The organism is Mycobacterium sp. BMJ-28 (assembly GCF_054404835.1).
The window spans coordinates 4,248,869-5,153,577 of the sequence record NZ_CM136783.1 but is presented as its reverse complement, the minus strand read 5'-3'; the positions used below and the strand labels follow the sequence as shown (position 1 = coordinate 5,153,577).

Here is a 904,709-nt window from a genome sequence, read left to right as displayed (position 1 = left end):
GCCGACACCGACGCCTCGGATGACGCCGAACCGGCTGCCAAGAGCACCAAGCGTGCCAAGGCCGCCAAGCCTGCGAAGAAGAAGAGTGACTCCAAGCGGATCAATCCGTTCACGTTCGTCTGGAACTACCTCACGCAGGTCGTCGCGGAATTGCGCAAGGTCATCTGGCCGAACCGCAAGCAGATGGTCAGCTACACCACGGTGGTCCTGGTGTTCCTGGCGTTCATGGTCGCGCTGATCGGCGGGGTCGATCTCGGGCTGGCCAAGCTCGTGTCGCTCGTGTTCGGCTGACCAAGTAGTACTGAGAGAGGATTGACAACCGTGACTAGCTTCGACGGCGACGAACAGCTCGACGCCGAAACGCCTTCGGGTGAAGCCGTCGACGTGCTCGACGAGACACTTGAGGCCGATCAGGCCCCCGAGGTCGACGAGGCTGCCGAAAGCGCCGAACCCGAGGCTCCGGCCGCCGAGGAGGCCGCCGAGGACGAGGACGTCGATCCGGCCACCGCGCTCAAGAAGGAGCTCCGGCTCAAGCCGGGCGACTGGTACGTCATCCACAGCTATGCCGGCTACGAGAACAAGGTGAAAGCCAATCTCGAGACCCGGGTGCAGAACCTCGACGTCGGCGACTACATCTTCCAGGTCGAGGTGCCCACCGAAGAGGTCACCGAGATCAAGAACGGCCAGCGCAAGCAGGTCAATCGCAAGGTGCTGCCCGGCTACATCCTGGTGCGCATGGAACTCAACGACGAGTCGTGGGGCGCGGTGCGCAACACCCCCGGGGTCACCGGCTTCGTCGGCGCGACCTCGCGCCCGTCGCCGCTGTCGCTGAACGACGTGGTCAAGTTCCTGCTGCCGCAGGGTGCTGCGAAGAAGGCCGCCGGCAAGTCGACGTCGTCGGCTGCCTCCGGCGCGTCCACCGAGGCGACCCTGGAACGTCCCGAGATCCTCGTCGATTTCGAGGTCGGCGAGTCGGTCACCGTCATGGACGGCCCGTTCGCGACGCTGCCGGCCTCGATCAGCGAGGTCAACGCCGAGCAGCAGAAGCTCAAGGTGCTGGTGTCCATCTTCGGCCGCGAAACACCTGTCGAGCTGACCTTCACCCAGGTCGCCAAGATCTAAGACTCGTAGAAGAAAGAAAAGGAACGAACAACAATGGCCCCGAAGAAAAAGGTCACTGGGCTCATCAAGCTCCAGATCCAGGCCGGGCAGGCCAATCCTGCTCCGCCGGTCGGTCCGGCGCTCGGTCAGCACGGCGTCAACATCATGGAGTTCTGCAAGGCGTACAACGCCGCGACCGAGTCGCAGCGCGGCAACGTCATCCCCGTGGAGATCACCGTCTACGAGGACCGCAGCTTCACCTTCGCCCTGAAGACCCCGCCCGCCGCTCGGCTGCTGCTCAAGGCTGCCGGTGTGCAGAAGGGCTCCGGCGAACCGCACAAGACCAAGGTCGCCAAGGTCAGCTGGGATCAGGTGCGTGAGATCGCCGAGACCAAGAAGGAAGATCTCAACGCCAACGACATCGACGCCGCGGCGAAGATCATCGCTGGCACCGCCCGCTCCATGGGCATCACCGTCGAATAACCCGGAAGTCGTGGGAGGGCCCGCTCCGGCCCGTCGATGAGCGCTCGCGCGAAGAGCGTTCATCACAGACCACAACTCCAACAACACGATTGGAATCACAATGAGCAAGAACAGCAAGGCATATCGCGAAGCCGCCGAGAAGGTGGATCGCAACAACCTCTACACCCCGCTGCAGGCCGCCCGGCTCGCCAAGGAGACCGCGTCGAAGAAGCAGGACGCGACCGTCGAGGTCGCCATCCGCCTGGGCGTCGATCCCCGCAAGGCCGACCAGATGGTCCGCGGCACCGTGAACCTGCCGCACGGCACCGGTAAGACCGCCCGCGTTGCGGTGTTCGCCGTCGGCGAGAAGGCCGAGCAGGCCCTGGCCGCCGGTGCGGACGTGGTGGGCAGCGACGACCTGATCGAGAAGATCCAGGGCGGTTTCCTGGATTTCGACGCCGCGATCGCGACGCCGGATCAGATGGCCAAGGTCGGCAAGATCGCGCGCGTGCTCGGCCCCCGCGGCCTGATGCCCAACCCGAAGACGGGCACCGTGACCGCTGACGTCACCAAGGCCGTCAACGACATCAAGGGCGGCAAGATCAACTTCCGCGTCGACAAGCAGGCCAACCTGCACTTCGTCATCGGCAAGGCCTCCTTCGACGTGACCAAGCTGGCCGAGAACTACGGTGCCGCCCTCGACGAGGTGCTGCGCGCCAAGCCGTCCTCCTCGAAGGGCCGTTACCTGAAGAAGGTCACCGTCTCCACCACCACCGGCCCCGGCATCCCGGTGGATCCGGCCGTGACCCGGAACTTCACCGAAGAGGCGTAAGCCTCGCACCACACGAACGAATGGCCGGTCATCGCAAGATGGCCGGCCATTCGGCTGTCCGGGTCAGTCGCCCAGGGCGACGCGGCTGATCAGCGCACGGTGGTCGGACCCGGGCAGGTGCACCGCGGTGATGTTGGTGACGGTCGCGTCGCGGGTCAGCACGTGGTCGACGGCCAGCACGGCCGGAACGGGCAGATCGTCCGGGTGGGTGCGGAGGAACCCGGCCGCCGCCTGCACCGCCCCGTCGCGGTAGCCGCCGGTCAGCAGCCGGCGGAACTCGCGGACGTCGGGCGTGGCGTTGAGATCGCAGCCGACCACCACCGGCCCGTCCCGGGGAAGTCGCTCCAGTGTGGGTCTCAGCCGCTGCATGTCGGCGCGCCAACTCTGGAAGGCCGACCGGGGCGGGGACAGGTGGGTGGACACCACCGTCAGCGCCGTCTTGAGGCCGGGAACGCGAACCTGCGCGGTGATGAAGCCGCGGTCGAAGTCCTCGTCGCTGCCGGTGCCCGAGATCGGATAGCGGCTCCACAAGCCCACCCCGGTGGCCCGCTCACCGGGGCGCAGCGTGTTGAACGAGAAGGTGGATTTCAGTGCCGCCGACAGCGTGGTGGCCAGCTCAGGGGTGAGCTCCTGCACGGCCAGGACGTCGGCGTGATCTTGGGCCAGTCCGATCACCGCGGCCGGATCGGCTTGGCCGTACCGCAGATTTGCGGTGACGAAGCGCAACGCGGGTCCCGGTGCCGCCGGGCTGCCGATGTAGGCCGGGAACTGCGTGGCCAGCGCCACGACCGTGATCACCGATGCGACGGCGGTCAGCGTGCCGTGTCGGGATATCGCGAACAGCACCGCGGCCAGCGGCGCACCCAGCATCAGGTACGGCGACAGCGCCGCCACCAGCAGGACGGCGCGGTTCACCGCGGGCAGGAAGCGCATCGCCAGTGCGCCCGTCCCGATCAGCAGGAACGCCAGTCCCAGTACGCGCATCAGCCCCCACACTCGGTGAGCCGCCGGCGCAGGAACTCCCGTGCCGGGTCGGACGCATTGCGCTCCAACGCAATTCGGTACCACTGTGCGGCTTCGGGCAGCCGCCCGCCGCGGCGCAGCAGGTCGGCGCGGATGGATGCGACCACACTGGACCGGGCCAGCCTGGGGTCGTCGGCCACCTCAGCGAGTGCGGCCAGACCGTCGTCGACACCGGAGCGCAGACCCACTGCCAGCGCCCGGTTGGCCCGGGCCATCGGAGAATCGGTGATCGCAATGAGCCGATCGTAGGCCGTGCAGATCGTCGACCAGTCGGTTGCGGCCCAATTGGGCGCCGTGGCGTGCACCGCCGCGATCACCGCCTGCGGCAGATAAGGGCCCTGGGCGCCCGCGGCCCGGGTCAGCCGGTCCAGTCCACGCGCGATCCGCGCCCGGTCCCAGCGGGTCCGGTCCTGCTCGTCCAGCGGCGTGAGCGCCCCGGTCGAATCCACCCGGGTGGCCCGCCGTGAGTCGTGCAGCAGGGTCAGTGCGGCCAGTGCGTGCGCATCGGCGACCGTGGGCATCAGGGCACACAACTCCGCGGCCAGCCGGACCCCCTCGTCACACAGGTCGTCGCGGATGGCCGATGGGCCACCGGTCGACCAATAGCCCTCGGTGAACACCGAATAGACACAGGCCAGCACGTGCGGAGTCCGTTCGCCGAGCAGTTCGGCAGGGGGCACCCGCAGCGGGATGTTGGCGTGCCGGATCTTCGATTTGGCGCGGGTGATGCGTTGTCCCACCGCGGCTTCGGACTGCATCAAGGCACGGGCGATCTCGGGCACCGTCAACCCGGAGATCAACCGCAGCGTCAGCGCCAGCTGGGACGGCCGGTCCAGCGCCGGGTGCGCACAGGTGAACATCATCCGCAGCTCGTCATCGCGGACCGGGTGCACCGGCTGGTCGTCGATCGGGGTGGTCGTCTGGGCGAGCGAAGCGACGGGATCTGACACAGCCGCGAGTTCCTTTCCCGGACGCGATGATTCACGCCGCAGCCGATCGAGTGCCCGATTGCGCGCGACGGTCATGAGCCATCCGCCGGGGTTGGCCGGCGGGCCGTCCGCCCAGCTGCGCAGCGCCTCGGTGAAGGCCTCCTGGACGGCGTCCTCGGCGATGGTGAGGTCACCACACCAGCGGGCCAGGGCGGCGACCGCCGTCCCCCATTCCCGGCGGAAGACGCCGTCCAGGTCTGCCATTCAGTGCGGTTACAGTCCGGCGATCCCGGCGAGTTGCCGCACCGCGACGGACCCGGCGGGAATCATCGACGCCAGTTTGACCGCCTCGTCCCGGTCGGCGGCGCGCAGCAGGTAGAAGCCGTTGGCCACTTCGGCGCCTTCGACGTACGGTCCGTCGGTCAGCACCGCCTTACCGTCGCGGACCCGTACCGTCGTCGCGGTGGCGGGCGGGTGCAGCGGTGCACCACCGAGGATGTGGTCGCCGATGCTCTGCTGGGCTTGGACATGCTCGGCCACCCGTGCCTCGAATTCGGGGGAGCCGGGGGTGTTGACCTCATCCGGCGATTCCAGCAGCAGCGCAAGCCAATCCGAGCCGACCGGCGCACTGGGCGCATTCCAGTGCACCACCGGCCACACCTCGATGGCGCCGTACTGTGCGGCGGGGATCTGGCGGGCCAGTTCCAGAGCATCGTCCAGATTGTCGGCCTCGAACACGTAGTAGCCGCCGGCCACCTCGGCGCCCTCGGCGAACGGGCCGTCGGTCACCACCGGCTGGCCGGGCCAGCCGGTGATGAGCTTGCCGTCCGCGGCTGCACACAACGCGTCACCGGCCCGGATGGCCGATCCGGCGTTGGCGTGGAATTCCTGGTAGGCAGCCATCTCGGCGGCGCCCTGGGCGGGGGTCAGCTCGCGCTCGGGGGTCAGCAGCAGTGCGAAGTAGTACATGGCGAATCCTCCGGTAGGGGCGGGACCCTGGCGTCCCACTCTCTACCAGTTCGACGAACGGCGCCGCGCCGATCCGACAAAGATCCTCAGGCAGTGGCGAAATTCGGTTTCAGCTCGCCGATGATGTCATCCCACAGCTCCTCGGGCAGATCGTGGGCCATCCCGTCGAAGAGCACCAGCCGCGCACCCTTGATGGCGCGGGCGATCGCGCGCGCGCCGGACGGCCGCATCAGCTTGTCGGCCTTGCCGTGGATGACGACGGTCGGCGCGGTGATCTGCTTGTCGTAGGTCAGCAGGCTGCCGCTGCCCATGATGGCCGCGAACTGGCGGCCGATCCCGGCGGGGTAGTAGGACCGCTGATAGCTCTCCAGGGCGTCGGCACGGGCCTTCGACGGCGGCGTCGGATAGCCCGGACTGCCGATGATGCTGGTGAGCCGGATCGTGTTCGCCACGATGCCCTCGGGCGAGGAGTCCTTGGGCTTGGTCAGCAGGGCCAACAGCTGTTTGGGTCCGGGCGGTGGCAGCATGGCCTGGTTGTTGCTGGAGAAGATGATGCCCAGACTGTGGGTCCGGCGCGCGTGCCGGGCCGCGAAGACCTGGGCGATCATGCCGCCCATCGACGCACCGACGATATGCGCCCGTTCGATCCCCAGGTGGTCCAGCAGCGCGGCGGCGTCGTCGGCCATGTCTTCCAGCGTGTAACCCGCCGGGCTCTTCAGTCCGAGGAAGGACCGCGCCATCCGGACCGGCAGCGCAGTGCCGCTGCGCGCGCCGGGCAGCTTGGACGAGAGCCCGATATCGCGGTTGTCGAACCGGATGACACGCAGCCCCTGGTTCACCAGCTTATCGCAGAATCCCTTGCGCCACAACAGAAGCTGCGCGCCCAGGCCCATGACGAGCAGAACGGCGGGATCGCCGGGATTTCCGAAGTCCTCGTAGACGATCTCGATATCACCGTGTTTGGCGGTTCCGGTCCGAACGTCGCTCACTGTTGTCCTTCTTTGTGTTCCCGGCTGATCTCCACCATGAAGTTGGCGAAGTACCCGGTGAATTGCGGGTCGCTCATCATCTGCCACTTCGGCGCCAGCAGTTTCATGTAGCGCTCGACGTAGAGGAACTGCTTGCCGATCAACACGAGTTCGCGGGGCAGTTTCACGTCGTAGGCATCGGCCAGCGTGGAGAGTTGCTTGCCGATCTCGGCGTAACTCATGTCGCCGAGCGAGGACGCGGTCAGCGGTGTGGTGAACTTCTCCAGATCCTTGGCCGCCTGCGCCTCCGGTTTGACGGTGCCCACCGCGCCCATCATCACCACGATCTTGCCTGCCGCGGCGTGGTCCTTCTTCACCAACAGCGCGTACACCAACTCGCGAAGCAGCCAGCGGGTGCGCGGATCGATGCGGCCCATGATGCCGAAGTCGAAGAAGACGATCTTGCCGTCGTCGTCGACGTAGAGGTTGCCGGCGTGCAGGTCGCCGTGGAACAGGCCGTGTTTGAGGCCGCCCTCGAAGACACTGAAAAGCAGTGCCTTGACCAGAGCTTCGCCGTCGAACCCCTTTTTGCGGATGGCGGCGACGTCGTCGATGCGGGTGCCCTGGATGCGCTCCATGGTCAGGACGCGTTCGCTGGTCAGGTCCCAGTACACCTGCGCGACCCTGATGTTCTCGCCCAGCGGGGAGGCATGCATGTGCGCCACCCAGGCGTCCATCGACTGCGCCTCGAGGCGGAAGTCGAGTTCCTCGGCGAGATTGTCGGAGAAGTCGGCGACGACGTCCTGGGCGGACAGCCGCCGGCCCAGCTTGGCCAGTTCGACCACCTGCGCGCCGCGCTTGAGAATCTGCAGGTCGGCGGCCACCCGGCGGCGGATGCCCGGGCGCTGGATCTTGACCACGACCTCTTCGCCGGAGTGCAACGTCGCGTAGTGCACCTGCGCGATGGATGCCGACGCGAACGGGGTGTCGTCGAAGGACTTGAACAGATTCTGCGGTTCGTCGCCGAGTTCCTGGACGAGCAGCTTGTGCACGGCGTCCGGGTCGGCCGGCGGCACCCGGTCCAGCAGGCCGCGGAATTCGCGCGACAGCGGTTCGCCGAAGGCGCCCGGGCTGGACGCGATGATCTGGCCGAATTTGACGTAGGTGGGGCCGAGGTCGGCGAATGCCTGCGGCACCTGCCTGACGATCTTCTGCTGCAGGGTGCCTTTGCCGAGGAAATTCGCCACCACGCGGGCGCCGGCGCGGGTGACCTGCCAGCCGGTGGCCCCTATTCGGGCGGCCTCGACGGGCAGGGGCACCCGATCGAGCCTGGCGACCTCGCGGTGCTTGGCCTTCGATGGCTGAGTGCTCATCGTTGCAGTGTCTCAAAACCGCCGGTGACGCCAAAAACTCGGGTGCTGCACGTCACACCAGGTTCAGTTCGACGTCGCCGCGGCTGCGCTCCGGATCGGTGCCCGGTACGTAGGCCGGCACGGTGTGCGGCACACTGGTCCCGCCCTGCACCCGGGCCTGGGCCTGGCGGAATTCGGGCGCCGGTCCGGCGGCGGTGTGCAGCCCGTTGATCACCGACCACACGATGGCCCGGCGCGCGGCGCGCTCGACCGGATTGGGGTCGGTGTGCCCGATCAGTTGTTTGGCCCATTTCGGCATGGTGTCGCGGATCGCCCAGTCGATCGCGCTCTGTGGCATCGGCACGTTGGGGCCGGTGGCCATCGCCGCGCCGTGGGTGAGGGCCAGCTTGGGCAGATAGGAATGCAGGCAGTCCAGCGTCTCGGCCTTGGTGGCGGGTAGATCGGTGCCACCCAGGGCGTGACCGACCCGGACGAACTCGCCGTAATACCGGTCGAGTTTTCGGCCGCGCAACGGATTCGGGTGATACAGCTCGTGCGCGGTGGCCAGCCCCCACACCACGGTCGCGTAGTTCCAGCGCAGCCAGTCCGGATCGTCGGCGTCATAGACCGCGCCGTCCGGGCGGGTGCCCTTGATGGTGTGGTGCATGGCGCGCACCGTGCGGGCGACCCGTTCGGCGCATGCGGTGCTGCCGTAGGCGGTGCCGATGAAGAAGGCGATGGAATGGCCCAGGCGCACCGCGGCGCCGTTGCGGTCGATGACCGGGATGGCTTCGCCGGTGTCGGCGTCCCGTTTGGCCAGCCGCGAGTGGTGCATGCCCATCCAGTAGATGGACGGGTCGAGGCGTTCCAGGTAGGCCGCGCACTGCAGGCCGAAGACCAGCGCCTCGGTGTGCGAATGCACATGCCAGACCGCGCTGCCCGGTCCGAACCACCCCGGATCGCCCGCGGGTTCGGCGAACTCCAGCCCACGGAAGTAGTGCTTGCGGATGTCACGGTCGAACTTGCGCTGCAACAACTGCTCGACGTACTGGTGCGGCAGGTACACGCCGACCCCCTTTGGTCACGGTTGTGACCAGAGTAGCTGTTTGGTTACGGCCGTCGCCAGAACTAGCCTGGACCGATGTCGACTCCGACCCGGTGGGCGGGCGTGCCGCTGACCGACCGCCGCGCCGAGCGGCGCGGACTGCTGGTCGACGCCGCCTACGCCCTGTTCGGCGACGGGGGCGAGGCCGCGCTGTCGGTGCGCTCGGTCTGCCGGGCGGGCGGGCTGAACACCCGCTACTTCTACGAGAGCTTCGCCGATACCGACGCGCTGCTCGGCGCGGTGTACGACAAGGTCGGCGCCGAACTGGTCGTGGTGGTGGAGGCGGCGATGACGGCCGCGCCCGATTCGGTGCGGGCCCGCACCCGGGCGGGGATGGCCGCGGTGTTGGGCTTCAGTTCCGGTGATCCGCGTCGGGGCCGGGTGCTGTTCACCGACGCCAGGGCCAACCCGGTACTTGCCGCGCGGCGGGCGGCCACCCAGGATCTGCTGCGGGCCGCGGTGCTCGCCGAGGTGCAGCCCGCCGCGGATCCGGTGCCGGCCCGGGTCGGTGCGGCGATGTACACCGGCGCGATGGCCGAGCTCGCCCAGCAGTGGCTCGCCGGCACGCTGGGCGCAGACCTGGATGTGGTGGTGGATGCGGCGCTTGAACTGGTGTTGGGCCGAGACTGACGAAATGGCTGCGCGCACGCCCTCGCGAGCAGCCATTTCGTCGATGTCCACCGGCGCTTGGCGGCCCGGTGCTACGACGCCTTCCAGCGCTTGATCCAGTCCGTCTCCGGCCACTCTTCGGCGGCGGCCAGCAGTTCGTACATGGTGGCGCCGTCCACGGTCTCGCGGATGATGTCGGCGTGCCCGGCGTGCCGGGACAGTTCCTCGACCAGGTGGAGCAGCACCCACCGCACCGACCAGTGTTCGATGTCCTGCGGAAACCACGGCACATCGTGCGGGACGGGCACCGGGGTGTCCAGATCGGCCTCGGCGAACACCCGCAGCGTCGTGGCGTTCTGCGCTTTCAGGGCTTCCAGCAGGCCGGCCAGCGTCTCGTGTCCGTGCATCACGTACTGGTCCTCGTATTCGGCGACGAGTTCGGCCATGGGCCGGTCATCGGGCGTCGGGATGGCGGGTGCGTGCGCGGCGCGCTCGGTCCACCCGTGCTGGCAGTTGGTGACGTGTTTGATCAGCCCGCCGATCGACAACGCACTGGCCGACGGAGTCGAGCCGGCCTGCTCGTCGGTGAGGCCGTAAGCCACCGCGAGGAATGCATCCTGCTGGAAGGCCAGGAAGTTGATCAGGGTCTGGCGCTCGTCGGCGGCGGGGGCGGGCATACCGGGCATGTCTAGCTCTCCTTCTTGTTGGTGTGTACGTAAAGATCACGGATGCAAGCAATTTCGGCACCGTGGTGGATCATCTCGCGGTTGATGTGCAGTACCAGCACGGCCATCGAATGGTCCGCGTACGGCCCTTCGGCCGGTCCGCACGGCCTGGCCAGGTCGGCTTCGGTGAGTGCACGCACCCCGGCGATCCAGCGCGCGTACGCGTCATCGAGCTGGGTCAGGGCGGTGCTCGCGTCGGTGGCGTACGGCCAGGACTGGTAGTCGGCGGGCGGTCCGCCGAAGTGCGAGTGGTTGCGCATGGCCAGCACCCCGACGATGACGTGCGCCAGCCGCCAGGCGATGGTGGTGAACGGCTCGGGCTGTGGCGGGGGATACGCGAAGTCGACGGATCCGTCGCGCCGCACCGTCCAGCAGCCCGGGACCGGCTCCCAGAAGTACTCGTCGTCGGTGAGGCCGGACAGGCGTGGCCGCAGCTGGTGTGTCCAGTGGAATTCCAGCTGGTCGGCCAGGAGTTCGGTGTACATGCGCTCAGCTTCGCACCCTTATAGGACAGCTTCGGTCCTATGAATGCGTCAGGATGGTGAACATGAGCACCGCCAGGGTTTTGCAACTGCTCGGACTGTTGCAGTCGCGCCGGGTGTGGACCTCCGACGAACTCGCCGAGCGCCTCGAGGTCACCGCCCGCAGCGTGCGCCGCGATATCGAGCGACTGCGCGACCTCGGCTATCCGGTGCACGCCAGCAAGGGCCACGGCGGCGGCTACCAACTGGGTGCCGGCGCCGCCCTGCCCCCGCTGCTGCTCGACCCGGACGAGGCCGTCGCGATGGCGGTCTGCCTGCGGATGGCCGCCGGCGGCAGCGTGGCCGGCGTCGGCGAATCGGCATTGCGTGCGCTGTCCAAACTGGACCAGGTCATGCCGTCGCGGCTGCGCTCCCAGGTGGCCGCGGTGCACGACGCCACCGTCACGCTGACGTCGGGCGACGACGACGCGATAGACCCGGAGATCCTGATGACCCTGGCCCGGGCCTGCCGCGACCATGAGCATGTCAGCTGCGGTTACGTCGACATCCGCGGCAACGCCACCGCACGCCGTCTGGAGCCCTATCAACTGGTCACCACCGGCCGGCGCTGGTATCTGCTGGGCTATGACCGCGACCGCGCCGACTGGCGCAGCCTGCGGCTGGACCGGATGTCCGAGGTCCGCGCACTCGGCAGCACGTTCGTCCCGCGGCCCGCACCTGATGCCGCCGACTACGTCCGGCGCGCCATCTCCGCCTCGCCGTACCGCCATATCGCCCGGGTGCGGTACCACGCGCCTCAATACGTTGTCGCTCAGACCTTTTCGGCGGCCTCGGCGCAGATCGAGCCGGACGGCCCGGACGCCTGCATCGTCACCACCGGTGCCGACGATCCCGAGCGGATGGCGCTGTACCTGGCCATGCCCGGCTGCGAGTTCGAGGTACTGGACCCACCCGAGGTCGCCGCCGCGGTGCGCGCTGCGGCCGAACGCCTCCACCGGGCCGCCGCCCGAACGTAAGGTGCGGTGATGCGTCTCGCCGCAGCGGAGTCGACCGAACTGTTCGTCGGGCCGACGGATGCACCGCTGCAACTCGTGCGGGTCACCTGTCACGATGCCGCTGCCGGTGCGGTGATCCGGATCGTCGGCGACGGGTTGGCCGGCGAGGGGCCCGCCGCCGAAGGCACCTGCGAGATCCCGGTCCGAGTCGACGATCCGGTGCCCGGACAGCGCCGCCGGGCGCGCGCGGGCGACGTGGCGTTCACGTTCGTCGTCGCCGAACCCGGCTGGACGATGCACATGATCAGTCATTTCCACTACGACCCGGTGTGGTGGAACACCCAGGCCGCCTACACCAGCGTGTGGACCGAGGACCCGCCCGGCGCGTGCAGGCAGACCAACAGTTTCGAGTTGGTGACCGCGCACCTGGAGATGGCCCGCCGCGAACCGGAGTACAAATTCGTGCTCGCCGAGGTGGATTACCTCAAACCGTTCTGGGACACCCATCCCGAGGAACGGGCGGATCTACGCCGCTTCATCGCCGACGGCCGCGTCGAGATCATGGGCGGCACCTACAACGAACCCAACACCAATCTCACCAGTCCGGAGACGGCGATCCGGAACTTCGTGGCGGGTAGCGGATTTCAGCGCGACGTCCTCGGCGCGGATCCGGCGACAGCATGGCAGCTCGATGTGTTCGGCCACGATCCGCAGTTTCCCGGGATGGCCGCCGACGCCGGGCTGACGTCCAGTTCATGGGCCCGCGGCCCGTACCACCAGTGGGGCCCGATGGCCGATCACGGTGACCCCGAACGCATGCAGTTCGCCAGCGAGTTCGAATGGACCGCGCCGTCGGGCCGCGGCCTGCTCACCCACTACATGCCCGCGCACTACGCCGCCGGCTGGTGGATGGACGCGGCAGCCACCCTGGCGCAGGCACAGGACCAGACCTTCGAGTTGTTCACCGGATTGAAGAACGTGGCGCTGACCCGCAATGTGCTGCTGCCCGTCGGCACCGACTACACCCCGCCGAACAAATGGGTCACCGAGATCCATCGCGACTGGAACGCCCGCTACACCTGGCCGCGGTTCGTGTGCGCACTGCCCAAGGAGTTCTTCGCTGCCGTCCGTGCCGAACTCGACGAGCGCGCCGGGGCGAGCGAAGCGACGGGGAAAGTGGGCGCCATCGCCTCGGTGCAGACCCGGGACATGAACCCGATCTACACCGGCAAGGACGTCTCCTACATCGACACCAAACAGGCCAACCGCGCCGCCGAGAACATGGTGCTGGAGGCCGAGCGCTTCGCCGTCTTCGCCGGATTGCTCTGCGGCGCAACGTATCCGCAGGCGGCGCTGGAGAAAGCATGGGTACAGCTGGCCTATGGGGCGCACCACGACGCGATCACCGGGTCCGAATCCGACCAGGTCTATCTGGATCTGCTGACCGGCTGGCGCGACGCATGGGAGCTGGGCCGCGCCGCCCGCGACAATGCGCTGGCCCTGCTCAGCGCCGCGGTGGATGCGCCCGTGGTGGTGTGGAATCCGCTGGCACACCAGCGCTGCGATGTGGTGACCGCACACCTGGACCGTCCGTTCGGCGGCGTGGTGCGCGACCAGCACGGCGATGCGGTTCCCACGGTGTCCGACGGTCACACGGTCTCCTGGCTGGCCCGCGACGTCGGATCCCTGGGCTGGCGCGGCTACCGGCTCGACGACGACAGTCCCGGATCGAGCTGGGAACCGTTCGGCGGCAACGAGATCGGAAATGACACCTACCGCCTGCGCGTCGACCCGGCCCGCGGCGGCGGGGTGAGCTCGGTGCTGGCCGGCGGCCGGGAACTCATCGCACCCGGGCGGGTGGGCAACGAACTGGCGGTCTATGACGAATATCCGGCCCACCCGCAGGCGGGGGAGGGCCCGTGGCATCTGCTGCCCAAGGGCCCGGTGCTGGGCTCCTCGGCATTCCCGGCCGAGGTGCAGGCCTGCCGTAGCGCGCTCGGGGAGCGGCTGACCATCCGAGGGCACGTCGGCGACCTCCTGCGCTACACCCAGACGATCACCCTGTGGCATGGCATACCACGCATCCAATGCCGCACCGCGATAGACGAATTCACCGACGCCGACAAGCTGCTGCGGCTGCGCTGGCCGTGCCCGGTGCCCGGCGCCATGCCGGTCAGCGAGGTCGGTGACGCGGTGATCGGCCGCGGCTTCGGTCTGCTGCATCAGCCCGGACACTCCGACGCCGTCGACGCCGCGGTGCATCCGTCCACCCTGGACAATCCCGCTTACGGCTGGTTCGGGCTGTCCTCGACGCTGCGGGTACGGATCGGCGCCGGTGTGCGGGCGGTGTCCGTCGCCGAGGTCGTGACGCCCGACGGGCAATTCGACGCCCGCGATCTGATGGTCGCGTTGGTGCGGGCCGGGGTCACCGCCACCTGCAGTGCGGCGGACAAACCGCGCTACGGCGACCTGTCGGTGGACTCCAACCTGCCCGACGCCCGGTTCGCGCTGGGGGGCCCGGTCGAGAATGCCTTCACCGCGGCGGTGCTGGCCACCGCACCGGAACACCGCCGCGAATTCGACCGGCAATGGGCCGCGAACGGGACCGCGCGGGTCTGGGTGCCCGCGACGTCGATGCTGGCCGACGAGTGGGTACCCGGCGCCGACCTGCGCGGTGTCCGGACCTTGCCGGTGCTGATCATCGCCGGTGACATCGAGGCGCTCGTGCGTGATCTGACGGATGCGGAGATCTGCGTGAATCAGGACGCGCCTGGCGGGCTCACACCGTTCGAGTCGGTGACGGTCGCGCTGTGCAACCGGGGTGTGCCCGGTTTCGCCGTCGAGGCCGACGGCACGCTGCACACCTCGCTGATGCGGTCGTGCACCGGGTGGCCGTCCGGTACCTGGATCGACCCGCCACGGCGCACGGCCCCCGACGGTTCCAACTTCGCGCTCCAACACTGGTCGCACACCTTCGACTACGCCGTGCTGGCGCTGGATGGGGACTGGCGTGACGCCGATATCCCGGTCCGCAGCGCGGAGTTCGCCCAACCTCTGATCGCGGTGCGCAACCGGCGTACCGGCGCCGACGGGTTACCCGGCCACGGCGCACTGCTCGACGTCGATTCATCGGGCGGCAAGGTCACCCTCGGCGCGCTCAAGCCCGCCGGGAACCCGTTCTCGACGGGTTCGACCGCACCGGTGGATCCGTCCTCGGTCATCCTTCGCTTGGTCGAAACACACGGCCGCGACGCGCAATTCGTGGTGCGGTCGGGAATCTGTAGCATCTCGCCGTTGGTCGGGGCGGATCTGCTGGAACGGCCGTCGTCGGACGTCCCGACGACAGCGGTGCACGGCTACCAGATTGCCACCGTGGCCGGCCGCCTCGGCGGGATCAGGATCGCCAACGCCGATCAGCAGACGCTGGCCCCGGACGCCGAGAACGCGCAACCGCTGTATGCGCGCTACTGGCTGCACAACCGCGGGCCGGCGCCGCTGGGCGGACTGCCGGTGGTGGCGCACCTGCATCCCAGCCACATCGCGGTGGCCGAGGATACCGTTGTGCGCCTTCGGCTGACCGCGGCCAGCGACTGCACCGACACGGCGTTGCACGGCCGGGTGCGCCTGGTTGTGCCGCCGGGCTGGACGGTCGACTCGGCCGAGCTGTCCTTCGTGCTGCCGCCGGGGGAGTACCTGGATGCCGACGTCGAGGTGACGGTGCCCCCGGACACGCCTGCCGGCGTTTATCCCGTCCGCGCCGAACTGGCCGCCAGCGGGCGCGGGCTGCCGCCGGCCTGGCATCAGGTCGTCGAGGATGTGTGCATGGTGTCGGTCGACGCGGCCCCGGACGACGAAGTGCTGCGGCTGATCTCCGGACCGGAACCGGTGACCGTGCGGGCCGGCGACAGTGCCCGGCTGTCGGTCACCGTCGGCACCGATGCCGGCGCGGATTTGGCTGTGGAAGCCCACCTGATCAGCCCGTGGGGCACGTGGGAGTGGCTGGGCCCGCCCACGGTCGGGGCGGAGATGCCCGCCCGCGGGACGCTGCAGCTGGACTTCGACGTGACGCCGCCGCCCTGGGTGCGGCCCGGTCGGTGGTGGGCATTGATCAGGGTGGCCGCCGCGGGCCGGCTGGTGTACTCACCCGCGGTGCACGTGCAGGTGCTGCCATGACGGCGGTGGCCTGGGTGGCCGGTGTGCCGGTACCCCAAGCCGAGGTGGACGAACGCGAAAGGCGCTTGCGGGCAGGGGTACTCGCGGCCGCGCTGCCCCGCCCGGGAACCAGCGAGGGTAGGCAGCTGCGCCGCTGGCTCACCCAGCTACTGGTCGCCGAACGGGTGGTGGCCGGTGAACCGGCCGAGGCCGCCCCGCCGGATCTGGACGCCGTGCTGCCCGATGTGGCCGCGAGGTTGGAGATCGGCAGCATCGCCGCCGCGGTGCTGGAGTCCCCGCATGCGCGTGGCGTTTTCGCGCGGGTCACCGCGGCGGTCGACATCGGCGAAGCCGAGATCGTGGCCTACCACACCCGCAACCCGGCCCGGTTCGGTCCGCGCCGCACGTCGATCGCACTGGATCTGGCCCGGCCCGCGGTCACCGCGCACCTGCAGGCCGCGGCCCGCCGGCGCGCCTTCCGCTGCTGGCTGGATGTCCGTTGCGCCGAACTGGTGCGGCTGGCCCCCGGTTACGAACATCCCGGCGACCCGCGTCAGCCCGACAACACCCATCGGCACTGACGGCCACGACGGTCACCTGCGAAACTGGTCACCTGATGGCTCTCACCCTCGCGCTCGACGTCGGCGGTACCAAGATCGCGGTCGGCCTCGTCGACGACGACGGCGCGCTCACCCACCGGGCTCAGCAACCCACCCCGCACGGTGACGCCGACGCGGTGTGGGCCGTCGCGGCGGAACTGATCCGCGACGCGCTGCTGCGGGCCGGCGGCACCGTGGCCGGTGTCGGTATCAGCTCGGCCGGCCCCGTCGACCTGCGTTCGGGCACGGTCAGCCCGATCAATATCGCCACCTGGCAGCGCTTTCCGATCGTCGAGCGGGCGCAGCGACTCACCGGCGGCCCGGTGCGTCTGGGTGGCGACGGCCTGTGCATGGCGCTCGGTGAACAGTGGCGCGGGGCCGGTGCGGGCGCGGCATTCATGCTCGGCATGGTGGTGTCGACGGGTATCGGTGGGGGACTGGTCCTCGACGGCGCGCCGTACGACGGCCGCACGGGCAATGCCGGCCACGTCGGGCACGTCATCGTCGAGCCCGACGGGCAGCCGTGCACGTGCGGTGGCCGGGGTTGTGTCGAAACGGTCGCCTCCGGGCCGCATCTGGTGCGCTGGGCGAGGGCGAACGGTTGGCAGTCGGCACCGGACGCAGATGCCAGACAACTGGCCGAGGCGGCCGCCGCCGGGGACCAGATCGCGCTGGGTGCGTTCCGCCGGGGCGCGGCCGGGGTGGCGATGATGATCGCCGGGGTGGCCGCCACCTGCGATCTGGACCTCGTGGTGATCGGCGGCGGGGTCGCCAAATCGGGGGCGCTGCTGTTCGACCCCCTTCGGTCGGCGCTGCGCAGCTACGCCGGGCTCTCGTTCATCAAGGATCTGCGGGTGGTGCCCGCCGCGCTCGGCGGGGACGCCGGACTGGTCGGTGCGGCCGCGCTGGCACGGAACGCATCAGCTGGTTGATCCGCCGTTTTGGCCGATGGCGTCGGCGTCGGCTATCCTTACCCGGTTCCACCGAAGACCGTCGGTCACCGATGAGCGCTTGCGCGAAGTGCAAGTAGCTCGCCAATCGGTTGAAGGTCCCGGATTTCCGGGCGGCCCACGCAGGAGGACGAGGTAACAGTATTTCTCTGTGCGCCCCGACCTGTCTGTGTCGGGGCGCTTTGTCATTCTCGGGCCTTTGAGCGGTGGACGTCCCAACCATCACGAGGAGGCAAGCATGGCCAAAGCTGAGAAGGCCACCGCGGTCGCCGACATCGCCGAGAAGTTCAAGGAGGCGACGGCCACCGTCGTCACCGAGTATCGCGGCCTGACGGTGTCCAACCTTGCCGAGCTGCGCAGGTCGCTGGGCAACGAGACGACCTACACCGTCGCCAAGAACACCTTGGTCAAGCGTGCGGCGTCCGATGCGGGCATCGAAGGTCTCGACGATCTGTTCGCCGGCCCGACGGCCATCGCGTTCATCAGCGGCGAGCCCGTCGATGCCGCGAAGGCGATCAAGAAGTTCGCCAAGGACAACAAGGCGCTCGTCATCAAGGGCGGCTACATGGACGGCCGCGCGCTGTCCGTGTCCGAGGTCGAGCGGATCGCCGACCTGGAGTCGCGCGAGGTGCTGTTGTCGCGCGTCGCCGGCGCTCTGAAGGCGAAGCAGTCCCAGGCCGCGGCGCTGTTCGTGGCGCCCGCGTCCCAGGTCGCCCGCCTGGCCGCAGCTCTGCAAGAGAAGAAGGCCGGCGAAGAATCCGCCGCCTGAGACCACATCAACAACCCATAGAGATAAGGAACCACCATGGCCAAGCTGTCCACTGAAGAACTGATCGACGCGTTCAAGGAACTGACCCTGCTCGAGCTCTCGGAGTTCGTGAAGGTGTTCGAGGACACCTTCGACGTCACCGCCGCCGCTCCCGTCGCGGTTGCCGCCGGCCCCGCCGCCGGTGGCGCGCCCGCCGAGGCCGCCGAGGAGCAGTCCGAGTTCGACGTCATCCTCGAGGGTGCCGGCGAGAAGAAGATCGGCGTCATCAAGGTCGTCCGCGAGATCGTTTCCGGCCTGGGCCTGAAGGAAGCCAAGGACCTGGTCGACGGCGCTCCCAAGCCGCTGCTGGAGAAGGTCAACAAGGACGCCGCCGAGGACGCCAAGGCAAAGCTCGAAGCTGCCGGCGCGACGGTCACCGTCAAGTAGTTTGCAGTTCGCGGAAGGGCCGGGTCGGAAACGACCCGGCCCTTTCTCGTGTGCAGGGGTCTCTTGGCGGTCACTTCGCCGTTGCTGAAATCCTCCGTGCGCTACAGTGACTCAAGCCACAGGCGGGGTAGCAGGTGGCGCAGTAGGGCTGTCAGCGGAAGGAACATGCATGGGCGTCCAAATCGACGTGACCGGTCTGAGTAAGTCGTTCGGGTCGTCGAAGATCTGGGAAGACGTGACGCTGACGGTTCCCGAGGGTGAGGTCAGCGTGTTGCTGGGCCCGTCCGGTACCGGTAAGTCGGTGTTCTTGAAGTCGCTGATCGGTCTGCTGCGCCCGGAGAAGGGTTCCATCGTCATCGATGGCACCAACATTCTGGAGTGCTCGGCCAAGGAGCTCTACGAGATTCGGACCCTGTTCGGGGTGCTGTTCCAGGACGGCGCGTTGTTCGGCTCGATGAACATCTATGACAACACGGCGTTTCCGTTGCGGGAGCACACCAAGAAGTCCGAGTCCGATATCCGCAAGATCGTGATGGAGAAGCTCGAGCTCGTCGGTATGCCCAATGATGGGCACAAGTTCCCCGGTGAGATCTCCGGCGGTATGCGCAAGCGCGCCGGTCTGGCCCGGGCTCTGGTGCTCGACCCCAAGATCATTTTGTGCGATGAGCCGGACTCGGGTCTGGATCCGGTGCGTACCGCCTATCTGTCGCAGTTGTTGATCGATATCAATGCCCAGATCGATGCGACGGTGCTGATCGTGACGCACAACATCAACATTGCCCGGACGGTGCCGGACAACATCGGGATGTTGTTCCGTAAGAAGTTGGTGATGTTCGGTCCCCGTGAGGTGCTGTTGACCTCGGAGGAGCCGGTGGTCAAGCAGTTCCTCAACGGTCGCCGGATCGGTCCGATCGGTATGTCGGAGGAGAAGGACGAGGCCACCGCGGCTGCTGAGCAGGCGATGATGGAGGCCGGTCAGCACGATGGTGGTGTGGAGGAGATCGAGGGTGTGCCGCCGCAGCTGATGGCCACTCCCGGGATGCCCGAGCGTAAGGCTGTGGGTCGTCGTCAGGCCCGGGTGCGCGAGATTCTGCACACGCTGCCCCCGGCCGCCCAGGAAGCCATCCGTGACGACCTGGAGGGCACCCACAAGTTCAAGGTGCACGAGTTCGCCGACGAGCCGCCCCGGCACGGCAGCCAGGACGAGGACTTCCCGACCGCCTCGATTCCGCGCGCCGGCGAGTAACACGTTTCGACATACCGGCCGGCGGGACTGCTCATGGTCCCGCCGGCCGGTGTTGTGTCGGTACCCTTCCCGACCTGCGGCGCAGGTGTGATCTTCCTCACGGCCGTCTTGGGGCCGCTCTTGTCGGCGGTGCCCGTTACGATCCAGAAGAGCACAGCAAACCGCGTGTGAAGTCTTGACGGAAACGCCCAAACGGGCCAGTCTGTTGGGCAGCATGTGTGAACGGATCGAGGACGCCAGCCAGCGCCCAGCCGGTATCACGCGCGTGGTAGAGGGATGCTGTTTGAAGAACCGGCGGACGTGCGCTACTGTTGGACGTTGCGCTGGCTGCATCCTGCCCACCCTCGTCTGCACCTGACAATGTGTTCCTAGCCTGAGCCCTGCTCAGCGATCGGACATGTGCCGTGTGTCCTGAGGTTTCGGACTGTGAGAACGCCAGCCGAACCGACGCAGATTACAGCGACCACGGTCCGGGTTTCCGGCATCGAAAGTCGCATGAGGTGCTGGAAGGATGCATCTTGGCAGTCTCTCGCCAGAGCAAGTCCGATAATTCTCACTCCGTTCCGGGAGCGCCTAACCGAATTTCATTCGCAAAGCTCCGTGAACCACTTGAGGTTCCGGGGCTACTTGACGTACAGATCGATTCATTCGAGTGGCTCGTCGGCTCCGAGCACTGGCGGGCCAAGGCCACCGCGCGCGGTGATCTGGCCAACCCGGTGGGCGGCCTCGAAGAGGTGCTGGCCGAACTGTCGCCGATCGAGGACTTCTCCGGCTCCATGTCGCTGAGCTTCTCCGACCCGCGCTTCGACGAGGTCAAGGCCCCTGTCGACGAGTGCAAAGACAAGGACATGACGTACGCGGCCCCGCTGTTCGTCACGGCCGAGTTCATCAACAACAACACCGGTGAGATCAAGAGCCAGACGGTCTTCATGGGTGATTTCCCGATGATGACCGACAAGGGCACCTTCATCATCAACGGCACCGAGCGTGTCGTGGTGAGCCAGCTGGTCCGTTCGCCGGGTGTGTACTTCGACTCCTCGATCGACAAGGCCACCGAGAAGGACCTGCACAGTGTGAAGGTCATCCCGGGTCGCGGCGCGTGGCTGGAGTTCGACGTCGACAAGCGCGACACCGTCGGTGTCCGCATCGACCGCAAGCGCCGTCAGCCGGTCACCGTGCTGCTCAAGGCGCTGGGCTGGACCAACGAGCAGATCGTGGAGCGCTTCGGCTTCTCCGAGATCATGATGGGCACCCTGGAGAAGGACAACACCGCCGGAACCGATGAGGCGCTGCTGGACATCTACCGGAAGCTGCGCCCGGGCGAGCCGCCGACCAAGGAGTCCGCGCAGACCCTGCTGGAGAACCTGTTCTTCAAGGAGAAGCGTTACGACCTGGCCCGCGTCGGCCGTTACAAGGTCAACAAGAAGCTGGGCCTGAACGCCGGGCAGCCGATCACCAACTCGACGCTGACCCCCGAGGACATCGCGGCCACCATCGAGTACCTGGTGCGCCTGCACGAGGGCCAGAACTCGATGACCGCACCTGACGGTGTCGAGGTCCCGGTCGAGGTCGATGACATCGACCACTTCGGCAACCGTCGCCTGCGTACCGTCGGCGAGCTGATCCAGAACCAGATCCGGGTCGGCCTGTCCCGTATGGAGCGTGTCGTCCGCGAGCGGATGACCACCCAGGACGTCGAGGCGATCACGCCGCAGACCCTGATCAACATCCGTCCCGTCGTGGCGGCGATCAAGGAGTTCTTCGGCACGTCGCAGCTGTCGCAGTTCATGGACCAGAACAACCCGCTGTCGGGCCTGACCCACAAGCGCCGCCTGTCGGCGCTGGGCCCCGGTGGTCTGTCCCGTGAGCGCGCCGGCCTCGAGGTCCGCGACGTGCACTCCAGCCACTACGGCCGGATGTGCCCGATCGAGACCCCGGAGGGCCCGAACATCGGCCTGATCGGTTCGCTGTCGGTGTACGCCCGGGTCAACCCGTTCGGCTTCATCGAGACGCCGTACCGCAAGGTCGTCGACGGTGTGGTCACCGATCAGGTCGACTACCTCACGGCCGACGAGGAGGACCGCCACGTCGTGGCGCAGGCCAACTCGCCGATCGATGACGACGGCCGGTTCGTGGAGGAGCGCATCCTCGTTCGCCGTAAGGGTGGCGAGGTCGAGAACGTGGCGACCACCGAGGTCGACTACATGGACGTCTCACCGCGCCAGATGGTGTCGGTGGCGACGGCGATGATCCCGTTCCTCGAGCACGACGACGCCAACCGTGCCCTGATGGGTGCCAACATGCAGCGCCAGGCGGTTCCGCTGGTCCGCAGCGAGGCCCCGTTGGTCGGCACCGGTATGGAGCTGCGTGCGGCCATCGATGCCGGCGACGTCGTCATCACCGAGAAGGCCGGTGTGGTCGAGGAAGTCTCCGCCGACTACATCACCGTGATGGCCGATGACGGCACCCGCCGTAGCTATGTGCTGCGCAAGTTCAACCGCTCCAACCACGGCACGTGCGCCAACCAGCGCCCGATCGTGGACCACGGGCAGCGGGTCGAGGTGGGCCAGGTGCTCGCCGACGGTCCCTGCACCGAGAACGGTGAGATGGCCCTGGGCAAGAACCTGCTCGTGGCGATCATGCCGTGGGAGGGCCACAACTACGAGGACGCGATCATCCTCTCCAACCGTCTGGTGGAAGAGGACGTGCTCACCTCGATTCACATCGAAGAGCACGAGATCGATGCCCGCGACACCAAGCTGGGCGCCGAGGAGATCACCCGGGACATCCCGAACGTCTCCGACGAGGTGCTGGCCGATCTCGACGAGCGCGGCATCATCCGCATCGGTGCCGAGGTCCGCGACGGCGACATCCTGGTCGGCAAGGTCACCCCGAAGGGCGAGACCGAGCTGACCCCGGAAGAGCGCCTGCTGCGTGCCATCTTCGGTGAGAAGGCCCGTGAGGTCCGCGACACCTCGCTGAAGGTGCCGCACGGCGAATCTGGCAAGGTCATCGGCATCCGGGTGTTCTCCCGCGAGGATGACGACGAGCTGCCCGCCGGTGTCAACGAGCTGGTCCGCGTCTACGTGGCCCAGAAGCGCAAGATCTCCGACGGCGACAAGCTCGCCGGACGCCACGGCAACAAGGGCGTCATCGGCAAGATCCTGCCCGTCGAGGACATGCCGTTCATGGAGGACGGCACCCCGGTGGACATCATCCTGAACACCCACGGTGTGCCGCGTCGTATGAACATCGGCCAGATCCTGGAGACCCACCTCGGGTGGGTGGCCAAGGCCGGCTGGAACATCGATGTCGCCAACGGAACTCCTGAGTGGGCGGGCAACCTGCCCGAGAACCTGCTCAGCGTCCCGGCGGACAGCATCGTCTCCACCCCGGTGTTCGACGGTGCCCGCGAGAACGAGCTCACCGGTCTGTTGGGTTCGACGCTGCCGAACCGCGACGGCGATGTCATGGTCAATGCCGACGGTAAGGCGCGCCTGTTCGACGGGCGTTCCGGCGAGCCGTTCCCGTACCCGGTGACGGTCGGCTACATGTACATCCTGAAGCTGCACCACTTGGTGGACGACAAGATCCACGCGCGTTCGACCGGTCCGTACTCGATGATCACCCAGCAGCCGCTCGGTGGTAAGGCGCAGTTCGGTGGTCAGCGCTTCGGTGAGATGGAGTGCTGGGCCATGCAGGCCTACGGCGCGGCGTACACGCTGCAGGAGCTGCTCACCATCAAGTCCGACGACACGGTGGGCCGCGTGAAGGTGTACGAGGCGATCGTCAAGGGCGAGAACATCCCCGAACCCGGTATCCCGGAGTCGTTCAAGGTGCTTCTCAAGGAACTGCAGTCGCTCTGCCTCAATGTCGAGGTCCTGTCTTCCGACGGAGCCGCGATCGAGATGCGTGACGGCGATGACGAGGATCTGGAGCGCGCTGCTGCCAACCTCGGAATCAATCTGTCCCGCAACGAATCCGCATCTGTCGAAGACCTGGCCTGATCGCGGCACTGCCCGCGGCGCTGATAGTTATCTAATCCCGAAAGGGGAAAGGGAGTTACGTGCTAGACGTCAACTTCTTCGATGAACTCCGCATCGGTCTCGCGACCGCGGACGACATCCGCAACTGGTCCTTCGGTGAGGTCAAGAAGCCGGAGACCATCAACTACCGCACGCTCAAGCCAGAGAAGGACGGCCTGTTCTGCGAGAAGATCTTCGGACCGACTCGCGACTGGGAGTGCTACTGCGGCAAGTACAAGCGCGTGCGCTTCAAGGGCATCATCTGTGAGCGCTGCGGCGTCGAGGTGACCCGCGCCAAGGTGCGTCGTGAGCGGATGGGCCACATCGAGCTGGCCGCACCCGTCACGCACATCTGGTACTTCAAGGGTGTGCCCAGCCGGCTGGGCTACCTGCTCGACCTGGCCCCGAAGGATCTGGAAAAGATCATCTACTTCGCGGCCTACGTGATCACCGCGGTCGACACCGAGATGCGGCACAACGAGCTGTCCACGCTCGAAGCCGAGATGGTCGTCGAGAAGAAGGCCGTCGAGGATCAGCGCGATGCCGACCTGGAGGCCCGGGCGCAGAAGCTCGAGGCCGACCTGGCCGAGCTCGAGGCCGAGGGTGCCAAGTCCGATGTGCGCCGCAAGGTGCGTGACGGCGGCGAGCGCGAGATGCGCCAGCTGCGTGACCGGACCCAGCGTGAGCTGGACCGGCTCGACGAGATCTGGACCACCTTCACCAAGCTGGCCCCCAAGCAGCTCATCGTCGATGAGGTGCTCTACCGCGAGCTGCAGGACCGCTACGGCGAGTACTTCGACGGCGCCATGGGTGCCGAGTCGATCAAGAAGCTCATCGAGACCTTCGACATCGACGCCGAGGCGGAGTCGCTGCGCGACACCATCAAGAACGGCAAGGGGCAGAAGAAGCTCCGTGCCCTCAAGCGGCTGAAGGTCGTGGCGGCGTTCCAGACCAACCGGAACTCGCCGATGGGCATGGTGCTCGACGCCGTGCCGGTGATCCCGCCGGAGCTGCGTCCGATGGTTCAGCTCGACGGTGGCCGCTTCGCCACCTCCGACCTGAACGACCTGTACCGCCGCGTGATCAACCGCAACAACCGGCTCAAGCGACTGATCGACCTCGGCGCCCCCGAGATCATCGTCAACAACGAGAAGCGGATGCTTCAGGAGTCGGTGGACGCGCTGTTCGACAACGGCCGCCGCGGCCGTCCGGTCACCGGACCGGGCAACCGCCCGCTCAAGTCGCTGTCCGATCTGCTCAAGGGCAAGCAGGGCCGGTTCCGTCAGAACCTGCTCGGCAAGCGCGTCGACTACTCGGGCCGTTCGGTCATCGTGGTCGGCCCGCAGCTCAAGCTGCACCAGTGCGGTCTGCCCAAGCTGATGGCACTCGAGCTGTTCAAGCCGTTCGTGATGAAGCGTCTGGTCGACCTGAACCACGCGCAGAACATCAAGAGCGCCAAGCGCATGGTCGAGCGCCAGCGTCCCCAGGTGTGGGATGTCCTCGAAGAGGTCATCGCCGAGCACCCGGTGCTGCTGAACCGCGCACCGACGCTGCACCGCCTCGGTATCCAGGCCTTCGAGCCGCAGCTGGTCGAAGGCAAGGCCATCCAGTTGCACCCGCTGGTCTGTGAGGCGTTCAACGCCGACTTCGACGGCGACCAGATGGCCGTGCACCTCCCGCTGAGTGCGGAGGCGCAGGCCGAGGCCCGCATCCTGATGCTGTCCTCGAACAACATCCTGTCGCCCGCGTCGGGCCGCCCGCTGGCCATGCCGCGTCTGGACATGGTCACCGGTCTGTTCTTCCTGACCACCGAGATCGAGGGTGACACCGGCGAATACACGCCGGCCGCCAAGGACACGCCGGAGACCGGTGTGTACAGCAGCCCGGCCGAGGCCGTCATGGCCCTGGACCGTGGTGTGCTCTCGGTGCGGGCGAAGATCAAGGTCCGGCTGACGCAGCAGCGTCCGTCCGCCGAGGTCGAGGCCGCGCTGTTCGAGGATGGCTGGAAGCCGGGCGATGCCTGGACCGCCGAGACCACCCTGGGCCGCGTGATGTTCAACGAGCTGCTGCCGAAGGGCTACCCCTTCGTCAATGCGCAGATGTTCAAGAAGGCGCAGGCGTCGATCATCAACGATCTCGCCGAGCGTTACCCGATGATCGTGGTCGCGCAGACCGTCGACAAGCTCAAGGACGCCGGCTTCTACTGGGCCACCCGTTCGGGTGTCACCGTGTCGATGGCCGACGTGCTGGTTCCCCCGCAGAAGCAGGAGATCCTGGAGCGCTACGAGGGCGAGGCCGACTCGATCGAGAAGCAGTACCAGCGCGGCAAGCTCAATCATGACGAGCGTAACGGCGAGCTGGTGAAGATCTGGCAGCAGGCCACCGAAGAGGTCGGCAAGGCGCTGGAGGCGTACTACCCCGAGGACAACCCGATCATCACGATCGTGAAGTCCGGCGCGACGGGCAACCTGACCCAGACCCGCACCCTGGCGGGCATGAAGGGTCTGGTGACCAACCCGAAGGGCGAGTACATCCCGCGTCCGATCAAGTCCTCGTTCCGCGAGGGCCTGACCGTGCTGGAGTACTTCATCAACACCCACGGTGCGCGTAAGGGTCTGGCCGACACCGCGCTGCGTACCGCCGACTCGGGTTACCTGACCCGTCGTCTGGTGGACGTCAGCCAGGACGTCATCGTGCGCGAGAACGACTGCGAGACCGAACGCGGTATCAACGTCACGCTCGCCGAGAAGCAGGCCGACGGCACCATGGTGCGCGATCAGCACATCGAGACGTCTGCCTACGCCCGCACCCTGGCCACCGACGCGGTGGATGCCGACGGCAACGTCGTCGTCGCCCGCGGCCACGACCTGGGTGACCCGGCGATCGATGCCCTGCTGGCCGCAGGTATCACCGAGGTGAAGGTCCGCTCCGTGCTGACCTGCACCACGGGTACCGGCGTGTGTGCCATGTGCTACGGCCGTTCGATGGCTACCGGCAAGCTCGTCGACATCGGCGAGGCCGTCGGTATCGTCGCCGCGCAGTCCATCGGTGAGCCCGGCACGCAGCTGACCATGCGTACCTTCCACCAGGGTGGTGTGACCGGTGGTGCCGACATCGTCGGTGGTCTGCCCCGGGTGCAGGAACTGTTCGAGGCCCGCGTGCCGAAGAACCGGGCGCCGATCGCAGATATCGCCGGACGTGTCCGTCTCGAAGAGACCGACAAGTTCTACAAGATCACCATCGTTCCCGACGATGGCAGCGAGGACGTCGTCTACGACAAGCTCACTCGCCGCCAGCGCCTGAAGGTGTTCAAGCACGACGACGGCTCCGAGCGTCTGCTCTCCGACGGAGACCACGTCGAGGTGGGCCAGCAGCTCATGGAGGGCGCTGCCGATCCGCACGAGGTGCTGCGTGTGCAGGGCCCGCGCGAGGTGCAGATCCACCTGGTCAAGGAAGTCCAGGAGGTCTACCGGGCCCAGGGTGTGTCGATCCACGACAAGCACATCGAGGTCATCGTCCGGCAGATGTTGCGTCGCGTCACGATCATCGATTCGGGTGCGACGGAGTTCCTGCCCGGTTCGCTGACCGAGCGTGCCGAGTTCGAGGTCGAGAACCGTCGCGTCGTGGCCGAGGGCGGCGAGCCCGCGGCCGGACGTCCGGTGCTGATGGGTATCACCAAGGCGAGCCTCGCCACCGATTCGTGGTTGTCGGCAGCGTCGTTCCAGGAGACCACTCGGGTGCTTACCGATGCGGCGATCAACTGCCGCAGCGACAAGCTCCAGGGTCTGAAGGAGAACGTGATCATCGGCAAGCTGATCCCGGCCGGTACGGGCATTGCTCGCTACCGGGACATCCAGGTGCAGCCGACCGAGGAAGCCCGTGCTGCGGCGTACACGATCCCGTCCTACGAGGATCAGTACTACAGCCCGGACTTCGGCCAGGGCACCGGCCAGGCCGTGCCGCTGGACGATTACGGTTACAGCGACTACCGCTAGTTCGTACGGAAAGGGCCCTCACTTCGGTGGGGGCCTTTTTCGTGCATTCACCGGACGCGGGCTCTGTCGGGCCACACACCTAGACTGGGCTCGTGCTCATCGGTTCTCATGTCGACAACACAGATCCCCTGGCCGCCGCGACCGCTGACGGCGCCGACGTGGTGCAGTTCTTCCTCGGCAATCCGCAGAGCTGGAAGAAACCCGCGCCGCGTGAGGACGCCGAGACGCTGCGCGCCTCCACGGTGCCGCGCTATGTGCACGCGCCGTATCTGATCAACGTCGCTTCGGCGAACAACAAGGTCCGCATCCCGTCCCGCAAAATCCTGCAGGACACCTGCGACGCGGCGGCTGCCATCGGCGCCACCGCGGTCATCGTGCACGGCGGGCACGCGGACGACAACGACATGGAGGCCGGTTTCCAGCGCTGGGTCAAGGCGCTCGACGCCCTCAAGACCGACGTGCCGGTCTATCTGGAGAACACCGCGGGTGGCGATCACGCCATGGCGCGCCATTTCGACACCATCTCCCGGCTGTGGGATCACATCGGGGACAAGGGAATCGGCTTCTGTCTGGACACCTGCCACGCCTGGGCGGCAGGGGAGGCGCTGGTCGACGCGGTGGAGCGGATCCAGGCCATCACCGGGCGGATCGACCTGGTGCACTGCAACGACTCCAGGGACGCCGCCGGTTCCGGCGCGGACCGGCACGCGAATTTCGGCCTCGGGCAGATCGACCCTCAACTGCTGGCAGCGGTGGTCAAGGCCGCCGATGCCCCCGTCATCTGCGAGACCTCCGAAGACGGGCGCAAGGACGATATCGCCTTCCTGCGCGAGAACGTCTAGAGCCATGCGCCTGGCCGCGCTGCTGGCGGTGGCCCTGCTGACTGCGGGCTGCACCGGGCTCAGCGCGGCGGCCGCCGGATCCACCGTGCACCATCTCGGGGATCGCACGTATCTGCTCTACGTCCCCGACGGGCTGCCCGCCCAGGCTCCGCTGGTGGTCATGTTGCACGGCGGTTTCGGCAGTGCCACGCAGGCCGAAAGAGCTTATGGCTGGGACCTGTTGGCCGACACCGCGAAATTCGCGGTCGCCTACCCCGACGGCCTGGGCCGGGCCTGGAACGCGGGCGGCGGCTGTTGTGGACGGTCGGCCGCTGATGGTGTCGATGACGTCGGCTTTATCGCCGCGGCCGTCAGCGATATCGCCCGTCAGGTCGATATCGATCCGAAACGGGTATTCGCGACGGGGATCAGCAACGGCGGGATGATGGCGTACGCCCTGGCCTGTAACACCGCGATCTTCGCGGCGATCGGCCCCGACTCCACCACGCAGTTGGATCCCTGCCCGGCCCCGCGCCCCACGTCGGTGCTGCACATCCACGGCACCGCGGACACCCGGATCCGCTACGACGGCGGCCGGGGTGAGGGCTTCGCGCATATCGACGGTCCGTCGGTACCTGCGGTGAACACGTTCTGGCGCAACGTCGATCAGTGCGCCACACCCGAGATCACCGTCAATGGACCGGTCACCACCTCGGCGGCAGAATGCGCCGACGGACGCGGGGTGACGCTGGTGACGATCGACGGCGGCGGGCATGAGTGGCCCGGGTTCGCCACCGACCGGCTATGGCAGTTCTTCGTCGCTCACCCGGCGAGATAGACCTTGCGCAGGGTCTCGGTCACGGTCCACACCGTCGCGGCTCCAGCCGCCAACCGCACCACGTCTCCCGAGCCGAGTGACAACGGTGCGGTGCCGTCTGCGAATTCGACAGTTGCCGCACCGGACAGCACGACGAACACCTCGTCGGCCTCGACGTCGGTCATCGTCCCCGGTGTCATCTCCCAGACGCCGATCTCCAGGCCGCCGAATTCGGTCAGCGGGTGCGCGCCGGCGCGGGCGGAGCCGTCCGTCGGTTCCAGCGTGAGGTTCAGATCGGCGGCATGGACGGCGGTGTTGGGGCGCATCCGCGTCATATTACAGATCTTGTGCGGTTGTCGAATAAATGTAACAGTGGAGACATGAGTGACACCCATGCCGTGACCAATCAGGTCCCGCCGCTGGAGAACTACAACGCGGCCACTTTCCCGGCCCTGGCCGAGGCGCTGATCCGCGAAGGTGGTGAGTGGGGCCTGGACGAGGTGCACGAGGTCGGCGCTCTCGGCGGCAGCGCACGGGCGCAGCGCTGGGGCGACCTGGCCGATCGCAACATCCCGATCCTGCACACCCACGACCGCTACGGGCACCGCGTCGACGAGGTGGAATACGACCCCGCCTATCACGAGCTGATGAATGCCGCGGTGACGCACGGTCTGCACGCCGCCCCCTGGGCCGACGACCGGCCGGGCGCGCACGTCGTGCGGGCGGCCAAGATGTCGGCCTGGACCCCTGAGCCCGGACATGTCTGCCCGATCTCGATGACCTACGCCGTCGTTCCGGCCCTGCGGTTCAACAAAGAACTCGCCGACGTATATGAGCCCCTGCTGTCCAGCCGGGTCTACGACCCGGAGTTGAAGGTGCCGGCCACCAAGGCCGGCCTGACCGCGGGCATGTCGATGACGGAGAAGCAGGGCGGTTCCGACGTGCGCGCCGGTACCACCCAGGCGACACCCAACGCCGACGGCAGCTACACACTGCGCGGCCACAAATGGTTCACCTCGGCGCCGATGGGTGACATCTTCCTGGTGCTGGCGCAGGCTTCGGGGGGCGAGCGAAGCGACGGGGGTGAATCGGGCGGCTTGTCCTGTTTCTTCCTGCCCCGGGTGCTGCCGGACGGTACCCGCAACCGGATGTTCATCCAGCGGCTCAAGGACAAGCTGGGCAACCACGCCAACGCCTCCAGCGAGATCGAGTACGACGACGCCACCGCCTGGCTGGTCGGCGAGGAGGGCAAAGGTGTGAAGACCATCATCGAGATGGTCAACCTGACCCGGCTGGACTGCACACTGGGCAGTGCCACCAGCATGCGCACCGGCCTGACCCGCGCCGTGCACCACGCCCAGCATCGAAAGGCGTTCGGCGCCTATCTGATCGATCAGCCGTTGATGCGCAATGTGCTGGCGGACCTGGCGGTGGAGGCCGAAGCCGCCACCATGCTGGCGATGCGGATGGCCGGCGCCACCGATCGGGCCATCCGCGGTGACGAACGCGAATCCCTGCTGCGCCGAATCGGTTTGGCCGCCGGCAAGTACTGGGTGTGCAAACGGGCGACGCCGCACGCCGCGGAGGCGATGGAGTGCTTCGGCGGCAACGGCTACGCCGAGGAATCCGGTATGCCCCGGCTGTACCGGGAGGCGCCGCTGATGGGTATCTGGGAGGGTTCGGGCAATGTGAGTGCGCTGGACACGTTGCGTGCCATGGCGACCCGGCCGGAATGCGTCGACGTGCTGTTCGACGAGCTGGCGCAGACCTCCGAACCCAGGCTGGATGCGCACGTGAGCGCACTCAAGGCGCAGCTGAGCGATTTCGCGGGCATCGAGTACCGGGCCCGCAAGATCGCCGAGGACATCAGCCTGGCCCTGCAGGGCGCGCTGCTGGTCCGGCACGGTCACCCCGCGGTGGCCGAGGCGTTCCTGGCCAGCCGCTTGGACGGGCAGTGGGGCGGCGCGTTCGGCACGCTGCCCGCCGGGCTCGATCTGGCCCCGATCATCGAGCGCGCCCTGGTGAAAGGGTGACCGGCCTCCAGACAGTGCCGCTGAAAACGATGACCTACGAGGTCACCGACCGGGTCGCGCGCATCACCTTCAACCGCCCGGAGAAGGGCAACTCGATCGTCGCCGCCACCCCGCTCGAGCTCGCGGCATGCGTCGAACGTGCCGACCTGGATCCCGCGGTACACGTCATCCTGGTCTCGGGCCGCGGCGAAGGGTTCTGTGCCGGGTTCGATTTGTCGGCCTACGCCGACGGCACCTCCTCGGCCGGTGACGGCGGGTATCAGGGGACCGTGCTGGATGGCCGCACCCAGGCCGTCAATCACCTGCCCGACCGGCCGTGGGACCCGATGATCGATTACCAGATGATGAGCCGGTTCGTCCGCGGCTTCGCCAGCCTGATGCGGGCCGACAAGCCCACGGTGGTGAAGATCCACGGTTACTGCGTGGCCGGCGGTACCGATATCGCGCTGCACGCCGACCAGGTGATCACCGCCTCCGACGCAAAGATCGGCTACCCGCCGATGCGGGTCTGGGGGGTCCCTGCGGCGGGCCTGTGGGCGCACCGGCTGGGCGATCAGCGCGCGAAAAGGCTGCTGTTCACCGGGGATTGCATCACCGGCGCGCAGGCGGCCGAATGGGGCCTGGCCATCGAGGCGCCCGCACCCGAAGATCTGGACGAACGCACCGAACGCCTGGTCGCGCGCATCGCCGCGATGCCGGTGAACCAGCTCATCATGGCCAAGCTGGCCTGCAACAGCGCGCTGCTGCAGCAGGGCGTGGCGACCAGCCAGATGGTCAGCACGGTGTTCGACGGTGTCGCCCGGCATACCCCGGAAGGTCATGGCTTCGTCGCCGACGCCACCGCGCACGGTTTCCGTGAGGCGGTGCGGCACCGTGACGAGCCGCTTGGGGATCACGGCCGTCGCACGTCCGGCGTCTGACATGCTGCGCCTGACGGCCAGGTCGGTGGTGCTCAGCGTGCTGCTCGGCGCGCATCCGGCCTGGGCGTCCGCGGCTGAATTGATCCGTCTGACATCGGATTTCGACATCAAGGAGCCGACGCTGCGGGTCGCGCTGACCAGGATGGTCGGCGCGGGGGACCTGGTGCGCTCCGATGACGGCTACCGGCTGTCGGAGCGGTTGCTGGCCCGCCAGCGCAGGCAGGACGACGCCATCGCCCCGCAGGTCCGCGGCTGGGACGGGGACTGGAGCACCGTGGTGATCACCGCCGTCGGGGCCGATGCGCGCAGCCGTGCAGAGCTGCGGAACACTCTGGTGCACAGCAGATTCGGTGAGCTTCGCGAAGGTCTGTGGCTACGGCCGGACAACCTGCCCCGGCCGGTGCCGGTCGCCGGCCGGGTGCGGGTGCTGTCCTCTCGTGACGACGACCCCGCCGGCCTGGCCGCGCTGCTGTGGGATCTGCCGGGATGGGCCGAGACCGGGCGCATGCTGCTGGCGCAGATGGCGGGTGCGGCCGACGTCCCCGGCCGGTTCGCGGCCGCCGCAGGCATCGTCCGGCACTTGGTGACCGACCCGGTGCTGCCCGCGGAGTTGGTGCCCGCCGACTGGCCCGGGGACGCGCTGCGCCGGGTATATCAGGAATTCGCGGCGGAATTGGTGGCGCTGCGTGACAACGTGGAGGCGAAATGACGGGTGCGGAACTGGCGAGCGAAGCGACGGTGGACGGGGTCCGCGTCGAGCGCAAGGGGCCTGTCACCACGGTGATCATCGACCGCCCGCAGGCGCGCAACGCCGTCGACGGTCCGGCCGCCGCACGGCTGTACGCGGCGTTCGACGAATTCGACAACGACGACTCGGCCGCCGTCGCGGTGCTCTGGGGTGACCACGGAACATTCTGTGCCGGAGCCGATCTCAAGGCTTTCGGCACCCCGCGGATGAATCAGACCCATCGGAGCGGGCCCGGCCCGATGGGCCCCAGCCGGATGGTGCTGTCCAAGCCGGTGATCGCCGCGGTCAGTGGGTATGCGGTGGCGGGCGGACTGGAATTGGCGGTGTGGGCCGATCTGCGGGTCGCCGAGCAGGACGCCGTGTTCGGGGTGTTCTGCCGGCGCTGGGGCGTCCCGCTGATCGACGGCGGCACCGTGCGGTTACCGCGGTTGATCGGGCAGAGTCGCGCCATGGACCTGATCCTCACCGGCCGGGAGGTCGGCGCCGACGAGGCGCTGGCGATGGGCCTGGCGAACCGGGTGGTGCCCCACGGCGATGCCCGCCGCGCCGCCGAGGAACTGGCCGCTGAACTCGCCGCGCTCCCGCAGCTGTGCCTGCGCGCCGACCGGCTCTCCGCGTTGCATCAGTGGGGTGAATCGGAGCAGGCCGCAATCGATTTCGAGTTCGGCAGCCTGCAGAAGGTGGCCGCAGAATCGGTGGCCGGCGCCAAGCGCTTCGCCGACGGTGCCGGCCGGCACGGGGCCAAAGCCTGATCAGCCCTTGCTGACCTTGTTTCCCGAGCCGAGATCGTCGACCTTGGGGTCGCCGTTCTTGTAGACCACGGTGTTGTTCAGGCCGACCACGCTGATCGCCTTGTCCACCTGGTCGAAGGTCAGTTTGTTGTCCGCGCCGCCGACGTTCACGCTGGAGCAGGCGCCCTTGATGGTCAGGGTGTTGTTGGACCCGCCGATATTGAGGGCTTTGCCGTCGGCACAGTCGATCTCGGCGGTCGTCCCGAACGACCCGTAGTTGATGGTGTTGCCGATCTCGACCTGGGCGCCGGAGCTGCCGGCCGTCGCGGTCGGTGTGGTGGTGTCCGAGCTCTCGGCGCCACAGCCGGCCAGACCCAACACCAGCAGCGCCGCGGCGGCGGATCCCACGATGTGCACGGCTCGCATATTTCCTCGATTCCTCGACGACACCACCAGACTAGGTGACGGGCACGTTGATGACGGGCCGGCGTTCGCCGGCGCCCGGGCCGTCGAAATGCCACCATTCGCCGGCGTAGGGGGTCAGGCCACCGGCGACCATCGCCGCCCGCAGCCGTGCCCGGTTCTGCTGTGCGGCCACACTGACACCGGCGGTGGCGAATGCGTTGGCGGCCGGCGTGAAACTGTCGAAACCGGTTCCCATATCGGTCAATCCGGACTCCGATGCGGTGCTGACATCCACCGACCGGCCGGACTCGTGGCTCTTGGAGTACGGGCCCGGTTCGGCCACCCAGGCCGGGTTGGACACCACGTCGAACATCCGCACCTGCACGTCGTGCGGCCGGTAGCAGTCCCAGAACACCAGCACCAGTCCGTCGGCCCGCAACCGCGCCGCCGCGGTGGTCAGGCCGTCGGCCAGCGATTCGTGCACCAGGCACCGGGCGCCGGCCGGGTACAGCGGCACCCCGACGAAGTTGTCCGCGGTGGCGTAGCGCAGGTCGACGACGGCGTCCGGGACGATGCTGCGGACGTCGACGAAACCGACCGCGCGGGCCGCCTCGGACACCGGGGGCACCGGAGCCGTCGTCGACATCGGCCTCACCTCAAGCGTGGCCGGCGCGCATGCCGCCGCACAGCACGCGACGAGAAGACCGAGCAGCAGCCGCACAAGATCAGGCGGGTGCGCGGTTGATGCGGTTGGTCATGCCCAGTTCGCGGCCCCGGTCGATGAGCGCCGGGTCCCCGCCGTGGTAGATCACGGTCTGGTCGTAGCCGTACACGGTGATGTCGTTGATGACGTTGTCGGCGATGACGATGTTCGACGAGCCCTGCAGCGCCACGCCCCAACAGGTGCCCTTGGCGTTGATGGTGTTGCCGGTGCCGGTGACGTACAGGGTGGCGTTGTTGCAATCCAGGGTCTGCACGACGCCCTGGCCGGTGATGTGGGTGTCACCGTTCTTCGCCCCGGCCGAGGGAGCCGGCACGGCGATGATCGCGGGTACCACCAGAGCACACGCCACGGCCGATCGCAGGCTTGTCTGCACAGTCACGTTCCCACCTTCGCTTCGTCACCCGATGGAGTGCAAGAGTACGTTGCCCGACGCCCCCGCAGAGCCCAGTTGGTGCCGGTTGCCGGCACAGGTCGCCGACGACGATGGTGCTCGGTAGCGTGTGTTCGTGCGTGGGCGTGGCAATCGGGCGGCGGTGGTGGCCGTCGCCGCGGCCGTCGCCGCGACCGGTTGCACCGAGACCGTCGGGGGCAGCGCGCGGTACGCGACGCCGGGCGGGCCCGCCGACGACCGCAGCTACGGATACTCCGACAACCGGTGCGGGCTGTTGATGGACACCACCGTCGCCCAGACCCTCGGCGCCGACAACGTGGTGCGGCCTTACAGCGGCGCGGTGTGCCAGTACGTCCTGGACCGCAACGGCTCGACGGTCGATGTGGTGTTCGCGTGGTTCGACACCGGCACGCTGGACCGTGAGCGGGCGCTGGCGGCCGAGCGTGGTGCCCAGATCACCGACACCGTCATCGAACGGCACAGTGCGTTCACGGCCCGACGCAACGGCGTCGGGATGGCGTGCTCGGCCACTGCGGCCGGCGGCGGTGGTGTCCTGAGTTGGTGGGTGCAGTACCGGCACCAGGCCGGTGGCGACCCCTGCTCGGACGCCGAGCAGTTGTTGTCGGCCACCCTGAAATCGGATCTGTGACGTGCGGGTGACCCTGATGGCGATGTGCGCGGCGGCGACACTGGTCGCCGGCTGCGGTGCGGCGGGGGAGCGCGGGACGCCCCACGCGCCCGCGGGTGCGGCGGGCGACCATCCCGAATTCCGTGGCGTGGACTGCAACGGCATCACCGATGCCGACATCACCGCAGCGGCGGGGCGGGCGATGTTCGACAAGGCGGTGATCAGCGACGCCGGCTGCTTCTGGCAGGAGAACACGCTGATCGGCACGTTCGGGGCCGGCATGGGCATCTCCACCTGGTGGTACCGGGGCAGCGACATGGACACCGAGCGCACGCTGGAACAGAAGGCCGGGCGCACGCTCACCGAACTGGCGGTGGACGGCAACCGGGGGTTCAAGGCCTTCGACGCCAATGCCTGCAGCATCTACGTGGCCAAGGGCGACGATGTCATCACGTGGTCCATCCAGACCATGAATCCGGCGATGCTGCCGGATCTGTGCACCATCACCGAGCAACTTGCGCAGCTCAGCCAGGACCGCGTGAACTAGAGTCCTTCGTTGACCTCGGCGCAGGCAGGGGTTGGGGACGCACCGGGACGACCAAGCGGAGGAAAACACGAATATGGCAGCGCGGGCGACCAAACTCAGTCGCGATGCCATCGTGAACTCGGCACTGGTGTTCCTGGACCGCGAGGGCTGGGACGCGCTGACCATCAACGCGCTGGCCACCCAGCTCGGGACCAAGGGCCCGTCGCTCTACAACCACGTGCAGAGCCTCGAAGACCTGCGCCGCACGGTGCGGATGCGGGTGATCGACGACATCATCGGGATGCTCAACACCGTCGGTCAGGGCCGCACTCGCGACGATGCCGTCGTTTCCATGGCCAGCGCCTACCGCAGTTACGCACACCACCACCCGGGCCGGTATTCGGCGTTCACCCGGATGCCGCTGGGGGGCGACGACCCCGAATACACCGCCGCCACCAGGGCCGCGGCCGGACCCGTGCTGGAGGCTCTGGCGTCCTACGGTCTGGCCGGCGATAACGCGTTCTATGCCGCATTGGAGTTCTGGTCGGCGCTGCACGGCTTCGTTCTGCTGGAGATGACCGGGGTGATGGACGATATCGACACCGACGCCGTCTTCACCGACATGGTGCTTCGGCTGGCCGCGGGCATGCAGAAGCGTTAGCGCCGGCCGAAGCGCGTCGGTCCGGACCTGTCGAAAGGTGTGCGTCTGACCTGCGATAAGGCCGCTACGCACGGGTTTGGTGCGCGCGGGCACCCCTGGTATTGTGGATCTCCGTGCCTGGTCGACAGGGCCGCATGCTGCCGCAAAACGGCTGGTATGCCTGTGCGCCGGGCGGATTCGTATGTCTGCAGGCATCGGAATGCTATCGATCGGATGGGTTTTCGGTGCGTGTGACACGCCCGGTCGCGGGGTAAGCGATCAGGCGAAAACAGCAGTACAGAGACCTACGCACAAGCAGAGCAGAAGAAACACAGAAAGCCGGTACATGCCAACCATCAACCAGCTGGTCCGCAAGGGTCGCCGCGACAAGGTCGCCAAGGTGAAGACCGCGGCCCTCAAGGGCAGCCCGCAGCGCCGTGGAGTGTGCACCCGGGTGTACACCACCACTCCGAAGAAGCCGAACTCGGCGCTTCGCAAGGTCGCGCGCGTCAAGCTGACCAGCCAGGTCGAGGTCACCGCCTACATCCCAGGCGAGGGCCACAACCTGCAGGAGCACTCGATGGTGCTGGTGCGCGGCGGTCGTGTGAAGGACCTGCCCGGTGTGCGCTACAAGATCATCCGCGGCTCGCTGGACACCCAGGGTGTCAAGAACCGCAAGCAGGCACGTAGCCGCTACGGCGCCAAGAAGGAGAAGAGCTAATGCCGCGCAAGGGCCCCGCGCCGAAGCGTCCGTTGGTCAACGATCCGGTCTACGGGTCGCAGCTGGTCACCCAGTTGGTGAACAAGGTGCTGCTGGACGGCAAGAAGTCGCTCGCCGAGCGCATCGTCTACGGCGCGCTGGAGCAGGCCCGGGACAAGACCGGCACCGATCCGGTGGTCACCCTCAAGCGCGCGCTGGACAACGTCAAGCCGGCCCTCGAGGTCCGCAGCCGCCGCGTCGGCGGTGCGACCTACCAGGTGCCCGTCGAGGTCCGCGCCGAGCGGTCGACCACGCTGGCCCTGCGCTGGCTGGTGAGCTTCTCCAAGGCTCGCCGGGAGAAGACCATGATCGAGCGCCTCGCGAACGAGATCCTGGACGCCAGCAACGGCCTGGGTGCCGCCGTCAAGCGACGGGAAGACACCCACAAGATGGCCGAGGCGAACCGGGCCTTCGCGCACTACCGCTGGTGATTTCGAACGCCGGCGTGACACCGCGCCGGCGTAACACCAAGAGCAACCAAGCAAGCGAAAGAGTGGGAATCTAGCCGTGGCACAGGACGTGCTCACCGACCTCACGAAGGTCCGCAATATCGGCATCATGGCGCACATCGACGCCGGCAAGACGACGACGACCGAGCGCATCCTCTTCTACACCGGTATCTCGTACAAGATCGGTGAGGTGCACGACGGCGCCGCCACGATGGACTGGATGGAGCAGGAGCAGGAGCGGGGTATCACCATCACCTCGGCTGCGACCACCTGCTTCTGGAACGACAACCAGATCAACATCATCGACACCCCTGGGCACGTGGACTTCACCGTCGAGGTCGAGCGCTCGCTGCGGGTGCTCGACGGTGCCGTGGCCGTCTTCGACGGCAAGGAAGGTGTCGAGCCGCAGTCCGAGCAGGTGTGGCGGCAGGCCGACAAGTACGACGTCCCGCGTATCTGCTTCGTCAACAAGATGGACAAGATCGGCGCGGACTTCTACTTCACCGTGAAGACCATCGAGGAGCGGCTCGGCGCCAACGCGCTGCCGATCCAGCTGCCGATCGGGTCCGAGGGCGGTTTCGAAGGTGTCGTCGATCTGGTCGAGATGAAGGCCAAGGTCTGGACCGGCGAGACCAAGCTGGGTGAGAAGTACGACGTCGTCGACATCCCGGCCGACCTTCAGGAGAAGGCCGACGAGTACCGCACCAAGTTGCTCGAAGCGGTCGCCGAGACCGATGAGGCCCTGCTGGAGAAGTACTTCGGTGGCGAGGAACTCACCATCGAGGAGATCAAGGGCGCCATCCGCAAGCTCACGGTGAGCTCGCAGGCCTACCCGGTGCTGTGCGGCAGCGCGTTCAAGAACAAGGGCGTGCAGCCCATGCTCGACGCGGTCATCGACTACCTGCCCACCCCGCTGGACGTGGCTGCCGCCATCGGACATGCCCCGGGCAAGGAAGACGTCGAGGTCATCCGCCGGCCGTCGACCGACGAGCCCTTCTCGGCGCTCGCGTTCAAGGTGGCCACCCACCCGTTCTTCGGCAAGCTGACCTACGTCCGGGTGTACTCGGGCAAGGTCGACTCCGGCGCCCAGGTCATCAACGCGACCAAGGGCAAGAAGGAGCGTCTGGGCAAGCTCTTCCAGATGCACTCCAACAAGGAGAACCCGGTCGAGACGGCCGCCGCCGGCCACATCTACGCGGTGATCGGCCTGAAGGACACCACCACCGGTGACACCCTGTGCGATCCGAACCAGCAGGTCGTGCTGGAGTCGATGACGTTCCCGGATCCGGTGATCCAGGTCGCCATCGAGCCCAAGACCAAGAGCGACCAGGAGAAGCTGTCCCTGGCCATTCAGAAGCTGGCCGAGGAAGATCCGACCTTCAAGGTCAATCAGGACCACGAGACCGGTCAGACGATCATCGGCGGCATGGGTGAGCTGCACCTGGACATCCTCGTCGACCGCATGCGTCGCGAGTTCAAGGTCGAGGCCAATGTCGGTAAGCCGCAGGTCGCCTACAAGGAGACCATCAAGCGCGCGGTCGACAAGGTCGAGTTCACCCACAAGAAGCAGACCGGCGGTTCAGGCCAGTTCGCGAAGGTGCTGGTCGCCATCGAGCCGTTCGTCGGCGAGGACGGCGCGACCTACGAGTTCGAGAACAAGGTCACCGGCGGCCGCATCCCCCGTGAGTACATCCCGTCGGTGGATGCCGGTGCTCAGGACGCCATGCAGTACGGCGTGCTGGCCGGTTATCCGCTGGTGAACCTGAAGCTGATCCTGCTCGACGGCGCGTACCACGACGTCGACTCCTCGGAAATGGCCTTCAAGATCGCCGGCTCGCAGGCACTGAAAAAGGCTGCCGCCCAGGCGCAGCCGGTCATCCTGGAGCCCGTCATGGCCGTCGAGGTCACCACGCCCGAGGATTACATGGGCGACGTGATCGGCGACCTGAACTCCCGCCGTGGTCAGATCCAGGCCATGGAAGAGCGCAGCGGTGCGCGCGTCGTCAAGGCGCAGGTGCCGCTGTCGGAGATGTTCGGCTACGTCGGCGACCTTCGGTCGAAGACCCAGGGCCGGGCCAACTACTCCATGGTGTTCGACTCGTACGCCGAGGTTCCGGCGAACGTGTCGAAGGAGATCATCGCGAAGGCGACGGGTCAGTGAGAATCGAGGCGCGCAGCGCCGAGGCTCGGAGCTGATCCGGAGTCGAGCCATCGGATCAGCGAAGGCGACGGGTCAGTAACCCTTCGGTTTCGTGGGTCTGGTAAGACCACACAACTGAACACATCAACACACTGCTTTAAGTAAAAGCACCAACAAGTCCAGGAGGACACCACAGTGGCGAAGGCGAAGTTCGAGCGGACGAAGCCGCACGTCAACATCGGGACCATTGGTCACGTTGACCACGGCAAGACCACGCTGACCGCAGCAATCACCAAGGTTCTGCACGACAAGTACCCCGATTTGAACGAGTCGCGCGCATTCGACCAGATCGACAATGCGCCCGAGGAGCGTCAGCGCGGTATCACGATCAACATCTCCCACGTGGAGTACCAGACCGAGAAGCGTCACTACGCGCACGTCGACGCCCCCGGTCACGCTGACTACATCAAGAACATGATCACCGGTGCGGCCCAGATGGACGGCGCCATCCTCGTGGTCGCCGCCACCGACGGTCCGATGCCGCAGACCCGCGAGCACGTGCTGCTGGCTCGCCAGGTCGGTGTGCCTTACATCCTGGTTGCGCTGAACAAGTCCGACATGGTCGACGACGAGGAGCTCCTGGAGCTCGTCGAGCTCGAGGTCCGCGAACTGCTGGCCGCCCAGGACTTCGATGAGGACGCCCCGGTCATCCAGGTGTCCGCACTCAAGGCGCTCGAGGGCGACGCCAAGTGGGTCAAGTCCGTCGAGGACCTGATGGACGCCGTCGACGAGTCGATCCCGGACCCGGTCCGCGAGACCGACAAGCCGTTCCTGATGCCCGTCGAGGACGTGTTCACCATCACCGGTCGTGGCACCGTGGTGACCGGTCGCGTCGAGCGTGGCGTGGTCAACGTGAACGAGGAAGTGGAGATCGTCGGCATCCGTCCCGGCGTCACCAAGACCACGGTCACCGGTGTCGAGATGTTCCGCAAGCTGCTCGACCAGGGCCAGGCCGGCGACAACGTCGGTCTGCTGGTCCGTGGCGTGAAGCGTGAGGACGTCGAGCGCGGCCAGGTCATCGTGAAGCCGGGCACCACCACCCCGCACACCGAGTTCGAGGGCAGCGTCTACATCCTGTCCAAGGACGAGGGCGGCCGCCACACGCCGTTCTTCAACAACTACCGCCCGCAGTTCTACTTCCGTACCACGGACGTGACCGGCGTGGTGACGCTGCCCGAGGGCACCGAGATGGTGATGCCCGGTGACAACACCGACATCTCCGTCAAGCTGATCCAGCCCGTCGCCATGGACGACGGCCTGCGGTTCGCCATCCGTGAAGGTGGCCGTACCGTCGGCGCCGGCCGGGTTACCAAGATCATTAAGTGATCTAGTACTACCGCGAAGCGGCGCTCACCTTCGGGTGGGCGCCGCTTTCGTGTCTATCGAGGTTTCGCCCAAACTCACCTTCGGGCCGGTTTGTGCGAGTGGGATCCGGCAGAACGTCGATCTCGGCACGACGTGGTCTACAGATCGTCGATGCTGAGGATGCCGTCCTGCACGGCCCGGGCGATCAGCGCCGCCTTGGTCGGTGCCGGCCTGCCGACCGCTGCGTACTTGGCGCGCGCCCGTTGCAGGTGGGTGCGCACCGTCGACGGCTCGATGAACAGCCGTTTGGCGACAAATTCCTTGTTCTCGGTCTGGAACCAGGCGATCAGCACCTCGCGTTCCCGCGTGCTCAGCCCGGGCCGGCCGACGGTGCGGTCGCTGAACAGTGCCTTCGCCATCCGCGGCCCGACGTAGGGCGTGTTCGAGTGCGCCGCATAGATCGCGTCGAACAGATGCTGCTTGTCCTCGCCCTTGGCCAGGAAGGTCATGGCGCCCGCGTCCAGGCTGCTCAAGATGACCTCGTCAGTCGACATGTGCGAATACACGATGACGCGGTGCCCGGCCGCGCACACCGCCCTGAGGCTTTCGAATTCGGGACGGTAGCGCTCGTACTGCAGGTCGAACAGCACGACGTCGATGGTCTCGTCGCCCCGGGGATGCTCAGTGAGGAATGACGCGGGATCGGGATAGTCGGCGACGAGGTCGATCGGGGGGTCCGTCTCGGCAAACCACGCCTTGACACCGGCGTGAATAACATCGTGGTCGTCAATTAAGGCGACCGGGATCGCGGTCCCGGTATTGCGTACGCCACGCTCTTTGGCTCTATTCATGCCATTCACCCGATATAGATCCAACCACCGCTTCTGTACCCCCGCACCTCGTTGGCCCGAACGTTACCCGCTAGCAACGCGTAGATTTCCCGAAATGCCAACCATGGCTAACCATATTGACGTATCGGCAGATAATAACGCGGCTCAGGCGATGCTGTGCTCCTGGGGATGCGGCCGGCATGTGTCCCGCAGACGGTGATGCACACTGATCCACACCTCGGCACCGATCAGGGTCACCAACACCCGCGGGTCCGCGTTCTCCTTCTGGGCGGGCACGGCCCCCGCGGTATCGCAGATGATGCTGGCGACCAATTCGCCTCCGGCGACCGTCACGCCGATCCGGGCCCGCTCCCGCGCGTGGTTCAGGGCATCCCGCAGCGGCGCCAGCACCTGACGGCGGACCGATTCGTCGAGCTGGGGCAGGTCGTTGTCGGCGTTGAGCGCGACGATCACCCCGCGCCGGTCGGCCCGGTCGATGGCGGTGCGCAACTCGGCCACCAGCGGATGGCTGAACGTGCGGGATTGGAAGATGTAGTGCCGTAGCCGGCGGGATTCCAGCCGGGCCCGTTGCCGGGTCTCGGCATCGATGACCCCGGTGCTCAAGGTCTGCAGAAGCGGGAACACGCCGCGGATCAGGGTGGCGGTGCGGCGCACATAGTCTTCATGCAGCGCTTCGGCGAGGCGGTTCCGGTCCGCAATCTGCCAGCGTTCCCTGATCTCCTCGTTGGCCGCGTTGGTGGCATTGCGCAGCAACTCCGGGAAGGCCAGCGCGAACATCTGTACCAACGCAATACCGGCGGTGTACAACGCCAGGTTGAACGCCATGTCCATATCCGGTTGGCGGGTGAAGGTGAGAATTGCGGTGCCAAGCCAGAACGCGAGCATCGCCGCGGCGGCGTGCCGAACCCGCCAGCGCAGCACAAAGGGCAGGATGCACAAGCCGGTGGCGATCAGCGGCCAGTGGGCGGGGCCGCCGAGCAACTCCTCGGGCAATCGCAGCGTCTGGACGACGATGACCGCCGCCATCGTGACCAGGGCAGGCACGGTCAGATCGGGGCCCCGATCGAGAATGCGGGGAAGTCCGGCGAGGATGACCAGGGCCGCGACGCCGCCCAGCCCGAGCTGGAGCAGGGGCCGGGGGGTGTGTGCCGCCGCGTAGGGCACCGCCACCAGCAGCTGGATCAGCCCGACGACGACGATGCCCAGGCCGAATTGGACCAGGATGCGCTGGGTCAGATTGTCGAACTCGTCGACGGTCGGGATGACCGGCTCGGACTCGTTGGACTGATCCCAGGCCAACGTCACCTCGGTGCCGCTGCCTGGTGCCGACAGCACCGTCGCATGGCCGCCGGCGCGGCGCATCCGGGCCACGATGGAGTCGGCAATGCCATGGCCGAGCGTGGTGGTCGCCGGGTCGAACCCGATCCCGTTGTCGGTCACGGTGACCGAGGTCGGTGCCACCGTGATCTCGATGCGCGACGAATTGGCGTGACGTTCGGCGTTGTTGAGTGCCTCGCGGACGACGGCGATCACTGCTCGGGCCCTGGAACCGGTGAGCACGAGGCGATCCAAGCCCGACATTTCCACCGGTACGGACAGGTGCGCGGTTTCCTGCCGCAGGGCGGCCACGATATCGGTATCGGGCGTCGGCTCCAGTGCCGAGGGGCCGCCGGCGAGCAGCTCGAGATCGCGGCGGGCTTGTGCGGCAACGCGATCGGAGGAAATGTCGGCACCTTCGCCGACCAGGTACAGCGTCGACGCCGCGGTGTCGTGCACCAGTGCCAGATGCTCGAGTTCGTAGTTGCGCACGGCGGCGGCGATGGTGTCGCGCAGCGCGGCGTCGTGGTTCTCGGCGCGGGCCTGGTCGACTTGGCGGGCGACGGCCAGCCCGGCGGCCAGCAGCGCCGCCGCGATCGCCCACTCGAACACCAGCATGTAGAACAACATCGGCACCTGCGCCGCGGCGCGCCAACCGACCAGTTGCGCGCAGCCGAACGCATAGGCCAGGGCGATCAGGGCGGACGCCGCGAAACTCACTCTGGGTGGCTGGGCCATGGTGAAGGCGATGACGGCGGTGCCGGCGATGACCTGTGGCACCGAGTTGACGTAGAGGCTCGAGGGGTTCGAGTCGAACCACGGGATGGCCGCGGAGACGATCAGGACGTAACAGAAATCGGCCAGTTGGTAGGGCAGAGCGCGTGATCGGGTCAGCAACCGGAAGATCGCCCAGCAGCCCACGACCGCCAGCAGCAGCGCCCCAGAGGTGCTTTCGGGTGTGCCGGGGAGGACGAGGGCGCTCGCCGCCGCGACGACGGTGACCGTGTTGAGCAGGATGACGGCGAGTTCCTGGCCGCGCTGGATCACCTGTCGTTCAGACACATGGACACTTCGGGTGTCCTGCCCGCGCTCTGGCACACGCAATTCTAGGCACGAACGTCTATGGCAGGGTCCGTCAAATGGCTGACATTGCCATCATTGGTTGCGGATGCAAGCAGGCGGGTTCAGCGGAAGCGCCCAAATGGTTTTGGCTGGGCGCCAAAATGCGCTGGTTGGCGTTACTCTGACCCCGTCGACTTCGAACGGAGCGTGGCACATGGTGTGGCGGTACCTGAAGGCGCAGCTGATGGTGTTGCTGTGCGGCGGATTGGTCGGACCGATCTTCCTGGCGGTGTACTTCGCCACCGGCCAGAGCTATTTGCTCAAATGGATGTTCTGGGTCGGATTGCTGATCACCGCGGCCGACGTCCTGATTGCGTTGGCGCTGGCGAACTTCGGCGCGAAATCCGCCGCACGGACCCAGGCTCTGGAAGCCGGCGGCGTGCTCGCGCTCGCGCAGATCACCGGGATGGCCGAAACCGGCACGCGGATCAACGACCAGCCGCTGGTGAAGATCGGCCTGCAGATCTCCGGCCCCGGTATCGCCCCGTTCACCGCCGAAGACCGCGTCATCGCCAGCGTCACCCGGCTAGGCACCCTCACCTCCCGGAAGGCAGTGGTCCTGGTGGACCCTGCCACGAACCGATTCCAGATCGATTGGGAACGAAGCGCCTTGATCAACGGGCAGGTGCCGGCGACCTTTTCGATCGAGGAGGACCACCGGACTTACGATCTGTCCGGACAGGTGGGTCCATTGATGGAGATCCTGCAGATCCTCAAGGCCAACAACATCGGCATGAACAGCATGATCGACCTGCGCAGCAATCCGGCCGCGCGGGCCCAGGTGCAGGCGGTGGTTCGCCGGGCCGGCGCCCAGCAAGCGGCACCGCCGGCCGCTGCGCCCAACGTCATGGCCCAAGCGCCCACTCCCGCCGCCTATGTGCCGCCTGCGCCGCCCGCGCCGTCGGTCGCCCAGCGGCTGCAGGAGCTGGAGACGCTGCGCGCCACCGGCGCCATCTCGGCGGACGAATACAACAGCAAACGGCAGCAGATCATCGCGCAGCTGTAGCGTCCTGACGCATGTGTAGATAATCCGTCCCCGCCGCACCCGACCCTGCTAGCGTCGGCCGTAGTCGCCGGCAACGGGGGCCCTCATCCGGTCCGCACGCGGCCGGCCCGCGACCCGTCCGGCGGCGCGAGGGGAGCCATGAGCGCTGAGTCCGAGACCAAAGTCGACAAGGTCAGCCTGCCGACATTGACCGCCATGGTCATCGGATCGATGATCGGATCCGGCGTCTTCCTGCTTCCCCGCCGGTTCGGTGTCGAGACGGGCGTGCTCGGAGCGCTGATCGCCTGGGCCATCGCGGGTGCCGGAATGCTGATGTTGGCCTTCGTCTTTCAACGATTGGCCATGCGCAAGCCGGACTTGGACGCCGGGATCTTCGCCTATGCCAAGGCCGGTTTCGGGGACTACGTGGGTTTCAACTCGGCGTTCGGTTTCTGGGCCTCGGCATGCGCGGGCAACACCTCGTACTGGGTGCTGATCATGACGACGACCAGTGCGCTGTTCCCCGCTCTCGGGTCCGGCGACACGGTGCTCGCCGTCATCGCCTCCTCGATCGGGGTGTGGCTGTTCTGCTTCCTGATCATGCGCGGGGTGAAGGAGGCAGCCGTCATCAACAGGATCGCCACCGTCGCCAAAATCGTGCCCATCCTCACCTTCATCGTCATCGCGCTCATCGCCTTCGAGGCCGATGTGTTCACCGGGAACTTCTGGGGTGGGGACGGCCATTACTCGCTGGCCTCGCTCTTCGAGCAGGCCAAGGGCACGATGCTGATCACCGTGTTCGTGTTCCTCGGGATCGAAGGCGCCAGCGTCTACTCCCGGTTTGCCCGCAAGCGAGCGGACGTCGGCCGCGCCACCGTCATCGGATTTCTGTCCGTGCTCAGTGTTTTCATGCTGGTGACGCTGGTGTCCTACGGCGTACTGGCCCAGCCGGAATTGGCGACCATCGACCAGCCGTCGATGGCCTCGGTGCTGGAATCCATTGTCGGGCACTGGGGTTCGATCTTCATCCGGGTCGGCGTGATCCTGTCCGTTCTGGGCGCCTACTTGGCCTGGACCCTGATGGCCGCCGAGATCCTCTACATCCCGGCCAAGACGGCCGACATGCCGAAGTTCCTGTCCCGCACCAATTCCAACGGCGCGCCGGTCAGCGCGCTGGTGATGGCCGCGGGGCTGGTGCAGCTGCTGCTGATCATGTTGCTGTTCACCTCCGACGCGCTGGATTTCATGCTCGACCTCACCGCCGCGCTCTCGCTCATCCCGTACCTTTTGGCCGCCGGTTACGCACTCAAGCTCACGATCACCCGTGAAACCTACGGTGACGGACGATCATTGGTGCCGGACACGGTGGTGGCCGGGCTGGCCACGATCTACACGCTGTTCCTGGTATACGCCGCGGGGTGGGATCACCTACTGTTGTCCTGCGTGCTCTACGCGCCTGCCGCGCTGCTCTACATCAAGGCCCGTCGGGAGCGCTCGCTGCCGGTGTTCCGGCCCGCCGAGGCGGCGTTGTTCGGGATCATCGTGCTCGGGGCGGTCGCCGGCGTCTTCGGGCTGGTCTCCGGTTCCATCCAGATCTGAACGAAAGGACTTGCCATGACCGCACCTTCAGCGGCGTACGGTGTGCACTCCGAGGTGGGCAGGCTGCGCAAGGTGCTGGTGTGTTCACCGGGTCTGGCCCACGAGCGGCTCACCCCTACCAACTGTGACGACCTGCTGTTCGACGACGTGCTGTGGGTGCAGAACGCCCGCCGCGATCATTTCGACTTCATGGACAAGATGCGCGATCGCGATGTGGAAGTCGTTGAGCTGCACAACCTGCTGACCGAGACGATGGAGATCCCGGAGGCCAAGGCGTGGCTGCTGGACCGCAAGATCGTGGCCAATGAGGTCGGGCTGGGCTTGGTCGACGACACCAGAGGCTTCCTGAATTCGCTGCCGGAGCGCCGGCTCACCGAGTTCCTCATCGGCGGCATGTCCATCCGTGACCTGCCCGCCGACGTCCGGACCGGCTACCGGGCGCTGGCCCGCGAGGACGGCGGTGTCACCGAATACCTGATGCCGCCGCTGCCCAACACGCTCTATACCCGCGACACCACCTGCTGGATCTATGGCGGGCTGACGCTCAACCCGCTGTTCTGGCCGGCGCGTCATGACGAAACCCTGCTGATGAAGGCGATCTACCGATTCCATCCCGACTACGCCGGCTCGACTGTGTGGTGGGGGGATCCCGAGAACAACTGGGGGCTGGCCACTCTGGAGGGTGGCGATGTGCTGATTCCGGGAAACGGCGTCGTCCTGATCGGGATGAGTGAGCGTTCCTCGCGCCAGGCCATCACCCAGGTGGCCGCCGAGTTGTTCGCCGCGGGAGCCGCCGACAAGGTGATCGTCGCCGGGATGCCCAAGCTGCGTTCGGCGATGCACCTGGACACCGTGTTCACCTTCGCCGACCGGGACGTCGTGACGATCTATCCCGATATCGTCGACGGCATCGCACCGTTCACCCTGCTGCCCTCCGATGCCGCACCCGGTGTCGAGGTGATCGAGGAGACCAAGCCTTTCACCGAGGTGGTCGCGGCCGCTCTGGGACTGCCGGAGCTGCGGGTGGTGGAGACCGGTGGCACCCGGTATGACTCGGAGCGTCAGCAGTGGGACAGCGGGAACAACCTCGTCGCCGTGTCGCCCGGCGTGGTCTTCGCCTACGACCGCAATATCCACACCAACTCGCTGCTGCGCAAGGCCGGCGTCGAGGTCATCACCATCGTGGGCGCCGAGCTCGGCCGTGGCCGCGGCGGTGGGCACTGTATGACCTGCCCGATCATCCGCGACGCCATCACCTGGTGACCCCGTCACCGGATTACTAGAACACGTTCCAGTCGGGCTGCTAGCCTGGGCCCGGGCTGACGAAAGGACCGGCAATGACGGCGGGTAACGGTTCCCTCGAGGGACGTGTGGCATTCGTGACGGGGGCCGCACGTGGACAGGGTCGGGCGCACGCGATCCGGTTGGCCAACGAGGGCGCCGACATCATCGCTGCCGACATCTGCGGTCCGGTGTCCGACACCATCACCTATCCGGCGTCCACCGCCGACGAGCTGGCCGAGACGGTCCGCGGTGTCGAGGCCGCCGGTCGCAAGGTGTTGGCCCGCGCGGTCGACGTGCGCGACCTGGAAGCGCAGCAGCAACTGGTCGCCGACGGTATCGAACAGTTCGGCCGGCTGGACGTCGTGGTCGCCAATGCCGGTGTGCTGAGCTGGGGACGGGTGTGGGAGCTGACGCCCGAACAGTGGGATACCGTCATCGACGTCAACCTCAACGGCACCTGGCGCACGATCAAGGCGGCGGTGCCGGCCATGATCGAAGCCGGCAACGGCGGGTCGATCATCATCGTCAGCTCGTCCGCCGGGGTCAAGGCCACGCCGGGCAACTCGCACTACGCGGCTTCCAAACACGGGCTGGTCGCCCTGACCAATTCGCTGGCACTTGAGGTGGGGGAGTTCGGGATTCGGGTCAATTCGATCCACCCGTATTCCATCGACACCCCGATGATCGAGCCCGAGGCGATGGCGGCCATCTTCTCGAAGTTCCCCAGTTTCCTGCACAGCTTCGCCCCGATGCCTTACCACAAGGTGACCGACGGCAAGAACGAGGGACTGGCCGCGTTCATGGCGCCCGAGGAGGTCGCGAACGTGGTGGCGTGGCTGGCCGGGGACGGGTCGGCGACGTTGTCGGGCAGCCAGATCGCCGTCGACCGCGGCGTGCTCAAGTACTAGCGGTGGTGGCTCGCGCGGCTATCCGTCCGTCAGCGCAGCGGTGAACTGTTCGATCGCCCAATCGATTTCGGCCGCCGTGATGACCAGCGGGGGCGCGAAGCGAAGGGTGTGACCGTGGGTGTCCTTGACCAGGACGCCTCGTTGGGCCAGTCGCAGGCTGATCTGTTTTCCGGTGCCCAGTCGCGGGTCGATGTCGACACCGGCCCACAGCCCCTTTCCGCGCACCGCAAGCACGCCGGACCCTTGCAGCTCGGCCAGCCGGGCATGCAGGTGTGCTCCCAACTCGGCTGAGCGGGACTGGTATTCGCCGCGTTCGAGAATGGCCACCACGGTGGCACCGACGGCGGCGGCCAGCGGGTTGCCGCCGAAGGTGGAACCGTGCTCACCGGGATGCAGCACGCTGAGGATGTCGCGGTCGGCCACCACGGCGGATACCGGCACCACGCCGCCGCCGAGTGCCTTGCCCAGCAGATACACATCCGGCACCACCGCCCAGTGCTCGCAGGCGAAGGTGCGCCCGGTGCGGCCGAGTCCGGACTGGATCTCGTCGGCGATCATCAGCACGTTGCGTTCGGTGCACACCGCCCGTACCCGGGGCAGGAAATCGTCGGGCGGCACGATGATCCCGGCCTCGCCCTGGATGGGTTCGAGCAGCACCGCCACCGTGTTGTCATCGATCGCGGCGGCCAGCGCATCGGCATCACCGAAGGGCACGGACCGGAACCCCGGGGTGAAGGGACCGAAGCCGGCGCGCGCCGTCGGGTCGTCGGAGAAACTCACGATGGTGGTGGTGCGACCGTGAAAATTGTTCTGCGCCACCACGATATTGGCCTGGTTCGCCGGGACGCCCTTAATGTCGTAGCCCCATTTGCGGGCCACCTTGATACCGCTTTCGACGGCCTCGGCACCGGTGTTCATCGGCAACACCATTTCTTTGCCGCACATCCGGGCCAAGGCCGCGCAGAACGGGCCGAGCCGATCGGAGTGGAACGCGCGGCTGACCAGGGTGACGGTGTCCAGTTGGGCGTGCGCCGCCGCGGTGATCTCCGGGTGGCGGTGGCCGAAGTTCACCGCGGAGTAGGCGGCCAGACAGTCCAGGTAACGCCGGCCGTCCACGTCGGTGATCCACACGCCTTCGGCCGATGCCGCGACGACGGGCAGCGGCGCGTAGTTGTGCGCGGCGTACCGGTCGACAAGTGCTATCGCATCGACGTCCATGCCACCAAGGATGGTCATGAATGGACTTCCAGGGTGCAGCATTTGACGGATCCGCCGCCCTTGAGCAATTCGGACAGATCCACACCGATCGGTTCGAAGCCTGCCGCCGACAGTTGTGCGGCGAAACCGGTGGCGGCGCCGGGGTGCACCACGTGGCGGCCGTCGGACACCGCGTTGAGGCCGAGCACGTAGGCATCGGCACTGGTGACCAGGATGGCGTCCGGGAACAGTCGCAGCAGGGTGGCGCGGGCGGCGGCGCTGAACGCCGGTGGGTAGTAGGCGATGAGATCGTCGTCGAGCACCGTCAGTGCCGTGTCGAGGTGGTAGAAGCGCGGGTCCACGAGTTCCAGTCCGATCACCGGCATCCCGGTGATCTGCGCGATTTCGTCGTGTGCGCGCGGGTCGGTGCGAAAACCGTGACCGGCCAAGATTTTCGACCCGGCGACCAGCAGATCGCCCTGGCCCTCGTTGGTATGGCGGGTCTGCACGGGCTGATAGCCCTGGGCGGCCATCCAGGCCGCGTACGCGTCGGCCTCGCCGGCCCGTTGCGGATAGGCGAACCGGGCGACGATGGCGTGGCCCCCGATGATCAAGCCCCCGTTGGCGGCGTAGACCATGTCTGGCAGCCCGGCCGCCGGTGAAACCAGGTCGACGGTGTGCCCGAGATCCCGATAGACGCGGTGCAGGTTCTCCCATTGCTGCACCGCTCGGGCGGTGTCCACCGGGGTAGAGGTGTCCATCCAGGGATTGATCGCGTACTCGACGGCGAAATGCGTTGGCGCGGTCATGGCGTAGTGGCGGGCGCGGGCGGAGCGGGTAGGTGGCAGGACGGGGTGGCTGGCGACCTCGGAAATCGTCATGATTCAACGGTATGCGGGCCGTCGATTGCAATCAATCGCCATATCTTGCGTCATCATGCTTGATCTATTGCGTACAGTCGTCATGAACGGATGTTTATTGTGCGAGGAGTGGTGATGGACCGCCTGGACGAGACCGACGAGCGGATCCTGGCCGAGCTGACCGACAACGCCCGCGCCACCTTCGCCGAGATCGGCGAGCGGGTGAACCTGTCGGCGCCCGCGGTGAAACGCCGGGTGGACCGCCTGCTGGACCACGGCGTCATCCGCGGATTCACCACCGTCGTGGATCGCAACGCGCTGGGTTGGGGTACCGAGGCTTATGTGCAGGTGTACTGCCACGGCACCATCGCGCCGGCCGAGTTGCGCCAGGCCTGGATCGACATTCCCGAAGTGGTCGGCGCGGCGACGGTGACCGGAACCTCCGATGCCATCCTGCATGTGCTCGCGCGCGACATGCGGCATCTGGAAGTGGCGCTGGAACGTATCAGGGCGAGCGCCGACATCGAGCGCAGCGAGAGCATCGTGGTGCTCTCCAACATCATCGAGCGCACCCGGTCCTGAGCAGTACCGACGGGGTGGCCGGCATAACAAAGCCGCCACCATGTTAGAAACACCACGTGAGCACCAACGGGGGCATCGTCATTGTCGGTGGTGGGCTGGCTGCCGCCCGCACCGCCGAGCAATTGCGCCGTGCCGAACACACCGGACCCATCACCATCGTCAGCGACGAGGCCCATCTGCCCTATGACAGGCCGCCGCTGTCGAAGGAGGTGCTGCGTAACGCCGACCACGACGTGGTGCTCAAGCCGCAGGAGTTCTACGACGAGAACAACATCACCCTGCGGTTGGGCTCGGCGGCGGCCTCGGTGGATACCGCGGCTCAGACGGTGACGCTGGCCGACGGCTCGGTGCTCGGTTACGACGACCTGGTGATCGCGACCGGCCTTGTCCCCAAACGTATTCCGTCCTTCCCTGAGCTCGAGGGCATCCGGGTGCTGCGGTCGATCGACGAGAGTGCGGCGTTGCGTGCGCACGCGGCGACCGCCCGCCGTGCGGTGATCGTCGGGGCCGGGTTCATCGGCTGCGAGGTGGCCGCCAGCCTGCGCCAACTCGGCGTGGACGTGGTGATCGTCGAACCCCAGCCCACCCCGCTGGCCTCGGTGCTCGGCGAGCGGATCGGCGCGCTGGTGACCCGGCTGCACGAGGCTGAAGGTGTGCAGGTGCGCTGCGGTGTCGGCGTCGCCGCGGTCGAGGGCACCGATCACGTCGAGAAGGTGGTGCTCAGCGACGGCACCGAACTGGCGGCTGACATGGTGGTCGTGGGTATCGGCTCGCATCCGGTCACCGGCTGGCTCTCCGGCAGCGGTATCGAGGTCGACAACGGTGTGGTCTGCGATGACACCGGGCGCGCCAGCGCCCCGCACGTCTGGGCCATCGGCGACGTGGCGTCCTGGCGTTCTGAGGTGGGACACCAAGTGCGCGTGGAACATTGGAGCAATGTGGCCGAGCAGGCGCGCGCTCTGGTGCCGGCCATCCTTGGTCGGGAAGCCGCGTCCCCGGTGGCTTCGGTGCCGTACTTCTGGAGCGATCAGTACGACGTCAAGATCCAGTGCCTCGGCGAGCCGGCGGCCGATGACACCGTGCACATCGTCGAGGACGACGGCCGCAAGTTCCTGGCCTATTACGAGCGCGACGGCCTGCTGACCGCGGTGGTCGGCGGCGGTATGCCGGGCAAGGTGATGAAGGCCCGCGGCAAGATCGCTGCCGCGACGCCGATTGCCGACGTTCTCCCGTGATTTGTGCACGTTTACCGGCGGAGGCCGCCGGTAAACGTGCACAAATCGCTCAGTGCTCGCCGAGGTAGAACCGCGCGCCCTGGTCGTCGGTGCACAGCGCCGACTTCCCGTAGGACTGCGCCGAGGGCTCTTCGATGACGCTGCCACCGGCCTGGCGGACCCGGGCGACGGCCGCGTCGATATCGGTAACGGTCCACATCGGCACGATCCGGGCGACCTCGGCACCACCGGCGGCGCCGGCCATCGGATGCGTCTCCTGGATGCCCCAGCCGTCGTCGACCCGGCCCGGCTCGAAGGTCCAGAACAACACCTTGCTGTAGAAAGCCTTGAAGGCGGCCGAATCCCGCACCTGGTAGGTGAGGTAGGACAATTCACCCGGTCCGGTGCCGTTGAGCGCGGGCCGCGGTGTGCCCGCGGTGTCCTGGTACACCGCGAACGGGGTGCCCTGCGGATCGGTGGCGTCGCACACCGTGCCGAACTCGCGCTGCTGCGGTTCGGCGACGGTGCCGCCACCGGACACGATCGATTGGCGCGCGGCCTCCAGGTCGTCCACGGCGTAGCAGCAGAACAGCGTGCTCGGGCCGGGTGTTTCGAAGATACCCATGGACAGGCCCGATCCGGCTGGGCCCTCGACGTGATGACCCCGGTAGGACCAGCCCAGCACGTGTGCGTAGAACGCCTCGGCCCGTGCGGCGTCCGGGGTGTTGATCGACACGTAGCCGACGTCGCCGTGCCGGATCGTCACGGGTGCGCCGGTGACGGGGCCCGACAGCATCCAGCGATGGCCGAACGGATCGATCACGGTCGCACCGCGCGACCCGTAACTTTCGTACGGTTCGCGCTGGACGCGTGCACCGTGGTCGCGGGCCCATTCTAGCGCGGCGTCGGTATCGGGCACCTGCAACATCAGGCTTACCGAAACTGACTGCGGTGCAGGACCTTTGAGGCCAATTTCGGGATACTCGTCGGCCAGGTACACCACCGCGCCTGCCATCGACAGCTCGGCGTGCCCGACGCGGCCGTCGTCCATCACCACCGGCGGGCCCGCCAGCACGGCACCGAACACCTCGGCGTACCAGTCCAGCGCGGCCCGTGCGTCCGCGACGGCGAGATAGGGCACCACCGCGGTGACGGCGGACGGTGCGAGTTCGGCAAGCAGTGAATCGGTTCCGCTCATTTCGACTCCTCGGGTTCCGGTGGGTAAGGACAGGGCGGCTTCCAGGCGGGCCCGCAGCCGGGCCGCGAACTCGGGATCGGGTGTGGTCGGAAGGTCGCCGCCGGACAGCGCCCGCAACGGGTCGTGACTGTGGTTGTTCATGGCTTGCCTCCCTCCGGGTAGTGCGATCTGAACGCGCGGCGGGCCCGCACCAGCAGGGCTTCGGTGGCGTGCACCGTGCGCCCGATCAACTCGGCACATTCACCCACCGTGCGGTCGTCCATGTAGCGCAGTGCGAGCACCGTGCGGTGGTGCTCGGGCAGTCTGGCCAGCACCGCCTCGGCGACCATCCGGTCCAGTTCGGCGTCCCAGTCGTCGACCGGATCGGCGGTCTCGGGCACGTCGGCGATCGGGATGGCGAAGCGCCGCCGGTAGTGATCGGCCAGTTTGTGCCGCGCGACTCCGATCAGCCAGGGCACGGTGATCGGCGGCGGCGACGGTTTGCGCGCCGCGTCCATCGCGGCCAGAAACGTCTCCGACGTCAGATCTTCGGCCGTGCCGCGTTCGCCGCAACGCCTGACGAAGTACCCGTACACCACCGGCAGCGCTTCGTCATAGAGCGTCAGCAGCGCCCGTGCAGAGTCGGTTTGGGCGCTCACACCCTTATCGTCGTCGTGGCGGCCCGAACTCCGACGGGGTTGGGCGACTTTCTTTGAAAGTCAGTTCGCGGGGGCGAGCTCGCGCAGCCCGTGGCCCACGACGTCGAACGCTGCACCCAGTGCGTCGGGCAGGGACACCGATTCGTCGGCGAGCCACTGTTCGTAGGCGGTCAGTGCCACACCCAGCGCCGTCCAGGCCACCGTCTGCGGTATCAGGTCGGCGGGCTTGAGTCGCAGCCGGCGCGCCACGAAGGCGGCGATCACCTCGCGCCACCCGGCATACATGGTCATCGAGTAGGCCTGCAGCGCGTCGGTTTCCAGGATGACGCGCATGCGCTGCCGGTGCTGGGGGGTTTCCTCGGCGCCGAAGTCGTTGAAGGTCAACAATGCCGAGCGCAACGCGACGTCGAGCGGAACGTCCTGCGGCACCGCGTTGAGTACATCGCGCAGGTACTGCAGGTGCGCGTCGAAGTCGGCCCAGGGGATGGCGTTCTTGGAGGAGAAGTAGCGGAACAACGTGCGCCGTGAGATACCGGCGGCTGCGGCGACGTCGTCGACGCTGACATCGTCGAAACCCTGGGTGGCGAACAATTCCAGGGCTACCCCGCTGATGTGGCCCTGGGTGGTCGAAGGGCGACGTCCCACGGTCATCGGAGATGCCCCCTTCCATTACGGCACTCGATGCCATATCGTGTGCGGCGTGGGTCACAGTAGTGCGGACCCCGCGGTAACTCTCACCGTAACGAAAGGGGCAGTCCATGGAACCCAATCAGCAGGCTGAAACCGAAACGTCACAGCTGGTCACCGAGTCTCTCGTCGAAGAGGTCTCGATCGACGGGATGTGCGGGGTCTACTGACCATGTCGGCGCCGACAGCCCCGGTGACGGCCTTCGACCCCGCGGTGGCCTGGACCCTGCACCGCCAGGTGGCGGTGCGGCCGGAACCGTTCGGGGCGTTGCTGTATCACTTCGGTACCCGGAAGCTGTCGTTCCTGAAGAACCGGACCATCGTCGAGGTGGTCAGCTCGCTGGCTGACCACCCCGACGTCCGGTCGGCCTGCCGCGCCGCGGGTATCGACGATGACGCGCAAGGCCCCTATCTGCACGCGCTGAGCGTGCTCGCACAGTCCCACATGCTGGTCCCGAGGGAGACATCCGAATGACTATGGCCGCCCCTGTACCCCGGCTGGTCGATCAGTTCGAGCGCGGCCTGGACGCACCGATCTGTTTGACGTGGGAGTTGACGTATGCCTGCAATTTGTCGTGTGTGCATTGTCTGTCGGCTTCGGGTAAGCGCGATCCGCGTGAGTTGAGCACGCGGCAGTGCATGGACATCATCGATGAGCTGGAACGTATGCAGGTGTTCTATGTGAATATCGGTGGTGGGGAACCGACTGTGCGGTCGGATTTTTGGGAGTTGGTCGATTATGCGACCGAACACCATGTCGGGGTGAAGTTCTCCACCAACGGGGTGCGTATCGATGCTGCGGTGGCGGCCAAGCTGGCCGCCAGTGATTACGTGGATGTGCAGATCTCGTTGGATGGTGCGACCGCGGAGGTCAACGATGCGGTGCGGGGTGCCGGGTCGTTCGACATGGCGATCCGGGCGTTGGAGAATCTGGCCGCGGCGGGTTTCCGGGATGCCAAGATCTCGGTGGTGGTGACTCGGCACAATGTGGGTCAGCTCGATGATTTCAAGGCGTTGGCCGATCGTTATGGTGCGACGTTGCGGATCACCCGGCTGCGTCCGTCGGGTCGTGGTGCCGATGTGTGGGATGAGCTGCATCCGACGGCGGCTCAGCAGCGTGAGCTTTATGACTGGCTGGTGGCCAAGGGTGAGCGGGTGTTGACCGGGGATTCGTTTTTCCATCTGTCGGGGCTGGGTGAGCCGGGTGCCTTGGCCGGGCTGAATCTGTGTGGGGCCGGTCGGGTGGTGTGCCTGATCGATCCCGTGGGTGACGTCTATGCCTGCCCGTTCGCCATCCACGAACAGTTCCTCGCGGGGAACGTGCTGGAGCGCAACGGTTTCCAGGACGTCTGGCAGAACTCCGAACTATTCCGCGAACTGCGCGAGCCGCAGTCGGCCGGGGCGTGCACCGGCTGCGGGCACTACGACGCCTGCCGTGGTGGTTGCATGGCCGCGAAATTCTTCACCGGGCTGCCGCTGGACGGCCCCGATCCCGAGTGCGTGCAGGGATACGGGGAGCCGGGCCTTGCCCGCGAGCGGGACAAACCCAAGTCGAGCGTCGACCACTCCCGCAGCGGAAAGCGCAAGACGCCGTCGGGGCCTGTCCCGCTGACGCTGCTGACCGTTCCGCCGTCCAATGTCGGCGGCGGCCCGCCTCCGCCCAAGAAATTCTGCAACGAAAGTCCCGTGTAAATATGGCCCGCGACACCTGGTTCGAAACCGTTGCCATCGCGCAGCAGCGCGCAAAGAAGCGCCTGCCCCGCTCCGCCTATTCCTCGCTGATCTCGGCGAGTGAGAAGGGCGTGTCGGTCTCGGACAACGTGGAGGCGTTCGCCGAGCTCGGCTTCGCCCCCCATGTCATCGGCGCCACCGAGAAGCGTGAGTTGGCGACAACGGTGATGGGACAGGACATCTCGATGCCCGTCATCATCTCGCCGACCGGGGTTCAGGCCGTACATCCCGACGGTGAGGTGGCGGTGGCGCGCGCTGCCGCCGCCCGCGGCACCGCGATGGGGTTGTCCTCGTTCGCCAGCAAGCCGATGGAGGACGTCACCGCCGTCAACGACAAGGTGTTCTTCCAGATCTACTGGCTGGGTAGCCGCGATGAGATCGCCGAGCGGGTGCAGCGGGCCAAGGATGCCGGTGCGGTCGGCATGATCGCGACCACCGACTGGAGTTTCAGCCACGGCCGCGATTGGGGGAGTCCCAAGATCCCCGAGCGGATGGACCTCAAGACGATGCTGAAGATGTCACCGGAGGTGCTCACCAAGCCGCGGTGGTTGTGGAGCTTCGGCAAGCACCTGCGCCCGCCGGACCTGCGGGTTCCCAACCAGGGCCGACGCGGCGAGCCGGGTCCGACCTTCTTCGAGGCCTACGGACAGTGGATGGGCACCCCGCCGCCGACCTGGGAGGACATCGCCTGGCTGCGTGAGCAGTGGCCCGATGCGCCGTTCCTGCTCAAGGGCATGGTTCGGGTGGATGACGCCAAACGTGCTGTCGATGCCGGTGTTTCGGCGATCACCGTGTCCAATCACGGCGGAAACAACCTGGACGGCACGCCCGCCGCGATCCGTTGCCTGCCGGCCATCGCCGACGCGGTCGGTGACCAGGTCGAGGTGCTACTCGACGGTGGCGTGCGCCGCGGCAGTGATGTCGTCAAGGCCGTGGCGCTGGGCGCCCGCGCGGTGATGATCGGCCGGGCCTATCTGTGGGGTCTGGCCGCCGAGGGTCAGGCCGGGGTGGAGAACGTTCTCGACATCCTGCACGGCGGGATCGACTCGGCTCTGCGCGGCCTTGGCAAGTCCTCGATCCACGATCTGAACGCCGACGACATCCTGATCCCGGAGGGCTTCACCCGCGCGCTCGGGGTACCTGCCGGCTGATACAGACGTGGCTGACGTGGCTGACGTGACCGGTAGTCCGTCAGCCACGCCGTGCCACGGAAATCAATTGCAGCGCATGCGCCAACAATCGGCGCACGCCAGGTGAATTCGGCCTACCATCGGCGGGTGGCCTTCCCCACCGACCTCGGCAGCGCGACGTCGAATCGGCTGTATGGGTCTTCACCAGCGCGCAGGCCTGCGCTGATCGTCCCGGTCGGATCGACAGAACAGCACGGCCCGCACCTGCCGCTGGACACCGACACCCGGATCGCGGTGGCGGTCGCCCGGGCGGTCGCCACCCGGGTCGGTTCGGACTGGCTGCTGGCGCCTGCCCTGAACTACGGCGCCAGCGGCGAGCACGAGGGATTTGCCGGCACGGTGTCGATCGGCACCGAGGCCCTGCGGCTGGTGCTCACCGAGTTCGGCCGGTCGGCGTGTAGCTGGGCATCCCGGGTGGTCTTCGTCAACGGCCACGGCGGCAACGTGGCGGCGCTGGCGGCGGCGACCACGCTGCTGCGGGTGGAAGGGCGGGATGCCGCCTGGTGCTCGTGTACGGTCGCAGGCGCCGACGCACATGCGGGTCATACCGAAACTTCTGTATTGCTACATATTTCACCAGAGAACGTGCGGATCGAGGAACGCGTGCCGGGTAACAAAGCGCCGCTGTCCGAGCTGCTGCCGGCGATGCGCCGCGGCGGGATGGCTGCGGTCAGTGAGATCGGGGTGCTGGGTGATCCGACCACAGCGACCGAACAGGACGGCGAGCTGTTGTTCGCTGCCATGGTCGACGGATGCGTGCACAAGGTGTCGAAATGGGCTCCGGATGCCCGCGGGATGCTGACATGACGGGGCCGCGGCTACCCGATGGATTTGCCGTCCAGGTCGATCGGCGGGTGAAGGTGCTCGGTGAGGGTGCGGCGCTGCTCGGTGGGTCGCCGACCCGGCTGCTGCGGCTGGCCCCGGTGGCCCAGACCATGCTCGACGGGGGCAGGCTCGAGGTGCACGACGCGCTCTCGGCTCAGCTGGCCCGCACCCTGCTGGATGCCACCGTCGCACACCCGCGGCCGGCCAGTGGTCCATCGCACCGCGATGTCACAGTCGTTGTGCCAGTTCGCGACAACACGCTGGGGCTGTGCCGGCTGGTGCGGTCGCTGCGCGGCATGCGCGTCGTGGTGGTCGACGATGGATCGACGGTGCCGGTGCGGGACTCCGATTTCGACGGGATCCGCTGCGATGTGCTGGTGCTGCGGCATGCCCGCAGCCGCGGTCCGGCGGCCGCGCGCAATACCGGGCTGGCGGCCTGCACCACCGATTTGGTGGCGTTTCTGGACTCCGACGTGGTGCCGCGCCGGGGATGGCTGGAAGCGCTGTTGGGGCACTTCTGCGACCCCGCGGTGGCCCTGGTCGCTCCGCGCATCGTGAGCTTGCGCGAGCCCGACAATCTGGTGGCGCGGTACGAGTCGGTCCGTTCGTCGCTGGATCTGGGCATGCGCGAGGCGCCGGTGGTCCCATACGGGCCGGTGTCCTACGTACCCAGTGCCGCGATCATCTGCCGGCGTGCTCTGCTGGCCGAAGTGGGCGGGTTCGACGAGACGCTGCGCTCCGGCGAAGACGTCGACCTGTGCTGGCGGTTCGTCGAGGCCGGCCATCGGCTCCGGTATGAGCCCATCGCACTGGTGGGCCACGACCACCGGACGCAGTTGCGAGAGTGGTTCGGGCGCAAGGCTTTCTACGGACAGTCGGCGGCCCCACTGTCGGTCCGGCACCCGGGCAAGACAGCTCCGATGGTGGTGCACCGGTGGATGCTGCTGGTGTGGATCCTGCTGGCCAGTGGGTCCGCCTTCGGATATTTCACCGCGGCGGTCATCACGGTGCTGTTCGGCCGCCGGATCGTGAAATCGCTGGATGCGCAGACCGAACCCAGGCAGATCGCGGCGCTGGCGGCGCGGGGCTTGTGGGGATCGGCGCTGCAGGCCGCGTCGGCGATCTGCCGGCACTACTGGCCGGTGGCGCTGCTGGCGGCCGTGTTCTTCCGGCGTTGCCGGCAGGTGGTCGTGGTGGCGGCGATCGTCGACGGGCTCGCCGACTGGGCCAGCCGCAACAACAACGCCGAGCAGGACACGCACCGGGTGGGCATGCTGAGCTATCTCCTGCTCAAGCGCCTCGACGACATCGCCTATGGACTCGGGTTGTGGACCGGCGTGGTGCGGGAACGTCACGTCGGTGCGCTCAAACCGCAGATTCGGTCGTGACCTGACACGTTGCCCTTCCACAGTGACGTCCTGATCGTTGGGGCCGGCAGCGCTGGTTCGATTCTGGCCGAACGTCTTTGCGCAGACGAACAATGCCGGGTCACCGTGCTCGAAACGGGGCCGGACACCGATGAACCCGCGGTGTCCGCGTTACTGCGGGATGCCGGCCGGTTGCCGATCGGCGTGGGCAGTCCCGTCGCCAGGCGCTATGACACCTCGCTGACCGATCACCCGCACCGGAACGCCACCGTGATGCGCGGCGCGGTGGTGGGGGGCTCGGGCGCGATCAACGGCGGGTACTTCTGCCGGGGCCGGGCGTCGGACTTCGACGGCTGGAACCTGCCGGGCTGGGGCTGGGCGCAGGTGCTGCCGCATTTTCGGGCCATCGAGTCCGATCGAGACCGCAGCGGATCCCTGCACGGTGCGCACGGGCCGATCCCGGTCCGGCGGGCAGCGCAACCGAGTGCCGGCACCGAGACGTTCGTGCAGCGGGTGCTCGGTCTCGGATTCCCCTGGCTCGACGATCTCAACGGCGAACCCCAGCACGATGGGGTGGGCGCGGTACCACTCAACATCGAACACGGGGTCAGGATCGACCCCGCCGCGGCATTCCTGGGCCCGGCACGGCGGCGTGCCAACCTCACCGTGCGGTCGGCGACCCCGGTGCTGCGTGTCCTGCTCGACGGATCCCGCGCCGTCGGTGTACAGGCGATCGGTCCATCGGGTGTCCAGACCCACACCGCGGACCGAATCGTGTTGTGCGCCGGTGCAATCGGATCGGCCCAATTGCTGATGGTGTCGGGCATCGGACCGGCGCGGATGTTGGAGCATGCCGGCATCGCCGTGCACACCGACCTACCGGTCGGGCAGGCGCTGTCCGATCATCCCGAGTGGGTGGTCCCGGTGGACTGGCCCGCCGCGCCCGGGCATCCGCCGGTGGAGGCCGCGCTAGCGGTGGACGATCTCGAAATCAGGCCTTATACAACGGGGTTCGCGGAAATGACCGGCCACGCACCGGCTGACCCGCCGCATATCGGGATCGCGCTGATGCGTCCGCGGGCCCGGGGCGCGATGATGGTGATGTCGGCGGACATCACCGACCCGCCTGTCATCGATCACCACTATGACGCCGAGCAAGCCGATGTGGCGGCCCTGCGGCGCGGCGCCGAGATCGCCACCGCGATCACTGAAGTTACTGGGCAGCAGTCATTCTGGTCTACCACTCAGCATCTCAGCGGGACGGTGCCGATGGGTGCGGTGCTCGATGAGCGATGCCGGGTGCACGGCATCGACGGCCTCTGGGTGGTGGACGGGTCGATCATGCCGACGCTCACCAGTCGGGGGCCGCACGCCACCATCGCGATGATCGGGCACCGGGCCGCCGAGTTCATCGTCTGAACAGCAGCCGGCCGTCCCGGCCCGGCGCGCACAGCGAGATCAGCAGCGCGGCGGCCGCGGTCACCATCGCCAGTACCGTCAGCGAACCCTGCATGGCATACAGGAAAGACATCTTCGCGGCGTAGACCAGGCCGGAGCCGGCCGGGCCCGCCGCCGCGGCGGCACCGAGTGCTTCCCCGAGTGACCCGGCCGCCGCGGTGCGCAGCGGTTCGGGATAGCCGCTCAGCGCCGGCATGATCTCGTGGTTGTAGCGGCCGGCCAGCATCGAGCCCGCCAGGGCGATCCCCAGCGCCGCGCCCATCTCCCTGGTGGTGTCGTTGACTGCGGAGGCCACCCCTTGCTTGTCATCGGGTACCGAGGTCATGATCGCCGAAGTGGTTGGTGCGGTGAACAATCCGACGCCCGTGCTGATCACCAACAGTGGCCATGCCAGTTCCCAGTAGGTCGCGTTCACCGCGAGGCCGCGCATGGACAGCAGCCCGAGTGCCATCAGCATCAGGCCGGTGAACACCACGAATCGCAACCCCAGGCGCGGCAGATACCACGCCGACAGCGGTGACAGGATCAGCAGGGGAACCGCCAACGGCGACAGCGCCAGCGCCGTGCCCAGTGCCGAATACCCGAGTACCAGCTGGATGAACTGCATCTCCAGGAAGAAGAAGCCGAACATCGTCATGAACAACGCCGTGATGGCCGCCGCGCCGGTGCCGAATTCGGGTACCCGGAACAGCCGCACATCCAACAACGGGTGACTGCTGCGCAATTCGACGACGGCGAAAGCCGCCATGAGCAACAGTCCCGCGGCGACACAGCACAGCACGACGGGATGGCCCCAACCGCGGGTGGGCGCTTCCAGGATGCCGAACACCAGCACCGCCACCGCCACCCCGATGGTCACGGCCCCGGCGACGTCGAGCGGGGTGGCCTCGGGATCCTTGGACTCCTTGACGGTGAGCGTCAGGGCGAACGTCAGCGCGGCGCCGCCGGCGAACCCCCAGAACACCGCCTGCCAGGACCAGAACTGCAGCAGCAGGCCCGTTCCGAGCATCCCGACGATCGCCCCGCATCCGGCGATACCGGCCCATATCGAAATTGCCTTGGTGCGCTGGGCTTTTGGATATGCCGTGGTGAGCAGCGACAACGTCGCCGGCATGATGAACGCGGCGCCGGCCCCGGCTACCCCGCGGGCGGCGATCACGTATCCGGGATCCGAACTGAGGGCGGGGACCACCGACGCAACCGCGAACACCGCCAGCCCGGCCAGCAGGGCGCGGCGGCGGCCGAACCGGTCCCCGATGGCGCCCGCGGGCAGCAGCAGGCACGCCAGTGCCAGCGTGTAGACGTCCACGATCCAGGTCAGCTCGGTCTGACTGGCCGACATCGCCATGGCGATATCGCCGAGCGCGGTATTGAGCGCCACCATCGACGAGATGACCAGCAGGACACCCAGGCATGCGATGCACAGTGTCCACACCCGGGTGCGGGCGCCGGCGACGAGTTCTGCGGTGTCGACCATGCTCGGCTCCTCGCGGGTGCGACAATTGAAAGACCTTTGGTCTCGCTGCGAGACTAACAGTCTTGTTTCTCGATGGAGGGGTTTCGCCGATGAGCGCCGAAACGGATCCGCGGCCGGCCCGGTCCAGGGCCAGGCTGCTCGACGCCGCGACGGCACTACTGCGCTCCGGCGGTCCCGGCGCGGTCACCATAGATGCCGTGTTGCGCAGCGCCAACGTCGCGCGGGCGACCCTGTACCGCCATTTCCCGAGTGGGAATGAGTTGCTGGCGGCGGCTTTTCACGCATTGATCCCGCCGGCGCCGCAGCCGCCACCCGACGGACCGCTGCGCGACAGGTTGACGGCAGTGGTGCAGGCGCAGGCCGCGCTGATCGCCGAGGTGCCGGTCACGGTGGCCGCCATGTCCTGGCTGGCGCTGGGCGGCGACATGCCCGCGCTGCCCTGGGCCGGTACGCCGGGTCACTCTGACAGTCCGGAAGTGCAGACACTGCGCGAACGCGTCGCCGAACAGTACGCCGCACCCCTGGAGGCCGTGCTGGGCAGTCCGGACGCCCTGGCCCAGTTGGGTGACGTGGACCGGACCAGGGCCGCCGCGCTGCTACTCGGGCCGGTGGTGCTGGGCAAGCTCAGCACGCTGCCCGATTTCGACTATGCCGAGATCGCCCGGGCGGCGGTGGACGGCTTCCTGGCCACGCACTCGATCAGCGCAACGAATACCGGATCGGCAGATGCTTGAGCCCGCCGACGAATACCGTGTGCGAAAGTTCGGGCGTACCAGCCAATTCGATGGACTCAAGGCGGGGGATGAGCTCTGCGAAGAGGCTGGCCATCTCCATCCGGGCCAGCGCCGCCCCCAGGCAGAAGTGCACTCCGTAACCGAAGGCCAGATGCTTGTTGGGTTCGCGGCCGATATCGAACCGGAACGGATCGTGGAACACCTCTTCGTCCCGGTTGCCCGATACATAGGCCAGGTAGACGGATTCGCCTTTACCGATCGGGACGCCGCGTACCACGGTGTCGGCGGTCGCGGTGCGCATGAACTCCTTGACCGGCGTGGTCCAGCGGATCATCTCCTCCACCGCGGTGCCCATCAGCTCGGGCGCACTGCGCAGCCGGTCCAGCTCGGCGGGGTTCTCGATGAGGGCATGCAGCCCACCGGAAATGGCGTCCTTGGTGGTGTCGTGCCCGGCGCTGGCCACGATCACGTAGTAGGAGGCGGTGTCGACATCGGACAGCTGCTCGCCGTCGATGGTCCCGTTGGCGATCGCCGAGGCCAGATCCTCGGTGGGCGTCGCCCGGCGTGACGCGGTCAGCTCCGAAAAATAGGTGAAGAAATCGAGCAGTACCTTCAGGCCGTCCTCCAGTGACTTGCCGCGCTGGTACTCCTCGTCGTCGCCGCCGAACATCTCCTGGGTGAGCATGTGCATCCTGCCGAAATCGGACTCGGGCAGCCCCAGCAGCGACATGATCACGTACAGCGGGAAATTCACCGCGATCTCGGTGACGAAGTCGCACTCGGGCCCGATGTCGCGCATCCGGTCGACGTAGCGCTTGGCCAATACGTCCACCCGCAGTTTCAGATCGCGCATCGCCTTGGGTCGGAACCAGTCCGCGCCGATCGCCCGCACCTTGCGGTGATGCGGGTCGTCCATGTGTATCAGGGTGCGCAGGCCCATCCCGGATTCCAGTTGCGCTTTGGCCAGATCGTCGGCGGCGGCGGTGGCCAGCAGTGGCCGCGGCTCACTGATGAACAGGTTGTTCTCCCGCTCGATCGCCATGATGTCCGCGTGCTTGGTGATGGCCCAGAACGGCCGGTACGGGCGGCAATCGACCCAGGAAACCGGCGCGTCGGCGCGCAGCCGGCGCAGCGCCGAATGCAGTCGGGCATCGTCGGCGTAGGCGGTCGGGTCGGCCAGGACGCGGCCGTGCGGACTTACCGGGCGTTCGGTGGTCGGGGTGCTCATCGGCGGCTCCTTGCGGTTGACTTGACGGGTGTCAGGTTTCGGGACGTCCCCAGTGTCGACGATGGCGGGCACTGCGTGGGCGGGATTGCCCCGATCGGCTGCCGTAGGCTGGCTCATCATGCTGTCCGGTTCGTTCCGGCGCCGTTGGCCAGGCACCGTCGCTCGCTTGCTGGCCACGCTGGCGATCGGTGTGGTGGTGCTCGGCGGATGCGCGCGAGGTACCGGGCAGGTGGTCGACAGCAGCGCCGTGCCCAAGCCCGATCCCCGGCTGGACCACGGCGTGGTGCACACCGCCGACGGGCAGCTCCAAGGCGCGGTGGCCTCCGGTTACCTACTGTTCCAAGGCATTCCGTATGCGGCGCCCCCGGTCGGCGCGCTGCGGTGGCAACCGCCGGCGCCGGCGCAGCCGTGGCCGGGTGTGCGCGATGCGACGCTGCCGCGGCCCCGGTGTGTGCAGGACACCACCCGCGACCCCGGCTGGGGACGCAAGACCTCGGAGGACTGCCTGACCCTGAACGTCTGGGTGCCCTCGGCGGCGGTGGGGCTGCCGGTGCTGTTCTGGATACACGGCGGCGGGTTCGTCAACGGCAGCGGCGAGTTGTACGGCTCGCGGTGGCTGGCCACCAAGGGGCGCGTCATCGTGGTCACCGTCAACTACCGGCTGGGGGCGCCGGGGTTCCTCGCCCACCCCGGCGTCGGTGACGGCAACTACGGCCTGGCGGATCAACAGGCCGCGCTGCGCTGGGTGCACGACAACATCGGTGCGTTCGGCGGAGACCCCGCCAAGGTCACCATCGCCGGGGAGTCCGCGGGCGGGATGTCGGTGTGCGACCACTTGGTCGCCCCGGGCTCGACCGGGCTGTTCCGGGCGGCGATCATCCAGAGCGGTCCGTGCCAGGCGCAGGCCGGGCTGGCTGCCGCGCGCCAGGAGAGTCTGCGCTTTGCCGCCCGGATGGGATGCGCCGATCCGGCCGACGCTGCACGCTGCCTGCGAGCGCTGCCCGCCGCCCGGCTCGACCAACCGCCCTGGTTCTACCGCATCGGCAGCGACTGGCTGACGGGTCCGACCACGGGTACGCCCACCCTGCCGGGTAACCCGGTGGACCTGATCCGCGACGGCAAGGCCGCAACCGTCCCGGTGCTGATCGGGACGACCAGGGACGAATTCACATTGTTCGTGGCGCTGCAGTATCTGCGCACCCGGCAGGAGTGGACCCCGGCCGACTATCCGGGCCTGCTCGCGGACACCTTCGGTCCCGACGGACCCGCGGTCGGTACCCGCTATCCGCCGTCCCGCTTCGGTGGCAGCGTGTCGACGGCGTACGCCGCCGCGGTCACCGACGGCGTCTTCAGCTGCGTGGCATACCGGATGGCAACGGACCTGAGCAGGTCCGCGCCGGTGTACGGCTACGAATTCGACGACCCCGCACCGCCCACGCCGGACCCGTTCCAGCACTTGCCTTTTCCGATCCGCGCGGCCCATTCCCTGGAGCTGCGGTATCTGTTCGAGATCGGCGGCGCGCCCGCGCTCAGTGCCGGTGCGCAGCGGTTGTCCGACCAGATGCTGGCCTACTGGACGCAATTCGTCACCTCCGGTGTTCCCGCGGCGCCGGACGGGCCGGTGTGGCCGACCGTCAACGGCGACCCGTCCCCGTGGCTGCAGCTGCGACCGGACGGCAGCCGGGTCATCACCGATTTCGCGGCGACGCACCAATGCCCGTTCTGGGCCGCACTGAAAGGCTGACCCGGATGAACACCGACGCCTTCGCACAGGACTGGCTGGACGCGTGGAACCGCCATGACGTCGAGGCGGTGCTGGCGCACTTCCACGAAGACGTGGTGTTCACCTCGCCGCTGGCGGCCGAGCTGCTACCCGGCAGTGGGGGAGTGGTGCGCGGCAAGGCGGCGCTGCGCGACTACTGGACCCGTGGCCTGGCGGCCCTGCCGGACCTGCGGTTCGAGATGGTCGGGGTCTACCGCGGTGTCTCCGGTGTGGTCATCAATTACCGGAATCACCGCGGTCAGCTGGTCAACGAGGTCCTCATGTTCGACGGAGGTCTGGTGCGTGAGGGGCACGGCACCTATCTGGGCTGAGCCGGAGTCACCCAGGTGGTGATCTGTGCGTGCACCACTTCGGCGCCGTCGCGGCCGGTGACGCTGACCGGCACCACGATCTCGGTGCCCTCGACGAGTGCACCGAACTCCGGCACCTGGAATTCCGCCGTCGCCCGCAGGGAAGTGGTGGCCTTGGCGAGGTATTGCACCGTCATGGCTTTGGGGATCCAGCGATGGGTGGTGGGCACCGTGGCCTCCATGGCCATCCCCATCGCGACCTCGGCGGCGTTGCATGCCGCGATGGCGTGCACGGTGTGCAGGTGGTTGTAGACGAAGAACCACTTGGGCACCGCCACCTCGGCGCGACCCGGCTCCATCGACAGCACATGCGGCACCACCGAGGCGAAATAGGGCACCCGGACCATGGCGGCCGCCGAGAACAGTCGGGAGCCGCCGGGGTACCCCGACAGCCGCTTCCAGGCACGGTAGGTGGGGCTCAGAGCGGGCATGGCGCTCACCTTACTGTGGAGTAAGATACGTATCGACCCCGAGACTGAAGCCAGGGGCGATTTCGGTTCGCGAGGGGTCCCTGGCTTCGGTGTCGGCGGTGTCGCCGGCCGGTTCGTCCGGGATTTGGAGCACGCCCCGATCTGGGGCATACTGTTCGGGTTGCCTTGAGCCAGGTTCGCCTGGCCGGGCATGCGACCAGCGTCCTCACGGACGCATCCGGTCCCAACCTCGATCGTTGTCTGAATTTCGGACGCGGACGAGCGTGTGCAAGGGCGACACACCCGAGCGCGGGGGTCGGTGAACCAGAGACAGGTAAACAGCGGCGGCATAGCCTGCGCAACGCACTCGTGCGTGGCGCAACTAGACCAAGCAGAACGAACAAGGCCCAACCATGGGCCCGTTAGTAGTGAGGTAGGAGAAGCGTGGCGGGACAGAAGATCCGCATCAGGCTCAAGGCCTACGACCATGAGGCGATCGACGCCTCGGCGCGCAAGATCGTCGAGACCGTCACCCGTACGGGCGCCAGTGTGGTCGGCCCGGTGCCGCTGCCGACCGAGAAGAACGTGTATTGCGTTATCCGGTCCCCCCATAAGTACAAGGACTCGCGGGAGCATTTCGAAATGCGTACCCACAAGCGCCTTATCGACATCCTCGACCCGACACCGAAGACCGTGGACGCCTTGATGCGCATCGATCTGCCGGCAAGCGTCGACGTCAACATCCAGTAGGAGACCCAGAGAAATGGCTAGAAAAGGCATTTTGGGCACCAAGCTGGGCATGACGCAGGTGTTCGACGAGAACAACAAAGTCGTCCCGGTGACGGTCGTCAAGGCCGGCCCCAATGTGGTGACCCTGATCCGTACCCCCGAGCGGGACGGCTACAGCGCCGTGCAGCTCGCGTACGGCGAGATCAGCCCGCGCAAGGTGACCAAGCCGGTCACCGGTCAGTTCGCCGCCGCCGGGATCAACCCGCGCCGGCACCTGGCCGAGCTGCGGCTGGAGAACGAGGCTGCGGCCGCCGAGTACGAGGTCGGCCAGGAGCTGACCGCCGACATCTTCGCCGATGGCGGCTATGTCGACGTGACCGGCACCAGCAAGGGCAAGGGCTTCGCCGGCACCATGAAGCGGCACGGCTTCAAGGGCCAGGGCGCCAGCCACGGCGCACAGGCCGTGCACCGTCGTCCCGGCTCGATCGGTGGCTGCGCCACCCCGGGCCGTGTCTTCAAGGGCACCCGCATGTCGGGCCGGATGGGTAGTGATCGCATCACCACCCAGAACCTGAAGGTGCACAAGGTCGACGCCGAGAACGGTGTGCTGCTGATCAAGGGTGCCGTTCCCGGACGCAACGGTGGACTGGTCGTGGTCCGCACCGCGATCAAACGAGGTGAGAAGTAATGACTTCTTTGAAGATTGACGTCCACACCCCGGACGGCAAGCTCGACGGCACCGTCGAGTTGCCCGCCGAGCTGTTCGACGTCGAGGCCAAGATCGCGCTGTTGCACCAGGTTGTCAACGCGCAGCTGGCAGCGGGCCGTCAGGGCACGCACTCGGCCAAGACCCGCGGTGAGGTGTCCGGCGGTGGCAAGAAGCCGTACCGCCAGAAGGGCACCGGCCGTGCGCGTCAGGGTTCGACCCGTGCACCGCAGTTCGCCGGTGGTGGCGCCGTGCACGCTCCGAAGCCGCGCGACTACAGCCAGCGCACCCCCAAGAAGATGATCGCCGCCGCCCTGCGCGGGGCGCTCTCGGACCGGGCACGCAACGAGCGGATCCACGCCGTCACCGAGCTGGTGGCCGGCCAGGCTCCGTCGACCAAGAGCGCCAAGGGATTCCTGAGCACGCTGACCGACCGTAAGCGCGTGCTGGTGGTCATCGGCCGTGCCGACGAGGTCGGCGCCAAGAGCGTGCGCAACCTTCCCGGCGTGCACGTGCTCTCGGCCGATCAGCTGAACACCTACGACGTGCTCCGTGCCGATGACGTGGTGTTCAGCGTCGAGGCGCTCAACGCCTACATCGCCGCGAACACCAAGGACCACAAAGAAGGAGCGTCGGTCTGATGGCAACGATTACCGACCCCCGCGACATCATCCTGGCCCCGGTGATCTCCGAGAAGTCCTACGGACTGATCGAAGACAACACCTACACGTTCGTGGTGCACCCGGACTCGAACAAGACGCAGATCAAGATCGCCATCGAGAAGATCTTCAGCGTCAAGGTCGATTCGGTGAACACGCTGAACCGCAATGGCAAGCGCAAGCGCACCCGCACCGGTTACGGCCAGCGCAAGAGCACCAAGCGCGCGATCGTGACCCTGGCCGCGGGCAGCAAGCCGATCGACCTGTTCGGAGCCCCGGCGTAGTCCGGGAGAGAGATTTACAGACATGGGAATTCGCAAGTACAAGCCGACGACCCCGGGTCGTCGCGGTTCGAGCGTCTCCGATTTCGCCGAGATCACTCGTTCGACTCCGGAGAAGTCGCTGATCCGTCCGCTGCACGGCACGGGTGGGCGTAACGCGCACGGCCGCATCACGACTCGTCACAAGGGTGGCGGCCACAAGCGCGCCTACCGCGTCATCGACTTCCGTCGCAATGACAAGGACGGCGTCAACGCCAAGGTCGCGCACATCGAGTACGACCCGAACCGCACCGCGAACATCGCATTGCTCCACTTCCTCGACGGCGAGAAGCGCTACATCATCGCGCCGCAGGGCCTGAAGCAGGGCGACGTGATCGAGTCGGGCGCCAACGCCGACATCAAGCCGGGTAACAACCTGCCGCTGCGCAACATCCCGGCCGGTACCGTCATCCACGCCGTCGAGCTGCGGCCCGGCGGCGGGGCCAAGCTCGGCCGCTCGGCCGGTGTCAGCATCCAGCTGCTGGGCAAGGAAGGCAGCTACGCCTCCCTGCGTATGCCGTCGGGCGAGATCCGTCGCGTCGATGTGCGCTGCCGCGCCACCGTCGGCGAGGTCGGCAACAAGGAGCAGGCGAACATCAACTGGGGCAAGGCCGGCCGTATGCGGTGGAAGGGCAAGCGCCCCACCGTCCGTGGTGTCGTCATGAACCCGGTCGACCACCCGCACGGCGGTGGTGAGGGTAAGACCTCCGGTGGCCGCCATCCGGTGAGCCCGTGGGGCAAGCCCGAGGGCCGTACCCGCAAGCCCAACAAGGCGAGCGACAAGCTCATCGTCCGTCGCCGGCGCACCGGCAAGAATAAGCGCTAGGGAGTAAAGCGATGCCACGCAGCCTCAAGAAGGGCCCGTTCGTCGACGACCATCTTCTCAAGAAGGTCGACGTCCAGAACGAGAAGAACACCAAGCAGGTCATCAAGACCTGGTCGCGCCGGTCCACCATCATCCCGGACTTCATCGGTCACACCTTCGCCGTCCACGACGGTCGCAAGCACGTGCCGGTGTTCGTCACCGAGTCGATGGTCGGACACAAGCTGGGCGAGTTCGCGCCTACCCGTACGTTCAAGGGTCACATCAAGGATGACCGGAAGGCGAAGCGCCGGTAATGACTACGACGATTGAATATCCGTCCGCCAAGGCGGTGGCACGTTTCGTGCACATCTCGCCGACCAAGGCTCGCCGGGTCATCGACCTGGTTCGCGGCAAGTCCGTGGCCGAGGCCCTGGACATCCTGCGGTGGGCACCGCAGGACGCCAGCGACACCGTTGCCAAGGTGATCGCCAGTGCCGCGGCCAACGCGCAGAACAACGACGGCCTGGACCCGACGACCCTCGTGGTCGCCACCATCCACGCCGACGGTGGCCCGACCGCCAAGCGGATCCGTCCGCGTGCGCAGGGTCGTGCGTTCCGGATCCGCAAGCGCACCAGCCACATCACCGTGATCGTGGAGAGCCGTCCGCCCAAGCAGAAGGGTGCGCCCACCGGGACTTCGGCGCGCAGCCGTCGCGCCCAGGGCAGCAAGGCTGCCTCCGCGAAGAAGACGACCGGAGCCGCCTCGGCGACTGCGTCCGAGACGAAGGGAGGCTCGGAGTAGTGGGCCAGAAAATCAACCCGCACGGCTTCCGCCTCGGCATCACCACCGACTGGAAGTCCCGGTGGTACGCCGACAAGCAGTACGCGGATTACGTGAAGGAAGACGTCGCGATCCGCCGCCTGCTGGCCACCGGTCTCGAGCGTGCCGGTATCGCCGATGTGGAGATCGAACGGACCCGTGACCGGGTCCGGGTCGACATCCACACCGCGCGTCCGGGCATCGTGATCGGTCGCCGCGGCACCGAGGCCGACCGCATCCGCACCGACCTGGAGAAGCTGACCAAGAAGCAGGTTCAGCTCAACATCCTCGAGGTGAAGAACCCCGAGTCTGTTGCGCAGTTGGTCGCCCAGGGCGTCGCCGAGCAGCTTTCCAACCGGGTGGCGTTCCGCCGCGCGATGCGCAAGGCGATCCAGTCGGCGATGCGCCAGCCCAACGTCAAGGGCATCCGGGTGCAGTGCTCGGGTCGTCTCGGCGGTGCCGAGATGAGCCGTTCGGAGTTCTACCGCGAAGGTCGGGTCCCGCTGCACACGCTGCGCGCGGACATCGACTACGGCCTCTACGAGGCAAAGACCACCTTCGGCCGGATCGGCGTGAAGGTTTGGATCTACAAGGGCGACATCGTCGGTGGCAAGCGTGAGCTGACCGCCGCCGCGCCGGCCGCCGACCGTCCGCGCCGGGATCGTCCGTCGGGCACCCGTCCGCGCCGTAGCGGTGCGTCGGGTACCACGGCGACGAGCACCGACGCCGGTCGCGCTGCCAATGAGGGTGCCGCGGACAGCGCCGAGGCGCCGGCCGTCGAGGCCACCGTTGAGAGCACGGAGAACTAATCATGTTGATTCCCCGCAGGGTCAAGCACCGTAAGCAGCACCACCCGGAGCAGCGTGGCATTGCCAGCGGCGGCACCGCGGTCAGCTTCGGTGACTATGGCATCCAGGCACTGGAGCACGCCTACATCACCAACCGGCAGATCGAGTCCGCTCGTATCGCCATCAACCGGCACATCAAGCGTGGCGGCAAGGTCTGGATCAACATCTTCCCGGACCGCCCGCTGACCAAGAAGCCCGCCGAAACCCGCATGGGTTCGGGTAAGGGCTCGCCGGAGTGGTGGGTGGCCAACGTCAAGCCGGGCCGGGTGCTGTTCGAGATCAGCTTCCCCGACGAGAAGATCGCCAAGGAGGCGCTCACCCGCGCCATCCACAAGTTGCCGATCAAGGCACGCATCGTGACTCGAGAGGAGCAGTTCTGATGGCAGTGGGAGTTTCGCCTGGCGAATTGCGTGAGCTGACCGACGAGGAGCTCACCTCTCGCTTGCGCGAGTCGAAGGAAGAACTGTTCAACCTGCGCTTCCAGATGGCGACCGGACAGCTGGCCAACAACCGCCGGTTGCGTGTGGTGCGCCAGGAGATCGCACGGGTCTACACCGTGCTGCGTGAACGTGAACTGGGTCTGGCCGCCGGACCCGTTGGTGAGGATTCTTAGACATGGCAGAGGAAAAGGGCCCGCGGCATACGCCGGCCACCGAGGAACAGCGTGGTCGTCGCAAGACCGCCATCGGCTACGTGGTCAGCGACAAGATGCAGAAGACCATCGTGGTCGAGCTGGAATCGCGCAAGAGCCACCCGCTCTACGGCAAGATCATCCGGACCACGACCAAGGTCAAGGCGCACGACGAGAACGGTGACGCCGGTGTCGGCGATCGCGTCTCGCTGATGGAGACCCGACCGCTGTCGGCCACCAAGCGGTGGCGGCTGGTCGAGGTACTCGAGCGCGCCAAGTAGACACACACGTGAAAGCCCCCGCCGCGAGGCGGGGGCTTTTGCGTGTTCGTCGCCGGGTGGCGGTTCGGCCCGACGCTGGGAAGTTGTTGTGTCGGTTGCTGATCGATCTGCTACCACTGCGACCCGCGCATCAGGTTTTGCTGTTGTCGCGTGGTGGCGAGGCGGGTGGCGGGCACATGTTGCCCTCGCGGTCGAATCGGTGTGCGCCGTCGAGGCGCCGACCGCATGGTGCGCCCGTCCGCGGGACGGCCGGCATGGCTGACATAGTTTGCCCGAATCGCAGCTCGCTTCGACACGTGCTTGCGTCGCCGATCTGATGGCGATGCCAATTCTTGGACTTGCAGGTGAAATGGCTGTGTGGCGGCCTATCGTTTGTCGCAATGCTGCAGCGAATGTTATTGATCCTGGGATTGCTGGCCGTCCTCGCGACGATGCCGGTGTTGCCGACTGCAGCGGTCGCGCGCGCGTTTCCCGATGAGCCCTGGCTGGCGGACTCGCCCACCTTGGCCCTCCCCGATCTCGGCCTTGACCCGGACCTGTTGTTCTACGGCCAGATCGGTACCGCCACACTGACGGTGCCCGTTCCGGCGGGGATGACGCCGAGCTCGCTGAACCTGACTGCCGAACTGCCTACCTACGTACGAAGCGCCGAGGTCACGGTCAGCCAGGACAATCGAATGATCGCAAGGGTGGACGTCCCGGCGCAGCGCGGACCAGTGGTCATCCCCATGGCGGGCGCGCAGGTGGTCGACAACGCCATCACCGTGCTGCTGCGGAGTTACCTACTGCCGCTGGACGGGTACTGCCTGGACCCCACCAACCCCTTGCGGCTCACCGACGTCACCGTGAGCTTCGCGGGCGTGGAGCGCGCGCCGACGGCGGTCGCGGACTTCCTGCCGCCGGTGCTCCGCAAGTTGGTCGTCTACATCGCCACCAAACCCTCAAAAGTGGAAGCCGATGCCGCCGTCAAGCTGGCCACCGCCGTCGTCGCACGGTATGGCAAGCAGTACCCGGTGGTGGAGGTGGCGCCGCTGCCGGCGCCCGCCGCGCAACCGCCGGGTACCGGTGGTGCATTGGAACGGCATATCGTCATCTCCGAGGGCCCCGACGCGGGTGTGTCGCTCTACGGATCCGGCCGGATGCCTGCCCTGCTCGTCACGGGCCCGGCCGCCGAGTTGGTCAACCAGGTCCGGCTGATCAACAGCGGACTCTCGAGGTATGCCCTCACCTCCAAAGCCGTTGTCGGGCCGTTGAGCTCGACGCCCCAGCTGGCCGGGAACGAGACCAGCATCCGCAAGCTCGGGCAGCCGGGCGTCAACGCCGTGGCGCTCAACCCGCAGGTCGGTATCGCCCTGGATCAGACGCGGTTGGGGCGTTCGGCACACAACATCCGGGTACACCTGCAGGGCTCGTACACGCCGCTGCCGGCCAATATCGGTGGGCAGATAGTCGCATCGATCGCCGGTGAGACGATCGCTGGGTGGCCCGCCGACACCGATGGGGTCATCGATCGCTGGATCGACGTGCCGGACCGGTTGTTGCAGCGCTACACCACCTTGAATGTGCAGGTGCACATCTCGGGTAACACCGGACGATGCGGCGAGTTCCAGCCGGTCACCCTGACCATCGACGGCGCCAGCAGCGTGCTGAGCGAAGCGGCCAAGCCGCCGGTTCCGCCGGGCTTCCAGTCCATGCCCCAGGCGCTGATGCCAAAAGTGCAGATCGGCGTCAACGACGATGTTTTCGCCGATACCGTTCGGGCAGTACAGATCATGACCGGTCTGCAGCGGCTGAGCGCGCTGCCCGTCGATACCTCGGTGGTGGCGTTGGACGAGGCGATCAAATCCACCGGTCCGGCCGTGCTGATCTCACCCGACGGCTGGAATCACCCCGAGATTCCGCTGCCGGTGTCGGCGCCCGATGCGGTATCTATGACGCTCAACGTATTCGGCGACGACGGCGAGCCCGCCACTCTGACGCTCGAACCCGCGTTGAAGTTCGCGTCGCTGCAGACGGCGTACGTCGGCGGCAGGTCGGTCCTGGTGGCCACCTCCAACGGGGCGCCACGACAGCTGGACGAACTGTTGCGTTGGCTGGGCGCCGACGAACGGCGGTGGTCGATCGTCAACGGAGTTGCACTGGTGTCGGTGGCTGACCGTGACCCGGTCACGGTGTCGGCTCCGGATGCGACGGCACCGCCGGAGGCGACGGCCGCGTCGTCGAGCACGCTGTGGTGGTCCATCGGCGGCGCCGCGCTGGTGATCGTCGCGGCCCTCACCTTCTGGATGCGGCTACGGGAGCGGCGCCGCGCGCGGGACGCCTGACATGCCGGCCCGTGCACAGGCGCCGGCATGGCGGCTACGTTCGACGCAAACGTGGCATCCGGTCACCCGCCTGGTCGTCAGATGGGCCTATATAGCGATAGTGACGGTGTTCGCGTTCCGGGACAGCCTGCGCAGCGCGTGGGCCACCACGGTGGGCGGTGGACTCGGCGGCTACGTTTGGGTTGTTCCCATCGCCGCGACGCTTGCGGCCGTCGGTATCGCTCGACGGCACCGAACCGAGCTTCCGATCCACGACAGGCAGACCGACATCATCGTCGGGTCAATGGGTTTGGTGTTGGCCATCCTTTTGCAGGGCGTACTGCTCCAACGCTACGGTCTCTACTTTCACCTGCTCCGGTTGGATCTCGTCGCGTTGTGGTTGTTCGTGGTCAGTGCCAGCGTGGCGCTGTTCGGACTACGGCCGATCATCCGGTTCGGCTGGACATGGCTGATCTTCTTCATGATGTTTCCGCTGCCCTACTACTTGATCGTGATCCTGCTGGGTGGCAATCGAGTGGCTGCCGGCGTCGGCACGATGGTCATCGCCGCGACAGCCACGGCGACGGCGGTGGGTCGGCACACCAGTCGTGGAATGGTCGGCTCCAACGCCGCCTGGCTGGTCGGGCTGTTCATCCTGGCGGCGATGGCGATTTTCTTCCCCAACGCACCGCTGCTGGCTTATCAGTACATCCCTGCGTTGACCTCGATCTGCGTGGTCGGCACCTTGATGTACCTGGTCGCCCGTCGCGGCGCGCCGAAACGGATGCTGGATCGCAAGCTGGAACCGCTTGTGGCAAAACAGATCTGGTCGGCGGTGCCGGTGGTGTTCGTCGTCGCGCTTGTGCTGTCCTTGGTGCGGCTACCCGATATCGGCATGGCCCCGCCGATGACGGTGGACGCGATGAGTTTCGAAGAACCGCTGCGGGCTCCGGATGGCTGGCACGTGGTCGAAACGCAGGAGTACGACTGGGTCACAAGATTCTACGGTCGTGGCGCCAAGCTGGTCCGGCAGAAGATGGTGGCCGACGCCGGGGACCGGCGGCACGACAAATTCGGGCGGCCACGCGCGATCATGGTCGACTCCGTCACCACATTGCGCCCGTTCGCCCTGGCCGTCTATCCCACGCGAATGATCTACCGCGTCAATGGAATCCGGCTCAGTAGCCGAAGGTCTGTCGACCTCGGCTACGGTTTGGAGGCCGACCTGTTCTCGGGGGTGGACGACCGGATCTTGGTGACCTGGGACGGGCTGCAGTGGATTTGGACCAACGGCACCATGGGCCGTCGGGTGCTGGCGATCGCGGTGGACAATCACGAGGACGACGCCCCCTTCCCGCAGCCGACCGGCGGGGTGACGCCGACGCTCAATTCGATGTTCACCGTGTTGTTCCGCGGCAACGCCGCGGTGAGCGACACCGACCCGAACATGAAGGATGACGATCTGCTCACCGAGTTCGGGCATGCGCTGGTGCGACGGGCGCTGGAGCCACTTGGGTACAAGCCGTGACCACGCAGGCCGATCCGCCGCTGCGGGGCGAGGTGACCGAGGAACAGCGCCAGTACTTCCTGGACCGGGCCATCAACGAACTGCGGGAGAACCATCCGTTGCAGTCGGCCTCCCGGGCGGTCTGGGGTTGGCAGAAGCCCGTCATCCTGAGCGTGTTGGCCGTCACGGTGGGCTTCGCGGTGTGGCGGCCCTTGCAAACGGCGGTCGTACTGATCGGTCTGTGCACGGTGGGCTACGTCCTCACCATGCTGGACAGGGTGCTCATCTTCCGCGACGGATTGGCATCGCGACCCCTCACCATCACCGATGAGCAGGCCCGCGCCCTTTCCGACGACGATCTGCCTCCGTACACCATCCTGGTCCCGGCGTACAACGAGCCGGAGGTGGTCGGAGACCTGATCGGCGCGATGACGGCACTGGAGTACCCGCCGGACAAACTTCAGGTACTCCTACTGCTGGAGGAGGATGACGAGGTCACCATCGCGGCGGCGACGGCTTGCGGAGAATCGGATGTCATCACCATCGTGCTGGTGCCGGCAGCCGAACCCAGGACGAAACCCAAGGCGTGCAACTACGGTCTGTATTTCGCCACCGGTGACATCGTCACCATCTATGACGCCGAGGACCTGCCCGAACCCCTGCAATTGCGCCGAGTGGCGGTGGCGTTCCGGAGTCTGCCCGACAGCATCGCGTGCGTGCAGGCGAAGCTGGAGTATCACAACGGGCACCAGAACATCCTCACCGGATGGTTCACCGCCGAGTACGGGCTCTGGTTCGGATATCTGCTTCCGGGCATGATGAGCAGCTCGTCGCCGATCCCGTTGGGCGGCACGTCGAATCACCTGCGCCGCGATATCCTCGATCAGATCGGTGCGTGGGATCCCTTCAACGTCACCGAGGATGCCGACCTCGGTCTGCGGATCGACGCATCGGGGTATCACACCGCGGTCATCGATTCGGCCACCCAGGAGGAGGCCAATTCCGATCCAATCAACTGGATCCGGCAGCGGTCCCGGTGGTACAAGGGCTACCTGCAGACCTGGCTGGTGCACATTCGCCGGCCGGTCCGATTGTTCGGCATCCTCGGGCCGCGTAGTTTTCTCCGATTCAATCTGGTGCTCGCCGGCACACCCATCATCGCCGTGCTCAACCTCGTCTTCTGGCTCATCACGATGCTGTGGTTCCTCGGCCAACCGGAGGTGGTGGGAGCCGTCTTTCCGCCGATCATCTACTTCCCGGCGCTCGTCGCGCTCGTATTGGGCAATGCCGCAACGCTTTACATGAATCTGATCGCCATTCGCGAGGACGACAGGTCGGATCTGCTCGTCGCCGCACTGACGGTGCCTGCATTCTGGCTCATGATGAGCATCGCCGCCGCCAAGGGGATGTATCAGATCGTTCGGAATCCGTCGTACTGGGAGAAGACCTTCCACGGGCTGGCCGCCAAACCGGAAGCCGAGGCGGGCGACCCGCTATGAGCACCCGATTGTCCGATCGGCGCTGTAAGCAGCTGGCCTTCGCCCTCGCGTTCGCGATGTACGCCGGACTCGGATACTGGTTGCAGGTCCGGCACGGGTTCATCCTCGGAGATGCACTGTCCCGGGTGCAGGCGTCGGAGAGCGTGCTGTACAGCCGCGATCCGCATTTGGCGGCAATCGGTTTCATCTTCACGCCGCTGGCCGCGATGCTGGAGATCCCGACGATGTTGCTGACACCGCTGTGGCCGGACCTGACCGCGCGCGCGTTCGCCGGCTCCATCATGTCGGCGATCTTCATGGCGGGCGCCGTCGTGCAGGTGTACGCCGTCGGCAGCGACCGCGGGCTCCCGCGCGGCTACGTCGCGGTGATCACCGCGTTGTTCGCAGCCAATCCGATGATCGCCTTCTACGGGTCCAACGGGATGAGCGAGGCGCCGTTCATCTTCTTCCTCACCTGGGCGGTGCGCCGGCTGATCCTGTGGATGGCAGACGACGACGTGCATCATCTGATCACTGCCGGCGGTATCGCCATGGGCCTGGCGTACCTGACCCGCTATGACGCGGTGGGTACCGTCGCCGCGGCGGGTCTCCTCGTCGGCATCACGACATTCCTGCGGGCCGAGCGGGCGCCGCGATTCCGGCGCGCGCTGCTCGACCTGCTACTGGTCAGCCTGCCCGGATTCGTGGCTTTCCTCGGATGGGCCGCCACCAGTTGGCTGATCACCGGTGACGCCTTCGCGCAGTTCACCTCTCAGTACGGGAACTCCGCGATTCTCGAACAGTCGGGCGGTGCGAGCGCCGGCACCTTCGGGGAAGGACTGGCATTCGCTCTGGTCTGTATCACGTTGCTGGCCCCGACGCTGCTTCCCATCGCGGCGTGGGCCGGCGTGCTGCGCTGGCACCGGCCCAACTGGGGGGTGCTGATGGTGCCGATCCTCATGTACGGCGCCGTGCTCGGTTTCCAGACTTACACCTTTGCGACCGGCGCCACCTTCCCGTTTCTGCGGTTCTACATCGTGGCGATCCCGTTCGCGGCATGTCTGGCCATGCTCGCCGTTCCGGACGGAAAGCTCGTTGTGCCGAAGCGCCGCGGCCGCTACGCGCCCGTGGACACCGAGGAGTCCAGCACCCGGTACGGCAGATTCGCCCACGTCCCGGTCGCGGTGGCGTTCGCCATCACCATTCCGGTCACCGCGTACGGGATGTCCCTGCCCGCCTACGCGCCCCAGGAATATGCACTGGCGACGGTGTTGAGTCCCGATCCAGACGACGTGAGTCCACAGAAGGCAGTGCAGCGGCGTGTGGCCGCCACCTTCGCCACCGAACGTGAGATCGCGCGATACCTGGACGGTCTCGACTTGCCGGACAGTTCGGTGATCACCGACACCGTGTACGGGTTTGCCGTGGTGGCCGCGTCGAAGAACCCACGCATGTTCGTGGTGCCGTCGGACCCCGACTTCGTGCAACTGCTCAACGATCCCGCCGCGCACGGGATCAAGTACCTGCTGGCCGTCCCGCCCACCGGGCGCGGCGTGTCGGATGCGTTGAACCAGCGCTACCCGACGTTGTACGAGACCGGATCCGATGTGGCCACCCTGGAACTGGAGATCCCCAACGACGGGGACAGCCAACCCGATTGGCGGCTGTACCGGGTGCACGATCCGGCGGATCCGATGGCCTGACGGGACGGCCGCCGACCGGCGCGCGGCGCGGCCCGCGCCGGGTACGGCGGGGACAATCGCCAAGGTGGTGGTCGAGACCTGCGGTGCGCCGTACCGTGAGGTGGAAGAGAAAACGGCCCAGGCATTCGCGAAGGACTGATGACACATTTTGGATCCACGACGCGGGCAGTGATGGTCGCGTGTCTGGCCGTTGCCGTCACGTCCGCCTGCGTCCGGACCAGCGAGGGCGTTCCGGTAGCGGCTGACACCGGCCGGCACGGCGGGTCGAGTGCCACCGCCGCGCCGCCGGCCACCGACACCGATTCGTCGAATTACGGGGTGGTCCCGACCGACCGGGCACCCGTGCCGGCCGGCGGCGTGACGTGCGCGCCGGACGAGAAGCCACGGATCGGATTCGTCGCGAAGGTCGCCGACCCGGCGGCGCCGGAGATCACGGTGCCGGTGCCGGACGGCTGGTCGATGCAGGGCGGCAGCGGTGACATCGGCGGCTACCTCAAAGGTCCGCAGGGGATGAACACGACCATCACCATCGCCCCGACCAGACTGGAACCGGCCAAGGCTTTCGACGAGTACGCCGACCGGCTGATGGCCGAGGCCGCGGTCAGTTCGATCAGTGTGCTGCCGGCGCAACTGTGTCAGTACAGCGGGCAGAAGCTGCTGGGCGCGTGGTCGGACACCCCGCAGAATGCGGTCGAGTTCGTCGACCGGGTGGTACATGTGTGGACCGACTCCGGCAACTACCTGGTGTCGGTGCACACCGCCGCCCCCACCGGCACAACGGGTTTCGACGGCGCCGCCGAACTGCTCGCCGGGGACTTCGAGATCCGTATCCCGTGACGCCGACCGATCTCGTCGGGCTGCCTGGCGGCCGGTTCCGGATGGGCGCCGACGGTTTCTATCCCGAGGAGCGGCCCGTCCGGGCCGTCGAGGTCGCGCCGTTCGCGATCGAACGGCATCCCGTCACCACCGCGCAGTTCGCCGAATTCGTCGGTGCGACCGGCTATCGCACGGTGGCCGAGCGTCCGATGGATCCGGCGCTGTATCCCGGCGCGACTGCGACCGACCTGGTGCCCGGCGCGATGGTGTTCCGGCCGACGACCGGGCCGGTGGACCTGCGGGACTGGCGGCAGTGGTGGGACTGGGCGCCGGGTGCGACTTGGCGGCACCCGTTCGGCCCGGACCGCGCGGCGGCCGAACCCGACCACCCCGTCGTGCAGGTCGCCTATGCCGACGCGCTGGCCTATGCCGGGTGGGCGGACCGACGGCTGCCCACCGAGGCGGAGTGGGAGTACGCGGCACGGGCGGGCACGGAATCCACCTACGCCTGGGGTGACGAGGTGAAACCCGGTGCAACGCTGATGGCCAACACCTGGCAGGGTGCCTTCCCGTACCGCAACGACGGCGCCGCGGGCTGGGCCGGGACTTCGCCGGTGGGCACCTTCGCCCCCAACGGGTTCGGCCTGCTCGACATGATCGGGAACGTCTGGGAATGGACGAGCAGTGAGTTCACCGGGCGGGTGGCCAACCCGTGCTGCCTGCCCGCGGACGACCCGGCTGTCAGCCAGGCGCTCAAGGGCGGATCACATCTGTGCGCGCCGGAATACTGCCACCGCTACCGGCCGTCGGCGCGGTCACCGCAATCCCGGGACACCGCAACCACGCACATCGGCTTCCGCTGCGCCCGATGATCTTGCTGAGAATATTTCTCAGCGAGATTCGATATCTGGGTCAACGGTGCCGATTGCGGCAGCCTTGCGGCATGACAGAGGAACAGCCGACAACCGGTTGGGTCACCCGGGTCGGGTCGGACTGGTGGGCAACGATTCTCGGATTGGCGATCACCGCCCTCGCGGTGGCCGGCGTGCTTCCGAGGATCCCGTGGTGACCGGCGGGATCCTCGGATGAGCACCGTCGCCGATCGCGAAGGCCTCGACGACACCTTCGCCGATTCCGAGTTCACCAGTGCGCGACCGCTGGACTATCTGCCCGGCCTGGTGCTGCTGATCGCGGTCGGGCTGGCGGGCAAGTATGCCGAAATCGGTTGGCTGGCACTGGGAAAACGATTGCACTGGCATGTGCCCGATATCGAATTCGTGTTGTGGGCAATCCTGATAGGCTTGCTGATCACCAATACCGTTGGGCTGCACCGTGTTTTCCGCCCCGGTGTGCTCACATACCAGTTCTGGCTGAAGGTCGGCATCGTGGCGCTCGGCTCGAGGTTCGTCCTCGGCGACGTCCTCAAACTGGGCGGCATCAGCCTGGTGCAGATCGTGGTGGACATGACTATCGCGGGCACCATCATCATTCTGGCCGCCCGGTGGTTCGGGTTGTCCGGCAAGCTCGGTTCGCTGCTGGCGATCGGCACGTCCATCTGCGGTGTGTCGGCGATCGTCGCCTCCAAGGGCGCCATCCGGGCCCGTAACTCCGACGTCAGCTATGCCATCGCGGCCATCCTCGCGCTGGGGGCGGTGGCGCTGTTCGTGCTGCCGCCGCTGGGCCATGCGATCGGGCTCAGCGATCACGAGTTCGGCTTGTGGGCCGGTCTGGCCGTCGACAACACCGCCGAGACGACGGCGACGGGCTACCTGTTCTCCGATGAGGCAGGCAAGATCGCGGTTCTGGTCAAATCCGTGCGCAATGCCCTGATCGGCTTCGTGGTGCTCGGCTTCGCGCTGTACTGGGCCGCCAGGGGTGAGGCCGATGAGCTGGCGCCCGGCGCCGGTGCCAAGGCGGCCTTCGTGTGGGAGAAGTTCCCCAAGTTCGTGCTCGGTTTCCTGGCGGTCTCCGCGGTGGCCACCGCCGGCCTGCTCAGCAAGGGCCAGCTGGCCAGTGTGGCCAACGTGTCCAAGTGGGCTTTCCTGCTGACCTTCGCCGGGGTCGGGTTGTCCACCGACATCCGCCAGATCGCCAGGGCCGGCTGGCGGCCGCTGCTCGTCGCGGTGATCGGGCTGCTGGTCGTGGCGGTGGTGTCGCTGGGGTTGGTGCTGCTGACCTCGCGGGTTTTGCATTGGGGGGTGGGCGGGCAGTAGCCCTGCGGGGTGGGCGGGCAGTAGCCCTGCGGGGTGGGCGGCGCCTAACGCCCACCATGCCGAAACTGGCAAGATGGTCGCTCTCGACGCCTCGAGAGCGACCATTTCGTCGTTCTGGGTGTGGCCTCGGGAACGGCAAAACCGCAGCAATTTGGCGCTGAGCAGCTCGTCCCCTAGACTCTAGGGGTTGCCTGGGGCAGACCTCGGTTATCTCGTGTGAGAAAACCCTGCGTGCTCTCGGGTGACAAAGACCGCGTACGACCAGGTCGGTATCTGGCGTGCACACAACCCAGGTCAAGGAGATCGAGTGATTCAGCAGGAATCGCGGCTGAAGGTCGCCGACAACACGGGTGCCAAGGAGATCTTGTGCATCCGCGTGCTCGGCGGTTCAGCGCGGCGCTATGCCGGCATCGGCGACATCATCGTGGCGACCGTCAAGGACGCCATCCCGGGCGGCAACGTCAAGCGTGGTGACGTCGTCAAGGCCGTCGTGGTGCGCACCGTCAAGGAGCGTCGCCGCGCCGACGGCAGCTACATCAAGTTCGACGAGAACGCCGCCGTCATCATCAAGAACGACAACGACCCCCGCGGCACCCGCATCTTCGGGCCGGTCGGTCGCGAACTGCGTGAGAAGAAGTTCATGAAGATCGTTTCGCTTGCCCCGGAGGTGTTGTAAATGAAGGTGCACAAGGGCGACACCGTGCTCGTCATCTCCGGTAAGGACAAGGGCGCCAAGGGCAAGGTCCTGGAGGCCTACCCGACCCGCGAGAAGGTTCTGGTCGAGGGCGTCAATCGCATCAAGAAGCACACCGCTCAGTCGCAGAACGAGCGTGGCGCGTCCTCGGGCGGCATCGTCACGCAGGAAGCGGCGATCCACGTCTCCAACGTGATGGTGGTCGACTCCGACGGCAACCCGACCCGCATCGGCTACCGCGTCGACGAGGAGTCCGGCAAGAAGGTCCGGGTCTCCAAGCGCAATGGCAAGGACATCTGACATGACCACCGTAGAAAACACCGCCAAGGTGCAGCCGCGGCTGAAGCAGCGCTACCGCGAGGAAATCAAGGACGCGCTCAACAAAGAGTTCAACTACGCGAACGTGATGCAGATCCCGGGCGTGGTGAAGGTCGTCGTGAACATGGGTGTCGGTGACGCCGCCCGCGACGCCAAGCTGATCAACGGCGCGGTCAACGACCTGGCCCTGATCACCGGCCAGAAGCCGGAGATCCGCAAGGCCCGCAAGTCGATCGCACAGTTCAAGCTGCGTGAAGGCATGCCGATCGGTGCGCGCGTCACGCTGCGCGGTGACCGGATGTGGGAGTTCCTGGACCGCCTGGTGTCCATCGCGCTGCCCCGTATCCGCGACTTCCGTGGCCTGAGCCCCAAGCAGTTCGACGGCAACGGCAACTACACCTTCGGGCTCGCCGAGCAGTCGGTGTTCCACGAGATCGACGTGGACTCCATCGATCGCCCCCGCGGCATGGACATCACCGTGGTCACCACGGCGACCAACGACGATGAAGGACGAGTGCTGCTGCGGGCCCTCGGCTTCCCGTTCAAGGAGAACTGAGCAATGGCAAAGAAGGCTCTGGTCAACAAGGCCAACAAGAAGCCGAAGTTCGCGGTGCGCGGGTACACGCGGTGCAACCGGTGCGGTCGTCCGCACGCGGTGTTCCGCAAGTTCGGCCTGTGCCGAATCTGCCTGCGCGAGATGGCACATGCGGGCGAACTGCCCGGTGTGCAGAAGTCCAGCTGGTAACCAGCATTCATTCGATTTCAGAACACGGTAGGCCTCGCCCGACAATTGGGCACAGAGGAACCGCCGCGAGGAAGGTGAACCGGCTGTCATGACGATGACCGACCCCATCGCAGACTTTTTGACGCGTCTGCGTAACGCCAATTCGGCGTATCACGACGAGGTGACACTGCCGCACTCGAAGATCAAGGCGAACATCGCCGAGATCCTCAAGAGCGAGGGCTACATCTCTGATTTCCGCACCGAGGATGCCCGCGTCGGCAAGGCCCTCGTGGTGCAGCTCAAGTACGGCCCCAGCCGTGAGCGCAGCATCGCGGGCTTGCGCCGGGTGAGCAAGCCCGGCCTGCGGGTCTACGCGAAGTCCACCAATTTGCCTCGGGTGCTCGGCGGCCTGGGCGTGGCGATCATCTCCACGTCCTCGGGTCTGCTCACCGATCGCCAGGCATCTCGACAAGGCGTGGGCGGCGAAGTCCTCGCTTACGTCTGGTAGGGGAAGAAAAACATGTCGCGCATTGGAAAGCAGCCGGTTCCGGTTCCCGCCGGAGTCGACGTGGCCATCGAAGGCCAGAACGTGTCGGTGAAGGGTCCCAAGGGCACCCTGAACCTGGATATCGCGGAGCCGATCGTGGTGTCCCGCAATGACGACGGTGCCATCGTCGTGACCCGCCCCAACGACGAGCGGCGTAACCGCTCGCTGCACGGGCTGTCGCGGACGCTGGTCGCCAACTTGGTCACCGGCGTGACCGAGGGCTACACCACCAAGTTGGAGATCTTCGGCGTGGGTTACCGCGTCGCGCTCAAGGGCGCCAACCTGGAGTTCGCGCTCGGCTACAGCCACCCGGTACTCATCGAGGCGCCGGAAGGCATCACCTTCGCGGTGGAAACGCCCACCAAGTTCTCGGTCTCCGGCATCGACAAGCAGAAGGTCGGCCAGATTTCCGCGGTCATCCGTCGCCTGCGCCGCCCCGACCCGTACAAGGGCAAGGGCGTGCGGTACGAGGGTGAACAGATCCGCCGCAAGGTCGGAAAGACAGGTAAGTAACCCATGGCTACCACTAAGACTGAAGCTGCCACCCGCAAGCCGGTGGGGCAGAGCATCTCTGAGGCGCGGCGTAAGGCCCGCCTGCGTCGCCACGCCCGGCTGCGCAAGAAGGTCGAAGGCACCGCCACCACGCCGCGCCTGATGGTCAACCGCTCCGCGCGGCACATCCACGTGCAGCTCATCGACGACCTGACCGGCACCACGCTGGCCGCCGCGTCGTCGATCGAGGCCGACGTGCGTGCCGTCGAGGGTGACAAGAAGGCCGTCAGCACCCGGGTCGGTCAGCTGATCGCGGAGCGCGCCAAGGCCGCCGGCATCGAGGCTGTGGTGTTCGACCGCGGTGGGTACACCTACGCCGGCCGCATCGCCGCCCTGGCCGACGCCGCGCGCGAAGGCGGGCTGAAATTCTGATGACTGTTAACGAGAGGACTGCATGATGGCCGACCAGGCTGGCGCCGGTTCGGCGCAGGACAATCGCGGCGGTCGTGGTGACCGCGACGGCCGTGGCCGTCGCGACGACCGCGGTGGACGTGGTCGCGGAGACGACCGCGGCGACAAGAACAACTACATCGAGCGCGTCGTCACCATCAACCGCGTCTCCAAGGTGGTCAAGGGTGGTCGGCGTTTCAGCTTCACCGCCCTGGTCATCGTCGGTGACGGCAACGGAATGGTCGGCGTCGGCTACGGCAAGGCCAAGGAAGTTCCGGCCGCCATCGCCAAGGGTGTCGAGGAAGCCCGCAAGAACTTCTTCCGCGTCCCGCTGATCGGCGCCACCATCGTGCACCCGGTGCAGGGTGAGGCCGCGGCCGGTGTCGTGATGCTGCGTCCGGCCAGCCCGGGTACCGGTGTCATCGCCGGCGGTGCCTGCCGCGCGGTGCTGGAATGCGCTGGCGTGCACGATGTTCTGGCCAAGTCGCTGGGTAGCGACAACGCGATCAACGTGGTGCATGCCACGGTTGCGGCGCTGAAGATGATTCAGCGGCCCGAAGAGGTGGCGGCCCGTCGTGGCCTGTCCATCGAAGAAGTCGCGCCGGCCCGCATGCTGCGGGCCCGTCGCGAGAGCGATGCGCTGGCCGCAGCGGCCGCGCGTGAAGGAAATGCGTGATCATGGCTGAACTTAAGATCACCCAGGTGCGCGGGACCATCGGCGCACGCTGGAAGCAGCGCGAAAGCCTGCGGACCCTCGGACTGCGGAAGATCCGCCAGACGGTGGTTCGTGAGGACAACGCGCAGACCCGCGGTCTGATCAAGGCCGTTCATCACCTCGTCTCGGTCGAGGAGGTCTAGGAAGACTATGAGCGTCATCAAACTGCACGACCTGAAGCCGGCTCCCGGCGAGAAGACCAAGAGGACCCGCGTCGGTCGTGGCGAGGGCTCCAAGGGTAAGACCGCGGGCCGCGGTACCAAGGGCACCAAGGCACGCAAGAACGTCCCCTCGACGTTCGAGGGTGGCCAGATGCCGATCCACATGCGGCTGCCGAAGCTCAAGGGTTTCCGTAACCGTTTCCGCACCGAGTACGGCGTCGTCAACGTCGGCGATCTCGGTCGGGCGTTCCCGGACGGCGGCACCGTCGGTGTCGACCAACTGGTGGCCGCGGGCCTGGTCCGCAAGAACGTGCTGGTGAAGGTTCTCGGCGACGGCAAGCTGTCGGCCAAGGTCGACGTCACCGCGCACAAGTTCAGCGGCAGCGCCCGTGAGGCGATCACCGCCGCGGGTGGCTCGGCCACCGAACTGTAGATCACAGCACCACCGAAAGGCCCCCGCTCCGGCGGGGGCCTTTTGCGTTGTCGGACACTAGTCTTCGGGCCGCAGCTGTCCGCGGCGCAACAGATCATTGACGGCGTCCTCCCACCGTGACAGTTGTGCCGGTGAGGTGAATTCGTCGGGCAGATGCCGGTCCAGGTGGGAGCGCAGGATCACCGTGCCCAGCACCAGCAGAAGCGGGTTGAGCGACGCCCAGGTGCGGTCCAGGTCGCTGCGCATCAGGCCGTGTTCGGCGCGCCGCTCCCAGCGGGCGTCACCCATGGCGACCAAGGTGTCGAAGGTCGCGTTGCCGATGGGGGTCGACTCCACCAGCGCCCTGGCCAGATAGTCGATCACGGTGGTGTGCTCGGCGAGCAGTGCGATGACCTTCTGGCCGAAGGCCTCGGTGGTGGTCGGCCCCGGACCGGAGGCGAGGCTGGTTCGGATCACCTCGCCGACATGGCGGTCCACCGCGTCGACGAGGCCGGCTTTGGTGCCGAAATGGTGCTGGACCAGGCCAATCGAAACACCCGCTGCGCACGCGACCTCGCGTAGGGAGGTCGCCCCGACGCCGCGCGCGGCGAAACTCACGAGCGCCGCATCGCGGATCTTGTCGACGTTCGACGCGGCCGGATCGCGTTTCTCATCCGGCGGCCAGCGGTTCACCGAACCACCGTATAGCCCGACGTGGCAAGTACGAACGTATCGTGCGACAATATGTTCGTATTGGCCTGCCGGGGGAGCGAGGGGTCGGGCAGGCCAATACATCCCTCTGCCGGTGCGGCGTCGGCCCAGCGATCAGGAAAGCTGCGGGATCACTTCGGCGGCAAGACGTTCCATCTGCTCGCGGTCTTCGGCCACCGTCGCACCGACGGGATTGCACAGCACCATCTGGGCTCCGGCGTCGCGCACCGCGCTCAGTCCGCGCACCACCTCGGCGGGCGTGCCCGCCACCAGGACTTGGTCCAGATCCGCTGTCGGGCCGTAGATCCGGTGCAGCCCGGCCGAAGCCCGCTCCCGTGCCCGCGCGCTGTCGTCGTCGACGATCAGGTAGACGCGCTTGCCGATGGTGAAGCGTGCGGCGTCCTTTGCCTGCTCGTCGAGTTCGCGGCGCAGTGTGTGCACCGCCTCGGCGAAGGCGGCGGTGGTGGACGAACCGGCGCCCAGGAACGCGTCACCGTGGCGCACGGCCCTGGCCAGCGCGGCCGGCGCGTTGGCGCCGAACCAGATCGGCGGGTGCGGGCGCTGCACCGGCTTCGGCACGATCTGCAGATCGTCGACGTCACGAAATCGACCATGGAAGGTCAGCCGCGGTTCGTCCGACCAGGCCGCCTTCATCAGTTCCAGACCCTCGGTGAAACTCGAGATGAAGGACGAGCCGTCGACCCCGAAGGCCGGGAACTGCCGTCGGCCCCCGCCGGGGGCAACGCCGAGGTCGAGGCGGCCGTGGCTGAGCCGGTCGACCGCGGTGACCGCGGACGCCAGCTGCAGCGGATCGTGCAGCGAAGTGACCAGTACCGCCACCCCGAGCCGTAATCGTGTCGTGCAGGCGGCCGCGTAGGCCAGCAGTTCCAGCGGCGCGATCAGCGGGGCAGGTCCGACGGTCTGCTCGAGCGTCCAGCCGCCGTCGAAACCGAGTTCCTCGGCGCGGGTCAGATAGTCCTTGATGCCCGCGGTGTCGAAGGCGGCGCCGGCGAACTGGGGCAGCGAAACGGAAAACCTCACGGATTCACGGTACGACCGATTCGGCGCCGATGGGTGCCGGTCGGCGATCGGTAGGCTCGGGTGATGTTCGGATTCCTCCCCGGTCCTGTGGACCTGCGCGCCATCGTCCGCAAGGTGGACACCGCCCGGCACAACGGGGTGCCCGACGGGTGCGTGCTCGAACTCGACCTGCAATCGGTACCGCCGGAGACCACCGGATTCGATCCGCTGGCGCTGATCTCCGCGGGAGGCAAGCCGATCACGCTGCGCCAGGCCGTCGCGGCGATCCACCGGGGCGCCAAGGACGACCGGGTGGCCGGGCTCATCGCCCGGGTGCAGATCCCGGCGGCCTCGCCCGGCCCGGTGCAGGAACTGCGCGAGGCCATCGCCGCGTTCGGCGAGGTGAAACCGACACTGGCGTGGGCCGAGACCTACCCGGGAACGTTGTCCTACTATCTGGCCTCGGCATTTCGTGAGGTGTGGATGCAGCCGTCGGGCACCGTCGGGCTGATCGGTTTCGCCACCAACGCCATGTTCCTGCGCGACGCCCTGGCCAAGCTGGGGGTCCAGGCGCAATTCGTGGCCCGTGGCGAATACAAGTCGGCGGCAAACCTTTTCACGCAGGACGGTTACACCGATGCGCACCGGGAAGCCGACAGCGCAATGATCGAGAGCCTGCATGCCCAGGTGCGGGCCGCGGTCGCCGCCGCTCGGCATCTGGACACCGAGACAGTCGACGCGCTGGCCGACAAGGCGCCGCTGCTGCGCGATGACGCGGTGGGTGGCGGCCTGGTGGACCGCGTCGGCTTCCGCGATGAGGCCTATGCGCGCATCGGCGAACTCAGCGGTGGCGCAGCGGTTGCCGACGGGCCGGACGCCGCGCCGCGGTTGTTCCTGTCGCGGTACGCCCGGGCCACCGCCGCCAAACCGGTGCCCGGCATTCCGGGTCTGAAAACCAAACCCACCATCGCGGTGGTGACACTGCACGGTCCCATCGTCAGCGGGCGCGGGGGACCGCAGGTGCTGCCGATCGGAAACTCCAGTGCGGGTGGCGACACCATCGCCGCGGCGTTGCGTGAGGCGGTCGCCGATGATGACGTGTCGGCGATCGTGCTGCGGGTGGACAGCCCCGGTGGTTCGGTCACCGGCTCGGAGACCATTTGGCGGGAAGTGGTTCGGGCCAGGGCGGCCGGTAAACCGGTGGTGGCGTCCATGGGTGCGGTGGCCGCATCCGGGGGCTACTACGTGTCGATGGCCGCCGACGAAATCGTCGCCAACGCGGGCACCATCACCGGTTCGATCGGCGTGGTGACCGGCAAGCTGGTGGCCCGGGAACTCAAGGACCGGCTGGGCGTGGGCACGGATTCGGTGCGCACCAACGCCAATGCCGATGCCTGGTCGGTCAATGCGCCGTTCACCGAGGCTCAACACGCTCACGTCGAAGCCGAAGCCGACCTGTTCTACACCGACTTCGTCCAGCGGGTGGCCGACGGCCGCAAGCTCGGTGTGGAAGCCGTGGACGCGGTGGCCCGCGGCCGGGTATGGACCGGCGCCGACGCCAAGGAACGCGGCCTGGTCGACGAACTCGGCGGGTTGCGCACCGCCGTCACCCGGGCCAAGGTACTGGCCGGGGTGGCGCCCGATGCCGCGGTCCGGTTGGTCAGTTACCCGGGCTCGTCCCTGCTGGATGTGTTGCGGCCCAAGACGTCATCGCAACCTGTCGCGGCCTCGCTGCCGCAGGCGATCGGCGCGCTGCTGGGCCGATCGGCGGCCGGCGCGCTGGATCAAGCGCACAGCGCCGCTACCGGAGTGACGGCGCTGTGGCTGGGGGACTACCGCTTCTGAGTGCCGCTGATGTAGACGATCTCGGCCATCGGATTGCCTGCCACGTACTCGGGTAACGCCAACCCGTACCGCGCGAAGAGCTCGGCGCGCGGCACACCGGTCATCTCCCAACCGCGCGATCCGAGATAGTCTGCCGCGGAATGTCTTTCGCCGGGATAGACCAATGAGGGCATATCCAGGTCCAGGCCGTGCGCCTTGAGGCTCGCCGCCTCGTCGCGGGCGGCGTCCGCATCGAAGTCGCGCAATCCCGGTACGAACTCGGTGGCCACCGTGCTGCCCGCGGCGCTCAATCCGTCCAGGAGGTCGAACAACCTGTCCTGGGCTTCGGGCGGCAGGTAGATCAACAGGCCTTCGGCCAGCCATGCCGACGGCGCCGCGGGATCGAATCCGGCCTCGGTGAGTGCCGTGGGCCAGTCGTCGCGCAGGTCGATCGACACGGTGCGGCGCAGGGCCGTCGGTTCGGCACCGATACCGGCCAGCGTTCTGGTCTTGAAATCGATCACGTCCGGCTGGTCGATCTCGTAGACCACGGTGTCGGCCGGCCAGCTCAGCCGGTAGGCGCGCGAATCGAGACCCGAGGCCAAGATCACCACCTGGCGGATGCCGGTTTGGGTTGCGGCCAGCAGATAGTCGTCGAAGAACTTGGTCCGTACCGCCATCTCGTCGATATTGGCCCGGGCCCGCTGGGCGGCGTCCGGAGCGATCTGAGTCAGATCGAGTTCACCGTCGACCATCTTGGTGAAGAAGTCGACCCCGACCGCGCGGACCAGAGGCGCCGCGAAGGGATCGTCGATCAGGCCGTGCGGATCGGTGCTGGCGATGGCCCGGCCGGCCGCCACCAGGGTGGCGGTGGCACCCACGCTGGAGGCAACATCCCAGGAATCGTCGTCGGTACGGGCCATCGTCATTCTCCCAGCGTCGCGGACAGATACCCAGAGTCTCCGCCGAACGTCCGCCATTCGTCATCGGGTTGGGCAAACCCGTGGGCGGCGAAGGCGTCGTCACTGCGCAGCACCTCGGTGCGCCAGCCGTGTGTCCGCAGATACGTTGCCGCCGAGGCTCTTTTGCCGGTGTAGAAGAGTTCGGCCAGGTTGATGCCCGTGCCGATGCGCTGAGAGCGTTCGGTGAGCTTCTCGGCCCAATTGGCCGGCAGTGAACTCATGTCCATCTCCTCGGTGGCCAGCCGGCTGCCCGGCGCCGACAACGCGGTGATGTTGTCGAACAGCCGGTCCTGAGCCTCGGGCGGCAGGTACACCAGCAGTCCCTCGGCGATCCACGCGGTGGGCAGGCTCGGGTCGAATCCACGCTCGCGCAACGCGGTCGGCCAATCCTCGCGCAGGTCGACACCCACGGCCCGGCGGTCCACCGTCGCGGTGGCCCCGAGGCCGGCCAGGGTCTGCGATTTGAACTCGATGACCTCGGGCTGGTCGACCTCGAAGACGACGGTGCCGGCCGGCCAGTCCAGTCGGTAGGCCCGGGTGTCCAGCCCGGTGGCCAGAATCACCGCTTGGCGGATACCCGCCGCGGTCGCCGCAGTGAAGAAGTCGTCGAAGTACCTTGTCCGAACGGTCATCTGCTCGCGCATGTGCTGCCGGGTCATGGTGGGATCGTCGGGCAGCGGCAGTTCGTCGTCGATCAGCTTGACGAACGGAGCCAGCCCGACCGCGCGAACCAGTGGCTCGGCGAGGGGATCCGAGAGCAGGGGATCGGGGCCCTGGGAGGCGATGGCGCGCGCGGCGGCCACCGCGGTGGCGGTGGCGCCGACGCTGGAGGCGAGATCCCAGGAGTCGCCGTCGGAGCGTGCAGTGGTGTTGGTTGCGTTGGATGCCATAGCAATTCCTTCAGTCACGGATGGCGGTGATGGAGACCGAGTGACGCAGCGGGCTGGCGAGGTCGGGGAATTCCCGCCCGTAGTCGGCGAACACGTCACGGCGCGCTCGGCTGTGCACCTGCCAGCCGCGGGCACCGAGGTAGTCGGCGACGTCGTTGCGCTCGCCCGGGTAGAACAGCTCGGACAGGTCGACGTCGAATCCCTGTTGGCCCCACTGGTCTGCCATCTCTTTGGCGCGTTCGCCGAGGGATTGGCCGAAATCGCCGCCGTGGTATTCGGTTGCCAGCCTGCTTGCCGGCGCCGACAGGGCGGTGATCTCGTCGAACAGCCGGTCCTGGGCCTCGGGCGGCAGATACATCAGCAGTCCTTCGGCGCTCCAGGCGGATGCGACGGCGGGGTCGAATCCGGCCTCGCGCAGCGCCGAAGGCCAATCGTCGCGCAGGTCGATCGCAACGGTGCGGCGCTCGGCCGTCGGCGCCGCACCGAGAGTATCCATGGATTGGGTCTTGAAGGCGATCACCTCGGGCTGGTCGATCTCGTAGACCACCATGCCGGCGGGCCAACCCAGCCGGTAGGGCCTGGTGTCCAGGCCGGAGGCCAGGATGACCGCCTGCCGGATGCCTGCGTCACCCGCGCCCTCTGCCTGATTGCCGCCTGCGGCGGCGATGAAGAAGTCGTCGAAGAACCGGGTGCGTACGGCCATCGTGTCGGTGATCAACCGGATACCGCCGGTGGCGGCGTCTTCCGGAATGTCGATGTCGCCGTTGACCAATCGGGTGAAGAAATCCACCCCGACGGCGCGCACCAGGTCCGCGGCGAACGGGTCGTCGATGATGGCGCCGGGCTCGGCGGTGGCCAGCGCGCGGGCCGCGGCGACCATGGTGGCCGTCGCGCCCACGCTGGAGGCCAGGTCCCAACTGTCGGCTTCCGAACGCGCCATCACTTCACCGCGGTGATGTAGTTCGGCTGCCCGAACTGTGCGTCGTCGTCCAGCCCCGGCAGGCCGTAGCGCGCCAGCAGCTCGTTGGTCGGCATCGCCGACGTGTCCCAGCCGAGCCCGTCCAGATGGCTGGTGGCATCCGTGCGGTCGCCGAGGTACACCAACTCGCTGAAGTCCAGGTCGAATCCGTGCTCGGCCCACTTGTCGGTGACCGACTGCATGCGCTCGCGGATCGCTTCCGGATCGACGTCGCCGGTGCCGGGCACCGCCTCGGCGGCAAGCCGGCTGCCGGGTGCGCTGTTCTCGGTGATCAGGTCGAGCAGGCGGTCCTGGGCTTCCGAGGGGAGGTAGCCGAACAGGCCCTCGGCGATCCAGGCCGTCGGTGCGGCCGGATCGAAGCCGGCCGACCGCAGCGCCGACACCCAGTCCTCACGCAGGTCGACGGCCACCGTGCGGCGATTCGCCGTCGGCTGCGCGCCCAGGTCGGCCAGGGTCCGGGATTTGAACTCGATGACATCGGGTTGGTCGATCTCGAAGACCACGGTGCCCGCCGGCCAGTTCAGCCGGTAGGCGCGGGCATCGAGGCCGGAGGCCAGAATCACGGCCTGCCGGACACCCGACGCCACCGCCTGCTCGAAGAATTCGTCGAAGAACCGGGTGCGCGCGGCCATCCCGTTGGCGAACCGGACGATGTTCATCTGCGGGTCATCGCCCAGATCGGCCTCGGTGAGTTCACCGTCGACGAGCTTGGTGAAGAAGTCGACGCCAACCGCCCGCACCAGCGGGGCGGCGAACGGATCGTTGATCACCGGATCGGGTGTGGCCGAGGCTATCGCTCGGGCGGCCGCCACCATCGTCGCGGTGGCGCCGACGCTCGACGCCAGATCCCAGGTATCACCATCCACGCGTGCCATCACGTTCCCCTTGTCGCAATTTAATTAGCTGATGTAATGAACATCCACGACTGTACGCCTCGAACCTGTCGGCGCACTGAGACGGCGACGAGGCCCCCGGCAGGTGCCGGAGGCCTCGTCGTTTCGTGCTTGGTGGTCAGTTACGCAGCGGCGCTGGACCCGCCGGCCGACGATGCGGACGACGACGAGCCCTCCGAACCGCCGCCCTCGGGCTTGCGGTGCCGGCCGCCGGTCGAGGACGTCGTCGACGTGCCGGTGGATGCCGACGCGGTCGAGCCGGTGCCGTCGTCCTGGCGGGCGTGCTTGCCGTAGGTCGAGCCCTTCTTGCCGGTGGCCTGCTTGCCGGTGGCCGAGCCCTTCCCGTCGGCGGCGTCGGTGGCATCTTTGTCGCCGGCCTTGTCCGCGGTCTTGTCGCCCGCCTTCGTGCCGGTTTTGTCGGTGTCGGACGCCGGCGTGGAGTCGGAGGTGGTGCCCGACTCGTCCTTGGCGGTGCTGCCTTCCGTGCCGGAGGTCACGGAGGTGCCCTTGGTGTCGGTGGCGTCCTTCACCTCGGTGCTGTCCTTGACCTCGGTGGTGTCCTTGACCTCGGTGCCGGCGGCCGGCGTGGAACCCTTGGTGTCGGTGGTGGACTTGGTCTCGGTGCCGGTGGTGGCCTCTTCGGCCGTCGTCTTGCCGGCCTCGATCGCCGAGGTGGCGGCGGGCAGGGCCAGCGTCTGGACGCGCGCGCTGGTGACGAAGGTGGAGGTGGCCGCCGCGGGGGTGAACAGGTTCTGGATGGCCTTGACGTCGTAGTTGATCAGCGTCTGCGGCAGGGCGAGGACCTTCTGGAAGGCCTTCACTTCGTCGTTCCAGGCCTTCTGCAGGTTGGCCGGGACCAGATCCCAGTTGCCCTTGTAGATGTTGCCCAGGGCCAGGTTGAGCCCGGTGACGAAGTTCGTCAGCCCGCCGAGTGTGGTCAGTGCGGTGTTCAGGTTGTTGAACGGAATCCCGAGAACCACAAGCAGATTGTTGACATTCACGCTCGGGGTGGCCGTCGCGGTCGGGGTCGCCGCGGCGACCGCCTTGTTGGTGGTTGCCAGGGTCGCGCTGGCACCGCTCAGGCCGGCCAGGAAGTTCTGGATGGTCTTGACGTCATAGTTGATCAGCGTCTGCGGCAGGGCGAGGACCTTCGAGAAGGCCGCCACTTCGTCGTTCCAGGCCTTCTGCAGGTTGGCCTGGACCAGATCCCAGTTGCCCTTGTAGATGTTGCCCAGGGCCAGGTTGAGCCCGGTGACGAAGTTCGTCAGCCCGCCGAGCGTGGTCAGCGTGGTGTTCAGGTTGTTGAACGGAATCCCGGCCACCAGGAGCAAGTTGTCGATCTGGGACGAGGCGGTCAGCTCGTAGGGCTGATCGACCATCGACACGGTGCGGTGCCCAATTGCGGGCAGTTCGGCGGCCGAGGCTTGCGGCGGAACTGCGACCAACGACGCAGTGATGCACAGCGAGCACACGCCGGCCGTCAGGGAAGCGGACTTATTCACGGCAGAAACTCCCGGGGTTTGGGTAAGTTTGACAGCCAGAAAATACCTTAGGAATCGCTAATCCACTACCTAGCAAGGCTTTTAAATCCGGCGTGATTGAATCGCCAAGCCTTCTACCAGCAATTCCCGGTGGCCGGCCCGAATGAATTCGCCAAATGTTCACCGAAACAGCTGGTGCCCGAGTCATTCTGGGGACGGGCCAGTCGATCTGATTGCTGTTGACCGACTTTCGGCATGGCGCCGTTCATTGCGCAAGGGCGGCAAGCAATTCGAGCTTTCGTGTGGCGGCAGAGTCGATGCAAAACACAAAGAGGCCGTATCCCATACGGGTGTAACCGTCTGGGATACAGCCTCTTTCGCGCGATCCGAGCGCGAGCTCGGTTCTCAGTGCGGTGGTGCCGGCGCCGGTGGTGCACCGTCGGGCGGTGGTGGCGGGTCCGGCAGGTACTGGCCCAGGCCGGACGGAATGTTGGTGCCCGGTAGTGGCGCGGTGCCCGGCAGCGGTTCGCCGAGTTGTTGTTGCGGCAACTGGCCCAGCAAGCCGCCGCGGAGCATGCCGGCGCGGTACATGTCGATGTACCGGCCGAACCATTCCCGCTTGCTCACATCCGCGTTCTCTTGACCGGGCTCGACGTCGAATTGCTCGCATTTGCCCGGAGCCGACGGCACCAGGCACTGGCCGACGCCGTAGGCGTTGTTGAACGGGTTGAGGTTCGGGGGTGCTCCCGGATCGGCGCCGGGCGTCGACGGGGCCGGGAGCTGGCCGAGGACGGTGGTCCGGTCCAGGCCGTTGACCGCAGGGGCGCCCAGTCCGCCGGGAACGTCAGCGGCCGGAATCCCGTTCTGCGCCAACACGTTGAACCCGCTCGGTCCGAGCGGCGCCCCGATCACGGGAACGTTTGGCGGCGGCGGGGGCGGAGGCCCGGGATCCACCGGGGCCGGTGCGGGCTCCGGTGGCAGCGGCTCCGCAACGGCGGTCGCCGGGAAGGCGACCGCCGCTGCGAGAGCGACTAAACCAGCTGCCGTTGCCACCGCCGAGCGGGTGCGGACGAAGCGATCTGGTGTGAAGACCATGCCGGCGTCAGACAGACTTGGTCACGCCGTAGTAGGCGACGATGTCGTCGGTGTCCTCGGTGGCGCTCGTCAACGTCGCGTACGACCGCAGGAAGGACTGGCCCACGCAACCGTCGACCTTGATGTGGGTGTCCTTGAGCGTGACACGCACCGGCGCCGCCTTGTATTCCTTCTTGTTGACGGCCACGTTCGACACCGTGCCGGGCTTGGCGTGGATCTCGATGGTGCCCGACAGCGGGAACGAGACGCCGGTCGGGATGAGCCCGCCCGTCAGCGACGACCCGGATGTGCTGATACCGGCCGAGCCGATCAGACGGACCTGGCCGAGTTCGATACCGCAACCGATCTGGTAGCCGGCCTCCAGCGTGCCGCCCTTGAGGGTGGTCTTGCCGCCGCCGGTCACGGTGCCGGTGAACGTGCCGCCCACCAGGTACTCGCGGGAGGAGACCGCGGTGGTCAGCGGTGCCACCGGCAGCTGAGTCTCATCCTTGGCCACCACGGTCAGCACCCAGCCATCCGGGGTGGTGACGATGCCGGGCTCGGCCGAGGCGACCACACCGTTGTCCGGCGGCGGTCCGGCGTCGTCGACGGGGGGATCGGCCAGCGCCGCCGGTGCGGTCGCGAGCGGCAGCGCCAGGCAAACGGCTGCTGTGGCAATACGCTTCAACATATTTTCTTCCGTTCCAGTGCGCATGTGGTCAGACCGCCTTGGTGACGCCGAGATAGGTGATGATGTCGTCGGTGTTGTCCGTCGAGCTGGTCAGCGTCGCGTACGAGCGGATGAACGACTGGCCCGCGCACTGGTCGGTCTTGACGCGGACACCGGTGATGGTGATGCGGGTTTCCTTGCCCTTGTACTTCTTCTTGTCGATGGCGACCGTGGTCACCGTGCCGGGCTTGAGGTAGATCTTGCCCTGCAACGACACACCGAAGCCCCCGGTCACGTTGCCGGTGAACGGGATTCCGATACCAGGGGTGAAGCTGGCACCGGGGTTGATCTCGACCTCGTCGGAGATGATGCCGCAACCGATCTGCTCGCCGGCTTCGAACGACCCGCCGGTGAGCTTGGTCTTGCCGCCACCGGAGATCTTGCCGGTGAAGGTTCCTGCGATCAGGTACTCCCTCGACGAGATGGCGGTGGTCAGCGGGGCGACCGGCAGCTGGGTTTCATTGCTGCCGGTGACCTCGAGGCGCCAGCCGTCCGGCGTCACCAGGACTCCCGGAGGGCCGGACGGCACGTCGCCCTCTGGCGGCAGCGGGTTGGTGGGATCGAGCGGCGTGATGGCGGAATCGGGACCGGCAGGCGGCGGTGGCGGGTCGGCCTGTGCGAGAGGCGCAGTCGCAACCGGCACCAGCACGCAGGCAGCCAGAGCGGCAAGTTGTTTGTACATGGTGGTGATATCGCCCTCTCATGTTCGGAATACCGAAGATCCAACAGTTATGTAACGGATACGTCGCGTCGGAGCCTCTAATGGCCGGGTTGCCAAACGGTGAATGGAAGGGAAATAGTTCGCGCCCTGTTCCCATCGAGTGGGCGTCTTCGAGCTGGGGTTCTTTCTGGAATCACATTCGTCCCCAATGATTTCCACAGAGCGATGCAAGCGAATGGACGGTGAATGGAAACCATCCGTTGGGTGTTCGTTCACCGACTGGACACCTGATGAATGGACCGTGATTCGGGTTGCTGTCTCGTGGCCGATGCCGGCCTGATCGTGTGTGAGACCGAACTCGTCTGGAGGAAGTGTCGTGAAGTCATCTCGGTTGTGCGGGAAGGCCCTGGAGAAAGCCACCGCCGCGGCGCTCATCGCGCTCGGCGTCGGACTGGCCGGTGCCGCGACGGCCCACGCCGATGACCTCGACACCGACACCGCGCCGGCTCCGGTGCAGTCCGCGCCGGTACAGGTGGGCGCGGTGACAGCCGACAACGCCGATCCGGCCGCGGTGGCGGCCTGCGCCCAGTTCGCGCAGGTGCTCGACGGGTCCTCGACCTACTACGAGAGTTTCGCCGAGTCTTTCGAGGGCTCCGATTACGGCGACCCGGCCGTGGCGAGCAGTAATTCGACCGGGCGGACCGCGCTGCGCGAAGCCGCAGGGCTCTCGATGGACGCCGCCAACACGCCAGGCCTTCCCCCGGACATCTCGGACCCGATGCGGTCCTGGTCGCTCGGGGCGACCAAGTTGCTGGTCAAGATGGGCCTGCGCATCCCGGGCGACAGCCTGAACAACACCGCGACGGAGATGAACAATCAGGCCAGCCGTGCGCAGGAGGCCTGCGCCGCCGCGGGGACGCACGCCTGACCCGGTGAAGATCATTGTTGCTGGCGCGCTCGCGCTGAGCCTCGCGCTGGCCGGCTGTGCGGCCGGATCCGAGTCGGGCGCCGCGAAGCCGGCTAGATCGGTGCCGGATTCGGCGCTGCCCGGGCTGCTCCTGAGTGCCAAGGACATAGACGCCGTGATGGGAACCTCGGGGATGACCCCGCAGAACCCGGTGGACGTCATGGGTGATCACCGCAACCTGCTCCCGAATCTGAACTGCCTGGGTCTGTGGCAGGTGAACGAGGCCCCGATCTACGACCCGAGTCACTACAAGACGCTGCGCCAGCAAATGCTCAGGACACCCAACAGCGAACAGTGGGACAGCCTGGTGGTGCAGTCGGCGGTCACCTATCGCACCGCCGACGCGGCGCAGGCGTTCTTCACCGATTCGGCCGACCGCTGGTCCAAGTGCACCAATCACACGGTCAACATCCGGCTCAACGAGCAGGCGCTGCCGAAATGGGTGAGCGGCAACCTCGACAAGACCGACACCCTGCTCTCGATGCCGTACACCCGGGCCACCGGCGACCAGACCAGGTCCTGCCAGCGCGCCCTGGCGGTCGCTGCCAATGTGATCCTCGATATCCAGGCCTGCAAGCCGCAGCAGGCCGAGCCCGTCACGGCAGCGGCCGATATCGCCGCCAAAATCGAGGCCAAGATGCCCCGATGACGGGGTATCGGACGGGCCGGTTCGGGGGCCGGGACGTCGGCGTGCGACTGTTACTCTCGTAGACTGTTTGACGCGCGACTGTGCAGGCTGGGAGCAGCTGAACCGAGCACCGCGCACGACTTGACCAAACGCTGGATCAACCAGCCCCATTGGCACGCCGCGACAAGTGCTCGGCTGCGCAGGAGGAAGAGTGCTTTCGGCTTTCATTTCGTCATTGCGGACGGCCGACCTCAGGCGCAAGATCCTGTTCACGCTGGCGATCGTCATCTTGTATCGCGTCGGCGCGTCCATCCCGTCGCCCGGCGTCAACTACCCCAACGTGCAGAAATGCATCGAGCAGGTCAGCGGCGGTGATTCGGCGCAGATCTACTCGCTGATCAACCTGTTCTCCGGCGGCGCACTGCTGCAGCTGACGGTGTTTGCCGTCGGTGTGATGCCGTACATCACGGCCAGCATCATCGTGCAGCTGTTGACGGTGGTCATCCCGCGTTTCGAGCAGCTGCGCAAAGAGGGCCAAGCGGGTCAGGCCAAGATGACGCAGTACACGCGTTATCTGGCGGTCGCGCTGGCCATCCTGCAGGGCACCAGCATCGTGGCGCTGGCCGCCAACGGCGGCCTGCTGCAGGGTTGCAACCTCGACATCATCGACGACACCTCCATCTTCGGCCTGATCGTCATCGTGCTGGTGCTCACGGCCGGTGCTTCGCTGGTCATGTGGATGGGCGAGCTGGTCACCGAGCGCGGTATCGGCAACGGCATGTCGCTGCTGATCTTCGCCGGCATCGCCGCCCGCATCCCGTCCGAGGGCAAGACCATCCTGGACAGCCGCGGTGGCCTGGTCTTCGCCGCGGTCTGCGTGGCCGCGCTGGCCATCATCGTCGGCGTGGTGTTCGTCGAGCAGGGCCAGCGCCGTATCCCGGTGCAGTACGCCAAGCGCATGGTGGGCCGGCGGATGTACGGCGGCACGTCGACGTACCTGCCGCTGAAGGTCAACCAGGCCGGCGTCATCCCGGTGATCTTCGCGTCCTCGCTGATCTACATCCCGCACCTGATCACCCAGCTGATCCAGAGCGGGCGGTCGGGCCCGAGCAACGGCTGGTGGGACCAGTTCGTCGCCAACTACCTCACCAATCCCGCGGACCCCGTCTACATCGCGATCTACTTCGGGCTGATCATCTTCTTCACGTACTTCTACGTGTCCATCACGTTCAACCCGGACGAGCGGGCGGACGAGATGAAGAAGTTCGGCGGATTCATCCCGGGTATCCGTCCGGGCAAGCCGACCGCGGACTACCTGCGTTACGTGCTGAGCCGTATTACTCTTCCGGGATCGATCTACCTCGGTGTGATCGCCGTGCTGCCCAACCTGTTCCTGGAGATCGGTAACTCCGGGTCGGTACAGAACCTGCCGTTCGGCGGTACGGCGGTGCTGATCATGATCGGTGTCGGGTTGGACACGGTCAAACAGATCGAGAGCCAGCTGATGCAGCGCAACTATGAAGGGTTCCTGAAGTGAGAATCGTTTTGCTCGGCCCGCCAGGTGCAGGAAAAGGCACGCAGGCAGAGAAGCTGGCCGAAAAGCTCGGGATTCCGCACGTCTCCACCGGTGACCTGTTCCGCTACAACATCAGCAACGGCACCCCGTTGGGTCTGGAAGCCAAGAAGTACCTGGACGCCGGTGACCTGGTGCCCGCCACCTTGACCAACGCGCTGGTCGATGACCGCATCGACGCCGAGGACGCGGCGGCCGGCTTCATCCTGGACGGCTTCCCGCGCTCGGTCGAGCAGGCCGAGGCGCTCAAGGAGATGCTCGCCAGGCGCGGTCTGACCCTCGACGCGGTGGTGGAGTTCCGGGTGCCCGAGGACGAGCTGGTCGGACGCCTCAAGGGCCGCGGCCGCGCCGACGACACCGAGGACGTCATCCGGAACCGCTTCAAGGTGTACCGCGACGAGACGGCCCCGCTGCTGGACTACTACGCCGGCGAACTCAAGACGGTCGACGCCGTGGGTTCCCTCGACGAGGTGTTCGCGCGGGCGCTGCAGGCGCTCGGCCACTGAAGTAGTCGACCAATGATCTCGGTGCCCGGGCGGCGTAAGACCATTGCCCAGCGCAGTGCCGGCGAACTCGATGCGATGGCCGCCGCCGGAGCGCTCGTTGCCGCGGCCCTGCAGGCGGTACAGCGGGCGGCGGCGCCGGGGGTATCCACCGGCGAACTGGACCGCATCGCCGAATCGGTGATCCGCGACGGTGGAGGCGTGCCGTCGTTCCTGGGTTACCACGGTTACCCGGCGACCGTCTGCGCCTCGGTCAACGACCGCGTCGTGCACGGCATCCCATCGGATGACGAGGTGCTGGCCGCAGGTGACCTGGTGTCCATCGACTGCGGCGCGATCCTCGACGACTGGCACGGGGACTCGGCCGTCACGTTCGGCGTCGGCGCCCTCATCCCCGCCGACGAACTGCTGTCGGAGGCCACCCGGTTGTCGATGGAGGCCGGGATCGCCGCGATGGTGCCCGGTAACCGGCTCACCGACGTCTCGCACGCGATCGAGACCGGAACACGCGCCGCCGAGGCCCGCCATGACCGCGCCTACGGCATCGTCGCCGGCTACGGCGGCCACGGGATCGGCCGCGAGATGCACATGGACCCCTTCCTGCCCAATGAGGGCGCACCCGGTCGCGGTCCCTATCTGGCGATCGGGTCGGTGCTGGCCATCGAACCCATGCTGACGCTGGGCACCACCAAGACCAAGGTGCTCGATGACGAGTGGACCGTCGTCACCGCCGACGGATCCCGGGCCGCGCACTGGGAGCACACGGTCGCGGTCACCGCGGACGGGCCACGCATCCTGACTCTTCTCCCGGCCTAGCGGAACTTACGCCCGGGTCGCTTCGCTCCTGCCCGCCGGATCAATTTCCCGGGTCGCTTCGCTCCTGCCCGCCGGGTCGGCAAACCACTACCGTTGAACCGGATCACCACCAACGTCGTGTTAGAGACGGAGGTTGGCAGTGGACGATCCGGAGGCCGCGATGATGCGGGTGCTGTACGACGAGCACGCAGGCGCTTTGTGGCGGTATGCCATGAGGTTGACCGGCGATGCCGCCCGCGCCGAAGACGTGGTGCAAGAGACGCTGCTGCGTGCGTGGCGGCATCCCGAAGTTACCGCCGATCCGGACCGCCCCGCGCGCGCATGGCTATACACCGTCGCGCGTAATCTCGTGATTGACGAACGGCGCAGTGCCCGGTTCCGCAACGAACTGGGTACACCCGACGTCGAACAGGCCGCCGACAGGGCCGGCCCCGACGAAGTGGATTCTGCGCTGGACCGGCTACTGATCTCCACCGCGCTGAGCGAACTCTCCGAGGATCATCGCGCGGTCGTCAAGCGTGCCTACTACCAGGGCATGTCCACGGCACAGATCGCCACCGATCTTCAGATCGCCGAAGGCACCGTCAAATCGCGCCTGCATTACGCGGTGCGGGCGCTACGGCTGAATCTGCAGGAGATGGGGGTGACCCGATGACCGTCTTCGACACCGCCTCAGAAGGGGATCAGTACGCCACCTGGGACGCCTCCTACGTCCTGGGCGCGCTGTCGCCAAGCGAACGGCGCGAGTACGAGACGCACCTGCAGGGCTGCGCGCAGTGCCGCGCCGCGGTCGGTGAGCTGACCGGCATGCCCGGACTGCTGGGGATGATCGATCTCGGCGATGTCGAGGCGATCGACTCCGCGGAGCCGGACCCGCCGCTGCGCCCGGAACTGCGCGAGCAGGTGGTCGACCAGGTTCGGTTCCGCCGGCGCCGTGCGCGGTGGGTGACCACCGCTGCGGTCGGGCTTGCGGCCGCACTGCTCACCGTCGGCGCCGTGGTGGCGATCCGCCCGGAGGCGTTCGGCCTGCAGCAGGGCACCGAACAGGCGGCGCCGTCGCTGGAGATGGGCAAGGTGAACCCGACGACCATCGCCGCGAGCATCAACCTGTCCGAATACAGCTGGGGTACGCGAATCGATATGGCGTGCAGCTACGGCGACTGGGGCCAGCGGGGCGGCAAGCCGCAGAACCTGGGAATGGTGATCGTCGGTAAGGACGGCAGCCGTGACCAGATCGCCACCTGGCTCGGGTTGTCCGGTGCGACCGCTCTGCCCAGCGGAAACACCCCTCTGCCTCGCAACGAAATCGCTGCCGTGCAATTGGTTTCGGCGGACGACGGAAAGGTCTTGCTGGAAAAGAACCTGTGAATCGGGACAGGTGGTGAACCCAATACCGGCCGGAGCCGTGTCACCTGCAGAACGAAAGCAGGTGAGCAATGTCCAACGGGCAGACCAGCAGGCAGCGGGTGGTCGACCATATCGTCGACCGTCTGGCAGCCCATGGGGTGCGGCATATCTTCGGCGTCGACGGCGCCAATATCGAGGACCTGTACGACGCGGCGCATTTCCGCGATGACCTCACCGCGGTGCTGGCCAAGCACGAATTCTCGGCCGCGACGATGGCCGATGGGTACCGCCGCTCCGGTGCACCGCTAGGGGTGGTGGCCGCCACCTCGGGTGGCGGATCACTGAATCTCGTTGCCGCCCTGGGCGAATCGTTGACCAGCCGAGTTCCGGTGTTGGCTCTGGTTGGACAGTCCCCGACGGGCCTGGACGGCCGTGGCGCGTTTCAGGACACCAGCGGTCAGGGCGGAGCGCTCGACGCCGAGGCACTGTTCTCGGCGGTGTCGGTGTACTGCCGGCGGGTGGTCGACCCCGCCACCATCGATGACGTACTGACCGAGGCCTTGGCGGCGGTGCACCGCGGGCCCGCGGTGCTGCTGCTGCCCAAGGATGTGCAGCAGAGTGACTTCGCGGGTCCGGCCGGCGCGCAGTCCCCGGCATGGCCGTTCGCCGTGCCACTCGGCGATCCGGCCCCGATCGCCGCGGCGCTACGGCAGGCGCACGGACCCGTGACGATCATCGCCGGCGAGCAGGTCGCCCGCGATGACGCGCGTGACGAACTGGAGCGGCTGCGCGCCATCCTGCGGGCCAGGGTGGCGACCGTCCCCGACGCCAAGGATGTCAGCGGTGCACCGGGGCTGGGCTCATCCTCGGCATTGGGCGTGACGGGCGTGATGGGCCACCCCGGGGTGGTCGAGGCCGTTGCCGCGAGCGCGGTCTGCTTGCTGGTAGGCACGCGGCTCCCGGTCACCGCCAGAGCCGGGCTGGATGCCGCGCTGGCCGGGCGGCCGGTGTTGTCCCTGGGGGCCGAGCCGCCGTTCACCGCCAGCCTGCATGTGCACACCGAAGACCTGCGCGGCTCGCTGTCGATGCTCAACGCCGCCCTGTCGGGATCCGGCCGGGCGACCGGAGTGACGGTGCCCGAACGGATTCCGCACGCCGAGTTGGCCCCGCCCGCGCACGACGGCGCCGGCATCCGGTATCGCGCCGCGATGGGCGCGCTGGACGCGGCACTGCCCGACGGCACCGACATCGTCGTCGATGCGGGCAACACCGGTGCGGCCGCCATCCACCACCTGCCGGTGCGCCGCGGCGGCCGCTTCGTGGTGGCCCTCGGGATGGGCGGGATGGGCTACAGCTTCGGCGCCGGGATCGGCATGTGCTTCGCCAGGGGGCGCCGGACGGTGATCATCGCGGGGGACGGTTCGTTCTTCATGCACGGCATGGAGCTGCACACCGCCATCCAGTACCGGCTGCCGGTCACCGTCGTGTTGTTCAACAACAACGCCCACGCCATGTGCGTCACCCGCGAACAGTTGTTCTACCGGGACCTGTACAGCTACAACCGTTTCCAGCCCAGCAAGCTCGGAGCCGGGTTGGCTGCGATGTTCCCCGGCCTGCCCGCCGTCGATGTCGACGACATCGACGCGCTGCCGCAGGCATTACAGACCGCCCTCGACGCTGAGGGGCCGTCGGTGGTCAGCATCGAATGCTCCGCCGACGAAATTCCGCCATTCGCACCGTTTCTGCAGACCGAGGAGACCAAGACCCATGTCCCTGCCCGCGCTCGCTGACATCACCACGCCGATAGACGGCGTTGTCCGCATCGAGACCTCCCCCCGTGAACAGGCCACCCCGATCATCATGGAGATGATGCGGTCGGTGTACCCGCACGATCAGGTGTTCGGTGAGTTCTGCACCGTCAACAGCTATATCGACTGTCCGCCAAAGGAACTCTTCGACTATCTGGCCGACACCCGAAGCCTGGAGGAGTGGACCTACAGCCTGCGCGGGTTCACCCCGGCCGAGGAGGTCACCGACGCCAGGAGCAAGAACGGCGGGAGCCTGTGGCTGGCCTATGACCGGCTGGGATCCGAAACCGAGATCTATACCCGCACCGTAGCCAACCCTGAGGCGATGACCGTCGACTATCACTGCGCCTGGGACCAGGGACACCACCTGTGGATGGTGTATCTGATGCGGGTGGTCGACGCGCAAGTGGTATTGAACAAGCCGGGTTCGGTGGTGCTGTGGACCAACTGCCACCACCCCTTCTATGACGAGAACCCCTACCCGGAGGCCGCACCGGCGCAGCGGCCGGTGTGGGTCGGCGACTTCTGGGACATGTTCGGAGCCGGCCACGAACTGGAACTGCGCAACCTCAAAGCGATCGCCGAGTACCGGCACCGCAACGGACTGCCGATCACGCCGGACTGGATGAAGTGAAGGACGCCGAGATGACCGAGACCATGCCCCGAAATACAGCGCTCCAGCCCGCCGTCAGCCTGCTCGACGTGTCGACCTATCTGCCGGGTGAGCCGATCGGCGCCGACTACTACGCGCAGTTCGCCGATTCCGATGACCTGCGCGACAACCTGATGTTCCGGGCGCCGAAGTTCCGCCATCACGTGGCCCCCGACGAGACGGCCACCGACATGATCGAGCGGGCCGCCGCCGGGCTGATCGAGCGGCACGGCGCCGACGTGCTGGCCGGGGTGGATGTGCTCATCACGCACACCCAGCTGCCCGACATGCCGTTCTACGGAGGCGGCGGGGCGATCGCGCACCGCCTCGGCATGAAGCCGGGCTGGGTGGTCGATCTGCACAACGGCGGCTGCGCGGCGTTCGTGCTCGGGCTCAAGATGGCGCGCAACCTACTGGCCTCGGGGGAGGGACACACCGCGCTGATCGCCGTCGCGCAGAACGCGGCGGGCCAGATCTTCGAACAGGAGACGGTGCGGCGCAAGGCCCAGGCGTCGGTGCCGGGCGACGGCGCGGCCGTCGGCTTGGTCACCCTGTCGGACTCCTCGCCGATCCTGGACGTGGAATGCCGCACCTACGGTGAATTCGCTGGCGATATGACCATCGCCGTCGACCCGCCACGCAAATGGTGGGCCGCGGGGCCCGGCGAAGGTTGCATCGGTTTCACCGAGTCGAAGATCACCAAGGTGCTGGCCCGTGGCAATCGGCAGGTGCCTGAGGTGTCCTACGCGGTGTGCGACCGAATCGGGCTGGCGCCCAAGGATATCGACCTGCTGGTCACCAACCAGCCGAACCGGGCGTTCCTGCGCAACTGGCGCGAGGCCCTGGAACTGCCCAAGGAACGTCACGTCGACACCTTCGAGGACTGCGGCAACCTGTTCGCCGCCGGCATCCCGGTCAACTTCGACCGCGCGATCACCGATGGCCGGGTCAAGGCCGGTGACACCGTGTTGATGGCGGCATTCGCACACGCCGGTGATTTCGCCGGTGCCGCCGCGGTGCGCTGGGGCGGACGATGAGCCTGCCGGACGGGGCGCTGTCCGACGTGGTCGACACCCTGCCCGACGGACAGGACCCGTTGGCGTTGTCGCTCAACGAGAATCCGTTCCCGCCGCTGCCCTCGGTGCGCTCCGCACTGGTCGCCTCGATCAGTTCGGCCAACCGCTACCCGGAGTTTCTGCCGCAACGCTTGCGCGCGCTGATCGCCGGTCACCTCGGTGTGGACGACGCGCAGGTGGTGATCGGCGCCGGCGCCACCGGCGTGATCATGCAGGTGCTTCAGGCGGTCACCCAGCCCGGCGACATGATGGTGATGGCCGCACCGACGTTTGACGGCTATCCGATTTTCGCGCAGATCGCCCGGCTGCGGTCGGTGACCGTGCCGCTGGACGCACACGGCCACCACGATCTGGACGCGATGGCCGATGCGGCGCTGGCTGGGGCCCGGGTGGTGGTGGTCTGCCGTCCGCACAACCCCACCGGCACCATCGAATCCGCAGCCGATATGCACCGCTTCCTCAAGCGGGTGCCCTCGGACACCGTCGTCGTGCTCGACGAAGCCTACGTCGAGTTCCTCGCCCCCGAGCAGCGGCTGGATACCTGTGACCTGGTCCAGGCGTACCCCAATGTCGTTGTGGTACGGACCTTCTCGAAGGCTTACGGGTTGGCCGGTTTGCGGGTCGGCTACGGTTTCTGCGGCCGGGATCTGGCGCGGCAGCTCTGGACCATGCAGATGCCGTTCGGAATGGGGCTGACAGGTCTGGTGGCGGTGGCGGCCTGCTATGACGCCGAAGACGAGATGCGCCAGCGCATCCGGATCATCGAAACAGAACGCCGGCGGTTGCGCGCACAGCTGTCCAGGCAGGGTATCTACAGCACCGATGCCAGGGCGAACTTCGTCTACCTGCCCGCTCCCAACGGTGACCGGACCGTCTGGCGTCAGGTGTTCGACGCGGGCGGCCCCCGGGTGCGTCATTACGGCGACGGCGGTGTGCGCATCACCATCGGTATGCGGCAGTCGACCCGGGCCGTGCTGTCGGCCGTCTCGGCGTATCGGGCCGAGGGACCCGCCGCCCCGCTTTCCGGCGCCGTGCTCAACACCCCGCCACGACCCTGAATCGAAATTCGTGGGGCATGCGGCGAGCACCCACCCGGTGCGGTAAGAACAGGGGATGCCACCCGAATCCGACAAGCGATCCGGCAAACGCGACCCGATCGCGCAGGCGCGTGCCAACTGGGAGCGGGCCGGCTGGGGCGATGTGGCCGACGGAATGGTCGCGGTCACCTCGGTGATGCGGGCCCACCAGATTCTGCTGGCCCGGGTGGAGAGCGCGCTGCGTCCCTACGATCTGAGTTTCTCGCGGTACGAGCTGTTGCGGCTGCTGGCGTTCAGCAGCAGCGGCGCGTTGCCCATCACCAAGGCGTCGGACCGGTTACAGGTGCACGTCACCAGCGTCACCCATGCGATCCGGCGGTTGGAGTCCGACGGCCTGGTGGAACGGTTGCCGCATCCGACCGATGGCCGGACCACGTTGGTGCGGCTGACCGAACTGGGCAGGTCCACCGTCGAGGACGCCACCGAGACGCTGAACAAAGAGGTGTTCGCCGACGTCGGGGTCTCGGCCGCGGACTCCCGCGCATTGGCCACGGCCATCGAGACCCTGCGCCGGCATGCCGGCGATTTCTAGACCGAGGGCTTCTCGACGGAGGGCAACGGAATGGTCGCGGTCACCGCGGTCCCGGAGCCGGGGCGGGACCGGATGTTGAGCCGCCCGCCGACGATCTCGGCGCGTTCGGCCATCGACAGCAGGCCGTAGCCGCCCATCTCGTCGCTGCCCAGCGGATTCTCCAGGGTGTCGAAACCGATTCCGTCGTCCACGATCTCAAGCCGGGCGGTGTCCTCGTACACCGCGAACGTCAGCCGCGCCGCACTGGCCTGCGCATGTTTGACGACGTTCTGCAGGCACTCCTGGGCGATGCGGTACAGCGCCACCTCGATGTGGTCGGGCAGTCGGTTGTCGGCCAGGTCCACCTCCAGGCGGATCTGCGGAATGGATCGGGCCAGGCTGGCCAGCCCACCGGCCAGCCCGAGGTCGTCGAGCACCGGTGGGCGCAGCCCGCTGATCGCCGCCCGCGCCTCCTGCAGGGTGAGGTCGACCAGTTCGCGGGCCCGGCCGAGTTGATCGCCTGCGGCCGAAGGGTTTTCGGCCACGGTACGGGTGGCCGCGTCCAGCCAGTAGGACAGCGTGATCAGCCGTTGCGAGATGCCGTCGTGGATATCGCCGGCCAGTCGCCGGCGTTCGATCTCCTGAGCCTGGATCACCTGCTCCACGAAGTTCTCGTGTGCGCGTTCGCGCACCACCAGTTGCCGGTGCAGGCGCGCCTGGTGCATGGCGCCGGCGATCAGCCGGCCGATCACCAGCAGCAGTTCGACGTCGCGCGCGCCGAACTCCCGGCGCGCCACGGTGTGCACGTTGAGCACCCCGACCAGGCCGCCGGGGTCGGTCTCCATGGGCACCGAGACCATCGAGGTGAAATCGGATCCGCGCAGCGTCTCGAACGGCCGATAGCGCGGATCGGCTTCCTTGTCGGCGATGATCACCACCGGTTCACGATGGCTGGCGACCCATCCGGACACCCCCTCGCCCAGCGGCAGCCTGATCTTGCCGGTCTCACTGTCGAACGGAGGGGTCGCCCCGGTCAGTGTCAGGGAACGTTCGGTGTCGTCGAGCACGTGCACGAAGCACACGTCGGTGCCGGTGGCCGCGGTGATCATCCGGGCCGCGGCGGCGGCGAGCGGCTCGACGCCGGGACCGCTGGAGGCGGCCTGGATGAGTTCGCGCAACAGCGCCAGTTCGCGGTCGGCGGTCAGCACCTTGGAGCTCATCGGTAGATCCCCTCGCGCAGCGCGGTGGCGACCGCTCCGGTGCGGTCGGCGACGCCGAGCTTGCGGTAGATGGAACTGAGATGGCTTTTCACGGTTTCGTCGCCGATCACCAGTTTGGTGGCGATCCCGCGGTTGGACAGCCCGTTGACGACATAGGACAGGATTTCGCTCTCCCGCTGGGTGAGGCCCTGCCGGGCGCCCGGCCAGAACTCGTCGCGCTGCAGGCGGGCCGCGGTGTCCGCGGCCCGGGCCGCCATGCCGGGATCGAGTGCGGTCTGCCCCAGCTGCACGAATTCCAGCTGCCGGACCAGTTCGTCGCTGCCGATGCTCTTGAGCAGGTAACCCGCGGCGCCCACCCGCAACGCCTGGAACAGATACTGCTCGTCGTCGTAGACCGAAAGCATGACGACCTTGCGGCTGGGGTCGCGGTCGCGCAAGTCCCGGCACAGATCCAGGCCACTGGAACCCTGCATCCGGACGTCGCAGAGCACGATGTCGGGGTCGAGTTCGTCGATGACGGCCAGCGCGCGGTCGGTGCCGACGGCCTGGCCCACCACCTGCACCCGGTCGCCGAAAGCGGTGAGCATCGCCTTGAGCCCTTCGATGACCATCTCGTGGTCGTCGACCAGGACCAGCCGCAGCGGGATGCGCGATCCGCCTTCGGCTTCTCGCTGGGGTGCCATGGCGACCATTCTGCGCAAGTTGGCCTCTCGAATCCCCCCTTTGGGGGAGGCCGCAAAATGTGACCTGGGCCACGCTGTGTGCATGGGGTGTGACAGTGCGGTGCGGGCCGTCCCCGGGCGAGCGGAGCGACGGGAAATGGTGCCCGGGCGAGCGGAGCGACGGGAAATCGGCCAGGGACCGTTCTGGTGGGATATCGGCCGGCCGGCGGGCGCCGTGGTGGAACCGCTGCGAGGGGTCATCTTCGACGTGGACGGCGCCCTGGCCGATCTCGAACGGGACGGCCAGCGGCGCGCGTTCAACGCGGCGTTCGCGGTGCACGGTTTCGACATCAGCTGGTCGGTCGCCGAGTACGGCAGGCTGGTCTGTATCGCCGACGAGCGTCGGCGCATCGCATCGGCATTGCGCCGGCGCGGGTACGGGCGGATCAGCGCGGAGATTTCCAGCTATATCCAGCACACCAAGAACGACATGTTCGCCGAGTGGGTGCTCGACGGGGACGTGATACCGCGCCAGGGGCTGGTGGACCTGGTGAACAGTCTCTACACCGCCGGTATCCCGGTCGCGGCGATCAGCACCGGCTCACCGGGCTGGGTGGAACCGCTGGTGCGTCAACTGATCGGCGAGGGTATCGCCGAGGCCATCATCACGCCCGACGGCCTGCCGCGCCCGGCCCGCGAGCCCGATCTGCACGGCCATGCGCTCTGGGAACTCGGCCTCGGACCGGAATCGGCGCTCGCGGTCGCCGGGTCGGTGCGCGGGCTGCGCGCGGCCACGGCGGCCAAGCTGGCCACCGTCGTCGTGCCGACGGCGTACACGGCCGGGCAGGATTTCACCGGCGCCGCCGCGGTGCGTGGCGACTACGACGGCTGGACGGCCGACGGCTGCGCCCGGCTGCACCGGCACTGGTGGATGGGTCGTTAACCCTTACGGATCAGCTCGATGACGGCGCTGAAATCCTTGCCGGCATGTGAGGCGTCCGACGCAATGAACTCAGCGTAGATCTCGGCGGCGTGGGTGCCCAGCGGCGCGGCCGCACCCGTCGAGGACACCGCGGCCATCGCCAGCCCGAGGTCCTTGTTCATCAGCGCGGTGGCGAACCCGGGCTTGAAATCGTTGTTCGCCGGCGACGTCGGCACCGGCCCGGGGACCGGGCAGTTCACCTGTACCGCCCAGCAATTGCCGGTGGCGCCGGTGATGACGTCGAACAACGCCTGCTTGTCCAGGCCGAGCTTCTCGGCCAGCACGAAGGCCTCGCCGACGGCGATCTGCTGCACGGCGAGCACCATGTTGTTGCACACCTTGGCGGCCTGCCCGGCGCCGGAATCACCGCAGTGGATGATCTTGCCGGCCATCGGTTCCAGCACCGCCCGGCCACGCTGCACCGCCTCGGTTTCGCCGCCGACCATGAACGCCAGCGTGCCGGCTACCGCGCCCTTCACGCCGCCGGACACCGGCGCATCCAGCTGGGCGAAGCCATGCTCGCCGGCCAGCGTGTGCACCTCGCGGGCGTCGTCGACGGAGATGGTGGAGCTGTCGATGAACAGCGCCCCGGCGGCCGCGGCCGGCAGCACCTCGGCATACGAACTCTTCACCAGGGCGCCGTTGGGCAGCATGGTGAGCACCACATCGGCACCGTCGACGGCCTCTGCGCCGGTGCCGAAGACGTTGACGCCGTTGGACTTTGCGGTCTCGACGGCAGCGGGCACCGGATCGAACCCGCGCACCGTATGGCCTGCGGCGACAAGATTGGCAGCCATCGGGCCGCCCATGTTGCCCAGCCCCAGGAAAGCGATCGTGCTCATTGCGGGTCCTCTCTACGCACTGGCGCGGGTGCTTGCCACGGAGCGGCCGATCACCACGCGCATGATTTCGTTCGTCCCCTCGAGGATGCGGTGCACCCGAAGATCGCGGACGATTTTCTCCAGACCGTACTCACGCAGATACCCGTAACCGCCGTGCAACTGCAATGCCTGGTCGGCGACGTCGAAGCAGGAGTCGGTGACATAGCGCTTGGCCATGGCGCACAGCATCACCTTGTCCGGATGGTTGCTGTCCAGCGCGGATGCGGCCCGCCACAACATGTTTCGCGATGTCTCCAGTGCGGTGGCCATATCGGCCAGGGTGAAGCGGATGGTCGGCTCGTCGAGCAGGGCGCCACCGAAGGCTTGCCGGTCGGCCAGGTAGCCGATGGCTTTGTCGTGCGCGGCCTGCGCGCCGCCCAGGGAGCACGCCGCGATGTTGAGGCGTCCGCCGTTGAGCCCGTTCATCGCAATCCCGAATCCGGTGCCCTCGGTGCCGCCCAGCAGGGCGTCGGCCGGCACCCGCACACCCTCGAAGATCACCTGTGCGGTGGGCTGGGCGTTCCAGCCCATCTTGGCTTCCTCCGCACCGAAACTCAGCCCGGGCGTGTCCTTCTCGACGACAAATGCCGATATGCCCTTGGGTCCGTCGGCGCCGGTGCGGGCCATCACGACGTAGACGTCGGAGACGCCCGCGCCGGAGATGAACTGTTTGACCCCGTCGAGCACGTAGTCGGATCCGTCACGGACCGCCTTGGTGCGCAATGCCGCCGCATCCGATCCGGCACCGGGTTCGGTCAGGCAGTAGCTGGCGATGGACTGCATGGATGCCAGCTGCGGCACCCATGCCTTGCGCTGCTCGTGTGTCCCGTAGGCGTCGATCATCCACGCGCACATGTTGTGGATCGACAGGAACGCCGCGATGGTGGGATCGGCGGTGGCCAGCGTCTCGAAAATCCGCACCGCGTCCAGGCGCCGCAGCCCGCTGCCGCCGGCGTCCTCGCCGCAGTAGATGGCCGCCATCCCCAGCGCGGCAGCTTCGCGCAGTACGTCGGTGGGGAAGTGGTGGGTCTCGTCCCACTCCAACGCGTATGGCGCTATCCGCTTTTCGGCGAATGCGGCCGCCGTTTCGGCGATCACGCGTTCGTCGTCGTCGAGGTCGTGCGGGTTCATGTGTGGTGCTACTTCATGGTGGGGATGACGAATTCGGCGCCATCCTTGATACCCGAGGGCCAGCGCTCGGTGACGGTCTTGACCTTGGTGTAGAACTGGATCGCCGCGGGGCCGTGCTGATTGAGATCGCCGAAGCCGGACCGCTTCCAGCCGCCGAAGGTGTGGTAGGCCACCGGCACGGGAATCGGCACGTTCACCCCGACCATGCCGACCTGCACCCTGGAGACGAAGTCGCGCGCGGCGTCCCCGTCGCGGGTGAAGATCGCCACGCCGTTGCCGTACTCGTGTTCGGTCGGAAGGCGAAGGGCCTCTTCGTAATCGTGGGCACGCACGATGCACAGCACCGGGCCGAAGATCTCGTCGGTGTAGATGGACATGTCGGTGGTGACGTGGTCGAACAAGGTCGGGCCGATGAAGTAGCCCTTGGACAGGTCGGCGTCCGCGAAGGTCAGGTCGTCGCTGGCGCGCTCCCGTCCGTCGACCACCAGCTCGGCCCCGGCATCCACGCCTTGGCCGATGTAGTCGCGCACCCGTTCCAGCGCCGCGCCGGTGACCAGCGGCCCGTAGTCGGCTTTGGGGTCCAGGCTGTGCCCGACGCGCAGCTGGTTGACCCGCTCGACGAGCCTGGCGCGCAACCGGTTTGCGGTGTCCTCGCCGACGGGAACGGCCACGCTGATGGCCATGCAGCGCTCGCCCGCGCTGCCGTAGCCGGCGCCGATGAGTGCGTCGACGGCCTGGTCCAGGTCGGCGTCGGGCAGCACGACCATGTGGTTCTTGGCGCCGCCGAAGCACTGCGAACGCTTCCCGTGCGCGGCCGCGGTGGAGTAGATGTACTGCGCGATATCGGAGGACCCGACGAAGCCGACGGCCTGGATGTCGGGGTGGGTGAGGATGGCGTCCACGGCCTCCTTGTCGCCCTGGACCACCTGGAACACGCCCGGTGGCAGGCCGGCTTCGATGAACAGCTCGGCCAGTCGCAGCGGCACCGAGGGGTCACGCTCGGAGGGCTTGAGGATGAACGCATTTCCGCACGCCAGGGCGGGCCCGGCCTTCCACAGCGGGATCATGGCCGGGAAGTTGAACGGGGTGATGCCGGCGACTACGCCGAGGGGCTGGCGGATCGAGTACACGTCGATGCCGGTGCCTGCGCCCTCGGTGAACTCGCCCTTGAGCAGGTGCGGGATGCCGATGGCGAATTCGATGACCTCGATACCGCGCTGGATGTCGCCCAGTGAGTCGGCCACGGTCTTGCCGTGTTCGATGGACAGCAGCTCGGCGAGCTCGTTGGCGTGCTGGTTGACCAGGTCGACGAACTTCATGAAGACGCGGCCGCGGCGCTGCGGGTTGAAACCGGCCCATACCTTCTGCGCCTCGACGGCGCCCGCGACCGCGGTCTCGACATCGGCGGTCGAGGCCAGCAGCACCTGGGCCTGCACCTCACCGGTGCTGGGGTTGAGCACATCGGCGGTGCGGGTCGAGTCGGCATCGGTGCGCCGGCCGTTGATGAAGTGCTGGATTTTTGTGGTCATGGCGTCCGTCCAAGAAGTTGTGCCCAGAAGTCGTTCCCGAGATACTTGCATATCCTAGTAATCCGGGTCGGCCTTGGCAAGGGCATGCATTTGGGCGGCCGCGCCGCAGAGGTGTTCTCGCTCTGAAAGTCGTTGAGCTGCAAGCAGATCGACGATCGGACGGTCGACGAAACGACCCCACGCCGCCGGGGGCAGCGCGGGGTCGTCAACGTGCTGGGGTGTGGTTAACCCTTCAGGCCCAGGGGCTCAGCCAGTGCGGTCAGGGTGGGCAGCAGCTTGTCCCACCCGCCGAGCACCTGGACCGCCACGTGGTCGGCGCCGGCGTCGATGTGCTCACCGAGCCGCGCGGCGACCGCCTCGGGCGTGCCGTGCGCGACGACCGCGTCGATCAGGCGGTCGCTGCCGGGCTTGGCGATGTCGTCCTCGGTGAACCCGAGACGGCGCCAGTTGTTGAGGTAATTGCTCAGATTCAGGTAGAAGTCCACCGACCCGCGACCGACCTCGCGGGCCTCCTCGGTGTCGGTGCTCAGCACCACCTTGTGTTCGGGTGCCAGGAAGACGGTGTTGCCGACGATATTGCGGGCCTGTCCGGTGTGCTGGGGTGTGGTCAGGTACGGGTGGGCGCCCGCACTGCGCGCGGCCGCCAACTTCAGCACCTTGGGTCCGAGTGCGGCGATCACCCGCCGGCTGGTGGGCACCTTCTGCGCATCGAGCGCGTCCAGGTATTCGACCAACACGTCGTAGGGCTTGCGGTACTCGTCCGTGTGCTCGGGGTGGCCGATCCCGATACCGAGCAGGAAACGGCCCGGGTGGGCTTTCTCCACCCGGTGGTAGGCCTCGGCGACCTCGTCGGCCTCGGCCGTCCACACGTTGACGATGCCGGTGGCCACCTGCAGATTCTCGGTGGCCGCCAGCAGTGGTTCCACGTACTTCAGATCCCCGGCGGGGGAGCCGCCGGTCCACACCGCGCCGTAGCCGAGTTTCTCGATCTCGGCCACCTGCTCGGGTTTGGGCACCCCGAAGGTCCATACCCCGTACTTTCCGAAGTCCGGTTTGAGGCTCACAGCGTCGGTCATAGGGATCCCTTTCTCAGAAGCGGTCAGCCCAGGCCCAGTGGTCCGGCGAGTTCGGCAAGCGCGGGCACCAGCTGATCAGTACCCGTCAGGACCTGAACCGGAACGTGATCGGCTCCGGCATCGCGGTGGGCACGCAACCGCGCCGCGATGGCATCGACGGTTCCGTAGGCAACCACCGCGTCCACCAGCCGGTCGCTACCCGGCTTGGCCACATCGGCGTCGGTGAACCCCAACCGCTTCCAGCTGTTGAGGTAATTGTTCAAGTTGAGGTAGATCTCCAGGGCCTTGCGACCGACCGCCCGGGCGTGCTCGGCATCGGTGGTCGGTACCACCTTGTGCTCGGGGGCGATGAACGCCGCCGAGCCGAGCTGCGCGCGTGCCTGCGCGGTGTGCTCGGGGGTGGTCAGGTACGGATGGGCGCCCGCGGACCGGTCCGCCGACAACTGGAGCACCTTCGGGCCGAGGGCGGCCACCACGCGGCGGCCCTTGGGGACGCCGTGCTCGTCGAGCTTGTCCAGATAGTCGTTCAGGGCGTCCAGAGGCTTCTTGTACTCGGTGATCGCCTCGCGGTGGCCGACCCCGATGCCCAACAGGAAACGGCCGGGGTAGGCCGCCTCGATGCGGTGGAAGGACTCGGCCGTCGGGCCGGCATCGGCTGTCCAGATGTTCACGATTCCGGTGGCCACCTGCAATGTGGTGGTGCTCTCCAATAGCCGTTCGACCCAGTCCAGCTCGGCGGGCGGCGAGCCGCCGGCCCAGATGGCGCCGTAGCCGAGCGCCTCGATCTCTTGCAGCTGAGCGGGTGCGACCTGCTGCCACTGGGTGTAGTGCCCGAAGACGCCGTACGGGCCGAGGTCGGGTTTGGCTGAGTGCTCCGGCGAAGAGGATGTGTTCTGGGTCATGGCCGGGTCAACCCGTCAGACGGGCGCGACTATTCCGATCGGATCGGCGTGACCGCAATTACCCACGTTCACTCGATGGCATCGGTGACCTCGGCCGGGCGGGGCGCCACCAGTGGCAGGCAGATGATGAAGCGGGTGTTTCCCGGTTCGGACTGCACCCGCAGATCCCCGCCGTGCTTTTCGACCACGATGCGCCATGCCAGATCCAGCCCGAGGCCGGTGCCCTCGCCGAAGGGCTTGGTGGTGAAGAACGGGGTGAAGATGCGGCCGATGTTCTCCTCGGGGATGCCCGGGCCGTCATCGCAGATCTCGACCAGGATGGTCTGTTCGCTCTCGCGCGCGGTGCGGATCGTCAGGGTGCCGTGCCCGTCCATCGCCTGGATCGCGTTGTCGATGATGTTGGTCCAGACCTGGTTGAGATCGCCCGGGTAGCACTGCAATTCGGGTAGCGATTTGTCCATGTCCTTGACCAGGGTGATCGGTTTGCCCTGATGGCCGATCTTGTCGCCGAACATCATGATGGTGCTGCGCAACAGCTCGTGCACGTCGGCGCGCTGGTAGGACCCGCGGTCCATCTGGGAGTACTGCTTGGCGCCGGCCAGCAGCGCCGAGATCCGCCGGCTGGCCTCGGCGATCTCGTTCATCCGCAGCTCGGTGTCGATGGTGTACTTCAGCCACCCGATGGCGCTCTGCAGCGATGCCGTCGCATCGGCGTCCTCACAGGAGGCCGAGATCCGCTCCAGCCAATCGATGTCCAGGCCGGCCTCGACGAACGTGGGGGCGTAATCCCACGCGCCGGCCAGCCCTCGGTCTTCCAGCCAGTCACCGATCTGTTCCTCGCGGTCGGAGGTCTCCAGTGCGGTGAGTTCCAGGCCTTTGCTCTTGGCGACCTGTTCGGCAACCTGATCCTGGATGGTGATCAGCACTCGCAGCGCCTCGGGTGAGAACTTCCCGTCGGCCAGCATCGCCAGCTTGTGCCGCATCTTGCCGACACCTTCGCGCAGATCGGCCACGGCCCGGGCGGTGGCCGCGGCCGGATTGTTGAGCTGATGGGTCAGCCCGGCGGTGATGGTGCCCAGCGCCAGCAGCTTCTCGCGCTGGCCGATGATCTGGCTCTGCCTGCGGCCGCCGACGAGATGTCCCTCCAGCAGGTGCACCGCCATTGGGAACTGTGCGCGCATGAAAGCGGCAAACGCGTCGGCGTCCAGCACGAACACCCGGGACGGCTCCACCAGCCGCACCGAAGCCATGTAGATGTGCTCCTCACCCGGGATGTAGGCCGACCACGCGCCGAAGTACACACCGCGCTGCGAGGTGCGGTTGGTTTGGATGTCGACCCCGCCGGAGCGCTTCGACATGATCAACTCGCCGTCGATCAGCACGTAGAAACAGGTCGCCCGGTCACCCTCGGTGACGATCGGGCCGGCCGGGAAGGTCTCTATGGTGCCGGCCTGGCACAGCGTGTCCAGCTGTTCGTCGGAGAGATGCTCGAACAGGAACAGCGTCCGCAGTTCGTCGCGCACACACGTCTCACCCATTGTCATCTGCTCCTTCAAGCCACGCCGGTGGCGCCGGTCATCATGCTTCCGCCAGATAGCGGTGCACGAGCATGACAGCCATCGACCCCTCGCCGACGGCGGCCGCCACCCGCTTCGCGGATTCGGCCCGCACGTCCCCTGCAACAAACACACCGGGCACACTTGTTTCCAAATGATGGGGCGGACGTTCCAGACTCCATCCGCACACGTCGCGCAGGTCCGGTCCGGTCAGGATGAAACCGTGGTCGTCGCGAGCCACCACACCGTCGAGCCACTCGGTGCGCGGGGTGGCGCCGATGAAGCAGCACAGCCGGGTCGAGGCCACTTCTTCGCGTTCACCGGTGTGCCTGTTCTCCAGCGTGAGCCCCACCAGGTGGTCGTCCTCGGTGGTGGTGCCGACCACCTCGGTGCAGGTACGCACGCTGATATTGGGCGTCTGCTCGATCTGCTGGATGAGGTAGTAGGACATCGACGCCTCCAGCGACGGTCCGCGCACCAGCAGGGTCACCGACTTCGCCTGCTTGGACATGAACATCGCGGCCTGCCCGGCGGAGTTCGCGCCGCCGACGATGTAGACGTCCTCGCCGGCGCACTCGGAGGCATCCGAGACCGAGGCGCCGTAGTACACGCCCTTGCCGATGAGGTTCGATTCCTCGGCCGCCGAACATCCGGTGACGGTGAGTTCGCGGTAGTCGACGCCGGTGGCCAGGATCACCGCGCGGGCGCCGATGGTGCTGTGGTCCTCGAACGAGATGGTGCGGGCGGTCCCGACCTCACCGGCCTGCAGCTTGATCGCCTTACGGGTGGTGATCACCTCGGCGCCGAACCGCTCGGCCTGGCGCCGCGCGGTCGTGGTGAGGTCGATGCCGGAGATCCCGTTCTCGAAGCCGAGGTAATTCTCGATGCGGGAGCTGCGGCCGGCCTGACCACCGGTGGTGGCCCGGTCGATGAGTACGGTGTTGAGCCCCTCGGACGCGCCGTAGACCGCGGCCGCCAGGCCGGCGGGCCCGCCGCCGATGACCGCGAGGTCATACATCTCCAGCGACGGGTTGGTGGACAGCCCCAGCAGGTCGGCGAGTTCGGCGTCCGACGGCTCGACGAGCGGGGTGCCCTCCTCGGTGATGACGACCGGCAGCAGCCGGCCGTCGAGTCCGGCGGCGTCGAGCAGCTGTTTACCCTTGGGTTCCTCGGCGGTGAAGGATTTGAACGGGTAACCGTTGCGCGCCAGGAATTGGCGCACCTCCCAGGACCGCGGATTCCACTGGTGGCCGATGACCTTGGTGTACGGGATCGCCCGATCGCCGACGGCGTGCCAGGCCTCCAGCAGCCCGTCGATCACCGGATAGAGCTTCTCCTCCGGCGGGTCCCACGGCTTGAGCAGATAGTGGTCGAGGTCGACGACGTTGATGGCGTCGATCGCCGCGGTGGTGTCGGCGTAGGCGGTCAGCAGCACTCGCCGTGCCATGGGGTAGAGGTCCATCGCGGATTCGAGGAACTCGATACCGCTCATCTGCGGCATCCGGTAGTCGGCGACGAACACGGCGACGGTGTCACCGCGCAGCTTCAGTTCGTGCAGGGTTTCGAGGGCATCCAGGCCGGATTCGGCGCGGACGATGCGGTACCGCTCGCCGTAGTGGCGGCGTAGATCACGGGCCACGGCACGGGACACGGCAGGGTCGTCGTCGACGGTCAGAATCACAGGCTTGCGGGGCTGGGGCGCGGGTCCAGTCATATCGCCCTCAATTATGCTCCCGCCGTCCACTGAATTCGGTGCTGACCTCCGCACATGATCACCAGCGCTGCCCTGCGACGACGATTTGGGTGCAGGCCATAGCAGAGGGTATCGTGGACCAACGGTGCGGCCTCCGCGCCGACTCTTCGCGTGCCCTGTCATTGGAACTTGGATTTCTGACCGATCCAGCTCACGTTTTGTAGTCGGAACGATGGCGTGCACCGACTGCAAAAGCGGGCGCACGATACGAAACGAAAGCAAGGATCGCTAAGACAGTATGGCCAAGAAAGACGGTGCCATCGAGGTCGAGGGTCGCGTGGTCGAACCCCTGCCCAATGCCATGTTCCGCATTGAGCTGGAGAACGGACACAAGGTCCTGGCCCACATCAGCGGCAAGATGCGGCAGCACTACATCCGCATCCTGCCCGAGGATCGCGTCGTGGTGGAGCTCTCTCCATACGACCTGTCCCGGGGCCGCATTGTGTACCGGTACAAGTAACTCGCCCCTCATCCGCAACAACCAGTAGATGTGTGACGCGTTAGCGCGCGTCACCGCACAACCAAGAAGGATCGCGAAGCCGTGAAGGTGAACCCGAGCGTCAAGCCGATCTGCGACAAGTGCAGGGTGATCCGTCGGCACGGGCGGGTCATGGTGATCTGCTCTGATCCGCGGCACAAGCAGCGTCAGGGCTAGTAGTCCCTGCGTGCGCAGCTCCACCCACAACTGAATGCAGACCTCCCAGTACCACTGACTGGCAGTGCATCTTTAGAGATGGGCCAGCTCAACCACGTCCGGCACGGAGGCCGGACCCCGTGAGGGGAACGGACTGGGATCAGACCTCCGCAAACTAGAAGGAATCACTGCCTGATGGCACGTCTCATGGGCGTAGATCTCCCGCGCGACAAGCGCATGGAGATCGCGCTGACCTACATTTACGGCATCGGCCGTACCCGTTCCCAGGAAATCCTGGACGCCACCGGTATCGACCGGGACCAGCGCAGCAAGGATCTGACCGACGACCAGGTCAGCCAGCTCCGCGAATTCATCGAAGCCAACCTGAAGGTGGAGGGTGACCTGCGCCGCGAGGTTCAGGCCGACATCCGCCGCAAGATCGAGATCGGCTGCTACCAGGGCCTGCGCCATCGTCGCGGCCTGCCGGTGCGTGGTCAGCGGACCAAGACCAATGCGCGTACCCGCAAGGGACCCAAGCGCACCATCGCCGGCAAGAAGAAGGCCAGGTAACCCAAGATGGCACAAGCCAAGAAGGGCGCGCCCAAGAAGGGTGCCGCCAAGACGCGCCGCCGGGAAAAGAAGAACATCCCGCACGGTGCCGCGCACATCAAGAGCACGTTCAACAACACGATCGTCTCGATCACCGATCCGCAGGGCAACGTCATCGCCTGGGCATCCTCGGGCCATGTCGGCTTCAAGGGTTCGCGCAAGTCGACGCCGTTCGCCGCGCAGCTGGCCGCCGAGAACGCGGCCCGCAAGGCGCAGGAGCACGGTGTGAAGAAGGTCGACGTCTTCGTGAAGGGCCCGGGCTCGGGCCGCGAGACCGCGATCCGTTCACTGCAGGCCGCAGGCCTCGAGGTCGGCGCGATCTCTGACGTCACACCGCAGCCGCACAACGGTTGCCGTCCGCCCAAGCGGCGCCGGGTCTAGAGGAGATAGAGAGAAATGGCTCGTTATACCGGACCCGCGACCCGCAAGTCGCGTCGCCTCGGCGTCGACCTCGTCGGCGGCGATCAGTCGTTCGAGAAGCGCCCCTACCCGCCCGGCCAGCACGGCCGCGCGCGGATCAAGGAGAGCGAATACCGCACCCAGCTGCAGGAGAAGCAGAAGGCCCGCTTCACCTACGGCGTCATGGAGAAGCAGTTCCGCAAGTACTACGAAGAGGCCAACCGCAAGGCTGGCAAGACCGGCGAGAACCTGCTGCAGATCCTGGAAAGCCGTCTGGACAACGTCGTCTACCGGGCCGGGCTCGCCCGCACCCGTCGGATGGCCCGTCAGCTGGTCAGCCACGGCCACTTCACCGTCAACGGTGTGAAGGTCAACATCCCCAGCTACCGGGTGTCGCAGTACGACATCATCGACGTTCGGGACAAGTCGCTGAACACCCTGCCGTTCGAGCTGGCGCGGGCCACCGCGGGCGAGCGCCCGATCCCGGGTTGGCTGCAGGTCGTCGGCGAGCGTCAGCGGGTGCTGGTGCACCAGCTGCCCGAGCGGGCGCAGATCCAGGTGCCGCTCACCGAACAGCTCATCGTCGAGTTCTACTCGAAGTAACGGTTTGACCGTCCCAGGCCAAGGGGGCCTGGGACACCCAAAACGGCATCAAATAGCGGGTGCCGAGAAGGAGATGGAAAAACATGCTGATTTCTCAGCGACCCACACTGTCCGAGGACGTGCTGGCCGAAAACCGGTCCCGGTTCACCATCGAACCGCTGGAGCCCGGCTTCGGTTACACCCTGGGCAACTCGCTGCGGCGCACGCTGCTCTCGTCCATCCCGGGCGCAGCGGTCACCAGCATCCGCATCGACGGTGTGCTGCACGAGTTCACCACCGTTCCCGGGGTGAAGGAAGACGTCACCGACATCATCCTGAACCTCAAGGGCCTGGTCGTCTCGTCCGAAGAGGACGAGCCGGTCACCATGTACCTGCGTAAGCAGGGCCCGGGTGCGGTCACCGCCGGCGACATCGTGCCGCCGGCCGGTGTGACGGTGCACAACCCCGACATGCACATCGCCACCCTCAACGAGAAGGGCAAGCTCGAGGTCGAGCTGGTCGTCGAGCGGGGTCGTGGCTACGTGCCGGCCGTGCAGAACAAGGCCTCCGGTGCCGAGATCGGCCGTATCCCGGTCGACTCGATCTACTCGCCGGTGCTCAAGGTGACCTACAAGGTCGAGGCCACCCGTGTCGAGCAGCGCACCGACTTCGACAAGCTGATCCTGGACGTCGAGACCAAGAACTCGATCAGCCCGCGTGACGCGCTGGCCTCGGCCGGTAAGACGCTGGTCGAATTGTTCGGTCTGGCACGGGAACTCAACGTCGAGGCCGAGGGCATCGAGATCGGCCCGTCGCCTGCCGAGGCCGATCACATCGCCAGCTTCGCGCTGCCGATCGACGACCTGGACCTGACGGTGCGCTCGTACAACTGCCTCAAGCGCGAGGGCGTGCACACCGTCGGCGAGCTGGTGTCGCGTACCGAGTCGGATCTGCTCGACATCCGCAACTTCGGCCAGAAGTCCATCGACGAGGTCAAGATCAAGCTGCATCAGCTCGGTCTCTCGCTGAAGGACAGCCCGGCCACCTTCGATCCGTCGGAGGTCGCCGGCTACGACGTCGCCACCGGCACCTGGACCGGCGACGCCGGCTACGACCTGGACGCCGACCAGGACTTCGCCGAAACCGAACAGCTCTAAAGCAATTCCGTCCCGGCCCTACCTGATACGGGGGCCGGCCCCAATTAGGAGATAGTCGCAATGCCCAAACCCACTAAGGGTGCTCGCCTCGGCGGGTCGTCCTCGCACCAGGCCGCGCTTTTGGCCAACCTGGCCACCTCGCTCTTCGAGCACGGCCGCATCAAGACGACCGATGCCAAGGCCCGGGCGCTGCGTCCGTACGCCGAGAAGCTGATCACCCATGCCAAGAAGGGCACGCTGCACAACCGGCGTGAGGTGCTCAAGAAGATCCGCGACAAGGATGTGGTGCACACCTTGTTCGCCGAGATCGGACCCTTCTTCGCGGATCGCGACGGCGGCTACACCCGCATCATCAAGGTCGAGAACCGTAAGGGCGACAACGCTCCGATGGCCGTGATCGAACTGGTGCGGGAGAAGACGGCCACGTCCGAGGCCGACCGTGCCCGTCGTGCCGACGCGGCTCAGAAGGTGGCGGCCGCGCCGCAGGCAGCCGTCGAGGAGACCGCCGAGGCTCCGGCCGAAGAGGCTGTCACCGAGGAAGCCGAGCAGGACGAGAAGGCCGACGACAAGTAGTCAGCCGATGAACATGCCCGCCACCGATACCGGTGGCGGGCATGTTCGTCTTCGCTTCGATATCGCCTACGACGGAACCGACTTCGCAGGCTGGGCCGCCCAGGACGGGCAGCGAACCGTCGCAGGTGTGCTCGAGGAGGCGCTCGCCACGGTGTTCCGCACCCCGCTGGTGCTGCGCGCCGCGGGCCGCACCGACACCGGGGTGCACGCCACCGGCCAAGTGGCGCATGTGGACGTGCCCGCCGATGCGCTCGGCCACGCGTACCCGCGCACGCCCAGACCACAGGACCCCGAGTTCCTGCCGTTGGTGCGACGGTTGGGCCGGTTTCTGCCGGAGGATGTCCGGGTTCTCGACATCGCGCGTGCTGCGCCGGGTTTCGACGCCCGGTTCTCCGCGCTTCGACGTCACTACCGGTACCGGCTGAGCACCGCGCCGTTCGGGGTGCTGCCGCAGCAGGCCCGGTTCGTCACACCGTGGCCGCGCCGGCTCGATCTGACGGCCATGACCGAGGCGTCCAGGGCTCTGGTGGGTCTGCACGACTTCGCGGCCTTCTGCCGGCATCGCGACGGGGCCACCACGATTCGGGAACTGCAGCGTTTCGACTGGGTTGCAGACGCTGACGACGGGAACAGCGTCACCGCGTATGTCAGTGCGGATGCGTTCTGCTGGTCGATGGTCCGGTCATTGGTCGGTGCGTTGCTCGCGGTCGGCGAGGGCCGGCGTGACGCCGCCTGGTGTGCCGGCCTGTTGCAGGCGGAGACCCGGTCGAGTGCATTCGGCGCCGCACCGGCACGTGGATTGGCGCTCGTCGGGGTCGATTACCCCCCCGACGATCAGTTGGCGTCCCGCATCCTGATCACCCGAGATCTGCGCACCCGGCCTACTTGAGCCTGCCGGAGATGAAGTCGGCGGCCTGGGTCACCATGCCGGCCTTGATGTAGGCCGGTGCCAGATGGTCGGGCCAGTAGGCTTGCCAGTTCTCCATATCCGTCGGGTTGCAGATCGGGTCGTCGCCATGGCACAGCTCGATGGTCCGGCTCTGGAAGGTGGGATTGAACTGGGTGATCGGAGCGACCCATTGAATTCCGTTGCCGAACAACGCGATTGCGGCGATATGCGGATCGGCGGTTCCCGGCAGCGGCATCTTGAAGCCCAGTATCGGGAACGGCATGGCCAGAACGACATCGGTGGCCGCTGCGCCCAGCGAGTAGCCACCCAGGACCAGGCGGGTGTTGGGGCAGTTGGTCATCGTGGACTGGATACGCCGGCTCATATCGTTGGCGCCCATATCGATCTGGGTGTCGGCCGGATAGTTCACCGAATAAAGGGTGATGTTCTTCTTCGTCTTCTGCCGCAGCGCGGTCACCAATGCGTTTCCGATCTGCCCCGCGCCGGGTGGTTCCATTCGGCCGCGAGCGAAGATCAGTTCAGCGTCCGGGCAGGCGGCAGCGGCTGCGGACGGAAGGATGCCGACAGGTACTGCCGCGGTCAGAACACCACCGACCACGGCCAGAATTGCGGCATACCACCGAAATCGACCCCTCGACAACAAATTCACCGGGCCGAGTGTAGTCAATAAAATTAACGTCGGCGTTTATCAATTCTTTATCGAATCGAAACGTATTGCCAGGTGTATCTATTGCAGCCGCGCCGCGGCGAAATCGGCGGCCTGATTCACCATTCCGGAGTCGATATAGGCGTCCTGCAGGTGGCTGCTCCAGTCGCGCTGGAAGTCGTCGAGGCTCCTGGGCAGTCCGTCCCGACAAATCGGATCCACCGGGTTACACGCCTCGAAGACCTTGCCCTGGAACGCCGGACCGACATCGGAACCGCCGAGCCGGCGAGTGACATTGGCGAACAACACCACAGCTGCGACATGGGTGTCCACACCCGGGGGAAGCGGATTCTTGAAACCGAATCCACCGCCGGTGGCCGACAGCGCGACAGCGGCAGAGGCAGCACCGAGCGAATAGCCACCGACGACCAGGCGGGTGTCAGGACAGGTGTCCGCCATGTATTGAATCCGCCGACTGACGTCGTTGGCGCCCTGGGCGATTTCGTTGTTGGCAGGGTAATTGACCCCGTAGACACCGATCTCCATGGGAACTCGTGCCCGTAGAGCATCGACGAAGGGCTGGCCGAGCCGCCCGATCCCGGGTGGTTCGTTGCGGCCGCGCGCGAAGATCACTTCGGCGGGCGGACAGGGGTCCGCATTCGCCCCCGGCAGTGATCTCGAAGGGCCGGCCGTCGACGAGAGCAACAAAATGCCGGCGGCGCACGCCGCCACCATTGCGGCGGCGGCGTAGCGCCTCACGGACATCGATAAGTTGACCACCCAGCAAATACTAGCTGTACCGCTGGAATGCTCGATCTGCTCGTACTGCGGCGTTCACGCCTCAGCCCGGCAGGCCCTGCTCCTCGGTGGGCAGCGGCGCCGGTCCCTTGATGGCCGGTTCGGCCTTCGGGATGGCCGGTGCCTTGGCCGGGGTGCTGCTGGTTTGGGTGGTGCCCAGTTGCATGTCGCCACCGTCTGCCATGGACGAGTGTGACTGTTGGAGCACGGCCCCGGTGGCCAGTGCGCCGATACATGCCAGGCCGCCCACCGCGGCGGCGACCCGAACCCGGGCGTCACTCAGAGAGATGTTGTGCGCGTTCATGTTCCCAGAATCCCCATCAGTCTTGTATGTACTAGCGGCAGTTATCCGTAACAAGATCAACAGGGTGGGCGGCGGGCTAATTCCCGTCCGGCTGAGCAGAAATCTGTGACTTTTCTAAATGTTCAGAGCAGACCCGCGACGAAGCCCGCGGCTTGACCGGTCGGTCCGCCGGTGTAGGCCCGATGGGCTTCGACGTTGTCGCCGTCGGTGCAGATCGGGTCGCCGCCGTTGCACAGGTCGATGGACCGTGGGCCCCAGACGGGGCTGGACGTGATGGGTAGCCCGAGCTTGGCCGAGGGGTTTCCGAACGCGGCGATCGCCGCCACATGATCGGGGGCGTTGGGTGGCAGCGGGGCGTTGAATCCGATCGCCGGGAACGGGACGGCGCTGATGATGTCGATCACCGCGGCGCCCTGGGAGTAGCCGCCCAGCACCAGCCTGGTGTTGGGGCAGTTGTCCATCATCCACTGGATGTGCCCGCTGGCATCGTTGGCGCCGTTGGCCGCTGCCAGGAAGTCGTAACTGGCGGGGTAGTTCACCGCGTAGGTGCCCACCGACCGGCCGCCGACCTTGCCCCGCAGGGAGCTGACGAAGGCATTGCCGACCCGGCCGAGACCGGGATCCTCGTTGGTGCCACGGGCGAAGATCACCTCGATATCCGAGCAGCCGTCGGCGTGGGCCGAGGCGAGGACGCCCGCCGAGGTCGGGGTGGCGATCACGGCGGCGGCGCTCAGTAGCGCACCGAACGTTGCCAGGGCGAGGCGGCGAACAACATCAAAAGTCACGCCTCATCCTAACGCCAAGCACAGCTAAACAAGTGCGGCGACGAATCCCGCGGCCTGCGGGATGAACTCCGAGGATTCGTAGCGGGTGTGCGCGAACGGGTTGCGGCCCCGCGAGCAGATCGGGTCGCCGTCGGCGCACAGATCGATGGCCCGGCGGCCATACGGAGCAGGTGCAGAGTTGGCGGGATGGCTGAACTTCGCGCCGGGGTTGCCGAACACCGCAACCGCGGCGACGTTGCCGGCCAGGTTGCCCGGCAGCGGGGGCGCGGAGCCGAACTCACCGATCTTGTCGCCGACCGGCGGAATGCCGATCAGCATGTCGATGATCGCGGCGCCCTGTGAGTATCCCCCCAACACGACCTTGGTCGATGGGCACTGCGCGGCCAGCGCCGCGATGCGCGACTGGGCGTCATAGGCGCCGTCGGCCGCGGTCAGGAAGTCGTACGTGGCGGGATAGTTGATCCCGTAGGTGCTCAGCGTGCGGCCGCCGAGTTGCGGTGCCAGCGCGTCCGCGAGAGCCTGCCCGACGCGACCGATGCCGGGATCCTCACTGGTCCCGCGGCCGAAGATCAGCTCGACATCCGAACACGGTTCGGCGCTCGCCACCGGTGCCGGCCCGGCCAGGAAGGCGAAGGCGGACACCAGGACAGCGCCGACGGCGGCCGTCCGGGCCGACAGCTTGGGCAACTTCACGGACAGCATCTTCACATTTGCAGGCTAGTTGCTGCTAATCGATTGTTCGGTATGCGGCCGGCTCGGCGGCACATCCGGCCAGCCGGCGTGCAGTGCCGCGTCGGCCCGGTCACCCAGGCGGGCCAGGGTCAGGCCGAGCAGGACCACCGCGCCGCCGACGGCCTGGGTGGCGGTGACGGCCTCGCCCACGAATGCCCAGGCGAGTAACACAGCGAACAGCACTTCGGCCAGGCCGACCAGCGACGCGAAGCGCGGCCGCAGCCGAGCCACCCCGAAGATGCCCAAGGTGTAGGCGACGGCGGTCGGGAAGATGGCCAGCGCCAGCACCGGGATGTACCAGGGCAGGGTCAATCCGGCGACGACGGTGTCGTGGGTGCTGAATGTCATGGGCATCACACCCGAGACGCCGAGTCCGGCTACGGCGATGGCGCCGATGATCAGGCCGCCGGCAGCCAGCGTGACCGGATGCAGGCCGTCCCCGTCGGAGACGGCCTCGTCGGACATCATGAAGTAGCAGGCGGCGCAGATCGCCGCGGCCAGACCCCAGCTCACCCCGACGGAGTTGATTCGGGCGCCGGCAAAGACGTCGAGCACCAGCATGATGCCGGCAATGGCCAGCGCGACGCCGGCGAAGGTGAGCCGGCCCGGCCTGCGCTTGGTGGTGGCCCACAGCCAGCCGACGACGAGGACCGGCGCGGTGTATTCGAGCAACAGGGCAACGCCGACCGACAGATGGGCGACGGCGTTGTAGTAGCAGAGTTGGGCACCCGCGATCGGGACGAGCCCGTACGCGATGACGGTCTTGCGGTGCGCGAGCGCGTCATGGATCCAGTCGGGCTTGATGACGCTGGCGAATACGGCCATGGCCAAGGCGCCGCCGGCGAGTCGCGCGGTGACGGCGGCAGTGGGCGTCCAGCCCGCCTCCATCAGCGCTTTGGCGAGCGGGCCCGACATACCGAAGGTGAACGCGGATGCCACGGCGAAGACCATGCCGAGCCGGAATTGGCCGGTACCGGCACGCGCGTCGGTCGCGCTCATCGAAGACCCCCGAGGTGTAATGAGTAAAATTAAGATTGCTCATGACGCTAGCGCGGACGGGAGTCAGGCGTCAAATGATTTTTACTCATGACACAGAGCTCACGCTGCGGGCTGCGTGTGTGTTGATCAACACCAACCGCGACGATGACGAGGACCTCGGTGACATGGCGGCGTTGGACAGCTACCTCGACAGCTTCGGCTGGACAGGCCGCCGTGACAGGGACGACGCGGAGCTCGCGGCGGTGCATCAGCTGCGCGAGCGCATCTGCGACATCTGGGGCGCCGCCGACGATGAGGAACGCGTGGTCGGTCAGGTGAACGCGTTGCTGGCCGATACCAAGGCCTCGCCGTGGCTGACCCGGCACGCGGAGATGCCCGAATGGCATCTGCACCTGGCCTCCGTCCACGACCCGCTGTGGCAGCGGATGGGTGCGGAGATGGCCATGGCGCTGGCCGACCTGATCCGTGGCGGCGAATTACGACGGCTCAAGATCTGCGCGGCGCCCGACTGTGAGGCGGTGCTGTTCGACGTGTCCCGCAACCGTTCCCGGATGTTCTGCGACACCGGCAACTGTGGGAACCGGCAGCATGTGGCGGCTTACCGGGAGAGGCGGAAAGACGGCTGAATCGCCTCCAAGGTCCGGGCAGCGGGGCGGACCAGGTCTTGGGGATTCATCGATCCTCCGACGACGCGCGGAGCCTGGGCTACCAGTTTCGGTGGGATTTTTGCACCTGTGCTCTGTCCGGTCGTGTCAGTCGGCGTCGACGCTGCCTGACTTGACTGCGTTGTGCTCGCCGTACCGGTCGCAGGCACATCGGCCGGCGGTGGTCGGCCGGCATCCCACCACGTTGTGGTTGCGCCGGGACCGTCGGTGTTTGCGGCGGCCGCGGTGCTGTACAGCGATCGTGCTGCAGGAGTGCTGAAATCTTGGTGACCGGCCGAGCTGGACTCGGCCGCATACGCCGAACCCGGCCGGCGGCCCGGCGCCGCGGGTTCGGCCGTCAACCCGTAGGCCGGCGGCACGATTTCGGGACCTTCGTGCGAGGGAGGTACCGACTCCTTCGTCGGGTGCGGACGATGCACGGCATCCGGCGGAGCGGGCGCAGGCGCGGGAACGGGTGCGGTTGGGGCGTTAGTCGAATGCTCCAGGTACTGCCGCCAGGCCTGCAGCGTGGCGAGCAGTTGTTGGGTGTAATCCGTTGGTGCAGTGGTCGGATACGCAGGCGGAACCGAGAAGGGGGGTGGCATCGGGGGCATCGGCGGGGGCGCCGCGACCGGCCACTGCGGCGCGGCAGGGATCCCGAACCCCACCGTCGCGGACCCGGCGGCCTGCTCCAGGTATTGGCGCCAAGCCTGCAGGTAGGCAAGCAGGTTGAGATCGAACTGTGGTGTTGTCATGTGTCGGCCTCCAGGATGCGAGATGACGGCAGGTGGCTGGGCGCGTGCGGTGTGGGCGATTCCAACGGATGCGGAAGCGATTCGACGGCGTATTGGGAATCCAGGACGCGTAGCGGTCGGGCATCGGCCGGTTCGCGATTTTCGATATCGAAGATGTAGCAGTAGTCCCCGGCGGGCGTGGGCATCCGGATGGGACTCGACAACCCCTGGTCGAGAAAGCCATACGGAAAACGCCAGTTGAGCGTGGTGGTGTCCCGGCGATCAGTACCGTCCGATCCCACCCATACATAGTGATCCAGAATCGCGTTCACGGCGTGCCGCCCCGATTCACAAGCGGCTTCCATCGACGTCATCCGGGTGAAAGTCTTGGTCCACGTTCCGGCGAAGACGACCGAGTTGTGGTGTACCTGGTAGCCACCGTGACGTGCCTGCCAAACATTGCGCAGTTGCAGATCCTGCAGCCACCAGTCCTCCGTGGGTCGGAAGGTCCATGACGTGCCGTGCGGATTCCATGGGTCGCCACCGGGGCGATTGGGCCAGTCGCCGATGATCGGCACGAGGTACGGCGTCTCGTTGCGCACGATGAGGCCGGTCTTGGCCGACGTGTTCAGCCCACGGTCCAGGGTGTACCACGCGGGCCACGGGATGATCTGCTCCGGCGGACTGCCCGCATCGCTGGTCAGAGCGGCCACGATCTGCCGCCACACTTCGGTGGCCAGCTCATCGGGCGTGCAGTCGCGCGCCGCCTTTCCCTGGCCCGCAGCGTCGACCAGATGCCTTGACGGCGTGTTGAAATCACCGATGTCGACCGACAGCACCGACACATAGCCGTCACACGCCAGATTGGGCCGTTTCCGCCAGAGGCCGTGCTGGTTGATCGAGGACAATGCCCATTCCGTGCCCGAGTAGTACATGTGACCGCGCAGCAGCTGGAATTCGGTGTCGAAGAAGAACTGCAGGCCCGACAAAGTCTGAAAACGGTCCCACGGGACACGGCCCATCTGGTCCATCGCGTAGGGATCTCGCCGCGCACCTGGTCGGGTGGTGCCCGGCTGCAGCGGGCCGTCGGGTGGGGGAGTCGACGTCGAGAACCCGTCCAGGTCGGCAACGGTGCCGCCGGTGCCAGCCGCGCGCAGGGCGAAGGTGATTCGCTCCGCCGCCGGCGCATCGACGGCCACGACCGTGTAGTCCGGCGTGACGCGCGTCCCGTCGGCGAACGTCACCCGCACTCGGGGACGCAGATGCGGCGGCTGCCTGAGATCCACCACCGGCGGATCGATGCACTCGGCCCTGGCGCGGACGAAGTGCACACCGATCTGGACCAGATGGCGGTACCAGTGGTCGAACCAGGATTCGGTGGTCGGGCCGTTGAGCACGCCGTCGGCCTTGTTGTCACGCCGGTCCATCTGCAACTGGAGTTGTAGATAAGTGGTCAGGTTGGTGCGAGCGTCGCCCCAGCGCGAATCGAAAGCGGCCAGCACCCTGGGCATTTCGAGCAGCAGTGCCTCGAAGCGAGGTGTGTAATGGAACCGGCGGGTACCGTCGGCTTCTCGGCCGACGAAGTAGTCGTATGCCGACAGGTTCTGTAGTTCGGTGGCGCGGCGCAACGGGCTGGTCACCAGATAGCGCAACAACCTGCCCACGAAGGTCTGCACATCGGTAGCGGTGAATCCGAGGCCCTCGAGTTGCCCGGCGACGCTGATGAATTCGGCGAGGCTGCGGGGCGCCTCGCGGGGGAAGACCAGGGAGGGTTTGCCGTCCACGGTGGTGCCTTGGGTCACCACTCGCCGGACGTTTTCCAGGACGGTGCGAGCAGTCGGCACCCAACGCTCGACGGCGGTGCCCGAGGTGGCGCGCTCGTAGATCGGGATGCGGTTGAACAGGTCCCAGGTATGCAGGTAATAGGCGGGAAAGAACCTGAAGCCATGCTCGCCGGCCACCGCCTCGCCGGGAATCGGTGGCTGGCCCCGCCTACCGGGGAAGGGGCGCAGTTCGGCATGAGATCCCCTGTGCGGCCCCGGTTTGGCGTACTGAGATGCGGCGAGGCCGCCGAGTTTGACGGGCGGATGACCGCCGCCGGAATCATTGCGCTCATCGGGACGGGGTTCGTAGACGGTGACTTCGAATCCACGTTCGGCCAGCTCATGGGCGGCGGTCAGGCCGGCGATGCCTGCCCCCAAGACGGCCACAGTGGGGCGGCGTTGGCGGGCAGCGGGCGGAATGGTCACCGGACTCATGGGACACCCGCCCGCAGGGCGCAGAGCAGGGCCGGCTGCGACGGGGCCCGTACCGCGGCATGGACGTACGCGCGCATGGTGTCGTGCGCACGCAGGATGTCGTCGAGGGTCCCGCGGATCTGCACCGCGCCGCATTCCACGGCGTGGTCCAGACTGATCGCGGCATCGAGAATGTCGAGAATGCCGGTTCGGGTGGTGACGACGTGGGTGCCGGCGACGTTTTGGCCACCGGTGCACACTTCGAGCCGGCGTCCGCCGCGCAACGCGAAGCGTTCGTCGTCCACTACCAGTTCGACCACCAGCGGTCCGAGGGTGTACAGCATCCGTCGATAGCTGTCGGGCACCTCGTCGGCGAGATGAGTGACCGACTGCCTCAGCAGCGATGAAACCGGTTCAGCCATAGAGAAACTCGAATACTCCGGTGCCGGCGAAATCGATGTCCGCCCCATTGATCGAGCCGGTCATCCGGGCTGTTCCGCTGGACTCGCACAGCACCGTCGTACCGTCCAGGGACAGTTCACTGGGCTGCGCCAACCGCGCGTAGGACTGCGGTTGGAACTCCGCGCGTATGGTGTCACCGGACCGTGCCGCGGTGACCTCGATCCTCGCCGGGACGCTCGGCACCTCGCCGTCGAGCAACAGGCGCATCGGCGGTGGCAGGGTGCAGTCCGCGGGCCGGCCGAGTAAGCCGGATGTCCGGACGTCGATGGAGGCGTGCCGGAAGATGGCCGCCGGTTCGTCGTGATGCCAGACGTATAACGCCTGCGACAGATAGTGCAGCCGTCGTCTGTCGGTCATCCGCAGAAATACCAGTGACCAGGGGTTGTCAGATTCTCGGGGAAGTACGGTGCCCCATTCCCATCCGAAATCGTCGCCCCACCAGAACCGGCCCCAGTTGTGGTCGTGGTAGGCCACGTCGTCGTCGAAGCGATGCTCCCGACCGTGGATGCGCATCCACCCGTCGGCGTGCAGTCTGGGTACGAACAACCAGTTCATCCGTCCAGAACCGACCGCTTGATTGTTTACCACGAACGGCCGACTGACCGACCTGAAGGACAGTTCGCCGTGAATGTCATGCTCGGGAAGGCTGATCGTCACCTGATAGCCGTCGGGCCGCACGACCATGCGGTTGCCACCGATGCCGAGATCCCCCAGGCACGGGGAGATGGTCAGCTCTGATTCGTCGAATCGCGCGATCTTACCGTGCCATCGGTCTTCATGGCCGATCACGATGACCCGCGGCACCAACCGGAACCGTCCACCGGGGGCGGTTTCGTTGTTCAGGCTGAAATTGATCAGTAGTCGCACACCGGGGGCATGAATCACGAAGTGGTGCCATTCCTTGAACCCGTCGGGTTCGGCGGTACCGAGCATCGGTGTGCGCATGAAATCACTGGCCGCCAGTGACGCCGTCATCGCAGCCACCTTCCGGCGTCCCGGTGCGTGGCGATGGTCGTGGGTGACGGCGTTGCCTCGGTCAGCTGTTCGATCCCGGCGCCGATGCCGGCCAGGCCCAGCAACAGGTATACGAAATCATCGGATTCGCCAGGGCTGCGGCCTTCGTCGGCTGCCAACGAGTGGACCATGCGTCCGAGCCCGGCCAGACCGACCAGATAGCCGATGAAGGCGCTCTGCTCGGCGAGCGCTGGTTGCGGATCGGTGAGGGTCATGCGAAGCCCTCCGGCCGCAGGCGGGCGAGCAGAGAGTCGTCGAGGCCATTGCCGACGATGGCGTCGGCCAGTAGTTCCGACCATGCATTGGGTGCGGAATTGGTCTGTGCAGGTCCGTCAAGGACGTTCAGGCTCAGCGTTTCCCAGACGCGACGGAGATTCTCCACGGCAGCAGATGACGTCAGCGCATCGCGCAGCTGCGCGCCGGCGGGCGTCTGCGCGTACCTGGCTCCCTCCGCAACCAGCAGGTTGTGCAGGTTGCGGGCGGCGACCGGGTTGCCGAGCACCGCGCGGCGCGCAGCCAGCAGGAGTTCGAACGCCGCTCGTTCTGCCCCCGCGGAGTCATCAGGAGGGGCGGGAAGCAATTGCGGCGCACTGCGTTCGACGAGGTCGAGGGTGGCTTCTCTGATCCGCTCCAACTCGGCGAGCATGCCGATCAGCAGTTCGGGGTTCATCGCGTGCGCCCGTGTACGTAGTCGATCAGGCTGCTGAGCACGTCACGATGCTGGCTGGCGGGCAGCCAGTCGAGTCCGGCCAGTACCGAGGCAGCTTGCCTGGCGTGCGTTGCTGCAACATTTCGGGCGTGGGTGAGTGAGCCCATACGTTGCATCAATTCGAAGAGCCAACGGATGTCGTCTAGATGCTTTGGTTCCGAATGATGTTGTTCGCGAAGGAAACCGATGATTTCGGCACGCCCGTTATGGGAGAGCTCTCCGCGCCGGCTGAGCCGCTCCAGCAGGTCGGTCAAGTTGAGTTCATCGTCGGCACTGGGGCGTCGTCTGGCCAGGGTCTCGACGGCCCGATCACGTTCTGCTGATGTGGCGCACCGCAGGGCGTGCAGCAACATCAGGGTGCGCTTGCCCTCCCACAGGTCGCCACCGATCTCTTTGCCGTAGTCCTCCGGGTCCGCCCGGAGGTTCAGCAGGTCGTCGGTGATCTGGAAGGCCGCACCGAGGTGCCGGCCCAAAGCCTCCAGCGGAGCGAGTTGGGCGGGATCGGCGCCAGCGGCGAGTGCACCGGCTTGCAGCGGGGTGATGAAGGAGTACCAGCTCGTCTTGAGCTCGACCATCTGGAGGTAATCGGAGTCCTCGAGTTGATAAGCGTTGGACCTGACCCACTCGAGTTCCAGTGCCTGGCCGTCGACCGTCTGGCGGGTCATATGCGCCACCGCGCGCAGGATGCGTAGCGCCGGCCCCAGTCCGACCCGCTCGACGTTGTCCAGCAGCGGTTGCAACGTAAGTGACAGCATGGCGTCGCCCACGTTGACGGCGATGGGTATGCCGTGGTCGATGTGCAGCGTGGGTTTGCCGCGCCGCCACCATGATTCGTCTTCGATGTCATCGTGGATCAGGAAGGCGTTGTGGTAGAGCTCCAAGGTGGCGGCGGTGGGCAGCACCGCGTCGAGCTGGCCGCCGAGCCCCAGACAGATCGCGATGCTCAAGGCGGGCCGCAGTGCCTTCCCGCCGCGCAGCGGGTAGTCCAGGATCAGTTGATGCAAGCCGCTGGTGCCCTGGTGGCCGGCCCCATAGAGCCGGTCGATCTCACCGTCGCAGGCCCGCTTGCAGTGGGCGAGGTAATCCTCCAGCGGATCCGGCGGCGCGGTCCGCTCGATCTCGGTCCTGGCCGACGTCATTACGGCCCAGAGAAGACGACCAGGCCGCCTGCGGTCTTAACCCGAAGTGCGTAACCGATCCGGACGTTCAGTCCGATGGTGTTCGGAGCGGTTTCCCCGATGACCTCAAAACTTGGAGGGATGCTGACGGCCAGGTCGACCGGTTCGTCACCAGGCAACGCTTCCGGCGCGTAGCCGGGAGCGATGCGTTGACGCCGGCCGAGCAGGATGCCACGTACGGTGGGTTGTGCCTTCGGTATGAACCCGCCCGCGACGGGTAATCCGAGATCGCTGACCCGGTAGAGCGAATTGACATTGCCGGCATCCAGCAGGGCATCCTTGACCGGGGCATAGCCACCGAACAACTGGTGGAGATCCTTGATCGTCGACTTGGCTGCGAATAAGCAAGACGGCGCACGGAATCCAGCCGTCTCGACAGATACTCGACCCTCGATGAGGGCACTCAAGATGTCGTTCGGTGCCGTTGTGGTGAAGTTGAAAACTGATGGGGCGAGAACCGAATTCCGCAGTTGAGGAAACACCACACTGTCGACAGCTGCCGCGAGGTCGACCACAGCGCCAGTGATCTTGGCGAGAAGCGAGTCGGGCGTTGGCGCGGTGAGCTGGGCGAGCGTGACACCGACCGGTTTGGCAGCCGCCAGGATCTTCACCGTGCCCAAATTATCGTTGGTCACCTCTGTCTGACCTGGATCACCGGTATCCCAGTGCGGTATTGCCTGCCACGCGATACAGGATTGTTCGAACGTCTGCTGAATCGTGCGATTGACGATGGCGACGCGTTCGGCACTGAGATACATGGCTCTGGACCCCCTGGGCTCGGCTCAAATCATCGCAGACCTTTGCGTTCACTGTGCGGGAGTCAGTGTCAGTCAATCGGCGTACTTTTGCCGCAGCACGACCTCCTGACCTGGAGCGAGCTCACCCCGCGCCATTGCGTCGCAGTGTGCGATGTGCAGAGTCGCCACGGCGTCCTCCGGCAGTAACTGCCGGCACCGCTCGAAGGCCGCACAGGCGGCATCGGCTTCCCCGCCGTCGAACAAGGCGAAGGCCTCGTCGAAGGCGGGTGCGGCCGCATCCTTGGCGGACCGAAGGGCGTGCGGATCTTCGTCGTAGACCTCGTAGACGGTCACCGGCTGGCGTCGATTGACCACCATCACCCGCTCCATTCTGCGGATGTGGAACTGAGCCGGATCGGCCAGCTGAGAGAGGGTGGCGTCGGAGATCAGCAGCGCCGAGTCGTAGCGCTTGTTGGTGCCCTCGATACGCGCGGCGAGGTTGACGGCGTCCCCGACGGTACTGAGCACCATGCGGTTGACGCCGCCCATCAACCCGAGTCCCACAACGCCCGAGTTGATCCCGATGCCGACCCGAAGCTCTTCGGAGCCGTGCGCAAGACGATCGACGTTGTGTTCCCGCAACGAGCGCAGCATGCCGAGTCCGGCCCGGATGGCGTTGTCGGGAGTGCCCTCGAACACGGCGAGTACCTCGTCGCCACGCATGTCCTGGATCATGCCGTTGCATGCCACGATCGGCAGTTCCACGGCCCGTAGGAACCCGGTGGCCAGGTTGTTGGCCTCCAACACATCCATGTCTTCGAGCAGCGTGGTGTAACCCCTGATATCGGAGATCAGCACCGTCAGATGACGTTCGACGCGGTAGCCGCTGCGAACCCGGCGGACGTCGTCGATATCCAGCATGCGTAACAGCTCGTTGGGGACGAACTTGGATTGGATGTCCATCAGGGACTGTCGATGCTCGTCGGCCGCACGCAGCTGAGCTTCGAGTTGGAAATTCCACAGCGGCGCGGCCGCTTGCGCGCTGAGGAAGGTCATCGCCTCCTCATGCCGAGCGCAGAAGTGCTGGCCCACCACGTCCCGTTCGGCATACAGCACCCCGATGGTCCTGTTCTGCAAGCGAATCGGCACGGCCAGGATCGACGTGTCAGCGCTGAGAAGGACCGGCAATCCGGTCTCCGCGACGCGACGTACGACCGATTCGTCATAGGACACCTCGGTCCACGGCCCGTCGATGGTGGTGGTGACACCATCGCGGTGGACGGCCCGAACGGACAGCTGGTCTGGCTGGCCGGTGAGGCACAGCACGCGGTCGGCACCTGTCATGTCCGCGGCCGCCCCGAGGGCGAGCCGGGCCAGACTGTCCGGCGTCCGGGCGGCCGACAGAGCGCGCACCAGATGATGAGCCCCGGCCGGATCGATATCGCTGGAGTCAGGCTGGACGAGTTCGCGACCGAGCAACCACGGATACCGGCGGGCCATCCGGTTGGTGCGCAGCGTGTACCCGAGCGCCAACCACCGTTGGTAGGCCATCCGCATCATGTGCTCGTGCAGCCGGGTCCGGCCAGTGTCGGCATACAGCGTGGCCGCCTCTTCGTGTGCGAGCGCGGCGATCAGCGGCAGGTGATGCTCTGCGGCGACTTCGATCGCCTTGTCCAAAAATCGCTCGGCGTCGTGATGCCGTCCGCGTACGCGTGCCCACGCTCCCTCGATGAGTGCACACGGCGCGGCGTAGTTCGCAGGCGCACCGGCCGCCCATTTCCGGTGCAGTGACAACGACGCGAGCACGGCCTTTTTGGTCGCGCGCTCGTTGGGGGCGGCATGGATCCGGCTGAGGGCGCCGACCATGTGGACGAGTTGCAGCCCGGTGGTGCCAACGGTGCCGCTGAGATGCTGCATGACCTCATCCGTCACGCTGACAGCACCGGCGTAGTCTCCGCTCCAGAAATGGAGGCCCTGCTTGACGTCGGCCGCGACGCTCAGGGTCACCTCGTCACCTTCGCGCCGCGCCACCGGCAGGATCTCGCGTTCGTCGTAGCCGCTTTCACCCGCGACGAGCATCGGATCCTCGCTGCGTCCCATCAAGTTGAGGCAGAGTTGTTGAAGGGCCTGACTCAGCGTGCTGGGCACCGGTTGTGAACGGATCTGCGGAATGAGAGATCTTGCCAGGGTGTCGATCTCGCTGAGCGGGCTGCCCGCCCAGAACGACTGGGAGATCAACACGGTGACCAGGAACCCGGCATATTCCTGGTCGCCCTGATTGAGTGCCGCGGTGACCGCTTCGCGGAGCTGAGCCAGACCGTCGCGGACGGGGTGGCGCCAATGTCGGATGAAGTTCAAATAGAGGAACAGGGTCTCCGGTCGAGCCTCCCGGAAGCCCGCGCGTTCGGTCAGTTGCAGCGCGACCTCACCGAAGCGCTGAGCTCCGCCGCGGTCGCCGGATAACACCAGCAGCACGCCATAGCTCACCAGCACCAGGGGCGACGACGGCGTGTGACCGTGCGCCAAGGTGAGCGTGAGTTGCTTGCGGACGATCAACGGGAAGAGGTTGGGGCGCGCGATGTACGACATGCTGCGCAACTCGGCGAGGATCCGCTGCGCTTCGATGACACGACGGTCTTCGCAAGCCGGCAACTGCAGCAGTTGCTCGGTGCTCCAGCGGCGCGCGGTCAGTCTCATGCGTCCGAGGGCGTTGATGATCCCGGGCTTGCCCGCGTCGGACGGCAATGGTTCACCGAGTTCGTCCAGAGCCCGCAGTCCTACGTCCAACGCCTCCTTGATCCGGTTCTGAGCTACCCGGCCTTTGAGGCGCAGGTATGCAAGCCGAGCGCGATCGGCCGGGTCGTGCAGAACTTCGTCGGCTTCGTCGAGCAGGGCGTGCAACGCGGACACGTCACCTGCCAGCGCGGCTTCTGCCGCGTCGAGTTGTAGTTGCAAGGTCAATGTGAAGTTCGTCGACCAGCGCTGCTCGCCCAGCAGATCCAGGGCATTGCCACAGTACTCAAGACACAACGGGAACGAGGCCTGCGTGCGGGCCCTGCGTGCGGCGCGATGCAGCACCTCGACGAAGCGCTGGCGCTCTTCGGGCTGGGTGGATTCCCGGCCCCCCAGACCTACATGGCGGGCAGCTTCGTAGAGGCGGTCGTCGCCGAGGTCCACCAGGCGCCGGCCGATTCGGAGATGGGTTTGCCGCTGGGCGTCCGCGGCTAGTCCTTCTCGCGCGGACTCTCGCACCTTGTCGTGACTGAATCGGTAGCGAGCATCGCGGCTGATGGCGTTGGCAATCCGCTGTCCACGGTTGTCCAGGGCTTCGATCAACCGCAATTCGAGGGCTGCCCAGAGTGCGTGCGCCACTACATCCGCAGGCATCGCCGCCGCCGCCGTGGCGTCATCCAGGTCGAACTCACTGCCGATACAGGTCAGCCTCCGCAGCACATCCCGGTCGACGGGACGGAGTTGACCGAGGTAACGGCCGAGGAACTCCGCGGCCGATGCCGAGATCTCGATCGAGCTAAGGACGCGAAGATCCCATCTGGGCTGACTGCTGGGGCCGGTGGGGATGAGCGCGCCCGTTTGTTGTGCGCGGTACAGCAGCTGGCGCACCTGGAGGGGATTGCCGTCGGTCCGGTGATGAAACTCGGCTGCCACATCCTCAAGCTCCACGCTCCGGCCACTGACCCCAGCGAGCAACTCTTCGACGTCGGTACGCGACAGTGGTTGCAGATCGATGTGCTCGATTGCCGACGACACCAAACCGGCCGCGCCCGGATCGAACTCGCCGGCTCGGTGCGCGCCGACGACGAGCACGTTGCGCAGCGACACGGTCAGCAGCTCGGACAGGAACATCAGGGAGTCGCTGTCTGCCCACTGCAGATCGTCGACGGTGAGTACCACGGGTCGGAATGCGGCGGTTTCGGACAGCAGTTGGATGACGGCGCGGTGCAGTCGCCGGCGGGTGTCCGCCGCGTGCAGGACCGTTATTTCTGCGGCCTCGTCAGGAACGTGGAAGCGGGTCAGTTCCGGCACGAGTTCAGCGAGTACGAGGGCAGATGACTGGCCGCCGCCGACCAAACCGGAACGCCAACGGTCGCGTTCGGCGGGCGGAGTAGATTCCATCGTCCGCACCAGTGCACCGAGCGCCTCGCCCAACGCGGCATACGGAGCGGAGGCGCCGTCCCGGCATCTGCCGTAGGCGAACACACAGTTACGCTCAGCCACCTCGGCGCCGAAAGCGTGCACCAGGGTTGATTTGCCGACGCCGGAAACGCCGCTGACCAGGACGCATGCACCGCCGATGCGACCGGCCGATTCGACGGCGGTGCGCAGGCAGGTCATCTCCTGCCGCCGGTCGACCACCCGTCCGTCGAAATCGAGCACCGGGGTTGTCACTGCCGAATCGGTCCCATTCTTCTGACGGCCCCTTCCAAGCGCTGTGGCCGCTGTTCGCCTAGGTGGTTGCGATGCGTCAGCTTAGCGTTTTCTGTGGTGCGACAGGCGGTGATAGCCAGCATTCCGGCGCCGACGCCGCCGCGATTTCCGTGCCAACGCAACAAAATTGGTGCTGATGTCGGTGCGGTGATGCCGTTAGGGTCGAATCCGGGGGAGCCATGGACCGGGGATCGACGACCGCACTGCACGTCAGCGGCAGCCGCTTTCTTTCGCGGCGAATGCAATACGCGCTGGTGTGCCGCGACACCCGCATGCTCGACGACCCGATCCGGGCCCAGTCGCTCGCGCTGGCCGCGGGTGCGGTACTGACGGTCATCGTCCTGGGTGTGTGCGTGGCACTGGCCATGATCAAGCCCGCGGGCACCCTCGGGTCCGCGTCGATCGTGATCGTCCGTGACTCCGGGGAGATCTATGTGCGAGTCGACGACACGTGGCATCCCGCAATGAATCTGGCGTCGGCGCGGCTGATCGCGCGCACTGCGGCGACGCCGGTGCTGGTCGGTGCCGACGCCATCGCCGCAGCCAAGCGTGGCCCGCTGATGGGTATCCCGGGCGCACCGCACACCGTGCCGGCCACCCTGGCACCCGATGCCGTGCCGTGGACGGCATGTGACGGCGAGGCCACGACTGTATTCGTCGGCGCGGCACCCCGCGACGCTGCCACGCCGCCGCTGCTGGTCCGCCCCGACGGCGAGAGCGCGGCCGGTGTTTATCTGCTTTTCGAGGGCCGACGGGCCCCGGTCGACCTCAGAGACCGCGCGGTGGTACGTGCGCTGCGACTCGACGGCATTGCGCCACTGCGTATCTCGCGAGCACTGTTGAACCTGGTGCCCGAGGTCGCCCCCATCGGTGTACCCGCCATCGATGGCGCAGGCGCTCCGGGTCCGACGCAACTTGCCGGCAGCGCCGTGGGGACGGTGCTGCAGGTACCTCGCACCGACGCGGCTCCGGACTACTACGTCGTGCTCTCCTCCGGGGTGCAGCGCATCGGTGAGGTCGCGGCCGACCTGATCCGCTTCGCGGTCGTCCAGGATGAGCACATAAAGGTTGTCGCCGCCGACCGGATTGCCGACATCCCGGTGGTCGACACGCTTGCGCTGGACCATGTGCCGCGGCACGGCCTGGCACCGCGCGGTGCCGATCTCACCGCCCCGGTCTGCGTACGGTGGGCACCGGGAACGGCGGGCGCGGCACCGGATGTCACGGTCTCGGTCCCGCAATCGCTGCAACCGTGGCCGGGCCAGATCACCTTGGCCCAAGCCGACGGGCCGGGACCACGCATCGACGCCGTCGTGATCGCGGACGGCGCGTACGTACACGCAGCCGGCGCGGCCGGAACGGGCGAGGCCAGCGGCCCGCTGTTCTTCGTGGACAGGGCAGGCGTGACGTATGGCATCGAGGATGACGAGGCGGCCCAAAGTCTCGGTCTGCCCGCGAATCCGGGCGCCGGGCCGTGGCCGCTGCTTGCCTTGCTGCCGCGCGGTCCGGCACTGAGCACGGCCAGTGCGTCAGTCCAGCGGGACGCGGTCACGGCGCCCGCGTGACCGGGCCGTCGAGATCAACGCCACCGCAGCGGCCACGCAGACCGCGGCCCCGGCCAGCGCCGTCCGGCCGGCTGTGGACGTAGGCTGCGCGGTACCCGGTGGCGTCAAGGGGGTGGCAGGTGCGGGCGGGGCGATATCGGCACCGACACCGTCTAGTGCGCCCAGCACGTCCACGATTCCGCGGCCGACGCGAGGGTTCCAGCCGGCTCCGGGGGTGAGCGCGGTGTCCTCGATCCGCTTCATCACCTGCCGTGCGGTCAGGTGCGGCGCCACCGACCGCAGCAGTGCAACGACGCCCGCCACCACCGGCGCGGCATAGCTGGTCCCGGAAATAGGTTGGGGGCCAGCGCTGTCGGGTGCTTGGTCCACCAGCCCTTCGCCGGCGGGACTGAGCGATACCACCGTCTCGGCCGGTGCGGCCACGTCCACCCACGGACCGGCCAGGGTGAATTCTGATGCGGTCCCGTCGGCGCGCACCGACCCGACGGTCAGCACGTAGTCGTCATACCAGCACGGGCTCGCGATGACGTCCACATGCTCCCAGTCCGGCGGTGTCCCGGGCGCGGGTGCCGGATTCTGTTGCGGGCAACTGCCGTGCCCGCCGACATTCCCGGCGGCGGCCACGACCACCGCATTCTTGGCGTCCACCGCATAGGCCAGGGCCGCCCCCAGTGCACGGTCGTCCAGGACATCTCCGGCAGGCAGGCAGGCGACCGTGGAGATGTTGATGACGGTCGCGCCGCGGTCGGCCGCCAGCCGCACCGCCGCCGCCAGCGTATCGACGTCACCGACACCATCACCGCCGCCGATCTCGCGGAACCTGCTGCTGGACTGTCGAATACCGAGAATGCTGGCCTCGGGGGCGACGCCGCTGAACCCGGACTCGTCGGCGGGGGCCGCGCCGATGATGCCGGCGACGATGGTTCCGTGCCCGTCGCAGTCCTGGGTGCCGTCGCCGGTGGCGACGAAATCACCGCCGGGTACCAGATGCGGTAGCAACCGGTGGCGCGCGACTCCGGTGTCGATGACCGCGACCGTCTGTCCGGCTCCGCGGGTGACCGACCACGCGGCCCGCAGATCCGGGCGGTCCGGCGGTCGGCGGGTGACGGTGGTCCCGGCGGCGACGCATGGCGCAAACTGCTCGGTCGGGTAGGGCGGCGCTGCCGGCCCGGGCCGGGGCAGAAACCCGTTGTCCACCATCGGCGGTGCGACCACGGCCGCGGCAGGGGAAGTCGCCAGCGGCGCGGCCGCAAGCAGCGCTGCGGCGAGCACCCGGGGTGCCCTGGTCACCATGGCACGTTCAGGCCGCGACCGATACCGAACACACCCGTGGCCCACCCGGCCAGCGGCACCGTCGCGACCAACAGGAGGTACTCGAGCACATCGACACCGCGCGCCACCGACGGACTGAACGCGTGCCGCCGGCCATACATTGCACCGACCACACCAGCCACGGTGACGGTGATCCATCCCGCATACATCGGCACCCACAGCATCAACAGCACCGAACCGGCTGCGGCACCGACCAACCCGCCGACGACCAGCGGGATCCGGCACCAGATGTCGGCGTAGAGGCGCGAGCGAAGCAACAGCGTCCCGGTCACCGCGGCGGTCAACAAGGATCCGGCCGCTCCCACGGTGCCGGTCTGCACACCTGCCACCGCCATCAGCACGGTCCCGCTGCCGGCAGCCGCGGCGCAGCCCGTGACGATCCCGGCCAGCACCGCGCGGCCGTATGCGGCGCGCCGCTCGCTGATCCGCCGGTCCTGGTGATCTGGCATGGCCGGGGCCAATCCTGTCAGCACGATCACCAACCGGGCGGCGGCGCCGAGCGTGCTCAGCGCGGTGAGCAGCAGTACGGCGGCGACGGTGCCGAGGCCGGCCGGTGCGATCACGGCAACAACGACCGCCACCGCCACCAGCGTCGCGAACGTCGCGAGGGCGGTGAGGAGGGCGGTGCCGGCGGAGGCCAACCGGATGAACAGCACGGCCGACAGCGCCGCAGCGCAGGCGCCCAGCAGGAATCCCGGCGGATGCGATGCCACGCCGGTGACGAAATGACCGGCGACAGCGCTGAACACCACCGCCACCACACTCGCCGCGGTCCGTGCTCGCCGAGTGGGTGCGCGCACGGCCGCGCCGGCGCAGACGACGACGGTCAACCCGGCGATCACCGCTGCCAGCACCGGCCGGCCGGCCACCGCGGCGGATCCCACCAGTGTGGCGGCGGAAACCGCCCCGCACCACGCCCACGCCTCGGACGCCGGTTGCTCGCGGCGCGGGCCGCCCGCCGCACCCACGGTACGGAACTCGCCGCGCGGGGCGCCGACGAACACCGGCGCGGCCGACCCCGACATGGCGAGCACATCACCATCGTGAATGCCCAACTCGCGCAACGTCATATCCTCCTCCCACCGGCCGCCGCGCAGCGAGCTCAACTGCCAACTGCGGGTGATGTCCTGGCCCGCACCGGCCACCAGCTCGACGATGTCGGGCAACAACGCCGCCAGCGGCATGCCTCGTGGCAGAACCAGATCCGTCATCGCACCGGACCATGCGATCGACACCCGGCACAGCGAATCCTCCATCGCGGCATACCCCCTCACGCGGCGCTGTGCACACCGTAACCGGCCCGCAGTAGGTGCCGACACACCAAAATCGGATGGAACCGATCCGTGGCCCGCCGCGTCGAATCCACTGTGGAACCCGTACCGCCGCCGTTGCCGCCCGCCGGGCCGGTGGAACTGCGGCCGCCACCGCAACTACCCACCGTCCAACCGGTCAATCCACTGGCACGTCTGCTGCCGCTGGTGATGCTGGTGGCAGTCGGCGGGATGGCCGCGGTCTATCTGACTTCGGGGCAGGGCACCGCACGCAACCCGGTGTACCTGCTGTTTCCCGTCATGATGCTCGCCTCGGCGATGGGCACACTGGCGCACACCTTCCGGGGTCGCACCGCCGAGATCGACGCGGGCCGGCGCGGTTATCTGCGCTACCTCGACTCGGTGGTGGATGCCGCCGCCGACACCGCGCGCCGACAGCATGATCGGTGGCACTGGACGCATCCGGATCCGGCGGTGTTGTGGACGTTGGCCGGCGGTCCCCGCATGTGGGAGCGTCGGCACGGCGACCCGGATTTCGGCGTGGTCAGAATCGGGCTCGGCTCCGCCATGTTGTCGACTCCGCTGATCGGGCCGCCGGCGTCGGTGTCCGAGGAGGCCGACCCGGTGACCGCCGGTGCGCTGAGCCGCGTGCTGCAGGATTGGACGCTGCTCGACGGTATGCCGGTCACTCTCACACTGGACGAGTGGCCGATAGCACCGGTCGGCACCGACCCGGACGCGGCGCGAAACATGTTGCGCGCCACGCTATGTCAGCTTGCGATGTTGCACAGCCCGGCCGATGTCCGGATCGCGGCCGTGGTGGCGCCGGGTGTCACCTGTTGGGATTGGCTGAAATGGCTACCGCACCATCGTGATCACCTGGGCCACGACGGTGCCGGTGCGCGCCGGCTGACCTTCTCCGATCTTGCTGCGGCGCAGGAGGCGTGCGCACTTCTCGGTGCGGCCAGGGTGGTGATCGTGGTAGATGGAGCGGAGGTGTCGGGCGCCGCGATCGCGCCCGGTGTGACGGTGTTCGACGTCGCGGGCCGACCAGAGGCGGACATCGCCACCGACTGCCGCCCGGACGGTCTCGGTCCGGCCGGGGCGATGATCTGTGCACGCCGGCTGGCTCGGCACGCCCGAGACGGCGGGCCTGCCGCGGCCGCGCCGGGATGGCCCGAGTTGATCGGCGTGGGCACACCTGGCGCATTCGAACCCGAGGTGAGCTGGCGTGCACGTGCGCCGGAGCACCGGTTACGAGTGCCCATCGGTTTCACCGAAGGCACAGGCCGACTGGGTGAGCCCGTCGCGCTCGACATCAAGGAGGCCGCCCACGGCGGCATGGGACCGCACGGATTGTGCATCGGTGCCACCGGTTCGGGGAAGTCCGAGTTCTTGCGCACGCTGATCCTCGGCCTGATCGCCACGCACCCACCGGACGAACTCAATCTGGCGTTGATCGACTTCAAGGGCGGGGCCACCTTCCTCGGGCTGGACCGGGCCGCGCACGTGGCCGCCGTCATCACCAACCTCGCCGACGAGGCACACCTGGTGGACCGGATGCGGGATGCCCTGACCGGGGAGATGAACCGCAGACAGGAACTGCTGCGCTCGGCGGGCAATCTGGCCGGCGCGCACGAGTACCGGCGGGCGCGCGCCGCCGGCGCCGACCTGCCCGCGCTTCCGGTGTTGTTCATCGTGATCGACGAGTTCTCCGAATTGTTGAGCCGGCATCCGGATTTCGCGGAGCTCTTCGTCGCGGTCGGTCGCGTCGGGCGCTCGCTGGGCATGCACCTGCTGTTGGCGAGTCAGCGCTTCGACGAGGGCAGGATGCGCGGACTGGACACCCATCTGTCCTACCGGATATGCCTGAAGACGTTCTCCACCAGCGAATCCCGCGCTGTGCTCGGCATCCCGGATGCCCACCACCTGCCGGCCACTCCTGGAGCCGCATACCTGCGTACCCCGACCGGGGAGACGGTCCGATTTCGCACCGCCTTCGTCTCGGGCCCGGTGGCCGAGCCGCGGCGGGTGCAGCCTGACACCCCGCGCCGGTTCACCGCCGCGCCGGTGCCGGAGGCGGTGGTTGGTTCCGCACCGCCGCGGGCCACCTTGATCGAGGCCGTCCTGGACCGGCTGACCGGTCACGGCAGCCCGGCGCACCGGGTATGGCTGCCACCGCTGGAGAAACCGCCGCAGCTGCACGAGCTGCTCACCGAATCCGCATCCGGTCGGCTGCAGGTGCCCATCGGGTTGGTGGACAACGCTTTCGCACAACGCTACGACACCCTGACGGTGGACCTGGGTGGTGCCGCCGGCCACGCCGCCGTCATCGGCGCGACTCGATCGGGAAAGTCCACCGCGCTGTGCTCGATGGTGCTGGCGCTGGCCGCATCGCACAGCCCGCGCGGCATGCAGTGCTACCTGCTGGACTTCGGGGGTGGCGGGCTGTCGGCACTGGAAACGCTGCCGCACGCGGGTGTGTACGCCGGGCGTGGGGACACCGAGCTGGCGCGCCGCGCGGTCGGACATCTGCACGATCTGCTGCGGCTGCGCCAAGCGGGGGCGCCCGATGATCGCGGTGACGTGTTCCTGGTCGTCGACGGGTGGGCGGCCATGCGGCAGGAATGCGACGGACTGGAGGAGGACATCACCGCGCTGGCGGCGCAGGGGCTCGCCCATCGGATCCACGTGATCATCGCGGCGTCCCGGTGGGCCGAATTGCGCCCGGCCCTCAAGGACCAGATCGGCACCCGCCTCGAGCTCAGGCTCGGCGACGCCGCCGAATCCGAGATGGATCGCAAACGGGCCCGGCTGCTCGCCGATCGAGGGCCCGGCGTGGGTCTGACCCGCGACGGCCTGTTCTGGTTGGTGGCGCAACCTACGCTGTTCGGTCTGGATCCCGGCGCGGCCGGTCGGGTGCTACGGAGCCGGCACGGCGCGCTGACGGCGCCGCGGATCGAGACGCTCCCCACGCTGCTGTGCTGGCCGGATGACCGCCCGCCTGCGGGGACCGGCCCGGCTTGCGTCGCGGTCGGCGTCGGCGAGGCCCAGATGAAGGCGGTGACAATCGATTTCGCCAAGCACAGCCACCTGATCGTGCTGGGCGACACCGAATGCGGCAAGACGTCCACATTGCGGATGCTGTGCCGCGGATTGACCGGCGGCACCGACGAGCGCTCCGTGCAGGTGCTCATCGTCGACTACCGGCGCGGGCTGCTCGGTGTGGTGGAGTCCGGGCATCTGGCGGGATACGCGATCTCCGCCGACTCCGTGGCGGCGCAGCTGCCACCGGTGATCGAGCAACTGCGCGCCCGGCTGCCCGGCGTCGCCGTCACCCAACAACAATTGCGGGACCGCTCGTGGTGGTCCGGACCCGACATCTACATCGTGGTCGACGACTACGACCTGGTGCAGGTCGCCTCCGGGAACCCGCTCGATCCGCTACTGGACTATCTGCCACTTGCCAAAGACCTCGGCCTGCACGTCATCGTGGCCCGCCGATCCGGTGGCGCCGGGAGGGCAATGTTCGACCCCATTCTGGCCCGGCTGAGAGAGATGGGCAGCGCCGGACTGATGATGAGCGCGGGCCCGGAGGAGGGGGTACTGCTGGGTTCGGCGCGACCGGTGCCGCTGCCGCCGGGCCGGGCCACCCTGAGCGTGCGGGGATCACCGGACGAACGGGTCCAGCTGGCGTGGACCGAGCCGCCGTGACGGCGGTCGTCCTGTTCGGGCCGGCGTCCGTGCGTGGGCCGCACCCGGTGCGCGCCGAGTTGGTGCGGGCGGCGCTGGACTCCCTCGACGACCGTGACGCGATCGTCGGGGACCGGGTGGTCGAGGTGAGCGCCGTGTTGAGCGAGCTCGTCGACAACGCGGTGGGCGGCAACACGCACGTCGACGATGCCGTCGTGCTCGTCTGTCCCGGCTGGTGGTCCACCGCCAGGATGGACCGGGTCCGCGCCGCGGCCGCCGGTAGGCCGGCGGAAACCGTTGTGCTGCAACGAGCAGACGTGCACCGCCAACGCCATCCCGATGTCGAGGTGATCATCGATATCGCCGAGGACTTCGTGCTGGCGAGCACATCGGAGGCCGCGCTGCTGGCCGTGCCGCGGCGAAACGGCGTGGCCGACGCGGTGGCGGGCGCACTAGGCGAACCCGTCTCGGTTCTCGTCGACGTCCCCGGCGAGGTCCCCGGTGCGCGGGCGCTCGCCACGGAGATCGCCGCCGCGCTGCGCCGGCGCGGCAGTGCTGTCGAGATCGCCGGTGATCGGCAGTTGCTCCGCGCCGCGGCCGAGCTCGCCGTGCCACCGGTGGACCCGCCGGCCCGGCGCCGGTGGCCGATCATGGTCGCCGCTGGGATCGCGGGGATCGCCGCGGCGGCAGTGGCCCTGCCGTCTGAACAATCCGATGAGTCAACGGTGGTCATCGTCGAAGGCCGGGTCTCGGCGCGCGTGCCGGCCGGCTGGCCGGTCGAACGGATCACCGCGGGGGCGGGATCGCGGCGGCTACAGGCCGTCGAACCCGACGGCCACCGAGCCATCCTCATCGTGCAGTCGTCGGCCGAAGCGGATATGGCCGCGACCGCGGCGACCCTGCACCTCGCGTTGCAACGGGAGGACCCGAAGGTCTTCACGGATTTCCGGCCCGCGGCGCTCCGGGCCGGCCGGCCCGTCATCGGCTACACCGAGGTCAGGGCAGGACGGGAAATCGAATGGTCCGTCCTGCTCGACGGCGGTGTACGGATCGCGGTCGGATGTCGGACCGAAGCCCGACAGATGCCACCGTTTCGGGCCATCTGCGACTCCACCATCGGGTCGGTGCACGCCGTTGCGACGAACCAGATGGAACCGAAATGAGCCCGAGTGCGTCCAATCTCAGTAACGGATACCAACGGAAGGAACCAGATGACTTCGCTCAACACCGATTTCGAGCTGATGCACGCGGTCGCGGGCCAGATCGACACCCGCAACGAGGAGATCCGAGCAATGCTCGGATCGTTCATCGGCCGGATGAGTTCGGTACCCCCGGCGGTGTGGGGTGGCGCCGCGGCGGCACGTTTCCGTCAAGTCGTCGATCGGTGGAACGCCGAATCGGTGGCGCTGTACAACGCCCTGGCACGCATCTCCGAGACCATTCGGCTCAACGAACGCACCCTGCGCGAGGCCGGCGAAAGCCACTCGCAGCAGATCGGTGCCGTCACCCACAACCTTTAAGGAAGTCCCGATGGATGCCACCCTGTCCTACAACTTCGACGAGATCGAATACACCGTGCGCCAGGAGATCCACACCACCTCGGCCCGGCTGACCGCGGCGCTGGACGACTTACGCACCCAGATCGCGCCACTGCAGCAGACCTGGACCCGGCAAGCGGCCGAAGCCTATCGCGCCGAACAGCAGCGCTGGGACCAGTCGGCATCGGCTTTGCAGGATATTTTGTTCCGTCTCGGAAACGCCGTTCGAGACGGTGCGGACGAGGTCGCCGCGACCGATCGGCAGGCCGCCAACGCGTGGGGGACCTGACCCACGGATCGGCCCACAATCCTGTGCGGTTCCGCCGGGGGGAGGACCGGCGGAACCGCACAGTCAGCACCCGGTCGGCCTGCCGAACTGACAAACATCAGAGTTTGTTCGGTCTGCTGCAACCCGTAACCCTTTGCTGCCGTTGATCAATGGCGCTCGCGTCCGGAGGTCCTGCGGGGCGGCGCGAAAGGGGACTATGGTGTGGCAAGCGGCCGAGGCAGAGTGGCATCCGGCCGTGATCGGGAGTGATTATCTGTGAGGATGACCAAGGGGCCGAGTGCTCGGGAGCTCCGTGCTGTGCACGAACTCTTTCTCGCCGGTGAGGTCGACGTCGCGGAACTGGAATCGACCACGATCAGGTCGGTGGTCGCCAAGAGCTGGCAGCGCAGCCTGGCCAAGGGCGTCGATCCGGATTTCGATCGGGCCCGTCCTGCGGCGGTCGCCTCCGGCATCGCCAAGCTGCGTGATTCCCATCCGCTGGCGCCCGCCCTCCCCGTAATTCGCCGGCTGCTGGTCGACGATGCCGTGGACGCGGGCGTCGTCGTGGCGGTCACGTCGGCCGATGGCACGCTGCTGTGGGTCGAGGGCGACCCGAAAGCCCGCCGAAAAGCCGAGCAGATGAACTTCGTGCCCGGCGCCGACTGGAGTGAACGCAGCGCCGGGACGAATGCGCCGGGCACCGCGCTCGCGCTGGATCGCGAACTTCAGATCCGGGGATCGGAGCACTTCTCCCGCATCGTGCAGCCGTGGAGTTGTACCGCCACGCCGCTGCACGACCCCGACACGGGCGCCCTACTCGGTGCCATCGACCTGACCGGCGGGGCGCAAGCGGCATCGGCGCAGACGTTGGCGCTGGTCAGGGCTACCGCCCTGGCGGTGGAGAACCATCTGGCGCTGCTGCGGCTGACCGGCAGCAGCCCCGAACCCGCGACCCGCAAGCCGCATCTGGTGGTGCTGGGAGCAGACCGTCCGCGCTGGGTGACCACCGATATGTACGGCCACCTGCGCGCCACGATGCTGACCGGCCGGCACGCCGACATCCTGGTGCTGCTCAGTCGGCATCCCGAGGGACTTTCCGCCGATCACCTGGCGGTCCTGCTCGACGACAAGGACCTCGACGTCGTGACGGTGCGAGCCGAGATGTCGCGGTTACGCAAGGTCATCGGTGCCGAACACCTGGAATCCCGCCCGTACCGACTCCTCGTCCCGATCACCACCGATATCGGCGAGGTGTTCGACGCCCTCGACCTCGGTGACGTCGAATCCGCGCTCACCGCCTACCACGGACCGTTGCTGCCGCAGTCGGTCTCACCCTCGATAGCCCGGCTACGCATGCAGTTGTCGGCGAGCATGCGGGGCGCGGTGCTTGCTGAATGCTCACGGGGCGACTTGTCGCCGCTCCGCCGGTGGCTCGATACGCCGGAAGGCCGCGACGACAGAGAAGGTTGGGAGGCGCTGCAGAAGAGCGCCTCGATCGGTCCGGTCGTCCGTGCGCAGGCCCGCGGTCATCTTGCGGGGCTCGACTACGAACTGGGCTGACCAGGCGCATCGCGCACCCCTTGCAACGGTGGTGCAACCCTGCCGTTCGTACATTTAGTGACGACCGACACATTTTGTTGTCCCATGGCAGGAGAGATTCCCATGACTGTTTACGCGCGCCCGGGCGCAGACGGTTCGTTGATGTCGTTTCGTTCGCGGTATGCGAATTTCATTGGTGGTGCGTGGGTGGCGCCGGTGGGGGGTCGGTATTTCGAGAATCCGACGCCGGTGACGGGGCAGGTGTTTTGTGAGATTCCGCGTTCGGATGAGGCGGATGTGGAGTTGGCGTTGGATGCTGCGCATGCGGCGGCGCCGGGGTGGGGTAAGACCAGCCCGGCGGAGCGGGCAGTCATCTTGAACAAGGTCGCGGATCGGATCGAGGAGAATCTGGAGTCGATCGCGCTGGCGGAGTCGTGGGATAACGGTAAGCCGATCCGGGAGACGCTGAACGCGGACATTCCGTTGGCGGTGGATCATTTCCGGTATTTCGCGGGGGTGTTGCGGGCGCAGGAGGGGTCGCTGTCGCAGATTGATGAGGACACGGTGGCGTATCACTTTCATGAGCCGTTGGGGGTGGTGGGTCAGATCATTCCGTGGAATTTCCCGATTTTGATGGCGGTGTGGAAGTTGGCGCCGGCGTTGGCGGCCGGTAATGCGATTGTGCTCAAGCCGGCTGAGCAGACTCCGGCGTCGATTCTGTTTTTGTTCGAGGTGATCGGGGATTTGTTGCCTGCGGGTGTGGTCAACATTGTCAACGGTTTCGGGGTGGAGGCGGGTAAACCGTTGGCGTCGTCGAATCGGATCGCGAAGATCGCGTTCACGGGGGAGACGACGACGGGGCGGTTGATCATGCAGTACGCCTCGCAGAACCTGATCCCGGTCACGTTGGAGTTGGGTGGGAAGTCGCCCAATATTTTCTTCAGCGATGTGTTGGCCACTGATGACGCGTATCAGGATAAGGCGTTGGAGGGGTTCACCATGTTCGCCCTGAATCAGGGTGAGGTGTGTACGTGTCCGTCGCGGTCGTTGATCCAGGCCGATATTTACGATGAGTTTTTGGCGTTGGCGGCGATCCGGACGAAGGCGGTGCGCCAGGGGGATCCGTTGGATACCGAGACGATGATCGGTGCGCAGGCTTCCAATGATCAGTTGGAGAAGATTCTGTCGTATATCGAGATTGGTAAGGGTGAGGGTGCGCAGGTGATCACTGGTGGTGAGCGCGCCGAGTTGGGTGGGGATCTGGGTGGTGGGTTTTATGTGGCGCCAACGATTTTCACCGGTAGGAACGATATGCGGATTTTTCAGGAGGAGATTTTCGGGCCGGTGGTGGCGGTGACGTCGTTCGCTGATTATGACGAGGCGATCTCGATTGCCAATGACACCTTGTACGGGTTGGGTGCTGGGGTGTGGAGTCGTAACGGCAACACCGCGTATCGGGCGGGGCGTGATATCAAGGCCGGTCGGGTGTGGACGAATTGTTATCACCAGTATCCCGCGCATGCGGCGTTCGGTGGGTACAAGCAGTCCGGGATCGGCCGGGAGAATCACAAGATGATGCTCGATCACTACCAGCAGACCAAAAACCTGCTCGTCAGCTACAGCGACACGGCGCAAGGGTTCTTCTGATGGAGGCATCGGCGCCCCGGGTGTTGATCACCCGGGCCGCCGCCGACCTGGTGATGCATCTGCAGACCCGGCACGGTGCCTTGATGTTTCACCAGTCCGGCGGCTGTTGTGACGGTTCGTCCCCGATGTGCTACCCGGTGGGCGAGTTCTCGATCGGAGACAGCGATGTGCTGCTCGGTGTACTCGACGTCGTCTCCGAACGCCAGCCCTACGGCGTTCCGGTCTGGGTTTCCGGTCCGCAGTACGCGGTATGGGAACACAGCCAATTGGTGATCGACGTGGTACCCGGACGCGGTGCCGGATTCAGCCTGGAAGCGCCGGAGGGCCTGCGCTTCCTCTCGCGGGCACGGGTCGTCCCGGAGCGCAATGCGGCAGTACTGCCGGAAGCCGCTCGTGGTTGCATCGTGACATCGGCCGCCACGGATTTGGGGTTACGGCGGTAGTGCAAGCACTACGCCCGATAAGGTTCGGGTGCAACACCTTCGAACATGAGGAGCAGCGTTGCCCGATTTCGTCGCAGCCATCGATCAGGGCACCACCAGCACCCGCGCCATGATCTTCGATCACGCCGGTGCCGAGGTGGGCCGGCATCAACTCGAACACGAACAGATCCTGCCGCAGGCCGGCTGGGTCGAACACAACCCGGTGGAGATCTGGGAGCGCACCGCCTCGGTGCTCACCTCGGTGCTCAACAACACCAACCTGCAGCCCAGCGATATCGCGGCACTCGGGATCACCAACCAGCGCGAAACCACACTGGTCTGGAACAAGAACACCGGCCGGCCCTACTACAACGCCATCGTCTGGCAGGACACCCGCACCGACCGGATCGCCTCGGCGCTGGACCGCGACGGCCGCGGCGATGTCATCCGCCGCAAGGCGGGTCTGCCGCCGGCCACGTACTTCTCCGGCGGCAAGATCCAGTGGATCCTGGACAACGTCGACGGCGTGCGCGAGGCCGCCGAAAAAGGTGATGCCCTGTTCGGCAACAGCGACAGCTGGGTGGTGTGGAATCTGACCGGCGGCCCGCGTGGTGGCGTGCATGTCACCGACGTCACCAACGCCAGCCGCACCATGCTGATGAACCTGGAAACCCTGGACTGGGACGACGAACTGTTGTCCTTCTTCAACATCCCGCGACAGATGCTGCCCCAGATCCGGCCGTCGTCGTCGCCGGAACCCTACGGCAGCACGTTGGCCACCGGCCCGATGGGCGGCGAGGTCCCGGTCACCGGCATCCTGGGCGACCAGCAGGCGGCGATGGTGGGGCAGGTGTGCCTGAAGGCCGGCGAGGCCAAGAACACCTATGGCACCGGCAATTTCCTGTTGCTCAACACCGGTGAGAAGATCGTCCGTTCGGAGAACGGCCTGCTGACAACGGTCTGCTATCAGTTCGGTGATGCCAAACCGGTGTACGCCCTTGAGGGTTCGATCGCGGTGACCGGGTCGGCGGTGCAGTGGCTGCGCGATCAGCTGGGCATCATCAGCGGTGCCGCGCAGAGCGAGGCGCTGGCCCGTCAGGTGGACGACAACGGCGGCGTGTATTTCGTGCCGGCATTCTCCGGATTGTTTGCGCCCTACTGGCGCTCGGACGCCCGGGGCGCGATCGTGGGCTTGTCGCGGTTCAACACCAACGCGCACGTGGCACGCGCAACACTGGAGGCGATCTGCTACCAGAGCCGCGATGTCGTGGACGCGATGGAAGCCGACTCGGGCGTGCACCTGGAGGTGCTCAAGGTCGACGGCGGAATCACCGCCAATGAGCTGTGCATGCAGATTCAGGCCGACGTGCTGGGCGTAGACGTGGTGAAACCCGTTGTGGCAGAGACGACTGCGCTGGGCGCCGCCTACGCCGCCGGGCTGGCGGTCGGGTTCTGGAGTGATCCCAGCGATCTTCGGGCCAACTGGCAGGAAGACAAGCGGTGGTCACCGTCGTGGTCGGAGGATCAGCGCGCGCAGGGCTACGCCGGCTGGCAGAAGGCGGTATCGCGGACGCTGGACTGGGTGGACGTGTCCTGAGGCGGGACCGGCCCCGGCGCACCCGCGCGCCGGGGTCGGATCGCGCTACAGTGCGGCGACGCCGGCCTCGGCGACGCTGACATCCTGCTCGACACTTCCGGCGCTCACCCCGATCGCGCCGACCACCACGCCGTCCACCGTCAGCGGGATTCCGCCGCCGAAGATGACCAGACCTCCGCACGTCTGTTCCAGGCCATAGAGTTCCGCGCCCGGCTGGACGATCGCGGTGAGCGCACCGGTGGGCGCGTTCATCAGAATCGACGTGCGCGCCTTACGGATCGAGATGTCGATACTGGCCTTGATGGCGCCGTCCATCCGGACGAACGCCACCAGATGGCCGCCGTCATCGACGACCGCGACGTTCATCGGCTGCCCGATCTCGCGGGCCTTCTCGGTCGCGGCCTCAAGCACTCTGGTGGCGCTGGACAAACTGATGGCACTCATTGGCGGCCTTTCGAATCGGTTTTCCCGCAGTGATTTTGACGTTCTTCGGGGCGCACATGCCCGGCATCGATCATAATGGCCGAAACCCGTCTGGATGGGTGATTGGGCGCTTGCCGGCGCCTCGTTCGCAGAACCTGATCAAAAACTCACCCAACGATCAGCGCGCGCCCTACCCTCGGCGAGTAAGAGAACAGGAACGGGCAGAAAACCACCCTGCCGGCTTTGGCCGGACAAAGACTGTGCGCCAGAGTCTTTGGCGGTCAAGAGAGGGTGGGTCAGTGTCGAATATCGACATCTTCGTCTGGGAGTTCCTGGGCACCGCGGTGCTGTGTCTGCTCGGGAACGGCTCGGTGGCCGCGGTCGCGCTGAAGAATTCGTTCTCGCACGGCGGCGGCGGTGACTGGGTGGTCATCGTGATCGGCTGGGGATTCGCCGTGTTCGCCGGCGCCAGTATCGCCAGTCCGGCCGGCGCGCATATCAACCCGGCCGTCACACTGGCGGTGGCCATCTCCGGCGGGGTGCCCTGGTCGACGGTGCCGGTGTACTGGGCGGCGCAGCTACTGGGCGGTTTCACCGGTGCCTGGTTGTGTTGGGCGGCTTTCAAACTGCAATTCGACAACATGGAGGACAACTCCGGCACCCGCGGCATCTTCTGCACCTCACCGGCCGTGCGGGTGATCCCCTGGAACATCGTCACCGAGGTCATCGCGACGTTCGTCCTGGTCATCTGGATTCTGACCAATCCGCAGATCAACACGAACCTCGGTTATGCGGCGGTGTCGTTCGTCATCATCACCATCGGTTTCGGGCTGGGCGGACCGACGGGGTACGCCATCAACCCCGCGCGGGATCTGGGACCACGACTGGCGTACGCGCTGATGCCGATCCGGGGGAAGGCGGGTCCGGATTGGGGCTACGCCTGGGTGCCCGTGGTGGCGCCGCTCATCGGCGCGGCCATGGCGGCCGGGGTGGCCCAGCTACTGCCGGCCTGATGCGCCGTCCAGCCGTATCGCCAGGACGGCCCCATTGGGTACCTCGGAGCCGGACCGCCACCGACAGCTGTCGACATCGCCGGCGCCCACCAGATCGCGTACCAGGCAGACGATATCGCCATGGGTGACGATCGCGGCCCGACCGCCGGCGGCGGCGATGTCACCGAGTGCCGACACCACCCGGTCGTGGGGATCCTCCAGGCCACCGGAGGCGATCCGGCCGCGTTCACGCAGCCGGATATCGACTGACACCGGCACCCCCAAGGCTGCGGCAATGGCCTGCGCGGTCTGTGTGGCACGCACCGCGTCGGAGTGATGATGCGGTCGATGTGCTTGTCGCGCAATGAGTATGCGGTGGCATGTGCCTGCGCGAGGCCGCGGGCCGTGAGCGGGGGATGCGGGTTTTGCCGTTGCATCCGGCCGGCGGCGTTCCAGGTCGATTCGCCGTGACGCACCACCCACACCGATGCGCCGGTCACCTGCTCAGTTGCGCGGCCATCGGCCGGGCCGCTTCACCGGCGACAAACCCGGCCACCGCGCCGATCACCGTGGTCGCCGGCGGTCGCACGCCCGCCCCGAGGGCCGCTGCGGCGATGGTGCCGAGATCGGCGCGAATCTCGCGCTGGCCCGCCAGGGTGCCGTCTGCGATCACCGCCGCGGGGGTGGCTGCCGACATCCCGGCCCGTATCAGTGTGTCGGTGATCGGCGCCAGATTGGCCACCGCCATCATCAGCACGATGGTGGTGTTCGTGCGGGCCAGTGCCGCATAGTCGATCATGCACTCCGGATGCCCGGGCGGCACATGGCCGGAGATCACGGTGAAACCCTGGGTGAGGCCGCGATGGGTGACCGGGATCAGGGCTGCCGCGGGCGCCGCGATCGCCGAGCTGACACCGGGTATCACCTCGACGGTGACACCCGCGCGTACGCATTCGTCGGCCTCCTCGCCGCCGCGGCCGAATACGAAGCCGTCACCACCCTTGAGTCGCACCACCGTACGGCCCGCGAGGGCGTGTTCGATGAGCATCGCGTTGATCTCGCTCTGCTCGGTGCGCCGGCCGCCCGGCACCTTCGATGCGTCGATGATGCGTGCCTGCGGCGCAATGTCATTGAGTACGCCGACGGGAGCGAGCCGGTCGGCGACAATGACATCGGCGCGCGCCAGCGCGGCGTGGCCGGCGACGGTGAGCAGTCCGGGGTCGCCGGGGCCGCCGCCGACGATGATCACCTTGCCCGGTCGCGACGCGGACGTCGTCGCGGCGGTGCCGGCAGCGTCCGGCCCGATGCAGAACAGACCGCGAGCGCCGGCCAGCCCGGCTATCCGGTGATCCGCATCGACCGTCCCGGTATGGCTGAACACCAGCTCGGCGCCATCGAGATCGCCGGAGCGGAAATCGCGCGGCCGCAACAGGATCAGGCCGCGTTGTGCGAGATCGGACAGGTAGGCCGCAGGCCGCGCCGCCACCACGGTGACAACCGCGCCGGCAGAAAGCAGCGCGCCGACGACGCTCAGCGCCCGGCCGGTGGAACCCACCACCGTCACCGAACGATCACGGACCGGCAGCCGCAGCGCGATACCGCTGCCGGGATCGCCGGCGGTCATGCCGTCCGGCAGGTCAGACATGGTGGTGTCCGCGCAGGACTGTGGCCACCAGGGCCGCGCGGCTGTGTACCCCGTACTTGTCCATGATGTTGTGCAGATGGAACTTCACGGTCGCCTCCGAGATGAACAGTGTGCCGGCGATCGCGCGGTTGTCCAGCCCGTTGGTCAGCAGCCCGAGCACTTCGCCTTCCCGCCGGGTGAGCATCCGGGCATAGCCCGGCTCGGCTTGGGCGCGCAGCTCGCCGAGCAGGGTGTCCACGCTTCGGCCGTCGAGCGCGCTGTGTCCGTCGATCACCCGCAGGATGGTGGCGAGCAGGTCGGCCGACGGTGAGCGGCGATCCACCACACCGTCGACGCCGGCACGGATCATCGGCAAGGCTGGTTCGCGGCTGTCGTCGCCGTCGATGACCGCCACCACTTTGGGCGCGGGGTCCAGCTCGGCGAGCAGAGTCGGCAGGTCGGTGGCGGCTTCGGGGCCGACCACCAGGAGTTGGGGCCGGTGCACACGCAGACGCTCGGACAGTCCCACTCCGTGCGGGAGGTCGGCCACCAGGCGGATGCCCCGGCTCTGTGCGACAACGTGCATCAGGCCGTGCCGCAGCAGCTCGTCGTTCATCACGAACACCGTGCGAAGCGGTGCGGTTTCCTCGAAGGGTGCTGTGGTGGAATCGATTTCAGGATGTGTATCGATATCCGCGCCGCGGCTGCCCGGCGGGGGTGGTACGTAGCGCGTCTGTGACCAGCCCATGGTCGAACTCCGTCCTGCCGCTGAGCGGCGAATGCTAACGCGGGCAGCGTTGCACCGGGGTTGCAAAGAGATGAAGTCAGCCCACGGCACCCGGTTGTGACGTGGCAGGCGCGGTGAGCACACAGTCACCGCACAGACCCGATCGTGGCGCCTGGTAGTACAGGCAGCAGCTTCGCCTGCGAAACCGGTCTTCGATGAAGCTGCCGGTCCCGGCGAGCGCCGCGGTGTGCAACAGGGCCTGGACCAGGCCCCGGCCGGGCGTCTGGAGTTCGGGTCGGGATATCGCCAGCACCGTGACCGCGCCGTTGGCGGCCGAGGCGATATTGCCCAGGGTGATCCGGGCGGACAGCGACGACAGGTCCCGCAGCCGCGCGCCGAGGTCGGTCAGCACCGGCACCACCGATTCCGCGATGATCCCGGCCGCGGCGGGCGCCGTGGTGGCCGCCAGCCATTCCGGGTCGGCGACGGCGAATCGCATCGTGTGGCCGCCCGAGGGCCGCCATCGCAGTGACTGCCGGTCCAGTACCGGTAGCGCGCCGAAACGCACCGCGGCCCCGATGACGGGGGAGAGCAGGCGCGCCGCCACACCCAGCTGAAATGAGGACGCCGCCACCCGTAGCGCCACCGCGCCGGCCGGGCAGCCGGCGGCTGCCGCCATCGCCGCACGGGTGCGGCCGACATGCGCGTCCAGTGCCTTGGCGGCCAGAAGTTCTGCGACGGAATGCCATTCGGGTCCCTGTGCGAGCGGCAGTGCGAAGTACTCGCCGAGTCCGGCCAGTTCGGTCAGATACCCGGCGCTGTCTGAGGGGCCTGCCGGCACCGGACTGGCGGTCATCGTGGTTGGACGTTAGCCCGCGGGCCGCGCTGTCGCCAGCATCCGGGGCGGCCGCGCCGAACAACTGCACGCTGGGGGAGTGCGGCGCCTCACCGAACGGCGGGCCCGAGGTGGTGTCGACGCCGTGACCTGCGGATACCGGCCGCGGTCGCGCTGCAACCCCCGTGCAACGTGACGTGAGCCACAATTGGCAGGTCGCGGCCCGTCCGTGTCACGAACAAGGACCTAGCAAATGGACCGAGGTGACCCGCCTGGGGTCATCCCTGAACTGGGAGCAGTGCATGACCGAACCGACCCTGGACCCCGCGACCGACTATCCGCTCAGCGTCCATCGGCGCGATCTGCTGTTCACCCCCAACGGCAAGTCGATCGAGGACATCACGATCGAGGCCGTTGTCGCCGGCGATATCGAGTCGACCGACCTGCGGATCACTCCCGACACCCTGCGCCTGCAGGCCCAGATCTCCGAGCGGGTCGGGCGGCCGCAGCTGGGGGCGAATCTGCGCCGCGCGGCCGAGATGACGGCGATATCGGATGCCCGGGTACTGGAGATCTACAACGCGTTGCGGCCCAACGCGTCCACCCGATCCGAGCTCGACGCGATCGCCGATGAACTCACCACCAAGTACGACGCCACTCACCTTGCCGAGCTGGTGCGCGAGGCCGCCGAGGTGTACGAGCGCCGCGACATCCTGGCCAAGAGCGAATAAGGAGACCACGACAGATGACGGCAGTAGCGCAGAGCCCGGCGGCAGGCTCCACCAACGACAGGGTGTCCCTGCGAACCCAGGCACTGGAAGCCCGGCCGGTCAACCTCGACGGTTTCGTCGAGGAGTGGCCCGAGGTGGGCATGGTCGCCATGGACAGCCCGTTCGACCCGCAGCCCAGTGTCCGGGTGAAGAACGGCCTGATCGTCGAGATGGACGGCACCGAGCGGGCGGACTTCGACTTCCTGGATCAGTTCATCGCCGACAAGGCGATCGACGTGGCCACCACGGAGGCGTCGATGGCCATCCCGGCCGCCCAGATCGCCGGAATGCTGGTCGATCCGGGTGTCACCCGCGACGAGGTGATCGCGGTCACCAAGGGTCTGACCCCGGCGAAACTCCTTGCGGTGGCCAAGAACCTGAACATCGTCGAGATCATGATGGGCATGCAGAAGATGCGGGCCCGCCGCACACCGGCCAACCAGGCGCACTGCACCAGCGCACGGGACAACCCGCTGCAGGTCGCGTGTGAGGCCGCCGAGGCGACCCTGCGCGGATTCGCCGAGGTGGAAACGACTTTGGGTGTGGTTCGGTATGCGCCGCTGGTCGCGATGGCCCAGCAGATCGGCAGCCAGGCCGGCGCGGCCGGCCCACAGACACAGTGTGCCCTGGAGGAGGCCACCGAGCTCGAGCTCGGGATGCGCGGAATCACCGGCTACGCCGAGACCATCTCGGTGTACGGCACCGAACCGGTCTTCGTCGACGGGGACGACACGCCGTGGTCGAAGGCGTTCCTGGCCGCGGCGTACGCGTCCCGCGGCATCAAGATGCGGTTCACTTCCGGGACCGGCTCGGAGGTGCAGATGGGCAATGCCCAGGGGAAATCCATGCTGTACCTGGAGATCCGGTGCATCCTGGTGACCAAGGGTGCCGGGGTGCAGGGTCTGCAGAACGGCTCGATCTCCTGTATCGGCGTGCCCGGTGCGGTGCCCGGCGGTATCCGCGCGGTGGCCGCCGAGAACCTGATCGCCTCGGCGGTGGACCTGGAATGCGCGTCGGGCAACGATCAGTCGTTCTCGCATTCCCCGATGCGGCGCACCGCCCGGTTGATGCCGCAGATGATGCCGGGCACCGACTTCGTGTGCTCGGGCTATTCGGCAGTGCCCAACTACGACAACATGTTCGCCGGATCGAACGTGGACAGCGACGATTTCGACGACTTCAACACCATCCAGCGAGACCTGCAGATCGACGGCGGGCTGCGTCATGTCAAGGAGTCCGAGATCCTGGCGGCACGCACCAAGGCGGCCAAGGCGCTGCAGGCGGTGTTCAAATACCTGGACTTGCCGCCGATCACCGACAACGAGGTCGAGACGGCGGTGTACGCCAACGGAAGTCAGGACCTGATTCCGCGTGACGTGCTGGAGGACCTCAAAGGTGCGCAGCAGGTGATGGATCGCAACATCACCGGGCTCGACCTGGTCAAGGCGCTGGAAGCCACCGGCTTCTCCGATATCGCCGAGAACGTGCTGGCCAGCCTGCGCCAGCGGGTCTCCGGTGATCTGCTGCAGACCTCGGCCATCCTCACCAAGGGCGCACCGTTGTCGGCGATCAACGACGCCAACGATTACGCGGGCCCCGGCACCGGATACCGCCCGTCGGGCGAACGGTGGGAAGAGATGAAGCGGCTGCGCCACGTCACGAGCGCATCGAACCCCGAAATAGAGGTGGAATGACTTTGACATCCAACGACGTTCGGCGCGAACTCACCTTCACCGAGATCGGCCCCGCAGGCCGCGGTACGCGGCCCGACGAGGTCGTCATCGCGGTGTCACCGGGATTCGGCGAACTGTTCAGCAAGACCATCGTCGACATCCCGCTGTCCGAGGTGATCCGCCAGGTGCTGGCGGGAATCGAGGAGCAGGAGGTCAGCGCCCGGGTGATCCGGGTGCGCAACACCTCCGATCTCGCGGCGATGTCGCACACCGCGGCCCGGCTGTCCGGATCGGGCATCGGTATCGGCATCCTGTCGCGCGGGACCTCGATGATCCACCAGCGCGATCTGCCGCGGTTGTCCAGCCTGGAGCTGTTTCCGCAATGCCCGCTGCTGACCTTGGAGACCTACCGCAGGATCGGCTCCAATGCCGCGCAGTACGCCAAAGGTGAGTCCCCGGAACCGGTCCCGACGCTCAACGATCAAATGGCCCGCCCGCGCTGGCAGGCCAAGGCGGCGCTGCTGCACCTCAAGGAGACCGAACTGGTCCGCAAGGACGCCAAACCGGTCGAGGTGATGCCGGAGTTCTCCGCGGCCGCGGTCGGTTCATAGAGGAGTTCGGTTTGGGAAACGACGCCGCGGCACGCACGGTCGTCGGGGTGGATATCGGGAACTCCACCACCGAGGCCAGTCTGGCCACGGTCGAACCCGACGGAAGCCCTGAATTCATCGGGGTCGCGCTGACTCGGACCACCGGCATCAAGGGCACCGTCAAGAACATTGACGGAGTGGCCAAGGCGGTGGTCTGGTCGTTGCAGAATGCCGGCGTGGCCATCGCCGACCTCGATGTGGTGCTGCTCAACGAGGCCACCCCGGTGATCAGCGGGCTGGCGATGGAGACCATCACCGAGACGATCATCACCGAGTCGACGATGATCGGCCACGATCCGCGCACCCCGGGTGGCCGCGGTCTGGGCGTGGGCACGATCGTCGATTTCGCGCAGCTGTCCGACATTACGACCGGTGAACCGATCATCCTGGTGGTTCCCGGCAATGTCGATTTCGACGTCGCCGCGGCCACCATCAATGCGGCGACGCACCGGGGTGTCGAGATCACCGGCGCGATCCTGCGCAACGACGATGCGGTGCTGGTGGCCAACCGGCTGGACACCTCGATCCCGATCATCGACGAGGTGTCGCGGATCGAGGCGGTGCCGCGCGGCATGATCGCCGCCGTCGAGGTGGCGGCCCCCGGCCAATCCATCCGGACGCTGTCGAATGCCTACGGCCTGGCAACGATTTTCGGACTCGATCCGCAACAGACCAAGGTCGTGTCGCCGGTCGCGCGGGCACTGACCGGTAACCGGTCGGCGGTCGTGGTACGCACCCCGTCGGGCGACGTCGCGGACCGGGCCATCCCGGCCGGGGCCCTGCGGCTGATCGGCGCCACGAAGACCGCGACCATCGACGTGTCCCGCGGGGCAACGGATTTGATGGCCGAGGTGGCACGGGTCAGCCCATTGGCCGACGTGATCGGCGAGTCCGGGACCAATTCCGGCGGCATGATCGCCAACGTCCGGCAGAGCATGGCCGATCTGTCCAACCACGAATTGGCCGACGTGCACATCCAGGATCTGCTGGCGATCGACACGCTGGTGCCCGAGGAGGTGCGCGGTGGGGTGGCCGGGGAGGTCGCCCTGGAGAACGCCGTCGCACTGGCGGCGATGGTGCGCACCAAGGAGAGCGGGATGCAAACGGTCGCCGACGCGGTGGCCGCCCGCCTGCGCGGGATGGGCGCCACGGCGGTCGACGTGGTGGTGGGCGGAGTCGAGGCCGAGATGGCCGTGCTCGGTGCGTTGACCACCCCGGGCACCGATAAGCCGCTGGTGGTCCTGGATCTCGGCGGCGGTTCGTCCGACGCGGCGATGATCCGGGCCGACGGCCACACCGAGGCGATCCACCTGGCCGGGGCCGGCGACCTGGTCACCAAACTGATCGACGCCGAGCTGGGGCTGGACAATCTGGAGCTGGCCGAGCAGATCAAACGCTGCCCACTGGGCAAGGCGGAGAGCTTCTTTCACGTCCGGTTGGAGAACGGAACCGTCCAGTTCTTCGAAACTCCGCTGCCCGCGACCGCATTTGCTCGGGTGGTGACGCTGGAGGACACCGGGATGAGCCCCATCCCGACCCGGCATTCCCTGGAGCGCATCCGCACGGTGCGTCGCACCGCGAAGGAACGGGTTTTCGTGGTCAACGCGCTGCGGGCCCTGCGGAGCATTGCTCCGGGCGGTGACCTGCGGCAGATCGGCTTCGTGGTGCTGCTGGGCGGCTGCGCCCTGGATTTCGAGATTCCGCAGTTGATCGCCGATGCGCTCGCCCCATACGGGATCGTCTGCGGCACCGGCAATGTCCGCGGCACCGAAGGGCCCCGCAACGCGGTGGCATCCGGGCTGGTGGCCTCCTACGCGACGGCGAGGGTGGACGCACATGCGTGACGGTGGGCAGCCGGTGCCGCCGGCGATCTCGGTGATCAGTTGCGGCGCCGACCGGATCGTGAACGAGGTGCTCGCGGGTATCGAAGAGGAAGGTGTACCGGCGCTGCTCGAACAGCGCCGAGGTGACGACGACGCGCACGTCCTGGCCCGCGCGGCCGCGCTCGGATCTTCCCTCGGCGTCGGAGTCGGTATCGATGCGCAGGGCCGGGTCAGCGTGCAGCACGAGAAACTGGCCGGGGCCACCACCGGGCTGTTCAGCGGACCGGCCGCGGCCGCAGGGACGGCACGCACCCTGGGGCACAACGCGGCCCGCATCGTCGTCGGCGTACCGCTGCGCGCGGTGGCCCCGTGAGCACCGGCGTGATCCAGGCCGAGACCGTCCGGGTCCTCGACGACCTCAGCGAGACGACCAAATCTCAGCAGGCGTTCCTCAAGAGTTGCGGCGACGCCGCCTGGATCGGCGATGACGAGCGCCGGGCCATCCGCTGGTTGCTCTCCGCACTGGTCGAACACCGTCGCCGGCTGCGCACCACGGCCCGGATGTGGCGGACCATGGGGCACGACGAACCCGCCGGCCGCGTCCTGGTCGCCGTCACCGCCGACCTGCTGGACGAGAACCGTACCTTCGGTCCGTTCGTCGCCCAGTGGCGCGAGGCGGTCGTCGCGAATCTGACACTCGACCGAAAAATCTTCTGGCGCAGCATGATCGAACTCGCCGAGGCGAATCTGGCCGACGCCGTGCATAGGACCCCGGAAAACGATGGAGGTGTGCCCCGCGATGGGCGATTACAGGGAGCTCTACCAGGCCAGCATCAAGGAGCCTGCCGCGTTCTGGGCGCAGGCCGCCGAGGCGGTCACCTGGACGCGCAAACCAGAGCAGGTACTCGATGACGACAATCCGCCGTTCTACCGGTGGTTTCCGGACGGCGAGCTGAACACCTGCATCAACGCCCTGGACCGCCACGTCGCCGGCGGTCGTGCCGCGCAGGCGGCCCTGATCTATGACTCCCCGGTCGCGGGCAACGCTCGCACCTTCAGCTACGGCGAGCTGCTCGACGAGGTCGCCAGGTTCGCCGGGGTCCTGCACGGGCTGGGCGTGACCAAGGGCGACCGGGTGGTGATCTACCTGCCGATGATTCCGGAGGCGGTCATCGCGATGCTGGCCTGCGCCCGGATCGGGGCGGTGCACTCGGTGGTGTTCGGCGGTTTCGCCGCCCACGAACTCGCCGCCCGGATCGATGACGCCCAGCCCAAGGTCGTGGTCTCGGCGTCCTGTGGCATCGAACCGTCACGCATCGTCGCCTACAAGCCGATGCTGGACGCCGCGCTGGAAGCGTCGGTGCATCCGCCGGCGCATTGCGTCATCGTGCAACGCGAGCAATTGTCATGTGACCTCGTGGCCGGCCGCGACCTGGACTGGCACCAGGCCATGCGCACCGCCACCCCGCAGGACGCGGTGCCGGTGGCGGCCACCGACCCGCTCTACGTGCTCTACACCTCGGGCACCACCGGGAAACCCAAGGGCGTGGTGCGCGACAACGGCGGCCACGCGGTGGCCCTGCTGTGGAGCATGCGGCACGTCTACGACATGGCCCCCGGCGAGGTGTTCTGGGCCGCCTCGGATGTCGGCTGGGTGGTCGGGCACTCCTACATCGTCTACGCGCCACTGCTGCTGGGCGCCACCACGGTGCTCTACGAGGGCAAACCGGTGGGCACCCCCGACCCCGGCGCGTTCTGGCGGGTGATCGAGGAACATCGGGTGAAAGTGCTGTTCACCGCGCCGACGGCGATTCGGGCCATCCGCAAGGAAGATCCCGACGGCGCATATCTGGCGCGCTATGACGTGTCCTCGCTGGCGCATCTGTTCCTGGCCGGTGAACGGCTGGATCCCGATACCTATCACTGGGCGGTGCGCAAGCTCGGCGTTCCCGTGGTGGATCACTGGTGGCAGACCGAGACGGGGTGGGCCATCGCCGCCAATCCCGTCGGAGTCGAGCGGTTACCGTTCAAGGCCGGTTCGCCGACCGTGCCGATGCCCGGTTATGACGTGCAGATCCTGACCGCCGACGGCGTGCCGTGCGGAGCGGGGGAGGAAGGTGCGGTGTGCATCCGTACGCCGCTGCCACCGGGGACGCTTCCCACGCTGTGGGGGGACGACGCCCGGTATGAGGCGTCCTATCTGCGTGAATACCCGGGCTACTACCTCACCGGTGACGGCGGCTATCTCGACGAGGACGGCTACCTGTTCGTGATGGGCCGCATCGACGACGTGATCAACGTGGCCGGGCACCGGTTCTCGACCGGTGCCATCGAGGCGGTGCTGGCCGCGCACCCGTCGGTCGCCGAATGCGCCGTGATCGGAGTGGCCGACGAGATCAAGGGCCAAGTGCCCAGGGGTCTGGTCGTGCTCAAGGCCAACGCGGCGGCAGAAGTGTCGGCCGGCGACCTGGCACAAGAATTGGTGGCGTCGGTGCGCAACGAGATCGGTGCGGTCGCCAGCTTCAAACTGGTCGACATCGTGCCGGCCTTGCCGAAGACGCGGTCGGGCAAGATCCTGCGCAAAGCGATGCGCGCCATCGCGCACGGCAAGGACGAGCCGCTGCCCTCGACCATCGAAGACCCCAACGCCCTGCACGCGCTGCGCCCGATCCTGGCGCCCTGATACGTCCGGCAGCCCCGGCTCGCCTGCGATCCGCCCGTCCACACCGCCCCCGCCCAGCAGGGAGTGGTTCGCCGCAATCACGATCGCGTCGACCTGTTGGCGGGTGATATCCGCCTGAACCGCGGTCAGCTGTGCCGCCAGATCTCACGCAACCGGAGAAGGCATTTTGACCTGCGGTGACGGCGCCCGGTAAGCTGCTCCGTTGGTGTGCGCCGCCCCCGCAAGGGGAGGTGGTTCCCAGGTCAACGTCGGTCGCTGGGATACCGACGGGCGTGCACCGGACCGGCAACCAACCCGAGAAGAGAAGGTGGCAACTGTGCCTACTTACACGCCGAAGGCGGGTGACACCACACATCAGTGGTATGTCATCGACGCCCAGGACGTGGTGCTCGGCCGGCTCGCCGTGGAAGCAGCCAAGCTGCTCCGTGGCAAGCACAAGCCGACATTCACCCCCAATGTCGACGGTGGCGATTTCGTCATCGTCATCAACGCCGAGAAGATCGCCGTCAGCGGCGACAAGCTCACCAACAAGTTCGCTTACCGCCACTCGGGTTACCCCGGCGGCCTGCGTAAGCGCACCCTCGGTGAGCTGCTGGAGAAGCACCCGACCCGGGTCGTCGAGAACGCGATCGTCGGCATGCTCCCGCACAACAAGCTGAGCCGTCAGATTCAGAAGAAGCTGAAGGTGTACGCCGGCCCGGATCATCCGCACGCCGCGCAGCAGCCGGTTCCGTTCGAGATCAAGCAGGTGGCGCAGTGACCGAATCCGAAGTGACCGAAGTGACCGAAGAGGTCCTCGAGCAGGCCCCCGAGGCCACCGAAGCTGTTGAGGCCCCTGAGACCACCGAGTCCTACGAGGTGGCCGAGGAAGCCGTGGTCGACGAGGCCCCCGCGCGGGAGCCGATCTACCTCGACCGCCCCATCCAGACCGTCGGTCGCCGCAAGGAAGCCGTGGTCCGGGTTCGCCTGGTTCCCGGCACCGGCAAGTTCCACCTGGACGGCCGCACGCTGGAGGCGTACTTCCCGAACAAGGTGCACCAGCAGCTGATCAAGGCCCCGCTGGTCACCGTCGACCGGGTGGACAGCTTCGACGTCTACGCCCACCTCGATGGTGGCGGCCCGTCCGGCCAGGCCGGCGCGCTGCGTCTGGCCATCGCGCGTGCGCTGATCATCGTGCAGCCCGAGGATCGTCCGGCCCTGAAGAAGGCGGGCTTCCTGACCCGTGACCCGCGTGCCATCGAGCGCAAGAAGTACGGTCTCAAGAAGGCCCGTAAGGCGCCTCAGTACAGCAAGCGCTGATCGTTTCTGCTCGTGGGCGGGCGTGTCGCACTATGGACACGCCCGCCTTCGGCATTTCATGGAGAGTGCGCCCGCGCGAGGAGGACCAAACGAAGATGCGCCGACTTTTCGGTACCGACGGTGTGCGTGGTGTCGCCAACCGGGAGCTGACCGCGGAACTGGCCCTGGCGCTGGGTTCTGCCACGGCACGCCTCGGCAGCGTTGACACCGCCCGCCGGCGCATCGCCGTGGTCGGCCGCGACCCGCGGGCCAGCGGCGAGATGCTGGAAGCCGCCGTCATCGCCGGACTGACCGCCGAGGGGGTCGACGCGCTGCGCGTGGGGGTGCTGCCCACGCCCGCGGTGGCGTACCTGACCAACGCCTACGACGCAGATTTCGGCGTGATGATCTCGGCGTCGCACAACGCGATGCCCGACAACGGCATCAAGATCTTCGGCCCCGGCGGGCACAAGCTCGACGACGCCACCGAGGACCGCATCGAGGAACTGGTCAACGCCGGACCCGGTAACCGTCCGCTCGGCGCCGGGATCGGGCGGGTGATCGACGCCGTCGACGCCCTGGAGCGCTATCTGCGCCATGTACACAAAGCGGTCACCACGCCACTGCACGGGCTGACCGTCGTCGTCGACTGCGCCAACGGTGCGGCGTTCGACGCCGCCCCCCGTGCCTATCGTGCCGCGGGCGCCACCGTGATCGCCCTGCACGCCGAACCCAACGGCCTCAACATCAACGACGGCTGCGGATCCACCCATATGGACACGCTGCGCCAAGCGGTCCTCGCTCATGGCGCCGATCTCGGCCTGGCCCACGACGGTGACGCCGACCGCTGCCTGGCCGTCGACGCGCGCGGCGAGATCGTCGACGGCGACGCCATCATGGTGACGCTCGCGCTGGCCATGCACGACGCCGGTGAACTGGCGTCCAACACACTCGTCACCACCGTGATGAGCAACCTGGGCCTGCACCTGGCGATGCGCGCGGCCGGTATCGAGGTGCGCACCACCGCCGTCGGCGACCGGTACGTACTCGAAGAGCTGCGCGACGGCGAGTTCTCCCTCGGTGGCGAGCAGTCCGGCCACATCGTGCTGCCGGCTTTCGGTACCACCGGCGACGGCGTGGTCACCGGATTGCGGCTGATGTCGCGGATGGCGCAGACGAAGCTGACCCTCGCCGAGCTCTCGGCGCCCATGCAGACCCTTCCCCAGGTGCTGATCAACGTGGCAGTCGCCGACAAGGCAACCGTGGCACAGGCACCATCGGTCCAAACCGCGGTGGCCCAGGCCGAGGCCGAACTCGGTGACACCGGCCGAATCCTGTTGCGCCCCTCGGGAACCGAGCAAGTGGTCCGGGTGATGGTCGAAGCCGCCGACGAGGACACCGCTCGCCAGCTGGCGGTCCGGGTCGCCGAATCGGTGAGCGGCCACGAATAGTCCTGCTCCGCAGGGAACCGATCGGGTGCCCGCCGCGTCCTAATCAAGCATGGGACAACTCACTGCCGCCCGGATCGACACCGCCGCGGTTCTGGGCGCCGCGTGCCGCTACGACACCGCCGCCGAATTACTGGACACGGCGCTGCGCTCGCACCTGACGCGGCTCAGTTTCGACGGGACAAGGGCCGGCCGGTCCTACGCCGACTCCGGTGACGCGGTGCGCGCGGCGGTCGAAGGGACCTGTGCGCGACTGGCCGACTGGTCGCATGCCGCGCGTCAGATCGCCGCGCTGCTGCGGACCTCGGTGCAGAACTACGCCGATGCCGACGTACACGCGGCGCGACGGCTCGGATGACCGGCGATGACGTCGACGGCGCCCTGGCCCGGGGCGGCCCGGCCGTCGAGGTGCTGACCGACTATGTTGCGGCCTGCCGCGCCCTGGGCCATCCCGGCGCCGACCCGGCCCAGCTGCACGATGCCTACGCCGCCGAGGGCGGCATGGATCTGGGGGCGCTGGACGCCGATTGCGAGGCCGTCACCGCCGCACTCGGCACGGTCGAAGAGGCGGTGCGGTTACAGGACGAGGCGCGGGTGACGCTCGCCGACGCCTGGCAGGGGCCGGCCGCCGAGGTGGCGGCCCAGGCCCTCGCACAACACGCGCAGTCCTCCGAGCTGGCGGCGACGGCGCTGCGCAGGGTCGCCGACACCCTCGCCGGATTACGGGACGAGCTATGGCAATTGGTGACCGGGAAGGTGGCCGCCGTGCAGGACATCGAGGACCGCGCGGAACGCGAACAGTGGTGGCCGGCGGCCCGGGCCGTGGCCACCGGTGCCGGCGCGCAGGATGCCGCCAGTGAGATCGTGGACGGCAAGGTCAACCCGTTCGTGGCGGTCGCGATCGGGTCGGACTGGGCCGACGTGATGGATTCCACGAAACGGTCGGTACGCGACGCCTACGGCACCGCCGCGGCCGGCCTGTCGGCCGAGCAGCCGCCGGGCTTCGGTGCGCCGGGATCGCTGCTGGGCGCCGCGCCCGCCGCCGCGCCCCCTTCGCCCGACCCGTCGCCTGCCGTCCCGCCGGCGTCGGTGCCCGCGGGCGACCCGTTCTCCGGGGGATTCCCGGCAGGCGGTCTGGGGTCTGGGATGTCCTCGGTGGGAACGGGTTTGACGGGTGCCGGTCAGCAGATCGCCGATCTCATCGGGGGATTGCTGAGCTCGGGGACCGACTCGATGTCCGGCGACCCGTTCGATCTGGGCGAGGAGGATGCCTCCGGGTCGGACCTCGACGAGGACGACGAGCGCGACCCGGACCAAGACGCCGAAGCACAGGGCGACGAAGACGAAAAAGAAGACGAAAACGAGGACGAGGACGAGGACGACGCGGCACCCGACGGTGTGCCGGGGACGGCGGAAGAGGGCGCCGAGGCCACCGAAGTGATTGAGCCCGTGCCGGATCCGGCGACGCCCACGCCGGTGCCCGAACCGGTCGCGGCGGAGCCGGTCGCCGCTCCGGTGGCACCCGAGCCCGCGCCGGAGCCACCCCGCACCCCGTGCGAAATCGCCGCCGACGAGCTGCCGCAGGCGGGGGAGTGAGCTGACCCAGGGTTCGTGACGGCTAGCCTTGAATTCGGTCGAAGGACCGTATCGAGGGGGTGCAGTGCCGAAGCCTGAACACGTCGAGCCGCCGCGACGACTGCGCGGCAGGCCTCGTCTCGCGATCGATCGCGATGCCGTCGCCGACGCGGTGGCCGATCTCTATGCCAAAGGGGGGTACCACGCGGTATCCATCGTCGAGGCGGCCGACAAGCTGGGCGTCTCCCGGGCGACCCTGTACCGCTCCGTCGCGACGAAGGAAGAGTTGGTCGAGATTCTCTTCGAGCGGTGCACGACCGAACTGAGCGAGCGGACCAGGGCGGCAATCGCGGGCGCCGATACCCCCGCCGGGCAGCTCGCCGCGATGATCCGGGTGCAGGCGCACGCTGCCGTGCAGATGCGCCGCTACCTGGATCTGGTCGTCGGCGGCGTCGGGTTGCCGCCGAATGTGTATGCGCGCTGGCAATCCTGGAGCAGGCAGATCGAGAAACTCTGGGTCGCCGTGGTACGTGACAGCATGACAGGTGGTCACCTCGAAGAGGGCGATCCCGTCGTCACCGCGCGACTGATCCTGGGCATGGTCGTCTCGACCTCGAGATGGTCCCAGCCCAGGGAGAAAATCGGTCCCGACGAGATCGCCGACGCTGCCATCCAGTTGATTCGGCTGGGCGACAAGCGGTCTCGCGACAATGCGGCTACCCGAAGGCGCCGTACCGGCTAGCGGTGCTGCCCGGCCCCGCCGCGTGACCGGTTGCCCGCGCCACTGCCGCCGCCGTGACCTCCGCGACCGGCGTTGGCGCCGGAACGAGCCGGGCGCCTGCGCTGACCGGACGGCCGGCCGGGCTGCTGCGGGGCACGCGTCGCGGCGGGCTCCGCACCGGCTACCACCAGGGCGCCGGTGAAAGTCCGCTCGCCCGGGGCGATCTCCTGCAGCACCGGATGGGACGTGCCGCTGAACTTGGTGACCGTCGGCTTGATACCGGCCTTGCGGGTCAGGACGCGAACGTCGGAGACCTGGTCGTCGACCATCAAGGTGACGACGGTGCCGTCGTTTCCGGCGCGGGCGGTACGTCCGGACCGGTGCAGATAGGCCTTGTGCTCGATCGGCGGATCGGCGTGCACAACCAGGCTGACGTCGTCGACGTGGATACCGCGGGCGGCGATGTCGGTGGCCACGAGCACGGTGGCAGAACCATCCGAGAACGCCGCCAGGTTACGGGTGCGAGCGTTCTGAGAAAGGTTGCCGTGCAGCTCGACTGCCGGAACGCCACGCGAATTCAGCTTGCGGGCAAGGCCTTTGGCGCCGTACTTGGTGCGGGCGAACACGATGGTGCGACCGGGCGACGCGGCCAGGTCGGTGAGCACATCGAAGCGGGCCGCACCGTCCACGTGCAGGACGTGGTGGGACATCGCGGCGACCGGTGACTGCTCGGAATCGACGCTGTGCACCACCGGGTCATGCAGGTAGCGGTCGACCAGGACGTCGATACCGTTGTCGAGCGTGGCCGAGAACAGCAGCCGCTGGCCGTCCCGCGGGGTGCGGTCCAGCAGGCGCTTGACCGGGGGCAGGAAGCCCAGGTCGGCCATGTGGTCCGCCTCGTCGAGGACGGTGATCTGCACGCCGGACAGGTCGGCGTAGCCGGACTTGACGTGATCCTCGAGGCGGCCGGGGCAGGCGATGACGATGTCGATACCGTTGCGCAGCTTGTCGATCTGCGGGTTGGCGCTGACACCACCGAAGATGGTGGCCGACCGCAGCCCGGTGGCCTGGGCCAGCGGAGCCAGTGCGGCGTCGATCTGGGCGACCAGTTCACGGGTCGGAGCCAGGATCAACGCCCGGAACGTCTTGGGACGACGCGGCGTGGGGTTGGCCGCCAGGCGGCTGACCAGCGGCAGCAGGAAGGCGTAGGTCTTACCCGAGCCGGTGCGGCCGCGGCCCAGCACGTCGCGGCCGGCCAGGGAATCCGGCAGGGTCGCGGACTGGATCGGGAAAGGGGAATCGATGCCGTTGGCAGCGAGAGTGGTGACGACGGCCTCGGGCAGGCCGAGGTCGGCAAACGTGGACACGTGAATGCTCCAGAAAAGTCGAGTGTGGTCGTCCTGCCCGGCGCGGGGTGGTCCCGCGGCGCTCGGTGTGACGATCGAGCAGGGCGTGAAATACGCCCTGGCGAGGCGGCAAAAGGCAGAACAGACGATGCCGCTGGGACTTAGGTTACCCAACGAGGCGCGCGAGCACGAATTATGAGGCGAGCGTCACGCGCGGGGGGTCAGAGCGTGTCATCGCGACAGGCCAGTGCCGCAGCCACGAACTCATCGCGCAGCGGATTGTCGACGCCTGCATCCCAGACCAAGGTCACGCGGCCGGGGCGCAGGTCCTCGATCGGCACCACCTGCACATCGGGGCGACGGTAGTACGTTGTCGTCGACCGCGGCAGCACCACGAATCCCCCACGGGCGGCGACTAGTTCGAGTTTGTCCTCGACACTTCTGATCGTGTGGTGCGACGGCGCCCAGCGCGCACCGGAAGTGGTCAGCGCCTGCCATTCCGGCAGCATCGCCGGATCCTGCAGCAGCGGTAATTGGACGAGATCGGCCAGCCGCACGGACGCCTGCGCCGCCAACGGATGCCCGCTGGGCAGCACTGCGTCGAACGGCTCCTCCAGTAACTCCGCCGTACCCAGTCCCCGGTGATCGTTCACGATCCGGGCGTACACCACGTCCACTTCGCCGGTACGGACCACTTCCACCTGCTCGCGCCACCCAACCTGCCGTACCACGGCGCGGCGGCCGGGACCGGCGGCTTCGAAGGCGGCAGCCGCCGCCGTCGCCCGCAACCCGGCCATCACCCCGACCGTCACGGTCCCGGTGGGCAGCGCGGTCCTGGACAGTCGGTGTCGCACCGCCGCGACCTCGTCGAGCAGAACCTTCGCGTCCTGCAGCAGCTGCGCCCCGGCGCTGGTCAACTGGGTACCGCGAGAACCACGGACGAACAACGGCACGCCGAGATCATCCTCGAACGCTCGGATCTGGCGGGACAGCACCGGTTGGGCGATGTGCAGACGCCGGGCAGCCCGTCCGAAATTCAGCTCCTCGGCGACCGCGACGAAATAGCGCAGCTTGCGCAGATCGAGGTCGGCGGCGGTCATACCCCAAGGGTATCGCCGGGCGGCGAAAAGGGTCTTGGACGCATTCCGGTTGCGGACGGACAGTGGGGACATGAATCTCACGAACGCACGAGTCCTCGTCATCGGCGGTACCTCCGGCATCGGCCTGGGCGTCGCGTCCGCGGTCGCCGACCGCGGAGGCACCCCGATTGTGTTGTCCCGCAACCAGTCCAGCGTCGACCGCGCGCTGGCCGGCTTGCCCGGCCACGCCCGAGGGGCCACCGTAGACCTCACAGACCCGGCCGGGTTGCGCCGTCTGGCCGATGAGATCGGCCAGATCGAGCACATGGTGTTCACCGCGGGGGAGGCGCTGGAGGTGGTCGGACTCGCCGACCTGACCGACGAGGCGATCGGGGGTTTGATCGGCACCCGCTTCGTGGGCCTGGTGCAGGCGATCCGGGTGTTCGCGCCGCGAATCAGCCAGGGCGGCTCGATCACGATGACGAGTGGCACCGCCGCCGAGAAACCGGGGCTCGGGGCGCTGCCCACGGCGGTGTGCGGGGCGATCAACGCGATGACCAGGGCGCTGGCGCAGGAACTCGCGCCACTGCGGGTGAACACCGTCGCACCGGGCCCGATCGAAACGCCGCTGTGGTCGGGGCTGAGCGAGACCGACCGCCAGGCGATCCACGACCAATTCGGGCGGAACCTTCCGGCGGGACGCATCGGCGCGGTCACAGACACCGCATTGGCTTATGTGTACTGCATGGAGCAGGAGTTCGGCACCGGTGTGGTGCTCACGGTCGATGGGGGTGCGACGCTGGTCTAAGCGGTGAGCGCCTCGTCCTTGTTGCCCGCCATGCCGCCGATGTACAGCGCCAGTGGGATTTGGTCAGCCCCGGGCGGGGGCGTCGCCGGAGCTCAACCCTTGAGCAGGGCCACGACCTTGTCTTCCAGCGTGGGCGCGGCGGCGTCCGGGTCGGGCGCAACGGTCTTGGGCAGGGTGATCTCGGGATCGGCGAAATCCCGATAGGTCTTGTCGCCGGCCAGCACGAACAGCAGATAACCGGTCAGCAGGGCCCGGGTGGCCTTCTGGGTGGCGCGATCGGCGCCGGGCAGACCGAAGACCCTGCCCAGCCGGCGGCCCTCGGCAAGCCCGCCCGATTCGGCCTTGGACACCGTGCGTGTCGTCGCGGTGCGCCACACGCCGGACAGCGCGTCGGCGTTGGAACGGATGGCCGTGCCATCGGAAGGGGCCCGCAGGATCAGCCCGGGCACGGTCAAGCCGGTCGCCGGTTGTTCGGCCGGCGGACTGGTGGCCGCCGGAAACAGCGCAGCCGCGGCCTTGAGCTTGCCGGACATTCCGGCGGCCGCGAACACGGCGGCGGATCCACCGAAACCGTGGCCTGCCACCGCCAGCTTGCCCGGGTGGACGCTGATCTTGCCCGGCCCCAGCCGCACCCCGGCCACGATGTCCAGCGTGGTGCCCAGGTCGAATGCCGCGTTGAGCACCGAGGGTGCCAGCGATTTCTCGGTATCCGGTGCCGCCGCCACGATGCCCCAGGACGCGAGATGTTCCAGCGTCCCCGCGTAGCGGGCGGCACTCGTCAACCAGTCGTGGGCGAAGGCCACACCGGGCAGGCCCAGGCCCGACTCGGGTGTGTAGACGACGCCGGGCAGGCCGGCGAAGGCCAGGTCACCTCGCAGTACACGGTGCGGACCGCGCCGCGTCAGAGCAGCGAAGAGTTTCTTCGTCTTGGCCACGCGTCGACCCTAGTGCACGGGTCGAAGGGGGACCCAGCGGCCGCGAATGTGCACCCAGATCGCGAAAACCGCCCGATCGGCGATCTGCGGGCACGCTCGCGAGATACGACCGGCCGCGCGCCTGCACTACCCTGAGTCACTATGTGTGGAATCGTCGGTTACGTCGGACGGCGCCCCGCCTGCGAGATCGTGGTCGATGCGTTGCGCCGGATGGAGTACCGCGGCTACGACTCCTCGGGTGTCGCCCTGCTCGACGGCGACGGCGGCCTGGTCGTGCGGCGCCGCGCCGGCCGGTTGGCCAATCTGGAGGAAGCGCTCGCGGAAACACGGGCGACCGACGCGGCAGGTTTGGCCGGCACCGCCGGAATGGGGCATACCCGGTGGGCCACCCACGGCCGGCCCACCGACCGCAATGCGCACCCGCACCGGGACGCGAGCGGCAAGTTCGCCGTCGTGCACAACGGCATCATCGAGAACTTCGCATCGCTGCGGGCCGAGTTGGAGGCCGCCGGCGTCGAGTTCGCCAGCGATACCGATTCCGAGGTGGCCGTACACCTGGTCGCCCATGCCTATCGGGAGAGCGCCACCGCCGGGGACTTCGTCGGCTCCGTGCTGTCGGTGCTGCGTCGCCTGGAAGGACATTTCACCCTGGTGTTCGCCAGCGCCGACGATCCGGGCACCATCGTGGCCGCCCGCCGGTCCACCCCGCTGGTGGTCGGCGTCGGGGACGGGGAGATGTTCGTCGGCTCCGACGTCGCGGCGTTCATCGAGCACACCCGGGACGCGGTCGAGCTGGGCCAGGACCAGGCGGTGGTGATCACCGCCGATGGCTACCGGGTGACCGATTTCGCCGGCCAGGACGCACCGGCCCGGGAATTTCACATCGACTGGGACCTCAGTGCCGCCGAGAAGGGCGGCTACGACTACTTCATGCTCAAGGAGATCGCCGAGCAGCCGGCCGCGGTGTCGGACACCCTGCTCGGGCATTTCGTCGGTGGCCGCATCGTGCTCGACGAGCAGCGCCTGTCCGACCAGGAACTGCGCGAGGTCGACAAGGTCTTCATCGTCGCTTGCGGCACCGCCTACCATTCCGGTCTGCTGGCCAAATACGCCATCGAGCACTGGACCCGGCTTCCGGTCGAGGTCGAGCTGGCCAGCGAATTCCGCTACCGCGACCCGGTTCTGGACCGGAGCACGCTGGTGATCGCCATCTCCCAGTCCGGTGAGACGGCCGACACCCTCGAAGCGGTGCGGCACGCCAAGGAACAGAAGGCCAAGGTGCTGGCCATCTGCAACACCAACGGCAGCCAGATTCCGCGGGAGGCCGACGCGGTGCTCTACACCCGCGCCGGGCCGGAGATCGGCGTGGCCTCGACCAAGACTTTCCTGGCCCAGCTGGTCGCCAATTACCTTGTCGGACTTGCTCTCGCCCAGGCGCGGGGCACGAAGTACCCCGATGAGGTGGCGCGCGAGTACCACGACCTGGAGGCGATGGCCGATCAGGTGGCCAGGGTGCTCACCTGCATGGAGCCGGTGCGGGAGTTGGCGCGCCGGTTCGCGCAGTCCTCGGCGGTGCTGTTCCTGGGACGTCACGTCGGCTACCCGGTGGCGCTGGAGGGGGCACTCAAGCTCAAGGAGCTGGCGTACATGCATGCCGAGGGGTTCGCCGCCGGCGAGCTCAAGCACGGCCCGATCGCGCTGATCGAAGACGACCTGCCGGTCATCGTGGTGATGCCCTCACCCAAGAGCGCGGCCACCCTGCACGCCAAGCTGCTGAGCAACATCCGGGAGATCCAGGCCCGCGGAGCGGTCACCATCGTCATCGCCGAGGAGGGCGACGACACGGTGGCGCCGTACGCCGACCATCTGATCGAGATCCCGGCGGTGTCAACGCTTTATCAGCCATTGCTGTCGACGATCCCGATGCAGGTGTTCGCGGCGGGGGTGGCCCAGGCGCGCGGTTACGACGTGGACAAGCCGCGCAACCTGGCCAAGTCGGTGACCGTCGAGTAGTGGCGGGCGTCGGCGGCTGGCGCAGCGAGTCCGCCCGCACGCATTTTCTCGCCGCGTACGAAGCGGGGATGGCAGAGCTCCCGCGGGTCGCTGAATCCTTGGATGTGCCAACCACTTTCGGCACCGTGCGGGCCTACCGGTTCGGCAGCCCACTGGTCACATTCGAATCCCCGGTCACTTCGCCGCAGCCCGCCGGACGCCCCGTGGTGCTGCTGCCCGGCCGCAATTCCTCGACGCCGATGTGGGCAGGCAATCTGCCCGGCCTGCTCGCGCACCGGACGGTCTACTGTGTGGACCTGCTCGGCGAACCCGGCTTGTCGGTTCAGCGGCTGCCGCTGACCTGCGCAGCCGACCAGGCCTGGTGGTTCGGTGAGCTGCTCATCGCGCTGGGGCTGGACTCCGTGCACCTGGCCGGGGTGTCGTTCGGCGGCTGGAGTGCGGTGAACTTCGCCGTGCACCATCCGGCACGGGTGGCTTCCCTGGTCTTGCTGGATCCGGTGATGACGTTTGCGCCCATACCGATTCGCACCATGGTGGCCGTCGCGCCGATGGGCCTGCCCCGCATGCCGGACCGGGTACGCCGCCGGGTGTTGCGCTGGATCGCAGGCGGCGCGGAGCTCCGCGCCGGCGACCCGGTGGCGGCCTTGATCGACGCCGGGACCGCCGACTTCGCATCACGCCAGCCCGCGCTCACCCGATTCAGCGACGCCCAGCTGGGGTCGCTGGACATGCCGGTGCTGGCATTGATCGCCGGGCGCAGCGTCATCCACGACGGCAGGCTGGCCGCCGACACCGCCCGGAAACTGTTGCCGCACGGCCGGGTCGAGCTCTGGACGTCGGCGTCACACGCCATCAATGGTGAGTTTCCCGACGAGATCGCCGCGCGGGCGCACCGGTTCTGGGACGGCGTGGACGCGCCGTAGCCCGCAAAGGTGCGTCCTGCTACGGGAGGTTCAGGCCCGGATGACGCTAGGCCCCAGGATTTCGTATCGATGTGCCTGCGCGGTCGGCAGCTCGGAACCGGTGATGATGGATTCGAAATCGGACACTTCGGCGAACCGGCAGAAGCTGGTCTGCCCGAATTTGGAATGGGCCGCGACCAGGACTCGCCGGGTGGACACCGCGACGGCGGTCTGCTTGACCGCCGCCACCGCCGGGTCAGGGGTGGTCAGCCCGTGTTCGACGGTGATCCCGTTGGTGCCCAGAAAGGCCACGTCGATCACCAGCGTGCGCAGCCGTTCCACGGCCCAATGATCCACCGTGGCAAGCGTTCTGCCGCGCATCCGGCCGCCGAGCAACAGGACCGTCACGGTGTCGCTGTGCGCGAGGGCCTCGGCCGCCAGCAGTGACGATGTCACCACCGTCAGGTCTCGCCCGGCGATCTTCTCTGCGATCAGCCGCGGGGTGAAACCCTCGTCCAGGTACACGGTTTCGGCCCCGTGCAACTGGTTGGCGGCCGCGGCGGCAATCCGGTGCTTCTGGGACAGGTCGACCTGGCTGCGGTATTCGACGGTGGATTCGAAGGCCGCGGTCTCCAACGGGATGGCGCCGCCGTGCACCCGCTTGAGCAGCCGGCGCCCGGCCAGCACCTTCAGGTCGCGCCGGATGGTCTCCGAGGCGACCTGAAGTTCCTCGGCCAGCGGCAGCACTTCGACGCGCCCTCTGGTCCGGGCGAACTCGACGATGCGGCTCTGGCGACTCTCTGAATCCACGGTTGACATTCTGATCGGCGAACAGGGCCCGGGCCGGCGGCCCGGGTCCTGTGAACTTACTTGCTCGCGCTGAGCACTGCCTTGATCTCCTCGGCCGTGCCCGCCTGCCTCAGCCGGGCGACTTCGTCTTTGTCCAGGAACACATGGGCGATGCGAGTCAGCAGCGCCATGTGGTCCTCACCCGCCCCGGCGATACCGACGACGAACTCGGCGGGCTTGCCGTTCCAGTCGATGGGGTCGGCGTACCGGACGAAGGAGATGCCGGTCTTGCGGATCGCGCTCTTGGCTTCGTTGGTGCCGTGCGGGATGGCCAGCCCATTGCCCATGTAGGTGGACACGGACTTCTCCCGCTCGTGCATCGCGTCCACATAGGACGGGTCCACCGCCTCGGCGGCCACCAGTAAGCGGCCGGCCTCGGTGATCGCTTCCTCGGCGTTGGAGGCCGAGCCGGCCAGCACGATGGAGTCCAACCGGAACACGTCGTCGTCCGCGCCGGCCGGTTCGGCCGGCTGTTCGGTGACCGCGGTGGTGCCCTGACCGTTGGTCTGCTGCAGCAGTTCGACGATCTCGTCGTAGCGCGGTGTGCTCATGAAATCGTCGACCGAGACGTGCAGGGCCGAACCCGTCCGCTGCCGGGCGCGGTCGGTCAGATCACGGTGGGTGACCACCAGTCCGTAGGTGTCGGTCAGGTTGGCGATGGACTGGTTGGTGACCTTGACATCGCCGAAGCCGGCCGCCTGCACCTTCTTGCGCAGTACCGAGGCGCCCATCGCCGACGATCCCATCCCGGCGTCGCAGGCGAACACGATGCTCTCGATCCGCTGCCGTGCGGCGGAGCCGGTGAGAGCGGCGGCGACGCTGGAGCGCTTGCCCTTGAGGGACTCCATCTCGGCGGTGGCCGCGGCCAGGTCCGGATCCTCGGTGGCACGGTCGGTCTTGAGCAGTAGCGCCGCGACGGTGAACGACACCGCGGTGGCTCCCAGCACGGACAGGGTGACACCGAGGAAGCTGCCGTTGGCGGTCTGGGCGTAGATGGCGATGATCGAACCGGGCGCGGCCGGGGCGCGCAGGCCGGAACCGAACAGCACGTTGATGAAGACCCCCGTCATCCCGCCGAGGATGGTCGCGGCGATCAGCTTCGGCTTCATCAGCACGTACGGGAAGTAGATCTCGTGGATACCGCCGAAGAACTGGATGATGGCCGCACCCGGCGCCGAGGCTCGGGCGATACCGCGCCCGAACACCGTGAACGCCAACAGGATTCCAAGGCCCGGGCCGGGATTGGTCTCCAGCAGGAACAGGATCGACTTGCCGGCGTCCAACGCCTGGGTGGTGCCCAGCGGGGTGAGCACACCGTGGTTGATGGCGTTGTTGAGGAACAGCACCTTGGCCGGTTCGATGAAGATCGATGTCAGCGGCAGCAGATCGTGCGCCACCAGGAAGTCGACGACGTTGCCGGCCCCGCGGGTGAACGCCGAGACGATGGGCCCGATTCCGAAGAAGCCGAACACCGCCAGGATCATGCCCAGGATGCCGGCGGAGAAGTTGTCCACCAGCATCTCGAACCCCGGGCGGATCTTGCCCTCCCACACGGCGTCCAGTTTCTTCATGGCCCAGCCGCCGACCGGCCCCATGATCATCGCGCCCATGAACATCGGCACGTCGGCGCCGGTCACCACGCCGACGGTGGCGATCGCACCGACGACCGCTCCGCGGTTACCGTGCACCATCCGCCCGCCGGTGTAGCCGATGAGAATCGGCAGCAGGTAGGTGATCATCGGGCCGACGATGCCCGCCCCGTCGTAGTCGCCCCAGCCGCCGATCTTGGCGACCCAGCCGCCGGGGTCCTGCAGTCCGTGGAAGATGCCCGGCAGCCAGCCCGTCTTGATGAACAGGGCGGTGATCAGCCCCCAGGCGATGAACGCGCCGATATTGGGCATCACCATGTTCGACAGCGCGGTGCCCAGCTTCTGCACCCGCACGCGCGCGCCTTGGCGTGGGGTGTCCCCATCGGGGCGGGCGGGGGTATCGACCAGGGACATCTTGTGACCTCCGAGATTCTGCCGGCAGCTTGGTGACGCCGATCACATGCCCGCAAGTTAACCGCACAAGTGGGCATAAATGCAAGCATTCAGACGTAAATGGGCAGAGAAAAATGTGGAGTTATGACCGTTTTGAAGTTACAGTCAGTGCCTGAAGCCCTCGATTCACCCCAGCAGTCACGCCGTCGACACGGGAGGACCGTCATGAAAGCTCTCCGCTACTACGCGCCGGAGGATGTCCGCCTGGAAGACGTGCCGGAGCCCCAGTGCGGCCCCGACGAGGTCAAGATCCGGGTGCGGAACTGTTCGACCTGCGGCACCGACGTCAAGATCTTCCACAATGGGCACCAGAACCTGACACCACCGCGCACCCTCGGGCATGAGGTGGCCGGCGAGATCGTCGAGGTCGGTGCCAACGTCAATTCGGCGCACGGGACCGACTGGCAGGCCGGCGATCGGGTGCAGGTCATCGCGGCGGTGCCGTGCGGCGAATGCCACGAATGCCGCAAAGGCTGGATGGCGGTATGCCAGAACCAGACCTCGGTCGGATACCAGTACGACGGTGGATTCGCCGAGTACATGATCGTGCCGCGCCAGGTGCTCAAAGTCGATGGGCTGAACCGTATTCCGGACAACGTCGGCTTCGACGAGGCATCGGCGGCCGAGCCGTTCGCCTGTGCCATCAATGCCCAGGACCTGCTCGGAATCGAAGAGGGCGACACCGTCGTGGTATTCGGCGCCGGGCCGATCGGCTGTATGCACATCCGCATCGCCCGCGGTGTGCACCGCGCCGGCCCGGTGTACCTGGTCGACGTCAACGACCACCGGCTCAAGATCTCGGCCGACGCGGTGCATCCCGATGAGACGATCAACGCCGCCGAGGTAGATGTGGTGGCACGCGTGATGGAGCTGACCGATGGGCGGGGTGCCGACGTCATCATCACCGCCACCGCTGCCAACATCACCCAGGAGCAGGCCATCGCGATGGCCGCGCGCAACGGCCGGATCTCGTTCTTCGGCGGGCTGCCCAAGACGGACCCGACCATCACCTGCGACTCGAACGTCGTGCACTACCGCCAGCTGCACATCCACGGCGCCAACGGATCAGCTCCCGAGCACAACAAGCGTGCCCTGCAATACATTTCGACGGGGCAGGTGCCCGTCAAGGACCTGATCACCCGGCACATCCCGATCGACAACGTGCTGGACGCGTTCGACATTGTGAAGAAGGGCGAGGCCATCAAGGTCACCGTGGAGCCGAGCGCGGTCTGACGCCGGTATCAGCCGCTCACCGAGCTGATATACCCGGCCATCGCGAGGGCGCAGGCCAGCCCGCACAGCACCAACGTCGCGAGTGCCCACGGCCACGCCCGGGTGCGCCGGACCATGGCCACGATGCTGAGCACCGTGCCGACGATGGCGATCAACGCCGCCACCCCGAAACCCGTGATCGCCGCGGTGACCCCGGCGTCGATGTTGCAGGTGTCGGGCGGGCAGTAGTCGGTGAAGGCGAGCATGAACACCGCCAGCACCGCGGCGGAGCCGCCGCCGAGGTAGGTCAGGATCAGCAACGTGATGGACACCGCGAGGTCGGCGCCTGAGCGGGGCGGCGTCGGCGCCGGCGGTGGTGGCGGCAACGGCGAGTAGCCGTAGGTCATGAGCGGTTACTTTAGCCGCGCCGACCACCGGATCAAGGCGTGCGCTTCGCCGGGTCGACTCGACGATCCGGCCCGCAGGTCAGGCTCGGCGCGTAACGTGTTGGCGCGCGCGCATATCGAGGCTGAACGGGGGCACATGCGGCATTACTACACCGCCGACGAGATCCGCGCCGCCGAAGCGCCTCTGCTGGCATCTCTGCCCGATGGCGCGCTGATGCGCCGGGCCGCCTATGGCTTGGCGACGGTCGTGCTGGCCGAGCTGCGGGCCCGCTTCGCCGGCGTGGCCGGACGCCAGGTGTGCGCGGTCGTCGGTTCGGGGGACAACGGCGGTGACGCGCTCTGGGCGGCGACATACCTGCGCCGGCGCGGCGTGGCGGCGGCGGCGGTCCTGCTCAACCCCGACCGCGCCCATGCCGGCGCGCTGGCGGCGTTCCGCCGGGCCGGTGGGCGCGTGGTGGATGCCATCCCGGCGACCACCGATCTGGTGCTCGACGGCGTCGTCGGGATTTCCGGCCGCGGTGCGTTGCGCCCCGACGCGGCAGCGGTGTTCGAGGCCGCCGACGCACCCGTCATCGCCGTCGACATCCCCAGCGGGGTCGACGCACACACCGGGGCCGCCGACGGTCCGCACGTACATCCGGTCTGCACCGTCACCTTCGGTGGCCGCAAACCCGTGCACGCCCTGGGGGAGTGCGGACGCGTCGAACTGATCGACATCGGACTCGACCTGCCCGACAGCGCGGTGCGCGGTCTCGAAGCCGGCGACGTCCTGGCGCGCTGGCCGATGCCCGGGCCCCACGACGACAAGTACACCCAGGGCGTCACCGGAATCCTGGCCGGGTCCGCCACCTATCCAGGCGCGGCGATCCTGTGCACCGGTGCGGCGGTGGCCGCGACCTCGGGGATGGTCCGGTACGCCGGCAGCGCAGCCGCGGAGGTGGTGACGCGGTGGCCCGAGGTGGTGGCCGCGCCGCGGGCCGACGCTGCCGGCCGGGTGCAGGCGTGGGTCGTCGGGCCCGGGCTTGGCACCGATGAATCGGCCGCCGCGGCACTGCGTTTCGCATTGGACACCGAGCTGCCGGTCATCGTCGACGCCGACGGGCTGACCATGCTGGCCGCCCATCCGGAGTTGGTGCAAAACCGCAACGCCCCAACGGTTCTCACCCCGCACGCCGGTGAGTATCAGCGGCTGGCCGGCCATCCGGTCGGGCCGGACCGGGTCGGAGCCGCGCGCGAACTCGCGCAGCGGCTCGGCGCCACCGTGCTGCTGAAGGGCAACGTCACGGTCATCGCCGGACCGGGGGCGAGCGAAGCGACGGGGGATGGGCCGAAGATGGCCTACCTCAACCCGGCCGGTCAATCCTGGGCCGCCACCGCCGGATCCGGCGACGTGCTCTCCGGCGTCATCGGCGCGTTGCTGGCCGCCGGCCTGCCGCCGGCCGAAGCGGCGGCGATGGCGGCGTTCGTGCACGCACGCGCCGCGGGACTGTCGGCTGCCGACCCGGGACCGCGTGCGGTGCCCACCGCGGCCGAGGGAATCCTGGCCCACCTTCGTTCATCCGTTGCCAAACTCCAGTAAGGACAACACATGCCAGCACGGCACACCCCCGGCCCGACCATCTCACCCGCCTACACCGGGCGGCTGTCCACCGACCCGGTGCCGGCTTTGCGGCTGCCCGACGAATCGATGGACGCCCAGGCCGCCTACCGGTTCATCCACGACGAGTTGATGCTCGACGGCAGCTCCCGGCTGAACCTCGCCACCTTCGTCACCACGTGGATGGAACCCGAGGCCGACAAGTTGATGGCCGAGACGTTCGACAAGAACATGATCGACAAGGACGAGTACCCCGCCACGGCGGCCATCGAGGCGCGCTGCGTGGCGATGGTGGCCGACCTGTTCCACGCCGAGGGGCTGCGCGACGACGACCCGTCCACCGCGATCGGGGTGTCGACCATCGGTTCCAGTGAGGCGGTCATGCTGGCGGGGCTGGCGCTCAAATGGCGCTGGCGGGAGCGGGTCGGCGCCGGAAAAGAGGGCGCCTGGAAGGGGCGCACCCCCAACTTGGTGCTGGGCTCCAACGTCCAGGTGGTGTGGGAGAAGTTCTGTCGCTACTTCGATGTCGAACCCCGCTACCTGCCGATGGCGGAGAACCGCTATGTCATCACCCCCGAGCAGGTCATCGAGGCAGTCGACGAGGACACCATCGGGGTCGTCGGCATCCTGGGCACCACCTTCACCGGCGAGCTGGAGCCGATCGCGGAGATCTGCGCCGCACTCGACGAGCTGGCGGCCGGCGGCGGGGTCGACGTGCCGGTGCACGTCGACGCGGCCAGCGGCGGGTTCGTGGTCCCGTTCCTGCATCCGGACCTGCAATGGGATTTCCGGCTGCCCCGGGTGGTGTCGATCAACGTCAGCGGCCACAAGTACGGGCTGACCTATCCCGGCATCGGGTTCGTGGTGTGGCGCAGTGCCGAGCATCTGCCCGAAGATCTGGTGTTCCGGGTGAACTACCTGGGCGGTGACATGCCGACCTTCACACTGAATTTCTCCCGGCCCGGTAACCAGGTGGTCGGCCAGTACTACAACTTCCTGCGGTTGGGCCGGGCCGGATACACCCAGGTCATGCAGTGTCTGTCGCAGACCGCGCGGTGGTTGGGGGACCAGCTGCGGGTCAGCGAACACTTCGAGATCATCACCGACGGCTCGGCCATCCCGGTGATCAGCTTCCGGCTCAAGGGCGATCCCGGCTACACCGAGTTCGACGTCTCCCATGCGTTGCGCGCCTACGGCTGGCAGGTGCCGGCGTACACGATGCCCGAAGGGGCGCAGGACGTCACGGTGTTGCGGGTGGTGGTCCGCGAAGGGTTCTCCGCGGACCTGGCCAGGGCGCTGAAGGAAGACACCATCACGGCGCTGGCGCATCTGGACCAGCTGAAGCCGAACGGACACTTCGACGAGGTCCAGCCGTTCGCGCACTGAGTGACCCGGACCCACCGGACGTGGGCATGTGATCGACGTCTCGGGCAGTCTGCGCGCACGGGCTCACGTTCGCGGGCATGAGAAAATGGTGGCGATGCACACAACCGACGTTCTTGGCGCGCAGGCCCTCATCGATCTCGATGCGGTCGCCCACAATGTGGGCGTTCTGCGTGGTCATGCCGGGTCGGCCACGGTGATGGCCGTGGTCAAGGCCGACGGCTACGGTCACGGTGCCACCCAGGTTGCCCGCGCCGCTCTGGCCGCCGGGGCCGGTGAACTCGGGGTGGCCACCGTCGACGAGGCGCTCGCATTGCGCCGCGACGGCATCACCGCGCCGGTCCTGGCGTGGCTGCACACCCCGGGCACCGATTTCGGGCCGGCGGTGGCCGCCGGCGTGCAGATCGCGGTGTCCTCGCTGACCCAGATCGGCGCCCTGCTCGACGCTGCGCGGCGCACCGGGACCACCGCGGTGACCACCTTGAAAGTCGACACCGGGATGACCCGCAACGGGGTGGCCGCCGCCGACCTGCCGGAGGTGCTCGCCGCGCTGCGCCGCGGCGCAGCAGACGGTGCGCTGCGGCTGCGCGGCATCATGAGCCATCTCGCCAACGGTGACGACCCGGCGCACCCGGAGGCCACCGACCGGCAGGCGCTGCGCTTCGAACAGATGCGCCTCGCGAGCCGCGACGCCGGGGTCGAGTTCGAGATCGCGCACCTGTGCAGCTCGCCCGCCGCGATGACCCGCCACGACCTGGCCTACGACATGATCCGCCCCGGCATCGCGCTGTACGGGCAGAGCCCCATCCCCGAACTCGGCGATATGGGTTTGCGGCCCGCGATGACACTGAAATGTCCTGTCGCACTTCTGCGTTCCGTGCAGGCCGGGGAAGGGGTGTCCTATGGTCACACCTGGATCGCCCCGCACGACACCACGCTGGCGCTGCTGCCCATCGGCTACGCCGACGGTGTCTACCGGCCGCTGAGCGGTCGCATCGAGGTACAGATCAACGGCCGGCGCCGCCCCGGGGTCGGCCGGATCTGCATGGACCAGTTCGTGGTCGACCTGGGCCCCGGGCCCCACGACGTGACCGTCGGCGACGAAGCGATCCTGTTCGGCCCGGGTGACGATGGCGAACCCACCGCCCAGGACTGGGCCGACCTGCTGGGAACCATCAACTACGAGGTGGTCACCAGTCCGCGCGGCCGGATCACCCGCGTCTACAAGGGCGAGGCGGGCTGACGCCGGTGACCGACGAAGTGACCGGGCCGCACCCCGACCGGGGCCGGGCGCCCTGGTTGGCCGGTATCGCCGGACTGGTCGCGGTGGGCTCGGTGGCCGGGGTGTCCGTCGCGCGCTCGGTGGGCCGGCGGTTCAGCGAGCACGATCCGTACGTGGACGAGGATTTCGAACTCCTGAAGGCTGACCGCAGCGTCGTGGTCACCACCCCGGACGGGGTACCGCTGGCGGTGCGTGAGGTGGGACCTGCCGATGCGCGCCTGACGGTGGTGTTCGCGCACGGCTTCTGTCTGCGCATGGGCGCGTTCCATTTCCAGCGGGCCCGGCTCGCCGAACAATGGGGCGACCAGGTGCGGATGGTGTTCTATGACCAGCGCGGGCACGGGTTGTCCGGGGACGCCCCGGCCGACACTTTCACGGTGCCGCAGTTGGGCCAGGATCTGGAGGCGGTGTTGGCGGTGATGGCGCCACGCGGACCCGTGGTGCTGGTCGGCCATTCCATGGGCGGGATGACGGTGCTATCCCATGCCCGCCAGTTCCCGAACCGTTATCGCAGCCGGATCGTCGGTGTCGCGTTGATAGCGTCTGCGGCGGAAGGGGTTTCGCGGTCTCCGCTCGGTGAGATCCTGAAGAATCCGGCCCTGGAGGCCGCCAGGTTCGCGGTCCGGTATGCCCCGCAGGCGGTCAACCGCGGCCGCGGCGCTGCCCGGTTGGTCATCGGTCCGGTGCTGCGCGCCGCCTCCTATGGCGACGAGTTGGTCAGCCGTAGCGTGGTGGCGTTCTCCGAGAAGATGATGCACGAAACGCCGATGACCACCATGGTCGGATTTCTGCACGCCCTCGAAGTGCACGACGAGACGGCCGCGCTGACGACGCTGGCGAAGATCCCGACGCTCATCGCCTGCGGTGACCATGATCTGCTGACCCCGATGGAGTACTCGCAGCAGATGGCGGACGCGCTGCCCAAGTCGGAACTGGTGGTGGTGGAGGATGCCGGGCACCTGGTGCAGCTGGAACAGCCAGAGGTGATCGATGACGCTCTGGTGCGTCTGGTGGAACGTGCCACCCCGTCCAGGCTCGTCGCGCTGACCCGGCGGTTGAAGGAACGGGCCCGGCATGGCTGACCGGGCCGGCGGTACCGCGGTGCTCGCGACCGAGGCCGACACCATCGCACTCGGTGTGCGGTTGGGCGCCGAACTGCGCGCGGGTGACGTGGTGGTGCTCGCCGGACCGTTGGGGGCCGGAAAGACGGTGCTGGCCAGGGGAATCGCCCGGGCGATGGACGTGGACAGGCCGGTGACGTCGCCGACCTATGTGCTGGCCCGGGTGCATCCGGCGCGCCGACCCGGGGCGCCGGCCTTGATCCATGTGGACATCTACCGGTTGCTGGATCAGACCGACGACATTCTCGGCGAACTGGATTCGCTGGATCTGGACACCGAGCTGGAGGACGCCGTGGTGGTGGTGGAATGGGGTGAGGGGCTGGCCGAACGGCTGTCGGAGAACCACCTGGACATCCGGCTGGAGCGCGACGCCGACACCGACACCCGCACCGCGACCTGGAATTGGAGCCGGCTGTGACCGATCCCCGCCGCTCGGCTCGCCCCGGGGCGATGTTGGTGCTGGCCATCGACACCGCCACCCCCGCGGTGACCGCCGGGATCGTGCAGGTGACCGACACCACGATCACCACACTTGCCGAGCGGATCACCGTCGACGCCCGTGCGCACGCCGAGTGCTTGACGCCGAATGTGCTTGCCGCCCTTGCTGACAGTGGACGAACCGTGGGTGATCTGGATGCCGTGGTGGTGGGCTGCGGCCCAGGCCCGTTCACCGGCCTGCGGGTGGGGATGGCCACCGCGGCGGCTTACGGCCATGCCCTGGACATCCCGGTGTTCGGGGTGTGCAGCCTCGACGCGATCGGCGGGGCCACCGACGGAGATGTCTTGGTGGTCACCGACGCCCGCCGCCGCGAGGTCTACTGGGCGCGCTACCGCGACGGGGTGCGCATCGGCGGGCCCGAGGTCGCGGCCGCCGCCGACGTGGCCGCCGACGGTGTCCGGTCGGTCGCGGGTTCGCCCGCACACGCCACGTCGTTCGGGCTTCCGGTGATCGGACCGGAGTATCCTTCGTCGAAGGAACTTGTTGCGGCCGTGGCAGATTGGGACGCGGAGCCGCCGGCCCTGGTCCCGCTGTACCTGCGCCGCCCGGACGCCAAGTCGCTGGCCGAACGGGGCCTGGCGTGACGGTGATCGACGCGCTGACGACTCTGGATGCCGACCGCTGCGCGGACTTGGAGGCGCAACTGTTCGCCGGGGATGATCCGTGGCCGCCATCGGCCTTCCTGAATGCGCTGGCCGCCAAACACAATCACTACGTGGCCGCGCGCGACGGGGACCTGCTGGTGGGCTACGCCGGAATCGCCCGGCTGGGCCGGATCCCGCCGTTCGAGTACGAGGTGCACACCATCGGCGTCGATCCGGACTACCAGGGCCACGGCATCGGCCGCCGGCTGCTCGCCGACCTGCTGGAGTTCGCCGGGCGCGGTGCGGTGTTCCTGGAGGTACGCACCGACAACGACGCGGCGATCACCCTCTACGAGAGCGCCGGCTTCACCACCGTGGGACTGCGCAAGCGGTACTACAAGGTCAGCGGCGCCGACGCCTACACCATGAAGCGGGACCCCACGTGATCATTCTTGCCATCGAAAGTTCTTGTGACGAAACAGGAGTCGGCATCGCGCGACTTCAGGACGGCAACGTCGAACTGCTGGCCGACGAGGTCGCCTCCAGTGTCGACGAGCACTCCCGGTTCGGCGGTGTGGTGCCCGAGATCGCCTCTCGTGCCCATCTGGAATCACTGGGGCCGACCATGCGCCGCGCGCTGCAGACAGCCGGGGTGAGCCGGCCCGACGTGGTCGCGGCCACCATCGGCCCCGGCCTGGCCGGGGCGCTGCTGGTGGGCGTCGCCGCCGCCAAGGCGTACGCCGCGGCCTGGGGCGTGCCGTTCTACGCCGTCAACCACCTGGGTGGGCACCTGGCCGCCGACGTCTACGACCACGGTCCACTACCGGAATGTGTGGGGCTGCTGGTATCGGGCGGGCACACCGAGCTGCTGCATGTGCGTTCGCTCGGGCAGCCGATCGTCGAACTGGGCAGCACCGTCGACGACGCCGCGGGGGAGGCCTACGACAAGGTGGCGCGGCTGCTGGGCCTGGGTTATCCGGGCGGGCGGCCGCTGGATGAGCTGGCCCGCACCGGCGACCCGACCGCGATCGTGTTCCCACGCGGCATGACCGGACCGCGCGATGGCCGGTACACCTTCAGCTTCTCCGGGCTGAAAACGGCGGTGGCTCGGCACATCGAGAAGAACCCGGATTTCTCGGCGGCCGATGTGGCCGCGGGCTTCCAGGAGTCGGTCGCCGACGTGCTGACCGCGAAGGCGGTGCGTGCGGCCACCGACCTGGGGGTGTCGACGCTGTTGATCGCGGGCGGGGTGGCCGCCAACTCCCGGGTGCGCGAACTGGCCGACCAGCGCGCCACGGCGGCCGGGCTGACGTTGCGGGTGCCGCGGCCACGGCTGTGCACCGACAATGGGGCCATGATCGCCTCGTTCGCCGCGCACCTGATCGACGCGGGGGCGCCGCCGTCGCCGCTGAATGTGGCCAGCGATCCGGGCCTGCCGGTGGTGAAGGGGCAGGTGGCGTGAGTAGTTCTGCGGCCGTCACCCGGCTGCTGTACACCTACGCCGAGTTGATCGACGCCGGCGACTTCGACGCGGTCGGCCAGTTGCTGGGCCGGGCGTCATTCGGTGGCCCGGCGTCGGGGACGGTGTCGGGGGCCGAGAAGATCGCCGGGTTGTTCGCGATGACCACCCGCCGCTATCCCGAGCACGGTAATCGGCCCCGGACCCGCCACCTGGTGCTGAACCCCATCGTCGACGTCGTCGGGGATACCGCCACCGCGCGGTCCACCTTCGTCGTCGTACAGGCAACCGAGACGGTGCCGCTGCAGCCGATCGTGGTCGGCCGGTATGCCGACGTGTTCGCGCGTGACGAGGCCGGTTGGTATTTCACCGAGCGGATCGTGGATGTCGAGATGGTCGGGGATGTGTCCGCCCATCTGAACGTCGACCCGGCGCAGTACGGGCGATAGTGGAGCCCGTCCTTGAGTGCTAGCACTCTCGTGTATAGAGTGCTAGTTGGCAGCGGCCAGTCCCAGCGCCGGCACCCGCGACGACGGAGCGAGGGCACGGACCTCTGCCGAACACCTGGAAAACAGCAGGGTCCGGGAAACCCGGACCCACACCGAACTAAGTGGAGGGCTCCATCGTGGCAGTCAACATCAAGCCACTCGAGGACAAGATCCTCGTTCAGGCCAACGAGGCCGAGACCACGACCGCTTCGGGTCTGGTCATCCCCGACACCGCCAAGGAAAAGCCGCAGGAAGGCACCGTCGTCGCAGTTGGCCCCGGCCGCTGGGACGAGGATGGCGAGAAGCGGATCCCCCTGGACGTTGCCGAAGGCGACACCGTCATCTACAGCAAGTACGGCGGCACCGAGATCAAGTACGGCGGCGAGGAGTACCTGATCCTCTCGGCCCGCGACGTGCTGGCTGTCGTCAACAAGTAAGCATCCGTGTCCCGCCCCGGAGATCCTCGTGTCCGCACGGGTGATGTCCGGGGCGGTATGCGTTCACCCCTGCCGGGGCGAGCGAAGCGACGGCAGTGAAACCTAGAGGACATTTATGAGCAAGCAGATCGAATTCAATGAAACTGCGCGCCGGGCGCTGGAAGCCGGTGTCGACAAGCTCGCCGACGCCGTCCGGGTGACCCTGGGCCCGCGTGGCCGCCACGTGGTGCTGGCCAAGGCGTTCGGTGGGCCGGTCGTGACGAACGACGGTGTGACCATCGCCCGCGAGATCGACCTCGCCGACCCGTTCGAGAACCTCGGCGCCCAGCTGGTCAAGTCGGTCGCCACCAAGACCAACGACGTCGCCGGCGACGGCACCACCACCGCCACCGTGCTGGCCCAGGCCATCGTCAAGGCCGGCCTGCGCAACGTGGCAGCCGGTGCCAACCCGATCGCGCTGGGTGCCGGCATCGCCAAGGCCGCCGACGCGGTGTCGGAAGCCCTGCTGGCCGCCGCCACCCCGGTGTCGGACAAGAAGTCCATCGTCCAGGTCGCCACCGTGTCGTCGCGTGACGAAGAGGTCGGCGAACTGGTCGGCGAGGCGATCACCAAGGTCGGCCACGACGGTGTCGTCACCGTCGAGGAGTCCTCCACGCTGAACACCGAACTCGAGGTGACCGAAGGCGTCGGCTTCGACAAGGGCTTCATCTCGGCGTACTTCGTCACCGACTTCGATTCCCAGGAAGCGGTGCTCGAGGACGCGCTGGTGCTGCTGCACCGTGACAAGGTCACCTCGCTGCCCGACCTGCTGCCGTTGCTGGAGAAGGTGGCCCAGGCCGGCAAGCCGCTGCTGATCGTCGCCGAGGATGTCGAGGGCGAGGCGCTGTCCACCCTGGTGGTCAACGCCATCCGCAAGACCCTCAAGGCCGTCGCCGTGAAGGCGCCGTTCTTCGGTGATCGCCGCAAGGCGTTCCTGGACGACCTCGCCGTCGTGACCGGCGGTCAGGTCGTCAACCCCGATGTGGGTCTGCTGCTGCGCGAGGCCGGCCTCGACGTGCTGGGCTCGGCCCGGCGCGTGGTGGTCACCAAGGACAGCACCGTGATCGTCGACGGCGGCGGCACCAAGGACGCCATCGAGGCGCGGGTTGCGCAGCTGCGCGCCGAGATCGAGAACACCGATTCGGACTGGGACCGGGAGAAGCTGCAGGAGCGGTTGGCCAAGTTGTCCGGTGGCGTCGCCGTCATCAAGGTCGGCGCGGCCACCGAGACCGACCTGAAGAAGCGCAAGGAAGCCGTCGAAGACGCCGTCTCGGCGGCCAAGGCTGCCGTCGAAGAGGGCATCGTCACCGGTGGTGGCGCGGCCCTGGTGCAGGCCAGCGCTGCGCTGGACGCCCTGCGCGGCTCGCTGTCGGGCGACGAACTGCTCGGTGTCGAGGTCTTCGCCAAGGCGCTGTCCGCACCGCTGTACTGGATCGCCACCAACGCCGGCCTGGACGGCTCGGTCGTGGTGAACAAGGTCAGCGAGCTGCCCAATGGTCAGGGCTTCAACGCCGCCACACTGACCTACGGCGATCTGCTCGCCGAGGGCATCGTGGACCCGGTCAAGGTGACCCGTTCCGCAGTGCTGAACGCGGCGTCGGTCGGGCGGATGATTCTCACCACCGAGACGGCTGTCGTCGAGAAGCCGGCCGAGGAGGAAGACCACGGGCACGGCCATCACGGCCACTCGCACTGAGTCAGCTGATCAGAAACACCCCCGGTCCTGTTGGACCGGGGGTGTTTTCGTGATTCACAGGGTGTCGGGACAGAGATTGTGTTGCGCTGCGTGCACCAGCATTCGACCGATGTTGGTGTCGGCAGGATTCACCTGTGCGATCAAGTCGTCGGCTGATTGCCCGAGACGCATCCGGTTACAGGCCATATACCCTTGTGCCACGGCGGCGCCGTCGGGCATCTGCTGGCCTGCGAAAGAAAGACCCGGGAAATTGTTGGCCCGGAGTTCGTTGAGAAATGACTGATCGTCCGCGTACGCCGGCGGTGTGCCGACAAATCCGCCGGCGAGCACTACCGCGGCCCCGATTCCCATTGCAAGGTGTTTTCGCATGTTCCGCCCCCGGTTCTCCCGCCGCAGCAGCTGACTGCGGCAATTGCGATTACCTGCCCAACATTAGGATGTCCCAGCCGTGATCGCGGCCGATTGACAGGTATCGCCGGTGGCCGCCATGCGCTGGAAAATTCGCGCTCGACCGTGGGCGCTGTGCACGGATGTCATCGATATCTGTACACAGCCAGCACAGTCGGCGCCGGAGTCACCGGGGCGTCGGCTGGATGGACACCAGTCGGAAAAGGCCCGGCTGGGTGTCGTCGGGCGTGAACCGGACGACCAGGCTGCCGTCGGGAAACCGGGTGGCCAGCCCGTTGAGCGTCCTGGGCAGGAACACCCGGGCCTTGGCGTTTCCGTACCAGTTGGGATCGGAGGCGTTCACGGACAGGTTCCTCACCTGGTCGATTGCGGTGTCCCAGTTCTGCACGGCCTCCGGCAGCGCGGTGCCGAATCCCACCGACTTGAGATACGCCTCTCCTTGCCCGGCGAGGGTCACCGGAGCTCCGCCGCCGACGGGGGTGCCGGTGATCGTCCCGTTGACGGCATCGTCGGTCACCGACATCAATCGCGTGGTGCAGACGTTGTCCACCGCCGGTGCGCAGAAATCCGGCAACGGGCTCGCATGCGCCGGGGCGATGCCCAGGACGGCGGCGATCGCCACCACCGCGGCGGGGTAACAACGGTTCGCCCTCAAGAAATCCTCCTAGGTCTCTGATCGGTATTCGGCGCTTACGCCGCAGGAGTTACACCTGCCCGGTCGGAAACCGCCTCGCGGCCAGTGAACTGACGCCAACTCCGGTACGAGTTGTGCGGTACCCTCAGGACCGGGGATTCTGCCGGTTGGGGATTCGGCGTGGCGGAATGATACTGGGCTGCAACGATTTCCGTGCTTGGCGACGCCGACATCGCGCGCTGAGCCGCTCTGGGGAGGAATGACAATGGCCTACATGGCGGGACAATTGGCCTTCTTGGCGATCCTTGCAGCGTTGATCGGTGGGGTGATCTGGGCGGTGGTGGTGATGCGCAAGCCGCGCCCACCGCTCGACGATGACGATGACGATGACGAGTGGTGACCCGATTCTCCGCGACCGTCGCGACGTTCGATCGTCGCCATGACGGAAGCGGCAAAGTGACATCACTTCTCGGAGTCGACTGCCGACCGGTTCCCCGGTCACCCGATGCGCAGCGGTGCCGGCGGCAACGCGTCCAGACCGTTCCACGCGAAGCCGCTCCACAGGGCACGGGTGCGGCGCCCCAGGTCTTCGTCGACCGGCTGCGGTGGCGGCCCGAGCATCGGGGCGCCGGCCCAGGCGCCGCGGCAGCCCAGCAGCAGCGGTAGCTCGATGCAGTGGCAGGCGCCAAACGGGGCCTGCTGGGGTGTCCAGTCGACGCGGAATGTCGCGCTGCGCCCGCCCGCTCGCACCCAGGTATCGGCGAGTTCGATTGCCGGCCGGCCGAAGATGCGTCGAGTCATGATGCGTCCGAAGGCCGCTGACAGGAGGGTGCCCGCCGGTCCGAGTCGTCGGAGTTGAGCACCGCGCGGATCCATCGAGACGAACGGCCGCGCGTCGTCGCGCGTGTAGCCCACCAGGATCTCGATACGTGTTGCGGCATCGGCGATCTGGGCCGGTATGTCAGCGACAGCGGGCAGTGGTGCCGAGCCGATGGTCGGTGCGAACGCCATCAGCCCGAGTCGGCCGAACCGCTGAGCTTCTTTGCCGGCCGCCACCTGCGCGTCGAGTAGCTGTGCGGCACTGGCTTCGTCGGCCGGCACCCCGGACAGCGCCGCCGTCGCCGCGTCGCGCATGGCCTCGGCCATTGCCGGACGGCCATCCGGAAGGCCCAAGGGGGCGCTCTGCAGGATGGCCCGGGTGAACAGGCCGGAAGTCTGCGGGGACAACATCAGCGACATCACCGAATCGCCGCCGGCGGACTGGCCGAATATCGTCACCCGGGACGGATCGCCACCGAATGCCGAGATGTGGTCCCGGACCCACTGCAGGGCGCATATCTGATCGCGCAGACCGAGATTCGCGACGCCGGGGTCGTGCAGATTGAGGTAGCCGAAGACGCCCAACCGGTAGCTGACGGTGACGACGACGACGCGGCCCTCGGCACATAAGACATCGGGGTCGTATTTGGACGACTCGCCGCTGCCGGAGACGTAAGCCCCGCCGTGGAACCACACCATGACGGGCAGTCGGTGGGCGTCCGCCGGCGCTGAGACACTGAGCACCTGGCACTGCTCGCTGATGGGCAGCCCGTCGATGACCGCCCCCGTCACGAAATTCAACCGGGACGGAAGCTGAGGGCATGCCGGACCTCGCTCGGTTGCGTCGATCTGACCATGGGCTGGGAGCAATTCCGGTGCGGCGAACCGCGCGGCCGTCGCATAGCGCATCCCGCGTGCGGTGATCAAGCCGTTGTCTTCATTCACCAAGACGGTGGCGCTGCCGTTGTCGATACGCCGGGTCGCCACATGACGACGATACGGAACACCCCCGGCCCATCGGGCCGGGGGTGTCGGGCTACTCGGGTCAGAAGGCCTGGTCGACGAAACCGTTGGTGGTGTTGACCTCGTCGTGGTTGTCGACGCTGTAGGTGGGGCCGACCGGCGCGCCGATCGCGGCTTGGGCGGGGGCCGCCAGGCCCAGAACGGCGGCGGTCATGCTGCTGGCGATCAAGGTGGCGAATCCGAACTTCTTCATGTCGATCATCTTCCTCTGTGGTCGTTGGTACTCTGATCGTTGAAACCGGTTGTCCGGCAGTATCATTCCGCGCGGCAGGAATTGATGCACGGTTGGCAGTAATGAGTGCGGACACGGGCTGCCGCGGCCCGAACAGCAGCCCACCGGCGGCGCGGGCATCCCGGCTGGCCCCCGTCTGGTCTACCTGCTAGCCGGTATTCACAGCTGGTTGCCAGCAGCGATGTGGTGCCGCCCTCACCACGGGACGCTTAGCGCATCAACAGACGGTCCTCGGGAGGAAACACCATGAAGCTCGCCACCGGATCCACGTTCGTCGCGGCGGGTCTGTCCCTCACCGCCCTGTTCGGGCCGCAGGCCACCGCGGCCGCGGCACCCACCTGCCCGGATGTCGACGTCGTCTTCGCACGGGGAACCTTCGAGGCACCCGGGGTCGGCGCCACCGGTCAGGCCTTCGTCGACGCGCTCACCGCCCGGCTGCCCGGCGGCTCGGTGAGTTCCTACGCGGTGAACTACCCGGCCTCATTGGATTTCGCGGCGGCCGCCCAGGGTGTCGCCGACGCCGCGGACACCGTCGAATCGACGGTCGCCAGCTGCCCGAACACCAAGATCGTGCTGGGTGGCTACTCGCAGGGGGCCGCGGTCGCCAGTTACGCCACGATGGACAGCGTGCCGGTCGGATTCGCGCTTCCGGCAGGCCTTTCCGGCCCGATGCCGGCATCGGTTGCCCCGCATGTCGCCGCGGTGGTGCTGTTCGGCACACCGTCGCCGTTGTTCCTCGGCCTGGCCGACCACGACGCACCACCGATCGAGATCGGTAGTCGCTATCAGACCAAGACGCTGGCGCTGTGTGCCCCCGGTGACCCGGTCTGCTCGGCCGGCATCAGCCTGGACCGGGCCGCACACAGTGCCTATCGTGACAACGGAATGGCCGACCAGGCAGCCGATTTCGTGATCCGCCAACTCGGGTCATCCGCGCCGCCGGTACCCCAGGCCACCTAGCCGAAACGGCCGCCGCGAAACATCGCGGCGGCCGTCTGCATGGGTTGACTACGCCTTGCCGAGGGTGACCTGCGTCGTCTGGGCGCCGCCCGAGGGGTCCTGATAGGTGAGGGCGACGTTGTCGCCCGGCGCCTTCGACCGCACGGCGGCGACCAGAGCCTCCGGCCCATCGATGACCTGATCGTCGACCTTGGTGATCACCGCGCCGTCGGGGATACCGGCCGTCGCGGCCGGACCGCCGTCGGCCACCTTGGCGATTGCGGCACCGTCACTGGCGGTGGCGCTGGTGCTCAGTTGCACCCCCAACGACCCGTGGCTGGCGGTACCGGTGGACACCAATTCGTCGGCGATGCGCTTCGCTTGATCCGACGGGATGGCGAAGCCCAGCCCGATCGAGCCGCTCTCGGCGCTGCCGCCGCCGGGACCGCCCTGGCCCGCGCCCAGGGTGGCGATCGCCGAGTTCAGCCCGATCAGCTCGCCGTTCATGTTCACCAGCGCGCCCCCGGAGTTGCCCGGGTTGATCGCCGCATCCGTCTGGATGGCATCCAGAACCGAAGCCTGACCGCCCGAGCCGTCACCCGCGGCCACCGGCCGGTTCAGCGCGCTGACGATGCCGGTGGTCACCGTGCCCTGCAGACCCAGCGGTGACCCGATCGCCACCACTTGCTGGCCCACCTTGACGTCCTTGGACGATCCGATGGCTATCGGCGTCAGTCCCGACACGCCCTCGGCATGGACGACGGCCAGGTCCCCGCTGGGATCGGTGCCCACCACGGTGAACGGCACCGAACGGCCGTCGGAGAAGGTCACCGTCCGCGTGACACCGCCGCCGTCCATCGAGGCGGGTTGCGCACCGTCGGCGCTGTTCGAACCGGCCGCCGCCACATGGTTGTTGGTCAGGATGAGGCCGTCGGAGGTCAGCACGACCCCGGAACCCTCGGCCTGGCCCTGTCCCATCTCGATCCGCAGTTTCACCACACTCGGCATCACCTTGGCCGCGACCTGTTCGACGGAACCGGCAGGCGCCTTGGCGGCCGGCGCGGTGGCGGGCGCCTTTGTGGTGGGCGCGGGGGAGGCGACGGCTTGTGCGGGCACGGCGTTGTCCGGATGTGCCATCCACGCCGCGGAGGCACCGATCCCGCCGCTGGCCACCGCGACCGCAAGCGCCCCGACCGCGAGCAGTCCGCCGCGCGAGCGCTTGCGGCCCGCCGCTACCGTATCGGCCCGGCCCGCGGCCTGATGGAACCCGGGTACCGGCGGTTGGGTCGCGTAGCGCCAATCGTAGGCGCGCGGGATCGGCTGGGTCAGAGGGGAATTCGGCTCGGGCGGCTGAAAGGGTTGCTGCTGTGGGCTTGTCATCGTGGTGTGTGCGTCACTTTCTTCAATCTTCAAAGAGCACAGTTGCTTAACCACAATCATCCGGCGGTGTCTGAGACTGGACTGAGAGTTTGCTCTGCCCAGTCCGAGATTTCGGCCGCTCTTTGGTAACCGGTGCCGTCATCCACGTCACATCGGTTCCGGCTTGACCTCAACGGCAGTTCAGGTCGGACACTCGGCGGGTGACCATCGAATTCGCCCAGATCCGCGTCGCCCGGCCCACCGATCGACTGGTGGAGGTCGAGCGGTTCTACGCCGAGCATCTCGGACTGCCGATCATCTACCGGTTCGAGAACCATGACGGGTACAGCGGTGTCATGGTGGGGCTGCCCGGGACCGAGTATCACCTCGAGTTCACCACCCATGTCGCTGGGAGTCCTTGTCCGGCACCGACTCTGGACAATTTGCTGGTGCTGTACTTCCATGGTGAGGCGCAGATGTACGACGTGGTCGAGCGTCTCGCCGCGGCCGGGCACGAACCCGTCGAGCCGGAGAATCCGTACTGGAACAAGGTGGGCGCGTTGACGTTCGAGGATCCCGACCGGTGGCGGGTGGTGCTGGTCCCGCACCGGGTGTTTTAAGGCCTAGCGCAACGTGCTGGAGATCCGGACCTGTCCGGTCAGCGTCTGATGTACCGGGCAGCGTTCGGCGATGTCCATCAGCTTCTGGCGCTGGCCGTCGTCGAGGTCGCCGGTCAACTCGATCTCGCGGTCGATCTGACTGATCCACCCGATCGTGGTCTCGCATTCGGCGCAGTCCTTGGCGTGGATACGCGAATGCCGCAGCGTCACCCGAACCTGCCGCAGCGGCCAGTCCTTGCGGTTGGCATACATCCGAACCGTCATCGAGGTGCACGCCCCCAGCCCGGCGAGCAGCAGGTCGTACGGGGTCGGTCCGTCGTCGTCGCCGACCGGACGTGGTTCGTCGGCGGTCAACCGGTGCTCTCCGGCGATGATTTCCTGGGTGTAGGGCCCGGTGCCGGTCTCCGTGACGATCACGGTGCCCTCGGTGGACGGGTCGGTGGGCATGGGACCTCCTGGGCGGTGCGTGCACGCGGACGGGTCAAGGTCTACCACTGCCGTCGCGATGCCAACCGGCCTCACACGCCGAAGTACCCCGCCGGGGGCATAGCCGGGCGGGGCACTTCCATCAGATCGATATCAGGCGGTGCGGCGAATACCGCGTTTGAGCAACAGTTCGCGCTCGGATTCGCTCAGTCCGCCCCAGATTCCGTATGGCTCACCGACGGCCAGGGCATGTGAACGGCATTGGGTGACCACCGGGCAGCTGCGGCACATTTCCTTCGCCCGCATCTCGCGCTGGGCGCGGGCCCGGCCGCGCTCGCCGTCCGGATGGAAAAACATCGATGAATCGACACCTCGGCAAAGTCCTGCCATTTGCCAGTCCCAAATGTCGGCATTTGGTCCGGGTAGTTGCTGCGGCTGTGGCATTTGGAAAACCCCTCTCGTCGCACCTAATTCGCGAAACGCGTAAGTGCGTGAGTCGCGGAACCGATCCGAGCTCTTGTCGCCGATGACTACTCGTGCACACAACGTAGAAGGGCTACCGAAAAACCGTCAATACCCAGGTCCTGTGCGTAACCGCATAGCAGCAGCGTGAGAATTTACATCACGTTCATCATTGCGACCCGCACGCAACGAGAAGAGTGTTCAACAAGTGCTGCGAAGTTGACACTTGTGTGTATTTCCGCTGTTCGCTGCGTTTGCAATTGATTAGTAGGTGAGCGGTAGTTGATCTGCCGGAAACACTGCGACCATCAAGTGTTAACCAAGGTTGGGTGCATCACGTCGCCCGCGACCCGCCCCAGACGGATTGATAGCGTCGCGATTCGATGATCACCCCGACAACATCGCTGGCCGACGCGGCTTTCGGCGCTCGACCGGACCTCTGGCCGCTGCCAACGGCGACCTCACAGCGGGATCGGTGGCTGCGCGCCGTCGCGGCCGGCGGCCAGGGTCGCTACGGCAGTGCGTTGGCCGACTTGGTCGGCATCGTCCGGGCGGCCGGCCCGGGCCCGTTGGTCTCGCTGGCACACAGCACCCGCGCCTCGTTCCTGCGTCAGCTCGGCGGGCACCGCGTGGCGCGCGGTTGGGATGGACGAGCCTGGGCTGCGGCCGGCGGGGACCCCGAGGCCGGTGTCGACGCACTGGTGGGTCTCGCGGCCGACGCTCTCGGGCTGGGCCGGCTGGCGCTCTCGGCCCGGCTGCTCGAACGCGCGACGCACCTGCTCGATGCTTCCGGACCCGCCCGGCTGCCGGTACGGCTGCGGTGGGTGTCGGCCGAACTGAACATGGCCGGCGGTGCCGGAGCGGCCGCCGTCGCACACGCCGAGCGAGCGGTGGAACTGTCCGGGGTGACCGGCTCGCCGCGGCACACGGTCAAGTCCGCGGTGGTGCTTGCGGCCGCCCTGTGCTGCGACGGTCGCCTTGAGCAGGCGCGGCGGGTCGCCGACGAGGCGCTGGCCGACGCGCAGCGGTTCGGCCTGGTTCCGCTGCAGTGGGCGCTGGGATGCCTGCTCGCCGACATCGGCAGTGCCGTCCATCCACCCGCGCACGTCGCCGCTGTTCGGGACGCTGCCGCCGATACAGTGCGACGCAGAGGCGGCGTGTGGTCGCGTCGCTGAAGCGGTTCGGCCCGCCTGGATCGTTAGTGTTTATCTGACGCACATCCTGCCCGGATGTGTCCCTTACGTAACGCTGGAGATATCGCCCACGATGACAATTTCGGGAGAACGTCTCGATGATGTCGTCGCTGATGCGGTGGCAGGCAATCGGGATGCACTCCGGGTGGTGCTGGAGACCATCCGCCCGATCATCGTCCGGTATTGCCGGGCGCGGATCGGGTCAGCAGAACGAAGTGGTCTATCGGCTGACGATATTGCGCAGGAGGTGTGCTTGGCCGCCATCACGGCGCTGCCGCGCTACCAGGATCAGGGGCGACCCTTCCTGGCATTCGTGTACGGCATCGCTGCGCACAAGATCGCAGATGCCCACCGGGCGTCCGCGCGTAACCGCTCTGAGCCCACCGATGTGGTGCCGGAGCGGTTCTCCGGGGAAGCCGGGCCTGAACAGCGTGCCTTGGACTCCGAGGCGTCCGCCCGAATGGACCGGTTGCTGGCCACCCTGCCGGAGAAGCAACGCGAGATCATCATCCTGCGCGTCGTGGTCGGCATGAGCGCCGAAGAGGTCGCCGAGGCCGTCGGCAGCACCCCTGGCGCCGTGCGGGTCGCCCAGCATCGTGCGCTGGCCAAGTTGAAGTCCGAGATCGGTGCGGGCGGTGGCGACTATGCCTGATTTCGGCCGCTGGACCTCCAACGGAGGCGATCCCTCCCTCAACGACATCAACCGCGCCGACAAGTTCCTCGACGCGCTGGCCACCGAGCAGCCGGTGTACTCCACCGACCGCGCCGATGCCGAGCTGGCCTTCCTGCTCTCCGGCTGGCGGGACGAGGTCCGTCAGGTACCGATCGAGCATGTGGTCCCGCCGCGTGAAGCCGAGGAGGCCCTGCACAACGCCCTGGACTTCTCCTCGCGGCGGCGCAACCGGCGATCGCTGGCCGTGATCGGTTCGGCGGCCGCCGCGGTGCTGTGCCTCGGTGGTTTTGCCTCGGTGGTGTACAGCGCAGATCCCGGAGATGGTCTGTACGGCCTGCACACCATGTTGTTTGGCGACCAGAAGCAGACCCGCGATGACGCGGTGGTGCTCGCGGCTCAGACCGAGATGCAGCAGGTGCAGCAGCTGATCGACACCGGCCAATGGGACCAGGCGCAGGACAAGCTGGCCGCCCTGTCGACCAAGGTGCAGAGCGTCGAGACCGTCGAACGCAAGTCCGAGCTGATCCAGCAGTGGAATGCGTTGACCTACAAGGTCGTCGAACAGAACCCGGCCGCCACCCTGCCGCCGGTGGGGGAGCCCTTGCCGGTGTTGCCGTCCTCGCCGCTGACGTTGCTGCCGCTGCCGGTGATCGAAAGCCCCACCGACACCAGCACGGCGCCGTCGGTCACCGATGTGACCACGACGACGGGGCCCGAGGTGCTGTTGACCACGACCACCCAGGCATCGGAAACCACTGAAACCTCGGCGTCCACCAGCACCACCGCCACGACGTCGGACCCGGCGCCGTCGAGCACGTCGACCACGTCGGTGGCCCCGAGCGCGACGACCACCACGGTCGCCCCGAGCACCACCACCACCACCACGACGGTGGCGCCCAGCACGACGACGGTGGCGCCGAGCACCACGACGACGACCGTGCCGCCCAGCACCACGACCACCCAGGCGACCGTGGCGCGCACCGCCACGACCACCACGGTGGCGCCGAGCGCGGTGGCACCGCCGGCGCCCGCATCGGTGGCACCGCCGGTGCAGCAGGAGGAACCGAGCGCACCGCCGGCTCGCACACAGGCCCCGCGCACCCCCGAGGAGGCCGCTCAGGCACCGGTGCAGACGACCAAGGCCCCGGCGGCGGAGCCGTCAACCCCGCAGCGCGCACCCGAGGTGGTCGTGACAACGACCACAATGCCCGGCGGTCATTGACCACCGGGCACGTGTGCAGTTCAGAAGATCAGCGGTACCCGTCGGATTCCGAGGTGGCCTCGTTGAGTGACGCGTCTGCGTAGCCGCGGCAGTAGTCCCACGTGACGTAGGCATCGGGTTCGGGGTCGTAGGCAGGTTCATGGGGGCGGACGGTTCCGTCGACCAGCAGCTGCAGCAGGTTGGCGCGCAGCATGTCCCAGTCGTGGTAGTGGTCCTGCTGGCATTCGTCGCAGCACACGACCAGCCCGCGAATTCCCTTGTGGGCCAGCAAGGCTTCGTACACGGCCAGATCGGCGAGATCGGCTTCGACGGCGCTGCGTTCCTGGGGATCGAGCGGCAGGCCGGGCTCGATCGCGTCGAGCGCCGACGAAGGATCGCATGGGTCATCTGCGAAGGGATCCGGCGGCAGCCCCGGCGGGAGGTCATCACGCACGGATCTAGCCTACGCAGCCCCGCCACATCCGCGCCAGCCGTTCCCCGGCGGGGCGAGCGAAGCGACGGGGGGAAGCGTCAGCGGGGCGAGCGAAGCGACGGGGGGAAGTACCCGCAAGGCACCCGAACGGACGTCCTGCGGCGGTGTAGTCACGAGCATCGAGGTCAGTGCCGATAAGATGGCCCTTTAGATCCTCGCCTGTGCTCGGCCGTGTTGGTTCCTGGAGGCTCCACCCATGTCAGTTGTTGAAAGCAGCAGCATCCCCTTCGTCGTACCGGTGCCCACCGGTGGCGACGATCCGACGAAGATCGCGATGCTGGGGCTGACTTTCGACGATGTCCTGCTGCTGCCGGCCGCCTCGGATGTGGTGCCGGCCAATGTGGACACGTCCAGCCAGCTGACCAAACGGATCCGGCTGAGGGTCCCGCTGGTGAGCTCGGCGATGGACACCGTCACCGAGTCCCGGATGGCCATCGCGATGGCCCGGGCCGGCGGTATGGGGGTGCTGCACCGCAACCTGTCGGTGGCCGAGCAGGCCGGCCAGGTGGAGACGGTGAAGCGGTCGGAGGCCGGCATGGTCACCGACCCGGTCACCTGCTCGCCGGAGAACACCCTGGCCGAGGTCGACGCCATGTGTGCCCGGTTCCGGATCTCCGGACTGCCGGTCGTCGACGCCGAAGGCTCGCTGGTCGGCATCATCACCAACCGGGACATGCGCTTCGAGGTCGATCAGTCCAAGCCGGTCGCCGAGGTGATGACCAAGGCCCCGCTGATCACCGCGCAGGCCGGCGTGTCCGCCGAGGCCGCACTCGGTCTGTTGCGCCGCTACAAGATCGAGAAGCTGCCGATCGTCGACGGGCACGGCAAGCTGACCGGGCTGATCACGGTCAAGGATTTCGTCAAGACCGAGCAGTTCCCGCTGGCCACCAAGGACAGCGACGGGCGGCTGCTGGTCGGTGCCGCTGTCGGGATCGGCGACGACGCATGGACCAGGGCGATGACGCTGGCCGACGCCGGGGTGGACGTGCTCATCGTCGACACCGCACACGCCCACAACCGGCTGGTCCTGGACATGGTGAGCCGGCTCAAATCGGTCGTCGGTCAGCGTGTCGACGTGGTCGGCGGCAATGTCGCCACCCGGGCCGCGGCCGCGGCGCTGGTGGAGGCGGGGGCGGACGCGGTCAAGGTCGGCGTCGGGCCCGGCTCGATCTGCACCACCCGCGTGGTGGCCGGTGTCGGTGCCCCGCAGATCACCGCGATCCTGGAGGCGGTGGCCGCCTGTTCACCCAAGGGTGTGCCGGTGATCGCCGACGGTGGCCTGCAGTACTCCGGTGACATCGCCAAGGCCCTGGCCGCCGGCGCGTCCACCGCGATGCTGGGTTCGCTGCTGGCCGGCACCGCCGAATCCCCCGGCGACCTGATCTTCGTCAACGGCAAGCAGTTCAAGAGTTACCGGGGCATGGGGTCGCTGGGTGCCATGCAGGGTCGCGGCACGCAGAAGAGCTTCTCCAAGGACCGCTACTTCCAGGACGACGTGCTCTCCGAGGACAAACTGGTTCCGGAGGGAATCGAGGGCCGGGTGCCGTTCCGTGGCCCGCTCTCGACCGTCATCCACCAGCTGACCGGCGGCTTGCGGGCCGCCATGGGATACACCGGATCGAACACGATCGAGCACCTGCAGCAGGCGCAGTTCGTCCAGATCACCGCGGCCGGGCTCAAGGAAAGCCATCCGCACGACATCACCATGACTGTCGAAGCGCCGAACTACTACGCCCGCTAGCCCGCAAGGACTCACAACATGCGTGACATGGTTGAAATCGGCATGGGCAGAACCGCCCGCCGCACCTACGAACTCGACGAGATCAACATCGTCCCGTCCCGGCGCACCCGGTCCAGCAAGGACGTGTCCACGGCCTGGCAGCTGGACGCCTACCGGTTCGAGATCCCGGTGATGGCGCACCCGACGGACGCCCTGGTGTCGGTCGAGTTCGCCATCGAGATGGGCCGGCTCGGCGGTCTCGGCGTGCTCAACGGCGAGGGTCTGATCGGCAGGCACGCTGATGTCGAGGACAAGGTGGCCCAGGTCATCGAAGTCGCCGCGACCTCCTCGGATGAGTCGGCCGCGATCCGGTTGCTGCAGCAGTTGCACGCGGCGCCGCTGGACCCGGGTCTGCTCGGCGCGGCCGTCGCCCGCATCCGCGAGGCCGGTGTGACCACCGCGGTGCGGGTCAGCCCGCAGAATGCGCAGGCGCTGACGCCGGCGCTGGTGGCCGCCGGGATCGACCTGCTGGTCGTGCAGGGCACCATCATCTCAGCTGAAAGGGTCGCCCAGGATCACGGCGTCGGCGAGCCCCTCAACCTCAAGACGTTCATCTCCGAGCTGGACATCCCGGTGGTGGCGGGTGGCGTGCTGGATCACCGCACCGCGCTGCACCTGATGCGCACGGGGGCGGCCGGCGTCATCGTCGGGTACGGCTCCACCCGCGGGGTCACCACCAGCGATGAGGTGCTCGGCATCAGCGTGCCGATGGCCACCGCCATCGCCGACGCCGCCGCGGCGCGCCGCGAATACCTCGACGAGACCGGCGGACGTTACGTGCACGTGCTGGCCGACGGCGACATCCATACCTCCGGTGACCTGGCCAAAGCGATCGCCTGCGGCGCCGATGCAGTGGTGCTCGGCACTCCGCTGTCGTCCGCGGCCGAAGCCCTCGGTGGCGGCTGGTTCTGGCCGTCGGCGGCGGCGCACCCGTCGTTGCCGCGCGGCGCGCTGCTGCAGGTGGCGCATGGTGAACGCCCGCCACTCAAGCAGGTGCTCGACGGCCCGTCCGACGATCCGTTCGGTTCGCTGAACCTGGTCGGCGGGCTGGCCAGGTCGATGGCCAAGGCCGGGTATTGCGACCTCAAGGAATTTCAGAAGGTCGGCCTCACGGTCGGCGCCTGAGGATCGGACACTCTTTACAAGTTAGGTGTTCCTGTCTAGAAAGTTACCTGCCGGTAGCGTCATACTGGTCTGATGCAGCCTGATTATGACGTTCTGATCATCGGCTCGGGTTTCGGCGGCAGCGTCAGCGCGCTTCGCCTCACCGAGAAGGGGTACCGGGTCGGGGTCCTGGAAGCTGGCCCGCGCTACACCGACGCCGATTTCGCCAAGACCTCCTGGGATCTGCGCCGCTTCCTGTGGGCGCCGCAACTGGGCATGTACGGCATCCAGCGCATCCATCTGCTGCGCAACTGCATGATCCTGGCCGGCGCCGGGGTGGGTGGCGGTTCGTTGAACTACGCCAACACCCTGTACGTGCCGCCGGAGCCGTTCTTCGCCGACAAGCAGTGGTCGGGTATCACCGACTGGCGCTCGGAGTTGATGCCGCACTACGAGCAGGCGCAGCGCATGCTCGGGGTGGTGAAGAACCCGACCTTCACCGATGCCGACCGCCTGATGAAGGAGGTCGCCGACGACATGGGCGTGGGGGACACCTTCGTCGCCACGCCGGTGGGTGTGTTCTTCGGGCCGGACGGGGAGAAGGCCCCCGGCAAGACGGTTCCGGACCCGTACTTCGGCGGCGCGGGCCCGGCCCGCACCGGGTGCATCGAATGCGGCGAATGCATGACGGGCTGTCGGCACGGCGCCAAGAACACCCTGGTGAAGAATTACCTGGGCCTCGCGGAATCCGCTGGGGCGCAAGTGCATCCGATGACGACGGTGACCAGCTTCAGTCAGCGGGCCGACGGCCTGTGGGAGGTCAGCACCGTGCGGACCGGAAGCAAGCTGCGGCGCAAGCGCAAGACGTTCACCGCCACCAACCTGATCGTCGCGGCGGGCACCTACAACACCCAGAAGCTGCTGTTCAAGATGCGCGACACCGGGAAGCTGCCCAGGCTGTCGCAGCGGCTCGGGGTGCTGACCCGCACCAACTCGGAGTCCATCGTGGGCGCACAGACACTGTCGGTGCCATCGGAGCTGGATCTGACGCACGGGGTGGCCATCACGTCGTCGATCCATCCGACCGCCGACACGCACGTCGAGCCGGTGCGCTACGGCAAGGGGTCCAACGCGATGGGTCTGCTGCAGACGCTGATGACCGACGGCGCCGGACCCAAGGGCACCGACGTGCCGAGGTGGCGGCAGTTCCTCGACCAGGCCGGCCAGGATCCGCGTGGGGTGATCCGACTGCTCAACCCGCGGGACTGGAGCGAACGGACCGTCATCGCGCTGGTGATGCAGCACCTGGACAACTCGATCACCACGTTCACCAAGCGCGGACCACTCGGCAAGCGGCTGATGTCGTCCAAACAGGGGCATGGCGAACCGAATCCGACCTGGATCCCGGCCGGGAACGAGGTGACCCGCCGGATCGCCGAGAAGATCGACGGCGTGGCAGGCGGCACTTGGGGCGAGCTGTTCAACATCCCGCTCACCGCGCACTTCCTGGGCGGTGCGGCCATCGGTGACAGCGCCGAGACGGGTGTCATCGACCCGTATCACCGGGTGTACAACTATCCCACCCTGTACGTCACCGACGGTGCCTCGATCTCGGCGAATCTCGGTGTGAATCCATCGCTTTCGATCACGGCGCAGGCCGAACGGGCGGCGTCGCTGTGGCCGAACAAGGGCGAAGCAGACCTGCGGCCGGCCCAGGGAGAGGCCTATCAGCGGCTGGCGCCGGTGCAACCGGTGCGCCCGGTGGTGCCCGTCGACGCCCCCGGCGCATTGCGCCGGCTGCCCATCCAGCCCGTCAGCTCGGCGGGCTGACGGTCAGTTCTGATCGGTTGCGGCGGGGACGGATTCGAGCAGCCGGGTGATCATTCGCTCGATCATGTCGGCGCGGATGATCCCGGGCTGAAGCAGTTCCTCCATCGCGACACCGGCGGTGATGGTGACCACGAGCTGGGCAAGATCGGCCAGTCGTGGAGCGGGTAGGCCGGTGCCCGCCCGCTCGACGACCCGCATCGCCTGTTCGACGGCGGCCCGGCGCCGCGCGATGAGGCGTTCGCGCAGTTGCGGATCGCGCACGGCGCGTAGCCAGAACTCGAACAGCACCAGCTGATACTGATCTTGGTCCTGGATCGAGTCGAGCATCGATTGGCTCAGCGCCCGGGCCGTGGCGGCGATGTCGCCGCCGCCGTGGTCGAACGCGGTCACGATCAATTCGCTGCGGGTCTCGAACTGGCGGTCCAGCAGGGCCAGGAACAACTCGTCCTTGGATTCGAAGTTGGAGTACACCGCACCCTTGGTGAATCCGGCGGCCTGCCCGATCGCGTCGATGGTGGTGCCGGCGAACCCTTCGGCGGCGAATACGCCCAACGCCGCATCGAGGATCCGGTCGCGTACCTCATCGCGAGTGGGGCGGGTCCGCACGGGTTTGACAGGCGACATGGACATCAGCATACTCGCAAGTATCGATTGGATACCAGTCGGTATCGAAAGGTGTGGAGATGGCAGACGACGAGGACATCGCAGCGGAGCAGGAGCCGGAGGACACCGCCGAACCGCAAGATTGCGCTCCCGCGCTGATCGTCGCGACCGGGCTCGGGGTCGACGGCGAGCACGGACCGTTGTTCGCTGGTATCGATCTCGCGCTCACCAGCGGTTTCCACGCCATCCAGATGCCCGGCGGGTGGGGGCAGACTGCCCTGTTGTTGACCTTGGCCGGCCGGCTCAAACCGAGTTACGGCAGCGTCAGCGTGTGTGGCGAAAGCCGGCCGGACGCGATCCGCAGGCACTGTTCGATCGCGGCATTCGCCGATATCGACGATCTGGAGGACTCGGTGACCGTGTCCACGGTGCTCGCCGAACAGCACCGGTGGCTGACGCCGTGGTACCGCCGGGTGCCCGCGCAGGCCGGCGCGACCACCCTGGCCGAGGTGTTCGGCGAGATGGCACCGCCGTCGGCGGCCACCTATGTCAGTGAACTGTCCGACCTGGAGCTGTTCCTGCTGCGAGTCACCCTGGCGCTGTTCTCGGATCGGCCGATCCTGGTGGTCGGCGATCTCGAACAGGTCCGCGACAACACCCGGCGTGCGCTCGCCGTCGAGCGGCTCGGCGCACTCGCGCAGCGGCGCACCGTCGTCGTCGGCGTGACCAATCCGCTCGGCTCCGACGCGCCCGTGCACGACCTCCATGACCACCGCAGCCCGACCCGAAAGGACCGATGATGCCGGCAGGACTTGCCTTCGGGTCCGAGATCAAACGCTTCGCCCGGAGTCGGCTGACCCGGGTGGCGATCGTGGTGCTCATGCTGCTGCCGCTGGTCTACGGCGCGCTGTATCTGTGGGCGTACTGGGATCCGTTCGGCCACGTGAACAAGATGCCGGTGGCGCTGGTCAACGCGGACCGCGGGGCAATGGTGTCCGGGCAGCAGGTGAACGCAGGCGACGAGATCGCCAAGAGCCTGACCGCCGACGGCAGCATGGACTGGCACGTGGTGAGCCCCGACGAGGCACGCACCGGCGTCGAGCACGGCAAGTACTACTTCATGCTCGAATTGCCCCCGGATTTCAGCGAAGCCATCGCCTCGCCGCTCACCGGGCAGCCGAAACAGGCCAACCTGATCGCCGTCTACAACGATGCCAACAACTACATCTCGTCCAGCATCGGCCGGACCGCGACCGACCAGGTGCTCAACGCGGTGTCGACCCGGATCTCCGGCCAGGCCGTCAACCAGGTGCTCTCGGTGGTGGTCAGCTCCGGGTCCGGCATCAAAGCCGCCGCCGACGGCGCCCGGCAGCTCGCCGACGGTTCAGTGAAAGTCGACGACGGCGCGGGACAGTTGTCTTCGGGGCTGCACACCGCGCGCTCCGGGTCGGCGCAGGTGGCCGCCGGCGCCAAGCAACTCTCCGACGGCATCACCAAAGCGACCGATCCGCTGGTATCGGTCACCAGGGCACTCTCGCAGCTGGGCGGCGACACCGAAAAGCTGACACAGGGCACCGCGGCGCTGCGGCAGGCCAATGATCAGATCGGTGCCATCAGCACCGCTCAGGACGCCGCGGTCACCTCACTCAGCACGGTCATCGATCAGCTGTCCGCGAGCGGAGATCCGTTGGCCAACAACGCGGCCGGGACCCTGCGCGGTGTGCAGGACCAGCTGCGCGCCCACCAGTTCACCGAACCGATCCGCAGGCAGCTGACCGACGCCGAGAACGCCGCGATATCGATGACGTCGTCGCTGCGCACCCCCGGTAGCCCGCTGAGCACCGGCCTGGATCAGGTGGGCGCCAAGGGCCAGGAGCTGACGGCCAAACTGGACGAGTTGCGCGGCGGTGCACAGAAACTCGCCTCCGGCAGTGCCGAATTGGCAAGCGGGGTGGTCAAACTCGATGACGGTGCACGACAGCTCAAGACGGGCACCGGTCAACTGCGGACGGGATCGGCCGAGCTGGCCACCAAACTCGCCGACGGCGCCAAGCAGGTACCCGAATGGTCCACCGCACAGAAGGAGTCGATCGCCGACACCATCGGCGGCCCGGTGCACCTGGAGACCGCACATGAGAACGCCGCCCCGAACTTCGGCACCGGGATGGCGCCGTTCTTCATCACCCTCGCGCTGTTCTTCGGTGCGCTGGTGCTCTGGATGGTGCTGCGCCCGTTGCAGAACCGCCCGATCGCCGCGGAGGTGCTGGCCATCCGCGTCGTGCTGGCCAGCTATCTGCCCGCGGTGGCGATCGCGTTGTGCCAGGCGGTGATCCTGTACTGCGTGGTGCGGTTCGCGCTGGGTATGAACGCCGCCCATCCCGTGGCGATGTTGGGCTTCATGATGTTGGTCTCGTGTGCGTTCGTCGCCGCTACACAGGCGATCAACGCCCTCGTCGGGCCGGCCGTCGGCCGGGTGCTGATCATGGCATTGCTGATGCTGCAGCTGGTCAGTGCGGGCGGCATGTACCCGGTGGAAACGACCTCCAAGCCGTTCCAAGCATTCCACGCCTACGACCCGATGACGTACGGGGTGAACGGATTACGTCAGCTCATCCTCGGCGGCATCGACTTCCGGCTCTGGCAGGCCGTGGCCGCGCTGCTGATCATCCTGGCGGGGTCGCTGGTGATCTCCGCGCTGTCGGCCCGGCGCAACCGGATGTGGAACCTCACCCGGCTGATGCCGGCGATCAAGATGTGACCGACGGTCACTCCGCCGGGGTCATCCGCCGGCGCACCGGTTCGCGGCCGGGGGGCTGCGGCGGCGCGGGCAGCAGCGGCTTACGGGTGGCCACCTGCACCGTGGTGGGCTCGCGGGTGCTCAGCTCCAGATCACGCCCGGCGTGCCGAATGTTCAGCTTCGAGTGCGGGCCGTCGCGCAGGGTGTAGGACACCTCGGCGTGGGTGGCATCGACGGTCAGGCGGAATTCGCGCCAGCGCAACCGGAATCGCAGCCGGTCGATCCCGTCGGGCAGGCGCGGGTCCAATGCCAGCACACCCTCGTCGTCGCGCAGCCCGCCGAACCCGGCTACCAGCGCGATCCAGGCGCCGGCCAACGAGGCCATGTGCAGGCCGTCGCGGGTGTTGTGGTGCAGGTCGCGCAGATCGATCAGGGCGGCCTCGTAGGCGTAGTCGTGGGCGAGTTCCAGGTGCCCCACCTCCGCGCACAGCACCGCCTGCGTGCACGCCGACAACGACGAATCCCTGGTGGTGCGGCGCTCGTAATAGTCCACGTTGTGCGCCTTCTGCGCCGGGGTGAAGGCGTGGCTCTGCCAGTGCATGGCCAGCACCAGGTCGGCCTGTTTGAGCACCTGCGTGGGGTACAGCCGGACGTAGTGCTCGTGCAGCAGCAGCGGATATTGGTCGTTGGCCGAAAAATTCCATTCCGCCAGATTCGTGAAACCCGCGCATTGTTGGTGCACACCGAGTTCCTCGTCGAACGGGATGTGCACCGCGGCGGCCGCATCCCGCCAGGCGGCGGTCTCCTCGGTGGTCACGCCGACGGCGTGGGCCGCCTCGGGGTGCCGCAGGCAAGCCTGCGCTGCCACCCGAAGGTTGTGCGCCGCCATCAAATTGGTGAACACGTTGTCGCTCATCAGGGCGGTGTACTCGTCGGGCCCGGTGACACCGTCGAGGTGCCATACCCCGTGCCGATCGTGGTGGCCCAGCGAGATCCACAGCCGCGCGGTCTCCACCAACACGGCAAGCCCGCATTCGCGTTCCAGGCTCTCGTCGCCGGTCACCAGTCGGTAGCGCTCGAAGGCCATCGCGATGTCGGCGTTGATGTGCCAGGCCGCCGTGCCGGCCGGCCAGTACGCCGAACACTCCTCACCGGCAATGGTGCGCCACGGGAAACTGGCGCCGGCCAGACTGAGCTGTGCGGCACGGTCCTTGGCCAGCTGCAGCGTGGTGGCCCGCCACCGGAGCGCGTCGGCGGCGGCGTGCGGTTTGGTGTAGGTGAGCACCGGCAGCACGAAACCTTCTGTGTCCCAGAAGGCGTGACCGTCGTATCCGGTACCGGTCAGGCCCTTGCCGGGGATCGCGCGGCGTTCGGCGCGGGCGCTGGCCTGCAGGACGTGGAACAACCCGAAGCGGACCGCCTGCTGGCTGTCCGGATCGCCCCACACCTCGACGTCGGCGGCATCCCAGAATTCGTCCAGATACGCGCGCTGGGCGTCGAGCAGGCCCTGCCAGCCGCTGTATTTGGCGCCGGCGATGGCCCCGGCGGCCTGGTCACGTAGCGCGGGGCGGGATCGCAGGCTGGACCAGCCATAGGCCAGATACTTGACGATGCGCAGCTTCTGGCCCGGCCGTAGACCACAGATCACCGTGGTGCGTGCCAGATCGGCCCTGGCGTCCGTGCTGATCTCGACCCGCCCGGGAACGTCGACCTCATGCTCCATCGCCGCGGCCATCATCAGACCGCTGTTGCGGGTCTGATGCACCAGCAGCCCACCAGTTTCGGTGTGCTCATGGGAGACCGGCTCCAGCGGGCGTACCAGTGCGGTGGCCACCCGGGGGTCGGCGGATGTCTCCGGTTGATCCTCATTGGCCACCAGCTCGGATTGCACTGTGAGCCGGACGAATTCGTCAACTGTCTCGACCACGTACTCGATGGCCGCCACGCTGCGCTGGGTCAGTGACACCAATCTGGTGGAGGTGATCTTCACCTGTTTGCCCGCCGGCGAACGCCATTGGGCCACCCGCGACAGCGTCCCGGCCCGCAGGTCGAGCACCCGCTCATGGTCCACCAGTTCGCCGTAACGAACGTCGAACGGCTCGTCGTCGACGAGCAGCCGGATGATCTTGCCGTTGGTGATGTCGACGATGGTCTGCCCGGCCTCCGGATAGCCGAAGCCGGTTTCGGCATAGGGCAGGGTCCGGGTTTCGTAGAACGAATTCAGATAGGTGCCCGGCAGGCCGTGTGGTTCGCCCTCGTCGAAATTGCCGCGCAGCCCGATATGGCCGTTCGACAGTGCGAACACGGATTCGGACTGGGCCAGCAGGTCGAGGTCCAGCCGCGTCTCATGGATCCGCCACGGCTCGACGGGGAAGGCGTCATGGGTGATCATCGGCCATCCCGCAGCAGGTCGGCGAGATCGGTGACGACGATGTCCGCGCCGTGGGATCGCAGCTCATCGGCCTGACCGACCCGGTCCACGCCCACCACGTATCCGAACCGCCCGGCGCGGCCCGCGGCCACACCGGCCAGCGCGTCCTCGAAAACCGCCGCGGCGGCGGGCTCGGTGCCCAGCAGCTGGGCCGCCCGCAGGAACGAGTCGGGCGCCGGCTTGCCCGGGATGTGTTCGTCCCGCAGGGTGACCCCGTCCACCCGCTGGCGCACATAGCGGGCCAGACCGGTCACCTCCAGCACCTCACGGGTATTGGCGCTGGAGGACACCACCGCCACCGCGAGACCCGCGGCGGCCACCTCGGTGAGATAGCGCCGGGATCCCTCGAACACCTCGACGCCGTCGGTGTGCAGCACCTTCTGGAACATGTCGTTCTTGCGGTTGCCCAGGCCGGATATCGTCTCGGCGTCCGGCGGATCGTCCGGGGTGCCCTCGGGAAGCTCGATATCGCGGCTGGTCAGGAAGGCGCGCACGCCGTCCTCACGGCGCTTGCCGTCGACATAGGTCAGGTAGTCGTGCTCGACGTCGAACGGGATGAACCGGTCGCCGGTGTGGTCCGCGCGCGCCCGCAAATACTGGTCGAACATCGCCTTCCATGCCGTCTTGTGCACGCTCGCGGTGTCGGTCAGCACCCCGTCGAGGTCGAACAGGCAGGCGCACACGCCCGCCGGCAAGCCCAGCATTGGCGGTCCTCGCTTTCGCATGGTGGACAGGTCCCCAGTCCACCATGCCCGTTTCCGGCCGTGGTCATGCTTGGTGAAGTTGTGACATTGCGCCCGCGTGGCAGTGCGCGGGCGGGTCGACCGGGTCGCTGCGCTCGCCCAGGGCGCGGCTGCGCCGGCCGTATACGTCCACCGGCACGTCGCCGGCCAGGGTCACCCGGTGCATGACCCGGTGCTGGTCGTCGTAGTCGTCGACGGCGCGGTGCTGGGTGGCCCGGTTGTCCCACATGGCGACGTCACCGGGCGCCCAGTTCCAGCGAACGGTGTTCTCGGGCATGGTGATCCGACGCTGCAGCAGGTCCACCAGGGCGTGTGACTCGTGACCGTCCATACCGAGCAGGGCGCGGACGAAATCACCGGCGAGCAGGGTGCGTTCACCGGTCTCGGGGTGGACCCGCACCACGGGATGTTCGGTGCGCAAGTCCGGTTTCTCGAACACCTCCCGCAGCGCGCGCTGGGTGTCGGTCATCGCCGCGGTCGGTGCGCCCGCATAGTCGTAACGGTTGCTGTGAAGTGCCCACAGGTTCTCGGCGAGGCGCTTGAGCGGATCCGGCAACGAGTCGTAGCCGGCCGCGGTGGAGGCCCACAGGGTGGAGCCGCCGTAGCTGGGCAGCGTCACCGCGCGCAGCACCGAGATCGCGGGATAGTCCGGCATGAAGGTGACGTCGGTGTGCCAGCGGGTGGCCTTGGCGTACTCGGAGTCGATCGGGGCGATGACGCCTGCACCGTCGCGCTTGAACGCGTGATGCCCGACCGGGGTGCCGAGCAGCCGGGCGAAGGCCTGCTGGCGGTCGTCGTCGAGGTCGTGCTGGGACCCGAAGAACACCACCTTGTGGCGCAGCAGCGCACGGCGGATCTCGCCGACGGTCCCGGCGTCGAGATCGCCGCCGAGGACAACGCCGTCGATACGGGCGCCGATGTGGCTGCCCAGCTGGGTCACGGTGATGGTCATATCAATCCTTTGCACTGGCCGAAGGAGGTGTAGTCAGGTGACTACACCTGCGCTGTGGGCTAGTGTAGTCAAGTGACTGCAGACACGCCACCAACCGGCCGGGAGGAGGTGGTGGCGGCCGTTCTGGAGGCCGCGGCCGACCTGTTCGCCCAGCGTGGACCGTCGGCGACCTCGATCCGGGACATCGCGAGCCGGTCCCGGGTCAACCACGGGCTGGTGTACCGGCACTTCGGCACCAAGGAACGGCTGGTCGGCGCGGTGCTGGACCACCTGGGCGCGGCCCTGATCGCCCTGGTGTCCGGCGGAGCGCCGGCCGAGGACATCGAACAGGCGACCGACCGGCACACCCGCGTCATGGCCCGGGCCCTGCTCGACGGTTATCCGGTGGGGCAGCTGCAGACCCGGTTCCCGAATATCGCCCTGCTGCTGGAGACGGTGCGGCCCCGCTACGGGGACGCACCGGCCGATGACCGGGCCGCTCGGCTGGCCGTGGCCAATGCCGTTGCGCTGCAGCTCGGCTGGCGGATGTTCGAGCCGTTCCTGCGGTCTGCGACGGGCCTCGGCGATGTCACCGAGACCGACCTGCGCGCCGTCATCGGCGCCCAGGTCGCCGGGATACTGGCGCCGGACCGAGGCCGAACCGCCGCCGAGCAGCACAACTCTTAGACTGAGCGGGTGGAATCAGCTCCGAGCCGCCCCGTCCTCGTCATCGACTTCGGCGCGCAGTACGCCCAGCTGATCGCGCGGCGCGTGCGGGAAGCCCGGGTGTTCTCCGAAGTCATCCCGCACACCGCGACGGTCGAGGAGATCAAGGCCCGCGATCCGCAGGCCATCGTGCTCTCCGGCGGACCCGCCAGCGTCTACGCCGACGGTGCGCCGAAGCTGGACCCGGCACTGTTCGATCTGGACGTCCCGGTGTTCGGCATCTGCTACGGCTTCCAGGCCATGGCCCAGGTGCTCGGCGGTACGGTGGCGCACACCGGCACCAGCGAGTACGGCCGCACCGAACTGAAAGTGTCCGGCGGGCAACTGCATTCGGAGCTGCCGGAAACCCAGCCGGTGTGGATGAGCCACGGCGACGCCGTCACCGAGGCGCCCGACGGATTCGATGTCGTGGCCGCCAGTGCCGGCGCCCCGGTGGCCGCCTTCGAGAACCGGGCCCGCCGGCTGGCGGGAGTGCAGTACCACCCCGAGGTGCTGCACTCGCCGCACGGGCAGCATGTGCTGAGCCGGTTCCTGCACGACTTCGCCGGGATCAGCGCCGCGTGGACGCCGGCCAACATCGCCGAGCAGCTCATCGAGCAGGTGCGCGCCCAGGTCGGTGACGGACGGGCCATCTGCGGACTGTCCGGCGGGGTGGATTCCGCGGTCGCCGCTGCACTGGTCCAACGCGCCATCGGGGACCGGTTGACCTGTGTGTTCGTCGACCACGGCCTGCTGCGGGCGGGGGAGCGGGCGCAGGTGCAACGCGACTTCGTCGCCGCCACCGGGGCCAAGCTGGTGACCGTCGACGTCGCCGACCGCTTCCTGGACGCCCTGACCGGGGTCACCAATCCCGAAGGCAAGCGCAAGATCATCGGCCGTGAATTCATCCGCGCGTTCGAGGGCGCGGTGCGCGACAGCCTCAGCGAGTTCGAGATCGACTTCCTGGTGCAGGGCACGCTGTACCCGGACGTGGTGGAGTCCGGCGGCGGCACCGGCACCGCGAACATCAAGAGCCATCACAACGTCGGCGGGCTGCCCGAGGACCTGAAGTTCAAGCTCGTCGAACCGCTGCGGTTGCTGTTCAAGGACGAGGTCCGTGCCGTCGGCCGCGAGTTGGGGCTGCCCGAGGAAATCGTTGCGCGCCAGCCCTTCCCAGGACCGGGATTGGGTATCCGGATCGTCGGGGAGGTGACCGCAGGCCGGCTGGACACGCTGCGCAGGGCCGATGCGATCGCCCGCGAAGAGTTGACCACCGCCGGCCTGGACCACCAGATCTGGCAGTGCCCGGTGGTGCTCCTCGGCGATGTGCGCTCGGTGGGCGTGCAGGGCGACGGCCGCACCTACGGTCACCCGATCGTGCTGCGTCCGGTGTCCAGCGAGGACGCCATGACCGCGGACTGGACCCGGGTGCCCTACGACGTGCTGGAGCGCATCTCCACCCGGATCACCAACGAGGTGCCCGAGGTGAACCGCGTGGTGCTGGACATCACCAGCAAGCCGCCGGGCACCATCGAGTGGGAGTGAGCTACTCGGGTGCGTCCTTGCCGACGTAGTCGGTGAGTATTGCAGCGACGACGGATTCGATGGTCGACTCGATCGAGAACTCCAGTGTTGCGGTGACCGCCGCGACCGCCTGGGTGCGGAACCGCACCAGCATCGAGATCAGCTCGGCCACTTCGGTATCGGCGGGCAACGATTCACCCGGTTTGATCCGGTGCGCCAGGTGATCCACTCCGGCTTGCACCAGGATCGAGCTGATCTCATCGATGTGGGGTAGCACGCGTTCGTGGACGTCGATCAGGTCGGCAAGGCCGACCCCGTACTGTCGGATGTCGTTGAACGCGTCGATCAGCTTCGGACGCAGGATGACCGCGTCCGCACCGTCGAGCTTGACCGTGCCGTTGGCCACCAGCCGGTCGAAGGCGCCGACATCGTCGCCGATCAGCTTTTTGGCCTGCGCCAACGGCATTCGCTCGGATTTCTCGGTGGCCCAGGTGCCGGCGATGGCGTTCTCCAGGCCGAGCACGTCGCCGATGTCCTTGCCCTGCTCCCACGCGCTGAGCATCTCGTGCACATGGGCGATGTTGTACCCGCGATCCAGCATTGAGGTGATCAGCCGCAGCCGGGTCAGATGGGTGTCGTTGAACAGCGCGATCCGTCCGACCCGCAGCGGCGGGTGCAGCAGCCCGCGGTCGCGATACACCCGGATGTTGCGCGTGGTGGAGCCGGCCAGTCTGGCCAGCTCCTCGATTCGGTATTCGCCCGAGGCCGCCACCCCGTGTGGCTGAACCGCCGCGTCGAACAGCTGCGATACCGCCGTCTCGACGATATCGCGTGAACCCTTGCGGATCTGCCGGGGCGTGCGGCGCAGGCCGCCCAGGATGTTCGCGATGGCGCCGACGGGCGGTCGGGGCTTGGGCGGCGGCATCTAAGCCACGGGACTGGCGGGGACGTGATCGCCGAAGCTGAGGTCAGGCATCTGTCGACGATACTGCGTGCCGACCGACCTCAGCCGGCAACTTTGCTGATTACGCTGCGCCGCAACGACTCTGCACGGATGTATCCGCGCGTTACGTCCAGGGTCGACCAGGATTGGCCATATCGGTTGCACCGCAGTGCAAGTCGATCGGGCGGGCGGGGATCAGCGCGGTGGGTCGCCCCGCCAGCTGAAGCTGTTCACGTATTTGCCCATGTCCAAGGCGATTTCCAGGCCGACGGCAGAGGGCTTGCCCGAGCCGAAATCGGGGCCGAAGGCGTGATACGGGCCGACCGCTCCGGCCACCAGTGCGACGTCGTTCTTCACCGCGGCGATCACGACCACCCGCATCCGGGTGTAACTGCTCATCGCGCCCTGCGGCCAGCAGTCGGCCACCAGCCCGTAGCCGGGTTGGTAGCCCACCATGGCATTGGGAATCTCGTAGGCGATCTTGGTGTCGGGAAATGTCCGCTTCACCAACGCGTTGGCGATGTCGCGCGGTGACCGGCCGCGCGCGGGCTCGCTGAACAAGCGCAACGTGCCGCCATCGCTGGCCTGGAAGACCGCCGTCACGCCGGAGTCGGAGGTGGTGACCTGGTAGGCCGACTCGGTGGACGGGTAGGACACCGAGAACGAGCCGTCGGCAGCGGTGAACCGCGGGTTGACCGTCACCGGTTGCCCCATCGGGGGCCGGCCACAGTCCGGCGGGCATACGTAGCGAGCCGACGGCTTCTCCAGCAGACCGGACAGCCCGACCAGGCCGCCGGCCACCACCAGTATCGCGGTGCTCAACACCAGCGCGATCCAGCGGAACGACGTCTTGCGCGGGGGCGGGGCGGTGAAAGTCCCGGAATGAAGCGAATAACCCGGCGCCAGACCGACGATGATCGGACCCGTCGTCTGCTCCTCGGCCAGCCGGATCGGGCGCTCCTGGCGCCGCGAGTTCCTGGACTTGCGCGACGACGCGTGCATCGCCGCGCCGCAGTTCGCGCAGAACGGTGCGTCCGGGACGACATGGTTGCACTCGCTGCAGAGCAGGGGTTCGTCGGCGCGCATGTCGTCTTGGGCTTCGTGCAGCAGGGCCAGGTGCAGGCCGACGCGCAGGGCCAGCAGTGCGAGCATGGCCAGGGTGAGATGCACGCCCAATTGCAGCCATTGGGGGATCCGGGCCACATCGATCAGCCCGAGGCAGGCATAGACGGCGACGACGATCACCGCGATGGAGACCAGGGTGAGACGGACGAACCCGCGGTGTTTGCCGATCTTGCCGGGCGGCCGGGTGAACCATAGTGCGGCGCCGATCAACCCGCCGACGGCCGCTGCGGTGAGGGGGACGGCGATTCCCCGGATGCCCGCCTCGACCAACAGGCCGTCCAACGGCCGAGCCCGGGCCACCATGCCGGTGGTGAACTGCGGCGCCAACCGGCTCAACGTCGCCGCCCCGCTGAAGGCCAGCGCGCCCAGCGCGCCGATTGCGTAGCCGTCCAGCGCTTCTCGCGTACCGGGGCGGGTCAGCCGGATCACCACCGCAGGCACCAGCATGATGATCATGGCGCCGACCGGGATGCCGATCCCGTCACGCATGATGCGCGCCCCGGCGATACCGGCGCCCAGCGGCACACCGTAGGCGCGGGCGACCGCGGCTCCGGTCAGCAGCACCCATGTCACGCCGAGTGCGATCCCGAGCCCCGCCGTGAGCGCCAGGGTGCTGCGGGGAATGTCCTCGGCGAGATCGGATTCGCGAATGTACATGGCGAACAACAGCGGAAGACCGAGGGAGGCCACCGTGATGAGCGCGGCGGGCAACCGGAAGACCGTCGCCAGCGTCAGGGCCACCACGAGCAGCCCCAGCCCCAGCAGGAACGCCTTACGGGACCGCGGGGACAGGTGCGGGAACAGGGAACTGGTGACCGACGGGGTCAGCAGATGCTGACCGGGAGCGGCGCTGAAGGTCCGGGCCCGCAGCCAGTGCGGTCCGTCGCCGGCCTGATGTTCGGCGAGCGGAACACCGCACAATCCGCAGTACTTGCCGGCGGGAACGTCGACCTGACAGATCGGGCACTGCACCATTCCCGGGGCCGAGGTGTCATCGTCGGTGGTGGTGGTCATCAGGCCTGAACCCTTTGTGCGATCAGCAGATTACGGGCGAGGTTGTCGATATCGGGCGTGCCCAATCCGCTGACCAGGTCGTAGCCGGGGGTGGCGATGTCAACGGCGTTGCCGCCCAGCGTGATGTCCCGGAACGCCGGCCGTGGGGCGCCGGCGGCGATGCGGTACAGCAGCGGGTTGATCTCACCGATCAGGTTGCCGCCGTTGGCGAGCAGGTACTGGTCCATCACCGCCGTCAGGCCGGCCCAGATGGGCGCCGACTGCGAAGTGCCGCCGCCGATCACCACGTCACTGTTGAGCACGATCTTGACGCCGGTGAACGGGTCGGCCACCGCCGAGATGTCCGGGGTCATCCGCTTGCCGATGTTGCGCGCGGCAGGTACCTGCCCGGCCGCGGCGCGCTGCCAGGGCGGCAGATCGAAAAGGGTGGACACGCCGCCGCCGGTGCCCTGGGACAACGGGACGTCGAACCAGGTCTGTTCGGCCAGCCAGCTGCCCCGGTTGTCGGTGGACAGTGTGGTGCCCCCGACGCTGGTCATCTCGGGCAGCGACGACACCGAGTCCAGCCCGATGTCGTCGGGGCCGGGCACCGAATCCCAGTCGGTGCCGCCCTTGCATTCCAGGCCGGCCAGATCGCCGCTGGCGTTGTAGGCCGTGGTGCCGTGCGACTGGGCGATCCGTAGCGCGGAGCGGACCGGGGCGAGGTCGGCCGCGGTGAGCAGCTTGTCGCAGCCCCAGCCGATCGACAGGCTCCAGACCGCGCCGGGATAGGCACGGTCGGTGTCCTCCATCAGCTTGCCGATCTTCTGGTAGGCGCCGTCGCCCTGGACGGTGGGCCGGGCGTTGACCACGACCTTGCGTGCATCGGGCGCAACGGCATGTGCCACTTGGAGATCCATCGTCGTCTCGCCATGGGCCACCGGCAGCGGATCGCCCATCGTCTCCGGGGTGAACCGGGGCAGGCTGAACATGGTGGAGAAGGTGTCGAGGTCTTTCTGGTCGTAACCGCTGAACGCGAAGATGACGATGGTGGTGCCCTTGCCGGTGAAACCCGCTGCCGCGAGTTTGTCGGCGTTGTATGTGGTCAACAGGGCGTTCGGGGTCAGCCCGCGGTCCGGGACGTCCAGTGCGATGTCCGGTCGCGAGACGTGGTGTGGGGTGTAGCCGAGGATCCGTCCGAGTTCGGTGACCTCGCCGCGCAGCGACTGGGGGACCAGCGGCTGTTGCGGCGACGCGTAGAACTGCTGGCCGTGGCGGCCGCGGTAGTCGTGCACGGATACCTCGAAGGCGCGCGCCACGGTGTCCGGAGTGCCCTCGACGATGGCCCAGTTGTCACTGGGGCGCCACGAGACCGAGAGCCCCCGGTCGCGGGTCCATTCGATGAGCTCGGTGGGGCGATGCTGACCGGTGAGTTCGGCGGTCAGCTGAATCTGCTGCGGGTGGGCCGGACCGAGGTCGGTCGAGGCGGCCAGTAACGACGCGTAGGGACCATCGATGAAGTTGGTCCCGGCGAGGTGTCGGTTGATCGGCAGATCAGAGGCGAAGACCAGCACGCCGGCAATGATCAGTGCCGGTAGCCAGTGGGCGATGCCCGTGCGGTGTCGGTTCACGTTCCGAGGTGCCGGGCCTGCACGTCAGGCAGACCCGGCCCGCTCGTACCAACGTGTCAGTTGTCGCCGGGGATGGCGGTCGGGGCCGGCGGGGCCTTCACCGTGGGGGTGAACTTGTTGCCGCCGGAGGGGCTGATCGACTTCTCGGTGGGCTCGACCGACGGCGCCGTGGTGGTGGTCGTCGTGGTCGAGGTCTCGGGAGCCTTCTTCTCTTCACTGCCGCAGGCGGCGGTGAAGCCGATCATCGCCAGAATGGCGGCGCCCCCGACAGCAGCCGAGACGCGACGGGTCAGACTTGAGTTCATGATGCGGTCCTTACCTCTCCCCCGAGTGGTGTATGAGCCGGCCTTCGGGGAATCGTTGGCGATTCCGCACGGTTCGTAAGCAGTCTACCTGGCGATTCGCTGTGGTCCCGTACCCCAGCCTTGATCCGAAGCGAGCGCTGGTGCCCAGACTGTAGCGCAGGCATCAGCCGGGCGCACAGCCATTACACAGCGCTTGACGGTGGAACACTGGAAGTGTTTACTCGAGCGATCGAACATGTGTTCGAATACGGGTGGATCTGGCGGTACGGGAGGTGCTGTTGTGACAGCGGCTTCGCGGCTTGACTCGCGTCCGATAAACCGGGCTGATCAGGTCGAACACCTTCGTCGCAGAATGGCCGAAGTCTCCGCCAAGGTGGGTTCCCGGACTTCGGGCAGGGCGCGGGAGAACGACCCGGCGCCCGACTCGGATAGTTTGCTGGAAGTCCCTGAGGTGCTGGCCGGTGCGCTCCAGGGCGCGTTGCCCAAGGGGATTGTGGCAGTGCTCACGGGCGCCCGGTCGCTGCCGCTGAGCATGGTGGCGGCGGTGACGGCGGCCGGTGGGCACGCCGCGATCGTCGGAGCGCCCCGGGCCGGCCTGCTGGCGGCGGCCGAGATGGGGGCGGACCTGAGCCGGATCGCGGTCATCCCGGATCCCGGTGCCGATCGGGTCGAGGTGGCCGCGGTCCTGCTGGACGGTCTGGACCTGGTGGTGCTCGACCTGGGGGGCCGGATGGTCCCGGGGGCGCGGGCCCGTGCGGTGACGGCGCGGGCCCGGCAGAAAAAATGCACGCTGTTGGTCACCGGGGGTGACTGGCCAGGTGCGGCGGCCCGGCTGGACGCCACCGTCAGCGGTTATGAGGTGATCGGCGCGGACGGGGCCCGACCGGTGCCCGGCTGCGGGCGGATCGGCCGGGTGCGATTGGTGACCCGTACCCGCGGCCGGATCCCCGGATTGGCGCATACCGCCGCCGTGGGTGGCTAGCGTGTCCCGGGTTCTCGCGCTCTGGTGCATGGATTGGCCCGCGGTGGCGGCGGCCGCGGCGGCCGGCCTGGCCGCGACGGATCCGGTCGCGGTGACACTGGCCAACCGGGTCATCGCCTGTTCGGCGTCCGCGCGGGCCGCCGGGGTGCGGCGCGGCCTGCGGCGCCGGGAGGCTCAGGCCCGGTGCCCGCAGTTGCACGTCAGCACCGCCGATCCGGCGCGCGATGCCCGGTATTTCGAAGGCGTGACGGCGGCGGTCGACGAGGTGGTGCCACGGGCGGAGGTGCTGCGGCCGGGTCTGCTGGTGATGCCGGTGCGCGGCGCTGCCCGCTATTTCGGGTCCGAACATGCCGCAGCGGAACGCCTGGTCGATGCGGTGGCGGCGGCCGGGGCCGAATGCCAGACCGGCATTGCGGACCAACTGGCCACCGCGGTGTTCGCGGCGCGGGCCGGCCGGATCGTCGAACCGGGGCAGGACGCGCCGTTCCTGTCCGGGCTGTCCATCCGGGAGCTGGCCACCGAACCGAGCCTGGCCTCGCCGGGCCGCGATGAGCTGGCAGACCTTTTGTGGCGCATGGGCATTCGCAGCATCGGCCAGTTCGCCGCGCTGTCTCGGACCGATGTCGCATCCCGGTTCGGCGCGGATGCGATCCTGGCGCACCGGTTCGCCTGCGGTGAGCAGTCCCGCGGACCGTCCGGGCGCGAGCCCGAACGCGACCTCGATGCCGTGATGAACTGCGACCCACCGATCGACCGGGTGGATGCGGCGGCCTTCGCCGGCCGGTTCCTGGCCGGTGAACTGCACCGCAGTCTGGAATCGGCGGGGGTCGGGTGTACCAGGCTGGCCATCCAGGCGGTCACCGCGAACGGGGAAGAGCTGTACCGGGTTTGGCGGTGCGCCGAGCCGCTGACCGAGGACGCCACCGCCGACCGGGTGCGCTGGCAACTGGACGGCTGGCTGACGAAGCGGAGTCTCGGCGGCCCGGGCCCCACGGCTCCTGTCGTGACACTGCGGCTGCATCCGGTGGAGGTGGTGTCCGCCGGCGCCCTCCAACTCCCACTGTGGGGATCCTCGGGTGACGACGACCGCTTGCGGGCCCGGCGCGCGCTGGTGCGGGTACAGGGTCTGCTCGGGCCGGAGGCGGTGCAGGTGCCGGTGCTGTCCGGTGGGCGCGGGCCGGCCGAGCGCATCACCTTCGCGGTGCTGGGTGACGAGCCGGTACCCGCGGCGGATCCGCGCCAGCCGTGGCCGGGGCAATTGCCCGAACCCGCCCCGGCGGTGCTGCTCGATGACCCGGTGGAACTGCTTGACGCCGAAGGCAATCCGGTACGGGTGACGGCCCGCGGGCTGTTCTCCACCGATCCGGCGCGGCTGAAATCCCCGGAGCTGGCCGCGGCGCTGCAGTGGTGGGCCGGTCCGTGGCCGGTCGACGAGCGATGGTGGGATCCGGGGTCGGCGCGAGCCGGCCGGACCGCGCGGGCTCAGGTGCTGCTCGGCGGCGGTACCGACCCGGGCCCGGCGATGCTGCTGTGTTACCGGCAGCGCCGCTGGTATGTGGAGGGAATCTATGAATGACGTTCCCGCACCGTGGGTCTAACCCAGACCCTGGGCGAACGGCCCGACGCGGGCGATGAATCGGTCGAAGAACGCGTTCGGATCGACCTCCATCCCGACATGCGCGTTGAGGTCACGACCCCACCGGCCGTTCCAGTCCGCCACCGTCATCCCGCGGGTCAGGGTGCCGGTCAGCTCGACGTCGACGGTGGCCTGGCGGTAGCGCACCAGGTCGGGATCCAGGGCCACCGCCGCGGCCAGCGGATCGTGCAGATGCGCCAGATAACCCTCGCCCTGGTCGAAATGGAACTCGAAGTAGAACCGCATGGCGTCCTCGAGCACCCGGATCAGCGGGTTGGCCGCGGTCGAATGGGTGCCGCGATCGTCGAGCACACTCAGCTGCGCCGATGGCGACCCGGCCGCCACCGCGAGCCGGGCCAGGATCGGCGGCGTCATCACCGCGTTCTCAGTCAGGTTGAGCCCCAAGATGATCGGCAGATGGGTTGGCTTGTGCAGGCCCCACGCCGCACCCCAGACCGCGAACACCTCGGCCGCGGACTCGGGATCGACGCTGATATTCCACTCCGCCACGGCCGTGGTGTTACCGCGATAGTCGAAGGCCCCGCCCATGATCACCAGTCGACGCAGCAGCCTGGGCAGCGCCGGCTCTTTGCGCAGCGCCAGCGCGAGATTGGTGAGCGGACCGGTGACCAGCCCGATCAACTCACCGGGACGGGCGTGCGCGGCGCCCACCCAGGCATCGGCCGCGTCGTACGGCGCCAAGGCCTGGTCGCTCGCCGGCAACCGGGCGTAGCCCAGTCCCTCGGGGCCGTGGGTGTCCTCGGCGGTGCGCAACGGAATGCTCAACGGACCGTCGGCGCCCTTGGCGACTTCGATGCCGGTCATCCCGCACAGTTTCAGCAGCCCCAGGTTGTTATCGCATACCTGTTGGACGGGCACATTGCCCGCCGTCGATGCGATCCCCACCACCTCGGCGTCGTCGCTGGCGAACAGGTAGGCCAACGCCATCGCGTCGTCCACCCCGGTGTCCACGTCGGCGAACACCGGCAGCCTCGTTGCACCCGTCACGTCGCCCACCCTAGGGCCCGGCCGGTTACCAGTGCACCCCGGGAATCAGCCGCACGGCTCGCTTCACCGGCCGGGGTACCCGCGCGGTGCGTGCGGCGCGGACCGCACGCTTGGGTTGGCGCGGTGGGTGCGGCATCGTTCCGGCGCTCGGCGCGGCCGGCGCCTCACCCCTCGCGGCCGCGGAATCCGGGTACCCCAGATAGATCTGGTGCAGCACCCGCCGCGACAGCCGCGGGGTGAAGTAGGTACCCAGATCGGCGAGCGTGCCGACCGGAGTGTCGATGCGGGCCGGTTTTTCGATCAGGCCGCGCACCACCATCGCGGCGGCGTGCTCGGCGGTGATCGGCGGCATCGGGTTCAGCCGCCGCGACGGCGCGATCATCGGGGTGCTCACCAACGGCATGTGGATGTTGGTGAACGTGATGTGGTCCGACAACGTCTCGGTGCCGACCACCTCGGAGAATGCATCCAGGGCGGCCTTGGTCGGTAGGTAGGCACTGTATTTGGGGCTGTTGGCCTGCACGCCGGCGCTGGACACATTCACCACGTGCCCGAAACGCCTTTCCTGCCAATGGGGTAGCAGTGCCAGCACCATCCGGACCGCGCCGAAGTAGTTGACCGCCATCACCCGTTCGTAATCGTGCAGCCGGTCCGTGGATGCCGACACCGACCGGCGGATGGACCGGCCGGCGTTGTTCACCAGATAGTCCACGTGCCCGAACCGGCCCAGAATGTCCTTGACGGTGTGCTCGACGGAGGACGAATCGGTGACGTCACAGGTGAAGGCGTGCGCCTGCCCACCCGCGGCGCGGATCTCGGTCACCAGGTCGTCGAGCGCATCGGCATTGCGCGCCAAGGCGAATACCGTGGCGCCGCGCTGGGCGACGGCCACTGCCGAGGCGCGGCCGATACCGCTTGAGGCGCCGGTGATGACGACGTGCCTGCCGACCAGGGGACCGTCCGGATCGTCGCGGCGGGCCCGGTCCGGGTCCAGATGTTCGGCCCAGTACCGCCACAGTCTCGGCGCGTAGGACGCGAACTCGGGCACCTCGATTCCGGTGCCGCGCAACGCTTCTTCGGTGTGTTCCGCTGTGAAAGTGGGTGCCAGGTCGACGACGTCGAGGATCTCGGCGGGGATACCGAGTTGGGTGGCCGCCATATTGCGCAGCAGCTTGGCCCGCCCGGTGGCCTTGAGTACCGGGGTCACCGTGGCGCTGGGCAGCGACCCGCGTAGCGCCGGCAGCCCGGCTTCGCGCGCCACACCGCGGTAGATGCCGCGTAGCCCAATCGATTTCGGTGCGGTCAGGTGGAAGGTCTGCCCATCGCGGTCGGGGCTGTGCATGAGATGGACGAGTGCCGATACGACATAGTCCACCGGAACGATGTTGGTGCGGCCGGTGTCGGGCAACACCATCGGGGTGAAACTGGGCAGCACCGCGAGCTTGGCCAGCATCCCGAAGAAGTAATAGGGGCCGTCGATCTTGTCCATCTCACCGGTGCGCGAGTCACCGACGACGACAGCGGGCCGGTAGATGCGGTGCCGGAGTCCGCCGGCGCGGACCAGTTGTTCGGCCTCGAACTTGGTCTGGTGATACGGGGTAGGCAGATCCTGGGCGACGTCGAAATCATCCTCGGTGTAGACACCCGGGTAACTGCCGGCCACCGCGATCGACGACACGTGGTGCAGGGTGGCGTCCAGCCGCCGGGTCAGGTCGATGACGGCCCTGGTGCCCTCGACATTGGCGGCGCGCTGCTGGGCTTCGGGGGCGGTCATGTCGTAGATCGCCGCGCAGTGCACCACGTGATCGATATCGCCGAGCTCGGTCAGCGCGTCGTCACCGAGGCCCAGGCCAGGTTCGCCCAAGTCGCCTACCAGGGGTTTCACCCGCGGACCCCAGGACTGGGCAAGTCGCTCGAAACGGCCGAGCGATTCGCGGCGCACCAGCACCCACACCTGGGCGTCGTCCCTGTCGCGCGCGAGCCGGGACACGATGCGGCGGCCGATAAACCCGGTACCGCCGGTAACGACATAATTCATGCGGCCATGCTCGTCCTTGCGGACTCGTACGTCAACTAACGTCGCGACTCGAGCCCGTCACACCACCTCACCCGACGAAAAGGGAGACCCGCCATGCCGATCGATCCGAGCGCCGTCGGCGCCAGAACCGAAGCCCAGGACTTCACCTGGACCGACCGCGACACTCTCTTGTACGCCCTGGGCGTGGGCGCCGGTGTCGACGATCTCGCGTTCACCACCGAGAACAGTCACGACATCGAACAGCAGGTGCTGCCGACCTTCGCGATCATCGCCTGCTCGCCGTTCGCCGCGGCACTGAAGATCGGCAGCTTCAACTTCGGCATGCTGCTGCACGGGTCCCAGGAGATCCGGCTGCGCAAGCCGCTGCCGCCGGCCGGGCGCCTGAGCGTGCATTCCGAGGTCGCCGACATCCAGGACAAGGGCGAAGGCAAGAACGCGGTGGTGATGCTCAAGGGTTTCGGTGCCGAGCCGGGCACCGGTGAGATCGTCGTGGAAACGCTGACCACCGTGGTCATTCGAGGCGAGGGCGGGTTCGGCGGCCAGCCCGGTCAGCGCCCGGCGGCCCCGGACTTCCCCGACCGTGCCCCCGACGCGACGGTGGCGCTGCCGACCCGGGAGGACCAGGCCCTGCTGTACCGGCTGTCCGGTGATCGCAATCCGCTGCACAGCGACCCGTGGTTCGCGCAGACACTGGCCGGGTTCCCCAAGCCGATCTTGCACGGGTTGTGCACCTACGGTGTGGCCGGTCGGGCGCTGGTGGCCGAGCTCGGCAATGGCGATGCGACGAAAGTACATGCGGTGGCGGCGCGTTTCAGCTCGCCGGTGTTCCCGGGGGAGACGCTGACCACCTCGATCTGGCGCACCGGTGACGGCCGCGCGCTGTTCCGCACCGAGGCCGCCGCTGCCGACGGCTCCGGCGCGCGACTGGTGCTCGACGACGGGGTCGCGGAGTTCTCGGCCTGACCGCAGAAATCCGCGAAGCGCCGTGCATCTGGTGGCACGTTGACAGGATGGCGCTATGAAACTGCTTGTCGGGTACCTGGCAACCCCCGGTGGTGCCGATGCGTTGGCTCTGGGTGTCCGGCTGGCCCGCACGTTGGGTGCCGATCTCGAACTGTGCGTGATGCTGCCGCCGGACCGGGTGCCCGCGATGGTGCACGCCGACGGCTACGAGGAGGCATTGGTTCGGCAGGCCCTCGGCTGGCTCACCGACGCGCAGGCGACGGTGCCGGCCGGGGTCGTGGTGAACCCGCATGTCAGCTTCAGTGATTCGTTCGCCGACGGGCTGATCCGGGAGGCGCTGCGGCTGGACGCCGCGGCGATCGTGGTCGGTGGCGCCGGTGGTGGATTGGCCGGGAGCTTTTCGTTGGGCTCGGTGGTCAACGAACTGCTGCACTCGGCGCCCGTCCCGGTGGCCGTGGCGCCCAGAGGAATTCGGCTCTCCGAGGTGGGCCAGGTCCGCGAGGTGACGTGCGCACTGGGGGAGCGGGCTGGGGCCGATCTGTTGCTGGAGACGGCGGTGGCGGCCAGCCGGGCCGCAGGCACGCCGCTGCGACTTGTCTCGCTGGTGGCGCTGGATCCGGTGCTGGGTGCCCTGCGCAGCGACCCGGACGCGGTGCGCGAGCACGCCCTCGCGCACGCGCGGCAAGCGCTGGACACCGCGCAAGAAGCTCTGCCGGAAGGGTTTCCGGTGACGGCGACGGTGACCGACGGCGCCACCGTGGAGGACGCCGTGAACAAGCTGTCATGGCGGGACGGTGATCTCATCATGGTCGGTTCCAGCCGGCTGGCCGCCCCGCGCAGGTTGTTCCTCGGCTCCACGGCGGCCAAGATCCTGCGCGTCGTCGAGGTTCCCATTGTCGTGGTCCCGCGAAGCCAACACCGCGATGGGGAGGCATCGTGAGTGCCGGTGACACCGCGTAATCACCACAGGGGCTGGCCGCCCAAGGCAAGGCGGGCACGTCACCCGGTGTTGGGTGCCGGTGTCGGTGGTGGTGGGAAGGGTTGGTACCACCACCATTGGGCGCGTTCGCCGGTCGGTCCGGGATAGGGCGCGACGTCGGGTGGTGGTGTGGCCGGTGGGTGGGCCAGGGTTCCGCGGTGCAGTGGTTGTCCGTTGTGGTCGGTGACGGCGAGTCGGTCGGCGGGTCCGGTGATGTTCAGGGCGCCGCGGTGGTGCAGTCGGTGGTGATGGGGGCAGACCAGCACCAGATTCGACAGCTCGGTGACGCCGCCGTCTTCCCAGTGTGTGATGTGGTGGGCATGCAATCCCCGGGTTGTGGCGCAGCCGGGGATCACGCAGCAGCGGTCGCGGTGTTCTAGGGCGCGGCGTAGCCGGCGGCTGATGGTGCGGGTGGTGCGTCCAGCCCCGATCGGTCGGCCGTGGCGCTGGAACCACACTTCGCAGGTCGCATCACAGCTCAGGAATTGTCGTTCCGCCTCGGTCAGCACCGGACCCAAATGCAGGGCGGCGGTCTTCTGCTCGAGGTCGAGGTGCACGACGATGGTGGTGTGCTGGCCGTGCGGGCGCCGCGCCGCCTCGGTGTCCCAGCCAGCCTCGACCACACTCATGAAGGCATCCACCCGGGTCGGAAACGGGGTGTCCGCGCCAGTGTCTTCGGTGTGGTCGGTGATCAGGCCGTCGTGGTGGGACTGCATGGCCGTATCGAATTTTGCGGCGTCCAGGCGCGGTAACCGGATCCGGTAGGTGGTGTAGTCCGCGCTCTCGCTGGTTTTGGTGACCTCAGGCCCGGGCCCGGGCTCGGGCCGCTCGGGTTCGGGTTCGTCTCGGGGTGCCAGGTTGATCGCGGTGCGCAACTGGGCCACCGTGGCTGAGGCGGCCAGTTCGGCGTAATGCGCATCGCTACCGTGGGCGCCGCGTTCGGCGATCACACCGACCTGATCCAACGACAACCGACCCGCACACAGGCCGGCGACGCAGACCGGCAATTCCTCGATCCGGCGCGCGACGGCCACGACGGTGTCGGCGTTGCGGGGGGTGGCACCGGTTTTCCAGGCCACCAACGCCGACAGCGACCGGGCCCCGGTCAACCCCGCCAGATCTTCGCGCTCCAACGCGGCCACGATCTCGACCAGCCGACCGTCGATCGCATTGCGCTGCCCACACAACTCGGCCAGCTCCCCGAACAACACCTCAAGCCGCTCGGCAGGACTAGCCTGCGAAGCCAAAGACGCTGCGGCGCTGGACATGACACCATTGTCACAGAGGGGTACGACAAGTTCTGACCTCCAGGGTGGCATCGCCGATATGGATCAACGCGTGGCCATCTACACCGCCGAACCGGGTTCCTCCTCGGAGGAGGCGCTGCGATTGCTGGCGGTCATCGGCACCCAGCGGATGGACATCCCCGGCTGATCGACGATTCGAACAATTGTTCGATACACTGGCGGGGTGGGCTGGCACAACGGACCGCCGACCTGGTCGGAGATGGAGCGGGTACTGGCCGGCCGGGCGCGCCGGATCGAACCGCCGCCGGGTGACGGCGGGGACAGCCCCGCCTGGTCCCGCAAGCGCGGTGCCTACCAGCCGGCCGGTATCGAGCGCGGCGGCTCTGCGGTCCGGTACGCCGAACTGCACGCGCATTCGGCGTACAGCTTTCTGGACGGGGCCAGCACGCCGGAGGAGCTCGTCGAGGAGGCGGCGCGGCTGAATCTGCGGGCCATCGCGCTGACCGATCATGACGGTCTCTACGGGGTGGTGCGGTTCGCCGAGGCCGCCCGCGAACTCGATGTGTCCACGGTGTTCGGTGCCGAACTGTCGCTGGGTAATGTGGCCCGCACCGAAGACCCCGATCCACCCGGCCCGCATCTGCTGGTCCTGGCGCGCGGCCCGGAAGGGTATCGGCGGCTGTCCCGCGAGCTTGCCGCCGCGCATCTGGTCGGCGGGGAGAAGGGCAAACCGCGCTATGACTTCGATGTCCTCACCGAGGCGGCCGGCGGGCACTGGCATATTCTCACCGGTTGCCGCAAAGGGCATGTCCGCCAGGCATTGTCGACGGGTGGACCGGAAGCGGCGGCCCGGGCGCTGGCCGATCTGGTGGACCGGTTCGGTGCGGACCGGGTCAGTATCGAACTGACCCACCATGGCCACCCGCGCGATGACGAGCACAATGCCGCGCTGGCCGCATTGGCGCCGCGGTTCGGGGTGGGCGTGGTGGCCACCACCGGTGCGCATTTCGCCGAGCCGTCCCGTGGTCGGCTGGCCATGGCGATGGCCGCCATCCGGGCGCGCAACTCGCTGGACTCCGCGGCCGGCTGGCTGGCCCCACTCGGTGGCGCCCACCTGCGCTCCGGGGAAGAGATGGCACGACTGTTCGGCACCGAGATCGTCTCGGCGGCAGCCGATCTCGGTGAGCAGTGCGCCTTCGGGCTGAGTCTCATCGCGCCCCGGTTGCCGCCGTTCGCGGTCCCGGCCGGGCATACCGAGAACAGCTGGCTGCGCCATCTGGTCGAGATCGGCGCCGCCGAGCGCTACGGTCCACGGGCGCGGGCGGCCAAGGCGTACGCGCAGCTCGAGCACGAATTGAAGATCATCGAGCAACTGGACTTCCCGGGTTATTTCCTGGTGGTGCACGACATCACCCGGTTCTGCCGGGAGAACGGCATCCTGTGCCAGGGCAGGGGATCGGCGGCCAATTCGGCGGTCTGTTACGCGCTCAAGGTCACCAATGTCGACCCGGTCCGCAACGACCTGTTGTTCGAGCGGTTCCTGTCCCCGGCCCGGGACGGCCCACCCGATATCGATATCGACATCGAATCCGATCTGCGCGAGGACGCCATCCAGTACGTCTATCGGAAGTACGGACGGGACTACGCCGCTCAGGTCGCCAACGTCATCACCTACCGGGGCCGCAGCGCGATCCGGGACATGGCGCGGGCCCTGGGTTTCTCGCAGGGGCAGCAGGACGCGTGGAGCAAGCAGATCAGTCGGTGGAACGGACTCGCCGACTCACCTGATGTAGAGGACATCCCCGCCCAGGTGGTGGACCTGGCCACGCAGATCTCCAACCTGCCCCGGCACATGGGCATCCACTCCGGCGGCATGGTGATCTGCGACCGTCCGATCGCCGACGTCTGCCCGGTGGAATGGGCCAGGATGGAAAACCGCAGTGTGCTGCAGTGGGACAAAGATGACTGCGCGGCAATAGGTTTGGTGAAGTTCGACATGCTGGGGCTCGGCATGCTCTCGGCTCTGCACTATGCCATCGACCTGGCGGCCGAACACAAGGGGATCGACGTCGACCTGGCACAGCTGGATCTCTCTGAGGCTGCGGTGTACGAGATGCTGCAACGGGCCGATTCGGTCGGGGTGTTCCAGGTGGAGTCGCGGGCCCAGATGGCGACCCTGCCGCGGCTGAAACCCCGGGAGTTCTACGACCTGGTGGTCGAGGTGGCGCTGATCCGCCCCGGCCCGATCCAGGGCGGATCGGTGCATCCCTATATCCGGCGGCGCAACGGAGAGGAGGAGGCCACCTACGATCACCCGTCCATGGAGCCGGCGCTGCGCAAGACGCTGGGCGTGCCGCTGTTCCAAGAGCAGCTGATGCAGCTGGCGGTGGACTGTGCCGGGTTCAGCGCCGCCGAGGCCGACCAGTTGCGTCGGGCGATGGGCTCCAAACGTTCCACCGAGCGGATGCGCCGGCTGCGCGGCCGGTTCTACGACGGGATGCGCGAAAAGCACGGCATCACCGGGCACATCGCCGACCGCATCTACGAGAAGCTGGAAGCCTTCGCCAATTTCGGTTTCCCGGAGAGTCATTCGCTGAGCTTCGCCTCATTGGTGTTCTATTCGTCATGGTTCAAACTGCACCATCCCGCGGTGTTCTGCGCGGCGCTGCTGCGGGCCCAGCCGATGGGGTTCTATTCACCGCAATCGTTGGTGGCCGATGCCCGCAGGCACGGCGTGCAGGTGCACGGTGCGTGCGTCAATGCCAGCCTTGCGTACGCCACGTGCGAGAACGAGGGATCGGACGTGCGGCTCGGGCTCGGCGCCGTCCGGCATATCGGCGACGGGCTGGCGCAGCGCATCGTCGACGAGCGCGAGGCGCACGGACCGTTCGCCTCGCTGTTGGATCTGACTGCACGGGTGCAGCTGTCGGTCCCGCAGACCGAGGCGCTGGCCACCGCCGGTGCACTGGACTGTTTCGGGATCTCCCGCCGCGAGGCGTTGTGGTCGGCGGGAGCGGCCGCGACGCAACGCCCGGACCGGCTCCCCGGGGTGGGGGCCTCATCGCGTATCCCGTCGCTGCCCGGGATGACCGACCTCGAACTCACCGCGGCCGACGTGTGGGCCACCGGTGTCTCGCCGCAGCACTATCCCACTCAGTTCCTGCGGGAGAATTTCGACGAGCTGGGAGTGATCCCCGCGGGCAATCTGCTCGAGGTGCCCGACGGGACCCGGATCCTGGTGGCCGGCGCGGTGACCCACCGGCAGCGACCCGCCACCGCGGCAGGGGTGACGTTCATGAACCTGGAGGACGAGACCGGCATGGTCAACGTGCTGTGCTCGCCCGGCGTGTGGTCGCGGCATCGCAAGCTGGCGCAGACCGCGTCGGCGCTGATCATCCGGGGCATCGTGCAGAACGCGAGCGGGGCGGTCACGGTCGTGGCAGACCGGATGGCCCCGGTTGACCTGCGTGTGACGTCACGGTCCCGCGACTTCCGCTGACTCGGCGCTGCGGGCGCCGGTCACTCGCACTTTCGCGCCATGGCCGCCACGTCGGCCGGCGGCCGTCGTCGCGGCAACGGCGCGCTTCCCCCGATCGGGGGACAACCAGTTCATCCGGTGCATCCACCGGTCACCCGACAGACCCGGCGCGTGCACCGGGGCATTCTTATCTCAACGGCCGAACAAGCCGGCAAGACAAACCAAAAGCTCACTCACGCAAAGGATTACGAACATGATCAAGACCCTCGGACTCGGCATCGTCACCGCCGGCATCATCGGCGCGGGCGCACTCGGCCTCGCCGGCACCGCCGCCGCAGCCACCACGACCACCACGCCGAGCGGCCCCGGCTACTCCTACAGCCCGGACACGTTCGCCAAGCCGGCCCCCACCGCCAAGCCCGGCTGGCACAACAACCACGGCCCGGCCAGGATCGCCAACCTGCAGAATCACTGACCTACCTGCGAGAACCCCTCCCCGAAATGGGGAGGGGTTTATGCACGTCAGCCCTCGGTCGGGGTGGTCCATACCTTTTGGACGGCGATCTTGATACGGGTGCTGTACCCGGCCATCGCTTCGGTCAGGCCGAACTGTGCGGCAGCGGCCTCGTACTTGGTCCAGTACGAAGCGTCCTGGCGAGCGTCCACCCCCTCGGCGTCGATCCGTGCGGTACCGCCGACCACGATGATCCCGCCGCCGTTGCCGTCGGAGTCGAGATTCAGGCTCACCTGTGGGTGGTTACGGATGTGGCGCACCTTGGCCGCGGTCGGCGTGGTGTAGACGACGATGTCGGTCCCGTCGAAATGGAACCAGACCAATTTGGGTACGGGCTGCCCCGACTTCGCGACGGTGGTCAGCCAGCCGTAGTCGTCGGTTTTCAGGCGGTCCGCGGTGTCATTCGTCAGCTCGGTGCTCATGAACGCGAATGTAGTCTCGCGGTATGACACTGAACCTGTCCGCCGATGAAGTTCTGACCACCACGCGCTCGGTGCGCAAACGCCTCGATTTCGACAAACCGGTGTCGCGTGAGGTGCTGCTGGAATGTCTGGATCTGGCTTTGCAGGCGCCGACGGGTTCGAATGCGCAAGGCTGGCAATGGGTTTTCGTCGAGGATGAGGCGAAGAAGAAGGCCATCGCCGACATCTACCGCACCAATGCGACCCCGTACCTGGCGGCGCCGAAGGATACGTTCGGTGACGCCCGCGACGGGCAGATCGATGCGGTGCGGTCCTCGGCGAGCTACCTCAACGACAACATGGAGAAAGCCCCGGTGCTGTTGATCCCGGTGCTGGAGGGCCGGCCGGACGGGGCGCCCGCCGGGTTGAGCGCGTCGTTCTGGGGATCGTTGCTGCCCGCGGTGTGGAGCTTCATGTTGGCGCTGCGCTCCCGCGGGTTGGGTTCGGCGTGGACCACGCTGCACCTGCTCGGCGACGGTGAGAAGCAGGCCGCCGAGATCCTGGGCATCCCGTTCGACAAGTACTCCCAAGCCGGCCTCTTCCCGATCGCCTACACCAAGGGCACCGACTTCAAGAAGGCCAAGCGGCTGCCCGCCGAGCAGTTCGCGCACTGGGACACCTGGTGATGCTCAGCGCAACGCCGCCACGATCCGCTCGGTAAGGCGTTCGCAGTAGTCGTCGTCGGCGGATAACTGCACCACGGCCAGTCGCCAGTAGAGCGGCCCGGCCAGCAGGTCCATCGCCAGATCGGTATCGGTGCCCGAGGCGAGTTGGCCGCGTTCGATGGCCCGGGTGAACAGTTCGGCCGCTTTGGCCCGCCGGGGTTCGCGGACGTTGTCGCCGAGTATCGCGGCCAGTTCCGGATTGCGGATGGCTTCGGCCAGCAGATCCGGCCCGATCCGCCGAACCATCGGATGCGACAGGGTGTCGCGGGCATCGCGCAGGTACTGCAGCACATCACCACGCAAGGTGCCGGTGTCGGGCACATCGATCGCGGCGACGGCTTTCTTGGACACCAGGGCGACGGTCATATCGAGTTTGGATCGCCAGCGCCGGTACACGGCCGCCTTGCCGACGCCGGCGCGTTTGGCGACCGCATCGATCGACAACCTGCCGTAACCGGCTTCGGCGAGTTCGGCGAAGTAGGCCTCCTCGATGGCGGCGGTCACCTCGTCCTGCAGGACCGGTCCGCCCGAGGTGCGGCGGCGCGGGGATGGGGGCACGGACGAAACCCTAGCTCAAACGGAACGGTTGCGTTCCGGCAACGTCGATGCGATTATACGAGACGTAACCGTTCCGTTTCGTTTAGGGGTGCGCCGTGAAGTTCCTGTTCGATGATGAGTCGTTCTCCTTCGAGACCCTGCGGGCTGCGGGTTTCGCCGGCTACGGCGGCGCGGACCTGGGGGAGGTGCTGGTCACCGCCCGTGCCATCCCCGAAGGGGACGAGGTCGCCTGGCATCGGGAGTGGAAAGCCACCGCCCGGCGGGTCGAGGCGCTGGGCCGGGAATCGCTGGCCAACGGCCAGTCGGTCAGCGCACGGGAGGCCCTGCTGCGGGCCTCGAACTACTACCGGACCGCCGAGTTCTACCGCCGGGTGGACCCTTTCGACGATCCCGAGGTCACCGAGTTGTCCCGCGCATCCCGCGACACCTTCCTGGCCGCGATCGGGTTGTTCGACTTCGGCTTCGAGCAGGTGCGCATCCCGTATCTGGACACCACGCTGCCCGGCTACCTGTACCTGGCCGACGACTCGGGCGAACCCCGGCCGACCGTCGTCTACAACAGTGGCTACGACTCGACGCTGGAGGAGTCCTACTTCGCCATCGCAGCCGCGGCCCTGGCCCGCGGATACCACGTGCTGGCCTTCGACGGGCCAGGTCAGGGCATGGCGATTCGCGAGCAGCGGCTGGTGTTCCGGCACGACTGGGAGGCCGTCGTCACCCCGGTGCTCGACTTCGCACTCACCCGCCCCGAGATCGCCGCCGACCGGATTGCCTTGTTCGGCTACAGCCTGGGCGGCTATCTGGCGGCCCGCGCGGCCGCCTTCGACGACCGGCTCGCCGCGGTGATCCTCGACGACGGCGTGTTCGATTTCGGTTCCGCGGTGGCGGGCGCTATGCCTGCGTTCCTCACCCAGTGGATCGCCGACGGCAACACCGATGCCGTGAACCAGGTGCTGACACTGCTGATGGGATTCGACACCCAGATCCGATGGGCGCTCCGCAACGGTGTGTGGGTGATGGGCGTGGACAGTCCGGCCGCCCTGCCGGAGGTGTTCGGCCGCTACACCCTGGCCGGCATCGCGGATCGGATCACCGCCCCCACTCTGGTGCTCGACGCGGAGAACGACCAGTTCTTCAAGGGCGAACCACAACGTGTCGCCGAAGCGCTGGTGAATGCCGAGACGACGCTGGTCAGCCTGCGCGAAGCAGACGGGGCGGGCGAGCACTGTCACATGGGTGCGATGAGCAGGGTCCACCAGGTGATCTTCGACTGGCTCAATGCGGTTCTGCCGCAACGGCAGTGAGCTACCGACCTACACCGCACCGTCGAAACCGTGCTGGCGCCATGCCTCGTAGGCCGCCACCGCCGCCGCGTTGGACAGATTCAATGACCGCCGGCCCGACAGCATGGGGATGCGTACCCGGCCGGTGATGTGCGGGTCGCTCAGCGTCTCGGCATCCAGACCGGTCGGCTCGGGGCCGAACATCAACACATCGCCGGGCCGGTAGGACACCTGCGCGAAGGATCTGTCGGCGTGCGCGGTGAACGCGTACACCGCGGCCGGCATCAGTGCGGCCCACGCCGAGGCCAGGTCGGCGTGCACCGTGACCGAGGCCAGATCGTGGTAGTCCAGCCCGGCCCGGCGCAGCTTCGGCTCGGACAGATCGAAACCGAGCGGTTCGACCAGATGCAGTTCGCACCCCGTCGCCGCCACCATCCGGATCGCGTTTCCGGTGTTCGGCGCGATCCGGGGCGAGAAGAACAGCACGCGGAACATCCGACGATGATGTCATCCGCGCCATCACACAACCGGGCAACATCTCGGTCACGAACTGTGCGCGAACACTTGCGAACTGTAGAAAGCGCTGCATACGGCTGTCATAATCGACAAATTGCGATCGGCGTGCCACGCCGGCCCCAACTGCGGGCTAACGCAGCAGGAAGCCAATGAGCGACGAATTCACCCACGCCACAACGCAAGACGCGCCGCCGCCGGTGGGCAAGCCGTCGCGCTGGGCGCTGAGCAACTGGCCCGTCGGCTGGAAAGTGCTTGCCATCGCGCTGGTTCCGCTCGTGCTGGCGGGGGTGCTCGGCGGCTTGCGGATCTACTCCGGCCTCAACGCGGCCACCGACCTGCGCCGCGCCGCCGACCGTGCCGAACTGGTGCCCGCCATCACGAACTACATGGCCGCGCTCGACGCCGCGCTGCTTGCCAACTCCACCGGCACCGACGCGCAACCGGCCCTGAGTGCGTTCGACGCGAGCCGCAAGGCACTGGCCGACAAACTGGCCGACACCGACGCGGTACCCGATGTGGGAAAAGGCGTCACCGCGATCCTGCAGGGCGGTCAGCAGCTGCTCAACGGGGTCACCTCCAACAGCATCGGGCTGCGGGACCGGATCACCACCTACGCCCCCATCCTGCTGACCGCCGAGGACGCGATCAACGGTTCGGTGCGGGTCGAGGACGAGAAGATCCGCGCCGAAACGCTCGGGCTGTCCCGCGCAGTCGGGGCGCGCGGCCAGATGATGATGCAGCAGCTGCTGGTCAACGGCGGCGCAGAGCTGCCCGAGCCCGAACTGCGCACGTCGATGGTCACCCTTGCCGGTACCGAGCCCTCGACGCTGTTCGGCATGAGCCAGGTGCTCGGCGTCGGTTCCGCGCAAGCCCAGAAGTTGCAGGAGCAGATGGTCCGCCGGATGGGCATCATGTCGGATCCGGCCGTGCCGCTGCCCAACAACCCGGACCTGGGCCAGTCGATCCAGGTCACCAACGAGATTGCCGGCAAGATCATCGCCGACACCTCGGCGTCGGTGACCTCGGCCGTGGAAAGCCAGGCCGCCGACCGGCGCAGCACCGCCATCCGCGACGCGGTCCTGGTCATCGGCGCCATCCTGGTCGCCCTGGCCGCGGTCGCTCTGGTGGCGCGGTCACTGGTCCGGCCGTTGCGCCGGCTGCGCGACGGCGCGCTGCGGGTGGCGCACCAGGACCTGGCCCGCGAACTGGAACAGGTCCGCGCCGGCGGTGACCCCGGCCCGATCCGCCCGCTGCCGGTGCACACCACCGAGGAGGTCGGCCAGGTTGCGCACGCCGTCGATGAACTTCACGAACAGGCCGTCCTGCTGGCCGGCGAGCAGGCCCGGTTTCAGCTGCAGGTCAGCGATATGTTCGAGACGCTGTCGCGGCGCAGCCGGTCGCTGGTGGACCAGCAGCTGACGCTGATCGACCAGCTGGAACGCGATGAGGCGGACCCGCAGCGGTTGGAGAGCCTGTTCCGGCTGGACCATCTCGCCGCCCGGATGCGCCGCAATGGCGCGAACCTGCTGGTGCTGGCGGGCACCAAGGTGTCACGGGAGCAGTCCGAACCGGTCGCGCTGGCGGCCGTCGTCAACGCCGCGGCCTCCGAGGTGCAGGAGTACACCCGGGTGGTCACCGGCTCCGTGCCCGACAGCGAGATCAGCGGCGGCGTCGCCGCGGACCTGGTGCACGTCTTGGCCGAACTGATGGACAACGCGCTGCGCTACTCACCGCCCAGCAACCCGGTGCGGGTGTCTGCGGTGTACACCGGCGACGGCGCCCTGGTGATCGAGATCGCCGACGAGGGGCTGGGGATGACCGAGGCCGACCTGCGGGTCGCCAACATCCGGCTGCAGTCCGGCGGTGAGGTCAACCCCTACACCGCGCGGCACATGGGGCTGTTCGTGATCGGTCGGCTGGCCTCCGCGCACGGCCTGGTGGTGCGGCTGCGCAGCACCGTGGCCGGTGAACCCGGGTCGGGCACCACCGCCGGGGTGTACGTCCCGCAGCACCTGCTGGTCGGCGATTTCGCCACCTCCCGGTTCGCCGACTTCATCCCGGCACCGGCGGCCGCCGTCGGGCCGCCGGTTTTCCGCCGGGCCGCCGATCCGGAGCCACCCGTCGCGCCTGCCGACTACCAGCCGCCGGGTTCGGTTCTGCCGCAACGTAACCCGGGTGCCAGCAGGATCGCCGACGTCGAAGCCGAGCCGACCGTGCGGCCAACAGAGCGGCCCGCCGACACCTCGTCGTTCTTCGCGGCCCGGGCCCAGGTGCGCGACGAGCCGCCTGCGCGCAACGATGCCCCGCCGCCGGCGCGCAGCGAACCGGCGACCGGCTCGGAGGACGCGATCTATCAGAAGATGCTCTCCGAATGGCTGGTCGATCCCACCGACCTGGGTGCCAGCACCGATCTGGACTGGAAGTCGGTGTGGGACAACGGTTGGTCAGCGGCCGCCGCCGCCGAGGACACGCCGGTTTCCGAGCACACCTCGGAGGGGTTGCCGGTGCGCAGGCCGGGGGCCCGGTTGGTGCCGGGCACCGGAGCGGCCGTCGACGAGATAACATCTGACCCCGCCGACCAGGAGTTCGACACCGGACCACTGCCGGACCCGGCCGCCGTGCGGGCCAGCCTCAGCAGTCACTTCGGGGGTGTGCACGCGGCCAGGAGCCACGCCCGCGACGGCGAATATCCCGTCGCTTCGCTCGCCCCTGCGGAGGAACCCGAATGACGACCACCCGTGCATCCCTCGACTGGCTGGTGTCCAAGTTCGCCCGCGAGGTGTCCGGGGTGTCGCATGCCGTCCTGGTGTCCGCCGACGGCCTGCTGATGGCGGCCAGCGAGCACATGCCCCTCGAGCGGGCCGATCAGCTGGCCGCGGTGGCGTCCGGGCTGGCCAGCCTGTCCACCGGGGCCGCGCAACTGTTCGAGGGCGGCCACGTCATGCAGTCGATCGTGGAGATGGAGAACGGCTACCTGTTGCTGATGCGGGTGGGGGACGGCTCGAACCTGGCCACCCTGGCCACCCGGTCCTGCGATATCGGCCAGATCGGCTACGAGATGGCCATCCTCGTCGAACGGGTCGGCACCGTCGTGCAGTCGGCGCGGCGACCACGCCAGCACATGTGAGCCGGCCGCAGAGAAACGGGTGTGAAGCGGGTGAACGAGCGGGACGGCGAATGGGCACCGGGCTCCGCCGAGCCCAGCCTGGTCCGGCCGTACACGCTGACCGCCGGACGCACCGAACCCGCCGTTGCGCTGCCCTGGGAAGCGCCCATCCGGACACGCGATCTGGGTCCGGCGCCGCGCTGGCCCGGGAATGACGTCCGGGCGCGGATACTGGAACTCGGCAGGGATAGTCCGTCGGTCGCGGAGATCGCGGCTCGTCTATCGTTGCCGCTCGGCGTGGCACGCGTGCTGATCGGAGATCTGGTCGCCCAGGGATACCTCAGGGTGCACGGCACTCTCGCAGATGCCGCCTCGACCGACGAACGACGCGAACTGATCGGAAGGACATTGCGTGGCCTACGGGCTCTTTGAAGGAGGCACCACTGATCCTCCAGTGTCTTCGCGCGAGCGCTCATCCTCCACACTGTCTTCGCGCGAGCGCTCATCCTCCACCAAGATCGTCATCTCCGGCGGTTTCGGCGCGGGCAAGACCACTTTCGTGGGAGCGGTGTCGGAGATCATGCCGCTGCGCACCGAGGCGCTGGTGACCACCGAGTCCGCCGGGGTGGACGCGCTGGAGGACACGCCGCACAAGAACACCACGACGGTGGCGATGGACTTCGGCCGCATCACGCTGGCGCAGGACCTGGTGCTCTACCTGTTCGGCACACCCGGCCAGCGGCGGTTCTGGTTCATGTGGGACGACCTGGTGCGCGGGGCCATCGGCGCAGTGATCCTGGTGGACGTGCGCCGGCTGCAGGACAGCTTCGCCGCGGTGGATTTCTTCGAGGCGCGCAAGCTGCCGTTCATCATCGCTGTCAACGAATTCGACGGCGGCGTACGGCATCCGGCCGCCGCGATCCGTCAGGCGCTGGCGCTGGCCGACGGCATCCCGATCGTCGCAGTCGACGCAAGGGACCGGAACTCGGCGCGCGACGCACTGATCGCGGTCACCGAATACGCGCTGACCGCGTTGGCCGGCTGAGCCAAGCGTGCGAGCGAGTCGACGATCATGACGGGCCCCGAACAAGTCTGGGTGGACCGTGAGTTCACCGGCCACGACTTTCGCGGGGACGACCTGAGCCGGATCCGCACCGAACGCACCGTGTTCGACGACTGCGATTTCAGCGGGGTGGATCTCACCGAGTCGGTGCACGTCGGGTCCGCCTTCCGGAACTGCAACTTCCGCCGGGCCACCCTGTGGCACAGCACCTTCACCAACTGCAGCCTGCTGGGCTCGGTGTTCACCGAGGCACGGCTGCGGCCGGTGGTGATGACCGAGGTGGACCTGACCCTGGCGGTTCTCGGGGGCTGCGATCTGCGGGGCGTCGACCTGTCGTCGTCCCGGCTACGCGAGGCCAGCCTGGTCGGCGCCGACCTGCGCAAGGCGGTGCTTCGGCAGGCCGATTTGTCCGGAGTGCGGGTGCAGGACGCCAAATTCGACGAGGCCGACCTGCGCGGCGCGCGGGTGGACCCGACATTCTGGACCACCGCGAAGGTGCGGGGTGTGCGCGTCGACATCGCCCAAGGGCTGGCCTACGCCGCGGCCCACGGACTGGACATCCACGGCGAGTGATTTGTGCACGTACAGCGGCGCTGACCGCCGGCGAACATGCACAAATCGCGACGAACTAACCCGCTTTGAGTCGGATCTTCCACCGCACGAAGCCGACGTAGAACACCGACAGCGCGGCCAGCATCCCGATGTCGAACAGCCACGTTCCGGTGGTGTGCTTCCAGTGCGAGTCATCCGGTGACAACGGTGCGGGCACCAGGCCGGTCAGGTCGATCGTCGACGCGGTGGCGGCAAAGCCCCAGCGGGCCGGGGTGATCCAGGACATCTGGTCGAGTACCAGGCGTCCGGTCACCGGGATCATCCCGCCGGAGAACACCAGCTGGGACATGATCGCGATGACCAGCAGCGGCATGATCTGCTCGTTGGACTTGGCCAGCGCGGACAGCGCCAGACCCACCATGGCCGCGGTCACCGTGGTGGCGGCCACGTCGACGTAGAGCTCCAGGCTGCGCGGCAGCAGCAGGCCGCTCGCGACGGCACCCTCGCCCCAGCCCTTGCCGAGGATCGCGATGGTCACCGCGACGGCCGACTGCACCAGCGCGAAGACGGTGAAGATGGCCACCTTGGCCAGCAGGTACGCCGATGTCGAGAGCCCGACGGCCTGCTCGCGCAGGAAGATGGCGCGCTCGCCGATCAGGGCCCGGATGGTGAGCGCGGTGCCCATGAAGATGGCGCCGACGTTGAGCAGCACCAGGATCTGTCCCGGCTCGTTGGGTGCATCACCGCCCTTGATCGCGGGCACCGGCAAGCCGAAGCCGACGTCGCCGGGCACCGTCAGGGCCAGCGTGCCCATGATGAACGGCAGCAGCGCCAAGAAGATGAAATAGCCGCGGTCGGAGATGGTCAGCCGGAACTGGCGGCGCGCGATGGTCGAGAACTGGCGCAGCAGACTGGTTTTCGCGGGCTTACCGAGATCTCCGGGTTGCTCGGCCGTCGGCGCCGGTGGGGTCGGGGCGCTGCGGGCCAGGTAGGCCCGCTGGGCCTCCTCGGGATTGCCCGCGACGCTGCTGAAGATGTCGGCCCAGTTGGTGGTGCCCAGCTGGGCACCGATCTGGTTCGGCGGGCCGGCGAACGCCGTCTTGCCTCCGGGCGCCAGCAACAGCACCTGGTCGCACACGTCCAGGTAGGTCAGCGAGTGCGTGACGACCAGCACCACACGGCCGGCGTCGGCCAGCTGGCGCAGCATAGTCATCACCTGCCGGTCCAGTGCCGGGTCCAGGCCGGAGGTGGGTTCGTCGAGGATCAGCAGCGACGGGCCGGTCAGCAATTCGAGTGCCACCGACGCGCGTTTGCGCTGACCGCCGGAAAGCTTGTCGACGCGGGTCTCCAGGTGCTTGGTCATCTCGAGTTCCTCGAGGACCTGCATGACCACCTGTTCGCGGTCTTCCTTGGTGGTGTCCGGTGGCAGCCGCAGCTCCGCGGCGTACATCAAGGCCTGCTTGACGGTCAGCTGACCGTGCACCACGTCGTCCTGAGGGACCATCCCGATCCGGGACCGCAGCGAGGCGTACTCGGCGTGGATGTCGTGGCCCTCGAAGGTGATGGTGCCGCTGGTCGGGTGGGTGTACCCGGCGACCTGCTTGGCGAAGGTCGACTTGCCTGCGCCCGAGGGGCCGATCACCGCGGTCAGCGTGCCGGGCCGGGCGTCCAGCGAGATGTTGTCCAGCAGGGTCTTGTTGCCCTCGATGGTCCAGGTGAGGCCGCGCACCTCCAGTCCGCCGGTGCGGGTGTCGGCCTCGGTCTCGGTGCGCCGGGCGAGTGTGCCGCCGGCGAAGACCAGGTCGACGTTACCGATGGTGACGACGTCACCGTCGCGCAGCGTGGCCTCTTCGACGCGGTGGCCGTTGACGAACGTGCCGTTGATGCTGCGGTTGTCGTGGATCTCGGTGCCGCCGGCGACGGGCACCAGGGTGGCGTGATGGCGCGAGGCCAGCACGTCGGGGATGACGATGTCGTTGTCGGTGGCCCGACCGATCTTGATGCCGCCCGGCGGCACCTCGGGTGCGCGTCCCGGCCGCAGGATCTTCAGCATCGTCGTGCCGATGTTGTCGCTGCCGCCGCTGGTGGCCGGTCGCGGTACGGCCGTCGGCCCGATCGTGGTGGGCGGCGCGGCGGGTGCCGGCTGCTGATAGGTCGGGTACGGGGCGCTGGGCTGGGCGGCCGACGGGTACTGCGGCTGCGGGGCGCTGGGCTGCGGCCCGGACGGGTAGTGCGGTCCGGTCGGGTAGTTCGGCTGCGGCGGGTACTGGGGCTGCGGGCGCGACACCGGCGGGCCGCCGGTCGGCCATGGGCTCGACGACGGCGGTTGGGTCGGCCATGCCGTGTTCTGTCGTTGGGTGACCGGGATCGACGCCGTCTGCGGTGGCGTACCGGCCGATCCCTGGTGGCGTCCCACCTCGAAGGTCAGCAGCGGGCCGTCCGGGTTGCCGATGTTGAGCCGCTGGCCATCGGTGATGTCGATGGTGGGCACCCGCTGGCCGTTGACGTACATCCCGTTCAGCGACCCGTTGTCGATGGCCATCCACCGGCCCTGGTCGAACCGCAGCACCAGGTGCGCGCGGGAGATCAGCGGGTGGGCGATCCGGACGTCGGCGCGCAGATCGCGGCCGATCACGACATCGTTGCCAGCGGAGAAGGTCCGTGCGGACCCGTCGTAGCGAACGGACAGGGCGGGCGCTGCGGGTCGGCTCATCGTCTGCAACTCTATCGGTAGCGGAGCGGTCATATGGGTCGGCACACGTGCCGATTCGGTATCACCCGGAGTCGGCCAGCGCCGGCACGCCGGCGGCGGGATACCTGTCCTCTTCATTCCACACGTCCCAGGTCTGTACACCCCAGAACACGCCGAACAACGCGATGAGCACGATTTCGACGCCGAGCACGGCGTACGGCAGGTGGGTGCCCAACAGCACCACCGCCGCGATCACCGTGAGCAGCATCGCCACCGCGATCGTCGCGTAGAACCGCGCGCGCCGGTGCCGGACCGCGGCCCGCGCGTAACAGGCGTGGTACAGCGCGACCAGGGTGATGGCCAGGAACATCGCGACCGCGGCGACGGTGTGGGCCCGGTCCCGAAACCACGGGACCAGCAGCAGCAGACCCTCGGCGATGGCCACCACGAACAGCGTCCACGGCAGCGCGCCCTCGACGGCCAGCAGCACCGCGGCCACCCGTTTCCACCCGGTGTCGGCCTGCGCGCAGTCCGGCGCCGACGCCGTCGGCGCGTCCTGAGCGGGCCGCCAGCGTTGCAGCCCGAGGTAGAAGACGACCCCGGCCGCGGCGGCCACGAACAGCGCGACGACGTTGTTGGCGACGGCGCCGAACGGGTCGGTCACCGACGGCAGCCAGGGCCGGCACACATCTGTGACGGCGGTGGGGATCAGGGCGACCAGGAACGCCTGGAAGCCGGCGAAGTTGAGCAGCGCGTCCTCGCCGAGGCGGCTGCCCTGGTAGGCGATCAGACACATCCCCATCGCGCACAGCGCGGCGATGAACACCCCGTGCGTCCGGGTGTAGAAGAACGCGCTGATCGACCCCTGCACGCAGCTCTGTGCCCCGGTCAGGGCCAGTGAGACCAGCAGGAACACCACCAGCGCGACCAGGCCCACCCGCACGTAGCGGTAGGTGACCGTGGTGTCGCCGGCGGGCATGGCGTCGCGGTCAGGAGGTGACGAGGGCGTCGGGGGCGCCGGTCACCACGCAATGGGTGTGGCTGTAGATGGTGGGCATGCACAGGTTGCAGTGCGTGCAGACCGATCGCGTCCGGCCGTCGGCCTTGATGCGGTTGATCAGCCCGGGTTCGGCCAGCAGCGCCCGGCCCATCGCGACGAAGTCGAAACCCTCGGCCATCGCCAGGTCCATGGTGTCGCGGTTGGTGATCCCGCCGAGCAGGATGAGCGGGAGCTTCAACTCGGCGCGGAACAGCTTGGCCTCCCGCAACAGGTACGCCTCGCGGTACGGGTACTGGCGGAGGAACTTGTTGCCGGTCATCCGCATGCCCCAACTGATGGGCGGCTTGAACGCGGCGGCGAACTCCTTGATCGGGGCATCGCCCCGGAACAGGTACATCGGGTTGACCAGGGAACTGCCCGCGGTCAGTTCGATCGCGTCCAGGCCGCCGTCTTCCTCCAGCCATTTCGCGGTCTGCAGGGATTCCTCGGTGTTGATCCCGCCGCGCACCCCGTCGCTCATGTTGAGTTTGGCCGTCACCGCGATCCGGTCCCCGATGGCTTCGCGGACCGCGCGCACCACCCCACGGGCCACTTTTGCGCGGTTCTCCAGTGAGCCGCCGAATTCGTCGCTGCGGCGGTTGAGCAGGGGCGAGAGGAACGCGCTGGCCAGGTAGTTGTGGCCCAGATGCACCTCGACGGCGTCGAAGCCGGCCTCGACGGCCAACCGGGCGGCGTTGGCGTGGGCGGCCATCACGTCACGCAGGTCCTCCTTGGTGGCCTTCTTGGCGAACCGCATGGACAGCGGGTTGAAGAACCGCGCCGGTGCCAGCGCCTGGGCCTTGTTGGTGCGCGCGTTGGCCACCGGACCGGCGTGGCCGATCTGGGCGCTGATCGCGGCGCCCTCGGCATGGATGGCGTCGGTGAGCCGGCGCAGGCCCGGCACCGCCTCGGGGCGCATCCACAGCTGCCAGCCGTCGGTGCGCCCGCCCGGTGACACCGCGCAGTAGGCCACCGTCGTCATGCCGACGCCGCCGGCCGCGGGCAGCCGGTGATAGTTGATCAGATCCTCGGTGACCAGCGCGTCCGGCGTGGATGCCTCGAACGTGGCGGCCTTGATGATGCGGTTGCGCAGGGTCACCGGACCCAGCTTGGCCGGGCCGAACACGTCGGTGAACACATTCTGCGGACTGTTCATAGTCGGAGCCTGCCACGGCTCCTGACAGAATGGCACCCGTGGGTGCGATTACGTTGGACGGCAAGGCCACGCGCGACGAGATCTTCGTCGATCTCAAGCAGCGCGTCGCGAAATTGACCGAGGCGGGCCGGACGCCCGGACTCGGCACGATCTTGGTCGGGGACGACCCGGGCTCGCAGGCCTACGTGCGCGGCAAGCATGCCGACTGCGCCAAGGTCGGCATCAACTCGATCCGCCGGGACCTGCCCGCCGACATCAGTGCGGCCGCCCTGGACGAGACCATCGACGAGCTCAACGCCAACCCGGAGTGCACCGGCTACATCGTGCAGTTGCCGCTGCCCAAGCATCTCGACGAGAACGCGGCACTGGAACGGGTCGACCCGGACAAGGATGCCGACGGGCTGCATCCGACCAATCTGGGCCGGCTGGTGCTCGGGAAGGAAGCTCCGCTGCCCTGCACGCCGCGCGGCATCGTGCATCTGCTGCGCCGCTTCGACGTGCCGATCGCCGGCGCGCACGTGGTGGTGATCGGCCGCGGTGTCACGGTCGGGCGCCCGCTCGGATTGCTGCTGACCCGCCGGTCCGAGAACGCCACGGTGACGTTGTGTCACACCGGAACCCGGGACCTGGCCGCGTTGACCCGCCAGGCCGACATCATCGTCGCCGCGGTCGGCGTGCCCTACATGGTCACCGCCGACATGGTGAAACCCGGCGCGGCGGTCGTCGACGTCGGGGTCAGCCGGGTGGATGGCAAGCTCACCGGCGACGTGGCCCCCGACGTGTGGGATGTGGCCGGGCACGTGTCGCCCAACCCGGGCGGGGTCGGTCCGTTGACGCGGGCCTTCCTGCTCACCAATGTGGTGGAGCGCGTCGAGAAGCAATGACCGTCAAAGAGTTCGCCCGCAAGGTCTTCGGCGGTCAGTGGCCCATCCTGGCCGTCGGGCTGATCTTCGTGCTGGCCTTCGTGCTGGTGGTCGCCGGCTACTGGCGCCGCGGTGCGCTGGTGATCGGCATCGGCGTCGGGGTCGCCGCGGTGCTGCGGCTGGCCCTGACCGAGGACCGGGCGGGGCTGCTGGTGGTGCGGTCCAAGGGAATCGACGTCGCCACCACGGCCACCGTGAGCGCGATCGTGCTGTTCGTCGCCTGGACCATCGACCCGCTGGGTACTTCCTGACCCGCGCCGTGGCGCTCAGTGCTCGCCGGCGTCCACCACGTGCACGTGCACCCCGGCCGCGGCGATCCGGTCCAATTGGTCACGGTCGGCCGTGGAATCGGTCACCAGATGGTCGATCTGGTGCAGCAGCACCATCTTTGCGAGGGTGACCTTGCCGATCTTGGAGCCGTCGACTGCCACGACGACGCGTTGGGCGTTGGCGGCCATGGCGATCGCGGTGCGGGCTTCGGCCTCGTCGAAGGTGGTGGCGCCCACCTCGGCCGACATCCCGTCGGCGCCGAGAACCGCGGTGCCCACGGTGATCACCTGGAAGGCGTGCTCGGACATCGGACCCACGGCCTCAAGCGAATTCGCCCGCACCACACCGCCGGTGATGATCACTTTCATGTGCACGTCCACGGCGCATTCGGCGGCGATGGTCAGCGAATTCGTCACGATGGTGAGCTGCGGCCGGCCCTTCAATGCTTGAGCCACTTCGCCGGTGGTGATACCGCCGGTGAGTGCGACGGCCTGCTGGCCGGCAGGCACCAGCGCGGCGGCATGCGCAGCGATCCGTCGTTTGATGGCGACCGTGCGGTGGTCGCGCAGCCGCACCGGGATCTCGGTGCTGCCCGGGTCGAGCGCCCGCGCGCCGCCATGGGTGCGCACCAGCAGACCCTGGTCCTCGAGTTCGCCGAGATCGCGGCGAAGCGTGGCCGCCGAGACCCGCAACTCCGCGCACAGCACCTGGGAAGCCACCTCGCCGCGGTCGCGCAGCAGCGCGAGCACAGTGCGCATCCGGTCGGTGCGTTTGAGCGACATCGGTGACAACTCCCTGCGTCGATGGGGTGGGGGCGAGCGAAGCGACGGGAAAATGGATAGAGGCAATCATTTTTACTGATCGTTTTGCCGGTTCGTATTGCGCGTCTTGAGCGAGCTTTTCATGATCGACGAATGTTCGACACCACCTCCCCCCGACAGCGGGTCGCACCGTGAGCCTGGCCACCACCGCAGAACTCGTCGGCGCCGCCGCCACCCGGCGGACCGCGGTCTTCGCCTTCAACGTGATCACCATCGAGCACGCCGAAGGCATCGCCGACGGTGCCGAACGTGCCGGGGTCGCCGCGGTGCTGCAGGTGAGTGAGAACACCGTGCGTTTCCACGGCGGCCGGATCGCGCCGCTGGTGTCGGCGTGCGCGCACATCGCGCAGAGCTGTGCGGTTCCGATGGCCGTGCACCTCGACCATTTTCAGGACGCCGCGCTGCTCGCCGAGGCGGTCCAGACCGCAGGGCCGTTGGGCGTCAGTTCGATCATGGTCGACGCGGCACATCTGCCGTACCGGGACAACGTCGAGCGCACCAGCTCATTCGCCCGCACCGCCCATCAGGCCGGGCTGTGGGTGGAGGCCGAACTCGGCGAGATCGGCGGCAAGGAGCAGCACACCGTCAGCGCGCACACCGCCGGCGCCCGCACCGACCCCGACGAAGCGGTGGCCTTCGCCGAGCAGACCGGTGTCGACGGACTTGCGGTGGCGGTGGGCAGTTCGCACGCGATGACCACCCGCGACGCCCACCTCGACATCGCCCTCATCCGGGAACTGGCGGCACGGGTGTCGATTCCCCTTGTCCTGCACGGTTCTTCCGGGCTGCCCGACGATCAACTGCGCGCGGCCGTCGAGGCCGGCATGCGCAAGGTCAACGTCGGTACCGCGCTCAACGTCGCCTACACCGCCGCCGTCCGCGCACTGCTCGGCACCGATCCCGCGGTGATCGACCCCCGCAGCTATGTGGCGGCGGGACGACAGGCCATCGGTGACACCGTGGCCGCGTTGTGCACCGCCGTGGCGCCGCAGTCGGTGTCCGCAGGGGAGCGTGACCCGCGATGAGCAACTCCGCGCACGCAGTGGACGTCTTGACAGACAACACCTCGCACTGGATCGCCGAAACCATCCGGGCGCACAAGGCCGGCGCACCCGTGGGCACCTATTCGGTGTGCTCGGCGCATCCCACCGTGGTGGCGGCGGCCATCGCGCAGGCCGCCGCCGACGGCAGCCACGTGCTCATCGAGGCCACGTCCAACCAGGTCGACCAGTTCGGCGGCTACACCGGGCTGCGGCCGGCGCAGTTCCGTGATCTGGTCTTCGAGATCGCCGACCGGCACGGGTTCGCCCGCGACCGGGTGGTGCTGGGCGGTGACCACCTCGGGCCCAACCGGTGGCAACGCGAAAATGCCGCTGTGGCAATGCAACACGCCGAGGTGCTCGTCGCGGCCTATGTCGCGGCCGGGTACCGAAAGATCCACCTGGACTGCAGCATGTCCTGTGCGGATGACCCGGCCGTGCTGTCCGACGACGTGGTCGCCGGCCGGACCGCACGGCTGCTGGAAGTGGCCGAGGACGCCGCCGGCGGCCTCGATGCCGGCGGCCCGGTCTATGTCATCGGCACCGAGGTACCGGTGCCCGGCGGTGCGCACGAGACGCTGGACGGGCTCACCCCGACACCGGCCGAGCGGGCCCGGCGCACGATCGCGGCGCACCGGAAGGCATTCGCGGCAGCGGGCCTGGCGGATGTCTGGCCGCGTGTCATCGCCCTGGTGGTGCAACCCGGGGTGGAGTTCGATCACCTCAACGTCATCGACTATCGGCACGACGCGACCGCGGAGTTGCGCCACGTGCTCGACGGCGAGGACAACCTGGTCTTCGAAGCGCATTCCACCGACTATCAGCGTCCCGACCAGCTGCGCGAGTTGGTGCAGGACCATTGGGCCATCCTCAAGGTCGGACCGGCACTCACCTTCGCCATGCGCGAGGCACTGTTCGCGTTGAGCCTCGTCGAGGCGGAACTCATCGCGCCGTCGGAACGCTCGAATCTCGCCGAGGTGGTGGAGCGCAGAATGCTGGCCGAGCCCGGGTATTGGCAGAACTATTACGAGGGTGACCCCGTCGCCCAGCGCACCGCCCGGCGGTACAGCTACAGCGACCGGCTGCGCTACTACTGGGCCGATGACGAGGTCGACGCCGCCCGGCGCACCCTGCTGGCCAACCTCGACCGCGCGGCCATCCCGCTGCCGTTGATCAGCCAGTTCCTGCCCACCCAGTACGACCGCATCCGCGCCGGCGCGCTGCAGCCCGACGCGCAGTCCCTGGTGATCGACCGAATACGCGATGCGTTGCGGCCCTACGCCCGCGCATGCCTTGCCGCACAAGACCCTTCCCGCATCCGCAACACCGGAGGTGCAGATGACTAGCACACGGATCGACCCGACCGCAGTGCCCACCCAAGCCGACGGCGGCGCCACCATCGTCGAGATCGGGCAGCAGCCCGGCGCGTGGCGAGAGGTCGCGGGTGAACCCGGCGATGATGTGCAGGAGTTCCTGCGCGGTATCCTCGCCCGTCCCGAGGTGCGGATCGTCCTGACCGGCGCGGGCAGCTCGGCCTTCGTCGGCGAGATCGCCGCGCCGGCGCTGCGGCGTCATCTGAACCGCCGCGTCGAGCCCATCGCGACAACCGATATCGTCGCCGGCCCACTGGACCACCTGGAGCGCGACACCCCGACGTTGCTGGTGTCGTTCGGCCGGTCGGGCAACAGCCCGGAGAGCCTGGCCACCACCGCACTGGCCGATGAACTCGTCACCGACGTCTGGCATCTGATCTACACCTGCGACCGGGACGGGGAGTTGGCCCGCGCCCACCGTGGCCGCCCGAACTCGCGGGTCGTCGGTATGCCCGCGCGCACCAACGACGCCGGATTCGCGATGACCTCCAGCCTGACTTCGATGCTGCTGTCCTGCCTGCTGGATCTCGGGCCGGCCCGGCGGGCAGAGGTGGATTCGCTGGCACGCGCGGCTGAACACCTCATCGCCCGGCAGCCCGATATCCGTGCCCTGGCCCGGGCCGGGAAACAACGATTCGTGTATCTGGGCAGCGGTCCGCTGGCCGGGCTGGCGCGCGAGTCGGCACTCAAACTGCTCGAACTCACCGCCGGTGAGGTCACCACCTACTTCGACTCCCCGTTGGGATTTCGGCACGGACCCAAATCGGTGCTCGACGGCGACACCCTGGTGGTGGTGTACATCTCCACCGATCCACACACCCGGCGATACGACTTCGACATCGTGGCCGAACTGCGCGCACAGCTCGGCCACGACGCCGTGACGGTGATCAGCACCCAGCCGATCCCGGCCGCGCTCGGTGCGGCCGTCGTGCTGCCCGGTCTCGACGGCCTCGACGACGCGCAGGTCGCCCTGCCGTATCTGGTGTTCGCGCAATACCTCGCGTTGTTCACCTCACTGGAACACGGTAAGACACCGGACAATCCGTTCCCGTCCGGCGAAGTCAGCCGTGTCGTCAAGGGCGTCACCATCTACCCGTGGGACCGGTGATCGGCCATGGCCTGTTATCTCGGGGTTGACGGTGGGGGCTCGAAAACCGCGTTCGCCCTCATCGACGAGGCCGGACAGCTGCTCGCCCGCGCCACGGCACCGACGTCGTACTACTTCAACGACGGCTTCGAGGTCGTCGAACGGGTTCTGGCCCAAGGGGTGACCGACGTCTGCGGGCAGGCCGCCATCGAACCCGCCGCCATCGACGCCGCGTTCTTCGGTATCCCCGGCTACGGTGAGGCCAGCGCCGACCTCGAGCGGCTCGACGCGGTTCCGGCGCGGGTGCTCGGCCACGACCGTTACCGCTGTGACAACGACATGGTGTGCGGCTGGGCCGGTTCACTGGCCTGCGAGGACGGCATCAACGTCATCAGCGGCACGGGCTCGATGACCTACGGCGAGCGCCGGGGCGTCGGGCACCGGGTCGGCGGCTGGGGCGAACTGTTCGGCGATGAAGGTTCGGCGTATTGGGTTGCCACCCAGGGCCTCAACGCATTCAGCAGGATGAGTGACGGCCGGCTCGCGCGCGGCCCGTTGCACGCAATGCTCCGGGAGCGGATGGATCTCGGTGCCGATCTCGACGCCGTCAGCCTGGTGATCGACCGATGGTCGGGCAGTCGCAGTGCCATCGCCGCCCTGGCGACCACGGTCTGCGCCGCGGCACGCGCCGGCGATGACACCTCGACACGGATCCTGCGTACCGCGGTGGCCGAACTCGTCTCGCTCATCGACACCACCCGAACCCGCGTCGGCTTCACCGAATCGGAAACGGTGCCGGTGTCGTACTCCGGCGGGATGTTCTCCGACACCGACTTTCTCGCGATGTTCGTGGCGGCGCTGGCCGACCAGCCGGCCGGCTACGACCTGCGGCGCCCGTTGCTCGACCCATCGCTGGGCGCCGCGCTGTATGCGGCCAAACACAGCGGCCACCAGTTGAGTCCGCACCTGGTACACCAACTCGCCACGGCGAGCGCATGATCTCGGGAAAGGCAGCAAGATGACCGAGGTAACGCCGGCGCCTGCCACCGGTCGGCGCAGCTGGATCTTCTACGCCGCGCTCCTGGTGCTCTTCTGGGGCGTGTGGGGCGCGTACTCCGCGTTGCCGGCCACCCGGTACGGCTATCCGGACGAGATGATCTACTGCGTCTGGGCGCTCACCATGATCATCCCCGCAGCATTCGCGTTGCGCGGTCAACGTTTCGACCGCAGGCCGCGCGCCGCCATCTACGGCCTGCTCATCGGGCTGACCGGAGCGGGCGGCCAATTGTTGCTCTTCCAGGCACTCACCATGGGCCCGGCCTATCTCATCTTCCCGATCGTGTCGATCTCGCCCGCCATCACGGTGCTGATGGCGATGGTGCTGCTGCACGAACGCATCAAGGCGCTGGCCGCCGCCGGCCTGATCGCCGCCCTGGCCGCCATCGTCTTGTTCAGCATCACCGGCGCGTCCCCGGACGGTTCGTCGGGACCCTGGCTGCCGCTGGCGATCCTGATCTGCGTGGCCTGGGGCGTGCAGGCCTACTTCATGCGAAAGACCGCGACGATCGGCGTCAACGAAGCCACCACCTTCGGCTGGATGGCGATCAGTGCGATCGTCCTGATCCCGGTGGCGGTGCTCTCGATGGGCGGGATACCGTCCGGATTCCCTTGGCAGGCACCAGCTCTGACCGCCGCGACGCAACTTCTCAACGCCGTCGGCGCATTGTTCCTGGTGATGGCGCTCAGCCGGGGCAAAGCCACCATCGTGGCGCCGACCACCAACGCGCTGGCACCTGCGCTCACCATCGTGGTGTCACTCATCGCCTACCAGACACTGCCCACCGCGTACGGGGCGGCCGGAATCGTGCTCGCCCTGGTGGGTTCCACGCTGATGGTCTACAGCGACGAGAAGCGCGGCCAGGCGCCCCCAGCGGCCGCACCGACACCGCAGACCCCACAGCAGAGGAGCCGGGCGTGAAACCCACCGTCGTCATCATCGGAGCGGGCAGTGTCGAGTTCACCCGCGAGTTGCTGGGGGACATCCTGTCCTTCCCGGAATTGCAGTCGATCCGGATCGTGCTGCACGACATCGACGCCGAACGGCTGGAGACCGCCGAGGCGATCGCCCGGGCGACCGCGTCGGCAGCCGGCGCCGAACCCGACGTGGTGGCCACCACGGACCGGCGCCGTGCCCTCGACGGGGCGGACTACGTCATCAACGTCATCCAGGTGGGCATGCACGAGGCAACCGTGCGCGATTTCGAGATCCCCGCGCGCTACGGGCTCAACCAGACCATCGGCGACACCATCGGCGTCGGCGGAATCTTCCGCGGCCTGCGGACTTTTCCGGTGCTCGCCGGGATCGCGCGGGACATGGAGCAGCTGTGCCCGAATGCGTGGCTACTCAACTACACCAACCCGATGGCGATGAATGTCACGTTCCTGCACCACATCGCGCCACGGCTGAAGGTGCTGGGGTTGTGCCATTCGGTGTACTGGACGATGGTCGGGCTGTGCGAACTGATCGACGTGCCGTATGGCGAGGTGTCCTACTGGTCGGCCGGGGTCAACCACCAGGCCTGGGTGTTGCGGTGGGAGCGGGCCGGCCAGGATCTCTACCCCCTGCTGGATCAGCGCATCGCCGCCGACCCCGAACTGCGGCGCCGAGTCCGGGTGGACATGTACCGCCGGTTGGGTTACTACCCGACCGAGACGAGCGAGCACTCCAGCGAGTACGTCCCCTGGTATGTCCGTCACCCCGCCGAGGTCGACCGGCTGCGCATCAACATCGGTGAGTATGTCTCGATCAGCGCGGCCAACCTCGCCGAATATGCCCGGGTCCGTGCCGAATTGGCCGACCACAAGACACTGCCGATCGACACCGGTTCCACGGAGTACGCACCGCAGGTCATCCACTCGCTGGAGACCGGCACCACGCGGGTCATCTCGGCCAACCTGGTCAACCAAGGCCTCATCACCAACCTCCCGGACGGGGTGGCGGTCGAAGTCCCCACCACCCTCGACGCGTTGGGCGCGCATCCGATGCGGGTCGGTGATCTGCCACCGCAGTGTGCCGCGCTCAACCGGAACTTCCTGGGCCCGGTGGATCTGGCGGTGCGCGCCGCGCTCGACGGGGATCCCCGCCTGGTGCGGGCGGCCGCGATGGTCGATCCGAACACCGCGGCCACCCTGACCGTGGACCAGATCTGGGAACTGTGCAACGAGTTGACGGCCGCGCACGGCGACCTGCTGCCCGAACCGCTGCGCTCGACGATGACGCTGTGACACCGAGATACCCCGATGAACCGAAGTGAAGGAGTTCCCACCATGATCCGACGCACGTGGTGTCTCGTCCTGGCGGCTGTGCTCGCTGCCGTCCTCACCGGCTGCGGTGGCGGCGGCTCGTCGTCGTCCGGCCCGGTCGAGATCGCGGTGTGGCACGGCTACCAGGACACCGAAGGGGAGGTGTTCAAGAGCCTGGTCGATCGGTACAACAAAGAGCATCCCGACGTCAAGGTCAGCGAGCTCTACTCGAGTAACGACCTGGTGCTGCAGAAGGTGTTGACGGCGGTGCGCGGCGGTAGCGCCCCTGATGTCGCCTACATGTTCGGCTCATGGTCACCGAACATCGCCAAGATTCCCCAGGTCGTCGACATGTCCGAGGTGGTGTCACAGCCCGACTGGAAGTGGGAGGACTTCTATCCCGCAGAACGCCAGGCCGCGACGGTCGGCGACAAGGTGGTCGGGGTCCCGGCGCTGGTGGACAATCTTGCGATCGTCTACAACAAGAAGCTGTTCGCCGATGCCGGTGTCACACCGCCGAGCCCGAACTGGACCTGGGACGACTTCCGGTCGGCGGCCGCAAAGCTCACCGATCCGGCGAAGGGTCAGTACGGCTGGCTGATCCCCGCCGACGGCAGCGAAGACACTGTCTGGCACTACATCCCGATGCTGTGGGAGGCCGGCGGTGACGTGCTGACCGCCGACAACGGGCACGCGGCGTTCAACTCCGACGCCGGTGCCCGGGCGCTGACCACGCTGCAGCAGATGGCCGTGACCGACAAGTCGCTCTACCTCGACACCACCAACGAGAACGGGCCCAAGCTGATGAACAGCGGCAAAGTGGCGATGCTCGTCACCGGCCCCTGGGACCTGAGTCAGTTGTCCGATATCGACTACGGTGTCCAGGTCATGCCGACGTTCGCCGGCTCGGGCGGAGCGCATCAGACCATCTCCGGGCCGGACAACTGGGTGGTGTTCAACAACGGCGACCGGCGCAAGCAGGCGGCCACCGACTTCGTCAAATGGTTGACCGCGCCGGAGCAGGTCAAGACGTTCTCCCTGGGCACCGGCGATCTGCCCACCAGACTGTCCGTCGGCCAGGATGCGGCTTTCCGCGCTCAACTCGACGAAAAGCTCAATGGCAGCGCGGCATTCGTGGAGAACCTCGCCAACGTGAAGAAGGTCAGGCCGGCCGTCGAGCAGTACCCGGCGATCTCACAGGCACTGGGACAGGCGATCGTTTCGGTCATGCTCGGCAAGGACGAGCCCGCGGCCGCCCTGGATTCCGCTGCGCAGGCGGCCGACGCGGCGCTGGCCGGGAAGTAAGCGGTCGCGGTGGTCACGCTGCGGCGTATTCGGCACTCGGAGACGATGTCGGGATGGATGTTGGTCAGCCCTGCGGCGATCCTGATCGGTGTCTTCGGACTGTTGCCGGTGCTGATGTCGCTGATGCTGTCGTTTCAGCACTCGGATCTGCTCACGCCGGAGACGCCCTGGGTGGGCCTGGACAACTACCGTAAACTCGCCGAGGACCCGGTTTTCGTCGAGGCGATCCAGCACACCATCGTCTATACGGTGCTGTTCGTGCCGGGCACGATGCTGGTCGGACTGCTCGTCGCGACGGCACTCAACCGGCCGGTGCGCTTCATCTCGGTGTACCGGACGGCCGCCTACATCACCATGGCGGTCTCGACCATCTCGCAGGGCATCATCTTCCTGTGGCTGACCGACCGGGATTACGGGCTGGTGAATGCGGCGCTGGGCGCCGTCGGTGTCCCGGCCCAACCGTTTCTGGCATCTCCCTCGCAGGCCATCTACGTGATCGTGGCGATGACCATCTGGGGCTGGACCGGATTCTCGGTCATCGTGTATCTGGCTGCACTACAAGGGGTTCCGCCCGAACTACACGAAGCCGCGGCAATCGACGGAGCGAGCGCCTTCACCCGTTTCCGCACCATCACGGTGCCGCTGCTCGGCCCGGCCAATCTGTTCCTCATCGTCTGGCTGACCATCAACGCCCTTCAGTTGTTCGACGAGGTGTATGCCACCACGCGGGGCGGCCCGCTGCGGGCGACCACCGTCATCGTGTACTACCTGTGGGACCGTGCCTTCGTGCAGTTCGACGCCGGGTATGCCGCGGCGATGGCCTACGCGTTGTTCGTGGTAATCCTGGTGATCACCGCCATCCAGTTCCGTCTCGCCCGCAAGCACGTGCACGCCTCATGACGACCACCGGATTACGTCCGACTGATACGCCGGTGGGACAACCCGAGCCGGCGGCGCGGCGGCGCAGGTTGCGGCTGCCGTTCAGCCCGTGGCACCTGGTGCTGATTCCGCTCACCTTCCTGCTGATCGTCCCGCTGCTGTGGATGATCATCACCTCGCTGGAGACCGAAGGTGAGGCCAACCGGTTCCCGCCGGTGTTGCTGCCCGCGAGCCCACGGTTCGAGAACTACGCGCAGGCCTGGGCCGCGGCGCCGTTCGGGCACTTCTTCCTCAACAGCCTGTCGGTGACGGCGGTGGTGCTGGTGAGCAATCTGGTGGTCTGCAGCCTGGCCGGGTACGCCTTCGCCCGGGTCCGATTCCTGGGCCGCGGAGCGCTTTTCGTGGTGTTGATGGCGACCCTGATGGTGCCGTTCCAGGTCACGATGATCCCGGTGTTCCTGATCGTCAAATGGTTCGGTGACAACGTGTGGGCCGGGCTGGGCATCGATCACATCGGGGCGCTGATGCTGCCCAACCTGGCCACCGCCTTCGGCATCTTCTTCCTGCGTCAGTTCTTCCAGACGGTGCCCGTGGAGCTCGAAGAGGCCGCCCGGGTGGACGGGACGTCACGCCTGGGTGTGCTGTTCAAGATCGTGCTGCCGCTGTCGCTGCCCGCATTGTCGACCTTGGCGGCGCTGACGGTGCTGACATCCTGGAACGATTTCCTGTGGCCGCTGATCGTGATCACCTCCCAGGATCAGATGACGATTCCGCTGGGGCTCAGTTACTTCCAGGGAGCACACCGGGTGAAGTGGCCGCTGCTGATGGCGGCGAACGTGATGAGCCTGTTGCCGATGCTGCTCGTCTTCGTCGGCGCGCAGCGCTATTTCGTGCAATCGGTGGCCAGTACCGGACTGAAGGGCTGAACGTTGGCAGAAGTAGAGTTTCGTGACGTCACCCGTCGATTCCCCGGCGGCGTGCATGCACTCAAATCCCTCAATCTCACCGTGGCCGATGGGGAGTTCCTCATCCTGGTCGGACCGTCGGGCTGCGGCAAGAGCACCGCCCTGCGCATGTTGGCCGGACTCGACAAACCGAGTTCGGGCGAGATCCGGATCGGCGGCACCGTGGTCAACGGCCTCAGTCCGGGTCAGCGCGATATCGCGATGGTGTTCCAGAACTACGCCCTCTATCCGCACATGTCGGTGTACCGCAACCTCGCCTACGGCTTGCGGCAGCGCCGTACCCCGCGCGCCGAGATCGACCGCAGGGTGCGCGAAACGGCCAAACTGTTGCAGATCACCGCCCTGCTGGAGCGGAAGCCCGGCCAGCTGTCCGGCGGCCAGCGGCAGCGGGTGGCGATGGGTCGTGCGCTGGTGCGCGAACCGCAGGCGTTCCTGCTCGACGAGCCGCTGTCGAATCTGGATGCCAAGTTACGCAATCAGGTTCGCGGTGACCTCAAGCGTCTGCACCGCGAGGTCCCGGTCACCTCCATCTACGTCACCCACGATCAGGTGGAGGCGATGACGCTGGGGGACCGGCTGTGCGTGATGTCCGAAGGCGAGGTGCAGCAGATCGGTACCACCGATGACATCTACAATCGGCCGGCCAACACGTTCGTCGCCGCGTTCATGGGTAGCCCGCCGATGAATCTGATCCCGGGTGTCATCGGTTCCGGTGTCCTTCACATCGGTGGCGCCGAGGTGGCACCGGCCGTCACCCCGGACGGACCGGTCACCGTCGGCGTGCGCCCCGAGCATCTGCAGGTGCACGGTCAGTGCGCGCCGGGCATGTTGGCGGCCAGGGTCGATTTCGTCGAGCCGCTGGGCAGCCATGTCCTGGTGACCGCCGTGGTCGATGCCGGCGATCAGCAGGCCCGGGTGATCGCCCAAGCCCCGGCCGACACCGACTTCGAGTCCGGCACCAGGATCGGGTTGGTGCTGCCACCGGCGCGGACCTACTTCTTCGACGCACAGACCGGCGACGCGCGACGCGTTCGCGAACGGATCTCCCTGTGAAGAACCGAGATCCAGAAAAACTTGCCTAGTGGGCAAAAATATGTACGCTGGGCGGCATGGCTGCGGGGCTACGTGAACGCAAGAAACTCGACACCCGCCGCGCGCTCAGTGATGCCGCGCTGGCACTGACCTTCCAGCGTGGGTTGGAGAACGTCACCCGGGAAGACATCGCCCGGCTGGCCGGGGTGTCACTGCGGACGTTCAACAACTACTTCACCGGCAAGTACGAGGCGCTGGCCTATCGCCAGACCGAACGGCTGCGGCGCAGCATCGCAGAGTTGCGGGGGCGCCCGGTTGCCGAACCGCTGTGGACGGCGATCACCGAGTCGGTACTCGCCCCGGTGGAGCAGGATTTCGCGCAAGCGGGCGCCGAGACCGCCCTGCCCACCCGCGAGGAGCTGATGGAGGTGCGAAAGGTGTTGATGAGTCCCGAGATTCGTGGAGCCGTCGGCCGGGCGCTGTTCGAGGAGTGGATCGCGGCGATCGCCGAACGCACCGGCACCGACCCCGACCGGGACATGTATCCACGGCTGGTGGCCGGCGTGGTGCACGCCGTCGGCGACGCGGCGGCCGACGCCTACGTCAAAGCCGACCCGCCGGTGGCCTTCCCGGAACTGCTGCGCCAGGGATTCGCGGCCGTCGCCGGCGGACTGACCCAACCGGGAGGCGATCGTGACTGAGCAGGTGGTCATCGCCGGCGCGGGTCCCAACGGCCTGATGCTGGCCTGCGAGCTCGCGCTGGCGGGCATCCGGCCGGTGGTGCTGGACCCGCTGGCCGGCCCCAGTGCCGAGCCCAAGGCCAACGGCCTTGTCGGGCAGGTGATCCGGCAGCTGGATATGCGCGGACTTTACCATCTCTTCGGTGGTGACGACGGCCCACCGCGGCCCGCCCACGGCTGGATGTTCGCCGGCATCTCCCTGGGATTCCTTGGTTTGCAAGATAATCCGATGTACGCCTTGCTGCTGCCGCAACCCCGGCTGGTGCGCCTGCTGGAAAAGCGGGCTCGCGAGCTCGGGGTGGACATCCGGTGGGGCCACGAGTTGGCCGGCTTCGGCGACCGCGGCGACGACGTCGGGGTCACGGTGCGGTCCGGCGAACGCGGCTATGAGCTGACCACGCAGTACCTGGTGGGCGCCGACGGGGGCCGCAGCCGGGTGCGCAAGAGCCTCGGTGTAGGTTTCCCCGGTCACACCTCCGGCATCGTCAGCCGGATCGCGCACGTCCACCTCCCGGAGGAACTCCTGGTGCCGGGCCGCGGCTACGAGCTGCCCGGTTTCGGGTTGCTCGCCTTCGGCAACACCAGGTTCGAGAACGGCGCGGTCGTGGTGTTCCCGCTGGAGCCGGACCGGCCGATGGTCGGGACCATCGAGTACGGGTGGACGGTCGGCAGTACGCAACGGCCGATATCGCTCGACGAGCTGCGTGACAGTCTGCGCCGGATCGTCGGAGTGGACGTTCCGGTGCAGGCGCCGAAAAAGCCCGGCGCGCATGCTCTTCGGCGGCTCGACGGCATCAACTCCCGGCAGGCCGAACGCTACCGGGTCGGGCGCGTGCTGTTGGTCGGCGATGCCGCACACGTGCACTCGCCGATGGGTGGCCCAGGGCTGAATCTCGGCCTGCAGGACGCGGTCAACCTCGGCTGGAAACTGGCCGATGTGATCGCCGGGCGGGCGGCCGAGACGCTGCTGGACACCTATCACAGCGAGCGTTACCCGATGGGGGAGCGGGTGATGATGCACTCCATGGCGCAGCTGGCGCTGGCCGCCCCCGGACCCGAAGTGGGCGCGCTACGAACGCTTTTCGGTGAACTGGCGGAGAAACCCGAGGTGTCCGAACACCTGGCGCACCTGCTGGCCGGGTCCGACGTGCGCTACGACGTCGGCGATGACCATCGGCTGGCCGGGCGGCTGGTGCCCGACTTCACCCTCGATGACGGGCGCCGCGTCGCCGAACTGCTGCAGGTGGCGCGGCCGGTGCTGCTCGACCTGTCCGGCGGGGCGCTGCAGACCACCGGGCTGCCCGACCGGGTGGAGGTGGTGACCGGCACCAGCGCGGATGCGCCCGCGGCACTGCTGCTGCGGCCCGACGGTTATGTCGCCTGGGCCGCCGATAGCGTCGATGCGCACACCCTCGGGGGTCTGCACGCCGCCGCCGCCCGCTGGTGCGGTCAGCTCACCGTCGCCCGGATACCCACCGTCACATAGGGCAACGCCAAACCGGACGTATTGACCAGCGCGGGATGGGTTTTCAGCAGCTCGCGGACCTGATCCAGGGTCCGGGTGCGTACCTCGGCAGGCGAGGTGATGCAGTAACTGCGCGAGGCCACCAGGTCGATCAGGGCCTGCGGGGTCAGGTAGCTCGTCCACTCGAAATGCGCACGCTCCAGCACGGCGAACGGCTCGGGCAGCGTCACCTTCTGCTCGAGCGCGTGATCCTCGTGCCCGATGATGCGACCCAGATCCTTGACCCAGCCCATCCGTTCGTCCCGGGTGTTCCAGACCAGGCCGAGGCTGCCACCGGGACGCAACACCCGGGCGATCTCACGCACCGCCCGGTCGGCGTCGAACCAGTGCCAGGCCTGGGCCACCAGTACCGAATCCACGCTGTCATCGGGCAGCGGGATCTCCTCGGCGGTCCCCAGCAGGGCGGGGGTGTCCGGCAGCGACGCGCTGAGCACCTCCAGCATCTCCGGGATCGGGTCGACCGCGATCACGTCGAGCCCGCGCTGGGCCAGCCGGACCGTGAGCTTGCCGGTACCGGCGCCGAGGTCCAGCACCGTATGAGCCCCCGGTGACAGCAGCCAGTCGATGGCCTCGGGCGGGTAGGACGGCCGACCGCGCTCGTAGGCGGCGGCTTCCTCCCCGAAGGACAGCGACCGGGGCCGTGCTGACCTGCTCACTGGGCCGCGAGTTTCAGCGTCTGCCGGATCAGGGCGCCCACCGAGTCGGTCTCGACCAGGAACCCGTCATGTCCGTAGATCGAGTCGACGACGTTGAGACCGGAGCAGCCCGCCAGCTTGTCGGCCAGTTCCTGTTGCAGCCGAATCGGATACAGACGATCGGAGGTGATACCGCCGACGATCACCGGCACCTGGCAGGACTCCAGCGCGGCGGCCACCCCGCCGCGGCCGCGGCCGACGTCATGGCTGGACAGCGCGTCGGTCAGGGCCACGTAGGTGCCCGCGTCGAACCGCGCCACCAGCTTCTCGCCCTGGTACTCCAGATAGCTCTGAATCGCGAAACGGGCGTCGTCCTCGCCCTGAACGTCATTGCCGAATCGCGAATCCAGTTCGGCCTCACCGCGATAGGTCAGGTGGGCGAACCGCCGGGCGATCTCCAGACCGGTGCTCGGCACCAGCCCGGTGCCGTGGTAGTCCCCGCCCTGCCAGTGCGGATCGGCTTTGATGGCCGCCACCTGGCTGCTCTGGGTGCCGATCTGGTCGGCGGTGGCGCGGGCCCCGACGGCCAGCACCAGCGCGGTGCGCACCGTGTCGGGGTGACCGACGATCCACTCCAGTGCGCGGGCTCCGCCCATCGAGCCGCCGATCACCGCGGCCACCCGGGTGATGCCCAGCGCGGCGAGTGCGGCCAGATCGGCGTTCACCTGGTCGCGGATCGTGATGGCCGGGAAGCGGGCACCCCACGGCCGGCCGTCCCTGGCCAGTGAACTGGGCCCGGTGGACCCGCGGCAGCCGCCCAGCACGTTGGTGGACACGGCGCACCACCGATCGGTGTCGATGGGCGCACCGGGGCCGGCTACGCCGTCCCACCAGCCCGGTGTCGGATGTCCCGGGCCTGCCGGGCCGGTGACATGCGAATCGCCGGTCAGCGCATGCAGCACCATCACCACGTTGTCGCGTTCGGGGGACAGTTGGCCCCAACGCTGCACCGCAATGGTCACGTCATCGAGGACCGCGCCGTTCTCCAGCGTCAGTGAGCCGATGTCGATCAGACCGGTCTCGCCTTCGGCGGGCAGCGAAACGGCGGGGCGGGTATCCGACACGGTCACACTGCCGCCGCCGTGTTCGCATCGACCTCTCGGGCCGCGGCGAAACCCAGCTCCAGATCGGCCAGGATGTCGTCGATGCCCTCGATGCCGACCGCCAGCCGCACCAGGCCGGGAGTGACGCCGGTGGTGAGTTGCTCCTGCGGGCTGAGCTGCTGGTGTGTGGTCGACGCAGGATGGATGACCAGGGAGCGCACGTCTCCGATATTGGCCACGTGGCTGTGCAGCGTCAACGCGTCGACGAACGCCTTACCCGCCGTGATGCCGCCGGCCAGCTCGAAAGCCAGGACCGCGCCGGTGCCCTTCGGGGCGATCCGGCGGCCCAGTTCGTACCAGGGTGAGGTGGGCAGACCCGCGTAATTCACCGAGATCACGTCGGGATGCCCGGCGAGGTACTCGGCCACCTGCAGCGCGTTGGACACGTGACGTTCAACACGCAGGCTCAGCGTTTCCAATCCCTGCGCGATGAGGAAGGCGTTGAAGGGTGCGATGGCGCTGCCCAGATCGCGCAGCAACTGAACCCGGGCCTTGAGCGCGTAGGCGGGCGGGCCCAGCTCGGCGAACACCACGCCGTGGTAGCTGGGGTCCGGCTCGGTGAAGCCGGGGTGCCGGCCCTGGGTCCAGTCGAACGTGCCACCGTCCACGATCACACCGGCGATCGCCGAGCCGTGACCGCCCAGGTACTTGGTGGCCGAGTGCACCACGATGTCGGCGCCGTGCGCGATCGGCTGGATCAGATAGGGGGTGGCGATGGTGTTGTCGACGATGAGCGGCACACCGTTGTCGTGCGCCACCGCCGAGACACCCGGGATGTCGAGCACATCGATCTGCGGGTTGGAGATGGTCTCGGCGAAGAAGGCCTTGGTGTTCGGCCGGACGGCCGCCCGCCAGGAGTCCAGCTCGTCGGGGTTGTCCACGAAGCTGACGTCGATGCCCAGCTTGGGCAGCGTGTAGTGGAACAGGTTGTAGGTACCGCCATAGAGCCGCGGGCTGGACACGATGTGATCACCGGCCGCGGCCAGGTTCAGGATCGCGAAGGTCTCGGCGGCCTGCCCCGAGGACAGGAACAGGGCGGCGACGCCCCCTTCCAGCGCGGCCACCCGCTGCTCGATGACGTCGGTGGTCGGGTTCCCGATCCGGGTGTAGATGTTGCCGGGCTCGGCCAGCCCGAACAGCGCCGCGGCGTGGTCGGTGCTGTCGAAGGTGTACGAGGTGGTCTGGTAGATCGGCAGTGCCCGCGCGTTGGTGGCGGAGTCGGGGGACTGGCCGGCGTGCACCTGCTTGGTCTCGAACGACCAGTTTGTGGTCGGGTCGACTGGTGTGCTCATGACGAACGAACCTCCATCTGTTCTGGGGGCCCGTCAGCACGGACCCGCGCTTGCCGGCAGTCCTATCGACTGCTCAACCTGGTCTTCACCCGGAGCACCCCACCGCGGTTGGAGGGTTGCCGGCCAGCAAGCCGGGGCTTGATGCTGGCACTCATGACCGATGCAAAGCCTAACTCACCACCTTGGGCGTCGGCCACCGGGTTTGCCGGGTGCCGCGTGCCCAGTGTGTCCGGGCGCGCACCCGCTGACATGGGGCAACGGCCCCCGGTGGGGTCGGGTCAAAAGCTACTGATGAGTAGCCAAGGTTGGGCCGCCACGCCCGGCGGGGTCCTTGTACTGTTGCCGTCGAGGCCTGCCAGAACCTGGACGGCCCGAGATGACAGTGACACGCCAAAGGAAAAGGCGCCCAACACCAAGGGGCACGTCGCTTTTGGGGCCCGTGTCGCACGCCGTAAATCTGATACCGACAGTGAGGCCGGAAGACCAACATGAGCGCCCAGCAGCCGACCATCATCTACACGTTGACCGATGAAGCGCCGCTTCTTGCCACGTACGCATTCCTTCCGGTGATCCGCACCTTCGCCGACGCGGCCGGTATCGATGTGTTGACCAGCGACATCTCGGTGGCTGCGCGCATCCTGGCCGAGTTCGACGACGACCTGACCGACGAGCAGAAGGTGCCGGACAACCTGGCCCAGCTCGGCGAACTCACCCAGGACCCCAGCGCCAACATCATCAAGCTGCCCAATATCAGCGCCTCGGTGCCGCAGCTGCTGGCCGCCATCAAGGAGCTCAAGAACAAGGGCTACGACCTGCCGGACTATCCGGGCGACGCCAAGACCGACGAGGAGAAGAAGGTCAAGGAGCGTTACTCCAAGATTCTCGGTAGTGCGGTGAATCCGGTGCTGCGCGAAGGTAACTCCGACCGCCGCGCGCCCAAGGCGGTCAAGGAGTACGCCCGCAAGCACCCGCACAGCATGGGGGCGTGGTCGCAGGCTTCGCGCACCCACGTGGCAACCATGAAGACCGGCGACTTCTACCACGGCGAGAAATCGCTGACGCTGGACAAGGACCGCAGGGTCAAGATGGTGCTGACCACCAAGAGCGGCCAGACCACCGTGCTCAAGCCCGAGGTCAAGCTGGATGCCGGCGACGTCATCGACAGCATGTTCATGAGCAAGAAGGCGCTGTGCGACTTCTACGAGGAGCAGATCGAGGACGCGTACAAGACCGGGGTGATGTTCTCCCTGCACGTCAAGGCCACCATGATGAAGGTCAGCCACCCCATCGTGTTCGGGTACGCGGTGAAGATCTTCTACAAGGACGCCTTCGCCAAGCACCAGGCGCTGTTCGACGAGCTGGGCGTCAACGTCAACAACGGCCTGTCGGACCTGTACAGCAAGATCGAGTCCCTGCCGGCGTCGCAGCGGGAGGAGATCATCGAGGATCTGCACCGCTGCCACGAGCACCGGCCGGAGCTTGCGATGGTCGACTCGGCCAAGGGCATCTCGAACTTCCACTCGCCGTCCGACGTGATCGTGGACGCCTCGATGCCCGCGATGATCCGCCTCGGCGGCAAGATGTACGGCGCCGACGGCCGCACCAAGGACACCAAGGCCGTCAACCCGGAGTCGACGTTCTCCCGGATGTACCAGGAGATGATCAACTTCTGTAAGACCCACGGCCAGTTCGATCCGACCACCATGGGCACCGTCCCCAACGTCGGCCTGATGGCGCAGAAGGCCGAGGAATACGGCAGCCACGACAAGACCTTCGAGATCGCTGAGGACGGCGTCGCCGACATCGTCGATATCGACACCGGCGAGGTGCTGCTGTCGCAGAACGTCGAAGAGGGTGACATCTGGCGCATGCCGGTCGTCAAGGATGCCGCCATCCGCGACTGGGTGAAGCTGGCGGTCAACCGGGCCCGGCTGTCCGGCATGACCACGGTGTTCTGGCTCGACGACGAGCGCCCGCACGAGAACGAACTGCGCAAGAAGGTCAAGGCCTACCTCAAGGAGGAGGACACCGAGGGCCTCGACATCACGATCCTGCCGCAAGTCTGGGCGATGCGGTACACGCTGGAGCGGGTGATCCGCGGACAGGACACCATCGCGGCCACCGGCAACATTCTGCGCGACTACCTCACCGACCTGTTCCCGATCCTTGAGCTGGGCACCAGCGCCAAGATGCTGTCGGTGGTGCCGCTGATGGCCGGCGGCGGCCTTTACGAGACCGGCGCCGGTGGTTCGGCGCCCAAGCACGTCAGCCAGTTGGTCGAGGAGAACCACCTGCGCTGGGATTCGCTCGGCGAATTCCTCGCCATCGGCGCCAGCCTGGAGGATCTGGGCAACAAGACCGACAACGCCAAGGCCAAGGTGCTTGCCGAAACCCTGGATACCGCCGTCGGAAAGCTGTTGGACGAGAACAAGAATCCGTCCCGCAAGACCGGCGAGCTGGACAACCGCGGCAGCCAGTTCTATCTGTCCCTGTACTGGGCGCAGGCGCTGGCCGAGCAGACCGCCGACAAGGAACTGGCCGACCACTTCGCCCCGCTGGCCAAGACCTTGGCCGACAACGAGGCCACCATCGTCGCCGAGCTCAACGAGGTGCAGGGCGGGCACACCGACATCGGTGGCTACTACTACCCGGACCCGGAGAAGGTCGCCGCGGTGATGCGCCCCAGCAAGACGTTCAATGCCGCTCTGGAGTCGGCCAAGAGCTGACCGTCCACGAGCCGCGAGATTGCAGTTATGGTGGCGCGCACTCGCAAAAGCCCGCGATAACTGCAATCTCGCGGCCTGGCCGGCTCAGCCGGCCGGCGGTGCCGCGCGCTGGGGTTCGGTGTGGGCATCGACGAATTCGGCGATCAGCTCGGTGACGTGGCCGGGCGCTTCGAGCATCGGGATGTGGCCGAGCCCGGGGAGTCTGGTGACCCGGGTGTCCGTGGGCAGGTGGTCGACGAAGTAGCGGGTGCCTCGCGGGCTGGGGAAGACCCGGTCCTTCTCGCACAACACCAGATGGGTGGGCACGCCGACATCGGCGAGTTCGAGCAGGCCGGGCAGGCGCAAAGTCTTCACCAGCAGCTGCAGGTAGGCGGTGCAGTGGGTGGCGTCCTGCACCAGCAGCTCCAGATCTGCCCGGCTGGGACCGTCGGCAGGCCCGCTGACGGGCAGGGTGGCGATCCGGGTGGCGAACGGCAGATCCAGGATGCGCGGGCCGATCAGGCGGGCGGCGATCAGCGCGGGGCCGCCGAGGATGAATTTCAGCACGGTCTCGTACTTGGTGGGCGAGTGCTGGCTCCAGCCGCCGGCCGGGGCGATGCCGGTCAGGGTGCGGGCCCGACCGCGGCGCTCCAATTCGAAGGCCACCCAGCCGCCCAGTGAGTTGCCGACGATATGTGCGGTGCGCCAACCGATCTCGTCCATCCGCCGTTCGACGTCGTCGACCAGGGCGGCGGTGTCCAGCAGCCAGCCCGGTGCGCGCCGCCCGCCGTGGTGGCCGACCATGGTGGGGGCCAGTACCTCGAAACGGCCGGTGTCGGCGAGTTGGGCGGCCACCGTCTGCCAGACGTTCTGCGAGCACAGGAACGGATGCAGCATCAGGATCGGCTCGCCCGACCCCAGGTGGATCGGTGCGCGTTCGGTCATATCGCCCGACAGTAAGGCGGTACCGGCGGTACCGCAAGGGTCCGTCGGTCCGGCGCAAGGACCGACATGTCGGATGGCTGCACTAGGGTGCTGGCCGTGATCGTCACCACCGTCAACGTCAATGGCATCCGCGCGGCCGTCAAGCAACGCTCCACCGAGAACCTGGGACTGTTGCCCTGGCTGAAGGAATCCCGCGCCGACATCGTCTGCCTGCAGGAGACCCGCGCCGACGACGAGCAGCTGCGCGACGCGCTGGCGCCCGCGCTGGCCGATGACTGGCAGCTGGCCTCGGCGGAGCCACATGTGAAGGGCCGCAACGGTGTCGCGGTGCTGTCCCGCACGCCGTTCACCGCGGTGCGGGTGCTGGAGTCCGACGAGTTCGCCGCGCACGGCCGCTATCTCGAGGTGGACACCGAGGGTGTCACCATCGCCAGTGTCTACCTGCCCACCGGTGAGGCCGAAACCGACCGCCAGCTGGAGAAGGAACGCTTCATGGCCACCGTCGAGGCCAGGATGGCCCAGCTGCTGGTCGCCGGCCGCGACACCGTGCTGTGCGGTGACTGGAACATCGCACACACCGAGAACGACATCAAGGCCTGGAAGAACAACGTCAAGAAGTCAGGGTTTCTGCCCAGCGAACGACAGTGGCTGACCGATCTGCTGGCGACCGGCTGGGTGGACGTGGTGCGCAAACTGCACCCCGATGTCGCCGGCCCGTACAGCTGGTGGTCCTGGCGTGGCAAGGCCTTCGACAACGACGCCGGCTGGCGCATCGACTATCACCTGGCCAACGCGGGGCTGGCCGAGCGCGCGGTGTCGGCTCGCGTCGAGCGTGCCGACCTGTACGCGTTGCGGTGGTCCGATCACGCCCCCGTGACGGTGGAATTCCACTGAGGATCGCGCCCCAGGTGGCGCAGCAGGTGATCGAGATCGTTGGTCGCCGAACCGCCACGGGCGGGCCCGAACGGTGCGCCGGGTGTGGTGCGGTAGTCGCCGTCGGGCACCATCAGCGCCAGCGGCAGTGCCGCGTCGATGACTTCGGCGGGCAATCGGTACCGGCGTCCGAGGGTGGCGGCGACGTCCCAGCCGTGCACCACATAGTCGATGAGGTGGAAGCCGATCGCGATGGCGCCGGGAAACGTTGCGCCCGGCCCGAATTCGGGTAGCGCGAACTGTCGTTCCAGTACGGCGTCGGAGGCGAAGGCCTGCAGTACGCCGTTGGCGGCTTCGGTGTAGGTATCGGCGGGGGAGTGGATGACCGCGTCGCGAACGGCGGTCACATCCCAGGCCGCGGGGTCGGCGCCATCCCCGCGCGCCGCGGCGGCGAAGCCGAGGTGCTGCACGGTCATATGGGCCAGCAGGTCGGTCAGATCCCAGCCGGCGCATGGGGTGGACCGGTGCAGGTCGTCGGGGCGCAGCGACTGCACCACCGGGATGGTTGTCAGTACCGCGGTGCGGTGGACGGGTCGTAGATCGGTAATCGTAGGCATCTGCATATCGTATGCTCATGCATACGATATGGCAACGCCTACGATGACGCGATGGCTGCCCGGCGCCCGGACCTCGCGGCGATGCTCGCCCCGCTGCTGCGCGACACCATCGCGGCCGAAGAGCCGGTGCTGGCCGAGCACGGTCTCTCGATGTGGGGTTACGTCGTGCTCAACGCGCTGGACGGACCGCCGGTGCGCACCCAGGCCGCCCTCGCCGAGGCGATCGGCGCGGACAAGTCCAGGATCATCCCGACCCTCGATGACCTGCAGCGGCGCGGTTACATCGAACGGCGCGCCGACCCCGACGACCGCAGGGTCCGGCTGCTGGCCATCACCGCGGAGGGCAGACGGGTCAAGGATGCCACCCAGGCCGACATCCAGCGCCGGGAGGAACAGTGGCTCGGCGAACTGGAGCCGGCAGACCGCCGTGCGTTCCTGCGCGTGCTGCGCCAACTGACCCGCGCGGAATTCGGATGACGTCAGTGCGAAAATCGATGCATCATGAGCACCCCAGCCAAGCACGTCGTCTTCTCCGGCGCGCAGCCCACATCTGACTCCCTGCATCTCGGCAACGCGCTCGGAGCGGTCAACCAGTGGGTGAGCCTGCAGCACGACTACAACGCCTACTTCTGCGTGGTCGACCTGCACGCCATCACCGTCGCGCAGGAGCCGGGCGTGCTGCGCGACCGCACGCTGGCCACCGCGGCGCAGTACCTGGCCCTGGGCGTGGACCCCGCCAAGGCGACGGTGTTCGTGCAGAGCCAGGTGCCGGCACACGCCGAGCTGGCCTGGGTGCTGGGATGCTTCACCGGCTTCGGTCAGGCCTCCCGGATGACCCAGTTCAAGGACAAGTCGCAGAAGCAAGGTGCCGACTCGACCACCGTCGGACTGTTCACCTACCCGGTGTTGATGGCCGCCGACATCCTGCTCTACGGCACCGATCTGGTGCCGGTCGGCGAAGACCAGCGCCAGCACCTCGAGCTTGCCCGCGATCTCGCCGAACGCATCAACGCCCGGTTCCCCGGCACCTTCGTCGTACCCGAGGCGATGATCCCCAAGGCCACCGCCAAGATCTACGACCTGCAGGACCCCACCGCGAAGATGAGCAAGTCGGCGGCCACCGATGCCGGGTTGATCAGCCTGCTCGACGATCCGAAGAAGACGGCCAAGAAGATTCGCTCGGCGGTCACCGACAGCGAGCGCGAGATCCGGTTCGACCGGGAGCACAAACCCGGCGTGTCGAATCTGCTGACCATCCAGTCAGCGGTCACCGGCACCGATATCGACAAGCTCGTCGAGGGTTACGCGGGGCGCGGCTATGGCGATCTGAAGGCCGAAACCGCCGAAGCCGTGGTCGAATTCGTCACTCCGATCAAGAACCGGGTCGATGAACTCCTGGCCGATCCGGCCGAACTGCAGGCGGTGCTGGCCCAGGGCGCGGCGCGGGCGAGCGAGGTGGCTGAGACGACGCTGCGGCGGGTATATGACAAGGTGGGGTTCCTGCCGCCGACGCGCTGATACCGGGAGAACCGACATGGCCGAGCCGGACGACAAACCGGGTGTACTGGACCGACTGCGCGCGAAGTTCGGCTGGTTCGACCGGGTGATGCGGGCCCAGCAGCGCTACAACGACCGCAAAGGCGACTTCTACGCCGCCGGCATCACGTATTTCACGGTCTTCGCCCTGTTCCCGCTGTTGATGGTCGGCTTCGCGGCCGGCGGCTTCGTGCTCGCCAGCCGGCCCGGCCTGATAGCCGATGTCGAACAGCGGATCAGGGACACGGTGTCCGGCGATTTCGGCGCGCAGCTGGTGCAGCTGATGGATTCGGCCATCGCGTCGCGCGGCACCGTCGGCGTGATCGGCCTGGCCACCGCCGCATGGGCGGGTCTGGGCTGGATGTCCAACCTGCGCGAGGCGCTCAGCCAGATGTGGGAACAGCGCGGCGAAAAGGACGGCTTCGTGCGGACCAAGCTGTCCGATCTGGTCGCGCTGCTGTCGGTGTTCATCGCCATGGTGCTCACCATCGGGTTGACGGCGCTGGCCAACAAGTCGGTGATGACCAGGGTGCTGGATTGGCTGGGGCTGCATGACATCACGACGCTGGGCACCCTGCTGGGCATCGTGTCCTGGTTGCTCTCGGCGCTGGTGACCTGGTTGCTGTTCAGTTGGATGATCGCCCGGTTGCCGCGCGAGCCGGTCGCCTTCGGCAGTTCGATCGAGGGCGGTCTGCTGTGCGCCGTCGGGTTCGAGATCTTCAAGCAGGTCGGGTCGATCTACCTGACGTCGGTCATGCACGGACCCGCGGGCACCACCTTCGGTCCGGTGCTGGGTCTGATGGTGTTCGCCTACGTCACGGCCCGGCTGGTGCTGTTCGCCACCGCGTGGGCCGCGACGTCCAGGGAGAGCATGCTGCTCGTCCCGGTCGAGCCGCCCGGCCCGGTCGCGATCGCTCCCCGCGTGCAGGTGCGCGAGGGCGTCGGAGTCCCCGCTGCGGTGGCCGCCTTCGCCGCCGGAGCCGTTGGCGGCCTTGGCATCTCCCGGTGGCGGCGACGCTCGCGATGACACCCGCCCAGCGGTGGTGCGTTGCGATGGGTGTGCAGGTACCGATCGTGAATGCGCCGATGGGTGGTGCCGCCGGGGGCCGGCTGGCCGCCGCGGTGTCGCGGGCCGGCGGCCTCGGCATGATCGGCATGGGAAGCGCGGCGACACCGGATCTACTGCGCCGCGAGCTCGCCGAGTTGGGCGATCGGCATGGTCCTTTCGGCATCGGGCTGGTGCATTGGGTGATGGTGGACCGGCCGGAGTTGTTCGAGGTGGCGGTGGCGGCCCGACCGGCGCTGCTGTCGGTGAGCTTCGGGGACGACTGGTCCTGGGTGCCCGACGCGCACGCGGCCGGTGTCCGGGTCTGCACGCAGGTCGCCGATCCGGCGGCCGCGGTGCGTGCGGCGGCCGCCGGCGTCGATGTGCTGGTGGCCCGTGGAGCCGAGGGCGGTGGCCACGGCGAACCGGTGCTGTCGACGATGCCACTGCTCGCCGAAGTGCTGGCCGCGGTGGATGTTCCGGTACTGGCGGCCGGTGGTGTCAGCTCGGCGCGGACGGTGGCCGCGGTGCTCGGCGCCGGTGCCGCGGGAGCCTGGGTGGGGACGGCGTTCACGGTGTGCCACGAGGCGCTGACGCCGGCGCCGGACCGCGCCGAACTGCTCGCCGGCACCGAGACCGAACTCACCCGCGAATTCGACATCGCGGCCGGATACCGTTGGCCGGCAAACATTCCCGAGCGGGTGCTGCGCGGCTCGGCGGTCAACGCCGGTGTGGGTGTCGGCGAGGTCCGTGAGCAGCTCAGCGCGGCGGAGCTGGTGGCCCGGCTGTCTCAGGCCTGAGGCCGGCGGTTCATCGACCGGGCCGCCATGATCAGCGCCAAGACGATGATCGCCCCGACCAACGCCACGCCCACCCGCACCGGCATCGCATCGGCGGCCGGCAGTGCGGTCGCCGCTACGGCCGTCGGATCGGGGTTGTCCTGTTTCTGCTTGGGCAGCAGCGACGGATCGGGTTCGATCAGCTTGCCGACCTTGGTCCCCGGAACCGTGGCGAACCCGTAGTCCAGCAGATGTGCGGCCTGCTCCCATGGTGCGATCGGCTCGCGGGTGCCGCGCAGCAGCACCGCGACCAGGCGGCGGCCGTCCCGGTTCGCGGCGCCGACGAAGGTCTGCCCGGCGTCATCGGTGTAGCCGGTCTTGCCGCCCAGGGCGCCCGGATAGTTGTAGAGCAGTTTGACGTCGTTCTCCAGGTCGTACCCGGGATGGTCGTTCTCCTCGCCGGGGCGGGCCGGGTATCCCGGGAACGGGTACTTCTGGGTCCCGACGATCCGGGTGAAGGTGTCGTTGCCGAACGCGTAACGGTAGAACAAGGCGATGTCGTAGGCCGAGGTGCTCATGCCCGGACCGTCCAGGCCGGACGGCGTCGCGGCCCGGGTGTCGCGGCCGCCGAGCTTGCTGGCCAGCGTGTTGATCTTCTGCAGTGCGGTGTCCATGCCGCCGACCTGCACCGCCAGCGCATGCGCGGCGTCGTTGCCGGAGTGCATCAGCAGTCCGTGCAGCAGGTCGTTGACCGAGTAGCGCCCGCCCTCGTCGACTCCGACCCGGGTGCCTTCGGCGGCCGCGTCGTCGGAGGTGCCGGTGACCTGGCGGTTCAGTGGCAGCTCGTCGATGGCCTGCATGGCGATCAGCACCTTGATGATGCTGGCGGGACGGTGCCTGCCGTGCGGGTCCTTGGCGGCGATGACGTCGCCGGTGTCCAGGTCGGCCACCAGCCAGGCCTCGGCCGAGACGTCATTGGGCAGCGGTGGGGTGCCGGGGGCGACGACCACTCCGCAGTTACCCATCGCGTCACCGCCCAGCGGGGTGGCCGGCACCGGCAGCGGGGCCGGCGGGTCACCCGCCTTGGGCACCTCGGAAGAGTCCACCGCGGGCGGGGTGGTGACGCGGAACGGGCACGGGTCGGGCGGGCCGGGCTCGGCATGCGCCAGAGCCGGTGCAGCTGCCAGGAAAAGCGCCGCGGCCAGGGCCGCAGCGCGGTGGAGCGTGGTTTTCGTGGTCGCCATCGTGAAGCAGATTAGGTGACGACGGCCCGGATCCGGCGGAGCCGCGCTGTGACTGGTGGGGTTTGTGTTACTTCGGCAGCGCGCAGTGCGCCAACGCGGAGGAGCCGATGGTGCTCATCCAGAGCCTGCCGTCGCGTTCGACCACCCCGGTGACCTGTCCGAACCGGGGATCGGTGCCACGGATGCCCGCGACCGCGGCCCCGGAGTCCGGATCGAAGGCCACCGCCCACACCTGCGACGGCATATCGGGTTGCAGACCTGCGGGCAACCGCCAGAGCAGCCGGCGCAGCACCGGCGCGCGCGGCGCCAGCCATTCGGCCGGCGCATTGACCGGGCAGACCAGGGCCACCCAGATGCGGCCGTCGCTGCCGGTCGAGATGTTGTCCGGCATGCCGGGCAGGTGCTGTGCCAGCGGGGTGACGGTGCCGGCCCGGTGGCCGGTCAGCCAGTACTTCGACAGTCGGCGGCCCTGGGTCTCGGCGAACACCAGGGCCGAGCCGTCGGCGGTCACCGTGACACCGTTGGCGAAATAGAGGCCGTCGGCCAGGGTGCTCACGGTGCCGTCGGGGTTGAGCCGGTACAGGCCGCCGGTGCCGCGGGCCTCCAGGATGGCGGCCTTGAACCACTCGAAATGGAAGTCGCTGGTGGACTCGGTGAAATAGATTGTGCCGTGGCCGGTTTCGGTGACGTTCGAGCAGAACCGCAGGGGTCGGCCGTCGACGTCGGCGACCAGGGTGCTCAGCGCGCCGGTTCCGGGGTCCAGCGCGAGCAGGCCGCGGTGGCTGTCGCAGACCAGCACCCGGCCGTCGCGGGCGATATGCAGTCCGAGGGGGCGGCCACCGGTGTGGGCGGCCACCGTCGCCACGCCGTCGGGCGTGACCCGCACGATCCGGCCGTCGACCAGGCCGGTCCACAGGGCACCGTCGGTATCGGTCACCACATCTTCGGGGCCGTGCCCGGGCACCGGCACCACGGTGAGTTCGGGAAGCGGGAAGTCCGGCAGCGGAGCCACCGGCGGCGGCTGCCAGCGGACGGGGTGGATCGACGGTTTGGCGGGTGTGGCCGGCACGGACCCGACGGTAGTCCCACAACGACGACAGCCGGGCGGTTTCCCGCCCGGCTGTCGTGTGCGTACCGGATCTACAGGAGTCGGCCGGCCTCGCTGAGCACCCCGTGCAGGATGTCGTAGATCGCGTCGAACTCCTTCTGCCCACTGATCAGTGGGGGAGCCAGCTGCACCACCGGGTCGCCACGATCGTCGGCGCGGCAGTACAGACCGGCCTCCCACAGGGCGGGGGTCAGGAAGCCGCGCAGCAACCGCTCGGACTCCTCGTCGTTGAACGTCTCCTTGGTGGTCTTGTCCTTCACCAGTTCGATCCCGTAGAAGAAACCCTCACCGCGGACGTCGCCGACGATCGGCAGGTCGTAGAGCTTCTCCAGGGTGGCTTTGAACGCCGGTGCCTGCTCCTTGACGTGGGCGTTGATGCCCTCACGCTCGAAAATGTCCAGGTTGGCCAGCGCCACCGCGGAGGAGACCGGATGTCCGCCGAAGGTGTAGCCGTGGCCGAACACCGTCTTCCCGTCGTTGAACGGCTCGAACAGCCGGTCGCTGGCGATCATGGCGCCGATCGGCGAGTAGCCCGACGTCAAACCCTTTGCGCTGGTGATGATGTCGGGAACGTAGCCGAAATCGTCGCAGGCGAACATCGATCCGATCCGGCCGTAGGCGCAGATCACCTCGTCGGACACCAGCAGCACGTCGTACTCGTCGCAGATCTCGCGGACCCGCTCGAAGTATCCCGGCGGCGGCGGGAAGCAACCACCGGCATTCTGGACGGGCTCCAGGAAGACGGCGCACACCGTGTCCGGCCCCTCGAACTCGATGGCCTCGGCGATGCGGTCGGCGCAGTAGCGCCCGAACGCCTTCTCGTCGTGCGCGTAGGCCTCCGGCGCGCGGTAGAAGTTGGTGTTCGGCGCGCGGAACCCACCCGGGGTGAGCGGTTCGAACGGTGCCTTGAAGGCGGGGATACCGGTGATGGCCAGGGCGCCCTGCGGGGTGCCGTGGTAGGCGATCGCCCGCGAAACCACTTTGTGCTTACCGGGTTTGCCGGTCAGCTTGAAGTACTGCTTGGCCAGCTTCCAGGCGCTCTCCACCGCTTCGCCGCCACCGGTGGTGAAGAAGACCCGGTTGAGGTCTCCGGGCGCGTAGTTGGCGATCCGTTCGGCCAGTTCGATGGCCGTCGGGGTGGCGTAGGACCACAGCGGGAAGAACGCCAGCTGCTCGGCCTGGCGGGCCGCGGCCGCGGCCAGCTCCTCACGGCCGTGCCCCACCTGGACCACGAACAGGCCGGACAGGCCATCGATATAACTGCGGCCCTGGTCGTCGAAGATGTTGACGCCTTCGCCGCGGGTGATGATCGGCGGGTTGATATCGGCGCCGTGCCGGGCGAAGTGCCCCCACAGGTGCCGTTTGGCCTTGGCGGCCAGGTCGTTGGAAAGGGATTGTGCTACATCGGTTGTTGTCATCGCGTGCCCCAGTTGTATTGCTGTTTGACAAGTTTGAGATAGACCAAAGTCTCGGTTGATATCACCCCTGGTACGGCACGGATCTTGGTGTTGAGCAGGTCGAGCAGGTCACCGTCGTCCTCGCAGACGACCTCGACGATGGCGTCGAAGGTTCCGGCGGTGAGCACCACGTAGTCCACGGACTCGATGGCGGCGAGTTTGTCGGCGACTTTGGTGGTGTCGCCGGTGCAGCGGATGCCGATCATGGCCTGCCGGGCGAAGCCCAGTTGCATCGGATCGGTGACGGCGACGATCTGCATGACGCCCGCGTCGACCATGCGCTGGACACGTTGGCGCACCGCCGCTTCCGAGAGCCCGACGGCCTTGCCGATGCCGGCATAGGAACGCCGGCCGTCCTGCTGCAGCTTCTCGATGATCGACTTCGACAACTCGTCGAGCTGGAACGCGGCGCCGGGCCGGGACTGGTTGATTCGCAGGGAGACGGCAGAGACGCCGGGCTGTGAATCTGGGTTGGACATGGTGACGATTGTGCACGGAATCCGTAGTTTGAGGCAACTATTTCCATGAAATCACTCGTTTGAGATGTCCTCAACCGTTGGAATGCGCAGCGGTCCTCGGGTAGCGTGAGGGTCCGTGAGCACCATTGCAACCCAGGTCGTCGCGGGTAGCTGGATCAACGGTAAGGCGGTGATCACCGGCGGGCAGTCCTTCGACGTCGTCAGCCCGGCCACCGGTGATGTGGTGGCCAGCTATGCGCTGGCCACACCCGCAGATGTGGACGCCGCCGTTGCCGCCGCGCGCGCCGCGCAACCCGGCTGGGCCAACGCCGCGCCGGTACAGCGCGCGAGTGTGTTGGCCAAACTGGCCGAACTGATGGAGGCCAACGCGGCGACGTTCATCGCCGAGGAGGTCGCCCAGTGCGGCAAGCCGGTGCGGTTGGCCACCGAATTCGATGTGCCCGGCAGTATCGACAACGTGGCGTTCTTCGCCGGTGCGGCAAGGCATCTCGAGGGTAAGGCCAGCGCCGAGTACTCGGCCGATCACACCTCCAGCATCCGCAGGGAGGCCGTCGGCGTGGTGGCCACCATCACGCCGTGGAACTACCCGCTGCAGATGGCGGTGTGGAAGGTCATCCCGGCGCTGGCCGCCGGCTGCGCCGTGGTGATCAAGCCGGCCGAGATCACCCCGCTCACCACCCTCACCCTGGCCCGCGTCGCCGCCGAGGCCGGGCTGCCTGCCGGTGTGCTCAACGTCGTGACCGGTTCGGGGGCTGATGTCGGCACCGCGTTGGCCGGGCATCGCGATGTGGATGTGGTGACGTTCACCGGGTCGACGGCGGTGGGCCGGAAGGTGATGGCCGCCGCCGCCGTGCACGGCCACCGCACCCAACTGGAACTCGGCGGCAAGGCGCCGTTGGTGGTGTTCGACGACGCCGACCTCGATGCCGCCATCCAGGGCGCGGTCGCCGGGTCGCTGATCAACACCGGGCAGGACTGCACGGCGGCCACCCGCGCGATCGTGGCGCAGTCGCTGTATGACGATTTCGTCGCCGGCGTGGGTGAGGTGATGAGCAAGATCGTCGTCGGTGACCCACATGATCACGACACCGATCTGGGCCCGCTGATCACCGCCGCGCACCGGGACAAGGTGGCCGGCATGGTCGCGCGCGCGCCCGGGCAAGGCGGGCGGATCGTCACCGGCGGGGTGATCCCGGATCTGCCCGGCTCGTTCTACCGGCCGACGCTGATCGCCGATGTGACAGAGGATTCCGAGATCTACCGGGACGAGATCTTCGGCCCCGTGCTGACGGTGCGGGCGTTCACCGACGACGACGATGCGCTGCGCCAGGCCAATGACACCGACTACGGGCTGGCCGCGTCGGCCTGGACCCGCGACGTCTACCGGGCGCAGCGGGCCTCCCGCGAGATCCACGCGGGGTGCGTGTGGATCAACGACCACATTCCGATCATCTCGGAGATGCCGCACGGCGGCGTCGGGGCGTCCGGGTTCGGCAAGGACATGAGCGACTACTCCTTCGAGGAGTACCTGACCATCAAGCACGTGATGAGTGACATCACCGGTGTCGCCGACAAGGACTGGCACCGAACCATTTTCGCTAAACGCTGACCGTCGCCGCGGTGACCGTGATCGCGATGGCGGCGACGGTGGTGTGGCCGCCGGTGGGCTGGAAGACGGAGGTGCCCTGGTGATAGTGATTGCCGGTGTCCGTGGCGCCGATGTACACGGTGTCGGTGCCGCTGAAGCCTGGCGCGCACAGGTAGGTGAAGGTGCCGTCGGCGTTCTTGGTGAACGCCACCCCGGTGGTGGCGCTGGTGACGATCGGGTCCCCGTCGTAGTCGCTCACGTCGACGCGCAGGTCGACGGCGACGTTGCCGTCGGCGGTCTCGCGGGTGGCCACCACCGCGACCCCGTCGAACTCGGGCCTGGTGTTGTCGAACATGGACTCGACACGGCGATAGGCACCCCAGATCGCCTCCAGGACAGGATTGTTGGGGTGGCCCGGGGCCGGGTCGGGATTGAACCCGAAGACTGCGAGTGCATTGAGCACGAAGGTCCGGATGGGCGACGACGGCCGGCTCGGTGCCGGATTGACCTTGGTGATCGCCACCGAGACCGACGGAAGTTCGGCGGCGGAGACCGGGGCACCGGCCTGCAGCCCGGCAGCGGTGCTGCCGGCCGAGGTGGCTTCCTGCGCCGTGACGGGGGTGCTCTTGGCGGTCTTGACCGTCAGGGCGGGCTCGATCGCGAGCCGAAGCGGCGTGCTGCGGGCGCGCCGGCTGGTGGCGGTGCGCTCGGGTGGATCGGAAGCCGGGGTTTGGGCGTCGGTACCGGATTCGTCATCGCCAGCTTGGTCGGTGCCGCCGGGGGTGACGTCGTCGCGGGCCGGGGTCCGGTGCGGGCTGCTGGTGCGGTGCGGTGGCTTGCCGGGCGGGTCCGCCGCCCCGGTGCCGGAGGGGCTCGGATCGGGTTTCGTTGCCGCCGGGCCGGGGTTGTCCGCCGGGGATGAACCGGTACCGGTTGTGCCACCGGCCGCCGATGAATCTTTGCCCGGCGCATTCTCGTCGGCCCAGGCCAGCTGCGGCGCCGCGATCGCGCTGCCGATGCCCAGCGCCACGGCCAGTGCACCGGCGGGGGCGAGGTATTTCGAATAGTCCATGGAAAACGAGGATTTCTTCGAATACGCCACCTGTTGCCGCCCGTCTCGTGGATGTCTTTTCTGCTGACGACTCACCGTGTCGGCCAACGACTTTCGAGGCGAGCTGAGATTTGCCGGATCGCGTTCGGTGGCTGCTGGCGGCCGGGAGTCGGGGTTGACGATAACGTCAATACGTCGCCGTGTCTGTCCGCCGAAGGTGTGACGTTCCCTGTAGACGGCACCGAGCATGCGGCGAGTCCGGCCCGGCGGACTATTGTCGCAAGCGTGACCACCGCGCAGCGGGCCGACGAGTTCGAGTTGCTGCGGCCGCACCTGCTGGCCGTCGCCTACCGGCTCACGGGCACCTATGCCGACGCCGAGGACATCGTCCAGGATTCCTGGCTGCGCTGGCACAATTCCGGCGCCGAGATCGCCGATCTGCGGGCCTGGCTGACGACGGTGGTGAGCCGGCTGGGGCTGGACCGGTTGCGCTCGGCCGCGCACCGTCGCGAGACCTACGTCGGGGAGTGGCTGCCGGAGCCGGTGGTGACCGGCTTCGACGGTGCCGATCCGCTGGCCGCCGTGGTTGCCGGCGAGGACGCGCGGTTCGCGGCGATGGTGGTCCTGGAGCGACTGACCCCCGATCAGCGGGTGGCCTTCGTGCTGCACGACGGGTTCGCGGTGCCGTTCGACGAGATCGCCGGCATCCTCGGCGTCGGGGTGGCTAGTGCGCGCCAGCTGGCCTCTCGCGCCCGCCGCGCGGTCGCCTCGGCGCCGGCACCGGATCCGGCCCACCCCGAAGTCGTCGGCAATCTGATGGCGGCCATGGCCCGCGGTGACATGGCCGCCGTCGTCGCACTGCTGCATCCCGACGTCACCTTCACCGGTGACTCCAACCGGCGCGCCCCCACCGCTGCGCGAGTCATCGTCGGCCCAGACAAGGTGGCCCGCTTCCTCTTCGGCCTCGCCAAACGCTATGGGCCGAACTGGCTTTCGGCCACCCAGCTGGCCCTGGTCAACGGCGATCTCGGCAGTTACACTCCAGGGCTGCCCGCCGCGGGCAGCCATCCGGAGCTGGCGCCGCGGGTCACCGTGATGACCGTCCGTGACGGCTTGGTCTGCGCGGTGTGGGACATCGCCAATCCGGACAAGTTCACGGCGTCGCCGCTGCGCCCCGACGGCCTCACGCCCACGGCACCCGGCACGCGTCGCCCGAGCTGAAGCCCTGCTCGGTGATGCCCAATGCCGAGTACATCCGGGCCCGCATGTTCTCCACTCCGATTTGGTAGGTCAGCTCGATGACGCCGGCGTCGCCGAAGCGCGAACGCAGATCGGTCACCTGCTCGTCGGTGACGGTGTGCGGATCGGTGGTCATCGCGTCGGCGTAGGCGATCGCGGCGCGTTCGTCGTCGTCGAAGGCCGGTGAGGTGGCGTAGTCCTCGATGGACTTGAGCCGTTCCACGTCCAGGTTGTCCAGGCGCATCAGCATGGAGCCGAAGTCCACGCACCACGAGCAGCCGACGGTGCGTGCGGTCCAGAACACCGCCAGTTCGCGCACACTGGCCGGCAGTGTCTTCGAACCGCTCTGCACCAGTGCCTCGTGTACGGCATTGGCGACCAGCAGGCGCGGGTGGTGCGCGGCCACGGTGAACGGTTCGGGGACTTCACCGAATTGCCGTTTGGCGTAGCGGTACATCATCCGGGTGAACAGGCCGGCTTGTTTCGGGGGCAGTGGTGCGATTCTCGTCGTCATATCAATCAGACGAGGTGGCCCGCCGATGTGTGACAGCCCTAGCCGCGCGCGGGCGAACCGGTCGGCAGCGGTGGGGCGATCGACCAGATCACCTCGCTCTCCCCGGGGTCGGCGTTCTCCCAGGCATGGGCGGATTGCGCGGAGAACGTGTAGCAGTCACCGGTGCGCAGCAGCAGATCCTGGCCGTCGACGGCCAGCCGCAGGGTGCCGCGCACCACGACCACCACGATGGTCTTGGAGTCCAGCGTGTACGCACCGCCGGAACCGCCGCCGGGCGCCAGGATGGTCCGCATCACCTGGACGTGTTGCTCGGTGGCCGGGGTCAGTAGGTATTCGCGGATTCCGCTGCCGCCCATCTCAAGTGGCGCGCCGTGGCCGCTGCGTACCATCGCCGAATCGGGGAAGTCGAACAGCGATCCCACCGATACCCCGAGGATGTCGCAGATCCGCAGCAGGTTCGGGACCGACACCGCGGTCTGGCCCCGCTCGACGAGGCTGAGGAAGCCCTTGGTGAGGTCGGCTTCGGAGGCCACCGCGTCCAGGGTCAACCCGCGCTCGTGCCGCGCGGCGCGCAGCTTCGGCCCCAGCCGGTGCATCATCGAGTCGACCTCGGCGGTGCGCGCTGCGCCCGCGGATCGGCTTCGTGCCATGGCGTTCCCTCCGGCCGCGACTGCTGCCCAATGAGCGACGGCCATCTCAATGGTGGCGTCGATGTGACAAGTCTTGCAGCCGCGAGTTTAGCGGTATATAACTTCGACACATGTTTTGTGCCACTAAACATGCCCGCGGTTGAGAGGAAACCCGTGTGAGTCAACCCAGCGAGACCACCGCCCGGACCGTGCGGGCCGTGGTGTTCACCGAGCCCGGGACGCCGGTGCGGACCGTCGACGTCGAACTGGCCCCGCCCGGGCCCGGCGAGGTCGAGGTGGCCATCGCCGGCGCCGGGGTCTGCCATTCCGACCTGCACGTGGTCAAGGGGGAGTGGGACGTTCCGGCCCCAGTCGTGTTGGGCCACGAGGGTTCCGGCGTGGTCACCGCCGTCGGTGCGGGCGTGACCGGGCTCGAGATCGGCGATCACGTGGTGCTGTCCTGGGTGCCGGGCTGCGGTAGCTGCCGCCAGTGCGAGCTGGGACGACCGTGGCAGTGCGAGGTCGCCGCGACCGTCGTCGCGGCGGGTGGCGTGTTGTTCGACGGCACCAGCCGGTGGACCCGCGACGGCGCCACCGTGCATCACTACCTCGGCGTGTCCTCGTTCGCGGAGCGGGTGGTGGTGCCGGCCTCCGGCGCGGTGCGGATCCGCAAGGACGCGCCGTTGGACGTGGTCGCGCTGGTCGGCTGCGCGGTGGCCACGGGTGTCGGCGCGGTGCGCAACACCGCGGCGGTCGAACCGGGCGCCACCGTGGCGGTGATCGGCTGCGGCGGCGTCGGGCTGTCCTGTATCCAGGGCGCGCGGCTGGCCAAGGCGGCCCGGATCGTCGCCGTCGACATCGACGCCGACAAGCTCGAGCTGGCCCGCCGCCTCGGCGCCACCGATGTCATCGACTCCTCGGCCACCGATGCCGTCGCCGCGCTCAAAGCCCTTGTGCCAGAAGGGCTGGACTACATCTTCGACGCCATCGGCAAGATCGTCACCACCGAACAGGCCATCGCGGCGCTGGGGCTCGGCGGGGCCGCCGTCATCGTCGGCCTGCCGCCGACCGGGTCCACCGCCCGCTTCGACCCGCTCACGCTGGCCGAAGCCAACCAGCGCATCCTGGGCTCCAACTACGGATCGGTCGACCCGCAGCGCGATATCCCGGCACTGGTCGACGAATACATGAACGGTGACCTGGACCTGGACTCCCTGGTGTCCGGCCGGCGCCCGCTGGACGCGGCGCAGGACGCACTCGACGACCTCGCCGGCGGCGGGGCCCTGCGCACCCTGCTGGTGCCGTCGCTGGGAGACCGGTCATGAGCGAACAGACCCTGGCGGGCGACGGACTGGCCCGGCGCAGTGTGAGCACCTTCGAGGTCGGTGCCCAGAGCGTCGCCAACGTGGCGCCCAGCGCGGTCATCGCGTTCGCACCTGCCGCCATGGCCGCCTCCGCGGGCAACGGCGCCTGGTTGTCGTTCGCGATCGCGCTGGCCGGCGTCCTGGCCATCGGGTACTGCGTCTGCGTGTTCGCCCGCAGGCGTGCGGGTGCCACGTCGCTGTACGCCTTCTCCCGGTTGGCGCTGGGCCCCGGCGGCGCCTTCGTCACCGGCTGGGCCCTGCTCATCGGCGCGGTCTGCATCGCGGCCGGTTCACTGGCCGGTGCCGGCTATTACCTCAGCCGCGTCTTCGAGCGGGCCGGCCTGCACACCTTCGAGGGCGCGGCCGGTCAGGTGGTCCTGGACGTGGTCCTGGTGGTGGTCGCCGCCTGGCTGACCATCGTCGGGGTGCGGCTGGCCGCCCGGGTGTCGTCGTCGCTGGAGGTGCTCTCGATCGCGCTGATCGTGCTCGTGCTGATCGCGGTGTTCATCAAGCACGGTGAACTGTTCGATCTCGACCAGATCACCCTCAAGGGTGCCGACGCCAACGGCATCGCGTTCGCGGTGGTGCTCGCGGTGCTCGGCTTCGTCGGCTTCGAAGGGGCGGCCTCGCTGGGTGCCGAAGCGGCCGAACCGTATCGCGCGATCCCGCGTGCGGTGATGGGCAGCGCGGTGCTGGCCGGTGTGCTCTACATCTTCGCCACCTACGCGCAGGTCGCCGGCTCCGGTGGTCCGGAGGCACTGGCCGGCAGCGCCGATCCGATGGAGGATCTGGCCAACGGCAGCGGACTGGCCTTCCTCGGACCGTTCCTGGACATCGGCTTCGCCGCCTCGTTCCTGGCGGTGGTGATGGCCTGCATCACCGTCGCGGCCCGGTTGCTGTTCGGGATGGGCAAGGAGGGCGTGCTGCCGGCCTGGCTGGCCCGCACCCACCCGCGGCACCGCACACCGTCGTCGGGGATCTGGACGGTCACGCCGATCGTCGCGGTGACCACCGGCCTCGTCGTCGGCGCAGGCACCGCGCCGCTGCTGGCCACCACCTACATCGACACCGTGGGTACCTTCGGCTACATGCTCAGTTACGCGCTGATCTGCATCGGTGCGCCGCTGTTCATCCGCAGGCTCGGGGCAGCCAAGTTGGCGCTCACCGTGATGTGCGGATTCCTTGGTGCCCTGGTGATGGCATATGTGTTCTACCGCAACATCATTCCGGTGCCGGCGGCCCCGATGAACCTGCTGCCGTATGTCTTCGTCGCGGTTCTCGTCGTGGGTATCGCCGGATTCGCGGCGCTGAAATTCCGTGATCCGGTGGCGGTGGAGCGCGCGGGCACGTATGCAGAAGACATCGCATCCGGCGATCAGACAGAGGAGTAGATCTTCATGGTGCAGTACGCAGTCGTCGATCCGGCGTCAGGTGAGGTGCTTCGCGAGTACCCCACCGCGACCGACGCGCAGATCGAACAGGCGCTGTCCGCGGCGGCAGGGGCCTACCGCAACTGGTCGAAGAAGTCGACCCTGGAGCAGCGGGTCTCGCTGATCCGCAAGGTGGCAGCCCTGCACACCGAGCGCCGCGACGAACTCGCCGCGATCATCGTGCGCGAGATGGGCAAGCCACTGGACCAGGCCACCGGTGAGGTCGAGTTCAGTGCCGCCATCTACGAGTTCTACGCCGACCACGCCGAGAAGTTCCTCGCCGACGAACCCATCGAACTGCTCGACGGCGACGGTTCGGCGCTGATCCGGCGCGGACCGGTCGGGGTGTTGCTGGGCATCATGCCGTGGAACTACCCGTACTACCAGGTGGCGCGGTTCGCCGGGCCCAACCTGACCCTGGGCAACACCATCCTGCTCAAGCACGCACCGCAGTGCCCGGAGTCGGCCGCCGCGATCCAACAGATCTTCGATGACGCCGGCTATCCGGACGGCGCGTACGTCAACATCTACGCCACCAACGAGCAGGTCGCCGACATCATCGCCGACCCACGCGTGCAAGGGGTTTCGCTCACCGGGTCCGAGCGTGCGGGTGCGGCGGTCGCCGAGATCGCCGGCCGCAACCTGAAGAAGGTGGTGCTGGAACTGGGTGGGTCCGACCCGTTCATCGTGCTGTCCTCCGGTGACCTGGACGCCACGGTCGAGGCCGCGGTGGCGGGCCGGTTCGAGAACACCGGGCAGGCGTGCAATGCCGCCAAGCGGTTCATCGTCGCCGAGCAGGTGTACGACGACTTCCTGGCCAAGTTCACCGACAAGGTGCTGGAGCAGGCCGACGGGCTGGCGCCGTTGTCGTCGGAAGCGGCGGCGCAGCGCCTCGGCGAACAGGTCGACCGCGCGGTCGCCGCCGGTGCGTCGCTGGCCTCCCAAGGCGAGCGCCGTGGCGCGTACTTCCCGCCCGGGGTATTGACCGGCGTGCCAACCGATTTCCGTGAGGAACTGTTCGGTCCCGTCGCGATCGTCTACAAGGCCGGCTCCGAGGACGAGGCGGTGGAGCTGGCCAATGACACCCCGTTCGGGCTGGGCTCGTATGTGTTCACCACCGACGACGAGCAGGCCGCCCGGGTGGCCGATCAGCTGGACGCGGGCATGGTGTTCGTCAACCTCGTCGGCGCCGACGGGGTCGAACTGCCGTTCGGCGGCGTCAAGCGCTCCGGGTTCGGGCGCGAGCTGGGCCGGTACGGCATCGACGAATTCGTGAACAAGAAGCTGATCCGCAAGGGTTAGTCCGCCCGACGAACGTGAGCTCGGGTGCGAGATCCGGCTGGAATCCCGCACCCGAGCTCACATCGGGTTGCAGAGCGAAAACTAGCGCGCGAACATCAGGGCGCGTTTGACCTCTTGGATCGCCTGGGTCACCTGGATGCCCCGCGGGCAGGCGTCGGTGCAGTTGAAGGTGGTGCGGCAACGCCACACCCCGTCCACGTCGTTGAGGATGTCCAGCCGTTCGGCGGCACCCTCGTCCCGGCTGTCGAAGATGAACCGGTGCGCGTTGACGATCGCGGCCGGACCGAAGTAGGAGCCTTCGTTCCAGAACACCGGGCAGCTGGTGGTGCAGCACGCACACAGGATGCACTTGGTGGTGTCGTCGTAGCGGGCGCGGTCGGTCTGGCTCTGGATCCGTTCGCGCGTCGGCTGATTGCCCGTCGTCATCAGGAACGGCTTGACGGCGCGGAACGCGTCGAAGAACGGCTCCATGTCCACCACGAGGTCCTTCTCCACCGGCAGACCGCGGATCGGCTCGATGGTGATGGTCAGCGCTTTGGAAGCCTTCTTCGGCAGCAGATCGCGCATCAGCACCTTGCACGCCAACCGGTTCACCCCGTTGATGCGCATGGCATCGGACCCGCACACGCCGTGGGCGCAGGAGCGCCGGAAGGTCAATGTGCCGTCCAGGTACCACTTCACGTAGTGCAGCAGGTTGAGCAGTCGGTCGCTGGGCAGGCACGGGACCCGGAAACTCTGGAAGCCCGCGGCGTCCGGGTTCTCCGGGTTGAACCGGGCGATCTTCAGCGTCACCATCACCGCGCCGTCGGGCACGGGGGGCAGCTCGGTCTTATCGAGGACAGGTGCACTCATCTGATCAGTACTTCCGTTCCATCGGCTCGTACCGGGTCTGGACCACGGGCTTGTAGTCCAGCCGGATATCGGACAGCAGGTCGGTGCCCTCTTTGTAGGCCATGGTGTGGCGCATGTAGTTGGTGTCGTCGCGGTTGGGGTAATCCTCGCGGGCGTGCCCGCCGCGGGATTCCTTGCGGTTCAGCGCGCCGACGACGGTCACCTCGGCGAGCTCCAGCAGGAAGCCCAGCTCGATGGCCTCCAGCAGATCGCTGTTGTAACGCTTGCCCTTGTCCTGCACCGTGATTCGCGCGTAGCGCTCCTTGAGGGCGTGAATGTCGGTGAGCGCCTGCTTGAGCGTCTCCTCGGTGCGGAACACCGCGGCGTTGTTGTCCATCGACTGCTGCAACGCCGTGCGGATATCGGCGACGCGCTCGTTGCCGTGCTCGGAGAGGATGTCGCCGACCCAGCCGACCACCATGTCGGCCGGGTTCTCCGGCAGTTCGACGTGGTTGTGGTTGAGTGCGTAGTCGGCGGCGGCGATCCCGGCGCGACGGCCGAAGACGTTGATGTCCAGCAGCGAGTTGGTGCCCAGCCGGTTGGAGCCGTGCACCGACACGCACGCGCACTCACCGGCCGCGTACAGCCCGGGAACAACGGTGTTGTTGTCCCGCAGCACCTGGCCGTTGACGTTGGTCGGGATACCGCCCATCACGTAGTGGCAGGTCGGGTACACCGGCACCAGTTCGGTGACCGGGTCCACACCGAGGTAGGTGCGGGCGAACTCGGTGATGTCGGGCAGCTTGGCTTCCAGCACGTCGGCGCCGAGGTGGCGCACGTCGATGTAGACGTAGTCCTTGTTCGGTCCGGCGCCGCGGCCTTCGAGCACCTCGAGCACCATCGAGCGGGCCACGATGTCACGCGGGGCGAGGTCGACGATGGTGGGCGCGTAGCGCTCCATGAAGCGCTCGCCCTCGCCGTTGAGCAACCGACCACCCTCACCGCGCACGGCCTCGGAGATCAGGATGCCCAGACCGGCCAGACCTGTCGGGTGGAACTGGTGGAACTCCATGTCCTCCAAGGGAAGTCCCTTGCGGAAGATGATGCCCAGCCCGTCGCCGGTCAAGGTGTGGGCGTTGGAGGTGGTCTTGTACATCCGGCCCGACCCGCCGGTGGCGAAGACGATCGCCTTGGCGTGGAACACGTGAATGTCGCCCGTCGCCAACTCGTATGCGATGACGCCGGTGGCGACCGGGCCGCCGGGGGTCTGGGTGAGCGAGATGTCCAGGGCGTAGAACTCGTTGAAGAATTCGACGTCGTGCTTGACGCAGTTTTGGTACAGCGTCTGCAGGATCATGTGCCCGGTGCGGTCGGCGGCGTAGCAGGCCCGGCGGACCGGCGCCTTACCGTGATCGCGGGTGTGCCCGCCGAACCGGCGCTGGTCGATACGGCCTTCGGGGGTGCGGTTGAACGGCATCCCCATGTTCTCCAGGTCGTAGACCGCGTCGATGGCTTCCTTGCACATGATCTCGACGGCGTCCTGGTCGGCGAGGTAGTCGCCGCCCTTGACGGTGTCGAAGGTATGCCACTCCCAGTTGTCGTCTTCGACGTTGGCCAGCGCGGCGCACATGCCGCCCTGGGCGGCGCCGGTGTGGCTGCGGGTGGGGTAGAGCTTGGTCAGCACGGCGGTGCGGGCGCGGGGGCCGGCTTCGACGGCAGCGCGCATCCCGGCGCCGCCTGCGCCGACGATGACGACGTCGTAGCGGTGTTCAACAATCATTTTTCGCAGCTCCCGATCAAGAGATGTTCGCGTCGAACGTCAGCAGCACGTAGGTGCCCAGCACCAGCGTGAACAGGATCGACAGTGCGAGCAGGGTGTTCAGCCAGAATTTCGTGGAATCCTTGCGGGCGTAGTCGGCGATGATGGTGCGCATCCCGTTACCGCCGTGCAGCTGAGCGAGCCACAGCAGCAGTAGATCCCAGGTCTGCCAGAACGGTGAGGCCCAGCGCTGTGCGACGTAGTTGAAGTCGATCCGGTACACGCCGTTCTGCCACATCAACATGATGAAGAGGTGGCCGAGTGCGAGGAAGACCAGCACGATGCCGGAGAACCGCATGAACAGCCAGGCGTACTTCTCGAAATTGGGCATCCCGCCCGGACGCCGCGGGGACCGCGGGTTGTCCAGGCCGGCGGGCCGGTCGTAGCTGCGCTGCATGACCGGGGCCGGTCCGCCGCGCTCGCTGACGTGGTCGTAGGGGTTCTCGCTGCTCGGGCTCATAGGAAACGCTCCGCCATGTGCATGCCGAGGACGCCCAGCGAGGGAATCATCACGGCCAACCAGATTCCGGCGATGGCCCACAGCATCAGGCGCTGGTAGCGCGGGCCCTTCTGCCAGAAGTCGATGAGGATGACGCGGATGCCGTTCAGTGCGTGGTACAGCACCGCCGCGACCAACCCGACCTCCATGAGGCCGACGATCGGCGTCTTGTAGGTCTCGATCACCTCGTTGTAAGCCTGCGGGCTCACCCGCACCAGCGCGGTGTCGAGCACGTGGACGAACAAGAAGAAGAAAATCGTGGCACCCGTGATGCGGTGCAGTACCCAGGACCACATGCCTGGGTCGCCGCGATACAGGGTGCGGCGACGTACCGGTTTGGAACGCGGTGCCGGTGTTTCGGAATCCGCAGCCGTCTGGGTCATATTCGCGGTCTCATCTCGATATCTCCAACGCCATCGGTGGACGTTCGGGGACAAGGCTGTAATTCGTCCCCAAACCTCGGGGCGACTCTAAACCCAAATGGAGCCCACTTAGAACTAGCGTGGAGCCCAAAGAGGCCGTTCTACCACAAAGTTAGGGTTACCTACCTTGGTTGCCGCCTCCGGGAGTGGAGTCTTCGGAATGCATTCAGACAATGTCCAGCGGAGCGTGTGTAGAGTATGAAAATTGACTGGAAATTATTGCGGGACAACGCAATCGAGGCCTCCAAGGCCGCGTATGCGCCCTATTCGGGCTTCCCGGTCGGGGCTGCCGCTCTGGTCGATGACGGCAGAGTCATCCGCGGATGCAATGTGGAGAATGTCTCATATGGCCTAGGTCTCTGTGCCGAGTGCGCTGTGGTCTGCGTCCTGTTCTCCGGCGGCGCCGGACGGCTGGTCGCGCTCAGTTGTGTGGCCGCCGACGGGGCCCCGCTGATGCCGTGCGGACGGTGTCGCCAGGTGCTCTTCGAGCACGGTGGACCCGAGCTGCTGATCGACCATCCCGACGGCCCGCGCCGGCTCGCCGAACTGCTGCCCGATGCCTTCGGACCTGCTGATTTGGAGCGTCATGCCTGACGAACTTGATCGTGGGTCGCATCTGGATGCGCAACATCACGGGTCGCATCTGGATGCACATCATCATGGGTCGCATCTCGATGCTCCGTCGGTGATCCGGACCAAACGCGACGGTGGCGTGCTCACCGACGCCGCCATCGACTGGGTGATCGACGCCTACACCCACGGCCGCGTCGCCGACGCGCAGATGTCGGCCCTGCTGATGGCGATCTTCCTGCGCGGCATGACACCCGGGGAGATCACCCGCTGGACCGCCGCCATGGTGGCGTCCGGGGAGCGCTTCGATTTCACCGATCTGGGCCTGCCGCTGGTGGACAAACACTCCACCGGCGGTGTCGGGGACAAGATCACCATCCCACTGGTACCGGTGGTACTGGCTTGCGGCGCAGCGGTTCCGCAGGCCGCCGGCCGCGGGCTCGGCCACACCGGCGGCACCCTGGACAAACTGGAGTCCATCGCCGGATTCACCCCGGAGCTCTCCAAAGCCCAGATCCGCCAACAGCTTTGCGAGGTGGGCGCGGCCATCTTCGCCGCCGGCGACCTCGCCCCGGCCGACCGTTTGATCTACGCCCTGCGTGACGTCACCGCCACCACCGAATCCCTGCCCTTGATCGCCAGTTCGGTGATGAGCAAGAAGCTGGCCGAAGGGGCGCGGTCGCTGGTACTCGACGTGAAGGCCGGCCGCGGCGCGTTCCTCAAGACCGAAGCCGAATCGCGCGAGCTGGCCGCGACGATGGTCGCGTTGGGCAACTCCTACGGCGTACCGACCCGGGCACTGCTCACCGATATGAACCGCCCGCTGGGCTACACGGTCGGCAACTCGGTGGAGGTCGCCGAATCGCTGGAGGTGCTGGCCGGTGGCGGTCCGGCCGACGTGGTGGAGTTGACCCTCGCGCTGGCGGCCGAGATGCTCGCCGCTGCCGGCGTCGACGGTGTGGACCCGGCGCAGACGCTGCGGGACGGCACGGCGATGGACCGGTTCCGCCGGCTGATCGCCGCCCAGGGCGGCGATCTGACCCAGCCGCTGCCGATCGGGGCGCACACCGAGACCGTCACCGCGAGCGCGGGCGGGGTGATGGGCGATATCGACGCGATGGCGGTGGCGATGGCCGCGTGGCGGCTCGGCGCCGGCCGCACCGCGCCCGGGCACCCCGTGCAATTCGGTGCCGGAGTGCGCATCCATCGCCGCCCCGGTGAGCCCGTCGCACCGGGCGAGACGCTGTTCACGCTCTACACCGACACCCCCGAACGGCTGCCCGCCGCGCGGGGTGAACTCGACGGCGGATGGACCGTCGGCGCCACCGCCCCGGATATCGGCCCGCTGATCATCGACCGCATCGGATAGGCGAACAGCACGTGTCGGCGCGTGGATAACCGTGCTCATGCCGCCACCGGCGAGCAAAATGGACAGATGAGTACGCCGCTTACCCTCGAACTGATCAAACAGGCACCCAAGGCGCTGCTGCACGACCATCTCGACGGCGGGCTGCGGCCGGCCACCGTGCTCGAGTTGGCCGGTCAGTTCGGTTACGACGATCTGCCGGCCGACGACGTCGACGAACTGGCGACGTTCTTCCGGACCGCGGCGCACAGCGGCTCACTGGTGCGCTACCTGGAGCCGTTCGCCCACACCGTCGGCGTCATGCAGACACCCGAGGCGTTGCACCGGGTGGCCTACGAGGCCGTCGAGGATCTCGCCGAGGACAACGTCGTGTACGCCGAGGTCCGGTTCGCCCCGGAACTGCACATCGACGGCGGGCTGTCGCTGGACGCCGTCGTCGAGGCGGTGCTGGACGGGTTCGCCGACGGGGAGAAGGCCGCCGCCAGCGCCGGGCGCACCATCGTGGTGCGCTGTCTGGTCACCGCGATGCGGCACGCCGCGCGGTCCCGCGAGATCGCCGAGCTCGCCATCCGGTTCCGTGACCGCGGGGTGGTCGGCTTCGACATCGCCGGGGCGGAGGCCGGATACCCGCCCAGTAGGCACCTGGACGCGTTCGAGTACATGCGAAGCAACAACGCACGCTTCACCATTCATGCCGGCGAGGCCTTCGGGCTGCCGTCCATCCACGAGGCCATCGCGTTCTGCGGGGCCGACCGGCTGGGCCACGGGGTGCGCATCGTCGACGACATCACCGTGGGCGCGGACGGCAAGGCGCAGCTCGGCCGCCAGGCCGCGATCCTGCGCGACAAGCGAATTCCGCTGGAACTGTGCCCCAGCTCGAATGTGCAGACCGGAGCGGTGGCCAGTATCGCCGAGCATCCGTTCGATCTGCTGGCGCGGGCCCGGTTCCGGGTCACCGTGAACACCGACAACCGGCTGATGAGCGACACCACCATGAGCCAGGAGATGCTGCGGCTGGTCGAGGCCTTCGGCTACGGCTGGAGTGATCTGGAGCGCTTCACCATCAACGCGATGAAGTCGTCGTTCCTGCCGTTCGACGAGCGGCTGGCACTGATCGACGGAGTGATCAAGCCGCGGTACGCGGTGCTGATCGGCTGAGCTGGCGTCCGTCAGCGCCGGCGGCTGGCCGTGACGATCCAGGAACGTGAGTCGAAGAACACCCCGGCGTCGGTGGCGTGCGCGTCGATGGTGGCGCGTAGCCGGGTGCGCGCGTGCTCGGCCGCCTCGTCGTCGAGGTCGGCAATCAGGTCTTTGAACCTCAGCAGGTGGTAGACGGCATCGAAGGCGGTGGCGCTGTCCGGGCCGTAGTAGACCGGCTGGTGCACGTCGGTGAAGGTGACCTCGGCGAAGCCGGCCGTCCGCAGGATGGCTTCGGTGGCGGTCGGTTCGGCCAGCGAGAACGCGTCCGGACCGCCGGGTGCCGGTGCCGCGCCGCCGAGGGTCCGACGGATCGCGGTGGCCCACTCATTGCGTTCGCGGCCCTGCCAGACCAGCAGTACCAGCCGGCCCGACGGCCGCAGCGCGGTCCCGATGTTGGTGAACGCGGCGACCGGGTCGGCGAAGAACATTGTCCCGAACCGGCTGATGCAGAGGTCGAAATGCGTTGGGGGAAAAGGGAAGGTCTGGGCATCCCCCTCGGCGAAGGTGATGTTGGTCAGGCCCTGTTCGGCGCTGCGCTCACGGGCCCGTTCGAGCATCGGTGCGGACGTATCGATGCCCAGCGCGCTTCCGGTGACCGCGGCGCGGGCGGCCTGACGGGTGGATTGCCCTGTGCCGCAGCCGATATCGAGCACGCAGTGATGTGACCTCACCCCGGCGGCGGCGCGGAACAGTTGGTTGTGCAGGCGCAGTTCCGCGTCGTAGTCGAAGTCGGACATCGCAGTCACCGCTTCCTCTCGGCACCGACTTCGGCGGGACGCGCGCGGCGCGTGCCGTGCTCCCGGGTGTGCTCGAGCAGGGCCGGGACGAAGACGTCCCACAGCGGCCTGGGCAGGTCGTGTCCGGCGCCCTCCAGAATAAGCAGCGTCGCACCGGGAACGGCGTCGCGCAGCGCGTACCCGTGTGGCAGCGGGCAGACCGGGTCCCGGTCACCGTGCACCACCAGTGTCGGTGCCGCGATGGCGCCGAAATCGCGCGACGACCCGTCGAAGCTCATCGCGTAGTGATTGCCGAGGGTGGCCGCGATATCGCGGGTGCGCGCCACGTCCCGCTCGACCAGTGCGCGGGCGGCGTCCTCGTCGAAATACGGTGAGCCGCCCGAGCACACCTGCGCCGATGCGACGACGAAGTCCACGACCGCACCGGAGTCGGTGGGATCCGGGTCGGCGGGAAATGCGGCGGACGACGGCGGGAGGCCGTCTCCGCCGGTGGAGGTGGAGACGAAGGTCAGTGACGCCACCCGGTCGGGATGGTCCACCCCGACGATGAGGCCGATGCCGCCGGACATGGACCGGCAGACGATGTGTGCCCGGTCGATGTGCAGGGCGTCGAGAACGCCGACGGCGTCCCCGGCCAAGTCGGTGAACGTGTAGCCCGGACGCCCCGGTGGGTAGCTGGTGGAGCGGCCGGTGTCCCGGTTGTCGTAGCGGATCACGAACCGGTCGGCGCGCGCGAGCCGTTCGCACAGTTCGGTTTCCCACCACAGCATCGAGGCGGTCGCGCCGTCGATGAGCAGGATCGCCGGGTGCGCCGGGTCGCCGAAGGTCTGCACGCACAGCTCGACGCCGTCGATGGCGTGGAATTGCTCGCCGTGGGATGGCTGATCGGTCACGGGGGAGACGCTAGGCGCCAACACACATCGTGAAAAGCGATAGTTTTCGATCTAGTCGATCGGTATGTGCAATGTTATCGTGCCGTGTGCCCGACGTGGACTTGCGGCTGCTCGCCACGATGGCCGCCGTGGCCGACGAGGGTTCGTTCGGCAGGGCGGCCACGCGGCTCGGATACACCCAGTCGACGGTGAGCCAACAGATCGCAGCGTTGGAGAGAGCCGTCGGTGGTGCCGTGTTCGACCGGCCGGGCGGGCCGAAACCCGTGCGGATCACGGCGCTGGGCGTGCTCGTGCTGGCACACGGGCGCGAATTGCTGGAGAAGGCCCGGTCGATGGCCGCGGCGATCGACCGGTTCAAGGCCGGCGAAGGCAGGGTCGACATCGGCACTTTCCAGAGCGTGTCCAACGTCATCCTGCCGCCGGTCATCCGAATGCTGCGGGACGAGCATCCCGGTTGTGACATCAGGCTTTTCGAGGAGGAGACCGACCAGCCGCAAGTCCACGAACTGGACCTGATGTTCTTCGACGGCCGGATCGACGGCGAAGTCGAACACCGCAAACTGCTCGATGACCCATACCTGCTGGTGACCCGCGCCGGCACGTTCCCCGACGGTCCGGTGCGCACGGCCCGACTCGACGGCGCCCCCCTGGTGGCCCACCCGCCGATCTGTGACCAGGCCCGGATGGAACGCGAGCTCACCCGGCGGGGCGTCCGTCCGCACATCGTGTGCCGCACCGCGGGCAACGAAACCGTGCTGTCGATGGTGCGCGCCGGCATGGGCTCGGCAATCCTGCCGCACCTGGCCATCCACAGTGCCGACCTCGGGTCCGACGCGGCACTGCGCGTCCATGAGCTCCTACCCGCGCTCCCGCCGCGCGAGATCTTCCTGCTGTGGCAATCGCATCGCACCCACTCACCGCTGGTGGCGCGGGCCATCGAGATCGCCGCCCAGGTCGCGGCCGCACTGGTCGGCTAGACGGTCAGCGCCGAGCGCAGCGCATCGGCGAATTCTCCTGGCAGGCCGATGAATCCGGTGTGGTCACCGGGGAACATGATCGGCTGGCGGTCCAGCAGCGCCGACAGTGCACGGGTGGTGGCATCGGTGATCAGGTGGCCAGACTCGACCCCCAGTCCGACGACGATCCGCGCGCCGCCGGCGGTCAGCGCCGCGATGTCGGGCAGATAACCGGTGGTGTCCCGCAGTTCATGGTCGAAGAAGCGCCCGGCGTCGGCCAGTTGTTTGGCCCGCTCGTCCGGTGTGGGTTCGGGCCCGGGAGGTGGGCCGGCATCCGGATCATCCAGGTCGAAACCCGCGTGGGCCATGAACGCCATCCACGCCGCCTCGACACCGTCACGGTGGAACGTCGCGATGATCTCTTCGGTCGCAGCGCGGTGCCGGTCGGCGTCGGGCAACAACTCCAGCAGCGGAGGTTCGTGGGCCACCAGGGTGCGCACCCGGTTCGGGTGCGCCGCGGCCAGAGCCAGCCCCGTGACGGCGCCGCCGCTGGAACCGAAGACGTCGGCGGACTCGGCGCCCACCGCGTCGAGCAGGGCGACCACGTCGTCGGCGCGCAGCGCCGGCGTCGCGTCTTGATCGGGATCCTCGATCGAGCTGTGGCCCAGGCCCCGCGGGTCGTAGGTGAGCACGGTGTGGTCCCCGGCCATGGCATGGGCCAACGGCAGGAAATCCGCTGCGGCCATGGGAGAACCGAGCACGAGCAGCAGTGGTCCGCGGCCGCGCACCTCGTAGTGCAGGCGGGCGCCCGGGACATCGAGCGAGCGGGAGACGAGTTCGTCAGTGGTGGGCATGCCGGTATGGACCGGATGCCGAGACGAAACTCATCGCGTCACTCCTGGCGCAGTCGCGATTCGACGAAGCTCTCCAGCTCTTCCCACTGCTCGACGGCCTTGGCGTACGGCCCCGAGGGCTTGGCCACGCTACCCGGCTCAAGCAGGTAGGAGACCAGCGCGCCCAACGGCTCCTTGCTGTCCAGCCGCTTGGTGACGATGGTCTCCTCGGCGTAATCGCCGACGTCCCTGAGGAATTCGACGGCCAGGTCCAGCTGGTCGCGGTCGACGGCGTCGGGCCCGTCGGCGATATCGTCGGCCAGCCCGGACAGCACGTAGATGTTGTCGTCGGTGACATCCACCCGGAGCGAGCCGTCGGTGGCCGCCGTCCGGATGATCTCGTAGGCGCTGTAGCTGGACAGGTCGCTCTCGTGCTCGTCGGCCAGGTAACGGGCCAGCGCGCGTTCGGAGCTGAACACGCTGATCCGTCCGTTGCGGCCGAGGAACTTCGGATCGTCGCCGACATAGCAGCGCAGGGTGTACAGGGTGCCGGAGCTGGTCATGATGCGGACCGGATCGATGCCGACCTGGGTCCAGAAGTCCTCGTCGCTGCCGAGGACCTGCCGCTGCGCCTCGGTCTCCAGCGCGGCGCTCTCCTCGTCGGTGTCCACCTCGCCCTCGATGACGACGTCGTCGTCATCGTCGTCTCCGACCAGATCTTCGTCGAGTTCGGGAGCCGGCTCGTCGAGCTGCTTCTGGGCCTTGGCCGATTCGGTCTCGCTGACCGTCGGGGTGGAGACGAGTTCATCGATGACGTCGATGACCGATTCCCAGGAGCGTCCGATGACGGTCTCGATCTCGGCCCAGCGCTTGCGGCCGGCGCGGCCGGCGAAGGCGTCGAGCCCGCCGCCGATGGTGCCGAGCACCGGGTTGCCGTTGAACAGCTTGGTGATGGTGGGCAGATCGCACACCGAGCCGATGGCCGAGACGATCGCCAGCGCCCGGTGCACGGCCTCGACGGAATCCTCGGAGGGCTTCTCGGCCACCAGCGCGGGAACCTCGATGAGGTCGTAGAGGTGGTTCTCGTCCGGGTCGAGCCGGTGCGCGTTGGCCTCGGTGAGTTTCTCCCACGCCGGGTGGTCGGTGAGGTCGTTGTCGGAGTTGGTGCGCACGAATGCGGCCAGATCGGCGACCGATTCGAAGGCGAACAGGTCCTCGTCCTTGCCGAGGAATGCCTCCCATTCATCGCCGGCATCACGCCAGCGCGGTGCCCAGAGGGTGTACAGGTCGCCATTGGTCAGTCCGAGCCGGACCGGCACGATGTCAGCCGCCATGGCGCACAGCGTAACGATGCAGGCTGAGCGGGTCGGTGCCCCACCCGCAACTTCACCCCGTGGGCCGCCAGAACCCCTGGAATCCCTGCCCGGCATTGGTGGTGCGGATGGGGGAGAGCTGGACCGGGTCACCCGCCTCGATCATCTGATTCGCGGACACGATCATCGCGACGTGACCGTCCCATACCGCCAGGTCGCCGGGGCGCAGCGCGGCAGCGTCGACGGCCGCGCCGATGTCCTGTTCCTGGGCCAGCCGCGGTAGGTCCAGGCCGGCTTCGCGATACGCCCACTGCGTCAGTCCGCTGCAGTCCAGCCCGACACCGGGGGTGGTGCCACCCCAGTGGTACGGCACGCCCAGCTGGGTCAGGGCATGCCGCACCGCGCTGGCGGCGACCGGGTTGGGTGCGGTCGCCGTGCTGCCGTCGGGCAGCCGGACGGCCACCCCGGACCCGAAGTCGGCCGGACTGCCGACGGCTGCGCCGCGGTGCCGGGCCGCCGGTGCGGCGGCGGACAGGGCGCCGGCCAGCGCCGTCCCCAGCCCGGCGCCCGCCGGTGCGAACCCGCCGCCGGACGGCAGCCCGCCGGAGCCGCCGACAGGGGAGGCGCCGAAGCCGCCCGGTGGCGGCGCGCCGGACAAGCCGGCCGGGGAAACCGAGGGCCGCGGCGCATCGCCGATCACCGCGGCCTGGGTGTCCAGCTCGGTGCGCAGGCCGTCGACCACACCGGTGGCCCGTTCCAGCGCGTGCCGTGCCTCGCCGGACAGTTCTGCCGCGACGCCGGGGCTGTCCAGATGCGGTTCCAGCGCTGCCGCGCGGGCTTCGAACTCGGCGATGATGTCGCGCAGTAGGGCGCGCGCCCGCGCGACGGCGTCGGCGGTCGCGCTCACCCCGTCCGACAGCGCCCCGACCCGGTCGGCCAGGGCGTACACGGCGGTGGCGACCTGATCGGTGGATTGCGCCGCGGCGGTGCCGGCCCGACCGGACCAGTCGGCGCCGTCCCAGACCCGCGAGGTACTGCCGGCCAGGGCGATCAGCTGATCCCGGATCTCGCTGAGCATCGTCGAGGGATGCTCCGTCGCGGACCAGCCGGGCCCGACCAGTGCCGCCAGCGCGTGCAGCGGCGCGGCGAGCTCGGTGACGAGCGTGCTGGGCACGTCAGCCGCCGATGGCGGAGATCGATTGCCCGACATGGTGTTCGGTGTCCCGGTAGGACACCGCGCTGCGGCCGGCCGCACCCCCGGCGAGGGACAGCTGCGCGCCGAGGTCGGTCACCGTTGCCGCGGTGTCGGCCACCGCGGCGCGCAGCGCGGTGATCAAGGCCTCCGCGATCGGGCCGAACAGGGCGGGGGCCGAGTCGACGACGACGGGCAACGCGCCGGCCAGCGCGCTCAACTCGGCGGCGGAGCCGGTCAGGAGGGTGCCGGCGTGTTCGATTGCTGCGGTGTCGGCGTGCATGTCGGTTATGACGCACGCCGGACGGGTGCGGTTCCACTAATCTTCTGGCCCATGGATGTGCGGGTCGTCGATCACCCCCTGGCCGCTGCGCGGCTGACCACGTTGCGCGATGAGCGCACCGACAATGCCGGGTTCCGGTCGGCCCTGCGTGACCTCACGCTGATGCTGGTGTACGAGGCGACCAGGGATGCCGAGGCCGAGCAGATCCGGGTGCGTACCCCGCTGGCCGAGACGGCCGGGTCGCGGCTGGCCAACCCGCCGCTGCTGGTGCCGGTGCTGCGCGCCGGATTGGGCATGGTGGACCAGGCGCATGCGCTGATCCCGGAGGCTCAGGTCGGGTTCGTCGGCATGGCGCGTAACGAGGAGACCCACCAACCGGTGCCGTACTTGGCCTCGTTGCCGGCGGACTTGAGCACCCGGTCGGTGTTCGTGCTGGATCCGATGCTGGCCACCGGCGGTTCGATGGCGCACACGCTGGCCCTGCTGCAAGAGCGCGGTGCGGTCGATATCACCGCGATCTGCGTGGTGTGCGCGCCCGAAGGGATCGCCGCGCTGCAGCGGGCCGCCCCCGACATCCGGTTGGTGACCGCGACCGTGGACGAGGGCCTCAACGACATCGCCTATATCGTGCCCGGACTGGGCGACGCCGGGGATCGGCAGTTCGGCCCCCGTTGACCGGGCGGTGAAAATCGGTCCCGAAAAAACTGTGGGATTCCGTCCGGCTGGTTGCTCCTAGTCGTTGAACGTGGCACACGGGCCGCGCACAACCACGGGAGACACCATGACCATCACCACCAACTCGACCCACTGGCGCCGGCTGGCCGCGACCGTCCTCGGTGCGGGAGCCATTGCGATCGGCGGAGTGGGTCTGCTCGCGCCGATCGCGAACGCTCAGCCGAACACCACACCCAAATCCGAGGGCCAGACCGAATGCAGTGACCCCGAGGCCGGCGGCGACTACTCCAGCGGAACGGATGCGGCCGGCAACACCATCGAGAAGTGCTGCTACGAGGGCCTCAGCGGGGTCACGCACTGCGATGTGTGGGTCAACGGCAAGTGGGACAAGGACAAGTCGTTCCTGGAGACTCCCACCGGGTCGCCCGTCACGCCGGGGGCACCGCCGATTGCCGGCTCGCCGCAACTGTCGCCCGACGCCGCGAACCCGCCGAAGAAGAACACCGTGCCGCACCGGTCGCCGGTGCTGGTCACCACTGCTGTGCGGCAGTGACCAAAGCTCTGACCAACGCGTGGGCGCGGCTTCTGGCCGCGCCCACGTCGGCGGCCGGGGCGCTGTGAACCTCGATATAGGACTTGAGTTTGGGCTCGGTGCCCGACGGGCGCACCACCACCCGCACACCCTCGCCGGTGAACACCAGCGCGTCGGTACGCTGCTGGCCGCGCCGCTGGGCCAGGTCCTCGACGGTCACCGGGATATCGGCAAGGGCGGCAGGGGGATCGGCGCGCAACGCCGCCATCGCCGCGTCGGCATCGTCGACCCGGCGGGTCACCGCGGCAGTCTGGTGCACACCATGGCGGCGGGCCAGATCGTCGAGTGCGTCGAGCACGGTGCGGCCCCGGGCACGCAGGCCGGCCACCAGATCGCACACCAGCACCGCGGCGCTGATGCCGTCCTTGTCACGTACCGCCTCGGGGTCCACGCAGTGCCCGATCGCCTCCTCGTAGGCGTAGATCAGGGTGGCGCCAGGCGAGCTGGCGCGTGCCAGCCATTTGAAACCGGTCAGCGTCTCGGCGTGCCGCGCGCCGTGTGCGGCCGCGATGCCGGCCAGCATCCGGGACGAGACCACGGTGCTGGCCACCAATGCGGTAGCCGGGTCGGTCAACCCGGACAGCAGGTAATCACCCAACAGCCAACCGGTTTCGTCACCGGTGAGCATCCGCCAACCGGATTCGGCGGGCACCCCGACCGCGCACCGGTCAGCATCGGGATCCAGTGCGATGGCCACGTCGGCGTCGATGTCGGCGGCCAACCCCAGCAGTAGGTCGGTGGCGCCTGGTTCCTCCGGGTTGGGGAACGCGACGGTAGGGAAGTCGGGGTCGGGGGCGAACTGCGCACCGACCACATGTACATCGTCGAATCCGGCCAAAGCCAAGGCATCCAGGGCGAATTCACCGCCCACGCCGTGCATCGGCGTCAGGGCCACTCTTGCCGGGCCGGATCCGCGCCGCACCGAGGCGGCACGTTCCAGGTAGGCGCCGAAGAGGCCGGCGCCGGACGGTTCCACCGGCTGACGGGCGATCTGGTGGGCGGCAGGGGCGCGCGATATCGCGGCTTCGATCTCCCGGTCGGCCGGTGCGATGATCTGCAGCCCACCATCGAGATACACCTTGTAGCCGTTGTCGGAAGCAGGGTTGTGTGACGCGGTGATCTGCACGCCGGCCGCTGCACCCAATTGCCGCACCGCGAATGCGACCACCGGGGTGGGGGCCGGTGCTGGCAGCAGGACGACTGAGAAACCTTGGGCGGCAAGGACTTCAGCGGTTGCCACGGCGAACTCCGCGGAGTGGTGCCTGGCGTCGCGGCCGACCACCACCGTCGACCCGGCGAGGCAGCGGTCGGTGAGGATCTGGCCCAGCGCCCACGTCGCGCGACTGACGGTCCCGACATTCATGGCGTCGGGGCCCTCCCGCATCGGGCCGCGCAGGCCGGCCGTGCCGAAGGTCAGCGTGTCACCAGTCATGCGCTGATTGTGCCTGCCCCCCGCGCATCGGCGTCGGCGAGCTTGCGCAGCACCGGAGCCACCAGCATGAGCAGATCGAATTCCAGCTCGGTGAGGGTGTCGCGCATGGTGGCGTGCAGCCATGCGTCGCGCTCGGCGCGGTCGGCGTCCAGCAGTGCGAGCCCGTCGGCGGTGAGCTCGATGAGCTGACGCCTGCGGTCGGTGTCGTCGGGGCGGCGTACCGCCAACCCGCGGCCCACCAGGTCGTTGATGCCGTCGGTCAGCGACTGCACGCGGACGTGTAACCGGGCGCCGAGTTCGGCGGGGGTGGTCGACCCGGCCCGGCTGACCTCGCCGAGCAGTTCCAGTTGGCTCAGGGTCAGGCCGTGGTCGGGCCGGTGCCGGCGCATCTGCCGGGCGACCGCCATCATCGATTCCCGCAGCTGGGTGGCCTTCGACCTGTCGGCGCTGTCGTATGAGCTCATATGACAAGTCTAACCTTGGTAGTTGATCTATATCACCCAGGTTGAAAGTCAATAAATACAAGTTCATACTTGCTATAGATGAAGAGATTCGCGAAGTGGGTGTTGTTGCTGACGGCCAGCGTGGCCGTCACGGTCCCGCTCACCTTGGCCGGGGTGCCGTCGGCGGCCCTGTTCGCCGCGCTGTTGGTCGGCATCATGTTGGCGCTGGGCTCGCTGGCGCCGGCGGGCATCCCGCGTCGTGCCGGGGTGGCCGCCCAGGGCGTGCTCGGCGTCTATATCGGCACCATGGTCTCGCACGACGCCGTCGGCGCCCTCGGGCCGCACTGGTTACCCGTGCTCGGCGTCGCGGCGGGCACCCTGTTGCTGTCGGTGATCGCCGGTGCGCTGCTCGGCTTGCACCGCGATGTCACCCCGCTGACCGGCTCGCTGGCCCTGGTCGCCGGTGGCGCATCGGGTCTGGTGGCCATCGCCCGCGAACTCGGTGGTGACGACCGGGTCGTCTCGGTGGTGCAGTACCTGCGGGTGGCGTTGGTCACCGCGTCGATGCCGGTGGTGGTGACGCTGGTCTACCACGCCGACAAGACCCGGGCCGCGGTCGGACCGGCAGGCGAAACCCACACCACACCTTGGTATTCCAGCCTGGGACTGCTCGTCGTGCTGGTGGTCGTTGGTGCCGCCGCAGGCAAGCTCGTCCGGTTGCCCGGCGCCGGCCTGCTCGGCCCGCTGGCGCTGACGGTGGCCCTGCAACTGAGCGGTCTGCCGGTCGGGCTGACCGTCCCCGCCGCGCTGGTGCAGGCGGGTTACCTGGTGATCGGCTGGCAGGCCGGTCTGGCGTTCACCCGCGACTCGCTGCGCGCGGTCGCTCGCATTCTGCCCTGGGCGCTGGCGCTGATCGTGGTGCTCGGCGTCGCCACGGCGGGCCTCGGTGTCGTCTTGGCCCACTTCGCCGGCCTCACCCCGTTGGAGGGGTATCTGGCCACCAGCCCGGGTGGGGTGTACGCCGTGTTGGCCACCGCCGTCGAGACCGGCTCCAACGTCACGTTCATCATCGCCGCCCAAGTGGTGCGCATTCTGCTGATGCTCTTCGCCGCACCGCTGCTGGCGCGCACGCTGGCCCGGCTCACCGAACGCAGGCGCCCGGCTCCGGAGGTTGCCGCCGTCGAGGGCTGAGGCGCTGGGTTCTCATCGCCGGTCCAGGCCGGACAGCCGCATCGCCAAACCGCGGCGCACCACCGGGAGCTTGCCCGCCAGCCGCATCGCGATATTGCGGATCCGCCTGCGCCGCGGCGAGGCGGTGGCCAATTCGGTGAGCCGGCCGGCCAGGGCGACAACGTTTTCGGCGGTGCGGTGGCGGTCGGTGGCGTAGTCGTCGAGCAGTGTCTGCGGCTGGCCCGCGAGCACCCGGGACAGGCGCTCGCCGAGCGTGACGGCGTCCTCGATGCCCAGATTCATGCCCTGGCCACCGGCGGGTGAGTGCACGTGGGCGGCGTCGCCGGCCAGCAGCAGGTGACCGGCGCGGAACGTCTGTGCGATGCGGTGGTGCACCCGGAACCGCGAGCCCCACACCACCTCGTCGACCACGGCGGGCCGGGCCGCCGGACCGCGCTCGTCCAAGAGTTGTTGCACGAAAGCGACATCCGGATGCGCCGGTGCCTCGTCCACCGTCGCCACGATCCGGTACATGCCGTCGGGCAGCGGCGCGACGACCACCAGGCCGGCGGGGGAGAAGTACAGGATCACCTCGTCGTCGGGCACCCCGCCCGACAGCCGCACGTCGGCCAGGGCGAACGATTCGGCGTACGTGCTGCCGGTGAACGCGATACCGGCCTGTTCACGCACGGTGCTGTGCATCCCGTCGGCACCCACCACATAGCGCGCCCGCACCCGCCGCCCGTCGGCGAACACCACCTCGGCCCCGTCGCCGTGTTGGTGGATGCCGGTGACGGTGGCAGGCCGGATGACCTTGCCGCCGAGCTGTTCCAGACGCGCCAGCAGGTACGCCTCGGTGTCGGCCTGCGAGATCATCAACGTGTACGGGTACCTGGTGTCCAGCCCGTGAAACGGCACCGCGATGAGCAGGTCGTCGCGGTCCCGGATGGCGAATGTCGGGGTGTGTACGCCGCGGCGCACCAGCTGCTCGGTGACGCCGTAGGGCTCCAGGAGTTCCAGGGTGTGCGGGTGCACGACCGCCGCGCGGGAGGTGTTGGCGCCTTCGGCCTGGTTGTCGACCACGGTCACCCGGTGGCCATGTTGGGTCAGCACGATCGCAGTGGTCAGGCCGACCGGCCCGGCGCCGACGACGAGCACTTCGGTGCTGGAAATCTGCATGACGACTCCTTTGCCAACGTTTGTAGGCCAACGCCTGTTGACAACACGCTAAAGCGCGCGGGTGCCGTTGTCAACGACTGTTGGCCTACACTCGTTGACATGAGGCGTCCGGCAAGTGAGACCAAGGCGGTGATCCTCGCCGCGGCGCGGGAACGGTTCGCCGCCGACGGGTACGAGAAGGCCACCATCCGGGCCATCGCCGCGGATGCGGGCATCGACCCGGCGATGGTGATGCGCTACTTCGGCACCAAGGAGGCGCTGTTCGGTGCGGCCGCCGAATTCGACCTGGAGCTGCCCGATCTCACCGACGTGCCGGTGCGCCGGTTGGGCGCCACGCTGGCCGACCACTTCATCGAGCGCTGGGAGCGGGACGAGGCGTTACTCATTCTGCTGCGCGTGGGTGTCACGAATGAGTCTGTGGCAGAACGCATGCGGATGATCTTCGCGGCCCAGCTGGGCCCCGTGGTCGCCAAGGCGACCGGTGATGCGCCCGACACCGCGGTGCGGGCCGGACTGGCCGCCTCGCAGGTGCTCGGGATGGCATTGTGCCGCTACGTGTTGGCCTTCCCGCCGCTGGCCGCCCTGACGCGGCAGGAGGTCGTCGACTGGCTCGGACCCACGCTGCAGCGGTACCTGGCCGGCGCTAAAGCCGTTCGATGACGGCGGCCAGCAGTGCGCCCATCCGGGTCGCCGAGCGGCGCCCGGCCTCCAGCACCTCGGCGTGCGACAGCGGCTGACCGGTCATGCCCGCCGCCAGATTCGTCACCAGCGAGACACCCAGCACCTCGGCGCCGGCCGCCCGGGCCGCAATCGTCTCGTGCACCGTGGACATCCCCACCAGGTCGGCACCGAGGGTGCGCAGCATCCGGATTTCGGCCGGGGTCTCGTAATGCGGACCGGGCAGGCCCGCGTACACCCCGTCGGCCAGCGTCGGATCGATCTCGCGGGCGATGGCGCGCAGCCGCGGCGCATAGGCGTCCACCAGATCGACGAACTGAGCACCCACCAGCGGTGAGCGCGCGGTCAGGTTCAGGTGATCGCTGATCAGTACCGGCTCACCGACCCGGTACTCGCCGCGCAGTCCGCCCGCGGCGTTGGTGAGCACCACGGTGCGCGCCCCGGCGGCACAGGCCGTGCGCACCGGATGCACGACATGCTGCAGGTCGTGACCCTCGTAGGCGTGGATCCGGCCGACCAGCACGAGGACCCGGTTGGTCCCGATCCGCACCGACAGCACCCGGCCGCCGTGTCCGGCCGCGGTCGGCGGTGTGAAACCGGGCAGCTCGGCCATCGCGACGGTCGCGGTCGGCGTGCCGAATTCGTCGACGGCCGGCGCCCAGCCGGACCCCAGCACGACGGCGACATCGTGGGCGTCGACACCGGTGCGTTCCCGGATGGCGCGGGCGGCCAGGTCGGCCAGCGGCTGTGGATCGGTCACGGGTGAGATACTGCCAGGATGCCAACGGTCGCCGCCTTGTCGAGTGTCGAGGACGCCGTCAACCGGCGTCGCGGCGATCTGGTCGAGCTGTCCCACGCGATCCACGCCGAGCCCGAGCTGGCGTTCGAGGAGCACCGTAGCTGCGCCAAGACCCAGGCGCTGGCGGCCGAACGCGGGTTCGCCGTGACGGCCGCCCCCGGCGGGCTCAAGACCGCGTTCCGGGCGGAGTACGGCAGCGGCCCGCTGGTCGTCGGGATCTGCGCGGAATACGACGCGCTGCCGGGTATCGGGCATGCCTGCGGGCACAACATCATCGCCGCCTCGGCGGTCGGGACCGCGTTGGCTCTCGCCGACGTGGCCGACGACCTCGGCCTGACCGTCGTGTTGGTGGGTACCCCCGCCGAGGAAACCGGCGGCGGAAAAGTATTGCTGCTCAATGCCGGAACCTTCGACGACATCGCGGTGACGGTGATGCTGCACCCGGGTCCGATCGATATCGCGGCGGCCCGCTCACTGGCATTGTCCGAGGTGGCCGTCAGGTACACCGGGCGCGAATCGCACGCCGCCGTCGCGCCGTATCTGGGCATCAACGCCGGCGACGCACTCACCGTGGCGCAGGTGGCGATCGGGCTGCTGCGCCAGCAGTTGGTGCCCGGGCAGATGGTGCACGGCCTGGTCGCCGAGGGCGGCCAGGCCAGCAATATCATTCCGGCGCACACCGAACTGCGTTACACCATGCGCGCGACCACCATGGAGTCACTGCACGAACTGGAGGAACGGATGGCGGGGTGTTTCGCCGCCGGGGCGGTGGCCACCGGTTGTGAGCACACCGTGGCCGAGACGGCCCCGGCCTACGACGCGCTGGCGCCGGATGTGTACCTGTCGGAGGTGTTCCGCGCCGAGATGCTGCGATTCGGGCGCACACCCGTGACCAAGGAGCTCGAAGTGGCACTGCCGCTGGGCAGCACCGATATGGGCAACGTCACGCAGATGATGCCGGGCATCCATCCGGTGGTGGGGGTGGACGCCGGCGGCGCGTCGATCCACCAGCCGGAGTTCACGGTGGCCGCGGCGGGCCCGTCGGCCGACAAGGCCGTGGTGGAGGGCGCAATCATGTTGGCCCGCACCGTCGTTGCGCTGGCCCAGGATCCCGTCGAACGCGACCGGGTACTCACCGCCGCGGCCCGGCGGAGGGCCTCATGAGTCTTCGTGAGCACACCGAGGCATGGCTTGGCGCCCACCGCGGCGACCTGGTGGCCTGGCGCAGGCACATCCACACCCATCCCGAACTCGGCAGGCAGGAATTCGCCACCACCGACTTCGTCGCCAACCGGCTGGCCGACGCGGGGCTCAATCCCAAGGTGCTGCCCGGTGGTACCGGTCTGACCTGTGACTTCGGTCCCGACCACGGGACCAGGGTGGCGTTGCGCGCCGATATGGACGCGCTGCCGATGGCCGAGCGCACCGGTCTGCCGTTCGCCTCGGTGGTGCCCGGAGTGGCCCACGCCTGCGGGCATGACGCGCACACCTCGGTGCTGCTCGGTACCGGGCTGGCGCTGGCGTCCGCGCCCGAGCTTCCCGTCGGCGTGCGGCTGATCTTCCAGCCCGCCGAGGAACTGATGCCAGGCGGGGCCATCGACGCCGTCGCCGCCGGCGCGGTGTCCGGAGTCTCGCGGATCTTCGCGCTGCACTGTGATCCGCGCCTGGAGGTCGGCAAGGTGGCCACCCGGCCCGGGCCGATCACCTCGGCGGCGGACTCGATCGAGATCACCCTGCATTCACCGGGCGGGCACACTTCGCGCCCGCACCTGACCGGGGATCTGGTGTACGCGCTGGGCACCCTGATCACCGGGTTGCCTGGGGTGCTGTCGCGCCGGATCGACCCGCGGTTGAGCACGGTCATGGTGTGGGGTGCGGTCAACGCCGGGGTGGCGGCCAATGCCATCCCGCAGACCGGGACGCTGGCCGGCACCATCCGCACCGCCAGCCGGGAGACCTGGCTCACGCTGGAATCTCTTGTCCAGGAGACTGTTTCGTCGTTACTGGCGCCATTGCAGGTGCAGCACGCGGTGAATTACCGCCGCGGTGTGCCGCCGGTGGTCAACGAGGAGACCTCGACCCGCATCCTCACCCACGCCATCGAGATGCTCGGCCCGGACGCACTGGCCGACACCCACCAGTCCGGTGGCGGTGAGGACTTCTCCTGGTACCTGGAAGAGGTGCCCGGCGCGATGGCACGCCTGGGCGTGTGGTCCGGTCGCGGGCCGCAACTCGACCTGCACCAGCCGACCTTCGATCTCGACGAGCGGGCGCTGGAGGTCGGCGTCCGGGTGATGGTGAACCTGGTGGAGAACTCCGCCTAGTCCTCACCCCCCCCTGCCGCGAGCGTGCGGGTCTGCACACCGACACGCCGTAACTTGTGGCAGTCCGTGCACGCTCACGCGTCGCGAAGGTGCAGTGAACGCTCGGTTATCCACAGCCCGGCGATTGGGTCTACCCCGGTGGCGTATCGGGCGTCGACGATCGTGGACATGCATACGGAGTTGATCCAGCTGCTGGACCGCCAAGGTGGGGTGGCAACCAGTGCACAACTGCTGTCGCACATGCCGCGCCGGGCCTTCGAGGCGGCGGTCCGCACCGGGGTGTTCGACCGGCTGTGGCAAGGCATCTACGCGTACGGCGAAGCCACTGAGGACCTGCGTCTGCGCGGGCTGGACCTGATGACCGCGGCGCCGGTGGCGGTCTGCCTCGGCACGGCGGCCGCGCGGTACGGCTTCGACACCGAGCACGCCGAGGACCTGCACGTGCTCAATCCGCAACAGGGACAGCTCCGATCGGCGGACGGGCTGGTGGTGCACCGCCGCGAGGGAGCGCCGGTGGTCGACGTCGCGGGCCGGCCCGCCACCGAGGCGAACTGGACGGCGGTGGAGGTGGCTCGCTCGCTGCGGCGCCCGCGTGCCCTGGCGACGCTGGACGCCGCCCTGCGCAGCGGTACCTGCAACCGCACCGACTTGTGGCGAGCGGCGCTGGCGCAAGCCGGACGGCGCGGGATCGTCGATGTCCGGGCGCTGATCCCGTGGGCGGACGGCCGTTCGGAGTCACCCATGGAGAGCGAGGCCCGTCTGGTGATGATCGACGGCGGGCTGCCCGTTCCGGCGTTGCAGCACGAGATCATCGATGGGAACGGGGACCGTCGCTGGTTCGACTTCGCTTGGCCGGATGTGCGGGTGGCCGCCGAATACGAGGGCGTGGATTGGCACAGCGGGCCCGAGGAGTTGCGACGCGACCGGCGACGGCTGGCCGCCGTCCAGGACGTCGGGTGGACCGTGGTGCCCATCCTGTTCGAGGACGTCCGGTTTCGCTACGTCGAATTGGTGGCGCGGATAGACAGGCAATTGTGTCGCGCTCGGGCGGCGTGAGCGTGCGCTCAGCGCCACGGATTACGGCGTGTCGGTGTGCAGACCCGCACGCTCGCGGGAAAGCGGGCTAGGTGCCGGGGCCGACGTTCGCGGCGGGCCGGGTGCGCAGGTCGTGCACGTACTCGGCCGGGGCGCCGGCGATCTCCGCTGCTTCGGCCATCACCCCGAGGTAGCGCGCCGACGGCAGGCCACCCTCCCAGGCGTCGACGACGTAGAGCCAGGCGAGCACAGGGTCGGTGGTGGTGTCCGAGGACAGCCGGTCCACCCGGCAGCGGATCTTCTTGTGGAAGCCCAACTCGGAGCCTTCCCAGCGGTCCAGATTGGCTTCGTCCTCTTTGGTCATGTCGTAGAGCACCACAAAGACCTTCTCGGCCGGGTCCTCGACCAGGGTGGCCAAGGCCCCCTCCCAGCCGAAGTCCTCGCCGCCGAAGGTCAGGCGCCATCCGTTCAGCCAGCCGGTGCCGGCCACCGGGGAATGCGGGGCGCGCGCAAGCATCTGCTCCGGATGCATGTTTGACCCGTAGGCGGCGTAGAGCGGCACGGGCCAACTTTAGGCGGTCCGGCGGGCGGGAGCGAAGCGACCCGGTGAATCGCCTGCGGTGGGCCCGAGCGCAGTGACCCACTACGTTTATCACCGTGCCCACCCGCATCGTGATCATCGGCGGCGGACCCGCCGGCTACGAGGCAGCCCTGGTTGCCGCCTCCCGCGGCCCGGACGTGGTCCAGGTCACCGTCGTCGACAGTGACGGGATCGGCGGTGCCTGCGTCCTGTTCGACTGTGTGCCGTCCAAGACCTTCATCGCGTCGACGGGCGTGCGCACCGAGCTGCGCCGGGCCAACGGACTGGGCTTCGATATCGCCATCGAGGACGCCAAGATCTCGCTCGGGCAGATCCACAACCGGGTCAAGACGCTGGCCAGGTCGCAATCCGCCGATATCGGCGCCACCCTGCTCAACGCCGGGGTGAACGTGGTCAAAGGTCGCGGCGAGCTGGTCGACAGCGTGCCGGGCATGGCACATCACCGGATCAAGGTGTCCACGCCCGATGGCAAGGTCGGCGTGCTCAAGGCCGACGTGGTGCTGATCGCCACCGGCGCCACCCCGCGGGTGCTGCCGAACGCGGTCCCGGACGGCGAACGCATCCTGAACTGGCGCCAGCTCTACGAACTCACCGAGCTGCCCGAGCACCTGGTGATCGTCGGCTCTGGCGTGACCGGCGCGGAGTTCTGCAGCGCCTACACCGAGCTGGGCGTGAAGGTCACCGTGGTGGCCAGCCGCGACCAGATCCTGCCGCACGAGGATTCCGACGCCGCGGCCGTGCTGGAGGAGGCGTTCTCCGAGCGCGGGGTCTCGCTGGTGAAGAACGCCAGGGCCGATTCGGTGGTCCGGACCGACCGCGGAATCAAGGTCAGCCTGGCCGACGGGCGCACCGTCGAGGGCAGCCACGCCCTGATGACCGTCGGGTCGGTGCCCAACACCGGTGGCCTGGGTCTGGAGAAGGCCGGTATCGAACTCGGGCAGGGAAATTACCTGACGGTGGACCGGGTGTCGCGGACGACGGCCCCGGGCATCTACGCGGCGGGGGACTGCACCGGCCTGCTGCCGCTGGCGTCGGTGGCCGCCATGCAGGGCCGCATCGCGATGTACCACGCGCTCGGCGAAGGGGTGACGCCCATCCGACTGCGTACCGTGGCCGCCGCCGTGTTCACCCGGCCGGAGATCGCCGCGGTCGGGGTGCCCCAGACCAAGATCGACGACGGCACCGTCCCGGCCCGCACGTTGATGTTGCCGCTGACCACCAACGCCAGGGCGAAGATGTCGCTGCTGCGCCGCGGTTTCGTCAAGATCTTCTGCCGCCCCGCCACCGGCGTGGTGATCGGCGGGGTGGTGGTCGCACCGATCGCCTCCGAGTTGATCCTGCCGATCGCGCTGGCCGTGCAGAACCGGATCTCGGTGGGTGACCTGGCGCAGACGCTGTCGGTGTACCCGTCGCTGTCCGGGTCGATCGTGGAAGCGGCACGCCGGCTGATGGCCCACGATGATCTCGATTAGCCGACCTGGACTAAAGGCGAGTTCACCGCACTGAGCACGCACGCCATCGCCGCGCGCGACGTAGGCTCGGAACCGGCAACTGCTACCCACCAGTAACCACGAGGAGTCTCCGGCGTGAATGACCAGATCTCTGGCAATGGTCAAGCGCAGCTCGGGCCCGACCAGCGTGCGACGGCCTGGCAGCGGCTCGGCAGCGAACAGTTCGACGTCGTGGTCATCGGTGGCGGCGTGGTCGGCGCGGGCGCGGCCCTGGATGCCGCGACGCGCGGTCTGCGGGTGGCCCTGGTCGAGGCCCGCGACTTCGCCTCCGGCACGTCGAGTCGCAGCTCCAAGATGTTCCACGGCGGCCTGCGGTATCTGGAACAGCTGGAATTCGGCCTGGTCCGGGAGGCGCTGCACGAGCGCGAGTTGTCGCTGACGACGCTGGCGCCGCATCTGGTCAAGCCGCTGCCGTTCCTGTTCCCACTGACCAAACGCTGGTGGGAGCGGCCGTATGTGGCCGCCGGCATCTTCCTTTACGATCAGCTCGGCGGCGCGAAATCCGTTCCGGCGCAAAAACATCTGCTCAAGGCGGGGGCGCTGAGGCTAGCTCCCGGACTCAAGCGCAGCTCGCTCATCGGCGGTATCCGCTACTACGACACCGTCGTCGACGATGCCCGGCACACCATGACGGTGGCGCGCACCGCGGCCCATTACGGCGCGGTGGTGCGGACCTCCACCCAGGTCGTGGCGCTGCTGCGGGAAGGTGACCGCGTCACCGGGGTCAAGGTGCGCGACACCGAGAACGGCGCCGTGACCGAGGTGTGCGGGCACGTCGTGGTGAACGCCACCGGGGTGTGGACCGACGAGATCCAGGCGCTGTCCAAGGAGCGCGGCCGGTTCCGGGTGCGGGCATCCAAGGGCGTGCACATCGTGGTGCCCCGCGACCGCGTCGTCAGCGAGGTGGCGATCATCCTGCGCACCGAGAAGTCGGTGCTGTTCGTCATTCCGTGGGGCACGCACTGGATCATCGGCACCACCGACACCGACTGGAATCTGGACCTGGCGCATCCGGCCGCCACCAAGGCCGATATCGACTACATCCTCGCCACCGTCAACACCGTGCTGGCCACACCGCTGACACACGATGACATCGACGGCGTGTACGCCGGGCTGCGGCCGCTGCTGGCGGGGGAGAGCGAGGAGACCTCCAAGCTGTCCCGCGAGCACGCCGTGGCGGTGCCGTCGCCGGGGTTGGTGTCCATCGCCGGCGGCAAGTACACCACCTACCGGGTGATGGGTGCCGACGCGATCGACGCCGCAGCCGAATTCGTCCCGACCAGGGTGGCGCCGTCGATCACCGAGAAGGTGCCGCTGGTGGGCGCCGAAGGCTACTTCGCCCTGGTGAACCAGACCGAGCACGTAGGCAAGCATTATGGCCTGCACCCGTACCGGGTGCGGCATCTGCTGGACCGCTACGGCTCGCTGATCGGTGAGGTGCTGGCCATGGCCGACACCAAACCCGAACTGCTGGAACCCATCACAGCCGCCCCGGTGTACCTGAAGGTGGAAGCGGTGTACGCGGCCGCGGCCGAAGGCGCCATGCACCTGGAGGACATCCTGGCCCGCCGGATGCGGATTTCCATCGAGTACCCGCACCGGGGCGTGGATTGCGCGGCCGAGGTTGCCGAGATCGTCGCCCCCGTGCTGGGTTGGAGTCCTGAGCAGGTCGACCGCGAGGTGCAGACCTATCTGGCCAGGGTGTCGGCCGAAGTGCGGTCGCAGACCCAGCCCGACGACGAGTCCGCCGATGCGTTGCGGGCCGCTGCGCCCGAGGCGCGGGCCGAGATCCTGGAACCGGTGCCGCTCAATTGATTCCATCGGGCCGGCCCGGCTACGACGGTATCGGCCCTTCGCGGCTGCGGGTCCTTGGTGGAAACCTGCGCGACGAGTTGGAGGCGCGGTTCGGCGGTGGAGCCAAAGTGCTTGCCGGGGAAGTGTTCTGCGCCGACGGAACGGTGGCGGATGCGTCCACCGTGCTGCCCGCCGGGGCGACGGTGTATTTGTACCGGGACCTGCCCGACGAGGTGCCGGTGCCGTTCGAGATGCCGATCCTGCACCGCGACGACGACATCGTGGTGGTCGACAAACCGCATTTCTTGGCCACCATGCCGCGCGGCGGGCATGTCGTGCAGACCGCGCTGGTGCGGTTGCGCCGCGAACTCGACCTGCCGGAGCTCAGTCCCGCGCACCGGCTGGACCGGTTGACGGCCGGGGTGCTGCTGTTCACGGCGCGTCGGCAGGTGCGTGGCGCCTATCAGGGCATGTTCGCCGAGGGGCGGGTGCGCAAGACGTACCTGGCGCGGGCCGCCGGCACGCCGACGGTGGCCCTGCCTGCCCTGCTGAGGAGCCGGATCATCAAGCAGCGCAGCCGATTACAGGCCTTCGAGGAGCCGGGTGAACCGAATGCCGAGACCTATGTCGAAGCACTCGGGGATGGTGTCTACCGGCTCACCCCGCGCACCGGCCGGACCCATCAATTGCGGGTGCAGTTGTGCTCGATCGGCATACCGATCGAGCACGATTCGCTCTATCCAGAGGTACAGCGGGTGGACCCGGCGGACTTCTCCCGGCCGCTGCAGCTGATCGCCCACCGGTTGGAGTTCGACGACCCGTATTCCGGCGCGTGCCGGACGTTTGTCAGCCGCCGAGTTCTGGGCAATTGACGACGCGAATAAATAGTTCGCTGCGTGGTCCGGAATTCATGTGGTGCGACCGTTTTCAGTTCGCCTTGCGAACGAATTGCGCAATGTCACCGTATTGCTTGAGATCATGGGTCTCGGCCAGCGGATTCGTGTCGAAGACGTATTCGACGTAAAGCTTGTTGATATTGCGGGCGAGCGACGGCGGGATGTTGTCGATGACTTGGGCTTCCAGTCCCTCGATGTCGATCTTGAGGATGTCGATGCGGCCGTGCTTGCCGATGATCTCCTTCAGCACGGTCTGCGAATTGACACATGTCACGGTGATCGAGTGCTCCAGGTGTGCGTCCACGCCGCCGTACCGGCCGGTGTCCTCCCAGCCGAACTCGACCTCGCCGTCGCTCACGCCGACGGCGAGCTCGCGTAGTTCATAGCGCCCTTCGAAGGGGTGCAGATTGTCCTTGAGCTTGGCCACGTTGGACGGCAGCGGCTCGAAAAGGTAGGCGAACGCCGTGGGGGTCCGGGTCAGGAAATAGGCGGCGGAGATGCCGATATTGGAGCCGAAGTCGACGATCACCTCATCGGAGCCGTCGGCGTGATAGTCGTCACGGCAGAAGATCTCGTTGACGGTCAGCAGGTCATGCGCCGAGTTGAGCCGCAGCGCCAGCCAGGACTGCGGGGTGCGCAACCGCACGGTGTACGGGTACTCCCCGGTCCCGGCGAGGTAGCGGGCGAACATGCGGGCTGGGTGGTCGTACAGCCGCAGCATGTTGCGGGCTGCGACGTAGTGCCTGCGTTGCACCAACGCAGTGGCGATTTTGCCGACCTTGCGTCCAGCAACCTGCATCTTCACCTCCGTCGTACGGGGGCGCGCTGAACAGCAAGGCCCGAAGTTCCTCGTAGTGCGCGCTTACAATAGCTGTCAAGGTCGTCAATTACTTGCCGGGGCCGTCGTTGGTCTCGGGCGAGCGGGTGTGACCGTCTCCATCGTGGCTGACGATGTTCTCCCCAAAGTATGCACGTAAGTACCCATGTCGCGCTAAACCTACGCATTTGCCAGCGACCTAATTCGGCCGATCCCGGCCCGGATGAGCTGGTCGGATCTGGTCTACTGACCGACATGGATCGCAGTGGATTCGACGCGTTGTTCGACATGTCCGATCGCACCGTGGTGGTCACCGGTGGAACCCGGGGGATCGGGCTCGCCTTGGCGGAGGGATTCGTTCTGGCCGGCGCACGCGTGGTGGTGGCCAGCCGGAAACCGCAGGCGTGCGCGTCGGCCGCGGCGCATCTGCGGGGCCTGGGGGGCCAGGCGATCGGTGTGCCCGCCCACTCGGGCAACGTCGATGATCTGGCGGTCCTGGTCGAACGAACGGTGGCAGAGTTCGGCGGGATCGACGTGGTGGTCAACAATGCGGCGAATGCACTGGCGCAACCGATCGGATCGATGACGGTGGACGCCTGGAACAAGTCGTACTCGGTGAACCTGCAGGGGCCGGTGTTTCTCGTTCAGCACGCGTTGCCCTATCTCGAGCGGAGCTCGGCGGCCGCGGTGCTGAACATGGTGTCGGTGGGCGCGTTCAATTTCGCGCCCACCTTGTCCATCTACGCCTCGGGCAAGGCGGCGCTGATGTCGGTGACCCGGTCGATGGCGGCCGAGTTCGCGCCACGGGGAATCCGTGTCAATGCGATCGCGCCCGGGCCGGTGGACACCGACATGATGCGCAACAATCCGCAGGAGGCGATCGAGGCCATGACGGCGAACACCCTGATGCGCCGGTTGGCCGCCCCGGATGAAATGGTCGGCGCCGCACTGCTGTTGTGTTCGCAGGCCGGCAGCTACATCACCGGTCAGGTCGTCATCGTCGACGGCGGCGGTACACCGCGTTGAGCGTTGTCGCGGTGCCGAGGTCGGCTTGGCCGTCTCGGGTCCGGCGTTGTGTCACGCCGACCGGTCGGTGCTGCGCCAGCCCCTCACTCCGACGGCGATCATCCGCATCTGTTTGACGGCGATCCGTTTGATCTCCTGCAGCGCCGACGGGTCGGCGGCGTCCTCGGTGGTCTCGGCGATCGAGATCATGGCGTTGACGAACAGGTTGGCCAGGATGTTGAGGTCCTCGCTGCTCCACTCCTTCAGCGCCGGGAAGCGAGCCAGGTCGATCGCGAGTTCCGAAGTGATCAAACGGATCTCGGTGCGGATCGCATAACGCAGCACGGCCACGCCGCTGGCGCGTTCCCGGGTGATGAACCGCCAATGCTCGCGGCGTTCGCTGATACTCGCGATGAGGATCTCGGCTGACGAGTCGATGACGTGGTTGGGGTCGAGCTTTCCGGCGCGGGCGCCGCGCAGCATGTCGCGCAGTGATCGGAACGACTCGTCGATCAGGACCAGGCCCAGCGCTTCCATCGAGTCGAAATGCCGGTAGAAGGCGGCCGGCACGATGCCCGCCTCGCGGGTCACCTCCCGCAGGCTCAGGCCGGTGAAACTGCCCTCTTCCAGCAGGTGCAGGGCCGCCGCGACGATCGCCCGGCGGGTGACCTCTTTGCGCTCGTCGCGCGACAAGGTGTCCCGCGAACGCGACCGTCCTGAGCGGCTTGACCGCCCGGAGCGGGACTTCGGAGCGTCGCTATCCACAACCAAGGAGCGTACAACCGGATGGCGGTCCACTTCCTCCGTCGTCGCGTTGTCAACTGTTAGTGAATTGAGAGTACGAACGTTCACTATGTTATGCCCATCACAACCTGCTTGTTTTCCTTGACCGTGCCAGTCTTACACGCCCAGAGTGTACATATGTTCACCGAAACATTGACGCACAAGCTGAGGGATCGGGTGCTCCGGTCGCCGCTGCTGGATCTGCTCACCGGACCTCACGGCGTCGACCGGTACACCGAGATTGTCGATGCGGCGTGGATCAAGGGCGCGGCCCGGGCCACGGTTGTGTCCGTCCGGCGCCAGACGCCGCGCAGCGTCACCTTGACGCTGGAGCCCAACCAGGTCTTCGCCGGCTTCACGGCGGGCCAGCACATCAACCTCTCCGTCGAGATCGACGGGCGCAGGCGCACCCGCTGCTATTCGCCGGCCAATGCCGAAGGTGGGCGCCTCATCGAGCTGACCATTGGTTTGCACGACGGCGGCCTGGTGTCGACCTACCTGTGCACGCACGCCAAGCCGGGTCTGGTGGTCGGACTCGACGCCGTCGGCGGAGATTTCGTCATGCCGGCGCAGCGCCCCGGCCGGATCCTGTTCGTCTCCGGCGGCAGCGGCATCACCCCGGTGCTGTCCATGCTGCGCACGCTCAAAGCCGAAGGCAGCACCGCCGAGATTGCCTTCGTGCACTACGCCCGCTCGGCCGAGGAGGCCTGCTACCGCGACGAACTGGACAGCATGCCCGGTGTGCGGGTGCTGCACGGCTATACCCGTGACGACCACAACGCCGATCTGGACGGCTACTTCGCCCCGCACCACCTGGCGGCCGCCATGGCCGAACCCGATGCGGTGTTCGTATGCGGTCCGCCCGCGCTCGTCGAGGCGGTTCGCGACCTGCGTCCCGACGCGCACTCGGAGAGCTTCCTGCCGCCGGTGTTCACCGTGCCTGCCGAAGCCACCGGGGGCACCATCGCCTTCACCGGCAGCGGCGTCGAGGTGGCCGACAGCGGCCAGACGCTGCTGGAGCAGGCCGAAGCGGCGGGGCTGTCCCCGGAGAGCGGCTGCCGAATGGGCATCTGCCACAGCTGCACCCGGTTCAAGAGCCGTGGCGCGGTGCGCAACCTGCTCACCGGCGCGGTGTCCACCGACGACTGCGAAGACATCCAACTCTGCGTGACCGCCCCCGTGGGTGACGTCGCCGTGGATCTCTAAGACCTCTAGAACAAACCGACTACGCGAAAGGCTCAGCAATGACAACGCTCGAATTGCCCCGTAGCTCTACAACCGCTTCCCGGAGCTCGTCCAAGTACGCTCTGACTCCCGAACAGGCAGATGCGTTCGGAGCCGAACTCGACGCGATCCGCGACCGCGCCCTCGCCGATCTGGGTGAGCGCGACGCCACCTATATCCGTCAGATCATCAAGTGGCAGCGCGGCCTCGAGGTCGGCGGCCGTGCGCTGCTGTTCCTGCCGCCGGCGTGGCCGATCGGCACCGTGATGTTGGGCCTGTCCAAGATCTTGGACAACATGGAGATCGGCCACAACGTCATGCACGGCCAGTACGACTGGATGGGCGATCCGGCGTTGCGCGGCCAGAACTTCGAATGGGATTCGGCCTGCCCGTCCAACCAGTGGCGGCACTCGCACAACTACATGCACCACACCTACACCAACATCGTCGACCTGGACCGCGACATCGGCTACGGCGTGCTGCGGATGAGTGAGGACCAGAAGTGGCACCCCTACTACCTGGGTAACCCGGTCTACGCCTTCCTGCTGATGGTCTTCTTCCAGTACGGCGTCGCGCTGCACGAGCTGGAGACCGAGCGCATCCGTTCCGGTGAGATCAAGCTGCGCGACAAGAAGGACATGCTCACCGAGATGTGGGCCAAGGTCAGGAAGCAGACCGTGAAGGACTACGTGGCCTTCCCCTTGCTGGCCGGACCGTTTGCGCCGTTCGTCTTCACGGGCAACATGACCGCCAACCTGATGCGCAACGTGTGGTCGTACATGATCATCTTCTGCGGGCATTTCCCGGAGGGCACCCACGAGTTCACCGTCGAAGAGACCAAGGCCGAGACGCGCGGTCAGTGGTACTACCGGCAGCTGTTGGGTTCGGCGAACCTCACCGGTGGAAAGTGGTTCCACATCTTCAGCGGCAACCTGTCCTTCCAGATCGAGCATCACCTGTTCCCGGACATTCCGGCGCACCGCTATGCCGGGATCTCCGGTGAGGTCAAGGAGATCTGCCAGCGCTACGGTCTGCCCTACAACAGCGGGCCGCTGCCCAAGCAGTTCTTCTCGGTGATCAAGAAGATCTGCCGGCTGGCCCTGCCCGGCCGCTGATCGCTTACGCCGCCTGACAATTCGGGCACCAGAAACTGATCCGGTCGCCGCTGCGGTCCACCTCGATAGGGGTGCCGCAGCGGCGACACGGTTCGCCGGCCCGTCCGTAGACCCACACCTGCTGACCCCGGCGAGTATCGCCGGTGGTGCACCGGTTGGAACGGGAGCGGTTGAGCCACAACATGTCCCGGGCGCGCTGCACCAGGCGCAGCGGATCCTTGATGGTGCCGACCTCGGCGGTGGGTCTGCGGCCGAACACGAAACACAGCTCGTTGGCGTACACGTTGCCCACACCGGCCATCACCCGCTGATCCAGCAACGCCTCGGACAGTGCGCGGCCGGGCTCGGCGGCGAGGTTGGCCGCGGCGAGCCGTGGGTCCCAGTCCCTGCCGAGCAGGTCCGGTCCCAGATGGGCGACCACGTCCTGGTCGTGGCTGCGCTCCAGCACCTCCAGCACGCCGAGGTCGATACCGGTGGCCAGGCCGTCGGCGGTGCCCAGCACGATGCGGATCCGGTGCGGTTCCACCCGGCCCGGACCGATCCGCCAACTGCCGTCCATCTTGAGATGGGAGTGAATGCTGGCCGCGCCGACCCGGATGAACAGGTGCTTGCCGCGGCTGAGCACCTCGTCGACCACCTGACCGCTCAGATCCACCGTCGCATACCGTGGAACCCGGATATCGCAGCGGGTCAACGTCTTTCCTTCCAGGGCCTGCCTCAGCTTGGCGGCGGTGTGGAAGACGGTGTCACCTTCGGGCATATCTTCATTGAACACCGACCTGCGCGCGCGCCTTCTGGTGGCGGTGCTGACGATCCAGGGTGGCGAAGTAGAACGCGTAGGCGAAGGCGCAACTGGTGAACAAGCTCGACACGAAGAACAGCCACGGGCGGCTGATTCCGCGCCGGTACCCGTCGACGACGGTGAACAGGGGCAGCAGGATGACGTTGATGATGGTGTAGTCCTGGCTGGCCGAACTGGCCGCCGGGTTGGTGTATCCGAGCTTGATGAATTCCTGCCAGCTGCCCGGGCCCCAGATCGGATTGCTCGACGGGGTGGCGTACTCGGCGACGTAGCGGTAGTTGAAGTAGTAGCCGAGGACGGTGGCGGCGATGCCGACGACGTAGAACGTCGCCTCCAGTGCTGAGACGGCGGGGCCGGTGGCCGGTCGGGCGAAGATTTCGCGATTGGCGTTGACGATCCACGCGATGACGGCGAATCCGAGTATCAGGTGAACGGCGAGCGAGACCATGCCGCCAGTATGTCCCGGCCGGCGTCAGGTTTTGTCAAATTTGCCGTTTATTCGAGGCGGGCGCCGATGCGGCGGCCCCGTCAGCGCAGCCGCAATCCCCGCGGTGTGCGGGCGAAACCGGCTTCGGTCAGGGCCGAGTGCACCACCGTGCGTTCATCGTCGGCGGGCTCCAGCACGGGTACCCCGTTGACCCGCTCGACCAGCAGTGAGGCCACCCGGTGTTGACGCACCAAATCGGCCAGTGCGCCGGCAGCCGCCTGCTGCGCGCCGGGTTCGGCGCCGAAGCTCAACAGGCTGCGTCCACCCCGCTCCAGGAACCACACCAGGCGGCCGTCGACCAGCACCACCAGGGCACCCGCCTTGCGGCCCGGCCGGAAATCGCCATGGCCGGGCCACGGCAGCGCGGCGCCGTACGGGTTGGCCGGGTCCGTCGCGGCCAGCACCACCGCATGCCATTCGGGGCGCTGCGGGTCGACACCGTCCAGGTAGCTGCGCAGCCGGTCGACCGTCGAGGCCGAGGCGAATTGGGCACCACCCAGCGACTCGATGAAATAGCCGCGTTGACAACGCCCCGCATCCTCGAAAGCGGTGAGGACCTTGTAGAGCATGGCGAACCCGCCGGGCAGTCCCTCGGTGGCCCCGCGGGTCAGCACGCCATGCCGGCTCAGGAGCAGTTCGGCCTGGAAGTGGGTGCGCACGGTGGAGTCGGTTTCCGGGACGGGCAAGGCCGACCAGCGGCCGGAGACCTTCGGGTCGGTACGCGGCGCGGGATGGGCGATCCGGTACCGACTCAGCTTCGGCGGGCGCTGACGCTGCCGGTGGGCCGGAGCCCGGCGCGAACCGTGCAGTACCGCACGCACCGGGGCGAACGTGTCGCCGGTGATCGAGCCGGCCCAGATCAACTCCCACAGCGCGGCCGTGAAGGCGCTCTCTTGCCCGTCGCCGGCAAGTTGGCGGAAGAAGTACGCGCCACCGGCCGACAGCGTGTCCAGAACGGCGCGGTGCGTGTCGGTGAGTTCAATCTCGGCGGGTGCGGGCAGGGTCAGCGGCGCCGAGTCGGCAAGGTGGAAGGCCACCCAGCCGTCGGCGGTCCCGATCTGGCCGGCCCCGGACCAGATCACCTCACCGGAGGCCAACAGTTCGTCGAGCATCGCCGGCTGGTAGTCGGCGACCCGTGGTGGCAGCACCAGGGATTCGACCGCCGAGGCCGGCAGCGCCACCCCGGCCAGCTGGTCGATCACCGCGGCCAGCCCGTCGACGCCGCGGTTGTGCGTCGATCCGACGTGCTGCCAGGCCGGCAGGAACCGCCCGTAGGCGGCGGTGCTGACCGGCTCCACCGCGGCCCGCAGCGCGGCCAGCGAGCGCCGCCGCAGGATCTTCAGAACAACTGCGTCACACCACTGTTCACCGCCGGAATCGCTGAACTCGCCGCGCACCAGTTTGCCGTCACCCGCGAGGCGGCCCAGCACGTCGGCGGTCACCCGTAGGCCGAGGCCGAACCGGGCCGCGGCGTCGTCGGTGCTGAACGGGCCGCGGGTGCGGGCGTAGCGACCCAGCAGCTCACCCAGCGGGTCGTCGGCGGATTCCAGGAATGTCAGCGGTATCCCGACGGGCACCGCCACCCCGACGCCGTCCCGCAACAGACCGATGTCCTCGATGGGCACCCACCAGGTTGCCCCTGCGAACGTCGCCGTCAGCACCCGGCGCGCGGTGCGCAGCCCTTCCAGCCAGCCGCCGATGTCCGCCGTGGCGCACCGGGCTTTCAATTCTTCTTCGGTGAGCGGGCCGAGCAGACGCAGCAGGTCGGCGATCCCCTCGGCGTCGCGGGCTGCCCGGTCGGCGTCGAGGTGCTGCAGTTGCCTGGTGGTCGACGCCAGGACCTCGGGGTCGAGCAGGTCCCGTAGTTCCACCCGGCCCAGCAGTTCGGCCAGCAGCACACTGTCCAGGGACAGTGCCGCGGCCCGGCGTTCGGCCAGCGGGCTGTCGCCCTCGTACATGAAGGCACCGACGTAACCGAACAGCACCGACGCCGCGAAGGGGGAAGGAGCGGTGGTCTCGACGTCGACCAACCGGATGCGGCGCTGTGCGATGCGGCTCATCAGATCGGTCAGCGCGGGCACGTCATAGACGTCCTGCAGGCATTCCCGCACCGTCTCCAGCACGATGGGGAAGTCGGGGTATTTGCGGGCCACGTCGAGCAGTTGCGCCGCACGCTGGCGCTGATGCCACAGCGGCGACCGCTTGCCCGGATGCCGCCTGGGCAGCAGCAGGGCGCGGGCAGCGCATTCGCGGAACCGGGACGCGAACAACGCCGACCCGCCCACTTCGGTGGTGACGATCGGTTCGATCTCGTCGGCCTCGAAGACGAAAATATCTGCCCCCGGCGGCTTTTCGTCGGTGTCGGGCAGGCGCACGATGATGCCGTCGTCGGAGGCGGTCGGCTTCTCGTCGATGCCGTACCGCTCATGCAGGCGGCGCGACACCGCGAGTGCCAGCGGACCGTGCACCCGCAGCCCGTAGGGGGAGTGCAGGATGAGCCGCCAGTCGCCCAGCTCGTCGTGGAACCGCTCCACCACCAGGGTGGCATCGGTGGGCACCACGCCGGTGGCCTGGCGCTGTTCGTCGAGCAGCTGCCACAGGTTGTCGGTGGCGAAATCGTCGAAACCCGTTTCCCGGCAGCGCACGTCGAAATCGGCGCGGCCCAGCGCGGCCAGCTCGCCGGTGAACTTGCCCACCGCGGCGCCCAGCTCGGCGGGCCGGCCCACGCTGTCGCCGCGCCAGAACGGCAACCGCGCCGGCTGCCCGGGTGCGGGCAGCACCAGCACCCGGTCATGGGTGATCTCGGTGATCCGCCAACTGGTCGCGCCGAGGGAAATCACATCGCCCGGCCGCGACTCGTACACCATCTCTTCGTCGAGTTCGCCTACTCGAGAAGGCTTTTCGGTGGCCAGATACACCGTGAACATGCCGCGGTCGGGTATCGCGCCGCCGGAGGTGACGGCCAGCCGTTGCGCTCCGGGCCTGGCGGTGAGGGTGCCGTGGTCCCGGTCGTACACCAGACGCGGCCGCAGTTCGGCGAATTCGGTGGACGGGTACTTACCGGACAACAGGTCCAGCGTCGCCTCGAATACGCTGCGCGGCAGCGTCGCGAACGGGGCACTGCGCCGGACGGTGTCGAACCAGGCGTCGGTGTCCAGTGGTTCGAGCGCCGCCGCGGCCACGGTGTGCTGGGCCAGGATGTCCAGCGGATTGGCAGGCACCTTCATCGATTCGATCTCGCCGGCCTGCATCCGCTGCACCGTGACGGCACAGTCGATCAGGTCGGTGCGATGGTTGGGGAACAGCACGCCCTGGGATATCTCGCCGACCTGGTGGCCGGCCCGGCCGATGCGCTGCAACCCACTGGCCACCGAGGGCGGCGACGACACCTGGATGACCAGGTCCACCGCGCCCATGTCGATACCCAACTCCAGGCTGGACGTGGCGACGACGGCTTTGAGCCGCCCGCGTTTCAGATCGTCTTCCACCTCGGCCCGCTGCTCCTTGCTCACCGAGCCGTGGTGGGCCCGGGCGAGCAGGGTGGGGGCGCCGTAGCTCTGGCCACTGGCCATCACATGGGCCGGCGCGCCACCGCCGACCTTCGGGTTGTGACCGTCGGGCAGCTCGATACCGCTGCGTTCGGCGTGAATCTCGTTCAGCCGTGAGGTGAGCCGCTCGGCCAGCCGCCGGGAATTGGCGAAGACGATGGACGACTGGTGCGATTCGATCAGGTCGACGATGCGTTCCTCGACGTCGGGCCAGATCGAGTTGTCGGCCAGGTTGGCCATGTCCGGTACCGGCACCTGCACCCGAAGGTCGAAGGTCTTGTCGGCGGGCGGGGCGACGATGGTCGCGGGCGAACTGCCGGACAGGAAGCGTGCCACCTCCTCGGGCGGGCGGACCGTCGCCGACAACCCGATGCGTTGGGCCGGCGTGTCCAGCAGCGCATCCAGACGCTCCAGCGAAAGAGCCAGGTGCGCACCGCGTTTGGTGCCTGCTACGGCATGTACCTCATCCACGATCACCGTCTGGACTGCGGCCAGCGTGTCCCGGGCCGCCGAGGTCAGCATCAGGAACAGCGACTCCGGGGTGGTGATCAGGATGTCGGGCGGTTTGGCGATCAGGTCGCGGCGCTGTTTGGCGGTGGTGTCCCCGGAACGCACGCCCACGGTGATGGCCGGGGCCGGCTCGCCGAGCCGTTCGGCCACCCGCGCGATGCCGGTGAGCGGGGTGCGCAGGTTGCGCTCGACGTCGACGGCCAGCGCTTTCAGCGGCGAGACGTAGAGCACCTTGGTGCCCCTGGTGGCCTTGCTGTCCTTGTTGCCCGGCGCCGGCTCGGACCCGGCGAGGCGGTCGATGGCCCAGAGGAATGCCGCCAGCGTCTTGCCCGAACCGGTGGGTGCGATGACCAGGGTGTGCCGGCCGTCGGCGATCGCCGACCACGCCTGGGCCTGGGCGGCGGTGGGGGCGGGGAAGGTGGCCGTGAACCACTGCCGGGTCAGTTCGCTGAACCGGGCGAGCGGATCGGGTGGCGCCATCAGTCCATAGTGCCGGGCACCCCCGACAAGTTCAGTGCCGGGCGCCCGGGGCAACCGCCGCGGCCAGCGAATCCGGGATGCCGGGGACCCGGCTGACGGCGTCGAGCAGGCCGTGCGCGCAGGTGTCGGCGACGAACTCGCCGTCCAGTGTCGGGTCGAGCACCCGCTGGCGGCAGAACTCGAAGGTGAAGGCCAGCCACCCGTAGACCGTGACGCGCAGGTCACGGGCGAGTGCGGGGGTGGGAGCGGTGCCCGCCGCATCGGTGATCGCGGTGATGATCCGGTCGGCCTGGCGGTCGTTGTCCAGTTCGTCGATACCCCGCAGCACCGGGTCGGCCCGGCCCATTCCCATGTAGGCCGCCCACGCGCCGTGCGGATGCTCCTCGTCGTACCGCAGGTAGGCCAGCACACCCGCCCGCAATTGACCGAACAGGCTCTGGCCGGGCTCGGGCGGGTGGTTGGTGGCCTCGAACAGTCGCTCGCCCTCGGCCCGCACCACGGCGGCGAAGAAGGCCCGCTTGTCCGGGAAGTAGTGGTACATCAGAGCGCGGGAGATGCCGGCGCGTTCGGCGATCTCGTCGATGCGGACCTCGTCGTAGGGTCGCTGGCCGAACACCTCGACACCGAGGGTGAGTAACTCGGTGCGCCGGTCGTCAGGGGAGAGGCGTCGCCTTGAGCCGCCCATGCCGGAAGGGTAGTGGACATATGTCCAACGACGGACCGGTGGGCCGCTCAACCACCGAGGGCGCGCCGATATCGCCGCATCCCGGCGATCCAGCGGTCATAGTCGGCGCCCTTGCCCCGGTACATGTCCAGCACCGCCGAATGCGGCAGCACCAGGAACCGCTCGTCGCGCACGCCCGCCAGCGTCGCGGCGGCCACCGCCTCGGCGGTGAGCACCTCGCCCGCGGTGGTGATCGAATCGGCGGCCACCCGGGTCGCCGGGTCAGCGGAATCCCTGATGTCGTTGAGCAGCGGGGTGTCCACACCCATCGGGCACACGCAGGTGACACCGATACCGTTGTCGCCGTAGGTGATCGACAACCACTCGGCAAATCCGACCGCGGCGTGCTTGGTCACCGCGTAGCCGGCGGCACCGACCTGGGTGAGCAACCCCGCCGCCGAGGCGACGCTGACGAAATGCCCGGCTCCGCGCCCCACCCACTCCGGGATCAGGGCGTCCGCAGCCCGGACGTGCGCGCGCAGGTTCACCTCGAGCACGCGGTCCCAGTCGGCCTCGGTGCCCAGCCCGGATGCGCCGATCACGCCGGCATTGGCGACGTAGATGCCGACCGGCCCGAACGCGGTACGCGCGGTGTCGATCAGGGCGGTGACGCCCGCGACCGACGCGGCATCGGCGGTGACGCCGACGGCCCGCGCACCGATGGCGGCGGCGGTCTGTGCGGCCGCCGCTCCATCGATGTCACCGGCCACCACCGAGGCTCCGGCCGCGGCGAACGCCTGCGCCAGCGCCCGGCCGATACCCGAACCCGCCCCGGTGATGACGGCCACCGCGCCTTCGATCTGCATGGGACGTGTCTACCGCAACCCTCGCAATTCCCGCTTGAGCACCTTGCCGTAGCTGTTCTTGGGTAGATCGTCGACGAAGACATAGCGCTTGGGCCGCTTGAATCGGGCGATCCGGTCCAGCAGATGCGCGTCGAGCTCACTTTCGGACGCCGTTCCCACCACGAACGCCACCACCACCTCGCCCCACTCCGGGTCGGGTTCGCCCACCACGCAGGCCTCCACCACCCCGGCATGTGTGACCAGGGCTTCCTCCACCTCGCGCGGGTAGATGTTGCTCCCGCCGCTGATCACCACATCCTTGCTGCGGTCGCGCAGCGTGAGGAGTCCGCGCGCATCGAAGGACCCCATGTCGCCGGTGTGCAACCATCCGTCGACCAGGGTGGCCGATGTCGCGTCCGGGTTGTTCCAGTACCCGGACATGACGATGTCACCGCGACAGACGATCTCGCCGACCTCGCCCACCCCGGCCGGGGCTCCGTCGGGCCCCAGCACCGCGACCTCGACACCGGACCGGGCGTAACCGACCGAACCGAGCACCGCATCGTCGGCATCGAGATGATCGGCCCGGCGCAACCCGGTGATCGTCATCGGGGCCTCGCCCTGCCCGTAGAGCTGCACGAAGATCGGGCCGAATGCGGCCATCGCCTTCTTCAGGCTGTCCACGTACATCGGGCCGCCGCCGTAGACCACCGTGGTGAGATTCCGCGGCCGGGGGCGACCGGTGGCGACCAGGCGCTGCACCATCGTCGGCGCCAGGAAACAGCTCACCGCCGGGTGATGGTCGCACAGGTCGAGGAACTCGTCCGGCGCGAAGGCCGCCGATTCCGGGATGACCTGCCGGGCCGCGCGCAGCACATACGGCGCGATGTAGAGGCCCGAGCCGTGCGACATCGGTGCGCCGTGGATCAGGCTGTGGTTCTGGTCCGGTGCGTCGAAGTCGGCCAGATGGGCCACCGTCATCGCCATCAGGTTCCGATGGGACAGCATGGCGCCCTTGGATTTTCCGGTGGTGCCGCTGGTGTAGAACAACCAGGCCAGCGACCCCGGATCGGTGTGCGCCGGGACGGCCGGGGCGTGGGCCAGCCGTTCGTGGTAGCCCGCGCTGTCCAGCACCACCGCCGGCACGTCGAGGGTTTCGGCGATCTTGGGGGAGGCGAACACCAACGCCGCGCCGGCATCGTCGAGGATCTGGACCACCTCACGCGGATGCAGTTTGAAGTTGACCGGCACAACCACACACCCCGCGGCCCACACGGCGAACATCAATTCGATGATCTCCGGGCGGTTTTCGCTGACGATGGCGATCCGGGCGCCGGTGTCGTGGGTTCCTGGGGCGGGCGAAGCGACGGGGACAGATTCGGCGCAGATCGAGCCGGCCAATCGCAGGGCGCGGTCGCGCAATTGGGCCCAGGTGTGCAGTTGCCGGGTACCCAGGAACACCGCCCCACGGTCGCCGAACCGCGCGGCCGCTTGGTCGAGCACCCCGAACAGGTTCACTGCGCCACCCACTGCGAGGTCAGCGCGAAATCGGAGAGGAATTTCGTCGAGCTCCAGCCACCGTCGACGACGATGGTCTGGCCGTTGATGAAACTGCCGCCGGGCGAACAGAGAAACGCCACGGTGCTGGCGATGTCGTCGACCGTGCCGAGGCGGGTGTGGGGTGTCATCTCGGTATTGATCTTGCGGAACCGGTCGTCCTCCAGCCGGGTGGCCACCATCGGGGTCAGCGTGACACCTGGCGCCACGGCATTACAGCGGATGCCTTGGGCGCCGTACTGGCAGGCAATGTGATTGGTCAGCGCCGTGAGCCCGCCCTTGGCCGCCGAATATGCCCCGCCGCGCAGACCGCCGACCACCGCGAAAGTGGATGTCACGTTGATGATCGCGGAGCCGGACGGCATGTGCGGCAACACATCCCGGGACAGCCGGAACGGGGCGCGCAGCATCAGGCCCAGGAAGTAGTCCAGCGACTCGTCATCGGTCTCGTGCAGCGGTTTGGGGCTGCCCACCCCGGCGTTGTTGATCAGGAAGTCGACATGACCCCACCGCGACACCGCGGTGTCCACGATGTGCCGCGGTGCGTCGTCGTCGACCAGATCGACGGCCAGCGTGTGCACCGAATCGCCTCCGGCGGCCTGCAGTTCGGCAAGTCGCCGCTCGTCGCGGCCCACACCCAATACGGCCATTCCGGCTTCGGCAAGCATGGTGGCGCAGCGGAATCCGATGCCGCTGCTGGCGCCGGTCACGATCGCCACCTTCGCTTCTTCTGCTCCTCGCGTGCGCGGCATGTCAGCCTCTCATCAGGGTTGCTCGGATCTGGTGCTTCAGCACTTTTCCCGCGTCGTTGCGCGGCAGCGCTTTCCACACGGTCACCTGCTCGGGCGCCTTGAACGCGGCGACGCCGTGCTCGTCGAGCAGGGCGCGCAGCGCCGTCACGTCCGGCGCCGGGCTCGCGTCGCTGACGATGACCGCGCAGGCGCGCTCGCCGGTGCGCTCGTCGGGGATGCCGACGATGGCGATCTCCTCGATACCGGGATGGCCGATCAGGATGTCCTCGATCTCCTTGGGGGAGATGTTCTCGCCGTTGCGGATGATCAGGTCCTTGGCGCGACCGGTCACCACCAGGTAGCCGTCCTCGGTGAGCAGGCCTAGGTCACCGGTGCGGAAGAAGCCCCGTTCGTCCACGGCGCCGTCCTCGGGATGCAGGTAACCCACCAGCATCTGGGGCCCGCGCACCCGGATCTCCCCGTCGACTATCGCGATCTCGGCGATGCCGGGCCGGCCATCGGTGTCGGCGGCGTGGCCGGGGTCGTCGGGGGACCCGACGGTGCTCACCGGCACCTCGGTGGACCCATAGACCCGGGTCACCATCGCCTTGTCGAAGGTGGCCGCGGCCCGGCGAATCAACGAGGGTGGCACCGACGCCCCACCGCAGATGAAGACCTTCAGGTCCGGCAGCCGGGTGCCGGACCGTTCGGCGGCGCCCAGCAGACCGTCCAGAAACGGTGTGGCGCCGGCCATGTGGGTGCAGCGGTGGGTCTGCATCAGCCCGACGGCCGCCGCTGGATCCCAGCGCTCCATCAGGACTGCCGTCGCCCCGAGCAGCAGGGGACACTCGAAGGCGTAGATGGAACCGCCGATGTGGGCGATCGGAGACGGCACCAGAAAGGTGTCCCCTGGGTCGATCCGCCAGTGCTCGCCGATCTGGGTGATCAGCGCGCCGATCGAATAATGGCTGTGCAGAACACCTTTGGGTCGGCCGGTGGTGCCCGAGGTGTACATCAACATGTGCACCGCGGCCGGGTCGTGCGTGCGGACGCCCAACGCCTCGCCGCCGAGCAGCGACGAGAAGGGCGTATGCCCGTCACCGCGGACCACCACCACCTCGGGCGGGTTGTCGAGTCCGGCGGTCACCCTGGCCAGCATCGACGGATAGTCGAAACCGCGGAACTCGCCCGGTATGAAGATCATCCGGACATCCGCATCGGCAAGGATGAACCGGAGTTCGTGATCCCGCAGCGACGGCAGCACCGGGTTGACCACCATGCCCGCCCACGTGGCGGCCAGGTAGACCACCGCCGCCTCATGCCAGTTCGGCAGCATGAACGACACCACGCTGCCGGCCGGCATCCGCTCGGCCATCGACCGGGCCAGCACCGCGGCCCGGTCGTGCAACGTCTGAGCGTCCAGCCCGAACTCGCCGTCCACGATCAGCACCCGGCGCGGATCCCGTCGCGCCGTGTCGCCAAGCACGTCGGCGAGGGTGGTCACGGTTTGACGCGCCGCATCGTCATTGAGTGCCGGTACTGGGTGGCCGGATGAGTGTTCACCGTGACCTGGGCGATCTCGCCGTCAGAGGTGGTGTAGGTGCGCTGCATCTGCAGCGCCGGAGTCCCCGCGGCGATGTGCAGGAGGGCGGCGACGTCGGCAGGCAGGGCTATCGCCGAGATTTCTTGATGCACCTCGACCACGCTGACCCCGAACAGATCCTCGATGAGGGGAAAGATCGGTCCCGAATGACGTTGCAGCAGTCGGCCGACCGCGGCGAAGGCCCGGTTGATGTAGTACTCGGTGCGACAGATCGGTGTGTCATCTCCCGCGCGGCGGTAGCCGTACACGGCCAGCCACTGGCCGCCGATATCCAGGCCGGTGCGGACGGCCGTCTCGGCGTCGATGGTGACCATCGCGTTGGACTCGATCTCGAACTGCGCGCCGGCGGCGAACGCGAGCAGGTCGTTGATCGACATCACGTCCTGGGCATAGGAACTCGACGACGTGCGGGGGATCACCTGGGTGCCGGTCCGCGGTCGGGAGGCCACCAGGTTGTCGTCCCGCAGCCGGCGCAACGCCTCCCGGACGGTGTAGCGGCTCACCGCAAACCGTTCGCACAGTTCGTGTTCGGTGGGCAGTTGGGACCCGACGGGGTAGACCCCGTCCACGATTTCCTTGCGCAAGGTGCGGGCCACCTGAAGGTAGCGGTGCTCGGCCGCCGCGGTGGTCATGCCCGCCTCAGCGCCAGCACGCTGCCCTCCCCGTCGGCCGACACGTACAGCGTGCCGTCGGGTCCCGCGGTGATCCCCGCGAAGGGGCCCTGCGGCCCGGAGAACGGCGGCATCCCGCGCAGCGGTTTGGGTACCACCCCGGCAGGTGCGCCGATGGGCAGCCCCGCCGCCAGCGTGCTTCGCGCGCCGGTGGACAGGTCGACCGACAGCACCGCCTTGCTCCCCGCGTCGACGATGAAAAGCAGGTTGCCGCGGACCAGAATGCCGTGCGGGGTCACCAGATCGGCCACCACGGTCTCGGTGCCGGACCCCGTCACGCGCAGCACCGCGCCCGACACCGATACCAGGGGATGTCCGTCCGGATCGATGGCGACGCCCACCGGGGTGTCAAGGTCGGTGGCCAGCGTCTCGGTGCCGGTGGTGTTGATCGCGAGCAGCCGCCCGGTGCCCTGCTCGACCACGATCGGGGTGCCGTCGGCGGCCAGGTCCACCCCGTAGAGCTGATCCAGACCGTCTGCCAGGTAATCGGTTTCGTGGTCGCCCGGCCGGTAGCGCGCCACCTGCCCGCCCGAGGTGGTGACCACGAACTCGCCGGGCCGCGCGGGTGCCAGGCCGCGCAGGAAGCCCGGGTAGCCGGGGCTGAACAGCATCCCGACGGTCTGCAGATCACCGTCGGGCGTCACCAGGTAGAAGTAGGTGCCGTCCGCGGCGTAGAGATTTCCGTCGGCACCGACGGCCAGGTCCAGCGGCCAGGTCAGGCCGCCGGGCAGCAAGGTGCCGGTGGCCCCGTCGGGCTGAACCTCGGCGATCAGTCCGGTGAAGGTGGAGACGAAGAGCCGGCCGTCGGCGAAGGAGCAGTTGTCCAGGCCGGGGGCGAGGTCGGCCAGCACCGTCCGGCCGCCGGTGCGCGGATCGATCCGCAGCACCTGGCCGCTGGCAACCTGGGTGGACACGATCTGCCCGTCGGCGTCGAACTTCACCGAGTCGGGGACGCCGAGATCGCCGGCCACCACCTCGGGTTCGCCGCCGTCGGGGTGCACCCGCCAGATCTGGTTGGCGGTCATCACCGGGAAGTAGAGCAGCCCGTCCGGCCCGACCTCCATCGCATTCGGGGACGGCAGATCCGCCACGATCACCCGGGGTTCGCCACCGCTGAGATCCATTTCGACCAGCCGGCCGCCGTCGCGGCATTCGTTCACGAACAGCCGGCCCTGATGCACGGTGATGCCGTTGGCCGACGGCATGTCGTCGCGCAGCACCCGACAACGACCCGCCGAATCGCGGGCACTGACCCGGCCGTCCATCACCTCGGTGGCGTACAACGTGCCGTCCGGGCCGAACGCGACGTCATCGGGGGCGATGATGTCGCCGCCTTTGGGGCTGATCGTGTCGATCATGCCGGTGTGCACGTCCACCGCGCTGATCTGGCTACCGGTGACCTGCGCGACGTAGAGGCGTCCGTCCGGGCCGGTGCGCAGACCGTTTGCGCCGAACAGCCGACTCGGCTCGGTCAGGCGCGTGACCGTCCATCCGGCCGCCGCCTCAGGCTGCGAGGTGGCGGCATACCGGCCGGACGCAAAGGTGGTCATGCGGCCGACGTTATCAAGTGCCAACTAGTCCAGACAATAGAGCGCCAATGGTCATAATCCGGTCTTGACGCCGCATATACCCTGCGGAATAGTGTTCTTCGATATGCAGAATCACAATTCTTGTACGGACAATTGACGGTGACCGAGCTGCTGAACCTCACCGGCCGCGTCGTCGTGGTGGCCGGGGCCGGCGGTGGCGGCATCGGCACGGCGGTCACGCGGCTGACCGCCGAGGCCGGCGCGACGGTGATCGCGGTGAGCCGTTCGCAGGAGAACCTCGACACCCACGTCGCGCCGCTGGCCGAGCGCGGGCTCGCGGTGCTGCCGGTCGCCGCCGATGCCGGCACCGATGACGGCATCGCCACCGTGCTGGACGCCGCCCGGCGTGCCGAGGGCAGGCTCTACGGACTGGTGAATGTCGCCGGCGGAGCGGCGCCGTCGACGTGGATGCCGTCGACCCGGGTGACACGCCAGGACTGGCGGGACCTGTTCGCCGCCAATCTGGAAACCATGTTCTTCATGAGCCAGGCCGTCGCCGCCGAGATCCGGGCGCAGGGCAATCCCGGCTCGATCGTGTCGGTGTCCTCGATCAGCGGACTGAACTCGGCCCCGTACCACGTCGCCTACGGCACGGCGAAGGCCGCGATCGTGGCGGCCACCCGCACCATGGCAGTGGAACTTGCCGCAGACGGTATCCGGGTGAACGCGGTGGCGCCCGGGGTCACCAAGACCGCGGCGTCGGCCACCTACGTCGACGCCGACCCGGACCGCGATCGGCGGGCCATCGCCATGGGCCGCCGCGGCACCCCCGAGGAACAGGCCGGAGCGATCCTGTTCCTGCTGTCGGACCTGTCCGGTTATGTCACCGGGCAGACGCTCTTGGTCGACGGCGGGCTGAACCTGCGCTGGACCCATCTGGGCGCCGACAACACATCGCTGTTCCTGAAAGACGACAACTTCCGCGACGCGATCAGGAGGATCTAATGGCTCACACCGAATCAGACCTCGACACGTCGATCGATCTCGACGCCGAACCCGACGATTCCACCGGCCAGATCCCGGAGGACCTGTCCGAACCGATGACGATCCCGGTGGACGCCTACATCTCGGTGGAATACGCCCGCAACGAACGAGACCGGTTGTGGCGCAAGGTCTGGCAACAGGTGGGCCGGGTGGAGGAGATCCCGGAGGTCGGCAGCTACCTCACCTACGACATCCTGGACGACTCGATCATCGTCGTACGAACGGGCGCGCACACCTTCACGGCCCACCACAACGTGTGTATGCACCGCGGCCGCAAGCTCATCGACAACCCGGAGGGCGCGAAGAACGCCACCGGGCGGGCACGGAAATCCTTTGTGTGTGGATTCCACGGCTGGACATACGGTCTGGACGGCACCTGCACGCACATCCGAGAGCAGGATGACTGGCAGGGCAAACTCACACCGGCGAACACCCACCTGGCCCCGGTACAGGTCGACACCTGGGGCGGCTGGTTGTTCATCAACATGGACCCCGACTGCGAGTCACTGGCCGACTACCTGATGCCGGCCGCCAAGATCCTCGACCCGTTCGGTCTGGAGAACATGCGCTACAAGTGGCGCAAATGGCTTTCCTTCGACTGCAACTGGAAAGTCGCGATGGAGGCCTTCAACGAGACCTACCACGTGTTCACCACCCACCCGGAGTTCAACAAGTTCGGCGAGTTCAAGGGCTGGGCCAAGGCGCAGGGCAAACACAGCAACATCGGTTACGACGCGCCGAAAGGCATGGACGAGACCAAGTCCAAGATCCGTCTCGGCACCGGGGACCCGCGCATCTCGACCGCCGAGATGCAGGTCTACACCATGGAAGAGACCAACGCGACCACCACGCGGACGTTGGTCGAGGCCGCCAAGCGGCTCGTCGACGAACTCCCCGAAGGCACCCCGGCCGACGAGGTGCTGGCGCACTGGCTGGCCTCGGCGCGCCGGGACGACGAAGCGCGTGGCGTGATCTGGCCGACCATCCCGCCCGACATCCTCGGCCAGAGCGGCACGGCGTGGCAGATCTTCCCGAACTTCCAAGTGGGGCAAGGCCTGACCAGCGCACTGTGCTACAGCGCCCGGCCCGACCCCGGTTACGACCCGGACAAGTGCATCTTCGAGGTCGCGGTGTTCGAGCTCTACCCCGATGGCCAGGAACCGCACACGGAATGGGTGTACACCCCCAAGGATTCCCCGAATTGGTTGTCGGTGCTGCCACAGGACTTCTCGAATATGGCCGCCGTCCAGCAGGGGATGAAGTCGGCCGGCTTCCGGGGCACCCTGCCCAACCCGTACCGGGAACGCAGCACCGTCAATCTGCACCACCAACTGTCCAAGTACATGGGTGCCGGCGAGCCCCGCGAAATCTAGCGATTTGTGTACGTTCACCGGCGCTCGCCGCCGGAGAACGTGCACAAATCACTCCAAGGAGGAGACGATATGAAGGTCAATCTGGGTACCGGGGCGCAGAACTCCCACGACTGGGACCGTGTGCTCGCCGGTGATTTCAGCACGCCGCCGGCCACCCCCGATTACCAGTGCGTGCAGGCCGCACTGGCGCTCGGCGATCTCGCCGAGCCGCTGGGGTTCGACGGCATCTGGTTCCCCGAACACCAGGGCACGCCATACGGTATGACGCCCAATCCCATTCAGGCGCTGACCTATTTCGCTGCCCGCACCGAGCGGGTCAGCCTGGGCACCTTCGTCGCGGTGGCGCCGTGGTGGAACCCGGTCCGGCTGGCGCACCAGATCGCCTACCTGGACATCGTCTCCAACGGCCGCTACAACACCATCGGAATCGGACGCGGGGTGTCCAAGGCCGAGTTCGACGCCGTGGGCGTGCCCCGCGAGCAGAGCCGGCAGCGGTTCAACGAGACCCTGGACATCCTCGAACTCGCGTTTTCGGGGGAGCGGTTCTCCTATGACGGCGAGATCTTCAGTTTCCCGGAAATGTCGCTGCGCCCCGAGCCGCTCAGCAAGGACCTGTTCTCCCGGATCTTCAGTTCGTCCTCGACCGCCGAATCACTGGAGATCCTGTCCCGGCGCGGCATGGTGCCGCTGTTCGTCGGCAACAAGCCGATCTGGGATGCCGGCGAGGAAGTCCGAAAGGTCAACACCTTCCGCGCCGAGGAGGGTTTCGAGCCGTGTCAGCCGAAGAACGTGATGTTCATGTACGTCACCGAGAAGGAAGACGAGAAGCTGGCCGCGTTGACCGAACAGTGGATCTGGACGGCCAACCGCGACGTCAACGTGCACTACGGTTTCGCCGATGCGTCCAACTTCAAGGGTGTCAAGGGTTATGAGGCGTATGCGGACCGGGAGGCCACGGCAACGGCGGTGCTCGCCTCGGCGGTGACCGGGGACCAGAAGAAGGGTGGGCCACCCGGATACCACGCCTCCAACCTGCTGATCGGCACACCCGAGGTGGTGTTCGAGAAACTCAAAGCCGCCCAGGAGGCGTGTTCGTTCTCCGAGGTCACCATCGTCCCGCAGTTCGGCACCATGCCGTACGAAGACGCTTTTGCGAGCACCAAACTGTTCGCCAAGGAAGTGCTGCCCGCCGTGCACGAGATGGCGGCACCGCTGCACCCCGCCGCTCTGCCGGAGAACGCCATCGCATGACGACGACCGAAACGGCCTGCGGGCCGACCGACACCCCCACCGATATCGACATCCCGGCGATCCGGGAGAAGTACGCCGCCGAACGGGCCAAGCGGCTGCGGCCCGAGGGCGCCGACCAATACCTGGAATTGGAAGGCGATTTCGCCGAGTTCTACGAGATCGACCCCTACACGACGGTGACCGAACGGGACCCGATCACCGAGGACGTCGACGTCGTCATCCTCGGCGGCGGTTTCGCCGGCCTGCTGGCCGGGGCCTACCTGAAGAAGGCGGGTGTCGAGGGCCTCCGCGTCATCGAGATGGCCGGCGACTTCGGCGGTGTCTGGTACTGGAACCGCTTCCCGGGCATCCAGTGCGACAACGACGCCTACTGCTACGTCCCACTTCTCGAGGAACTCGGCTTCATGCCGTCCAAGAAGTTCGCCGACGGAGCCGAGATCTGGCAGCACTGCCGCAACATCGGCAAGCATTTCGGCCTCTATGACGGGGCGCTGTTCTCCACCCAGGTGCGCGAGATGCGCTGGGATGACGCGACGCAGCGCTGGCAGATCAGCACTGACCGCGGCGACGATATCCGGGCCCGGTTCGTCGTGATGGCGCAGGGTTCGTACAACCGCCCGAAGTTTCCTGGCATCCCCGGCATCAAGGACTTTGCGGGACACGTGTTCCACTCCGCGCGCTGGGACTACGACTACACCGGCGGCGACGCCGACGGTGGCCTGCACAAACTGGCGGACAAGCGCGTCGCGCTGGTCGGCACCGGCGCCACCGGCATCCAGCTGGTACCGCATCTGGGCCGTGATGCCCAGCAGCTCTTCGTGTTCCAACGCACGCCGTCCTCGGTCGACCAACGGTCTAACCCACCCACCGACCCTGCCTGGGCGGCGTCGCTGCAACCGGGGTGGCAGGAAGAGCGCAAGCGCAACTTCCACAACTGGTCGCCCTTCGTCGGCGTGGTGTTCGGTGAGCCAGATCTGGTCTGCGACTTCTGGACTGAGCTCGGACGCAACCTGACGGCCCGGATCGCGGGCAGTGATGACCCCGCATCGGTGACCATCGAGCAGATCATGGCCTTCCGGGAAGAGGAAGACTACAAGATCATGGAGCGACTGCGTCGCCGCGTCGCGGAGATCGTCGAGGATCCCGAGACCGCGGAGGCGCTGAAGCCGTACTACCGCTTCATGTGCAAGCGGCCGACCTCCAGTGAGCAGTACCTGGCATCGTTCAACAGGCCGAATGTGACGCTCGTCGACGTGTCGGCGTCCAAGGGCGTGGAACGGCTGTCCGCCAACGGCATCATCGCCGACGGTGTCGAGTATGAGGTCGATTGCGTGATCTTCGCCAGCGGCTTCGAGATCTCCACCGAGATCAGCCGGCGCTTCGCAATCGAGCGCATCATCGGCCGGGATGGCGTGTCGCTGTTCGACTATTGGCGCAACGACTATAAGACGCTGCACGGCATGACCACCCGCGGGTTCCCGAACCAGTTCTTCATGGGCTTCATCCAGGGCGGTGTCTCGGCCAACACCACCGCGATGTTCGAGCAGCAGGCCGAGCACATCGCCTACATCATCGCCGAGGCCCAGAACCGCGGTGCCAGGACGGTCGAACCCAGCCAAGAGGGTCAGGACGGGTGGGTCTCGACGGTCCGCGAGGTGTCGATCGACAACTCGGCGTTCGAACTGTCCTGCACGCCGGGCTATTACAACAACGAAGGCCGCGGTGGCGCGGAACGCAACGGATCGTTCCTCGGCGACTTCTACGCACCGGGTTTCTACGCCTTCGACGATCTGATCGCGCAGTGGCGGGCCAAGGGCGACCTCGACGGACTGGAGCTCACCACATGACGACCGCTGTTGAGGCATTGCAGGCACGGGACCTCAAGCCCCGCATCGGATCCGAGGTGCGCGCCGACAAGGCCACCCTGTTGTCCGGTGAGTACGCCGCTGAGATCCGGGACCTGCTGGAGCAGCGCGGCGTGCTGGTCTTCCCGCAGATCGGATTCAGCGATGAGGAGCAGATCGCCTTCACCGAGACGCTCGGCACGTTCGCGCCGGAAGCCCGCGGCGAGAAGCTCTACAAGGTGTCGCTGGACACCGAGGTCAACAAGCAGGCCGATTACCTGAAAGGCTCGCTGTATTGGCATTTGGACGGCACCATGAACGCGGTGCCGATCCTGGCGTCGCTGCTGCAGAGCGTGGCGTTGGGTAACCCGGACGAAGGCGACACCGAGTTCTGCAACACCTACGCCGCCTATGACGACCTGTCCGATGCGGACAAGGCCGAGATCGCGGACCTGCGGGTGATGCACTCGGCGTGGAACACGTTGTTCTACTACGACCCGGAACCGTCGGCGAAGACCCTCAAGCAGATGATGGCGATCGGCGACCGGGAACTGCCACTGGTGTGGACCCACAAGTCGGGCCGCAAATCACTGGTACTGGGCGCCACAGCGCGCCACATCACCGACATCGACTACATCAGGAGCGCGGAACTGCTTGTTCGGCTGCGAGATTGGGCGACACAGCCGCAATTCACCTACCGGCACAAGTGGACCGTCGGGGATCTGGTCATCTGGGACAACACCGGCACCATGCACCGGGCCACACCGTATGACCCGAGCTCGGGACGGTTGCTGCAACGCACCAAGCTCGAGGGCGAGGAACCGTTCGCTTGACGAATCAACTCGGCTTCGATGAGCGCGTCGCCGTCATCACCGGCGGTGGACGCGGACTCGGCCGTGCGTACGCGCTGCTGCTGGCATCGCGTGGCGCCAAGGTTGTCGTCAACGACCCCGGTGCCAGCCTGACCGGTGACGGGGCCGACGAGGGCCCGGCCCACGACGTGGTGCGCGAAATCGCCGCTGCCGGCGGGCAGGCCGTTGCCAGCACCGACTCGGTCGCGACCGCCGACGGCGGCAAGGCCATCATCGACACTGCCATCGAACATTTCGGGCGTGTCGACATCCTCATCCACAATGCCGGCATCGTGCGCCGCGGCTCGCTCAAGGAGCTGACCTACCAGGATTTCGAGTCTGTGCTCGATGTGCACCTGCGGGGCGCCTTCCACGTGGTGCGCCCGGCATTCCCGCTCATGTGTACCGCCGGCTACGGGCGGATCGTGCTGACCTCTTCGATCGGCGGGCTGTACGGCAACCACGGTGTCGCCAACTATGCCGCAGCCAAGGCCGGGATCATCGGGCTCACCAATGTGGTCGCACTCGAAGGTGCCGCCGAAGGCGTGACGTGCAACGCGATCGTCCCGGGCGCGGTCACCAGAATGGCTGAGGGACTGGACACCTCGGCCTACCCGCCGATGGGATCGGATCTGGTGGCGCCCGCCGTCGGCTGGTTGGCGCACGAATCGTGTTCGGTCAGCGGCGAACTGTTCGTGGCGATCGCCGGTCGGGTGGCGCGGGCCTTCATCGCCGAGACACCAGGGGTGTACCAGCCGTCGTGGTCCATCGAGGACATCGCGGCGAACATCGACGCGATCCGCGACGACACCGCACCGCTGGTGTTCGCGCCGGTGCCCGACGGACATACCGATCACATTCGCTACTCGTTCGGGGTCGCCGCCCATGACTGAATTCCAGGGTCCACTCAAGGGGGTACGGGTCATCGACCTGACCGCGATGGTGATGGGGCCGTACTGCACCCAGATCATGGCCGATATGGGTGCCGACGTCATCAAGGTGGAACCGCCGGCCGGGGACAACACCCGATATATCTCGGTGGGCCCCGTCTCCGGGTTGAGCGGTGTCTTCATCAACGTGAACCGCGGTAAGCGGGGCGTGATGCTCGATCTGCAGACCAGCGAGGGCAAGGCAGCGTTGCGGTCGTTGATCGAGACCGCCGACGTGTTCATCCACTCGATGCGGGCCAAGGCGATCGCCAAGCTCGGGTTCACCTATGAGGACGTCGTCGCGCTGAACCCGTCCATCGTCTACACCAACTGCTACGGGTACGGCAGGCGCGGTCCCGACGCGGACCGCCCCGCCTATGACGACACCATTCAGGCCGAATGCGGATTGCCTGCGGTACAAGAACAATTGACCGGGGAAGCCAGCTATGTCGGCACCATCATGGCCGACAAGGTGGCGGGCCTGACGGCCCTGTACGCCACCACGATGGCGCTGTTCCACCGTGAGCGCACCGGTGAAGGGCAGGAGGTGGAGGTCAGCATGTTCGAGACCATGGCGTCGTTCATGTTGGTCGAACATGCCAACGGCGCCATGTTCGACCCCGCGCTCGGCCCGGCCGTGTATCCCCGCGCGGTGGCGCCCAACCGCAAGCCGTACGAGACCAAAGACGGTCAGATTGCGGCGCTCATCTACAACGACAAGCACTGGAATGCGTTCATCGAGCGGGTGCAGCCGGTCTGGAACAGCATCGAGTTCGCCACGCTCGAGCAGCGCGCCAAACAGATCGACACCGTGTACGGACTGGTGGCGCAGACGCTCAAGGAACGCACCACCGACGAGTGGCTACAACTGTTCCGCGAACTGGAGATCCCGGCCGCCGCCGTCAACACCCCGGACGCCTTGTTCGACAACGAACATCTCAAGGCCGTCGGACTGTTCGAGACCATCGAGACCGAGCACGGGACGATGCGCATCCCGGGTGTGCCGACCTGGTTCTCCCGCACACCCGGCCGGGTGCACGGACCCGCGCCGGAACTGGGCGCCGACACCGACGCGGTGCTGGCCGAGCTTCGGGCGCTGCCTGGGCGCTGAGACGTGTGTGCTCGGCTTGTGCCGGAAGGTGTTTCGGGACTTCGGGTCGGCACTTGCGTGGGGCCCCGGTGCGGCGTAGCATCGAACATAAGTTCGAATTGAAATGAGATGGTGCTCCCGCTATCGGTGAGCTTTTGCCGCGACTGTGTCGCTGAGAGGTTCGACGGTCCGTCGCAGACTGTTGAGCCATGTTGCCTAGATGATCCCGAACTTGTCTGCCCGCGTGCACTTCTGGGAAAGGCTCGGTATCTGGTATGGACGCCACCCATCTCAATGCTGTCATCGATGCGCTCATCGATGACCTCGCTCCGGCGCCACCACCCGAGGACGACGGCGACCGCAGACTGTGTCATCTGCTGGACTGTCCGCGGCGGGTGCTCGATGAGCAGCCCTTGCTGGCGGTGGTGGTCGCCGCGGTGACGGCGCGCAACCTGTTGGATCATGTGATCGCACAGGCCGTTGCGGCCGCCGAGCGGCTCGGGATCCCGGCCCGCAAGCACCTGCGTTCGGGGGCTGATCTGCTCACCAGTTGCGGTGTGGCCCCCGGCGCGGCACATCGGGCCGCGCGGGTGGGGCGGGCGGCGCACACCCTGCCGGCCCTCACCCAGTCCCAGCGTCTGGGTGGTCTCGGCATCGAGTTCGCCGACGCGGTCGGAAGGGGCGTCAAACACGTCGAAGGCAGGGTCGCCCTGTCCGACGAGGACCGGGCGAAGGTCGTCACCAAGTTGATGATCCAGACCACGCCATCGCAGGTGGCCGAGAAGGCCCGCGCGATCGCCATCGACAAAGCCTCGACGCAACCGCCGGTGGTCGGGGCCGTGCCGGTGGCCGAGAACGCTGACCTCAACGAGATGACAGTGGTGGTCAACGACGAAGGACGGGTCGCTGCGACCCTCGATGTCGACGCGCTCACCGGTGAGGAACTGCTCACCGCGCTGGACCCACTGTGCCGGCCCGTCCCGCTGCCAGACGGCTCACCCGACCCGCGCCCGGTCGGGAGGCGTCGCGCGGACGCCCTCGGCCACGTCGTGCGGACCTACCTGTCGAACTCGCGGCGCCCGACCTCCGGAGGGGTGCTCCCGCACGTCACCGTCATCCGGCCAGCGGAAGGAAAGGGGCTCGTGGACAGCCTGGGTTTCACCGGGCCGGTCAGCGCGACCACCGCTGACCTGATCTTGTGTGACAGCACGATCGGGGTGGTGACTGTTGATGGCGCGGGTGCGCCGCTGGATGTGGGACGCAGCGAAAGGCTGTTCACGCCCGTGATCCGGAAGGGGTTGGCGGTACGGGACGGTGGCTGCGCACACCCCGGCTGCGGGCGGCCGGTGTCCTGGTGCGACGCCCACCACATCACACCCTGGAGCAGCGGGGGCGCCACCAGCATCGACAACGGCGTCCTGCTGTGCCGACACCACCACACCGCCATCCACCACGGCGGCTGGCAGGTCTACCTGGGCACCGACCGCCACCCCTGGTTCATCCCACCCCACGATCCGGGCAGAGCAGAACCGGCACATCTGCGCTCACACGCACGACGCACCATGACCGACCTACCCACCGCCGCCTAAACGCTTTGTGCACCTTGACAACTACACAGAGAAACCGCCCGCGTGGTGGGTCCGGCGGAAGGTCACGCCGCCGGGCCCGCCTCTGCGAACCAGCGCCGGCGCGACCTGGCCAGAGACGACCCGTCACCTGCGCAGCGGGCAACTAGAAGGTCTTCGCCAACCGGTCGGCGAGAATGCCGGCGAAGCGCGCCGGATCGTCGAGGGACCCACCCTCGGCGAGAAGGGCTACGCCGTAGAGCAACTCGGCAGTCTCGCCGAGTCCGTCCGGTGACGACGCCAAGGCGTCCCGCAGACCCGTGACGAGTGCGTGATCGGGATTGAGCTCCAGGATGCGCTTGCCCACGGGCACGTCCTGCCCGGACGCACGGTACATGCGCGCCAGCTGCGGGGTGATGCCGAAAGTGTCGGTGATCAGGCATGCCGGCGACGAGGTCAGGCGCGTCGACAGCCGCACCTCCTTGACGTGCTCGTCGAGCGTTTCCTGCAGCCAGGCCAGCAGATCGGCGAAGTCGCTGCGGTCGCCGTTGCTCTTGTCGTCTCCGGAACCGAGGTCGACTTCACCCTTGGCGACCGACTGCAACTTCTTGCCCTGGAATTCCGGCACCGATTCGACCCACACCTCGTCGACCGGGTCGGTGAGCAGCAGCACCTCGTAGCCCTTGGCCTTGAAAGCCTCCAGATGGGGGGAGTGCTCCAGCAATTGGCGTGATTCACCCGTCGCGTAGAAGATCTGCTCCTGGTCGTCCTTCATCCGCCCGACGTAGTCGGCAAGGGTGGTCGAGTCGGTCTCACTGGCCGTCGACGCAAAAGACGACAGCTCCAGCAGGGTGTCGCGGTTGTCATGGTCGGAGAGCAGGCCCTCCTTGAACACGCGGCCGAACTGCGTCCAGAAGGTCACGTAATCGTCCGGCCGGTTGGCCTGGAGGTCCTTGATGGCCGACAGCACCTTCTTGGTGAGGCTGCGCCGGATCACCTTGATCTGGCGGTCCTGCTGGAGGATCTCCCGAGACACGTTCAGCGACATGTCCTGTGCGTCGACGACACCCTTGACGAATCGCAGGTACTCGGGCACCAGCTCGTCGCAGTCGGCCATGATGAAGACGCGCTTGACGTACAGCTGCACCCCGGTGTGCCCGTCGCGGTTGAACAGGTCGAACGGCGCTTGCGACGGGATGAACAACAACGCCTGGTACTCGAAGGTGCCTTCGGCCTTCATCGCGATGACATCGAGTGGCTCATCCCACGCGTGCGCGATATGCCGGTAGAACTCCTTGTACTCCTCGTCGGAGACCTCGCTCTTGGACTTCGCCCACAGCGCGGTACGCGAATTGAGTGTCTCGGTTTCGAAGGTGACGGTGGGCTCCGCGGTCTCCCCGTCGGCCGACTCGTCGGCTGGGACGGTCTTCTCGACCTCCATCCGGATCGGCCAGGAGATGAAGTCGGAGTACTTCTTGACCAGCTGCCTGATCTTCCACGGCGCGGTGTAGTCGTGCAGTTCGTTCTCGGTGTCCTCGGGCTTGAGGTGCAAGGTGACGGACGTGCCCTGCGGGGCGTCATCGACGGTCCCGATGGTGTAGGTGCCGTCGCCGCTGGATTCCCAACGGGTGGCGGACCTTTCGCCGGCCTTGCGGGTCAGCAGCACGACGGAGTCGGCCACCATGAACGTCGAGTAGAACCCGATGCCGAACTGGCCGATCAACTCTTCGGAGTCGCCCTGCTGCTTGGCCTCTTGCAGCTTGCGGCGCAGCTCGGCGGTACCGGATTTGGCCAGTGTGCCGATGAGGTCGATCACCTCGTCGCGCGTCATGCCGATGCCGTTGTCGCGGATGGTCAGCGTTCGCGCGGACGTGTCCGTCTCGATGTCGATGTGCAGATCGGACGTGTCGACGTCCAGGTCCTTGTCCTGGAACGCCGCGAGCCGCAGCTTGTCCAAGGCGTCGGAGGCGTTGGACACCAGCTCCCGCAGGAACGAGTCCTTGTTCGAGTAGATGGAGTGCACCATCAGCTGAAGCAGTTGACGGGCCTCTGCCTGGAATTCCCGGTGTTCGACGTGCTCACTCACGCAGCCATAGTAGAACGCACCGTGCTACCCGAACTGAACCCCCTGCGCCAGCGGCAGATCGGAGGAGTAGTTCACGGTATTGGTGGCCCGGCGCATGTAGGACCTCCATGAATCGGAGCCCGATTCGCGACCGCCGCCGGTCTGCTTCTCCCCGCCGAACGCGCCGCCGATCTCCGCACCCGAGGTGCCGATGTTGACGTTGGCGATACCGCAGTCCGACCCGTCGGCGGCCATGAAGCGTTCCGCCTCACGGATGTCGGTGGTGAAGATCGCCGACGAAAGGCCCTGCGGCACGGCATTGTTGAGTGCGATCGCTTCGTCCAGGGTGTCGTAGGTCAGGACGTAGAGAATGGGGGCGAAGGTCTCGTCGTGCACCACCGCGGTCTGGGCGGGCATCCGCACCACCGCCGGGCGCACGTAGTAGGCCCCCTCGCCGAGATCTACGCGCTCGCCGCCGGTCACCTCGCCACCGTCGGCGCGGGCCTGCTCCAGCGCGCCCACCATGTCGCGGTAGGCGCGTTCGTGTACCAGCGGGCCGACCAGCGTGCCCTGGGCAGCCGGATCTCCGACCGGAAGGCTGCGGTACGCGGCCGCGATCCGGTCGACGAGACCATCGGCCACCGAGCGGTGCGCGATCACCCGGCGCAGGGTGGTGCAACGCTGTCCGGCGGTGCCTGCCGCGGAGAACACGATGCCGCGCAACGCCAGATCCAGATCGGCCGACGGCGTCACGATGGCCGCATTGTTGCCGCCCAACTCCAGGAGCACCTTGCCGAACCGCTGGGCGACGCGGGGGCCGATCTCCCGGCCCATCCGCACCGAGCCGGTGGCACTCATCAGCGCGACGCGCGGGTCGTCCACCAGCAGCTCACCGATCTCCCGGCCACCCTGGACGAGCCGCGAGATATCCGCGGGCGCGCCCACATCGCGGGCGGCCCGTTCGATCAGCGCCTGACACGCCACCGCGGTCAGCGGTGTCAGCTCCGAGGGCTTCCAGACCACGGTGTCCCCGCACACCAGCGCGACGGCGGTGTTCCACGCCCACACCGCCACCGGGAAGTTGAACGCGGTGATCACGCCGACCACCCCGAGCGGATGCCAGGTCTCCATCAGCCGGTGTCCGGGCCGCTCGGAGGCGATGGTCTTGCCGTACAACTGCCGGGACAGGCCGACGGCGAACTGGCAGATGTCGATCATCTCCTGCACCTCGCCGAGCGCCTCGGAGGTGATCTTGCCTGCCTCGATGGTCACCAGGGTGGCGAGGTCGGCCTTGTGCTCGGTGAGCAGTTCGCCGAGGCGCGCCACCACCTGGCCGCGCACCGGGGCCGGGGTGGTGCGCCAGCTGGTGAACGCTTCGGCGGCAGCGGCGATGGCGGCCTCGGCGTCGGCGGGCGTGGTCTCGGCGACGGTGAACAGCACGTCCCCGGTGATCGGGGTGCTGGCAGGCAGACCGGCCTCGGCTTCGGTGAGGTCGGCGCCGATGGCCTGCAACGCCAGGCGCACCCGGTCACGCAGCTCCCCGGCGGTGGGCAGAGTGGATTGCATGGTGGTCATGATGCCGCCTTCTGGTAGAGGTCGTACGGATTGTGGAGGTGCTGGCCGATCGCGCCGGCCAGCCAGTCGATGCTGTAGTCGCCGGTCGCGGAATCGGACACGGCATCGGAGACGCTGACGTCCTCGTCGACGTTGGACCGGAAGATCCCGGCCGCCGAGGCGGGCAGGAAATCCTCGTAGACAACCGGTTTGGCCGGGTCGCCGCCGACGTAGTACGCCAGGCCGGCCTCCGCCATCTCGGTGTCGGTGGCCGGGAAGAAATCGGCCCACCGCAGTGGGTCGGTCATGGCGGCGTCATAGCGTTGCCGGCCGAGCGGGGTCAGCGCGACACCGCGCGCCTCCACCTCGCCGAAGCGCACGCGCAGCGCACCGTCGAACTCCGAGCCGTCGGCACCGCGGAACCGGCGCGGCTCGGCCAGCGCGCGGAACGACGTCTGACGCAGCAGGACCGCGGGCCCGTCGGTGCGGGGCGGACCCTGGATGGCGTCGATCATGGTGATCCCGCGTGCCGTCATACGCCGGTACAACTCGTCGATGTCCAGTACCCGCGGGGTCAGATGGTTGATGTGTGTGGTGCCGACACCGGCGATATCGGCGGCCACCGCCGACACCGCGCTCAGCTCGTCGTACCAGGTCTTGTCGATCGGATCGCGGGACAGCGCGAACGCGGCAGTGGCGCGGGCCACGAAATCCGCGGCCTCGTCCTCACACGCACCACCGGTGTCGGCGATCCGGCGGGCATCGGCGATCAGCACGGGGTCGAACAACTGCCGCTGTGCCAGGAACCGGTCCACCCTGGCGCGCAGATCGGCGCCGAAGAATCGGGTGTCCGCGGTGGCCAGCATCGAGGTGAACACCCGGAATGGGTTTCGCTCCAATTCTTCTGACTCGATGGGGCGAAACGCCGTGGACACCACCGGAACCGGCGAGGCGGCGTCGCGAAGATCGTAGAAACCCACCGGGTACATCCCGAACGCGGCGAAAAGATCGGCAACGTCGGCCATCTCGGCGGCATTACCGACCCGGATGGCACCGTGGCGTTCGGCAGTGACCCGATCCAGCGAGCCGAGCCGCCCGTCGCCGCCATGTTCCCGGTTCACCTGCGCACTGACCTCCACCAACGCCGTGTACGCAGGCACCTCGGTGCCGTACATGCGGGACAGGGCCGCGGCGAAGGAGGCGCGCAGTTGCCAAGGCGCGATCATCGCAGCGTGCCGTTGAGATAGTGTCCGGCCATGGCCGACGCCGACCACCTCGACGATATCGACCGCGCCCTGGTGCGCGACCTCGTCGCCGACGGGCGCGCCACGCTGGCGCATCTGGCGGCGACGACCGGCCTGTCGGTGTCGGCGGTGCAGGCCCGGGTGCGGCGGCTGGAATCGCGCGGTGTGGTCACCGGGTACACGGCGCGCATCGATCCCGAAGCGGTGGGCAACATGCTCTCGGCGTTCGTGGCCATCACTCCTCTCGATCCTTCCCAACCCGATGATGCGCCCGCTCGCCTGGAACACATTTCCGAGATCGCGTCGTGCCACTCGGTCGCGGGCGAGGAGAGCTACATCCTGCTTGTGCGGGTGGGGTCCCCGCGGGCGCTGGAGGACCTGTTGCAACAGATCCGGACAGCCGCCAACGTGCGCACCCGCAGCACGGTCATACTACAGACGTTTTACGAAGGGCGCGAGTTTCTACCGTAGATATTCCTGTTGTCGATAGGTAAAACCGTAAATATCGCGTTAGGATGCGTGGCATGACTGCTGTCCTGCCTGATCGTGACGTGATGCTTTCCGCGGCCGAGGTGCCCGCCGTCCTGAGTCGCAACATGTTGGCCGACGGGTTCGATTTCGTGCTCGACCTGCAGCGGTCGCACGGTTCCGAGCTGGTCGACGCCCGCACCGGTGCACGTTTCCTGGACATGTTCACGTTCTTCGCCTCGTCGGCCCTCGGGATGAACCATCCGGCGCTGACCACCCCGGAAGCCCTGGCCGAACTGGGCGCCGCCGCGGTGAACAAGCCGAGCAACTCCGACATCTACACCGTCACCATGGCCCGGTTCGTCGACACCTTCGCCCGGGTGCTCGGCGACCCGGCCCTGCCGCACCTGTTCTTCATCGACGGGGGAGCGCTTGCCGTGGAGAACGCGCTGAAGATCGCGTTCGACTGGAAGAGCCGGCGCAACGAGTCGCTGGGGCGCAGCGCGCCGGGCACCCGCGTGCTGCACCTACAGGGCGCCTTCCACGGACGCAGCGGCTACACCATGTCGCTGACCAACACCGACCCGAACAAGGTGGCCCGGTTCCCGAAGTTCGACTGGCCGCGTATCGATGCGCCCTATCTGCGCCCCGGACTGGATCCCGTGGTGGCGGAAGCGGAATCGCTGCGCCAGGCCCGTGCCGCATTCGAGGCGTTCCCCGACGACATCGCGTGCTTCATCGCCGAGCCGATCCAGGGCGAGGGCGGGGACAGGCACATCCGGCCCGAATTCTTCGCCGCCATGCGGGAGTTGTGCGACGAATTCGACGCGCTGCTCATCTTCGACGAGGTGCAGACCGGATGCGGGATGACCGGATCCGCTTGGGCCTACCAGCAATTGGGTGTGCGCCCGGACGTGGTGGCCTTCGGTAAGAAGACGCAGGTGTGCGGCGTGATGGCCGGCGGCCGCGTGGATGAGGAGCCCGACAACGTGTTCCGGGTCAGCTCCCGAATCAACTCCACCTGGGGTGGCAACCTCACCGACATGGTGCGGGCCCGGCGCATCCTGGAGGTCATCGAATCCGACGACCTGATCGGTCGGGCCGGCCAGCTCGGCGACTACCTGCTCGATCAATTACGCCGCCTGGCAACCGAATTCCCGGGCGTGGTGCTCGATCCACGCGGCCGTGGACTGATGTGTGCCTTCAGTTTGCCCTCCGCGGCGGCCCGTGACGCGCTGATCGCGACGTTGTGGGACCGGCACGTGATCATGCTGCCCAGCGGGGTGGACTCGGTGCGGTTCCGGCCCGCGTTGACGGTGTCGCGGGCCGAACTCGACGCCGCGGTGGCCGCGGTCGCCGACGCCTTGCGCTGAAACCCCTGGCGGGTTCACCCGCGGGGCGGGACGAGAATGGTCTTGCCGGGCAGGCGATCGGCCCCGTATCGGTGTAACCGGCTCGCGCCGCCGACCGCCCCGCCGGCGTCGAGCGGGAGCATGCCCACCACGGCGTCCCCGATGTTCCAGCCGGTGACGCCACCACCTGGCCGGGACCGGGTGCCGGACGCTGCACCTCCTGGTACTGCAGAACGTCGCTATCGCCGTAACGGTGATATTGCACAGCTTTCATGGTCTTCTCCCTTTGCCTTTTGCTTCGATATCGGAGTAATTCCGGGCGGAGCGTGACCTTCGTCGCTTTGTTTTGAGTTCGAAGCACTAGTATCGGCGGATGGCGGATTCCCTCAAGCCCGCGCAGCTGCGCGCCTACTTTGCGTTAACCGAAGCGGCTGGCTTGCTCGAATATGCTGTGCAGCAACAGCTCAGATCCGAAGGCGGGCTGAGCTATGTGCAGTTCGAGATCTTGGCCAAGCTCGTCGACGCGCAGCGGCCCCTCACCATGACCGATCTGGCCGACGGTGTGGTGTACAGCCGGTCCGGCCTCACCCACCAGGCTGGACTGCTAGAGAAGTCGGGCCTGATCAGCAGGAAGGTCAGCCCGTCCGACCAGCGCGCCACCATCGTCGACATCACTGCAGCGGGTAGGGAGCGCGTGCGGCAGGTGCTCCCGGGCCACATCGACGTGGTGCGCGACCTGCTGTACGGCGCGCTCTCGGATACCGACGTCCGCGCGCTGGAGAAGATCATGACCCGGGTGCGCGACCACATGCGCGACCGGCCCCCGCGCTCGGCCGTCACCCGGACGAATCGCGCCGCGGCGCACTGATCTGGCCCGAGCGCTTTCCGACGTAGACCCCGACGGGCCGGAACCGCAGCATCGGTTCGTCGTACTCCTCCAGCGCATGAGCCACCCAGCCCGCGATCCGGGCGATACCGAAGATGGTTTCCGGCGCGTCGGCCGGCATCCGGAACTGAAGTGCCATCGCCGCCAGCGCCAGGTCCGAGTTCACGAAATCCACTGCGGCCGCGATGGTGTCGACTGCGGCACGTATCCTGGCGCCGCCGCCGGCCTGTTCGAGCAGGCCCATCAAGGCCAGCGCGCGCGGGTCGTGCTCGCGGTAGATCCGGTGACCGGTCCCCGGAATCCGTTCGCCGGTACGCAGACTCGCGGCCACCGCGGATAACGGATCGCTGACGGCGCCGTGCAGATAACGGTAGGCGGCGGTGGCCGCGCCACCGTGCATCGGGCCGTCCAGGGCGGCCAGCCCGGCCGCCACCACCGAGTAGACCCCGGCCCTTGCGCTGGCGGCCACCCGTGCCGCGACGGTGCTCGCCGCGAGATCATGGTCGGCCAGCAGCACCAGGGCGGCGTTGAGCGCCGCCACCCGGCGTGGAGTGGCGGTCAGTGGGGAAAGCTTGGGCCACAACCGTTTCGCATAGGATCCCGGTTGCGCGCGATCGGTGACCGGCGGTAAGGCGGCGGCCACGGCCTCCAGGATCTGCATCGCCTTGGCCGCCACCAGCGGCCCGGCGCGCTGATAGCGCAACGGATCGGCGGCACCGGACAGGTCCACCGCGATCCGCACGGCGTCCAGCCGGGTGGCCGTGTCCGGCAAGGCGGCGCGCAGGTGAGTTGTGGCGTCCTCGTCGAGCGGCGAGTGCTGCGGCGGCACATCGTGTTTCCACAACAGGCGGGCCACGTCCAGGAAGTCGGTGGATACCAATTCATCGACCGGCAGGCCACGGTAGCGCAGCTCGTCGCCGGACAGCGAGGTGATCTGCGTGCGGATCCGTTCCACCACACCGGCCGGCGGCCGGGACCGGACCGCGTCGCGGGTGAGGGATTCCACCTCGTCGACGGCGAACACACTGCCGCGCACTCCGGCGATCCGCACGCTGCGCAGCCGTCCGCGGCTGACGTAGGCATACACCGACTCGGGTTTGATGCCGAGCACCTTGGCGACCTGGGCGGTGGTCAGGTAGTCGTGTCCGTCGTGGTCGATGGCGGCGGGCCAGCGCCGGGTATGTCGCCGGTTCGGTGCCATTGCGGCAGCCCCTTCATATTGATCGAGTCAACATTGACTGTCATCAATGTTAGGCCGAATGTGGTTGTACAGCTTGGATACCAGGAGGAAATCACTTATGCCGGACGTACTCATCGAAGCCGCACCCGGCCTGGCCAACATCGTGGCGGCCGACACCGCGATCGGTGACGTTCGGGGTGATGAGGGGTTCTACCACTACGGCCCGTACCCGGCGGTCGAGTTGGCCACCACCCGCAGTTTCGAACAGGTGTGGTTCCTGTTCCTGTACGGGCGGCTGCCGTCGGCACCGGAGTCGGCGCGGTTCGCCGCCCACGCCGCCGCCCTGCGTGCCATCCCGGCGGACGTGACGCCGATGCTGCGGATGGTCGCGCTGAGCGGGGCCGACGAGCACCCGCTGGCCGGACTGCGCACCGTGCTGTCGGCGGTCGCGGCGGCCACCGATCTGCCGCCGATCTGGGATATCGACGAAGACGCCCGCCGGCGCGATGCGGTGCTGCTGACCGCGATGACTCCCACCATCCTGGCCGCCCTGCATCGCATCCGGCACGGCCTGGATCCGGTCGAGCCGGACCCCACCCTGCCCGCCGCTGCTCACTGGCTGTACCTGCTGACCGGTCGGCGACCGGCGCCCGAGCACGCCAGGGCCATCGAGCAGTACCTCATCGCCACCATCGACCACGGATTCAACGCCTCCACTTTCACCGCCAGAGTGGTCGCCTCCACAGGCGCCGACGTGGCCTCGGCCATCTGCGCGGCGCTGGGCTCCTTCTCCGGGCCGCTGCACGGCGGTGCCCCCGACCGGGCGCTGGATGCGCTGGACGCCATCGGTGACCCGGCCAACGCGAGGGCGTGGGCACACACCGCGCTGGATCGCGGTGACCGCATCATGGGGTTCGGGCACGCGGTCTATCGCACCGCCGACCCCCGGGCCGAACTGCTGAAATCCATCGCGGTCGGATTGGGCGGTGGGCTGGTCGACCGCGCGGTCCGGGTGGAGGACGACGTGACGGCGGTGCTCGCCGAAAGGCGGCCCGGCCGTGCCCTGCGGGCCAACGTCGAGTTCTACGCCGGCGTGCTGATGGAACTCTGCGGGGTGCCGCGCGAGATGTTCACCCCCACGTTCGCCGTGAGCCGGGTGGTCGGGTGGTCCGCGCACATTTTGGAACAGGCCCAGTCCCGCAAGATCATCCGGCCCAGGGCCCGCTACATCGGCCCCGAGCCGCGCTCAGGTCTGCTCCAGTAATGTGCGGATGGTGGACTTCAGCCTGGGCAGTTCGGCGCCACCGACCAGGATGCAGCCGTGTAGTTCGGCGAGTTTGCGTGCAGCCGGCGTGAATTCGTGATTGGTCACCACCATGGTGTGGGCGCAGTCCTGCATCGGTGCGCCGGCCACCACCTCCTGGATGGCACCGGTGCCCACCGGACGCGCCTGTCGTTTGCATTGGATGGCAAGGCGATCCGGCCGCTTTCCGACGATGAGGTCCACGCCCCAATCCCCGGTCAGTGACGTCATGATGACCGGGACGCCGCACGAGCGGGCGATGCGGGCGATATGGTCTTCGAACTCGGTGCCCGACATCGCGGTCACCGGATCCTCGGCGGCCGACGGGGTGCGCAGCCCGCGCACGGCGCCCATCAGGAAATGCGGCAGCATCACCGCCGCGGCCGCGGCGGCCAGACTCCACGGCACCCCGGCGCCGAGCAGATAAGCCGTCGCCCCGGCGGCCAGCGCCAGTACCGCGTATGCCCGGACCTTCACGCCGCGAGCCTAATCCCGGTGGCCGACAACCCGGTGGCATCAGCCGGACAGTGCCCGCCAGACCCGGGCCGGTGTCATCGGCAACCGGTACATCCGTGCCCCACAGGCCCGCGCGATCGCGTTGGCCAGGGCGGGCGCCACCGGGTTGTACGGTGATTCACTCATCGATTTGGCCCCGAGTGGTCCCAGTTTGTCGTAGGTGTCGGCGAAGTACACCTCGGTCACGGGGAGGTCGGCCAGTTGCGGAATGTGATAGTTGCGCAGCGTTTTGGTGCTCACCTCACCCCGCGGGTCGACCCGGATCTCTTCGAACAGGGCCGAGCCGATGCCTTGGGCCACGCCACCTTCCACCTGACCGCGACACTGCTCGGGATTCATCACCACCCCGGCGTCGGCGGCCTGAACGGACTGCAGGATGCATACCTCGCCGGTGTCGGTGTTGACCGCCACCCGGAAGGCCTGCACGTTGAACGCCACCGAGCGGGGGGTGCCCTGATGGCGGCCGTGGCCGACCAGTGGGCGCTCGGTTGCTCCCGAGCGCAGGGCCTGACGCAGTTCCCGGCACGCCGACTGCACCGCCAGCCCGGCCACCACGGTGCCGGCCGAACCGAACGCCCCCGTGTCGTAGGCGCATCCGTCGGTGTCGGACTGTTGCAATCGCAGTCGGCTCACCGGCACTCCGAGCGCCTCGGCGGCCAGTTGCAGGTGCACCGTGGAGGTGCCGTTGCCGAATTCGGCGGTGCCGACCGCCAGCGTGTACAGGCCGTCGGCGTCCAGGGTCACCGACGCCTGCGAATGGTGGCCCCGGGGCGGGATGGTCGCGATCATGGCGATCGCCATGCCCTCGCCGACTCGCCACGCCGGCCCGTCCGGCGCCTGGACGCCGTTGCCGCGTGCCAGTGCGGCCTGGGCGAGGTCCAGGCACTGATCCAGCCCGTAACTGCCGAAGGTCAGATCGTCGTCGGCCACATGCGAATCGACGAATGCATCGCCCGGCACGATCACGTTGCGCCTGCGCAGTTCGAACGGATCGAGGCCCAGCCGCGCCGCCAGCTCGTCGAGTGCGGATTCGACGGCGAAGATGACCTGTCCCAGCCCGTACCCGCGGAAGGCGCCCGACGGGATGTTGTTGGTGTAGACGGCCTCGGCGTCGACCCGCTTGTTCGGGCAGCGGTACACGGCCATCGATTCCCCGCAGCCGTGGAACATCACGCCCGGGCTGTGGTTGCCGTATGCGCCGGCATCCATCAGCACGTCGACCGACATCGCGGTGAGCAGGCCGTCCGGGTTCGCCGCCACGGTCGCCCGCACCCGGTACGGGTGACGGCATGGGGCGGCGATGAACTCGTCGGTGCGGGTGAACTCATAGCGCACCGGCCGGCCGATTCGAAGTACGGCCAGGGCCACCACATCCTCGGTCAGCATCTCCTGCTTGCCGCCGAAACCGCCGCCGACCCGGCGGGTGAACACCCGCACCCGGTCCTGGTCCAGACCGAACACGTGGCACAGTTCGTCGCGCACCAGGAACGGCACCTGGGAACTGGTCCGGATGACCAGGCGGCCGTCCTCGTCGATCCAGCCGGTACTGCCGTGCGTTTCCAGGTGCGCGTGCTGTACGCGCTGGGTGAACCAGGTGCCGTGCACCACGGCTCCGCCGGCCGCGGTGGCCGAGGCGAGTCCGGCACCGACATCGCCGACGCCCCCGTGCAACTCGGCCACCAGGTTGCGCTGCGGATCGGCGATGCGCGCACCGGAGTCCTTGTCGCCGTGCACCAGCGGTGCACCGGGCCGGCGGGCCAGCTCCGGGTCGAACACCGCCGGTAGCTCGACATATTCCACAACTATTGCCTGGCAGGCTTTTTCGGCGGCGGCCACGCTGTCGGCCACCACCGCGGCGACCCGCTGGCCGATGAATCGCACGGTGTGGTCCAGCACGTAGGTGTCGTCGGGATCATCGGTGCGGTTCTCGTGCCGGGCGGTCGAGAAGGCCACCGGCGGGCTGTCGGAATGGGTCAGGATCAGGTGAACTCCAGCAACGCGTCGGGCGGCCGAGGTGTCGATCGACACGATGCGGGCGTGCGCCACCGGGCTGCGCACCACCGCCATGTGCAGCAGGCCCTGCGGGGCATGGTCCATGGTGTACTGCTCGGTGCCGGTGACGACGCGCCGTCCTGCAGGTGCGCCGGGGGACCGGTCCCCGGTGTTGACCGTGCCGCTCAGCGCGTCGGTGATCGCCCGGTATCCGGTACAGCGGCACAGGTTCCCCTTGAGCGACTGCGGCAGGTCGGCGCGCTGGTCGTCGGTCAAAGTCGATGCCGTGGTGATCATCCCGGCCGTGCAGAAACCGCACTGGAAGGCGGCGGCGTCGACGAACGCCCGTTGCAGGGGATGCAGATGTTCGGGCGTGCCCAGCCCGGCCACCGTGGTGACCGAACGCTCGGTGGCGCGTACTGCCGGATACAGGCAGGAGTGCACCGCGGTGCCGTCGACCAGCACCGAGCAGGCTCCGCAGTCGCCGCCGTCGCAGCCCTTCTTCACCTCGAAGTGGCCGTGCTCGCGGAGGTAGGTCCGCAGGCACTGACCGGGTCGTGGATCATCTTGCGTGGGTTTCCCATTCACGATCACGGCGCCAGTTCCTCCGCCACCTGCCGGGCCAGCAACAGGGTCATCGCGCGCCGCCAGTCGGGGTCGCCGTGGGCATCGATCGTCCAGGCATCGTCCGGGATCTGCCGGTGCGCGGCCCGCAGCTCTTCGGGCCCCGGTACCGCGGTGAACTCGAATGTGTAGGGGCGCATCGTTGCCGCGGATACCGAGAGCACGAATCGGTCGTCACCGTCGCGGCGGCCGATGACCACCACAGCGGACCGGCCCAGTGCGGACGGGGCGAGTTTGCGAAAGGCGGTGTGCGCGTGCAGCGCATGCGCGGGCAGGTGTACCGACCGCACGATGTCGCCGGGGCCGAGCGTGTTGGTGGCATCGCCGGTGACGAACTGATCAGCAGTGCAACGATATTCGGTTCCGTCCGGTCGCCATACCGTCACGGTGCCCGACAGCGCCGCGATCATCGAGATCATCGCGCCGGCGGGGAAGGACAGGCAGAGGTTGCCGCCGATGGTGGCGGTGTGCCAGATCTTGAAGGAGGCCAGCAGTGCGGTGGCGCACTGGTGCATCACGGGGACATCGAGCTCGCGGGAGAGCCGCGACACTTCGGCCACCGTGCAGGTGGCGGCCAACTCGACTCCGGCGCCGGTCCGGGTGACCGCGGGCCAGCCCAATCCGTGCAGGTCGACCAGCCGGGTCAGATGCGGCTGCGGCTCGGAGAACAGCCAGGTGCCGCCGGCCAATACGGCATCGCCGGGGCCCAGTGGCCACAGCTCGTCGCGGCACAGCGGGGTGTCGATCACCTCGACGTTGTTCAGGTCCACCTGTTGACGGTAATCAAGCGGAGCCGGGACCGCATGCCAAATTGATGCAACCGCAGGGTTGCAGTGCGGAGCAGCATATGCAACTCTGAAATTGCACATCAATCGGATTCGACCTCAGGAGCGTTTGTGGACACCCTCAGCATCACCCGCAGCATCGATATCAACGCACCCGTCGACCGGGTATGGAAGGCGATCACCGAAGCCGACCTGATCGCCCAGTGGTTCGGCAGTACCTGCGAGTTCGACGCGGTACCGGGCGGCACCGGTTACTTCGGCTGGGAACACCACGGCAAGCACCGGGTGGTGGTCGAATATGTCGAAGCGCCAAGGATTCTGGTGTACCGGTGGGCGCGCGTCGCGGATGTCGATCCGGTGCCGGGGAACTCCACCGTCGTGCGTTTCGAGCTGACCGAGATCCCCGACGGCACCCGCCTGGACCTCGCGGAGTCCGGTTTCGACGAGCTCGACGATCCCAGCGGCGCCCACGCGGACAACACCGGTGGCTGGACCGCCGAACTCGGCGAATTGGTCGAGTTCGTCGAGGCGTTGCCGTGACAGCCGTTCCGGTGGTGTTGGGGGTGTTGGCCGACGAGACCCGCTGGCAGATCCTCACCGAACTCGGTGCCCAGGACCTGTCGGCCAGCGCGCTGGCCAACCGGATGCCGGTGAGCAGGCAGGCGATCGCCAAGCATCTCGCGGTGCTGGCCGGCGCCGGGTTGGTCGAGCCGGTGCGGGCCGGCCGCGAGATCCGCTATCGGGCCCTCGGCGCCCGGCTCACCGCTCTCGGTGCCGAACTGGACCGGATCGGCCGGCAGTGGGATCGAAGGCTCGCGGCGATCAAGCGGATCGCCGAGGGGCTGGAGGACTGACCGGACGTTGTTTACCCGGCGGCGATCGGGAAAGGTGCCAGGTGTGGCTTTGGACCCGTATCGCAATGACGCCGATGTCCGCGCCGCCGTGCGCTTCGGCCTCGGCATGGCGGGTGCCGGGGTGGCGTTTCTGGTCCTGGCGGCGGTGCTGGTGAGCTCCTGCCACGGAGCCATCGCCGACTCTGCCGCATGCGGCCCCCCGCAGCGCATCCTGCTCGCCCTCGGTGGACCGGCCATCCTGGCGTTCGGCGGAGTGTTTGCCTTCGTACGCACCTACCAGGCGTGGAAGTACCGGCGCACCTGGTGGGCGTGGCAGGGCGCCGGTTGGTTCCTGATGCTGTTGATGCTCCTGGTGCTGACCATGGGCCTGCCGGCGATGGCCGGGCCGGTGCTCGGCACCTAGGGTGCCGATTGCCTTCCTTCCGCGACGATCCGGATCTACCCTGGGAACAGCCCTTTGTTCGGGCCGCGGGGGAGAAAGAGAGTCGCCATGAAAGGACCTAAGGATCCCGTCGATCACACCCGCACGACGCGTCCGCACGCCGGCGAGTCGATGAAAGACAACGTGATCATGCCCGCGCTCATCCTCATCGGAGTGGCGCTGGTGCTGTTTGTCGCCAGCCTGTCCGCATTCGCCACCGGGCATTTCGATGTCGGGGTGACGGTGGCTGTGCTGTCTGCTGCCGGGATGATCATCGGCGCGCTGTGGCTGGGGCTGGAGCACGTTCGGGTACGGCGGATCGAAGAGCGTTGGTACGCAGCGCATCCCGAAGCGATTCGGCAGCGCCCGAACAGCTGAGGTCGACATAGCAGCCAGCCCGGTAACGGGTCCGCGTGGGACCGCTACCGGGCTGGGTTTCGCTCGGACGTCAGCGGTGCTGCTCTGCGCGCTGACGCTGCTCTGCGGCGGCCGCACCGCCCCTGGCGGCTTCGGCTTCGGCTTCCTTCTTGGCGGCGTCGCGCTGCGCATCCGCCTTGTCCTGCTGCGCCTTACCCTCTTCGGTGAGGTCCTGGCGCCCCGTCACGGTACCGACGGCTTCCTTGACCTTGCCCTTGACATCCTCGACGACGCCACTGAGGCCTTCTTCGGGTCCGCTCTTCTTGTCAGTCATTGTGTACCTTTCCGCTACCGGAGTGGATTGGTGTCATGCACGGAACTCTTTCGCCGCGCACCTGCCCTGGCTTCCCGCCGGGCCACCGGGGTAAACCTCTGGCGTTGCCGGTATCCCGCGCTCGGGCGTGGTTTCGCGATCTGGACAACCGGGTACCCGCACCGCACATGATTCGACTGATGGAGGCTCCATGTTCCGCGGACTGGTAGGCACGATCGTGTTGGTCTGGCTGCTGATCGGGGTGCTGGCAGCCTGGCAGCGCGACTACTTTCACACCGGCCAAACCAATTGCGCGACAGCGGGTCAGATCGCGCTGACCGTCGTCGCGGGCCCGCTGAACTATGCGGGCGTCAATCCGAAGGTGGTGGACTGCCGGCTCCCCGAGCCCAGCGCCATGCCGTCGCTCGTGCCCGCCTGACCAGTTGAATTGAGGTAGTCATGGTTATTCTCGGAGCGATCCTGCTGATCCTGGGCCTGGTGTTCAACATCTACGCGCTGTGGGTCATCGGTGTGGTGCTGCTGGTCATCGGCGCCGTGTTCTGGCTGCTCGGAGCCATCGGGCGACCCATCGGCGGTCGGCGCAGCTGGTATTGACCGCACCCGTCAGCCGCCGTCGGAGATGGGCTCGGACATGGACGTCGATCATCCCGAGCGGGACCAGAACTGGAACACCGCGGCCCGCGGCGAGACCGCGGCCCAACGGCTGGATCGCAACTGGTCCGGTCTGCTGCAGGAACTCCGGGTGGTCGAGACCGGCGTCCAGTTGCTCACCGGCCTGCTGCTGACCCTGCCGTTCCAGAATCGATTCGACCGGCTGGACGCCGCGATGCGGGTGGTGTACCTCGTCACGGTCGGCTGTTCCCTGGGCGCCACCGTGCTGTTGGTGGCACCGATCGGGATGCACCGGATGATGTTCCGCCAGCACCGTCTCGATGTGATCGTGTCGGGCGCTCACCGGTTGGCCTTCTGCGGGCTGATGGTGCTGGCGCTGGCGCTGGCGGGAGTCGCCGTGCTGATCTTCGATGTGGTCGTGGGCACCCGGGCCGGCATCATCGCGGGCTCGGTCACGGGGGTGGCGCTCGTCGGGCTGTGGCTGGTGCTGCCGCTGGTGCTGCGAAACCGGCCGCCGCCCTGATAGCTGGGCAAAGCGACTCCCGGCCAAAGAATCTGGTCGGCCCGGTGGGCGGCGGCGCCGACGTTTGTGCCCGATTGGGTGGGGGTACCTGGGTTTCATGACCAACTTCGGCTACACCTTGATGACCGAACAGAGCGGCGCCAAGGACCTGGTCCGCCACGCCGCCGCCGCCGAAGAGGTCGGATTCGATTTCGAGGTCAGCAGTGACCACTACTCGCCGTGGCTTGCGGCGCAGGGTCATGCCCCCAATGCGTGGACGGTGCTCGGCGCCGTGGCCCATGTGACCGAGCGGGTCGAGCTCTACTCCTACGTGACGTGTCCGACGATGCGTTATCACCCCGCCGTGGTGGCGCAGCAGGCTGCCACGGTGCAGATTCTGGCCGACGGCAGGTTCACGCTGGGGTTGGGCAGCGGCGAGAACCTCAACGAGCACGTCGTGGGGAAGGCGTGGCCCACGGTGAGCCGGCGGATCGACATGCTGGCCGAAGCCATCAAGATCATCCGGGAGTTGTTCTCCGGCGAGTTGGTCGACTTTCGGGGTGAGTTCTTCGAAGTCGATTCGGCCCGCTTGTGGGATCTACCCGACGTGCCCCCCGCCATCGCGGTGTCGATGACCGGGGAGAAGTCGGTCGAAAAGCTGGCCGACTTCGCCGATCACCTCGTCGATACCGCGCCTGACGGGGATGTCGTCGAGAAGTGGCGCCGCCGCCGCCAGGCGGTCGGCTTGCCCGACGGGCGCGTGGTCGGGCAGTTGCCCATCTGCTGGGATCCCGACCGCGACACCGCCGTGCAGCGGGCCCATGAGCAGTTCAGGTGGTTCGCCGGCGGATGGTCGGTGAACGCCGACCTGCCCACCACCGCGGGCTTCGCCGCGGCAAGCCAGTTCGTCCGGCCCGAGGATGTGGCAGACAGCATTCCGTGTGGACCCGATCTGGATGCCATCGTGGCGGCGGTGAAGCCGTATCGCGATGCCGGATTCACCGACATCGCGCTGGTTCAGGTCGGCGGAGACACCCAGGACCGGTTTCTCGCCGAGGCCGCCGGCCCGCTGCTGGCCGCGTTGCGTGCGGAATTGTCGTGACAACACCGCAGCGCACGATCGTTCAGGTGATTCCGGGCGGTCCGGTGGTCGTCGAGGGCCCGGTTTCCATCCAGCTGCCCGACGGCCAGGTGGTGGATTCGGATCGATTCAAGGTGGCCATCTGTGCATGCCGCAGATCACGCACCTACCCGCTGTGCGATACCAGTCATCGCAAGAAGATCCGGAAGTCAGCTCAGCGGCAGCAGGAGTGAGCTCTGCTGGTCACGCCAGCACTTCATCAGATGATCGGCCAGCCGGTCCTCGACCAACTCGAACGCCCGGATGCCGAACACCACGTCGGGCTCCAGGTGCGGCTCCCGGCGCAGCAGATCGCCGACCACGTCGTGGCGCACCACCTGTTCGTGTACGGCATCGGCCTCGACATGCTCCAGATAGAACCGGGTGCACGCTTCGGGCGCGTTCAGCCGGTCCAACGCGTCGGCCAGCCGCTGCGAACCGGGCGACGAGGTGATCTCGGTGGCGGCGAAATGACCGACGGTGGCCCCGCGCAGCGCGCGGTGCAGCCCGAACATCGACATCAGGTTCACCACCGCCAGCGATTCGGCGGGCACCGCCTCCAGGTAGGCCAGGTAGCCGGTGTCCAGGCCGGCGGCGGACATCAAGTCGGCGAACAGTTGCTGATGCACCCGAGAACCGCGACCACCGCCGTATTCGTCGAATTCGACGGCCACGAACGAGGCCTTGGCCTGGCCGACCAGTCTGGGGATCACCCAAGCGTGCGGGTCGGCCTCCTTGAGGTGGTAGATGGACCGGTGCACCAGGTATTCGCGCATCTGATTCCAGCTGCCCTGGGCCAGCAGGAAGTGTGAGGGCCCGTCGCCCTCAACGGGTTCGGCGGACAGCCGAGCCATCTCCGCGGCCGCCTGCACGCCGGTGAGATCGCCGACCCGGCGTCGGAGGTCGGCCAGGAACGGGCGTTCCAGCCGGGCCCGCAGATGAAGCAGCGCCGGGTCCCATTCGAGTTCGTCGGGCACCGCGTCGAAGCCGCGGTAGAACAGCTCATAGCACAGATGCAGCGCCAGCTGCAGGTCCAGTCCGGCCGGATCCGATTCTGATACAACGACTTCCGGACCGGTTTCCAATTGCCGGGTACCGCGCAGGTGGCCGATCACCGCCTCCGACAGCGGACCGACCGGCTCGGGCAGTCCACGAGTGATGGTGCTCATGATCAGATCTGCTGGCGCAGTCGGTGCCAACCCGAGCTGAGCTGGTCCCCACCCTGTTCCAGGGCGGAGCCGGCCTGCTCGTAGGCGGTTTCGGCGAGTTCGGTGCCCTTGCGGCGGGCCTTTTCCGCGTAGGGGGCGGCACGGTCGATCGCGGTTTCGGCCAGTTCGGTGCCCCGGCGGCGCGCCTTCTTGGCCACCGGCGCACTGCGCTCGATCGCCGTGGCGGCCAGATCACGCCCGCGTTCGGCACCGATCTGCAGCCGTTCGGCCCCGACCTGCAGGCCGTGCCCGACCTTGTCGGCGAGATCGGTGTCCAGCGGGCTGTCGCCCGACGGCAGGGCCGCCGAGACCGCTTCCGCGAGATGCCTGCCCGCCCGCCGGCCACGCCAGCCCAGCGACGGCTTGCCCGCGGTATCGGCGGAGGCCAGCACGAGTCCGCCGATCAGGCTGAGATCGGTGAGGAAACCCCGTCGCTTGGCGGCCTTGCGTTCCGGGTCGGTTTCGTTCCAGAACATGTGGTCGCCCAGATTGCCCGGCACAACCGTCAGCGCGAGCAGGCCCGAGGCCACCCGGGGGATGCGGCCGGTGGCGAGCAGCAGGCCCGCACCGATCTGGATGCCGGCGTTGACCCGGGCCACGGTGGCGGCGTCGGTCGGCACTTTCTGGGCCACCGGCTCGGGCAGCGCCTGGAGGCCTTCCAACGTCGGGCGGACGACGTCGGACGCGGACTTGGTATCCCGGAGGGTATCGATGCCCTGCCCGATGAATGCGACGGACAGCAACGGACGGGCGACTCTGCGGAGCAACATGGGCCCTGAGTTCCCGCCATGGTCAGCGCCGAAACATCGGCTCAGGGCAGCGCGGCGGGCTGCCGGGTGTAGCCGGGCCGCAAGGTGATCCGGTCGGTGCCGATCCGCGCGATATCGGCCCAGTCGGCGACGAAGGTGCCGCGGTGGCGCCAGCGGGACAGCGCGGCGATCATCCACGGCGCGTTGGTCCCGGTGCGTTCGTATCCCAGATACGACGATCCGGTGCGCGGGCTGATCACCAGTCCCAGCACCTCGGGAGTGCCTTGGCGCTGGTGCGGAACCGACAGCCGGACGTCGATGACGGTGCCCACCGGATGATGACCGGCGTCGACGACGGCGGCGCCGAGGAGCCTACTCAGCTGCATGGCGGCCTCCCGGTATGTGACCGATGACATGTTCGCGCAGCCACTCTTCCACCCAGTGCACGTCGACGACGATGTCGTTGGGGGACAGCCGCACCGTGGTTCCGATCCGAATCACGTTGCGCCACGGAATTTCCTGTAGTCGTGAGCGCGGGGGCGCACCGCCGAAGATGCGGGTGGCGAGCACGTGGCCGGACAGCACGCCGGTGACCCGGGGTGCCGGGGTGCCGGGGGTGATATCGCAATCGATTTCTATGCCGTCGAGTTCCAGATCGTCGACGATGCCCAGCGGATCGTCGTCCTCATCGACGAGCTGCCGGTCGAGCAGATGCAGGCGGGCATCCATCGTCCTCATTGTCCGGCGCCCGTCACGATCATCAGCGGGATCGCCGCCAGCGAGGCGATCACGATGATCACCAGGTACACCGAGCCGAGCATGTTGGTCGCCCTTCCGTTGACATGTTCACCCATGTATTCGGGATCGTTGGAGACGATCAGGATCGGCAGGTACGTCAGGGGCAGGGCGATCGCCGAGAACACCACCGAGTATTCGGTCACCAGCACCGGGTCCACGCCGGTGAAAAGCACTGCGGCGCAGACCACGATGGAGACCAGCATCACGGTATGGAACCGGGCCGCATCGGCCGGGCGGCGGAATTTCCCCCACCGCCAGCCGAGGAACTGGGCCAGGGTGTACCCGCTGGACAGCGTGGTCTCCAGGGCCGCCCCGAAGGTCGCGGCGACGATGCCGACGATGACGAAGGCCAGCAAGAGTTTTCCGCCGGCGGCCACCACCGGCATCACCACCTGGGACAGCGAGGTCACTTCGATGCCGCCGGGCAGCAGCACGATGGTCGCGCAGGCCGCGATCGCCACCGAGAGCACCCCGCCGAGCGGGAACCCGATCAGCACGTTCAGCCGCGAGGTTCCGAGATCCTTTGTGGTCCAGCGCTCCTCGACGGCACCCGAGGAGAAAAAGAACACCTCATACGGTGTCATCGCCGCGCCGAAGAGCGCGATGGCGTAGTACCAGTAGGTGGCCGACGACTCCGACTCCGGGATGACGGGATGCAGCGCGGCATGTCCCATGGCCCCCCAGTCGGGGCCGAGCGCGACGACGGCGACGGCGAAGACGATGAGGCACAACCCGACCAGGCCGGTGGCGTTCTCCATCACGCTGAACTTCACCCGCCACACCACCAGCCATACGGCGAAGGCGGCCACCGGGATCCACACCATCCGACCGACGTCGGTGGCCAGCTGCAGCGCCAGGGCGATGCCGCCGATCTCGGCCGTCAGCGTCATCAGGTTGATCAGGAAGGAGGCGCTCAGATTGGCCGCCGCCGTGCGTGGGCCGAGGCGCTCCCGGATGATCTCGAAGGTGGCGCGGCCGCTCACCGCGGCGACCCGGCCGGCCATCTGGGCGAAAACGCAGATGCCCACCACGCCGACCACCACCACCCACGCCAGCGCAAGGCCGAACCGGGAGCCGACGACGGCATTGGTCACCAGGTCCCCGATGTCGAGGAAACCTCCGATGGCGGTCAGGATGCCGAGGGCGACCGCGAAGATCCGCTTCATCAGTGGTATCCGCTCTCCAACTGCGCGGCGGCGGCCAGCAGCCGGTCGCGGACGACGTGCAACGCAGGCTGTTGCCCCAGCCCCCGCACGGCGGCGGACGCGCTGCTGAGCTCGTCGACGATGCCGGTGATGGCTTGGGTGAGCGTCCGTTGCCGGGCGACGTCGACCGGGTCGTGCACCCGCAGTTCGGCGATGCCCTGATAGGACTTGACGGCCTGCTCGCGGGCATCGGATATCTGCACGGCGGCCAGTTCGGTGGTGGACCGGCCGAATTGGTATTGCTCCAGCGCGAGGGCGCCGGTGCGGGCGGCCGACGTGCTCTCCTGCACGGCCTGGGCGAGCTGGCCCGGCGCGCCGTCCCGATTGGCCGGGCAACGGGTCAGCAGCAGCCCGAGAGCCGCCACGAGCAACGCGGCCACCATCCATCTGCGAATCGCTCGCGGGCGTTCTCCCTTGCGCGCCATGGCAAGGATCAACTTCGGCCGAACACGTCATCGTCGGGGTCGGCGTCCACGCTTTCGATCTGTTCCTGCCAGTCGGCTCCGGGCGCTTCCAGCGGCGGGTGGTCGGGGTCGGTCACCGGGTTCTCGTCGTCGGGCACCGGTTCGCTGATGTCGCGGGACTGTTCGACTGCATCCGCTTCCGGTACCGCGTCGGGAAGCTGTTCACGGTCCATCCGAACCGGGTACCCCGAGCCGGTGAACGGAAACACCTCGCCGGCCCGCCGGCACGGTGAGTTTCGGGCAACGGCGTTTGAACCCTGGCACTACCGGGGTATGACACCGCCATGGCACGGCTAGGCCATCATCGGGCCCAGGATGATGAATACGACGGCATATACGCCCGCAATGATGAGCAACAAGGCCGTTACCCCGATGGCCACGGCGACGATGATCCGGCGCCGGGTCGCGGGATCGATCTCGAACATGTCCGGTCGGGTACCCGCCGGGCCCTCGCGTCACACCCGTGCCGGGTGGTGTAGTCCAATTGATTGATGGTGCAACGACGTGGGGTAGCCTCCGTGCAGATACCCCGGGAGGTCTGATGACTGGGTTTAACGGCGACGACGGCGTACCGGGCTCCGGCGACCGGTCGGTGGAACTCCGGGTGGCTGCGAGGCTGGAGAACCTTGCGGTGCTCCGGACCTTGGTCGCGGCGGCCGCGACGTTCGAGGATCTCGATATCGATTCCGTCGCGGATCTGCGCCTGGCCGTCGATGAGGCGTGTACCCGGTTGATCCGTTCGGCCACTCCCGAGTCCATCCTGATCGTGCAGATCGAGCCCGGCGATGAGGCGGTGACGGTCCATGCCTCGACCACCTGCGAGGGTGACGACGCCATCGTCGCTCCGGACAGCTTCAGCTGGCACGTGCTGCGTTCACTGGTGTCCGATGTGCGTACGTTCGCCGACGGTCGGCACTCCGGGGCCGGGCGCGTGGTGGGTATCTCATTGACCGCGAGGCGAGTGGGCCTGCTGCAGTGAGCTCGGAATACACGGACGTTATCGATATGTTCCGTGAACTCCGCGGGTTACCTGAGGACTCCACTCAGTACGCGCGGCAACGGGAACGTATCGTCGAACGCTGTCTGCCCCTGGCTGATCACATCGCGCGCCGCTTCGGTGGGCGCGGCGAATCCCATGAGGACCTGCTCCAGGTCGCGCGCATGGGTCTGGTGAATGCGGTTAACCGTTTCGATGACACCGCGGGTTCGGACTTTGCCTCTTTCGCGGTGCCCACCGTGATGGGTGAGGTGCGCCGTCACTTCCGCGACAACGGCTGGTCGGTCAAGGTTCCGCGCCGACTCAAGGAACTGCACGTGCGGATCGGCAGCGTGACCGCCGAGATGGCGCAGCGACTGGGCCGCGCCCCCAATGCCACCGAACTCGCCGCCGAGCTCGACATCGACCGCCAGGAGGTGGTCGAGGCCCTGGTGGCCGGCAGTTCCTACAACACCCTGTCGATCGACAGCGGGACCGGCGGCGACGAGGACGCGCCCTCGATCGGTGACACCCTGGGAACCGATGATCTGGCCCTGGAGCAGGTGGAGAACCGGGAGTCGCTGCGGCCGTTGCTCGATGCCCTGCCCGAGCGCGAACGCACGGTGCTGGTGTTGCGGTTCTTCGAGAACATGACCCAGACCCAGATCGCCGACCGTATCGGGGTTTCACAGATGCACGTGTCACGCCTGCTGGCGAAATCCTTAGCGCGCCTTCGCGACGACCTGAAGTAGGTCGGACGGATCGCGTTCCAGCCGCAGCAACGCCGTGGCGACGGACTCTTCGATCGGCAGCGCGCCGTCCGGGTCGCAGATCCGCAGCAGGCGGGCCACCGCGTGGCTGGGCACGATCATCCAGTCGATCCCCTCGCCGGTAGCCCGCACGCTCATCGTGTGCAGGGTGGCGTAGGCCGAGGTGCCGAAGAAGTCGACCCCGGTCAGGTCGAGTATCAGTTCTTGCACGTGCGGCAGGTGCAAGAAAACGTAGTCAGCGAATTCCCGGCAATTGGCCGCGTCGATCTCGCCGAAGACGGACAACACGGCACTCGACGGTGCGAGCCATTTCGTGCAGTAGACCGCCATGTCGGACTCGGTGATGTTGGAGGCGGACATTCGCCGCTCGGTAGGCATATTCGGGTTGTGCATGGTGACTCCATCAGTCGCACTATGCGATTTGTACTGTGGTACACGCCAAATGGTTCAAGAACCTGTCGAACACGACCCGCAGAGAGTGCCAAGGCCGCGCTAATTGTTCCCACGTCAATGGCGCTCGCAGAACAGGCTGTGAACTCAACCTGGAATTGACCCTACGCCACATGCCGACGGCGAACAATCGATTCCGCAGACCTCGTCGGCCGTACCCGGGTCGACCTGCACGTTTCACCGGCATCCAGAGCGGTGGCGCGGCTGCCGATCTGCGGTGCCCGCCGGCGCTGCTCCGGCCTTCCGTGGAATCGGTTGGCGGGCAGTGCTTTTGAGGTGTGTCGGGAAAATCGGCCGCGAGGGAGGGCCCGCTACGGATTACGGGCCCGAATGCACCCGCCGCCCTCGCTGGCAAAGAATGGTGCGACTGCTTGCGCCGGTCCGGCGGTGGCGATGTCCCCGGTCCGGGCGGCCCACATCCAGCCTGCGCTGTCGACGCATTCGCCCGCCGCCGAATCGGGCAAACGGAGTCGCGGGTCGTGGCCTACCGCACGACCGGGAAGAACGACGTCCCGTCCTCGGGCTCTTCGGCGGACAGCTTGCGGTCGAGCGATTCACCCTGTGCCGCTTCGTCGCCGGAGATCCCGAACTTGTTCGACCCCTGCCACTGTTCGGGGGGATCGACGACTTCGTCGCCGTCGGCGTTGCGGAGCTCGTCGGAGTCGGTCGCCTCGTCCGGGGGAAGGGTGCCGTATTCCTGTTCTTGTGCGGCCATGCGGTACGGGTGCCCGGCCTGGCGTGCGGTCAAACTCCGCAGGTCAAGCCAGCCAGCCCTGCTGCAGGTCCCAGGCCGGGCCGGCGGGCGGGGCGTCGTCGCGGGTCACGGTCGCCTGGATCAGCCCGTACGGCCGGTCGTCGGCATTGAACACCTCGTTGTTGTTCTGCAAGCCGAACGGGGAGAGGTCGTAGAGGAAGTGGTGCTTGTTGGGGGCCGACAACCGGATCTCGGCGATGTCGCGATGGTCCTCCAGGACGGCACGCCCCATCTGGAACAGCGTCTGCTGCAAGGCCAGCGACTGCACCACCGCGAACTGTTTCACCAGCGCCGACTTCACCTGTGTGTACACCGACTCCCAGTCGACCTCGGTGGAGGTGAATCGCCACTGGGCGATCAGCGAGGTGGCCATCACCCGGTCGTGGGTCGGTTCCAGGATGGTGTAGGGGTCGCTGAGAAAGCCGGCGAACTCCGATCCCGTCGACTTCAGCACGATCAGGTCTTTCAGCCCGCCGACGACGTACTCGCCGTCGGCATCCACGGTGATGGCGGCGGTGCGCACCTCCTGGCCCTTGCGGATCCAGGTGTGGTCGTGTTCGGCGCCGTCCACAATGGCGCGCTCCCAAGCGTATTCGTCGATCTCGATCCGGGCGGCCTGCACCGGCGCGACATCGTGCACGAAGTGCCGGGCCAGGGCCAGGCCGTAGTCCTCGATGGACAGCAGGCCTTTCTCCTTGGCGTAGGCGTAGGCGGTCTGCTTCTGCGTGTCGGTGGGCAACACGTCGGACTGGTCGCCGGCCAGATGTGCGGCGGTGAAATCGCCACGCAGGCAGGTGGATACGTTGATGTCATGGATCTCGTGCCGGGGCGTGTCGCGGTAGATCCGGACCACCCGGTTCTCGGCCTTACCGTACTGATTCTTGCCCAGGATGATTTCCGACATCGTCAACTTCCTCGGTAGGTGGAGTACGCGAACGGTGAAAGCAGCAGTGGTACATGATATTTGGTAGCACCGTCGGTGACCTCGAAGGCGATGACGACCTCCGGGTAGAAGCTGGGTGCGCCGGCGAAGTAGCCGGCGGTGTCGAAGGTCAGCCGGTACACACCGGGCGCCAACCCGGCAGCCAGCTCCGCCACCCGGCCGTCGGCGTCGGTGCGCGCGGTGGCCAGCACGGCACCGGCGGTGTCGGTGAGCGTGACGGCGATACCGGCGGCGGGCTTGCCGGCCACGGCGTCGAGGACATGGGTGCTCAGATGGGTCATGCCCACGATCCTGGCGTGGTCATACCGGATCGCTCAAGAGGCGCTCCAGCCGTAGCCGGTTGATCTTGCCCAACTCATTGCGCATCACCCGGCGTTCGGTATCGGGATCGTTGGCCAGGCGCTCGGTGAGAATGCCGAGCAGTTCGTGGGCCGTTCGTCCACTGGCGCACACCAGGTAGACATAGCCGAACTTGTCCTCATAGGCCCGGTTGCCTTCGGCCAGAGCCTGTTTCACCTCATCGTCGGCGCAGGCCACCCCGGCCTGCTCGCGCGCGGACGCGGCATTGTCCACCTTGCCGCCGATCCGCGGATGTCCGTCCAGAGCCGCGTCGATCTCGGCGTCGGGCAGCTCGGCGAGCACCCGGTCGGCGCGATCGAGCAGCGCCTGGGTGTCCGGGAACGGTGCCCCCGCGAGCACCCGGCGGGCCCAGATGGTCGAGCTGCACACCTCGAACAGGGCATGCATGCGTTGTCGGTCGGTCAGCATGTTGAAGCCGTCCAGGCCGATCGCCTTCACGACAGTTCGTTGAAGCGGCTGAAACGCGCCGCGGCGATCGGGTTGGCGTCGGCCACCAGATCGGTGAACCGATAGTTGGCGATCTTGGCGACCTCGATCAGCGCAAACGCCTTCTCCGCGGAATCGGAGTTGTCCATCCGGGACCATCCGTTGCGCAGCACCCGGTCGAAATGCTCGGTCTCCTTGGCGCAGATGATCAACGGGAAGCCGAAGTGCTCGCGGTACGCGGTCGCCAATTCCACGACGTCATTGTGGTCGGACTCGTCGAGATTGGACAGCGCCACGTGGTCGACGGCCAGTGCGTGTCCGGTCTCGTCCTCGGCGCCCAGATCGCTGAACGCGTTGAGCAGTTCGATCTGCTGCTCGGACGAGCCGGTGAGCACGGCATCCTGGAAAGCTTCCCGCAGCGCCAAGGTATCGGCGAAGGGGCGCTGCTGGTAGGCCCGCTCAACCGCCCACGGCACGTCCTGGACCACATGGCCGAACACCTCGGTGAACCGCTCCGCTGTCATGGCGTTCACCTCGGTCAAGGTGATGGACCCGCCACCGGCCACCCGTGGCCCGCGCGAACCGGTATGGAAGAACACGATGTTGAGCACGATGGCGGCCACCGCGCCGATGCTGATACCGCTGCCGAAGATGAGATCCAGGCCGGTGGGCATCGCCTTGGCGATATCGGGGTACGAGGTGACCCACAGTGCCAGCGCCAGGCTGGTGGTGACGATGATCAGGTTGCGGTGGTCGGTGAAGTCGACCTTGCCCAGTGTTTGGATGCCCACGACGGCGACGGTGGCGAACAGCGTCAGCGCCGCGCCGCCGAGCACCGGGTTGGGGATCGACGCGACGACGGCGGCGACCTTGGGCAGGAAGCCCAGGATGATCATGATGACACCGGCGGCCGCCACCACCCAGCGGCTCTTGACGCCGGTCAGTCGCACCAGGCCGACGTTCTCGGAGAACGCGGTGTAGGGGAACGAGTTGAAGATGCCGCCGATGGCGGTGGCCACCCCGTCGGCGCGCAGCACGTTGCCGATATCGGAGGCCTTGATGCGCTTGCCGACGATCTCGCCGGTGGCGATCGTCGAACCGGTCGACTCCACGGCGGTGATCAGCAGGACGATGATCATCGTCAGGCACGCGACGAAGTCGAACTTGGGCATGCCGAACAGGAACGGCGGCGTGAAGCCGAACGCGGCCGCCTGGCCCACCTTGTCGAAGCTCATATCGCCGAGCAGGAAGGCGACCGTGCAGCCGATCACCAGTCCGAGCAGCACCGCGATGGTGGCCACGAACCCGCGGAACAGGCGCTGGATGGCGACGATGATCGCGATGGTGCCCAGCGCGTAGAGGAACCACCGGATGTTCGTCGGGTCGGTCTTGTGCGTGTGCGGATTGGTGACGGCGTCCATGGCGCCGACCGGGACCAGGCAGAGCCCGATGATGGTGATCAATGTTCCCGTCACTACCGGCGGGAAGAATTTCAGCAGTTTGATGAAGATCGGCGCGATGAGGAACGTGAAGACACCGGCGACGATCACCGCCCCGTACACGTACAGCAGGCTGGCCGCGCCGCCGCCATGGGCCAGCCCGATCGCGATGATGGGGGACACCCCGGCGAACGTGACGCCCTGCAGCAGCGGTAGCCGGACCCCGACCTTCCAGAAGCCCACCGCCTGGATGATCGAGGCGATCCCGCAGGTGAAGAGGTCGGCGGTGATCAGTTTGACCAGGTCTTCGGCCGGCAGGTTGATCGCGCCGGCGATGATGATCGGGACCAGCACCGCGCCGGCGTAGAACGCCACCACGTGCTGGAAGCCGTACAGCGCAAGCTTGGGGACCGGCAGCACCTCGTCGACCGGGTGGGTGCGCTTGCTCTGCGCTGCTTTTGTCGGGGCCGTCATCGTTGAGAGTTTCGTTCACCTTCACACTGTTCGCATGTCGAGTTCTGATGTCGCCGCCGGAGTACTGCTGGCCGCGGGCGCAGGGACCCGGTACGGGATGCCGAAAGTGCTTGCCGAGGACGGTAGTTGGCTGCGCGACGGCGTCGCGGCGCTGCGCGACGGTGGCTGCGGGGACATCGTCGTGGTGCTGGGCGCCGCGGTGGTGGCGGTGCCCGCGCCGGCGCGCGCAGTGCTGGCCGGCGACTGGGCAGACGGGCTCTCGGCATCGCTGCGGGCCGGGATCGGGGCAGTAGACGCCGATCTGGCGGTCATCTCGCTGGTCGACACCCCCGACGTCGGTGCGGCGTCGGTGCGGCGGGTGCTGGCGGCGGCGTCGCGGACCGGCCTGGCCCGGGCGGTATACGGGGGCCGGCCCGGTCACCCCGTGGTGGTCGCGCGGCGGTTCTGGCCGCAACTGCTGGCCGCCGTCCACGGTGACATCGGGGCCGGGCCGTTCCTGCGGGCTCGCGCCGACGTGGTCGACGTCGAATGCGGTGACCTGGCCACCGGCCGCGACGTGGACGAACCCGAGGTGTGAACCGCTCAGGTATGCACGTTCAGGCCCAGTACCGCGCTGGCATACCGCCGCACGGTGTCCTCTGACATCGCGGCGGCATCCTCGAAGCCGGGGCGGCCCCGGCTGGTCATGAATCCGGTGGCAGGGTCCAGGGCGACCTCGGCGAGCATTTCGCCGGTGGTGGGCTCGCAGACCGCCCAGGTGTAGCGGGTCTCGTCGGCCCAACCGTCTTCGGCGTCGTGCACGTAGTCCAGGTCCGTCTCGCCCATGTCGGCCAGTGCGGGCCGGTCGTCGACGCGGTCATCGCAGCGCAGGCCGCGCAGGTACCACTGGCCGTTGTTGATCTCCACGGGCTCCATCAGGCCTCCAAGAATGGCGAATGGCCACCTGTGGCACAAGATTCCGCCGAATCCGTGCCACAAGTGGCCATTGCGCGGGAAAGGATTACTTGATCTCGGCGATCACGGTGCCCTGGGTGATGGCAGCACCGGCTTCGACGGCCAGCCCGGTGATGGTGCCGTCCTTGTGGGCGGTGACCGGGTTCTCCATCTTCATGGCCTCCAGCACCACGACCAGATCGCCCGCCGACACCTGCTGGCCCTCTTCGACGGCCACCTTCACGACGGTGCCCTGCATCGGTGCGGTGACCGAATCGCCGGACGCGGCGGACGCGCCGGAGGCACCGCGCTTGCGCGGCTTGGGCTTCTTGCGGATGGCGCCGGCCGCGGCACCGCCGCCACCACCACCGATGGCCAGATCGCCGGGCAGCGACACCTCCAGGCGACGGCCGCCGACCTCGACGACGACCTTCTGCCGGGGCAGGTTGTCTTCCTCGTCCAGGGCCTCACCGGCGGTGAACGGCTCGACGGTGTTGTCCCACTCGGTCTCGATCCAGCGGGTGTGCACGTCGAACTTCTCGCCGTCACCGATGAAAGCGGGATCGCTGACCACCGCCCGGTGGAACGGGATGACGGTCGCCAGGCCCTCGATGTTGAACTCGGCCAGTGCGCGGCGCGACCGGGCCAGCGCCTCGTCGCGGGTGGCACCGCTGACGATCAGCTTGGCCAGCATCGAGTCGAACTGGCCGCCGATGACCGAACCGGTCTCGACGCCCGAATCCAGCCGCACACCGGGGCCGGTGGGCGGCACGAAGCTGGTGACCGGCCCGGGGGCGGGCAGGAAGCCGCGGCCGGCGTCCTCGCCGTTGATCCGGAACTCGAACGAGTGGCCGCGCGGCGTCGGGTCCTCGGTGATGTCCAGCGCCTCGCCGTTGGCGATCTTGAACTGCTGCAGCACCAGGTCGATGCCTGCGGTCTCCTCGGTGACCGGGTGTTCCACCTGCAGGCGGGTGTTGACCTCGAGGAAGCTGATCAGGCCGTCCTGGCCGACCAGGTACTCGACGGTGCCGGCACCGTAGTAGCCGGCCTCCTTGCAGATCCGCTTGGCCGACTCGTGGATCTCCTTGCGCTGCGCGTCGGTCAGGAACGGCGCGGGCGCCTCCTCGACCAGCTTCTGGAAGCGGCGCTGCAGCGAGCAGTCACGGGTACCGGCGACCACGACGTTGCCGTGCGTGTCGGCGATGACCTGAGCCTCGACGTGGCGCGGCTTGTCCAGGTAGCGCTCGACGAAGCACTCGCCGCGGCCGAATGCGGAAACGGCCTCACGGGTGGCCGAGTCGAACAGCTCGGGGATCTCGTCGAGGGTGCGGGCCACCTTCATGCCGCGGCCGCCACCACCGAAGGCGGCCTTGATGGCGATGGGAAGGCCGTACTCCTTGGCGAAGGCGAGGATCTCGTCGGCGTCCTTGACCGGGTCGGGGGTGCCGGGCACCAGCGGTGCCTGGGCGCGCGCGGCGATGTGGCGCGCGGTGACCTTGTCGCCGAGATCGCGGATGGACTGCGGGCTGGGGCCGATCCAGATCAGCCCGGCGTCGAGCACGGCCTGAGCGAAATCGGCGTTCTCGGACAGGAATCCGTAGCCGGGGTGGATCGCGTTGGCGCCGGACTTCTCGGCGGCGTCGAGAAGCTTCTCGAACACCAGGTAGGACTCGGCGGAGGTCTGACCGCCCAAGGCGAAGGCCTCGTCCGCGAGGCGCACGTGCGGCGCGTCGGCGTCCGGTTCGGCGTAGACGGCGACGCTGGTGAGCCCGGCGTCCTTGGCGGCACGGATCACACGGACAGCGATCTCACCGCGGTTGGCTACGAGCACCTTGGAGATCTTTGAGCTGGCGTGACTGGGCACTGCGCCTCCTGATGGCAGGTATATCTAAGAAACGTCTTTAAGAATCTATCGGGCGAAGTGTATGCGTCCAATTCCGGGGGTGGCGAGTCGGCACCCCCAAAAATTGTCAAGTCACCGTTGCCATTTCGGTAAACACATGTAGTTACCGGCGAGTACGTTGACCTGCCGCGCAGGTAGAACCCGTGACGAGATCGGCGGCGCCCGCACGGGGCGCCGCCGATCTCGTCAGGAGAGCTCAGGCGAACAGCGTCGGGATGCCCTGCATCGACGGCGCCGGTTCCACGCCGAGAACGTTGGCCAACAGCGACGGCGTCACGTCCAGCACATCGACCTCCTTGCGGGACGGATCCGACGGCACCCCCGCACCGGCGGCCAGCAGGATGCCCTGTTCGATGTGATAGCCGGTGTTGACCCCGCCGATGCGGTGGTGCACTTCCAGGCCGATGTCCGAGGGTGCCCCGGTGCGCCGGTCGGCGCCGATCGGCTGGTACTCCAGCGTGGCCGCGGCGTCACTGCCGTGCGCGTAGTCGATGCCGAAGGTCACCGTCTTGCCTTCGACGCGCACCCTGGCGAACAACGGCCCCTTACCGGCCACCGTGATCGACTCCAACGGCGCCGTCGCGGCCTGGGCCTGCGCTTCGGTGCCGAACACCAGCGACACCATCGGGTACATGGCCAGGCCCAGCTCGGCGGGCGCCAGATTCAGCTTCGCGATCAGCTTGGTGTGGTCGTCGAGCACGTAGCGGTCGTCGTCGATCTTGACCACCTCGACCGGCCCCTGGCCCATGCTGGCCGCGACCACCAGCATCGCCTGCGGGTTCTTGGCCAGGTACTTGCGGATCCGGCCCAGCTGGCGATCGGTGATATCCATCGCGGCATCAATGAAGCTGCCGTACACCTCGTCGGCGTCGTACTCGTACTTCTCGGTGTAGCCGGGCATGCCGTCGCCCCAGAATCGGTGCATCATGCCGGCGACGTGGTTGGTGAAGAACGCACTGAGCCGCGGCTGGTGCTTGCGGTGCAGCTTCCAGTAGAGGTCGAAACCCAGCGGCGCCTGCATCGCTGACCGAAAGGCCTTATATCTCGGGTCGATGCGTTCCTTGACCAGGTGGGTGCTCAGCGTGGCCATCGAACGCGGCGTGAGGCCGAGCCGCACCAGGTCCACCGCGGTGCCCGCGAGTGCCTTCGGGTTCAGCAGGGCGTCCGGGGAGAAACCGTTCTCCCCGGTCATCGCGAGGTTGAAGGCCTGGAACCGCTCAAGTGCGGCGGGGTAGGTCTTGGCGTCCTGGCTGAAGGTGTCCGGGACGTAGAAGCCGCCGTGCCGGAATTCGCGGGCCGGCCAGCTCTGCATGGGGCCGAACAGGCCGACCGAAAGCCCCGCGTTCTCGGCCACGTCCCAGATCGGGTCGCCGCGGAACGTCGTCGGGTCCTGGCCGAGGTCGAACGAGTTGTGGCTGTAGGTGGACATGTGCAGCGTCGGCCAGGTGCGCCAGGGCTGCAAGCCCTGCTGCTCGGGCCGGTCCTCGTGCACGGTGGTCAGCGACTGACCCTCCTGGAGCAATGCGGCCACATTGGACTCCGGACGATGCTTGACGTAGATGTCGATGACTTCCCACGGAACTTCGTTCAGCTCGTACAGGATGACGTCTCTGCGCTGACGGTTCATCGAGGCAGAACCCTTTCGTTTCGCTTGCACATCGTTTGCCCGGCTCATCACCGTGACAGGTGGACGCGAACGCCGCACCGGGTTGCCCCCGCCGGTCCATTCTTACATGGGCGACAGAAAGGTGCCGGTGCTCGCCCTTTTCGTGTTGGGCCCGGCAGTGATTTTGCTCATATGGGGACTCGGAAACGGCTACCAACAGGCTGCCGGTTGACGTACGCGGAATTTAGCTCGCGCGTAGCCGTCGCTTGATCCGCGTCAACATCGCCGACATTCCGCGCAGGCGAAGGGGACTGATCAGCTTTGCCAGGCCGAGGTCGGCGTAGAAATCGTCGGGCACGGCCAGGATCTCCTCGGCGGGCAGGCCGTCCAGGCCCGCCGCGAGAATCGCCGCGAAGCCCCGGGTGGTCGGGGCCTCCGCGGGCGCGCTGAAGTAGAGGTGAACATTCTCACGGTCGGCGGCGTTGACTTCCAGGAACAGCGGCGACTGACACTCCGGCACGGGTTCCATGGCCGACTCTTCGAGGTGTGCCGGCAGTGGTGGCAGGTCGTTGGCGAACTCCAGCAGCAACTGCAGCTTGTCCTGGCCGGTCACCTCCTGGAACTCGGCGACCACCTCGGCGAGGGCGGCGGGCAGGGTCATACGGTCCCGGGCTGGTCACCCACGGCCACCGGCACGCGGACGGCGTTGCCCCACTCCGTCCAGGAGCCGTCGTAGTTGCGCACCCCGGGTAGTCCCAGCAGATGGGTCAGCACGAACCAGGTGTGGCTGGACCGTTCGCCGATACGGCAGTAGACGATCGTCTTCGGGTCCGACTCGTCGCGCCCGAGGTGCCCGTAGAGCTCGTCGAGTTCGGCTCGGCTGCGGAACCGCCCGCTGTCGTCGGCGGCCTTGGCCCACGGGATCGACACCGCGGTGGGGATGTGGCCGCCGCGCAGGGCGCCTTCCTCGGGGTAGTCCGGCATGTGGGTGCGCTCGCCGGTGTACTCCTGCGGCGAGCGCACATCGATGAGCGGTTGGCTGCCGAGCGCGGCGAGCACGTCGTCGCGGTACGCCCGGATCGGGCGGTCATTGCGTTCGACGGTCGGGTAGCCGGTGCTCTGCCGGGTCGGCACGTCCAGCGAGGTGTCCCGGCCGTGCGAGACCCACAGATCCCGGCCGCCGTCGAGCAGCCGGACGTCGGGATGACCGAACAGGGTGAAGACCCACAGCGCGTAGGCGGCCCACCAGTTGCTCTTGTCGCCGTAGATCACCACGGTGTCGTCCCGGGAGATGCCCTTGCGGTCCATCAATTCGGCGAACTGCGCGCCGTCGATGTAATCCCGGACGGTCGCGTCGTTGAGGTCGGTGTGCCAGTCGATCTTCACCGCACCGGGGATGTGCCCGGTGTCGTAGAGCAGCACGTCCTCGTCGGACTCGACGATGGCTAGTCCGGGTCGGCCGAGGTTGGCCGACAGCCAGTCGGCGGTGACCAGGCGTTCCGGGTGGGCGTAGGCGGCGAGAGCGGGATCGGGATCGGCGGCAAGAGGCACCAGACGAGCGTACCTACGTGCGGTGCGGCGCTGTAGCCGGTCAGTGGATCGGGTTGTCCCGCCACAGTGCGCTCAGCCCGACGCCGACCGCGCCGAGCAGCCGGCGCAGCAGCGGCAGGCTGAGTCCGATCACGTTCGACGGATCGCCCTCGATGCGGTCCACGAACCAGCCGCCGAGTCCATCGAGGGTGAATCCGCCTGCCACCCAGAGCGGTTCGCCGCTGGCCAGGTAGGCCTCCAGGTCCGATGCCTCCGGCGTGCTGAAATGCACTGTGGTAGAAGCGGTCTCGCCGACTTCGCCGGCCACCTCACCGTCGCGCATGCGCAGCACGGTGTGCCCGGTGTGCAGGGTTGCGGGCTGCCCGGCCATGGACCGCCATTGCGTCCTGGCGGCGTCGACGCTGCCCGGCTTGCCGCGAAGCACGCCGTCGACTTCCAGCATCGAATCACAGCCGATGACAATGCAATCGGTGGTGGTGCCGGCCTCCAGCGAGCCGGCCACCCGGGCCGCCTTCGCGGCCGCCAGCGCGAGCACCACCTCGGCAGGCGGCGCATCGGGCAGGGCCGCGATGACCGCGTCCTCGTCCACGTCGGACACCTGCACCAGCGGCTCGACACCCGCCTGGCGCAGCACACCGAGGCGGCCGGCGGAGGCCGAGCCGAGTACCACCCGAGTCATCGGCGCTCAGCGCCGCATATGGGACCGCTCCAGCAGCGTGACCCTCTGCCAGCTGTGGATCGAGTAACGCAGCTTGTCCACCGGATGACCCCACAGGTCGTGCGCCGGCGGGGTGGTGTCCACCGGCCCGCCGCCCGCCGCGGACAGCACGCCGATCAGCGCGGCGAGATCCTCGGCGGACGGGTTGCCCTTGAGCACCTTGATGTGCGGTTCGTGGACCGGCGCCGCTTCGGGCACCTGCGTTTCGTCGCTCACAGTGGAATGTTCCCGTGCTTCTTCGGCGGAATGGTGCTGATCTTGCGCTCCAGCAGGCGCAGCGCAGTGGCCACGTAGCCGCGGGTGTGCGACGGCGGGATGACCGCGTCGACGTACCCGCGCTCGGCGGCGACGTACGGGTTCACCAGGGTGTCCTCGTAGTCCTGCTGCAGTTCCAGGCGCAGCGCGTCGACGTCCTCACCCTTCGCGGCGGCGTCCTTGAGCTGTCCGCGGTACACGAACCCCACCGCGCCCGAGGCGCCCATCACGGCGATCTGCGCGGTCGGCCAGGCCACCACCACGTCGGCGCCCATGTCCTTGGAGCCCATCACGCAGTACGCGCCGCCGTAGGACTTACGGGTGATCACGGTGACCTTGGCGACCGTGGCCTCGCCGTAGGCGTACAACAGCTTGGCGCCGCGACGGATGATGCCGTTGTATTCCTGGTCGGTGCCCGGCAGGAAGCCCGGCACGTCGACCAGCAGCACGATCGGGATGTTGAAGCAGTCGCAGGTCCGGATGAACCGGGCGGCCTTCTCGGAGGCGTTGATGTCCAGGCAGCCGGCGAACTGGGTGGGCTGGTTGGCGACGATGCCGACGGTGCGGCCGTCGACCCGGCCGTAGCCGATCACGATATTGCCGGCGTAACCCGCCTGCACCTCGAGGAACTCGTCGTCATCGAGGATGCGCGAGATGACCTCGTGGATGTCGTAGGGCTGGTTGGGCGAGTCCGGGATCAGGGTGTCGAGCTCGAGATCCTCGGCGGTGAGGTTGTCCTCGATGGCACCCGGGTGCGGCGGTGCCGGGAATCGCGGCGGATCGGCGTAGTTGTTCGACGGCAGGTAGCTCAACAGGTCGCGCACGTAGTCGAAGGCGTCCTGCTCGCCGGAGGCGACGTAGTGTGCCGTGCCCGACTTGGCCATGTGGGTGTGGGCGCCGCCCAGTTCTTCCATGGTGACGTTCTCGCCGGTGACGGTCTTGATGACGTCCGGGCCGGTGATGAACATCTGGCTGGTCTGGTCGACCATGACGATGAAGTCGGTCAGGGCGGGGGAGTACACGTGCCCACCGGCCGCGGCACCCATGATCAGCGAGATCTGCGGGATGACGCCGGAGGCCAGGATGTTGTTGCGGAAGATCTTGCTGTACAGGCCGAGCGAGACCACACCCTCCTGGATGCGGGCACCGGCGCCGTCGTTGATGCCGATCAGCGGCCGGCCGGTCTTGATGGCCAGCTCCTGGACCTTGACGATCTTCTCGCCGTACACCTCGCCGAGGCTGCCGCCGAACACGGTGGCGTCCTGGCTGAAGATGCAGACGTCGCGGCCGTCGATGGTGCCGTAACCGGTGACCACGCCGTCGCCGACCGGCCGGTTCGATTCCAGGCCGAAGTTGGTGCTGCGGTGCTTGGCCAGCGCGTCGAGTTCGACGAACGAGCCCTCGTCGAGCAGGGCGAGGACCCGCTCGCGGGCGGTCAGCTTGCCCTTGGCGTGGACCTTCTCCACCGCCGCCTCGCCGACCGGATGCTTTGCCTCCTCGGCGCGCTTACGCAGGTCAGCCAATTTGCCGGCCGTGGTGTGTATATCGATTACGTGCTCTGCCGCCGGTTCGGTAACGCTCGTCATGGGTTGCGATGCTAGCCGCACCTCTAAGAAGTACATAAGAGAGGTGCGAGTTATGTCACTGTGTCGGGTTCGGAGGCGAAGCTTTGTCGGTGCAGAATGCCGCCGATCCCGCCCACGAATCCGTCGCAGCCATGCTGCTGGACCGCATCGGTGATCAGCGACCGGGCCTGCGTACCAGGACAGACTCCTGGACGTGGGACCAGGTGGTGGCCGAATCCGCGGCGTGTGGTGCGCTGGCCCGGTCACTGCACACCGCGGGTCCGTTTCACATCGGGGTACTGCTGCCGAATGTGCCGGAGTTCGTCTTCTGGCTGGGCGGTGCGGCCCTGACCGGCGCGGTGGTGGTGGGCATCAACCCCACTCGGGGTGACGCCGAACTGGCCGCCGACATCCGGCACGCCGACTGCGGAATGATCGTCACCGATACCGCCGGTGCGCAGCGGCTGAGCCGCCTCGAACTCGGTCTCGGCGTGGACCGGATCCTGGTGATCGGGACACCCGGGTACGCCCGGCTCGTCGCGACGCACCGGGCGACGCCCGCGGCCCCCGGCGTGCATCCGGACACGCTGCTGCTGTTGCTGTTCACCTCCGGCACCACCGGTACCTCCAAGGCGGTCAGGTGCACTCAGGGCAGGCTGGCCCGCATCGCGCACGCCGCGGTCGACAAATTCGGTCATCACCGCGGCGACGTGGACTACTGCTGCATGCCGTTGTTCCACGGCAACGCCATCATGGCGCTGTGGGCCCCGGCGCTGGCGGTCGGCGCGACCGTCTGCCTGACGCCGGCGTTCTCGGCGTCGAACTTCCTGCCCGACGTGCGGTACTTCGGGGCGACGTTCTTCACCTATGTCGGGAAGGCGCTCGGTTACCTGATGGCCACGCCGGAGCGGGCCGACGACGCCGACAACCCGCTGCAGCGCGGTTTCGGCACCGAGGCGTCACCGCACGACCAGGCCGAGTTCCTGCGCAGATTCGGGGCGCAACTGTACGAGGGATACGGCTCCAGCGAGGGTGGCGGCGCGGTGGTGCTGGCGCCCGATGCCCCGCCGGGCGCGCTCGGCCGGCCCGCGCACGACGGTGTGGCCATCGTCGACCCGCAGACCCTGACCGATTGTGCGCCAGCGGTTTTCGATGCAAACGCTCGGGTGCTCAACCCGGACGACGCGGTGGGCGAGATCGTCGACAAGTTCGGCACCCGCACCTTCGAGGGCTACTACCGCGATGACGAGGCCAACGCGCAGCGCATCCGCAACGGCTGGTATTGGACCGGTGATCTGGGTTATGTCGACGAGGCCGGATTCATCTATTTCGCGGGCCGCCGTGGCGACTGGATCCGGGTCGACGGCGAGAACATCTCGGCGCTGACCATCGAGCACGTGCTGCGCCGGCATCCGCTGGTGATCGCGGCCGGCGTGTACGCGGTGCCGGATCCGCGGTCGGGGGACCAGGTGATGGCGGCGATCGAGGTGGCCGACCCGTCGTCCTTCGATGCCGGTGAATTCGCCGAATTCCTCACGCGCCAGCACGATCTGGGGTCCAAGGCGTTGCCGATGCTGCTGCGGGTGTCTGCCGATCTTCCCGTCACCGGGTCGAACAAGGTACTCAAACGTGAACTGCAACAACAACGTTGGCACACAGGCGATCCGGTGTACCGGTGGGCGGGACGCGGTGTGTCCGGGCGGCATCCGGTGTACCGGTTGCTCGACGATACCGAAAAGCGGTCACTGGACGCGGAGTTCGCCGCCCATGGCAGGCAGCGTTACGCCTGAGAGCGACGCGGGTTCACCCGACCTTGCGCAGCACGATCACCGAGAAGCTGGCCAGCCGCGGTATCGGATGCCTGCGCAGGAAATTGCTCTTGGCGGTTTCCAGGGACTGCAGTGGCGGAATGACGGAATAGTAGGTGTGGCCGAAGCTGGACTTCCACTGCTCGACCTTGAACCCGAAGCCTTCGAACTCCCTGAAGGCCCGCTTGGTCGGCCCGGTGGTGCCGCGATAGTAGGCCGGGAATTTCTCCAGATTGGGCAGGTCGAGGCGGCCCGGCTGCACCTTGTCCAGGATCTTGCGTGCGGTCCGTTCCGGGATCATCTTGTTGACCAGAAACGGGAAGGTGCCCAGCGCCGGAAAGAAGTGCACCGAGAGCCCGCCGGGGCGCAGCATCTTGTTGCAATTCTGGTGGAAGACAACGGGATCGGGCAGATGCTCACACAGCATCTTGGAGAACACCAGGTCGTAGGTGCCCGCTTCGTCCTCGATCGGCCGGCACAGGTCGACCACCCGGGTCTGCACGTCCACGGCCGCCTTGCTGAGTTCCAGCGGGGAGATGTCGACGACGACGCGATGCTCGGCGAAACCCCACTTCTCGGCGTCGCCCACCACCGGATTGGCGCCTCCGCCGAGCTCGGCGACCGCGTGCACGCCCTCTCTGCGGGCCAGGTCGAGCACCGACTCGTCGTAGCCCTGCCAGAGCTCCTCGAAATCCCAGTACTCGATGTCGTCGGCAGTCTCGGTGAAGTACTTCTGCGCCATCCGCTTGCCCCCGCAAAGTCGTGTGTGGAAATTCGGACTGTACCTCGCAGGCAGCGGCGCTCGGGGCGGAATCGACCGGGTGGCTGCCGCGCTGTGGGCGCGACGGCTAACTCGCCTCGGTACGGAGTTGGGGCTGCCGTTGGACCGTTGCGGTCCGGCCGAGATGGGTCTGACATGTCACCACGCCGTCCGGGTGACTGACGCTCCTGCCAATTTTCGGAACTCGTCAGCAAACTTCTTGCCGTGGCTGCGCAGCGCCCTCGTCGAGCCGGCCCGGCCGCCCGGTGCCATTCGTCGCCCGACATCACGCCGGCCCGGATGGCAAATTCTGGCGGGGACCGGCGTCGCGGCCTGGATGCCCGAACCCAGGGGAGGTGTCGCCCACCGGCCGCTGTTCGGCCGCCTGGTCGCGGACGACGTTCTAGGCAGGACGTGACGAGCGCCTGTTCGGCGAATCAGGAGGCTGCAGTGAGTGACATCCGGGAGATCGACACCGGCGCGGCGATGAACCGGTTCGCCAGGGGCTGGCACTGCCTGGGCCTGGCCGACTCGTTCCGCGACGGCCGGCCGCACGGGATCGAGGCGTTCGGTACCAAACTCGCGGTCTTCGCGGACTCCGCCGGTGCGTTGCAGGTGCTCGACGGGTTCTGCCGGCACATGGGTGGCGATCTGTCCCGAGGCGTGATCAAGGACGACAACCTGGCCTGCCCTTTCCATGACTGGCGCTGGGGCGCGGACGGCAGGTGCAAGCTGGTGCCGTACGCCAAACGCACACGCCGGCTGGCGCGCACCCGGGTCTGGCCGGTGCACGAGGTCAACGGTCAGCTGCTGGTGTGGCACGACCCGGAGGGATCGGCACCGCCCGCGGAGCTGGCTCCGCCCACCATCGACGGTTACACCGAGGGCTCCTGGTCGCCGTGGCACTGGAATTCGATCCTGATCGAGGGGGCGCACTGCCGCGAGATCGTCGACAACAACGTCGACATGGCGCACTTCTTCTACATCCACCACGCGTACCCGACGTATTTCAAGAACGTCATCGAAGGGCACACCGCCAGTCAGTTCATGGAATCCAAACCGCGGCCCGACTACACCGCCAACCCGGACAAGCTATGGGACGGGACACATCTGCGGTCGGAGGCCACCTACTTCGGTCCGGCCTACATGATCAATTGGCTGCACAACGATCTGGGCCCCGGGTTCACGGTCGAAGTCGCGCTGATCAACTGCCATTACCCGGTCACCCATGATTCGTTCGTCCTGCAGTGGGGAGTGGCCGTGCAGTCCATGCCCGGGCTACCGGCGGACAAGGCCGCCAAGCTCGCGGCGGCCATGGCCCGCACCTTCGGCGAGGGCTTCCTGCAGGACGTGGAGATCTGGAAGCACAAGACCCGCATCGACAACCCCCTGCTCACCGAGGAGGACGGCGCCGTCTATCAGCACCGGCGCTGGTACCAGCAGTTCTATGTGGACCTGGCCGAGGTCACCCCGGAGATGACCGGACGTTTCGAGCTGGAGGTCGACACCACCCACGCGTTCGGGATCTGGCAGCAGGAGGTCGCCGACAACCTGGCGAACACGGTCGATCTCGCCGCCGCGGAAAAGGTCCCCCCGAGCTGAGCGTTGCCCGCCCGGAAATGGTGTCGCCGAGGTTGCTCGTGGCTTTGGCGCCGGCCCGGCCGGCGTCGTGATCTGCGCAGATGGGCAGCGATTTTCATGGTCGAAATGGTGCCCTGCGCGCATCGGCGTGGGGAGTATCTGCGAATTCGGCAGTCAATGAGACCGCCCCGCCGACGAAAGGTCCCATTCATCTCGGGTTCACGTCTGGAATGCGGAAATCCCGAATCGATTGGTTACCGATTGGGCGGCGGACCGAAGGTGCTCACCACGTCGACGCCGGGCGCCGATGGTGACGGGCGCCACATCCGGGTTTCGGGGAGCGTCCTACCGGCCGATCTGCACATATCATCGTTCTGGGCGACGGCAGAACGGGTCACCGATTCATGACCGGGTCGTCGTTGCCGAGAAACTGAAGGCTCCCAAACCGGCAAAGCGCGCGCGGCCCTCTCGATCGGTAACGCGTGCACGCCGATTCGGTATCGAGTTTCTCGCAGAATCTCCGCCGGACCTGTGTGTGTGCGATGAATGAACTAACTTCAGTGGCCACGAGCGCGTTTGCGTGGTCAACTATCAGCAACTCCAGAAGCGAATGATCCGACACCGACGAGGGAGAACAATGCCGGTGAAGCCGCTGACCAGCGATCTATCTAGGTCGTTGCCGACTTTGCTGCCGGATATTTACGGTGTTGGTAACATAACCGCGGTAGGCTCGCTTGGGCCGACCCGGGGCGGTGCGTCGTGGGTGTAGTGGATCCGATGTTGAGGACTTATGTACCAGTTACGGGGACGCGCCGAGGACGAGATGTGCCCGGCAGACGAAGGATTGCTCGTGGAACCCACGGGTGAGCTCGGTCCGCAGCGGAGGTTCGACGGGGTGGACGGCCCCCGGGTGGCGATCGCGCACGACTATCTGACCCAGCGCGGCGGTGCCGAGAAGGTCGTCCTCTCCATGAGTCGCGCGTTTCCCGACGCGCCCATCTATACGCTGCTGTACGACCCGGAGAACACCTACCCGGAATTCGCCGACCGCGACGTGCGGGTCTCCGGCATCAACCGGATCCCGCTGTTCCGCAGGAATCACCGGCTGTCCCTGCCAGTTCTGCCCATCGCGGCGTCCTCGACGTTCATCGATGCCGACGTGGTGGTCACCAGTAGCAGCGGCTGGGCCCATGGCTTCCGGACCAACGGGCGCAAGCTGGTGCACTGCCACACGCCCGCGCACTGGCTGTACGCGGCTGACTACTACTTCGATCCCGACGGCGATCGCATCAAGCGCGCGGTCCTGAAGGCCGGCGCGCCGTACCTCAAATCGTGGGACCGCCGCGCCGCTGCGACCGTCGACCGCTATCTGGCCGTGTCGACCACCATCCAGGACCGGATCAACGACGCCTACGGCATCAGCGCCGATGTGCTGCCGTCGCCGGTGGCGATCAAAGATACGTCCATCGTGGAGCCGGTGCCCGCGTTGTCGCACTGGGCCGACGACAACGGTGACTCCTTCTACCTCATCGTTTCCCGGCTGATGCCCTACAAGCATGTCGAAGCCGTGGTGCGGGCCTTCGCGAACACCGACCGGCGCTTGGTGGTGGTGGGCCACGGTCCCGAAGGTGCCCACATCGAGCGGATCAAGACGCCCAACGTGGCGATGCTGTCCGCGCTCACCGATGCCCAGATGGCGTGGCTCTACCACTCGTGCAAGGGCCTGATCGCCGCCAGCTACGAAGACTTCGGGCTGACCCCGATCGAGGCGGCGGTGTGCGGCAAGCCCAGCGTCGTGCTGCGGTGGGGCGGCTTCCTGGACACCGTCATCGAAGGCGTCACCGGTATGTACTTCGACCGGCCCGAGCCCGACGCGATCGCCGACGCCGTGAACCGGTTCGAGGCCGTATCGTTCGACCCCGACAAGCTGCGCGCGCACGCCGAACGGTTCACCGAACAGCGTTACGCCGAGTCGCTTTACGCCGCAGTCGACAAGCTGGCCGCGGAGGCTGAGGCGCTGCAACCGACGACGGTTCCCAGGGGTTCCGCGCTCTGAGCGTCCTGTAACGACTCGATGGGCGGCGTCGCTGCCTGACTGGCTATGGTTGTGACGCTAATCCTCGAAGGAGTAGACCGCCCATGACTCGTGTACCCGCGAAAGCCGACCCGGCGGATGTAGCCCGCAAGAAGGCGGCGGCACCCGGACTGCGGACGGCACCCGATCCCGTCTGGGTGCTCAACGACGAAGGCCGCGTGATCGACTACAAGATGCAGGGCATGACCCGCGGCCGCAAGATCCGCAATCGGCTCGGCGAGCTGCTGTTCAACAGCGTCATCACCTTCATCCCGTCGCACACCATCCGGCAGGGTTACCTGCGGCTGCTGGGTGCCAAGATCGGCAAGAACTCGTCGATCCTGCGCGGCACCACCGTGCTGGACATCGAATTCCTCACCATCGGCGACGGCGTGGCCATCGGGTTCCGCTGCCTGCTCGACGCCCGTGCCGGCCTCTACATCGGCAACAACGTGACGATCGCCAGCGACGTGCATTTCATCGGCGGCGGCCACGACGTCAACCACCCCGACTTCCTGCCCGTACCCATCCCGACGGCCATCCTGGACTACGTCTGGATCGCCTCCCGCGCCATGGTGCTGCCCTCGCTTATCGGTCGCGGTGCGGTGGTCGCCGCGCACGCTCTGGTCAACAAGGACGTCGGCGAGTTGGAGATCGTGGGCGGCGTCCCGGCCAAGGTCATCGGCAAGCGCGACCCCGAGGCGCTGCAATACGAAAACAAGCATCGGCCGCTGTTCTACTGATGACCGCCGCGTTCGCCGACCACCGGCTTGTCTTCATCGCGCCGGCGCAGGGCCAGACGGCGGTGGGCGATTACGCCGAGGACCTCGTCACCGCGCTGCGCCCGTATTTCGGTGAGATCGCCGAGCATCGCACCCTGGGGCCCGGCGCGGACACCCTTGCCGACCTGCGCAGACATCGAGCACAGGTGCGCCGACTGATCGACGAAGGACCTCCGGGCCGCACGCTGGTACACGCCGAACTGTCCACCGGCGTGCTGCCCACCTTCTGGTCGGTCGCCGGCCTCAGCGGCGTCCCCGTCACCGCGACCGTGCACGATCCGCCGCAGGGCCTGTGGTTCCTGGGGCGTACCCGCTTGGTGGCCCGGTCGCGGCTGCTCACCCACGGCATCCACTACCCGCTGCGGCCGGTGTCGCGCGCCATCGAGGGCCGGGTGCACGGCGAGCGCACCCTGGTCGCGCTGACCGAGACCGGCAGGCAGTCGATCGCCGCGACCTACCCGCGCACCAGCACCGCCTTCATCCCGCACTTGGTGCGAGACCGGCCGGCAATCACTGCTGCGCAGGACCGTCCCAAGGCCGTCGGGTTCTTCGGATTCGTCTACCGCGGAAAGGGTTTCGAGGAGATTGCCCGCATCCGCGAGCAGCTGCCTGCCGACATCGCGATCCGGGTGGCCGGGCGCGGCACCGAGTCGCTGCCACGCGCGGACGGTATCGAGATCCTCGGCGGGGTCGACGGGCCCGCCGAGGACGCATTCTTCGCGTCGGTGCGCGCCATCGCGCTGCCGTACGGCAAACGCCACTTCTACGCCGAGACGTACCCGGCCTCCGGCGTGGTCGCGCACTCGATGGCCTACAGCACACCGGTGGTGTGCACCGGCTACGGTTCGCTGGCCGAACTCGGCACCGACGACGGCGTGGTGACCGTCCCGCCGGTAGAAGGTGAGGTGGCCGCCGGCTTGGCGGGCAGCATCGCGGATCTGCTCAACGACCGCGAGCGGCTGACCGAACTGGGCGTCAACGCCGACCGGGCCCGGCAGGCCCGCTCGGCCGCGCGCACCGCGGAGGCCTTCGTCGAATTGTGGTCGCGTTCGTTGCCGGGGCAGACCGAAGATGCCTGAGCGGGTGTCTTCGGAGGAATCGGAGGCCGACGCCACCACATCGCGTCACCTGATCACCACGCTGTGGGCGGTGTTCTGGCTCTACGGCGGTCGCGGTGTCGGCCTGCTCTGGACCGCGGTGCTGATCGGGCATCTCGGCGTCGCCGACTACGGCAAGTACGGCATGGCTTATGCGGTGTACTCGCTGATCGGTCCGCCGCTGGACAACCCGTTCGCGGTGCGCTCGGTCCGGGAGTCCGAGCAACGCTTCCTCGCTGAACGCACCACCCGTTATCTGCTCGGGCTGTCGTTGATGGCGGTGGGCGCCGCGCTGGTCGGCGTCAACTACATCGCCTGGTTCGGCCTGTTCGTGGCCGGTGGTGAGATCGTGCTGAAGTCGTGGCAGAGCCGCGCAGCGCGGGAGGGCAGGCCGCAGTTCGTCGCACAAACCGACACACTGCGCCAGATGAGCAGCGTGGCCCTGGCCGGCGGGTACCTGTTCCTTGCGCCGCACCCAACCCTGCAGATGGCCAGCCTGTTCCTGGTGGCGCCCTACGTGCTGATCGCGTTGGCGGTGGGCTTCGTCACGCTGCGGCACCGTCCCGCGTTGCCCGGGTCGCCGAAACTGATCGCCATCCTGATCGGCGAGACGCTGGGTCTGGCCGCCTATCTGCAGGGCGACGTGCTGCTGCTGGGTTGGCTGACCAACGACACCATCGTCGGCTACTACGCCATCTGCACCACGGTGGGCATCGCGGTGGTCGCGGTGGGCCAATCCTTCGGCATGTCCTACAACCACACCTTGCGGGCTGGTGAGGGCCACCTGTCTGCCGGCCCACCGCTGAAGAGCACACTCATCCTCGGGGGGCTGGCCGGGGCCCTGGTCCTGGTCGCCGGCGTGGTGATGATCTTCACACCGGTGCCCCAGCAGCTGGCGATCGCGATGGTCATCATGTCGCTGTTCTGCGCCATGCGGACCGTCAGTTCGGTGTTCCAGGCGGTGCTCTACAACCAGCGCAAAGACGGCATCAGGTTGGCGGCCAACCTCGGCCTGGTACCCGTGAAGCTGGGTCTGGTGGCATTGCTGGTCGGTCTGGGCGCGGTCGGCGCCGCCATCGCCACCGTCATCACCGATGCCATCCTGCTGGCCATCTATGCCTGGGTGCTCTACCGGAAGGTGCCCGGGTGACCGAACCCAAAACCCCGGTGGTCTTCCTGCTGTCCAAGGACCCGGTCGCCGAGCACGGCGGCGACGTGGAACTGTCGCGCCTGGTGATGGGGCTGGCGGCCGATTCGTTCGCGGTGTCGGCGATATGCCTGTCGCATCAGCCGCCCGGTCGGCTGGACACCGACATCGTTCCCGGCGGCATGGTGCTGACCAGGGTGCCCAAGTCCGGTGTGCGGCCGCTGCGGCTGCTCGCCAACGCCGCGCGGACCCGGCGCAGCCTGGCCCACGCCCGGTTCGACAACAACGACCTGGTGCGGGCGATCGACGACGTCCCGGCGGGTGCGACATTCGTCGCCGAGCACAGCTACATGGCCGAATCCTTCTTGCGCAGCAGGCATTCCGGGTCGGCCCGGTTCGTGGTGAACACCCACGTCAGCGAGTCGCTGGTATGGCGCGCCACCCGTGGCCTGCTGGGCCGGCTGCAGGTCGGGCAGCTGCTGCGCGACGAGCTACGGGTGGCCCGCGCTGCCGACGCGGTCGGCACCTTCGACGCCGAGGAGGCCGACTTCTATCGCGGGCACGGTGTGCCGGACGCCCGGTGGCTGGATCTGACGCTGCGCCCGCTGGATCAGGTCGAGGTGGGCCGTACACCGCCGCGGCTGGTTCTGATGGGCACCCGGGACTGGGCGCCGAACCAGGAGGCGTTCCTGGAGGCGCTGCGGTTGTGGCCACGCATCTGCGAGGGCATCCCGGGCGCGGAGCTGTGTGTGATCGGTGCCAAACACTCCACGGCGCCGGATCCCCAGTACCCCAGCGGAGTTCGCGATCTCGGCTTCGTCGACGACCTGCCCGCGTTCCTGGCCACCTGCAGGTCGATGATCGCACCCATCCGCACCGGGGGCGGTGTGCGGGTCAAGCTCCTCGACGCCGCCAGGATGGGTCTTCCGGTGGTCGGCACCACCGCGGCGGTGGGCTCGCTGGGAGCTCTGCTGGATCTGCGGGTGCACGACGACGACGACGTGTTCGTCGCGGAATGCCGGCGCTATCTGCTGGACACGCCCGCCGCCGCGGCGGCAGGCGATCGCCTCTACCGGCTGAACCGTCAATTCTGGCAGGACCGCCGTCCGCACCGCGCCGTCGAGGGTTTGTTGTCCGGCGATCGGCCCTGATCGGCTAGCCGGCCGGCGCGGCGGCCGGAACCGGTGGTGTCGGCGAACGCGCCGCCCCGGGCGCGGTCTCGACCAGCCGAGTGGTTTGCCGCAGCTCGTCCGCGTAAGCCAGGAATGTCAAAAAGATGGTGTACAGGAAGACGATCTGCGGGATCACCACCACGGGGTGATCCAGATTCAACGCGACGACCGAGAAACCGATAAACACACCGCCATACAGTGCCGCGGGTAACGAGTTTGCCCGGAGCAGCCGGAATCCGATCACGCAACCGGTCAGCACCACGACGATGAACGCGATGCCGACAAAGATCCCGGCGCGGTGGATGGCGATGAGCGGAGCGTTCGACACGAAATTCTGGATAAACGCGTATGCACCGTCTTTGAATTCGCGCTGTGACCAACCCCAGCCGAACAACCAATGTCCACTCATCCGGCCGGGGAATTCCCGAATCGAATCCATCCGGTCGGTCGCGCCGGCGTCATTGGAGCCCAGGGTTCCCAATAGTCGGGTGCGCACCGAGGGCACCAGCATCGCCGTCGTGAACGCCACCACGAGCGCACCGACGAGCAGTTGGCGGTCCCGGGACCGCATCTTGTGGAACAGGAACACCAGCCCGACACCGACCAGGGTGGTGACGATCGCCGACCGGCTCAGGGTCAGGGCGATCGCCAGGCCGAGGATGGTCACCGCCACCCCTCGCTGCCACCCGGCCAGCAGGATCATCGCGATGACGAAGGCGATCACCAGGCCGATGCCTGCCGCGTTGGGGTCCAGCCAGAGGCCGCCGAGGCGGGTGAAGCTCTGGCTGCCCGCCCCAACGGCGAACCGGTCGGCGCGGGGCAGGTTCGAGACACCGCCGGTGAAGTAGAACCGTTCGGTGTTGGCCACCGCGTAGCCGAACAGTCGAAAAGGTTGCAACAGTTTCTGATTCGAGCCGATTGCCACCGACGCAATACCGAATGCGGCATTGAATGTGGCGGCGTAGACGAAGATGCGTCCGAATTTGGCGAGATGCTCCGACGGCAATGCGAGCAATGCGAAAAACGCGGAGGTGGCAATCGCCCATTTCGCGTAGTCCATGACATTCACGATCGAGGTGTACGTGCAGACCATCGCGATCCCCGAGACGATCACCAGGACCAGGATCGCCTTGGCCAATGTCGGCCAGCGCCTGGCCGCGGTGGGGTGCACGAGCGCGGCCAGCAGTGCGCCCGCCGCGAAGGGCAGGTACAGCGGCACGTGCACACCGGGGAAGTAACCGAACGGCAGCGCGCCGATCGAGACCGCCATGCCCCAGTACAGCCACAGCGGATGGCGCAGACCGATGTACACGCCGACCGCCAGCGCCAGCAGCGCGGCGACCCCGAGGATCCCGATTTTCCCGCCGAGCGCGGCCGCGGCACCCACGCCGGCGGCGAGCACAATGATTACGGCGCCGATGAGCACATCACGCCGGGATATCGCGCCCAGATTCATTTCGGACCCGTCCTCATCCCGGAATGATGTCCACTGCTTTGTTGCACCCGCCACGCATTTAACTATCCTTGCATTGGTTTCGCTGGGCGTGCCACCAGGGCGCGGCCAGCAGCGGTGTGGATCCTTGTCGTGGACGCTATCGTTGCACTGTTGTCTCGACTGAGAGCGAATGGGAGTGCTTCTTGGCCATCGGTGATTACCTGCGCATTTTCCGCAGGCTGTGGTGGGTGGTTCTGGGGGCGCTGGCGATCGGAGCCGTGGTCGGGTACCTGACCACGTTGTTTGCCACACCGCAGTACGCGTCGACCGTCAGGCTCTTCGTCACTACCCAGAGCGGCACCTCGGTCGGTGACGCCTACCAGAACAACTTGTTTTCCCAAGAACGCGTGTTCTCCTACGCCGGCCTGGCCACCAGCGAACAGGTCGCGGTGCGCGCGGTCGATCAGCTGAAGGCGCCCATCACCACCGACGAGTTGCGCGCCAAGATCACCGCGGTGCCCCTGCCGCAGACCGTGCTGCTCGACGTCACCGTGAAGGACGCCGACCCGGCCGCCGCGCAGCGGTACGCCAACGCCGTCGCCGATCAGCTGGTCAAGGTGACCGGCGAACTCGAGACGTCGCGGCGCGGTGGCGAGGCGGCGGCCGGCGCGGTCATCGTCGACGAGGCCAGCTACGGCACCCTGGTGCCGGCCATGGGACTGGCCACCAGGATCACCGCCGGTGCGGTCGGCGGTCTGCTGATCGGCGTGCTGATCGCGCTCGCCGTGGGTGCGTCGGACACCAAGCTGCGCCGCCGGGAGCGGGTCGAGGAAGTGTCCGGCGTGGCCCTGCTGGGCACGCTGATCGACGACGAGAACCGCCACGGCGTCATCGATATCGCCGCGGGTGGCCCCGCCGTCGAGCGGTTGCGAGAACTGCGCACCAATGTGCAGTTCGCCCGCAACTCCGCCGGGCAACCGCCCCGCGTGATCGCCGTCACCAGCCCCTCGCCCCAAGATGGACGGTCGTCCACCGCGGTCGACCTGGCCGCGGCGTTCGCCGAGGCCGGCCATTCGGTGCTGCTCGTCGACGGCGACCTGGTGAACCCCACGCTGCCCACGCTGCTGAACCTGGGGCATGAGGAAGCCGTTCGCTCGTCTTCGAAGGGTTTCACCACGCTGGTCGCCGGTCAGCACGACATCTCCGAGACGGTGATCGACGTCGCCGATCGCGGGTTCTCGCTGCTGGCCGCCGGTCCCGTCCCGACGGTGCGCGGCGAGCTGTGGGGAGACGACGCGGTGCCACGCGTGCTCGAGGTGCTGCGCAGGCACTTCGACTACGTCATCATCGACACCCCGCCGCTGACCAAGTACTCCGACGGTGCCGTGCCCGCCGCACTCGGCGACGGTGCCTTGGTGCTCGGCCGGATCGGGCACACCAAGGCCTCGGCGCTGCGCAAGGGTCTCAAGGTGCTCGAGACGGCGCATGCGCATGTGCTCGGTGTGGTTGCGACGTGCGAGCCGGGCCACCGCAAGGAACTGTCGGGCCACCGCAAGCAGCACGACACCGCCGACGCGAACGATACGTCCCAGGGCGGTCCGGACGGGGATGGCGCACACCACCTCGCCGAGTCCCAGACCACGGGATAGCAGGAGTGTCGAAGCTGGTGCGGAGTGTGGCGACCTGCCTGATGGCCGCCGCATCGGTGACGTTTCTGGTGACGGCGTGCGCGCCGGCAGCGGCGCCACCTCCGCCCGACGAGGCACCGGCGGCCCGCACGCTGGTGCCGCCGTTCAACGGTAAGCCGCGGCTGTCACCGCCCGATATGACCGATGACGGTGCCGGCTCACTGGTCTCCGTCGAACCGTTGAAGGGCGCCGATCTGCTGGACCAGGACGACGCCACGTACATGCGGGTGGTGTACCGGTCCACCTCCGGTGTCGACGGTTCACCCACTCAGGTGTCCGGCGCGATCGCGATCCCGCCGGGTGACCCACCCAAGGGCGGGTGGCCCATCCTGGCCTTCGGCCAGGGCACCAAGGGCGTGCTGAACAAGTGCGCGAGCAGTCTGTACGGCAGCCTGCCGCTGAACCAGTGGACCATGTCGGTGTTCGTCCAATCCGGTTTCGCGGTGGCCACCACCGATTTCCAGGGTGCCGGTGTCGAAGGCTTCCAGCATCCCTTTCTGGACGCAAAGACGTACGGCTACAACGTGATCGACTCGGTGCGCGCGGCGCGCCGGATCGGCGCGGACCTCAGCGACAAGTGGCTGGCCTACGGCCACTCGGCGGGCGGGCTGGCCGTCTGGGCCGCCGCGGAGCAGGCACCGACCTACGGTAAGGGCCTGGACTTGCGCGGCACGGTGTCCATGGCTCCGGCCGCGGACATGTCCGGGCTGGCCGATGCCGCCTGGAACGAGACGCTCACCCCCGACCAGCGGATCACCCTGGTGTTCGCGCTGCAGTCGCTCAAGTGGTTCAACCCGGAGATGAACCTGGACAATTACCGCCGCGGCGCCACGGCGGCGAACTGGGACGAGCTCCTGGACTGCATCCCGCCGAACTTCGACGACATCGCCAGGGTGCGCGGGCTGATGGCCAACAGCGATCTGAAACCGGCCAGCTACGAGGATTTCATCTGGCTGCGGGACAAGCTCGCAGCGCTGGCCGTGCCGCAGGCCCGGATCGAGACGCCGATCATCGTGGGCTACGGCACCCAGGACACCCTGGTGAACGAGAAGTGGTTCGAACGGGCGCTGGACCGGGCCTGCGCGATGGGCAGCCCGATGGAGATCAGGAAGAACCCCGGCAAGGGGCACGCCGATCTGGACAGCGGATACACCCTGTCGTGGCTGATGGACCGGCTGGCCGGGATCGCCCCGCCGCCCGATGACTGCGCGGGCCGGAATTGAGGGCCCCCGTCGACGTGCCGCGGGCGCGTGACTACCTGAAGATGCTGGCCGGTGGCTGGCTGGTGATCGTGCTGGCGACGCTGGCGTCGGCCGGTGCCGCCTACGCCGCGCAGGAGTATCTGCCCGACCGGCACTATCAGGCCTCGGTGCTGCTGATGTCCCAGGTGGCCGGGGACCCGGCCACGTTCGCCGCGTATGCAGGCGGGATGGGGGCCAATGCCCGGATCGCCACCTACGTGGGCCTGGCGCAGTCCGAACTCGTCGCAGAACGCACCGTCGATCAGGTTCCCGAGTCGGCGATGACGCCGGCGCAGCTGGCGGCCGCCACCTCGGCGACCTGGCTGCCCGGGGGAGTCAACCGGTTCGGCCGGCCGAATTCGGCGCTGTTGCAGGTGACGGTGACCGATCCGGAACCGGCGCGGGCGGCGGCCCTGGTCAACGCACAGGCCGCGAACCTGATGTCGCTCTCCCGTGAGTTGGAGTGGATACAGTCGGCACCGACGGACCCGATCCAGTACACCGGTCCGGTCGCCGAGCTCGTCCCGGTCGACGCGGCGAAATCCGCATCGGAGGTCCGCCCGCCGGTGCTCAAGGGTGTGCTGGTCGGCGCGGGAGTGGGTTTCGCGCTCAGCGTGGTGCTGGTGCTCCTGGTGGGAATCACCCGGGACACCGTGCTGACCCCGGCACAGCTCGATCACATCGCCAAGCAGGCGATGTCCGGTAATGCGTAGGAGTTTGCGGATGCGACGTTGGAAGTCCGCCGCGGCGGTGTTGGCTTCGGTGGTCCTGGCCACCGGTTTGGTCGCGGGCTGCTCGCAGGACAAGCCCCCGCAGCCGGCAGCGGGGACGGGGGAGCCGGAGATCCAGCTGCCCGCCGACTATTCGGGTTCGGGCCCGGGCACGCTGATCAGCGCCACCAAGTTCGACACCGTCGACCGGCGCATGCTGCGGGTCTCCTCCATCGCGGCGCGGTTCACCTACGACTCCACCTCGGGGATCGACGGCAGCCCCCAGGTGGCCTCCGGCAGCGTGTTCGCCCCGACCGGCGCCCCGCCGGACGGCGGCTGGCCCGTCATCGTCTTCGGGCACGGCACCACCGGCGTCGAGCCCGATTGCGCCCCGTCGTTGTCCCCGACGCTGTTCGGTTTCTCCGACGCGGTCCGGGCGCTGCTCGGTCTCGGCTACGTCATGGTGGTCCCGGATTACCAGGGGCTGGGCACCAAGGGCACGTACCACCCGTATCTGGATGCGGCCACCGTCGGCTACAACATGATCGACGCGGCCCGGGCCATCCGGAAGCTGGTGCCAGACACCTCCGGGAAATGGGTGGCCTTCGGCGTTTCGCAGGGCGGCCAAGCCTCTTGGGCCGCAAATGAATTGGTGAACAACTACGGTGCGGGCGATACCCGCCTGGTCGGGTCGGTGAGCGTGTCGCCTGCCGCCGACGTGACCGGGCTGGCCGACGTGGCCGCCGAGGGCAAGCTGACCCCGCAGCAGGCGGTGGCGCTGGCGCTGTTCCTGCGGGCACTGAAGAACCAGAATCCCAATCTCAAGCTCGACGACTTCCGCCGCGGCATCGTCAAGGACAACTGGGACCTGCTGACCGCCTGCGCCGATGTCGACGCGGACAAGCGCCTCGAGATCGCCAATCAGGTTCAGCCCGACGATCTGCGCCCGGCCACCCCGCAGGCCACCGACGAACTGCGCGGCTACCTGAACCGGATGAGCGGGCTGCCGCGGTTCCCGGCCAGCGCGCCGATGCTGATCGTGCACGGCGACGCCGACGAGACGGTTCCGGTGCAGTGGACCGAGGACGCCGTGAAACGGGCCTGCGATATGGGGGACACCCTCGCGTCGTTCATCGCCGCGGGCCGTCACCACGGCGACTTCGACCCCATCGTGGCGCTGGACTGGGTGATGAAGCGGTTCGCCGACAGCCCGGCCGACAACACCTGCACCGTCGAGGGCGGTCCTTCGATTCTCAAGACCACCTGACGGACGGCACGACCGGAGAACGTCGATGACAGATACCAACGCAGCGCGCGAGGATGCTCAGCAGGTCGAGCCGCCCATCGAATCGCAGGTGCTGGCCACCTCGCCGACCCACCGCAGGATCATCGGCCTGGACGGCGTGCGCGGCCTGGGCTGCCTGGCGGTGGTGGCCGGCCATGTCGGCATTGCCTACTCGCCGATCGTGCATCACAAGGCGAAGCTGGACATTCTCGGGCTGGCCCTGATCTTGTTCTTCGTGCTGAGCGGGTTCCTGCTTTTCCTGCCCTACATCCGCAGGCTCACCAAGCCGGTCGACAAGGCCGTCATGCCCGACACCCGCCAGTACGCGCTGCACCGGGTGTTCCGGGTGTTCCCCGGCTATCTGGTCATCTTTCTCATCTGCAACTTCGTGCTCCAGGTCGCCTACGTACACAACTCGGCGATCCAACCGCTGGGCACCGACCAGGGCACCGGGATGATCACCGACCCCTGGGAGCTGCTGGCCAACCTGACGCTGACCCAGACCTACGTCCCGGAGTATGTCCAGACCGGGATCAGCCCGTCCTGGTCGCTGACGCTGGAGATCGCCTTCTACCTGTCCCTGCCGCTGCTCGGCATGGTGCTGTTCGCGCTGCGCAAGCGCACCGGTGTCGCGCCGCTGGTGTTGGCCTGCCTGGCACCGGCGATCCTGCTGGTGCTCGGTGTCGTCGGCCGGCTGTTCGCCCCGCTGGTGTTCTCGGCCACCGGGGAGACCAGCGTCGCGATGCAGAACTGGGGGCCGAACTGGGCCGCGGTGTTCATGCGCAGCTTTGTCACCAACGCGGATCTCTTCGCCTACGGCATGTTCGCCGCGATCCTGTTCGTCGCCATCGAGCAGGGCGTCCTCAGCCCGCGCGCCGGTAAGCGGATCTGGCGGTGGTCGATTCCGGGTCTCTTCGTGGCGATGGTCGCCGCGCTGGCCATCACCATGACCGGCAGTGCCTTCGCGACGGCCGGAATCGGTTTTGTCTCAGCAGTTTTCATCGTCCTGATCGTCATGCCGCTGTCCTGGGGCGGCGATTCGAAACTCGCCCGCCTCCTCGACTACAAGCCGTTCCACTTCGTCGGTGTCATCTCGCTGTCGGTGTATCTGTGGCACTACCCGATCCTGCTGCTGCTGGGCCGCTACGGACTGGCGGCCGGTGACACCTGGGGCGGGATGTTCCGCAACATCGGTCTGGTCGCGGTGGTGACCGTCCTGTTGGCCACCGCGACCTACTACCTCGTCGAGAAGCCCGGCCTGGGTCTGGTCAAGCGATTCCGGAAGAGTTGATGCGCCGCAAGCTGTGGTGGGGCGGTCTCGCCTCGGCGCTGGTGGTGATGGTGGTGGCCGGCATCGTGCTGGTGGTCACTCGCGGCCACAGCAGTGAGCCGGGGCAGGGCGCGGAGACGGGTGCGCAGCCGGTGGCGGGGGCGCAACTGGGCGGCCAGGAACCCGGTTCTTTGGTGCGCGCCAGCACCATGCCGGAGTTCAACAAGCGGGCCCAAGGCGCGCAGATCAACGCCGCGCGGGTGCTGTACCGCTCCACCGAGGGCGACGACGACGCGCCCACCGAAGTGTCCGCCTCGGTCTTCGTCCCACCTGGCGACGCCCCGGTGGGTGGCTGGCCGGTCATCGCGCTCGGGCACGGCACCGTGGGCATCGACGAGCCGTGTGCACCGTCGCTGTCGGCGTCGCTGTTGAGCATGGCCGAGGTGGTCGACAAGTTCGTCGGGGCCGGTTACGCCGTCACCCTGGCCGACTTCCAGGGCCTGGGCGCCCCCGGTGTACATCCGTACCTGGACTCGCGCACCGCGGGTCGCAACATCATCGACTCGGTGCGCGCGTTGCGTAAGACCTTCCCGAACGTGTCCGGTAAGTGGGCGTCCTGGGGCGGTTCGCAGGGCGGCGGCGCCGTCTGGGGCGCCAGCGAGCAGGCCGGTACGTATGCGCCGGACCTCGAGCTGATCGCGACGGTGGCGCTGGCGCCGGCCGCCGATGTCAGCGGTCTGGTCGACAAGGCGGTCAACGGCACCCTGAGTAAAGAGCAGTCGGCGGCACTGGTGCTGATCATCGAATCGATCGCGCGGCTGGATCCGGCGATCAACCGCGACGACTACCGGCGCGGAATCGTGGCGGACAAATGGGACGTGCTGATCGCGTGTGCGGGCGATGCGGTGCGGGCCCGCGAGGCGGCGGTCGATGCGATCGAGCCCGGCGACGTGGCGCCGCACGATCCGGCGGCGGCCGACCGGCTGCGCGATCACCTGCGCAGGTGGGCGTTGCCGCAGCAGCGGTCGTCCGGTCCGCTGTCGGTGACCTACGGCGGTGAAGACGAGTACATCGAGCCGGAGTGGACGGCGCACGCGGTCGAGGCGGCCTGCGCCATGGGGTCGGAGTTGACCACCGATTTCCAACCCGAGCACGGCCACGGCGACCTTGATGTCGGTGAACAGTTCGCCTGGCTGCTGGAGCGGATGCACGGCAAGCCCGCCACCAACGGGTGTCCCTGACCGGCTCGTGATACCGGTCACCTCCTGGTTCTGCTGGGCCAGTTGGTGTCGATGACGTCCGGGGAAATTTCTTTCGGCTGGATTGCGGATGCGACGTACATCCGACGCCCGCGGGGGAGGGTGGGCACCCGCCGGCGGGGCCGTGCCACGTTGGCAGTCACTCCCTGCGCCGCAGGTCAGCGGGCATTAGCTGATCCGCTCCGAGGGGTGGCCGCCGTGTTTGCGATATCAACGAATCGGTGTTGATGCTCGGACCCGTCGTTGCGCATGACACAATTCGACGGCAACGTAAATTTTGTCGCTGGTTATCCTGCCCAGCGGCCTTTTCCGTGGTTAGATCGCTTTGACCACATGGCTTTCGACCGGCGACGTGTCGGTAGTGCGCGCAAAGTCGCTCGCGGCGCAGGGCAACGGCTGTGCGGCCGCCGTGGACATGTCGGACAGTGACCTGAAAATATGCACGGGATGTTGGAAATTACCCCGAAGAAAGCGTTAGCATAAGCCAGCCGCGGATAGTCTTCGAGCAACAAAGCCGGACTGGCGCAGCAAAGAAGGTGGACCAGCAAGTGACTCTTGTGAGAGAGACGGCGGCACCAGTCGTCCCGGTGGGAGCCGAACCTGCCGCCGCTCGCATCGGTGGGCTGCGCTGGCAGCGGCGTTACGTACTTGCGTTGACAATCACCGACGTCTTCGTCGTCGGCGCGGCGATGGCCTGCGCCCAGATGGTGCGACTGGGTCGGCCAGTTACCGATTTCGATCCGCTCACCAAGTACTTCGGGCTGCTTTCGGTGATCTTCGGATTCATGTGGCTGGGTTTGCTGACCGCGTACCGGTCCCGGTCGCCACGGGTGGTGGGTGCCGGGGTGGAGGAGTACCGCCGCGTCCTGTCGGCCACGCTGTCCACCATCGGCGTCGTCGCCGTCACGCTGATGATCTTCCGGCCCGAGTACGCCCGCGGCTATTTGGCGCTGGCGTTCCCGCTCGGCCTGGTGCTGCTGATGCTCGGCCGCAGCAGCTGCCGGCGGGTGCTGAACTTCTACCGTCGGCGCGGGCGGTGCGTCACCTCGGTGCTGGCCGTCGGCAATCCCGTCGCCGTCCGGAGTCTGGTCCAGTCGCTGGACCGGACGTGGTGGTACGGCTATTCGGTCGTCGGCGTCTGCCTCACCGGGCGCCCCGGCGGCGGCACCCTGGATGTGCCCGGAGTGGGGACGCTGCCGGTACTCGGCGACGAGGGACAGGTCGAAGAGGCGATCCTCAAGGTGGGCGCGGACACGGTGGCGCTCACCGCGACCGAGCACCTCGGTCCCGAAGGGGTGCGGGAACTGTCGTGGGAGCTCGACCGCCTCGGGGTGGACCTGGTGGTCTCGCCCGGCATGGTCGACGTCGCGGGACCGCGGCTGACCATGCGCCCGGTGGCCGGACTGCCGCTGATCCACGTCGAGAAGCCGCAATACAGCGGCACCAAGAAGCTGCAGAAGCGGGCGTTCGACCTCAGCGTGGCGCTCACCGTGCTGCTGATGGCCTTCCCGCTGCTGCTCGTCAGCGCCGTGGCGATCAAGCTCACCAGCCGCGGCCCGGTGTTCTACCTGTCCGAGCGGATCGGCTTGGACGGCAAGTCGTTCCGGATGATCAAACTGCGCACCATGGTGGCCGACGCCGAGCAGCTGGTTGCCGGCCTGGCCGACATGAACGAGATGGACGGCGGGGTGTTGTTCAAGATCCGCCAGGACCCCCGGGTCACGCCGATCGGCCGGATCCTGCGCCGCTACAGCGTCGACGAACTGCCCCAGTTCATCAACGTGCTGAAGAAAGAAATGAGCGTCGTGGGCCCGCGCCCGCCGCTGCCCAGCGAGGCCGACTCCTACACCGAACAGGTGCGGCGCCGGCTGCTGGTGTTGCCCGGTATCACCGGACTTTGGCAGGTGAGCGGTCGCTCCGACCTGTCCTGGGACGATTCGGTCCGCCTGGACCTGTCCTATGTCGAGAACTGGTCCATCAGCGGTGATCTCGTCATCGCCTTCAAGACCGTGCGCACCGTGCTGGGCGGGGTGGGAGCGTACTAGCCGGGGTGTCCGCCGCCGCTTCGGTAGCGTGGATTCGTGCCGCGCCCTTCGTCTGAAACAGCTCCGAGGACTCGGCCACGCCGCCGCAGGCGCGCGATCCTCATCCTGGCGCTGATCGCCGTCGTGGTCGCCGAGATCGCGGCGGCTGTCGCCCTGCTTCCGTTCGCGGTACCCATCGGTGTGGCCTACCTGAACCTCTTCCCGTCCTCCGGCGGTGCGCCGGCGGCGGTGAGTACCGCCGACCTGAGCGGCAGCGGCCCCGGCACCCTGGTGTCGGCCACCACCATGCCCGGGGTGACCCGCCGGGTCGAGGCGGGCGATCTGCGCGCCGCCCGGGTGCTGTACCGGTCGACCAACGGGGACACCGGGCAGCCCACCGTGGTGTCCGGTTCGGTGTTCACCCCGGCGGGTGCCGCGCCGCCGGGCGGCTGGCGGGTGGTGGCGGTCGGACACGGCACGCTCGGCATCGACGGACCCTGCGCCCCGTCGGTGTCCGACAACATGATGGGCCTGCTTCCGTTCGTCACCGCCTTCACCGGCCGGGGTTTCGCCGTCGCCGTCGCCGACTATGAAGGTCTGGGCGCCAAGGGCGATCACCCCTATCTGGATGCGCGCACCGCCGGACTGAACATCATCGACAGCGTGCGGGCCCTGCGGCACGTGTTCCCCGACGTGTCTTCCACCTGGATGGCGTTCGGCCATTCCCAGGGCGGCGCGGCCACGTGGGCCGCCGACGAGCAGGCCGGCCAGTACGCCGCCGACCTGACCCTGCTGGGGGCGGTGGCCGCCGCCCCGGCCGCCGACGTGTCCGGATTCGTGGACAAGGCGCTCGCGCACACGCTCACCTCCGATCAGCTGCTGGCCATGCCGGTGATCGTGGAATCGTTGGCCCGCAGGCATCCAGACCTCAACCGGGACGACTACCGGTCCGGCGCGGCCACCAAGTACTGGCAGGTGCTCACCTCGTGCCAGGCGCCCGAGATCTATCAGCGCGGTGACGCCGGTGCGCAGTTGCGGCCCGAGTTCGTCGCGCCCAACACGCCCGCCGCGGCCGACCGGCTGCGACACCTGCTGCGGGACTGGGCGCTGCCGCAGCGGCCGCTGTCGGCGCCGCTGTCGGTGTGGTACGGCGGGGCCGATACTCTGGTCGACTCGGCGTGGACCGCTGCGGCGATCGCGAAGGCGTGCGCCATGGGAGGAACGGTGACAGTGCAATTCGAACCAGACAAGGGCCATGCCGGTGTCGACCTGGCATCCCAATTGGATTGGATGGCAAAGCGATTCGCCAACCAGTCGGTGCGAAATGACTGCTGAGCCGCCACCTTTGGACGGCGACACACTGCGTGCCGGGCTAGGTGTGGCACCGCAGCTGTGGCGCCGGCTGGACATCGTCGATGTCACCGGATCCACCAACGCCGACCTCATCGCGCGCTCGGCCGCGGGTGACGATATCGCCGGGGCGGTGCTGCTGGCCGAGCACCAGACCGCGGGCCGCGGGCGCGGCGGGCGGTCGTGGGCGGGCGTCCCGCACGGGCAGATCATCATGTCGGTGGGTGTCGGCGCCGCCGGTGTCGACGAGCAGCGCTGGGGCCTGGTGCCGTTGCTGGCCGGGGTCGCCGTGGTGGATGCGCTGTCCGCTTCGGGCATTCAGGCTGGACTGAAGTGGCCCAATGACGTGTTGGTCGGGGGCGCCAAGATCGCGGGCATCCTCGCCGAGGTGGCCTCACCCAAGCCGGTCGTGGTGCTGGGAATCGGCCTCAATGTGGCCGTCCGGCCCGAGGAGATCGGGCAGCCGCAGTCGACCTCGGTCCGTCAGCTCGGTGTGGAGGCGGACCGCACCGCGATCGTCACGACGCTGCTGGCCGAACTGGGCACCCGCATCGCGCAGTGGCGGGCCGGTGACACCGCCGCGCTGCTCGACGACTATCGCGCGCGCAGCGCGACGCTGGGCGTCCAGGTGCGCGCGCAGCTACCCGGCGGACGGGACATCGTCGGCACGGCCGAGGCGATCGATGCCCAAGGCCGGCTCTGCATCGGCACCGAGACGGGCACTGAGGTGGTTTCGGCCGCCGATATTGTTCATTTGCGGCCCGCGGCCGGTGGGGTGTTTGAGTAAAGTCACACCGTGGCTTACCCGGAGAACGTGCTGGCCAGAGATGAGCGGGTGGTGCTGCACCGGCACCCGCATTGGAAGCGGTTGATCGGTGCGGTGCTGGTGCTGCTGGCCGCCACCGCACTGGCGTCCTTCGGTGCGGGCTGGGTGAATCAGACCGGCTGGGACAGCAATGCCAAACGGATCATCTTCGCAGTGATCGGCGTGATCTGGCTGGTCCTGGTGGGCTGGCTGACGATCTGGCCGTTCCTGAACTGGTGGACGACGCATTTCGTGATCACCGACCGCCGGGTGATGTTCCGCCACGGTCTGCTCACCCGCAGTGGGATCGACATCCCGCTGGCACGGATCAACAGTGTGGAGTTCCGGCACGGCCTGTTGGACCGGATGTTGCGCACCGGAACCCTCGTCATCGAGTCCGCGTCGCAGGATCCCCTGGAATTCCACGACATCCCGCGCGTGGAACAGGTGCATTCACTGCTGTATCACGAAGTCTTCGACACCCTGGGTTCCGAGGAATCGCCCAGCTGAGCCGAACGGCGTGACCGCCGCAGCGGCGTCACGGTGCCGCTGGGCCCGGAATGCTGCGCGCTCTGCCCGACCTGACCGGCCTGGCCTTGATGCTCGTGATGATCCTCGAACGCCTCGGCGATACCGCCGGCGGTGAGCGTGGATTCCAGGGCCTTGTCGGGGTTGCGGGCATGTTCGTCGGGGAAGACGAAGCGCCGGAACGCCCAGAACCGGAATGCCATCTGGAGCAGGTTGCCGATGACGTAGGCGGAGACGAAGTCGGCGATGTTCTCGACGGTCAGCGACACCTCGGGCACCCGCAGCCCCATCATGTAGCTGGACACCCACAGCGGGGCCATGCTGAGCAGCACCCCGACGCCGCTGACCGCGAAGAACAGCAGCGCCTCGTGGTGTCGCTCGCGCCCGCCGCGGTCCTTGAAGCTCCATTCGCGGTTCAGGATGTAGGACGCGATGACGGCGACGATGCCCGCGATGATCTTGGCGGTCACCGGCTTGGGCTCCAGCACGGTCAGCTTCAGCGTGTAGAAAATCGCCGAGTCGATGACGAAGGTGGTCGCGCCCACCAGTGCGAACTTGATCAGCTCGTGGTGCCGCTCGGCGAACGGCCGGACCGAACTCGGCAGCCGCGCGATCGTGGCATCAGCAAAGGACACGAAGAAGGAGTCTACGGAAACTCAGTTGTCAACGTGAACCTGCGCAGGTCGCGGCGGGTGCAGAGGCGCCGCACGGGCATGCCAACATAGGTGCCGTGCCACGAACTCCCGCTACCTCCCGCGCGCCCGTCGTCGCCATGATCGGCGGTGGGCAGCTGGCCAGGATGACCCATCAGGCGGCGATCGCGCTCGGCCAGACCTTGCGGGTGCTGGCGGCCGGGCCCGACGATCCCGCGGCGCAGGTCAGCCCGGACGTGGTGATCGGCGCCCACACCGACCTGGAGGCGCTGCGCCGCGCCGCGGCCGGGGTCGATGCGCTGACCTTCGATCATGAACACGTGCCGACCGAACTGCTGGAGCAGCTGATGGCCGAGGGGGTGACGGTGGCCCCGCCTCCGCAGGCGCTGATCCACGCGCAGGACAAGCTGGTGATGCGGCGCAGGCTGGAGGCCCTCGGCGCACCCATCCCGCGGTTCGCCGCGGTGACCGGCGTCGACGATGTGGATGCATTCGCGGCCCGGATCGGGGCGCCGGTGGTGATCAAGACCGTCCGCGGCGGTTACGACGGCCGCGGCGTGGTGCTGGCCCGCGACCTGGCGCACGCCAGGGAGGCGGTGTCCGGCTACCTGTCCGACGGGGTCGAGGTGCTGCTGGAGGAGCGCGTCGCGATGCGCCGCGAACTCTCGGCATTGGTGGCCCGGTCGCCGTTCGGGCAGGGCGCGGCGTGGCCGGTGGTGCAGACGGTGCAGCGCGACGGTATCTGCGTCGAGGTCATCGCCCCCGCACCCGGGCTCGGGGGAGAGGTGGCCGCGGCCGCCGAATCGCTGGGTCTGCGGCTGGCCGAGGAACTCGGCGTGGTCGGTGTGCTGGCCGTCGAACTCTTCGAGACCGAGGACGGGGCAATCCTGGTCAACGAGCTGGCGATGCGCCCGCACAATTCCGGGCACTGGACCATGGACGGCGCCCGTACCAGTCAGTTCGAGCAGCATCTGCGCGCGGTGCTGGACTATCCGCTCGGCGACACCGGTGCGCTGGCACCGGTCACGGTGATGGGCAATGTGCTCGGTGCGGCTCAGACCCCGGCGATGTCGATGGACGAGCGGGTGCATCACCTGTTCGGCCGGATGCCCGATGCCAAGGTGCACCTGTACGGCAAGGGGGAGCGGCCGGGCCGCAAGATCGGGCACGTGAATCTGGTGGGAGCTGTGGGCGGATCCCCCGATGATCCGGAATACGTTGGCGCACTGAGGGAACGGGCGCAGCGGGCGGCACACTGGCTGTCGCACGCGCAATGGACCGACGGATGGGACGGACATTCAGCATGAGCACCACAACTGCACGGGTCGGCGTCATCATGGGCAGTGACAGTGACTGGTCGGTGATGGAGGCCGCCGTCCTCGCACTGGCCGAATTCGACATCCCGTTCGAGGTCGGCGTCGTCTCGGCGCACCGCACGCCGGCCCGGATGCTGGAGTACGCGCAGACCGCGGCGGGCCGCGGGATCGAGGTGATCATCGCCGGCGCCGGCGGTGCCGCGCACCTGCCGGGCATGGTGGCCGCGGCGACTCCGCTGCCGGTGATCGGCGTGCCGGTGCCGCTGGCCCGCCTGGACGGGCTGGACTCGTTGCTGTCGATCGTGCAGATGCCGGCCGGGGTTCCGGTGGCGACGGTGTCCATCGGCGGAGGGCGGAACGCCGGATTGCTCGCCGTGCGCGTCCTGGGTGCCGGTGATGCCGCGTTGCGGGGGCGGATCGAGCAGTTCCAGGCCGACCTGGAGGCGACGGTGCTGGCCAAGGACGCCGCGTTGCGTGACCGATTACTGGGCGGCGCCGACTAACGGCTAAAGTTACCCACGAGTAGCAAGGAGTCCCTGATGGATAACCCGTCGTTCGATCTGTTCAAGCTGTCCGACGAGCACAACGAGCTGCGCACCGTGTTGCGGGCCCTGTGCGAGAAGGAGATCGCGCCGTATGCCGCCGAGGTGGACGCCCAGGCGCGCTACACCGACGAGGCGCTCGCGGCGCTGGACGGTTCGGGATTCTCCGCGGTGTTCATCCCCGAGGAGTACGGCGGTCAGGGCGCCGACGCGGTCGCCGCGTGCATCGTGATCGAGGAAGTGGCGCGGGTGTGTGCGTCGTCTTCGCTGATCCCGATCTGTAACAAGCTGGGCACCACCGGCCTGCTGATGCGCGGCTCCGAGGAGCTCAAGCAGAAGGTGCTGCCCTCGATCGCGGCAGGCGAGGCCACCGCTTCGTACGCCCTGAGCGAGCGGGAGGCCGGCAGTGATGCCGGTGCCATGCGGACCCGGGCCGTGGCCGACGGTGACGACTGGATCCTCAACGGCACCAAATGCTGGATCTCCAACGGCGGTTACTCGACCTGGTACACCGTGATGGCGGTGACCGACCCGGACAAGGGCGCCAACGGCATCTCCGCGTTCATCGTGCACAAGGACGACGAGGGCTTCTCGGCCGGGCACAAGGAACACAAGATGGGCATCAAGGGTTCGCCCACCACCGAGCTGTACTTCGAGAATTGCCGCATCCCGGGCGACCGGATCATCGGTGAACCGGGCACCGGGTTCAAGACCGCGCTGGCCACCCTGGATCACACCCGGCCCACCATCGGCGCGCAGGCCGTCGGTATCGCCCAGGGCGCCTTGGACGCATCGATCGCGTACACCAAGGAGCGCAAGCAGTTCGGCAAGTCGATCGCCGATTTCCAGAACACCCAGTTCATGCTCGCCGACATGGCGATGAAGATCGAAGCGGCCCGGCTGATGGTCTACACCGCGGCCGCGCGCGGCGAGCGCGGCGAGCCGAACCTGCAATTCCTGGCCTCGGCGTCCAAGTGTTTCGCGTCCGACGTGGCCATGGAGGTCACCACCAACGCCGTGCAGCTGTTCGGCGGATACGGCTACACCGTGGACTTCCCGGTGGAGCGGTTCATGCGTGACGCCAAGATCACCCAGATCTATGAGGGCACCAACCAGATTCAGCGTGTCGTGATGAGCCGCCAGCTCCTCAAGTGACCTGATCGGAATGGCCGGTTGTCACGAGATATCTTGTGACAACCGGCCTTTCGCTTACTTGAGGAGCCCGGTCACCTTGCGGTACGCGGTGCGGGCGGCCTCGCTGCGCCTGGCGATATGGGCGGGGTGCTTGGGCACCGGCACGAGCACACTGACCGGGTGGTTGACGAACACCGACTCGAAGACCGCGGTCATGGTCTTGGCGGCGTAGACCTGGTCCAGCGCGCGGCGGTACCGCTCGGCGTGCTCGGGCTGGGTGAACAGCACCTTGTTGAAGCCGATGTAGAACGGCACCAGGGCGCCGCCCTGCTCCAGGTAGTGCACGGTGCCGACGGAGACGCCGGGCCACTGCTGGTTGAACACGTCGTCGGCGATCACCACGCCACCTTCGACGAGGCTCTTCTCGGCCAGCCGCATGTCGCTGAGCACGATCTCCTCGGTGTGGCCGCCGTCGACGGAGAACAGCCGCACACCCGACATGGCCGCGATGTCACCGGGCACGATCGCAGTGGAGTCACCCTGGTGGACGATCAGTTCGCCACGGTCGGCCCACCGGTCCAGGTTGCGCAGGAATTCGCCGCGGTCGCCTTCGCCGGACTTGTCGATGTTGGCGGCCTGATTCTCGAACAGGTCGATCGCGATGGCCGGCTCGCCCGGTCGCTGTAGCAACTTCATTGCAATGAACAGCTGCCCGTGATGCACGCCGATCTCGGCGACCGGCCCGCTGATCCCATCCGTGCGCTGCAGCTCGTCAACGGCCTGTAGCAACCGGATGGCCGCCGATTCCGTGTAGCCCTGCACCCGCCGATGCCCGAAGTGCCGATATGCAGCGAATTTCATCGCGATGCTTCCCACCTGTCACAGGGTACTCATTCGGGACCCAGATAGCCCATAGCATCACATTATTGACGCAAAGGATATTTGGCGGTGGGCGAAAGTGGGGTGCTTAACCCCTGGTCACCTTTTCCATCTCCCGGCGACGGTCGAGAACCGATGGATTCGAGTTTGCCACCAGGACCAGCGACGCACCCGCCGCCAGCACCGCCAGCAGGTGCTCGACGAGGTCTGCGGCGGTGTCCCAGCCGGCGGTCGACATCACCCTGTCGGTGCCGGCCAACCCGTGGGATCGGGCCGTCTCGGCGGCGGTGGCCAGCACATCGGCCGCGGTCTGGCCGTTCAATGCCGGACCCGGGGTGCGTTCGGGGACGATCTGGTCACCGTGCACCCGGACCGAGGTGGCGTAGTCGGTCACCCCGATCGGTAAGTCCGGGACGGGTTTGCCGAACGGGTCCAGCGACAACACCACCACCTCGCCGGTACCCGCGGCGGCATCGGCCTCGTCGAGGCGGCCGGCCGTGCACAGGGCGATGTCGACCCCGGCGGCGGTCGTCGCCGCGGCCTCTGCGCCGAACACCACCTCTGCGCCGATCCACCAGATCCCCAGCAACACCGCAGCGGTCTGCCAGTGCGCGGGTAGGAAGACCGCGACCCGGCTACCGGGTCCCGCGCCGAGTTCGTCGCGCAACAGATTCGCGGTCTTGGCGGCCCAGTTGGCCAGCGTCACGGTGGACACTTCGATGCGTTCACCGCTGGCGTCGTCGTAATAGGTGATCCGCGGGCCGACGGGGTCGCGCTGCATCAACGGATCGAGCAGAGCCGCGCTGATTGTCGTCATCTCAGTTGACGCAGGCCGGGTCGTTGCTGCCCGCGGTCAGGATCGGCGAGGGCGGCGGGGGCGGCTCGGCCGAGTCCGAGATGTCACCCGAACTCTGCGCCAGGACGGCGGAATCGCCGGACCCGGTGGGGCCTTCCAGACCCGAACCGGGTCCGGTGTAATCGGAGGACAGCACCACGCGCACCGATCCGGGCGCCAGGGTGGCGTCCTCGACGACCGGCAGGTTGCCGAGTTCCTTCGAAATCGCTTGTGCGCCGAGGTCGTCCACCTTGGCCACCTGCACCTGGCTGTTCGTCACGTGGACGCCGTCGTTGTTGCCCACCGCGCCCGCGGTGAAGCCCTTGCCGGTCAGCACCTGGGACACCGACGCCGCGAGCCCATTGATATCCGTGTCGTTGACCACATCGGCGGTGGTCTTCTCCGGGGAGTAGCTGAGCTCCTCGGTCTTTCCCGCGGCCTGATCGCTGAGCAGGCCCTCCACCCAGTCGTGCACCTGCGTCGGGTCCACCCGCACCACGCTCTGCAGGCCGTCGTCGCTCCAGCCGTCCTCCTGCAGGATCGGGATGGTCGCGAACGCCACCGAGCCGGCGGCCAGCTTCTGCAGCTGCTGAATGAAATCCATGATGTCCCAGCCGTCGGACAGCACCACCGACCGCTGGACCGCATCCTGCAGCCGATTCAGGGTGGACGGGCTGGACAGGGTCCTGCCGGAGATCACCTCGTGGGCCAGCGAGGCCATCACCGACTGCTGGCGGGTCACCCGGTCCAGATCGCCGCGCGGCAGGTCGTGGCGTTGCCGGACGAAACTCAGGGCCTGCGGACCGTTCAGCTTCTGCCAGCCGGCGGGGAAGTCGGCGCCCGAAAGAGGCTCGTAGACGGCATCCTTGAGGCACACGTTGACACCGCCGAGGGCATCGGTGATCAGCGAGAAGCCCAGCAGGCCGATTTCGGCGTAATGGTCGACGGTGACGCCGGTGAGCTTGGCGACGGTCTTGATCAGGGCTTCGCGGCCGGCCTCGGTGGCCTTGGGCTCGGCGGTGGCGGGGTCCTCGCCCTGCTCCTCGACGAGTTCCTTCATCTTCTCCAGGTGCACCGAGCCGAAGACGCCGTTGATCTTCATCTTGCCCAGCCCGGGCGCATCCACGTAGGAGTCCCGCGGGATGGAGATCGCCGTGGCCGACCGCCCGTTGTTGGGTATGCGGACCAGGATGATGGTGTCGGTGTTGGTGGAGACGTCGTCGCCGGCGCGCAGGGTGGCCAGTTCCTCCGACGACAGCGGATTGCCGTGCGCGTCGGTGCGGCTGTCCAGGCCGACCAGCAGGATGTCGATCGCGCCGTCGTCGCCGCCGCCGCCCAGGGCCGCCGAATTGACGTGATTGATGCCGTCCTCGAACGAGCGGACGGTGCTCCACGCCACGCCGGTGCACAGCACCACGGCGGCGGCGGCGATGATCGCCACGGTCCGGGTCACTCTCACGCGCGATCCGCCGTCGGCTTCTCGCTGACCCTCTTGTGCATTGGCTCAGGTTACTGGCGAGACCGTCGATGTTGCGGGAGCGCGCACCGGCGTGCCAGCCGCCGCCCGCAGATCCCGCCAGGACACGGAGAAAGATCACAGGTCCGGTAGGTTGGCGGACATGCACAAGCCTGTGGGCAAGGTTCTCGGCCGGGTCGCGATGCTGGTCGTGATGATCGCGTCGATGGTGTCGGTGTCACCGGTGACGGCGCACGCGGCCGTGGCGGCGCCGGCAGACGGTTATGGATTCGCCCAGGGCTACACCTGGGCCACCGGCAGCCAGAGCGACGCCAGTCGGGAGATCGCGGCGGTGGGCAAGACCGGTGCATCCTGGGTCCGCGTGCCCATCGACTGGGGTGTCATCGAGGGCGGCCGCGGCCAGTACAACTGGGGTTATCTGGACAACCTGGTGAACTCCGCGGGCGCCAACAACCTGCGGGTGCTCGGCATCATCTCCAACACCCCGCTGTGGGCCCGGCTGGAGGGCGCCCAGTTGCTCTTCCCGTCGTCGCCACCGCGCAACCCGTCCGATTTCGGGGCGTTCGCCGCCACAGTCGCCAAGCGTTACGGCGGCCGGATCAACGCATGGGAGATCTGGAACGAGCCGAACCTGCCGCTGTTCATGGGTTTCGCCGACAACAAGCCGGCCCGCTACACCGAGATGCTGAAGTCCGCGTACGGGTCAATCAAGGCCGTGCAGCCGGGCGCCACCGTGATCGCCGCCGGGCTGAGCCCGCTGGACGGTCCGGACTCGCCCCCGGGATTCCTCCAGCAGCTCTATGACGCCGGTGCCGGCGGGTTCTTCGACGCCGCAGCGGCGCACCCCTATGTGTTCCCCGGTGGTCTGGCCGCCGACAGCAACAACGGCTGGTCCGATGTGCTGCGGATGCGCGGGATCATGAACGCGCACGGCGACGGCGGCAAGAAGATCTGGATGACCGAGATCGGCGCGTCCACCAGCGACATTCCCGGCGACGGGGTGAGCCAGCAGGAGCAGGCCAAGCAGATCACCGATGTGCTGGCCGCGGCTGCCGGAGTGGGCTGGAGTGGTCCGGCGTTCATCCACGCGGTGCGCGATCTGGACACCGCCAACCGCAACGACCGGGAGGCGAACTTCGGCGCGCTGCTGACGTCGGACTGGCAGCCGAAGTTCACCGCCGGAGTGCTCGCCCGATAAACGGGCCGGCGCCGGTGAGGTGCAGAACACACCGTGGCTCGTCGCTACCCTCAACGACCGTGAGTGACGAACGGGCCTACCAGAGTCAGCGAACGACGGGAGCGGTCACGGGTGAGTGACCACCTCTTCATCGTGACGGTGACGTATTCGCCCGGACCCCACCTGGACCGGTTCCTGGCGTCGCTGGCGCATGCCACCGAGCGTCCGGTCACGGTGGTGATGGCCGACAACGGATCCACCGACGGTTCCCCCGAGGAAGCCGTGCAGCGCTATCCGAATGTGCGGCTCTTCCACACCGGCTCGAATCTGGGCTACGGCACCGCGGTCAACCGTGCCGTCGCCGAATTCGTCACCGACGGCGACTGGGTGGTGGTGGCCAACCCCGATGTGCAGTGGGGGCCCAACAGCATCGACGAGCTCCTGGAAGCCGCCCAGCGGTGGCCCGCCGCCGGTGCACTGGGGCCGCTGATCCGGGATCCCGACGGCACCGTGTATCCGTCGGCACGGCATCAGCCCAGCCTCATCCGCGGCGGCATGCACGCCGTCGTCGGCCCGCTGTGGAAGACCAACCCGTGGACCGCGGCGTACCGCCAGGAACGCCTGACGCCGAGCGAGCGTCCGGTGGGCTGGCTGTCCGGATCATGTCTGTTGTTGCGCCGCAAGGCTTTTGCCGAGATCGGCGGATTCGACGAGCGTTATTTCATGTATATGGAGGACGTCGACCTGGGGGACCGGCTGGCTGCGGACGGCTGGCAGAACGTCTACGTGCCGACGGCCGAGATCGTGCACGACAAGGGGCACGCGGCCGGACGAGATCCGGCGAAGAACTTGGCCGCGCATCACCGCAGCACCTACACTTTCCTCGCTGATCGGCATCCCGGCTGGTGGCAGGCACCTCTGCGATGGACCATAAGGGCGGCCCTGGCGGCCCGGGCCGGACTCGTGGTCGGGAACTCCCGGCGCAAACAGGCGAAAGGACGGCTCTAGGCATGGTGAAACCGTCAGAAGTAGATGCCGTCATCCTGGTCGGTGGGCAGGGCACCCGGCTGCGCCCGCTCACCCTCTCGGCGCCCAAGCCGATGCTGCCGACCGCCGGACTTCCGTTTCTGACCCACATGCTGTCGCGGATCGCCGCGGCCGGTATCGAACACGTCGTGCTGGGCACCTCGTACAAGGCCGAGGTGTTCGAGGCCGAGTTCGGGGACGGCTCCAAGCTGGGCCTGCACATCGAGTACGTGGTGGAGGAGCAGGCCCTGGGCACCGGCGGCGGTATCGCCAACGTGGCCTCCAAGCTGCGCCATGACACCGCGCTGGTCTTCAACGGTGACGTGCTCTCCGGGGCGGATCTCGGCGCGCTGCTGGCCTGCCACGACGAACATCAGGCCGACGTCACGCTGCACCTGGTGCGGGTCAGCGACCCGCGGGCGTTCGGGTGCGTGCCCACCGACGCCGACGGCCGGGTGACCGCCTTCCTGGAGAAGACCGAGGATCCACCGACCGACCAGATCAACGCGGGATGCTACGTGTTCCGGCGCGAGCTCATCGACGCGCTGCCCAAGGGCCGGGCCGTCTCGGTGGAACGGGAGATCTTCCCGGGCCTGCTCGCCGACGGGCGCAAGGTGTGTGGGTACGTCGACAACTCCTACTGGCGCGATATGGGCACGCCGGATGACTTCGTGCGCGGGTCGGCCGACCTGGTCCGCGGAATCGCGCCATCGCCCGCGCTGAACGGGCAGGGCGGTGAGCGCCTGGTGCACGACGGCGCGGCTGTCGCGCCGGGTGCGTTGCTGATCGGCGGCACCGTGGTGGGCCGTGGTGCCGAGATCGGGGCCGGGGCGCGGCTGGACGGTGCGGTGATCTTCGACGGTGTCCGGGTGGATGCCGGCGCGGTGATCGAACGTTCCATCATCGGGTTCGGCGCCAGGATCGGGCCGCGCGCGCTGATCCGGGACGGTGTGATCGGCGACGGCGCCGATATCGGTGCGCGGTGCGAGCTGCTGCGCGGTGCCCGGGTATGGCCGGGCGTGACCATCCCCGACGGCGGGATCCGCTACTCCACCGACGTCTGAGTCCAGCGGCTCGCCGCCGAACCCGATTGGCGGCTCGCCGCCGTGCTGGATTAGCGGCTCGCCGCCGTCGCCAGCGCGGTCAGGGCCGGGTCGTCACCGGGCAACGCATCCAGCGGCCACCATCGCAGGTCCAGCGACTCGTCGCTGCGCACCATCTCCGCGCCGGCCGGGGCGTGGGCGACGAACTGCAGGTCCAGATGTCGGGTGGGCAGGCCCAGCGAGCAGGTCAGCGGGTGCACGTGGATTGCCGCCAGATCCGGCCCCAGGCGCAGGTCGGGGATGCCGGATTCCTCGGTGGCCTCCCGCAGCGCGGCGGCGGTGATATCGGCGTCCTGTGCCTCGCAGTGTCCGCCCAACTGCAGCCACCGCCCGACCCGCGGGTGCAGTGTCAGCAGGGCCTGGGTGCCGGTGTGGTCGAGCAGCAGTGCCGAGGCCGTGATGTGGCCGGGCTCGCACGATCGCATGCAGGCATCCGGCCGGGCCAGCACGAAGGCCAGCACCGCCTCCCGGAGCGCGTCCTGGGCGGGATCGGGTGCGTGCCAGTGGGTCAACGTGTGCACCACCGATGCGTGCAGCGTCATCTGATGACCAGCAGATCGTCGGTGGTGGCCGGACCGCGCGGTGTCAGCGGCTCGGGTGGATAACCGATTGCGATGGCGCCCAAGGGTTCCCAGTCGGGGGGCAGGTCGAGTTCGGTCCGCACGGTATCGGCGGCGAAAATGGTGGAGCCGATCCAGCAGCTGCCGATCTCCCTGGCCGCCAACGCGACCAGCAGCCCCTGCACCGCCGCCCCCGCGGCGACGGTGAACATGGTGTGCTCGGCCGCGGTGCGCGCCGGGTCCGGGTAGACATGTGCGCCGTCGGGAACCATGAAGGGGATGACGATTTCCGGCGCGTCATAAAGGATCTGGCCGCGACCCACCCGGCGTGCCACGTCCTCGGCGGAGCGGCCGTCGGCGCGCAGGTCGGCTTCCCAGCGGCTTCTCATCGCATCGAGCAGCCTTGCCCGCGTGGCAGGTTCACGCAGCCAGACGAACCGGACCGGGCGGGTGTGGTGCGGAGCGGGGGCGGTCAGCGCCTCGGCCACCGCGGCCCCGATCAGCGCAGGATCGACCGGGTCGGGCCGGAATTGCCGGATGGAGCGACGCAGCAGCTGTGCCTGGGTGCGGCCCAGTTCGATGGCCTCGGCGGTGCCGAGCCAGAACAGATCGTCCTCGCCGTTGCGGACCAGGGTTCGGCCACCTGAGCCGTTGTCGTGCAAGGTCAGTCCGCGGACCACCGCCACCGGGATGCCGGTGAGCTTGCCCTTCACCAGATCGGCGGCCGCGGCCAGTTCGTCGGCCACCGCGATCTCGGTCACCACCAGTTCGTTGCCGAAACTGTCGCGGCTGCCGCCGTATCCATGTAGCACGGTCAGTCCGGCGGCCCCGATCGCCACGTCGGTCTGGCCGTTGCGCCAGGCCCGGCCCATGGTGTCGGTCACCACGACGCCGACCCGGACCCCGAGACGCTGCGCCAGTCCGTCACGCAGTGCCGTCGCGCTGCGGTCCGGATCCACCGGCAGCAGTGCCAATTCGGCCCCGTCGACATTGGAACCGTCCACTCCGGCGGCGGCCTGGATGAGACCGAAGGCGTTCTCGGTGATCAGGGTTCGGCCCTTGCGGGCCAGTACCCGCACCGCCTCCTCATCGATCAGCTTGCGGCGCAGCGCGTCCCGCTGCTCCGGATCGCTGGGCGCGGCGACGATGCGCCCTTCGGCCTTGGACAGCACCTTGCTGGTGACCACCACGACGTCGTCATCGCGCAACCAGTCGGCGGTCGTGGCGATGGCCGCGGCGACGTCGTCCCCGGGCCGAAACTCGCCGAGGCCGAGCACCGGGATGATCTCGATGGCCGTCGACGTGCCGTGGTCGGTGCTCGATACGTCACTCACAGGCTCAGGCCCGCCAACCGGATTCCGGCGCGCACCATCTCGGCGGTGGTGGCCGGGTCCGTCATCAGCAGTGGCGCCTGTTGCACCTTCACCCCATCGACGACGGCCTCGTCGCCCTGGTCGATCAGCCAGCCATCCAGGATGCCGGTTGCGCTGCGCGCTCCGAAGTGATCAGCCACACCTTGTGAGGAGGATTCCACGCCGATCACCTTGAGACATTCGTCGGCCATGCCGCGCAAAGGTTTTCCGGCGATGATGGGGGAGTAGCCGATCACCGGTGCCGGCGTCGAGCGCAGCGCGCCGCGGATGCCGGGGACGGCCAGGATGGTGCCGATGCTGACCACCGGGTTGGACGGGGCCAGCAGCACGACGTCTGCGCCGGCGATGGCGTCCTGCACTCCCGGTGCGGCCGTTGCCTTGTCCGACCCGACGAACGCGAAGCTGTGGGTGGGGATCTGGGCGCGGTAACGCACCCACCATTCCTGGAAGTGAATGGCCCGGCGCTCGCCTTCGGGATCGGTGACCACGACGTGGGTTTCGCTGCGGTCGTCGGTGACGGGCAGCAGCCGTGCGCCGGGCGACCATCGGGCGCACAGCGCCTCGGTCACCTGGGACAGTGGATACCCGGCGCGCAGCATCTGGGTACGCACCAGATGGGTGGCCAGGTCGCGGTCGCCGAGGCCGAACCAGTCGGGCGCGACACCGTAGGCGGCGAGTTCCTCCTTGGCGTGCCAGGTTTCGTTTCGGTGGCCCCACCCGCGTTCCGGGTCGATGCCGCCGCCGAGGGTGTACATACACGTGTCGAGGTCGGGACATATGCGCACGCCGAACATCCAGGCGTCGTCGCCGACGTTGACCACGGCTGTCAGCTCGTGTTCGGCGGGGTCGGTGGAAGACGCGGCATCCGGGCTGATTTGGCTGGCAAACTGACCCAGTCCCAGCAGATGCTGCACGCCGAGCAGGAACCGGGCGCCACCCACGCCGCCGACCAAAACGGTGACCTTCACACCTCAAGACCCTAGGCCAGCCGGCCCCTGTGGCCGACATCGCGGCGGGTGTGGTGAACACGCCGGTGCGGTGACACGCCGGATTTATGTCACGAGATGGTATGAAAATGCGTTCCAGCGCTTGACCCTGGCAGCTAACAAGTGTCTAATCACATCAGTGTCATTTCGCGGTTGCACCCCGGTTCCGGTGTCGCAGACCAAGATTCGATCACCTGTTCGAACGTGTTCGACAGTGACCGCTTCGGGGATGGCCATACACCACAATAGTGATGGCGGGACTGGAGCTCCATAGAGCTCCGTAATGGGGACTATTAATCAGGTGAGGAGGCGGAACATGTCTTTTGAGCAGGTCGATTTCGACCGCGTGCTCCGGTTCGACAACCGGTTGCCCGATTCAGTGGACAGCGAACCGCACACCACAATCGATTCGGTGCCGTTCGAAGCGCCCGGGCGACCGCAGTTGAGTTTGGTGCCGGACCGAATGGACTTCGATGCGGTCGCGGCCGACGAAGACGACGATCAGTGGCAGGAGCGTGCCCTGTGCGCGCAAACCGACCCTGAGGCGTTCTTCCCGGAGAAGGGCGGCTCGACCCGGGAGGCCAAGCGCATCTGCCTGGGCTGCGAGGTGCGTGATCGCTGCCTGGAGTACGCACTGGCCAACGACGAGCGGTTCGGCATCTGGGGTGGTTTGTCGGAACGCGAGAGACGCCGCCTCAAGCGCGGCATCATCTAGACAGAACGGCTCGGCCTCACGGCTGAGCCGTTCTGCGTAGTGCGGCTATTCGTCGTCCATCGATGGATCGATGACCGACGGCTCGACCCCCAGATAGGTGGCCACCTGCGCCACCAGCACTTCGTGCAGTAGATCGGACAGGTCGTCGCGGTCTTTGGTGCGGCGTTCGATCGGCTTGCGGAACAACACAATTCGCGCGCGCGTGGAGTTTCCGCGCACATCGACGCCGGCCGGGATCAGGCGCGCCAGGGCGATGGGGCCGTCGGCGACCACTTCCGGCGGCCATTGCACGCTCTCGGGATCCTTCGGTGCGATCCGGGGAATCTCGTCCACCGCCACGTCGAGGTTGACCACCCGGTCATGCCAGCGGCGCTCGATCGGTTCGTAGGCTTCCAGCACCGCCATGTCGAATCGTTCGGCGCGGCTGCGCCAGCCCGGCACGGTCCGCGGGAGTAAAGGCCCCCGCATTCCGCGGCCGCGGCGTGATCCGCGATGGTTGCGCTGCGCCACGTGACAGATGGTAACGGTTGGAGATCGGCGCTCGTCGCACTGCGCGTGTCCGTGTGCCCGGGACGTTTCCGCACGATAATCTTCGCAACGTGAATGTTCCCCGTCGCTGCTGCCGGCCCGGGTGCCCGCATTACGCCGTGGCGACGCTGACGTTTGTCTACGCGGACTCGACAGCGGTCGTCGGACCACTGGCGACGGTGTCTGAGCCGCACTCGTGGGATCTGTGTGTGGTGCACGCCGGACGTATCACCGCCCCGCGCGGCTGGGAGCTGGTCCGCCACGCCGGGCCGCTGCCCGCGCATCCCGACGAGGACGATCTGGTCGCGCTCGCCGACGCCGTGCGTGAACGCAATGACGGTCTTCCCGCCATGGTCAACGGGATGACGGCCGGTTTCTCGGACCCGTCGACCGGTGTTCCCGGCGGGGCGCTGATCGCGCCACCGCTGCGCCGCCCGGAATCCAACGGGCGCCGTCGCGGGCATTTGCGGGTGCTGCCGGACCCGCCGGACACCGGCGCGGAATAGAACATCCGGGGCAAGTCCACCTGTGCGGTGGGACCTCCGGCGGTGGAATACGTGAGCTACTAGGCTGGCTGCCAGTCACCATTCCCAATCCCGGTCGATCCAGAGAGCGAGGACAGCCATGCCTCGGCCCGCCGCTGCCGTCAATGCCGTGATCAAGGCCTACGACGTCCGTGGGCTGGTGGGTGAGCAGATCGATGAGGCGTTCGTCCGCGATGTCGGCGGCGCTTTCGCCCGCCTGGTGCGCGACGAGGCATCCGGCGGGGAGCGCAGCGACCCGGGGCATGGATCGGGGGCGACCCAGGTGGTCATCGGCCACGACATGCGCAGCAGTTCGCCGTCGCTGTCGGAGGCCTTCGCCGAAGGTGTCATCGCGCAGGGCCTGGACGTGGTCCGGATCGGACTGGCCTCCACAGATCAGCTGTACTTCGCGTCGGGAATGCTGGATTGCCCCGGCGCCATGTTCACCGCCAGCCATAACCCGGCGGCCTACAACGGCATCAAGCTGTGCCGGGCCGGGGCCAAGCCGGTCGGTAAAGACACCGGGCTGGCCGTCATCGCCGGCGAGGTGATCGACGGCGTGCCCGGTTTCGACGGTAAGCCGGGCAGTGCACAGGACCGCGACGTGCTTGCCGACTACGGTGTGTTCCTGCGTTCCCTGGTCGACCAGTCCGAACTGCGCCCGCTGCGCGTCGCCGTGGATGCCGGTAACGGAATGGGTGGGCACACCACGCCCGCCGTGCTCGGCGAGATCCCCGGGCTCACGGTGCTTCCGCTGTACTTCGAACTCGACGGGACCTTCCCCAACCACGAGGCCAATCCGCTGGACCCGGCCAATCTGGTGGATCTGCAGGCGCACGTCATCGCGACCGGAGCCGATATCGGGCTGGCCTTCGACGGCGACGCCGACCGGTGCTTCGTGGTCGACGAAAAAGGCATCGCGGTCTCGCCGTCCGCGGTCACCGCACTGGTGGCCGGGCGCGAACTCGGGCGCGAGATCGGCGCCACGGTCATCTACAACCTCATCACCTCGCGTGCGGTGCCCGAACTGATCGTCGAACGCGGGGGCACCGCGGTGCGCTCGCGCGTCGGGCACTCCTATATCAAGGGGCTGATGGCCGACACCGGTGCCATCTTCGGCGGCGAGCACTCGGCGCACTATTACTTCCGGGATTTCTGGGGGGCCGACTCCGGCATGCTGGCCGCCCTGCATGTGCTGGCCGCGTTGGGCGAGCAGCAGCGCCCGCTGTCCGAGCTGATGGCCGACTACCAGCGCTATGAGGGGTCCGGCGAGATCAACTTCACCGTCACCGACGCCCCCGCGGTGGTCGATTCGGTGCTCGCCGCGTTCGGCTCCCGGATCAACTCCCTCGATCATCTCGACGGCGTGACGGTCGACCTCGGCGAAGGCCGCTGGCTGAACCTGCGCACCTCCAATACCGAGCCGCTGCTGCGGCTCAACGTGGAGGCACGCACCACCGAGGAGGTCGACGCGATTGTCGACGAGGTGGCCACACTGATCGCCGCCCAGGTGCCCGGCGGCAGCAGCGGGCCGCCACTGAACAGCGAGCCGGTTCCGTGACCTCGCGGGCCGCAACCATCGACCTCGACGACGTCGACGGACTGCTGGCCGCCGACCGGGATGGTCTGTTGCGTGCCGCGGCCACGGCGGGGGCCCAGGTGCGGGCCGTCGCGGTCGCCGTCGACGAGGGCGCCCTGGAGTCGGTGCGCTCGGACCTACCGCCCCGCACGTTGGTCTGGGTCGCCGTCGGCGGTCCCGCCCTCACGGCAGGCACGCTGCTCTCGGCGGCACTGGGCGGATCCACGTCCGTGCCCATCGTGGTGGCGCCGGAGGTGCCGCCGTGGATCGGTGCACTCGACGTGCTGGTGGTGGCCGGCGCCAATGCGGGTGACCCACTGCTGGTGGCGGCGGCCGCGACGGGCGTGCGCCGCGGTGCACGGGTGATCGTCGTGGCGCCGCACGAGGGACCGCTGCGCGAGGTGACGGCCGGCCGCGCTGCGCTGCTCCCACCGCGGTTGCCCGTTCCCGAGGAATTCGCGCTGTGCCGCTATCTGGCGGCCGGGGTGGCCGCTCTCACCGTGCTGGACGCAGGGATGAAGGTGGACATCGCGGTGCTGGCCGACGAGTTGGACGCGGAGGCCTTGCGCAACAGCGCCACCCGCGAGCTGTTCACCAATCCGGCCAAGACCATCGCCGAACAACTGGCGGGCCGCGACGTGGTCCTCGCCGGCGACGGCGCCGCCTGGCTGGCACTGGCCGGGCATGCGGCGGCCGTGCTGCTGCGTGTCGGCCACCACGTGGTCACCGCTGCCGGACTCAACGATGCTCTGATTACCGTGGGCGAATTGAATTCGGGCCCAGCCGATTATGAGTCTGCGCTGTTCCACGACGAGGAGTTCGACGGACCACTGCCCGCCCGGCTGCGCGTCGTGGTGCTGACCTCCGACGAGCAGCGGCCGGTGGTGGTGACCCGGACCGAGGGGTTGGCCGACCTCGTGGTGCTCAGCGCCGACAACGTGCCCGATATCGCGACGCCGCGATCGGCCGGGCGCGCCGAACAACAGTTGGCCATGCTGGCCGTACGGCTGGAGATGACGGCCGTGTATCTGAGACTGGCACGAGGGTGAGAGCGTGAATCTGCTGCACGGTGCGGTGCGCAAGTATGCCTGGGGGTCGCGGACCGCCATTGCCGAATTCACCGGAAGACCGAGTCCGACAGCGCATCCGGAGGCGGAGCTGTGGCTGGGAGCGCACCCCGGCGACCCGGCGCGGTGTGAGACCGCCGACGGCCCACGATCACTGCTGGATTTGGTCAAAGCGGATCCCGAGGGTCAGCTCGGCGAACCGATCCGGACTCGGTTCGGGGATGCCCTACCGTTCCTGGCCAAGGTGCTGGCCGCCGACGAGCCGCTGTCGCTGCAGGCCCATCCGAGTGCGCAGCAAGCCGCGCAGGGATTCGAACGTGAAGAGCGACTGGGGATTCCGGTGTCGGCGCCCAACCGCAACTACCGCGACCGCAGCCACAAACCCGAACTGATCGTTGCGCTGGGTCCGTTCGAGGCGCTCACCGGCTTCCGGTCCGCGGCTCGCAGTGTGGACTTGATGCGGGCGCTGTCGGTGGCAGATCTGGATCCGTTCATCACCCTGCTCAAGGATCAGCCCGATGCCGACGGGTTGCGTGCGCTGTTCACCACCTGGATCACGGCCCCGCAACCGGATCTGGATGTGCTGGTGCCTGCCGTACTCGACGGGGCGATCAGCTACATCCGGTCCCGCCAGACCGAGTTCGAGGCCGAGGCCAAGACGTTGCTGGAACTCGGGGAGCGCTATCCGGGCGACGCCGGGGTGCTGGCGGCGATGCTGCTGAACCGGATCAGCCTGCAGGCGGGTGAGGCGGTCTACCTGTCGGCCGGCAATCTGCACGCCTATCTGCACGGTGTCGGATTCGAAGTGATGGCCAACTCCGACAACGTGTTACGCGGTGGCCTGACTCCCAAGCACGTCGACGTGCCCGAATTGCTGCGGGTGCTGGACTTCACCCCGAGCGGGGATACCGCGATCGTGCCGCGGCCCGTGCGGGACGGCCTGGAGCTGATATACGACACCCCGGCACCGGAGTTCGCGGTATCGGTGCTGTCGGTGGACGGCGAGCACACCGGGCACGAGATCGATGCGCCGGCCGAACACGACGGCCCGCAGATCCTGCTGTGCACCGAGGGCTCGGTCGAGGTGTACGCCAAGTCCGAGACCGTCGCACTCGATCGGGGCGCGGCGGCCTGGGTGGCCGCAGACGACGGGCCGATCCGGCTGCGCGCCGCCGCGCCCGCCAAGCTGTTCCGGGTGACCGTCGGCTTCTGACGCCCTTGTGACGCGGGCGCTACCCGGCGAGCAGCTGTTCGCGCAGGATGTCAGCGTGCCCGCAGTGCTGGGCCAGCTCGCGCAGGACTTGCAGGTACACCCAGTGCACGGTGCGCGGCCCGGCCGGGTGGCCGGTCACGACGGCATCCAGCGGCAGCTCGGCAACCGTGGAGCGGGCCGTCTCGCAGGCCCGTCGGTGCGCCGCGGTGACGGAGGCGATGGTGTCGTCGTCGGACAGCCGGAACGACTCGTCCACCGTCTGCACCAGGCCGAGCTCGCTGCGTGAGGTGCCGCCGATGCACTGCTCGAACCACACCCGCTGCATCCAGGTCACGTGTTTGACCAGGCCGAGCAACGTCGTCGCCGACGAAACGAGCCGGCGCCGCACCTGCTCCTCGGTCAGGCCGTCGAGGGTGAGCTCGATGGCGGTCCGATAATCCTCGACGAAGGCATCGAGCTGCGCGCGTTGCGGGTCCAGCAGGACATCGAAGGAACTCATCGGCGCCTACCGAGACCGGCTCGGCCACAAGGACATCCGGCGCAGCAGGCCGTCGCGCAGGCCCACCGTGTGGAAGGTGACGGCGCAGATGTGTGCGGTGAACGCGGCGAACAGCAGATACGCCAGCACGGTATGCGCGGTGCGCAGCACCGCGTACAGGCCGATCCCATGCGGTGCGATACCGGGCAGATGCAACGATCCGATCAGGGTGATCGGCGAGTCGGCCGCCGACAACATGGCCCAGCCGACCAGAGGCTGCGCCAGTAGCAACGCGTAGAGCAGGTACTCCGAATACGTCGCGATTCTGCGCTCGGCCGGCCCCATCGTCTTGAGGAACGGAGGCGGCCGGTGGGTGAGTCTGTTGATCAGACGGACGACGGCGAAGACGAGGATCGCGATGCCCAGCGGCCGGTGGATGGCCAACAGCAGCGGGTAGTAGGTGAGAGCGGCGACCATGGTGACGCCCAGGAAGAACTGGCCGATCACCATCACCGCCATCGCCCAGTGCAGCAACCTGGACGCCACGGTGAATCTGGCGGCAGAGTCAGTGCTCATCGCGCACCGCCTGTGCGACATCGACCTCGCTGGGCGACTTCGGTTCTCGGGCGCGGCGATTGAACGACTGGGCATACACCGCCGAACGCGCCCGCGGGATGGGGTCGTCGGACGCCGCCAGGCCGTCCGGCAGCACCAGCGGATCGAAGTTGACATCCCTGGCGTTGCCCGCCGCCTCGGTGAGGACCCGGTCGATGGTGATCAGCCCGGCCTCGACGGTACGGCGCTGCGCCGGCCACGGCAGCGTGGCGTCGTGGGTCGGATCGCCCGGTTCGGCCAGCGTGAGCACCAGCCGCCAGCTGACCGGGCCGCGTTGCACCTGGTCGATGAGCGCGTCGAAGAGAAAGTCCGGTGCGCCGGGCCCGGTGTCTGCCGATTGCTCGGGGACCGCGGACCACCGGACCGGGACGGTGTGCCCATTCTGGTCGGTGGCCAGGAAGGCGTTCAGTCCGCGGAAGGTGCTGTCGGCGAACCCCTTGGCCGGTGCGGCCTGTTTGATGATCTTCATCGCCGCCGCGGTCTCGGGATGCGCGGCGAGGAACGCCGTCATCGCCGCGGGATCGGGTTTCCCGGTCCGGGGATCGGGTTTGGAAGCCAGCATCCGGTCATAGAAGCCTTGCGGCGTGCGGTCGGGGAAGACGGGGATGTTCACCATGGCCGTGCGCCACTGCTGCCCGTCCGGGGTTTGGAAGAGCACGCCGAGACCGCGCACTGTGGCGGGGTCATCGGCTTGGTCGGGCAGGCTGCCAGACATGGAGAAGCGCGCCACGACCGGGATGGTGCCACGTCGGAACACGGTCGCCTTCGACACCTCCGTACCGGCTCCGGTGCTGGTGAAGGTGCCGGTCGCGGCCAGCCCTTTGGCGTGGTTGCGCCGGAATCCGTCGTGGCGGCCGTAGAGCTGTTCGAACCGGTCGGTGAATCGGGCGGCCGTCAACCGCGGCGGACCCAGCCAGTCCGCCGCGGCGGCCAGCCCACCCGCCCCAGCTGCCACCACTGCGGTGGCAGCGGTCAGGCCGACGAGTGCGTCGCGACGATTGAGGTGCAAGCCCTTGGCGCTGTCCTCGGTCATGGGGTCCAGATTGCCCTCTCCTCGGTCATCCGTCTCGTGATGCGGTCAGAACGGCAGGTCGAGTCGACCGTTGGTGGTGTCGAGCTCGTCGTGGTTGGACGCGTGCAGGCCGAGCGAGTAGGGCACCTGCGGGTTGGTGCCGTACGGCACCAGCGGGTCGGTATCGGCGCCGGCCAGCGGTGCCAGCGCGACGGCGGCGGCCGCGGCGCCGACGAACAGCAAGCCGACGCGACGGATGCGGATGGGGAACGACATGATGGTTCTCCTAATCGGTTGGGGGCCCGCACATTGCGCGTCCCCGGTGACCTTCAACCTGCCGCGGGTTCACGACGATTGATTGATCGCTTCCTGAAGATTTGATGTAGGTCGGTCACCGGCCGGGGTTATCGGCAGTCCGGCGCCGATGGGCGGGGCATCATTGAGCGATGCCAGATACTGCGGGTGCGGTGACGCTGCGCGCGTTGATCGTCGACGACGAGGTGCCGTTGACGACGGTGGTGGGCAGCTACCTCGTCAAGAACGGTTTCGAGGTGCATACCGCCCACGACGGACCCGACGCGCTGGCACGGGCCCGCAGTGTGGATCCGGACTTGGTCGTGCTGGACGTCGGCCTACCGGGCATGGACGGATTCGAGGTCTGCCGGCAACTGCGGGTGTTCTCCGATGCCTACGTCGTCATGCTGACCGCACGTGATACCGAGGTGGACACGGTGGTCGGTCTTTCGGTCGGTGCCGACGACTACGTCACCAAACCGTTCAGCCCGCGCGAACTGGTGGCCAGGATCCAGGCGATGTTGCGCCGGCCCCGCCGAGCCGCGCCCGGTCACCAGCCCGCGCCCGTGCATCCGCCGCGCCAGATCGGGGGGCTGCGTGTCGATCTCGGCGGCCGGGAAGTGCATGTCGACGGATCCGAGATCATGCTGACCCGAACCGAATTCGACATTCTGGCCGCATTGTCCTCGCGGCCCGGGCTGGTGATGGGTCGCAGGCAGCTGATCGAGGCGGTATGGGGTGACAACTGGGTGGGCAACGACAACATCGTCGACGTCCACGTCGGCCATCTGCGCCGCAAGCTGGGCGATGACCCCGCCCAGCCCCGGTTCGTCAGCACCGTACGCGGCGTGGGCTACCGGATGGGGAAGGGCTAGTGGCGAGCAGGTTCGGCATCCGGACGCGGCTGCTGGCAGCCAATTCCGTCGTGGTGATCGCCTGCATCGCGACCACGAGTGTGGTCGCGATGCTCGTCGGTCCGCCGATGTTCCAGCGCTTGATGGATGCGGCGGTGCAGCCGGGCAGTGCCACCGATCATCCCTATCAGCGGGCGTTCGAACGTGCGACGACGATGTCGGTGGGCACCGCGCTGGCGGTGTCGGCGGTGGCGGCGCTGACCTTGAGCTGGTACCTCAGCCGGCGGGTGTACCGCTCGGCCGCTGAACTCGCCCGCGCCGCGACGGTGATCGCCGACGGCCACTACGACGTTCGGCTGACACCGGCCGGGCTCGGGAAGGAATTCGACGAGATCGCTGCGGCTTTCACCACGATGGCGCAGCGGCTCGGCGATGTCGACCGGACCCGAAGGCAGATGCTGGCCGACCTGGCCCACGAGATCCGGACTCCGGTGGCCGTGCTGGAGGCCTATTTCGAAGCACTCGAGGACGGCGTGCAGAGCCTGGACGCCGACACCATGGGTGTGCTGCGCGACCAGACACGCCGGCTCGCCCGATTCAGCGCCGATGTGGCGGCCTTGTTCAACGCCGAGCAGCGGCCCGACTCGATCGTGCTGCGGGCGGTCCAGGTCGGGGACCTGGTCGCGGGTGCCGTGGTGTCGTTCGAGCCGCAATACCGGGCCAATGGTGTCGAACTCGTGCCGGACGTCGCCGCCGGGCTGCCGGAAACCTGCGGTGATCCCGAACGCTTCGGGCAGGTGCTCACCAATCTGCTCGACAATGCGTTGCGGCACACCCGCAGTGGTGATCGGGTGCTGATCACGGCACGCCAGGACCGCGACGCCGTCGCGGTTGCGGTGACCGACACCGGTGAGGGTATCCCGGCCGAACACCTGGACCGGATCTTCGAGCGTTTCTATCGGGTGGATGCCGCCCGCGACCGCGAACATGGCGGCGCCGGTATCGGCTTGGCGATCGCGAAGGCGTTCGTCGAGGCGCAGGGCGGGCATATCACCGTCGCCAGCGACGGTGTGGGGCGCGGCGCCACGTTCACCTTCACCATCCCGGTGCACCGGCTCTGACCGAACGTTCCGGCGCGGTCGCTCTGTACGGCGCGCTGCTGACCGGATCCGAGCGGGGGACCACCGCGCCCGACAACACCGCCGCGTTCGGCGAACTCGGCTTCACGCCGTAAGGCGCGGGTTTGTCCGGTAAGCGTGACCTGGCCACCACCGTCATGGGACAGGCGATTTCGCCGACCGGCGAGATCTTGTCAAGACCTGCGGATCGTGTTGTTGAGGCGGCCTTGACTTCGACGTTAGGCGACCAGCCTGAACGCGGCGCCTGCAGGGTCGCGAAGTACTCCTCGATCGGCATCGATGACATTGGCGCCCAGGGTGATTGCGCGGGCCATCCGTTCCGGCACGTCGCCGGCTCGGAAGGTGACGAGCCATGGCGAGGTGATGGCGGGGACCGCGTTCACTGCCGATGGTCGCCAGGTTCCAACGTCGGTCCCGCGACAGTTGATCGAACCGGTGCTATCGAATTCCCAGCCGGCCGTGGCGTTCCAGAACCGTTTCGTCCCGGCGTCGTCGTCCACTGTCAGCTCGAATCCTGCAAATGTTCCTGCCCGTGTCGATACCCATGACCCGCCGTGGCCCGCCGGTTGCCAGAGGGCGAACGTGGCGCCGTTGGGGTCCCGTGCAATGGCCGCGACGCCGGAGGGTCCTACCGGCGCTGGCGGGGCGATGATGGTTCCGCCTGCGGCGACGATGGCGCTTGCGGTCGCGTGCGCACTGTCGGTGTGAAGGTAGACGGTCCAGTACGGAGCGCCAGGGTCTGCTGACGGTCCGAACGCGGCGACGAGGTGATCCTCTAGTGCGGCGAGACGATAGCCGTCTGTGTCCGCGTCAGCGACGGTCCAACCGAGCAGTGCTTCGTAGAATCGTGACGTCTGCGCCGGTTCATTCGTGCCGAGATCGATCCAGCAGACGGATCCGGCGGGACGCTCGTCGGCGGCGCTCATGGTCGAGGATCGATCACGGAATTGACCACGGCGTGGCCGGCGTCGCCTGTGTATGCGCGTCCGGCGACGCCCCAGCCGCCGTCCGGCGCTTTGATCACTTTGACCCAGATGTTCGCCGAATCATGTTCTGGGCGTGTCGAATCCACGATGTCGCCGATGAGCGAGGCGAAGAAGTCGTTTCCGACGCCTCCGCTGACATCGAGCACGGCCGCTGTCGGTCGAGGCGCCACAGTGCGTTCGCCGTCCCGGGTGAGTATTCCGGCAGGGGCTGTGACGGTGATGGGCATGCAGTCTCCGGGGGTCAGGATCGAGGACTAGGATGGTCGTACTAGCCGGAGAGTACTAGGACGTACGTACTAGTCAAGTCCCGAAGAGAGCCAACCATGCGCGATACCCGAGGGCGAATGATCGAGGCTGCCGTCGCGGAGCTTCAAGTGCGCGGATTGTCGGGCATGTCGTTCAGCGACGTGTTGGCACGCAGCGGAGCCGCCAGAGGGGCCATTTACCACCACTTTCCGGGTGGTAAGACGCAGATGGTGGCCGAGGCGGCGCAGGCCAATGGAAGACAGGTTCGCGGATACCTTGCCGCTCTAGAGGCGACGACTCCACGCGGCGTGGTCGAGTCGTTCCTCGACGGGATCCGGCCCGCAGTCGAGGCGTCCACGAAGGGCGGAGGGTGCGCGGTTGCCGCTGTCGCCGTGGGCTCTATCGGCGAGTCCGATCCGCTGCGGGCCGTCGCGGCGGCCTCATTCTCCTCATGGGTTGATCAACTCGCCGAGCGCCTCGTGTCAGCAGGCATGAACCACGACGCCGCATCCGACCTGGCCCAGATGCTCATCGCGATCTTGGAGGGTGCCCACGTCTTGTGCCGAGCGGCGGGCAGCATCGCGCCCTTCGACCACGCAGCGCGCGCTCTGGCGGGGCTACTGCCCAAAGAAGCGCTAGATACGGTCGAGGGCGCCACGCCAGTGGTTTCAGGCGACCACCGTTTCGGTTGATTCACCGTTCTCGGCGGGTGTGATGTCAACGGGTCGTTCGAGTTGCTTGCCTCTGCCGTGCGTCGATCGCTGGCCAGCGGGCTTGTGCGGCGTCGATCGACTTGTCGGCCATGGCAATTCCGGTCGGGCGTGATCCCGGACCCTTGGTGACCTTGGTTCGTAACCGCACGGATTCGGTAGGGCGCTGCGAGCTGAAGCGTCGATGGTGGGGCCTACACGGCGCTAGAAGCGTTTTACAAAACACGGTGATTTGTCTAGACGTGGGACAAAAGAACGCTTATAGTCAACTCCAATAGTGATGGCACTCACAGGAGGTGTTGACGATGACGTCGCAAACCGATACCGACCGACCGCCGCAACCGGCTGCCGACTGGCGGGACCGCAAGCGCTATCTGTGGTTGCTGGGCCTGATCGCCCCGACTGCGCTATTCGTCATGCTGCCGGTGGTGTGGGCGCTCAACCACGCAGGCTGGCATCTCGCCGCGCAGATCCCGTTCTGGGTGGGGCCGCTGCTGGTCTACGGTCTGCTCCCGGTGCTGGACCGGTTCTTCGGCCCGGACGGCCAGAATCCGCCCGACGAGGTGATGGAGCGGCTGGACAACGACAAGTACTACCGGTACTGCACCTACATCTACATTCCGTTCCAGTACGCCAGCGTCATCTTCGGCGCGTACCTGTTCACCGCCTCGGACCTGGGCTGGCTCGGCTTCGACGGCGGACTGGGCTGGCCGGCCAAGATCGGGCTCGCGCTGTCGGTCGGGGTGCTCGGCGGCGTGGGCATCAACACCGCGCACGAAATGGGGCACAAGAAGGACTCACTGGAGCGCTGGCTGTCCAAGATCACGCTGGCCCAGACCTGGTACGGGCACTTCTACATCGAGCACAACCGTGGCCACCACGTCCGGGTGGCCACGCCGGAGGACCCCGCGTCCGCCCGGTTCGGCGAGACGTTCTGGGAGTTTCTGCCGCGCAGCGTGTGGGGCAGCCTGAAATCGTCGTGGGAGCTGGAGGCCACGCGGCTGGAGCGGGCCGGCAAGAGTAAATGGCACCCCTCCAACGACGTGCTCAATGCATGGGCGATGTCGGTGGTGTTCTACGGCGCGCTGATCGCGGTCTTCGGGCTGGCGCTGGTTCCGTACATCCTGATCTCGGCGATCTACGGCTTCGCGCTGCTGGAGACGGTCAACTATCTGGAGCACTACGGTCTGCTGCGGCAAAAACTCGACAGCGGCCGCTATGAGCGCTGCGCTCCGGCGCACAGCTGGAACTCCGATCACTTGGTGACCAATCTGTTCCTGTATCACCTGCAGCGGCACAGTGATCATCACGCCAATCCGACCCGGCGCTACCAGATTCTGCGCAGCATGGACGGCGCGCCGAACCTGCCCAGCGGGTACGCCTCGATGATCGGGCTGACCTACTTCCCGCCGCTGTGGCGCAAGGTGATGGACCACCGGGTGCTGGCGCACTACGACGGCGACATCACCCGTGCCAACATCCATCCGCGGGTGCGGAACAAGGTGCTCGCCCGCTACGGGGCCGCCTCGTGAGCGCCTACCGTTGTCCCGGTTGCGAATACGTCTACGATGAAGCCAAAGGTGCTCCACGCGAAGGGTTTCCACCCGGAACCGAGTGGGCCGAGGTGCCCGACGACTGGACCTGCCCGGACTGCGCGGTGCGTGAGAAGGTCGACTTCGAGCCGGTCAACGACAGGAGTGCGCAGTCATGAGCGAGCCGTACAAGCTGTACGTCTGCATCCAGTGCGGGTTCGAATACGACGAGGAGAAGGGCTGGCCGGAGGACGGTATCGCCCCCGGTACCCGGTGGGACGACATCCCCGAGGACTGGAGTTGCCCGGACTGCGGTGCCGCCAAGACCGACTTCGACATGGTCGAGGTCGCTCGTTAGGGGCGAGCGAAGCGACGGGGGAGTTGCGCACCGAAGCGATCGGGGGAATGTCGTGACCGCCGGATGGGTGGGTTCAGGCGATACCCTCGCGCATATGAACACCTCGATGCCTCGGCGTACGGCACAGCGCGTGCCCTACGCCGAGGCGTCGCGCGTGCTGCTGCGGGACTCGATCCTGGACGGCATGCGCGAACAACTGTTGGTGCGGGATTGGTCCTCGATCACGCTCACCGATGTTGCGCGGGCGGCCGGGATCAGCAGGCAGACCATCTACAACGAGTTCGGCTCCCGGCAGGGCCTGGCCGAAGGCTATGCCCTGCGGCTGGCGGACCGCCTGGTCGACGCGGTGGCGCACGCCATCAACCACAACGTCGGGCACGTCTACGAGGCGTTTCTGGAGGGCTTCCGCGCGTTCTTCGCCGATTCGGCGTCCGATCCGCTGGTGATCTCGCTGCTCACCGGCGCGGCCAAGCCCGACCTGCTACAGATCATAACCATCGGCAGCGGCCCGATCATCAGCCGGTGCTCGGCGCGGCTGCAGGAGACCTTCCAGCAGAGCTGGATCCGCTCCAGTGACGAGGACTCCGGCGTGCTGGCCCGCGCGATTGTCCGACTGGCCATGAGCTATGTCTCCATGCCACCGGAAGCCGACCATGATGTGGCCCGTGACCTGGCCCGCCTTATGTCACCGTTCGCCGAACGATACGGTGTTATCGACACCCCTTAGCTGTCAGAGCGCTCTAGCGCCTGTCCCGCGAGCCCGCAGGCTATAGGTGTCGTCGGCGCAGAGGTGTGGCCGAAAGTCATTGACGAACCAAAAAGAGGGGCTCTTACATGTCCGAGCTGAAGGCCGATGTCCGCAACGGCATCGACTACAAGGTCGCTGACCTTTCGCTGGCCGAGTTCGGCCGCAAGGAAATCCGTCTGGCCGAACACGAGATGCCAGGCCTGATGACACTTCGCCGCGAGTACGCGGATGTGCTCCCGCTCAAGGGTGCGCGCATCTCCGGTTCGCTGCACATGACGATCCAGACCGCCGTGCTCATCGAGACGCTGGTGGCACTCGGTGCAGAGGTGCGCTGGGCGTCGTGCAACATCTTCTCCACTCAGGACCACGCCGCCGCAGCGGTCGTCGTCGGTCCGCACGGCACGCCGGAGGAGCCCAAGGGCACCCCGGTGTTCGCCTGGAAGGGCGAGACGCTGGAGGAGTACTGGTGGGCCGCCGAGCAGATGCTGACCTGGCCGGGTGAGCCGGCGAACATGATCCTCGACGACGGTGGCGACGCCACCATGCTGGTGCTGCGGGGTGCGCAGTACGAGAAGGCCGGCGTCGTTCCTCCCACCGAGGATGACGACTCCGACGAGTGGAAGGTCTTCCTGGCGCTGGTCCGTGCGCGTTTCGAGACCGAGAAGGACAAGTGGACCAAGATCGCCGAGTCGGTCCAGGGCGTCACCGAGGAGACCACCACCGGCGTGCTGCGCCTCTACCAGTTCGCCGCCGCAGGTGAACTGGTGTTCCCGGCCATCAACGTCAACGACTCGGTCACCAAGTCCAAGTTCGACAACAAGTACGGCACCCGGCACTCGCTGATCGACGGCATCAACCGGGGTACCGATGTGCTCATCGGTGGCAAGGCCGCGCTGGTCTGCGGTTACGGCGATGTCGGCAAGGGTTGCGCCGAGGCCCTCAAGGCCCAGGGTGCCCGCGTCGCGGTCACCGAGATCGACCCGATCAATGCGCTGCAGGCGCTGATGGACGGCTTCGAGGTCAAGAGCGTCGAAGAGGCCATCGGCTGGGCGGATATCGTGATCACCGCCACTGGCAACCAGGGCATCATCACCCTGGAGCACATGAAGGGGATGAAGCACCAGGCGATCCTGGGCAACATCGGTCACTTCGACGACGAGATCGAGATGGCCCGGCTGGAGCGCGATCCGAAGGTCCGCCGGATCAACATCAAGCCGCAGGTCGACGAATTCGTGTTCGAGGACGGCCATTCCATCATCGTGTTGTCCGAGGGCCGGCTGCTGAACCTGGGCAATGCGACGGGTCACCCGTCGTTCGTGATGAGCAACAGCTTCTCCAACCAGGTGATCGCGCAGATCGAGCTGTGGACCAAGGGCGACGAGTACGACAACGAGGTCTACCGGCTGGCCAAGCACCTCGATGAGAAGGTGGCGCGTATCCACGTCGAGGCGCTCGGTGGCACGCTGACCAAGCTCACCAAGGAGCAGGCCGAGTACATCGGCGTCGACGTCGACGGCCCGTACAAGCCGGAGCACTACCGCTACTGACGCCGGTGCTCGTCAAATTCTCGCGTTCGGTCGCCGCGACGGTCCTCTGTGCCGTCGCGGCGATCGGCTGCTCGAGGACCCAGGAGCAGCCGCAACCGGCCGCCCCGCCGTTGGAGGTCCGCCACGACGCAGCCGGCCTCACCGCTGTTTTCCCCGCGATCGGGGTACCCGAATCGGTCGCCTGGGTGCAGTGGTCCGGGTCGGCGGGCGGTGACACCACCGCGCGCTGGACCGATGCCGTCGTACACCTGGCCCCTGCCGTCGTGGACGCCATGGCCGAGCAATTCGCTCCGACCGACACCGGCCGCAAACCTCAAGTGCAGGAAGAACTGTCGGCCGACGTTCCGCCGGGGCCGTTCCTCACCGGGGAGCGCCTCGATGACGGGTTCTCCTCCGGTGCCACCAGTTCCTATGCGTTCCTGGACCGTGCACACGCCACGTTGGTGCTGCAAGCGACCAGTTTGGATTAGCGACCTACGGAAGGTTCCGATGCGGGACTAGGCTGCGGGATGTGCCAGCCGTCGGCCGTCGGATTTACACCCTCTCGGTAGCGGCGCTGTTCCTGATCGCTGCCTGTGGGCACAGCCGGGACGCGGCGTCGTCACCGTTCCCTGCCGCGGCGGACCGGGGGCCGTGCGCCGTCGAGACCGAGCACGAGGTGCCGGCCACCATGCGGGACGGCACGGTGCTGCGTGCCGACGTCTACCGCCCCCGCGATGCAGGCGCGGTTCCGGTGATCCTGATGCGCACCCAGTACGGAAAGTCTGGCGCGCAGGTCGCGCCGGCGCGGTTCCAGCCGCCGGATTGGATTGCCTCGCACTGCTATCTCGTTGTGGTGCAAGATATTCGCGGGCAGGGTAGCTCCGGCGGCACGTTCAGCGAGTTCACCCACGACATGGCCGACGGTTACGACTCGGTGGAGTGGGCGGCCATGCTGCCCGGGTCGAACGGCAAGGTCGGCATGTACGGCTCGTCCTACGTCGGCGCCACCCAATGGCTGGCCGCGGTCACCGCACCGCCACATTTGGTGACCATCGTGCCTGCCAACACCGCCTCGGACTACTACGACGGCTGGACCTATGAGGGTGGGGAGTTCCGGCTGGCGTTCATCCAGCCGTGGGCCATCGACTCGATCGCCACCACCGCCGCACGCAACCGCAACGACCTGCAGGCTCTGGCCCGCCTCGAGGCAGCCGCCGCCGAGCCCACCCGATGGCTGAACTTCCGCCCGTTCAAGGACCTTCCGCCGATGCAACCCAACGATCCGGCGGTCGCGCCGTGGTACTTCGATTGGATCCGGCACAGTGCCCGCGACGATTTCTGGCGTGCGGTCAGCATTCGCGATCGCTATCCGGCCGTGCGCGTCCCGGTGCTGCACGTCGAGGGTTGGTATGACGCCTTTCTCGCCGGCGGTGTGGAGAATTTCGCCGGGATGACGGCCCGCGGCGGGACCGAGGCAGCCCGCGCCAATCAGCGGCTGGTGATCGGGCCGTGGGACCACGTGGCGTGGGGTCGGCCGGACTCCCGGCCCGCGCCGATGCTCGCCGATATCGGGCAGGTGGGCAACAGCCCGATCAATGATCTGATGCTGCAGTGGTTCGACCATTTCCTCAAAGGTGCCGACAACGGCGTGGGCGGCAAACCGCGGGTCGACTACTTCGTCATGGGTGCCAACACCTGGCGCCACGCATCGAGTTGGCCACTGCCGCAGACAGAATGGGTCAACTGGTACTTGTCGGGCAATGGCGGGCTGGCCGAGCGCAAAGGTGAGCTGAAGCCGGTGCTGCCGGTCCAGCAGGGCCCGGACTCCTACACCTACGACCCGGCGTACCCGGCGCCGAGTCTCGGCGGGCACTCGTGTTGCGGGGCGATGTCGGGGCCGCAGGGGCCTTATGACCAGACACCGGTGGAGCAGCGGTCCGATGTGCTGGTGTACGACTCGGCGCCCTTGGCGCGCGACATGGAGATCACCGGCCCGGTGTCGGTGACGCTGTGGGCGCAGTCCTCGGCGGTGGACACCGACTTCACCGCCAAACTCGTCGTGGTCAAACCGGACGGGCGGGCGGTGAACCTGAACAACGGAATCCTGCGAACCGCATTCCGGGACTCACTGGCCGAACCGACGCCCATCGTGCCCGGTCGGCCGTATGAGCTTCACATCCAGATCTGGCCCACCAGTTATGAATTCAGCGCCGGGGACCGGGTACGGCTGGAGATCTCCAGCAGCGACTATCCGCAGTTCGCGCCCAATCCGAACACCGGGGCACCGTTCGGGCTGGACACCCGCACAGTGCCGGCCGCGCAGACGATCCTGCACGATCCCGCGCACCCGTCGTCGGTGACGTTACCGATCATTCCCTGACCAGCGCTCGACCGCTGCGGCGCTTTCCTCGTCCCCGGACTCCTTGAGTCCGTTGATGACTCCCTCGATGTCGGTGGCGGGCCGGTTCTGGCTGAGCTTGAACTTGGCCTCTATCCGGCTGATGTTGATCTCGACGCCGACGATCGCCCGCAGCTGCCCGGCGAGGAACTTCTCCGGGGCGTCATCGACGCTCCAGGGCCGCGGGCGGTTCGCTTCGTGCTTGTCGGTGAGCCGTCGCACCAGAGTCTCCAGCCAGACGGGATCGTCGTGGATGGTGACGGCGCCGTAGACGTGGGCGGTCAGGTAGTTCCAGGTGGGGACCACGCGGCCGTGTTCGGCCTTGGACGGGTACCAGCTGGGGCTGATGTAGGAGTCGGCGCCGCGGACGATGACCATCGCCTCGCCCAGGACAGGCAACTGCCACTGCGGGTTGTTTCGGGCCACGTGCCCCAGTAGCGTGCGGTGCTCGGCGTTGTAGACGAAAGGCAGCATCGTCGCGACGAGGCCCTCTGGTGTTGCCGTGATCAGGTCGGCGGCGCCGTGGTGGGTGAGCAGTTCATGGACCGCGTCATCGTCGGGGGCGAAGTGTGCGGGGACGTACATGCATCCAGGGTCCGGGATTGGGTGGGTGGGGGCAAGGGGATTTCGGAGCGGTTTCGTTGGTCGCTCAGCCAACGGTCACTTGTCGGCAGAGGATCATCGGGGCCTGATGACATCGGCAAGAAGCTGACTGTAGGCGAGACGACCGAGCAACTGAATGCAAGCGTCTGACTCTGTGGCCAGGCGTACCAGGTTGTTCTTGTTGCCTCGCTCATACCAGTAGATCTCCCAAGCGCCGTCGCGGGATTGCTCGACACACCATGAATAGTCGGCATGGCCACCGAGCGCCAAAACCTCGGGTGCGATCCCGATTGTCGCCAAGACCTTTGCCAGTTCAGTCAGATTCACTGAATCCTCCTTTCCCACCCACGGTGAGCCTGAATATCAAAGGGGCAGAGGATCGACGTACTCGTATATGTCCGCGATTTCGGCTGTCGGGAGGCGCCCGTGAGCTTCGAGCTTCCCTGTGCGCACGATGCCAGGCTGCTGAACGATCCATTCGCCCCGACTGCCGATGTAGAAGACGTCGACGTAACGCCCACCAACGCCGACAATCAGGAAGGGCTCGTCCTGCCAACGGCATACGGTTCTGACGAACGTCAGCTGTTCGAGATCGGAACGAGGGACGGTCTTAATGCCTTGGACCGAAGGTATGCGTGATGGCGAGAAGCCGACTGCTTCGGGTTCGCCGCGGTACGACCTCAAGATCACGTTGGGATCGTTGACTGTCGCGTGGAATTCGCGGCCAGAGAATAGTGCGTAGTACCCGGTCGCCCGTGGTCGGCCGAGAGTCATACTGGCTGCCTGACTGCCGACCACTCGTTGGCGCCGGCCAGAACGGCAGCCAGCGTCTCGCCGCCTTGTACGGGCACGTGCCACAACTCGCCGGCCGAGAGGACGCCGCCGACAATCCAGTACTCCGGAATGGCGAAGCCGGGTGCGGTAAACCCATTGCCTGTATATGGCGGCATGGCGTAACCGAGGTCGGCGCCTTCTGTCTTTCCGATCGAACGGGCCAGCGCTCCATCAGTCGACTCGATACTGGCTGCGTGTGAAAGCGTGAATCGCAGAGAGAACAACGGCTGGTCAGCCGCGAACAGTGATCCGGCGTAGCTCAACCCGAGTGCCTGGTAGTACGCGGCTGCGCCGCGCAGGTCCGCGATATGCGCTGCAGGTACGACGGATCCGTTGATGATGTCGGGTAGGCCTCCCAGCCGAGGATCGATGTCGTTCGAGATGAGTCGTTGGCCTTCGTGGACAGACAAGGGCTTGTGCCAAATGGTGGAACTGAACGCTGATGTCACCGTTTGTCTTCCCTCCGTGCGTCGTTCCCCAGTCTGTCGACCAGGTCGACATCCTCCACGTGTTCCTCTGGTTTGGTCAGTTCCGCTGCAGGAACCTCGCCAATGACCTCGAACTTGTCGGGTCGTTCCATGCCCGGGAGACGGCACACCTGATCGAAGTCCTTGCCAAGATAGGTGACATAAGCGACTTCCCCAACGATGATTCCGACCTGAAAAGGGTAGCCGCGCCATGTGCAGGTCGTCTGCACCCTCTGAAGTCGTTCGATACTCCCTATGTCGACGATGCTCTCGCCACGGATCCAGCTCTTTCTGGATTCCTGAAAGCCAGGAGGCAGTGGTGTGTCGTCCGAGAGGAGGCGGACGCGGTCGCCCATATCGTGTGCGAAGTAGTCGCGGCCGCCAAATGTTGCGTAGTCTCCCGTTGCGCGGATTCCGTGTCGCTGGTTATCCATTTGGTACGACTCCAATCCACTCTTGATCTTGGCTTAAGACTGCGACTAGCTCCTCGGTTCCGTCAGGGTGGATCTTGTACATCTCCGCACCTGGGTTCATCCTGGTTCCGGCGGGCAAGAAGTACTCCGGAACCGTGAAGCGATCGCTTGCAGTAAAACCGGTCCCTGTAAATGGGTATGGGTAACCTGGGTCAAAGCTGGGGCCATGGCCGGTGAGTTGTGAAAGTTGCTCATCTGGAAGGTGAATTGGAACGCTGTCATCGACGGTGAACCGCATCGCCATGACCGGTTCATCGGGGTGGAACGGCGTGGCCTCGTATTCGAGGGCCAAGCCGTCGTACACCCTATCCGGCGTATCAAGCCCGCGGGTGTCGCGCGCGACGCTGACCGAGCCGCCCGTGACGTCGGGAGGATAGCGCTTTGGACCATCGGCTAGGCGGCTATCAGCTTGGACGGAATCGATCACCTTCTGCAGTCCTTCACCGCTGTCCACGTCCGGGAACTGATGCCGGAAGTCATAGACAAGTTCGCGCTGCGCAGCGTTCAGCCAGTCGGCGGGCTGAACGAGCAGCGGCTGGATATCAGCGCGGGTGTGGCCACGTTCGGCCAGCCAGGAATCCGCGGCAGCAAACCGTGAGTCATGTTCTCTGAGTTGCTCATTGGAGGCCCAAATCCGATGTTGCGATCCGTCCTCGAGCTCGACGTAACGCTCCGCGTCCCCGCCGTCGCCGTGATAGCCGTAGTCGGCGTCGGGATGCTGGTCGGTGTCGTGTCCAGTTGGATCCGCATGTTCGGAATCGCCGACATGGGCGGGCGGCGCTCCGTCGGGCTGCTCGTGAACTCGATGGGAATCCGCTTCATCGACCGATTTCGAGGGTCCGTCGGCATCTACCTGTGCGTGGTGTCCATCTCCGGCCACACCCCCTGATTCTGATGGCTCACCCACCTCGCGTGCGCCGCGGCCACCTTCGACAACGGATCCCTCGGATCTGAAAGGTACGTGTCCTTCTCGATTGTCAGCGGGTGCGCCCTTGTCGGTTCGGGCGGATTGCTCAGCGACTGCGCTGTTAGCTGATACACGATCCTCGTCGAGTCTTCCTGTGTGCGCCGGATCGTGATCTCCCACTGATGCGGGTATATCTGGTTCGCCGCCCGGTTGAACCCCGTCTCCTTGAACGTCGTGTGTGCCTCGGCCACCATGGTCTCCGACCAACTCGGGTACTGATACACGATCCCCGTCTCCGAATCGATCACCAGTCTCGCCAGACCCACGTCCTGTCGCGAAGCCATCTGCTCCGGGGAAAGCACTTTCGTCGCCACCCAGCCGTGCTGAAATGGCCGCACCTGATAGGTCTCGGTCGGTGACATCTGCGCCAGATACGCCACCGCCTGTTCCTTGGTGTCCAACTCCGCCATGGTGCACTCCTTGACTGGGTTCGATCGGCGTGAAATTGAGGTACGTCGACTGATCGACCATCCAGGATGGCGGTCGGTCGGAGGTCAGTCCCTGCTGGGGATCCCACCACACCGGACCCCCGCCGCCTTCGGGATGCACGATGACCGTTGCGTGGGATCCGTGCGTAATCGGCTTGCCATCGGCACCGAACAGGAACTCACCGGTCAGCAGATCCCGTCCATGCCAACCGTTGACAACCAAGGCGGCCGATCCTGGGCCGAGGTGGTCGATGTACCCGTGCAGCAGATCGAACTGGTCGACGAGTTTGTGTCCGGGAAACTCCAATAGACCACTGCCCAGCCAGCCCTGAGCGCGATTCAGCCCGTTTCGCTCACCTGAATGCCGATCGATGGTGCCGTCCGGCAACTCGTCGAGGTACCGCGGCGCCGCGACGGTCGGTTCGCCGCGGAACGACGACAACGCCGAAAGGGAACAGTCGAGGCAGTTGTTCGAACGACCGTCGACCGCTGGACCACCATCGTTGATCAGGTTGCCGTAGTCATTTGTCCGTGGATCGGCATGGCGGAGGTATCCACCGTTCGAGTCGCGCAGGGCATTGACGACCGCTGCCTGGTATGCGGGATCCTCGACGTGGTCCAGCTGAAGCGGGCCATAGATGCGATCATCGGCCGGATTCCCCACCGGCCCAGCATGTTCCGGATGCGGGCCGGAGTCAGCGCCGGCGCCGGGGTCGAAGCCGGACGCCGACGGATCGTGCTGGGCTCCAGGCCGGTCAACGGCATCGGGTGCCCCATGCGCGGAAGGATGGGGCCCGCCATCTCCAGTCCGCGTTGCCCGTGATTCCGGCCCAGGGCGCGCGGGCCCGGCTGCGGTATCGGGCTGATGCGCCACCGGATTGACCGGCGCTTGCGGCGAGCGTTCCACCGATGGTCCGGCACCACTGGAAGATTGCGGCCGCGGGTTCTCGGTTGGCGACTTGGCTTCCGGGCCACGCGTGGGCGTTTCGGGGGTCGGAGTTCGGCTTGCAGTGTCACCCGCGCTGTGCGCACCGCCCGCGGCATGCGGTGCCATCGGCGTGCCGCCGACCATCGGTGTCGGCGGCGCGGAGTGTTGTGCCGCGTCGCGATCGATCGGTGCCTGCTGCAGACTGGTGTCCACGGATTCATGCGCAGTGGGCTGGTGCGTTGCGGGCGGCTCGTGTCCGACCGGCCGGTCCATCGCCGGCTGGTGCCCGGCCGGAGCGTGGGCGGTAGCCGGCGCATCGTGACCTGCAGGCGAGTGGTTCTCGCCAACGCTCTGCCCACCCTGGTGCTCGTGTGGGCGCGAACCCGTCTCCGGCGCATGCGGGTTGGCCTCCGGCACGCGAGACTCCGGTGCATGTGCAGGCGCTGCGGGTGCCGGCTCCGTCGGCCCTCGAGGGGCATCGTGAGTGCCAGTTGGACTGGGCGATTCGGGCGTGTGCGAAGGCGCGGGCGGTGCCGAAGAGTCAGGGGAGTGGGGCGAGCCGGATGGTTCCGGCGACGGTCCATCGACCCTTCCCGGGCCGGGATCCGAAGGCGGAACGGAGCGCCCAGGAGGCTCCGGCGGGGGTCCGTCGCCTCCACCCGTTCCTTGATGAGGTGCACCAGGGGTGCTCTGCGGTCCAGGCGGATCAGGAGGGCCGGACGGCCCCTGCAGTCCGCGCGGGGCCGTCGGTGCCTCGATATCGCGAGGTGCCGTCGGACCGACGAGGGACTCGGGGATCGCGCCGGGCCTGACCTCGGGAACATCTGGAAGGCGTTGTCCGCTAGGAAGATTGTCCAATCCCTCGACACTGGGTGCGCCCCGACTCCACTGGCCGATCTCCCCGAGCTTGGGTAGGCGACCTTCGTCGATGACTCGCCTGGTCATGTTCAGACTCTTGGCGACGCTGCCCGTCTTCGACAGCGCGCCACCAGGCACGAACAAGGACCCGATGTTGAACGCCGCTTCGCCCGCGCCGCGGGCCGGATGGTCACCTTTCCACTGGTCCAGCGCGATGAACTGCTTGCCCATCTCGGCCAGCACACCGGGTGCCTTCGACGGATCGTTGGCCACTGCCCATGCCGTCTTCGCCAAGCCCTCCCACATGTCCGGGTCGGCCATCGACACCACACCGGACACCGTATTGATCAGACCGTTCGCGATACCGACCTCGAAGTCGGTGTAGAGCGTGACGGCATCGGCCAGGGCATTGCCCACGCTGTCGCCGAACTGCGCGACCAGAACGGGCCGGACCCACTTTTCGAACGCATCTGCGGCATCGCTGATGAGATTCTTGAGTTCGTTGAGCAGGCCGACGATTCCCTTGACCTGTCGCTGGAAATTGCTCAGCACGGTACCCACATCCCGGGCGACCTCGCGCAGCACCTTCATGCCGTCACCATTGAAGAAGTCGGTGACGGTGTCCCACAGGCCCGAGAACGACAATCGGTCCATCAGCCGGCGGATGGCATCTTGAGTCTGCTGCACTTCGCGGGCGAAATTGGTGATCGCGTCCGCCAGTCCTGTGGACGCCGTTGAAAGATCGGTGATCCGCTCGCCGAGGTCTTGGAAGGCTTCGCCGATCTTGTCGCCTTCTGGGATGTCCTGGGCGGCGACAGCAGGCTTGAGTCCGTTCAGTTCGGATTGAAAGATGGCGAACCCGGTCGCAAAGTTACGCCATTGGGCGGCAAGCACATTCATCATTGCCGCGTTCCCGGACGGCCAGGTCATTGCCGCCCCGAACAACCCCAGGCCGGGCAGCGTCAGCAGCAGCGGCTCGACGAGGTACCACATGGGGGGCGGCGGGACCATGACCCCGTTCGGACCTGCGGGCATATCACCGGCCACGGTGTCGCTCGGCTGGGGACCGACGGCACCGGGCGCACCATGGCCGCCGATGGTCGACCCCGCATCGGCGTTTTTGTAGTTGTAGCCCGTTGCCTGAAGCATCCGCCCAACGGCCTTGTACGCATTCGCCGCTTTGGCAAGCGCATCGGCGAACTTCTGGGCTGAACGTCCGTATTCCAGTGCGAAGCTCAGCCCGGCCGTATCCGCACCTGAGGCGATGCCGCTTCCCAGAGCGGAACTCAACGAGTCGCTCAACATCCCCAGTTGCGATCCGAGCGATTCGACGCGCTTGCCGGCATCGATCAGGACGTCCGGGTCGACCTCGACCCGGCCGTGCGCCGAGGCGACTACCCCCACATCGCGCCGTTCTTGGTGACGGCTTCCGTGTAGTTCTTTTCTGCCGACTGGGCGATGGACCGTAATTGCTTCAGCGCGGACCTCATCTGCTCGGCGCCGTCCTCCCATTGCTGCTGAGCTTGCGCCTGGGCATCCGAACCTTCGCCATGCCAGGTGGAGCGCAGCGTCGCCATGGTGTGGTCGATGTCTTCCAGGCATTCGGTGACGTCACGCTCGAACGCCTGCATGTGCTCGATGGCCGCCTGCATCTTCCCGAAATCGACCACCAGCTGAGTCACCGCGGCACCTCGCGCCCGGGTGTCTGGGAGTCAGCGGGCGGCTCGGCCGGTGCCGCCTCGCCGGGTTTCTCGGCTCCGGCCGCTTGCTGCACGGCTTGCTCGACAACCTGCTCGACAACCTGCTCGACGGCCTGGCCGACCTGCTGTGCCACCCCGGCCGCCGCTTGCGCGGCCTGCTGCACCATGCCGCCCACGGTCTGTCCCGCCTGCGCCAGCCCGGAGGCCACCTGCCCACCGAGCTGCCCCACCTGCCCCACCGAAGAAGCCGCTGCGTCGGAAGATCCTGAGGGGCCCGAGGCCGTATCCGTGGAGGGCTGCGCCGTCGCGCCGGTCCCCGGCGAGCCCGCCGGAGCACCCTGACTGCCACCGGCACCGGACTCGGGAAACGACGCAGACGCGAGCGCCCCGGCGCCCTGTTCGTCGGTCCCGGCGTATTGATCACCGGCGACCCTGAGCAGATCTGCCATGGTCTGCACGCCGCGGACCACCTGGCCGGCGCCGTTGTGCCACTGCTCCCATGCCGTCGAGAACGCCGTCGCCGCACCGCCCTGCCAACCCGATCCCAGCAACTCGCGAGTCTCCAGGTCCACGCCGGACAGGCCATCCTGCAGACGCTGCCCGGCGTCCCGCAGACGTCCCGCAGCCAGATGCAGATCCGACACCACAACTTCAACCGGACGCGACATCTCACCCCCGAGTCACTAGACGGCCGGCTCCACTGTGCAGCTTATTCGCCATCGAGAAGGGTCGATCGCACCAGTTACGCTCGCCCGGTGCTCATCGTCATCGAAGGTCTGGACGGCGCAGGCAAGCGAACGCTGACCGAGGGCCTGCGCTCGGGTTTGGAGGCCCGCGGGAAAACCGTGACCACCCTCGCCTTCCCGCGCTACGGCCAGTCGGTGCACGCCGACCTGGCCGCCGAGGCACTGCACGGCGGACACGGCGACCTCGCCGACTCCGTCTACGCCATGGCGACACTGTTCGCACTCGACCGCGCCGGCGCGCGTGACGAGATCAACCGCCGCAACGACTCCCACGACGTCGTCATCCTGGACCGTTACGTGGCATCCAACGCCGCCTACAGCGCGGCCCGGTTGCACCAGGGCGCTGACGGTGAGGTGGTGGCCTGGGTCCACGACCTGGAATTCGGGCGGCTGAAACTGCCCAGCCCGCAGTGGCAGGTGCTGCTCGACGTTCCGGTCGAACTCGCCGAGCAGCGTGCCGTATCCCGGGCCGCGCACGAGGCCGACCGCGCCCGTGACGCCTATGAGCGCGACGGCGGGCTGCAGCGTCGCACCGGCGAGGTGTATGCCGCGCTCGCCGCGGCCGACTGGGCCGGCCGGTGGGTGGTCGCGGGTCCCGACGTCGTTCCCGCGGACCTCGCGGACGCGCTCCACGTATAGGTCGCCACCATCGCGGTGTGGCACCGGCGGTTTGTCACGATGTGGTGACACCATGGGGTCCCATGAGGCAACGGATCCTGGTCGTGGACGACGACCCCTCCCTGGCCGAGATGCTCACCATCGTGCTGCGGGGCGAGGGTTTCGACACCGCAGTCATCGGTGATGGCACCCAGGCGCTCACCGCGGTTCGCGAACTGCGCCCCGACCTCGTTCTGCTCGACCTGATGCTGCCCGGCATGAACGGTATCGACGTCTGCCGTGTGCTGCGCGCCGACTCCGGTGTCCCGATCGTCATGCTGACGGCCAAGACCGACACCGTCGACGTGGTGCTCGGTCTGGAATCCGGCGCCGACGACTACGTGATGAAGCCGTTCAAACCCAAGGAGCTGGTGGCTCGCGTCCGGGCCCGGCTGCGCCGCAACGACGACGAACCCGCCGAGCTGCTGTCGATCCACGACATCGACATCGATGTGCCCGCGCACAAGGTGACCCGCGCCGGCGAACAGATCTCGCTGACCCCGCTGGAGTTCGACCTGCTGGTGGCGCTGGCACGCAAACCGCGCCAGGTGTTTACTCGTGATGTGCTGCTCGAACAGGTGTGGGGATACCGTCACCCCGCCGACACCCGTTTGGTGAACGTGCATGTCCAGCGGTTGCGGGCCAAGGTCGAGACCGACCCGGAGAACCCGCAGGTGGTGCTCACCGTTCGAGGAGTGGGATACAAGGCCGGACCCCCGTGACCTGTCGGCTCGCCGACGTCGTGATCCGTCGGCCCGCCGACGTCGTCAGCTCCACCGCGAGGCGGCGGTTGTGATTTTCGGTTCGCGGCGTCGCGTTCGCAGCCGCTTCCGCGGCTCGGCCCCGATGGTGCGCGGGCTGGCGGCGGTCGGCCGGGCCGTCGGGTTCGCCTGGCGGCGCTCGCTGCAATTGCGGGTGGTCAGTCTCACGCTCGGGTTGTCGCTGGCCGTCATCCTGGTGCTGGGTTTCGTGCTGACCAGTCAGATCACCGATCGCATCCTCGAGGTGAAGGTCCGGGCCGCGACCGAGGAGATCGAACGTGCCCGCAACACCGTCAGTGGCATCGTCGGTGGCGAGGAGACACGATCGCTGGACAGCAGCCTGCAGTTGGCGCGCAACACCCTGATCGACCGCAAGGCCGACAGCGGTGCCGGGTTGGCCGGTGCCTTCGACGCCGTGCTGGTGGTCCCGGGCGACGGACCGCGTGCGGCCACCGCGGCCGGACCGGTGCAGCAGGTGCCCAAGGAGTTGCGCGATTTCGTCAAAGCCGGCCAGGTCAGCTACCAGTACGCGGCGGTGCACACCGACGGCTTCTCCGGCCCCGCACTGATCGTCGGCAGCCCGACGTCCTCGCCGGTCACCAATCTTGAGCTGTACCTGGTCTTTCCGCTGACCAACGAGGAATCCACCATCGCCTTGGTACGCGGCACGATGGCCACCGGCGGTGTGGTGCTGCTCGGGCTGCTCGCCGCGATCGCACTCCTGGTGGCACGCCAGATCGTGCTGCCGGTGCGGTCGGCGTCGCGGATTGCAGAACGGTTCGCCGAGGGGCATCTGACCGAACGCATGCCGGTCCGCGGCGAGGACGACATGGCACGCCTTGCGGTGTCGTTCAACGATATGGCCGAGAGCCTCAGCAGGCAGATCACTCAACTCGAAGAATTCGGAAACCTGCAGCGCCGCTTCACCTCTGACGTCAGCCACGAGCTGCGGACGCCGTTGACGACGGTGCGGATGGCCGCCGACCTGATCTATGACCACAGCGACGACCTTGACCCGGCGCTGCGACGCTCCACCGAGTTGATGGTCAACGAACTGGACCGCTTCGAGACCCTGCTGGCCGACCTGCTGGAGATCTCCCGGCACGACGCCGGTGTGGCCGAATTGGCGGTGGAGGCAGTGGATCTGCGGTCGGTGGTGCAGAGCGCGCTGGACAACGTCGGGCACCTGTCCGCCGACGCCGGTATCGAGCTGGACGTCGACATGCCGCTCACCGGTGTCATCGCCGAGGTGGATCCCCGTCGGGTGGAACGCATTCTGCGCAATCTCATCGCCAACGCCATCGACCACGCCGAGCGTAAACCCGTGCAGATCCGGATGGCCGCCGACGAAGACACCGTCGCGGTCACCGTCCGAGACTCCGGTGTCGGTCTGCGCCCCGGTGAGGAGAAGCTGGTGTTCAGCCGGTTCTGGCGGTCGGACCCGTCGCGGGTGCGCCGGTCCGGGGGAACCGGGCTGGGGCTGGCGATCAGTATCGAGGACGCCCGATTGCACCAGGGTCGGCTGGAAGCGTGGGGCGAACCCGGCAAGGGCGCGTGCTTCCGCCTCACCCTGCCGTTGGTGCGCGGCCACAAGGTGACCACAAGTCCGTTGCCGCTCAAGCCCGTCGACCCGGCGGCGCCGGTCCGCCGGGAACGCGAACCGGCGGGGGAGGGCGTGTGACGCCTCCGCGGGGCAACCCCGTCCTGGCGGTGCTCGTGGTGCTGATGCTGGCGCTGGCCGGCTGCGCGGGGGTGCCCACTTCGTCGTCGCCGCAGGCCATCGGCACGGTGGACCGGCCCGCGCCGCCCAGTCTGCCCACCCCGACCCCGGGCATGGACCCCGACGTCTTGCTGCGCGAATTCCTCAAGGCCACCGCCGACCCCGCCAACCGGCATCTGGCCGCCCGGCAGTTCCTCACCGAGTCGGCCTCACGCGGGTGGGACGACGCCGGCAGCGCTCTGCTGATCGACCGCGTCGTGTTCGTCGAAACCCGTGGGCCGGAGCGTGTTTCGGTGAACATGCGGGCCGACATGCTGGGCTCGCTGTCCGATGTCGGGGTGTTCGAAACCGCCGAGGGTGCGCTACCCGACCCTGGGCCGATCGAGCTGGTCAAGACACCCGGCGGCTGGCGGATCGACAAGCTGCCCAACGGGGTTTTCCTGGACTGGCAACAGTTTCAGCAGACCTACAAACGCAGCACCCTGTACTTCACCGATCCCACCGGTAAGACCGTGGTGCCCGACCCGCGTTATGTGGCGGTCTCCGATGCCGACCAGTTGGCCACCGAACTGATCACCAAGCTGACCATCGGCCCGCGCCCGGAGATGGCGCGCACGGTGCGCAACCTGATGGCCTCGCCACTGCGGCTGCGTGGCCCGGTGACCCGCGCCGACGGCGGCAAGACCGGGGTGGGCCGCGGGTATGGCGGTGCCCGAATCGACTTGGAGAATCTGTCGACGACGGATCCGCACACCCGTCAATTGCTTGCCGCGCAGATCATCTGGACGCTGTCGCGGGCCGGCATCAACGGGCCCTACGTGATCAACGCCGACGGTGCGGCACTGGACGACCGGTTCGCCGACGGCTGGGACACCGCCGATGTGGCGGCCAGTGATCCGGGTGCGGCCGACGGCGCCGCGGCCGGTCTGCACGCCCTCATCGGCGGATCGATGGTTTCCCTGGACGGCCAGAACGCGCCGCGGGTGGCCGGCGCCTTCGGGCAGGTGCCCGGGCAGGTGTCGGCGGCGTTGTCGCGCAGCGGCCAGGAGGCGGCGTCAGTGGTGGTGCTGCGCCCCGGCGCCCCCGATATGTCCTCGTCGCTGTGGATCGGCCCGCTGGGCGGGGGCAACGGGCAGGCGATCGACGGGCGCACCCTGACCCGGCCCACCTGGTCGCTGGATGACGCCATCTGGATCGTCGTCGACGGCAACAACGTGGTGCGCGTCCTGCAGGAGGCGGCCTCCGGCCAGCCCGCGCGGATCCCGGTCGACTCGACGGCTGTCGCGACCAAGTTCTCCGGGCCCATCTCCGAATTGCAACTGTCCCGGGACGGCACCCGCGCGGCCATGGTGATCAACGGTCAGGTGATCCTGGCCGGGGTGGAACAGACCCAGGGCGGGCAGTACGCGCTGACCTATCCGCGCCGGCTGGGTTTCGGGCTCGGCGACACCGCGGTGTCGCTGTCCTGGCGCACCGGCGATGACATCGTCGTCACCCGGACCGATGCGGCGCACCCGGTGTCCTACGTCAATCTCGACGGGGTGAACTCCGACGGGCCTGCCACCAACCTGGTGGCCCCGGTGACCACCGTCGCGGCCAACCCGTCCACCGTGTACGTCGCCGATCAGCGCGGTGTGCTGCAGCTGTCCGGATCGGCCGCCGAGGGCGACCTGAACTGGGCCGAGGTGCGCCCCCTCATGGTCGCCGGCGCGCTGCCGGTGCTGCCCGGCTGAGTTGTTCGGCCCGCCGACGAACCCGCAGCCCTCGGCGTCATGTCGGACGTCCGCGGCACGCTGATCCGCGTGCTGCTCGATCTGGTGCTTCCGGTGGAGTGTGGTGGCTGCGGTGCACCGGGAATCCGCTGGTGTCCGGCGTGCGCCGAGGAGTTGCAGGCCAAGGCCGCCGATCCCCGGGTGGTGTCACCGCGGCTGGACCCCGGGGTGCCGGTGCTGTCGTTGGGCCGGTACGCCGCCGCGCGCAGGCAGGCCATCGTCGCGGTCAAGGAACACGGCAGGGCCGATCTGGTGGGGCCGCTGTCGCTGGCGGTCCGCACCGGTCTGGCGCAGCTGCTCACCTGGGGACTGCTGGAGACGCCGCTGTCGATCGTGCCCGCGCCGACCCGCTGGACCGCGGCCCGTCGGCGCGGCGGTGACCCGGTGACCAGGGTGGCCGTGGCGGCCGCCGCCGGCCTGCCCGGTGTCACCGTCGCGCGCGCGTTGCGGCTCACCGGTTTCGCGCAGGACTCGGTGGGTCTGTCCAGCGCGGACCGGCAGCGCAATCTGGCCGGCCGGGTCCGCGTGCGCAGGGTGCCCGCCGAGTCGGTGCTGGTGCTCGACGATGTCGTGACGACGGGCGCCACCGCATGCGCATCGGTCGGTGCGCTGCAAACCTGCGGCGTGTCGGTGCAGGCGGTACTGGCCATCGCTAACGCCTGATGACCGGCAGTGACGGTGGCGTCGATTGCCGTCAGATGAAGAACTCAAAACAGGTCTGCGAAATTGGTGGCACAGTCAGGTGAACACGGACTACGTTGGGGCCAACCACCCGTGAAGGTTTCGCGGCGGCACCCCGCACCTGGGGCGCCCGTGACGCCGAGCGGCTGCCAAGACGCGGTAGGAGGTGAGTTCTCGACACCTTGCGCCGGCGGGCGCCGCGTATGCAACTTCCCGCCGACGTGCTTTTTGACAATCCGGGCACGCACCGCGCGTGCGACTCCGTACAGAAACGAGTTGTCAAGTATGTCAACCCATTCCGTGCAAACCGATCACAACACCATGGTCATGGACGACGAAGATGCGACGTCGGTGACCAACGCCGACGTCGTCGTCAAGGGACGCAACGTCGAGGTTCCCGAGCACTTCCGGATCTATGTCTCCGAGAAGCTCGCGCGACTGGAGCGTTTGGACAAGACCATCTACCTGTTCGACGTCGAACTCGATCACGAGAAGAACCGGCGTCAGCGCAAAAACTGCCAGCATGTCGAGATCACCGCGCGCGGCCGTGGCCCGGTGGTGCGCGGGGAGGGCTGCGCCGACAGCTTCTACGCCGCCCTGGAATCGGCGGTCTGCAAACTCGAGAGCCGGCTGCGTCGCAGTAAGGACCGGCGCAAGATCCACTACGGCGACAAACGGCCGGTCTCTCTGCACGAGGCGACCGCGGTCATCCCACCCGAGGAATTGCCGGCCAGCTCCGAATCGGGGCAGGCCGACACCGTCGTCGACGATCACGAACCCGGTCGGATCGTGCGCACCAAGGAGCACGAGGCCACGCCGATGACCGTCGACGATGCGCTGTATGAGATGGAACTGGTCGGCCACGACTTCTTCCTGTTCCACGACAAAGAATCCGACCGGCCGTCCGTGGTGTACCGCAGACATGCCTATGACTACGGACTCATCCGGCTCTCCTGAGGCCCGACAGACGAAATCGAAAGCACGAGCCCCCGGCGCGTCGCCGGGGGCTCGTTGCGTCTTTTGAACAGGTGCCAGACCCGGTCACCTACGATGGACCGCAGCTACCAGCTGAGATATTCAATCCACTGAAGAGGAATTAGCGTGCTCGATAAGTTGCTCCGTCTCGGTGAAGGCCGCATGGTCAAGCGCCTGAAAAAGGTCGCTGACTATGTGAACACCTTGGCCGATGACGTGGAGAAGCTGACCGACGCCGAGCTGCGTGCCAAGACCGACGAGTTCCGCAAGCGCGTCGCCGACGGAACCGAGCTCGACGATCTGCTGCCCGAAGCGTTCGCGGTGGCCCGCGAGGCCGCCTGGCGAGTGCTGGGGCAGCGTCACTTCGACGTGCAGGTCATGGGTGGTGCCGCGCTGCACTTCGGCAATGTCGCCGAGATGAAGACCGGTGAGGGCAAGACGTTGACCGCCATCCTGCCCGCCTACCTCAACGCCTTGTCCGGCGACGGCGTGCACATCGTCACCGTCAACGACTATCTGGCCAAGCGCGATGCCGAGCAGATGGGCCGCGTGCACCGCTTCCTGGGACTCGAGGTCGGCGTCATCCTGTCGGGGCTCACCCCCGACGAGCGCCGCGGCGCCTACGCCGCCGACATCACCTACGGCACCAACAACGAATTCGGCTTCGACTACCTGCGCGACAACATGGCCCACTCGGTGCCCGACATGGTGCAGCGCGGCCACAACTTCGCCATCGTCGACGAGGTCGACTCCATCCTCATCGACGAGGCCCGCACGCCGCTGATCATCTCCGGCCCGGCCGACGGCGCCTCGAACTGGTACTCCGAGTTCGCGCGGCTGGCCCCGCTGATGAAGAAGGACACCCACTACGAGGTGGACCTGAAGAAGCGCACCATCGGCGTGCACGAGATCGGCGTCGAGTTCGTCGAGGACCAGCTCGGCATCGACAACCTGTACGAGGCCGCCAACTCGCCGCTGGTCAGCTACCTGAACAACGCGCTGAAGGCCAAGGAGCTGTTCGAGCGCGACAAGGAGTACATCGTCCGTAACGGCGAGGTGCTCATCGTCGACGAGTTCACCGGGCGCGTGCTGATCGGGCGCCGCTACAACGAGGGCATGCACCAGGCCATCGAGGCCAAGGAGCACGTCGAGATCAAGGCCGAGAACCAGACGCTGGCCACCATCACGCTGCAGAACTACTTCCGGCTCTACGACAAGCTCTCCGGCATGACCGGCACCGCCCAGACCGAGGCCGCCGAGTTGCACGAGATCTATGGCCTGGGAGTCGTCGCGATCCCGACCAACCGGCCGATGGTCCGCGCGGATCAGTCCGATCTGATCTACAAGACCGAAGAGGCCAAGTACATCGCCGTCGTCGACGACGTCGTCGAACGGTACGAGAAGGGCCAGCCGGTGCTGATCGGCACCACCTCGGTCGAACGGTCGGAGTACCTGTCCCGGCAGTTCACCAAGCGCCGCGTGCCGCACAACGTGCTCAACGCCAAGTACCACGAGCAGGAGGCGAACATCATCGCCGAGGCCGGCCGCCGTGGTGCGATCACCGTCGCGACCAACATGGCCGGCCGCGGTACCGACATCGTGCTGGGCGGCAACGTCGAGTTCCTGGCCGACACCCGGCTGAAGGGCCAGGGCCTGGATCCGGTGGAGACCCCGGACGAGTACGAGGCCGCCTGGGAGCAGACCGTCAAGCAGATCAAGGCCGAGGCCAAGGCCGAAGCCGAGGAAGTGATCGCGGTCGGTGGTCTGTACGTGCTGGGCACCGAGCGCCACGAATCGCGGCGTATCGACAACCAGCTGCGTGGCCGGTCCGGCCGCCAGGGCGACCCGGGTGAGTCCCGGTTCTACCTGTCGCTGGGTGACGAGCTCATGCGGCGGTTCAACGGCGCCACCCTGGAAACCCTGCTCACCCGCCTGAACCTGCCCGACGATGTTCCCATCGAGGCCAAGATGGTGACCCGCGCGATCAAGAGCGCGCAGACCCAGGTCGAGCAGCAGAACTTCGAGGTCCGCAAGAACGTCCTCAAGTACGACGAGGTGATGAACCAGCAGCGCAAGGTCATCTACAAAGAGCGCCGGATGATCCTGGAGGGCGAGAACCTGCAGAAGCAGGCCCACGACATGCTGGTGGACGTCATCACCGCCTATGTCGACGGCGCCACCGGCGAGGGCTACTCCGAGGACTGGGATCTGGAGAAGCTGTGGGAGGCGCTCAAGACGCTGTACCCGGTCGGTATCGATCACCATGATCTGCTCGACTCCGGCGCGGTCGGCGAGCCCGGCGAGCTGACCCGCGACGAGCTGCTCGGCGCGCTGGTCGAGGACGCCGAGCGGGCCTACGCCGAGCGTGAGAAGCAGATCGAGGCGATCGGCGGCGAGGGCGCGATGCGGCAGCTGGAGCGCAATGTGCTGCTCAACGTGATCGACCGGAAATGGCGCGAACACCTCTACGAGATGGACTACCTCAAGGAGGGCATCGGGCTGCGCGCGATGGCCCAGCGTGACCCCCTGGTCGAGTACCAGCGCGAGGGTTACGACATGTTCGTCGGCATGCTCGACGGCCTCAAGGAGGAGTCGGTCGGGTTCCTGTTCAACATCGCGGTCGAGGCGGCGCCCCCGGCGCCCACCCCACAGGCCCAGGCCATGTCGCAGGGTCTTGCCGAGTTCGCGGCGGCCGCCGCGGCGCAGGCTCAGGGGCAGGTGGCCACCAAGGAGCGACCGGCGGGCGTGCAGGCCAAGGGGATTCAGAACGGGCTGGAGGACGGCGCACCCGCACTGACCTACTCCGGACCGGCCGAGGACGGATCGGCCGAGGTGCAGCGGTCGTCGGGCGGACGGCACGCGGCGGCCGAGCCGGGCACCCGCAAGGAGCGCCGCGAGGCGGCCCGCCAGCAGGCCCGCGACTCCAAGGCCCGCCGGCGATAGCTGCCAGTCAGCCCACCTGAAGCGCCACCACCTGCCAGCGGTCGCAGACCAGTTCGATGCGCGCCGCGATCACCCGCACCCGGGAGCCGCGGGTATAGCTGGCGAATACCTCAGCGGCGCTGAGCATTTCGTCGGCCCGGCGCAGCCCCACCCGGCGTAGCACCGCGGTGCCACCGGGTTGCGGGGTGCGAGCCAGGGCGATGGTGGCATCGATCAGCCCGGGAGCCAGCAGCCCGCGTAACTGGCCGGCCGGCCGTCGGCGGTCGATCACCTCCAGCACCCTGCGCAGGGCCGCGTCGGCGAACACGCCGGCCGCCGGTGGTGGTGGCGCCGGTGCCTCGACGCGGGGCGCGGGACACAGCTGGTGCGGCGCGCGGCGGCGTAACACCAGCGGAGGCGAACAGGCGACCGGGCCCAGCGGCGGCGGCTCGCAGTCGATGATGGGCGTCGCCACGCACGGCGTGCTCGGCTCAGGGGTGGCGTGCGGAAGTGTGGTCACAGTGTCACTCCAAGGCAATCCGGCCATACGGCACGAACAGGGCGCTGCTGGAGAGGCACAGGCATATTGATGATCGCACGGTTTGGCGGGGGTCCCACGCACCTGCGATGCGGCCCGGGACCGATTGCGGCTAAGTTGACGGTCATTCGTGCATTTACATGACCGTCAACGTCGGAACCAGGGGAGGGCCACACCGCGATGGTGACCAGGCTGTCGGCATCGGATGCGGCCTTCTACCACCTGGAGAACACCGCCACCCCGATGTATGTGGGGTCGCTGTCGATCGTGCGCAAGCCGCGCGCCGGGCTGAGTTACGAGTCGGTGCTGGCCACCGTGGAGCGGCGGCTGCCGCAGATTCCGCGCTACCGGCAGAAGGTCCGCGAGGTCAGCTTCGGTCTGGCCCGTCCGGTATGGATCGACGACCGCGACTTCGACATCACCTATCACATCCGGCGCTCGGCGCTGCCATCTCCGGGTAGTGACGCCCAATTGCACGATCTGGTTGCCCGGCTGGGTTCCCGGCCACTGGACAAGACCCGTCCGCTGTGGGAGATGTACGTCGTCGAAGGGCTGACCCACAACCGGATCGCGATCTACACCAAGAGCCATCAGGCCCTGGTCAACGGCATGTCGGCGCTGGAGATCGGCCACGTCATCGCCGACCGGACGCAGAAGGCGCCGGAGTTCGGTGAGGACATCTGGATCCCGGGCCGCGAACCCAGTGACACCGCGTTGCTGTTGGGTGCGCTCGGCGAGTGGATCACCCGCCCGACGGCGCAGCTGGCCGCGATGCGGTCGACGGTCACCGAGGTGGCCACCAGCGCGAGTGCGCTCGTCGATGTGGGGCGCCGAGTCGCCGATGTGGCCCGCACCGTCGCCCGGGGCACCGCGCCGAGCAGCCCGCTGAACACCACGGTGTCGCGCAACCGGCGTTTCACGGTGGCCGGCCACCGGCTGGAGGACTACCGGGCACTGCGCGCCCAGTACGACTGCGACGTCAACGACGTGGTGCTCGCGGTGGTCGCGGGTGCCCTGCGCAACTGGCTGTTGTCGCGTGGTGAGCCGGTGACGGCGACCTCCAGCGTCCGCGCGATGGCCCCGAACTCGGTGTATCCCGATGCCGAGATCGATTCGACCGGACCCGGCCAGGCCATCAGCCAGGTGTCGCCGTTTCTGGTGGACCTGCCCATCGGGGAGGGCAACGCGGTGGTCCGGCTGTCCCAGATCGCGCACGCCACCGAGTCGCATTCGACCGCGGCCAGTCTGGTCGACGCCCGCACCATCGTGACGCTGTCCGGGTTCGCCCCGCCCACCCTGCACGCCATGGGTATCCGGGTGGCCACCAGCTTCTCCGCCCGCCAGTTCAACCTGCTGATCACCAACGTGCCGGGCGCGCAGAAGCAGATGTACATCGCCGGCACCAAGCTGGTCGAGACGTATGCCGTGCCCCCGCTGCTGGCCAACCAGGTACTGGCCATCGGGGTGACGTCCTACAACGGCATGCTGTACTTCGGGATCAATGCCGACCGCGACGCGATGAGCGATGTGGACGTGTTGCCGATCCTGTTGCGAGAGTCACTCGACGAATTGTTGGAGGCCGCCCGGTGATGCGTGTCTATGTGCCCGCCACGCTGGCGATGCTGCAGCAGCTGGTCGCCGACCGGATGGTGCACGCCCGCAGCGGTACGGCCTTCGCGGTCACCCCGACGCTGCGCGAGGCCTACGCGCACGGCGACGACGAGGAACTGGCCGAGGTCGCCCTGGGCGAGGCAGCGCTCGCCTCGCTGCGATTGCTGGCCGGCGGCACCGGGGAGCTGCCACCGCGCCGGGTCGTGCTCGTCGCCGACGCCGAGGACGTCACCGTGCGGCCCGACCTGGACGATGCGGTGGTGCGGCTGGCCGGCCCGATCGGCTACGACGACATCGTGGCCGTCTATGTCGACAACGCGGCCGCCGAGGCCGCGGTGCTGGCCGCGGTCGACGTCATCGACGCCGCTGACCTCGGTGACGAGGATTCCGAACTGACGGTGGGCGATGCCCAGGACCATGATCTGGCCTGGTATGCACCCCAGGAGCTACCGTTCCTACTCGAACTGCTCTGAGAATGTCGGCGCCGTCACAGCAATAAGTTACCCGCGAGTACTAGATACGGCAACGTAGGTTACGGTACCGTAGGTTTCGTGGCCAAGAACACCGTCAAGACCTCGGCCAAAGTTGCCGACACGGTCCGTCCCACGCTTCCCGGGGCGCCGCATTGGAAGACGTTGCGCGCCATTGCCGGCCGGATCACCACTCCGCTGCTGCCCGATGATTACCTGAAGCTGGCCAATCCGTTGTGGTCGGCTCGCGAGCTTCGCGGCCGGGTCGTCGAGGTGCGGCGCGAGACCCCGGACTCCGCGACCCTGGTGATCAAGCCCGGGTGGGGCTTCACCTTCGACTATGAGCCCGGTCAGTACGTCGGCATCGGGCTGCTGATGGACGGGCGGTGGCGGTGGCGGTCCTATTCGCTCACCTCGGCGCCGGTTCCGGGCCGCGGCCGGCGGACCATCAGCATCGCCGTGAAAGCGATGCCGGAGGGCTTCCTGTCCACCCACCTGGTGGACGGGGTCACGCCGGGCACCATCGTGCGGCTCGCCGCGCCGCAGGGCAATTTCGTGATGCCCGACCCGGCGCCGGCTCAGGTGCTGTTCGTCACCGCCGGCTCCGGCATCACCCCGGTGATGTCGATGCTGCGCACACTGGCCCGGCACGGCCAGATCACCGATGTCGTGCACGTGCACTCGGTGCCGACCGAAGCCGACGTGATGTTCGCCGGTGAGCTGGCCGAACTGCAGCGTGCGCACCCGAGCTACCGGTTGATCGTGCGGCCCACCCGCGTCCAGGGCCGGTTGGATCTGCTGCGACTGGCCGACGTGGTGCCCGACTGGCGGGACCGCCAGGTGTGGGCGTGCGGACCCGAGGGCATGCTCAACGACGCGGAGCGAATCTGGACCGCGGCCGGGTTGTCCGAACGGCTGCACCTGGAGCGATTCGCGGTGACGCGCGCCGCCCCGCATGGCACCGGCGGCGAGGTGACCTTCGAGCGCAGCGGCAAGACGGTGCAGGCGGATGCGGCGACCTCGCTGATGGAGGCCGGCGAGGAAGCCGGTATCCAGATGCCGTTCGGCTGCCGGATGGGGATCTGTCAGTCGTGCGTCGTCGGACTGGTCCAGGGCCATGTCCGGGACCTGCGCACCGGTGTGGAGCACGAGCCGGGCACCCGGGTGCAGACCTGTGTCTCGGCGGCATCCGGCGACTGCGTCGTCGACGTATAACTGTTAACCAAGAGCTAACCTACGGTAGCGTAGGTTACGCTAGAGTAGGAATTGCAAAGGAGGGTTGACCAGTGGCTATTACCGATGTACCGGCGTTCGCGCATCTGACTGACGCCGATATCGAAAGCTTGGCGGTGGAACTCGACGCAATCCGGCAGGACGTCGAGGACTCCCGTGGTGAGCGCGACGCGCGTTATATCCGCCGTACCATCGCCGCGCAGCGCGCCCTCGAGGTGACGGGCCGGATCGTGCTGGCCGCCAGTTCCCGACGGTCCGCCTGGTGGGCGGGCACCGCGACGCTCGGCGTCGCGAAGATCATCGAGAACATGGAGATCGGCCACAACGTCCTGCACGGCCAGTGGGACTGGATGAACGATCCCGAGATTCACTCCTCGTCGTGGGAGTGGGACATGAACGGTGCGTCCAAGCACTGGCGGTTCACGCACAACTTCATGCATCACAAGTACACGAACATCCTCGGCATGGACGACGACGTGGGCTACGGCCTGCTGCGCGTCACCCGCGACCAGCGCTGGAAGCCGTTCAACGCCTTCAATCTGCTCTACAACACGGTGCTGGCGATGCTGTTCGAGTGGGGCATCGGGCTGCAGCACCTGGAACTGGGCAAGATCGCCAAGGGCCGCGACGACCGCAAGGCGACCATGGTGCGCCTGCGTGAGGTCGGGGTGAAGATCGGGCATCAGCTGTTCAAGGACTATGTCGCTTTCCCGGCGCTGACCTCGCTGTCGCCCGCCGCGACCTTCAAGTCGACGGCGAAAGCCAACTTCTGGGCCAATGTGATTCGCAATGTGTGGGCCAACGCGGTGATCTTCTGCGGTCACTTCCCCGATGGGGCCGAGAAGTTCACCAAGACCGACATGATCGGGGAGACCCGCGGCGAGTGGTACCTGCGCCAGATGCTCGGCAGCGCGAACTTCGAGAACGGTCCGGTGCTGCGCTTCATGAGCGGCAACCTGTGCCACCAGATCGAACACCATCTGTACCCGGACCTGCCCAGCAACCGGCTGCATGCGGTGTCGCTGCGGGTTCAGGAGGTGTGCGACAAGTACGACCTGCCCTACACCACCGGTTCGTTCCTGGTGCAGTACGCCAAGACCTGGCGCACCATCGCCAAACTGTCGTTGCCGGACAAGTACCTGCGCGACACCGCCGACAATGCACCGGAGACCCGCAGCGAGCGGATGTTCACCGAGCTGGAAGGTTTCGGGGTCGCAGATCCCGCGACCGGCAAGCGACGCGGACTCAAGACCGCCATCGCGACGGTCCGGGGCTGGCGCCAGGACCGGCGCGCCGCTTAGAACGCCGAGCAGACACAGAATCCCGCCTTTCGGCAACGAAAGGCGGGATTCTCTGTCTGCTGGCGAAAGTCCTCAGTACGTCGGCTCATTGAGCGTCACCAGCAGTCGCCGTGCCGCCGCCACCCGGGCGGCGGCCGCGCCGGTCAGGTTGTCCAGCGCACACTCCGGGTCGGCGGGCGGGCCCAGATGCCCGCAGCCGCGCGGACAGTCCTGCACGGCTTCGGCCAGGTCGGAGAACGCCTGCACGACATCGTCGGGCGCGATGTGGGCCAGCCCGAACGACCGGATGCCCGGGGTGTCGATCACCCACCCGGATTCGCGCAGCGGTAACGCGATCGACTGCGTCGAGGTGTGCCGGCCCTTGCCCACCCCGGTCACCGTGCCGGTGGCCCGTTCTGCTTCGGGTACAAGGCGATTCACCAATGTCGACTTGCCGACACCGGAATGCCCGAGCAACACGGTGACTTTGCCGTCCAGCAGCGGTGCCACCACATCCAGCGGATCGTCCCGCCCGGCGGTGAGCACGGTGAGGTCCAGATCGATGAACTGCGCCGCGAACGGCTCTGCCGGTGCGAGATCGGATTTGGTCAGGCACAGGATCGGTGCCAGTCCGCCCGCAAAGGCGGCGATGAGGGCGCGCTCCACGAATCCGGTGCGCGGCGGCGGGTCGGCCAGCGCCACCACGATGAGCAGCTGATCGGCATTGGCGACCACCACCCGTTCGGTGGGATCGGTGTCATCGGCGGTGCGGCGCAACACCGTTCGCCGCTCCGAGCGGCGCACGATGCGGGCCAGGGTGTCGGCGCGCCCTGAGCGGTCACCGACGATATCCACCTCGTCACCGACGACGATCGGGGTGCGGCCCAGTTCCCTGGCCCGCATCGCGGTGACGTGCCGGTCCGGGTCGCCGCCCAGCGCGCAACCCCAGCGGCCGCGGTCGACGGTGACGACCATCGCCTCGGCGGCGTCGGCGTGCTCGGGGCGATTCTTGGTGCGCGGCCGGGAGCCCTTGCCCGGGCGTACCCGGACGTCGGACTCGTCGTAATCGGCCGCTTTCACCTGTCGCTACCCCTGGTCGTCCAGCAGCATGTCGGTCCACATCCCGGGGAAGTCCGGCAGCGTCTTGGCGGTGGTCGCAATGTCTTCCACCTCGACACCGGGCACCCGCAGCCCGATGATCGCACCCGCGGTGGCCATCCGGTGGTCGGCGTACGAATGCCAGGTCCCGCCGTGCAGCGGTGCGGCCGTGATGGTCAGGCCGTCCGGGGTCTCGGCGCACCGGCCGCCCAGGCCGTTGATCTCGGTGGTCAATGCCGCCAGTCGGTCGGTCTCGTGTCCGCGCAGATGGGCGATGCCGCGCAGGGTGGACACCGATCCGGGCGCGGCCAGCGCGGCGAGTGCGGCCAGCGAGGGCGCGAGCTCACCCACGTCGTGCAGGTCGACGTCGATACCGTCGTAAGACGCTGCGCCCTGCACCTCCAGATACGAATCCTGCTGCGCCACTTCCACCCCCAGGCGGCCCAGCAAGTCGAGGATGACGTCGGCGGGCTGGATGCTGACGGCCGGCCAGCGGTCGATCCGCACCGTTCCTCCGGTGACGGCGGCGGCGGCCAGGAACGGTACCGAATTGGACAGGTCCGGCTCGATGTCCCAGTGCCGGGCGGCGACCGGGCCGGGCTCGACCCGCCAGCGGTTGCGCTGCGAATCGTCCACGGTGACACCGGCATCACGCAGCATCGACACCGTCATCCCGATATGCGGGGCCGACGGCACGGATTCGCCGGTGTGCACCACGGTCAGCCCGTTCCGCAACGTCGCGCCGGCCAGCAGCAGTCCCGACACGAACTGCGAGGACCCCGAGGCATCGATGTGCACCTCGCCGCCGTCGGCCGCGCCCTGCCCACGCACATCGAACGGTAAGCGGTCGCCGTCGATCTGCACACCGACACCGCGCAACCCGTCCAGCAGCGGGGCGATGGGCCGGGCCCTGGCCTGCTCGTCACCGTCGAAGGTGACGGTCTCGGTGCCCAGTGCGGCGACCGCGGGCAGGAACCGCAGCACGGTGCCGGCCAGCCCGCAGTCGATACGGGTGCCCGGCGCCGGGGCGATCGACCCGCTGACGGTCAACTCCGTGTCGCCGTTGACGGTCAGGCCGAGCGCTTGCAGGGCGCCGATCATCAGGTCGGTGTCGCGGCTGCGCAGGGCACCGCTCACCGTGGAGGTGCCTTGCGCGAGGGCGGCCAGCACCAGTGCCCGGTTGGTCAGTGATTTCGATCCGGGCACGGTCACGGTCGCGTTCACAGGTTCCGATGTCGACGGTGCCGGCCAGTCAGTCACGACCTCTATCCTGCCTGGTATGTGTGGGCGATTTGCGGTGACCACCGACCCGGCGCTGCTGGCGGAGAAAATCAAGGCTCTCGATGAGACCGCCGAGACGGCGAAACAGGCCCCGCCCAACTACAACGTCGCACCCACCACCACGGTGAGTGCCGTGGTCAAGCGGCATGACCATTCGCCGTCGCTTCGCTCGCCTGGCTCCGAGCCCGACGGCGAGTCGACCCGCCGGATCCGGTCGATGCGGTGGGGATTGGTGCCGCCGTGGGCCAAAGCCGGCGCCGACGGCGCGCCCGACACTAAGAAGGGGCCGCTGCTGATCAATGCCCGCGCCGAGACGCTGACCACCTCACCCGCGTTCCGCGGGTCGGCCAAGAACAAGCGGTGCCTGGTCCCGATGGACGGCTGGTACGAGTGGAAGCCGAATCCCGCCGCGGACGGAAAGAAGGCGTTCAAGACGCCGTTCTACATGTTCGCCGGTGACGGCGAGCCATTGTTCATGGCGGGCCTGTGGTCCACCTGGCGGCCGAAAGATGCGCCCAAGGACAGCCCCCCGCTGCTGAGTTGCACCATCATCACCACCGACGCGGCCGCGCAGCTCTCCGATATTCACGACCGGATGCCGCTGACCATCAGTGCGTCGGACTGGGACCGTTGGCTGGACCCCGACGCACCCATCGACGAGGGGCTGCTGCGCGGGCACGGCGATCTGGATCGCATCGAGATCCGCGAGGTGTCCCGGCTGGTGAACAGCATTCGCAACAACGGACCGGAACTGATCGAGCCCGCCGAACCCGAGCCGGGACTGTTTTGACCCCCGAATTGCTCGACGCGCTGGGTCAGGACCTGCGTACCGCCGGCTACACCGTCGACGGGGTCGCCGAACTGCTCGGCGACGACGTGCACGCCGCGCTCGGCCGCGGAGTGTGGTGGCCGGCGTTGCGTGCCTGCGATGCGGTCGACGGGCCGTTGGCCACTGTGGTCCGGCTGTTTCTGCTCGGCGCCGACGAGCGCCCTGACCGGGTCGCCGGGGCGTTCCCGTCGGCCGGTCTGGCCGCGCTGACGGCCTGCGGTGTGCTGCAGGACAGCGGTGAGACGGTGCGCGCGATACTCGATATCCGCCCGCACAGCGACGGCGAGCGGGACTTCCTGGTGGTCTCCGATCAGGATGCCGCCCTGCGCAGCGGACCCGTGCAGCCCGACCATGTGCTCGGTATCGGTGGCGCGTCGATGTCGCTGGCCCGTGCGGTGGTGCGCACGCCGGTGGCGCGGGCGCTGGACCTCGGTACCGGGTGCGGTATCCAGGCGCTGCACCTGAACTCGCACTGCGCAGGGATCGTGGCCACCGACACCAATCAGCGGGCGCTGACGCTGGCCGCGGCGACCGCCCGGCTCAACGGCATGTCCTGGGATTTGCGGCCGGGCAGCCTGTTCGAGCCGGTGGTGGGGGAGAAGTTCGATCTGATCGTGTCCAACCCACCGTTCGTGGTGGGTTCTGGTGCCCAGGACTATGTCTACCGCGATTCCGGTCTGGCGGGGGATGCGTTGTGCCGCAGCATCATCGAACAGGTCGGCGACCACCTCAACCCAGGTGGAACCGCCCAGATCATGGCCAATTGGATTGTCCGCGAAGATGATTGGCGCGGTCAGGTGCAGGGTTGGCTGGACGGCACCGGCTTGCACGCGTGGGTGGTGCAGCGTGAACTTGCCGATCCGGTCAGCTATGTCTCGCTGTGGCTGGCCGACGCCGGGGAGACACCGCAGCAGGCCGCCCGGCGCGGTGGGGCCTGGCTGGATTGGTTCATCGAGCAGGGCGTCACCGGTATCGGCATGGGACTGATCAACCTGCGGGTACCGAAACCGGGGGAATCACCCGAGCACGTCTTGGAGGAGATCCTCGACGAGCCGGTCACCGGGACGGAGGTCGAGGCGTTCTTCGCCCGGCGGGCGTATCTGCGCAACATCGCCGATGCCGATCTGCTGGGTGTGCGACTGTCCACCGCGCCGGTGTTGCTGGAGGAGCAATCCTTACCGGGCGAGCAGGGTTGGCAACAGATCGGCGCCGCGGTGCGCAGACCCGGTGGGCCGGCCGCCGTCATCGGCGTCGACGAGGTGTTGCGGGCCCTGCTGGCCGGCTGCCGGGGCGAGGTTCCGCTGGGCACGCTCATCGACCTGCTCGCCGCACACCACGGCGTGGAATCCGATGCGCTCGCGACGGCAGCGCTGCCCGAGATACGCGAGGCCATCGGCCGCGGAATCCTCTATCAGGCGCAGTGATCAGCGGCGGGCCGCGGTCACCACCGCATACGAGGCGCCGAACACCACCCCGCCGGGTTCGGCATGGGCCGCGAACGCCGCGCTGAATGCGTCCACCAGCCGGCTCCTGGTCGCGTCCTCGAGCCGGCCGAGAACAGCCAGGTGCATCGGCGACTCCGCGGTGACGAACCGCACCGCGTGCTGCACGGATGCGAATCGCCAAGGGTGCACACCGTTTTCGATGGTGACATCGGTGAATGCCTCGCCCAGCCGGGCCTCGGCGATCTCGGGTTGCCCCCACTGATCGGGGCTGTACGGCGCGGGCGGCGGCGAACCGAGGACGTCCATGATCGGATCGAAGAACGGGTTGTCGGCGTCGCGCACCCAGGTGGAGAAGCCGAGCACCCCGCCGGGGCGCACCAGCCGGGACAGCTCGGCGACCATCGCGACCGGCTCCACGAAGATGATGCCCATATTCGACACGGCCGCAGCGAAACCCGCGTCGGGCAGGCCGGTGGCACTGGCGTCGGCGGCCACCCAGCGCACCGCGCCGGCGCCAGGTTTGTCGGCGGCGATGGCGAGCAGTTCGGGGGTGATGTCCACGCCGGTGACCCGCGCGCCCGCCGCGGCGGCCGCCAGCGCCGCATTACCGGTGCCGCAGGCCAGATCGACCAGTTCGGTATCGCGCAGGGGCACCCGGGACCCGACCGCGGCCACCACCTCGTCGGCGATGGGGGCAATGCGCTCGGCGACGGATTCGTACCGCCCCGCGGACCAGATCGACGAGTCAGCCACGGCGCCAGCCTATGTCAGCCGACCGGCCAGCCGATCAGGTATGCGCCGACGCCCAGCGCCGCGGCGCCGACCAGGGTGCTGACCACACCCCGGCGGGCGACCAGCAGGGCCACCGCGGCCAGCGCCAGTACCCCGAACTGCCAGGCGTGCCGCGCTGACAGGGCCAGCGGCAGCGCGGACCCGGTGATCGCCCCGATGACCGCGGGCCCGGCACCGGTCAGGAATGCCTGCACGAACCGGTTCGCGCGCAGGGCGTCCAAATGCCTGCCCCCGGCGATCACCATGAGGAACGACGGGCCGAAGGCGAAGAGCGCGGCCAGCGCCGCGCCGCCGATCCCGGCAGCGGCGTACCCGACCACCGCGACGGTGTGCAGCACCGGTCCCGGGGTGATCTGGCCCAGGGCCACCGCATTGAGGAATTCGGCGTCGGTCATCCACTGGTGCCTGCGCACGGCGTCGTCCTGCATCAGCGGGATGATGACGAACCCGCCGCCGTAGGACAGGGCGCCCACCTTGAACGCCGTCCACACCAGGGCGGGGATCCCGGCCAGCGCCGGAGCAGCGGCCAGCAGCACCGGCCAGGCGTGCGCGGACGCCCGCGACGGCCCGGTGCGGGCCACGATCTCCAGTGCGCCGGCGGCGATCAGCACCAGCACCAGCCAGGGACCGGTCAGCGCCGCGGCGACGGCGCCCGCCATGAAGTAGCCGAGCCAGCGAGCCCTGGACCAGCGACCGGTTTCGGCCCGTCGCCAGCTGGACGGGATCAGCCCGACCGCGGCGTGCACCGCGACGGCCGCCACCGCGGCGCCGGCGCCGGCCGCGGCGCCTCGCGCCCAGCCGGGGGCGCCACCGGACAGGAAGAACGCGGCCAGCGCCAGGATGACGAACAGCCCGGGGAGGATGAACGCCAGGCCGCCGACGAGGGCGCCACGGATACCCCGCATCCGCCAGGCGGTGTAGATCGCCAGTTGGGTCGACGCCGGGCCGGGCAGCAGGTTCACCGCCGCGATGGCGTCCTCGAACTCGTCGGCGTCCAGCCACCGGCGCCGCTGCACGCACACGTCGCGCAGCATCGCGATATGGGTGGGCGGGCCGCCGAAGCCCAGACAGCCGATCCGGCCCCATTCGCGCGCGATCGTCGCAAGACCCACCACGTGTCGCGCCCCCAGGTCAGCGTCGGCGCACCAGTTCCACCGCTGCGTCGGTCACCGTGTCGACCGATCCGCTGAAATCCTGGTGCTTGTCCACGAAGCTTTTCACGAACGGGCACAGCGGCACGACCCGCAGGCCGCTGTCCACCGTGGCGCTCAAGGCTTGTCGAATCAATGTGCTGGCCAAACCTTTTCCGCCGAACTCGTCGCCGATTTGGGTGTGGAAGAAGATCCGCTGGCCGTCATGGTCGAGATACTCGGCGAAGCCGGCGAGCTCATCGCCGTAGAACACCTCGAACCGGGACTGTTGCGGGGCGGCGACCACCTCGGTGTTCATGCCGAGTATCCCGGCGGGTTCGGGGTGTCCACCCACAGGTCGACGCCGAGGTCGGAGCCCGGAATGCAGTCGTACACCGACAGATCGGTGACGCCGGAGTCGAGCAGCACGTCCTCGCACAGCAGGCTCTGCCCGGTGTATTCGCGGGCCGGTTTGGTGAACACGGCGTAGGCGGCATCGGAGTAGACCTCGGGTTTGCGGGCCCGGGCCATCGCCTCGTCGCCGCCCAGCAGGTTCTGCACCGCCGCGGTGGCGACCAGGGTCCGCGGCCACAGCGTGTTGGAGGCGATTCCCGCCTCGCGCATCTCCTCGGCGATGCCCAGCGCGCACAGCGTCATACCGAATTTGGCCATCATGTACGCCGTCGGCTTGAGCCATTCCGATTCCAGCCGCAGCGGCGGGGACAAGGTCAGGATGTGCGGGTTGGCGCGGCCCTTCATGTGCGGGATACAGGCCTGTGAGACGGCGTAGGTGCCGCGGATCTGGATGCCGTTCATCAGGTCGAAACGCTTGAGCGGCACTTCCTCGATGGACCCGAGGTTGATCGCCGAGGCGTTGTTGACGCACAGATCGATTCCGCCGAACTGGGCCACCGTTTGCTCCACCGCGGAGGCGACCGAGTCGCCGTCCCGGACGTCGCCGACGATGGGCAGCGCCTGGCCGCCGGCTTCCTCGATCTCCTTGGCCGCGGTGTAGACGGTGCCTTCGAGCTTGGGATGCGGTTCGGCGGTCTTGGCCAGCAGCGCGATATTGGCGCCGTCGGCGGCGGCGCGCTTGGCGATCGCCAGCCCGATACCGCGGCTGGCGCCGGAGATGAACATGGTCTTCCCGGACAGAGGCGCTTCAGTCATGGCCCTACCTTAGGCACCCTGGTCCGCGCGAACGTCGGCGATCACGGCATGGGTCGCGCTGATCAGGTCGTGCGGGGCCAGTGCGACATCCCAGCCGCACTTGCCCGCGCTGCACAGCACCGAGGGCCAGTTCAGTGCGGAGGCGTCGACGACGGTCGGCAGTGGCCGGCGCTGACCGAGCGGTGAGATCCCGCCGAGCACGTAGCCGGTGGACCGTTCGGCGGCGGCCCGGTCGGCCATCACCAACTTGGCGAAACCCAGCGCCGCGGCGGCGGCCTTCAGCGACAGTTTCGACGGCACCGGCAGCACCGCCACCGCCAGGTCACGCCCGGAGGCCAGCACCAGGGTCTTGAAGATCTGCCCCGGGTCCAGTCCGTGCGCGGCCGCCAGCTGGGCCACGGCCTCCTCGCCGAACGAGGCGGCCCGCGGGTCGTGGTCATACCGCAGGATCTGGTGTGCAACGCCTGCGCTGGTCAGGGCCGAGATGGCGGGGGTCGCTGCGCGTGCCACCGGGCCAGCCTAACGGCGGGGAACAAGTCCGCCCGGCACCGGCGTTACTGCTGGTGCGAGGGGGCGCAACGGTCGTCGGCAGGCTTTGTCGGTGGCAACCTTTAGGATCGTGGAAGGAGTTTTAGTGCCAACGGCATCTCTGCAACGCCCGGCGTACGTGCTGGAGCTGTTTGGTCATGCCGCGACGGAAGGGATGGGTCCTGTCACGATGACCGATATACACGAGGCGCCCGCCCCGACCGAAGAGACCGACGCCGAACTCACCGCCCGTTTCGAACGCGACGCCATCCCGCTGCTGGACCAGCTCTACGGTGGCGCGCTCCGGATGACGCGTAACCCCGCCGACGCCGAGGACCTGGTGCAAGAAACCATGGTCAAGGCGTACGCCGGGTTCCGGTCGTTCCGGGAGGGCACCAATCTGAAGGCGTGGCTCTACCGCATCCTGACGAACACGTACATCAACAATTACCGCAAAAAGCAGCGTCAGCCGGCCGAGTATCCGACCGAGGAGATCACCGACTGGCAGCTGGCGGCCAATGCCGAGCACACCTCGACGGGGCTGCGGTCGGCGGAGGTGGAGGCGCTCGAGGCGCTGCCGGACAGCGAAATCAAGGATGCTCTGCAAGCATTACCTGAGGAATTCCGCATGGCGGTCTACTACGCCGATGTCGAGGGATTCCCGTACAAGGAGATCGCGGAAATCATGGATACCCCGATCGGGACGGTGATGTCTCGACTGCACCGAGGCCGTAAGCAATTGCGCGAGCTGCTGGCCGATGTGGCCCGCGAGCGCGGATTCTTGCGTCACGAACAGCTCGCCAGCGAAGAGGTCTCGTCATGAGCGACGATTACGTGCGGCCGGACGAGCACACGTTCGTACCGCCGATCGGCCCGGTGGACCCCGATCACCCGGAGTGCGCCGCGGTGATCGCCGAGGTGTGGACGCTGCTCGACGGGGAGTGCACCGCCGAAACGCGGGACAAGCTGCGCCATCACCTCGACGAGTGCCCGACCTGTCTGCGCCATTACGGCGTCGAGGAGCGGGTGAAGAACCTGCTGGCCGCCAAGTGCGGGGAGAAGGCCCCCGACACCCTTCGTGCGCGCCTACGACTGGAGATCAGCCGCACCACCATCGTGCGGGGCTGAGCCGCCGCACAGACGAAACCGCCCGGACTCTGCGAGTCCGGGCGGTTTCGTTTTGCGACTAGGGTCAGCGCACTGACTTCGAGCCCGCGTTGGGCCGCTTGCCGTGGTTGGCCTTGGTGTGCTTGCGATCGCGCTTCTTACGGCCCCGCTTGGCCATGGTGTTACCTGCTTCCTCGGTGAATACTGTCGACGCTTTGTCTCCAGTGTCTCACGGCGCAGGCGGTGCTCTGTCCACGGCATGGTGTGGTTCGATAGAACCCTCAACAGCAGTGGTCGCCGGAAGAGTGGGGTGAAGATGGCCGAGGATGTGCGCGCCGAGATCGTGGCCAGTGTGCTCGAGGTCGTGGTGAAGAAGGGCGACCAGATCGGCGAAGGCGACACCTTGGTGCTGCTGGAGTCGATGAAGATGGAGATCCCGGTGTTGGCCGAGGTGGCGGGCACGGTCACCGAGGTGAGTGTGGCCGTCGGCGACGTCATCCAGGCCGGCGACCTCATCGCGGTCATCAGCTAGCTCCGGTAGCGGCTCGTGTCGACTCTCGGCGACCTTCTTGCCGAGCACACCGTTCTGCCCGGCAACGCCGTCGACCACCTGCACGCGGTGGTCGGCGAGTGGCAGCTGCTGGCTGACCTGTCCTTCGGCGACTACCTGATGTGGGTGCGTCGGGACGACCAGCGGCTGGTGTGCGTCGCCCAGGTACGGCCCAACACCGCCCCCACCGTGCTGCTGGCCGACGCGGTGGGCACCCTGCAGGACGGCGCCGCGATGCCCGTCGTGGTGGACGCCTTCGACTCCGGGGTCATCGGGCGGGAAAGCGACGGGGGCGAGCCCGATTCGCATGACGGCAACTGGCTGAACGTGGAGGCGGTCCCGGTCCGGCACCGTGATCAGGTCGTCGCGGTGCTCACGCATCAGACCGCCCTGGCCGACCGGCGCAAGACCAGTCCGCTGGAGCGGGCCTATCTGGACTGTGCGCGTGATCTGTTGCAGATGCTCAACGAAGGCACCTTCCCCAACGTCGGCGACGCCGCCATGTCACGTTCCAGCCCCCGGGTGGGCGACGGGTTCATCCGTCTGGACGTCGAAGGCGACGTGACCTTCGCCAGTCCCAATGCGCTGTCGGCGTATCACCGGATGGGGTTGAACGCCGAACTGGAGGGGCACAACCTGATCGCAGTCACGCGTCCGCTCATGATGGACCCGTTCGAGGCCCAGGAACTCGCCAAGCACGTGCGGATCTCGGTGGCCGGTGGGGCCAGCACCCGGATGGAACTCGATGCGGGCGGGGCCGCCGTGCTGCTGCGCACCATCCCGCTGCTGACCGGTGGGGAATCGGCCGGGGCGGCCGTGCTGATCCGCGACGTCACCGAGATCAAGCGGCGCGACCGGGCGCTGCTGTCCAAGGACGCGACCATCCGGGAGATCCACCACCGGGTGAAGAACAATCTGCAGACGGTGGCCGCGCTGCTGCGGTTGCAGGCCCGCCGGACCAACAATGCCGAGGGCCGGGAGGCGCTCAACGAGTCGGTGCGCCGGGTATCGTCCATCGCCCTGGTGCACGACGCGTTGTCGATGTCGGTGGACGAAGAGGTCAACCTCGACGAGGTGGTCGACCGCATCGTGCCGATCATGAACGACGTCGCGTCCGTGGACAGTCCCATCAGGATCACCCGCGAGGGTGATCTGGGCGTGCTGGACGCCGACCGGGCGACCGCGCTGATCATGGTGATCACCGAGCTGGTACAGAACGCCCTGGAGCACGCGTTCGACAGTCAGGCGCGCGGGGAGGTGACCATCCGCGCCGAGCGCTCCTCGCGGTGGCTCGATGTCGTGGTGCACGACGACGGGCGGGGTCTTCCCGAGGGTTTCAGCCTGGAGAAATCCGACCGGCTGGGTCTGCAGATCGTGCGCACCCTGGTATCGGCCGAACTGGACGGCTCGCTCGGGATGCACGATGTCGCGACCGGCGGCACCGACGTGGTGTTGCGGGTGCCCATCGGCCGGCGCAGCAGATTCACCCTCGACGGCAAATTGTGATCAGAAACATGAAATTCCACGCCGAAACTGAGGTAATGCTGTCAATTCAAAAAAGTGCGGCTCCGCCGAATTCGGCGGAGCCGCAGCAGTTTGCGGGGCAGCGTCAGACGCCGCTGCGTGCCTTCGTGCGAGCGTTGCGACGCTTGAGCGCGCGGCGCTCGTCCTCGCTCATGCCGCCCCAGACACCGGCGTCCTGACCGGACTCAAGTGCCCAGCTGAGGCATTCGGTGGTCACCGGGCAGCGGTTGCAGACGAGCTTCGCGTCAGCAATCTGCGCGATGGCCGGGCCGCTGTTTCCCACGGGGAAGAACAGTTCCGGATCTTCGTCGCGACAGACCGCCTTGTGGCGCCAATCCATGAGTCCAACTCCTTAACGTTTGCGCGCGGAAGCACGCGAGGTTTTTCTTCGGCTGTTGTTAACGCGTGCATATGAAATGTTTCTGCACTGTTGCATCCGATGCTTTCACAGGCTGAACAGATGTCAATAGCGGCGCGTTAACTCGTGGGCAATGTCACTGCCCGGGCGGGTTACCTGACCCCTCACCCGTTTGTACTACACTCAACTCACTTGCGCTCAAAAATTTTTGAGGGTTCGATAAAGCTGCTGGTCACGCCGTTTCTGGCGGGGGCGCGACGACGGCCAGAGCATCGGGCACCGACGTGAACGTCATGGTTTCCCGCTTTCCGATGTAATCGCCGTCGATCTGACAGTCCACGGGTGTGGCACTGCTCACGCGCAGCCACGGCAGGTCGTCCTCGCGGATCAGATGCCGGGCCTTGATGTCCGGCTTGGCCGACACCATCCGCCGCACCAACCCGAGGTTGGCCCAGACGTTCATGCTGGTGGTCGCGAACACCCCCAAGCCGGTGTCGAAGGTCGTGGTCGGGTTCGTCCATACCGGACGCGTGTTGGCATAGGTCCACGGGCTGGAGTTGGACACGAAGGCGAAGTGCACGCCTGTCACCGGTTCCCGGCCGGGCAGATACAGCGTCAGTGCCGGCTCTTTGCGCGCGCTGGCCAGCACCTCGCGGATCGCCACCCGGATGTAGCGCGATGCGGTGACCTTGCGGCCCTTCGCGCGCTGCGCCTCCACCGCGGCCACCACGGCGCCGTCCACGCCCATGCCTGCGGTGAACACCCCCCACCGGTCGCCGCAGTGCATCAGACCGATCCGGCGCCAGCGGGCGCCGTTGCGGTGCGCGCTGAGCAGGTCGATCAGTTGGTTGGTGGCCTCGATCGGATCGGGGCTGATGCCCAGCGAGCGGGCGAACACGTTGGCCGAGCCGCCCGGCACCACACCGACCGCCGGTGCGTGCGGCCCTCCGCTCTGCTGGATGCCGTTCACCACCTCGTTCACCGTGCCGTCGCCGCCGTGCACGATCACCACGTCGATGCCCGTCGCGCAGGCCTCCTGGCCGATCTCGATGGCATGCCCGCGGTGGTTGGTGTGCACGACCGTCAGATCGGTGCGGCTCTCCAGGGCGTGGGCGAGCAGGTCACGTCCTGCGGCGGTGGTCGACGTAGCGTTCGGGTTCACGATCAGGACGGCACGCACGGGGTATGAGCCTAACCCCGATCGGCTACCTGCCGGCTTCGTCGCGCAGCACCCGCAGCACGTTGGCGATCAGCGCGGCGCGCTCCCCGGGCAGGTGGGCCGCGACCAGGTCGACGCCCAGGCTCGTCGGTGTCAGCGGCAGATAGCGCACTCCGGCGATGTCGAGCGCGGCGGTCGGTGCGGGCACGAGCGCCACGCCCAGCCCCGCGGCCACCAAGGTGACCAACGTGGAGGTCTCCATCACCTCGTGCCGCACCCTCGGGACGAATCCTGCGTCGGCGCAGGCGGCGAAGACAGTGCTGCTCATCACCGAACGGCCCTGGCCCGCATGAGAGATGAAGTCGGCGTCCCGCAGGTCCTCGACGGCAACTGTGCGGTGGCCGGCCAGCGGGTGGCCGACCGGCAATGCCACCAGCAACCGGTCGCGGCGGATCGTCTCGGTGACGATGTCGTCGTGGCGCACCGGCGGGCGCAGCAGCGCCAGGTCGATGTCGCCGGCGGCCAATGCCGCCAACTGCGCCGGGGCGAGCATCTCGCCGCGCACGCTGACCTCGACTCCGGGCAGCGCGTCGCCCAGTGCCCGCACCAGCCTGGGCAGTAGTGAGTAGGTGGCCGAGCCGACGCATCCGATGGACAGGTGGCCTTCGGTGCCTGCGGCGATCCGCCTGGCTTGTCGGCCGGCGTCGTCGACCGCATCCAGGATCTGCACGGCGCGGGCATGGAAAGCCCGACCCGCAGGGGTGAGTTCGACGCTGCGGGTGGTGCGGGTCAGCAGGGTGACGCCCAGTTCCGCCTCGAGGTGCCGGATCTGCTGGGACAGCGGCGGCTGCGCGATGTGCAGGCTGCCCGCGGCGCGGCCGAAGTGCAGGTGTTCGGCGACGGCGCGGAAATAGCGTAAGTGGCGAAGCTCCACCTTTAAGACTGTAGACCTATCAATAGCGCCGATCTAAGTACTTCACGATATGGCTGACGCGCCCTAGGGTCGGATCCATGGACGTCGTGATCTGCAGCCCGAACCGCACGCCGGTGGGCGGGGGACAGCGCCCGGCCGCGGTGTTCGAGATGGTCAGATGAGCGCCGTCGACGTGCACGCGGTGGTGACCGGCTCCGGTCCGGCGGTGGTGCTTTCCAATTCGCTGGGTTCCGACCACCGCATGTGGGACGCCCAATTGGCCGATCTGGAACAGCATTTCACCGTCGTACGCTATGACACCCGCGGCCACGGCGCCTCGCCGGTGCCCGTGGGCCCGTACTCCATCGATGATCTCACCGACGATCTGGTCGCCCTGCTGGACCGGCTTCATATCGCGCGGGCCCATCTGGTCGGTCTGTCGCTGGGCGGGATGACGGCCATGCGACTGGCGGCCCGCAACCCCGAACGCGTCGGGCGGATGGTGCTGTTGTGCACCGGAGCCCAATTGCCCCCGGCCCAGGCCTGGACCGAACGGGCCGCAACGGTGCGGGCCGGCGGCAGCGCCGCGGTCGCCCCCGCGGTGGTGGCACGCTGGTTCAGTCCCGGCTACACCGGTGACCGCGTGCAGTGGGAAGACATGGTTGCCGGCACGCCCGCCGAAGGCTACGCGGGATGTTGCGAAGCGATCGCGGAAATGGACCTGCGCGAACAGCTTTACGCCATCAAGGCGCCCACCCTGGCCATCGCCGGTGCAGAGGACCCGGCCACCACGCCCGTCAAACTTGCCGAGATCGCCGACGCCATCCCGGGCGCCCGGCTGCTGGTGGTCGACGATGCGGCACACCTGGCCAACGCCGAGCAGCCCGCCGTCGTCACCCCCGCGATCATCGATCACCTGGAGCAGTCATGACCCTGAACAAGGTCGTCGGCTCGGCCGCCGATGCGGTCGCCGATATCCCGCACGGTGCAAGCCTGGCCGTCGGCGGTTTCGGATTGGCCGGAATCCCTTGGTTTCTCATCGGTGCCCTGCTGGAGCAGGGTGCCGGGGACCTCACCGTCGTCAGCAACAACTGCGGTGTGGACGGTGCCGGTCTGGGCCTGCTGCTCGACGCCCGCCGGATCAGTCGCGTGGTGGCGTCCTACGTCGGGGAGAACAAGGAGTTCGCCCGGCAGTACCTCAACGGTGAACTCACGGTGGAGCTCACCCCGCAGGGCACGCTGGCCGAGCGGATGCGGGCCGGCGGCAGCGGAATCGGTGCCTTCTTCACCCCGACCGGCGTGGGAACCCTGGTGGCCGAGGGTGGTCTGCCGTGGCGCTACCACACCGACGGATCGGTCGCGCTGGCCTCGCCGGCCAAGGAGGTACGCACGTTCGGCGGTAAGGAGATGGTGCTGGAGGAGTCCATCGTCACCGATTACGCGCTGGTGCGTGCCGCCGTCGCCGACAAGGCCGGCAACTGCAAATTCCATGCCGCCGCACGCAATTTCAACCCACCGGCGGCCATGTCGGGCCGGATCACCGCGGTCGAAGCCGAACGTGTCGTCGAGGTGGGCGAGTTGCATCCCGACGAGATCCACCTGCCCGGAATCTTCGTGCAGCGCGTCGTGGAACTGACTCCGGAACAGGCCGCGCACAAGGACATCGAGAAGCGCACCACCCGCGCCAGAGGAGCCGACCGATGAGCTGGACCCGCGACGACATGGCGGCGCGCGCCGCCGGTGAACTGCGTGAAGGCGACTACGTCAACTTGGGCATCGGGCTACCCACGCTGATTCCCGATCACCTCCCCGAAGGGTCGGACGTCACCCTGCACGCCGAGAACGGCATCCTCGGCGTCGGCCCGTTCCCGTTCGACGACGAGGTGGACCCCGATCTGGTGAACGCGGGCAAGCAGACCGTGTCCGTCGTGCCGGGTGCGTCGTTCTTCGACTCCGCCACCAGTTTCGCGATGATCCGCGGCGGCCACGTCGACCTCGCCGTGCTGGGCGGCATGCAGGTCGCCGCCAACGGGGATCTGGCCAACTGGATGGTGCCCGGGTCGATGGTCAAGGGCATGGGCGGCGCGATGGATCTGGTCAGCGGTGCCGGGCGGGTCATCGTGCTGATGGACCATGTCGCCAAATCCGGTGCGGCCAAGCTGGTGTCGGCCTGCGACCTGCCGTTGACCGGTAAGGGCGTGGTGAGCCGGGTCATCACCGACCTCGGGGTGTTCGATGTGACCGGCGACGGTTTCGCAGTGGTCGAGCTCGCCCCCGGCGTCGAGTACGAGGAAGTGGTCGCCAAGACCGGTGCGGCGGTCAGCGGTCTCCCCGGTGCAGATGCTCCTGAATGAGCGAAACCGCCTGTCCGACACCATCTTCAGCAACGATATCGGCGGCGATACCCGCGGTGCGGAACCGCAACGCGGTAGTGCCGCCGAACGCGGCGGCCAGTTTCTCGGCGGTGAGCCGGCGCTGCGGGATGATCGCACTGCACGCCCCGAGATTCTGTAGTCGCCGAGCCCAGAACGGCCCGTCGCCGTAGCCGGGGAGTGCGACGGCGGGCGCACCGGCCCGCAGACCCGCGCCCACCGTGCCGGCGCCGCAATGATGTGCGACGGCCGACACCTGCGGGAACAACCACTCGTGTGGTACCTCGCCGATCGTCAACACGTCCGCGCCGGTGGCTTCCAATGCCGCCCAACCCGACTGCACGATCATCCGGACGCCGGCCAGTTCGGCGGCGCGGACGAAGATCGCGGAGAGTTCGCGGGCGCGGGCGGCACTTGTCATCACGCTTCCCAGGCCGACGAACACCGGCGGCGGGCCGGCCGCCAGGAATGCGGTCAGTTCGGCCGGCGGCCGCCAGTGCGGCGATGCCGGTGGCCACCAATAGCCGGTGATCTGCAAACCGGGGCGCCAGTCCGCCGGCCGCGATGCGACGACGGGCGAGTAGCCGTGCAGCACCGTCCAATCGGATCGGGTGCGCGCGGCTCGCAACGCGCGGGTGGACGCCCTCGGAAGACCGAGCCGGCGACGGAGGTCGGCGACCACGCCACCGTACAGGCGGTCGACGGACCAGGCCCCGGTGTCGGCGACCAATCGGTTGCCGCGCGCCCCGGCCGACCAGGCGCCGAGCACCGCCGGCGGATGCGCGGCCGTCGCCGACAATGGTTGTAACCGAACCCCCAGCGCGGGAATGTCTTTGGCTTCGGCCAGCGGGTGGCCGGCCATCTCGGCGAACGGTGAGAGCAACAACATGTCGGCCGGCTCGTCGGCGACGGCGTCCAGGATCGAGTACCCCAGCCGGCGCATGCCTGCGGGTGCGGCGAAGTCCGCGAACCCCCGCGCGGGATCGGCATCGGCACCGATGTCCACGGCGGCCGGGAGCTCGCGAAAAGTCAAGCCGCAGTCGGTGATCATGGCGGCGAACGGAGAGTATGCCGCCACGGCGACGTCATGCCCGGCGCGGGTGAGGCCGACCCCGAGACCGGCCAGCGGGGCGACGTCGCCGCGACTGCCGACGGCCACGATGACGATGCGGCTCATCTGGTCGCACCCACCGCAGTGCTGAAGATCAGCACCAGATCCTCGCCGTAGGCCTTGGCGTCGAAATCGGGCTGCCCCAGGATCTTCTCCACCACGGCGTTGACCGCCCCGCGTAGTGCGATCGCCATCGAATCCACCGGGAAATCGCCGAACTCGCCGTCGCCGCGGCCGGCCGCCAGGATGTGCTGCGGATCGAGGGCCGCCAGCTGGGCGCCGAGCTCCGCGTTCATCCCGAGTTCGGCGAATCGGCGCCCGTCGGTAGGGGAGTAGTCGGCGCTGATCTGGGTCAGGGCGACCAGGTGCGCGCGGTGGGTGTCGAAGTACGCCACGTTGGCGCGGATATAGGCGGCCAGCTTGCCGCCGGCGGTGGTCTCGGCTGCCACGGCGGGAACCACGACGTCCAAAGCGGCGCGGTACATCGCCTCGATGATGGCGTCGACCAGGTTGTCCTTGGAGCCGAAGTGGTAGAGCACGGCGCTCATCGCCACGCCGACATGGTCGGCGATCTTGCGAATCGAGGCTTTGGTCCAGCCGATCTCGGCGATCACCTCGATGGCGCCGGCAATGATCTGGGCGCGCCGGGCCGACTGGATGAACGTCGGCTCAGATCGCATGATCGAAGATTAGATCAGTTGATCTATTTTTGGAAGGGGCGCTCAGCCCGCGGCGTCGGGCAGCAGCGCCGGGCAGTTCCCGTACGGGTCGGCCGTCAGCTCGAAATGCCACAACTCGTTGGCGTAGGCCCGGCACAACCCGAACCGTGCACCGTTGGCGATCAGCCACTGGTCGGCCCCCGTCCCGCCGACGTCGACCGCCGCTCCGAACACGTGTTTGGAGTGTTCCGGGGTCTGCACGTACTGACGGGCCGCGGCGAGGTTGCCGTAGGTCGCCACCGCGTCGTCCAGCAGTCGCTGCTGGAACTCGGGCGATCGCCAGCCCGAGGTGATCGTCATATTGATGCCGTCGGCCGCCGCGGCGGTGGTGGCATGCTGAACGGCATTCAGGAGCGCCGGATCCAGCCGCCCGATCGCCGGATTCTGCACGTCGAACGCCGTGAGCACCTGGTCGTTCGTCAAGGAGCCGTCGGCGGTGTCGGCCAGCGCCGCGGGTGCCGCCACCATCGCACCGACGATCACCGCGCCCATCGCCATCGTCATCCGCATGACGGTCAGCCTACGGACGGTCCCCGGGAAACACACCGTCGACATAACACCACGCCCGGCCGTCGCCGCGGCGGAACCGGCTGCGCTCGTGCAGGATCTGCCGGCGGCCGTCCTGGACGTACTGGGCGCGGAATTCGACCACCCCGGTCTCGTCATCCGGGCCGCCGGCCTCGGTATCCACGATCTGCAGGCGCCGCCAGACAATGTCGTCATCGAGCTCGAGGCCGTCGGGGCGGGTGGCGCGATCCCAACTGGTCAACAGGTACGAGGCGTCGCCACGCGCGAAAGCGCTGAAACGCGAACGCATCAGCGCCTCGGCCGTGTCGGCGGTCCGCTCGCCCCGGTGCAGCGGGCCGCAGCACCGCTCGTAGTCGACACCCCACCCGCAGGGGCAGTCATCGTCACGGGACACGGGCCAGCTCCAGATCGACGCCGAGCTGATCCACCACAACTTCCAGATCGGGCCGGTCGGCCACCCACGCCAGTGCGATTTCGGCTGGCGCCCAGGTGCTTTCATCGATCGGGATGAGTTTGAACTCCGGTGGGGAGAAGATCCGGCCGATGAACGACGCGGGCGCGTAGCTCACCACCGCCACCAGATGACGGTTGAAGACCTGAGTGGCCATTTCCAGCTCACCGCCCAACTGGTTGGTGGTGCGCACGATCCTGGTCACGCCGCGGGCGTTGAGCCTGCGGGTCAGACCGGCCAGCACCACCGGATTCGGCCGGGCGAAGTCGATCACCACGTCCCGGTCGCGCAGCGCATCGATGCCGATCTGATCGTGCACGGCCAGCGGATCGTCATAGCGCACCGCGACCGCCCCCTGATACCGCGCCACGACGCGGTGGCGCAGCCGCTTGTTCGACGACGGCAGGTGGATCAGCCCGATCTCCAGGTGCCCGGACACCAATTTGGCGGTCACCTCCGCGGCCGAGCCGGGCAGGCTGAACTCGGTGACCATCGGCAGTGTGGCTACCGTGCTCTCCAGCAGCGCAAGGAAATCCGACGGCGCGTAGGCGGTGGCCCCGATCCGCACGGGTGCGTCCGCCCCGGTGAGGCGCGCCGCGGTGGCCTTCAAATCGTCCACCCGGCGCAGGATGTCACGCGCCGGGCCGAGCAGCTGTGCGCCCAGCGCGGTCAGCCGGACATCGTGATAGTGCCGTTCGAACAGCGGGCCGCCGAGTTCGCGTTCCAGCAGTTTGATCTGCTTGCTCAGCGGGGGCGGGGTGATCATCAGCCGGTCGGCGGCGCGTTTGAAGTGCAACTCGTCGGCGACCGCGACGAAGTACCGCAACCGGGTGATGTCGATACCCATGATCCCCGCATCGTACGAGGTCCTCAGCTCGCGGCGATCTCCAGCACGCCGCGCGCGAGCAGCTCGTCGATTTCGGCGTCGGGTAGTCCCAGCAGCTCACGGGCGATCTCCCGGGTCTGCTGGCCCAGCAGCGGGGCCTGCCGCAGCGGCGGGTCGGCGATCCGTTCGGAGTGGATCTGCACGTTCTCCAACACGAACGGCTCCGCCCCATGAGGGTGCAGCTCCTCGCGGAAATCGCGGCGCGCGACGTAGTACTCCCAATCCGGGACGTCGGCGGCGTGCAGCACCGCACCGGCCGGCACGCCCGCGGCCTGTAGCAGTTCCATGGCCTCGCCCGGGGTGTGCTGGGCCGTCCACGTGGGCAGGTCCAGGTCACCGATCACCGCCCGCAGCGATTCCTCGTCGGCGGCATCCCGCACGGTCACCGCGACCCAGGCGTCCACGCCGGCGCACGGGAACATCCCCCAGGGCCGGTCCGGTTCGGCGGGCCGGGCGTGCCCGGCGCGCGCCAGCACCTCACCGGCGATCTCGGCGGCCAGATGGCTGAGCATCACCTCCGACTGCGCGACGCTCCCCGAGCCGCCGGCGCCGGTGCGTTCCCGCCGCAGCAGCAGGGCCAGCGCGGTCAGCGCGCCGATCCGGGCGGCCACATGGTCGGGATACACGGTGACGGTGTCGCAGAATGCGTCCTGGGGCGAGGGGGGAGTGTCGGGCTCGCCGGGATACACCCACAGATCGGTGAAACCCGCGGCCGCACGCACCAGGGGGCCGTACCCCATCCGCGCGGCCCACGGCCCGGTCGGTCCGAACGCCGAACTGTCCACCACCACGATGCCGGGATTGACCGTGCGCAGCGTGGCGTGGTCCATGCCGAGCGTGGCGGCCACACCGGGTTTGAAGTTGGTCAGCACCACATCGGACATCGCGACCAGCCGGTGCGCCAGCGCCCGGCCCTCGGCGCCACGCAGGTCGATGCCGATGGACCGCTTGTTGCGATGCCCGGCCGCGTAGGTGTGGCTCACCGACGTCAGATTGCCGCGCAGCCCGTCCGGGAACGCCGAGTTCTCGATCTTCACCACGTCGGCACCCAGATCGCCGAACAGCCGGCCGGTGTCGCTGCCGACCACGATCACCCCGAGGTCGAGCACCCGAACACCCTCCAGGGGCAGGCCTTCGTCCCGGCGTGGCCGGGCGGCCAGCACCGGCGCACCGCGAGGCCGCGGGCGAACCTGCGCGGGCGCGTTGAGTGCGCTGGCCCGGACACCGTCCACCTCGCTGACGCCCACCGGTACCGGAACCCGCAGCCCCGCACCGAGATCCACCTCCCGGAAGAACCCGCGTTGTTCGGCCTGTTCGGTGCGCAGTGCCTCGGACACGGTCAGCACCGCCGCGGTGGGCACGCCGTGGCGCTGGCCCTCGGTCTCCAACTCGGCCCGGGTCCGGTCGGCGCAGAACCGGCCGATCGCGCCCAGCAATGCCGGCGAACTGAGTCGCACCCGCAAGCCGTCGAAGGACGGGTCGGCGAACTCGTCGGGGCGACCCATCCACTCGAACATGCCGTGCCACTGCCGTTTGGCCAGCAGGCAGATCCGCACGTGGCCGTCCTTGCACGCGATGATCGGGTAGCGCAGGCGCTCGGCGTTCCAGTCGCGCCGCTGCGCGTTCAGCGCCACCCCGCCCGACGCCGTGCCCGCCGTGCCGTATGGCGGATCGAGGGTCTGCATGGCGCCGTCGAGCACCGAGAAGTCGATGTGATCGCCTGTCCCGGTGCGTAATCGGTCCAGCAAGACGCTGACGGTCAGCACCGCGGCCTGCGCTGCGGCGACATGATAGGGCAGATGCTGGCCGGGCGGGACCAGAGGTTCACGGCCAGGAATGCCTGAGCGGGACAGCTCACTGGTCAGCGCATGCAGCACCGGCGTGCTGGCCTGCCAGCCGCGAAACCTGGTGTCCCGGCCGAAATCGCTGATGGACAGGATCACCAGTCCAGGATGTGCGAGCCGGATCGCCTTGACCGACAGCGTGTTTTCTTCCACCGAACCCGGTCGGGTGTCCTCGATCAGGATATCGGCGCCGGCGAGTGTCTGGTCCCAGTTTGCCGGGTCCACCTCGAGCGTGGTCATCCCGTGCCGGTTGATCGCGGTGGCCAGCGGCGCAGGCCCGACGCTCGGATTGCTGACTCCCGGGAGCAGGACGGGGGCGACCTGGGCGCCGAGATCGGCCAGGAGGCGCCCGACGGCGGTCATCGGCCCCGACGACAGGTCCAGGATCTGCACCCCGGACAGGGGTGGGTCGTAATCCATCTGTCAGCTTCGCTTGGCTTGCCGGAACGGGATATCGCGGTCCACTTCGGGTTCCTTGGGCAGCCCCAGCACTCGCTCACCGATGATGTTGCGCTGGATCTGGTCGGTGCCACCGCCGATCGAGGTGAAGAACGCGTTGAGGGCCAGGAAGTTCACGTCATCGGCCTCGGGGTTGTCGCGGCCGGCCAGTAGCGCCTCGGCGCCGATGATCTCGGTTTTGAGGGCGGCCTCGGAATGCAGGATGCGTGACATCGCCAGCTTGCCCAGCGACATGATCGAGCTCGACGTCCCCTGGGCGGTCTCGGCCTTGGCGCGGGCATTGTTGAGCGCGTTCAGCTCTCGCAGGGCCAGCACCTCCGCCAACCGGGTTCGGATCGCGGGATCGTCGAGTCGGTCGTGGTCGCGGGCCAGTTCGATCAGACTGTCCGCGCGCGACCGGTTCCGGGAGGCGCGGCCGGCGTCACCCATCAGGGACCGCTCGTAGGCAAGTGCGGTCTGCAGCACCCGCCAGCCGTTGCCCTCGCCGCCGAGCAGATTCGCATCGGGCACCCGCGCCCCGGTCAGGAACACCTCGTTGAAATGCGACTCGCCGGTGATCTGCACCAGCGGCCGCACCTCGACACCGGATTGGCGCATCGGGATCAGGAAGAAGCTGATGCCCTTGTGCTTGGGCACATCCCAGTCGGTGCGCGCGATCAACAGCCCATACTCCGACGTCGTGGCGCCGGAGGTCCACACCTTCTGGCCGTCGATGATCCAGTCCTGGCCGTCGCGCACCGCCGTGGTGCGCACCGCGGCCAGATCCGATCCGGCTCCGGGTTCGCTGTAGAGCAGGCAGGTACGGGACCGTTCGGTCAGGAAGTCGCGCAGCAGTTCGGCTTTCAGCGCGTCACTGCCGAAGGTGAGCACCGTGTTGGCGGGGATGCTGTATTTGTCCTGCCGGGCGCCGGGGGCTTTGACCGCCCGGAACTCCTGTTCGATGACGGCGGCGCTGGCCTGCGGATAGTCGCGACCGAACCAGCGGGCCGGATAGGTGGGTACCGCGTAACCGGCGTCGAGCACCTTCTCCAGCCAGGCGATGCGCTCGGGCGAACTGACCCATGGATCGGTCGATTTGGGCAGGCCGGCCCAGTGTTCGGCCAGCCAGCCGCGCACCTCGGCGCGCAATTCGTCACTCATCTCAGGCACCTTTGCCGATCAGGTAGCGTTCGCGGAAGTGGGCGGGACTGCCCAGCAGCGGCACCCCGGTGCGCGCCCGGCGCAGGTACAGGTGCGCCGGATGCTCCCAGGTGAAGCCGATCCCGCCGTGCATCTGGATCGCCTGCATGGCCGTGGTGTGAAAGGCCTGCGCACAGGTGAAACCGGCGAGTGCTATTGCCGCAGAGCAATTCTGCGGATCGTCCTGGTACCGCGCGGCCGCGTGCTGGGCCGCCGAGGTCGCCGACTCCACCTCGAGCAGCAGGTCCGCGGCCATGTGTTTGAGGGCCTGGAAGCTGCCGATCGGGCGGCCGAACTGGATTCTGGTCTTGAGGTAGTCGACGGTGATCTCGAAGATCCGTCGTGCGCCCCCGGCCTGCTCACCGGCCAGGGCGACCACCGCATGGTCGAGTGCCCGCTGGACCGCCTCCCAGCCGGCGTCACCGAGGCGACGCGCGGGCACGCCGTCGAAGGTGAACGTGGACAGCGGCACCGTCGGGTCGAATACCGTTGCGGCAGTGCGCTGCAGGCCCGGCGCGTCCGGGGCCACCTCGAAGACACCGATGCCGTGATCGGTACGGGCGGCCACCAGCAGCACATCGGCCACCTGCCCGTGCAACACGAAGTGGGCGGAGCCGTGCAGTAGGTCGCCGTCGGTACGCACCGCCACCCCGCCGGCCGACCAGCTGCCGGTGGCCCCGGTCAGTGCCACGGTGCCGATCCGGGTGCCGTCGGCGAGCGTGGGCAGCAACCGGCGGTGGTCCGCTTCGGTGCCGGCCGCCGCGATCAACGCGACGGTGAGCACCGCGCTGGCCAGAAACGGCGCGGGGAGCAACGCCGCGCCGGTCTCCTCGGCCACCACCTCCAGTTCCCGGGCACCGAGGCCGACGCCGCCGTATGCGGGGTCCACCAGGAGACCGGCCACACCCTGGGTGGCCAGTTTGCGCCACAGGGTGCGGTCGAATCCGTCTGCGCTCTCGGTGGCGCGCCGCACGTGCGCTTCGGTGCAGTCCTCGTTCAGCAGGGCGCGCACCGCTGATCGCAGGTCGGCGCGTTCGGTCGCGCTGATCGTCATGCGTCCATGCAACGCGACCGCGGGCATGGTGTACATCACGCATTGCGACACCGACAGATTTCCGATCGGGAAACGCGCCGGTGTCCGGTCGCCCGTCAGATATCGCCTTCCTCGGCGAGCGCCCGGGACGCGACGCGGAAGGCGGTGTTGGCGTCGGGCACCCCGCAGTAGATCGCGGTCTGCAACAACAGTTCCTTGATCTCTCCGACGGTCAGCCCGTTGCGCCGGGCCGCCCGCACATGCATGGCCAACTCCTCGTGGTGGCCGCGGGCCACCAACGCGGTGAGCGTGATCAGCGAGCGGCTGCGCCGGTCCAGCCCGGGACGGGTCCAGATGTCACCCCACGCGTAGCGGGTGATCAGGTCCTGGAAGTCGGCGGTGAAATCGGTGGTGCCCGCGACGGCGCGATCCACATGCGCGTCCCCGAGCACCTCCCGGCGCACCGTCATCCCGTCCTCGTATGCGGTCATGAACCCTCTTTCAGGTAGGTGCGAGCCCGGTGCACGACGGCGTCGACGAACAGCTCCGCGGCCCCAAGATACTGCGGCGCGGGCGCGGCGCCGGTCAGTTCGGCCATGCTGCGTTGCTCGGCGTCGATGCCCTGGGCCGCCGCCAGATTCGCCGCGGCCCGATCGGTGTCCACGTGCAACCCGGCCAGCAGGTCGGCGGCCTGGGATGCCGCGGTCACGGAGCGCCGCGCCAGGATGGCCAGCGTCGCCCATTCGGCGTGCCAGCCGCCGTCGGCGCGTTCGTCGACACCGGCCGCCGACGCCGCGTGCAGGGTTGCCGCCAGCGCCGGTGCGGTCAGGGCGGTCCTGCGCAACAGCACGGTGAGCACCGGATTGTTCTTGTGCGGCATGGTCGACGAGCCGCCCCCGGAGCCCTCGGCCAACTCGCCGATCCGCACGCCGGCGGCGACGTCGTTGGCGACACGCCCGAAGGCGTCGCAGCACCCGGCCAGGGCGTCGCCGGTGGCGGTGACCACCGACCGGGTGGTGTGCCAGGGGGTGGCGGCGGCCAGGCCCAGTGCGCCGGCCCACGCGTCTGCCAGCCGGATCGCTGCCTGCGGTGAGCCGGTCAGTTCGGTGGTGGCGGCCAGCGTGCCGGCCGCGCCGCCGGCCGACACCGCCGGTGCCGCCAGCCCGTCGAGCGCCTCGGCGGAGTCCAGGACGGCCGTCAGCCAGATCGAGAACTTGCGGCCCATGGTGCCGGGTAGCGCGGGCTGGGTCAGGGTGCGGGTGAGCGTCGGTGCGTCGCGGTGCGCCGCGATCAGAGCGAGCAGGGCGTGTACGGCGGTGCCGAGGTGGCCGCGCACCGCGGTCCGCGCCTCGCGCAGGCACAGCATCAGCGCGGTGTCCAGCACGTCCTGACTGGTCAGCCCGCGGTGCACCCAACGGGCCGGTTCGGTGCCGGCGCGGGTGCGCAACAGCGCCACCAGTCCGGTGACCGGGTTGCCGTCCCGTTCCGCACCTTCGGCGATCGCGGCGATATCGGCGTCTGTGACGAGCGCGCCGAGGTCCGCGGTCGCCGCGGCCGGTGCCACACCGGATCCGACAAGTGTTGCCAGCCAGGCATTCTCGGCCGACACCAGCGCGCCGAAGAAAGCCCGCTGGCTCATGGTGTCTGCGGCCCGGTGGTCACCGGGCCAGAACAGATCGCTCACTGGCCCGGAAAACGCAGGAACACCGTCTCGTCGGCACCTTGTAGCCGGATGTCGAAACGCAGGCCCTGCTGGTCGCGCTCGGCGATCAGGGTGTGTCTGCGGTCGGCGGGCAGTCGCTCGAGTAGTGGATCCGAACCGGCGCCGGGCAGATAGGCGCGGGTGAACAACCGGTTGAGCAGGCCACGGCCGAACACCGTCACCGCGATGAACGGCGCCCGCCCCGGTTCGGTGGCGCCGGGCTCGACGGTGCTGAAGCTGAAATGGCCTTCGTCGTCGGTGGATACCCGGCCCCAGCCGGTGAACGTCCAGCCGTCGCGACGCAGTGAACCCGCGGTGTGCGGCACCCGGCCCTGCGCGTCGGCCTGCCAGATCTCCAGCAGCACATCGGGTACCGGGTTGCCCCCACCGTCGGTGACGGTGCCGTGGAACTGCACGGCGCCCGGAGACCGCGGGGGCACCAGCTCGTTGCCGCCGTCGAAGGGCAGTGCATAGCCGTAGAACGGGCCGATGGTCTGACCCGGTGTCGCTGTCAACATGTCAGGCCTCCTCGAAGGCGGTGCGCTGCGAACCGGTCAACACGATGTCCCAGCGGTAACCGGTGCACCATTCGTGGCTGGTGATGTCGTGGTCATAGCCGGCGACCAGCCGGTCCCGGGCCTTCTGGTCGGTGACCGACTGGTAGATCGGGTCCAGCGCGAACAGCGGGTCGCCGGGGAAATACATCTGGGTGATCATCCGCTGGGTGAAATCGGTTCCGAACAGCGAGAAGTGGATATGCGCCGGCCGCCACGCGTTGTGGTGGTTCTTCCACGGATACGGGCCCGGCTTGATGGTGGTGAAACGGTAGCCACCGTCGTCATCGGTGAGGCAGCGGCCCGCACCGGTGAAGTTGGGATCGAGCGGCGCGTGATGCTGGTCGCGTTTGTGGATATAGCGGCCCGCGGAGTTGGCCTGCCAGATCTCGACCAGCTGGCGGCGTACCGGCCGGCCCGCACCGTCGACGATGCGTCCGGTCACCACGATCCGCTCGCCGATCGGATCGCCGCTGTGCTGGATGGTCAGATCGGATTCGAGCGGGTGTACGTCCCGGGCGCCGAAGGCGGGCGCCCACAACTCGACGGTCTCGGGGTCGGCGTGGTGCAGGTCCTTGGTGGGATGGCGCAGCAGGCTGCTGCGGTAGGGCGGGTAGTCCAGCCGGGGCTGGGTCTCCTCGGCGCCGGACTGCAGGTAGTCGGTTTCGATGGCGGCGATTTCGGCGTTGATCGCGGACTGGCTCGCCGTGGCGCTGTCCGGATTGGTGTCGATCACGGTCATGGCAGGCTCCTGGGATCAGTGGCGGACGAGTTCGCCGGCGGGCGCCCGGTGACCGAGCAATTCGGTGGGCACATCGCGGGTTTCGGGTGCGGTGAGCGCCGCGGCGGCGGCGATCAGGCAGACCACGCCGGTGAAGATGCTGATGACCACCCAGCCGCCGTCGCGGACGCCGCCGAGGGCGGTCACGATCGTCGGGGCGAAGCCTGCGACCAGGAAGCCCAGCTGGGTGCCGATCGCGACACCGGAGAAGCGCACCGGGGTGGCGAACATCTCGCCGTAGAAGGACGGCCACACCGCGTTGGCGGCGGCGTAGCCGAACGAGAAGGTGGCCACCGCCAGAGCGAAGGTCAGCAGTTCGTTGCCGCCGCTCATCGACAGCATGTAGAAGGGCATCAGCACCGCCGAGGACAGCGCGCCGTAGATGAACACCGGCTTTCGGCCCACGCGGTCGGCGAGCTTGCCGAACAGCGGCTGGGTGGCCAGGGCGACGACGTTGGCCACTACCACCAGCCACAGGGTGATGTCGGCGGGTAGGCCGACCTGTTTGCCGTAAGCGATGGCCAGGTTGCCGAACACCGTGGAGACGGCCGCGATGAAGGCGCAGAAGATGACCCGGAGTACATCGGCCCAGTGGTTGCGCAACAACGGGATCAACGGCATCCGCGCGATGGTTCCGGCGGCCTTGGCCTCGGTGAATTGCGGGGTCTCGTGCAGCCGGCGGCGGATGAAGTACGCCACCACGACCACCACGGCGCTCAGCCAGAACGGAATCCGCCAGCCCCAGCTGTATTTGTCCTCATCGGGCAGTGAGACGAACGGGATGAGGACCAGCGAGGCCAGGATCAGTCCACCCTGGGTGCCGGTCAGCGTCCACGACGTGTAGTAGGCGCGTTGGTCGTCGGGGGAGTGTTCCAGGGTCAGCGAGCTGGCGCCGGCCTGCTCACCGGCAGCCGAAAAACCTTGCATCAGACGGCAGATGACCAACAGTGCGGGTGCGGCCCAGCCGATGGTGGCGAAGGTGGGCAGGCAACCGATGAGAAAGGTGGACAGGCCCATCAGCACCAGGGTGAACATCAGCACCTTCTGCCTGCCGATGCGGTCACCGAAGTGGCCCAGGATGAACGCGCCGACGGGACGGGCCACGTAGGCGAATCCGAAGGTGGCGAACGACATCACCAGCGCCGCGTCATCGCCGGAGGGGAAGAACACGTGCGGGAAGATCAGCGCCGCGGCCGACCCGAACAGGAAGAAGTCGTAGTACTCGACGGCACTGCCCATGAAACTGGCCACGGCGGCCCGCCGCGGTGTGCGGCCCGTCGTCGGCCCGGGCGGATGTGCGGTGGTGGTCATGGGTTCTCCTTTGAACGAATTATGTTGGGCTGAAGACTTTTACGCGACGAGATTGCGAAAATGACGGGACATCCTGGCGGCATCCGGGCTGATCCCGGTGATCAGGGCGAAGGCGTCGACGGCTTGGTGTACCGCCATGTGTCCACCGTCGAGCGTGCGGCAGCCCGCGGCCCGGGCGGCCTTCAGCAGGGCGGTCTCCAGCGGGCGGTAGACGATGTCGGCCACCCAGAGGCCGGGGTGCAGCATGGCGGTGTCGAACGCGACGCCGGGGTGGTCGGCCATCCCGGTGGGGGTGGCGTGCACGACGCCGTGGGCCTCGGGAAGCAGCACCGACAGCTTGTCGAACGAGGAGGCGTCGACATGGGTCCGTGGGTGGCGGACGGCCAGGTCGCCGGCCAGGGCGGTGGCCCGGTCCTCGTCGAGGTCGACGACGGTCAGATGACCGGCGCCGAGATTCAGCAGGGCCGCGGCGACCGCGGTACCCGCTCCACCGGCGCCCAGCAGAACCACCCGACCGGTCGCCGCCTCGGGCAGTCCCTCGGTGAATCCGTGCGCGAATCCGGTGATATCGGTGTTGTGTCCCAAGGCTTTCCCGTCCCGGAACAGCACCGTGTTGACAGCGCCCAGGGTGCGGGCGGTGTCATCGACGGCATCGAGGTGCGCGACCGCCAGCTGTTTGCACGGGTGGGTGATGTTGAGGGCGTCGTAGCCGAGGGTCTGCGCCCACTTGAGCACCTCGCCGATATCTTCGGGGGCCAGGCCCAGCGCATCGAGGTCGAGCGTCCGGTAGACGTAGTCCAGTCCTTGCGCCCGGCCTTCGGCCATGTGCAGATCCGGGGTGAGTGACGGGCCGACGCCGGTGCCGACCAGCCCGACGAGGTAGGGGCGGCGATGGAAGGGCGCGATGCTCATCTGCTCTCGATTCGTAATGTACGAACTAGTACGTTCGTAAAGTAGAGCACTGTGCCGCGCGTCGCGTCAAGAATGAAATGTGAGCTGGGTCTCGGTCAGGGTCGGCTGGTCAGCCAGCCGACCACCACGTCGCCGATCATCCGGCGCAGATGCGCCCGTTGCGACGTCTCGGCCAGGTCGATGTCGAACAGATAGCCGAAGGTGTACCGGTTGGCCACCTGGAACACGCAATACGAGCTGATCACCAGGTGTACGTCCAGGGCGTGTACGTCCTCGCGGAACGCCCCGGCGGCGCGGCCGTCACGCAGGATGTCGTCCAGTAGGGAGGTGGCGGGGCGGGACAGTTCGGGCAGTTCCCGCAATTGCCGGATGAATTCACCCCGGTGGATGTTCTCGATCGAGACCAGCCGGATGAATGCGTCATGGGCGATGTGGTGGTCGAAGGTGACCTCGGCCAGCCGGCGGATGGCCTCGACCGGGTTGGTGTGGTCGACGCGCAACTTCTGCTCGGCATCGCGGATACCGCGGTAGGCGTTCTCCAGAACGGCCAGGTAAAGCTGCTCTTTGCCGCCGAAGTAGTAGTAGATCATCCGCTTGGTGGTGCGGGTGCGCTCGGCGATCTCGTCCACTCTGGCGCCCGAGTAGCCGGACTCGGCGAACACCTCGGTGGCCACCGCCAGCAGGTCCGCGCGCGTGCGTTCGGCATCGCGCTGCAGATCTGCTTTGGGCTTGGCGGCCATGTCGGCAGAGCTTACTGGGGAGCGGGCCGGGATCACGGTAGCGCTATCGCCTCAATTAACTATTTGGTACATTGGCGTCAGGAGTGGTCCCCGTCACAGGAGGAATGATGAAGACGTCGATCGCCACGGTCTCGCTGTCCGGGTCGCTCGTGGAGAAACTGCACGCGTGTGCCGCGGCAGGTTTCGACGGTGTGGAGATCTTCGAACCCGACCTGATCGCCGGTGATCACTCGCCGGAGGAGATCCGGCAGCTGGCCCGCAGGCTGGGGTTGTCCCTGGACCTCTACCAGCCGCTGCGCGACCTGGAAGGGGTCGACGAGACGGTCTTCGCCGACAATCTGCGCCGGGCCGGGGCCACCTTCGCCACCGCGCAGCGATTGGGCATCGGCACAGTGCTGGTGTGCAGCAATGTGGCCACCGCGACCGTCGACTCCGACGAGGTCTCGGCGGATCAACTGCGCAGGGTCGGCGAGCTGGCCGCCGGGTACGGCATCAGGATCGCGTTCGAAGCCCTGGCCTGGGGTCGCTACATCGACGACTACCGCCGCGCCTGGCGGGTCGTCGAACTCGCCGCCCACCCGAATGTCGGTGTGTGCCTTGACAGTTTCCATGTGCTGTCCCGCGGGCACGATCCATCGGCGATCGAGGACATTCCCGGCCACAAGATCTTCTACCTGCAACTGGCCGACGCGCCGGCACTGACCATGGACGTGCTGTCCTGGAGCCGGCACCACCGGCTGTTCCCGGGCGAGGGGTCATTCGACCTGGCCGGCTTCGTCGGCCACACGCTGGCCGCCGGCTACTCCGGGCCGCTGTCGCTGGAGGTGTTCAACGACACCTTCCGCCAGACCGATCCCGGGCACACCGCGGTGCACGCGCTGCGCTCGCTGGTCTGGCTGCAAGACCAGGTGTCGCACACGCTCACCGACGCCAAGCCGCCGACCGGATTCGACTTCGTGGAGATCAAGGCCGAGGACACCAGCGAGGTGGAGGTACTACTGCACCAGCTCGGTTTCACCCCGCGGGGACGGCACCGCACCAAACCGGTCTCGCTGTGGTCGGCCGGGCACGCCCGGGTGGTGCTCAACGAGCAACAGGCCCGAGACCAGGTGCCCCACGTCGCCGCCATCGGGCTGCAGGTGCCCGACGCCGACGCGACGAGCCGGCGCGCCGCCGAACTGATGGCACCGATCGCCTACCGCCGCACCTACGCCGCCGAGCAGCCGTTCGGCGCCGCCGTGGCACCCGACGGCACAGAACTGTTCTGGACCAACGAGCCGGACTGGATCGCCGAGTTCGAACGCGGTGTGCCGCAAGGCGCCAGCCCCGTCGCGGTGATCGACCACGTCAACCTCACCCAGCCGTGGCAGACCGCCGAGGATGCGGTGCTGTTCTGGACCAGCGTGTTCGGGCTGAGCGCGGGGCAGCCGGCCGAGGTGCCCGGCCCCAGCGGGCTGGTCCGCAGTCAGGTCATGCACAACGCCGACAAATCCGTGCGCCTGCCGCTGAACGTGGCACCGCACATCCTCGACGGTGCCGGGCTGCCGCAGCACATCGCGTTCGCCTGCACCGACGTGGTGGCCCTGGCCCGGTCGGCGCAGGCCGCGGGACTGCAGTTCCTGACGGTGCCGGACAACTACTACGACTACCTGGCCGGGCGCTTCGGGCTGGACGACGCCTCGGTCTCCGAGTTGCGTGAGCTCAACCTGCTCTACGACCGGTCCCCGCTCGGTCATTTCATTCACTTCTACACCCGCACCGTCGGCACCGTGTTCCTGGAATTCGTGCAGCGCTTCGGCGGCTACGACGGCTACGGCACCGACAACGCGCCGGTGCGCCTCGCCGCGCAGCGCGGCCGCCTCGGTACCGTACGGACGTGACCCAACGCGTACTGCTGCTCGTCAACGGGCCCAACCTGAACCTGCTGGGCACCCGGCAGCCGGAGGTGTACGGCGCCACCACGCTGGCCGAGATCGAGGCCGCGGTGACGGCACTGGCCGCCGAACTCGGGTTCGCGGTGCGCGCGGTGCAAAGCAATCACGAGGGCGCCCTGATCGACGCCATCCACGCGGCCCGCACCGAATGCGCAGGCATCATCATCAATCCCGGTGCCTACAGCCACACCTCGATCGCCATCCGGGACGCACTGTCCTCGGTCGACCTGCCGGTGGTGGAGGTGCATCTGAGCAATATCCATGCCCGCGAAGAATTCCGGCACCACTCGTTCGTGTCGGCGGTGGCCGAGGTGGTCATCGCCGGCGCCGGCCCCGCCGGTTACGAATACGCGGTGCGCCATCTCGCCGGCAAGCTGACATGAGCCTGCAGCCTCCGATCGTCCGCTACGCGGGCTTCCTGGTGGCCGCCGAAGCGGCGGCCGCACTCGTCGTCGCCGTCGTGCTGGCGATACTGGCCTCCGGCGGCACCGACAAGCACGCCCAGGGATTCAACTCCTATGGCACCGCCGGCTGGTTCGCCATCATGGGCGCCGGCCTGCTGGCCGGCGGCTGGGCATTGATCACCGGCAGGCGCTGGGGGCGCGGTATCGGCGTGTTCGCCAACCTGCTGCTGCTCGGCGTGGCGTGGTACCTGTTCACCTCGCACCAGATGGCCTACGGGATCGCGGTCACGCTGCTGGCGTTACTCACCCTGGGCATGTTGTTCAGCCCGTCGGCGGTGCACTGGACCACCGGACGGGACGACTAACTCGCCGGGCTCTCGGCGGCCAGTGCCGTCAGTTCCGGGCCGGACACCCGGTAGGTGGTCCACTGCGTCTGTGGATTGCCGCCGACGGCGTCGTACAGCGCGATGGCGTTGACGTTCCAGTTCAGCACCGCCCACGACAGCCGGGTCCCGCCGCGGCGCACGCACTCATCGGCCAAGGTGGCCAACAACTTCCGGGCCAGGCCGCGACGCCGGAACGCCGGGCGCACGAACAGATCCTCCAGATAGATCCCGGTGACACCGTCCCAGGTGGAGAAGTTCAGGAACCACACCGCGGTGGCCGCGGCCTGGCCGTCGACCTCGACCACATGCGCGTACGCCACCGGCTCCGGACCGAAAAGTGCCTTTTGCAAGTGTGTTTCGGTGACGGTGCACTCGTCGGCGGCGTTTTCGAACTCGGCGAGCTCCCGGATCATCCCGACGATCTCGGGCTCGTCGCCGGGCCGGGCCCAACGGATCGACTCACTCATTCTGTGCTCCCAGTCCTGTCAGGATCGTCCGGAATTTGGTGGTGGTCTCGTCGACTTCGTCGTCCGGGTCGGATTCGGCGACGATTCCGCCACCGGCATGCGCCAGTGCCGTGCGCCCGTCCGGGGAGAGCACCGCGCAGCGGATCGACACCACCCACCGGCCGTCGCCGCGGGCATCGCACCAGCCGATCGCACCCGCATAGAAACCGCGATCGCCCTCCAGTTCGGCGATCAAAGCGGCCGCGGCATCGGTGGGCACCCCTCCCACGGCAGGGGTCGGGTGCAGTGCAAGCGCGAGATCCAGTGCGGTCGTGCCCCTTTCGCGCAGCCTGCCCCGGATGGGGGTGCTCAGGTGCCACAGCGCGTCGGTGCTGTGCAACTCCGGTTCGGCGGCGATCTGCAGATCCACACACAACGGGTCCAGCGCCGTGCGCATCGCGTCGACGACGAACGCGTGTTCCCGGCGATTCTTCTCCGACGCCGCAAGCCCCGCCGCGTTGGCGGCGTCGACGGCAGGGTCCGCCGACCGCGGGGCCGATCCGGCGAAAGGCTGACAGATCACTGACTCGCCCACCCGCGCCACCAGCAGTTCGGGGCTGGCGCCTACCAGGGTGCCCGCCGAACCCAACTCCGCCAGATACACGGTGGCGGCCGGATCGGCGGCGGCCAGCCGGCGCAGCACCGAGCGCGGATCCCAGCTGCCGTCCGCGGTCAGTTTCAACGCACGGGCCAGCACCACTTTGTCCAGGGCCGACTCCCGCAGCCTGCGCACGGCTTCGGTGATCCTGGCGCGGTGCACGGCGCCGGTCGGCAACGTCTCGCGGGAACGCACCGCAGGGGCCGCGGCCACCGGCCAGTCCGGCAGCCCACTCGCGAACTCCACCCGCTGCGGGGTGAACAGCGCCGCAGGTGCGCTCAGGTCAAAAGGCAAGGCTCCCAAAACAATAGAAGCCTCACCGGCCCGCAGTGCCCGCTGCGCGCCGGAGATCTGGGGGTAGCGGCGGGTGACGCCGTCGGCCAGCACGGTGCCCGACGGGCCGGACAGCACGAACGTCGGCGTCACGCCGGCAGGCACGGGTTGACATGCCCGGTCAGGCCAAGTGCGGTGATCTGGCGCATGCCGTGCTCGAAACCGCACACCGCGATCGAGGCTGCCGCCATGGACAACCGGATGCCCTCGGAGACCGGCAGTTCGATCCACCGGGTCAGCATGGAGCGGGAGAAGTGCCCGTGCCCGACGAACACCACATCGCGGTCGGCCATGTTCGCCAGCGCCAAATCCACCGCCGCGTCGGCCCGGGCGGTGATGTCTGCCACGGTCTCGCCGCCCGGGCACGGATGGGTCCACACCGTCCAGCCCGGCACGGTCTGCCGGATCTCCGGTGTGGTGAGTCCCTCGTAGTCGCCGTAGTCCCACTCGGCCAGCAGCGGAGTGACTTCGTCGACGGTCAGCCCGGCCAGTTCCGCGGTCACCAGCGCCCGCGTGCGTGGACTGCTCACCACCAGCGGATCGCGCAGTTGGAGATCTCTCAACGCCTCGGCGGCGAGCTGGGCCTGTTGGCGCCCGGTGTCGGTGAGTTCGAGGTCGGTGCGGCCGGTGTGCTTGCCGCTCTTGGACCATTCGGTCTCGCCGTGCCGAAGCAGGAACAGCCGGTGCCGCTGGACACCGACTTCGGGTGCAGCGGAGCGACGGGGGAGATCCACGGGCCGATTCTGCCCCACGCCCGGCCATGGGGGACGCGCGCGTGCTTGGATGGGCGGTGTGACGCGAGTACTAGCGGTCGCCAATCAAAAGGGTGGGGTAGCCAAGACGACGACGGTGGCGTCCCTGGGCGCTGCTTTCGTCGAGCTGAAGCAGCGGGTGCTGCTGGTCGACCTGGACCCGCAGGGCTGTCTGACGTTCTCGCTGGGCCAGGATCCCGACGACCTGGTGGTCTCGGTGCACGAGGTGCTGCTCGGTGACGTGGAGCCCAACGCCGCGTTGGTGACCACGGCCGAGGGCATGACGGTGCTGCCGGCCAATATCGATCTGGCCGGCGCCGAGGCGATGCTGCTGATGCGGGCCGGCCGCGAGTACGCGCTCAAACGCGCGCTGGCCAAGATCAATGACCAGTTCGACGTCGTGGTCATCGACTGCCCGCCGTCGCTGGGGGTGCTGACCCTCAACGGGCTGACCGCCGCAGATGAGGTGATCGTGCCGCTGCAGTGCGAAACCCTGGCGCACCGCGGTGTCGGGCAGTTCCTGCGCACCATCGACGACGTCCAGCAGATCACCAACCCCGATCTCAAGCTGCTCGGTGCGTTACCCACCCTGTACGACTCGCGGACCACGCACAGTCGCGATGTGCTCTTCGACGTCGTCGACCGGTACAACCTGCCGGTGCTGGCGCCGCCCATTCCACGGACGGTGCGTTTCGCCGAGGCCACCGCCTCCGGCGCGTCGGTGCTGAAGGGCCGAAAGAACAAGGGTGCCAACGCTTATCGCGAACTGGCCGGCGCGCTGCTGCGGCACTGGAAATCGGGCAAGGCGCTGGCCACCTTCACCCCGGAGCTCTGAGGGCTCCCGGGGCGCTCAGCGTCCCTTGGGATCAGCCGAGCGCCACCACGGTGCCGCCGCGCTGCTCCAGCAGCGTCGACCCGGCCACCGCCGGGATCACCGGGTCCGGTGACGCCGGACGCTTGAGCCCGACATGGCGCACGCCGGCACCGGTGTCCGGGTTGAACACGTCGTAACCCGAGGTGACCGGCACCAGCAGCTCACCGGCCATCATGGTGGCCGGCCCGACCGGCGCGTCGGTACCCGACGGTGCCACCGTGTACTTGTAGCGCAGGTGGTTGGCGTCGAAGACCAGCACCGAATCGCCGGTCCACCAGGTGACCAGGTCACCGGCGTGCGACGTCGCGGACTGGGCGGACACCGGTTTGGGCAGCAGGGTGCTCGCGGTGACCGTGCCGGTGTCGTCGACGACGTTGACGGTGGGTTTGGGGGTCGGGACGTATACCGCGGTGGTGGTATCGGACACCGCGATCACCCGGGCGTCGGAGTCGACCGAGACGCCGGGCTGCTGCTGGAATTTGGTGGTCGGGGAGTCCTCTTCGTCCGAGGCCGTCAGCAGTGACAGGCGCATGTCGGCCTGGTTCGGGCAGGCCTCCAGCACGGACACCTGCGCCGAGCTGGCCGCGGCGGACACCAGCCGGCACAGCGGGTCCTGCGGGACGTCGGGTTTGATCCGGGCGTCCAGCGCCCCCCAGCTGAGCATGCGCACCATGTCCGAGCGCCACTGCTCCAGGCGGCTGTCGCCGGCCGACAACACCGTGCTGCCGTCCGAGGACAGCGTGACCTCGGGGTCGGCGTAGGCGGTCCGGGTGGGGCCACGGCGCCCGGACTGGGCGTCGATGGTGCTCACCTGTCCGCAGCCCCGCTTGTCCGGGTACACCGCGACGGCGTACTGGTACACCCAGGTGACTCCGCACAGGTCGATATCGCGGGCGAACGTCCACAGCGGCGCACCGCCGGCCGGGTCATGCCCGGTCACGGTGGCGCCGTCGCCGGTGACCACGGCACCGGCCACCACCAGCGGCTGGGTCGTCTTGGCGCTCGGTGCCGACCAGAGTTCGTGCAGTGAATCCGGAACTTTGGTGGCGGGTTTGAGGGTCGGCACCGGTGTGGTGGCGGGCCTGCTGATCGTGGCCCGCGCGTCGCTGGTCCACCAGATCAGCGCGGCCACCACCGCCACCACCACCGCGATCGCCGCGGCTGCCACCAGGTCGCCGCGGGTGCGGCGTTCCGGCGGGCAGGAGCGAAGCGACCGGGGGGTCAATCGCGGCGGGCAGGAGCGAAGCGACCGGGGGAGTCCGGGCATTTAGCCGGCCGCGGGGGTGGCGGCCTTGCGGGGACGACGGCGACGCCGGCGCTTGGGTGCGCCGCCACCTTCGCCGGTACCGTCTCCGGCGGCCTCACCCTTGCTGCCGAGTTCGGCGTCGGCGATCTCGGTCAGTGCGGCGCCGTCCACCTGCTCGGGGTGGCCGCTGGCACCGCCGCCGCGGGTGCGCTGGCGGGTGCGGGTGCGGGCCGGGCGTTCGGACCGCTCCGCCCGCTCGCCGTTCTCGTCGCTGCGCGCCTTGGGCTTGCGCGCCACGGCGATCGAACCCGTCGCACCGGCGGGAATCTTCAGCTCTTCGTAGAGATGCGGCGAGTTGGAATAGGTTTCGGCGGGATCGGGGGTGTCGAGTCCCAGAGCCTTGTCGATCATCGTCCACCGGGGCAGTTCGTCCCAGTCGACCAGGGTGACCGCGATACCGGTCTTGCCCGCGCGCCCGGTCCGGCCGATGCGGTGCACGTAGGCCTGCTCGTCCTCGGGGATCTGGTAGTTGATGACGTGGGTGATGTCGTCGATGTCGATACCGCGGGCAGCGACATCGGTGGCGACCAGCACGTCGACCTCACCGGTGCGGAAAGCCTTGAGCGCCTTCTCGCGTGCGATCTGGCCGAGATCACCGTGCACGGCGCCGACCTTGAAGCCACGCTCGGCGAGCTCGTCGGCGACCTTCTGCGCGGTGCGCTTGGTGCGGGTGAAGATCATGGTCGCCCCGCGGCCCTCGGCCTGCAGGATGCGGGCCACCATCTCCACCTTGTCCAGCGCGTGGGCGCGGTAGGCGAACTGCTCGGTGGTGTCGTGGGTCTGGGAGGACTGCGGAGCCTCGGCCCGGATGTGGGTCGGCTGGTTCATGAAGGTGCGCGCCAGCGTGATGATCGGGCCCGGCATGGTCGCCGAGAACAGCATCGACTGCCGGTCACCGGGGGTCAGCCGCAGGATGCGCTCGATATCGGGCAGGAAGCCCAGGTCGAGCATTTCGTCGGCCTCGTCGAGCACCAGCACCGACAGGCTGCCCAGCTGCAGGTGGCCCTGCTGCGCCAGGTCGAGCAGCCGGCCCGGGGTGCCGACGACGACGTCGACGCCCTTGCGCAGCGCCTCGATCTGGGGCTCGTAGGGGCGCCCGCCGTAGATGGAGGTCACGACGAACTTGCGGTCGGCGTGGCCTTCCACGTCGTCGGCGCGCAGATACTTCGACGCCAGCTCCAGGTCGCTGTAGACCTGCAGACAGAGTTCACGGGTGGGCACCACGATGAGGGCGCGCGGGGTGCCGTTGAGCGGGCGGCCGCCGTCGCTGGTGATCCGGTGCAGCAGCGGGACGCCGAAGGCGAGGGTCTTGCCCATGCCGGTGCGGGCCTGGCCGATCAGGTCGTCGCCGGCCAGCGCGAGCGGCAGGGTCAGCTCCTGGATGGCGAAGGCGTGTTCCTTGCCGGTTTCGGCAAGGGCGCGCACGATCTCTTCGCGTACGCCGAGTTCGGCAAAAGTATGGGTTTTGGTGGTCAAAGCGGTCATATGGGGTTCGGCAGCACCTTGGCCGCCTTACTGCCTTTCGTGGTCGTTCCTCGTCGCGTATGTCGTCACGCGCGCACGAAGATGACGAGAAAGCGGTCGCTTCTCCCCGGGATGGGGTGATGTCAGCCCGCTGGGCCTTGCCCGTCTGATGGGCCGGCCGAACCACGTGCACGCACATTGCCTAGGCGGCGGCATCGGTATCCGGCCTGAAATGGCCCGGCCGAAAAGCTCAAAAAAAGCCACTGCCTCTGACCATCATAGCTGGCACATTTGCCAGAGGATCGCAGCGGCACCCGGCGTCTAGAGTTGGGCCATGCCACAGACGTCTCCCGCGCAGCCCGGTGCCGAACCGAAGCCGGGCGTATTGGTCGACCATCCTGGCGTCACCGAACTGTTCGCATTGCTCGCCTACGGCGAGGTGGCTGCCTTCTACCGGCTCACCGAGGAGGCGCGGATGGCGCCGAATCTGGCCGGTCGGATCAGCATGGCGAGCATGGCCGCCGCCGAGATGCGGCACTACGAACTGCTGCGGGACGCATTGGCCGAACGCAATGTCGACGTGGTCCCCGCCATGACGAAATATGCTGCGGCGCTTGAGAATTACCATCGACTGACCACACCGAGCACGTGGCTGGAGGCGTTGGTCAAAACCTACATCGGGGATGCGCTGGCCGCCGACTTCTATCTCGAGATCGCCGACGCGCTGCCTGCCGAAGCGGCCGGTGTGGTGCGGTCGGTGCTCTCGGAGACGGGCCACTCCCAATTCGTGGTGGCCGAGGTGCGCGCGGCGGTGACCGCCAGCGACCGGCAACGCCACCGGCTGGCGTTGTGGTCGCGCCGGCTGCTGGGGGAGGCCATCACCCAGGCCCAGTTCGTCCTCGCCGAGCACGACGAGCTCGTCGATCTGGTGATCACCAGCAGTGACGGGCTGGCCCAGCTGGGCGAGTTCTTCGAACGGCTGCAGCGCACGCACGCCAGCCGGATGCAGGAACTCGGCCTCGGCTGATCACTTCGTGCAGGTCGCGATGATGGTGTTGTTGGCCTGAGTGACCAGCGGTGTACCCGCCGCATCGGTGATCGCGCAGTTCAGCTGGGCGCCGATGCTGGTCGCGGTGACCGAGCTGAGCTGCACCCCGGGATCGAGGGTGACCGTCCTGGTCCACGGCAGCGCCGCATTGACCTCGGTCTGCAGGGCACCCTGCTGGTCGGTGTAGATGATCGTGACCAGATCCAGCAATTGCCGGTTACCGGTGACCGTGTAGGTGATGGTGCGCGCGGCCGCGGCCGGGTCCACCGCGGGTGCGACGGGAGCGGCCGGGGCCTCGGTGGTGGCCGGTGCGGCGGTGGCCGTCGGGGTCGGGGTCGGGGTCACCGTCGTCACCGTCTCCGGTGCCAGGGCCGATGGCTGCTGACCGATGGGCGCCGGCGCCCGAGTGGGCGTGGTCGGGGCGGCACTGCTGGTCGCCTGCGCTGTGGTCGAAGCCTGGGTGGCCGACACCGAACCGCTGTCTCCGCCGCCCAGGATCACCCCGGTGCAGATCACCGCGACCATCAGGATGACGCCCGCGACGCCGGCCACCCAGATCCACCGGCGGTCCAGCTCGTCGTGGTAGTCGGCGGGGTACTCGTATTCGTACTCCGCGCCGGTGTCGGCGTCGCCGTACTCGTGAGAGTCCTCGGGGTAGTCATGGTCAGCGGAATAACGCGACCGGTAGCCGGCGTCGGCGTAGGAGTCGCGTGTTGCGGTGTTTCGTGAATAAGGCCTGCTCATAGCGCTTCCCAAGAGGTTTCGGTGCGTACTCGGCCGATGCTAACGGGACGCAATTGGCCGGTCCCGTCGACGCGGCGGGCCCCGCGGTCACGGTCCGGACTCGGTCTAGTGACCGTCGGGTCGCGGGCCGCTTCGCTCTCGGCGTAGCGACCATGGCGCCGCGCTCCGCGGCGCGTCCACTAGCCTGATTGCACGCAATGCACACCAACCGAAAGAGGCCGCAGCGTGGACGTCAAGATCGGGGTCGCCGACAGCCCGCGAGAGCTGGTCATCAACAGCGCGCAGACCCCTGCCGAGGTCGAAGCTCTCATCACCAAGGCATTGGGATCCGACGGTGTGCTCGCGCTGACCGATGAGAAGGGCCGCCGCTATCTGGTGCAGTCGGCCAAGATCGCCTATGTCGAGATCGGCGCAGCCGATACCCGCAAGGTGGGTTTCGGGACCGTTGGAGCCGAGGCCGTCAAGAACGGGTGAGCGGCACGTGTGACAGTCCGCCCCAGGCGAACAGCACCGTGCCCTCGACGGCCGCCTCTTTCGTGATGGGGCGGTCGTTGTCGAGCCAGTACCGCGCGCAGTCCACGCTGGTGGACACCAGGCCGACCGCGATCATCCTGGCTCGATGCGCTTCCAGGCCGGAATCCCGGCTGATCAGGTCGAACACCGCGTCGGTACACGATTCGGTGGCGACCTTCACCTGCGCCGAGACCTGCGGTTCGGTGACGTAGTCGTTCTCGAAGATCAGCCGGTAGCCCTGGCTGTCGTGTTCGACGAAGTCGAAGAAGGCCTGGACCGCGGCGCGCAGCCGTTGGCGGTTGTCGGTCGTGGTACGCAGCGCCTGCCGGACACCGGAGACCAGATTGTCCACATGCCGCTGCAGCACGGCCAGGTAGAGCTCCAGCTTCGACGAGAAGTGTTGGTAGAGAACGGGTTTGCTGACACCGGCACGATCGGCGATCTCATCCATACCTGCGGCGTGGTAGCCGCGGTCGACGAAGACCTCACTGGCCGCGATCAAGAGCTGCCCGCGGCGTTCGTCGCGGGGCAGCCGGTTACCGCGCCGGGTGCCTCCGGTGCCCGCCTTGGCGCCTCTCCGATCGGCGGCATTGGCGAGATCGCTCATCAGGTCCTCAATCTTGAACTCTCGTACGCGCGCTGAGGCGCTGCCAGGCAGTTGCCTAGGTGGTGATCGTCACGACATTACTACCGCACGCCGTGGTGGGCCCCGTCGCAGGTGCATGTGTCGGTGGCGCGCCGGACCGGCGCCGGTCGCGGTCTGTGCAATCCTGGTTCGGTGACCTACGACCCGGGGCGTCGCACAGGCGCGCGTGCGTCGCGGGGGCTCGGGGCCCCTCCTTCCGGCGGGCAGGAGCGCAGCGACCTGGGAAATGTGTCGCGCGGGCAGGAGCGCAGCGACCTGGGAAATGTGTCGCGCGGGCAGGAGCGCAGCGACCTGGGAAATGTGTCGCGCGGGCAGGAGCGCAGCGACCCGGGAAACGTCCCGGTGCTGCGCAGTGAATGGCGCGAGCCGCTGCGCGCCCAGCGCGATCCGCTGGCCGACGATCATGGCCGACCCCGTTCTAACCGCGACGAGCGCCAACATCTGCGCAAGCAGACCTGGCTGGGCCGGTTCGTGTCGACTTACGGCTGGCGCGCTTACGCGCTGCCGGTGCTGGCGGTGCTCACCGTCGTCGTGCTCTACCAGACCGTCACCGGGACCAGCGCGCCCATCCCGGTCACCGCCGAGGGCCCGGTGCAGGGCCCGCCGACCATCAATGCCCCCAGCACCGCGATCATCGGGGCGCCGCCCAAGGGCCTCACCGAATTCGACGCGAGCCTGCCCACCGGCATCCTGCCCGCCGGCGGACCGTTCACCGAGTCGGGTGCCAAGACGTGGCATGTGGTGCCGGGCACCGCACCCAAGGTCGGTGCGGGGGACACCAAGACATTCCGGTACACCGTCGAGGTCGAGGACGGCCTGGACACCGCGTCCTTCGGCGGTGACGAGGGATTCGCCCGCATGGTCAGCGAGACCCTGGCCAACCCGAAGAGCTGGACGCACAACACGCAGTTCGGCTTCGAACGGGTGGACGGCGAGGCGGGTGGCACCCCCGATTTCCGGGTGTCGCTGACCTCGCCGCTGACGGTGCGGGAGGGCTGTGGGTACGACATCCCGCTGGAGGCCTCCTGCTACAACCCGGCGTATCAGGAGAATCAGCCGCGGGTGTTCGTCAACGAAGCCCGCTGGGTTCGCGGCGCGGTGCCCTTCCAGGGCGATATCGGCTCGTACCGGCAGTACCTGATCAACCACGAGGTGGGGCACGCGATCGGTTACCCCAAGCATGAGCCGTGCCCGGAGAACGGCGCCCTTGCGCCGGTGATGATGCAGCAGACGTTCTCCACCAACAATGACGACGCCGCCAAGTTCGACCCCGAATCGGTCAAACCGGACGGCCGGACCTGCCGGTTCAACCCTTGGCCGTATCCGATCGCCTGACCGGCAGACCCGGGGAAGCAATACCCCTGGATTACCGTTGAAGCTGTGGGCCTGGTGAGATTGACGCCAGGATTGCGATCGAGTCAAGGAGTCTCACGGTGACGTCGTTACCACCGCTTGTGGAGCCAGCCGCCGAACTGACCCGGGACGAGGTCTCCCGGTACAGCAGGCACCTGATCATCCCGGACCTCGGCGTGGACGGTCAGAAACGCCTCAAGAACGCCAAAGTGCTGGTCATCGGCGCGGGTGGGCTCGGCTCGCCGACGCTGTTGTACTTGGCCGCGGCCGGTGTCGGCACCATCGGGATCGTCGAGTTCGACGTCGTCGACGAATCGAATCTGCAGCGCCAGATCATTCATGGCCAGTCCGATATCGGCCGCTCCAAGGCGCAGAGCGCCCGCGATTCGGTGCTCGAGGTCAACCCGTACGTCAACGTGGTGCTGCACGAACTGCGTCTGGAACCGGAGAACGCGGTCGAACTCTTCGAGCAGTATGACCTGATCCTGGACGGCACCGACAACTTCGCGACCCGCTATCTGGTCAACGACGCCGCCGTGCTGGCGCACAAGCCGTATGTGTGGGGTTCGATCTACCGGTTCGAGGGCCAGGTGTCGGTGTTCTGGGAGGACGCCCCCGACGGTCTGGGCCTGAACTACCGCGACCTCTACCCGGAGCCGCCGCCACCGGGCATGGTCCCCTCGTGTGCCGAAGGTGGTGTGCTGGGCATCTTGTGCGCCTCGATCGCGTCGGTGATGGGCACCGAGGCCATCAAATTGATCACCGGTATCGGGGACACCCTGCTGGGCCGGCTGATGGTCTACGACGCGCTGGACATGACGTACCGCACCATCAAGATCCGCAAGGATCCGGCCACCCCGAAGATCACCGGGCTGATCGACTACGAGGCGTTCTGCGGTGTCATCACCGATGAAGCGGCCGCGGCCTCGGTCGGCTCCACGGTCACCCCGCGTGAACTGCGTGAGCTGCTGGATTCCGGCAAGCCGGTGGCGCTGATCGACGTGCGCGAACCCGTCGAGTGGGAGATCAACCACATCCAGGGCGCCGAACTCATCCCCAAGTCGGCCATCGAGGCCGGCAGCGGGCTGGCCCAGTTGCCGCAGGACCGGATTGCGGTGCTGTACTGCAAGACCGGCGTGCGCTCGGCCGAGGCGCTGGCCGCGGTGAAGAAGGCCGGTTTCGCCGACGCGCTGCACCTGCAGGGCGGAATCGTGGCCTGGGCGAAGCAACTCGAACCCGACATGGTGATGTACTGAGCGTTCTGTGACGCGCCACCGCTTAGGCTGACGTGCGTGACTGACGAACTGCCACCCGACCATGTTTTGGCGGCGTTCGGACTGGCCGGCTTGCGTCCCGTTCCGCTCGGCTCCAATTGGGAGGGCGGCTGGCGGTGCGGTGAGGTGGTGCTGTCCATGGTCGCCGACCACGCGCGCGCGGCTTGGTCGGCCAAGGTGCGCGAGACACTGTTCGCCGACGGGCTCAGGCTGGCCCGGCCGGTGCGCTCCACCGACGGGCGCTACGTCGTCGCCGGTTGGCGCGCCGACACCTTCGTCGCGGGCACTCCGGAACCGCGGCATGACGAGGTGGTGTCCGCGGCCGTGCGGTTGCACGAGGCGACGGCCAAGCTGGAGCGGCCGCGGTTTCTCACCCAGCCGCCGGTGGCGCCGTGGTCGGATGTCGACGTGTTCATCGCCGCCGACCGCGCGGCCTGGGAGGACCGGCCCCTGCATGCGCTGCCGCCCGGCGCGCGGGTCTCACCCGGTTCGGCGGACGGACAGAAGTCGGTCGAGCTGATCAATCAGCTGGCCTCGCTGCGCAAGCCGACCCGCAGCCCCAGTCAACTCGTGCACGGCGACTTGTACGGCACGGTGCTCTTCGCCGGCGCCGCGGCCCCGGGCATCACCGATATCACCCCGTACTGGCGGCCGGCGGCGTGGGCCGCCGGTGTCGTCGTCGTCGACGCCCTGGCGTGGGGGGACGCCGACGACGGTCTGGTCGAACGTTGGAGCCCGCTGCCGGAGTGGCCGCAGATGTTGTTGCGCGCGTTGATGTTCCGGCTCGCCGTGCATGCGCTGCACCCGCGCGCCACGGCGGCGGCCTTCCCCGGCCTGGCCCGCACGGCCGCGCTGGTCCGGCTGGTGCTCTAGCCGCGCGTTTGTGCGGTTTGGTCGGCGACTCGCCGGCATAGGGCGCCTGAAGCGCACAAAGCCGTTCCCCTGGTCGAGGGGCACACGGAACCGGTAGTCGTTGAGCGTGTTACGGCCCCGTTGCGGCGGTGAGTTGCCCGCAATGCAGATGTATTCCATCCCTAACCACTCGGTAATGGTGCGGGCCTGTAATGGAACCAGCCGAAAATTCCGGCGCACGGCACCGAAGCCGCCCGAATCTCACTCAAACTTGGAGTCCTCCATGGCTTTTGACACCTCCATCGCGGAGAACATCGCAACATCGCTGGCCGAGATCCCGCATCCGTCGCTGCCCAAGGGGTCCAACATCTACGGCAGCACCAAGATCTTCCCCGACTACCAGGCCGAGGCGGGCGAGAGCTATTTCACGCTGGTCCACGGTATCGCCCACGAATCCTCCGTCTCGTTCGTCGCGGTGCTGCAGGCCACCCGGGCGCTACGCAAGGGCTTCGAGTCGGCCATCTATTTCTACGGCCCCGGCGCCATCAATTGCCTTGCCACCCGCGGTTTCCCGAAGACCGGCGACTCGGGCTTCCCCGGCGAACAGAACATCAACGACGCACTGGGCACCTTCATCAAGGAGGGCGGCACCGTATTCGCCTGCCGCTTCGGCCTCGCCTTGCACGGCGGACGCGAAGAGGACCTGATCGAGGGTGTCATCCCGGCGCATCCGCTCGATGTTCAGGATGCGCTGATCTACTACGCCCGCAAGGGCGCCATCATCAACTCCACCTACATGGTCTAGGGCCCGCCGTGACCACACTTGCCGCGGTCTCGGCCAACTTCACCCGGGACCTGGAACAGAACTACGCGCTGATCGCCGCACTGACCGAACAGGCCCGCACGCAGAACGTGGACTTCCTGGTCTTCCCGGAGGCCGCAATCGGTGGCTACCTGTCCTCGCTGGGCAACCACGGCGACACCGTCAAGACCACCAAACGCTCACTGCCACCGGCCATCCGGATCGACGGGCCGGAGATCGCCCGGGTGCAACAGATCATCGGCGATCTGGTCGTCGCAATCGGATTCTGCGAACTGGCCGAGGACGGAAAGACCCGCTACAACACCGCCGCCGTGCTGGACGGTGACACCGTCTACGGCACCTACCGCAAGGTGCATCAACCACTCGGCGAAGGCATGTCGTACTCGCCGGGCTCCGGGTACGGCGTGTTCGACACACCGGTCGGCCGGGTCGGGCTGCAAATCTGCTACGACAAGGCATTTCCGGAGGCGGCGCGCATGATGGCACTGAGCGGTGCCCAGATCATCGCCAGCCTGTCGGCATGGCCGGCGGCCCGCACCGCCACCGCCGAGAACCTGCAGGACGACCGCTGGACCTACCGGTTCAATCTGTTCGACACCGCCCGGGCGCTGGACAATCAGGTGTTCTGGATCGCCTCCAACCAGAGTGGCACGTTCGGCTCACTGCGCTACGTCGGCAATGCCAAAGTCGTCGATCCGGGCGGAAACATCTTGGCCACAACACTTTTGGGTAGCGGGATGGCCGTCGCCGAAGTCGATCTGGACGCCACCTTCCGCACCATGCGGGCCGGGATGTTCCACCTGCGTGACCGCAGGCCCGACGTGTACGGCCCGTTGACCGAGACCGACGCCCAGCAGAACGCGAAGTGGCGGGAGCTGGCCCATGCCTGAGATGACCTTCGAGGTGCGCTGGCCCGACGGCAGCATCCAGCGTTGCTACTCACCCAGCCTGGTGATGCACGACTACCTGAGCACCGGCACCCCGTACACCGTAGGCGACTTCGTGGACCGCTCCACCCGGGCGCTGACGGAGGCCGGCGAACGAGTGCGTGCCAAGTTCGGCTTCTACTGCACCTCGGCGGCCGACACCTCCGAGCGGATCGTCGCTGCCGCAGGCCGATTCCCCGCACAGGCCCTCGTCGAGATCACCGCCATGGAGCAGAAATGACCACCGCACACGTCCCGGTCGCCGTCATCGGTGGCGGTCAGGCCGGGCTGTCGGTCAGCTGGTACCTCGGCCGCGCCGGAATTGAACACCTGGTGCTGGAAGCCGAGACCCCCGTGCACGCGTGGGCCGACACCCGCTGGGACAACTTCACCCTGGTGACCCCCAACTGGCACTGCCGGCTACCCGGCTATGCCTACACCGGAGACGACCCGGACGGGTTCATGACCCGCGACGAGGTGGTGGCGTGGCTGTCCGGATGGCTGGACACCTTCACCCCACCGCTGCGGGAACACACCCGGGTCAGCCGGCTGGCCAATCGCGCCGAGGGTGGATTCGAGTTGACGCTGGAGACTCCGGCCGGCCGCGAGACACTCACCTGCGAGCAGGCCGTCATCGCCACCGGCGGCTATCCCTTGCCGGTGATCCCCACGTATGCAAGCACACTCGATCGCGCCATCACTCAGATCCACTCCGAGCAGTACCGCAATGCCGACCAGCTGCCCGACGGAGCGGTGCTGGTGGTCGGCACCGGGCAATCCGGCGCGCAGATCGCCGAGGATCTACACCTGGCGGGACGGCAAGTGCATCTGGCCGTCGGAAGCGCCCCGCGGGTGGCCCGGTTCTACCGTGGCCGGGATTGCATGACCTGGCTGGCCGATATGGGCCTGTACGACAAACCCGCCCAGCAGTATCCCGGCGGCAAGGCCGCGATCGAGAAGACCAATCACTATGTCACCGGCCGCGACGGTGGCCGCGACGTCGACCTGCGCCGGTTCGCCGTCGAGGGGATGAAGCTCTACGGCACCCTGGCCGACGGCAAGGACTCGTTGCTGAGGTTCGAGCCGACGCTGACCGCAGCGCTGGATTCCGCGGATGCGGTGTACAACTCGATCTGCTCCGATATCGACCGCCACATCGACGCCGCCGGGATCGAAGCGCCACCACCGGCGCGGTATCAACCGGTGTGGTCGCCTGAAAAAGATCCCACCACACTGGATCTGGCGCAGGCCGGCGTGACCAGCATCGTCTGGGCCATCGGTTACCGGCCCGACTACCGCTGGATAGAGGCCAGCGCGTTCGACGGGGCGGGGCGGCCCATGCAGACCCGCGGGATCACCGGAGTCGACGGATTGAGTTTCGTGGGCCTGCCGTGGATGCACACCTGGGGATCCGGCCGGTTCCTCGGCATCGACCGCGATGCGAAGCACATCGCCGACACCATCACCAGCAAGGTTCGCCGCCGCACCTTCCGTACCGACGCCGTCGCCATCTAGGGAGTTGCCGCCATGTCCGTCTCCACCAGAGTCGATCTCGCCCTCCTGGGTTTCCGCGGTCGGCCACCTGTCAGCCGCACCGCCGGCGCCGGTCCGAGCGCCGACGGCCATCTCGTCATCGACGGTCTGAACGCCGCGATTCCGCGAAACCCCGACAGCCCGTTCATGTTCGATGGATCCCGGGTGCTGCTCGACGGGGTGGACACCGGCCTGGACGTCGAAGTCATCGACCGCCCGCGGTTCTACGACCTGAGTACCGCCGACGGGGTGCCGTACGAGAAACTGGCCCGGCTGCACGGCCGCGACGTGCTGGCCAGCACCGTGGTGCAGACCTGCATCCGCTACTCGGCAGATCAGCGTTGCCGGTTCTGCACCATCGAGGAGTCGCTGCGCAGCGGCGCCACCACGGCCGTCAAACGGCCCGCCGAACTCGCCGAGGTGGCCGAGGCCGCGGTGCGCCTGGACGGTGTCACCCAGATGGTGATGACCACCGGCACCTCCGCGGGAAGCGACCGCGGCGCACGGCATCTGGCCAGGTGTGTGCGCGCCGTCAAAGCCGCCGTCCCGCACCTGCCCATCCAGGTGCAGTGCGAACCGCCGGCCGATCTGACCGTACTCACCGAACTGCGGCAGGCCGGTGCCGACGCCATCGGCATCCATGTCGAGTCGCTGGATGACGAGGTGCGGCGGCGCTGGATGCCCGGCAAGGCGACGGTGCCGTTGGACAGTTACCGCGCCGCGTGGCGTGAGGCGGTGCGCGTGTTCGGGCGCAACCAAGTCTCGACCTACCTGCTGGTCGGACTCGGGGAGGATGCCGACGAACTCGTGGCAGGGGCGGCCGAACTGATCGAGATGGGCGTCTATCCGTTCGTGGTGCCCTACCGGCCGCAGCCCGGCTCGTTGGCCGTCGACGTAGACGCTGCCGCCGCCCCCGACTCAGCCCTGGTGGAGAAAATCTCGCGCGAGGTCGCCGCGGCGCTGAGGATGGCCGGCATGTCGGGGACCGGCCAGCGGGCCGGGTGCGCGGCGTGCGGAGCCTGCTCGGTGCTGCAGAACCTGGGGGCATGATGATCCGGTTCGACACCAGTGCCACGCAGTTCCCGTCGGACCTGTCGATTCTGGCCGGAACCCGGCCACCCGCACCGTTTCTCATCCGGCCGGCCGAGTTGCCCGACCTCGACGGGTATCACCGGCTGCGGCGGGAAGCCTTCGTCATCGAGCAGGGCCTGTTCACCCGGACCGACCGCGACGATATCGACGACGATCACCGCACCGTCGTGCTGGTGGCCACCGCTCCCGACGGGCGGGTGCTTGGCGGTGTCCGGCTCGCGCCCGTCGGCGCGGTGGACCTGGGCTGGTGGACCGGTAGCAGGCTGGTCACCGAACCCGGCGCCCCCGCCGGTATCGGTCCGGCGTTGATCCGCGCCGCGTGTGCGTACGCCGAGTCGGCTGGGGTGCTGCGCTTCGAAGCCACGGTGCAGTGCCGGTATCTGCCGCTGTTCGAGGCACTGGGATGGCAGACCCTGGGCGACACCGAGGTGGCCGGACGGCCGCACACATGGATTCGGTGGCCGCTCAACCCTTTCCGGGCGTTGGCGACCGCGACCAAGTCGTTTCTGGGGTCCGCCCTGGCGCCGCTGCGATCGGTGGATGGTGCGCTGGGGCCGACCGGATTCCTCGGTGACGACGGGTCTCCGGTGCCGGGCAGCGATCTGGTGGCCGCCTGCGATGCCATCATCCCGTCGATGGTCGAGCGGGACCCGGAATGGGCCGGATGGTGCTCGGTGCTGGTGAACGTCAACGATCTGACCGCGATGGGTGCGGCGCCGATCGGTCTGCTCGATGCGGTGGGGGCTCCCACCAGTGCCGTGCTGGACCGGATCGTGCGCGGACTGGCCGCCGCCTCCAGGGCCTGGGATGTGCCGGTGCTGGGCGGCCACACCCAACTCGGTGTGCCGACCGCGCTGGCGGTCACGGCCCTCGGGCACACGGGCACGCCGGTGCCCGGCGGGGGCGGCCGATCCGGTGACACCGTGGCGCTGACCGCCGATCTCACCGGCGGATGGCGGCCCGGATACACCGGCCGGCAATGGGATTCGACGAGTGGTCGTGACAGTGCGGACCTACGGTCGATGACCGGTTTGGTCAGCGCGTCGCGGCCGCAGGCCGCCAAGGACGTCAGCATGGCCGGAATCGTCGGCACGCTGGGCATGATGGCGGAGGCCGGTGGCACCGGTGCCGAACTCGACGTCGCGGCCGTCCCGCGCCCCTCCGGTGCCGAGATGGGGTCCTGGTTGACCTGTTTTCCCGGATACGCGATGCTCACCGCCGGCGGCGACGCGCCGGTCCGGGCGCCGCAGGGGGTGCGGACGGCCGTCTGCGGGTCGCTCACCGATCTACCCGGGGTACGCCTACGCTGGCCTGACGGAGTGAGCACGACGGCGTTGACGTCGTCGGTCACCGGTCTCGGAGCGGCCTGAGGGGAGCCATGGCGCCAGTCACATTGGGAGCGGTCGCCGCCCACTTCGGTCGTGATGTGGACCGTGGGGTGTCCAAGGTCGTCGGTATCGTCGAATCCGCGGTGCAGGACGGCGTCGACCTCCTGGTGCTTCCGGATGCCTGCTTGGGTGGCTATATCGGCGATTTCACCGCACCCGACCCCGACGACCCACCCCCGGCGCTGGATCCCGACGGTCCGGAGATCGCCGCCGTGATCGCGGCTGCCGGGGCGATGACCGTCTGCGTCGGCTACGCCGAGGCCGCGCCCGGTGGTGCCCGCTACAACGCGGCCGTCTGTCTGTCCGGGGACGGGGTGCTCGGCAGCTATCGCAAGGTCCATCAGCCGGCCGGTGAAGCGCTCACCTACCTGGCCGGTGACGGCTTCAGCACCTTCGACACCCCGGTCGGACGCATCGGGATGCTCATCGACTACGACAAGACTTTTCCCGAGGCCGCCCGAGCGCTGGCGCTCGACGGTGCACAGATCATCGCCGCGCTGTCGGCCTGGCCGGCCAGCGTCACCGATCGTGCTTCGCGGCTGCCCGCGGACCGACAGTCTCGGCTCTTCGACCTCTACGACTGTGCCCGCGCCGCGGAGAATCAAGTGGTCCTGGTGTCGTCCAACCAGACCGGCGTGATGGGCAATCTGCGCTTCCTCGGGCAGGCCAAGGTGGTGGGGCCGGGCGGGGACATTCTGGCCACCACCCGTTCCAAAGGTGGTATCGCCAAGGCGGAAATCGACGTCGAATCCGAGATCGCCCGGGCCAGAAGGGTATTGAACCACCTGGCCGAACTGCGCCCGGACACCTACCGCACCAGGTCGGTGCGCGGCTGATATGCGGATCGCCCTGTTGACCTATTCCACCAAACCCCGTGGGGGAGTGGTGCATACGCTCTATCTCGCCGAGGCGCTGGCCCGGCTGGGGGCAGAGGTGACGGTGTGGTCGCTGGCCCGCGCCGGCGACCGCGGCTTCTTCCGGGAAATCGATCCGGCCGTGACGGTGCGGCTGGTCGAGTTCGCCGACCACCCCACCGACACCGTGACCGATCGCATCGTCCGATCCATCGAGGTGCTCGGCGGTGCGTTCACCCCGCAGGACTACGACATCGTGCACGCGCAGGACTGCATCAGCGCGAACGCCGTCGGGCGTTGCATCCGCACCGTCCACCACCTCGACCAGTTCACCACCCCGGTGCTCGCCGACTGTCACGAGAAAGCCATCGTCGCGCCGTACGCCCACATCTGCGTCTCGGCGGCCGTCGCCGCCGAAGTCCGGGCCGGGTGGGGTCTGGAACCGGAGGTGATCCCCAATGGTGTTGATGCACAACGATTCATCGAGGCCGCCGGCGATGTCGCCGGACAGTCCCGCTGGCACGGCGAGCTGGGCCGGTACGTCCTCACGGTGGGTGGCATCGAACCCCGCAAAGGCACCCTCGATCTGGTCCAGGCATACCACCTGCTGCGTGCCCGCCGTCCGGACCTGTCGCTGGTGATCGCCGGGGGCGAGACGCTGTTCGACTACCGGGACTACCGCGCCGCGTTCGACGCATCGTGTGCCGCGCTCGGTGTCCAACCGATCATCCTCGGCGCGATCGCCGATGGCGACCTGCCGTTCCTGGTCGCCGGCTGCGAGGTGTTCGCCTTCCCGTCGACCAAGGAGGGTTTCGGGCTGGCCGCGATGGAGGCATTGGCCGCGGGCCGCCCGGTGGTGACCCGCGATCTGCCGGTGCTGCGCGAGGTGTTCGGTGACACGGTGCGATTCGCCGCCGATGCCGCCGGCTTCGCCGCCGAGATGATCGCCGCGGTGACCGACCCCTCCGACCCCGAACCCGGGCGGGCGTTGGCGGCATCGATGACGTGGGAGGCGGCCGCGCGGGCGCACCTGGACTTCTACGCGAAGTCGTGACGGTATTCGCCCAGCGGCACCCGGCCGTCCCTGGCCAGCACCCCTTCGCCGCGCAGCCGTTCCAGCTGGCGGGTGGCCAGATGTGGGGCGGGGCGTCCCGATGCAGGAATCACCCTGTGCCACGGCAGATCCGAGGAATCGGTGCGCATCACCCACCCGACGATCCGGGGGCTGGAGAGATCCGCCTCCTCGGCGATGTCCCCGTAGGTGCTCACCCGCCCGGCCGGGATGGCGGCCACCAATGCGCGCACCCGCTCGACCTGCTCCTCGGTGATGCGCGCCATCTCAGCCGAGGTGCCCGCGGACGATTGCGGCGGTCTCGGCGGGCATGGCCTGACTCACCATGTGATCGCAATCCAGCTCGGTCAGGGCGAACCGGTCACCCAGCGCGCCGCGCAGGGCGCCGACCACCTCGTCGGTGACATAGGGCGGCGAGGTGCGGGTCGCCCGGACCAAGGTGACCGGAATTCGGTTGGTGGGTAGTGCTATCGGACGGGTCAGCTCGCTCCAGTAGGACATCGCCGCCGGCACGCTGATCCGCCAGCCGAACCGGCCGTTGGGCAGCGCGGTCAGGTGTTCGTCGAGTTCACGCTCCACCTCATCGGGGTCGACCTCGCCCCACGAGCCGGACAGTTTGTCCGCGCGGGCCTCGTCGCGATCCGGATAGTCGGGTGAGGACAGCATCGCGTCGGCGATCTCGCGCATCCATGCCCCGTCCAGTGCCACCGCCGGATCCAGCAGCACCAGCCCGGACACCAGATCGGGCCGGGTGGCGGCCAGCGTCAGCGCCACCGCGCCACCGAACGAGTGCCCGACCACCACGACCGGGCCGGCCGCTTCGGCGTCGAGCAACTCGGCCAGCGCCGTCACGTTGGCTTCGATGGTCCACGGCGCCGACCAGGTGGAACGACCGTGCCCGATCAGGTCGGGCGCCAGGATCGCCACGTCGGGCAGATGGCCGGACGCCAGTGTCTCCCAGCGCCTGCCGTGCCCGGTCAGCCCATGAACAGCCAGTACCTGAACGGGCGCGTCGGGACCGTAGCGGTAGGTGTGCAGCACGTGTCTGACGGTACCTTCCCCCGTCGCTTCGCTCGCCCCGCCTCTTTTCCCGTCGCTTCGCTCGCCAGGCCCACATTCCCCGTCGCTTCGCTCGCCAGGCCAAACTTGTCGGACCCCCGTGATGACATGTCGTCATGACCGCATCGAGCAACGTGCTGGAGCCCGCCGCTCTGGCCGACCCGGGTCTGCGTGGCGCCGTGCGGGTGATCGGCGGTCCGGGCACCGGTAAAACCCGACTGCTCACCGGCACCGCCGCCGCGCATATCGGCGCGGGTGCGGCCGCCGAATCGGTGCTGTTGCTCACCGGCTCGGCGCGGCTGAGTGCAGCGGCCCGCGCGGAGATCACCGCCACCCTGTTGGGCAGCGGGGCGGGCGTGGTCCGGGAGCCGCTGGTGCGCACGGTGCACTCGTACGCCTTCGCGGTGCTGCGGCTGGCCGCTCAGCGCAACGGTGATCCGCCGCCCCGGTTGATCACCGGTGCCGAGCAGGACGGCATCCTCCGGGAATTGCTCGCCGGTGACCTCGAAGACGGTGCGGCCACATGGCCGGCGGCGCTTCACCCCGCGCTGGCCACGGCCGGTTTCGCTTCCGAACTGCGTGACCTGATGGCCCGTTGTGCCGAACGCGGGGTCGACCCGGTGGCGCTGCGGCGCCTCGGCAAGTTGTCCGGCCGCGCGGAATGGGTTGCGGCCGGGCGTTTCGCGCAGGTCTACGAACAGGTGATGCTGCTGCGGGCCGCGGTCGGAATGGCCGCGCCGCAGGCCACCGTGCCCGCGCTCGGTGCCGCCGAACTCGTCGGCGCGGCCCTGGACGCGCTGGCCACCGACCCCGACCTGCTGGCGGCCGAGCGCGCCCGCATCCAGCTGCTGTTGGTCGACGACGCCCAGCATCTGGACCCGCAGGCCGCGCTGCTCGTCCGGGTGCTGGCCGCGGGCGCCGGGCTCACCGTCATCGCCGGTGACCCGAACCAATCGGTGTTCGGCTACCGCGGTGCCGATCCGGCGCTGCTGCGCACCGATACCCCGGTGGTCAGCCTCACCGCGTCGCATCGCTGCTCGGCCGCCGTGGCCACCGCCATCTCGGGTATCGCGCGCCGGTTGCCGGGCACCGAAGGGTTCGGCGAATTCAGCAGCACCACCGGCAATCCCGGTTCGGTCGCCGTGCGCATCGCCGCTTCGGCGCATGCCGAAGCCACCCTGGTGGCCGACGCGCTGCGGCGCGCACATCTGATCGACGGGGTGCCCTGGTCCCAGATGGCGGTCATCGTGCGGTCCGTGCCCCGCGCAGGTGCGGCACTCGGGCGCGCCCTGGCCGCCGCCGGCGTCCCGGTGGATCTGCCGTCCGCGGAGCCGGTGCTGGCCCGCCAGCCCGCGGTACACGCCCTGCTCACGGTGCTGGGTGCCGCCGCAGACGGTCTGACCGGCGAGGCGGCGCTGGATCTGGTCACCGGTCCGATCGGCCGGATCGATCCGGTCTCGCTGCGCCAGTTGCGCCGGACACTGCGCCGGCTGGACAACCATCAGCGCGAATTCCCCGAACTGCTGGCCGAAGCCGTGCATCGGGTACCCGCCGGACTGGCACCCGAGCACAGTCGCAGCCTGCGCCGGGTCGGTACGGTGCTCGACGCCGCAGCGCGCAGCCACCGCGCGGGCGAGGACCCCCGCTACACGCTGTGGCAGGCCTGGCACCGCAGCGGCCTGCAGCGCCGATGGGTGGCCGCAGCCGACCGCGGCGGTGCCGCCGGTTCGGCGGCTGCACGCGATCTGGACGCGGTCACCACCCTGTTCGACGTGGCCGAGCAGTACGTCACCCGGACCACCGGGGCGACGTTGCGGGGTCTGCTCGACCATGTCGACGGGTTGGGTCTACCGGTCACCGCCGATCACATGCCCCGCGGCGAGCTGGTCGCGGTGTGCAGCGCGCACACGGTGCTGGACCGGGAATGGGACTTCGTCGTCATCGCGGGACTCCAGGAAGGGTTGTGGCCCAACACCGTGCCGCGCGGTGGTGTGCTGGGCACCCAGCACCTCGTCGACATCCTGGACGGGGTGGTCGAGCCCGGTCAGCCCGTCTCCGTGCGCGCACCGCTGATGGCCGAGGAGCGGCGTCTGTTCATCGCCGCGATGGGCCGTGCCCGCAGTCGGCTGTTGGTCACCGCGGTGGACAGCGAAACCGGCGACGCCGCGATGCTGCCGTCCCCGTTCTGCGCCGAACTGGCCGAGTTGGCATCCGAGGACACCGAGTCCGACTGCATGCCCATCTCCGCGCCCAGGGTGCTGGCCCCCGCGGCACTGGTGGGCCGGCTGCGTGCGGTGGTGTGTGCACCGGGCGCCGAGGTCGACGAGGATGTCCGCTCTTGTGCGGCAGCGCAACTGGCCAGACTGGCCGAGGCCGGTGTGGCCGGAGCCGACCCGCAGTCCTGGTATGCCAGCACGGCCCCGTCGAGCAGTGAGCCGCTGTGGTCGGGGGAGGAGCATGTGGTGACGCTGTCGCCGTCCACCGTGCAGACCCTGTCCGATTGCCCGCTGCGCTGGCTGCTGGAACGCCACGGCGGCAGCGACGGTCGCGATGTCCGGGCCGCCATCGGGTCATTGGTACACGCCCTGGTCGCCGATTCCACCAAGACCGAGAACCAGCTGCTGGCCGAATTGGAGAACATCTGGGGTGGTCTGCCGTTCGAGTCCCAGTGGTACGCCGACAACGAACTGGCCCGGCACGGTGCGATGTTGTCGGCGTTCGCGCAATGGCGCGAACTCACTCGCCGCCAGCTGACCGAGGTCGGCACCGAGGTCGCCGTCGACGGGATGATCGCCCCCGGGGTGCGGGTCCGCGGCCGTGTCGACCGCCTCGAGCGCGACAACGCCGACCGGCTGGTGATCGTCGATGTCAAAACGGGTAAGAGCCCGATCACCAAGGACGATGCCCAGCGCAACGCCCAGCTGGCCCTCTATCAGCTGGCCGTCACCGAAGGTGTGCTGTCGCACGGTGACGAGCCCGGTGGCGGTGTGCTGGTCTATCCCGGTAAGCCGAGCGCCGGTGGCGCCACCGAGCGCAGCCAGGACGCACTGACGCCGGATGCGGCCGCGCAGTGGCGGGAACAGGTGGTGTCCGCCGCGGCCGCCACCCAGGGGCCCGCTTTCGTCGCACGGGTCAACGACAATTGCGGTCACTGCCCGGTGCGCACCATGTGCCCGGCCCATCAGCGAGGTCAGGACCAGTGATCGCCACCAGGTACAGTCCGGCCGAATTGGCCGATGCGCTCGGCGTTTTCAGCCCTACCGATGAGCAGGCGGCCGTCATCGCGGCACCGCCCGGGCCGCTGGTGGTGGTCGCAGGCGCCGGTGCGGGCAAGACCGAGACCATGGCGGCGCGGGTGGTGTGGCTGGTGGCCAACGGATACGCCGCGCCGGCCGAGGTGCTCGGGCTGACCTTCACCCGCAAGGCCGCCGGGCAGTTGCTGCGCCGGGTCCGGGCCCGGCTGGCCAGACTCGCCGGTGCCGGGCTGTGTCCGGAGTTGCGCGCCGACGACCCGCCCACCATCAGCACCTACCACGCGTTCGCGGGCACACTGCTGCGCGAGCACGGTCTGCTGCTGCCGGTCGAGCCGGACACCCGGTTGATCGGCGAAACCGAACTGTGGCAGTTGGCATTCCGGGTGGTGTGTGACCATCCGCGGGTATTGGACACCGATAAGTCGCCGGCCGCGATCACCGCCCTGGTGCTGCGGCTGGCGGGCGCCCTGTCCGAGCATCTGGTGGACACCGCGGCGCTGACCGACACCCATGTGGAGCTGGAGCGGCTCATCCTGAACCTGCCTCCGGGACCGAATCAGCGCGATCGCGGCCCCAGCCAGTGGTTGCTCAAGCTGCTGGACACCCAGACCGAACGCACTCAGCTGGTACCGCTCATCGATGAACTGCACCGCCGCATGCGGGCGGCGAAGGTGATGGATTTCGGTGCCCAGATGTCGGCGGCGGCACGGCTGGCGGTGGCCGCGCCGCAGGTGGGTGAGCAACTGCGGCAACGGTATCGGGTGGTGTTGCTGGACGAATATCAGGACACCGGCCATGCGCAGCGGATCGCATTGTCGGCACTTTTCGGTGGCGGTGTGGACGACGGGCTCGCGCTCACGGCGGTGGGCGATCCCATCCAGTCCATCTACGGCTGGCGCGGCGCGTCGGCCACCAACCTGCCGCGGTTCGCCACCGATTTCCCGTTGGCGGACGGCACCCCGGCACCGACGCTGGAACTGCGGACCAGCTGGCGCAACCCGCCGCAGGCGTTGCATCTGGCCAACGCGGTGTCCGCCGAGGCCCGCCGTCGCTCGGTCAGTGTCCGGGAACTGTTGCCCCGTCCCGACGCCGAACCCGGTGACATCCGCTGTGCGTTACTGAATGACGTGGTGGCCGAACGTAATTGGGTGGCCGACGAGATCGCTCGGCGCTATCTGGCCGCGCCCAGCCCGCCCACCGCGGCAGTACTGGTGCGTCGCAACGCCGACGCGGCGCCGATGGCCGAGGCGCTCACGGCCCGTGGTGTCCCCGTCGAGGTGGTCGGATTGGCCGGCTTGCTCGCCGTTCCCGAGGTCGCCGATGTGGTCGCCATGCTTCGGCTCATCGCCGACCCGACCGGCGGTGCGGCCGCGATGAGGGTGCTGACCGGACCGCGTTGGCGTCTGGGCGCCCGCGATATCGCGGCGCTGTGGCAACGGGCCGTCGAACTGGACGGCCCGGCGCCCGCCACCAGCACCGCGCAGATCGTGGCCTCGGCCGCACCCGATGCCGATGCCGCATGTCTGGCCGACGCGATCTGCGATCCCGGGCCGGACACCCGTTACTCGGCGCAGGGTTACCTCCGCATCGTGGCGCTCGGGCGCGAATTGACCACGCTGCGTGGGCATCTCGCTCATCCGTTGCCGGACCTGGTGGCCGAGGTGCGGCGGGTGCTCGGGGTGGACGCGGAGGTCAGAGCGGCCCGCCCGGTCGCGGCCGGTTGGGGCGGCACCGAACACCTCGACGCCTTCGGTGACGTGGTCGCCGACTTCGCCGATCGGGCCGATGCCACACCGGAGGGCTTGCTGGCCTATCTGGAGGTCGCCGCGGTGGTCGAGAACGGTCTGGCTCCCGCCGAGATCACGGTGGCCACCGACCGGGTGCAGATCCTCACCGTGCACGCGGCGAAGGGGCTGGAATGGCAGGTGGTGGCCGTGCCGCACCTGAGCGCCCGGGTGTTCCCGTCCACCGCGCTGGCCCGGACCTGGCTGACCGATGCCGGTGACCTGCCGCCACTGCTGCGCGGGGACCGGGCCATCGAGTCCCGACACGGCGTTCCGGTGCTCGACACCACCGATGTGTTCGACCGGAAAGTGCTGTCCGACAAGATCGCCGAGCACAAAGATCACCTGGCGCAGCGGCGGGTGGACGAGGAACGCCGCCTGTTGTATGTCGCGCTCACCCGCTGCGAACACACCCTGCTGGTGTCGGGTCACCACTGGGGCCCCACCGAGTCGAAACCGCGCGGACCCTCGGATTTCCTGCTCGAACTGCGCGGCATCATCGAAGCATCGGCCGCGGCAGGTGATCCGTGCGGGGTCATCGATCACTGGGTGCCTGATCCGGCCGATGGCGAGCCGAACCCGTTGCGTGGCAATGTCGTCGAAGCGGTGTGGCCCGCCGAGCCGGCCGGCGCGCGGCAAGCCGCGATCGACCATGGGGCCGAACTGGTGCGCACAGCAGGTGCGGCCGACGAAGACCTCGGTGCCGCCGATGTGGAGAACTGGGCGGCCGATGTCGATGCGCTACTTGCCGAACGTGCCCGCGCCGGTGAGCCCGAACCGGTGGCGCTGCCCGGGCAGCTGTCGGTCAGCATGCTGGTCGAACTGGGCAAGGACCGGGCAGCCGCCGTGGCGCGGCTGCGTCGCAGGCTGCCGGTGCGACCGGATCCACATGCACTGCTGGGCACGGCGTTTCACGACTGGGTGCAGCGCTACTTCCATGCCGAGCGGCTGTTCGATCTCGACGATCTGCCAGGAGCGGTCGACGGCGACGCCGGGCGTGCGAACGCCGAGGAACTCGCCGAACTGCAAGCCGCCTTCGCGTCCTCGGCCTGGGCGGCGCGGACCCCGGTCGATGTCGAGGTGCCGTTCGACATGATGATCGGCGCCACCGTGGTGCGCGGCCGGGTCGATGCGGTGTTCGACGACGGCGACGGCGCGCAGGTGGTGGTCGACTGGAAGACCGGCGACCCGCCGAGCACTCCGGAAGCGCAGCGCCACGCCGCCGTCCAGTTGGCGGTCTACCGGCTGGCCTGGGCCGGCATGAACGACCGTCCGCTGGAATCGGTGCGCGCGGCGTTCCACTACGTCCGCAGCGGCGTCACCGTCCGGCCCGATGCACTGGCCGGCCCGGCGGAGCTGGCCGCCCTGCTGGAGGAGGCCGACTACGAGTTGCGATAGATCTTGTAGGCCTGCGTGATCATCGGGATCTGCAGCGGCAGCCGGGCGACCGCGCCGACGCGCATCGGCAGTGGCTTGTCCTTCCACAGCCGAACCATGTTGACATTGGCCGGGAACACCCCGAGGAACAACGCGATGGCGGACAACGCACCCACCTTGCGGGTCCGCGGCGCCAGCAGCAGTGCGCCGACGGCGGCCTCGGCGACGCCGGACGCATGGGTGTAGAAACGCGCGCTGCCCGGCAGTTCCGCCGGCACGATGGTGTCGAAGGGTTTGGGCGCCACGAAATGCAGCAGGCCCATCCCCACCAGCGAGGCGCCCATGAACCGGGCGCGGGACTGATTTGTCGACTGCTGAACGACGGATGCGGGGGAAGTCATGGTTACATTGTGGCGTGCCCAACTACCGTCGATCGGTGAAACGTGGCCAAAGGTAGGTTGCGCCGGCGGCTGGAGGCGATCGACCAGAACCTGACGACGCGCCCAGACGCCGATCTCGTCGAAATCCTCAACATCCCCGAGAAGTTCGTCAGCCCCAGCCGCAAGATCTTCATGCGGGTGCTTTGGGCGCTCTCGGCCCTGGTGGCTGCGGTGTTGATCGTCTACATCGACCGGCACGGCTACCGCGATGTCGCCGCCACACCGGAGGAGAGCGACCCGCTGTCGCTGCTGGACTGCATCTACTACGCCACCGTGTCGCTGTCGACCACCGGCTACGGCGACATCACCCCCTATACCGAATCCGCACGCCTGGTCAACGTTCTGGTGATCACGCCGCTGCGGGTGGCGTTCCTGATCGTGCTCATCGGTACCACCGTCGAGACGCTGACCACCCAGTCGCGCCAGGCGCTGAAGATCCAGCGATGGAGGAAATCCGTGCGCAACCACACCATCGTCGTCGGCTACGGCACGAAGGGCAGGACGGCGGTCGCCGCCATGGTCGGTGATGACGTGGCACCGGCGGACATCGTCGTGGTCGACGACGATCCGGCGGCGCTCGAGCGCGCCAAGAGCGCGGGGCTGGTGACCGTGCGCGGCAGCGCGACCGACTCGGAGGTGCTCCGGCTGGCCAGCGCCCAGCACGCCAAGTCGATCATCGTCGCCGCCAACCGCGATGACACGGCCGTGCTCGTCACGCTCACCGCCCGCGAATTGGCCCCCAACGCCAACATCATCGCCGCGGTCCGCGAGGCGGAGAATCAGCACCTGTTGCGCCAATCCGGCGCGAACACCACCGTCGTCACCTCCGAAACCGCGGGCCGCCTGCTCGGCATCGCCACGCAGACGCCGAGCGTGGTGGAGATGATGGAGGACCTGCTGACTCCCGATGCCGGGTTCGCCGTCGCCGAACGGCCGGTCGAGCCCAAGGAGGAGGGCGGTTCGCCGCGCCACCTCACCGACATCGTGCTGGGCGTGGTGCGCGACGGCCAGCTGCTGCGGGTGGACGACGAACGGGTGGATGCGCTGGAGCCGACCGACCGGCTGCTCTACATCCGCTCGAAGGAGTAACCGATGAGCACGTTCACCCTGCGCAACGTCCCGTTGCTGTCCCGCATCGGGGCCGACCGTGCCGATGAGGTGCGCACCGATATCGACGCCGCGATCGCCGGCTGGGCCGACGCCGCTGTCCTGCACGTCGATCGGCGTAACCAGGTGCTGATCTCCGGGCGCAGTGTGGCGCTCACCGGCACCGCCGCTCTCGGCGATACGCCGCCCGAGCATGCGGTGTTTCTGGGCACGCTGGCCGGTGGCCGGCACGTGTGGGCGATCCGCGGCGACTTGCAACCACCCGAGGGCGACGCTGTGCAGACCGAAGTGCTGGACCTGCGCCGGGCCGGCCCGATCTTCGACGACGCCAGCGCGCAGTTGGTGGCCACGGCCACGGCCCTGCTGAATTGGCATGACGCCGCCCGATTCAGTCCGGTGGACGGGTCGCCGACCAAGTCGGTCAAGGCCGGCTGGTCCCGGGTCAACCCGGTGACCGGGCAGGAGGAGTTCCCCCGGATCGACCCGGCCATCATCTGCCTGGTGCATGACGGTCACGACCGCGCCGTGCTGGCCCGCCAGACGGTATGGCCGCAGCGGTTGTTCTCGCTGCTGGCCGGATTCGTGGAGGCGGGGGAGTCGTTCGAATCCTGCGTCGAGCGGGAAATCGCCGAGGAGGTCGGGCTCAACGTGCGCGACATCCATTACCTGGGCAGCCAGCCGTGGCCGTTTCCGCGATCACTGATGGTGGGTTTTCACGCCATCGGCGACCCCGAGCAGCCCTTCTCCTTCAACGACGGGGAGATCGCCGAGGCCGAGTGGTTCACCCGAGCGCAGGTGCGCGAAGCGCTGGAGCACGGCGACTGGAGCAGTGACTCCCCGTCGCGTCTGCTGTTACCCGGATCCATTTCGATTGCCCGCGAGATCATCGAATCCTGGGCCTTCGCCGACTAGGGGCACTGCGCGCAGCTCGTACTCCCGGGCGATGTCGCGGGCCCGCTCACACAGCGTCATGAGACGCCAGGTGTCGGACAACCTGATGGGTTCGGATGACAGCGCGTCGATCTCGGCATTGACGGCGTCGAACTCGGCTCGAAGCACATCGATCGGGTAGGTGGTGTTGGTCATGTATCGAACACTAGTTCGATACACCGACAGGTGGGCGATCAGCCCAGTTTTGCTTTGACCTGCTTGATGCTCGGGTTGGTCAACGTGGACCCGTCGGCGAACTTCACGGTCGGCACCACATGGTTGCCGCCGTTCACGGAGCCGACGAATTCCGCCGCCGCGGGGTCGCCCTCGATGTCGATCTCGGTCCACGCGATGCCCTCGGCCTTCAGGGCGGTCTTGAGGCGCGAGCAGTACCCGCACCACGACGTGGTGTACATGGTCAGCGCAGCGGTAGTCATAGCGGCAACAACCTATCGGAGGGTGTCGGTATTTCCCAAGATGAGCCCCTGGGTCCGGGCGGGCGCCCACGCCGGGATGCCCGCGACGATGTCGGCCAGTGTGACGCCGGCCAGGCTGTCCCGCCAGGCCTGGTGTGCCTGGTCCATCTTGACCGCGAGGATGCAGGTGTCGCGGCAATCGGCGGCGGGCAACGCTCCGCGCCCCTGCTGCCGGATCTCGCGGCACTCATAGGGATTGGAGCCGCCGTCGACGGCTTCGACGATGTCCAGCAGCGTGACCTCCGCCGGTGCACGAGCCAGTCGGAAGCCGCCGCGCGGGCCCGTCCGCGCCGACAGCACCCCGGCCCGCGCCAATGCCTGTAGCTGCTTGGTGAGGTAGGCGACCGGCAGGTCGAAGTAGTCGGCGAGGTTGGCCGCCGACGCGGAGCGTCCCGGGTCGAGTTGGGCCAGTGAGGTGGCGCAGTGCAGCGCCCATTCGGTGGCCACGGGAAGTTTCACAGCCGCCACGATATTACATATATTGAGGATCGATTAAGTCCATAATTGTGTGTCACGCCGAAAGGATGCAGTCATGCGGATCGCGGTCGCCGGGGCCACCGGCAATATCGGGAAACTGACCGTCGAGGCCCTCGGCCGGTCCGGCCATCAGGTGGTGCCGATCAGCCGGTCGCTCGGGGTGGACCTGAGCACCGGTGCCGGAGTGGACGACGCGCTGGCGGGGGTGCACGCCGTGGTCGACGTCACCAATGCACCCGCGGGCGATCGCGCGGCCACCGAGACCTATCTCGCCACCGCGACCACGAATCTGCTCGCCGCCGAACAGCGCGCCGGGGTGGGCCACCATGTGCTCCTGTCCATCGTGTCCATCGTGGGTATCCACGACATCGAGGGCAACCCGCATTACGCCGGCAAGCGGCGGCAGGAGAGCCTGGTCGAGGTGGGGCCGGTGCCGTGGACCATCGTCCCGGCCACCCAGTTCCACGATTTCGCCGAGATGGTGGCCGGCTGGACCGAACACGACGGTGCGGCCGAGATCGCCCCGCTCCTGGTGCAGCCGATCGCCCCGGCCGATATCGCGGCCATCCTGGCCGAGATCGCCGCGGGCAGCCCGCAGGGCCGTCATGCCGACGTCGCAGGGCCGGAAACGCAGGACCTGGTCGACATGGCGCGCCGGACGCTGGCCGCGCGCGGCCGGACGGTGCGGCTGGTGCCCACCTGGTCGTCGGTGTTCGGTCTGGAGATGGCAGGCAACACGCTGCTGCCGGGCGCCGGTGCCCGGTTGGGCACGACGACGTTCGAGGACTGGCTGGCCCAGCAGCGGTAGCGACGGGGGACAACAACCCGGGGGCAAGAAGATGTCCCACCGCCCTGCCATGATGGACGCCATGCCGTCCGTCGACAGTCTGCTCGTCGATCTGGACGACGAGCAGCGGGAGGCCGTCCTGGCTCCGCGCGGGCCGGTGTGTGTGCTGGCTGGCGCGGGCACCGGGAAGACCCGCACCATCACCCGGCGCATCGCCCATCTGGTGGCCGCGGGCCATGTGTCGCCCGGCCAGGTGCTGGCGGTGACGTTCACCGCACGGGCGGCCGGGGAGATGCGCGCCCGGCTGCGGACCCTGGGCGAGGAGTCCGGGGTGGGCACCGCGGCGGTGCAGGCAGTCACCTTCCACGCCGCGGCGCGTAGGCAGCTGCAGTACTTCTGGCCCAGAGTGGTCGGCAACACCGACTGGCAGTTGCTCGACAGCAAGTTCGCCGTGGTGGCCCAGGCCGCCAATCGCGCTGCGCTGCATGCCAGTACCGACGATGTGCGCGACCTGGCCGGTGAGATCGAATGGGCCAAGGCGTCGCTGATCACGCCCGAGGGATACGCCGCCGCGGTCGCCAAGGTCGGTCGCGACATTCCCAAGGATGCGGCCACCGTGGCCAAGGTTTACGACAGTTACGAACACCTCAAGGCGCACCGCGACGGCACCGCGCTGCTGGACTTCGACGATCTGCTGCTGCACACCGCGGCGGCCATCGAGAACGACGCCGCGGTTGCGGCCGAATTCCGGGACCGCTACCGGTGTTTCGTCGTCGATGAGTATCAGGACGTCACGCCGTTGCAGCAGCGGGTGCTCAACGCCTGGCTCGGTGACCGCGATGACCTGACCGTGGTCGGCGACGCGAACCAGACCATCTACTCGTTCACCGGTGCCACCCCGCGGTTCCTGCTCGACTTCTCCCGGCGCTTCCCGGACGCCACCGTGGTACGGCTGGAACGGGACTACCGGTCCACGCCACAGGTCGTGTCGCTGGCCAACCAGGTGATCGCCGCGGCCCGCGGCCGGATGGCCGGCAGCAAATTACACCTGATCGGCCAGCGGGAGCCGGGGCCCAAACCGTCGTTCACCGAGCATCCCGACGAGGCGGCCGAAGCCACCGCGGTGGCCAAGCGTGTCGCCAAGCTCATCGAATCCGGAACGCCCGCATCCGAAATCGCGGTGTTGTACCGGATCAACGCGCAGTCCGAGGTGTACGAGGAGGCGCTCACCGAGGCCGGGATCGCCTTCCAGGTGCGCGGCGGGGAGGGGTTCTTCAGCCGCCAGGAAGTTCGCCAGGCGCTACTGGCCATGCAGCGCGCCGCCGGCGCCGAACACCAGGGCGAGCTGCCGCAGGTCGTCCGCGCGCTGCTGGAACCGCTCGGGCTGACCGTCGAACCGCCGACCGGCACCAAGGCGCGGGAGCGCTGGGAGGCGCTGGCCGCGCTCGCCGAACTGGTGGATGACGAAGTCTCGCAACGGCCTTCGCTGGATCTTCCCGCTCTGCTGGCCGAACTGCGGCAACGCGCCCAGTCCCGGCACCCACCGGTGGTGCAGGGCGTGACGCTGGCGTCACTGCACGCCGCCAAGGGGCTGGAGTGGGACGCGGTGTTCCTGGTCGGGCTGGCCGACGGCACCCTGCCCATCTCGCACGCCTTGTCGCACGGCCCCGACAGCGAGCCGGTGGAAGAGGAGCGGCGCCTGCTCTACGTCGGAATCACAAGGGCGCGTGTGCATCTGACGCTGAGCTGGGCGCTGGCGCGAGCCGCGGGCGGCAGGCAGGGCCGCCGGCCGTCACGATTCCTCAACGGGGTGGCCCCGCAGTCCCCGGCCGATGCGCCCGCCAATCGCGCCCGCAAACCCCGGGGCCCGGCCCCACGGTGCCGGGTGTGCAACAAGACGCTGGACACCCCGACGGCGATCACCCTGCGCCGCTGCGAGAGCTGTCCGTCCGATATCGACGAGGCACTGCTGGCCGAACTCAAGGAATGGCGGCTGCGCACCTCCAAAGAGCTGAGCGTGCCGGCCTATGTGGTGTTCACCGACAACACCCTGATCGCGATCGCCGAAACGCTGCCGACCGACGAGACAGCGCTGGTGTCCATACCCGGTATCGGCGCCCGCAAGCTCGAGCAGTACGGCCCGGATGTGCTGGCGTTGGTAAAGAATCGGCCATAGGTCGCTCAGATTCTGCCAAAACCGCAGGTCAGAAAATTGCTTGTGGGATTGCGCTGTTACGATCTACGCTCAGATCACCGATTCTGTGCAGCACGTCGAAAGGAGGGACCAACATCATGATTTTCACATCAGCCTTCAGCGGCGTACACGCCGGTGCTGCGGCGAAGCCGTCGATGCAGTGGTCCTTTCATCCGGCTGCGCCCGTCGTCGCTTCCGCCCATCGAGCTGGTTGGGCGCTCACTGCCATCAACCCGCAGTACAAGCGCCGCACCGCCGCCGCGACATCAACGTCCGTGAGCTGGGGCACCACTTAGGTAGCCCCCGACACGCCGAAAAGGCCACGGACCCGATGTCAGTCGGATCCGTGGCCATTGTTTTCGGTACACCACCTGAAAACCCTGGTCACCGGTCCGCAGCAAGACCGACACCGATACAACGACCAGGAAGTAGGGAAAGACATGTCGGACATGACATGCCGGGAACTCGTACTGCCCGCGGTGCCGTGCCATGTGGGGGATCCAGACCTGTGGTTCGCCGAGAGCCCGGTCGACCTTGAGCAGGCCAAGGCGCTGTGCGCCGAGTGCCCCATACGCGACCTGTGCCTGTCCGAGGCGCTGGAGCGCCAGGAGCCATGGGGCGTCTGGGGTGGGGAGATCCTCGAGCGGGGCGCCGTCGTGGCGCGCAAGCGTCCACGGGGCCGCCCGCGTAAGGACACCCGGGAAGGGCAGGCGGCCTAGCGCAAGCTAGGCCGCCTGGCCATCAGTTCAGGCCGCTTCCTCGTCGGCGAAGCCGGGAACCAGCTCCGTCGCAAGCGATTTCATCGGGACGTGCGCGTCGAGCTGGCAGCAGATCGCGATCGTCGAGGCGATCACGCGCAGCGGGATGGCCAGCTGAGCCGGCAGGTCGAGCTGCCGGGCCATCTTGATCTGGGCCACCGAGTTGTCCATCTGACCGGCGGCCATCTTCTGCAACCACCGACGGTTGTAATGGAAGACGTCGACCTCGATGGGCTGCACGTACTGGCGCAGCATGTCATCGACCTCGTCCGCGGAGACCTGTTGCCCCTTCTGGATGAAGCCCGCCGCTTCCATTGCAGGCAGCGCCTCCGCGTAGTTCTTGTCGCGGGCCAGCCGGATCGTCTGCCCGAGCGCGACCGGGAAACCGCCGGGCAGCGGGGCCACCGCGCCGAAGTCGATGACGCCCATCCGGCCGTCGGGCAGCAGCATGAAATTGCCGGGGTGGGCGTCGCCGTGCATCATGTTCAGCCGCTTGGGGGCGCCGAACGTGAGTTCGGTGAGCCGGGTGCCCATCAGGTCGCGCTGCTCGGGTGTGCCCTCGCGGATGATCACCGACATGGGGATGCCGTCCATCCACTCGGCGATGACGACCTTCGGGGCGCTGGCCACGATGTGCGGAATGGCGAAATGCGGATCGTTCTCGTACGCCTTGGCGAAGGCGCGCTGGTTGTCGGCCTCCAGCCGGTAGTCCAATTCCATCTCGGTGCGGTTGATCAGCTCCTCGACCACGCCCTGCACGTCGGCGCCCGGGGCCAGCTGCTTGAACACACCGACCAGGCGCTGAATGGTCTTCAAATCCGCACGCAGCGCCTCGTCGGCGCCGGGGTACTGGATCTTGACGGCGACCTCACGCCCGTCGGACCAGACCGCCTTGTGCACCTGGCCGATGCTCGCCGAGGCGATCGGGGTGTCGTCGAAGGAGGCGAAACGGTCCCGCCACTTGGTGCCCAGCTGGGCGTCCAGGACGCGGTGCACCTTGGCCGCGGGCAGTGGTGGCGCTTCACGCTGGAGTTTGGTCAGCGCCTCGCGGTAGGGCTTGCCGTATTGCTCGGGGATGGCGGCTTCCATCACCGACAGTGCCTGGCCCACCTTCATGGCGCCGCCCTTGAGCTCACCCAACACGGTGAACATCTGCTGGGCCGCCTTGTCCATCAGTTCGGCGGTGACCTCGTCCTTGGACTTGCCGGTAAGGCGCTTGCCGAAGCCGAGGGCAGCACGGCCGGCGAAACCTACCGGTAGGGACGCGAGCTTGGCGTTGCGCGCCACGCTCCCACGCTTGATATCAGCCACGCTTCCATCATCCACGACAACCTGGAGATGCTCTAACGAACTGGGACCGGCAATGTCAGCAGGGACAGCCCGGGTGCCGTGACCAGCGCCGGGCCAGCACCGCGCCGCTGCCGACATCGAACTCCAGGGTGGTGTCCAGCGTCATCGGCGGTTCCGGGGTGCCCAGCGGGTCGTCTCCGCAACGCAGGGCGCGGACCACCCGGTCCACCTGATTGAGCGCCAGCGCCGCGGTGCCCATCAGGGTGGCGCGGTCGGCCGCCCCGACCGTGTGGCGCAGTTGGGCAGCCACCGCCGGCCAGGCCGCATCGCGATCGCGGCGGTGCCGGTCGGCGCAGGACAGGCATGAGGTGACGCCGGGAATCACCAGTGGCCCGACCAGACCGGTGCCGTCGCGGACCCGGACCGGCAAGTGCGGCACATCGGCGGCATGCAGATCGCGCACCACCCGCGGGTCGGCGATCAGGGCGTCGGTGAGCACCACCAGGTCGGCGCGGTCGGCGGTCACCACCGCATGCGGCTGGCTGCTCTGGGTCACCCGGGTGCTCGAGCAGCGCAGGGCGCCGGTCAGCAGGTCCGACAGCGGCCCGCGGCCGTGGATCCGGATGGTCACCGACCGGGCGGCCGCGCGCCGGGCGGTCAGTACCCCGGCTCGGCGCAGCGCGTCGAGCAGATCGGTGACGACGCCGGCGCCCGCGCTGTCAGGCACGCCCAGCTGCGTTGCGCGGGTACACAATTCGTCCTCGGTCGCCGCAGTCTGCAGGCCGCGCAACAACGCGGCCAGTGTGGTGGCCGTCAGGCCGGCGGGGGGAGTGACCACGACGGCCCGGCGCGGATCCCAGCCCACCTGCACCGTGTCATCCGGTCGCAGCAGCACCGGCATCGACGGGTTGAGCTGGTAGTGCGTCATGCACCGACTGTGCCACGGTCGGGCGGTTGCCCGCCTCAGTTATCCACAGGCCCTTCGGGGCCGCGGTTCGCCTCATCTTCGAGCTTGGCCAGCGCCTCGTCGATCCCGCTGGTGTCACCGCCGATGGTCCGATCGATGAACGCGGCCGGCTCGTCGAGATCGTCGGGGCCGGGCAGCAGGTCGGGATGCTGCCAGACGGCGTCGCGGGCGTCGGCCCCGACGGCCTCGGTGAGCTTCTCCCACAGCACCGCCGCCTCACGCAGCTTGCGCGGACGCAACTCCAGGCCCACCAGGGTGGCGAAGGTCTGCTCGGCCGGCCCGCCGGTGGCCCGGCGTCGCCGCAGCGTCTCCGAGAGTGCCGCGGTGCCGGGGATGCGGTCGCCGAGGGCCGCGGTGACCACCGTCTGTACCCAGCCCTCGATGAGGGCGAGCAGGGTTTCCAGCCGTTCCAGCGCGGCGACCTGTTCCGGGGTGGCCTTGGGCTCGAACATGCCCTGGCTGAGCAGCTGTTCCATGGCGGCCGGGTCGGCCAGCATGGCCGGGTTGATCCCGCTGGCCATGTCCTCGATGCCGCTCATGTCGATCTTCATGCCCTTGGCGAACGCCTCGACGGCGCTCAGCAGCTGGCTCGACAGCCAAGGGACATGACTGAACAGCCGGTGATGAGCGGCCTCGCGGGCGGCCAGGAAGGTCAGTACCTCGCTGCGTGGCTGTTCAAGCCCTTCCGACAAACTCTCGACGGCCTCGGGCAGCAGCGCCGCGACACCCTTGGGGCCCAGCGGCAGGCCGATATCGGTCGAGGTGAGCACCTCCTTGGACAGTTTGCCCAGCGCCTGGCCGAGCTGGCTGCCGAACGCCATGCCGCCCATCTGCGACATCATCGCCAGCAGCGGGCCGGCCATGGTCTTGGCCTCCTCGGGCAACGCCGAGGCCCAGACCGTCGAGATCTGTTCGGCAACCGGGTCGCACAGCCGCTTCCAGGTGTTCAGGGTGTTGTCGATCCAGTCGGTGGGCGTCCAGGCCACCGCCTTGGTGGTGCCGGCCGGCAGCGGCGTCACGCCGTCGAGCCACGTCTCGGCCAGGTGCACGGCATCGGAGATGGCCACGCCGGTCTTCTCCGACACCGGCGCGACGAATCCGATGGCGCTGGACGCCAGCTGACGGGCCAGGTCATAGTTCACCGGACCGGCCTGCTGGCCGGTGTTCATCACATTGCCTGCGCCGCTGAACATTTCGCCTAGTTTGGAGAAGATCTGGCCCAGATCGGCCATGTCGAATCCGCCTCCGCCCAGGCCGAACGGGTCCGCGCCAGAGCCCTCACCGGGGTTTTCTTTGCGCTTGTCGCGGTCGGGGTCATCCCCGTGGGAGAAGCCGAAGGGCAGGTCAGCCATGGCTTCAACGGTACTCACACCTGGCCGCCGACGTGGGGCCGCGGGTCACGCTGTGGGTGAACGCGCTCTACTGTTGGCGGCGTGAACAGGCGGATTATGACGCTGGTGGTCGCGCTGGTGCCGATCGTGGCGTTCGGTGTGCTGCTGTCGTTGGTGACGGTGCCGTACGTGTCGCTGGGCCCGGGCCCGACCTTCAACACCCTCGGTGAGGTGGACGGCAAGCAGGTCGTCGATATCAAGAGCACCGACAGCACCGCCGGCTCCATCGTCCATCCCACCTCGGGTCACCTGAACATGACCACGGTGTCGCAGCGCGACGGCCTCACCCTCGGCGAGGCACTCGCACTGTGGATGTCGGGGCGGGATCAGCTGGTGCCGCGCGACCTGGTCTATCCGCCGGACAAGTCCAAGGACGACATCGACAAGGCCAACACGAACGAATTCAAGTCCTCGGAGGACAACGCGGAATACGCGGCGCTGGGCTACCTCAAATATCCCAAGGCGGTGACGGTGCAGTCGGTCACCGACCCCGGGCCGTCGGCGGGCAAGCTCAAAGATGGTGACGCCATCGACATGGTGAACAACGTCGAGGTGCCCACCATGGAGGCCTTCCAGGCGATCGTGAAGGCCACCAAGCCCGGAGACCAGATGGTCATCGACTACCGGCGCAAGAATCAACCGGCCGGCACCGTCACCGTCACGCTCGGCTCCAACCCGGACCGCGACCACGGGTTCCTCGGAATCGGTGTGCTCGATGCACCGTGGGCCCCCTTCGACATCGAGTTCAACCTGGCCAATATCGGCGGGCCGTCGGCCGGCCTGATGTTCAGCCTCGCCGTCGTCGACAAACTCACCACCGGTGACCTCAACGACGGGAAGTTCGTCGCGGGAACGGGCACCATCAGCGCCGACGGTGAGGTCGGCGCCATCGGCGGCATCACGCACAAGATGATGGCGGCCCAGGATGCCGGCGCCAGCGTGTTCCTGGTGCCCGCCGACAACTGTGCCGAGGCGCTGACGGCGCGCGACGACCGGCTGCAGCTGATCAAGGTGGACACTCTGACCACGGCCGTGGACGCGTTGCACACCATTTCTGCCGGTGGCGAACCACCCCGTTGCTGAGAATGCCCTTGGCGGGCGATGCGTAGAGTTGTTGCAGTTGTGGCCCCTGATCGTGCCGGCGGCCACGGACCACAGACTGGAGTTGACGAGTGGGAATGCGGCCCGCGGCGCGAATGCCGAAGCTGACACGACGTAGCCGGTTCCTCATCGGGGTGGCTTTGGCCGTCGTGGTGCTGCTACTGGTGGGACCACGGTTCATCGACGCTTATGTCGATTGGCTGTGGTTCGGCGAGCTGGGGTACCGGTCGGTGTTCACCACCACGCTGGTCACCAAGTTGGTGCTGTTCGTGGCGGCGACGGTGGTGATGGGCGCGCTGGTCTTCGCCGGGATGACGCTGGCGTATCGCACCCGCCCGGTGTTCGTGCCGTCCGCCGGGCCCAACGACCCGATCGCGCGGTACCGCACGACGGTGATGAGCCGGTTGCGACTGTTCGGCATCGGCATCCCGGTGGTCGTGGGCGGGTTCGCCGGTCTGTTCGCCTACAACTCGTGGACGACGGTGCAGCTGTTCCTGCACGGCGGAGACTTCGGTGTCACCGACCCGCAGTTCGGCAGGGACCTCGGTTTCTACGCCTTCGATCTGCCGTTCTACCGGTGGGTGCTCAACTTCCTGTTCGCCGGTGTGTTCATCGCGTTCCTGGCGAATCTGGTGGGCCACTACCTGTTCGGCGGGATCCGGCTGTCCGGGCGCACCGGTGTGCTCACCAAGGCCGCCCGCATTCAGCTGGTGGCGCTGGCCGGCACTCTGGTGTTGTTCAAGGCCGCCGCCTACTGGCTGGACCGCTACGAACTGCTGAGCAACACCCGCGGCGGCAAGCCCTTCACCGGTGCCGGCTACACCGACATCAACGCGGTGCTGCCGGCCAAGCTGATCCTGCTGGCCATCGCGCTGATCTGCGCGGTCGCCGTGTTCTCCGCGCTGGTATTGCGGGATCTGCGCATCCCCGCCATCGGGCTGGTGCTGTTGCTGCTGTCCTCGCTCATCGTCGGTGCGGGCTGGCCGATGATCGTCGAGCAGTTCAGCGTCAAACCCAATGCGGCGCAGAAGGAAAGCGAATACATCAGTCGCAGTATCACGGCGACCAGACAGGCCTACGGGCTGACCGATCAGAACGTGACCTACCGTGACTACAGCGGTAACGCGGCGACGACCGCCCAGCAGGTGGCGGCCGACCGTTCGACGACGTCGAACATCCGGCTGCTGGATCCGACGATCGTCAGCCCGGCGTTCACCCAGTTCCAGCAGGGCAAGAACTTCTACAGCTTCCCCGAGCAGCTGGCCATGGACCGCTATGTCGGTCCGGACGGCAACCTGCGTGACTTCGTCGTCGCCGCCCGCGAACTCAATCCCGAGCGGTTGATCGACAACCAGCGCGACTGGATCAACCGGCACACCGTGTACACGCACGGCAACGGTTTCATCGCCTCGCCGGCCAACACCGTGCGCGGCGTGGCCAACGATCCCAACCAGAACGGCGGCTACCCGGAGTTCCTGGCCAGTGTGGTCGGCGCCAACGGCAGCGTGGTGTCACCCGGTCCGGCGCCACTGGATCAGCCGCGGGTCTACTTCGGCCCGGTGATCGCCAGCGCGCCCGGGGATTACGCGATCGTCGGCCGCAACGGCGGTGACCGCGAATACGACTACGAGACCAACACCGACACCAAGAACTACACCTACACCGGTGCCGGTGGCGTGCCGATCGGCAACTGGCTGTCGCGCAGCGTGTTCGCCGCGAAGTTCGCCGAACGGAACTTCTTGTTCTCCAACGTGATCGGTTCCAACAGCAGGATCCTGTTCAACCGCGATCCGTCCGAGCGCGTGTCGGCGGTGGCACCGTGGCTCACCACCGACAACGGGGTGTACCCGGCCATCGTCAACAAGCGGATGGTGTGGATCGTCGACGGGTACACCACGCTGGACAACTACCCGTATTCGGAGCTGACGTCGCTGTCCAGCGCCACGATCGACTCCAACGAGGTGGCGGTCAATCGCCTGCTTCCGGACAAGCAGGTGTCCTACATCCGCAACTCGGTGAAGGCCACCGTCGACGCCTACGACGGCACCGTCACGTTGTACGCGCAGGATGAGACCGATCCGGTGCTGAAGGCATGGATGTCGGTGTTCCCGGGCACGGTGAAACCCAAATCCGACATGTCCCCGGAGCTGCAGGCCCACCTGCGCTACCCGGAGGACCTGTTCAAGGTGCAGCGCCAGCTGCTGGCCCGCTACCACGTGAACGACCCGGTGACGTTCTTCTCCACCTCGGACTTCTGGGATGTTCCCCTTGATCCCAATCCGACCGCGAGCAGCTATCAGCCGCCGTATTACATCGTCGCCAAAGACATTGCCCAGAACGACAGTTCGGCGTCATTCCAGCTGACCAGTGCGATGAACCGGTTCCGGCGTGACTTCCTGGCCGCCTATATCAGCGCCAGTTCGGATCCACAGTCGTACGGCAAGATCACCGTGCTCACCATTCCCGGTCAGGTCAACGGCCCGAAGCTGGCGTTCAACGCGATCAGTACCGATACCGCGGTCAGTCAGGACCTCGGTGTCATCGGCCGGGACAACCAGAACCGGATCCGGTGGGGCAATCTGCTGACCTTGCCGGTCAGTGAGGGCGGCCTGCTGTACGTGGCACCCGTCTACGCCTCACCCGGGGCCAGTGACGCCGCCTCGTCGTACCCACGGCTGATCCGGGTGGCGATGATGTACAACGACAAGGTCGGCTACGGCCCGACCGTCGGGGATGCGCTGACGGAGATCTTCGGGCCCGGTGCGGCCGCCACGGCCACCGGCCCGGCGCCCGCGGACGTCCCCGGTGCCAAACCGCCGGCGTCGCCGCCCGCGGCGCAGCCTCCTGCGACCCCGCCGCGGCAGGGCCAGGCGCCGGAGGTGCCGGTTCCGGTGGCGGCGTTGCCCGGTGGTGGGGCCCAACTGTCGGCCGCCAAAGCCGCTGCACTGCAGGATGTGAACACCGCGCTGGAGGCGGTGCAGCAGGCTCAGCACAACGGCAACTTCGCCGACTACGGTGACGCGCTGCAGAAGCTCGACGACGCGATGAACAAGTACCGCGACACCAAGTAGTCATCGTGATTGTGCGGTTTCATGCGCGGCTCGCCGCCGCGCGGGTATGAAACCGCACAATCACGCGGTGTAACCGAGACTTGGAATGTGTTCCAAGAAGATCCCAAGTGGGTTCGGACATTCTTTCGCCTGTCATTTGTGCATGGTGAAAGGACTCCGATGACCCTGGCCGAAACTGTCGGCGATGATGCGCTGTCGACATTGCCCGACCACCTCAGCGCAATCGTCGCGCTGCCCGGCGAGGCCGGCTATGAACGGTGTGCCCCCTGGAATCTCGCCGCCTCGGTGCGGCCGGCGGCGGTGGTGTTCGCCACGGCGGCGCATCACGTCGCCGAGACGGTGCGTTTCGCCGCCGAGCACGGGCTGCGGGTTACCGTGCAGTGCACCGGACACGGCGCGGTACCGGTCACGGGGGACACCATCCTGGTGCTCACCTCGGCGATGTCCGAATGCATGGTCGACGTCGCCGCCCGCACCGCCCGGGTGGCCGCGGGAACCACGTGGCAGCACGTGATCGATGCGGCCGCCCCGTATGGTCTTGCGCCGCTGTGTGGATCGGCGCCAGGGGTTGGCGTCGTCGGCTTCCTCACCGGTGCCGGTATCGGCCCGCTGGTGCGCAGCGTGGGCGTGTCCTCCGACCATGTGCGGTCCTTCGATGTGGTGACCGGGGCGGGGGAGTTGTTGCACGTGACAGCGGATACGTATCCAGAACTGTTCTGGGGCCTGCGGGGCGGAAAGTCGACGCTGGGGATTGTCACCGCGCTGGAGATCGACCTGCTGCCGATCCCCGAATTCTACGGAGGGGCCCTTTATTTCGACGGTGACGAGGCGCCCGCCGTGCTGCGGGCCTGGCATGGCTGGTGCGCGGGACTGCCCGAGAACGTCAACACCTCGATCGCCCTGCAGCGGTTGCCACCGCTGCCCGGTGTGCCCGAGCCGCTGGCCGGCCGGCTGACGGTCGCGGTCCGCTACGCCGCGCTCGACGATTTCGCGGAGGCGGCAACGCTTCTGGAGCCGCTACGGGCGGTGGGGACTCCCATGCTGGACACCATCGATGTGCTGCCGTACGCCGCGATCGGCGCCGTGCATGCCGATCCGGTCGATCCGATGCCGGTGCACGAGGCGCAGACGTTGTTGCGCGAACTGACCTCTGATGCCGTGGATATCCTGCTCGCCGCGGCCGGGCCGGGTTCGGCGTCGGCGCAGACCATCGTGGAGGTCCGGATGCTGGGCGGCGCCTTCGCTCGCCAAGCAGAGCACAGTAGCGCGTTCTGCCATCGCAACGCCGCGTACGCGGTCACCACCATCGGCGTCCCTGCGGGGCCCACCGCTGAGCTGGTGGCGGCCCAAGCGGGGGCCCTGGGCCGGGCACTGGCGCCGTGGTCCACGGGCGGCTTGCTGCCGAACTTCGCGTCCTCAGCCGACCCTGAGCGGCTGGCACGGGTCTATGACGAGGACACCCGGGACTGGTTGGCGACGCTGGCCGACCGATTCGACCCGCACGGAGTGTTCCGCACCGGCCAGGCGGTGCGTTCCCCGGCCTGAAAATGAGCCGAAAACGCCTCTGAACACTCGATTTGGAGGTCTGCTCGCCCTTCGGTAACGTTGTATTCACCAACGCGGGGTGGAGCAGCTCGGTAGCTCGCTGGGCTCATAACCCAGAGGTCGCAGGTTCGAATCCTGTCCCCGCTACCAGTAGGAACGGCCCCTGGAGACTTCTCCGGGGGCCGTTTTCATCGGGCTTGTGAACGGATTTGTGAACGTCAGGATTCCTGACTAACGACCTTCACGCGTGATGAGCGCAAGTGAGGCACAAAGTTCTCTAGCACCAAATCTGTGCTCGGTTTGATCTGTCCAGCGCGCGGGCGTCGCAGCGGTGAGCCGCATGTGATGGGCGAGTGGCGCGTGCCGCCGCGCGTGGCTGTGCGCAGCGGCAGAGCTGGCGGTCTGCTGGGCCCCATGGCTCACCAAGATCGGCCATTTCCCGGTATGAACCGTTCACCTCGCTGCGGGGCCACCACATGATGGTTGTCGGATCCGTTGCATGTGTCGTACCACCGTGCGGTGCTGTAGAGATACTCGGTGGTTTTCATGGTGGCGCCAGGAACCGCCGCTGCGGCAAGGGCATGTGCTTTGAAAGCGCGGGCCGCGCCGCTAAGTCGATGGTGCCGCCTGGCAAGTTGACCGTGCAGGTCGTTGGGGATTAACGGGCCCCAGAAGGCGACCTCGATCGCACCATGGTGTAGGGCTTGAAGAACCACGTCGCGAACGTGGTCGTTGTTCTCGAAGATGCCGGGTGCGAGGGCAATAGACGCGGTTATGCCGCCGTCGTTTATCGATCCGAGGCGTTGATGGGTCGCGAGGCTGGTGACTCCGAGGATCTGCAGTGGGCGGAGGTCACACGGTTCGGCGATGGCCACACAGACATCCCAACCGGCGAGGATCCGATCACAGAGCCACCCTCCGGCCGAGTCGACCAGCTCGCCGATATCACGGGCTACGACGCATAGTTGGTAGCGGGTGGAGCTGAATACGGATAGCCGCTCTCGGCCGGGATGTCCCATTGCGATCTTGCTCCTAGGTCCGCGCCGTGGCGAGCGCGGCCGACCATCGGTAGTCGGCCTTTCCAGCGGGCGAACGGATGATCATCGGCGCGCGGATGAATGCCTTGGGGATCTTGTAGTCGGCGAAGTCACCTCGGCAGGTGTCGATGAATTCGATGTCGGTGACGGATGTTTCGGAGTTCTGTCTTGTCAGGATCGTCCAGGTAGCCCAGCGAGATGAGATCGCGTCGAGCAAGCCAACCGTCTCCGTCGCCGGGAGCGAGAATTCCGTCACGTGGTATGTCATCGGTGCGGCACTTTGAGTCCTGGTAACCGGCCGCGTCCGTGGCGGGCCGCTAAAGCTTGAACCGCCCGGCGAAGCCGCGCAGCGGCAGGTCGGCGCTGGTGATGATGCCCGGCGCTGCGGCGACGACGGACTTGATGGCGTTGATTGCCGGCATGCCGGTGACGGTCATGCCGATGGACGCAAAGTTGTCGGGATTGGACAGATCAACGCCGGGTTTGGGGAAGATCATGTGCTTGTTGTAGATATTCGGGTCCCCCTTGATCTGAGTGATGTAGCAGCCCTTGATATCCCAACTCGGATCGGTGTGCGGAGTCATCTGCCACTCAAGGTGCGTTTCGACGCGCGGCACACCGTCGACCGTGCCCACGTACTTGATGTAGTTGGCGCCCAGGGAGCCTTTCGGCATTTGGTACCAGCCAAGGTCGACGTCCTTCGTGCAGGCGCCGAGTTCGTATTCGAACTTCACCTCGTCGAGTTCCAACCCGAAACAGTCGGCCATCATGTAGACCGAGTCGGCGAAGACCTCGGTGTATTTCCGCAGCCTGCCCGGAATGGAGGGATCGTCGACGGGAAGGCCATACCCGACCTCGATCCAAGTGTCCTTGGAATGGTGGCAGGACACGTCGACAGACTCGAGGGTGATGATGTTCTCGATCTCGGCGACGTCGGCCGAGCAAGCCACGCCGAGGATCTGATTCAATCCGGGGTTCATTCCGGTGCCGTAGAACGTGGAACCGCCCTTCTGGCAGGCCTCTTGGAGCAGCTGGGTGACGGGCTTCCCAGAGGGGTGCGGGTGGTTGGTGTCGCGGTGAAAGCCGGTGATCCAGTCAGCAGTGGTGACGATGTTGATGCCCGATTCAAGGACTTTGACGTACAGGTCCTCGTCGGGGAACACGCCGTGGAAGGTCAGTACGTCGGGTTTGGCTGCAATGATTTCCTCGACTGTGCCGGTGGCGATCACTCCGTTGGGTGCCAGGCCCGCGAGTTCGCCGGAGTCCTTACCGATCTTGTCCGGTGAATAGCAGTGCACACCAATGAGTTCGAGGTCCGGTTGATGGGCGATTCGCTTGATCATCTCCGAGCCGACGTTGCCGGTCGCGACCTGGAAAACTGAAATGGGCATGGTGAAGCCTTTCTTGAAGGTGGTTGTCGATCAGCGTGTGGATCGGGCGGCGAGTTCGGCGGCGCTACCGCCTTTACCGTCGGGGTAGAACTTGAGCGCCCATTGGCGGATCGCGGTGAATCCCTCCAGCTCTGAGCTCGCCAGGGCGGGCGGGTCGGAGTAGCGCTGGTGGGACCAGATGTGAACGTCTTGGCGGAACTGCCGGATGACTTCGGTGCCGAACTCCTCGGCTTTAATGCGAGCCCGGTCAGGATCGCGGACCTCGCGTTTGGGCCGTCCGATGTAGACCATGAAGCGGATGTCGGAGGTGAACTCGTCGACGGGTGTGACCGCGGAGATTGTGCGGTTGTCGATCATGCCCCAGCTTTTGGTGACCGCGATGCCGAGGCCGCCGTTGATGGCCTCGACACCGCTGTTGACGTTCTCGATCTGTTGGCCGTCGTCGCCTTCGAAGGTGATGGTGAAGTCGACATAGGAGACCGGGTCGTCGAAGTCGTGGCGGGTGAAGATCGGATTGATCGGTGTTCCGTGCACGTACTTGAAGTGGGCGAAGTCCACCCCGTTTTCCAGAACATACTGGGGGTGCATTTCCTTGCCGCGCTCCAGCATTCGCTGTTGTGGGTAATAGTCCGCCTCGCTACTTCCGTCGCCGAAGCTGGCGAAGACGTCGGGGGCGTCAAAGAACGGTTCGCGGTTGTCGATGTCGTGCCAGATGTAGATCGACCCATTGCATTCGGTCACCGGGTAGGTCTTGATTCGCCGCCCGCGGTTGGGTCGGTTCTCGTACGGTATGCACACGTTGCGGCCTTCCTGGCTCCACTGCCAACCGTGGAAGGGGCACTGCAGGACTTCACCGTGGACGGTGCCACCGAATCCGAGGTGGGCGCCGAGGTGCTCGCAGTAGGCGTTCATCACGGTGACCTGACCGGACTCAGCGCGCCAGGCGATCATCTCCTGGTCGAAGTACTTCATCGTATGGACGTCGCCGATGCCGACCTCATCGGACCAGGCGACCTGGTACCAGCCTGTGGGTTTCATGGAAAGGGGCGGCTTAGCCATGCGGTGAAGCATAGAGCAGTCAATGAAACATTCATAGTGGTATTCACGAAAATGTTGAATGAGGGGATATCCTTGCGGGATGACCGATGTGGCGCCGACGTCGATGCCGGCCCGGCGCCCTAATCGGCGCGGTCAGGCGACCCGCGAGAACATGTTGGAGGCCGCCCTGAAGTCGCTGGCCTCGGGTGAACCCGGGTCGGTCTCAGCCAACCGGATCGCCAAGGACATAGGCGCCACGTGGGGCGCGGTGCAGTACCAGTTCGGCGATGCCGACGGCTTCTGGGCGGCGGTGCTGCACCGCACTGCTGAGCGCCGGGCTGATGTATTCGCGGCCGTGCGTACCGATACCCCGTTGAGCAACCGCGTCGCCAGCATTCTTGACACCCTCTATGAGGGTCTGGAAGCGCCTGATTCGCGGGCTATCGAGAACCTGCGTGCCGCGTTACCACGGGACCACGCCGAATTGGAACGGCTATATCCGCGGACCGCAGCCGAGCTGTATTCGTGGGGTCAGTCGTGGTTGGAGATCTGCCGCAATGCCTTTGACGACCTTGGCGTAGACCCGGAACGTGTCCGCGAGGTCGCTACCTTGATCCCGGGTGCGATGCGCGGTCTGGTCTCGGAGCGCCAGCTTGGCTCCTACGCAGACCTTGACGTTGCGCGCAGAGGGTTGACCAACGCGCTGGTTACCTACCTGCAAACGTCGGATTGAGCACCGTTGATCGCGCTCGCCGAAAATCCTCAACTGTGCTCGCTGAAATTCCCCACCTGTGAGCATCGGTCAGTGTAGTGGTTGGCGGGTTCCGGTGGCGGCTCGGCGGAGGGTGTCGGCGGCGGCGTGGTGGTCGCGTAGCCGGTAGGACTCGCCGTCGAGGTTGATGACCACGGATCGGTGCAGGAGGCGGTCGAGCATGGCGGCGGCGACGGTGGTGTCGCCGAGGATTTCACCCCAGGCGCCTACCCCGCGGTTGGTGGTGATGACGATGCTGGTCTTTAAATAGCGTTGGGAGACAACTTGAAACAACGCGGAGGCTGCCTCGGCGGGTAGCGGAAGGTAGCCGAGTTCATCGATCACGAGCAGTGTGGGTCCGGCGTAGAACCGCATGGTGGTGGCCCAGCGTCCTTCGATGGCGGCGCGGTGACATCGTGCGGCCAGATCGGCAGCGGTGGTGAAGTAGGTACGATAACCGGCGTGGGCTGCGGCCCTTGCCAATCCGACTGACAGGTGCGTCTTGCCTGTCCCGGGTGGCCCGATGAGCAGAACGTTGGTCGCCGACTCCAGATAGCGGCAGGTGCCGAGCTCGTCGATCAGGGCGCGGTCGATGCCGGCGGCGGCATCGACATCGAAATCAGCCAGCGTCGCGGGGGTGGGCAGGCTGGCGAACCGCAACCGCCCCGCCAGCCGCCTGGCGGTGCTGGCATCGACCTCAACGGCGAGCAGCCGTTCCAGGGCCACTGTCAGTGACAGTCCCTCGGCGGTGGCCGCGTCGAGCACCGACGGCAATGCCTCGGCAGCGGCGGTGAGTTTGAGCTCGGCCAGATGGGAACGCAGCTGCTGATAGCGGCTGGCCGCGGCCGTCGGTGTCTGCGTGTCGGTGGTGCGGGCGGTGGCTTTCGGGGTGCGGGTGGTGGGGGTCATTGCAAGGTCCTTTTCTGAGCGGCCCGCTCGTAGGCGGACAAATCGATGACAGTGGAATCGGTTGATGGCATTGCGGATTCGGTGATACCGGTACCCGCGTCGCGGAGTGCAAGGAGTTGTGCGGCAGCTGTTTTAGCGGCCGGTCCGGCTGGGATGCGTTCCTTGCGGCGGTGTGGCCGGCCTGCGGTCGCGGTGGCCATCGCAGCGGTGTCAAGGGCGACGACGTGCCCGCTGTCCCGGGCCATCACCCCCAATCCGTCGGCGGCCATCCGGTGCCGAGCGATCACGATCCCGCTCGTGGTGGCGACGTCGAGGTACTCACCACCAATCGGATGACTGACCCTCACCTCGGCAGCGGCCAGCTCCGGAGGCACCGAGTACCGGTTGCCGCGGTAGGACACCAAAGCCTGCCGCGAAGCGGTCCGGGCCTCGGAGACAATCACCGGATACGGCACCGCCGGCACCGGCCTGAGCGGCTCAGCCTTGGCCACCACCGCCACCGAGGACCGCCCGTCGGCGGTCAAGCGCATCCTGGTGTCGCCACGGACTCGGGCGAAGCGATCCACACTGGCTTGGGCCGCCTCGACGGTCATGTCGTCAGCCAGGGTGCGCCACCAACGTTGCGCCGCGGTGTGATTGACCTTCTCCACGACACCTTTGCGGTTGCCGCGTCGCGGGGGGCAGATCGCCACCGAGACCCCGTAGTGCTTGGCGACCCCGGCGAACGAGGCGGTCACCCGCCCCGAGCCTGGATCGCAGACCGTGGCCATCCGGTCGAACCGCCACACCCGGGTCAGGCCGCCCAGGCCGCGGCAGATCGTGTCGATGGCCGCGACCAGGTGCGGTTGATCCATCGATGGTGACAGCACCGCCCGCCACTTCCCAGAGTGCGCCAGGGATCCGACCAACAGGAAGGCTTTCTTGCCCCAGCCCCACGATGCTGGTGGATCGGGCAATTCCAGCCAGTCCCACTGTGTTTCATCACCCGGTGGATGCGGGATGATCGCGTTGGGCCGGTCGGTGGCGGTGCGGCAGGCTTCGCAGTCCGGGCGCAAACTACGGGTGCGGATGTTGCGGGTCAGGCTCTGATACGACAGCCCGAAACCCAGGTCTTCGAGTTCGTCGTAGAGGGTGCGGGCCCACAGATGCGGGTCCTCGACCAGTCGCGCCGACACGTAGTCGACGAACGGGTCAAACGGATCCGGGCCCGGCCGCGCCCGCACCCCGGGCTCGGCGCCGCCGGCCAGATACTTGCGGACCGTTTTGCGGTCGAAGCCGGTGTGGCGGGCGATCGCAGAGATCGACCAACCGCGTTTTCGTAGGGCGTGTACTTCCATGTCGTCCTCCCATGTGAGCATGAGAAAGCGGGCCTCCTTCGACGGAGCTACTGGCGTCAGACACCAGCAGCATCGAGGGAGGCCCGCCCTTCTCGGCGGAGCCACACGGGTGGGGAATTTCGATGAGCGTCAGTGGGGAATTTCAGCGAGCGCGGTCACCGTCAAGGCAACCCGGGATCGCGATGGATTCTGGTGACGAGACAAGGCCGCCAGCGTCCCTCGGTCGAAGAGGACGCCCAGTCGATTAACAGCCGGTGCAACCGCTGTAGAGCGGGCGCCGGTAAGCCGCCTCCCTAATGCCACGTCCCCGCTTGTTGGGCGCGCGGCCACGAACTCGTTACTCGCGATCAGTTGTCTGACTCATACCGGTTCCGCAACCGCCGCGCCCCTCGCTTCGGAATACCCCGATACCGCCGCGTCACGCGAGGTGTTGATCGCTTCGTCGGCGGCTTTGGGTTTCGAATTGGTACGCATCGATCAGCACCTAATGTGACGCTCCGTCATGCGCCACTCGTGGCCAATCGAAGGTGACCCCTGGGGGCCAAAGGGCCGCAGGTTTGGAGCGGCGATCGATGTGAACGGATTTGTGAACGAAACCCTGTGCAACCGGGGCGACCGGATCGACACGGCGTGACATGCGCAATACCAAATTACGCACGACCTGCACATTGCGACGGAGGTATACAACCAAAACCGCAATCGGCCGGCTCATAACCCAGAGGTCACAGGTTCGAATCCTGTCCCCGCTTCTAGCGGGAACGCCCCCGGAGATTTCTCCGGGCCCTTTCTTTTGGATTGGGAGAGGTCAGTCTGTCTTGTGTGCACCAGGTAGGTTCCCGCGGGCAACCGCTGCGACGGTGGCACGATCGGTGAGCAGGTCGTAGATCGGGCGCGAACCCAGTGCGACGGCCACCAGGAGCGCGGTCGCGCACGCGCCCAGCATGGGTGGCAGCTGGTTGGTGGTGCCAGTGAGTTCGGTGGCGAGGATCAGACCGGTGATTGGCGCCTGGACGCTCGCGGTGAAGAAAGCCGCCATGCCGATCAGGGCAAGGGCCGCCGGTTCCGGTGCATTCTGGGGACTGAGATGCTCTGCGACCAGGCCGACCAGCAGTCCGGTATAGGCGCCGAGCACGAGCATCGGGGCGAACAGGCCACCAGGTGTTCCCGCGGCATAGGACGCGGCGCCGAGAAGAAAGCGCAACACCAGGATCCCGACTACGGCCCATGCCGCTCCGTGTCCCAAGAGGGCGTCCTGGGTGAGGTTGTCACCACCGCCGGCAAGGTCGGGAGCCCACCACACGAGAACGCCCACGACAGCACCAATCGCGGCGGCCCGGGCTTCGGCCGGCCATCGGCTCGTGTCCGCGACGTGCAGGCCGAACATGAGTGTCTTGTTGTAGAGAACACCGAGCACGCCGGCGCAGACACCGACGGCCAGCACCCAGCCCGCGTTACCCATGTGCGGGTCCTGTAGTGCTGGCATGCGAAAGTCGGTACCTGAGTGCACGAATGGGTATGCGGCGCCGAAACCCGACGCCGAGGCAATCAGGGTGGCGATGGTGGTGCGCGGGTCGAATCGTTTCACGAGTTCTTCGAGGACGAACACGCCACCGGCGATCGGGGCGTTGAATGCTGTCGCCAGGCCGGCGGCGGCTCCGCCGGCTGCCAGGATCCGAAGATCGGAGAGTGGCCGCCGTGTCACCGAGGCGACGATCACGGCGATCGAGCCGCCCATCTGAACCGAAGGGCCTTCCCGGCCCAGTGCCAGGCCCCCGCCCATTGACAACAATCCGCCGAGGTACTTGATGGGCAGGATCCGAAACCGTCCGGGTGCAGCGCGCCCGGCAACGACAGCCTCAACGTGGGGGATACCGCTGCCCTCGGCTTGAGGCTCCAACCGTCGCACCAGCGCGGCCGCGGCCGTGACGGCCGCCATGCAGGTGAGCACGACGACCAACAGGCCCCACCCACTGCCGTGCGCCCAGCTGCTGAGCGCGGTGCGCCACGCCGACAGCTGCGTCAACACGATCTTGAAACTGGCTGCAGCCAGCCCCGTCAGTGCGCCGACCACTGCGGCGGCAAGGACGAACCCGATCAGACTTTCGGCGCCCTCGCCCTTGTCGTCTACCGGACGTGAGGTCGGCCTCTGCCATCCGGTGAACATGCTGCGAAGCCAGCGCACCAGTGTCGGTGTGTTTTCATCCACCCCTGTATCTCTATCTGGTCGGCGCGCGACCCGCACGGGAAGGGTGGCGGATTCAGTGAGCGCTGGTCCAACCGAGACCGGGCATCGTCCCGACGCTGCAGGAACGGACGATATCGCGAACGGGGTGTCCCGGACCTTGACGGCTACCTTGGCGATTCCATTCGGCCTCAACGCACTACGTCTATCTTTGGTGCATGAACGCGGCCGCAGAGTACGACGATCTGCCGGACCCGGTCCGCACAGAAGTGCGAAGGTTCGCCGATGTCAACGTCGCCTGGTTGGCGACCACTCTGGAGGATGCTGCAGTCGTCGCTACCGGCGCCGGCGAATCACGTGGGCGCGCAATCTATGCCGCGATTGCGGTAGCTCAACTCGTCGCAAGGGGCCGTTGTGATATCACGCTCTATGACTCGTTGATCAATGGCTACGGCGAGGTGGGCTTGCTACCGGCCTAACTGCCGAAGTGGCGCGCACCGTTTTCTGATATCGAAAATGACTGTAAATTAGGCGATTTCGGAATTCGGGAACTGCCCCTCGAGGGCGTCGATCGCGGAAGCGGTCAGGCTGTTCTCGATATGCAGTCGCGCCAGCGCGTGGGCCGCGGCGGCATCGCCGTCGACTACGAGTTCGAGCATCTGATGGTGCTGATTGAAGTCGATCATGCGGGGCTCCTCTCCTGCTGGCAGCATCAGGCCAAGGCGGCGGTAGCGGTCGGATTTCGCCCACAGGTCATCAAGAGTCTTGATCATCACGTCGTTGTGCGCGGCGGCATACAGCGTGCGGTGAAAGGCGCTGTGGGCGCACAACCCGTCCTCTCCCCATTCCCGGGTGACCGGGACCAGATCGGCCAGTGCCGTCCGCATCACCGCGATGTCGTCGTCGGTGCGACGTTCGGCGGCTAGCGCCACCGCCGCGGGTTCCAGTGCCAGCCGCACCTCGAACAACTGGCGGGCCTCGTCCGCACCGATCGATGAGACGCGGGCGTCTCGGTGATTGTCGAGTTCAATGAGGCCCTCGCCGCTGAGCCGGCGGATCGCTTCGCGCAGGGGCGTGATGCTCATCCGCATCTGCTCGGCAAGCTCGTACTGAGAAAGTCGCGAGCCCGCAGGTAGGCCGCCGCTGAGGATCAGCCGCCGCAATTCGGCATAGGCAACGTCGCTCTTGCTGGAAAAGACGTTGGTGACCTGCGGTGATGTCATGTGCGCCCTATCTCAGTCAGCCGATCGTTGTGACCAGTGCCACACATTGCCCCTTGTGCTGACGGTCACAGCGAGTCTAGCATCGTCACTCATCAGTTACATCTCACATCTTATAAGATACAAGAAGGGTTGATAATGAAGATTCTCTCAGTCCACGAAGGCGTTGTGCCGATCAGTTCGTCCATCCGCAACGCGTGGATCGACTTCAGCTCGATGGACTGCTCGATCGTGGCGATCGTCAGCGACGTGATGCGCGACGGCGAACCCGTCATCGGGTACGGCTTCAACTCCAACGGTCGGTACAGCGCGGGGGAGATCCTGCGCCGTCGCGCGATTCCGCGCCTCCTCGACGCCGACCCGGAGAGCCTGCTGAACGAGGCTGGCGAACTGGATCCGACGCTGGCGTGGCCGATCATGATGAACAACGAGAAGCCTGGTGGCCACGGAGAGCGCTCCGTCGCGATCGGCGTGCTCGACATGGCCTTGTTCGACCTGGCCTCCAAGATCGCCGGTCAGCCGCTCTACCGCTATCTGTCCGATCGCTACGGCGACGGCCAGCCCGACGACTTGGTGTTCGTGTACGCAGCCGGCGGCTATTACGCACCCGGAAAGACGCTCGGGGACCTGCAGGACGAGATGCGCCGCTTCCTCGACATGGGCTACTCCGTGGTCAAGATGAAGATCGGTGGCACCGACCTCGCCGACGATCTCAAGCGCATCGAAGCGGTCCTGGAAGTCCTCGACGGCGATGGGGCCCGCCTGGCGGTCGACGTCAACGGCCGCTTCGATCTGCAGACCGCCCTCGACTACGGACGGGCCATCGAACCCTATGGCCTGTTCTGGTACGAGGAGGTCGGCGACCCGCTCGATTACCGGCTCAACGCCATCCTCTCGGAGAACTACCGAGGCCCGATCGCGACCGGTGAGAACCTGTTCTCCGTCCAGGACGCCCGCAACCTGATCCGCTACGGCGGCATGCGCCCGGACCGCGACTACATCCAGGTCGACCCGGCTTTGAGCTACGGCCTCACCGAGTACCTGCGCGTGCAGGAAATGTTGAAGGAGCACGGCTGGTCCTCGCGCCGCTGCATCCCGCACGGTGGACACCAGTTCTCCCTGCACATCGCCGCGGCCCTCAAACTCGGCGGCAACGAGTCCTACCCTGGCGAGTTCCAGCCCACCGGCGGCTTTGCCGATGACGCGGTCGTCTCCGACAGCCAGGTCGGGCTCACCGAGATCCCCGGCATCGGCTTCGAGGCCAAGAGCGCCTTCTACAAGGTGCTGCGCGAGCTGCACCACTGACCGCTGTTCCGGTGCCACCCGGTGTTTCGAAGGCCGGGCGGCGCGTACGACACCGCTGCCCGGCGGGGCTTCCCCGTCGCGCTGCTCGCCCCAGGCCGGCCGCCGTCCAGAACCGCGCATCCCGGCCTGCACGACCCAATACTGCACCGGATCAAAGGAGTTCCCCGTGTCCACCACGACCGCTAACGCAACCTCTCCAGCGCCGCCCCGCCGATCCAGATTTGGCAAGCTGATACGTCAACTCTGGTTCCAGGTCATCATCGGCGCCATTCTCGGCATCGCCGTCGGCATCCTGGCGCCGAACGTCGGCGCGGCAGTGACACCGCTCAACGACTGGTTCATCGGGCTGGTCAAGATGATCGTCGTCCCCGTCGTCTTCTGCGTCGTGGCCCTCGGCATCGCCACCATGGACAGTCTGCGTCGCGCGGGACGCATCGGTGTCAAGGCACTCGGCTACTTCTTTGTACTGTCCCTGGCCTCGATGCTGATCGGCCTCGTGGTCGCCAACATCTTCAAGCCCGGCGCCGGAATGAACATCGACGTCAACAGCCTCGACGCCAGCACCATCCCCGGTGTCGACTCCGGGGAGAAGGTCGGCTTCGTCCAGTTCGTCACCAACGTGATCCCCGAATCACTGTTCGGCGCGATCACCGGCCACGCCATCCTTTCGGCCCTGTTGGTGTCGCTGCTGATCGGCTGCGCACTCAACGTCACCAAGGCGCGCAGCGCGCCGATCACCACGCTGATCGAGTCGTTGTCGCACGTGGTGTTCAAGATCGTCGGCTGGGTGATGCGGCTGGCCCCGATCGGCACCTTCGGCGCTCTCGCCTCTGTCGTCGCCAAGTACGGTGCCTCCAGTCTGCAGCAACTCGGATTCCTCATCCTGCTGTTCACCGCCACGTGCGTCGTGTATGTCGTCGTGCTGCTGGGGCTGATCTCAAAAGCCTGCGGCATGAATGTCTTCACTTTGATGCGCTACCTGAAAACCGAACTGCTCATCGCGCTCAGCACCTGCTCCAGCGAGGCCATCCTGCCGCAGCTGGTCCGCAAACTCGAACACCTCGGCTGCGGCAAACCCGTTGTCGGCCTGGTCATCCCGGCAGGATTCTCGTTCAACCTCGACGGTTCAGCGGTCTACCTCACCATGGCATCGCTGTTTCTGGCGCAAGCCGTCGGCATCGATTTGTCCTGGCAGGCACAGCTCATCATGGTCGGCGTGATGATGCTGACAAGCAAAGGCACCGCCGGCATCGCCGGAGGCGCGTTCATCGTGCTGGCCTCCACCATCACCGCCGTCGGTCACGTACCGCTGGCCGCACTGGCCCTGATCGTGGGCATCGACCGCATCCTCAACGAGGGCCGCGTCTTCATCAACGTCCTCGGCAATGCCGTCGGCACCATCGTGATCGCCAAGTGGGAGAACGACTTCGACGATGAGCAGGCCCGCGAAGTGCTCGCCGGACGACGTGAGTTCAATATCGAGGCCGAAGATGACGGTGAGCACGGAATCGAAACCGGTGCCGGCGGCCATGCCGCGGCCGGCGGGCCCGCTGAGGAGACAATAGCCCTGGGCAGCCGTCACGCCGCCGCTGCATCATCCTGACCGCCGGACTGTAGTCCTCGATCTGAGGAGGGGCCGCCGCCTCTGAAAGGCGGCGGTCCCCCAGGGCGCTCAGCTGGTGGCTGCTCCCGGGACCTGCCGGGTCGAGCTCCGGCCCCGGTCGTCGATTTGAAGAGTAGGAAGAAACGATGTCGCGCGTTCTGGTGACCACCGACTACCTCGTCCCCGGCGATGAGGTCGACATCCTTCTGCGTCGCCACGGCCACGAGATCGTGTACCGGCCGGCGACCGGACCACGGCATCCCGAGGAAGCGCGAGCATTCTTCGACGGCGTGCACGGCGCCATCATCGCGAGTGAACCTGTCACCGCGAGCATGATCGCGAGTGCGACCGAGTTGCGGGTGATCGCGCGCAGCGGCGTGGGGTACGACTCTATTGATCTCGCGGCGGCCACCGACCGTGGGATCCGGGTGTGCAACACCCCTGGGGTGAACCACGACGCCGTCGCGGAGATGACGTTCGCCTTGATGCTCATGTCGGCGCGCCGGCTCACCACCGTGGTTGACGGCGTGCGGGCGGGCGCCTGGCCGCGTGATGCCGGTACCGAATTACGCGGAACGACGTTGGGGATAATCGGTTTCGGGCCGAGCGGTCGCGCAGTCGCCAAGCTCGCGACCGCTTTCGGGATGACTGTCCTGGTGCATACCGCCCACCCGGACAATGCTGCAACGGCGGTGCAGTTCGTCGACCGCGACACCGTCCTGAACCGGGCTGACTACCTGAGCCTGCACACCAAGACCGACGACAGCACCCGACGGATGATCGACGTCTCAGCGTTGAAATCGATGAAACCCACCGCCGTGCTCATCAACACCGCGCGCGGATCATTGGTCGACGAGGAGGACCTCGCCGACGCATTGGATTCCGGTGAGATCGCCGGGGCAGCCCTCGACGTACTCGACGCCGAACCGTTGCCGGCCGAAAGCCGGCTACGGGGCCGCGACGACGTCATCGTGACCTCCCATCTCGCCGGCCAGACCGTCGAGGCCCGGTCGAGGGCCGGGCTGAGCGCCGCCGCCGACGTTATCGCCGTCCTGGGCGGGCGCGAACCACGCCATCCCGTCAACTGACCCTGAACGCGCACCGAAAGGACCTTCCTGACATGTCACGAACCCATCGCATCGCCGTCATTCCCGGCGACGGCATCGGTACCGAAGTGATGCCCCAAGGCCTGCGCGTTCTGGATGCGGCCGCGCACGCGTTCGACCTGAACCTCGACTTCGAGCACTTCGACCATTCCAGTGCCGACTACTACCTCAAGCACGGGAAAATGCTGCCCGACAACTGGTTCGGCGAACTCCAAGGGTTCGACGCCATCTACTTCGGTGCGGTCGGCTGGCCCGAGGTGGTGCCCGATCACATCTCGCTGTGGGGGAGCCTGCTGCAGTTCCGACGTGCGTTCGACCAGTACGTCAACCTGCGGCCGGTCCGGTTGATGCCCGGCGTGCCCAGCCCGCTGGCCGGACGCCAACCCGGTGACGTCGACTTCTATGTCGTCCGGGAGAACACCGAGGGTGAGTACTCGAGCGTCGGGGGAAAAATCTTCGAGGGCACTGACCGCGAGATTGTCATGCAGGAAACCATCATGACCCGCACCGGTGTCGACCGCATACTCAAGTTCGCGTTCGACCTCGCCGCGACCCGGCCCAAGAAGCACCTGACATCAGCCACCAAGAGCAACGGCATCTCCATCTCCATGCCGTACTGGGACGAACGCGTACAGGCAATGGCCGCCAACTACCCCGATATCGATGTCGACAAGTACCACATCGACATACTCACGGCGAACTTCGTCATGCACCCCGACTGGTTCGATGTCGTCGTCGCCTCGAACCTGTTCGGCGACATCCTGTCCGACCTCGGGCCGGCTTGTACCGGCACCATCGGGATTGCTCCGAGCGCCAACATCAACCCGGAGCGGAACTTCCCCAGCCTGTTCGAACCCGTGCACGGGTCGGCACCCGACATCGCAGGCAAGGGGATCGCCAACCCGATCGGGCAGATTTGGTGCGCCTCCATGATGCTGGAGCATCTCGGTGAACCTGTGGCCGCCGCCGCGGTGCTTACTGCGGTCGAGGCGGTGCTGGCCCGTGGCGGTGACACGTTGACCCCGGACATGGGCGGAACGGCCACCACCGAGACTCTGGGCGCGGCGGTCGCCGACGCGGTGACGGCGCTATGAGCGCCCCACGCTTGGTCACGCTCGATGATGCCGAGTTGCGGACGTGGTTCGGGTTGGGTGTGGCCGGTAATTTCGCCGGCCACCTGGAGCAGGCCGGGGAAGCGGCGGACTTCGTGAACGTCGACTCCGAGGGAGCCGCGCCCAAGGGCCTTTTCCCCTGGTACGCACCGGGAAACGACACTTTTCTCGGTGATTTTCCACTGTCGCGCAACATAATCGGCATGCCGCCGCCGGGCGCCGTAGACGGCCCGCTCAACTTACAGATCGAACCCGAGGTCGCTGTGGCGTGCCGCGTGTCGTGGCGTGGCGACACGGTGATGGGTGTGCAGCCTTTCGCGCTCGGTGCGTTCAATGACTGCTCGATCCGGCGGCCCAACGCCGCGAAGATCAGTCACAAGAAGAATTGGGGGCCGGCGTCCAAAGGGGTTGCGCCACTGTTCTTCGAGATTTCGGATCTGACGCCGGACGGCCCCACGTCCACGCTGCGGATGTCGTGTTCTCTGCTCACCGCCGACGGCCAGGAGCACGCCTACGGTGTCGACAGCCCGCTGTCGGGCTACTCGTATTACGGAGCGGTGCTACTCGACTGGATCGTCGAACGGCTCGCCAACCAGAAGGGGTCCCCGGACAGCCCGCTCGAGGATGTCGGCGCGTTGATGGCGGCCAGCGGTCACCCCGAGAACCTGCTGATCGGGATCGGGGCGACGACGTACACGCCGCTCGGCGCAACGACCTTCCTGCAGCCCGGCGACCAAGCTATCGTCCGGGTGTACGACACTGCCTCAACAGCAGTATCCGAACTCCGACAGACGGTTTCGAGCGACTCTTCGCACTGAATCACCCGAGTCCACCCCTTTCGACGCAGCGTCTGGCGGCCTCGAAACCGAAGCTGAAGCCAGCGCGCAGGTGCCCCTGCGACTCCAAGATCTGTGGCTTGTTACCTCTAGCGTGCGGGTACTGCGAGTGCCAGCAGGTGGTTCTGTGTGTGTGGGCGACGAAGAACGACAGATTCCGCTTGAGGCCCTCTTGCCGCCCGACGGGATCGTCGCGAGCCACGCCGAGGGCCTGGTAGTACGGTGATCAGCCGACTTAACGTGGCCTTGATCTCGCCGGACAAGATGTGTACTTGCCACGGCTGGGTGTTGCAGTTCGATGGTGAGTGTTGGGCGGCGTCCATCACTTTCGTCACGATATCGCGGGGCACCGGTGTTGGCAGATATTGACGCACCGATCGCCGTGTTCGCACGACGGTGTCAAAGTCAGCCATAGAGCACAGTCCTCGGAAATGTGTGGGATCGGTTCGAGGACGCTCATGCTCGAGTGGCACCACTCGGCTCGCGCCGTTGCTCAACTTCTCGGTGGCTGCGGCTCGCTCGGGTTGGGGGTGCTCCTGCCATCGAGGTCCGACTATTAGCCTGCAGCGCAATGGCTTACATGAACAATGCGCGGTTGATGCGAACGCCGTACTCCGCGTCCGGGTTCACCGTGTGTCCGAATCTCTCAGCGATAGCCGCCGCTGCCAGATCCCGCCGTTTGGGCGATCGCGCGGCATCCGCTGCCGCCAGGGCGTCTGGGATCTGTGCGCGGTTGAGGTCGGTGCAATACACCGGTGTGCCGGGCTGTTGGCGCCACGATTTGGTAAGGGGGCCGGCATCGACTGCGTCGAAACCGGTGTCTTCGACCAGCGCCATGCCGAGTTGGCGTTCGATGTCGTTATCGGCGGCGACTGGGATGGCGATGCGCTCCGGGTCGCCGGCGGGCTTCGCTTTGCGTGCGAACGAGTCCGATCCGATCGCGTTCCACGCCTTGACGACCGGACGGCCCAGCTGCTCGACCACCCAGAGGCTCTCGATCTGCCCGCCTTCGATGGCCGCGATCCTCTCGTCTCGTGCCGGATAGTAGTTCGACGTATCGATTACCACTGTCTGGGCGGGCACGTCGGTGAAGAGCGGTGCGAGCCCGGGAATGCGGTTCAGGGGGATGGACATGATGATGACGTCGACGTCGACCACTGCGTCGGCCGCCGAAACCGCACGCCCGCCCGAGGCCAGCGTATCGGCCGCAATGGTCTCTGGGCCTCGCGAGTTGGCGACCTTTACGTCATGCCCGGCCGCACTCAACCTTTGTGTGAGCGTCGTGCCGATGAGTCCTACTCCGAGAATGCCGATCTTCATTAGTCTCCTTTGGTGGGTGCACTTTTCGTGCAATTTTTGGTTTGGACGGTGCGAGGAAGGCTCTCGGCATCGTCTCGGCGGGACATGCCACTGCTGGCCGACATCATTGCTTCGCGGGGTGGGCGAGCTTTTCCAAGGTGCGCCGAAGGTCGTCGACGTCGCGTTCGGTGAGCTGGCAGGCGGTCTTGATCTTGCTGGTGACGCCACGGATATCGGCTTCTAACGTTCGTCCGTGACCGGTGAGATCGACAAGGACGCGACGCTCGTCTGCGCGGTCGCGTACGCGGGTCACCATTCCCGCGGCTTCGAGACGCTTGACCAGGGGGGTGATAGTGCCGGTGTCCATGTCCAAGCGGGCACCGAGGCCGCCGACAGTCTGCGGCGCACCATCGAGCAGCGCCAGCATGACGAGGTACTGGGGAAACGTCAGACCCAAGGGCTCCAGAAAGGGTTTGTGCAGACGAAAGACCCGGTTGGCTGCCCCGTACAACGCGAAGGACAGCTGCTCGCCCAGCTCGTTGAGCGGCCTGATGGGTGAAGCAGCGGATGATTTTCCAGAACGCGATACCATAGTGCACTAGATAATAGCAGACTAGAGTATTCCGGGTTCACTTGAGAACCTTCCGGTCGCGTTCTGGATGCTGCATCCGACGCAGTGCAAGCGCCGAATCGAGCGGACGCTGGGGTGCAAGGTCGAAATGCCGAGACGTGACGTACTGCCGTTCGGGTGATCGGGAGGGTCGGTATCGCGAAGACCTCAGCAGCAGGCGGCGAATCAGAATGATTCGGCGTCGGAATACAGCCAGTGTTCTGGACGCATCGAGATCGCGAGATTCTCGCCGCGGTTCCTGAGGAATTCAATGTGGCGGTCGGCCGCGTCGCCGCTGAGGTGGCGCAGGGTCAGCTCGACGATTTGGTCGTCGGTTGCGGGCTGAATCTGACTGACGGCGCCGTCGACCGCCACATAACGTCTGGTCGGCTCCAGTCGTTGCGCCATGAGCGAGAAGAATCCAGCCGCCTCGATTGATCGCGCCTTGCGGGTGCCGACACCGGTCAACACCCATGGTTCTCCGCCAGGGGTGTACTGGTACCAGATCGGCACCGTCAGAGGTCCGCGGGATGCACCGAGGCTCACCGAGAGCGCACCGGTCCGGGGTTCGGCAAGAAACTGTTCGCGCTCTACTTTGATGCGAGTCTTGTTGTCGGGTGTTGTCATCGGGTTTGCACTCTTTCGTCCCTGGCGGAGTCGTAGGCATGTAGCGACGACTTTATGAGGGGCTGTGTGATCGCGGCAGAGACGGTCGATCCACGGATCGCTGGTCTCTGCCTAGGAAGCGGCGAACCAGTGGACCTCGTGTCCCTTCGAAACGGTCTCCACATCAGGACCTGAGCTGTTGATGGCCGATGACCGATAGCAGTTCGAGCTTGGTCTGACTCTCGGTGCCGGGGCGGGCAGTGAGCACGACGAGGGTCTGAGCGCGATTGTCGGTGAAGAGAACTTGCCCGTCGACGTCGATGCGGGCCGAGTTCGGGATGCAGGATGGTCGTGGTGTCGTCGTACCGTTGAGCGACCTGTTGCAGTTCCCACAAGCGGGAAAACTCTGGGCTGTGTTTGTCGAGTTCGGCGCGGATCTGGGTGGCTCGGGCGGTGTCGCTGCCTGTTGTCAGCGCAGCTCGCAGGCCGGCCGCCTGGGCGCGGCCGTGGCGTTCGTGGGCCTCCTCGGGGAACTTCAGCCGTTCTGATGGGTCCATGAACCAGCGGTAGAAGCCGCTGCGCGCGAAACCAGTGTGGTGGGTCTGGTCACCGAGCAGAGCGACGGCCAACGGGTTCATGGCAAGTGTTTCGACGAGGTCGGTCTGCACCAGGGCGGCAGAGTCGTATAGACGGTCCAGCACTCGCATCAGCGCCGGACTGACGTGTTCGGAGCGCTGGAACCGGGGTGGTGCGTTGTGGCCGGTGAGAACGAACAGGTGGTCGGTTTCATCGAGGGTCAAGCGAAGGGCGCGGCCAAGTGCTGAGGCGATCTGGAGGGAGGGCTGTGGAGCGCGCTGCTGTTCGAGTCGGGTGTAGTAGTCGGTCGACATGCCCGCGAGACGCGCGACCTCCTCCCGGCGCAGACCTTGGGTCCGTCTGCGCACGCCATCGGCCAGACCGACATCGCGGGGTTTCATCGTTTCGCGCCGCCTCCGCAGGAATTCCGCCAGCGCTCGCTTGTCCATGGCATCATCTTCGCCCCTCGGAGGCCGACTATCCATCGTCGTTTCCCGTACAACTCGCACCGTTCGCACCGGATGAAACCGCGAAGAGGGCGATGGACCAAGCGGCAGTTGATGTTCGGTTCTCCCTACGGCAGTGGTTCGACAACTTCCCCAAGGACAAGCTCTACTGGCCGGATCGGCACTACGCACGTCCCTGCTGCAGTCCGATGACGACCGTGCCTTCACGTTCGTCTACGACGACCACATCGACCCGTTGCGCGCCATCCGGTTCTGCGGCGGAACCGAAGCGCTCAACAACAAGACCTTCACGATGCCCGACTTCGAGAGCGCCACATAGGGCGCGACGGCCCGAGCGGTCGTCGCTCGGTCCTCCGGTACTCGGTGCTTCCTGTACGAAAGTGCTTGCTGTCGAGTGTGTTCCCGCGCTGAAAGAAGATTCTGGCGGTTTCTGATCGGTATCGGTGCTGAGAACGGATAGGCTTCCGATGTGCTGCACCTGCGTGTGATCGCGCCCGAGGAGCTACGGGACGAGATCCTCGACGTACTTCGTGGCGAGCCGGGCGTAGGCAATCTGTTGTTGTTCCCGGGGGCCGCGCTGTCGCCGGTCGGTGACGAGATCACCGCCGACATCGCGCGGGAATCGGTCAATGAGGTGATCCGCCGGCTGAAGGAACTCGACGTCCAGCACAAGGGCGCGATCACCCTGCACGCTCTCGACACCGTCCTGTCGACGAGTGCTCACCGTGCCGAGGATGCCGCCGACGGTGATGCCGCGGATGCGCTGGTCTGGGACGAACTGATTGCCCGGACTCGCGAAGATTCGGCGTTGACCATGACGTTTCTTCTGTTCCTGATTTTGGCGTGTCTGCTCGCCGCCGTTGGTGTGGCAACCGATTCAGCGGTCACCGTGGTGGGCGCGATGGTTGTCGGCCCCGAGTTCGGGCCCTTGGCAGCGCTTTCGGTCGCGTTGGTGCAACGCCGCGGCCGGCTCGCGCTGCGGGCGTTGCTTGCGCTCGTCGTTGGATTTCCGGTAGCGATGGCGTTCACCGCACTCGCGACGCTCGGCGCCGAGGCCGCTGGCTGGATCACCCTCGATACCGTCGCCAACGTCCATCAAGTCGACTTCATCTATCGCGTGGGCCCTATTTCGCTCGTTGTCGCGTTACTGGCCGGGGCCGCTGGCATGCTCTCGTTGATTTCCTCCAAGTCGGGGGCGCTCGTCGGCGTGTTCATCTCGGTGACGACGGTGCCCGCGGCGGGCTTCGCGGTGGTGGCCGCGGTGTTGGGGGATTGGTCGGTGGCCGGCCGGTCGGTGCTCCAACTCATGGTGAACCTGGTCGGCATCGTGATCGCGGGTGTGGCGGTGCTGATGTTGCGGCCCAACAGGTCGATGATCCCCCGGTCGGCGCAGAACCTGTCGTAGGTTTGCGCCTCAAACTGCCATCAGCACAGCGTCAGGTACTGCGGACCGGAGTGAGATACCGCCCGGTGACGCTGTCCGAGGACCGAGCGATCTGCTCCGGAGTGCCCGTCGCCACGATGGTCCCGCCGGCGGCGCCGCCACCGGGTCCCATGTCCACCACGTAGTCGGCGTTGGTGATCATGTCGAGGTCGTGCTCGATGACGACGACGGTGGCGCCCTTGGCGCCGAGACGGTCGATGACGCCCAACAGGACCCGGATGTCGAGGGGATGCAGCCCCACACTCGGTTCGTCCAGCACGAACAGCGCATCGGACTGGGTGCGGCCGAGTTCGGTTGCGAGCTTGAGCCTTTGCGCCTCGCCGCCGGACAGCGCCGGGGTGTCCTCACCGAGGGTCAGGTAGCCCAGCCCGAGGTCGACGAGGGTCTGCAGCTTCTTCCGCACCTTCGGCAGGTCCTCGGTGTCCCGCAGCGCCTGTATCACGGTGAGGCACAGCAGGCCCGGCAGCGACAGCCTTCCGGGTCGCCGGATGTCCTGAGCGGCTGGGGCGTAGCGGGTGCCGTCACAGTCGGGGCACGGGATGTCGACGTCGGGCAGGAACTGGACGTCCAGCGAGATCTGCCCGGTGCCCTCGCAACGTGGACAGCGCAGCGATCCGGTGTTGTAGGAGAAGTCCGAGGCGGTCAGGCCGCGGCGCTTGGACTCGTCGAGGGCGGCGTACGCCCGGCGTAGGTCATCGAGGACGCCGCTGTAGGTGGCGATGGTGGACCGCACGTTGGTGCCGATGGGGGTGGCGTCCACGACATTGACCCGACGGATTCCCGACGGTTCCACCGATGCGATGTGCGCGGGCAGCGGGTCATCGGCCGCCGCGGTCTGCAACGCGGGTACCAGGCTTTCCAGCACCAGCGTGGTCTTTCCGGATCCGGACACTCCGGTGACCGCGGTGAGCCTGCCCTTGGGGATCTCGACGTCCAAGGCGTGCACCGTGTGCAGCGGACGGGTGGACAGCCGGATCCGTCCGTGGTCGAACAGGTGCCCGGCCGCGACGCTCGCGCGCACGCGGATCGGTTCGGTGCCGTCGAGGAATCCGGCGATCAGCGACGACGGGTTGCCCACCAGATCAGTGAGCGTTCCTTCGGTCAGGACGGTGCCGCCCTCGCTGCCGGATCCGGGTCCGATCTCGATGAACCAGTCCGCCTCGCGCAGCACCTGCACGTCGTGATCGACCAGCACGACGGAGTTCCCGTCGCGCAGCAGGTCCCGGATGACACCGTTGAGGCCGTCGATGTTGGACGGGTGCAGGCCGATGGAGGGTTCGTCGAGGACGTAGAGCACTCCGGTGGTCTGGTTGCGCACGGCGCGGGCGAGTTGCACGCGCTGGCGTTCACCGGTGGACAGGGTGGCGCTGGGCCGGTCCAGCCCCAGATACCCGAGGCCGAGTTCGACCAGCCGGTCGGCCATTTCGAGTAGCTGCGCGATGATCGCCTTCGCCATCGAGCCCATGTCGGGTGGCAGTGTCTCGACGACCGTTGGCGCCCAGGCGATCACCTCGTCGAGCGTCATCGCCGTCGCCTCGGCCAGGTTGATGCCGGTGACGCGCGGAGCCAGGGCCCGCTCGCTCAGCCGAGTACCCCGGCACGTCGGGCAGGTACCGGTATGGATGAACTTGTTGACCCGGTTGACCCCGCCCTCGCTGGCGGCCTTGTCGAGTGCTTCCTGCACAGCCAGGCGGGCGTTGCGGTAGGTGAAGTTGACCTCGAACAGCTTGCCGCTCTTGGACGGTACCGTGATGCGGTGCTTCTCCGCGGGGCCGCGCAACACGATGTCGCGTTCGTCGTCGGTGAGATCGCGGTACGGCACATCGGTGCGCACGCCGAGTTCGCCGACCATCTGCGGCATCACGGTCAGGCCCATCATCTTCCACGGCGCCACCGCGCCGTCGGCGATGGTCCGCGACGGGTCGGGGACCAGCAGGGCGTCGTCGATCTCCCGCACCACCCCCAGCCCACCGCACGTCGGGCACGCCCCGTCGGAATTGAAGGCCAGCGCCTCGGCCCCCGGCGGGGAGAACGTGAGGCCGCAGACCGGACACGTGAGATCCAGCCCCGCGGCCACGTCGATCGTCGGCTGCTGGCGGTGCCCGTTCGGGCAGACGTGTTCGGCCAGCCGGGAGAACAACAGACGCAGGACGTTGAGCAGCTCGGTCGAGGTGCCGAACGTGCTGCGCGCTCCGGGAACACCTGGTCGCTGCCTCAGGGCCAGCGCGGCCGGGACGTGCCGGACGCTGTCGACGGTGGCCTTGGTGGCGTGCGACATCCGGCGGCGGGTGTAGGTCGACAATGCCTCGATGTAGCGACGCGAGCCCTCGGCGTAGAGCACTCCCATCGCCAGCGAGGACTTTCCCGAACCGGAAACCCCTGCAATGGCGACCATTTGGTGCAGGGGCACGTCGACGTCGACGTTGGCGAGATTGTGCACGCGCGCGCCACGCACCTCGATGGTGGTGGGTGCGGCGGGGTTTTCGCCGACGGTGCTTTCCTGGCTGGACACTGCGCCCCTTTCGCGTCGGACGACGAAAGCCTATCGGCAACCCCCGACATCGGGCGGGCGGAGGAACGCTGCTTTGGGCGCGATGGGGGAGAGCGTCCAGATGATGTGGCCGATTGGTTGCGAAATATGTTGGCGGGCAGTGGCTTACCGGTCAGGGGCGCCGGCAGGTTTCGTACCTCTTGATCAGTGCCATGTCCGGCGATGCCGGCTGATAGACGCCGTGGTCGCGACTCGTGCAACCCCGGGATCGTGGACGGCTGGACGTCGCGCTGGGCGACGAGCGGTGAGGTTCGACGGGAACGGCGACCGTGAGCACTGCATCGGTGATGTCATCCACGGAATCGTCCACCTGCACCCCCCGATGGCGTCTCATCGGCATATCGATGCGGCTACTCACACCCGGGAGGCGCCCGCCACTACCGGTTTTGTGCCCGTCGGAAAACCAACCCACAAAATCGATTCTCTTCGCCCGAATCGGCACAAGTCGGCAATACGCGTGTACCACGGGGCTTGCGTTGCGGCGTGGGTGCACAACACATCGCTTACGCGTTTCGGAAAGGGCCCGATCGCCAAAAGAACAGCACATCGTCATGTGTCACATTTGCCGATTCGTGCATCGGATACTTTCTGCGGGATAACCCTCGTGTGGATTCCCAGGCAAGACGCTATGAGATGACTCTGAATCGGCGACGTTCGGTAGTTGACATGTGAAGCAATGCGTACTCGCTGGTAGCCTGCAATGGCAATCGAGAGAGATAGGGGCACTGCCAATGGCCGAACGTGTTGTTCGCCAATTAATTGACGACCTGGACGGTTCTGAGATTCCGGATGGTGGCGGAGAACGAGTTGAGTTCTCGGTGCGCGGCGTCGAGTATCAGATCGACTTGTCGGCGTCGAACATCGCCAAGCTCGATAAGGCGCTGCGGCCGTTCGTCGACGCGGCGGCAAAGGTTCGCGGCGCACGCTCGCGCCGGACCGTGAAAGCGATTTCGCTCAACGGAAGCGGCACTGGTGGTAGTTCGAAGGAACAGCTTGCGGCTATCCGCAAGTGGGCCAGGAAGAACGGGTTCGAGGTTTCCGACCGCGGCCGTATCAAAGCCGAGGTCATCGACGCTTTCGAAGCCGCGCACTAGATTTTCGCCCCCGAACATCGATTTCTCGATATTCGGGGGCGAAATCAACTTTCGTCGCTCTATTCCGAATCACCGCTGCCGGATGACGCATGTGCGCCGGCAGCTGTCTTGCTTTCCTGCCTCGCGGCCGGCGTAGCGGTCCCGCTCTCGGTGTCGGACCCATTCGGCTTGCTGCCGTGCTTACCCTTGGGGCCGGCCTTCGGCTTGGCGCCCTTTTCACCTGCTCCGAATTTCGTACCTGGCCGGGTCACCTTGTCGCCGGTGGTGGTGTCGGCTTTCGGTGCGGAGGTGTCCGACGGGGTGGACGCCGTGTCGGCCTTCGGCTCGGACTTGGTGTCGGACTTGGTATCCGTCGCCGCTGCGGGTTTCGGTTCCGCGGTGTCGGTGCCGGTCTTGGTGTCGTCGGTCTTGGTGTCGGTCACCGGCTCGGTGACTTCGGGTGTCGAAGGAGCCGTCGAGCTGACCGGTTCGGTCGGGGTGAGCACCTCGGTGCCTGCCTTCTCGTCGGTCACCGGCGCGGCGACGGTGGTCGCTTCGTCCGTTCCTGCCTCTGCGGATACCGGCTTTTCCTCGGTCGCGACCTCGGTGGCATCGGTTGCGGCAGCGCCTGATTCGTGTTTCGTCACGGTGGTCGCGGTAGCGGCCGGTGTGTTCCCATCCACTTCGGCTGTGGCAGTGACGGAATCCGCCGTGACCGCAGGTGCGGTGATGGCCCCGTTCACCGCCGACGCGACACGTGCGCTGGCAGCGGTCACCGCGGGCTTGCCGAAGATCCCGCCGAGCAGGTTCTTCACCGCGTTCACCAGCATCTTGGCCGTCATCGGGATGAAGTTCATGATCGAACCCACCATGTTGATCACCGCGGTGGCGATCTGTTGGGCCAGGCCGCCCAGGCCCGACGCCGGGTTGCCGGGCGTGGGAATGGTCGGCGTAGTGCCGGACAGCTGCAGGATCAGTTTCCTGATCACATCGGCGGCGGCCTTTTCGTTCCAGAAATAGTCGAACAATCCGAGGTGGTCTTCCTTGACCGTGCTGTCGGGTGCGCCGGTGTCCTTGCCGTTGTAGATGAAGATGGGCCCGCCGTTGAGGAAGCTCTGCCAGGACAGGATCATGTCCTTCAGATATTCGGCCTGCTGCTGCTGGTCGGCCGCCGTTCCGGTCATGGTGGGCTGGCCGTACTCACTGATCCAGATCTTCAGGTCGCCGTCGCCCTTGACGTTCATCAGCGCGCGGATGGCCTGCAGCTGTGCCAGTGCCGAGGTTCCCGGCCATGTGTTGGCGGGGCCCAGACTGAATTTCAGCGTGTAGTTGTACGGGTGGAAGGAGAGGGCGTCGAAGTACCCCTTGGCGCCGTTGGCGTACATCTGGGTGATGAAGCTGACCGGGTCCAGCGACAGATTGCCCAAGGTCAGGCCGGCGCCGACGACGCCGCCGATCACCTTGATGTCCTGATTGGTGGTGGCAGCCACCGCCTTGATCGCGGTGTAGGCCTTCTTCAGCATGGTGGTGTACGACACCGCGTCCACCGGGTTCCATTCGTAGAAACCGTTGGGTTCGTTCCAGATCTCATAAGCCGAGATCTTGCCGGCGTAACGCTGGGCGACGGCGGCCGCGAATTTGGCATAGGCGTCCGGGTCGGGATGGCCGTTACCCAGGGCACCGGCCCACATCGGGGTCTGGTTCAGCACGCCCAGAATTCCCATCCCGCGGTCGGCCGCGGCTTTGACGATGTAATCGGTCTTGGCCCAGTCGTAGTTGGTGGCACTCAACGGCTGGATGCTTCGCCAGAACACGCCGATGCGGACATCGTTGACGCCGAGCGAGAGCATTTTGTCGAGTGCCTTGTCGATCTCGGCGTTGCTCATGCTGTACAGATTCGACTCGGCGACACCGATCGTGCTCGGGGCCTCTTCGATGGTCGCGGTATTGATCACGTCGTACGAGGCGTGCCGCATCGTCGGCAAGAGATATTGACTCGTCGTTGCCGCGAATAGCGCTATCGCGATAACCGCGATTGTGGACCGGACGGCAACCGGCCGGATGATGTTCAGGGCGTGGGTCATCGCGGTGACTCCTGTTCTTACTCAGAGGGTTCGAGCGCCTAGCTGAAGACTGCTCCAGAACTTACGGCCACGTCAGCAAATTGGCAAAACTTGGTGAAACGGGTTTTGGTCTGCGGTTTATGCAACAGAACTGCCCATGTTTAGCAAATGGTTGGAAACCCAAACCAATTTCCCTAAGCCGCCCCATAAGTGTGGTTATGGCAAAGCTTTCAGCGAACCGACGCGCCATCGCCGCGAGATGCGCGGAGATCCCGCTGTGATGTGGTATGTGCCCGTAGATTCCCATTTTTGGGACACCTGGCCCATGCAGGTTCCGCCGAGGCGGCGCCAACCGTCCCGGCGCGTCGAAAGCTGGCAAATTTTGGCGGGCCATCCCCCGTTTGGGGGATGCGCGGTTGATGAGCGTTGTGGACAACATTCATCGGATGTTCGAGCGCATCGCTCCATGTCGCCGAAGTTTTGGTCGACTTGCATAAGCGCAGGTCAGTAAGCGTTTCGACACCCGGTGTCTTAGGGAAACTTTAATGAAACCTTAGAAAACTTATTTTTGCCGGTACTGTTCCGAGGGTCAGCAACGAAACGGGTTAGGGGAGTGCCGTGGATAGGTTGGGTGAGCGTGCCGTGGTCCTGGGCGGGGGGTTGGCCGGCTTGGTCACTGCCCGGGTGCTGTCGGAGTTCTACGCCGACGTGGTGATCGTCGAGCGGGACCGGCTGGCCGAACAGGCGACACAGCGCCGGGGTGTACCGCAGGGGCGGCATCTACACAGCCTGCTGAGTCGAGGGTCACTTGCCCTGGTGGAGCTGTTCCCCGGACTGCTCGATGAGCTCGCGGCGGCGGGGGCGCCCGTTGTCGACGAGGGGGATCTGACGCGGGTCGACTTCCGGTTCGGCTCGTACGGCTTTCACCGGACCGGGAAGTTTGCCGACCCGGCAGCGCTGGTCCAATGTCTGGCCAGCCGGCCCCTGGTCGAATTCCACGTCCGGCGCCGGGTCGCCGCGCTGGGTAATGTGCGTTTTCTCGACGGGCACGAGGTGATCGTGCCGATCGTCTCGGATCCCGGCCGTGTCACCGGCGTGGCGGTGGCCGATCGCGACACCGGCAGGCGAATTCTGCTGGATGCCGATCTGGTGGCCGACGCGATGGGCCGGGCGGCTCGTACGCCGGCCTTTCTGGAGACCCTTGGTTACCCGCGCCCCATCGAACAACGGTCGGCGTCCCGGGCGACGTACCACAGCCAGGTGCTGTCCATGCCCGCTGACGCAATCGCCGAGCGGCTGATCCTGGTGCGGACGCCGGGCGTGGCCGGCGGTCTGGTCGCCAACGAAAACGGAAGTTGGATGCTCACCATCACCCAACTGGGCGCCGGTGCACCGCCCGCCGATTTCGGCGCCATGTGCGCCACCGTGGGACCCCTCGTGCCCCCGTCGGTGTTCGCGGCGCTGCGCGCGGCTGCGCCCCGCGGGCCGGTGCAGACCTTCGGCAATGCCGCCGGGGTGTGGCGACGCTACGACAAACTGGGCGGTTTCCCGCAAGGCCTCATCGTGGTGGGAGACGCACTCTGTGCGCTCAACCCGATCTGGGGTCAAGGCATGACGCTGGCCGCCGTCATGGCGCTGGACCTGCGCGACTGCCTGCGCCACGGCAGCACGGACCTGGCGCCTCGGTTCTTCGCGTCCGCGGCCGACCGCATCGCGCCCATTTGGGCGATGAACCAGGCGCGGGAGCGGCCCCAGCCGGACTCGCCGGCGGGGCGGTCGGTGACCCACCGGGTGAGCGCGTGGATCATCGAACAGGCTTTCCAGGCGGCGCCGTCGGACATCGTGCTGACCGAGCGGTTCCTGCGGGTGGCGAATCTGATCGATCCGCCCGAGCGCATGCGTGAACCGGCAGTCGTGGCGCGAGTCCTGGCACTGTCCGTCAAGCGCAACATGACCATTTCGGCGATATGTCGCCGGGATCGCTTCGCTGCCATGGTGCGACGGGCCCGGGTGCGGGCCGCCCGGCGCCGTCGGACAGGGCGGGTGCTGCGCCGGTGTTGAGGCCGGGTCCGGACCCGGGGAGATTGTTACCCTTGCGTTCGTGTCCGATGAGAACGAGCCCGATGGCGAGACCGTATCCGAGGATGCCGAAGCAGAAACCGAGGAGGCCAAGTCCCGGTCGAACTTCGGCCCCGGTGTGCTGGCCATGATCGCGGTGCTGATCGCGATCGCCACCCTCGGTGCGTCGGCGTGGATGTGGCGCAATCCCAAGCAGGCCGCGGGCTCAGCCGCCGCCGCCACGACGACGGACGCCGCGCCACCCGTCAGCGATGACGAGAAGAAGGATGCCAAGACCAAACTGTGCGCCGCGTTCGAACTCGTGCGCGCGGGCGTCGCCAACAGCAGCGCCCTGCAGGCGCCCGGCGGGGACGACGATGTGGTGGGTGCGCTCGCGGTGGCCGCCAACGCGCGCCTGGCGCTCTACGGCGGCGGTCAGTACCTGTTGGCCCGCATCGAGCCCGCCGCACCCGCCGATGTCGCCGACGCGGCACGCAAATTCGGCAACACACTGATGGATATCGGCGCCGCCGCCATGGCACAGGTCCCCAAGTCCGACCCGGGGCAGGATGCTCGGCTCAAGGACGCCGACGCCCAGAACGGCGCCGTCGAGGAGCTCTGCAAGTAGCCCCGGTCACCGGGGTGTGACGATGCGTTGCTCGTAGGCGAACACGATCGCCGAGGCACGGTCGCGCAGACCGAGTTTGGTGAAGATCCGGCCGATGTGGGTCTTCACGGTCAATCCCGAGATGAACAGTTCGTCGGCGATCTCGGTGTTGGTGTATCCCTTCGCGATCAGCGTGAGGACATCGCGTTCGCGGGGCGTGAGCTCATCCAGCGTGGCGCCACCGCCGGCCGGCGCACTCGCGCTGCGGTAGGTGGTCAAGACCCGGGCGGTGACGGCCGGATCGAGGTAGCTCTGGTCGCTGCCGACGGCACGTACCGCGCGGATCAGTTCCTCGGCGGGGGAATCCTTGAGCACGAACCCGGCCGCGCCGGCGCGCAGCACACCGGAGAGCAACTCGTCGTCGTTGAAGGTGGTCAGCGCGAGCACCGGTGGTCCGCCGCGTTCGGTCAGCAGCCGAGTCGCCTCGATGCCGTCCACCCGTTTCATCCGCAGGTCCATCACCACCACGTCGGGGTGGCACCGGTCGACGGCCGCCGGCACCTCGTCGCCGTCAGTGCATTCGCCGACAACCGCGACGCCGTGCTTCTCCCGCAGGATCAGCGACAGCCCGGACCGCACCAGCTCCTGGTCGTCGACGACGAGCGCGGTGACCAGGGTGTCCTTCCCGGCGGTCACGACGCCCCCATCCGGGCCGGCAGGTCGGTGCCGGCGGCGCACGACGGTAGGGTCGCGTGCACCGCCCACCGGCCCGGTCCGGCCCCGATGTCGATGGTGCCGCCGAGTAGCTCGATGCGCTGCCGCATGCCGTGGATGCCCCGGCCGCTGGTGATCTCCGAGGGAACGGCGGCGCCCGGCTCGGTGCACAACTCGTTGACCACGATGAGCGTCGCGGCGGTGCGGGACACCGTCAACGTGATGGCCGACGGCGAGCCAGGCACGTGCTTGGCGATATTGGACAGAGATTCCTGGGCGATCCGGTACAGCGCCAGACCGGCAGCCGCCGACACATGTTCCAGCCTGCCATTGACCTCCACGGTGACGTTCAGGCCGGCACGGGCGAAATCCTCGGCGAGGCCGCGGATGTCGGCGACACCGGGTTCCGGTGCCAGCGGCTCCGCGTCGGCGGCGAGCAATCCGACGGTGTGCCGGATGTCGTCCATGGCTTGGCGGCCCAGTCGTTCGGCCTGCTTCAGTGCGTTCACCGCTTCGGCGTCGTCACCGTCGTGCTGGAGGGCGTGCCGCGCACCGGTGAGGTGCAGCAGGGTGATGCTCAGCGAGTGCGCGATGACGTCGTGGACTTCGCGGGCGATGCGCCGCCGTTCGTCAGCGGCGGCGTGCGCGGCCAACTGCGCCTGGGCCTCTCGCTGCTCGATGAGCAGAGTCTGTTGACCTCGCACCAGATAGCCGATCAGCCAGCCGATCCCGACGAAGGTGAGGTACAGGGCAGGAGTTTCGACTCGGCCGGTGACCGCGGCACAAGTCAGCAGGGCGGCGGCCGAGGCCGCGGCCAGCATGCCGCCGCGGACGGACGTGATGGCCCCGACGACGCCGACGGTGAGGCCGAGCAGGAACGGGGCGAAGTCGCCGTGGATCGGTGTCGAGGTGCCGAAGAGCAGGATGGCCGCGCCGGTGGTCCACGCCGCCCACAAGGTGGGGCCCTCGCAGCTGCGGTCCTTGACGATGAAGAACGTCGCCCACGGAATGATGGCGATCGCGTTGGCGAGCACGGCCATCGGCCAGTCCGACATCGGGCGTTGCAGCGTGGCGATGACACCGATCACCACCATGGTGACATCGATGGTCAGCACGAACGGCCAGCTGAATCCGCCCGGGATGCGCGTCTCCTGCGTGCGCGCCCAGGCCCGTAGGTAGCGCGCGGCCGCCTCCAGCATCGTTTCATGCTAAGTCTGCGGGCCCCCGATTACGTCATGCTCGGGTTGTACTACTGCGGTAGGAGTTCTTACAGCCGGTGCATCTCGCGGGCCATCGCCGCATCCTCGACGAATGCGGTCCGGCGGGGCGGGTAGTGGGGCTCCCTGTGGTGCGGCGGCGTGCTGCGCGCCGCCGCGCGGACGGCCGCGAGGAAGGCGGCCAGCCGGCGCCGGGCCGCCCCGCGCTGGAACGCCGGAGCCACGCTGATGCTCGGATGGGCGGTGTAGCCGATCAGCAGGAATCCGGGCAGACCGGTCTGTCCTGGAGTTGTGTTGCTAGCCATGATTTTTGGCTTCTACTGGTGTCATAACCCGACGCTACGAAGCGCGCGGCGCACGCACATCGTGCCGAGGACCGATCTTGATCTGCGACCCTGGTAGGAGATCAGGGCCCACCTGGGCATCAGACCGGCGGTCCCGCCACGATGTGCGGCGGTGAGAAAAAATCTCACGTAAGTGTGGACAACTCACATTCGGTGTCATAGATTCACACGCAATGAGCGAATGGGCAGCAGTGCGCCGAACGATGGTCACTGTTTATGTGAATTTTACACAACGGAGCCGGGAGTGAGCGTGGACGCGAAGACCCGGCGCGACCGCATCGAGCAGCGCGTCAGAAGCGAGTTCGAGGTCGGCTACGCCGAGCTGGCCACCGAGTTCGACGTCTCCGAGATGACCATCCGTCGTGATGTGGAAGCGCTCGAAGCCCTCGGCGTGGTGCGTCGGGTGGTCGGCGGTGCGATCGCCGTCAAAGGCAAGGACGCCGAACCCTCCTTCGCCACCCGGGTGGCCGACGCGGCCGAGGAAAAGCGCCATATCGCCGACGCCGTGGCCGATCTCGTCAGCCACGGCGAAACGCTGATCCTGGATTCGGGCAGCACCGCGCTGGCGGTGGCCCGATCACTGCGTGGCCGCCGGCTCGGGCTGACCGTCGTCACGCCGAGCATTCTGGTGGCACTGGAACTCGTCGACGAACCCGACACCACCGTCGTGCTCACCGGCGGCGAGGTGCGCCCCGGTGAACTGAGCCTGATCGGTCCATCCGCCGAAGACACCCTGGCCCAATACAATTGCGACACCTTCGTGATGGGGGTGGCCGGGATCGACGTCGATCGCGGGATCTCCGATTACCACCACGGCGAGAGCCGGGTGAAGCGCTCGGCAACCCGTCGCGCCGACCGGGTCATCGTCGCGGCCGACAAGAGCAAGCTGGGCCGCGTCACGTTCGTCAGTATCGCCGCGCTGGCCGATATCGGTGTGATCGTCACCGACGGCGAGGTGGACCATCCCGCCCTGGTCGCCGCGCGCGGCGCCGGCGTCGAGGTCATCTGCGTCGCCGGACAAGAGGGCAAGCGCGGATGAGCGGCTACACCATCGGCGTGGACATCGGCACCACCGGTACCAAGACGGTGCTGTTGAGCACCGAACGCGGCATCGTGGCGACCGCAACCCGCGCGACCGCCCTGCATTCGACCGGCCCCGGTATTGCCGAAGCCGACACCGGGCAGTGGCACGACAACGTGGTCGAGTCCATCCGCGAAGTCCTGGCGATCGGTGCGGTCGGCGCTGACGCCGTCGGTGCGGTCGCCACCTCCGGCATGGTGCCCGCCGTCGTACCCGTCGACGCCGACGGAAACCCGTTGCGGCGGGCCATTCTTCAGAACGATGCCAGGGCCCATCACGAGGTGTCCGAACTGGGTGCTGTGCTGTCCGGTGTCGACCTGGTCACCCTGACCGGATCGGCGCTGACCCAGCAGTCAGTGGCACCGACCGCGGTCTGGCTGCGTGCGCACGAGCCCGAGGTCTACGCGCGCACCGCCCACTGGGTCGGCTCCTACGACTGGGTGCTCACCGCGTTGGGCGCACCGTGCCACGTCGAACAGAACTGGGCGCTGGAATCCGGCCTGTTCAGCATCGCCGGCCCGGTGGCCGAGCAGGTCCTGGCCGCCGCCGGCCTGGACCCCGAAACCCTTGCCCCGGTGCACCGCCCGGGCACCCGTGTCGGTGAACTCAGCGCGCGGGCCGCCGAGCTCACCGGGCTGCGCGCCGGTACCGCGCTCGTGGTCGGCGGCGCCGACCACGTGCTCTCCGCCTACGCCGCGGGAGTCAGCCGGCGCGGCGACGCCCTGGTGAAACTCGGTGGCGCCGGTGACATCCTGGTCGCCAGCGATACCCAGGTCGTCGACGAACGGCTCTACCTGGACGCCCATCCGGTGCCTGGGCACTGGCTGCCCAACGGATGTATGGCCACCAGTGGCAGCTTGATCCGCTGGTTCCAGACGCTCGTCGGCGGCGCCGAACTGAGCACGCTCGACGACGAGGCGGCCGGACGCGCGCCGGCCGACGTGCTGTGCCTGCCATACTTCCTCGGCGAGAAGAGCCCGTTGCACGACCCCGATCTGCGTGGGACGTTCGCCGGCCTGCACCTCGGCCACACCAGGGCCGACATGTACCGGTCGGTGCTCGAGGCGATCGCCTTCGGGTTCCGGCACCACGTGGACATCTTCACCGATATCGGGATCCCGTTGAGCCGGGTGATGATCACCAACGGCGGCTCGAAATCGACGCTGTGGAAACAGATCCACGCCGACGTGCTCGGCCGCCCGATGCTACCTGTGCGCGGGCACCCCGGTGCATCGCTGGGCGCCGCGGTGATCGCGGCGATCGGGATCGGCGCGCTGGACGACTGGTCCGACGCCGCACGGTTCATCACCCTGGACGAGCCCTACCTGCCCGACCCCGGCCGCGCGGCGGCCTATGACGAGGCCTACGCGACGTGGCGTGATCTCGGCACCGCGATGACACCGATCTCCCACCGATTGGCCCGCACATCCAGATGAGCACCGAACACGAAAGGAACAGTGCCGCAATGAAAATCACCACCACCCCGACACCCGGGCGGAGGCGGCCGATCTTCCTGGTTGTCCTGCTGGCCCTGGTGTCCGCCGTCGCGTTGTTGCTCAGCTCCTGTGCCGGCAGCGGTGGCCCCGAGCAAGCACAGGCCACAGGCACCGGAGACGTCCCGAAGAACACCGCAGGCAATGTCCGCATCCTGATGGAAAATGTCCCCGACACCGACATCGTCAAGTCGATGGTGGCCGACTTCAACAAGGACTACCCGGACGTCAAGGTCGACATCGAGTCGCTCACCTACGACCAGATGCGCGACAAGCTGGTGTCGTCGTTCCAGTCCAGCACCCCGACCTACGACCTGATCGTGGTGGACAACCCGTGGATGGTCGACTTCGCCAAAGCCAAGTTCCTGCAGCCGCTGGACGCCAGGATCGACAGCACGCCGAACTATGACGCGGCCGACTTCTTCACCCCGCTGACCGATATCACCACGGTTGACGGCGTGCGCTACGCGGTGCCGTTCTACAACTACGCGCTCGGATACCTATACAACACCGATGATCTGGCGCAGGCCAAGCAGACCGTGCCGACCACGCTGGACCAGCTGGTCAGCACCAGCAAGGCGCTCAAGTCCGGCGACCGCGCCGGGATCGCGATGCAGCCGCAGCGCGGATACAAGGTCTTCGAGGAATGGGGCAATTGGCTGTTCGCCGCGGGCGGCTCCATCTACGGGCCCGACGGTAAGCCCACGCTGAACACGCCGGAGGCCAAGCGCGCGCTGGCGGCCTACATCGACACGTATAAGAACGCCGCCCCGCCGAACAGCTTGAACTGGAGCATGGACGAGGCGCAGCGCTCATTGGCGGCCGGCCAGTCCGCGTCGATGATCAACTACAACTGGCAGCTGCCTGCCGTCAACGAACCGGGATCCGGCCCCGCGGCAGGGAAGTTCAAGCTTGCGCCCATCCCGGGTGGCAAGCAGGTGCTGGGTTCGTGGAGCTGGGCCATCCCGGCCAACTCCGGCGCCTCGGACGCCGCGTGGGCGTTCGCGTCCTGGATCACGTCCAAGCCGCACGATGTCGCCCGCACCGAGAAGGGCGGTGCCGCGATCCGGCAGAGCACCCTCAAGGACCCGGCAGTGCTGAACGGGAAGTTCGGCGCGGACTATTACCAGACGGTGGAGAAGCTGCTCGCCGATTCGGCACCGCTGAGTCAGGGCCCCAGCGGCGAGGAGATGATCCAGGCCGTCGGTACCGAACTCAACGAGGCGGTGGCGGGCACCAAGAGTGTCGATGACGCGCTGGCCGCCGCACAGGCCGCCGCCGAGAAGATCCAGGGCTAGCTGACCCCTCGCAGCCGGCCCACCGAAGAAACCGACCACCCCGCGAAAGGAGCGATGACCATGGCGCAGTTCAAACACGGCATGGTTGCCCCCCTGATTGCCCTTTTCGTCGGGGTGGTCGGTTTCCCCCTGGGGTATGCCTTCTACCTCAGCGTCACCGACTACAAGCTCACCGACCACGGGGCGCCGAACCTGGTGGGCGCCGACAACTACGCCAACACCTTCGGTGACGGCGAGTTCTGGCACGCCTTCGGCACCACCGCGCTGTATGTGTTGGTGGCCGTCGGGCTGGAGCTGGTCATCGGGCTGGCCATCGCGCTGGCGCTGCAAAAGCAGCGCTGGGCACGCGATCTCACCCGTTCGATGCTGCTGGCACCGATGTTCATCACCCCCATCGCGGTCGGTCTGATCTTCCGTTTCCTGCTCAACGACCAGCTCGGCGCCATCCCGCACCTGCTGCGCGTCATCGGTATCGACTACGACTTCTTCGGACCCGGCCGGGCCCTGTTCACGATGGCCTTCATCGATGTCTGGCAGTGGACGCCGTTCATGGTGCTGCTCCTGCTGGCCGGCCTGGAATCCATTCCGCGCCAACCATTGGAGGCGGCCAGGGTGGACGGCGCTAGCGGCTGGTATGTGCTGCGCCGGGTCACCCTCCCGCTGCTGGCGCCGGTCCTGGTGGTGGCCATCATGCTGCGGTCACTGGACGCCATGAAGGTCTTCGAGTACGTCTTCGCCACCACCCGTGGCGGGCCGGGCACCGAGACCGAGACGCTGCAGTACTTCATCTACCAGACCGGTATCCAGTTCTTCCGGCTCGGTTCGGCCTCGTCGATGGCCTTCGTCGTGCTGGTGGTGGTGCTGACGGTCATCGTTATCGCGTTCCGGCGGATGGAGAAGGCGAAACAGTCGTGAGAGACTCCCGTGTCCTGACCGTCTGCCGGGTCGCCCTGTTGTGGGCCGCCACGATCACGGTGCTGTTCCCGGTGCTCTGGGTGGCGCTGGCGAGCGTGAAAACCCCGCAGCAGCTCAATGATCCGTTCCTGCTGAGCTTCCGTCCGGTGCTCGACAGCTGGCGAAACGTGCTGTCCTCGGACATCCTGGGCGCGGCCGGCCGTAGCGCGCTGGTCGCGTTGGTCACCGTCGGCATCAGTGTGGTGGTGGGCAGTATGGGCGCCTACGCCATCGCCCGATTCCGGGCCGGCGGCACCGCCACCCGGTTCGGCATGCTCGCCGCGCAGGTGCTGCCACCCGCGGTGCTGGTCTTCCCGTTCCTCACCATGGCCTATGCCCTGCGTCTGAACGACACGGTGGTACCCGTCATCTTCGCGCATCTGAGTTTCGTTCTGCCCGTGGTCACCTGGTTTCTCATCGGCTTCTTCGAGGCGGTGCCGCGGTCACTCGAGGAACAGGCCCAGGTCGACGGTTTCACCCGGTTTCAGGCGTTCCGGATGGTGGTGTTGCCCCAGGTGTACCCCGGGATCGGTGCGGCGGCGATCTTCGGTTTCACCCTGTCGTGGAACGACCTGTTCTACGGTCTCATCCTGGCCCCCGGGAAGGCGGCCATCCTGCCGGTGGCCATCGCCGGATTCAACACCTTCCGCGGCGTGCAGATCGGCTCGATGAGCGCGGCGATCCTCATCGCGGTGGTGCCGGTCGTCGTCGCCAGCTTCTTCATTCAGCGCCGGCTCGTGCAGGGCATCAGCGGCGGCGCGGTCAAGTTCTGAAAGATTGGTGATCACAGCCTCATGGCAACCATCCGCTTCGCCGGTGTCAACAAGTCCTACGGATCAACATCCATCGTCGAGAACCTGAACCTGGAGCTGCCCGACGGATCATTCACGGTGCTCGTCGGCCCGTCGGGCTGTGGTAAGTCGACGTCGCTGCGGATGCTCGCCGGTCTCGAATCGGTCACCTCGGGCACCATCGCCATCGGCGACCGCGACGTCACCCATCTGCAGCCCCGAGACCGCGACGTGGCCATGGTGTTCCAGAACTACGCGCTCTACCCGCACCTGACCGTGCGGGAGAACATCGCCTTCCCGCTGCGCGCCGCCAAGACCCCGCGGCCGGACGCACTACGGCGCGCCGACGAGGTGGCCGAGTCACTCGGACTGGGAAAACTGTTGGGCCGCAAGCCCAAGGACCTCAGCGGCGGCCAGCAGCAACGGGTGGCCATCGGCCGTGCCATTATCCGCGAACCATCCGTCTTCCTGTTCGACGAACCGTTGTCGAACCTGGACGCCAAGCTGCGGGTCGAGACCCGCACCGAGTTGCTGCAGATCCAGCGCAGGCTGGGCATCACCTCGGTGTATGTCACGCACGACCAGGAAGAGGCGATGACCCTCTCCGATCGGATGGTGGTGCTGCGGGACGGCCGGGTGGCGCAGCAGGGCACCCCGCTGGAGGTGTACAACACCCCCGCGGACACCTTCGTGGCAAGCTTCGTCGGCAGCCCCAAGATGAACCTGCTCGACGGTGAGTTGTCCGGCCGGACCTTCACCTCCACAACGGGATTGCGCCTCGATGTGGAGGGTGTCGGCGTCGCCGGGCCGGTCACGCTCGGGGTCCGTCCCGATGACCTGGTGCCGGTTCCGGCCGAGGACGCCGCCGCCAGGGTCACCCTCATCGAACTCCTCGGTCCGCGCGCCATCGTCACCATCGAGGCGCGCGGCACCGAACTGACCAGCGTGGTGGAGACCTCCCGGCTGACGGGCATCACCGAGGGCGCCGCGGTGGCGCTGTCGGTCCGGCCGGGCGCCGCGCACGCCTTCGACGCACAGACCCAACTGCGCCTCACCGGCGCAACCGGATAGAAGAGGAACCAACCAAGCAATGACCAAGACAGTCGTGGTCACCGGAGCGGGATCCGGTATCGGGCGGGCGATCGCCACCACACTCGCCGAACGGAGTTGGCGCGTCGTCGTCACCGATATCGACGGGGTGGCCGCGCGCGAGGTCGCCGCGGGACTGCCGAATCCGGATGCCGGGCATGAATCGGCGGTGCTCAACGTCAGTGCCCCCGAGGACGCCGCCACCGTGGCCTACGGGATCGCCGATCGCCTCGGCCTGGACGCGTGGGTGAGCAACGCCGGGGTCTCGTTCATGCACAAGTTCCTCGATGCGCCGGTGGCCCGCTACGACCAGACCATGGACGTCAATCTCAAGGGCGTGTTCGTCTGCGGTCAGGCGGCGGCGCGCGCCATGGTGCGCGGCGGCGTGGCGGGCAGCATCGTCAACACCGCGTCGATGGCGGGCAAGCAGGGCCGGGTGCCGTATCTGGCGGACTATGTGGCCTCCAAGTTCGGCGTGGTGGGCCTCACCCAGGCGATGGCCTACGAACTCGGCGAGCACGGCATCACGGTCAACTGTGTGTGTCCCGGATACGTCGAGACCCCTATGCAGACAAGGGAACTGGAGTGGGAAGCCGAACTGCGCGGATCCACCCCCGATGGCGTGCGCGCCATGATGATCTCCGACACCCCGCTGGGCCGGCTCGAGCAACCCACCGATGTCGCGCGCGTGGTCGCCTTCCTGCTGTCCGAGGACGCCCGTTTCGTCACCGGTGAGGCACTGGCCGTCAACGGCGGCGCCTACATGGACTGACCGTGCACACCGGAAAACTTGTACCCACCATCAGAAAGGCACTTCAGTGACCACCACCTGGCTCGATGAGGTCTTCGGCGTTCGGAAACCCGTCATCGCCATGCTCCACCTGAGCGCTCTGCCCGGGGATCCCGGCTACGACACCGCCGGCGGCATCGCCGCGGTGGTCGACCGGGCCCGCGCTGAGCTCGACGCGCTGCAGTCCGGGGGAGTGGACGGCGTGATGATCAGCAACGAGTTCAGCCTGCCGTACCTGACCAAGACCGAACCGATCACGGCGATCACCATGGCCCGTATCATCGGCGAGCTGCTGCCGGACCTGTTCGTGCCCTACGGCGTCAACGTGTTGTGGGACGGCCGTGCCTCCATCGACCTGGCCGTGGCCACCGGCGCGCGGTTCGTTCGGGAGATCTTCACCGGCGTGTACGCCAGCGATTTCGGCTTGTGGGACACCAACGTCGGTGAGGTGGCCCGGCACCGCACCCGGGTCGGCGGATCCGGGGTGAAGCTGCTGTTCAACATCGTGCCCGAATCGGCGACCTATCTGGCCGCGCGCGATCTGGCGTCGATCACCCGCACCACGGTGTTCGCCACACTGCCCGACGCGATCTGCGTCTCGGGAGCCACCGCCGGCGCGCCGACCGACACCGAGGCGCTGCGGGTGGTGAAGTCGGCGGCCGGTGACGTGCCGGTGTTCGTCAACACCGGCGTGCGCGCCGAGAACGTCGCCACCCAGCTCGGCGTCGCCGACGGGGCCGTGGTGGGCACCTATTTCAAGGCCGACGGCGTGTTCGAGAACCGGGCCGATCAGAAGCGGGTCGAGGAACTGATGCTGGCCGCCAGGGCATTTCGCGAACAGCTGGTCTGACCGTCACGCACACAGCACGCCGTCGCCCGCCGGGGCGGCGGCGCGCTGCGTTGCACCCAGGATCCTGCGCCCACCGCTCGCCGACGGCTCGGTTCACGGCGAGCCGATCTCTGGTCATGCGCCGCACCGCCCGCGACACTGGCAGCGAACACATGACCGGGACAGGAGGCGTTGTCGGCAGATGACGGTACTGAGCGACAGCCGGCGGCCACCCGTGCGGCCACTGGCCGACGACTGGACGTGGCAGACGATGGGCACCTGCAGACAACTGGCCCCCGAGGTGTTCTTCCCCGAGGATTCGGGACGCTCGGGACTGCGGGCCCGCGAAGAACGGGCCAAACAGATCTGCCGCGCCTGCCCCGTCCTGGCGCACTGCCGAGATCATGCCCTTGCGACACGGGAGACCCACGGTGTGTGGGGGGCTCTCTCGGCGCGTGACCGCGCGAAGCTGCTGACCGCCAGCGGGAGCTAGGCTCCGACGTGGCCGTTTGACGGCCGCGTCAAGGTACGCGTCCACCGGCCGCGGCTTTGCTGTAATTTCCTCCCATGATGTTCGGCGCGCCCACGGCCATTGCCAGAAGTGTCCCGTCATGTTGAATCCGCTAGCCGTGGCGCTCAGCGAACGACTGCCGGGCAGCGCCAACCATCTGGTGGTGCTCGAGGACGGCGGGCACTGGGTCCGGCATCCGTGGCCGGAGATCCATGCGCGGGCCGAGAATGTGGCCGCCTGGGCGACCGACACCGGCACCACCCGGATCGGGCTGGTGGGCGAACCGACCGCGGAATTCGTCGCGGCGATCTTCGGCGCGCAGCTGGCCGGTGCGGCGATATCGATCCTGCCCGGACCGATCCGGGGCGCCGATCCGGCCGAGTGGGCGCGGGTCACCCTGGCCCGGTTCGGCGGCATGGGCATCGCGAACGTACTGAGCCAGGGCAGTTACCTGGGGCGCCTCGCCGCGGCATCGGCGGAGGTCACCGATCTCACCGCCATCGCGCACCCGCGGCGGTCGAGGACCTTCGCGCTGCCGGAGGCGCACGCCCCGATCGCCGTGCTCCAGGGCACCGCCGGATCCACCGGATTCCCGCGCACCGTCGCGTTGTCACCCGACGCTGTGCTGGCCAACCTGCGCGGTCTGAACGCGCGTATCGGCGTCGACACCAGCGACGTGGGCTGTTCCTGGCTGCCGCTCTACCACGACATGGGCCTGAGCTTCCTGATGTCCGGTGCGGTCGGGGGCACCGACGTGTGGCAGGCCCCGACATCGGCGTTCCAGGCCGCACCGTTCCGCTGGCTGAACTGGCTCAGCGAAAGCCGGGCGACCATCACCGCCGGCCCGAACATGGCCTACGGGATGATCGGCAAGTACTCCCGCCGGGTCACCGACGTCGATCTGTCCGCGCTGCGTTTCGCCCTCAACGGCGGAGAGCCCGTCGACTGCGAACTCACCGGACGGTTCGCGACCGAGATGGCCCGATTCGGATTCGATGCCGGGGCGCTGTCCCCGTCCTACGGGATGGCCGAATCCAACTGTGCGGTCACGGTGCCCGCGCCGGGGGTGGGCCTGCAGGTGGTGCGGACCGCGGCCCGCACGCACGCCGTGCTCGGCACACCGGTCGCCGGAATGCAGGTGCGGATCGAACCGCACCAGGACACCCGCGGTGAGGTCGGGGAGATTGCCATCCGCGGTACGTCGATGATGACGGGCTATCTCGGTGACGAGCCGCTGACCGACGGAACATGGTTCCGCACCGGCGATCTCGGCTACTTCACCGACGGCGGACTGGTGGTGTGCGGCCGCGCCAAGGAGGTCATCACCGTCGCCGGGCGCAACATCTTCCCGACCGAGGTGGAACAGCTGGCCGCCGAGGTTCCCGGTGTGCGTGAGGGTGCGGTGGTGGCTGTCGGGATCGGGCAGGGGTCCATCCGGCCCGCGCTGGTGGTCACCGCCGAATTCCGCGGGCCGGATGAGGCCGGCGCTCGCACCGCGCTGATGCAGCGCGTCGCGTCGGGGTGCGGGGTGATGCCCGCCGACGTCATCTTCGTCAAACCCGGCAGTCTGCCGCGGACCTCGTCGGGCAAGCTGCGCCGGCTTGAGGTCAGGCGCGGCCTGGAGGCCGGTGGTTAGGCTGAAGCCACCATGGCCAGACGCAACCGCAACCGCGGTCCACTGACCGCCCTGGCGCTGCGGTGGATCGGTGCCAAGGCGGGCCTGGGCCCGCCGACGACGCGCTACACCGTCACCCGCGATATCGACGTCCCCACCCGCGACGGCGGCCGGCTGTGCACCGACCTGTACGCACCACTTGGGCGGCCGGCAGGCACCCTGCTGATGCGCACCCCGTACGGCCGGTCCAACGTGGCGGCCACGGTGCTCTGCGGGCTCTACGCCGAACGCGGGTACCGAGTCGTCTTGCAAAGTGTGCGAGGAACTTTCGGATCCAGTGGGATCTTCGAACCGGGACATAACGAGGCCGGCGACGCCGCCGACACGGTGGCCTGGATGCGCACCCAGCCCTGGTTCGACGGACAGTTCGCCACCATCGGGGCGTCCTACCTCGGGTTCACCCAGTGGGCCCTGCTGTCCGACCCGCCCCGGGAACTGACCACCTCGGTCATCGCCATGGCGCCGCACGACTTTGCCGAATCCGGCTGGAGCACAGGATCCTTCGCCCTGGCCGACTTCCTCACCTGGAGCTACCAGGTGGCCCATCAGGAAAGCGGTGGCACGTTGAGGACCCTGGTCCGCGCGCTCACCACCACCCGCCGGCTGCGCGGTCCGCTGCGTACCGTGCCGCTGCGCGACGCCGGCCGCCGGATCCTGCGCGACCGGGTGCCGTGGCACGAATCGTGGCTGCGCACCCCCGACGCCACCGACCCGTACTGGCGACCCAGCCGGCTCGGTGACGCATTGCAGCGAGCCAGTTCCCCGGTGCTGCTGGTGACCGGCTGGCAGGACGTGTTCCTGCCCCAGACGCTCGAGCAATACCGCCGGCTGGTGGATCGCGGGACCGCGCCGGCCCTGATCGTCGGCCCGTGGACGCACGCCGAAGGCGGCAACGATGTGGTGCGCGAGTCGCTGAAATGGCTGGCCGGGGCGCGGTGGAGCGGGGCGCGGATCTTCGTCAGTGGCGCCGGCTGGCGCGAACTGCCCGAATGGCCGCCGGTGGCCGAGCAGGCGGTATGGTACCTGCAGCCCCGGGCTGCCCTGGCCGCGCAGCGCCCCGACGGCGCAGCGGTGCTGGCCCGGTTCGTGTTCGACCCGGGCGATCCCACCCCGACGATCGGTGGACGACTTCTGTTCTCGCCCAGCGGTTATCGTGAGGACAGTGCGCTGGCCGCCCGCGCCGACGTGGTGACGTTCACCAGCGCGGCACTCACCGACCCGATGGAGGTGCTCGGTACCCCTCGCATCGAGCTCGCGCACCGCACCGACACCGGCTGGGCCGATGTGTCGGTGCGGATCAGCGAGGTCGGTCCCGACGGCCGGTCACGCAACGTCAGTGACGGCTACCTGCGGCGGACGCCGGGGGAGCAGCCGGTGCTGCACCTTGACCTCGACCCGGTCGCGCACCGGTTCGCGGCCGGATCCCGGATCCGGCTGTCGATCGCCGGCGGTTCCCATCCGCGCTACGCCCGCAACCACGGCACCGGTGAATCGGCGTGGACGGCGACGCGAATGCTGGCGTCGACCCACGAGGTCGGCGCCGGCTCGCGGCTGGTGCTGCCCGTGGTCGGCCGATTTCCGCCGGACCTCAACGCACCTTGAGCACCACTTTGCCGGTGGCGCTGCGGTTTTCCAGTGATGCGATGGCCTCGCCGGCCCGCTCGAACGGGTAGACGACGGGCTCCGGTGCGGGCACCGCACCGGAGGCCAGCAGCGGGGCCAGCTCCGCCCACTGCTCGGCGAGGTAACCCGGATGGGTCATGGTCCATGCGCCCCACCCGACGCCGATCGCGTCGACGTTGTTGAGCAGCAACCGATTCACCTTCACGGTGGGGATCTCACCGCCGGTGAATCCCACCACCAGCAGCCGGCCGCCCGGCGCCAGCGAGCGCAACGAATCGGTGAAGCGGTCACCGCCGACCGGGTCCAGCACGATATCCACCCCGCGCCCGCCGGTCAGCTCGGCCACCGCGTCCTTGAAGCCGTCGGCCAGGACCACATCGGTGGCGCCGGCCGCGCGCGCGATATCCCCCTTGGCCTCGGTGCTGACCACCGCGATGACGCGGGCGGCGCCGAACGCCGGTGCCAGCCGCAATGTGGACGTGCCGATCCCGCCGGCCGCGCCGTGCACCAGCACCGTCTCGCCGGCGGCCAGCCTGCCCCGGGTACGCAGCGCGAAATGCACAGTCAGGTCGTTGAACAGCACGCCCGCACCGGCTTCGAACGACACCGAATCGGGCAACCCGAACACCCGCTCCGCCGGCAGCGTCACCACCTCGGCCATCCCGCCGGTCAGCAATGTCAGCCCGGCCACCCGGTCCCCGGCGGCCACGTGTGCCCCCTCCGGCGCGCTGCGCACCACCCCGGCGATCTCGGCGCCCGGGATATAGGGCAGCGGCGCCTTGTACTGGTAGAGGCCGCGGGTCTGCAGGGCGTCCGGGAAGGCGACACCGGCCGCATGCACCTCGATCACCACACCGTCGGTGCCCGGCTCCTCGATGTCCACCAGCTCCGCGACCGACGGGCCGTCCAACCGGGGTATGTGTATGGCGCGCATGAAGCACCATTTAACATCCCGGCGTGATCAAGGCACGTGCCGCGGTGCTCCGCGAAGCAGGTCAGGACCCGCAGCTCGCCGAGATCGAACTACGCGACCCGGTGCACGACGAGGTGCTGGTCCGGATCGAGGCGGTGGGCATCTGCCACACCGATGTCAGCGTGGCGTCGTGGTTCGCCAAGCTGCCCATGGTGTTCGGGCACGAAGGCACCGGCACCGTCGTCGCCGCCGGACCGCAGGCCCGGCAACGCATCGGGGAATCGGTGGTGCTGACCTTCGCCAGCTGCGGCGCCTGCCCGAACTGCGCAGCGCACCGGCCGGCCTATTGTGACCAGTCCACCAACCTGAACATGCGCGGCAGCCGCCGCGACGACAGCAGCCCGCTGCGATTGGACGGTGTGCCCATCACCGGCGGATTCTTCGGCCAGTCCAGTTTCGCCACCTACGCCATCGCCGGTAGCCGCAACGCCGTCACGCTGCCCGCCGGGATCGATCCGGCACTGGCCGCACCGCTGGGCTGCAGCGTGCAGACCGGCGCTGGTGCGGTGCTCAATGTGCTGGCTCCCGCCGCCGAGGACGTCCTGGTGGTGTTCGGGGCCGGCGCGGTCGGTCTGTCGGCGGTGATGGGCGCCCGGATCGCCGGGGTCCGCACCATCATCGCCGTCGACCCGATCGCCGCGCGGCGCGAGTTGGCCGCCGACCTGGGGGCCACCCACACCATCGACCCGGTCGGTACCGACGCCCCCGCCGCGGTGCTCGAGCTGACCGGGGGAGTCGCGGCCGCCATCGACACCACCGCACGCCCGGATGTCGTCAGCGCGGCGGTCGGAGTCCTGCGCTCCCGCGGCACGCTGGCCCTGCTCGGCCTGGGTGCGCCGACGGCTGAGCTGCCGGTGGCGCTCATCATGGCGAAAGGCCTGTCGGTGCGCGGTGTGGTCGAGGGCGACAGCGACCCGCACGTGTTCATCCCGCAGCTGGCGGAGCTGCACCGCGACGGTGAGCTGCCGCTGGACAAGCTGGTCACCCGCTTCGCGTTCGACGATTTCGGCCGGGCGTGGAGCGCCGCGAAGGCCGCCGAGGTGATCAAGCCGGTACTGGTCACGGCGTAACGTGTCCAGTCCGGCAACGAAGCCGGACGATCGGAGCAGATTCATGCCGCTTCCACCACTGCCCGCCGGACGCACCATGGCGGTCCGCTCGGCCGACGGCACCCGGCTGCACACCCAGGTGTTCGGCCCGGAGCACGGTTACCCCATCGTGCTGGCCCATGGCATCACCTGCGCCATCGGCGTGTGGGCACACCAGATCGCCGCGCTGGCCGGCGACTATCGCGTCATCGCCTACGACCACCGCGGGCACGGCCTCAGTGAAACCCCCCGGCAGCGGCGCGGCTACAGCCTCAACCACCTGGCCGCCGATCTGGACGCGGTGCTCGACGCCACCCTGGCGCCCGGCGAGCGCGCGGTCATCGCCGGGCATTCGATGGGCGGTATCGCGATCACCTCCTGGTCGCAGCGCTACCCGCAACGGGTCGCCCAATGCGCTGACGCCGTCGCGTTGATCAACACCACCACCGGGGACCTGCTGCGCGATGTGCAGCTGGCGCCGGTACCCGCGCCGCTGAGCCGGGCCCGCGTGCGCACCGCGGGCACCTTCCTCAAGACCTTCGGCGCCACCCCGATCCCCGCGCTGGCGGGCGGACCCAACAAGAGGTTCATCGAATACCTGGCCGTCGGTCGCGATGCCGCCCCTGAGGTCGGCGACCTCGTCTACCGGCTGTTCGCCGCCACACCGCCGGCCGGGCGCGGGGGCTGGGCCCGGGTGCTCGTCGACAACCTTGGGGCCAAGCATATTTCGCTGCACAATCTGACGGTGCCCACCCTGGTGATCGGGAGCCGCGCGGACCGGCTGCTGCCGATCAACGCCTCCCGCCACATCGCCGAGCGTGCGCCGAACCTGCTGGAGTTGGTGCAGCTGCCGGGCGGGCACTGCGCGATCCTGGAACACCCGACCGAGGTGACCGACCGGCTGCGGGCACTGGCCCAGACCATGGCCCGGCAGCGGCTCAGTTCCTGAGGTAGGCCACCACTTCGGTGGCGGCCCGACGGCCCGACCGCACCGCGCCGTCGAGGAATCCGGTCCATTCGTCCGCGGTCTCGGTGCCGGCCCAGAACAGGCCGTCCACCGGTGCCCGCAGCACGTGTCCGTAGCTGGTCCACGAGCCCGGCGGCACCGCGGCCGTCGGACCACCCGGCGCGAACGGCTCTGTGCCCCAGCAATGATCGAGATAATCGATGGGCGTGGCCGCCGCCTCGCCGAACAGCGCGGTGAAGCACCGCAGGGCCCGTTCGCGGCGCTGCGATGGCGGTAGGGGGTCGAAGGTGCGAGCGTCGGCGAAGCCCAGCAGCACACCGGGCCCGTCCTCGCTCGGGCTGACATCGAAGGTGATGAACACCGGACCCTCATCCGAGAGCGCTTCTCCTGAACATCCGTCGCGGCGCCAGAACGGGGTGTCATAGGCCGCATACGCCTTGCTCAAATTGCCTTGCGGCCAATGCGATACGAGTTCCTGATGGGCTTCGGGCAGCGCCGGCTCGAACGTGATCGCGCCGCGGTGTGCGGGTGGGATCGCCACCACGACCGCGGCGGCAGTCCAGGATTCGGTGCCCGACTCCACCCGGTAGCCCGAGCCGTCCCGGGCGATGCGGTGCACCACGGTGTCCAGGTGGACCGTCAGATCATCGGCCATCCGCACCGCGATCTGCTGCGTCCCGGCCGGGAAGCGATCCTGCTGGGCGCCGCCCTTGACATCGAGCATCGGTCCCAGCCCGCCGGCCGCCTTCACGTAGCGCACCGCGTGCAGCATGGACACGTCCTCGGGTTCGCAGCCCCACGTCACCCGCGACATGATCGCCATCAGGTTCCGCGTCGAGGCATTGGCATGCACCGAGCGCAACCAGCTGTCCAGGCTGCGCCGGTCCAAACGCTCGGCCGCCGGCGCCGACAACGGATCGGTGACCGGGATCAGCCGGGACAGTCGATCGAAGCGCCATTGGATCCTGGACACGTCCAGCAGTTCGATCAGCGACAGCTTGGGGATGGTGCTGCGGTAGGACTGCACCCGCCCGTGCCAGTCGATCAGGTTCTTACCGCGGCAGTAGGTGGGCACGGTGTCACAGCCCAGTTCGGCGGCCAGCGCGAGGACCGCGTCCTGGGTGGGGCCGACGAAAGTGCCACCGAGGTCCACCGGCACCCCGGCGATCGTCGTCGTGTACGAGCGCCCGCCCACCCGGTCGCGGCCCTCCAACACCACCACCTGGTGCCCGAGTCCGGTCAGCTCGCGCGCCGCCGACAACCCTGCGAACCCCGCACCCACCACGATCACATCGGCCACGGGCCCAGTGTGCCCCGAATCACCGCCGATGCGCACTAGGGTGACCCGCTGTGAAGGTCATGACAGCGTTGTACGGGCCCGCCGATGCGATCGACCGCGCGCGGGCGCTGCGTGACGCCGGCGCCAGCGGGGTGTTCACCTTCGAAGGCCCGCACGACGTGTTCAGCCCGCTGACGCTGGCGTCCACGGTCGGCGGCCTGGATCTGATGACCAACGTGGCAATCGCGTTCCCGCGCAATCCGATTCATCTGGCCCATCAGGCCATTGATCACCAGATCCTCACCGGCGGCAGGTTCACCCTCGGGTTGGGTACCCAGATCCGCACCCAGATCGAGAAGCGGTTCGGCGCCGAGTTCGACCGGCCGGTGGCACGGATGACGGAGTTGGTGGCCGCGCTGCGCGCCATTTTCGCGACCTGGACGACGGGGGAGCGGCTGGATTTTCGGGGCGAGTTCTATCGGCACACCCTGATGACCCCGACATTCACCCCGCGCGACAACCCCTACGGGCCGCCGCCGATCTACGTCGGGGCGCTGGGTCCGCGGCTCACCCGGGCGGTCGCCGAGCACGCGGACGGCCTGCTGGTGATGCCGTTCGGTTCGAAGCGCTTCCTGAACGAGGTCACGATGGTCTCGGTGGACGCCGGGCTGACGGCCGGCGGGCGCAGCCGCGCGGACCTGGCGGTCGTTCCCGAGGTCATCGTGTCGGTCAGCTCCGACACCAATCCGGACCATGCGGCGACCCGGCAGCTGCTGGCGTTCTACGGTTCCACCCCGGCATACCGGCCGGTGCTCGACGTGCACGGCTGGGGTGAGTTGCAGCCCGAACTCAATGCCCTGTCCAAGCAGGGCAGGTGGTCGGAGATGGGCACGCTGATCGACGACGACGTGCTGCTCACCATCGCCGCCTGCGGGACCCCGGAGCAGGTGGCCGCCCATATCCGGGACCGGGTGAGCGGTGTCTCCGACCGCGTGTGCATCTACCAGCCCGGTCCGATCGCGGTGGATTCGTTGGCTCAGATCGTTGACGCGCTGCGCACCTGAGCACCTAAGGTGGATGGTACGGCGCGGGACCACAAGGAGGTTGTCCATGGGCGACGAGCAGAGCGAGGCCGAGTTCGCCGATGTGCTGATCATCGGCGCGGGCATCTCCGGAATCAACGCCGCCTACCGGATCCACGAGCAGAACCCACGGCTGACCTACACCATCCTGGAACGCCGCGAGCGGATCGGCGGCACCTGGGATCTGTTCCGTTACCCCGGTATTCGATCCGACAGCGATATCTTCACCCTCAGTTACCCGTATGAGCCGTGGACCCGCGAGGAACACGTCGCCGACGGTGCCGACATCCGCCGGTACCTCACCGATACCGCGGCCAAGTACGGCATCGACCGGCACATCCGGTTCGGCATCCGGGTGCGCTCGGCGAACTGGGACTCGGCCACCGACACCTGGTCGGTGGTGACCGAATCCGGTGACGGCACCGGTGGACCGGCCACCTTCCGGGCGCGGTTCCTGTTCTTCGGGACCGGCTACTACAACTACGACCAACCGCACGCTCCGCAGATCACCGGTATCGGCGATTTCGCCGGGCCGGTGGTGCACCCGCAGTTCTGGCCGGAATCGCTGGACTACACCGGCAAGAACGTGGTGGTGATCGGCAGCGGCGCGACGGCGATCAGCCTGGTGCCCGCGCTGACCGACAAGGCCGCGCACGTGACCATGCTGCAGCGCTCACCGACCTACATGATGGCGATGCCCGCAGTCCCGAAACCCACCCAGACCGTCCGAAAGGTGTTGCCGGCCAGGCTGGCTCACCGGTTCATCCGGTTCCGCAACGCATGGATGCACTACCTGATGTTCCTGTTCTTCCGGAACGCCCCGCGGGTGGGCCGGCGGCTGATCCGTAACCGCACCATCGCCAGGCTGCCGGCGGGCTATCCGGTCGACGTCCACTTCAAGCCGCGCTACCGGCCGTGGGACCAGCGGATGTGCCTGGTCCTCGACGGTGACCTGTACGAGGACATCAGCGCCGGGCGTGCCGACATCGTCACCGATCACATCGACCACGTCGACGCCCGCGGTATCGTGCTGGCCTCCGGCGCCCGGCTGGACGCCGATGTCATCGTCACCGCGACGGGGCTGCAACTGCAGGCCCTCGGCGGGATCGAAGTGTCCATCGACGGTGAGCGCATCGAGCCCACCGATCGATTCGTCTACAAGGAGCACCTGCTCGAAGAGGTGCCCAACATGGCGTGGTGTGTCGGCTACACCAACGCCTCGTGGACGCTGCGCGCCGACATGACGGCCAAGGCGGTGGCAAAGCTGCTGGCGTACATGGATTCCCGCGGCTACACCCACGCCTACCCGCACCTGGGTGGGATGCCGATGCAGGAGAAGTCGGCGTGGGATATCAATGCCGGCTACGTGCAACGTGCCCCGCACGCGCTGCCCAAGTCCGGTACCCACCGGCCGTGGAATGTGCGGCACAACTACGGCCTGGACGTCATCGATCACCGGTTCGACCGGATCGAGGAATCGATGGTCTTCGGCCGGGCGCCGGTCACCTCGTCGGCCGATACGCCCGCCGCGGCACCGCAAGTCGCCATCTAGGCCTAGCTCGCTCCCCGGTTCCGATAGAGGTGGTAGGCCAGCAGCAGCATGTGTAACGGGCCCCACTCTGCCGGGCGGTAGTCCCTGGCCGGACGCAGACGTTGCGCCAGCTGCGGCGATTCTTCGTGCAGGATCTGTCGTGCGCGGCGGGCATGGAAGGTGTTCGACGCGATCTTGATCGCCGGGCTCTGCGCCATCAGCGGGATGGAGTTCAGCACATTCTGCACCGTGTTTCGCGAACGGTCTTCGAGGACGACATTGGCCGCAGGCACCCCCAAACGGCGAACGGCGTAGGCGGCCATCATCGCGGCTTCGGACTCCGGAGTGCGCACCGCCCCACCGGAGAAGATGAATCTGGCCACGCTCGGGTCGGTGGAGCGGACCGCGATGCGGACCCGCCACCGCCACAGCGCGGTGATCGGGCACCCCAGCACCAGGACGGTTTCCCCTGGCGTGGCAGGGGCACCGGAGCCGCGGGTGAGGTCGCGTGCGGCTCGCCACGTCACCCATTCGGCCCAGCCGAACACGCCGGCCAGCGCCACCAGCGCCGAAGTTCGTGTCGCAAACCCCATCGATCCATTCGACCACAGTGCAGAATCGACCCTGATGACGTACTCGCCGGACATCCTGACCGCCGGGCTGGACGTCGTGTTCTGCGGGATCAACCCGGCCTCGACGGCCGCCGCCGACGGCCACAACTTCTCCAGCCCGACCAACCGGTTCTGGGCGGTGCTGCACCTCGCAGGCTTCACCGACGTCCGGCTCGCACCCCGGGACGAGCGCCTGCTGCTGACCTACGGCTGCGGGATCACCGCGGTGGTGATGCGGCCCACCCCGCGCGCGGCCGATGTCACGGCGGCTGAATTCCGGTCGGCAGCCCCGTCTTTCGAGGCCAAGATCCGGCGCTATGCCCCCGCGGTGGTGGCTTTTCTCGGGAAGCGTGCGCTCTCGGCGATGCTCGGCCGTCCCGTTCTGGACTGGGGGCGCCAGCCGTTCGAGATCGGCGGGGCGACGGCGTGGGTGTTGCCCAACCCGAGCGGCCTCAACCGGAACTTCACCCTGGATGCCTTGGTCGACGCGTACGCCGAGTTGTCGTCGGTGTCAGGGCGTCCGGATGGTCAGACCGGTCGACAACAGGTGACTGGCCGATAGCCCGAACGTCGTGCGGAACCGGTCGGCCAGGTGCGACGGGCTGGCGAAACCGGCCTCGACCGCCGCCGAGGTCAGGTTGTTCCCGGCCGCCAGTTCCTGGCCGGCGCGGATCAGCCGGCTCCACAATCGGTAGCGGCGCAGGCTGGATCCGGTCTCCTGCCGGAACAGGTGCAGGAAACGGGATTCGGACAACCCGGCCGCCGCGGCCAGTTCGTGCGCCGGGGTCGACACCGCAGGATCGTCACGAATCTGTTTGGCCGCCACTTCGATCCGCGGGTCGATGGGGTGGATCGTGGCCGGGGCGGCGGCATCCAGCCAGCGCGCCGCTGCGGCGTCGTCATGAGGCACAGCCACGAGTGTGGATTGTGCGGTGTGGCCGATCCCGATGCCGCCCCGGAATTCGGCGAACCGTTGCCGGCAGGACGCGCTGCGTGCCGAGGCGGGGTCGAGGTATCCGGCCACCAGGCGGCCGTCGAGGGCCAGGTGATGGGTCAGCCGTGGCGGGATCAGCGCCGTGCGGGTGACGATGCGCTGTGCACCGACGGTGACGGTCAACGGCTCGTCGATCCCGACGGCCAGGCACCACACCGATCCGGAGTGCGGCGCCAGGCCCAGTCCGGGGCCGGCATACAGCGCCTGACCCGGCCACAGCCACACCGCCGGGTAGCAGGTTTGTGGAAGCGCCTTCGGTGCCGGGCCGGGCATGCTGACTCCTGATCGCTGACGAAACAGGAGGTTACCGTGGCTGAACTGGTGATCGCGGTGTTCTTCGCCGGTATGGGCGCCTTCGCGCTGGTGGCTCCGGCGGCCATGCTGCGCCCATTCGGTGTGGTTCTCGGTACCGCGACGGCGCGCGCGGAGGTGCGGGCCGTGTACGGCGGATTCGGGCTGGCCGTCGCCGCGGTGCTTGGCTACGCTTCGCGGGTCCCGGAGGTGCGCACGGGTGTGCTCGTCACCGTCGGTGCCGCGTTGGCGGGCATGGCGGTGGGCCGGCTGGTGTCGGTGTTCGTCGAGCGGACGCCGTTCTATCCCAACTGGTTCTACTGCCTGGTGGAAGCGGTCGCCGCGGCCGTGCTGTTCGGGGTGGCGTGAACGGTCACGGTGCGACGGTCAACCAGTCCGCGAACCCGGACGGGTCGTGCCTGCCCAGCGCGCCGTGCTCGAACAACCCCCAGCCCTCGGCGGGGGCGCGGTCGCCTTCGGTTGCCACCGCGCGGCCGACATGGTCGATGACGCCGAAACCGGACCGTCCGATGATGCCCGGATCGGTCATGTCATAGGTGAGCCGCTCGGTGAACTTCTCGCCCCGCCACACACCGTGCGTCCAGTCCGAGTCGCCGCCGTACCCGCCGCCGACGTGAATCGGCACCGGCAGTTTGGACTCCACCTCGAACCGCACCGGCGAACCGTCCTGTGCGGTGGCGTCGATGGTGGCGCCGGTGGGGATGCGGGTCCCGGAGCGGTAGTGGATCCGCACCCGCGGCCAGCCCAGCTGCTCCACCCGCCCGTCCTTCCAGATGCGGGTGCAGTCGTTGAGCGAGCGGAACCCGTTCGGTTCTTCCTGGATGATCACCACGATCGAGTAGTCGTCGAACGCCATCGGCACGTACAGCCACCACATGCCCTCGAACGGCGGGTCGGCCGGCCGGCCCGCGGGTTCGGTCTCACCGATCGGGCGGATACCCCAGGACCGGTCCCGGGAACCGATCCAGGTCGCCGGATCCACCGCGATGCGTTCGCCGTCGACCTCCAGAAAGCCACTCCACGAACCCAATTGGGCGAAGCGCTGGGCATCGAGGGTGACCCGGTTGCCGGTGCGCATGATGTGCGGCTGCTCCTGCACCACGTCGAACAGCCCGGTCCAGGTCAGGTCGGCGGCGATCCCGTCGGTCTCATCGAGGGTGATCCGCAGCGAGTGCAGCGGATCGGTGACGTCGACCCGGTACCCCAGCACATGCTGGTTGAGCCGATCCTGGTCGATGGCGTCGGACAGGTGCACGGCGGTCTGGACATCTCCGCGCCTCACCAACAGGAACGCATCCTTCACCCCGAGGTTGGGGTAGTAGCCGATGCCGGTGATGACGAAGATGTCGCCGGTGCGGTCGTGGGCATTGAAATAGGACCGGTCATAGAAGTTCCGGTCCGAAGATCCGGGCCAGGCAATGGGTTTCGGTATCTGGTGGACTGGGAATTCATCGAGTGGACCGAGCATGTCTAGGAGTCCTCCAGCAGTCGTCGCAACAGCGAGGCGTGGTAGAACGCCGACTCGACGTCCTCGGGTTTCTCCATCTCGCCGAAGTGCACCCGCCGTGCGGTGGTGCGCATGAACACGCAACACCAGATCACCCCGGAGTAGATGTAGAACCAACGCAGGTCCCCGAGGGTGGTGCCGGTCAGTCGCTGGTAGGTGGCCCGAACATCGTCCTCGCGCAGCACGTCCGGCAGCCCGGGCAGCCCGGCCAGTCCGGAGAGTTCCTGGAACACCATGTGCGCGAAGATGATCCACGAGACGTCCAGTTCGCGTGGGCCGATGGTGGCCATCTCCCAGTCCAGCACCGCGGCCGGCCGGAAATCCTGGTACAACACGTTGCCGATGCGCGAGTCGCCCCACGCCAGCACCGGTGTCGTCGCGGCCACATCGGCCGGGAAGTTGTCCTCCAGCCAGCCCAGCGCCCGTTCGACCAGTTCCGAACGCCCGATATCGGGCACGGAGAACTCATACCAGTCCTTGAGCCAGCCGAAGTGCCGGCGCAGCGGGGTGTCGCCGGCCGGGTCGGACTCGATGAGGAACGCGAACCGTTGGGCCGCATCGGGAATGGAGTGCAGTTTGGCCAGCACCTCGACGGTCGAGTCCTGTAGTTCGCGTTGCCGATCAGGCGGTGCGTCGGCGAACCAGTTGCCGCCGAAGGTGTAGGGCATGACATCGGGTGGAACGATGCCGTCCACCCGGTCCATCAGGAAGAACGGGGTGCCGAGCACGTCGCCGGCGGTGTCGATCCAGCGCACCCGGGGGACCGGCACGTCGGTGAGTTCGCCAACCTGGCGCATGAGCTCGAATTGGTGGTCGAGCCGGTAGGAGGAGAACACCGGAACATCCGCCTCGGTGGGCGCCACTCGGGCGACCAGATGCTGCCGGGTGCCGTCCCAGTCGACGGTCAGCAGGATGGTCTCCGAGGACATGCCGTTGGCGTCCACGCCGCTGTCGACGGTGACGTCGGGGATACCGCCGCCGGGCCGCTGCGTGGCGAGCCACTGCGCGATCGCGGCGGGCACGGTGCTGACGTCCCGGCTGGAATGCTGGAGGCGGCTGACGTCTTCGACGGCCGGTTCGTTTACCACGGTGTTCCTTCCGGTACCAATTACGCTACTATTGGTAGCGATATGAAAGCAGACTCACCTGCGGTTGACAAGGGGGCCGGACGCCCGCGTGATCCCCGCATCGACGCTGCCATACTCGGCGCCACCGCGGATCTGCTTGTGGAGATCGGTTATTCGAATCTGACCATGGCCGCCGTCGCCGAGCGGGCCGGCACCACCAAGACGGCGCTGTACCGGCGCTGGTCGAGTAAGGCCGAACTGGTGCACGAGGCGGCGTTTCCCACCGCGCCGACCGCCCTGGGCATGCCGGAGGGCGATATCGCCACCGATATCCGGGCCATGATCGCCGCCGCCGGAGCGGTGTTCACCAGTCCCGTGGTGCGTGCCGCGCTACCCGGCGTGATCGCCGACATGGCCGCCGACGCCGACCTGAGCGCACGGGTGATGAGCCGATTCACCGGGCTGTTCGGCATCGTGCGGGACCGGTTGGTGCACGCGGTCGAACGCGGCGAGGTGCACCCCGACGTCGACCCCGATCGGCTCATCGAAGTGATCGGCGGGGCGAACCTGCTGCGCATGCTGCTGGCGCCGGATTGGCAGGCCGACGACGAGTGGGTGGATCAGACCACCGCCATCGTGGTGCACGGCGTCGTGCGCTGAGCCTCTCTTCGGCCCAAACTCACCTTTCGGCCAGAAAGTGCGAGTGAATGCGGGCAAAACGTCGATCTCGGCATCAACCGATCTGGCTCTTGTTGCGTTCGGACACCACCCGGAACTGCTCGCCCAGATCCTCGAAATCCCGGTGCTGGGCGTAGGCGATGCGGGCCTCGGCGCCCAGCGCGGAATCGATCACCGGCGCGGCGCCCTCGGTGTAGATCTGCTTGAGCCCCAACATGGTCGGGCCCGGCACCTCGGCGATCTGGGCGGCCAGCCCCAGCGCGCGGTCCAGCAGCTCGGAGTGTTCGACGACCTCGGTCACCAATCCGATGCGTTCGGCGCGCGCCGCGTCGATCACCTCACCGGTCATCGACAACCGCCGCGCCATCGACAGACCCACCACCTGAGGCAGTCGGGCGGTCATCCCGCCACCGGGCAGGATGCCGACCCGAGCGTGGGTGTCGGCGAACACCGCACGCGTGGAGGCCACCAGGAAATCGCAGCCCAGCGCGATCTCCAAGCCACCGGTGAAGGTGGCACCGTTGATGGCTCCGATGATCGGGGTGCGCATCTCGCGGACGGCGGTGATGCAACTTTGCGACCGGAACTCCTCGAAGTACTTCAACCCGTCGCTCGCGGCCTCTTTGAGGTCGACTCCCGCGCAGAACGCCGGATCGGTGCCGGTGAGGACCACCGCACGCACCGCGTCATCGGCGTCGGCGGACTTGAGTTCGGCATACAGGGACCGGACCAGAGCCCGGTTCAGCGCATTCCTGGACTCCGGGCGGTTCAACGTCAACAGCCGCACGGCGCCGTGGTCGGTGCGCAGGACAACGCTCATCGATCGAACCTATGCGTATGGTCATTGGCGTGTCCGTGTTATCGACTCCGCTCATTGCCGACGCCCTTGCCCGGTTGTTCGCCAGGGTGGTCAATCCCAGCCCCAAACCAGGCGTGCGGTTCTCCGATATCGCGGTCGGCAGCGCCGACATCACCGTGCCCACCCGGCACGGTGACACCGCGGCCACCATCTACCGGCCGGATGGTGACCCGGCCGGCGTCTACCTCAACATCCACGGCGGCGGCTTCGTCGTCGGACACCGCGAACAGGACGACCCGTGGTGCCGTTTCCTGGCGGCCCGCGCCGGTGTCGTGGTGGTCAACACCGACTACCAACTGGCCCCCGACCACCGTTTCCCGACGGCCGTCGAGCAGCTCTACGACGTCGCGACCTGGGCGGCCGCCCAGGAGGCGGGCGACCGGCTCTGTGTGGGCGGTCAGAGTGCGGGCGGCAACCTGTCGGCGGCCGTCTCGCGGATGGCACTGACCGAGGGCGGGCCCTCGATCGCTTTGCAGGTGCTGCATTATGCGCCACTGGACTTGGTGACGGCGACCGCGCACAAGCGTTCACCGCTGGGCGGCAAGGCCATCCTGAAACCGTGGATGGGTGAGGTCTTCGACACCGCTTACATTCCCGACCACAAGCAGCGCCGCGACCCGCTGGCCTCCCCGGCCTGGGGTGACAACGCCGACGATATCGCAGGCATCGCACCGGCTTTGGTGATCGCGTGCGAGTACGACCGGTTGCGCGACGAGGCGTCCGACTATGCCAAGAGCCTGGACGCCGTCGGTGCGCTCCTCGACTATGTCGAGGTGCCGGCCGTCGACCACGGCTACAACATCATGAGCGACGCCACCGAGGTGACCCGGGGCATGTACGAGCTGATCGCCGGACAGGTGCGCCGCGCCGTCAGCCGGTGAACTGCATACCGTTGACCATATCGAGCAGCGGCTGGGGGAGCGCGCCCAGAGCGAACGTGACGGCCGCGGTGATCGCCACCGTCGCCGAACTCAGGATGCTGGGTACCACCACCGTCGGTGCGTCCTCGGGCGGGTCGGTGAAGAACATCAGCACGATCACCCGCACGTAGAAGTACGCGGCCACCGCGCTGGCCACCACACCGACGACCACCAGCGGAGCGGCCCCGCCCTCGGCGGCGGCCTTGAACACCGCGAACTTGCTGACGAACCCACTGGTCAGCGGGATACCCGCGAACGCGAGCAGGAACAGCGAAAACACCACGCCCACCACGGGATGACGCCGGCCCAGCCCGGCCCACTGAGCCAGCGTGGTGGCCTCCTCGCCGTCGGCGCTGCGCACCAGACCGGCCAGCGCGAAGGCGCCGAGCGTGCTGAAACCGTAGGCGAACAGATAGAACAGCGTCGCCGACAGGCCGGCGCCGTTGAGCGCGATCACGCCGGTCAGGATGAAGCCGGCATGGGCCACCGACGAATAGGCGAGCATCCGCTTGACATCGCTCTGCGATACCGCGGTGATGGTGCCGACGGCCATGGTCAGGATGGCGATCACCCACAGCACCGGGCGCCAGTCGTGCGCCATGCCGGGCAGCGCCACATAGAAGATGCGCAGCATCGCCCCGAAGGCGGCGATCTTGGTGGCCGCCGCCATGAACGCGGTCACCGGGGTGGGAGCACCCTGATAGACATCGGGTATCCACGAATGAAACGGCACCGCACCGACTTTGAACAGCACCCCGACCGACACCAGAGCCACCCCGACCACCGCCATCGAGGTGTCCCCGCCGGTGCGCACAGTAGCGGCGATACCGCTGAGGCCGAACCCGCCCGAGTAGCCGTACAGCATGGCGATCCCGTACAGGAAGAACGCCGACGAGAAAGCGCCCAGCAGAAAGTATTTCAGCGCCGCCTCCTGCGACAGCAGCCGCCGCCGACGAGCCAGCCCGCACATCAGGTACAGCGGCAGGGAGAAGACCTCCAGCGCAACGAACATGGTCAGCAGGTCATCGGCCGCCGGGAAGAGCATCATCCCGGCGACGGCGAACATCGTCAGCGGGAACACTTCGGTCTGGGCCACCACAGCTTTGGCGGCAATCTTCTCCGCGACGCTGCCCGGGACGGCCGCGGCCTGCGGGGTGAAGGCGTCCAGGCCGGGTCCCGCCGGTTCGTCTGTGGCCGGTATCCGCCGTTCGGCGATCAGCAGGGTGCCCAGGATGCCGATGAGCAGCAGGGTGCCCTGCAGGAACAGGGCCGGCCGGTCCACCGCCACGGCGCCGACGGCGGCCGGTGCACCGGCCCCCTCCAGCGCCAGCGCCACCAGCACCACGGACGCCAGTGCGGTGATCTGGCCGCCGATGGCCAGCACCAGCTGGGTGCCGTACCGCTGGCCGCGGGGCAGGAATGCCTCCACCAAGACGCCGGCGACGGCCACCCCGAGAATGATGAGAATCGGTGCGAGCTGGAAGTATTCGATGGAGGGCGGCGGGACGAGTGAAGCGAGGGGAAATTGGTGAGGAAGTGTCATCGCTGTGAACCCTCCGCGGTGGGTGCCGGATCCTGCTGGTGGATGGTGCGCAGCGTGTGGTCGACCGCCGGGTTGATGACGTCCAGCGCCGGCTTCGGGTAGATGCCCAGCACCAACAACAGCACGATCAGTGGTGCCACCACGATCAGTTCGCGGGGCACCAGATCGCGCAGCCGCTCAACACCGTCCCGGACCGGGCCGGTCATCATCCGCTGGTAGGCCCACAGGATGTAGATCGCCGACAGCACCAGCGCGCTGACGGCGAACACCGCCATCGCCGGATACCGGGTGAAGGTGCCGATCAGCACCAGGAACTCCGAGACGAACGGTGCCAGCCCCGGCAGTGACAGCGTGGCCAGCCCGGCGATCAGGAAAGTACCGGCCAGCACCGGGGCCACCTTCTGCACGCCGCCGAAGTCGGCGATGAGCCGGGATCCGCGCCGCGACACCAGGAATCCGGCGATCAGGAACAACGCCGCGGTGGAGATACCGTGATTGACCATGTACAACGTGGAGCCGGACTGGCCCTGACTGGTCATCACGAAGATGCCCAGGATGATGAACCCGAAGTGGGAGATCGAGGTGTAGGAGATCAGCCGCATCACGTCGGTCTGCCCGATGGCCACCACGGCGCCGTAGACAATGCCGATCACCGCCAGGGTGATGATCAACGGCCGGAACGTCATCGACGCGTCGGGAAAAAGCTGCAGGCAATACCGCAGCATCCCGAAGGTGCCGACCTTGTCGACGACGGCCATCATCAGCACCGCGGTGGCGGGGGTGGCTTCGACCGCCGAGTCGGGCAGCCAGCGGTGGAACGGCCACAGCGGGGCCTTGACCGCGAAGGCGAACATGAACCCGAGGAACAGCGCGTTCAGCACGGCGGGACTGGCCCCGAGTTCGCCGTTCGACACGGCAGCGACGATCGCGCGGAAGTCGAAGGTGCCACCGAGAGGAGCGGTGGTCACGACGTAGAGCCCGATCACGGCGGCGAGCATGATGAGGCCGCCGAACAGGTTGTACAGCAGGAACTTCACCGCCGCGGCCGACCGCCCGGCGCCGCCGAATCCACCGATCAGGAAGTACATCGGGATGAGCATCGCCTCGAAGAAGACATAGAACAGCAGCACATCCAAGGCGACCAGGGAGATCAGCACCATGGCCTGGACGGCCAGCGTGAGCGCCAGATAGCTCTGGGTGGAGTGCGACCCGAACCGGGCCGGATCCGCGGACTGATCGCCCGACGCGCCGCCATCATGCCAGCCCGCGATCAGCAGCAGTGGCACCAACACCGCGGTCAGCACCACCAGTGCCAACGCGATACCGTCCACGCCCAGGATGTAGCCGGTGCCGAAAGACGGAATCCATTGATGGTCTTCGACGAATTGGAACTGCGGGCCGCCCGGCTGGAACCGGACGGCCAGCACGACCGCGATGGCCAGCACGGCCAGCGAAATGGTCAGGGCGAGGTAGCGGGCGACTTGCTTTGCGGGCACGATGATCACGACGGCAGCGCCGAGCATCGGTACCGCCCACAGTGCACTCAGCAGACCGACGCCGCTCACCAGATCCTCACCACCAGGAACGCTCCGATCACCAGGGCTGCACCGCCGAGCATCGACAGCGCATAGGACCGCGCGAAACCGGTCTGCCAGGACCGCATTCGCCGTGAGGTTTCACCGATCAGCCCCGCCAAGCCGCGGGTCACACCGTCGACGGCGTCATCGTCGATCTCCACCAGACCGGCGGTGAGCTGCTGACCCGGCCGCATGAACACGTTCTCGTTGAACCGGTCACCGTACAGATCGGCGCGGGCGGCGGCGGTCAATGCCGAAGCCGCGGGCGCGGTTTCGGGGACCGGGCGCAACGCATACATCCGGTAGGCGACGCCGACCCCGATGGCCACCACCGACAAGGTGACCACCGTCAGCACCCAGACCGGGACGGCGCCGTTGGCTTCGTGGCTGCCGACCACCGGTTCCAGCCAGTGCGCCAGGGTGCCGCCGACGGCCAGTAGTGCGCCGGCGCCGACGGACCCTATCGCCAGCACGATCATCGGTGCGGTCATGATGCCGGGGGATTCGTGGGGGTGCACCTCGTGTTGATTCGCCGTCGCTTCGCTCTCCCCAGAGGAAGCCCAGCGCTTCTCGCCGAAGAACGTCAGCAGCATCACCCGGGTCATGTAGAACGCGGTGATTCCGGCACCCAGCAGCGCCGCGCCGCCCAGCAGCCAACCCCTTACACCTCCTGCGGCGAATGCGGTCTCGATGATCGCGTCCTTGGAAAAGAAGCCCGCGAACGGCGGCACCCCGATGATCGCCAGGTAACCCAGCCCGAACGTCACGAATGTCACCGGCATGTACTTGCGCAGCCCGCCGTAACGGCGCATGTCGGTTTCGTCGTTCATCCCGTGCATCACCGACCCGGCGCCGAGGAACAGTCCGGCCTTGAAGAATCCGTGGGTGAGCAGATGCATGATCGCCACGGCATAGCCGGCGGGGCCGAGTCCCGCGGCGAGCACCATATAACCGATCTGCGACATGGTCGACGCGGCAAGGGCTTTCTTGATGTCATCCTTGGCGCAGCCGATGATCGCACCGAAGAGCAGGGTCACCGCACCGACCACGGTGACGGCCAGCTGCGCGTCGGGGGCCAGGTTGAACACCGGCCCGGATCGCACGATCAGATACACCCCGGCGGTGACCATAGTGGCCGCGTGGATGAGCGCCGACACCGGGGTGGGGCCCTCCATCGCGTCACCCAGCCAGGACTGCAGCGGCACCTGCGCGGACTTGCCGCACGCCGCGAGCAGGAGTAGGAACCCGATCGCGTTCAGCGAACCCTCGGACAGGCCCGGCGCCGCCCCGAAAAGCCCGGCGTAGGAGACGGTTCCGGCCGTACTGAACATCACCATCAGGGCGAGTGCCAGGCCCATGTCGCCGACCCGGTTGACGATGAACGCCTTCTTTGCTGCGGTGGCCGCCGACGGTTTGTGCGACCAGAAGCCGATCAGCAGGTAGGAGGCCAGGCCGACACCTTCCCACCCCATGTAGAGACCGAGGTAGTTGTCGGCCAGCACCAGCAGCAGCATCGCCACCACGAACAGATTGAGGTATGCGAAAAACCTTCTGCGGTCGGGGTCGTGACTCATATAACCGATCGAGTAGAGGTGGATCAACGACCCGACCCCGGTGATCAGCAGCACGAAGCAGATCGACAAAGCGTCGATCTGCAACCCGAAATCCACGTGCAGCGCACCCACGGGCACCCAGGAGAACAGCGTCTGCTGGATCACCCGGTCCTCTGCGTCGCGGCCCAGCAGGTCGGCGAACAGTACCGCGCCCACCGCGAACGAGGCCAACGCCGTCGCGCAGCCCAGCAGATGCCCCCACGCATCCGTGGCGCGGCCCCCGAGCAACAGCACCACCGCTCCGGCCAGGGGCAGGGCGATCAACAACCAGCTCATGTGCGCCATCAGTTCTTCAGCAGACTGGCGCCGTCCACGGACGCCGATTGCCGGGCCCGGAAGATGGTCATGATGATGGCCAACCCCACCACCACCTCACACGCCGCGACCACCATGGTGAAGAACGCGACCACCTGACCGCCGAGGTGCCCATGCATCCGGGAGAAGGTGACGAACGCCAGGTTCGCCGCGTTGAGCATCAATTCGACGCACATGAACATGACGATGGCGTTGCGGCGCAACAGCACCCCCGCGGCCCCGATGGTGAACAGCAGGGCCGACAGGTACAGGTAATTCGCGGGATTCATCACTTCCTCCCGGTGCGGGGAACAAGAACCGTGCTGACCGAGGTACGGGCCGCGGTGCCGTCGGGCAACCGGGCCGGGGTGTCGACGGCGTTGTGCCGGGCGTACACACCGGGATTGGGCATCATGGTCGGGTACCCGCCGGGGGCGAAGCGTTCGACGGCCAGCTCGCGTTGGGTCTTGCGGCGGTCGAACCTCTCCCGGTGCGCCAGCACCATCGCGCCGAGCGTTGCGGTGATCAGCAGTGCGCTGGTGAGTTCGAACGCCCACACGTAGCGGGTGAAGATCAGCGCCGCCAGACCCTCGACGTTGCCACCGCGGTTGGCCGCCTCCAGCCCGGCGAACCCGTTGACCGACACGTTGCCGATGCCGCCGATCAGCAGCACCCCGAAGCCGACGCCGGCGACGATGGCCGCAACCCGTTGGCCGCGAATGGTTTCCACCAGCGACTCCGAGGTGTCCACGCCGATGAGCATGAGCACGAACAGGAATAGCATCATCACCGCGCCGGTGTAGACCACCACCTGCACGATGCCGAGGAACACGGCGTCCTGGGCGATGTAGAGCACCGCCAGGTTGATCATCGTGATGGCCAGGAACAGCGCCGAGTACACCGCCTTGGTGGCGGTGACCACGCCGACGGCACCGAGCACGGCCAGCGTCCCGACGATCCAGAAGGTGACGGCCTCGGTGGTCGAGGTGCGGGTCAACCCCTCGGCGAGCAGCGTGCCGGTCATCGGGCCGGGACCTCCGGAATCCCGAGGTCCCGCAGACCATCGGCGGTGATGTTGCCGCGGTAGTAGTCCTCGTCGGTGCTGCCCGGCGCCATCTGGTGCGGCGGCGCGGTCATCCCGGGCTGTAACGGCGCCAACAGCTTGTCCTTGCCGTAGATCAGGTCGGCGCGGTTGTCATCGGCCATCTCGTAGTCGTTGATCATGGTCAGCGCCCGGGTGGGGCAGGCCTCGATGCACAGCCCGCAGCCGATGCAGCGCAGATAGTTGATCTGGTACACCTGTCCGTACCGCTCGCCCGGCGAGAAGCGCCGGCTCTCGGTGTTGTCCGCGCCCTCGACGAAGATCGCATCGGCCGGGCAGGCCCACGCGCACAATTCGCAGCCGATGCACTTCTCCAGTCCGTCGGCGTACCGGTTGAGTTGGTGCCGGCCGTGATAGCGCGGAGCCACCGGGCCGGGCTCTTCCGGGTACTGCTCGGTGATCGGCTTCTTGAACATCGTCTTGAAGGTGACACCGAACCCGGCGAGTGCGTCGCCGACTTTAGACATCTGCGGCCTCCTTGTGCGGTAACGGGGGCACCGGGAAGGCCCCGGCGTCGGGGGGTATGGGTGCCGCGGCGGTGTTGTGCCGCAACGCATGCCACAGCACCAGCAGCAGGGCGGCAGCGGCGATGACACCGACGCTGACCACCGCCGTCATCCACGACGGGTGGCCCGAGGCGCGCAACTGATGGGTGACGGCGACGACGACGATCCAGCCCAGCGACGCCGGGATGAGGATCTTCCAGCCCAGCGCCATGAACTGGTCGTAGCGCAGCCGCGGCAGGGTGGCGCGCAACCAGATGTAGAAGAACAGGAACGTCCACACCTTCGCGACGAACCACAGCAACGGCCACCACCCGGTGTTCGCGCCGTCGATCAGGTTGAACGGGAAGGGGGCGTGCCAGCCGCCGAGGAACATGGTGGTGGCCAGCGCCGACACCGTCGTCATGTTGACGTACTCGGCGAGCATGAACATCGCGAATTTCAGCGACGAGTACTCGGTGTGGAAGCCGCCTACCAGTTCGCCCTCGGCTTCGGGCAGGTCGAACGGCGCCCGGTTGGTCTCGCCGACCATCGATGTCACGTACACCAGGAAGGACGGCAACAGCAGGAACACATACCAGGTGTCGTGCTGGGCGGCGATGATGCCCGAGGTGGACATGGTGCCCGCATAGAGGAACACCGCGGCGAAGGACAACGCCATCGCGATCTCGTAGGAGATGACCTGGGCGCTGGAGCGCAACCCGCCCAGTAGCGGGTAGGTCGAGCCGGATGCCCAGCCGGCCAGCACTATTCCGTACACCCCGATGGAGGTGACCGCCAGCACGTAGAGCACCGCCACCGGCAGGTCGGTGAGCTGGAGCGGCGTGGTGTGCCCGAAGACCGATACGTTGCCACCCATCGGGATGACGGCGAACGCCATGATCGCCGGGATCACCGCCAGCACGGGCGCCAGCAGGTAGATCGGTTTGTCCACGCCGGTCGGGATGAGCCCCTCCTTGAGGGCCAGTTTGATCCCGTCGGCCAGGCTCTGCAGCAGCCCGAACGGGCCGACCCGGTTGGGGCCGAACCGCATCTGCATGCGGCCCAGCACTTTGCGCTCGACCAGGATGGCCACCAGCACGGTCAGGAGCAGGAAGACGAAGATGCCCAGCGCCTTGGCCAGCATCAGCCACCGCGCGTCGTGGCCGAACGAGGTCAGGTCGGGGTAGTTCGTCACGCCGGCTCGATTCGCACGATGTCACCGATGCCGGCGGCCAAAGTGGCGTGCACCGCCGACCCAGGTGAGTTCAACGGCAGCCACACCACTCGATCGGGCATCTCGGTGATCTCCAGTGGCACCACGATGGCGCCCCGGTCGGTGGCCACCCGCAGCGCCTCGGTGCAACCGATTTCGGCCGCGGTAGCCGCGGACAGTCGCGCCACCACCGGCCGGGCGGTGCCGGCCAGATACGGTTCGCCGTCCTGTAACCTGCCGGCGTCCAACAACATCCGCCACGACGACAACACCGCTTCTCCCGGGCCCGGCTGCACCGGCCGGGCCGGGAAATCCGGTGCGGGCGCCGGCCGGCCTTGCCACCCACCCAGTCGGGCCAGGTCGGCACGCACCCGCGCCGGGTCGGTGAGGCCGAGATCCACCCCCACCTCGTCGGCGAGCGCGGCCAGCACCCGCATATCGGAGGTCGCCGACGGTGGCAGCGCGCTCTCGAACGCCCGGGGGCGGCCCTCCCAGTTCACGAACGCGCCGCTCTTCTCGGTCACCGGTGCCACCGGGAAGACCACATCGGCGCGGGCGGTGATCGCGCTGTGCCGCAATTCCAGGCTGACGACGAAACCGGTGGCCTCGATGGCGGCCAGCGCGGCCGCCGGGTCGGGCAGATCGTCGACCTCGACGCCGCCGATCAGCAGTGCCGCCAGGTCGCCGCGGGCGGCGGCGTCCAGGATGCCCGCGGTGTCGCGACCCGGATTATCCGGCAGCTCTTCGACATTCCACGCCGCCGCCACTTCGGCGCGGGCCGCCGGGTCGGTGATCGGCCTGCCGCCGGGGAGCAGGTTCGGTGCCGCGCCGGCCTCCAGGGCGCCGCGGTCCCCGGCGCGCCGCGGCACCCAGCCGATCCGGGCCCCGGTGGCCTGGGCCAGTCGCACCGCCGCGGAGTAGGCGCCCGGCGAGGTCGCCAGTCGCTCGCCGAGCAGGATGATGCTGCCGGTGGGCAGGTCGGCGCGCAGTCCGTCCAAGGCCGCGGCCTCGGCGCCGGGTGCCGCGCTGATCAGCCGGCCGCCCATCTTCGTCAGACCTCGGGTGGCGAACGGGGCGACGGCGAGCACCCGCAGTCCGCGTTTGCGGAATGCCTTGCGCAGCCGCAGGAACACGATGGGGGATTCCTCTTCGGGTTCCAGCCCGGCCAGCAACACCGCGGGGGCGGACTCCAGGTCGGCGTAGGTCACCGCGAACGGGCGACCCGCGACCGCGTGGGCCAGGAACTGCGTCTCCTCCGGTGAACTTGTTCTGGCCCGGAAGTCGATATCATTGCTGGACAGCATGATCCGGGCGAACTTGGCGTAGCCGTAGGCCTCTTCGAGGGTCAGCCGCCCTCCGGTGAGGACTCCGGCCGGTCCCGTGGTGAGCCCGCGCAATGCCACCGCGACCGCCTCCGACCACGACGCCGGCCGTTGGCTGCCGTCGGCGTCGCGCAGCAGCGGTGTGGTGATCCGGTCTCCCTGGGTGGCGTAGGTGAACGCCCATCGGCCCTTGTCGCAGTTCCATTCCTCGTTGACCTCCGGATCGTCACCGGCCAGTCGGCGCATCACCTTTCCGCGCCGGTGGTCGGTGCGCTGCGCGCAGCCGGACGCGCAGTGTTCGCATGCGCTCGGCGTGGAGACCAGGTCGAACGGGCGGGCCCGGAACCGGTACGCGGTGCCGGTCAGGGCGCCCACCGGGCAGATCTGCACGCTGTTGCCGGAGAAATAGGAATCGAACGCCGTGTTGTCCGCGATCCCCACCTGTTGCAGCGCACCGCGTTCCAGCAGCTCGATGAACGGATCTCCGGCGATCTGGTCGGAGAACCGGGTGCACCGCGCGCACAGCACGCACCGTTCGCGGTCCAGCAGCACCTGCGTGGACAGGTTGATCGGCTTGGGATAGGTGCGCTTGACATCGGTGAAACGGGAGTCGCTGCGGCCGTTGGACATCGCCTGGTTCTGCAGCGGGCACTCGCCGCCCTTGTCGCAGACCGGGCAGTCCAACGGGTGGTTGATCAGCAGCAGTTCCATCACGCCGTGCTGGGCCTTGTCGGCGGCCTCCGAGGTGAGCTGGGTGCGCACCACCATGTCCGGGGTGGCGGTGGTGGTGCACGACGCCAGTGGTTTGCGCTGCCCCTCCACCTCGACCAGGCATTGCCGGCAGGCGCCCACCGGGTCCAGCAGCGGGTGGTCGCAGAACCGCGGGATCTGGATTCCCATCAGCTCGGCCGCGCGGATCACCAGAGTGCCCTTGGGAACGCTGATCTCGTGACCGTCGATGGTCAGCGTCACCATCTCGACGGATGTGGTGTCGTTGGCCGGGTCAGTCAGCGTCATACACCCACCCCCTTCGCCGTTTGTGCGGTTTCGTCCGCGACACACCGGGCCGTGCGCAGGAATCCGCACAACTGCGGGATGTCGGTCATGCCTGCGCCCCTTCCGTCGCGAACACCGTCGACGCGTACGGGTCGAACGGGCAGCCGGCCCCGATATGCGCTTCGTACTCGTCGCGGAAGTACTTGATGGACGAGATGATCGGGCTGGCCGCGCCGTCACCGAGGGCGCAGAACGACTTGCCCAGGATCGCGTCGGAGATGTCGAGCAGCTTGTCGATGTCGGCGCGCTCCCCGCTGCCGGTCTCCAGCCGCTCGAAGATCTGGGCCAGCCAGTAGGTGCCCTCCCGGCACGGCGTGCACTTGCCGCACGACTCGTGGGCGTAGAACTGGGTCCAGCGCCGCACCGCGCGCACCACGCAGGTGGTCTCGTCGAAGATCTGCAGCGCCTTGGTGCCGAGCATCGAGCCCGCACCGCCGACACCTTCGTAATCCAATGCCACGTCCAGGTGTTCCGGGGTGAGCATGGGTGTCGACGATCCGCCCGGGGTCCAGAACTTCAGTTGGTGCCCGGCCCGCACCCCGCCGGCGTAGTCGAGCAGTTCGCGCAGGGTGATGCCCAGCGGCGCCTCGTACTGGCCGGGACGGGTGACGTGGCCGGACAGCGAGTACAGGGTGAACCCGGGCGATTTCTCCGAGCCCATCGATTTGAACCAGTCCACCCCGCGCCGCACGATCGGCGGCACGCTGGCGATGGATTCGACGTTGTTGACCACCGTCGGGCAGGCGTACAGTCCGGCCACCGCCGGGAACGGCGGGCGCAGCCGGGGCTGACCGCGCCGGCCTTCCAGCGAATCCAGCAAGGCGGTCTCTTCACCGCAGATGTACGCACCGGCCCCGGCGTGCACCACCAGGTCCAGATCGAAACCCGAGCCCAGGATGTCGCGGCCCAGATAACCCGCCTCGTAAGCCTCCTCGACCGCGGCCCGCAGCCGGCGCAGCACCGGCACCACCTCGCCGCGCACGTAGATGAAGGCCTGCCGGGCCCTGATGGCGTACGACGCGATGATGGCGCCCTCCACCAGCACGTGCGGGGTGGCCATCATCAACGGAATGTCCTTGCAGGTACCGGGTTCCGACTCGTCGGCGTTGATCACCAGGTAATGCGGTTTGGGATCCGCCTGGTTGATGAACGACCATTTCTGTCCGGTCGGGAAGCCCGCGCCGCCGCGTCCACGCAACCCGGATTCCTTCACCAGGGCGATCACCGCGTCGGGTTCCATGTCCAGCGCCGCGTCCAGCGCCTGGTATCCGTCGTGCCGCAGGTAGGTGGGTAGCGTCCAGGATTGCGGGTCATCCCAGTAGCTGCTGAGCACGGGTGTCAGGGCGGTCATCGTTGCTCCTTGGCGACCCGCAGGCCGGCGAGCGTGGCCGCGCCCGGTGCGGAGCTGTCCGGCGCGCCCGGATCGACACCGGCCAGGATGCGCGCGGTCTGCCGGAAGGTGCACAACGTGGCTCCGCGGCTGGGTTGCACCGGCCGGCCGGCGCGCAGTTCGTCGGCGAGTTCGCGCACCGAGAAAGGGGTTTGGTTGTCGAAGAACTCCCAATTGACCATGACCACCGGGGCGAAATCGCAGGCCGCGTTGCACTCGATGTGTTCCAGGGTGATCGAACCGTCGGCGGTGGTCTCCCCGGCGTGCACGCCGAGATGGTCCTGTAGCACTTCCAGCAGCGCGTCGCCGCCCATGACGGCGCACAGCGTATTGGTGCACACCCCGACCAGATAATCCCCGGTGGGGGTGCGGCGGTACATGGAATAGAACGTCGCGACCGCCGTCACCTCGGCGGGGCTGAGGTCCAGTTGGCTTGCGCAGAACCGCACGCCGGCGGGGGTGAGGTAACCGTCTTCGGCCTGCACCAGGTGCAGCAGTGGCAGCAGCGCCGAGCGCGGATGCGGGTAGCGGGCGATGATCTGTTCGGCTGCGGGTGCCAGTCGCGTCGTCACTCCTGCCGAATAGTCCTGTGGCCCAGCCGATATCGGCGGACCCGCCTCATCCGGTCGCTGTCCCAGCCGCAATTCGACCGCACTCACCTGTCTACGCCTCCCATCACCGGGTCGATCGACGCGACCGCCGAGATCGCGTCGGCCACCATGCCGCCCTCGCACATCGCCGCCACGGCTTGCAGATTGGTGAACGACGGGTCGCGGTAGTGCACCCGGTACGGCCTGGTGCCGCCGTCGCTGACGATGTGTACGCCCAGCTCGCCGCGCGGGGATTCGACCGCCACGTACACCTGGCCGGCGGGCACCCGGATGCCCTCGGTGACCAGTTTGAAATGGTGGATCAGCGCCTCCATCGAGGTGCCCATGATCTTGGCGATGTGATCGGGTGAATTGCCCAGTCCGTCGGGGCCGAGCTTCAGGTCGGCCGGCCAGGCCAGCTTCTTGTCCGTCAGCATCACCGGGCCCGGCTTGAGGCGCTCGATGCACTGCTCGACGATCTTGAGTGATTCCTTCATCTCGTCGACGCGGATCAGGTAGCGGCCGAAGGCATCACAGCCGTCGGCGGTGCACACGTCGAATTCGTAGGTCTCGTATCCGCAGTACGGCTGGGACTTACGCAGGTCGTGCGGCAGGCCGGTGGAGCGCAGTACCGGCCCGGTGATGCCCAGTGCCATGCATCCGGTCAGGTCCAGGTAGCCGATGCCCTCGGTGCGCGCCTTCCAGATGTAGTTGTCGCGCAACAGCTTTTCCATGTCGAGCAGCTGCCCGGGCAGGTCCTTCACCAATTGCCGCAGCTGGGGCATGGCCTCGTCCGGTAGATCGGAGGCCAGACCGCCGGGCCGGATATAGGCGTTGTTCATCCGCAGGCCGGTGATGGTCTCGAACATGGACAGGATCGATTCGCGGCCGCGGAAACCGAAGAACATCGCCGACATGGCACCCAGTTCCATGCCGCCGGTGGCCAGCGCCACCAGGTGGCTGGAGATCCGGTTCAGTTCCATCATCAGCACGCGGATGACGCTGGCCCGCTCCGGGATGTCGTCGGTGACGCCGAGCAGCTTCTCGACGCCCAGGCAGTAGGCGGTTTCGTTGAAGAAGGGGGACAGGTAGTCCATCCGGGTCACGAAGGTGACACCCTGGGTCCAGGTGCGGTATTCGAGGTTCTTCTCGATCCCGGTGTGCAGATAGCCGATCCCGCAGCGGGCCTCGGTGATGGTCTCGCCCTCGGTCTCCAGGATCAGCCGTAGCACCCCGTGGGTGGACGGATGCTGTGGGCCCATGTTGACGACGATGCGTTCGCCGGCGTGTTCGCGGGCCGCGGCGACGACGGCATCCCAGTCCTGACCGCCGACCACGACGACGGGCGGCTCGCTCTCCACGGTCATCAGTTGTAGGACCTCCGCTGATCCGGCGGCGGGATCTGCGCGCCGTGGTATTCCACCGGGATCCCGCCCAGCGGATAGTCTTTGCGCTGTGGATGCCCCACCCAGTCGTCGGGCATCTCGATCCTGGTCAGCGCCGGATGACCGTCGAAGATGATGCCGAAGAAGTCATACGTTTCGCGTTCGTGCCAGTCGGTGGTCGGGTACACCGAAAACAGCGACGGCACATGGGGATCGGCATCCGGGGCGGCCACCTCCACCCGCAGCCTGCGGTTGTGGGTGATCGACATCAGCGGGTAGACGGCGTGCAGTTCCCGGCCGTGTTCGTCGGGGTAGTGCACGCCGGAGACACCGAGGCACAGCTCGAAGCGCAGGGCCGGGTCGTCTCGTAACGTCTGCGCCACCGCCATCAGGTGCTCGCGGCGGACCTCGAGTGTCAGCTCGTCGCGGAACACCACCACCCGCTCGACGGCGGCGTCGAACACGTCGCGGCCCAGCGCCGCTGCCAGCCGGTCGACCACCTCGTCGAAATAGCCGCCGTAGGGCCGCGGCGAGCTTCCCGGCAGCGCCACCTCGCGGACCAGGCGGCCGTATCCGGACGTGTCGCCGGAACCCTGCACGCCGAACATGCCGCGGCGCACGCCGATGATTTCGAGATCCGGCTCGTCCGTCATGCGATTCCCTCGCAGGCTCGGGTCTCGCATGTCACCCGTTGAGTGGCTTCGCAAGCGTCGCTCATCGCAGCAGCCCCGTCAGCTCGATCGTCGGGCGGGACGCCAGCGCGGCGGCTTCGGCGGCGGCGATGGCCTCGGCCCGGTTGACACCCAGCGGCATCTCGGCAATCTTGGCGTGCAGCTTGAGGATTGCGTTGAGCAGCATCTCCGGGCGTGGGGGACAGCCGGGTAGGTAGATGTCCACCGGCACGATGTGGTCGACGCCCTGCACGACGGCGTAGTTGTTGAACATGCCGCCGGACGAGGCGCACACGCCCATGGCCAGCACCCATTTCGGCTCGGCCATCTGGTCGTAGACCTGGCGCAGCACCGGTGCCATCTTCTGGCTCACCCGGCCCGCGACGATCATCAGGTCGGCCTGGCGCGGGGTGGCCGAGAACCGTTCCATGCCGAATCTGGCGATATCGAAGCGCGGGCCTGCGGTGGCCATCATCTCGATGGCGCAGCAGGCCAGCCCGAACGTCGCCGGCCACAACGACCCTTTGCGGACGTAACCGGCCACCTTCTCCACCGTCGAGAGCAGGATGCCGCCGGGCAGTTGTTCCTCTAGTCCCATGACAATCCTCCCCGTCGCCACACGTAGGCGTAGGCGACGAACACCGTGAGCATGAACAGCAGCATCTCCACCAGTGCGAACATCCCGAGCGAATCGAAGGAGACCGCCCACGGGTAGAGGAAGACGATCTCGATGTCGAAGACGATGAACAACATCGCCGTCAGGTAGTACTTGATCGGAAATCTCTGGCCCGTCGCCAGCTTGGCGTCCTCGGCGGGCAGTAGCGGCTCGATTCCGCATTCGTAGGCTTCGAGTTTGGCCCTGTTGTATCGGCGCGGGCCGATCAGCACGGCGATACCGACGGAGCCGACCGCGAATGCCGCCGCGATCAACCCGAGAACGAGAATGGGTAGGTAGATGTTCATAGCTCCCTCGTTGGGCTTTCGATGTGAGCTATGACACAGCTTAGTCACGCTACCGGTCGGGCCGGCGCATTTTGGCTAGGATCGAACGAACAGCTGGGCCCCGCACGTCGTCATCGGTGACCACGTGAAGAATTAACGGCCACAGCGCTTTTCGTGCTGCTTAGAGCGCGGCTCCGCGCAACACGGCGGCCACCGCCTCGCCGAGCCGGATCGGGTCGATCGGATGCGGTACCGCGGCTTCTGCCCGTGACCACGTCGCCAGCCAGGCATCATCCGCGCGCCCCGTCAGCACCAGGATCGGCGGGCCGTCGGTGATTTCGTCCTTGAGCTGTTTGGCCAGCCCGAGCCCGCCGGCCGGTGCCGCCTCACCGTCCAGAATTGCCAGATCGAACCCGCCACCGGCGATCTGCTGGACCACCATCGGCGCGGTCGCGACGTCCAGATAGGTCAGTTCGGGCAGATCAGGGTGTACGCGGCGGCCCAGTGCGGACCGCACCGCATCGCGGGTGCGGGGGTTGGAGCTGTACACGAGGATCCGGACCTGCGCATCGGTGTCGGCCACCTCTGCGATGCTACGACTGCCGGACGAAGACCGCGGTGGCTTCGATGTTCACCGCTTCGCCCATCATGCCCATCAGATTGCCGTCGACGCCGTAGTGCAGCCGGTTCAGCGTCGTGGTGGTCTGCAGTCGCAGGGCACCATCGCCGATGGCGCGCACATTGGTGGGCAGCTCGAGCTCGCGCTGGACGCCCTTGACCGATAGCTGCGCGTGCAGCAGCACCCAGCCCGGCCCGGTGATCTCGGCCGACTCCACCACGACCGCGATACTGGGAAAAGCCTGTACGTCGAAGAAGTCCGGGGACCGCAGATGCGTGTCGCGTTTTCCGATACCGGTGCTCAGCGATGCGGCGTCGATTTCCAGATGCCCGGCGACGTCGATGGTCTCGCCGTCGGCCGCGGCCCGGCCGGATCCGGTGACGCGACCGAAGGTGCCCTTCACATGTGCCAGCCCCCAGAAGGTCGGGCTGTGGAACTCCAGCGTCGTGCGGCCGGGGTCCAGCCGCCAGTCGCCGATCCAGTCGGTGCTACTCATGACGTCAACGGTGCCATATCCGCGGGGTCGAAGTACTCGTCGATGCGGGTGATCAGGCCGTCTGGACCCACCTTGATCACGATGCAGACCCGTAGCGCGATCGAGGAGCCGCCTGCGACATCGGCATGCAGCACGTGTTGTTGCACGAAGCCGCCGTCGAACAACTGGCGGTCCAGGATCTCGTACCGGCGGGTGGTGGTCCTGCCGATGAACCACCGGATCACCTTCAGCGCGCGGCGCCGGTCGTTGTCGTGCGCATCGCCGCTGTGCCACACCGTGGCGTCGTCGGCCCACAGCGCCTCCACACCGGCGAGGTCGCCACGCTCGATGGCGCCGAACAACCGATTCGCCACGGCAACGGTCATCTTTCCTCCTGCGGTTGACCTCAAGAACTGTTCAGGTTGAACACTGGACGGTATGAGAGAGCGCTTCACATCTGCCTACGAAACGAACACGGCGCCTTGGGTGATCGGCGAGCCCCAGCCCGCCATCGTCGAACTGGTGCGCTCCGGCGCGCTGGGCGGCCGCATCCTGGACGTCGGCTGCGGGCTGGGCGAACACACGATCCTGTTGACCCGTCTCGGCTATGACGTGCTTGGGATCGACTATGTCGCCGAGGCGATAGCCCAGGCCAGGCGCAACGCCGAGAGCAAGGGGGTTCAGGCGCGCTTCGAGGTCGCCGATGCGCTGAATCTCGGTGCAGAGCCCGGCCACGACACCATCCTGGACAGCGCGCTGTTCCACATCTTCTCCGACGCCGACCGACCGCAGTATGTAGCCAGTCTGCACCGGGCGTGCAAGCCAGACGGCGTCGTGCACGTGCTGGCGCTCTCGGATGCCGGACGCGGGTTCGGCCCGCAGGTCGGCGAGGACACCATCCGGTCGGCGTTCGGGTCGGGGTGGGATCTGGAGGATCTGTCCATCACGACCTACCGCGGTGTGGTGGGGCAGGCGCACGCCGAGCCGCTCGGGTTGCCGGTGGGGACGATGGTGGACGAACCGGCGTGGCTGGCCCGGGTGCGGCGGCGCTAGCACGGCCGGGTCACTCCCGCTCATACCCGGGATGCGCGACGGCCAGCCGGTGCGCGACCAGCGCATGCAGGGCCGGCAGTACCTCGTCACCGCTGTCGCCTGCCCTGATGGATGCGGCCAGTGCGGACTCATCTTGGAAGCCCAAAGCGCTCAGCGCCTGACGGGGCGCGTCCGCGGTCTCGTCGAGCAGTTCGCGTTCCACGATTCGCAGCACGTTGGCCGCGACCCGGGCGTGAAAGTTCAGTGCCCCGCCGTCGGCGAGCCGACCATTGGGACCGGCGGCCGAACGCACCTCGGTCTCCAGGAATTCCGCCACGGCGGCCACCAGTTCGGCGGCGGTCGGTTTGTAGTGCAGACTCATCCGGCCTCCAAAAGTGTTAGCAGGTCGTATTCGGTCTCGCACACCCGGCGGCCGATGGCGGCCAACTCCACCGAGCGGGTCTGCCCGGACCGGTGCCGCTCGTACTGATAGCGGCAGATGACGCCCCAGCGCAGGGTGGCCAGCACCAGCCACCAGTGCAGGCTGTCCCGGTCGATCGGGGCGCCACCGGCGGATTCATAGGCGGCGACGAACTCCTCGATGCTGCCCAGGCCGCCGGCACCCAGCTCCTTGGGTGCGCCGAACCGCCAAGCCCGGATGCAGAACCAGGCCAGATCGTCGGCGGCCGCACCGACATGGGTGAGTTCCCAGTCCAGCACGGCGGCCAATCGCCCGTCGTCGACGATCAGGTTTCCCATCCGGAAGTCCCCGTGCACCAGCACCGGGGCCGTGGGCGCCGGGCGATTGCGTTCCAGCCAGCGAAACGCGTGCTCGAAAGTGGCGGTGGTATCGCCCATTTCGTCGAGTTGCTGGCGCCAGTCCGCCAGCGGGTCGGAGACGGGTAGGCCGATGCCGTCCGGGTCGGCGCGGTGAATGCGCGCCAGCGCCTGCGCACATTGGGTCAGCAGCGCGGCCCGCGAGGTGTCGTCCAGCGTGCGGGCGATCTTGCGGACGATGGTCTCACCCGCGACGAACTCGCACACCAGGTAGGGATTACCGAGCGGTTCAACAGCATTGGACGCGGCCAGAATCCCCGGCACCGGTGCTCCGGCCGCCTCGGCCCGGCGCAGCGCCGCGGCTTCCAGTTCCATCCCGGCGTGCACCTCATCGGGTGGTCCGGTGCGCAGGATCAGCTGTCTGCCGTCGGCGGTGAACGCCCAGGTGGCCCGGCTGGCACCGCCGGTGAGTACCCGGAGGTCCTCGATCCGGTCGGCCCCCACGATGCCCGCCAGCGCGGTGGACATCCGCGAGGCGTCGATCATTTGCGGCCGAACTTCAGCATCCGCTGGGCGACCCGGCGGATCTGGATCTCCTCGGCCCCCTCGGTGATCCGGTAGCGGCGGTGGTGCCGGTAGATGTGTTCGAACGGTTCATGCCGGCTGTAGCCGACACCGCCGTGGATCTGCATCGCCCGGTCGGCGGCCTCGCATACCAGCCGGTTGGCCCGGTAGTTGGCCATCGACACCTTGTCCGAGACCTCCATGTGGTGATCGCGATCCAGATGCCAGGCCGCGTAATAGACCAGCAGCCGCACCATCTGCGCTTCGGTCTGCAGCTCGGCCAGCGGCCACTGCACCGCCTGATTCACCGAAAGCGGCTTGCCGAACACGATCCGGTCGCCGGCATACTGCGCGGCCCGGTCGATGCAGTACTGGGCCGCGCCCAGGCTGCTGGCCGCTTGGCGGATCCTGTTCTCGTGCAGGAAGGTCTGGCCGACCTCCAGGCCATGGTCGACCTCGCCGAGCACCGCGTCGTCGGGCACCCGGACGTCTTTGAGTTCGACCTCGCCGTGGTCACTGGGCATGTTGAACGTCCACCAGTAGTAGGGGACGGTGAAACCCGGTGTGTCGGTGGGTACCAGGAAGGCGGTGATACCCGTCGCCGACGCGGCCGAGCCGGACGTTCTGGCGAAGATCAGGTCGTGGGTGGCGCGATGAACCCCGGTGTTCCACCGCTTGTTGCCGTTGATCACCCAGCCGTCACCGTCTTTGACCGCGGTGGTCTCCAGCCAGGTCGCGTCGCTGCCGTGATCGGGTTCGGTCAGCCCGAATGCCATCGAGCGGGTTCCGGTGAGCATCGCCTCGACCCATTCGGCTTTCTGCGCCTCGGTGCCGAACCGGCTCATCATGATGACCTGTGGGAAGTTGCCGACGATCGACGACTCGTCCTGCAGATCGTTGTGCAGCCCCAGACCTTTGTGCGCCAGGTGTTCCCGGATGACGGCCATGTCCAGGTTGCTGCCGCCGCGACCGCCGAACTCTTCCGGCAGCCCGTATCGCAGCCAGCCGGCGGCATCGGCGCGCCGGCGCATCTCGTCGAGCAGATCCTCCCACTCCCGCGTCGGCACGCCGCCGTTGTCCAGGTCGGTCCGGGCGAACTCCCGGCGCCGGTCGAAGTACTGCATATTCTCGCGTTCCAGCGGTGTGATCTCGGCCTCGATGAAGGCGTCCATCTCGGCGAGCAGCCCCGGAAGGTGTTCGGGTAAAGCGAAATCCACTCTGATCTCTCTTTCGTCCTCTAGAAGCCGTACAAGGTCTTCTTCCAGATCGTCGACAGTGTCTTGATGGCGTCCTGGTCGCTGATCTGCAATTCCGAACCGGGATTGCCGACCACGACGGCGGTGAAGTTCTCGAACAGCAGCGCGATCGCGGCGGCGATGTGTTCGGGCTCCAGCTCCTGGGCGTATCCCTGCTCGCGGGCCCGCCGTACGGAGCCGGCGACCATGTCCATCCCGAACCGGCGGAACTCGTGCTGCACCGCGGCGAATCGCGGCTGGGTGGCCCCGAGTTGGGCGACTGCGATCATGATGCCGATGTTCTGTTTGAACAGATTCCAGTAACCGGTGACCACCGTGGTGAAGTATTCGGTGTCCTGGGGGGAGTCGGGCAGCGGCACCCGGGCGCCGGACGGTTCCACGATGTCGTGCAGGAACGATTCGGCCAGTGAGGCCAGCAGGTCTTCCTTGTCATCGAAGTAGCGGTAGAACACCGCCGAGGATTTGCCGGCCGCCGAGGTGATATCCGCCAGGGTGGTGCCGTGAAAGCCGCGCTCGGCGAACAACTTCCGGGCCGCCAGCTCGATGGCTTCGCGGGTCTGGCGGCCCTTGGTGGTCAGTGACTCGGCGGGCGTCATCTCAGGCCAGGATGCGATCACCCGCGCGCAGCAGCGCGCTGGGCAGTTGGTGGCCGACAGCATCCTGTGCCACCTTGGCGGCGTCGATCGCGGCGTCCAGGTCGACGTCGACGTCGATATCGCTGTCGCGCAGCAGATAGACCAGATCCTCGGTGGCGATATTGCCGGACGCGCCCGGCGCGAACGGGCAGCCGCCCAGCCCGCCGACGGAGGCGTCCAGCCGGGTCACCCCGGCCTGGACCGCCGCGTATGCGCTGGCCAGTCCCGCTCCGCGGGTGTTGTGAAAGTGTGCGCCGAGTGGGATGTTCCCGATGATCGGTTTCACCTTGGCGATCAGCGTGCTGACCCGGCGCGGCGTGGTGGTGCCGATGGTGTCGGCGATGGCGATCCGGTCCACTCCGAGTTCGACTGCGGCCATGGCGATGTCGAGGACATCACGCACTGGGGTGGGGCCGTCGAACGGGCAGTCCCAGGCGGTCGCGATGATGACCTCCACCGAGGCGTCGTTGTCATGGGCGATGCGGGCCACGTCGGCGATCGCCGCGGTGGCCTCGCGGCTGGAGCGGCCGACGTTGGCGACGCTGTGTGCGTCCGAAGCCGACACCACATACTCGATGGAGCGCAGCCCGGCTGCGATGGCACGCTTGGCCCCGTTGGGGCTGGCCACCAGGGCCGAGAACTCCACGCCGGGGAACCGGTGCAGTTCTTGCGCCAATTCCGCGGCATCGGCGAGGGCGGGCACCTTGGACGGCGAGACGAAGGCGGTCGCTTCGATCTCGCGCACCCCGGTGGCCACGATCGCTTCGAGCAGTGCGACCTTGGCGGCCAACGGGATCGGTGCCTCGATCTGCAAGCCGTCGCGCAGGCAGACCTCGCGGATGTCGACCTTCATAACACGCCTTCCTCGCGCAGCGCCGCGACCTCCTCGGCGGACAAGCCGAGCAGTCCGGTGTACACCTCGTCGTTGTGCTGACCGGGCCGTGCCGAGCCGGCCGTGCGCACCGAGCCCGGGGACTCGGACAGCACCGGAACCACGCCGGGGCCCTTGACGTTTCGCCCGATCCGTTCGTCGTAGTGGTCGGCGATCATCCCGCGGGCCTGCAGTTGCGGATCGGCGACCACCTCGGCGACGGTGTTGATCGGCCCGCTGATCACGCCGGCCTTCGACAATGTCTCGATGATCTCGTCGGGCTGGCGCTGCGCGGCCCAATCGCCGATGATCTTGTCGATCTCGTCCTGATTGCGGCCACGCGCAACGTGATTGGCGAACCGGTCATCGGTGGCCAGCTCCGGGCGGCCCATCGCCGCACACAACCGGCGGAACACGGTGTCCTGGTTCGCGGCGATCACCACCCAGCTGCCGTTGGCGCTCTGGTAGATGTTCGACGGTGCGATGCCTTCCAGCCGGGTGCCCGACGGGCCGCGCACCACCCCGCCGATGTCGTAATCGGGGATGGTGGATTCCTGAATGGCCAAGCAGGATTCGGTCAGTGCGGTGTCGACGACCTGTCCAACGCCCGTGACACTGCGCCGGTACAGCGCGGCCAACGCGCCCTGGGTGGCGAACATCCCGGCCAGGCTGTCGCCCAGGGACAGCGCCAGCCGCGGGGGCGGGCCGCCGGGGAATCCGTTCATGTGCCGCAGGCCGCTGGCGGCCTCGGCGACCGAGGCGTACCCGGCCTTGCCTGCATCCGGCCCGGTCTGTCCGTAGCCGGACACCCGCACCAGGATGATGCCCCTGTTGCGTTCGCTCAGCACGTCGTAACCCAGGTTCCACTTCTCCAGGGTGCCCGGCCGGAAGTTCTCCACGATCACATCCGAACGTTCGACCAGGTCCAGAAACAGGTCGCGGCCGCGTTCGGTGCGCAGGTCCAGGGTGACGGCCTTCTTGTTGCGGGCGTGCACGGTCCAGAAGAAGTGGTGCCCGTCCAGTTCGGCCTGCCCCCAGGTGCGCAGCGGGTCCGGCGTGGACGGCAGCTCGATCTTGAGCACCTCGGCACCCATGTCACCCAGTAGCCGGCCGGCGAACGGGCCGGAGATCAGGGTGCCCAGTTCGAGGACGCGCACCCCGTCCAACGCGCCGGTCGTCGTCATACGGAGAACCCGTGCCGGTGCAGCCAGTCGGTGCAGATGCCGACGGCCTGACGCAGCGTCCCGCGCTGATCGGGTCCGGAGTAGTAGTGATTGGCGCCGGGGATCTCGTACATCTCCTTGTCCGGATGGCCGATCGCCTGGTACAGCCGGCGGGTGTGGCTGGGGGTGCAGGCGTCGTCGGCCAGGTTGCCGATCACCAGCGCGGGCACCGCGATGTCCGGGCCGGCCTTCACGGCGTCGCCGTTGGCATCGTCATAGCTCCACTGTGACAGCCAGCTGCGCAGGGTGCAGAAGCGGGCGAGCCCGACGGGGGAGTTGTTCACCACCTGCGGATCGCCCAGATAGCAGGTGCCCGGGGTGCGTTCGTTCGGGTCGACCGTCGGATCCAGCCAGCGCGGATCGGCCATGGTGCCGTGCACCACGAACGCATACTCTTCAACATTCGCGCCGGGGCGTCCACTGGCTCTTATCTCGGCGAGCTTGTCCTTGACCCAGGCCGTGATTCGCCGATTCCGGGCGATCTGCGCCTGGTGGTAGCGGTCCAGGAATTCGGATGTGTACGGCGGCTGGTTGGGATTGTCCGGGTTGTACAGGTCCAGCTCGGGATCCCGCTTGGACGGGTCGTTCTCGTCGAGGATGGAGGCGTCCATCCATTCGGTCATGGTGCCGTGCCGGCTGATGTGCGCGGCCAGCAGCATGATGCCATCGGCCGGGACGAGCCCGAGCTTCGTCAGATCGGGGCCGTCGCCGGACGGGCTGGCGGTGACGGTCGGGTGCTGCGCCTGCTGTTGGTAGAACACCGACAGCGAACCGCCGCCGCTCCAGCCGGCGAGCACCACCTTGGAGTAGCCGAGCCGGTTCTTGGCGTCTTTGATGCACTCGCCGAGGTCCTCGACCACCTTCTCCATCAGCAGCGCGGAGTCGGTACCGCGGAACCTGCTGTTGCAGTAGATGACGTGATGGCCGGCCCGAGCCAGCGCGTTAATCATCGGCAGATAGGCGCCACCGCCGATCGGGTGCATGAACACCAGCACGGTGTCACTCTGTTTGGTCTTGGGCTTGAGTAGATAGCTCTCCAGCACCACCAGTTCGGCGACGCCGCCGTACACATCGCGGACGCTGGAGGTGTTCTGGTAGGCGACCAGGTACGGGATGCGCTCGTACTCGAACTTGACGGGTGCTTCGGTGACTGTCATGTCTAGTGTTGCCCCAGATCGTTGGCGAGGATGTCGGCGGACGGTGTGAGCCTGCGGCGGGTGTCGATGGCGATCACCGACCAGTCAACCCGGTCGTAATCGTCGAACTTGCGCCGGGCCCGTTCCCGCGCCTTCTCGGGTGCGCCGTGGTGAACCCCTTGCGGCGCATGCGAAACCAGGCCGGGCGGCATCGGGATGCCGTACAGCGAACCGGAATGGAAGAACGCGATCTCGTCGTAGTCCACGTTGCGGTGATACCAGGGGGTGCGTTCGGTGCCGGGCACGCTCTCGGCGGGCTTGGGCAGGAAGTTCATCACGTAGACACCGGTGGCCTGCATGAACAGGTGCACCGTCGGCGGCAGGTGCACGCTCTCGGAGGTGATGACGGTGTAGTCCTCGATGTTGAAGGTGAACGGGAAATTGTCCCCGCGCCAGCCCTCCACGTCGAGCGGATTATGTTGATAGAAAAGCGAAGTGGGGCCACCTTCGTGAATCAGCCGCACCTGGTATTCGTCCCTGCCGTCATCGTCGATCGGGGCCGGTTCCGGAATGGTGATCTGGGCCGGGTCGAACGGGAAGTGCCGGCCCAGCGTGCCCGCCGGCGGTACCCGGAAGTCGTTGGTGGCCTGGATCATCAGCCAGGTGGATTCCTCGTCGGGCACCTGGCGGAAGGTGCAGGCCTTGGGGATGTACACCCAGTCGCCCTCGCGGTAGCGCAGCGGGCCGAATTCGGTCTCCAACAGCCCGGCGCCCTTGTGCACGAAGACCAGCAGGTCGCCGTCGACGTAGCGGACGAAGAACGGCATATCCGCACTGCGCCGGCTCAGCAGGACCTGGCAGTCGGCGTTGCCGAACATCGGCAGGGGACCGCCGTGCGCGTCGGTCGCATCGGTGGGCTTGAGTTCGGAGGACAACACATCGGTCGGGCGCAGGGGACCGACCGTGCGATAGGCGGTCGGGTCGTTGCGCCGGTACATGTTGGCGGTGCGGCCGACGAAACCGCCGCGGCCGAGCTCGTCGTCCTTGAGGCCGTCGAGATCGGCGTGCACCCGCTTCGGGGTCTTGCCTTTGCGCAGGTGAACGAAGGATTCCATCGGGCTCCCAGTGCTCGGACAGTGCTCGGACGATGCGAAACTAAAAGTGACTTTACTTTTTGTTTCGCGGAAGAGTCAAGGGTCCGAGGGGGTATCGGCGGTGGTAATTCAGTCGGCGAGCTGAGCCGGTCAGGGAACCGGCACACCCTCTTTCAGGAACTTCAAGCTGGAGATGGTGCCGTCCGGCTGGACCGCCAGCCGGAACTGCCCGGGCCGCTGCTGCATCTGCAGGGGCACATTCACGATCGTGAGATTGTCGCGGGGAATGCTCTCCGGATCCCCGTGTGACTGGAACGCACCGAACGTCCGCTGGTAGACGTCCCAGGACTCCTGCAACGCCTTGACGGGGAGCATCTTCTGCATGGTCGGGTTGAACTCGGCCGCCGCCGCCGGGTAGTCGCCGCGGATGATCTCGTCGAGGGTGGTCAGTGCCACCTGGTCCGGGGTATCGGTGGCCGCCGCCGGCGGGGCCAGCACGCCGGCGCCGACGAGTAGGGACGCAAAGGTGAGCAGGTGAGCGGTCCGCATGCACAGCAGCCTATGCCCATGCCCGCGGCGACCGGGCTCGTATCGGCCCATCCCGGCCCGGCGCCGCCGCATTCTGTGATGATCGATACGTAATGAAGCGCGGCGGCGCTTGCCGTGGTTATATATCGATCGTCACATAAGTGATCCCGTGCCCGGCTCATTGGTAAAGGATTGTCCATGAAGCACAGCATCATTGGCTCTGGCGCCATCGGGTCGGCGCTGGCCGGTCAGTTCGCCAGAATCGACCTCGCGGTAGGGGTGGCCACCGCGAAGGGTGCGGACGCGGTGAAACCCCTGGTCGAACGGGTCGGGCCGCAGGTCGTGCCGATCGACGTCGCCGACGCCCTGCTGGCGGACTTCGTCTTTCTGGCGGTTCCGTTCGAGAAGGTGGAAGGGCTCGTCGGGCAGCTTTCCGACTGGAACCGGCGCATCATCGTCGATGCCACCAATGCCATTGACTACCGCGACTTTTCGCCTGCCGACCTGGGCGGACGCGCCTCGTCGGACCTGGTGGCCGAATGGGCCCGCAATGCCCGGGTGGTCAAGGCTTTCGGCAACACCTGGGCCAAGGTGCTGGCCCGCGACCCGAGGACGGCGCAAGGTCGCCGCGTCACCTTCATCTCCGGCAACGAGCCCGACGCCAACGCCGAAGTGGCCGCACTGGCAGCACAATTCGGGTTCGATCCGGTGGACCTGGGGCGCAACGATGCCGGCGGCCGGCTGCACTCGTTCGGCGGCCCGCTGACCGGACGCAGTTTCCTGTCGCAGCCCATCGCCGGGGACAGCCCGCCGGAGATGGACCTGGCCGAGCCGGCGTGATGGGACGTCCCCGCGAATTCGATCGCGGCCGCGCCCTGGAGGCGGCGATGCTCGCCTTCTGGGAGTGCGGTGGTTACGAGCTGACGTCCATCGCCCGGCTGACCGAGGCCATGGGCATCTCGTCGCCGAGCCTGTACGCGGCGTTCGGCAGCAAGCGCGGCCTGTACGACGAGGCGGTCGAACTGTATGCCAACAGGGCGACAACGCCACTGCCGCAGGCGTTGTCCGAGGCGACGGCCTACGACTTCGCATCCCGGCTGCTGGATGCCGCCATCGTGGACTGCACGCGCAGGGGGCAGCCCCGCGGGTGCCTGGTGAACACCGATCCGCTGCTGGTCGACCGCCGTGACGACGGACGCGCGGTGATCGCCGAGCGGCTTGCGCGGGCGATCGACGACGGCGACCTGCCGGCGTCCGCCGATCCGAGCGTCCTTGCCGAGTACCTCATCATCGTCATCAACGGGCTGTCCACCCGCGCCCGGGACGGGGCCACCCGGGCGCAGTTGCGCGCGGTCGCGGCCACCGTGCTGGCGGGCTGGCCGAGGAACTGACCTCAGATCATCGACGTCCGCGGGATCTTCATGCCAAGGGTCAGAGCGCCCGCCAGCTCCCGGCTGGTGTCGTAGTCGAACACCACGTGCCCGGCCAGCACGTCGACGTCACGTTTGAACCGTTGCAACGGGCTGGACAAGAAGTGGATGCTGGCCCCGCCCGCGCCGAGCAACTCGGCAATGACGGCGCGCGATTCGGCCACGATATGTGCCGCCGCCAGCCGGGCCTGGGCGCGGACCGGCTTCTCGACGGCGTCGCCGGCGGTCACGAGGGACTCGATCTCCCCGACGGTGTCGGCGAGCAGCCCCCGTGCGGCGCGCAACCGCACCTGCGCCCCGGCCAGGTGCGCCTGGGCGATCGGCTTGTCCTTCTGCATCACGCCCTCGTAGGGCAGCACCCGTTCGGCCAGTCGGTCGGCGTAGATCTCGGTGACCCGTTCGGCGCTGCCCAGGGCGGGCATCGCCGCCAGTAGCGCGAGCGCGGGCACCATCGGCCAGCGGTAGGTACTGGCGTCGTGCAGGCCGGCGCCCGGTGCGGTGCCCGCGTAGATATCGGTCACCTTCACCAGTCGATGCTCGGGGACGAACGCGTCGGTGATGACGGCGTCGTTGGATCCGGTGGCCCGCATGCCGTCGGTGTGCCAGACGTCCTCGACGGCGACCTCGCCGATGGGCAGCAGCGCCAAGGCGGGGTAGAGCGCGTCGTCCGGCCCGCACAGTGCGGCGACGATGATCCAGTTGCCGTGCATCACCCCGGTGGCCCAGGACCACCGTCCGGTCAGCCGGATACCGCCGTCGGCGGGCAGGCCACGGCCGGTGGGTGCCAGCGGTGCGGGCGCCAGGAACGGTCTGCTGCCGAACGCCTCCTCCTGGGCCTGCTCACCGAACAGCGCCAGCATCCAGTTGTGCAGGGTGAAGAAGCCGATGGTCCACGCGCTCGACGTGCAGCCATGAGCCAGTCGCCGGACCGGATCGAGGAGCGCGGGAAACGGGGCCTGCCGGCCGCCGTGCCGCGCGGGCACCAGCAGATCGGTGAAACCGGAGGCCAACAGGTCCTCGACGGTGGCATCGGGCAGCCTGCGCAGCGTCTCGGCCTCTTCGGCGCGGTCGGCGAGCGCGGCGACGAACTCGTCGGTGATCTGGCGCTGCGTGGTCAGCATGCCGCGAACCTAACATACTTTTTAGTATGGAAGTCAGGTGGCCAGCATCAGGTCCAGGAATCGTTCGCTGCGCGCGACCTGGCGGGGGTGGGGTGCGCTGCCGGACAGGTGGAGCAGCCCGACGCCGACGGCGAACGTCGCGTCGGCCCGTAGTTCGGCCTCGTCGCGGTCGAATCCGAAATCGAGGAAGGCCCGCCGCACCGCGCCCAGCACCCGGCGGTCGGCGGCCCGCACATTCTCGGCGACGGTGTCGTCGGTGCGGGCCCATTCCCGCATCGCCCGCTCCAGCGTCCAGTGCCGGGGGCTGATGAGGGAGGCCATCATGTGCCGCAATCGGTCGCGGGGAGGCAACGATCCGATCTCTTCTATCGAGCGCCGATCCTCGTCGCGAAGTTCACCCCAACTCTGAACGAGCGCTGTGCGATAGCTGGGCATGCCGGTGAAATGCCAATAGAAGCTGCCCTTGGTGACGCCCAGGTGTGCGCATAAACGGTCGATTTTCAGGGCTTTTATCCCCTCTTCGGCCAAAATGTCATACCCGGCCTTGAGCCAGTCGTCGACGGACAAACGGTTGCTTGAAGACGTCCCATCACCCGTCATGAAGCGAAGCCTACGGCGGCGCGCCGCAACCCCTGACTTTCTGAACACGCTGGCAGCGTGTTTTACTGCAATCCGCGACAACTGAATTTCTCGGTCCGCTCTGTTTCCCGAACGACAGATCGAGCGGACGCGTGATACCGCCTTGCAACGGGGCAGCGCGGTGTCACTGGGTGGTGCCGTCATCGTCCGAGGGCGAGCGTGACCGTGATCAATCTGAGTTGGGATGGATTAATGCAGAACGTTTTAGGCCGGTGGATGCGCCGGATCGGAGTAGCCGCCGCGGCCGCCCTGGTGATTCCGGGAGCGGTGGCCATGACAGGCGAGACCGCACCTGCCGGTGCCTTCTCCCGCCCAGGTTTGCCGGTCGAGTACCTGCAGGTGCCGTCGCCGTCGATGGGCCGGGACATCAAGATCCAATTCCAGAGCGGTGGCGAGGGTTCGCCCGCCGTCTACCTGCTCGACGGCCTTCGCGCCCAGGACGACTTCAACGGCTGGGACATCAACACACCCGCCTTCGAGTGGTTCCTGAACAGCGGCCTGTCGGCGATCATGCCGGTCGGTGGCCAGTCCAGCTTCTACGCCGACTGGTACGCCCCGGCCCGCAACAAGGGCCCGACCGTCACCTACAAGTGGGAGACCTTCCTCACCCAGGAGCTCCCGCAGTGGCTGCAGGCCAACCGTGGCGTCAAGCCCACCGGTAGTGCCGCCGTCGGTCTGTCGATGGCCGGCTCCGCGTCGTTGACCCTGGCGATCTGGCACCCCGAGCAGTTCGTCTACGCCGGCTCGCTGTCGGGCTTCCTGAACCCCTCCGAGGGCTGGTGGCCGTTCCTGATCAACATCTCCATGGGTGACGCCGGTGGCTTCAAGGCCGACGACATGTGGGGCAAGACCGAGGACCCGAACAGCGGCTGGAAGCGCAACGACCCGATGGTCAACATCGACCGGCTGGTGGCCAACAACACCCGCATCTGGGTCTACTGCGGTAACGGCCAGCCCAACGAGCTCGGCGGCGGCGATCTGCCCGCCACCTTCCTCGAGGGCCTGACCATCAAGACCAACCAGACCTTCCGCGACAACTACATCGCCGCGGGCGGCAAGAACGGTGTCTTCAACTTCCCGGACAACGGTACGCACAACTGGGCGTACTGGGGCCGGGAGCTGCAGGCGATGATCCCCGACATGCAGCGCACGCTGGGCTGATCGCAGTCATCTGAAATCCCCCGGGACCTGGTCCCGGGGGATTTCTTTGTCCGCGGGGTCGCTCATCCACGACTGCCGGAGAACTCCGCGGCCGCACGGCTGTCCCGACCCCCGGCCAGGGACCGTGCGCGGTTGACCCGCGCCACCCGGGCGACGAATCCGGGCCGGAAGAGCCGCAGCGGGGAATCCAGCATCCCCGTGACCCGCAACAGGTCCACCGCGGTGTCGGCATCGGTCTCGGCGGCGCGCATCACCCAGTCGAGATAGGCGTTCGACAGCCGCATCGGCAGCGGGCGCGGGCCGGCGACCTCGGGCAGCGACAGGTCGGAGCCGACGGCGGTCTGCCAGGCCACCCGCAGTTGGCGGGCGGTGGCCCGGAAGAATCGGCGGGACAGGTCGTGGTCGCCGCGGCGCAGGCAGTCCCGCAGGATGGTCGACTCGATGGCCGCCATCGTCATGCCCTGCCCGTAGATCGGGTTGAAGCTGCAGATCGCGTCTCCGAAAACCAGCAGACCCTGCGGGAAGCGCTTCATCTTGTCGTAGCGCCGCCAGCGGTTCGACGGGACACGGTAGTGCTCGACTTCGCTGAGCGGAGTGGCCGCGCGGACCGCGGCCAGGCCCTGCGGCGGTGCGAACCCGTCGCCGAAGGTCACCATCTCGGCGCGATCGGCCGGCGGTTCGTGGCCGGCCATCGAGCCCAGCGTCATCATCCAGGTGTTGTTCTCATAACCCACCAGGGTCCATGTCGTCGGCCGCCCCGGCGCCGGGAAGATCGCGATGAATCGCTCGGCGAGTGTGGTAGTGCTCGGAGAGCACCCGCGCCGCCAGCAGCCCACCGATACTCGCGCCCAACACCACCGCGTGGTCACCCAGATTTGCCATGCCTGGAGTGTCGGTGCGCAGGTGGGCGGCGGATAGAGTACCTCGGTACTCGAATGGTGACGGCGCCCGCGCACACCTCGCGCGGACGCCGTCAACCGGGTGAGCGACTTACTTCAACTGGGCCGAGGACAGACCCAGCAGGCGGCGCGCGACGACCAACTGCTGAATCTGTTGGGTGCCTTCGAAAATGTCCAGGATCTTGGAATCCCGTGCCCACTTCTCCAGCAGCGCTTCCTCGGAATAGCCTGCGGTGCCGGCCAGTTCGACGGTCTTGAGGGTGATGTCGGTACCCACCCGGGCGGCCTTGGCCTTGCCCATCGAGGCTTCCTTGGAGTTCGGGATCTTGTTGTCGGCCTGCCACGCCGAGCGCACCGTCAACAGGTAGCCGGCTTCCCAGTCGGCTTCCATCCGCAGGAACTCCGCGGCGGCGGCGCTCTGGGCGTGGGCGGGCTTGTCGTAGGAGATCTCGATACCGGCCTCGGTGAGGATGGTGCGCAGTTCCTCCAGCGCCGCCCGGGCGACGCCGACGGCCATCGCGGCCACCAGGGGCCGGGTGTTGTCGAAGGTCTCCATGACCCCGCCGAAGCCCTTGTCCACCTTGACTTCCGGGTCGCCGAGCAGGTTGTCCTTGGGAATGCGGGCGTTCTCGAAGCGGATGACCGCGGTGTCGGAGGCCTTGATGCCGAGCTTGTGCTCGAGGCGCTCGACCGTCACCCCGGGATGTTCGCGGGGCACGATGAACGACTTGATTGCGGCACGCCCCAGCGACTTGTCCACCGTCGCCCACACCACGATGTGGGTGGCGCGCGAACCCGCCGTCACGAAGATCTTCTCCCCGTTGATGACGTACTCGTCACCCTCGAGGTTGGCGGTGGTGGTCACCGCGGCCGAGTCGGATCCGAAGGACGGCTCGGTGATCGCCATGGAGGCCCACACCTTGCCCAGGCGCTCCAGCTGCTCCTTGGTGGCCACACTGGAGATCGCGGCGTTGCCCAGGCCCTGGTAGGGCACCGTGAGCAGCAGCGCGACATCGCCCCAGCTGACCTCGAGGGCGTTCAGCAGCGCAGACATGTTGGCGCCGTTGATGTTCGTCTCGGAGCCCGCACCGGCGGAGAACGCGTCGGCACCGGCGAACGAGATGGTCTTGGCCTCCGAGATGCCCTCGAAGAGGCTGGACAAGGTATCCAGCTCGACGGGGTAGGCGTGCTCGGCCTTGTCGTACTTGCGGGAGATCGGCCGCAGCATCTCGGCCGCGCCCTGATGGCCCTTCTCGATGACCGCCTGCAGTTTTCGCGGCATTTCCAGATTGATTGCCATTGCTCAAATCCTTTTCTAGGGAATGCCGTGGTTAGAGGACGACGACACCCTCGGCGACGCCGATGGCCCGCAGATCGCGGTACCAGCGCTCGACCGGGTGTTCCTTGGTGTAGCCGTGACCGCCGAGCAGCTGAACCCCGTCCAGGCCGATCTGCATGCCCTTGTCGGCGCCGAACTTGTGGGCCAGCGCGGCTTCGCGGATGAACGACAGGCCCTGTTCGGCACGGGACGCTCCGCGCCAGGTGATCAGCCGCAGGCCGTCGAGTTCGATGGCGATATTGGCGGCCATGAAGGCGACGGACTGACGGTGGGCGATCGGCTCGCCGAACGCCTCGCGCTCCTTGATGTACGGGATGACGTAGTCGAGCACCGCGTGTGAGGTGCCGACAGCCAGTGCGGCCCAACCCAATCGGGCCAGCGCAACGGCTTCGGAGTAGTCGGTGTCGGTCGCTTCGTCCTCGCCGAGACGGTTGTGCGGCGGCACCGCGACGTTGTCGAGCTCGATCTTGCCCAGTGCGGCGGCGCGGATACCCATGCTCGGGTCGGCCTTGACGGTCAGGCCTTCGGAAGCGGACTCGACGATGAAAAGGGCGGGTTTGCCGTTGAGTTGCGCGCCGATGATGAACAGCTCGGCGTCCGCCGCGGCGGGCACCAGCGATTTGACCCCGGTCAGCCGGTAGCCGCTGGGGGTACGGACCGCGGTGGTCTTCAGCGCGGTCGGATCGAACAGCGCGTGCGGTTCGGCGATGGCGACGCAGGCCTGTGGCACGTTCTCGCCGGCGAACTCGGGCAGGTAGGTGGCCTGCTGGTCGGCACTGCCCCAGTGGGTCAGGGCCGAGGCGACGCCGCCGGGGGCCAGGATCGGCAGCGCCAGCCCCATGTCGCCGTAGGCCAGAGCTTCGGCGACCAACGCGGTGGTGACGGTGGAGCGGTGCGCGGCGATCCCGTCGAAATCCTCGGGGATGTTGATGGCGGTGATGCCGAGCTCGGCGGCCTTGGTGATCAGGTCGGTCGGGTACGTCGCGACGTCGTCGGCATCGTGCGCGGCGGGGCGCAGGATCTCCGCGGCGAACTCCTGAACCGTCTCGACGATCAGCTTCTGATCCTCGTCGGGTGTCAGGTCGAAGTAGTCGGATCCGCTGGGCTTGAGCCGGGTCGGCGACTTGCCGAGGCCCTGGATGCGCTTGATCTGCCGGGTGGAGGCGCCGGCGGCGGAAAACGCCGTCTTGACTCCGTAGCGGAGGCTCTTGTTCAGCGGGTCGCGCAGGCCGTAGCGGTCCAGGAATTCCTGGCCGACGAAGGGAGTGATCAGCGCCAATCCGATATCGGTCGCTGTCCGCTTGTGCTTTTGCAGCCCGACGGCACTCTCCGGTCCGGTGCGCTTCGGGCGGGATTCGATCTGGGTCATGTCAGCAGCCTCTTCAGTAGGTGCGGTGCGCCATGACCGTATCTTACTCCCGAGTAAGATCAGCAAAATCTGTTACCAAGTTCACACCAGGCGGCGCAACACCTGATCGTGCAGCAGGGCATTGGTGGCCAGCGCACTGCCGCCGTGCGGGCCGGGCCGGCCGTCCACGCTGGTGAACCTCCCGCCGGCCTCCCGGATCAAGATGTCCAGCGGCGCGATGTCCCACACCTTCACCTCGGGTTCGCAGGCGATGTCCACCGAACCCTCGGCCACCATGCAATACGACCAGAAGTCGCCGTAGGCGCGCACCCGCCACACCTCGTCGGTGAGTGCGAGGAACTTGTCCCGTCGGTCGTCCCAGCCGGTGGTCAGGTCCGAGTACGACAGGCTGGCCGCACTCAGCTCGCTCACGCCGGACACCTGCAGCCGCCGGGTGACGCCGTTGAACGACGCGTGCGCACCCTCGCCCGCGGCGGCCCACCAGCGCCGGCCCAGCGCCGGTGCGCTGATCACCCCGACGATGGGCACGCCGTCGTCGACCAGTGCGATCAGCGTGCACCACACCGGCACCCCGCGGACGAAGTTCTTGGTGCCGTCGATCGGGTCGATGATCCAGATGCGGCCCGCTGTCGTCCCGGAAGTCGTTGTGCCGCCGAACTCTTCGCCGAACACCGCATCACTGGGGCGAGCCTGGGCCAGCGCGTCGCGCAACGCCCGTTCGGCGCCCTGGTCGGCATCGGTCACCGGGGTCAGATCCGGCTTGGTCTCGACGCGCAGATCCAGCGCGCCGAAGCGCTCCATGGTCAACGTGTCGGCCTGATCGGCCAGTTGCAAGGCGAGAGTGAGGTCGCTCATAGGTGCAGTCCTACCATGGTCACCATGCTGGAATTCGCCATGGTGTTGCTGTTGATCGGGGCTTTGGTGCTGCTGGCCGCACCGTGGATCAGGAAGCGCCGGGGTACCGCGGCCGTCGCCAACGGCTGGCAATCGGGCAACCTGCTCGTGACCGGGGTCAGTCCGCCCCCGGCCGCGACCGGCGAGCAGTTGGTCACCATCACCGGCGTGATCAACGGCCCGACGGTGGCCGAGCACGTGGTGTACCAGCAGCTGGCGGTCGATGTGAACGATTGGCCGACGATGGGGCAGTTGATCCCCGTGCTGTATTCGCCGAAGAATCCGGACAATTGGCGGTTCGCCCCGCCGCAGGTGCCGGACAACCCGGCGGGCCTCTACTAGGCCGTTCACCCCGCGAGATTGCACTTATCGCGCGAAAGTTCGAGTGGAGAGCGCAAGAACTGCAATTTCGCGGCGAGTCCGGCGCGAGAGGGGTGCGGCGGGCCGAGCCTTCCGTCCCAGCCGCGGGCGACCAGCGCGCCGTAGGTTCGTTCGACGATCGCCCAGTCGGTGCTCTCCTTGATCACGCGGGTGACGCTCCATCCGAGTTGTTCGATGCGCGGGAGCACACGTAGATCTTTGACGTATTGAGTTCGGTTGGTGCGGTGCTGATCTCCGTCGTACTCGACGACGACCTTGAACTCCTCCCAGCCCATGTCGACGGTGCGGAGCACCTGCCCGCCCTCCAGCAACGGGATCTGCGTGGTCGGCCGGGGGAAACCGGTGTCGAGGAACAACAAGCGCAGGCGGCTTTCTTGAGGTGAGGCTGCGCCGCCGTCCACCAGGGGTAGCAGGGCACGAACCTGCTTGAGCCCGCGGCCGCCGCGGTAACGCTCGATCAGGGTGGATACCTCGTCGGGGTTGAATGCCGTCACCCGCTCGAGTTCATCCATCCGGGCGAGCGCTTCAGTGCGCGGGCGATACCGACCGAGGTCGAACGCCGTGCGGGCCGGGGTGGTCACGCGAACGCAGTCCTCGACCATCACCTCGTCGTCGCCGAGCCGATCGCGCCGCACGACGATCCCCGGCGGAGGCCTGCTGATGGTCCAGATCATCTCGACGTCGATGTCCCGATCGATCCACTGGGCGCCGTGCAGTGCGGCTGCGGCCAACCCGGCCACGGCCCCGTGCTTTCCGGACCGCAGCCACGCGCCGGCGATGCGCTCGTCAAGGGTCAATTCGTGGCCCCGGGGTGCATAGACGTCACGGTGGACGCGCTCGTGATGGCGCCGCAACTCGTGGCCTGTCATGCCGCGCCTACGTGCCTCGCTCCCGACGATGAACTTCCCCATGCCGGGATGTTCGCTCTCGCCACCGACATCTGGCCGCGAGATTGCCGTTGTTGTGCACAAGTGCGAGTAAGAGTCGCCATAACGACAATCTCGCGCATGCGCCTACTCTCGATCCCATGCCCCAACCCCTTCCCGACGGTCTGCTCGACCTGCTGCGCAAACCCAGTCCGTGCTTCGTCGCGACGCTGATGCCCGACGGCGCACCGCAACTCACCGAGACATGGGTGCACACCGACGGCGAGCACATCGTCATCAACATCGTCGACGGCATGCAGAAAGCCCGGAACATCGCCCGCGATCCACGCGTCGCGGTGAATATCGCCGACCCCGAGGACATCCGGCGCTTCTACGCGGTCCGGGGCCGGGTCAGCGCCGTCACCACCGAGGGCGGACGCGAGAGCATCGACGAGATCTCGCACAAATACCTGGGTATCCCTTACCCGAACTTCAGCGGAAACCCGGACGAGACAAGGCTCATCGTCACGATCGAAGCCGACAAGATCACCCGCCCCGCCGGCGAGTGATCAGCCGTGCGCGATGCCCAGCATGTCGGCGACGCTGACCAGCTTGACCCGGGGCCGGTGCTGGGCCTCGCCGGTGGCGCGCTCATGGGCGTCGATGCGCTGCCAATGATCATCGGTGACGAGCTTGGGCTGCCGCGACAGCAGCCACTCCAGCACTGCCGACGAATGATCCTCTGGGAAGCCGGGTTCGCCCAGTCCGGCCAGCAGCGTGTCCACGGTGTCGGCTGAGTCGCGCTTGTTGCTCCCGATCACCCCCGACGGCCCGCGCTTGATCCAGCCCACCACATACTCGTTGCGGCTGCCCTCGATGCGCCCGTCGGTGTGCGGGATGGTGCCCGAGCGGTCGTCGAACGGCAGGCCGGCCAGCGGCACCCCGCGGTAGCCGACCGCGCGCACCACCAACTGCACCGGGATCTCCTCGCGCTCGCCGGTATCCTTGGCCACCACCCGGCCGCCCTCGTTCACAAGTTCGTTGCGGCCCAACACAATCGACTCGACGCGGCCGTCGCCGCGGATCTCGATGGGGGAGGTGGCGAACTTGAACACCACGCGCCGTTGTGCACCTTCGGGAACCATCTCGGCGTACTCACGCAGCACCTTGACGTTCTGCTTGACGGCCTTGCCCGCCGCCTCCAACTCCTCGTCGGAGATGGCGTCGAAGTCGGCCCGGTCCACCACGATGTCGACCTCGGCCATCTGCTCCAGGTGGCCCAACTCGCGCAGTTCCAGCGTGGTGAACGGGGCCTGCACCGGGCCGCGCCGCCCGACCACGATCACCTCCTGCACGCCGCGCACCCCGAGCGAGTCCAGCGCGTGGTCGGCGATATCGGTCTGGGCCAGGATCTCCGGATCGCTGATCAGGATCCGGGCCACGTCCAGGGCGACATTGCCGTTGCCGATCACCACGGCGCGCTGCGCGTTCAGGTCCGGTGCGATGCCCTGGAAATGCGGATGCGCGTTGTACCAGCCGACGAAGTCGACGGCGGCCACGCTGCCGGGCAGATCCTCACCGGGGATGTTCAACGCTCGGTCAGACTGCGCACCGACGGCGTAGACCACCGCGTCGTAGCGCTGCGCCAACTCGGCCGCGTGCACATGCTCACCGACGGTGATGTTGCCGAAGAAGCGGAAATGGGGATCGTCTGAGGTCTTGGCGAACTGCGCGCTGATCGACTTGATCTTCGGATGGTCGGGCGCCACTCCCGACCGCACCAGCCCCCACGGCGTGGGCAGCATCTCCAGCATGTCGACGCGAACATCGTGATCGGATTTCAACAGCGATGCGGCAGCGAAGAACCCCGAGGGGCCCGAGCCGACGATCGCCACGTGGTACGGGCGCATCTGTAAGCCTTTTCGTGAGGCAGTCCGGCGGCGCGCAAGGGGCTGTCGCGTCGTCGCCGGACCGGTTACCAGCCCGATGCTAGCCGCGCCGCGCCGATCGAGGGCAGAGTCTGGATAAGCGGCCCGGTACCCTGAACTTTCGTGGATCCAGACCTCATCGCAGATATCGCCGCGCTCGACGGAACGCTCACCACCGTGGAGCGGGTGCTCGATGTCGACGGTCTGCGCGCCCGCATCGCCACGCTGGAGGCCGAGGCCACCGATCCCAACCTGTGGAACGACCAGGCCAACGCCCAGAAGGTGACCAGCAGCCTGTCGCACGCCCAGAGCGAGCTGCGCCGCGTCGAGGAACTGCGCCAGCGCATCGACGACCTGCCGGTGCTCTACGAAATGGCCGCCGAAGAGGACGATCCGAACGCCAAAGCTGCGGCCGTCGAGGAAGCCGACGCCGAACGCGCCCAGCTGCGCGAGGACCTGGAGGCGCTCGAGGTCCGCACCCTGCTGTCGGGGGAGTACGACGAACGGGAAGCCGTCGTCACCATCCGCTCCGGCGCGGGCGGGGTGGACGCGGCGGACTGGGCCGAGATGTTGATGCGCATGTACATCCGCTGGGCGGAGGCGCACAAGTATCCGGTCGAAGTCTTCGACACGTCCTACGCCGAAGAGGCCGGCATCAAGAGCGCCACCTTCGCCGTGCACGCGCCGTATGCGTACGGGACGCTTTCGGTGGAGCAGGGCACCCACCGGCTGGTGCGGATCAGCCCGTTCGACAACCAGGCCCGCAGGCAGACCTCGTTCGCCGATGTGGAGGTGCTGCCGGTCGTGGAGACCACCGACCACATCGACATCCCGGAAGGCGATCTGCGGGTCGACGTCTACCGCTCCAGCGGGCCCGGCGGGCAGTCGGTGAACACCACCGACTCCGCGGTGCGGCTCACCCACATCCCGACCGGCATCGTCGTGACCTGTCAGAACGAGAAGTCGCAGCTGCAGAACAAGGTGTCGGCGATGCGGGTGCTGCAGGCCAAACTGCTGGAACGCAAACGCCTGGAGGAGCGCGCCGAGATGGACGCACTAAAGGGTGACGGCGGCAGCTCCTGGGGCAATCAGATGCGCTCCTATGTGCTGCACCCCTATCAGATGGTCAAGGACCTGCGCACCGAGTACGAGGTCGGATCGCCGTCGGCGGTGCTCGACGGTGATATCGACGGATTCCTGGAGGCCGGAATTCGTTGGCGCAACCGCAAAGACGACGACGGGTAGGCCGTGAACTGGTCACAGCAGTGGCACGACTTCTGGCGCGCGGGAATCGGTGAATGGATCCTGACCCGCGGCCTGCGGATCGTCATGCTGGTTCTGGCCGCGCTGATCGTCGCGCGGTTCGTGAACTGGGTGGCGCAGAAAATCACCCAACGCATCGACGCGGACTTCCGCGAGAGCGACGCACTGGTGCGCTCCGAGACCACCAAGCACCGTCAAGCCGTCGCCTCGGTGATCTCGTGGGTGACCATCGCGATGCTGTGCGTCATCGTGTTCGTCGAATTCACCGACATCATCGCGATCCCGATCGCCTCTCTGGTGGCGCCGGCCGCGGTGATCGGCGCAGCGCTCGGTTTCGGCGCCCAGCGCCTGGTGCAGGACCTGCTGTCCGGGTTCTTCATCATCACCGAGAAGCAGTACGGGTTCGGTGACCTGGTCGCGCTGACGGTGTCCGGTATCGCGCTGCCCGCCGAGGGCACCGTGATCGACGTGACGTTGCGGGTCACCAAGCTGCGCTCCTCGGAGGGCGAGATGCTGACCATCCCGAACGGCCAGATCGTCAAGACGGTGAACCTGTCCAAGGACTGGGCCCGTGCGGTGGTGGACATCCCGGTGCCTACGAGCGCCGACCTGCACACCGTGAACGATCTGCTCAACGGGGTATGCGAGTCGGCGATGAACGATCCGCAGATGCGTGAACTGTTGTTGGACAAGCCACAGGTGATGGGCGTGGAGAGCATTCAGCTCGACACCGTGAACCTGCAGCTGGTGGCCCGCACCCTGCCCGGTAAACAGTTCGAGGTGGGCCGGCGGCTCAGGCTGCTGGTGATCGCGGCGCTGGCCGGCGCGGGTATCGCCTCGCATGCAGAGACCAGGACGATGGCCCCGGCGGTGCCCCAGGAGCCCAAGCAGTGAAATTCACCCTGCATCGTGACGGCGAGAACCGGCAATGGCCCCACTATCTGTTCTGGGGCCGGGTGCGCACGTCCACCTTCGGGTTGATCGTGGCGTTCTTCTTCACCTGGTGGCTGTACAACACCTATCAGCCACCGCCCGCGCCGCCGGCGGTCCCGGCCCAGCAGGTGGTGCCGCCCGGTTTCGTGCCCGACCCGGAATACACCTGGGTGCCACGCACCTATGTGGAGACGCCGCGCACCACCTCGCGCACGACGACCACCACGACCACCACACCGCCGACCACGACGACGACCCAGACCACCGCGCCGACCGACACCACCACCTCGGGGGTGCCGCCGGCCACCACGACGACCGGTCCGGCGCCGGCCACCACGACGGTGATCGACCCCGACGGTCCCGGTCCGATTCCGCCGCTGACCTTGCCGGTCCTGCCCGGCATGGCGCCGCCGGCGTCGACCCAGACGACGGTCGATCCCGGGGCGGCGCCGGCGACACCCCCGCCGCCCGCGCGCAGCGCCAGCTGAGCGCCATCCCCGTCCGGCTACACTGGCGTGCCGTGATGATCACGCTCGACAAAGTGAGCAAGCAATACAAATCCTCGGCGCGGCCCGCGCTCGACGATGTGTCGCTCAAAATCGACAAGGGCGAGTTCGTCTTCCTCATCGGCCCCTCCGGGTCGGGCAAGTCGACATTCATGCGTCTGCTGCTCGGCGCCGAGCACCCGTCCAAGGGCGATATCCGCGTCTCGAAATTCCATGTGAACAAGCTGTCCGGCCGGCACATCCCCAACCTGCGCCAGGTGATCGGCTGCGTGTTCCAGGATTTCCGGCTGCTGCAGCAGAAGACGGTGTTCGACAACGTGGCCTTCGCGCTCGAAGTCATCGGGAAGCGCGGTGACGTCATCAACCGGGTGGTGCCCGACGTGCTGGAGATGGTCGGGCTGTCCGGCAAGGCCAACCGGCTGCCGACCGAACTGTCCGGCGGCGAGCAGCAGCGGGTGGCGATCGCGCGGGCGTTCGTGAACCGGCCGCTGGTGCTGCTGGCCGACGAACCCACCGGCAACCTGGACCCCGAAACCAGTAAAGACATCATGGATCTGCTGGAGCGGATCAACCGCACCGGCACCACCGTGCTGATGGCGACGCACGACCACCACATCGTGGACTCCATGCGTCAGCGCGTCATCGAGCTCGAACTGGGCCGGCTCATCCGCGACGAACAGCGCGGCGTCTACGGAATGGATCGCTAAGTGCGCTTTGGCTTCCTCATCAACGAGGTACTGACCGGTTTTCGTCGCAACGTCACCATGACGGTGGCGATGATCCTGACGACGGCCATCTCGATCGGCCTGTTCGGCGGTGGTCTGCTGGTGGTGCTGCTGGCCGACCACTCCCGCACCATCTATCTGGACCGGGTGGAGAGCCAGGTCTTCCTCACCAACGACGTGTCGGCCAACGACCTGACCTGTGACTCGGATCCGTGCAAGGCGCTGCGCGCCCAGATCGAGGCGCGCGACGACGTGAAGTCGGTGCGGTTCCTCAACCGCGACCAGGCCTACGACGACGCGATCAAGAAGTTCCCGCAGTACAAGGACGTCGCAGGCCGGGACGCGTTCCCGGCGTCGTTCATCGTCAAGTTGGACAACCCGGAGCAGCACAAGGATTTCGACGCGTCCATCCAGGGCCAGCCCGGCGTGCTCAACGTGCTCAACCAGAAGGACCTGATCGACCGGCTGTTCGCGGTGCTCGACGGGATCAGCAGTGTGGCGTTCGCGGTGGCGCTGGTGCAGGCGATCGGCGCGGTGCTGCTGATCGCCAACATGGTGCAAGTCGCGGCCTATACCCGGCGCACCGAGATCGGCATCATGCGGCTGGTCGGTGCCACCCGCTGGTACACCCAGCTGCCCTTCCTGGTGGAGGCGACGCTGGCCGCGCTGATCGGTGTGGTGCTGGCGATCCTGGGCCTGGTGGTGGTGCGGGCGTTGTTCCTGGACAAGGCGCTGAGCCAGTTCACGCAAGCTAATTTGATTGCGCCCATCGACTACGCTGACATTTTCTACATCACCCCCGCCCTGCTGTTTGTGGGCGTGGCGATGGCGGGGCTCACGTCCTATGTCACGTTGCGCCTGTACGTCCGAAGATAGAGATGTCCAAGAAACCCACCAAGCCCGACAAGGCCAACAACCAGGTCGTCGCGACCAATCGCAAAGCCCGGCACAATTATTCGATCCTGGAAACCTTCGAGGCCGGGGTGGTGCTGGTGGGCACCGAGGTCAAGAGCCTGCGCGAAGGTCAGGCCTCCCTGGTCGACGCCTTCGCGACCGTCGATGACGGCGAGATCTGGCTGCGCAACCTGCACATCGCCGAGTATCACCACGGCACCTGGACCAACCACGCGCCGCGGCGCAACCGCAAGCTGCTGTTGCACCGGCGTGAGATCGACTCGCTGGTCGGCAAGATCCGCGACGGCAATCTGACGCTGGTGCCGCTGTCGCTGTATTTCACCGACGGCAAGGTGAAGATCGAGTTGGCGCTGGCCCGCGGTAAAGAGGCTCACGACAAACGCCAGGACATCGCCAAGCGGGACGCGCAACGCGAAATCACCCGCGAGATGGGCCGGCGCAACAAGGGCATGCGCTGATCGGCGTTCTGCTCGCGCTGGTGTCGGCGGCGGGCTACGGCGTGAGCGATTTCGTCGGCGGTATCGCCTCGCGCCGGGTGGCCGCCCTGCGGGTGGTCATCGTGTCCTACCCGCTGGCCATGGTGCTGCTGACGGTGCTGGCACTGTTCGTCGGCGGTCACGTCACCGGGCCCGCGGTGTGGTGGGGTCTGCTGTGCGGGTTCTGTCAGGCCTTCGGGGTGTGGTGGTTCTACGCGGCGCTGGGTTCGGGCCCGATCGCGGTGGTGTCCCCGCTGACGGCCATCCTGGTGGCCGGCGTCCCGGTCGGATTCGGCGTCGTGATGGGCGAGCGGCCCGCGCCGCTGGCCCTGGCCGGTATCGCGGTGGCATTGGTGGCGGTGGTGCTGGTGTCCCGGGGTGTGACCGATGAGGACGTCTCCGAACACCGATTCACTGCCAAGGTGGCCTGGCTGACCGTCGGCTCCGGGTTGGCGTTCGGATTGAACTTCGTCGTCATCGATCAGGCTCCACACGAGGCCGGGTTGTGGCCGCTGGTGTTCGCCCGGATCGCCGCGTCGGCGATGGTGGTGGCGATCGCCTTGGTGGCCGGGCAGCTGCGGGTGCCCACCGGGGTGCCGTTGAAGCTGGCGCTGGCGGCCGGCGCGCTGGACACCGTCGCCAATGTGGCCATGCTGTGGGCGCTGCAGAGTTCGTTGTTGTCGTTGACCGGGGTGCTGATCTCGCTGTACCCGGCGGGCACCGTGGCGCTGGCGCTGCTGGTGCTCAAGGAACGGGTCACCCGCTGGCAGGTGGTCGGCATGGTCGCCGCGCTGGCCGCCGTCGCCATGATCACCATGCATTGACGGCCGCGAGCGTGCGGGTCTGCACACCGACACGCCGCGCGGGCCGGCATTCCGTGCACGCTCGCGGCTAGTGAGCGCGACGCAGCCGCCACCGTGTGACGCCGGCGAACCCGATTGCCAGCACCGTGAGCATGCCCATGTCGAACAGCCACGCGCCCGCGGTGTGCTCCCAGTGCCCGTCGCGGGCGATCCCGAGGACCAGATTGCTCAGATCCGCGGTCGAGGCCGTCGCCGAAAAGCCCCAGCGGGCCGGGGTCACCGCGGCGATCGCCGACAGTGCCGGCCGCCCGGTCACCGGGATGAATCCGCCGGCCAGCACCAGTTGGGCGGTCAGCGTCACCGCCAGCAGCGGCATCACCTGGTCAGCGGTGCGGGCCAGCGCCGAGATGGCCAGCCCGAGGATCGCGGCCACCAGCCCCGTCGCGGCCACGCCGACGGCGAGCTCGAGTACCGGACTGCCCAGGGCCGCCGCGCCGGCCGGCACCGGTTTGCCGATGCTCACGATGAGTACCAGCAGCACCGATTGGGCGATGGCGACCGCACCGAACACCGCGATCTTGCCGAGCAGATAGGCGCCGGCCGACAGTCCGGCCGCCTGCTCGCGGCGGAACAGGGCGCGCTCACCGGTCAGGTCGCGCGCGGTCAGGGTGGCGCCCATCAGGATGGCGGCGAAATTCGTCAGCGCGATCACCTGCTTGGCCTCGAACGGCGCCGACGCCGCCGCGGCGAGGAACCCGGCGTGCCCGGCCACCGTCAACGGCAGGATCCCGACAAGCAGCGGCAACACCGCCAGGAAGGCGAGGTAGCCGCGGTCGGCGATCAGCAGCCGGACCTGGCGGCGCGCGACGGTGCCGAACTGCCGACGCTTACCGGCAGTCCGGTCGCAGCGCGGTGGCGGTGCGACCAAGCGCAGCGGCTCGGTGCTGGCCGCCCAGCATCGATCCAGGTAGTGACGTTGCGCCGCCGCGGGATCCGCGCACAGCCCGGCGAATATCTCGGCCCAGTCGGTGCTGCCCATGGCCGGCCCGAGGTCCCGCGGGGTGCCGCAGTAGGCGGTCTTGCCGCCGGGGGCCAGCAGCAGCACCTGATCGCACACGTCGAGGAAGGCCAGCGAGTGGGTCACCACGACGACGATCCGGCCGGCGTCGGCGAGGGTGCGCAGCAGGGTCATCACCTGACGGTCCAGCGCGGGGTCCAGCCCGGTGGTCGGCTCGTCGAGGATCAACATCGACGGATGGGTCAGCAGCTCCATGGCGACCGAGACCCGTTTGCGTTGCCCGCCGGACAGTTTGTCGATCCGGGTGCCGGCGTGCGCGGTGAGCTCCAACTCGGCGAGCACGCCGTCGATGACCTGGCGATCCGCGCCGCGCAGGTCGGCCGCATAGCGCAAAGACTGTGTGACGGTGAGCTTTCCGTGCAGAACATCGTCCTGCGGGACCATGCCGATCGAGCCGTCGAACCGTAAGGTGCCCGAGTCGGGGCGAGCGGCGCCGGCCAGCACGCCGGCCAGGGTGGACTTGCCCGCACCCGACGGGCCGATGACCGCGGTGAGCGTGCCCGGCCGGGCCGAGAAGGACACCCGGTCCAGACGGGTATCGAGGCTGACGTCGGTCAATTGCAGTGTCATGTCAGCACGTACACCAGCGGGAGGGCCAGCAGCAGGGAATCGATGCGGTCGAGCAGCCCGCCGAAACCGGGCAGCCAGTCACCGGCGTCTTTGACCTGCGCCTGGCGCTTGAGCATCGATTCGAGCAGATCGCCGCAGAGGCCGCCGAGGGAGACGGCCAGCACCAGTCCGACCGAGACGGTACCGAGCAGGAACAGCACCGCGGTGGCGCCGAGGATGGCGCCGACCACACCGCCGAGCGTCTTGTTCGGGCTCAGCGGCGAGATCGGCCGTCGCGCCCAGGCCATCCGGCCCAAGCCCTTTCCTCCGCACCAGGCGGCGACGTCGGTGGCGGCGACGGCCAGGCACACCAGGAAGGCGTCCGGCCACACCAGCACCAGATGTGCCAGCGACCAGCAGATCCACACCGACCCGAAGGCGGTGAAAGCGGTTCGCCGCGAGCCATTTTCGATATCGCCGGCGAACACCGACGGTACCGCGCACACCAGTACCAGAAGCGGCGTGAGGCCGAGCAGTGAGGGTCGCAACCAGGCGGCCAGCGGATAGCCGACCGCCAGGGCCGCCAGGACGACGGTGTCGGCGCGGCCGAGCCGGACCAGCCGGGCGTATTCGATGACGGCCACCACGGCCAGCGCCGCGGCGAACGCGGCGGTGGTGGCCGGACCCAGCACCGTCGGGATGCCGACGGCGGGGGCGATCAGCATCCAAGTGCGCCACTTGCGGATCAATTCGGCTTTACGTGACACCAGCACGGCGATCCCGGCGACGGCCAGCAGCGTGACGGTCAGGATCGGCAAGAACCAGGGGCCGCGGTCGAAGTGCACGGTGTCAAGAAGCGAGGGCATGGCGACCCCCCGAGTGCAGCGCCACGACTTCGTCGCGCAGTTGTGCGGTGGTGGTGCGGCGGGGGTCGATAGGGTCCCCGAGGCGAACCTGCATCGGCGAGCCGGGGGCGAAAGCGCCGCCCTTGGGCAGCACGTCGGCGGTGCCCAGCAGCGCGACCGGGACGATCGGTACACCGCAGTCATGGGCCAGCCGCAGTGCACCGGAACGGAATTCGGCGATGCTGCCATCGGTGGAGCGGGTGCCTTCGGGGTAGATGACGATGGTGTGCCCGGCCCGCAGCAGCGGGCCGGCGGCCTCCAGCAGGGCGGCGTAACTGCCGTTGCCGCAGCGGCGCAGCGGCAGCACCCCGATCAGCGAGGTGGCGATCATCCGGCGCACCGGGACGTCGAACCAGTAGTCGGCGGCCGCTCCGAATTTCACCTTCGCGGTCGGCGGCAGGGCGGCCAGTAGCACCGCAGTGTCGGCGTGCGACGAGTGGTTGGCGACGATCACGGCGCCGCCGGTGACCTGCCAGCGGCCGGTGACGGTCAGGCCGCCCGACGCGCCGCACACCGTGCGCCACAGCCAGTGCCGCAGGAACCCGGCGCTCATGCCGCCACCGCCCGCATCGGCCGGGTCGCGACGTTGGAGACCACGATCCGCGGGCGGGGCATGGGCACCGTGATCAGATCCTCTTCTTCGAGAGGCAGTGCCTTGATCTCGCGGTGCGCGCTGCGCAGTCGCAGGGCAGTGGTGATCAAGGAGCCGTTGACCAGCTGGGCCAGCAGGATCGGCATCAGGGCGGGGAACGCGGTGGCCAGCACGGTGAACACGCACCGCTCGGTTTTTCCGAGCGGCCCACCGTTGATGCGGGTGGCGCCGGCTCCGGCAGCGGCCAGGGCGGCGAAGGTGGGCAGTGATGCGGCGAGCGCGGCCAGCACCACCTGCAGCACCGTCCAGGACAGCCAGTGCATCCCGGGACCGTTCTGCCGGGCGGCCCAGACCGCGAGCCCGCCGAAGGTGAGCAGATCCGCGGTGCGGTCACCGATCTCGTTGACCACGAAACCCCACGGGCGGCTGACGCCGCGGGCGCGGGCGACCGCTCCGTCGAGGTTGGCGCCGGCCAGGCGCAGCACCAGGAACAGTGCGGCCAGATGCCACCAGCCGTAGGCGATGAAGGCTCCGGCCGCCCCGGCGGCGAGCACACCGGCGGCGGTGAACAGGTCAGGCGAGATGCGGTGGGCGACGGCGGTGTTGACGATGGGGGTGAGGCGGGCGGTGAACCACGGCTTCAGCGCGTAGAGGCCGGCCATGCGGCGTCGCTGTGGGGTGGGCACATGCTGGTTCATGGCTGGCTCCTTTCGTGTCGAGGCGTTCTCGCCTGGTCACGAATAGGTTGCGGCCACGTGCTTGGGGGATTCTTGTCACGCAATGAGAACGTGCAGTCGATCCGCGAAAGGGATATCGCCGGTGATATCAGTCCCCGGTGCGGGTGAACGTCTCATCGAAGCCGGTCTTCATTGCACACGGCTGCGACTCTTCCCAATCGCCGTGTCCCAGTAGCAGATTGATGGGGTTCTGCTGGGGTTGGGGCATCGGGTACTGACCGGTGGCGGTGATCGTGATGATCTTGCCGTCGCATCTGCCCTCGGATTGGCTGTTGAGTGACCAGGTGCCGCCGGCGAAGAGCAGCGGCCGGAAATCCTCGGGCTTGTGGAAGTAGCTCATGCACCGGTCGCCGGTGCGCAGGCAGTCGGTTTTGACGGTGTAGTCGCCCTGGATGGGGGCGAGGCCGTTGCGGAAGGTTCGGGTGCTGCGGTAGCTGCCGCGCAGCGCCTCGGCGGGGGAGACCACCCGGGGCGGCAGCTCGGCCGGGTCGGGCAGGGTCTGCGGGTCGACGTCGGTGGTGCGGTTGAAGGTGATGGTGGACCGGCCGGAGCAGGAATTGCCCGCGGCGCCGGTGTAGTCACCGGTGAGCCTGCCGTCGGGACGTTCTCGCAGCGTGAAGACGTACCAGATCTCGTCGGCGACGTCGTGGCAGTTCTCCGCGGCCAGCGCGACGGCCACCCAGTTCCCGTCGATCTGGTCGAATTCGAGTCGGGCCGTCGGGGGACCGCCGTCGCCGCTTTGGCGTTCCGCGATGGCCACGCAGCCGTCGGGCCGGCACGCCGAGCGGACCGCCCACATGGCCGTCGACGGTCTGGCGTCCTCCAGCGGCCCGCCGTCGATCAAGGTGGGTGCGCTGAACACGGCCTGGTAGACGCCGGTGAACGGCGGCGGTTGCGGCGCTGTCGACGTGGTGGGCGCACTCGGTGCGGCAGTCGGGGCGGTCTCGGTGCGCAGCGCCACGGCGGCGACCACCCCGCCGGCGACGAGCAGGATGACCGCCGCGACGGCGGTGGCGATCAGTGCGGTGCGTTTCCTCTGCGGTGGTGGCGGTGAAGGTGGCATGGGCTGCCAGGCCTGGGTGGGTGCGTCGGCGGGATGGGTCAGCGCGCGCTGGGCGGCGCCGGCCAGGTCCACGGTGGTCGGGAAGCGGTCGGTGGGTTGTTTGGCCAGGCCGGTGGCGATCACCTGATCCATCGCGGCCGGCACGGTGGCGTGGTCGTGCGACGGCCGCGGCGGCGGCATCACCATGTGGCTCACCGCGACCTGTTCCAGGGTGTCGCCGGGGAACGGCAGGTCGCCGGTGAGGCATTGGTAGAGCACGCATGTCAGCGCGTAGATGTCTGAGCTGGGCCCGCTCTCGCCGGTGCGGAAGCGTTCGGGCGCCATGTAGGCCCAGGTGCCGATGGTGGTGTTGGCGGACGTCAGCGCGGTGTCGGTGGTGGCGCGGGCGATACCGAAGTCGATGAGATAGGCAAAGTCGTTGTCCGCCAACAGGATATTGGAGGGTTTCACATCGCGGTGCACCAGGCCGGCCTGATGGGCGACGTGCAGCGCCGCGGCGATCTGCCCGATGATGAACACCGCGCGTTTGGGTTCCATCGGGCCGTTGTTGATCAGGGTCTGCAGATCGACGCCGTTGATCAGCCGCATGGTGACGTAGAGGCGGCCGTCGATCTCGCCGACGTCGTGGATGGGCACGACGTGCGGGTCGTCCAACCGGGCCGCGGCGCGGGCTTCGCGGCGAAAACGTTTCTCGTAGTCGGGGTCCCGGGCGAAGTGTGGCAGCAGCATTTTCAGCGCGACGGTTCGGTCGATCTCGGTGTCGTAGGCCCGCCACACTTCGCCCATCCCGCCGCGGCCCAGCAGTTCGATCAGCTGGTAGCGGCCGAAAGGCGTCCCCTCCACGGGTTCAAGATAGACCAGTGTGGGCCCGGGATCAGTGCAGATCGGCCTGGGTGTTCACCTTGGTGACGGGGCGGACCGGCGGCTCTGGCTGCGGGTTGAATCCGTGGCTCTCTGCCGGGGTCACGTGGGCGGTACGCCCTGGTGGATCGGGCTGTGGGTTGAACGCCTGTGCGGTGCCGGACGCGATGGCCAGGCTCGCGACGGCGAGGCCGGTGGCCAGGACTGCTTGCTTGATGATGTTCATTGCGGGTCCTTTCGTGGGGCTGTGCGGACAGCGTGCGCGGCGGTACTTGGCGCATTCTTGGGGCGCATTCCCGTCCGCGCGCGGGCTGTGCGCCGTAGCGTCAGCGCCCGTGAGCCGCGCCGTCACCGTGTTACCCAAAACCGATGTGCTGTCCGCCCTTTTCGGGGTCTGGGACGATGTCGAACGCCTGCTGGATGGACTGCCCGGCGCGCGCTGGAAGAAACCCGTTCCGCTGCCGGCCTGGCGGGTGCGCGACGTCGTCGCCCACGTGCTGGGCACCGAACTGATTCTGCGAGGGGAGTCCGCGCCGCCGGCTGACCTGGCCGCCTGCACACACGTGCGCAACCAGGTCGGCGAGCTCAACGAGGCCTGGGTGCAGCATCTCGGGGCGTTGACACCCGATGCGCTGTTCGCCCGGTTCGGCGAGGTGATCGGGCAGCGGCGCGAGGAGCTGACCGCCATGTCGATCGAGGAATGGAACGCCGTGATGCCGACGGTGGTGGGACTGGAGACCTACGGCAGGTTCATGCGAGTGCGGACCTTCGACTGCTGGATGCACGAGCAGGACATCCGGGAGGGCCTTTCCCGGCCGTCCACCGACGACGACCTGTCCCGACCGGGCGCGGCCATGGCGGTCGACGAGATGGTGGCCGGCATGGCCCGGGTGGTCGGAAAGCAGGGCGGGGCGCCGAGGGACTCGCGGGTGCTGTTCGAGCTCACCGGTCCGATGGCCCGGGAGATTCGGGTGGCCGTCGACGAGCGGGCCGCCGTGGTGCCGGCCTTCGACGGGGAGCCGACGACGGTGATCCGGATGGACGGGCTGCAATTCACCCGGCGCTGCGGTGGCCGGCCGCTGACGGCTGCGCGCGAGGGCGGTGTGCAGTACGACGGGGACGCCGAGGTGGGCCAGCGCATCGTGGAGAACCTGGCGTTCGTCATCTGAGCGGGGTCTGCGCCACTGTGGGCTCTGTGCACGCTGCCCGGGCGTTCGGCGTGCATAAACCCCACGGTCGTTAATCGGTGGAGCTTGTCGGCCGCCCGGGTATGATGGGAGGTCCTGCTGAAGTTCGGCAGGGGTGCGAGGGGCTGAACGGTTTCGACTTCGCGCATCGAATCAAGGGAAGCGTGCCGGTGCAGGCAAGAGACCACCGTAAGCGTCGTTGCAACCAATTAAGCGCCGATTCCAATCAGCGCGACTACGCCCTCGCTGCCTAAGTAGCGACTGCGTGTCTGTCAGACCGGGAGCGCCCTCGGCCCGGACCCTGGCATCAGCTAGAGGGAACCACCTACGGGTTCGGTCGCGGAACCCGTAGGGACATCAAACAGCGACTGGGATCGTCATCTCGGCTTGTCTGCGTGACCGAGAGATCCAAGTAGAGGCATAGCGGACTGCGCACGGAGAAGTCTTGAGGGAATGCCGTAGGACCCGGGTTCGATTCCCGGCAGCTCCACCGAACACAGATCGGGCCAGGACGAAAGTCCTGGCCCGATCTCGTTGTTGGATGCCACCCTGGGCGGGATTATTTACCGTACTGTCAGCGCCACTGCTCAGTTTCGGAGCTGCGCCGACCAGCCCTCGGCGCTCGGTTGACAAGGAGCCGAAAACCATGCGCATCGTCGTGGACTTGAACCGCTGTCTCGGGTACGCGCAGTGCGTCCCGCTCGCCCCGGAGGTGCTGCAGCTCAGCGGCGAGGAAGCCCTGCTTTATGACCCGAATCCCGATGCCTCGCAACGTCAGCGCGTGGCCAGGGCGGTCGCGTCGTGCCCCGTGCAGGCGATCATCGCCGAGATGGATCCGCCGTTGGATCGGACGACGACGTGACCGCATCGCTGATCGCCGACCTGGTCGACAGCTTCAAGACGACCGGGCGGATCGTCATCGTCGGCGCATCCCTGACGGGACTGCGGGCCGCAGAAGCGTTGCGCGACGAGGGCTTCACCGGCTCGTTGACGATCATCGGCGACGAACCCCATGAACCTTACGATCGACCGCCGCTGTCCAAGCAGGTCCTCAAAGGCTGGGTCCCCGCAACCAACACCAAGCTGCCGCGACTGCGCGCGGTCGACGCCGACTGGCGATTGGGTGTTGCGGCCACCGGACTTGATCGCGACAACCGGGAAGTATTGCTGGCCAACGGCGACAAAGTGCCTTACGACCGATTGCTGATTGCCACCGGCGTCCGGTCCCGGGCCTGGTTCAACCCCGAGGAGGCGAAGCTCAAGGGGCTCTACACCCTGCGCACCTGTGACGACGCCGCCGAATTGCAGGCTGCGCTGAAGGCCCGCCCTGGGCGGGTGCTGATTGTCGGTGCTGGATTCATCGGCTCGGAGATCGCCTCGGTATGTCGCGATCTCGGCTTGGAGGTCACGGTGGCCGAACGCTCAAGTGCACCTCTGGTCGGGCCCCTCGGTGGGGTCATCGGCGAGATCGCCACCAAGATGCAGCGCGACGCCGGCGTCGACCTGCGCACCGGGGTCGCGGTGCAAGCGCTGAAGGGCGACGCCGACGGCCACGTCCGGCAGGCACAGCTGTCCGACGGGACCCTGCTCGACGTCGACGTGGTAGTCGCCTCGCTGGGCTCGGTGCGCAACATCGAATGGCTGGAAGGCGCCGAACTCGCCGCCGGATTCTGGGGCGTGGCGTGCGATGCCGGGTGCCGGGCGTTCGACATCAACGGGGTGGTGACCGACAACATCTTCGTCGCCGGCGACGTCGCCCGAGCGCCTCACGTGCTCTACGAGTACCAGTTCATGGCGATCGAACACGTCGATGCCGCGGTGTCGGGGGCGCAGACCGCCGCCCACAACATGGTCCATCTGGAGCGGGAGCGACGCCCGCACCTGCCACTGCCACAGTTCTGGTCGGGCCAGTTCGGGGTGAACATCAAGGGTGTCGGCGTGTGCTCCTTCGGTGACGAAATCGTCTTCACCCAAGGCTCACCCGAGGATCTGCGGTTCGCCGCCGCGTTCGGCAAGAACGGCCGCATCGTCGGCGCGCTGACCTTCAACCATGGCAAGTGGTTGCAGTACTACGCCGACATGATCGAACGCTCGGCTCCGTTCCCGCCCCCGCCACCGGGTTACGACGTGCCGGGCGACGCCGCGCCGATGCCGGCCCGATTCCCGGATCCCCGCGAGCCCACCGGAATCCCGGATGTGGTCCTCACCGGCCACGACCCGACCTCACGGGGCGCCGAATTCCGCCCCAAGAATCGCTGAGCCAGAACGGAATCGTCATGACCACAGCCGAACATGCCTGGGCGGAGGCGATGAGATTCGAGAATCGCCACGACCCTTACGAGTTCTTCGACCAACTACGCGAAACGCCCGTCGTGAAGGTGGCCGACCGCACCTACGTCGTCACCGGCTATCGCGAACTCATGACGCTGGCGCACGATCCCAGGGTCAGCTCCGACATCGACCGCAGCCCGTTGGGCGCCGCGCGAGCCGCGGGGGCCGCGCCGTCGCCGGGGGCCGACGACATCGCAGCCTACGGCCGGGCGAAGACCATCATCCTGTCCGACCCGCCCGATCACGACCGAGCACGGCGTCAGGTGATGCGGCACTTCGGGCCACCCCACTCACCTGACGTCATCCCGAAGATGGAGCCCGATATCCAGCGGCTCTGCAATGAACTGCTCGACACCGTGAAGGCCAAAGGTGCCAACACTTTCGATGTCGTCGATGACTACGCCTACCCCGTGCCGGTGGCCGTGATCTGTCAGCTGCTCGGCATCCCGCTGAAGGACGAGCCGACGTTCCACGCCTGGATCTTCGACTTCATGGCCGGCCTTGACCTGGGGCCCGAGGCCGCCACCGAGGAGGGGAAGGCGCGTGCGGCGAAAGGTCAGCAGAGCACGGCCGAACTCTCCGCGTACCTGGCCGACCTGATCCAGGGCTACCTTCGGGAACCCGGTGAGGGCCTGCTGTCGAAGCTGGTCAACGATGGCGGGCCCGACGGACCGATGTCACCGGAAGAGGCCGCGTCCAACGCGGTCCTGCTACTGATCGCCGGCCACGACTCGACCGTGAACACCATCGCGCATTGTGTGCTGACGCTGCTGCGCAATCCAGAGTCCCTCGATCTGCTGCGGGCACGGCCGGAGCTGATTCCGCGGGCCATCGAGGAGGTGCAACGGTTGCAGTCGGCCGTGCAGTTCTTTCCGAGCCGCAGCGCGACCGCGGATATCGAGGTCGGCGGAACCGTCATCCCGGCCGGGTCGGTGGTGCACCTGATGTACGGCGCGGCCAACCGTGATCCGGCGATGTTCCCGGAGCCGAACAAGTTCGATCCCGAGCGGCGCAACAACCAGCATTTCGGCTGGGGCAGTGGGATTCACACATGCATGGGCGGACCGCTGGCGCGCCTGGAGGTCAACCTGGCTGTCGAGAATTTCCTGCGCCGCGTCGAGAATCCTCGTCCGGTCGTCGATCCGCCGCCGTATCGGCAGAGCCAGGTGTTCCGCGGGCCACGACACCTTGAGGTCGCGTTCGACCGGATCGTCTGAGGTGAAGGCCTTTCAGTTCGTCGACTGGCAACAACCCGGCCAACTCCGGGATGTCCCAGTGCCCGAACCCGGGCCGGGGGAGGTGCTGATCAAGGTGGGTGGCGCCGGCGCGTGTCACTCCGACCTGCATCTGCTGGAGCTGCAGGCAGGCACCCGAGGCTTCACGCTGCCTTTCACCCTGGGTCATGAGAACGCCGGATGGGTTGAGAAGATGGGCTCCGGCGCAACGGGTTTCGAGTACGGCGATCCGATTGTCGTGTACGGCCCGTGGGGTTGTGGCCTGTGCATGAACTGCCGACAGGGCATGGAGAACTACTGCCAGATGCCGGGCAAACCGAATCCCGGCGGGCTGGGTGGCATCGACGGTGGGATGGCCGAGTACCTGCTCGTCCCATCCACCCGCTATCTGATCCCGCTGGGCGACTTGGATCCGCGCGAGGCCGCGCCGTTGAGCGACGCCGGTCTGACCAGTTATCACGCGGTGAAGCGTTCGATCCACCTGCTGGGCCCGGGGTCGACGGCGGTGGTGATCGGGGCGGGCGGCCTGGGCCAGATGGCGATTCAGGTGCTCAAGGCCTTGGCGGCCGCGACAACCGTTGTCGCGGTGGATACCTCCGCGGACAAACTGCAGATCGCCGCGACGATGGGCGCCGACGTCACGCTCATCTCCGGTGACGAGGCGGTGACACGAATCAAGGACATCACCAGGGGGCTGGGCGCCGAACTCGTGCTGGACTTCGTGGGTGTCCAGCCGACGCTGGCGATGGCGGCCAGGGTGGCCCGGGTGCTCGGGCACCTCACCGTCGTCGGGGTCGGCAGTGCCGCGATACCGGTCAACTTCTCCAGCCCGCCGCACGAATGCGCCGTTGCGTCACCGTTCTGGGGCAGCATTCCCGAGCTCATCGAGGTCATCGACCTGGCCCGGTCCGGAAAGGTCCGAATGGTGGTCGAGCATTTCGCCCTGGACGATGCCGCGCGTGCGTACCAGCTGCTGCATGACGGCAAGATTCACGGCCGCGCCGTCATCACCCCGAACGACTGAGCCCGCAATTGTGCGATTTCATCCGCGACTCACCGCGCCGGCCCGCGCGGGACGCACAAATGCGGAACCGTCAGGCGTCCGACGGCGTGTACACCACGATCTGGAACTCCGGCTGATCCGAGGGCCGCAGCTGATGGTGTTCGTAGCGGACCGTGCCGAATTCGGGGTGGTGGAACACCCGCTCTCGTGATTCGAACCCGCCGATGTCGTGGCGTTCCCACCCGGCGCGGAATTCCGGGCTGGCCTCCGACAGTCGCGCCACCAGCTCCAGCAGGGTGGGATCGCCCAGGCGCGAAGCGCTTTCAGCGCGGAACTCGGCCAGGAAGCGTTGGCTGGTGACCTGCCAGTCGTCGAGCAACGTGCGGACGGCGGGGTCGGTGAACACCACCCAGAGCAGGTTGCGTTCGGTGGGCGGTGTGGTCGCGACGTTGGGGTACAGGCGCTGGTAGGCGGCATTCCAGCCGGCGATGCCCCACTCCGGGGTGAGCGCGTAGGCCGGGTTGTCGCCGATCGCGTCCAGGAAGCGCTGCACGTGCGCGGGCACCGTCGTGACTGCATTGGCGGCGGCCGCGGGCAGCGGCGCGAAACCGGCCAGGCTCAGGACGTAGCGGTGCTCGGGCACGCCCAGGCGCAGCGTGCGGCTGACTGCGTCGAGCACCTGGCGCGACGGGTTGATGTCGCGGCCTTGTTCGAGCCAGGTGTACCAGGTGACGCTGACCCCGGACAGGTAGGACACCTCCTCGCGGCGTAGCCCGACGGTGCGGCCCCGTCCGGCGGGCGGCAGCCCGAAGTCGGCGCGGACCAGTCGCTCACGGCTCGAGCGCAGGAAGGCGCCCAGTTCGGCGCGACGGTCCTCCTCGGTGGGCACAGCCCAAGACTAGTACTGCCAGTACTAGTAGTGACGGCGTCTTCCCAGCGTGCGCCCCGGAGCCGACAGTAGAGGGATGATCCCGCTGCGTTCCCGCACCGTCACCCATGGCCGCAACATGGCCGGCGCCCGGGCGCTGTTGCGTGCCGCCGGCGTCGCCCGTGAGGACTTCGGCAAGCCCATCGTGGCCGTGGCCAACAGCTTCACCGAATTCGTGCCCGGGCACACGCACCTGCAGCCCGTCGGGCGGATCGTCTCCGAAGCCATTGCGCAGGCCGGTGGCATCCCGCGGGAGTTCAACACCATTGCCGTCGATGACGGAATCGCCATGGGGCACAGCGGCATGCTGTATTCGCTGCCGTCGCGGGATCTGATCGCCGACTCGGTGGAGTACATGGTCGAGGCACACAAAGCCGACGCGCTGGTGTGTATCTCCAACTGCGACAAGATCACTCCGGGCATGCTGATGGCGGCGCTGCGGCTCGACGTGCCGACGGTGTTCGTGTCCGGCGGCCCGATGGAGGGTGGGCGCGCCACGCTGGTCGACGGCCGGGTGCGCACCGGCCTGCACCTGATAGACCCGATGGCCGGCGCCGCCGACCCGTCCATCTCGGACGAGGATCTGGCGCGGATCGAGGAGGCGGCCTGCCCGACGTGCGGATCGTGCTCGGGCATGTTCACCGCCAACTCGATGAACTGCCTGGTCGAGGCGCTGGGCTTGGCGCTGCCCGGAAACGGCTCGGTGCTGGCCACCCACACCGCCCGGCGCGCCCTGTACCAGCGGGCCGGTGCCGCCGTCATCGACCTCACCACCCGGTATTACGGGCACGGCGACACCTCGGTGCTGCCGCGGTCCATCGCCTCGCGGGCGGCGTTCGAGAACGCCATGGCGATGGATGTGGCGATGGGCGGATCGACCAATACCGTGCTGCACTTGATGGCCGCCGCGCACGAGGCCGAACTGGACTTCACCCTCGCCGATATCGACGAGATCTCCCGGCGCATCCCGTGCCTGTGCAAGGTGGCGCCCAACGGGGCGTATCTGATGGAGGACGTGCACCGGGCCGGCGGCATCCCGGCCATCCTCGGTGAGCTGCACCGCGGCGGGCTGTTGGCCAAAGAGGTGCATGCCGTGCACGCCGACACCCTGCACGATTGGTTGGATGCCTGGGATGTCCGAGGTATCGGTCCGTGCGATGACGCGGTCGAACTGTTCCACGCCGCACCGGGTGGGCGTCGCAGTGCCACGGCGTTCTCCCAGTCCGAGAGGTGGGAGAGCCTCGATGTGGATGCCGCGCACGGCTGCATTCGCGATGTGGCCCATGCCTATTCGCCCGACGGCGGATTGGCCGTCCTGACCGGTAACCTCGCGCCCAACGGTGGTGTGGTCAAGACCGCGGGCGTCGACCCCGGTGCGTTGACCTTCGCGGGTCCGGCCGTGGTGGTCGAATCACAGGAAGAAGCGGTCGACGCCATCCTCGGGGGCAGGGTCACCGCGGGGGATGTGCTGGTGGTCCGTTACGAAGGGCCGCGCGGTGGGCCGGGAATGCAGGAAATGCTCTATCCGACATCGTTTTTGAAGGGACGTGGGCTGGGCAAGGTGTGCGCACTGATCACCGATGGGCGGTTCTCCGGCGGCACCTCCGGATTGTCGATCGGGCATGTGTCACCCGAAGCTGCGGCCGGCGGCCCCATCGCGCTGGTCCGCGATGGTGACCGCATCGTCATCGACATTCCTTCGCGCGCCATCACTCTCGACGTTTCCGAGGACGAGTTGGCGCGGCGGCGCGCCGACATCGGCGAGTACCGCCCGCGCAACAGGGATCGTCCTGTGTCGGTGGCATTGCGGGCCTACGCGTTGTTGGCGACGTCCGCGGACCGGGGCGCGGTGCGGGAGATCCCGGACAGCATTTGATCGGGGCCGCGGCCTGCCGCGTTTGTGCGGTGTCGTTGACGACGCGCCGTAGCTGCCCGCTCAAACCGCACAATTGCGAAAGGGTGGGCGGCGTAGGCTGAGGTCATCACCTCATCCGAACGCGCCCTGGCCCACAATCCGATTCGTGTCGCCGTGCTGGCGCCGATCGCGTGGCGGACACCGCCGCGGCACTACGGGCCTTGGGAACAGTTCGCGTCCCTGCTCACCGAGGGACTTGTCGCCGCAGGCCATCAGGTGACGCTGTTCGCCACCGCCGACTCGATCAGTACCGCCCGCCTGCACGCGACGGCCCCGACCGGTTGGTCCGAGGACATCACCATCGACGCCAAGGTCGCCGAGTGCCTGCACATCGCGTCGGTATTCGAACGCGCCGCCGATTTCGACATCATCCACAACGGATTCGACTTCCTGCCGCTCACCTACAGCGACCTGGTCGGCACTCCGGTCGTGACCACAATCCACGGGTTCTCCTCGAAGAAGATCGTGCCCGTTTACGAACGCTACGACCGCACCACTGCGTACGTGTCGATTAGCGACGCCGATCGGCATCCGGGCCTGCATTACGCCGCCACCGTGCACCACGGCATCGATATCGATCAGTTCGCGGTCCACCCGAGCCCGGGCGAGCACCTGTTGTTCTTCGGCCGGATCCACCCGGACAAAGGCACCGCGCATGCCATCGAGGTGGCCCGCCGTTGCGGGCGACGACTTGATATCGCCGGAATCATCCAGGACGAGAACTATTTTCGGGACGCGGTCGCACCACACATCGACGGCGACCGGGTGCGATACCTCGGCGCCATCGATGCCGGCCGGCGTGCCGAGGTACTCGGTGGCGCACACGCACTGCTGCACCTGATCGACTTCGACGAGCCGTTCGGCTACAGCGTCGTCGAGTCCATGGCCTGCGGCACACCGGTGATCGCCCACGCCAGGGGCTCGATGGGGGAGTTGATCGCGCACGGCGTCACCGGCTATCTCGCCGACGACGCCGATGCCGCCGTGGCGGCCGTCGACGCGGCCGGTGGGCTCGACCGTGCCGGCATCGCCGAGCGCACCGCAGCCCGGTTCTCGGTGTCGGCGATGGTCGACAAGTACGTCGACGTCTACCGCGATGTCATCGGTGACTGGGCGTGACCGCGGGGTGGTGGAAAACCGCAGTCGTCTATCAGATCTATCCACGCAGCTTCGCCGATTCCAACGAAGACGGTGTCGGCGACCTGGGCGGCATCATCGAACGGCTTGATCATCTGCACGAACTCGGCGTCGACGTCCTCTGGCTGTCACCGATCTACCGGTCACCGCAGGCCGACAACGGCTACGACGTCAGCGACTACCGCGATGTCGACCCGGTGTTCGGCACCCTCGCCGACATCGACGTACTCATCACCAAGGTGCATGCCCTCGGGATGAAGCTGGTGATGGATCTGGTGGTCAACCACACCTCCGACGAGCACCCCTGGTTCATCGAGTCCCGCTCGTCTCGCGTAAATCCCAAGCGGGACTGGTACATCTGGCGGGGTGCCCGCGACGGTGGCGTGCCCAACAACTGGGAGTCCTTTTTCTCCGGGCCGGCTTGGCAGTGGGACGAACCCACCGGCCAGTACTACCTGCATCTGTTCGACCGCAAACAACCCGACCTCAACTGGGCGAATCCGCAGGTGCGAAAAGCGGTGCAGGACATCATGGAGTGGTGGCTGGACCGCGGTGTCGACGGATTCCGGTTGGACGTCATCAACTTCATCTCCAAGGCTGACGGGTTACCCGATATCGCGCTACCGCATCAGCGTTTCGTTGCCGGGGGAGATGTGCACACCTACCTTGCCGAGCTCAATGGGAGAGTGTTTGGTGGCCGCGCCGGGGAGTTCCTCACCATCGGCGAGATGCCCGGCGTGACAACCGATGAGGCGCGGCTTTACACCGACCCGGCGCGTGGTGAGCTGGATATGGTCTTCCAGTTCGAGCACATGGCGGTCGACCACGACCCGGCCGACAAGTTCGACGGTATCGGCCTGAACCTGGTCGCCCTGAAGAACGTCATGCACCGTTGGCAGGCCGCGTTGGCCGACACCGGCTGGAACAGCCTGTACTGGAACAACCATGACCAGCCACGGGTTGTCAGCCGGTTCGGCGACCACCACCCGGAGCACTGGGGCGCGTCGGCGAAGGCGCTGGCCACCGTGCTGCACGGGATGCGGGGCACCCCGTTCATCTACCAGGGCGAAGAGATCGGAATGACGAACTACCCGTTCCGCTTTCCGCAGGAGTACGCCGATGTCGAATCCGTGAACTACTTCCACGAGCACAGTGCCGACCCTAGTGCTGCCCTGGCCGGGCTGGCGAAGATGAGCCGCGACAACGCCCGCACCCCCATGCAATGGGACGCCGGACCGCACGCCGGCTTCGGCTCCGGCACACCGTGGCTACCGGTCAACCCCAACCACGGCTGGCTCAATGTCGAAGCCCAAGCGGCAGCAAGGGATCGGTACTGGCCCACTATCGCGCGCTCATCCGGCTCCGGCACGAGCTGTCGGTGCTGGCAGATGGTGACTTCACCCCGACGATGGCAGACGACCCACAGATCTGGGCCTACACCCGAGCGATTCCGGGCCGAAAGCTGCTGGTGATCGCCAATTGCGGCCGCGCTGCGCGGACGGTCGACATCGGATTGGAATGGATGTCGGCGGAGTTGGTGCTCGGCAGCGGATCGACTGCCGCGGCCACCGTCGTATCGACGTCACTCGAACTCGCGGGATGGGATGCACGGATCTACTCGCTGCACGAACATCCCAACCTCGTCGAGTCTGCTCCCGAACGCGATCAGAGCTGAATCTGCCCACCGTCGACCGGTAGCTCGGCACCGGTCATGAAGCTGCTCTGATCCGAGGCCAGGAACAGCACCGCCGAGGCGATCTCCTCGGGCCGGCCGAGCCGCTTCATCGGCACCTGGGCGGCCATGCCGTCCAACAGGTCCTGTTTCTGGTCGGCGGGGGCCAGCCCGGTGAGTCCGGGTGTCTCGATCGGGCCGGGAACGATGGTGTTGACCCGGATGTTGCGTTCGGCCAGTTCGGCGGCCCAGGTACGCCCGAGGGACCGGATGGCCGCCTTCGAGGCCGCGTACAGCCCGAACGCGGGGACACCTTCGGATGCGGCGGTGGACCCGGCCAGGATGATCGAGGCGCCTTCGTTGAGCAGCGGGAGCGTCTTCTGCACGGTGAAGACCGTGCCGGCGACGTTGCGGTCGAAGTTGTCCCGGTAGTGCTGGGGTGTCACGTCGGCGAGGGTGGCGAAGTCGCCGCCGCCGGCGTTGGCGAAGACGACGTCGAGTCCGTTGCCGTGTTCGGCGATCGCGGCGGCCAGGGTGTCGAGTTCCTCGGGCTTGCTGATATCGCTCTGGATGCCGTGGGCGCCGATCTTCGCGGCGGCCTCGTCCAGGCGGGTGCGGTCGCGTCCGGTGATGAAGACATACGCGCCTTCATCGGCGAGCCGCTGCGCGGTGGCCAGGCCGATGCCCGAGGTGCCGCCGGTGACCAATGCCGTCTTGCCGTCCAGTTGTCCCATGATCGGGTTCCTTTCGTGTAGTGCAGTCCGCCCGCTACAACAAAGGTGAAACATCACCTATTCCGGGGCGTTGAGCACCGTCCACATCCTGGCGATCCGGTCGTCGACGATCTCGGCGACGTCGAACCCCGACGCCACGGTGACATCCTCTGGTGTGCGTACCTCCCAGGCCAGAAATCCCAGCCCGCGGGTCTGGCGTACCGGGCCGGCCTTGACGAAATGTAGGCCCGGCAGCTTTCCCTGCACGTCGGCGGCCTTGGCGTTCAGTTCGTCATGACCGGTGGCGATGCCTTCGTCGTCGATCCATTGCACGTCCGCGGCATAGGTGGTGGCGATCGCCTCGGCCCGGCGTTGCGGGTCGCGTTCGTCGAACACGGCCAGCAGATTGGCCTCCATCAGTGCGGTGATGACATCACTCACGTGGCTGCTCCTTAATTAGGTGATAGATCACCGATACTAGCTTGGTGCGGGTGGCAGCGAGCTGTTGTGATCGAGGTTGACGTGAATATGCTCCAGCGCCGCGGTGAACGGCGCGAGCAGGTTGTCCGGCAGCGGATCGAAGAACAGGCTGCGCACCAGGTCGACGTGTCCGGGGGCGGCCGCCTCGATGGCGTCCCGGCCGCTCGCGGTGAGCAGGACATTGGTGGTGCGGCCGTCCGCGGTGCTGGGCCGGCGTTCGGTCAGGCCGCGTTCCTCCATGCGGCGCAATTGATGTGACAGCCGGCTGCGTTCCCAGCCGATCTGCGCCGCCAGGTCGCTGACCCGCATGCCCTCGTTCGTCGCGCCGCTGAGCGCCACCAGCACGTCGTACTCGGACAGCGACAGATTCGAGTCGGCCTGCAGCTGGCGGTTCATCTCGTAGTTCATCCGCAGCTGCACCCGCATGTAGGCGACCCAGGCGCGCTGCTGCTTGGCCGTCAGCCACTCCTGCTTGGGTGACGTGTCCCGTACTTTTCTCGGTGTCACAGACGCCAGTATGGCGGTAGCGATACGGTCCGGCGGTCGACGCGCGAAAGCGCGTTTGACATGCAAAGGTTTGACGGGCTAGGTATATTACGCGCGATAGTGCAGTTGTAACGCCGACAAGCTCACGAGGGGCGATGCGGGCCTGATCGGAGGGGCAGTCGATGGCGGCCACCACTACAGGGCGATCCAAGATCGCTCACTTCATCCGCGTGATGGCGGTACCGCTGGTCATCGGCTGGGTGCTGCTCAACGTCGCCACCAACGTGTTCGTGCCGTCCCTGGAAAAGGTGGGCGAGGCCCACACCGTCGGGCTGAGCTCCAAAGACGCGCCGGCGATGATCTCGATGAAACGCATCGGCTCGAACTTCAAGGAGTTCGATTCCGATAGTAACGCGATGATCGTGCTAGAAAGCGATCAGCCGCTCGGCGCCGACGCGCACCACTATTACGACAACCTGATCGCGAAGTTCCGGGCCGACCCCGCCCACGTCGAGCATGTGGCCGACTTTTGGGGTGACCCGCTGACCGCGGCGGGCGCGCAGAGCGAAGACGGCAGGGCCGCCTACGTCCAGCTGTATCTGAAGGGCAACCAGGGCGAGACGATCGCCAACGACTCGGTGGCCGCGGTGCGCGATCTGATCGCGAAGAATCCGCCGCCGCCCGGGCTGCAGGTGTTCGTCACCGGCGGTGCCCCGCTGATCTCCGATCAGCACCACGCCGGGGACAAGAGCATCGCCCTGGTCACCATGATCACGCTCGGCGTGATCGCGCTGATGCTGCTGGTCGTCTACCGGTCCATCGTGACGATGATTCTGGTCATGCTGATGGTGTTCATGGAGTTGGGCGCCGCTCGCGGGGTGGTCGCCTTCTTGGCGAATGCCGACATCATCGGGCTGTCCACGTTCGCGGTGAACCTGTTGACGCTGCTGGTGATCGCGGCGGGCACCGACTACGCCATCTTCGCGATCGGGCGGTATCAGGAGGCCCGTGGCGCCGGCGAGGAGAAAGAGGCCGCGTACTACACGATGTTCCACGGCACCGCGCATGTGGTGCTGGGTTCGGGATTGACGATCGCCGGCGCGATGCTGTGCCTGTCGTTCACCAAGCTGCCGTACTTCCAGACCATGGGCGTGCCGTGTGCCATCGGCACGTTCGTCGCGGTGCTCGCCGCGATGACGTTGGGCCCTGCGGTCATCACCATCGGCAGCCGGTTCGGCCGCTTCGAGCCCAAACGCGCCATCCGGTCCCGCGGCTGGCGCCGGGTGGGCGTCACCGTGGTGCGCTGGCCCGGTCCCGTGCTGATCGCCACCCTGGCGCTGGCGCTGATCGGTTTGGTGACCTTGCCCGGGTATAAGACCAACTACGACGCCCGCAAATATCTGCCCACCGATATCGCGGCCAACGTCGGATATCAAGCCGCGGAACGGCATTTCAGTGCCGCTCGGATGAACCCCGACCTGCTGATGGTCGAAAGTGACCACGATCTGCGCAACTCCGCGGACTTCCTGGTGATCAACAAGATCGCCAAGGCGATCCTTGCGGTGCCCGGCATCGGCAAGGTGCAGACCATCACCCGGCCCAACGGTAAGCCGATCGAGCACACCACGATTCCGTTCATGCTCGGCCAGCAGGGCGCGACGCAGAAGATGAACGAGAAGTACCAGCAGGACAACTTCGCGCAGATGCTCCAGCAGGCCGACGATATGCAGCGCAACGTCGAGACGATGGAGAAGATGTCGTCGGTCACCGAGCAGATGGCCGCGACCATGCACTCGATGGTGCAGCGCACCACGGACATGACCATCGATATCGCCGAATTACGGGACCATATCGCCGATTTCGACGATTTCCTACGCCCCCTGCGTAACTACCTGTACTGGGAGCCGCACTGCTACGACATCCCGGCGTGCTGGTCCATCCGATCGGTGTTCGACACCCTGGACGGCATCGACACCATGACCGACGACATCCAACAGCTGCTGCCCGACCTGAAACGGATGGACACGCTGCTGCCGCAGATGGTGGCGCTCATGCCGGAGAACATCCAGGTCATGAAGAACATGCGCAACCAGATGCTGACGATGTACCAGACCCAGAAGGGGATTCAGGATCAGCAGTCCGCGGCCGGGGACGACTCCAACGCGATGGGGCAGGCCTTCGATGACGCGCTGAACGACGACACCTTCTACCTGCCGCCGGAAGCCTTCGACAACAAGGACTTCAAGCGCGGGATGAGCAACTTCGTCTCGCCGGACGGCAAGTCGGTGCGGTTCATCATCAGCCATGACGTCGACCCGGCCACACCGGAAGGCATCTCGAATGTCGAGCCGGTGAAGCAGGCGGCGCGGGAAGCCATCAAGGGCACCCCGCTGGAAGGCTCGAAGATCTTCCTGTCCGGAACGGCCGCGACCTACAAGGACATGCACGACGGGGCGTACTACGACCTGATGATCGCCGGAATCGCCGCGGCCTCACTGATTTTCATGATCATGCTGCTGATCACCCGAAGCCTGGTGGCCGCGGCGGTGATCGTCGGTACCGTCCTGCTGTCCCTGGGGGCATCGTTCGGCATGTCAGTTCTGTTGTGGCAGCACATCCTTGGCCTGGAGCTGCACTGGATGGTGCTGCCGATGGCGGTGATCCTGCTGCTGGCGGTGGGGTCTGACTACAACCTGCTGCTGGTCTCCCGGTTCAAGGAGGAGCTGCACGGCGGGCTCAAGACCGGGATCGTCCGCGCGATGGCGGGCACCGGTTCGGTGGTCACCTCGGCGGGGCTGGTGTTCGCAGCGACCATGGCGTCGTTCGCGTTCAGCGATCTGAAGGTGATGGCTCAGGTGGGCACGACCATCGCGCTGGGATTGTTGTTCGACACGCTGGTGGTGCGCTCGTTCATGACGCCCGCGGTCGCGGCGCTGCTGGGCAAGTGGTTCTGGTGGCCGCAGATGATCCGGCCGGCCCATTCGGACCGGCGGCTGGCCGCGGCGGGTATCGAGCCGGTCGCGACTCGGTAAGCCGGGGCCTTTCGGCCCCGGCCGAGCACGCTAGGGGCTGGAGCTGATGGTGACGTGCGGGGTGACGTTGGGGACCTGATCCTCGGACAGGCCGATGCAGGCGCCGCTGTCGTTGCCGGTGCAGGGGATGCCGTCGATCTCCGGGATGTCGGGGTTGGCGGCGGTGGTGGTGAAGCCCTGGGAATCCGGCGAGTTCGGCACCATGAACGGCGTGCACTGGGTGGTGAATTGGTCTTCTTCTTCACCGCTGGTGCAGGCGGCTTGGGCGGTCGCGGGGTTGATGGTGACCATTGCGACGGGCGTGCCGAGGGCGGCCAGGGCGAAGGCGGCGGCGAGCAGGGCTCGCTTGGTCAGGTGGGGCATGGGGCGGCTCTCCTCGTTCGGTTATTGACGGGATTGTACGACGAAGTCACAGCAGTCACTCGGGAACCGCCTGTTCACCTTCGTGCGCCGGGTGGGGGACATGATGGAGGCATGAAGGTACGTGTGCTCGGTGTGGTCCTGGCGTTGCTCATGGTGTTTCCGGGGGTCGCCTCGGCGGCGGTGGCGGCGCCGGCCGGCGATGTCATCTCCATCGGTGACCCCGATGCGTTAGGGCAGATCGATCTGTACGTGGATCCGCTGTGCCCGTACAGCGGGAAGATGGTGCGGGCCCAAGGCGCCGAGATCGGCCGGCGGATCGAGGACGGGTCGCTTCGGGTGAATCTGCGGTTCGTCGACTTCCTCGAAAAGTATTCGGCTTCAGGCACTTACGATTCGCGTGCGATTGGTGCCGCGTTTGTGGTGGCCGGGCAGTCCCAGTCCAGCGACGTGACGTGGCGGTTCGTGCAGCGGATCTTCTCGGCCGAGCAGCAGCCGCACGAGGGCGGTTCGTCGGATCTGTCGAATGAGCAGCTTTCGGGGTTGGCTGCCTCGGTGGGAGCGCCTGGTCCGGCCGTCGATCTCATTCGGGTCGGAGTGTTTCTGGGCTACGACCCGCACGCGATCGCGACGTCGAACCTCGCCGTGCTGCACACGTTTCCGGAGCCCGGCGTGCCGACCGTGGTTCTTGGTGGGGAGCCGCTCGATGGGGAGTCGGATTGGTTGGCGCGGTTGCCGGGTTGACCATGACTTCGCCGACCGACGATCCGAGCGCCTTCGCCGTGGCGGTGCTGCGGAACCTGCTGGATAGGGTCGACACCGAGAATCAGGTCGACGGCCGCCACGTCTTCCTGGTGTCACACGCATGGACCGACGGTCCAGTGATCTGCGTCGTCTACGCGGCGCCGCCGTCCGACATCGCGTGGGGATTGGTCCGCGACACCAGGTCGTCCGTTGTCGATGGTGAGCCCTGGACCGATGTCCACGAGGCTGGGCTGTACTACTACTTGCTGGATCTCGAGGAGAACTGGCCCGGCAATTTCTCCCGTCAGGCCGGCGAGCCCGACGAGATCCGGTGGATGGGCGACTTGCACGAGGAACTTCCCCTGACGACAGCCGATCTTGTCGAATCAACTCGATACGTGTTCGAGGTGCGAGAGCATTCGGAGACCCATCACGCGCACGAGACGGTGGTCGAGCCGAGGCGATACGTCGATCCGAGATGAGCGGTTGCGACGCTATGCGGCTACTCGAATCTGGAGGTACTCATGAGAACCGTTGCACTGGCAGTGGCATTGATCGGCACGGCGATCGCGATGAGTCCGCACGCATCAGCCGAACCGTCGTGGACGATGCCCAACCTGATCGGCAAGGACCTGCAGGGCGCGCAGGACGCGATCCAGTCGTTGACGCACGATGCGGTCTGGTACACCAGCTCCACCGATCTGACCGGTAAGGGGCGGGCTCAGGTCAGCGACCGCAACTGGCAGGTGTGTACCTCGACGCCGCCGCCCGGAGCCACGTTCACGGCCACCACCAAGGTGAACTTCGGTGTGGTGCGGATTGACACGGAGACGTGCCCGTAGGGTTTTGTGCCGTCAGATCTTCGGCAGCCAGCCCGACCACGATGGTGACAGCACGAACCCGCGGCCTTGCGGGTCTTTGCACGCGGTGGTTCCCTTGTCGTCGACTCCGCACGTGACGCCGTAGACGGTGAGCCTGTGGAAGGGCGGCAGGCGGGGCCTGAGTGTCGAGCCGCCTTGGCAGAATGCGCTGCCGAATTGCCGTAGTCCGCTTTCGGTGCTCATCGTGTAAACCGAGCCCTTACCGGTGACTTTGTCACAATGCGCCGGCGGAATGCCCGGCAGGTCAGCGCTGGTGCAGGCGGCCGAGGGAAGCGACGTGAAAGTGCATGCGACGCCATCCGGCGTGAAGAAGCCGAACGAAGTCAGTGAAGTGGGGCGACCGGGATTCTCGGTTTGCCGTTGGTACTCATCGGGATTGGCGGGCGTATAGCTCTCCAGTTCTGGGAACCGATCATCGGTTGGTGTTACGCCGGTGTCTCTGGCTGGCCCGGAGTTGGTGGTACACGCGACCACCGATCCAGTAACCACTGACAGCAATGCTGCGGCGACGAGCGATGCCCGGGTGATGCGTGCCAACGTGCACTCCTTACCAACTTGCAGCCGGGACGTGCTATCGGATCTTCGCTAGCCAGCCGGACCACGATGGTGACAGCACGAACCCGCGGCCTTGGGGATCTTTGCAGGCGGTGGTTCCCAGGTCGTCGACTCCGCAGGTGACGCCGTAGACGGTGAGCGTGTGGAAGGGCGGCAGGACCTTGTTCGGTGACGAATCGTCACTGGCCGCGGTGTCATTGCATGAGCGACCCGCTGTTTTGGAGAGACCACGATCGGTGCTGATCGTGTTCACCGGAAACCGGTGTCGGTCCGGGTCGCACTGCGCCGGTTGTACGCCCGGAAGGTCGTTGCCGGTACAGACCGCTAACGGAAACGGGTCGAGGGAGCAGTGCACGTCACCGGGTGTGGTGAAGAAATAGCCGGTGCGGTCGTCTGGTCGTCCGGGGCTGGTGAGCTGTTGGGCATAGTCGTCGGGGTTGACGGGGGTGTAGCCGCTCAAATCCGGGAATCGGCTGGCCGCTTCCGCGGTCGTGGTTGCCGTATCAGTCGGCTCGGCATCGGCCGCGCGGGTTGATAGCAAAGCTGCGGTCCCCACCATCAGAAGTGCTGCTGTAAAGCGAGCTATCAATCGTGCGCGCTGGATCATCGACTCCCGCCGTTCGTCGCTGTTCAGGTTCGACCGTAATGCGAATGGCTGGGACGTCGGAGTGAACTGGTCCGACGTGGGGTTGGTACCGCTGCTCCCGGATCGTGAGTACCCCCTACCCGCCGCTGCCCGGTGCCGAAGTGTCGCACGACTACGTCTACGACGAACAGATCCCGGTGTTCTGTGGGCACTATTGGCGGCAGGGCCAGCCGCGGCATCTGCACGACTGGACGGACTACGCGGCGTGTGTGGACTTCAGCGCCGTCAAGGGGCGGGGCGCTGACGGCGTGCCGGTGGTCGGGTGACACCCGGATTGCTGTGGATAACTACGTGCAAGTGGCCGCCACGACGTCGTAGCTGTCGGGAGTCGGGCGTAGCTTCCGGCTCATGAACGACGGACGGAAGCGGCGCCAGGCCAAGCAGGCCCGCCGAGACGCGCGACGGAGGGCCCAGCGCCCGGCACCGCAACCGAGCATGGTCGAGATGGTGCGGAATGCGTTGGATGCGGGACATCCATCGGAGATGCTCGGACTCGTTGGTGTGATGGTTGAAACGTTGATGCCACACGTGTTCTCGTATCCGCACAGGGAAGATCGCATCGACCCCAACCCCGCCATCGATGCGATCTCCAGCCAGATGGTCCCGGAGTACACGGCGGTGTTGGCACTTCTCGCCGAGATTGCGGTGGGTGATGAGAATGTTCAAAGCCGTTGCCGCAAGGCGCTCACGTTGCGTGCCGACGCAGTACCCCAGTGGATCGCGGGTTTGTCGCGTCTGGAGGTCTACGGCGCGATCCGGCTGATGGAAGCGCTGGGTGACTGCGACCAGATCATGTTCGGGGTGCGGTTGGTGGACGGCCAGGAGTTGACGTGCGGCGTGTTGATCGACCACGTGAAGTGGTCGATGGCCAGCGACGTTGCAGTGTGGCCGGCGTCGATGGAATCGGTACTGGCCCGGATCGACTTGGCCAGCCGCGACGGCAGGGTGGTGGACATGACCCCGGCGGATGCGCGGGCCTGGATCGAGAAGGGCATTGAGAATGCGATAGTCCCGCGAACGGTGGTAAAACAGCCAGGTTGCCGCGCTGTGGCGCGATGGCTGATCGCCCAGCTCCCAACAGGTGGCGAGTCATTCCAACGCGAGAAACACGACTGGCAGGCAGCCTCGGAGCTCATGGATACGTTCTTCGAATCTCCGACCGGGAAGCGTTTCGACAGCGCAGAGTTCGGTGAAGTCCTGGAAAGCCTGATGGAAATGGGCACCGGGGACCCACTGCGCTGGAGCGCATCGCGTATCAGCTTCACGATGAGAGATTTCCCTACCGACTGGGAGCAGCAGTGGGAGACGCTGCTGCGCGTGCCGGCCCTACTGCGCGCCTTCGTCCCGTTTGCTCACTCACGCAGCGGTATTCGAGCCGAGTTGACGGCCGAAACGCTAGCCGCGATCGACGATGTGCAGATGAGTGTTGAGGAGCGGGTTAGTAACGGACTGAGGGGATATTGGGACCGGGCGGTTTAGCTCCGCCGGCGACCAATCATTCATCGGAGGCTGGGCCGCGGAGAGCGCCGAGATCGTTCAACAGCGTCTCGACTCGCTTCAGCCCGTGCTTTGTCGGGCTGGGTGATCCCTATCCAGTTTGACCAGAGTCGCCGATAGATCATGCAAGCAGGTCGCGCCTGAGCGCACACCGCACGCTGCAGCCGACGAACTGCGCGGCGCTGCGCACCGACATGGTGTGCCGTTGTCGACGATCGCCTTGGCCCTGGTGGACATGGCCGCCTGCCGACCGGCGGAGAACGGCACTCCCGGCCCGGCACACGTTGCGGCGCAACAGGAGTGGGGCTCGTTGCTGAGCCCGTCCGTCGTCGCCGCCTGAGCAACGCCCCCGCAGTACAGGCTCATCGCGCAATCGAATGCGGCTTGGGTGAGTGGTCACCCACCCGTCGCGGCACGTCCGCGCCCCGGGCAGAATCAATGCCATGAGAGTCGCGGTTCTGGGTACGGGCGCCATGGGCGCCGGAATGGCGCAGTCCTTGCTGCGCGCGGGAATCGACGTGACGGTGTGGAACCGTACGCCCGAGCGGTCCCGGCCGCTGGCCGCCGACGGCGCCGTGGTGGCGTCGGACCCAGTGGAAGCCGTCACCGGCGCGGACGTCGTGGTGGCGATGCTCTTTGACGCGCCGTCAACGCTCGAGGTGATGGCGACGGTGCTGCCGTCCATAGAAGCGGACGCGGTGTTCGTGCAGTGCGCGACCATCGGCACCGACGGCGCGGCGCAGACCGCCGCCCTTGCCGCCGAACACGGCGTCGCGTTCCTGGACTGCCCGGTGCTGGGCACCAAAGTGCCCGCCGAGCAAGGCAACCTGGTGATGCTGGCCTCCGGTGACCCCGCACTGCGGGAACGGGTCCAGCCGGCGTTCGACGCCGTGGGGTCCAAGACGATCTGGGTGGGCGATGAGCCGGGCCCGGGATCGCAGCTCAAGATCGTCTGCAACGCCTGGATCAGTACCCTCGCCGCGGCCATCGGCCAGTCCTTCGCGCTCGCGAAGGGGTTCGGCTTGGACCAGCGACTGATCTTGGAGGCATTCGACGGCTCGGCGGCAGGCTCGCCGTACCTGCAGATGAAGGGCAAGGCGATCATCGAATCGTCCTACGCACCGCAGTTCAGCGTCGACGGCGTCCGCAAAGACACCGGACTGATCCACGACGCGATCTCCGCCGCTGGGCTGTCGACCGCCCTGGTCGACGGTGTCCGAGCCGCCTTCGACGCCGCCAGTGCGGCCGGTCACGGCGACGACGACATGGCCGCGGTCTACTTCGGTTTCTGAAGGGGGCTCACCAGGCCATTCAGGCGGTATTTCCCGTCGCCACCACGACGTAGCGGCGCCGCTCACATGGTCCGCGCCGCGAGGCCATGCGTCGTAGTCGGTCACAAATGGGTAACCTCAACGCACAGAGTCGATGGATCAGGGGGAACTCCATGAGCCTCGTGCTGGGCCTTTCGGTGACGACGAGGGATATCCGCGGTGAGCTGGTTGACGGCGCCACCGGCCAGGGAGATCACCTGGACCGTACGGTGCTCGACGCTGCAGATATCCAGGATTACCTGGCCACGCTGCCCGCCGACGAGGAGCTGCACGCCGTCGGGTTGACCTGGACACCCGATGCGGAGTCGGACGCCATCAAGGTGCGTGAGGCGCTCGACGTCTACAGCGGGGGAGTCCCCGTGGTGGCCGTCCGAGAAGTCGAGGCCACCGAAGCGCTGGCTCGCGGCATCGCCGAGATGACGGGGCACGATTTCTTGGTGGTGTGCATCGTCGAACCGGATGCCGCGGTGGTCGCCACGGTCGACGGATTCCAGGTGGCCGTCGAGCAGATCGAACGGGTGGACGCCGGCACGTTGATCGACCGGGTCTGCGCCGTGGTGCGCAGCGCCCGCCCCAGCCCGGACGCGGTGTTCGTCCTGGGCTCGGAGGACGCCGAGGAGCTGGTGGAAGCCCTGCGGCAGGAAACCGACCGCCCGGTCGTCACCGCCACCGAAGCCGACTTCGCGTTGACCCGTGGGGCCGCGTTGGCTTCGGCGTACGCGGCCAGCCTGCCCGCGCCCGAACCGACCGAGCCCCGGTTCTCCCGGGTGCAGCTGCTGACGTCGGCGCTCGGTGTCGCCAGCGTCGCGTTCGTCGTCTCGGTGTCGATCGTGTTCGCGTCCCACGGGCTGCCCGAGCAGCAGCACGAAGCCACGCCGGAGCCCGTCGCCGCATCAGAAGCGATCACCCGTCCGGCGCCGCCGGTACGCACGGCGGCCGAGGTGCGCGAGTTGGCCCGCCAGCCTTTCGCTCTGATGAACCTGCCCGCCCCGCAGGCTCCGCCGCCCCCGGCGCCCGCCGCGCCGCCTCCCGCTCCGGAGCCCGCGGCGCCGGCGAACGCCACGCCTGCGCTGCCCCCGGCCTATATCCCGCCGGCAGCCCCACCGCCGGAGCCGCCTCGGTTGCGGGACCGGATCCTGGACAAGATCCCGATCATCGGTCGCTTCAGGTAGCGATCATTTCTCCGGGAGCGGGGATTCCCCGGCGCCGAGCCCGTTCAATGGGTGCTGCGCGGCGGCGCTCGGCTCGGCACGACGGCCGGCGGCGAATGGCACCGCACCGCAGGCAATCAAGATGACGGCGACGCCGATCCACTGAACTGGGTCGAGGCGCTCGCCCAAAAGGGTTGCCGCCAAGGTGATCCCGATGACGGGTTCGAGAGCGCCGAGCAAACTCAAGGGCACCGACCCCAGCACGCGGACCGCATAGAGCGCACCACCGGTGCCGATCGGCATCAACACCACGCCCTGGATCGCGGCGACCGTCCATACGCCCGCAGGCACGGAGAAATAGTCGCCGGAAGCGACCGCGAACAGCCCGGTGGTCATCGTCGAGCCGATCGTGACAAGGGCGGCGGTGGCCACCGTCCCGACCTGGCGCACCCAGCGTTCGCTGAGGACGAGATAGCCGGCATAGCCCGCCGCGCTCAGCAGGGTCAGGGCCACCGCGGCAAGGGACACCGCACCCGATCCGGCGCCACCGACCATGACCAACCCGGCGATCGCGATACAGGCCAGCAGGATCAACACCTTGGGTACCGGTGCCCGGTCACGCAGCCACACCAGGGCGATGACCATGAGTGGGCAGACGTTCACCACGATGACCGGTATCTGCGCACCGCCGCGTTCGACCGCCATGAAGAATGCGAGAACCTGCGCCCCGAACAGCGGCCCGCAAAACACGAGCAGGCACGCCACCGGCCGCCACGGGAGTCGCCGGGCCCGCCCGCTCAGCAGCCACAGCGCGGCGATGACGGCCGTGCCGAGGATGCCGCGGAGAGTGAGCAGCACCGCGGGACTGGTGCCGGCGTTGTAGGCGAAGACGGCCGCCACCGGCATCGAGCCGTAGGCGAGCGCGGACGCCGCACCGGCAACCCAGCCACGCCGAGTCGGGTGCTCGAGATCTTGGCCCACCGCTGCCTTCCCGTAGCACTGTCGCATCGAGCCGACATCGTTGTACGGGCTGAACTTGCGCACGCAAAGACTACTGCGTTGGAAGGGGTGGCTTGCGCTCGCTCCCTGCCGTGACCGTCACGCGTTGGGCAGCCAGCCCGACCATGCCGGGGACAGGATGAAGCCACGGCCCTTCGAGTCTTTGCAGGCCGTGGTGCGGGCGTCGTCGACGCCGCAGACTGCGCCGAACACCGAGATCGAGTGAAACGGCGGCAGCGTCTTGATTGGCTGGCCGTGGACCAAATCGCCGACGGGTCCCTCGTTCGTTTGTTTCAAACCAGTAACTGTGCCAATCCAATTGACCCGATTCAGATTCCTGGACGGATCAGAGGTGGCCGGGGGTACAGCAGGGAAGTTGTTGCCGCGGCATTGAGCCTGCAGGGAACTGAAATTGCAGACGATGCCGTCTGGCGTCTTGAAGTACGTGCCTGAACTCGGATGCCCGGGCGTGGTGGTGTCGATCCGATAGTCCGCAATATCTACCGAGGTGTAGGTGCCGAAGTCAGGCAATTGCGGTGTATCGGCGTGGGATTCGGGTGGGTGAGCCCCGACGAGAAGCCCTGCTGCGGCTACGACCTGCATCACACAGCGCATCTTGGCGTTATACCTTGGGCAACCAGCCTGACCAATTCGGAGACAAGATGAACCCGCGCCCCTGAGCGTCCTTGCATGCCGTGGTGCCTTTGTCGTCCACACCACAGGTGGCGCCGTCAACGGCGATCGAGTGGAACGGCGGGAGAGTGGCTCCGGGACGCGCGCCATCTGATGCCGGAATGGTCTTGAGCTGGCTGCCCGTGCCTATCCAGTTCATTCGTTCTGCACCATTTGCTGCTGGCGATGCAGGCGGAACACCCGGGAAGTTGTTACCGCGGCACTGTGCCTGGCCCGAGATGAAGTTGCAGGTGATTCCGTCAGGCGTAGTGAAGTAGTAGGCGTCAAACGGTTTGCGTCCGGCTGTGGTGATCGGCCGGTCGTAGGCCGCGACGTCGACCGGTGTATACGAGTCGATGTCAGGAAATGCAGGTGGTTGAGCCTTCGATTCAGCGTTGCATCCGGTGATCAGCAATGTGGTTACCGAGGTCACGATCACCAAAGTGCGTTGTAATGCATACATTGCGCGGGTTCCCCTCTTTCAACACTCTATTCGCAAACATCCTGTGCTCGTGTTACCGCGGCGGCTGGTTCACATTCACATTCACTTGTTGGCTGTTGTAGATCCCGGGGCCGATCGGCACCCCCGCAGCGTTTGCCGGCTGATGCCACTGACTGACCAGAATATTCATGTTGTCGAGCGTAGAACCGGGCATGATGAATCCGCCGTAGGGTTGCGGCACCCAGTTCGGTCCTTGGGGAGTGCCGTTCTGGACAACGACGGTAGGGACGTTATCGAAAACGCTTGTGGGACTGTCGCCGACCAGCACTTCAACCGCGCCGTCGGGCCCATTGTGGACATTGAACCCCGAAAGGACGGCGTGCCCCTGAACCTCTTGGAAACTGAGTTCGCCGTATCTGTCTGGGCTGACGATCGTCGGAGTGTCGGTTGGCGTCCCGAAGCCGGCACCGGTCCAGGGCTGCCAGGTGCCGCGGTCCGCAATGCTCCCGCCGTTGTTGGGATCCACCTGGTACATGGTGACGCCTGATGTGCGGTCGAACGAGTCCGCGGCGATGTAGACCTTGCCGTCTTTGGAGCTCTGGAATCCGCTGATCTGTGTCGGTCGAGCGTCGGGACCGGATGAGGATGCCCACGACCCCGGGATAGCTTCCCATGGCTTTGAGAAGTCGTTGTTAACTTTCACCAACCAGGAGCCTGTTGGCTCAAGGTTGTTCTTCGTACCGACAACCATCATGTAGGTATCGTTCCCGACCTTTACCGTTCCGCCGGGAAGGGTGTCATTGGTGGCGGGATCGGCGTCCAACGCTGCCTGCGGAATGCTGAACAGTTCGTTCGGGCTGCCCTTCGGGCCCGTCAGCGGCGGTCCGTAATGCGGCCGCCCCTCCGAATCGAATGACACCGGCACCGCGACGGACCGATAGTGCGGATCCGCGCCGACATGATCGCCTTCGAATGCGTCGCCGAAGATCGCCACCTGCTTTCCGTTGGGCAGGGTGACGACCTCACCGAGATCCGCAGCTCCGATGCCCGGGATGCCGGGATCGCTGCCGGTTCCTGCGACGGGCCCGTGATTGCGCGCTTCGCCCGGCCGTAATGGGCCGCCGGGCGGACCCAGCATGAGGTCTTCAAGTGACGTCGCGGTCGGCGCCGGCTCCGGCAACCCCGACGCCTTCGCGATCGCCTTGGCCAACTCGTCGTCGATGCGGTCGCCTTCGATGATCGCGTCGGCAATCTTGGCCTTGAGCTCGGCGATCTTCTCGGACACCTTCGTCTGCGTCTCGGCGTCCATGTACTGGTAGCTATCGGGCGGGCTCACCTCATCGGTTGCAGGGTTCACCTTCACCGCCGGCGCCTCGGCCGCATAGTTGAGGATGTCCTTGACCTTGTTGGCCAGCGCATCGGCCTCCTGATGCGCGGTGTCGATCAACCCCGCGGCCGACTTGATCCGCTCGGCCTGCTTGTCGTGGTCGCCGGCTGTGGAGAACACGGCTTGGCGCGCGGTGTCGCCGGACTCACCGTCCCAGTCCACGGCATGCATCGCCGAGCGCAGAAACTCGGCGGAATCGGCGTGATTGGTGGCCACGTCATGGGTGGCCTTGGCCAGGTCGCCGATTTCCGGCGGCCAGTTCAACAGCTCCTGCAGGGTGAGCGCCACGAGCTACAGGTCGCGTCCGGCGGCCTCGATCTCATCGGCGGCGCCCGTATCGGTCTGGGTGTAGGCCTGCGCCGCGGCACGGTGCCCGTCGGCGTGCTTGACGTGGTGCGCGGCGAACTGCGTGGCCGAGGTCTGCCACTCGCCGAGCGTGGCGGTCAGCGCCGCGGCGGCCTTGCTCGCCCCGAGCGCCACCGAACCGGCGCGCGACTGCGCCTGCTCATGTGTCGCCGAAAACGACTCGGCGTGACGGTGCAGTGACTCCGCGGTCACCTGCAATTGGGCCGGATCGACCCGCAACGGCTTTGCCATCAGATTTCCCCCTCGACCACAAAGCGGACGTGTCTTGATTCTAGGCCCGCCCCGATCCCACCCGGGACGCTCAAATGGCGCGGTAGCGTCGGCTGATGGAGATCTTGCGCACCCCCGACGAGTGCTTCGCCGACCTCCCCGGCTACTCCTTCGAGCCGCACTACGTCGAGGTGGTCAGTCCCGATGGCACCCCGGTGCGGATGCACTACGTCGACGAAGGGCCGCCCGACGCGCCGGTGGTCCTGCTGCTGCACGGCGAGCCCAGCTGGTCCTACCTCTACCGGCACATGATCCCGGTGCTGGTGGACGCGGGACTGCGGGCGGTCGCGATCGACCTGGTCGGATTCGGCCGCAGCGACAAACCCTCCCGCCGCACCGACTACACGTATCAGGCCCACGTCGACTGGATGCGGGGCGCGATCGAGGGGATCGGGCTGTCCGACATCACGCTGGTGTGCCAGGACTGGGGCGGGCTGATCGGACTGCGCCTGGTCGGTGAGGATCCGCATCGGTTCAGCCGGGTGGTGGCGGCCAACACCTTCCTGCCGACCGGCGACCGGCCCCCAGGCGCGGCCTTCCTCGCCTGGCAACAATTCAGCCAGCAGACACCGGTATTCGACGCCGGGCACATCGTCAACGGCGGATGCACGACCGCATTGGCCGACGACATCGTCGCCGCCTACAACGCACCGTTTCCCGCCGAGTCCTTCAAGGAAGGCGCGCGGCAGTTCCCGCTGCTGGTGCCCACCGATCCGTCAGATCCCGCGGCCCCGGCGAACCGGGTCGCGTGGGAGGCCTTGGGCCACTTCGACAAACCCTTCCTGTGCGCGTTCTCCGACTCCGACCCGATCACCCGCGGCGCCGACCGGGTGCTGGCCGCGCACATCCCCGGCGCCAAGGATCAGCAACCGGTCACCATCACCGCAGCCGGCCACTTCCTGCAGGAGGACAAGGGCGCCGAGCTGGCCGCGGTCGTGGTGTCGTTCATCCAGCGCACCACCCCGCAGTAACGATCAGCGGTGGGTCAGTCCGCCGTCGACCGGATACTGGCTGGCCGTCACGTAACTGGACTCGTCGGACAGCAGGAACAGCGCGACCGCGGCGGCCTCCTCGGGTGTGCCGACCCGGCCCAACGGCACCCGGCTGACCACACCGGCTTCGAACGTCGAACGGGTGGTGTCATCCATGAAGGCACGGAAATCGGTGCTGATCGCGCCCGGGACCAACGTGTTCACCCGGATACCCCTTGCGGCCAGCTCGGCCGCCCAACTGCGCGCGGCGGCAATCAGCGCGGCCTTGGTGGCCGCATACACCGCCGTGCGCGGGGCGCCCTCGTATGTCGAGGTCGACGACGTCACCAGCACCGACGCGCCATCGTTCAGCACACCGTCGAGCGCGGCCAGTTGCAGCAGGGGCCCGCGCACATTCGTCGCCATCATCGCGTCGAACAGCCCGGCGCCGGTGTCGGGGATGGTCGCGATGTCGGCGTAACCAGCGTTGAGCCACAACCCGTCGATGCGGCGCCCCGCGTTGGCCTCGGCGAGTGCGGTTCCGGCGTCGGTGCCCGATGCATCATTGAAAATGACAGTGGCCGAGGGTATTTCGTCGGCCAGGGATATCAGCCGCGCTGAGTTCGTTCCGGTGAGCAACAGGTCCGCACCCTCGTCGGCCAGGCGTCGCGCACCCGCCAACCCGATACCGTTGCTCGCGCCCGTCACCACCACCCGCTTGCCCTCGAATCGACGTGTCATGACGGCGACCCTACGAGCTAGAGTGAACTCTAGGTCAACTGCGAGGGGGACGAATGACCGGCCACACCATCGGAGAAGTCGCGGACGCGGTCGGGCTCAGCGTGCACGCATTGCGCTTCTACGAACGTGAAGGCCTGCTCATCGGCCCGGTGGAACGCACCGCGGGCGGCCGGCGCCGGTACAGCCAGCTGGACGTCGACTGGCTGCGGGTCTGCACCCGGCTCCGTGAATCGCAGATGCCGTTGGCGGACCTCAAAAAGTTCGCCACGCTGGTGCGCAGCGGTCCCGGCAACGAAGCAGATCGGCTGGCCCTGCTCGATGCGCATCGCGCGCGCGTCGACGCCCAGATGCAAGCACTGGAACAGGCGCGCGACATCATCACGTGGAAGACCGAGCTCTACGAGACGAAGCTGCGGGCCGGCGAGGCCGCGGGCCTGTGGGATCCGACGGCCCGGCCCAACCGCGCTACGTTGGACCCGTGACTGTCACCCCGGCAGACCTGACCGGAACCGAGCGTGCCGTGCTGCTGGTCCTGATGGCGCAGGCCCGGCCCGTACCCAACCCCGATCTGCTCGAATTCGGCCCCAAGCTGGACAAGGCCGGTCGCGACAAGCTCAACGCGCTGGGCCTCATCGAATCCGACCGCAGCACCGGCAGATTCGTGCACGAGCTCACCGACCGCGGCTGGCGGCTGTGCCGCGACATCCTGACCGCGGGCGCACCGCCGCGTTCCACCGGCCCGGCCAAGACGCTGTACACGGTGCTGGCCGCGGTCGCGCGTCACCTCACCGCGGCCGACCTCAGCCTCGCCGACGTCTTCGGCTCACCGGCCCCGACCGTCGACGGGCGCATCCGCGGCACCTACGCGAAGCTGGCCGCCCGCCCCGGCGCATGGCTGGGATTGGCCACGTTGCGCGACGAACTGGGCGACCTCACCCGCGAGGATCTCGACAATGTCCTGGCGCAGCTCTACCGCGACGGTGCGGTCAGCCTGATTCCCGAGGAGAACCAGAAGGTCCTCACAGACCACGACCGCGCAGCCGCCATCCACATCGGCAACCAAGCCAAGCACCTGATTAGCATCGAGAGTTGATGCAGGAGGCACACCGCGAAGCGCTTGCCGCCCTTCGCCTCACCTGGGCGCCCACCAGTGACGATCTGTGGCGCCCGCAATCGGCCACCCACGTCGGCGGGCTCAACGAACGCGCCGTCGACGACGTCATGGAAGCCTTCGGCGACGCGCTGCGTGACCCCGACACGGCCCCGCTCGGCGTCACCATCCGCGGTCAGGCCGGCTCCGGCAAGACACATCTGCTCGGACAGATCCGCGAGCGCGTCCAGAAGGACGGCGGTTTCTTCTACGTCGTCGAACTGCTCGACGCCGCCAGTTTCTGGGAGTCGGTGCGCAGCGGCATCCTGGAAAGCCTCGGCCGCCCCGGCGTCGGACGCGAGACCCAGCTCAAGGATCTGCTGTGGGAGCTGTCCTCCATCGCGCACGTGTCCCGGGCCGAGCGGCGCGCCATCATCGGCGACGACGACCTGGAACCCGAGACCCTCGACCAGTTCGTCAACACCCTGGCCAAGGCCCGCCGCGATGTCCGCGACTGCCACCAGACGCTGCGCGCCCTGGTGCTGCTGGCCGCCAACGACCTGACCGCCCGCGACGTCGGGGATGCCTACCTGCAGGCCAGCGAGGACGACGGCGCCGAGGACCGAAAGCTGTGGCGGCTGCGCGGTGCCAGCCCGTCGGCGCAGCAGTGCGTGCGCGATATCGCCCGGCTGACCGCCCTGGCCGGACCGGCGGTGCTGGCGCTGGATCAGATCGACACCCTGCTCGCGCAATCCTCCTCCCGCACCGACGACGCGGCCCACGACAGCGACGGTGTGCTGGAACAGGTTGCGCACGGCCTGATGTCGGTGCGGCAGACCATGCGCCGCACCGTCGCCGTCGTCGCCTGCCTGCCCTCGGCGTGGGAAGCCATCCGGGACCGCGCCACCGCCAGCGTGCAGGACCGGTTCCGGGTCACCGCGCCGCTCACTCCGCTGCCGACCGGCGATATCGGCCGGGCCATCCTGGAACGCCGGTTCGCGACCAGCTATGCCTCGGTCGGCTTCGGCCCGCCGTACCCGAGTTGGCCCATCTCACCATCGGCATTCGACGACGCCGCCGGCTACACACCGCGCCAACTGCTGATCCGCGCCGACGCGCACGTGCGGGATGCGCTGCGTCGCGGCGAGATCACCGAACTCGCACACCTCGCCGACCAGCCTGCCGAGCCAGAAGCATTGTCCGCCATGCCTTCTCCGGACACCTCGCCGCTGGACCGGCGGTTCCTCGAATTCCGGGCCCGCGCGGTGCCGGCAGCGGCGCTGGACCCCGACGGCGAGGATACCGCCGTCCCTGCACTGCTCAACGCCGCGTTGACGGCCTGGATCGCCGAGCAGGGCAACGATCAGTCCTATGCGTGTGACCCGCCACCCGGATCGCACGTGGTGCTGCACGCCCGGTTGCGCCAGACCCTGGACTCGGCCACCGATGACGAACAGCACTGGGCATTCCGTGCAATCGGTGCGACCAACGCGGTGGCTGCCCAGAACCGCGTCAAAAAGGCCGTCAGTGCAACGGGTCTGGGGTCCGGTGGTGACCGGCGCCGGCTGTTCTTCCTGCGCAACACACCCTGGCCCAGCGGGCCCAAGACGACCGATCTGGTGGCGGACTTCGAGCGCGCCGGCGGACGCACCCTGACGATGTCGGATGAGGACATCCGGACCATGACCGCGCTGCGCGACCTGCTCCAGGAGGACGACGCGGGCCTGGCCGGCTGGCTGCGCGCGCGCCGGCCCGCACACGGCATCACCCTGCTGCTGGAGGCACTGGGCGGCGACGAACCGGTGGCCGCCCCCATCGAGATCGAAGCCGAACCGGAACACCAGCCGGACACGGGGATCGCGATGGCGACTTCGGATTCGGAGATCCCGCTGGGGGTGGACATCCGCACCGACGCCACCGTCGCCGTCGACCTGTCCGCGCTGCGCAAGCATGTGGCCATCTTCGCCGGCTCGGGCTCGGGCAAGACGGTGCTGATCCGGCGGCTGATCGAAGAGGCCGCGCTGCGCGGGGTGTCATCAATCGTGTTGGACCCCAACAACGATCTGGCCCGGCTGGGCAGCCCGTGGCCGGAGAGTCCGCCCGGCTGGCATCGTGCCGATGACCGGCGCGCGCGGGAGTACTTCGCCAATACCGAGGTGCTGATCTGGACGCCGCGGCGGTCCACCGGGCGGCCGTTGGCGTTTCATCCGTTGCCGGACTTCGCCAGCGTGCTCGACGATCAGGACGAATACACCGACGCCGTCGAAGCGGCCTGCGCGGCGTTGGAACCCCGCGCGCAGATCGCCGGACAGACGGCCAAGGCGGCACGCTCGCGGGCGGTGCTGCGAGAAGCGTTGCTGCACTACGGACGTCAACCCGCTCCCACCCTGGGTGGGTTCATCGATCTGCTCGAGGACCTGCCCGACGACGTCAGCGGGCTGGCCGGCGCGCACAAGATGGCCGGCGAGGTGGCGCAGAACCTGCGCGCGGCGATGGTCAACGACCCGATGTTCGGCGGAACGGGTCAGCCCGTCGACCCGGGCGTGCTGCTCACCCCGTCGGATGGCTACCGCGCCCGGGTTTCGGTGATCAGCATGATCGGGCTGCAGTCCGATGAGCAGCGGCAGAGCTTCGTCAGCCAGCTGCAGATGGCGTTGTTTGCGTGGATCAAACGCAATCCGGCCGCCGACCGGCCGCTGGGCGGTTTGCTAGTGATGGACGAGGCGCAGACCTTGGCACCGTCGAAAGGCGTCACGGCGAGCCTGCGCAGCACCCTGGCCCTGGCGTCGCAGGCCCGGAAGTACGGTTTGGGGCTGGTGTTCGCGACGCAGGCCCCCAAGAGTCTGCACAATCAGATTCCCGGCAACGCGACGACGCAGTTCTACGGCCTGCTGAACTCGCCGACGCAGATCGACACCGCCGCGGAAATGGCCCGCGCCAAGGGCGGATTGGTGCCCGACATCAGCCGGTTGCGGGCCGGCAACTTCTACGTGGCCACCGAAGGGGAGTCGTTCCACCGGATCGCCGCCCCGTGGTGCCTGTCCTATCACCCGCCGAGCCCGCCGTCGGCTGAGCAAGTGCTGGGACTGGCACAGGGCCGGTGAAACCCGGTCGCCCCAGGTGAAGCGCGTTCTCCAGCGATTTGCCAGCTCGCAGAAAGCTTTTCGTGACGCCGTCGGCGCCGGTCTGTACATCGAACACTGACCGGGAACACAGCTTCTCCTTAAGGTCCATAGCGAAACTAACTATCAGACGTCCTCCGCTGGTGCCCGATCTCCGGCGCAACGCGACGTCAGGGCTGAAAGGATCGATCGACATGAGATTTGCGAAAGTCATTTCCGCGGTGGGGATCACCGGCGCCCTCGCGATGGGTGTCAGCACTGGCGTCGCCAATGCCGACCCCGGGTGGGGCCCGCGCGGACCGCACGGGCCGGGCTGGAACAACGGCCCGGGCTGGAACCGCGGTCCCGGCCCCGCCGATTGGCACCACCCCGAATGGGCCGGCTGGAACGACGGCTACCCGGCACCGGGCTGGCGACCGCCGGACGGCTGGGAGCCCCCGGGCGACTGGAACAACCCGGTGGGCTGGGCGCCGCCCGCGGATTACCACATGCAGTGCGGTGGGCCGCTCTGGAACCTGTTCCACCCGATCCCGTGCTGGTGACCCACTAGAACCTGCCCCCTGTTCTGCCGCTCGTCACCTGGCGGGCGGCAGAACGCCGGGTCACCTCTCGGGATGACTCCATGCGCGTAGGCGACCGGCGAGGGCCGTGAGTTCGGAATCCGCGCCGGTGGACACACGGATGACGAACTCGAAGCGGGCATCCTCCGGCGCAGTGATCCACTGGCCGTTGACGCCAAGGAATGTCAAGCACGCCGCCCACGCCAGCCGCTTGTTGCCATCGATCAGGGCGGGGTTTCGCGCGAGTGACTGCATCAGTGCCGCGGCCTTGAAGAACAGGTCTGGATATGCGTCTTCGCCGAATACCCACGCACGGGGACGGGCCAATGCGGCATCGAGTAGGCCGTAGTCCCGAACGGCCACGTCGTCACCGAGCGTCCGACGTGCGATCTCAATCAGGTCTTCGAGATCGAGGTACGCAGTCATGCGTCCTTGAGGCGTTCGAGGACAGTGGCTTCTTCGACGAGCACTCGACTCAGAGCGGCATCGACCTTCGACTTGTGCGATCGCCGGCTGATGTACTCATCGATTGCGTCCAGTGCCACTGCCTGCATCGAGCGTCCTTCTGCGGCAGCTTGGCGGCGCAACGCTTCTGTCTGCTCATCGCTGGTGCGCAAAGTCATACCCATGGGAAGACGATACCGGACTGATACCACTCTGGATGAAGGTGTTTTAGCCGCCGGACGTCGACCGGCCGCGCCGGCCTACCCCTCGGCCGCCACCAGCGAATGCAGCTTCACCGACGGGTTGTCCCGCTGGAAGCCTTCCAACCGCCACTTGGTGGAGAACAGCACCAGCAGCACTCCGTCGGTGCGGGTCAGCACCTCCGAGGACACCTGCTTGTTCATGAACTCCAGATCCTCGGGATCGAGCACCCGCGCGACCTGATAAGGCAAGGGCTCCAACGTGATCGGCGCACCGATCTCGGTGGCCATCCGATGCGTGGCCACCTCGAACTGCATCGGCCCGACGGCGGCCAGCACTGGCGCCTGCTCGCCGCGGCGCTCGGAGCGCAGCACCTGCACCACGCCCTCCTGCTCCAGCTGCTCGATGCCCTTGCGGAACTGCTTGTGCTTGCTGGGGTCCTTGCCGCGCGCCACCGAGAAGAACTCGGGGGAGAAGCTCGGGATCGGCGGATAGTGCACCGGCACATCGACATACAGCGTGTCACCGGGCCGCAACGCCCCCGCGTTCGCCAGCCCGATCACATCGCCGGGCCACGCGTTCTCCAGCGTGGAGCGCTGCTGGCCGAACACCGACTGTGCGTACTTGGTGACGAACGGCTTGCCGGTCCCGGCGTGGGTGAGCACCTCGCCACGCTCGAACGTGCCCGAACACACCCGCGCGTACGCGATGCGGTCCCGGTGTGAGGAATCCATCCCGGCCTGCACCTTGAACACGAACGCACTGAAAGGCGAGTCCACCGCCCGCCGCGCCCCGTCGACGTCGACCCCGCCACTGGGCGGTGGTGCCAGCTCGACCAGCACGTCGAGCAGCTGATTCACCCCGAAGTTCAGCGCCGCGGAGGTGAACAGCACCGGCGAGGACTCACCGGACAGGAAGGTGTCCCGGTCATAGTCCGATCCGTCCATCGACAGCAGCTCGGACTCTTCGACCGCGGTATCCCAGTCGTCCCCGGCCGCGGCGTGCGCGTCAGCGGCCGCGATGTGCTCCTCGGGGGCCGCGGTGGCGCCACCGGCGGTCCGGGTGAACCGGATGAACTTGTTCGCCCGGCGGTCCATCACCCCCTTGAAATCACCGGCGATACCCACCGGCCAGGTCAGGGGAGTGGTGCGCAGTCCGATGCGCTCGTGGATCTCGTCCATCAACTCCAGGGCGTGCCGGCCGGGACGGTCCCACTTGTTGATCACGGTGATGATCGGGATCCCGCGGTGCTTACACACCTGGAACAACTTGAGCGTCTGCGGTTCAAGGCCTTTGGCCGCGTCGATGAGCATCACCGCGGCGTCCACCGCGGTCAGTACCCGGTAGGTGTCCTCGGAGAAGTCGGCGTGGCCGGGAGTGTCCAGCAAATTGATCACGCAGTCGCGGTACGGGAACTGCAGCGCGGTCGACGTGATGGAGATACCGCGGGCCTTCTCCATGTCCATCCAGTCCGACACGGTGGACCGGCGCCCGGCCTTGCCGTGGATCGCGCCGGCCTCGGTGATCACCCGGGCGTGCAGGGCCAACGCCTCGGTCAGCGTCGACTTACCGGCGTCGGGGTGGCTGATGACGGCAAAGGTGCGGCGACGCCGCGCCTCGGCGGCGATCCGGCCGGCGGTACGGGTATCCAGGGCGTTCTCGGTCATATCACCCTCGATGGTATTTGCCCACGTGGGCAAACCCGAAATCCGGCGTTGCCGCCGAAATGCGACACAGTCCGGGGGTCTCTGCCACGATGGTGACGGTGAAGAGAGCGCGCTGGCGAATTCTGGTGGGCCTGCTGATTTTGCTGCTGCTCGCCGTCGTCGCGGTGGCTCCGTGGGCGTTCCGGACCTACGTCGAAGGCGCCCCCGAACCCGCGCTGGCGGTGGCGCCCGACGGCGCTCCCGCCACCACCGGCATCAACGGGTCGTGGGCCGTGCGGCCCGGCTCGCAGGCCGGATACCGCGCCGAGCAGCAACTGCTGTGGCAGACCGTCGATGTCAACGGCCGCACCTCGCAGGTGACCGGCACCGCCGAGGTGGCCGAATCCCGGCTTGTGTCAGCTGAATTCACTGTGAACGTCGCCTCGATCCAGTCGAGTCACCATGGCCGCGACGAACGGTTCCGTGGTGCCGATGTGATGGACGCGGCGAAGTACCCGACCGCCAAGGTCACCGTCTCCGCACCGCTGGACCTCACCTCGGTGCCCGACAACGGGCAGCCGCTCGACGTCGAGGTACCCATCAACCTGACCTTGCACGGGGTCAGCCGGCCGGCGTCCGCGCACGCCACCATCGCCCGCAACGGCGACCGGGTCGACGTTGCCGGAGCCATCCCGGTCCGGTTCTACGACTACAACGTGTCCCCGCCGAAACCCTTCGCCTCGCTGCTGGAAGTGCAGCCGATCGCCACCATCGAGTTTCTGGTGCATCTGACCAAGGGCTGACACGGTCCGGTGCCTCGGACACCGGTTTGGCGAAGGTCGTCGCCGACGTGCCGGACCTCAGCGCAGGAACCGCAACCAGCCCCGGCGGGCCGGGGTGTGCCGGTCCGCGTACGGCCACGGCCGGTGCCGCTCGGGCACCGACTCGGCCCGGACCTGCTTGAGCTGGGTGCGCAGGAACCGGCGCACGTCGTCGAGTGCGGGATCGTCCCAGCGGTTGACCGCCTCGATCGGGTCACCCGTCAGGTCGTAGAGCTCCCACTGGTCGTCGAGCACGTCGCTGCGGTACCGCTCACCGCCGCGCCCGCTGAACGCCAGTTGCCGCACCCCCGGCTCGGTCCAGGCGCCCGGATCGTCGAAGTAGCGCACCAACTTCCACAGCCGGCCCTGATGCCGCGCCACGAGTCCCTCGAAGTTGCCCGCCACGTCGACGGGCACCCTGATCCGCAGCGCTGCAGGGGGTTTCGACACCACTCCGATCGCCCGGGCGGCGGCCGACGCCCCGGTGTCGCCTTCGAGGACATTGTCGCGCGTCATCAGGTACACGGGCCGCTCCGCGTCGGCGGGTGCACCGTCGACGACCGGCATCAGATTGCGGCCCGGCAGCGGATGCACCTCGCTGAACTCGGCGGCCAGCTCCGCGGCGACGGCGGGCACGTCGACACCGGCCGCGCCGAGCAGCGTCGGCACCAGATCGACGTGCGAGGTGGGCGCGTCCACGGTGCGGGCCGAGGTCGGCGCGGCGCCGATCCGGGCGATGACGAACGGCACCCGGGTGGCCTCGTCGTAAAGGTTGAACCACTTCTGATGCAGGCCGCCGTGGGCGCCCAGCAGATCGCCGTGATCCGATGTCCGCACCAGCACCGCGTCCGTCGAGCCCGCGGTGACCGCGCGGCGCACCCGGTCCAGCGGGCCGTCCACCTCGGCGTGCAACCGGTAGTACAGGTCGCGGTACTGCTGGGCCTTGCGCCGGTAGGTCCGCTCGATCGCCTTGGCCGGGCCGTACCCGGAGTAGTACGCCGTGCGGAAGGCGGCCTGCGCGGCCGGTTTCCGGCTCAGGTCCTCCTCGGCCGTCGGCGCGGCCGGCACCGGCGGCGGGTCCAGCGGTGACGGGTGCACCGGCGAGCGCCGCGCCCAGGCCGGGAACAACACGATGTCGTGCGGATTGACGAAACTGGCCACCAACAGGAACGGCTTCAGCGCCGCCGGGTCGCCGGCGCGGCGGCGGGCGTACCGGTCATCCAGCCATGCCACGATGCGGTCGGCGAATAGGGGGTCGCGCCGAAAACCGCTGTTGGCCATGCCCGCTCCGTGCGGTTCCGGGCCCACCCAGCCGGAGAACCCGTACGGTTGCAGCGGGTCGGCGTCCAGGTAGGCCCGCACGGCTTCCGGGTCTACGACACCGTCATCGTCGTTGGTGGCCAACGGCTTTCCGGTGACCGGATCGGTCAGGTCGGCGTGCGAGATATGCCATTTGCCGTCGTAGTGGGTGTCATATCCGGCCGCCCGGAACCAGTTGCCCAGGGTGGGCACCTCGCCGCGGCGTAGCCAGCGCAGCCGCGAATCGTCATACCGCTTGCCGATGCCGTCGGTCTGGGTGACACCGTGCAAATCGGGGTACTGCCCGGTGAACAGCGTGGGCCGGCTGGGCACGCACGCCAGCGACCCGGTGTAGTGCCGGGTGAAGCGCACCCCGTGTTCGTCGAACCAGCGCCAGCCGGCCAGGGTGCGTTGTCGCCACTGCCGCAGCGCCTCGGGTTCATACGGTGGTGCGGCGCGTTCTTCGTCGGTCATCAGGATGACGACATCGGGGGTCATCTGTGAATCTCACACCGTGCGCCCAGCCTGGTGGGGGAGAATTGCCGGATGTCGACACCGCCGCCCGACGAGCCGACCAGGCGACTGCCTCGGCCGGCAGGAGCGCAGCGACCGGGGGACCGGTTCAGCGGGCCCCCACCGGAGATGCCGACCCAGCGCATCCCGCGTCCGGAGCCACCGACCGAGCAACTCCGCGTCCGGCCGGAACCCGCCACCGAGAAGTTCGCCGTCGCGGCGCAGTCCGCCCCACCGGCGCCGAAGAAACGCAACACCCAGACCATCGTCCTGATCGCCGTCATCGTGGTCGCGGTGCTGGTCGCCACCGTGGCCGGCGCCGAACTGTACGCCCGGTACAAAGCGGCCGCCCTGCTGTCCAACATCACCGACTGTCTGGTGCGCGACGGCGCCGACGTCTCGTTCTCGGTGAGTCCGCCGTTCCTGTGGCAGTACCTGTCCGGCGACTACACGAACATCTCGGTGGCCACCGACGGCAACCAGGTGCAGGAAGCCAAGGGCATGACCGCCGACGTCACCCTCAGCGATATCAAGCTGCAGGATGGCGACGCTTCATCGAACTCGAAGGGCACCATCGGGTCGCTGGACGCCACCCTGTCCTGGACCTCGGCAGGCATCAAGGACACCGTGGCGCAGAACCTGCCCGTCGTCGGGAACCTGGTCACCGGGGTGCATACCGACACAAGCGCGGGCACGCTGGTCCTGGAAGCCGCGGGTGGGACCACCGTCACCGCACAACCGGTGGTCAGCGACGGCAAGCTCGATCTCGTGGTGCTGGACGTCACCGGACCGTTCGCCAAGGACACCGTGCAGTCCGCGCTCGACGACCTGACCACCAAGCTCAACGACAATTACCCGCTCGGGATCAAGGCCGACAGCGTCGAGGTGACGGGCACCGGTGTGGTGGGCAAGTTCTCCAGCCGGAACGCGACGATCCCGTCGGGTGCCAGCAATTCCTGCTTCGCCGACCTCTGACGAACGGGGCCTGACGACCTTCTCAACGCCAGGGGGCCAGCAGGGCGCCCAGCCCGTACTCGAAGACGGCGTCGTAATCGGTGGGGGCCTGCAAGGCCGTCACCAGTTCCTGGTCGGGCCAATCCGTGGTCCACGGCTCACGGTGGTAGTCCCCGCGCACCGTCGAAAACTGCATGACCGCGGTGGAAATGATGTGCACCTGCACCGCCCGCAGAATCAACGCCGCCTGGGTGCCGGTCACCCCCAGCTCGGCCAGAAGTGCGGCCAGCGCCTGCTGGACGGGCTCGAACAGCGTCGCCGTCCGGCCGCGTTCATGGGCGAGCGCGAGCAGATGCTGGCGCCGGATCAGTAACCGGCGTTGGGCACGCGCCACCGAGAAGATGCGCTGCACCGCATCGGCCCCCTCGATCGGCAAGCTGGTCATCTCGGCCAGCAGCCGGTCGATCAGGCGGTCGAACAGTTGATCGCGGCCGCCGACATGCCAGTAGATGGACGTGACCGCCACTCCGAGCTCGTCGGCGAGCCCGCGCACCGAGAATCCGCCGCGCTCGACGAGGCGCGCCGCGGTGTCCAGAACGGTCTCGGCGTCAAGGGCTTTCGTGTTGCGAATTCGTCCACCTCGGTTCTGTAACGGTGTTACATTGCCGACTATATCGGGTGAAGGAGGGCAACGTGTTCGATCTGTTGATCACCGGCGGCACCGTCGTCGACGGCACCGGAGCCGACCGGTTCACCGCCGACGTGGCCATCAAGAACGGCAGGATCGTCGACGTCCGGCGCCGCGGCCCGGCCGACGAACCCCTGGCTGCCGCGGCCACCGAGACCATCGATGCCGCAGGCAAGATCGTGGCCCCGGGTTTCGTCGACATCCACACCCACTACGACGGCCAGGTCAGCTGGGACGACCTGCTGGAGCCATCCAGCAATCACGGCGTCACCACCGTGGTCGCCGGCAACTGCGGGGTGGGCTTCGCGCCGGTGCGCCCCGGCCAGGAACAATGGCTGATCGAACTGATGGAGGGTGTCGAAGACATCCCGGGAACCGCACTGGCAGAAGGCATCACCTGGGGCTGGGAGACCTATCCGCAGTATCTGGACGTGATCGGCAACCGTGAACTCGCCGTCGACGTCGGCAGTCAGATCGCGCACGGCACCGTCCGCGCCTACGCGATGGGTGAGCGTGGCGCCCGCAACGAACCCGCCACCACCGAGGATATCGAGGCCATGAGCCGGCTGGTGCGCGAAGCCATCGAGGCTGGGGCACTGGGTTTTTCGTCATCGCGCACGCTGGCGCACCGCGCCATGGACGGTGAGCCGGTGCCGGGCACCTTCGCGGCCGAGGACGAATTGTTCGCCCTGGGCCGGGCCACCGCAGCCGGCGGCGGCGCGGTGTTCGAACTCGCGCCCCAAGGCGCCGCGGGGGAGGACATCGTCGCACCCAGGCGCGAACTGGAATGGATGCGGCGCCTGGGCGAGGAGGTGGACTGCGCGCTGAGCTTCGCGCTCATCCAGGTCGACGCCGACCCGAACCTGTGGCGCGAACAACTCGACCTGTCGGCCAGCGCGCACCAGGCCGGCAGCCGGCTCTACCCGCAGGTGGCTGCCCGCCCGTTCGGCATGCTGCTCGGCTTCCCCGGCCACCACGCATTCACCCACCGCCCCACCTACCGCAGGTTGAAGGCCGAGTGCAGCCGTGCGGAACTGGCCGCTCGGCTCGCCGAACCCGCGGTGCGCTCGGCCATCCTCGCCGAGGCGGACCTGCCGATCGATCCGAATGTGTTGTTCGACGGCATGTTCGCGTTCGCGCAGTACTCCACCGAGCGGCTCTACCGGTTGGGCGAGCCGCCCGACTACGAGCCCACCGCCGAGCGCACCGTCGCGGCGATCGCCCGTCAGCGTGGCAGCGACCCGCTGGCCACGATGTATGACCTGATGCTGGAAGCCGATGCCGGCGCCATGCTGATGCTGCCGATGTTCAACTACGCCGACGGCAACCACGACGCGATCCGGGAGATGATGACCCATCCCGCGGCGGTGCTGGGACTGTCCGACGGCGGGGCGCACTGCAGCATGATCTGTGACGCCTCCTATCCGACGTTCCTGCTCACGCACTGGGCGCGCGACCGTCACCGCGGCGAAAAGCTGGGGCTGGAGTACGTGATCCGCAAGCAGACCCACGACACGGCGCAGTTGTTCGGGCTCACCGACCGCGGGGTGATCGCGGTCGGCAAGAAGGCCGATCTGAACATCATCGACCTGGACGCGCTGACCCTGCACGCCCCGCGGATGGCCTATGACCTGCCCGCGGGCGGGCACCGGCTGGTGCAAGGCTCCTCGGGGTACACGGCCACCATCGTCAACGGTGTGGTGACGCGCCGCGACGGCGTGGACACCGGGGCGCGGCCGGGCCGGCTGGTGCGGGGCTAGAGGATACCGAGGATGTCGTTCTTCAACGCCTCGGCCTCGGTGCCGAACACCGCTTGCACGCCGTTGCCGACCTCGATGACCCCCGCTGCACCAAGGCTTTTCAGCCGCGCTTGATCCACCTTCGCCGGATCGGCGACCTCCATCCGTAGCCGGGTGATGCAGGCGTCGACGTTCACCAGGTTGTCCCGTCCGCCGAATGCGGCGATGACCTGTTCGGCCTTGGATTCCTGCTGCGTGCCCGCGCCCGGCGCCACCACGGCGGTAGCCGACTCACTGCCCTCACCGAGATTGGCCTGCTCCTCGGCCTCGAACTCGTCCTCCGGTTCACGGCCCGGGGTGCGCATGTTCCACCTGGTGATGGCGAACCGGAACATCAGGTAGTAGACGATGAAGAACACCACGCCCATCCCGATGAGCAGCGGGATGTGTTTCGCCGCCGGTGCCGTCCCGTAGAGCAGCAGGTCGATCAGCCCGGCGGAGAACGAGAACCCCAGGTGGATGTCGAGCAGATAGGCGATGGCCAGCGACAGCCCGGTCAGGATCGCGTGGATGACGTACAGCGGGAAGGCCACGAACATGAACGCGAATTCGAGCGGTTCGGTCACCCCGGTCAGGAACGCCGTCAGCGCTGCGGCGGACAGGATGCCGACGGCCACCTTGCGCTGCTTCTTGTTGGCGACGTGGATCATCGCCAGAGCCGCGGCAGGCAAGCCGAACATCAGGATCGGGTAGAAGCCGGAGGTCAGCAGGCCCGCGCTGGGGTCACCCGCGGCGAAGCGGGTCAGCTCACCGGTGACCACATTCCCGTCGGGGGTTTGGTAGTCGCCGTAGAGGAACCAGACATACGAGTTGGGGATGTGGTGCAGCCCCAACGGAATCAGCATGCGGTTGGCAAACCCGTAGACGAACGCGCCGAACGCGCCCGCGCCGCCGATGAATTTGCCGAGCCCGGTGAGGCCGGCATCGAAGAGCGGATAGAAGTAGCTCATGGCGAAGCCGATGAACAGCGAGGCCAGTGACACCGCGATCGGGACGAACCGGCGCCCACCGAAAAAGCCCAGATACGAAGGTAATTGGATGGTGTGGTAGCGGTCGAACAGCCACGCGGTGACCAGACCGATGACGATGCCGGCGAACACGCTGTAGTTGATCTGGGCCTGCTCGCCGGCCTTGTCGAGTTCGCCGGCCAGCACGATCGGCGACATGGTCTTGAACACCGCCTGCACCACCAGGTAGCCGACCACGGCCGACAGCGCGGTCGAACCGTCCGCCTTGCGGGCGAACCCGATGGCCACACCGACGGCGAACAGCAACGGCAGATTCGCGAACACCGCGTCGCCCGCCGCGCTCATCGCCTTGAAGAAGGCGCCGATCACCGGCGCGTCGATCCGGCCCAGCAGGTCGGGCTGACCCAGGCGCAGCAGGATGCCGGCCGCCGGCAGCACCGCGATCGGCAGCATCAAACTCTTGCCGAGGCGCTGCAACTGCGCAAATCCTGGAACCCTAGGACTGCTTTGAGGTTTCGTCGACCCGCTCATTCGGGGCAGCTTAAACGAGAACCGATGAACCCGAGACCCGGTTCGGCAACGCTCGTAGTGTTGTGCGGTATGACGACAGTTGTTCTCGCGCCGGTCCCCGGCCGGGCGGTAGCGCTCAGCGAGGTTCCCGACCCGGTGTTCGCCCAGGGCATGGTGGGTCACGGTGCCGCCATCGACCCACCCCGCACCGTGCTGCAGGCGCTCGCCCCGGTCAGCGGCAAGCTGCTCAAACTGATGCCGCACGCCTACATCGTCATGACCCCGGCCAATGTCGGCGTCCTGGTGCATCTGGGCCTGGACACCGTCGCGCTGAACGGGGAGGGCTTCACCACCCACGCCACCCAGGGCGATGAGGTCACCGCCGGTCAGCTCGTCATCACCTACGACGTACCCGCGGTGGTGGCCAAGGGGCTCAACCCCATCGTGCCGGTCGTGATCATGGACGAGCGCGAAGCCGCCAACATCACCGCGAGCGTCACCGGTGCCGAAATCGCCAGCGGAGTAGAGCTTTTCACGGCGGCCAAGTAATGGAAGTCGTCATCGCCCCCGATACCGGAACGCTCGGGCGACTGGCCGCCGACGCCATCACCGCGCTGCTGGCCGGCAAACCGGATGCGGTGCTCGGCCTGGCCACCGGCTCGTCACCGCTGGCCATCTACGACGAACTCGTCGCGCGACACCAGGGCGGTCAGCTCAGCTTCGCCCAGGCCCGCGGCTTCACCCTCGACGAGTACGTCGGGCTGCCCGCCGAGCATCCCGAGCGCTACCGCAACGTCATCGACAAGGTGTTCGTGTCCCGCGTCGACTTCGCCCCCGGTGCGGTGACCGGCCCGGACGGCCTGGCCACCGACATCCCCGCCGCGTGCACCGCCTACGAATTGGCGATCACCGCCGCCGGGGGTGTGGACCTGCAGATCCTCGGCATCGGCACCGACGGTCACATCGCCTTCAACGAACCGGGATCCTCGTTGGCCTCGCGCACCCGGATCAAGACGCTGACCCGGCAGACCCGCATCGACAACGCCAGGTTCTTCGACGGCGATGTGGATGCGGTACCCACGCATTGCCTGACCCAGGGGCTGGCCACCATCATGGCCGCCCGGCACGTCGTCCTGATCGCCGGCAGTGCGGCCAAAGCCGAAGCCGTGCACCACCTCGTCGAAGGATCCGTGTCGGCGATGTGGCCGGCGACCGTTCTTCAGCACCATCCGCACGTCACCGTGCTGCTCGACGACGCCGCGGCCCGGCGGCTACAACTGTCGGACTACTACCGCGAGGCCTACCGATCGAAACCGGACTGGCAAGGTATCTGAGTGCTCATCGCCGCCGACACCCTGCTCACCGGCGCGCAGTTGTTGCGGCCCGGCTGGATCGACGTCACCGGTGACACGGTGCGCGCGGTCGGTGCGGGGGCCCCACCGGCGCCTGCGGACCACACCGCCGCCGTGGTGGTCCCCGGTTTCGTCGACACCCATGTGCACGGCGGTGCCGGGGCCGACTTCTCGGCGGGCACCCTGGCCGCGACGTCGGCGGCGGTCGGTTTGCACCGCCGGCACGGCACCACCACGCTGATCGCCTCCCTGGTCACGGCGGGCCCCGAGGACCTGCTGCGCCAGGTCGGTGCGCTGGCCGAGCACACCCGCGCCGGCCTGATCGACGGTATCCACCTGGAGGGCCCGTGGTTGTCGGTGCATCGCTGCGGCGCCCATGATGTAGCGTTGATGCGCGACCCGGAACCCGTTGAACTGGAACGGATTCTGGAAGTCGGCGGCGGCGCGGTGCGGATGGTGACGCTGGCGCCCGAGCGGGCCGGGGCGCTGGAGGCGATCGGTCGGCTGTCCGGCGCCGGGGTGGTGGCCGCCGTCGGGCACACCGAGGCGAGCTACGAGCAAACCAGGGCGGCGATCGATGCCGGCGCCACCGTGGGAACTCATCTGTTCAACGCGATGCGCCCGGTGAACCACCGCGCACCGGGCCCGATCATCGCGCTGCTGGAGGATCCGCGGGTGACCGTCGAGCTGATCACCGACGGCGTGCACGTCGACCCGGCGATCTACCGGCACGTGACGCGCAGTACCCCTCGGGTGTCGCTGATCACCGACGCGATGGCCGCCACCGGCGGCGCCGACGGCAGCTACCAGCTGGGCACCATGTCCGTCGAGGTGGTGGGCGGGCGGGCGCGGGTTGCGGGCACCGAAACCATCGCCGGCAGCACCGCCACCATGGATGCCGTGTTCCGGTTCGCGGTCGCCCACAGCGGGCTCGACCGCGACGACGCGCTGCTGCAGGCGGTGCGTCAGGCCACCGTCAATCCGGCCCGTGCGCTGCGGCTGTCCAGGCCGGGCCTGCAAGCCGGTGCGCCCGCCGATGTGGTGACGATGGACGCCGAACTGCGCGTCACGGGAACGCTGTACCAGGGCAGCTGGGTGGTCAACCCTGCCGGCGGCGACGCCGGTACCGCCACACCTTGACGGCGAGGTAGATGCCGGTGCCGAGCAGCACCATGGTCGGGCCCCCGGGAGTGGTGGCGCCGTCGTCACGGCTCGGGATGTGCGCGGACGGCTCGGGGGCGTCGGGTTCGGTCAGCGTCAGCTCCTCGACTGCCGTCCCGGCATCGCTCGCCGAACTGTGCATACTCATGTCGATCGTCACCCTTGTGCCAGTGCCGCCTCCCTGGCAACGGCTACGACTGTACAGAGTGTCGGTTACCGGCGGGTAGCTGCGAAGTGCAGAGGGTGTGCCGCGTCACACCGTGGGTGTGGTCGTCCGGCGCGGGCTGCGCGGCGGTAAGCAGGGCATGATGAGACGATGCCCGAACGCAACGTGCTCGGCGGCCCGCTGGAGCCCTGTGGTGCCGAACCGCTCACCGGTTTCTACCGCGACGGCTGCTGCTCGACCGGGCCCGAGGATCCGGGCATGCATTCGATCTGCGCGGTGGTCACCCGGGAGTTCCTCGATCATCAGCGCTCGATCGGCAACGACCTTTCCACCCCGATGCCGGAGTACCGGTTCCCCGGGCTGCAACCGGGGGATCGCTGGTGCGTGACCGCGCACAATTGGCTGCGCGCCTACGAGGACGGCTGTGCGGCACCGGTGGTGATGGCATGCACGCACGAGCGCACCCTGGATGTGGTGTCGCTGGAGGCACTCGCCGAGCACGCCGTGGACGTGCCCGACGACGCCAGTGACCTTTAGTCCCGGGTGCGGGCGGCCACGAACCGCAGCAGTTCGGGGTCGGTCGAGGTGAAGCGGTCGACCTCCTCTCCACCGTCGCAGCGCAGCAGTGCGATGGTCACCGCGGTTGCGGTTTCGGACACCACCTGCCAATGCGCTCCGGCGTCCTCCCATCTCCGCAGTTCGCCGATTCGGTCACGCGTCATCTCTCTACGATGGCACCGAAGATGCGGGTCGCGTAGGCCACCCGGATTTCTCGTCGTTGGGTAGGCTCGATCCTCAAATGATCGACACTGACGAGGCGCTGCCCATCCTGCCGCGCGAGCTGACCGACATTTCCGAGCGGGTCCGCGAGGTGCCCGCGCCGACGATTCCGCAGATCGCGGCGCCCTACGCCGCCCGCCCGGCAGATCCGGATGCCGACGCCGAGATGATCTCCGAGTGGATGAACCGGCCGCACCTGGCGCAGGCATGGGAGTACGACTGGCCGCCGGAGCGCTGGCGGCGGTACCTGAAGGCGCAGCTGGCCGGCACCTTCTCCCGCCCGTTCATCACCAGCCGCAACGGCGAAGACGTCGGTTACATCGAATTGTACCGAGCGGCAAAGGATTCCATCGCTGCTCGGTATGACGCCGATCCCTACGACCTGGGCATGCACGCGGCCATCGCCGACACCAAACTGGTCAACCGCGGCATCGCCCCGCTGATCCTGCCGAAGCTGCTGGCCGACATGTTCGCCGGCGAGCCGCAGTGCCGCCGGGTGATGTTCGACCCCGACCACCGCAATCTCGGTGCGCGCAGGCTGGTCGAGTACATCGGGTGCACGTTCCTGGGGGAGCACCAGATGTCCAACCGGCGGATGGCGCTCTACGCGTTCCCGCGCACCCCGGAGGACATCCCGGCGCACCGGTAGTCCGCCGGGTTCAGCGGCCCATCATCGCGGCATAGCCGTCGTGGTCGGGCTTCATCGCCGCGGCCACCAACTCCCACAGCACCTCGTCGGTGCCGCCGCCGATGCGGGCCAGTTTCATATCCCGCCAGTACTGGCCCAGCGGGGTCTCGTCGACGAGATAGCCTGTGCCGCCGAAGATGTGCATGCACTCCGACACCACCTCTTCACCGAGGCGGGCCGCGGTCACCTTCATGGCGGCCGCGGTGCGCAGGTCCAGCGTCTTACCCGCGGCGATGCCCATCAGGGCGTACCGCAGCATGTCCACCCTGGCCTGCAGGTCGGCCACCCGCATCCGGAGCGCCTGATGCTCGTACAGGGTGTGGCCGAACTGGCTACGATTCATCATGCGCGCCAACGTGATTCCGAGTAGCCGTTGGCAGTTGCTGGCGACCTGGCCGGCCACCGACATCCGCTCATGTGCCAGACCCCAGGAGATCGCGGCCAGCCCGGTGCCCGGGCGCGCCACCAGCGCGTCGGCGGGCAGCCAGGCGTCGATGTGCACGGCCGCGGTGGCCAGCGGCCCGGCGCCCACTTTGCGGTAGGGCACCTGGACCTGCACGCCGGGGTGGTTCAGCGGTACCGCGATGACGACGACGTTGCCGTGCCGACTGGACGGATCGTTGTCGACGTTGCGCGCCACCGCCATCACGTAATCCGCGATGGGGGAGAGTGAGACGAATTTCTTGATCCCGGTGACGGCGAATCCGCCGTCGACGGAACGGACTTCGGTGCCGACGATCTGCAGGTCGGATCCACCGGACTCCTCGGAGGCGCCGATACACAGCACGGCGTCACCGCGGATGGCGCGCTCGGCGATATCGCGCAGGTGGTCGTTGCGGGCGAACCTGCGCAGGATGGCGATGGCCGAATCATGCAGGCTGACCCCGACGGCGATACCGGCCGATCCCAGCCGACCCAGCTCCATGGCCAGGGCGATCACCTTGCCGACATCGGGCTGCTGGGCATCGCCCCACTTGGCGGCGAACACCCCCTCGCGGCCCAGATACTCGATCAGCTGGCGTGGGAACTGTTCGCTCGCTTCGGCTTCGGCGGTCCACGTCCGCACCTGATCGTTGAACACCCTGGCCAGCAGGGCGGGGAAGTCCTCGACCGGTGGCGCCGTCACCGTCATGGGGCGGCCTCCAGATTGCGTTTGACCTCGAGGCGGCGCAGCTTGCCCGACGATGTGCGGGGCAGCGAACCGGGCCGCATGAACACCACGTCTGCGGGCACCACACCGCATTCGGAGGCGATGCGCTGCACCAGCGCGCTGCGCGCGGCGGGCTCGTCGGCACCCTTGAATTCGGCGGCGATCACCAGGCCCGGGCGCGTCGACGCCCCGTCGGTGCCGATTGCGACCACGGCGCCAGGGCGGATGCCGTCGATCTGCGCGGCCACCTGTTCGATCTCGGTCGGGAAGATGTTGCGCCCGGCAACGGTGATGATCTCCTTGGCGCGTCCGCAGATGACCAGGCCGCCATCCAGCAGGTATCCGATATCGCCGGTGGGAAACCAGCTTTCACGGTCGATGGGGTCCACCCCGAGGTAGCCGCTCATCATCGACGTGCCGCGCACCTCGACCTCGCCGACCTCGCGATCGGTGATGCTGCCGGCGAACTGCTCGCTCGGGGTGACCCGGATCTGCATGCCGGGAATGGCCTCGCCCAGCACCGCGTGCTTGCGCACAAATCCGCCGTCGTCGCTGACGACGTGGATCTCATCGACCCGCAAACCCGAGCCGGGGGTGGGCACGCTCACCGCGCAATTGGATTCGGCCAGGCCATAGGACGGGGCCAGTGCGCCGGGGTGCAGCCCGAACCGGGCCATCTCGGCGGCGAACAGTCCGCTGCCGTCGCAGTCGACGGGTTCGCCGCCGTTGAGCGCGAACCGCAGCTGGGAGAAATCGACGTCACTGACCAGGCGGGCGTACTTGCCGACGATGTTGTAGGCCATGTTCGGTGCGGCGGTCAGCGTGGCGCGGCTGTCGGTCAGCCATTTCAGCCAGCCGAACGGCTGCGCGGAGAACGCCGAGGTGGGCGCCTGCCAGAGATTGGCCCCGCCCAGCGCCATCGTGAGCAGAAAGGACAGCCCCATGTCGTGGTACAGCGGCAGCCAGGAGTGCCCGGTGTCGCCGGTGCCGACGTCGACCCGGCTCACCAGCGCCCGCAGGTTGGCCAGCACCGCCTCGGGTGAAAGTTGTGCCGTGCGAGGCGTTCCCGTCGACCCGGCGGTGCCTTGCAGCACCGCGACGGGGCTGCCGACGCTGCCGTGGTGGGTGCGCGAGCGCTGTGCATGCGCCACGCCGACGACGTCGTGTACGGTCACCGCGCCGTCGGCCGAGCCGAGCTGCTGCAGGTGTGTTCCGTGGCTGAGCACCGTGCGCACGCCGATGCCCTCGAACCGGGTCAGGGTGGACTGTGCCCAGCGCTGCGGGTCGGCGCCGCGGACCGGTCCGGGCAGGATCGACACCGCGGCCCCGGCCAGCAGGGCGCCGGTGATCCCGGCGATGAATTCCACGTTCGGGTCACCGACCAGACCGACGGCCTGGGTTCCCTCGGCGCAGATGCGCTCGGCGACGTTCTCGGCGCGGGCATGCACCTCGGCCCACGGATGACGGGTCCAGGTGCCTGCGGCGGTGTCCAGGACGTGCAGGTCGTTGTCGGACCCCGTCATCGCCACGGACAGGGCCTGGGCCAGTGCGTTCACGAGTTCGCCTGCTGCGCCGGCAGTTTGGCCAGCACCGCGGATTCCAGTTGGCCGACGGTCTCGCAGCTGAGCAGGTCTTCTTCGGTCAGGGCGGCGTCCAGGCGGTCCTCGATGGCGACCATTCCGACGGCGAACGCCACCGAATCCATGCCGAGGTCATCGATCAGCCGGGAGTCGCGGGTGACTCGGCTGACGTCGATGCTGAGATCGTCTCTCAGGACCGTGAGCAGCTCAGGGTTGACAGCAGCGGACGGTGACTGTTCCATGTCGGTGGACGCTACACCGGGTACTTAGCCAAGGCTAGGCTTACCCCGCTGTGCGGCGGCTCACCAGGTGTACCGTGCGAGCGCCGTATCGCCGCGCCGATGTCCGCCGTCGATGCTCACCAACGCCGGGACCAACTCGGCGGTGACCACCCCGTGGTGCGCCGTCAGCTCGTCGACGAGGTCGAAGCACGCCGCGATCCGCGTCGGCGTATCCACCACGATGGTGGTGACCGGCACCTGGCGACCCAGCGCAAACAGCTTGTCCCCGTGCGGTTCCCCGTCGCCGTGGAAACCCCAGATGGCCCGCAGCACGGTCACGCCGCTGACCGACCGGCGGTCCCGCAGCCGGGCCACCAGCGCGCGGTGGATGGGCGTCCCGTCGGTCAGGTTGTCTTCACGGGTGTGGATCATCAGCTTCTGCCACAGCGGGCGACCGTCGGCGTCGGTCTCGGGCAGCGCGACCGGGGCCGCGATCAGCCGGCCGGCGCGTTTACACAGCTGTGCGCGCTCCACCGTCATGGTGGCGGCGGGCACCAGCCGTGTCAGCTCGGAGGCCGCGGCGGCCGCCTGCGCACCGGTGCCCGCGGCGATGATCATCACCGGCACATCGGCGTTGGTGCCGAAGAACCGGGCCCGCCTGCGTTGTCCGGCCACGGTGCCGTCCACCCCGAGGAAGACGCCCGCCGCGGCGAAGCCGTGCGCGCGCAGCACGTCGCAGACCGCCCGGTAGGCCGGCCGTCCGGCACAGCGGGTCTGCCGTCCGACGTAGACGGTGAGCTTGGCATGCTCCGGTGGCGGCGCATCGAGTAGCTGGGCCCGCTCCAGGGTGACGATCCCGCGGTCGATCATCGCCACCGTCTGCTCGGCCAATCCGGTGATCCGCTCGGCCCGGTCCACCGCGGCAAGTGCGACCGGCAGGTCCTCCGACAGCGAGAGGGTGAGGTCGCTGCGCAGTTCGTGGCGGGGGCCGAACCCGGCGCTACCGCGCAGCACCACACTGGTGGCGACCCGGTGCGACCCGAACAACTCCAGCAGCTCGTCGGCGACGAAGCGATGTTCACCGCGCAACCGCTCCCCGAAGTACGCGGTCAGCTTCAGCTGGTCTGCGCTCACAGCAGGGCTCCCATCGTCAGGCCCAACCAGGCCGCACCCAGCCCGAGTACCACGCTGATCACGATATTGGCGATGGCCGCCCGCAACTGACGCTCCTCGCCGAGCCGTTGAGTTTCCAGCATCCACGTCGAGAAGGTGGTGTAGGCGCCCACGAATGCGGTGCCGGCCAGCAGGGCCACATTCGGGCTCAGCGCCAACCCGCCGACGAAGCCGAGCAACCATGCGCCGCTGACATTGACCACCAGCGTCCCGGCCGGGAACGGCCGGGACACCCGGGTGGACACCGCCTTGTCCAGCCGGAACCGGCACACGGCACCGGCGCCGCCGATCAGCGCGACACCGATCCACACCGCGAGCGTGGTCATCGGATCCGCACCCGTCGCACCAATGCCGTGGTGAAGTGCATGGCCACCAGGCCCACCGCGATGCTGGCCACGGTGTACGCGGCGGCCAACCCATAGAAGTGGTGCTCCAGCATGGTGACCGTCTCGACCTGCATGGTGGAGAAAGTCGTCAGGCCACCGCACAATCCGGTGCCCAGCAACGGCCGCCGGTACGCCGATGTCGGTAGCCGCTCCAGCAGCCTTGTGGTGAAGAACGCCAGCAGGACCGTGCCGACGATGTTGACAATGAAGGTGGGCCACGGCCAGTGCCCGGGGGCCACCGCAAGCGCGTGCCCGAGTCCGGCGCGGACCAGGGTGCCCAGCGCGCCGCCGGCGAATACGGCCGCCAGTTCACGTCGGTCGAATCCAGCCATGCCGCTCAGTATGGAGCCTGCGGGCGAGACGATATGTTGGGCGCACCATGTCGGCTCCCTGTGACCCCGCTGTGCGGATCTGTGTGCTGGGGCCCGTGCGCGCCTGGGTGAACGGTGCGCCAGCCGATCTGGGCGGACCCAAGCAACGGGCGGTGCTGGCCCGGCTGGTGCTGGCGCACGGTCAGGTGGTGTCGGTGGACCGGCTCATCGAGGACCTCTGGGAGGGCGAACCGCCACCGAAGGCGCTGGCCGCATTGCAGGCCTACATCTCACACCTGCGACGCGTGCTCGAACCCGGCAGGCAACGCCGGGCCGCCGCCCAGGTGATCGTCAGCGCCGCGCCGGGCTACTGCCTGCGGCTGCCCGAGGCCGCCGTCGACGTGTGGTCGGCGGAGGCCAAAACCGTTGCCGCCGAAACACACTCGGACCTGCTGGAGGATGTGCTCACCGAGTGGCTCGGCGACCCGTACGTGGAGGTCGCCGACACCCTGTGGGCCGCCCCGGAGGTGGCCCGGCTGACCGAACTGCGGCTCTCGGCCGTCGAATCCTATGCGGCCGCCCAGTCGGCGCTCGGCCAGCACGCCGTGGTGGTGCGGGTACTCGAGCCGCACGCCCGCGACCATCCCGGCCGGGAGGCGGCCGCCTGCCTGCTGGCCGCCGCGCAGTACCGGGCCGGCCGCCAGGTCGCCGCCCTGGACGCGCTGCGTCGCACCCGCGAGTATCTGACCGACGAACTCGGGCTCGAACCGGGCCGCGCGCTGCGCGACCTGGAGCGCGACATCCTGCGCCAAGCCGAACACCTCGACCCCATCACGGTGGCGCCGGCTCGGGCCGCCCCGGTGACACCGCCGCCGGCGGCATCCCGGACCCGGGGCCGCGCAGCTGAACTCGCCGCGATCGAGGCCGCCGCCACCGGGGCCCGCGACGACGGGCTGAAGGTGGTGTGGATCGGCGGGGAGGCCGGCGCGGGCAAGACCACGCTGGCCGACACGGCCGCCGCGGCACTGCAGCGGGCCGGCTGGACGGTGGCCTTCGGGCGCTGCCCCGAGGTGGACGGCGCGCCGGCGGGTTGGGCGTGGACCGAAGTGCTCCGCCCGTTCCGGCCGACCCTGGACCCTGGGCAGGCCTCGGCGCTGGCGGCGTTGTTGCACGACGCCGGACAGCCCGCCCACGACAGCAGCGCCTTCTGGCTGGCGCACGCCCTTGCCGACGTGCTCGGCCGGGCCGCCGCCGGACAGCCGCTGGTCGTCGTGCTCGACGATCTGCACCGCACCGACGGCCTCACCCTGGAACTGCTGCGCCTGCTCGCCGACCGGCTGGGCGAACGGCCGGTGCTGGTCATCGGCACCTACCGCCCGTCGGAATCCGGTGCCGAGCTCGACATGGCCCGCGCCGCGCTGGCCAACCACACGGCCGCGCATCTGATGTTGACCGGGCTGGACGACGCGGCCCTCATCGGCGTGGCCACCGACTGTGGCTTGCCCACAGTAACCGGTGCCACCCTGAAGTTGTTGCGGGACAGGACCGGTGGTAATCCGTTGTTCGTTCGGGAGATGGCCCGGCTGATGGTTGCCGAGGGCTCCGACGCCGCCCACGGCGGGGTGCCGGCCGGGGTGCGCGACGTGGTGCGCCGCCGGCTGGCCCGGCTGCCGGGCCAGACCGTGACCGTGTTGCGCCAGGCCGCGGTGCTCGGCCGCGAGGTCGACCTGGACCTGCTGGAGGAGCTGGCCCACACCGACACCGACTTACTCGACGCGCTGGAACCTGCGGTGCTGGCCGGATTGCTCGACGAACCGGGTCCGGGCCGGATCCGGTTCGCGCACAGTCTGATCCGCGACACCCTCTACGACGACACCTCGCTGCTGCGCCGCACCCGGCTGCACTCCACGGCGCTGAGTCTGCTGGGCGGGCGTAACACCGACGCCGCGTCACTGGCCTACCACGCGGTGGCCGCCGCCACCCCCGAGACCGCCTCGCAGGCAGCAGAATTCGCGATGTCGGCGGCCCGGGAGGCCGATGCGGTGGGCGCCCCGGGCGAGGCGGCCCGGCAATGGCGGGCCGCGGTGCGGATGTTCGAGCTGGCCGCCGCGCAACCGCACCGCGCCGTGCCGGCCCGGTGCGGGCTGATCTCGGCGCTGGCCCGGGCCGGTGATGCCATCTCGGCGCGCCAGGAACTCAACCGCACCGTAACGCTGGCCGCCGGGGATGACGGCCTGCTGGTACGCGCGCTGACCGCGCTGGACAGCCCACTGGTGTGGCGGCTGCGCACCGGCGACCACATCGACCCTGTCATCGTCGACCCGCTGCGCCGGATTCTGGCTCAGAACTACCCGCCGCAGGTCCGGGTGCACCTGCTGATCACCTTGTTCAAGGAGGTCGAGGGCGCCGAGCACGACACCGCCATGGCGGCCAGCGCCGAGGCCCTGGAGTTGGCCCGGGCGCTGCACGCGGCCGATCCCGACGCCCACGCCCGGCTGCTGTGCGCGGCACTGAATGTGCGTGCATTCGCCTGCCTGGGACCGGACCTGGCGCAGCAGCGCGAACCGATGGCCGCCGAATTGCTCCGCGTCGCAACGGATTGCGGTGCCGTCGACTATCAGACCGTCGGGCATTGGCTGTTGTTCCTGGCGGCGTCGGGGCGTTCGGATCTGGCCGCCGCACTCGACCACGTGGACCAGGCGGTGGCCCGGGCCGGCACCGGCCAACTCGGATACCTGCTGGGCGTGCTCGACGCCTACGTCGCCCAGCTGACGGTGCTGGCCGGGCGCCCCGATGACGGGGAGGCGCGCTATCTGGCCGCGGGCGCCAGCCTGGCCGAGCACGGCGTGGCCAACGGGGTGCTGCTCGGTCTGGTAGGCCGGGTCAGCGCCGCGCTGACCCGCGGTGACCTCGGGCCGATGGCCGATGAGTTGCTGTTGCTGCACCGCACCGTCTCCGCGACGATGGCCGACGGTGCGGTGTTGGCCCTGTTGGCGGTGGGCAGAAGGGCCGAGGCACAGGAGGTCTGGTCCCAGCGTGTACCCACCGAGCGGTCCTATTACTGGGTGGCGATGACGACGCTGCGCGTGCACGCCGCCGTCGCGATCGGCGACCTGGCGGTGGCGCGCACCGAAGCTGCCGAATTGCTGCCGTACAGCGGGCGGATGGCCGGACTTGACAACGGCACGCTGCTGACCGGCCCGGTCGACGAGGCGCTGGGCGCGCTGGCCGAGGCGGACGGCGATGCCGCCGCGGCCGTCCGGTACCGGACGGCCGCAGCGCAATTGCGTAAGCTCCTGGCCGATGAGGCGGCCCGGCTGATCAGCTGAACACTTTGCGCTCAAAGCGCTTGTGCCGCCATGACATCAACTTGATGAACCCGATCAGCAGCGGATTGGCCGCGGCGGCCATCCGCGCGTACTCGTCGTCGGTGGCCGCACCGACGATGCGGGGACCGTCGAAGGACATCCGGCCGGCACGCTGGGCCGCCTTCTCCACGACGGCCCAGTCGTCGACCGACACGTGCCGGCGGATCACCTCGAACACCTCGCGCTCCTCGTCGGCGATGTGCTCACACACCAACTGATGCAGGTCGGCCAGCGCGGCGGCCAACGGCGCCGCGGTGGGCCGGCCGGGCGCCTTCTGGAAGGCCACGGCCAGCGATGTGATCCGGTCCAGCCGCGGGTCCAGCGCGGCGTGGTCGTCGGCGAGCTCGGACAGGTCGACGAAGCTGCCGGCCGACGCCGTCACGATCGGCCACAGCACCTCGTCCTCCACGGTGTGGTGATGGTGGATGGACTCACACAGCAGCCGGATGTAACGGGCCACCTCCCTGGGGTGCGCACAGGTGTGGGCGCCGCGCGCGACGGCGGCCAGCAGATTCGCCAGCCGCCCCACATCGGTGATCATCGCGCGGTGGGCGATGGTGATGCCGGACAAGTCCGGTTGGCTTGCGTGTTGGGCGGATTGTGGGGAGCTGTTCATGGGGTATACGTTGTCCCGCCGCACTTGTGACGCACTTGCGACGGGCTTGCGGTAAGTGCGCAAGAATCGGGTCATGGCTGCAAATCCACGTGCCGGCAAGCCGGCCGATCCTTCGGACCTCATCGATGTCGCCCAGGTGGTGACGGCCTACTACACCGTCTTGCCCGACCCCGACGACGTCGCCCAGCAGGTGGTGTTCGGCACCTCCGGCCATCGCGGATCCAGCCTGGACGGCGCCTTCAACGAGGCACACATTCTGGCCACCACGCAGGCCATCGTGGAGTACCGCGCCGGCCAGGGCACCACCGGCCCGCTGTTCATCGGCCGGGACACCCACGCGTTGAGTGAGCCGGCCTGGGCGTCGGCGCTGGAGGTGCTGGCCGCCAATGACGTGGTCGCGATGATCGATGCGGCCGATCGCTACACCCCGACCCCGGCCGTCAGCCACGCCATCCTCACCTTCAACCTCACCTTCAACCGCGGCCGCGGCTCAGGTAACTCTTCCTCCTCGCGTGCGGGCGCCCTGGCCGACGGCATCGTCGTCACCCCGTCACACAACCCGCCCCGCGACGGCGGCTTCAAATACAACCCACCCAACGGCGGACCGGCCGACACCGACGCCACCGGTTGGATCGCCAAGCGCGCCAACGAGATCCTGCGGGACGGCCTCAAGGCGGTGAAGCGGGTGCCGCTGGCGCGAGCGCTGCAGACCGCCCAGCGCCACGATTACCTGAACGCCTATATCGAGGATCTGCCCAACGTGGTGGACCTGCACGCGATCCGGGCGCAGGGCATCCGGATCGGCGCCGACCCGCTCGGCGGGGCCAGCGTGGACTACTGGGGTGCCATCGCTGAACGGCACAAGCTGGACCTGACGGTGGTGAACCCACTGGTCGACGCGACGTGGCGGTTCATGACCCTGGATACCGACGGCAAGATCCGGATGGACTGCAGCTCGCCCAACGCGATGGCCTCGCTGATCGCCAACCGGGACCGCTATCAGATCGCCACCGGCAACGATGCGGACTCCGACCGGCACGGCATCGTCACCCCCGACGGCGGCCTGCTGAACCCGAACCACTTCCTGGCCGTCGCCATCGACTATCTGTACTCGCATCGTCCGTCGTGGCCCGGCAGCACCGCGGTGGGGAAGACGGCGGTGAGCAGCTCGATCATCGACCGGGTGGTGGCCGGGCTGGGTCGCAAGCTGGTCGAGGTGCCGGTCGGCTTCAAGTGGTTCGTGGACGGATTGATCGGCGGCTCAATCGGTTTCGGTGGTGAGGAGAGCGCGGGCGCGTCCTTCCTGCGGACCGACGGCTCCACCTGGACCACCGACAAGGACGGCATCATCCTGGCGCTGCTGGCCTCGGAGATCCTGGCGGTCACCGGCTCCACCCCGTCCCAGCGCTACGCCGAACTGGCCGAGAAGTACGGAGCCTCGACGTATGCGCGCATCGACGCGCCCGCCGACCGGGACCAGAAGGCCCGGTTGTCGAAGCTGTCGGCCGAGCAGGTGAGCGCCACCGAGCTGGCCGGGGAGCCGATCACCGCCAAGCTGACCACCGCCCCCGGCAACGGGGCCGCCCTCGGCGGGTTGAAGGTGACCACCGAGAACGCCTGGTTCGCGGCGCGGCCGTCGGGCACCGAGGACGTCTACAAGATCTACGCCGAGTCGTTCAAGGGCCCGGAACATCTGGCGCAGGTGCAGCAGGCCGCCAAGGAAGTGGTGAACTCCGTCATCGCCTGAACCGCAATCTCGGCGCCCGAATACAGTCGACGCCGTGAGTCTTGCGGAGGGCGACTGTACGGCGCCCGAGAAGCCGAAGCTGCCCGGCGAAGTCTGGGTGTTGATCACCGCCAACGCGGTGATCGCGCTCGGGTACGGGGTGGTCGCCCCGGTCCTGCCGCAGTACGCTCGCAACTTCGGCGTCAGCATCAGTGCGGCGACGTTCGTCATCACCGCGTTCGCGTTGATGCGGTTGTGCGCGGCGCCGGCCAGCGGCATCTTCGTGCAGCGGCTGGGGGAGCGGCGCGTCTACCTGACCGGTCTGTTGATCGTCGCCGTCTCGACCGGGGTGTGCGCCTTCGCGGACACCTACTGGCAGCTGCTGCTGTTCCGGTCGCTGGGCGGTTTCGGCTCGGCGATGTTCACGGTCTCCTCGCTGGGGCTGATGATCCGCATCTCGCCGCCGGACGCCCGCGGCCGGGTGGCCGGCATGTTCTCCAGTGCCTTCCTGGTCGGCTCCGTCGGCGGCCCGGTGCTGGGCTCCCTGACCGCCGGGCTGGGGCTGTCCGCGCCGTTCGCCATCTACGGGGTGGCGCTGCTGGTGGCGGCGGCCGTGGTGTGGGTGAGTCTGCGTCATTCCCCGCTGGCGGCGCCTGCCGACCAGGGCGGACCGACGGTGACGGTGCGCGACGTACTGAACAACCGGGCATACCGGGCGGCGCTGTTCTCGAACTTCGCGACGGGATGGTCGGTGTTCGGGCTGCGGATCGCGCTGGTGCCGTTGTTCGTCACCGAGGTGCTGCACCGCGGGCCGCGGATGGCCGGGGTGGCGCTGGCGGTGTTCGCGATCGGCAATGTGGCCGCCGTGATCCCCAGCGGTCATCTGTCCGACCGGGTGGGCCGTCGGGTGCCGTTGATCACCGGGCTGGCGATCTCCGGGGTGGCGACGCTGCTGGTCGGGTTGGCGTCCTCGCTGACCTTGTTCCTGGCGGCCGCTTTCGTGGCGGGGGCGGCGGCCGGGGTGTTCACCTCGCCGCAGCAGGCCGCGGTGGCCGACATCATCGGCAGCAAGGCCCGCGCCGGCACCGCTGTGGCGGTCTACCAGATGATGTCCGACGTCGGGGCCATCGCTGGATCGCTGGCCGTCGGGCAGATCGCCCAGTACCTGTCGTTCGGGTCGGCCTTCGTGATCAGCGGGGTGATCCTGCTCGTGGCGGCGCTGGGGTGGGTTTTCGCGCCGGAGACCGGCGCAACGACCTCCCAAGAGCACACCCCGGCCCGTCCGTTGGGACCGGAGGCCGGGGGAGAGCTTCCGTGACCAGCGGTTTTGAACCAGGGGTACGGGTGGTGTACTTTCGGTGAGCACAAGTTACGGGGCTATGGCGCAGTTGGTAGCGCACCACACTGGCAGTGTGGGGGTCAGGGGTTCGAATCCCCTTAGCTCCACTCCTGAAGATCCGTTCCGACCACACTCGGAGCGGATTTTTTCATTCCGGTCAGCAACGCGCGCACGCCCGCCCGCGCCGCTAAGGTGAGCCGGAATCAAGCAGTCAGGCGTGGCACCGTCGGCACGCCGCCGCAGGCAGACCTCTCGAGCATGGATCGGCAGAAAACATCAACACCCTCATCCGCGAGGTGGGCGCCCACCTCGACGTGGACATCAACGGCCCGTCCACATTGGAGTTCCAGATCGCCGTGGCCCCGCACCCCGGTGCGCAGATATCGGAATACCTGGCATTCGTCATGAACGGCCAGCAGATCTTCGCGACCGAGATCGCCGGCGTGCACGGTAACCGGATCCACAAGTTCGACGCGCCCGTGGGCCAACTGACCGTCGACTACACCGCGACGATCGTCGGCCGCAGTGAGCCCGCGCCGGTCACCGATTACGACCTGTCGCAGTATCTGCGGCCCAGCCGCTACGCCGAATCGGACAAGTTCTTCGGCTTCGCCGGATATGAGTTCAATCAATACTCCGACACGGCAACACTATTGGCGAACATCTCGTCATGGGTGGGTAGGCGGTTGAGCTACGTGCCCGGCTCCAGTGATCCCATCGACGGTGCCGAGGACACGCTGCTGGCGGGTGCCGGGGTGTGCCGCGATTACGCGCACCTGGTGGTCGCCTTGCTGCGGGCGGTGAACGTCCCGGCCCGACTCGTCGCGGTGTACGCACCGGGCTGCATGCCGATGGATTTCCACGCTGTCGCAGAGGCTTTCGTGGACGGGCAGTGGCGCGTCGTCGACGCCACCTACCTGGCGCCGCGGCAGACGCTGGTCCGTATCGCCACCGGACGCGACGCGGCCGATACGGCTTTCCTGGACAATCATGGGGGTTCGATCACCCTCACCAACATGGTGGTCACCGCGACCACCAACCAGAACCTGCCGTTCGACGCGGTCGATGAGTTGGTGTCGATCGGTTGATGGCGGTGCGCGCCCTCATATGAAGGCGACGCCGGTGAGCTTTTCCGACACCGCCCACAATCGCGCAGCGCTTTCATTGTCACGCAATGGCTTCCACAATTTCTGGACGCCGGGCGGGCCACCTGCGTTGCCCGGCCACTGCGGCCCGAAGAACACGTTGTCGGCATCGGACGCGGTCGCGGCCAGCAAGGCCGGAAGTTTCGCGCTGTCCACGGTCCCGACACCGAGACCGTGCGCCGAGAGCCGGCGGATGATCCGTACACCACCGGTGTCCTGTGCCCGCCCCACCTCCGGACGTGCCGCGAGCAGATTGGTCGGGGCAACCCCGGGATGAGCGATATTGCTGGTGATACCCCACCCCATCGCCGCGCTGAGGCGGCGGAGCTCCAGGCCGAATAGCCCGACCGCGATCTTGGATTGCCGGTAGGCCGACATCCCGTCGTACTTGTGGGTCCAGCTCAAGTCGTCCCAGTTGATCGCCCCGCGGCGGGCGGCCACGCTCGTCTGCGATGTCACCCGGGCCTGGCCGGCTCTCAGCAACGGCAGCAGCAGGCCGGTCAGTGCGAAGTGCCCCAGATGGTTCGTGCCGAACTGCAACTCGAAGCCGTCGGCGGTGGTCTGCCGATCGGGCGGCGTCATCACCCCGGCGTTGTTGATGAGCAGGTGGACCGGTGCTCCGTGTCCGCACAGTTTCTCGCCGAGTGCCCGCACCGAGGCCAGCGAAGACAGGTCGAGTTCGGCCAGCGTCAGCCTCGCCCGTGGATATCGTTCGCGAATTCTGGCCAGTGCCGCCTCGCCCTTCTGCGGATTGCGCACCGGCATGATCACCTCGGCGCCCGCGGCGGCAAGACTTGTGGCGATGCCGAGTCCGATCCCGTCGCTCGCGCCGGTCACCACCGCCCGCTTTCTCGAGAGGTCGGCGATGGTCACGTCGTACTTGTTGGCTGGCATGTGCCCAGACTTCCCCGCAGGGCGCCAGGTATCCACGGCCTGACGATCCGTGGATGAGCATCGCGGGCCGGGGGAAACTGGCCAGGTGATCGATCGCGCGGGATTGGCCGAATTTCTGGTGCGCCGCCGGGCGGCGCTGCAGCCTGAGGACGTCGGACTGCCACGCGGGCAGCGCCGACGAACCAGTGGGTTGCGGCGCGAGGAGGTCGCCGCGCTGTGCCACATGTCGACGGACTATTACTCGCGGCTGGAACGCGCGCGCGGCCCGCAGCCGTCGGCACAGATGATCGCCGCGATCGCCCAAGGGCTGCACCTGGCCCGGGATGAGCGCGACCACCTGTTCCGGCTGGCCGGACACCCACCGCCGGAGCGCGGAGCGGGCACCGACCACATCAGCCCGGGCATGCTCCGAATCTTCGACAGGCTCACCGACACCCCGGCGGAGATCGTCACCGAACTCGGCGAGACCCTGCGGCAGACCCCGCTGGGGGTCGCCCTGGTCGGCGACCTGTGCCGGTTCACCGGTCCATCGCGCAGCATCGGGTACCGATGGTTCACCGACCCGACGACGCGTGACCTCTATCCGGGCGACGACCACGCTTTCTACTCCAGGATGTACGCCTCGGGACTGCGACGAGTGCTCACGGTGCGCGGTCCCGGCTCCAAAGCCGCTCACCTCGCCGAGCTGCTCACCTCCGAATGCCCTGAATTCCAAGCACTCTGGGATGCCCACGAGGTCGGCATCACACCGCACGAGGTCAAGCGATTCCGCCATCCCGTCGTCGGACTGCTGGAACTGAACTGCCAGATCCTGCTCGATCCGCAGGATTCGCACTCGCTGCTGGTGTACACCGCGGCGCCGGGCAGCGAAAGCCACGAAAAGCTGGCGCTGCTGTCGGTGGTCGGCTCGCCGTCCTCGGTGTGACGAACCCGCGCCGCCGGCGTCGATGACAAAAACAGTTGCCGCCGTGTGGATTAGAAAGCCTTCCCGCTGGGTACACAAGTGTTTGTCGGCGTCGTAAATAACTTAGGAGTATCAGGTGATCGTCCTCGGTATCATCCTCATCGCGATCGGCTATCTGTTGCCGGTCCCCGCAGTCATCGCCACCATCGGGTGGATAGTTCTGGTCGTCGGCCTGGTGTTGTTGGTCCTCGGCCAGGTGGGGCGCCCGATCGGTGGGCGCAAAGTCTGGTATTAACCGCACGCTGAGATTTCCAAGGTCGAAGTGCCCCCAGCCTGATGGCTGGGGGCACTTCGACCTTGTCTCAGGGTGCCCGGCGCAGTACCGTCACCTTCAATGACCGACCAGTCGGTCGGTGAATTGAAGGAGCTGACCTCGTGACGAATCGCATCCACACCACGGCCGGTTCGGTGGCCTACGACGAGACCGGATCCGGCGACACCGTGGTGCTGTTGCACGCCACGTTGCACGACCGGCATGACTTCGCGCCGATCGTGCCCGTCCTGGCCGAGCGCCACCGTGTCCTCGCGCTGGACTGGCCCGCGCACGGCGAGTCGGATCCTGCGCCGAACATGACCGCTGAACGGATCGGCGACGTGCTCGCCGAGGTGGCCGCTGCCCTCGACCTCCGGCGCGCGGTCTTCATCGGCAACTCGGTGGGTGGTTACGCCGCCGCACGGCTGGCCATCGAACACCCGGACCGGGTCGCCGGCCTGGTGCTGGTGAACAGCGGCGGGTTCATCCCGCCCAGTCCATTGGTACGGGCGTTCACCGCCCTGATGGGCACGCCGTGGGTGACCCGCCGCGTCATGCCGCGCTTCATCCGCGGCTATATGCGCTCGGCCACACCCGCCGACGACGCGATCATCGAGGGCGCCACCGCGCTCGCGCGTACGCCGGCCGGCATTGAGACCGCGGCGTCGGTATGGCGCAGCTTCTCCGAACCGGCACACGACCTACGAGACCGTGCGCACCTGATCACCGCGCCGACACTGGTCGTCTGGGGCACCAAGGACATCGCCATCCCGGCTCGCGTAGGGCGCGCCACCCAGGAGGCGATCACCGGATCCACCCTGCGTGAGATACCGACCGGACATGTCGTCTTCTCTTCTGCGCCAGCAGAATTCCTCGACCTCGTGCTGCCGTTCCTGGCGTCGGTCGCCGTCGACGGAGCATCGAACGGCTAGCCTGCGCGTCGCTCAGCGCTTCGCGTTCTCGCCCGGCTGGACCGACCACAGCATTCCGATCACATCGTCCACCGCGACGGTGCCGGCCGCCGGATCCCCGGTGCACAACACGCCGCGCAGCACGTGCGCCTGGACGTTGGCGCAATAGACCCGCGAGTCCGCCGAGTGCGTGCGGTTGTCGCCCATCAACCAGAGTCGGCCGGCCGGCACGGTGACGGGCCCGAACGCGCTGCCCAGGCAGGGCAGCAGCGCGGGGTCCACCTCTAGGGCGGTCTTGTCGAGGTAGGGCTGGGCGACCGGGACGCCGTCCACCGTGACCCCGGTCTCCATCCGGCACTCGACGGTCTGCCCGCCCACCGCGATGACGCGGCTGACGAGCGCATGCTCATCGGGGGGTCCCAGGCCGATCACCGCGAGCGCGTCCTGCGCCCACCGCAGCACCGGGTTGTCCGACCGGGGTGACGGGTACCCGACGTCCCACCGCGCGGGTGCGCGCACCACCACCACGTCGCCGGGCCGCGGCGGGTGCGTGCGGTAGGCCAACTTGTTCACGACGACGCGGTCATCGGCTGCGACGGTCGGGGCCATCGCCACCGACGGGATCCGGTACTCCTGCCCGACGAACGCCAGGATCGCGGCCCATCCGCTGGCGATCAGGACCAGCAGTACCGCCGCGCCGGCTGCCGCGACGCGGACCCAACGGCGCCGGCGGGCGGGCGGTGGCGGGTCGGCCATGGTGCTGGTCCTCCCGGCTCGGCGTCCTGCCGCCCAGGGTAGAGACCGCGGTGGTGATATGCGATCTGGTCGCAGGCGACGCCCACGGGCAAATTTCTGTTCGCGGCGCTATGTGTTAGCTGAGATGGGAGTTGCCTGTGTTCCCACTGAGGCCAAGCCATGTTTGCCCGGGAAGTGTGCGTACCTCAGAGTAGCCATTTGCGCGAACGGCGTGAGAATGGCGAAGTTTCGTTCAAAATCGTTGCCAATCAAGCGATCTGAACATCGCCAACCCGTGGCGCGCCGTTGCCTGCGTTCGCTTATTCTTTGCACATGCTCACCAGGCCACGGCGCGAAAAGTAGCCGCTTGACCAGCACAGACGCTCCGAAAAGCCAGCCCAGCCGACAAAGACGTCTCGATATCCAGGGTATCCGTGCGATAGCGGTGCTCCTGGTGGTTCTCTTTCATGCCGAGATCCCCGGATTCGGGGGCGGCTACGTCGGCGTCGACGTGTTCTTCGTAATCTCGGGCTTCCTCATCAGCACGCACCTGTTGGAGAGCCTGCGCGACCGCGGCGGCATCGGTTACGGCGCGTTCTACGCCCGGCGAGCGCGGCGACTGCTGCCGGCGGCGTTGACGGTCATCGCCGCGACAGTCGTCGCCGCCATGGTGTGGGTGTCACCGGTGCAATTCGAATACGTCGTCAAAGACGCCATCGCCGCGGCTTTCTATGTGCCCAACCTGTTGTTCGCCTTCAACGCCACGGACTACCTGGCGGAGAAGACGCCCTCACTGTTTCTGCACTTCTGGTCGCTGGGAGTGGAAGAACAGTTCTACCTTGTCTGGCCGCTGTTGCTGGTGCTGCTGTTCGGGTGGTTCCAGCTGCGCGGCCGGATGGCCGCGGCGATCGCCGTCCTGTCCGGGGTCTCATTCCTGGCATGCGTCTGGCTGACCGGATTCTCCCAGCCCAACGCGTTCTTCATGCTGCCCGCCCGGATGTGGGAGTTCGGGCTCGGTGCCCTGGTCGCGTTCGGTCTGCTCCGTCGCGAGCGGTTACTGCCCGCGCGTGTCGCCGCGCCGGCGGGCTGGGCGGGATTGGCGACCATCGTCGGCACCGGTGTGCTGTTCTCCACCGCCACCGAGTACCCGGGATATGCGGTGGCGGTGCCGGTCGTCGGGGCCGCCTTGCTGATCGCCGCGGGGCCGGTGGCGTGGGGGCCCGCCGCGCTCCTGAGCCTTCGTCCGGTCACCTGGATCGGTGACATCTCCTATTCGCTATACCTGGTGCACTGGCCGGTGCTGATGCTGCCGTTGGCCGCCGGCGGATATGTGCAGGCCTTACCGCTGTGGTTGCGCGCTGCCGCTGCGGCACTGTGCATTCCGCTGGCGTGGCTGCTCTACACCTACGTCGAGGGGCCTGGGCAGCGGGCCGGTTGGCTGACCGTCGCTCGTCCCCGGCGCACCCTGGCCGCGGCGGCGGCCGGTATGGCCGCCATCGTCGCGGTCGGTGTCACGGCCGTGTTGACGCTGAACCCGCCACTGGCCGCGGCCCAGTCCGCCCAGCACGGCGCATTGCGGCCGAAACCGGTTGGGACTCCCTACGTTCCCGCCAACCTCACTCCCGGCCTCACCCACGCCGAAGGCGATCAACCCGTCGTCTACGCCAACGGGTGTCACCGGTCGCAGTGGGCCACCGATCCCGAGGGCTGTCTGACCGGCACCGATCCCGCGGCGCCGCTGGTCGTCCTGTTCGGCGATTCCCATGCCACGCAGTGGTATCCGGCGTTGTCTACGCTCGCCGAACGTGGAGTGATCCGACTCGACAGCCACACCAAGAGCGCGTGCCCGGCTGTGCCGGTGCGCATCGTGCACTATGCCGCGTGCGACACCTGGCGTAGTGCGGTGATCGACAAGTTCGCCGCGCAGCGCCCCGCGCTGATCCTGCTGGCCGGCTATCCGCGCAACTACCTGCGCTACGCCGATGATCCAGCAGGGGAATGGGGGCGGGCGCTTGATACGGTCATCGCCCGGTTCCCCTCTGGGACCCGCGTGGGTGTCTTCGCCGACACGCCGTCTACTGGTGTCACACCATCGATCTGCCTCGGGCAGTTCATCGACGACGCGCTCCGGTGTGCTTTGCCGCGAGACGAGGCGCTCGACCAGAGCATTCGTGCTGCCGAGCGGGAGCGTTCGAGCAAGGGTGCGTTCGCCTATCTCGATTACTCCGACTATCTCTGCAATGACCGGGTGTGTCCCGCCATTCTCGGCAACACGCTGGTCTATCGCGACGGTTCCCATCTGACGGCGGCCATGAGCGCCGAGTTGGGGCCGCTGGTCGCCGCGGACGTGACCGCCCTGTTGCCCGCCCCTGCGTCGGCCGCACCAGATGGCCCGGCCGAACGGCAGCAGTTGTTCAGGCGGCAACCCGGCGGCGCGATTCGCTGACACCGGGCCCGCGGCCGGCGGGGGACGAGCCACTTAGGTTAGCCTGCACTGCATGGATACGGTGCAGGGTGTCGTCACCTCGGTCGGCGATATCGGGCCGCGGATCCGGCGCGTGATGTTCGAGGTGGCCGACCTCGACGCCCTGGCGCTGCCGGACGCCGGTGACGCCGCGCTCGGCATCTATTTTCCGGCGCCCGGCCGGCCGGGCCCCCCGGCTATGGACGGCCGGCCCGAGGGGCGGAACTACAGCGTGCGGCGCCGCGACGGCAACCTGCTCACGTGCGACTTCGTCCTGCACGAACGCGGACTGGCCACCGACTGGGTGAGACAGGCCAGCCAGGGTCAGCGCGTGCTGCTCGACCACGCGCGCAGCTGGTACCGGCCCGAGCCGAACACCGCATGGCAACTGCTGGTCGCCGACCTGTCCGGGTTGCCCGCGCTGGCCCGAATTCTCGACGAGCTCGCGCCCGGCACATCAGCCACCGCGATCGTCGAGGTAGCCGATCGTCGTGACCTGGACTACCTGCCGGCCCGACCGGATATCCCGGTGATCGTCACCGCGGGCACCGGCAATGGCCACGCTCCCAGCGGGCTGCCCGGCCTGGTCCGCGCGCACGCCCACCCCGGCGGCCGTGGGTACTGCTGGTTCGCGGGCGAGGCGCAGTCGACCCGCGAGGTACGCAAGCACCTGTGTCGCGAACACGGTTGGGAGGCCGGCCAATACGACATCGTCGGGTACTGGCGCTTCGATTCGGAAACCTGGGACCGTCACTACGAGGCCGTGAGCGCCGAAGTGGAATCGGTCTATCAGCAGGCGTTGGCCCAGGGCAAGAGCGAGAAGGCCGCCGCCGAGGAATACGACCTCGCGCTCGAGCGCGCCGGCCTGTAGCGGTGGCGATCGCGACCGCCGAATCCGATCTCGCCGCGCCGCACCGCCGGCGGCTGGCCGGATTGGCGTTCTGTATTGCGGTGCTGATCTTGGTTTGCGTTCTGAGTCTGGCCGTCGGCACACAGACCGTCGGCTTGTCTACGGTGTGGCGGGCGGTCACCCACTACACCGACACCGGCAACGAGTGGATCGTGCACGAGCTGCGCATCCCACGCACCGTGCTCGGCATAGTGGTCGGTATCGCGCTGGGCCTGTCCGGGGCCCTGATCCAGGGCATCACCCGCAACCCGTTGGCCGACAGTCAGATCCTGGGCTTGGAAGGGGTGGCCGGCCTGTTCGTGGTGTCGGCGATCGCATTGATGGGCTTTCATTCCCTGTCGAGCTACATCTGGTTCGCCTTCCTCGGCACCTTCGTGGCGATGCTGGCGGTATACGGGGTGGCCGCGTCGGGCCGGATGACGGCGACTCCGGTGCGGATGCTGCTGGCCGGCGTCGCGATAGGTGCGGTGGCCGACGGGATCTCGTTCGCCATCCGGCTGCGCTACCCGCGGGCCTTCGACTCGATGCGGTTCTGGGACGCCGGCGCGCTCGACGGAAGGCCGTTGGAAATCGCCGCCACGGTCGTCCCGTTTGTCATCGTCGGCGCGGCGCTGTGCCTGTACGTCAGCCACGGGCTCAACGCCATCGCGCTCGGCGACGATCTGGCGGTCGCCATGGGCGGCAACGTGGTTCGCACCCGGGTGCTCGGTCTGATGGCGGTGACTCTGCTGACCGGAGCGGCGACGGCAGCGGCCGGACCGATCGGATTCGTGGGCCTGATGGTGCCGCATGCCGTGCGCTGGTTCACCGGTCCGGACTGGCGCTGGATCTGCGCCTACTGTGTGTTCGCCGCGCCGGCGCTGTTGCTCGTCGCCGACGTGGTGGGACGGATCGTGGTGCCGCCGGGGGAGCTGCCCGCCGGGATCGTCACTGCCTTCATCGGCGCCCCGGTGTTGATCTGGCTGGTGCGTCGCACGAAAGCGAGCGCACTGTGAACCTTTTGGCGCCGATCGATTTCGGTCGCCGGCAGCTGGTGGTCCGCCGAGAGCCGGTGTTGGCCCTGCGCGCCTCGTGGCGCAGCGTCGTCGTGCTGTCGGTTCTCGGGTTCGGTGCCCTGGCGCTGGCGGTGCTGGCCTTGGGCGTGGGGGAGTACCCGGTGTCGCCCGCCGAGGTGATGGACGTACTGATGGGCCGCGAACAGGGTTTCGTCAGCGTCGTGGTGTTGCAGTGGCGACTACCCAGGATCGTGCTCGCCTTGGTGATCGGCGCGGCCCTGGGCATGTCGGGCGCCATATTCCAGGCGCTGACCCGAAATCCGCTGGGCAGTCCCGATGTCATCGGATTCAATTTCGGCGCGTACACCGGCGCGCTGGTGGCGATCGGTGCTTTCGGCGGTGGGTACTACCTCACCGCCCTCGGTGGGGTGGTCGGCGGTCTGCTCACGGCGGTGGTGGTCTACGTGCTGGCCTACCGCAACGGGATGGCCGGCTTCCGGCTCATCATCGTCGGGATCGGTGTGGGCGCCATGATGAGCTCGCTGAATCAGTGGATCATCCTGAAAATCAAACTGCACCAGGCGATCACCGCGGCGATCTGGCAGCAGGGCAGCCTCAACGGATTGCACTGGGAACAGGCCGTCCCGGTCCTGGTATGTGTCGCGATCGTGGTGGTCATCCTGGTGCCCATCGGCCCGCAGCTGCCGATCCTGCAAATGGGCGACGACGTGGCGGGAGGTCTCGGAGTGCGGCCCGAGCGAGCCCGCATCGCCTATTTCGGTGTGGGCGTTCTGCTCATCGCGGTCGCCACCGCGGCGGCCGGGCCCATCTCGTTCGTGGCGCTGGCAGCACCACAACTGGCCCGCCGGGTCGTGGGAACACCGGGTGTCGGGTTGGTTTCGTCGGCGGTGATGGGCGCGTTCCTGCTGCTGTCCAGCGATCTGATTGCGCTGAGAATCTTTGCCCCGGCCGAACTTCCGGTAGGCGCGGTCACCGTGGTCGCCGGTGGGGCGTATTTGATCTGGCTGCTGGTAATGCAGGCCCGGCGACAGTAGAGGGGAAGGGGAAGGGGAAGGGCAATGACTGATCTGGGCGCACGGGGCTTAGCACTGGGATACGGGGATCGTCGCATCGTCGACGGATTGACGGTGGATATCGCCGAGGGCGCCATCACCGCGATCGTCGGCCCGAACGCCTGCGGCAAGTCGACACTGTTGCGGGGGCTGGCGCGGTTGCTGCGACCGGCGGCCGGGCAGGTCGTTCTCGACGGTGCCGATATCGCCGGGCTGCGGACCAAGGATGTGGCCCGCAAGTTGGGATTGCTACCACAGACCTCCATCGCGCCCGAGGGCATCACGGTGGCAGATCTGGTGGCGCGGGGCAGGTTTCCGCATCAACGGGTGCTGCGCCAGTACTCGCGTCAGGACCAGCAGGCGGTGGCCGCCGCGATGGCGGCCACCGGTGTCACCGCGATCTCCGGCCGACCCGTGGATGAGCTGTCCGGCGGGCAGCGTCAGCGGGTGTGGGTGTCGATGGTGCTGGCCCAGGAGACCCGGGTGATTCTGCTCGATGAGCCGACCACGTATCTGGACATCGCCCACCAAATCGAACTACTGGATCTGTTCGTGGAACTGAACGCCACCCAGGACCGCACCATCGTGGCGGTACTGCACGACCTGAACCACGCCTGTCGGTTCGCGGACCGGATCATCGCCATGAAGTCGGGTGCGATTGTGGCCCAAGGTGATCCGGCCGCGGTGATCACAGCAGAACTGGTCGAAGAGGTCTACGGCTTGAAATGCCAGATCATCGCCGACCCGGAAACCGGAACGCCGCTGGTGATACCCCGGGCGTCCGCCCGCGACAGGGAGCGGGCGGACGCCCGGGCGGCGCGTTAAGAATTCGACAAGTCGGCGACCGGCTTACCCGTCAGCGCATTACTCAGCTGCGGGGTGAGCACGTTCAGTGCGTAGAGCATTGCTTCGGGTCCGTTGTAGGTGAGCGCGCCGCTCAGGGCGGAATCCGAACCGGCATACAGCGTGCGGCCGTCCTGCACGACCTTCAGCCGGGCGAATGCCGGCGAACCGGCCACCTGCTCCTTGGTGAGGCCGTTGACGAACAGCACGTCACCCTCGAGCAGCGACAGCTTCTCGTCCGACACGTCGCCGGAGGTCTGCTGCGCCTTGAATCCCAGCGCGTCGAACAACTGGCGGTGTGCGTGGCCGGCCGGAAGCAGATACTGCGAGTTCAGCTCGGAGGTGTAGTCGGCGACCAGAGTCTTGTCGGCGAACTCGGGGTGCGCAGCTCGGGTCTCGCTGATCTTTGTGTTGACCTTCTCGACGAGCGCCTGGGCTTGCGTCTCCTTGCCCAGGCTCTTGCCGATGGTCAGAAGCTGGACATCCCAGGGAGTTTCCTCGTCCGGATACTTATCGGACTGGATCACTGTCGGCGCGATCTGCGACAGCTGGTCATAGGTCTTCTTGTCGATGGTCTCGGAGACGGCGAAGATGACGTCCGGCTTCGCCTTGGCAATGGCCTCGTAGTTGATCTCGTCGCCCGGGATCACGGGCACGCCCTTGCCGTCGGTGGCCTGCTTCACCCACGGGAAGTCGTTGTAGTTGTCGAAGAAGCTGCGGGTACCCACAGGTACCACACCGAGCGCGAGCACATCGTCCTGGTCGTTCCAGCCCACCGTGACCACCCGCTGCGGGTTGGCGGGAACCTTCGTTTCGCCGAATTTGTGTGCGATCGAATCAGATTCCACGGCCGCAGCAGTGCTTGAGCCGGCGTTTTCGTTCGTTGTGGTGGACCCGCCGCAACCGGCCAGGAGGCCGGTGCCGACCGCCGCGGCGGCCAAAAGGACTGTGGTACGCCGGAAGACCATTCTGGGGTTTGTAAGCGACATAAGGTTAGGTTAACCTACGCTTCGCGGCTGACTGCCAGTCAGGTGTGAACCGACTTAACAACTGCTGGAGGGACATATGTTCCGAACCATGCTGGGGGGCAAGGTGCACCGCGCCACAGTCACCCAGGCCGACCTGCACTACGTCGGATCGATCACCATCGACCAAGACCTGATGGGAGCCGCGGATATCCTCGAAGGCGAGCAGGTCGATGTCGTGGACATCACCAACGGCGCGCGCCTGACCACGTATGCGATCACCGGGGCGGCCGGATCAGGGGTCATTGGGATCAACGGGGCGGCAGCGCATTTGATCAACCCTGGCGACCTGGTCATCATCATGTCCTTCCGGACTCTCGACGATCGGGAGATCGCCGATCACGCACCCCGGGTGGTGCACGTCGATGAGCGCAATCGCATCGTGGCCCTCGGCTCCGACCCCGCCGAGCCGGTGCCTGGTGCGATCAATCAGATGGCGGGAGCCTGATGTCATTCATCCCCGGAAAAGGCAATTCGAGCAACGGAATAGATCCCGTCCTCGACGTTGTCGGCGTGGGTTTTGGCCCGTCGAACCTCGGTCTGGCAATCGCCATCGAGGAGCACAACAACGACGGTGGACCCGATCCGGCGATCACGGCCGAGTTCATCGAGGCCAAGCCGGAATTCGGCTGGCACACCGGCATGCTCATTCCCGGCACGACGATGCAGATATCATTCCTGAAGGACTTGGCTAGCCAGCGCAACGTGCGCAGCCGCTACACGTTCCTCAGTTATCTGACCGAGCGCGAGCGGCTCAACGACTTCATCAATCATCAGACGTTCTTCCCGACCAGGCTGGAGTTCCACGACTACCTGGAGTGGGCAGCGGCGCGGGTCGGTGCCACGGTGCACTACGGTACCCGCGCGGTGGCGGTGCGCGACGAGGGAGACTGCCTTGCAATCGATGTCGCACGCGACGGTAGACCGTCGACGCTGCGGGCCCGCACCGTCGTGCTCGCGGGCGGGCTGCAGGCGCAGTTGCCGATCGGGGTCACCGAGACGGCGCGACAGTTCCACAATCACGAGTTGCTGATCAAACTCCCGAAGGTGCCGTCGACGAGTCACCGCCGCTTCGTCGTGGTGGGGGCCGGACAGAGTGCCGCCGAGGTCACCGACTACCTGCACGTCACCTATCCCGAGGCCGAAGTTCACGGGGTGTTCGCCAAGTACGGGTACAGCCCTGCCGACGACAGCCCTTATGCAAACCGGGTTTTCGATCCCTCCGCGGTCGACGATTTCTACACGGCGGAGCCGACGGTGCGGCAGCGGCTGATCGACTACCACCGTGCCACCAACTACTCGTGCGTGGATCTACCGCTCATCGAGGAGTTGTATACCCGCGAATACGCCGAGCGGGTCGCAGGTATGCGCCGGCTGTTCTTCCGGGGTGCATCGAGTGTGCAGAGCGCTGTCGAACACGAGACCGGCGTGCGTGTGACCATCGAGCATCACCCCACCCGCGCGGTCGAGGTGCTGGACTGCGACGCGGTGGTCTACGCGACCGGCTTCACCCCGATGCCGTTGCCGGACATGCTCGGTGAGCTCTACGACGTCGACGAGCTCGGAGCGGGCCTGCCGGATCTGACCCGCGACTACCGGCTGCGGACCTCCCGGGAGATTTCGGGTGCGATCTATCTGCAGGGCGGCACGGAGCACACCCACGGGCTCAGCTCGTCACTGTTGTCGAATGTCGCGGTGCGCTGCGGCGAGATCGTCGAGTCCATCGCCCGACGTGTGGAGGTGAGCCGCCCGACCCACGAACTCGTGGGTGGTCACTGACCACGGGGTGAATAGACCTGTGCGGTGGCGGGGTTGGAGGCATCCAACCCCGCTACCAATCTTTCATGGCCGGTCGGTCAGATACCCGCCGCCGCGTCCGAAGAATTCAAGGGCGGGCAGCTCGGTTCCGTCATCGAGACGCACTCGCTGAATCACCAGACCTGGCTCCTGTCCCCGGTGGGCATCGGCGCCGGTGACGATGACCATGCCGTCACCCTCGGCGATGAACACGCGTCCGGGGGTGCCGCCGTACCGGTAGCGCGATACCGAGGCCTTCAGGATCCGGATCCGTTGACCGCGGTAGTACGTCACAGCGTTCGGGTACGGATCCGAAAGGGCCCGCACGAACCGGTCCAATTCCACTGCCGACCAACGCCAGTCGATGATGCTGTCCCGGGCGGAACGCTTGTGGAAGAACGTGCGCTCGTCGAGGTTCTGCGGTGTCCAGGTTGCCACCCCGCGCTCGATGAGATCCAGTGATTCCAGCAGCACTTCGGGGATCAGGTCGATGGTGGCGCGCACGAGTTCGGTGCCGGTGTCCACCGGCCCGATCTCGATGGCTCGCTGCAGCACGATGTCGCCGGTGTCCAGGTCGTCGTCCATCCGGTGTGCCGTCAACCCAACCTCGTTGGCACCGCTGATCATTGCCCAGATGACTGGCGAGAAGCCGGTGAACCGGGGCAGCATCGAATCATGCAGGTTGAGCGTGCCGTGCGGGGGCAGGTCGAACAGTTCGCGGGGCAGCCAGGTTCGCCAGTTGTTGGCCACCATGATGTCGGGCGCCGCGCTGCTCACCGCTTCGATCAGGGCGTCGTCGGGCCGCTGCGCCAGGTACACCGGGATGCTGTGGGCGCGGGCCAGTTCCTCCACCGAATCCGCCCAAATCGATTCATACGGTTGGTCGCTCGGTGGATGCGTGACGACCAGGACTACCTCGTGGGGTGACTTGATGAGTGCCTCCAGGGTCCTGTGTCCCCAGGTTTGGTACCCGAACATTGCTACGCGCATGTCTCACCTTCTGTTTCCGGCTGTCTTTGGCAAGCCTAACCTTTGGTAGGGTGTCTGGGTTCGGGCGGGCATGCGCCACGTATGTCGACAGCCACGTGACTGTTGAGGAGACTTTGTGTCGGGCAATCCCTTTGACGACGAGACCGCGACGTTCTTTGTGCTGGTCAATGCGGAGGAACAGCATTCGCTGTGGCCGACGTTCAAGCAGGTCCCGGGGGGATGGACCATCGCGTTCGGCGCCGATGGCCAGACCGGCCGTCAGGCGTGTCTGGATTACGTCGAACGGAACTGGACGGACATGCGGCCCAAGAGCCTTCGATTGCGGATGGCCGCTGCGGGTGGCCCGGCGTTGGGTGACGGCTCATCGTAGGCACCGAGGTGTCTGCGGCGAAAACGGTTGAGCACAGGGAACGTACCCGTACCGGCGCAGCGATCCTGTGGCGCACGATCACCCGCAACGCCCGCCTGCTGACGAGCGGATCACTGCTGATCTGCGGTCACCAGCTGTGTGAGGCGATGGTGCCGGTGCTCATCGGTGTGCTCATCGACCGCGCCGTGAAACCCGGTGACGCAGGGCAACTGCTGATCTGGATCAGCGCGCTGGCGGTGCTGTTCGTGGTGCTGACGGCCTGCTACCGGCTGGGCGCGCGACACCTGATGCGGGCCATCGCCACCGAGGGCCACCAGCTTCGCGTCGACCTGGCGGCCAGGATCCTGCACCCACAGCGGCTGCGTACCAGCCAGCGCACCGGCGAACTGCTGTCGATCGCCAGCACGGACGCCGACAACACCTCATACCTGCTCGACTACATTCCGCGCATCGCGGGCGCGATCACCGCCATCGTGGTGTGCGCAACGGTGTTGCTGACCATCGACATTCCGCTCGGCCTCGCTGTGCTGCTGGGTACGCCGCTGATCTTGTTCGTGCTGCACTTCGGCGGGCCCGTCATCACCCGTCGCGTGGCTGACCAGCAGGAGCTGGCCGGCGAGGCGACCGCGATGTCGGCCGATCTGATCGCGGGCCTGCGCCCGCTCCGCGGCATCGGCGCGGAGCGCGCCGCCGGGCAGCGGTACCGCAAGATCAGCCGCGACGCGATGGCGGCCGGTATCCGGGCGGCGCGTACCCAAGGTGTCTACCTCGGTTTCTCGACGGCGCTGAGTGGCCTGCTCGCTGTCGGGATCGCCGTGATCGCAGGCTGGTTCGCGCTGCGAGGAGACATCACCGTCGGACAGCTGATCACGGTTATCGGACTGGCGCAGTTCCTGCTCGAACCGTTCGGCACCATGGCCGAGGTACCCAGTTGGATCGCGGAGGCGCGTGCCTCGGCCGAACGTGTGGGCTGGATCGAAGGCGCCCCGTTGGCATTGTCACCGGGCATCGGCACGCTGGGCGCGGGGCCGTACGGAATCGCGCTGGCCGATGTACGGCACGGCACCCTGGAGGGGATCACGTTGTCCGTCGAACCCGGTCAATTGGTCGGGGTGGTGAGCACACGGGCCAGCGACGCGGACGCGATTATCGTTGCGCTGTCCGGACAATTGGCGCGCGGGGACTACACAGGTGAGATCAGGATCGGCGGCAGCCCCCTGGAGGAACTTGCGCTCGTGGAGGCCCGGCGGGCACTGCTGGTCGAGCCGCACAAGACCGACCTGTTCACCGGATCGTTGCGCAGCAACCTGGTGGTCGGCGATGCCGACGCACCGGAACTGCGGAAGGCCTTGCTGGCCTCCAGTGCCGTCGATGTCATCGACGTGCACCGCGACGGCCTCGAGCACACCATCACCGAACGCGGCTCCAGCCTCTCCGGCGGTCAGCGGCAAAGGTTGACGGTCGCCCGCGCACTGCTGAAAGCGGCGCCCGTCCTGGTGTTGCACGAACCCACCACCGCCGTCGATGCGGTGACAGAAAGTGCGGTGGCCCAAGGCATCGCCGAGTTGCGGCACGGCCCGGAGTGCAACTTCACCACGGTCGTCGTGACCAGCAGCCCCGCCCTGCTGGCCGTGACAGATCGCGTGGTGCTGATCGACGGTGGGCGGGTGATCGTCGAGGGAAGACACGAGGACCTGATGAACCGCACCGACTACGCCTCGGCGGTGTTGCGATGAGCCGCTCTGATGAGGCGACGATCCTGCCCGTGGCCACCGGCCGGGAGACCTGGACCTGGCTGCGTCGCGAACTCCGTTCCCGCAGTGGCCCGCTGATCGCCACCATGCTGGTGGGCATCCTGGCTGCCGCGGCCGCGGTGCTGCCGGTGTACGTGCTCGGTGTGCTCGTGGACCGGATCATCGACGGGTCGCCGTCCTCGGTCATCGTGACGGTGGCCGCCGTCCTGGCTGCCGCCGCGCTGGTCGGCGGCGCTGCCACCGGGTGGTCGCACTACCTCATCGCGCGCCTCGGTGCGGTCATGCTGGCCGAGCTACGGGAAGCCGGGGTGGACCGCGCCCTGACCCTGCCGACCACCACGGTGGAACGAGTCGGGCGGGGCGATCTGCTGTCTCGGGTCAGCACCGATGTGGCGACGATCGCCAAAGCGGTGACCGACGTGTTCCCGACGATGTTCTCGGCGCTCATGCTCGCGGCGCTGACTCTGGTGTCGATGCTGGGTCTGGACTGGCGCCTCGCCCTGGCCGGCGCCGTCTCGATCCCGTTCTACCTGCTGGCACTGCGCTGGTACCTGCCGCGATCGGCGCCCCGCTACGCGCAGGAGCGCCGGGTGATAGCGGAACGCTCGCAGGTCTTGATGGAGAGCATGCTGGGCGCACCCACGGTGCACGCCTACCACACCCACGCGATCCATCAGGATGTGATCGAAGACGCCTCGGCGCGGGTCAGGGACATCTCGATCGGCGTCTTCACCTTCTTCACCCGCTTTGTGGGGCGGATCAACCGCGCCGAGTTCATCGGGCTCACCGTCATTCTGGTGGCCGGATACTGGCTGGTGCAACACGGCTCGGTGACGGTCGGCCAGACCACCGCGGCGGCCCTGCTGTTCCACCGGCTGTTCGGCCCGGTCAGCATGCTGCTGTTCACCGTCGACGAAGCCCAGGACGCCGGAGCGAGCCTGGCTCGCCTGGTCGGTCTGGTCAGCATCCCGGCGCCTCCCGCCGGGGACGGTCCGGGCCGCGAACCCCAGGATGCGGCGCTTGAGCTGACAGACCTGGAATTCAGTTACGACGATGTGCATCCGGTGCTGCACGGCGTGAGCGTCCGGCTCGAGCCCGGACAGCGGGTGGCGCTCGTCGGTTCCACCGGTGCCGGAAAATCGACCGTCGCCGGAATCGCGGCGGGCACGCTCACACCGCAAGGTGGCGCGGTGCGAATCGGCGGCGTACCGCTGGCCGATCTCACCCCCGAGCAACGGCGCAGGCATGTCGCGATCATCAGTCAGGACGTGCATGTGTTCGCTGGGCCACTTGCCGACGATCTGCGGCTGGCCAAACCCGATGCCACGGATGCCGAAGTGCTTGCGGCACTGGACGCCGTCGGTGCCGGCGAATGGGTTGCCGCATTGACCGACGGTGTGCACACCGTGGTCGGTGAGGGCGGGCACGAGCTGACGTCGGCGCAGGCCCAGCAACTCGCCCTGGCCCGGTTGCGCCTGCTCGACCCGACCGTCGCCATTCTGGACGAGGCGACCGCCGAAGCGGGCAGCCTCGGTGCCCGTGACCTGGAACGCGCGGCAGCCGCCGTCACAGCGGGCCGCACCACCCTCGTGGTCGCACACCGCCTCACCCAGGCGGCCAGCGCCGACCGGATCGTGGTGATGGCCCACGGCAACATCATCGAAGAAGGTACCCACGCCGAACTGATCTCGGCGCAGGGCCGTTATGCCCAGCTCTGGCGTGCCTGGGCGGCGCATCACACCGATGCCGAGAGGACGAATGCGTGACGACGATCGATGACGGCCTCAATCCGAGCGATCGCCTGGAACTGTTGCGGCAGTGGAACAATGACACATGGCCCAGCACCACGGCCACCGTTCCCGAAATGTTCGCGCAGCAGGTCCGTCTGACACCGGACGCGCTGGCCGTGGTGTCCGGGGCGAGCGCAGCGACGGGGAAGAAGTCAGGCCAAACCAGACTGACCTACCGCGGTCTGTCGGTCCGCGCCTACCAGCTCGCCAATCACCTTCGCGCCCTCGGTGTCAGCCACGAACAGGTGGTCGCGATCGCCGTTCCGCGCTCGACCGAGATGGTGGTCGCGATGGTGGCGATCCTGGCCGCCGGCGGCGCGTTCGTGCCCGTCGACCCGCAGTGGCCGGCCGAACGTCGCAGCCAGGTGCTCGCGGATACCCGGGCCACCGCGGTGTTGGTCGCGCCCGGCGACGCACACGCAGGCGACCCGAATCCGATCGAACTCGATCTCGATCAGTGGGCGTTCGAAGACCAGCCTGCCACCGCGCCGGCGGTCGACATCGACAGCAGTCAGCTGGCCTACGTCATCTTCACCTCGGGTTCCACCGGCAAGCCCAAGGGCGCGATGATCCGGCACGAGGCGATCTGCGAACGCCTGAGCTGGCAGGTGCAGGAGATCCTCGGCTTCGGGCCGGGGGATGCGTCGCTGTTCAAAGCGCCTCTGTCCTTCGACATCTCGATAAACGAGGTGCTGTTGCCGTTGGTGTCCGGCGGTTACGTGGTGGTCGCCGATCCGGGCGGCGAACGCGACCCGCAGTACCTGCTGGACCTGATCGCGACGGAGAAGGTGACCTTCGTCTACCTGGTGTCCTCGATGCTCGACGTGCTGCTCGAACTCGCCTCCGGTACCGCCCTGCTGGCGGGCCTCAAGCATGTCTGGTGTGGCGGTGAGGTCCTCACCCCGGCGCTGTTCGATCGGTTCCGCTCCCAGCTGTCCACCACGCTGTACCACGGCTATGGACCAGCCGAGGCCACCATCGGTGTCTCCCATGTCATCTACCGCGACAGCGCCGAACGCATCGAAACCTCGATCGGCCGGCCCAATCCGCACACCCAGCTCTATGTACTGGACGACGACCTACATCCGGTCCCGGTGGGGGAGGGCGGCGAACTCTATGCGGCCGGCTTCCTGCTGGGTCGCGGCTACGTCAACGCACCCGCGCTGACCGGCGCGCGGTTCGTGGCCAACCCGTTCGACCACGACGGCGCCCGGATGTACCGCACCGGGGATCTTGCCCGCTGGACCGGTAACGGAGTGCTCGAATTCCTAGGCCGGGCTGACAATCAGGTCAAGATCCGCGGCATGCGGGTGGAACTCGAGGAGATCGAGGTCATCCTCGCCGCCCACCCGCAGGTGCGGCATGCCGCGGTGATCCTGCGCAAGACCCCGGCGGGTGGAGCGCAACTCACCGGCTACGCGCTGTCCACCACGGGCGCCGATCCCGACGAACTGCAAGCCTGGTGCGCCGAGAAACTACCCGAGCACATGGTGCCCGGCACCGTCATGGTGCTCGACGAATTCCCGGTGACGGCCAATGGCAAGATCGATCGGAGGGCCCTGCCGGTACCGGTCGTGGCCGAGCCGGCGAGCGGCGCACCCGTGACCGACGCACGCGTACAAGCCATCTGCGATATCTACGCGGAGCTACTCGGGGTGGAGGTCGTCGGAGCGGACACCGACTTCTTCGGACTCGGCGGCGACAGCATCGCCGCCATGGGTCTGGTCAGCCGCGCCCGTCGCGCCGGGCTGCGGGTACGGGCGCGCGATGTCTTCACCCTGCGCACACCGGCCAAACTCGCCGCCGCCGTCACCGATATCGCCGGCCCGGCCGCCACCACCCCGATGGACGGTACCGGGGAGATCGAACCGACGCCTATCCTGGCCTGGCTGCACGAAATCGGCGACAGCACAGAAGACTTCTTCCAGTCCGTCACCCTGCACACGCCGGCCGGTCTCACCCTGGCCACGCTGACCGGCATGCTCGATGCCCTGCTGGACTGCCACGACCTGCTGCGCGCCCGGCTGGGCACCCCCACCGAACCGGCGGGTCTGGTCGTGCTTCCCGGCGGTACCCCGATCGCCGCCGACGTGCTCGTCCGCATTGACAGCTCCAGCGATGCTGCGGCAGAACATGATCGGGCTGTCGCGCGACTGGACCCGGCAGCGGGCCGGATGCTGCAGGCCATATGGCTGGACGGCGGCGACGGCAAGCCCGGCCGGCTGATCCTGGTGGTGCACCATGTGGTGATCGATGGAGTCTCGCTGCGAGTGCTCACCGAGGACCTGCAGGCCATGTGGGCCGACGTCACCGCCGGCCTCCCCATCGCCTTGACCAGACCCGACACCACCTTCCGGCATTGGTCGGCCGCACTGCGCGCCGCGGCGGCGCGGGGCGAGTTCGCCGACGACGAGAATTACTGGCTGCGGGCCGTGGCGGCACCCGACCCGCAACTGGGCAGCAGGCCGCTGAACCCGGCCGTCGACACGGTCGCCACCGAGGCCAGACTCACGGTCGGCGTGGACGCGGACGTCACCGCCCGACTGCTGGGACCGGTACCCGCCGCGATCCGGGGCGGGGTCAACGATGCGCTTGTCACCGCCCTCGCCGCAGCGGTGGGGCAATGGCGCGGTGACGCCGAGGGCCTGCTTCTCGAACTGGAGGGCCACGGCCGCGAGGCCGACCACCTCGGAGCCGCGGGGGATCAGCTCGATCTATCCCGCACCCTCGGCTGGTTCACCACGCTGTTCCCCGTGCACGTCCACACCGGCCCTGCCGGGTGGAGCGAGTTGATGGCCGGTGGCCCGGCCCTCGGCGCGGCGGTCAAGGCGGTCAAGGATCAGCTGCGCGCCGTGCCACGCAGCGGACTGAGTTACGGTGCACTGCGCTATCTTTCAGGCCAGCCGCGCGTCGACCTCGCGGTAGCCCCGCAAATCCTGTTCAACTATTTGGGCCGCTTCGCCGGTGCCGGGGACGGCCCCTGGACTCTGGCGGACGCCGCCGTCGGCGAGGACCGCGACCCGCGGATGCCGCTGCCGCGTGCCCTCGAGATCAACGCCATCACGGTGGACTCGGGCGCCGGGGCGCGGCTGGAAGCCACCTTCAGCTGGCCGGCCGGCGTCCTCGACGACAACCGGGTGTCGGCACTGGCACAGCTATGGACCGAGGCCCTGACCGCCATCGCCCACAGCCCCGCGGTTGCCGGGCCGACCCCGTCGGACTTCCCGCTGGTGACACTCACCCAAGCCGACATCGACGCCATGCCGGCGGTGGTCACCGACGTGCTGCCGCTCTCACCGCTGCAGGCCGGCATCTACTTCCACTCGACCTACGCGGACACCGATCCGTATGTGGTGCAACAGATCGTCAGCTACGACGGCCCGCTGGAACCGGACCGGCTGCGCAGCGCCGCCGCGACCCTGATCGCACGGCACCCGCATCTGGGCGCCGCATTCCGCGCACTCGCCGACGGCCGCCTGGTTGCCGTCCTCGGTGGCCTGCCCGCCGTGCCCTGGAGCTACCACGACCTGAGTGCGCTGCCGGACGGGGACGCCCAGACCAGGATTAGCGAGATCGCCGAGGTGCAACGAAACGAGCCCTTCGACCTCGCCGCACCGCCGCTGATGCGGTACACACTCGTGCGGCTGGCATCCGACCGGCATGTGCTCATCCAGACCGTGCACCACATCATCGCCGACGGCTGGTCGGTGCCCATCGTGTTGCGCGAATTGGCCGCACTGCACGACGACCCAGACACCGACCGACTGCCGGCACCGGGTCGCTATCGCGACTACCTAGACTGGATCACCCACGCACCCGTCGACGAGACGCTGGCGGCATGGCGCGAGGAACTCGCCGACATCGGCGACCCGACCCGGCTGGCGGAAGTGTTGCCGCCCAGCCATTCCGGCGACAGCGGATTCGGCAAGGTGAGCCTTGACATGCCCGCTGATATCGGCGCCGGGATCCTGGACTGGGCCTCCGGTCACGGCGTCACGGCCAGCGCGGTTCTCAGCGCGGCATGGGGCATCACCGTCGGCCGGCTCACCGGCCGCAGCGATGTGGTCTTCGGCTCGACGGTGTCCGGGCGCGGCGGCGACATCCCCGGTATCGACGACATGGTCGGTCTGCTCATCAACACGATGCCCGCCCGCACCCGGTGGGCGCCCGCCGACTCCCTGGCCACCGTGGTCGAGCGCCACGCCGCGGCGCAAGCCTCGCTGTTCGAACACCACCACGTGGCGTTGGCCGACATCCAGCACGCCGTCGATGTGCCGGAACTGTTCGACACACTGCTCGTCATCGAGAACTATCCCGCGGCCGACGACCACACCGCCACCATCCGCGTGACCGGGATGGAGGTCATCGAGGCACCGCACTATCCGCTCACCTTGATGGTCAAGCCGGGGGAGGATCTGCGGGTCGCTCTCACCCACGACCGTGCGGTGCTCTCCGCCGCCGCCGCCGAGCAGGTGCTGGCACTGTATCGGCGGATCCTGACGGCTATCGTCGTAGCCGGCGAGAATCTCCGGTGCCTCGACATCGAGGTACTCGACGCCGCCGCCCGCGACGAGGTGTTGCGCGCCGGTACCGGCCCGGTCGGCCGCACCGGCACCGTCCTCGAACTATTCGACAACCAGGTGCGTCGCACCCCTACCGCGGTTGCGCTGAGCGACAACACAACCCGGTTGAGCTACCGGGACATCGATGACCGGTCGGCCGCTCTGGCCGGGGCGCTGGTCGCCGCCGGTGTGCGCCGCGGGGACATCGTGGCGGTCGCCACCGCCCGGACGACCACGATGGCCACCGCCCTGCTCGCCGTGCTGCGAAGCGGTGCGGCCTACCTGCCCGTCGACCCTGCGTACCCGCAGGCCCGCATCACCTACATGCTCGACGATGCGGGGCCCACGGTGGTGCTCACCGACGGCAGCCCACTGCCCGAGCACGGTATCCCGACCGTGCGCACCGATGCGGTGGGAAACCCGTGGCGCGACACCGTGATCGAACCCGATGACGCGGCATCGATCGTGTACACATCCGGTAGCACCGGCCGCCCGAAGGGCGTCGTCGGCACCCACGGCGCCCTGACCAACCGGCTGGCCTGGGCGAGGACTGCGTGGTCGCGGGACCGCGACGACGTGCGAATCGCCAAGAGCTCGATGAGCTTCATCGACGGCACCACCGAACTGCTCGGCGCGCTGATCGCCGGCGCCACCACCGTGATCGCCGATGACAACACCGCCAAGGACGGCGCCGCGCTGGCCGCACTGGTCGATGACGTTGCCGCCACCCAACTGTTGGTGGTACCCACCCTGGGGGCGGCCATGGCCGAGGTCGCGGGCCACCAGCTCGGCACCGTGGCGCGTTGGATCTGCAGCGGTGAACCGCTGTACACGGCAACCGTCGCAGCACTGCGACAGGTGTCACCCGACGCAGAGATCGTCAACTCCTACGGTTCCTCCGAGGTCGCCGGCGATGTGCTCGCCGGACCGGTCGGCGGAACCGTCACACTGGGTCACCCGGTTCCCGGCACCCGTGTCTACCTACTCGGGCCGGACCTGGCACCGGTGCCACCCGGAGCCGTCGGCGAAATCTACGTCGGCGGGGCCCAGGTGGCCCGCGGCTACCTGGGAATGCGGACCGATACCGCTTCTCGCTTTGTCGCCGACCCCTTCGGCAACAGCGGCGAACGGCTCTACCGCACAGGTGATCTCGCCCGCTGGACGCCCGACGGGGCGGTCGAATACCTCGGCCGCGCCGACAATCAGATCAAGATCAACGGCTTCCGGGTCGAGCTCGGAGAGATCGAGGCAGCCCTGGCCGCGCATCCCGACGTCGCCGAGGCCGTGGTGACCGCACACGGGCAGCGCCTGGACGGATACATCGTCGCCCGTGCCGGTCACGAGCCCGACCCTGCGGCCATCCGATCGGCGCTGACCGCCACCCTGCCCGCTCACCTGGTGCCGGCGACCCTCACCGCACTACCCGAAATACCGTTGCTGCCAAACGGAAAACGCGACAGGTCAGCCCTTCCGGAGCCGGTTCTGTCGATCTCGCGCGCGCAGCCACGCACCGACCGGGAAGCACTGATCTGCGCGATCTTCGCGGCGGTGCTGGGAATCGACGAGGCGGGGATAGACGACGACTTCTTCGCCATGGGCGGGGACAGTCTGCTGGCCCTGCGGGTGGTCAATCGGCTGGCCGGCGCCGGCGTCCCGCTGGCCACCAGCGAGCTGTTCCGGCTGCGCACCGCGCGTGCGCTCGATGGCGCGTTGAGCACCGACGCCGACCCCGCCGTGTCGGCACCGGTGAAACAGGCTGCCTGGCACGGACTCTCCGAAGATGAGATCGCCCGCCTGACCGCGGCCAGCCCGGTCGAGGTGGCCGAAGTCTGGCCGCTGTCGCCGCTGCAAGAGGGCGTGTACTACCAGTGCACCTACACGGACGACGTCAACACCTATCTGGCGCAGAACGTCTTCGATTTCGACCACCGGCTCGAGGTCGACGCGCTGAGGGTGGCGTTCGGCGCGATGCTGACCCGGCACGACAACCTGCGTGCCGGATTCACCAGTGACGACCTGGCCCGGCCGGTGCAGTACATCGGACGGTTCGTCCCCGCTGCGGTGGCCGAGGTGGACCTGTCGGCCCTGTCTGCTGACGCCGCATCCGAACAACTCGCCGAGGTGATGCGCACCGACAGTGAAGCTCCCTTCGATCTGCGGATGCCCCCACTGGTGCGCCTCACCGTGATCCGGCTGCCCGATCGTGGCGACCGGCTGCTGCTGACGTGTCACTTCCTGCTGTGGGATGGCTGGTCCCGCGAGCTGGTGCTGCGAGAACTCTTCGCGCTGTACAACTCCGGTGGCCTGCGCGGCGCGCTGCCCGCAGGCACCGCCACCTACGCCGACTACCTGCGATGGGTGCACGCCCAGGACCGCGACGTCGCGATGACGGCCTGGTCCGACGCTCTGCGTGGGCTCGACGAACCCACCCTGATCGCGACGGCCGACGGCGCCGGTGCCGAACCGGTCATGCCGCAGCGGGTCTACGGGGAACTGTCCGCCGACGTCACCGCGCTGCTGACGCAGCACGCCCGGCGCGAGCAGACCACCGCCAACACGGTGCTGACCGCGGCGCTGGGTATCGTGCTGGGCTACGAGACCGCCAGCACCGACGTGGTGTTCGGCACCACGGTGGCCGGGCGCCCACCCGAGCTGCCCGGCATCGAGCATGTGATCGGGCAGTTCCTCAACACCGTCCCGGTCCGCGTCGACATGGCGCCAACGGCCACGGTGTCCGAACTGCTGCGCGCGGTGGAGGATTTCCGACTGGACCTGATGGCGCACGAATACGTCGGGCTCGGCGACATCAGCCGCGCGGCGGGCCACCAGCAACTGTTCGACAGCCTGTATGTGCTGCAGAACTTCCTGGACGACGACACCTTCACCGACTTCGAACGCGAACAGGGCATCGTCGGCGTCGATTTCGTCGACACCACGCACTATCCGCTGACCTGGGTGCTCACTCCCGGCGAGCGGTTACGCATCAAACTGGAGTACCGGCCCGACGTCGTCGGCACCGATGCCGCGGCCCTGATGGTCGCTCGGTTGTGCCGCGTCGTGGAACTGCTGCTGACCCAGCCGGACGTCCCGATCGGTGCGCTGGACCTGGCGCTGGGCTCCGAACGCGAGGCGCTGACGGCGCAGTGGCAGGGTGCCGAACATGAGATCGGCGACGACACGATCGCCGATCTGCTGGCCCAGCGGGCCACCCGCTGCCCCGACGACACGGCACTCGTGTTCGGCGCCCAGCGGCTCACCTATGCCGAACTCGACGATCGGGTCAACCGGCTGGCCCGGTTGCTGATCGCGCACGGCGCCCGGCCGGAACAAGTAGTGGCGCTGGCGCTGCCGCGCTCGGTCGAGATGGTGGTGGCCCTGTTCGCGGTGTTGCGGACCGGGGCCGCCTATCTCCCGCTGGAACGCGACTATCCGCTGACCCGGCTCACCGGCATGCTCGACGACGCTCGCCCGGTGCTCCTGCTGTGCCCGGAATCCAGCACGGAACTCGCCGTGCACCAAACCGGCCTCGGTGCCACAGTGTTGAACCTGGACAGCGCCGCCGTGACCGGACAACTCGCCCAGACGCCGGGAACAGCGTTGTCGGACAGCGAGCTCGGTGCCTTCGTCGGCGCCGGCCGGCTGGAGTACCCGGCGTACATCATCTTCACCTCGGGTTCGACGGGACGACCCAAGGGCGTGGTCACTCCGTACCGCGGGCTGACCAACATGCAACTCAATCACCGGGCCGAGATCTTCGACCCGGCCATCGCCAAGGCCGGAGGCCGGCGGCTGCGGGTGGCGCACACCGTGTCGTTCTCCTTCGACATGTCGTGGGAAGAACTGCTGTGGCTCGTCGAGGGCCATGAGGTGCACATCTGCGATGAGGAACTGCGCCGCGACGCGAGCGCGCTGGTGGCCTACTGCCACAACAATCAGGTGGACGTCATCAACGTCACCCCGAGCTACGCGCATCACCTCTTCGAAGCAGGCCTGCTGGACAGCCATGCGCCCACCCTGGTGTTACTGGGCGGCGAGGCCGTGTCTGACGAAGTGTGGAATCGGCTGCGGGACCGGCCGGACAGCATCGGCTACAACCTGTACGGCCCCACCGAATACACCATCAACACTCTTGGCGGCGGCACCGACGACAGTGTCACCCCGACGGTGGGCCGGCCCATCTGGAACACCCGGGCCTACGTCCTTGACGCCTGGCTGCGCCCGGTGCGTGACGGTGTACTCGGTGAGTTATACATCGCCGGAACGGGTTTGGCGCGTGGCTACCTGCACCGGGCCGGCCTGACCGCCGACCGCTTCGTCGCGGACCCGCACACCCCAGGCGGCCGGATGTACCGCACCGGTGACCTGGTGGCCCGGCGCGCCGACGGAAGCAACATCCTGGACTTCTTCGGCCGGAGCGACGACCAGGTGAAGATCCGCGGATACCGGGTGGAACTCGGCGAGGTCGCCGCGTCGCTGCAGGCATTGCCGGGGGTCCGACAGGCGGTGGTCATCGCCCGGCCCGGGCCCAGCGCCGCCACCAAACAGCTCGTCGCATACGTGGTGCCCGAAAGTGTCTGCGAGCCGGCCGAACTGGCTGCCGAGCTGCGTTCGGCCCTGACTCAGGTGCTGCCCGACTACATGGTGCCCGCGCTCTACGGTGTCCTGGACACCGTTCCGCTGACCGTCAACGGCAAACTGGACACCAAGGCCCTGCCCGACCCGGTGACGCCTGCGGCCGGTACGGCGCGTTCCCCGCGGGACGACCGGGAAACGTTGCTGGCCGGGATCTTCGGCGAGGTCCTCGGGATTCCCGAGGTGGGTATCGATGACGACTTCTTCACCCTCGGCGGGGACAGCATCTCGTCCATCGCGGTTTCGGGCAAGGCGCGCAAAGGCGGCCTGCAGCTCACCCCGCGCGACATCTTCCGGCGCCGCACGGTAGCCGCGTTGGCCGCGTCGGTGACCGAGACCGCGCGGCCGGAGATCGCCGCCGCCGACAGCGGCGTCGGAATGATCACGGCGACCCCGATGCTCGCCGAGACCGAACAGTCCGGCACACCGCTGGAGAATTTCTACCAGGCGATGGTGCTGGCGACGCCGGCCGGAATCACCGGTGAACAGCTGGAACTCGTGCTCGGCACGGTGCTCGGGGCGCACGAGATGCTGCGGGCCCGGCTGGACCGCAACGAAACCGGGTGGACCCTGAGCGTCCCGGACGCGGCGCCGCCGGCCGTCCTGGCCCGCGGTGCCGATGCGCTCCGCACGGAGAACATCGACGCAGCGGTGCGCGCCGCGGCTGCCGAGCTGGATCCCGCGACCGGTGTCATGGTGCGCGCGAGCTGGCATGGGGAAAGTCAGCTGCTGCTCGTCATCCACCACCTGGTGATCGACGGGGTGTCCTGGCGCATCCTCACCGACGACCTGTCCCGGGCCTGGGCGCAGCTGTCGGCCCGCGCCGTCCCGTCCCTCGACGCCGCACCGACCTCGTTCCGCACCTGGTCCGAAACCATTGGCACAGCAACATTCGACGACGAGATCGCGCACTGGAACCGCGTACTGGCCACCGCAGACCCTGATCTGGGACACCGGCCGCTGGACCCCGCGACGGATACCGCAGGCACGGTGGTCAGCCACAGCGTGTCGCTGCCGTCCGAGGTCAGTTCGGCACTGCTGACCACGGTGCCCGCCGCCATGTACGGCGGTGTCAACGATGTGCTGCTGACCGGGCTGAGCCTGGCGCTGGCGCAGTGGCGCACCGACCGCGGTCACGGCGATGCGACGGCCACCGTGCTGAACTTGGAGGGTCACGGCCGCGAAGCCGATTTACTCCCCGTCGCTCCGCTCGCCCCGGACCTGGTGGCACGCCAGCTGGATCTGTCCCGCACCGTCGGCTGGTTCACCTCCATTTACCCGGTGGCCGTTGATCCCGGCGCGGTCGGCTGGACCGACGTGCTGGCCGCCGGCGCACCGCTGGCCGCTGCGGCGAAGGCCGTCAAAGAACAACTGCGGGCAGTACCCAACCGGGGACTGGGCTACGGTGTGCTGCGCTACCTGGACCCGTCGGCGCCGATACAAGCTGCCGCACCGCAGATCCTGTTCAACTACCTCGGCCGATTCGCCGGCGGGGCAGGCCGGGACTGGCAGGCCGTCGCCGGGATCGGCGCGCTGCGTGAAGGCGTCGACGAATCCAATCCCGCCATGCCTCTGGAGATCAACGCGCTGGCCGAGGACCGTGCGGACGGCACCGTGCTGACCATGACGTTGTCCTGGCCGGTGGGACTGATCGACGCGGCCGATATCCAGGAGCTGGCCGGCATGTGGGCCGATGCCCTCACCGCGCTAACCCGCTGCACGGCGCTGTCCGGGCATACCCCGTCGGACTTCGGGCTGATCGCGGTCAGTCAGGACGATCTAGATGACTGGCGCCAGCTGGGGAAGATCGAGGACGTGCTGCCCCTGCTGCCACTGCAGGAAGGCATGTACTTCCACAGTGCTTTCGCCGAAGCCGGCACCGACGGTGTCGTCGACACCTATCGGGTGCAGCAGATCGCCGAGATCAGCGGACCGGTGGACCCGGAAACGTTGCGTGCCAGTGTGAATGCCGTGGTGGCCCGTCATGCGGCGCTGCGGGCCGGTTTCCGTGAGCTGCGCGACGGCCGCATCGCCCAGGTGATCTGGGCCGATGTCGAACCCGAGTTCAGTACCGTCGCCGGAGGCGATGCGACATTCACCGCCGACGGTGACGTGGAAAGTGTTGCTGCACAAGAGCTGTCCAGGCCGTTCGCGCTTTCGGACACGCCGCTGTTGCGCTACACGCTGGTATCGCTCAGCGAGACCGAGCACCGGCTGATCCAGACGATGCACCACATCGTCGCCGACGGCTGGTCCTACCCGGTGATCTTCGGTGACATCATCGCGCACTACAACGCCGGCCTGAGTGCGGCCCCCCGGCCGTCCCCGGTGATCGCGACCTTGCGCGACCACATTGAAGCGGTGGCAGGCGTAGACCGGGACGCGGCGCGCCAGGCGTGGTCGCAGGCCCTGGCCGGGGTCGAGCCCACCACGCTGTTTACCGCCGATCGGGCCGCCGTCGGGGAGCATCGCAGCACCGTGCGACGGCTGTCCGCTGAACTGACCACGGCGGTCACCCGGGCCGCCCGGGACCGCGGCGTCACCCCGAGCACCGTGTTGCACGGCGCGTGGGGGCTACTGCTGGGCAGGCTGCTGGACCGAACGCGTGTGGTGTTCGGTTCCACGGTGTCCGGCCGCGGGGGAGAGCTGGTCGGTACCGATTCGATTGTCGGACTGCTGATCAACACCTTGCCGGTGCCGATGGTCTGGGAGCAGGACACCCCGATCGGCACCGTCCTGGCGCGGTTGCAGGACCAGCAGGCCAGTCTGCTCGACGCCCAGCAGCTGGGGCTGGCCGAGCTGGCCCGGCTGGCCGGGGTGCGCGAGTTCTTCGACACCATGGTGGTGGTCGAGAACTTCCCGGCCACCGCCACCCAAGTCCCGGACGACCCCCGGGCACTGACCTTTCACCGGTTCACCGGCACCGACGCCCCGCACTACCCGCTGTCACTGGTCGCCTACCTCAATGAGCGGCTCGGCATAGAGATCAAGTACGACGCCGATGTGGTCAGCGCGGCCCAGGCCGATCGGTATGCCGAACGCGTCGAACGCATTCTGACCGCGTTCGCCATGCAGCCCGATCTGCCGGTGGCCGAACTGGATCTGCGCACCGATGCCGAACGGGCCCGGGACGCCAAGCAGGTATCCCGGCCCGGCCCGGACCACAACCTCGTCGACGCCTTCGCCGACGCGGTCCGACGCGCACCCGACGCCGTCGCGGTCACCTGCGGCGCGCAGCAGCTCACCTATGCAGAACTGGATGCCCGTGCCTCGTCGGTCGCGGCCACCCTTTCCGATCTCGGTGTGCGGCCAGAATCCCGTGTCGCAGTGGCATTGCCGCGGACTACCGACCTGATCGTCGGCCTGCTGGCCGTCCTCAAGGCGGGCGGTGCCTACGTTCCGCTGGACATCGACTCGCCCGCCGCGCGACTGCAGCACATCGTCACCGACTCCGCACCCGTCTGCGTTCTCACCGACACGCCGGAGCGGGTGCCCACTGCGACGGCACCGACCGTGCTGCTGGCCGACGCGGCCCGCCACCCCGGGCCGGCGCCACGGGAAGTGGTCGACGCCGATCACACCGCCTACCTCATCTACACCTCCGGTTCCACCGGGGTGCCCAAGGGTGTGGCGGTGGCGCACCGCCAGGTCGCCGCGCTGTTCGCCAGTGCGGCAACACTGTTCGAATTCGGCGCAGCCGATGTGTGGACGATGTTCCATTCCGCGGCCTTCGATTTCTCGGTGTGGGAACTGTGGGGCGCCCTGCTGCATGGCGGCCGTCTGGTGCTCGTCGAGCAGGCCGTGGCCCGGGACCCGGACCGATTCGTCGACCTGCTGGTCGACGAGGGGGTGACAGTGTTGAATCAGACACCGTCGGCGTTCTACCCGCTGATCGAGGCCGACCGGCGCCGGCGCGCCGTGTTGTCGCTGCGCTACATCGTCTTCGGCGGCGAGGCACTGGACACCTCCCGGCTGACGGGCTGGTACGAACGGCACCGCCCGGACGCCCCGCAACTGATCAACATGTACGGCATCACCGAGACCTGCGTACACGTCTCGTTCCGGCCGTTGACGGGCGCGGATGCCACGGCCTCCGACAGCGTGATCGGCGGGCCCATCCCGGGCCTGCAGATCCATCTGCTGGACAGTGCGTTACAACCGGTGCCCACCGGTGTGGTCGGCGAGATGTACATCGCCGGCGGCCAACTGGCCCGCGGATATTCCGGCAGGGCCGGTCTGACCGCGGCGCGGTTCGTGGCCAACCCGTTTGACCCGAGCGGTGATCGGCTATACCGCAGCGGCGATACGGCCATGTGGACCGAGTCCGGCGACCTGGTCTACGTCGGACGCTCCGACCACCAGGTCAAGGTCCGCGGCTACCGCATCGAACTGGGCGAAGTGGAGTCCGCACTTTCGGCGCTGCCCGGCATCACCAATGCGGCGGCGGGCATACACTCCGACTCGGCCGGGCGGGCCCGGCTGATCGGCTATCTGGTCGGCCGCAATCCGATCGACATCGCCGCCGCGCGTGCCGAGCTGGCCACCCGGCTCCCCGGCTATATGGTGCCTTCGGCACTGGTCGCCCTCGACCAGCTGCCACTGACGGTCAACGGCAAGCTCGACCGGGCCGCGCTTCCGGCTCCCGCCGAACCGGCTTCGCGACCGACTCCGTCCGCCGTGGCGGAGGGGGCCGCCGGCGTGCTGGCCGCACTGTGCACCGAGATCCTCGGCACCGCCGTCGGCGTGCACGACGACTTCTTCACCATGGGCGGCGACAGCATCGTGGCGATCCAGTTGGTGAACCGGGCCCGCAGGCAGGGCCTGCGGATCACCCCGCAGCAGGTGTTCACCGCCCGCACGCCGGCCGGTCTCGCCGAGGCGGCCGGTATCCAAGCGATACAGCAGTCGGATACCAACCCGGATGACACCGGACCCGACCTCGGCGAGGTCATGCTGACCCCCATCGTTCAGCGCCTCGCCGAGCTGGGCGGCACGGTGTCGCGGTTCAACCAGAGCGAACTACTGCGTACCCCGGCCGGTGCGACACACCAGCGGCTCGAGGCGGCCGTCAACACCGTGGTGGCCCGGCACGACGCGCTGCGGCTGCGCCTGCACCGCCCGTCACCCATCCTGTGGTCACTGGAAACCACCGCAGCACAGCCAGTTCCGGTACTGCATGTGGATGCCACCGGATGTGCCGACGACCAACTGCACGCATTGATCGGAGCGCAATCCGAAGCCGCTACCGACCGCTTGGACCCCGACGCCGGGCTGGTGCTGCAAGCCGTGTGGTTCGACCTCGGACCACAACGCCAGGGCCGGCTGCTACTGGTGGCCCACCACCTCACGGTCGACGCCGTGTCGTGGCGGATCCTGATCGACGATCTCGCCGAGGCATGGGATGGGCAACGCCTTCACCCGGTGCCCACCTCGCTGCGCACCTACGCCCGGACCGTCAATGAGAACGCCCAGCACGCCGCCCGGCTCGCCGAGTTCGACCACTGGACCGCCACGCTGTCACCCGGCGGTGAACTCGATCCGCAGGCCGGCACCTTCCCCCTCACCGTGGGCGCCACCCGCGACCATGAGGTGCGGCTCACCACGGCGGAGACTGTGCCGCTGCTGACCACCGTTCCCGCCGCGGCGAACGCCGACGTGAACGAAACACTGGTCGCCGCACTGCATATCGCGGTCGGCCGATGGCGCGCCGGCCGGGACAACTCGGCGGCGCCGCTGGTGCTGGACCTGGAGCGGCACGGCCGCGACGGCTGGGGCGAGGATCTGGACCTGTCCCGGACTGTCGGATGGTTCACGGCCATCGCACCGGTCCGGCTGCCCGCGGTGGGGAAGCAGGACCACCTCGCGGTGCTGAAGGACGTCAAGGAGCGGCTGCGCGCGGTGCCGGACCGCGGGCTGGGCTTTGGCCAGCTGCGGTACTGCAACCCGCGCACCGCGGCCGCACTGGGTCGGCTGCCCGCTCCGCAGGTGCTGTTCAACTACCTGGGCCGGTGGGTATCCGACTCGCACGCCGACTGGGATTCGGCACCGGAGGTCGGCGCGCTGCGGGTCGCCCCCAACCCCGATCTCGGTACCCCGTATCTGCTGGAGATCAATGTCATCTGCGATGAGACGCAGGACGGTCCGCGGCTGCGAGCCACCCTGACCTACCCGGACGGTGACTTCGGTGACGCGGTCCGAGCGCTGGCCGGTCATTGGGTTGCGGTGCTGAGTGAGTTCGGCGCGCTCGCCGGCAATGCGACGAGCTCGCTGACCCCATCGGATCTGCCGCTGCTCGAGCTGACCCAGCAGCAGATCGACCACGTGATCGACACCAGCGTCGGCGCGGTGCAGACGATCTGGCCGCTGTCACCTCTGCAGGAAGGCGTCTACTTCCAGGCGCGCTACTCCGACGCGGCGGTGTACATCGTGCAGAACGTGTTCGACTTCGCCCAGCCTGTCGACACCCTCGCGCTGCAAACCGCGTTCACGGCGGTGATGCGCCGCAATCCCGTGCTGCGGTCCGGTTTCCGGGCCGACGACCTGCCGCACCCGGTGGCGGTCATCGCCGAGAACCCGCACTGTGTGCCGGAGGTCATCGACCTCTCGGCGCTGGACCCGGCGCAGGCGCAGGACCGGATCACGGCGATCACCGCCGAGGACCGGCTGCGCACCTTCGATGTCGCGGTGCCACCTTTGGCCCGCTTCACCGTCATCCGCACCCCGGATATCGACCGGCTGATCTTCAGCTACCACTTCCTGCTGCTGGATGGGTGGTCACGTGAACAACTGCTTCGCGAACTGTTTGCCGAATACGCGGCGGCCAAAGCCGGTGCGCCGTCGGCGAATCTGCCCGAACCGCACGCTCAGTTCACCGACTACCTGCGCTGGTTGGCCGGACAGGACCGCGCCGAATCGGCCCGGCGGTGGGGCAATGCCCTGACCGATCTGGCGGCGCCCACCCTGCTGGTGCCCGAGGCGGTCGGCACCGCACCGACCCTGGCCCTTCGGCTGGACTTCTTCCTCCCCGAGGAGCAGACCGCACGGCTCACCCAGACCGCCCGTGCCTGCGGGGTGACGCTGAACGCGTTGGTCAGTACAGCACTCGCGCTGGTGCTGGCGTACGAGACGGGTGGCGACGACGTCGTCTTCGGTTCCACCGTGGCGGGACGCCCCACCGATATCGACGGTATCGATTCGGTGATCGGGCTGTTCCTCAACACGGTGCCCACCCGGGTGCGGCTGCGGCCGCAGGATTCGATCGCCGACGCGATGCGGGCGGTGCAGAACGATCGGCTGCGGCTGATGGATCACGAGTACCTCGGCCTGGGCGATATCCAGCGGGCCGCTGGTGTCCAGGGCGATCTGTTCGACAGCCTTTACGTATTGCAGAACTTTCTGGGCGACGACACCTTCACCGACATGGAGCGCGAGTTCGGGATCGTCGGCCACGACTCGATCGACGCCTCGCACTACCCCCTTACCTGGGTGGCATCCCCGGGACGCCGGCTGTGGATGAAGCTGGAATACCGTCCCGACGTGGTGGACCGCGCGTACGCGCAGCGTCTGCTGGATCGGCTGAAGCTCGCCCTCCTGCAGATGGACCCGGCCACCACCCTGGCGGCGGTGGAACTAATGCTGCCTGCCGAATCTGGTGCGCTGGCCGCCTACGCCGATTCGACCCGTCACGCGCTGCCCGAGGCCACCATCGTGGACCTGCTGGCCGAGCGCAGTGCAACCGCGGCGAGTCTGACGGCTTTGATCTGCGGTGCCGAGCGCATCGACTATGGACAGCTCGACGCGGCGCTCAACCGGATGGCCGGATTGTTGCGGGCGCGCGGTATCGGACCGGAAAGTACGGTCGCACTGGCAATTCCGCGGTCGATCGACGCCGTGGTGGCGCTGTTCGCGGTGCTGCGTTCCGGTGCGGCCTACCTGCCACTGGAACTGGATTATCCCGACGACCGGCTGGCCGTCATGCTCGCCGACGGCGCCCCAGCGTGCGTGCTGACCACACAGGTGGTGGCCGCCCGGATCGGTGCCGTCACCCCGGCGGGCTGCCCGGTGCTGGTCCTCGACGACGCCGACGTCGCTGCGGAATATGTAGCGGCACCGGAGGTGTGGGACGGTTACCGGCCCGGTCTGGACGATCCGGCCTATGTGATTTACACGTCCGGATCCACCGGCAAACCCAAGGGTGTGCTCACGGCGCACCGCGGGCTGACCAACATGCACCTGAACCACCGCGAGGCGATCTTCGCTCCCGCCATCGCCAAGGCCGGCGGCCGGCGGCTGCGCATCGCACACACCGTGTCGTTCTCCTTCGACATGTCGTGGGAAGAACTGCTATGGCTGATCGAAGGCCATGAGGTGCACATCTGCGATGAGGAACTGCGCCGCGATGCCAGCGCGCTGGTGGCCTACTGCCACCGCCACCAGATCGACGTCATCAATGTCACCCCGACGTATGCCCAACTGCTGTTCGAGCAGGGGCTGCTGGAGGGTGGGCACGCACCGGTGCTGGTGCTGCTGGGCGGGGAGGCTGTCTCGGCTACGGTGTGGAACCGGTTGCGCGACAGTGACACCAGCTACGGCTACAACCTGTACGGCCCGACCGAATACACCATCAACACCCTGGGCGGTGGCACCGATGACAGTGACACCTCTACAGTCGGCACCCCGATCTGGAACACCCGCGGGTACATCCTCGACGCCTGGCTGCGGCCTGTGCCGGACGGCACCCCGGGCGAGCTGTACATCTCCGGCGCCGGATTGGCACGTGGCTACCTGCGTCAGCCGGCGCTGAGTGCGGGGCGATTCGTCGCCGATCCCTTCCAGAGTGCGGCCGACGGCGAGGACTCCCGGATGTACCGCACCGGTGACCTGGTCGTGCGCCGCGCCGACGGCAACCTCGATTTCCTTGGCCGCACCGACGACCAGGTCAAGATCCGCGGATACCGGGTGGAGCTCGGCGATATCGAGGTGGCCCTGACCGCCCATCCGGAGGTCGCCCAGGCCGCGGTGATTGCCCGCCCGGACCCGAACAGTTCAGGGATGCAACGGCTGATCGGCTACCTCGTGCCCACAACTGTCGGCGAAGATCTCGAGCTGGTCAGGCGGGTGCGCAACCATCTCAAAGGTGTGCTGCCCGCCTACATGGTGCCCTCGGCCATGGCGGTGCTCGACGCACTGCCGTTGACCGACAACGGCAAGCTCAACGTGCGGGCCCTGCCCGATATCGCGCACCAGCATGCTGCCAGCCGGCCGCCGCAGACGCCGACCGAGGAGACGCTGTGCGGGATCTTCGCCGAGGTGCTCGGCCTGGACGCGGTCGGTGGCGGTATCGGTGTGGACGACGACTTCTTCGACCTCGGTGGGCATTCGCTGGTCAGCATCCGGTTGATCAACCGGGTGCGCGCCGCGCTGGGAATCGAGATGTCCATCCGCGACGTGTTCGACGCACCGACGGTCGCCGAACTCGCGGTGCAGCTCGATCAACGGCCGCGGGCGATGCGGCGCCCGCAGCTGACTGCGACACCTCGGCCCGATCGGATCCCCGCATCCCCGGCCCAGCAACGCCTGTTGCTCGTGGACCGGCTCGGAGATCACCTGGCGTACAACTACCCGCTGGCCTTCCAGGTCGAAGGCGACGTGCACCTCGATGCGCTCGACGATGCCCTCACCGATGTGCTGGACCGCCACGAATCGTTGCGGACGGTTTTCACCGAACAGGACGGCGAGTACTTCCAGCAGATCCTGGCGCGTGGCACCCGCGCGCCCGTCGAGGTGATCGAGCGTGATGAGACCGCCGTCGACGCCCTCATCGCCGCCGCGGTGCAACGACCGTTCGACCTGAGTGCAGAAATCCCGGTGCGGGTCACGGTGATCCGCACCGGGACCCTGGAGCACACCGTGGTGGTGCTGCTGCATCACATCGCCACCGACGAGTGGTCGGACGGCCCCTTCCTGACCGACCTCAACCGTGCGTACCGGAGCAGGGTGGCAGGCACCGGAGCCGCGCTGCCCGACCTGGCGGTGCAGTATGCCGACTATTCGCTGTGGCAGCGCGAACTGCTGGACGGCCTCGGAGCCCAGCAGCGCGAGTTCTGGCGCAACATGATGGCCGGCGCGCCCGATGAGCTGACCTTGCCCACCGACCGGACCAGGCCGGTGCGGCCGACCGGCGCCGGTGGCACCATACATTTCGATGTGCCGCCGGAAACTGCGGTGGCACTGCGTGATCTGGCCGCGCGACGTCAGGTCAGCCCATTGATGGTGCTGCACGCCGGAGTGGCCGCGTTACTGCACCGTCTGGGTGCCGGCGACGATATCGTTGTCGGCACACCGGTGGCCGGCCGCGACGAAGCCGCCCTCAACGAGGTGATCGGCTTCTTCGTCAACACCCTGGTGCTGCGCGCCGACGTGTCCGGCAACCCGACCTTCGACGAATTGCTGGCGCGGGTAAGAACGGCCGACCTCGCGGCCTTCGCGCACCAGGAACTGCCGTTCGACCAGCTCGTCGAGATGCTGAATCCGCCGCGGGTGGCGGGCCGCAACCCGCTGTTCAACGTGTTCGTCGGGTACCACCTGGGTGACGGCGACACCACCGAGATGTTCGGTCTGCCCACCCGGTGGCACGAACCGCCCGTCGCAGCGGCCATGTTCGATCTCGGTTTCACCCTGATCGACGACCGCACCGGCGGCGGCGTGACGATCATGGCCGAATACAGCGCCGACCTGTTCGACGAATCATCGGTACGGATCCTGGCGCGACGACTGGTCACCGCCCTGGGCCAGTTCGCCCATGACAGTGCGACAGCGGTCGGAGCGGTGCATCTGTTGGACGAGGCCGAAGCAGACACGCTCGCGACCCGTAACGACACCGACCACTCGGTGGCACCGATCGCGCTGGGCGCGTTGGTGTCCCGCCAAGCCGCGTTGACCCCCGATGCCGTGGCCGTGCGGTTCGAGGGCGCCGAGCTGAGCTATGCCGATCTGGACGCGTGGTCTGACCGGTTGGCCGCCACCCTGGAAGTGACGGCCGGCAGCATCGTCGGTGTCTCGCTACCCCGCTCGGTGGAGCTGATCGTCGCGTTGGTGGGGGTTGCCAAATCCGGTGCGGCGTTCCTGCCACTGGATCCGGACTACCCGGCGGATCGGCTGCAGCACATGGTCACCGATGCGCAGCCGGACGTCGTATTGTCCAACCCGGCGGTGATCCGCCTGGTCCGGTCCGAGCCGGGCCGGCCCCCGCTACCCGAAATCGACTCGGCGGCTTGGGCATACGTGCTGTACACCTCAGGCTCCACCGGGAAGCCGAAGGGGGTGGCCGTTGCGCATGCGGGGATCGTCAATCGGGTCGGCTGGCTGCAGGACGCCTATCCGCTGACGGTGCAAGACCGGATGCTGGTGAAGACACCGATCAGCTTCGATACCTCGGTGTGGGAGGTGTTCTGGCCACTCAGCGTGGGCGCCACCCTGGTGATCGCCCGACCCGGGGGTCATCGCGATCCCGCCTACCTGGCGGAAACGATTGTCTCCGAAGGGGTCACGGCCATCGACTTCGTGCCGTCCATGTTGGAGCTGTTCCTGGACGAGCCGCGTTCGGCGCGCTGTCTGTCGCTGACCCGGGTCACGGTCGGCGGCGAGGCATTGCCCGACGAGCTGGCGGCCCGCTTCGGCGCTACCTTCGGGCTGCCGCTGCACAATCTCTACGGCCCCACCGAGGCGGCCGTCGATGTGCTGGGCTGGACCGCCGACGGTGGTCCGGTGGCCCTCGGCGTTCCGGGCTGGAATGTCCGTGCCCACGTCTTGGACCGCTACCTCAACCCGGTCCCCGACGGTGCGCCCGGTGAGCTCTACCTGGCCGGCGTGCAGCTGGCGGACGGCTACCTACATCGCCTGGATCTGACCGCGCAGCGTTTCGTCGCCGACCCGTTCGGCGACGGCGCACGCCTGTACCGGACCGGGGATGTGGTGCGCTGGCGCCGGGACGGCCAACTCGAATACCTCGGCCGAGGTGACGATCAGATCAAGTTGCGGGGGGTGCGCATCGAACCGGCCGAGGTCGAGGCGGTGCTGGCCACGCATCCGGGGGTGTCCTCGGCGCGGGTGGTGGTGCGCAACGACCGGCTGGTGGCCTACTACCTGCCGGGTACGGGTGCGGGTGTGCCGCTGCGCGAACATGCCGCGGCTGCGTTGCCGACCCACATGGTGCCTTCGGCATACGTGGAGCTGACGGAATTCCCGCTCACCCCGAGCGGCAAGCTGGACCGAAATGCGCTGCCGGAGCCGCAGATCAGCATGGGCGCCGGTCGTTCGCCGCGCACGCCGGAGGAACAGCGGCTGTGCGCGTTGTTCGCCGAGGTGCTCGGCCTCGCAGAACCCGGGATCGACGACGATTTCTTCGCACTCGGCGGGCATTCACTGCTGCTGGTGCGGCTGGCCTCGGCGATCCGGCGCGAGTTCGGTGTCGATCTGCCGGTTGCGGACCTCATGGTGGCCCCGACGGTGGCCGATATCGCGCCACGGTTGCGCGGTGACACGGCGGGCGGCTCGGACAGCCTGGCGCCGGTGCTGCGGTTGCGCACCTCCGGTTCGCAACCGCCGCTCTTCTGCGTGCATCCCGCCAGCGGCCTCAGCTGGCAGTTCGCCCGTCTGAAAAAGTTTGTGCCGGAGAACGTCCCGCTGTACGGATTGCAATCTCCGCTGTTCTCCACCGGTCGGCTGCCCGGCAGCATCGCCGAACTCGCCCGTGACTACGCGGACTCGGTGCAACAGGTCGCGCCGAGCGGGCCGGTCCGGCTGCTGGGCTGGTCGTTCGGCGGGGCGATGGCACTTCTGATAGCGCAGGAATTGACCCGGCGTGGCCGTACGGTCGGCTTCGTCGGCATGCTGGATGCGCGGACCGATATCGCACCGGATGCCGAGTTCGATGCCGACGCGGCGCTGGGCTCGCTGCTGCGCGAGATGGGCTTCCCCGTCCAAACCGGCACCGCGCCCGAGGTCCGGATGAGCGTGGCCGATGCGGTGACGCTGGTCCGCGACAGCGGTGATGCCATCGCCATGCTGGAGGACACCCAGATTGCACAGGTGATCGAGAACTATGTCGCCGCAGAGCGCTTCACCGCTGGCGCGGACTATGGATGCTACGACGGCGATGTGTTCTTCGTGGATGCGGCCATCCTGGAGATGGACTTCGACGGCGTCGCTTCGCACCAATGGCGCACCCACGTGGGCGGACAGCTCAAGGTGGTGTCGCTGGATTGCAAGCACTCCGAGCTGATGGACGCGGATATCCTGGAGCTTCTCGGGCCGCTCATCGCGGCCGAGTTGGAGAGCTGACACAATCGCCCGCGTGAGCAAGACAGTGGTCATCACCGGAGCGGGCAGCGGCATCGGCCGGGTAACGGCAGAGGTGCTGCTGGAGGCCGGACATCAGGTGGTCCTGGCGGGACGCAGACCCCAGCAGCTGACCGAGACTGCCGGCGGTCGGCCGAACGCACTGGTGGTGCCGACCGACGTGACCGACGCAGCGTCGGTGCAGGCGCTGTTCGGGAAGACGCTGTCGGCCTTCGGCCGCGTCGATGTGCTGTTCAACAACGCCGGGGTGTTCGGGCCGGCGGCCTCGATCGCCGACATCGACGTCGAGGACTGGCACACCGTGTGGCGCACCAACGTCGACGGCTCGTTGTTCTGCGCGCGGGAGGCGGCCCGGATCATGGCCTCGCAACTGCCGCGCGGAGGGCGGATCATCAACAACGGTTCATTGTCCGCGCACCGGCCGCGGCCCCGCAGTCTGGCCTACACCGTCACCAAACATGCGATCAGTGGTCTGACCGCGTCGATGCTGCTGGACTTGCGCGATATCGACATCTGCGTGACGCAGCTCGATATCGGCAACGCCGCCACCGCCATGACCGCCGGCTTCAGCGAAACGCTCCAGGCCAACGGCACCCTGGCCGCCGAACCGACGTTCGACGTGCGCCATGTGGCCCGGGCGGTGGCACATGTCGTCGAGTTGCCGTTGGAGGTCTCGATTCCGGAGCTGACGGTGATGGCGCGGGCCATGCCGTACTACGGCAGGGGCTGAGTCGTCGTGCGGGCCCGCTATGTCGTCAACTGCTCGATGCTGCTCACCGAACTGCCGTTGCTTCGGCGCCCCGAAGCGGCCCGCGACGCCGGCTTCGACGCGATCGAACTGTGGTGGCCCTTCGAGGATTCGGTGCCGGGCGACGCCGAGGTGGACGCGCTCATCGGTGCGGTGACCGATGCGGGAGTGCAACTGGTGGCGCTGAACTTCGCCGGCGGTGACATGACCGCGGGCGAGCGCGGGCTGATGTCGGATCCGAGTCGGTGCCAGGAGTTCCTGGACAATGTCGACGTCGCCGTGGGTATCGCAGAACGGTTGGGTACCAAGGCTTTCAACGCCTTGTACGGCAACCGGCTGGTCGGCGTCGGGTCCGCTCGGCAGGACGAGACCGCCGCGCAGAATCTGGCCATCGCGGCCCGGCGGGCGCAGCGAGTCGACGCCGGGATCCTGGTCGAACCGCTCAGCGGCGTCCCCGGCTATCCGCTGCGCACCGCGGCCGATGTGGTCGCGGTGCTCGACCGCGTCGGCGAAGCGTCAGTGCGACTGCTGGCCGACCTGTACCACCTGACCGTCAACGGGGACGACCTCGCCGCGGTGATCGACCTGTACGGCGACCGCATCGGTCACGTCCAGCTCGCGGACGCCCCGGGGCGCAGTGCCCCGGGAACCGGGTCCATCGATTTCGGAGCCCATCTGGCGCATCTGGGTCGCCGGGGTTACCGCGGGCATGTCAGCCTGGAATACACCTGCGCCGGTGCCGACCCGTTCGCCTGGTTACCGCAGTCGGATCGGGGCGCCGGCCCGTGGGGGTAGCGCACACAAATCAGAGCCGGGGCCTGTAGGCCACCGGCTCTGTTCTGGTAGTGCGGATCAGCGTGCGGAATCCTGGAATTCGTACCGCTGTGCCACCGCGATCAGCTCTTCGCGAACCGTCGAATCGGGCATGGCGTTGATCCGCGCGTAGAGGCGACGCCGGCTGTTGGCGCGCTTCAGATCGTCGCGAAACTGCGCGAAAGACATTCTTCTCACTCCTTGAAAGACTCCGGGTTGCGGAGACTCAGTTGTTGTCGGCGCCCACAGTTCGGGGATCACCCGAATAGTGGAACACCTCGATGGTCCTTGTTAATTCTGTGTAAAGCAACTTTCGAGGTGTGAGTTTCGCTACAGGTCAAGCGATTTCGGTGTGAGAAAAGTGGCCGCCGCCACAATGGTCAGTCCAGGATGCGGCGCGCCACGTTGGTGGTCATCAGGTCGAGCAGCTCGTCCGCGCGCCCGGCCATGATGGTGCGGATCGCGTACAGCGAGAAGCCCTTGGCCTGCTCGACGGTGATCGCCGGCGGAATCGACAGTTCCTGCCGGGCCGTCACCACGTCCACCAAGGCGGGCCCATCGTGGGCCAGCGCCGCGCTCAGCGCGGATTCCAGATCGCCCGGGTGCTCCACCCGGCGCGCGAACAGTCCGAGCGATTCGGCAACGGTGGCGAAGTTCGGGTTCTTCAGCTCGGTGCCGAACGTGACGATGCCCGCGGCTTTCATCTCCAATTCGACGAAGTTCAGCGACGAGTTGTTGAACACGACGAGTTTGACCGGCAGCCGGTTTTGGATCAGCGTGATCAACTCACCGAACAACATGGTCAGTCCGCCGTCTCCGGCGAAGGCCACCACCTGGCGGTCGCGGTTGACGGTCTGCGCGCCGATCGCCAACGGGAGTGCACACGCCATGGTGCCGTGATTGAAGGAGCCGAGCAGTCGGCGCTTGCCGTTCATCGTCAGATAGCGCGCGGCCCACACCACCGGCGAACCGACGTCGACGGTGAACACCGCATTGTCGGCGGCGAGTCGATCGGCGACGGCGGCGACGTACTCGGGCCGGATGGGGGAGCGGTCCCGGTCGTTGACCGCCAGCTCATCGAGTCGGCGCCGGGTCTTGCGGTAGTGATTGAGCGACCGGTCCAGGTGGGTGCGGTCATGGCGGGCGGTGAGCAGTGGGGCCAACGCCGTCAGGGTGTCGGTGACCGTACCGACCAGTCCGAGATCGACGGGCGTGCGCCGGCCCAGGTTGCGGCCGCGGATGTCCACCTGAATGACCGTGGCGTTCTCGGGATAGAACTGCCGGTAGGGAAAGTCGGTGCCCAGCATCAGCAGCACGTCGGCTTCCTTGATGGCCTTGTAGCCGGAGGCGAAGCCGAGCAGGCCGGTCATCCCGACGTCATACGGGTTGTCGTACTCGACGAACTCCTTGCCGCGCAGCGCGTGCACCACCGGCGCCTGCAATGTCTGCGCAAGCGTCACCAGCTGATCGTGTGCGCCCTGCACACCGGCACCGGCCAGGATGGTGATGTTGTTGGCGCCGTTGAGGATCGATGCGGCACGGTGCAGTTCGTCATCGGAGGGGCGTACCACCGGATGGGTCGGCAACACCGGGGTGACGCGCACATCGGCGGCGATCTTGGACAGGAAGATCTCGCCGGGGACGACCACCACGGCGACGCCGTTCTCCTCGACGGCTGCACGCATGGCCATCTCCAGCACACGCGGCGCCGCCTCGGCGGTGGTGACCAGTTCGCAGTACACGCTGCACTCGCGGAACAGCTCCTGGGGCCGGGTCTCCTGGAAGTACTGCGAGCCGATCTCGGCCTGCGGAATGTGAGCGGCGATGGCCAGCACGGGAACTCGGCTGCGCTGCGCGTCGAACAGGCCGTTGATCAGGTGCAGGTTTCCCGGACCGCAGCTGCCCGCGCACACCGCGAGTCGACCGGTGAGGGCGGCGTCGGCAGCGGCGGCGAACCCGGCCGCCTCCTCGTGTCGCACATGCTCCCAGGCGAAGCCGTCCGACCGGCGGATCGCGTCGGTCAGCCCGTTGAGGCTGTCGCCGGGCAATCCGTAGACGCGCTGCACCCCGCTGGCGCGCAGGGTTGAGATGACGTGATCGGCGACTGTGGTCATCCCTCAACCCTAGGCGGCGCTTCGGCGCGGCACGGTCGGGCGTGGTGTGCGCCCTCACACAGCCCGCGGTGAGGTCGGCACACTGGTGAGGATGTCGACGATCGACGGATAACTGGTCAGCGCCGAAGCGCCGACCGGCACCATCGCCGCGGCCCACTCGTTGCGTTCGGTGTAGGCGATGACGGCGAACGAGTCGTCCGTCGCGTCGGCGGGCACCTCGCCGTCCTGGGCGTGCCGGGTGTAGACGAATACGCCGTGCTCGTCGACCGTGACCGCGCCGCACTCCAGATCCGCGGCACACCATTGGCTGTCGGCCAGGCTGGCGATGCTCTGGGCCAGCAGTGAGGTCGGTACCACCAGGTAGCCCGCGATGTCGTGCAGCGGCGCGGTGATCTGGCCGGTGAACGAGTCGTCGCCCAGATGTGGCCCCGCCGGGATGGTGGTGGCCAACTTCGGGATGACCACCGGCACCGCGGCCACCGTGACGCCGCCGTTCCCGTCGTCGACGCTGAAGGTGAAGCTGTCGTGGTACACCGAGGTGTCCGTGCGGTGCTGCTCGTATGGCGTGTAGACGTACTGGATCAGCTGCGCGGTCGATGCGCCGAGGGGACCGCCCAGGACGGTGGCGCGGTCGGTGCGCACGGCAACCACGGTCCCGTAGGCGGGCTGGCCGACGGTGACGGTGACGTCGTCGTTCTCGAAGTCCAGCGCCTCGACATCGAACACCACCTCGCCGGTCGGGAGAAAGGTGGTGCCGGTGAACGCATCGAGACGACCGATGTCGACCGGGTCGGCTGACCTCGGACCCCACGTCGTCACCGCGGGAGTGTTCACCGGCGGCACGGTGAGCGACAGTCGCGCGGAGGTGCGGGTGACGCCCTTGGCATCGGTGGTGACCACAGTGATGGCGTCGGAGGTCGGGTGGCGGTGCGCGGTCTCAAGGTCGTTGGGCCGGTAGATGATTCCGGCGTACGTCCCGGGCGCGAGCCCGAACGCGTGGCCGGTCAGGTCGGACGCGCCGTGTCCGGGGAAGTTGTCGACGTCAAACGGCCCGAAGGTCGTGGTGTCGCCGTTCTGCGCACCGGTGACCTCGATGGTGGCGTGGTGGGTGAGGCTCTGGGCGACCGGGTAGAAGTACACGAATTCGCCGTATTCCAGCGCCAGCGTGCTGTCGTGATCGAAACCGTACGGACCACACAGCGAGTCGGCCGGCAGCGCGCGCCAAGACGGCCCGGTGGACGTGCGGGCCGCGGCCCACTTGCCGTGCCGCGTGTAATGCGCCAACTTCATGGACTCTTCTCCTTGCCCCGCCCGCCGTGTTGCCCGTACTGCGACGCTATTGCCGGGGACCGCGTCCGGTCACGAGTAGTGCACTACGTGTGTTCCTCTAAAACCTCAGTCCTGCGCGTGCCTGCGGTAGTCCCAGCGTTCCAGCCGGTGCTGCAAGTCATGGATGGCGAATGCGGTGGCCAGCGCCAGCGGGAACAGGGTCACCACCAGGAATGTCCACATTTGCCGCTCCTCCCGTTGTCCGGGTCGCCCTGCTGACCACCGTATGGTCGCGGACCGACCGGGGCATGGGTAGTCGACTACGTGACTTTGCTGTCCGACGTTTCTTGGGATCGGTAGCGATCGCCGCGCACTGTACTTGCCCTCATGGCATCGGCAATTTGCCCGCCGGGGCCGCATAACCTGAAAGGAACATCCAAGACATGAACATCGTGCCCGCTCGTATCCAGGAACAGATCAACCGCGTCGACCGGCCTCGTGCCATGGTGCTCGGCATCGTCGCCGGCCTGACCGTGCTGTGGTCGGTCTACCGACTGGTCTGGCTGATCTACTCGGCCACGGTGCTGGCCGGCGTCGGCTGGTCACCGATCGCGCTGGTCTTCCCGTTCGTGCTGTGGACCGCCATCGGTGTCGCCGCGGCGATCGCCGGCCTGGCATTCCTGAAGCGCTACCAGCAACCGGAATGACGCCGACGCGTTCCGGCTGGGGTCGACCCAGCCGGAACGGCGTTGTGCTCAGCGGTATTTGGCGATGTACTCGGTCATCGTCTTGAGTTGGTAGGCAGAGACGTCGTGGGCGGTTTCGTCCTCGGCGAACACCGACGAGACCATGACGGTGTCGTCGCGGTCGTAGAAGCCGAGTTCGGCCAGGCCGGAGAAGAACTCGTCCCAGTCGATGTCGCCGTCGCCGATCTTGAGGTGCTGGTGCACCCGGACCGGGTTGCCCGGCGGATTGGTGATGTAGCGCAGGCCGTGGCTGCGGTGATGATCCATGGTGTCGGCGACGTGCACCAGACGGAGTTTGTCACCGGCCGCGCGCATGATCTCGGTCATCGTCGACGATGACGTGCCCATCATGTGAAACGCGTGGCAAGCCACGAAGACCATCCCGATGTGGGGGGAGTTGACCCCGCGGATGATGCGGACCGCCTCCAGCCCGTCCTCGACGAAATCATCGGGGTGTGGGTCGATCCGGACATCGATGCCCTCGCGTTCGATGATCGGCAGGAGTTCTTCCATGGAGCGGAAGAACGCGCGCTCGGACTCTTCGGCCTTCTCCGGGCGCCCGGAGAATTCGGTGTTGATCACCTGGACGCCCAGATCCACGGTGATCTGGATGACGCGCTTCCAGTTTCGTACGGCGGCTTCGCGGGCGTCGGGGTCCGTGCTGGACCAGCGCAGCACCGGCAGCACCGAGGCGATGCCGACCCCGGCGTCGGCGCAGGCCTTACCGAACTTCGCCACCAGGGCGTCGTCGGCGCGCGGGTGGTTGAAGAATGGGATGAAGTCGCGGTGCGGGGTCAGTTGCAGGTGTTCGTAGCCCAGTTCGGCGACCACCCGCGGCAGGTCGAGCAGACCATGGTCGTGGTGAAAGGGAGTGGGATCCAACGCGATCTTCATCTAGCCGATCCTGTCCACGAGTTCGACGTCGACCGCCACGCCGCTCTCCAGCGACTTCACCCCGGCCTCGCATACCGCTGCGGCGGCATATCCGTCCCAGGCGCCGGGCCCGTCGGTGTAATTTCCGGTGTCATCGCCGGCCAGGACGGCGTCCACCCAGCGCTGGAACTCGGTGTCGTAGGCCTGACCGAAGCGCTCCTTGAAACTCGGCGTGATCTGACCGCCCCAGGTACCCGGGGCGCTCTTGCGCAGCAGCCCGACGTCGAGCCCGATCATGGCGGAACCCTTCTCGGCGACCACCTCGGTGCGCACCTCATAGGCCACACCGGTGGTGACGAAGACCTCGACATCGACATGTTTACCGGAGATCGTCTTGAAGATCGCGATCTGCGGATCCTGCAGCCCCTGTGGTGCGCCGGGATTGGCGGCCGGACGAATGATCTGCACCGAGGCGATCTCCTCGCCGAACAGGAATCGGGTCACGTCCACCTCGTGCACCAGCGAGTCCCGCACGATCATGGCGCTGTCGAAGTGGGGCGGCACCGCGGGATTGCGGTGGGCACAATGCATCACCAGTGGCTCGCCGAGTTCGCCGGCGTCCAGCAGCGATTTCAGCCGCGCGTACTCGTGGTCGAAACGGCGCATGAAGCCGACCTGGATCAGCCGCTTGCCCAATTCGGCTTCGCGTCGGACCACGGCGAGTGAGGTCTCCACATCGGTGGTCAGCGGCTTCTCGCACAGCACGGGTTTGCCGTGCTCCAGGCAGGCCAGCAGTTGCTTCTCATGGGTGGGTCCCGGCGTGGCCAGCACCACGGCGTCGACACCCTGATCGGCAATGGCGTCCAGCGGGTCGTTGATGGCCCGGCAGCCGGGGATGCCCGCGGCGACGGCGTCGGCCTTCTCGGTGAGGTAGTCGCTGACCACGGCCACCCGGGCTCCGGAGATGCGGGAGGTGAGGCGCGCAACGTGGTCGGCCCCCATCATTCCCACGCCCAGGACGGCGATCTTCAGTTCGGACATGACTTCTTCGGCTCCTACTTGAAACGGACGGATGGGACGCCACACGAACCCAGGTAGTTCTGGGTGCGCTTGGCAATGGGCAGCGGAGCGTCGACCTCGCAGGGGTACATGTCCTGCTCGACGATGGCGAATACGTCGATGCCGAGCTTCTCGATCTCGGCCAGCAGCGGCGGCATGTCAGGGATACCGCGTGGCGGCTCGGTCATCGCGCCGAGTTTGACCGCTTCGCCGAAGGGCAGGTCCTCGGCTTCGACCTTGGCGCGCACCTCGGGATCGACCTGCTTGAGGTGCAGGTAGCCGATCCGCTCGGGGGCGCGCCGGATGATCGCGATGTTGTCGCCACCGCAGTAGGAGATGTGCCCGGTGTCCAGGCACAGGTTGACGAACTCGCCGTCGGTACCGTCCAGGAAGCGGTAGACGTTCTCTTCGGTGTCGACGTGTGAATCGGCGTGCGGATGGTATTGCGCACGGACGCCGTACTTTTCGTACATCGCCCGGCCCAGTTCATTCATGCCCGCTGTCTTCTTGTGCCACTGCTCGACGGTGAGGTTGCGGTCTTCCAGGACGGCGCCGGTGGCCGGGTCGCGCCACATCTCGGGGATGACGACCACGTGCTTACCGCCCACGGCGGCAGTCAGTTTCGCGACGTCTTCGATCTGCGACCACACGGCATCCCATGAGTCGTCTTGGTGCAGGTGCTCGAACACGGTGCCCGCGGACAACTTCAGGTTGCGCTTGGCCAACTCGTCCGACAGCTGACGGGGATCGGTGGGCAGGTAGCCGAACGGGCCCAACTCGATCCATTCGTAACCGGCCTCGGCGACCTCGTCGAGGAACCGGGTGTACGGGGTCTGCTGTGGGTTGTCGGGGAACCACACGCCCCATGAGTCGGGTGCGGAGCCAACGAGGATCGTGCTCATCGGGGGAAGGTCCTTTCGGTGTTCAGACGGAGGTGGTGGTGCGGGTGTCGTGCTGGGCCTCGAAGCGCTCTTCGAGCTCTTCGAGGGTGGTGTCCTTGGTCTCCGGAACGTGGCGTCGCACGAAGACGAAGGAGGCGAGATTGACGAGGACGAACAGGGCGAACGTGCCCGTCGACCCGAGTGCCTGGTTCAGTAGGGGGAAGGCGAACGAGATGATCGCGTTGGTGCACCAGAGCACGAAAACCGCGATGCCCATGGCGAACCCGCGGATGCTCAGCGGGAAGATCTCCGACAGCAGCAGCCACACGCAGGTGCCGATGAACATCTGCACGAACGCCACGAACAAAACCATGCAGGCCAGGATCACGTAGCTGCGGGTGGCCGATTCGGGCATCAGGAAGGTGGTCGCCAGCGCGGCTTGGGACAGGGCGACCCCGGCGAAGCCGATCAGCAGCATGGTGCGCCTGCCCACGTACCCGAGCAGGACGATACCGATGATCGTGGTGATCACCGATGTCACGCCCACCGCGATGGTCGCGATGAGCGCGGCACTGACCCCGAGGCCGCTCTGTTCGAGAATGGTCGGTGCGTAATAGTTGACGGTGTTGATGCCGGTGGCTTGCTGGACGATGGCCAGCCCGCATCCGATGAGCACGACGCGCCGAATCCACGGCACGTCCCGGATCACGGCGAACGGCGTGCGGGTGGTCTTGAGCATGTGCGCGGTGTGCTCGGCGATGAGGTGGTATTCGGCGTCGGCCTCCCGTTCGGACCGGCTGAGCAGCAGCACGTTTCGCGCCTCGTCGAGCCGGCCCTCGGCGCCGTACCAACGTGGCGAGTCGGGCAGGGCGAACATACCGATGAACAGGGCGACGGCGGGGACCGCGGCCACCGCGAGCATCGTGCGCCACACGTGCGGATCGTGAATGAGGTGGTCGAGTAGGGCGTTGGTGGCGAAGGCGAGCATCTGGCCGGTGACGATCATCAGTTCGTTGATGGTGACCATCCGGCCGCGGCGGTCGGCGGGCGCCATCTCGGCGAGGTAGAGCGGACAGGTGACCGCGGCGGCGCCGACGCCAAGGCCGAGGACGATCCTGGCGGCCACCATGATCTGCACGGTGGGGGCCAATGCGCAGCCGATCGCTCCGGCCAGGAACAGTCCCGCGCAGACCAGCAGGGTGCGTTTGCGCCCGATCCGGTCGGCGACCCGGCCGCCGAAGAGCGCACCGAACGCGGCGCCGGGGAACAGCAGACTGCTGACCACGGTCGCCTCGCCGAACGACGACAGCGCCAGGTCGTCCTTCATGTAGAGCAGCGCGCCGGAGATGACGCCGGTGTCGTAGCCGAACAGCAGCCCGCCGAGAGTCGCGATGACGGTGAGCTTGGTCAGGAACCGGCCGGACGCCGCTGGGGTTCTTGTCGCCATGGTGTGCGCCTTTGCACGTCGTGGCGGACTTCAGCCGCCTCCTGGTATCTAACGCGCGTTAGTAACGCGCGTTAGAGATACTATCGACGTCAGAATGTGATGTGTCAACCGTCACGTGGAAGGGGAGATGCGATGCCGTCGGCACCCCGCGGCGCTGCGGCGCGCCGCCCGACCATGGCCGAGGTCGCGGCCCGGGCCGGGGTCTCGCGCACACTCGTGTCGTTCATCCTCGACGGCAAACCGGGTGCCAGCGACGAGACCCGGCAGCGGGTGCTGGCGATCGCCGAGGAGATCGGCTACCGCCACGATGCCGCCGCACGTCTGCTTGCGCTGGGGCGCAGCCGCACTCTCGGTGTGCTCACCGATGTGCGGCAGCTCTTCCAAGCCGAGTTGGTGACCGGCATCTACCCGGCCGCCGAAGAGCTGGGTTATGAGGTCCTGCTGTCGGCGAATCTGTCCGACCGCGCGGAGTCGGTGCCCGTGCAGGCGCTGTTGAGTCACCGCTGCGGCAGCCTGGTGCTGTTGGGCCCGGCATCGGGAATCGAGTACTTGACGACGCTCGCTTCGGAGGTGCCCGTGGTGGTGGTGGGTCCCCGATTACCTGTGGACGCACTGCGTGACGTGGCCAACCTGGCGTCGGTCCGCACCGATGACGCGCGGGGCATAGGGGACGCGGTCGACTATCTGATCACGCTGGGGCACAAGGACATTCTGCACGTCGACGGTGGTGAGGGCGCCGGCTCGGCGGAGCGGCGCAGCGGCTACCGCGCCGCCATGGCCGCGCACGGGCTGTCCGACCGCGTCGACGTCGTCGCCGGCGCGCACACCGAGGAGGCCGGCGCGGCAGCGGCCCGCGAACTGCTCGCCCGGCCCGCGCTGCCCACGGCGGTGCTGGCCGGCAACGACCGCTGTGCGCTGGGTCTGCTCGATGTGCTGACCCGCTCGGGGGTCGACATCCCCGGTGACCTGTCGCTGGTGGGCTTCGACGACAGCCGGCTCTCGGATTATCCGCGGATCGACCTGACCACCGTGCACCAGGACGCGCCCGGCCTGGCCCGCCACGCGGTGCGGCTCGCGGTCGAACTGCTGGAGCAGCGTTGCGCCGGGCCCAACGAGGTTGTGCTGGAGTCGCGGCTCGTGGTCCGCGGTACCAGCGCGCCGCCGTCCACTTCTGCCCGGCGGTAATGTCCCTGACATGGTGAACTTCGCGCTGCGGTCGTGCGGCCTGCGCGGGCACGCGACGTTCGCGCCCGATGAGCCCGAGCTGCGGGAACGGCTGCGGGTGGACACTCCGGTCGGCGAGGCCTGGCGTTGCCTGCGCTGTGAGACGTTCGTCGTCGGGCCGCCGCGCGGTCACGGGCCCGCCGACACCGCGCCCGAGGTGCCGCGCGGCCGGCTGCTGCGCGACCGGACCCTGATGCGCGTGCTGGCCGCCGAACGGGTGGTCCGCGCTCTGCTTCTGCTGCTGGCTGCCGGCGCGGTGGTCAAGGTCCGGGGTGAACGTGAGCACCTGAAGCAGGCATTCGAACAGGAGCTGCCGCTGCTGCGCCCGCTGGCCGATCAGATCGGCTGGAATCTGGACGATTCCAAGCTCATCCGGCACATCGGCGACGCGTTCTCACTGTCCTCGACGACGTTGTTGTGGATCGCGATCGCGCTGGCCGCCTACGCCTGCACCCAACTGGTCGAAGCGGTCGGCTTGTGGCTGATGAAGCGCTGGGGCGAGTACTTCGCGGTGGTGGCCACCAGCGCGTTCCTGCCGTTGGAGATCTACGAATTGACCGAGAAGATCACCGTGCTGCGAGTGGCGGCCGTGGTCATCAACGTCATCGCGGTGGTCTGGCTGCTGTGGAGCAAGCGGCTGTTCGGCCTGAACGGCGGCGGCAAGGCGTATTGGGCCGAGCATCACACCGAGAGCCTGATGAGCGTGGAGCGGGCGGGGCTCGAAGGTGCGGTGCCCTAGCTCAATTGAGCCCGGGCATACTGCCGCACAGCCTCTTTCGCGACCTTGCCGTTGCTGGTCAACGGGAGCGCGTCCACGAACAGCACGTGCCGGGGGCGTTTGAATCCGGCCAGGCCGGCGCGCACATGGTTCACCAGGTCCTCGGTGGTCACGGCCAGACCGGGCTGCGGTACCACCACCGCGCAGATCGCCTCACCCCAATAGTGGTCGGGCACACCGACCACCGCGGCCTGGTCCACACCTGGGTGCCGGGACAACACGTCCTCGACCTCACGCGAGGACACGTTCTCCCCGCCGGTGATGATCACATCCTTCAGCCGGTCGGTCACCACAAGCTGTCCGGCACCGTCGAGATAACCGACGTCGCCGGTGGGCAGCCAGCCGTCGACCGTGGCCGGGGTGTCCGGCCAGTAGCCCGCCGCGACCTGCGCGCCGCGCACCAGGATCTCGCCGACCGTACCGGGACCCGCGATGCGTATCTGTATCCCCGCGTGCGGACGGCCCGCGGTCGTGAGGACCGCCGGGTCGCCGCAACGGTGTTCCTGCGGCCCGAGAAAGGTGATATTGCCGCCGGTTTCGGTCATTCCGTAACCCTGGTGAAAGTCCACCCCGAGCCGGGAGATGGCCCGGTGCAACAGGTCGGCGGGAATCGCGGCCGACCCGTAGGCGATGTCGCGCAGGGTGGGCAGTTGGCTGCCGGTGTCCTCCAGGTGGGCCAGCAGGCTGTGCAGCATCGTGGGCGCCAGTGAGCACGATGTCACGCCGTGCGCGTTGACCGCGTCGACGAAGGATTCGGGCCGAAAGGCCGGTACCGGAAGCACCGTGGAGCCGACGCCGTGGTGCACCAGCATGTTGTAGCCGGCGATGTGGCACATCGGGAACGGCAGCAGGTACACCCCACCGGCGCGGACCGACCGGCCGGCAATGGTTCCGCGCACGGCGGCAAGCAGCGACCGGTGAGTGTGCTTGACGCCCTTGGGCTTCCCGGTGGAACCGCTGGTGAACAACAGCCAGGCGGGACCATCCGGCGCAACCGGCGCGTCGATGTCCTGATCCGATTCCTGGTGCCATTCGGCGCTGCCGAACGGCACCACCGACAAGCCGCTGCCGGAAAGCGGGGCGAGGTAACCGGGGTCGCCGACCACCACGGCCGGCCGGACCGACGCGAGCTGCTCGAGCTGCTCTGCGCCGCTGAGTCGCTGGTTGACCAGCACCAGAATCCGGCCGCTGCGCGGCACCGCGTAGTACAGCCGGGCATAGTCGGCGCCGTTGTCGGCGATGACGGCGATGCGGTCACCGGGTCGGCTGCGCGCCGCCACCCAGGCCGCGGTCGCACGGATCTGGACATCGAATTGGCCGAAACCGATCGCCGTCCCGTCCGGTGCGATGATCGCCGGCCGGTCCGGTGCGTCGGCGGCGGCCGCCGTGATCAGTTCGTGCAGCAGCAGCGCGGTCACAGTCGGTCAGTCGATATCGGGCAGCAGCAGCGACAGCATCGTGTCGAGCCGGTCCGCCATGTCGTGATAGGTCATCACCCGGGACTGCACCTGGAGCAGCGCGCCCCAGAACATCGTCTCCAAGGTATCGGTGACCTCCGGCCAGGCACCCATCCCGAGGGCCGCGGCAGTGCGCCGGTGTACCTCGGCGGCGACGCGCTTGCGGACCGCGGCCACCGCGTCGTCGTCGTCGCGCAGCAGGGCACGGGCGCACGCGGTGGCCAGCAGGGGTTCGTCGGCCAGCACCAGGGTGATGGCGCGCAGTTGGTCGCCGACCCGGGCCCGGGCGCCCGCGGCGGGATCGACGATCAGCGGCAACTCATACACCCGGGCGAGGTACAGCTCGGCGAACATCGCGTCCACGGACGGGAAGTGGGCGGACACCGCCGCCGGCGCGATGCGGGCCCGTGCGGCCAGTTCGGTGAGCGAGAGTTCGGACCGAGCGTCGAGGAGGGCGGCCGCGGCCCCGAACAGCTGCCGGTGCGTCTGCTTGAGCCTGACCACGGGATTGGGTGTGCGATCCTGCAAATAGGTGACATCAGCCACCACGGGGCTGGACATGTGTCCAGAGTATCCGGGCTGCGCGTGCTTGGCAATCAGTGCGGGCAAAAGCGGTAACTACGAGCAGCTTCTAGCTGTTCATGTCCGACGCTGACCGGCCCCGAGGTACCTCACGACGAGGAAGCGGCTAGCATAATCGGACAAGTGTCCAGTAACCTGTCGGCGAGCCGGGAGGGAAAAACCATGACCTACGTGATCACGCAGAACTGCTGTAAAGACGCCAGTTGCGTACCGGTGTGCCCGGTCGATTGCATCCGTCCGGTGGGCGGGGATGACGCCGCGAGCGCCGGGCTGCTCGCGTCGGCGGACATGCTGTACATCGATCCCGAGTCGTGCATCGACTGCGGTGCCTGTTTCGACGAGTGCCCGGTCGATGCCATCCACTACGAGGAAGACCTGCCGCCCGGGCAGGAGCGCTTCCGGGAGATCAACGCCGCGTATTTCGAACGGCATCCGCTGCAGCCGGACACCGCACCCCTGCGGGCCGCCCGCTCGGCCGTCGCGGCCGGCGGTCTGCGCGTGGCGATCGTGGGGGCAGGGCCGGCTGCCTGCTACGCTGCCGCCGAGCTGATCGACATCGACGGCGTCGAGGTCAACCTCTTCGAACGGCTGCCCACGCCGTTCGGCCTCATCCGGGCCGGGGTTGCGCCCGACCATCAGCACACCAAGTCGGTGGTGAACATCTTCGAACGCGTTTTCACCAACCGCCGGTTCGGCTGTCATCTGGGCGTCGAGGTCGGGCGCGACCTCAGCCATGACGACCTGCTGGCTCATCACCACGCCGTCATCTACGCCGTCGGTGCCGCCAACAGCCGCAGGCTCGGCATCCCCGGCGAGGAACTGCCCGGCAGCCATCCGGCGGCGGATTTCGTGGGCTGGTACAACGGCCATCCCGATCACGCCGGTCACGCGTTCGACCTGCACACCGAACGCGCCGTGATCGTCGGCAACGGCAACGTCACGCTGGATGCCGCGCGCATGCTGCTGCTGGATCAGGATTGCCTGGCCCGTACCGACATCGCCGAACATGCGTTGCAGGCGCTGCGGGACAGTGCCATTCGCGAAGTGGTGATCCTGGGCCGCCGCGGTATCGCCGACGCCGCCTTCTCGGTGGGCGAGTTCCTCGCGCTCGGGCACCTGGACGGGATCGACGTCGTGATCGAGGGCGACCTCGGCGAGCCGGTGGACCAGACCGATCTGGGCGCGGTGCTCAAGACCGACATCGCCCGCGAATACGCCGGACGTGCGCCGACACCGGGAAACAGGCGAATCGTGCTGCGGTTCAACACGATTGTCGAGGAGATCCTCGGAACCGAAGCCGCCCATGGTCTGCGGATTGTACGTGGCGGCCAGGTCGAGTCGCTGGCCGCCGGATTGATCCTGCGGTCCATCGGTTATCGCGGTGCCCCGGTCGACGGGCTGCCCTTCGACGACGACGCCGGCGTGGTGCCCAACGAGGGTGGCCGGGTCGTCGGTGCCAGGGGGAGCTACGTCACCGGCTGGATCAAGCGCGGTCCGCGGGGCGTGATCGGCACCAACCGCACCTGCGCGGTGCAGACCGTCGACGCATTGTGGCAGGACCACCTCGACGGCACCCTGCGCCGCGACGTCCGGGACCCGTCGGCGCTGCGAAACCTGTTGGACAGCCGCGGTATCCAACCGCTGGACTGGTCGGGCTGGCGGCTCATCGACGGCGCAGAGCGGGACCGCGGCGCCGTGGCGTCGCGGCCCCGGGTGAAATTCACCGCGATCGAGGACCTGCGCGGCGCGGCGCTGACCTGATCATCGGGACCGGGTGAGCTCCGCGTAGCGCATCAGGTGCTGGTCGGTGGAACCGAACTCGTACTGGACGGCGGTGAGGCGCTTGAAGTAGTGCCCGATCGCGAGCTCCTCGGTCATGCCCATGCCGCCGTGCAACTGAACGGCGTTCTGCCCGATGAACCGGGCGGCCCGGCCGATGGTGGCCTTGGCCGCCGATACCGCCCGGGCCCGTTGATCGGGGTCGGCGTGCAGGTTCAGCACCGCCAGGTAGACGGCCGCCACCGATTGCTCGAGTTCCATGTGCATGTCCACCATGCGGTGCTGTAAAGCCTGAAAACTGCCGATCGGCGTGCCGAACTGCTGACGCTGCTTGCTGTATTCGACGGTGTCGGTCAACACCTTTCGCATGTTTCCGACGGCCTCGGCGCACACCGCGGCGGCGCCTTCGTCGCGGGCCTGGGCCAGCGAAGGCCAGGCCGCACCGTCTTGGCCGAGCAGCGTGGCCGGCACGGCGTCCAGATCGATGTCGGCAGCCCACCGGTCGTCGACGGTGCGGTACCCCTTCAGGGTGAGCCCGGCGGGGCGCTCACCCAGATCGACGAGGAACAGCGACAACCCGGTCGACGTCGTCGCCGTCACCAGCAGGTGGCTGGCCAGCGGGGCGGCCAGCGCCATGATCTTGGCGCCGTCGAGCACCCAGCCGGCACCGTCACGGCGGGCGGTGGTCCGCACGTCCTGCCAGCGTTCCCCGGACCGCGCCTCGGCCGCTGCGAGCGCGACGATGGCCTCGCCTGCGACGATCTTCTCCAGCAGGCCATCGGCGACCGGGCTCTGCGCCCGCAGCAGCAGGCCGCCGGCCACCACCGCGGTGTCGACGTAGGGCTCGACCACCAGGGCCTGCCCGAGGGCCTCGGCGATCACCATGACTTCGACCGGGCCGCCACCGATTCCGCCGACCTCCTCGGGCAGCGCGGCGCCGAGGATGCCGAGTTCGTCGGCGAAGGCCCGCCAGATCGCGGGTTGCCAGCCCGCCCCGGTCTTGGCGGCGGCGCGGCTGGACTCCAGCTGGTACCGGGTGGACAGGAATTTGGTGAGCCCGTCGCGCAGGAGTTCCTGTTCGTCGGTCAATGTGAAGTCCATCTAGAGTCCCAACTCCGCCTTGGCGAGGATATTGCGCTGAATCTCGTTGCTACCGGCATAGATTGACCCGGCTCGGTCGTTGAAGTAACGCAGCGGCGCAACGGCCTGCCACGGTTGGCCACTGACGTAGCCGTCCTCGGGTACGACGAAATCGGCGATCGGGCCGCCGGGACAGGTGGCGTGCGGCTGGTAGGCCCGGCCACGGGGCCCGGCCGCCTCCATCGCCAGTTCGGTGAGCACCTGACTCAATTCGGTCGAGATGATCTTGAGCATCGAGGACGCCGCACCGGGATGCCCGCCGCCGGCCAGCGCGGCCAACACCCGGTACTCCAGGATCTCCAGCACCTCGGTGCGGATCCGGGCGTCGGCCAGCTTGTGGGCGAAGCAGGGATCGTCGATCAGGGCGCCACCGGCGGGCCCGGGCTGCGTGGCGGCAGCCTCGGCGACCTGTTCGGCCATCACCTGGAGCGCCGGTGCGGTGGCCCCGCCTCCGCGCTCGAACTCCAGCAGGTACTTGGCCACCGTCCAGCCATCGTCGATCCGCCCGATGACATTGGCCTTGGGCACCCGGACCTCGTCGAAGAACACCTGGTTCTGCACCTCCTCGCCGGAGGTCATCACCAGCGGCCGGATCTGGATGCCCGGTGTGGCCATATCGATCAGGACGAACGTGATGCCCTGTTGTTTCCTGCCGGCGCGGGAAGTGCGCACCAGCGCGAACATCCAATTGGCCTCGGTGGCGTGGGTGGTCCAGATCTTGCTGCCGGTGCAGACCAGGTCGTTTCCGTCGGACACCGCGGCCATCGACAAGGCCGCCAGGTCCGACCCCGCCTCCGGTTCGGAATAGCCCTGGCAGAAGAACACCTCCCCGGTGAGGATGCGGGGCAGGAAGAAATCCTTCTGTTCGGCGGTGCCGAACTTGACGATGGCGTGCGCCACCATCCGGATTCCCATCGGTGACAACGAGGGCGCGCCGGCCAGCTGGGACTCCCTGCTGAAGATGTAGTGCTGGGTGAGCGTCCAGTCGCAGCCGCCGTGCTCCACCGGCCACGCCGGTGCCGCCCAGCCGCGTTCGTGCAGAATCCGCTGCCATTGCATGCTGGCCTCGTGATCGCTGTACACACTGGTCATCAGCCGGCCCGCGCGCTGTAGTTCGGGCGAGAGCCCCGCCGCCAGGAACTCGTGCACCTCATCCCGGAAAGCGGCGTCCGCCTCCGACCAATTCAGGTCCATCACTGCTCGCCTCTCCTCGCTTATCTAACTACGTAATATAACTGCTCGGATGCGGCGCGTACTCGAAGGGGTGAATCCGCCACTGGATAGGGTGAGCAACCGATTCAGCACATGTCTGCATGATTGCGGACAGGTGCCACACAGGTCTCTTTAACCGCCTATATGCCGGTTAAGTGCTATCGTCAAGACGTTGCCGCGGTCCATGCTGGCAAATCCCCTCGATCCCTTGCATGGACCGCGGCTCCATGTCGCGACAGTGCGTCCTCGTCAAAGGTCCTACACTTTGCGGTCGGTGCTGACACATTGGTCGGTATCACGGGAAGCCCCGAACTCCGGGGTCCCTGAACTCATCGCCACTGTTGCTCAAAGCCACATTGCGTACGCGGCGGTTCGAACTGAGCAATTGTGAGGTCACTGACCAGCTATGTGGGATGACGAGGTTGCGGTGATATCGGTGGGCGCAGGCCCGGGCGGCCTGGCCTACGCGGTGGCGACCGCCGATGCCGGACTGGACGTCCTGATCGCCGCCCCGCCACCGGATCCCGGCGGGCGCGACCTCGACGCCGACCGCGGCCGGCTGACCCTCGGGACTGACCCGCTCACCGATGAGTACCTGGCCGAGCTGACAGCCGGCGCGATCATGCCTGGCACCTCCGGCGGCCCCGAAATGCCCGCGCGGACCGTCTATCCGACACCCGAGCAGCGCTCACGCAAGGTCGTCGTCGACACCTTCCTGGGTGCCCGCCTGCTGGACTGGGCCGGTCGCTGCCTTGTCTCACCGTTCGGTGCGGTGCTGACGACCGTCGACCACTGGCCGGCCGTGCGGCGCACCCCGGACGGTCTTCCGGTCGGAGTGGCCCCACTCGGCGCCGCGAACGGCAGTTCGGTGTCGGACTGGATGGCCGACGCGGTGCGGGAGCGGGACATCACCGTGCTCGACGACGCGACGCTGCAACACCTGGTGTTCGACGAAGGGCGGGTGATCGGGGTGGTGTTCGACACACCCGAGGGTGACTACGCGGTACAGGCCCGGTACGGGCTGGCGCTGACCCCCGTCGGCGGTGACCCGGTGTCAGCCGCGCCGATCCCGGCGGGCGGCGATTTCGCACTCGTCGGGCTGCCCGGATGCCGGTTCGTGCGGCTGGAGCTGGTGCACACCGAGGTCGCGTCCGACTAGGGGCGCAACCCGGTGGAGAAATCGACGCTCACCCGGCGCTGACGTAGCAGCGTTTCCATCGCGTCGCTGGCGATCGGCCGGGACAGCAGGAACCCCTGGGCGCGGTGGCAGCCGTGCCGCAGCAGGGTCACCGCGGCCGAATCGGTCTCCACACCCTCGGCGATGAGCTCCAGCCCGAACGCCTCGGCCAGCGCGATGATGGCGCGCACGATGGCCAGGTCGCCCGGGCTGGCACCGAGGTCCTGCACGAAACTCTTATCGATCTTCAGCGCATCGACCGGCAGCGATTTCAGCAGTGACAGCACGCTGTAACCGGTCCCGAAGTCGTCGATGGCCACCAACACCCCGACGTCGCGCAGCCCGGCGAGGGTGATCCGCGCCGTGTCGATGTCCTGCACCACGACGCTTTCGGTGATCTCCAGACACACCGAGCCGCGTTCCAGACCGAACTCGTGCAAGATTCCGGCCACCGACTCGACGAACCCGTCGGCGACCAGCTGCACCGGTGAGACATTGATCCGCAGCACCATGTCATGCCCGACACCGGCGGCCTGCCAGCGGGCGAAATCGGCGCACGCGGTGCGCATCACCCAGCGGCCGAGTTCGCCGGCCAGGTTGATGGACTCGGCCACCCCGATGAACGAGTCCGGGGCGAGCAGCCCGCGCGTCGGATGCTGCCAGCGCACCAGCGCCTCGGCGCCCAGGACCCGTCCGGTGCGCATATCGATCTCGGGCAGGTAGCGCAGGAACAGCGCGCCGGTTTCGACCACGTTCTGCAGATGCAGCTCGATATCGGTGCGGAACTCGCTCTCCAACTCCATGGTGTCCGAGAACACGGCCACCTGGTTGCCGCCGGCGCTCTTGGCATTGAGCACTGCCTGATCGGCCCGGCGAAGCAGATCCGAGGTGGTGTCGCGGCCCGGGAAGCCAAGCGCCACGCCGATGCTTACGGTTCGGGTGAGCATTTCGCCGTCGATGGAGACCCGCTCCCGAAGGATGGTCTGCAGCCGGTAGGCGAGTTCCTCGGCCTCCACTGCCGTCATCGCCGCGGGTGGTATCACCACGAACTCGTCCCCACCGAGCCGCGCGATCATGGCGGGGCCGACCGCCGCGGCCAGCCGCTCGGCCAGCACCCGGATGAACCGGTCCCCGGCGATGTGACCGAGAAAGTCGTTAATCGCCTTGAGCCTGTCCAGATCGAAGAACAGCGCAGCGACCGGACCGGGCCGTTTGGCTCGCAGCCGCGCGTCGAGATGCGCCGTGAGGGCCCGCCGATTGTGCAGGCCGGTGAGGTCGTCGTGCTCGGCGAGGAACCGTAGTCGGTCCTCGGCCGCGACCCTGGCCTGCACCTGTGCGAACAGCGAGGCGATGGCCATCAGGGCGTTGAGTTCTTCTTCGCTCCACTGCCGGATACCGATCTTGACGAACCCGAGGACGCCGGTGGTCACCTCACCGGACAGCAGCGGCACACATGCCATCGACGTGGTGGGGATGTGCCGGCCGGACTCGATGGTCCGTTGGTAGTCCAGGGTTTTGTTGGGGTCGAATACGGTGGGCGCTTTGAGAGTTTCGGCGAGCTTGAACACCGGGTCGGCGTCGGCGAAGTAGATGAGGGCCAACGGATCGGGGCCCTCGCTCTCGGGCCGGGATGGCCACTCGGCGATCAGGCGGGTCGCATGGATCGCGTGATCGTTGTGCCGTAGAAAGCTGAAGTCCACATCGAAGTACTCGACGAGTTCGGCCAGTACCTGCTGGCTGACCGGTGGTGAGGTGGCGGCGTCGACCGCACCCAGACGGGTGGCGACGGCCGTGACGAGTAGCTCCAGACTAGGTCGTGGCACCTCTACCTCTGGTCCGGGCGTCACCGTCACGGCGACACGGTCTGGCGGGGCGGAAGCTGACGTCGGCTCCTCACCGAGGGAGGCGGGGCTTCGGTGAATCGCAACACCAATGCCTGCGCCTCCAGCGGCTCGGCGCCGATCAGCTTGCGGAAAGTGTATTGCAGGGAACGCAGTTCACCCGTGAATGACGGCGACAACGATGCCAGTTCGTGCTCATCGTGGGCGTAGAGGAAGGCAGGGGAGACGGGTTGCACGGCCAGGCCGTGCAGTTGAGCGGAGATCCAGACGGCTTCGACGGCCTCTCCGGCCCGTGCGTAATCGGCAAGCGTATGGCCGGAAAACGAGATCACCGCAAGCCCTGACCCCGCGGCCACCCGGTCGCGGGTGTCGCTGCCGAGTGCGCTGCCCGCGTCCCAGCCGGCCAGATGTGCCATCACATCGGGCCGGCGCAGCACGTCCAGAACGGCGAGATCCGATGCCGGCAATTCGAGTCCGCGCACATCGATGCCGTACTCCGGCGCCGGATCACCCGGCCACCGCAGTTCGGAGAACATCTCGGCATGCAGCCCGGGAGTGAGGTAGCGCAGCCGGTCGGCGGCAGCGAGAATAGCTGCCCCGGATTCGATCTCGTCCCTGGCGGTGAGCAGGCGCAGGTGGGTGCCGAAGCGAGAAGCTGTGCCGCGCAACAGTTCTACCACGCCAGATGCCATCTCGCCGCCGGCGCCCCGATGGCGGTTGGTGACGCGGTCGAGCATCGGGCGGTAGAGGGCGGCCAGGTCGGGGTCGGCCGCTCCGGACAACTCGATGACGGCTTGCAGCGGCGACTGGACGCCGCCCGCGGCGACCGATACCCGGCTGCCGTGTCCGTGTGCCGCGGCGGCCACGCGGGCATTGAACACCGCAGCGCCCAATGCGACCGCACTGCCCCGGAATTGGACATCCATCATGGTGGTCCGCGCCGGATCGATGCGCACCGTCAGGGCCGCGGGCCCGATCTCGATCTGCCAGGGTTGTGCATTCCCACCGGATGGGGCCCGAGTGGCGGCCATCGCCATCGCCGCAGGCACCGACGGCGACGACTCGGCCTGTTCGGCGTCGTCGATGACGTCGCCACCGGGATCATGTTGTGCCGAATAGGGATCGGTGGATCGCGCCAGCACCGCGCCGATGTCGATGCGAACCCGGCCGGACGGCAGCGCTTCACCCAGGCCGATCCGGCGCACCGCTTCGGCGATGAGGGACGCGCCGAGGGTCACCTCGCCGGCAAGTTGTGGCCACGTCGAAAGGGTCTCGCCCACCTCGCACAGGGACGCTGCCATCCGGGCCGACAACTCGCCGGCATCCAGGATGCCGAGTACATACGGCACCTTGTCGGCGCTGCTGAGGCCGGCCAGTTCGGCGGTCTGTACCGCGCCGAGCAGCCCGTGCAGGATCGGGCGTGCCGGATCCAGGTCGAACCGCTCGACATCCACCAGGCCGCGGTCGCTGGTGGCCATCAGCACCGGGATGTGCCGGGCGCGCGCGGCCTCGCGCAGCAGCACCTTGGCATCCAGCGAGTCGCACACCTCGATGACGATGTCGAGGCCGTCCAGAAAACCGTCGATCGTCGCGGCGGTGAGGCCCGCGGTGTCGGCGTGTACCGGCAGGTACGGGTCCAGTTCGGCGATCCGGCGGGCGGCCACCACCGCTTTGTTGTGGCCTTCGTCGAAGACCGTGGCGGGCACGCGGTTCAGATTGCTGAGCTCAAGCTCGTCGAAATCGGTCAACCGCAACTCACCGCAAATGCCCTGCGCGGCAAGGGTGTGCGCGATCACGTGGCCGACGCTGAGCCCGACCACGCCGATGCGCAGTTTTTCCAGTCGATGTTGTTCGTCGAGGGTGATCAGGTTGCGGTTGCGGTCCAGGCGGAGCCGGCGGAAGGCCTGCGGGCCGAGCATCGCCAGCACCGATCGCCGCCATGGGAAGTAGATCCACTGTGGCGGCTCGGTGAGGATGTCCTCCGGTGGCGCGGGATGCAGCCGGCTCAGGGCGGCCCGCTGGCCGGCCAGGTTGTCGATGAACTCGATGTCGGGGCGGGCGCGCAGTTGCCAGAGCAGTTCGGCATGACCGGTATGGCCGTCGGAAAGGATCATCGCATTGCTGGCCTCGGTCACGCGTCACTCCCTGCCGCGGCGTCATCGGCATCCGAATCGGCCATCAGCGGCAACAGGATTCGCGATTCGGAAATGATCGTCGATATCTGCTGCGGGTCAGCCGTGCGGGTGAATTCTGCGCGGTCCCACCACATCATCTTCGTCTGATATCTCGCATCGGGGTAGGGGGTTGCGGGTATGCGGGACACGACGATACCGCCGGAGGATCGCCAGCGGTCCAAGACATGTGCAGCGGCGGTCGCCATCGCGAATTGGGCACCCAACAGCGCGGTGGCGTGTAGCGGCATCCGTGCGAGTGCGGCGGTCAGTTCGCGGCTGCGGTCGAATTTGGAGCTCCAGGCGGTTTTGATCTCGACCACGCCGAACGGAATACGGTCGCCGATCATCTTGCGGACCGTGGTCAGTCCGGTCTGGCCGGCCCACTCCACGACGGCGTGCGACTGCTCGACGTCGGTGTAGGGGCCCTGGGCCCGCACGCCGCCCACCACCGCGCCGCGGGGGTCGAGTGCGGCCAGGAACAGCGATGTCATGGCCGGGTCGCGCAGCACGGTTTCGTCGATGGCGCGTTCGGCGCCGTGTTCGCGGTAGCTGAACATCGCGCCGTCGATGAATTCGGCCCAGAGCTCGGGCTCGTCGACGGGTGTGCTCATGACGAGCGTGCAATCGGTGGCGCTGTCGCGCCACTGTGCGGTGCCGACTGCGGGCAATACTGGTGCCGTCACCTCGGCCAAGGAAGCGCTCATCTGAACCCCGATCGAGTAGCCGGCATCGCTACCGCGATGACGTGCACCTTCATGCAAAATCAAATAGGTCAGGTAAGTATCGCTGTATTCATGGGTTATTCCAGCGAAACTTTTTGACTGGAAATGCCAACCATTTGCTGGCGCCCCAACCCGGTACGAACAGCAACGTCAGAGTGGTTCCGCGTCATCGTGCTGGCATCAATTAACGGTGGTGTCAACGGCCTGTAGCAAAAATTGCTGGCAAAGACAATTATTGCCTAAATCATGTCGCTCGCGGACCCCTCTCGGCCCGGATCGGAGGGTCGAGCGGTAGCCAGTTTGAACCGGGTTCGGACCCGGTGTTTGATCCGCACGTCCCGGACGCTATGCATGGAGCGGTATACCCGAGAGGAGAAACGGTGAAAATCTTCAAGGATCTCGACGAGTTGGTGGCAGGAAAAGGCACCGAACTCGGCCCGACCGAATGGCTCGAGATCACTCAGGACAGGGTGAATCTGTTCGCCGAGGCGACCGAGGATCGCCAGTGGATTCACGTCGATCCGGAGCGTGCCGCCGCCGGCCCGTTCGGCGGACCCATCGCGCACGGGCTGCTGACGCTGTCGCTGTTGCCGTACTTCTCGCATCAGCTCTATGGGGTGGAGGGCATCAAATTGGCCGTCAACTACGGCTACAACAAAGTGCGGTTCGTCAGCCCGGTCAAGGTGGGGGCGAAGATCCGGGCGCGCGGCGTGGTCACCGATGTCGCGGTGCCGGCCGAGGGCACCGCGCAGGCCACCGTCACCGTGACGGTCGAGATCGAGGGCGCCGGCAAGCCCGCCGCGGTGGTGGAGTCGATCGTCCGCTACATCGCCTGACGCGCAGCGGTCTTGACGAGGGCGCCACCGATGATCAGCCGCTGGATCTCGCTGGTGCCCTCGTACAAGCGCAGCAGCCGCACCTCGCGGTAGATGCGCTCCACCGCGACCTCACGCATGTATCCACTGCCACCGTGGATCTGCACGCCGAGGTCGGCGACCGTGCCCGCCATCTCCGTGCAGAACAACTTGGCCGTCGACGGCGCGATGCGCCGATCCTCTCCGGTGACCCAGAGTCGGGCGGCATCGCGCACCAGTGCCCGGCCGGCCATCACGCCGGTCTGCTGATCGGCGATCATCGCCTGCACGAGCTGGAAACTGCCGATCGGGGTGCCGCCCTGGGTGGCGCTCGCCGCATACGTCACCGACTCGTCCAGTACCCGCTGAGCGGTTCCGACCGCCAGCGCGGCGATGTGAATCCGGCCCCGGGCCAGGGACGTCATCGCGGCGCGGTATCCGATGTCCTCACTTCCGCCGACCAGGGTGTCGTCGCCGACGCGGACATCGTCGAAGCTGACGTCGGCGGTCCAGGCGCCCTCCTGGCCCATTTTGGCGTCCTTGGCGCCGACCACCACGCCGGGCGCATCGGCGGGTACCAGAAAGACGGCAATCCCCGCGCCGTCGGCGTCCGCCGACCGGGTGCGGGCGAACACCACGAAAAGGTTCGCCGTCGGGGCGTTGGTGATGAATCGCTTCTGCCCGTTGATCACCCACTGTGAACCATCCTTGACCGCCTTGGTGCGCAGGCCCGCCGGGTTGGAGCCGGCTCCGGGTTCGGTCAGTGCGAAGGAGGCCACCACCGCACCGGATGCGATGTCCTCCAGCCACCGGGTCTTCTGCTCGTCGGTGCCGAAGCCGACCAGGACCTGGCCCGCGATGCCGTTGTTGGTGCCGAACATGGACCGTAGGGCCAGGCTGGTGTATCCGAACTCCATCGCCAACTCGACGTCCTGAATCAGGTTGAGTCCGAGGCCGCCCCACTCCTGGGGGATCGCGTAGCCGAACAAGCCCAGATTCTTGGCCTGGTCCCGGATGTCGTCGGGCACCATGTCCGCGGCCATGATCTCCAGTTCGCGCGGCACCACCTGATTGCGGATGAACTGACGGGTGGCGGCCTGGATATCGGCGAAGTCGGTGTCGCTGACCTCGCTGGTGACGGGTGATGTCATGGGTCGATCTCCTTGGTGCTACCCGGGTGAACTCAGACTTGATGCAAGAAATATCATATTTTATGTTGTGTCGAGGTTGTCCTGGAGGCCCGAGAGGCCCTGTCGGAAGGAGCGGGCGCGATGGCCCTGCTAGACGGTCGTACCGCGGTGATCACCGGAGGTGCCCAGGGAATCGGGTATGCCATCGCGCAACGGTTCATCGCCGAAGGCGCGCGGGTGGTGCTCGGTGATCTGAACCTGGACGCGACGCACGCGGCGGTCGCCACCCTCGGCGGCACCGACGTCGCGCATGCGGTGCGCGCCGATGTCACCGACGCCGCTGAGGTGCAGGCGCTCGTCGCCGCGGCCGTCGACACCTTCGGGGGTCTGGACATCATGGTGAACAACGCCGGGATCACCCGTGACGCCACCATGCGCAAGATGACCGAGGAGCAGTTCGACCAGGTCATCGACGTCCATCTGAAAGGCTGCTGGAACGGCACCCGGCTGGCTGCCAATGTGATGCGCGAGGCGAAAAGCGGTGCGATCATCAATATCTCGTCGATCTCCGGCAAGGTCGGTCTGATCGGACAGACCAACTACTCGGCGGCCAAAGCGGGCATCGTGGGTCTCACCAAGGCCGCCGCCAAAGAGGTCGCCCATCTGGGTGTACGGATCAACGCGATCCAGCCGGGCCTGATCCGTTCGGCGATGACCGAAGCCATGCCGCAGCGGATCTGGGACCAGAAGCTGGCCGAGATCCCGATGGGGCGTGCGGCCGAACCCCATGAGGTCGCCTCCGTGGCAACATTTCTGGCCTCGGACATGTCCTCGTACATGACCGGGTGCGTGCTCGAGGTAACCGGCGGGCGGCACATCTGATGGCGCAGGTGGTCATCTGTGAACCGGTGCGCACTCCGATCGGGCGTTACGGCGGGATGTTCTCCTCGCTGACCGCCGTCGAACTGGGTGTGGCGGCGCTGCGGGGACTGCTGGAACGCACGGGTGTGCCCGCCGGTGCGGTGAGCGATGTGATCCTCGGTCACTGCTATCCCTCGCCGGAGGCGCCCGCAATCGGCCGGGTGGTGGCACTGGATGCCGGACTGCCGATCACGGTGCCCGGTATGCAGGTCGATCGGCGGTGCGGATCCGGGCTGCAGGCCGTCATCCAGGCCTGCCTGCAGGTCGGCAGTGGCGCAGGCGATCTGGTGATCGCCGGTGGTGCCGAGTCGATGAGCAATGTGGCCTTTCACTCCACCGATATGCGCTGGGGCGGTTCGCGCAGCGGCATCCGGGTGCACGACGGGCTGGCGCGGGGCCGTATCACCGCCGGCGGCAAGAACTACCCGGTGCCGGGCGGCATGCTGGAGACGGCCGAGAATCTCCGCCGGCAATACGGCATCTCGCGTATCGAACAGGATGAGCTGGCGGTGCGCTCGCACCAGAAGGCGGTGGCGGCCCAGTCCAGCGGGGTGCTGGCCGACGAGATCATCCCGGTCACCGTCAGCTCGCGGGCCGGGGATCAGCTGATCGACACCGATGAACACCCGCGGGCCGACACCTCGGTGGACGCACTGAGCAAGCTCAAACCCGTTCTGGCCAAGCAGGATCCAGACGCGACGGTGACAGCGGGCAATTCCAGCGGGCAGAACGACGCGGCGTCGATGTGCATCGTGACCACGCTCGAGCGGGCCGCCGACCTCGGCTTGAAACCCCTGGTCCGGCTGCTCTCCTGGGGCGTCGCCGGGGTGGCGCCCGACATCATGGGCATCGGGCCGGTGCCGGCCACCGAGGTGGCATTGCGGAACGCCGGACTCACGCTTTCGCAACTCGACGTCATCGAGCTGAACGAAGCCTTCGCCGCCCAAGCGCTGGCCGTGCTCGGGGAGTGGAAGTTCACCGACACCGATATGGAACGCGTCAATGTCCGCGGCTCCGGGATCTCGCTGGGGCATCCGGTCGGCGCCACCGGCGGGCGAATGCTCGCGACGCTCGCGCGCGAGCTGGACGCCCGCGGTGCCCGCTACGGGCTGGAAACCATGTGCATCGGAGGCGGACAGGGACTGGCCGCCGTGTTCGAACGGATCGCGCCATGACCAGAATCGCCCAGACCCTGGGGCTGACCGAGGTGCAGACCGAAATCGTCTCGACGGTACGCCAATTCGTCGACAAGGAAGTCATCCCCAACGCCCAGGAGCTGGAACACTCCGATACCTACCCGCAGGCCATCGTCGACGGTATGCGGGAGATGGGGCTGTTCGGCCTGATGATCCCCGAGGAGTACGGCGGACTGGGCGAGTCGCTGCTGACCTACGCCTTGTGTGTGGAGGAACTGGCCCGCGGGTGGATGAGTGTCTCGGGCGTCATCAACACCCATTTCATCGTCGCCTACATGCTGCGCCAGCACGGTACCGATGCGCAGAAGCAACGCTATCTGCCGCGGATGGCAACCGGTGAGGTGCGCGGCGCGTTCTCGATGTCCGAACCCGAACTGGGCTCCGATGTCGCGGCGATCCGTACCAAGGGTGTGCGCAATCCCGGTGGTGGTTACACCATCAGTGGGCAGAAGATGTGGCTGACCAACGGCGGCAGCTCGACCCTGGTGGCGGCGCTGGTGAAAACCGATGAGGGAGCAGACAAACCGCACCGCAACCTGACGGCCTTCCTGATCGAGAAGCCCGCCGGATTCGGCGAGGTGAAGCCGGGCCTGACGATCCCCGGCAAGATCGACAAGATGGGCTATAAGGGCATCGACACCACAGAGCTCATCTTCGACGATTATGTCGCCTCGGCCGACGACGTTCTCGGTGACGCCCCCGGACAGGGTTTCTTCCAGATGATGGACGGCATCGAGGTGGGCCGGGTCAACGTCGCGGCGCGGGCGTGCGGCGTGGGTGTGCGTGCGTTCGAACTGGCCGCGCGGTACGCGCAACAGCGGGCCACCTTCGGCAAGCCGATCGCCGAGCATCAGGCAATCGCCTTCCAGCTGGCCGAGATGGCCACCAAGGTGGAGGCCGCGCACCTGATGATGGTCAATGCCGCGCGGCTCAAGGATTCCGGCGAACGCAATGACGTGGCCGCGGGCATGGCGAAGTACCTTGCCAGCGAGTTCTGTTCGGAGGTCACTCAGCAGAGCTTCCGCATCCACGGTGGTTACGGTTATTCCAAGGAGTACGAGATCGAGCGGCTCATGCGCGATGCGCCCTTCCTGCTGATCGGCGAGGGCACCAGCGAGATCCAGAAGACGATCATCAGCAAGAACCTGCTCGGTGAGTACCGCATCTGACCCGGAGGGGCGAGCGAAGCGACGGGGGGAACCGGAGTTCGCCGTCCGCCCGCAGCTGTCCGACGACGTCGCGCGGGTGGTGCGGCGCCGTATCTTTCACGGCACCTATCCGGCCGGCGGGTACCTGCGCCTCGATCAACTGGCGGCCGACCTCGGCATCAGCGTCACACCGGTGCGTGAGGCGCTGCTGAACCTTCGTGCCGAAGGGCTGCTGGTGCAGCACCCGCGACGCGGATTCATGGTGCTGGAAGTCACCGCCCGCGATATCGCGGATGTGGCCAACGTGCAGGCCTACGTCGGCGGCGAACTCGGTGCGCGGGCCGCCGCCAACATCACCGACGAACAGCTGGCCGCGCTCATCGCCATCCAGGACGATCTGGAAAAGGCTTATGAGCTCGACGATCTCGATCGCACCGTGCGACTCAACCATGAGTTCCACCGGCTGATCAACGTCATCGCCGACTCGCCGAAGCTGACCCAGGTGATGTCGGGTGTCACCCGCTACGCCCCGGAATCGGTGTTCCCGACGCTGGCGGGCTGGCCGGCCCAATCCATCAAGGATCACCGCAAGGTGATCGCCGCTCTGAAGCGCCGCGATGGCGAACGGGTGCGCGCGGCGATGGCCGAGCACTTCACCATCGGTGTGCGGCCGCTCACCGAGCACCTGACCGAGCGCGGTGTGATCACCGGCGACTGACATGTGTCAGTATCCGCTGACGTGTGTCAATCGGCTGGTATGGTGCCTGCCATGCTGCGAGGGCAGCCGCGGACCGCGGTGATCGGTGCGGGTATCAGCGGGCTGACGGCCGGCAAGATGCTCAAGGACTACGGCGTTCCGTACACCACCTTCGAGATCTCCGACCGGATCGGCGGGAACTGGGCGTTCGGCAACCCGAACGGCCTGTCCAGCGCCTACCGGTCCCTGCACATCGACACATCCAAACATCGGTTGTCGTTCAAGGACTTCCCGATGCCCGAAAGCTATCCGGCGTTCCCACACCATTCCCAGATCAAGGCGTACCTGGATTCCTACGCCGAGGCCTTCGGACTCCTGGAGCACATCGAATTCGGCAACGCGGTGGTGGCGGCCCGCCGGCGCCCCGGCGGGGGATGGCTGATCGAGGACCGAGCCGGCCACACCCGTGAGTTCGACCTCCTGGTGGTGGGCAACGGCCATCACTGGGACCCGCGGTGGGCCGAGTTCCCCGGCACGTTCGCCGGGGAGTCGATGCACTCGCACCACTACATCGACCCGCAGACGCCGTTGTCGCTGATCGGCAAGCGCATCCTGGTGGTCGGTATCGGCAACAGCGCCGCCGACATCACCGTCGAGCTGTCGTCCCGGACGCTACAGAACAAGGTCACGCTCTCCACCCGATCCAGTGCCTGGATCGTGCCGAAATACCTTGCCGGACAACCAGGGGACAAGATCTTCAAGACCTCGCCATATCTGCCGCTGTCCTGGCAGCGCAAAGCTGCCCAACTGCTCGTCCCGTTGGTGGGTGCCGACCCCACCAAGTACGGGTTGCCCGCGCCCAACCACAAGCTTTTCGAAGCGCATCCCACCCAGTCGGTGGAACTGCCGCTGCGTCTGGGTTCCGGCGATGTCACCCCGAAGCCGAACGTGTCGCGGCTGGACGGTGACACCGTGCATTTCGACGACGGCACCTCCGACGATTTCGATGTGATCGTGTACGCCACGGGTTACAACATCACGTTCCCGTTCTTCGATCCCGAGGTGATCAGCGCACCGGGCAACCAGATCCGGCTCTACAAGCGGATGTTCAAGCCGGGACTCGGCGATGTGGTTTTCATGGGTTTCGCGCAGGCGGTGCCGACCCTGTTCCCGTTCGTGGAATGCCAGGCTCGGCTGCTCGCCGCGTATGCGATCGGGCGCTACACGCTGCCACCGGTCGACGAGATGGAACGCGTGATCGACGCCGACCAGCGCCTGCACGCCGGGCACTGCACCGACCGGCCCCGACACACCCAGCAGGTGGACTATTTCGTCTACGAGCACGACCTGCGCACCCGGGAGTTACCCGCGGGCCTGAGACGGGCTGCCACCGGATGAGATCACCGACCGATCGCAGGCCCGTGGTGCGCAGCGACGTGCGCCGCGAGGCGATCCTCGACGCACTCGACGGGTGGCTGCGCGATTCGAGCCTGGAGGCGATCAACGTCGCCGAGATCGCCAAGCAGGCGGGGGTGTCCCGCTCGGCGTTCTACTTCTACTTCGAGAACAAGGCGGCCGCCGTCGCGGCGTTGATGGAACGAATCATCGACGAGGTCGAGGCCGTCAACACCGATTTCGTCACCGGCGGTGCCGAACCAAGGGAACGGGTGGCGGCCATGCTGGGCGGGCTGCTGGACACCTGCGAACGCTACCGCCACGTGTTCGCGGCGATGCTGGAGGCCCGTGGCTCCAGTGCCGCGGTGCGCGAGATCTGGGACTCGGCGCGCGAATCGTTCGCGCCGTCGGTGGCCGGCTTGATCGCGGCGCAGCGTGAATCGCTTCGCTCGCCACTGGAGCGTCATTCCCCGTCGCTTCGCTCGCCCCTGGACGCCGTGCCCGACCCGCGGGTGCTGGCGCTGGTGCTGCTGGAGTTCAACGACCGGATCATCGAACGGTTCATTCTGGGCGGTCCGCTGTCGCGCGCGGAATTGACGCACGGCGCCGCCGCGGTGTGGCTCAGCACGGTGTACGGGGTGGGGCCGTGACGAGGCAGGAATTGACCTTCGATTCAGAGGGAATCGCTTGTAGCGCTTGGCATTTTCCGGCAGCCATCACCGGTCGGCGGCCGGTGGTGGTGATGGCGCACGGATTTGGCGGCACCAAGGATTCCGGGCTGGAACCGTTCGCCGAACGCTTCGCGGCGTCCGGCGTGGACGTGCTGGCCTTCGACTACCGCGGGTTCGGGACTTCCGGCGGTGCGCCCCGCCAGACGATCTCACTGGAGCGTCAGTTGCGCGACTACCACAACGCCGTCGACGCGGCGTCGGCGCTGCCGGACACGAATCGCGTGGTGCTGTGGGGTGTCTCGATGTCCGGTTGCCACGTGCTGCGGGTGGCGGCCGAACGTCAGGACATCGCCGCAGTGATCGCGCTGACCCCGATGACCAGCGGTCTGGCGGCCGGTCGGGCCACTATCGACACCGCCCGCGATGTGTGGACGGCGATGCGCTGGACGTCCACCGGACTGCGCAGCAAGGTGTCGGCGGCCCGCGGCGGCGCGGCGACGTTCATGCCCATCGTCGGACGGCCGGGTGAGGCCGGTGCGATGACCCTGCCCGGTGCCTATGACGGCTATCTGCGCATCGCGGGACCGAGTTGGCGCAACGAGATCGACTCCTCGGTGGGCCTGGAGCTGAGCCGGATGAGCACCAAGGCAGCCGCTCGCGCGGTGCGCTGTCCGGTGCTGGTGCAGGTCGGCGATTTCGACCGATTCGTGCCGGCCGCGGCGGCGGTCAAAACGGCCGAGCAGGCTCGCGCCCGGGTGCACCACTATCCGTGCGATCACTTCGACGTGTGGCCGGGCAACGACTGGTTCGAGCGCACCGTGACCGACCAGCTGGCGTTTCTGGCCCGCGCCTGGTGAATCAGCCGAGGCGAACGGTCCCGTCCGCGTCGACGGACCATCCCGGGTTGTGCGCGATCTCCCAGATCGCGCCGTTCGGATCGCGGACGTGTGCGTGGAAGACCCCGCCGAATTGTCCGGGTTGCGGGGATTTCAGCACGGTGCCACCGGCGGTGGCCATCGTATCGGTGACACGAGCCACCTCGTCGGCGCTGTGCACGTTGTGCGCCAAGGTGATTCCCGCTACTACGGCGGCCGCGTCGTCGGCGGGCAGTCCGAGGTCGGCGTTGAACTTCTCGGCGAGGAAGAAGCCGAGCACCTGCCCGGGCGCGGTCTGATAGAAGACGATCTCACCCTCGACGTCGAGCAGTGGCTGCCAGCCGAGCGCACCGTAGAACCGGCGGGTGGCGTCCAGGTCGGCTGCGGCAATGGTGACGAAATTGAGCTGCTGATCCATCACACGACGGTAGCGCGGACCTGGACGCACCGTACTGTAATACTTACAGTCCGTGTTTCGATGGAGGTGGTGCGATGCCAGGTGTGCTGGACGGTATCCGGGTGCTCGACTACGGGCGCTTCATCGCCGCGCCGTGGTGCAGCGCGATTCTGGCCGACATGGGCGCCGACGTGTTGCGGGTCGAGAAGCGCGAGGGCGGCGAGGACCGCTGGGTGCAGGCCGTCACCGAGGGCGGCGAAGGCGGCACATTCCTGCAGTGCAATCGCAACAAGCGCTCTCTGACACTGGATTCCAGCACCGCCGAAGGCGCGAAGGTCACCCGTCGGCTCGTGGCGCGCGCGGACATCGTCATCGCCAACATGCCTGCGGCGGGGATGCGCGCCAACGGACTGGACTACGACACCCTGCGCGCCGTGAAACCCGACATCATCCTGGCCAGTGCCACCGCCTACGGGGAGGGTGGCCCGTACAGCGAGAAGATCGGGTTCGACGGGGCCGGGCAGGTGATGTCGGGGGCGGTGTACCGGCAGGGCCTGCCCGAACTGCCGATCCGCACCGTGGTGCCCTACGCCGATTTCGGGACCGCGCTGACCTTGGCGATCGGCGTGATGATGGCGCTGTATCACCGCGACCGCACCGGCGCGGGCCAGCACGTCGAGGCGGCATTGCTGCCCACCGCGTTGATGCTGTCGAATGCGTTCCTGATCGAGCGGGAGCTGTTGCAGGTGGACAAGCCGCGCATGGGCAACCGGGGCGCCTCGGTGGCGCCGTGCGATCTGTACCGCACCGCCGACGACGAATGGGTGCTGCTGCAGGTGGCCGGTCAGCCCATGTTCAAACGGTGGTGCCGGCTGGTCGACCGGCTCGATCTCTTCTCCGATCCGCGCTTCGCCGATGACGACGCCCGCTGGCGGCATGGCGATGTGCTCAACGACATCATGACGCAATGGTGCGCGGACAAGACCAAGGCGCAGGTGCTGGAACTGCTGGACAAGGCGAAAATGCCTGCCGCGCCGCTGTATTCCCCTCAGGATGTGCTCGACGACCCGCATGTGCAGGCCATGGGATACCTGCGGCGGATGCCGTTCCCCGGTGCCGCGCGCGATGTGCCGATCATCGAGACCCCGTTCCGGATGTCGGGCACCCCCGGCACCATCCGGCGCCGTGCGCCACTGCTCGGCGAACACACCGACGAGGTGCTCGGCGAGATCGGCTACGACGCTGCGGAGATCGACCGGCTGCGCGTCGAGCACATCGTCTGAAGCGGCGGTGTCAGGCACCGAACAGCGTGCGCAGCCCGCCCAGGTCGACCTTGCCGCTGGCGAGCATCGGCACCGCACCAGCGCCGCATGTGGTGAAGATGCGCGGGATCTTGTACGCCGACAACGTGCCCCGCAGGGCGGCCCGGATCCCGTCGACGTCGATATCGTCGTCGGTGACGATGACGGCGGCGACCACCTCACCCCGCTCGGCGTCCGGCACGCCCACCACGTGGGCGGTGCATCCCAGTGCGGCCAGCGCCTTCTCCACCTCGCCGGGAGTCACGTTGGCGCCGGCCGTCTTGATCATCGCACCGGCCCGGCCCAGGAAGTAGAAGTACCCGTCGTCGTCGACCCGGACGATATCGCCGGTGTGGAACCAGCCGTCGGCATCGAAACACTCCTGGCGGCTGCGCCCGTGGTAACGCTGCATGAGGTACGGCCCCCGGATACACAGTTCACCGGTTTCGAGCACCCTGGTCTCGAAGCCCGGGGCCGGCCGCCCGTAGGACCCTCGGCGGCACTCCGGCTGATCGCTCTCGTCGCCATCGATCAGCAGCACGCTGCCCGCCTCGGTCATCCCCAGCATGTTGTGCCGCAGTTCCGGATCTCTGGGCCGGGTGTCGGGCGCCATGATGGGGTAGAGGTTGCCGCGGCGGGCGGTGAAGCGACGCCGGGCATAGCTGGGATGACGCGCCAGATGTGCCACGCCCGCGGCGAACCCGTTGGTCACGGTGGGCCGCTCGGCCTCCAGCAGGTCCAGGACGGCGGCCGGGTCGGTGGCATTGGAGCAGATCAGGGTGGCGCCTGCGGCGAGCGTGGCCAGCAGGCCGAATGCGAACCCGCCGATCCAGAAGAACGGTGAATTGCAGTACAGCCGGTCGGAGGCGGCCAGCCCGCGGATCGCGTTGAGGTTGCGCTGATGGGCCAACAGCGAATGGTGGGTGTGCACCGCACCTTTGGGTGGTCCGGTCGAGCCGGAGGTGTAGACGATGGCCAGCGGATCGCCGGCATCCACCTCGTCTTCCAGATACGTCAGGTCCGCGGCGTCGGAGGTCGGCATCTCGAAGAGCACGTGCCGCAGCGCCGGTGTCTCGATGCCGGTCAGCCGCCGCACGTAGTCGTGATTGCGGAAGTTGGTTGCCGACAGCAGGATTTCGGTGTCGCTGTCGGCCAGCTGGATGTGCAGTTCGGTGGTGGTGAGGAAAGTGGAGAACGGCACCACCACCGCGCCGATCCGCGCCGCGGCCAGCATCGCCACCACGAATTGGGCGCCGTTGGGGTAGAGCAGCCCGATATGGGTGCCCTTTCGGGCACCGAGGGCGATGAGTCCGCCCGCCACCGTGGCCGAACGCCGCTCGGCCTCGGGGTAGCTGAGCCGTTCGTCATCGCAGATCAGCAGGGGGTGGTCCGCGCGTCGGCGGACCAGGTCTACCAGTGAGTCAGGCGAAATGTGCACGGACGGCACCGAGATCGGCCTTGCCGGACGGGGTACGCGGAATCACCTCGACGATGGCGATATCGGTCGGGATCTCGTAGCGGGCCAGCCGGGTGGCCAGGAATTCGGCCAGTTCGGTCTCGGTGGCCGGGCCGCGCAGCTCGACCATCGCCACCGGCGTTTCGCCGAGTCGCTCATCGGGACGGCCGATCACCGCGGCGCCCCGTACGGCGGGATGGGCTTCCAGCGCGGCGCGGACATCGTCGGGCATCACTTTGAACCCGCCGCGGATGATGGCCTGGTCGGCCCGGCCCAGAATCCACAGGAACCCGTCGGCGTCGATGCGCGCCAGGTCGGTGGTGCGCAACCAGCCCGCGGTGTCCATCTGCGCCGGAATGACTTCCAGCAGGCCTTGTTCGTCGGGGCCCAGTGGCCGGCCGTCCTCGTCGACCACCCGCAGCCGGGCGCCCGGATTGGCCCGTCCCACGCTGCCGCGCTTGGTTTGCCAGTACTGCTGGTGATCGGCCAGCGTCCAGCCGGCCACCCCGCCACCGAACTCGGTGGCGGCGTAGGACGTCAGCACGGGGATGCCGAACTTCTCGGTGAACGCGTCGGCGTCATCGGCGGACAGCGCCGCCGTCCCGGAAGTGACTGCGCGGATACCGGCGAGATCGGCGGCGGTGAGGTCCGAATGCAGCACCGTACGCAGGGCGGCCGGTACCAGGGACACGGCACGCGGGCGATGTTCGCGGACCGCGTCGGCCCAGCGGGCCAGTTCGAACTTCGGTAGCAGCACGAACGTGCGGGCTTCGGTGAGACACAGCAGCACCCGGAACACCCCGCCGACGTGGACCAGCGGTGAGTTGACGATCGCCACGCCGGTGCGCAGTCGGGTTGGAGCGGGCGAGTTCTCGGGATCGCGGCCCATCACGCTGCGGGCCAGCATGTCGTAGGTGAGGTCGACCCGCTTGGGCGGTCCGGTGGTCCCGCTGGTCAGCATCCACACCGCCACCCCGGGGCGGGGAGCATCGGCAGCGGGTTCACCGGTCGTGATCGGTTCGCGGCCCAGGCCGGCGATGGTGACCAGCATGGTGCCCGGCGCCGTGGTGACGAACTTGGCGATGTCGTCGGCGTGCCCGACGATGACCGGCAGGGCCAGCGCGGCGATATCGGCGCGGGTCCGCTCGTCGCCGCGAGCCGGATTGATCACCACGACGGTGCCACCGGCCTCCAGCACGCCCAGCAGGGCCGCCACATGCACTGGTGTGTTGCGAAGCAGCACCCCGACTCGGCAGGCACCCGTGAGCGCGCCGATCCGGCGGGCCGCGGTGCCGAGCTGGCCCCAGGTGGACCACCGGCCGTCGTACTGGATTGCCCTGGCTTGTGGGTCGAGGTCCAGGACCTCGCCGATACGGCGGGAAAGTGGATGGGGCATCAGCGGATCCGCGGTGCGATCTTGACGATCGGGCGTTCGGCGAGTTCGGCCTTGGCAATCGGATTGCCGAGCCGGGTGTAGATCAGGCCGTGATCCATCGCCGCGCGATAGGGCTTGTCCAGCGACTCCCAGATGGCCTTCACGGTGCCCTGGGTGGCGGTCGGTGGTTTGGCCGCGATGGTCGCGGCGATCTCGTGGGCGCGGGCCCACAGGTCGTTGCGCGTCACCACCTCGGTGACCAGCCCGATCCGCAGCGCCGTTTCGGCGCCGACCCGTTCGTCGTTGCCCATCAACGCCATCCGCAGGGTGTCACCCAGGCCGACCCGGCGCATCAGCCCGACGGGTTCGAGCGCGGACACCAGGCCGGCGCTCACATGTGAGTCGAAGAACGTCGCCTCTGGCGAGCAGATCACCACATCGGATTCGTTGACGAAGTACAGCGCTCCCGCGGTGCACATGCCCTGCACCGCGCAGACCACCGGCTTCCACATCTTCTGCCATTTCGGGCTGAGCAGCTCGCCGGGATCCTCGTGATTCCAGACGATCCCGGGTTGCCCGTAGCTGGACTTCACGTCCAGTCCGGCGCTGAAGGCACGATCGCCTGCGGCGCGCAGGACGACGGCGTTGATGGCCTCGTCGCCCTTGACGGTGTGCCACGCGTCGCGCATCTCCTGGCACATGGTCCGGGTGAACGAATTGAGCGCCTCGGGCCGGTTGAGTGTGATGGTGGCGACGTGGGACTGGTGGTCCAGGTCGAGCAGGATGGTTTGGTAGGACATTAGCGGCCCTGCCAGTTCGGCTTGCGCTTCTCCATGAACGCCCGCGGACCCTCGAGCGCGTCCTCGGTGCGGGTCACGCGCTCGCGGAACGTCTCGGCCAGGATCTCACCCTCGTGCAGCGGGAGATCCAGCGTCTTGTGGATGGCCAGCCGGGTGCCGCGAACGGCCAGCGGCGCATTGAGATTCACCGTGTCGGCGATCTCGTGGGCGCGTTCCAGCAGCTTGGCATGTTCGACGATCTCGGTGACCAGCCCGAGATCGTAGGCGCGCTGCACCGTCATCCGTTCGTGCTTTCCCATCAACGCCATTCGTAACGCCACCGACCGCGGCAGCGCGCGCGCCAGCCGCACCATCTCGCGGGCCGCCACCAGGCCGATGCTGACGTGCGGATCGAAGAAGGTCGCCCGGTCCGAGGCGATCACGATGTCACCCGTGGTCACCCAGTCCAGTCCGGCCCCGCAACAGATTCCGTTGATCGCGGCGAGTACCGGCTTGGCCATCCGGCGGAACGGCGGGGTGCCCTCCTGGGGCGCCTCCCACTGCTCGTAGGTGGACAGGTAGGGCCGCTCGTTGAGCACCTTGCCGTCGCCGGGGATCTCCGACACGTCGGCCCCGGTGCAGAATGCCCGTCCGTTGCCGGTGACGATCATCAGCCAGATGTTGTCGTCGTTCTCGGCCTCGTCATAGGCGGCCCGCAGTTCGGTGATCATGTGCGGGGACAGCGCATTGAGGGCGTCCGGCCGGTTCAGGGTGATGGTCGCGGTGTGGCCGTCCACCTGGTAGCCGATGGTGTCGTAGCTCATGGATTACCTTTCACCTGCCCGTGTAGTCGGGATCGCGACGTTCCCGGAACGCCGCGAGTCCCTCCTTGAAATCCGCGGTGCGGCAGGACAGTTCGAGACTGGATAGTTCGTGGTTCAGGGATTGGGCCAAGGTGGCGTGCTGGCCGTGAGCGATGGCCGCTTTGGCCAGCCCGATCGCCACGGTGGGTCCAGCGGCCAGCCGCCGTACCAGGGTGTCGGTGGCGGCATCGAGCTCACCGGACGGGACGGCGGCATGGATCAGCCCCCAGTCGCAGGCGTCGGTGCCGCTGACCTTCTCGCCGAGCAGCAGCATGCGCTTGGCGCGGGCGACGCCGGCCAGCCGGGGGAGTAGCCAGGTGGCGCCGGAGTCGGGGCTGAACCCGCGTTCGATGAAAGGTTCCCAGAAGGTGGCGGCGGTGTCGGCGATGGTGAAGTCCGCGGCCAGCGCCAGATTGGCCCCCAACCCGACGGCCCAGCCGCGCACGGTGCACACCACCGGCAGCTGGATGGTGGCGATGAGTTCGACGAGGCGGTTGGCGGTGTGCGGCACGCGGCGGACCAGATCGCCGGTGCGCGGGCGGCGGCCCTCGTTGGTGGCGACCCAGTCGGCGCCGGCGCAGAAGTCGGTGCCGGCCCCGGTCAGCGCGATCGCCCGCAGCGAATCGTCGTACGCGGCGGCACCGAGAATGCCAACCAGATCATCGATCATGCTGTGGCTCAGCGAATTACGTCGATCCGGACGGTCCAGCGTGATGCGCAGGACCGCCTCGTCGCGGGACGTGGTGATCACCTGGGATCCGGCCTCTCCAAATGCATACAGTTGACCATACAGTAGGTGATGCGGTTACTATCTTGTATAAGTTAGCAAGGAAACCCCGCCGGGGGAACAGGAGAAATCGGGTGCCGCGGATACGCCAGCCCAGGGTCGCCGAGATCGTGGCGTCCAAGCTGCGCGACGACATCCTGTCCGGTCGGCTGCGCGAGGGCGACATCCTGCCGACCCAGGAGGGCCTGTTCCAGCAATTCGGCGTCGGACCACCCGCGCTTCGTGAGGCCATCCATCTACTGGAGACCGACGGACTCATCAAGGTACGGCGCGGCAACGTCGGTGGTGCGGTGGTGCAGATGCCCTCTGCCGAACGGACCGCGCACATGATCGGCATGGTGTTGCAGACCCGCGCGGCCACACCTGCCGATGTCAGCGGCGCGCTGTTGCATCTCGAGCCGATCTGCGCCGGGATGTGCGCGGCGCGCACCGACCGGGCGACCGAGGTGGTGCCGTACTTGCGGGCCGAAATCGATACCCAGACCGCGCAATTCGATGATTCCGCCAGGTACGTGCCGAACGCTCGCCGGTTCCACGAGGTGCTGGTGGCGCGGTGCGGTAACGAGCCGATGATCCTGCTGATCGGATCGCTGGAGCTGATCTGGTCCTCGCACGAATCGCGGGTGTGGGGCGACGACATGAATCACGAGACCATGCGGGCGGCGCTGCGAGGTCATCAGCGCCTGCTCGACGCCATCGCCGACGGCAACGTGGCCCGGGCCACCAAGGTCGCCGCCGACCACCTCACCGCGGCGCGGCGGTCCACGCTCGCCGCGAGAGCCGACAAAACGATTGAAGCGAGGCTGATTTCGCATGACTGACGACCGGGTGCTGTTCGAGGTGGACGCCGATCACCGCATCGCCACCATCACTTTCAACAACCCCACCCAACGCAACTCCTATGACGCCGCGATGCGAGACGAGATCGCCCGGTATCTGGACATCGTGGCCGAGGATGACGACCTCACCGTGGTGCTGCTGCGCGGCGCCGAGGGGGTTTTCAGCACCGGCGCGGATATGAACAACGCGTACGGCTGGTATGGGCACAAGGAGGGTGAGATCGACGCGCCGACCAAGAAGTCCCGTCCCAGCCAGCGTCGCCGGCTCACCGTCGATCGCAAGTCGTTCGACTTCTATCACAACTTCCTCGGCTTCCCGAAGGTCACGGTCGGCGAGATCAGCGGCTACGCCCTCGGCGGTGGTTTCGAGATGGCGCTGATGACCGATATCTCCGTCATCGCCCGCGACACCAAGATCGGGATGCCCGCCACCCGCTTCCTGGGTCCCGCGCTGGGTAGCCTGCACATGTTTTTCCACCGGCTGGGCCCGGTGCTGGCGCGCCGCATGCTGCTCACCGGCGACATCGTCGAAGCCGGCACCCTCGAGCACCTCGGGATCTTCACCGACACCTGCGATGCCGGCAAGGTCGCGGCCAGGGCGCGGTACTGGGCGCAGAAGGCCGCCAAGATGCCGGCCGATGGCGTCGTCATCGCCAAAGAGGCGTTCCGGTGGGTCGAGCAGAGCCAGGCGTATGCGGGCGAAGAGGTCGCCAGCTACATGTTCCATGCCTACGGCACCAACCTGCAGTTCTCGCCGGGGGAGTTCAACTTCGTCAAGACCCGTGCCCAGCACGGGACCAAGGAGGCGTTCCGGCTGCGTGACGAGCATTTCCACGTGCCGGAACCGCAGTAGCCAACCTCACAACGAGGCATCTACAGTAGGTGCTACGTTTACATAATCACTGGATATCGTAAAGGCGGAAAAATGCCCTCACCCGTTATCGTCGGTGCCGCTCGCACCGCCATCGGCCGGTCCTTCAAAGGGACGCTGGTCAACACGCCCCCGGAGGCGCTGCTCGGCGCCGTCCTGCCCGAAGTGGTTCGGCGCGCAGGCATCGATCCGGCGGTCATCGACGACATCATCATCGCCGAGTCGCATTACGGCGGCGGTGACCTGGCGCGGTACGTCGCACTGGTGTCGGGCTTCGAGAATGCGCCCGGCCAGGCGGTGAACCGGCACTGCGCGGGCAGCCTGACCGCGATCGGCAACGCGGCGGCCCAGATCGGCTCCGGGATGGAGCGTTCACTGATCGCCGGCGGCGTGCAGTCGCTGTCGATGACGCCGCTGATGAGCCAGCGCATTCCCGGCCCGGAGCTGAAGTTCGAGGAGCGCTGGCTGCCGCCCATCCACCCCGAAGCCCCGGACGCACCCTCCCGCGACATGTCCATCACCGTGGGGTGGAACACCGCGCAGGCCTACGGCTTGACCCGCGAGGACCTGGACGCCTGGGCGGCGCGCTCCCATCAGCGTGCGGTCGCGGCGCAGGATGCCGGCAAATTCCTCGACGAGATCGTGCCGCTGAAGGTGACCCAGCTCGACGGATCGGTCATCGAGTTCAGTGTCGACGAGCATCCGCGCCGGGACACCACCGTGGAGAAGCTCGCCGGCCTCAAGGTCCTGCACCCGGAGATCGAAGGATTCTCCATCACCGCGGGCAACAGCAGTGGCACCAATGATGCTGCCGCTGCTGTCGCGTTGGTCGCCGACGACTACGCGGCCGCGGAGAACCTCAATGTGCTCGCCACGGTGCGGGCCTGGGGCTCGGTCGGCGTGCCCGCCAAGGACACCGGACTGGGCGGCGTCAAGGTGATCGGCAAGGTCCTCGACCGTGCCGGCCTCAAACCCTCCGACGTGACGCTGTGGGAGATCAATGAGGCGTTCGCCTCGGTACCCGTGGCGGCGGTGCGCGAATACGGCCTCGACGAGGAACTGGTGAACTTCTCCGGTAGCGGCTGCAGCCTCGGCCACCCCATCGCGGCATCCGGCGCCCGGATGGTCACGACCCTGATCTACGAACTGCAGCGCCGTGGCGGTGGCATCGGCGTGGCCGCGATGTGCGCGGGCGGCGGTCAGGGCGGGGCAGTCGTCATCGAGGTGTAGTGCCCTGCGCCGAACGTGGGCTCGTGTGCGGTGCCGCACAAGGGTTCACGTTCGGCGTTTGGCCTTCGGCGGGCTGATCTTGGTGGCGGCGTGATCGAGGATGCAGGTCAGACCGTATTCGAAGTTGCCCTCATCCGAGGCGCCGAAACTATGGCCCGCGCCGGTGACCTGGGCCAGCAACGGTGCCACCTCGGGATCGATGATCAGCGTCTGGTCGAAGGCGCCCGGTCCGTCCTCATCGGTCTGCCGGTTCTTCTCGGCCAGCCGCTGCAGGACCACGGATCCGCGGACATGCAGGGTCACCGCGGAGTAGGTGTCGAACGCCTCTTCCGCGCTGAGGCCTGCCTCGACCAATCCGGAGATCGCCTTCTCCATCTCCAGCACGCCCAGCTTGGCCGCACGCGGGCTGAGGGCGGCCCTGATCAGGATCAGGTCACACAGAATCGGGTTGCCCACGAACGTCTTTCGCATGGTGCGCGCATGATTGCGCAGCGTCTCGCGCCAGTCCTTGGCTTCCACATACGGCGTCGCGAAGACGTATTCGCTCAGCGCCCGGTCGGTCATCGCGTTGAGCAGGTCGTCCTTCTTGCGGAAGTACCAGTAGATGCTGGTCACGCCGACACCGAGATGCTTGCCCAGCAACGGCATGCTCAGATTGTCGATTCCGACCTGCTCGGCGAGTTCGAAGGCACCCTTGATGATGTCGTCCGGATTGATGGAACCGCGCTCCCGTCGTTGCCGCTTTTCGGCCACCGGTTGCTTTGCCACCGCAGACACCTCCATCCCTTTCCAGCCACAGCGTGTGGTGGGAGACCGATAAGCTTACCGGTAGGCATACCGTGGTGCGGGTTCCGCGCACTTCCGGCCCAGTTACCGTAATGGCTATAGTACGTTTTTCCGGTACCACTCAACGGCGATGGAGCGAGGGACGAGCGTGGCGGACGAGATCATCACCGAACGACAGGGGCGCACCCTGGTCATCACCATCAACCGGCCCGAGGCGCGCAACGCCTTCAATCTGCCGGTGGCCCAAGGCCTGGCGGCGGCGATGGACGAGCTCGACGACAGTGCCGACCTGTCGGTGGCCATCCTCACCGGTGCTGGTGGAAACTTCAGTGCCGGAATGGATCTCAAGGCGTTCGCCGCCGGTGAGCTGCCGTATGTGCCCGGCCGCGGGATCGGTTTCACCGAGCAGCCGCCGCGCAAACCGGTGATTGCCGCGGTCGAGGGCTACGCCCTGGCCGGCGGCACGGAGATGGTGCTGGCCACCGATCTGGTGGTGGCATCGCGCACCGCGAAGTTCGGCATCCCCGAGGTCAAGCGGGGCCTGGTTGCCGCCGGCGGCGGCCTGCTGCGCCTGCCGCACCGCATCCCGTACCAGAAGGCCCTCGAACTCGCCCTGACCGGGGAGACCTTCACCGCTGAGGAAGCCGCCGGATGGGGTTTCGTGAACAAGCTGACCGAGCCCGGTGAAGCGCTTGCCGGTGCGCTCGAACTCGCGGAGAAGATCACCGCCAATGGCCCGCTCGCGGTCGCGGTCACCAAGGAGATCATCGTCAAGTCGGCCGAGTGGAGCCGTAGGGAGATGTGGCAGAAGCAAAACGAACTGATCACCCCGGTGTTCACCTCCAAGGACGCCATCGAGGGTGCTACGGCCTTCGCCGAGAAGCGGGCCCCGAACTGGACCGGAACCTGAGCTTCCGGCGATGGACCTGGGACTCGACGGCGCGACCGCCGTGGTCGTCGGCGGCGGCCGCGGAATGGGTTTGGCCACCGCCCGGTGTCTGGCCGAAGACGGCGCCAGAATCGCCGTCGTCGGCCGGTCCCAGGAGGTCCTCGACGCCGCCGCGGCGGACCTGACCCGACGGGGCAGCCCGGATGCGTTCGGGATCGCCGCCGACACCGGCGATGACGAGCAGGTGCGGCGGGTGTTCGCCGTGGTCGGAGAACGCTGGGGCGAGCGGCTCAATGTCCTGATCAACACCGTGGGCCCCAGCGCCGCAGGCGATTTCGAGCAGCTCGGTGACGAGCAGTGGCAGGCCGCATTCGACGACGGCGTGCTGGGCATGGTGCGCTGCGTGCGGGCCGCGCTGCCACTGCTGCGTAATGCCGAGTGGGCCAGAGTGGTGAACTTCTCCGCGCACTCGACGCAACGGCAGAGCACCCGGCTGCCGGCGTACACCGCGGCCAAGGCGGCGGTGAACAGCGTGTCGAAGAACCTGTCGCTGCTGCTGGCCAAGGACGAGATCATGGTCAATGTGGTTTCCCCTGGCAGCATTTCGTCGGAGGCGTTGCTCGGCTGGGCCGACTCGGTGGGTGTCGACGGTGATGATCCCTACGCCCTGATGTCGGCCATCGGCGAGCATTTCGGCCATCCGGCGCACTTGCCGCGGGCGGGCCTGCCCGAGGAGATCGGTCCGGTGGCAGCCTTTCTGGCCTCCAAGCGCAATTCCTACATGACCGGCGCGAACATCAATGTCGACGGCGGCAGCGACTACATCTGACCGCAATTGCCGACGCGGTGCGAACCGGCTGCGGCAGGCGGTTTTCCGCTGGTAGCAGGCACTGTCGGAGCTTGCGGAATGTACTACCGAAAGGTATACAGTATCTATGGCCACCGAGACGTCACCCGCCCGTGCGGTGCTGTACGAGGTCACCGATGCCGGCGTGGCCGTGATCACCTTGAACCGGCCCGAACGGCTCAACTCGTGGGGTTCGGACATCTCCGCCGGGGTGTACGCGAATTTCGACCGCGCCGAGGCCGATCCGGACGTTCGGGTGGTCGTGTTGACCGGCACCGGCCGGGGTTTCTGCGCCGGCGCGTACATGGGCGACATGCAGGATCTGGGCGCATCGATCGACGGCGACACCGATGTCAGCAAGATCGTCGGCGAACGGCACCCGCACTTTCTCACCACCCTGCGCAAGCCCGTCGTGGCCGCCATCAACGGCGCCTGCGTCGGGATCGGACTCACGCACGCCTTGATGTGCGACGTGCGCTTCGCGGCGGCGGGTGCCAAGTTCGCCACCGCGTTCCCGCGGCGCGGGCTGATCGGGGAGTACGGCATCACCTGGATCCTGCCGCGGTTGGCCGGCTGGGGAGCCGCGGCCGATCTGCTGCTGTCCGGGCGCACCTTCTACGCCGAGGAAGCCCAGATGCTGGGCCTGGTGAAAGAGGTTGTGGCGCCCGAAGATCTGCGCAAGCATGCGCTGGAGTACGCCGAGGACCTGGCCCGTAACTGCTCACCGGCATCCATGGCGGTGATCAAGGCCCAGCTGTACGGCGATGCCACCGGCGAGGTGGTCGACGTCAGCACCCGGGCGGAGGCGTTGATGCACCAATCGATGGTCCGCCCGGACCTCATCGAGGGCATCACCGCCTTCTTCGAGAAACGGCCCCCCAACTTCCCGCCCCTTGCCTGACCGGAAGGAATGACCATGAGCGCCAACGCAGAACGTCTGCCGTACCTGGCCGTGGACGTCGACAACCATTACTACGAGCCGGTCGACGCGTTCACCCGGCACCTGCCCAAGGAGTTCCGCAGCCGCGGCGTGCAGATGGTGCAGGACGGCAAACGCACCCTGGCGGTGATGGGCGGGACGGTCAACCACTTCATCCCCAATCCGACATTCGACCCGATCATCGAGCCGGGCTGTCTGGACCTGTTGTTCCGCGGCGAGATCCCCGACGGAGTCGACCCGGCGTCGCTGATGAAGGTCGACCGGTTGGCCGACCATCCCGAGTACCAGAACCGCGAGGCCCGGCGCAAAGTGCTGGATCGCCAGCGCCTCGAAACCGTGTTCATGCTGCCGACTTTCGCCTGCGGTGTGGAGGAGGGGCTCAAGCACGACATCGAAGCCACCATGGCCTCCGTGCACGCCTTCAACTTGTGGCTGGACGAGGACTGGGGATTCGACCGGCCCGACGGCCGGTTCGTGTCGGCGCCGATCATCTCCTTGGCCGACCCGGTCAAGGCGGTGGAGGAGGTCGAGTTCGTCATCGGCAGGGGCGCCAAGCTGGTGTGTGTGCGCCCGGCCCCGGTGCCCGGGGTGGCCAAGCCGCGGTCATTGGGTGACCCGTCGCACGACCCGGTCTGGGCACGGCTGGCCGAGGCCGGCGTCGCGGTGGTCTTCCATCTCTCCGACTCCGGCTACATGGCGGTCCCGGCACTGTGGGGTGGCAGCGGCGTGTTCAAGGGATTCGGAAAGCGCGATCCGCTGGACATGGTGATCATGGATGACCGGGCGATCCACGACACGATGGCCTCGATGATCGTGCACCAGGTCTTCACCCGGCATCCCACACTGAAAGTGGCCAGCATCGAGAACGGTTCCTACTTCGTCTACCGGCTGATCAAGCGGCTCAAGAAGGCGGCCAACAACGCGCCGTATCACTTCAAAGAGGACCCGGTGGAGCAGCTGCGCAGAAACGTCTGGATCGCACCGTATTACGAGGACGACGTCAAATTGCTGGCCGCCACCATCGGCGTCGACAAGATCCTGTTCGGCTCGGACTGGCCGCACGGGGAAGGGCTGGCCGACCCGACCACCTTCACCGCCGATATCCCGCAGTTCCCCGAGTTCAGCCCGGAAGATACCCGAAAGGTGATGCGCGACAACGCCTTGGAGCTTCTGGGTGACCCGGCGCGCACCGCGCCCGGTGTCGGCAAGCTGGTTTCGGCGTAGTCGCCGCGATGACCGAGTGGACCATCGGCGCCGTCCTCGACGCCATTGCCGATGCGGTGCCCGATCGGGAGATGACGGTGTGCGGCGCCCGCCGCACCACTTTCGCCCAGGGTGCGGACCGGACCCGCCGACTGGCGAACTTCCTGGCCCGCAACGGGCTCGGGGCACACACCGAACGATCAGCGCTCCAGCGCTGGGAGTGCGGCCAGGACCGGGTTGCCCTGTTGATGCACAACGATCTTTATCCCGAGATGGTCATCGGCTGCCTCAAGGCCCGCACCGTGCCGGTCAACGTCAACTACCACTACTCGCCGGCCGAGGTCGCCGACCTGTTGGCCTACCTGCAACCGCGGGTGGTGATCTATCACCGTTCACTGGGGGCCACGTTCGCCTCGGTGCTGCACGCCGATCTGCTCATCTCGGTCGACGACGGCGAGGGCGAGGAACTGCCCGGCGCGGTCCGACTCGAAGAGGCGCTGGCCGAGGGTGATTCGGGCCACGTGCCGGCGCCGTCCCCTGATGACCTGTTGATGATCTGCACCGGCGGCACCACCGGGCGTCCCAAGGGTGTGCTGTGGCGGCAAGGCGATATCTACGTGTCCTCGATGAACGGCGCCGACCATGACACCGCCGCGGAGATCCACGCCAAGGTGAGCCACGCCGGGCCGCCCTGGTTCGCCGTGTCGCCGCTGATGCATGCGGCGGGATTGTGGACCGCGTTCTCGGGTCTGTTGTCCGGCCAGACGGTGATCCTGCATGACACCAAGGCGACGTTCGATCCGCGCATCGTGCTGGAGACCGCCGAACGCGAGAAGGCCGGCCTGATGACCATGGTCGGCGACGCGTACGCCGCACCGCTGGTGGAGGAACTGGATCGACGGTCCTATGACCTGTCCTCGATGTTCGCCATCGGCACCGGTGGCGCGGCCACCAATCCGAAACACCAGCGCGCGCTGCTGGCACACATACCCCAGATCACCATCATCAACGGATTCGGTTCGTCGGAGACCGGCAACATGGGTTTCGGGCACACCCAACGGGAGACCCGCACCGCCGACACCTTCCAGTTGCGGACCGGGGGATTGGTGGTCGCCGAGGATTACTCCCGGTTCCTGGCACCGGGCGAGTCCGAAGTGGGCTGGGTGGCCCGCAACGGCCGAATCCCGCTTGGCTACTTCAACGATGCCGACGCCACCGCAAGGACCTTCCCGGACATCGACGGTGAGCGGGTGGTGATCTCCGGTGACCGCGCGGCACTGGAGCCCGACGGATCGCTTCGGCTCTACGGCCGGGACTCCCTGGTGATCAACACCGGGGGCGAGAAGGTCTTCGTCGAAGAGGTCGAGGAGGTGCTGCGAGCGGCGCCGCAGGTCACCGATGCGCTCGTGGTGGGCCGGCCCAGCGAACGCTGGGGTGAAGAGATCGTCGCCATCGTGGTGCTGGGGCGAGCGGAGCGACCGGGGGAAACTCTGCGCACCGAGGTGTCCGCGGACAGTCTGCGCGAACACTGCGCGACACGGTTGGCGCGGTTCAAGATTCCCAAGGACGTGCTGGTCGTCGAGCAGATACGACGGCTCGGCAACGGCAAGGCCGATTACCGATGGGCCAAGGATGTCGCGGCGGGAGAGGTTCGGGTATGACGCGTGTGATCGACTGTCTGGCCAACGTGCATTTCGGCGAGACCGCGAATCAGCCCACCTTCATGAAGAAGGTGCGCGACGACTATTTCAAGGGCCCGGCGTCGATGTATGACCCGATAGACCTGGCCGAACTACTCGACGAGATGGACGCCCACGGGGTCGAGCGCGCCATCCTGATGGACTCATTGGTCACCCCGTCGGTGACGGCGCGCAAGTTCGCCGACGCACACCCGGACCGGTTCGCACTCGCGATGGGCGGGGTGAACCTGCTGCGGCCCATTCCATCGCTGCGCGAACTGGCCGCGGTCACCGGTGATCTTCCCGTCGCGTATGCCGTTGTGGGGCCCAGCTTCTGGGGCGACGGGCAGTACCCGCCCAGCGACGCCGTCTATTATCCGCTCTACACCAAGTGCGCTGAACTGGAGCTGCCCCTGTGTGTGAACACCGGTATCCCCGGGCCGCCGATACCCGGTGAGGTGCAGAACCCCATTCATCTGGACCGGGTGTGCGTGCGGTTCCCCGAACTCAAGCTGTGCATGATCCACGGTGCCGACCCGTGGTGGGACATCGCGATCCGGATGCTGATCAAATACCGCAACCTTCGGCTGATGACGTCGGCGTGGTCGCCGAAACGTCTGCCCGACAGCCTCTTGCACTACATGCGCACCCGCGGCAAAGACAAGATCATCTTCGCATCCGACTTCCCGGTGCTGCGGATGCAGCGGGTGGTGCCGGAGGCGCTGGCGCTGGATCTGCCCGCCGACGTGCTGGACAACTACCTGTACAACAACGCCGCAGAGTTCTTCTTCGGCCAAAGCCGAGAGGAGAACTGATGGACCGGTTCGAACTGCGCAGGCTCGACTACAGCCTGACCGAGGACCACGTCGATCTGCAAACCGCCTATCGGCAGTTTTTCAAGACCCACTGCGATATCGAGACGGTGCGTGCCGCAGAGCCGACCGGCTTCGACAAGAGTCTGTGGGAACGGTTGTGCGCCATGGGCGCCACCACGATGGGGCTGCCCGAATCCGTCGGCGGTGACGGCGCCACCCTGGTGGACCTGACCCTGGTTGCCGAGGAGATCGGACGGGCACTGGCACCGGTACCGTGGATCGACCATGTGGTGGCAGCCCGGTTGCTCGCGCGGTTGGGCGTGCTGGACTCGCAGGACGTGGTGCACGGCACGCACCTGGTGGCTCTGGACCCGCAGCAGGTCGCGCCGGCCGGCGCCAGGCTGGTTCCGGCGGGTTCCCTCGCCGATCGGGTGATCGTCCGTGACGGTGCCGATATCGTGGCGCTGAGTTTCGCCGGTCGCCCTGCGCGGGTGGACAACATCGGCAAGCTGCCGATGGCCTGGGTGGACCCGGCCGCCGCCGACAGCAGGGTGGTGCTGGCCACCGACGCGGAGGCAGAATACCAACGCGCCCTTGATGAATGGCGGCTGCTGACCGCCTCGGCGCTGGTGGGTCTGGTCGAGGAGACGATGACCATCGCCGCCGAGTTCGCCAAGACCCGCTACACCCTGGGCGTGCCGATCGGTACGCTGCAAGGCATTTCGCATCCGCTGGCCAACATCGCCATCACCGTGCAGAGCGGGCGCGGGCTGGCGCGCCGCGCCGCCTGGTTCCTGGACAACGAGCCCGCCGAACGGCCCGAACTGGCGCCGTCGGCATTCGTGTTCATGGCCGAGGAGGCCGCAAAGGCTGCCACCATGGCGGTTCATGTGCAGGGCGGACTCGGTGTGTCGGCCGAAGCCGCGGCGACCGCATACCTGGTGCGAGCACGCGGCTGGGCCTTGGCCGGCGGCGATCCGGCCGCCACCGCGGTGCGCATCGCGGCGCTGGTCACCGCTCGCGAGAGCAGGAAGGGATAACCATGGATTTCTCACGGGTCGAACTGTCGGCCGAGGATGAAGCGTTCCGCACCGAGGTGCGTGAGTTCCTCGCCGAGGTGGTCACCGAGGACGTCATCCGGCGTGACCGCGAAACCGGCGACAACTTCGACGAGGGCGTACACCTGGCGTTGGCGACGGCCGGTTACCTGGAAAAGGAATGGAAGACCGAGGCCGACGGCGGTTTCACCCGGGTGCGCAGGCGGATCTGGGAGTTGGAGAAGCGCCGCGCCGAAGTGCCGTGGGTGACCTGGGGGACCACCTCCATGGTGGCCCGGTCGGTGGCGAAGTTCGCCTCACCCGAGATCCGTGACGACGTGCTGCGCGGCGTGTTCGACGGCACGGTGCGATTGTGCCTAGGGTACACCGAACCCGAGGGCGGCTCCGATGTGGCGACCTGCAAGACCCGGGCGGTGCGGGATTCGGATGGGTCGACATGGATTGTCAACGGCTCCAAGATGTTCACCACCGGAGCACACAACTGCAAGTACGTCTTCCTGATCACCAACACCGATCCGGAGGCGCCGAAACACAAGAGCCTCACCATGTTTCTGGTGCCGCTGGATCTGCCCGGGATCGAGATCCAGGGCATCCGCACCATCGACGGTGACCGCACCAACATCGTGTACTACTCGGACGTCCGCGTCGACGACAAGTACCGGATGGGTGAGGTCAACGGCGGCTGGACGGTGGTGCGCGAACCGCTGGACGCCGAACACGGCGCCGTCGCCGCAGCCGACGACGGGCTGGCCGACGTGGCGATCATGATGCACCAGGCCGGGTTCATGGTCGAGGCGGCCGACAATGTGGCGGCGCTGGTGGGTGCGCGGGGTGAGGATGACGGTTCGGTCGGATATCGGCTGGGTCGCAGCATCGCCCGGATCGAGGCGTCGGTGTCCGCGTCGAGCATCTTCGGCCGGGTCGCGCTGGCGCAGACCATGCGTGATGTCGCACCGGATTTGATGGATATCGCCGGACCGGCGGCGGCACTGCCGATCGGCACCGACGGCGGATTCGACGACCGCAGCGAGTACGTGTACCGGTTCGCGCCGCTGGTGGGTATCTACGGCGGGACACTGGAGGTGTTCCGCAACATGATCGCCCAGCATGTGCTCGGGCTGGGCAAGCCCAGCTATGCGCGGCCGAAGGCGTCGTGATGCGGGCGGGTCAACCCGGCTCGTCGCTGGGCTGCTGATCGGCGGCGCGACGTTGTTGTTCGGCTCGTTCGCGGCATTGCCTTCGGAATTCCGCTTCGGCCTGCGGATCGTCGTGGTCGGGTCGAACAGGTGTGTCGAGCACGCGCGGTAGCCGAGCCGGACGGCCGGCGATGAACCAGGCGATCGAGCCGGCCAGCGGCACCAGCACCACGAGCAGAATCCACGTCGTGCGCGGCAGCCCGCGGATCCGCTGTTCGTCGGCGCCGGCGATGTCGACGATCGCGCCGACCAGGAGCGCCAGGAAGAGCATGGAGAAGAAGGGCACGCAGCAGATCCTTCGGTCAGACGTCGGAGGTAACACGAACCCGGCGCGGGTACCCGCTGGCCGCGATGTCACCGGCGATATCGGCGAGGCCCATGCTCGGATTCAGCGTACGCACCACCTCTTCGTCGAGTGGTTGCAGGTTGTAGATGTGCGCCACGGCCACCGGGTCTAGGGTGATGTCGAAATTCCAGCGGGCGAAATCGCGGTAGAACGTCGGCGTCGGGTCCAGCAGCAGGTCGAGGAACTCGTGCGCGCCTTCGGGATCGAGGAGCCCGCCAAGCCCGGCGATGTTCACCGGACTGGTCTGCCAGGCCGCGTCGCCGAACCCGCGCCACAGCAGGTAGGTGGCCGCGAGGACGCCGTCCACGGCGAACGCGGGCTGGGTGAGGAGCCCGCGGAAAGCGGCGGGCACCGCGTCGGCCAGTCCGGGCCAGGGTCGCGGCGGGTCGGTCCGCCATGGCGTCATCGGTGACTCATGGTCGAATCCGCGGATGAGGGCGCCGGCGACGGTGAACACGATGGCGCAGTCGTCGCCTGCGCCGTTGCGCAATTGCGCGCAGCTGGCTCCGCCGGCCCAGTTCCGGATGTAGCGGTGGTGGCGGTGGTCCCAGGTGTGGGGGCAGACGATCGCATCCAGCATCGCCACGGCTTGGCAGCGTCGTCGCAGTGTCGCGATATCCGGCAGTCGAGCGGCGATATGTCGGGACGTCACGAAACTCCTCCGGGACATGGTCGCCCGTCCGCGTCGGCGCGTGACGCTGCATCACGCTGGTCACGACCATGGCATATAGTCGACTGGCGTGTCAAACACTAAATTGGGGCGCCGCGGCGGGCCCCGAATCCGTCAGACGAAGTCGGCGACGAAGGTCCGCTTGATCCGGCCCCATCCCGCAACCTCGTCGCGGTCGATGATGCGGGGATTGGTGAAGGCTTGGGTCTTCCCGCGGTGCAGCAATGTGCCACCGCCGGCCGCCAGCAGGTTGCGCACCCAGTCGGACTCCTCGCCGTACCCGATCGGCACCATCAACGAGCGGTCGCGAATCGTGACGGCGACCGGCGTGCGGTATTCGGCACCAGACTTGCGGCCGCGGTGGACGAGCACCGCCCACCGCGGTACGTGGGGTGCCAACAACCCGATCATCCGGTTGGTGACACGTTGGTTGAACGTGGCCATCACTCGCATCAGTCGGGTATCGCTCATCGTTGCCTCCCTCACGCGCCGCGCCGGCGGGGATCGGTCCGCGCTAGTTAACCAATCGCCAAACTAACAGTAGGCTGCACGCTAAACTATGACAAGCCGATCGGCAGGCTAATGGGTGGTGTCCTCGTATGCAGCGGATCGGCGGCGACGCGTTAGCCTGGGGCACCCGAACAGCGACTGGGTAGGAGAGGACGTGCCGTGGCCAAGCCGGTGTCACCACGGGGACTCGCCGGCGGCCGAGTTCTCGAAGCCGCGCTTGCCCTGTTCGCCGAACACGGGGTGCATGGCACGTCGCTCAAGATGATCGCCGAGCGCCTCGGAGTCAGCAAGGCGGCCGTCTACTACCAATTCTCCGCCAAGGAGGAGATTGTTCTGGAGGTGTTGCGGCCGATCCTGCAGGACATCACCCGCCTGATCAAAATCGCTGAGGCGCTGACGGATTGGGAGGCGCGGCGGGCCGTCGCGATCAGCGGACTGGTGGAAATGGCCGTCCGTCACCGACAACTGGCGGCAGTGTTTGTCGGCGATCCCGCGATGGCCGAGGTTGCCCCGCGAGAACTGCGGGCGGCCACCGATCGATTACGCGAACTGCTGGACGGTCCGGACCCCGACCCGGCCGGCCGAATAGCGGTTTCGCTGTTTTTCGCCGGCGTCGGCAATGCCGTGGCCGACCCATCGCTCGCCGACATCGACGACGCGGACCTGCACCGCACGCTCCTGGACCTGTCGAACCGGATCCTGAATCCCGCGATTGGTGACGGCTGACCTGACATCCGGGACGACTACCTCGCGGTCAGTGCCGGCGGATGTATCGCCGCAGGATCGGGATTGGCCAGCGGGAGGCCCATGAACCTGCGTGCATTGTCGCCCATGAAGTCATAGGTACGGCGAGTGTCCATCCCCTCGGCGTACTTCCAGAAGCCCTTGGGTTCGGGCAGCCCCTCTGGATGCGGATAGTCCGAGCCGAACAGCACCTTGTCCCACCCGACGGTCTCGACGACGTCGGAGACGCAGCCCTCCCAGAACGGGCTCACCCACACGTTGCGGCGGAAGACGTCGTGCGGATGCTCGGGAAAGTTCTGTGGCATCTTCTTGTACAGGTCGGCGAAATCGTGGAACAGCGGCGAGATCCAGGAACTGCCGTTCTCCACGCTGGCGATCCGCAATCTGGGAAACCGGGTCAGTGTGCCGTGGCAGATCAGTGCGGTGAGCATGTCGGCGATCTCCCGATGGCCGAGCACCATCCAGCGAAATGCGCTCTGGGCCATGAAGTTCTGTGTGTAGGGCGGTTCCCACCTGCCGACGTAGTCGTCCAGCGGCGGATAGCTGGCGTGCAGCACGATGGGCAGTCCGGCGGCCTCGACGTCACGCCAGAACGGGTCGAACTCGGGAAGCGCGGGGGAGCGCCACCCGTGCAGGCCGTTGACCGGCCCGGGCTTGATCAGCGCCACCTTGGCGCCGTGGTCCAGCAGCCAGGCCAGCTCGCGTTGGGCGGCGTCCACCTCGGACAGGTTGATGATCGGGGTGGTGAACACCCGGTTCTGATAATCGAAGGACCAGTGCTGGAGAATCCATTCGTTGAGCGCGTGCACGATGGCCAGGGTCAACGCGGGGTCGTCGGCGCTGGAATGCTCCACCAGGCTGCCCAGGGTCGGGTAGTTCAGTGCCTCGGTGACGCCCTGGCGGTCCAGTTCCTCCACTCGGGCCTGCGGGCTGCGGGTGGCTTCGGGTGCCTCGATGGCCTTGCCCTGCATCTCCCGAAGCGTCAGTCCCTCGGTGTTCTCGCCGGCGAAGAACTTCTCGTGTGCCCCCGGGGCGGCGACCCGCTCGAAGGTCGGGTTCGGGATGAAGTCGGTGACCCGGTTGTTGATCACGATCCTGGTCTGCCTGCCGAACTGCGCGTACTGCACTGCACGGCTGTACTTCTCGGGCAGGAATTTGGTCAGCGCATCGGCCGTCTCGTACATGTGCTGGTCGGCGTCGAAAATCGGTGCATCCCGGAACTGTTCGGTCATCAGATTCCTCAGAGGGTGAGTACGGTGGCGCCGGCGGTGCCGGGAGCGCCGTACAGCTGGGCGAAACCGACCTTGGGGTTGCCGGGGACCTGACGGTCGCCTGCCTCGCCGCGCAGCTGGCGGACCAGCTCGTGGATCTGGCGCAGCCCGGACGCCCCGATCGGCTCGCCATTGGCGATCAGACCGCCGTCGGTGTTGACCGGCAAGGTGCCGCCGATCTCGGTGGCACCGTCGGCCAGCAGCTTCTCCTGATCTCCGTCGGCGCAGAACCCGCATTCGGCCATGTGGATGACCTCGGCTCCGGCGTCGGTGTCCTGCAGCTGCACCACGTCGACGTCTTCGGGTGCGACACCGGCCTTTTCGAAGGCGGCGCGGGCGGCATACACGGTGGGCGCGACATCCTCCTGGACGGGGGCGCAGGTGGTATTGACCTCGTAGGCGCCGTAGCGGCGGGTGCGGATCTCGACCGCCTTGAGGTACACCGGTTTGGCGGTGTAACGGTGGGCGATATCGGCGCGGCACATGACCACCGCGGCGGCCCCCTCGTCGGGGGCGCAGAACATGTACTGGGTCAATGGGTAATTCAGCATTGTCGAGTTGAGGATGTCATCCTCGGAGATCGGCTTGCGGCGGAACGCGTTCGGGTTCAGGGCCCCGTTGCGCAGATTCTTGTTGGCCACCTTGGCCAGGGTGCGCTGGGAGATGTGGTGTTCGTGCAGGTAACGGTTGGCCTTCATGCCGAAGAACTGGGTGGTCAGGTATTGACCGTTCTCGGCGTACCAGCGTGGCATGCCGACCAGGGCCGGGTCTTCGGTGAAGGCACCGCGCGGGTGCTTGTCCAGTCCGACGGCGATGCCGATGTCGTAGTCGCCAAGCCGGATTCCGTCGGCGCACACCTTGGCCGCGGACGCCGCCGTCGCGCAGGCGTTGAACACGTTGGTGAACGGGATGCCCGACAGTCCGACCATGCCGACGATGGCGTCCGGGTTGGCGACCGTCCAGCTGCCACCGGTGGCGGCGCCGACGTCCTTCCAGTCCACGCCGGCGTCGGCGACGGCGGCGAAGATGGCGTCCACGCCCATCTCCATCGCGGACTTGCCCTCGAACCGGCCGAACGGGTGCAGGCCGACACCGATGATGGCGACGTCGTTCATCGAGCTCCTCGGGTGGGGGCGAAAGCGAAGGTGATCGTCTCGTCACCGTCCTCGCCGGTGTACAACGGGACCATCGTCAATTCGACTGTCATGCCGAATTGCAGTTTGGCAGGGTCGTTTTCGGTGAGCCGTCCCTCGACCCGCAGCGTATCGCCGAGCTGGATCAAGCCGACCCCGAACGGCACGAACTTCTCGCCGGTGGGTCCCCGGTACGGCGGTCCGGGTGGAAAGCCCTGGGTGGTCCAGGCCACCAGGGTGCCGCGGCGGGGCAGCAGTTCGTCGGTCATGGCAGCACTGCTGCACCTCGGGCAGCGGCGCTGCACCGGGAACGTCACGGCCGAGCATGCGCCGCAACGGCTGCCGATCAGCGCGGGGTCGGCGTCCGGCCACGTCGAGATCTCCGGTGCCAGTGCTGTCTGCATGGGCGCCTCCTGCGGAATCGGTAACTGAACGAACCAACTGTAATTCTTACAGTAACGTATGTCGGGTCGGTCTCACAGAGCGGAGGATGCGGTGAGCGAGTTGGTCGCAGAACAGACCACCAGCGTGCAGATCGGTGGCCGCGCCGCGGCCCGCGCCGAGAAGCGCATGCTGATCGATGGGCGGCTGGTGGTCGCGGTGTCGGGCGCCGAGTTCGACAACGTCAGCCCGGCCACCGGTGCCGTCCTCGGCGCTACGGCGGCTGCGGGGGCCGAGGATATGGACGCCGCCATTGCCGCGGCCCGGCGCGCTTTCGATGACGGTGACTGGTCGACCAATCGGGTGTTGCGGCGGCGGGTGTTGATGCAGCTGCAGGACGCCATCGAGGCCGAGAAAGAGGATTTGCGTGAGGAATTGATCGCCGAGGTGGGCTGTCCGGCGATGACGACGCAGAATGCACAATTGGACTGGCCGCTGACCGACGCGTTGCGCTACCCGGTCCGGCTGATCGATGAGTTCGAGTGGGAGCGCCGCCTCGACGGCGGTGGGTTGTTCGGTGAGCGCAACGCCCGCACCGTGGTCAAGGAGCCCGTCGGTGTGGTCGCCGCCATCACGCCGTCGAATTTTCCCATCGAGGTCATCCTGAACAAGCTCGGCCCGGCGCTGGCGGCCGGGAACACCGTGGTGCTAAAGCCGGACCCGCACACCCCGTGGAACGCTACCCGGCTGGGCCGGTTGATCGCCGAGCACACCGACATCCCGCCCGGGGTGGTCAATGTGGTGCCCACCCCGTCCAACGAGGTGGCCGGGCTACTGGGCACCGACGCCCGCGTCGACATGGTGTCGTTCACCGGATCCACCGCCGTCGGGAAACACCTCATGCGAGCCGGTGCCGACACCATGAAGCGCATGTTCCTGGAGCTCGGAGGCAAGTCGGCGATGATCGTGCTCGACGACGCGAACCCGGCCCACATCGGCGCGGGCGCGATCGGGGCCTGCGTGCACGCCGGCCAGGCGTGCGCGGCGAACACCCGGATGCTGGTGCACCGCAGCCTGTTCGACGAAGCCGTGGCAAGTGTGACGGCGGCGTTGGCCGCGATCCCGGTCGGTGATCCGGCGCTGCCCAGCACGCTGGTGGGACCGTTGATCAGCGCGGCACAGAAAGCCAGGGTGCTCGACGCCATCGCGGCGGCGCGCCGAGCCGGGGCCGAGATCGTGGTGGGCGGCGGACCGGTCGAGGGACTGCCCGCGCACCTGGCCGGTGGGCACTTCGTGACACCGACCCTGATCGTCGGCGCCGACCCGGCGACGTCGTCGATCGCTCGCGACGAGGTGTTCGGACCGGTGCTGGTGCTCATCCCGTTCGACGATGACGAGGCCGCGGTGCGGCTCGCCAACGACAGTGCCTTCGGCCTGGCCGGTGCGGTGGTGTCGCGTTCGCCGGAGCGTGCCATGGGCGTCGCGCGCCGGATCCGGACCGGCGCGATCGGTGTCAACGGCGGTATGTACTACGGCGCCGATGCCCCGTTCGGTGGGTTCAAGAACAGCGGGGTCGGCAGGCAGTGCGGCATCGAGGGTTTCGCGCAGTACACCGAAACCAAGACCATCGGGTGGCGGCTGCCGCGTCCGGCGTCCTGAGCGATATGGGACGCGTCGAAATCACTTGGGCGCAGGGTCGAACGTGACGGGAATGGCGGTTGGGGAGCGGAACGGCTGACCGAAGATGTGCGGGTCGCCGGTGGTGTCGAGCTCGATATTGGTGACCCGGCCGAGCAGGCACTCGAGCGCCACCCGCGTCTCCATCCGGGCCAGGTGCAAGCCCAGGCAGGTGTGCTCACCCGCGGCGAAGGTGATGTGCGGCAGTCGTTTCCGGAAGATGTCGAACTCTTCGGGGCGATCCCAGCGACGCTCGTCGCGATTGGCCGAACCGATGCACACGTCGATCACCGCACCGGCGGGTAGCTTCACCCCGCCCAGTTCGGTCTCGGCACTGGCCGAACGCTGGACCGTGGTCAGCGGTGTCTCGAACCGCAGTGCCTCTTCGATGGCTTGGCCGATCAGGTCATGATCGGATTGCACGGCCGCGAACTGCTCGCGGTGGGTGAGCAGCAGGTACAGCAGGTTGCCCGACGAGCGGTAGGTCGTCTCCAGCCCGGCGGGCAGCAACAGTCGCAAGAACGAGTAGATCGCCTCGTCGGTGAGCTTCTCACCATCGACCTCGGCGGTGACGAGATCACCGATGATGTCCTCGGTGGGGGCGGACCGGCGCAGCTCGATCTGGTTGAGGAAGTAGTCCTTCAGCTCGGCCGACGCCTCGAAGGCGCGCTTGTACTTGACGTGGTAGCTGATCAGTTCGACGGCCCGTTGGCGGAACCACCCGAGATCCTCCTCGGGCAGGCCCAGCAGCTTGGAGATCACCCGGGTCGGGAACTCGAAGGTGAAGTCGCCGACCAGGTCCGCGCTGCCGGTCTGGACGAACTCGTCGATCAGCTGCTCGCAGATGGGCCGGACGATCTCCGGCTCCCATCGCTTGAGTGATTTCGCCTTGAATGCCGTGGTGACCAGGTTGCGGTGTGCCCGGTGCAGCGGGCCCTCCATCGCGAGGATGGACGGACCGATGAACAGGCCGATAGTGTCGTCGTAGATCTTGGAGTTGAACGACTTGCCGTCCCGGAAGACAGTGTTGACGGCATCGTAGGACACCGCCGCGAACTGATTCTCGGGCTTGAATTCGTCGGGCGTCTTGGACCAGTCCATGACGCTGCCCTCGAACACCCCGTGCTGGGCGCGGTGCGCGGCGAAGAGGGGATACGGGTCGCGCAACAGATTGAACGATTGGTCCGGGAGGCCCCCGGTGATGTCGTCCTGAGTCTGGCTTTCCACGCCTGTTTCCCACCTTCGTCCGGGCCATACAGAGGGTAATTACGGTAAAGATTACAGTAGACCGTCCCGTCGGGTCGAAACATGGTGTTTTCCAGCGGCGATCCCGACGCGTCGGTATGGGTACGTGCGGGTACGGCGACTGATACCGTGGCCCTTACCGGAGGGAGTTGAACGGCTATGAGCACAACCGATGAGCGCGTCGGGATGGACATGCGCGCCGTACTGGAACGTCAGCGGCGGTCCTTCATCGCCGACGGGCCACCGGACGTCGGCGTCAGACGGCATCGCATCGACCGGTTGATGGCATTGGTGCTCGACAACACCGACACCTTCGTCGATGCCATGGCTGCCGATTTCGGCACCAGATCCCGTGCGGCGTCCCTGTTCACCGAAGTGGTCGGCATCATCCCGGTAATCGAGCACACCAGGGCCCATGTGGCGCAATGGATGCGGTCCACCACGTTGATGCGCGCCGCCCGGATCACCGGTGTGCGTGCCGAGGTGGAGCCAGCCCCGCTGGGTGTCGTCGGGATCATCGGCCCGTGGAACTTCCCGGTGAACCTGGTGGTGCTGCCGGCCGCAGCGGCCTTCGCCGCAGGCAACCGGGTGATGATCAAGATGTCCGAAATCACCTCGCACACAGCCGAGGTCATGAGTGCCTTGGCGCCGGACTACTTCGACGAAACCGAACTGGTGGTGATCACCGGCGGCGCCCACGTGGCGGCCGACTTCTCGGCGTTGCCGTTCGACCACCTGTTCTTCACCGGCTCGCCCGGTGTCGGGTCGTTGGTGCAGCGGGCGGCGGCGCAGAATCTGGTTCCGGTGACGCTGGAACTGGGCGGCAAGAACCCCGTGGTGGTGGCGCCGGATGCGGACATCCACCGGTCGGCCACCCGGATCGCGCAGGCGCGCATGGTGAACGGCGGTCAGGTCTGTGTGTGTCCCGACTATGTGCTGGTACCCGAGCATAAGATCGGCGAATTTGTCGACGTCGCCCGCCAGACGCTGCGCCGGATGTTCCCGACGATCATCGCCAATGACGACTACTGCTCAAACGTGAACGAGGCCAACTTCGACCGCGTGCTGGGCCTGATCGACGACGCGCGCGCCCGCGGTGCCGCGGTGGAGGCCGTGGCACCACCGGGGGAGGTCCTGCCGGACCGGGGCCGTCGCAAGATCGCCCCGACCATCGTGCGGGGCATCGACGACTCGATGCTGATCGCTTCGGAGGAGATCTTCGGGCCCGTGCTGGTGGTGCAGGGGTACGCGGACCTGACGCAGGCGATCGACTACATCAACGCCCGGCCGGCCCCGCTGGTGGCCTATTGGTACGGACCCGAGGGTGCCGCTTTCCGCAGGTTCGTCGCCCATACCCGAAGCGGGGGCGTGGCGCGCAACGACTTCGCCGCGCAGATGATCCCGTCGGCCGCTCCGTTCGGCGGTGTCGGTCGCAGCGGAATGGGCGCCTACCACGGTAAGGCGGGTTTCGACACGTTCAGTCATCAGCGCACGGTGGTGGGCACGGATCTGCCGTTCAGTATGACCGGAAGCGCCGCACCACCGTTCCGGCGTGGGATGCGAATGTACGCCGACCTCTCCCTGGCCATGGCGCGTCGGCGCACCCGGCGCCGTCTCAAGAACCGCTGAGCGATTTCCCGTCGCTGTGCTCGCCCAGGTCTGCCTGCTCGCGGGCCCACCGGTAGTCGGCCTTGCCGGCCGGGCTGCGCTCGATCACCGGGCGGAACACCACCGCCTTGGGCAGTTTGTAACGCGCAATGGATGTTTCGCAGTGCCGGATGAGTTCGTCTGCGTCGATCTGCGCGCCTTCGGCGAGGGCGACCACCGCGACCACCTCGGAACCCCATCGCTCGCTCGGGCGCCCGGCGACCACGACGTCGGCCACCGCGGGATGGGAGGCGATGGCCGACTCGACCTCCTCGGCGAAGATCTTCTCGCCCCCGGAGTTGATGGTGACGGAGTCGCGGCCCAGCAGTTCGATGGCGCCGCCGGCCAGGTGGCGGGCCCGGTCGCCGGGCACCGCGAACCGCACTCCGTCGATGACCGGGAATGTCGCCGCGGTCTTTGCGGCGTCGCCCTTGTAGCCCAGCGGCACGTAGCCGCGCTGAGCCAGCCAGCCGAGGCCGTCGTGGGCCGGGGGCAGGATCGCGGTGAAATCCTCTGCCACCACGCAGGTATCGGGACCCGCGTTGAACGTGCCGGTGGAGATGGCGCCCGGGGCGGACATGTGACTCATCTGCGCGCCGGTCTCCGAGGAACCGACGCCATCGATGACGATGAGACCCGGTTTGGCGTCGATCAGCTGCTGCTTGACGTGCGGGGTCAGCTGCGCGCCACCATTGGCCACCACGGCCAGGGTGGAGACGTCCGGGGAGCCGTCGCGCACGCTGCGCTGGAGGGCCGCCAGCAGCGGCCGGGCCATCGCGTCGCCGACCACGGTGGCCACCAGCACCTGCTCGCATTCGATGGCGCGCATCACCTCGTCGGCGTCGAAACGGTCCACCGTGCTCGGGAATACGAGTGTCTGGCCGGTGGTGATCGCCGTCATCGCCGCCCACTGGGCGGCGCCGTGAATCAACGGCGGCAGGATCAGCAGTTTGGTGCCGGGGTGCTCGCCGGCCCGGACGGCGATCTCCTCGATGGAGCCGGCCGGCTCACCGGTGACCATATTGCGGCCGCCGAACGCGGTCATGAAGATGTCGTGCTGGCGCCAGAGCACCCCCTTGGGCATCCCGGTGGTGCCGCCGGTGTAGAGGACATAGAGATCGTCAGGGGAGGGCTGTACCGGCGGCGCGGGGGCCTCGGCGGTGACGATCGCCTCGTAGTCGACGGCACCGTCCAGCAGCTCGTTTCCGGACCCGTCGGCGATCTGGATGAGCACCTTGAGATTCGGCAGCTCATCCCGGATCTCGGCGACCCGGGGGGCGAACGCGCCGTGGTACAGCAGGGCCGAGGCCTCGGAATCGGCCAGCAGATACTGCAATTCGTTCTTGACGTAGCGGTAGTTGACGTTGAACGGTGCGACACGGGCCCGGAACGCGCCCAATAGGCCCTCGACGAACTCGGCCCCGTTATAGGCGTAGATGCCGAGCAGATCCTGGCCCACCTGATGGCCGGCCAGCGACTCGCGGTCGGTGTGACAGCCCAAACCGCGCGAATAGAGGTAAGCCGCAAGCCGATTCGATCGTCGCACGATATCGCGATAGCTGTGGCGACGGGTGCCCTGGGTGACCAGTGTCCGATCGGGTATCGCGGCGGCGACGGCCTCGGCCACGGCGGAAACGGTGAACATCGGGCAATCCTCAGCCATGGGCGCTCCAGTCTCGGATGAGTTCAGCGGTGGTGGTGACGGTGGCCAACAGGGCCAGGCTGTTGTCGATGACCGCCTCACCGTATTCGGCGGGAATGCCGGCAACGGCGTCGCGGGGGAGCACCACCCGGTAGCCGGCGTTGACGGCATCCATCACGAGGCTGGGGATGGCGATATTCAGTGAAACCCCGACAGCGACGACGGTGGTGACGCCCAGATTGCGCAGGACGGCGTCGAGGTCGGTGCCACCCATCGGTCCGACTCCATGCCAGCGGGTCAATACCAGATCCGTTGGCTCCGGACCGAATTCGGTCAGCAGCGTGGCTCCCGCGCTGCCAGGGGCGATGTCGACCGAGCGCTTTCCGGCGGCGAACAACCTGGCGTTGTGATTGGAACCCAATCCGTCGGGCCGGCGCTGCACCAGGCAGTGCACGACATGGTGACCGGCGGCCCGGGCGGCGGGGAGTAACCGGGCGATATTGGGCAGTGCCACCCGTCGGGCCTCTTCGGCGAGCACGGCCAGTCCGGCGTTCGGGCCCACCACCGCACCCTGGAGTTCCTGGGTGATGACGGCCGTGGTCACGCGTTCGCCTTGACAATCCCCGTCGCTTCGCTCGCCCCGGCGGGTGGCACCTCATAGAACTGCTGCGCCCATTTCCGCATGGCCATATACGGTTTCGCGTCGATCTTGGACAGCGACGGCCGCTCGATGTATTTCTGGTGACGCCAGATGCCGAGATCGTCCCAGACCGTCACCAGATACTGTTTTTCGACACGTTTGCGGACATCCTCGGGTGGGACGTCTGAGGTGTCGCCGGGCGACTTGGGCCACCAGATCGAATAGAACATGTTCGACACCTGGTCATCGACCGGTGTGCAGGCGAAGATCAGCCGGTGCTCGGCCGCGCCCTCGAAGGCGCTGATCGCGAAACCCAGCCCGGAGAAGTGGCTGTGGATGTAGAGCGACATCTTGTCGGGATCATCGCTGCGAGCGTCGGGCCAACCGGTGAGAAACTGCCACTCGTTGTCCACGACCTTCCAGTCCAGGCAGACCGGGGTGACGGAGGCGCGGTGCACATAGCGGAAATGCGCACTGTCAGGGCCGTTCTCGGCCACGATCTGCGGATGCACCGGTTCGTTCTCGGCAAACCGGGAGAACTCGGGGTAGGGCCGGTAGAACGCGTCGGGATCGGTCGGGAACTGCGGGAACTTGTCGAAGATATCGGGCAGTTCCCAGTGTGGGGGCTCGCCGTGCGGCTGGAACCACATGAACACGCAGCCGTGCTGTTCCTGGATCGGATAGGTTCGCAGCCGCAGGCCGCGGTTGGGTTTGTCGGGCTGATACGGGATGTAGCGGTTGGTGCCATCGGGTCCCCACCGCCAGCCATGGAAGGGACATTCCACGCAGTCGCCGACGATCTTGCCGCCGTGGCCCAGATGCGCGCCGAGGTGTTTGCAATGGCCTTCCATCAGGTGCAGCGCGCCGTCGGAGTCACGCCAGGCCACCAGATCCTCGCCGAAGTAGCGCAGCGGGCGGGTCTCCCCGGCGACGAACTCAGCCGACCAGCCGATCATGAACCAGCCGGTGACCTTCCAGGTGAACGGAACCTCCACGGGAACACCTTCCAGATCCGAAGCTGCTACTGAACAGCTTACAGTAGTATCGTCCGCAAGAGCCGGGAAATGCAAAGGAGCACGATGCCAGGGTTGTTGACCGACAAGGTCGCGTTCATCACGGGTGCGGCACGTGGCCAGGGCCGGGCACATGCGGTGCGGATGGCTAACGAGGGCGCGGATATCATCGCGGTGGACATCGCCGGGCCGTTGCCGGCGAAGGTTCCCTATCTGTCGGCCACGGCCGACGAATTCGCCGAAACCGTCGACCTGGTCAAGGCCACCGGGCGACGGATCTTCCACCGCGTCGTCGATGTCCGCGACTATGACGCCCTGATGTCGGCCGTCGCCGACGGTGTGACCGAACTCGGCCGCCTCGACGTCATCGTCGCCAACGCCGGCATCACCATTCCCGAGGCATGGCACGACATCACGCCGGAGTCATTCCGTGACACCATCGATGTCAACGTGATCGGCACCTGGAACACCGTGATGGCCGGCGCCCAACACATCATCGACGGTGGGCGGGGCGGCTCGATCATCCTGGTCAGTTCGCTTGCGGGGGTGAAGATGCAGGCGTTCATGGTGCACTACACCGCCAGCAAGCATGCCGTGACCGGCATGGCGCGCGCCTTCGCGGCCGAACTGGGCAAGCACCACATCCGGGTCAACAGCCTGCACCCCGGACCGGTCAACACCTCGATGGGTACCGGCGACATGGTGACGGCGCTGAACAAGGCGTTCGAGACCAATCCCGCCCTGGTGCAAATGGGCACGCCGTTCACCCCGAACTGGATCGTCGAGCCGGAGGACATCGCCGCGTCGGCGGTCTGGCTGGCCTCCGATGAGGCCAGGCACATCAGCGCGATCGCCCTGTCGATCGACAACGGGATGGCACAGTTCTAGATCATGACCGACGATTTCGAGGCGATCCGCCAACTCAAGGCCCGCTACTGCCGGTTCCTGGACACCAAGGACATCGAGGCGTGGAAGACGGTGTTCGCCCCGGAGGTGGTGGTCAAACTCGACATGGCGATCTCGACCGGCGGCGCCGACGGCCAGACCGCTCCCGAACTGCACGGCTTGGACGAATTCCTGCCCGTCGTGCTCGGCGGTGTCGAGGGCGCGCAGACCAAACATCACTGTCACACCCCGGAGATCACCCTCGTCTCGGACACCACCGCCAGCGCGATCTGGGCGATGGAGGATCTGCTGCTCTTTCCCAACGGCGGTCAGTTGTTCGGTGCCGGGCACTATCACGAGACGTACGAGAAACGTTCCGGCGGTTGGGTGATCACCAGCCTGCACCTGACCCGGACGATTCTGCAGTTCACTCAGGGCGCCGATGACCAGTAGCCGCGACTACGACGTCGTCGTGATCGGGGCCGGCTTCTCCCGTCTGTACGCACCGCACAAACTGCGGGAGGAGGGGATGCGAATTCTCGCCGCTGTACTTCGCCCATCCAGAAAGCGTGTCAGCCCGCCGCCCATGCCTTGGCCTGCTCAAGCTCGTCGAGTTTGAATATCGCCAACTCGCCGGGGACCATCCACGCCAGTGCGTGCAAGGTGTGGGCGACCCAGTCCTTATCTGACACCACCGCGATCCGTCTGAACGACGAATGATGGTGCAGGAGTTCGCCGAATCCGAGCTTCAGGTCCTCGACCAACCCGCCGGGACCGAAACCCTCGTAGTCGGGCGCGATGACCTCGACAATCCTGATATCGCGCTCCTTCAGCAAGCCCTGCATGGTTGGCCGGAACTCACGCAGATCCGCACCGAGCAGGCGACCTGACACGCGAATGCCGATCACTCCCTGCGGCATGTCCGGCAGTACTTCGATCATCGATTTCTCCTTGAACTGGTGTGGAGTTCCGCCGGGTGAGGGTCACCAGGGTGCATGCCGAGGTGCGATGAGCATGGAGCAGTTCAGGTCGGCGAGTGCGGCGTAGACACCCGGGTCGCCGAGTTCGGTCAACTGGTTGGCGGTGTCGTGACCCAGCACAATCAGTCCAACGCTGTCGGCGTGACCGGTGAGATAGTTCATCGGGTTTCCGGCTACCGCAATGGCTTCGATGTCCACCTCTGGGTAGCGCCGACGGTCGTCGAATCACCTGTCAGCGATGGGTTCTGGACCAAAGATGAACCGCCGTCCGGTGACCCGTACCGGTCGGATCCGGACGAAATGCGGTTTGGACGTGGCAGTCCAGGGATAGAGCGAGGCCTGTTCGGCGTCGTGGACATCGTCGTCAGTCCGCGGCGTTCGCGCCAAGCCTCGGACAACAACACTCCAGCCCTCGGTGATCGTATTGCCGTCAGCCTCGAACAACACGTTCTTGTTGATCGCGGTGCCGGCCAACTTGGTGCCTTCGGCGGTGCGGAACAGTATCGTGCGGTGCTGAACCACGAAGTTCACCGGAAAGATCTCAGGATCACCGTCGACACTGGTCACCAGCCGGCCGAGCGTTACGCCGCCGAGCAAGCTCCAGCATTCGCTTTCGGAAAGGACGGTGACGGGTTGGGTATCTGGCGTCATGACCGTGACGTTACGGACCGGCCCGCGTTGAAAACAGGGCAAAAAGTCCTTCGCCGGGTTCACAACGGCAAGCGCAACCGGTCGAGTTCGACTGGCGTGTCAAGGACTTCCGCCCCTATCGCAGGTCGGGTCGAGTGCGATGGGATCGAGACAGTTCTCGTCGCAGAGGAGCACGCAATGAGTACAGAGAGGCACCTCGGCCCCGAACACTCCGCTGGACCGGGCGTGACGTCACGCGATGTGTAGTACCGCCGCACCGGCGATCCGGCCGGAGCGCAAATCGTCCAGCGCGGTGTCGGCCCGGTCCAGCGGGTACTCCGGACCGCTCACCTCGATCCGGTGCCGGCCGGCGAATGCAAGGAATTCGCGTGCGTCGGCACGGGTATTCGATGTCACCGAACGGACCTGTCGCTCCTGAAAAAGGTGCCGCTGGTAGTTCAACACCGGGATGTCGCTGAGGTGGATGCCCGCGACGGCAAGCGTGCCACCGCGGTCCAACGCCTCCAACGCCGGCAACACCAGATCACCCACCGGCGCAAAGAGAATGGCCGAATCCAGCGGGACCGGCGGGCGGTCGCTGGGACCCTGTGCCGATGTGGCCCCCAGTGCCATGGCCAGCTCCCGGGCCTGTTCTCCACGGGTCATCACATGGACCTCGGCACCTTGGGCCAGAGCGACCTGCGCGGTCAGATGCGCGCTGCCGCCGAACCCGTAGATGCCCAGGCGTCCACCTGAGGGAAGGTCGGCGCGCTGCAGCGATCGGTAGCCGATGATGCCCGCGCACAGCAGCGGTGCGAGCTCGGTGCTGGAATAGCCCGCCGGTAGCTGGTGAACGTAAGGGGCGGGCGCGGTGACGAACTCCGCGTAACCGCCGTCTGCGTCCCATCCGGTGTAACGCGACTCGGGACACAGGTTTTCGCGACCGGAGCGGCAGTACCGACACTGTCCGCAGGTGTGCCTCAGCCACGCGACACCCACCCGGTCGCCGACGCCGAGACCGGCGGCACCGGGTCCCAGCGCGACCACCTCGCCGACCACCTCATGGCCGGGGACGACACGAGGCCGGTGCACCGGTAGGTCTCCCTCGGTGACGTGCAGGTCGGTGCGGCACACCCCACAGGTGTGCACGGCGATCAACACCTCATCGCCGACCGGCTCGCCGACATCGGTGGTGACCAGCTCGAGCGGGCGGGTGGTCAATGGCCCAGGGCTGCGCACCCGCCATGCCCGCATGGTCAACGCTGCCACAGCCTCACCTTATTGCCGGGCTTGGCTGTGCAGTACCGCGGCGCGTTGTCGGTACTCGGTTACGTCGATCTCGCCTCGGGCGAACCTATCGGCCAGAATCTGCTCGGCCGTCGTGGAATGGGGGACCGCTGCAGGTGAGCGGTCCCGGCATACGTAGACGATCGCGGCGATCAGACCGAACACCGCCACAGCCCAGAAGATCACCATGCCCGCGCCCATTCCGGTGTATCCCCACCAGCCCACATCGTGGTCATAGAACACTTTGTACTCCAATCCGGTGATGTGGCAGTCCTAGCCGACGAGTAGGCGGAGATTGCCGTTTTGTCGTGAACGACGGGCGGCCGCCGCAATGGAAACCAGGTGTGCCATGCCGGTCTCGATACCGCGAGCCAGTTCGTCGGGGCCGACGGGACTGTCGGCATCGCCGATGATTCCGAAGATCAACTCTTCGGCGTAGCTCAGGATCGCAATGCCGGTGCGAAGGTGCATGGCGATGGGTGGCACCGGCATCAGGGACTGGATCTCGCAGCCCGCCAGTTGCAGCCGCTGCCGAGGACCTGGCACATTGGTGGCGACCGTGACTACTCCACGCTGTGGCATTCGCGTCAGTAAGCGGACGGCCGGCGCGGTGATGGCGTAGGGCAGCAGTCCGGCGGCCGCGACGGCGAGTGCGCCCGCGCTGATTTGGCCGCCCCCTTTGGCCGTCGTCATCCGGTCATGCACGGCCTGCAGCCGGCGTAGTGGATCGGCGTGTTCCACCGGCAACTGCGGGAGGGTCACCGCGACTCGATTGTCGGGCGTGTGCAGGGCATCGGCGGTGCGCAGTGACACCGGCACGGCGGTCCGCAGCGAATGAGCACGCGGGGTATAACCGCGCCGCAACATCGCCGACCGGAAGCTGTCGGTGATCGAGGCGAGGGCCACATCGTTGACCGTTACGCCGAACCGTTTACCGACCATCTGGACGTCCTCCAGCCGGACCCGCGCTGCGCTGTAGTAGCGCAGGTCACCGAGTGGCCCGGTGAAAGATCTTGGCGACGACTCGAACAGGGCTGCGGCGATTTCGGTTGCACCCGACGCGAAGTGCGCCGCGGTCCGGGAGACCGCAGTCGATGCCTGCCACGCGGTTCGTAGCCACGCGAGAGGATTCAGAGTCATGGTGCGGACCTGGCGGTTGGCCGGTTCGCAACGGTCGACGACGGGCGCCTTCGGGGTGTATCCGTCACACACCTCCTCCAGCATGGATGTTGCGGCGATCCCGTCAGCGATGCAGTGGTGAATTTTGATGAGGAGTGCCCACCGGCCTTCCGAGAGCCGGTCGATCACCCAGCATTCCCACAGGGGCCTCGAGCGCTCCAACCGACGCTCCATCAGCTGACCGACCACAGCAAAGACCGCGGCATCGTCGCCGGGGGCGGTGGCGCTGACGCGCCGCACGTGGTGACGTATGTCGAAAGCGTCATCGTCAACCCATTGCGGCGCAGCGAGATCCATCGGCGCCGCGCGCAGTACTTCACGGCACCGGGGGAGGCGAGCGGTGCGTTCTTCCAGCAGGGCCACCAGACTGTCCATGTCAGGCGCGGGTCCGTCCAGCACGGCGAGTGCGGCCAGCGCCAAGCTCACGTGGTCATCGGCGTCCTCGGCTTGTAGGAACGCTTCTTCAAGAGCGTTGAGGCGGTGCCCGGTCATGAGTTCTCCTTGCCTGACAGTCTTCAGGCTGCTCAATGTGGCCGAGGACAACTAGGGCATTTGGTCACCAACTCGGTGTGCGCAGAGATCGAGGAGACCTGGAGGGTGCGGCGATCGCCGTGCTGGCCGGCGGAACGTCGATGACGGGTACTCGGGCGATTGGCCGGCAACGGTGTGGTCCGGCATCTACGGTCGGTCAGTTCGCCGGTCCGTAGCCTGAGATCAGCCGCGCGCGAACCCGGTTGATCTCGACGTCGAGGTCATGGTCCTCGGGCACCACGATCCACTGAAACGCAAGGCCGAACACCGCGGCAGTGATGTCCTCGCGGGCGGTGTCGATATCGACATCGGCCCGGATCGATCCGTCCCGGATGCCGTCGCGCAGCCCGGCTTCGATCTTTGCCCCCGCGTCGCGCAACTGGGTGCGCACCGCCTCGCGCAGCGGTGAGACAGTCTTGACCGCCTCGAATGCGGCGACGAACATGGCGCGCATCAGCGCTGGGTCGACGGCGTGGATCTCCTGGATGCGGTCGAAGTGGGCGAGGACCTGGCGCAGTCCGTCGGCCCCCGGTTCGGGATCGGGATTCAGCCGCACCACGTAGGTCTGTTGGAACGCCGCCAAGATGGCGTCTTTGCTGCCGTAGCGGGCGTGCACCATGGCCCGGCTGTAGCCGGCACGGCGGCCGATCTCGGCTGCAGTCGTTGCCTCCCAACCCTTTTCGACGATGAGCTCCGCGGCGGCGATGAGCAGCCGCTGCGAGGACATCTCGACGCGCTGCGGTTGGGTCAGGCCAGGGGCGGGGGACGGCACCCTTGCATATTAGATGCTCGACAACTAACTTAGTTGTTGGTTGTCAAATTTCATGAGAGGTCGAGGATGACGTCAGTCGCAGCGGCGGTGCCGTCGGGTATCGGCGAGGTGACGGCGTCCTGGCTGTCCGAAGCGTTGCCCGGCATGGTCACGGAGGTACGCGCCGAGCGCATCGCCGAGGACACCGGCTTTTCCGCCCTGCTGTACCGGGTCGGGCTCACCGGCACCGATGTGCCGGACACCGTCATCGTGAAACTGCCCGCACAGTCGCAGGCCCGGGGCGGGATGGAACTGCTGGGGGGATACCAGCGCGAGCTGGATTTCTACCGCCACATCGCGCCGTCGGCGCCGCTGTCCACCCCGCACTGTCACGTCGCGCGGATATCGGGAACCGACTTCGTGCTGGTGCTGGAGGATCTGCAGCACTGGGAGAACGCCGATCATCTGGCCGGGCTGTCCATGCCACGCGCCAGGGCGGCCCTGCAAGCACTGGCGGGTTTGCATGCCTGGTCCGTTCGGGATGCCGAAGATGCTGCCCTGCAATGTTTTCCGCCGCTTGACAACGCGCTGACCCGGGAGCTGTTTCTGCCGGCCTTCGCCCTGGGCTGGCAGCGCTACCTGGCCAAGACCGAACAACCGGTGCCCGGCGCGGTCAGGCGCTTCGCTGACAGGTTCGAGGAACTGGCCCCGCAGGCGCTGACAGCACTCACCGAGCGGGCGATGCTGCTGCACGGCGATATTCGGGCCGACAACATGTTCTTCCGCGGCCAGGACATCAAGATCGTCGACTTCCAGCTGTCCGTGCGCGGTGCCGGCGCGGCCGATATCGCCTACCTGGTCAGCCAAGGGCTGCCGACGCCACTGCGCCGCGGCCACGACCGTGCACTGGTACAGGAGTACGTCGCACGGATGAAAGCCCATGGTGTCGACGACTATTCGTTCGACGAGGCGTGGCGGCACTACCGGTTCGGCGTCGCCCTGCTGATGTACATGCCGGTCGTCGCGCTCCTCACCTGGGATGTGGTGCCCGAGCGCTCCCGCCGGTTGTGCGTGACCCTGGTCGACCGCGCGGTGGCCGCCATCGAGGACATCGGCGCCCTGGCGGAGTTCCGGTGAGGTCCGCACGCGAGGTCGTGGAACTGTACAACCTGGTGGTGTGGAACGAACGGAACTTCGCCCTGGCCGACGAACTGCTGGGCGAACACGTGATTCGCCATGACGTGGGGGAGTCCACCACGCTGACCCACGCCGAGGCCGTCCACCGGATCGTGGAACATTGGGCGATGTTCGAGACCATCCGGTTCGACCTCAACCTGGTGGTCACCGGCGACGACGGTGAGCATGTCGCGATCGTCTACCAATCTCCGATGACGCTCAAAGACGGCGGCCAGACCACGATCGCCAGCATGGAGATCTTCCGGGTGATCGGCGGCAGGATCGCCGAGGTCTGGAATTGTGGCTACAAGCAAGGAGTTTGGGCGTGACGGTGGGCGGGCTGGGGGTACCTCCCGCTTGCGGGGGAGAGCGAAGCGACATGGGGAATCACATGCGTGTACTGGATGAGCTCGGCTACTACCTGCTGGCCGGTGCCGGAGGCGAAGGTCCGGCGAGCTTGATGGACGAGGCCCGCCGGGGCGAGGAACTCGGGTTCGGGACCGCGTTCATCTCCGAACGCTGGAACGTCAAGGAGGCCTCGTCGCTCACCGGTGCGGCCTGCGCGGTGACCAGCCGGATGCAGATCGCCACCGCGGCCACCAATCACAACACCCGTCATCCGTTGATCACCGGATCGTGGGCCACCACCATGCACCGGCTGTCCCGGGGCCGGTTCACCCTGGGCATCGGGCGCGGTATCGCCGCGATGTACAACGCCTTCGGGGTGCCCGCCGTGACCACCGCCCAGATGGAGGATTTCGCGCAGGTGATGCGCCGGCTGTGGAACGGGGAAGTCGTGTTCAATCACGACGGACCGATCGGCAAGTATCAGGTGCTGTTCCTGGATCCCGATTTTCGCGAGGACATCAGGCTGGCCATCGTGGCGTTCGGGCCGCAGACCCTCGCGCTGGGTGGGCGCGTCTTCGACGATGTCATCCTGCACACCTACTTCACCCCGCAGACCTTGCAACGGGCCGTCAAGACCGTCAAGGACGCGGCCGAACAGGCCGGCCGGGATCCCGCCAGTGTGCGGGTCTGGTCCTGTTTCGCCACCGTCGGTGACCACCTGCCCGAGGAACTGCGGCTGAAGAAGACCGTCGCGCGGCTGGCCACCTACCTGCAGGGCTACGGCGACCTACTGGTCAGCACGAACAACTGGGATCCCGCTGTGCTACAACGCTTCCGGGCGGACTCGGTGGTCACCTCGATCCCGGGCGGCATCGATCACAAGGCCACCGCCGAACAGATCGAACACATCGCCACCCTCATTCCGGACGAATGGCTGGAACCGTCGGCCACCGGGTCGGCGGGCCAATGTGTCGACCGGATCCGGCAGGAGTTCGGTTACGGTGCCGACGCGGTGATCCTGCACGGTGCCACCCCGGACGAGCTCGAGCCCATCGTCACGGCATACCGGCAGGCCTGAGCGCGCGGGCGCCGGCACCGCGGCCCGCGGCGTCGTCAGGGCAGGATGACGGTGCGCTGCACCGGTTCGGCGGCCGCCTGACGTGCCCGCAGACCTCGCCGCAAGGCGTCGAGCAGTTGATCGCGGGTCTCGCGTGGATCGATGAGTTCGTCGAATCCCAGATGCCCGGCCGAACGGAACGAGGCCGTGAGTTCGGCTTCGCGCAATTTGGCGGACAGGTCTTCCTCGGCGTGCGCGGCCTTCGACAGCGCGGCGGCGCTCATGGCACCCATGGTGGCGCCCGGGAAGGCGAACGTGGCCTCCTGGCCGTCGAATCCCAACAGGGACATCACCATCGACCCGAATCCGTACGCCTTGCGCAGCGTGACATGAAGTTTGAGAGTGGTGGCCGCCGTCTGCGCGGCGAACATCCGCGCACCGGCCCGCAGCACGCCGGACCGTTCGGAGCGGCTGCCGGGCAACATGCCAGGGTTGTCGGCGAAGAACACGATCGGCAGGTGGAACGAGTCGGCCACCATGATGAAATGTGCTGCCTTGTCGGCGGCGTCGGCATCGATGGACCCGGCCAGCACGTTGGGCTGATTGGCCACCACGGCTACCGGGTGCCCGCCCAGATGCGCCAAGGCGCAGATGATGGCCTTGCCGAAGTACGGCTGAACCTCGAACCAGTCGGTGTTGTCGAAGACCACGTCGAGCACCGAGCGCATGTTGTAGACCCGCCGGTTGTCGCGGGAGATGATGTCCAGTAGTTCGGGAGTCGGCCGGGGCGCGGTGTCCTCGTCCTGAACCTGTTCCGGATAGGACCAGGCGCTGGACGGGAAGTACGCCAGGTAGCGCCGGATGTCGTCGATGACGGCGGCGTCGTCGTCGCCCAGGTTGTGCACCACCCCGCTGTACAGCGCGACGCTCGGACCGCCCAGCTCCTCCTTGGTGATGTCCTCACCCGTGGACTCCTTCACCACGGGCGGTCCGGCGGTGAAGATGGCGCCCTGGCTGCTCATGATGCGGAAGTCGCTGACCGGGGCGACCAGAGCGCCGTGTCCCGCGGACGGGCCGAGTAGGGCGGCCACCGTCGGCACCCGGCCGGAGCACTGCGCCTGGGCGATGAGGTCGGTCGGTGTCCGGCCGTAGCGCTCACCGGTGGCGCGGTGGCCCGCACCTTCCAGCAACATGACCAACGGAATCTTGTCGCGCAGCGCGAGTTCGGCCACCCGGTACCGCTTTGCGTTGCCGGACGGGCCGATACTGCCGCCCAGCGTGGTGAAGTCCTCGGCGCCGACCATCACCGGCGATCCGTTGATCAGTCCCGAGCCGGTCACGATGCCGTCGGCGGCGATCTCTTCGCCGGCCAGCATGCCCAGTTCGCGGAAGGAACCCTTGTCCAGCAGTCGGTCCAGCCGGGCACGGACATCCAACTTGCCGTTGGCGTGATGCTTGGCGACCCGTTCTGCACCGCCCATGGCCAGCGTGTGCCTGCGGCGGCGGGCGAGATCGTCGAGGGTTTCCTGCCAGTCCGAAGCGTTCGCCATCACCGGTCCTTTTCTCGTGGCGTTGACCATACTGAATTGCTTACTGTAGCGTCCCCCGCATGGGTAACGGTGCCCGGCTGTGCATAGACCGGGGCATCCCCAGTGACCTTCACAGGGTGCCCGCGGTGGCGCGCACGCTGGAGGAACAGGGTTACGACGGTTGCTGGACCGGTGAAATCAACCATGATCCCTTCCTGCCGTTGCTACTCGCTGCCGAGCACACCACCAGAATGCAGCTGGGCACAAGCATCGCCGTGGCTTTCGCGCGCAATCCGATGCTGCTGGCCAACCTCGGCTGGGACCTGCAGGCGTACTCCCGGGGCCGGTTCATCCTGGGTCTGGGTACCCAGGTGCAGGCGCATATCGAGAAGCGGTTCGGGATGCCCTGGGGTCAGCCGGTGCGCCGGATGGGTGAATTCATCGCTGCAGTGCGGGCGATCTGGACGTCTTGGCAGGACCGCACCCGGCTGAACTTCGAGGGCGAGTTCTACACGCACAAGCTGATGACGCCGATGTTCACCCCGGAGCCGCACGGGTACGGGGTTCCCAAGATCTTCATCGCGGCGGTCGGCGATGTCATGACCCAGCTGTGCGGTGAGGTCGCCGACGGGTTGATCGCACACGCCTTCACCACCAAACGCTATCTGGACGAGGTCACCACGCCGGCCCTGCTGGCGGGCCTTGCCCGGTCCGGCCGGGACCGCGACGCGCTGGAGGTGTCCTGCCCGGTGTTCGTGGTGACGGGCGAGACCGAGGAACAGTTCGCCGCGGCCGCCGCGGCGCACCGAAAACAGATCGCCTTCTACGGTTCGACCCCGGCGTATCGCAAGGTGCTCGAGCTGCACGGCTGGGGCGAGCTGCACACCGAACTGCACCGGCTGTCGCGGCTGGGCGAATGGGACACCATGGCCGGCCTGGTCGACGACGAGGTGCTGGCGGCGTTCGCCGTCGTCGCACCGCTGCCGGAGCTGGCAGCCGCGCTGCGCTCGCGCTGCGACGGCGCGATCGACCGGGTGCTTCCCGGATTCCCGTCGGGACTCTCGGAGTCCGCGATAGCCGGTGTGCTGCAAGAACTTCGCAGGGCGTGAGGAGTAGGTCGATGGACAGGATCAACGGCGTCACGGTGGCCATCACCGGTGCCGCGCGGGGCATCGGGTACGCCACCGCCAAGGCTCTGCTGGACCGCGGAGCGCGGGTGGTGATCGGCGATCGTGATGTGGCGACGCTGGAGTCTGCGGTGGCATCTCTCGGTGATCGAGCGGCAGGTCACCCGTTGGACGTCACCGACCGGGAATCGTTCTCGGCCTTCCTGGAGAAGGCGCGCACCGACGGCGGCGGGCGGATCGACGTGCTGATCAACAACGCCGGGGTGATGCCGATCGGGGGATTCCTCGATCAGTCCGAGCAGGCGCTGCGCTGTGCCATCGAGGTGAACTTCTACGGTGTGGTCACCGGTTGCCAACTGGTGCTGCCCGAGATGATCGAACGCGGTTGCGGTCACATCATCAATATCGCCTCACTGGCGGGCCTGATGCCTGTGCCGGGCCAAACCGTCTATGCCGGAACGAAATCCGCGGTGATCAGCCTGTCGAGTGCGATGGCCGACGAATTCGCCGGCCGGGGTGTTCAGGTCAGCGTGGTCATGCCGCCGTTCACCCGCACCGAGCTGATCTCGGGCACCGCGGAGACCAAGACGAACCGGCCGGTGGAGCCCGAAGCCATCGCCGCGGCGATCGTCAAGGTACTCGACAAGCCCAAGACGCATGTCACCGTGCCCGGCGGAATCCGGTTCGTGCTCGGTCCGCTGGGACTACTCGGCCCGCGGGGACGCCGCTGGGTGGGCCGCCGGTTCGGCACCGACAAGGTTTTCCTGGAGTTCGACACCACCGCCCGTCAGGGCTACGAGCAACGGGCGCAGGACGCACTCGGCGTCGTGAGCACGGAACAATGAGGAGCAGACGGTGAGCATTCCGACCATGGACGACGCAGCGAAGGTACTCGCGGACCCCAAGGCGTATACAGACGAAGCCGGTTTGCATGCCGCGCTCACCCACCTGCGGGCGAACGCCCCGGTGTCCTGGGTCGAGGTGCCCGACTACGCGCCGTTCTGGGCGATCACCAAACATGCCGACATCATGGAGATCGAACGCGCCAACGACGTGTTCACCAATTCGCCACGACCCGTCCTGGTCACCCGGGAGGGTGACGCGCAACAGGCCGCGATCGGAATCAAGACACTCATCCACATGGACGATCCCCAGCACCGCGATTTCCGGGCGATCGGGGCGAACTGGTTCCGGCCTAAGGCGATGCGGGCGCTGAAGGAACGCGCGGACGAACTGGCCGTGCAGTTCGTCGACAAGATGGCAGCAGAGGGGCCGGAATGCGATTTCGTGCAGCAGGTGGCGGTCAACTACCCGCTGTACATGATCATGACCCTGCTGGGCGTCCCGGAAGCAGACTTCGCCGCATTGCTGCGCTGGACTCAAGAGTTGTTCGGCAGCGACGACGAGGAGATGCAACGCGGTACCGACATGCAGGAGCGCGGACTGGCCCTGCTGGAGATGTTCGGTTACTTCACCGAACTGACCGCATCCCGGCGGGCGAATCCCACCGACGACCTCGCCTCGACCATCGCCAACGCCACCATCGACGGGGCGCCGCTCGACGATATCGAAACCGTCTCGTACTACGCCATTCTCGCCGCAGCCGGCCACGACACGTCGAGCGCGAGCATCTCCGGTGGCATGCACGCGCTGGTGCAACATCCCGATGAACTGGCGCGCCTGCGCAACGACCCGGGCCTGATGCCGCTGGCGGTGGAGGAGATGATCCGCTGGACCACGCCGGTCAAGGAGTTCATGCGAACCGCGCAGCGGGACTACGAGATCCGCGGGGTGCCGATCGCGGCGGGCGATTCGCTGCTGCTGTCCTATGTGTCCGGTAACCGGGACGAAGAGGTCTTCACCGACCCGTTCGCGTTCGATATCGCCCGGGATCCCAACAAGCACATCGCGTTCGGCTACGGTGTGCACTTCTGTCTGGGCGCCGCCCTGGCCCGCCTCGAGGTGAACAGCTTCTTCACCGCGCTGCTGCCACGTCTGGAGTCGATCGAACTGGCAGGCACCCCGGAACATGTGGCGACCACCTTCGTCGGCGGGCTCAAGCACCTACCGATCCGTTATCGGCTCACTCGGTAGCCGCGAGCGTGCGCGAAATGCACGCGCCCCGCGGCGTGTCGCTGTGCAGACACGCGCGCTCGCGGGAGGGGGGTCAGCAGCAGCGGGCGCCCGGATTGGCGTCCGCTGCCGCGTGCCGGGCCCGCCAGTACTCCCGCTCGGTGAGCACAGCTTCCCCCGGATGAGCGCGTCCGCGATGCTCGAGGTAGCGCCGATAGTGGTTGTCGCCCATCAATGATGAGCAGTACCAACCGATCTTGCCGATGACGGTGGCAATTCGTCCCATTGCTTCTGCACCTCCTTCTCGGCCGCGGTCGCGATCAGACTGGACGGTGCGAACAGCCGGGACGGCACCGGGTCGTCGGCGGACAACGGCCGTCCGGCGCCCCGCAGCGCACGCAGGGCGACCACCACACCGGCGATGAACACGATCAGCACCAGCACCGCGAAGATGATCGACAGCGTGCCCTGGATAAACGTGTTCCGGATGACGGCATCCAGCTGATCCGGATTCTTGGCGGCTCCGAACGCCGTCTTGCCGGCATCCTTGGCGGCGACGTATTGCCAATGCTGGGTCCAGTAGCCCACCTTGGGGTCACCGGAGAAGATCTTCTGGAACGACGCCGTCATCGTCACCGCCAGGTCCCACAGCAGCGGCGCACCGGGGATCCAGGCCCATTTGACCAGGCCGCGTTTGATGATCACGACGGTGACCACCGTGAGGGCGATGGCGGCCAGCAACTGGTTAGCGATACCGAACAGCGGGAACAACGTGTTGATGCCGCCGAGCGGATCGGTGACGCCCATCAACAGGATGCTGCCCCACGCCGCGACGACGAGGATGCTGCACGTCCAGGCGCCCAGCCGCCAGCTCGGGTCACGCAGATTCTTCAGCGGCCCACCCAGATTGGCCAGCCCGTCGGACAGCATGAACCGGGCCACCCGGGTGCCGGCGTCCACGGTGGTCAGGATGAACAGCGCCTCGAACATGATCGCGAAGTGGTACCAGAAGGCTTTGAGGCTCTCCCCGCCGAACACCTGGTGCAGCACCTCGGACATGCCGAATGCGAGGGTGGGGGCACCGCCGGTGCGGGAGACGATCGACTTCTCGCCGACGCCCTGGGCCGCGTCGGTGATCTCCCCGGCGGTGATCGGCGAGCCGGACAACCCGAGTCCGTTGACGTAGTCCGCGGCGGTTTGGGCGGTGGTCCCCGTCGACGCCGACGGGGCGTTGATGGCGAAGTACAGGTGTTGATTGAGGATCGCGGCGGTGATGAGCGCCATGATGGCCACGAACGACTCGGTGAGCATGCCGCCGTAGCCGATCAGCCGCATCTGGGATTCCTTCTCCAGCAGCTTCGGTGTGGTGCCCGAGGAGATCAGCGCGTGGAACCCGGACAGTGCACCGCAGGCGATGGTGATGAAAAGGAACGGAAACAGCGCACCGGCGAACACTGGGCCCGACCCGCTACTGGCGAAATGCGAGACCGCCGGCGCCTCCATCACCGGGCGCGCCAGCACGATACCGATGGCCAGCAACACGATGGTGCCGACCTTCATGAACGTCGACAGATAGTCGCGCGGGGCCAGCAGCAGCCAGACCGGCAACACCGAGGCGGCCAGCCCGTAGATGATGATGCACCACGACAGGGTCACCTTCGACAGGGTGAACCAGTCTGTACCCCAAGAGGTTTCGGCCACCCAGCCGCCGGAGACGACGGCGAGCAGCAGCAGCGCCACGCCGATCAGCGACACCTCCGACACCCGCCCGGGGCGCAGGTAGCGCAGGTACAGGCCCATGAAGAGGGCGATGGGGATCGTCATGGCGATGGAGAACACGCCCCACGGACTTTCGGCGAGAGCATTGACCACCACCAGCGCCAGCACCGCGAGCAGGATCACCATGATCACCAGCACGCCGACGATCGCGGCGACGCCGCCGACGCCGCCCAGTTCGTCGCGAGCCATCTGGCCCAGCGAGCGGCCGCGCCGGCGCACCGAGATGGCCAGCACCAGATAGTCCTGGACGCAACCGGCCACCAGCGCCCCGACGATGATCCAGATGGTGCCGGGCAGGTAACCCATCTGCATGGCCAGCACCGGCCCGACCAGTGGCCCCGCGCCTGCGATGGCGGCGAAGTGATGGCCGAACAGCACCCGCCGATCGGTGGGCATGTAGTCGGTGCCGTTCTCGAAGATCTCGGCCGGGGTGGCCTGGTCGTCGCGGGGCCGCACGATCTTGTTCTCGATCAGCCGCGCGTAGAACCGGAATCCGATGACGTAGGTGCAGATGGCGGCGATGACGAACCACACCGCGTTGACCGTCTCACCGCGCATGAACGCGATGACCGCCCAAGCGACGGCGCCGAGCAGCGCAACGATGCCGAAAATGATGCGGTGCCGGGCGGTGATCGGGGAGCGGTCGATGATCGCGACCGGCGGAAGTTCCGCATCGGTGCGGACGTAGGTGATGTCGCCCCGACGCTCTTCCAGCGGTGCCGTTGGTGTTGAAGATCCAGCCATGGGTCGATCCTTGCATCGACCAAAACCACGCTGGGAGAGAACTGTGCTTTTGGCGTCACCCGCCCCGCTCATAGAACGCGCGCACGGCGTCCACGGTGTCGGCCTCGCCGGCGGTTTTGTCGTCGCGGTAGCGCACCACCCTGGCGAAACGCAATGCCATCCCGCCGGGATAGCGCGTCGAGCCCTGCACGCCGTCGAACGCGACCTCGACCACCTGCTCCGGGCGAACCGTGACGACGTAACCGTCGGTACCGCCGACGGCCAGTTCGGTGAAGCGCCGGGTCTGCCAGTCCAGCATGGCATCGGTCATGCCCTTGAACGTCTTGCCCAGCATCACGAATCCACCGGTGGCCGGGTCCAACGCGCCGAGATGGATATTGGACAACTTGCCGGTGCGCCGACCCGAACCCCATTCCACGCCGAGCACCACCAGATCCAGGGTGTGCACCGGTTTGACCTTCAGCCAGCCGGACCCGCGCCGGCCCGCCTCGTACGGGGCGGCCGGTGACTTCGCCATCACCCCTTCGTGGCCGGCGGCCAGCGTCGCCTCCAGGAACCGCTTCGCGGCCTGCGGTTCCGTCGTCAGTAGCCGGTCCACCCGCAGCGCGCCGGGCACCACCGCATCGAGGACGGCCTGCCGGTCGGTGGTCGCCAAGTCCAGCAGGTCGGTGCCGTCCCGGTGCAACACGTCGAAGAAGAACACCGACAACGGGTGTTCTCGTTCGCCTGATCGGCCGAAACGTGATGCGGTGACCTGGAATCGGTGCGGGCGCCCGTCCGGACGCAGCGCGATGGCCTCAGCGTCGGCGATGAGATCGGTGACCGGCAGGGCAAGTGCGGCCTCGACCACCTCGGGCAGGCGGGCGGTGACATCGTCGAGGCTGCGGGTGTACACCGTCACGGTGTCGCCGTGGCGGTGTATCTGCACCCGGGCGCCATCCAGTTTCGTTTCGAAAATGGCTGCACCGCCCAGCTTTTCCAGCGCCTCGGCGACACCGGTCGCCGTCTGCGCGAGCATCGGCCCGACGGGCCGGCCGACGGTGAGGGCGAACCGGGCCAAGCCGGCGGCGCCTTCGGACAGGGCGGCCGCCGCGACGGTGGACAGCTCACCGGCCAGCATCGCGGCCCTGCGCACATCGGCGGCCGGAACCGCGGCGGCCCGCGCGATCGCGTCGGACATCACCCCGCCCAGCGCGCCCTGACGCAGTTCGCCGGACAGCAGGCGGCGCAGGAATGTCTGTTCTCCCGCCGTGGCCGCGGTGAACAGGTCCGTGAGCAACCCGGCGCGTACCGCTTGCGAGCCCTTACCCGTGGTGGCCTTTATCGCAGAGAACCTCTGGTCCACGGCGGACACCGTCAGCGCCGGTTCGCCCGCGGGCTCCGGCAGCACCCGCAGCGCGGCCCAGCCCACACCGATCTGGCGCTGCGGCAGCTCACCGGCGAGCCAGGACACCACGATGCCGACATCGCCGGGTTCGGCCCGGGCCAGCAGTTCGGCCACCCGCGCCGTCTTGGCCAGGCGCGAGGACGACGCGCCCACGTCGGCCGAGGCGTCCGCGACAGCACTGAGCAACATGACTCCACCGTGCCATGAGGCACGGACATGTCGGGACCTTCGGCCCTGTGGCCGCAGGAACCGCCCGGGCACAGTGAACGTCAGGAGGTAACGGACATGCCGAACACACACGAACTCGACGTTCTCAACCGCAGGCAGTGCCTGGACCGGCTGCAGACCACGCGCGTCGGTCGGCTCATCTTCACCCAGGGGGCGATGCCCGCCGTGCAACCGGTGAACTTCCGGCTGTGGCGCGACGATGTGGTGATCCGGGTCGCCGGCGGGGCCAAGCTGACGGCAGCCACCGACCGCCAGGTGGTGGGCTTCGAGGCCGACGACCTCGATCAGGATCTGCGTTCGGGCTGGAGCGTGACGGTGGTCGGGCACGCCGAACCGGTCACCGATGTCGATGAATTGGTGGCGGTGGCCGGAACATTCGTCTCACCGTGGGTGAGCGGTCGGCGTGAGCATTTCGTCCGGATCCGGACCGAGCAGGTGACGGGCCGGGAGTTCCGCGATCCGGCCAGCCCGCAATATCGTGGCGCGGCCGTGTCGGGTTCTGTTCAGTCACCCGTCGAGCAGGGCAACTCCACCGCGCAGTAGCGGTTATTCCACCGTGAAGTCGACGCTGTGCCACCCGGTCGCACCGTCGGGCACCACATCGGCGATATCTGCGGTCTGCACCGCGCCGGTGTTGTCGGTGGCCCGCACCGTGACGGTGTGCCGCCCGGGTTGGGTGGCTTGCCAGTCGAAACTCCACAGCCGCCAGGTGTCGTTCGAGTACGCGGCACCCAGGGCGGCCGGCTGCCACGGTCCGTCATCGATGCGTACCTCGACGGCGCGCACCCCGCGGTTCTGCGCCCAGGCCACCCCGCCGAAACGCGTCGGCCCCTTCGGTACGTCGGCACCGTTGCGCGGCACGTCTATCCGGGACTCCGTTTTGATCGGGCCCTTCTCCGACCACCCGAGCCGCGTCCAATACGCTTGTGCCCGATCGAATCTGGTGAGCTCGAGGTCGACCACCCACTTGGTGGCCGACACGTAGCCGTACAGCCCGGGCACCACGAGGCGAACCGGGTAGCCGTGCTCGATGGGCAGTGGCTGACCGTTCATGGTGATCGCCAGCAGCGCGTCGCGGTCATCGGTGAGGGCTTGCACCGGGGTGCCCGCGGTGAAGCCGTCGCTGGAAGTGGACAACACCATATCGGCGTCGGGCCGCACCCCCGCCGCGGCCAGCAGGTCGCGTACCCGATAGCCGGTCCACACCGCGTTGCCGATGAGATCACCGCCCACCGGGTTGGACACGCAGGTCAGCGTGACCATCTTCTCGATCAATTCGAAGGCGGCCAGATCGTCGAAACGGTAGGTCTTTTCGTGGTCGACCAGGCCGTGGATGCGTAACCGCCAGTTGTCGCGGGCCAACTGCGGCACCGACAGCGCGGTGTCGATCCGGTAGAAGTCGGCGTTGCCCGTGACGAAACTGGGCAACTCCACACCGGCCGGCTGCACCCCGGGCGGCACCGGCGGCGCGGGTTTGGCCAGCGGCGGTGCGGTGAACGCGTTCCGGTCGCCGGACACCGAGTTGACCCGGCCGCCGTAGATGGCGGCCAGCGCCGCGCTCAGGGTGCCCAGGCCGAGCAAGCCCAGGGCCGCCAAGGACAATCGGCGTCCCGGATCGGTTTCGGCGGCCTCGTTGGCCGACGCGTCGAGCAGCCGGCCCGAGGTGAGGAACCGCAGCGCCACGATCCCGCACACCACCCCGACGATGGTCGGCACGACGTCGAGCGGGCCCGCACCGACGCGGCTCAGCACCGCCAGGCATCCGGCGACGCCCGCCGCGGTGAACAGCACGCTGCCCACGGGCACCCGACGACGCTCCAGCAGTCCGGCCAGGGCGGCCAGCGCCGCGATGACGATGAGTACCGCCACCGTCAGGAACAGCTTGTCGTTGGTGGCGAAGGTCTGGATGGCCCATTCCTTGACCGGGCCCGGGGTCCGGTCGATGACGGTCGACCCGACCGCGGTGCGGGCGTCGGCCGAGGCTCCCAGCGGGATGGCGGCCAGTGCGCTGACCCCCAGCGCGATCGCTGCGGCGGAGACGCCGCAGAGCATTCGGGTCGTCGGCGCAATCGCGGTCACGGATCCACGCTAGCCGAGCGGAGTCCCCGAAAGGCTTACCGTAAAGTGACGCCCGAAGGCTGACGTTACAGTCAGGCCGCAATATGGAAAGGGAGCTAGATGGAGATCTCGGGCAAGAAGGCCGTCGTCGTCGGCGGTGCCTCCGGCTTCGGACGGGCCACCGCGCAGGCTTTGGCCAAGCGCGGGGCCAGCGTCGCGATCCTGGACCGGCCACAGTCGAAGGGCAAGGAGGTGGCGCAGGAGATCGGTGGCGAGTTCCACGAAGTGGACGTCACCGACTTCGACGGCACCGAGAAGGTGCTTGAGGCGGCCGTCGCATCGCTGGGTGGATTGCACATCGCCGTCACCACCGCCGGTGGCGGTATCGGCGAGCGCACGGTCAAAAAGGACGGCCCGCACAGCCTGGAGTCGTTCCGCAAGACCATCGACCTCAACCTGATCGGCACGTTCAACATCAGCCGGCTGTCGGCGTGGCATATGAGCAAGAACGACCCGGTCGACGAGGAGGCCGAGGAACGCGGCGTCATCATCAACACGGCGTCCATCGCGGCGTTCGAGGGCCAGATCGGCCAGGTCGCCTACACCGCGGCCAAGGCCGCGATCGCCGGGATCTCGCTGACCATGGCAAGGGATCTCGGCAGCTTGGGCATTCGGGCGCTGGCCATCGCGCCGAGCCTGTTCGCCACCGGTCTGACCGAAGGCATCCCGGACGAGTTCGCCACCGTGCTGACCAAGGACGCCGCCTTCCCGAAACGCCTGGGCAAGCCCGAGGAGTACGCCAAGCTGGCGCTGGCGATCGTGGAGAACCCCATGCTCAACGGCCAGTGCCTGCGACTGGACGCCGGCCAGCGGTTCGCCCCCAAGTAGGAGCTCCATCGATCCGGTGGGTTCGGTTGCGGAGTCTGCACAAATCGAACGCACCGGATCGGCGGAAAAGCCGCTCACCCTTTGCGGAGCCTTTTCCAAGCCGATTCCAAGCCTGCGCATTACTGTTTGCCCATGCTCAAGCGAATCGCCGCGGCCTGCGCCGCGGTCGTGATGGTGGCCGCCTGCGGCGGGCCCAAGGTGGAGATCCCCAAATCCTCGGCGGTGGCCAAGCCGGACACCAGCGATATCAAGGTGCAGGGCGACGCGTCGGGCCCGCTGAATCAACTCGCCGTCGAGGCGATCGCCGACCTGCAACAGTTCTGGGGCAAGGAATTTCCCGATCTGTACGGCAAGGACTACGAACCGGTCTCCGGCGGATTCTTCGCGGTGGACCCGTCCACGGGCGAGACGCCGCCGTGCGCGGCCAGCCCCGACGACGTCGCGGGCAACGCCTTCTACTGCGGCTCCAAGGATGTCGTGGCCTGGGACTCCACCGGCCTGTTCCCCGACCTGCAGTCCAAGTACGGCGATTTCGTCATCCCGATCGTGATGGCCCACGAATGGGGGCACGCGGTGCAGGCGCGGTCCGATTTCACCGCTCTCACCGTCACCCGGGAACTGCAGGCCGACTGCTTCGCCGGCGCCTGGGCCCGGCATGCCAAGGACGACAAGGTCTTCGAGGTGACCAGCGGTGAGCTGGACACCGCGCTGGCGGGCATCCTGGACCTGCGCGACCCGGTGGGCACCGACAAGCTCGATCCGTCCGCGCACGGCAGCGGCTTCGACCGCGTCGGCGCATTCCAGGACGGCTTCGACAACGGGTTGAAGCGGTGCAAGGACTACCGCGACGACGACCCGATGGTGCTGGCGCTGCCGTTCGCCGACCCCGAGGACGCCGCGCGGGGCGGGGACGCCCCGTACGACTCGATCGTCAACGGGGTGCCCTACGACCTGGAGGACTACTGGACCCAGGTGTACCCGGAGATCACGGACGGCAAGGCCTGGCCGCCGGTGCACGGACTGGAGGCGTTCGACCCGTCCAGTCCGCCCAACTGTGGTGACCAGTCCGCCGAGGGTTTCTCGCTGTTCTACTGCGTGCCCGACGATTACATCGGCTGGGACAACTCCCAGACCATGCCGCGGGTCTACCAGCAGGGTGGCGATTACGCGGTGGCCACGCTGCTGGCCACCCAGTACGGACTGGCCGCGCTGACCCGCCTTGGTGACGAGTCCGACGAGAAGACCTCGACGGCACGTGGCGACTGCTTCGCCGGCGCGTACACCGCCAGCGTCATCCTGCACAACAGGGCAGAGACCAGCTCATGGTCGATCTCGCCCGGTGATCTCGACGAGGGCATCAAGGCGCTGTTGGTATTTCGTGGCGCCGACGACGCCGACCGTCAGGGCGCGGGCTTCGACCGGGTGCGCGCGTTCCGCGAGGGTGTCATCAACGGTGCGCAGGCGTGCCTGGACTACCAGCACTGAGGGTTCAGCGGTAGGCGTCGACGCCGAGTTTGACCGCCAGGGCGATCCCGGCCACCGCGATGAGCAGTCGCAGCGGGGTGGCCGGGGCGTGCCGCACCACCACGGGCCCCAGCCGGGATCCGATCAGGCACCCGACGCCAAGCGGCACCATCGCCGCCCAGCTCACCGGCGCGAAGAGGACGAAACCCAACGCGGCAACGCCGTTGGCCACGCCGAGCACGACGTTCTTGGTGGCGTTGGCATCGGCAAGGTTGGCGCTGCCGGTGCGCAGGAACATCGCCAGCAGCAGCACCCCCGCCGCGGCGCCGAAGAACCCGCCGTAGACGCAGATGGCCAGTACGAAAAGCGCTTGCAGCACAGTGTGTCTGGCGTTGGGGAGCCGATCGGCGTTGTTGCGGACCGGTAGCGCGATGGCCACCGATGACGCGGCGAGCAGCACCGGGACCACCTTCTCGAAACCCTCCGACGGGATCGACAACAGCAAGGCCGCGCCGGCCGCGCCGCCGAGCGCGGCCAGTGGCACCAGCTGCCGCAGCTTGGCGCTTTGGCCCTTCAACTCGGGAAGGGAGCCCCACACCGAGCCGACCCCGTTGAACACCAGCGCGACGGTGTTGGTGACGTTGGCGGCCACCGGGGGCAGCCCGACCAGCAGCAGCGCCGGGTAGGTGGACACCGACGCCAGCCCGGCGATGCTGCCGGTCAATCCACCGCCGATACCGGCGGCCACCAGCAGCAGCACCTCCCACCACGTCACCGGCCCATCCTGGCGCAGTGGCCGAGCAGACAGAGAATCCGCGCTTCACGGCCGTGAAACGCGGATTCTCTGTCTGCTCGCGGAGAAACGGTCAGCGTTTTTTGGGTGCAACCAGGGCGTCAGCCGGATCGGGAGCGCCCTCGCGGTCCCGGACCACCCGGTAGGCGAGGTAGCCGACCACCAGGGTCAGTGCGACGAAGATCACCGCGAAGTACTGCAGGAACCAGGAGTCGCCGGCCGGGTTGTAGACCTCTTGCCGGGGCCAGCCGATGTTGACCACCAGCAGGGCGCCCATCACGACCGCGATGAGATTGACCGGCACACCCCACTTGCCCAGATCCATCACCGGCTTGCCGTGCGACAGGCTGGTGCCGCGGAGCCGGTGGATGAGGGCGGGCACCGTCACCATCAGGTAGGCCAGGTAGACGATGACCACCGACACCGAGGCGATGGCGGCGAAGACGCTGGCCTGGCCGAGATTGACCAGCAGCACGCCGATGGCCAGCAGACTGACCGCGATGCCGGTGATCACGGGGGTGCCGGTGCGCTTGTTCACCTTCGCCAGGAACTTGCCGAACGGCAGCCGGTTGTCCCTGGCCATCGAGAACATCACCCGCGACGCGGAGGCCTGGATGGCCAGGGTGGCGGAGAACATCGCGACGGCGACCAGGCCCAGCAGCGTCTTGCCCAGCCAGGTGTCGAGCTGGCTCTCGATGACCCAGGCCATCCCGCCGGTGGCCAGGTTGTCACCGAGTTCGGGTGCCGACATGAGCGCGGCCAGGATCATCAGGCCCCCGCCGACGAACGACACCAGCAGGGCATTGACGATCGCCTTCGGCGCGGTCCGACGCGGATCCCTGGTCTCCTCGGAAAGCTCTGCGGCGCTGTCGAATCCATACATCACGTAGGCGGCCATCAGCATCGAGGCGAGAAATGCGGGCAGATAGCCGACACCGCTGCCGTGGCCGCCGGTGTCGGCGACCGCCTGGACCGGGGTGCGCTCGGCGGTGAAGAACATCGCGCCGATGATGAGCACCACGCCGATGATCTCCAGGGTGACGCCGGTGACGGTGATGCGTGCCATGAAGCGCACCCCGGCGGCGCTGATGATGGTGCACAGCACGATGGTGACGGCGCCCAGGATGATGCCGTTGGTGGCGCCGTCCACCGACAGCGGGTCCATATCGGAGCCGACCAGCTGGAAGCCGGCCCAGATCGGCGGCAGCACCGTCTGCATGGCGATCGCCAGCGCGGCGATCGACACGATGTAGCCGATCAGCATGAACCAGCCGGCGAACCAGCCGACGGCGTTACCGGCCAACCGTCGCGACCACTGGTAGATGGCGCCGGCGACGGGGAATTTGCCGGATAGCTCGGCGAAGACGAGGCACACGCAGAACTGACAGATGAACACGATCGGCCAGGTGAAGAAGAAGGCCGGGCCGCCGAGTGCGAAACCGAGCGGGAAGAACGCGAACACGGTGGTGAGGATGGATACGAAGGAGAACCCCGAAGCAAAGGCGGCATAGCCGCCGATGCCGCGGTGCAGCTCCTGGGTGTATCCGAGCTCCTCGAGAGTGGCGGCATCCTCTTGAGAGGAGATCGCCGGATCGAAGGTGGCGGTCATGGGGTGCTCCTGGCTGGTCAGAAATAACTGTCGTGCGATAGAAATTAGCTTGTGTTTTTGATCCGCGCATTTCGAAACTGTCACATCTGTGTGTCCTGCACCGCGGACGCGGCCGAGTGACAATCGATGCCATGCCCGCCGATACCCCGTCCGCGCACGACATCACCGCGGCCCTCGCCGTCATCGATGCCGCCGCCGATGAGGCCGAACTGCGCGCCGGGATCCAGCGGGCCACCCAGGCGGTGACGGCCGAGTTGGCCGCACAGACCCGTGCGCCGGAGCTGGCCCACGGCTGGTCTGCGGTGCTGCGCCACGGCGTCGCCGCGGCGGTCCGGTTGACACCCGGCAGCGGTGACCGATGGAACTGGTTCGTCTCGGGCAGCGTGGCCCGCGGTGAGGCCGCACCCGGCTCCGATGTGGAGACCCTGATCGCACTGGATGACGCCGTTGCCGATGCGGACAAGGCCGTCCTGCTGACCCTGGCTGCGGACGTGCACGCCCTGCTGGAACGGTGCGGCATCCAGGGCGACGGCAACGGAGTGCTGGCCAGCAGGCCGCGGTTCTGCCGCCGGTTGAGCAGTTGGTCCGAGGGCATCGAACGCTGGTCGGCGGACCCGCGCGAAGACCGCGGAGTGGTGATGACCGGACTGCTGGCCGACGCGGTGGGGGTGGGGCCGGGTGCCGGGGATGTGCTGCGGGCCCGCACCGTGGCGGCGGCGCAACGGCACTATCCGGTGCGCCAGGCCATGCTGGAGGACGCCACCACGCTGCGGGCCGGATTCCCGTCACGCCTGCGCATCTTCTCCCGGCACGCCGATACCGTCGACCTGAAACTCGCCATGGTGGATCCGGTGGTCAAGATCGCCCGCTGGGCCGGGTTGTCGGCCGGCACGGTCGCGGTGTCCACGCCCGAGCGCCTCGATGCCGCGGGGGAGGCCAATATCCTTGATGCCGAAGATGTTTCGACTCTGCACGAGTGTTTCGTCTGGTTGACCAGGTTCCGCTGGCGGTTGCGCGCAGGGCCGTGGCTGCAGGGCGGCACGGTCGGCGACGCGGTCGCCTTGGCCGACATCGCCCCGCACGAGCGGGCGGTGCTGCGCGGGGTGCATCGCGAGGTGGCCGGGATCAGCCGCAAACTCACCTTCCTGGCGTCGACGTCGGCGTTCCGATAGTGGATTCGGGCGCGGTGCGCCGGGCGGTGGACCAGACCGTCGCGGCGCAGCGGCTGGAGGGATGGCGGCCCACCGACGAGCACCTCGCCGATCTGGGTCGGCTGGCGGGTGGCGAGCTGGCCTTCGGTGTGTATCTGGCCGCCTACCGGGCCCGCCATCCACCGGTTGTCGCGCCGCCCCGCCGCCGCCTGCTGCGCCGGCGGGTGCCGTACCTGATCCCCGGAACGACGATGCTGCGCAACAACTTCGGCGTCACCGAACCATCGGTGCTGGCCGACCTGGAGTTCGTCGCCACCGCGGGACGGATGCTGGCCTACCAGCTGCGGATCTCGGCCGGGCAATTCGACGCCGCCGATCTGGATGTCCGCCTGATCCATCAGCAGCTGTTCGCCGATGTGTACTCCTGGGCGGGGGAGTACCGGATCGCCGAACTGCGCCGCGGCGAAGTGGCCTTCGGGTGGCAGGCCGATATCGGCGCGGACATGGACGCGATCACCGCGCGGGCACGGCGGTTGGTGAGCACCGCTGCGCCCGCCGACGCGCCCGCGCTGGCCTACCAGCTGTCCCGGCTGTACGCCGACTACAACCGGGTGCACCCGTTCCGGGAAGGCAACGGTCGCGCGGGAACGGTGTTGCTGCACGGGGTGTCGGCGCTGTGCGGGTATCCGCTGGATCTGTCGGGCATCACCCGCGCCGACTGGTACGGCGCGTCGGCCGACAGCATGCCGTTCCGCCGCGACGGCCAGGCCAATCACCGACCGTTCATCCCGCTGATGATGCGTGCCGTCGGCGGTTAGCCGTTAATGGGTTGCACGGGCGGCGGACCGCCGCTAACCTCGCTGACGTGCATCACATCGCCGTAGTAGCCAGCACCCGCAGCGGGGTCTGATCCAGACCGACCCCCCGCTGTGGGTCGGAAAGCTACTACCCGTCGGTCGCTCCTTTCGAGCCGAAAGACCGACCTCATGACGATCACCACCATCACCGGCCCCCGCTTCGCCGATTTCTTCGACACGCCCTTACCGCGCGGATTGCGCGAACTGGCCGGCGACATGTCCTGGGACGACGTCGCCGCGACGTTCAGCTCCGCGGGACCACTGCACCTGGACGAGCAGGCAGTGTCGTTGTTGACGGCCGCTCCCGCACCGCTGGCGGCACTGACCGCGATGCTCTATGAGCAGGGCATCGCCGTCGAGATCCTGGACTTCCACCAGCTGCGGGCCGGCGGGCAGACCGCCACCTTCATCCGCGGTACCGACGGGCTGCGCACCGAATGGGCCATCGGGTGGTCCGAACGCGGAGGCGAGTCCGCGCTGCGCGCCTTCATCGCCTGCGCGAACCGGCTGGGCCGGCCCAACGGCCAGTTATGACACGCGAAACGGCTTGCGGCGTGCCATAACTGGCCAGTCGGCGGAGAAAGGTCAGCGAATCGGGCGCAGCACGATCGGCATGCCGTCGACCGGCACCGGCATACCGCCGTAGTCGTAATGCGCCTTGTAGCCCGGATGAGTCAGCTCGAGGCGGTAGCGGCGCAGCAGGCGGTGCATGACGGTCTTGATCTCCAGCTGGCCGAAGACCATGCCGATGCACTTGTGCGCACCGCCGCCGAACGGGGCGAACGCGTACCGGTGCTTCTTGTGCTCATTGCGCGGCTCCGAGAACCGGGACGGATCGAACTTGTCCGGGTCGGTCCACAGCTCTTCGAGCCGGTGGTTCATCGACGGCCACGTCATCACATTGGTGCCGGCAGGCAGATAGAAGCCCAGCAGGTCGGTGTCGCGCACGGTCTGGCGGAAGTTGAACGGCAGCGGCGTCTGCATCCGCAACGCCTCATTGATCACCAGATCGTAGGTTTCCAGTTTCTCCAGCGCCTCGATATCCAGCGGGCCGTCACCGATCCGGTCGGACTCCTCGCGGCACCGTTCCTGCCATTCGGGATTGGCGGCCAGGTGGTAGGCCATCGTGGTCAGCGTCGAGGTGGAGGTGTCGTGGGCGGCCATCATCAAGAAGATCATGTGGCTGACGATGTCCTCGTCGGTGAACCGCTGGCCGTCCTCGTCCTCGGCGTGGCACAGCACGCTGAACATGTCGGTATCGCCGGATGCCCGCTTCTCGGCCAGCCGGCTGTTGAAGTAGTTCTCCAGCGTCTCGCGCGCCTTGATGCCGCGCCACCAGCTCAGCGGCGGCACGGGCTTGCGCACGATCGCGTTCCCGGCACGGGTGGTGGTGGTGAAGGCGTGGTTGACGGTGGTGACGAGTTCCCGGTCGGCGCCGGGTTCATGGCCCATGAACACCACCGAGGCGATGTCCAGGGTCAGCTCCTTGACCGCGGGGAAGAACAGGAAACGCTTGTCGTTGGCCACCCAGTCGTTGGCCAGCACCTGGCTGGCGACGCTGTCGATGTGCTCGACGTAGCCGGTCAGCCTGCTGCGGGTGAACGCCTCCTGCATGATCCGGCGATGGAACATGTGGTCGTCGAAGTCGCGCAGCATCAGCCCGCCCTCGAAGAACGGCCCGATGACCGGATCCCACGCGCGCTGGGAGTAGTCCTTGTTGCGGTTGGAGAACACGGCCTGGGTGGCGTCCGGGCCCAGCGCCAGCACCGCCGGCAGTACCGGCGAGAACATGTAGTGCACCGGTCCGTACTTGCGGTAGAGGTGCAACAGGAAGTCGGGCCCACCTCGGAACATCTCGATCATGTGCCCGAGCACCGGCAGTCCGGCGTCGCCCATCACCGTCTTGAGGCCGCTCGCCGGAGGGGCCGGAGCCAGTGGGAACTCGTTCCACTCGTGCGCCAGCAACCGCTTCTCGACGGTGCCCATACCCGGCAGGGTCACCGGGGTGGGGGTCAACCGGCGCCTGGCCTGATCGACCAAATAGGACGGCGTGCTGATGGCGGGCTTGGTGTTGGTCGACACTGCGGAGCTCCTGGGAAGATCGTCGGGCTAACAGACCTGTGGTCGATGTCACTCGTGGAAGCCATCCTGTATGCCAGACTTGACGCATGTCAAGTTTTGATCTGGCGCGTCGCGATGCAAAGGTCTAGTCCATGACTGCCCAACCGGAACCGGCGCCAGATGCGCCGATCCGCCGCAGCCGGGGGGACCGGCAACGCGATGCCATCGTCGCGGCCGTCCGCGAACTGTTGCAGGAGAAACCGTTTGCCGACCTGTCCGTGAGCATGATCAGCGAGCGCGCGGGCGTTGCCCGGTCCGGCTTCTACTTCTACTTCGACACGAAATACGCCGTCCTCGCCCAGATCCTGGACGAGGCGACCCGGGAACTCGAAGAGCTCACCCAGCACTTCGCGCCGCGCGGACCCGGGGAGACCCCGGCCGCCTTCGCGAAGCGGATGGTCGGCAGTGCCGCGCTGACGTTCGCGCACAACGATCCGGTGATATCGGCCTGCTACGCCGCGCGCGCCACCGATGCGGAGATCCGGCGCATCCAGGACGAGCAGATGCTGACCGTGATCGAGCAGATCATCGCGGTGGTCGAAAGTGAGATCGCGGCCGGCACCGCCCACCCGATCTCCGAGGACATTCAGACGCTGATCCGGACCCTGGGCGCCACGACGGTGATGGCATTCTCCGGGGACCTGCCCTATCTGGGGCCCGGCGATGACCGGGACCGCATCGTCGGCGTGCTCGAGCAGCTGTGGTTGCACGCGCTGTGGGGCGGTAACGCAGTTTGACCGGTACCGCCGGTAGCATCTGAGCCATGCCGGATACGTTCGCGGGCAAGCGGTGTCTCCTGACGGGCGCGGCGAGCGGTATCGGCCGCGCCACCGCCCTGCGATTGGCGGCCGAAGGCGCCGAGTTGTTCCTCACCGATCGGGATGCCGACGGTCTGGCGCTCACCGCCGCCGATGTGGATGCGCTCGGTGGCACGGTCGGGACCTACCGAGCCCTCGACGTCTCCGACTTCGACGCGGTCACCGAGTTCGCCGCGGACATCCACGCGGCACACGGCTCGATGGACCTGGTGTGCAACATCGCCGGCATCTCGGCCTGGGGCACCGTATCGACGCTCACCCATCAGCACTGGAAGTCGATGATCGACGTCAACCTGATGGGACCGATCCACGTCATCGAGTCGTTCCTGCCCCCGATGGTGGCGGCCGGTCGGGGCGGCCACCTGGTCAACGTGTCGTCGGCGGCGGGCATCGTCGCACTGCCCTGGCATGCCGCTTACAGCGCGAGCAAGTACGGGTTGCGCGGGCTGAGCGAGGTGCTGCGGTTCGACTTGGCCCGGCACCGCATCGGGGTATCGGTGGTGGTGCCGGGAGCGGTGAAAACCCCTCTGGTGCAGACGGTTCAGATCGCCGGCGTGGACCGTGACGATCCGCGGGTAGCGAAGTGGGTGGACCGGTTCGCCGGGCACGCGGTGTCTGCCGAGCACGCTGCGGCCAAGATCCTGGACGGCGTGGCCCGCAACCGGTTCCTGATCTACACCTCGTCCGACATCCGTGCGCTGTATCTGTTCAAAAGGGTCGCGTGGTGGCCTTACAGCGTGGCCATGCGACGGGTGAACGTGCTGTTCACCAGGGCGCTACGACCCCGCGAGAAGGTTGCCCGCGGGTAGATCACTGCGGCATCTCCAGTTCCAGCCGCACCCCCAGTAGCCGGATGGGACGGTCCAGGTCGAACTCGCCGAGCAGGTCCAGCGCCGTGGTGACGATGGGCCCCGCGTCGGTGCCGGGGACTGCCAGCTTGCGGATCTTGGTGCGGGTGAAAAAGGTCTTGGTGCGCACCGTCACCGCGACCCGGGTGACGACGCGGCCGGCCTCGACGATTTCTGCCAGCGTGCGCTGCGCCAACTCGGTGACTGCGGCGTCCATCTCGGCACGGTCGACGAGATCGGCCGGGAAGGTCACCACATGGCTGCGCGAGCGGGGCACCCACGGCTGGGTGCTGACATTGTCGTCGCCACCACCCTTGGCCAGCAGCAGAATCCACAGCCCGGTGCTCGGACCGAACGCGGCGGTGAGGGTGGTGGCGTCGGTGGCCGCCAGGTCGGCGACGGTGGTGATGCCAAGGGTGGCAAGCTTTTTCGACGTCTTGGGCCCGACACCCCATAGCGCATCGACCGGTCGGTCGCCCATCACCGCCATCCAGTTGGCGTCGGTGAGCTGGAATACCCCAGCCGGTTTACCGAAACCGGTGGCCACCTTGGCGCGCTGCTTGTTGTCGCTGATCCCGACCGAACAGGACAGGCCGGTTTCGGCGGCGACCACGGTACGGATCCGCTCGGCCAATTCGAACGGATCATCGACGGCGGCAGCGATATACGCTTCGTCCCAGCCCCACACCTCCAGCGGGTGGCCGAGGTCGCGTAGTAAGCCCATCACCTCTTCGGACGCCTCGTCGTAGGCAGCCGGGTCCGACGGCAGGAAGGTGGCGTCGGGGCATCGGCGGGCCGCCGTGCGCAGCGGCATGCCGGCATGCACGCCGAATTCGCGGGCCTCGTAGGAGGCGCAGGTGACCACTTTGCGCGGCTCGGCCGGGTCGCCCGAGCCGCCGACGATCACCGGCAGGCCGGCGAGTTCGGGATGGCGCCGCAATTCCACCGAGGCCAGGAACTGGTCCAGGTCGACGTGCAGAATCCAGGGCGGCGCAGCGCTCACGTGCCGCAGAGCTTGCGCGCCACGGACTCCCATGCGTCGGCGAGGTGCTCGGGGTCCTGGCCGCGGTCGTGGATCTGGTGCTCGACGTAGTCCGCATCCAGCAGGGCCAGCAGTGCGTCCGCCTGCAAATCGAGATCGCCTGTGGTGCCTGCGGATTCGAGAAGCATGCGGACATGCGTGTGATGCAGCGTGGCGGGGGAGTTGAAGCGCATCTGCGGGTCGCGGTTGGCGTCGGACAGTAGGGCGTGATGAGTGCGGACGAACCGCAGCCGTTCCCGGCCGTAGGCCAGCAGACGGTCCAGTGCCGGGGCGCCGGGACCCAGTGGGGGCGGGCCGAACATGAAGGCCTGCTGTTCGGCTTTCTCGTCCTCGTCGAGCAGGACGATCATCAGGCCGGCCCGGCTGCCGAAGCGGCGGAACAAGGTGCCCTTGCCCACCCCGGCGGCCGCCGCGACGTCGTCCATCGACATGCCCTCCGCGCCGCGTTCTGCGATGAGACGGCGCGCCGCGTCCAGCAGAAGGCCGCGATTGCGCGCGGCATCGCCGCGTTCCTGCGGGACGGCGCTGGTCAGCGGCAGCGTGGTCAGCGGGTCAATGACGCCCATACCTGCACTTTAACTCAGACGGAATTATTCGGACTATAGTCCGGTTAGGCTGTGTGACGATGGAAACGACCGTACAGAGTGGGGAGTGAAAATGTCGGATACCAAGGTTCTGGTGCTGCTGGGCAGCTTGCGAGCCGCGTCGGTGAACCGCCAACTGGCCGAGCTGGCCGTCGAATCGGCGCCGGACGGGGTGGAACTGCGCCTCTACGAGGGACTCGGGGAGCTGCCGTTCTACAACGAGGACATCGACAACGACGAGGTCCCGGCGTCGGTGGTGGCGTTGCGTGCGGCCGCCGCCGATGCGGATGCCACGCTGGTGGTCACGCCCGAATACAACGGCAGCATCCCCGGCGTGCTCAAGAACGCCATCGACTGGCTGTCACGCCCGTGGGGCAACGGTGCCCTCAAAGACAAGCCGTTGGCGGTGATCGGAAGCGCCCTCGGTCAGTTCGGCGGCGTGTGGGCGCATGACGAGACCCGCAAATCCTTCGGCATCGCCGGCCCCAGGGTGGTCGAGGACCTGAAGCTGTCGATCCCGTCCAAAACCTTCGACGGCAAGCATCCGCGCGAGACCGCCGATGTGGTGGCCGACGTCCGCGACGTGGTGGGCAAGCTGGCCGCCGAAGTCGGCTGACGCAGTTCGCGGCCGCGCGTGCGTGGCGGGCCGCCGGCATCGTGTGATCGATTGCGCGATGTCGGCGGCCTTTTTGCTGCCAGGTCGTGCGGCGCCGTACTTGTCGGTGCCCGGTGGTAGACCCATGGGATGACCCGACACACCCCGCAATGTGACGCACGACACGCCGGGCGTGTCGCCTGCCGAGGGCTTACGACCAGGGAATTCCATGAATGTTGTTCAGAACATCTTGTATCTGTTCGGTTTGTCGGACACTAGGTGTAGTGTTTGGCGAACCGACGGACCCCAAGCAGTACGGGTCGGCCGGGGCCCCGGAACCGGCGGTCGATTGTGTCGAATCCGCCGGGGTCGAGGCCCTGCGAACCGGAATCACCGGGTCCGCAGGATTGCTATACCAGATGAGTTGCCAGTCCATCCGTAGAGGAGCCATGCAGATGTCCGTCACCGTGTACACCAAGCCCGCGTGCGTGCAGTGCAACGCCACCTACAAGGCACTGGACAAGGCGGGCATCGCGTATGACGTGATCGACATCAGCGTCGACTCCGAGGCCCGGGACTATGTGATGGCGCTCGGCTACCTGCAGGCTCCGGTCGTCGTAGCCGGCAACGAGCACTGGTCGGGTTTCCGTCCCGACCGCATCAAGGCGCTCAGCGCGGCGGCGGTCAGCGCCTAGTCACCGCAGATTCGTCGGGAAGGAGATCACGGATGACCAACCTGGTCTACTTCTCCAGCGTCTCCGAGAACACTCACCGCTTCGTCGAGAAGCTGGGTATCCCGGCCACCCGGATCCCGCTCAAAGAGCGGATCCAGGTCGACGAACCCTATGTGCTGGTCCTGCCGACCTACGGCGGCGGGCACGCCAACGGCCCCGATCCGGACGCCGGGGGATACGTCCCCAAGCAGGTCATCGCCTTTCTCAACAACGAACACAACCGGTCGCTGCTGCGCGGTGTCATCGCCGCCGGCAACACCAACTTCGGCGCCGAATTCGGCTACGCGGGTGACGTGGTCTCCCGCAAGTGCTCCGTGCCCTACCTGTACCGCTTCGAACTGATGGGAACCGCGGACGACGTCGACGCCGTCCGCGCGGGTCTCGCAGACTTCTGGAAGGACAAGACGTGCCACCAACCGTCACAGCTGCAGAGCCAGTAACCACCGGCGCTCATGCGCTCCCGGGGGAGACGGATTACCACGCGCTCAACGCGATGCTGAATCTGTACGACAAAGACGGCAACATCCAGTTCGACAAAGACGTGCTGGCGGCCCGTGAGTACTTCCTGCAGCACGTCAACCAGAACACGGTGTTCTTCCACAACCAGGACGAGAAGCTCGACTACCTGGTCAAGGAGAACTACTACGAGCGCGAGGTGCTCGACCAGTACTCGCGCAATTTCGTCAAAACCCTGCTGGACCGCGCGTACGCCAAGAAGTTCCGCTTCCCGACGTTCCTCGGCGCGTTCAAGTACTACACCTCCTACACGCTCAAGACCTTCGACGGAAAGCGCTACCTGGAGCGCTTCGAAGATCGGGTGGTGATGGTGGCGCTGACGCTGGCCGCCGGCGACACCGACCTGGCCGAGAAGCTCGTCGACGAAATCATCGACGGTCGCTTCCAGCCGGCCACCCCGACCTTCCTGAACTCGGGCAAGAAGCAGCGCGGGGAGCCGGTGTCCTGCTTCCTGCTGCGCATCGAGGACAACATGGAGTCCATCGGGCGGTCCATCAACTCCGCACTGCAGCTGTCCAAACGTGGTGGCGGAGTCGCGTTGCTGCTCACCAACATCCGTGAGCACGGGGCGCCGATCAAGAACATCGAGAACCAGTCCTCGGGTGTCATCCCGATCATGAAGTTGCTGGAGGACTCGTTCTCCTACGCCAACCAGCTCGGTGCCCGTCAGGGCGCGGGTGCGGTCTACCTGCACGCCCACCACCCGGACATCTACCGGTTCCTGGACACCAAACGGGAGAACGCCGACGAGAAGATCCGGATCAAGACGCTCTCGCTGGGCGTCGTGATCCCGGACATCACCTTCGAGCTGGCCAAGAAGAACGAGGACATGTACCTGTTCTCGCCGTATGACGTCGAGCGCGTCTACGGTGTGCCGTTCGCCGACATCTCGGTCACCGAGAAGTACTACGAGATGGTCGACGACGCCCGGATCCGCAAGACGAAGATCAAGGCGCGGGAGTTCTTCCAGACGCTGGCCGAGTTGCAGTTCGAATCCGGCTACCCGTACATCATGTACGAGGACACGGTGAACCGGGCCAATCCGATCGCCGGCAAGATCACCCACTCCAACCTGTGCTCGGAGATCCTGCAGGTCTCCACCCCGTCGCTGTTCAACGAGGATCTGTCCTATGCCAAGGTGGGTAAGGACATTTCGTGCAACCTGGGCTCGCTGAACATCGCCAAGGCGATGGATTCGCCGGACTTCGCGCAGACCATCGAGGTGTCCATCCGGGCGCTGACCGCGGTGAGCGATCAGACCCACATCTGGTCGGTGCCGTCCATCGAACAGGGCAACAACAGCTCGCACGCCATCGGCCTGGGGCAGATGAACCTGCACGGCTACCTGGCCCGTGAGCGCATCCTCTACGGGTCCGAAGAGGGCGTGGACTTCACCAACATGTACTTCTACACGGTGCTCTTCCACGCACTGCGGGCCTCGAATCGCATTGCGATGGAACGGGGTACGCGTTTCGGTGGGTTCGAGCAGTCGAAGTACGCCTCGGGTGAGTTCTTCGACAAATACACCGACCAGGTGTGGGAACCGGCCACCGAGCGGGTGCGCGAACTCTTCGCCGACGCCGGGATCCGCATCCCGACACAGGACGACTGGAAGCAGTTGAAGGAGTCGGTGCAGACGCACGGCATCTACAACCAGAACCTGCAGGCCGTCCCGCCGACGGGGTCGATCAGTTACATCAACCACTCGACCTCGTCGATTCACCCGGTGGCGAGCAAGATCGAGATCCGTAAAGAAGGCAAGATCGGTCGCGTCTACTACCCGGCGCCGTATCTGACCAACGACAACCTGGACTACTACCAGGACGCGTATGAGATCGGCTACGAGAAGATCATCGACACCTATGCCGCGGCGACCCAGCACGTCGACCAAGGGTTGAGTCTGACGCTGTTCTTCAAGGACACCGCGAACACCCGCGAGGTCAACAAGGCGCAGATCTACGCTTGGCGCAAGGGCATCAAGACGCTGTACTACATCCGGCTGCGCCAGATGGCCTTGGAGGGCACCGAGGTAGAAGGTTGCGTCAGCTGCATGTTGTGAGGATTTGACGCTTGATGGTGCGGTTCCCTCCGTAGCGCGCGACGCGCCGCGGAGGGAACCGCACTTTCAGTTTCGGCGGGGGCAGCGACATGAGTGATGACGGCGGAATGGTTCTCTCCCCAGATGTGATCGAAGATCGCTGGGACGCGTGGAGTCCGGCCGACGTCGCACGGCGGCTCTCGGATGTCAGCGCACCGTGGTGTGTCGCCGCCGGGTGGGCAGTGGACCTCTTCGTCGGTGAGATCACCCGCGAACATGACGACGTCGAGATCGCCGTGCCGGCAGCGTCGTTCGACGAGATCGCCGAGGCACTACCCGGCTACAAGTGGGACGTCGTAGGGGATGGGCGGGTCTGGCCCTATCCCGAGCAGGTCGCGCAACACTTTCAGACCTGGCTGCGTGAGCCGGCGACCGGAATCTACCGCCTGGACGTCTTCCGCGAACCCCATGTCGACGGGCGCTGGGTCTGCCGCCGGGATCCGACGATCACCGTGCCGTATGCCGAGCTGATCCTGCGAACCGACGACGGCATCCCTTACGTGATTCCCGAGGTGGCACTGTTGTTCAAGGCAAAGCACCGCCGCGCGAAGGACGAGGCCGACTTCACGCGCGTGCTACCGGAACTAGGGGCCGTGCGGCGATCCCGACTGCACACCTGGCTGGCGCGGATACACCCCGGGCATCCCTGGATCGACGTGCTCTGACGCTGTGCGCGAGGATGTTCCGGTGTCGACAACCGTTGAGGCAATCCTCATCACCGCACTGGTTCTCGGGATCGTCGCCGCGATGTTCGCCCTGACCTACCTATGGGACAAGTGGGGCAAAGGCTCTCGACTCGAGCGGCGTATCGATCGCTTCTTCGATCGCGTCAGCGATCTGTTCGACCGGTAGGGCGCGCCGGGTAGAAGCTGTACCCGAGCGCCACCGCGATGACGGCGAACTTGAGCGAGGCCGCGACCTGCGCGCGACGTGCATTGGCCGCGATGTCCCGACGGTCGAGCACGCGCATCAGCGCGACGCCCTCCACCGCGTCGGCCGCGACCGCGCCGGCGGCAAGGACAGGCACCCACGCCGCGTGACCACGGCGGCGACGGTTCCGGTCGATGAGCAGCCCGAGCAGGATTCCGTAGCTGGTCATGTACCCGAAGTCCAGCCACATGGATTGGCGGGCCGCGCGCCGGCCGTCCGGACCCCAGCGGTCCATGATGGCCTCGGCTTCGGCGGCTGTGCCCGCGAGTTCGAATGGGATGATTCCCGGTCCGCCGGCGGCTCGCATGCGGCCTTCCAACCGCATCATCACCGCGGTGTAGCCGGCGAACACGACGGCGGAAGCGGCGATCCGATTCGCACGCAGCCAGGTCGACAGCGGGGCCACGGTCCGCTCAGTTCTTGCGCGGCTTATCCGCGTGCAGCGCCTTCACCCGGCGCTCCTCGCTCAACACGGCCTGGAAACTCTCGCGTTCGGCGACCAACCAGTCCGGCTGCTCCTCGAGCAGTGCATTGATCTCCCCGGTGGTCAGCGCCTCGGTGACACCGCCGCGGGTCAGACCGGCGATCGAGACGCCGAGCTTGGCTGCCACCAGATTCTTCGGGTGTGGCCCGTTCTTGCGGAGATCCTTGAGCCATTGCGGCGGGTCCTCCAGCAGGGCCGCGAGTTCGCCGCGGGTGATCGGGTTTTCCTGGAATTCCGCGGGCGTGGCGGGCAAGTACACGTCCAGCTTCTTCGCCGCCGTGGCGGGTTTCATGGACTGCGCGTTCGGCCTGCTCATGGGTTGAGCTTATCGGTAGCCTGATGCGGTGCCCCAGCCCTCGCTCACCGTCGGCTACGTCCCCGGCGTGACACCCGCGAAGTGGGCCCGGACCTGGGCGCAGCGCCACCCCGGGGTTTCGCTGGAGTTGAAATCCGTCACCGCGGCCGACGCGGCGGCCGCCGTGCGGGCCGGCCGCATCGACGCGGCATTGCTTCGGCTACCGGCCGACACAGCAGGGCTGGCCGTCATCCCGTTGTACGAAGAGACCACCGTGGCGGTGGTGCCGGCCGACCATCTGCTCAGCGCCGCCGACGCGATCACCGCCGCAGATCTCGACGGCGAGCCGACCCTTCGACCGCTCGATCATGTCGTCGACTGGGTGGATGCTCCCGGCGCCCCGGTGCAGCACCGGCCCGAAACCACCGTGGATGCAATCGAACTCGTGGCCGCCGGAATGGGCGCGCTCGTCGTTCCGCAGTCACTGGCGCGGCTCTATCACCGTAAGGACCTCACGTTCCGGCCGATCACCGACGCGCCCAACTGTCCGGTGGCGCTCGCCGTCCCGGAAGGGCCGCAGTCCGAATTGGTCGAGGAGTTCGTCGGGATCGTGCGGGGCCGCAAGCCCGGCTCGTCGCGCGGCCAGGCCCCGCAGCCGCCCAAACGCACCGCTCGGGAGAAGACACTGGCCAAGCAGGCAGCCCGCGCGGCGGCGGGCAAGGTCGCCCGCAAGCCGGGAGCGGCCAAGCGCGGCCGCCGCTGACCCGCGGCGAGCGTGGGGGATACGTACGTGCACGGGCAGACTCGCGTGCACAGGCCCCACGGTCGTGTGTGCGGTCGTGCAATTTCGGTATCCGTAACGGGTGCGTGACGCTGTTTTACCTGGTCAACACACGTACTTCGAGATACTCGCAGTATGACCGCGCTGACCCACGTTCCGGCCACCACGTCGGCGGCGGACCTCGCCGACCACCTGCGCCGCGACGGCTACGTCATCGTCGACGACCTGGTTCCGAACTCCTTGATGGACACCATCACCGACGAACTGGCGCCCTACCTCGACGCCACGCCGATGGGCTACAACGCGATGATCGGCCGCAAAACCCGGCGCACCGGTGCGCTCATCGCCCGTTCGCCGGCCTGCCGCGGGCTCATCCAGCACCCGACGATCCTCGGTGTGTGCAAGGACTTCCTGGGCCATGCCAGCGCCTTTCAGTTGATGCTGACCCAAGTCATTTCGATCGAGCCGGGTGAATCTGATCAGGCGTTGCACCGCGATCAGAACGCATTCGATTTCTATCCGTTCCCTGCGGACTATCACGTCCAGTGCAACACGCTGTGGGCGATGACCGACTACACCGCCGAGATGGGCGCCACCCGGGTGGTGCCGGGCAGCCAGACCAGCGACAAGAAGCCGACCGACTACGCCGACGACGAATGTCTGCAGGCCGAGATGTCCCGCGGCTCGGTGCTGCTGTACTCCGGCAAGATCGCGCACAGCGGTGCCGCCAACCGCAGCGACCGGGTTCGGCGTGCCATCAACATCAACTACTGCGTCGGCTGGGTCCGCCAGGAGGAGAACCAATTCCTCTCGGTGCCAACCGAAGTCGCGCGCACGCTCGATGACGATCTGCTGAAGCTGATCGGCTACCAGGAAGGCGCGTGGGCGATGGGCTACTTCCGCGACTTCGAGGACCCGCTGCGCGCGATTCGAGGTGACGCGGTGGCCTACGGCTTCGACGCGGCCAAACTCAACGGCGCGGCCGGCAGCGCCTTCACCGACCAACTGACCCACAGCGAGTGATGTCGCGGTCCGTCAGAGTTGCCGGATGGCGTCGCCCCCAACATGTTTCGCATCGAACATTGCTGCATCGGCCTGCGCGATGATTTCATCCAACAGCCGAACGGGATCGGCGCCCTGCGCCGCAAGGTGCCGGTGCGTAACGCTGGTGACACCCAGGCTCGCCGTGACGGGCGGGCGCTCGCCGGGCGCCGCGATGGCCTGTCTGATCCGCTCCGGGACCTGATCGCCCTGGTATGGGTCGGCAAGGTGTACGACGACGAACTCTTCACCGCCGACCCGGGCCACCAGCGCCGACTTGTCGACCACTTCCTTGATGCGGCGGGCGCATTGGATCAACACTTCGTCGCCGGTGGCGTGGCCGTACTTGTCGTTGATGTCCTTGAAGCGGTCCAGATCGACGACGATCACGGTGAGTGCGGCCGTTGCCGTGATGCGGTTTGCACTCAGTAGACCTGCGGAGTGCAGTTGCAGGCCGCGCCGGTTGAGAAGCCCGGTGAGCGGGTCGGTGACCGATTCGTTGGCATCGTTTCGCAATGTCCAGATGCCGAATTGGATGCCCATCGGGGTGAGGATCGTGGGTAGTACCGTCCCGAGGATGGTGGCTGCCATGCTCGCTCTGGTGAGGTGGTCGCCGACGGGGAGCTGGGCGATGAAGGCGGTTGTGGTGGCGAGGATCAGGGCGGCGTGCAGGACAAGCGCCTTCGCGCCGTCGAAGAACATCAGATATACGGAGATGAGTGCGTAGCAGTTGAGCGCGAACAGCCCGGTGGGCCATGTCGAGCCCACCAAGGCCACCATGGTGATGCCGAAGTCTGCGGAGACGATGAATGCCCGGGACAGCCGTCGTGAGGGCCACTCGCGGGCGCACCACGCGACTGCCCATCCTGTTGTCAGTGCGGCGAACAGCCCCACTGCGAATTGAGATGCGAGCGAAGTGCGTGCCGCACCCGGCATCAGCACGGCGAGCGATATGAGCGCCATCAGGCCTATGCCGAGCCCGATCAGCACCCGGATCGCACTGGACAGTGACCGGCGGGCGAAATACTGCACCTGCCCGGGATAGTCCACAGGTTCGTGCCACCAGGTGCCGACGTCGCGCGCGAACACCCGGAAGCTGCGAAGAACCCCTACCACGACCCCGCTCCCGTTTCGGCGTGTTTGCCGCCCCACACCTTTCGGCAAGAGTGCTCAGGGTAGCAACGATCGAGGCATAAAATGCCGTGAGCGTCAATAAGGGCTGGCCAAGAGCCGGCCATGCGGGAGTGCGCGAGCAGCAATCTGACATTTAGATGATCCGGATCAAATGTGATCGTTGGACTTGATGACTTGATCGCGGTCTGATGAAGGGGATACCACACTGGATCCCCTTGAGAGGACCTGAGAATGCCCGCCGTCCGACTCCACATGACCTCCACGCTGCAGCCGGACGAACTCATGGCGGTGCTCACCGATTTCGGGCCGACGCGGCCCGCGCGCTGGCCCAGCATCGACGACGACCACTACCAGGTTCATGCGGTGGGGGACACCTGGGCGGAGGTGACCGAGGGAACCGCCTCGGCATGGGAGCGCGCCCGCTACGACTGGAACGCCGCGACTGGGCGGGTAACCATCGCGACACACGATTCGAAGATCTTCGGACCGGGCGGCGGCTGGGTTTTCCAGCTATCGCCCACGGACGGCGGCACATCGGTCGCGATCGAGCTCATCCGAAATCCGGTGGGGCTCAAGCGCAAACTGCTAGCCGCATTGCTGCCCCTGGTTGCGCCGTCGGCGCTGAAGAAGTCCTTCGCCGGCCCGCTGCAGGCTCGGTGACCTAGCCGGCCGGCGTCCTCGCCGAAATGGCATGAACGACAACCGGAATCGCACGAATATGTGCCGACTGTGCCCAACGCCCTATTGCGCACGCCTGCTCAAGGTCGGTCAGCTGGTCGGACAGGCCGTTGGACCGTTGTGGTCAACACGATCGCCGCCAGCACTGCCGCGGTGGCGATCAGGGCGGTCGCCGGCCAGCCGAGGTGCGCCACCGTGACCGCGCCCAGCGCCGTCCCTGCGGTCCCGCCGAGAAAGTAGACCACCATGTAGGCACTGTTGAACCGGGCCGGCGCATCGGGATCGATGGCCAGCACGGTGCTTTGGTTGGCGACCTGCGCGGCGAACAGTCCGGCGTCGAACAGCGCCAGGCAGCCGAGGACGACCACGGTGTGGTGCAGCGAGAACGTCAGTGCCGCCGACGCGATCACCGCGGCGGCCAGGCCGACGAGGATCACCCGCCGCGCCCCCGCCCGGTCCGTCCACGTCCCGGCGATGCGGGTGGCCGCGATACCTGACAGGCCGGCGACGGCGAACAATCCGATCTGCTCGGCCGAGAACGACAACGGTGGCTGCGCCAGGGCCACCGCCAGGCCGGACCACACCATGCAGAAGGCAAAGAACCACAGGGCGCCGCGGACCGCGGCCAGCCTCAGGGTCCGCACCTGTACGAGCAGCCGGGCCGATCCGAGGATCTCGCTGACATAGCCGGCGGTGGCCGTACGACCGGCCCGGGGCAACGCCAGGTACGCCACGAACGCGACGGCCGCGCACGCGGCGGCCAGCACCAGCAGCATCACCCGCCAGCCGAGGGTCACCGTCAGCCATCCGCCGAGGAGCCGGCCGGCCAGAATTCCCCCGGCGATACCTGAGGTGACAATCCCCAACGCGGTGGCCCGCCGGCGTGGGGAGGCGAAACGCCCCGCGATCGAACTCAATTGGGCACCCACCGATGAGCCGGCGCCGATGATGCCGATCGCCAGACCGAGGGTCCACACCGTGCCGGCGCCCGCACACCCGACCAGCGCGAGTCCGATCAGCACGAATTGCAGCGCCACGACGCTGCGCGGATGAAACCGGTCGACCAGCGGCACCAGGGCGGCCAGTCCGACCAGATACCCGACCGGGCCCGCGGCCAACGCCACCCCCACCGTCGCGTAGGAGACGTGCAGCGTGCCGGCGACGTCTGCTATCGCGGGCTGCAGTGGATAGATGCTGGCGGTGCCCAGCGCGGCGGCCAGGGCCATCAGCCACACGACGGGCATCGTGAGAATGTCCGGCGTGGTGGGTGTGATCGGTTGGTGTTGCATGGCGACGACGTTAAGAAACCGCACCCGCCGGTGCTGGCGGAAAAGCGACCCTTACGTGGAGGTTTCACGGTGCCGCGGTCACCGCGCACCGAAATTCGGTGGCGCGTGCGGGCCGGTACGCGCCACCCTGGTAGCCATGAGAGTCAGCCTGCACCGATCCCGGGACGAGTTCGCCCCGGCCGTCGGGGCGGTCTACCTGCCGGACCCGGTGACCTTCACGGTCGAGTTGACCACGCTGCGCGCACCCGAAACCGACGCCAGCCCCATCATGGTGTCGGTGGCCAGCGGTGCGGCCACCGTCGGGGCGGCGGTGCAGGTCAGAGATGCCGCGCTGTTGACCACCGGCCTGGCGCCGGCGCACGCCACCGGCGTTGCGCAGGCATTGACGCGGGACCACCTGAACCTGCCCGGGGCCCGCGGAACACGGAGTAGCACAACGGCATTCGCCACCGCGTGGAGCGAGTTGACCGGGGTCGCCGCCGAACTGACCGACGTGGAGCCGCTGTACCGGCTCGGTGAACTCGCCGCGCCGGCCGGGGTGGCCGGATCGAGCCGGCCGGCGGCCGGGCGCGACGTGGAGCTACTCGTCGACTGGCTGGACGCCTTCTTCGTGGAGGCGTTCGGCGTGACGTCGGACCGCAGCGCCAGGCGTGCCTATCTGGACGAGATCGCCGTCGCCGACGGGGACGTCGTGTTGTGGACATCCGGAACGGCGCCGGTCAGCATGGCCCGCGTGCACGCCCCGCTGGCGGGCATGGCGCGGATCGGACCGGTGTACACCCCGCCCGAACATCGCGGCCGCGGCTACGCCGGCGCGGTGACGGCGGCCGCGGCCCGGCACGCCCGTCAACGTGGCGCCCGCGAGGTCGTGCTGTTCGCCGACGCGGCCAATGCGGTGGCCAACCGGGTGTACCGGCGGATCGGGTTCGTCGCTGTCGACGAACACGTCCAGTACTCGTTCCAGCCGGGGTGCGCGAGCTGATCGCGCACCCCCGCTACACCTTGTGGTGGGCCGGACCTTGCGCCTTCTTGTACAGCGACCTGAGCAGCCGATCCCGGAACGCCGCGTTGTCGATCAGTTTGATGCCGGCGTCGGCGACCTTCGGGTAACCGATCAGCTTGTGCATGTAGCGGCCGCGTCGGTATTCACTGCCCCACGCGGCTTCCATCCGCTGCGCGTAGTTGGTGAAGTCGTCGGGGCCGCCGTTCTGCAACGCCGCGATGGCGCATTCGCCTGCGGCCAAACCGGATTCGAGCGCCTTGGAGATGCCGGCGCCGGACGCCGGCTTGCCGGCCCCCAGCGAGTCGCCGGTGAACAGCACGCCCGGGCGCCATGGCGGCCAGGCGGTGAAGCCCATCGGCAAGCGCCACGCCCGCACGCTCCGGTTCTTCTTCAGCTCCTCGATCGGGGGCAACTCCCAGTCGCCCGGCAGTGACCGCAGGAACTCGCCGAGGAACTGGGTGGCGTTGATCGACTGCCAGTTCTTGTAGCTGTTGACATACCCCAGCCCGATGTTGAACACGCCGTTGCCCATCGGGAACACCCACCCGTAGCCGGGCAGCTGATCGCCTTGGAACAGCAACTTCAGGTAGATGTCCATGCTGTCGCCATCCGGACGGTTGGCATGCATCTCGGATCGGATGGCGATCGCGGAGTAACCGTTGTACTGCGAGTCCAGCTTCAGTGCTCGTTTGATGGGGGAGTACGCGCCATCGGCAGCGATGACGGCGTCGCCGAGCACCTTCTCGCCGCTCTTGAGCACGACCCCGACCACGCGGCCGTCGGCGTCGAATTCCGGGCCGGCCACCTCTGCGCCCTGTCGCACCTCGGCACCGGCCGACTCGGCGTGCTTGAGCAGCTTCAGGTCGAGGTCCGTGCGGCTGGCGGTGTGCCCGTGGTCGGGCATCCCGGGCCGGCGAGGAAAGGACAGCTCCCACGCGCTCGGGCTGTACACCGTCACCCGATTGATCCGGTGGTATTTGGCCACCTCGTCGGCCAGTCCCATTTTCTGTAGGTAGCTGACCGCGCGTGCGGTCAATCCATCACCGCAGGGTTTGTCCCGGGGGAAATCCGCCTTGTCCAAGACGATCACCCGTGCACCCGTCTGGGCGGCCTGCCATGCGGCCGCCGAGCCAGATGGGCCCCCACCCGCGATGACCAGGTCGTATCTGGCCGTCATCTTCCGCCTCTGTGAAGTGATTGTGTCCGTTCGATGGTACCGAAGCTATTCGTAGCTGCGCGCCGGGCGGATGGCGCGCGCAGCGGTCAGGGCAGGTCAGGGACGGCCAGCCCGGTACAGTAGGTGGGTGCGCAGACCAGCTCTTCCCTCCCTTCCGTTGCCCGGCGGGCAGCCCGGCGTGAAGGTCGATGCGCGCAGCGAGCGGTGGCGTGAGCATCGCAAGAAGGTGCGCGCGGAGATCATCGATGCAGCTTTCCGGGCGATCGACCGGCTTGGCCCCAATGTCAGCGTCCGCGAGATCGCGGAGGAAGCCGGCACCGCCAAGCCGAAGATCTACCGCCATTTCACCGACAAGTCCGACATGTTCGCCCAGATCGGCGAGCGGATGCGGGACATGCTGTGGGCGGCAGTCATCCCGTCGATCAACATCGAGTCCGACACCGCCCGCCAGATCATCGGCCGGGCCGTCGAGCACTACGTGGAGTTGGTCGACCAGCACCCGAACGTGGTGCGTTTCCTGCTGCAGGGCCGGTTCGCCGACCAGTCGTCGGCCGCGATGAGCACGGTGAACCGGGGCCGCGACATCACCCTGGCGATCGCCGACATGGTCAGCAGCGAGCTCAAAGAGATGGATCTGGATCCCGCGGTGTTCGAGCTCGCGGCGTTCGCGCTGTTCGGTACCGCCGCCTCGGCCACCGATTGGTGGTTGGGCGCCAGCGACGACGGCGCCCGACGGATGCCGATGGAGCAGTTCGTGGCCCACATGACCACCATCATGATGGGCGCGGTGAACGGCACCGGTGAACTCGTCGGCGTGGTGATCGACCCCGACCAGCCGATCAGCAGCGCCGTGAAACGCCAGGAGCCCGTTGCCTGACCTGGGCTGTTGCGGTCCGCCGCACCCAGTCTGGATACTTGGTACCCGGTACCGCCGTTCCCGGGAAGGCCGTGAGCTATGTCCGCCGTCGTCACCCGCGCGCTGATCATCGGATCCGGATTCTCCGGGTTGGGAATGGGCATCGCGCTGAAGAATCAGGGCTTCAAAGACCAGGACTTCCTGATCCTGGAGAAAGCCGACGAGATCGGCGGCACCTGGCGGGACAACACCTACCCGGGCTGTGCGTGTGACATCCCGTCGCACATGTATTCGTTCTCGTTCGAGCCGAAACCGGACTGGACGCACATGTGGTCGTTTCAGCCGGAGATCTTCGACTACCTCAAGGGCGTCACCGACAAGCACGGGCTGCGGCGCAACATCCGGTTCAACACCCATGTGGACCGCGCGCACTGGGATGAGACCGACGCGCGCTGGCATGTCTTCGACAAGTCCGGCCAGGAGTACGTCGCACAATTCCTGATCTCCGGGGCGGGCGGCCTGCACATTCCGTCCATTCCCGAGATCGAGGGGGCCGACGCCTTCACCGGGGCGATGTTCCACTCCGCACAGTGGGATCATGGGGTGGACATCTCCGGCAAGCGGGTGGCGGTCATCGGCACCGGTGCCAGCGCCATCCAGATCGTGCCGGCGATCATCGACAAAGTCGCCGGTCTCGATCTGTACCAGCGCACCCCGGCCTGGGTCATGCCACGGCCCAACAACGCTTTCCCGCAATGGATCCGACGGTTGTTCACCTATGTCCCCGGTACCCGGGCGCTGATGCGCGCGGCCATCTACTGGATCCACGAGGGCGTCGGATTCGCCATGACCCAGCAGCCACGACTGCTCAAGATCGGCGAGCTGATGGGCCGCTGGAACATCAACCGCAGCATCAAGGATCCGGTGCTGCGCCGCAAGCTCACGCCGAGCTACACGGCGGGCTGCAAACGAATCCTGAACTCCGACACCTACTATCGCGCCATCGCCGACCCGAAAGCCGATGTCGTCACCGAGGGCATCGCCAGGCTGACCCCGACGGGCATCGTCACCCGCGACGGTGTCGAGCACCCCACCGACGTGGTGGTGTGGGCCACCGGCTTCCATGTCACCGACTCCTACACCTACGTCGACATCAAGGGCGCCGACGGTGAGGACCTGGTGGACCGCTGGAACCGGGAGGGCATCGCCGCCCACCGCGGCATCGCGGTGGCCGGGATGCCGAACCTGTTCTTCCTGCTGGGACCGAACACGGCGCTGGGCCACAACTCGGTGGTGTTCATGATCGAGTCTCAGATCCGGTATGTGGCCCAAGCCATCGCGGCCACGGATGCGGCGGGCGCCAAGGCGCTGGCGCCGACGCGCCGCGCCCAGGACGATTTCAACGCCCAGCTGCAGCACGATCTGGAAGGCACGGTGTTCAACACCGGAGGTTGCCAGAGCTGGTACATGGACGCCCACGGCGTCAACCGCACGCTGTGGAGCGGGATGACCTGGCAATACTGGCTGGCGACCCGGCAGTTCCAGCCGGCGGAGTACGAGTTCAGTCGCTGATCGACACGACACGTCAACACAAGTTGTTGTGTTGCGGCGCGCCGTCGCACCCCAGTTGTAGTGTCGTGGGAGCAACTCACCACGTTTTGAATTGGGGTCCAAGGTGTCCGATGGAATGAAGCTGATCGACCGTGTCTCGGCCATCAACTGGAACCGTCTGCAGGACGATAAAGACGCGGAGGTCTGGGACCGGCTGACCGGCAACTTCTGGTTGCCGGAGAAGGTGCCGGTGTCCAATGACATCCCGTCCTGGGGCACCCTGACCGCCGCGGAAAAGCAGCTCACCATGCGGGTGTTCACCGGTCTGACGCTGCTGGACACCATCCAGGGCACCGTCGGCGCCGTCGCACTGATCCCCGACGCGCTGACCCCGCACGAGGAAGCCGTCTACACCAACATCGCGTTCATGGAGTCGGTGCACGCCAAGAGCTACAGCAACATCTTCTCCACGCTGTGCTCGACGGTGGAGATCGACGAGGCGTTCCGCTGGTCGGAGGAGAACCCGAACCTGCAGCGCAAGGCGCAGATCGTGATGGACTTCTACAAGGGCGACGACCCGCTCAAGCGCAAGGTGGCCTCCACGCTGCTGGAAAGCTTCCTGTTCTACTCCGGCTTCTACCTGCCGATGTACTGGTCCAGCCGGGCCAAGCTCACCAACACCGCCGACATGATCCGGCTGATCATCCGTGACGAGGCCGTGCACGGCTACTACATCGGTTACAAGTACCAGAAGGGGTTGGCGCTGGTCGACGAGGCAAAGCGCCAGGAGCTCAAGGACTACACCTATGAGTTGCTCTTCGAGCTGTACGACAACGAGGTGGAGTACACCCAGGATCTCTACGACAGCGTCGGCCTGAGCGAGGACGTCAAGAAGTTCTTGCGCTACAACGCCAACAAGGCGCTGATGAATCTCGGCTATGAGGCGCTGTTCCCGAAGGACGAGACCGACGTCAACCCGGCGATCCTGTCGGCGCTGAGCCCCAACGCCGACGAGAACCACGACTTCTTCTCCGGCTCGGGGTCCTCGTATGTGATCGGCAAGGCGGTCAACACCGAAGACGCGGACTGGGACTTCTGACGGCGCAACCGTTTTCGCGTCACTTCGGGAAGTGCGGGCGCAGCGCCGCGGCCAGCATCCGGTCGACGGCCCGGTCGGGTAGCACGCGCACCAGTGTGAGCAGGGCGGCTTCGCGGCCGACGGTATAGCGGGTGCGGGGTTTGCGCGCCGTGACCGCCTTCGCGATCGTCTTCGCGGCAGCCTCCGCGGGCAGACCCGACCCGGTGTGCGCGGCGGTCTGCGCGGTGATGGCCTGTATCAGCGGACCGTAGCGCCGATCCTGCTCGGGTGTCATGGCCGCGGCCAGTGCCCGGGCGGTGTCGATGGTGCGGCCGGGCATCTCGGTGCGGATGGCACCGGGCTCGACGACCACGACGTCGACACCCGACGGAGCGAGTTCGCGGCGCAGGGCGTCGCTGACCGCTTCCAGGGCGAACTTGGTGCCGGCGTACGGACCGTAGGTGGCCATCGCGATCCGGCCACCCACCGAGCTGATGTTGACCACCCGCCCCTTGTTGTCGCACAACGCCGGCAGAAGCGCCTGGGTTACGGCGACATGCCCGAACAGGTTGACCTCGAACAGGCGGCGCCACGCATCGATCTCGAAGACCTCGACCGGGACGTTCACCCCAACGCCGGCGTTGTTGATCAGCGCGCGCACGGGTCGCGGGTCTCGTTGCACCCTGGCGGTGAGGTTGTGGATGTGTGCCGGATCGGTGATGTCGAGTAGCACCGGTTCGATCGCCGGGCCGCGTACGGCGTCGCCGTCGCGGTCGCGTCTGACGCCGGCGAGCACGTGGAAGCCGCGCCGGGCCAGCTCGCGTGCGGTGGCCGCACCGATGCCGGTGGACGCACCGGTGACCACGACCAGCTCGTTCGATTCAGATGACAGTGTCATCTTAATTAAGCTACCCGCTGAGATGACGGTGTCAACATAAGGTGGTGGGCATGAGTCGCACCGAATCGGCGGCCGCCACCCGCCGTGCCCTGCTCGATGAGGCGACGGACCTACTCGACGCGGGCGGGCCGGACGCGGTGACGCTGCGCGAAGTCGGCGCGCGCGCGGGTGTCAGCCGGGGCGCGCCCTACCGGCACTTCGCGAACAAGGAGAGCCTGCTCGTTGCGGTGGCCGCCGAGGGCTGGGACATGGTCGGCGACCGCATGCAGGCGGTGCGGGCGGACTCCGGGCTGTCGGCTGTGGACAGGTTGCGGGCGGCGCTGCTGGCCCTGATCGCCCTCAGTCGTGAGCGTCCGCATTTGTACCAGCTGATGTTCAGCGCACCGGCGGCTGACCCGACGGCGGTGGTCCGCGCCGCACAACGCAGTTGCGACGAGTTCGTCGCCATCGCCGCCGGTGTGGTCGGCGAACCGCACGCCCAGCGTTACGCGGCCGTTTTGTTGACCGGCGCACACGGTGCCGCCGGCCTGGGCCGCAGCGGCTTGCTGCACACCGACAAATGGCACACCACGCCAGAAGAACTCGTCGACGCCTTCGTCACGACCATAACCCCGGGCGGGTAGCCCGCCGCCCAGCCCGTCAGGCGGCGGTCGGCATCGGGGCGCCGGTCGGCCGGCGTGACGCGGCGTTGCCCTTGTCCACCTTGTTGATCAGCGACCGGGTCGCCTTCTCCAGAATTGCTTGGGCAGCAATGGGATCGGTCTCGCGGGCGGCCCGTCGGGCGCCTGCGGCGATGGTCAAGCCGCGCTCGTACCCGGCCACCACCCGCGGATCGACATATGAACTACGGGCGACGGCGGGGGTGTTGCCGAGCTCCTCGGACACCTCCTTCATCACCGCTGCCTCAACGCGTTTCACCACGCGTTTGGACACCGGGGGATCGGCATCGACGAAAGCCGTTGCGGCCAGCACGGTCCCGTGCCAGGTGCGCAGATCCTTCACGCTGTAGTCCGCCCCCACCAACTCCTTGAACCGGGCATTGAGATCGTCGGCGTGGATATCTGCCCAGCCCGAGGCGGCCCGGCACACCAGCAGGCGCTCGGTCCCGTTGCCGCGACGCAACAGCGCCTTGACCGCCCGGGCCACTTCCGGATCCTCCAACTCCAGGCGGCGTTGCACACCGCTCTTGGCCGGATAGTCGAACGACACCGCGTTCCCGCTGACCTTGACGTGTTCGCACAACAATGTTGCCAGACCATAGGATTCGTGCTCCTCGGCGTACTGTTCGCCGCCGGCGCGGAAGTACCCCTGATCCAGCAGATGCAGCGCCAGTGCCAACACCCGGCCGCGGTGCAGGCCCTTGCCGCGCAGATCCGCGCCGACCCGTGCCCGCCAGTCGGGCAGCCGGGCGGACATCTCCAGTACCCGGTCGAACTTCTCCTCCGCGCGCTCCTGCTGCCACCGCGGATGGTAGAGATACTGGCGCCGGCCCGCGGCATCGGTTCCGACCGCCTGGATGTGCCCGTTGGGATGCGGACTGATCCACACCCGCTTCCAGGCCGGCGGGATCACCAGGGCCTTGATGCGCGCCACGGTGTCGTCATCGCTGAGCAGGTTTCCATCGGGGCCGTAATAGGCGAACCCCTTTCCCCGGCGCTTCCGGGTGATCCCGGGAGCCGTCAGCACACTCCGCCGCAATCGCATGACGCCTTCCTCACCAGATGAGTCGTGCTGTCCGGATTACCCGGGTGAGCAGCGCGCTACACCTGCCCAAACACCGGTTTGCCCGGCCGTGAGACGGGGCATCCTGAGGGACATCGGCGCGAGGGAGAATGGTCATGGCAGCGAACGCGATTGCAGATTCCAACGTCGTCGATCTGGCAGCGCGGCGGGCAAGGCGCAACGTGCGGCGATTTCGGGCCATGGGGCGCAGGAGTCAAACCGCTGATGCTGCCGGAACCCCGCAGCCGTGTGTGGTGCTGCCGTTCAAACGGCACCTGGCTCCGATTTCTCAGCAACTTCACGGCATCCGTTGAAGGTCTTCCTCTGTTGAGCGCGCAATCTCAATGGTGACGGTCGGAACACCGGCCACCAGGAGGACGCCATGTCAGCTCTCAGGATTGCCGACACCAATGTCGTCGAGCTCGCCCCCCGCCGTGCCCGGCAGAACATGCGGGCTCTCGTCGAGGCCAAGCGCAGGCACCCGTCGCACGTCGGTCGTATGCAGGTCAGAAGGTCGACATCGGAGGATTGCCGGGTGCTGCCGTTCAGGCGGTGAGTGGTATCCAGGCCGTCACGGTCGTTCCGGTACCAGGGGCGCTCGACACCCCGAACTCGCCCGACAGCGCCTGCACCCGGTCGCGTAAGCCGACCAGCCCCGAGCCACCGCCCGCGACGGCGCCCCCGACCCCGTCATCGACCACCGACAGCCGCAGGCCGCCGTTCTCGGCAACGGCCGTCACCGTTACCACCTCGGCCTGGGCGTATTTCGCCGCGTTGGTGAGGGACTCGGCCACCACGTAATAGGCGGCGACCTCAACCGATTCAGCCAAGCGCGCGTCGACCCGCACATCCAGCTCGACCGGCACCGGTGAGCGCCGGGCCAGCGTCCGGATGGCCGGAGCCAGCCCACCCTTGGACAGAATCGCCGGGTGCAGACCCCGCGACAATTCCTGCAGATCCGCGTACAGCCCGGCGAGACCGTCGACGATGGTGGACAACTGGTCGCGCACCGCGCCGTCGGCGGCCGCCTCCGCGGCCCGCAGCTGCAGGCTCAGTGCCACGATGCGCTGTTGGGCGCCGTCGTGCAGGTCGCGTTCGAAACCACGTCGTGCCTGATCGGCGGCCGCGACGATGCGGGCCCGGGACGCGGTGAGTTCGGCGCGGGTTTCGGCATTGCCGATCGAGGTGGACACCAGGTCGGCGAAATCGCAGATGTGCGCCTCGACGTGGTCCGGCACCGACCGCGGCGCCGGCCATGCCACGATGAGGGCGCCGCGGGTCGCTCCGTCGACGATCACCGGGGCGCCGGCGCCCGAGCGCATCCCGAGTTGGCTCAACGCGACGGCCACCTCACCGGTCGCGGCGGCGTAGTCGTCGATGCGGGCAGCAGCCCCCGTGCTGCGGATCCGGTCGCCGACGTTGTCACCCCGTAACGAGAACCGTTGTCCGACGGCGAAAGCCCTCGGATCACAGGCGGCCAGCACGACGGCGTGATCGCCGGATTCGTAGCGCAGCAGCGTGACATGTCCGGCGCCGAGGCTGTGCGCCAGCTCCGACACGGCGACGTCGTACACATCCGCCGGGGCGGCGCCGCGCGCCACCAGGGTCGCCACCCGGCGCAGCGCGGCCTGCTGGTCGGCCAGCGCCGCGGCCTCATGCCGGCGTTGCTCGGCCTCGGCGGCGCGCAGTCGGGCCTGTCCGACAAGCACATTCGTGACCAGCGCCAGAGTCAGGAACACCGCCACGGCGGGGGCCAGACTGTCCCGGCCCTCCAGGTGGAAGTAGACGTAGACCAGTGCGCTGGCCGCCGAGGTGGCCAGCGCCAGGCCGAATCCCCAGCCGGCCGACACCACCAGCACACCGAGCAGGAACACCGCCCCGAACGCGTTGTCGGGTGCCACTGCCTTGAGCCCGAGTACCAGCAGCGTCTCGGCCGCGATGAAGACCGCGGCGACCACCACACCCCATCGGAGGGGCCGGGCGGTGGGCCGCACGATGAGCGCCAGCAGGCGGGAGGGCAACGAACGCCAGTTCACTCCGGAGATGTTATGGGGCATCTTCACAGGAACCTTTCCGGCTAGCGGTAATGCCTAATCCGCGCGATGCTGCCAAGCTCGACGTATGCCCGGTTCCCCCGTGATGCGAGCGCTCATCGTCGATGACAGCGCTGCCTTCCGGGATGCGGCGACCATGATGTTGGCCCGCGGCGGGATCACCGTGGTGGGCACGGCGACCGACCGCGCGGGGGCGCTGACCGCCAGCCGGAGTCTCACGCCCGATGTGGCCCTGGTGGACGTCGACCTCGGCGCGGACAGCGGCTTCGACGTCGCCGAGCAGCTCACTGGCGTGCCGGTGATCCTCATCTCCACGCACGACGAGCAGGACTTCGCCGACCTGATCGCGGCCAGTCCGGCGCGCGGTTTCCTGCCGAAGTTCGCGCTGTCGCCCGAGGCGATCCGGGGGCTGCTGGCCGGCTGAGCGTCAATGCGAGTCCAGGAACAAGATCACTGCGCGCACCCGCCGGTGATCGTCACCGGTCTCCGGCAGGTCCAGCTTGGTCAAGATGCTGCGCACGTGTTTTTCCACGGTGCCCTCGGTCACCCAGAGCCGGCGGCCGATACCACCGTTGGACAGGCCCTCCGCCATCAGCGCCAACACCTCACGTTCGCGCGTACTGAGCGCCGCCAACGGATCGTTACGGCGCCGCGCCGATACCAACTCGGTGACCAGGGCCGGGTCGATCACCGAGGCGCCGGCGGACACCCGGTTCAAGGTGTCGACGAAATCCTCGACGTCGGTCACCCGGGTTTTGAGCAGGTAACCGATACCGCGGCCGCCCGCGAGCAGCTCGGTGGCGTGTTCGACGTCGATATGCGCGGACAGCACCACGATCCCGGTGTCGGGGAATTCGGTCCGGATGGTGCGGGCGGCGTCCAGGCCCTCGGTGCTGTGCGTGGGCGGCATCCGGATATCGGTGAGCACCAGATCCGGTTGATGCGTGCGCACCAGTTCCAGCAGCGTGGGCGCGTCGCCGGCCTGACCGGCCACCTCGAATCCCGATCGCTGCAGCAGGCTGGCCAAGCCCTCCCGCAGCAGCACGTCGTCCTCGGCGATGACAACTCGTATAGCCACCCGTAGCCCTTTCCGGTGATGCCGTTGCGGCCGCGACATTCTCGCATCTCGCGGCGGGCGCGGTGCGGGTTGCACCCGATATGGCGGCTAGCCCTACCCGGGCGGTACCGCCAGCGTGCAACCGCAATTGCGGCCAGCATTGCAGACATCGTCGCTGCCCGGGAGCACAGTGGACACGTCGAACCAGTTCAACGAGGAGACCGAAATGACTGCAGCCTCGACCCGCGGCACGCACACCCTGTCCCTGCTCGACGGCGAGATCGTGGAAGAGTCCGAGCTGGGTTCGATGCGTCGCGTGACTGCCGACGATATGCCGATCCTGAAGAACCTGTCGATCAAGCGGGTGCTGCTCAACCCCGGCGCCATGCGTACCCCGCATTGGCATGCCAATGCCAACGAGCTGACCTACTGTGTGTCGGGCACCGCGCTGGTCTCGGTGCTCGACAACCACAACAAGTTCGCCAGCTTCATCGTGACGGGCGGTCAGATGTTCCACATCGACTCCGGGTCGCTGCACCACATCGAGAACATCGGCACCGACGTAGCCGAATTCATCATCGCCTTCCGCAGCGAACGCCCGGAGGACTTCGGCTTCGGCGCCACCCTGGGTGCGTTCTCCGATGCGGTGCTGGGCAACACCTATGACCTGCCGTCCTCGGACCTGGCCAAGATCCGGCGCGACATTCATGACCACAAGCTGGCGGCGCGCACAGGCGCCCCCGAGATCCCTGCATCGGCGTATTTCGCCGATCCGCACAAATTCGACATCGAAGCACAGGCGCCCGGCCTCAACTACGCCAGTGGTAACGCGAGATTCGCCCGCGACCAGTTCTGGCCCGCGCTCAAAGACATCTCGATGTACTCGCTGCGGGTCACCGAGCAGGGCATGCGCGAACCGCACTGGCACCCGGTGACCGCCGAGATGGGCTACGTGCAACACGGCGCCGCGCGCATGACGATCATGAATCCCGATGGGACACTGGATACCTGGACCATGAAGACCGGTGACATGTACTTCATCCCACGCGCCTACCCACACCACATCGAGAACATCGGCACCGATGACTGGCATTTTCTGATCTTCTTCGATCAGCCGTTCCCCGCCGACATCGGTTACCGCGCCTCGGCGAGTGCGTACTCGCGCCAGGTGCTGGCCGCGGCGTTCGGCACCCATATCGATGATCTGCCGAATTTTCCGTTCACCCCGGCCGATCCGCTGATCGTCAGCAAGACGAATCCGGTCGACGCGTGACGGTGGTGGGCCGGCCCGTCGACCGGGTCGAGGGGCGCGACAAGGTCACCGGAGCGACGCGGTACACCGCCGACACCCCGGTGCCCGGAATCACTTTCGCGGCACTGGTGCAATCGGAGATCGCGCACGGTGAGGTGACGGCCGAGTCGATGGCCGCCGCCGCGGCGGCCGCGGTGGCCGCACCGGGAGTGTTGCACGTGCTGACCCCGCTGAACTGCCCGCCGCTGCAGATGCTGCCGGAAGACCTGACCTGGGATCTACCGCTGGAACGCCGCCCACCGCTGTCGGACCTGACGGTGCAGCACGCCGGCCAGCATCTGGCCCTGGTGGTCGCCGACACCCCGGAGAACGCCACCTATGCCGCCTCGCTGATGCGCTTCGAATACCGCGTGGCCGCTGCGCAATTGAGTGCGGCGCAGGTGCTCGCGGAACCAGCCCCGGCCGACGAAGGGGCAATCCGGCATGGTGTCTACCGCCCGGACCATTTCGTCAAACTGACCGACGAGAAGCTGCAGGACGCACGCGGGCCGGGGTGCACGTGCAGGGGCCGACGGGTGCGCGCATCATCCCGATCGCCGAGTTCTTCACTGCCGCCCGGCCGGACCGGGACAACACCATGGCGGCCGCGGAACTGATCACCGGAATCGAGCTCCCGCCAACATCGTTCGCTGCCCACAACTGGTACCTCAAGGTTCGCGACCGGCACAGCTACGCCTTCGCGCTGGTGTCGGTCGCCGCCGGCGTCGCTTTGGCCGACGGCCTGATCACCTCGGCGGGCATCGCACTCGGGGGCGTCGCCGCCAAACCCTGGCGGGTCACCGCGGCCGAAGGTGTGCTGCTGGGCGAACGGCCGGGGAACGGCGTCTTCCGTCGTGCGGCCGAGCTGGCGCTGACCGGCGCGCGGCCGCTGAGCCAGAACGGATTCAAGGTCGATCTGGGTAAACACGCCGTGGTGCGGGCCCTGCAGCGCGCGTGCGGACCAACCACCGGCGATGAACCCGCGGTGAACGACGGGACAACTGTCTGAACCGGCAGTGGCGCGTACGGCCCGGACCGTAGAAGCTTGTTGCGTGACCACCTCGACTTCGCTCGTCGCCCGGATCCTGGACTGGCTGCGCGCCGGATACCCCGAAGGTGTGCCCGGCGCCGACCGGGTACCGCTGCTGGCGTTGCTGCGCAACACCCCGCTGACCGAGGATCAGGTCAAAGAAGTGGTCGTCAACATCACCGCTGCGGGGTCGCCCGCGCTGGCCGACGGTGAGATCGACAAGGACGAGATCGAGGCGTTCATCGCCGAGGTCACCCACCATGACGCCGGCCCGGAGAACGTGCGCCGGGTGGCGGCCAAGCTGGCCGCGGCCGGCTGGCCACTGTCCGGCGTCGAGTCCGAGGTCACCGACAGCTAGGCCGGGTGTGCCGGGCAGCCGGCTGACCCGCCACCTGCCGCGCCCGCGACGGGTACCTGACGGATCGCCCGGGCCCGGATCCGCCCACCCCGGTGCGGCACCAGGATGACGTGCTTGACGCGCTGGCGTTCGCCCGCCTCGGTCGTGGTGTCCAGTTCGACACGGCGCAGCACCTCGCGCAGTACGACCCGCATCTCCGTCATCGCGAACGTCGCGCCAAGGCATCGGCGGTTCCCGCCGCCGAACGGCAACCACGTGCCCGGCGTTACGCCGAGCATCCGGTCCGGGTCGAAGCGGTCGGGGTCGCGATACTGGGCAGCGCTGCTGTGCACCAATCCGATACCCGGGGCCACCATCACGCCTCGGGGCAGCCGGTAGCCCGCGATGTCGGCCGGTTCGGTGAGCACCCTGCCGACGTCGAAGACCACCGGCCGGACGCGCAGGGTCTCCTTGGCCACCGCGTCGAGGTAGTCGTCGCCGGCTGGATCCCCAGCGGCGCTGGCTTCGGCGGCCTGCACCGCTCTTCTCAGGATCTCCGGGTGGCGGGTGAGCCGCTCCAGGGCCCAGGACAGGCCGGTCGCCGTCGTATCATGGCCTGCCAGAAGCAAAGTCATCAATTGGTCGCGCAGTTCACGGTCGGACATGCCCTCGCCGGTGCGGATCAGCATCGCCAGCGCATCGGTACGGTCGGCCAGCGCGGGATCGCGTCGGCGCTCGGCGATCTCGGCGTAGAGCAAGGTGTCCGCATCGGCGATGCGGTCGCGCACCCGATGCCACGGCCTGCGCTGCTGCAGACCGGCTTCGGCGATCGAGAGGCTGTCGAAGGTGTTGAGGCTCAGCAACGGGGACAACACCGCGCGTAGTCGCGCCAGCCGGTCGGGATCGCTCGCGCCGATGACCGTGCGCAGGATCACTTCCATGGTGATGACCGACATCCTCGGCGCCACAGCGAAACTCGTGCCGACCGGCCATTCGGCGATCGACGCGGCGGTGATGTCGGCCATCGCCGCGGTCTGTCGGTCCACGGCGCGGCGGGTGAACGGGGCCAGCATCAGGCGGCGCCGGTTGGCGTGCACCTCGTCGTCGATCACCAGCACCGAGCTGTCGCCGAGCAACCCGCTCAGCATCGAATTGGCCTCACCGGCATGGAAGACGCGCGGATCGCCGGCGAACACCTCCTTGATGTCGGCGGGATCGGCCAGATACACGACGGTGCCCAGAGATGAGAGCCGCAGCGTGAACACGTCGCCGTACCGGCGGTGGCAGGCCGCCACAAATCGGGGCCAGTAGCGCAGAAACAGCGCCGCCTGTGCCATCCGCGGAAGGCGTGGCCCGGGCGGAAGGGTGGACGTGATGGCGGTCACATCGGCCATCGTACTGCGGAGCCGACGAAGCCTCCGCCAACCGTGAGATCCTTGTTAGGGTCACCTAACTAGGCGGCGACGGCGGGGGTGTGGCATGGATTTCGTGGGGATCGGTGCGGCTGCTCGCAGATTCGGTCTGGCGGAATCGGCGTTGCGGTACTGGGAGCGGCGCGGCCTGCTGCGCCCGGTCCAGCTCGGCTCCGGGTGGCGCCGGTACGGTCCCGACGAGCTGCACCGGATCGGCTTGATTCAGATGTGGCGGGAAACCGCCACGTTGAGCCTCGACGAGATCGCGCTCATTTTGGCGGCCCGCAACCATGACTGGCGCAGGGTGGTCAGCGGGCGCATCCACACGATCGAGGACCAGCAGGACCGTCTGGCCCGGGCCAAGGAGCATCTGGAGCACCTGCTGACGTGTCCGCACGCCGATCCGGCGCAAGACTGCCTGCACCTGCGCGCGGCCACCGCCGCCGCGTCCGGTTCGCCCCGGAGCGCCGGGCTCCGGGGCGAACGCACAGGCTAAATGGTGGACGCGTCGATGACGAAGCGGTACCGCACGTCCGAGGACAGCACCCGCTCATAGGCCTCGTTGACGTAGGAGGCCTCGATGACCTCGATCTCCGGGGTGACGTCGTGCTCGGCGCAGAAATCGAGCATCTCCTGGGTCTCCGGGATGCCGCCGATCATCGAACCGGAGATGCTGCGGCGGCCGCCGGCCAGCGGGAACGCCGGCACCTCCAGCGGATGCTCGGGGATGCCCAACTCGACGAGGGTGCCGTCGACCTTGAGCAGGCCCAGATAGTCGCCCATGCTCAGGTTGGCCGAGACGGTGTTGAGAATTAGGTCGAACTTGCCGGCCAGCTTGCTGAAGGTGTCCGGGTCGGCGGTGGCGTAGTACTCGTCGGCGCCCAGACGCAGGCCGTCCTCCATCTTCTTGAGCGACTGGCTCAGCACGGTGACGTGCGCGCCCATGGCGTGGGCCAATTTGACGCCCATGTGGCCGAGGCCGCCCAGGCCGATCACGGCGACCTGCTTGCCGGGGCCGGCGTTCCAGTGCTTCAGCGGGGAGAACAGGGTGATACCGGCGCAGAGCAGCGGCGCGGCTTTGTCCAGCGGGATCGAATCCGGGATGCGCAGCACGTAGCTCTCGTCGACGACGATGGCGGAGCTGTAGCCGCCGTAGGTGGGGCTGCCGTCGCGCTCGGTCGAGTTGTATGTGCCGTGCATGCCGTAGTCGCCGGTGCAGTACTGCTGCAGCCCGGCCTTGCAGTTGTCGCATTCGCGGCAGGAGTCGATGAAGCAGCCGACGCCGACGTGATCGCCGACCTTGTACTTGGTGACATCGGAGCCGACCTCGGTGACCACACCGGCGATCTCGTGACCGGGTACCACCGGGTAGTTCGGGGTACCCCACTCGGCTTTCACGGTATGGATGTCGCTATGACAGATGCCGGAGAACTTGATGTCGAAGGCGACATCGTGCGGGCCTACGGCGCGACGCTCGATGGTGGTCTTGCTCAGATGGCCGGACGCCTCGGTGGCGGCGTAGGCGGAAACGGTGGTGGTCATGGGTTGGTGATCCTCTTCATCGACGTACCTCTTGAATGCGCAACAAGCGCCCCCGCTAAACGTTAACGAAGGTAACCGAGCACGGCTCGGCGACGGGCGCGACTTTGCACCGACTGTTGTTTCAACCGCGCCCTGTGCCGGTCTAGTCCCGGATCGCGCTGTGAATCAGGTTATAACCCCGGCGCCCGGAACCCGGCGGCGAAGCTGACCCGGTCGTAGCGCGCCACACCGTCGCGCGTGTACGGGTCGCCGGCGACGACGGCGTCGGCCTGCTCGACGGTGATGTCGCCGGTGACCAGCACTGCGCCCTGCGCTTGCGCGGTGCGTCCGGCCAGGATGACGCGCCCGGCGGCCACTTCGTCGGCGAGCCAGGCCAGGTGCGCGGGCCGGCTGGCATCGACGATCTCGTCCGGCTGCAGGTAGGTCAGGCTCAGCACATGGAACACGCTGTGAGACTAGTGCGTGGGCTGCGGCACCGAAACGCCCGACTGTCGATCGACAGAAATCACACGTGGCACCGATGGGTGTCGATCACCGATGTGCTGTGTTCCCGTCGTTCGGGGGTCGCCGCATCCAGGATGCCGAGCACCCGCAGGCATGCGTCGGCGACATGCATCGGCAGCTCCGAGCGCTGCGGTCCGTGCGGTACCGACCACATGTTGACCAGCGATTCGACCAGCCGGAACGGCAGGTCGGCGGCCGCGGGATGCACCCCGGTCTGGTCCAGCACCGCCCGGCTGAGCGCCAGGTAGTGCAGCCGCAGCCGTTCACGGTCCGACCAGAACGGCTCCAGCCGGGCGTCGCGCAATTCGGGCAGCAGATACAGGGCACCCAGATTCCAACGGCCGCTGAGCAATTGATCACCGTCGAATGCGGCGAGGGCGTGCAGGTGCTGGGCGGCGGTCAGTGCCGGGGTGGCCCCCAGCAGCGTCGGGATGAAGGACAGGGTCGGCGTGACGGTCTGGCTCAGCAGGGCGCACAGGATGTCGTCCTTGGTCCTGAAGTAGTGGTAGAGCGACGCCTGCCGGATGCCCACAGATTCGGCAATGGTTCGGGTGGACGTGCCCGCATATCCCAGCGTGGTGAACAATTCGCTTGCCGCATCCAGGATTTCATCGCGAGCCGTCATTCCCGGGCGCCGCTGCGTCTGCAGTCGGGGCCGGCCTGCGCGGGTGAGCGACATGTCCCCATCGTGACTGATCACGACCTTGATAGGTATGTCCGACCGTATCTGTCACATGATAGAAACGCGCGATACGCCTCGGTTACCTACGGCCCGGAATTGGTTACGCCAGCGACACCCACCGGGCGGGCCTGCAGTGAAAACTGTCGATTGACAGGCCAGCGTCGGCATCGCAATCCACACCGGGAGAATGCTCATGGGCATCGTCGTTTCCGCGGTCGACGCACCCGCACACCTGCGCGCCGCGGCCTCGGCGAACCCCGAACCCGTCGCGAGCATCGGCGACCTGCACGTGACCTTCCGCCGCAACGGCGCAGAGGTGCACGCCTTGCGCGGGGTCACGTTGACCGTGGCGCCCGGCGAAATACTGGGTCTGGTAGGCGAGTCCGGCTCGGGCAAGAGCGTGCTGGGTTTCGGCATGCTCGGGTTGCTGCCCGCCCACGCGCGCATCGACGGCACCATCACGGTGGCCGGCTCGGACATGGTGCACGGTGACGCCAAGGCGCTGCGCAAGATTCGCCGCCTCGACCTGGGCGCGGTGTTCCAGGATCCGATGACGTCGCTGAACCCCACCATGCGGATCGGCAAGCAGGTCGCCGAAGCCGCGGGCGGCGACGAGCAGGCGCTGCGACTGCTCACGGCGGTGGGCATTCCGGACCCGGCCCGAAGGATGCGTTCCTACCCGCACGAATTGTCCGGCGGCCTGCGCCAGCGGGTGATGATCGCGATCGCCATCGCCGGTGACCCCGAGTTGATCATCGCCGACGAGCCCACCACCGCACTGGATGTCACGGTGCAGGCCCAGGTGCTGACGCTGCTGCAGGGGTTGCGCGACCAGATCGGTTGCAGCATCGTCTTCATCACCCACGACCTGGGCGTGGCCGCGCAGATTTCCGATCGCATCGCGGTGCTCTACGCGGGCCGCATCGCCGAGATCGGACCGACGGCGCGGGTGCTCGGCGCACCCGCACACCCCTACACCCGCGGCCTGCTGCGGTCCCGGCTGACACTGCAGACTCCGAGGCGCAGCCGGCTAGCCGCGCTTCCGGGATCGGTGCCCAGCCCCCTGTCGCCGCTGCCGGGATGTGCCTTTGTGCCCCGCTGCGATCTGGCCACCGAGGACTGCACGAAAACGCCCCCCGACCCGGTCCCGGTGGGCCCGGATCGGCTGAGCGCCTGCGTGTTACCGCCCGACCGGAATGGCGCTGCTGCCCAGATCGGGCACGATGCAGAACCAATTGCGCCACAACCTGATTCGGACCCTGATCAACCACCTGCGGTGGCGCTGACCGATATCACCAAAACCTTTGCGGTGGCACGCCGGGGCAAACTGCAGGCGTTGCGCGGCGTGACACTGCGGGTCGGCCACGGCGAATCGGTCGCTCTGGTGGGGGAGAGCGGGTCGGGCAAGTCGACCCTGCTGAGGGTGATCGCCGGCCTGGCCAAGGCGACTTCCGGCTCGGTCACCCTGGCGGGCGGGCAACGGCCGCAGATGGTGTTTCAGGACGCGGGTGCCTCGCTGACCCCGTGGCTGTCGGTCGGCGAGCTGATCGCCGAGCGGCTCCGCGGTACCAAGATGTCCCGCGCGCAACGCCGGGATGCGGTCATCGAGGTTCTGGACCGGGTGGGGTTGCCGGCCGAGGTGGCGAGATCGCGCGCCGGCCAGCTCTCCGGTGGTCAGCGCCAACGTGTTTCGCTGGCGCGGGCCACCGTCGTGCCGCCGTCGGTGCTGTTGTGCGACGAGCCGACCAGTGCGCTGGACGTCTCGTTGGCGGCATCGGTGCTCAACCTGATCGGTGACCTGCGCCGGACACTGGACATGTCCGTGGTGTTCGTGACCCACGACCTGTCGGTGGCCCGGGTGGTCGCCGACCGGATCGCGGTGATGTACCTCGGCCGCATCGTGGAAGTCGGTCCGGCCGAACAGGTGATCGGCGATCCCACCCATCCCTACACCAGGGCGCTCGTCGATTCCATCCCCGATCTCGGCCGCGAAACCCGGGTGCTGGCGGGCGAACCCGCCAGCCCGCTGTCACCCCCGCCCGGATGTGCATTCCACCCGAGGTGCGCCATCTCCGTCGAAGCCTGCGCCGGCGACGACCTCGACGTCCGGCTCGAAGGGTTCCCGGGCAACCCGCACCAGGTCGCCTGTATCGAACGGAAGGCGGTCTGATGGCCATCGCAGTATCGGCGCCCGGCCTCGTCCGCGAATCGGCCCGGTGGCGGCCGTCGCTGCCGCAGTCCCGCTCGACGATCGTCAACTGGACCGGTGTGGCACTGGTGGTCTTGGTGACCCTGACGGTCATCGCGGTACCTCTGCTCGCCCCGCACGACCCGCTCACCCCGGTCGGCTTGCCACTACAGGCGCCGGGCGGGCACGGGTTCCTGCTGGGCACCGACAGTGTGGGTCGCGACATCTTCTCCCGCGTGCTCTACGGCGCCCGGTCCAGTTGGTTCGCGGCGCTGGCGGTGGTGGCGCTGGGTCTGCTGATCGGCGGCCTGGTCGGCCTGATCGCCGGTGCCACGGGTGGTTGGCTCGACGCCACGCTCATGCGCATCACCGACGGTTTCCTGTCGTTACCTGCGCCCGTGCTGGCGATCGCGGTGGTGGCCGCCCTCGGACCGAGCTTCCTGCACACGTTGATCGCGGTGTCCATCGTGTGGTGGCCCTTCTACGCGCGGCTGGTTCGCGGCGAGGTGGCCCGGCTGGCCGCACGCCCGCACGTGGAAGCCGCGAAACTGGCGGGTGTCAGCCGCTTTCGGCTGGCTGGACGGCATCTGTTACCCGGTGCGGTGCCCAACGCCCTGGTGGCCGCCAGCCTGGACATCGGCACCCTGATCCTCACGCTGGCCGCGCTGTCGTTTCTCGGGCTCGGACAGGCCGCACCCGCGCCCGAGCTGGGTGCCGACTCGGCCCGCAATCTCAGTTACTTCCTGCAGCAGTGGTGGATTCCGGTGATGCCCGGACTCGCGGTGCTGGTGCTGGCGCTGGTCGCCAACATCTCCGGTGACTGTCTGCGCAACCTGATGAAGACGAACTAGGCGGGGCCGTATGAAGACTTTCGTGGCGTCCCGCCTCGGCGCGATGGTGGCCATCCTGATCGCGCTCACCGGAGTGCTGTTCGTCCTGCAGAACATCTCGCCGCTGGACCCGGTCAAGGCGCAGCTCGGCGCCCAGGCGTCAGCGCAGGCGGTCGCCGCCCGGCGCCAGGCACTGGGCCTCGACGACCCGGTGCTGGTGCAGTTCTGGCATTACCTGGCCGGCGCCGCCACCGGCGATCTGGGCACGTCCTACCGGACCCGGCATGCGGTGCTGTCCGACCTGGGGTCGTTCTTCCCGGCCACCCTGGAACTGGCGCTGTGTGGACTGATCATCGCGATCCTGCTCGCGGTGCTGCTCGCGTTCAGCACCACGCTGAAGTGGCGTGGGGCAGGTGTGCTGCGGGCGGTGTTGTTCACCGGCTCGTCGGCGCCGATGTTCCTGCTCGGCATCGCGGGGCTGATCGTCTTCTACCAAACCCTGGGCTGGGTACCGGCCAACGGCCGTGTCGCCGTGCCCAATCCGCCCGACGGGCCCACCGGACTGCTCACCGTCGACGGTCTGCTGCACGCCCGCCTGGATGTGGTGGCCGACGCGCTGCACCACCTGATCTTGCCGGCGCTGGTCATCGCGATCGGCCCGGCCGTCGCGATCGGTCGGGTGCTGCGCAGCAGCCTGATGACCGATATCGACAGCGACTACGCGCGGACCGCCCGTGCCAAGGGGCTGTCGGAGAGCAGGATCATGGCGCGCCACGTCCTGCGCAACTCCGTCGGCGCCGCCCTGTCGATGACGGGACTGCAAGTGGGCCTGATGTTTTCGGGGGTCCTCGTGGTCGAGCAGGTATTCGGCTGGCCCGGTATCGGTCAGTACATCGCGCAGAGCATCCCGGTGGCCGACTTCCCGGCGATCGCCGGCGTCACGCTCATGCTCGGCGCGCTCTACGTCTTCATCAACACGGCCGTGGACCTGCTCCAGGCCGCCGCAGATCCCCGTATCGCAGTCCTAGGAGGTTAGGTGCCCAAACAGCCGCTCATCGTGGGCAAGCCCGTGCTTGTCGTGGTGGACATGCAGGAGTCCGGCGACATGCCGGTCGAACAGGTGGGTATCCCGCACATGGCGGGCTACGCCGGCCGGATCGGGCGGGCGCAGCAACTGATCTCCGCGGCTCGCGCGGCGACCATCCCGATCGTGTTCTTCCAGGAGGTGCATCGCGCCAGCGGTGTCGACTTCGGCCGCGAACTCGACGGCGTCGAGGGTCCGCACTGCATAGACGGGCGGCCCGGCACACCGCTGCATCCCGAGCTGCTACCGAACTTCGACGGTCCCAACGAAGAGTTCCACATCGTCAAGCGCCGCTACTCCGGTTTCATCGGAACCGAATTCGAGATCGTGCTGTCCGGTCTCAAGGCCGACACCCTGATCCTGATCGGCGGCCTCACCGATGTCTGCGTGCACTACACGTTCGCCGATGCGCATCAGCGTGACTTCTACGTACGCGTCGTGACCGACTGTGTGGGGGGCTCCTCGCAGTACCGCCACGATGCGGCACTGGACGCGATGGAATACCTGCAGACCGGCGCGATGCGGACCACCGAGGAAATCCTCGCCGCTTTCCGCGAAATCACCAGCCCCGTCCTCGAAGGAGCCGCACGATGAGAAAACTACGCACTGTTCTGGCGATCGGCGCGGTGGCGGTCCTGACCGTGACGGCCTGTGGCGGTTCGAATTCCGGCGGCGGCAGCACCCCTAACGCCGCCCCGACCGACAAGGTGCTGCACCTGTCGTTCCTGCAAGACCCGGGACAGCCGCCGGACCCCGACATCTACTACGCCGGACAGGGTCTGCTGCTGACCACGAACACCTACGAGGGTCTGCTGCAGTACAAGGCCGGTACCGACAAGCCGGAGCTGGAGCCACTTCTGGCCACGGAGTGGACCGCCTCGCCCGACAACAAGGTGTTCACGTTCAAGCTGCGCGAAGGCGTCAAGTTCCACGACGGCACCCCGCTGACGTCCGCCGCCGTCAAGGCCTCCTTCGACAGGCGGGCGGCCGTGAACCAGGGCCCGGCCTACATGGTCACCGACGTCGAATCGGTGACCACCCAGGGCGATTACGGCGTCACCGTGACGCTCAAGGCACCCAACTCGGCGTTCCTGGACTACCTGGCCTGCCCGTACGGGCCGCGCATCCTGAGCCCCGAAGGCCTGAAGAAGAACGGGGGCACCGACAACGCTCAGGGTTATCTCACCAACCACGACCTGGGTACCGGCCCGTACACGTTGACCGCCGCCGAGGTCGGCTCCAAGTACGAACTGACTGCCTTCGGCGACTACTGGGGCACCAAGCCGTATTTCGAGAAGGTCGAACTCCCGGTGATCACCGATGTGTCGGCGCAGCAGTTGCAGTTCAACAACGGTCAGGTCGCCGCGATCCTGCACGACCTGCCCTCTTCCGCCGTGCAGTCCTACCTGGACAACAAGTCGTTCGCGAACTACTCACTGCCGACCATGATGTCGAACTACGTCTACATCAACCCGCGCAAGGGCATGATGACCGACGCCAAGAATCGCACCGCCGTATTGCAGGCCATCGATACCGACGAACTGGTCAAGCAGACGTATTTCGGGCGCGGTAAGAAGGCCGAGCAGATCTACCCGCCGAACATGATGGCCGCCGAGTTCGGCAAGCAGAACGTTCCGCACGATCCGTCGGTGCTGTCCGGTATCGCCGGGGGATTGCCTGCCGACCAGAAGGCCGTCACCATCGGCTACGACTCCAGCAACCCCGACAACCAGTTGATCAGCAACCTGATTCAGACGCAGCTGGCGGCGGCCGGCCTGAACGCCAAGGTGCAGGCCTATCCCACCTCGGAGATCTATGGCTGGGTCGGCACCGACGGGCAGTCCGCGCCGGAGATCATGACCTACCTCGGATGGCCGGATGCACCGTCGCCGTACACCTGGGGACACATCTCGTGGGATGCCGATGGCGGACTGAACTTCTTCGGGTGCTCGGCGCCTGCGGTCACCGCGGCTCTGGCCAAGGGCCTGCCCGCCGATACGGACGCCGACTTCTCCACCGCCGGTGAGGAAGCGGTCAAGACGGGCTGCTGGCTCAACGTCGCCGACGTCAACGACTTCATGGTGGCGCAGCCCTGGCTCAAGGGTGTCGAGCAGGCGCACGTGGTGACCAACCCGAACTCGTTGCGGCTGGCCGCGCTGTCGGTGGGCTGATGACGACACTGGTCCACAAGAGCGGTGTGCGCCGGATCATCCTGCTGACGCTGGGTTGGGAGGAACTGCCGAAATCGGTGTCGGTGTATGGCGCTCCGCCCGAGGAACGGCTGCGGGAACCGGTGCCCGGCGTGCTGCTGCAGACCGACGGCGGCTGGGTGTTGCTGGACACCGGCTTCAACACCGCGTTGGTGCGGGACCCGGCGCTGTACCGGCGGTTCTTCCCGACGGTGGAGTACCGCCCGGTGCTGCCCGGCCCCGGCGAGCCGATCGAGCAGCGGCTCGCCGAGGTCGGGGTGGACTTCGATGCGATCCACACCGTCGCGGTCAGCCACCTGCACCACGACCATGCCGGCGGCCTGAAGCTGTTCGCCGGCAAGGTCCCGGTGCACGCCCAGCGCCGGGAACTCGAATACGGTCTGTCCAATCACCCGGTGCCCGAACGCAATGCGATCGTCCGGGTGGATTTCGACGATCCGAATATCGAGTGGCGACTGGCCGACGGAGAAGCCGAGATCGCGCCGGGGATCACCGCGGTGCCGACCTACGGGCACACCCCGGGACACCAGAGCTTCGTGGTGCAACTCGATGAGTCGGTCGGTGGCGATGGATTCGTGTTCGCCTTCGACGCGGCCGATCTCACCGAGAACATCGAACACGAGCTGGCCATCGGCGGCTACATCGACGTCGATCCCGAGGACACCGTCGAACCGATCCGCAGGCTCAAACGACTAGCCGCCGACAAGGGTTATCAGCTGATCCCGGGGCATGATCCGCATGTGTGGCCGGAGCTCACCCGGCATTTCCATGACAGGTTCGGGCCGGTCGCGTCGTGATGGACGGCGTCCTGCGTGCGGACCGGGTGCTCATCGACGGGCACCTGGTGCCGGCGTCGGTCGGCATCGCCGGCGGGCGGATCGCCTTCATCGGCGCCGTCGACGCGCACTGCCCGGCCGCACAAGACGACCGGTTGTCCGATGCCGTGGTGTTGCTGCCGGGGTTCGTCGACACCCACGTCCACGTCGACGAACCCGGCACCGACTGGGAGGGGTTCGCGACGGCCACGGCGGCCGCGGCCGCCGCCGGAATCACCACGCTGGTCGACATGCCGTTGGACTGCGACCCGGTGACCACCAGTGTCGCCGCCCTGCAGGCGAAAAGAGCGGTGGCCGAAGGTAACTGCCACGTCGACGTGGGTTACTGGGGCGGCGCCGTCCCGGACAACCTGGACCAATTGGCACCCTTGCTGCGGGCCGGGGTACGCGGCTTCAAGTGCTTCCTCACCGCCTCGGGCAACCCGCGGTTCGCGCACCTGAATCCCGGGCAATTCCGCACCGCCATGGCCCGCATCGCCGAACTGGGCTCCGTGCTGCTGGTGCACGCCGAAAGTCATGCGGTGATCGCGGCCAGCCCACGCCCCACCGGCCGGGATTACCGGTCGTTCCTGGCCTCGCGCCCGGATGCGGCCGAGGAGGACGCGGTGGCACTCGTCATCGACACCGCCCGGCAGACCGGAGCCAGGGCGCACATCGTGCACGTCTCCGGTGCCCGGGTTCTACCGCAGCTGGCCGCCGCGAAATCCGCGGGCATCCCGGTGACTGCCGAAACCTGCCCGCATTACCTCACCTTCGATGCCGAGACCATTCCCGACGGCGCCACCGAGTTCGCCGCCTGCCCGCCGATCCGCGACGGCGCCAACCGCGAACCGCTGTGGTCGGCACTACGCGAGGGGACGCTGGACCTAGTGGTCTCCGACCATTCGCCGTGCGCACCGGGCCACAAGGCCGGTGGGGATTTCGGTCGGGCGTTCGGCGGGATCAGCTCGCTGCAACTGGGTCCCAGGGCGGTGTGGACCCAGGCGGCCCGGCGCGGCGCCGGGCTGGCCGACCTGAGCCGGTGGATGTCGGAGCGGCCCGCCGGACTGGCCGGCTATGCCGACCGGGGCCGGATCGCGGTGGGACTGCGGGCCGACCTGTGCGCCTTCGATCCCGATGTGGTGAAGACGGTCAGCGCGGCCACGCTGCGCCACCGGCACCCGGTCAGCCCGTATGACGGTGTCACCCTGCGCGGTTCGGTGCGCCAGACCTGGGTGGCCGGTGCGCCGGTGCCGGCCCGGATCGGGCAGCCGGTATGAGAATCCTGGTACTCAATCCCAACATCTCGGCCACCATGACCGCCGACATCGCGGCGGCCGCGCGCGAGGCGGCCCACGCGGACACCGAAATTGTGTGCATGTCACCGCATTTCGGTTCCGCTGCCATCGACTCGGCGGCGGAGAGCTATCTGTCGGCGGTGGGGGTGCTGGACGCCGTCACCCGGCTGACGGCGGCGGGAACCTTCGACTTCGACGCCGTGGTACTGGCCGGTTTCGGTGAGCACGGCCGCGACGCGCTGGCCGAGACACTGACGGTGCCGGTGTTCGACATCGCCGAATGTGCCGCGCACATCGCGCATCTGATCGGCCGGCGGTACTCGGTGATCACCACGCTGGCACGCTCGATTCCGCCCATCGAGGACCGGCTGCTGTTGGCCGGACTGAATGCGCACTGCGCCTCGGTGCGCGCGTGTGGGCTGGGGACCGCCGAGGTGGACGCCGACCCCGCCGGCGCCGTGCAGGCCATCGTCGACGAGGCGGCCCGCGCCGTGCACGAGGACGGCGCCGACGTGATCTGCCTGGGCTGTGCCGGCATGGCGGGGGTGACCGCGGCCATCGCCGCCAAACTCGGGGTGCCCGCCGTCGACGGGGTGGCCGCGGCGATCGGATTGGCCCAGGCCGTGGTCGGGCTGGGGTTGTCCACCAGCAAGGCCGGCGTGTACGCACCCGGTCCGGACAATCCGCGCAGCCATTGGCCGCTCTCCGAACGGCTGGGCCTGTGACCGACGTCGATCTGGCCTCCCGTGTCGTCGGCGGCAGCGTGGTGGCCGCCAGCGACGAGTCCTTCGGGTTCAAGGAACGTCTCGTCGATCCCGGCGAACCCGCCTTCGTCCCGGGCACCTACGACTTGCGTGGCGAAGTGGTGGACGGCTGGGAGACCCGCCGGCACGCCGGTCCGGACGGCGACTGGGTGATCATCCGGCTCGGCGTGCCCGGCCGGCTGCACACCGTCGACGTCGACACCCGGTTCTTCTCCGGTAATCACCCCAGCGCCTGCGCCGTGGATGCCTGCACCCTGGACCGCACCGACGATCCGGCTGGCCCGTCCGTGCATTGGTCACCGATCGTGGAAATGACCGTCCTCAAAGCGGATTCGCACAATCTGCTGACCGTGTCCGACTCGCGGCGCTGGACGCATCTGCGGCTGCGCTTGCAGTCCGACGGCGGCGTCGCGCGGGTACGCGCCTACGGCGAGGTGGTTCCGGACCCGGCGCTGTGGTCCGATGTCACCGTCGAGGTATCCGGCCTGGAGCACGGCGGGCGCGTCGAATGGTGCAGTGACAGCTTCTACTCCAGCGCGGCCGCGCTGGTCGCCCCGAACCGGCCGCACAACATGGGCGATGGATGGGAGACCCGCAGGCGCCGCGATATCGGGCCGGACACCCACGATGCGGTGATCGTCTCCTTCCTCGTGCCCGCCGACCTGCGCCGCATCGAGATCGACACGTCGTACTTCGTGTTCAACGCCAGCCCCGAGGTGTCGGTGCTGGGCACCCGCAACCGGCCCGACCGCGAACACGGTTGGGGCTTGGTGGCTTTCGACGTCCCGGTGCTCGCACGGTGTGCCCTGATCCCGGATGCCCGTCAGGTGTTCCCGGTCGCCGTTGCCGGGGTGACCGCCCTGCGGGTGCAGGCCTACCCCGACGGCGGCATCGCCCGGGTGCGGGCCCTCGGCACGCCGACCGCCGAAGGGCTGGGCCTGCTGCGGCACCGCTGGGAGGAAAGTTCGTGACGATCCTGATGACCGACTGTGTCGGGTTGTGGCGGCGCACCCTGCTGATCGAGCCGGACGGCACCCGCAACACCGAACCCGGTGTGCTGTGGCTACAGGGCCCGACGGCCTATGTCGACTCGCGTGGCTTCGCGGGCACCCTGCACCAGAACGGCGACATCTTCGAATGGCACCGCGCCATCGACGTGCAACCCCCGGGGCCGTTCCCGGATGCGGGCGTGATGACGTGGGCCGGCGACACCCTCGTCGAAACCGGTGTGCACGAGGACTACGTCGAGCACTGGGTCCGGGATCCGGGCGCGGCCACCCCGGCCGGAGCGCTGCACCTGTCCGGGCCGGACGGTGCGCAGGCGCTGCTGGTTCGTGCCGGTGCACTGTTCGGCTGGGCCGACCGCACCCAGGTGGTCATCGGTGCCGACCACCGGGCCCTCGGAATCGTCATATCCGGCAAGGACATCCAGGCCAACGGCGTGCGCTGGACAGTGGAGAAATCGGAAGGGAACGTGGATTCATGAGTGGCGTCACGTCATTCACATCGGTGCCCGTCATCGATATCAGTGGGTTGTACTCACCGGAGCGCACCGAGCAGGAGCGGGTGGCCGCCGAGATCGGCCGGGCGGCAGCGGAGGTCGGCTTCTTCTACATCAGCGGCACCGGCATCGACGAGTCGCTGTTCGAGCAGATGCTGGCTGCGGTCAAGGAGTTCTTCGCGCTGCCGGTGGAAGAGAAGATGCGCAACTACATCGGGCTGTCCCGGTGCCACCGCGGCTATGTGCCCGTCGGTGAGGAAGGACTCGAGGGCACCACCCCGGATCTGAAGGAGGCGTTCGACACCGCGCTGGACCTGCCCGCCGACGATCCGGATTACCTGGCCGGCAATCCGATGCTGGGCCCCAACGCCTGGCCGGCACTGCCGGGGTTCGCCGAGGCGGTCACCGCGTACTACCAGGCGCTGCTGGGAGTGGGGCAGCGGCTGCTGTGGGCGTTCGCGGTCGCGCTCGGTGAGGATCCCGAGGTGTTCTCCCGGCACGCCACCAAGACCCCGAGCCAGTTACGCCTCATCCATTACCCGCACAATCCAGATGCGAAGGACAGCATCGGGATCGGCGCCCATACCGACTACGAGTGCTTCACCCTGCTCAAACCGACCGCGCCCGGACTGGAGGTGCTCAACGGGGCGGGCGAATGGATCGACGTCCCACCGGTGGCCGGGGCCTTCGTCGTCAACATCGGTGACCTGCTGGAGCTGTGGACCAACGGCGCGTTCGTGGCCACCAGCCACCGTGTCCGCAAGGTCGCCGAAGAGCGGTACTCGTTCCCGTTGTTCTTCAACGTCGACTACCACACCGAGGTCAAACCGCTGCCGCAGTTCGCTTCCGCGGATGCCAAGTCCCGCCCGACATTGCGGGCCGGGGAGCACCTGTTCGCGCAGACTGCGCAGACCTTCGCCTATCTGCGGCGCCGGATCGAGACCGGGGAGCTGGTGCTGCCGGAGGGCTCGCTGGGACTGGGCCAGTTCGGTCAGCAGGCGCTGCAGGGCGCCGAATAGCCCGGCATAGCTAGTTGATCGGGGCGTTGAGCGTGCGCAGATCGTCCAGGATGCCGCGCGCGGCCACCACACCGCGGCCGGTCTGCCAGACCTCGTTGTTGACGATGAACACCCGGTTGTCCCGGTTCGCCGAAAGCTTGCGCCAGGCCGGGCTGTCCAGCACCGTCGCGGCGTGCTCCTTGGCGGCGGGGGAGTCGAAGGACAGGTAGACGATGTCCCCGTCGGCGGCGGACAGATCGGCATCCGGTGCCAGCTCGATATATGGCTTGTCGGTGAATCGTTGTGCCGCAGGGCGATCCACCCCGACCAGGTGCAGCACGCTGGCCGCGAAGTTGTCGGCCCCGTAGACCCGCACGGTGTTCTCGGTGAACTGCACCACCGATGCCTGGAAATGCGTGGCGTCGTTCTGCTGCCCGGTCTTGCGGGCGTCCTGGGCGAAACCGTCGAGGATGCGGGCCGCGTCCTGGGGGCGGCCGGTCGCCGCGGCGACGGTGCGCAGGGTGTCCTGCCAGCCCGCGCCCGGCGCCCCGGTGAACACCGTCGGTGCGATCCGGTTCAACGCGGCGAAGTCCGTCGGGGTGAGCGCCGAGGACCCGAGGATGAGGTCGGGGGTGGCGTGGCCGATGGCGTTCAGGTCCGGGGATGTCCGGCTGCCGACACCGGGCGCGGCGTGGACGACGGTACCCAGATATGACGGCTGCGCGTCGGAGCCGTCGGCGAGCGCGGCACCGGTGATCCGGCCCTGCAGACCCAGCGCGCACAACGCGTCGAGCTGATCACCGGACAGGGCCACGATGCGCTGCGGGTCGCCGCGCACCTCGGTGGCCGGGGGGACGTCGGCGGCCGGGGCATTGCCGACCTGACGCGGGGCGGGATCGGCCGGTGCGGGCTGGGCGGCGCACGACTCATCGGGGCGGCGCTGGTTGCCAAGCACGCCCGCGCCGGCGATCCGCGTGGTGCTGGTGATCGGGGCGCCCGGTACCGGGCCCGTCGGCGCGGATTCCGGGCCTCCGCAGCCGGTGAGCAAGGTCAGTGTCACGGCCGAGACGATGGACGCCACCGCTGCGACCTGGGCGATGCGCGCAGTGGGAAACAGCACGTCGCCGACGGTAACATTTGCACCCCCGCGCGAAACTACGACAGTTTGTAGGACCCATGCCGCCGATGTCGGTGACGGGGGATAAGATCTCGAACAGACACTGCCGGGACGACCCGTCGATTTTTTATGGAGGATCTGTTGGTAGCCGAAGCGCCCCCAATCGGAGAACTCGAGGCACGGCGTCCGTTCCCGCAGCGGATGGGCCCCAAGGGCAACCTGATCTACAAGCTGATCACGACCACCGATCACAAGCTGATCGGCATCATGTACTGCGTCGTGTGCTTCATCTTCTTCTTCGTCGGCGGCCTGATGGCCCTGCTGATGCGCACCGAACTGGCGTTGCCGGGCCTGCAGTTCCTGTCCAACGAGCAGTTCAACCAGTTGTTCACCATGCACGGCACGGTGATGCTGCTGTTCTATGCGACCCCGATCGTCTTCGGCTTCGCCAACTTGGTGCTGCCCCTGCAGATCGGCGCCCCCGACGTCGCGTTCCCGCGGCTGAACGCCTTCTCGTTCTGGCTGTTCCTGTTCGGTGCGCTGATCGCCATCGCCGGCTTCATCACCCCCGGCGGTGCCGCCGACTTCGGCTGGACGGCGTACTCGCCGCTGACGGATGCCATCCACTCCCCGGGCGCCGGTGGCGACCTGTGGATCATGGGCCTGGCCGTCGGTGGTCTGGGCACCATCCTCGGTGGCGTCAACATGGTCACCACGGTGGTCTGCATGCGCGCCCCCGGCATGACGATGTTCCGGATGCCGATCTTCACCTGGAACATCCTGGTGACCTCGATCCTGGTGCTGCTGGCGTTCCCGCTGCTGACCGCCGCGCTGTTCGGCCTGGCCGCCGACCGCCACCTCGGTGCGCACGTCTATGACCCCGCCAACGGCGGTGTGCTGCTGTGGCAGCACCTGTTCTGGTTCTTCGGGCATCCCGAGGTGTACATCATCGCGCTGCCGTTCTTCGGCATCGTGAGTGAGATCTTCCCGGTGTTCTCCCGCAAGCCGATCTTCGGGTACACCACCCTGATCTACGCGACGCTGGGCATCGCGGCACTCTCGGTGGCGGTGTGGGCGCACCACATGTATGCCACCGGCGCGGTCCTGCTGCCGTTCTTCTCGTTCATGACCTTCCTGATCGCCGTGCCGACCGGCATCAAGTTCTTCAACTGGATCGGCACGATGTGGAAGGGGCAGTTGACCTTCGAGACGCCGATGCTGTTCTCGGTCGGCTTCCTGATCACCTTCCTGCTCGGCGGCCTGTCGGGTGTGCTGCTGGCCAGCCCGCCGATCGACTTCCACGTGACCGACAGCTACTTCGTCATCGCGCACTTCCACTACGTGCTCTTCGGCACCATCGTGTTCGCCACCTACGCGGGCATCTACTTCTGGTTCCCGAAGATGACGGGCCGGCTGCTCGACGAGCGCCTGGGCAAGCTGCACTTCTGGCTGACGTTCATCGGTTTCCACACCACCTTCCTGGTGCAGCACTGGCTGGGTGACGAAGGTATGCCGCGGCGCTACGCCGACTACCTGCCCACCGACGGTTTCACCACCTTGAACGTGGTCTCCACCATCGGCGCGTTCATCCTCGGTATCTCGACGCTGCCGTTCGTCTGGAACGTGTTCAAGAGCTGGCGCTTCGGCGAGCCGGTCGTGGTCGACGACCCGTGGGGTTACGGCAACTCCCTGGAGTGGGCCACCTCCTGCCCGCCGCCGCGGCACAACTTCACCGAGCTGCCCCGGATCCGTTCGGAGCGACCGGCGTTCGAGCTGCACTACCCGCACATGGTCGAGCGGATGCGTGCCGAGGCGCACATCGGCCGCGCGCACGGTCCGTCCGATGGCGACGTCACCCGGCTCGACGACGAGAACGTCCGCACCTGAATCGGTGAGTAATTCCAAGGTGTCGGTCCTGATCACCGTCACCGGACTCGACCAGCCAGGCGTCACGTCGGCGCTCTTCGAGGTGCTGTCCCGGCACAACGTCGAGTTGCTCAACGTCGAACAGGTGGTCGTCCGGCGCCGGCTCACCCTGGCCGTACTCGTGTCGGCGCCCGCCGAGGTGGCCGACGGCTCGGAGTTCGGCGATGACGTCCGGACCGCCATTCACGGGGTGGGACTGGACGTCACCATCGAGCGCAGCGCGGACCTACCGGTCATGCGGGAGCCGTCCACCCACACCATCGTGGTGCTGGGCCGGCCCATCGCCGCCGAATCCTTCGGGGTGGTGGCCCGCGAGGCCGCCGAGCTCGGCGTGAACATCGACACCATCCGGGGCGTGTCCGACTATCCGGTGACCGGCCTGGAAATGCGGGTGTCGGTGCCGCGGGGAGCGGCCTACGCCCAGTTGCAGGAGGCGATGGCGCGGGTCGCCGTCGAGCAGGGCATCGATATCGCGCTGGAGGACTACAGCCTGTCCCGGCGGGCCAAGCGGCTCATCGTCTTCGACGTCGACTCGACCCTGATCCAGGGCGAAGTCATCGAGATGCTGGCCGCGCGGGCCGGCGCGGAGGCCAAGGTCGCCGCGATCACCGAGGCCGCCATGCGCGGCGAGCTGGACTTCGAGGAGTCGCTGCGCGAACGCGTCGCCACCCTGGCCGGCCTGCCGGCCGAGGTGGTCGACGAGGTGGCCGACGAACTGGAATTGACGCCCGGAGCCCGGACCACGATTCGCACCCTGCGCCGGTTGGGCTTTCACTGCGGCGTGGTGTCCGGCGGTTTCCGCAAGGTGATCGAGCCGCTGGCGCACGAGCTGATGCTCGACTACGTCGCCGCCAACGACCTGGAGATCATCGACGGCAAGCTGACCGGCCGGGTGATCGGGCCGATCATCGACCGGCCGGGGAAGGCCAAGGCGCTGCGTGATTTCGCGCAGCAGGCCGGTGTCCCGATGGAGCAGACCGTCGCCGTCGGTGACGGTGCCAACGACATCGACATGCTCGCGGCGGCCGGCCTGGGCGTGGCGTTCAACGCCAAGCCCGCGCTGCGTGAGGTCGCGGATGCGTCACTGAGCCATCCATATCTGGACACCGTGCTGTTCATCCTCGGGGTGACCCGCGGTGAGATCGAGGCCGCCGACGCGGTGGACGGCACCATCCGGCGGGTCGATATCCCCGATTAGCCTCTACAGTGGAGACATGGTGTTGCTGAAACGGACGATTCTCATCGGTGCATGCGCGGCGGCGATCTCCGGGGGAGCGGTCGTGCTCGCGGCGCCGGCGTCGGCCGATTGCCCGTGGGGCACCCGGCCCAGCCACTTCGAAGGCGTGTGTGTCGCCGGGGCGGGCAAGGGCAGCAGCACCAGCGGAAATGCCGTCGTGGCGCCGCCGGATCTGTCCCCGCCGCTGGTGCAGAGCCTGGGCCCGGGAAGCGGTCTGACCTCGGTCGCCGGTATCCCGTGCACCCCGGAGAACATGGGCAAGTGCATCGCCCTGCAGCAGAGCCAGGGCGGCTAGATGTACTGACCACGGACGTTAGGGACGGCGTGGCGTGGTGACATGAAGAAGACCTCCGGGTGAAGTGCGAGCTGTCTAGGAACGCACCAGCCACACTCGGAGGTCTTCGTGTCCCACCGTAATGCCCCTTTGTCTGAAACCGGTCGTCTGCGCCTGGCTCGTTGTGTTGTTGAGGATGGGTGGTCGCTGCGCCGTGCCGCTGAGCGGTTCCAGGTCGCGGTCACCACCGCGCAACGGTGGGCTGCTCGTTATCGCGAACTGGGCCAGGCCGGCATGGCCGATCGCAGTTCCCGACCACACCGAAGCCCGCACCAGACGCCGACCCGCACCGAGCGCCGAATCATCAAAGTCAGGGTCATCCGCCGATGGGGACCAGCCCGGATCGGTTACTTACTCGGCATTCATCCCTCAACCGTGCACCGAGTGCTGACCCGATATGGCGTGGCCAGACTGCGCTGGCTGGACCGCCCGACCGGCAGGACCGTGCGCCGCATCGAAACGGCTGCGATAGGCGAACTGGTCCACATGGATGTCAAAAAGGTCGGCAAGATCCCTGCGGGCGGGGGCTGGCGGGCACTCGGGCGCAGCCGCGGCAGGCGCAACTCCCAGGCCGACAAGAGCTCAGGACAGTTCCGCTCGCCGGGTCATCCGGTTCGCGGCTATCACTTCCTACACACCGCCATCGACGCGCACTCGCGGCTGGTCTACAGCGAACTGTTGGCAGACGAACGCAAAGAGACCGCCGCCGCGTTCTGGACCCGGGCTAACACCTGGTTCAACCAATGCGGGATTACGGTCCGGAAAGTACTGACCGACAACGGTTCCTGCTACCGATCCCATGCCTTTCGGGATGCACTCGGCGATATCGAACACCGCCGCACCCGACCGTATCGACCACAAACCAACGGCAAGGTCGAACGCTTCCACCGCACCCTGGCCGACGAATGGGCCTACGCCCGGCTCTACACCGGCGACGCTGAACGCTGCGCCGAATACCCGCGCTGGTTACACACCTACAATCATCACCGCGGCCACACCGCACTCGGCGGCCAACCACCCGCCACCCGCGTACCTAACCTTTCAGGTCAGTACAGCTAGACCACCACTGCGTGGGACTCCGGCTCGACCGCACCGGTGATCGAACTCCAGGCCCGCGCCATCAGGTCGACGGCCTCGTCGAGTTGGCGTTCGGGCAGCGCATAGGGCACCCGCACGAATCGTTCCAGGGTGCCGTCCACCCCGAATCGCGGACCGGCCGGGAGGTCCAGACCCAATCGTGAGGCCGACGCCGACAGCGCCGTGCTCATCGGTGCGGGCAGCTTGACCCACAGCGAGATCCCATTCGGTCCCGGCCCGGGCCGCCAGTCGGGCAGTCGGCTGGCCAGCAGATCGATCAGGTAGGCCCTGCGCGTGCGCAGCAGTGCCCGACGTTCGGGTAGCACGTCCTCCCGTTGTTCCAGAAGCCTTGCCGCAGTGAGCTGTTCGAGAATCGGGGTGCCGAGGTCCACCGAGGGACGGATGGCCGCGATGGTGGCCAGGGTGTGGGGCTCGGCCCGGATCCAGCCCACCCGCAGGCCACCCCAGAACGATTTCGACATCGATCCGACCGTGAGCACCAGATCACGACGGGGCACCGTCGCGGCCAGTGGGGCGGGCGGCGGCTCGTCGGTCCACATGTCCATGATCGACTCGTCGATCACCGTGCGGGTGCGGCTGTCGGAGATGATGTGGCCCAGGCGGATTCGTTCATCGGCCGGCATGGTGAAACCGGTCGGGTTGTGGTTGTCCGGGATCAGATAGGCCAGGCTGGGTGACAGCTGCCGGATGGCCGCGTGCACCGCGTCCAGTTCCCATCCCTCGTCGGTCAACGCAACCGGGACGGCGCGCGCCCGCGCGGTCGAAATGGCCGACAGCGCACCGTGATACGTCGGCTGCTCGACGAGCACCCGGTCGCCGGGCTCGGTGAAGGCCGCCAGGATCAATCCGATGGCGTGCTGGGCCCCGCTGGTGATCATGATCTGGGCGGGGTCGGTGGGCAGGCCGCGGTCGCGGTAGCGCGCGGCGACGGCGGTGCGCAGGGCACAGACGCCCGTCGGGTCGAGTCCGGTCCCGCTGAGATACGGGGCGAGATCGCGAGTGGCCGCGGCGAACGCCTCCAGCACCGGCGCGCTGGGGGCGGACATCGCCGCGGCGGCCAGGCTGACGGCGTGGCCAGCGGCCGGTTCGGCCGCCACCTCGGGGCGGGGCGGCAGCGCGGCGGTGCTACGCGCGCCGCGACGCGCCTGCAGATAGCCGTCCTCGCGAAGCTGGGTGAAGGCCGCGGTGACGGTGGTCCGGGACACCCGCAGCGCATCGGCCAGGGCCCGTTCGCTGGGCAGCCGTGAGCCGACGGGGACCCGGCCGTCGACGATCAGCAGCCGGACGGCGTCGGCCAGTCCGGAGTAGGCGGGTCCAGTTGCGCTGGAGGTGCGCCAGTTGCCCAACTCGCGAGCCAGAAGGTCCTCATCGAGTGATCTGGCAGCCATTTCTATCGACATTTGAGGCCAGTATTCCGCAACTGGCTATTGAATGGCAAGCCAATCGTCCGGAAACTGGGGACATGAGGAAGAACTGGCTATCCAGATTGGCGGCGAAGTATCCCCGCTCCGGGCCGTACAACCGGGTGCGGCGTGAGGATGCCGATGCCCGTCGCGTGCGCAACGAGCTCGATGCCATCCGGGCCCGTTTCCCGGACCACGCATGACGGCGCTCACCCGCGGGTCCCTGCTGCTGTTCGGACTCATCGGGTACGGCCTGTCGATGGCCATGATGGTGCGCGCCGGTCTCGGTCTGGACCCGTGGGACGTGTTTCACCAGGGCCTCACCCGGCACACGCCGATGACGATCGGTATCGCGTCGGCGGTGGTCGGCGTCGTCGTGCTGCTGGCCTGGATCCCGCTGCGCAACAAGCCAGGCGTCGGCACCGTCGCCAACATCATCGTCATCGCCGTGACGGTCGACGCCGGGCTGGCGGTCCTGACCGCCCCGGCATCGCTGCCGGCCCGCATCGCGCTGATGCTGGGTGCGGTCGCACTCAACGCCGTCAGCACCGTGCTCTACATCGGCGCCGGGCTGGGCCCCGGCCCCCGAGACGGTCTGATGACCGGGCTGGTGGCGCGGACCGGACTGTCGGTCCGGCTGGTCCGCACCAGTATCGAGGCGACGGTGCTCGCGGTGGGCTGGCTGCTCGGTGGCACCGTCGGCGTCGGCACCGTGGTGTACGCGTTCGGAATCGGCCCGCTGGTGCAGCTGATCCTGCGGATCATGCCGCGGCGGCTGTTGTTCCACGATTTCGGCGCCCCGGGGCGCTCCCGAGCCGGACAGGGTCCCGACACTACGATGGGCGAGTGCCCGACAGCGAGCGTCAAGCCGATCCAGACCTGCTGATCGATTTCGCCAGAGTCACCCTGCGCCGCGGCGGCAAGACTCTGGTCGGCCCCGTGGACTGGGCTGTCGAACTCGACGAACGATGGGTGGTCATCGGGCCCAACGGTGCAGGTAAGACCTCGCTGCTGCGCATCGCGGCCGCCGTGGAACACCCGTCGTCGGGTACCGCGTTCGTGTTGGGTGAACGGCTCGGGCGCACCGATATGGCCGAACTGCGCAGCCGCGTCGGCCTGTCCAGTTCGGCGCTGAGTCAGCGCGTTCCCGACGACGAGGTGGTGCGCGATCTGGTGATCTCGGCCGGCTACGCGGTACTGGGCCGGTGGCGCGAGCGCTACGACGACGTCGACTACGAGCAGGCCGTCGACATGCTGGAGAGCGTCGGGGCCGAGCACCTGGCCGAGCGTCAGTACGGCACCTTGTCGGAGGGCGAACGCAAGCGGGTGCTGATCGCGCGGTCCTTGATGACCGACCCGGAACTGCTGCTGCTCGACGAGCCGGCCGCCGGCCTGGACCTGGGTGGCCGCGAGGAACTGGTGGCCCGGCTGGCCGACCTGGCCGCCGACCCGGACGCACCCGCGATCGTGCTGGTGACTCACCATGTGGAGGAGATCCCGCCCGGCTTCAGTCACTGCCTGCTACTGGCCGAGGGCGGCGCGGTCGCCTCCGGCCTGCTCGCCGACGTGCTGACGGCGGAGAACCTGTCCACCGCCTTCGGGCAGTCCATCGCCCTGGAGATGGTCGACGGACGCTACTTCGCGCGGCGCACCCGCACCCGCGCGGCACACAGGAGGCGCGCATGACCGAACTGCAACCCCTGCCGGCCCGGCCCGCCGCGACGGTGATGCTGGTCCGGGACACTCCCGGCGGAATCAACATCTTCCTGATGCGCAGGCACATGAACATGCAGTTCGTCGCCGGAACCACGGTGTTCCCCGGCGGCGGCGTCGACGATCGGGACCGCAACGCCGATATCGCGTGGCATGGGCCGGATCCGGGGTGGTGGGCCGACAAACTCGGGGTGGACACCGACCTGGCGCTGGCGTTGGTGTGCGCGGCGGCCCGGGAGACGTTCGAGGAGTCCGGGGTGCTGTTCGCCGGACCCGCGGCCGGCTCCGGGCATCCCGAGATCGTCCGTGACGCGTCGGTATACCGCGAGGCACGCAAGGAACTCGACGCCAAGACACTGTCCTTCGGCGAGTTCCTGAAGACCGAAAAGCTGGTGCTGCGCGCGGACCTGCTGCGGCCGTGGGCGAACTGGGTGACCCCGAAAGAGGAGCGCACCCGGCGCTACGACACTTACTTCTTCGTCGGCGCGTTGCCCGAGGGCCAGCGCGCCGACGGTGACAACACCGAGACCGACCGCGCCTACTGGGCGACGCCGGAGTCGGCGCTGGACGACTTCGCCGGGGGCCGTACCTTCCTGCTGCCGCCGACCTGGACACAACTGGACTCGCTGGCCGGTCGCGACGTCACCCAGGTGCTCGCGGTGGAACGCCAGATCGTGCCGGTGTCCCCGCACCTGGTGGTCACCGACGGCAACTGGGAGATCGAGTTCTTCGACAGCGACCGCTACAACGCGGCCCGCAACCGGCGCGCACCGGACGGTTACGCCAATTCCGATGTGAAGCCGACGTGAGGGAGTTCGTCACCCTCGCGGTGAACGACGGAATCGGCACCCTGGTGCTGTCCCGCCGGCCGGAGAATGCGCTGACCCGGCAGGTGTACCGCGAGATCGCCGAGGTCGCCGCCGAGCTGAGCGCTCATGCCGAGGTCGGAGCGGTGATCCTGTTCGGCGGTCACGAGGTGTTCAGCGCCGGTGACGACGTCCCGGAGCTGCGCCGGCTGCATCCCAGCGATGCGGCCAGCGTCACGGCGGCCTGCCGCGCCGCGGTCGCCGCGGTGGCCGCCATCCCGAAGCCGACCATCGCCGCCGTCACCGGGTATGCGCTCGGGGCCGGGCTGGCCCTGGCCCTGGCCGCAGACTGGCGGGTGTCGGGGGACAACGTGAAGCTCGGCGCCACCGAGGTGCTGGCCGGCCTGCTGCCCGCCGCGGGCACCGCCGGGCTGGTCGGCGCCATCGGGGCCACCCGGGCCAAAGAACTGGTGTTCAGCGGGCGGTTCGTCGGCGCCGAGGAGGCACTGGAGATCGGCCTGATCGACGAGATGGTGGCCCCGGACGGGGTGTACGACGCGGCGCTGGCCCGGGCCCGGAGGTTCCTGGAGGCGCCCGCGCATGTGCTCGCCGCCGCCAAGGCGATGATCGATGCCCCTGGTGACGGGGTACGGCGCTACGTCGAGGTCTTCGGCACGGAGCCCGGCAGTTAGGCTGCCCATATGACGAGCACGGACCAAACGCCGAATCCGCACGCTACGGCCGAACAGGTCGAGGCAGCGCTGAAGGACACCAAGCTGGCGCAGGTGCTGTACCACGACTGGGAAGCCGAGACCTACGACGACAAGTGGTCCATCTCGTACGACCAGCGCTGCATCGACTACGCGCGGGGCCGGTTCGACGCCATCGTCCCCGACGAGATCCAGCGTGAACTGCCCTACGACCGGGCCCTCGAGCTGGGCTGCGGAACCGGTTTCTTCCTGCTCAACCTGATCCAGGCCGGGGTGGCCCGACGCGGCTCGGTCACCGACCTGTCACCGGGCATGGTCAAGGTGGCCACCCGCAACGGGCAGGGGCTGGGTCTGGATGTGGACGGCCGGGTCGCCGACGCCGAAGGCATCCCGTATGAGGACAACACCTTCGATCTGGTGGTCGGGCACGCAGTGTTGCACCACATCCCCGATGTGGAGCTCTCGCTGCGCGAGGTGGTGCGGGTGCTCAAGCCCGGTGGCCGCTTCGTCTTCGCCGGCGAGCCGACCAGTAAGGGCAACATCTACGCGCGCAATCTGTCGACCCTGACCTGGCGGCTGTCCACCAACATCACCAAGCTGCCCGGCCTGGAGAGCTGGCGCCGCCCGCAGGCCGAACTCGACGAATCCTCCCGCGCCGCGGCGCTGGAAGCCGTGGTGGACCTGCACACGTTCGAGCCGTCGGATCTGGAGCGGATGGCCACCAATGCCGGCGCGGTCGAAGTGCGCACTGCCAGCGAGGAATTCACCGCCGCCATGCTCGGCTGGCCGATCCGCACCTTCGAGGCTTCGGTGCCCCCGGGTCGATTGGGTTGGGGCTGGGCCAAATTCGCCTTCAACAGCTGGACATCGCTGTCCTGGGTGGACGCCAATGTGTGGCGCCGCGTGGTGCCCAAGGGCTGGTTCTACAACGTGATGGTCACCGGGGTCAAGCCGTCGTAACGGCGGGCAGGAGCGAAGCGACCCTGGGTGTCTGTCCAGTTCGCCGCCGGCGATGTCGGGTACCTGCGCAGCGACGAGGGTCGGGCGGCGCTCGATGAAGTCGGCGGCTACCGGCTGACCGATGCCAGCCGGCTGGCCGATATCGCCGCGGCGCGAACCCGTTTCGGGGACCGGACGGCCGTGCTGGTCGAGACGGTGCTGCTGCGCCGGCGGGCGCAGGCCAAGTTCGCCGATCCGTCGGGCTGGTTGTTCACCGACGACGCGCTGCAGCAGTGCACGGCCGAGCCGGTCGCCCGGCACCGGGCCCGGCGACTGGCCGGGGCCCGCGTACACGACGTGACGTGCTCGGTCGGCGCGGACCTCGCGGCCCTGCGGCACACCGCCGCGCTGGTACTCGGCAGCGACCTGGACCCCGTGCGACTTGCCATGGCCCGCAACAATGTCGGGGGAGTGGACCTGTGCCGGGCGGACGCCCTGGTTCCGGTCACCCGCGATACCGTCGTGGTGGCCGATCCGGCCCGGCGCAGCGCGGGCCGGCGACGGTTCGATCCCCGGGCCTACGCCCCGGCGCTGGACCTGTTACTGGAGACCTATCGGGGCCGCGATCTGGTGGTGAAATGCGCTCCCGGTATCGATTTCGGGAAGCTGGGTGAGCTCGGATTCCGCGGTGAGATCGAAATCTCGTCGCTGGGGGGAAGTGTGCGCGAGGCCTGCCTGTGGTCGGCGGGGCTGGCGACGGCCGGCCGGCGGGCCACCCTGCTGGACCGGGGCGAGGAGATCATCGACACCGATCCTCAGGATTGCCCGGTGGCGCCAGCGGGCCGCTGGATCATCGATCCCGACGGCGCGGTGGTGCGCGCTGGACTGGTACGGCAGTACGGAACCCGGTACGGGCTGTGGCAACTGGACCCCGACATCGCCTACCTGTCCGGTGACCAATTGCCGGACGGTGTACGGGGTTTCGAAGTGCTCGCCGAGGTCGGTCTCGACGAGAAGCGGTTGCGCCGCGAACTCGCCGCGCGCGACGCCGGGGCGGTCGAAATCCTGGTCCGCGGCGTGGATGTGGACCCGGACGCATTCCGGCGACGTCTGAAACCACGCGGCGCGGCTGCGCTCAGCGTGGTGATCACCCGGATCGGCAGCGGGGCGGCAAGTCGCGCGGTGGCGTTCATTTGTCGGCCGTCGCGATAGCGCCACAGGTACCCTTGCGGCAGCGGCACCGATGTCGCCCTGGCTTCCGGAGGAACACTTCGATGCGCGTTCTCACGCTGGCTGTATCGGTTGTGCTGCTGGGTTCCGCCGGCGCCGGGGTGGCCGCCGCCGCCCCACCCAGATGCGCCGATGTGGGTGGCAATCCCGGCCCTGGCCCAAGCCCGACCTGTGTGGTGCAGGCGACCGACCCGGCCTACACCCTCAACATCACCTTCCCGACCGACTTCCCGAACCCGACCGAGGTGTTCGACTACGTGAAGCAGACCCGTGACGGGTTCCTCAACGTGGCGAGAACACCCGACTCCCGGGGGATGCCTTATGAGTTGGACTCCACCGCAACCCCGTACAACTCGGGGGTACCGCCCAAGGGCACGCAGTCGGTGGTGTTCACCACCTTCCAGAACGTCGGCGGCGCCCATCCGCAGACCTTCTACAAGGCGTTCAATTGGGACAGGGCCAATCGCAAGCCGATCACCTACGAGAACCTGTTCCGGGCCGGCACCGACCCGCTGCCGGTGATATTCCCGGTGGTACAGGCCGAAGTGGCCAAGCAGTCCGGCCTGCTCACCCCGGTGTCACCGGCGACCGGCCTGGACCCGGCCAGCTACCAGAACTTCGCGATCACCGACGATGCGATCATCTTCTTCTTCAGCCAGGGCGAGTTGCTGCCGGAATCGGCCGGGGCCCTTCAGGTGTCGGTGCCCCGCGGCCCCATCGACCCGATGATGGCCTGATCGGATTCAGGCGGGCGCGAATCCGTACACCTGGCCATCGCTGGTCGCGGTGACGACCCTACGGTCGTGGCCCACCGACACACCGACCGGCCAGCCGGTGGCCTGCGGCAGCGGGTAGCGGTTGAGCGGGTGGCCGTCGGCGGGGTCGAAGGCCAGCAGCGCCAGGCCGTCGGCGCCGTCACGGACCACCGTGTAGGCGACATGCTCGCCGGCCAGGCTGGCTGTGGACAGCGGCTCGGCGTCCTTGCCGGACCAGGCGATCTTCCCGTCGGAGGTGATGCCGACCAGTTCGCCGCCCGGTCCGCCGCCGGCGACGATGACACCCTGCGGCGACACCGACGGCGGCGTCTGAGGCTGATAATCCAGTGCCACCGACCATTTGGGTGAACCGTCGGCGGTGTTGACCGCCCACAACCGGCGGTCCCGGCCGTTGACGTAGACCGTGCTGCCGTCGGCCGAGAGCACCGGGCCGGCGATCGGTCCGCCACCGACGGCGCTGCTGGTCCATTCGCGCGTCAGCATCGGGGTCTGGTTCGGCCGATAGCGCAGCCCGACCAGGACCGGTGCCGGTGCCTGTGGTTCCCACAGGGTGGCCACCACGATTCCGGTGGCCGCCGAGAATGCCGGCGCCGCCGATACCGGGCAGCCGCGCCGCGCTTGGGCGCAGTCCTGCAGCCCCCGTTGGGCATCGGTGGGGTCGACGCCCACCACCAGGTCCAGCGGGGTGCCGAGCACGGTGCCGCGGTGCGCGTCGAACACCAATACCTGTCCCAGGTGGGTGATCACCAGCAGCTGCCCCGGATCCAACAGCCGGGGCGTCGTCGGCATCCCGATGACGGGCTGACGCCAGCGGATCCACTGGGTCGGCGGGAACGACAGGATGGCGCCGGGCTGGCCGATGTAGAGGTTGTCGAAGCCGTCAAAGAGGGGACTCGTCCGTGCGGCTCCGGGGCCGCCCTGCCACAACCGGGTGCACCATCGTTGGCGCCCGTTGTTGTCGCTCTCCCACAGCATCAGGGAGCAGCCGTCGGCGGTCTGGGCGTTGGCGGCCAGGTAACCACCGGCGCCCAGGGCAACCTGAGCGCCGAGTTCGCCCTTGACCGACCGGCTCCACTGCAGCTTCAAGGTGGTCGCGCCGTCGACCGGGCTGTAGCTGCTGTTGGCGGCGTCGGCGTACTGGGCCGACCAGCCCTGGGCGGCATGCGCGTCCACCCAGGAGTCGGTGTTCCCGCAGCCGGTCACGGTCAGTGCCGTGACTGCAAGCACAGCAGCGAACCGGCGCATCGTCGTCGTGGAAGCAGGCATCGAGTCCCGAGACTATCCCGTGCCGCCCTCGCGTAGGCTGACCGGCCATGACGACGATGTGGGGCGCGCCCCTTCACAAGAGGTGGCGTGGTTCGCGGCTGCGTGATCCGCGTCAGGCGAAATTTCTGACGGCCGACTCGCTGCGCTGGGTACTGAAGAACAAGGCGTACACCCCGTGGTACCTGGTGCGCTACTTCCGGTTGCTGAAGTTCAAGCTGGCCAACCCGCACATCATCACCCGCGGCATGGTGTTCCTGGGCAAGGGCGTGGAAATTCAGGCGACGCCAGAACTGTCCACGATGGAGATCGGCCGGTGGGTGCACATCGGGGACAAGAACACCATCCGGTGTCACGAGGGGTCGCTGCGGATCGGCGACAAGGTGGTGCTGGGCCGCGACAACGTCATCAACACCTATTTGGACATCGAGCTCGGTGACTCGGTGCTGATGGCCGATTGGTGCTACGTCTGCGACTTCGACCACAAGATGGAAAGCCTCGAGCTGCCGATCAAGGACCAGGGCATCGTGAAGAGCCCGTTGCGGATCGGTCCGGACACCTGGGTTGCGGCCAAGGTGACCATCCTGCGTGGGACGTCGATCGGCCGGGGCTGCGTGCTGGGCGCGCACGCCGTGGTCAAGGGGGACATCCCGGACTTCTCCATCGCCGTCGGCGCACCCGCCCGGGTGGTCAAGAACCGCAAGGTGGCGTGGGACGCGTCGGCCGCCGAGCGTGCCGAACTGGCTGCGGCACTGGCCGATATCGAGCGGAAGAAAGCCGCTCGCTGAGCGGGCAGTTCAGCCAGAGCCCGCTAGGGCCAGTCGATCCCGAAATGCTCGGCCAGCGCAGCCTGGCCGCGGTCGGTGACGGTCACCGCGCGCCCGGTGCTGGCGCGTTTGATCCACGAGGCCGTCACGAAGCGGTCCAGCACGGCCCGGCCGAGCGCTCCGGACAGGTGATGGCGCTGCTCGGTCCAGTCGACGCAGTAGCCGATCAGCGGC

At 67.6% G+C, this 904,709-nt stretch carries 887 protein-coding genes, 2 tRNA genes, 1 other RNA gene, 4 pseudogenes and 1 riboswitch (2 of these 895 running past the window's edge); of the genes and pseudogenes, 501 read left to right on the top strand and 393 right to left on the bottom strand.

Annotated elements, in window-relative coordinates:
- The 4 genes from secE to rplA all read left to right on the top strand — a co-directional run.
- Positions 1-291: the 3' portion of a preprotein translocase subunit SecE gene (secE, locus tag ACXPWS_RS25575; RefSeq protein ID WP_458709330.1), read on the top strand. The gene continues 162 nt to the left of window position 1, outside the view; 291 of the gene's 453 nt are visible here — the last part of the coding sequence; its start codon lies off the left edge, out of view; its stop codon occupies positions 289-291.
- A 30-nt stretch (positions 292-321) separates the two neighbouring features.
- Positions 322-1,122 carry a transcription termination/antitermination protein NusG gene (nusG, locus tag ACXPWS_RS25570; RefSeq protein WP_458709329.1) on the top strand — a complete coding sequence of 267 codons (801 nt, stop codon included), beginning with the start codon at positions 322-324 and terminating at the stop codon, positions 1,120-1,122.
- 33 nt (positions 1,123-1,155) lie between these two features.
- On the top strand, positions 1,156-1,584 hold the full coding sequence (gene rplK / locus ACXPWS_RS25565; RefSeq protein ID WP_083031865.1) for a 50S ribosomal protein L11: 429 nt from the start codon (positions 1,156-1,158) through the stop codon (positions 1,582-1,584).
- 100 nt (positions 1,585-1,684) lie between these two features.
- Positions 1,685-2,395, top strand: a complete 711-nt coding sequence (gene rplA / locus ACXPWS_RS25560) for a 50S ribosomal protein L1 (protein ID WP_458709328.1) — start codon at positions 1,685-1,687, stop codon at positions 2,393-2,395.
- Positions 2,396-2,458: 63 nt separating this feature from the next.
- Here the strand turns inward: rplA and ACXPWS_RS25555 are convergent, their stop codons facing one another.
- The 6 genes from ACXPWS_RS25555 to ACXPWS_RS25530 all read right to left on the bottom strand — a co-directional run bounded on the left by ACXPWS_RS25555 (position 2,459) and on the right by ACXPWS_RS25530 (position 8,702).
- Positions 2,459-3,379 carry an endonuclease/exonuclease/phosphatase family protein gene (locus ACXPWS_RS25555; RefSeq protein ID WP_458709327.1) on the bottom strand — a complete coding sequence of 307 codons (921 nt, stop codon included), beginning with the start codon at positions 3,377-3,379 and terminating at the stop codon, positions 2,459-2,461.
- A complete protein-coding gene (locus tag ACXPWS_RS25550; protein ID WP_458709326.1) occupies positions 3,379-4,611 on the bottom strand; it encodes an RNA polymerase sigma factor in 1,233 nt (410 codons plus the stop codon). Before ACXPWS_RS25550 ends, ACXPWS_RS25555 begins: the two co-directional genes overlap by 1 nt.
- Before the next feature lie 9 nt (positions 4,612-4,620).
- A complete protein-coding gene (locus ACXPWS_RS25545; protein WP_458709325.1) occupies positions 4,621-5,316 on the bottom strand; it encodes a YciI family protein in 696 nt (231 codons plus the stop codon).
- A gap of 86 nt (positions 5,317-5,402) precedes the next feature.
- The gene (locus ACXPWS_RS25540) at positions 5,403-6,305 is read right to left on the bottom strand and encodes an alpha/beta fold hydrolase (protein ID WP_458709324.1); all 903 of its coding nucleotides are present in this window, start codon (positions 6,303-6,305) and stop codon (positions 5,403-5,405) included.
- On the bottom strand, positions 6,302-7,657 hold the full coding sequence (locus ACXPWS_RS25535) for an ABC1 kinase family protein (RefSeq protein ID WP_458709323.1): 1,356 nt from the start codon (positions 7,655-7,657) through the stop codon (positions 6,302-6,304). Before ACXPWS_RS25535 ends, ACXPWS_RS25540 begins: the two co-directional genes overlap by 4 nt.
- Positions 7,658-7,709: 52 nt before the next feature.
- Complete coding sequence (locus tag ACXPWS_RS25530) at positions 7,710-8,702, bottom strand: oxygenase MpaB family protein (protein WP_458709322.1); 993 nt, start codon at positions 8,700-8,702, stop codon at positions 7,710-7,712.
- Positions 8,703-8,777: 75 nt separating this feature from the next.
- Here ACXPWS_RS25530 and ACXPWS_RS25525 point away from each other — a divergent pair, with 75 nt between their 5' ends.
- On the top strand, positions 8,778-9,371 hold the full coding sequence (locus ACXPWS_RS25525; protein ID WP_458709321.1) for a TetR/AcrR family transcriptional regulator: 594 nt from the start codon (positions 8,778-8,780) through the stop codon (positions 9,369-9,371).
- A gap of 71 nt (positions 9,372-9,442) precedes the next feature.
- Here ACXPWS_RS25525 and ACXPWS_RS25520 read toward each other — a convergent pair whose 3' ends face one another.
- Positions 9,443-10,036 (bottom strand): DinB family protein, encoded by a 594-nt coding sequence (locus tag ACXPWS_RS25520; protein ID WP_458709320.1) that lies wholly within the window; start codon positions 10,034-10,036, stop codon positions 9,443-9,445.
- A gap of 2 nt (positions 10,037-10,038) precedes the next feature.
- Positions 10,039-10,560: a DinB family protein gene (locus ACXPWS_RS25515; RefSeq protein ID WP_458709319.1), complete on the bottom strand. Its 522-nt coding sequence runs from the start codon at positions 10,558-10,560 to the stop codon at positions 10,039-10,041.
- A 62-nt stretch (positions 10,561-10,622) separates the two neighbouring features.
- Here ACXPWS_RS25515 and ACXPWS_RS25510 point away from each other — a divergent pair, with 62 nt between their 5' ends.
- From ACXPWS_RS25510 to ACXPWS_RS25460, 11 genes are all read left to right on the top strand, one after another.
- Positions 10,623-11,573 (top strand): helix-turn-helix transcriptional regulator, encoded by a 951-nt coding sequence (locus tag ACXPWS_RS25510; protein ID WP_458709318.1) that lies wholly within the window; start codon positions 10,623-10,625, stop codon positions 11,571-11,573.
- A 9-nt stretch (positions 11,574-11,582) separates the two neighbouring features.
- Positions 11,583-15,725 carry a glycoside hydrolase family 38 N-terminal domain-containing protein gene (locus tag ACXPWS_RS25505; protein ID WP_458709317.1) on the top strand — a complete coding sequence of 1,381 codons (4,143 nt, stop codon included), beginning with the start codon at positions 11,583-11,585 and terminating at the stop codon, positions 15,723-15,725.
- A complete protein-coding gene (locus ACXPWS_RS25500; RefSeq protein ID WP_458709316.1) occupies positions 15,722-16,285 on the top strand; it encodes a DUF7158 domain-containing protein in 564 nt (187 codons plus the stop codon). Before ACXPWS_RS25505 ends, ACXPWS_RS25500 begins: the two co-directional genes overlap by 4 nt.
- 35 nt (positions 16,286-16,320) lie before the next feature.
- On the top strand, positions 16,321-17,235 hold the full coding sequence (locus ACXPWS_RS25495; protein ID WP_458709315.1) for an ROK family protein: 915 nt from the start codon (positions 16,321-16,323) through the stop codon (positions 17,233-17,235).
- A gap of 256 nt (positions 17,236-17,491) precedes the next feature.
- Entirely contained in the window at positions 17,492-18,022 is a 531-nt protein-coding gene (gene rplJ, locus ACXPWS_RS25490) for a 50S ribosomal protein L10 (protein WP_458709314.1), read from the top strand.
- A 36-nt stretch (positions 18,023-18,058) separates the two neighbouring features.
- Positions 18,059-18,448, top strand: coding sequence for a 50S ribosomal protein L7/L12 (gene rplL / locus ACXPWS_RS25485; protein ID WP_458709313.1), 390 nt, complete (start codon positions 18,059-18,061; stop codon positions 18,446-18,448).
- A 169-nt stretch (positions 18,449-18,617) separates the two neighbouring features.
- Positions 18,618-19,694 (top strand): ABC transporter ATP-binding protein, encoded by a 1,077-nt coding sequence (locus tag ACXPWS_RS25480; RefSeq protein ID WP_458709312.1) that lies wholly within the window; start codon positions 18,618-18,620, stop codon positions 19,692-19,694.
- 518 nt (positions 19,695-20,212) lie between these two features.
- Complete coding sequence (gene rpoB, locus ACXPWS_RS25475) at positions 20,213-23,701, top strand: DNA-directed RNA polymerase subunit beta (RefSeq protein ID WP_458709311.1); 3,489 nt, start codon at positions 20,213-20,215, stop codon at positions 23,699-23,701.
- Positions 23,702-23,760: 59 nt separating this feature from the next.
- Positions 23,761-27,714 (top strand): DNA-directed RNA polymerase subunit beta', encoded by a 3,954-nt coding sequence (locus ACXPWS_RS25470; RefSeq protein WP_458709310.1) that lies wholly within the window; start codon positions 23,761-23,763, stop codon positions 27,712-27,714.
- A gap of 92 nt (positions 27,715-27,806) precedes the next feature.
- On the top strand, positions 27,807-28,556 hold the full coding sequence (locus ACXPWS_RS25465; RefSeq protein WP_458709309.1) for a deoxyribonuclease IV: 750 nt from the start codon (positions 27,807-27,809) through the stop codon (positions 28,554-28,556).
- A 4-nt stretch (positions 28,557-28,560) separates the two neighbouring features.
- On the top strand, positions 28,561-29,373 hold the full coding sequence (locus ACXPWS_RS25460; protein WP_458709308.1) for a CE1 family esterase: 813 nt from the start codon (positions 28,561-28,563) through the stop codon (positions 29,371-29,373).
- On the opposite strand, the gene ACXPWS_RS25455 is transcribed toward ACXPWS_RS25460, so the two are convergent.
- Positions 29,358-29,678 (bottom strand): cupin domain-containing protein, encoded by a 321-nt coding sequence (locus ACXPWS_RS25455; protein ID WP_458709307.1) that lies wholly within the window; start codon positions 29,676-29,678, stop codon positions 29,358-29,360. The genes ACXPWS_RS25460 and ACXPWS_RS25455 overlap by 16 nt on opposite strands.
- Before the next feature lie 54 nt (positions 29,679-29,732).
- Here ACXPWS_RS25455 and ACXPWS_RS25450 point away from each other — a divergent pair, with 54 nt between their 5' ends.
- The 4 genes from ACXPWS_RS25450 to ACXPWS_RS25435 are packed head-to-tail and all read left to right on the top strand — an operon-like array spanning position 29,733 to position 33,805.
- Positions 29,733-31,385: an acyl-CoA dehydrogenase family protein gene (locus ACXPWS_RS25450; protein ID WP_458709306.1), complete on the top strand. Its 1,653-nt coding sequence runs from the start codon at positions 29,733-29,735 to the stop codon at positions 31,383-31,385.
- Between the two features lie 29 nt (positions 31,386-31,414).
- Positions 31,415-32,305 carry a crotonase/enoyl-CoA hydratase family protein gene (locus tag ACXPWS_RS25445; RefSeq protein ID WP_458713693.1) on the top strand — a complete coding sequence of 297 codons (891 nt, stop codon included), beginning with the start codon at positions 31,415-31,417 and terminating at the stop codon, positions 32,303-32,305.
- A 1-nt stretch (position 32,306) separates the two neighbouring features.
- Complete coding sequence (locus ACXPWS_RS25440; RefSeq protein WP_458709305.1) at positions 32,307-33,014, top strand: PaaX family transcriptional regulator C-terminal domain-containing protein; 708 nt, start codon at positions 32,307-32,309, stop codon at positions 33,012-33,014.
- On the top strand, positions 33,011-33,805 hold the full coding sequence (locus ACXPWS_RS25435) for a crotonase/enoyl-CoA hydratase family protein (protein WP_458709304.1): 795 nt from the start codon (positions 33,011-33,013) through the stop codon (positions 33,803-33,805). The genes ACXPWS_RS25440 and ACXPWS_RS25435 overlap by 4 nt, the downstream gene beginning before the upstream one ends.
- On the opposite strand, the gene ACXPWS_RS25430 is transcribed toward ACXPWS_RS25435, so the two are convergent.
- The 3 genes from ACXPWS_RS25430 to ACXPWS_RS25420 all read right to left on the bottom strand — a co-directional run bounded on the left by ACXPWS_RS25430 (position 33,806) and on the right by ACXPWS_RS25420 (position 35,292).
- Positions 33,806-34,210 carry a DUF3060 domain-containing protein gene (locus ACXPWS_RS25430; RefSeq protein WP_458709303.1) on the bottom strand — a complete coding sequence of 135 codons (405 nt, stop codon included), beginning with the start codon at positions 34,208-34,210 and terminating at the stop codon, positions 33,806-33,808.
- A 31-nt stretch (positions 34,211-34,241) separates the two neighbouring features.
- Positions 34,242-34,844 (bottom strand): M15 family metallopeptidase, encoded by a 603-nt coding sequence (locus ACXPWS_RS25425; protein ID WP_458709302.1) that lies wholly within the window; start codon positions 34,842-34,844, stop codon positions 34,242-34,244.
- A gap of 70 nt (positions 34,845-34,914) precedes the next feature.
- Entirely contained in the window at positions 34,915-35,292 is a 378-nt protein-coding gene (locus ACXPWS_RS25420; RefSeq protein ID WP_458709301.1) for a DUF3060 domain-containing protein, read from the bottom strand.
- Positions 35,293-35,419: 127 nt separating this feature from the next.
- Here ACXPWS_RS25420 and ACXPWS_RS25415 point away from each other — a divergent pair, with 127 nt between their 5' ends.
- From ACXPWS_RS25415 to tuf, 7 genes are all read left to right on the top strand, one after another.
- Positions 35,420-35,953 (top strand): DUF3558 domain-containing protein, encoded by a 534-nt coding sequence (locus ACXPWS_RS25415; protein WP_458709300.1) that lies wholly within the window; start codon positions 35,420-35,422, stop codon positions 35,951-35,953.
- A 16-nt stretch (positions 35,954-35,969) separates the two neighbouring features.
- Positions 35,970-36,479 (top strand): DUF3558 domain-containing protein, encoded by a 510-nt coding sequence (locus ACXPWS_RS25410; protein ID WP_458713692.1) that lies wholly within the window; start codon positions 35,970-35,972, stop codon positions 36,477-36,479.
- Positions 36,480-36,552: 73 nt separating this feature from the next.
- Positions 36,553-37,119 (top strand): TetR/AcrR family transcriptional regulator, encoded by a 567-nt coding sequence (locus ACXPWS_RS25405; protein WP_458709299.1) that lies wholly within the window; start codon positions 36,553-36,555, stop codon positions 37,117-37,119.
- A 325-nt stretch (positions 37,120-37,444) separates the two neighbouring features.
- On the top strand, positions 37,445-37,819 hold the full coding sequence (rpsL, locus tag ACXPWS_RS25400) for a 30S ribosomal protein S12 (protein ID WP_055578870.1): 375 nt from the start codon (positions 37,445-37,447) through the stop codon (positions 37,817-37,819).
- On the top strand, positions 37,819-38,289 hold the full coding sequence (gene rpsG, locus ACXPWS_RS25395; protein WP_458709298.1) for a 30S ribosomal protein S7: 471 nt from the start codon (positions 37,819-37,821) through the stop codon (positions 38,287-38,289). Before rpsL ends, rpsG begins: the two co-directional genes overlap by 1 nt.
- A gap of 76 nt (positions 38,290-38,365) precedes the next feature.
- Positions 38,366-40,468, top strand: a complete 2,103-nt coding sequence (gene fusA / locus ACXPWS_RS25390) for an elongation factor G (RefSeq protein ID WP_458709297.1) — start codon at positions 38,366-38,368, stop codon at positions 40,466-40,468.
- A 174-nt stretch (positions 40,469-40,642) separates the two neighbouring features.
- On the top strand, positions 40,643-41,833 hold the full coding sequence (gene tuf / locus ACXPWS_RS25385) for an elongation factor Tu (RefSeq protein WP_458709296.1): 1,191 nt from the start codon (positions 40,643-40,645) through the stop codon (positions 41,831-41,833).
- 137 nt (positions 41,834-41,970) lie between these two features.
- Here tuf and ACXPWS_RS25380 read toward each other — a convergent pair whose 3' ends face one another.
- Together ACXPWS_RS25380 and ACXPWS_RS25375 are read right to left on the bottom strand one after the other, a co-directional pair.
- Positions 41,971-42,663 (bottom strand): response regulator, encoded by a 693-nt coding sequence (locus ACXPWS_RS25380; RefSeq protein ID WP_458709295.1) that lies wholly within the window; start codon positions 42,661-42,663, stop codon positions 41,971-41,973.
- 144 nt (positions 42,664-42,807) lie between these two features.
- Positions 42,808-45,042, bottom strand: a complete 2,235-nt coding sequence (locus ACXPWS_RS25375) for a sensor histidine kinase (protein WP_458709294.1) — start codon at positions 45,040-45,042, stop codon at positions 42,808-42,810.
- Positions 45,043-45,256: 214 nt separating this feature from the next.
- Between ACXPWS_RS25375 and ACXPWS_RS25370 the strand changes: the two genes are divergently transcribed.
- From ACXPWS_RS25370 to ACXPWS_RS25355, 4 genes are all read left to right on the top strand, one after another.
- Positions 45,257-46,108, top strand: a complete 852-nt coding sequence (locus tag ACXPWS_RS25370; protein WP_458709293.1) for an SHOCT domain-containing protein — start codon at positions 45,257-45,259, stop codon at positions 46,106-46,108.
- Between the two features lie 138 nt (positions 46,109-46,246).
- The gene (locus ACXPWS_RS25365; protein WP_458709292.1) at positions 46,247-47,686 is read left to right on the top strand and encodes a basic amino acid/polyamine antiporter; all 1,440 of its coding nucleotides are present in this window, start codon (positions 46,247-46,249) and stop codon (positions 47,684-47,686) included.
- Between the two features lie 15 nt (positions 47,687-47,701).
- Positions 47,702-48,949, top strand: a complete 1,248-nt coding sequence (locus ACXPWS_RS25360; RefSeq protein WP_458709291.1) for an arginine deiminase — start codon at positions 47,702-47,704, stop codon at positions 48,947-48,949.
- A 74-nt stretch (positions 48,950-49,023) separates the two neighbouring features.
- Positions 49,024-49,878 (top strand): mycofactocin-coupled SDR family oxidoreductase, encoded by an 855-nt coding sequence (locus ACXPWS_RS25355; RefSeq protein ID WP_458709290.1) that lies wholly within the window; start codon positions 49,024-49,026, stop codon positions 49,876-49,878.
- Between the two features lie 18 nt (positions 49,879-49,896).
- Here the strand turns inward: ACXPWS_RS25355 and rocD are convergent, their stop codons facing one another.
- Complete coding sequence (gene rocD, locus ACXPWS_RS25350; RefSeq protein WP_458709289.1) at positions 49,897-51,114, bottom strand: ornithine--oxo-acid transaminase; 1,218 nt, start codon at positions 51,112-51,114, stop codon at positions 49,897-49,899.
- Positions 51,111-51,956 (bottom strand): dimethylargininase, encoded by an 846-nt coding sequence (ddaH, locus tag ACXPWS_RS25345; protein WP_458709288.1) that lies wholly within the window; start codon positions 51,954-51,956, stop codon positions 51,111-51,113. The genes rocD and ddaH overlap by 4 nt, the downstream gene beginning before the upstream one ends.
- 114 nt (positions 51,957-52,070) lie before the next feature.
- Here ddaH and ACXPWS_RS25340 point away from each other — a divergent pair, with 114 nt between their 5' ends.
- The gene (locus ACXPWS_RS25340) at positions 52,071-52,517 is read left to right on the top strand and encodes an Lrp/AsnC family transcriptional regulator (RefSeq protein ID WP_458709287.1); all 447 of its coding nucleotides are present in this window, start codon (positions 52,071-52,073) and stop codon (positions 52,515-52,517) included.
- Positions 52,518-52,573: 56 nt separating this feature from the next.
- Positions 52,574-53,752 carry an NAD(P)/FAD-dependent oxidoreductase gene (locus tag ACXPWS_RS25335; RefSeq protein ID WP_458709286.1) on the top strand — a complete coding sequence of 393 codons (1,179 nt, stop codon included), beginning with the start codon at positions 52,574-52,576 and terminating at the stop codon, positions 53,750-53,752.
- 49 nt (positions 53,753-53,801) lie between these two features.
- On the opposite strand, the gene ACXPWS_RS25330 is transcribed toward ACXPWS_RS25335, so the two are convergent.
- From ACXPWS_RS25330 to mftR, 3 genes are read right to left on the bottom strand one after another with little or no spacing between them, the layout of a single operon-like run.
- Positions 53,802-55,070 (bottom strand): VOC family protein, encoded by a 1,269-nt coding sequence (locus ACXPWS_RS25330; protein ID WP_458709285.1) that lies wholly within the window; start codon positions 55,068-55,070, stop codon positions 53,802-53,804.
- Positions 55,067-55,567, bottom strand: a complete 501-nt coding sequence (locus ACXPWS_RS25325) for an RNA polymerase sigma factor (RefSeq protein ID WP_458709284.1) — start codon at positions 55,565-55,567, stop codon at positions 55,067-55,069. The genes ACXPWS_RS25330 and ACXPWS_RS25325 overlap by 4 nt, the downstream gene beginning before the upstream one ends.
- A gap of 60 nt (positions 55,568-55,627) precedes the next feature.
- Positions 55,628-56,218 carry a mycofactocin system transcriptional regulator gene (gene mftR, locus ACXPWS_RS25320; RefSeq protein ID WP_458709283.1) on the bottom strand — a complete coding sequence of 197 codons (591 nt, stop codon included), beginning with the start codon at positions 56,216-56,218 and terminating at the stop codon, positions 55,628-55,630.
- Between the two features lie 107 nt (positions 56,219-56,325).
- Here mftR and mftA point away from each other — a divergent pair, with 107 nt between their 5' ends.
- From mftA to mftG, 7 genes are all read left to right on the top strand, one after another.
- Entirely contained in the window at positions 56,326-56,424 is a 99-nt protein-coding gene (gene mftA, locus ACXPWS_RS25315) for a mycofactocin precursor MftA (RefSeq protein ID WP_458709282.1), read from the top strand.
- 2 nt (positions 56,425-56,426) lie between these two features.
- Positions 56,427-56,729, top strand: a complete 303-nt coding sequence (gene mftB, locus ACXPWS_RS25310; protein WP_458709281.1) for a mycofactocin biosynthesis chaperone MftB — start codon at positions 56,427-56,429, stop codon at positions 56,727-56,729.
- Between the two features lie 2 nt (positions 56,730-56,731).
- A complete protein-coding gene (gene mftC, locus ACXPWS_RS25305) occupies positions 56,732-57,946 on the top strand; it encodes a mycofactocin radical SAM maturase (protein WP_458709280.1) in 1,215 nt (404 codons plus the stop codon).
- Between the two features lie 2 nt (positions 57,947-57,948).
- A complete protein-coding gene (gene mftD, locus ACXPWS_RS25300; protein ID WP_458709279.1) occupies positions 57,949-59,136 on the top strand; it encodes a pre-mycofactocin synthase MftD in 1,188 nt (395 codons plus the stop codon).
- A gap of 102 nt (positions 59,137-59,238) precedes the next feature.
- Positions 59,239-59,982, top strand: a complete 744-nt coding sequence (mftE, locus tag ACXPWS_RS25295) for a mycofactocin biosynthesis peptidyl-dipeptidase MftE (RefSeq protein ID WP_458709278.1) — start codon at positions 59,239-59,241, stop codon at positions 59,980-59,982.
- A complete protein-coding gene (gene mftF / locus ACXPWS_RS25290) occupies positions 59,979-61,388 on the top strand; it encodes a mycofactocin biosynthesis glycosyltransferase MftF (protein WP_458709277.1) in 1,410 nt (469 codons plus the stop codon). Before mftE ends, mftF begins: the two co-directional genes overlap by 4 nt.
- A gap of 9 nt (positions 61,389-61,397) precedes the next feature.
- On the top strand, positions 61,398-62,786 hold the full coding sequence (gene mftG / locus ACXPWS_RS25285; protein WP_458709276.1) for a mycofactocin dehydrogenase MftG: 1,389 nt from the start codon (positions 61,398-61,400) through the stop codon (positions 62,784-62,786).
- Here the strand turns inward: mftG and ACXPWS_RS25280 are convergent.
- Positions 62,776-64,302 (bottom strand): MFS transporter, encoded by a 1,527-nt coding sequence (locus ACXPWS_RS25280; RefSeq protein ID WP_458709275.1) that lies wholly within the window; start codon positions 64,300-64,302, stop codon positions 62,776-62,778. The two genes, mftG and ACXPWS_RS25280, sit on opposite strands and share 11 nt — an antisense overlap.
- 89 nt (positions 64,303-64,391) lie before the next feature.
- Here ACXPWS_RS25280 and ACXPWS_RS25275 point away from each other — a divergent pair, with 89 nt between their 5' ends.
- On the top strand, positions 64,392-65,036 hold the full coding sequence (locus ACXPWS_RS25275; protein WP_458709274.1) for a TetR/AcrR family transcriptional regulator: 645 nt from the start codon (positions 64,392-64,394) through the stop codon (positions 65,034-65,036).
- On the opposite strand, the gene ACXPWS_RS25270 is transcribed toward ACXPWS_RS25275, so the two are convergent.
- Positions 65,002-66,264 (bottom strand): cytochrome P450, encoded by a 1,263-nt coding sequence (locus ACXPWS_RS25270; protein ID WP_458709273.1) that lies wholly within the window; start codon positions 66,262-66,264, stop codon positions 65,002-65,004. The two genes, ACXPWS_RS25275 and ACXPWS_RS25270, sit on opposite strands and share 35 nt — an antisense overlap.
- 118 nt (positions 66,265-66,382) lie before the next feature.
- On the opposite strand from ACXPWS_RS25270, the gene ACXPWS_RS25265 reads away from it, so the two are divergent.
- Both ACXPWS_RS25265 and ACXPWS_RS25260 read left to right on the top strand, forming a co-directional pair.
- Positions 66,383-68,008, top strand: coding sequence for a carboxylesterase/lipase family protein (locus ACXPWS_RS25265; protein WP_458709272.1), 1,626 nt, complete (start codon positions 66,383-66,385; stop codon positions 68,006-68,008).
- Positions 68,009-68,013: 5 nt separating this feature from the next.
- Entirely contained in the window at positions 68,014-68,358 is a 345-nt protein-coding gene (locus ACXPWS_RS25260) for a nuclear transport factor 2 family protein (RefSeq protein ID WP_458709271.1), read from the top strand.
- Here ACXPWS_RS25260 and ACXPWS_RS25255 read toward each other — a convergent pair.
- On the bottom strand, positions 68,346-68,828 hold the full coding sequence (locus tag ACXPWS_RS25255) for a hotdog fold domain-containing protein (protein WP_458709270.1): 483 nt from the start codon (positions 68,826-68,828) through the stop codon (positions 68,346-68,348). The two genes, ACXPWS_RS25260 and ACXPWS_RS25255, sit on opposite strands and share 13 nt — an antisense overlap.
- Positions 68,829-69,251: 423 nt before the next feature.
- On the opposite strand from ACXPWS_RS25255, the gene rpsJ reads away from it, so the two are divergent.
- From rpsJ to rplO, 29 genes are all read left to right on the top strand, one after another.
- Positions 69,252-69,557, top strand: coding sequence for a 30S ribosomal protein S10 (gene rpsJ, locus ACXPWS_RS25250; RefSeq protein ID WP_003883485.1), 306 nt, complete (start codon positions 69,252-69,254; stop codon positions 69,555-69,557).
- A gap of 13 nt (positions 69,558-69,570) precedes the next feature.
- Positions 69,571-70,224 carry a 50S ribosomal protein L3 gene (gene rplC / locus ACXPWS_RS25245; RefSeq protein ID WP_458709269.1) on the top strand — a complete coding sequence of 218 codons (654 nt, stop codon included), beginning with the start codon at positions 69,571-69,573 and terminating at the stop codon, positions 70,222-70,224.
- Positions 70,224-70,883: a 50S ribosomal protein L4 gene (gene rplD, locus ACXPWS_RS25240; RefSeq protein WP_458709268.1), complete on the top strand. Its 660-nt coding sequence runs from the start codon at positions 70,224-70,226 to the stop codon at positions 70,881-70,883. Before rplC ends, rplD begins: the two co-directional genes overlap by 1 nt.
- A complete protein-coding gene (gene rplW, locus ACXPWS_RS25235; RefSeq protein WP_458709267.1) occupies positions 70,883-71,185 on the top strand; it encodes a 50S ribosomal protein L23 in 303 nt (100 codons plus the stop codon). The genes rplD and rplW overlap by 1 nt, the downstream gene beginning before the upstream one ends.
- A 22-nt stretch (positions 71,186-71,207) precedes the next feature.
- The gene (gene rplB / locus ACXPWS_RS25230) at positions 71,208-72,047 is read left to right on the top strand and encodes a 50S ribosomal protein L2 (RefSeq protein WP_458709266.1); all 840 of its coding nucleotides are present in this window, start codon (positions 71,208-71,210) and stop codon (positions 72,045-72,047) included.
- A gap of 11 nt (positions 72,048-72,058) precedes the next feature.
- Positions 72,059-72,340, top strand: a complete 282-nt coding sequence (rpsS, locus tag ACXPWS_RS25225) for a 30S ribosomal protein S19 (protein ID WP_006245110.1) — start codon at positions 72,059-72,061, stop codon at positions 72,338-72,340.
- The gene (gene rplV / locus ACXPWS_RS25220; RefSeq protein ID WP_458709265.1) at positions 72,340-72,828 is read left to right on the top strand and encodes a 50S ribosomal protein L22; all 489 of its coding nucleotides are present in this window, start codon (positions 72,340-72,342) and stop codon (positions 72,826-72,828) included. The genes rpsS and rplV overlap by 1 nt, the downstream gene beginning before the upstream one ends.
- Entirely contained in the window at positions 72,828-73,655 is an 828-nt protein-coding gene (gene rpsC / locus ACXPWS_RS25215) for a 30S ribosomal protein S3 (RefSeq protein WP_458709264.1), read from the top strand. Before rplV ends, rpsC begins: the two co-directional genes overlap by 1 nt.
- A 2-nt stretch (positions 73,656-73,657) precedes the next feature.
- A complete protein-coding gene (gene rplP / locus ACXPWS_RS25210; protein ID WP_458709263.1) occupies positions 73,658-74,074 on the top strand; it encodes a 50S ribosomal protein L16 in 417 nt (138 codons plus the stop codon).
- Complete coding sequence (rpmC, locus tag ACXPWS_RS25205; RefSeq protein WP_458709262.1) at positions 74,074-74,307, top strand: 50S ribosomal protein L29; 234 nt, start codon at positions 74,074-74,076, stop codon at positions 74,305-74,307. The genes rplP and rpmC overlap by 1 nt, the downstream gene beginning before the upstream one ends.
- Positions 74,308-74,309: 2 nt before the next feature.
- On the top strand, positions 74,310-74,606 hold the full coding sequence (gene rpsQ / locus ACXPWS_RS25200) for a 30S ribosomal protein S17 (RefSeq protein ID WP_458709261.1): 297 nt from the start codon (positions 74,310-74,312) through the stop codon (positions 74,604-74,606).
- A 380-nt stretch (positions 74,607-74,986) separates the two neighbouring features.
- On the top strand, positions 74,987-76,930 hold the full coding sequence (locus tag ACXPWS_RS25195) for a hypothetical protein (protein WP_458709260.1): 1,944 nt from the start codon (positions 74,987-74,989) through the stop codon (positions 76,928-76,930).
- 100 nt (positions 76,931-77,030) lie between these two features.
- The gene (locus ACXPWS_RS25190; RefSeq protein WP_458709259.1) at positions 77,031-78,437 is read left to right on the top strand and encodes a hypothetical protein; all 1,407 of its coding nucleotides are present in this window, start codon (positions 77,031-77,033) and stop codon (positions 78,435-78,437) included.
- Positions 78,434-79,915: a glycosyltransferase gene (locus tag ACXPWS_RS25185; RefSeq protein WP_458709258.1), complete on the top strand. Its 1,482-nt coding sequence runs from the start codon at positions 78,434-78,436 to the stop codon at positions 79,913-79,915. Before ACXPWS_RS25190 ends, ACXPWS_RS25185 begins: the two co-directional genes overlap by 4 nt.
- On the top strand, positions 79,912-81,597 hold the full coding sequence (locus ACXPWS_RS25180; protein WP_458709257.1) for an ArnT family glycosyltransferase: 1,686 nt from the start codon (positions 79,912-79,914) through the stop codon (positions 81,595-81,597). Before ACXPWS_RS25185 ends, ACXPWS_RS25180 begins: the two co-directional genes overlap by 4 nt.
- A 138-nt stretch (positions 81,598-81,735) precedes the next feature.
- The gene (locus ACXPWS_RS25175) at positions 81,736-82,434 is read left to right on the top strand and encodes a hypothetical protein (protein ID WP_458709256.1); all 699 of its coding nucleotides are present in this window, start codon (positions 81,736-81,738) and stop codon (positions 82,432-82,434) included.
- Between the two features lie 41 nt (positions 82,435-82,475).
- Positions 82,476-83,285: a formylglycine-generating enzyme family protein gene (locus tag ACXPWS_RS25170; protein WP_458713691.1), complete on the top strand. Its 810-nt coding sequence runs from the start codon at positions 82,476-82,478 to the stop codon at positions 83,283-83,285.
- Positions 83,286-83,356: 71 nt separating this feature from the next.
- The gene (locus tag ACXPWS_RS25165) at positions 83,357-83,482 is read left to right on the top strand and encodes a hypothetical protein (protein ID WP_458709255.1); all 126 of its coding nucleotides are present in this window, start codon (positions 83,357-83,359) and stop codon (positions 83,480-83,482) included.
- A gap of 16 nt (positions 83,483-83,498) precedes the next feature.
- Positions 83,499-84,626: a YeiH family protein gene (locus ACXPWS_RS25160; protein WP_458709254.1), complete on the top strand. Its 1,128-nt coding sequence runs from the start codon at positions 83,499-83,501 to the stop codon at positions 84,624-84,626.
- Between the two features lie 307 nt (positions 84,627-84,933).
- Positions 84,934-85,302 (top strand): 50S ribosomal protein L14, encoded by a 369-nt coding sequence (rplN, locus tag ACXPWS_RS25155; RefSeq protein ID WP_458709253.1) that lies wholly within the window; start codon positions 84,934-84,936, stop codon positions 85,300-85,302.
- A complete protein-coding gene (gene rplX, locus ACXPWS_RS25150) occupies positions 85,303-85,620 on the top strand; it encodes a 50S ribosomal protein L24 (protein WP_458709252.1) in 318 nt (105 codons plus the stop codon).
- A 1-nt stretch (position 85,621) separates the two neighbouring features.
- The gene (rplE, locus tag ACXPWS_RS25145) at positions 85,622-86,194 is read left to right on the top strand and encodes a 50S ribosomal protein L5 (RefSeq protein ID WP_090359843.1); all 573 of its coding nucleotides are present in this window, start codon (positions 85,622-85,624) and stop codon (positions 86,192-86,194) included.
- Positions 86,195-86,197: 3 nt separating this feature from the next.
- Complete coding sequence (locus ACXPWS_RS25140; RefSeq protein ID WP_020109913.1) at positions 86,198-86,383, top strand: type Z 30S ribosomal protein S14; 186 nt, start codon at positions 86,198-86,200, stop codon at positions 86,381-86,383.
- Positions 86,384-86,471: 88 nt separating this feature from the next.
- A complete protein-coding gene (rpsH, locus tag ACXPWS_RS25135; protein ID WP_090359841.1) occupies positions 86,472-86,870 on the top strand; it encodes a 30S ribosomal protein S8 in 399 nt (132 codons plus the stop codon).
- A gap of 12 nt (positions 86,871-86,882) precedes the next feature.
- Positions 86,883-87,422: a 50S ribosomal protein L6 gene (rplF, locus tag ACXPWS_RS25130; RefSeq protein WP_458709251.1), complete on the top strand. Its 540-nt coding sequence runs from the start codon at positions 86,883-86,885 to the stop codon at positions 87,420-87,422.
- A gap of 42 nt (positions 87,423-87,464) precedes the next feature.
- A complete protein-coding gene (gene rplR / locus ACXPWS_RS25125; protein ID WP_458713690.1) occupies positions 87,465-87,833 on the top strand; it encodes a 50S ribosomal protein L18 in 369 nt (122 codons plus the stop codon).
- A gap of 25 nt (positions 87,834-87,858) precedes the next feature.
- Positions 87,859-88,527 (top strand): 30S ribosomal protein S5, encoded by a 669-nt coding sequence (gene rpsE / locus ACXPWS_RS25120; RefSeq protein ID WP_458709250.1) that lies wholly within the window; start codon positions 87,859-87,861, stop codon positions 88,525-88,527.
- Positions 88,528-88,529: 2 nt separating this feature from the next.
- Positions 88,530-88,709, top strand: a complete 180-nt coding sequence (rpmD, locus tag ACXPWS_RS25115) for a 50S ribosomal protein L30 (RefSeq protein ID WP_458709249.1) — start codon at positions 88,530-88,532, stop codon at positions 88,707-88,709.
- A gap of 7 nt (positions 88,710-88,716) precedes the next feature.
- Positions 88,717-89,160, top strand: a complete 444-nt coding sequence (gene rplO / locus ACXPWS_RS25110) for a 50S ribosomal protein L15 (RefSeq protein ID WP_458709248.1) — start codon at positions 88,717-88,719, stop codon at positions 89,158-89,160.
- 57 nt (positions 89,161-89,217) lie between these two features.
- Here the strand turns inward: rplO and ACXPWS_RS25105 are convergent, their stop codons facing one another.
- Together ACXPWS_RS25105 and ACXPWS_RS25100 are read right to left on the bottom strand one after the other, a co-directional pair.
- Complete coding sequence (locus tag ACXPWS_RS25105; RefSeq protein ID WP_458709247.1) at positions 89,218-89,832, bottom strand: TetR/AcrR family transcriptional regulator; 615 nt, start codon at positions 89,830-89,832, stop codon at positions 89,218-89,220.
- A 132-nt stretch (positions 89,833-89,964) separates the two neighbouring features.
- Positions 89,965-90,891, bottom strand: a complete 927-nt coding sequence (locus tag ACXPWS_RS25100; RefSeq protein WP_458709246.1) for an LLM class flavin-dependent oxidoreductase — start codon at positions 90,889-90,891, stop codon at positions 89,965-89,967.
- Between the two features lie 63 nt (positions 90,892-90,954).
- Here ACXPWS_RS25100 and sppA point away from each other — a divergent pair, with 63 nt between their 5' ends.
- Positions 90,955-92,715, top strand: a complete 1,761-nt coding sequence (gene sppA, locus ACXPWS_RS25095) for a signal peptide peptidase SppA (protein ID WP_458709245.1) — start codon at positions 90,955-90,957, stop codon at positions 92,713-92,715.
- Here sppA and ACXPWS_RS25090 read toward each other — a convergent pair.
- The 8 genes from ACXPWS_RS25090 to ACXPWS_RS25055 form a co-directional block, all read right to left on the bottom strand.
- On the bottom strand, positions 92,703-93,617 hold the full coding sequence (locus ACXPWS_RS25090) for a class I SAM-dependent methyltransferase (protein ID WP_458713689.1): 915 nt from the start codon (positions 93,615-93,617) through the stop codon (positions 92,703-92,705). The two genes, sppA and ACXPWS_RS25090, sit on opposite strands and share 13 nt — an antisense overlap.
- Before the next feature lie 2 nt (positions 93,618-93,619).
- Positions 93,620-94,546 carry a class I SAM-dependent methyltransferase gene (locus tag ACXPWS_RS25085; protein ID WP_458709244.1) on the bottom strand — a complete coding sequence of 309 codons (927 nt, stop codon included), beginning with the start codon at positions 94,544-94,546 and terminating at the stop codon, positions 93,620-93,622.
- Between the two features lie 10 nt (positions 94,547-94,556).
- Positions 94,557-95,486 (bottom strand): SAM-dependent methyltransferase, encoded by a 930-nt coding sequence (locus ACXPWS_RS25080; protein ID WP_458709243.1) that lies wholly within the window; start codon positions 95,484-95,486, stop codon positions 94,557-94,559.
- Positions 95,486-96,400 (bottom strand): class I SAM-dependent methyltransferase, encoded by a 915-nt coding sequence (locus ACXPWS_RS25075; RefSeq protein WP_458709242.1) that lies wholly within the window; start codon positions 96,398-96,400, stop codon positions 95,486-95,488. Before ACXPWS_RS25075 ends, ACXPWS_RS25080 begins: the two co-directional genes overlap by 1 nt.
- 140 nt (positions 96,401-96,540) lie before the next feature.
- Positions 96,541-97,920 (bottom strand): hypothetical protein, encoded by a 1,380-nt coding sequence (locus tag ACXPWS_RS25070; RefSeq protein ID WP_458709241.1) that lies wholly within the window; start codon positions 97,918-97,920, stop codon positions 96,541-96,543.
- 384 nt (positions 97,921-98,304) lie between these two features.
- Positions 98,305-98,811, bottom strand: a complete 507-nt coding sequence (locus ACXPWS_RS25065; protein ID WP_458709240.1) for a hypothetical protein — start codon at positions 98,809-98,811, stop codon at positions 98,305-98,307.
- Positions 98,812-99,001: 190 nt separating this feature from the next.
- The gene (locus tag ACXPWS_RS25060) at positions 99,002-99,664 is read right to left on the bottom strand and encodes an MspA family porin (RefSeq protein WP_458709239.1); all 663 of its coding nucleotides are present in this window, start codon (positions 99,662-99,664) and stop codon (positions 99,002-99,004) included.
- Positions 99,665-99,692: 28 nt separating this feature from the next.
- On the bottom strand, positions 99,693-100,385 hold the full coding sequence (locus ACXPWS_RS25055) for an MspA family porin (protein ID WP_458709238.1): 693 nt from the start codon (positions 100,383-100,385) through the stop codon (positions 99,693-99,695).
- 355 nt (positions 100,386-100,740) lie between these two features.
- Between ACXPWS_RS25055 and ACXPWS_RS25050 the strand changes: the two genes are divergently transcribed.
- The 12 genes from ACXPWS_RS25050 (at position 100,741) to ACXPWS_RS24995 (ending at position 111,363) form a co-directional block, all read left to right on the top strand.
- Positions 100,741-101,292, top strand: coding sequence for a hypothetical protein (locus ACXPWS_RS25050; RefSeq protein WP_458709237.1), 552 nt, complete (start codon positions 100,741-100,743; stop codon positions 101,290-101,292).
- A gap of 4 nt (positions 101,293-101,296) precedes the next feature.
- Positions 101,297-101,980 carry a sensor domain-containing protein gene (locus ACXPWS_RS25045; protein WP_458709236.1) on the top strand — a complete coding sequence of 228 codons (684 nt, stop codon included), beginning with the start codon at positions 101,297-101,299 and terminating at the stop codon, positions 101,978-101,980.
- Positions 101,981-102,170: 190 nt separating this feature from the next.
- Positions 102,171-103,496, top strand: a complete 1,326-nt coding sequence (gene secY, locus ACXPWS_RS25040; protein WP_458709235.1) for a preprotein translocase subunit SecY — start codon at positions 102,171-102,173, stop codon at positions 103,494-103,496.
- A complete protein-coding gene (locus tag ACXPWS_RS25035; protein WP_458709234.1) occupies positions 103,493-104,038 on the top strand; it encodes an adenylate kinase in 546 nt (181 codons plus the stop codon). The genes secY and ACXPWS_RS25035 overlap by 4 nt, the downstream gene beginning before the upstream one ends.
- 12 nt (positions 104,039-104,050) lie before the next feature.
- Positions 104,051-104,851, top strand: a complete 801-nt coding sequence (gene map / locus ACXPWS_RS25030) for a type I methionyl aminopeptidase (protein ID WP_458709233.1) — start codon at positions 104,051-104,053, stop codon at positions 104,849-104,851.
- Positions 104,852-104,990: 139 nt separating this feature from the next.
- Complete coding sequence (locus tag ACXPWS_RS25025; protein ID WP_458709232.1) at positions 104,991-105,506, top strand: sigma-70 family RNA polymerase sigma factor; 516 nt, start codon at positions 104,991-104,993, stop codon at positions 105,504-105,506.
- Positions 105,503-106,219: an anti-sigma factor family protein gene (locus ACXPWS_RS25020; protein WP_458709231.1), complete on the top strand. Its 717-nt coding sequence runs from the start codon at positions 105,503-105,505 to the stop codon at positions 106,217-106,219. The genes ACXPWS_RS25025 and ACXPWS_RS25020 overlap by 4 nt, the downstream gene beginning before the upstream one ends.
- 68 nt (positions 106,220-106,287) lie before the next feature.
- Positions 106,288-107,988 carry a thiamine pyrophosphate-binding protein gene (locus tag ACXPWS_RS25015; protein ID WP_458709230.1) on the top strand — a complete coding sequence of 567 codons (1,701 nt, stop codon included), beginning with the start codon at positions 106,288-106,290 and terminating at the stop codon, positions 107,986-107,988.
- A complete protein-coding gene (locus tag ACXPWS_RS25010) occupies positions 107,966-108,640 on the top strand; it encodes an SRPBCC family protein (protein WP_458709229.1) in 675 nt (224 codons plus the stop codon). Before ACXPWS_RS25015 ends, ACXPWS_RS25010 begins: the two co-directional genes overlap by 23 nt.
- A gap of 11 nt (positions 108,641-108,651) precedes the next feature.
- Entirely contained in the window at positions 108,652-109,695 is a 1,044-nt protein-coding gene (locus ACXPWS_RS25005; protein ID WP_458709228.1) for a 3-oxoacyl-ACP synthase III family protein, read from the top strand.
- Entirely contained in the window at positions 109,692-110,792 is a 1,101-nt protein-coding gene (locus tag ACXPWS_RS25000; RefSeq protein ID WP_458709227.1) for a pyridoxal phosphate-dependent aminotransferase, read from the top strand. The genes ACXPWS_RS25005 and ACXPWS_RS25000 overlap by 4 nt, the downstream gene beginning before the upstream one ends.
- A gap of 55 nt (positions 110,793-110,847) precedes the next feature.
- Positions 110,848-111,363, top strand: a complete 516-nt coding sequence (locus ACXPWS_RS24995) for a MarR family transcriptional regulator (RefSeq protein ID WP_458709226.1) — start codon at positions 110,848-110,850, stop codon at positions 111,361-111,363.
- Here ACXPWS_RS24995 and ACXPWS_RS24990 read toward each other — a convergent pair.
- Together ACXPWS_RS24990 and ACXPWS_RS24985 are read right to left on the bottom strand one after the other, a co-directional pair.
- Positions 111,360-112,562, bottom strand: coding sequence for a GAF domain-containing sensor histidine kinase (locus tag ACXPWS_RS24990; protein ID WP_458709225.1), 1,203 nt, complete (start codon positions 112,560-112,562; stop codon positions 111,360-111,362). The two genes, ACXPWS_RS24995 and ACXPWS_RS24990, sit on opposite strands and share 4 nt — an antisense overlap.
- Positions 112,559-113,245: a response regulator gene (locus ACXPWS_RS24985; protein WP_458709224.1), complete on the bottom strand. Its 687-nt coding sequence runs from the start codon at positions 113,243-113,245 to the stop codon at positions 112,559-112,561. Before ACXPWS_RS24985 ends, ACXPWS_RS24990 begins: the two co-directional genes overlap by 4 nt.
- A gap of 82 nt (positions 113,246-113,327) precedes the next feature.
- Here ACXPWS_RS24985 and ACXPWS_RS24980 point away from each other — a divergent pair, with 82 nt between their 5' ends.
- A complete protein-coding gene (locus ACXPWS_RS24980; protein ID WP_458709223.1) occupies positions 113,328-114,167 on the top strand; it encodes an HAD family hydrolase in 840 nt (279 codons plus the stop codon).
- On the opposite strand, the gene mmsB is transcribed toward ACXPWS_RS24980, so the two are convergent.
- The 7 genes from mmsB to ACXPWS_RS24945 form a co-directional block, all read right to left on the bottom strand.
- Entirely contained in the window at positions 114,164-115,048 is an 885-nt protein-coding gene (mmsB, locus tag ACXPWS_RS24975; RefSeq protein WP_458709222.1) for a 3-hydroxyisobutyrate dehydrogenase, read from the bottom strand. The two genes, ACXPWS_RS24980 and mmsB, sit on opposite strands and share 4 nt — an antisense overlap.
- Before the next feature lie 12 nt (positions 115,049-115,060).
- Complete coding sequence (locus tag ACXPWS_RS24970; protein WP_458709221.1) at positions 115,061-116,218, bottom strand: acyl-CoA dehydrogenase family protein; 1,158 nt, start codon at positions 116,216-116,218, stop codon at positions 115,061-115,063.
- Between the two features lie 8 nt (positions 116,219-116,226).
- Entirely contained in the window at positions 116,227-117,747 is a 1,521-nt protein-coding gene (locus tag ACXPWS_RS24965) for a CoA-acylating methylmalonate-semialdehyde dehydrogenase (protein ID WP_458709220.1), read from the bottom strand.
- A gap of 224 nt (positions 117,748-117,971) precedes the next feature.
- Positions 117,972-118,823 carry an LLM class F420-dependent oxidoreductase gene (locus ACXPWS_RS24960; protein ID WP_458709219.1) on the bottom strand — a complete coding sequence of 284 codons (852 nt, stop codon included), beginning with the start codon at positions 118,821-118,823 and terminating at the stop codon, positions 117,972-117,974.
- Positions 118,824-118,846: 23 nt separating this feature from the next.
- Positions 118,847-119,725 (bottom strand): LLM class F420-dependent oxidoreductase, encoded by an 879-nt coding sequence (locus ACXPWS_RS24955; protein WP_458709218.1) that lies wholly within the window; start codon positions 119,723-119,725, stop codon positions 118,847-118,849.
- 68 nt (positions 119,726-119,793) lie between these two features.
- Positions 119,794-121,263: an ATP-binding protein gene (locus ACXPWS_RS24950; RefSeq protein ID WP_458709217.1), complete on the bottom strand. Its 1,470-nt coding sequence runs from the start codon at positions 121,261-121,263 to the stop codon at positions 119,794-119,796.
- A 40-nt stretch (positions 121,264-121,303) separates the two neighbouring features.
- Entirely contained in the window at positions 121,304-122,995 is a 1,692-nt protein-coding gene (locus ACXPWS_RS24945) for an NAD(P)/FAD-dependent oxidoreductase (protein WP_458709216.1), read from the bottom strand.
- Positions 122,996-123,272: 277 nt separating this feature from the next.
- Between ACXPWS_RS24945 and infA the strand changes: the two genes are divergently transcribed.
- From infA to truA, 8 genes are all read left to right on the top strand, one after another.
- The gene (infA, locus tag ACXPWS_RS24940; protein WP_003418601.1) at positions 123,273-123,494 is read left to right on the top strand and encodes a translation initiation factor IF-1; all 222 of its coding nucleotides are present in this window, start codon (positions 123,273-123,275) and stop codon (positions 123,492-123,494) included.
- Positions 123,495-123,575: 81 nt separating this feature from the next.
- Complete coding sequence (gene rpmJ / locus ACXPWS_RS24935) at positions 123,576-123,689, top strand: 50S ribosomal protein L36 (protein ID WP_003879483.1); 114 nt, start codon at positions 123,576-123,578, stop codon at positions 123,687-123,689.
- Positions 123,690-123,863: 174 nt separating this feature from the next.
- Positions 123,864-124,238: a 30S ribosomal protein S13 gene (gene rpsM, locus ACXPWS_RS24930; RefSeq protein WP_458709215.1), complete on the top strand. Its 375-nt coding sequence runs from the start codon at positions 123,864-123,866 to the stop codon at positions 124,236-124,238.
- A gap of 6 nt (positions 124,239-124,244) precedes the next feature.
- Positions 124,245-124,658 (top strand): 30S ribosomal protein S11, encoded by a 414-nt coding sequence (gene rpsK, locus ACXPWS_RS24925; RefSeq protein ID WP_078020665.1) that lies wholly within the window; start codon positions 124,245-124,247, stop codon positions 124,656-124,658.
- 15 nt (positions 124,659-124,673) lie between these two features.
- Positions 124,674-125,279 (top strand): 30S ribosomal protein S4, encoded by a 606-nt coding sequence (gene rpsD, locus ACXPWS_RS24920; RefSeq protein WP_458709214.1) that lies wholly within the window; start codon positions 124,674-124,676, stop codon positions 125,277-125,279.
- An 83-nt stretch (positions 125,280-125,362) separates the two neighbouring features.
- Positions 125,363-126,415 carry a DNA-directed RNA polymerase subunit alpha gene (locus ACXPWS_RS24915; RefSeq protein WP_458709213.1) on the top strand — a complete coding sequence of 351 codons (1,053 nt, stop codon included), beginning with the start codon at positions 125,363-125,365 and terminating at the stop codon, positions 126,413-126,415.
- Between the two features lie 60 nt (positions 126,416-126,475).
- Positions 126,476-126,988, top strand: coding sequence for a 50S ribosomal protein L17 (gene rplQ, locus ACXPWS_RS24910; protein WP_458709212.1), 513 nt, complete (start codon positions 126,476-126,478; stop codon positions 126,986-126,988).
- Positions 126,989-126,995: 7 nt separating this feature from the next.
- Complete coding sequence (gene truA, locus ACXPWS_RS24905; protein ID WP_458709211.1) at positions 126,996-127,877, top strand: tRNA pseudouridine(38-40) synthase TruA; 882 nt, start codon at positions 126,996-126,998, stop codon at positions 127,875-127,877.
- Here the strand turns inward: truA and ACXPWS_RS24900 are convergent.
- The 6 genes from ACXPWS_RS24900 to ACXPWS_RS24875 form a co-directional block, all read right to left on the bottom strand.
- Positions 127,870-128,547, bottom strand: coding sequence for a cutinase family protein (locus ACXPWS_RS24900; protein WP_458709210.1), 678 nt, complete (start codon positions 128,545-128,547; stop codon positions 127,870-127,872). The two genes, truA and ACXPWS_RS24900, sit on opposite strands and share 8 nt — an antisense overlap.
- A gap of 78 nt (positions 128,548-128,625) precedes the next feature.
- On the bottom strand, positions 128,626-129,309 hold the full coding sequence (locus ACXPWS_RS24895; RefSeq protein ID WP_458713688.1) for a cutinase family protein: 684 nt from the start codon (positions 129,307-129,309) through the stop codon (positions 128,626-128,628).
- A gap of 76 nt (positions 129,310-129,385) precedes the next feature.
- A complete protein-coding gene (locus ACXPWS_RS24890) occupies positions 129,386-129,646 on the bottom strand; it encodes a hypothetical protein (RefSeq protein WP_458709209.1) in 261 nt (86 codons plus the stop codon).
- 122 nt (positions 129,647-129,768) lie between these two features.
- The gene (locus ACXPWS_RS24885) at positions 129,769-130,431 is read right to left on the bottom strand and encodes a cutinase family protein (protein WP_458709208.1); all 663 of its coding nucleotides are present in this window, start codon (positions 130,429-130,431) and stop codon (positions 129,769-129,771) included.
- Positions 130,432-130,455: 24 nt separating this feature from the next.
- Positions 130,456-131,133 (bottom strand): cutinase family protein, encoded by a 678-nt coding sequence (locus tag ACXPWS_RS24880; protein ID WP_458713687.1) that lies wholly within the window; start codon positions 131,131-131,133, stop codon positions 130,456-130,458.
- A 15-nt stretch (positions 131,134-131,148) separates the two neighbouring features.
- Positions 131,149-132,162 (bottom strand): EamA family transporter, encoded by a 1,014-nt coding sequence (locus tag ACXPWS_RS24875; protein WP_458709207.1) that lies wholly within the window; start codon positions 132,160-132,162, stop codon positions 131,149-131,151.
- 74 nt (positions 132,163-132,236) lie between these two features.
- Between ACXPWS_RS24875 and ACXPWS_RS24870 the strand changes: the two genes are divergently transcribed.
- Positions 132,237-132,788, top strand: a complete 552-nt coding sequence (locus ACXPWS_RS24870) for a CGNR zinc finger domain-containing protein (RefSeq protein ID WP_458709206.1) — start codon at positions 132,237-132,239, stop codon at positions 132,786-132,788.
- On the opposite strand, the pseudogene ACXPWS_RS24865 reads toward ACXPWS_RS24870, so the two are convergent.
- From ACXPWS_RS24865 to ACXPWS_RS24830, 8 genes and pseudogenes are all read right to left on the bottom strand, one after another.
- Positions 132,761-135,798, bottom strand: a pseudogene (locus tag ACXPWS_RS24865) (FAD-dependent oxidoreductase). The gene ACXPWS_RS24870 and the pseudogene ACXPWS_RS24865 sit on opposite strands and share 28 nt — an antisense overlap.
- Entirely contained in the window at positions 135,795-136,199 is a 405-nt protein-coding gene (locus ACXPWS_RS24860; RefSeq protein WP_458709205.1) for an SCP-2 sterol transfer family protein, read from the bottom strand. Before ACXPWS_RS24860 ends, ACXPWS_RS24865 begins: the two are co-directional and overlap by 4 nt.
- Positions 136,192-137,214, bottom strand: coding sequence for a hypothetical protein (locus tag ACXPWS_RS24855; protein ID WP_458709204.1), 1,023 nt, complete (start codon positions 137,212-137,214; stop codon positions 136,192-136,194). The genes ACXPWS_RS24860 and ACXPWS_RS24855 overlap by 8 nt, the downstream gene beginning before the upstream one ends.
- Complete coding sequence (locus ACXPWS_RS24850) at positions 137,211-137,468, bottom strand: hypothetical protein (RefSeq protein ID WP_458709203.1); 258 nt, start codon at positions 137,466-137,468, stop codon at positions 137,211-137,213. The genes ACXPWS_RS24855 and ACXPWS_RS24850 overlap by 4 nt, the downstream gene beginning before the upstream one ends.
- Positions 137,465-137,923 (bottom strand): hypothetical protein, encoded by a 459-nt coding sequence (locus ACXPWS_RS24845; RefSeq protein ID WP_458709202.1) that lies wholly within the window; start codon positions 137,921-137,923, stop codon positions 137,465-137,467. Before ACXPWS_RS24845 ends, ACXPWS_RS24850 begins: the two co-directional genes overlap by 4 nt.
- Entirely contained in the window at positions 137,920-139,101 is a 1,182-nt protein-coding gene (locus tag ACXPWS_RS24840) for a polyprenyl synthetase family protein (RefSeq protein WP_458709201.1), read from the bottom strand. Before ACXPWS_RS24840 ends, ACXPWS_RS24845 begins: the two co-directional genes overlap by 4 nt.
- Positions 139,101-139,898 (bottom strand): hypothetical protein, encoded by a 798-nt coding sequence (locus ACXPWS_RS24835; RefSeq protein ID WP_458709200.1) that lies wholly within the window; start codon positions 139,896-139,898, stop codon positions 139,101-139,103. Before ACXPWS_RS24835 ends, ACXPWS_RS24840 begins: the two co-directional genes overlap by 1 nt.
- Positions 139,899-139,970: 72 nt before the next feature.
- Positions 139,971-144,272 (bottom strand): AAA family ATPase, encoded by a 4,302-nt coding sequence (locus tag ACXPWS_RS24830; protein WP_458713686.1) that lies wholly within the window; start codon positions 144,270-144,272, stop codon positions 139,971-139,973.
- A gap of 230 nt (positions 144,273-144,502) precedes the next feature.
- On the opposite strand from ACXPWS_RS24830, the gene eccB reads away from it, so the two are divergent.
- Positions 144,503-145,888, top strand: a complete 1,386-nt coding sequence (eccB, locus tag ACXPWS_RS24825) for a type VII secretion protein EccB (protein ID WP_458709199.1) — start codon at positions 144,503-144,505, stop codon at positions 145,886-145,888.
- On the opposite strand, the gene mycP is transcribed toward eccB, so the two are convergent.
- Positions 145,853-147,181: a type VII secretion-associated serine protease mycosin gene (mycP, locus tag ACXPWS_RS24820; protein ID WP_458709198.1), complete on the bottom strand. Its 1,329-nt coding sequence runs from the start codon at positions 147,179-147,181 to the stop codon at positions 145,853-145,855. The genes eccB and mycP overlap by 36 nt on opposite strands.
- On the bottom strand, positions 147,175-148,431 hold the full coding sequence (gene eccD, locus ACXPWS_RS24815; RefSeq protein WP_458709197.1) for a type VII secretion integral membrane protein EccD: 1,257 nt from the start codon (positions 148,429-148,431) through the stop codon (positions 147,175-147,177). Before eccD ends, mycP begins: the two co-directional genes overlap by 7 nt.
- Positions 148,432-148,563: 132 nt before the next feature.
- On the opposite strand from eccD, the gene eccCb reads away from it, so the two are divergent.
- The 8 genes from eccCb to glpK all read left to right on the top strand — a co-directional run bounded on the left by eccCb (position 148,564) and on the right by glpK (position 159,195).
- Positions 148,564-152,205 (top strand): type VII secretion protein EccCb, encoded by a 3,642-nt coding sequence (eccCb, locus tag ACXPWS_RS24810; RefSeq protein ID WP_458709196.1) that lies wholly within the window; start codon positions 148,564-148,566, stop codon positions 152,203-152,205.
- Positions 152,202-153,347 (top strand): type VII secretion-associated protein, encoded by a 1,146-nt coding sequence (locus tag ACXPWS_RS24805; protein WP_458709195.1) that lies wholly within the window; start codon positions 152,202-152,204, stop codon positions 153,345-153,347. Before eccCb ends, ACXPWS_RS24805 begins: the two co-directional genes overlap by 4 nt.
- A gap of 48 nt (positions 153,348-153,395) precedes the next feature.
- A complete protein-coding gene (locus ACXPWS_RS24800; protein ID WP_458709194.1) occupies positions 153,396-153,704 on the top strand; it encodes a WXG100 family type VII secretion target in 309 nt (102 codons plus the stop codon).
- A gap of 10 nt (positions 153,705-153,714) precedes the next feature.
- Entirely contained in the window at positions 153,715-154,011 is a 297-nt protein-coding gene (locus tag ACXPWS_RS24795; RefSeq protein WP_458709193.1) for a WXG100 family type VII secretion target, read from the top strand.
- Between the two features lie 261 nt (positions 154,012-154,272).
- Positions 154,273-155,550, top strand: coding sequence for a helix-turn-helix domain-containing protein (locus ACXPWS_RS24790; RefSeq protein WP_458709192.1), 1,278 nt, complete (start codon positions 154,273-154,275; stop codon positions 155,548-155,550).
- Between the two features lie 102 nt (positions 155,551-155,652).
- The gene (gene adh, locus ACXPWS_RS24785; protein WP_458709191.1) at positions 155,653-157,176 is read left to right on the top strand and encodes an aldehyde dehydrogenase; all 1,524 of its coding nucleotides are present in this window, start codon (positions 155,653-155,655) and stop codon (positions 157,174-157,176) included.
- Positions 157,176-157,619, top strand: coding sequence for a DUF779 domain-containing protein (locus ACXPWS_RS24780; protein ID WP_458709190.1), 444 nt, complete (start codon positions 157,176-157,178; stop codon positions 157,617-157,619). The genes adh and ACXPWS_RS24780 overlap by 1 nt, the downstream gene beginning before the upstream one ends.
- A gap of 109 nt (positions 157,620-157,728) precedes the next feature.
- Positions 157,729-159,195 (top strand): glycerol kinase GlpK, encoded by a 1,467-nt coding sequence (gene glpK, locus ACXPWS_RS24775; protein ID WP_458713685.1) that lies wholly within the window; start codon positions 157,729-157,731, stop codon positions 159,193-159,195.
- Between the two features lie 45 nt (positions 159,196-159,240).
- Here glpK and ACXPWS_RS24770 read toward each other — a convergent pair whose 3' ends face one another.
- A complete protein-coding gene (locus tag ACXPWS_RS24770) occupies positions 159,241-159,639 on the bottom strand; it encodes a GlcG/HbpS family heme-binding protein (RefSeq protein ID WP_458709189.1) in 399 nt (132 codons plus the stop codon).
- Positions 159,640-159,917: 278 nt separating this feature from the next.
- Here ACXPWS_RS24770 and ACXPWS_RS24765 point away from each other — a divergent pair, with 278 nt between their 5' ends.
- On the top strand, positions 159,918-160,631 hold the full coding sequence (locus tag ACXPWS_RS24765) for an MIP/aquaporin family protein (RefSeq protein ID WP_458709188.1): 714 nt from the start codon (positions 159,918-159,920) through the stop codon (positions 160,629-160,631).
- Here the strand turns inward: ACXPWS_RS24765 and ACXPWS_RS24760 are convergent.
- From ACXPWS_RS24760 to ACXPWS_RS24745, 4 genes and pseudogenes are all read right to left on the bottom strand, one after another.
- Positions 160,617-161,047: pseudogene (locus ACXPWS_RS24760) on the bottom strand (histidine phosphatase family protein). The gene ACXPWS_RS24765 and the pseudogene ACXPWS_RS24760 sit on opposite strands and share 15 nt — an antisense overlap.
- A gap of 59 nt (positions 161,048-161,106) precedes the next feature.
- Positions 161,107-162,255, bottom strand: coding sequence for a uroporphyrinogen-III C-methyltransferase (gene cobA, locus ACXPWS_RS24755; RefSeq protein WP_458709187.1), 1,149 nt, complete (start codon positions 162,253-162,255; stop codon positions 161,107-161,109).
- On the bottom strand, positions 162,248-162,850 hold the full coding sequence (locus ACXPWS_RS24750; RefSeq protein WP_458709186.1) for a response regulator transcription factor: 603 nt from the start codon (positions 162,848-162,850) through the stop codon (positions 162,248-162,250). Before ACXPWS_RS24750 ends, cobA begins: the two co-directional genes overlap by 8 nt.
- A gap of 208 nt (positions 162,851-163,058) precedes the next feature.
- Positions 163,059-163,817, bottom strand: a complete 759-nt coding sequence (locus ACXPWS_RS24745; RefSeq protein WP_458709185.1) for a (2Fe-2S)-binding protein — start codon at positions 163,815-163,817, stop codon at positions 163,059-163,061.
- A gap of 281 nt (positions 163,818-164,098) precedes the next feature.
- On the opposite strand from ACXPWS_RS24745, the gene ACXPWS_RS24740 reads away from it, so the two are divergent.
- The 13 genes from ACXPWS_RS24740 to ACXPWS_RS24680 all read left to right on the top strand — a co-directional run bounded on the left by ACXPWS_RS24740 (position 164,099) and on the right by ACXPWS_RS24680 (position 176,438).
- Entirely contained in the window at positions 164,099-164,527 is a 429-nt protein-coding gene (locus tag ACXPWS_RS24740; protein WP_458709184.1) for a diol dehydratase small subunit, read from the top strand.
- Positions 164,528-164,541: 14 nt separating this feature from the next.
- Positions 164,542-166,260 (top strand): propanediol/glycerol family dehydratase large subunit, encoded by a 1,719-nt coding sequence (locus ACXPWS_RS24735; RefSeq protein WP_458709183.1) that lies wholly within the window; start codon positions 164,542-164,544, stop codon positions 166,258-166,260.
- On the top strand, positions 166,257-166,850 hold the full coding sequence (locus ACXPWS_RS24730; protein ID WP_458709182.1) for a propanediol/glycerol family dehydratase medium subunit: 594 nt from the start codon (positions 166,257-166,259) through the stop codon (positions 166,848-166,850). The genes ACXPWS_RS24735 and ACXPWS_RS24730 overlap by 4 nt, the downstream gene beginning before the upstream one ends.
- 11 nt (positions 166,851-166,861) lie before the next feature.
- Positions 166,862-168,733 carry a diol dehydratase reactivase subunit alpha gene (locus ACXPWS_RS24725; protein WP_458709181.1) on the top strand — a complete coding sequence of 624 codons (1,872 nt, stop codon included), beginning with the start codon at positions 166,862-166,864 and terminating at the stop codon, positions 168,731-168,733.
- Complete coding sequence (locus tag ACXPWS_RS24720) at positions 168,726-169,085, top strand: glycerol dehydratase reactivase beta/small subunit family protein (protein ID WP_458709180.1); 360 nt, start codon at positions 168,726-168,728, stop codon at positions 169,083-169,085. Before ACXPWS_RS24725 ends, ACXPWS_RS24720 begins: the two co-directional genes overlap by 8 nt.
- Positions 169,082-169,624, top strand: coding sequence for a hypothetical protein (locus ACXPWS_RS24715; protein WP_458709179.1), 543 nt, complete (start codon positions 169,082-169,084; stop codon positions 169,622-169,624). The genes ACXPWS_RS24720 and ACXPWS_RS24715 overlap by 4 nt, the downstream gene beginning before the upstream one ends.
- The gene (locus tag ACXPWS_RS24710) at positions 169,512-171,395 is read left to right on the top strand and encodes a propionyl-CoA synthetase (protein ID WP_458709178.1); all 1,884 of its coding nucleotides are present in this window, start codon (positions 169,512-169,514) and stop codon (positions 171,393-171,395) included. Before ACXPWS_RS24715 ends, ACXPWS_RS24710 begins: the two co-directional genes overlap by 113 nt.
- A gap of 316 nt (positions 171,396-171,711) precedes the next feature.
- Positions 171,712-172,155: a 50S ribosomal protein L13 gene (rplM, locus tag ACXPWS_RS24705; RefSeq protein ID WP_458709177.1), complete on the top strand. Its 444-nt coding sequence runs from the start codon at positions 171,712-171,714 to the stop codon at positions 172,153-172,155.
- A 98-nt stretch (positions 172,156-172,253) separates the two neighbouring features.
- The gene (rpsI, locus tag ACXPWS_RS24700) at positions 172,254-172,694 is read left to right on the top strand and encodes a 30S ribosomal protein S9 (RefSeq protein ID WP_458713684.1); all 441 of its coding nucleotides are present in this window, start codon (positions 172,254-172,256) and stop codon (positions 172,692-172,694) included.
- Positions 172,695-172,789: 95 nt separating this feature from the next.
- Positions 172,790-174,124, top strand: a complete 1,335-nt coding sequence (gene glmM / locus ACXPWS_RS24695; RefSeq protein ID WP_458709176.1) for a phosphoglucosamine mutase — start codon at positions 172,790-172,792, stop codon at positions 174,122-174,124.
- A 49-nt stretch (positions 174,125-174,173) separates the two neighbouring features.
- Positions 174,174-174,479 carry a type VII secretion target gene (locus ACXPWS_RS24690; RefSeq protein ID WP_458709175.1) on the top strand — a complete coding sequence of 102 codons (306 nt, stop codon included), beginning with the start codon at positions 174,174-174,176 and terminating at the stop codon, positions 174,477-174,479.
- Positions 174,476-175,717, top strand: coding sequence for a hypothetical protein (locus ACXPWS_RS24685; protein ID WP_458709174.1), 1,242 nt, complete (start codon positions 174,476-174,478; stop codon positions 175,715-175,717). Before ACXPWS_RS24690 ends, ACXPWS_RS24685 begins: the two co-directional genes overlap by 4 nt.
- 64 nt (positions 175,718-175,781) lie before the next feature.
- On the top strand, positions 175,782-176,438 hold the full coding sequence (locus ACXPWS_RS24680; protein WP_458709173.1) for a TetR/AcrR family transcriptional regulator: 657 nt from the start codon (positions 175,782-175,784) through the stop codon (positions 176,436-176,438).
- Here ACXPWS_RS24680 and ACXPWS_RS24675 read toward each other — a convergent pair.
- Together ACXPWS_RS24675 and ACXPWS_RS24670 are read right to left on the bottom strand one after the other, a co-directional pair.
- The gene (locus tag ACXPWS_RS24675) at positions 176,435-177,784 is read right to left on the bottom strand and encodes a DEAD/DEAH box helicase (protein WP_458709172.1); all 1,350 of its coding nucleotides are present in this window, start codon (positions 177,782-177,784) and stop codon (positions 176,435-176,437) included. The genes ACXPWS_RS24680 and ACXPWS_RS24675 overlap by 4 nt on opposite strands.
- Before the next feature lie 200 nt (positions 177,785-177,984).
- Positions 177,985-178,863, bottom strand: a complete 879-nt coding sequence (locus ACXPWS_RS24670; RefSeq protein ID WP_458709171.1) for a LysR family transcriptional regulator — start codon at positions 178,861-178,863, stop codon at positions 177,985-177,987.
- 70 nt (positions 178,864-178,933) lie between these two features.
- On the opposite strand from ACXPWS_RS24670, the gene ACXPWS_RS24665 reads away from it, so the two are divergent.
- On the top strand, positions 178,934-179,650 hold the full coding sequence (locus tag ACXPWS_RS24665) for an SDR family oxidoreductase (protein ID WP_458709170.1): 717 nt from the start codon (positions 178,934-178,936) through the stop codon (positions 179,648-179,650).
- Between the two features lie 92 nt (positions 179,651-179,742).
- Here the strand turns inward: ACXPWS_RS24665 and ACXPWS_RS24660 are convergent, their stop codons facing one another.
- Positions 179,743-180,585 (bottom strand): dienelactone hydrolase family protein, encoded by an 843-nt coding sequence (locus ACXPWS_RS24660; protein WP_458709169.1) that lies wholly within the window; start codon positions 180,583-180,585, stop codon positions 179,743-179,745.
- Between the two features lie 141 nt (positions 180,586-180,726).
- Between ACXPWS_RS24660 and glmS the strand changes: the two genes are divergently transcribed.
- Positions 180,727-182,598, top strand: a complete 1,872-nt coding sequence (gene glmS, locus ACXPWS_RS24655; RefSeq protein ID WP_458709168.1) for a glutamine--fructose-6-phosphate transaminase (isomerizing) — start codon at positions 180,727-180,729, stop codon at positions 182,596-182,598.
- Positions 182,598-183,521 carry an alpha/beta fold hydrolase gene (locus tag ACXPWS_RS24650; protein ID WP_458709167.1) on the top strand — a complete coding sequence of 308 codons (924 nt, stop codon included), beginning with the start codon at positions 182,598-182,600 and terminating at the stop codon, positions 183,519-183,521. Before glmS ends, ACXPWS_RS24650 begins: the two co-directional genes overlap by 1 nt.
- A gap of 30 nt (positions 183,522-183,551) precedes the next feature.
- Here ACXPWS_RS24650 and ACXPWS_RS24645 read toward each other — a convergent pair whose 3' ends face one another.
- Positions 183,552-184,310: a DeoR/GlpR family DNA-binding transcription regulator gene (locus ACXPWS_RS24645; protein WP_458709166.1), complete on the bottom strand. Its 759-nt coding sequence runs from the start codon at positions 184,308-184,310 to the stop codon at positions 183,552-183,554.
- A gap of 56 nt (positions 184,311-184,366) precedes the next feature.
- Complete coding sequence (locus tag ACXPWS_RS24640; protein ID WP_458709165.1) at positions 184,367-186,352, bottom strand: PTS mannitol transporter subunit IICBA; 1,986 nt, start codon at positions 186,350-186,352, stop codon at positions 184,367-184,369.
- Positions 186,353-186,556: 204 nt separating this feature from the next.
- On the opposite strand from ACXPWS_RS24640, the gene ACXPWS_RS24635 reads away from it, so the two are divergent.
- Positions 186,557-187,624 carry a zinc-dependent dehydrogenase gene (locus tag ACXPWS_RS24635; protein ID WP_458709164.1) on the top strand — a complete coding sequence of 356 codons (1,068 nt, stop codon included), beginning with the start codon at positions 186,557-186,559 and terminating at the stop codon, positions 187,622-187,624.
- 8 nt (positions 187,625-187,632) lie between these two features.
- Here ACXPWS_RS24635 and ACXPWS_RS24630 read toward each other — a convergent pair whose 3' ends face one another.
- Entirely contained in the window at positions 187,633-188,010 is a 378-nt protein-coding gene (locus ACXPWS_RS24630) for a hypothetical protein (protein WP_458709163.1), read from the bottom strand.
- Between the two features lie 136 nt (positions 188,011-188,146).
- Between ACXPWS_RS24630 and ACXPWS_RS24625 the strand changes: the two genes are divergently transcribed.
- From ACXPWS_RS24625 to groL, 11 genes are all read left to right on the top strand, one after another.
- Positions 188,147-189,589, top strand: a complete 1,443-nt coding sequence (locus ACXPWS_RS24625; protein ID WP_458713683.1) for an NAD(P)H-hydrate dehydratase — start codon at positions 188,147-188,149, stop codon at positions 189,587-189,589.
- A 9-nt stretch (positions 189,590-189,598) separates the two neighbouring features.
- Entirely contained in the window at positions 189,599-190,993 is a 1,395-nt protein-coding gene (locus ACXPWS_RS24620; protein ID WP_458709162.1) for a glutamate decarboxylase, read from the top strand.
- Between the two features lie 85 nt (positions 190,994-191,078).
- Complete coding sequence (gene alr / locus ACXPWS_RS24615) at positions 191,079-192,233, top strand: alanine racemase (protein ID WP_458713682.1); 1,155 nt, start codon at positions 191,079-191,081, stop codon at positions 192,231-192,233.
- 5 nt (positions 192,234-192,238) lie between these two features.
- The gene (locus tag ACXPWS_RS24610; protein WP_458709161.1) at positions 192,239-193,354 is read left to right on the top strand and encodes an alpha/beta fold hydrolase; all 1,116 of its coding nucleotides are present in this window, start codon (positions 192,239-192,241) and stop codon (positions 193,352-193,354) included.
- Entirely contained in the window at positions 193,347-193,811 is a 465-nt protein-coding gene (gene tsaE, locus ACXPWS_RS24605; RefSeq protein WP_458709160.1) for a tRNA (adenosine(37)-N6)-threonylcarbamoyltransferase complex ATPase subunit type 1 TsaE, read from the top strand. The genes ACXPWS_RS24610 and tsaE overlap by 8 nt, the downstream gene beginning before the upstream one ends.
- Before the next feature lie 32 nt (positions 193,812-193,843).
- Entirely contained in the window at positions 193,844-194,476 is a 633-nt protein-coding gene (gene tsaB, locus ACXPWS_RS24600; protein WP_458713681.1) for a tRNA (adenosine(37)-N6)-threonylcarbamoyltransferase complex dimerization subunit type 1 TsaB, read from the top strand.
- Entirely contained in the window at positions 194,473-194,922 is a 450-nt protein-coding gene (gene rimI / locus ACXPWS_RS24595) for a ribosomal protein S18-alanine N-acetyltransferase (RefSeq protein WP_458709159.1), read from the top strand. Before tsaB ends, rimI begins: the two co-directional genes overlap by 4 nt.
- Entirely contained in the window at positions 194,919-195,938 is a 1,020-nt protein-coding gene (tsaD, locus tag ACXPWS_RS24590; RefSeq protein ID WP_458709158.1) for a tRNA (adenosine(37)-N6)-threonylcarbamoyltransferase complex transferase subunit TsaD, read from the top strand. The genes rimI and tsaD overlap by 4 nt, the downstream gene beginning before the upstream one ends.
- Positions 195,935-196,384, top strand: a complete 450-nt coding sequence (locus ACXPWS_RS24585) for a nuclear transport factor 2 family protein (RefSeq protein WP_458709157.1) — start codon at positions 195,935-195,937, stop codon at positions 196,382-196,384. The genes tsaD and ACXPWS_RS24585 overlap by 4 nt, the downstream gene beginning before the upstream one ends.
- A 173-nt stretch (positions 196,385-196,557) precedes the next feature.
- Positions 196,558-196,860 (top strand): co-chaperone GroES, encoded by a 303-nt coding sequence (groES, locus tag ACXPWS_RS24580; protein ID WP_036421278.1) that lies wholly within the window; start codon positions 196,558-196,560, stop codon positions 196,858-196,860.
- Between the two features lie 115 nt (positions 196,861-196,975).
- Positions 196,976-198,595 (top strand): chaperonin GroEL, encoded by a 1,620-nt coding sequence (groL, locus tag ACXPWS_RS24575; protein ID WP_458709156.1) that lies wholly within the window; start codon positions 196,976-196,978, stop codon positions 198,593-198,595.
- A gap of 54 nt (positions 198,596-198,649) precedes the next feature.
- On the opposite strand, the gene ACXPWS_RS24570 is transcribed toward groL, so the two are convergent.
- Entirely contained in the window at positions 198,650-198,925 is a 276-nt protein-coding gene (locus ACXPWS_RS24570; protein WP_458709155.1) for a DUF732 domain-containing protein, read from the bottom strand.
- Between the two features lie 244 nt (positions 198,926-199,169).
- On the bottom strand, positions 199,170-199,658 hold the full coding sequence (locus ACXPWS_RS24565; RefSeq protein WP_458709154.1) for a hypothetical protein: 489 nt from the start codon (positions 199,656-199,658) through the stop codon (positions 199,170-199,172).
- A gap of 253 nt (positions 199,659-199,911) precedes the next feature.
- Here ACXPWS_RS24565 and ACXPWS_RS24560 point away from each other — a divergent pair, with 253 nt between their 5' ends.
- Positions 199,912-200,037 carry a hypothetical protein gene (locus tag ACXPWS_RS24560; RefSeq protein ID WP_458709153.1) on the top strand — a complete coding sequence of 42 codons (126 nt, stop codon included), beginning with the start codon at positions 199,912-199,914 and terminating at the stop codon, positions 200,035-200,037.
- Between the two features lie 98 nt (positions 200,038-200,135).
- On the opposite strand, the gene ACXPWS_RS24555 is transcribed toward ACXPWS_RS24560, so the two are convergent.
- Both ACXPWS_RS24555 and ACXPWS_RS24550 read right to left on the bottom strand, forming a co-directional pair.
- A complete protein-coding gene (locus ACXPWS_RS24555; protein ID WP_458709152.1) occupies positions 200,136-201,443 on the bottom strand; it encodes a carboxylesterase family protein in 1,308 nt (435 codons plus the stop codon).
- Positions 201,444-201,501: 58 nt separating this feature from the next.
- Positions 201,502-201,672, bottom strand: coding sequence for a hypothetical protein (locus ACXPWS_RS24550; RefSeq protein ID WP_458709151.1), 171 nt, complete (start codon positions 201,670-201,672; stop codon positions 201,502-201,504).
- A gap of 285 nt (positions 201,673-201,957) precedes the next feature.
- Between ACXPWS_RS24550 and ACXPWS_RS24545 the strand changes: the two genes are divergently transcribed.
- Positions 201,958-202,671, top strand: coding sequence for a cutinase family protein (locus ACXPWS_RS24545; protein WP_458709150.1), 714 nt, complete (start codon positions 201,958-201,960; stop codon positions 202,669-202,671).
- A 48-nt stretch (positions 202,672-202,719) separates the two neighbouring features.
- On the opposite strand, the gene ACXPWS_RS24540 is transcribed toward ACXPWS_RS24545, so the two are convergent.
- Entirely contained in the window at positions 202,720-204,030 is a 1,311-nt protein-coding gene (locus ACXPWS_RS24540) for a S1C family serine protease (RefSeq protein ID WP_458709149.1), read from the bottom strand.
- A 200-nt stretch (positions 204,031-204,230) separates the two neighbouring features.
- On the opposite strand from ACXPWS_RS24540, the gene ACXPWS_RS24535 reads away from it, so the two are divergent.
- Complete coding sequence (locus ACXPWS_RS24535) at positions 204,231-204,629, top strand: VOC family protein (protein WP_458709148.1); 399 nt, start codon at positions 204,231-204,233, stop codon at positions 204,627-204,629.
- A 3-nt stretch (positions 204,630-204,632) separates the two neighbouring features.
- On the opposite strand, the gene ACXPWS_RS24530 is transcribed toward ACXPWS_RS24535, so the two are convergent.
- Both ACXPWS_RS24530 and ACXPWS_RS24525 read right to left on the bottom strand, forming a co-directional pair.
- The gene (locus tag ACXPWS_RS24530) at positions 204,633-205,076 is read right to left on the bottom strand and encodes an OsmC family protein (protein ID WP_458709147.1); all 444 of its coding nucleotides are present in this window, start codon (positions 205,074-205,076) and stop codon (positions 204,633-204,635) included.
- 132 nt (positions 205,077-205,208) lie between these two features.
- Positions 205,209-205,499 (bottom strand): WhiB family transcriptional regulator, encoded by a 291-nt coding sequence (locus ACXPWS_RS24525; RefSeq protein ID WP_458709146.1) that lies wholly within the window; start codon positions 205,497-205,499, stop codon positions 205,209-205,211.
- A 401-nt stretch (positions 205,500-205,900) separates the two neighbouring features.
- Here ACXPWS_RS24525 and ACXPWS_RS24520 point away from each other — a divergent pair, with 401 nt between their 5' ends.
- From ACXPWS_RS24520 to ACXPWS_RS24510, 3 genes are all read left to right on the top strand, one after another.
- Positions 205,901-206,692 carry a hypothetical protein gene (locus ACXPWS_RS24520; protein ID WP_458709145.1) on the top strand — a complete coding sequence of 264 codons (792 nt, stop codon included), beginning with the start codon at positions 205,901-205,903 and terminating at the stop codon, positions 206,690-206,692.
- A 91-nt stretch (positions 206,693-206,783) separates the two neighbouring features.
- Positions 206,784-207,362, top strand: coding sequence for a sigma-70 family RNA polymerase sigma factor (locus ACXPWS_RS24515; RefSeq protein ID WP_458709144.1), 579 nt, complete (start codon positions 206,784-206,786; stop codon positions 207,360-207,362).
- Positions 207,355-208,605, top strand: coding sequence for an anti-sigma-D factor RsdA (locus tag ACXPWS_RS24510; RefSeq protein WP_458709143.1), 1,251 nt, complete (start codon positions 207,355-207,357; stop codon positions 208,603-208,605). Before ACXPWS_RS24515 ends, ACXPWS_RS24510 begins: the two co-directional genes overlap by 8 nt.
- Positions 208,606-208,633: 28 nt before the next feature.
- On the opposite strand, the gene ACXPWS_RS24505 is transcribed toward ACXPWS_RS24510, so the two are convergent.
- A complete protein-coding gene (locus ACXPWS_RS24505) occupies positions 208,634-209,038 on the bottom strand; it encodes a DUF5319 domain-containing protein (RefSeq protein WP_458709142.1) in 405 nt (134 codons plus the stop codon).
- Between the two features lie 235 nt (positions 209,039-209,273).
- Here ACXPWS_RS24505 and guaB point away from each other — a divergent pair, with 235 nt between their 5' ends.
- The 3 genes from guaB to ACXPWS_RS24490 all read left to right on the top strand — a co-directional run bounded on the left by guaB (position 209,274) and on the right by ACXPWS_RS24490 (position 213,791).
- Positions 209,274-210,818, top strand: coding sequence for an IMP dehydrogenase (guaB, locus tag ACXPWS_RS24500; RefSeq protein ID WP_458709141.1), 1,545 nt, complete (start codon positions 209,274-209,276; stop codon positions 210,816-210,818).
- A gap of 27 nt (positions 210,819-210,845) precedes the next feature.
- Positions 210,846-211,982, top strand: a complete 1,137-nt coding sequence (locus ACXPWS_RS24495) for a GuaB3 family IMP dehydrogenase-related protein (protein ID WP_458713680.1) — start codon at positions 210,846-210,848, stop codon at positions 211,980-211,982.
- A 72-nt stretch (positions 211,983-212,054) separates the two neighbouring features.
- Positions 212,055-213,791, top strand: a complete 1,737-nt coding sequence (locus ACXPWS_RS24490) for a GMC oxidoreductase (protein ID WP_458709140.1) — start codon at positions 212,055-212,057, stop codon at positions 213,789-213,791.
- 3 nt (positions 213,792-213,794) lie between these two features.
- Here ACXPWS_RS24490 and ACXPWS_RS24485 read toward each other — a convergent pair whose 3' ends face one another.
- Complete coding sequence (locus tag ACXPWS_RS24485) at positions 213,795-214,427, bottom strand: TetR/AcrR family transcriptional regulator (RefSeq protein WP_458709139.1); 633 nt, start codon at positions 214,425-214,427, stop codon at positions 213,795-213,797.
- A gap of 47 nt (positions 214,428-214,474) precedes the next feature.
- Between ACXPWS_RS24485 and ACXPWS_RS24480 the strand changes: the two genes are divergently transcribed.
- Both ACXPWS_RS24480 and ACXPWS_RS24475 read left to right on the top strand, forming a co-directional pair.
- Positions 214,475-215,194, top strand: a complete 720-nt coding sequence (locus tag ACXPWS_RS24480; protein WP_458709138.1) for a hypothetical protein — start codon at positions 214,475-214,477, stop codon at positions 215,192-215,194.
- Positions 215,194-217,152: a YhgE/Pip family protein gene (locus ACXPWS_RS24475; protein ID WP_458709137.1), complete on the top strand. Its 1,959-nt coding sequence runs from the start codon at positions 215,194-215,196 to the stop codon at positions 217,150-217,152. The genes ACXPWS_RS24480 and ACXPWS_RS24475 overlap by 1 nt, the downstream gene beginning before the upstream one ends.
- 7 nt (positions 217,153-217,159) lie before the next feature.
- On the opposite strand, the gene ACXPWS_RS24470 is transcribed toward ACXPWS_RS24475, so the two are convergent.
- The 3 genes from ACXPWS_RS24470 to ACXPWS_RS24460 all read right to left on the bottom strand — a co-directional run bounded on the left by ACXPWS_RS24470 (position 217,160) and on the right by ACXPWS_RS24460 (position 221,257).
- The gene (locus ACXPWS_RS24470) at positions 217,160-219,523 is read right to left on the bottom strand and encodes a glycoside hydrolase family 65 protein (protein ID WP_458709136.1); all 2,364 of its coding nucleotides are present in this window, start codon (positions 219,521-219,523) and stop codon (positions 217,160-217,162) included.
- The gene (locus tag ACXPWS_RS24465; protein WP_458709135.1) at positions 219,520-220,266 is read right to left on the bottom strand and encodes a beta-phosphoglucomutase family hydrolase; all 747 of its coding nucleotides are present in this window, start codon (positions 220,264-220,266) and stop codon (positions 219,520-219,522) included. Before ACXPWS_RS24465 ends, ACXPWS_RS24470 begins: the two co-directional genes overlap by 4 nt.
- Before the next feature lie 64 nt (positions 220,267-220,330).
- A complete protein-coding gene (locus ACXPWS_RS24460; RefSeq protein WP_458709134.1) occupies positions 220,331-221,257 on the bottom strand; it encodes a TauD/TfdA dioxygenase family protein in 927 nt (308 codons plus the stop codon).
- Positions 221,258-221,329: 72 nt separating this feature from the next.
- Here ACXPWS_RS24460 and ACXPWS_RS24455 point away from each other — a divergent pair, with 72 nt between their 5' ends.
- Together ACXPWS_RS24455 and guaA are read left to right on the top strand one after the other, a co-directional pair.
- Positions 221,330-221,923, top strand: coding sequence for a TetR/AcrR family transcriptional regulator (locus ACXPWS_RS24455; protein WP_458709133.1), 594 nt, complete (start codon positions 221,330-221,332; stop codon positions 221,921-221,923).
- Positions 221,924-221,932: 9 nt separating this feature from the next.
- Positions 221,933-223,486 (top strand): glutamine-hydrolyzing GMP synthase, encoded by a 1,554-nt coding sequence (gene guaA / locus ACXPWS_RS24450; protein WP_458709132.1) that lies wholly within the window; start codon positions 221,933-221,935, stop codon positions 223,484-223,486.
- A gap of 1 nt (position 223,487) precedes the next feature.
- Here guaA and ACXPWS_RS24445 read toward each other — a convergent pair whose 3' ends face one another.
- From ACXPWS_RS24445 to ACXPWS_RS24430, 4 genes are all read right to left on the bottom strand, one after another.
- Positions 223,488-224,390 carry a MerR family transcriptional regulator gene (locus ACXPWS_RS24445; protein WP_458709131.1) on the bottom strand — a complete coding sequence of 301 codons (903 nt, stop codon included), beginning with the start codon at positions 224,388-224,390 and terminating at the stop codon, positions 223,488-223,490.
- 213 nt (positions 224,391-224,603) lie between these two features.
- Complete coding sequence (locus ACXPWS_RS24440) at positions 224,604-226,547, bottom strand: zinc ribbon domain-containing protein (RefSeq protein ID WP_458709130.1); 1,944 nt, start codon at positions 226,545-226,547, stop codon at positions 224,604-224,606.
- Positions 226,547-228,157, bottom strand: coding sequence for a S53 family peptidase (locus ACXPWS_RS24435; protein ID WP_458709129.1), 1,611 nt, complete (start codon positions 228,155-228,157; stop codon positions 226,547-226,549). Before ACXPWS_RS24435 ends, ACXPWS_RS24440 begins: the two co-directional genes overlap by 1 nt.
- 56 nt (positions 228,158-228,213) lie before the next feature.
- Positions 228,214-228,462, bottom strand: a complete 249-nt coding sequence (locus ACXPWS_RS24430; protein ID WP_458709128.1) for a hypothetical protein — start codon at positions 228,460-228,462, stop codon at positions 228,214-228,216.
- Between the two features lie 280 nt (positions 228,463-228,742).
- On the opposite strand from ACXPWS_RS24430, the gene ACXPWS_RS24425 reads away from it, so the two are divergent.
- Together ACXPWS_RS24425 and ACXPWS_RS24420 are read left to right on the top strand one after the other, a co-directional pair.
- Positions 228,743-229,444, top strand: a complete 702-nt coding sequence (locus tag ACXPWS_RS24425; RefSeq protein ID WP_458709127.1) for a hypothetical protein — start codon at positions 228,743-228,745, stop codon at positions 229,442-229,444.
- Between the two features lie 28 nt (positions 229,445-229,472).
- The gene (locus tag ACXPWS_RS24420) at positions 229,473-231,020 is read left to right on the top strand and encodes a DNA polymerase Y family protein (RefSeq protein WP_458713679.1); all 1,548 of its coding nucleotides are present in this window, start codon (positions 229,473-229,475) and stop codon (positions 231,018-231,020) included.
- Positions 231,021-231,038: 18 nt separating this feature from the next.
- Here ACXPWS_RS24420 and ACXPWS_RS24415 read toward each other — a convergent pair whose 3' ends face one another.
- The gene (locus ACXPWS_RS24415) at positions 231,039-232,028 is read right to left on the bottom strand and encodes a nucleoside hydrolase (protein ID WP_458713678.1); all 990 of its coding nucleotides are present in this window, start codon (positions 232,026-232,028) and stop codon (positions 231,039-231,041) included.
- An 85-nt stretch (positions 232,029-232,113) separates the two neighbouring features.
- Positions 232,114-234,126: an SDR family oxidoreductase gene (locus tag ACXPWS_RS24410; RefSeq protein WP_458709126.1), complete on the bottom strand. Its 2,013-nt coding sequence runs from the start codon at positions 234,124-234,126 to the stop codon at positions 232,114-232,116.
- A 93-nt stretch (positions 234,127-234,219) separates the two neighbouring features.
- Between ACXPWS_RS24410 and ACXPWS_RS24405 the strand changes: the two genes are divergently transcribed.
- Both ACXPWS_RS24405 and ACXPWS_RS24400 read left to right on the top strand, forming a co-directional pair.
- On the top strand, positions 234,220-235,089 hold the full coding sequence (locus tag ACXPWS_RS24405; protein ID WP_458709125.1) for a MaoC/PaaZ C-terminal domain-containing protein: 870 nt from the start codon (positions 234,220-234,222) through the stop codon (positions 235,087-235,089).
- Between the two features lie 55 nt (positions 235,090-235,144).
- The gene (locus ACXPWS_RS24400; RefSeq protein ID WP_458709124.1) at positions 235,145-236,029 is read left to right on the top strand and encodes a universal stress protein; all 885 of its coding nucleotides are present in this window, start codon (positions 235,145-235,147) and stop codon (positions 236,027-236,029) included.
- 59 nt (positions 236,030-236,088) lie between these two features.
- Here ACXPWS_RS24400 and ACXPWS_RS24395 read toward each other — a convergent pair whose 3' ends face one another.
- Entirely contained in the window at positions 236,089-237,336 is a 1,248-nt protein-coding gene (locus ACXPWS_RS24395) for an HNH endonuclease signature motif containing protein (RefSeq protein WP_458709123.1), read from the bottom strand.
- 202 nt (positions 237,337-237,538) lie between these two features.
- Here ACXPWS_RS24395 and ACXPWS_RS24390 point away from each other — a divergent pair, with 202 nt between their 5' ends.
- A complete protein-coding gene (locus ACXPWS_RS24390; RefSeq protein ID WP_458709122.1) occupies positions 237,539-240,814 on the top strand; it encodes an error-prone DNA polymerase in 3,276 nt (1,091 codons plus the stop codon).
- Between the two features lie 232 nt (positions 240,815-241,046).
- The gene (locus tag ACXPWS_RS24385; protein ID WP_458709121.1) at positions 241,047-241,268 is read left to right on the top strand and encodes a hypothetical protein; all 222 of its coding nucleotides are present in this window, start codon (positions 241,047-241,049) and stop codon (positions 241,266-241,268) included.
- 47 nt (positions 241,269-241,315) lie between these two features.
- Here the strand turns inward: ACXPWS_RS24385 and ACXPWS_RS24380 are convergent, their stop codons facing one another.
- Positions 241,316-241,729 (bottom strand): TIGR03667 family PPOX class F420-dependent oxidoreductase, encoded by a 414-nt coding sequence (locus tag ACXPWS_RS24380; RefSeq protein ID WP_458709120.1) that lies wholly within the window; start codon positions 241,727-241,729, stop codon positions 241,316-241,318.
- A 23-nt stretch (positions 241,730-241,752) separates the two neighbouring features.
- Here ACXPWS_RS24380 and ACXPWS_RS24375 point away from each other — a divergent pair, with 23 nt between their 5' ends.
- Entirely contained in the window at positions 241,753-242,394 is a 642-nt protein-coding gene (locus ACXPWS_RS24375; RefSeq protein ID WP_458709119.1) for a nitroreductase family protein, read from the top strand.
- A 3-nt stretch (positions 242,395-242,397) separates the two neighbouring features.
- Here ACXPWS_RS24375 and ACXPWS_RS24370 read toward each other — a convergent pair whose 3' ends face one another.
- Positions 242,398-242,991: a TetR/AcrR family transcriptional regulator gene (locus tag ACXPWS_RS24370; RefSeq protein ID WP_458709118.1), complete on the bottom strand. Its 594-nt coding sequence runs from the start codon at positions 242,989-242,991 to the stop codon at positions 242,398-242,400.
- 95 nt (positions 242,992-243,086) lie between these two features.
- Between ACXPWS_RS24370 and ACXPWS_RS24365 the strand changes: the two genes are divergently transcribed.
- Positions 243,087-244,295: an alpha/beta hydrolase family protein gene (locus ACXPWS_RS24365; protein ID WP_458709117.1), complete on the top strand. Its 1,209-nt coding sequence runs from the start codon at positions 243,087-243,089 to the stop codon at positions 244,293-244,295.
- Positions 244,296-244,304: 9 nt separating this feature from the next.
- On the opposite strand, the gene ACXPWS_RS24360 is transcribed toward ACXPWS_RS24365, so the two are convergent.
- A complete protein-coding gene (locus ACXPWS_RS24360) occupies positions 244,305-244,769 on the bottom strand; it encodes a tRNA (cytidine(34)-2'-O)-methyltransferase (protein WP_458709116.1) in 465 nt (154 codons plus the stop codon).
- Between the two features lie 170 nt (positions 244,770-244,939).
- Between ACXPWS_RS24360 and ACXPWS_RS24355 the strand changes: the two genes are divergently transcribed.
- Genes ACXPWS_RS24355 through ACXPWS_RS24335 form a run of 5 tightly spaced genes read left to right on the top strand, consistent with a single transcriptional unit; the run spans position 244,940 to position 249,532 of the window.
- Positions 244,940-247,519 carry a HAMP domain-containing sensor histidine kinase gene (locus ACXPWS_RS24355; RefSeq protein ID WP_458709115.1) on the top strand — a complete coding sequence of 860 codons (2,580 nt, stop codon included), beginning with the start codon at positions 244,940-244,942 and terminating at the stop codon, positions 247,517-247,519.
- Positions 247,516-247,917, top strand: coding sequence for a serine protease inhibitor (locus ACXPWS_RS24350; RefSeq protein WP_458709114.1), 402 nt, complete (start codon positions 247,516-247,518; stop codon positions 247,915-247,917). The genes ACXPWS_RS24355 and ACXPWS_RS24350 overlap by 4 nt, the downstream gene beginning before the upstream one ends.
- 21 nt (positions 247,918-247,938) lie before the next feature.
- Positions 247,939-248,328: a DUF742 domain-containing protein gene (locus ACXPWS_RS24345; protein WP_458709113.1), complete on the top strand. Its 390-nt coding sequence runs from the start codon at positions 247,939-247,941 to the stop codon at positions 248,326-248,328.
- A 52-nt stretch (positions 248,329-248,380) separates the two neighbouring features.
- Entirely contained in the window at positions 248,381-248,941 is a 561-nt protein-coding gene (locus ACXPWS_RS24340) for a GTP-binding protein (protein WP_458713677.1), read from the top strand.
- Positions 248,942-248,968: 27 nt separating this feature from the next.
- A complete protein-coding gene (locus ACXPWS_RS24335) occupies positions 248,969-249,532 on the top strand; it encodes a pentapeptide repeat-containing protein (RefSeq protein ID WP_458709112.1) in 564 nt (187 codons plus the stop codon).
- A 55-nt stretch (positions 249,533-249,587) separates the two neighbouring features.
- Here the strand turns inward: ACXPWS_RS24335 and ACXPWS_RS24330 are convergent, their stop codons facing one another.
- The 3 genes from ACXPWS_RS24330 to ACXPWS_RS24320 all read right to left on the bottom strand — a co-directional run bounded on the left by ACXPWS_RS24330 (position 249,588) and on the right by ACXPWS_RS24320 (position 254,398).
- Positions 249,588-252,224: an FHA domain-containing protein gene (locus tag ACXPWS_RS24330; protein WP_458709111.1), complete on the bottom strand. Its 2,637-nt coding sequence runs from the start codon at positions 252,222-252,224 to the stop codon at positions 249,588-249,590.
- A 61-nt stretch (positions 252,225-252,285) separates the two neighbouring features.
- Positions 252,286-253,182 (bottom strand): diphosphate--fructose-6-phosphate 1-phosphotransferase, encoded by an 897-nt coding sequence (locus ACXPWS_RS24325; protein WP_458709110.1) that lies wholly within the window; start codon positions 253,180-253,182, stop codon positions 252,286-252,288.
- 10 nt (positions 253,183-253,192) lie between these two features.
- Positions 253,193-254,398, bottom strand: coding sequence for an NADH:flavin oxidoreductase (locus ACXPWS_RS24320; RefSeq protein WP_458709109.1), 1,206 nt, complete (start codon positions 254,396-254,398; stop codon positions 253,193-253,195).
- A gap of 38 nt (positions 254,399-254,436) precedes the next feature.
- Between ACXPWS_RS24320 and ACXPWS_RS24315 the strand changes: the two genes are divergently transcribed.
- Positions 254,437-255,282 carry a bifunctional methylenetetrahydrofolate dehydrogenase/methenyltetrahydrofolate cyclohydrolase gene (locus tag ACXPWS_RS24315; RefSeq protein WP_458709108.1) on the top strand — a complete coding sequence of 282 codons (846 nt, stop codon included), beginning with the start codon at positions 254,437-254,439 and terminating at the stop codon, positions 255,280-255,282.
- Positions 255,279-255,572 carry a DUF3017 domain-containing protein gene (locus tag ACXPWS_RS24310; RefSeq protein ID WP_458709107.1) on the top strand — a complete coding sequence of 98 codons (294 nt, stop codon included), beginning with the start codon at positions 255,279-255,281 and terminating at the stop codon, positions 255,570-255,572. The genes ACXPWS_RS24315 and ACXPWS_RS24310 overlap by 4 nt, the downstream gene beginning before the upstream one ends.
- A gap of 15 nt (positions 255,573-255,587) precedes the next feature.
- Here ACXPWS_RS24310 and ACXPWS_RS24305 read toward each other — a convergent pair whose 3' ends face one another.
- Positions 255,588-256,373: a DeoR/GlpR family DNA-binding transcription regulator gene (locus ACXPWS_RS24305; RefSeq protein WP_458709106.1), complete on the bottom strand. Its 786-nt coding sequence runs from the start codon at positions 256,371-256,373 to the stop codon at positions 255,588-255,590.
- Between the two features lie 170 nt (positions 256,374-256,543).
- On the opposite strand from ACXPWS_RS24305, the gene ACXPWS_RS24300 reads away from it, so the two are divergent.
- Genes ACXPWS_RS24300 through ACXPWS_RS24245 form a run of 12 tightly spaced genes read left to right on the top strand, consistent with a single transcriptional unit; the run spans position 256,544 to position 269,622 of the window.
- Positions 256,544-257,437 carry a class II fructose-bisphosphate aldolase gene (locus tag ACXPWS_RS24300; RefSeq protein WP_458709105.1) on the top strand — a complete coding sequence of 298 codons (894 nt, stop codon included), beginning with the start codon at positions 256,544-256,546 and terminating at the stop codon, positions 257,435-257,437.
- On the top strand, positions 257,434-258,798 hold the full coding sequence (locus ACXPWS_RS24295; RefSeq protein ID WP_458709104.1) for a D-tagatose-bisphosphate aldolase, class II, non-catalytic subunit: 1,365 nt from the start codon (positions 257,434-257,436) through the stop codon (positions 258,796-258,798). The genes ACXPWS_RS24300 and ACXPWS_RS24295 overlap by 4 nt, the downstream gene beginning before the upstream one ends.
- On the top strand, positions 258,791-259,933 hold the full coding sequence (locus tag ACXPWS_RS24290; RefSeq protein ID WP_458709103.1) for an SIS domain-containing protein: 1,143 nt from the start codon (positions 258,791-258,793) through the stop codon (positions 259,931-259,933). The genes ACXPWS_RS24295 and ACXPWS_RS24290 overlap by 8 nt, the downstream gene beginning before the upstream one ends.
- Positions 259,934-259,939: 6 nt before the next feature.
- Positions 259,940-260,911, top strand: coding sequence for an N-acetylglucosamine kinase (locus ACXPWS_RS24285; protein ID WP_458709102.1), 972 nt, complete (start codon positions 259,940-259,942; stop codon positions 260,909-260,911).
- A gap of 19 nt (positions 260,912-260,930) precedes the next feature.
- Positions 260,931-261,890: an EamA family transporter gene (locus ACXPWS_RS24280; protein WP_458709101.1), complete on the top strand. Its 960-nt coding sequence runs from the start codon at positions 260,931-260,933 to the stop codon at positions 261,888-261,890.
- A complete protein-coding gene (melA, locus tag ACXPWS_RS24275) occupies positions 261,887-263,197 on the top strand; it encodes an alpha-galactosidase (protein ID WP_458709100.1) in 1,311 nt (436 codons plus the stop codon). The genes ACXPWS_RS24280 and melA overlap by 4 nt, the downstream gene beginning before the upstream one ends.
- Before the next feature lie 42 nt (positions 263,198-263,239).
- On the top strand, positions 263,240-264,520 hold the full coding sequence (locus tag ACXPWS_RS24270; RefSeq protein WP_458709099.1) for an ABC transporter substrate-binding protein: 1,281 nt from the start codon (positions 263,240-263,242) through the stop codon (positions 264,518-264,520).
- Between the two features lie 57 nt (positions 264,521-264,577).
- Positions 264,578-265,420: a carbohydrate ABC transporter permease gene (locus ACXPWS_RS24265; protein ID WP_458709098.1), complete on the top strand. Its 843-nt coding sequence runs from the start codon at positions 264,578-264,580 to the stop codon at positions 265,418-265,420.
- Between the two features lie 32 nt (positions 265,421-265,452).
- Positions 265,453-266,325 (top strand): carbohydrate ABC transporter permease, encoded by an 873-nt coding sequence (locus ACXPWS_RS24260; protein WP_458709097.1) that lies wholly within the window; start codon positions 265,453-265,455, stop codon positions 266,323-266,325.
- 3 nt (positions 266,326-266,328) lie between these two features.
- Positions 266,329-267,417 carry an ABC transporter ATP-binding protein gene (locus tag ACXPWS_RS24255; RefSeq protein ID WP_458709096.1) on the top strand — a complete coding sequence of 363 codons (1,089 nt, stop codon included), beginning with the start codon at positions 266,329-266,331 and terminating at the stop codon, positions 267,415-267,417.
- A gap of 56 nt (positions 267,418-267,473) precedes the next feature.
- On the top strand, positions 267,474-268,097 hold the full coding sequence (locus ACXPWS_RS24250) for an acyl-CoA-like ligand-binding transcription factor (protein WP_458709095.1): 624 nt from the start codon (positions 267,474-267,476) through the stop codon (positions 268,095-268,097).
- A gap of 37 nt (positions 268,098-268,134) precedes the next feature.
- On the top strand, positions 268,135-269,622 hold the full coding sequence (locus ACXPWS_RS24245; RefSeq protein WP_458713676.1) for an FAD-dependent monooxygenase: 1,488 nt from the start codon (positions 268,135-268,137) through the stop codon (positions 269,620-269,622).
- On the opposite strand, the gene ACXPWS_RS24240 is transcribed toward ACXPWS_RS24245, so the two are convergent.
- From ACXPWS_RS24240 to ACXPWS_RS24230, 3 genes are read right to left on the bottom strand one after another with little or no spacing between them, the layout of a single operon-like run.
- The gene (locus ACXPWS_RS24240) at positions 269,586-270,317 is read right to left on the bottom strand and encodes a class I SAM-dependent methyltransferase (protein WP_458709094.1); all 732 of its coding nucleotides are present in this window, start codon (positions 270,315-270,317) and stop codon (positions 269,586-269,588) included. The two genes, ACXPWS_RS24245 and ACXPWS_RS24240, sit on opposite strands and share 37 nt — an antisense overlap.
- The gene (metX, locus tag ACXPWS_RS24235) at positions 270,314-271,426 is read right to left on the bottom strand and encodes a homoserine O-acetyltransferase MetX (RefSeq protein WP_458709093.1); all 1,113 of its coding nucleotides are present in this window, start codon (positions 271,424-271,426) and stop codon (positions 270,314-270,316) included. Before metX ends, ACXPWS_RS24240 begins: the two co-directional genes overlap by 4 nt.
- Entirely contained in the window at positions 271,423-272,751 is a 1,329-nt protein-coding gene (locus ACXPWS_RS24230; protein ID WP_458709092.1) for a bifunctional o-acetylhomoserine/o-acetylserine sulfhydrylase, read from the bottom strand. Before ACXPWS_RS24230 ends, metX begins: the two co-directional genes overlap by 4 nt.
- Before the next feature lie 41 nt (positions 272,752-272,792).
- Positions 272,793-272,910, bottom strand: a riboswitch (SAM riboswitch).
- A 329-nt stretch (positions 272,911-273,239) separates the two neighbouring features.
- Between ACXPWS_RS24230 and ACXPWS_RS24225 the strand changes: the two genes are divergently transcribed.
- Positions 273,240-275,477, top strand: coding sequence for an NADP-dependent isocitrate dehydrogenase (locus ACXPWS_RS24225; protein ID WP_458709091.1), 2,238 nt, complete (start codon positions 273,240-273,242; stop codon positions 275,475-275,477).
- An 84-nt stretch (positions 275,478-275,561) separates the two neighbouring features.
- Here ACXPWS_RS24225 and ACXPWS_RS24220 read toward each other — a convergent pair whose 3' ends face one another.
- Entirely contained in the window at positions 275,562-276,401 is an 840-nt protein-coding gene (locus ACXPWS_RS24220; protein ID WP_458709090.1) for an alpha/beta fold hydrolase, read from the bottom strand.
- Between the two features lie 96 nt (positions 276,402-276,497).
- Here ACXPWS_RS24220 and ACXPWS_RS24215 point away from each other — a divergent pair, with 96 nt between their 5' ends.
- Positions 276,498-277,295 carry an exodeoxyribonuclease III gene (locus ACXPWS_RS24215; RefSeq protein WP_458709089.1) on the top strand — a complete coding sequence of 266 codons (798 nt, stop codon included), beginning with the start codon at positions 276,498-276,500 and terminating at the stop codon, positions 277,293-277,295.
- Here the strand turns inward: ACXPWS_RS24215 and ACXPWS_RS24210 are convergent.
- Complete coding sequence (locus ACXPWS_RS24210; RefSeq protein WP_458709088.1) at positions 277,265-277,891, bottom strand: TIGR03086 family metal-binding protein; 627 nt, start codon at positions 277,889-277,891, stop codon at positions 277,265-277,267. The two genes, ACXPWS_RS24215 and ACXPWS_RS24210, sit on opposite strands and share 31 nt — an antisense overlap.
- 51 nt (positions 277,892-277,942) lie before the next feature.
- Here ACXPWS_RS24210 and ACXPWS_RS24205 point away from each other — a divergent pair, with 51 nt between their 5' ends.
- From ACXPWS_RS24205 to ACXPWS_RS24190, 4 genes are read left to right on the top strand one after another with little or no spacing between them, the layout of a single operon-like run.
- Positions 277,943-278,368 (top strand): MarR family winged helix-turn-helix transcriptional regulator, encoded by a 426-nt coding sequence (locus tag ACXPWS_RS24205; protein WP_458709087.1) that lies wholly within the window; start codon positions 277,943-277,945, stop codon positions 278,366-278,368.
- A 24-nt stretch (positions 278,369-278,392) separates the two neighbouring features.
- Entirely contained in the window at positions 278,393-279,409 is a 1,017-nt protein-coding gene (trpS, locus tag ACXPWS_RS24200; RefSeq protein WP_458709086.1) for a tryptophan--tRNA ligase, read from the top strand.
- Between the two features lie 16 nt (positions 279,410-279,425).
- Positions 279,426-280,454 carry an inner membrane protein YhjD gene (yhjD, locus tag ACXPWS_RS24195; protein ID WP_458709085.1) on the top strand — a complete coding sequence of 343 codons (1,029 nt, stop codon included), beginning with the start codon at positions 279,426-279,428 and terminating at the stop codon, positions 280,452-280,454.
- Between the two features lie 26 nt (positions 280,455-280,480).
- Complete coding sequence (locus ACXPWS_RS24190; protein ID WP_458709084.1) at positions 280,481-281,272, top strand: nitronate monooxygenase; 792 nt, start codon at positions 280,481-280,483, stop codon at positions 281,270-281,272.
- Here ACXPWS_RS24190 and ACXPWS_RS24185 read toward each other — a convergent pair.
- The 4 genes from ACXPWS_RS24185 to ACXPWS_RS24170 form a co-directional block, all read right to left on the bottom strand.
- The gene (locus ACXPWS_RS24185) at positions 281,263-282,495 is read right to left on the bottom strand and encodes a D-alanyl-D-alanine carboxypeptidase family protein (protein WP_458709083.1); all 1,233 of its coding nucleotides are present in this window, start codon (positions 282,493-282,495) and stop codon (positions 281,263-281,265) included. The genes ACXPWS_RS24190 and ACXPWS_RS24185 overlap by 10 nt on opposite strands.
- A gap of 67 nt (positions 282,496-282,562) precedes the next feature.
- Complete coding sequence (locus tag ACXPWS_RS24180; RefSeq protein ID WP_458709082.1) at positions 282,563-283,564, bottom strand: SMP-30/gluconolactonase/LRE family protein; 1,002 nt, start codon at positions 283,562-283,564, stop codon at positions 282,563-282,565.
- A gap of 71 nt (positions 283,565-283,635) precedes the next feature.
- The gene (locus ACXPWS_RS24175; protein WP_458709081.1) at positions 283,636-285,021 is read right to left on the bottom strand and encodes an aspartate aminotransferase family protein; all 1,386 of its coding nucleotides are present in this window, start codon (positions 285,019-285,021) and stop codon (positions 283,636-283,638) included.
- Positions 285,018-285,539 (bottom strand): Lrp/AsnC family transcriptional regulator, encoded by a 522-nt coding sequence (locus ACXPWS_RS24170; RefSeq protein ID WP_458709080.1) that lies wholly within the window; start codon positions 285,537-285,539, stop codon positions 285,018-285,020. The genes ACXPWS_RS24175 and ACXPWS_RS24170 overlap by 4 nt, the downstream gene beginning before the upstream one ends.
- Before the next feature lie 115 nt (positions 285,540-285,654).
- On the opposite strand from ACXPWS_RS24170, the gene ACXPWS_RS24165 reads away from it, so the two are divergent.
- Positions 285,655-287,148: a gamma-aminobutyraldehyde dehydrogenase gene (locus ACXPWS_RS24165; RefSeq protein WP_458709079.1), complete on the top strand. Its 1,494-nt coding sequence runs from the start codon at positions 285,655-285,657 to the stop codon at positions 287,146-287,148.
- On the opposite strand, the gene ACXPWS_RS24160 is transcribed toward ACXPWS_RS24165, so the two are convergent.
- The gene (locus tag ACXPWS_RS24160) at positions 287,138-288,199 is read right to left on the bottom strand and encodes an Ig-like domain-containing protein (RefSeq protein WP_458709078.1); all 1,062 of its coding nucleotides are present in this window, start codon (positions 288,197-288,199) and stop codon (positions 287,138-287,140) included. The two genes, ACXPWS_RS24165 and ACXPWS_RS24160, sit on opposite strands and share 11 nt — an antisense overlap.
- A gap of 264 nt (positions 288,200-288,463) precedes the next feature.
- On the opposite strand from ACXPWS_RS24160, the gene ACXPWS_RS24155 reads away from it, so the two are divergent.
- On the top strand, positions 288,464-289,399 hold the full coding sequence (locus tag ACXPWS_RS24155; protein ID WP_458709077.1) for a sigma-70 family RNA polymerase sigma factor: 936 nt from the start codon (positions 288,464-288,466) through the stop codon (positions 289,397-289,399).
- Here the strand turns inward: ACXPWS_RS24155 and ACXPWS_RS24150 are convergent.
- Positions 289,362-289,964 (bottom strand): annotated as a pseudogene (locus ACXPWS_RS24150) (carboxymuconolactone decarboxylase family protein); the annotation flags it as partial. The gene ACXPWS_RS24155 and the pseudogene ACXPWS_RS24150 sit on opposite strands and share 38 nt — an antisense overlap.
- A gap of 5 nt (positions 289,965-289,969) precedes the next feature.
- Positions 289,970-290,581 (bottom strand): helix-turn-helix domain-containing protein, encoded by a 612-nt coding sequence (locus ACXPWS_RS24145; protein WP_458709076.1) that lies wholly within the window; start codon positions 290,579-290,581, stop codon positions 289,970-289,972.
- Between the two features lie 155 nt (positions 290,582-290,736).
- On the opposite strand from ACXPWS_RS24145, the gene ACXPWS_RS24140 reads away from it, so the two are divergent.
- From ACXPWS_RS24140 to ACXPWS_RS24130, 3 genes are read left to right on the top strand one after another with little or no spacing between them, the layout of a single operon-like run.
- On the top strand, positions 290,737-291,885 hold the full coding sequence (locus ACXPWS_RS24140; protein ID WP_458709075.1) for a Zn-dependent alcohol dehydrogenase: 1,149 nt from the start codon (positions 290,737-290,739) through the stop codon (positions 291,883-291,885).
- Positions 291,882-293,315 (top strand): APC family permease, encoded by a 1,434-nt coding sequence (locus tag ACXPWS_RS24135; RefSeq protein ID WP_458709074.1) that lies wholly within the window; start codon positions 291,882-291,884, stop codon positions 293,313-293,315. Before ACXPWS_RS24140 ends, ACXPWS_RS24135 begins: the two co-directional genes overlap by 4 nt.
- A 6-nt stretch (positions 293,316-293,321) precedes the next feature.
- Positions 293,322-294,656 (top strand): NAD-dependent succinate-semialdehyde dehydrogenase, encoded by a 1,335-nt coding sequence (locus tag ACXPWS_RS24130; RefSeq protein ID WP_458709073.1) that lies wholly within the window; start codon positions 293,322-293,324, stop codon positions 294,654-294,656.
- Between the two features lie 81 nt (positions 294,657-294,737).
- On the opposite strand, the gene ACXPWS_RS24125 is transcribed toward ACXPWS_RS24130, so the two are convergent.
- From ACXPWS_RS24125 to sdhC, 4 genes are read right to left on the bottom strand one after another with little or no spacing between them, the layout of a single operon-like run.
- Positions 294,738-295,508 (bottom strand): succinate dehydrogenase iron-sulfur subunit, encoded by a 771-nt coding sequence (locus ACXPWS_RS24125; RefSeq protein ID WP_458709072.1) that lies wholly within the window; start codon positions 295,506-295,508, stop codon positions 294,738-294,740.
- Between the two features lie 4 nt (positions 295,509-295,512).
- On the bottom strand, positions 295,513-297,267 hold the full coding sequence (gene sdhA / locus ACXPWS_RS24120) for a succinate dehydrogenase flavoprotein subunit (protein ID WP_458709071.1): 1,755 nt from the start codon (positions 297,265-297,267) through the stop codon (positions 295,513-295,515).
- A gap of 16 nt (positions 297,268-297,283) precedes the next feature.
- Positions 297,284-297,766, bottom strand: coding sequence for a succinate dehydrogenase hydrophobic membrane anchor subunit (locus tag ACXPWS_RS24115; protein ID WP_458709070.1), 483 nt, complete (start codon positions 297,764-297,766; stop codon positions 297,284-297,286).
- Complete coding sequence (gene sdhC / locus ACXPWS_RS24110; RefSeq protein WP_458709069.1) at positions 297,763-298,188, bottom strand: succinate dehydrogenase, cytochrome b556 subunit; 426 nt, start codon at positions 298,186-298,188, stop codon at positions 297,763-297,765. The genes ACXPWS_RS24115 and sdhC overlap by 4 nt, the downstream gene beginning before the upstream one ends.
- A 237-nt stretch (positions 298,189-298,425) precedes the next feature.
- Here sdhC and ACXPWS_RS24105 point away from each other — a divergent pair, with 237 nt between their 5' ends.
- The 3 genes from ACXPWS_RS24105 (at position 298,426) to ACXPWS_RS24095 (ending at position 301,321) form a co-directional block, all read left to right on the top strand.
- A complete protein-coding gene (locus ACXPWS_RS24105; RefSeq protein ID WP_458709068.1) occupies positions 298,426-298,821 on the top strand; it encodes a cytidine deaminase in 396 nt (131 codons plus the stop codon).
- On the top strand, positions 298,814-300,166 hold the full coding sequence (locus ACXPWS_RS24100) for a thymidine phosphorylase (protein WP_458709067.1): 1,353 nt from the start codon (positions 298,814-298,816) through the stop codon (positions 300,164-300,166). The genes ACXPWS_RS24105 and ACXPWS_RS24100 overlap by 8 nt, the downstream gene beginning before the upstream one ends.
- Before the next feature lie 66 nt (positions 300,167-300,232).
- On the top strand, positions 300,233-301,321 hold the full coding sequence (locus ACXPWS_RS24095) for an adenosine deaminase (RefSeq protein ID WP_458709066.1): 1,089 nt from the start codon (positions 300,233-300,235) through the stop codon (positions 301,319-301,321).
- 11 nt (positions 301,322-301,332) lie between these two features.
- On the opposite strand, the gene ACXPWS_RS24090 is transcribed toward ACXPWS_RS24095, so the two are convergent.
- Positions 301,333-302,100: a class I SAM-dependent methyltransferase gene (locus ACXPWS_RS24090; protein WP_458709065.1), complete on the bottom strand. Its 768-nt coding sequence runs from the start codon at positions 302,098-302,100 to the stop codon at positions 301,333-301,335.
- Between the two features lie 5 nt (positions 302,101-302,105).
- Positions 302,106-302,993: an alpha/beta fold hydrolase gene (locus tag ACXPWS_RS24085; protein ID WP_458709064.1), complete on the bottom strand. Its 888-nt coding sequence runs from the start codon at positions 302,991-302,993 to the stop codon at positions 302,106-302,108.
- An 86-nt stretch (positions 302,994-303,079) separates the two neighbouring features.
- On the opposite strand from ACXPWS_RS24085, the gene ACXPWS_RS24080 reads away from it, so the two are divergent.
- Positions 303,080-303,970: a LysR family transcriptional regulator gene (locus ACXPWS_RS24080; protein ID WP_458709063.1), complete on the top strand. Its 891-nt coding sequence runs from the start codon at positions 303,080-303,082 to the stop codon at positions 303,968-303,970.
- On the opposite strand, the gene ACXPWS_RS24075 is transcribed toward ACXPWS_RS24080, so the two are convergent.
- From ACXPWS_RS24075 to ACXPWS_RS24060, 4 genes are read right to left on the bottom strand one after another with little or no spacing between them, the layout of a single operon-like run.
- Positions 303,967-304,803 (bottom strand): alpha/beta fold hydrolase, encoded by an 837-nt coding sequence (locus ACXPWS_RS24075; protein WP_458709062.1) that lies wholly within the window; start codon positions 304,801-304,803, stop codon positions 303,967-303,969. The two genes, ACXPWS_RS24080 and ACXPWS_RS24075, sit on opposite strands and share 4 nt — an antisense overlap.
- 38 nt (positions 304,804-304,841) lie before the next feature.
- Positions 304,842-306,116: a protein export chaperone SatS gene (gene satS, locus ACXPWS_RS24070; protein WP_458709061.1), complete on the bottom strand. Its 1,275-nt coding sequence runs from the start codon at positions 306,114-306,116 to the stop codon at positions 304,842-304,844.
- Positions 306,117-306,168: 52 nt separating this feature from the next.
- Positions 306,169-307,269 (bottom strand): C40 family peptidase, encoded by a 1,101-nt coding sequence (locus tag ACXPWS_RS24065; protein ID WP_458709060.1) that lies wholly within the window; start codon positions 307,267-307,269, stop codon positions 306,169-306,171.
- A 1-nt stretch (position 307,270) separates the two neighbouring features.
- On the bottom strand, positions 307,271-307,570 hold the full coding sequence (locus ACXPWS_RS24060; protein WP_458709059.1) for a hypothetical protein: 300 nt from the start codon (positions 307,568-307,570) through the stop codon (positions 307,271-307,273).
- 51 nt (positions 307,571-307,621) lie between these two features.
- Between ACXPWS_RS24060 and upp the strand changes: the two genes are divergently transcribed.
- Complete coding sequence (gene upp, locus ACXPWS_RS24055) at positions 307,622-308,245, top strand: uracil phosphoribosyltransferase (RefSeq protein WP_458709058.1); 624 nt, start codon at positions 307,622-307,624, stop codon at positions 308,243-308,245.
- 106 nt (positions 308,246-308,351) lie between these two features.
- Positions 308,352-308,798, top strand: coding sequence for a hypothetical protein (locus tag ACXPWS_RS24050; protein WP_458709057.1), 447 nt, complete (start codon positions 308,352-308,354; stop codon positions 308,796-308,798).
- Here the strand turns inward: ACXPWS_RS24050 and ACXPWS_RS24045 are convergent.
- Together ACXPWS_RS24045 and ACXPWS_RS24040 are read right to left on the bottom strand one after the other, a co-directional pair.
- Complete coding sequence (locus ACXPWS_RS24045) at positions 308,776-310,350, bottom strand: phospho-sugar mutase (RefSeq protein ID WP_458713675.1); 1,575 nt, start codon at positions 310,348-310,350, stop codon at positions 308,776-308,778. The genes ACXPWS_RS24050 and ACXPWS_RS24045 overlap by 23 nt on opposite strands.
- Positions 310,266-310,733, bottom strand: coding sequence for a MarR family winged helix-turn-helix transcriptional regulator (locus ACXPWS_RS24040; protein ID WP_458709056.1), 468 nt, complete (start codon positions 310,731-310,733; stop codon positions 310,266-310,268). The genes ACXPWS_RS24045 and ACXPWS_RS24040 overlap by 85 nt, the downstream gene beginning before the upstream one ends.
- A 78-nt stretch (positions 310,734-310,811) precedes the next feature.
- Between ACXPWS_RS24040 and ACXPWS_RS24035 the strand changes: the two genes are divergently transcribed.
- The gene (locus ACXPWS_RS24035) at positions 310,812-311,903 is read left to right on the top strand and encodes an AbrB family transcriptional regulator (protein ID WP_458709055.1); all 1,092 of its coding nucleotides are present in this window, start codon (positions 310,812-310,814) and stop codon (positions 311,901-311,903) included.
- Between the two features lie 12 nt (positions 311,904-311,915).
- On the opposite strand, the gene ACXPWS_RS24030 is transcribed toward ACXPWS_RS24035, so the two are convergent.
- The gene (locus tag ACXPWS_RS24030) at positions 311,916-313,061 is read right to left on the bottom strand and encodes an FAD-dependent oxidoreductase (protein ID WP_458709054.1); all 1,146 of its coding nucleotides are present in this window, start codon (positions 313,059-313,061) and stop codon (positions 311,916-311,918) included.
- 99 nt (positions 313,062-313,160) lie between these two features.
- Here ACXPWS_RS24030 and ACXPWS_RS24025 point away from each other — a divergent pair, with 99 nt between their 5' ends.
- Entirely contained in the window at positions 313,161-313,721 is a 561-nt protein-coding gene (locus tag ACXPWS_RS24025; protein ID WP_458709053.1) for a TetR/AcrR family transcriptional regulator, read from the top strand.
- Here the strand turns inward: ACXPWS_RS24025 and ACXPWS_RS24020 are convergent.
- Positions 313,705-314,508 carry a purine-nucleoside phosphorylase gene (locus ACXPWS_RS24020; protein WP_458713674.1) on the bottom strand — a complete coding sequence of 268 codons (804 nt, stop codon included), beginning with the start codon at positions 314,506-314,508 and terminating at the stop codon, positions 313,705-313,707. The genes ACXPWS_RS24025 and ACXPWS_RS24020 overlap by 17 nt on opposite strands.
- 9 nt (positions 314,509-314,517) lie before the next feature.
- Here ACXPWS_RS24020 and ACXPWS_RS24015 point away from each other — a divergent pair, with 9 nt between their 5' ends.
- The 3 genes from ACXPWS_RS24015 (at position 314,518) to ACXPWS_RS24005 (ending at position 317,918) form a co-directional block, all read left to right on the top strand.
- Positions 314,518-315,702, top strand: coding sequence for a M20 family metallopeptidase (locus ACXPWS_RS24015; RefSeq protein ID WP_458709052.1), 1,185 nt, complete (start codon positions 314,518-314,520; stop codon positions 315,700-315,702).
- Positions 315,699-316,862: a M20 family metallopeptidase gene (locus tag ACXPWS_RS24010; protein WP_458709051.1), complete on the top strand. Its 1,164-nt coding sequence runs from the start codon at positions 315,699-315,701 to the stop codon at positions 316,860-316,862. Before ACXPWS_RS24015 ends, ACXPWS_RS24010 begins: the two co-directional genes overlap by 4 nt.
- 168 nt (positions 316,863-317,030) lie before the next feature.
- Positions 317,031-317,918 (top strand): hypothetical protein, encoded by an 888-nt coding sequence (locus ACXPWS_RS24005; protein ID WP_458709050.1) that lies wholly within the window; start codon positions 317,031-317,033, stop codon positions 317,916-317,918.
- Positions 317,919-317,985: 67 nt separating this feature from the next.
- Here the strand turns inward: ACXPWS_RS24005 and ACXPWS_RS24000 are convergent, their stop codons facing one another.
- The gene (locus ACXPWS_RS24000) at positions 317,986-318,459 is read right to left on the bottom strand and encodes a gamma-glutamylcyclotransferase (RefSeq protein ID WP_458709049.1); all 474 of its coding nucleotides are present in this window, start codon (positions 318,457-318,459) and stop codon (positions 317,986-317,988) included.
- Between the two features lie 95 nt (positions 318,460-318,554).
- Between ACXPWS_RS24000 and ACXPWS_RS23995 the strand changes: the two genes are divergently transcribed.
- The 3 genes from ACXPWS_RS23995 to ACXPWS_RS23985 all read left to right on the top strand — a co-directional run bounded on the left by ACXPWS_RS23995 (position 318,555) and on the right by ACXPWS_RS23985 (position 322,675).
- Complete coding sequence (locus ACXPWS_RS23995) at positions 318,555-319,970, top strand: NAD(P)H-quinone dehydrogenase (RefSeq protein WP_458709048.1); 1,416 nt, start codon at positions 318,555-318,557, stop codon at positions 319,968-319,970.
- Between the two features lie 114 nt (positions 319,971-320,084).
- Positions 320,085-321,824 carry a glycerol-3-phosphate dehydrogenase/oxidase gene (locus ACXPWS_RS23990; protein ID WP_458709047.1) on the top strand — a complete coding sequence of 580 codons (1,740 nt, stop codon included), beginning with the start codon at positions 320,085-320,087 and terminating at the stop codon, positions 321,822-321,824.
- The gene (locus ACXPWS_RS23985) at positions 321,821-322,675 is read left to right on the top strand and encodes a pseudouridine synthase (protein WP_458709046.1); all 855 of its coding nucleotides are present in this window, start codon (positions 321,821-321,823) and stop codon (positions 322,673-322,675) included. The genes ACXPWS_RS23990 and ACXPWS_RS23985 overlap by 4 nt, the downstream gene beginning before the upstream one ends.
- Before the next feature lie 55 nt (positions 322,676-322,730).
- On the opposite strand, the gene ACXPWS_RS23980 is transcribed toward ACXPWS_RS23985, so the two are convergent.
- On the bottom strand, positions 322,731-323,498 hold the full coding sequence (locus ACXPWS_RS23980; protein ID WP_458709045.1) for an FkbM family methyltransferase: 768 nt from the start codon (positions 323,496-323,498) through the stop codon (positions 322,731-322,733).
- Positions 323,499-323,771: 273 nt separating this feature from the next.
- Between ACXPWS_RS23980 and ACXPWS_RS23975 the strand changes: the two genes are divergently transcribed.
- Positions 323,772-324,542: an SDR family NAD(P)-dependent oxidoreductase gene (locus ACXPWS_RS23975; protein ID WP_458709044.1), complete on the top strand. Its 771-nt coding sequence runs from the start codon at positions 323,772-323,774 to the stop codon at positions 324,540-324,542.
- A gap of 51 nt (positions 324,543-324,593) precedes the next feature.
- Here ACXPWS_RS23975 and ACXPWS_RS23970 read toward each other — a convergent pair whose 3' ends face one another.
- Positions 324,594-325,286 carry a TetR family transcriptional regulator gene (locus tag ACXPWS_RS23970; protein ID WP_458709043.1) on the bottom strand — a complete coding sequence of 231 codons (693 nt, stop codon included), beginning with the start codon at positions 325,284-325,286 and terminating at the stop codon, positions 324,594-324,596.
- Between the two features lie 156 nt (positions 325,287-325,442).
- Between ACXPWS_RS23970 and ACXPWS_RS23965 the strand changes: the two genes are divergently transcribed.
- Together ACXPWS_RS23965 and ACXPWS_RS23960 are read left to right on the top strand one after the other, a co-directional pair.
- Positions 325,443-326,510 (top strand): ferredoxin reductase, encoded by a 1,068-nt coding sequence (locus tag ACXPWS_RS23965; RefSeq protein WP_458709042.1) that lies wholly within the window; start codon positions 325,443-325,445, stop codon positions 326,508-326,510.
- Positions 326,511-326,548: 38 nt separating this feature from the next.
- Complete coding sequence (locus ACXPWS_RS23960) at positions 326,549-327,643, top strand: fatty acid desaturase family protein (protein WP_458709041.1); 1,095 nt, start codon at positions 326,549-326,551, stop codon at positions 327,641-327,643.
- 4 nt (positions 327,644-327,647) lie between these two features.
- On the opposite strand, the gene nei2 is transcribed toward ACXPWS_RS23960, so the two are convergent.
- From nei2 to ACXPWS_RS23910, 10 genes are all read right to left on the bottom strand, one after another.
- Entirely contained in the window at positions 327,648-328,403 is a 756-nt protein-coding gene (gene nei2 / locus ACXPWS_RS23955) for an endonuclease VIII Nei2 (protein WP_458709040.1), read from the bottom strand.
- Between the two features lie 4 nt (positions 328,404-328,407).
- Positions 328,408-328,893, bottom strand: a complete 486-nt coding sequence (locus ACXPWS_RS23950; RefSeq protein WP_458709039.1) for a DUF2834 domain-containing protein — start codon at positions 328,891-328,893, stop codon at positions 328,408-328,410.
- Between the two features lie 80 nt (positions 328,894-328,973).
- On the bottom strand, positions 328,974-333,470 hold the full coding sequence (locus ACXPWS_RS23945) for an ATP-dependent helicase (RefSeq protein ID WP_458709038.1): 4,497 nt from the start codon (positions 333,468-333,470) through the stop codon (positions 328,974-328,976).
- Positions 333,471-333,501: 31 nt separating this feature from the next.
- A complete protein-coding gene (locus ACXPWS_RS23940; RefSeq protein WP_458709037.1) occupies positions 333,502-334,155 on the bottom strand; it encodes a TetR/AcrR family transcriptional regulator in 654 nt (217 codons plus the stop codon).
- A 47-nt stretch (positions 334,156-334,202) separates the two neighbouring features.
- Positions 334,203-335,000 carry an SDR family oxidoreductase gene (locus tag ACXPWS_RS23935; protein WP_458709036.1) on the bottom strand — a complete coding sequence of 266 codons (798 nt, stop codon included), beginning with the start codon at positions 334,998-335,000 and terminating at the stop codon, positions 334,203-334,205.
- A gap of 9 nt (positions 335,001-335,009) precedes the next feature.
- Positions 335,010-336,497, bottom strand: coding sequence for an AMP-binding protein (locus ACXPWS_RS23930; protein ID WP_458709035.1), 1,488 nt, complete (start codon positions 336,495-336,497; stop codon positions 335,010-335,012).
- On the bottom strand, positions 336,494-337,288 hold the full coding sequence (locus ACXPWS_RS23925; protein ID WP_458709034.1) for an SDR family NAD(P)-dependent oxidoreductase: 795 nt from the start codon (positions 337,286-337,288) through the stop codon (positions 336,494-336,496). The genes ACXPWS_RS23930 and ACXPWS_RS23925 overlap by 4 nt, the downstream gene beginning before the upstream one ends.
- 1 nt (position 337,289) lies before the next feature.
- On the bottom strand, positions 337,290-338,771 hold the full coding sequence (locus ACXPWS_RS23920; RefSeq protein ID WP_458709033.1) for an AMP-binding protein: 1,482 nt from the start codon (positions 338,769-338,771) through the stop codon (positions 337,290-337,292).
- Positions 338,768-339,502 carry a GntR family transcriptional regulator gene (locus ACXPWS_RS23915; RefSeq protein ID WP_458709032.1) on the bottom strand — a complete coding sequence of 245 codons (735 nt, stop codon included), beginning with the start codon at positions 339,500-339,502 and terminating at the stop codon, positions 338,768-338,770. Before ACXPWS_RS23915 ends, ACXPWS_RS23920 begins: the two co-directional genes overlap by 4 nt.
- On the bottom strand, positions 339,499-341,091 hold the full coding sequence (locus ACXPWS_RS23910) for an SMP-30/gluconolactonase/LRE family protein (protein WP_458709031.1): 1,593 nt from the start codon (positions 341,089-341,091) through the stop codon (positions 339,499-339,501). Before ACXPWS_RS23910 ends, ACXPWS_RS23915 begins: the two co-directional genes overlap by 4 nt.
- 138 nt (positions 341,092-341,229) lie before the next feature.
- Here ACXPWS_RS23910 and ACXPWS_RS23905 point away from each other — a divergent pair, with 138 nt between their 5' ends.
- The 8 genes from ACXPWS_RS23905 to ACXPWS_RS23870 all read left to right on the top strand — a co-directional run bounded on the left by ACXPWS_RS23905 (position 341,230) and on the right by ACXPWS_RS23870 (position 351,041).
- A complete protein-coding gene (locus ACXPWS_RS23905) occupies positions 341,230-342,075 on the top strand; it encodes an SDR family NAD(P)-dependent oxidoreductase (protein WP_458709030.1) in 846 nt (281 codons plus the stop codon).
- Positions 342,075-343,487 carry an aromatic ring-hydroxylating oxygenase subunit alpha gene (locus ACXPWS_RS23900; protein WP_458709029.1) on the top strand — a complete coding sequence of 471 codons (1,413 nt, stop codon included), beginning with the start codon at positions 342,075-342,077 and terminating at the stop codon, positions 343,485-343,487. Before ACXPWS_RS23905 ends, ACXPWS_RS23900 begins: the two co-directional genes overlap by 1 nt.
- A 69-nt stretch (positions 343,488-343,556) precedes the next feature.
- Complete coding sequence (locus ACXPWS_RS23895) at positions 343,557-344,738, top strand: LLM class flavin-dependent oxidoreductase (protein WP_458709028.1); 1,182 nt, start codon at positions 343,557-343,559, stop codon at positions 344,736-344,738.
- Positions 344,735-346,585 carry a flavin-containing monooxygenase gene (locus ACXPWS_RS23890; RefSeq protein WP_458709027.1) on the top strand — a complete coding sequence of 617 codons (1,851 nt, stop codon included), beginning with the start codon at positions 344,735-344,737 and terminating at the stop codon, positions 346,583-346,585. Before ACXPWS_RS23895 ends, ACXPWS_RS23890 begins: the two co-directional genes overlap by 4 nt.
- Positions 346,582-347,415 carry a TauD/TfdA dioxygenase family protein gene (locus ACXPWS_RS23885; protein WP_458709026.1) on the top strand — a complete coding sequence of 278 codons (834 nt, stop codon included), beginning with the start codon at positions 346,582-346,584 and terminating at the stop codon, positions 347,413-347,415. The genes ACXPWS_RS23890 and ACXPWS_RS23885 overlap by 4 nt, the downstream gene beginning before the upstream one ends.
- Positions 347,412-348,326 (top strand): SDR family NAD(P)-dependent oxidoreductase, encoded by a 915-nt coding sequence (locus ACXPWS_RS23880; RefSeq protein WP_458709025.1) that lies wholly within the window; start codon positions 347,412-347,414, stop codon positions 348,324-348,326. The genes ACXPWS_RS23885 and ACXPWS_RS23880 overlap by 4 nt, the downstream gene beginning before the upstream one ends.
- Positions 348,319-349,473 (top strand): CaiB/BaiF CoA transferase family protein, encoded by a 1,155-nt coding sequence (locus tag ACXPWS_RS23875; RefSeq protein ID WP_458709024.1) that lies wholly within the window; start codon positions 348,319-348,321, stop codon positions 349,471-349,473. Before ACXPWS_RS23880 ends, ACXPWS_RS23875 begins: the two co-directional genes overlap by 8 nt.
- 254 nt (positions 349,474-349,727) lie before the next feature.
- Positions 349,728-351,041 (top strand): HNH endonuclease signature motif containing protein, encoded by a 1,314-nt coding sequence (locus ACXPWS_RS23870; protein WP_458709023.1) that lies wholly within the window; start codon positions 349,728-349,730, stop codon positions 351,039-351,041.
- A 142-nt stretch (positions 351,042-351,183) separates the two neighbouring features.
- Here ACXPWS_RS23870 and htpG read toward each other — a convergent pair whose 3' ends face one another.
- The 3 genes from htpG to hglS are packed head-to-tail and all read right to left on the bottom strand — an operon-like array spanning position 351,184 to position 355,862.
- Entirely contained in the window at positions 351,184-353,103 is a 1,920-nt protein-coding gene (htpG, locus tag ACXPWS_RS23865) for a molecular chaperone HtpG (protein ID WP_458709022.1), read from the bottom strand.
- A 24-nt stretch (positions 353,104-353,127) separates the two neighbouring features.
- Positions 353,128-354,657 carry an L-piperidine-6-carboxylate dehydrogenase gene (gene amaB / locus ACXPWS_RS23860; RefSeq protein ID WP_458709021.1) on the bottom strand — a complete coding sequence of 510 codons (1,530 nt, stop codon included), beginning with the start codon at positions 354,655-354,657 and terminating at the stop codon, positions 353,128-353,130.
- Positions 354,654-355,862: a 2-oxoadipate dioxygenase/decarboxylase gene (hglS, locus tag ACXPWS_RS23855; protein ID WP_458709020.1), complete on the bottom strand. Its 1,209-nt coding sequence runs from the start codon at positions 355,860-355,862 to the stop codon at positions 354,654-354,656. The genes amaB and hglS overlap by 4 nt, the downstream gene beginning before the upstream one ends.
- 30 nt (positions 355,863-355,892) lie before the next feature.
- On the opposite strand from hglS, the gene ACXPWS_RS23850 reads away from it, so the two are divergent.
- From ACXPWS_RS23850 to ACXPWS_RS23840, 3 genes are all read left to right on the top strand, one after another.
- Positions 355,893-356,351 carry an Lrp/AsnC family transcriptional regulator gene (locus ACXPWS_RS23850; RefSeq protein WP_458709019.1) on the top strand — a complete coding sequence of 153 codons (459 nt, stop codon included), beginning with the start codon at positions 355,893-355,895 and terminating at the stop codon, positions 356,349-356,351.
- 53 nt (positions 356,352-356,404) lie between these two features.
- Positions 356,405-357,721, top strand: coding sequence for an L-lysine 6-transaminase (gene lat, locus ACXPWS_RS23845; RefSeq protein WP_458709018.1), 1,317 nt, complete (start codon positions 356,405-356,407; stop codon positions 357,719-357,721).
- A gap of 352 nt (positions 357,722-358,073) precedes the next feature.
- Positions 358,074-358,568 carry a MarR family winged helix-turn-helix transcriptional regulator gene (locus ACXPWS_RS23840; protein WP_458709017.1) on the top strand — a complete coding sequence of 165 codons (495 nt, stop codon included), beginning with the start codon at positions 358,074-358,076 and terminating at the stop codon, positions 358,566-358,568.
- On the opposite strand, the gene ACXPWS_RS23835 is transcribed toward ACXPWS_RS23840, so the two are convergent.
- Entirely contained in the window at positions 358,537-359,787 is a 1,251-nt protein-coding gene (locus ACXPWS_RS23835) for a citrate synthase (RefSeq protein ID WP_458709016.1), read from the bottom strand. The genes ACXPWS_RS23840 and ACXPWS_RS23835 overlap by 32 nt on opposite strands.
- Before the next feature lie 97 nt (positions 359,788-359,884).
- On the opposite strand from ACXPWS_RS23835, the gene ACXPWS_RS23830 reads away from it, so the two are divergent.
- The gene (locus ACXPWS_RS23830; protein ID WP_458709015.1) at positions 359,885-361,030 is read left to right on the top strand and encodes a citrate synthase; all 1,146 of its coding nucleotides are present in this window, start codon (positions 359,885-359,887) and stop codon (positions 361,028-361,030) included.
- On the opposite strand, the gene ACXPWS_RS23825 is transcribed toward ACXPWS_RS23830, so the two are convergent.
- From ACXPWS_RS23825 to ACXPWS_RS23815, 3 genes are read right to left on the bottom strand one after another with little or no spacing between them, the layout of a single operon-like run.
- The gene (locus ACXPWS_RS23825; protein WP_458709014.1) at positions 361,013-361,546 is read right to left on the bottom strand and encodes a restriction endonuclease; all 534 of its coding nucleotides are present in this window, start codon (positions 361,544-361,546) and stop codon (positions 361,013-361,015) included. The genes ACXPWS_RS23830 and ACXPWS_RS23825 overlap by 18 nt on opposite strands.
- A 39-nt stretch (positions 361,547-361,585) precedes the next feature.
- The gene (locus ACXPWS_RS23820; protein ID WP_458709013.1) at positions 361,586-364,171 is read right to left on the bottom strand and encodes a molybdopterin-dependent oxidoreductase; all 2,586 of its coding nucleotides are present in this window, start codon (positions 364,169-364,171) and stop codon (positions 361,586-361,588) included.
- Positions 364,168-364,971 (bottom strand): FAD binding domain-containing protein, encoded by an 804-nt coding sequence (locus ACXPWS_RS23815; protein ID WP_458709012.1) that lies wholly within the window; start codon positions 364,969-364,971, stop codon positions 364,168-364,170. Before ACXPWS_RS23815 ends, ACXPWS_RS23820 begins: the two co-directional genes overlap by 4 nt.
- A gap of 126 nt (positions 364,972-365,097) precedes the next feature.
- On the opposite strand from ACXPWS_RS23815, the gene ACXPWS_RS23810 reads away from it, so the two are divergent.
- The 4 genes from ACXPWS_RS23810 (at position 365,098) to usfY (ending at position 366,639) form a co-directional block, all read left to right on the top strand.
- Positions 365,098-365,526, top strand: a complete 429-nt coding sequence (locus ACXPWS_RS23810; RefSeq protein ID WP_458709011.1) for an SRPBCC domain-containing protein — start codon at positions 365,098-365,100, stop codon at positions 365,524-365,526.
- Positions 365,523-365,840, top strand: a complete 318-nt coding sequence (locus ACXPWS_RS23805; RefSeq protein WP_458709010.1) for an ArsR/SmtB family transcription factor — start codon at positions 365,523-365,525, stop codon at positions 365,838-365,840. The genes ACXPWS_RS23810 and ACXPWS_RS23805 overlap by 4 nt, the downstream gene beginning before the upstream one ends.
- A gap of 106 nt (positions 365,841-365,946) precedes the next feature.
- Positions 365,947-366,243: a hypothetical protein gene (locus ACXPWS_RS23800; RefSeq protein ID WP_458713673.1), complete on the top strand. Its 297-nt coding sequence runs from the start codon at positions 365,947-365,949 to the stop codon at positions 366,241-366,243.
- An 87-nt stretch (positions 366,244-366,330) separates the two neighbouring features.
- Positions 366,331-366,639 (top strand): protein UsfY, encoded by a 309-nt coding sequence (gene usfY, locus ACXPWS_RS23795; RefSeq protein WP_458709009.1) that lies wholly within the window; start codon positions 366,331-366,333, stop codon positions 366,637-366,639.
- A 70-nt stretch (positions 366,640-366,709) separates the two neighbouring features.
- Here the strand turns inward: usfY and mbp1 are convergent, their stop codons facing one another.
- Complete coding sequence (mbp1, locus tag ACXPWS_RS23790) at positions 366,710-366,952, bottom strand: microaggregate-binding protein 1 (protein ID WP_458709008.1); 243 nt, start codon at positions 366,950-366,952, stop codon at positions 366,710-366,712.
- Positions 366,953-367,142: 190 nt separating this feature from the next.
- On the opposite strand from mbp1, the gene ACXPWS_RS23785 reads away from it, so the two are divergent.
- From ACXPWS_RS23785 to ACXPWS_RS23765, 5 genes are all read left to right on the top strand, one after another.
- Positions 367,143-367,370, top strand: a complete 228-nt coding sequence (locus tag ACXPWS_RS23785) for a hypothetical protein (protein WP_458709007.1) — start codon at positions 367,143-367,145, stop codon at positions 367,368-367,370.
- Between the two features lie 20 nt (positions 367,371-367,390).
- Complete coding sequence (locus tag ACXPWS_RS23780; RefSeq protein ID WP_458709006.1) at positions 367,391-367,546, top strand: DUF6131 family protein; 156 nt, start codon at positions 367,391-367,393, stop codon at positions 367,544-367,546.
- A 37-nt stretch (positions 367,547-367,583) separates the two neighbouring features.
- Positions 367,584-368,087: a DUF6328 family protein gene (locus ACXPWS_RS23775; protein ID WP_458709005.1), complete on the top strand. Its 504-nt coding sequence runs from the start codon at positions 367,584-367,586 to the stop codon at positions 368,085-368,087.
- Between the two features lie 97 nt (positions 368,088-368,184).
- Positions 368,185-369,168: an LLM class F420-dependent oxidoreductase gene (locus ACXPWS_RS23770; protein WP_458709004.1), complete on the top strand. Its 984-nt coding sequence runs from the start codon at positions 368,185-368,187 to the stop codon at positions 369,166-369,168.
- On the top strand, positions 369,165-369,380 hold the full coding sequence (locus tag ACXPWS_RS23765) for a CDGSH iron-sulfur domain-containing protein (RefSeq protein WP_458709003.1): 216 nt from the start codon (positions 369,165-369,167) through the stop codon (positions 369,378-369,380). The genes ACXPWS_RS23770 and ACXPWS_RS23765 overlap by 4 nt, the downstream gene beginning before the upstream one ends.
- On the opposite strand, the gene ACXPWS_RS23760 is transcribed toward ACXPWS_RS23765, so the two are convergent.
- The 8 genes from ACXPWS_RS23760 to ACXPWS_RS23725 all read right to left on the bottom strand — a co-directional run bounded on the left by ACXPWS_RS23760 (position 369,357) and on the right by ACXPWS_RS23725 (position 374,035).
- Positions 369,357-370,355 (bottom strand): iron-containing redox enzyme family protein, encoded by a 999-nt coding sequence (locus ACXPWS_RS23760; protein WP_458709002.1) that lies wholly within the window; start codon positions 370,353-370,355, stop codon positions 369,357-369,359. The two genes, ACXPWS_RS23765 and ACXPWS_RS23760, sit on opposite strands and share 24 nt — an antisense overlap.
- Positions 370,356-370,357: 2 nt before the next feature.
- A complete protein-coding gene (locus ACXPWS_RS23755; protein WP_458709001.1) occupies positions 370,358-371,164 on the bottom strand; it encodes a DoxX family protein in 807 nt (268 codons plus the stop codon).
- Positions 371,165-371,205: 41 nt separating this feature from the next.
- A complete protein-coding gene (locus ACXPWS_RS23750) occupies positions 371,206-371,529 on the bottom strand; it encodes a hypothetical protein (RefSeq protein ID WP_458709000.1) in 324 nt (107 codons plus the stop codon).
- Complete coding sequence (locus ACXPWS_RS23745; protein ID WP_458708999.1) at positions 371,516-371,872, bottom strand: PRC-barrel domain-containing protein; 357 nt, start codon at positions 371,870-371,872, stop codon at positions 371,516-371,518. The genes ACXPWS_RS23750 and ACXPWS_RS23745 overlap by 14 nt, the downstream gene beginning before the upstream one ends.
- A gap of 5 nt (positions 371,873-371,877) precedes the next feature.
- Positions 371,878-373,107, bottom strand: a complete 1,230-nt coding sequence (locus ACXPWS_RS23740) for an Nramp family divalent metal transporter (protein ID WP_458708998.1) — start codon at positions 373,105-373,107, stop codon at positions 371,878-371,880.
- A complete protein-coding gene (locus ACXPWS_RS23735; protein WP_458713672.1) occupies positions 373,107-373,529 on the bottom strand; it encodes a hypothetical protein in 423 nt (140 codons plus the stop codon). Before ACXPWS_RS23735 ends, ACXPWS_RS23740 begins: the two co-directional genes overlap by 1 nt.
- Positions 373,530-373,579: 50 nt before the next feature.
- Positions 373,580-373,783, bottom strand: a complete 204-nt coding sequence (locus ACXPWS_RS23730) for a hypothetical protein (protein ID WP_458708997.1) — start codon at positions 373,781-373,783, stop codon at positions 373,580-373,582.
- A gap of 120 nt (positions 373,784-373,903) precedes the next feature.
- Positions 373,904-374,035, bottom strand: coding sequence for a hypothetical protein (locus tag ACXPWS_RS23725; RefSeq protein WP_458708996.1), 132 nt, complete (start codon positions 374,033-374,035; stop codon positions 373,904-373,906).
- Positions 374,036-374,151: 116 nt separating this feature from the next.
- Here ACXPWS_RS23725 and ACXPWS_RS23720 point away from each other — a divergent pair, with 116 nt between their 5' ends.
- A complete protein-coding gene (locus ACXPWS_RS23720; protein WP_458708995.1) occupies positions 374,152-374,589 on the top strand; it encodes an ATP-binding protein in 438 nt (145 codons plus the stop codon).
- A gap of 26 nt (positions 374,590-374,615) precedes the next feature.
- Positions 374,616-375,338, top strand: a complete 723-nt coding sequence (locus tag ACXPWS_RS23715) for a SigB/SigF/SigG family RNA polymerase sigma factor (protein WP_458708994.1) — start codon at positions 374,616-374,618, stop codon at positions 375,336-375,338.
- Here the strand turns inward: ACXPWS_RS23715 and ACXPWS_RS23710 are convergent.
- From ACXPWS_RS23710 to ACXPWS_RS23685, 6 genes are all read right to left on the bottom strand, one after another.
- On the bottom strand, positions 375,309-375,716 hold the full coding sequence (locus ACXPWS_RS23710) for an STAS domain-containing protein (protein WP_458708993.1): 408 nt from the start codon (positions 375,714-375,716) through the stop codon (positions 375,309-375,311). The genes ACXPWS_RS23715 and ACXPWS_RS23710 overlap by 30 nt on opposite strands.
- Positions 375,717-376,290: 574 nt before the next feature.
- Entirely contained in the window at positions 376,291-376,521 is a 231-nt protein-coding gene (locus ACXPWS_RS23705) for a hypothetical protein (RefSeq protein WP_458708992.1), read from the bottom strand.
- A gap of 43 nt (positions 376,522-376,564) precedes the next feature.
- Positions 376,565-377,464, bottom strand: coding sequence for a factor-independent urate hydroxylase (gene pucL, locus ACXPWS_RS23700; protein ID WP_458708991.1), 900 nt, complete (start codon positions 377,462-377,464; stop codon positions 376,565-376,567).
- 2 nt (positions 377,465-377,466) lie between these two features.
- Entirely contained in the window at positions 377,467-377,784 is a 318-nt protein-coding gene (uraH, locus tag ACXPWS_RS23695; protein WP_458708990.1) for a hydroxyisourate hydrolase, read from the bottom strand.
- A gap of 19 nt (positions 377,785-377,803) precedes the next feature.
- A complete protein-coding gene (uraD, locus tag ACXPWS_RS23690; RefSeq protein ID WP_458713671.1) occupies positions 377,804-378,250 on the bottom strand; it encodes a 2-oxo-4-hydroxy-4-carboxy-5-ureidoimidazoline decarboxylase in 447 nt (148 codons plus the stop codon).
- 47 nt (positions 378,251-378,297) lie between these two features.
- Positions 378,298-380,202 (bottom strand): solute carrier family 23 protein, encoded by a 1,905-nt coding sequence (locus ACXPWS_RS23685; RefSeq protein WP_458708989.1) that lies wholly within the window; start codon positions 380,200-380,202, stop codon positions 378,298-378,300.
- A gap of 34 nt (positions 380,203-380,236) precedes the next feature.
- On the opposite strand from ACXPWS_RS23685, the gene ACXPWS_RS23680 reads away from it, so the two are divergent.
- Positions 380,237-380,779, top strand: coding sequence for a nucleotidyltransferase family protein (locus tag ACXPWS_RS23680; RefSeq protein ID WP_458708988.1), 543 nt, complete (start codon positions 380,237-380,239; stop codon positions 380,777-380,779).
- Positions 380,780-380,784: 5 nt separating this feature from the next.
- Here ACXPWS_RS23680 and ACXPWS_RS23675 read toward each other — a convergent pair whose 3' ends face one another.
- The 8 genes from ACXPWS_RS23675 to ACXPWS_RS23640 form a co-directional block, all read right to left on the bottom strand.
- Positions 380,785-381,117: a hypothetical protein gene (locus tag ACXPWS_RS23675; protein ID WP_458708987.1), complete on the bottom strand. Its 333-nt coding sequence runs from the start codon at positions 381,115-381,117 to the stop codon at positions 380,785-380,787.
- Positions 381,118-381,202: 85 nt separating this feature from the next.
- On the bottom strand, positions 381,203-382,999 hold the full coding sequence (locus tag ACXPWS_RS23670; RefSeq protein ID WP_458708986.1) for an acetyl/propionyl/methylcrotonyl-CoA carboxylase subunit alpha: 1,797 nt from the start codon (positions 382,997-382,999) through the stop codon (positions 381,203-381,205).
- Positions 383,000-383,234: 235 nt separating this feature from the next.
- Entirely contained in the window at positions 383,235-384,665 is a 1,431-nt protein-coding gene (locus ACXPWS_RS23665) for a hypothetical protein (RefSeq protein ID WP_458708985.1), read from the bottom strand.
- 223 nt (positions 384,666-384,888) lie between these two features.
- Positions 384,889-385,305, bottom strand: coding sequence for a SufE family protein (locus ACXPWS_RS23660; protein WP_458708984.1), 417 nt, complete (start codon positions 385,303-385,305; stop codon positions 384,889-384,891).
- Entirely contained in the window at positions 385,302-386,195 is an 894-nt protein-coding gene (locus tag ACXPWS_RS23655; protein WP_458708983.1) for a sulfurtransferase, read from the bottom strand. Before ACXPWS_RS23655 ends, ACXPWS_RS23660 begins: the two co-directional genes overlap by 4 nt.
- Before the next feature lie 40 nt (positions 386,196-386,235).
- A complete protein-coding gene (locus ACXPWS_RS23650) occupies positions 386,236-386,874 on the bottom strand; it encodes a Maf family nucleotide pyrophosphatase (RefSeq protein ID WP_458708982.1) in 639 nt (212 codons plus the stop codon).
- A gap of 6 nt (positions 386,875-386,880) precedes the next feature.
- Positions 386,881-387,129, bottom strand: a complete 249-nt coding sequence (locus ACXPWS_RS23645) for an acyl-CoA carboxylase subunit epsilon (RefSeq protein WP_458708981.1) — start codon at positions 387,127-387,129, stop codon at positions 386,881-386,883.
- A complete protein-coding gene (locus ACXPWS_RS23640) occupies positions 387,126-388,754 on the bottom strand; it encodes an acyl-CoA carboxylase subunit beta (RefSeq protein WP_458708980.1) in 1,629 nt (542 codons plus the stop codon). Before ACXPWS_RS23640 ends, ACXPWS_RS23645 begins: the two co-directional genes overlap by 4 nt.
- 131 nt (positions 388,755-388,885) lie before the next feature.
- On the opposite strand from ACXPWS_RS23640, the gene casI reads away from it, so the two are divergent.
- Positions 388,886-390,523, top strand: coding sequence for a steroid-22-oyl-CoA synthetase (gene casI, locus ACXPWS_RS23635; protein WP_458713670.1), 1,638 nt, complete (start codon positions 388,886-388,888; stop codon positions 390,521-390,523).
- A 13-nt stretch (positions 390,524-390,536) separates the two neighbouring features.
- On the opposite strand, the gene ACXPWS_RS23630 is transcribed toward casI, so the two are convergent.
- Positions 390,537-391,283 carry a class I SAM-dependent methyltransferase gene (locus tag ACXPWS_RS23630; RefSeq protein WP_458708979.1) on the bottom strand — a complete coding sequence of 249 codons (747 nt, stop codon included), beginning with the start codon at positions 391,281-391,283 and terminating at the stop codon, positions 390,537-390,539.
- A 504-nt stretch (positions 391,284-391,787) separates the two neighbouring features.
- Between ACXPWS_RS23630 and ACXPWS_RS23625 the strand changes: the two genes are divergently transcribed.
- The 6 genes from ACXPWS_RS23625 to ACXPWS_RS23600 all read left to right on the top strand — a co-directional run bounded on the left by ACXPWS_RS23625 (position 391,788) and on the right by ACXPWS_RS23600 (position 399,133).
- The gene (locus tag ACXPWS_RS23625) at positions 391,788-392,903 is read left to right on the top strand and encodes a Rieske 2Fe-2S domain-containing protein (RefSeq protein ID WP_458713669.1); all 1,116 of its coding nucleotides are present in this window, start codon (positions 391,788-391,790) and stop codon (positions 392,901-392,903) included.
- 829 nt (positions 392,904-393,732) lie between these two features.
- Positions 393,733-394,938 carry a glycosyltransferase gene (locus tag ACXPWS_RS23620; protein ID WP_458708978.1) on the top strand — a complete coding sequence of 402 codons (1,206 nt, stop codon included), beginning with the start codon at positions 393,733-393,735 and terminating at the stop codon, positions 394,936-394,938.
- A gap of 83 nt (positions 394,939-395,021) precedes the next feature.
- Positions 395,022-395,699: an acyltransferase gene (locus ACXPWS_RS23615; RefSeq protein WP_458708977.1), complete on the top strand. Its 678-nt coding sequence runs from the start codon at positions 395,022-395,024 to the stop codon at positions 395,697-395,699.
- Entirely contained in the window at positions 395,699-396,817 is a 1,119-nt protein-coding gene (locus ACXPWS_RS23610) for a glycosyltransferase (protein ID WP_458708976.1), read from the top strand. Before ACXPWS_RS23615 ends, ACXPWS_RS23610 begins: the two co-directional genes overlap by 1 nt.
- On the top strand, positions 396,810-397,985 hold the full coding sequence (locus ACXPWS_RS23605; protein ID WP_458708975.1) for a polysaccharide biosynthesis protein: 1,176 nt from the start codon (positions 396,810-396,812) through the stop codon (positions 397,983-397,985). Before ACXPWS_RS23610 ends, ACXPWS_RS23605 begins: the two co-directional genes overlap by 8 nt.
- A complete protein-coding gene (locus ACXPWS_RS23600) occupies positions 397,982-399,133 on the top strand; it encodes a glycosyltransferase (protein ID WP_458708974.1) in 1,152 nt (383 codons plus the stop codon). The genes ACXPWS_RS23605 and ACXPWS_RS23600 overlap by 4 nt, the downstream gene beginning before the upstream one ends.
- 4 nt (positions 399,134-399,137) lie before the next feature.
- Here ACXPWS_RS23600 and ACXPWS_RS23595 read toward each other — a convergent pair whose 3' ends face one another.
- Complete coding sequence (locus tag ACXPWS_RS23595) at positions 399,138-400,664, bottom strand: O-antigen ligase family protein (RefSeq protein WP_458708973.1); 1,527 nt, start codon at positions 400,662-400,664, stop codon at positions 399,138-399,140.
- Positions 400,665-400,792: 128 nt separating this feature from the next.
- Between ACXPWS_RS23595 and ACXPWS_RS23590 the strand changes: the two genes are divergently transcribed.
- The 10 genes from ACXPWS_RS23590 to ACXPWS_RS23545 all read left to right on the top strand — a co-directional run bounded on the left by ACXPWS_RS23590 (position 400,793) and on the right by ACXPWS_RS23545 (position 412,731).
- Positions 400,793-402,238, top strand: a complete 1,446-nt coding sequence (locus tag ACXPWS_RS23590; protein WP_458708972.1) for a tyrosine-protein kinase domain-containing protein — start codon at positions 400,793-400,795, stop codon at positions 402,236-402,238.
- A gap of 17 nt (positions 402,239-402,255) precedes the next feature.
- Complete coding sequence (locus tag ACXPWS_RS23585; RefSeq protein ID WP_458708971.1) at positions 402,256-403,500, top strand: lipase family protein; 1,245 nt, start codon at positions 402,256-402,258, stop codon at positions 403,498-403,500.
- Complete coding sequence (locus ACXPWS_RS23580; protein ID WP_458708970.1) at positions 403,497-404,231, top strand: YveK family protein; 735 nt, start codon at positions 403,497-403,499, stop codon at positions 404,229-404,231. The genes ACXPWS_RS23585 and ACXPWS_RS23580 overlap by 4 nt, the downstream gene beginning before the upstream one ends.
- A 10-nt stretch (positions 404,232-404,241) precedes the next feature.
- A complete protein-coding gene (locus ACXPWS_RS23575; protein WP_458708969.1) occupies positions 404,242-405,495 on the top strand; it encodes an alpha/beta fold hydrolase in 1,254 nt (417 codons plus the stop codon).
- A 25-nt stretch (positions 405,496-405,520) separates the two neighbouring features.
- The gene (locus ACXPWS_RS23570; protein WP_458708968.1) at positions 405,521-406,804 is read left to right on the top strand and encodes an acyltransferase family protein; all 1,284 of its coding nucleotides are present in this window, start codon (positions 405,521-405,523) and stop codon (positions 406,802-406,804) included.
- Positions 406,804-408,024 (top strand): lipase family protein, encoded by a 1,221-nt coding sequence (locus tag ACXPWS_RS23565; protein ID WP_458708967.1) that lies wholly within the window; start codon positions 406,804-406,806, stop codon positions 408,022-408,024. Before ACXPWS_RS23570 ends, ACXPWS_RS23565 begins: the two co-directional genes overlap by 1 nt.
- A 566-nt stretch (positions 408,025-408,590) precedes the next feature.
- Complete coding sequence (locus ACXPWS_RS23560; RefSeq protein ID WP_458708966.1) at positions 408,591-410,087, top strand: sugar transferase; 1,497 nt, start codon at positions 408,591-408,593, stop codon at positions 410,085-410,087.
- A gap of 36 nt (positions 410,088-410,123) precedes the next feature.
- Positions 410,124-411,401 carry a lipase family protein gene (locus ACXPWS_RS23555; protein WP_458708965.1) on the top strand — a complete coding sequence of 426 codons (1,278 nt, stop codon included), beginning with the start codon at positions 410,124-410,126 and terminating at the stop codon, positions 411,399-411,401.
- The gene (locus ACXPWS_RS23550; protein WP_458708964.1) at positions 411,391-412,203 is read left to right on the top strand and encodes a biotin--[acetyl-CoA-carboxylase] ligase; all 813 of its coding nucleotides are present in this window, start codon (positions 411,391-411,393) and stop codon (positions 412,201-412,203) included. Before ACXPWS_RS23555 ends, ACXPWS_RS23550 begins: the two co-directional genes overlap by 11 nt.
- A 9-nt stretch (positions 412,204-412,212) precedes the next feature.
- Complete coding sequence (locus ACXPWS_RS23545) at positions 412,213-412,731, top strand: PH domain-containing protein (RefSeq protein WP_458708963.1); 519 nt, start codon at positions 412,213-412,215, stop codon at positions 412,729-412,731.
- Here ACXPWS_RS23545 and ACXPWS_RS23540 read toward each other — a convergent pair.
- The gene (locus tag ACXPWS_RS23540) at positions 412,686-413,384 is read right to left on the bottom strand and encodes a GtrA family protein (RefSeq protein ID WP_458708962.1); all 699 of its coding nucleotides are present in this window, start codon (positions 413,382-413,384) and stop codon (positions 412,686-412,688) included. The two genes, ACXPWS_RS23545 and ACXPWS_RS23540, sit on opposite strands and share 46 nt — an antisense overlap.
- Positions 413,385-413,521: 137 nt before the next feature.
- Between ACXPWS_RS23540 and ACXPWS_RS23535 the strand changes: the two genes are divergently transcribed.
- The 3 genes from ACXPWS_RS23535 to ACXPWS_RS23525 are packed head-to-tail and all read left to right on the top strand — an operon-like array spanning position 413,522 to position 416,415.
- Positions 413,522-414,709 carry a 5-(carboxyamino)imidazole ribonucleotide synthase gene (locus tag ACXPWS_RS23535; RefSeq protein ID WP_458713668.1) on the top strand — a complete coding sequence of 396 codons (1,188 nt, stop codon included), beginning with the start codon at positions 413,522-413,524 and terminating at the stop codon, positions 414,707-414,709.
- The gene (gene purE, locus ACXPWS_RS23530) at positions 414,706-415,221 is read left to right on the top strand and encodes a 5-(carboxyamino)imidazole ribonucleotide mutase (protein ID WP_458708961.1); all 516 of its coding nucleotides are present in this window, start codon (positions 414,706-414,708) and stop codon (positions 415,219-415,221) included. Before ACXPWS_RS23535 ends, purE begins: the two co-directional genes overlap by 4 nt.
- Positions 415,222-415,257: 36 nt before the next feature.
- Positions 415,258-416,415, top strand: coding sequence for an acyl-CoA dehydrogenase (locus tag ACXPWS_RS23525; RefSeq protein ID WP_458708960.1), 1,158 nt, complete (start codon positions 415,258-415,260; stop codon positions 416,413-416,415).
- 54 nt (positions 416,416-416,469) lie between these two features.
- Here the strand turns inward: ACXPWS_RS23525 and ACXPWS_RS23520 are convergent, their stop codons facing one another.
- From ACXPWS_RS23520 to ACXPWS_RS23510, 3 genes are all read right to left on the bottom strand, one after another.
- Complete coding sequence (locus tag ACXPWS_RS23520) at positions 416,470-417,270, bottom strand: class I SAM-dependent methyltransferase (protein ID WP_458708959.1); 801 nt, start codon at positions 417,268-417,270, stop codon at positions 416,470-416,472.
- Positions 417,271-417,361: 91 nt separating this feature from the next.
- On the bottom strand, positions 417,362-418,090 hold the full coding sequence (locus tag ACXPWS_RS23515; protein WP_458708958.1) for a TIGR03089 family protein: 729 nt from the start codon (positions 418,088-418,090) through the stop codon (positions 417,362-417,364).
- Between the two features lies 1 nt (position 418,091).
- A complete protein-coding gene (locus ACXPWS_RS23510) occupies positions 418,092-419,567 on the bottom strand; it encodes an LCP family protein (protein WP_458708957.1) in 1,476 nt (491 codons plus the stop codon).
- A 160-nt stretch (positions 419,568-419,727) separates the two neighbouring features.
- On the opposite strand from ACXPWS_RS23510, the gene ACXPWS_RS23505 reads away from it, so the two are divergent.
- The 3 genes from ACXPWS_RS23505 to manB all read left to right on the top strand — a co-directional run bounded on the left by ACXPWS_RS23505 (position 419,728) and on the right by manB (position 422,852).
- Positions 419,728-420,783, top strand: coding sequence for a glycoside hydrolase 5 family protein (locus tag ACXPWS_RS23505; RefSeq protein WP_458708956.1), 1,056 nt, complete (start codon positions 419,728-419,730; stop codon positions 420,781-420,783).
- A gap of 111 nt (positions 420,784-420,894) precedes the next feature.
- Entirely contained in the window at positions 420,895-421,770 is an 876-nt protein-coding gene (locus ACXPWS_RS23500; protein ID WP_458708955.1) for a glycosyltransferase family 2 protein, read from the top strand.
- 2 nt (positions 421,771-421,772) lie between these two features.
- Positions 421,773-422,852, top strand: a complete 1,080-nt coding sequence (gene manB / locus ACXPWS_RS23495) for a mannose-1-phosphate guanylyltransferase (RefSeq protein ID WP_458708954.1) — start codon at positions 421,773-421,775, stop codon at positions 422,850-422,852.
- Positions 422,853-422,902: 50 nt separating this feature from the next.
- On the opposite strand, the gene ACXPWS_RS23490 is transcribed toward manB, so the two are convergent.
- Genes ACXPWS_RS23490 through cofD form a run of 3 tightly spaced genes read right to left on the bottom strand, consistent with a single transcriptional unit; the run spans position 422,903 to position 425,792 of the window.
- A complete protein-coding gene (locus tag ACXPWS_RS23490; protein WP_458708953.1) occupies positions 422,903-423,433 on the bottom strand; it encodes an NUDIX hydrolase in 531 nt (176 codons plus the stop codon).
- Positions 423,430-424,785 carry a coenzyme F420-0:L-glutamate ligase gene (locus tag ACXPWS_RS23485; RefSeq protein WP_458708952.1) on the bottom strand — a complete coding sequence of 452 codons (1,356 nt, stop codon included), beginning with the start codon at positions 424,783-424,785 and terminating at the stop codon, positions 423,430-423,432. Before ACXPWS_RS23485 ends, ACXPWS_RS23490 begins: the two co-directional genes overlap by 4 nt.
- Positions 424,782-425,792, bottom strand: coding sequence for a 2-phospho-L-lactate transferase (cofD, locus tag ACXPWS_RS23480; RefSeq protein WP_458708951.1), 1,011 nt, complete (start codon positions 425,790-425,792; stop codon positions 424,782-424,784). The genes ACXPWS_RS23485 and cofD overlap by 4 nt, the downstream gene beginning before the upstream one ends.
- Before the next feature lie 481 nt (positions 425,793-426,273).
- Between cofD and ACXPWS_RS23475 the strand changes: the two genes are divergently transcribed.
- Positions 426,274-426,525, top strand: a complete 252-nt coding sequence (locus ACXPWS_RS23475; RefSeq protein WP_458713667.1) for a WhiB family transcriptional regulator — start codon at positions 426,274-426,276, stop codon at positions 426,523-426,525.
- 45 nt (positions 426,526-426,570) lie between these two features.
- On the opposite strand, the gene ACXPWS_RS23470 is transcribed toward ACXPWS_RS23475, so the two are convergent.
- A complete protein-coding gene (locus tag ACXPWS_RS23470; protein WP_458713666.1) occupies positions 426,571-426,993 on the bottom strand; it encodes a metallopeptidase family protein in 423 nt (140 codons plus the stop codon).
- Between the two features lie 131 nt (positions 426,994-427,124).
- Here ACXPWS_RS23470 and ACXPWS_RS23465 point away from each other — a divergent pair, with 131 nt between their 5' ends.
- The 4 genes from ACXPWS_RS23465 (at position 427,125) to manA (ending at position 431,436) form a co-directional block, all read left to right on the top strand.
- Positions 427,125-427,559, top strand: a complete 435-nt coding sequence (locus ACXPWS_RS23465; protein ID WP_458708950.1) for a DUF3499 domain-containing protein — start codon at positions 427,125-427,127, stop codon at positions 427,557-427,559.
- A 118-nt stretch (positions 427,560-427,677) separates the two neighbouring features.
- Positions 427,678-429,138 carry a phosphomannomutase/phosphoglucomutase gene (locus ACXPWS_RS23460; protein ID WP_458708949.1) on the top strand — a complete coding sequence of 487 codons (1,461 nt, stop codon included), beginning with the start codon at positions 427,678-427,680 and terminating at the stop codon, positions 429,136-429,138.
- The gene (locus ACXPWS_RS23455; RefSeq protein ID WP_458708948.1) at positions 429,135-430,205 is read left to right on the top strand and encodes a TobH protein; all 1,071 of its coding nucleotides are present in this window, start codon (positions 429,135-429,137) and stop codon (positions 430,203-430,205) included. Before ACXPWS_RS23460 ends, ACXPWS_RS23455 begins: the two co-directional genes overlap by 4 nt.
- Positions 430,206-430,209: 4 nt before the next feature.
- Entirely contained in the window at positions 430,210-431,436 is a 1,227-nt protein-coding gene (manA, locus tag ACXPWS_RS23450; RefSeq protein ID WP_458708947.1) for a mannose-6-phosphate isomerase, class I, read from the top strand.
- Positions 431,437-431,455: 19 nt separating this feature from the next.
- Here manA and ACXPWS_RS23445 read toward each other — a convergent pair whose 3' ends face one another.
- Genes ACXPWS_RS23445 through ACXPWS_RS23430 form a run of 4 tightly spaced genes read right to left on the bottom strand, consistent with a single transcriptional unit; the run spans position 431,456 to position 433,817 of the window.
- Positions 431,456-431,935 carry a DinB family protein gene (locus ACXPWS_RS23445; protein ID WP_458708946.1) on the bottom strand — a complete coding sequence of 160 codons (480 nt, stop codon included), beginning with the start codon at positions 431,933-431,935 and terminating at the stop codon, positions 431,456-431,458.
- 6 nt (positions 431,936-431,941) lie between these two features.
- A complete protein-coding gene (locus ACXPWS_RS23440) occupies positions 431,942-432,490 on the bottom strand; it encodes a cytochrome b (protein ID WP_458708945.1) in 549 nt (182 codons plus the stop codon).
- Entirely contained in the window at positions 432,480-433,562 is a 1,083-nt protein-coding gene (locus ACXPWS_RS23435) for a catalase family peroxidase (RefSeq protein ID WP_458708944.1), read from the bottom strand. Before ACXPWS_RS23435 ends, ACXPWS_RS23440 begins: the two co-directional genes overlap by 11 nt.
- 45 nt (positions 433,563-433,607) lie before the next feature.
- The gene (locus tag ACXPWS_RS23430; protein ID WP_458708943.1) at positions 433,608-433,817 is read right to left on the bottom strand and encodes a hypothetical protein; all 210 of its coding nucleotides are present in this window, start codon (positions 433,815-433,817) and stop codon (positions 433,608-433,610) included.
- Positions 433,818-433,987: 170 nt separating this feature from the next.
- Between ACXPWS_RS23430 and ACXPWS_RS23425 the strand changes: the two genes are divergently transcribed.
- Together ACXPWS_RS23425 and ACXPWS_RS23420 are read left to right on the top strand one after the other, a co-directional pair.
- Entirely contained in the window at positions 433,988-434,710 is a 723-nt protein-coding gene (locus ACXPWS_RS23425; protein ID WP_458708942.1) for a response regulator transcription factor, read from the top strand.
- A complete protein-coding gene (locus ACXPWS_RS23420) occupies positions 434,710-435,810 on the top strand; it encodes a sensor histidine kinase (protein WP_458708941.1) in 1,101 nt (366 codons plus the stop codon). Before ACXPWS_RS23425 ends, ACXPWS_RS23420 begins: the two co-directional genes overlap by 1 nt.
- Positions 435,811-436,046: 236 nt before the next feature.
- Here the strand turns inward: ACXPWS_RS23420 and ACXPWS_RS23415 are convergent, their stop codons facing one another.
- Positions 436,047-436,754, bottom strand: coding sequence for a VOC family protein (locus ACXPWS_RS23415; RefSeq protein WP_458708940.1), 708 nt, complete (start codon positions 436,752-436,754; stop codon positions 436,047-436,049).
- A complete protein-coding gene (locus ACXPWS_RS23410; protein ID WP_458708939.1) occupies positions 436,751-437,041 on the bottom strand; it encodes a hypothetical protein in 291 nt (96 codons plus the stop codon). The genes ACXPWS_RS23415 and ACXPWS_RS23410 overlap by 4 nt, the downstream gene beginning before the upstream one ends.
- Positions 437,042-437,158: 117 nt before the next feature.
- On the opposite strand from ACXPWS_RS23410, the gene ACXPWS_RS23405 reads away from it, so the two are divergent.
- Positions 437,159-437,752, top strand: coding sequence for a TetR/AcrR family transcriptional regulator (locus ACXPWS_RS23405; RefSeq protein WP_458708938.1), 594 nt, complete (start codon positions 437,159-437,161; stop codon positions 437,750-437,752).
- On the opposite strand, the pseudogene ACXPWS_RS23400 reads toward ACXPWS_RS23405, so the two are convergent.
- A pseudogene (locus ACXPWS_RS23400) lies at positions 437,729-437,921 on the bottom strand (IS256 family transposase); the annotation flags it as partial. The gene ACXPWS_RS23405 and the pseudogene ACXPWS_RS23400 sit on opposite strands and share 24 nt — an antisense overlap.
- 154 nt (positions 437,922-438,075) lie before the next feature.
- On the opposite strand from ACXPWS_RS23400, the gene ACXPWS_RS23395 reads away from it, so the two are divergent.
- The 7 genes from ACXPWS_RS23395 (at position 438,076) to ACXPWS_RS23365 (ending at position 444,317) form a co-directional block, all read left to right on the top strand.
- Entirely contained in the window at positions 438,076-439,302 is a 1,227-nt protein-coding gene (locus tag ACXPWS_RS23395) for an alkane 1-monooxygenase (RefSeq protein ID WP_458708937.1), read from the top strand.
- Positions 439,299-439,481, top strand: coding sequence for a rubredoxin (locus ACXPWS_RS23390; protein WP_458708936.1), 183 nt, complete (start codon positions 439,299-439,301; stop codon positions 439,479-439,481). Before ACXPWS_RS23395 ends, ACXPWS_RS23390 begins: the two co-directional genes overlap by 4 nt.
- Positions 439,478-439,660 carry a rubredoxin gene (locus ACXPWS_RS23385; RefSeq protein ID WP_458708935.1) on the top strand — a complete coding sequence of 61 codons (183 nt, stop codon included), beginning with the start codon at positions 439,478-439,480 and terminating at the stop codon, positions 439,658-439,660. Before ACXPWS_RS23390 ends, ACXPWS_RS23385 begins: the two co-directional genes overlap by 4 nt.
- Before the next feature lie 94 nt (positions 439,661-439,754).
- Positions 439,755-440,387: a TetR family transcriptional regulator AlkX gene (alkX, locus tag ACXPWS_RS23380; protein WP_458708934.1), complete on the top strand. Its 633-nt coding sequence runs from the start codon at positions 439,755-439,757 to the stop codon at positions 440,385-440,387.
- Positions 440,388-440,494: 107 nt separating this feature from the next.
- Positions 440,495-441,955 carry an adenosylhomocysteinase gene (ahcY, locus tag ACXPWS_RS23375; protein ID WP_458708933.1) on the top strand — a complete coding sequence of 487 codons (1,461 nt, stop codon included), beginning with the start codon at positions 440,495-440,497 and terminating at the stop codon, positions 441,953-441,955.
- 5 nt (positions 441,956-441,960) lie between these two features.
- Entirely contained in the window at positions 441,961-442,425 is a 465-nt protein-coding gene (locus ACXPWS_RS23370) for a hypothetical protein (protein ID WP_458708932.1), read from the top strand.
- A gap of 200 nt (positions 442,426-442,625) precedes the next feature.
- On the top strand, positions 442,626-444,317 hold the full coding sequence (locus ACXPWS_RS23365) for a CocE/NonD family hydrolase (protein WP_458713665.1): 1,692 nt from the start codon (positions 442,626-442,628) through the stop codon (positions 444,315-444,317).
- Here ACXPWS_RS23365 and ACXPWS_RS23360 read toward each other — a convergent pair.
- Both ACXPWS_RS23360 and ACXPWS_RS23355 read right to left on the bottom strand, forming a co-directional pair.
- Positions 444,300-444,920, bottom strand: a complete 621-nt coding sequence (locus ACXPWS_RS23360; RefSeq protein ID WP_458708931.1) for an FMN-binding negative transcriptional regulator — start codon at positions 444,918-444,920, stop codon at positions 444,300-444,302. The two genes, ACXPWS_RS23365 and ACXPWS_RS23360, sit on opposite strands and share 18 nt — an antisense overlap.
- A 93-nt stretch (positions 444,921-445,013) precedes the next feature.
- The gene (locus ACXPWS_RS23355; RefSeq protein WP_458708930.1) at positions 445,014-445,265 is read right to left on the bottom strand and encodes a hypothetical protein; all 252 of its coding nucleotides are present in this window, start codon (positions 445,263-445,265) and stop codon (positions 445,014-445,016) included.
- A gap of 99 nt (positions 445,266-445,364) precedes the next feature.
- On the opposite strand from ACXPWS_RS23355, the gene ACXPWS_RS23350 reads away from it, so the two are divergent.
- A complete protein-coding gene (locus ACXPWS_RS23350) occupies positions 445,365-445,577 on the top strand; it encodes a hypothetical protein (RefSeq protein ID WP_458708929.1) in 213 nt (70 codons plus the stop codon).
- Positions 445,578-445,708: 131 nt separating this feature from the next.
- Here the strand turns inward: ACXPWS_RS23350 and ACXPWS_RS23345 are convergent, their stop codons facing one another.
- From ACXPWS_RS23345 to ACXPWS_RS23325, 5 genes are read right to left on the bottom strand one after another with little or no spacing between them, the layout of a single operon-like run.
- Positions 445,709-446,221, bottom strand: a complete 513-nt coding sequence (locus ACXPWS_RS23345; protein WP_458708928.1) for a hypothetical protein — start codon at positions 446,219-446,221, stop codon at positions 445,709-445,711.
- Positions 446,218-446,673, bottom strand: a complete 456-nt coding sequence (locus tag ACXPWS_RS23340; RefSeq protein ID WP_458708927.1) for a hypothetical protein — start codon at positions 446,671-446,673, stop codon at positions 446,218-446,220. The genes ACXPWS_RS23345 and ACXPWS_RS23340 overlap by 4 nt, the downstream gene beginning before the upstream one ends.
- Positions 446,666-451,297 (bottom strand): toxin glutamine deamidase domain-containing protein, encoded by a 4,632-nt coding sequence (locus ACXPWS_RS23335; protein WP_458708926.1) that lies wholly within the window; start codon positions 451,295-451,297, stop codon positions 446,666-446,668. The genes ACXPWS_RS23340 and ACXPWS_RS23335 overlap by 8 nt, the downstream gene beginning before the upstream one ends.
- A complete protein-coding gene (locus ACXPWS_RS23330) occupies positions 451,288-451,575 on the bottom strand; it encodes a WXG100 family type VII secretion target (RefSeq protein ID WP_458708925.1) in 288 nt (95 codons plus the stop codon). Before ACXPWS_RS23330 ends, ACXPWS_RS23335 begins: the two co-directional genes overlap by 10 nt.
- On the bottom strand, positions 451,572-452,261 hold the full coding sequence (locus ACXPWS_RS23325) for a WXG100 family type VII secretion target (RefSeq protein ID WP_458708924.1): 690 nt from the start codon (positions 452,259-452,261) through the stop codon (positions 451,572-451,574). The genes ACXPWS_RS23330 and ACXPWS_RS23325 overlap by 4 nt, the downstream gene beginning before the upstream one ends.
- A gap of 87 nt (positions 452,262-452,348) precedes the next feature.
- Here ACXPWS_RS23325 and ACXPWS_RS23320 point away from each other — a divergent pair, with 87 nt between their 5' ends.
- The 7 genes from ACXPWS_RS23320 (at position 452,349) to secA (ending at position 461,848) form a co-directional block, all read left to right on the top strand.
- Positions 452,349-452,978: a dTMP kinase gene (locus ACXPWS_RS23320; RefSeq protein ID WP_458708923.1), complete on the top strand. Its 630-nt coding sequence runs from the start codon at positions 452,349-452,351 to the stop codon at positions 452,976-452,978.
- A 62-nt stretch (positions 452,979-453,040) separates the two neighbouring features.
- Entirely contained in the window at positions 453,041-453,718 is a 678-nt protein-coding gene (gene mtrA, locus ACXPWS_RS23315) for a two-component system response regulator MtrA (protein WP_458708922.1), read from the top strand.
- Between the two features lie 70 nt (positions 453,719-453,788).
- Positions 453,789-455,438, top strand: a complete 1,650-nt coding sequence (gene mtrB / locus ACXPWS_RS23310; RefSeq protein WP_458708921.1) for an MtrAB system histidine kinase MtrB — start codon at positions 453,789-453,791, stop codon at positions 455,436-455,438.
- A 44-nt stretch (positions 455,439-455,482) separates the two neighbouring features.
- Complete coding sequence (gene lpqB / locus ACXPWS_RS23305; RefSeq protein WP_458713664.1) at positions 455,483-457,210, top strand: MtrAB system accessory lipoprotein LpqB; 1,728 nt, start codon at positions 455,483-455,485, stop codon at positions 457,208-457,210.
- Between the two features lie 72 nt (positions 457,211-457,282).
- The gene (locus ACXPWS_RS23300; protein WP_458713663.1) at positions 457,283-457,912 is read left to right on the top strand and encodes a ComF family protein; all 630 of its coding nucleotides are present in this window, start codon (positions 457,283-457,285) and stop codon (positions 457,910-457,912) included.
- A 339-nt stretch (positions 457,913-458,251) separates the two neighbouring features.
- The gene (hpf, locus tag ACXPWS_RS23295; RefSeq protein WP_458713662.1) at positions 458,252-458,887 is read left to right on the top strand and encodes a ribosome hibernation-promoting factor, HPF/YfiA family; all 636 of its coding nucleotides are present in this window, start codon (positions 458,252-458,254) and stop codon (positions 458,885-458,887) included.
- Positions 458,888-459,031: 144 nt separating this feature from the next.
- The gene (gene secA / locus ACXPWS_RS23290; protein WP_458708920.1) at positions 459,032-461,848 is read left to right on the top strand and encodes a preprotein translocase subunit SecA; all 2,817 of its coding nucleotides are present in this window, start codon (positions 459,032-459,034) and stop codon (positions 461,846-461,848) included.
- A 7-nt stretch (positions 461,849-461,855) separates the two neighbouring features.
- On the opposite strand, the gene ACXPWS_RS23285 is transcribed toward secA, so the two are convergent.
- Positions 461,856-462,347, bottom strand: coding sequence for an Rv3235 family protein (locus ACXPWS_RS23285; protein WP_458708919.1), 492 nt, complete (start codon positions 462,345-462,347; stop codon positions 461,856-461,858).
- A 198-nt stretch (positions 462,348-462,545) separates the two neighbouring features.
- Here ACXPWS_RS23285 and ACXPWS_RS23280 point away from each other — a divergent pair, with 198 nt between their 5' ends.
- The 4 genes from ACXPWS_RS23280 to ACXPWS_RS23265 all read left to right on the top strand — a co-directional run bounded on the left by ACXPWS_RS23280 (position 462,546) and on the right by ACXPWS_RS23265 (position 466,980).
- Complete coding sequence (locus tag ACXPWS_RS23280) at positions 462,546-463,955, top strand: WS/DGAT/MGAT family O-acyltransferase (protein ID WP_458708918.1); 1,410 nt, start codon at positions 462,546-462,548, stop codon at positions 463,953-463,955.
- Positions 463,952-464,449 (top strand): DUF6912 family protein, encoded by a 498-nt coding sequence (locus ACXPWS_RS23275; protein ID WP_458708917.1) that lies wholly within the window; start codon positions 463,952-463,954, stop codon positions 464,447-464,449. The genes ACXPWS_RS23280 and ACXPWS_RS23275 overlap by 4 nt, the downstream gene beginning before the upstream one ends.
- 78 nt (positions 464,450-464,527) lie before the next feature.
- Positions 464,528-465,661, top strand: coding sequence for a ferredoxin reductase (locus tag ACXPWS_RS23270; protein WP_458708916.1), 1,134 nt, complete (start codon positions 464,528-464,530; stop codon positions 465,659-465,661).
- 71 nt (positions 465,662-465,732) lie between these two features.
- Positions 465,733-466,980 (top strand): fatty acid desaturase family protein, encoded by a 1,248-nt coding sequence (locus ACXPWS_RS23265; protein ID WP_458708915.1) that lies wholly within the window; start codon positions 465,733-465,735, stop codon positions 466,978-466,980.
- 72 nt (positions 466,981-467,052) lie between these two features.
- On the opposite strand, the gene rsgA is transcribed toward ACXPWS_RS23265, so the two are convergent.
- The gene (gene rsgA, locus ACXPWS_RS23260) at positions 467,053-468,039 is read right to left on the bottom strand and encodes a ribosome small subunit-dependent GTPase A (protein WP_458708914.1); all 987 of its coding nucleotides are present in this window, start codon (positions 468,037-468,039) and stop codon (positions 467,053-467,055) included.
- Positions 468,040-468,045: 6 nt separating this feature from the next.
- Complete coding sequence (gene aroA, locus ACXPWS_RS23255) at positions 468,046-469,317, bottom strand: 3-phosphoshikimate 1-carboxyvinyltransferase (RefSeq protein ID WP_458708913.1); 1,272 nt, start codon at positions 469,315-469,317, stop codon at positions 468,046-468,048.
- Positions 469,318-469,336: 19 nt separating this feature from the next.
- On the opposite strand from aroA, the gene ACXPWS_RS23250 reads away from it, so the two are divergent.
- Both ACXPWS_RS23250 and ACXPWS_RS23245 read left to right on the top strand, forming a co-directional pair.
- Positions 469,337-470,128, top strand: a complete 792-nt coding sequence (locus ACXPWS_RS23250) for an SOS response-associated peptidase (protein WP_458708912.1) — start codon at positions 469,337-469,339, stop codon at positions 470,126-470,128.
- On the top strand, positions 470,125-471,591 hold the full coding sequence (locus ACXPWS_RS23245) for a DUF7782 domain-containing protein (protein WP_458708911.1): 1,467 nt from the start codon (positions 470,125-470,127) through the stop codon (positions 471,589-471,591). The genes ACXPWS_RS23250 and ACXPWS_RS23245 overlap by 4 nt, the downstream gene beginning before the upstream one ends.
- Here ACXPWS_RS23245 and ACXPWS_RS23240 read toward each other — a convergent pair whose 3' ends face one another.
- Genes ACXPWS_RS23240 through ACXPWS_RS23220 form a run of 5 tightly spaced genes read right to left on the bottom strand, consistent with a single transcriptional unit; the run spans position 471,592 to position 475,214 of the window.
- Positions 471,592-472,365: a class I SAM-dependent methyltransferase gene (locus tag ACXPWS_RS23240; RefSeq protein ID WP_458708910.1), complete on the bottom strand. Its 774-nt coding sequence runs from the start codon at positions 472,363-472,365 to the stop codon at positions 471,592-471,594.
- 14 nt (positions 472,366-472,379) lie between these two features.
- Positions 472,380-473,519 carry a chromate efflux transporter gene (gene chrA, locus ACXPWS_RS23235; RefSeq protein ID WP_458708909.1) on the bottom strand — a complete coding sequence of 380 codons (1,140 nt, stop codon included), beginning with the start codon at positions 473,517-473,519 and terminating at the stop codon, positions 472,380-472,382.
- A gap of 16 nt (positions 473,520-473,535) precedes the next feature.
- Entirely contained in the window at positions 473,536-473,853 is a 318-nt protein-coding gene (locus tag ACXPWS_RS23230; RefSeq protein WP_458708908.1) for a GNAT family N-acetyltransferase, read from the bottom strand.
- The gene (locus ACXPWS_RS23225; RefSeq protein WP_458708907.1) at positions 473,850-474,704 is read right to left on the bottom strand and encodes an SDR family oxidoreductase; all 855 of its coding nucleotides are present in this window, start codon (positions 474,702-474,704) and stop codon (positions 473,850-473,852) included. Before ACXPWS_RS23225 ends, ACXPWS_RS23230 begins: the two co-directional genes overlap by 4 nt.
- A gap of 9 nt (positions 474,705-474,713) precedes the next feature.
- Positions 474,714-475,214, bottom strand: coding sequence for an aminoacyl-tRNA deacylase (locus tag ACXPWS_RS23220; protein WP_458708906.1), 501 nt, complete (start codon positions 475,212-475,214; stop codon positions 474,714-474,716).
- Between the two features lie 193 nt (positions 475,215-475,407).
- On the opposite strand from ACXPWS_RS23220, the gene ACXPWS_RS23215 reads away from it, so the two are divergent.
- Positions 475,408-476,055 carry a sigma-70 family RNA polymerase sigma factor gene (locus ACXPWS_RS23215; RefSeq protein ID WP_458713661.1) on the top strand — a complete coding sequence of 216 codons (648 nt, stop codon included), beginning with the start codon at positions 475,408-475,410 and terminating at the stop codon, positions 476,053-476,055.
- Positions 476,052-476,360: a mycothiol system anti-sigma-R factor gene (gene rsrA, locus ACXPWS_RS23210; protein ID WP_458708905.1), complete on the top strand. Its 309-nt coding sequence runs from the start codon at positions 476,052-476,054 to the stop codon at positions 476,358-476,360. Before ACXPWS_RS23215 ends, rsrA begins: the two co-directional genes overlap by 4 nt.
- Before the next feature lie 64 nt (positions 476,361-476,424).
- On the opposite strand, the gene ACXPWS_RS23205 is transcribed toward rsrA, so the two are convergent.
- Positions 476,425-476,517: a 50S ribosomal protein bL37 gene (locus ACXPWS_RS23205; protein WP_090355725.1), complete on the bottom strand. Its 93-nt coding sequence runs from the start codon at positions 476,515-476,517 to the stop codon at positions 476,425-476,427.
- A 138-nt stretch (positions 476,518-476,655) separates the two neighbouring features.
- On the opposite strand from ACXPWS_RS23205, the gene ACXPWS_RS23200 reads away from it, so the two are divergent.
- Entirely contained in the window at positions 476,656-476,871 is a 216-nt protein-coding gene (locus ACXPWS_RS23200; RefSeq protein WP_024454384.1) for a biotin/lipoyl-binding carrier protein, read from the top strand.
- 15 nt (positions 476,872-476,886) lie between these two features.
- Positions 476,887-478,395 carry a sensor histidine kinase gene (locus ACXPWS_RS23195; RefSeq protein ID WP_458708904.1) on the top strand — a complete coding sequence of 503 codons (1,509 nt, stop codon included), beginning with the start codon at positions 476,887-476,889 and terminating at the stop codon, positions 478,393-478,395.
- 103 nt (positions 478,396-478,498) lie between these two features.
- Here the strand turns inward: ACXPWS_RS23195 and whiB1 are convergent, their stop codons facing one another.
- The 3 genes from whiB1 to ACXPWS_RS23180 all read right to left on the bottom strand — a co-directional run bounded on the left by whiB1 (position 478,499) and on the right by ACXPWS_RS23180 (position 480,864).
- Positions 478,499-478,753: a transcriptional regulator WhiB1 gene (gene whiB1 / locus ACXPWS_RS23190; protein WP_036402183.1), complete on the bottom strand. Its 255-nt coding sequence runs from the start codon at positions 478,751-478,753 to the stop codon at positions 478,499-478,501.
- Positions 478,754-479,003: 250 nt separating this feature from the next.
- Positions 479,004-479,951 carry a diacylglycerol/lipid kinase family protein gene (locus tag ACXPWS_RS23185; RefSeq protein ID WP_458708903.1) on the bottom strand — a complete coding sequence of 316 codons (948 nt, stop codon included), beginning with the start codon at positions 479,949-479,951 and terminating at the stop codon, positions 479,004-479,006.
- A gap of 25 nt (positions 479,952-479,976) precedes the next feature.
- On the bottom strand, positions 479,977-480,864 hold the full coding sequence (locus ACXPWS_RS23180) for a LysR family transcriptional regulator (protein ID WP_458708902.1): 888 nt from the start codon (positions 480,862-480,864) through the stop codon (positions 479,977-479,979).
- A 157-nt stretch (positions 480,865-481,021) separates the two neighbouring features.
- Between ACXPWS_RS23180 and pcaD the strand changes: the two genes are divergently transcribed.
- From pcaD to ACXPWS_RS23165, 3 genes are read left to right on the top strand one after another with little or no spacing between them, the layout of a single operon-like run.
- Complete coding sequence (gene pcaD / locus ACXPWS_RS23175) at positions 481,022-481,774, top strand: 3-oxoadipate enol-lactonase (protein WP_458708901.1); 753 nt, start codon at positions 481,022-481,024, stop codon at positions 481,772-481,774.
- Positions 481,771-482,547, top strand: coding sequence for a CoA transferase subunit A (locus ACXPWS_RS23170; RefSeq protein WP_458708900.1), 777 nt, complete (start codon positions 481,771-481,773; stop codon positions 482,545-482,547). The genes pcaD and ACXPWS_RS23170 overlap by 4 nt, the downstream gene beginning before the upstream one ends.
- Positions 482,544-483,197: a 3-oxoacid CoA-transferase subunit B gene (locus tag ACXPWS_RS23165; RefSeq protein ID WP_458708899.1), complete on the top strand. Its 654-nt coding sequence runs from the start codon at positions 482,544-482,546 to the stop codon at positions 483,195-483,197. The genes ACXPWS_RS23170 and ACXPWS_RS23165 overlap by 4 nt, the downstream gene beginning before the upstream one ends.
- On the opposite strand, the gene ACXPWS_RS23160 is transcribed toward ACXPWS_RS23165, so the two are convergent.
- From ACXPWS_RS23160 to ACXPWS_RS23090, 15 genes are all read right to left on the bottom strand, one after another.
- A complete protein-coding gene (locus ACXPWS_RS23160; RefSeq protein ID WP_458708898.1) occupies positions 483,163-484,392 on the bottom strand; it encodes a glycosyltransferase in 1,230 nt (409 codons plus the stop codon). The genes ACXPWS_RS23165 and ACXPWS_RS23160 overlap by 35 nt on opposite strands.
- Positions 484,389-485,006: a TetR/AcrR family transcriptional regulator gene (locus ACXPWS_RS23155; protein WP_458708897.1), complete on the bottom strand. Its 618-nt coding sequence runs from the start codon at positions 485,004-485,006 to the stop codon at positions 484,389-484,391. Before ACXPWS_RS23155 ends, ACXPWS_RS23160 begins: the two co-directional genes overlap by 4 nt.
- Positions 485,007-485,048: 42 nt before the next feature.
- Entirely contained in the window at positions 485,049-485,555 is a 507-nt protein-coding gene (locus ACXPWS_RS23150; RefSeq protein WP_458708896.1) for a M15 family metallopeptidase, read from the bottom strand.
- A 10-nt stretch (positions 485,556-485,565) separates the two neighbouring features.
- Positions 485,566-485,967, bottom strand: coding sequence for a YchJ family protein (locus ACXPWS_RS23145; protein WP_458708895.1), 402 nt, complete (start codon positions 485,965-485,967; stop codon positions 485,566-485,568).
- Positions 485,957-486,871, bottom strand: a complete 915-nt coding sequence (locus tag ACXPWS_RS23140) for a LysR family transcriptional regulator (RefSeq protein ID WP_458708894.1) — start codon at positions 486,869-486,871, stop codon at positions 485,957-485,959. The genes ACXPWS_RS23145 and ACXPWS_RS23140 overlap by 11 nt, the downstream gene beginning before the upstream one ends.
- A 23-nt stretch (positions 486,872-486,894) precedes the next feature.
- Positions 486,895-489,174: a CaiB/BaiF CoA-transferase family protein gene (locus ACXPWS_RS23135; protein WP_458708893.1), complete on the bottom strand. Its 2,280-nt coding sequence runs from the start codon at positions 489,172-489,174 to the stop codon at positions 486,895-486,897.
- 3 nt (positions 489,175-489,177) lie between these two features.
- Positions 489,178-490,353 (bottom strand): acyl-CoA dehydrogenase family protein, encoded by a 1,176-nt coding sequence (locus ACXPWS_RS23130; protein ID WP_458708892.1) that lies wholly within the window; start codon positions 490,351-490,353, stop codon positions 489,178-489,180.
- 1 nt (position 490,354) lies between these two features.
- Positions 490,355-491,446, bottom strand: a complete 1,092-nt coding sequence (locus ACXPWS_RS23125; RefSeq protein ID WP_458708891.1) for an acyl-CoA dehydrogenase family protein — start codon at positions 491,444-491,446, stop codon at positions 490,355-490,357.
- A 95-nt stretch (positions 491,447-491,541) separates the two neighbouring features.
- Entirely contained in the window at positions 491,542-491,916 is a 375-nt protein-coding gene (gene pcaC, locus ACXPWS_RS23120; RefSeq protein WP_458708890.1) for a 4-carboxymuconolactone decarboxylase, read from the bottom strand.
- Positions 491,913-493,109, bottom strand: a complete 1,197-nt coding sequence (locus ACXPWS_RS23115) for a lyase family protein (protein WP_458708889.1) — start codon at positions 493,107-493,109, stop codon at positions 491,913-491,915. Before ACXPWS_RS23115 ends, pcaC begins: the two co-directional genes overlap by 4 nt.
- Entirely contained in the window at positions 493,106-493,645 is a 540-nt protein-coding gene (gene pcaG / locus ACXPWS_RS23110) for a protocatechuate 3,4-dioxygenase subunit alpha (RefSeq protein WP_458708888.1), read from the bottom strand. The genes ACXPWS_RS23115 and pcaG overlap by 4 nt, the downstream gene beginning before the upstream one ends.
- Before the next feature lies 1 nt (position 493,646).
- A complete protein-coding gene (gene pcaH, locus ACXPWS_RS23105) occupies positions 493,647-494,423 on the bottom strand; it encodes a protocatechuate 3,4-dioxygenase subunit beta (RefSeq protein ID WP_458708887.1) in 777 nt (258 codons plus the stop codon).
- A 15-nt stretch (positions 494,424-494,438) separates the two neighbouring features.
- Complete coding sequence (locus ACXPWS_RS23100; RefSeq protein WP_458708886.1) at positions 494,439-495,773, bottom strand: MFS transporter; 1,335 nt, start codon at positions 495,771-495,773, stop codon at positions 494,439-494,441.
- 39 nt (positions 495,774-495,812) lie between these two features.
- Entirely contained in the window at positions 495,813-496,685 is an 873-nt protein-coding gene (locus ACXPWS_RS23095; protein WP_458708885.1) for a shikimate dehydrogenase, read from the bottom strand.
- A gap of 95 nt (positions 496,686-496,780) precedes the next feature.
- Positions 496,781-497,425 carry a TetR/AcrR family transcriptional regulator gene (locus ACXPWS_RS23090; protein WP_458708884.1) on the bottom strand — a complete coding sequence of 215 codons (645 nt, stop codon included), beginning with the start codon at positions 497,423-497,425 and terminating at the stop codon, positions 496,781-496,783.
- Between the two features lie 107 nt (positions 497,426-497,532).
- Between ACXPWS_RS23090 and ACXPWS_RS23085 the strand changes: the two genes are divergently transcribed.
- Genes ACXPWS_RS23085 through ACXPWS_RS23075 form a run of 3 tightly spaced genes read left to right on the top strand, consistent with a single transcriptional unit; the run spans position 497,533 to position 500,128 of the window.
- The gene (locus ACXPWS_RS23085; protein WP_458708883.1) at positions 497,533-499,305 is read left to right on the top strand and encodes a bifunctional sugar phosphate isomerase/epimerase/4-hydroxyphenylpyruvate dioxygenase family protein; all 1,773 of its coding nucleotides are present in this window, start codon (positions 497,533-497,535) and stop codon (positions 499,303-499,305) included.
- On the top strand, positions 499,302-499,742 hold the full coding sequence (gene aroQ / locus ACXPWS_RS23080; RefSeq protein ID WP_458708882.1) for a type II 3-dehydroquinate dehydratase: 441 nt from the start codon (positions 499,302-499,304) through the stop codon (positions 499,740-499,742). The genes ACXPWS_RS23085 and aroQ overlap by 4 nt, the downstream gene beginning before the upstream one ends.
- A complete protein-coding gene (locus ACXPWS_RS23075; RefSeq protein WP_458708881.1) occupies positions 499,739-500,128 on the top strand; it encodes a hypothetical protein in 390 nt (129 codons plus the stop codon). Before aroQ ends, ACXPWS_RS23075 begins: the two co-directional genes overlap by 4 nt.
- Here the strand turns inward: ACXPWS_RS23075 and ACXPWS_RS23070 are convergent.
- From ACXPWS_RS23070 to ACXPWS_RS23060, 3 genes are read right to left on the bottom strand one after another with little or no spacing between them, the layout of a single operon-like run.
- Positions 500,125-500,616, bottom strand: a complete 492-nt coding sequence (locus ACXPWS_RS23070) for an N-acetyltransferase family protein (RefSeq protein WP_458708880.1) — start codon at positions 500,614-500,616, stop codon at positions 500,125-500,127. The genes ACXPWS_RS23075 and ACXPWS_RS23070 overlap by 4 nt on opposite strands.
- Entirely contained in the window at positions 500,609-501,679 is a 1,071-nt protein-coding gene (locus ACXPWS_RS23065; RefSeq protein ID WP_458708879.1) for an isochorismate synthase, read from the bottom strand. Before ACXPWS_RS23065 ends, ACXPWS_RS23070 begins: the two co-directional genes overlap by 8 nt.
- Positions 501,676-502,320: an acid phosphatase gene (locus ACXPWS_RS23060; RefSeq protein ID WP_458708878.1), complete on the bottom strand. Its 645-nt coding sequence runs from the start codon at positions 502,318-502,320 to the stop codon at positions 501,676-501,678. Before ACXPWS_RS23060 ends, ACXPWS_RS23065 begins: the two co-directional genes overlap by 4 nt.
- 49 nt (positions 502,321-502,369) lie before the next feature.
- Here ACXPWS_RS23060 and ACXPWS_RS23055 point away from each other — a divergent pair, with 49 nt between their 5' ends.
- A complete protein-coding gene (locus ACXPWS_RS23055; protein ID WP_458708877.1) occupies positions 502,370-503,173 on the top strand; it encodes a ParA family protein in 804 nt (267 codons plus the stop codon).
- A gap of 31 nt (positions 503,174-503,204) precedes the next feature.
- On the opposite strand, the gene ACXPWS_RS23050 is transcribed toward ACXPWS_RS23055, so the two are convergent.
- Positions 503,205-504,380, bottom strand: coding sequence for an Rv3212 family protein (locus tag ACXPWS_RS23050; protein WP_458708876.1), 1,176 nt, complete (start codon positions 504,378-504,380; stop codon positions 503,205-503,207).
- 99 nt (positions 504,381-504,479) lie between these two features.
- Positions 504,480-506,003 carry a DEAD/DEAH box helicase gene (locus ACXPWS_RS23045; protein ID WP_458708875.1) on the bottom strand — a complete coding sequence of 508 codons (1,524 nt, stop codon included), beginning with the start codon at positions 506,001-506,003 and terminating at the stop codon, positions 504,480-504,482.
- A gap of 313 nt (positions 506,004-506,316) precedes the next feature.
- Here ACXPWS_RS23045 and ACXPWS_RS23040 point away from each other — a divergent pair, with 313 nt between their 5' ends.
- Positions 506,317-507,009: a ferritin-like fold-containing protein gene (locus tag ACXPWS_RS23040; protein ID WP_458708874.1), complete on the top strand. Its 693-nt coding sequence runs from the start codon at positions 506,317-506,319 to the stop codon at positions 507,007-507,009.
- On the opposite strand, the gene ACXPWS_RS23035 is transcribed toward ACXPWS_RS23040, so the two are convergent.
- Positions 507,010-507,774, bottom strand: coding sequence for a hypothetical protein (locus ACXPWS_RS23035; protein WP_458708873.1), 765 nt, complete (start codon positions 507,772-507,774; stop codon positions 507,010-507,012).
- A gap of 225 nt (positions 507,775-507,999) precedes the next feature.
- Here ACXPWS_RS23035 and ACXPWS_RS23030 point away from each other — a divergent pair, with 225 nt between their 5' ends.
- On the top strand, positions 508,000-508,248 hold the full coding sequence (locus ACXPWS_RS23030; protein ID WP_458708872.1) for a DUF3107 domain-containing protein: 249 nt from the start codon (positions 508,000-508,002) through the stop codon (positions 508,246-508,248).
- Here ACXPWS_RS23030 and ACXPWS_RS23025 read toward each other — a convergent pair.
- Positions 508,235-508,894, bottom strand: coding sequence for a TetR/AcrR family transcriptional regulator (locus ACXPWS_RS23025; RefSeq protein WP_458708871.1), 660 nt, complete (start codon positions 508,892-508,894; stop codon positions 508,235-508,237). The two genes, ACXPWS_RS23030 and ACXPWS_RS23025, sit on opposite strands and share 14 nt — an antisense overlap.
- 339 nt (positions 508,895-509,233) lie before the next feature.
- On the opposite strand from ACXPWS_RS23025, the gene ACXPWS_RS23020 reads away from it, so the two are divergent.
- The 11 genes from ACXPWS_RS23020 (at position 509,234) to ACXPWS_RS22970 (ending at position 520,082) form a co-directional block, all read left to right on the top strand.
- Entirely contained in the window at positions 509,234-510,268 is a 1,035-nt protein-coding gene (locus tag ACXPWS_RS23020; RefSeq protein WP_458713660.1) for a DUF3152 domain-containing protein, read from the top strand.
- Between the two features lie 98 nt (positions 510,269-510,366).
- Positions 510,367-511,542, top strand: a complete 1,176-nt coding sequence (gene moeZ / locus ACXPWS_RS23015; protein WP_458708870.1) for an adenylyltransferase/sulfurtransferase MoeZ — start codon at positions 510,367-510,369, stop codon at positions 511,540-511,542.
- A gap of 36 nt (positions 511,543-511,578) precedes the next feature.
- Positions 511,579-512,433 (top strand): TIGR02569 family protein, encoded by an 855-nt coding sequence (locus tag ACXPWS_RS23010; RefSeq protein ID WP_458708869.1) that lies wholly within the window; start codon positions 511,579-511,581, stop codon positions 512,431-512,433.
- Positions 512,434-512,695: 262 nt separating this feature from the next.
- The gene (locus ACXPWS_RS23005; RefSeq protein ID WP_458708868.1) at positions 512,696-513,217 is read left to right on the top strand and encodes an MSMEG_0572/Sll0783 family nitrogen starvation response protein; all 522 of its coding nucleotides are present in this window, start codon (positions 512,696-512,698) and stop codon (positions 513,215-513,217) included.
- Positions 513,218-513,225: 8 nt separating this feature from the next.
- On the top strand, positions 513,226-514,125 hold the full coding sequence (locus ACXPWS_RS23000; protein WP_458708867.1) for a carbon-nitrogen hydrolase family protein: 900 nt from the start codon (positions 513,226-513,228) through the stop codon (positions 514,123-514,125).
- On the top strand, positions 514,118-514,402 hold the full coding sequence (locus tag ACXPWS_RS22995) for an MSMEG_0570 family nitrogen starvation response protein (protein WP_458708866.1): 285 nt from the start codon (positions 514,118-514,120) through the stop codon (positions 514,400-514,402). Before ACXPWS_RS23000 ends, ACXPWS_RS22995 begins: the two co-directional genes overlap by 8 nt.
- A complete protein-coding gene (locus tag ACXPWS_RS22990) occupies positions 514,399-515,676 on the top strand; it encodes an MSMEG_0569 family flavin-dependent oxidoreductase (RefSeq protein WP_458708865.1) in 1,278 nt (425 codons plus the stop codon). Before ACXPWS_RS22995 ends, ACXPWS_RS22990 begins: the two co-directional genes overlap by 4 nt.
- Positions 515,677-515,688: 12 nt before the next feature.
- A complete protein-coding gene (locus tag ACXPWS_RS22985) occupies positions 515,689-516,744 on the top strand; it encodes an MSMEG_0568 family radical SAM protein (RefSeq protein WP_458708864.1) in 1,056 nt (351 codons plus the stop codon).
- The gene (locus tag ACXPWS_RS22980; RefSeq protein WP_458713659.1) at positions 516,744-518,156 is read left to right on the top strand and encodes an MSMEG_0567/sll0787 family protein; all 1,413 of its coding nucleotides are present in this window, start codon (positions 516,744-516,746) and stop codon (positions 518,154-518,156) included. Before ACXPWS_RS22985 ends, ACXPWS_RS22980 begins: the two co-directional genes overlap by 1 nt.
- 8 nt (positions 518,157-518,164) lie before the next feature.
- Positions 518,165-519,010, top strand: a complete 846-nt coding sequence (locus ACXPWS_RS22975; protein WP_458708863.1) for a carbon-nitrogen hydrolase family protein — start codon at positions 518,165-518,167, stop codon at positions 519,008-519,010.
- Between the two features lies 1 nt (position 519,011).
- The gene (locus ACXPWS_RS22970) at positions 519,012-520,082 is read left to right on the top strand and encodes an MSMEG_0565 family glycosyltransferase (protein WP_458708862.1); all 1,071 of its coding nucleotides are present in this window, start codon (positions 519,012-519,014) and stop codon (positions 520,080-520,082) included.
- On the opposite strand, the gene ACXPWS_RS22965 is transcribed toward ACXPWS_RS22970, so the two are convergent.
- Together ACXPWS_RS22965 and ACXPWS_RS22960 are read right to left on the bottom strand one after the other, a co-directional pair.
- The gene (locus ACXPWS_RS22965) at positions 520,067-520,366 is read right to left on the bottom strand and encodes an MGMT family protein (protein WP_458708861.1); all 300 of its coding nucleotides are present in this window, start codon (positions 520,364-520,366) and stop codon (positions 520,067-520,069) included. The two genes, ACXPWS_RS22970 and ACXPWS_RS22965, sit on opposite strands and share 16 nt — an antisense overlap.
- Position 520,367: 1 nt before the next feature.
- Positions 520,368-521,141 (bottom strand): alpha/beta fold hydrolase, encoded by a 774-nt coding sequence (locus tag ACXPWS_RS22960; RefSeq protein ID WP_458708860.1) that lies wholly within the window; start codon positions 521,139-521,141, stop codon positions 520,368-520,370.
- A 134-nt stretch (positions 521,142-521,275) separates the two neighbouring features.
- Between ACXPWS_RS22960 and ACXPWS_RS22955 the strand changes: the two genes are divergently transcribed.
- Together ACXPWS_RS22955 and ACXPWS_RS22950 are read left to right on the top strand one after the other, a co-directional pair.
- Complete coding sequence (locus tag ACXPWS_RS22955) at positions 521,276-524,362, top strand: PD-(D/E)XK nuclease family protein (RefSeq protein ID WP_458708859.1); 3,087 nt, start codon at positions 521,276-521,278, stop codon at positions 524,360-524,362.
- Positions 524,302-527,595 (top strand): UvrD-helicase domain-containing protein, encoded by a 3,294-nt coding sequence (locus tag ACXPWS_RS22950; protein ID WP_458708858.1) that lies wholly within the window; start codon positions 524,302-524,304, stop codon positions 527,593-527,595. The genes ACXPWS_RS22955 and ACXPWS_RS22950 overlap by 61 nt, the downstream gene beginning before the upstream one ends.
- On the opposite strand, the gene ACXPWS_RS22945 is transcribed toward ACXPWS_RS22950, so the two are convergent.
- Positions 527,580-527,975 carry a DoxX family protein gene (locus tag ACXPWS_RS22945; protein WP_458708857.1) on the bottom strand — a complete coding sequence of 132 codons (396 nt, stop codon included), beginning with the start codon at positions 527,973-527,975 and terminating at the stop codon, positions 527,580-527,582. The two genes, ACXPWS_RS22950 and ACXPWS_RS22945, sit on opposite strands and share 16 nt — an antisense overlap.
- A gap of 42 nt (positions 527,976-528,017) precedes the next feature.
- Between ACXPWS_RS22945 and ACXPWS_RS22940 the strand changes: the two genes are divergently transcribed.
- Both ACXPWS_RS22940 and nudC read left to right on the top strand, forming a co-directional pair.
- Complete coding sequence (locus ACXPWS_RS22940; protein ID WP_458708856.1) at positions 528,018-529,103, top strand: potassium channel family protein; 1,086 nt, start codon at positions 528,018-528,020, stop codon at positions 529,101-529,103.
- Between the two features lie 3 nt (positions 529,104-529,106).
- Positions 529,107-530,033, top strand: coding sequence for an NAD(+) diphosphatase (gene nudC / locus ACXPWS_RS22935; RefSeq protein ID WP_458708855.1), 927 nt, complete (start codon positions 529,107-529,109; stop codon positions 530,031-530,033).
- Here the strand turns inward: nudC and ACXPWS_RS22930 are convergent.
- The 3 genes from ACXPWS_RS22930 to ACXPWS_RS22920 are packed head-to-tail and all read right to left on the bottom strand — an operon-like array spanning position 529,974 to position 530,986.
- Complete coding sequence (locus tag ACXPWS_RS22930; protein WP_458708854.1) at positions 529,974-530,207, bottom strand: hypothetical protein; 234 nt, start codon at positions 530,205-530,207, stop codon at positions 529,974-529,976. The genes nudC and ACXPWS_RS22930 overlap by 60 nt on opposite strands.
- 38 nt (positions 530,208-530,245) lie before the next feature.
- Positions 530,246-530,488, bottom strand: a complete 243-nt coding sequence (gene mrx1, locus ACXPWS_RS22925) for a mycoredoxin Mrx1 (protein ID WP_458708853.1) — start codon at positions 530,486-530,488, stop codon at positions 530,246-530,248.
- Positions 530,489-530,500: 12 nt separating this feature from the next.
- Complete coding sequence (locus tag ACXPWS_RS22920) at positions 530,501-530,986, bottom strand: RrF2 family transcriptional regulator (RefSeq protein ID WP_458708852.1); 486 nt, start codon at positions 530,984-530,986, stop codon at positions 530,501-530,503.
- Between the two features lie 73 nt (positions 530,987-531,059).
- Between ACXPWS_RS22920 and ACXPWS_RS22915 the strand changes: the two genes are divergently transcribed.
- From ACXPWS_RS22915 to ACXPWS_RS22900, 4 genes are all read left to right on the top strand, one after another.
- Complete coding sequence (locus ACXPWS_RS22915; RefSeq protein ID WP_458708851.1) at positions 531,060-531,812, top strand: SDR family oxidoreductase; 753 nt, start codon at positions 531,060-531,062, stop codon at positions 531,810-531,812.
- A 61-nt stretch (positions 531,813-531,873) separates the two neighbouring features.
- Positions 531,874-533,967, top strand: coding sequence for an ATP-dependent DNA helicase UvrD2 (locus tag ACXPWS_RS22910; RefSeq protein WP_458708850.1), 2,094 nt, complete (start codon positions 531,874-531,876; stop codon positions 533,965-533,967).
- A gap of 116 nt (positions 533,968-534,083) precedes the next feature.
- Positions 534,084-534,281, top strand: a complete 198-nt coding sequence (locus tag ACXPWS_RS22905; protein ID WP_458708849.1) for a hypothetical protein — start codon at positions 534,084-534,086, stop codon at positions 534,279-534,281.
- Between the two features lie 144 nt (positions 534,282-534,425).
- Positions 534,426-534,704 carry a WhiB family transcriptional regulator gene (locus tag ACXPWS_RS22900; protein WP_458708848.1) on the top strand — a complete coding sequence of 93 codons (279 nt, stop codon included), beginning with the start codon at positions 534,426-534,428 and terminating at the stop codon, positions 534,702-534,704.
- Between the two features lie 27 nt (positions 534,705-534,731).
- Here ACXPWS_RS22900 and ACXPWS_RS22895 read toward each other — a convergent pair whose 3' ends face one another.
- From ACXPWS_RS22895 to ACXPWS_RS22885, 3 genes are read right to left on the bottom strand one after another with little or no spacing between them, the layout of a single operon-like run.
- Positions 534,732-536,069: a macrolide-binding ATPase MABP-1 gene (locus ACXPWS_RS22895; RefSeq protein ID WP_458708847.1), complete on the bottom strand. Its 1,338-nt coding sequence runs from the start codon at positions 536,067-536,069 to the stop codon at positions 534,732-534,734.
- 40 nt (positions 536,070-536,109) lie between these two features.
- Positions 536,110-536,961 (bottom strand): cyclodehydratase, encoded by an 852-nt coding sequence (locus tag ACXPWS_RS22890; RefSeq protein ID WP_458708846.1) that lies wholly within the window; start codon positions 536,959-536,961, stop codon positions 536,110-536,112.
- Between the two features lie 35 nt (positions 536,962-536,996).
- Positions 536,997-538,370, bottom strand: a complete 1,374-nt coding sequence (locus ACXPWS_RS22885) for a zinc-dependent metalloprotease (RefSeq protein WP_458708845.1) — start codon at positions 538,368-538,370, stop codon at positions 536,997-536,999.
- A 63-nt stretch (positions 538,371-538,433) separates the two neighbouring features.
- Between ACXPWS_RS22885 and ACXPWS_RS22880 the strand changes: the two genes are divergently transcribed.
- From ACXPWS_RS22880 to ACXPWS_RS22860, 5 genes are all read left to right on the top strand, one after another.
- Positions 538,434-539,474 (top strand): YlbL family protein, encoded by a 1,041-nt coding sequence (locus tag ACXPWS_RS22880; RefSeq protein ID WP_458708844.1) that lies wholly within the window; start codon positions 538,434-538,436, stop codon positions 539,472-539,474.
- A gap of 89 nt (positions 539,475-539,563) precedes the next feature.
- A complete protein-coding gene (locus tag ACXPWS_RS22875; RefSeq protein ID WP_458708843.1) occupies positions 539,564-542,563 on the top strand; it encodes a UPF0182 family protein in 3,000 nt (999 codons plus the stop codon).
- A 159-nt stretch (positions 542,564-542,722) separates the two neighbouring features.
- Positions 542,723-544,108: an FAD-binding oxidoreductase gene (locus ACXPWS_RS22870; protein ID WP_458708842.1), complete on the top strand. Its 1,386-nt coding sequence runs from the start codon at positions 542,723-542,725 to the stop codon at positions 544,106-544,108.
- Between the two features lie 73 nt (positions 544,109-544,181).
- Positions 544,182-544,258, top strand: a tRNA-Met gene (locus tag ACXPWS_RS22865).
- Positions 544,259-544,812: 554 nt separating this feature from the next.
- Positions 544,813-545,073, top strand: coding sequence for a hypothetical protein (locus ACXPWS_RS22860; RefSeq protein ID WP_458708841.1), 261 nt, complete (start codon positions 544,813-544,815; stop codon positions 545,071-545,073).
- Positions 545,074-545,140: 67 nt separating this feature from the next.
- Here ACXPWS_RS22860 and ACXPWS_RS22855 read toward each other — a convergent pair whose 3' ends face one another.
- The 3 genes from ACXPWS_RS22855 to ACXPWS_RS22845 are packed head-to-tail and all read right to left on the bottom strand — an operon-like array spanning position 545,141 to position 547,595.
- Positions 545,141-545,413, bottom strand: a complete 273-nt coding sequence (locus ACXPWS_RS22855) for a hypothetical protein (protein ID WP_458708840.1) — start codon at positions 545,411-545,413, stop codon at positions 545,141-545,143.
- A gap of 49 nt (positions 545,414-545,462) precedes the next feature.
- Positions 545,463-546,536: an NAD(P)H-dependent amine dehydrogenase family protein gene (locus tag ACXPWS_RS22850; RefSeq protein ID WP_458708839.1), complete on the bottom strand. Its 1,074-nt coding sequence runs from the start codon at positions 546,534-546,536 to the stop codon at positions 545,463-545,465.
- A 30-nt stretch (positions 546,537-546,566) separates the two neighbouring features.
- Entirely contained in the window at positions 546,567-547,595 is a 1,029-nt protein-coding gene (locus tag ACXPWS_RS22845; RefSeq protein WP_458708838.1) for a Rieske 2Fe-2S domain-containing protein, read from the bottom strand.
- A 79-nt stretch (positions 547,596-547,674) separates the two neighbouring features.
- Between ACXPWS_RS22845 and ACXPWS_RS22840 the strand changes: the two genes are divergently transcribed.
- Positions 547,675-548,307 carry a TetR/AcrR family transcriptional regulator gene (locus tag ACXPWS_RS22840; RefSeq protein WP_458708837.1) on the top strand — a complete coding sequence of 211 codons (633 nt, stop codon included), beginning with the start codon at positions 547,675-547,677 and terminating at the stop codon, positions 548,305-548,307.
- Positions 548,308-548,376: 69 nt separating this feature from the next.
- Here the strand turns inward: ACXPWS_RS22840 and istB are convergent, their stop codons facing one another.
- The 3 genes from istB to ACXPWS_RS22825 all read right to left on the bottom strand — a co-directional run bounded on the left by istB (position 548,377) and on the right by ACXPWS_RS22825 (position 552,777).
- Positions 548,377-549,234, bottom strand: a complete 858-nt coding sequence (gene istB / locus ACXPWS_RS22835) for an IS21-like element helper ATPase IstB (protein ID WP_458708836.1) — start codon at positions 549,232-549,234, stop codon at positions 548,377-548,379.
- Positions 549,231-550,592, bottom strand: coding sequence for an IS21/IS408/IS1162 family transposase (locus tag ACXPWS_RS22830; RefSeq protein ID WP_458708835.1), 1,362 nt, complete (start codon positions 550,590-550,592; stop codon positions 549,231-549,233). The genes istB and ACXPWS_RS22830 overlap by 4 nt, the downstream gene beginning before the upstream one ends.
- A 784-nt stretch (positions 550,593-551,376) precedes the next feature.
- Positions 551,377-552,777, bottom strand: a complete 1,401-nt coding sequence (locus ACXPWS_RS22825; RefSeq protein ID WP_458708834.1) for a ClC family H(+)/Cl(-) exchange transporter — start codon at positions 552,775-552,777, stop codon at positions 551,377-551,379.
- 194 nt (positions 552,778-552,971) lie between these two features.
- On the opposite strand from ACXPWS_RS22825, the gene ACXPWS_RS22820 reads away from it, so the two are divergent.
- Positions 552,972-553,232 carry a hypothetical protein gene (locus tag ACXPWS_RS22820; protein WP_458708833.1) on the top strand — a complete coding sequence of 87 codons (261 nt, stop codon included), beginning with the start codon at positions 552,972-552,974 and terminating at the stop codon, positions 553,230-553,232.
- Positions 553,233-553,280: 48 nt separating this feature from the next.
- Here ACXPWS_RS22820 and ACXPWS_RS22815 read toward each other — a convergent pair whose 3' ends face one another.
- Positions 553,281-553,976, bottom strand: a complete 696-nt coding sequence (locus ACXPWS_RS22815) for a GntR family transcriptional regulator (protein WP_458708832.1) — start codon at positions 553,974-553,976, stop codon at positions 553,281-553,283.
- 135 nt (positions 553,977-554,111) lie between these two features.
- On the opposite strand from ACXPWS_RS22815, the gene ACXPWS_RS22810 reads away from it, so the two are divergent.
- The 5 genes from ACXPWS_RS22810 to ACXPWS_RS22790 all read left to right on the top strand — a co-directional run bounded on the left by ACXPWS_RS22810 (position 554,112) and on the right by ACXPWS_RS22790 (position 559,917).
- Positions 554,112-555,278, top strand: a complete 1,167-nt coding sequence (locus tag ACXPWS_RS22810; RefSeq protein WP_458708831.1) for a mandelate racemase/muconate lactonizing enzyme family protein — start codon at positions 554,112-554,114, stop codon at positions 555,276-555,278.
- 166 nt (positions 555,279-555,444) lie between these two features.
- Complete coding sequence (locus tag ACXPWS_RS22805; RefSeq protein WP_458708830.1) at positions 555,445-556,881, top strand: cation:dicarboxylate symporter family transporter; 1,437 nt, start codon at positions 555,445-555,447, stop codon at positions 556,879-556,881.
- A gap of 146 nt (positions 556,882-557,027) precedes the next feature.
- Positions 557,028-557,969 carry a phosphoglycerate dehydrogenase gene (locus tag ACXPWS_RS22800; RefSeq protein WP_458708829.1) on the top strand — a complete coding sequence of 314 codons (942 nt, stop codon included), beginning with the start codon at positions 557,028-557,030 and terminating at the stop codon, positions 557,967-557,969.
- 32 nt (positions 557,970-558,001) lie between these two features.
- The gene (locus ACXPWS_RS22795; protein ID WP_458708828.1) at positions 558,002-559,081 is read left to right on the top strand and encodes a tartrate dehydrogenase; all 1,080 of its coding nucleotides are present in this window, start codon (positions 558,002-558,004) and stop codon (positions 559,079-559,081) included.
- A complete protein-coding gene (locus ACXPWS_RS22790) occupies positions 559,078-559,917 on the top strand; it encodes a DUF5718 family protein (protein WP_458708827.1) in 840 nt (279 codons plus the stop codon). The genes ACXPWS_RS22795 and ACXPWS_RS22790 overlap by 4 nt, the downstream gene beginning before the upstream one ends.
- A 107-nt stretch (positions 559,918-560,024) precedes the next feature.
- Here the strand turns inward: ACXPWS_RS22790 and ACXPWS_RS22785 are convergent, their stop codons facing one another.
- From ACXPWS_RS22785 to ACXPWS_RS22765, 5 genes are all read right to left on the bottom strand, one after another.
- Positions 560,025-560,348, bottom strand: a complete 324-nt coding sequence (locus tag ACXPWS_RS22785) for a nitroreductase family protein (RefSeq protein ID WP_458708826.1) — start codon at positions 560,346-560,348, stop codon at positions 560,025-560,027.
- Between the two features lie 163 nt (positions 560,349-560,511).
- Complete coding sequence (locus ACXPWS_RS22780) at positions 560,512-561,255, bottom strand: NADPH-dependent F420 reductase (protein ID WP_458708825.1); 744 nt, start codon at positions 561,253-561,255, stop codon at positions 560,512-560,514.
- A 103-nt stretch (positions 561,256-561,358) separates the two neighbouring features.
- Positions 561,359-561,826: a MarR family winged helix-turn-helix transcriptional regulator gene (locus ACXPWS_RS22775; protein ID WP_458708824.1), complete on the bottom strand. Its 468-nt coding sequence runs from the start codon at positions 561,824-561,826 to the stop codon at positions 561,359-561,361.
- Between the two features lie 204 nt (positions 561,827-562,030).
- Positions 562,031-562,471: a pyridoxamine 5'-phosphate oxidase family protein gene (locus ACXPWS_RS22770; protein ID WP_458708823.1), complete on the bottom strand. Its 441-nt coding sequence runs from the start codon at positions 562,469-562,471 to the stop codon at positions 562,031-562,033.
- A complete protein-coding gene (locus ACXPWS_RS22765) occupies positions 562,468-563,475 on the bottom strand; it encodes a helix-turn-helix transcriptional regulator (protein ID WP_458708822.1) in 1,008 nt (335 codons plus the stop codon). The genes ACXPWS_RS22770 and ACXPWS_RS22765 overlap by 4 nt, the downstream gene beginning before the upstream one ends.
- Before the next feature lie 133 nt (positions 563,476-563,608).
- Between ACXPWS_RS22765 and ACXPWS_RS22760 the strand changes: the two genes are divergently transcribed.
- Entirely contained in the window at positions 563,609-563,812 is a 204-nt protein-coding gene (locus ACXPWS_RS22760; RefSeq protein WP_458708821.1) for a hypothetical protein, read from the top strand.
- Positions 563,813-563,962: 150 nt separating this feature from the next.
- Positions 563,963-564,898, top strand: coding sequence for a DUF389 domain-containing protein (locus ACXPWS_RS22755; protein WP_458708820.1), 936 nt, complete (start codon positions 563,963-563,965; stop codon positions 564,896-564,898).
- A 31-nt stretch (positions 564,899-564,929) separates the two neighbouring features.
- On the opposite strand, the gene ACXPWS_RS22750 is transcribed toward ACXPWS_RS22755, so the two are convergent.
- Positions 564,930-567,332: an excinuclease ABC subunit UvrA gene (locus ACXPWS_RS22750; protein ID WP_458713658.1), complete on the bottom strand. Its 2,403-nt coding sequence runs from the start codon at positions 567,330-567,332 to the stop codon at positions 564,930-564,932.
- Positions 567,333-568,219: 887 nt separating this feature from the next.
- On the opposite strand from ACXPWS_RS22750, the gene ACXPWS_RS22745 reads away from it, so the two are divergent.
- Positions 568,220-568,582, top strand: coding sequence for a histone-like nucleoid-structuring protein Lsr2 (locus tag ACXPWS_RS22745; RefSeq protein WP_458708819.1), 363 nt, complete (start codon positions 568,220-568,222; stop codon positions 568,580-568,582).
- 59 nt (positions 568,583-568,641) lie between these two features.
- On the opposite strand, the gene ACXPWS_RS22740 is transcribed toward ACXPWS_RS22745, so the two are convergent.
- On the bottom strand, positions 568,642-570,537 hold the full coding sequence (locus ACXPWS_RS22740) for a cellulase family glycosylhydrolase (protein WP_458708818.1): 1,896 nt from the start codon (positions 570,535-570,537) through the stop codon (positions 568,642-568,644).
- A gap of 705 nt (positions 570,538-571,242) precedes the next feature.
- Here ACXPWS_RS22740 and ACXPWS_RS22735 point away from each other — a divergent pair.
- Both ACXPWS_RS22735 and ACXPWS_RS22730 read left to right on the top strand, forming a co-directional pair.
- The gene (locus ACXPWS_RS22735; protein WP_458708817.1) at positions 571,243-572,685 is read left to right on the top strand and encodes an FAD-dependent oxidoreductase; all 1,443 of its coding nucleotides are present in this window, start codon (positions 571,243-571,245) and stop codon (positions 572,683-572,685) included.
- A gap of 40 nt (positions 572,686-572,725) precedes the next feature.
- Positions 572,726-573,310 (top strand): hypothetical protein, encoded by a 585-nt coding sequence (locus ACXPWS_RS22730; protein ID WP_458708816.1) that lies wholly within the window; start codon positions 572,726-572,728, stop codon positions 573,308-573,310.
- Positions 573,311-573,316: 6 nt separating this feature from the next.
- On the opposite strand, the gene ACXPWS_RS22725 is transcribed toward ACXPWS_RS22730, so the two are convergent.
- The 3 genes from ACXPWS_RS22725 to ACXPWS_RS22715 form a co-directional block, all read right to left on the bottom strand.
- A complete protein-coding gene (locus ACXPWS_RS22725) occupies positions 573,317-573,985 on the bottom strand; it encodes a response regulator transcription factor (protein ID WP_458708815.1) in 669 nt (222 codons plus the stop codon).
- Positions 573,982-575,202 (bottom strand): sensor histidine kinase, encoded by a 1,221-nt coding sequence (locus ACXPWS_RS22720; RefSeq protein WP_458708814.1) that lies wholly within the window; start codon positions 575,200-575,202, stop codon positions 573,982-573,984. The genes ACXPWS_RS22725 and ACXPWS_RS22720 overlap by 4 nt, the downstream gene beginning before the upstream one ends.
- Before the next feature lie 68 nt (positions 575,203-575,270).
- On the bottom strand, positions 575,271-575,525 hold the full coding sequence (locus ACXPWS_RS22715; RefSeq protein ID WP_458708813.1) for a hypothetical protein: 255 nt from the start codon (positions 575,523-575,525) through the stop codon (positions 575,271-575,273).
- Between the two features lie 283 nt (positions 575,526-575,808).
- On the opposite strand from ACXPWS_RS22715, the gene ACXPWS_RS22710 reads away from it, so the two are divergent.
- From ACXPWS_RS22710 to ACXPWS_RS22660, 11 genes are all read left to right on the top strand, one after another.
- The gene (locus tag ACXPWS_RS22710; RefSeq protein WP_458708812.1) at positions 575,809-576,603 is read left to right on the top strand and encodes a DeoR/GlpR family DNA-binding transcription regulator; all 795 of its coding nucleotides are present in this window, start codon (positions 575,809-575,811) and stop codon (positions 576,601-576,603) included.
- Positions 576,600-578,081: an FGGY-family carbohydrate kinase gene (locus ACXPWS_RS22705; protein WP_458708811.1), complete on the top strand. Its 1,482-nt coding sequence runs from the start codon at positions 576,600-576,602 to the stop codon at positions 578,079-578,081. Before ACXPWS_RS22710 ends, ACXPWS_RS22705 begins: the two co-directional genes overlap by 4 nt.
- 29 nt (positions 578,082-578,110) lie before the next feature.
- Complete coding sequence (locus tag ACXPWS_RS22700; RefSeq protein ID WP_458708810.1) at positions 578,111-579,436, top strand: ABC transporter substrate-binding protein; 1,326 nt, start codon at positions 578,111-578,113, stop codon at positions 579,434-579,436.
- 60 nt (positions 579,437-579,496) lie between these two features.
- Entirely contained in the window at positions 579,497-580,351 is an 855-nt protein-coding gene (locus ACXPWS_RS22695) for a carbohydrate ABC transporter permease (protein WP_458708809.1), read from the top strand.
- On the top strand, positions 580,348-581,163 hold the full coding sequence (locus ACXPWS_RS22690) for a carbohydrate ABC transporter permease (protein ID WP_458708808.1): 816 nt from the start codon (positions 580,348-580,350) through the stop codon (positions 581,161-581,163). The genes ACXPWS_RS22695 and ACXPWS_RS22690 overlap by 4 nt, the downstream gene beginning before the upstream one ends.
- 21 nt (positions 581,164-581,184) lie before the next feature.
- Complete coding sequence (locus tag ACXPWS_RS22685) at positions 581,185-582,252, top strand: ABC transporter ATP-binding protein (protein ID WP_458708807.1); 1,068 nt, start codon at positions 581,185-581,187, stop codon at positions 582,250-582,252.
- A 19-nt stretch (positions 582,253-582,271) separates the two neighbouring features.
- Complete coding sequence (locus ACXPWS_RS22680; protein ID WP_458708806.1) at positions 582,272-583,042, top strand: SDR family NAD(P)-dependent oxidoreductase; 771 nt, start codon at positions 582,272-582,274, stop codon at positions 583,040-583,042.
- A 46-nt stretch (positions 583,043-583,088) separates the two neighbouring features.
- Positions 583,089-583,910: a BtpA/SgcQ family protein gene (locus tag ACXPWS_RS22675; RefSeq protein ID WP_458708805.1), complete on the top strand. Its 822-nt coding sequence runs from the start codon at positions 583,089-583,091 to the stop codon at positions 583,908-583,910.
- Positions 583,911-584,091: 181 nt separating this feature from the next.
- The gene (locus ACXPWS_RS22670; RefSeq protein ID WP_458708804.1) at positions 584,092-584,382 is read left to right on the top strand and encodes a WhiB family transcriptional regulator; all 291 of its coding nucleotides are present in this window, start codon (positions 584,092-584,094) and stop codon (positions 584,380-584,382) included.
- Between the two features lie 121 nt (positions 584,383-584,503).
- Entirely contained in the window at positions 584,504-586,036 is a 1,533-nt protein-coding gene (mbtM, locus tag ACXPWS_RS22665; protein ID WP_458713657.1) for a long-chain-fatty acid--ACP ligase MbtM, read from the top strand.
- A 12-nt stretch (positions 586,037-586,048) separates the two neighbouring features.
- Positions 586,049-587,677 carry a CocE/NonD family hydrolase gene (locus tag ACXPWS_RS22660; RefSeq protein ID WP_458708803.1) on the top strand — a complete coding sequence of 543 codons (1,629 nt, stop codon included), beginning with the start codon at positions 586,049-586,051 and terminating at the stop codon, positions 587,675-587,677.
- Here the strand turns inward: ACXPWS_RS22660 and ACXPWS_RS22655 are convergent.
- Complete coding sequence (locus tag ACXPWS_RS22655) at positions 587,664-588,632, bottom strand: NADPH:quinone oxidoreductase family protein (protein ID WP_458708802.1); 969 nt, start codon at positions 588,630-588,632, stop codon at positions 587,664-587,666. The two genes, ACXPWS_RS22660 and ACXPWS_RS22655, sit on opposite strands and share 14 nt — an antisense overlap.
- Before the next feature lie 23 nt (positions 588,633-588,655).
- Here ACXPWS_RS22655 and ACXPWS_RS22650 point away from each other — a divergent pair, with 23 nt between their 5' ends.
- Together ACXPWS_RS22650 and ACXPWS_RS22645 are read left to right on the top strand one after the other, a co-directional pair.
- Positions 588,656-589,741: an NAD(P)-dependent alcohol dehydrogenase gene (locus ACXPWS_RS22650; protein ID WP_458708801.1), complete on the top strand. Its 1,086-nt coding sequence runs from the start codon at positions 588,656-588,658 to the stop codon at positions 589,739-589,741.
- A gap of 43 nt (positions 589,742-589,784) precedes the next feature.
- The gene (locus ACXPWS_RS22645; RefSeq protein ID WP_458708800.1) at positions 589,785-590,708 is read left to right on the top strand and encodes an alpha/beta fold hydrolase; all 924 of its coding nucleotides are present in this window, start codon (positions 589,785-589,787) and stop codon (positions 590,706-590,708) included.
- On the opposite strand, the gene ACXPWS_RS22640 is transcribed toward ACXPWS_RS22645, so the two are convergent.
- Entirely contained in the window at positions 590,698-592,026 is a 1,329-nt protein-coding gene (locus ACXPWS_RS22640) for a flavin monoamine oxidase family protein (RefSeq protein ID WP_458708799.1), read from the bottom strand. The two genes, ACXPWS_RS22645 and ACXPWS_RS22640, sit on opposite strands and share 11 nt — an antisense overlap.
- A 59-nt stretch (positions 592,027-592,085) precedes the next feature.
- Here ACXPWS_RS22640 and ACXPWS_RS22635 point away from each other — a divergent pair, with 59 nt between their 5' ends.
- Both ACXPWS_RS22635 and ACXPWS_RS22630 read left to right on the top strand, forming a co-directional pair.
- Positions 592,086-593,069: a TIGR03617 family F420-dependent LLM class oxidoreductase gene (locus ACXPWS_RS22635; RefSeq protein ID WP_458713656.1), complete on the top strand. Its 984-nt coding sequence runs from the start codon at positions 592,086-592,088 to the stop codon at positions 593,067-593,069.
- 46 nt (positions 593,070-593,115) lie between these two features.
- Entirely contained in the window at positions 593,116-594,639 is a 1,524-nt protein-coding gene (locus ACXPWS_RS22630) for a flavin-containing monooxygenase (protein WP_458708798.1), read from the top strand.
- Positions 594,640-594,641: 2 nt separating this feature from the next.
- Here the strand turns inward: ACXPWS_RS22630 and ACXPWS_RS22625 are convergent, their stop codons facing one another.
- Entirely contained in the window at positions 594,642-595,211 is a 570-nt protein-coding gene (locus ACXPWS_RS22625) for a YdcF family protein (protein ID WP_458708797.1), read from the bottom strand.
- Between the two features lie 34 nt (positions 595,212-595,245).
- Here ACXPWS_RS22625 and mug point away from each other — a divergent pair, with 34 nt between their 5' ends.
- A complete protein-coding gene (gene mug, locus ACXPWS_RS22620; RefSeq protein WP_458708796.1) occupies positions 595,246-595,791 on the top strand; it encodes a G/U mismatch-specific DNA glycosylase in 546 nt (181 codons plus the stop codon).
- Here the strand turns inward: mug and ACXPWS_RS22615 are convergent.
- Positions 595,741-596,496: an AraC family transcriptional regulator gene (locus ACXPWS_RS22615; RefSeq protein ID WP_458708795.1), complete on the bottom strand. Its 756-nt coding sequence runs from the start codon at positions 596,494-596,496 to the stop codon at positions 595,741-595,743. The two genes, mug and ACXPWS_RS22615, sit on opposite strands and share 51 nt — an antisense overlap.
- A gap of 72 nt (positions 596,497-596,568) precedes the next feature.
- On the opposite strand from ACXPWS_RS22615, the gene ACXPWS_RS22610 reads away from it, so the two are divergent.
- Positions 596,569-596,883, top strand: a complete 315-nt coding sequence (locus ACXPWS_RS22610) for a DUF4345 domain-containing protein (protein ID WP_458713655.1) — start codon at positions 596,569-596,571, stop codon at positions 596,881-596,883.
- Positions 596,884-596,887: 4 nt separating this feature from the next.
- Here the strand turns inward: ACXPWS_RS22610 and ACXPWS_RS22605 are convergent, their stop codons facing one another.
- Complete coding sequence (locus tag ACXPWS_RS22605) at positions 596,888-598,003, bottom strand: hypothetical protein (RefSeq protein WP_458708794.1); 1,116 nt, start codon at positions 598,001-598,003, stop codon at positions 596,888-596,890.
- Positions 598,004-598,005: 2 nt separating this feature from the next.
- Positions 598,006-599,130 carry a phosphotransferase family protein gene (locus ACXPWS_RS22600; RefSeq protein WP_458708793.1) on the bottom strand — a complete coding sequence of 375 codons (1,125 nt, stop codon included), beginning with the start codon at positions 599,128-599,130 and terminating at the stop codon, positions 598,006-598,008.
- Positions 599,131-599,172: 42 nt separating this feature from the next.
- On the opposite strand from ACXPWS_RS22600, the gene ACXPWS_RS22595 reads away from it, so the two are divergent.
- Positions 599,173-599,769 (top strand): TetR/AcrR family transcriptional regulator C-terminal ligand-binding domain-containing protein, encoded by a 597-nt coding sequence (locus ACXPWS_RS22595; protein WP_458708792.1) that lies wholly within the window; start codon positions 599,173-599,175, stop codon positions 599,767-599,769.
- 73 nt (positions 599,770-599,842) lie between these two features.
- Here ACXPWS_RS22595 and ACXPWS_RS22590 read toward each other — a convergent pair whose 3' ends face one another.
- Positions 599,843-600,607 (bottom strand): enoyl-CoA hydratase, encoded by a 765-nt coding sequence (locus ACXPWS_RS22590; protein WP_458708791.1) that lies wholly within the window; start codon positions 600,605-600,607, stop codon positions 599,843-599,845.
- Positions 600,608-600,636: 29 nt separating this feature from the next.
- Between ACXPWS_RS22590 and ACXPWS_RS22585 the strand changes: the two genes are divergently transcribed.
- Entirely contained in the window at positions 600,637-601,527 is an 891-nt protein-coding gene (locus ACXPWS_RS22585; protein WP_458708790.1) for an alpha/beta hydrolase, read from the top strand.
- Here ACXPWS_RS22585 and nuoN read toward each other — a convergent pair.
- The 17 genes from nuoN to ACXPWS_RS22500 all read right to left on the bottom strand — a co-directional run bounded on the left by nuoN (position 601,517) and on the right by ACXPWS_RS22500 (position 618,229).
- Positions 601,517-603,109 carry an NADH-quinone oxidoreductase subunit NuoN gene (nuoN, locus tag ACXPWS_RS22580; RefSeq protein WP_458708789.1) on the bottom strand — a complete coding sequence of 531 codons (1,593 nt, stop codon included), beginning with the start codon at positions 603,107-603,109 and terminating at the stop codon, positions 601,517-601,519. The genes ACXPWS_RS22585 and nuoN overlap by 11 nt on opposite strands.
- Positions 603,106-604,632: an NADH-quinone oxidoreductase subunit M gene (locus ACXPWS_RS22575; protein ID WP_458713654.1), complete on the bottom strand. Its 1,527-nt coding sequence runs from the start codon at positions 604,630-604,632 to the stop codon at positions 603,106-603,108. Before ACXPWS_RS22575 ends, nuoN begins: the two co-directional genes overlap by 4 nt.
- A 38-nt stretch (positions 604,633-604,670) precedes the next feature.
- Positions 604,671-606,584, bottom strand: a complete 1,914-nt coding sequence (nuoL, locus tag ACXPWS_RS22570; RefSeq protein ID WP_458708788.1) for an NADH-quinone oxidoreductase subunit L — start codon at positions 606,582-606,584, stop codon at positions 604,671-604,673.
- The gene (gene nuoK, locus ACXPWS_RS22565) at positions 606,584-606,883 is read right to left on the bottom strand and encodes an NADH-quinone oxidoreductase subunit NuoK (RefSeq protein WP_458708787.1); all 300 of its coding nucleotides are present in this window, start codon (positions 606,881-606,883) and stop codon (positions 606,584-606,586) included. Before nuoK ends, nuoL begins: the two co-directional genes overlap by 1 nt.
- Positions 606,883-607,617 carry an NADH-quinone oxidoreductase subunit J gene (locus ACXPWS_RS22560; protein WP_458708786.1) on the bottom strand — a complete coding sequence of 245 codons (735 nt, stop codon included), beginning with the start codon at positions 607,615-607,617 and terminating at the stop codon, positions 606,883-606,885. The genes nuoK and ACXPWS_RS22560 overlap by 1 nt, the downstream gene beginning before the upstream one ends.
- The gene (nuoI, locus tag ACXPWS_RS22555; RefSeq protein ID WP_458708785.1) at positions 607,614-608,162 is read right to left on the bottom strand and encodes an NADH-quinone oxidoreductase subunit NuoI; all 549 of its coding nucleotides are present in this window, start codon (positions 608,160-608,162) and stop codon (positions 607,614-607,616) included. Before nuoI ends, ACXPWS_RS22560 begins: the two co-directional genes overlap by 4 nt.
- Entirely contained in the window at positions 608,155-609,324 is a 1,170-nt protein-coding gene (gene nuoH / locus ACXPWS_RS22550) for an NADH-quinone oxidoreductase subunit NuoH (protein WP_458713653.1), read from the bottom strand. Before nuoH ends, nuoI begins: the two co-directional genes overlap by 8 nt.
- A gap of 47 nt (positions 609,325-609,371) precedes the next feature.
- Entirely contained in the window at positions 609,372-611,732 is a 2,361-nt protein-coding gene (locus ACXPWS_RS22545; protein ID WP_458708784.1) for an NADH-quinone oxidoreductase subunit G, read from the bottom strand.
- A gap of 85 nt (positions 611,733-611,817) precedes the next feature.
- Positions 611,818-613,122: an NADH-quinone oxidoreductase subunit NuoF gene (gene nuoF / locus ACXPWS_RS22540; protein ID WP_458708783.1), complete on the bottom strand. Its 1,305-nt coding sequence runs from the start codon at positions 613,120-613,122 to the stop codon at positions 611,818-611,820.
- A complete protein-coding gene (gene nuoE / locus ACXPWS_RS22535) occupies positions 613,119-613,820 on the bottom strand; it encodes an NADH-quinone oxidoreductase subunit NuoE (protein ID WP_458708782.1) in 702 nt (233 codons plus the stop codon). Before nuoE ends, nuoF begins: the two co-directional genes overlap by 4 nt.
- Entirely contained in the window at positions 613,817-615,118 is a 1,302-nt protein-coding gene (gene nuoD, locus ACXPWS_RS22530) for an NADH dehydrogenase (quinone) subunit D (RefSeq protein WP_458708781.1), read from the bottom strand. The genes nuoE and nuoD overlap by 4 nt, the downstream gene beginning before the upstream one ends.
- On the bottom strand, positions 615,118-615,819 hold the full coding sequence (locus tag ACXPWS_RS22525) for an NADH-quinone oxidoreductase subunit C (protein WP_458708780.1): 702 nt from the start codon (positions 615,817-615,819) through the stop codon (positions 615,118-615,120). The genes nuoD and ACXPWS_RS22525 overlap by 1 nt, the downstream gene beginning before the upstream one ends.
- Positions 615,820-615,850: 31 nt before the next feature.
- On the bottom strand, positions 615,851-616,405 hold the full coding sequence (locus ACXPWS_RS22520) for a NuoB/complex I 20 kDa subunit family protein (protein WP_458708779.1): 555 nt from the start codon (positions 616,403-616,405) through the stop codon (positions 615,851-615,853).
- A complete protein-coding gene (locus tag ACXPWS_RS22515) occupies positions 616,396-616,770 on the bottom strand; it encodes an NADH-quinone oxidoreductase subunit A (RefSeq protein WP_458708778.1) in 375 nt (124 codons plus the stop codon). The genes ACXPWS_RS22520 and ACXPWS_RS22515 overlap by 10 nt, the downstream gene beginning before the upstream one ends.
- Before the next feature lie 160 nt (positions 616,771-616,930).
- Positions 616,931-617,332 (bottom strand): Rv3143 family two-component system response regulator, encoded by a 402-nt coding sequence (locus ACXPWS_RS22510; RefSeq protein WP_458708777.1) that lies wholly within the window; start codon positions 617,330-617,332, stop codon positions 616,931-616,933.
- Between the two features lie 10 nt (positions 617,333-617,342).
- A complete protein-coding gene (locus ACXPWS_RS22505; RefSeq protein ID WP_458708776.1) occupies positions 617,343-617,864 on the bottom strand; it encodes a YceI family protein in 522 nt (173 codons plus the stop codon).
- Entirely contained in the window at positions 617,861-618,229 is a 369-nt protein-coding gene (locus tag ACXPWS_RS22500; RefSeq protein ID WP_458708775.1) for a nuclear transport factor 2 family protein, read from the bottom strand. The genes ACXPWS_RS22505 and ACXPWS_RS22500 overlap by 4 nt, the downstream gene beginning before the upstream one ends.
- A gap of 52 nt (positions 618,230-618,281) precedes the next feature.
- On the opposite strand from ACXPWS_RS22500, the gene ACXPWS_RS22495 reads away from it, so the two are divergent.
- Complete coding sequence (locus tag ACXPWS_RS22495) at positions 618,282-618,896, top strand: class I SAM-dependent methyltransferase (RefSeq protein WP_458708774.1); 615 nt, start codon at positions 618,282-618,284, stop codon at positions 618,894-618,896.
- Between the two features lie 10 nt (positions 618,897-618,906).
- On the opposite strand, the gene ACXPWS_RS22490 is transcribed toward ACXPWS_RS22495, so the two are convergent.
- From ACXPWS_RS22490 to ACXPWS_RS22450, 9 genes are all read right to left on the bottom strand, one after another.
- A complete protein-coding gene (locus ACXPWS_RS22490; RefSeq protein ID WP_458708773.1) occupies positions 618,907-619,257 on the bottom strand; it encodes a DUF6285 domain-containing protein in 351 nt (116 codons plus the stop codon).
- A complete protein-coding gene (locus tag ACXPWS_RS22485; RefSeq protein WP_458708772.1) occupies positions 619,254-620,198 on the bottom strand; it encodes a phosphotransferase family protein in 945 nt (314 codons plus the stop codon). The genes ACXPWS_RS22490 and ACXPWS_RS22485 overlap by 4 nt, the downstream gene beginning before the upstream one ends.
- The gene (locus ACXPWS_RS22480) at positions 620,195-621,433 is read right to left on the bottom strand and encodes an acyl-CoA dehydrogenase family protein (RefSeq protein ID WP_458708771.1); all 1,239 of its coding nucleotides are present in this window, start codon (positions 621,431-621,433) and stop codon (positions 620,195-620,197) included. The genes ACXPWS_RS22485 and ACXPWS_RS22480 overlap by 4 nt, the downstream gene beginning before the upstream one ends.
- A 20-nt stretch (positions 621,434-621,453) precedes the next feature.
- Positions 621,454-622,068, bottom strand: a complete 615-nt coding sequence (locus ACXPWS_RS22475; protein WP_458708770.1) for a TetR/AcrR family transcriptional regulator — start codon at positions 622,066-622,068, stop codon at positions 621,454-621,456.
- A gap of 1 nt (position 622,069) precedes the next feature.
- Positions 622,070-622,960 carry a hydroxymethylglutaryl-CoA lyase gene (locus ACXPWS_RS22470; RefSeq protein ID WP_458708769.1) on the bottom strand — a complete coding sequence of 297 codons (891 nt, stop codon included), beginning with the start codon at positions 622,958-622,960 and terminating at the stop codon, positions 622,070-622,072.
- Positions 622,957-624,162, bottom strand: a complete 1,206-nt coding sequence (locus ACXPWS_RS22465) for a CaiB/BaiF CoA transferase family protein (RefSeq protein WP_458708768.1) — start codon at positions 624,160-624,162, stop codon at positions 622,957-622,959. The genes ACXPWS_RS22470 and ACXPWS_RS22465 overlap by 4 nt, the downstream gene beginning before the upstream one ends.
- Positions 624,159-625,358: an alpha/beta hydrolase family protein gene (locus ACXPWS_RS22460; protein ID WP_458708767.1), complete on the bottom strand. Its 1,200-nt coding sequence runs from the start codon at positions 625,356-625,358 to the stop codon at positions 624,159-624,161. Before ACXPWS_RS22460 ends, ACXPWS_RS22465 begins: the two co-directional genes overlap by 4 nt.
- Before the next feature lie 2 nt (positions 625,359-625,360).
- A complete protein-coding gene (locus ACXPWS_RS22455; protein WP_458708766.1) occupies positions 625,361-626,452 on the bottom strand; it encodes a homogentisate 1,2-dioxygenase in 1,092 nt (363 codons plus the stop codon).
- Positions 626,453-626,581: 129 nt separating this feature from the next.
- Entirely contained in the window at positions 626,582-626,980 is a 399-nt protein-coding gene (locus ACXPWS_RS22450; RefSeq protein ID WP_458708765.1) for a DUF3887 domain-containing protein, read from the bottom strand.
- A gap of 177 nt (positions 626,981-627,157) precedes the next feature.
- Here ACXPWS_RS22450 and ACXPWS_RS22445 point away from each other — a divergent pair, with 177 nt between their 5' ends.
- The gene (locus ACXPWS_RS22445; protein WP_458708764.1) at positions 627,158-627,799 is read left to right on the top strand and encodes an NADPH-dependent F420 reductase; all 642 of its coding nucleotides are present in this window, start codon (positions 627,158-627,160) and stop codon (positions 627,797-627,799) included.
- Positions 627,799-628,350 carry a TetR/AcrR family transcriptional regulator gene (locus tag ACXPWS_RS22440; RefSeq protein WP_458708763.1) on the top strand — a complete coding sequence of 184 codons (552 nt, stop codon included), beginning with the start codon at positions 627,799-627,801 and terminating at the stop codon, positions 628,348-628,350. Before ACXPWS_RS22445 ends, ACXPWS_RS22440 begins: the two co-directional genes overlap by 1 nt.
- A gap of 2 nt (positions 628,351-628,352) precedes the next feature.
- Here ACXPWS_RS22440 and ACXPWS_RS22435 read toward each other — a convergent pair whose 3' ends face one another.
- Both ACXPWS_RS22435 and ACXPWS_RS22430 read right to left on the bottom strand, forming a co-directional pair.
- Entirely contained in the window at positions 628,353-629,510 is a 1,158-nt protein-coding gene (locus ACXPWS_RS22435; RefSeq protein ID WP_458708762.1) for an acyl-CoA dehydrogenase family protein, read from the bottom strand.
- A gap of 33 nt (positions 629,511-629,543) precedes the next feature.
- Positions 629,544-630,110: a TetR/AcrR family transcriptional regulator gene (locus ACXPWS_RS22430; RefSeq protein ID WP_458708761.1), complete on the bottom strand. Its 567-nt coding sequence runs from the start codon at positions 630,108-630,110 to the stop codon at positions 629,544-629,546.
- Positions 630,111-630,341: 231 nt separating this feature from the next.
- Between ACXPWS_RS22430 and ACXPWS_RS22425 the strand changes: the two genes are divergently transcribed.
- Positions 630,342-631,310, top strand: coding sequence for an esterase family protein (locus ACXPWS_RS22425; RefSeq protein WP_458708760.1), 969 nt, complete (start codon positions 630,342-630,344; stop codon positions 631,308-631,310).
- 62 nt (positions 631,311-631,372) lie between these two features.
- On the opposite strand, the gene ACXPWS_RS22420 is transcribed toward ACXPWS_RS22425, so the two are convergent.
- The 5 genes from ACXPWS_RS22420 to hisN all read right to left on the bottom strand — a co-directional run bounded on the left by ACXPWS_RS22420 (position 631,373) and on the right by hisN (position 635,772).
- Positions 631,373-632,044 carry an FAD-dependent monooxygenase family protein gene (locus tag ACXPWS_RS22420; RefSeq protein WP_458708759.1) on the bottom strand — a complete coding sequence of 224 codons (672 nt, stop codon included), beginning with the start codon at positions 632,042-632,044 and terminating at the stop codon, positions 631,373-631,375.
- Positions 632,034-632,192 (bottom strand): hypothetical protein, encoded by a 159-nt coding sequence (locus ACXPWS_RS22415; RefSeq protein ID WP_458708758.1) that lies wholly within the window; start codon positions 632,190-632,192, stop codon positions 632,034-632,036. Before ACXPWS_RS22415 ends, ACXPWS_RS22420 begins: the two co-directional genes overlap by 11 nt.
- Positions 632,193-632,300: 108 nt before the next feature.
- Positions 632,301-633,509: an acyl-CoA dehydrogenase family protein gene (locus ACXPWS_RS22410; RefSeq protein ID WP_458708757.1), complete on the bottom strand. Its 1,209-nt coding sequence runs from the start codon at positions 633,507-633,509 to the stop codon at positions 632,301-632,303.
- Between the two features lie 31 nt (positions 633,510-633,540).
- Positions 633,541-634,917, bottom strand: coding sequence for an acyl-CoA dehydrogenase family protein (locus ACXPWS_RS22405; protein ID WP_458708756.1), 1,377 nt, complete (start codon positions 634,915-634,917; stop codon positions 633,541-633,543).
- A gap of 81 nt (positions 634,918-634,998) precedes the next feature.
- A complete protein-coding gene (gene hisN, locus ACXPWS_RS22400) occupies positions 634,999-635,772 on the bottom strand; it encodes a histidinol-phosphatase (RefSeq protein WP_458708755.1) in 774 nt (257 codons plus the stop codon).
- 24 nt (positions 635,773-635,796) lie between these two features.
- Between hisN and ACXPWS_RS22395 the strand changes: the two genes are divergently transcribed.
- The gene (locus tag ACXPWS_RS22395; protein ID WP_458708754.1) at positions 635,797-636,153 is read left to right on the top strand and encodes a hypothetical protein; all 357 of its coding nucleotides are present in this window, start codon (positions 635,797-635,799) and stop codon (positions 636,151-636,153) included.
- Positions 636,154-636,158: 5 nt separating this feature from the next.
- On the opposite strand, the gene ACXPWS_RS22390 is transcribed toward ACXPWS_RS22395, so the two are convergent.
- The gene (locus ACXPWS_RS22390; RefSeq protein ID WP_458708753.1) at positions 636,159-637,103 is read right to left on the bottom strand and encodes a hypothetical protein; all 945 of its coding nucleotides are present in this window, start codon (positions 637,101-637,103) and stop codon (positions 636,159-636,161) included.
- Between the two features lie 116 nt (positions 637,104-637,219).
- On the opposite strand from ACXPWS_RS22390, the gene ACXPWS_RS22385 reads away from it, so the two are divergent.
- Complete coding sequence (locus ACXPWS_RS22385; protein WP_458708752.1) at positions 637,220-637,627, top strand: TIGR03618 family F420-dependent PPOX class oxidoreductase; 408 nt, start codon at positions 637,220-637,222, stop codon at positions 637,625-637,627.
- On the opposite strand, the gene ACXPWS_RS22380 is transcribed toward ACXPWS_RS22385, so the two are convergent.
- Positions 637,628-638,968 carry an FAD-dependent oxidoreductase gene (locus ACXPWS_RS22380; protein WP_458708751.1) on the bottom strand — a complete coding sequence of 447 codons (1,341 nt, stop codon included), beginning with the start codon at positions 638,966-638,968 and terminating at the stop codon, positions 637,628-637,630. It lies immediately after the preceding gene.
- Positions 638,969-639,109: 141 nt separating this feature from the next.
- Here ACXPWS_RS22380 and prfB point away from each other — a divergent pair, with 141 nt between their 5' ends.
- From prfB to ACXPWS_RS22345, 7 genes are read left to right on the top strand one after another with little or no spacing between them, the layout of a single operon-like run.
- The gene (gene prfB, locus ACXPWS_RS22375; protein ID WP_458708750.1) at positions 639,110-640,231 is read left to right on the top strand and encodes a peptide chain release factor 2; all 1,122 of its coding nucleotides are present in this window, start codon (positions 639,110-639,112) and stop codon (positions 640,229-640,231) included.
- Positions 640,232-640,234: 3 nt separating this feature from the next.
- A complete protein-coding gene (locus tag ACXPWS_RS22370; protein ID WP_458708749.1) occupies positions 640,235-641,143 on the top strand; it encodes a mechanosensitive ion channel family protein in 909 nt (302 codons plus the stop codon).
- Complete coding sequence (locus ACXPWS_RS22365; protein WP_458708748.1) at positions 641,140-641,670, top strand: hypothetical protein; 531 nt, start codon at positions 641,140-641,142, stop codon at positions 641,668-641,670. Before ACXPWS_RS22370 ends, ACXPWS_RS22365 begins: the two co-directional genes overlap by 4 nt.
- 35 nt (positions 641,671-641,705) lie before the next feature.
- Entirely contained in the window at positions 641,706-642,395 is a 690-nt protein-coding gene (ftsE, locus tag ACXPWS_RS22360) for a cell division ATP-binding protein FtsE (RefSeq protein WP_458713652.1), read from the top strand.
- A complete protein-coding gene (ftsX, locus tag ACXPWS_RS22355; RefSeq protein WP_458708747.1) occupies positions 642,396-643,289 on the top strand; it encodes a permease-like cell division protein FtsX in 894 nt (297 codons plus the stop codon). It begins immediately after the preceding gene.
- A 2-nt stretch (positions 643,290-643,291) separates the two neighbouring features.
- On the top strand, positions 643,292-643,786 hold the full coding sequence (smpB, locus tag ACXPWS_RS22350; protein ID WP_458708746.1) for an SsrA-binding protein SmpB: 495 nt from the start codon (positions 643,292-643,294) through the stop codon (positions 643,784-643,786).
- A gap of 41 nt (positions 643,787-643,827) precedes the next feature.
- Positions 643,828-644,628: an EamA family transporter gene (locus ACXPWS_RS22345; protein WP_458708745.1), complete on the top strand. Its 801-nt coding sequence runs from the start codon at positions 643,828-643,830 to the stop codon at positions 644,626-644,628.
- Positions 644,629-644,695: 67 nt separating this feature from the next.
- Here the strand turns inward: ACXPWS_RS22345 and ACXPWS_RS22340 are convergent, their stop codons facing one another.
- The 6 genes from ACXPWS_RS22340 to ACXPWS_RS22315 all read right to left on the bottom strand — a co-directional run bounded on the left by ACXPWS_RS22340 (position 644,696) and on the right by ACXPWS_RS22315 (position 650,618).
- Positions 644,696-646,255 carry an ABC transporter ATP-binding protein/permease gene (locus ACXPWS_RS22340; RefSeq protein ID WP_458708744.1) on the bottom strand — a complete coding sequence of 520 codons (1,560 nt, stop codon included), beginning with the start codon at positions 646,253-646,255 and terminating at the stop codon, positions 644,696-644,698.
- Positions 646,252-647,100 (bottom strand): phosphatidate cytidylyltransferase, encoded by an 849-nt coding sequence (locus tag ACXPWS_RS22335; protein ID WP_458708743.1) that lies wholly within the window; start codon positions 647,098-647,100, stop codon positions 646,252-646,254. Before ACXPWS_RS22335 ends, ACXPWS_RS22340 begins: the two co-directional genes overlap by 4 nt.
- Positions 647,084-647,692 carry a lysophospholipid acyltransferase family protein gene (locus tag ACXPWS_RS22330; RefSeq protein ID WP_458708742.1) on the bottom strand — a complete coding sequence of 203 codons (609 nt, stop codon included), beginning with the start codon at positions 647,690-647,692 and terminating at the stop codon, positions 647,084-647,086. Before ACXPWS_RS22330 ends, ACXPWS_RS22335 begins: the two co-directional genes overlap by 17 nt.
- Positions 647,689-648,429: a CDP-alcohol phosphatidyltransferase family protein gene (locus tag ACXPWS_RS22325; RefSeq protein WP_458708741.1), complete on the bottom strand. Its 741-nt coding sequence runs from the start codon at positions 648,427-648,429 to the stop codon at positions 647,689-647,691. The genes ACXPWS_RS22330 and ACXPWS_RS22325 overlap by 4 nt, the downstream gene beginning before the upstream one ends.
- Positions 648,430-648,556: 127 nt before the next feature.
- Positions 648,557-650,374 (bottom strand): serine/threonine-protein kinase, encoded by a 1,818-nt coding sequence (locus ACXPWS_RS22320; RefSeq protein WP_458708740.1) that lies wholly within the window; start codon positions 650,372-650,374, stop codon positions 648,557-648,559.
- A gap of 31 nt (positions 650,375-650,405) precedes the next feature.
- Positions 650,406-650,618, bottom strand: coding sequence for a hypothetical protein (locus ACXPWS_RS22315; RefSeq protein ID WP_458708739.1), 213 nt, complete (start codon positions 650,616-650,618; stop codon positions 650,406-650,408).
- 109 nt (positions 650,619-650,727) lie between these two features.
- Between ACXPWS_RS22315 and ACXPWS_RS22310 the strand changes: the two genes are divergently transcribed.
- From ACXPWS_RS22310 to ACXPWS_RS22285, 6 genes are all read left to right on the top strand, one after another.
- A complete protein-coding gene (locus tag ACXPWS_RS22310; protein ID WP_458708738.1) occupies positions 650,728-651,561 on the top strand; it encodes a maleylpyruvate isomerase family mycothiol-dependent enzyme in 834 nt (277 codons plus the stop codon).
- Between the two features lie 139 nt (positions 651,562-651,700).
- Positions 651,701-652,072: a transfer-messenger RNA gene (gene ssrA, locus ACXPWS_RS22305) on the top strand.
- A gap of 153 nt (positions 652,073-652,225) precedes the next feature.
- Positions 652,226-652,441 (top strand): ferredoxin, encoded by a 216-nt coding sequence (locus ACXPWS_RS22300; protein WP_458708737.1) that lies wholly within the window; start codon positions 652,226-652,228, stop codon positions 652,439-652,441.
- Positions 652,438-653,838 carry an NAD(P)/FAD-dependent oxidoreductase gene (locus tag ACXPWS_RS22295; protein ID WP_458708736.1) on the top strand — a complete coding sequence of 467 codons (1,401 nt, stop codon included), beginning with the start codon at positions 652,438-652,440 and terminating at the stop codon, positions 653,836-653,838. Before ACXPWS_RS22300 ends, ACXPWS_RS22295 begins: the two co-directional genes overlap by 4 nt.
- Positions 653,839-653,855: 17 nt before the next feature.
- On the top strand, positions 653,856-655,127 hold the full coding sequence (locus ACXPWS_RS22290; protein WP_458708735.1) for a cytochrome P450: 1,272 nt from the start codon (positions 653,856-653,858) through the stop codon (positions 655,125-655,127).
- Positions 655,128-655,185: 58 nt separating this feature from the next.
- The gene (locus tag ACXPWS_RS22285) at positions 655,186-656,169 is read left to right on the top strand and encodes an NAD(P)-dependent alcohol dehydrogenase (protein WP_458708734.1); all 984 of its coding nucleotides are present in this window, start codon (positions 655,186-655,188) and stop codon (positions 656,167-656,169) included.
- 70 nt (positions 656,170-656,239) lie between these two features.
- On the opposite strand, the gene ACXPWS_RS22280 is transcribed toward ACXPWS_RS22285, so the two are convergent.
- Positions 656,240-657,037: a helix-turn-helix transcriptional regulator gene (locus tag ACXPWS_RS22280; RefSeq protein WP_458708733.1), complete on the bottom strand. Its 798-nt coding sequence runs from the start codon at positions 657,035-657,037 to the stop codon at positions 656,240-656,242.
- Between the two features lie 76 nt (positions 657,038-657,113).
- On the opposite strand from ACXPWS_RS22280, the gene ilvD reads away from it, so the two are divergent.
- From ilvD to ACXPWS_RS22260, 4 genes are all read left to right on the top strand, one after another.
- The gene (gene ilvD, locus ACXPWS_RS22275) at positions 657,114-658,952 is read left to right on the top strand and encodes a dihydroxy-acid dehydratase (RefSeq protein ID WP_458708732.1); all 1,839 of its coding nucleotides are present in this window, start codon (positions 657,114-657,116) and stop codon (positions 658,950-658,952) included.
- Between the two features lie 153 nt (positions 658,953-659,105).
- Positions 659,106-660,110, top strand: a complete 1,005-nt coding sequence (locus ACXPWS_RS22270; protein WP_458708731.1) for a glycosyltransferase family 4 protein — start codon at positions 659,106-659,108, stop codon at positions 660,108-660,110.
- A complete protein-coding gene (locus ACXPWS_RS22265; RefSeq protein ID WP_458708730.1) occupies positions 660,107-661,600 on the top strand; it encodes an alpha-glucosidase in 1,494 nt (497 codons plus the stop codon). Before ACXPWS_RS22270 ends, ACXPWS_RS22265 begins: the two co-directional genes overlap by 4 nt.
- Positions 661,507-661,803 (top strand): hypothetical protein, encoded by a 297-nt coding sequence (locus tag ACXPWS_RS22260; protein ID WP_458708729.1) that lies wholly within the window; start codon positions 661,507-661,509, stop codon positions 661,801-661,803. The genes ACXPWS_RS22265 and ACXPWS_RS22260 overlap by 94 nt, the downstream gene beginning before the upstream one ends.
- Here the strand turns inward: ACXPWS_RS22260 and ACXPWS_RS22255 are convergent.
- From ACXPWS_RS22255 to ACXPWS_RS22245, 3 genes are read right to left on the bottom strand one after another with little or no spacing between them, the layout of a single operon-like run.
- Complete coding sequence (locus tag ACXPWS_RS22255) at positions 661,794-662,534, bottom strand: SDR family NAD(P)-dependent oxidoreductase (protein WP_458708728.1); 741 nt, start codon at positions 662,532-662,534, stop codon at positions 661,794-661,796. The genes ACXPWS_RS22260 and ACXPWS_RS22255 overlap by 10 nt on opposite strands.
- A gap of 57 nt (positions 662,535-662,591) precedes the next feature.
- Entirely contained in the window at positions 662,592-662,954 is a 363-nt protein-coding gene (locus ACXPWS_RS22250) for a nuclear transport factor 2 family protein (protein ID WP_458708727.1), read from the bottom strand.
- A 36-nt stretch (positions 662,955-662,990) separates the two neighbouring features.
- The gene (locus tag ACXPWS_RS22245) at positions 662,991-663,419 is read right to left on the bottom strand and encodes a MarR family winged helix-turn-helix transcriptional regulator (RefSeq protein ID WP_458713651.1); all 429 of its coding nucleotides are present in this window, start codon (positions 663,417-663,419) and stop codon (positions 662,991-662,993) included.
- Between the two features lie 242 nt (positions 663,420-663,661).
- Here ACXPWS_RS22245 and ACXPWS_RS22240 point away from each other — a divergent pair, with 242 nt between their 5' ends.
- A complete protein-coding gene (locus tag ACXPWS_RS22240) occupies positions 663,662-666,511 on the top strand; it encodes an MMPL/RND family transporter (RefSeq protein WP_458708726.1) in 2,850 nt (949 codons plus the stop codon).
- 30 nt (positions 666,512-666,541) lie between these two features.
- On the opposite strand, the gene ACXPWS_RS22235 is transcribed toward ACXPWS_RS22240, so the two are convergent.
- Entirely contained in the window at positions 666,542-666,874 is a 333-nt protein-coding gene (locus ACXPWS_RS22235) for a hypothetical protein (RefSeq protein ID WP_458708725.1), read from the bottom strand.
- Between the two features lie 111 nt (positions 666,875-666,985).
- Here ACXPWS_RS22235 and ACXPWS_RS22230 point away from each other — a divergent pair, with 111 nt between their 5' ends.
- The 3 genes from ACXPWS_RS22230 to ACXPWS_RS22220 are packed head-to-tail and all read left to right on the top strand — an operon-like array spanning position 666,986 to position 668,457.
- Positions 666,986-667,615: a DsbA family protein gene (locus ACXPWS_RS22230; RefSeq protein ID WP_458708724.1), complete on the top strand. Its 630-nt coding sequence runs from the start codon at positions 666,986-666,988 to the stop codon at positions 667,613-667,615.
- A gap of 2 nt (positions 667,616-667,617) precedes the next feature.
- Positions 667,618-668,097 (top strand): hypothetical protein, encoded by a 480-nt coding sequence (locus tag ACXPWS_RS22225; RefSeq protein WP_458708723.1) that lies wholly within the window; start codon positions 667,618-667,620, stop codon positions 668,095-668,097.
- Positions 668,098-668,139: 42 nt separating this feature from the next.
- The gene (locus ACXPWS_RS22220) at positions 668,140-668,457 is read left to right on the top strand and encodes a hypothetical protein (protein ID WP_458708722.1); all 318 of its coding nucleotides are present in this window, start codon (positions 668,140-668,142) and stop codon (positions 668,455-668,457) included.
- Positions 668,458-668,469: 12 nt separating this feature from the next.
- Here ACXPWS_RS22220 and ACXPWS_RS22215 read toward each other — a convergent pair whose 3' ends face one another.
- Both ACXPWS_RS22215 and ACXPWS_RS22210 read right to left on the bottom strand, forming a co-directional pair.
- Positions 668,470-669,033 carry a hypothetical protein gene (locus ACXPWS_RS22215; RefSeq protein WP_458708721.1) on the bottom strand — a complete coding sequence of 188 codons (564 nt, stop codon included), beginning with the start codon at positions 669,031-669,033 and terminating at the stop codon, positions 668,470-668,472.
- Between the two features lie 34 nt (positions 669,034-669,067).
- Positions 669,068-669,658 (bottom strand): hypothetical protein, encoded by a 591-nt coding sequence (locus ACXPWS_RS22210; protein ID WP_458708720.1) that lies wholly within the window; start codon positions 669,656-669,658, stop codon positions 669,068-669,070.
- Positions 669,659-669,762: 104 nt separating this feature from the next.
- On the opposite strand from ACXPWS_RS22210, the gene ACXPWS_RS22205 reads away from it, so the two are divergent.
- The 5 genes from ACXPWS_RS22205 to ACXPWS_RS22185 all read left to right on the top strand — a co-directional run bounded on the left by ACXPWS_RS22205 (position 669,763) and on the right by ACXPWS_RS22185 (position 673,697).
- A complete protein-coding gene (locus tag ACXPWS_RS22205; RefSeq protein ID WP_458708719.1) occupies positions 669,763-669,963 on the top strand; it encodes a hypothetical protein in 201 nt (66 codons plus the stop codon).
- A gap of 169 nt (positions 669,964-670,132) precedes the next feature.
- Positions 670,133-671,176, top strand: a complete 1,044-nt coding sequence (locus ACXPWS_RS22200; RefSeq protein WP_458708718.1) for a hypothetical protein — start codon at positions 670,133-670,135, stop codon at positions 671,174-671,176.
- Positions 671,177-671,393: 217 nt separating this feature from the next.
- Positions 671,394-671,534, top strand: a complete 141-nt coding sequence (locus tag ACXPWS_RS22195) for a hypothetical protein (protein ID WP_458708717.1) — start codon at positions 671,394-671,396, stop codon at positions 671,532-671,534.
- Between the two features lie 103 nt (positions 671,535-671,637).
- Positions 671,638-672,486, top strand: a complete 849-nt coding sequence (locus ACXPWS_RS22190; protein ID WP_458708716.1) for an NAD(P)-dependent oxidoreductase — start codon at positions 671,638-671,640, stop codon at positions 672,484-672,486.
- 152 nt (positions 672,487-672,638) lie between these two features.
- Positions 672,639-673,697 (top strand): DUF7159 family protein, encoded by a 1,059-nt coding sequence (locus ACXPWS_RS22185; protein ID WP_458708715.1) that lies wholly within the window; start codon positions 672,639-672,641, stop codon positions 673,695-673,697.
- A 3-nt stretch (positions 673,698-673,700) separates the two neighbouring features.
- Here ACXPWS_RS22185 and ACXPWS_RS22180 read toward each other — a convergent pair whose 3' ends face one another.
- From ACXPWS_RS22180 to ACXPWS_RS22160, 5 genes are all read right to left on the bottom strand, one after another.
- Positions 673,701-674,720, bottom strand: a complete 1,020-nt coding sequence (locus ACXPWS_RS22180) for a DMT family transporter (RefSeq protein WP_458708714.1) — start codon at positions 674,718-674,720, stop codon at positions 673,701-673,703.
- A 54-nt stretch (positions 674,721-674,774) separates the two neighbouring features.
- Positions 674,775-675,278 carry a hypothetical protein gene (locus tag ACXPWS_RS22175; RefSeq protein WP_458713650.1) on the bottom strand — a complete coding sequence of 168 codons (504 nt, stop codon included), beginning with the start codon at positions 675,276-675,278 and terminating at the stop codon, positions 674,775-674,777.
- A gap of 19 nt (positions 675,279-675,297) precedes the next feature.
- Entirely contained in the window at positions 675,298-675,780 is a 483-nt protein-coding gene (locus ACXPWS_RS22170; protein ID WP_458708713.1) for a hypothetical protein, read from the bottom strand.
- A gap of 82 nt (positions 675,781-675,862) precedes the next feature.
- Entirely contained in the window at positions 675,863-677,464 is a 1,602-nt protein-coding gene (locus ACXPWS_RS22165) for a DUF4185 domain-containing protein (RefSeq protein ID WP_458708712.1), read from the bottom strand.
- A 3-nt stretch (positions 677,465-677,467) separates the two neighbouring features.
- Positions 677,468-677,773, bottom strand: a complete 306-nt coding sequence (locus tag ACXPWS_RS22160) for a WXG100 family type VII secretion target (protein ID WP_458708711.1) — start codon at positions 677,771-677,773, stop codon at positions 677,468-677,470.
- A 95-nt stretch (positions 677,774-677,868) separates the two neighbouring features.
- Here ACXPWS_RS22160 and ACXPWS_RS22155 point away from each other — a divergent pair, with 95 nt between their 5' ends.
- Positions 677,869-678,783, top strand: coding sequence for a haloalkane dehalogenase (locus tag ACXPWS_RS22155; protein WP_458708710.1), 915 nt, complete (start codon positions 677,869-677,871; stop codon positions 678,781-678,783).
- 3 nt (positions 678,784-678,786) lie between these two features.
- Here ACXPWS_RS22155 and ACXPWS_RS22150 read toward each other — a convergent pair whose 3' ends face one another.
- Positions 678,787-679,524, bottom strand: a complete 738-nt coding sequence (locus tag ACXPWS_RS22150; RefSeq protein ID WP_458708709.1) for an SDR family oxidoreductase — start codon at positions 679,522-679,524, stop codon at positions 678,787-678,789.
- A 53-nt stretch (positions 679,525-679,577) separates the two neighbouring features.
- Between ACXPWS_RS22150 and ACXPWS_RS22145 the strand changes: the two genes are divergently transcribed.
- The 4 genes from ACXPWS_RS22145 (at position 679,578) to ACXPWS_RS22130 (ending at position 684,278) form a co-directional block, all read left to right on the top strand.
- Positions 679,578-680,006 (top strand): MerR family transcriptional regulator, encoded by a 429-nt coding sequence (locus ACXPWS_RS22145; protein WP_458708708.1) that lies wholly within the window; start codon positions 679,578-679,580, stop codon positions 680,004-680,006.
- Complete coding sequence (locus ACXPWS_RS22140) at positions 680,003-680,617, top strand: hypothetical protein (protein ID WP_458708707.1); 615 nt, start codon at positions 680,003-680,005, stop codon at positions 680,615-680,617. Before ACXPWS_RS22145 ends, ACXPWS_RS22140 begins: the two co-directional genes overlap by 4 nt.
- Complete coding sequence (locus ACXPWS_RS22135; RefSeq protein WP_458708706.1) at positions 680,617-683,718, top strand: helicase HerA domain-containing protein; 3,102 nt, start codon at positions 680,617-680,619, stop codon at positions 683,716-683,718. Before ACXPWS_RS22140 ends, ACXPWS_RS22135 begins: the two co-directional genes overlap by 1 nt.
- 212 nt (positions 683,719-683,930) lie before the next feature.
- Positions 683,931-684,278 (top strand): hypothetical protein, encoded by a 348-nt coding sequence (locus tag ACXPWS_RS22130; protein ID WP_458708705.1) that lies wholly within the window; start codon positions 683,931-683,933, stop codon positions 684,276-684,278.
- Between the two features lie 60 nt (positions 684,279-684,338).
- Here the strand turns inward: ACXPWS_RS22130 and ACXPWS_RS22125 are convergent, their stop codons facing one another.
- From ACXPWS_RS22125 to ACXPWS_RS22115, 3 genes are all read right to left on the bottom strand, one after another.
- Complete coding sequence (locus tag ACXPWS_RS22125; RefSeq protein ID WP_458708704.1) at positions 684,339-684,722, bottom strand: type II toxin-antitoxin system death-on-curing family toxin; 384 nt, start codon at positions 684,720-684,722, stop codon at positions 684,339-684,341.
- Positions 684,719-684,925, bottom strand: coding sequence for a FitA-like ribbon-helix-helix domain-containing protein (locus ACXPWS_RS22120; RefSeq protein ID WP_458708703.1), 207 nt, complete (start codon positions 684,923-684,925; stop codon positions 684,719-684,721). The genes ACXPWS_RS22125 and ACXPWS_RS22120 overlap by 4 nt, the downstream gene beginning before the upstream one ends.
- Positions 684,926-685,000: 75 nt before the next feature.
- Entirely contained in the window at positions 685,001-686,608 is a 1,608-nt protein-coding gene (locus ACXPWS_RS22115) for a peptide chain release factor 3 (protein ID WP_458708702.1), read from the bottom strand.
- 98 nt (positions 686,609-686,706) lie between these two features.
- Here ACXPWS_RS22115 and ACXPWS_RS22110 point away from each other — a divergent pair, with 98 nt between their 5' ends.
- Positions 686,707-687,390 carry a YceI family protein gene (locus tag ACXPWS_RS22110; protein WP_458708701.1) on the top strand — a complete coding sequence of 228 codons (684 nt, stop codon included), beginning with the start codon at positions 686,707-686,709 and terminating at the stop codon, positions 687,388-687,390.
- Positions 687,391-687,447: 57 nt separating this feature from the next.
- Here ACXPWS_RS22110 and ACXPWS_RS22105 read toward each other — a convergent pair whose 3' ends face one another.
- Positions 687,448-689,205 (bottom strand): sulfatase-like hydrolase/transferase, encoded by a 1,758-nt coding sequence (locus tag ACXPWS_RS22105; protein ID WP_458708700.1) that lies wholly within the window; start codon positions 689,203-689,205, stop codon positions 687,448-687,450.
- A 48-nt stretch (positions 689,206-689,253) separates the two neighbouring features.
- Here ACXPWS_RS22105 and ACXPWS_RS22100 point away from each other — a divergent pair, with 48 nt between their 5' ends.
- The gene (locus ACXPWS_RS22100) at positions 689,254-690,195 is read left to right on the top strand and encodes an LmeA family phospholipid-binding protein (protein WP_458708699.1); all 942 of its coding nucleotides are present in this window, start codon (positions 689,254-689,256) and stop codon (positions 690,193-690,195) included.
- Between the two features lie 22 nt (positions 690,196-690,217).
- Here ACXPWS_RS22100 and ACXPWS_RS22095 read toward each other — a convergent pair whose 3' ends face one another.
- Complete coding sequence (locus tag ACXPWS_RS22095) at positions 690,218-690,727, bottom strand: TetR/AcrR family transcriptional regulator (RefSeq protein ID WP_458708698.1); 510 nt, start codon at positions 690,725-690,727, stop codon at positions 690,218-690,220.
- Positions 690,728-690,867: 140 nt separating this feature from the next.
- Between ACXPWS_RS22095 and ACXPWS_RS22090 the strand changes: the two genes are divergently transcribed.
- Positions 690,868-692,622 carry an N-acyl-D-amino-acid deacylase family protein gene (locus ACXPWS_RS22090; protein ID WP_458708697.1) on the top strand — a complete coding sequence of 585 codons (1,755 nt, stop codon included), beginning with the start codon at positions 690,868-690,870 and terminating at the stop codon, positions 692,620-692,622.
- Here the strand turns inward: ACXPWS_RS22090 and ACXPWS_RS22085 are convergent.
- A complete protein-coding gene (locus ACXPWS_RS22085; RefSeq protein WP_458708696.1) occupies positions 692,619-694,160 on the bottom strand; it encodes a PTS transporter subunit EIIC in 1,542 nt (513 codons plus the stop codon). The genes ACXPWS_RS22090 and ACXPWS_RS22085 overlap by 4 nt on opposite strands.
- Before the next feature lie 69 nt (positions 694,161-694,229).
- On the opposite strand from ACXPWS_RS22085, the gene ACXPWS_RS22080 reads away from it, so the two are divergent.
- Genes ACXPWS_RS22080 through ACXPWS_RS22070 form a run of 3 tightly spaced genes read left to right on the top strand, consistent with a single transcriptional unit; the run spans position 694,230 to position 696,631 of the window.
- Positions 694,230-694,688, top strand: a complete 459-nt coding sequence (locus tag ACXPWS_RS22080) for a PTS sugar transporter subunit IIA (RefSeq protein ID WP_458708695.1) — start codon at positions 694,230-694,232, stop codon at positions 694,686-694,688.
- Positions 694,688-695,473 carry a glucosamine-6-phosphate deaminase gene (nagB, locus tag ACXPWS_RS22075; protein ID WP_458708694.1) on the top strand — a complete coding sequence of 262 codons (786 nt, stop codon included), beginning with the start codon at positions 694,688-694,690 and terminating at the stop codon, positions 695,471-695,473. Before ACXPWS_RS22080 ends, nagB begins: the two co-directional genes overlap by 1 nt.
- Positions 695,474-696,631 (top strand): N-acetylglucosamine-6-phosphate deacetylase, encoded by a 1,158-nt coding sequence (locus ACXPWS_RS22070; RefSeq protein WP_458708693.1) that lies wholly within the window; start codon positions 695,474-695,476, stop codon positions 696,629-696,631.
- Here ACXPWS_RS22070 and ACXPWS_RS22065 read toward each other — a convergent pair.
- Positions 696,591-696,800 (bottom strand): hypothetical protein, encoded by a 210-nt coding sequence (locus ACXPWS_RS22065; protein WP_458708692.1) that lies wholly within the window; start codon positions 696,798-696,800, stop codon positions 696,591-696,593. The two genes, ACXPWS_RS22070 and ACXPWS_RS22065, sit on opposite strands and share 41 nt — an antisense overlap.
- A gap of 168 nt (positions 696,801-696,968) precedes the next feature.
- Between ACXPWS_RS22065 and ACXPWS_RS22060 the strand changes: the two genes are divergently transcribed.
- Complete coding sequence (locus ACXPWS_RS22060; RefSeq protein ID WP_458708691.1) at positions 696,969-697,355, top strand: DUF2237 family protein; 387 nt, start codon at positions 696,969-696,971, stop codon at positions 697,353-697,355.
- Here the strand turns inward: ACXPWS_RS22060 and ACXPWS_RS22055 are convergent.
- The gene (locus ACXPWS_RS22055; protein ID WP_458708690.1) at positions 697,352-697,540 is read right to left on the bottom strand and encodes a hypothetical protein; all 189 of its coding nucleotides are present in this window, start codon (positions 697,538-697,540) and stop codon (positions 697,352-697,354) included. The genes ACXPWS_RS22060 and ACXPWS_RS22055 overlap by 4 nt on opposite strands.
- Before the next feature lie 77 nt (positions 697,541-697,617).
- On the opposite strand from ACXPWS_RS22055, the gene ACXPWS_RS22050 reads away from it, so the two are divergent.
- Entirely contained in the window at positions 697,618-698,247 is a 630-nt protein-coding gene (locus tag ACXPWS_RS22050) for a GNAT family N-acetyltransferase (RefSeq protein ID WP_458708689.1), read from the top strand.
- A 10-nt stretch (positions 698,248-698,257) separates the two neighbouring features.
- On the opposite strand, the gene mbtN is transcribed toward ACXPWS_RS22050, so the two are convergent.
- Genes mbtN through crcB (ACXPWS_RS22020) form a run of 6 tightly spaced genes read right to left on the bottom strand, consistent with a single transcriptional unit; the run spans position 698,258 to position 703,128 of the window.
- The gene (gene mbtN / locus ACXPWS_RS22045) at positions 698,258-699,418 is read right to left on the bottom strand and encodes a mycobactin biosynthesis acyl-ACP dehydrogenase MbtN (protein ID WP_458708688.1); all 1,161 of its coding nucleotides are present in this window, start codon (positions 699,416-699,418) and stop codon (positions 698,258-698,260) included.
- The gene (mbtM, locus tag ACXPWS_RS22040) at positions 699,415-700,983 is read right to left on the bottom strand and encodes a long-chain-fatty acid--ACP ligase MbtM (RefSeq protein WP_458713649.1); all 1,569 of its coding nucleotides are present in this window, start codon (positions 700,981-700,983) and stop codon (positions 699,415-699,417) included. The genes mbtN and mbtM (ACXPWS_RS22040) overlap by 4 nt, the downstream gene beginning before the upstream one ends.
- A gap of 5 nt (positions 700,984-700,988) precedes the next feature.
- Positions 700,989-701,258, bottom strand: a complete 270-nt coding sequence (locus ACXPWS_RS22035) for an acyl carrier protein (RefSeq protein WP_458708687.1) — start codon at positions 701,256-701,258, stop codon at positions 700,989-700,991.
- Between the two features lie 60 nt (positions 701,259-701,318).
- Positions 701,319-702,371, bottom strand: coding sequence for a DUF190 domain-containing protein (locus ACXPWS_RS22030; RefSeq protein WP_458708686.1), 1,053 nt, complete (start codon positions 702,369-702,371; stop codon positions 701,319-701,321).
- Entirely contained in the window at positions 702,368-702,736 is a 369-nt protein-coding gene (crcB, locus tag ACXPWS_RS22025; RefSeq protein WP_458708685.1) for a fluoride efflux transporter CrcB, read from the bottom strand. The genes ACXPWS_RS22030 and crcB (ACXPWS_RS22025) overlap by 4 nt, the downstream gene beginning before the upstream one ends.
- The gene (crcB, locus tag ACXPWS_RS22020) at positions 702,733-703,128 is read right to left on the bottom strand and encodes a fluoride efflux transporter CrcB (RefSeq protein ID WP_458708684.1); all 396 of its coding nucleotides are present in this window, start codon (positions 703,126-703,128) and stop codon (positions 702,733-702,735) included. Before crcB (ACXPWS_RS22020) ends, crcB (ACXPWS_RS22025) begins: the two co-directional genes overlap by 4 nt.
- 95 nt (positions 703,129-703,223) lie before the next feature.
- Here crcB (ACXPWS_RS22020) and ACXPWS_RS22015 point away from each other — a divergent pair, with 95 nt between their 5' ends.
- On the top strand, positions 703,224-706,436 hold the full coding sequence (locus ACXPWS_RS22015; RefSeq protein ID WP_458708683.1) for a BTAD domain-containing putative transcriptional regulator: 3,213 nt from the start codon (positions 703,224-703,226) through the stop codon (positions 706,434-706,436).
- On the opposite strand, the gene ACXPWS_RS22010 is transcribed toward ACXPWS_RS22015, so the two are convergent.
- Positions 706,429-707,091, bottom strand: coding sequence for a hemerythrin domain-containing protein (locus ACXPWS_RS22010; protein WP_458708682.1), 663 nt, complete (start codon positions 707,089-707,091; stop codon positions 706,429-706,431). The genes ACXPWS_RS22015 and ACXPWS_RS22010 overlap by 8 nt on opposite strands.
- Positions 707,092-707,164: 73 nt before the next feature.
- On the opposite strand from ACXPWS_RS22010, the gene pgm reads away from it, so the two are divergent.
- The 4 genes from pgm (at position 707,165) to ACXPWS_RS21990 (ending at position 711,244) form a co-directional block, all read left to right on the top strand.
- Positions 707,165-708,838, top strand: a complete 1,674-nt coding sequence (pgm, locus tag ACXPWS_RS22005; protein ID WP_458708681.1) for a phosphoglucomutase (alpha-D-glucose-1,6-bisphosphate-dependent) — start codon at positions 707,165-707,167, stop codon at positions 708,836-708,838.
- Between the two features lie 34 nt (positions 708,839-708,872).
- Entirely contained in the window at positions 708,873-710,135 is a 1,263-nt protein-coding gene (locus ACXPWS_RS22000; RefSeq protein ID WP_458708680.1) for an MFS transporter, read from the top strand.
- Between the two features lie 55 nt (positions 710,136-710,190).
- Positions 710,191-710,263, top strand: a tRNA-Ala gene (locus tag ACXPWS_RS21995).
- 189 nt (positions 710,264-710,452) lie between these two features.
- Positions 710,453-711,244 carry a transglutaminase-like domain-containing protein gene (locus tag ACXPWS_RS21990; protein ID WP_458708679.1) on the top strand — a complete coding sequence of 264 codons (792 nt, stop codon included), beginning with the start codon at positions 710,453-710,455 and terminating at the stop codon, positions 711,242-711,244.
- A gap of 15 nt (positions 711,245-711,259) precedes the next feature.
- Here ACXPWS_RS21990 and ACXPWS_RS21985 read toward each other — a convergent pair whose 3' ends face one another.
- Complete coding sequence (locus tag ACXPWS_RS21985; RefSeq protein WP_458708678.1) at positions 711,260-712,195, bottom strand: SDR family oxidoreductase; 936 nt, start codon at positions 712,193-712,195, stop codon at positions 711,260-711,262.
- Between the two features lie 85 nt (positions 712,196-712,280).
- Between ACXPWS_RS21985 and ACXPWS_RS21980 the strand changes: the two genes are divergently transcribed.
- From ACXPWS_RS21980 to ACXPWS_RS21970, 3 genes are all read left to right on the top strand, one after another.
- On the top strand, positions 712,281-713,120 hold the full coding sequence (locus ACXPWS_RS21980; RefSeq protein WP_458708677.1) for a helix-turn-helix transcriptional regulator: 840 nt from the start codon (positions 712,281-712,283) through the stop codon (positions 713,118-713,120).
- Positions 713,121-713,235: 115 nt separating this feature from the next.
- Complete coding sequence (locus ACXPWS_RS21975) at positions 713,236-713,394, top strand: DUF6131 family protein (RefSeq protein ID WP_458708676.1); 159 nt, start codon at positions 713,236-713,238, stop codon at positions 713,392-713,394.
- A gap of 140 nt (positions 713,395-713,534) precedes the next feature.
- Positions 713,535-714,344: an alpha/beta fold hydrolase gene (locus tag ACXPWS_RS21970; RefSeq protein ID WP_458708675.1), complete on the top strand. Its 810-nt coding sequence runs from the start codon at positions 713,535-713,537 to the stop codon at positions 714,342-714,344.
- Between the two features lie 12 nt (positions 714,345-714,356).
- Here the strand turns inward: ACXPWS_RS21970 and lepB are convergent, their stop codons facing one another.
- Positions 714,357-715,079: a signal peptidase I gene (lepB, locus tag ACXPWS_RS21965; RefSeq protein WP_458708674.1), complete on the bottom strand. Its 723-nt coding sequence runs from the start codon at positions 715,077-715,079 to the stop codon at positions 714,357-714,359.
- 433 nt (positions 715,080-715,512) lie between these two features.
- Between lepB and ACXPWS_RS21960 the strand changes: the two genes are divergently transcribed.
- From ACXPWS_RS21960 to ACXPWS_RS21940, 5 genes are read left to right on the top strand one after another with little or no spacing between them, the layout of a single operon-like run.
- The gene (locus ACXPWS_RS21960) at positions 715,513-717,504 is read left to right on the top strand and encodes an acyltransferase family protein (protein WP_458708673.1); all 1,992 of its coding nucleotides are present in this window, start codon (positions 715,513-715,515) and stop codon (positions 717,502-717,504) included.
- Positions 717,505-717,556: 52 nt separating this feature from the next.
- Complete coding sequence (locus ACXPWS_RS21955) at positions 717,557-718,393, top strand: siderophore-interacting protein (RefSeq protein WP_458708672.1); 837 nt, start codon at positions 717,557-717,559, stop codon at positions 718,391-718,393.
- A gap of 8 nt (positions 718,394-718,401) precedes the next feature.
- Positions 718,402-719,427, top strand: a complete 1,026-nt coding sequence (locus ACXPWS_RS21950; protein ID WP_458713648.1) for an iron chelate uptake ABC transporter family permease subunit — start codon at positions 718,402-718,404, stop codon at positions 719,425-719,427.
- Positions 719,428-719,432: 5 nt separating this feature from the next.
- Positions 719,433-720,482, top strand: a complete 1,050-nt coding sequence (locus ACXPWS_RS21945; RefSeq protein ID WP_458713647.1) for a FecCD family ABC transporter permease — start codon at positions 719,433-719,435, stop codon at positions 720,480-720,482.
- A 24-nt stretch (positions 720,483-720,506) separates the two neighbouring features.
- Positions 720,507-721,325: an ABC transporter ATP-binding protein gene (locus tag ACXPWS_RS21940; RefSeq protein WP_458708671.1), complete on the top strand. Its 819-nt coding sequence runs from the start codon at positions 720,507-720,509 to the stop codon at positions 721,323-721,325.
- Here ACXPWS_RS21940 and ACXPWS_RS21935 read toward each other — a convergent pair.
- Complete coding sequence (locus ACXPWS_RS21935; RefSeq protein ID WP_458708670.1) at positions 721,322-722,191, bottom strand: iron-siderophore ABC transporter substrate-binding protein; 870 nt, start codon at positions 722,189-722,191, stop codon at positions 721,322-721,324. The two genes, ACXPWS_RS21940 and ACXPWS_RS21935, sit on opposite strands and share 4 nt — an antisense overlap.
- A gap of 217 nt (positions 722,192-722,408) precedes the next feature.
- On the opposite strand from ACXPWS_RS21935, the gene panD reads away from it, so the two are divergent.
- Positions 722,409-722,816: an aspartate 1-decarboxylase gene (panD, locus tag ACXPWS_RS21930; protein WP_458708669.1), complete on the top strand. Its 408-nt coding sequence runs from the start codon at positions 722,409-722,411 to the stop codon at positions 722,814-722,816.
- Positions 722,816-724,147, top strand: a complete 1,332-nt coding sequence (locus ACXPWS_RS21925) for a lysine N(6)-hydroxylase/L-ornithine N(5)-oxygenase family protein (protein ID WP_458708668.1) — start codon at positions 722,816-722,818, stop codon at positions 724,145-724,147. Before panD ends, ACXPWS_RS21925 begins: the two co-directional genes overlap by 1 nt.
- 63 nt (positions 724,148-724,210) lie before the next feature.
- On the opposite strand, the gene ACXPWS_RS21920 is transcribed toward ACXPWS_RS21925, so the two are convergent.
- A complete protein-coding gene (locus tag ACXPWS_RS21920) occupies positions 724,211-725,155 on the bottom strand; it encodes a methionyl-tRNA formyltransferase (protein ID WP_458708667.1) in 945 nt (314 codons plus the stop codon).
- Positions 725,156-725,270: 115 nt separating this feature from the next.
- Between ACXPWS_RS21920 and ACXPWS_RS21915 the strand changes: the two genes are divergently transcribed.
- The 6 genes from ACXPWS_RS21915 to ACXPWS_RS21890 are packed head-to-tail and all read left to right on the top strand — an operon-like array spanning position 725,271 to position 753,165.
- The gene (locus ACXPWS_RS21915) at positions 725,271-725,525 is read left to right on the top strand and encodes an MbtH family protein (RefSeq protein ID WP_458708666.1); all 255 of its coding nucleotides are present in this window, start codon (positions 725,271-725,273) and stop codon (positions 725,523-725,525) included.
- Positions 725,526-725,533: 8 nt separating this feature from the next.
- Complete coding sequence (locus ACXPWS_RS21910; RefSeq protein WP_458708665.1) at positions 725,534-727,261, top strand: ABC transporter ATP-binding protein; 1,728 nt, start codon at positions 725,534-725,536, stop codon at positions 727,259-727,261.
- Entirely contained in the window at positions 727,258-729,045 is a 1,788-nt protein-coding gene (locus ACXPWS_RS21905) for an ABC transporter ATP-binding protein (RefSeq protein WP_458708664.1), read from the top strand. The genes ACXPWS_RS21910 and ACXPWS_RS21905 overlap by 4 nt, the downstream gene beginning before the upstream one ends.
- Positions 729,042-751,604, top strand: coding sequence for a non-ribosomal peptide synthase/polyketide synthase (locus ACXPWS_RS21900; protein ID WP_458708663.1), 22,563 nt, complete (start codon positions 729,042-729,044; stop codon positions 751,602-751,604). The genes ACXPWS_RS21905 and ACXPWS_RS21900 overlap by 4 nt, the downstream gene beginning before the upstream one ends.
- A 4-nt stretch (positions 751,605-751,608) precedes the next feature.
- Positions 751,609-752,352, top strand: coding sequence for an SDR family oxidoreductase (locus ACXPWS_RS21895; protein ID WP_458713646.1), 744 nt, complete (start codon positions 751,609-751,611; stop codon positions 752,350-752,352).
- Positions 752,353-752,388: 36 nt separating this feature from the next.
- On the top strand, positions 752,389-753,165 hold the full coding sequence (locus ACXPWS_RS21890) for a hydroxypyruvate isomerase family protein (protein WP_458713645.1): 777 nt from the start codon (positions 752,389-752,391) through the stop codon (positions 753,163-753,165).
- Positions 753,166-753,222: 57 nt separating this feature from the next.
- Here ACXPWS_RS21890 and ACXPWS_RS21885 read toward each other — a convergent pair whose 3' ends face one another.
- From ACXPWS_RS21885 to ACXPWS_RS21875, 3 genes are all read right to left on the bottom strand, one after another.
- Positions 753,223-753,372: a hypothetical protein gene (locus ACXPWS_RS21885; RefSeq protein WP_458708662.1), complete on the bottom strand. Its 150-nt coding sequence runs from the start codon at positions 753,370-753,372 to the stop codon at positions 753,223-753,225.
- 191 nt (positions 753,373-753,563) lie between these two features.
- Positions 753,564-755,297: a ubiquinone-dependent pyruvate dehydrogenase gene (poxB, locus tag ACXPWS_RS21880; RefSeq protein WP_458708661.1), complete on the bottom strand. Its 1,734-nt coding sequence runs from the start codon at positions 755,295-755,297 to the stop codon at positions 753,564-753,566.
- Positions 755,298-755,351: 54 nt separating this feature from the next.
- On the bottom strand, positions 755,352-756,587 hold the full coding sequence (locus tag ACXPWS_RS21875; protein WP_458708660.1) for a hypothetical protein: 1,236 nt from the start codon (positions 756,585-756,587) through the stop codon (positions 755,352-755,354).
- Between the two features lie 422 nt (positions 756,588-757,009).
- Here ACXPWS_RS21875 and ACXPWS_RS21870 point away from each other — a divergent pair, with 422 nt between their 5' ends.
- Positions 757,010-757,273 (top strand): hypothetical protein, encoded by a 264-nt coding sequence (locus ACXPWS_RS21870; protein WP_458708659.1) that lies wholly within the window; start codon positions 757,010-757,012, stop codon positions 757,271-757,273.
- Between the two features lie 48 nt (positions 757,274-757,321).
- On the opposite strand, the gene ACXPWS_RS21865 is transcribed toward ACXPWS_RS21870, so the two are convergent.
- From ACXPWS_RS21865 to ACXPWS_RS21850, 4 genes are read right to left on the bottom strand one after another with little or no spacing between them, the layout of a single operon-like run.
- Entirely contained in the window at positions 757,322-758,206 is an 885-nt protein-coding gene (locus ACXPWS_RS21865; RefSeq protein WP_458708658.1) for a sugar phosphate isomerase/epimerase family protein, read from the bottom strand.
- Complete coding sequence (locus ACXPWS_RS21860; protein ID WP_458708657.1) at positions 758,207-759,226, bottom strand: Gfo/Idh/MocA family protein; 1,020 nt, start codon at positions 759,224-759,226, stop codon at positions 758,207-758,209.
- Between the two features lie 14 nt (positions 759,227-759,240).
- Positions 759,241-760,146, bottom strand: coding sequence for a sugar phosphate isomerase/epimerase family protein (locus ACXPWS_RS21855; RefSeq protein WP_458708656.1), 906 nt, complete (start codon positions 760,144-760,146; stop codon positions 759,241-759,243).
- A gap of 22 nt (positions 760,147-760,168) precedes the next feature.
- Positions 760,169-761,572, bottom strand: coding sequence for a sugar porter family MFS transporter (locus ACXPWS_RS21850; RefSeq protein ID WP_458708655.1), 1,404 nt, complete (start codon positions 761,570-761,572; stop codon positions 760,169-760,171).
- A gap of 132 nt (positions 761,573-761,704) precedes the next feature.
- Here ACXPWS_RS21850 and ACXPWS_RS21845 point away from each other — a divergent pair, with 132 nt between their 5' ends.
- The gene (locus ACXPWS_RS21845) at positions 761,705-762,757 is read left to right on the top strand and encodes a LacI family DNA-binding transcriptional regulator (protein WP_458708654.1); all 1,053 of its coding nucleotides are present in this window, start codon (positions 761,705-761,707) and stop codon (positions 762,755-762,757) included.
- 10 nt (positions 762,758-762,767) lie between these two features.
- On the top strand, positions 762,768-763,535 hold the full coding sequence (locus tag ACXPWS_RS21840) for a DUF2127 domain-containing protein (RefSeq protein ID WP_458708653.1): 768 nt from the start codon (positions 762,768-762,770) through the stop codon (positions 763,533-763,535).
- Here ACXPWS_RS21840 and ACXPWS_RS21835 read toward each other — a convergent pair.
- Both ACXPWS_RS21835 and ACXPWS_RS21830 read right to left on the bottom strand, forming a co-directional pair.
- Entirely contained in the window at positions 763,532-764,983 is a 1,452-nt protein-coding gene (locus ACXPWS_RS21835) for an AMP-binding protein (protein WP_458713644.1), read from the bottom strand. The two genes, ACXPWS_RS21840 and ACXPWS_RS21835, sit on opposite strands and share 4 nt — an antisense overlap.
- A gap of 15 nt (positions 764,984-764,998) precedes the next feature.
- The gene (locus tag ACXPWS_RS21830; protein ID WP_458708652.1) at positions 764,999-765,592 is read right to left on the bottom strand and encodes a TetR family transcriptional regulator; all 594 of its coding nucleotides are present in this window, start codon (positions 765,590-765,592) and stop codon (positions 764,999-765,001) included.
- A 183-nt stretch (positions 765,593-765,775) separates the two neighbouring features.
- Between ACXPWS_RS21830 and ACXPWS_RS21825 the strand changes: the two genes are divergently transcribed.
- Complete coding sequence (locus ACXPWS_RS21825) at positions 765,776-767,374, top strand: FAD-dependent oxidoreductase (protein WP_458713643.1); 1,599 nt, start codon at positions 765,776-765,778, stop codon at positions 767,372-767,374.
- Here ACXPWS_RS21825 and ACXPWS_RS21820 read toward each other — a convergent pair whose 3' ends face one another.
- Both ACXPWS_RS21820 and ACXPWS_RS21815 read right to left on the bottom strand, forming a co-directional pair.
- Positions 767,375-768,493 (bottom strand): acyl-CoA dehydrogenase family protein, encoded by a 1,119-nt coding sequence (locus ACXPWS_RS21820; RefSeq protein WP_458708651.1) that lies wholly within the window; start codon positions 768,491-768,493, stop codon positions 767,375-767,377.
- Entirely contained in the window at positions 768,494-769,726 is a 1,233-nt protein-coding gene (locus tag ACXPWS_RS21815) for an acyl-CoA dehydrogenase family protein (RefSeq protein ID WP_458708650.1), read from the bottom strand.
- A 454-nt stretch (positions 769,727-770,180) separates the two neighbouring features.
- Here ACXPWS_RS21815 and ACXPWS_RS21810 point away from each other — a divergent pair, with 454 nt between their 5' ends.
- Complete coding sequence (locus ACXPWS_RS21810) at positions 770,181-770,903, top strand: FAD-binding protein (RefSeq protein WP_458708649.1); 723 nt, start codon at positions 770,181-770,183, stop codon at positions 770,901-770,903.
- Here ACXPWS_RS21810 and ACXPWS_RS21805 read toward each other — a convergent pair.
- The 3 genes from ACXPWS_RS21805 to ACXPWS_RS21795 are packed head-to-tail and all read right to left on the bottom strand — an operon-like array spanning position 770,900 to position 775,547.
- On the bottom strand, positions 770,900-772,744 hold the full coding sequence (locus tag ACXPWS_RS21805; protein WP_458708648.1) for a putative bifunctional diguanylate cyclase/phosphodiesterase: 1,845 nt from the start codon (positions 772,742-772,744) through the stop codon (positions 770,900-770,902). The two genes, ACXPWS_RS21810 and ACXPWS_RS21805, sit on opposite strands and share 4 nt — an antisense overlap.
- A gap of 26 nt (positions 772,745-772,770) precedes the next feature.
- Positions 772,771-774,876 (bottom strand): Rv1355c family protein, encoded by a 2,106-nt coding sequence (locus tag ACXPWS_RS21800; protein ID WP_458713642.1) that lies wholly within the window; start codon positions 774,874-774,876, stop codon positions 772,771-772,773.
- Between the two features lie 17 nt (positions 774,877-774,893).
- A complete protein-coding gene (locus ACXPWS_RS21795) occupies positions 774,894-775,547 on the bottom strand; it encodes a hypothetical protein (RefSeq protein WP_458708647.1) in 654 nt (217 codons plus the stop codon).
- Between the two features lie 491 nt (positions 775,548-776,038).
- Between ACXPWS_RS21795 and ACXPWS_RS21790 the strand changes: the two genes are divergently transcribed.
- Positions 776,039-776,494 carry a MaoC family dehydratase gene (locus ACXPWS_RS21790; protein ID WP_458708646.1) on the top strand — a complete coding sequence of 152 codons (456 nt, stop codon included), beginning with the start codon at positions 776,039-776,041 and terminating at the stop codon, positions 776,492-776,494.
- Here the strand turns inward: ACXPWS_RS21790 and ACXPWS_RS21785 are convergent.
- Positions 776,482-777,663 carry an acyl-CoA dehydrogenase family protein gene (locus ACXPWS_RS21785; protein WP_458708645.1) on the bottom strand — a complete coding sequence of 394 codons (1,182 nt, stop codon included), beginning with the start codon at positions 777,661-777,663 and terminating at the stop codon, positions 776,482-776,484. The genes ACXPWS_RS21790 and ACXPWS_RS21785 overlap by 13 nt on opposite strands.
- Positions 777,664-777,783: 120 nt before the next feature.
- Between ACXPWS_RS21785 and fabG the strand changes: the two genes are divergently transcribed.
- Genes fabG through ACXPWS_RS21750 form a run of 7 tightly spaced genes read left to right on the top strand, consistent with a single transcriptional unit; the run spans position 777,784 to position 784,527 of the window.
- Positions 777,784-778,524, top strand: a complete 741-nt coding sequence (fabG, locus tag ACXPWS_RS21780; protein ID WP_458708644.1) for a 3-oxoacyl-ACP reductase FabG — start codon at positions 777,784-777,786, stop codon at positions 778,522-778,524.
- The gene (locus ACXPWS_RS21775; RefSeq protein WP_458708643.1) at positions 778,524-779,738 is read left to right on the top strand and encodes an acetyl-CoA C-acetyltransferase; all 1,215 of its coding nucleotides are present in this window, start codon (positions 778,524-778,526) and stop codon (positions 779,736-779,738) included. Before fabG ends, ACXPWS_RS21775 begins: the two co-directional genes overlap by 1 nt.
- Complete coding sequence (locus ACXPWS_RS21770) at positions 779,735-780,928, top strand: acyl-CoA dehydrogenase family protein (protein ID WP_458708642.1); 1,194 nt, start codon at positions 779,735-779,737, stop codon at positions 780,926-780,928. The genes ACXPWS_RS21775 and ACXPWS_RS21770 overlap by 4 nt, the downstream gene beginning before the upstream one ends.
- Positions 780,912-781,625 carry a GntR family transcriptional regulator gene (locus ACXPWS_RS21765; protein ID WP_458708641.1) on the top strand — a complete coding sequence of 238 codons (714 nt, stop codon included), beginning with the start codon at positions 780,912-780,914 and terminating at the stop codon, positions 781,623-781,625. Before ACXPWS_RS21770 ends, ACXPWS_RS21765 begins: the two co-directional genes overlap by 17 nt.
- A 51-nt stretch (positions 781,626-781,676) precedes the next feature.
- Complete coding sequence (locus tag ACXPWS_RS21760; RefSeq protein ID WP_458708640.1) at positions 781,677-783,002, top strand: flavin-containing monooxygenase; 1,326 nt, start codon at positions 781,677-781,679, stop codon at positions 783,000-783,002.
- Positions 782,999-783,649, top strand: a complete 651-nt coding sequence (locus ACXPWS_RS21755; protein WP_458708639.1) for a TetR/AcrR family transcriptional regulator — start codon at positions 782,999-783,001, stop codon at positions 783,647-783,649. The genes ACXPWS_RS21760 and ACXPWS_RS21755 overlap by 4 nt, the downstream gene beginning before the upstream one ends.
- Positions 783,646-784,527 (top strand): alpha/beta hydrolase, encoded by an 882-nt coding sequence (locus tag ACXPWS_RS21750; protein WP_458708638.1) that lies wholly within the window; start codon positions 783,646-783,648, stop codon positions 784,525-784,527. Before ACXPWS_RS21755 ends, ACXPWS_RS21750 begins: the two co-directional genes overlap by 4 nt.
- Before the next feature lies 1 nt (position 784,528).
- On the opposite strand, the gene ACXPWS_RS21745 is transcribed toward ACXPWS_RS21750, so the two are convergent.
- Positions 784,529-784,963: a VOC family protein gene (locus tag ACXPWS_RS21745; protein WP_458708637.1), complete on the bottom strand. Its 435-nt coding sequence runs from the start codon at positions 784,961-784,963 to the stop codon at positions 784,529-784,531.
- A gap of 74 nt (positions 784,964-785,037) precedes the next feature.
- Between ACXPWS_RS21745 and ACXPWS_RS21740 the strand changes: the two genes are divergently transcribed.
- Complete coding sequence (locus tag ACXPWS_RS21740; protein WP_458708636.1) at positions 785,038-786,225, top strand: CaiB/BaiF CoA transferase family protein; 1,188 nt, start codon at positions 785,038-785,040, stop codon at positions 786,223-786,225.
- A 10-nt stretch (positions 786,226-786,235) separates the two neighbouring features.
- Here the strand turns inward: ACXPWS_RS21740 and ACXPWS_RS21735 are convergent, their stop codons facing one another.
- From ACXPWS_RS21735 to ACXPWS_RS21715, 5 genes are read right to left on the bottom strand one after another with little or no spacing between them, the layout of a single operon-like run.
- A complete protein-coding gene (locus ACXPWS_RS21735; RefSeq protein WP_458708635.1) occupies positions 786,236-787,681 on the bottom strand; it encodes a class I adenylate-forming enzyme family protein in 1,446 nt (481 codons plus the stop codon).
- On the bottom strand, positions 787,665-789,095 hold the full coding sequence (locus ACXPWS_RS21730; RefSeq protein ID WP_458708634.1) for a class I adenylate-forming enzyme family protein: 1,431 nt from the start codon (positions 789,093-789,095) through the stop codon (positions 787,665-787,667). Before ACXPWS_RS21730 ends, ACXPWS_RS21735 begins: the two co-directional genes overlap by 17 nt.
- Positions 789,095-789,874, bottom strand: a complete 780-nt coding sequence (locus ACXPWS_RS21725; protein WP_458708633.1) for an enoyl-CoA hydratase/isomerase family protein — start codon at positions 789,872-789,874, stop codon at positions 789,095-789,097. The genes ACXPWS_RS21730 and ACXPWS_RS21725 overlap by 1 nt, the downstream gene beginning before the upstream one ends.
- Entirely contained in the window at positions 789,874-790,677 is an 804-nt protein-coding gene (locus ACXPWS_RS21720) for an enoyl-CoA hydratase/isomerase family protein (RefSeq protein WP_458708632.1), read from the bottom strand. Before ACXPWS_RS21720 ends, ACXPWS_RS21725 begins: the two co-directional genes overlap by 1 nt.
- A gap of 10 nt (positions 790,678-790,687) precedes the next feature.
- Positions 790,688-791,467 (bottom strand): enoyl-CoA hydratase/isomerase family protein, encoded by a 780-nt coding sequence (locus ACXPWS_RS21715; RefSeq protein ID WP_458708631.1) that lies wholly within the window; start codon positions 791,465-791,467, stop codon positions 790,688-790,690.
- Between the two features lie 110 nt (positions 791,468-791,577).
- On the opposite strand from ACXPWS_RS21715, the gene ACXPWS_RS21710 reads away from it, so the two are divergent.
- From ACXPWS_RS21710 to ACXPWS_RS21700, 3 genes are all read left to right on the top strand, one after another.
- Positions 791,578-792,324, top strand: coding sequence for a FadR/GntR family transcriptional regulator (locus tag ACXPWS_RS21710; protein ID WP_458708630.1), 747 nt, complete (start codon positions 791,578-791,580; stop codon positions 792,322-792,324).
- Positions 792,317-793,195 carry an enoyl-CoA hydratase/isomerase family protein gene (locus tag ACXPWS_RS21705; protein WP_458708629.1) on the top strand — a complete coding sequence of 293 codons (879 nt, stop codon included), beginning with the start codon at positions 792,317-792,319 and terminating at the stop codon, positions 793,193-793,195. The genes ACXPWS_RS21710 and ACXPWS_RS21705 overlap by 8 nt, the downstream gene beginning before the upstream one ends.
- Before the next feature lie 72 nt (positions 793,196-793,267).
- On the top strand, positions 793,268-794,443 hold the full coding sequence (locus tag ACXPWS_RS21700) for a thiolase family protein (RefSeq protein ID WP_458708628.1): 1,176 nt from the start codon (positions 793,268-793,270) through the stop codon (positions 794,441-794,443).
- Positions 794,444-794,488: 45 nt separating this feature from the next.
- Here ACXPWS_RS21700 and ACXPWS_RS21695 read toward each other — a convergent pair whose 3' ends face one another.
- Positions 794,489-795,226 carry a TetR/AcrR family transcriptional regulator gene (locus ACXPWS_RS21695; protein WP_458708627.1) on the bottom strand — a complete coding sequence of 246 codons (738 nt, stop codon included), beginning with the start codon at positions 795,224-795,226 and terminating at the stop codon, positions 794,489-794,491.
- A gap of 133 nt (positions 795,227-795,359) precedes the next feature.
- On the opposite strand from ACXPWS_RS21695, the gene ACXPWS_RS21690 reads away from it, so the two are divergent.
- From ACXPWS_RS21690 to ACXPWS_RS21655, 8 genes are all read left to right on the top strand, one after another.
- The gene (locus ACXPWS_RS21690) at positions 795,360-796,139 is read left to right on the top strand and encodes a crotonase/enoyl-CoA hydratase family protein (RefSeq protein WP_458708626.1); all 780 of its coding nucleotides are present in this window, start codon (positions 795,360-795,362) and stop codon (positions 796,137-796,139) included.
- A gap of 10 nt (positions 796,140-796,149) precedes the next feature.
- Positions 796,150-796,947 carry an SDR family NAD(P)-dependent oxidoreductase gene (locus ACXPWS_RS21685; RefSeq protein ID WP_458708625.1) on the top strand — a complete coding sequence of 266 codons (798 nt, stop codon included), beginning with the start codon at positions 796,150-796,152 and terminating at the stop codon, positions 796,945-796,947.
- 106 nt (positions 796,948-797,053) lie between these two features.
- A complete protein-coding gene (locus ACXPWS_RS21680) occupies positions 797,054-797,866 on the top strand; it encodes an enoyl-CoA hydratase (RefSeq protein ID WP_458708624.1) in 813 nt (270 codons plus the stop codon).
- Between the two features lie 15 nt (positions 797,867-797,881).
- A complete protein-coding gene (locus ACXPWS_RS21675; RefSeq protein WP_458708623.1) occupies positions 797,882-799,129 on the top strand; it encodes an amidohydrolase family protein in 1,248 nt (415 codons plus the stop codon).
- Positions 799,130-799,137: 8 nt separating this feature from the next.
- Complete coding sequence (locus tag ACXPWS_RS21670; protein WP_458708622.1) at positions 799,138-800,769, top strand: acyl-CoA synthetase; 1,632 nt, start codon at positions 799,138-799,140, stop codon at positions 800,767-800,769.
- The gene (locus tag ACXPWS_RS21665) at positions 800,766-801,602 is read left to right on the top strand and encodes an amidohydrolase family protein (RefSeq protein WP_458708621.1); all 837 of its coding nucleotides are present in this window, start codon (positions 800,766-800,768) and stop codon (positions 801,600-801,602) included. Before ACXPWS_RS21670 ends, ACXPWS_RS21665 begins: the two co-directional genes overlap by 4 nt.
- Positions 801,602-802,642, top strand: a complete 1,041-nt coding sequence (locus ACXPWS_RS21660) for an acyl-CoA dehydrogenase family protein (RefSeq protein ID WP_458708620.1) — start codon at positions 801,602-801,604, stop codon at positions 802,640-802,642. Before ACXPWS_RS21665 ends, ACXPWS_RS21660 begins: the two co-directional genes overlap by 1 nt.
- Positions 802,643-802,644: 2 nt before the next feature.
- Positions 802,645-803,817, top strand: coding sequence for an acyl-CoA dehydrogenase family protein (locus tag ACXPWS_RS21655; protein WP_458708619.1), 1,173 nt, complete (start codon positions 802,645-802,647; stop codon positions 803,815-803,817).
- Between the two features lie 10 nt (positions 803,818-803,827).
- Here the strand turns inward: ACXPWS_RS21655 and ACXPWS_RS21650 are convergent, their stop codons facing one another.
- From ACXPWS_RS21650 to ACXPWS_RS21640, 3 genes are all read right to left on the bottom strand, one after another.
- Entirely contained in the window at positions 803,828-804,142 is a 315-nt protein-coding gene (locus ACXPWS_RS21650) for a PLD nuclease N-terminal domain-containing protein (RefSeq protein ID WP_458708618.1), read from the bottom strand.
- A 16-nt stretch (positions 804,143-804,158) separates the two neighbouring features.
- Positions 804,159-804,854 (bottom strand): hypothetical protein, encoded by a 696-nt coding sequence (locus ACXPWS_RS21645; RefSeq protein WP_458708617.1) that lies wholly within the window; start codon positions 804,852-804,854, stop codon positions 804,159-804,161.
- 132 nt (positions 804,855-804,986) lie between these two features.
- Positions 804,987-805,343 carry a nitroreductase family deazaflavin-dependent oxidoreductase gene (locus ACXPWS_RS21640; RefSeq protein WP_458708616.1) on the bottom strand — a complete coding sequence of 119 codons (357 nt, stop codon included), beginning with the start codon at positions 805,341-805,343 and terminating at the stop codon, positions 804,987-804,989.
- A 198-nt stretch (positions 805,344-805,541) separates the two neighbouring features.
- Here ACXPWS_RS21640 and ACXPWS_RS21635 point away from each other — a divergent pair, with 198 nt between their 5' ends.
- Positions 805,542-806,108: a TetR/AcrR family transcriptional regulator gene (locus ACXPWS_RS21635; RefSeq protein WP_458708615.1), complete on the top strand. Its 567-nt coding sequence runs from the start codon at positions 805,542-805,544 to the stop codon at positions 806,106-806,108.
- Positions 806,109-806,125: 17 nt separating this feature from the next.
- On the opposite strand, the gene ACXPWS_RS21630 is transcribed toward ACXPWS_RS21635, so the two are convergent.
- The 3 genes from ACXPWS_RS21630 to ACXPWS_RS21620 are packed head-to-tail and all read right to left on the bottom strand — an operon-like array spanning position 806,126 to position 808,934.
- The gene (locus ACXPWS_RS21630; protein WP_458708614.1) at positions 806,126-807,358 is read right to left on the bottom strand and encodes an amidohydrolase family protein; all 1,233 of its coding nucleotides are present in this window, start codon (positions 807,356-807,358) and stop codon (positions 806,126-806,128) included.
- An 8-nt stretch (positions 807,359-807,366) separates the two neighbouring features.
- A complete protein-coding gene (locus ACXPWS_RS21625) occupies positions 807,367-808,512 on the bottom strand; it encodes a thiolase family protein (RefSeq protein ID WP_458708613.1) in 1,146 nt (381 codons plus the stop codon).
- Complete coding sequence (locus tag ACXPWS_RS21620; RefSeq protein ID WP_458708612.1) at positions 808,509-808,934, bottom strand: Zn-ribbon domain-containing OB-fold protein; 426 nt, start codon at positions 808,932-808,934, stop codon at positions 808,509-808,511. Before ACXPWS_RS21620 ends, ACXPWS_RS21625 begins: the two co-directional genes overlap by 4 nt.
- 166 nt (positions 808,935-809,100) lie before the next feature.
- Between ACXPWS_RS21620 and ACXPWS_RS21615 the strand changes: the two genes are divergently transcribed.
- The gene (locus ACXPWS_RS21615) at positions 809,101-810,570 is read left to right on the top strand and encodes an aldehyde dehydrogenase family protein (RefSeq protein ID WP_458713641.1); all 1,470 of its coding nucleotides are present in this window, start codon (positions 809,101-809,103) and stop codon (positions 810,568-810,570) included.
- Between the two features lie 21 nt (positions 810,571-810,591).
- On the opposite strand, the gene ACXPWS_RS21610 is transcribed toward ACXPWS_RS21615, so the two are convergent.
- Positions 810,592-811,815 carry a cytochrome P450 gene (locus tag ACXPWS_RS21610; RefSeq protein WP_458708611.1) on the bottom strand — a complete coding sequence of 408 codons (1,224 nt, stop codon included), beginning with the start codon at positions 811,813-811,815 and terminating at the stop codon, positions 810,592-810,594.
- Between the two features lie 177 nt (positions 811,816-811,992).
- On the opposite strand from ACXPWS_RS21610, the gene ACXPWS_RS21605 reads away from it, so the two are divergent.
- Positions 811,993-813,462: an aldehyde dehydrogenase family protein gene (locus ACXPWS_RS21605; protein WP_458708610.1), complete on the top strand. Its 1,470-nt coding sequence runs from the start codon at positions 811,993-811,995 to the stop codon at positions 813,460-813,462.
- On the opposite strand, the gene ACXPWS_RS21600 is transcribed toward ACXPWS_RS21605, so the two are convergent.
- From ACXPWS_RS21600 to ACXPWS_RS21590, 3 genes are read right to left on the bottom strand one after another with little or no spacing between them, the layout of a single operon-like run.
- Positions 813,449-815,125 (bottom strand): acyl-CoA synthetase, encoded by a 1,677-nt coding sequence (locus ACXPWS_RS21600; protein ID WP_458708609.1) that lies wholly within the window; start codon positions 815,123-815,125, stop codon positions 813,449-813,451. The genes ACXPWS_RS21605 and ACXPWS_RS21600 overlap by 14 nt on opposite strands.
- A gap of 10 nt (positions 815,126-815,135) precedes the next feature.
- Positions 815,136-815,726 carry an isochorismatase family protein gene (locus ACXPWS_RS21595; RefSeq protein WP_458708608.1) on the bottom strand — a complete coding sequence of 197 codons (591 nt, stop codon included), beginning with the start codon at positions 815,724-815,726 and terminating at the stop codon, positions 815,136-815,138.
- Positions 815,723-816,757, bottom strand: coding sequence for an aromatic ring-hydroxylating oxygenase subunit alpha (locus ACXPWS_RS21590; RefSeq protein ID WP_458708607.1), 1,035 nt, complete (start codon positions 816,755-816,757; stop codon positions 815,723-815,725). Before ACXPWS_RS21590 ends, ACXPWS_RS21595 begins: the two co-directional genes overlap by 4 nt.
- An 84-nt stretch (positions 816,758-816,841) precedes the next feature.
- Between ACXPWS_RS21590 and ACXPWS_RS21585 the strand changes: the two genes are divergently transcribed.
- Both ACXPWS_RS21585 and ACXPWS_RS21580 read left to right on the top strand, forming a co-directional pair.
- On the top strand, positions 816,842-817,663 hold the full coding sequence (locus ACXPWS_RS21585) for a mycofactocin-coupled SDR family oxidoreductase (protein WP_458708606.1): 822 nt from the start codon (positions 816,842-816,844) through the stop codon (positions 817,661-817,663).
- 3 nt (positions 817,664-817,666) lie between these two features.
- Entirely contained in the window at positions 817,667-818,113 is a 447-nt protein-coding gene (locus tag ACXPWS_RS21580; protein ID WP_458708605.1) for a nuclear transport factor 2 family protein, read from the top strand.
- A 119-nt stretch (positions 818,114-818,232) separates the two neighbouring features.
- On the opposite strand, the gene ACXPWS_RS21575 is transcribed toward ACXPWS_RS21580, so the two are convergent.
- From ACXPWS_RS21575 to ACXPWS_RS21545, 7 genes are all read right to left on the bottom strand, one after another.
- Positions 818,233-818,601, bottom strand: coding sequence for a SpoIIAA family protein (locus tag ACXPWS_RS21575; protein WP_458708604.1), 369 nt, complete (start codon positions 818,599-818,601; stop codon positions 818,233-818,235).
- 42 nt (positions 818,602-818,643) lie between these two features.
- Positions 818,644-818,802: a hypothetical protein gene (locus ACXPWS_RS21570; RefSeq protein ID WP_458708603.1), complete on the bottom strand. Its 159-nt coding sequence runs from the start codon at positions 818,800-818,802 to the stop codon at positions 818,644-818,646.
- A 63-nt stretch (positions 818,803-818,865) separates the two neighbouring features.
- Positions 818,866-819,291: a pyridoxamine 5'-phosphate oxidase family protein gene (locus ACXPWS_RS21565; protein ID WP_458708602.1), complete on the bottom strand. Its 426-nt coding sequence runs from the start codon at positions 819,289-819,291 to the stop codon at positions 818,866-818,868.
- A gap of 231 nt (positions 819,292-819,522) precedes the next feature.
- Positions 819,523-820,524, bottom strand: a complete 1,002-nt coding sequence (locus ACXPWS_RS21560; protein ID WP_458713640.1) for a zinc-binding alcohol dehydrogenase family protein — start codon at positions 820,522-820,524, stop codon at positions 819,523-819,525.
- 24 nt (positions 820,525-820,548) lie between these two features.
- Positions 820,549-820,800 (bottom strand): SHOCT domain-containing protein, encoded by a 252-nt coding sequence (locus tag ACXPWS_RS21555; RefSeq protein WP_458708601.1) that lies wholly within the window; start codon positions 820,798-820,800, stop codon positions 820,549-820,551.
- A gap of 30 nt (positions 820,801-820,830) precedes the next feature.
- Positions 820,831-822,228, bottom strand: coding sequence for a wax ester/triacylglycerol synthase family O-acyltransferase (locus ACXPWS_RS21550; RefSeq protein WP_458708600.1), 1,398 nt, complete (start codon positions 822,226-822,228; stop codon positions 820,831-820,833).
- A 196-nt stretch (positions 822,229-822,424) separates the two neighbouring features.
- Positions 822,425-823,039: a TetR/AcrR family transcriptional regulator gene (locus ACXPWS_RS21545; RefSeq protein WP_458708599.1), complete on the bottom strand. Its 615-nt coding sequence runs from the start codon at positions 823,037-823,039 to the stop codon at positions 822,425-822,427.
- A gap of 66 nt (positions 823,040-823,105) precedes the next feature.
- Between ACXPWS_RS21545 and ACXPWS_RS21540 the strand changes: the two genes are divergently transcribed.
- The 3 genes from ACXPWS_RS21540 (at position 823,106) to ACXPWS_RS21530 (ending at position 825,620) form a co-directional block, all read left to right on the top strand.
- A complete protein-coding gene (locus ACXPWS_RS21540; RefSeq protein WP_458708598.1) occupies positions 823,106-824,155 on the top strand; it encodes a phosphotransferase in 1,050 nt (349 codons plus the stop codon).
- Positions 824,152-824,523, top strand: a complete 372-nt coding sequence (locus ACXPWS_RS21535) for a nuclear transport factor 2 family protein (RefSeq protein WP_458708597.1) — start codon at positions 824,152-824,154, stop codon at positions 824,521-824,523. Before ACXPWS_RS21540 ends, ACXPWS_RS21535 begins: the two co-directional genes overlap by 4 nt.
- 62 nt (positions 824,524-824,585) lie before the next feature.
- Positions 824,586-825,620, top strand: a complete 1,035-nt coding sequence (locus ACXPWS_RS21530; RefSeq protein WP_458708596.1) for a TIGR03857 family LLM class F420-dependent oxidoreductase — start codon at positions 824,586-824,588, stop codon at positions 825,618-825,620.
- Between the two features lie 35 nt (positions 825,621-825,655).
- On the opposite strand, the gene ACXPWS_RS21525 is transcribed toward ACXPWS_RS21530, so the two are convergent.
- On the bottom strand, positions 825,656-827,149 hold the full coding sequence (locus ACXPWS_RS21525) for an acyl-CoA carboxylase subunit beta (RefSeq protein ID WP_458708595.1): 1,494 nt from the start codon (positions 827,147-827,149) through the stop codon (positions 825,656-825,658).
- 59 nt (positions 827,150-827,208) lie between these two features.
- Between ACXPWS_RS21525 and ACXPWS_RS21520 the strand changes: the two genes are divergently transcribed.
- The 3 genes from ACXPWS_RS21520 to ACXPWS_RS21510 are packed head-to-tail and all read left to right on the top strand — an operon-like array spanning position 827,209 to position 830,349.
- On the top strand, positions 827,209-828,237 hold the full coding sequence (locus ACXPWS_RS21520; RefSeq protein WP_458708594.1) for an LLM class F420-dependent oxidoreductase: 1,029 nt from the start codon (positions 827,209-827,211) through the stop codon (positions 828,235-828,237).
- A gap of 11 nt (positions 828,238-828,248) precedes the next feature.
- Positions 828,249-829,100 (top strand): SDR family oxidoreductase, encoded by an 852-nt coding sequence (locus tag ACXPWS_RS21515; protein WP_458708593.1) that lies wholly within the window; start codon positions 828,249-828,251, stop codon positions 829,098-829,100.
- Between the two features lie 25 nt (positions 829,101-829,125).
- Positions 829,126-830,349 carry a cytochrome P450 gene (locus ACXPWS_RS21510; protein ID WP_458713639.1) on the top strand — a complete coding sequence of 408 codons (1,224 nt, stop codon included), beginning with the start codon at positions 829,126-829,128 and terminating at the stop codon, positions 830,347-830,349.
- A 73-nt stretch (positions 830,350-830,422) separates the two neighbouring features.
- Here ACXPWS_RS21510 and ACXPWS_RS21505 read toward each other — a convergent pair whose 3' ends face one another.
- From ACXPWS_RS21505 to ACXPWS_RS21495, 3 genes are read right to left on the bottom strand one after another with little or no spacing between them, the layout of a single operon-like run.
- Positions 830,423-830,614, bottom strand: coding sequence for a YbdD/YjiX family protein (locus tag ACXPWS_RS21505; RefSeq protein ID WP_458708592.1), 192 nt, complete (start codon positions 830,612-830,614; stop codon positions 830,423-830,425).
- Positions 830,560-832,851, bottom strand: a complete 2,292-nt coding sequence (locus ACXPWS_RS21500; protein WP_458708591.1) for a carbon starvation CstA family protein — start codon at positions 832,849-832,851, stop codon at positions 830,560-830,562. The genes ACXPWS_RS21505 and ACXPWS_RS21500 overlap by 55 nt, the downstream gene beginning before the upstream one ends.
- A gap of 55 nt (positions 832,852-832,906) precedes the next feature.
- Entirely contained in the window at positions 832,907-834,427 is a 1,521-nt protein-coding gene (locus tag ACXPWS_RS21495) for an ATP-dependent DNA ligase (RefSeq protein WP_458708590.1), read from the bottom strand.
- 96 nt (positions 834,428-834,523) lie between these two features.
- Here ACXPWS_RS21495 and ACXPWS_RS21490 point away from each other — a divergent pair, with 96 nt between their 5' ends.
- On the top strand, positions 834,524-835,009 hold the full coding sequence (locus tag ACXPWS_RS21490) for a pyridoxamine 5'-phosphate oxidase family protein (RefSeq protein WP_458708589.1): 486 nt from the start codon (positions 834,524-834,526) through the stop codon (positions 835,007-835,009).
- A gap of 3 nt (positions 835,010-835,012) precedes the next feature.
- On the opposite strand, the gene ACXPWS_RS21485 is transcribed toward ACXPWS_RS21490, so the two are convergent.
- Positions 835,013-836,518, bottom strand: coding sequence for a molybdopterin-dependent oxidoreductase (locus tag ACXPWS_RS21485; RefSeq protein WP_458713638.1), 1,506 nt, complete (start codon positions 836,516-836,518; stop codon positions 835,013-835,015).
- Between the two features lie 126 nt (positions 836,519-836,644).
- On the opposite strand from ACXPWS_RS21485, the gene ACXPWS_RS21480 reads away from it, so the two are divergent.
- Positions 836,645-837,412, top strand: coding sequence for an SDR family NAD(P)-dependent oxidoreductase (locus ACXPWS_RS21480; RefSeq protein ID WP_458708588.1), 768 nt, complete (start codon positions 836,645-836,647; stop codon positions 837,410-837,412).
- A 132-nt stretch (positions 837,413-837,544) separates the two neighbouring features.
- Positions 837,545-838,897 carry a neutral zinc metallopeptidase gene (locus ACXPWS_RS21475; protein ID WP_458708587.1) on the top strand — a complete coding sequence of 451 codons (1,353 nt, stop codon included), beginning with the start codon at positions 837,545-837,547 and terminating at the stop codon, positions 838,895-838,897.
- A gap of 4 nt (positions 838,898-838,901) precedes the next feature.
- Here the strand turns inward: ACXPWS_RS21475 and ACXPWS_RS21470 are convergent, their stop codons facing one another.
- Both ACXPWS_RS21470 and ACXPWS_RS21465 read right to left on the bottom strand, forming a co-directional pair.
- On the bottom strand, positions 838,902-839,651 hold the full coding sequence (locus tag ACXPWS_RS21470) for a sulfite exporter TauE/SafE family protein (RefSeq protein WP_458708586.1): 750 nt from the start codon (positions 839,649-839,651) through the stop codon (positions 838,902-838,904).
- A 91-nt stretch (positions 839,652-839,742) separates the two neighbouring features.
- On the bottom strand, positions 839,743-841,278 hold the full coding sequence (locus ACXPWS_RS21465; protein WP_458708585.1) for an amino acid permease: 1,536 nt from the start codon (positions 841,276-841,278) through the stop codon (positions 839,743-839,745).
- Between the two features lie 131 nt (positions 841,279-841,409).
- Between ACXPWS_RS21465 and ACXPWS_RS21460 the strand changes: the two genes are divergently transcribed.
- From ACXPWS_RS21460 to ACXPWS_RS21450, 3 genes are all read left to right on the top strand, one after another.
- Positions 841,410-842,450, top strand: a complete 1,041-nt coding sequence (locus tag ACXPWS_RS21460) for a putative nucleotidyltransferase substrate binding domain-containing protein (RefSeq protein ID WP_458708584.1) — start codon at positions 841,410-841,412, stop codon at positions 842,448-842,450.
- On the top strand, positions 842,450-843,247 hold the full coding sequence (locus ACXPWS_RS21455) for a Fic family protein (protein ID WP_458708583.1): 798 nt from the start codon (positions 842,450-842,452) through the stop codon (positions 843,245-843,247). Before ACXPWS_RS21460 ends, ACXPWS_RS21455 begins: the two co-directional genes overlap by 1 nt.
- A gap of 168 nt (positions 843,248-843,415) precedes the next feature.
- A complete protein-coding gene (locus ACXPWS_RS21450; protein ID WP_458708582.1) occupies positions 843,416-843,820 on the top strand; it encodes a homocitrate synthase in 405 nt (134 codons plus the stop codon).
- Between the two features lie 51 nt (positions 843,821-843,871).
- Here the strand turns inward: ACXPWS_RS21450 and ACXPWS_RS21445 are convergent, their stop codons facing one another.
- Positions 843,872-845,368, bottom strand: a complete 1,497-nt coding sequence (locus ACXPWS_RS21445) for a cytochrome P450 (RefSeq protein WP_458708581.1) — start codon at positions 845,366-845,368, stop codon at positions 843,872-843,874.
- A gap of 131 nt (positions 845,369-845,499) precedes the next feature.
- Between ACXPWS_RS21445 and ACXPWS_RS21440 the strand changes: the two genes are divergently transcribed.
- Entirely contained in the window at positions 845,500-846,144 is a 645-nt protein-coding gene (locus ACXPWS_RS21440) for a TetR/AcrR family transcriptional regulator (RefSeq protein ID WP_458708580.1), read from the top strand.
- A gap of 26 nt (positions 846,145-846,170) precedes the next feature.
- Positions 846,171-847,034 (top strand): SDR family oxidoreductase, encoded by an 864-nt coding sequence (locus ACXPWS_RS21435; protein ID WP_458708579.1) that lies wholly within the window; start codon positions 846,171-846,173, stop codon positions 847,032-847,034.
- Position 847,035: 1 nt separating this feature from the next.
- Here ACXPWS_RS21435 and ACXPWS_RS21430 read toward each other — a convergent pair whose 3' ends face one another.
- Together ACXPWS_RS21430 and ACXPWS_RS21425 are read right to left on the bottom strand one after the other, a co-directional pair.
- Complete coding sequence (locus tag ACXPWS_RS21430; protein WP_458708578.1) at positions 847,036-848,076, bottom strand: DNA polymerase IV; 1,041 nt, start codon at positions 848,074-848,076, stop codon at positions 847,036-847,038.
- Complete coding sequence (locus ACXPWS_RS21425) at positions 848,073-848,681, bottom strand: TetR/AcrR family transcriptional regulator (RefSeq protein WP_458708577.1); 609 nt, start codon at positions 848,679-848,681, stop codon at positions 848,073-848,075. Before ACXPWS_RS21425 ends, ACXPWS_RS21430 begins: the two co-directional genes overlap by 4 nt.
- A gap of 91 nt (positions 848,682-848,772) precedes the next feature.
- On the opposite strand from ACXPWS_RS21425, the gene ACXPWS_RS21420 reads away from it, so the two are divergent.
- The 6 genes from ACXPWS_RS21420 to ACXPWS_RS21395 all read left to right on the top strand — a co-directional run bounded on the left by ACXPWS_RS21420 (position 848,773) and on the right by ACXPWS_RS21395 (position 853,494).
- Positions 848,773-849,315 (top strand): NADPH-dependent FMN reductase, encoded by a 543-nt coding sequence (locus ACXPWS_RS21420; protein WP_458708576.1) that lies wholly within the window; start codon positions 848,773-848,775, stop codon positions 849,313-849,315.
- Between the two features lie 434 nt (positions 849,316-849,749).
- A complete protein-coding gene (nrdH, locus tag ACXPWS_RS21415; RefSeq protein ID WP_458708575.1) occupies positions 849,750-849,989 on the top strand; it encodes a glutaredoxin-like protein NrdH in 240 nt (79 codons plus the stop codon).
- Positions 849,990-850,021: 32 nt separating this feature from the next.
- Positions 850,022-850,468 carry a class Ib ribonucleoside-diphosphate reductase assembly flavoprotein NrdI gene (gene nrdI / locus ACXPWS_RS21410; protein WP_458708574.1) on the top strand — a complete coding sequence of 149 codons (447 nt, stop codon included), beginning with the start codon at positions 850,022-850,024 and terminating at the stop codon, positions 850,466-850,468.
- Entirely contained in the window at positions 850,435-852,603 is a 2,169-nt protein-coding gene (gene nrdE / locus ACXPWS_RS21405) for a class 1b ribonucleoside-diphosphate reductase subunit alpha (RefSeq protein ID WP_458708573.1), read from the top strand. The genes nrdI and nrdE overlap by 34 nt, the downstream gene beginning before the upstream one ends.
- A gap of 125 nt (positions 852,604-852,728) precedes the next feature.
- Positions 852,729-853,307, top strand: a complete 579-nt coding sequence (locus tag ACXPWS_RS21400) for a nucleotidyltransferase domain-containing protein (RefSeq protein WP_458708572.1) — start codon at positions 852,729-852,731, stop codon at positions 853,305-853,307.
- Positions 853,308-853,329: 22 nt separating this feature from the next.
- On the top strand, positions 853,330-853,494 hold the full coding sequence (locus ACXPWS_RS21395) for a hypothetical protein (protein WP_458708571.1): 165 nt from the start codon (positions 853,330-853,332) through the stop codon (positions 853,492-853,494).
- Here ACXPWS_RS21395 and ACXPWS_RS21390 read toward each other — a convergent pair.
- Positions 853,472-853,978, bottom strand: a complete 507-nt coding sequence (locus tag ACXPWS_RS21390) for a hypothetical protein (RefSeq protein WP_458708570.1) — start codon at positions 853,976-853,978, stop codon at positions 853,472-853,474. The two genes, ACXPWS_RS21395 and ACXPWS_RS21390, sit on opposite strands and share 23 nt — an antisense overlap.
- A 7-nt stretch (positions 853,979-853,985) precedes the next feature.
- On the bottom strand, positions 853,986-854,372 hold the full coding sequence (locus tag ACXPWS_RS21385) for a DUF5997 family protein (protein ID WP_458708569.1): 387 nt from the start codon (positions 854,370-854,372) through the stop codon (positions 853,986-853,988).
- A gap of 28 nt (positions 854,373-854,400) precedes the next feature.
- Between ACXPWS_RS21385 and ACXPWS_RS21380 the strand changes: the two genes are divergently transcribed.
- A complete protein-coding gene (locus ACXPWS_RS21380) occupies positions 854,401-855,114 on the top strand; it encodes a LysR family substrate-binding domain-containing protein (protein WP_458708568.1) in 714 nt (237 codons plus the stop codon).
- 153 nt (positions 855,115-855,267) lie between these two features.
- A complete protein-coding gene (locus ACXPWS_RS21375) occupies positions 855,268-856,155 on the top strand; it encodes a phytanoyl-CoA dioxygenase family protein (RefSeq protein WP_458708567.1) in 888 nt (295 codons plus the stop codon).
- 12 nt (positions 856,156-856,167) lie between these two features.
- Here ACXPWS_RS21375 and ACXPWS_RS21370 read toward each other — a convergent pair whose 3' ends face one another.
- Positions 856,168-857,163 carry a GGDEF domain-containing protein gene (locus ACXPWS_RS21370; RefSeq protein ID WP_458708566.1) on the bottom strand — a complete coding sequence of 332 codons (996 nt, stop codon included), beginning with the start codon at positions 857,161-857,163 and terminating at the stop codon, positions 856,168-856,170.
- Positions 857,164-857,559: 396 nt separating this feature from the next.
- Here ACXPWS_RS21370 and ACXPWS_RS21365 point away from each other — a divergent pair, with 396 nt between their 5' ends.
- Positions 857,560-857,967, top strand: coding sequence for a hypothetical protein (locus ACXPWS_RS21365; protein ID WP_458708565.1), 408 nt, complete (start codon positions 857,560-857,562; stop codon positions 857,965-857,967).
- Positions 857,968-858,065: 98 nt separating this feature from the next.
- Here ACXPWS_RS21365 and ACXPWS_RS21360 read toward each other — a convergent pair whose 3' ends face one another.
- Positions 858,066-859,274 carry an MFS transporter gene (locus ACXPWS_RS21360; RefSeq protein ID WP_458708564.1) on the bottom strand — a complete coding sequence of 403 codons (1,209 nt, stop codon included), beginning with the start codon at positions 859,272-859,274 and terminating at the stop codon, positions 858,066-858,068.
- A gap of 136 nt (positions 859,275-859,410) precedes the next feature.
- Here ACXPWS_RS21360 and ACXPWS_RS21355 point away from each other — a divergent pair, with 136 nt between their 5' ends.
- Positions 859,411-860,256, top strand: coding sequence for a GNAT family N-acetyltransferase (locus ACXPWS_RS21355; protein ID WP_458708563.1), 846 nt, complete (start codon positions 859,411-859,413; stop codon positions 860,254-860,256).
- A gap of 13 nt (positions 860,257-860,269) precedes the next feature.
- Here ACXPWS_RS21355 and ACXPWS_RS21350 read toward each other — a convergent pair whose 3' ends face one another.
- Positions 860,270-861,454: an NAD(P)/FAD-dependent oxidoreductase gene (locus ACXPWS_RS21350; protein WP_458708562.1), complete on the bottom strand. Its 1,185-nt coding sequence runs from the start codon at positions 861,452-861,454 to the stop codon at positions 860,270-860,272.
- Between the two features lie 70 nt (positions 861,455-861,524).
- Between ACXPWS_RS21350 and ACXPWS_RS21345 the strand changes: the two genes are divergently transcribed.
- The 3 genes from ACXPWS_RS21345 (at position 861,525) to nrdF (ending at position 864,960) form a co-directional block, all read left to right on the top strand.
- Positions 861,525-862,331 carry a TetR/AcrR family transcriptional regulator gene (locus ACXPWS_RS21345; RefSeq protein WP_458708561.1) on the top strand — a complete coding sequence of 269 codons (807 nt, stop codon included), beginning with the start codon at positions 861,525-861,527 and terminating at the stop codon, positions 862,329-862,331.
- Positions 862,332-862,409: 78 nt separating this feature from the next.
- Positions 862,410-863,882 (top strand): flavin-containing monooxygenase, encoded by a 1,473-nt coding sequence (locus tag ACXPWS_RS21340; protein ID WP_458708560.1) that lies wholly within the window; start codon positions 862,410-862,412, stop codon positions 863,880-863,882.
- 115 nt (positions 863,883-863,997) lie between these two features.
- Positions 863,998-864,960, top strand: a complete 963-nt coding sequence (nrdF, locus tag ACXPWS_RS21335) for a class 1b ribonucleoside-diphosphate reductase subunit beta (protein WP_458708559.1) — start codon at positions 863,998-864,000, stop codon at positions 864,958-864,960.
- Positions 864,961-864,979: 19 nt separating this feature from the next.
- Here the strand turns inward: nrdF and ACXPWS_RS21330 are convergent, their stop codons facing one another.
- Entirely contained in the window at positions 864,980-865,837 is an 858-nt protein-coding gene (locus ACXPWS_RS21330; protein ID WP_458708558.1) for an SDR family NAD(P)-dependent oxidoreductase, read from the bottom strand.
- A gap of 50 nt (positions 865,838-865,887) precedes the next feature.
- Between ACXPWS_RS21330 and ACXPWS_RS21325 the strand changes: the two genes are divergently transcribed.
- Entirely contained in the window at positions 865,888-866,460 is a 573-nt protein-coding gene (locus tag ACXPWS_RS21325; protein WP_458708557.1) for a TetR/AcrR family transcriptional regulator, read from the top strand.
- A gap of 16 nt (positions 866,461-866,476) precedes the next feature.
- Here ACXPWS_RS21325 and ACXPWS_RS21320 read toward each other — a convergent pair whose 3' ends face one another.
- A complete protein-coding gene (locus ACXPWS_RS21320; protein ID WP_458708556.1) occupies positions 866,477-867,541 on the bottom strand; it encodes a DNA topoisomerase IB in 1,065 nt (354 codons plus the stop codon).
- Between the two features lie 134 nt (positions 867,542-867,675).
- On the opposite strand from ACXPWS_RS21320, the gene ACXPWS_RS21315 reads away from it, so the two are divergent.
- Positions 867,676-867,873, top strand: coding sequence for a hypothetical protein (locus ACXPWS_RS21315; RefSeq protein WP_458708555.1), 198 nt, complete (start codon positions 867,676-867,678; stop codon positions 867,871-867,873).
- 68 nt (positions 867,874-867,941) lie between these two features.
- Positions 867,942-868,115 carry a hypothetical protein gene (locus ACXPWS_RS21310; RefSeq protein ID WP_458708554.1) on the top strand — a complete coding sequence of 58 codons (174 nt, stop codon included), beginning with the start codon at positions 867,942-867,944 and terminating at the stop codon, positions 868,113-868,115.
- On the opposite strand, the gene ACXPWS_RS21305 is transcribed toward ACXPWS_RS21310, so the two are convergent.
- Complete coding sequence (locus ACXPWS_RS21305) at positions 868,105-869,595, bottom strand: ATP-binding protein (protein WP_458708553.1); 1,491 nt, start codon at positions 869,593-869,595, stop codon at positions 868,105-868,107. The genes ACXPWS_RS21310 and ACXPWS_RS21305 overlap by 11 nt on opposite strands.
- A gap of 103 nt (positions 869,596-869,698) precedes the next feature.
- On the opposite strand from ACXPWS_RS21305, the gene ACXPWS_RS21300 reads away from it, so the two are divergent.
- Positions 869,699-870,037, top strand: a complete 339-nt coding sequence (locus ACXPWS_RS21300; protein WP_458713637.1) for a response regulator — start codon at positions 869,699-869,701, stop codon at positions 870,035-870,037.
- Between the two features lie 3 nt (positions 870,038-870,040).
- Here ACXPWS_RS21300 and ACXPWS_RS21295 read toward each other — a convergent pair whose 3' ends face one another.
- Positions 870,041-870,685 carry a response regulator gene (locus ACXPWS_RS21295; RefSeq protein ID WP_458713636.1) on the bottom strand — a complete coding sequence of 215 codons (645 nt, stop codon included), beginning with the start codon at positions 870,683-870,685 and terminating at the stop codon, positions 870,041-870,043.
- Between the two features lie 211 nt (positions 870,686-870,896).
- On the opposite strand from ACXPWS_RS21295, the gene ACXPWS_RS21290 reads away from it, so the two are divergent.
- The 4 genes from ACXPWS_RS21290 to ACXPWS_RS21275 all read left to right on the top strand — a co-directional run bounded on the left by ACXPWS_RS21290 (position 870,897) and on the right by ACXPWS_RS21275 (position 873,349).
- Positions 870,897-871,943 (top strand): cupin domain-containing protein, encoded by a 1,047-nt coding sequence (locus tag ACXPWS_RS21290; RefSeq protein ID WP_458708552.1) that lies wholly within the window; start codon positions 870,897-870,899, stop codon positions 871,941-871,943.
- Positions 871,940-872,578: a hypothetical protein gene (locus tag ACXPWS_RS21285; RefSeq protein WP_458708551.1), complete on the top strand. Its 639-nt coding sequence runs from the start codon at positions 871,940-871,942 to the stop codon at positions 872,576-872,578. The genes ACXPWS_RS21290 and ACXPWS_RS21285 overlap by 4 nt, the downstream gene beginning before the upstream one ends.
- Positions 872,560-872,970 (top strand): FAD binding domain-containing protein, encoded by a 411-nt coding sequence (locus tag ACXPWS_RS21280; protein WP_458708550.1) that lies wholly within the window; start codon positions 872,560-872,562, stop codon positions 872,968-872,970. The genes ACXPWS_RS21285 and ACXPWS_RS21280 overlap by 19 nt, the downstream gene beginning before the upstream one ends.
- A 73-nt stretch (positions 872,971-873,043) precedes the next feature.
- Positions 873,044-873,349, top strand: coding sequence for a DUF3349 domain-containing protein (locus ACXPWS_RS21275; RefSeq protein WP_458713635.1), 306 nt, complete (start codon positions 873,044-873,046; stop codon positions 873,347-873,349).
- On the opposite strand, the gene ACXPWS_RS21270 is transcribed toward ACXPWS_RS21275, so the two are convergent.
- A complete protein-coding gene (locus ACXPWS_RS21270; RefSeq protein WP_458713634.1) occupies positions 873,346-874,665 on the bottom strand; it encodes a cytochrome P450 in 1,320 nt (439 codons plus the stop codon). The genes ACXPWS_RS21275 and ACXPWS_RS21270 overlap by 4 nt on opposite strands.
- 142 nt (positions 874,666-874,807) lie before the next feature.
- Between ACXPWS_RS21270 and ACXPWS_RS21265 the strand changes: the two genes are divergently transcribed.
- Positions 874,808-875,236 carry a MerR family transcriptional regulator gene (locus ACXPWS_RS21265; RefSeq protein ID WP_458708549.1) on the top strand — a complete coding sequence of 143 codons (429 nt, stop codon included), beginning with the start codon at positions 874,808-874,810 and terminating at the stop codon, positions 875,234-875,236.
- Here the strand turns inward: ACXPWS_RS21265 and ACXPWS_RS21260 are convergent.
- The 3 genes from ACXPWS_RS21260 to ACXPWS_RS21250 all read right to left on the bottom strand — a co-directional run bounded on the left by ACXPWS_RS21260 (position 875,233) and on the right by ACXPWS_RS21250 (position 877,465).
- A complete protein-coding gene (locus tag ACXPWS_RS21260; RefSeq protein WP_458708548.1) occupies positions 875,233-876,282 on the bottom strand; it encodes an NAD(P)-dependent alcohol dehydrogenase in 1,050 nt (349 codons plus the stop codon). The two genes, ACXPWS_RS21265 and ACXPWS_RS21260, sit on opposite strands and share 4 nt — an antisense overlap.
- Before the next feature lie 170 nt (positions 876,283-876,452).
- Positions 876,453-876,728: a YciI family protein gene (locus ACXPWS_RS21255; protein ID WP_458708547.1), complete on the bottom strand. Its 276-nt coding sequence runs from the start codon at positions 876,726-876,728 to the stop codon at positions 876,453-876,455.
- 59 nt (positions 876,729-876,787) lie between these two features.
- The gene (locus ACXPWS_RS21250) at positions 876,788-877,465 is read right to left on the bottom strand and encodes a TetR/AcrR family transcriptional regulator (RefSeq protein WP_458708546.1); all 678 of its coding nucleotides are present in this window, start codon (positions 877,463-877,465) and stop codon (positions 876,788-876,790) included.
- 196 nt (positions 877,466-877,661) lie between these two features.
- On the opposite strand from ACXPWS_RS21250, the gene ACXPWS_RS21245 reads away from it, so the two are divergent.
- Genes ACXPWS_RS21245 through ACXPWS_RS21195 form a run of 11 tightly spaced genes read left to right on the top strand, consistent with a single transcriptional unit; the run spans position 877,662 to position 889,177 of the window.
- Positions 877,662-879,638, top strand: coding sequence for a dipeptide ABC transporter ATP-binding protein (locus tag ACXPWS_RS21245; protein ID WP_458708545.1), 1,977 nt, complete (start codon positions 877,662-877,664; stop codon positions 879,636-879,638).
- Positions 879,638-880,507 carry an ABC transporter permease gene (locus ACXPWS_RS21240; protein WP_458708544.1) on the top strand — a complete coding sequence of 290 codons (870 nt, stop codon included), beginning with the start codon at positions 879,638-879,640 and terminating at the stop codon, positions 880,505-880,507. Before ACXPWS_RS21245 ends, ACXPWS_RS21240 begins: the two co-directional genes overlap by 1 nt.
- Before the next feature lie 10 nt (positions 880,508-880,517).
- Positions 880,518-881,522, top strand: a complete 1,005-nt coding sequence (locus ACXPWS_RS21235; protein WP_458708543.1) for an ABC transporter permease — start codon at positions 880,518-880,520, stop codon at positions 881,520-881,522.
- Positions 881,523-882,164, top strand: coding sequence for a cysteine hydrolase family protein (locus ACXPWS_RS21230; RefSeq protein WP_458708542.1), 642 nt, complete (start codon positions 881,523-881,525; stop codon positions 882,162-882,164).
- Positions 882,161-883,741, top strand: a complete 1,581-nt coding sequence (locus tag ACXPWS_RS21225) for an ABC transporter substrate-binding protein (protein WP_458708541.1) — start codon at positions 882,161-882,163, stop codon at positions 883,739-883,741. The genes ACXPWS_RS21230 and ACXPWS_RS21225 overlap by 4 nt, the downstream gene beginning before the upstream one ends.
- The gene (locus tag ACXPWS_RS21220) at positions 883,741-884,577 is read left to right on the top strand and encodes an N-acyl homoserine lactonase family protein (RefSeq protein ID WP_458708540.1); all 837 of its coding nucleotides are present in this window, start codon (positions 883,741-883,743) and stop codon (positions 884,575-884,577) included. The genes ACXPWS_RS21225 and ACXPWS_RS21220 overlap by 1 nt, the downstream gene beginning before the upstream one ends.
- On the top strand, positions 884,577-885,875 hold the full coding sequence (allB, locus tag ACXPWS_RS21215; RefSeq protein ID WP_458713633.1) for an allantoinase AllB: 1,299 nt from the start codon (positions 884,577-884,579) through the stop codon (positions 885,873-885,875). The genes ACXPWS_RS21220 and allB overlap by 1 nt, the downstream gene beginning before the upstream one ends.
- Positions 885,872-886,618 (top strand): aspartate/glutamate racemase family protein, encoded by a 747-nt coding sequence (locus ACXPWS_RS21210; protein WP_458708539.1) that lies wholly within the window; start codon positions 885,872-885,874, stop codon positions 886,616-886,618. Before allB ends, ACXPWS_RS21210 begins: the two co-directional genes overlap by 4 nt.
- A complete protein-coding gene (alc, locus tag ACXPWS_RS21205; RefSeq protein WP_458708538.1) occupies positions 886,615-887,628 on the top strand; it encodes an allantoicase in 1,014 nt (337 codons plus the stop codon). The genes ACXPWS_RS21210 and alc overlap by 4 nt, the downstream gene beginning before the upstream one ends.
- Positions 887,625-888,143, top strand: coding sequence for a hypothetical protein (locus ACXPWS_RS21200; protein ID WP_458708537.1), 519 nt, complete (start codon positions 887,625-887,627; stop codon positions 888,141-888,143). Before alc ends, ACXPWS_RS21200 begins: the two co-directional genes overlap by 4 nt.
- Positions 888,140-889,177, top strand: a complete 1,038-nt coding sequence (locus ACXPWS_RS21195) for an isopenicillin N synthase family dioxygenase (protein ID WP_458708536.1) — start codon at positions 888,140-888,142, stop codon at positions 889,175-889,177. Before ACXPWS_RS21200 ends, ACXPWS_RS21195 begins: the two co-directional genes overlap by 4 nt.
- Positions 889,178-889,187: 10 nt before the next feature.
- On the opposite strand, the gene ACXPWS_RS21190 is transcribed toward ACXPWS_RS21195, so the two are convergent.
- A complete protein-coding gene (locus ACXPWS_RS21190; protein ID WP_458708535.1) occupies positions 889,188-890,276 on the bottom strand; it encodes an iron-siderophore ABC transporter substrate-binding protein in 1,089 nt (362 codons plus the stop codon).
- A 138-nt stretch (positions 890,277-890,414) separates the two neighbouring features.
- Between ACXPWS_RS21190 and ctaD the strand changes: the two genes are divergently transcribed.
- From ctaD to ACXPWS_RS21170, 4 genes are all read left to right on the top strand, one after another.
- Positions 890,415-892,160 carry an aa3-type cytochrome oxidase subunit I gene (gene ctaD, locus ACXPWS_RS21185; protein WP_458713632.1) on the top strand — a complete coding sequence of 582 codons (1,746 nt, stop codon included), beginning with the start codon at positions 890,415-890,417 and terminating at the stop codon, positions 892,158-892,160.
- A complete protein-coding gene (gene serB / locus ACXPWS_RS21180) occupies positions 892,117-893,397 on the top strand; it encodes a phosphoserine phosphatase SerB (RefSeq protein WP_458708534.1) in 1,281 nt (426 codons plus the stop codon). The genes ctaD and serB overlap by 44 nt, the downstream gene beginning before the upstream one ends.
- Positions 893,398-893,413: 16 nt before the next feature.
- Positions 893,414-893,731 (top strand): hypothetical protein, encoded by a 318-nt coding sequence (locus ACXPWS_RS21175; protein ID WP_458708533.1) that lies wholly within the window; start codon positions 893,414-893,416, stop codon positions 893,729-893,731.
- Positions 893,732-893,839: 108 nt separating this feature from the next.
- Positions 893,840-894,829, top strand: a complete 990-nt coding sequence (locus tag ACXPWS_RS21170; protein ID WP_458708532.1) for an IS481 family transposase — start codon at positions 893,840-893,842, stop codon at positions 894,827-894,829.
- Here the strand turns inward: ACXPWS_RS21170 and yczR are convergent.
- Positions 894,826-896,268 (bottom strand): MocR-like transcription factor YczR, encoded by a 1,443-nt coding sequence (yczR, locus tag ACXPWS_RS21165; RefSeq protein ID WP_458708531.1) that lies wholly within the window; start codon positions 896,266-896,268, stop codon positions 894,826-894,828. The genes ACXPWS_RS21170 and yczR overlap by 4 nt on opposite strands.
- Positions 896,269-896,330: 62 nt before the next feature.
- Between yczR and ACXPWS_RS21160 the strand changes: the two genes are divergently transcribed.
- From ACXPWS_RS21160 to ACXPWS_RS21125, 8 genes are all read left to right on the top strand, one after another.
- Positions 896,331-896,474, top strand: a complete 144-nt coding sequence (locus tag ACXPWS_RS21160) for a hypothetical protein (protein ID WP_458708530.1) — start codon at positions 896,331-896,333, stop codon at positions 896,472-896,474.
- The gene (yczE, locus tag ACXPWS_RS21155) at positions 896,471-897,157 is read left to right on the top strand and encodes a membrane protein YczE (protein WP_458708529.1); all 687 of its coding nucleotides are present in this window, start codon (positions 896,471-896,473) and stop codon (positions 897,155-897,157) included. Before ACXPWS_RS21160 ends, yczE begins: the two co-directional genes overlap by 4 nt.
- Positions 897,118-897,957: an ABC transporter ATP-binding protein gene (locus ACXPWS_RS21150; RefSeq protein WP_458708528.1), complete on the top strand. Its 840-nt coding sequence runs from the start codon at positions 897,118-897,120 to the stop codon at positions 897,955-897,957. Before yczE ends, ACXPWS_RS21150 begins: the two co-directional genes overlap by 40 nt.
- Positions 897,954-898,793, top strand: coding sequence for an NUDIX hydrolase (locus ACXPWS_RS21145; protein ID WP_458708527.1), 840 nt, complete (start codon positions 897,954-897,956; stop codon positions 898,791-898,793). The genes ACXPWS_RS21150 and ACXPWS_RS21145 overlap by 4 nt, the downstream gene beginning before the upstream one ends.
- Positions 898,790-899,482 carry an enoyl-CoA hydratase gene (locus ACXPWS_RS21140; protein ID WP_458708526.1) on the top strand — a complete coding sequence of 231 codons (693 nt, stop codon included), beginning with the start codon at positions 898,790-898,792 and terminating at the stop codon, positions 899,480-899,482. Before ACXPWS_RS21145 ends, ACXPWS_RS21140 begins: the two co-directional genes overlap by 4 nt.
- A 9-nt stretch (positions 899,483-899,491) precedes the next feature.
- The gene (locus ACXPWS_RS21135; protein WP_458708525.1) at positions 899,492-900,460 is read left to right on the top strand and encodes a class I SAM-dependent methyltransferase; all 969 of its coding nucleotides are present in this window, start codon (positions 899,492-899,494) and stop codon (positions 900,458-900,460) included.
- Positions 900,461-900,487: 27 nt separating this feature from the next.
- Positions 900,488-901,651: a THUMP-like domain-containing protein gene (locus tag ACXPWS_RS21130; RefSeq protein ID WP_458708524.1), complete on the top strand. Its 1,164-nt coding sequence runs from the start codon at positions 900,488-900,490 to the stop codon at positions 901,649-901,651.
- A gap of 62 nt (positions 901,652-901,713) precedes the next feature.
- Entirely contained in the window at positions 901,714-902,406 is a 693-nt protein-coding gene (locus ACXPWS_RS21125) for an esterase (RefSeq protein WP_458708523.1), read from the top strand.
- Between the two features lie 6 nt (positions 902,407-902,412).
- Here the strand turns inward: ACXPWS_RS21125 and ACXPWS_RS21120 are convergent, their stop codons facing one another.
- Positions 902,413-903,690: an outer membrane protein assembly factor BamB family protein gene (locus ACXPWS_RS21120; RefSeq protein ID WP_458713631.1), complete on the bottom strand. Its 1,278-nt coding sequence runs from the start codon at positions 903,688-903,690 to the stop codon at positions 902,413-902,415.
- A gap of 68 nt (positions 903,691-903,758) precedes the next feature.
- Here ACXPWS_RS21120 and ACXPWS_RS21115 point away from each other — a divergent pair, with 68 nt between their 5' ends.
- Positions 903,759-904,496, top strand: a complete 738-nt coding sequence (locus tag ACXPWS_RS21115) for an acyltransferase (RefSeq protein ID WP_458708522.1) — start codon at positions 903,759-903,761, stop codon at positions 904,494-904,496.
- 23 nt (positions 904,497-904,519) lie between these two features.
- Here ACXPWS_RS21115 and ACXPWS_RS21110 read toward each other — a convergent pair whose 3' ends face one another.
- Positions 904,520-904,709 carry the final stretch of an ArsR/SmtB family transcription factor gene (locus ACXPWS_RS21110; protein WP_458708521.1) on the bottom strand. It continues 572 nt past the right edge of the window, so 190 of the gene's 762 nt are visible here — the last part of the coding sequence; its start codon lies off the right edge, out of view; its stop codon occupies positions 904,520-904,522.

Bases quoted from the DNA above. Each gene is read 5' to 3' on its own strand.
- rplK (WP_083031865.1), top strand. From the start codon at position 1,156: ATGGCCCCGAAGAAAAAGGTCACTGGGCTCATCAAGCTCCAGATCCAG.
- rplA (WP_458709328.1), top strand. From the start codon at position 1,685: ATGAGCAAGAACAGCAAGGCATATCGCGAAGCCGCCGAGAAGGTGGAT.
- ACXPWS_RS25555 (WP_458709327.1), bottom strand. From the start codon at position 3,379: ATGCGCGTACTGGGACTGGCGTTCCTGCTGATCGGGACGGGCGCACTG.
- ACXPWS_RS25550 (WP_458709326.1), bottom strand. From the start codon at position 4,611: ATGGCAGACCTGGACGGCGTCTTCCGCCGGGAATGGGGGACGGCGGTC.
- ACXPWS_RS25545 (WP_458709325.1), bottom strand. From the start codon at position 5,316: ATGTACTACTTCGCACTGCTGCTGACCCCCGAGCGCGAGCTGACCCCC.
- ACXPWS_RS25535 (WP_458709323.1), bottom strand. From the start codon at position 7,657: ATGAGCACTCAGCCATCGAAGGCCAAGCACCGCGAGGTCGCCAGGCTC.
- ACXPWS_RS25525 (WP_458709321.1), top strand. From the start codon at position 8,778: ATGTCGACTCCGACCCGGTGGGCGGGCGTGCCGCTGACCGACCGCCGC.
- ACXPWS_RS25520 (WP_458709320.1), bottom strand. From the start codon at position 10,036: ATGCCCGGTATGCCCGCCCCCGCCGCCGACGAGCGCCAGACCCTGATC.
- ACXPWS_RS25515 (WP_458709319.1), bottom strand. From the start codon at position 10,560: ATGTACACCGAACTCCTGGCCGACCAGCTGGAATTCCACTGGACACAC.
- ACXPWS_RS25510 (WP_458709318.1), top strand. From the start codon at position 10,623: ATGAGCACCGCCAGGGTTTTGCAACTGCTCGGACTGTTGCAGTCGCGC.
- ACXPWS_RS25505 (WP_458709317.1), top strand. From the start codon at position 11,583: ATGCGTCTCGCCGCAGCGGAGTCGACCGAACTGTTCGTCGGGCCGACG.
- ACXPWS_RS25500 (WP_458709316.1), top strand. From the start codon at position 15,722: ATGACGGCGGTGGCCTGGGTGGCCGGTGTGCCGGTACCCCAAGCCGAG.
- ACXPWS_RS25495 (WP_458709315.1), top strand. From the start codon at position 16,321: ATGGCTCTCACCCTCGCGCTCGACGTCGGCGGTACCAAGATCGCGGTC.
- rplJ (WP_458709314.1), top strand. From the start codon at position 17,492: ATGGCCAAAGCTGAGAAGGCCACCGCGGTCGCCGACATCGCCGAGAAG.
- rplL (WP_458709313.1), top strand. From the start codon at position 18,059: ATGGCCAAGCTGTCCACTGAAGAACTGATCGACGCGTTCAAGGAACTG.
- ACXPWS_RS25480 (WP_458709312.1), top strand. From the start codon at position 18,618: ATGGGCGTCCAAATCGACGTGACCGGTCTGAGTAAGTCGTTCGGGTCG.
- ACXPWS_RS25460 (WP_458709308.1), top strand. From the start codon at position 28,561: ATGCGCCTGGCCGCGCTGCTGGCGGTGGCCCTGCTGACTGCGGGCTGC.
- ACXPWS_RS25455 (WP_458709307.1), bottom strand. From the start codon at position 29,678: ATGCGCCCCAACACCGCCGTCCATGCCGCCGATCTGAACCTCACGCTG.
- ACXPWS_RS25450 (WP_458709306.1), top strand. From the start codon at position 29,733: ATGAGTGACACCCATGCCGTGACCAATCAGGTCCCGCCGCTGGAGAAC.
- ACXPWS_RS25445 (WP_458713693.1), top strand. From the start codon at position 31,415: ATGACCTACGAGGTCACCGACCGGGTCGCGCGCATCACCTTCAACCGC.
- ACXPWS_RS25440 (WP_458709305.1), top strand. From the start codon at position 32,307: ATGCTGCGCCTGACGGCCAGGTCGGTGGTGCTCAGCGTGCTGCTCGGC.
- ACXPWS_RS25435 (WP_458709304.1), top strand. From the start codon at position 33,011: ATGACGGGTGCGGAACTGGCGAGCGAAGCGACGGTGGACGGGGTCCGC.
- ACXPWS_RS25430 (WP_458709303.1), bottom strand. From the start codon at position 34,210: ATGCGAGCCGTGCACATCGTGGGATCCGCCGCCGCGGCGCTGCTGGTG.
- ACXPWS_RS25410 (WP_458713692.1), top strand. From the start codon at position 35,970: ATGGCGATGTGCGCGGCGGCGACACTGGTCGCCGGCTGCGGTGCGGCG.
- ACXPWS_RS25405 (WP_458709299.1), top strand. From the start codon at position 36,553: ATGGCAGCGCGGGCGACCAAACTCAGTCGCGATGCCATCGTGAACTCG.
- rpsL (WP_055578870.1), top strand. From the start codon at position 37,445: ATGCCAACCATCAACCAGCTGGTCCGCAAGGGTCGCCGCGACAAGGTC.
- rpsG (WP_458709298.1), top strand. From the start codon at position 37,819: ATGCCGCGCAAGGGCCCCGCGCCGAAGCGTCCGTTGGTCAACGATCCG.
- ACXPWS_RS25380 (WP_458709295.1), bottom strand. From the start codon at position 42,663: ATGAATAGAGCCAAAGAGCGTGGCGTACGCAATACCGGGACCGCGATC.
- ACXPWS_RS25370 (WP_458709293.1), top strand. From the start codon at position 45,257: ATGGTGTGGCGGTACCTGAAGGCGCAGCTGATGGTGTTGCTGTGCGGC.
- ACXPWS_RS25365 (WP_458709292.1), top strand. From the start codon at position 46,247: ATGAGCGCTGAGTCCGAGACCAAAGTCGACAAGGTCAGCCTGCCGACA.
- ACXPWS_RS25360 (WP_458709291.1), top strand. From the start codon at position 47,702: ATGACCGCACCTTCAGCGGCGTACGGTGTGCACTCCGAGGTGGGCAGG.
- ACXPWS_RS25355 (WP_458709290.1), top strand. From the start codon at position 49,024: ATGACGGCGGGTAACGGTTCCCTCGAGGGACGTGTGGCATTCGTGACG.
- rocD (WP_458709289.1), bottom strand. From the start codon at position 51,114: ATGACCATCCTTGGTGGCATGGACGTCGATGCGATAGCACTTGTCGAC.
- ddaH (WP_458709288.1), bottom strand. From the start codon at position 51,956: ATGACGATTTCCGAGGTCGCCAGCCACCCCGTCCTGCCACCTACCCGC.
- ACXPWS_RS25340 (WP_458709287.1), top strand. From the start codon at position 52,071: ATGGACCGCCTGGACGAGACCGACGAGCGGATCCTGGCCGAGCTGACC.
- ACXPWS_RS25330 (WP_458709285.1), bottom strand. From the start codon at position 55,070: ATGAACAACCACAGTCACGACCCGTTGCGGGCGCTGTCCGGCGGCGAC.
- mftR (WP_458709283.1), bottom strand. From the start codon at position 56,218: ATGACCGTGGGACGTCGCCCTTCGACCACCCAGGGCCACATCAGCGGG.
- mftA (WP_458709282.1), top strand. From the start codon at position 56,326: ATGGAACCCAATCAGCAGGCTGAAACCGAAACGTCACAGCTGGTCACC.
- mftB (WP_458709281.1), top strand. From the start codon at position 56,427: ATGTCGGCGCCGACAGCCCCGGTGACGGCCTTCGACCCCGCGGTGGCC.
- mftC (WP_458709280.1), top strand. From the start codon at position 56,732: ATGGCCGCCCCTGTACCCCGGCTGGTCGATCAGTTCGAGCGCGGCCTG.
- mftD (WP_458709279.1), top strand. From the start codon at position 57,949: ATGGCCCGCGACACCTGGTTCGAAACCGTTGCCATCGCGCAGCAGCGC.
- mftF (WP_458709277.1), top strand. From the start codon at position 59,979: ATGACGGGGCCGCGGCTACCCGATGGATTTGCCGTCCAGGTCGATCGG.
- ACXPWS_RS25280 (WP_458709275.1), bottom strand. From the start codon at position 64,302: ATGGTCGACACCGCAGAACTCGTCGCCGGCGCCCGCACCCGGGTGTGG.
- ACXPWS_RS25275 (WP_458709274.1), top strand. From the start codon at position 64,392: ATGAGCGCCGAAACGGATCCGCGGCCGGCCCGGTCCAGGGCCAGGCTG.
- ACXPWS_RS25270 (WP_458709273.1), bottom strand. From the start codon at position 66,264: ATGAGCACCCCGACCACCGAACGCCCGGTAAGTCCGCACGGCCGCGTC.
- ACXPWS_RS25265 (WP_458709272.1), top strand. From the start codon at position 66,383: ATGCTGTCCGGTTCGTTCCGGCGCCGTTGGCCAGGCACCGTCGCTCGC.
- ACXPWS_RS25260 (WP_458709271.1), top strand. From the start codon at position 68,014: ATGAACACCGACGCCTTCGCACAGGACTGGCTGGACGCGTGGAACCGC.
- ACXPWS_RS25255 (WP_458709270.1), bottom strand. From the start codon at position 68,828: ATGCCCGCTCTGAGCCCCACCTACCGTGCCTGGAAGCGGCTGTCGGGG.
- rplC (WP_458709269.1), top strand. From the start codon at position 69,571: ATGGCTAGAAAAGGCATTTTGGGCACCAAGCTGGGCATGACGCAGGTG.
- rplD (WP_458709268.1), top strand. From the start codon at position 70,224: ATGACTTCTTTGAAGATTGACGTCCACACCCCGGACGGCAAGCTCGAC.
- rplW (WP_458709267.1), top strand. From the start codon at position 70,883: ATGGCAACGATTACCGACCCCCGCGACATCATCCTGGCCCCGGTGATC.
- rplB (WP_458709266.1), top strand. From the start codon at position 71,208: ATGGGAATTCGCAAGTACAAGCCGACGACCCCGGGTCGTCGCGGTTCG.
- rpsS (WP_006245110.1), top strand. From the start codon at position 72,059: ATGCCACGCAGCCTCAAGAAGGGCCCGTTCGTCGACGACCATCTTCTC.
- rplV (WP_458709265.1), top strand. From the start codon at position 72,340: ATGACTACGACGATTGAATATCCGTCCGCCAAGGCGGTGGCACGTTTC.
- rplP (WP_458709263.1), top strand. From the start codon at position 73,658: ATGTTGATTCCCCGCAGGGTCAAGCACCGTAAGCAGCACCACCCGGAG.
- rpmC (WP_458709262.1), top strand. From the start codon at position 74,074: ATGGCAGTGGGAGTTTCGCCTGGCGAATTGCGTGAGCTGACCGACGAG.
- rpsQ (WP_458709261.1), top strand. From the start codon at position 74,310: ATGGCAGAGGAAAAGGGCCCGCGGCATACGCCGGCCACCGAGGAACAG.
- ACXPWS_RS25195 (WP_458709260.1), top strand. From the start codon at position 74,987: ATGCTGCAGCGAATGTTATTGATCCTGGGATTGCTGGCCGTCCTCGCG.
- ACXPWS_RS25180 (WP_458709257.1), top strand. From the start codon at position 79,912: ATGAGCACCCGATTGTCCGATCGGCGCTGTAAGCAGCTGGCCTTCGCC.
- ACXPWS_RS25175 (WP_458709256.1), top strand. From the start codon at position 81,736: ATGACACATTTTGGATCCACGACGCGGGCAGTGATGGTCGCGTGTCTG.
- ACXPWS_RS25170 (WP_458713691.1), top strand. From the start codon at position 82,476: ATGGGCGCCGACGGTTTCTATCCCGAGGAGCGGCCCGTCCGGGCCGTC.
- ACXPWS_RS25165 (WP_458709255.1), top strand. From the start codon at position 83,357: ATGACAGAGGAACAGCCGACAACCGGTTGGGTCACCCGGGTCGGGTCG.
- ACXPWS_RS25160 (WP_458709254.1), top strand. From the start codon at position 83,499: ATGAGCACCGTCGCCGATCGCGAAGGCCTCGACGACACCTTCGCCGAT.
- rplX (WP_458709252.1), top strand. From the start codon at position 85,303: ATGAAGGTGCACAAGGGCGACACCGTGCTCGTCATCTCCGGTAAGGAC.
- rplE (WP_090359843.1), top strand. From the start codon at position 85,622: ATGACCACCGTAGAAAACACCGCCAAGGTGCAGCCGCGGCTGAAGCAG.
- ACXPWS_RS25140 (WP_020109913.1), top strand. From the start codon at position 86,198: ATGGCAAAGAAGGCTCTGGTCAACAAGGCCAACAAGAAGCCGAAGTTC.
- rpsH (WP_090359841.1), top strand. From the start codon at position 86,472: ATGACGATGACCGACCCCATCGCAGACTTTTTGACGCGTCTGCGTAAC.
- rplF (WP_458709251.1), top strand. From the start codon at position 86,883: ATGTCGCGCATTGGAAAGCAGCCGGTTCCGGTTCCCGCCGGAGTCGAC.
- rpsE (WP_458709250.1), top strand. From the start codon at position 87,859: ATGGCCGACCAGGCTGGCGCCGGTTCGGCGCAGGACAATCGCGGCGGT.
- rpmD (WP_458709249.1), top strand. From the start codon at position 88,530: ATGGCTGAACTTAAGATCACCCAGGTGCGCGGGACCATCGGCGCACGC.
- rplO (WP_458709248.1), top strand. From the start codon at position 88,717: ATGAGCGTCATCAAACTGCACGACCTGAAGCCGGCTCCCGGCGAGAAG.
- sppA (WP_458709245.1), top strand. From the start codon at position 90,955: ATGTTCGGATTCCTCCCCGGTCCTGTGGACCTGCGCGCCATCGTCCGC.
- ACXPWS_RS25090 (WP_458713689.1), bottom strand. From the start codon at position 93,617: ATGGCCCGTACCGACGACGATTCCTGGGATGTTGCCTCCAGCGTGGGT.
- ACXPWS_RS25085 (WP_458709244.1), bottom strand. From the start codon at position 94,546: ATGGCATCCAACGCAACCAACACCACTGCACGCTCCGACGGCGACTCC.
- ACXPWS_RS25080 (WP_458709243.1), bottom strand. From the start codon at position 95,486: ATGGCGCGTTCGGAAGCCGACAGTTGGGACCTGGCCTCCAGCGTGGGC.
- ACXPWS_RS25075 (WP_458709242.1), bottom strand. From the start codon at position 96,400: ATGGCACGCGTGGATGGTGATACCTGGGATCTGGCGTCGAGCGTCGGC.
- ACXPWS_RS25060 (WP_458709239.1), bottom strand. From the start codon at position 99,664: ATGTTGAAGCGTATTGCCACAGCAGCCGTTTGCCTGGCGCTGCCGCTC.
- ACXPWS_RS25055 (WP_458709238.1), bottom strand. From the start codon at position 100,385: ATGTACAAACAACTTGCCGCTCTGGCTGCCTGCGTGCTGGTGCCGGTT.
- map (WP_458709233.1), top strand. From the start codon at position 104,051: ATGATCTCGGTGCCCGGGCGGCGTAAGACCATTGCCCAGCGCAGTGCC.
- ACXPWS_RS25020 (WP_458709231.1), top strand. From the start codon at position 105,503: ATGACCGTCTTCGACACCGCCTCAGAAGGGGATCAGTACGCCACCTGG.
- ACXPWS_RS25015 (WP_458709230.1), top strand. From the start codon at position 106,288: ATGTCCAACGGGCAGACCAGCAGGCAGCGGGTGGTCGACCATATCGTC.
- ACXPWS_RS25010 (WP_458709229.1), top strand. From the start codon at position 107,966: ATGTCCCTGCCCGCGCTCGCTGACATCACCACGCCGATAGACGGCGTT.
- ACXPWS_RS25005 (WP_458709228.1), top strand. From the start codon at position 108,652: ATGACCGAGACCATGCCCCGAAATACAGCGCTCCAGCCCGCCGTCAGC.
- ACXPWS_RS25000 (WP_458709227.1), top strand. From the start codon at position 109,692: ATGAGCCTGCCGGACGGGGCGCTGTCCGACGTGGTCGACACCCTGCCC.
- ACXPWS_RS24995 (WP_458709226.1), top strand. From the start codon at position 110,848: ATGCCACCCGAATCCGACAAGCGATCCGGCAAACGCGACCCGATCGCG.
- ACXPWS_RS24990 (WP_458709225.1), bottom strand. From the start codon at position 112,562: ATGAGCTCCAAGGTGCTGACCGCCGACCGCGAACTGGCGCTGTTGCGC.
- ACXPWS_RS24985 (WP_458709224.1), bottom strand. From the start codon at position 113,245: ATGGCACCCCAGCGAGAAGCCGAAGGCGGATCGCGCATCCCGCTGCGG.
- ACXPWS_RS24980 (WP_458709223.1), top strand. From the start codon at position 113,328: ATGGGGTGTGACAGTGCGGTGCGGGCCGTCCCCGGGCGAGCGGAGCGA.
- mmsB (WP_458709222.1), bottom strand. From the start codon at position 115,048: ATGAGCACGATCGCTTTCCTGGGGCTGGGCAACATGGGCGGCCCGATG.
- ACXPWS_RS24970 (WP_458709221.1), bottom strand. From the start codon at position 116,218: ATGAACCCGCACGACCTCGACGACGACGAACGCGTGATCGCCGAAACG.
- ACXPWS_RS24965 (WP_458709220.1), bottom strand. From the start codon at position 117,747: ATGACCACAAAAATCCAGCACTTCATCAACGGCCGGCGCACCGATGCC.
- ACXPWS_RS24960 (WP_458709219.1), bottom strand. From the start codon at position 118,823: ATGACCGACGCTGTGAGCCTCAAACCGGACTTCGGAAAGTACGGGGTA.
- ACXPWS_RS24955 (WP_458709218.1), bottom strand. From the start codon at position 119,725: ATGACCCAGAACACATCCTCTTCGCCGGAGCACTCAGCCAAACCCGAC.
- ACXPWS_RS24950 (WP_458709217.1), bottom strand. From the start codon at position 121,263: ATGGGTGAGACGTGTGTGCGCGACGAACTGCGGACGCTGTTCCTGTTC.
- ACXPWS_RS24945 (WP_458709216.1), bottom strand. From the start codon at position 122,995: ATGACTGGACCCGCGCCCCAGCCCCGCAAGCCTGTGATTCTGACCGTC.
- infA (WP_003418601.1), top strand. From the start codon at position 123,273: ATGGCCAAGAAAGACGGTGCCATCGAGGTCGAGGGTCGCGTGGTCGAA.
- rpsM (WP_458709215.1), top strand. From the start codon at position 123,864: ATGGCACGTCTCATGGGCGTAGATCTCCCGCGCGACAAGCGCATGGAG.
- rpsK (WP_078020665.1), top strand. From the start codon at position 124,245: ATGGCACAAGCCAAGAAGGGCGCGCCCAAGAAGGGTGCCGCCAAGACG.
- rpsD (WP_458709214.1), top strand. From the start codon at position 124,674: ATGGCTCGTTATACCGGACCCGCGACCCGCAAGTCGCGTCGCCTCGGC.
- ACXPWS_RS24915 (WP_458709213.1), top strand. From the start codon at position 125,363: ATGCTGATTTCTCAGCGACCCACACTGTCCGAGGACGTGCTGGCCGAA.
- rplQ (WP_458709212.1), top strand. From the start codon at position 126,476: ATGCCCAAACCCACTAAGGGTGCTCGCCTCGGCGGGTCGTCCTCGCAC.
- truA (WP_458709211.1), top strand. From the start codon at position 126,996: ATGAACATGCCCGCCACCGATACCGGTGGCGGGCATGTTCGTCTTCGC.
- ACXPWS_RS24895 (WP_458713688.1), bottom strand. From the start codon at position 129,309: ATGTCCGTGAGGCGCTACGCCGCCGCCGCAATGGTGGCGGCGTGCGCC.
- ACXPWS_RS24890 (WP_458709209.1), bottom strand. From the start codon at position 129,646: ATGAACGCGCACAACATCTCTCTGAGTGACGCCCGGGTTCGGGTCGCC.
- ACXPWS_RS24880 (WP_458713687.1), bottom strand. From the start codon at position 131,133: ATGCTGTCCGTGAAGTTGCCCAAGCTGTCGGCCCGGACGGCCGCCGTC.
- ACXPWS_RS24875 (WP_458709207.1), bottom strand. From the start codon at position 132,162: ATGAGCGCGACCGACGCGCGTGCCGGTACCGGCCAATTCCGGCTCGGC.
- ACXPWS_RS24870 (WP_458709206.1), top strand. From the start codon at position 132,237: ATGATTTTTACTCATGACACAGAGCTCACGCTGCGGGCTGCGTGTGTG.
- ACXPWS_RS24860 (WP_458709205.1), bottom strand. From the start codon at position 136,199: ATGGCTGAACCGGTTTCATCGCTGCTGAGGCAGTCGGTCACTCATCTC.
- ACXPWS_RS24855 (WP_458709204.1), bottom strand. From the start codon at position 137,214: ATGACGGCGTCACTGGCGGCCAGTGATTTCATGCGCACACCGATGCTC.
- ACXPWS_RS24850 (WP_458709203.1), bottom strand. From the start codon at position 137,468: ATGACCCTCACCGATCCGCAACCAGCGCTCGCCGAGCAGAGCGCCTTC.
- ACXPWS_RS24845 (WP_458709202.1), bottom strand. From the start codon at position 137,923: ATGAACCCCGAACTGCTGATCGGCATGCTCGCCGAGTTGGAGCGGATC.
- ACXPWS_RS24840 (WP_458709201.1), bottom strand. From the start codon at position 139,101: ATGACGTCGGCCAGGACCGAGATCGAGCGGACCGCGCCGCCGGATCCG.
- ACXPWS_RS24835 (WP_458709200.1), bottom strand. From the start codon at position 139,898: ATGTATCTCAGTGCCGAACGCGTCGCCATCGTCAATCGCACGATTCAG.
- eccB (WP_458709199.1), top strand. From the start codon at position 144,503: ATGGACCGGGGATCGACGACCGCACTGCACGTCAGCGGCAGCCGCTTT.
- mycP (WP_458709198.1), bottom strand. From the start codon at position 147,181: ATGGTGACCAGGGCACCCCGGGTGCTCGCCGCAGCGCTGCTTGCGGCC.
- eccD (WP_458709197.1), bottom strand. From the start codon at position 148,431: ATGACGGATCTGGTTCTGCCACGAGGCATGCCGCTGGCGGCGTTGTTG.
- ACXPWS_RS24800 (WP_458709194.1), top strand. From the start codon at position 153,396: ATGACTTCGCTCAACACCGATTTCGAGCTGATGCACGCGGTCGCGGGC.
- ACXPWS_RS24795 (WP_458709193.1), top strand. From the start codon at position 153,715: ATGGATGCCACCCTGTCCTACAACTTCGACGAGATCGAATACACCGTG.
- ACXPWS_RS24790 (WP_458709192.1), top strand. From the start codon at position 154,273: ATGACCAAGGGGCCGAGTGCTCGGGAGCTCCGTGCTGTGCACGAACTC.
- adh (WP_458709191.1), top strand. From the start codon at position 155,653: ATGACTGTTTACGCGCGCCCGGGCGCAGACGGTTCGTTGATGTCGTTT.
- ACXPWS_RS24780 (WP_458709190.1), top strand. From the start codon at position 157,176: ATGGAGGCATCGGCGCCCCGGGTGTTGATCACCCGGGCCGCCGCCGAC.
- glpK (WP_458713685.1), top strand. From the start codon at position 157,729: ATGATCTTCGATCACGCCGGTGCCGAGGTGGGCCGGCATCAACTCGAA.
- ACXPWS_RS24770 (WP_458709189.1), bottom strand. From the start codon at position 159,639: ATGAGTGCCATCAGTTTGTCCAGCGCCACCAGAGTGCTTGAGGCCGCG.
- cobA (WP_458709187.1), bottom strand. From the start codon at position 162,255: ATGTCTGACCTGCCGGACGGCATGACCGCCGGCGATCCCGGCAGCGGT.
- ACXPWS_RS24750 (WP_458709186.1), bottom strand. From the start codon at position 162,850: ATGAACGACGAGCTGCTGCGGCACGGCCTGATGCACGTTGTCGCACAG.
- ACXPWS_RS24745 (WP_458709185.1), bottom strand. From the start codon at position 163,817: ATGACCGCCAGTCCGGTGCCGGCAGGCCCCTCAGACAGCGCCGGGTAT.
- ACXPWS_RS24740 (WP_458709184.1), top strand. From the start codon at position 164,099: ATGACCGAACCGACCCTGGACCCCGCGACCGACTATCCGCTCAGCGTC.
- ACXPWS_RS24735 (WP_458709183.1), top strand. From the start codon at position 164,542: ATGACGGCAGTAGCGCAGAGCCCGGCGGCAGGCTCCACCAACGACAGG.
- ACXPWS_RS24730 (WP_458709182.1), top strand. From the start codon at position 166,257: ATGACTTTGACATCCAACGACGTTCGGCGCGAACTCACCTTCACCGAG.
- ACXPWS_RS24720 (WP_458709180.1), top strand. From the start codon at position 168,726: ATGCGTGACGGTGGGCAGCCGGTGCCGCCGGCGATCTCGGTGATCAGT.
- ACXPWS_RS24710 (WP_458709178.1), top strand. From the start codon at position 169,512: ATGGGCGATTACAGGGAGCTCTACCAGGCCAGCATCAAGGAGCCTGCC.
- glmM (WP_458709176.1), top strand. From the start codon at position 172,790: ATGCGCCGACTTTTCGGTACCGACGGTGTGCGTGGTGTCGCCAACCGG.
- ACXPWS_RS24690 (WP_458709175.1), top strand. From the start codon at position 174,174: ATGGGACAACTCACTGCCGCCCGGATCGACACCGCCGCGGTTCTGGGC.
- ACXPWS_RS24685 (WP_458709174.1), top strand. From the start codon at position 174,476: ATGACCGGCGATGACGTCGACGGCGCCCTGGCCCGGGGCGGCCCGGCC.
- ACXPWS_RS24670 (WP_458709171.1), bottom strand. From the start codon at position 178,863: ATGACCGCCGCCGACCTCGATCTGCGCAAGCTGCGCTATTTCGTCGCG.
- ACXPWS_RS24665 (WP_458709170.1), top strand. From the start codon at position 178,934: ATGAATCTCACGAACGCACGAGTCCTCGTCATCGGCGGTACCTCCGGC.
- glmS (WP_458709168.1), top strand. From the start codon at position 180,727: ATGTGTGGAATCGTCGGTTACGTCGGACGGCGCCCCGCCTGCGAGATC.
- ACXPWS_RS24640 (WP_458709165.1), bottom strand. From the start codon at position 186,352: ATGTCCCTGGTCGATACCCCCGCCCGCCCCGATGGGGACACCCCACGC.
- ACXPWS_RS24635 (WP_458709164.1), top strand. From the start codon at position 186,557: ATGAAAGCTCTCCGCTACTACGCGCCGGAGGATGTCCGCCTGGAAGAC.
- ACXPWS_RS24630 (WP_458709163.1), bottom strand. From the start codon at position 188,010: ATGACCTACGGCTACTCGCCGTTGCCGCCACCACCGCCGGCGCCGACG.
- ACXPWS_RS24625 (WP_458713683.1), top strand. From the start codon at position 188,147: ATGCGGCATTACTACACCGCCGACGAGATCCGCGCCGCCGAAGCGCCT.
- ACXPWS_RS24620 (WP_458709162.1), top strand. From the start codon at position 189,599: ATGCCAGCACGGCACACCCCCGGCCCGACCATCTCACCCGCCTACACC.
- alr (WP_458713682.1), top strand. From the start codon at position 191,079: ATGGTGGCGATGCACACAACCGACGTTCTTGGCGCGCAGGCCCTCATC.
- tsaE (WP_458709160.1), top strand. From the start codon at position 193,347: ATGGCTGACCGGGCCGGCGGTACCGCGGTGCTCGCGACCGAGGCCGAC.
- tsaB (WP_458713681.1), top strand. From the start codon at position 193,844: ATGTTGGTGCTGGCCATCGACACCGCCACCCCCGCGGTGACCGCCGGG.
- groL (WP_458709156.1), top strand. From the start codon at position 196,976: ATGAGCAAGCAGATCGAATTCAATGAAACTGCGCGCCGGGCGCTGGAA.
- ACXPWS_RS24560 (WP_458709153.1), top strand. From the start codon at position 199,912: ATGGCGGGACAATTGGCCTTCTTGGCGATCCTTGCAGCGTTGATCGGT.
- ACXPWS_RS24550 (WP_458709151.1), bottom strand. From the start codon at position 201,672: ATGAAGAAGTTCGGATTCGCCACCTTGATCGCCAGCAGCATGACCGCC.
- ACXPWS_RS24545 (WP_458709150.1), top strand. From the start codon at position 201,958: ATGAAGCTCGCCACCGGATCCACGTTCGTCGCGGCGGGTCTGTCCCTC.
- ACXPWS_RS24540 (WP_458709149.1), bottom strand. From the start codon at position 204,030: ATGACAAGCCCACAGCAGCAACCCTTTCAGCCGCCCGAGCCGAATTCC.
- ACXPWS_RS24530 (WP_458709147.1), bottom strand. From the start codon at position 205,076: ATGCCCACCGACCCGTCCACCGAGGGCACCGTGATCGTCACGGAGACC.
- ACXPWS_RS24525 (WP_458709146.1), bottom strand. From the start codon at position 205,499: ATGCCACAGCCGCAGCAACTACCCGGACCAAATGCCGACATTTGGGAC.
- ACXPWS_RS24520 (WP_458709145.1), top strand. From the start codon at position 205,901: ATGATCACCCCGACAACATCGCTGGCCGACGCGGCTTTCGGCGCTCGA.
- ACXPWS_RS24515 (WP_458709144.1), top strand. From the start codon at position 206,784: ATGACAATTTCGGGAGAACGTCTCGATGATGTCGTCGCTGATGCGGTG.
- ACXPWS_RS24510 (WP_458709143.1), top strand. From the start codon at position 207,355: ATGCCTGATTTCGGCCGCTGGACCTCCAACGGAGGCGATCCCTCCCTC.
- guaB (WP_458709141.1), top strand. From the start codon at position 209,274: ATGTCAGTTGTTGAAAGCAGCAGCATCCCCTTCGTCGTACCGGTGCCC.
- ACXPWS_RS24495 (WP_458713680.1), top strand. From the start codon at position 210,846: ATGGTTGAAATCGGCATGGGCAGAACCGCCCGCCGCACCTACGAACTC.
- ACXPWS_RS24490 (WP_458709140.1), top strand. From the start codon at position 212,055: ATGCAGCCTGATTATGACGTTCTGATCATCGGCTCGGGTTTCGGCGGC.
- ACXPWS_RS24485 (WP_458709139.1), bottom strand. From the start codon at position 214,427: ATGCTGATGTCCATGTCGCCTGTCAAACCCGTGCGGACCCGCCCCACT.
- ACXPWS_RS24480 (WP_458709138.1), top strand. From the start codon at position 214,475: ATGGCAGACGACGAGGACATCGCAGCGGAGCAGGAGCCGGAGGACACC.
- ACXPWS_RS24475 (WP_458709137.1), top strand. From the start codon at position 215,194: ATGCCGGCAGGACTTGCCTTCGGGTCCGAGATCAAACGCTTCGCCCGG.
- ACXPWS_RS24470 (WP_458709136.1), bottom strand. From the start codon at position 219,523: ATGATCACCCATGACGCCTTCCCCGTCGAGCCGTGGCGGATCCATGAG.
- ACXPWS_RS24465 (WP_458709135.1), bottom strand. From the start codon at position 220,266: ATGCTGGGCTTGCCGGCGGGCGTGTGCGCCTGCCTGTTCGACCTCGAC.
- ACXPWS_RS24460 (WP_458709134.1), bottom strand. From the start codon at position 221,257: ATGACCATCACCGTGACCCAGCTGGGCAGCCACATCGGCGCCCGTATC.
- ACXPWS_RS24445 (WP_458709131.1), bottom strand. From the start codon at position 224,390: ATGCCGCCGCCCAAGCCCCGACCGCCCGTCGGCGCCATCGCGAACATC.
- ACXPWS_RS24440 (WP_458709130.1), bottom strand. From the start codon at position 226,547: ATGACCACCACCACCGACGATGACACCTCGGCCCCGGGAATGGTGCAG.
- ACXPWS_RS24430 (WP_458709128.1), bottom strand. From the start codon at position 228,462: ATGAACTCAAGTCTGACCCGTCGCGTCTCGGCTGCTGTCGGGGGCGCC.
- ACXPWS_RS24420 (WP_458713679.1), top strand. From the start codon at position 229,473: ATGGATTGGCCCGCGGTGGCGGCGGCCGCGGCGGCCGGCCTGGCCGCG.
- ACXPWS_RS24415 (WP_458713678.1), bottom strand. From the start codon at position 232,028: ATGGCGTTGGCCTACCTGTTCGCCAGCGACGACGCCGAGGTGGTGGGG.
- ACXPWS_RS24410 (WP_458709126.1), bottom strand. From the start codon at position 234,126: ATGAATTATGTCGTTACCGGCGGTACCGGGTTTATCGGCCGCCGCATC.
- ACXPWS_RS24405 (WP_458709125.1), top strand. From the start codon at position 234,220: ATGCCGATCGATCCGAGCGCCGTCGGCGCCAGAACCGAAGCCCAGGAC.
- ACXPWS_RS24400 (WP_458709124.1), top strand. From the start codon at position 235,145: ATGAAACTGCTTGTCGGGTACCTGGCAACCCCCGGTGGTGCCGATGCG.
- ACXPWS_RS24395 (WP_458709123.1), bottom strand. From the start codon at position 237,336: ATGTCCAGCGCCGCAGCGTCTTTGGCTTCGCAGGCTAGTCCTGCCGAG.
- ACXPWS_RS24385 (WP_458709121.1), top strand. From the start codon at position 241,047: ATGATCAAGACCCTCGGACTCGGCATCGTCACCGCCGGCATCATCGGC.
- ACXPWS_RS24380 (WP_458709120.1), bottom strand. From the start codon at position 241,729: ATGAGCACCGAGCTGACGAATGACACCGCGGACCGCCTGAAAACCGAC.
- ACXPWS_RS24375 (WP_458709119.1), top strand. From the start codon at position 241,753: ATGACACTGAACCTGTCCGCCGATGAAGTTCTGACCACCACGCGCTCG.
- ACXPWS_RS24360 (WP_458709116.1), bottom strand. From the start codon at position 244,769: ATGTTCCGCGTGCTGTTCTTCTCGCCCCGGATCGCGCCGAACACCGGA.
- ACXPWS_RS24355 (WP_458709115.1), top strand. From the start codon at position 244,940: ATGAGCGACGAATTCACCCACGCCACAACGCAAGACGCGCCGCCGCCG.
- ACXPWS_RS24350 (WP_458709114.1), top strand. From the start codon at position 247,516: ATGACGACCACCCGTGCATCCCTCGACTGGCTGGTGTCCAAGTTCGCC.
- ACXPWS_RS24335 (WP_458709112.1), top strand. From the start codon at position 248,969: ATGACGGGCCCCGAACAAGTCTGGGTGGACCGTGAGTTCACCGGCCAC.
- ACXPWS_RS24330 (WP_458709111.1), bottom strand. From the start codon at position 252,224: ATGAGCCGACCCGCAGCGCCCGCCCTGTCCGTTCGCTACGACGGGTCC.
- ACXPWS_RS24325 (WP_458709110.1), bottom strand. From the start codon at position 253,182: ATGCCCGCCGGCGACACCACGGTCACCTACCGCTACGTGCGGGTGGGC.
- ACXPWS_RS24320 (WP_458709109.1), bottom strand. From the start codon at position 254,398: ATGAACAGTCCGCAGAATGTGTTCACCGACGTGTTCGGCCCGGCCAAG.
- ACXPWS_RS24310 (WP_458709107.1), top strand. From the start codon at position 255,279: ATGACCGTCAAAGAGTTCGCCCGCAAGGTCTTCGGCGGTCAGTGGCCC.
- ACXPWS_RS24305 (WP_458709106.1), bottom strand. From the start codon at position 256,373: ATGTCGCTCAAACGCACCGACCGGATGCGCACTGTGCTCGCGCTGCTG.
- ACXPWS_RS24295 (WP_458709104.1), top strand. From the start codon at position 257,434: ATGAGCAACTCCGCGCACGCAGTGGACGTCTTGACAGACAACACCTCG.
- ACXPWS_RS24290 (WP_458709103.1), top strand. From the start codon at position 258,791: ATGACTAGCACACGGATCGACCCGACCGCAGTGCCCACCCAAGCCGAC.
- ACXPWS_RS24285 (WP_458709102.1), top strand. From the start codon at position 259,940: ATGGCCTGTTATCTCGGGGTTGACGGTGGGGGCTCGAAAACCGCGTTC.
- ACXPWS_RS24280 (WP_458709101.1), top strand. From the start codon at position 260,931: ATGACCGAGGTAACGCCGGCGCCTGCCACCGGTCGGCGCAGCTGGATC.
- ACXPWS_RS24270 (WP_458709099.1), top strand. From the start codon at position 263,240: ATGATCCGACGCACGTGGTGTCTCGTCCTGGCGGCTGTGCTCGCTGCC.
- ACXPWS_RS24265 (WP_458709098.1), top strand. From the start codon at position 264,578: ATGTTGGTCAGCCCTGCGGCGATCCTGATCGGTGTCTTCGGACTGTTG.
- ACXPWS_RS24250 (WP_458709095.1), top strand. From the start codon at position 267,474: ATGGCTGCGGGGCTACGTGAACGCAAGAAACTCGACACCCGCCGCGCG.
- ACXPWS_RS24245 (WP_458713676.1), top strand. From the start codon at position 268,135: ATGCTGGCCTGCGAGCTCGCGCTGGCGGGCATCCGGCCGGTGGTGCTG.
- ACXPWS_RS24230 (WP_458709092.1), bottom strand. From the start codon at position 272,751: ATGAGCACACCAGTCGACCCGACCACAAACTGGTCGTTCGAGACCAAG.
- ACXPWS_RS24225 (WP_458709091.1), top strand. From the start codon at position 273,240: ATGAGCGCCCAGCAGCCGACCATCATCTACACGTTGACCGATGAAGCG.
- ACXPWS_RS24220 (WP_458709090.1), bottom strand. From the start codon at position 276,401: ATGACCGAACGCGCACCGATCCACCTGGGGTCGGGCGAGCCGATCCTG.
- ACXPWS_RS24210 (WP_458709088.1), bottom strand. From the start codon at position 277,891: ATGCCTACGATTACCGATCTACGACCCGTCCACCGCACCGCGGTACTG.
- ACXPWS_RS24205 (WP_458709087.1), top strand. From the start codon at position 277,943: ATGGCTGCCCGGCGCCCGGACCTCGCGGCGATGCTCGCCCCGCTGCTG.
- trpS (WP_458709086.1), top strand. From the start codon at position 278,393: ATGAGCACCCCAGCCAAGCACGTCGTCTTCTCCGGCGCGCAGCCCACA.
- yhjD (WP_458709085.1), top strand. From the start codon at position 279,426: ATGGCCGAGCCGGACGACAAACCGGGTGTACTGGACCGACTGCGCGCG.
- ACXPWS_RS24190 (WP_458709084.1), top strand. From the start codon at position 280,481: ATGGGTGTGCAGGTACCGATCGTGAATGCGCCGATGGGTGGTGCCGCC.
- ACXPWS_RS24185 (WP_458709083.1), bottom strand. From the start codon at position 282,495: ATGGCGACCACGAAAACCACGCTCCACCGCGCTGCGGCCCTGGCCGCG.
- ACXPWS_RS24175 (WP_458709081.1), bottom strand. From the start codon at position 285,021: ATGACAACAACCGATGTAGCACAATCCCTTTCCAACGACCTGGCCGCC.
- ACXPWS_RS24170 (WP_458709080.1), bottom strand. From the start codon at position 285,539: ATGTCCAACCCAGATTCACAGCCCGGCGTCTCTGCCGTCTCCCTGCGA.
- ACXPWS_RS24160 (WP_458709078.1), bottom strand. From the start codon at position 288,199: ATGGACTATTCGAAATACCTCGCCCCCGCCGGTGCACTGGCCGTGGCG.
- ACXPWS_RS24145 (WP_458709076.1), bottom strand. From the start codon at position 290,581: ATGGCACGAAGCCGATCCGCGGGCGCAGCGCGCACCGCCGAGGTCGAC.
- ACXPWS_RS24135 (WP_458709074.1), top strand. From the start codon at position 291,882: ATGAGCGAACAGACCCTGGCGGGCGACGGACTGGCCCGGCGCAGTGTG.
- ACXPWS_RS24130 (WP_458709073.1), top strand. From the start codon at position 293,322: ATGGTGCAGTACGCAGTCGTCGATCCGGCGTCAGGTGAGGTGCTTCGC.
- ACXPWS_RS24125 (WP_458709072.1), bottom strand. From the start codon at position 295,508: ATGAGTGCACCTGTCCTCGATAAGACCGAGCTGCCCCCCGTGCCCGAC.
- sdhA (WP_458709071.1), bottom strand. From the start codon at position 297,267: ATGATTGTTGAACACCGCTACGACGTCGTCATCGTCGGCGCAGGCGGC.
- ACXPWS_RS24115 (WP_458709070.1), bottom strand. From the start codon at position 297,766: ATGAGCCCGAGCAGCGAGAACCCCTACGACCACGTCAGCGAGCGCGGC.
- sdhC (WP_458709069.1), bottom strand. From the start codon at position 298,188: ATGACCCAGACGGCTGCGGATTCCGAAACACCGGCACCGCGTTCCAAA.
- ACXPWS_RS24105 (WP_458709068.1), top strand. From the start codon at position 298,426: ATGAAAATTGACTGGAAATTATTGCGGGACAACGCAATCGAGGCCTCC.
- ACXPWS_RS24100 (WP_458709067.1), top strand. From the start codon at position 298,814: ATGCCTGACGAACTTGATCGTGGGTCGCATCTGGATGCGCAACATCAC.
- ACXPWS_RS24095 (WP_458709066.1), top strand. From the start codon at position 300,233: ATGAGTACGCCGCTTACCCTCGAACTGATCAAACAGGCACCCAAGGCG.
- ACXPWS_RS24090 (WP_458709065.1), bottom strand. From the start codon at position 302,100: ATGTCCGACTTCGACTACGACGCGGAACTGCGCCTGCACAACCAACTG.
- ACXPWS_RS24075 (WP_458709062.1), bottom strand. From the start codon at position 304,803: ATGCCCACCACTGACGAACTCGTCTCCCGCTCGCTCGATGTCCCGGGC.
- satS (WP_458709061.1), bottom strand. From the start codon at position 306,116: ATGGCGGCTGACATCGTGCCGGTCCGGCTCGGACTGACCAATGGCGAC.
- ACXPWS_RS24060 (WP_458709059.1), bottom strand. From the start codon at position 307,570: ATGCACGCCGACACCGCAGCAATCGAACACGCCGGCACCCTCCTGACC.
- upp (WP_458709058.1), top strand. From the start codon at position 307,622: ATGGATGTGCGGGTCGTCGATCACCCCCTGGCCGCTGCGCGGCTGACC.
- ACXPWS_RS24050 (WP_458709057.1), top strand. From the start codon at position 308,352: ATGACCATCACCACCAACTCGACCCACTGGCGCCGGCTGGCCGCGACC.
- ACXPWS_RS24040 (WP_458709056.1), bottom strand. From the start codon at position 310,733: ATGAGCTCATACGACAGCGCCGACAGGTCGAAGGCCACCCAGCTGCGG.
- ACXPWS_RS24035 (WP_458709055.1), top strand. From the start codon at position 310,812: ATGAAGAGATTCGCGAAGTGGGTGTTGTTGCTGACGGCCAGCGTGGCC.
- ACXPWS_RS24030 (WP_458709054.1), bottom strand. From the start codon at position 313,061: ATGCAGATTTCCAGCACCGAAGTGCTCGTCGTCGGCGCCGGGCCGGTC.
- ACXPWS_RS24025 (WP_458709053.1), top strand. From the start codon at position 313,161: ATGAGGCGTCCGGCAAGTGAGACCAAGGCGGTGATCCTCGCCGCGGCG.
- ACXPWS_RS24015 (WP_458709052.1), top strand. From the start codon at position 314,518: ATGCCAACGGTCGCCGCCTTGTCGAGTGTCGAGGACGCCGTCAACCGG.
- ACXPWS_RS24010 (WP_458709051.1), top strand. From the start codon at position 315,699: ATGAGTCTTCGTGAGCACACCGAGGCATGGCTTGGCGCCCACCGCGGC.
- ACXPWS_RS24005 (WP_458709050.1), top strand. From the start codon at position 317,031: ATGCATACGGAGTTGATCCAGCTGCTGGACCGCCAAGGTGGGGTGGCA.
- ACXPWS_RS23980 (WP_458709045.1), bottom strand. From the start codon at position 323,498: ATGCAGGTTGCTGGACGCAAGGTCGGCAAAATCGCCACTGCGTTGGTG.
- ACXPWS_RS23975 (WP_458709044.1), top strand. From the start codon at position 323,772: ATGGATCGCAGTGGATTCGACGCGTTGTTCGACATGTCCGATCGCACC.
- ACXPWS_RS23965 (WP_458709042.1), top strand. From the start codon at position 325,443: ATGTTCACCGAAACATTGACGCACAAGCTGAGGGATCGGGTGCTCCGG.
- ACXPWS_RS23960 (WP_458709041.1), top strand. From the start codon at position 326,549: ATGACAACGCTCGAATTGCCCCGTAGCTCTACAACCGCTTCCCGGAGC.
- nei2 (WP_458709040.1), bottom strand. From the start codon at position 328,403: ATGCCCGAAGGTGACACCGTCTTCCACACCGCCGCCAAGCTGAGGCAG.
- ACXPWS_RS23950 (WP_458709039.1), bottom strand. From the start codon at position 328,893: ATGGTCTCGCTCGCCGTTCACCTGATACTCGGATTCGCCGTCATCGCG.
- ACXPWS_RS23945 (WP_458709038.1), bottom strand. From the start codon at position 333,470: ATGGCGCCACCCGATCCGCTCGCCCGGTTCAGCGAACTGACCCGGCAG.
- ACXPWS_RS23940 (WP_458709037.1), bottom strand. From the start codon at position 334,155: ATGGGCGGCTCAAGGCGACGCCTCTCCCCTGACGACCGGCGCACCGAG.
- ACXPWS_RS23935 (WP_458709036.1), bottom strand. From the start codon at position 335,000: ATGCAGATCGAAGGCGCGGTGGCCGTCATCACCGGGGCGGGTTCGGGT.
- ACXPWS_RS23925 (WP_458709034.1), bottom strand. From the start codon at position 337,288: ATGCCGCGCACGCGAGGAGCAGAAGAAGCGAAGGTGGCGATCGTGACC.
- ACXPWS_RS23915 (WP_458709032.1), bottom strand. From the start codon at position 339,502: ATGACCACCGCGGCGGCCGAGCACCGCTACCTTCAGGTGGCCCGCACC.
- ACXPWS_RS23910 (WP_458709031.1), bottom strand. From the start codon at position 341,091: ATGACCACCTTTGCGTCCGGCCGGTATGCCGCCACCTCGCAGCCTGAG.
- ACXPWS_RS23900 (WP_458709029.1), top strand. From the start codon at position 342,075: ATGGCTCACACCGAATCAGACCTCGACACGTCGATCGATCTCGACGCC.
- ACXPWS_RS23895 (WP_458709028.1), top strand. From the start codon at position 343,557: ATGAAGGTCAATCTGGGTACCGGGGCGCAGAACTCCCACGACTGGGAC.
- ACXPWS_RS23890 (WP_458709027.1), top strand. From the start codon at position 344,735: ATGACGACGACCGAAACGGCCTGCGGGCCGACCGACACCCCCACCGAT.
- ACXPWS_RS23885 (WP_458709026.1), top strand. From the start codon at position 346,582: ATGACGACCGCTGTTGAGGCATTGCAGGCACGGGACCTCAAGCCCCGC.
- ACXPWS_RS23875 (WP_458709024.1), top strand. From the start codon at position 348,319: ATGACTGAATTCCAGGGTCCACTCAAGGGGGTACGGGTCATCGACCTG.
- ACXPWS_RS23870 (WP_458709023.1), top strand. From the start codon at position 349,728: ATGGACGCCACCCATCTCAATGCTGTCATCGATGCGCTCATCGATGAC.
- amaB (WP_458709021.1), bottom strand. From the start codon at position 354,657: ATGACCACCATGCAATCCACTCTGCCCACCGCCGGGGAGCTGCGTGAC.
- hglS (WP_458709020.1), bottom strand. From the start codon at position 355,862: ATGATCGCGCCTTGGCAACTGCGCGCCTCCTTCGCCGCGGCCCTGTCC.
- ACXPWS_RS23850 (WP_458709019.1), top strand. From the start codon at position 355,893: ATGGCCGACGCCGACCACCTCGACGATATCGACCGCGCCCTGGTGCGC.
- lat (WP_458709018.1), top strand. From the start codon at position 356,405: ATGACTGCTGTCCTGCCTGATCGTGACGTGATGCTTTCCGCGGCCGAG.
- ACXPWS_RS23840 (WP_458709017.1), top strand. From the start codon at position 358,074: ATGGCGGATTCCCTCAAGCCCGCGCAGCTGCGCGCCTACTTTGCGTTA.
- ACXPWS_RS23835 (WP_458709016.1), bottom strand. From the start codon at position 359,787: ATGGCACCGAACCGGCGACATACCCGGCGCTGGCCCGCCGCCATCGAC.
- ACXPWS_RS23830 (WP_458709015.1), top strand. From the start codon at position 359,885: ATGCCGGACGTACTCATCGAAGCCGCACCCGGCCTGGCCAACATCGTG.
- ACXPWS_RS23800 (WP_458713673.1), top strand. From the start codon at position 365,947: ATGGCGGGTGCCGGGGTGGCGTTTCTGGTCCTGGCGGCGGTGCTGGTG.
- usfY (WP_458709009.1), top strand. From the start codon at position 366,331: ATGAAAGGACCTAAGGATCCCGTCGATCACACCCGCACGACGCGTCCG.
- mbp1 (WP_458709008.1), bottom strand. From the start codon at position 366,952: ATGACTGACAAGAAGAGCGGACCCGAAGAAGGCCTCAGTGGCGTCGTC.
- ACXPWS_RS23785 (WP_458709007.1), top strand. From the start codon at position 367,143: ATGTTCCGCGGACTGGTAGGCACGATCGTGTTGGTCTGGCTGCTGATC.
- ACXPWS_RS23780 (WP_458709006.1), top strand. From the start codon at position 367,391: ATGGTTATTCTCGGAGCGATCCTGCTGATCCTGGGCCTGGTGTTCAAC.
- ACXPWS_RS23775 (WP_458709005.1), top strand. From the start codon at position 367,584: ATGGACGTCGATCATCCCGAGCGGGACCAGAACTGGAACACCGCGGCC.
- ACXPWS_RS23770 (WP_458709004.1), top strand. From the start codon at position 368,185: ATGACCAACTTCGGCTACACCTTGATGACCGAACAGAGCGGCGCCAAG.
- ACXPWS_RS23760 (WP_458709002.1), bottom strand. From the start codon at position 370,355: ATGAGCACCATCACTCGTGGACTGCCCGAGCCGGTCGGTCCGCTGTCG.
- ACXPWS_RS23755 (WP_458709001.1), bottom strand. From the start codon at position 371,164: ATGTTGCTCCGCAGAGTCGCCCGTCCGTTGCTGTCCGTCGCATTCATC.
- ACXPWS_RS23750 (WP_458709000.1), bottom strand. From the start codon at position 371,529: ATGCAGCTGAGTAGGCTCCTCGGCGCCGCCGTCGTCGACGCCGGTCAT.
- ACXPWS_RS23745 (WP_458708999.1), bottom strand. From the start codon at position 371,872: ATGGATGCCCGCCTGCATCTGCTCGACCGGCAGCTCGTCGATGAGGAC.
- ACXPWS_RS23740 (WP_458708998.1), bottom strand. From the start codon at position 373,107: ATGAAGCGGATCTTCGCGGTCGCCCTCGGCATCCTGACCGCCATCGGA.
- ACXPWS_RS23735 (WP_458713672.1), bottom strand. From the start codon at position 373,529: ATGGTGGCCGCGTTGCTCGTGGCGGCTCTCGGGCTGCTGCTGACCCGT.
- ACXPWS_RS23730 (WP_458708997.1), bottom strand. From the start codon at position 373,783: ATGGACCGTGAACAGCTTCCCGACGCGGTACCGGAAGCGGATGCAGTC.
- ACXPWS_RS23725 (WP_458708996.1), bottom strand. From the start codon at position 374,035: ATGTTCGAGATCGATCCCGCGACCCGGCGCCGGATCATCGTCGCCGTG.
- ACXPWS_RS23720 (WP_458708995.1), top strand. From the start codon at position 374,152: ATGACTGGGTTTAACGGCGACGACGGCGTACCGGGCTCCGGCGACCGG.
- ACXPWS_RS23715 (WP_458708994.1), top strand. From the start codon at position 374,616: ATGTTCCGTGAACTCCGCGGGTTACCTGAGGACTCCACTCAGTACGCG.
- ACXPWS_RS23710 (WP_458708993.1), bottom strand. From the start codon at position 375,716: ATGTCCGCCTCCAACATCACCGAGTCCGACATGGCGGTCTACTGCACG.
- ACXPWS_RS23705 (WP_458708992.1), bottom strand. From the start codon at position 376,521: ATGGCCGCACAAGAACAGGAATACGGCACCCTTCCCCCGGACGAGGCG.
- pucL (WP_458708991.1), bottom strand. From the start codon at position 377,464: ATGTCGGAAATCATCCTGGGCAAGAATCAGTACGGTAAGGCCGAGAAC.
- uraH (WP_458708990.1), bottom strand. From the start codon at position 377,784: ATGACCCATCTGAGCACCCATGTCCTCGACGCCGTGGCCGGCAAGCCC.
- uraD (WP_458713671.1), bottom strand. From the start codon at position 378,250: ATGCATGCCCTGTTCGAGGTGTGCAGCTCGACCATCTGGGCCCGCCGG.
- ACXPWS_RS23685 (WP_458708989.1), bottom strand. From the start codon at position 380,202: ATGACGGCCCCGACAAAAGCAGCGCAGAGCAAGCGCACCCACCCGGTC.
- ACXPWS_RS23680 (WP_458708988.1), top strand. From the start codon at position 380,237: ATGTCGAGTTCTGATGTCGCCGCCGGAGTACTGCTGGCCGCGGGCGCA.
- ACXPWS_RS23675 (WP_458708987.1), bottom strand. From the start codon at position 381,117: ATGGAGCCCGTGGAGATCAACAACGGCCAGTGGTACCTGCGCGGCCTG.
- ACXPWS_RS23665 (WP_458708985.1), bottom strand. From the start codon at position 384,665: ATGAACCGTCAGCGCAGAGACGTCATCCTGTACGAGCTGAACGAAGTT.
- ACXPWS_RS23660 (WP_458708984.1), bottom strand. From the start codon at position 385,305: ATGACCCTGCCCGCCGCCCTCGCCGAGGTGGTCGCCGAGTTCCAGGAG.
- ACXPWS_RS23650 (WP_458708982.1), bottom strand. From the start codon at position 386,874: ATGACTCGGGTGGTACTCGGCTCGGCCTCCGCCGGCCGCCTCGGTGTG.
- ACXPWS_RS23640 (WP_458708980.1), bottom strand. From the start codon at position 388,754: ATGACGAGCGTTACCGAACCGGCGGCAGAGCACGTAATCGATATACAC.
- casI (WP_458713670.1), top strand. From the start codon at position 388,886: ATGCTGCTGGACCGCATCGGTGATCAGCGACCGGGCCTGCGTACCAGG.
- ACXPWS_RS23630 (WP_458708979.1), bottom strand. From the start codon at position 391,283: ATGGCGCAGAAGTACTTCACCGAGACTGCCGACGACATCGAGTACTGG.
- ACXPWS_RS23625 (WP_458713669.1), top strand. From the start codon at position 391,788: ATGAACCGGTTCGCCAGGGGCTGGCACTGCCTGGGCCTGGCCGACTCG.
- ACXPWS_RS23615 (WP_458708977.1), top strand. From the start codon at position 395,022: ATGACTCGTGTACCCGCGAAAGCCGACCCGGCGGATGTAGCCCGCAAG.
- ACXPWS_RS23610 (WP_458708976.1), top strand. From the start codon at position 395,699: ATGACCGCCGCGTTCGCCGACCACCGGCTTGTCTTCATCGCGCCGGCG.
- ACXPWS_RS23605 (WP_458708975.1), top strand. From the start codon at position 396,810: ATGCCTGAGCGGGTGTCTTCGGAGGAATCGGAGGCCGACGCCACCACA.
- ACXPWS_RS23575 (WP_458708969.1), top strand. From the start codon at position 404,242: ATGCGACGTTGGAAGTCCGCCGCGGCGGTGTTGGCTTCGGTGGTCCTG.
- ACXPWS_RS23570 (WP_458708968.1), top strand. From the start codon at position 405,521: ATGACAGATACCAACGCAGCGCGCGAGGATGCTCAGCAGGTCGAGCCG.
- ACXPWS_RS23565 (WP_458708967.1), top strand. From the start codon at position 406,804: ATGCGCCGCAAGCTGTGGTGGGGCGGTCTCGCCTCGGCGCTGGTGGTG.
- ACXPWS_RS23550 (WP_458708964.1), top strand. From the start codon at position 411,391: ATGACTGCTGAGCCGCCACCTTTGGACGGCGACACACTGCGTGCCGGG.
- ACXPWS_RS23535 (WP_458713668.1), top strand. From the start codon at position 413,522: ATGATCGGCGGTGGGCAGCTGGCCAGGATGACCCATCAGGCGGCGATC.
- purE (WP_458708961.1), top strand. From the start codon at position 414,706: ATGAGCACCACAACTGCACGGGTCGGCGTCATCATGGGCAGTGACAGT.
- ACXPWS_RS23525 (WP_458708960.1), top strand. From the start codon at position 415,258: ATGGATAACCCGTCGTTCGATCTGTTCAAGCTGTCCGACGAGCACAAC.
- ACXPWS_RS23515 (WP_458708958.1), bottom strand. From the start codon at position 418,090: ATGACGACAATCAGCGCGGCTCTGCTCGATCCGTTGATGCAGCGCGAC.
- ACXPWS_RS23505 (WP_458708956.1), top strand. From the start codon at position 419,728: ATGCACAAGCCTGTGGGCAAGGTTCTCGGCCGGGTCGCGATGCTGGTC.
- manB (WP_458708954.1), top strand. From the start codon at position 421,773: ATGGTGAAACCGTCAGAAGTAGATGCCGTCATCCTGGTCGGTGGGCAG.
- ACXPWS_RS23490 (WP_458708953.1), bottom strand. From the start codon at position 423,433: ATGACGCTGCACGCATCGGTGGTGCACACGTTGACCCACTGGCACGCA.
- ACXPWS_RS23475 (WP_458713667.1), top strand. From the start codon at position 426,274: ATGGACTTCGATGCGGTCGCGGCCGACGAAGACGACGATCAGTGGCAG.
- ACXPWS_RS23470 (WP_458713666.1), bottom strand. From the start codon at position 426,993: ATGCGGGGGCCTTTACTCCCGCGGACCGTGCCGGGCTGGCGCAGCCGC.
- ACXPWS_RS23460 (WP_458708949.1), top strand. From the start codon at position 427,678: ATGCCTCGGCCCGCCGCTGCCGTCAATGCCGTGATCAAGGCCTACGAC.
- ACXPWS_RS23445 (WP_458708946.1), bottom strand. From the start codon at position 431,935: ATGAGTTCCTTCGATGTCCTGCTGGACCCGCAACGCGCGCAGCTCGAT.
- ACXPWS_RS23440 (WP_458708945.1), bottom strand. From the start codon at position 432,490: ATGAGCACTGACTCTGCCGCCAGATTCACCGTGGCGTCCAGGTTGCTG.
- ACXPWS_RS23435 (WP_458708944.1), bottom strand. From the start codon at position 433,562: ATGACCGAGGACAGCGCCAAGGGCTTGCACCTCAATCGTCGCGACGCA.
- ACXPWS_RS23430 (WP_458708943.1), bottom strand. From the start codon at position 433,817: ATGTCGTTCCCCATCCGCATCCGTCGCGTCGGCTTGCTGTTCGTCGGC.
- ACXPWS_RS23425 (WP_458708942.1), top strand. From the start codon at position 433,988: ATGCCAGATACTGCGGGTGCGGTGACGCTGCGCGCGTTGATCGTCGAC.
- ACXPWS_RS23415 (WP_458708940.1), bottom strand. From the start codon at position 436,754: ATGAGCGCCGCCGACGAGCGTCCCGCCGGATCCGTCTGCTGGATCGAT.
- ACXPWS_RS23410 (WP_458708939.1), bottom strand. From the start codon at position 437,041: ATGCCCATCACCGTCACAGCCCCTGCCGGAATACTCACCCGGGACGGC.
- ACXPWS_RS23405 (WP_458708938.1), top strand. From the start codon at position 437,159: ATGATCGAGGCTGCCGTCGCGGAGCTTCAAGTGCGCGGATTGTCGGGC.
- ACXPWS_RS23395 (WP_458708937.1), top strand. From the start codon at position 438,076: ATGACGTCGCAAACCGATACCGACCGACCGCCGCAACCGGCTGCCGAC.
- ACXPWS_RS23385 (WP_458708935.1), top strand. From the start codon at position 439,478: ATGAGCGAGCCGTACAAGCTGTACGTCTGCATCCAGTGCGGGTTCGAA.
- alkX (WP_458708934.1), top strand. From the start codon at position 439,755: ATGAACACCTCGATGCCTCGGCGTACGGCACAGCGCGTGCCCTACGCC.
- ahcY (WP_458708933.1), top strand. From the start codon at position 440,495: ATGTCCGAGCTGAAGGCCGATGTCCGCAACGGCATCGACTACAAGGTC.
- ACXPWS_RS23365 (WP_458713665.1), top strand. From the start codon at position 442,626: ATGCGGGACGGCACGGTGCTGCGTGCCGACGTCTACCGCCCCCGCGAT.
- ACXPWS_RS23360 (WP_458708931.1), bottom strand. From the start codon at position 444,920: ATGTACGTCCCCGCACACTTCGCCCCCGACGATGACGCGGTCCATGAA.
- ACXPWS_RS23340 (WP_458708927.1), bottom strand. From the start codon at position 446,673: ATGGATAACCAGCGACACGGAATCCGCGCAACGGGAGACTACGCAACA.
- ACXPWS_RS23325 (WP_458708924.1), bottom strand. From the start codon at position 452,261: ATGTCGCGTCCGGTTGAAGTTGTGGTGTCGGATCTGCATCTGGCTGCG.
- mtrA (WP_458708922.1), top strand. From the start codon at position 453,041: ATGAGGCAACGGATCCTGGTCGTGGACGACGACCCCTCCCTGGCCGAG.
- lpqB (WP_458713664.1), top strand. From the start codon at position 455,483: ATGCTGGCGCTGGCCGGCTGCGCGGGGGTGCCCACTTCGTCGTCGCCG.
- hpf (WP_458713662.1), top strand. From the start codon at position 458,252: ATGGTCATGGACGACGAAGATGCGACGTCGGTGACCAACGCCGACGTC.
- ACXPWS_RS23280 (WP_458708918.1), top strand. From the start codon at position 462,546: ATGGTGACCAGGCTGTCGGCATCGGATGCGGCCTTCTACCACCTGGAG.
- ACXPWS_RS23250 (WP_458708912.1), top strand. From the start codon at position 469,337: ATGTGTGGGCGATTTGCGGTGACCACCGACCCGGCGCTGCTGGCGGAG.
- ACXPWS_RS23230 (WP_458708908.1), bottom strand. From the start codon at position 473,853: ATGAACACCGAGGTGGTCGCCGCCCCGCAACAGTCCCGGTTCGAGGTG.
- ACXPWS_RS23225 (WP_458708907.1), bottom strand. From the start codon at position 474,704: ATGACTGAAGCGCCTCTGTCCGGGAAGACCATGTTCATCTCCGGCGCC.
- ACXPWS_RS23215 (WP_458713661.1), top strand. From the start codon at position 475,408: ATGGGTCCTGTCACGATGACCGATATACACGAGGCGCCCGCCCCGACC.
- rsrA (WP_458708905.1), top strand. From the start codon at position 476,052: ATGAGCGACGATTACGTGCGGCCGGACGAGCACACGTTCGTACCGCCG.
- ACXPWS_RS23205 (WP_090355725.1), bottom strand. From the start codon at position 476,517: ATGGCCAAGCGGGGCCGTAAGAAGCGCGATCGCAAGCACACCAAGGCC.
- ACXPWS_RS23200 (WP_024454384.1), top strand. From the start codon at position 476,656: ATGGCCGAGGATGTGCGCGCCGAGATCGTGGCCAGTGTGCTCGAGGTC.
- whiB1 (WP_036402183.1), bottom strand. From the start codon at position 478,753: ATGGATTGGCGCCACAAGGCGGTCTGTCGCGACGAAGATCCGGAACTG.
- pcaD (WP_458708901.1), top strand. From the start codon at position 481,022: ATGAGCGCCGTCGACGTGCACGCGGTGGTGACCGGCTCCGGTCCGGCG.
- ACXPWS_RS23170 (WP_458708900.1), top strand. From the start codon at position 481,771: ATGACCCTGAACAAGGTCGTCGGCTCGGCCGCCGATGCGGTCGCCGAT.
- ACXPWS_RS23165 (WP_458708899.1), top strand. From the start codon at position 482,544: ATGAGCTGGACCCGCGACGACATGGCGGCGCGCGCCGCCGGTGAACTG.
- ACXPWS_RS23160 (WP_458708898.1), bottom strand. From the start codon at position 484,392: ATGAGCCGCATCGTCATCGTGGCCGTCGGCAGTCGCGGCGACGTCGCC.
- ACXPWS_RS23155 (WP_458708897.1), bottom strand. From the start codon at position 485,006: ATGCGATCTGAGCCGACGTTCATCCAGTCGGCCCGGCGCGCCCAGATC.
- ACXPWS_RS23150 (WP_458708896.1), bottom strand. From the start codon at position 485,555: ATGCGGATGACGATGGCGATGGGCGCGGTGATCGTCGGTGCGATGGTG.
- ACXPWS_RS23140 (WP_458708894.1), bottom strand. From the start codon at position 486,871: ATGGGTATCGACATCACCCGGTTGCGGTACTTCGTCGCGGTCGCCGAC.
- ACXPWS_RS23135 (WP_458708893.1), bottom strand. From the start codon at position 489,174: ATGGATTACGACCCACCCCTGTCCGGGGTGCAGATCCTGGACCTGTCG.
- ACXPWS_RS23130 (WP_458708892.1), bottom strand. From the start codon at position 490,353: ATGAGTGACGAATTGCGCGCCGAGGTGCGCGGCTGGCTGGCCGAACAC.
- ACXPWS_RS23125 (WP_458708891.1), bottom strand. From the start codon at position 491,446: ATGACGATCAGCGCGACCGAACGCGCCGACCTGCGATCAGCGGTGCGC.
- pcaC (WP_458708890.1), bottom strand. From the start codon at position 491,916: ATGACCGCATACGAGGACGGGATGACGGTGCGCCGGGAGGTGCTCGGG.
- pcaG (WP_458708888.1), bottom strand. From the start codon at position 493,645: ATGTTGACAGCGACACCGGGTCAGACCATCGGCCCGTTCTACGGCTAT.
- pcaH (WP_458708887.1), bottom strand. From the start codon at position 494,423: ATGACCGTGATCGACACCAATCCGGACAGCGCCACGGCGAGCCAGTCC.
- ACXPWS_RS23100 (WP_458708886.1), bottom strand. From the start codon at position 495,773: ATGACCACCACCGCACATCCGCCCGGGCCGACGACGGGCCGCACACCG.
- ACXPWS_RS23095 (WP_458708885.1), bottom strand. From the start codon at position 496,685: ATGAGCATCGCGCCCTTCCATCGCCGCCCCTACCTCGTCGGGCTGGTC.
- ACXPWS_RS23090 (WP_458708884.1), bottom strand. From the start codon at position 497,425: ATGGCCGCCAAGCCCAAAGCAGATCTGCAGCGCGATGCCGAACGCACG.
- ACXPWS_RS23085 (WP_458708883.1), top strand. From the start codon at position 497,533: ATGAAGACGTCGATCGCCACGGTCTCGCTGTCCGGGTCGCTCGTGGAG.
- ACXPWS_RS23075 (WP_458708881.1), top strand. From the start codon at position 499,739: ATGAGCCTGCAGCCTCCGATCGTCCGCTACGCGGGCTTCCTGGTGGCC.
- ACXPWS_RS23070 (WP_458708880.1), bottom strand. From the start codon at position 500,616: ATGAGTGAGTCGATCCGTTGGGCCCGGCCCGGCGACGAGCCCGAGATC.
- ACXPWS_RS23055 (WP_458708877.1), top strand. From the start codon at position 502,370: ATGGGCGGTGTGACGCGAGTACTAGCGGTCGCCAATCAAAAGGGTGGG.
- ACXPWS_RS23045 (WP_458708875.1), bottom strand. From the start codon at position 506,003: ATGACCGCTTTGACCACCAAAACCCATACTTTTGCCGAACTCGGCGTA.
- ACXPWS_RS23040 (WP_458708874.1), top strand. From the start codon at position 506,317: ATGCCACAGACGTCTCCCGCGCAGCCCGGTGCCGAACCGAAGCCGGGC.
- ACXPWS_RS23035 (WP_458708873.1), bottom strand. From the start codon at position 507,774: ATGAGCAGGCCTTATTCACGAAACACCGCAACACGCGACTCCTACGCC.
- ACXPWS_RS23025 (WP_458708871.1), bottom strand. From the start codon at position 508,894: ATGAGCGATCTCGCCAATGCCGCCGATCGGAGAGGCGCCAAGGCGGGC.
- ACXPWS_RS23005 (WP_458708868.1), top strand. From the start codon at position 512,696: ATGGCTTTTGACACCTCCATCGCGGAGAACATCGCAACATCGCTGGCC.
- ACXPWS_RS22995 (WP_458708866.1), top strand. From the start codon at position 514,118: ATGCCTGAGATGACCTTCGAGGTGCGCTGGCCCGACGGCAGCATCCAG.
- ACXPWS_RS22990 (WP_458708865.1), top strand. From the start codon at position 514,399: ATGACCACCGCACACGTCCCGGTCGCCGTCATCGGTGGCGGTCAGGCC.
- ACXPWS_RS22985 (WP_458708864.1), top strand. From the start codon at position 515,689: ATGTCCGTCTCCACCAGAGTCGATCTCGCCCTCCTGGGTTTCCGCGGT.
- ACXPWS_RS22980 (WP_458713659.1), top strand. From the start codon at position 516,744: ATGATCCGGTTCGACACCAGTGCCACGCAGTTCCCGTCGGACCTGTCG.
- ACXPWS_RS22975 (WP_458708863.1), top strand. From the start codon at position 518,165: ATGGCGCCAGTCACATTGGGAGCGGTCGCCGCCCACTTCGGTCGTGAT.
- ACXPWS_RS22970 (WP_458708862.1), top strand. From the start codon at position 519,012: ATGCGGATCGCCCTGTTGACCTATTCCACCAAACCCCGTGGGGGAGTG.
- ACXPWS_RS22965 (WP_458708861.1), bottom strand. From the start codon at position 520,366: ATGGCGCGCATCACCGAGGAGCAGGTCGAGCGGGTGCGCGCATTGGTG.
- ACXPWS_RS22955 (WP_458708859.1), top strand. From the start codon at position 521,276: ATGACCGCATCGAGCAACGTGCTGGAGCCCGCCGCTCTGGCCGACCCG.
- ACXPWS_RS22945 (WP_458708857.1), bottom strand. From the start codon at position 527,975: ATGACTTCCCCCGCATCCGTCGTTCAGCAGTCGACAAATCAGTCCCGC.
- nudC (WP_458708855.1), top strand. From the start codon at position 529,107: ATGAGCACGTTCACCCTGCGCAACGTCCCGTTGCTGTCCCGCATCGGG.
- ACXPWS_RS22930 (WP_458708854.1), bottom strand. From the start codon at position 530,207: ATGACCAACACCACCTACCCGATCGATGTGCTTCGAGCCGAGTTCGAC.
- mrx1 (WP_458708853.1), bottom strand. From the start codon at position 530,488: ATGACTACCGCTGCGCTGACCATGTACACCACGTCGTGGTGCGGGTAC.
- ACXPWS_RS22915 (WP_458708851.1), top strand. From the start codon at position 531,060: ATGCGGATCGCGGTCGCCGGGGCCACCGGCAATATCGGGAAACTGACC.
- ACXPWS_RS22910 (WP_458708850.1), top strand. From the start codon at position 531,874: ATGCCGTCCGTCGACAGTCTGCTCGTCGATCTGGACGACGAGCAGCGG.
- ACXPWS_RS22905 (WP_458708849.1), top strand. From the start codon at position 534,084: ATGATTTTCACATCAGCCTTCAGCGGCGTACACGCCGGTGCTGCGGCG.
- ACXPWS_RS22900 (WP_458708848.1), top strand. From the start codon at position 534,426: ATGTCGGACATGACATGCCGGGAACTCGTACTGCCCGCGGTGCCGTGC.
- ACXPWS_RS22890 (WP_458708846.1), bottom strand. From the start codon at position 536,961: ATGACGCACTACCAGCTCAACCCGTCGATGCCGGTGCTGCTGCGACCG.
- ACXPWS_RS22870 (WP_458708842.1), top strand. From the start codon at position 542,723: ATGACCCTGGCCGAAACTGTCGGCGATGATGCGCTGTCGACATTGCCC.
- ACXPWS_RS22855 (WP_458708840.1), bottom strand. From the start codon at position 545,413: ATGACATACCACGTGACGGAATTCTCGCTCCCGGCGACGGAGACGGTT.
- ACXPWS_RS22850 (WP_458708839.1), bottom strand. From the start codon at position 546,536: ATGCCCATTTCAGTTTTCCAGGTCGCGACCGGCAACGTCGGCTCGGAG.
- ACXPWS_RS22845 (WP_458708838.1), bottom strand. From the start codon at position 547,595: ATGGCTAAGCCGCCCCTTTCCATGAAACCCACAGGCTGGTACCAGGTC.
- ACXPWS_RS22840 (WP_458708837.1), top strand. From the start codon at position 547,675: ATGACCGATGTGGCGCCGACGTCGATGCCGGCCCGGCGCCCTAATCGG.
- istB (WP_458708836.1), bottom strand. From the start codon at position 549,234: ATGACCCCCACCACCCGCACCCCGAAAGCCACCGCCCGCACCACCGAC.
- ACXPWS_RS22830 (WP_458708835.1), bottom strand. From the start codon at position 550,592: ATGCTCACATGGGAGGACGACATGGAAGTACACGCCCTACGAAAACGC.
- ACXPWS_RS22820 (WP_458708833.1), top strand. From the start codon at position 552,972: ATGAACGCGGCCGCAGAGTACGACGATCTGCCGGACCCGGTCCGCACA.
- ACXPWS_RS22815 (WP_458708832.1), bottom strand. From the start codon at position 553,976: ATGACATCACCGCAGGTCACCAACGTCTTTTCCAGCAAGAGCGACGTT.
- ACXPWS_RS22810 (WP_458708831.1), top strand. From the start codon at position 554,112: ATGAAGATTCTCTCAGTCCACGAAGGCGTTGTGCCGATCAGTTCGTCC.
- ACXPWS_RS22800 (WP_458708829.1), top strand. From the start codon at position 557,028: ATGTCGCGCGTTCTGGTGACCACCGACTACCTCGTCCCCGGCGATGAG.
- ACXPWS_RS22795 (WP_458708828.1), top strand. From the start codon at position 558,002: ATGTCACGAACCCATCGCATCGCCGTCATTCCCGGCGACGGCATCGGT.
- ACXPWS_RS22790 (WP_458708827.1), top strand. From the start codon at position 559,078: ATGAGCGCCCCACGCTTGGTCACGCTCGATGATGCCGAGTTGCGGACG.
- ACXPWS_RS22785 (WP_458708826.1), bottom strand. From the start codon at position 560,348: ATGGCTGACTTTGACACCGTCGTGCGAACACGGCGATCGGTGCGTCAA.
- ACXPWS_RS22780 (WP_458708825.1), bottom strand. From the start codon at position 561,255: ATGAAGATCGGCATTCTCGGAGTAGGACTCATCGGCACGACGCTCACA.
- ACXPWS_RS22775 (WP_458708824.1), bottom strand. From the start codon at position 561,826: ATGGTATCGCGTTCTGGAAAATCATCCGCTGCTTCACCCATCAGGCCG.
- ACXPWS_RS22770 (WP_458708823.1), bottom strand. From the start codon at position 562,471: ATGACAACACCCGACAACAAGACTCGCATCAAAGTAGAGCGCGAACAG.
- ACXPWS_RS22765 (WP_458708822.1), bottom strand. From the start codon at position 563,475: ATGGACAAGCGAGCGCTGGCGGAATTCCTGCGGAGGCGGCGCGAAACG.
- ACXPWS_RS22750 (WP_458713658.1), bottom strand. From the start codon at position 567,332: ATGGTCGCCATTGCAGGGGTTTCCGGTTCGGGAAAGTCCTCGCTGGCG.
- ACXPWS_RS22745 (WP_458708819.1), top strand. From the start codon at position 568,220: ATGGCCGAACGTGTTGTTCGCCAATTAATTGACGACCTGGACGGTTCT.
- ACXPWS_RS22740 (WP_458708818.1), bottom strand. From the start codon at position 570,537: ATGCGGCACGCCTCGTACGACGTGATCAATACCGCGACCATCGAAGAG.
- ACXPWS_RS22720 (WP_458708814.1), bottom strand. From the start codon at position 575,202: ATGCTGGAGGCGGCCGCGCGCTACCTACGGGCCTGGGCGCGCACGCAG.
- ACXPWS_RS22715 (WP_458708813.1), bottom strand. From the start codon at position 575,525: ATGGCTAGCAACACAACTCCAGGACAGACCGGTCTGCCCGGATTCCTG.
- ACXPWS_RS22705 (WP_458708811.1), top strand. From the start codon at position 576,600: ATGAGCGGCTACACCATCGGCGTGGACATCGGCACCACCGGTACCAAG.
- ACXPWS_RS22700 (WP_458708810.1), top strand. From the start codon at position 578,111: ATGAAAATCACCACCACCCCGACACCCGGGCGGAGGCGGCCGATCTTC.
- ACXPWS_RS22695 (WP_458708809.1), top strand. From the start codon at position 579,497: ATGGCGCAGTTCAAACACGGCATGGTTGCCCCCCTGATTGCCCTTTTC.
- ACXPWS_RS22685 (WP_458708807.1), top strand. From the start codon at position 581,185: ATGGCAACCATCCGCTTCGCCGGTGTCAACAAGTCCTACGGATCAACA.
- ACXPWS_RS22680 (WP_458708806.1), top strand. From the start codon at position 582,272: ATGACCAAGACAGTCGTGGTCACCGGAGCGGGATCCGGTATCGGGCGG.
- ACXPWS_RS22670 (WP_458708804.1), top strand. From the start codon at position 584,092: ATGACGGTACTGAGCGACAGCCGGCGGCCACCCGTGCGGCCACTGGCC.
- ACXPWS_RS22660 (WP_458708803.1), top strand. From the start codon at position 586,049: ATGGCCAGACGCAACCGCAACCGCGGTCCACTGACCGCCCTGGCGCTG.
- ACXPWS_RS22655 (WP_458708802.1), bottom strand. From the start codon at position 588,632: ATGCGCGCCATACACATACCCCGGTTGGACGGCCCGTCGGTCGCGGAG.
- ACXPWS_RS22645 (WP_458708800.1), top strand. From the start codon at position 589,785: ATGCCGCTTCCACCACTGCCCGCCGGACGCACCATGGCGGTCCGCTCG.
- ACXPWS_RS22635 (WP_458713656.1), top strand. From the start codon at position 592,086: ATGACAGCGTTGTACGGGCCCGCCGATGCGATCGACCGCGCGCGGGCG.
- ACXPWS_RS22630 (WP_458708798.1), top strand. From the start codon at position 593,116: ATGGGCGACGAGCAGAGCGAGGCCGAGTTCGCCGATGTGCTGATCATC.
- ACXPWS_RS22625 (WP_458708797.1), bottom strand. From the start codon at position 595,211: ATGGGGTTTGCGACACGAACTTCGGCGCTGGTGGCGCTGGCCGGCGTG.
- mug (WP_458708796.1), top strand. From the start codon at position 595,246: ATGACGTACTCGCCGGACATCCTGACCGCCGGGCTGGACGTCGTGTTC.
- ACXPWS_RS22615 (WP_458708795.1), bottom strand. From the start codon at position 596,496: ATGCCCGGCCCGGCACCGAAGGCGCTTCCACAAACCTGCTACCCGGCG.
- ACXPWS_RS22610 (WP_458713655.1), top strand. From the start codon at position 596,569: ATGGGCGCCTTCGCGCTGGTGGCTCCGGCGGCCATGCTGCGCCCATTC.
- ACXPWS_RS22605 (WP_458708794.1), bottom strand. From the start codon at position 598,003: ATGCTCGGTCCACTCGATGAATTCCCAGTCCACCAGATACCGAAACCC.
- ACXPWS_RS22595 (WP_458708792.1), top strand. From the start codon at position 599,173: ATGAAAGCAGACTCACCTGCGGTTGACAAGGGGGCCGGACGCCCGCGT.
- ACXPWS_RS22590 (WP_458708791.1), bottom strand. From the start codon at position 600,607: ATGAGCGTTGTCCTGCGCACCGACCACGGCGCCGTGCGGCTGTTGACG.
- nuoN (WP_458708789.1), bottom strand. From the start codon at position 603,109: ATGACACTTCCTCACCAATTTCCCCTCGCTTCACTCGTCCCGCCGCCC.
- ACXPWS_RS22575 (WP_458713654.1), bottom strand. From the start codon at position 604,632: ATGCTCGGCGCTGCCGTCGTGATCATCGTGCCCGCAAAGCAAGTCGCC.
- nuoL (WP_458708788.1), bottom strand. From the start codon at position 606,584: ATGGCGCACATGAGCTGGTTGTTGATCGCCCTGCCCCTGGCCGGAGCG.
- nuoK (WP_458708787.1), bottom strand. From the start codon at position 606,883: ATGAATCCCGCGAATTACCTGTACCTGTCGGCCCTGCTGTTCACCATC.
- ACXPWS_RS22560 (WP_458708786.1), bottom strand. From the start codon at position 607,617: ATGACCGGCACGCTGCTCGCCGAGGGGTTGACCCGCACCTCGACCACC.
- nuoI (WP_458708785.1), bottom strand. From the start codon at position 608,162: ATGTCTAAAGTCGGCGACGCACTCGCCGGGTTCGGTGTCACCTTCAAG.
- nuoH (WP_458713653.1), bottom strand. From the start codon at position 609,324: ATGCTGGCCAAGGCGCTGGGCATCTTCGTCTTCCTGCTCCTGACCGTG.
- ACXPWS_RS22545 (WP_458708784.1), bottom strand. From the start codon at position 611,732: ATGACGCTGACTGACCCGGCCAACGACACCACATCCGTCGAGATGGTG.
- nuoF (WP_458708783.1), bottom strand. From the start codon at position 613,122: ATGACCGCCCTGACACCCGTGCTCAGCAGCTACTGGGATGACCCGCAA.
- nuoD (WP_458708781.1), bottom strand. From the start codon at position 615,118: ATGACCGTGGAGAGCGAGCCGCCCGTCGTCGTGGTCGGCGGTCAGGAC.
- ACXPWS_RS22525 (WP_458708780.1), bottom strand. From the start codon at position 615,819: ATGCGAGACCCGAGCCTGCGAGGGAATCGCATGACGGACGAGCCGGAT.
- ACXPWS_RS22520 (WP_458708779.1), bottom strand. From the start codon at position 616,405: ATGGGACTAGAGGAACAACTGCCCGGCGGCATCCTGCTCTCGACGGTG.
- ACXPWS_RS22515 (WP_458708778.1), bottom strand. From the start codon at position 616,770: ATGAACATCTACCTACCCATTCTCGTTCTCGGGTTGATCGCGGCGGCA.
- ACXPWS_RS22505 (WP_458708776.1), bottom strand. From the start codon at position 617,864: ATGAGTAGCACCGACTGGATCGGCGACTGGCGGCTGGACCCCGGCCGC.
- ACXPWS_RS22500 (WP_458708775.1), bottom strand. From the start codon at position 618,229: ATGACCGTTGCCGTGGCGAATCGGTTGTTCGGCGCCATCGAGCGTGGC.
- ACXPWS_RS22495 (WP_458708774.1), top strand. From the start codon at position 618,282: ATGAGAGAGCGCTTCACATCTGCCTACGAAACGAACACGGCGCCTTGG.
- ACXPWS_RS22490 (WP_458708773.1), bottom strand. From the start codon at position 619,257: ATGAGTCTGCACTACAAACCGACCGCCGCCGAACTGGTGGCCGCCGTG.
- ACXPWS_RS22485 (WP_458708772.1), bottom strand. From the start codon at position 620,198: ATGATCGACGCCTCGCGGATGTCCACCGCGCTGGCGGGCATCGTGGGG.
- ACXPWS_RS22475 (WP_458708770.1), bottom strand. From the start codon at position 622,068: ATGACGCCCGCCGAGTCACTGACCACCAAGGGCCGCCAGACCCGCGAA.
- ACXPWS_RS22470 (WP_458708769.1), bottom strand. From the start codon at position 622,960: ATGAAGGTCGACATCCGCGAGGTCTGCCTGCGCGACGGCTTGCAGATC.
- ACXPWS_RS22465 (WP_458708768.1), bottom strand. From the start codon at position 624,162: ATGACGACGACCGGCGCGTTGGACGGGGTGCGCGTCCTCGAACTGGGC.
- ACXPWS_RS22460 (WP_458708767.1), bottom strand. From the start codon at position 625,358: ATGACAGTCACCGAAGCACCCGTCAAGTTCGAGTACGAGCGCATCCCG.
- ACXPWS_RS22455 (WP_458708766.1), bottom strand. From the start codon at position 626,452: ATGGAATCCTTCGTTCACCTGCGCAAAGGCAAGACCCCGAAGCGGGTG.
- ACXPWS_RS22450 (WP_458708765.1), bottom strand. From the start codon at position 626,980: ATGCGGACCGCTCACCTGCTCACCTTTGCGTCCCTACTCGTCGGCGCC.
- ACXPWS_RS22445 (WP_458708764.1), top strand. From the start codon at position 627,158: ATGAAGCACAGCATCATTGGCTCTGGCGCCATCGGGTCGGCGCTGGCC.
- ACXPWS_RS22440 (WP_458708763.1), top strand. From the start codon at position 627,799: ATGGGACGTCCCCGCGAATTCGATCGCGGCCGCGCCCTGGAGGCGGCG.
- ACXPWS_RS22435 (WP_458708762.1), bottom strand. From the start codon at position 629,510: ATGCTGACCACGCAGCGCCAGATCACCGACGAGTTCGTCGCCGCGCTC.
- ACXPWS_RS22430 (WP_458708761.1), bottom strand. From the start codon at position 630,110: ATGACGGGTGATGGGACGTCTTCAAGCAACCGTTTGTCCGTCGACGAC.
- ACXPWS_RS22425 (WP_458708760.1), top strand. From the start codon at position 630,342: ATGCAGAACGTTTTAGGCCGGTGGATGCGCCGGATCGGAGTAGCCGCC.
- ACXPWS_RS22415 (WP_458708758.1), bottom strand. From the start codon at position 632,192: ATGGCAAATCTGGGTGACCACGCGGTGGTGTTGGGCGCGAGTATCGGT.
- ACXPWS_RS22410 (WP_458708757.1), bottom strand. From the start codon at position 633,509: ATGGCAATCAATCTGGAAATGCCGCGAAAACTGCAGGCGGTCATCGAG.
- ACXPWS_RS22405 (WP_458708756.1), bottom strand. From the start codon at position 634,917: ATGACCCAGATCGAATCCCGCCCGAAGCGCACCGGACCGGAGAGTGCC.
- hisN (WP_458708755.1), bottom strand. From the start codon at position 635,772: ATGAGCGACCTCACTCTCGCCTTGCAACTGGCCGATCAGGCCGACACG.
- ACXPWS_RS22395 (WP_458708754.1), top strand. From the start codon at position 635,797: ATGCTGGAATTCGCCATGGTGTTGCTGTTGATCGGGGCTTTGGTGCTG.
- ACXPWS_RS22390 (WP_458708753.1), bottom strand. From the start codon at position 637,103: ATGGGGAAGTTCATCGTCGGGAGCGAGGCACGTAGGCGCGGCATGACA.
- ACXPWS_RS22385 (WP_458708752.1), top strand. From the start codon at position 637,220: ATGCCCCAACCCCTTCCCGACGGTCTGCTCGACCTGCTGCGCAAACCC.
- ACXPWS_RS22380 (WP_458708751.1), bottom strand. From the start codon at position 638,968: ATGCGCCCGTACCACGTGGCGATCGTCGGCTCGGGCCCCTCGGGGTTC.
- ftsE (WP_458713652.1), top strand. From the start codon at position 641,706: ATGATCACGCTCGACAAAGTGAGCAAGCAATACAAATCCTCGGCGCGG.
- smpB (WP_458708746.1), top strand. From the start codon at position 643,292: ATGTCCAAGAAACCCACCAAGCCCGACAAGGCCAACAACCAGGTCGTC.
- ACXPWS_RS22340 (WP_458708744.1), bottom strand. From the start codon at position 646,255: ATGACACTGCAATTGACCGACGTCAGCCTCGATACCCGTCTGGACCGG.
- ACXPWS_RS22335 (WP_458708743.1), bottom strand. From the start codon at position 647,100: ATGCCCTCGCTTCTTGACACCGTGCACTTCGACCGCGGCCCCTGGTTC.
- ACXPWS_RS22330 (WP_458708742.1), bottom strand. From the start codon at position 647,692: ATGAGCGCCGGGTTCCTGCGGCACTGGCTGTGGCGCACGGTGTGCGGC.
- ACXPWS_RS22325 (WP_458708741.1), bottom strand. From the start codon at position 648,429: ATGAACCAGCATGTGCCCACCCCACAGCGACGCCGCATGGCCGGCCTC.
- ACXPWS_RS22315 (WP_458708739.1), bottom strand. From the start codon at position 650,618: ATGAACATCATCAAGCAAGCAGTCCTGGCCACCGGCCTCGCCGTCGCG.
- ACXPWS_RS22300 (WP_458708737.1), top strand. From the start codon at position 652,226: ATGCGCATCGTCGTGGACTTGAACCGCTGTCTCGGGTACGCGCAGTGC.
- ACXPWS_RS22290 (WP_458708735.1), top strand. From the start codon at position 653,856: ATGACCACAGCCGAACATGCCTGGGCGGAGGCGATGAGATTCGAGAAT.
- ilvD (WP_458708732.1), top strand. From the start codon at position 657,114: ATGATCCCGCTGCGTTCCCGCACCGTCACCCATGGCCGCAACATGGCC.
- ACXPWS_RS22255 (WP_458708728.1), bottom strand. From the start codon at position 662,534: ATGGGACAACTGGACGGCAAGACGGCATTGGTCACCGGCGGCACCTCG.
- ACXPWS_RS22245 (WP_458713651.1), bottom strand. From the start codon at position 663,419: ATGCGGGTGCAGCTGCGGATGAACTACGAGATGAACCGCCAGCTGCAG.
- ACXPWS_RS22240 (WP_458708726.1), top strand. From the start codon at position 663,662: ATGGCGGCCACCACTACAGGGCGATCCAAGATCGCTCACTTCATCCGC.
- ACXPWS_RS22235 (WP_458708725.1), bottom strand. From the start codon at position 666,874: ATGCCCCACCTGACCAAGCGAGCCCTGCTCGCCGCCGCCTTCGCCCTG.
- ACXPWS_RS22230 (WP_458708724.1), top strand. From the start codon at position 666,986: ATGAAGGTACGTGTGCTCGGTGTGGTCCTGGCGTTGCTCATGGTGTTT.
- ACXPWS_RS22225 (WP_458708723.1), top strand. From the start codon at position 667,618: ATGACTTCGCCGACCGACGATCCGAGCGCCTTCGCCGTGGCGGTGCTG.
- ACXPWS_RS22220 (WP_458708722.1), top strand. From the start codon at position 668,140: ATGAGAACCGTTGCACTGGCAGTGGCATTGATCGGCACGGCGATCGCG.
- ACXPWS_RS22210 (WP_458708720.1), bottom strand. From the start codon at position 669,658: ATGATCCAGCGCGCACGATTGATAGCTCGCTTTACAGCAGCACTTCTG.
- ACXPWS_RS22200 (WP_458708718.1), top strand. From the start codon at position 670,133: ATGGTCGAGATGGTGCGGAATGCGTTGGATGCGGGACATCCATCGGAG.
- ACXPWS_RS22190 (WP_458708716.1), top strand. From the start codon at position 671,638: ATGAGAGTCGCGGTTCTGGGTACGGGCGCCATGGGCGCCGGAATGGCG.
- ACXPWS_RS22185 (WP_458708715.1), top strand. From the start codon at position 672,639: ATGAGCCTCGTGCTGGGCCTTTCGGTGACGACGAGGGATATCCGCGGT.
- ACXPWS_RS22175 (WP_458713650.1), bottom strand. From the start codon at position 675,278: ATGCAGGTCGTAGCCGCAGCAGGGCTTCTCGTCGGGGCTCACCCACCC.
- ACXPWS_RS22160 (WP_458708711.1), bottom strand. From the start codon at position 677,773: ATGGCAAAGCCGTTGCGGGTCGATCCGGCCCAATTGCAGGTGACCGCG.
- ACXPWS_RS22155 (WP_458708710.1), top strand. From the start codon at position 677,869: ATGGAGATCTTGCGCACCCCCGACGAGTGCTTCGCCGACCTCCCCGGC.
- ACXPWS_RS22150 (WP_458708709.1), bottom strand. From the start codon at position 679,524: ATGACACGTCGATTCGAGGGCAAGCGGGTGGTGGTGACGGGCGCGAGC.
- ACXPWS_RS22145 (WP_458708708.1), top strand. From the start codon at position 679,578: ATGACCGGCCACACCATCGGAGAAGTCGCGGACGCGGTCGGGCTCAGC.
- ACXPWS_RS22135 (WP_458708706.1), top strand. From the start codon at position 680,617: ATGCAGGAGGCACACCGCGAAGCGCTTGCCGCCCTTCGCCTCACCTGG.
- ACXPWS_RS22130 (WP_458708705.1), top strand. From the start codon at position 683,931: ATGAGATTTGCGAAAGTCATTTCCGCGGTGGGGATCACCGGCGCCCTC.
- ACXPWS_RS22125 (WP_458708704.1), bottom strand. From the start codon at position 684,722: ATGACTGCGTACCTCGATCTCGAAGACCTGATTGAGATCGCACGTCGG.
- ACXPWS_RS22120 (WP_458708703.1), bottom strand. From the start codon at position 684,925: ATGGGTATGACTTTGCGCACCAGCGATGAGCAGACAGAAGCGTTGCGC.
- ACXPWS_RS22115 (WP_458708702.1), bottom strand. From the start codon at position 686,608: ATGACCGAGAACGCCCTGGATACCCGTACCGCCGGCCGGATCGCCGCC.
- ACXPWS_RS22105 (WP_458708700.1), bottom strand. From the start codon at position 689,205: ATGACCCCCGATGTCGTCATCCTGATGACCGACGAAGAACGCGCCGCA.
- ACXPWS_RS22100 (WP_458708699.1), top strand. From the start codon at position 689,254: ATGTCGACACCGCCGCCCGACGAGCCGACCAGGCGACTGCCTCGGCCG.
- ACXPWS_RS22085 (WP_458708696.1), bottom strand. From the start codon at position 694,160: ATGAGCGGGTCGACGAAACCTCAAAGCAGTCCTAGGGTTCCAGGATTT.
- ACXPWS_RS22080 (WP_458708695.1), top strand. From the start codon at position 694,230: ATGACGACAGTTGTTCTCGCGCCGGTCCCCGGCCGGGCGGTAGCGCTC.
- nagB (WP_458708694.1), top strand. From the start codon at position 694,688: ATGGAAGTCGTCATCGCCCCCGATACCGGAACGCTCGGGCGACTGGCC.
- ACXPWS_RS22065 (WP_458708692.1), bottom strand. From the start codon at position 696,800: ATGAGTATGCACAGTTCGGCGAGCGATGCCGGGACGGCAGTCGAGGAG.
- ACXPWS_RS22060 (WP_458708691.1), top strand. From the start codon at position 696,969: ATGCCCGAACGCAACGTGCTCGGCGGCCCGCTGGAGCCCTGTGGTGCC.
- ACXPWS_RS22055 (WP_458708690.1), bottom strand. From the start codon at position 697,540: ATGACGCGTGACCGAATCGGCGAACTGCGGAGATGGGAGGACGCCGGA.
- ACXPWS_RS22050 (WP_458708689.1), top strand. From the start codon at position 697,618: ATGATCGACACTGACGAGGCGCTGCCCATCCTGCCGCGCGAGCTGACC.
- mbtN (WP_458708688.1), bottom strand. From the start codon at position 699,418: ATGACGGTGACGGCGCCACCGGTCGAGGACTTCCCCGCCCTGCTGGCC.
- ACXPWS_RS22035 (WP_458708687.1), bottom strand. From the start codon at position 701,258: ATGGAACAGTCACCGTCCGCTGCTGTCAACCCTGAGCTGCTCACGGTC.
- crcB (WP_458708685.1), bottom strand. From the start codon at position 702,736: ATGACCACGCTCGCGGTGTGGATCGGTGTCGCGCTGATCGGCGGCGCC.
- crcB (WP_458708684.1), bottom strand. From the start codon at position 703,128: ATGGCTGGATTCGACCGACGTGAACTGGCGGCCGTATTCGCCGGCGGC.
- ACXPWS_RS22010 (WP_458708682.1), bottom strand. From the start codon at position 707,091: ATGAACAGCTCCCCACAATCCGCCCAACACGCAAGCCAACCGGACTTG.
- pgm (WP_458708681.1), top strand. From the start codon at position 707,165: ATGGCTGCAAATCCACGTGCCGGCAAGCCGGCCGATCCTTCGGACCTC.
- ACXPWS_RS21985 (WP_458708678.1), bottom strand. From the start codon at position 712,195: ATGCCAGCCAACAAGTACGACGTGACCATCGCCGACCTCTCGAGAAAG.
- lepB (WP_458708674.1), bottom strand. From the start codon at position 715,079: ATGGCCGACCCGCCACCGCCCGCCCGCCGGCGCCGTTGGGTCCGCGTC.
- ACXPWS_RS21955 (WP_458708672.1), top strand. From the start codon at position 717,557: ATGGATACGGTGCAGGGTGTCGTCACCTCGGTCGGCGATATCGGGCCG.
- ACXPWS_RS21940 (WP_458708671.1), top strand. From the start codon at position 720,507: ATGACTGATCTGGGCGCACGGGGCTTAGCACTGGGATACGGGGATCGT.
- panD (WP_458708669.1), top strand. From the start codon at position 722,409: ATGTTCCGAACCATGCTGGGGGGCAAGGTGCACCGCGCCACAGTCACC.
- ACXPWS_RS21925 (WP_458708668.1), top strand. From the start codon at position 722,816: ATGTCATTCATCCCCGGAAAAGGCAATTCGAGCAACGGAATAGATCCC.
- ACXPWS_RS21920 (WP_458708667.1), bottom strand. From the start codon at position 725,155: ATGCGCGTAGCAATGTTCGGGTACCAAACCTGGGGACACAGGACCCTG.
- ACXPWS_RS21905 (WP_458708664.1), top strand. From the start codon at position 727,258: ATGAGCCGCTCTGATGAGGCGACGATCCTGCCCGTGGCCACCGGCCGG.
- ACXPWS_RS21890 (WP_458713645.1), top strand. From the start codon at position 752,389: ATGCTGCTCACCGAACTGCCGTTGCTTCGGCGCCCCGAAGCGGCCCGC.
- ACXPWS_RS21885 (WP_458708662.1), bottom strand. From the start codon at position 753,372: ATGTCTTTCGCGCAGTTTCGCGACGATCTGAAGCGCGCCAACAGCCGG.
- poxB (WP_458708661.1), bottom strand. From the start codon at position 755,297: ATGACCACAGTCGCCGATCACGTCATCTCAACCCTGCGCGCCAGCGGG.
- ACXPWS_RS21875 (WP_458708660.1), bottom strand. From the start codon at position 756,587: ATGAAGTTGGCGCATTACACGCGGCACGGCAAGTGGGCCGCGGCCCGC.
- ACXPWS_RS21870 (WP_458708659.1), top strand. From the start codon at position 757,010: ATGAACATCGTGCCCGCTCGTATCCAGGAACAGATCAACCGCGTCGAC.
- ACXPWS_RS21865 (WP_458708658.1), bottom strand. From the start codon at position 758,206: ATGAAGATCGCGTTGGATCCCACTCCCTTTCACCACGACCATGGTCTG.
- ACXPWS_RS21860 (WP_458708657.1), bottom strand. From the start codon at position 759,226: ATGTCCGAACTGAAGATCGCCGTCCTGGGCGTGGGAATGATGGGGGCC.
- ACXPWS_RS21855 (WP_458708656.1), bottom strand. From the start codon at position 760,146: ATGAGCACGATCCTCGTTGGCTCCGCACCCGACTCATGGGGCGTGTGG.
- ACXPWS_RS21850 (WP_458708655.1), bottom strand. From the start codon at position 761,572: ATGGCGACAAGAACCCCAGCGGCGTCCGGCCGGTTCCTGACCAAGCTC.
- ACXPWS_RS21845 (WP_458708654.1), top strand. From the start codon at position 761,705: ATGCCGTCGGCACCCCGCGGCGCTGCGGCGCGCCGCCCGACCATGGCC.
- ACXPWS_RS21840 (WP_458708653.1), top strand. From the start codon at position 762,768: ATGGTGAACTTCGCGCTGCGGTCGTGCGGCCTGCGCGGGCACGCGACG.
- ACXPWS_RS21830 (WP_458708652.1), bottom strand. From the start codon at position 765,592: ATGTCCAGCCCCGTGGTGGCTGATGTCACCTATTTGCAGGATCGCACA.
- ACXPWS_RS21825 (WP_458713643.1), top strand. From the start codon at position 765,776: ATGACCTACGTGATCACGCAGAACTGCTGTAAAGACGCCAGTTGCGTA.
- ACXPWS_RS21820 (WP_458708651.1), bottom strand. From the start codon at position 768,493: ATGGACTTCACATTGACCGACGAACAGGAACTCCTGCGCGACGGGCTC.
- ACXPWS_RS21815 (WP_458708650.1), bottom strand. From the start codon at position 769,726: ATGGACCTGAATTGGTCGGAGGCGGACGCCGCTTTCCGGGATGAGGTG.
- ACXPWS_RS21800 (WP_458713642.1), bottom strand. From the start codon at position 774,876: ATGATCCTTTCCGACGGCCATACCGGTCATGCCGAACTGCTCTGGCAA.
- ACXPWS_RS21795 (WP_458708647.1), bottom strand. From the start codon at position 775,547: ATGAGCACACCCGTCGACGAGCCCGAGCTCTGGGCCGAATTCATCGAC.
- ACXPWS_RS21785 (WP_458708645.1), bottom strand. From the start codon at position 777,663: ATGACATCACCCGTCACCAGCGAGGTCAGCGACACCGACTTCGCCGAT.
- fabG (WP_458708644.1), top strand. From the start codon at position 777,784: ATGGCCCTGCTAGACGGTCGTACCGCGGTGATCACCGGAGGTGCCCAG.
- ACXPWS_RS21775 (WP_458708643.1), top strand. From the start codon at position 778,524: ATGGCGCAGGTGGTCATCTGTGAACCGGTGCGCACTCCGATCGGGCGT.
- ACXPWS_RS21770 (WP_458708642.1), top strand. From the start codon at position 779,735: ATGACCAGAATCGCCCAGACCCTGGGGCTGACCGAGGTGCAGACCGAA.
- ACXPWS_RS21760 (WP_458708640.1), top strand. From the start codon at position 781,677: ATGCTGCGAGGGCAGCCGCGGACCGCGGTGATCGGTGCGGGTATCAGC.
- ACXPWS_RS21755 (WP_458708639.1), top strand. From the start codon at position 782,999: ATGAGATCACCGACCGATCGCAGGCCCGTGGTGCGCAGCGACGTGCGC.
- ACXPWS_RS21745 (WP_458708637.1), bottom strand. From the start codon at position 784,963: ATGGATCAGCAGCTCAATTTCGTCACCATTGCCGCAGCCGACCTGGAC.
- ACXPWS_RS21740 (WP_458708636.1), top strand. From the start codon at position 785,038: ATGCCAGGTGTGCTGGACGGTATCCGGGTGCTCGACTACGGGCGCTTC.
- ACXPWS_RS21730 (WP_458708634.1), bottom strand. From the start codon at position 789,095: ATGCCCCATCCACTTTCCCGCCGTATCGGCGAGGTCCTGGACCTCGAC.
- ACXPWS_RS21725 (WP_458708633.1), bottom strand. From the start codon at position 789,874: ATGTCCTACCAAACCATCCTGCTCGACCTGGACCACCAGTCCCACGTC.
- ACXPWS_RS21720 (WP_458708632.1), bottom strand. From the start codon at position 790,677: ATGAGCTACGACACCATCGGCTACCAGGTGGACGGCCACACCGCGACC.
- ACXPWS_RS21705 (WP_458708629.1), top strand. From the start codon at position 792,317: ATGACTGACGACCGGGTGCTGTTCGAGGTGGACGCCGATCACCGCATC.
- ACXPWS_RS21700 (WP_458708628.1), top strand. From the start codon at position 793,268: ATGCCCTCACCCGTTATCGTCGGTGCCGCTCGCACCGCCATCGGCCGG.
- ACXPWS_RS21695 (WP_458708627.1), bottom strand. From the start codon at position 795,226: ATGGAGGTGTCTGCGGTGGCAAAGCAACCGGTGGCCGAAAAGCGGCAA.
- ACXPWS_RS21690 (WP_458708626.1), top strand. From the start codon at position 795,360: ATGGAGCGAGGGACGAGCGTGGCGGACGAGATCATCACCGAACGACAG.
- ACXPWS_RS21685 (WP_458708625.1), top strand. From the start codon at position 796,150: ATGGACCTGGGACTCGACGGCGCGACCGCCGTGGTCGTCGGCGGCGGC.
- ACXPWS_RS21680 (WP_458708624.1), top strand. From the start codon at position 797,054: ATGGCCACCGAGACGTCACCCGCCCGTGCGGTGCTGTACGAGGTCACC.
- ACXPWS_RS21675 (WP_458708623.1), top strand. From the start codon at position 797,882: ATGAGCGCCAACGCAGAACGTCTGCCGTACCTGGCCGTGGACGTCGAC.
- ACXPWS_RS21670 (WP_458708622.1), top strand. From the start codon at position 799,138: ATGACCGAGTGGACCATCGGCGCCGTCCTCGACGCCATTGCCGATGCG.
- ACXPWS_RS21665 (WP_458708621.1), top strand. From the start codon at position 800,766: ATGACGCGTGTGATCGACTGTCTGGCCAACGTGCATTTCGGCGAGACC.
- ACXPWS_RS21660 (WP_458708620.1), top strand. From the start codon at position 801,602: ATGGACCGGTTCGAACTGCGCAGGCTCGACTACAGCCTGACCGAGGAC.
- ACXPWS_RS21655 (WP_458708619.1), top strand. From the start codon at position 802,645: ATGGATTTCTCACGGGTCGAACTGTCGGCCGAGGATGAAGCGTTCCGC.
- ACXPWS_RS21640 (WP_458708616.1), bottom strand. From the start codon at position 805,343: ATGAGCGATACCCGACTGATGCGAGTGATGGCCACGTTCAACCAACGT.
- ACXPWS_RS21630 (WP_458708614.1), bottom strand. From the start codon at position 807,358: ATGACCGAACAGTTCCGGGATGCACCGATTTTCGACGCCGACCAGCAC.
- ACXPWS_RS21625 (WP_458708613.1), bottom strand. From the start codon at position 808,512: ATGAACGACGTCGCCATCATCGGTGTCGGCCTGCACCCGTTCGGCCGG.
- ACXPWS_RS21620 (WP_458708612.1), bottom strand. From the start codon at position 808,934: ATGCAGACAGCACTGGCACCGGAGATCTCGACGTGGCCGGACGCCGAC.
- ACXPWS_RS21615 (WP_458713641.1), top strand. From the start codon at position 809,101: ATGCTGATCGATGGGCGGCTGGTGGTCGCGGTGTCGGGCGCCGAGTTC.
- ACXPWS_RS21605 (WP_458708610.1), top strand. From the start codon at position 811,993: ATGAGCACAACCGATGAGCGCGTCGGGATGGACATGCGCGCCGTACTG.
- ACXPWS_RS21600 (WP_458708609.1), bottom strand. From the start codon at position 815,125: ATGTTCACCGTTTCCGCCGTGGCCGAGGCCGTCGCCGCCGCGATACCC.
- ACXPWS_RS21585 (WP_458708606.1), top strand. From the start codon at position 816,842: ATGCCAGGGTTGTTGACCGACAAGGTCGCGTTCATCACGGGTGCGGCA.
- ACXPWS_RS21580 (WP_458708605.1), top strand. From the start codon at position 817,667: ATGACCGACGATTTCGAGGCGATCCGCCAACTCAAGGCCCGCTACTGC.
- ACXPWS_RS21575 (WP_458708604.1), bottom strand. From the start codon at position 818,601: ATGATCGAAGTACTGCCGGACATGCCGCAGGGAGTGATCGGCATTCGC.
- ACXPWS_RS21570 (WP_458708603.1), bottom strand. From the start codon at position 818,802: ATGAACTATCTCACCGGTCACGCCGACAGCGTTGGACTGATTGTGCTG.
- ACXPWS_RS21565 (WP_458708602.1), bottom strand. From the start codon at position 819,291: ATGACGCCAGATACCCAACCCGTCACCGTCCTTTCCGAAAGCGAATGC.
- ACXPWS_RS21560 (WP_458713640.1), bottom strand. From the start codon at position 820,524: ATGCGGGCATGGCGGGTGCGCAGCCCTGGGCCATTGACCACCCGCCCG.
- ACXPWS_RS21550 (WP_458708600.1), bottom strand. From the start codon at position 822,228: ATGACCGGGCACCGCCTCAACGCTCTTGAAGAAGCGTTCCTACAAGCC.
- ACXPWS_RS21540 (WP_458708598.1), top strand. From the start codon at position 823,106: ATGACGTCAGTCGCAGCGGCGGTGCCGTCGGGTATCGGCGAGGTGACG.
- ACXPWS_RS21530 (WP_458708596.1), top strand. From the start codon at position 824,586: ATGCGTGTACTGGATGAGCTCGGCTACTACCTGCTGGCCGGTGCCGGA.
- ACXPWS_RS21525 (WP_458708595.1), bottom strand. From the start codon at position 827,149: ATGGCGAACGCTTCGGACTGGCAGGAAACCCTCGACGATCTCGCCCGC.
- ACXPWS_RS21520 (WP_458708594.1), top strand. From the start codon at position 827,209: ATGGGTAACGGTGCCCGGCTGTGCATAGACCGGGGCATCCCCAGTGAC.
- ACXPWS_RS21515 (WP_458708593.1), top strand. From the start codon at position 828,249: ATGGACAGGATCAACGGCGTCACGGTGGCCATCACCGGTGCCGCGCGG.
- ACXPWS_RS21510 (WP_458713639.1), top strand. From the start codon at position 829,126: ATGGACGACGCAGCGAAGGTACTCGCGGACCCCAAGGCGTATACAGAC.
- ACXPWS_RS21505 (WP_458708592.1), bottom strand. From the start codon at position 830,614: ATGGGACGAATTGCCACCGTCATCGGCAAGATCGGTTGGTACTGCTCA.
- ACXPWS_RS21500 (WP_458708591.1), bottom strand. From the start codon at position 832,851: ATGGCTGGATCTTCAACACCAACGGCACCGCTGGAAGAGCGTCGGGGC.
- ACXPWS_RS21495 (WP_458708590.1), bottom strand. From the start codon at position 834,427: ATGTTGCTCAGTGCTGTCGCGGACGCCTCGGCCGACGTGGGCGCGTCG.
- ACXPWS_RS21490 (WP_458708589.1), top strand. From the start codon at position 834,524: ATGCCGAACACACACGAACTCGACGTTCTCAACCGCAGGCAGTGCCTG.
- ACXPWS_RS21485 (WP_458713638.1), bottom strand. From the start codon at position 836,518: ATGCTCTGCGGCGTCTCCGCCGCAGCGATCGCGCTGGGGGTCAGCGCA.
- ACXPWS_RS21480 (WP_458708588.1), top strand. From the start codon at position 836,645: ATGGAGATCTCGGGCAAGAAGGCCGTCGTCGTCGGCGGTGCCTCCGGC.
- ACXPWS_RS21475 (WP_458708587.1), top strand. From the start codon at position 837,545: ATGCTCAAGCGAATCGCCGCGGCCTGCGCCGCGGTCGTGATGGTGGCC.
- ACXPWS_RS21465 (WP_458708585.1), bottom strand. From the start codon at position 841,278: ATGACCGCCACCTTCGATCCGGCGATCTCCTCTCAAGAGGATGCCGCC.
- ACXPWS_RS21460 (WP_458708584.1), top strand. From the start codon at position 841,410: ATGCCCGCCGATACCCCGTCCGCGCACGACATCACCGCGGCCCTCGCC.
- ACXPWS_RS21450 (WP_458708582.1), top strand. From the start codon at position 843,416: ATGACGATCACCACCATCACCGGCCCCCGCTTCGCCGATTTCTTCGAC.
- ACXPWS_RS21440 (WP_458708580.1), top strand. From the start codon at position 845,500: ATGACTGCCCAACCGGAACCGGCGCCAGATGCGCCGATCCGCCGCAGC.
- ACXPWS_RS21435 (WP_458708579.1), top strand. From the start codon at position 846,171: ATGCCGGATACGTTCGCGGGCAAGCGGTGTCTCCTGACGGGCGCGGCG.
- ACXPWS_RS21425 (WP_458708577.1), bottom strand. From the start codon at position 848,681: ATGGGCGTCATTGACCCGCTGACCACGCTGCCGCTGACCAGCGCCGTC.
- ACXPWS_RS21420 (WP_458708576.1), top strand. From the start codon at position 848,773: ATGTCGGATACCAAGGTTCTGGTGCTGCTGGGCAGCTTGCGAGCCGCG.
- nrdH (WP_458708575.1), top strand. From the start codon at position 849,750: ATGTCCGTCACCGTGTACACCAAGCCCGCGTGCGTGCAGTGCAACGCC.
- nrdI (WP_458708574.1), top strand. From the start codon at position 850,022: ATGACCAACCTGGTCTACTTCTCCAGCGTCTCCGAGAACACTCACCGC.
- ACXPWS_RS21385 (WP_458708569.1), bottom strand. From the start codon at position 854,372: ATGAGCAGGCCGAACGCGCAGTCCATGAAACCCGCCACGGCGGCGAAG.
- ACXPWS_RS21375 (WP_458708567.1), top strand. From the start codon at position 855,268: ATGACCGCGCTGACCCACGTTCCGGCCACCACGTCGGCGGCGGACCTC.
- ACXPWS_RS21365 (WP_458708565.1), top strand. From the start codon at position 857,560: ATGACCTCCACGCTGCAGCCGGACGAACTCATGGCGGTGCTCACCGAT.
- ACXPWS_RS21360 (WP_458708564.1), bottom strand. From the start codon at position 859,274: ATGCAACACCAACCGATCACACCCACCACGCCGGACATTCTCACGATG.
- ACXPWS_RS21355 (WP_458708563.1), top strand. From the start codon at position 859,411: ATGAGAGTCAGCCTGCACCGATCCCGGGACGAGTTCGCCCCGGCCGTC.
- ACXPWS_RS21350 (WP_458708562.1), bottom strand. From the start codon at position 861,454: ATGACGGCCAGATACGACCTGGTCATCGCGGGTGGGGGCCCATCTGGC.
- ACXPWS_RS21345 (WP_458708561.1), top strand. From the start codon at position 861,525: ATGGCGCGCGCAGCGGTCAGGGCAGGTCAGGGACGGCCAGCCCGGTAC.
- ACXPWS_RS21340 (WP_458708560.1), top strand. From the start codon at position 862,410: ATGTCCGCCGTCGTCACCCGCGCGCTGATCATCGGATCCGGATTCTCC.
- nrdF (WP_458708559.1), top strand. From the start codon at position 863,998: ATGAAGCTGATCGACCGTGTCTCGGCCATCAACTGGAACCGTCTGCAG.
- ACXPWS_RS21330 (WP_458708558.1), bottom strand. From the start codon at position 865,837: ATGACACTGTCATCTGAATCGAACGAGCTGGTCGTGGTCACCGGTGCG.
- ACXPWS_RS21325 (WP_458708557.1), top strand. From the start codon at position 865,888: ATGAGTCGCACCGAATCGGCGGCCGCCACCCGCCGTGCCCTGCTCGAT.
- ACXPWS_RS21320 (WP_458708556.1), bottom strand. From the start codon at position 867,541: ATGCGATTGCGGCGGAGTGTGCTGACGGCTCCCGGGATCACCCGGAAG.
- ACXPWS_RS21315 (WP_458708555.1), top strand. From the start codon at position 867,676: ATGGCAGCGAACGCGATTGCAGATTCCAACGTCGTCGATCTGGCAGCG.
- ACXPWS_RS21310 (WP_458708554.1), top strand. From the start codon at position 867,942: ATGTCAGCTCTCAGGATTGCCGACACCAATGTCGTCGAGCTCGCCCCC.
- ACXPWS_RS21300 (WP_458713637.1), top strand. From the start codon at position 869,699: ATGCGAGCGCTCATCGTCGATGACAGCGCTGCCTTCCGGGATGCGGCG.
- ACXPWS_RS21290 (WP_458708552.1), top strand. From the start codon at position 870,897: ATGACTGCAGCCTCGACCCGCGGCACGCACACCCTGTCCCTGCTCGAC.
- ACXPWS_RS21280 (WP_458708550.1), top strand. From the start codon at position 872,560: ATGGCGGCCGCGGAACTGATCACCGGAATCGAGCTCCCGCCAACATCG.
- ACXPWS_RS21270 (WP_458713634.1), bottom strand. From the start codon at position 874,665: ATGGCACAGGCGGCGCTGTTTCTGCGCTACTGGCCCCGATTTGTGGCG.
- ACXPWS_RS21265 (WP_458708549.1), top strand. From the start codon at position 874,808: ATGGATTTCGTGGGGATCGGTGCGGCTGCTCGCAGATTCGGTCTGGCG.
- ACXPWS_RS21260 (WP_458708548.1), bottom strand. From the start codon at position 876,282: ATGACCACCACCGTTTCCGCCTACGCCGCCACCGAGGCGTCCGGCCAT.
- ACXPWS_RS21250 (WP_458708546.1), bottom strand. From the start codon at position 877,465: ATGTCGCTCACCCGCGCAGGCCGGCCCCGACTGCAGACGCAGCGGCGC.
- ACXPWS_RS21245 (WP_458708545.1), top strand. From the start codon at position 877,662: ATGGGCATCGTCGTTTCCGCGGTCGACGCACCCGCACACCTGCGCGCC.
- ACXPWS_RS21240 (WP_458708544.1), top strand. From the start codon at position 879,638: ATGGCCATCGCAGTATCGGCGCCCGGCCTCGTCCGCGAATCGGCCCGG.
- ACXPWS_RS21235 (WP_458708543.1), top strand. From the start codon at position 880,518: ATGAAGACTTTCGTGGCGTCCCGCCTCGGCGCGATGGTGGCCATCCTG.
- ACXPWS_RS21225 (WP_458708541.1), top strand. From the start codon at position 882,161: ATGAGAAAACTACGCACTGTTCTGGCGATCGGCGCGGTGGCGGTCCTG.
- ACXPWS_RS21220 (WP_458708540.1), top strand. From the start codon at position 883,741: ATGACGACACTGGTCCACAAGAGCGGTGTGCGCCGGATCATCCTGCTG.
- allB (WP_458713633.1), top strand. From the start codon at position 884,577: ATGGACGGCGTCCTGCGTGCGGACCGGGTGCTCATCGACGGGCACCTG.
- ACXPWS_RS21210 (WP_458708539.1), top strand. From the start codon at position 885,872: ATGAGAATCCTGGTACTCAATCCCAACATCTCGGCCACCATGACCGCC.
- ACXPWS_RS21195 (WP_458708536.1), top strand. From the start codon at position 888,140: ATGAGTGGCGTCACGTCATTCACATCGGTGCCCGTCATCGATATCAGT.
- serB (WP_458708534.1), top strand. From the start codon at position 892,117: ATGGCGACGTCACCCGGCTCGACGACGAGAACGTCCGCACCTGAATCG.
- ACXPWS_RS21175 (WP_458708533.1), top strand. From the start codon at position 893,414: ATGGTGTTGCTGAAACGGACGATTCTCATCGGTGCATGCGCGGCGGCG.
- yczR (WP_458708531.1), bottom strand. From the start codon at position 896,268: ATGTCGATAGAAATGGCTGCCAGATCACTCGATGAGGACCTTCTGGCT.
- ACXPWS_RS21160 (WP_458708530.1), top strand. From the start codon at position 896,331: ATGAGGAAGAACTGGCTATCCAGATTGGCGGCGAAGTATCCCCGCTCC.
- yczE (WP_458708529.1), top strand. From the start codon at position 896,471: ATGACGGCGCTCACCCGCGGGTCCCTGCTGCTGTTCGGACTCATCGGG.
- ACXPWS_RS21145 (WP_458708527.1), top strand. From the start codon at position 897,954: ATGACCGAACTGCAACCCCTGCCGGCCCGGCCCGCCGCGACGGTGATG.
- ACXPWS_RS21135 (WP_458708525.1), top strand. From the start codon at position 899,492: ATGACGAGCACGGACCAAACGCCGAATCCGCACGCTACGGCCGAACAG.
- ACXPWS_RS21125 (WP_458708523.1), top strand. From the start codon at position 901,714: ATGCGCGTTCTCACGCTGGCTGTATCGGTTGTGCTGCTGGGTTCCGCC.
- ACXPWS_RS21120 (WP_458713631.1), bottom strand. From the start codon at position 903,690: ATGCGCCGGTTCGCTGCTGTGCTTGCAGTCACGGCACTGACCGTGACC.
- ACXPWS_RS21115 (WP_458708522.1), top strand. From the start codon at position 903,759: ATGACGACGATGTGGGGCGCGCCCCTTCACAAGAGGTGGCGTGGTTCG.